The 731165-nt window shown below is 66.7% G+C and carries 669 protein-coding genes, 15 tRNA genes, 3 rRNA genes, 1 other RNA gene, 2 pseudogenes and 1 riboswitch; of the genes and pseudogenes, 268 read left to right on the top strand and 422 right to left on the bottom strand.

The features are described from left to right. Positions 1-62: 62 nt before the first annotated feature. The 9 genes from rrf to H4W26_RS13515 all read right to left on the bottom strand — a co-directional run bounded on the left by rrf (position 63) and on the right by H4W26_RS13515 (position 14325). Positions 63-179 (bottom strand): 5S ribosomal RNA (gene rrf / locus H4W26_RS13555). A gap of 282 nt (positions 180-461) precedes the next feature. Next, positions 462-3574, bottom strand: a 23S ribosomal RNA gene (locus H4W26_RS13550). Between the two features lie 461 nt (positions 3575-4035). Further along, positions 4036-5560 (bottom strand): 16S ribosomal RNA (locus H4W26_RS13545). Together the 16S, 23S and 5S rRNA genes form the textbook arrangement of a ribosomal RNA operon. Positions 5561-6277: 717 nt before the next feature. After that, entirely contained in the window at positions 6278-7624 is a 1347-nt protein-coding gene (gene tyrS, locus H4W26_RS13540) for a tyrosine--tRNA ligase (protein WP_192592718.1), read from the bottom strand. 16 nt (positions 7625-7640) lie between these two features. Then, positions 7641-9905 carry a HelD family protein gene (locus tag H4W26_RS13535; protein WP_225940151.1) on the bottom strand — a complete coding sequence of 755 codons (2265 nt, stop codon included), beginning with the start codon at positions 9903-9905 and terminating at the stop codon, positions 7641-7643. A 143-nt stretch (positions 9906-10048) separates the two neighbouring features. Next, entirely contained in the window at positions 10049-10762 is a 714-nt protein-coding gene (locus H4W26_RS13530) for a DNA-3-methyladenine glycosylase (RefSeq protein ID WP_192592716.1), read from the bottom strand. Between the two features lie 79 nt (positions 10763-10841). After that, on the bottom strand, positions 10842-11591 hold the full coding sequence (locus tag H4W26_RS13525) for a lytic transglycosylase domain-containing protein (RefSeq protein ID WP_192592715.1): 750 nt from the start codon (positions 11589-11591) through the stop codon (positions 10842-10844). A 17-nt stretch (positions 11592-11608) separates the two neighbouring features. Beyond that, positions 11609-13087, bottom strand: coding sequence for an argininosuccinate lyase (gene argH / locus H4W26_RS13520; protein ID WP_192592714.1), 1479 nt, complete (start codon positions 13085-13087; stop codon positions 11609-11611). Further along, the gene (locus H4W26_RS13515) at positions 13087-14325 is read right to left on the bottom strand and encodes an argininosuccinate synthase (RefSeq protein WP_192592713.1); all 1239 of its coding nucleotides are present in this window, start codon (positions 14323-14325) and stop codon (positions 13087-13089) included. The genes argH and H4W26_RS13515 overlap by 1 nt, the downstream gene beginning before the upstream one ends. 164 nt (positions 14326-14489) lie before the next feature. Here H4W26_RS13515 and H4W26_RS13510 point away from each other — a divergent pair, with 164 nt between their 5' ends. Further along, positions 14490-14948: an ankyrin repeat domain-containing protein gene (locus H4W26_RS13510; RefSeq protein WP_192592712.1), complete on the top strand. Its 459-nt coding sequence runs from the start codon at positions 14490-14492 to the stop codon at positions 14946-14948. A 72-nt stretch (positions 14949-15020) separates the two neighbouring features. Here the strand turns inward: H4W26_RS13510 and H4W26_RS13505 are convergent, their stop codons facing one another. Genes H4W26_RS13505 through argC form a run of 6 tightly spaced genes read right to left on the bottom strand, consistent with a single transcriptional unit; the run spans position 15021 to position 20907 of the window. Next, on the bottom strand, positions 15021-15521 hold the full coding sequence (locus H4W26_RS13505; RefSeq protein ID WP_192592711.1) for an arginine repressor: 501 nt from the start codon (positions 15519-15521) through the stop codon (positions 15021-15023). Between the two features lies 1 nt (position 15522). Further along, entirely contained in the window at positions 15523-16497 is a 975-nt protein-coding gene (argF, locus tag H4W26_RS13500; protein WP_192592710.1) for an ornithine carbamoyltransferase, read from the bottom strand. Beyond that, positions 16494-17708, bottom strand: a complete 1215-nt coding sequence (locus H4W26_RS13495; RefSeq protein WP_192592709.1) for an acetylornithine transaminase — start codon at positions 17706-17708, stop codon at positions 16494-16496. The genes argF and H4W26_RS13495 overlap by 4 nt, the downstream gene beginning before the upstream one ends. Continuing rightward, the gene (gene argB / locus H4W26_RS13490) at positions 17705-18649 is read right to left on the bottom strand and encodes an acetylglutamate kinase (RefSeq protein WP_192592708.1); all 945 of its coding nucleotides are present in this window, start codon (positions 18647-18649) and stop codon (positions 17705-17707) included. Before argB ends, H4W26_RS13495 begins: the two co-directional genes overlap by 4 nt. Positions 18650-18679: 30 nt before the next feature. Beyond that, positions 18680-19879 carry a bifunctional glutamate N-acetyltransferase/amino-acid acetyltransferase ArgJ gene (gene argJ, locus H4W26_RS13485; RefSeq protein ID WP_192592707.1) on the bottom strand — a complete coding sequence of 400 codons (1200 nt, stop codon included), beginning with the start codon at positions 19877-19879 and terminating at the stop codon, positions 18680-18682. Next, positions 19876-20907 carry an N-acetyl-gamma-glutamyl-phosphate reductase gene (gene argC, locus H4W26_RS13480; protein ID WP_192592706.1) on the bottom strand — a complete coding sequence of 344 codons (1032 nt, stop codon included), beginning with the start codon at positions 20905-20907 and terminating at the stop codon, positions 19876-19878. Before argC ends, argJ begins: the two co-directional genes overlap by 4 nt. A gap of 103 nt (positions 20908-21010) precedes the next feature. On the opposite strand from argC, the gene H4W26_RS13475 reads away from it, so the two are divergent. Then, positions 21011-22018 (top strand): quinone oxidoreductase family protein, encoded by a 1008-nt coding sequence (locus tag H4W26_RS13475; protein WP_192592705.1) that lies wholly within the window; start codon positions 21011-21013, stop codon positions 22016-22018. Positions 22019-22073: 55 nt separating this feature from the next. Here the strand turns inward: H4W26_RS13475 and nagB are convergent, their stop codons facing one another. Genes nagB through H4W26_RS13440 form a run of 7 tightly spaced genes read right to left on the bottom strand, consistent with a single transcriptional unit; the run spans position 22074 to position 31158 of the window. Continuing rightward, positions 22074-22856 (bottom strand): glucosamine-6-phosphate deaminase, encoded by a 783-nt coding sequence (nagB, locus tag H4W26_RS13470; RefSeq protein WP_192592704.1) that lies wholly within the window; start codon positions 22854-22856, stop codon positions 22074-22076. 53 nt (positions 22857-22909) lie between these two features. Further along, entirely contained in the window at positions 22910-25798 is a 2889-nt protein-coding gene (locus H4W26_RS13465) for an FAD-binding and (Fe-S)-binding domain-containing protein (RefSeq protein ID WP_192592703.1), read from the bottom strand. Then, entirely contained in the window at positions 25789-26784 is a 996-nt protein-coding gene (locus H4W26_RS13460; protein WP_192592702.1) for an N-acetylglucosamine kinase, read from the bottom strand. Before H4W26_RS13460 ends, H4W26_RS13465 begins: the two co-directional genes overlap by 10 nt. Beyond that, a complete protein-coding gene (murQ, locus tag H4W26_RS13455; RefSeq protein WP_192592701.1) occupies positions 26781-27713 on the bottom strand; it encodes an N-acetylmuramic acid 6-phosphate etherase in 933 nt (310 codons plus the stop codon). The genes H4W26_RS13460 and murQ overlap by 4 nt, the downstream gene beginning before the upstream one ends. Next, the gene (locus H4W26_RS13450; RefSeq protein ID WP_192592700.1) at positions 27710-29206 is read right to left on the bottom strand and encodes a sodium:solute symporter; all 1497 of its coding nucleotides are present in this window, start codon (positions 29204-29206) and stop codon (positions 27710-27712) included. The genes murQ and H4W26_RS13450 overlap by 4 nt, the downstream gene beginning before the upstream one ends. Positions 29207-29254: 48 nt before the next feature. Further along, positions 29255-30439, bottom strand: coding sequence for an anhydro-N-acetylmuramic acid kinase (locus tag H4W26_RS13445; protein ID WP_192592699.1), 1185 nt, complete (start codon positions 30437-30439; stop codon positions 29255-29257). Then, a complete protein-coding gene (locus tag H4W26_RS13440) occupies positions 30436-31158 on the bottom strand; it encodes a GntR family transcriptional regulator (RefSeq protein ID WP_192592698.1) in 723 nt (240 codons plus the stop codon). Before H4W26_RS13440 ends, H4W26_RS13445 begins: the two co-directional genes overlap by 4 nt. Positions 31159-31271: 113 nt before the next feature. Between H4W26_RS13440 and H4W26_RS13435 the strand changes: the two genes are divergently transcribed. After that, positions 31272-32438, top strand: a complete 1167-nt coding sequence (locus H4W26_RS13435) for an N-acetylglucosamine-6-phosphate deacetylase (RefSeq protein ID WP_192592697.1) — start codon at positions 31272-31274, stop codon at positions 32436-32438. Between the two features lie 25 nt (positions 32439-32463). On the opposite strand, the gene pheT is transcribed toward H4W26_RS13435, so the two are convergent. The 7 genes from pheT to H4W26_RS13400 form a co-directional block, all read right to left on the bottom strand. Then, positions 32464-35010 carry a phenylalanine--tRNA ligase subunit beta gene (pheT, locus tag H4W26_RS13430; RefSeq protein WP_192592696.1) on the bottom strand — a complete coding sequence of 849 codons (2547 nt, stop codon included), beginning with the start codon at positions 35008-35010 and terminating at the stop codon, positions 32464-32466. A 3-nt stretch (positions 35011-35013) separates the two neighbouring features. After that, the gene (gene pheS, locus H4W26_RS13425) at positions 35014-36063 is read right to left on the bottom strand and encodes a phenylalanine--tRNA ligase subunit alpha (RefSeq protein ID WP_192592695.1); all 1050 of its coding nucleotides are present in this window, start codon (positions 36061-36063) and stop codon (positions 35014-35016) included. A 50-nt stretch (positions 36064-36113) separates the two neighbouring features. Continuing rightward, entirely contained in the window at positions 36114-37181 is a 1068-nt protein-coding gene (locus H4W26_RS13420; protein WP_192592694.1) for a hypothetical protein, read from the bottom strand. Positions 37182-37448: 267 nt separating this feature from the next. After that, positions 37449-39146: a glycoside hydrolase family 13 protein gene (locus H4W26_RS13415; RefSeq protein ID WP_225940037.1), complete on the bottom strand. Its 1698-nt coding sequence runs from the start codon at positions 39144-39146 to the stop codon at positions 37449-37451. Between the two features lie 146 nt (positions 39147-39292). After that, positions 39293-40213 (bottom strand): carbohydrate ABC transporter permease, encoded by a 921-nt coding sequence (locus H4W26_RS13410; RefSeq protein WP_192592692.1) that lies wholly within the window; start codon positions 40211-40213, stop codon positions 39293-39295. Continuing rightward, on the bottom strand, positions 40213-41151 hold the full coding sequence (locus H4W26_RS13405; RefSeq protein WP_192592691.1) for a carbohydrate ABC transporter permease: 939 nt from the start codon (positions 41149-41151) through the stop codon (positions 40213-40215). The genes H4W26_RS13410 and H4W26_RS13405 overlap by 1 nt, the downstream gene beginning before the upstream one ends. A 17-nt stretch (positions 41152-41168) precedes the next feature. After that, entirely contained in the window at positions 41169-42431 is a 1263-nt protein-coding gene (locus tag H4W26_RS13400) for an ABC transporter substrate-binding protein (protein ID WP_192592690.1), read from the bottom strand. A 132-nt stretch (positions 42432-42563) separates the two neighbouring features. On the opposite strand from H4W26_RS13400, the gene H4W26_RS13395 reads away from it, so the two are divergent. The 6 genes from H4W26_RS13395 (at position 42564) to H4W26_RS13370 (ending at position 48016) form a co-directional block, all read left to right on the top strand. Then, complete coding sequence (locus H4W26_RS13395; protein ID WP_225940036.1) at positions 42564-43790, top strand: ROK family protein; 1227 nt, start codon at positions 42564-42566, stop codon at positions 43788-43790. A 67-nt stretch (positions 43791-43857) separates the two neighbouring features. Next, positions 43858-44586, top strand: coding sequence for a CDP-alcohol phosphatidyltransferase family protein (locus tag H4W26_RS13390; protein ID WP_192592688.1), 729 nt, complete (start codon positions 43858-43860; stop codon positions 44584-44586). Positions 44587-44591: 5 nt separating this feature from the next. Further along, positions 44592-45068: a DUF2231 domain-containing protein gene (locus H4W26_RS13385; protein ID WP_192592687.1), complete on the top strand. Its 477-nt coding sequence runs from the start codon at positions 44592-44594 to the stop codon at positions 45066-45068. 68 nt (positions 45069-45136) lie between these two features. Then, complete coding sequence (locus tag H4W26_RS13380; RefSeq protein ID WP_192592686.1) at positions 45137-46174, top strand: glycosyltransferase family 4 protein; 1038 nt, start codon at positions 45137-45139, stop codon at positions 46172-46174. Continuing rightward, on the top strand, positions 46129-47055 hold the full coding sequence (locus H4W26_RS13375) for a methyltransferase domain-containing protein (RefSeq protein WP_192592685.1): 927 nt from the start codon (positions 46129-46131) through the stop codon (positions 47053-47055). The genes H4W26_RS13380 and H4W26_RS13375 overlap by 46 nt, the downstream gene beginning before the upstream one ends. Before the next feature lie 4 nt (positions 47056-47059). Beyond that, on the top strand, positions 47060-48016 hold the full coding sequence (locus tag H4W26_RS13370; protein WP_192592684.1) for a lysylphosphatidylglycerol synthase transmembrane domain-containing protein: 957 nt from the start codon (positions 47060-47062) through the stop codon (positions 48014-48016). A 178-nt stretch (positions 48017-48194) separates the two neighbouring features. On the opposite strand, the gene H4W26_RS13365 is transcribed toward H4W26_RS13370, so the two are convergent. Further along, positions 48195-48656 carry a (deoxy)nucleoside triphosphate pyrophosphohydrolase gene (locus tag H4W26_RS13365; protein ID WP_192592683.1) on the bottom strand — a complete coding sequence of 154 codons (462 nt, stop codon included), beginning with the start codon at positions 48654-48656 and terminating at the stop codon, positions 48195-48197. Between the two features lie 11 nt (positions 48657-48667). Continuing rightward, positions 48668-49189 (bottom strand): SRPBCC family protein, encoded by a 522-nt coding sequence (locus tag H4W26_RS13360; RefSeq protein WP_225940034.1) that lies wholly within the window; start codon positions 49187-49189, stop codon positions 48668-48670. A 166-nt stretch (positions 49190-49355) separates the two neighbouring features. Between H4W26_RS13360 and H4W26_RS13355 the strand changes: the two genes are divergently transcribed. Continuing rightward, positions 49356-49988 (top strand): YitT family protein, encoded by a 633-nt coding sequence (locus H4W26_RS13355; protein WP_192592682.1) that lies wholly within the window; start codon positions 49356-49358, stop codon positions 49986-49988. Positions 49989-50004: 16 nt separating this feature from the next. On the opposite strand, the gene H4W26_RS13350 is transcribed toward H4W26_RS13355, so the two are convergent. From H4W26_RS13350 to H4W26_RS13340, 3 genes are all read right to left on the bottom strand, one after another. Further along, positions 50005-50934: an aldo/keto reductase gene (locus H4W26_RS13350; RefSeq protein WP_192592681.1), complete on the bottom strand. Its 930-nt coding sequence runs from the start codon at positions 50932-50934 to the stop codon at positions 50005-50007. Between the two features lie 132 nt (positions 50935-51066). After that, a complete protein-coding gene (locus tag H4W26_RS13345) occupies positions 51067-53277 on the bottom strand; it encodes a catalase (protein WP_192592680.1) in 2211 nt (736 codons plus the stop codon). Positions 53278-53428: 151 nt separating this feature from the next. Next, positions 53429-54340 (bottom strand): NADP-dependent oxidoreductase, encoded by a 912-nt coding sequence (locus H4W26_RS13340; RefSeq protein ID WP_318779890.1) that lies wholly within the window; start codon positions 54338-54340, stop codon positions 53429-53431. A gap of 75 nt (positions 54341-54415) precedes the next feature. Here H4W26_RS13340 and H4W26_RS13335 point away from each other — a divergent pair, with 75 nt between their 5' ends. Continuing rightward, positions 54416-55225, top strand: a complete 810-nt coding sequence (locus H4W26_RS13335) for an aldo/keto reductase (protein ID WP_192592678.1) — start codon at positions 54416-54418, stop codon at positions 55223-55225. 77 nt (positions 55226-55302) lie between these two features. Continuing rightward, complete coding sequence (locus tag H4W26_RS13330; RefSeq protein WP_225940147.1) at positions 55303-56421, top strand: glutamate--cysteine ligase; 1119 nt, start codon at positions 55303-55305, stop codon at positions 56419-56421. Here the strand turns inward: H4W26_RS13330 and H4W26_RS13325 are convergent. Continuing rightward, complete coding sequence (locus H4W26_RS13325; protein ID WP_192592676.1) at positions 56418-57353, bottom strand: aldo/keto reductase; 936 nt, start codon at positions 57351-57353, stop codon at positions 56418-56420. The genes H4W26_RS13330 and H4W26_RS13325 overlap by 4 nt on opposite strands. Positions 57354-57395: 42 nt before the next feature. Beyond that, the gene (locus tag H4W26_RS13320) at positions 57396-58163 is read right to left on the bottom strand and encodes a sulfite exporter TauE/SafE family protein (RefSeq protein WP_192592675.1); all 768 of its coding nucleotides are present in this window, start codon (positions 58161-58163) and stop codon (positions 57396-57398) included. Between the two features lie 24 nt (positions 58164-58187). On the opposite strand from H4W26_RS13320, the gene H4W26_RS13315 reads away from it, so the two are divergent. Next, positions 58188-58904, top strand: coding sequence for a maleylpyruvate isomerase family mycothiol-dependent enzyme (locus H4W26_RS13315; RefSeq protein ID WP_192592674.1), 717 nt, complete (start codon positions 58188-58190; stop codon positions 58902-58904). A gap of 61 nt (positions 58905-58965) precedes the next feature. Further along, positions 58966-59640 (top strand): hypothetical protein, encoded by a 675-nt coding sequence (locus H4W26_RS13310; RefSeq protein ID WP_192592673.1) that lies wholly within the window; start codon positions 58966-58968, stop codon positions 59638-59640. Positions 59641-59667: 27 nt separating this feature from the next. Here H4W26_RS13310 and H4W26_RS13305 read toward each other — a convergent pair whose 3' ends face one another. Genes H4W26_RS13305 through H4W26_RS13275 form a run of 7 tightly spaced genes read right to left on the bottom strand, consistent with a single transcriptional unit; the run spans position 59668 to position 65664 of the window. Beyond that, a complete protein-coding gene (locus H4W26_RS13305) occupies positions 59668-60057 on the bottom strand; it encodes a VOC family protein (protein WP_192592672.1) in 390 nt (129 codons plus the stop codon). After that, on the bottom strand, positions 60054-60335 hold the full coding sequence (locus H4W26_RS13300; RefSeq protein ID WP_192592671.1) for an ArsR/SmtB family transcription factor: 282 nt from the start codon (positions 60333-60335) through the stop codon (positions 60054-60056). Before H4W26_RS13300 ends, H4W26_RS13305 begins: the two co-directional genes overlap by 4 nt. Positions 60336-60394: 59 nt before the next feature. Then, positions 60395-62038, bottom strand: coding sequence for a cryptochrome/photolyase family protein (locus H4W26_RS13295; protein WP_192592670.1), 1644 nt, complete (start codon positions 62036-62038; stop codon positions 60395-60397). Then, the gene (locus tag H4W26_RS13290; protein ID WP_192592669.1) at positions 62035-63312 is read right to left on the bottom strand and encodes an NAD(P)/FAD-dependent oxidoreductase; all 1278 of its coding nucleotides are present in this window, start codon (positions 63310-63312) and stop codon (positions 62035-62037) included. The genes H4W26_RS13295 and H4W26_RS13290 overlap by 4 nt, the downstream gene beginning before the upstream one ends. A gap of 30 nt (positions 63313-63342) precedes the next feature. Further along, complete coding sequence (locus H4W26_RS13285; RefSeq protein ID WP_192592668.1) at positions 63343-63969, bottom strand: hypothetical protein; 627 nt, start codon at positions 63967-63969, stop codon at positions 63343-63345. Then, positions 63966-64886 carry an endonuclease/exonuclease/phosphatase family protein gene (locus H4W26_RS13280; protein WP_225940033.1) on the bottom strand — a complete coding sequence of 307 codons (921 nt, stop codon included), beginning with the start codon at positions 64884-64886 and terminating at the stop codon, positions 63966-63968. Before H4W26_RS13280 ends, H4W26_RS13285 begins: the two co-directional genes overlap by 4 nt. Continuing rightward, entirely contained in the window at positions 64873-65664 is a 792-nt protein-coding gene (locus tag H4W26_RS13275) for a glycosyltransferase family 2 protein (RefSeq protein ID WP_192592667.1), read from the bottom strand. Before H4W26_RS13275 ends, H4W26_RS13280 begins: the two co-directional genes overlap by 14 nt. A 157-nt stretch (positions 65665-65821) precedes the next feature. On the opposite strand from H4W26_RS13275, the gene H4W26_RS13270 reads away from it, so the two are divergent. The 5 genes from H4W26_RS13270 (at position 65822) to H4W26_RS13250 (ending at position 70246) form a co-directional block, all read left to right on the top strand. Further along, on the top strand, positions 65822-66580 hold the full coding sequence (locus H4W26_RS13270; RefSeq protein WP_192592666.1) for a YqjF family protein: 759 nt from the start codon (positions 65822-65824) through the stop codon (positions 66578-66580). Position 66581: 1 nt separating this feature from the next. Then, entirely contained in the window at positions 66582-67805 is a 1224-nt protein-coding gene (locus H4W26_RS13265; RefSeq protein WP_192592665.1) for a glycosyltransferase, read from the top strand. A 67-nt stretch (positions 67806-67872) separates the two neighbouring features. Then, positions 67873-68313, top strand: a complete 441-nt coding sequence (arfB, locus tag H4W26_RS13260; RefSeq protein WP_192592664.1) for an alternative ribosome rescue aminoacyl-tRNA hydrolase ArfB — start codon at positions 67873-67875, stop codon at positions 68311-68313. 103 nt (positions 68314-68416) lie between these two features. Beyond that, a complete protein-coding gene (locus H4W26_RS13255; protein ID WP_192592663.1) occupies positions 68417-69616 on the top strand; it encodes a N(5)-(carboxyethyl)ornithine synthase in 1200 nt (399 codons plus the stop codon). 69 nt (positions 69617-69685) lie between these two features. Then, positions 69686-70246, top strand: a complete 561-nt coding sequence (locus H4W26_RS13250) for an SRPBCC domain-containing protein (protein WP_192592662.1) — start codon at positions 69686-69688, stop codon at positions 70244-70246. A gap of 95 nt (positions 70247-70341) precedes the next feature. Here H4W26_RS13250 and H4W26_RS13245 read toward each other — a convergent pair whose 3' ends face one another. The 4 genes from H4W26_RS13245 to H4W26_RS13230 form a co-directional block, all read right to left on the bottom strand. Beyond that, entirely contained in the window at positions 70342-70926 is a 585-nt protein-coding gene (locus H4W26_RS13245; RefSeq protein WP_192592661.1) for a dihydrofolate reductase family protein, read from the bottom strand. Positions 70927-71017: 91 nt separating this feature from the next. After that, on the bottom strand, positions 71018-71734 hold the full coding sequence (locus tag H4W26_RS13240; RefSeq protein ID WP_192592660.1) for a metallophosphoesterase: 717 nt from the start codon (positions 71732-71734) through the stop codon (positions 71018-71020). A 155-nt stretch (positions 71735-71889) separates the two neighbouring features. After that, a complete protein-coding gene (locus H4W26_RS13235) occupies positions 71890-72756 on the bottom strand; it encodes an AraC family transcriptional regulator (protein ID WP_192592659.1) in 867 nt (288 codons plus the stop codon). A 131-nt stretch (positions 72757-72887) separates the two neighbouring features. Then, positions 72888-73208: a DUF1801 domain-containing protein gene (locus H4W26_RS13230; RefSeq protein ID WP_225940032.1), complete on the bottom strand. Its 321-nt coding sequence runs from the start codon at positions 73206-73208 to the stop codon at positions 72888-72890. A 244-nt stretch (positions 73209-73452) separates the two neighbouring features. On the opposite strand from H4W26_RS13230, the gene H4W26_RS13225 reads away from it, so the two are divergent. Genes H4W26_RS13225 through H4W26_RS13215 form a run of 3 tightly spaced genes read left to right on the top strand, consistent with a single transcriptional unit; the run spans position 73453 to position 75491 of the window. Beyond that, the gene (locus tag H4W26_RS13225; RefSeq protein WP_192592658.1) at positions 73453-74145 is read left to right on the top strand and encodes a histidine phosphatase family protein; all 693 of its coding nucleotides are present in this window, start codon (positions 73453-73455) and stop codon (positions 74143-74145) included. Between the two features lie 24 nt (positions 74146-74169). Further along, complete coding sequence (locus H4W26_RS13220; protein WP_192592657.1) at positions 74170-74724, top strand: DUF3090 domain-containing protein; 555 nt, start codon at positions 74170-74172, stop codon at positions 74722-74724. Further along, positions 74724-75491, top strand: coding sequence for an SCO1664 family protein (locus H4W26_RS13215; RefSeq protein ID WP_192592656.1), 768 nt, complete (start codon positions 74724-74726; stop codon positions 75489-75491). Before H4W26_RS13220 ends, H4W26_RS13215 begins: the two co-directional genes overlap by 1 nt. Before the next feature lie 1636 nt (positions 75492-77127). Here H4W26_RS13215 and H4W26_RS13210 read toward each other — a convergent pair. Both H4W26_RS13210 and H4W26_RS13205 read right to left on the bottom strand, forming a co-directional pair. After that, positions 77128-77529 carry a MerR family transcriptional regulator gene (locus H4W26_RS13210; RefSeq protein ID WP_192592655.1) on the bottom strand — a complete coding sequence of 134 codons (402 nt, stop codon included), beginning with the start codon at positions 77527-77529 and terminating at the stop codon, positions 77128-77130. Positions 77530-77556: 27 nt separating this feature from the next. After that, the gene (locus H4W26_RS13205) at positions 77557-78549 is read right to left on the bottom strand and encodes an arsenic resistance protein (protein ID WP_192592654.1); all 993 of its coding nucleotides are present in this window, start codon (positions 78547-78549) and stop codon (positions 77557-77559) included. A gap of 2676 nt (positions 78550-81225) precedes the next feature. Here H4W26_RS13205 and H4W26_RS13200 point away from each other — a divergent pair. Continuing rightward, positions 81226-82008 carry an alpha/beta fold hydrolase gene (locus tag H4W26_RS13200; protein ID WP_192592653.1) on the top strand — a complete coding sequence of 261 codons (783 nt, stop codon included), beginning with the start codon at positions 81226-81228 and terminating at the stop codon, positions 82006-82008. Positions 82009-82016: 8 nt separating this feature from the next. Here the strand turns inward: H4W26_RS13200 and H4W26_RS13195 are convergent, their stop codons facing one another. Together H4W26_RS13195 and H4W26_RS13190 are read right to left on the bottom strand one after the other, a co-directional pair. Then, positions 82017-82262 carry a PspC domain-containing protein gene (locus tag H4W26_RS13195; RefSeq protein WP_192592652.1) on the bottom strand — a complete coding sequence of 82 codons (246 nt, stop codon included), beginning with the start codon at positions 82260-82262 and terminating at the stop codon, positions 82017-82019. 168 nt (positions 82263-82430) lie between these two features. Beyond that, positions 82431-83084, bottom strand: coding sequence for an SDR family NAD(P)-dependent oxidoreductase (locus H4W26_RS13190; RefSeq protein WP_192592651.1), 654 nt, complete (start codon positions 83082-83084; stop codon positions 82431-82433). A 294-nt stretch (positions 83085-83378) separates the two neighbouring features. Between H4W26_RS13190 and H4W26_RS13185 the strand changes: the two genes are divergently transcribed. The 3 genes from H4W26_RS13185 (at position 83379) to H4W26_RS13175 (ending at position 87042) form a co-directional block, all read left to right on the top strand. After that, complete coding sequence (locus tag H4W26_RS13185) at positions 83379-84209, top strand: UbiA family prenyltransferase (protein ID WP_225940030.1); 831 nt, start codon at positions 83379-83381, stop codon at positions 84207-84209. Beyond that, complete coding sequence (locus tag H4W26_RS13180) at positions 84206-85645, top strand: phytoene desaturase family protein (protein WP_192592649.1); 1440 nt, start codon at positions 84206-84208, stop codon at positions 85643-85645. The genes H4W26_RS13185 and H4W26_RS13180 overlap by 4 nt, the downstream gene beginning before the upstream one ends. A gap of 152 nt (positions 85646-85797) precedes the next feature. After that, a complete protein-coding gene (locus H4W26_RS13175; RefSeq protein ID WP_192592648.1) occupies positions 85798-87042 on the top strand; it encodes a saccharopine dehydrogenase family protein in 1245 nt (414 codons plus the stop codon). A 32-nt stretch (positions 87043-87074) separates the two neighbouring features. On the opposite strand, the gene ychF is transcribed toward H4W26_RS13175, so the two are convergent. Beyond that, a complete protein-coding gene (ychF, locus tag H4W26_RS13170; protein ID WP_192592647.1) occupies positions 87075-88160 on the bottom strand; it encodes a redox-regulated ATPase YchF in 1086 nt (361 codons plus the stop codon). 285 nt (positions 88161-88445) lie between these two features. Here ychF and betT point away from each other — a divergent pair, with 285 nt between their 5' ends. From betT to H4W26_RS13155, 3 genes are read left to right on the top strand one after another with little or no spacing between them, the layout of a single operon-like run. Further along, complete coding sequence (betT, locus tag H4W26_RS13165) at positions 88446-90587, top strand: choline BCCT transporter BetT (protein ID WP_192592646.1); 2142 nt, start codon at positions 88446-88448, stop codon at positions 90585-90587. Positions 90588-90596: 9 nt separating this feature from the next. Beyond that, positions 90597-92090: an aldehyde dehydrogenase family protein gene (locus H4W26_RS13160; protein ID WP_192592645.1), complete on the top strand. Its 1494-nt coding sequence runs from the start codon at positions 90597-90599 to the stop codon at positions 92088-92090. A 9-nt stretch (positions 92091-92099) separates the two neighbouring features. Next, a complete protein-coding gene (locus tag H4W26_RS13155) occupies positions 92100-93656 on the top strand; it encodes a GMC family oxidoreductase (RefSeq protein ID WP_192592644.1) in 1557 nt (518 codons plus the stop codon). Between the two features lie 117 nt (positions 93657-93773). Here H4W26_RS13155 and H4W26_RS13150 read toward each other — a convergent pair whose 3' ends face one another. Continuing rightward, positions 93774-94535 carry a histidine phosphatase family protein gene (locus tag H4W26_RS13150; RefSeq protein ID WP_192592643.1) on the bottom strand — a complete coding sequence of 254 codons (762 nt, stop codon included), beginning with the start codon at positions 94533-94535 and terminating at the stop codon, positions 93774-93776. A 188-nt stretch (positions 94536-94723) separates the two neighbouring features. On the opposite strand from H4W26_RS13150, the gene rmuC reads away from it, so the two are divergent. Further along, positions 94724-95935, top strand: coding sequence for a DNA recombination protein RmuC (gene rmuC, locus H4W26_RS13145; protein ID WP_192592642.1), 1212 nt, complete (start codon positions 94724-94726; stop codon positions 95933-95935). Positions 95936-95951: 16 nt separating this feature from the next. Here the strand turns inward: rmuC and H4W26_RS13140 are convergent, their stop codons facing one another. The 5 genes from H4W26_RS13140 to H4W26_RS13120 all read right to left on the bottom strand — a co-directional run bounded on the left by H4W26_RS13140 (position 95952) and on the right by H4W26_RS13120 (position 102026). Then, entirely contained in the window at positions 95952-97610 is a 1659-nt protein-coding gene (locus H4W26_RS13140; protein WP_192592641.1) for an SLC13 family permease, read from the bottom strand. Positions 97611-97752: 142 nt separating this feature from the next. Further along, complete coding sequence (locus tag H4W26_RS13135) at positions 97753-98967, bottom strand: MFS transporter (RefSeq protein ID WP_192592640.1); 1215 nt, start codon at positions 98965-98967, stop codon at positions 97753-97755. Then, complete coding sequence (locus tag H4W26_RS13130) at positions 98964-99728, bottom strand: sulfite exporter TauE/SafE family protein (protein ID WP_225940029.1); 765 nt, start codon at positions 99726-99728, stop codon at positions 98964-98966. The genes H4W26_RS13135 and H4W26_RS13130 overlap by 4 nt, the downstream gene beginning before the upstream one ends. 194 nt (positions 99729-99922) lie before the next feature. Further along, positions 99923-101035 carry a 4-hydroxy-3-methylbut-2-enyl diphosphate reductase gene (locus H4W26_RS13125; RefSeq protein WP_225940028.1) on the bottom strand — a complete coding sequence of 371 codons (1113 nt, stop codon included), beginning with the start codon at positions 101033-101035 and terminating at the stop codon, positions 99923-99925. An 85-nt stretch (positions 101036-101120) separates the two neighbouring features. Beyond that, on the bottom strand, positions 101121-102026 hold the full coding sequence (locus H4W26_RS13120; protein ID WP_192592639.1) for a hypothetical protein: 906 nt from the start codon (positions 102024-102026) through the stop codon (positions 101121-101123). A 114-nt stretch (positions 102027-102140) separates the two neighbouring features. Between H4W26_RS13120 and xseA the strand changes: the two genes are divergently transcribed. Together xseA and H4W26_RS13110 are read left to right on the top strand one after the other, a co-directional pair. Beyond that, on the top strand, positions 102141-103418 hold the full coding sequence (gene xseA / locus H4W26_RS13115) for an exodeoxyribonuclease VII large subunit (protein WP_192592638.1): 1278 nt from the start codon (positions 102141-102143) through the stop codon (positions 103416-103418). Further along, on the top strand, positions 103415-103696 hold the full coding sequence (locus tag H4W26_RS13110; RefSeq protein ID WP_192592637.1) for an exodeoxyribonuclease VII small subunit: 282 nt from the start codon (positions 103415-103417) through the stop codon (positions 103694-103696). The genes xseA and H4W26_RS13110 overlap by 4 nt, the downstream gene beginning before the upstream one ends. A 57-nt stretch (positions 103697-103753) precedes the next feature. On the opposite strand, the gene H4W26_RS13105 is transcribed toward H4W26_RS13110, so the two are convergent. The 3 genes from H4W26_RS13105 to H4W26_RS13095 form a co-directional block, all read right to left on the bottom strand. Then, positions 103754-104992 carry a pyridoxal phosphate-dependent aminotransferase gene (locus H4W26_RS13105; RefSeq protein ID WP_192592778.1) on the bottom strand — a complete coding sequence of 413 codons (1239 nt, stop codon included), beginning with the start codon at positions 104990-104992 and terminating at the stop codon, positions 103754-103756. 135 nt (positions 104993-105127) lie between these two features. Next, complete coding sequence (locus H4W26_RS13100; protein WP_192592636.1) at positions 105128-106366, bottom strand: pyridoxal phosphate-dependent aminotransferase; 1239 nt, start codon at positions 106364-106366, stop codon at positions 105128-105130. Between the two features lie 82 nt (positions 106367-106448). After that, positions 106449-107411: a glycine betaine ABC transporter substrate-binding protein gene (locus H4W26_RS13095; RefSeq protein WP_192592635.1), complete on the bottom strand. Its 963-nt coding sequence runs from the start codon at positions 107409-107411 to the stop codon at positions 106449-106451. 46 nt (positions 107412-107457) lie between these two features. Between H4W26_RS13095 and H4W26_RS13090 the strand changes: the two genes are divergently transcribed. After that, the gene (locus tag H4W26_RS13090) at positions 107458-109197 is read left to right on the top strand and encodes a tetratricopeptide repeat protein (RefSeq protein ID WP_192592634.1); all 1740 of its coding nucleotides are present in this window, start codon (positions 107458-107460) and stop codon (positions 109195-109197) included. Here H4W26_RS13090 and H4W26_RS13085 read toward each other — a convergent pair. After that, positions 109175-109936 carry an alpha/beta fold hydrolase gene (locus H4W26_RS13085; protein WP_192592633.1) on the bottom strand — a complete coding sequence of 254 codons (762 nt, stop codon included), beginning with the start codon at positions 109934-109936 and terminating at the stop codon, positions 109175-109177. The two genes, H4W26_RS13090 and H4W26_RS13085, sit on opposite strands and share 23 nt — an antisense overlap. A gap of 73 nt (positions 109937-110009) precedes the next feature. Here H4W26_RS13085 and H4W26_RS13080 point away from each other — a divergent pair, with 73 nt between their 5' ends. After that, positions 110010-110699, top strand: coding sequence for a helix-turn-helix transcriptional regulator (locus H4W26_RS13080; RefSeq protein ID WP_192592632.1), 690 nt, complete (start codon positions 110010-110012; stop codon positions 110697-110699). Positions 110700-110746: 47 nt separating this feature from the next. On the opposite strand, the gene H4W26_RS13075 is transcribed toward H4W26_RS13080, so the two are convergent. Genes H4W26_RS13075 through H4W26_RS13055 form a run of 5 tightly spaced genes read right to left on the bottom strand, consistent with a single transcriptional unit; the run spans position 110747 to position 116914 of the window. Continuing rightward, complete coding sequence (locus H4W26_RS13075; protein WP_192592631.1) at positions 110747-112030, bottom strand: phosphotransferase; 1284 nt, start codon at positions 112028-112030, stop codon at positions 110747-110749. A gap of 11 nt (positions 112031-112041) precedes the next feature. Continuing rightward, the gene (locus H4W26_RS13070; RefSeq protein WP_192592630.1) at positions 112042-113052 is read right to left on the bottom strand and encodes a hypothetical protein; all 1011 of its coding nucleotides are present in this window, start codon (positions 113050-113052) and stop codon (positions 112042-112044) included. A 37-nt stretch (positions 113053-113089) separates the two neighbouring features. Next, positions 113090-113746 (bottom strand): GNAT family N-acetyltransferase, encoded by a 657-nt coding sequence (locus H4W26_RS13065; protein ID WP_192592629.1) that lies wholly within the window; start codon positions 113744-113746, stop codon positions 113090-113092. Beyond that, positions 113743-115458, bottom strand: coding sequence for a DUF885 domain-containing protein (locus tag H4W26_RS13060; protein WP_192592628.1), 1716 nt, complete (start codon positions 115456-115458; stop codon positions 113743-113745). Before H4W26_RS13060 ends, H4W26_RS13065 begins: the two co-directional genes overlap by 4 nt. A gap of 7 nt (positions 115459-115465) precedes the next feature. After that, complete coding sequence (locus tag H4W26_RS13055) at positions 115466-116914, bottom strand: NAD(P)H-quinone dehydrogenase (RefSeq protein ID WP_192592627.1); 1449 nt, start codon at positions 116912-116914, stop codon at positions 115466-115468. 233 nt (positions 116915-117147) lie between these two features. On the opposite strand from H4W26_RS13055, the gene H4W26_RS13050 reads away from it, so the two are divergent. From H4W26_RS13050 to H4W26_RS13030, 5 genes are all read left to right on the top strand, one after another. Next, positions 117148-117993 carry a purine-nucleoside phosphorylase gene (locus tag H4W26_RS13050; protein ID WP_192592777.1) on the top strand — a complete coding sequence of 282 codons (846 nt, stop codon included), beginning with the start codon at positions 117148-117150 and terminating at the stop codon, positions 117991-117993. Positions 117994-118072: 79 nt separating this feature from the next. Beyond that, positions 118073-119953: a phospho-sugar mutase gene (locus H4W26_RS13045; protein ID WP_225940027.1), complete on the top strand. Its 1881-nt coding sequence runs from the start codon at positions 118073-118075 to the stop codon at positions 119951-119953. A 54-nt stretch (positions 119954-120007) separates the two neighbouring features. Further along, positions 120008-120712: a deoxyribose-phosphate aldolase gene (deoC, locus tag H4W26_RS13040; protein WP_192592625.1), complete on the top strand. Its 705-nt coding sequence runs from the start codon at positions 120008-120010 to the stop codon at positions 120710-120712. A 43-nt stretch (positions 120713-120755) separates the two neighbouring features. After that, on the top strand, positions 120756-121076 hold the full coding sequence (locus H4W26_RS13035; RefSeq protein ID WP_192592624.1) for a hypothetical protein: 321 nt from the start codon (positions 120756-120758) through the stop codon (positions 121074-121076). A gap of 23 nt (positions 121077-121099) precedes the next feature. Next, positions 121100-122188, top strand: coding sequence for an acyltransferase family protein (locus tag H4W26_RS13030; protein WP_192592623.1), 1089 nt, complete (start codon positions 121100-121102; stop codon positions 122186-122188). On the opposite strand, the gene mfd is transcribed toward H4W26_RS13030, so the two are convergent. Both mfd and H4W26_RS13020 read right to left on the bottom strand, forming a co-directional pair. Continuing rightward, the gene (mfd, locus tag H4W26_RS13025; protein ID WP_192592622.1) at positions 122155-125784 is read right to left on the bottom strand and encodes a transcription-repair coupling factor; all 3630 of its coding nucleotides are present in this window, start codon (positions 125782-125784) and stop codon (positions 122155-122157) included. The genes H4W26_RS13030 and mfd overlap by 34 nt on opposite strands. A 130-nt stretch (positions 125785-125914) precedes the next feature. Continuing rightward, positions 125915-127222: a calcium/sodium antiporter gene (locus H4W26_RS13020; RefSeq protein WP_225940137.1), complete on the bottom strand. Its 1308-nt coding sequence runs from the start codon at positions 127220-127222 to the stop codon at positions 125915-125917. 98 nt (positions 127223-127320) lie between these two features. On the opposite strand from H4W26_RS13020, the gene H4W26_RS13015 reads away from it, so the two are divergent. Next, entirely contained in the window at positions 127321-127824 is a 504-nt protein-coding gene (locus tag H4W26_RS13015) for a DUF2505 domain-containing protein (RefSeq protein ID WP_192592620.1), read from the top strand. A gap of 56 nt (positions 127825-127880) precedes the next feature. Here the strand turns inward: H4W26_RS13015 and pth are convergent, their stop codons facing one another. From pth to H4W26_RS12985, 6 genes are all read right to left on the bottom strand, one after another. Next, positions 127881-128459, bottom strand: a complete 579-nt coding sequence (gene pth / locus H4W26_RS13010; protein WP_192592619.1) for an aminoacyl-tRNA hydrolase — start codon at positions 128457-128459, stop codon at positions 127881-127883. A 35-nt stretch (positions 128460-128494) separates the two neighbouring features. Further along, positions 128495-129145, bottom strand: a complete 651-nt coding sequence (locus tag H4W26_RS13005) for a 50S ribosomal protein L25/general stress protein Ctc (RefSeq protein ID WP_192592618.1) — start codon at positions 129143-129145, stop codon at positions 128495-128497. Positions 129146-129339: 194 nt separating this feature from the next. Beyond that, positions 129340-130044: a 3-oxoacid CoA-transferase subunit B gene (locus H4W26_RS13000; protein ID WP_192592617.1), complete on the bottom strand. Its 705-nt coding sequence runs from the start codon at positions 130042-130044 to the stop codon at positions 129340-129342. Continuing rightward, positions 130041-130745, bottom strand: coding sequence for a 3-oxoacid CoA-transferase subunit A (locus H4W26_RS12995; protein ID WP_192592616.1), 705 nt, complete (start codon positions 130743-130745; stop codon positions 130041-130043). The genes H4W26_RS13000 and H4W26_RS12995 overlap by 4 nt, the downstream gene beginning before the upstream one ends. Positions 130746-130763: 18 nt before the next feature. Further along, positions 130764-131981, bottom strand: coding sequence for a thiolase family protein (locus tag H4W26_RS12990; protein ID WP_192592615.1), 1218 nt, complete (start codon positions 131979-131981; stop codon positions 130764-130766). A 168-nt stretch (positions 131982-132149) separates the two neighbouring features. Beyond that, the gene (locus H4W26_RS12985) at positions 132150-132998 is read right to left on the bottom strand and encodes an IclR family transcriptional regulator domain-containing protein (RefSeq protein WP_192592614.1); all 849 of its coding nucleotides are present in this window, start codon (positions 132996-132998) and stop codon (positions 132150-132152) included. Between the two features lie 188 nt (positions 132999-133186). On the opposite strand from H4W26_RS12985, the gene H4W26_RS12980 reads away from it, so the two are divergent. Both H4W26_RS12980 and H4W26_RS12975 read left to right on the top strand, forming a co-directional pair. After that, complete coding sequence (locus H4W26_RS12980; RefSeq protein WP_192592613.1) at positions 133187-134974, top strand: sugar phosphate isomerase/epimerase and 4-hydroxyphenylpyruvate domain-containing protein; 1788 nt, start codon at positions 133187-133189, stop codon at positions 134972-134974. 171 nt (positions 134975-135145) lie between these two features. Continuing rightward, a complete protein-coding gene (locus tag H4W26_RS12975) occupies positions 135146-136621 on the top strand; it encodes a sodium/glutamate symporter (RefSeq protein WP_192592612.1) in 1476 nt (491 codons plus the stop codon). A gap of 168 nt (positions 136622-136789) precedes the next feature. Here the strand turns inward: H4W26_RS12975 and H4W26_RS12970 are convergent, their stop codons facing one another. Beyond that, positions 136790-138235: a dihydrolipoyl dehydrogenase family protein gene (locus H4W26_RS12970; protein WP_192592611.1), complete on the bottom strand. Its 1446-nt coding sequence runs from the start codon at positions 138233-138235 to the stop codon at positions 136790-136792. A 206-nt stretch (positions 138236-138441) separates the two neighbouring features. On the opposite strand from H4W26_RS12970, the gene H4W26_RS12965 reads away from it, so the two are divergent. The 6 genes from H4W26_RS12965 to H4W26_RS12940 all read left to right on the top strand — a co-directional run bounded on the left by H4W26_RS12965 (position 138442) and on the right by H4W26_RS12940 (position 143907). Then, positions 138442-138981, top strand: coding sequence for a TRAP transporter small permease (locus tag H4W26_RS12965; protein WP_192592610.1), 540 nt, complete (start codon positions 138442-138444; stop codon positions 138979-138981). After that, positions 138978-140252: a TRAP transporter large permease gene (locus tag H4W26_RS12960; RefSeq protein ID WP_192592609.1), complete on the top strand. Its 1275-nt coding sequence runs from the start codon at positions 138978-138980 to the stop codon at positions 140250-140252. The genes H4W26_RS12965 and H4W26_RS12960 overlap by 4 nt, the downstream gene beginning before the upstream one ends. Next, entirely contained in the window at positions 140249-141166 is a 918-nt protein-coding gene (locus H4W26_RS12955; RefSeq protein WP_318779888.1) for a shikimate dehydrogenase, read from the top strand. The genes H4W26_RS12960 and H4W26_RS12955 overlap by 4 nt, the downstream gene beginning before the upstream one ends. A gap of 14 nt (positions 141167-141180) precedes the next feature. Then, the gene (locus H4W26_RS12950; RefSeq protein WP_192592608.1) at positions 141181-142212 is read left to right on the top strand and encodes a DctP family TRAP transporter solute-binding subunit; all 1032 of its coding nucleotides are present in this window, start codon (positions 141181-141183) and stop codon (positions 142210-142212) included. 9 nt (positions 142213-142221) lie between these two features. Then, positions 142222-143193 carry a phosphotriesterase family protein gene (locus H4W26_RS12945; RefSeq protein ID WP_192592607.1) on the top strand — a complete coding sequence of 324 codons (972 nt, stop codon included), beginning with the start codon at positions 142222-142224 and terminating at the stop codon, positions 143191-143193. Positions 143194-143256: 63 nt separating this feature from the next. After that, positions 143257-143907: a TetR/AcrR family transcriptional regulator gene (locus H4W26_RS12940; protein WP_192592606.1), complete on the top strand. Its 651-nt coding sequence runs from the start codon at positions 143257-143259 to the stop codon at positions 143905-143907. A 111-nt stretch (positions 143908-144018) separates the two neighbouring features. Here H4W26_RS12940 and H4W26_RS12935 read toward each other — a convergent pair whose 3' ends face one another. The 3 genes from H4W26_RS12935 to H4W26_RS12925 all read right to left on the bottom strand — a co-directional run bounded on the left by H4W26_RS12935 (position 144019) and on the right by H4W26_RS12925 (position 146730). Next, positions 144019-144999 carry a ribose-phosphate diphosphokinase gene (locus H4W26_RS12935; protein ID WP_192592605.1) on the bottom strand — a complete coding sequence of 327 codons (981 nt, stop codon included), beginning with the start codon at positions 144997-144999 and terminating at the stop codon, positions 144019-144021. A gap of 52 nt (positions 145000-145051) precedes the next feature. Next, the gene (glmU, locus tag H4W26_RS12930) at positions 145052-146521 is read right to left on the bottom strand and encodes a bifunctional UDP-N-acetylglucosamine diphosphorylase/glucosamine-1-phosphate N-acetyltransferase GlmU (RefSeq protein ID WP_192592775.1); all 1470 of its coding nucleotides are present in this window, start codon (positions 146519-146521) and stop codon (positions 145052-145054) included. A gap of 137 nt (positions 146522-146658) precedes the next feature. Further along, positions 146659-146730, bottom strand: a tRNA-Gln gene (locus H4W26_RS12925). Between the two features lie 141 nt (positions 146731-146871). On the opposite strand from H4W26_RS12925, the gene H4W26_RS12920 reads away from it, so the two are divergent. Continuing rightward, the gene (locus H4W26_RS12920) at positions 146872-148692 is read left to right on the top strand and encodes an ABC-F family ATP-binding cassette domain-containing protein (protein WP_192592604.1); all 1821 of its coding nucleotides are present in this window, start codon (positions 146872-146874) and stop codon (positions 148690-148692) included. A 21-nt stretch (positions 148693-148713) separates the two neighbouring features. Here the strand turns inward: H4W26_RS12920 and H4W26_RS12915 are convergent, their stop codons facing one another. The 3 genes from H4W26_RS12915 to H4W26_RS12905 are packed head-to-tail and all read right to left on the bottom strand — an operon-like array spanning position 148714 to position 151817. Then, a complete protein-coding gene (locus H4W26_RS12915) occupies positions 148714-149727 on the bottom strand; it encodes a 4-(cytidine 5'-diphospho)-2-C-methyl-D-erythritol kinase (protein ID WP_192592603.1) in 1014 nt (337 codons plus the stop codon). Positions 149728-149736: 9 nt separating this feature from the next. Beyond that, on the bottom strand, positions 149737-150768 hold the full coding sequence (gene rsmA, locus H4W26_RS12910) for a 16S rRNA (adenine(1518)-N(6)/adenine(1519)-N(6))-dimethyltransferase RsmA (protein ID WP_192592602.1): 1032 nt from the start codon (positions 150766-150768) through the stop codon (positions 149737-149739). Further along, on the bottom strand, positions 150765-151817 hold the full coding sequence (locus H4W26_RS12905) for a TatD family hydrolase (RefSeq protein ID WP_318779887.1): 1053 nt from the start codon (positions 151815-151817) through the stop codon (positions 150765-150767). The genes rsmA and H4W26_RS12905 overlap by 4 nt, the downstream gene beginning before the upstream one ends. A gap of 261 nt (positions 151818-152078) precedes the next feature. Between H4W26_RS12905 and H4W26_RS12900 the strand changes: the two genes are divergently transcribed. Further along, positions 152079-153023 (top strand): DUF559 domain-containing protein, encoded by a 945-nt coding sequence (locus H4W26_RS12900; protein WP_192592601.1) that lies wholly within the window; start codon positions 152079-152081, stop codon positions 153021-153023. A gap of 159 nt (positions 153024-153182) precedes the next feature. On the opposite strand, the gene H4W26_RS12895 is transcribed toward H4W26_RS12900, so the two are convergent. Together H4W26_RS12895 and rsmI are read right to left on the bottom strand one after the other, a co-directional pair. Further along, positions 153183-155060: an AMP-dependent synthetase/ligase gene (locus H4W26_RS12895; RefSeq protein ID WP_225940025.1), complete on the bottom strand. Its 1878-nt coding sequence runs from the start codon at positions 155058-155060 to the stop codon at positions 153183-153185. 67 nt (positions 155061-155127) lie between these two features. Further along, the gene (rsmI, locus tag H4W26_RS12890) at positions 155128-156054 is read right to left on the bottom strand and encodes a 16S rRNA (cytidine(1402)-2'-O)-methyltransferase (RefSeq protein ID WP_225940024.1); all 927 of its coding nucleotides are present in this window, start codon (positions 156052-156054) and stop codon (positions 155128-155130) included. 52 nt (positions 156055-156106) lie between these two features. On the opposite strand from rsmI, the gene H4W26_RS12885 reads away from it, so the two are divergent. The 4 genes and pseudogenes from H4W26_RS12885 to H4W26_RS14080 form a co-directional block, all read left to right on the top strand. Further along, positions 156107-157837 (top strand): dolichyl-phosphate-mannose--protein mannosyltransferase, encoded by a 1731-nt coding sequence (locus tag H4W26_RS12885; protein WP_318779886.1) that lies wholly within the window; start codon positions 156107-156109, stop codon positions 157835-157837. A 91-nt stretch (positions 157838-157928) separates the two neighbouring features. Beyond that, a complete protein-coding gene (locus H4W26_RS12880) occupies positions 157929-159143 on the top strand; it encodes a hypothetical protein (protein WP_192592599.1) in 1215 nt (404 codons plus the stop codon). 10 nt (positions 159144-159153) lie between these two features. Further along, entirely contained in the window at positions 159154-159825 is a 672-nt protein-coding gene (locus H4W26_RS12875) for a 5-formyltetrahydrofolate cyclo-ligase (protein WP_192592598.1), read from the top strand. A gap of 75 nt (positions 159826-159900) precedes the next feature. Beyond that, positions 159901-160041 (top strand): annotated as a pseudogene (locus tag H4W26_RS14080) (FmdB family zinc ribbon protein); the annotation flags it as partial. A 14-nt stretch (positions 160042-160055) separates the two neighbouring features. Here the strand turns inward: H4W26_RS14080 and H4W26_RS14075 are convergent. The 3 genes from H4W26_RS14075 to H4W26_RS12860 form a co-directional block, all read right to left on the bottom strand. After that, positions 160056-160283 carry a hypothetical protein gene (locus H4W26_RS14075; protein WP_318779896.1) on the bottom strand — a complete coding sequence of 76 codons (228 nt, stop codon included), beginning with the start codon at positions 160281-160283 and terminating at the stop codon, positions 160056-160058. After that, the gene (gene cpaB / locus H4W26_RS12865) at positions 160255-160899 is read right to left on the bottom strand and encodes a Flp pilus assembly protein CpaB (RefSeq protein ID WP_192592596.1); all 645 of its coding nucleotides are present in this window, start codon (positions 160897-160899) and stop codon (positions 160255-160257) included. Before cpaB ends, H4W26_RS14075 begins: the two co-directional genes overlap by 29 nt. A 923-nt stretch (positions 160900-161822) precedes the next feature. Beyond that, positions 161823-166100, bottom strand: coding sequence for a DUF4011 domain-containing protein (locus H4W26_RS12860; RefSeq protein WP_192592595.1), 4278 nt, complete (start codon positions 166098-166100; stop codon positions 161823-161825). A 496-nt stretch (positions 166101-166596) separates the two neighbouring features. Here H4W26_RS12860 and H4W26_RS12855 point away from each other — a divergent pair, with 496 nt between their 5' ends. The 4 genes from H4W26_RS12855 to H4W26_RS12840 all read left to right on the top strand — a co-directional run bounded on the left by H4W26_RS12855 (position 166597) and on the right by H4W26_RS12840 (position 170409). Continuing rightward, complete coding sequence (locus H4W26_RS12855; RefSeq protein ID WP_192592594.1) at positions 166597-167307, top strand: response regulator transcription factor; 711 nt, start codon at positions 166597-166599, stop codon at positions 167305-167307. Beyond that, positions 167304-168443, top strand: coding sequence for a sensor histidine kinase (locus tag H4W26_RS12850; RefSeq protein ID WP_192592593.1), 1140 nt, complete (start codon positions 167304-167306; stop codon positions 168441-168443). The genes H4W26_RS12855 and H4W26_RS12850 overlap by 4 nt, the downstream gene beginning before the upstream one ends. 108 nt (positions 168444-168551) lie before the next feature. Next, positions 168552-169643, top strand: coding sequence for a DUF418 domain-containing protein (locus H4W26_RS14070; protein WP_192592592.1), 1092 nt, complete (start codon positions 168552-168554; stop codon positions 169641-169643). Positions 169644-169788: 145 nt separating this feature from the next. Beyond that, positions 169789-170409 (top strand): DUF305 domain-containing protein, encoded by a 621-nt coding sequence (locus H4W26_RS12840; protein WP_192592591.1) that lies wholly within the window; start codon positions 169789-169791, stop codon positions 170407-170409. Between the two features lie 55 nt (positions 170410-170464). Here the strand turns inward: H4W26_RS12840 and H4W26_RS12835 are convergent, their stop codons facing one another. The 4 genes from H4W26_RS12835 to guaA all read right to left on the bottom strand — a co-directional run bounded on the left by H4W26_RS12835 (position 170465) and on the right by guaA (position 174078). Continuing rightward, the gene (locus H4W26_RS12835) at positions 170465-171343 is read right to left on the bottom strand and encodes a F510_1955 family glycosylhydrolase (protein WP_192592590.1); all 879 of its coding nucleotides are present in this window, start codon (positions 171341-171343) and stop codon (positions 170465-170467) included. A gap of 148 nt (positions 171344-171491) precedes the next feature. Next, positions 171492-171899: a four-helix bundle copper-binding protein gene (locus tag H4W26_RS12830; protein ID WP_225940022.1), complete on the bottom strand. Its 408-nt coding sequence runs from the start codon at positions 171897-171899 to the stop codon at positions 171492-171494. A 103-nt stretch (positions 171900-172002) separates the two neighbouring features. Next, the gene (locus H4W26_RS12825; RefSeq protein ID WP_192592589.1) at positions 172003-172515 is read right to left on the bottom strand and encodes a DUF456 domain-containing protein; all 513 of its coding nucleotides are present in this window, start codon (positions 172513-172515) and stop codon (positions 172003-172005) included. A gap of 12 nt (positions 172516-172527) precedes the next feature. Further along, complete coding sequence (gene guaA / locus H4W26_RS12820) at positions 172528-174078, bottom strand: glutamine-hydrolyzing GMP synthase (protein ID WP_318779895.1); 1551 nt, start codon at positions 174076-174078, stop codon at positions 172528-172530. A 418-nt stretch (positions 174079-174496) separates the two neighbouring features. Between guaA and H4W26_RS12815 the strand changes: the two genes are divergently transcribed. Together H4W26_RS12815 and H4W26_RS12810 are read left to right on the top strand one after the other, a co-directional pair. After that, positions 174497-175294: an alpha/beta fold hydrolase gene (locus H4W26_RS12815; RefSeq protein ID WP_192592587.1), complete on the top strand. Its 798-nt coding sequence runs from the start codon at positions 174497-174499 to the stop codon at positions 175292-175294. Between the two features lie 414 nt (positions 175295-175708). Next, positions 175709-176914 carry an MFS transporter gene (locus H4W26_RS12810; protein WP_378626040.1) on the top strand — a complete coding sequence of 402 codons (1206 nt, stop codon included), beginning with the start codon at positions 175709-175711 and terminating at the stop codon, positions 176912-176914. Between the two features lie 44 nt (positions 176915-176958). On the opposite strand, the gene H4W26_RS12805 is transcribed toward H4W26_RS12810, so the two are convergent. Further along, a complete protein-coding gene (locus H4W26_RS12805) occupies positions 176959-177489 on the bottom strand; it encodes a DUF3817 domain-containing protein (protein ID WP_192592586.1) in 531 nt (176 codons plus the stop codon). 6 nt (positions 177490-177495) lie between these two features. Further along, positions 177496-178341: an SURF1 family protein gene (locus tag H4W26_RS12800; RefSeq protein ID WP_318779885.1), complete on the bottom strand. Its 846-nt coding sequence runs from the start codon at positions 178339-178341 to the stop codon at positions 177496-177498. A 136-nt stretch (positions 178342-178477) separates the two neighbouring features. On the opposite strand from H4W26_RS12800, the gene H4W26_RS12795 reads away from it, so the two are divergent. Both H4W26_RS12795 and H4W26_RS12790 read left to right on the top strand, forming a co-directional pair. Next, positions 178478-179122 carry a VOC family protein gene (locus H4W26_RS12795; protein WP_225940127.1) on the top strand — a complete coding sequence of 215 codons (645 nt, stop codon included), beginning with the start codon at positions 178478-178480 and terminating at the stop codon, positions 179120-179122. Positions 179123-179280: 158 nt separating this feature from the next. Beyond that, positions 179281-180423 (top strand): CDP-glycerol glycerophosphotransferase family protein, encoded by a 1143-nt coding sequence (locus tag H4W26_RS12790; protein ID WP_192592585.1) that lies wholly within the window; start codon positions 179281-179283, stop codon positions 180421-180423. Between the two features lie 45 nt (positions 180424-180468). Here H4W26_RS12790 and H4W26_RS12785 read toward each other — a convergent pair whose 3' ends face one another. The 4 genes from H4W26_RS12785 to H4W26_RS12770 all read right to left on the bottom strand — a co-directional run bounded on the left by H4W26_RS12785 (position 180469) and on the right by H4W26_RS12770 (position 183190). Continuing rightward, positions 180469-181719, bottom strand: a complete 1251-nt coding sequence (locus H4W26_RS12785) for an MFS transporter (protein WP_192592584.1) — start codon at positions 181717-181719, stop codon at positions 180469-180471. A gap of 97 nt (positions 181720-181816) precedes the next feature. After that, on the bottom strand, positions 181817-182245 hold the full coding sequence (locus tag H4W26_RS12780; protein WP_192592583.1) for a DUF3618 domain-containing protein: 429 nt from the start codon (positions 182243-182245) through the stop codon (positions 181817-181819). After that, the gene (locus tag H4W26_RS12775) at positions 182232-182642 is read right to left on the bottom strand and encodes a phage holin family protein (protein ID WP_192592582.1); all 411 of its coding nucleotides are present in this window, start codon (positions 182640-182642) and stop codon (positions 182232-182234) included. Before H4W26_RS12775 ends, H4W26_RS12780 begins: the two co-directional genes overlap by 14 nt. A gap of 11 nt (positions 182643-182653) precedes the next feature. Beyond that, positions 182654-183190 carry a DUF294 nucleotidyltransferase-like/CBS domain-containing protein gene (locus tag H4W26_RS12770; RefSeq protein WP_192592581.1) on the bottom strand — a complete coding sequence of 179 codons (537 nt, stop codon included), beginning with the start codon at positions 183188-183190 and terminating at the stop codon, positions 182654-182656. 193 nt (positions 183191-183383) lie between these two features. On the opposite strand from H4W26_RS12770, the gene H4W26_RS12765 reads away from it, so the two are divergent. Then, complete coding sequence (locus H4W26_RS12765; protein ID WP_192592580.1) at positions 183384-184115, top strand: GAF and ANTAR domain-containing protein; 732 nt, start codon at positions 183384-183386, stop codon at positions 184113-184115. A gap of 7 nt (positions 184116-184122) precedes the next feature. Here H4W26_RS12765 and H4W26_RS12760 read toward each other — a convergent pair whose 3' ends face one another. Continuing rightward, a complete protein-coding gene (locus H4W26_RS12760) occupies positions 184123-185745 on the bottom strand; it encodes a variant leucine-rich repeat-containing protein (RefSeq protein WP_192592579.1) in 1623 nt (540 codons plus the stop codon). A 202-nt stretch (positions 185746-185947) separates the two neighbouring features. Here H4W26_RS12760 and tagD (H4W26_RS12755) point away from each other — a divergent pair, with 202 nt between their 5' ends. After that, positions 185948-186406, top strand: a complete 459-nt coding sequence (gene tagD, locus H4W26_RS12755) for a glycerol-3-phosphate cytidylyltransferase (RefSeq protein ID WP_192592578.1) — start codon at positions 185948-185950, stop codon at positions 186404-186406. Between the two features lie 37 nt (positions 186407-186443). Continuing rightward, on the top strand, positions 186444-186965 hold the full coding sequence (gene tagD / locus H4W26_RS12750; RefSeq protein WP_192592577.1) for a glycerol-3-phosphate cytidylyltransferase: 522 nt from the start codon (positions 186444-186446) through the stop codon (positions 186963-186965). 28 nt (positions 186966-186993) lie between these two features. Here tagD (H4W26_RS12750) and H4W26_RS12745 read toward each other — a convergent pair whose 3' ends face one another. The 3 genes from H4W26_RS12745 to H4W26_RS12735 form a co-directional block, all read right to left on the bottom strand. Further along, positions 186994-187737 carry a histidine phosphatase family protein gene (locus H4W26_RS12745; RefSeq protein WP_192592576.1) on the bottom strand — a complete coding sequence of 248 codons (744 nt, stop codon included), beginning with the start codon at positions 187735-187737 and terminating at the stop codon, positions 186994-186996. Between the two features lie 88 nt (positions 187738-187825). Continuing rightward, complete coding sequence (locus H4W26_RS12740) at positions 187826-189583, bottom strand: tetratricopeptide repeat protein (RefSeq protein ID WP_192592575.1); 1758 nt, start codon at positions 189581-189583, stop codon at positions 187826-187828. 4 nt (positions 189584-189587) lie between these two features. Then, positions 189588-191567: a tetratricopeptide repeat protein gene (locus tag H4W26_RS12735; protein ID WP_192592574.1), complete on the bottom strand. Its 1980-nt coding sequence runs from the start codon at positions 191565-191567 to the stop codon at positions 189588-189590. 174 nt (positions 191568-191741) lie between these two features. Between H4W26_RS12735 and H4W26_RS12730 the strand changes: the two genes are divergently transcribed. Further along, the gene (locus tag H4W26_RS12730; RefSeq protein WP_192592573.1) at positions 191742-192938 is read left to right on the top strand and encodes an ATP-grasp fold amidoligase family protein; all 1197 of its coding nucleotides are present in this window, start codon (positions 191742-191744) and stop codon (positions 192936-192938) included. Between the two features lie 29 nt (positions 192939-192967). Here H4W26_RS12730 and H4W26_RS12725 read toward each other — a convergent pair whose 3' ends face one another. After that, positions 192968-193714 carry an acylneuraminate cytidylyltransferase family protein gene (locus H4W26_RS12725; RefSeq protein WP_192592572.1) on the bottom strand — a complete coding sequence of 249 codons (747 nt, stop codon included), beginning with the start codon at positions 193712-193714 and terminating at the stop codon, positions 192968-192970. Between the two features lie 91 nt (positions 193715-193805). Between H4W26_RS12725 and H4W26_RS12720 the strand changes: the two genes are divergently transcribed. Then, positions 193806-194972, top strand: coding sequence for a glycosyltransferase family 2 protein (locus H4W26_RS12720; protein WP_192592571.1), 1167 nt, complete (start codon positions 193806-193808; stop codon positions 194970-194972). 35 nt (positions 194973-195007) lie between these two features. Then, the gene (locus H4W26_RS12715) at positions 195008-195898 is read left to right on the top strand and encodes a DMT family transporter (RefSeq protein ID WP_318779884.1); all 891 of its coding nucleotides are present in this window, start codon (positions 195008-195010) and stop codon (positions 195896-195898) included. Between the two features lie 46 nt (positions 195899-195944). Here the strand turns inward: H4W26_RS12715 and H4W26_RS12710 are convergent, their stop codons facing one another. The 6 genes from H4W26_RS12710 to H4W26_RS12685 are packed head-to-tail and all read right to left on the bottom strand — an operon-like array spanning position 195945 to position 202801. Continuing rightward, positions 195945-196373 carry a hypothetical protein gene (locus H4W26_RS12710; RefSeq protein WP_192592570.1) on the bottom strand — a complete coding sequence of 143 codons (429 nt, stop codon included), beginning with the start codon at positions 196371-196373 and terminating at the stop codon, positions 195945-195947. Further along, positions 196370-198868 (bottom strand): glycosyltransferase family 2 protein, encoded by a 2499-nt coding sequence (locus tag H4W26_RS12705; protein ID WP_192592569.1) that lies wholly within the window; start codon positions 198866-198868, stop codon positions 196370-196372. Before H4W26_RS12705 ends, H4W26_RS12710 begins: the two co-directional genes overlap by 4 nt. Before the next feature lie 51 nt (positions 198869-198919). Next, positions 198920-199792 carry an ACP S-malonyltransferase gene (locus H4W26_RS12700; protein WP_192592568.1) on the bottom strand — a complete coding sequence of 291 codons (873 nt, stop codon included), beginning with the start codon at positions 199790-199792 and terminating at the stop codon, positions 198920-198922. A 44-nt stretch (positions 199793-199836) separates the two neighbouring features. Continuing rightward, entirely contained in the window at positions 199837-200493 is a 657-nt protein-coding gene (locus tag H4W26_RS12695; RefSeq protein ID WP_318779883.1) for an HAD family hydrolase, read from the bottom strand. Continuing rightward, positions 200490-201182 (bottom strand): acylneuraminate cytidylyltransferase family protein, encoded by a 693-nt coding sequence (locus H4W26_RS12690; protein ID WP_192592567.1) that lies wholly within the window; start codon positions 201180-201182, stop codon positions 200490-200492. The genes H4W26_RS12695 and H4W26_RS12690 overlap by 4 nt, the downstream gene beginning before the upstream one ends. Then, positions 201179-202801, bottom strand: a complete 1623-nt coding sequence (locus tag H4W26_RS12685) for an aldolase catalytic domain-containing protein (protein WP_225940020.1) — start codon at positions 202799-202801, stop codon at positions 201179-201181. The genes H4W26_RS12690 and H4W26_RS12685 overlap by 4 nt, the downstream gene beginning before the upstream one ends. A 116-nt stretch (positions 202802-202917) precedes the next feature. On the opposite strand from H4W26_RS12685, the gene H4W26_RS12680 reads away from it, so the two are divergent. Then, a complete protein-coding gene (locus H4W26_RS12680; RefSeq protein ID WP_192592565.1) occupies positions 202918-203931 on the top strand; it encodes a hypothetical protein in 1014 nt (337 codons plus the stop codon). A 16-nt stretch (positions 203932-203947) separates the two neighbouring features. Here H4W26_RS12680 and wecC read toward each other — a convergent pair whose 3' ends face one another. The 4 genes from wecC to rfbA form a co-directional block, all read right to left on the bottom strand. Then, on the bottom strand, positions 203948-205204 hold the full coding sequence (gene wecC / locus H4W26_RS12675; protein ID WP_192592564.1) for a UDP-N-acetyl-D-mannosamine dehydrogenase: 1257 nt from the start codon (positions 205202-205204) through the stop codon (positions 203948-203950). Between the two features lie 84 nt (positions 205205-205288). After that, a complete protein-coding gene (locus tag H4W26_RS12670; protein ID WP_192592563.1) occupies positions 205289-206587 on the bottom strand; it encodes a glycosyltransferase 61 family protein in 1299 nt (432 codons plus the stop codon). 395 nt (positions 206588-206982) lie between these two features. Continuing rightward, the gene (locus H4W26_RS12665; protein ID WP_192592562.1) at positions 206983-209172 is read right to left on the bottom strand and encodes a glycosyltransferase; all 2190 of its coding nucleotides are present in this window, start codon (positions 209170-209172) and stop codon (positions 206983-206985) included. Between the two features lie 257 nt (positions 209173-209429). Then, positions 209430-210308, bottom strand: a complete 879-nt coding sequence (gene rfbA / locus H4W26_RS12660; RefSeq protein WP_192592561.1) for a glucose-1-phosphate thymidylyltransferase RfbA — start codon at positions 210306-210308, stop codon at positions 209430-209432. Between the two features lie 124 nt (positions 210309-210432). Between rfbA and rfbB the strand changes: the two genes are divergently transcribed. Both rfbB and H4W26_RS12650 read left to right on the top strand, forming a co-directional pair. Next, a complete protein-coding gene (rfbB, locus tag H4W26_RS12655) occupies positions 210433-211431 on the top strand; it encodes a dTDP-glucose 4,6-dehydratase (RefSeq protein WP_192592560.1) in 999 nt (332 codons plus the stop codon). A gap of 28 nt (positions 211432-211459) precedes the next feature. Next, the gene (locus H4W26_RS12650; protein ID WP_192592559.1) at positions 211460-212884 is read left to right on the top strand and encodes a sugar nucleotide-binding protein; all 1425 of its coding nucleotides are present in this window, start codon (positions 211460-211462) and stop codon (positions 212882-212884) included. A gap of 30 nt (positions 212885-212914) precedes the next feature. Here H4W26_RS12650 and H4W26_RS12645 read toward each other — a convergent pair whose 3' ends face one another. The 4 genes from H4W26_RS12645 to H4W26_RS12630 form a co-directional block, all read right to left on the bottom strand. Further along, on the bottom strand, positions 212915-213763 hold the full coding sequence (locus H4W26_RS12645) for a hypothetical protein (RefSeq protein WP_192592558.1): 849 nt from the start codon (positions 213761-213763) through the stop codon (positions 212915-212917). After that, the gene (locus H4W26_RS12640) at positions 213753-217850 is read right to left on the bottom strand and encodes a glycosyltransferase family 2 protein (protein ID WP_192592557.1); all 4098 of its coding nucleotides are present in this window, start codon (positions 217848-217850) and stop codon (positions 213753-213755) included. The genes H4W26_RS12645 and H4W26_RS12640 overlap by 11 nt, the downstream gene beginning before the upstream one ends. A gap of 77 nt (positions 217851-217927) precedes the next feature. Then, a complete protein-coding gene (locus H4W26_RS12635; RefSeq protein ID WP_192592556.1) occupies positions 217928-219499 on the bottom strand; it encodes an N-acetylneuraminate synthase family protein in 1572 nt (523 codons plus the stop codon). Continuing rightward, on the bottom strand, positions 219396-220130 hold the full coding sequence (locus H4W26_RS12630; protein WP_192592555.1) for an inositol monophosphatase family protein: 735 nt from the start codon (positions 220128-220130) through the stop codon (positions 219396-219398). Before H4W26_RS12630 ends, H4W26_RS12635 begins: the two co-directional genes overlap by 104 nt. A 36-nt stretch (positions 220131-220166) precedes the next feature. On the opposite strand from H4W26_RS12630, the gene H4W26_RS12625 reads away from it, so the two are divergent. Both H4W26_RS12625 and glmM (H4W26_RS12620) read left to right on the top strand, forming a co-directional pair. After that, on the top strand, positions 220167-221228 hold the full coding sequence (locus H4W26_RS12625; protein ID WP_192592554.1) for a hypothetical protein: 1062 nt from the start codon (positions 220167-220169) through the stop codon (positions 221226-221228). A 101-nt stretch (positions 221229-221329) separates the two neighbouring features. After that, the gene (glmM, locus tag H4W26_RS12620; RefSeq protein ID WP_192592765.1) at positions 221330-222688 is read left to right on the top strand and encodes a phosphoglucosamine mutase; all 1359 of its coding nucleotides are present in this window, start codon (positions 221330-221332) and stop codon (positions 222686-222688) included. Positions 222689-222755: 67 nt separating this feature from the next. Here glmM (H4W26_RS12620) and H4W26_RS14065 read toward each other — a convergent pair whose 3' ends face one another. From H4W26_RS14065 to H4W26_RS12585, 7 genes are all read right to left on the bottom strand, one after another. Beyond that, a complete protein-coding gene (locus H4W26_RS14065) occupies positions 222756-223478 on the bottom strand; it encodes a CPBP family intramembrane glutamic endopeptidase (protein WP_192592553.1) in 723 nt (240 codons plus the stop codon). Then, positions 223475-224203, bottom strand: coding sequence for a cysteate racemase (locus tag H4W26_RS12610; protein WP_192592552.1), 729 nt, complete (start codon positions 224201-224203; stop codon positions 223475-223477). The genes H4W26_RS14065 and H4W26_RS12610 overlap by 4 nt, the downstream gene beginning before the upstream one ends. 60 nt (positions 224204-224263) lie before the next feature. After that, on the bottom strand, positions 224264-225940 hold the full coding sequence (locus tag H4W26_RS12605) for a TIGR01906 family membrane protein (RefSeq protein ID WP_192592551.1): 1677 nt from the start codon (positions 225938-225940) through the stop codon (positions 224264-224266). Between the two features lie 190 nt (positions 225941-226130). After that, entirely contained in the window at positions 226131-226559 is a 429-nt protein-coding gene (locus tag H4W26_RS12600) for a hypothetical protein (RefSeq protein WP_192592550.1), read from the bottom strand. Between the two features lie 36 nt (positions 226560-226595). Beyond that, entirely contained in the window at positions 226596-226811 is a 216-nt protein-coding gene (locus tag H4W26_RS12595) for a hypothetical protein (protein ID WP_192592549.1), read from the bottom strand. Beyond that, positions 226808-227722: a coiled-coil domain-containing protein gene (locus H4W26_RS12590; RefSeq protein WP_192592548.1), complete on the bottom strand. Its 915-nt coding sequence runs from the start codon at positions 227720-227722 to the stop codon at positions 226808-226810. Before H4W26_RS12590 ends, H4W26_RS12595 begins: the two co-directional genes overlap by 4 nt. A gap of 73 nt (positions 227723-227795) precedes the next feature. Then, positions 227796-228785 carry a stage II sporulation protein M gene (locus H4W26_RS12585; protein WP_192592547.1) on the bottom strand — a complete coding sequence of 330 codons (990 nt, stop codon included), beginning with the start codon at positions 228783-228785 and terminating at the stop codon, positions 227796-227798. Between the two features lie 66 nt (positions 228786-228851). On the opposite strand from H4W26_RS12585, the gene H4W26_RS12580 reads away from it, so the two are divergent. The 5 genes from H4W26_RS12580 (at position 228852) to H4W26_RS12560 (ending at position 233788) form a co-directional block, all read left to right on the top strand. Continuing rightward, complete coding sequence (locus H4W26_RS12580) at positions 228852-229463, top strand: flavodoxin family protein (RefSeq protein WP_192592546.1); 612 nt, start codon at positions 228852-228854, stop codon at positions 229461-229463. Positions 229464-229578: 115 nt separating this feature from the next. Beyond that, the gene (locus H4W26_RS12575) at positions 229579-230352 is read left to right on the top strand and encodes an isocitrate lyase/PEP mutase family protein (RefSeq protein ID WP_192592545.1); all 774 of its coding nucleotides are present in this window, start codon (positions 229579-229581) and stop codon (positions 230350-230352) included. A 66-nt stretch (positions 230353-230418) separates the two neighbouring features. Next, a complete protein-coding gene (locus H4W26_RS12570) occupies positions 230419-231231 on the top strand; it encodes an RDD family protein (RefSeq protein ID WP_192592544.1) in 813 nt (270 codons plus the stop codon). A 240-nt stretch (positions 231232-231471) separates the two neighbouring features. Next, positions 231472-231993: a hypothetical protein gene (locus H4W26_RS12565; RefSeq protein WP_192592543.1), complete on the top strand. Its 522-nt coding sequence runs from the start codon at positions 231472-231474 to the stop codon at positions 231991-231993. A 364-nt stretch (positions 231994-232357) separates the two neighbouring features. After that, the gene (locus H4W26_RS12560; RefSeq protein WP_192592542.1) at positions 232358-233788 is read left to right on the top strand and encodes an aminobutyraldehyde dehydrogenase; all 1431 of its coding nucleotides are present in this window, start codon (positions 232358-232360) and stop codon (positions 233786-233788) included. Here the strand turns inward: H4W26_RS12560 and H4W26_RS12555 are convergent. Further along, on the bottom strand, positions 233769-234434 hold the full coding sequence (locus H4W26_RS12555; RefSeq protein WP_318779882.1) for a TetR/AcrR family transcriptional regulator: 666 nt from the start codon (positions 234432-234434) through the stop codon (positions 233769-233771). The genes H4W26_RS12560 and H4W26_RS12555 overlap by 20 nt on opposite strands. A 173-nt stretch (positions 234435-234607) precedes the next feature. Here H4W26_RS12555 and H4W26_RS12550 point away from each other — a divergent pair, with 173 nt between their 5' ends. From H4W26_RS12550 to H4W26_RS12520, 7 genes are read left to right on the top strand one after another with little or no spacing between them, the layout of a single operon-like run. Next, on the top strand, positions 234608-236032 hold the full coding sequence (locus tag H4W26_RS12550) for a flavin monoamine oxidase family protein (RefSeq protein ID WP_192592540.1): 1425 nt from the start codon (positions 234608-234610) through the stop codon (positions 236030-236032). Further along, the gene (locus H4W26_RS12545; RefSeq protein WP_192592539.1) at positions 236025-236888 is read left to right on the top strand and encodes a universal stress protein; all 864 of its coding nucleotides are present in this window, start codon (positions 236025-236027) and stop codon (positions 236886-236888) included. Before H4W26_RS12550 ends, H4W26_RS12545 begins: the two co-directional genes overlap by 8 nt. 14 nt (positions 236889-236902) lie before the next feature. Beyond that, positions 236903-238429, top strand: a complete 1527-nt coding sequence (locus H4W26_RS12540) for an APC family permease (RefSeq protein ID WP_192592538.1) — start codon at positions 236903-236905, stop codon at positions 238427-238429. A 42-nt stretch (positions 238430-238471) separates the two neighbouring features. After that, positions 238472-239554 carry an agmatine deiminase family protein gene (locus H4W26_RS12535; protein ID WP_225940017.1) on the top strand — a complete coding sequence of 361 codons (1083 nt, stop codon included), beginning with the start codon at positions 238472-238474 and terminating at the stop codon, positions 239552-239554. Further along, the gene (locus H4W26_RS12530; protein WP_192592537.1) at positions 239551-241290 is read left to right on the top strand and encodes an amidase; all 1740 of its coding nucleotides are present in this window, start codon (positions 239551-239553) and stop codon (positions 241288-241290) included. Before H4W26_RS12535 ends, H4W26_RS12530 begins: the two co-directional genes overlap by 4 nt. A gap of 48 nt (positions 241291-241338) precedes the next feature. Next, positions 241339-242802, top strand: coding sequence for a 4-aminobutyrate--2-oxoglutarate transaminase (gene gabT / locus H4W26_RS12525; RefSeq protein WP_192592536.1), 1464 nt, complete (start codon positions 241339-241341; stop codon positions 242800-242802). A 4-nt stretch (positions 242803-242806) separates the two neighbouring features. Next, positions 242807-244327 carry an NAD-dependent succinate-semialdehyde dehydrogenase gene (locus tag H4W26_RS12520; protein ID WP_192592535.1) on the top strand — a complete coding sequence of 507 codons (1521 nt, stop codon included), beginning with the start codon at positions 242807-242809 and terminating at the stop codon, positions 244325-244327. A gap of 5 nt (positions 244328-244332) precedes the next feature. Here H4W26_RS12520 and H4W26_RS12515 read toward each other — a convergent pair whose 3' ends face one another. Continuing rightward, complete coding sequence (locus H4W26_RS12515; RefSeq protein WP_192592534.1) at positions 244333-244563, bottom strand: hypothetical protein; 231 nt, start codon at positions 244561-244563, stop codon at positions 244333-244335. Between the two features lie 268 nt (positions 244564-244831). On the opposite strand from H4W26_RS12515, the gene H4W26_RS12510 reads away from it, so the two are divergent. The 9 genes from H4W26_RS12510 to H4W26_RS12470 all read left to right on the top strand — a co-directional run bounded on the left by H4W26_RS12510 (position 244832) and on the right by H4W26_RS12470 (position 250091). Next, positions 244832-245578 (top strand): class F sortase, encoded by a 747-nt coding sequence (locus H4W26_RS12510; RefSeq protein ID WP_192592533.1) that lies wholly within the window; start codon positions 244832-244834, stop codon positions 245576-245578. A gap of 160 nt (positions 245579-245738) precedes the next feature. Further along, entirely contained in the window at positions 245739-246560 is an 822-nt protein-coding gene (locus H4W26_RS12505) for a hypothetical protein (protein ID WP_192592532.1), read from the top strand. A gap of 302 nt (positions 246561-246862) precedes the next feature. Beyond that, positions 246863-247375, top strand: a complete 513-nt coding sequence (locus H4W26_RS12500; RefSeq protein ID WP_192592531.1) for an Asp23/Gls24 family envelope stress response protein — start codon at positions 246863-246865, stop codon at positions 247373-247375. A gap of 32 nt (positions 247376-247407) precedes the next feature. Next, complete coding sequence (locus H4W26_RS12495; protein ID WP_192592530.1) at positions 247408-247584, top strand: hypothetical protein; 177 nt, start codon at positions 247408-247410, stop codon at positions 247582-247584. Next, on the top strand, positions 247581-247958 hold the full coding sequence (locus H4W26_RS12490; protein ID WP_192592529.1) for an Asp23/Gls24 family envelope stress response protein: 378 nt from the start codon (positions 247581-247583) through the stop codon (positions 247956-247958). The genes H4W26_RS12495 and H4W26_RS12490 overlap by 4 nt, the downstream gene beginning before the upstream one ends. Beyond that, positions 247955-248497: a DUF6286 domain-containing protein gene (locus H4W26_RS12485; protein WP_192592528.1), complete on the top strand. Its 543-nt coding sequence runs from the start codon at positions 247955-247957 to the stop codon at positions 248495-248497. The genes H4W26_RS12490 and H4W26_RS12485 overlap by 4 nt, the downstream gene beginning before the upstream one ends. Further along, complete coding sequence (gene amaP / locus H4W26_RS12480) at positions 248494-249087, top strand: alkaline shock response membrane anchor protein AmaP (protein WP_192592527.1); 594 nt, start codon at positions 248494-248496, stop codon at positions 249085-249087. Before H4W26_RS12485 ends, amaP begins: the two co-directional genes overlap by 4 nt. A gap of 98 nt (positions 249088-249185) precedes the next feature. Next, the gene (locus H4W26_RS12475; RefSeq protein WP_192592526.1) at positions 249186-249368 is read left to right on the top strand and encodes a CsbD family protein; all 183 of its coding nucleotides are present in this window, start codon (positions 249186-249188) and stop codon (positions 249366-249368) included. 168 nt (positions 249369-249536) lie between these two features. Further along, complete coding sequence (locus H4W26_RS12470; RefSeq protein ID WP_192592525.1) at positions 249537-250091, top strand: RNA polymerase sigma factor; 555 nt, start codon at positions 249537-249539, stop codon at positions 250089-250091. On the opposite strand, the gene H4W26_RS12465 is transcribed toward H4W26_RS12470, so the two are convergent. From H4W26_RS12465 to H4W26_RS12455, 3 genes are all read right to left on the bottom strand, one after another. Beyond that, the gene (locus H4W26_RS12465) at positions 250088-250366 is read right to left on the bottom strand and encodes a hypothetical protein (protein WP_192592524.1); all 279 of its coding nucleotides are present in this window, start codon (positions 250364-250366) and stop codon (positions 250088-250090) included. The two genes, H4W26_RS12470 and H4W26_RS12465, sit on opposite strands and share 4 nt — an antisense overlap. 81 nt (positions 250367-250447) lie before the next feature. After that, on the bottom strand, positions 250448-250708 hold the full coding sequence (locus H4W26_RS12460) for a GlsB/YeaQ/YmgE family stress response membrane protein (RefSeq protein WP_192592523.1): 261 nt from the start codon (positions 250706-250708) through the stop codon (positions 250448-250450). Between the two features lie 246 nt (positions 250709-250954). After that, the gene (locus tag H4W26_RS12455; RefSeq protein WP_192592522.1) at positions 250955-251335 is read right to left on the bottom strand and encodes a hypothetical protein; all 381 of its coding nucleotides are present in this window, start codon (positions 251333-251335) and stop codon (positions 250955-250957) included. Positions 251336-251468: 133 nt separating this feature from the next. On the opposite strand from H4W26_RS12455, the gene H4W26_RS14060 reads away from it, so the two are divergent. Further along, positions 251469-252059, top strand: a complete 591-nt coding sequence (locus H4W26_RS14060) for a MarR family winged helix-turn-helix transcriptional regulator (protein WP_318779881.1) — start codon at positions 251469-251471, stop codon at positions 252057-252059. 144 nt (positions 252060-252203) lie between these two features. Here H4W26_RS14060 and H4W26_RS12445 read toward each other — a convergent pair whose 3' ends face one another. The 10 genes from H4W26_RS12445 to H4W26_RS12400 form a co-directional block, all read right to left on the bottom strand. Beyond that, complete coding sequence (locus tag H4W26_RS12445; protein WP_192592521.1) at positions 252204-252467, bottom strand: hypothetical protein; 264 nt, start codon at positions 252465-252467, stop codon at positions 252204-252206. A 31-nt stretch (positions 252468-252498) separates the two neighbouring features. Further along, positions 252499-253989 carry an adenosylhomocysteinase gene (gene ahcY, locus H4W26_RS12440; protein WP_192592520.1) on the bottom strand — a complete coding sequence of 497 codons (1491 nt, stop codon included), beginning with the start codon at positions 253987-253989 and terminating at the stop codon, positions 252499-252501. Between the two features lie 61 nt (positions 253990-254050). After that, on the bottom strand, positions 254051-254257 hold the full coding sequence (locus H4W26_RS12435) for a hypothetical protein (RefSeq protein ID WP_192592519.1): 207 nt from the start codon (positions 254255-254257) through the stop codon (positions 254051-254053). Positions 254258-254398: 141 nt separating this feature from the next. Next, entirely contained in the window at positions 254399-255922 is a 1524-nt protein-coding gene (locus H4W26_RS12430) for a SulP family inorganic anion transporter (protein WP_192592518.1), read from the bottom strand. A 217-nt stretch (positions 255923-256139) separates the two neighbouring features. Then, positions 256140-256517 carry a MerR family transcriptional regulator gene (locus H4W26_RS12425; protein WP_225940016.1) on the bottom strand — a complete coding sequence of 126 codons (378 nt, stop codon included), beginning with the start codon at positions 256515-256517 and terminating at the stop codon, positions 256140-256142. Between the two features lie 8 nt (positions 256518-256525). After that, entirely contained in the window at positions 256526-256972 is a 447-nt protein-coding gene (locus H4W26_RS12420; RefSeq protein ID WP_192592517.1) for a DUF3499 domain-containing protein, read from the bottom strand. An 11-nt stretch (positions 256973-256983) separates the two neighbouring features. After that, positions 256984-257814 carry a sugar phosphate isomerase/epimerase family protein gene (locus H4W26_RS12415; RefSeq protein ID WP_192592516.1) on the bottom strand — a complete coding sequence of 277 codons (831 nt, stop codon included), beginning with the start codon at positions 257812-257814 and terminating at the stop codon, positions 256984-256986. Beyond that, the gene (locus H4W26_RS12410) at positions 257811-259778 is read right to left on the bottom strand and encodes a DUF2264 domain-containing protein (RefSeq protein WP_318779880.1); all 1968 of its coding nucleotides are present in this window, start codon (positions 259776-259778) and stop codon (positions 257811-257813) included. Before H4W26_RS12410 ends, H4W26_RS12415 begins: the two co-directional genes overlap by 4 nt. Then, a complete protein-coding gene (locus H4W26_RS12405) occupies positions 259775-260755 on the bottom strand; it encodes a hydroxyacid dehydrogenase (protein ID WP_225940015.1) in 981 nt (326 codons plus the stop codon). Before H4W26_RS12405 ends, H4W26_RS12410 begins: the two co-directional genes overlap by 4 nt. A gap of 74 nt (positions 260756-260829) precedes the next feature. Further along, entirely contained in the window at positions 260830-262107 is a 1278-nt protein-coding gene (locus H4W26_RS12400) for an ABC transporter substrate-binding protein (RefSeq protein ID WP_192592514.1), read from the bottom strand. A gap of 232 nt (positions 262108-262339) precedes the next feature. On the opposite strand from H4W26_RS12400, the gene H4W26_RS14055 reads away from it, so the two are divergent. Further along, positions 262340-263470: a substrate-binding domain-containing protein gene (locus tag H4W26_RS14055; protein ID WP_192592513.1), complete on the top strand. Its 1131-nt coding sequence runs from the start codon at positions 262340-262342 to the stop codon at positions 263468-263470. Positions 263471-263509: 39 nt separating this feature from the next. Here the strand turns inward: H4W26_RS14055 and H4W26_RS12390 are convergent, their stop codons facing one another. From H4W26_RS12390 to H4W26_RS13910, 3 genes are read right to left on the bottom strand one after another with little or no spacing between them, the layout of a single operon-like run. Continuing rightward, positions 263510-265657 (bottom strand): DUF5719 family protein, encoded by a 2148-nt coding sequence (locus H4W26_RS12390; RefSeq protein WP_192592512.1) that lies wholly within the window; start codon positions 265655-265657, stop codon positions 263510-263512. After that, positions 265654-269277 (bottom strand): glycosyltransferase family 2 protein, encoded by a 3624-nt coding sequence (locus H4W26_RS12385; protein ID WP_192592511.1) that lies wholly within the window; start codon positions 269275-269277, stop codon positions 265654-265656. Before H4W26_RS12385 ends, H4W26_RS12390 begins: the two co-directional genes overlap by 4 nt. Positions 269278-269333: 56 nt before the next feature. After that, positions 269334-269915 (bottom strand): WhiB family transcriptional regulator, encoded by a 582-nt coding sequence (locus H4W26_RS13910; protein WP_192592510.1) that lies wholly within the window; start codon positions 269913-269915, stop codon positions 269334-269336. Positions 269916-270095: 180 nt separating this feature from the next. Here H4W26_RS13910 and H4W26_RS12375 point away from each other — a divergent pair, with 180 nt between their 5' ends. Then, a complete protein-coding gene (locus H4W26_RS12375) occupies positions 270096-270974 on the top strand; it encodes a TIGR03089 family protein (protein WP_192592509.1) in 879 nt (292 codons plus the stop codon). A gap of 115 nt (positions 270975-271089) precedes the next feature. On the opposite strand, the gene H4W26_RS12370 is transcribed toward H4W26_RS12375, so the two are convergent. Genes H4W26_RS12370 through H4W26_RS12350 form a run of 5 tightly spaced genes read right to left on the bottom strand, consistent with a single transcriptional unit; the run spans position 271090 to position 276565 of the window. Further along, on the bottom strand, positions 271090-271593 hold the full coding sequence (locus H4W26_RS12370; RefSeq protein ID WP_192592508.1) for a GtrA family protein: 504 nt from the start codon (positions 271591-271593) through the stop codon (positions 271090-271092). Beyond that, positions 271590-273014 (bottom strand): mannose-6-phosphate isomerase, class I, encoded by a 1425-nt coding sequence (manA, locus tag H4W26_RS12365; protein WP_192592507.1) that lies wholly within the window; start codon positions 273012-273014, stop codon positions 271590-271592. Before manA ends, H4W26_RS12370 begins: the two co-directional genes overlap by 4 nt. Positions 273015-273033: 19 nt before the next feature. Continuing rightward, positions 273034-274671 carry an LCP family protein gene (locus H4W26_RS12360; protein ID WP_192592506.1) on the bottom strand — a complete coding sequence of 546 codons (1638 nt, stop codon included), beginning with the start codon at positions 274669-274671 and terminating at the stop codon, positions 273034-273036. Beyond that, positions 274668-275276, bottom strand: coding sequence for a 5-(carboxyamino)imidazole ribonucleotide mutase (gene purE, locus H4W26_RS12355; RefSeq protein ID WP_192592505.1), 609 nt, complete (start codon positions 275274-275276; stop codon positions 274668-274670). Before purE ends, H4W26_RS12360 begins: the two co-directional genes overlap by 4 nt. After that, positions 275273-276565 (bottom strand): 5-(carboxyamino)imidazole ribonucleotide synthase, encoded by a 1293-nt coding sequence (locus H4W26_RS12350; RefSeq protein WP_192592504.1) that lies wholly within the window; start codon positions 276563-276565, stop codon positions 275273-275275. Before H4W26_RS12350 ends, purE begins: the two co-directional genes overlap by 4 nt. Positions 276566-276743: 178 nt before the next feature. Between H4W26_RS12350 and H4W26_RS12345 the strand changes: the two genes are divergently transcribed. Together H4W26_RS12345 and H4W26_RS12340 are read left to right on the top strand one after the other, a co-directional pair. Next, positions 276744-277970 carry a S8 family serine peptidase gene (locus tag H4W26_RS12345; RefSeq protein WP_225940014.1) on the top strand — a complete coding sequence of 409 codons (1227 nt, stop codon included), beginning with the start codon at positions 276744-276746 and terminating at the stop codon, positions 277968-277970. Continuing rightward, complete coding sequence (locus H4W26_RS12340) at positions 277967-278284, top strand: hypothetical protein (RefSeq protein ID WP_192592503.1); 318 nt, start codon at positions 277967-277969, stop codon at positions 278282-278284. The genes H4W26_RS12345 and H4W26_RS12340 overlap by 4 nt, the downstream gene beginning before the upstream one ends. Before the next feature lie 50 nt (positions 278285-278334). Here the strand turns inward: H4W26_RS12340 and H4W26_RS12335 are convergent, their stop codons facing one another. The 3 genes from H4W26_RS12335 to glpX are packed head-to-tail and all read right to left on the bottom strand — an operon-like array spanning position 278335 to position 280551. Further along, positions 278335-279243, bottom strand: coding sequence for a nuclease-related domain-containing protein (locus H4W26_RS12335; protein ID WP_225940013.1), 909 nt, complete (start codon positions 279241-279243; stop codon positions 278335-278337). Positions 279244-279248: 5 nt separating this feature from the next. Further along, positions 279249-279434 (bottom strand): hypothetical protein, encoded by a 186-nt coding sequence (locus H4W26_RS12330; RefSeq protein WP_192592502.1) that lies wholly within the window; start codon positions 279432-279434, stop codon positions 279249-279251. Positions 279435-279486: 52 nt separating this feature from the next. Beyond that, positions 279487-280551 carry a class II fructose-bisphosphatase gene (gene glpX / locus H4W26_RS12325; protein WP_192592501.1) on the bottom strand — a complete coding sequence of 355 codons (1065 nt, stop codon included), beginning with the start codon at positions 280549-280551 and terminating at the stop codon, positions 279487-279489. 136 nt (positions 280552-280687) lie between these two features. Here glpX and H4W26_RS12320 point away from each other — a divergent pair, with 136 nt between their 5' ends. Genes H4W26_RS12320 through H4W26_RS12305 form a run of 4 tightly spaced genes read left to right on the top strand, consistent with a single transcriptional unit; the run spans position 280688 to position 283068 of the window. Next, entirely contained in the window at positions 280688-281320 is a 633-nt protein-coding gene (locus H4W26_RS12320; protein ID WP_192592500.1) for a DUF4245 domain-containing protein, read from the top strand. Further along, entirely contained in the window at positions 281317-281946 is a 630-nt protein-coding gene (locus H4W26_RS12315; protein WP_192592499.1) for a carbonic anhydrase, read from the top strand. Before H4W26_RS12320 ends, H4W26_RS12315 begins: the two co-directional genes overlap by 4 nt. 59 nt (positions 281947-282005) lie before the next feature. Further along, positions 282006-282539: a prepilin peptidase gene (locus H4W26_RS12310; RefSeq protein ID WP_192592498.1), complete on the top strand. Its 534-nt coding sequence runs from the start codon at positions 282006-282008 to the stop codon at positions 282537-282539. Positions 282540-282543: 4 nt separating this feature from the next. Further along, positions 282544-283068: an NUDIX hydrolase gene (locus H4W26_RS12305; protein ID WP_192592497.1), complete on the top strand. Its 525-nt coding sequence runs from the start codon at positions 282544-282546 to the stop codon at positions 283066-283068. A gap of 91 nt (positions 283069-283159) precedes the next feature. On the opposite strand, the gene H4W26_RS12300 is transcribed toward H4W26_RS12305, so the two are convergent. Then, a complete protein-coding gene (locus H4W26_RS12300; RefSeq protein ID WP_192592496.1) occupies positions 283160-284581 on the bottom strand; it encodes a class II fumarate hydratase in 1422 nt (473 codons plus the stop codon). 104 nt (positions 284582-284685) lie between these two features. Further along, positions 284686-285552 (bottom strand): alpha/beta fold hydrolase, encoded by an 867-nt coding sequence (locus tag H4W26_RS12295; RefSeq protein WP_192592495.1) that lies wholly within the window; start codon positions 285550-285552, stop codon positions 284686-284688. A gap of 132 nt (positions 285553-285684) precedes the next feature. On the opposite strand from H4W26_RS12295, the gene H4W26_RS12290 reads away from it, so the two are divergent. Then, the gene (locus H4W26_RS12290; protein WP_192592494.1) at positions 285685-286392 is read left to right on the top strand and encodes a rhomboid family intramembrane serine protease; all 708 of its coding nucleotides are present in this window, start codon (positions 285685-285687) and stop codon (positions 286390-286392) included. A 62-nt stretch (positions 286393-286454) separates the two neighbouring features. On the opposite strand, the gene H4W26_RS12285 is transcribed toward H4W26_RS12290, so the two are convergent. After that, entirely contained in the window at positions 286455-287777 is a 1323-nt protein-coding gene (locus tag H4W26_RS12285; protein ID WP_225940109.1) for a PhoH family protein, read from the bottom strand. Between the two features lie 368 nt (positions 287778-288145). Beyond that, positions 288146-288928 (bottom strand): polyprenyl diphosphate synthase, encoded by a 783-nt coding sequence (gene uppS / locus H4W26_RS12280; RefSeq protein WP_192592493.1) that lies wholly within the window; start codon positions 288926-288928, stop codon positions 288146-288148. Between the two features lie 146 nt (positions 288929-289074). Between uppS and trhA the strand changes: the two genes are divergently transcribed. Then, a complete protein-coding gene (trhA, locus tag H4W26_RS12275) occupies positions 289075-289785 on the top strand; it encodes a PAQR family membrane homeostasis protein TrhA (RefSeq protein WP_378625991.1) in 711 nt (236 codons plus the stop codon). Positions 289786-289864: 79 nt separating this feature from the next. On the opposite strand, the gene H4W26_RS12270 is transcribed toward trhA, so the two are convergent. From H4W26_RS12270 to mca, 4 genes are all read right to left on the bottom strand, one after another. Then, positions 289865-292108 carry a thioredoxin domain-containing protein gene (locus H4W26_RS12270; protein WP_192592492.1) on the bottom strand — a complete coding sequence of 748 codons (2244 nt, stop codon included), beginning with the start codon at positions 292106-292108 and terminating at the stop codon, positions 289865-289867. A gap of 138 nt (positions 292109-292246) precedes the next feature. Then, positions 292247-294409 (bottom strand): S9 family peptidase, encoded by a 2163-nt coding sequence (locus H4W26_RS12265; RefSeq protein WP_192592491.1) that lies wholly within the window; start codon positions 294407-294409, stop codon positions 292247-292249. A gap of 119 nt (positions 294410-294528) precedes the next feature. Beyond that, positions 294529-294915 (bottom strand): hypothetical protein, encoded by a 387-nt coding sequence (locus H4W26_RS12260; RefSeq protein WP_192592490.1) that lies wholly within the window; start codon positions 294913-294915, stop codon positions 294529-294531. A 133-nt stretch (positions 294916-295048) separates the two neighbouring features. Then, positions 295049-295975, bottom strand: a complete 927-nt coding sequence (gene mca / locus H4W26_RS12255; protein WP_192592756.1) for a mycothiol conjugate amidase Mca — start codon at positions 295973-295975, stop codon at positions 295049-295051. 50 nt (positions 295976-296025) lie between these two features. Between mca and H4W26_RS12250 the strand changes: the two genes are divergently transcribed. The 3 genes from H4W26_RS12250 (at position 296026) to greA (ending at position 298065) form a co-directional block, all read left to right on the top strand. Beyond that, entirely contained in the window at positions 296026-296481 is a 456-nt protein-coding gene (locus H4W26_RS12250) for a DUF4307 domain-containing protein (RefSeq protein ID WP_192592489.1), read from the top strand. A gap of 108 nt (positions 296482-296589) precedes the next feature. Continuing rightward, positions 296590-297417 (top strand): molybdate ABC transporter substrate-binding protein, encoded by an 828-nt coding sequence (locus tag H4W26_RS12245; RefSeq protein WP_192592488.1) that lies wholly within the window; start codon positions 296590-296592, stop codon positions 297415-297417. A 147-nt stretch (positions 297418-297564) separates the two neighbouring features. Continuing rightward, positions 297565-298065: a transcription elongation factor GreA gene (greA, locus tag H4W26_RS12240; protein WP_192592487.1), complete on the top strand. Its 501-nt coding sequence runs from the start codon at positions 297565-297567 to the stop codon at positions 298063-298065. Between the two features lie 159 nt (positions 298066-298224). On the opposite strand, the gene ilvA is transcribed toward greA, so the two are convergent. From ilvA to H4W26_RS12225, 3 genes are all read right to left on the bottom strand, one after another. Then, positions 298225-299523 carry a threonine ammonia-lyase gene (gene ilvA, locus H4W26_RS12235; protein ID WP_192592486.1) on the bottom strand — a complete coding sequence of 433 codons (1299 nt, stop codon included), beginning with the start codon at positions 299521-299523 and terminating at the stop codon, positions 298225-298227. Then, complete coding sequence (locus H4W26_RS12230) at positions 299520-300971, bottom strand: AI-2E family transporter (RefSeq protein ID WP_192592485.1); 1452 nt, start codon at positions 300969-300971, stop codon at positions 299520-299522. The genes ilvA and H4W26_RS12230 overlap by 4 nt, the downstream gene beginning before the upstream one ends. A gap of 143 nt (positions 300972-301114) precedes the next feature. Next, positions 301115-302038 (bottom strand): Bax inhibitor-1/YccA family protein, encoded by a 924-nt coding sequence (locus tag H4W26_RS12225; protein ID WP_192592484.1) that lies wholly within the window; start codon positions 302036-302038, stop codon positions 301115-301117. 297 nt (positions 302039-302335) lie between these two features. Here H4W26_RS12225 and H4W26_RS12220 point away from each other — a divergent pair, with 297 nt between their 5' ends. Together H4W26_RS12220 and H4W26_RS12215 are read left to right on the top strand one after the other, a co-directional pair. Continuing rightward, complete coding sequence (locus H4W26_RS12220; RefSeq protein WP_192592483.1) at positions 302336-302887, top strand: biotin transporter BioY; 552 nt, start codon at positions 302336-302338, stop codon at positions 302885-302887. Positions 302888-302920: 33 nt separating this feature from the next. Next, positions 302921-303529, top strand: coding sequence for an energy-coupling factor transporter transmembrane component T family protein (locus H4W26_RS12215; RefSeq protein ID WP_192592482.1), 609 nt, complete (start codon positions 302921-302923; stop codon positions 303527-303529). Between the two features lie 85 nt (positions 303530-303614). Here the strand turns inward: H4W26_RS12215 and H4W26_RS12210 are convergent. The 14 genes from H4W26_RS12210 to H4W26_RS12145 form a co-directional block, all read right to left on the bottom strand. Beyond that, positions 303615-303688, bottom strand: a tRNA-Leu gene (locus H4W26_RS12210). 61 nt (positions 303689-303749) lie between these two features. Continuing rightward, complete coding sequence (locus H4W26_RS12205) at positions 303750-305135, bottom strand: NAD(P)/FAD-dependent oxidoreductase (protein ID WP_192592481.1); 1386 nt, start codon at positions 305133-305135, stop codon at positions 303750-303752. A 74-nt stretch (positions 305136-305209) separates the two neighbouring features. Beyond that, a complete protein-coding gene (locus tag H4W26_RS12200) occupies positions 305210-306685 on the bottom strand; it encodes a S8 family peptidase (RefSeq protein ID WP_225940012.1) in 1476 nt (491 codons plus the stop codon). Further along, a complete protein-coding gene (locus tag H4W26_RS12195; protein WP_192592480.1) occupies positions 306682-307638 on the bottom strand; it encodes a Ppx/GppA phosphatase family protein in 957 nt (318 codons plus the stop codon). The genes H4W26_RS12200 and H4W26_RS12195 overlap by 4 nt, the downstream gene beginning before the upstream one ends. Before the next feature lie 75 nt (positions 307639-307713). After that, entirely contained in the window at positions 307714-308382 is a 669-nt protein-coding gene (locus H4W26_RS12190; RefSeq protein ID WP_318779879.1) for a DUF501 domain-containing protein, read from the bottom strand. Between the two features lie 88 nt (positions 308383-308470). Then, positions 308471-309043 carry an FtsB family cell division protein gene (locus H4W26_RS14050; protein WP_192592478.1) on the bottom strand — a complete coding sequence of 191 codons (573 nt, stop codon included), beginning with the start codon at positions 309041-309043 and terminating at the stop codon, positions 308471-308473. Between the two features lie 182 nt (positions 309044-309225). Next, on the bottom strand, positions 309226-310506 hold the full coding sequence (eno, locus tag H4W26_RS12180; protein ID WP_192592477.1) for a phosphopyruvate hydratase: 1281 nt from the start codon (positions 310504-310506) through the stop codon (positions 309226-309228). Between the two features lie 130 nt (positions 310507-310636). Then, positions 310637-311377 (bottom strand): MazG nucleotide pyrophosphohydrolase domain-containing protein, encoded by a 741-nt coding sequence (locus H4W26_RS12175; protein WP_318779878.1) that lies wholly within the window; start codon positions 311375-311377, stop codon positions 310637-310639. Next, entirely contained in the window at positions 311374-312525 is a 1152-nt protein-coding gene (locus H4W26_RS12170) for an adenosine deaminase (RefSeq protein WP_192592476.1), read from the bottom strand. Before H4W26_RS12170 ends, H4W26_RS12175 begins: the two co-directional genes overlap by 4 nt. A 60-nt stretch (positions 312526-312585) precedes the next feature. Next, positions 312586-313395, bottom strand: coding sequence for a DedA family protein (locus H4W26_RS12165; RefSeq protein WP_192592475.1), 810 nt, complete (start codon positions 313393-313395; stop codon positions 312586-312588). A gap of 9 nt (positions 313396-313404) precedes the next feature. After that, on the bottom strand, positions 313405-314754 hold the full coding sequence (locus H4W26_RS12160) for a thymidine phosphorylase (protein ID WP_192592474.1): 1350 nt from the start codon (positions 314752-314754) through the stop codon (positions 313405-313407). Then, positions 314751-315215 carry a cytidine deaminase gene (locus tag H4W26_RS12155; RefSeq protein ID WP_192592473.1) on the bottom strand — a complete coding sequence of 155 codons (465 nt, stop codon included), beginning with the start codon at positions 315213-315215 and terminating at the stop codon, positions 314751-314753. Before H4W26_RS12155 ends, H4W26_RS12160 begins: the two co-directional genes overlap by 4 nt. Before the next feature lie 79 nt (positions 315216-315294). Continuing rightward, complete coding sequence (locus H4W26_RS12150; RefSeq protein WP_192592753.1) at positions 315295-316512, bottom strand: amidohydrolase; 1218 nt, start codon at positions 316510-316512, stop codon at positions 315295-315297. 19 nt (positions 316513-316531) lie between these two features. Beyond that, on the bottom strand, positions 316532-317662 hold the full coding sequence (locus H4W26_RS12145) for a mannose-1-phosphate guanylyltransferase (protein WP_192592472.1): 1131 nt from the start codon (positions 317660-317662) through the stop codon (positions 316532-316534). Positions 317663-318012: 350 nt separating this feature from the next. Between H4W26_RS12145 and sdhC the strand changes: the two genes are divergently transcribed. From sdhC to H4W26_RS12125, 4 genes are all read left to right on the top strand, one after another. Continuing rightward, complete coding sequence (sdhC, locus tag H4W26_RS12140; RefSeq protein ID WP_192592471.1) at positions 318013-318399, top strand: succinate dehydrogenase, cytochrome b556 subunit; 387 nt, start codon at positions 318013-318015, stop codon at positions 318397-318399. 2 nt (positions 318400-318401) lie between these two features. Continuing rightward, positions 318402-318905 (top strand): succinate dehydrogenase hydrophobic membrane anchor subunit, encoded by a 504-nt coding sequence (locus H4W26_RS12135; RefSeq protein WP_192592470.1) that lies wholly within the window; start codon positions 318402-318404, stop codon positions 318903-318905. 79 nt (positions 318906-318984) lie between these two features. Then, positions 318985-320772 carry a succinate dehydrogenase flavoprotein subunit gene (gene sdhA / locus H4W26_RS12130; protein ID WP_192592469.1) on the top strand — a complete coding sequence of 596 codons (1788 nt, stop codon included), beginning with the start codon at positions 318985-318987 and terminating at the stop codon, positions 320770-320772. Then, positions 320772-321560, top strand: a complete 789-nt coding sequence (locus H4W26_RS12125; RefSeq protein ID WP_192592468.1) for a succinate dehydrogenase iron-sulfur subunit — start codon at positions 320772-320774, stop codon at positions 321558-321560. The genes sdhA and H4W26_RS12125 overlap by 1 nt, the downstream gene beginning before the upstream one ends. Positions 321561-321629: 69 nt before the next feature. Here the strand turns inward: H4W26_RS12125 and H4W26_RS12120 are convergent, their stop codons facing one another. The 5 genes from H4W26_RS12120 to H4W26_RS12100 form a co-directional block, all read right to left on the bottom strand. Continuing rightward, entirely contained in the window at positions 321630-322835 is a 1206-nt protein-coding gene (locus H4W26_RS12120; RefSeq protein ID WP_192592467.1) for a hypothetical protein, read from the bottom strand. Between the two features lie 251 nt (positions 322836-323086). Next, positions 323087-324196 (bottom strand): YihY/virulence factor BrkB family protein, encoded by a 1110-nt coding sequence (locus tag H4W26_RS12115; protein ID WP_192592466.1) that lies wholly within the window; start codon positions 324194-324196, stop codon positions 323087-323089. 7 nt (positions 324197-324203) lie between these two features. Next, positions 324204-325208, bottom strand: a complete 1005-nt coding sequence (gene trpS / locus H4W26_RS12110; RefSeq protein WP_318779877.1) for a tryptophan--tRNA ligase — start codon at positions 325206-325208, stop codon at positions 324204-324206. Positions 325209-325275: 67 nt separating this feature from the next. After that, positions 325276-326115 carry an exodeoxyribonuclease III gene (locus H4W26_RS12105; protein ID WP_378625997.1) on the bottom strand — a complete coding sequence of 280 codons (840 nt, stop codon included), beginning with the start codon at positions 326113-326115 and terminating at the stop codon, positions 325276-325278. Between the two features lie 83 nt (positions 326116-326198). After that, positions 326199-326828, bottom strand: a complete 630-nt coding sequence (locus H4W26_RS12100; RefSeq protein ID WP_192592465.1) for a hypothetical protein — start codon at positions 326826-326828, stop codon at positions 326199-326201. A gap of 148 nt (positions 326829-326976) precedes the next feature. Here H4W26_RS12100 and H4W26_RS12095 point away from each other — a divergent pair, with 148 nt between their 5' ends. Then, entirely contained in the window at positions 326977-327318 is a 342-nt protein-coding gene (locus H4W26_RS12095; RefSeq protein WP_192592464.1) for a hypothetical protein, read from the top strand. Here H4W26_RS12095 and H4W26_RS12090 read toward each other — a convergent pair. The 4 genes from H4W26_RS12090 to H4W26_RS12075 form a co-directional block, all read right to left on the bottom strand. Next, positions 327302-328786 (bottom strand): MFS transporter, encoded by a 1485-nt coding sequence (locus tag H4W26_RS12090; RefSeq protein WP_192592463.1) that lies wholly within the window; start codon positions 328784-328786, stop codon positions 327302-327304. The genes H4W26_RS12095 and H4W26_RS12090 overlap by 17 nt on opposite strands. A gap of 171 nt (positions 328787-328957) precedes the next feature. Then, positions 328958-329596 carry a hypothetical protein gene (locus tag H4W26_RS12085; RefSeq protein ID WP_192592462.1) on the bottom strand — a complete coding sequence of 213 codons (639 nt, stop codon included), beginning with the start codon at positions 329594-329596 and terminating at the stop codon, positions 328958-328960. 58 nt (positions 329597-329654) lie between these two features. After that, positions 329655-330950, bottom strand: a complete 1296-nt coding sequence (locus H4W26_RS12080; protein WP_192592461.1) for an ABC transporter permease — start codon at positions 330948-330950, stop codon at positions 329655-329657. Continuing rightward, positions 330947-331654, bottom strand: coding sequence for an ABC transporter ATP-binding protein (locus H4W26_RS12075; RefSeq protein ID WP_192592460.1), 708 nt, complete (start codon positions 331652-331654; stop codon positions 330947-330949). The genes H4W26_RS12080 and H4W26_RS12075 overlap by 4 nt, the downstream gene beginning before the upstream one ends. Positions 331655-331766: 112 nt before the next feature. Here H4W26_RS12075 and H4W26_RS12070 point away from each other — a divergent pair, with 112 nt between their 5' ends. From H4W26_RS12070 to H4W26_RS12050, 5 genes are all read left to right on the top strand, one after another. Then, positions 331767-332729, top strand: a complete 963-nt coding sequence (locus tag H4W26_RS12070; RefSeq protein ID WP_192592459.1) for an ABC transporter ATP-binding protein — start codon at positions 331767-331769, stop codon at positions 332727-332729. Then, a complete protein-coding gene (locus H4W26_RS12065) occupies positions 332722-334566 on the top strand; it encodes an ABC transporter permease (RefSeq protein WP_192592458.1) in 1845 nt (614 codons plus the stop codon). Before H4W26_RS12070 ends, H4W26_RS12065 begins: the two co-directional genes overlap by 8 nt. A gap of 557 nt (positions 334567-335123) precedes the next feature. Continuing rightward, a complete protein-coding gene (locus tag H4W26_RS12060; RefSeq protein WP_192592750.1) occupies positions 335124-335852 on the top strand; it encodes an ABC transporter permease in 729 nt (242 codons plus the stop codon). After that, entirely contained in the window at positions 335849-336622 is a 774-nt protein-coding gene (locus H4W26_RS12055; protein ID WP_192592457.1) for an ABC transporter permease, read from the top strand. Before H4W26_RS12060 ends, H4W26_RS12055 begins: the two co-directional genes overlap by 4 nt. Before the next feature lie 193 nt (positions 336623-336815). Further along, positions 336816-337613 (top strand): ABC transporter ATP-binding protein, encoded by a 798-nt coding sequence (locus H4W26_RS12050; protein WP_192592749.1) that lies wholly within the window; start codon positions 336816-336818, stop codon positions 337611-337613. A 55-nt stretch (positions 337614-337668) separates the two neighbouring features. Here H4W26_RS12050 and H4W26_RS12045 read toward each other — a convergent pair whose 3' ends face one another. Next, a complete protein-coding gene (locus H4W26_RS12045; RefSeq protein ID WP_192592456.1) occupies positions 337669-338163 on the bottom strand; it encodes a MarR family winged helix-turn-helix transcriptional regulator in 495 nt (164 codons plus the stop codon). 132 nt (positions 338164-338295) lie between these two features. Here H4W26_RS12045 and H4W26_RS12040 point away from each other — a divergent pair, with 132 nt between their 5' ends. The 7 genes from H4W26_RS12040 to H4W26_RS12010 all read left to right on the top strand — a co-directional run bounded on the left by H4W26_RS12040 (position 338296) and on the right by H4W26_RS12010 (position 345826). Then, positions 338296-339219, top strand: coding sequence for an SDR family NAD(P)-dependent oxidoreductase (locus H4W26_RS12040; protein ID WP_192592455.1), 924 nt, complete (start codon positions 338296-338298; stop codon positions 339217-339219). Positions 339220-339308: 89 nt separating this feature from the next. Next, positions 339309-340214 carry an amidohydrolase family protein gene (locus tag H4W26_RS12035; RefSeq protein WP_192592454.1) on the top strand — a complete coding sequence of 302 codons (906 nt, stop codon included), beginning with the start codon at positions 339309-339311 and terminating at the stop codon, positions 340212-340214. Further along, a complete protein-coding gene (locus tag H4W26_RS12030) occupies positions 340207-341403 on the top strand; it encodes an acyl-CoA dehydrogenase family protein (RefSeq protein ID WP_192592453.1) in 1197 nt (398 codons plus the stop codon). Before H4W26_RS12035 ends, H4W26_RS12030 begins: the two co-directional genes overlap by 8 nt. Positions 341404-341549: 146 nt before the next feature. After that, a complete protein-coding gene (locus tag H4W26_RS12025; protein ID WP_192592452.1) occupies positions 341550-342023 on the top strand; it encodes a MaoC family dehydratase in 474 nt (157 codons plus the stop codon). Positions 342024-342129: 106 nt separating this feature from the next. Further along, on the top strand, positions 342130-343134 hold the full coding sequence (locus H4W26_RS12020; RefSeq protein ID WP_192592451.1) for an ABC transporter substrate-binding protein: 1005 nt from the start codon (positions 342130-342132) through the stop codon (positions 343132-343134). Positions 343135-343268: 134 nt separating this feature from the next. Further along, positions 343269-344273, top strand: coding sequence for an ABC transporter substrate-binding protein (locus H4W26_RS12015; protein ID WP_192592450.1), 1005 nt, complete (start codon positions 343269-343271; stop codon positions 344271-344273). After that, positions 344270-345826 carry an acyl-CoA synthetase gene (locus tag H4W26_RS12010; RefSeq protein ID WP_192592449.1) on the top strand — a complete coding sequence of 519 codons (1557 nt, stop codon included), beginning with the start codon at positions 344270-344272 and terminating at the stop codon, positions 345824-345826. The genes H4W26_RS12015 and H4W26_RS12010 overlap by 4 nt, the downstream gene beginning before the upstream one ends. Here the strand turns inward: H4W26_RS12010 and H4W26_RS12005 are convergent. The 4 genes from H4W26_RS12005 to glyA all read right to left on the bottom strand — a co-directional run bounded on the left by H4W26_RS12005 (position 345823) and on the right by glyA (position 349866). Next, positions 345823-346416, bottom strand: coding sequence for a PadR family transcriptional regulator (locus H4W26_RS12005; protein WP_192592448.1), 594 nt, complete (start codon positions 346414-346416; stop codon positions 345823-345825). The genes H4W26_RS12010 and H4W26_RS12005 overlap by 4 nt on opposite strands. A gap of 186 nt (positions 346417-346602) precedes the next feature. Beyond that, the gene (locus H4W26_RS12000; protein ID WP_192592447.1) at positions 346603-347625 is read right to left on the bottom strand and encodes an LLM class flavin-dependent oxidoreductase; all 1023 of its coding nucleotides are present in this window, start codon (positions 347623-347625) and stop codon (positions 346603-346605) included. A 28-nt stretch (positions 347626-347653) separates the two neighbouring features. Next, positions 347654-348580 carry a bifunctional methylenetetrahydrofolate dehydrogenase/methenyltetrahydrofolate cyclohydrolase gene (locus tag H4W26_RS11995; RefSeq protein WP_192592446.1) on the bottom strand — a complete coding sequence of 309 codons (927 nt, stop codon included), beginning with the start codon at positions 348578-348580 and terminating at the stop codon, positions 347654-347656. Positions 348581-348588: 8 nt separating this feature from the next. Continuing rightward, positions 348589-349866: a serine hydroxymethyltransferase gene (gene glyA / locus H4W26_RS11990; protein ID WP_192592445.1), complete on the bottom strand. Its 1278-nt coding sequence runs from the start codon at positions 349864-349866 to the stop codon at positions 348589-348591. Positions 349867-349994: 128 nt separating this feature from the next. Here glyA and H4W26_RS11985 point away from each other — a divergent pair, with 128 nt between their 5' ends. Further along, positions 349995-350450 carry a Fur family transcriptional regulator gene (locus H4W26_RS11985; RefSeq protein ID WP_225940011.1) on the top strand — a complete coding sequence of 152 codons (456 nt, stop codon included), beginning with the start codon at positions 349995-349997 and terminating at the stop codon, positions 350448-350450. Positions 350451-350539: 89 nt separating this feature from the next. On the opposite strand, the gene H4W26_RS11980 is transcribed toward H4W26_RS11985, so the two are convergent. The 10 genes from H4W26_RS11980 to H4W26_RS11935 all read right to left on the bottom strand — a co-directional run bounded on the left by H4W26_RS11980 (position 350540) and on the right by H4W26_RS11935 (position 362100). Then, complete coding sequence (locus H4W26_RS11980; RefSeq protein ID WP_192592443.1) at positions 350540-350842, bottom strand: hypothetical protein; 303 nt, start codon at positions 350840-350842, stop codon at positions 350540-350542. 253 nt (positions 350843-351095) lie between these two features. After that, positions 351096-352097 carry a hypothetical protein gene (locus H4W26_RS11975; protein ID WP_192592442.1) on the bottom strand — a complete coding sequence of 334 codons (1002 nt, stop codon included), beginning with the start codon at positions 352095-352097 and terminating at the stop codon, positions 351096-351098. A gap of 22 nt (positions 352098-352119) precedes the next feature. Continuing rightward, positions 352120-353073, bottom strand: a complete 954-nt coding sequence (locus tag H4W26_RS11970; RefSeq protein WP_192592441.1) for a hypothetical protein — start codon at positions 353071-353073, stop codon at positions 352120-352122. A gap of 76 nt (positions 353074-353149) precedes the next feature. Further along, on the bottom strand, positions 353150-353686 hold the full coding sequence (locus tag H4W26_RS11965; protein ID WP_192592440.1) for a gamma carbonic anhydrase family protein: 537 nt from the start codon (positions 353684-353686) through the stop codon (positions 353150-353152). 52 nt (positions 353687-353738) lie between these two features. Further along, a complete protein-coding gene (locus H4W26_RS11960; protein WP_192592439.1) occupies positions 353739-354653 on the bottom strand; it encodes an NAD(P)-dependent oxidoreductase in 915 nt (304 codons plus the stop codon). Position 354654: 1 nt separating this feature from the next. After that, on the bottom strand, positions 354655-356880 hold the full coding sequence (locus H4W26_RS11955) for an NADP-dependent isocitrate dehydrogenase (RefSeq protein ID WP_192592438.1): 2226 nt from the start codon (positions 356878-356880) through the stop codon (positions 354655-354657). Positions 356881-357010: 130 nt separating this feature from the next. Continuing rightward, on the bottom strand, positions 357011-358345 hold the full coding sequence (gene mgtE, locus H4W26_RS11950; RefSeq protein ID WP_192592437.1) for a magnesium transporter: 1335 nt from the start codon (positions 358343-358345) through the stop codon (positions 357011-357013). 69 nt (positions 358346-358414) lie between these two features. After that, positions 358415-360100: a bifunctional phosphoribosylaminoimidazolecarboxamide formyltransferase/IMP cyclohydrolase gene (gene purH, locus H4W26_RS11945; RefSeq protein WP_192592436.1), complete on the bottom strand. Its 1686-nt coding sequence runs from the start codon at positions 360098-360100 to the stop codon at positions 358415-358417. Positions 360101-360157: 57 nt separating this feature from the next. Beyond that, the gene (locus H4W26_RS11940) at positions 360158-360838 is read right to left on the bottom strand and encodes a response regulator (RefSeq protein ID WP_192592435.1); all 681 of its coding nucleotides are present in this window, start codon (positions 360836-360838) and stop codon (positions 360158-360160) included. Continuing rightward, positions 360835-362100, bottom strand: coding sequence for a sensor histidine kinase (locus tag H4W26_RS11935; protein ID WP_192592434.1), 1266 nt, complete (start codon positions 362098-362100; stop codon positions 360835-360837). The genes H4W26_RS11940 and H4W26_RS11935 overlap by 4 nt, the downstream gene beginning before the upstream one ends. Before the next feature lie 169 nt (positions 362101-362269). On the opposite strand from H4W26_RS11935, the gene phoU reads away from it, so the two are divergent. Next, entirely contained in the window at positions 362270-362923 is a 654-nt protein-coding gene (phoU, locus tag H4W26_RS11930) for a phosphate signaling complex protein PhoU (protein WP_192592433.1), read from the top strand. Between the two features lie 280 nt (positions 362924-363203). On the opposite strand, the gene H4W26_RS11925 is transcribed toward phoU, so the two are convergent. The 3 genes from H4W26_RS11925 to H4W26_RS11915 form a co-directional block, all read right to left on the bottom strand. After that, a complete protein-coding gene (locus tag H4W26_RS11925; RefSeq protein WP_192592432.1) occupies positions 363204-363950 on the bottom strand; it encodes a phosphoglyceromutase in 747 nt (248 codons plus the stop codon). 73 nt (positions 363951-364023) lie between these two features. Continuing rightward, entirely contained in the window at positions 364024-364332 is a 309-nt protein-coding gene (locus H4W26_RS11920; RefSeq protein ID WP_192592431.1) for a DUF2516 family protein, read from the bottom strand. A gap of 9 nt (positions 364333-364341) precedes the next feature. Further along, positions 364342-365634: a trans-sulfuration enzyme family protein gene (locus tag H4W26_RS11915; RefSeq protein ID WP_192592430.1), complete on the bottom strand. Its 1293-nt coding sequence runs from the start codon at positions 365632-365634 to the stop codon at positions 364342-364344. Between the two features lie 81 nt (positions 365635-365715). Between H4W26_RS11915 and tmk the strand changes: the two genes are divergently transcribed. The 5 genes from tmk to H4W26_RS11890 all read left to right on the top strand — a co-directional run bounded on the left by tmk (position 365716) and on the right by H4W26_RS11890 (position 370412). Beyond that, positions 365716-366354 (top strand): dTMP kinase, encoded by a 639-nt coding sequence (gene tmk, locus H4W26_RS11910; RefSeq protein ID WP_192592429.1) that lies wholly within the window; start codon positions 365716-365718, stop codon positions 366352-366354. Continuing rightward, positions 366351-367508, top strand: a complete 1158-nt coding sequence (locus tag H4W26_RS11905) for a DNA polymerase III subunit delta' (RefSeq protein ID WP_192592428.1) — start codon at positions 366351-366353, stop codon at positions 367506-367508. Before tmk ends, H4W26_RS11905 begins: the two co-directional genes overlap by 4 nt. Next, positions 367501-369093, top strand: a complete 1593-nt coding sequence (locus tag H4W26_RS11900; RefSeq protein WP_192592427.1) for an alpha/beta hydrolase — start codon at positions 367501-367503, stop codon at positions 369091-369093. The genes H4W26_RS11905 and H4W26_RS11900 overlap by 8 nt, the downstream gene beginning before the upstream one ends. A gap of 127 nt (positions 369094-369220) precedes the next feature. Beyond that, positions 369221-370270: a universal stress protein gene (locus H4W26_RS11895; RefSeq protein WP_192592426.1), complete on the top strand. Its 1050-nt coding sequence runs from the start codon at positions 369221-369223 to the stop codon at positions 370268-370270. A 66-nt stretch (positions 370271-370336) separates the two neighbouring features. Then, positions 370337-370412: transfer RNA gene (locus tag H4W26_RS11890), tRNA-Thr, on the top strand. Positions 370413-370505: 93 nt separating this feature from the next. Here the strand turns inward: H4W26_RS11890 and H4W26_RS11885 are convergent. Both H4W26_RS11885 and H4W26_RS14045 read right to left on the bottom strand, forming a co-directional pair. Continuing rightward, on the bottom strand, positions 370506-371201 hold the full coding sequence (locus tag H4W26_RS11885) for a response regulator (protein ID WP_192592425.1): 696 nt from the start codon (positions 371199-371201) through the stop codon (positions 370506-370508). Further along, complete coding sequence (locus H4W26_RS14045; RefSeq protein WP_192592424.1) at positions 371198-372439, bottom strand: sensor histidine kinase; 1242 nt, start codon at positions 372437-372439, stop codon at positions 371198-371200. The genes H4W26_RS11885 and H4W26_RS14045 overlap by 4 nt, the downstream gene beginning before the upstream one ends. 118 nt (positions 372440-372557) lie before the next feature. Here H4W26_RS14045 and H4W26_RS11875 point away from each other — a divergent pair, with 118 nt between their 5' ends. The 4 genes from H4W26_RS11875 to H4W26_RS11860 all read left to right on the top strand — a co-directional run bounded on the left by H4W26_RS11875 (position 372558) and on the right by H4W26_RS11860 (position 375407). After that, positions 372558-373505: a CPBP family intramembrane glutamic endopeptidase gene (locus H4W26_RS11875; RefSeq protein ID WP_192592423.1), complete on the top strand. Its 948-nt coding sequence runs from the start codon at positions 372558-372560 to the stop codon at positions 373503-373505. A gap of 64 nt (positions 373506-373569) precedes the next feature. Continuing rightward, positions 373570-373893, top strand: a complete 324-nt coding sequence (locus tag H4W26_RS11870) for a nucleoside triphosphate pyrophosphohydrolase family protein (protein WP_192592422.1) — start codon at positions 373570-373572, stop codon at positions 373891-373893. A gap of 174 nt (positions 373894-374067) precedes the next feature. Beyond that, positions 374068-374838, top strand: coding sequence for a hypothetical protein (locus tag H4W26_RS11865; protein WP_192592421.1), 771 nt, complete (start codon positions 374068-374070; stop codon positions 374836-374838). Then, positions 374835-375407 carry an RNA polymerase sigma factor gene (locus tag H4W26_RS11860; protein WP_192592420.1) on the top strand — a complete coding sequence of 191 codons (573 nt, stop codon included), beginning with the start codon at positions 374835-374837 and terminating at the stop codon, positions 375405-375407. The genes H4W26_RS11865 and H4W26_RS11860 overlap by 4 nt, the downstream gene beginning before the upstream one ends. 277 nt (positions 375408-375684) lie before the next feature. Here the strand turns inward: H4W26_RS11860 and H4W26_RS11855 are convergent. Then, positions 375685-377576 (bottom strand): annotated as a pseudogene (locus H4W26_RS11855) (glycoside hydrolase family 15 protein). Positions 377577-377685: 109 nt separating this feature from the next. On the opposite strand from H4W26_RS11855, the gene H4W26_RS11850 reads away from it, so the two are divergent. Beyond that, complete coding sequence (locus tag H4W26_RS11850) at positions 377686-379059, top strand: glucose-6-phosphate dehydrogenase (RefSeq protein ID WP_192592419.1); 1374 nt, start codon at positions 377686-377688, stop codon at positions 379057-379059. 41 nt (positions 379060-379100) lie between these two features. Here the strand turns inward: H4W26_RS11850 and H4W26_RS11845 are convergent, their stop codons facing one another. Genes H4W26_RS11845 through H4W26_RS13790 form a run of 3 tightly spaced genes read right to left on the bottom strand, consistent with a single transcriptional unit; the run spans position 379101 to position 381005 of the window. Then, positions 379101-380372, bottom strand: coding sequence for a YkvI family membrane protein (locus H4W26_RS11845; protein WP_192592418.1), 1272 nt, complete (start codon positions 380370-380372; stop codon positions 379101-379103). Positions 380373-380429: 57 nt separating this feature from the next. Then, positions 380430-380705 (bottom strand): GrpB family protein, encoded by a 276-nt coding sequence (locus H4W26_RS13795; RefSeq protein ID WP_225940090.1) that lies wholly within the window; start codon positions 380703-380705, stop codon positions 380430-380432. 27 nt (positions 380706-380732) lie between these two features. Beyond that, positions 380733-381005, bottom strand: a complete 273-nt coding sequence (locus H4W26_RS13790; RefSeq protein ID WP_225940009.1) for a hypothetical protein — start codon at positions 381003-381005, stop codon at positions 380733-380735. A 90-nt stretch (positions 381006-381095) separates the two neighbouring features. On the opposite strand from H4W26_RS13790, the gene H4W26_RS11835 reads away from it, so the two are divergent. Continuing rightward, positions 381096-381473 carry a PH domain-containing protein gene (locus H4W26_RS11835; protein WP_192592417.1) on the top strand — a complete coding sequence of 126 codons (378 nt, stop codon included), beginning with the start codon at positions 381096-381098 and terminating at the stop codon, positions 381471-381473. Here H4W26_RS11835 and H4W26_RS11830 read toward each other — a convergent pair. Then, the gene (locus H4W26_RS11830; RefSeq protein ID WP_192592416.1) at positions 381470-382126 is read right to left on the bottom strand and encodes a pentapeptide repeat-containing protein; all 657 of its coding nucleotides are present in this window, start codon (positions 382124-382126) and stop codon (positions 381470-381472) included. The two genes, H4W26_RS11835 and H4W26_RS11830, sit on opposite strands and share 4 nt — an antisense overlap. Positions 382127-382206: 80 nt before the next feature. Between H4W26_RS11830 and H4W26_RS11825 the strand changes: the two genes are divergently transcribed. Further along, on the top strand, positions 382207-382641 hold the full coding sequence (locus H4W26_RS11825) for an NUDIX hydrolase (protein ID WP_318779876.1): 435 nt from the start codon (positions 382207-382209) through the stop codon (positions 382639-382641). A 48-nt stretch (positions 382642-382689) separates the two neighbouring features. Here the strand turns inward: H4W26_RS11825 and H4W26_RS11820 are convergent, their stop codons facing one another. Together H4W26_RS11820 and H4W26_RS11815 are read right to left on the bottom strand one after the other, a co-directional pair. Further along, complete coding sequence (locus H4W26_RS11820; RefSeq protein WP_318779875.1) at positions 382690-383118, bottom strand: hypothetical protein; 429 nt, start codon at positions 383116-383118, stop codon at positions 382690-382692. A 126-nt stretch (positions 383119-383244) separates the two neighbouring features. Next, complete coding sequence (locus tag H4W26_RS11815) at positions 383245-384234, bottom strand: NAD(P)H-quinone oxidoreductase (protein ID WP_192592414.1); 990 nt, start codon at positions 384232-384234, stop codon at positions 383245-383247. 103 nt (positions 384235-384337) lie between these two features. Between H4W26_RS11815 and H4W26_RS11810 the strand changes: the two genes are divergently transcribed. The 4 genes from H4W26_RS11810 (at position 384338) to H4W26_RS11795 (ending at position 386300) form a co-directional block, all read left to right on the top strand. Next, positions 384338-384425, top strand: a tRNA-Ser gene (locus tag H4W26_RS11810). A gap of 87 nt (positions 384426-384512) precedes the next feature. Further along, the gene (locus tag H4W26_RS11805; RefSeq protein WP_192592413.1) at positions 384513-385721 is read left to right on the top strand and encodes an MFS transporter; all 1209 of its coding nucleotides are present in this window, start codon (positions 384513-384515) and stop codon (positions 385719-385721) included. A gap of 34 nt (positions 385722-385755) precedes the next feature. After that, positions 385756-386079, top strand: coding sequence for a hypothetical protein (locus H4W26_RS11800; RefSeq protein ID WP_192592412.1), 324 nt, complete (start codon positions 385756-385758; stop codon positions 386077-386079). 17 nt (positions 386080-386096) lie between these two features. Continuing rightward, complete coding sequence (locus H4W26_RS11795; protein ID WP_192592411.1) at positions 386097-386300, top strand: hypervirulence associated TUDOR domain-containing protein; 204 nt, start codon at positions 386097-386099, stop codon at positions 386298-386300. A 28-nt stretch (positions 386301-386328) separates the two neighbouring features. Here the strand turns inward: H4W26_RS11795 and H4W26_RS11790 are convergent, their stop codons facing one another. Beyond that, the gene (locus H4W26_RS11790) at positions 386329-386904 is read right to left on the bottom strand and encodes a dihydrofolate reductase family protein (protein ID WP_192592410.1); all 576 of its coding nucleotides are present in this window, start codon (positions 386902-386904) and stop codon (positions 386329-386331) included. A gap of 145 nt (positions 386905-387049) precedes the next feature. After that, positions 387050-388453, bottom strand: a complete 1404-nt coding sequence (locus H4W26_RS11785; protein WP_192592747.1) for an MDR family MFS transporter — start codon at positions 388451-388453, stop codon at positions 387050-387052. Positions 388454-388630: 177 nt separating this feature from the next. Between H4W26_RS11785 and H4W26_RS11780 the strand changes: the two genes are divergently transcribed. After that, on the top strand, positions 388631-389236 hold the full coding sequence (locus H4W26_RS11780) for a TetR/AcrR family transcriptional regulator (RefSeq protein ID WP_192592409.1): 606 nt from the start codon (positions 388631-388633) through the stop codon (positions 389234-389236). 43 nt (positions 389237-389279) lie between these two features. Here the strand turns inward: H4W26_RS11780 and H4W26_RS11775 are convergent, their stop codons facing one another. The 3 genes from H4W26_RS11775 to H4W26_RS11765 are packed head-to-tail and all read right to left on the bottom strand — an operon-like array spanning position 389280 to position 391723. Beyond that, positions 389280-389957: a haloacid dehalogenase type II gene (locus H4W26_RS11775; RefSeq protein ID WP_192592408.1), complete on the bottom strand. Its 678-nt coding sequence runs from the start codon at positions 389955-389957 to the stop codon at positions 389280-389282. Between the two features lie 46 nt (positions 389958-390003). After that, positions 390004-390810 carry an Fpg/Nei family DNA glycosylase gene (locus tag H4W26_RS11770; RefSeq protein ID WP_192592407.1) on the bottom strand — a complete coding sequence of 269 codons (807 nt, stop codon included), beginning with the start codon at positions 390808-390810 and terminating at the stop codon, positions 390004-390006. Positions 390811-390847: 37 nt separating this feature from the next. Further along, the gene (locus tag H4W26_RS11765) at positions 390848-391723 is read right to left on the bottom strand and encodes a hypothetical protein (RefSeq protein WP_192592784.1); all 876 of its coding nucleotides are present in this window, start codon (positions 391721-391723) and stop codon (positions 390848-390850) included. A gap of 67 nt (positions 391724-391790) precedes the next feature. Between H4W26_RS11765 and H4W26_RS11760 the strand changes: the two genes are divergently transcribed. Continuing rightward, positions 391791-393194: a phosphomannomutase/phosphoglucomutase gene (locus H4W26_RS11760; RefSeq protein ID WP_318779874.1), complete on the top strand. Its 1404-nt coding sequence runs from the start codon at positions 391791-391793 to the stop codon at positions 393192-393194. Position 393195: 1 nt separating this feature from the next. Here the strand turns inward: H4W26_RS11760 and H4W26_RS11755 are convergent, their stop codons facing one another. The 4 genes from H4W26_RS11755 to H4W26_RS11740 form a co-directional block, all read right to left on the bottom strand. Continuing rightward, entirely contained in the window at positions 393196-395325 is a 2130-nt protein-coding gene (locus H4W26_RS11755; protein WP_318779873.1) for an iron ABC transporter permease, read from the bottom strand. After that, positions 395325-396338, bottom strand: coding sequence for an ABC transporter substrate-binding protein (locus H4W26_RS11750; RefSeq protein WP_192592405.1), 1014 nt, complete (start codon positions 396336-396338; stop codon positions 395325-395327). Before H4W26_RS11750 ends, H4W26_RS11755 begins: the two co-directional genes overlap by 1 nt. 106 nt (positions 396339-396444) lie before the next feature. Beyond that, positions 396445-397287, bottom strand: a complete 843-nt coding sequence (locus H4W26_RS11745) for an ABC transporter ATP-binding protein (protein WP_192592404.1) — start codon at positions 397285-397287, stop codon at positions 396445-396447. A 34-nt stretch (positions 397288-397321) separates the two neighbouring features. Next, positions 397322-398266: an SDR family NAD(P)-dependent oxidoreductase gene (locus tag H4W26_RS11740; protein ID WP_192592403.1), complete on the bottom strand. Its 945-nt coding sequence runs from the start codon at positions 398264-398266 to the stop codon at positions 397322-397324. A gap of 132 nt (positions 398267-398398) precedes the next feature. On the opposite strand from H4W26_RS11740, the gene H4W26_RS11735 reads away from it, so the two are divergent. After that, positions 398399-400117 (top strand): flavin monoamine oxidase family protein, encoded by a 1719-nt coding sequence (locus H4W26_RS11735; protein ID WP_192592402.1) that lies wholly within the window; start codon positions 398399-398401, stop codon positions 400115-400117. Positions 400118-400182: 65 nt separating this feature from the next. On the opposite strand, the gene H4W26_RS11730 is transcribed toward H4W26_RS11735, so the two are convergent. Further along, positions 400183-400968 (bottom strand): nitrilase-related carbon-nitrogen hydrolase, encoded by a 786-nt coding sequence (locus H4W26_RS11730; protein WP_192592401.1) that lies wholly within the window; start codon positions 400966-400968, stop codon positions 400183-400185. A gap of 43 nt (positions 400969-401011) precedes the next feature. Further along, positions 401012-403000, bottom strand: a complete 1989-nt coding sequence (locus H4W26_RS11725; RefSeq protein WP_192592400.1) for a threonine/serine exporter family protein — start codon at positions 402998-403000, stop codon at positions 401012-401014. 332 nt (positions 403001-403332) lie between these two features. Here H4W26_RS11725 and H4W26_RS11720 point away from each other — a divergent pair, with 332 nt between their 5' ends. After that, positions 403333-404940, top strand: coding sequence for a BCCT family transporter (locus tag H4W26_RS11720; protein ID WP_192592399.1), 1608 nt, complete (start codon positions 403333-403335; stop codon positions 404938-404940). 48 nt (positions 404941-404988) lie between these two features. Continuing rightward, complete coding sequence (speB, locus tag H4W26_RS11715) at positions 404989-405969, top strand: agmatinase (protein WP_192592398.1); 981 nt, start codon at positions 404989-404991, stop codon at positions 405967-405969. 28 nt (positions 405970-405997) lie between these two features. Here the strand turns inward: speB and H4W26_RS11710 are convergent, their stop codons facing one another. Continuing rightward, on the bottom strand, positions 405998-407872 hold the full coding sequence (locus tag H4W26_RS11710) for a phosphoenolpyruvate carboxykinase (GTP) (RefSeq protein ID WP_192592397.1): 1875 nt from the start codon (positions 407870-407872) through the stop codon (positions 405998-406000). A 308-nt stretch (positions 407873-408180) separates the two neighbouring features. On the opposite strand from H4W26_RS11710, the gene H4W26_RS11705 reads away from it, so the two are divergent. Further along, positions 408181-408254 (top strand) — tRNA-Arg (locus tag H4W26_RS11705). Between the two features lie 69 nt (positions 408255-408323). Here H4W26_RS11705 and H4W26_RS11700 read toward each other — a convergent pair. Next, complete coding sequence (locus H4W26_RS11700; protein WP_192592396.1) at positions 408324-409379, bottom strand: universal stress protein; 1056 nt, start codon at positions 409377-409379, stop codon at positions 408324-408326. Positions 409380-409529: 150 nt separating this feature from the next. On the opposite strand from H4W26_RS11700, the gene H4W26_RS11695 reads away from it, so the two are divergent. The 4 genes from H4W26_RS11695 to H4W26_RS11680 are packed head-to-tail and all read left to right on the top strand — an operon-like array spanning position 409530 to position 413771. After that, positions 409530-410333, top strand: a complete 804-nt coding sequence (locus H4W26_RS11695) for a DeoR/GlpR family DNA-binding transcription regulator (RefSeq protein ID WP_318779872.1) — start codon at positions 409530-409532, stop codon at positions 410331-410333. After that, positions 410330-411439, top strand: a complete 1110-nt coding sequence (locus H4W26_RS11690; RefSeq protein ID WP_192592395.1) for a 1-phosphofructokinase family hexose kinase — start codon at positions 410330-410332, stop codon at positions 411437-411439. The genes H4W26_RS11695 and H4W26_RS11690 overlap by 4 nt, the downstream gene beginning before the upstream one ends. Continuing rightward, complete coding sequence (locus H4W26_RS11685; RefSeq protein WP_192592394.1) at positions 411436-413508, top strand: PTS fructose transporter subunit IIABC; 2073 nt, start codon at positions 411436-411438, stop codon at positions 413506-413508. The genes H4W26_RS11690 and H4W26_RS11685 overlap by 4 nt, the downstream gene beginning before the upstream one ends. Further along, complete coding sequence (locus H4W26_RS11680) at positions 413505-413771, top strand: HPr family phosphocarrier protein (RefSeq protein WP_192592393.1); 267 nt, start codon at positions 413505-413507, stop codon at positions 413769-413771. The genes H4W26_RS11685 and H4W26_RS11680 overlap by 4 nt, the downstream gene beginning before the upstream one ends. 18 nt (positions 413772-413789) lie before the next feature. On the opposite strand, the gene H4W26_RS11675 is transcribed toward H4W26_RS11680, so the two are convergent. From H4W26_RS11675 to upp, 3 genes are all read right to left on the bottom strand, one after another. Beyond that, positions 413790-414296 carry a SixA phosphatase family protein gene (locus tag H4W26_RS11675; protein WP_318779871.1) on the bottom strand — a complete coding sequence of 169 codons (507 nt, stop codon included), beginning with the start codon at positions 414294-414296 and terminating at the stop codon, positions 413790-413792. 12 nt (positions 414297-414308) lie between these two features. After that, entirely contained in the window at positions 414309-415094 is a 786-nt protein-coding gene (locus tag H4W26_RS11670) for a winged helix-turn-helix domain-containing protein (RefSeq protein WP_192592392.1), read from the bottom strand. 187 nt (positions 415095-415281) lie between these two features. Continuing rightward, positions 415282-415917 carry a uracil phosphoribosyltransferase gene (upp, locus tag H4W26_RS11665; RefSeq protein ID WP_192592391.1) on the bottom strand — a complete coding sequence of 212 codons (636 nt, stop codon included), beginning with the start codon at positions 415915-415917 and terminating at the stop codon, positions 415282-415284. A gap of 84 nt (positions 415918-416001) precedes the next feature. On the opposite strand from upp, the gene tadA reads away from it, so the two are divergent. From tadA to H4W26_RS11650, 3 genes are all read left to right on the top strand, one after another. Beyond that, positions 416002-416502 carry a tRNA adenosine(34) deaminase TadA gene (gene tadA, locus H4W26_RS11660; RefSeq protein WP_318779870.1) on the top strand — a complete coding sequence of 167 codons (501 nt, stop codon included), beginning with the start codon at positions 416002-416004 and terminating at the stop codon, positions 416500-416502. A 10-nt stretch (positions 416503-416512) separates the two neighbouring features. Next, a complete protein-coding gene (locus H4W26_RS11655) occupies positions 416513-417067 on the top strand; it encodes an adenine phosphoribosyltransferase (RefSeq protein WP_192592390.1) in 555 nt (184 codons plus the stop codon). Between the two features lie 72 nt (positions 417068-417139). Continuing rightward, a tRNA-Ser gene (locus tag H4W26_RS11650) sits at positions 417140-417230 on the top strand. 177 nt (positions 417231-417407) lie between these two features. Here H4W26_RS11650 and H4W26_RS11645 read toward each other — a convergent pair. After that, entirely contained in the window at positions 417408-418049 is a 642-nt protein-coding gene (locus H4W26_RS11645) for a DedA family protein (protein WP_318779869.1), read from the bottom strand. Next, a complete protein-coding gene (locus tag H4W26_RS11640) occupies positions 418033-418395 on the bottom strand; it encodes a hypothetical protein (protein WP_192592388.1) in 363 nt (120 codons plus the stop codon). Before H4W26_RS11640 ends, H4W26_RS11645 begins: the two co-directional genes overlap by 17 nt. A 117-nt stretch (positions 418396-418512) precedes the next feature. On the opposite strand from H4W26_RS11640, the gene H4W26_RS11635 reads away from it, so the two are divergent. Both H4W26_RS11635 and H4W26_RS11630 read left to right on the top strand, forming a co-directional pair. Next, the gene (locus H4W26_RS11635) at positions 418513-419517 is read left to right on the top strand and encodes a thermonuclease family protein (protein WP_192592387.1); all 1005 of its coding nucleotides are present in this window, start codon (positions 418513-418515) and stop codon (positions 419515-419517) included. 50 nt (positions 419518-419567) lie between these two features. Beyond that, positions 419568-419774: a hypothetical protein gene (locus tag H4W26_RS11630; RefSeq protein ID WP_192592386.1), complete on the top strand. Its 207-nt coding sequence runs from the start codon at positions 419568-419570 to the stop codon at positions 419772-419774. Here the strand turns inward: H4W26_RS11630 and H4W26_RS11625 are convergent. Next, on the bottom strand, positions 419721-420275 hold the full coding sequence (locus H4W26_RS11625; protein ID WP_192592385.1) for a GNAT family N-acetyltransferase: 555 nt from the start codon (positions 420273-420275) through the stop codon (positions 419721-419723). The genes H4W26_RS11630 and H4W26_RS11625 overlap by 54 nt on opposite strands. Positions 420276-420311: 36 nt before the next feature. On the opposite strand from H4W26_RS11625, the gene H4W26_RS11620 reads away from it, so the two are divergent. The 11 genes from H4W26_RS11620 (at position 420312) to H4W26_RS11570 (ending at position 433642) form a co-directional block, all read left to right on the top strand. Continuing rightward, positions 420312-420770: a 23S rRNA (pseudouridine(1915)-N(3))-methyltransferase RlmH gene (locus tag H4W26_RS11620; protein WP_192592384.1), complete on the top strand. Its 459-nt coding sequence runs from the start codon at positions 420312-420314 to the stop codon at positions 420768-420770. Beyond that, complete coding sequence (locus H4W26_RS11615) at positions 420763-421458, top strand: NADPH-dependent F420 reductase (protein WP_192592383.1); 696 nt, start codon at positions 420763-420765, stop codon at positions 421456-421458. Before H4W26_RS11620 ends, H4W26_RS11615 begins: the two co-directional genes overlap by 8 nt. Positions 421459-421676: 218 nt before the next feature. Beyond that, entirely contained in the window at positions 421677-426536 is a 4860-nt protein-coding gene (locus tag H4W26_RS11610) for a DNA glycosylase AlkZ-like family protein (RefSeq protein WP_192592382.1), read from the top strand. A gap of 60 nt (positions 426537-426596) precedes the next feature. Beyond that, positions 426597-427328 carry a VOC family protein gene (locus H4W26_RS11605; RefSeq protein ID WP_192592742.1) on the top strand — a complete coding sequence of 244 codons (732 nt, stop codon included), beginning with the start codon at positions 426597-426599 and terminating at the stop codon, positions 427326-427328. A 35-nt stretch (positions 427329-427363) separates the two neighbouring features. After that, positions 427364-428383, top strand: coding sequence for a pseudouridine synthase (locus tag H4W26_RS11600; protein ID WP_192592381.1), 1020 nt, complete (start codon positions 427364-427366; stop codon positions 428381-428383). Continuing rightward, the gene (locus H4W26_RS11595; RefSeq protein ID WP_192592380.1) at positions 428380-429033 is read left to right on the top strand and encodes a DedA family protein; all 654 of its coding nucleotides are present in this window, start codon (positions 428380-428382) and stop codon (positions 429031-429033) included. Before H4W26_RS11600 ends, H4W26_RS11595 begins: the two co-directional genes overlap by 4 nt. Before the next feature lie 76 nt (positions 429034-429109). Next, positions 429110-430882: a DMT family transporter gene (locus H4W26_RS11590; protein WP_192592379.1), complete on the top strand. Its 1773-nt coding sequence runs from the start codon at positions 429110-429112 to the stop codon at positions 430880-430882. Positions 430883-430947: 65 nt separating this feature from the next. Beyond that, a complete protein-coding gene (locus H4W26_RS11585) occupies positions 430948-431667 on the top strand; it encodes an AMIN-like domain-containing (lipo)protein (protein ID WP_192592378.1) in 720 nt (239 codons plus the stop codon). A gap of 43 nt (positions 431668-431710) precedes the next feature. Next, positions 431711-432250 (top strand): NUDIX hydrolase family protein, encoded by a 540-nt coding sequence (locus H4W26_RS11580; protein WP_192592377.1) that lies wholly within the window; start codon positions 431711-431713, stop codon positions 432248-432250. A gap of 32 nt (positions 432251-432282) precedes the next feature. Further along, positions 432283-432825 carry a hypothetical protein gene (locus H4W26_RS11575; protein ID WP_192592376.1) on the top strand — a complete coding sequence of 181 codons (543 nt, stop codon included), beginning with the start codon at positions 432283-432285 and terminating at the stop codon, positions 432823-432825. Continuing rightward, complete coding sequence (locus H4W26_RS11570; RefSeq protein ID WP_192592375.1) at positions 432818-433642, top strand: hydroxymethylpyrimidine/phosphomethylpyrimidine kinase; 825 nt, start codon at positions 432818-432820, stop codon at positions 433640-433642. Before H4W26_RS11575 ends, H4W26_RS11570 begins: the two co-directional genes overlap by 8 nt. Before the next feature lie 46 nt (positions 433643-433688). On the opposite strand, the gene H4W26_RS11565 is transcribed toward H4W26_RS11570, so the two are convergent. Beyond that, positions 433689-434384, bottom strand: a complete 696-nt coding sequence (locus H4W26_RS11565; protein WP_192592374.1) for a response regulator transcription factor — start codon at positions 434382-434384, stop codon at positions 433689-433691. A 241-nt stretch (positions 434385-434625) separates the two neighbouring features. Between H4W26_RS11565 and H4W26_RS11560 the strand changes: the two genes are divergently transcribed. The 3 genes from H4W26_RS11560 (at position 434626) to H4W26_RS11550 (ending at position 437531) form a co-directional block, all read left to right on the top strand. Beyond that, a complete protein-coding gene (locus H4W26_RS11560; RefSeq protein ID WP_192592373.1) occupies positions 434626-434778 on the top strand; it encodes a hypothetical protein in 153 nt (50 codons plus the stop codon). Between the two features lie 39 nt (positions 434779-434817). Further along, positions 434818-435990, top strand: a complete 1173-nt coding sequence (locus tag H4W26_RS14040) for a sensor histidine kinase (protein ID WP_192592372.1) — start codon at positions 434818-434820, stop codon at positions 435988-435990. Positions 435991-436289: 299 nt separating this feature from the next. Continuing rightward, positions 436290-437531 (top strand): acyl-CoA dehydrogenase family protein, encoded by a 1242-nt coding sequence (locus H4W26_RS11550; protein WP_192592371.1) that lies wholly within the window; start codon positions 436290-436292, stop codon positions 437529-437531. Positions 437532-437537: 6 nt separating this feature from the next. Here the strand turns inward: H4W26_RS11550 and H4W26_RS11545 are convergent, their stop codons facing one another. The 3 genes from H4W26_RS11545 to gcvP are packed head-to-tail and all read right to left on the bottom strand — an operon-like array spanning position 437538 to position 443119. Then, a complete protein-coding gene (locus H4W26_RS11545; RefSeq protein WP_192592370.1) occupies positions 437538-438998 on the bottom strand; it encodes an L-serine ammonia-lyase in 1461 nt (486 codons plus the stop codon). Between the two features lie 27 nt (positions 438999-439025). Then, positions 439026-440177, bottom strand: a complete 1152-nt coding sequence (gcvT, locus tag H4W26_RS11540) for a glycine cleavage system aminomethyltransferase GcvT (protein ID WP_192592369.1) — start codon at positions 440175-440177, stop codon at positions 439026-439028. Further along, a complete protein-coding gene (gene gcvP, locus H4W26_RS11535) occupies positions 440174-443119 on the bottom strand; it encodes an aminomethyl-transferring glycine dehydrogenase (RefSeq protein WP_192592368.1) in 2946 nt (981 codons plus the stop codon). The genes gcvT and gcvP overlap by 4 nt, the downstream gene beginning before the upstream one ends. Positions 443120-443284: 165 nt before the next feature. Then, positions 443285-443413: riboswitch (glycine riboswitch) on the bottom strand. 149 nt (positions 443414-443562) lie between these two features. Between gcvP and H4W26_RS11530 the strand changes: the two genes are divergently transcribed. After that, entirely contained in the window at positions 443563-443715 is a 153-nt protein-coding gene (locus H4W26_RS11530; RefSeq protein ID WP_192592367.1) for a hypothetical protein, read from the top strand. A 3-nt stretch (positions 443716-443718) separates the two neighbouring features. On the opposite strand, the gene H4W26_RS11525 is transcribed toward H4W26_RS11530, so the two are convergent. Beyond that, positions 443719-444564: a DUF368 domain-containing protein gene (locus H4W26_RS11525; RefSeq protein ID WP_318779868.1), complete on the bottom strand. Its 846-nt coding sequence runs from the start codon at positions 444562-444564 to the stop codon at positions 443719-443721. Positions 444565-444792: 228 nt separating this feature from the next. Then, positions 444793-446124: a 5-oxoprolinase subunit C family protein gene (locus tag H4W26_RS11520; RefSeq protein ID WP_192592366.1), complete on the bottom strand. Its 1332-nt coding sequence runs from the start codon at positions 446122-446124 to the stop codon at positions 444793-444795. A gap of 107 nt (positions 446125-446231) precedes the next feature. On the opposite strand from H4W26_RS11520, the gene H4W26_RS11515 reads away from it, so the two are divergent. Further along, positions 446232-447512, top strand: coding sequence for an MFS transporter (locus tag H4W26_RS11515; RefSeq protein WP_192592365.1), 1281 nt, complete (start codon positions 446232-446234; stop codon positions 447510-447512). Between the two features lie 63 nt (positions 447513-447575). Here H4W26_RS11515 and H4W26_RS11510 read toward each other — a convergent pair whose 3' ends face one another. The 4 genes from H4W26_RS11510 to H4W26_RS11495 form a co-directional block, all read right to left on the bottom strand. Continuing rightward, positions 447576-448403, bottom strand: a complete 828-nt coding sequence (locus H4W26_RS11510; RefSeq protein WP_192592364.1) for a putative hydro-lyase — start codon at positions 448401-448403, stop codon at positions 447576-447578. Next, positions 448400-449701, bottom strand: a complete 1302-nt coding sequence (locus tag H4W26_RS11505) for an NRAMP family divalent metal transporter (RefSeq protein ID WP_378625994.1) — start codon at positions 449699-449701, stop codon at positions 448400-448402. The genes H4W26_RS11510 and H4W26_RS11505 overlap by 4 nt, the downstream gene beginning before the upstream one ends. A gap of 156 nt (positions 449702-449857) precedes the next feature. Beyond that, positions 449858-450079 (bottom strand): PLDc N-terminal domain-containing protein, encoded by a 222-nt coding sequence (locus tag H4W26_RS11500; RefSeq protein WP_192592363.1) that lies wholly within the window; start codon positions 450077-450079, stop codon positions 449858-449860. A 141-nt stretch (positions 450080-450220) separates the two neighbouring features. After that, positions 450221-451162 carry an SDR family oxidoreductase gene (locus H4W26_RS11495; RefSeq protein ID WP_192592362.1) on the bottom strand — a complete coding sequence of 314 codons (942 nt, stop codon included), beginning with the start codon at positions 451160-451162 and terminating at the stop codon, positions 450221-450223. A 174-nt stretch (positions 451163-451336) separates the two neighbouring features. On the opposite strand from H4W26_RS11495, the gene H4W26_RS11490 reads away from it, so the two are divergent. The 4 genes from H4W26_RS11490 to H4W26_RS13780 all read left to right on the top strand — a co-directional run bounded on the left by H4W26_RS11490 (position 451337) and on the right by H4W26_RS13780 (position 455228). Then, positions 451337-453202 (top strand): ABC transporter ATP-binding protein, encoded by a 1866-nt coding sequence (locus H4W26_RS11490; RefSeq protein WP_192592361.1) that lies wholly within the window; start codon positions 451337-451339, stop codon positions 453200-453202. A gap of 46 nt (positions 453203-453248) precedes the next feature. Then, the gene (locus tag H4W26_RS11485) at positions 453249-453953 is read left to right on the top strand and encodes a polyamine aminopropyltransferase (RefSeq protein ID WP_192592360.1); all 705 of its coding nucleotides are present in this window, start codon (positions 453249-453251) and stop codon (positions 453951-453953) included. 147 nt (positions 453954-454100) lie between these two features. Beyond that, the gene (locus H4W26_RS11480; RefSeq protein ID WP_192592359.1) at positions 454101-454346 is read left to right on the top strand and encodes a hypothetical protein; all 246 of its coding nucleotides are present in this window, start codon (positions 454101-454103) and stop codon (positions 454344-454346) included. 30 nt (positions 454347-454376) lie between these two features. Continuing rightward, positions 454377-455228 (top strand): FHA domain-containing protein, encoded by an 852-nt coding sequence (locus H4W26_RS13780; protein WP_225940007.1) that lies wholly within the window; start codon positions 454377-454379, stop codon positions 455226-455228. 18 nt (positions 455229-455246) lie between these two features. Here H4W26_RS13780 and H4W26_RS11470 read toward each other — a convergent pair whose 3' ends face one another. The 5 genes from H4W26_RS11470 to H4W26_RS11450 form a co-directional block, all read right to left on the bottom strand. Beyond that, complete coding sequence (locus tag H4W26_RS11470; RefSeq protein WP_192592358.1) at positions 455247-455924, bottom strand: GntR family transcriptional regulator; 678 nt, start codon at positions 455922-455924, stop codon at positions 455247-455249. A 61-nt stretch (positions 455925-455985) separates the two neighbouring features. After that, entirely contained in the window at positions 455986-457782 is a 1797-nt protein-coding gene (locus H4W26_RS11465) for an acetyl/propionyl/methylcrotonyl-CoA carboxylase subunit alpha (protein WP_192592357.1), read from the bottom strand. After that, the gene (locus H4W26_RS11460; protein ID WP_192592356.1) at positions 457779-459458 is read right to left on the bottom strand and encodes a 5-oxoprolinase subunit B/C family protein; all 1680 of its coding nucleotides are present in this window, start codon (positions 459456-459458) and stop codon (positions 457779-457781) included. Before H4W26_RS11460 ends, H4W26_RS11465 begins: the two co-directional genes overlap by 4 nt. Further along, positions 459455-460225 (bottom strand): LamB/YcsF family protein, encoded by a 771-nt coding sequence (locus H4W26_RS11455; RefSeq protein WP_192592355.1) that lies wholly within the window; start codon positions 460223-460225, stop codon positions 459455-459457. Before H4W26_RS11455 ends, H4W26_RS11460 begins: the two co-directional genes overlap by 4 nt. A gap of 203 nt (positions 460226-460428) precedes the next feature. Further along, the gene (locus H4W26_RS11450) at positions 460429-461958 is read right to left on the bottom strand and encodes a helix-turn-helix transcriptional regulator (RefSeq protein ID WP_192592354.1); all 1530 of its coding nucleotides are present in this window, start codon (positions 461956-461958) and stop codon (positions 460429-460431) included. Positions 461959-462152: 194 nt separating this feature from the next. Here H4W26_RS11450 and H4W26_RS11445 point away from each other — a divergent pair, with 194 nt between their 5' ends. From H4W26_RS11445 to H4W26_RS11435, 3 genes are read left to right on the top strand one after another with little or no spacing between them, the layout of a single operon-like run. Beyond that, entirely contained in the window at positions 462153-463382 is a 1230-nt protein-coding gene (locus H4W26_RS11445) for a quaternary amine ABC transporter ATP-binding protein (protein WP_225940006.1), read from the top strand. Beyond that, a complete protein-coding gene (locus tag H4W26_RS11440; protein WP_192592352.1) occupies positions 463379-464323 on the top strand; it encodes an ABC transporter permease in 945 nt (314 codons plus the stop codon). The genes H4W26_RS11445 and H4W26_RS11440 overlap by 4 nt, the downstream gene beginning before the upstream one ends. Positions 464324-464376: 53 nt before the next feature. Continuing rightward, entirely contained in the window at positions 464377-465291 is a 915-nt protein-coding gene (locus H4W26_RS11435) for a glycine betaine ABC transporter substrate-binding protein (RefSeq protein ID WP_192592351.1), read from the top strand. Between the two features lie 103 nt (positions 465292-465394). Here H4W26_RS11435 and H4W26_RS14160 read toward each other — a convergent pair whose 3' ends face one another. Both H4W26_RS14160 and aceA read right to left on the bottom strand, forming a co-directional pair. Continuing rightward, complete coding sequence (locus H4W26_RS14160; RefSeq protein WP_192592350.1) at positions 465395-466045, bottom strand: aldolase/citrate lyase/malate synthase family protein; 651 nt, start codon at positions 466043-466045, stop codon at positions 465395-465397. 28 nt (positions 466046-466073) lie between these two features. Next, a complete protein-coding gene (gene aceA, locus H4W26_RS11425; protein ID WP_192592349.1) occupies positions 466074-467447 on the bottom strand; it encodes an isocitrate lyase in 1374 nt (457 codons plus the stop codon). 195 nt (positions 467448-467642) lie between these two features. Here aceA and H4W26_RS11420 point away from each other — a divergent pair, with 195 nt between their 5' ends. Beyond that, positions 467643-468038 carry a hypothetical protein gene (locus H4W26_RS11420; RefSeq protein WP_225940005.1) on the top strand — a complete coding sequence of 132 codons (396 nt, stop codon included), beginning with the start codon at positions 467643-467645 and terminating at the stop codon, positions 468036-468038. A gap of 25 nt (positions 468039-468063) precedes the next feature. On the opposite strand, the gene H4W26_RS11415 is transcribed toward H4W26_RS11420, so the two are convergent. The 4 genes from H4W26_RS11415 to H4W26_RS11400 all read right to left on the bottom strand — a co-directional run bounded on the left by H4W26_RS11415 (position 468064) and on the right by H4W26_RS11400 (position 471102). Then, the gene (locus tag H4W26_RS11415) at positions 468064-468591 is read right to left on the bottom strand and encodes a LytR C-terminal domain-containing protein (RefSeq protein WP_192592348.1); all 528 of its coding nucleotides are present in this window, start codon (positions 468589-468591) and stop codon (positions 468064-468066) included. A 10-nt stretch (positions 468592-468601) separates the two neighbouring features. After that, positions 468602-469141: a hypothetical protein gene (locus H4W26_RS11410; RefSeq protein WP_192592347.1), complete on the bottom strand. Its 540-nt coding sequence runs from the start codon at positions 469139-469141 to the stop codon at positions 468602-468604. A 119-nt stretch (positions 469142-469260) separates the two neighbouring features. Continuing rightward, positions 469261-469357, bottom strand: an RNA gene (gene ffs, locus H4W26_RS11405) — signal recognition particle sRNA small type. Between the two features lie 62 nt (positions 469358-469419). Continuing rightward, positions 469420-471102: an alpha-keto acid decarboxylase family protein gene (locus H4W26_RS11400; protein ID WP_192592346.1), complete on the bottom strand. Its 1683-nt coding sequence runs from the start codon at positions 471100-471102 to the stop codon at positions 469420-469422. A gap of 203 nt (positions 471103-471305) precedes the next feature. Here H4W26_RS11400 and H4W26_RS11395 point away from each other — a divergent pair, with 203 nt between their 5' ends. Beyond that, on the top strand, positions 471306-472283 hold the full coding sequence (locus H4W26_RS11395; protein ID WP_192592345.1) for a zinc-binding dehydrogenase: 978 nt from the start codon (positions 471306-471308) through the stop codon (positions 472281-472283). 21 nt (positions 472284-472304) lie between these two features. Here the strand turns inward: H4W26_RS11395 and gluQRS are convergent, their stop codons facing one another. Next, the gene (gluQRS, locus tag H4W26_RS11390) at positions 472305-473237 is read right to left on the bottom strand and encodes a tRNA glutamyl-Q(34) synthetase GluQRS (protein ID WP_192592344.1); all 933 of its coding nucleotides are present in this window, start codon (positions 473235-473237) and stop codon (positions 472305-472307) included. Between the two features lie 187 nt (positions 473238-473424). On the opposite strand from gluQRS, the gene H4W26_RS11385 reads away from it, so the two are divergent. Beyond that, positions 473425-473509 (top strand) — tRNA-Ser (locus H4W26_RS11385). A 98-nt stretch (positions 473510-473607) separates the two neighbouring features. On the opposite strand, the gene H4W26_RS11380 is transcribed toward H4W26_RS11385, so the two are convergent. Beyond that, on the bottom strand, positions 473608-473757 hold the full coding sequence (locus tag H4W26_RS11380) for a hypothetical protein (protein ID WP_192592783.1): 150 nt from the start codon (positions 473755-473757) through the stop codon (positions 473608-473610). A gap of 320 nt (positions 473758-474077) precedes the next feature. On the opposite strand from H4W26_RS11380, the gene H4W26_RS11375 reads away from it, so the two are divergent. Beyond that, positions 474078-477263 carry an ExeM/NucH family extracellular endonuclease gene (locus H4W26_RS11375; RefSeq protein ID WP_192592343.1) on the top strand — a complete coding sequence of 1062 codons (3186 nt, stop codon included), beginning with the start codon at positions 474078-474080 and terminating at the stop codon, positions 477261-477263. Between the two features lie 354 nt (positions 477264-477617). Here the strand turns inward: H4W26_RS11375 and H4W26_RS11370 are convergent, their stop codons facing one another. Beyond that, positions 477618-478760, bottom strand: coding sequence for a GuaB3 family IMP dehydrogenase-related protein (locus H4W26_RS11370; protein WP_192592342.1), 1143 nt, complete (start codon positions 478758-478760; stop codon positions 477618-477620). A gap of 13 nt (positions 478761-478773) precedes the next feature. After that, complete coding sequence (gene guaB / locus H4W26_RS11365; protein WP_192592341.1) at positions 478774-480312, bottom strand: IMP dehydrogenase; 1539 nt, start codon at positions 480310-480312, stop codon at positions 478774-478776. A 339-nt stretch (positions 480313-480651) separates the two neighbouring features. On the opposite strand from guaB, the gene groES reads away from it, so the two are divergent. After that, entirely contained in the window at positions 480652-480948 is a 297-nt protein-coding gene (gene groES / locus H4W26_RS11360) for a co-chaperone GroES (RefSeq protein WP_058887472.1), read from the top strand. A 73-nt stretch (positions 480949-481021) separates the two neighbouring features. Beyond that, positions 481022-482617: a chaperonin GroEL gene (groL, locus tag H4W26_RS11355; RefSeq protein ID WP_192592340.1), complete on the top strand. Its 1596-nt coding sequence runs from the start codon at positions 481022-481024 to the stop codon at positions 482615-482617. 84 nt (positions 482618-482701) lie between these two features. Here the strand turns inward: groL (H4W26_RS11355) and H4W26_RS11350 are convergent, their stop codons facing one another. Then, a complete protein-coding gene (locus H4W26_RS11350) occupies positions 482702-483505 on the bottom strand; it encodes a CPBP family intramembrane glutamic endopeptidase (protein ID WP_318779867.1) in 804 nt (267 codons plus the stop codon). A 52-nt stretch (positions 483506-483557) separates the two neighbouring features. Here H4W26_RS11350 and H4W26_RS11345 point away from each other — a divergent pair, with 52 nt between their 5' ends. Then, positions 483558-484133 (top strand): arsenate reductase/protein-tyrosine-phosphatase family protein, encoded by a 576-nt coding sequence (locus H4W26_RS11345; RefSeq protein ID WP_192592339.1) that lies wholly within the window; start codon positions 483558-483560, stop codon positions 484131-484133. Between the two features lie 11 nt (positions 484134-484144). Here the strand turns inward: H4W26_RS11345 and H4W26_RS11340 are convergent, their stop codons facing one another. Then, the gene (locus tag H4W26_RS11340) at positions 484145-485080 is read right to left on the bottom strand and encodes a fructosamine kinase family protein (protein WP_192592338.1); all 936 of its coding nucleotides are present in this window, start codon (positions 485078-485080) and stop codon (positions 484145-484147) included. A 34-nt stretch (positions 485081-485114) separates the two neighbouring features. Between H4W26_RS11340 and ligA the strand changes: the two genes are divergently transcribed. The 3 genes from ligA to H4W26_RS11325 are packed head-to-tail and all read left to right on the top strand — an operon-like array spanning position 485115 to position 488814. Further along, a complete protein-coding gene (ligA, locus tag H4W26_RS11335) occupies positions 485115-487442 on the top strand; it encodes an NAD-dependent DNA ligase LigA (RefSeq protein ID WP_192592337.1) in 2328 nt (775 codons plus the stop codon). After that, entirely contained in the window at positions 487439-488290 is an 852-nt protein-coding gene (locus H4W26_RS11330; protein WP_192592336.1) for an inositol monophosphatase family protein, read from the top strand. Before ligA ends, H4W26_RS11330 begins: the two co-directional genes overlap by 4 nt. A 5-nt stretch (positions 488291-488295) precedes the next feature. Continuing rightward, the gene (locus H4W26_RS11325; protein ID WP_192592335.1) at positions 488296-488814 is read left to right on the top strand and encodes a GNAT family N-acetyltransferase; all 519 of its coding nucleotides are present in this window, start codon (positions 488296-488298) and stop codon (positions 488812-488814) included. A 121-nt stretch (positions 488815-488935) separates the two neighbouring features. On the opposite strand, the gene H4W26_RS11320 is transcribed toward H4W26_RS11325, so the two are convergent. The 10 genes from H4W26_RS11320 to H4W26_RS11275 all read right to left on the bottom strand — a co-directional run bounded on the left by H4W26_RS11320 (position 488936) and on the right by H4W26_RS11275 (position 500952). Then, on the bottom strand, positions 488936-490489 hold the full coding sequence (locus H4W26_RS11320; protein ID WP_192592334.1) for an alanine/glycine:cation symporter family protein: 1554 nt from the start codon (positions 490487-490489) through the stop codon (positions 488936-488938). Positions 490490-490758: 269 nt separating this feature from the next. Then, positions 490759-492279 (bottom strand): Asp-tRNA(Asn)/Glu-tRNA(Gln) amidotransferase subunit GatB, encoded by a 1521-nt coding sequence (gene gatB, locus H4W26_RS11315; protein ID WP_192592333.1) that lies wholly within the window; start codon positions 492277-492279, stop codon positions 490759-490761. Positions 492280-492287: 8 nt separating this feature from the next. Next, complete coding sequence (gatA, locus tag H4W26_RS11310) at positions 492288-493871, bottom strand: Asp-tRNA(Asn)/Glu-tRNA(Gln) amidotransferase subunit GatA (RefSeq protein ID WP_192592332.1); 1584 nt, start codon at positions 493869-493871, stop codon at positions 492288-492290. An 8-nt stretch (positions 493872-493879) separates the two neighbouring features. Further along, positions 493880-494176, bottom strand: a complete 297-nt coding sequence (gatC, locus tag H4W26_RS11305; RefSeq protein ID WP_192592331.1) for an Asp-tRNA(Asn)/Glu-tRNA(Gln) amidotransferase subunit GatC — start codon at positions 494174-494176, stop codon at positions 493880-493882. A 225-nt stretch (positions 494177-494401) separates the two neighbouring features. After that, on the bottom strand, positions 494402-495460 hold the full coding sequence (locus H4W26_RS11300) for a baeRF2 domain-containing protein (protein WP_192592330.1): 1059 nt from the start codon (positions 495458-495460) through the stop codon (positions 494402-494404). A gap of 116 nt (positions 495461-495576) precedes the next feature. Further along, positions 495577-496476, bottom strand: a complete 900-nt coding sequence (locus H4W26_RS11295; RefSeq protein WP_318779866.1) for a PP2C family protein-serine/threonine phosphatase — start codon at positions 496474-496476, stop codon at positions 495577-495579. A 124-nt stretch (positions 496477-496600) separates the two neighbouring features. Next, on the bottom strand, positions 496601-497650 hold the full coding sequence (locus tag H4W26_RS11290; protein ID WP_225940071.1) for an adenylate/guanylate cyclase domain-containing protein: 1050 nt from the start codon (positions 497648-497650) through the stop codon (positions 496601-496603). Between the two features lie 466 nt (positions 497651-498116). Further along, positions 498117-498719 carry a hypothetical protein gene (locus tag H4W26_RS11285; RefSeq protein ID WP_192592329.1) on the bottom strand — a complete coding sequence of 201 codons (603 nt, stop codon included), beginning with the start codon at positions 498717-498719 and terminating at the stop codon, positions 498117-498119. Positions 498720-498869: 150 nt separating this feature from the next. Continuing rightward, on the bottom strand, positions 498870-499877 hold the full coding sequence (locus H4W26_RS11280) for a biotin--[acetyl-CoA-carboxylase] ligase (RefSeq protein ID WP_192592328.1): 1008 nt from the start codon (positions 499875-499877) through the stop codon (positions 498870-498872). Positions 499878-499926: 49 nt separating this feature from the next. Continuing rightward, positions 499927-500952, bottom strand: coding sequence for an SDR family oxidoreductase (locus H4W26_RS11275; protein ID WP_192592327.1), 1026 nt, complete (start codon positions 500950-500952; stop codon positions 499927-499929). Positions 500953-501131: 179 nt separating this feature from the next. Between H4W26_RS11275 and H4W26_RS11270 the strand changes: the two genes are divergently transcribed. From H4W26_RS11270 to H4W26_RS11255, 4 genes are all read left to right on the top strand, one after another. Then, entirely contained in the window at positions 501132-502715 is a 1584-nt protein-coding gene (locus H4W26_RS11270) for an acyl-CoA carboxylase subunit beta (RefSeq protein ID WP_192592326.1), read from the top strand. Positions 502716-502726: 11 nt separating this feature from the next. Further along, complete coding sequence (locus tag H4W26_RS11265) at positions 502727-503035, top strand: acyl-CoA carboxylase subunit epsilon (RefSeq protein WP_192592325.1); 309 nt, start codon at positions 502727-502729, stop codon at positions 503033-503035. Continuing rightward, positions 503032-503697: a Maf family protein gene (locus H4W26_RS11260; protein WP_192592324.1), complete on the top strand. Its 666-nt coding sequence runs from the start codon at positions 503032-503034 to the stop codon at positions 503695-503697. Before H4W26_RS11265 ends, H4W26_RS11260 begins: the two co-directional genes overlap by 4 nt. A gap of 75 nt (positions 503698-503772) precedes the next feature. Beyond that, on the top strand, positions 503773-505638 hold the full coding sequence (locus H4W26_RS11255) for an acetyl/propionyl/methylcrotonyl-CoA carboxylase subunit alpha (RefSeq protein ID WP_192592323.1): 1866 nt from the start codon (positions 503773-503775) through the stop codon (positions 505636-505638). A 200-nt stretch (positions 505639-505838) separates the two neighbouring features. On the opposite strand, the gene H4W26_RS11250 is transcribed toward H4W26_RS11255, so the two are convergent. The 5 genes from H4W26_RS11250 to H4W26_RS11230 form a co-directional block, all read right to left on the bottom strand. Then, on the bottom strand, positions 505839-506981 hold the full coding sequence (locus tag H4W26_RS11250; RefSeq protein WP_192592322.1) for a mannitol-1-phosphate 5-dehydrogenase: 1143 nt from the start codon (positions 506979-506981) through the stop codon (positions 505839-505841). Positions 506982-507102: 121 nt separating this feature from the next. Next, positions 507103-509166: a PTS mannitol transporter subunit IICBA gene (locus H4W26_RS11245; RefSeq protein WP_192592321.1), complete on the bottom strand. Its 2064-nt coding sequence runs from the start codon at positions 509164-509166 to the stop codon at positions 507103-507105. Positions 509167-509227: 61 nt separating this feature from the next. Next, a complete protein-coding gene (gene ptsP / locus H4W26_RS11240; RefSeq protein ID WP_192592320.1) occupies positions 509228-510886 on the bottom strand; it encodes a phosphoenolpyruvate--protein phosphotransferase in 1659 nt (552 codons plus the stop codon). Then, a complete protein-coding gene (locus H4W26_RS11235; RefSeq protein WP_192592319.1) occupies positions 510886-511158 on the bottom strand; it encodes an HPr family phosphocarrier protein in 273 nt (90 codons plus the stop codon). Before H4W26_RS11235 ends, ptsP begins: the two co-directional genes overlap by 1 nt. Next, the gene (locus tag H4W26_RS11230; protein ID WP_192592318.1) at positions 511155-511502 is read right to left on the bottom strand and encodes a PTS sugar transporter subunit IIB; all 348 of its coding nucleotides are present in this window, start codon (positions 511500-511502) and stop codon (positions 511155-511157) included. Before H4W26_RS11230 ends, H4W26_RS11235 begins: the two co-directional genes overlap by 4 nt. 140 nt (positions 511503-511642) lie before the next feature. On the opposite strand from H4W26_RS11230, the gene H4W26_RS11225 reads away from it, so the two are divergent. Beyond that, entirely contained in the window at positions 511643-513553 is a 1911-nt protein-coding gene (locus H4W26_RS11225) for a BglG family transcription antiterminator (RefSeq protein WP_192592317.1), read from the top strand. A 111-nt stretch (positions 513554-513664) separates the two neighbouring features. On the opposite strand, the gene H4W26_RS11220 is transcribed toward H4W26_RS11225, so the two are convergent. From H4W26_RS11220 to H4W26_RS11195, 6 genes are all read right to left on the bottom strand, one after another. After that, on the bottom strand, positions 513665-515080 hold the full coding sequence (locus tag H4W26_RS11220; RefSeq protein ID WP_192592316.1) for an MFS transporter: 1416 nt from the start codon (positions 515078-515080) through the stop codon (positions 513665-513667). 224 nt (positions 515081-515304) lie between these two features. Beyond that, positions 515305-515775, bottom strand: a complete 471-nt coding sequence (locus H4W26_RS11215) for a hypothetical protein (protein ID WP_192592315.1) — start codon at positions 515773-515775, stop codon at positions 515305-515307. A gap of 60 nt (positions 515776-515835) precedes the next feature. Further along, positions 515836-516606, bottom strand: coding sequence for an iron ABC transporter ATP-binding protein (locus H4W26_RS11210; protein WP_192592314.1), 771 nt, complete (start codon positions 516604-516606; stop codon positions 515836-515838). Then, positions 516603-517730: an iron chelate uptake ABC transporter family permease subunit gene (locus H4W26_RS11205; RefSeq protein ID WP_192592313.1), complete on the bottom strand. Its 1128-nt coding sequence runs from the start codon at positions 517728-517730 to the stop codon at positions 516603-516605. Before H4W26_RS11205 ends, H4W26_RS11210 begins: the two co-directional genes overlap by 4 nt. Next, a complete protein-coding gene (locus tag H4W26_RS11200; protein WP_192592312.1) occupies positions 517727-518770 on the bottom strand; it encodes an ABC transporter permease in 1044 nt (347 codons plus the stop codon). The genes H4W26_RS11205 and H4W26_RS11200 overlap by 4 nt, the downstream gene beginning before the upstream one ends. A gap of 195 nt (positions 518771-518965) precedes the next feature. Further along, entirely contained in the window at positions 518966-520060 is a 1095-nt protein-coding gene (locus H4W26_RS11195) for a siderophore ABC transporter substrate-binding protein (protein ID WP_192592311.1), read from the bottom strand. A gap of 171 nt (positions 520061-520231) precedes the next feature. Here H4W26_RS11195 and H4W26_RS11190 point away from each other — a divergent pair, with 171 nt between their 5' ends. Further along, a complete protein-coding gene (locus H4W26_RS11190; RefSeq protein WP_192592310.1) occupies positions 520232-521581 on the top strand; it encodes a THUMP-like domain-containing protein in 1350 nt (449 codons plus the stop codon). Between the two features lie 54 nt (positions 521582-521635). Here the strand turns inward: H4W26_RS11190 and H4W26_RS11185 are convergent, their stop codons facing one another. Continuing rightward, positions 521636-523444, bottom strand: a complete 1809-nt coding sequence (locus H4W26_RS11185; protein ID WP_192592309.1) for a glycoside hydrolase family 3 N-terminal domain-containing protein — start codon at positions 523442-523444, stop codon at positions 521636-521638. A gap of 126 nt (positions 523445-523570) precedes the next feature. Between H4W26_RS11185 and H4W26_RS11180 the strand changes: the two genes are divergently transcribed. Beyond that, a complete protein-coding gene (locus H4W26_RS11180) occupies positions 523571-524734 on the top strand; it encodes a glutamate--cysteine ligase (RefSeq protein ID WP_192592308.1) in 1164 nt (387 codons plus the stop codon). A gap of 12 nt (positions 524735-524746) precedes the next feature. Here H4W26_RS11180 and tsaD read toward each other — a convergent pair whose 3' ends face one another. From tsaD to H4W26_RS11150, 6 genes are all read right to left on the bottom strand, one after another. Further along, the gene (tsaD, locus tag H4W26_RS11175; protein ID WP_192592307.1) at positions 524747-525871 is read right to left on the bottom strand and encodes a tRNA (adenosine(37)-N6)-threonylcarbamoyltransferase complex transferase subunit TsaD; all 1125 of its coding nucleotides are present in this window, start codon (positions 525869-525871) and stop codon (positions 524747-524749) included. Beyond that, the gene (gene rimI / locus H4W26_RS11170) at positions 525868-526428 is read right to left on the bottom strand and encodes a ribosomal protein S18-alanine N-acetyltransferase (protein WP_192592734.1); all 561 of its coding nucleotides are present in this window, start codon (positions 526426-526428) and stop codon (positions 525868-525870) included. Before rimI ends, tsaD begins: the two co-directional genes overlap by 4 nt. A gap of 38 nt (positions 526429-526466) precedes the next feature. Then, complete coding sequence (tsaB, locus tag H4W26_RS11165) at positions 526467-527192, bottom strand: tRNA (adenosine(37)-N6)-threonylcarbamoyltransferase complex dimerization subunit type 1 TsaB (RefSeq protein ID WP_192592306.1); 726 nt, start codon at positions 527190-527192, stop codon at positions 526467-526469. Positions 527193-527209: 17 nt separating this feature from the next. Next, positions 527210-527809 carry a tRNA (adenosine(37)-N6)-threonylcarbamoyltransferase complex ATPase subunit type 1 TsaE gene (gene tsaE, locus H4W26_RS11160; RefSeq protein ID WP_192592305.1) on the bottom strand — a complete coding sequence of 200 codons (600 nt, stop codon included), beginning with the start codon at positions 527807-527809 and terminating at the stop codon, positions 527210-527212. Then, positions 527806-529026: an alanine racemase gene (gene alr, locus H4W26_RS11155; protein WP_192592304.1), complete on the bottom strand. Its 1221-nt coding sequence runs from the start codon at positions 529024-529026 to the stop codon at positions 527806-527808. Before alr ends, tsaE begins: the two co-directional genes overlap by 4 nt. An 87-nt stretch (positions 529027-529113) precedes the next feature. After that, entirely contained in the window at positions 529114-530208 is a 1095-nt protein-coding gene (locus H4W26_RS11150) for a PucR family transcriptional regulator (protein WP_192592303.1), read from the bottom strand. A gap of 333 nt (positions 530209-530541) precedes the next feature. Between H4W26_RS11150 and H4W26_RS11145 the strand changes: the two genes are divergently transcribed. Then, complete coding sequence (locus tag H4W26_RS11145; RefSeq protein WP_225940004.1) at positions 530542-531741, top strand: cytosine permease; 1200 nt, start codon at positions 530542-530544, stop codon at positions 531739-531741. 52 nt (positions 531742-531793) lie between these two features. Continuing rightward, the gene (locus tag H4W26_RS11140) at positions 531794-533344 is read left to right on the top strand and encodes an amidohydrolase family protein (protein ID WP_225940003.1); all 1551 of its coding nucleotides are present in this window, start codon (positions 531794-531796) and stop codon (positions 533342-533344) included. Between the two features lie 20 nt (positions 533345-533364). Here H4W26_RS11140 and H4W26_RS11135 read toward each other — a convergent pair whose 3' ends face one another. From H4W26_RS11135 to glmS, 3 genes are read right to left on the bottom strand one after another with little or no spacing between them, the layout of a single operon-like run. After that, positions 533365-534849, bottom strand: a complete 1485-nt coding sequence (locus H4W26_RS11135) for an NAD(P)H-hydrate dehydratase (protein ID WP_192592301.1) — start codon at positions 534847-534849, stop codon at positions 533365-533367. A gap of 2 nt (positions 534850-534851) precedes the next feature. Then, complete coding sequence (locus H4W26_RS11130) at positions 534852-535202, bottom strand: holo-ACP synthase (RefSeq protein ID WP_192592300.1); 351 nt, start codon at positions 535200-535202, stop codon at positions 534852-534854. Between the two features lie 25 nt (positions 535203-535227). Beyond that, positions 535228-537096, bottom strand: coding sequence for a glutamine--fructose-6-phosphate transaminase (isomerizing) (glmS, locus tag H4W26_RS11125; protein ID WP_192592299.1), 1869 nt, complete (start codon positions 537094-537096; stop codon positions 535228-535230). A gap of 83 nt (positions 537097-537179) precedes the next feature. Between glmS and coaA the strand changes: the two genes are divergently transcribed. From coaA to mscL, 3 genes are read left to right on the top strand one after another with little or no spacing between them, the layout of a single operon-like run. After that, positions 537180-538172, top strand: a complete 993-nt coding sequence (coaA, locus tag H4W26_RS11120) for a type I pantothenate kinase (RefSeq protein ID WP_192592732.1) — start codon at positions 537180-537182, stop codon at positions 538170-538172. A 7-nt stretch (positions 538173-538179) separates the two neighbouring features. Beyond that, positions 538180-539160 carry a M15 family metallopeptidase gene (locus H4W26_RS11115; RefSeq protein WP_192592298.1) on the top strand — a complete coding sequence of 327 codons (981 nt, stop codon included), beginning with the start codon at positions 538180-538182 and terminating at the stop codon, positions 539158-539160. 33 nt (positions 539161-539193) lie between these two features. Next, a complete protein-coding gene (gene mscL / locus H4W26_RS11110; protein ID WP_192592297.1) occupies positions 539194-539727 on the top strand; it encodes a large conductance mechanosensitive channel protein MscL in 534 nt (177 codons plus the stop codon). 99 nt (positions 539728-539826) lie between these two features. On the opposite strand, the gene glmM (H4W26_RS11105) is transcribed toward mscL, so the two are convergent. The 42 genes from glmM (H4W26_RS11105) to H4W26_RS10900 all read right to left on the bottom strand — a co-directional run bounded on the left by glmM (H4W26_RS11105) (position 539827) and on the right by H4W26_RS10900 (position 576825). Next, positions 539827-541179 carry a phosphoglucosamine mutase gene (gene glmM, locus H4W26_RS11105; protein WP_192592296.1) on the bottom strand — a complete coding sequence of 451 codons (1353 nt, stop codon included), beginning with the start codon at positions 541177-541179 and terminating at the stop codon, positions 539827-539829. 113 nt (positions 541180-541292) lie between these two features. Next, positions 541293-541790, bottom strand: coding sequence for a 30S ribosomal protein S9 (gene rpsI / locus H4W26_RS11100; protein WP_192592295.1), 498 nt, complete (start codon positions 541788-541790; stop codon positions 541293-541295). Between the two features lie 37 nt (positions 541791-541827). After that, on the bottom strand, positions 541828-542271 hold the full coding sequence (rplM, locus tag H4W26_RS11095) for a 50S ribosomal protein L13 (RefSeq protein WP_192592294.1): 444 nt from the start codon (positions 542269-542271) through the stop codon (positions 541828-541830). Positions 542272-542643: 372 nt separating this feature from the next. After that, positions 542644-544092, bottom strand: coding sequence for a sugar porter family MFS transporter (locus H4W26_RS11090; RefSeq protein ID WP_192592293.1), 1449 nt, complete (start codon positions 544090-544092; stop codon positions 542644-542646). A 230-nt stretch (positions 544093-544322) separates the two neighbouring features. Continuing rightward, complete coding sequence (gene truA, locus H4W26_RS11085; protein WP_192592292.1) at positions 544323-545192, bottom strand: tRNA pseudouridine(38-40) synthase TruA; 870 nt, start codon at positions 545190-545192, stop codon at positions 544323-544325. 96 nt (positions 545193-545288) lie between these two features. After that, on the bottom strand, positions 545289-545855 hold the full coding sequence (gene rplQ, locus H4W26_RS11080) for a 50S ribosomal protein L17 (protein WP_192592291.1): 567 nt from the start codon (positions 545853-545855) through the stop codon (positions 545289-545291). A 77-nt stretch (positions 545856-545932) separates the two neighbouring features. Further along, positions 545933-546949: a DNA-directed RNA polymerase subunit alpha gene (locus H4W26_RS11075; RefSeq protein ID WP_192592290.1), complete on the bottom strand. Its 1017-nt coding sequence runs from the start codon at positions 546947-546949 to the stop codon at positions 545933-545935. 119 nt (positions 546950-547068) lie between these two features. Further along, the gene (rpsK, locus tag H4W26_RS11070) at positions 547069-547470 is read right to left on the bottom strand and encodes a 30S ribosomal protein S11 (RefSeq protein WP_192592289.1); all 402 of its coding nucleotides are present in this window, start codon (positions 547468-547470) and stop codon (positions 547069-547071) included. Between the two features lie 65 nt (positions 547471-547535). Continuing rightward, entirely contained in the window at positions 547536-547904 is a 369-nt protein-coding gene (rpsM, locus tag H4W26_RS11065; RefSeq protein WP_192592288.1) for a 30S ribosomal protein S13, read from the bottom strand. A 216-nt stretch (positions 547905-548120) separates the two neighbouring features. Next, entirely contained in the window at positions 548121-548237 is a 117-nt protein-coding gene (gene rpmJ / locus H4W26_RS11060; protein WP_036473268.1) for a 50S ribosomal protein L36, read from the bottom strand. Between the two features lie 63 nt (positions 548238-548300). Then, positions 548301-548522 carry a translation initiation factor IF-1 gene (infA, locus tag H4W26_RS11055; RefSeq protein WP_036473267.1) on the bottom strand — a complete coding sequence of 74 codons (222 nt, stop codon included), beginning with the start codon at positions 548520-548522 and terminating at the stop codon, positions 548301-548303. 252 nt (positions 548523-548774) lie between these two features. Then, positions 548775-549620, bottom strand: coding sequence for a type I methionyl aminopeptidase (map, locus tag H4W26_RS11050; RefSeq protein ID WP_192592287.1), 846 nt, complete (start codon positions 549618-549620; stop codon positions 548775-548777). After that, positions 549620-550189, bottom strand: coding sequence for an adenylate kinase (locus H4W26_RS11045; RefSeq protein ID WP_192592286.1), 570 nt, complete (start codon positions 550187-550189; stop codon positions 549620-549622). The genes map and H4W26_RS11045 overlap by 1 nt, the downstream gene beginning before the upstream one ends. After that, a complete protein-coding gene (gene secY / locus H4W26_RS11040) occupies positions 550186-551493 on the bottom strand; it encodes a preprotein translocase subunit SecY (protein ID WP_192592285.1) in 1308 nt (435 codons plus the stop codon). The genes H4W26_RS11045 and secY overlap by 4 nt, the downstream gene beginning before the upstream one ends. A gap of 184 nt (positions 551494-551677) precedes the next feature. Further along, positions 551678-552172 carry a 50S ribosomal protein L15 gene (rplO, locus tag H4W26_RS11035; RefSeq protein ID WP_192592284.1) on the bottom strand — a complete coding sequence of 165 codons (495 nt, stop codon included), beginning with the start codon at positions 552170-552172 and terminating at the stop codon, positions 551678-551680. Between the two features lie 2 nt (positions 552173-552174). Further along, positions 552175-552411, bottom strand: a complete 237-nt coding sequence (rpmD, locus tag H4W26_RS11030) for a 50S ribosomal protein L30 (RefSeq protein ID WP_192592283.1) — start codon at positions 552409-552411, stop codon at positions 552175-552177. After that, positions 552408-553163 carry a 30S ribosomal protein S5 gene (gene rpsE / locus H4W26_RS11025; protein ID WP_318779865.1) on the bottom strand — a complete coding sequence of 252 codons (756 nt, stop codon included), beginning with the start codon at positions 553161-553163 and terminating at the stop codon, positions 552408-552410. The genes rpmD and rpsE overlap by 4 nt, the downstream gene beginning before the upstream one ends. Then, positions 553160-553531, bottom strand: a complete 372-nt coding sequence (gene rplR / locus H4W26_RS11020) for a 50S ribosomal protein L18 (RefSeq protein WP_192592282.1) — start codon at positions 553529-553531, stop codon at positions 553160-553162. Before rplR ends, rpsE begins: the two co-directional genes overlap by 4 nt. Before the next feature lie 3 nt (positions 553532-553534). Further along, positions 553535-554071, bottom strand: coding sequence for a 50S ribosomal protein L6 (gene rplF / locus H4W26_RS11015; protein WP_192592281.1), 537 nt, complete (start codon positions 554069-554071; stop codon positions 553535-553537). 20 nt (positions 554072-554091) lie between these two features. After that, a complete protein-coding gene (gene rpsH / locus H4W26_RS11010; RefSeq protein WP_192592280.1) occupies positions 554092-554490 on the bottom strand; it encodes a 30S ribosomal protein S8 in 399 nt (132 codons plus the stop codon). A 111-nt stretch (positions 554491-554601) separates the two neighbouring features. Next, positions 554602-555180: a 50S ribosomal protein L5 gene (rplE, locus tag H4W26_RS11005; RefSeq protein ID WP_192592279.1), complete on the bottom strand. Its 579-nt coding sequence runs from the start codon at positions 555178-555180 to the stop codon at positions 554602-554604. Next, a complete protein-coding gene (rplX, locus tag H4W26_RS11000) occupies positions 555180-555515 on the bottom strand; it encodes a 50S ribosomal protein L24 (protein ID WP_192592278.1) in 336 nt (111 codons plus the stop codon). The genes rplE and rplX overlap by 1 nt, the downstream gene beginning before the upstream one ends. 3 nt (positions 555516-555518) lie before the next feature. Next, positions 555519-555890: a 50S ribosomal protein L14 gene (rplN, locus tag H4W26_RS10995; RefSeq protein ID WP_192592277.1), complete on the bottom strand. Its 372-nt coding sequence runs from the start codon at positions 555888-555890 to the stop codon at positions 555519-555521. A gap of 424 nt (positions 555891-556314) precedes the next feature. After that, entirely contained in the window at positions 556315-556587 is a 273-nt protein-coding gene (rpsQ, locus tag H4W26_RS10990; protein ID WP_192592276.1) for a 30S ribosomal protein S17, read from the bottom strand. A 2-nt stretch (positions 556588-556589) separates the two neighbouring features. Next, on the bottom strand, positions 556590-556877 hold the full coding sequence (gene rpmC, locus H4W26_RS10985) for a 50S ribosomal protein L29 (protein ID WP_192592275.1): 288 nt from the start codon (positions 556875-556877) through the stop codon (positions 556590-556592). A gap of 2 nt (positions 556878-556879) precedes the next feature. After that, positions 556880-557296, bottom strand: coding sequence for a 50S ribosomal protein L16 (gene rplP / locus H4W26_RS10980; RefSeq protein WP_192592274.1), 417 nt, complete (start codon positions 557294-557296; stop codon positions 556880-556882). Then, positions 557296-558120 carry a 30S ribosomal protein S3 gene (rpsC, locus tag H4W26_RS10975; RefSeq protein ID WP_192592273.1) on the bottom strand — a complete coding sequence of 275 codons (825 nt, stop codon included), beginning with the start codon at positions 558118-558120 and terminating at the stop codon, positions 557296-557298. The genes rplP and rpsC overlap by 1 nt, the downstream gene beginning before the upstream one ends. Further along, positions 558120-558485 carry a 50S ribosomal protein L22 gene (rplV, locus tag H4W26_RS10970; protein ID WP_192592272.1) on the bottom strand — a complete coding sequence of 122 codons (366 nt, stop codon included), beginning with the start codon at positions 558483-558485 and terminating at the stop codon, positions 558120-558122. The genes rpsC and rplV overlap by 1 nt, the downstream gene beginning before the upstream one ends. A 68-nt stretch (positions 558486-558553) precedes the next feature. Beyond that, entirely contained in the window at positions 558554-558835 is a 282-nt protein-coding gene (gene rpsS, locus H4W26_RS10965) for a 30S ribosomal protein S19 (protein WP_058887529.1), read from the bottom strand. Between the two features lie 12 nt (positions 558836-558847). Next, entirely contained in the window at positions 558848-559684 is an 837-nt protein-coding gene (rplB, locus tag H4W26_RS10960; RefSeq protein WP_192592271.1) for a 50S ribosomal protein L2, read from the bottom strand. A gap of 37 nt (positions 559685-559721) precedes the next feature. Next, the gene (rplW, locus tag H4W26_RS10955) at positions 559722-560030 is read right to left on the bottom strand and encodes a 50S ribosomal protein L23 (protein ID WP_192592270.1); all 309 of its coding nucleotides are present in this window, start codon (positions 560028-560030) and stop codon (positions 559722-559724) included. Further along, entirely contained in the window at positions 560027-560641 is a 615-nt protein-coding gene (gene rplD / locus H4W26_RS10950; protein ID WP_192592269.1) for a 50S ribosomal protein L4, read from the bottom strand. The genes rplW and rplD overlap by 4 nt, the downstream gene beginning before the upstream one ends. A gap of 5 nt (positions 560642-560646) precedes the next feature. After that, the gene (rplC, locus tag H4W26_RS10945; protein WP_192592268.1) at positions 560647-561309 is read right to left on the bottom strand and encodes a 50S ribosomal protein L3; all 663 of its coding nucleotides are present in this window, start codon (positions 561307-561309) and stop codon (positions 560647-560649) included. 23 nt (positions 561310-561332) lie between these two features. Then, complete coding sequence (rpsJ, locus tag H4W26_RS10940) at positions 561333-561641, bottom strand: 30S ribosomal protein S10 (RefSeq protein WP_022871716.1); 309 nt, start codon at positions 561639-561641, stop codon at positions 561333-561335. Between the two features lie 562 nt (positions 561642-562203). Then, positions 562204-563394, bottom strand: a complete 1191-nt coding sequence (gene tuf, locus H4W26_RS10935; RefSeq protein WP_192592267.1) for an elongation factor Tu — start codon at positions 563392-563394, stop codon at positions 562204-562206. A gap of 241 nt (positions 563395-563635) precedes the next feature. Then, a complete protein-coding gene (gene fusA, locus H4W26_RS10930; protein WP_192592266.1) occupies positions 563636-565750 on the bottom strand; it encodes an elongation factor G in 2115 nt (704 codons plus the stop codon). Positions 565751-565768: 18 nt separating this feature from the next. Next, positions 565769-566239 (bottom strand): 30S ribosomal protein S7, encoded by a 471-nt coding sequence (rpsG, locus tag H4W26_RS10925; protein WP_192592265.1) that lies wholly within the window; start codon positions 566237-566239, stop codon positions 565769-565771. Beyond that, on the bottom strand, positions 566239-566613 hold the full coding sequence (rpsL, locus tag H4W26_RS10920) for a 30S ribosomal protein S12 (RefSeq protein WP_036473238.1): 375 nt from the start codon (positions 566611-566613) through the stop codon (positions 566239-566241). Before rpsL ends, rpsG begins: the two co-directional genes overlap by 1 nt. Positions 566614-566986: 373 nt before the next feature. Further along, positions 566987-570874: a DNA-directed RNA polymerase subunit beta' gene (locus H4W26_RS10915; protein WP_192592264.1), complete on the bottom strand. Its 3888-nt coding sequence runs from the start codon at positions 570872-570874 to the stop codon at positions 566987-566989. A 62-nt stretch (positions 570875-570936) separates the two neighbouring features. Then, a complete protein-coding gene (gene rpoB, locus H4W26_RS10910; protein ID WP_192592263.1) occupies positions 570937-574455 on the bottom strand; it encodes a DNA-directed RNA polymerase subunit beta in 3519 nt (1172 codons plus the stop codon). 299 nt (positions 574456-574754) lie between these two features. Continuing rightward, the gene (locus H4W26_RS10905; RefSeq protein WP_192592262.1) at positions 574755-575414 is read right to left on the bottom strand and encodes a LuxR C-terminal-related transcriptional regulator; all 660 of its coding nucleotides are present in this window, start codon (positions 575412-575414) and stop codon (positions 574755-574757) included. Further along, positions 575407-576825, bottom strand: coding sequence for an ATP-binding protein (locus tag H4W26_RS10900; RefSeq protein WP_192592261.1), 1419 nt, complete (start codon positions 576823-576825; stop codon positions 575407-575409). Before H4W26_RS10900 ends, H4W26_RS10905 begins: the two co-directional genes overlap by 8 nt. Positions 576826-576961: 136 nt before the next feature. Between H4W26_RS10900 and H4W26_RS10895 the strand changes: the two genes are divergently transcribed. Then, positions 576962-578350, top strand: coding sequence for a PspC domain-containing protein (locus H4W26_RS10895; RefSeq protein ID WP_192592260.1), 1389 nt, complete (start codon positions 576962-576964; stop codon positions 578348-578350). Next, positions 578347-578832, top strand: a complete 486-nt coding sequence (locus H4W26_RS10890; RefSeq protein WP_192592259.1) for a UbiA prenyltransferase family protein — start codon at positions 578347-578349, stop codon at positions 578830-578832. The genes H4W26_RS10895 and H4W26_RS10890 overlap by 4 nt, the downstream gene beginning before the upstream one ends. A 119-nt stretch (positions 578833-578951) precedes the next feature. Here the strand turns inward: H4W26_RS10890 and rplL are convergent, their stop codons facing one another. The 7 genes from rplL to H4W26_RS10855 form a co-directional block, all read right to left on the bottom strand. Next, complete coding sequence (rplL, locus tag H4W26_RS10885; RefSeq protein WP_192592258.1) at positions 578952-579335, bottom strand: 50S ribosomal protein L7/L12; 384 nt, start codon at positions 579333-579335, stop codon at positions 578952-578954. A gap of 60 nt (positions 579336-579395) precedes the next feature. Continuing rightward, positions 579396-579914 (bottom strand): 50S ribosomal protein L10, encoded by a 519-nt coding sequence (gene rplJ / locus H4W26_RS10880; protein ID WP_192592257.1) that lies wholly within the window; start codon positions 579912-579914, stop codon positions 579396-579398. Between the two features lie 487 nt (positions 579915-580401). Continuing rightward, a complete protein-coding gene (rplA, locus tag H4W26_RS10875; RefSeq protein WP_192592256.1) occupies positions 580402-581106 on the bottom strand; it encodes a 50S ribosomal protein L1 in 705 nt (234 codons plus the stop codon). 135 nt (positions 581107-581241) lie between these two features. After that, positions 581242-581673 (bottom strand): 50S ribosomal protein L11, encoded by a 432-nt coding sequence (rplK, locus tag H4W26_RS10870; protein WP_192592255.1) that lies wholly within the window; start codon positions 581671-581673, stop codon positions 581242-581244. Between the two features lie 196 nt (positions 581674-581869). Next, positions 581870-582667 (bottom strand): transcription termination/antitermination protein NusG, encoded by a 798-nt coding sequence (gene nusG / locus H4W26_RS10865; RefSeq protein WP_192592254.1) that lies wholly within the window; start codon positions 582665-582667, stop codon positions 581870-581872. A 96-nt stretch (positions 582668-582763) separates the two neighbouring features. Continuing rightward, positions 582764-583111, bottom strand: a complete 348-nt coding sequence (gene secE, locus H4W26_RS10860) for a preprotein translocase subunit SecE (protein WP_192592253.1) — start codon at positions 583109-583111, stop codon at positions 582764-582766. Between the two features lie 38 nt (positions 583112-583149). Beyond that, a tRNA-Trp gene (locus H4W26_RS10855) sits at positions 583150-583222 on the bottom strand. A 173-nt stretch (positions 583223-583395) separates the two neighbouring features. Between H4W26_RS10855 and H4W26_RS10850 the strand changes: the two genes are divergently transcribed. From H4W26_RS10850 to H4W26_RS10840, 3 genes are all read left to right on the top strand, one after another. Then, positions 583396-584610 carry a pyridoxal phosphate-dependent aminotransferase gene (locus H4W26_RS10850; protein WP_192592252.1) on the top strand — a complete coding sequence of 405 codons (1215 nt, stop codon included), beginning with the start codon at positions 583396-583398 and terminating at the stop codon, positions 584608-584610. Between the two features lie 140 nt (positions 584611-584750). Then, positions 584751-585782 (top strand): 6-phosphofructokinase, encoded by a 1032-nt coding sequence (locus H4W26_RS10845; RefSeq protein ID WP_192592251.1) that lies wholly within the window; start codon positions 584751-584753, stop codon positions 585780-585782. Between the two features lie 21 nt (positions 585783-585803). Further along, on the top strand, positions 585804-586550 hold the full coding sequence (locus tag H4W26_RS10840) for a GNAT family N-acetyltransferase (protein WP_192592250.1): 747 nt from the start codon (positions 585804-585806) through the stop codon (positions 586548-586550). Here the strand turns inward: H4W26_RS10840 and ygfZ are convergent. The 4 genes from ygfZ to H4W26_RS10825 form a co-directional block, all read right to left on the bottom strand. Beyond that, positions 586547-587707: a CAF17-like 4Fe-4S cluster assembly/insertion protein YgfZ gene (gene ygfZ, locus H4W26_RS10835; RefSeq protein WP_192592249.1), complete on the bottom strand. Its 1161-nt coding sequence runs from the start codon at positions 587705-587707 to the stop codon at positions 586547-586549. The genes H4W26_RS10840 and ygfZ overlap by 4 nt on opposite strands. Positions 587708-587816: 109 nt before the next feature. After that, positions 587817-588446: a nitrobindin family protein gene (locus H4W26_RS10830; RefSeq protein ID WP_192592248.1), complete on the bottom strand. Its 630-nt coding sequence runs from the start codon at positions 588444-588446 to the stop codon at positions 587817-587819. 78 nt (positions 588447-588524) lie between these two features. Beyond that, positions 588525-588659 carry a hypothetical protein gene (locus H4W26_RS13905; protein WP_264080854.1) on the bottom strand — a complete coding sequence of 45 codons (135 nt, stop codon included), beginning with the start codon at positions 588657-588659 and terminating at the stop codon, positions 588525-588527. 18 nt (positions 588660-588677) lie between these two features. Then, the gene (locus H4W26_RS10825; protein WP_192592247.1) at positions 588678-589523 is read right to left on the bottom strand and encodes a hypothetical protein; all 846 of its coding nucleotides are present in this window, start codon (positions 589521-589523) and stop codon (positions 588678-588680) included. A 229-nt stretch (positions 589524-589752) separates the two neighbouring features. Between H4W26_RS10825 and H4W26_RS10820 the strand changes: the two genes are divergently transcribed. From H4W26_RS10820 to asd, 8 genes are all read left to right on the top strand, one after another. Further along, on the top strand, positions 589753-590472 hold the full coding sequence (locus H4W26_RS10820; RefSeq protein ID WP_192592246.1) for a winged helix-turn-helix domain-containing protein: 720 nt from the start codon (positions 589753-589755) through the stop codon (positions 590470-590472). A gap of 77 nt (positions 590473-590549) precedes the next feature. Further along, on the top strand, positions 590550-591542 hold the full coding sequence (gene mshD, locus H4W26_RS10815) for a mycothiol synthase (RefSeq protein ID WP_192592245.1): 993 nt from the start codon (positions 590550-590552) through the stop codon (positions 591540-591542). A 14-nt stretch (positions 591543-591556) separates the two neighbouring features. After that, entirely contained in the window at positions 591557-592609 is a 1053-nt protein-coding gene (locus H4W26_RS10810) for an NUDIX hydrolase (protein WP_318779864.1), read from the top strand. 50 nt (positions 592610-592659) lie between these two features. Beyond that, positions 592660-592992 carry a GNAT family N-acetyltransferase gene (locus H4W26_RS10805; protein WP_192592244.1) on the top strand — a complete coding sequence of 111 codons (333 nt, stop codon included), beginning with the start codon at positions 592660-592662 and terminating at the stop codon, positions 592990-592992. Positions 592993-593055: 63 nt separating this feature from the next. Then, positions 593056-593865 (top strand): thymidylate synthase, encoded by an 810-nt coding sequence (locus H4W26_RS10800; RefSeq protein WP_404821829.1) that lies wholly within the window; start codon positions 593056-593058, stop codon positions 593863-593865. Then, complete coding sequence (locus H4W26_RS10795) at positions 593862-594431, top strand: dihydrofolate reductase (protein ID WP_192592242.1); 570 nt, start codon at positions 593862-593864, stop codon at positions 594429-594431. The genes H4W26_RS10800 and H4W26_RS10795 overlap by 4 nt, the downstream gene beginning before the upstream one ends. A 1-nt stretch (position 594432) precedes the next feature. Then, positions 594433-594717, top strand: coding sequence for an NF038396 family protein (locus H4W26_RS10790; protein ID WP_192592241.1), 285 nt, complete (start codon positions 594433-594435; stop codon positions 594715-594717). Between the two features lie 31 nt (positions 594718-594748). Then, positions 594749-595957, top strand: coding sequence for an aspartate-semialdehyde dehydrogenase (asd, locus tag H4W26_RS10785; RefSeq protein WP_192592240.1), 1209 nt, complete (start codon positions 594749-594751; stop codon positions 595955-595957). 68 nt (positions 595958-596025) lie between these two features. On the opposite strand, the gene H4W26_RS10780 is transcribed toward asd, so the two are convergent. The 7 genes from H4W26_RS10780 to H4W26_RS10750 all read right to left on the bottom strand — a co-directional run bounded on the left by H4W26_RS10780 (position 596026) and on the right by H4W26_RS10750 (position 601175). Next, complete coding sequence (locus tag H4W26_RS10780) at positions 596026-597204, bottom strand: UDP-N-acetylmuramate dehydrogenase (protein ID WP_192592239.1); 1179 nt, start codon at positions 597202-597204, stop codon at positions 596026-596028. Positions 597205-597275: 71 nt separating this feature from the next. Then, positions 597276-598091 carry an amino acid ABC transporter ATP-binding protein gene (locus tag H4W26_RS10775; RefSeq protein ID WP_192592238.1) on the bottom strand — a complete coding sequence of 272 codons (816 nt, stop codon included), beginning with the start codon at positions 598089-598091 and terminating at the stop codon, positions 597276-597278. Between the two features lie 14 nt (positions 598092-598105). Further along, positions 598106-598900, bottom strand: coding sequence for an amino acid ABC transporter permease (locus H4W26_RS10770; RefSeq protein WP_192592237.1), 795 nt, complete (start codon positions 598898-598900; stop codon positions 598106-598108). Positions 598901-598905: 5 nt separating this feature from the next. Then, positions 598906-599832 carry an ABC transporter substrate-binding protein gene (locus tag H4W26_RS10765; RefSeq protein WP_225940002.1) on the bottom strand — a complete coding sequence of 309 codons (927 nt, stop codon included), beginning with the start codon at positions 599830-599832 and terminating at the stop codon, positions 598906-598908. A 126-nt stretch (positions 599833-599958) separates the two neighbouring features. Continuing rightward, entirely contained in the window at positions 599959-600462 is a 504-nt protein-coding gene (locus tag H4W26_RS10760; RefSeq protein WP_192592236.1) for a MaoC family dehydratase, read from the bottom strand. Then, positions 600459-600911, bottom strand: coding sequence for an FAS1-like dehydratase domain-containing protein (locus H4W26_RS10755; RefSeq protein ID WP_192592235.1), 453 nt, complete (start codon positions 600909-600911; stop codon positions 600459-600461). Before H4W26_RS10755 ends, H4W26_RS10760 begins: the two co-directional genes overlap by 4 nt. After that, positions 600912-601175, bottom strand: a complete 264-nt coding sequence (locus H4W26_RS10750) for a hypothetical protein (protein WP_192592234.1) — start codon at positions 601173-601175, stop codon at positions 600912-600914. Between the two features lie 290 nt (positions 601176-601465). On the opposite strand from H4W26_RS10750, the gene H4W26_RS10745 reads away from it, so the two are divergent. Then, a complete protein-coding gene (locus H4W26_RS10745) occupies positions 601466-603592 on the top strand; it encodes a DEAD/DEAH box helicase (protein ID WP_192592233.1) in 2127 nt (708 codons plus the stop codon). Between the two features lie 89 nt (positions 603593-603681). On the opposite strand, the gene H4W26_RS10740 is transcribed toward H4W26_RS10745, so the two are convergent. From H4W26_RS10740 to H4W26_RS10715, 6 genes are all read right to left on the bottom strand, one after another. Continuing rightward, positions 603682-603755 (bottom strand) — tRNA-Met (locus H4W26_RS10740). Positions 603756-603853: 98 nt separating this feature from the next. Further along, positions 603854-603925 (bottom strand) — tRNA-Thr (locus H4W26_RS10735). A 140-nt stretch (positions 603926-604065) separates the two neighbouring features. Further along, a complete protein-coding gene (locus tag H4W26_RS10730) occupies positions 604066-606222 on the bottom strand; it encodes a DEAD/DEAH box helicase (protein ID WP_192592232.1) in 2157 nt (718 codons plus the stop codon). A gap of 427 nt (positions 606223-606649) precedes the next feature. After that, positions 606650-607276 carry an MOSC domain-containing protein gene (locus tag H4W26_RS10725; RefSeq protein ID WP_192592231.1) on the bottom strand — a complete coding sequence of 209 codons (627 nt, stop codon included), beginning with the start codon at positions 607274-607276 and terminating at the stop codon, positions 606650-606652. Then, positions 607269-608438 (bottom strand): cystathionine gamma-synthase, encoded by a 1170-nt coding sequence (locus tag H4W26_RS10720; protein WP_192592230.1) that lies wholly within the window; start codon positions 608436-608438, stop codon positions 607269-607271. The genes H4W26_RS10725 and H4W26_RS10720 overlap by 8 nt, the downstream gene beginning before the upstream one ends. Then, complete coding sequence (locus H4W26_RS10715) at positions 608435-609970, bottom strand: pyridoxal-phosphate dependent enzyme (protein ID WP_192592229.1); 1536 nt, start codon at positions 609968-609970, stop codon at positions 608435-608437. The genes H4W26_RS10720 and H4W26_RS10715 overlap by 4 nt, the downstream gene beginning before the upstream one ends. A gap of 194 nt (positions 609971-610164) precedes the next feature. Here H4W26_RS10715 and H4W26_RS10710 point away from each other — a divergent pair, with 194 nt between their 5' ends. Continuing rightward, positions 610165-611226 carry a DNA-3-methyladenine glycosylase family protein gene (locus H4W26_RS10710; protein WP_192592228.1) on the top strand — a complete coding sequence of 354 codons (1062 nt, stop codon included), beginning with the start codon at positions 610165-610167 and terminating at the stop codon, positions 611224-611226. Between the two features lie 48 nt (positions 611227-611274). Here the strand turns inward: H4W26_RS10710 and trxA are convergent, their stop codons facing one another. Next, positions 611275-611658, bottom strand: coding sequence for a thioredoxin (gene trxA, locus H4W26_RS10705; RefSeq protein ID WP_192592227.1), 384 nt, complete (start codon positions 611656-611658; stop codon positions 611275-611277). A 178-nt stretch (positions 611659-611836) separates the two neighbouring features. Next, a tRNA-Tyr gene (locus H4W26_RS10700) sits at positions 611837-611918 on the bottom strand. A gap of 222 nt (positions 611919-612140) precedes the next feature. On the opposite strand from H4W26_RS10700, the gene H4W26_RS10695 reads away from it, so the two are divergent. After that, positions 612141-613508 (top strand): aminotransferase class I/II-fold pyridoxal phosphate-dependent enzyme, encoded by a 1368-nt coding sequence (locus tag H4W26_RS10695; RefSeq protein WP_192592226.1) that lies wholly within the window; start codon positions 612141-612143, stop codon positions 613506-613508. Between the two features lie 14 nt (positions 613509-613522). On the opposite strand, the gene H4W26_RS10690 is transcribed toward H4W26_RS10695, so the two are convergent. Beyond that, positions 613523-614740 carry a cobalamin-independent methionine synthase II family protein gene (locus tag H4W26_RS10690; protein WP_192592225.1) on the bottom strand — a complete coding sequence of 406 codons (1218 nt, stop codon included), beginning with the start codon at positions 614738-614740 and terminating at the stop codon, positions 613523-613525. 118 nt (positions 614741-614858) lie between these two features. On the opposite strand from H4W26_RS10690, the gene H4W26_RS10685 reads away from it, so the two are divergent. Continuing rightward, complete coding sequence (locus tag H4W26_RS10685; RefSeq protein WP_192592224.1) at positions 614859-615347, top strand: YajQ family cyclic di-GMP-binding protein; 489 nt, start codon at positions 614859-614861, stop codon at positions 615345-615347. 70 nt (positions 615348-615417) lie between these two features. On the opposite strand, the gene H4W26_RS10680 is transcribed toward H4W26_RS10685, so the two are convergent. Together H4W26_RS10680 and H4W26_RS10675 are read right to left on the bottom strand one after the other, a co-directional pair. After that, positions 615418-615714 carry a hypothetical protein gene (locus H4W26_RS10680; RefSeq protein ID WP_192592223.1) on the bottom strand — a complete coding sequence of 99 codons (297 nt, stop codon included), beginning with the start codon at positions 615712-615714 and terminating at the stop codon, positions 615418-615420. 176 nt (positions 615715-615890) lie between these two features. Beyond that, positions 615891-617126 (bottom strand): Na/Pi symporter, encoded by a 1236-nt coding sequence (locus tag H4W26_RS10675; protein ID WP_192592222.1) that lies wholly within the window; start codon positions 617124-617126, stop codon positions 615891-615893. 260 nt (positions 617127-617386) lie between these two features. Between H4W26_RS10675 and H4W26_RS10670 the strand changes: the two genes are divergently transcribed. Then, on the top strand, positions 617387-618268 hold the full coding sequence (locus H4W26_RS10670) for a M48 family metalloprotease (protein WP_192592221.1): 882 nt from the start codon (positions 617387-617389) through the stop codon (positions 618266-618268). A gap of 75 nt (positions 618269-618343) precedes the next feature. Here H4W26_RS10670 and H4W26_RS10665 read toward each other — a convergent pair whose 3' ends face one another. Continuing rightward, positions 618344-619783, bottom strand: coding sequence for an FAD-dependent oxidoreductase (locus H4W26_RS10665; protein WP_192592220.1), 1440 nt, complete (start codon positions 619781-619783; stop codon positions 618344-618346). A 99-nt stretch (positions 619784-619882) separates the two neighbouring features. Here H4W26_RS10665 and H4W26_RS10660 point away from each other — a divergent pair, with 99 nt between their 5' ends. Continuing rightward, positions 619883-620329: a hypothetical protein gene (locus H4W26_RS10660; protein WP_192592219.1), complete on the top strand. Its 447-nt coding sequence runs from the start codon at positions 619883-619885 to the stop codon at positions 620327-620329. Further along, positions 620326-620835: an HIT family protein gene (locus H4W26_RS10655; RefSeq protein WP_192592218.1), complete on the top strand. Its 510-nt coding sequence runs from the start codon at positions 620326-620328 to the stop codon at positions 620833-620835. The genes H4W26_RS10660 and H4W26_RS10655 overlap by 4 nt, the downstream gene beginning before the upstream one ends. Positions 620836-620906: 71 nt before the next feature. Here H4W26_RS10655 and H4W26_RS10650 read toward each other — a convergent pair whose 3' ends face one another. Beyond that, entirely contained in the window at positions 620907-621959 is a 1053-nt protein-coding gene (locus H4W26_RS10650) for a polyprenyl synthetase family protein (protein WP_192592217.1), read from the bottom strand. Positions 621960-621980: 21 nt separating this feature from the next. Beyond that, positions 621981-622709: a demethylmenaquinone methyltransferase gene (locus H4W26_RS10645; protein WP_318779863.1), complete on the bottom strand. Its 729-nt coding sequence runs from the start codon at positions 622707-622709 to the stop codon at positions 621981-621983. Positions 622710-622769: 60 nt separating this feature from the next. Between H4W26_RS10645 and H4W26_RS10640 the strand changes: the two genes are divergently transcribed. Further along, positions 622770-624200 (top strand): isochorismate synthase, encoded by a 1431-nt coding sequence (locus H4W26_RS10640; RefSeq protein ID WP_225940001.1) that lies wholly within the window; start codon positions 622770-622772, stop codon positions 624198-624200. A 71-nt stretch (positions 624201-624271) separates the two neighbouring features. Here the strand turns inward: H4W26_RS10640 and menD are convergent, their stop codons facing one another. Further along, positions 624272-626251: a 2-succinyl-5-enolpyruvyl-6-hydroxy-3-cyclohexene-1-carboxylic-acid synthase gene (gene menD, locus H4W26_RS10635; RefSeq protein ID WP_192592214.1), complete on the bottom strand. Its 1980-nt coding sequence runs from the start codon at positions 626249-626251 to the stop codon at positions 624272-624274. 9 nt (positions 626252-626260) lie between these two features. After that, positions 626261-627367 (bottom strand): o-succinylbenzoate synthase, encoded by a 1107-nt coding sequence (locus H4W26_RS10630; protein ID WP_192592213.1) that lies wholly within the window; start codon positions 627365-627367, stop codon positions 626261-626263. A gap of 43 nt (positions 627368-627410) precedes the next feature. Between H4W26_RS10630 and H4W26_RS10625 the strand changes: the two genes are divergently transcribed. Next, positions 627411-628376, top strand: coding sequence for a phosphatase PAP2 family protein (locus tag H4W26_RS10625; protein ID WP_192592212.1), 966 nt, complete (start codon positions 627411-627413; stop codon positions 628374-628376). 91 nt (positions 628377-628467) lie between these two features. On the opposite strand, the gene H4W26_RS10620 is transcribed toward H4W26_RS10625, so the two are convergent. Then, positions 628468-629220: an MBL fold metallo-hydrolase gene (locus H4W26_RS10620; RefSeq protein ID WP_192592211.1), complete on the bottom strand. Its 753-nt coding sequence runs from the start codon at positions 629218-629220 to the stop codon at positions 628468-628470. Positions 629221-629325: 105 nt separating this feature from the next. Here H4W26_RS10620 and H4W26_RS10615 point away from each other — a divergent pair, with 105 nt between their 5' ends. Together H4W26_RS10615 and H4W26_RS10610 are read left to right on the top strand one after the other, a co-directional pair. Beyond that, positions 629326-630819, top strand: coding sequence for an alanine/glycine:cation symporter family protein (locus H4W26_RS10615; RefSeq protein WP_225940000.1), 1494 nt, complete (start codon positions 629326-629328; stop codon positions 630817-630819). A 22-nt stretch (positions 630820-630841) separates the two neighbouring features. After that, a complete protein-coding gene (locus H4W26_RS10610; RefSeq protein WP_192592210.1) occupies positions 630842-631834 on the top strand; it encodes a phosphatase PAP2 family protein in 993 nt (330 codons plus the stop codon). Here H4W26_RS10610 and H4W26_RS10605 read toward each other — a convergent pair. After that, on the bottom strand, positions 631809-632912 hold the full coding sequence (locus H4W26_RS10605) for a fatty acid desaturase family protein (protein WP_192592209.1): 1104 nt from the start codon (positions 632910-632912) through the stop codon (positions 631809-631811). The genes H4W26_RS10610 and H4W26_RS10605 overlap by 26 nt on opposite strands. A gap of 85 nt (positions 632913-632997) precedes the next feature. Continuing rightward, positions 632998-634917 carry a sensor histidine kinase gene (locus H4W26_RS10600; protein ID WP_192592208.1) on the bottom strand — a complete coding sequence of 640 codons (1920 nt, stop codon included), beginning with the start codon at positions 634915-634917 and terminating at the stop codon, positions 632998-633000. Positions 634918-634999: 82 nt separating this feature from the next. Between H4W26_RS10600 and H4W26_RS10595 the strand changes: the two genes are divergently transcribed. The 3 genes from H4W26_RS10595 to H4W26_RS10585 are packed head-to-tail and all read left to right on the top strand — an operon-like array spanning position 635000 to position 638882. Then, on the top strand, positions 635000-635707 hold the full coding sequence (locus H4W26_RS10595; RefSeq protein ID WP_192592207.1) for a response regulator: 708 nt from the start codon (positions 635000-635002) through the stop codon (positions 635705-635707). Positions 635708-635766: 59 nt separating this feature from the next. Next, the gene (locus tag H4W26_RS10590) at positions 635767-638034 is read left to right on the top strand and encodes a S9 family peptidase (protein ID WP_192592206.1); all 2268 of its coding nucleotides are present in this window, start codon (positions 635767-635769) and stop codon (positions 638032-638034) included. After that, on the top strand, positions 638031-638882 hold the full coding sequence (locus H4W26_RS10585; protein WP_192592205.1) for a class I SAM-dependent methyltransferase: 852 nt from the start codon (positions 638031-638033) through the stop codon (positions 638880-638882). The genes H4W26_RS10590 and H4W26_RS10585 overlap by 4 nt, the downstream gene beginning before the upstream one ends. A 6-nt stretch (positions 638883-638888) precedes the next feature. Here H4W26_RS10585 and H4W26_RS10580 read toward each other — a convergent pair whose 3' ends face one another. Then, positions 638889-639974, bottom strand: a complete 1086-nt coding sequence (locus tag H4W26_RS10580) for a DUF2332 domain-containing protein (RefSeq protein ID WP_192592204.1) — start codon at positions 639972-639974, stop codon at positions 638889-638891. Beyond that, entirely contained in the window at positions 639923-640582 is a 660-nt protein-coding gene (locus H4W26_RS10575; RefSeq protein ID WP_192592203.1) for a TenA family protein, read from the bottom strand. Before H4W26_RS10575 ends, H4W26_RS10580 begins: the two co-directional genes overlap by 52 nt. 202 nt (positions 640583-640784) lie before the next feature. Here H4W26_RS10575 and H4W26_RS10570 point away from each other — a divergent pair, with 202 nt between their 5' ends. Next, positions 640785-641774: a 1,4-dihydroxy-2-naphthoyl-CoA synthase gene (locus H4W26_RS10570; protein WP_318779862.1), complete on the top strand. Its 990-nt coding sequence runs from the start codon at positions 640785-640787 to the stop codon at positions 641772-641774. 186 nt (positions 641775-641960) lie between these two features. Here the strand turns inward: H4W26_RS10570 and H4W26_RS10565 are convergent, their stop codons facing one another. From H4W26_RS10565 to ligM, 5 genes are all read right to left on the bottom strand, one after another. Then, positions 641961-643586, bottom strand: a complete 1626-nt coding sequence (locus H4W26_RS10565; protein WP_192592202.1) for a dihydroxyacetone kinase subunit DhaK — start codon at positions 643584-643586, stop codon at positions 641961-641963. Positions 643587-643736: 150 nt separating this feature from the next. Further along, a complete protein-coding gene (folE, locus tag H4W26_RS10560; RefSeq protein WP_192592201.1) occupies positions 643737-644351 on the bottom strand; it encodes a GTP cyclohydrolase I FolE in 615 nt (204 codons plus the stop codon). Positions 644352-644399: 48 nt separating this feature from the next. Beyond that, on the bottom strand, positions 644400-645260 hold the full coding sequence (locus tag H4W26_RS10555; protein WP_318779861.1) for a methylenetetrahydrofolate reductase: 861 nt from the start codon (positions 645258-645260) through the stop codon (positions 644400-644402). A gap of 139 nt (positions 645261-645399) precedes the next feature. Then, positions 645400-646275, bottom strand: coding sequence for a formyltetrahydrofolate deformylase (gene purU / locus H4W26_RS10550; RefSeq protein ID WP_192592200.1), 876 nt, complete (start codon positions 646273-646275; stop codon positions 645400-645402). A gap of 182 nt (positions 646276-646457) precedes the next feature. Continuing rightward, a complete protein-coding gene (gene ligM, locus H4W26_RS10545) occupies positions 646458-647864 on the bottom strand; it encodes a vanillate/3-O-methylgallate O-demethylase (RefSeq protein ID WP_192592199.1) in 1407 nt (468 codons plus the stop codon). A 286-nt stretch (positions 647865-648150) separates the two neighbouring features. Between ligM and H4W26_RS10540 the strand changes: the two genes are divergently transcribed. Genes H4W26_RS10540 through H4W26_RS10530 form a run of 3 tightly spaced genes read left to right on the top strand, consistent with a single transcriptional unit; the run spans position 648151 to position 650546 of the window. Continuing rightward, a complete protein-coding gene (locus H4W26_RS10540; RefSeq protein ID WP_192592198.1) occupies positions 648151-648465 on the top strand; it encodes an SND2/TMEM208 family protein in 315 nt (104 codons plus the stop codon). Beyond that, entirely contained in the window at positions 648466-649683 is a 1218-nt protein-coding gene (locus tag H4W26_RS10535) for an AMP-binding protein (protein WP_192592197.1), read from the top strand. After that, positions 649671-650546, top strand: a complete 876-nt coding sequence (locus H4W26_RS10530; protein ID WP_192592196.1) for a 1,4-dihydroxy-2-naphthoate polyprenyltransferase — start codon at positions 649671-649673, stop codon at positions 650544-650546. Before H4W26_RS10535 ends, H4W26_RS10530 begins: the two co-directional genes overlap by 13 nt. Before the next feature lie 15 nt (positions 650547-650561). On the opposite strand, the gene H4W26_RS10525 is transcribed toward H4W26_RS10530, so the two are convergent. Then, positions 650562-651173 carry a PLD nuclease N-terminal domain-containing protein gene (locus H4W26_RS10525; RefSeq protein WP_192592195.1) on the bottom strand — a complete coding sequence of 204 codons (612 nt, stop codon included), beginning with the start codon at positions 651171-651173 and terminating at the stop codon, positions 650562-650564. Positions 651174-651234: 61 nt separating this feature from the next. Between H4W26_RS10525 and H4W26_RS10520 the strand changes: the two genes are divergently transcribed. Continuing rightward, positions 651235-651579, top strand: a complete 345-nt coding sequence (locus H4W26_RS10520) for a DUF4229 domain-containing protein (protein WP_192592194.1) — start codon at positions 651235-651237, stop codon at positions 651577-651579. 35 nt (positions 651580-651614) lie between these two features. On the opposite strand, the gene ccsB is transcribed toward H4W26_RS10520, so the two are convergent. The 5 genes from ccsB to H4W26_RS10495 all read right to left on the bottom strand — a co-directional run bounded on the left by ccsB (position 651615) and on the right by H4W26_RS10495 (position 656724). Further along, positions 651615-652658 (bottom strand): c-type cytochrome biogenesis protein CcsB, encoded by a 1044-nt coding sequence (gene ccsB / locus H4W26_RS10515; protein ID WP_192592193.1) that lies wholly within the window; start codon positions 652656-652658, stop codon positions 651615-651617. After that, positions 652658-654400, bottom strand: a complete 1743-nt coding sequence (resB, locus tag H4W26_RS10510; RefSeq protein WP_192592192.1) for a cytochrome c biogenesis protein ResB — start codon at positions 654398-654400, stop codon at positions 652658-652660. The genes ccsB and resB overlap by 1 nt, the downstream gene beginning before the upstream one ends. After that, positions 654400-655191, bottom strand: coding sequence for a cytochrome c biogenesis CcdA family protein (locus H4W26_RS10505; RefSeq protein ID WP_192592191.1), 792 nt, complete (start codon positions 655189-655191; stop codon positions 654400-654402). Before H4W26_RS10505 ends, resB begins: the two co-directional genes overlap by 1 nt. After that, complete coding sequence (locus H4W26_RS10500) at positions 655188-655895, bottom strand: TlpA family protein disulfide reductase (RefSeq protein WP_192592190.1); 708 nt, start codon at positions 655893-655895, stop codon at positions 655188-655190. Before H4W26_RS10500 ends, H4W26_RS10505 begins: the two co-directional genes overlap by 4 nt. A gap of 127 nt (positions 655896-656022) precedes the next feature. After that, positions 656023-656724: a histidine phosphatase family protein gene (locus tag H4W26_RS10495; RefSeq protein WP_192592189.1), complete on the bottom strand. Its 702-nt coding sequence runs from the start codon at positions 656722-656724 to the stop codon at positions 656023-656025. 194 nt (positions 656725-656918) lie between these two features. On the opposite strand from H4W26_RS10495, the gene H4W26_RS10490 reads away from it, so the two are divergent. Then, positions 656919-657905: a hypothetical protein gene (locus H4W26_RS10490; protein ID WP_192592188.1), complete on the top strand. Its 987-nt coding sequence runs from the start codon at positions 656919-656921 to the stop codon at positions 657903-657905. On the opposite strand, the gene purN is transcribed toward H4W26_RS10490, so the two are convergent. Continuing rightward, complete coding sequence (purN, locus tag H4W26_RS10485; protein WP_192592187.1) at positions 657892-658470, bottom strand: phosphoribosylglycinamide formyltransferase; 579 nt, start codon at positions 658468-658470, stop codon at positions 657892-657894. The two genes, H4W26_RS10490 and purN, sit on opposite strands and share 14 nt — an antisense overlap. 50 nt (positions 658471-658520) lie before the next feature. Here purN and H4W26_RS10480 point away from each other — a divergent pair, with 50 nt between their 5' ends. Further along, positions 658521-658946 (top strand): hypothetical protein, encoded by a 426-nt coding sequence (locus H4W26_RS10480; RefSeq protein WP_192592186.1) that lies wholly within the window; start codon positions 658521-658523, stop codon positions 658944-658946. Between the two features lie 4 nt (positions 658947-658950). Here the strand turns inward: H4W26_RS10480 and H4W26_RS10475 are convergent, their stop codons facing one another. Continuing rightward, positions 658951-660318: a cell division protein PerM gene (locus tag H4W26_RS10475; RefSeq protein ID WP_192592185.1), complete on the bottom strand. Its 1368-nt coding sequence runs from the start codon at positions 660316-660318 to the stop codon at positions 658951-658953. 49 nt (positions 660319-660367) lie between these two features. Further along, complete coding sequence (locus tag H4W26_RS10470; RefSeq protein ID WP_192592184.1) at positions 660368-661120, bottom strand: TSUP family transporter; 753 nt, start codon at positions 661118-661120, stop codon at positions 660368-660370. 102 nt (positions 661121-661222) lie between these two features. Here H4W26_RS10470 and H4W26_RS10465 point away from each other — a divergent pair, with 102 nt between their 5' ends. Continuing rightward, positions 661223-662440 (top strand): glycosyltransferase family 4 protein, encoded by a 1218-nt coding sequence (locus H4W26_RS10465; protein ID WP_192592183.1) that lies wholly within the window; start codon positions 661223-661225, stop codon positions 662438-662440. Positions 662441-662449: 9 nt separating this feature from the next. Here H4W26_RS10465 and H4W26_RS10460 read toward each other — a convergent pair whose 3' ends face one another. Further along, the gene (locus H4W26_RS10460) at positions 662450-663595 is read right to left on the bottom strand and encodes an App1 family protein (RefSeq protein WP_192592182.1); all 1146 of its coding nucleotides are present in this window, start codon (positions 663593-663595) and stop codon (positions 662450-662452) included. Positions 663596-663660: 65 nt separating this feature from the next. Here H4W26_RS10460 and H4W26_RS10455 point away from each other — a divergent pair, with 65 nt between their 5' ends. Further along, positions 663661-664572, top strand: coding sequence for an inositol monophosphatase family protein (locus tag H4W26_RS10455; protein ID WP_318779860.1), 912 nt, complete (start codon positions 663661-663663; stop codon positions 664570-664572). A gap of 71 nt (positions 664573-664643) precedes the next feature. After that, positions 664644-665774: a VIT1/CCC1 transporter family protein gene (locus tag H4W26_RS10450; RefSeq protein WP_192592181.1), complete on the top strand. Its 1131-nt coding sequence runs from the start codon at positions 664644-664646 to the stop codon at positions 665772-665774. A gap of 73 nt (positions 665775-665847) precedes the next feature. Here H4W26_RS10450 and H4W26_RS10445 read toward each other — a convergent pair whose 3' ends face one another. Then, positions 665848-666867: a LacI family DNA-binding transcriptional regulator gene (locus H4W26_RS10445; protein ID WP_318779859.1), complete on the bottom strand. Its 1020-nt coding sequence runs from the start codon at positions 666865-666867 to the stop codon at positions 665848-665850. 204 nt (positions 666868-667071) lie between these two features. Between H4W26_RS10445 and H4W26_RS10440 the strand changes: the two genes are divergently transcribed. The 5 genes from H4W26_RS10440 to H4W26_RS10420 all read left to right on the top strand — a co-directional run bounded on the left by H4W26_RS10440 (position 667072) and on the right by H4W26_RS10420 (position 671925). Further along, positions 667072-668250, top strand: coding sequence for a Gfo/Idh/MocA family protein (locus H4W26_RS10440; RefSeq protein WP_192592180.1), 1179 nt, complete (start codon positions 667072-667074; stop codon positions 668248-668250). A gap of 34 nt (positions 668251-668284) precedes the next feature. Then, positions 668285-669205, top strand: a complete 921-nt coding sequence (locus H4W26_RS10435; RefSeq protein WP_318779858.1) for a DUF6807 domain-containing protein — start codon at positions 668285-668287, stop codon at positions 669203-669205. Continuing rightward, on the top strand, positions 669202-669957 hold the full coding sequence (locus H4W26_RS10430; protein ID WP_192592178.1) for a cupin domain-containing protein: 756 nt from the start codon (positions 669202-669204) through the stop codon (positions 669955-669957). The genes H4W26_RS10435 and H4W26_RS10430 overlap by 4 nt, the downstream gene beginning before the upstream one ends. 33 nt (positions 669958-669990) lie before the next feature. Then, positions 669991-671265 (top strand): ABC transporter substrate-binding protein, encoded by a 1275-nt coding sequence (locus tag H4W26_RS10425; protein WP_192592177.1) that lies wholly within the window; start codon positions 669991-669993, stop codon positions 671263-671265. A 207-nt stretch (positions 671266-671472) separates the two neighbouring features. After that, positions 671473-671925 (top strand): pyridoxamine 5'-phosphate oxidase family protein, encoded by a 453-nt coding sequence (locus tag H4W26_RS10420; RefSeq protein ID WP_192592176.1) that lies wholly within the window; start codon positions 671473-671475, stop codon positions 671923-671925. A gap of 87 nt (positions 671926-672012) precedes the next feature. Here the strand turns inward: H4W26_RS10420 and sucD are convergent, their stop codons facing one another. The 3 genes from sucD to H4W26_RS10405 all read right to left on the bottom strand — a co-directional run bounded on the left by sucD (position 672013) and on the right by H4W26_RS10405 (position 676738). Further along, positions 672013-672927 (bottom strand): succinate--CoA ligase subunit alpha, encoded by a 915-nt coding sequence (sucD, locus tag H4W26_RS10415; protein ID WP_192592175.1) that lies wholly within the window; start codon positions 672925-672927, stop codon positions 672013-672015. 15 nt (positions 672928-672942) lie between these two features. After that, complete coding sequence (gene sucC, locus H4W26_RS10410; protein ID WP_192592174.1) at positions 672943-674121, bottom strand: ADP-forming succinate--CoA ligase subunit beta; 1179 nt, start codon at positions 674119-674121, stop codon at positions 672943-672945. A gap of 73 nt (positions 674122-674194) precedes the next feature. Further along, positions 674195-676738, bottom strand: a complete 2544-nt coding sequence (locus H4W26_RS10405; protein WP_192592173.1) for an ATP-dependent helicase — start codon at positions 676736-676738, stop codon at positions 674195-674197. A gap of 99 nt (positions 676739-676837) precedes the next feature. On the opposite strand from H4W26_RS10405, the gene H4W26_RS10400 reads away from it, so the two are divergent. After that, the gene (locus H4W26_RS10400; protein ID WP_192592172.1) at positions 676838-677557 is read left to right on the top strand and encodes a hypothetical protein; all 720 of its coding nucleotides are present in this window, start codon (positions 676838-676840) and stop codon (positions 677555-677557) included. Here H4W26_RS10400 and H4W26_RS10395 read toward each other — a convergent pair. Then, positions 677513-678706, bottom strand: a complete 1194-nt coding sequence (locus tag H4W26_RS10395) for an SGNH/GDSL hydrolase family protein (RefSeq protein ID WP_192592171.1) — start codon at positions 678704-678706, stop codon at positions 677513-677515. The genes H4W26_RS10400 and H4W26_RS10395 overlap by 45 nt on opposite strands. Beyond that, positions 678703-679320 carry a TetR/AcrR family transcriptional regulator gene (locus tag H4W26_RS10390; RefSeq protein WP_192592170.1) on the bottom strand — a complete coding sequence of 206 codons (618 nt, stop codon included), beginning with the start codon at positions 679318-679320 and terminating at the stop codon, positions 678703-678705. Before H4W26_RS10390 ends, H4W26_RS10395 begins: the two co-directional genes overlap by 4 nt. A 175-nt stretch (positions 679321-679495) precedes the next feature. Between H4W26_RS10390 and H4W26_RS10385 the strand changes: the two genes are divergently transcribed. Together H4W26_RS10385 and H4W26_RS10380 are read left to right on the top strand one after the other, a co-directional pair. Then, positions 679496-679568 (top strand) — tRNA-Arg (locus H4W26_RS10385). A gap of 609 nt (positions 679569-680177) precedes the next feature. Further along, positions 680178-681284: an alkene reductase gene (locus H4W26_RS10380; protein ID WP_192592169.1), complete on the top strand. Its 1107-nt coding sequence runs from the start codon at positions 680178-680180 to the stop codon at positions 681282-681284. A 4-nt stretch (positions 681285-681288) separates the two neighbouring features. Here the strand turns inward: H4W26_RS10380 and H4W26_RS10375 are convergent, their stop codons facing one another. The 11 genes from H4W26_RS10375 to H4W26_RS10325 form a co-directional block, all read right to left on the bottom strand. Then, a complete protein-coding gene (locus H4W26_RS10375) occupies positions 681289-681987 on the bottom strand; it encodes a potassium channel family protein (RefSeq protein WP_225939999.1) in 699 nt (232 codons plus the stop codon). Continuing rightward, on the bottom strand, positions 681980-683296 hold the full coding sequence (locus H4W26_RS10370; protein ID WP_192592724.1) for a TrkH family potassium uptake protein: 1317 nt from the start codon (positions 683294-683296) through the stop codon (positions 681980-681982). Before H4W26_RS10370 ends, H4W26_RS10375 begins: the two co-directional genes overlap by 8 nt. A gap of 244 nt (positions 683297-683540) precedes the next feature. Then, entirely contained in the window at positions 683541-683744 is a 204-nt protein-coding gene (locus H4W26_RS10365) for a cold-shock protein (protein WP_036473143.1), read from the bottom strand. Between the two features lie 160 nt (positions 683745-683904). Next, positions 683905-686268 (bottom strand): FdhF/YdeP family oxidoreductase, encoded by a 2364-nt coding sequence (locus H4W26_RS10360; RefSeq protein ID WP_192592167.1) that lies wholly within the window; start codon positions 686266-686268, stop codon positions 683905-683907. 4 nt (positions 686269-686272) lie between these two features. Continuing rightward, positions 686273-687118, bottom strand: a complete 846-nt coding sequence (gene fdhD, locus H4W26_RS10355) for a formate dehydrogenase accessory sulfurtransferase FdhD (RefSeq protein WP_192592166.1) — start codon at positions 687116-687118, stop codon at positions 686273-686275. Next, positions 687118-688347: a molybdopterin molybdotransferase MoeA gene (locus H4W26_RS10350; RefSeq protein ID WP_192592165.1), complete on the bottom strand. Its 1230-nt coding sequence runs from the start codon at positions 688345-688347 to the stop codon at positions 687118-687120. Before H4W26_RS10350 ends, fdhD begins: the two co-directional genes overlap by 1 nt. Positions 688348-688423: 76 nt before the next feature. Then, positions 688424-688729 carry a DUF6457 domain-containing protein gene (locus H4W26_RS10345; RefSeq protein ID WP_225939998.1) on the bottom strand — a complete coding sequence of 102 codons (306 nt, stop codon included), beginning with the start codon at positions 688727-688729 and terminating at the stop codon, positions 688424-688426. A gap of 57 nt (positions 688730-688786) precedes the next feature. Beyond that, entirely contained in the window at positions 688787-689440 is a 654-nt protein-coding gene (locus H4W26_RS10340) for an NTP transferase domain-containing protein (protein WP_192592164.1), read from the bottom strand. Further along, positions 689424-689924 carry an HNH endonuclease gene (locus tag H4W26_RS10335; RefSeq protein ID WP_192592163.1) on the bottom strand — a complete coding sequence of 167 codons (501 nt, stop codon included), beginning with the start codon at positions 689922-689924 and terminating at the stop codon, positions 689424-689426. Before H4W26_RS10335 ends, H4W26_RS10340 begins: the two co-directional genes overlap by 17 nt. 207 nt (positions 689925-690131) lie before the next feature. Then, a complete protein-coding gene (locus H4W26_RS10330) occupies positions 690132-691001 on the bottom strand; it encodes a C40 family peptidase (protein ID WP_225939997.1) in 870 nt (289 codons plus the stop codon). 464 nt (positions 691002-691465) lie between these two features. Next, on the bottom strand, positions 691466-692194 hold the full coding sequence (locus H4W26_RS10325) for a metal-dependent transcriptional regulator (protein WP_192592162.1): 729 nt from the start codon (positions 692192-692194) through the stop codon (positions 691466-691468). Between the two features lie 203 nt (positions 692195-692397). On the opposite strand from H4W26_RS10325, the gene serC reads away from it, so the two are divergent. Beyond that, entirely contained in the window at positions 692398-693516 is a 1119-nt protein-coding gene (serC, locus tag H4W26_RS10320; RefSeq protein ID WP_192592161.1) for a phosphoserine transaminase, read from the top strand. Positions 693517-693597: 81 nt separating this feature from the next. Here the strand turns inward: serC and H4W26_RS10315 are convergent, their stop codons facing one another. After that, positions 693598-693993 (bottom strand): DUF3027 domain-containing protein, encoded by a 396-nt coding sequence (locus H4W26_RS10315; RefSeq protein ID WP_192592160.1) that lies wholly within the window; start codon positions 693991-693993, stop codon positions 693598-693600. A 2-nt stretch (positions 693994-693995) separates the two neighbouring features. Next, on the bottom strand, positions 693996-694379 hold the full coding sequence (locus H4W26_RS10310) for a cold-shock protein (RefSeq protein ID WP_192592159.1): 384 nt from the start codon (positions 694377-694379) through the stop codon (positions 693996-693998). 104 nt (positions 694380-694483) lie between these two features. Here H4W26_RS10310 and H4W26_RS10305 point away from each other — a divergent pair, with 104 nt between their 5' ends. The 6 genes from H4W26_RS10305 (at position 694484) to H4W26_RS10280 (ending at position 701548) form a co-directional block, all read left to right on the top strand. Continuing rightward, on the top strand, positions 694484-694747 hold the full coding sequence (locus H4W26_RS10305) for a cell division protein CrgA (RefSeq protein WP_192592158.1): 264 nt from the start codon (positions 694484-694486) through the stop codon (positions 694745-694747). 1 nt (position 694748) lies between these two features. After that, positions 694749-696977, top strand: a complete 2229-nt coding sequence (locus H4W26_RS10300) for a helicase-associated domain-containing protein (protein ID WP_192592157.1) — start codon at positions 694749-694751, stop codon at positions 696975-696977. Then, positions 696974-698632 (top strand): DNA repair helicase XPB, encoded by a 1659-nt coding sequence (locus tag H4W26_RS10295; protein WP_192592156.1) that lies wholly within the window; start codon positions 696974-696976, stop codon positions 698630-698632. Before H4W26_RS10300 ends, H4W26_RS10295 begins: the two co-directional genes overlap by 4 nt. 93 nt (positions 698633-698725) lie before the next feature. Continuing rightward, positions 698726-699454: a response regulator transcription factor gene (locus tag H4W26_RS10290; RefSeq protein WP_036473118.1), complete on the top strand. Its 729-nt coding sequence runs from the start codon at positions 698726-698728 to the stop codon at positions 699452-699454. A gap of 60 nt (positions 699455-699514) precedes the next feature. After that, positions 699515-701071: a sensor histidine kinase gene (locus H4W26_RS10285; RefSeq protein WP_192592155.1), complete on the top strand. Its 1557-nt coding sequence runs from the start codon at positions 699515-699517 to the stop codon at positions 701069-701071. Positions 701072-701257: 186 nt separating this feature from the next. Beyond that, complete coding sequence (locus tag H4W26_RS10280; protein ID WP_192592154.1) at positions 701258-701548, top strand: WXG100 family type VII secretion target; 291 nt, start codon at positions 701258-701260, stop codon at positions 701546-701548. Between the two features lie 85 nt (positions 701549-701633). Here the strand turns inward: H4W26_RS10280 and groL (H4W26_RS10275) are convergent, their stop codons facing one another. Further along, positions 701634-703271: a chaperonin GroEL gene (groL, locus tag H4W26_RS10275; protein WP_192592153.1), complete on the bottom strand. Its 1638-nt coding sequence runs from the start codon at positions 703269-703271 to the stop codon at positions 701634-701636. Positions 703272-703529: 258 nt separating this feature from the next. On the opposite strand from groL (H4W26_RS10275), the gene H4W26_RS10270 reads away from it, so the two are divergent. Further along, entirely contained in the window at positions 703530-704765 is a 1236-nt protein-coding gene (locus tag H4W26_RS10270) for a lipid II:glycine glycyltransferase FemX (RefSeq protein ID WP_318779857.1), read from the top strand. Between the two features lie 54 nt (positions 704766-704819). Here the strand turns inward: H4W26_RS10270 and pcaC are convergent, their stop codons facing one another. The 6 genes from pcaC to H4W26_RS10240 form a co-directional block, all read right to left on the bottom strand. Continuing rightward, positions 704820-705203 carry a 4-carboxymuconolactone decarboxylase gene (pcaC, locus tag H4W26_RS10265; protein ID WP_192592151.1) on the bottom strand — a complete coding sequence of 128 codons (384 nt, stop codon included), beginning with the start codon at positions 705201-705203 and terminating at the stop codon, positions 704820-704822. Next, complete coding sequence (locus H4W26_RS10260) at positions 705196-706011, bottom strand: alpha/beta fold hydrolase (RefSeq protein ID WP_192592150.1); 816 nt, start codon at positions 706009-706011, stop codon at positions 705196-705198. The genes pcaC and H4W26_RS10260 overlap by 8 nt, the downstream gene beginning before the upstream one ends. Continuing rightward, positions 706004-707419: a lyase family protein gene (locus H4W26_RS10255; protein WP_192592149.1), complete on the bottom strand. Its 1416-nt coding sequence runs from the start codon at positions 707417-707419 to the stop codon at positions 706004-706006. Before H4W26_RS10255 ends, H4W26_RS10260 begins: the two co-directional genes overlap by 8 nt. A 23-nt stretch (positions 707420-707442) precedes the next feature. Next, entirely contained in the window at positions 707443-708024 is a 582-nt protein-coding gene (gene pcaG, locus H4W26_RS10250; RefSeq protein ID WP_192592148.1) for a protocatechuate 3,4-dioxygenase subunit alpha, read from the bottom strand. A 2-nt stretch (positions 708025-708026) separates the two neighbouring features. Next, positions 708027-708824, bottom strand: a complete 798-nt coding sequence (gene pcaH, locus H4W26_RS10245) for a protocatechuate 3,4-dioxygenase subunit beta (RefSeq protein ID WP_192592147.1) — start codon at positions 708822-708824, stop codon at positions 708027-708029. Positions 708825-708958: 134 nt separating this feature from the next. After that, positions 708959-709702 carry an IclR family transcriptional regulator gene (locus H4W26_RS10240; protein ID WP_225939995.1) on the bottom strand — a complete coding sequence of 248 codons (744 nt, stop codon included), beginning with the start codon at positions 709700-709702 and terminating at the stop codon, positions 708959-708961. 146 nt (positions 709703-709848) lie between these two features. Between H4W26_RS10240 and H4W26_RS10235 the strand changes: the two genes are divergently transcribed. The 3 genes from H4W26_RS10235 (at position 709849) to H4W26_RS10225 (ending at position 713604) form a co-directional block, all read left to right on the top strand. Continuing rightward, positions 709849-710610 (top strand): IclR family transcriptional regulator, encoded by a 762-nt coding sequence (locus H4W26_RS10235; protein ID WP_192592146.1) that lies wholly within the window; start codon positions 709849-709851, stop codon positions 710608-710610. Positions 710611-710784: 174 nt separating this feature from the next. Beyond that, complete coding sequence (locus H4W26_RS10230) at positions 710785-712059, top strand: 4-hydroxybenzoate 3-monooxygenase (RefSeq protein WP_192592145.1); 1275 nt, start codon at positions 710785-710787, stop codon at positions 712057-712059. Positions 712060-712146: 87 nt separating this feature from the next. Continuing rightward, positions 712147-713604 (top strand): benzaldehyde dehydrogenase, encoded by a 1458-nt coding sequence (locus H4W26_RS10225; RefSeq protein ID WP_192592144.1) that lies wholly within the window; start codon positions 712147-712149, stop codon positions 713602-713604. Positions 713605-713771: 167 nt separating this feature from the next. Here H4W26_RS10225 and H4W26_RS10220 read toward each other — a convergent pair whose 3' ends face one another. From H4W26_RS10220 to H4W26_RS10210, 3 genes are all read right to left on the bottom strand, one after another. Continuing rightward, positions 713772-714545 (bottom strand): SDR family NAD(P)-dependent oxidoreductase, encoded by a 774-nt coding sequence (locus H4W26_RS10220; RefSeq protein WP_192592143.1) that lies wholly within the window; start codon positions 714543-714545, stop codon positions 713772-713774. Positions 714546-714564: 19 nt separating this feature from the next. Then, positions 714565-715197, bottom strand: coding sequence for a LytR C-terminal domain-containing protein (locus H4W26_RS10215; RefSeq protein WP_192592142.1), 633 nt, complete (start codon positions 715195-715197; stop codon positions 714565-714567). 85 nt (positions 715198-715282) lie between these two features. After that, on the bottom strand, positions 715283-715516 hold the full coding sequence (locus tag H4W26_RS10210) for a DUF3263 domain-containing protein (RefSeq protein ID WP_192592141.1): 234 nt from the start codon (positions 715514-715516) through the stop codon (positions 715283-715285). A 101-nt stretch (positions 715517-715617) separates the two neighbouring features. Here H4W26_RS10210 and H4W26_RS10205 point away from each other — a divergent pair, with 101 nt between their 5' ends. Continuing rightward, positions 715618-716325 carry a uracil-DNA glycosylase gene (locus H4W26_RS10205; protein WP_192592140.1) on the top strand — a complete coding sequence of 236 codons (708 nt, stop codon included), beginning with the start codon at positions 715618-715620 and terminating at the stop codon, positions 716323-716325. 40 nt (positions 716326-716365) lie between these two features. On the opposite strand, the gene H4W26_RS10200 is transcribed toward H4W26_RS10205, so the two are convergent. From H4W26_RS10200 to H4W26_RS10190, 3 genes are all read right to left on the bottom strand, one after another. After that, positions 716366-718417, bottom strand: coding sequence for a threonine/serine exporter family protein (locus tag H4W26_RS10200; protein ID WP_192592139.1), 2052 nt, complete (start codon positions 718415-718417; stop codon positions 716366-716368). Between the two features lie 99 nt (positions 718418-718516). After that, positions 718517-718590, bottom strand: a tRNA-Val gene (locus H4W26_RS10195). A 62-nt stretch (positions 718591-718652) separates the two neighbouring features. Continuing rightward, positions 718653-719351 carry an NAD(P)H-binding protein gene (locus H4W26_RS10190; protein WP_192592138.1) on the bottom strand — a complete coding sequence of 233 codons (699 nt, stop codon included), beginning with the start codon at positions 719349-719351 and terminating at the stop codon, positions 718653-718655. Between the two features lie 120 nt (positions 719352-719471). Between H4W26_RS10190 and H4W26_RS10185 the strand changes: the two genes are divergently transcribed. Together H4W26_RS10185 and H4W26_RS10180 are read left to right on the top strand one after the other, a co-directional pair. Further along, positions 719472-720182, top strand: coding sequence for an AzlC family ABC transporter permease (locus H4W26_RS10185; RefSeq protein ID WP_318779856.1), 711 nt, complete (start codon positions 719472-719474; stop codon positions 720180-720182). Then, positions 720179-720484 carry an AzlD domain-containing protein gene (locus H4W26_RS10180; RefSeq protein ID WP_192592137.1) on the top strand — a complete coding sequence of 102 codons (306 nt, stop codon included), beginning with the start codon at positions 720179-720181 and terminating at the stop codon, positions 720482-720484. Before H4W26_RS10185 ends, H4W26_RS10180 begins: the two co-directional genes overlap by 4 nt. Before the next feature lie 140 nt (positions 720485-720624). Here the strand turns inward: H4W26_RS10180 and H4W26_RS10175 are convergent, their stop codons facing one another. From H4W26_RS10175 to H4W26_RS10165, 3 genes are all read right to left on the bottom strand, one after another. Continuing rightward, complete coding sequence (locus H4W26_RS10175; RefSeq protein ID WP_318779855.1) at positions 720625-722280, bottom strand: MDR family MFS transporter; 1656 nt, start codon at positions 722278-722280, stop codon at positions 720625-720627. A 73-nt stretch (positions 722281-722353) separates the two neighbouring features. Further along, positions 722354-722426, bottom strand: a tRNA-Thr gene (locus H4W26_RS10170). A 53-nt stretch (positions 722427-722479) separates the two neighbouring features. Beyond that, on the bottom strand, positions 722480-723331 hold the full coding sequence (locus H4W26_RS10165; RefSeq protein WP_192592136.1) for a DsbA family protein: 852 nt from the start codon (positions 723329-723331) through the stop codon (positions 722480-722482). Between the two features lie 187 nt (positions 723332-723518). Here H4W26_RS10165 and H4W26_RS10160 point away from each other — a divergent pair, with 187 nt between their 5' ends. Genes H4W26_RS10160 through H4W26_RS10150 form a run of 3 tightly spaced genes read left to right on the top strand, consistent with a single transcriptional unit; the run spans position 723519 to position 727130 of the window. Then, positions 723519-725054, top strand: a complete 1536-nt coding sequence (locus H4W26_RS10160; protein ID WP_192592135.1) for an alpha,alpha-trehalose-phosphate synthase (UDP-forming) — start codon at positions 723519-723521, stop codon at positions 725052-725054. Positions 725055-725057: 3 nt separating this feature from the next. Continuing rightward, positions 725058-725849: a trehalose-phosphatase gene (otsB, locus tag H4W26_RS10155; protein ID WP_192592134.1), complete on the top strand. Its 792-nt coding sequence runs from the start codon at positions 725058-725060 to the stop codon at positions 725847-725849. A gap of 9 nt (positions 725850-725858) precedes the next feature. Next, the gene (locus H4W26_RS10150; RefSeq protein WP_192592133.1) at positions 725859-727130 is read left to right on the top strand and encodes a DUF4032 domain-containing protein; all 1272 of its coding nucleotides are present in this window, start codon (positions 725859-725861) and stop codon (positions 727128-727130) included. Here the strand turns inward: H4W26_RS10150 and H4W26_RS10145 are convergent. Next, a complete protein-coding gene (locus tag H4W26_RS10145) occupies positions 727111-727893 on the bottom strand; it encodes an IclR family transcriptional regulator (RefSeq protein ID WP_192592132.1) in 783 nt (260 codons plus the stop codon). The genes H4W26_RS10150 and H4W26_RS10145 overlap by 20 nt on opposite strands. A 104-nt stretch (positions 727894-727997) precedes the next feature. Here H4W26_RS10145 and aceB point away from each other — a divergent pair, with 104 nt between their 5' ends. Beyond that, positions 727998-729599, top strand: a complete 1602-nt coding sequence (gene aceB / locus H4W26_RS10140) for a malate synthase A (RefSeq protein ID WP_192592131.1) — start codon at positions 727998-728000, stop codon at positions 729597-729599. Here aceB and H4W26_RS10135 read toward each other — a convergent pair. The 3 genes from H4W26_RS10135 to H4W26_RS10125 all read right to left on the bottom strand — a co-directional run bounded on the left by H4W26_RS10135 (position 729589) and on the right by H4W26_RS10125 (position 731080). After that, the gene (locus H4W26_RS10135; protein ID WP_192592130.1) at positions 729589-730167 is read right to left on the bottom strand and encodes a TetR/AcrR family transcriptional regulator; all 579 of its coding nucleotides are present in this window, start codon (positions 730165-730167) and stop codon (positions 729589-729591) included. The two genes, aceB and H4W26_RS10135, sit on opposite strands and share 11 nt — an antisense overlap. 14 nt (positions 730168-730181) lie before the next feature. Further along, positions 730182-730724 (bottom strand): hypothetical protein, encoded by a 543-nt coding sequence (locus H4W26_RS10130; protein ID WP_192592129.1) that lies wholly within the window; start codon positions 730722-730724, stop codon positions 730182-730184. Between the two features lie 282 nt (positions 730725-731006). After that, a tRNA-Pro gene (locus H4W26_RS10125) sits at positions 731007-731080 on the bottom strand. Between the last annotated feature and the right edge of the window lie 85 nt (positions 731081-731165).

Here is a 731165-nt window from a genome sequence, read left to right as displayed (position 1 = left end):
TGTCTGGGTACAGGTGAAGCCCGGTCCCACGAATGGGGACCGGGCTTCAACCCTTAAATTGTGTCCGGCGGCGACCTACTCTCCCACACACTCCAGTGTGCAGTACCATCGGCGCAGTGGGCCTTAGCTTCCGGGTTCGGGATGGGACCGGGCGTTTCCCCCACGCTATGACCGCCGTAACTCTAGAACAACACCGCATCCCACACCACCACACACACCACTACTGGTGCTTACTGTGGTGGGGTACCACGATGTCGTAAACCTAAACTCACAACAACACTCTTCACTTATACACACCCCAACAATCACTTGCCGGGGGGTGTGGTCTGACCTGACCCACACCACCCACGGGCTCATCAAAGAGCCCCCAGGTGTTATGGGGTTGTTGGCAGAGAACCGCCTAGTGGACGCGAACACGCAGTGTTCCAATGAAACTTCACCGAGCACCACAAATTGATGTGTGGTGTAAGTGATCGGCTTATTAGTACCAGTCAGCTTCACGCATTGCTGCGCTTCCACATCTGGCCTATCAACCCAGTAGTCTAGCTGGGAGCCTTCACACCCGAAGGTGACGGAGATCTTATCTTGAAGCCGGCTTCCCACTTAGATGCTTTCAGCGGTTATCCATCCCGAACGTAGCTAATCAGCGGTGCACTTGGCAGTACAACTGACACACCAGAGGTTCGTCCGTCCCGGTCCTCTCGTACTAAGGACAGACCTTCTCAAATCTCCTGCGCGCGCAGCGGATAGGGACCGAACTGTCTCACGACGTTCTAAACCCAGCTCGCGTACCGCTTTAATGGGCGAACAGCCCAACCCTTGGGACCAACTCCAGCCCCAGGATGCGACGAGCCGACATCGAGGTGCCAAACCATGCCGTCGATATGGACTCTTGGGCAGGATCAGCCTGTTATCCCCGAGGTACCTTTTATCCGTTGAGCGACGGCCCTTCCACACGGTGCCGCCGGATCACTAGTCCCAACTTTCGTTCCTGCTTGAGCTGCCGCTCTCACAGTCAAGCTCCCTTGTGCACTTACACTCGACACCTGATTGCCAACCAGGCTGAGGGAACCTTTGGGCGCCTCCGTTACTCTTTAGGAGGCAACCGCCCCAGTTAAACTACCCACCAGGCACTGTCCCTGGACCCGATCAGGGCCCGAAGTTAGATGCCTAACAACACCAGAGTGGTATTTCAACGATGACTCCACAACCACTAGCGTGGCCGCTTCACAGTCTCCCACCTATCCTACACAAGTGATGTCAAACACCAATACCAAGCTATAGTAAAGGTCTCGGGGTCTTTCCGTCCTGCTGCGCGTAACGAGCATCTTTACTCGTAGTGCAATTTCGCCGAGTCCACGGTTGAGACAGCGGGGAAGTCGTTACTCCATTCGTGCAGGTCGGAACTTACCCGACAAGGAATTTCGCTACCTTAGGATGGTTATAGTTACCACCGCCGTTTACTGGGGCTTAAATTCAGAGCTTCGCCACAAGTGGCTAACCCTTCCTCTTAACCTTCCAGCACCGGGCAGGAGTCAGTCCGTATACATCGTCTTACGACTTCGCACGGACCTGTGTTTTTAGTAAACAGTCGCTTCCCCCTGGTCTCTGCGACCACCACCAGCTCACCAAAGCAAGCCTGGATCACCAGGGTGGTCCCCCTTCTCCCGAAGTTACGGGGGTATTTTGCCGAGTTCCTTAACCGTGGTTCTCTCGATCGCCTTAGTATTCTCTACCTGACCACCTGTGTCGGTTATGGGTACGGGCGGTACAAGCCCTCGCGCCGATGCTTTTCTTGGCAGCATAGGATCACTGAATCCCCCACCAAAGTGGGGGCCCATCAAGTCTCACCCATATAACAAGTCCCGGATTTACCTAGGACTCGGGCTACATTCTTAGACCCAGACAACCATCGCTGGGCTCAGCTACCTTCCTGCGTCACACCTGTTAATACGCTTGGCTCCCCGGTTCAGGTCCTGCGCTCCTCGTACACGTCAGATCCTCGAAAGGACCTGCTCTAGCACGATTCGGGCAGTTAGTATCACCAGATCACCATGGGCGGTCTTATACCGGTACGGGAATATCAACCCGTTGTCCATCGACTACGCCTGTCGGCCTCGCCTTAGGTCCCGACTAACCCAGGGCAGATTAGCTTGACCCTGGAACCCTTAGTCATTCGGCGGACACGTTTCTCACGTGTCTTTCGCTACTCATGCCTGCATTCTCACTCGAACACACTCCACAGACGAGCTTACGCTGCTGCTTCACCGCAGTGTTCGACGCTCCCCTACCCATCCAGTCCGCAAGGGACTAAATGCCACAGTTTCGGTGGTGTGCTTGAGCCCCGCTACATTGTCGGCGCGGAATCACTTGACCAGTGAGCTATTACGCACTCTTTCAAGGGTGGCTGCTTCTAAGCCAACCTCCTGGTTGTCTAAGCAACTCCACATCCTTTCCCACTTAGCACACGCTTAGGGACCTTAACTGGTGGTCTGGGCTGTTTCCCTCTCGACCATGAAGCTTATCCCCCACAGTCTCACTGCTGCGCTCTGACTTGACCGGCATTCGGAGTTTAGCTGACGTCAGTAACCTTGTAGGGCCCATCGGCCATCCAGTAGCTCTACCTCCGGCAAGAAACACGCAACGCTGCACCTAAATGCATTTCGGGGAGAACCAGCTATCACGGAGTTTGATTGGCCTTTCACCCCTACCCACAGCTCATCCCCCCAGTTTTCAACCTAGGTGGGTTCGGTCCTCCACGCGCTCTTACACGCGCTTCAACCTGGCCATGGGTAGATCACTCCGCTTCGGGTCTAGACCCAGCGACTCAAACGCCCTATTCAGACTCGCTTTCGCTACGGCTTCCCCACACGGGTTAACCTCGCCACTGAGCACTAACTCGCAGGCTCATTCTTCAAAAGGCACGCCATCACACCCCTAAAGGATGCTTTGACGGATTGTAGGCACATGGTTTCAGGTACTATTTCACTCCCCTCCCGGGGTACTTTTCACCATTCCCTCACGGTACTGATTCACTATCGGTTAGTAGGTAGTATTTAGGCTTACCAGGTGGTCCTGGCTGATTCACACAAGATTCCTCGAGCCTCGTGCTACTCGGGATACATCTACAGGCCGGCGGAACGCATTACGACTACGGGACTCACACCCTCTACGGCGAAGGACTCAACCTTCTTCGTCTATACGCCCGCACCTCAACCCTGAGGACTGGTAGATCCTCAACGAAATGTCCCACAACCCCGATCACGCAACCCCTACCAGGTATCACACGCAACCGGTTTAGCCCCATCCGCTTTCGCTCGCCACTACTCACAGAATCACTACATTGTTTTCTCTTCCTGTCGGTACTGAGATGTTTCACTTCCCGACGTTCCCTCCAACCGGTCTATACATTCAACCGGTGGTCACACACCATCACAGCATGCGGGGTTTCCCCATTCGGAAATCCTGGTATCAACGCTCGGTTATCAACTCCACCAGGCTTATCGCAGATTCCCACGTCCTTCATCGGCTCCTACTACCAAGGCATTCACCATGCGCCCTAAAACACTTACGACCGCCATCACAGTAGCTGCGATGACACTCAAAATTAAGCGCTCGACTAAAAATTGACACAAAAAACACTGACCACACCAAAGGCGTGACCAGCATGATTCGAGTATTTTGTTCAAAAGAACAAAGATGCTCGCGTCCACTATGCAGTTCCCAAACAACAACCCCCACCACCATCACCAACCCCGAAAACGGGGCCGGCTACCTGAAGCCGAGGGCCAGATCATGAAACAACCATTGTTGTCTCAGGACCCAACAGTGTGCCAAGCACCATACACAAAAGCACCAGCTCTCTTCCCGACCCGTGAAACCACAACACTCAAAAGAGCGCTGAAGACGGGCGTACCGGAGAAACCAGTGCCAAGTACATGATGACGATTCGTTGATATTCCACCCTTGAGCAAACCACCAGTCACACGAACGGCGACATGAAGTGGCGGACCCGACTCGGGTCCAGCTCCTTAGAAAGGAGGTGATCCAGCCGCACCTTCCGGTACGGCTACCTTGTTACGACTTAGTCCCAATCGCGAGTCCCACCTTCGACGGCTCCCCCCACAAGGGTTAGGCCACCGGCTTCGGGTGTTACCCACTTTCGTGACTTGACGGGCGGTGTGTACAAGGCCCGGGAACGTATTCACCGCAGCGTTGCTGATCTGCGATTACTAGCGACTCCAACTTCACGAAGTCGAGTTGCAGACTTCGATCCGAACTGAGACCGGCTTTTAGGGATTAGCTCCACCTCACAGTATCGCAACCCATTGTACCGGCCATTGTAGCATGCGTGAAGCCCAAGACATAAGGGGCATGATGATTTGACGTCGTCCCCACCTTCCTCCGAGTTGACCCCGGCAGTCTCCCATGAGTCCCCACCATAACGTGCTGGCAACATAGGATAGGGGTTGCGCTCGTTGCGGGACTTAACCCAACATCTCACGACACGAGCTGACGACAACCATGCACCACCTGTGAACCGACCCCGAAGGGAAACTGCATCTCTGCAGCGGTCCGGTCCATGTCAAGCCTTGGTAAGGTTCTTCGCGTTGCATCGAATTAATCCGCATGCTCCGCCGCTTGTGCGGGCCCCCGTCAATTCCTTTGAGTTTTAGCCTTGCGGCCGTACTCCCCAGGCGGGGCACTTAATGCGTTAGCTACGGCGCGGAAAACGTGGAATGTTCCCCACACCTAGTGCCCAACGTTTACGGCATGGACTACCAGGGTATCTAATCCTGTTCGCTCCCCATGCTTTCGCTCCTCAGCGTCAGTAACAGCCCAGAGACCTGCCTTCGCCATCGGTGTTCCTCCTGATATCTGCGCATTTCACCGCTACACCAGGAATTCCAGTCTCCCCTACTGCACTCTAGTCTGCCCGTACCCACTGCACACCCGGGGTTGAGCCCCGGGCTTTCACAGCAGACGTGACAAACCGCCTACGAGCTCTTTACGCCCAATAATTCCGGATAACGCTCGCGCCCTACGTATTACCGCGGCTGCTGGCACGTAGTTAGCCGGCGCTTCTTCTGCAGGTACCGTCACTTGCGCTTCTTCCCTGCTGAAAGCGGTTTACAACCCGAAGGCCGTCATCCCGCACGCGGCGTCGCTGCATCAGGCTTTCGCCCATTGTGCAATATTCCCCACTGCTGCCTCCCGTAGGAGTCTGGGCCGTGTCTCAGTCCCAGTGTGGCCGGTCACCCTCTCAGGCCGGCTACCCGTCATCGCCTTGGTGAGCCTTTACCTCACCAACAAGCTGATAGGCCGCGAGTCCATCCAAAACCGATAAATCTTTCCACCAGCACCCCATGCGAGGACTGGTCGTATCCGGTATTAGACCCAGTTTCCCGGGCTTATCCCAGAGTTAAGGGAAGGTTACTCACGTGATACTCACCCGTTCGCCACTAATCCAACCGTGCAAGCACGGTCTTCATCGTTCGACTTGCATGTGTTAAGCACGCCGCCAGCGTTCATCCTGAGCCAGGATCAAACTCTCCATTAAAAAATTAATAAGAGATCAGCATCCACACCCAACAATAAGAAGAACCAGACCTTGCCAGAAAAACAAGGCCCTCACGATTCCACCATCATTGATCACAGACACCGGAATGAATCCTTGGCTAAATTTGCGATCATCACCACGGGGGTGGTAATGTCGCTGTTATAACCAAATAAATAATTTGGTATCAACAAACTTGGCACACTATTGAGTTCTCAAACAACAACCGCTACCGGCACCATCAAGAAGAATATGTTTTCCTGAATCGCTCCGAAGCAACTTTTCAAGCTTACCAACAAGCTTTCGCTTCGTCAATTCGATATTTCCATCGAGTTTCTCGATGAACGCATCAGAATCTTTGACGCCAGACCGTTCCTTGATCTTCGTTCCTGCAAGAGCTGCTGGAGCGAAGCCGAACTCGTCGTCTGCGCGGTTCTCAACTCTACGTCCTGGTGTCTGACTGAGTCAACTCGAGGCTGACCCAGGTTCCACACCGTTTCACCGGAGTTTCGAACCCTTCCCCGAACGAATCGGTGAAGGAAAGCTATGTGGTTTTCAATATCTGCTCGGCCGCTGCGGTCCGCTTCACGCTTTTCCGCTGCGCCCTTAAGCACGAGATAGAACTTTACACAGACTCATCGGGCCGTGCAAACCAAATCCGGTGCGACCTCCGTCACACGCCTGGATGCCTGTGACCTGGGGGTTTTGAGGTCCTGCCGCTCAGGAGCGGTGGACGAGTGCGAGGTTCTTCTTGCCCCGACGGACCAGCAGGAACTTCCCGTGCAACCAGCTCGAACTGTCCAGCACGGCGTCGCCGTCGTCGATCTTTTCGTTGTTGATGTAGGCCCCGCCATCCTTGATGGCCCGGCGCGCTTCACCATTGGACTTGACCAGTCCGGTGTCGACCAGCAGCCGCACGGCAGTGGCTTCGTCTGCGGGCACGGTCGCGCTGGGCAGCTCCGCGGAGACCGCGTGCAGCGTGGGTTCATCAATCTCCCCCAGCTCTCCGCGACCGAAGATCGCCGCCGAAGCGTCGATGACTTTGCGGGTGGCGTCTTCTCCGTGCACCAGGGAGGTGACATCCCAGGCCAGAGCGCGCTGGGCCTCGCGCTTGAAGGGTTCTTCCTCCACGGCCCGCTCGAGCTCCGCGATCTGTTCGCGGGTGCGGAAGGTGAAGACCTTGAGCCGATCGATGACATCGGCATCGGACTGGTTGAGCCAGAACTGGTAGAACGCATACGGCGAGCAGAGCTCGGAGTCCAGCCAGATGGCGTTGCCCTCGGACTTGCCGAACTTGGTCCCGTCAGAGTTGGTGATCAGCGGGGTGCCGAGTGCATGGACCTGCGCGTTCTCCGCACGGCGGACCAGCTCGGTGCCGGAGGTCAGATTGCCCCACTGGTCCGATCCGCCGAACTGCAGCGTGCAGCTGTACTGGCGGAACAGCTGCAGGTAGTCGAAGCCCTGCAGGATCTGGTAGCTGAACTCCGTGTAGGAGATGCCCTCGTCGGAGTTCAGCCGCTTCGCCACGATGTCCTTCTTGATCATGGTGCCGACCCTGAAATACCTCCCGATGTCGCGGAGGAACTCAATGGCGGTGACGCCCTGGGTCCAGTCCAGGTTGTTGACCATGGTCGCACCGCTCTCCCCGTCGAAGGAGATGTAGTGCTTGATCTGCGTGCGCAGCGAATCCACCCACTCAGCAACGACCTCCGGGGTGTTCAGGGTGCGTTCACTCGAGGGGCGCGGGTCCCCGATGAGCCCGGTGGATCCGCCCACGAGCGCCAGCGGCCGGTGCCCGGCGAGCTGGATGCGACGCATGGTCAGCAGCTGCACCAGATGACCCAGGTGCAAAGAGGCAGCCGTGGGATCAAAGCCGCAGTAGTACACGATCGGCTCTCCCGAGAGGGCCCGCTCCAGAGCCTCTTCATCCGTGGAGACCTGGACCAGCCCGCGCCAGTTCAGCTCCTGCCAGACATTCTCGAAGCTTGCGTCGTTGCGCTGGTCGGCCAGCGCCGGGTTCGTGGATTCGAGGCTCGTCTGGGTCACAGCAGGTACGTTACCAATCATCTCGGGCTGAGTTGCGCTAGAACCCGGCGGGAAGCTCCCGCGCCGCCACGACGTGCAGCGCATGAGTGGGACGGGTGAGCGCGACGTAGAGGCTGCCGACTCGACCGGCCGTCTCCTCAAGGATCTCGGCGGGCTCGACCAGGACCACGGCGTCGAACTCCAGGCCCTTGGCCTCGTCGGCAGAGAGGGCGAGGATGTCCTCGGTCAGTGAGCCCGCTCCCCTGCCCACTCGAGAACCGAACTGGCTCACCAGCGCCCGACGGGTCGCACCGAGCAGACGCTCCGGGACGATCGCGGCGACCAGGCCCTCCCCCACACGCTCGTGCTCGGCGCCCACGGCTGCCGTCGCGGCGGAGATCAGCTGATCGGTCTCGACCTTCTCCACCACCGGCGGGTAGTCGCCTTCACGGACCGTGCGCAACGAGGTGGTGGTGAGCCCATTGGCCGCGGCCACCCGCTCCGCCAGCTCCACGATGGTGCCGGGGGTGCGGTAGTTGACGGTGAGCTCCTCCACGCGCATCCGCTCCCCCACGAACGGCTCCATGGCCTCCTGCCAGCTCGAGGCCGCGGAGGGCGAGGAGCCCTGGGCGATGTCCCCGACGATGGTGAAGGACTTCAGCGGGCAGCGGCGCATCAGCACGTGCCATTGCATGGGCGAGAGCTCCTGCGCCTCGTCGACCACGACATGGCCATAGGTCCAGGTGCGGTCGACCTGCGCCCGTTCCGCGGCGGTGAGCCGGGGCCCGGTCTCGGTGTTCATGTCCACCACGGCCTGGGCGTCGAGGAAGCCCTCGATGCCCATCTCCTCCAGCTGCGGGGTGGCGTTCTCCACCGCGCGCTGCGCGTTCTCCAGTGAGCGGGCCTGGGCGGCCTTCTGCCGTGCGGCCTCGCGCCCTGCGGTGACGTCGAGGGCACCGAGGAGTTCGGCTGCTTCATCGAGCAGCGGCACATCGGCGGTGGTGAAGTCGGCACCGGGCTCGCGCCGCAGCCGCTCGCGCTGCGCCGGGCTCAGCTGCGGGGCCACATCGGCGAGGTAGTCGGGCTTCGCGAAGAGGTCCTCCAGGAGACCCTGCGGGCTGCGCGGCATCCAGCACAGGTTCAGCAGCACCCGCACGTCCCGGGCGCTGCGCACATCCTCGGTCAGATAGGACCGGTCGGCCTCATTGCCCTCGGAGCGCTTTTCGATGATGCGCTCGAGCTTCTCGGCGATCTCTTTGACCAGGACCTTGACGAAGGTGGTGCGTGCTTCGTTGTAAGGCTTGCCGGTGGCCCGTGCCCGCTCCAGCGCCCGGTTGACCATCTTGGGGGTGACGCCCACTCGGGTGCCGTCCACGGTGACATCGCGGACGTCGGGGATGGTGCGCTGCCGGTGCCTCACCGCCGCGGCGATGATCTGCACCCAGTCCAGCCGTCCCTTGAGCTCTTCGACCGAGGGGTCCTTCTCCTCGATGCCGCGCACCCCGGGAAAGAGCTCGGAGAGCGAGGACAGCACCACACCGGTCTCACCCAGCGAGGGCAGGACGCGGTCGATGTAAGACATGAACGTGGAGTTGGGACCCACGATCAGCACGCCGGCAGACTTCAGCCGGTCGCGGTTGCTGTAGAGCAGGTAGGCGGCGCGGTGCAGCGCGACGGCGGTCTTGCCGGTGCCGGGCCCGCCCTGGACCACCATGACCCCGGGCATGCCGGCGCGGATGATCCGGTCCTGCTCGGACTGGATGGTGGCGACGATGTCGCCCATCTGTCCGGTGCGCCGAGCAGTCAGCGCGGCGAGCAGCGCGCCGTCGCCGTGGTTGTGGCTGTCTTCTTCCAGCATGGAGGCATCCAGCACATCGTCTTCCACACCATGGACCTCGCGCCGCTTCAGCAGCAGATGACGACGACGTCGGACCCCCTGCCGTTCGAAGGCGGTGGCCTGGTAGAAGACTCCGGCCTCGGGGGCACGCCAATCGAGCATCAGCCGCTGGTGATTGGCGGCGGTGAGGCCGATGCGTCCGATGTACCGGCATTCTCCGGAGTCGTGGTCGAGCCGTCCGAAGACCAGGCGATCGTCCACGGCGTTGAGCTGTGCCAGACGGTCCTCATACATCGCGGCGAACGCGTCGCGTTCGGAGGCGTTCTGCATGGTGCCGCTGGATCCCACGCTGCGCACCTTTGCGAGCTGGACCTCTTTCTCGGCGCGCAGCTCATCGAGGCGGGAGTAGAGCAGGCCGACGTACTCCCGCTCCTCCTCCACTCCGGCTTCGAGGCCGGGCACAGGGATGTCGTTGTCTTCGGGCATCATCTCGGCCGTGGTCGAGGAATGTGAGTCACTCATCAAGCAGCGCAGCTCTCCGTCGCGAATTTGCTGACCATCGATCATACCTCTATTCGGGTGAACCGGAGGTGACGTGCTTCTCAGCGACTGTCAGCCGGTGTCCCCCGCTAGGTGCTGATCTCCACCGGGACGTCACGTCCGGCGCGGTAGGCCGAGACCGTGGGGTCGGCATCGAGCCAATAGCGCCATGGATAGCGCGTGCTGCCGCCGGCTCCGGAGACGCCGACCCGGGGTCCGCTGCGGACCTGCTGCGAAGCGACCGGGGCGGCCGGCGGGACCAGCGTGAAGTCCACCGCGTCGAGACCGGCCGGGACTCCGGAACCCACCGGGGCTGCGCCAGCTGGTTTGTCCGCAGGGTCTCCGGTGTGTGGGATGTCCACGGCCTGGGCATCCATGCGCAAGGTGATCCCGAGCCCCTGCCCCAGCCGTCCGGGGCCCGAGAGCAGCTTTGCCCCGGTGTCGCGGCCACCCCGCCGTTCGATGGCCAGTTCGCGTCCCTGCAGCACCTCGCCGGCACGCAGCAGGACCCCGCCCGCGGTCCCTTCGCTGTTGCAGGCCAGGTTCAGACAGCGGTGGATTCCGTAGTTGAGGTAGACGTAGGTGTGCCGCGGCGGTCCGAACAGCGCCGCGTTGCGGGCGGTCTTGCCGTTGTAGCTGTGCGCACCCGGATCTTCTCCCTGGTCCCCGTAGGCCTCCACCTCGGTCAGCCGCACGCGGACCGTCCCGTCAGCCGTGGCGACGGTGAGCTCACAGCCCAGCAGGGCCGGCGCCAGCACGGTGGCGTGGGCGTCGAACAGAGAGCTCAGCTGCGCAGAATCCATCCATCCATGATGGCAGAGGACCACTCTGCGGCCGACCGGACCGCACCCGGGCCCAGGCGTGCCTAGGGAGGCGGAAGGCTCAGGACTCGTTCGGGCTGACGTAGTCCTGCGCGTAGGCGGCGACGTCGTTGACGTATTCCACCGACTGGTTATACGCGACGACGGCGTCCACCCAGCCTTCGTCCGTGGTCAGCTCTCCGCCGCTTTCGCACAGGTAGACCGCGGCGGTGAGCGCGGCGTCGTCGAACTGGTGGGGATCAGCCTGGCCGTCGCGATTGCCGTCCTGGGCGTAAAGCTCCCAGGTCACCGGAATGAACTGCATCGGCCCCACCGCGCGGTCCCACTCGGAGTCCCCGTCTAGGGCGCCTCCGTCGGTGTCGGGGATCTCCGCGAATCCGGGGCCGCCGTCCAGCGGGACACCGATGATCTGCGGGGAGACCTGACCATCCTGCTGGACCTGTGAGTCCGCGTAGGTGCCGTGCTGGGACTCGACCTGACCGATGCCTGCGAGGGTGTTCCAGCCGAGTCCGCAGTCCGGCCGCGTCTGGCCCACCAGTAGGGCGGCTCCGCTGTAGGCGGCCAGGGCACGCTCCGGGATGCCCGTGCGCTCGGCCACCGCAGCGAGCCACTCCTCGTCGGCGAGCTCGGCGATCGGAACCCACGGCTCCCCTGCTTCGGGCACCTGCGCGGGCTCGGCAGGTTCGGGGGTCCGCTGATCCGGGGCGTCCGGGTAATCCGGTGCCGGGGACTCTCGTGGCTGCGCGCAGCCGCTGCTCATGAGCAGAACCGCCCCGGCCAACACGGCCAGGGCGGTTCGGATCGCGCTCATGCGCTGGGACTCATCGCTCAGCTGACGCTGTCCGGACCGACATTGCTGCCTGCGGAAGCGATGAACTCCTCGATGGGCTGCAGCTGTGACTTGAGCTCCGCCAGCTGCTCGGTGACTGCCGTGGGAGCCGTGCCGCCACGCGAGGACCGGGAGTTCAGCGACCCGAAGGTGGTGAGCACCTCACGGACCGCAGGGGTCAGCTCCGGGGAGATCCCTGCCAGCTCCTCGTCGGTGAGGTCCCAGAGTTCGACGTCGCGGGACTCAGCGATTCGCACCGCCTCACCCGAGAGCTCGTGGGCCACGCGGAACGGCACGCCCTGGCGGACCAGCCATTCGGCGATGTCGGTGGCCAGCGCGAATCCGCGGGGGGCGAGCTCGGCCATCCGTTCGGTGTTGAAGTCCAGCGTGGCGATCATGCCGGAGACTGCGGGGAGCAGCAGCTCCAAGGTGTCCACCGCGTCGAAGAGCGGCTCTTTGTCCTCCTGCAGGTCGCGGTTGTACGCCAGCGGAAGGCCCTTCAGCGTGGCCAGCAGCCCGGTCAGATCGCCGATGAGCCGTCCGGACTTTCCGCGGGCGAGCTCTGCGACGTCCGGGTTCTTCTTCTGCGGCATGATCGAGCTGCCGGTGGAGAACGCGTCATCGAGTGTGACGAAGCTGGCCTCCTTGGTCGCCCAGAAGATGATCTCCTCGCTGATCCGCGAGAGGTCCACCCCGATCATGGCGCTGACCCAGGAGAACTCCGCGTAGACATCGCGCGCGGCGGTGCCGTCGATGGAGTTCCAGGCGGCCTGGTGGAAGCCGAGCTCCTCCGCCACGTGCTGCGGATCCAGGCCCAGCGAGGATCCTGCGAGGGCTCCGGAGCCGTAGGGCGAGGTGGCGGCCCGCTGGTCCCAGTCCAGGATCCGCTGCAGGTCTCGCAGCAGCGCCCATGCGTGGGCCAGCAGGTGATGGCTCAGCAGCACCGGCTGGGCGTGCTGCAGGTGGGTGCGTCCTGGCATGGGAGCATTCGGGTGCGTCTCCGCCTGGCCGATCAGCGCTTCGATGGTTCCCAGCACGCCGGCGCCGATGACTCGGGCATGGTCGCGCAGGAACATCCGACCCATGGTGGCGATCTGGTCATTGCGTGAGCGACCGGCGCGCAGCTTCCCGCCCAGGTCCTCACCGGCACGTGCAAGCAGTCCGCGCTCCAGCGCACCGTGCACGTCCTCGTCGCTGGCAGCCGGCCCGAAGGCTCCAGAGAGCACGTCGGTCTCGAGCTGGTCGAGGGCGGCCAGCATGCCGTCTCGCTCCTGGTCGGTGAGCAGCCCGGTGCGGTGCAGCACCCGGGCGTGGGCGCGGGACCCGGCGATGTCATAGCGGGCCAGCCGGAAGTCGAAGTGCGTGGACTTGCTCAGCGCTGCGAGCGCGTCGGCGGGACCGGTGGCGAACCTTCCGCCCCAGAGCGCTCCCTCGTTGGTGCCGTGCTTGCCTTCGGCTGATCCCGGGTCCTGCGCCATCAGCGGTCCAGGCTGCCGAGGCCGGAGAAGTCCGGCTTGCCGTGGATGCGCTGCTCGCGCTGGGAGGCCACCTTGGAGGAGAGTCCGAAGATGTCGATGAATCCGCGGGCGCTGGACTGATCGAAGGCATCGCCGGCGTCGTAGGTGGCCAGGCTGAAGTCATACAGGCTGGTCTCGGAGCGGCGACCCTGCACCGTGGCGCGACCGCCGTGCAGCTCCAGGCGGATTTCACCGGAGACGTACTTCTGGGTCTCGTCGATGAACGCGTCGAGGTTGCGCTTGAGCGGGGAGAACCACTGGCCGTCGTAGACCAGCTCGGTCCAGCGCTGGTCCACGGTCTTCTTGAACCGGGCCTGCTCGCGCTCCAGGGTGATGTTCTCCAGCTCGCGGTGCGCGGCGATCAGTGCCATCGCGCCGGGAGCCTCGTAGATCTCGCGGGACTTGATGCCGACCAGGCGGTCTTCGACGATGTCGATCCGACCGATGCCCTGGGCGCCGGCGCGGCGGTTGAGCTGCTCGATGGCCTCCAGCGCGGTCACGGTCTGACCATCCAGTGCCACGGGCACGCCCTGGTCAAAGGTGATGTTCACGACGTCGGGTGCTGGCGGGAAGGAGGGATCCTCGGTGTAGTCGTAGACGTCCTTGGTGGGGCCGTTCCAGATGTCTTCCAGGAACCCGGTCTCCACGGCGCGACCCCAGACGTTTTGGTCGATGGAGAAGGGGTTCTTCTTGGTGGTCTCGATCGGCAGGTTGTGCTTCTCGGCGTATTCGATGGCCAGCTCACGGGTCAGCGCGAGGTCGCGGACCGGGGCGATGCACTTGAGCTCGGGGCCCAGGGTCTGGATGCCCACCTCGAAGCGGACCTGGTCGTTGCCCTTGCCGGTGCAGCCGTGGGCCACGGTGGTGGCGCCGAACTGCTGGGCGGCGGCGACGAGGTGCTTGGTGATGACTGGGCGCGAGATCGCCGAGACCAGCGGGTAGGAGTCCATGTAGAGGCCGTTGGCCTTCAGCGTGGGCATGCAGTACTGATCGGCGAACTCGTCGCGGGCGTCGGCGACATAGGCCTCGACGGCGCCGCAGTCCAGGGCGCGCTGACGCACGGTCTCCAGGGACTCACCACCCTGTCCCACGTCGACGGCGACGGCGACGACCTCCTGGCCGGTGGCTTCGGCGATCCAGCCGATGGCCACGGAAGTGTCGAGGCCGCCGGAATAGGCGAGAACAATACGATCAGTCACAGCGGATCTCCTTGAAGAACGGAATTTTGGCTCGGGAACACTCTACATAATTATTCGCATGTCTGCATAAACTCGAGATCGGCGAGCGGGACTCGCTGCCAGGCTATCCGTTCCACGACAATCCCGTCGGTGCCCCCGGCACGGGCTCAGATAGACTTGCGGCCATGTCACAAGACTCCCACCACTCGGCCGATGCCCCGGAGAACCAGCAGCCCATCGACGGCGGCGCCCCTGAGCTGACCGAGGAGCAGATGGAGTTTCTTGCCTCGATGTTCGATGTCGCGCGCTCGGGCAAGTCCGAGGAGCTTCTGGACCTGGTCGATCGGGGCCTGCCGGTGAATCTGACCAACGACAAGGGCGATTCACTGCTCATCCTCTCGGTCTACAACGACCACACGGACCTCGCGAAGGGCCTGCTCGCCCGCGGCGCTGATGTGCACCGGATCAATGATCGCGGGCAGACGGCCCTGGGCTGTGCCGTCTTCCGGCAGAACGAGGAAGCCACGAAGGCGCTGCTGGAGGCCGGTTCCGACCCGCACCTGGGGCGGCAGAGCGCCTACGCCGTGGCAGAGATCTTCGGCCTTGATGCCATGCGCGCCGTCCTCGACGCGCACCAGAGCTGAGCCGCGCACCAGGGCTGAGCCGCGCGCCGGGATGGGGCGGCGCGCCCGGCTGAGCCGCGCACCAGAGCTGAGTTAGCTGCGCCCCTCGGCGAATCCGGTGAACCTGTCGGCGACGGCGGCTCCCCCGGTCGGGCTGGTGGTGACCACCATGATCGTGTCATCACCGGCGATGCAGCCGAGCACCTCGGCCAGGCCGGCGTGATCCACGGCGCTGGCCAGGAACTGTGCGGCTCCCGGAGGGGTGCGCAGGATGACCAGGTTCGCACTGGGCTCGGCCGAGACCAGCAGGTCCTTGCACAGCGCGATCAGCCGCGCCGTCGTCGTCGCCTCGGTCTGATCCGCCTGGAGCTCCCGGTCATGCCCGTCGGAGGGCACCGCGTAGATCAGCGAACCCTGCGCCCCGCGCACCCGCGCGGCACCGATCTCCTCCAGATCCCGGGACAGCGTGCCCTGGGTGACCGTGACCCCGGCGTCGGCCAGGCGCTGGGCGAGCTCGGCCTGGGAGCGCACCGAGGACCGGGTGATCAGCTCGCGGATCTTGGCGTGCCGCGCGGTCTTCGTGGTCGGGGTCATCTCAGCGCAGCCCGGCGCGGACGAGCCGCTCGGTCTCGGCGTCGGCGAGCCCGGACTCCACCAGCAGCCAGGCCATCAGCGCCTTCTGCGCGTGCAGCCGGTTCTCGGCCTCGTCCCAGACCATCGACTGCGGACCATCGAGGACCTCGGCACTGATCTCCACCCCGCGGTAAGCAGGCAGGCAGTGCAGGACGACGGCGCCGGGTGCTGCCTGTGCCATGGCGGCGGCATCCACCCGGTAGTCGCCGAAGAGCGCCAGCCGGGCCTCCTTCTCCTGTTCCTGGCCCATGGAGATCCAGGTGTCGGTCGCGACCACATCGGCTCCGCGCAGCGCCTCGGCGGGGTCACTGGTGATCAGCACGCTGCCGCCGGTCTGTGCGGCGCGCTCCTGGGCGGCGTCGATGATGCGCTGTTCCGGCAGGTAACCCTCCGGTCCGGCGATGCGGACGTCCATGCCGGCGTTGACCCCGGCGAGGAGATAGGAGTTGGCCATGTTGTTGGCCGCGTCGCCCAGGTAAGCCAGGGAGCGGCCCTGCGTGGCGCCGAGCTGCTCGCGCACGGTGAGCAGATCGGCCAACAGCTGGCACGGGTGGTAGTCATCCGAGAGCGCGTTGATCACCGGGACGCTGCTGTAGGCGGCCATCTCCTCGAGTCCCGACTGCGCGTAGGTGCGCCAGATGATCAGGCTGACCATCCGGTCCAGCACCCGGGCGGTGTCCGCGATGGTCTCCTTGTGTCCGAGCTGGGATTCTCCGGGATTGACCACCAGCGGAGCGCCGCCCAGGGCGGAGATGCCTGCGGCGAAGGAGAACCGGGTGCGCGTGGAGGTCTTGTCGAAGAACACCGCGGCGGTCTGCGGTCCTGCCAGCGGTGTGATGGCGTAGGGGTCCGCCTTCATCGTGGCAGCGAGGGTGAGCACCTGATCCAGCTCGGCCGGGCTGAGGTCGAGATCGGTGAGGAAATGGCGGACGGTCATGAGGTGCTCCTGCGGTGGATCTCGGGAAGGGCGTCGATGAAGCGCTGGATCTGCTCGGTGGTGATGATCAGCGGAGGGGCCAGGCGCAGCGTGGTGGGGCCGGTCGCGTTGATGATGAATCCGGCCTCCAGGGCGGCGGCCACCATGGCTGGCGCCGGCGCGCTGGCTGCTCCTGCGGCGATCTCGAGGCCGATCAGCAGGCCGTGGGCGCGGACCTCCGTGACGAAGTCCAGCTCCTCGAGCCGCTCTCGGGCATACGCGCTGACCTCGCGCACGTGGGCGAGCAGGTTCTGGGACTCGATCACCTCCAGCGTGGCCAGGGCGGCCGCGGTGGCGGCGGGGTTTCCGCCGAAGGTCGTGCCGTGCTGTCCCGGGTTGAGCAGCGAACTCGTGTGCTCGCCGAAGGTCAGCATCGCGCCGATGGGGAATCCGCCGCCGAGCCCCTTGGCGAGCGTCATCGCATCAGGGATCACGGCAGCGCTCTGCGCCGGCGCAGAGGCGAACCAGGTGCCGGTGCGGCCGACGCCGGTCTGGACCTCGTCGAAGATCAGCAGCGCCCCGGCGGCCCGGGTGATCTCCCGGGCCTGCTCCAGGTATCCGGCCGGGTGCCCGCGCACTCCGGCCTCCCCCTGGACGGGTTCGATGATGACGGCCGCCACGGTCTCATCCACAGCGGCACTCAGCGCCTCGGCATCTCCGGCGGGGACCCATTCCACTCCGCCGGGAAGCGGTTCGAACGGCTCGCGATAACTGGGCTTATGGGTCATGGCCAGCGCACCCATGGTCCGTCCGTGGAAGCCGTGCTCCAGCGCGATGATGCGCGGCCTGGATCCACCGCCGTGCCGGCGAGCAAGTTTGAACGCGGCCTCGTTGGCCTCGGTGCCGGAGTTGGTGAAGAAGGCCTTGGAGCCCGACGGCGCGTGGGCCAGCTCCAGCAGCTTCTCGGCCAGTCCGATCTGCGTGGGGCTGGTGAAGAAGTTCGAGATGTGCCCCAGCGTGTTCAGCTGTTCCGCGACGGCGCGGGTGAGCCCTGGGTGCGCATGACCCAGCGCGTTGACCGCGATCCCGGCCAGCAGGTCCAGGTACTCGCGTCCATCCGCGTCCCAGACGGTGACCCCGGAGCCGCGGACCAGCACCTTCTGCGGAGTGCCGAAGACCCCGAGCAGCGAATCGGTGTAACGGCTGAGCAGACCCTCGCCGTGGCCGCTCATGCGGTCTCCTCATCGGGCACGATCTGGGTGCCGACACCCTCGGTGGTGACGATCTCCAGCAGCATCGAATGCGGCTCGCGTCCGTCCACCACGTGGGCGCGCGGCACGCCGGCCTCCACGGCCTTCAGCGCAGCCGTCATCTTCGGGATCATGCCGGACTCGAGGCTGGGCAGCATGGCTCGCAGGTCGCTCGCGCTGAGCGAGGAGATCAGCGAGGACTTGTCGGGCCAGTTCGCGTAGAGGCCCTCCACGTCGGTGAGCATCACCAGCTTCGCTGCTCCCAGGGCGGAGGCGACGGCGGCGGCAGCAAGGTCGGCGTTGACGTTGAGCACCTCGCCGGTGGGCTGCGCGTCCGGCTGGTCAGAGTCGAACTCCGGGGCGATGGTGGAGATGACGGGGATGCGCCCAGCTGCCAGCAGGTCCTTGATCGCGTCCGGGTTCACGCCGGTGACCTCTCCGACCAGTCCCAGGTCGACCGTCTCCCCGTCGACCTCGACGCTGGTTCGCACGGCCTGCAGCAGGGCGGCGTCCTCACCGGAGAGTCCCACGGCATAGGGGCCGTGGCTGTTGATCAGCCCGATGAGCTGGCGTCCGACCTGGCCGGTGAGCACCATGCGGACCACGTCCATGGCCTCTGGAGTGGTCACCCGCTGGCCGGCGCGGAACTCCGACTCGATGCCCAGGGTCTGCAGCATCGCGTTGATCTGCGGTCCCCCGCCGTGGACGACCACAGGGTTGACGCCGACGTGGCGCAGAAACACCACGTCCTCGGCGAAGGCGCGGCGCAGCTCCTCGTTGACCATGGCGTTTCCACCGTATTTGATGACGATGGTCTCGCCGGCGAACTTCTGGATCCACGGCAGGGCCTCGACCAGGACGGCGGCCTTGTCACCGGCAGCGCTGAGGCTTCCGGCGTCGCGGGGTTTCAGGGTGGATGTCATCGGGTCCTCTGCGTGCTGGGCTGAAGGGGATCAGGTGGAGTAGGCGGAGTTCTCATGGACGTAGTCATGAGTCAGATCATTGGTCAGGATCGTGGCCTCCCGATCTCCTGCTTTGAGGTCGATGACCACCTTCACGTGGCGACCGCTGAGGTCCACGAGGGAGCGATCGTCTCCGATCCCGCCGGCCTGGCAGATCCAGACGCCGTTGACGGCGACGTCGATGGTGGTGGGATCGAAGTCCACGTCGGTGGTGCCGACGGCGGAGAGGATCCGGCCCCAGTTCGGGTCCTGGCCGAAGATCGCGGTCTTGAAGAGGTTGGACCGCGCCACGGAGCGCCCGGCGGTCTCGGCCTGCTCCTCGGTGGCCGCGTTGATCGTGGAGATCGCGATCTCGTGGTGGGCGCCCTCGGCGTCGGCGATGAGCTGTGTGGCGAGGTCCTGGCACACCTGGTTCAGCGCGGCCTGGAACTCCTCCAGGTCTACGCCGGAGGGGTCGGCGTCCGGGTGCGCCCCGGAGGCCATCGCGATCACGGTGTCGTTGGTGGACATGCAGCCGTCCGAGTCTGCCCGGTTGAAGCTGATCCGCACGGCTTCGCGCAGCGCGGCGTCGAGGTCAGGCTGGGGGATGACCGCGTCGGTGGTGACCACGGAAAGCATCGTGGCCATGCCGGGGGCAAGCATTCCCGCACCCTTGGCCATGCCTCCCACGGTGAACCCGGCGCCGTCGGCTGTGGAGACCTTCATGACCGAGTCCGTGGTCATGATCGCCTGAGCAGCCTGGTGCCCTGCGGTCTCCTGGGGGTCGAGCTGAGCCACGGCGGTGTCGATGCCGCTCAGCAGGGCGGGCATGTCCAGCCGCTCCCCGATGAGTCCGGTGGAGCAGACCAGCACGTCCCCGGCGGAGACGTCCGCGCCGCCGGCCTGCAGCTTCTCCGCCACCACCTCGGCAGTCTGATGCGTATCGGCGAAGCCCGGGGCTCCGGTGCATGCGTTGGCGCCTCCGGAGTTCAGCACGACGACGTCGGCGCGGCCATCGGCGATGGCCTGCTGGGACCACAGCACCGGCGCCGCGGCGACCCGGTTGGTGGTGAAGACTGCCGCTGCGTGCTTATCGGGACCCTCATTGCGCACCACCGCGACGTCGCGGGGCAGGGTGCCGTCGGCGGCGGCCGACTTGAGACCGGCAGCGACTCCGGCGGCGGTGAATCCTCGGGCAGCGGTGACGCTCATGGGGTGACTCCCAACAGGTTGAGCCCGGTGGCCTCCTCGAGACCCAGGGCGATGTTCATCGATTGCACGGCGCCGCCCGCCGTGCCCTTGGTCAGGTTGTCGGCGGCGGAGACGATGACGGCTCGCCCGGCGTGCAAGTCGACGGCCAGCTGCATGGTCACGTGGTTGGAGCCGATGACCTGCTTGGTGACCGGCCACTGGCCCTCGGGCAGCAGGTGGACGAAGGGCTCGGCGTCGTACTGCTGGTGGTAGGCGGCGCGCAGCTGCGCCTCGGTGGTGCCAGGGGCGAGCTTGGCCGTGGAGGTCGCGAGGATGCCGCGGGACATCGGCGCCAGGGTCGGGGTGAAGGAGATCTGGACCGGAACCCCGGCGGCATGGCCGAGGCCCTGCTCGATCTCTGGGGTGTGCCGGTGCACTCCCCCGACCCCGTAGGGACTCATCCCGCCGATGACCTCGGCGCTGAGCAGATGCGGCTTCAAGGACTTGCCCGCGCCCGAGGTGCCGGTGGCGGCGACGATGACGATGTCGGTGGGCTGCACCAGGCCTTCTGCCAGCGCAGGTGCCAGTCCGAGCATGATCGTGGTTGGGTAGCAGCCGGGCACGGCGATCCGCCGTGCACCGGCGAGCTTGGCCCGCTGACCCCGCAGCTCAGGGAGTCCGTAGGGCCAGGTGCCCTGGTGGGCGGAGCCGTAGAACTGCTCCCAGGCGGAGGCGGATTCCAGCCGGTGATCCGCCGCGGCATCGATGACGATGGTGTCCTCGCCGAGCTGGGCTGCGATCTCCGCAGAGGCGCCGTGCGGAAGCGTGAGGAACACGACGTCGTGGCCGGAGAGGTTCTCCGCCGTCGTGTCGCTGAGCACCCGATCGGCCAGCGGGATCAGCTGGGGCTGCAGGGTTCCCAGCCGCTCACCGGCGCTGGAATGTGCGGTGACGGCACCGATCTCCACCTCTGGGTGGCCCGCCAGCAGTCGCAGAACTTCTCCCCCGGCATAGCCCGAGGCTCCGGAGACGGCGATCTTATAGGTCATGGGCAGCAGTCTAATCGGATATATGCGGCTTCTCCAATATTTATGCACTCGGTTGGCCAGTGAACTTCGTCCTTGCAGGCCTGTGTTGGGTACGCTTGCCGCCATGAATGAACAGAGCGTTTTCCCAGAGGATCTGCCGGACAGAGCACGAGTGGTGCACGCCGCGCAGGCCGGGGGGACAGAGGTTCTCGTCCCGGCCGAGGTGGCCCTGCCTGAGCCCGGCCCCCACCAGGTGCTGGTGGAGACTGCCGCCGCGGGTGTGAACTTCCTTGAGACCTACCAGCGCAGCGGCGTCTACCCGATGGAGTATCCCTTCGTCCCTGGCACCGAGGCCACCGGAACGGTGCTTGCCGTCGGCGAGTCCGTGGAGAGCCTCTCCGCAGGCCAGCGCGTGACCACCATGGAGGCCGCCACCGGCACCTATGCCTCGCATTTCCTGGTCGACGCCTCCAAGGCGGTGGCGGTGCCCGATGAGGTCACCGATGAGCAGGCCGCCGCACTGCCGCTGCAGGGCATCACCGCCCACTACCTGATGAACTCCACCTATCGGGTCGCCCCCGGGCAGACCGTGCTGACCCACGCCGGAGCCGGCGGGGTCGGTCAGATCCTGACCCAGCTGCTCAAGGCCAAGGGAGCCCGAGTCATCACCACCTGCTCCACCGAGGAGAAGGCCCAGATCGCGCAGGCTGCGGGAGCCGACTACGTGCTCGGCTACGAGAACTTCGCCGAGAAGGTTCACGAGATCACCAAGGGCGAGGGCGTCGCGGCCGTGTTCGACGGCGTGGGCAAGGAGACCTACCTGGGCTCGTTGGAGTCCTTGGCAGTCCGTGGCACCTTCGTGCTCTACGGCGGCGCATCAGGTCAGGTGCCCCCGCTGGATCCGCAGGATCTCAATCGCCGGGGAGGCCTCTACCTCACCCGGCCCTCCACGCACTGGTACCTGCGCAACGCCGAGGAGCGGTCCTGGCGCTACGCAGAGCTCTTCGAATCACTCACCAGCGGGGACCTGAAGCTCAGCATCGGGGCGAGCTACCCGCTGGAAGACGCAGGCCGCGCGCACGATGACCTGGAGAACCGGCGCACCACCGGAAAACTGGTGCTCACCCCCTGAGGGTTGCCGCCGTGCCTCGCTGGGACCGGGGCAGGTGAGAGCTGAGACGAACAGCTCAGAGCCCCTGCCAGCCAGGTTTTGACGCGTAGGTCTGTCGGTAATAGTCGGCAAGCTGCAGCCGTGACGCCGCTGCCTCGTCGACGAGCACCGTGGCATGGGGGTGCAGCTGCATCACAGTGGCCGGCCACAGAGCCGAGATCGGGCCCTCCACGAGCTGGTGAACGGCTTCCGCCTTGTGCCTGCCGGTGGCAAGGAGCACCAGGTGTCGAGCCTCGGATATCGTGCCCAGCCCCTGGGTCACACAGTGCACCGGAACCTGGTCCAGCTCACCGCCGAAGAATCGCGCATTGTCTGAGCGAGTCTGCGGAGCAAGCGACTTGATCCGAGTGCGCGAGCTCAGCGATGAGCCCGGTTCGTTGAAGCCGATGTGACCATCGGTTCCAATGCCGAGCAGCTGGAGGTCCACTCCCCCGGCCTCAGCGATAGCCTGCTCATACTCTGCGCAGGCGGCTGGGATGTCAGCCGCGAGCCCGTCCGGACCGTGGACCCGCTCACCGTCCCAGTGCACCCGATCCACCAGTTCCGCCGCGATCACATTGCGATACCGCTGCGGGTGATCCGCGGGGAGCCCCACGTATTCATCCAGCATGAAGCCCCGCGCGCGCGCGAAGGACAACCCCTCGTGCTCATGCCGACGAATCAGCTCCCCGTAGACCGCCAGCGGACTCGATCCGGTGGCAAGGCCAAGGGTGGAGTCTGTCTCGCGACGCAGCAGCTTCTCTATCGCGTCTGCGGCGAGCTTCGCCTGTTGCTCACCTGAGGCAATGATGACCTCCATCACCAATCACGTCCTTTTCTCGTTTCGGATCTGCAGTGTGAAAGTCGTCCCATTCAGCGTCCTGCCGGGGTGCTTCGTTCCGTTCGCCGTGCAGCGACGTCGGCGGCGACCTCCAGCACGTGACGGTAGGTGCGTCCGGTCGCGCGGGTCATGGCGATCTCGCACGCGCGATTGGACGAGGCGTGAGCGGCAGCATCGATCTGCTGGACTTCGCGTGCTTCGGCCGCTGTCGCGGAGGCGGTCAGCTCGGGATGCAGCATTCCGCGGTCTCCGGCGAACCCGCAGCAGGCCCAGTCATCGGGCACGTGCACCTGGTGCGCGACGGCCCGCGCAATACGAAGCAGATCTGCTTCCCCACCAGTCTTCGATGTGGAGCAGGTGGGATGCAGCGTCAGCGACTCGATACGCTGTCCAGGCTCGATCTCCAGCTGCGGCAGCACGCGCTCGGCCACGAAATTCACGGCGTCGATGACCCGGCCTGCTCGCGGATCTCCCGCCGCCTGTGCAGCAGCCATGATCGCTGCCACACCTTCTGCGCAGGAGCTTGCGTCCACGACGACGGGCAGCAGGCCATCGCCCCGATCATCGAGGAGTCGCCTGGTTCGATCCACCGCGTCGAGGACCTGCTCGGCCATCGCCTCATGACCCGCGGCAAGTCCCTTGGAGGACCATGGGGTGCCGCAGCACAGTGAATCAACCCGCTCCGGCATGACCATGTTGAGACCCGCGATGCTGCACAGCTCGACGACCGAGGACTGCGCCCCTCGCGATCCGTCCGGGGCGGCGAACATCGCACCCTGACAGCTCGGCAGGAATATGGCAGACACAGGTTGCCCAGCATCCCCGGCATCGCTCGCGCGGCTGCGGCGCCGCCCGCCGGAGGGAAGGTCCGATGTCCACAGCGGCACCGTCTCGGCCCCCAACAGCGAGCGCGCGGAGGCGTTCGGCCAGGCGATGGCGGCGTCCGGCATGCGCGATGCGGCATCAAGCCCACGACCGGCGGCCTGCGTGACGGCTGACCATCGTTGGGCAGCCATTCTCCCCAGGCGCTGCTGCGCGGGGCCCCTGTTCTCCTCGCGCAGCCGTTTGACCAGTGCGCCGGTGTCGATGCCTACGGGGCATGCGGTCGCGCACATGCCATCGGCGGCACAGGTCTGAAGACTGTCGTACTCCTGCTGCGAATCCAGCTCGGCGACGAGGGTGCGATCCCCTCGCGCCAGCGCACGCTCGCGCTCCCGGCGCACGACGATCCGCTGCCGAGGGGTGAGCGTGAGATCCCGGCTGGGGCAGACCGGCTCGCAGTAGCCACACTCGACGCAGCGATCCACCTCAGCATCGACTCGATCCACCGGCTTGAGGTGATTCAGATGTGCCTTGTCATCCGCAGTGAGCACCACGCCTGGATTGAGGACCCCCGATGGATCACAGGCTGACTTGATCCTGTGGAGAACCTGGACCAGGTTCGGGGAATATTGACGATCGATGAACGGCGCCATTGCCCGTCCCGTGCCGTGCTCCGCCTTGAGGTTGCCCCCCTGCCGAAGAATCAGCTCCACGAGATCCTCGGTGAAGGCGGCCAATCGCTCCAGCGCCGCGGGGTCTTCGGTGTCCTCTGTCAGCATGAAGTGGATGTTGCCGTCCTTCGCATGACCGAAGATCACTGGATCCACATATCCGTGGTCTGCCAGCAGCGCAGAGAGCTCCTCGCAGGTCCGGGCGAGGTGCTGAACGGGCACCACCACGTCCTCCAGGAGAGCCATGGTCCCGGGCGGGCGTGCACCCGCGACCGCCGCGTAGAGTCCCTTCCGGACTGCCCACAGCTGCGCGCGGTGACTCGCGTCTCGAGTCAGCTCCACCGGATGCGTCGTCGTCGCCTGCTCCAGGGTCGAGGCCACTTGCGCGAGGTGTTGGTCGAGTTCGAGCGCTGAATCGGCGCGATACTCGACGAGAATGGCGGCGTGAGCCTCTACCGTGAGGTCCGCGATGACGGCGGGGACCTCGGGGCTTCGACTCGCCACCTTCAAGGAAGTGGCGTCCATCAGCTCCAGGGCCTTGGCCCCGGTGCTGACCAGTTCGGGCAGTGCACGAGCCGCGACGTCGAGCGAGTCGAAGACCATGAGTCCGGTCGCACAGTGGGAGTGGACCGGCACGGTGCGGAACACCGCTTCGGCCACGAATCCCAGGGTCCCCTCGGAACCGATCATGAGCTGCAGGAGCATCTGGACCGGATCGTCGCAGCGGCAGAAGGCGTCGAGGGAGTATCCCATCGTGTTCTTCATCGAGAATCGTTCAGCGATCTCGGTCATGGCGGACGGATCTGCTCGAACCTGATCCCTGAGGGCCTCAAGTTCGGTGACGAGTCCGGGCTCCTCCGTACGAAGAGTCTCCAGGGCGTCGCCTCTGGAGGTGTCCACGACTGTCCCGGAGGGCAGCACGAGCGTCATGGATTCCAGGGTCTTTGCACTGTTGTGCTCGATCCCCGCGGCCATGCCCGAAGAGTTGTTCGCGATCACTCCGCCCACGGTGCAGGCCGCCTCGCTCGCCGGGTCCGGTCCTAGCGCACGGCCATGACGCGCCAGGCGGATGTTGGCAGCGCGAAGCGTGGCGCCTGGCTGGACCCGAACGCGGCGCCCCTCATCAAGCACCTCGATCGCGCGAAAGCCTCGCCTGGTGTCGACCTGGATGCCCGCCCCGCAGGACTGTCCGGACAGACTCGTCCCTCCCGATCTGAAGGTCACCGAGGTGTCATGCTTGGCCGCCAGGTGAAGCACGGCGCTCACCGAAGCGATGTCCTCCGCGATCACGACCACCTGTGGAATCAGCAGATAGTGCGAGGCATCGTGAGCACGTGAATACAGGTCGATCGCACGGTCGAGCACGTTTTCGGCGCCCAGCTCACGGCGAAGCTCGTCGATCAGGGGTGCGGTGGTTCTCAGCTCCATACGTACCCTTCCTGTGGTTTCAGCACGCCTCTTGCGTGGAGTCGCGCCAGAGACAATGAGCCTTCCAACGGATCTCCCAGGGCTTCGCCGATCAAGACGTCCGCCCGCTGGTGGGCGACTTCCTCGGCAAAGGCCTCGCTGAGCAGCGGTCCGGCACCTACGAGTCCACCGGTGAGCACGAGTTGTGCTGGGACGTCCTCCCCCAGCGCCGCGAGACCACTCTTCGCGGCCTCGCGGCCCGCAGCACGGACCAGGTCACGGGCGGTCTCGTCGCCGCGCACGGCGACGGCGACCACCTCGGCGGCGAATTCGGCGAGTACACCCGCCCGATCGTGCCGCGTGTAGAGCTGAGCAGGCCAGGATTCGGGCTCACCGAACCGGTGACGAGCAGTCGCCAGCAGAGCATGACCACGGGGATCGACGCCGTCGTAGGCCCGCATGGCCGCTTCCAGGCCATACCGCCCCAACCATGCCCCACCGCCACGATCACCCAGAAGGTGTCCCCACCCATCGACTCGACGCCAGGCGTGATCATCCACCGCCGCCTCCATGCCGGGATGGCTGATCGCGATGGCACCTGTGCCCAGCGCCACCACTGCTCCTCCCGCCTCGCCGAGCGCGCCGAGATGGGCCGTGACTGCATCGATGGCGATGGCAGTTGGCGTCCCGAGTTCGGCGCGCAGCTGCACGGCCAGCTCTTGAGGGTCCTGCACCAGGGACGCCAGCCCTGAGGCTCCGATACCGACTCCGCTCAGGCGCGAGGTCTCCTCTGGCCAGGACGTCATGGCATGAGAGAGCATCTCGCGGATCACCTGCGGGGCGGAGGACCCGCCGGCACGCACCTCGATTCGAGGCCCGTCCAACACTCTGCGGCGGCCTCCGCCTGAGGGCAGTACCGCAAGACGGCTCCCCGAACCTCCCAGGTCGAGGCCCACCAAGGCCCCAGGAAGCTGCCGCTCCCGGGGATCTTCTGCCGTGTGGATCATGGACGGCTCACAGCACTTCTGGGGTCTCGGAGAGCCTCGCGCACGGAACCTGCATGCTGGTCCAACAGCTCGGCCGCTTGTTCAACGGGCAGGTCCCCCAGCGCGGAGAGGATGCCCACCTTGAGGTCTCCTCCGGTTCTTTCAAGCAGGGCCCCGGCCTCGGCCTCATCGAGATCCGCCGCTTCGCACAGGATGCGGGTCGTCCTCTCGCGGAGTTTCGCGTTGGTCGCCACCACCGAGACCATCAGGTTCTGCCAGGTGCGACCAAGTTCGATCATCAGCGCGGTGGAGAATCCATTGAGCACCAACTTCTGCGCGGTGCCTGCTTTCATCCGAGTGGAGCCGGTGACGACCTCCGGGCCGGTGTTCAGGAGAAGGTGCTGGTCCGCGTGGCCCGCCACTCGAGCATCCGGGTTGCTGGAGATGAGCACGGTGTACGCGCCAGCACCCCGTGCCGCCTTCAGCGCACCTGCCACATAGGGAGTGTTGCCGCTTGAGGCGATGCCGATCGCGAGGTCATCGGAACTCAGCCCGCTCGCATCGGCGCGTCCAGATTCGATGGAGTCTTCTGCATTCTCGACGGCTTCCACGAGGGCCTGGGATCCACCGGCTATATGTCCTACGACGCGACCTGGTTCGAGGTTGAAGGTGGGCATCAGTTCGCTGGCGTCGAGGACTCCCAGCCGACCCGAGGTCCCTGCCCCGAAGTAATGCACCGTCCCTCCTCGGCGAAGCCGCCGCGCAGCCTCGTGCACCACGGGGGTAAGCTCGGGCAGCACCGCAGCAACCGCATCCACCGCCACGCGATCCTCGGTGTTGAGCAGCTGCAGGACCTCCAGAGTGTGGAGGTCATCGAGGTTCATGCTGCGCGGATTGCGCTGCTCGGTCGGGGGCAGGGCGCCGGGGGTGAACCCCGGACTGGGGCTCATCGCTGCATCTCCGTGAGCTGGACCGGCGCTGCGGGGGTGGAGTGGCGCAGCGAGAGCAGTCCCCCGACGGCGAATGTCACCAGGACACCCATCAGCGGGTACCACTGCCACGCCACCCAGACTTCTCCCACCACATATTTCTCCATCACGAAGAAGAACGCATTGACGGCGACCGCGAAGACGAACGCGATGTTCGCGTCGGCCGCGCGGGCCCGCTTGTTGATGATGCCGAACATGAAGGCTCCCAGCAGTCCGCCGTAGGTGATTCCGGCGACTCCCAGCGCGAGGACGACGATGTTGCCTTCGTCGGAGCGGAACACCATCGCCGGAGCGATGAACGCGAGTCCCCAGCCGATGGTGGCCCAGCGACCTGCGCGGAGGCCCTGCTCGTCGGTGAGGGGGGTCTTCTTCAGCCGCGCGTAGACGTCCGTGACCGTGGAGGAGGAAAGCGCGGAGAGCGAGGAGGACAGTGTTGACATGGCGGCCGCCAGGATTCCGGCGAGCAGCAGTCCAGTCACGCCTGGTGGCAGACCCTCCACGATGAACATCGGGAAGATCTCGTCATCGCGGGTCAGTCCCAGCGAGTCAGGAGTCGCCTGATCGTAGTAGCCCCACAGCGCGAGTCCCACCAGCAGGAAGATGGCGAACTGGAACAGCACGATGACGCCGGAGACGATGATGGCCTTCTGTGCCTCCGCCTTGGTGCGGCAGGCCAGGAGCCGCTGGACGACAAGCTGGTCGGAACCGTGCGAGGCCATGGCGAAGACAGCGCCGCCGAGCAGCGATGCGATGAAGGAGCCGCTGGTGGAGATCGGGTTGCCCTCGAAGATGAACAGGCTCAGCTTGCCGGCCTCGGCGGCCTCTGTGAACCAGCCTCCGCCGGTGGCTGAGGTGATCACGATGATGGAGAGGATGCCACCACCGACGTAGAGGAACATCTGCGCCACATCGACCCAGACGACGGCCTTGATGCCGCCGATGAAGGTGTAGAGGATGGTGACCACTGCGAGCACCACGATGATCGTGAAGTAGTTGGCGTTGATGCCGATTCCGTCGAGGATGATCTTCAGTGGAATCGCGGCGGCCAGCACGCGGATGCCGTCTGCCAGGAGCCGCGTGATCAGGAATGTCACGCCGGCGGTGGTCTGTGTGCTCTGTCCGAAGCGCTTGCCGAGGTAGGCGTAGGCGGTGACCATCTCGCCGTCGTAGTAGCGCGGCAGCATGAAGAACGCGACGACCACGCGTCCCAGGATGTAGCCGAGTCCCAGCTGAAGGTAGGAGATGTCCCCCAGGTAGCTCATGACGGGGATGCCGATCACAGTGAGCGCGCTTGTCTCGGTTGCGACGACGGAGAGACACACCGCCCACCAGGGCAGGTTGCGCCCCCCGAGGAAATAGTCCTTGAGACCGGTCTGCCGACCGCTCAGTTTGATGCCCAGCCAGGCGGTGGCGGCGAGATACGCCACTATCACCAGAAGGTCTATGGTCTGCACGTCGTTCCTCTTTCCATCATCAGGGTGCTTTTTTCCAGTGGTGTGGCCTCAGCTGACGACATTCAGCCGTGCTGGTCCTGTGCTCAGCGGTTCGGGCAGCCGGAGCGGCTCCGCCCCTGGGGTGAACCGGCCTGCGAGCGTCCCGTGGGTTGCTCCGGTGACACGTGGAACCGTTGCCGGCAGGCCGTGCCAGCTGAGCCAGCCCAGCAGCGCCATGAGGCATCCCTCCTTGGCCTCAGAGGGCAGGCCGAAGGCCTCATCGGTCGTGCTGACTGGAACCCCTGCGCCGAGTTCCGCGCGCAGCTCCGCCATCAGGGTCGGGTTCCGCGTTCCGCCTCCCGAGACGGCGATCCCACTCACCCCCAGGGGGAGGCATGCCTGCGCGACCGTGCGCGCGGTGAGTCGGGTCAGCGTGGCGATCACGTCATAGGGGTCCAGCCCTGGATGACGCGTGAGGTGGACGTCCAGGTAGGGGCCGTGGAACAGCTCCTTGCCGGTGGACTTGGGAGCCGGTCGGGCGTAGTAGGGATCCGCCAGGAGATCTGCCAGCAGCGCCTCGTCGACCTGCCCCCGGGCTGCCATCGCGCCGTCCCGATCGAAGGCTCGGGGGTCACCGGTGATTCTGCGCGCCATCACGTCGATCAGGGCGTTGGCCGGGCCGGTGTCGAAGGCGACGGTGTCGGTGCGAGGTGAGACGACGGTGACGTTGGCGATGCCGCCCAGGTTGAGCATCGCCCGTGGCTCGTCTCCACCGACCAGCAGAAGGTGGTCCAACATCCCTGCGAGCGGTGCGCCCTGGCCTCCCGCGGCCACATCGCGAGCCCGGAGGTCCGAGAGGACTGGCACCCCCAGTCTCTCCGCGATCCACGCCGGCTGCCCCAGCTGCAGGGTCGACTCGACGGTGCCCTCGTGCACGTCGTGCCGGACGGTCTGCCCGTGCGACACGACCAGGTCACACTCGAGACCCGTCTGTCCACATGCCGCGGCAACTGCATCGGCGCAGAGCTGGCCGAGCCTGCGGTCCACGCTGCTCACGAGCGAGAGTGGCACCGGATCGGGCTCCAACAGGCGCAGGATGTCCAGAGCGAGGTCCGAGGCGAAGGGCACTTCTTGAAACGCACGAAGGTCCATCTTCAGGGCGGGCTGATCGGCCGGGCCGTCGAGATGAAACTCCACCAGAGCGACGTCGAGGGCGTCAGCGGATGTTCCGGTCATCAGTCCTGCGACGATCATGAGGTCTCCTCCACGTTCATCGCCGGCACGCTCAGTTCAGTCCGGATCTTGTAGCGGTCCCCGCGATAGAGGGAACGCACAAACTCGATGGGCTGGCCTTCGGGGCCCCATGAGGTGCGTTCAAACATCAACGCGGGGGAATGCAGCGGCACGTGCAGGTCTTTCGCCTCGTCACTGTCGAGAACGGTGGGCTCGATGGTCTGGACGCTGCGCCGCACGCTGATGCCCAGTCGCTCGCGGAGCAGGTCGTAGAAGGAACGATCCTCCAGGTCTGCTGCCAGGAGATCTGGCATCAGGTGTCGAGGAACGTTGAGCTCCTCCACGGCGATGGGCTCGTCATCGGCGAGCCTGAGGCGCGTCACCCGGGTGATCTCGTCCGACGGTTCGATGTTCAGCCGACGACCGAAACGAGCTCCAGCAGGCAGCACCTCGAATGCGAGAGTCCGAGCACCTGGACGCAGCCCCCGTGCTCGCATGTCCTCAGAAAATGAGCTGGCAAGCAGCGGCTGGTCCAACTTGGGGCCCAGCGCGAAAACTCCGGCTCCGTGGCGGCGACGCACGGCGCCACGAGCCACAAGCTCATCGATCGCGCGCCGAAGCGTCATCCGGGACACACCGAGCTCTTGAGCGAGATCTCGCTCAGGGGGGAACGGGTCTCCTGCAGACATCTGGTCCAGGCGATCCAGGAGCTGATTGCGCACATCGTGGTATTTGGTCACGCCACTATTGAGACACAGCCCACTCCAAGAATCAAGACCACTGGACTAACTTTGTGTGTGCTGTGATGATGTGAGGAGTCACACCTTCAAGAACCACTGCCCCGGGAGGCCCGATGGATCACGTGCTCTTCGCTGACGCTGCCCTGACCCCCGAAGGGACGCTGGGGCCCTATTGGCTTCGCCTCGTGGACGAGAGGATCGTCGAGGCTGGGCACGGCAGACCTCCGCGGGGTCCTGACGAACACGTCACGGATGCGGTGGTGGCCCCTGGTTTCGTCGATGTGCATGCTCATGGTGGCGGGGCTGCCGCCTTCACGGATGGCGCGGCTTCCGGGGAGCGGGCGCTGGCCGCTCATCGCCGAAGAGGTACGACCACCATGCTGGCCTCCCTGGTCAGCGCTCCGGTGTCCGTGCTCCTGGAACAGGCCGAAGAGCTGCGCCCCCTGGTGGACTCCGGCGAACTCGCGGGGGTTCACCTGGAAGGGCCGTGGCTGAGTCAGGAGCACCGCGGGGCGCATGAGACCGACATGCTGAGCGCCCCGACCCCCGACGCCGTTTCCACTCTGCTCGGACACCCAGCAAGAGACCTGATCCGGTACGTGACACTCGCACCCGAGCGCGACGGGGCAGGAGAGGCGATCGCACGGATGCGCGCCGCCGGGTTCACGCTGGGAGTCGGTCACACCGGCGCCAGCTGCGATCAGACGCGAGAAGCGATCGCCGCGGGAGCTACTGCTGCCACCCATCTGTTCAACGGAATGAAGGGTCTTCATCATCGAGATCCCGGCCCGGCGCTGGCCCTGCTGGAGGATCCCACTGCTTTCCTGGAGCTGATCAGCGACGGCGTTCACCTGGACGCCGAGATGGTCCGCTTCGTCTGGGACTACGCGACGCGCAACGGTGGCCCCCAGCGCCCCGTCTTGGTGTCAGACGCCATGCCCGGAGCCGCCGCCCCGGACGGCCGTTACAGGCTCGGAACGGTCGATGTTGAGGTCCGCGACAGCGTAGCGCGACGAGTCACGCCCGACGGAACCCTCGGCGCTATTGCTGGCTCTACCCTCACCCTCTCGGCTGCCGTGCGCGAGAGCATTCTTCGTTCGAGCATTGACCCCGCGCTCGCGCTGATGGCTGCAACCTCCAACCCTGCCGAGATGATCGGGATCGACGACGCCGGCAGACTGCTCCCGGGCGGGCGTGCGGATCTGGTGCTGCTGGACTCCGCCTGGAATGTGAGCCGGGTGATGCACCGCGGTGGGTGGATCGATGACGCGCGGGCATGACGCGGAGGGATGCGCCTGCGCAGCGTCAGCGCTGCACGGCCCCGTGACGCTGAACGGCCAGCGCCACGGCTGAGGCCCGAGCCTCGGATGCCTCCTCTGCGGTGAGCGTCCGGTCCTTGGCGCGGAAGCGCAGACCATAGGCGAGTGACTTCTTGCCCTCCCCGATGTGTTCCCCGGAGTAGACGTCGAAGAGCTCGATGTCCTCCAGCAGCGACCCGGCGCCCTCGGCCAGCGTGGATTCGAGGGTCGTCGCGGGCAGCGTCTGCGCCACGATCAGCGAGACATCCTGGGTGGTGGGCGGGAAGGTCGAGATCGATGCCGCGCTGACCTGCTCGGGTGCGGCGGCGATCAGGGCGGAGAGATCCAGCTCCATCACCGAGGTGCGGGCAGGGAGGTCCTGATCCTCGATCACCTTCGGGTGCAGCTCACCCGCGTAGCCGACCCTGACGCCGTTCAGCCGCAGTTCAGCGGTCCGTCCGGGGTGGAAGGCCTGGTGGCGTCCCTGGGTGACCTCGAGCTGGACCCGCAGCAGGTCCGCAACCTTCTCTGCGGCGTCGACGGCGTCCGCCCAGTCTCGACGCCGGCCCGCCACACCTGGCAGCTCGGCCGGTTCTGCGCCGGAGACCACCGCGGCGATGTGCAGCGGCTGCTCCGGGATGCCTGCATCCAGGTCCGCCAGCACGTCCTCGCCGGGGTAGGCGCCGAGCGCGGGAATCGTCGCGGATCCCAGCTGCCCCTTGGGCAGGAAGACCAGTCCAGCCTCGAAGAGCGCGAGATCGGTGAAGCCGCGTGAGACGTTGCGGCGCACGGCCTCCAGCAGCCCCGGCAGCACCGTGGTCCGCAGCGCGGGATGCTGGCTCGCGATGGGGTTGGCCAGTCGGAGCATCGGCATCGGCTCGCCGGTGTCCTCCGCGCGGCCGAACAGCGTGTTCGCCGCCTCGGAGTAGAACGGGTAGCTGAGCACCTCGGTGAACCCGGCGGCGGCCAGCCCGGCGTAGACGCTGCGACGGCGCTGCTGTGAGACGGTCAGTCCCCTGCCTGCTGGAGGCACGGGAAGCCGCGAGGGGATCTGGTCATAGCCGATGAGCCGCGCGATCTCTTCCACCAGGGAGGCAGGGATGCTCAGGTCGGGGCGCCAGCTGGGCGGGGTGACCAGCAGCTGGTCCCCGGACTGGGTCACCTCGGCTCCGATGGCGGTCAGCGTCGCCTGGATCTGCTCCTGCGTGTACGCCACGCCGGTGAGCTTCTCCGGCAGAGCGGGGTCCAGCGCAATCGGCTCGGGCAGGACCGGAGTGCCGGCGTCGGTGAGCTCAGCCGCGTCGGTGCCGCCCGCGAGCTGGACCAGCAGGTCCACGACCCGCTGTGCCGCGAGCGGGGCAAGCTGCGGGTCCACGCCGCGCTCGAAGCGCTTGGAGGCCTCGGAGGGGAGCTTGTGCCGGCGCTTGCTGCGGCTGACGCTGATCGGATCGAAGTACGCCGCCTCCACGATCACCGCGGAGGTGGTGTCGTCCACCTCGGTGCGCGCACCGCCCATGACTCCGGCGATCCCGATGGCACCGCGCGCATCGGCGATCACCAGATCCTCGGCGTGCAGGCTGCGTTCCTTCTCATCCAGGGTGATGAGCTTCTCCCCTGCCGCGGCACGGCGGACCTGGATGCCGCCGTCGAGCTTGGCCGCGTCGTAGCAGTGGTTGGGCTGACCCAGTTCGAGCATCACGTAGTTGGACACGTCCACCGCGATGCTGATCGAACGCATCCCGGCCAGCCGGAGCCGTGAAGCCATCCACGGCGGGGTGGGCGCCTCCGGGTCGATGCCGGTGACCTTGCGGGTGACGAACCGGGTGCAGCCGTCCACCCCGTAGATCGGGGCCTGATCGCTGAGGCTGACCTCGAGACCGGGCCGGGCGGCGTCGTCGTCGGTGGTGATCTGCTCGGCAGGATCGATGAACGGCGTGCCGGTGGCGTGGGAGTATTCGCGAGCCACGCCGCGCAGCGAGAACGCATAGCCGCGGTCCGGGGTCACGTTGATCTCGGCGGCGGAGTCGTAGAGACCCAGCAGCTCCATGGCGTCGGCGCCGACCGCGGGGTCGAGGCCCAGCGTGGAGAGCACCAGGATGCCGTCATGGTCCTCGCCGATGCCGAGCTCGCGCACCGAGGCGATCATCCCGGCGGAGACGTGCCCGTAGGTCTTGCGCGCGGCGATGCGGAAGTCACCGGGCAGCACGGCGCCGGGAAGGGTGACCACGACCTTGTCCCCGACCTCGAAGTTGTGCGCGCCGCAGACGATGCCCTGCACGCCGGAGGGGTCGATGCCCTCCTGGGTCAGGGTCTGGGCGGAGCCCTCGGGCACCACGCGGACCTGGCACCAGTTGATGGTCTTGCCGTTGGACTGCGGCTCGAGGATCTTCTCCAGCACCTCGCCGACGACGATCGGGCCGCTGAGGAAGTCGGTGGGACGGTGGACGTCCTCTTCCTCGAGTCCGACCTTGACCAGCTCGGCCATCAGATCTTCTGCGGTGCCCTCGGCGGGGAACTGGGTGTACTCACGAATCCAAGAAAGCGGAATGCGCATGTCTCAGACCTCCATTCCGAAGTGCTGGCTGAAGCGGATGTCGCCCTCGATCATGTCGCGCATGTCCGGGACGCCGTTGCGGAACATCAGCGTCCGCTCGATGCCCATGCCGAAGGCGAAGCCGGTGTACTCCTCGGGATCCACGCCGGCCGCTCGCAGCACGGCGGGGTTGATCATCCCGCAGCCGCCCCACTCGATCCAGCGCGGGCCGCCCTTGGCCTCCGGGTGCCAGACGTCGAGTTCGGCGGAGGGTTCGGTGAACGGAAAGTACGCCGGGCGCAGCCGGATGGCGGCGTCCTCGCCGAGCATCCGCCGCGCGAAGTGCTCCAGGGTCCCCTTCAGGTCGGCCATGGTCAGGCCCTTGTCCACCGCGATGCCCTCGAACTGGTGGAACACCGGGGTGTGGGTCGCGTCGAGCTCATCGGTGCGGAAGGTCTTGCCCGGGCAGAGCACATAGACCGGCAGCTCGCGGCTGAGCAGCGAGCGGATCTGCACCGGGGAGGTATGGGTGCGCAGCACCAGGTGCGCCTCGGGAGGCTCCACGAAGAACGTGTCCTGCATCTCCCGTGACGGGTGGTCCGGGGCGATGTTCAGCGCGTCGAAGTTGAACCATTCCGACTCGATCTCCGGCCCCTCGGCGATCTCCCAGCCCATCGCGATGAAGACGTCGGAGACCCGTTCCTGCAGCACGGAGAGCGGGTGCCGGGCACCGAGCGGACGACGCCGGCCCGCTGCGGTGACATCGACGGTCTCCTCCACGAGGATCCGCTCGGCGTGCTCCACCTCGAGCACCTCGGTGCGGGCGGCCAGTGCCTTCTGGATCTTCCCGCGAGCGCCGCCGAGCAGCTTGCCTGCGGCGGCCTTCTCCGTCTTGTCCAGGGTCCCGATCTGGCGGTTGGCCAGCACGATCGGGGCCTTGTCACCGGTGTGGGCGAGGCGCGCGGCCTTGAGCTCTTCGAGATCCCCCGCCGCGGCGAAGGCCGCAATGGCCGCCTCGACGCTGCGCTCGATGGCGGACTCGTCCAGGGGGTGCGGTGTTTCGGGCGTGGACATGCTGCTCCCGGGTCAGAAGGGTATGAACAATCTCGGTTAGTTTATGCGGGTCACTGATAGGAGACGAACCACGGTTTCGGGTCGACCTCATAGGTCTGCTCCGAGGTGAAGGTCGGGGAATCCTCGTCATAGAAGTTCTTCCACCCGAGCCAGATGTCCTCGCTGAGCCCCTCCTGCAAGGTGTCGTAGGTGCCCAGCTTCAGATCCGGGGTGCCGTGCCCGTCCGCGTGCAGCACGATCGCCAGCTCGTCATGGGAGGTGTCCACCGCCTCGCGGTTCTGGATCATCGTGTGCTTGAACTGGTGCAGCATCAGCATCTTCTGCGGCAGCTCCTCCTCCGCGGTCAGCTGCGCCAGCCAGTCAGAGACCTCGTTGATCTCCTCGGCGGTGACGGAGCCGATCTGCTGCATGTGCCGCTGGCCTTCGCGCAGCCGCCATTCCGAGTCCAGCGCGAGTCCGACGTGCGGCTGCGCCAACAGGTCCTCATACAGCTTGGCCTGGTCCAGGAAGGTGGAGAGTCCGGGCTGGAGGTCCAGCACCACGTAGATGTCCTCGTCTGCGGCGAGCTCCACCCAGGGTTCGATGACCTCGGGGTCCAGGGCGTTGGAGTAGTCGCCGTCGGCACCGGGTTCGCCGGTCGCCACGGAGGTGATGATCTCGAAGGCCGGCTGCACCGGCTCCTCCGAGTGCTTCTGGTACTGCTCGGCGTAGAACTTGACCCGCTCGGCGGTGTCTTCCGCCTCGGTCTCCCCGAGGACCCCCAGCCCGGGGATCCCTGGCGAGCCGTAGGCGGCGGCGAAGCGCCGATCCGGGAACAGCGTCTGTCCGCCGCCGGGAAGCTCCGCCGGCTCGGCTTCAGGCTCCTCGTCTGCTGGCTCAGATTCTTCCGGGGCCGCCTCGGATTCTTCCGCGTTCTCCTCCGGAGCCTCCGAATCCGCCGAATCGTCGGTGGCCGTGCCCTCGGCCGACGCCCCGGCGGTCCCAGCGGTCTCTCCCGCGCCGGCCGCGTCGTCGTCGGCGTTCTCGGCCCCGCAGGCCGTCAGGGTCAGGGCGAGGGCCAGGGCGCTGAACGTCATCGCGGGGCGCAGCTTCGGGGCGGCGGCAGCTGTGGTCTTCATGGGAGACCACGCTACCGGCACTCGGGCGCGCCGCCGCCACGCGTGCCGTGCGTGCCATGCGTGCCATGCGTGCCATGCGTGCCATGCGTGCCATGGGCACGTGTGTCGCGCGCGGCGGGCGTTCGGTATGTGTGTCGCACCCCTGTGCCATGTCCCATCGCTATGGACGGAAACAGCGATGGGACATGGCACAGACATGCGACGGACGGGGTGAGGAGGCGGCGAGGGCGGGGCGCAGAGAGAGCGCCCCGCCCCCACCCCACCGGGTCAGTGCTGACGCAGCCAGACCGTGGTCTCGGCAGGAAGCTCCCCTGTGCTCAGCGGCTGTGAGCTGACGAGCACCTCACCGGCGGGCAGCGCCACCGCCGACTTACCGAAGTTCGTCACGCAGACCCACCCGCCGGGACGGCTGAAGGCCAGCACGTCGCTGCCCGCGCCGGGCAGCTCGACCCATTCCAGCGTGTCGGCACCCTGCAGCTCACGGCGCAGCTGCAGCGCGCGCCGGTAGAGGCTCAGCGTGGAATCTGCCGCACCGTCCTGGGCCTCCACGCTGAAGTCCGCGAACCACTCGGGCTGCGGCAGGTGTGCCGCGCCGTCGCCGAAGCCGAACGCCGCGCCGGTGCTGGACCAGGGCAGCGGGACCCGGCAGCCGTCGCGGCCCACGCTGAATCCGGGGCTGCGGAAGAAGGTCGGGTCCTGACGGTCGGAGTCGGAGATCTCGGCGACCTCATGCAGGCCCAGCTCCTCGCCCTGGTACAGGTAGGCGCTGCCGGGCAGCGCGAGCTCGAAGAGGGTCGCTGCCCGCGCCCGGCGCAGCCCCTCCTCGGCCTGCAGCTCCGGGGAGCTGCCGCCGCTGAGCAGCCAGTGCGTCCCGGCCTTGTCCTCACCGTCGGCCTTGGGAGGGAGCCCGTAGCGGGTGGCATGGCGGACCACGTCATGGTTGGAGAGCACCCAGGTGCTCGAGGACCCGGACTGTGCCGCAAGCTCGAGGTTGAAGGTCACCGTCTCGCGGAACTGTTCGGCGTCGAAGCTGGCCTCGAGCAGGTCGAAGTTGAACGCCTGACCCAGCCCCTCTGCGGAGGCGTACTTCGGGCGCCGCGAGGAGTCCACCCATGCTTCGGCCACACCGATCTTGGGCGGATCGTATTCGTTGAAGACACCGCGCCATTCCCGGTAGATCTCATGGACCTCATCCCGGTCCCAGATCGGGTGGGACCCGTCCTTCGGTGTGGCGTCCAGCTCGGCCTGACTCGGCAGATTCGCCGGCAGGTCCTTGGAGAGTCCATGGGCGACGTCGACCCGGAACCCGTCCACTCCGCGGTCGGACCAGAAGCGCAGCGTGTGCAGGAAGTCCTCGTGCACCTCGCGGTTGTGCCAGTTCAGATCCGGCTGTTCCTTGGCGAAGCTGTGCAGGAACCACTGTCCCGGGCTGCCGTCGGGCTCGGTGATCCTGGTCCAGGCGGGGCCGCCGAAGATCGAGGTCCAGTCCGATGGCGGCTGGTCTCCCCCGGGTCCGGTGCCATCGCGGAAGATGTAGCGATCCCGTGCAGCGGAGCCCTTGGGCGAGGCGAGCGCCTCGAGGAACCATTCGTGCCGGTCGGAGGTGTGGTTGGGCACGATGTCGACGATCAGTCGGATCCCCGCACGGTGCAGAGCCTCGATCATGGCGTCGAAGTCCTCCAGCGTGCCGATCTTGGGGTCGACGTCGCGGTAGTCGTCGACGTCGTAGCCGCCGTCGGCGAGCGCCGAGGGGTAGAACGGGCTGAGCCACACGGCGTCGATCCCCAGGTCCTGCAGGTACTGCACGCGTGAGGTGATCCCGCGCAGGTCACCGATACCGTTGGCATCGGCGTCGGCGAAGGAGCGGGGATAGATCTGATAGACCGCGGCCTGGCGCCACCACTGGGGGTCGGTGCCCAGTGCGGCGGAGTGTGCAGGTGCTTGGGCGGTGGAGGTGAATGACAAGGGACGGTCATCCTTTCGGTGTTCTGTTCGATGTTTCGGTTGAGGATCTGCAGGGAGTGCTGTGTGGGGCTCTCGGGGGTGTTCTGGAGGGTGATCTGGAAGGTCTTCCCCCGCGGTCTCGGGACCGGCAGGCCGGCTCGGGCTGGTCATTTGACCGCGCCCTGGGTGAGCCCGGAGAGCACCCAGCGCTGGGAGATCACGTAGGCGATGATCGCCGGAGCCATCGCCATCAGGTAGGAGGCGAAGGAGACGTGGTAGTTGTTGCTGAACTGGGTCTGGAAGATCTCCTGGATCACCGGCAGCGTCTGCAGCGTGGGGTCCGCGATGATCAGCGAGGGCATCATGAAGTCGTTCCATGATTTCAGGAACGCGAAGATCCCAACAGTGGCGCTCATCGGTGCCATCAGCGGGAAGACGATCCGCCAGAAGGCTCCTGCGGTGGACGCTCCGTCCATCCGCGCGGACTCTTCCAGCTCAGCCGGCAGCGAGCGCAGGAATGCGGTGAAGAGCAGCGTGCTGAAGGAGATCTGGAACATGATGTGCAGCAGGGCCACCCCCACAGGGTTGGCCAGCTCGACCATCCCAGTGAGCTTGACCTGGGAGAGTGCCAGCACCGGGAACGGTAGGAACATCGCCGCCAGCAGGTAGTAGAACGCCCACCGGTAGGCCCGCTTCTCCCAGTTCCGCGAGATCGCATAGGAGGCCATCGCGCTGAGCAGGATCGTGCCGATCACCGTCGCCAGCGTGATCAGGATCGAGATGGTGAACGCGCGCGGGAAGTCGGTCAGCTCCCATGCCGTGGCGAAACCTTCGAGGCTGAACGGGGCCGGCCAGGCGAAGGCCTCACCCTCCACTGCCTGTTCGCCCGACTTGAACGCCATGGAGACGGTCACGTAGAAGGGCAGGATCACTGTGACGGCGCACAGGATCAGCAGCAGCGTGGTGCCCCATCGGGAGCGATCGGAGCGACGCGAGGTCGGCAGCGTGGAGGCCCCAGGGCTCGCGGTGGAGCGACGCGGTGTGGTGCTTGCAGCGCCGCCGGGAATGGTGGTCGTGGGCAGAGTCATCAGATTCTCGCGTTTCCTCGGGTCAGACGCAGCTGGATCAGTGCGATGGTCAGCGTGATCAGGAAGAAGATCGTGGAGTTCGCCATCTGGTAGGCGTAGTCCCCGTTGTCGAAGCCGGAGAAGATCGCCATGGCCACCGAGCGGGTGGAGGTTCCCGGGCCGCCGTCGGTCAGGCCGACGATGATCTCGTAGGTGCCCAGGAAGTCCTTGAACCCGATGATCACGTTGATCAGCACGAACCCTGAGATCAGCGGCAGCGTGATGCTGCGCAGCTGCTTCCACGCGGAGGCGCCGTCGATCGCGGAGGCCTCATAGACGTCCTGCGGCACCGTCATCAGCCCGGCGATGTAGATCAGCATCGCCTGCGGGACGGCCTGCCATGCGGTGACCAGCACGATGGAGATCCAGGCGAGATCCGGATTCGCCAGGATGGACTCCTCCAGGACCCCGAGCTGCAGCGCCTGTGCTGCCGCCGGGACCGTGTTGGCGAAGATGAACTGGAACACGAAGGCGATGATGATCCCGGAGACCACCATCGGCATCACGAAGATCGTGCGCAGCGCGGTCTTCGCCCGGATCTTGGCGGTGAGTCCGATGGCCAGCGCAAGCGCCACCACGTTGACCAGGACCACGGTGGCCAGGGCCACCCCGATGGTGAACCCATAGGCGGAGAGAATCGCCGGATCGCTGAACATCACCAGATAGTTGTTCAGCCCGACGAATTCGAACTCGCCGAAACCCACCGAGTCGGTGAAGCTGTAGAAGATCCCCATGGCGGCGGGGGTGGTGATGCTCAGCGTGAAGAGCACCAGCGTGGGCAGCAGGAACCAGAGGTAGACGCGATCCGGGCGGGGTCGACGTCGACCTGCAGTCTGGGTCCGCGAGTCCGCCGGGGCTGGCGCCGCGGTTCTGCGAGGGGTGGTGGGAGCAGCAGTCATGGATATGCCTCGGTCTCTCAGCGTCGAGCCAGACGGGCCCAGTCCTCGTCGAGAGTCCGCAATGTTGCTTCCAGACTCTGACCGGTGACGATGCCCTGGGCGTAGTTCTCGAATGGGATGGTGCGTGGAATGGCCTGGGAGACTCCCTGGTAGAAGGCGGCCCGGTCCACGTAGCTCTGCAGGTCCTGAAGCCGAGGATCCTCGACCGCCGGCGCATCCTCACGGACTCCGAACGCCAGGTTGTCCCTGTTGTAGGCATCGGCGATCTCGGGCTGGATCAGGTACCGCAGCAGCTCCCGCGCGGGCTCCTGCGCATTCGAGGCTTCCGGCACCCAGAGGGCGAGGTCGAGGTTCACCCGCACCTTCAGGTCCTCAGGGTTCTCGGTCATCGGCAGCGGGAAGATCCCGATCTGCGCGTCGGGGTTGATCGTGGTGATCTCGCCCAGCGCCCAGGGGCCTTGGAGATACATCGCGGCCTCCCCCCGGGCGAAGGCGACGTTGCCGTCCCCGTAGCCTCTGCTGGCCGCGCCGGGCTGGGAGTAGGCGGCGATCTCGAGCATCTGCTCCAGCGGCTCCCGCAGCGTGCGGGAGAAGGAGACTTCAGCGTCGGGGCCGGCATCGGGGCCGAGCGCGCGCAGCTCTTCAAAGAACTCCGCGACCTCGACGGTGCCTCCCACGCTGTAGTCGACCAGCCCCTGCGACACCGTCCAGGGGTCGGCGAAGGTGGAGTAGATGGGGGTCACGCCGGCCTCTTCGAGGGTTCCGCAGACCTCCAGAAGCTCGGAGTAGGTGGTGGGGACCTCCAGATCGTGCTCGGCGAAGATCTCCTGGTTATAGAGCACCGCGGCCGCCATCATCGAGTACGGAATGACGCTGGTGCGTCCCGGGTAGGTCGGGTACTGATCGATCAGGTTCTGGATGCTCGGATCGATGCGGGCCTCTCCCGCGATATTCGCAAGGTCCGAGAAGGCCCCGCGCTCCTGGAAGCGCACGATCTCGTAGTTGTAGTTCAGGCAGCCCAGGTCTGGCGGGTTGCCGCGCGCGAATCCCGCAGAGAGTCCCGAGGAGGTGTCGTGCACGGCACGGATGGACGGGGCCTGCTGGTTGAAGTCCGCCAGCAGGTCGCCGAAATAGGGAATCGCCTCCGGCTTCGACTGGTGGAAGGAGACCTCTCGGGTGCCTCCTCCGCCGGCGCAGCTCGTGAGCCCCGCTGCCAGCGCGGTGCCGATCACGCCGCCCAGAAAGGCCCTGCGGGAGGGTGTCGGTGTCGAGTGGGCCACCACGCGCCCCCTTCTGTGATGTGGAACACAATTACTTGATTTCCCGACTAAATATAGAGGCTTAATATAAGCGATGCAATAATGTCGAAGAACTTTTTCACCACGAGCCTCCCGACCGGAAGCAGGTCACCCTTGAGTCAGACGCGCCCCACCGCAGGCTCATCCCAGCTCATTCGACAGTTGAACTCCGCCCGAGTGCTCAGCTGCATGTGGGGGCGAGACCCGAGCACCGCCACGGAGCTGATGCACGCCACGGGACTGACCCGCGCGACCGTGCTGGCGCTGTGCCGGGAGCTCACCGACCAGGGATGGCTTGAGGTCTCGGAGAACTCCCGCCAGGCGGGCCAGTACTCGAAGGGGCGTCCGGCGCTGAGGTATGCCTTCAGAGCCGGCGCCAGCCATGTGGTGGGGGTCGATGCGGGGCAGCATCGGATCACCGCCTCCGTGGCAGACCTGCGCGGAACCGAGCTCGGCACCGCGCAGCTGACCCTCGACCCGGAGCCGGCGGACTCCCCTGCGGAGACGGCGCCGCTGCGCAGAGCTCAGATCCTGCAGACGGTGGACACCGCGCTGGAACAGGCCGGCCTGGATCCCGCACAGGTCGCCTGCATGGTCATCGCTGTTCCCGCACCCGTGGACGACGCCGGCGCCTCCCCCGAGGGCCTCAACCCGTTCTGGAGTCAGATGAACCCGGATCTGATCTCGCTGGGCACCGACCGCGGCTGGGACAGCGCCGTGGCGAATGATGCGGATCTCGCGGCCCTGGCCGAGCTGGATCTTCAGCAGTCCTCCAACACCGAATCCTTCGCCGTGATCCTCTCCGGTGAGCGCCTGGGTGCTGGCCTGGTGCTGGGCGGAGATCTGCTGCACCAGCCGCGCGGCGGAGCGGGCGAGCTCGGAATGCTCGAACACGTCACCGGGGTCGGCTCCTCTCATGGGCTCGGTTGGTGGGCTCGACACCTTGCCCGAGAAGCGCTGCGGACGGACCAGGCGCCGCAGGGCCCGCTGGGGGCGCTCACCGCGGAGGAGGTCACCTCGGAGCACGTCTTCGCGGCAGCCCGCGGCGGTGATGCCCTCGCCCTGGAGATCGTCGATCAGATCGCGGACCGGCTTGCCCGGATCTGCGTGGTCATCGCGGGACTGCTGGACCTGGATCGCATCCTGGTCTCCGGAGCCATCGCCCCCGCCCTGACCGGCGTGGTGGAAGCGGCGCGGGAGAAGCTCACCCACTACCTCTATGCGCCATGGCTGGAGATCAACGTCTCGACACTCGGGGCGGACGCCGTGCGGCGCGGGGCGCTTCGGCTCGCCGTGGACCGCATCAAGGCGCAGGCGCTGGACGCGGCTCCGCCCGAGTGACAACGGTGAAGACTCATGGCGGCGGCAGATCCGCGCGATCCACCGGAGCACGGTTAGATTGACTCCCATGACTGAGTCTGTCCGCCGTCCCGCCGCCTCCACGGGCCAGGTGTGGCGCGACGTCGTCGTGCTGCTGCTGATTCCCGGCGTGGTCGCCGTCGTGCTCGCCGTGACGGTGGCCCCGAGTGCGCCGGTGGCTCTTGCCCTGCTCGCCGCCGGGCTGCTGGCCCCCGCGATCGCGGCGGTCTCGGTGCTGCGCCGCCGACCTCGGCGAGTGACCACGGCTGACCGGGTCACTCTCTTTCGCGTCGCGCTGACCGGGGTGCTCGCGGCGACGGCCGTGCTCATCCATGCCGAGGCGCTGCCGCCCAGGACCTGGACCCTCGCCGTGGTGATCGGGCTCGCGCTGGTGCTGGATGCCGTCGACGGCGCGGTGGCCCGGTACACGCGCAGCTCCAGCACTGCTGGGGCTCGCCTCGACATGGAGGCCGACGCCGCGGCGCTGCTCATCGTCTCAATCATCGCAGCGGCGACCGTGGGCTGGTGGGCGGTGGCGATCGGGCTCATGCGCTACCTGTTCGTGGCGGCCAGCTGGGTGCGCCCCGCCCTGCGCGGCGAGCTCAACTACAGCCTCTTCCGCCGCAGTGTGGCCGCAACCCAGGCCGTGGCCCTCTTCCTGGCGCTGCTGCCGGTGGTCCCGGCGTGGATGTCCGGAGTGATCCTGGCGATCGCGCTGACCCTGCTGGTGGCCTCCTTCGGCCGCGACGCCCTGACCCTTGAACGAACAGAGAGCTGAGCCTCATGGACCTGCCCCTGCACCCGCTGATCGTGCACCTCGCGGTGGTGCTCGTGCCGCTGGCCACCATCCTGCTGGGACTCGCGGTCTTCATTCCGCGCCTGCGTGACCAGATCGGCGCCCTCGCCGCAGTGCTCGCGCTGCTGGGGATCGGGGCCTTCGTGCTGGCGCACCGCTCCGGAACCGAGCTGGCGGGACTGGTCGGCGTCCCGCACGAGCACATGCGCTGGGCGGACCCTGCGCTGGCAGTGACCATCGTCTTCGGCAGCCTGACGGCCATCTGGTACATCCTGTGGCTGCTGCTGCGCCGACCCAGCCGCCGCTCACAGTCCGGCCTGCGCACCGCGACCACCACCCTCGGCCTGCTCGCGCTGGCCAGCGGGATCGCCGCCTGCGTGTTCACGGTGCTGCTGGGGCACTCCGGCGGGGAGGCCGTGTGGTCCAACGTGCCCACAGCGCCGAGCCTGTGGCGCTCCCTGTGAGGTCTGGCCCGGTGGGCTCAGCCCCGAGCTCAGACCCCGCACCGGGTGCAACGCAGAGCCCGCGCGCGATGCTCGTTCCCCGCGATCTGCCCGGCCCCAGTGGTGGCATCACCTACAACACGCGGGTCCTGGCAGCCTGGCGCGCCGCAGGGCTCGCAGTCACCGAGGTCGCCGTGCCGGGCAGCTGGCCGCATCCCCGTGAGGAGGACCGCCGGGCGCTGGGCGAGACGCTGCGGCAGCACCCGCGGGTCCTCATCGACGGAATCATCGCCTCCGCGGCACCGACCGAGCTCGCGCAGGCTGCCGCGGCGGGCACGGAGATCTCGGTGCTGGTGCACCTGCCGCTGCCCGCGGAATCCGGCCTCAGCCCGGCACAGCGTGAACGTCTGGCGGCCAACGAGCATGCCGCCCTGGCGGCTGCGGACACCGTCGTCGCCACCAGCGCCTGGGCAAGGGATGACCTGGCAGCCCGGTACCAGCTCGGCGGGGTCGCCGTCGCAGAACCAGGAGTCGACACAGCCGACCTGGCGGAGGGCAGCACACCGCCACGTCTGCTCCTGCTGGGAGCTCTCACTCCACGCAAGAACGCCCTGCTGCTCCTCCAGGCGCTGACCGAGTTGCAGGACCTCACCTGGGACGCCGTCATCGCCGGTCCGGACGGGCAGGATCCGGGGTACGCCGAGCAGCTGCGCCGGGCCACCGCCGAGCTCCCCGAGGGGCGCGTCTCCTTCCCCGGGGCTGTCGCGGGCCAGGACCTGAGCACGCTCTGGCACAGCACCGACCTGCTGGTCCTGCCCTCGGTCGCCGAGACCTACGGAATGGTGGTGACCGAGGCGCTCGCCCGCGGCATCCCCGCGGTGGTCGGCGCCGGCACCGGAGCCGAGGAGGCCCTGCACGGAGCCGGCACCGGAGACCGCGCCGAACTGGCACCGCCGGGGCCCGCGCTGGACCCCGATGACGCCGCGACCTGGGCGCGTACCCTGCGCCACTGGCTCGAAGATGACGCACTGCGGCAGCGCTGGAAGTCCGCCGCGCAGGCGCACCGGGCTAGAATGCGAGCATGGTCAGACGCAGCGCAGGATCTCAAGACGGCGATCCATTGGTGACACGACCGGTGCCCGCCGACTGGCTGGAACAGCGCCGGCGCGCCGACCACGTGGCACGCGAGAAGGCCTCTGGGCTGCTCGAGGACCTGACACGGCGGCTCCGCGATCTCCTCGCTGAGCACGACGACGATGCCGTCAGCGTGATCGATGTGGGTGCCGGCACCGGATCGAACCAGGCCTGGTTGGCGCCGCGCCTCGCCGTGCCCCAGCGCTGGACGCTGTTGGACCACGACGCAGAGCTGCTCGATGTGGCCTCCCAGGCACCTGCGGACTCCGAGGTGGAAGAGACCACCCGCGTGCTCGGCACCCTCGAGGATCTCCCCGGCCTGACGGAGGGCCAGGAAGTCCGACTGGTGACCTGCTCGGCGCTGCTGGACCTGCTCACGCTGGCCGAGGCGGAGACGCTCGCAGATGTGATCGCCGGCCCGCAGGCGAGCGCCCGTGTGACCGCCCTGTTGAGCCTCAGCGTCACCGGAGCGGTGGAGATCCACCCCGCTCATGAGCACGACGCCACCATCTCTGCCGCCTTCGACGCCCACCAGCGCCGCGATCACCTCCTCGGCCCCGATGCCGTGGGCATCCTGGCCGATCTGCTGCGCCAGCGCCGAGCTGAGGTGCACCTCAGCGCCACTGACTGGACCCTGGGCGAGGACGACGCCGCGCTCATCACCCGCTACCTCAGTGACCGCGCCGACGTGGCGGTCGAGAGTGACCCGACCCTCTCGGACATCGCCGCCAACTGGCTGGCCACCCGGAGACAGCAGCTCCGTCGCGGCGAGCTGCAGGTCAGCGTGGGACATATGGATCTGCTTGCTCTTCCCGCCGCCTCAGGTGAGCCCGCCCCGACGGCTGAGCCGAGCTCTGCCGCACCGATCGGATGACACCGTGAGCAGCCCCGCCGCCACCCGCGCACCACGGAGCCGCGTGGCCTTCTTCGCCGTGCTGCAGGTGGCGGTGACCGTCGGAATCTTCGCGATCCTCGCCAACGCCTGGGGCATCACGCCGTTCATCGACGCGTTCCGGATGCTTCCCTGGTGGAGCTTCCCCGCCGCCGCTGTCCTGGGCGGCCTCGGGGTGCTGACCCAGGCCCTTCGGTGGCGCGTGATCGCCGGGCACCACGACATCGTCGTGAGTCTCGGTCCCGCGGTCGCACGGTGCTGGCAGGCTGCGTTCCTCAACGGCGTGCTGCCCGGTGGTCTCGCCGGGGATGCGCTGCGCGCCGCCGATGACAGCAGCGACGCGGATGTCGCAGCGGGCCGCAGCGCGCTGGGCCGAGCTTTCGCCTCGATGGCCGCCGAGCGACTCACCGGCACCGCGGTGGCCTTCGGCGCCGCCGGGCTGGCCCTGCTGGCCGTGGCTCCGCTCTTCGGGGTGGCCGCGCTCGGTGTCGCGGCGCTCGCGGTCGCCATCGCTTGGCGGTGGCTGAGGCCGCTCTCGCGCGGGGAGCTCACCCAGGTCGTGCTGCTCTCAGCGGTGGGCTGGGCCGCCTTCGCGGCGCTGTTCACGCTCACCATCGGCGCCGTCTCCCCCAGCGTTCCGCTCGCATGGGCTCCGGGACTGGCAGCCATTGCCATCGCCGGCATGTCAGTGCCGCTGGGCTTCGGCGGCTGGGGGCCCCGCGAGGCCGCGGCCGCCTGGGCCTTCTCCCTCGCCGGACTCGCGCCCCATCTGGGAGTCACGGCGTCGGTCAGCTACGGGCTGCTGGCGCTGGCCTCCACCCTTCCCGGCGCCGTGATCCTGGCGCTGCGGGCGCTTCCCCGGGTGAACCAGGCGCGGCGTGCCAGAGCGGAGCGTCACTCGCGGCAGGCAGCGAAGCACGAGCCCATCGAACCTGCGTTCTGACAGTTTTCTCACAGGAATCAGGACTAGAACATAGCTTCGATAAACAAGTCTGGACACTTGCAGGTGCGTAGAATAGGTGTTCTAATAGCTTTGCGCGATGGGAAGCGCGATGCGCGCGGAGGCCCTCCTCACTGCTTCTGCGCGCATCTCCCCCATGCTCATAGCTCAGGGTCGTCGCTCAGGCGGTCGTGTCTTTGAGAATCTGTTCCACGATCGGTCGATCGGCGGGAATCCAGGGGTAGTCCCGGAGACGATCCGTCACCGGCACCCAGTCCACGCGATCATGGTCCTGCAGCGGGAACGGCTCGCCCTCGAGCACCTGCCCGCGGAACAGCCGCATCGCCGTCGTCTCCTTCAGCCGCCACCCTGCCTCCGGGTGGAATTGGGGATGACCAGCGGCACTGACCTCCTCATGGAGGTCCACCGTGACGCCCAGCTCCTCGAGAAGCTCACGGTGCAGACCCTCATGCAGGGTCTCCCCCGGTTCGAGCTTGCCGCCCGGAAACTCCCACATCCCCGCCACCGACTCCGGGGAGGTGCGGCGGGCGATGAAGAGCTCGACCTGACATCCCGGGCGACGGCGCAGCAGAGCGGCCGCGACGACGGTCTTGGTGAATTCGGTGGTGGTCTGGCTCTCCATGGAGCACAAGCTTAGGCGGAGGCCTCCACCACAGCCTTCAGGCGCGCGACGGAGCGAGCCAGCATCGCTGAGGTCGTGGACTTCGCCCGCGCCATGCGCTCCTGATCATGGAGCTGGGACCAGTCATAGGTGTGGGTGACCTCGGTGGCGCCATCCTCAGTGGCTGCCAGCGCCCAGCGCCACAGGTGCCCGGCGGGGGCTTCGCCCATGGTCGAGGGCTTCCACGCAATGAGCTCTCCCTCCAGGAACTCCACCACATGGTTCTCCCGAACCTTGCCGTTGGTCAGCGCCATGGTGAAGATGTCCCCGACGCCATGGACGCGCTGCCCCTGCTCGGCGGCCGAGAGATTGTCATTGCCGTCGAACTCGACCTGCAGGGCAGGATCGGCGAGGAACTCGAAGACCACCGCAGGGATCGCCCGGATGACATCCCGGGAGCAGACCACGCGTCCGCAGTGCTCGGGGTCATAGGCGAGGTCTTCGGCGCCGTTCTCACCGAACTGAGCCGCGTGGGCAGGAGTCATAGGAGCCATGGCGCTGTCCTCGATTCGAAGTCTGGAAGCTTCAGCTTACGCCGGAGAAGTGCCGGTGCGTCCAGCATGTCGGTGCCTCCAGGTCCAGTTCGGCGCGGCGTGAGAGTGATCACTTCTCACGGTGGACCGGAAGGCCGCGGGATGGCGCGGCTATAAGCTGACGCTCATGTCCGGATCCAAGAACATCCCCCCATGGCCCGAGGACACCACCATCCCGCATTCTCCGGCGGAAGATGTCTTCGGGGTGCTGATCGGCACGTTTCTCGCCTCGCTGGGGCTCTACGTGCTCCAGCAGTCCGAGGCCGTGACCGGAGGCACCGCCGGACTCGCGCTGCTGCTGACCTACGCCACCCCGTTGAACTTCTCCTGGCTGTTCCTGCTGGTGAACCTGCCGTTCTTCGCCCTGGCGATCTGGAAGAAGGGCTGGACCTTCACGCTGAAGACAGTCGCCGCGGTGGCCATCGTCTCCGGCTACGCGCTGCTGCACGGCCCGATGCTCTCGCTGCCTGAACTCAACCCGCTCTACGGCGTGCCGGCCGGCAACGTCCTGGTCGGCATGGGACTGCTAGCCGTCTTCCGCCACGGCGCCAGCCTGGGTGGGTTCAACATCGTGGCTCTGGTGGCGCAAGAGCGCCTCGGACTGCGCGCCGGATACGTGCAGATGGGCCTCGACGTCGTCGTCATCCTGCTCGCCCTGACCGTCGTCCCCCCGCTGAACGTGCTGTACTCCGCCCTGGGAGCGGTGCTGCTGAACCTGGTCCTGGCGCTGAACCACCGCCCGGAGCGCTACCGCGCCTGAGCAGGTCACCCGAGGGTCAGGGCAGCTTGTGCCCGGCCGCGCGGAGGAGCTCGTACCACTCAGCACGGGTCAGTCTGAGCTCGGCCCCGGCCGCGGCCTCCTCGACCCGGCCGCCCTGCGTGGTGCCGAGCACGACCTGGATGCCTGCCGGGTGACGGGTCAGCCACGCGGTGGCGATGCCCGTGGGCGTCACGGAGTATTTCTCCGCCAGCCGGGCGAGCGTGGTGTTGAGCTCGGGGTACGCAGGGTTGTCGATGAAGACCCCGTGGGGTGACTGATACGGGGACCAGGCCTGAAGGGTGATGCCGTTGCGTCGGCAGTACTCCACGATGTCGGACCCGGCGGGGGTGCTCTGCTCGGTCTGGGCCAGCGTGTTGGCCTGCATCCCCTCGGTGAGGATCGGGGCGTGCACCACGGAGAGCTGCACCTGATTCGCCACCAGCGGCTGCTGCACGGCGGTGCGGAGCAGCTCGATCTGCCCCACCGTATGGTTCGAGACGCCGAAGTGACGCACCTTGCCGGCGGCATGGAGCTCCTCGAACGCGCGGGCGACCTCTTCGGGCTCGACCAGTGGATCAGGCCGGTGCAGCAGCAGAATGTCGAGGTAGTCGGTCTGCAGCGCCTGCAGGGAGCCCTCCACCTCGGTCATGATGTGCTCGTAGGAGAAGTCGTAGCTGGGGCCGTCCTTGATGATGCCGACCTTGGACTGGATCATCACCTGCTCCCGCTCAGCGCTGGAGAGCTGCACGGCCTCGGCGAAGCGGCGTTCGCAGTGGTGCGGGCCGTCCCCGTAGATGTCGGCATGATCGAGCAGGTCCACACCTGCCTCGCGGGCGCGGGTGTAGAGCTCACGGATCTGGGCATCGGTCTTGTCATTGATCCGCATGAGCCCCAGCACCAGCTGGGAGGCGGTCAGTCCGGCGGCGGGAAGCTCGAGGGTTCTCATCTGAGCAGGATACTGCGCTGCGGCCTGAACTGGGCGTTGTCATGGCCACGCGCATCGGCCCCTCCGCAAGACGCCGAGGCGTCTCGTGAAGGGGCCGATGCGCGTCAACCAGCGCGGATCACACCGCGCGGATCAGGCGGCGAAGCGCTCCCAGGCGCGGTGCGCGCCCATGAGCGTGAACAGCTCATCCGTGAGCTTCTCCGGTGTGCCGACGAGCACGCCCGGCGCACTGGTGGAGACGCCGCTCGCGCTCAGCAGCGGGGAGCCATCGGTGAAGACCACTGCCTTGCCGTGCCGGTAGGCCTCAGCCGCCATCAGCGTCAGCCGTGGATCGACCTGCGGATCCCCGGTCGGATCGCCGAGCTTGTGATCGCCGTCGGGCGAGTCCCCGGCGGCGCCGGCAGCAGAGGCGGTGAGGAACACGATCGCGTCGAACTCGATCGAGCGTGCGGTCAGGTACGTGCGCTGCGGCGGCGTGCCGTCGGAGAGCGGCGCACCGGTGGGGGCGACCACCAGCGGCACCATGTCCTGCCCGTCGATGGCCTTGCGGACCTTCTGGACCGCTGCGACGTCGGTGGACTCATCGACGACGACGCCGACCAGCCGACCCTCGATGGGCCAGGTCTGGCCCAGCTGGGAGAGCACGGGGCTGAGCACCTCGGGCTCGACCGGCGCCTGCAGCGGCTCCGGCACGGGAAGCCCGAGACCCTCGGCCACGCCCGCCGCGAGGTCTGCATCGATGTGCGTGAGCTGCTGCAGCTGGCGCTCCTTGATCACCGGCTCGTAGCACTTGCCGAGCTCGAAGGTGTACGCCTGGATCACGTGCAGCTGCTCGGTGCGCGTGAGGCTGCGGTAGAACATCGTGACCTGGGTGTAGTGGTCATCGAAGCTCTGCGGGCTCTCGCGGATCTTCACGCTCTCGGACACCGGCTCCGGGAAGTCGATCAGCGCGCTGGGCGCACTTGCGGACTCCTCGATGTCCTTGACCGGGTACGGGTTGCCCCCGTCGAAGGAGTTCGGGTGGTACGGGGCGACGCCGGCATGGTCCGCGGTCTGGTGGTAGCCGTCGCGGAGCATGTCGTTGACCGGTGCGTGCGGCCGGTTGATCGGGATCTGGGCGAAGTTCGGGCCCCCCAGACGGGTGATCTGCGTGTCCAGGTAGGAGAAGAGCCGGCCCTGCAGCAGCGGATCGTTGGTGACCTCGATGCCGGGAACCAGGTGGCCGGGGTGAAAGGCCACCTGCTCGGTCTCCGCGAAGTAGTTCTGCGGATTGGCGTTCAGGGTCATCTTGCCGAGCATCTGCACCTCGGCGAGCTCCTCGGGCACGAACTTGGTGGGGTCGAGCAGGTCGATGCCATGGAACATCTGATCTTCGCTGTCCGGGAAGACCTGCACGCCGAGCTCCCATTCCGGGAACGCTCCGGCCTCGATGGCGTCGGCGAGGTCCCGGCGGTGGAAGTCCGGGTCCACGCCGTTGGTCATCAGCGCCTCTTCCCAGGTGATGGAGTGCACGCCGAGCTTGGGCTTCCAGTGGAACTTCACCAGCGAGGACCCACCCTCGGCGTTGACCAGCCGGAAGGTGTGGACCCCGAAGCCTTCCATCATGCGCAGCGAGCGCGGGATGCCGCGGTCGGACATGTTCCAAATGGTGTGATGCTGCGCTTCGGTGTGCAGCGAGACGAAGTCCCAGAAGGTGTCGTGGGCGCTCTGGGCCTGCGGGATCTCCCGGTCCGGATGCGGCTTGCCCGCGTGGATGATGTCGGGGAACTTGATCGCGTCCTGGATGAAGAACACCGGGATGTTGTTGCCGACGAGGTCGTAGTTGCCCTCTTCGGTGTAGAACTTGGTGGAGAAGCCACGGGTGTCGCGGACCGTGTCCGCGGAGCCGCGGCTGCCCAGCACCGTGGAGAACCGGGTGAACACCTTGGTGGTGGTCTTCTCTGCCAGGAACTTCGCCTGGGTGAGGTGGCCAGCGGTGCCGTAGGACTCGAAGATTCCGTGCGCCGCGGCACCACGAGCGTGGACCACGCGCTCCGGGATGCGCTCATGGTCGAAATGCATGATCTTCTCGCGCAGGTGGTGGTCCTGCAGCAGGACCGGGCCTCGGCTGCCGGCCTTCAGCGAGTGGTCGGTGTCGCGGACTCGGGCACCCTGGGCGGTGGTCAGGTACTCGCCCTGCTGGGCCCGGCCCGCGTCGCTGCCGGGCACCTCGGCGCCGGTCGGGCTGACCGGCGCTGCAGCACGCTGATCCTGCTTCGGAGGCAGCGGTCCACGGGGCTTCACCGGCTGCTCTGCGGCCGGCGGTTCGGCCTGGGGTGCTCCTGGGATGTGGATGTCGTTCATCGCAACTCTTCTCTGTGGTTGGCGACCATGGCTGGCCTCACAGAAGAACCGGTTGGTCCTCTCCCCCTGGGATGAGACCTCACGTGGTCAGGCTAGTACTGCTGGCGTCTCAGCGGTAGTTCACACAAGGTGGTCCACCGGATGTTCATGCTCAGCGGGTGGTGTCGATGAGTATCTTGCCATTGGAGCCGGACTGGTTGGCCTCCATCGCCGCGGCGGACTCCTCGAGCGGGAAGACGCGATCCACGTCCACGCGGAGGGTGTCGGCCGCGACCTTCTCGAGCAGGGTCCGCAGTCGTGGCCCGTCGGGGCGGACCCAGAGCCACTGGCCGCCGTGCTCCAGCACGGAGGGATCGGCGACCGAGACGTGCCGGCCGCCGTCGTCGAGGACTGCCAGCGTGTCCTCAAGGACGCCGCCGACGAAGTCGGCCACTGCGGTGACGCCGTTCGGGGCCGCCTCGCGCACCCGGTCGGTGAGGCCCTCGCCGTAGGTCAGCGGGGTCACGCCCAGTTCGCGGAGCTTCGCGTGGTTCTTCTCTGAGGCGGTGCCCAGGACCGTGGCCCCGCGCTCCACGGCCAGCTGAGCCGCGAGGTGGCCCACGCCGCCGGAGGCAGCGTGGATCAGCAGCGTGTCCGCCGAGGTGACCTCGAGGGTCTCCAGCGCGCGCAGGGCGGTCAGCCCGGCCAGCGGCAGGCCCGCGGCGGAATCGAAGTCCACGCCATCGGGGATCTTGGCCACCGAATCCGCCGGCACGGCGACATACTCGGCGTAGGTGCCGCCATGGATGAATTCCTTGCGGGCGTAGGAGGCCACACGGTCACCCACGGAGAACTCCGGCACATCTGGACCGAGCTGCTCGATCACGCCGGAGACGTCCCAGCCGGGGATGGCGGGGAAGACCACGTCCATGAGCCCGTCGAGGCCACCGGACATGACCTTCCAGTCCACCGGGTTCACGGAGGCGCGCTCGATCTTGATCAGCACGGCCCCGGGGCCCACCTTCGGCAGATCAAGCTCGCTCAGTTCAAGGGTGTTCGGTTCGCCATATTCTGAATAAGTCATTGCACGCATACTTCTGGCAACCTCCAGAAGAGCATCATCTATTCCACAGCTCGGCGATCCGCGTAGGATCGCGGCATGATCCAGCTCAACTCAGGAACGCAGATGCCCGAGATCGGTTTCGGCACCGGCAAGACCAGCACCGAGGCCGTGGTGCACGCCCTTCAGGCCGGCTACCGGCTCCTGGACACCGCACAGATGTACGGCAATGAGGCCGAGGTCGGGGAAGCGGTCAGGCTCTCGGAGGTCCCCCGCGAAGAGGTCTTCGTGACCACCAAGCTCAACAATGGCCACCATGCCCCCGCGGCCGTGCAGGAGACCTTCGCGGCCTCGCTGGAGCGCCTCGGCTTCGACTACGTCGATCTGTTCCTGATCCACTGGCCGATGCCCATGCTGGAGATCGACTACGTGGACACCTGGAAGGCCATGCTGGAACTGGCCGAGTCGGGCCGGGCCCGCGCCGTCGGCGTCTCGAACTTCCAGCCCGAGCACCTGCAGCGCCTGATCGACGCCACCGGGGTGGCGCCGGCGGTCAACCAGATCGAGATGCACCCCTACTTCCCCAATGACGAGGTCCTCCAGTACTGCCAGGATCACGGGATCGCGGTCCAGGCGTGGAGCCCGCTGGCGCGCACGGATCAGTTCGGGGAACCGATCCTGACGGAGATCGCCCAGCGCCTCGGCGTCACCCCGGCACAGGTGATGCTGCGCTGGCACCTGCAGCGCGGGGTGGTGGCCATCCCGAAGAGCAACACCCCGGAGCGGATTGCGAGCAACCGTGAGATCTACAGCTTCGAGCTCAGCCCGCAGGATATGACCGGCATCGCCAGCCTCGACAAGGGTGAGGAAGGACGCCGCGGCGGGCACCCGGACAGTTTCCGCGGCTGACCCTTCTGCGTCTCAGGGATCCGGAGTACAGTCAGCGCATCGAACCACTTTCAAGGGTGAAGGAACGGCCCGTGCGGATGTTTGGCGTTGAAGAAGAACTGCTGCTGGTGGATGCCTCCGAGCTGGAACCAGTGCCGTGGGGCTGGAAGGTGGCGCAGCGTCACGGTCCGCGACCCGAGACCGGCCATGAGATGACGGCCGAGTTCCAGCAGGAGCAGCTCGAGATCGTCTACCCTCCCCAGCTCACCTTGGATGATCAGCTCGAGTGCCTCCGGGTGGGACGGAGCTGGGCCGATGACGCGGCTTCGGCCTTCGGTGCGCGCGCAGTGGCGCTCGCTACGACACCGGGCGCCGTGACACCTCACCTGGTCCCGAACCCGCGCTTCCAACGGATCGCAGAGTGGACGGGGATCACCGCCGTCCAGCAGCTCACCGGTGGGATGCACGTCCATGTGGATGTGGCATCACGCGCGGAAGCGGTGGCGGTGCTGGACCGCATTCGCGTCTGGCTGCCCACACTGCTCGCCCTGAGCAGCAACTCCCCCTTCTGGAACGGCAGCGACACCGCCTTCCACAGCTACCGCAACCAGCTCTGGAGCAGGTGGCCCAACACAGGCCCTCCGGACGCCTTCGGCAGCATCGAGAGCTATGACCGCCAGCGAGAGTCGCTGTTGAGATCCGGGGTGCCGCTGGATGAAGGGATGCTCTACTCCGACGCCCGGCTCTGCGATCCCCACTCCACACTGGAGATCCGCGTCACCGACGTCTGCCTCTACGCGACCCACGCAGCGGTGCTCGCCGCGCTGATCCGCGCGCTGGTCGAGACCGCAGCACGCCAATGGAGTGCCGGTGCCCCGCCGCTGCAGGTGGAGACGGCCGTGCTCCGCGCCTGGACGTGGCGGGCCAGCCGCTGCGGTCTGGGGAGAGCTCTGGTGAGCCCCCACACCGGGTTTCCCGGGCCGGCCGCGGAGGTGGTCTCCGAGCTGCTGGAGATGGTGACCCCGGTGCTCGTCGAGTACGGCGAGCTCGAGCAGGTCACCGGCATGGTCGCCGAGATCCTGCGCACCGGCAACGGCGCGCAGCACCAGCGCGAGGCCTATGTCAATGCCGGGGACGTCCATGACGTCGTCGCCGCGGCCCTGTATGCGACGCACGAGGTCAGCGACAAGACCCCGGTGAACGTCGGAGAGGACTAGAAGCCGGCGGAGACTCTGCTGAGCTGCTCCGCGTCCTCCGCTGAGAGCTCGAGCCGGGCGCCGGCCAGCAGGGCCGTGAGCTGCTCGGGCGTGCGCGCACTGGCGATGGGCGCTGCGATCTGATCCCGGGAACGCAGCCAGGCCAGCGCCACGGTGGGGATCGCAACATCGTGGCGGTGGGCGATCTCGTCCAGGGTCTCCAGCACGGCGATGCCTTCAGCAGAGACGTACTTGCCCGCCATGCCTGCCCGGGCAGCACCTTCCAGGTCCTCTCGGGTGCGGTACTTCCCGGTCAGGAAGCCCGCTGCCAGTGAGAAGTACGGCACCACGGCCAGGTCTTCGGTGCGAGCCACCGCGTCCAGCTCAGACTCGTAGTCACTGCGGTTCACGAGGTTGTAGTGCGGCTGCAGCGCCACGGGCAGCGTGAAGCCTTCCCGCCGCGCGATCTCGAACCATTCACGTACACGCGCGGCGCTGTAGTTCGAGATTCCGACGGCGCGGATCGTGCCGGCCGCGACGAGCTCCTCGAAGGCGCCGACGGTCTCCTCGAGCGGGGTGTCCGCGTCGTCGAAGTGCGCGTAGTAGAGGTCGATGTGGTCGGTGCCCAGACGGCGCAGCGACGCCTCGGCGGCGGCCTTCACGTTTGACCCCGACAGTCCCTTGAACTCCGGATGCTGACTGACCTTGGTGGCCAGGACGACGTCGTCCCGCCCGCCCCGGGCCGCCAGCCACTGCCCGATGATGGTCTCAGACTCTCCCCCGCTGTTGCCCTCCACCCAGGCCGAATAGCTGTCGGCGGTGTCGATGAAGTTCCCGCCCGCGGCGGTGAAGGAGTCGAGCACCTGGAAGGAGGCGTCCCGGTCGCTGGTCCAGCCGAAGGTGTTTCCACCCAGGCAGAGTTCAAAGATGTCGGTGCCGGTGAGAGAAGTCATGGCTCCGATCCTATGCCTCACCCCGGTTCGGCTGGCCCCGCGTCAGAGCAGCAGGTTCACCGCACCGATGGCTGTGAGCACCAGGACCAGGCGTTCAAAGAGCGTCTGCGAGATGCGCTCGGCCACCCACCGCCCGATGAAGGCCGCCAGCACCACCAGCGGCACCAGCACCCCGACGATCCTCAGCGTGTCCCAATCCAGCAGACCGAGGCCGACCTGGAAGGGGACCTTCACCAGGTTCACCACGAAGAAGAAGTAGGCGGCCGTGCCGAGGAAGGTCTTCACCTCCAGTCGCATCGCCAGCATGTACATGCTCATCACGGGGCCGCCGGCGTTGGCCACCATCGTGGTGAACCCGCCGAGCCAGCCGTAGCCATAACCCGCGATCCGCCCAGGCTTCGCCGGGCCGCTTGCCTCGCCCGTTGCCGGAGCATGGGCCTTGGACTGCCCGCGTCGGCGCAGCAGCGTGAGCAGGAGCAGTCCCAGCAGGATCGCGCCGATCACCCGCCGCACCGCTCCGTCCGAGGCCAGACCGAGAAAGACCGTGCCGACGGCGACGCCTAGGAGCACCGGCCAGATCAGGCGACGCAGGATCGCCCAGTCCACGGTGCGCCGGTACATCCAGACGGCGAACAGGTCTCCGACCAGCAGCAGCACCAGCAGCGCGGCCGTGGACTCCCTGGCCGGCAGCGCCATGGCGAAGAGGACGACGGCGAGGGTGCCGCCTCCGGGCAGCGCAGTCTTGGACAGGCCCACCACCAGGGCACCCAGCCCGAGCAGCACCCAGCTGAGCGCATCCAATTCGACCATCGGGCCAGCCTATAGACTCCGCGCATGGACGATTTCGAGGAGCCCGACCATCGCGCTCGCCTGAGCGCGCTGCAGGAAGCCTTCGCGCGCCTTCTCGGCACCACCGACCCTGCGGCGCCTGTGCCGGGGTGCGGGGACTGGACCGTCCGTGAACTCGCGGAACATCTGGGTTCGGTGCACCTCTGGGCAGCCGGTCGAGTCCGCGGCGAGAAGCAGAATCCTCCCGCCACGCCCGCTGAGCTCCCCGACTCCGAGACTCTGGTCTGGCGCTACGCCGCCTGCGCGGAGGCGCTTCGGTCTGCGTTCAGCGAGGTGCCTCCGGATCACCGGTGTCGGACTTTCGAAGAGGAGGGGCCGGCGTCGTTCTGGCACCGTCGTCAGGCCCATGAGACGCTCATCCACCTGTGGGACCTCGGCCAGGCGGCGGGGGTACAGCCGCCGCCGGTGTCTGCTGCGACCTGGGCCGACTGTGTGGACGAGGTGGTGCAGGTGATGCACCCGCGCCAGCTCCGGCTGGGCCGCGCCGAGCCGCCCATGCAGGGATTCGCGCTCCACGCCGAGAATGCCGAACGGCGCTGGGTCATCCCCGGTCAGACCGGCACCGCGGAGTCCAGCCTGGTCACGGGGCCCGCTCAGGAGCTGGCTCTGCTGCTCTGGGGCCGTCGAAGCCTTCCGGGCCTTCAGGTCAGCGGAGACCCGGCCGCGGTGGAATCCGCTCTGGCCGGGTCACTGACCCCCTGAGAAGTGACCCTCGATATAGCCGCCGCCCCCCGCCCCTTCCCCGACCGGAGAGTGAGAGATCATGGCTGCACCAGCCGCCCCCGAGAGCGCCATCACCGCAAGCCTGCTCTTCGCCGTGGGCTCGGGCCGGGTGCCGAGCAACGAGGCCCCCGAGCTGCCGGCCGAGATGACGGAGACCCTGGCGAAGCTGCTGGCGCACCAGGGCGCCGAAAACCACGTGGCCCGCGTGGTGGAGGTTGTGCGAGCCGGTCTGGAGGCGGTGAACGCGGACTCTTCGCTGACCCTCTCCGCGCAGCGCTACGACACGCTGCGTCGAGAGTTCCTGGCCGAGACCGGCTCCGCAGCAGGCCGAGTCGTCTGGCCGGTGGGTTCCACGACGATCCTGAAACGCGCCGGGGGGTCGTGGAACAGCGCACTGGTCCGAACCGGTCTGGTCGCCTCCACGAAGACGCAGGCCTCAGGTTTCGGCCGGGCCCGGTTCACCGCCGAGCAGTACCGCACCGCGGTCCGCGACTTCGCCCGGGCCGCCGCGCGGAAGGGCGGCAGCACGAGCTACCAGAACTATCTGGCCTGGCGGAGGCGCAGCCAGGAGGAGGGTCGCAGCGACCTGCCGTCGGGACCGAGCCTGCGCAAAAGCTACGGCAGCTGGAGCGCCGCCCTGCAGGACGTGGAGGACCAGACACCGGATGCTGGATTGACCCCCGGGTCTGGAACGACGCCGGCCCGACAGGTCTAGGGACGCCGGGTCCCCTCTCGCGTTTTCTCAGCCGTTGTACTGGGCGATCTGCAGGAAGTTGCCGCAGGTGTCGTCGAATACGGCGATGGTGACGGGGCCCATCTCGGTCGGCGGTTGGGTGAAGGTGACCCCCTGCGCGCTCAGCCGGTCGTGGACCTCTTGCACGTTCTCGACGCCGAGCACGCACATGGGGATGCCGTCTGCCGCCAGCGCGGCGGTGAACGCCACTGCGGCGGGGTGTGACTTGGGTTCGAGCGAGATCTCTGTGGCGTCAGGCCGGTCGGGATCCACGACGGTCAGCCAACGGTGCTCACCGATCGGCACATCCGCGGTGACGGTGAAACCGAGGGTGTGGGTGTAGAAGTCAAGCGCATGCTGCTGGTCATCGACGAAGATGCTGATGGTCTGCAGTTTCATGATGCGGCCTTTCGCTGGGGCCACCGCTGGGGGATCTCGGCAAGTGGCGCCGTGTTGATCGTGTGGAGTTTGTAGCGGCCCCGGCGCTCGGTGCGCACGAGGTCAGCCGCCTCGAGGACGTCCAGGTGCTGGGAGATCGCCTGGCGGGAGGGTGTGAGATCGTGATTCATCGCGAGCCTCGTGCACAGCTCGAACAGCGTCTGCTCCTCGCGCGTGAGCAGCTCATCGAGCAGTACGCGCCGCGTCTCGTCAGCGAGAGCCTTATAGACGTCGGTCACAGCCACAACATAGGCAAGTCGCTGCTTGCATGTCAAGGGGTGGTGTCGGCCTTGGTCACTTAGGGGCGCAGCAGCCGCGTCGGCTGGGAGGGCTCCAGCAGCGCGCCCGCTCGGCGATGGTGGTCTGCTCGCGTGTCCTGCTCCATCCGCTCCAGCAGGGACACGACCATCTTCGCGCGCGGATTGGCGGCGAAGATCTCACGGTGATCCCGGATGAAGGTCCAGTAGAGCCCGTCCCAGTCGGCCGTCCAGTCTCCGGAGGACAGGTCTGACATCTTGCGAAGGTAGTTGCTGCCGGAGACATAGGGCTTGGTGGTGATCGCCTCACCGGCGGCGAACTGGCTCATCGCGTAGACGTTGGGGACCATGACCCAGTCATAGGCGTCGACGAAGAGCTCCATGAACCATTCGTAGACCTGCTCCGGGTCGATCCGCAGCAGGGACATCGCATTGCCGAGCACCATGAGCCGCTCGATGTGGTGGGCATACCCGGTGGCCAGCACCCGTGAGATCACCAGGTCCACGGGCGCCAGGCCGGTGCTCGCGTCCCACCACCCCTCCCCCAGCCTGTTGTGGTGGCTGAGCCGATTGGCGCTGCGCAGTCCGCGGCCACGGACCCGGTAGGTGGCCCGCATGTATTCTCGCCAGCCGATGACCTGCCGCAGGAAACCCTCCACGGAGGCCAGCGGGGTGTCCTTTCGGGCGCCATCGAGCACGGCCTGGACCACCTCCCGCGGGTCCAGCAGCCCGATGTTCAGCGGCGGTGTCAGCAGGCCGTGCGCGATGAACGGGTGCTCCGCGGAGATCGCGTCCTCATAGGGTCCGAAGTCATCGAGCCGGTCACGGACGAACTCCTGCAGGTGCGCGCGGGCGTCCTCGGCGGTGATCGGCCAGGCGAACTGCGTCGGGTCGCCCGGGGCGTCGGGGAACTCCTCGGTCACCCAGGCGATGGCGGCAGCGACGTCCTCCGCCGCGCCGTCGTCGTCGCTCTGGCCGGCGTCAGGACTGTCGGCCGCCTGGCCGCTGGCAGCGCCGCCGTCGTCGTTCTTCTCGGGCTGACCCATGAGGGCTTCGAGGTCGAACATCGGCTCCCGCTGCACCACCGAGTGGTCCGCGAAGCGACTCACCACAGCAGGGGTGTAGCCGCGTGGAAGCTTCTTGCGGTTCTCGGAGTCGAAGGACCATCTACCACCCACCGGTTCCCCCTCAGCGTCCACCAGGAGGTTCAGCCGCCGACGCTGCCACACATAGAAGTCATGCATGCGGCTGTCGTGCTGGGCGAACCACTCCTGGATCTGCGCCCGGCTGGTGAGGAAGTTCGGGGTCTCCAGGACGTCTTCCGCACGGAGCTGGCAGCCACCCTCCGCGAGCGCCGCGAACAGCTGCTGCTCCAACCAGTCATCGACCACGTCGAAGAGAGTCACGCGCGCGGGGCGCAGCTCCGCGATCAGGGCGGCCAGCTGCTCATGCGAGCTGCGCGAAGCCTCGCTGCCCAGGACCTCCACCGCGAACCCGCGCCGGCGCAGGCTGCGCGCGAAGTGGGCCATCGAGGCTCGGTGCAGCACCAGCTTCTGGGCGTGGAAGCGGTATTGCCGGAACAGCAGATCATGCTCGAGGAGCACGAACGCGGTGTCCGCCGGGGCCTGGAGATGCTCTGCGAAGAGCTGGTGCGGCAGGACCAGGCGCAGCTCAGGCCCGGTCACGCCGCGAGGAGCCTCGACACGGTCCGTGCGGCCCGGTCGCCCGAGACCATCGCCCCTTGGATGGAGCCGTTCTCCCGGTGATCTCCGGCCACCAGGATGCGCTGCCCGATGCGTTCCGGCCCCTGGTCCACCAGCGGCGGAGGCATCGCGGGCAGCGTGTGCGGGACCACGTGATGGATGAGCATCTCCCAGTCCCGGGTGGAGGTCTGGTAGAGCCGTTCGAGGTCACGGCGCACGGCGGCCTCTTCCGCGAGCCCGTCGGGACGGTCCAGCAGCGTGGTCGCCTGGATGAGGTGCTCTCCCGCCGGGGCGTAGGAGGGCGCTGCCTGGGAGACCACAGCGGTGTTCCAGATCGGCCCCGCGGGTCCGCCGCCTGGGCGCGAGGCGTCGAGCATCAGGAACGGTCCGGACCGAGGCAGCTCTGGGGCGCGGAACCACCAGGTGGTCAGGCCATGGGTCTCCCCGGCCGGGTGATCGGCGAGGTCTCCGCCCAGTTCCCCCAGCTGCTCCACCCCGACCGCGACGACGGCGGCGCGTGCACGAAGCGTGCCACTGTCGGTGCTGACCTCGACGCCAGTGCCGCTGTGCCGCAGGTCCCTGGCGGCGGTGCGCAGTCGCACCGAGTCCCCCAGCGATCCGGCCATCTGTTCGGGCAGCGCCTGCATGCCCTCCTGGGGCAGCCCGGGCGTGCCCAGGGCGAAGTAGCGGACCAGCATGCGCACGTAGGCCGCGGAGTTCTCTCCGGTGCTGTCGGCGAGGACCCCGGCCAGGAAGGTGTCGAGCACGTCGCGGCGCAGCCGGCCCGTCAGGCCCACCGCGTCCAGCGAGGCATCGAGCGTCCGGTCCAGGTCCTGGGTCGAGGAGCCGCGGACCCCCGGGAGGCGGGGAAGGCCCGGGGCGATCCAGCGTGCCAGGGCGAGCAGGTCTGTGGTCGGGGTGTGGCGGCTGCGCAGGGTGGCCAAGGCGTGCTGGGGATGGCGCAGCGGATGCGCCAGGGTGGTGGTGCGCCGCCCGTTCCGGATGACGGCGCCGACGCCGAACCGCTGCAGCCCCAGCGCCGGGACGTCGATCCATTCCCGCACGGCGGAGTAGGCGGGGTTCAACACCTGAAAGCCTCGGTCGCAGCGGAAGCCGTCGACGACGTCGGTGCGCACCCGGCCGCCCACGGCGTCTCCGGCTTCGAGCACCGCGACGGCGTGGCCCAGACGTTGGAGGCGTCGAGCAGCCTGCAGGCCGGCGAGTCCGGCTCCGATCACGATGACGTCAGCGTCCATGACGCTCCCTCCGGTGGCGTGGTGGTCATTCTAGGTGGACGTGGCGCGGGGTACTGTGCGGGGCCTCCGGTGCGGGGTGTCCCGCTCCCCGTCGAAGCGGCCGAAGAAGGTCAGGAACAGTCCGGCGCACAGGGCTCCGAGTCCCCCGGCGGCCATGTCACCGATGGTGTCTGTGTAATCGACGTTGATCCCCTGGGTGACATAGACGAAGCCGACCCATTCCACCATCTCCCAGATCGCGCTCAGCGCGAGCCCGAATGCGGTGGTCAGCGTGATGCCGAGCGTCGTCGTCGCCAGGGCGCTGCGCGGGGCAGGCAGCGTCTGCACCCGGCCCAGCAACAGGCACAGACTCGCCGCGAGGACACCGGTGCAGACGAAGTGCACGGCAAGATCCCACCCGGGGACGCTCTCGTAGAGCCCCCACACGTTGCTCCATCCAGCGATGAGCACCGTCAACGACAAGGTGATGTCTGCCCCGGCCCTGGTCCCGAGGAACCGTGGGGCGAAGACGGCCGGCAGGACGAAGGCGAGTATGCCGGCGTCGGTGAGGTCGAAGACCACCGCGGCAAAGATGACGCTGAACACCCCGAACGCGCGCAGCACATCGGCGATCAGCTCGGCGGGGGTCTGCGGGCGGCGCAGGAAGTTCTCCATCATGGGGCATCGCCCTCCTTGGGAAGTGTCACCACGGCGTGGACTGGAAGGTGGTCGGAGGCCCAGGCGTCGCCATGGCGCTGGGGGTTGATCGCTGCGCGCAGCACCCGGACGCCGGGTGTGGCGAGGATCCAGTCGATGCGCGGGCGGTCTCTGCGCGGGGACCGGTAGTTCGCGAAGGTGCCCCATTCGTGGCTGTCGTGGCGCTCCGCGGCCGCCCAGGTCTCGGCGAGCGCCGCGTCCTGGAGCAGTTCGGCCAGCGGCGCACTCGTTCGATCCGCATTGAAGTCCGCGGTGAGCACGGCAGGCAGATCGCTGCGCAGGACGTGTTCGCGGATCACCTGGGCGGAGCGCAGCCGGGACCGCGCAGAGAGGTGATCGAGGTGCGTGTTCAGGGCGAGGAAGACCGCGGAGGTCTCGCGGTCGCGGAACCGAGCGGAGACCAGGGCGCGCGGGATGAGGTTGCCCCAGGAGGTCGAGCCCGGGGAGTGCGGCGCATCGGAGAGGGCGGTCTGTTCGAAGTCCAGCAGCTCGAGCCGGTCGGTGTCGTAGAAGATCGGTGAGGCTTCTCCCCCGCCGCGCGGCCCCCGTCCATGACCGACGACGCCGTAGCCGCCTCCCAGCGACTCGGCCAGAAAGTCGGACTGATCCCCCAGAGCTTCCTGGGCTCCCAACAGAGTGGGCCGCTCAGCCTGGAGCAGGGCACGGACTCCCGGCGCGCGCCGATGCCAGCGGTCTGCGACCCGAGGATGGAACCGCACGGTACGACGCCGGATGTTCCAGCTCATCACGTGCAGGTGAGGCGCCGCGACGGGCCCGATAAGGACGGCGTCGTCGTGGGCGGTGGTGCCGGCGCCCGGCGTGTCTACCTCGGGGCGGGGCTCATGCTCGGGCAGGGGCTCATGCTCAGGCGTGGCCATGTGTCCGGCCCTCCTGTGCTGGGGAGCCCTCGGCGCCGTGCCGGCGTGTCCGCATCCGGCGCCACCGGTAGGGAGGGAAGTCCTGCGGCCAGTGGATCGTCACGGTGCGCAGGCCTCGGCGCATGCGCCGCTGAAAGGATCGGGCATTCCGGAAGGGTCGCATCGAGATCCCCATCGGCTCTCCCCGGACCCGTCCCAACCGGTGGCGTTCACCGAGGTGGAAGGAGAGGTCGAGGTCATCGTGGATCTCTGGGTCTTCGCGGTGGACTCCGAGTCGGACCGACTGCCACGCCTCACGGCGCATCGCCAGGTTGGAGCCGAAGAGCGGCTGGTGTCCCAGCGCGGGCAGCGAGAAGCAGCGGTAGGCGAGGAGGTAGGCCGCCACGAGCGGTGGCCGCAGCAGCGCCGGGCCGTCGATGAATCGTGCGGGACCGGTGAGCGCGGCCACCTGGGGCTGTTTCTCGAAGGCACTGATGACGTCCTGGATCCAGCAGGCGGGCGGGACGCAGTCGGCGTCCAGGCGCAGGATCAGGTCGCCGGTGGCCGCGTCGTAGCCGGCGGCGCTCGCCGCGGGGATCCCCGGCTCAAGGCAGCTGAGCACGGTGGCGCCGTGTGCGCGGGCGGTGGCGGCTGAGTCATCGGAGGAGGCGTTGTCCACGACGATGATCTCCTCGGCTGGTCGAGTCTGCGCGTGCAGGGCCGCGAGGCAGACGGCGAGCTCTGTGCTGTCGTCCTTGACCGGAATGACGACAGACACCGTGCTCGGGCGACCAGTCATGTCGTGTCCTTCGTCATCGATTCTCAATCCGGCTCGGGCCCTTCTAAGCTTGCAGCCATCGCCGCCCTCTGTGGTGCGGCGCAAACGTCTCGCACTTCCGCCGCTAGATAATGTACGCGCTATGGGGCGGCTTCGCTTGAAAGGGTGGACTGACCAGATGACCGAGGCTCCCCCGCTGGGCAGCGCCGCCATTCTGCGACAGCGCTGGAGTGACGTCTCGTTTCTGCATTGGCGGGTCGACCCGAGCGTCGTCGAACCCTATATGCCGCCGGGCTGCACCCCCGATGTGATCGACGGCAGCAGCTGGGTGGGGCTCATCGGCTTCCAGATGTCGCAGAGCTCGTTCTTCGGCGGTCCGCGCATCCCGTGGCTGGGAAACTTCCCCGAGGTCAATGTCCGGCTGTATTCCATCGACGCGAAGGGCCACCGCGGAGTGGTGTTCCTCAGCTTGGAGGCCTCGCACCTGATCCCGGTGCTGATCGCTCGAGCGGCATTCGGGCTGAAGTATCAGTGGGCCTCGATGTCGCTGCAGCGCCGAGGCGGCGAGGTGTCCTACCGGACCAGACGGCACGGCCAGCGCGCCGCAGCCTCCCAGATGATCGTGCGTCCCGGCGGAGACTCCGCGCAGAACGCGGCCCTCGCGGAGGATCCGCTGGCGCAGTTCCTGACCTCGCGGTGGGGCTTCCACGAACGTCATCTGGGGCGCACCATCTATTGCCGCAATCATCATGAGCCGTGGCCGCTGCAGCAGGCCGAGCTGGTGCACCTGCAGGATGGGCTGCTCGCGGCGGCCGGTTTCGAGGGGCTTGCAGACCGTGCGCCGGATTCGGTGCTGTACGCAGCCGAGGTCACCACGGTCTTCGCCGCGCCGCAGCGGGAGAATCAGCTCGGGCGGACCACCACAGGAGTGCGGTGACATGCGGATCCTTCTGGCCACCGCGGGCTCGCGCGGGGACGTGGAACCTTTCGTCGCGCTTGCCCACCGGGCGGTCCGGGCCGGACACGAGGTGCGCCTGGTGGTTCCAGACCATTCCGGCGCCGACCTCGCGGACCTCGACGTCGTGAGCCTCGGGGTCGACTACTCGGCGCTGATCGCGCAGCAGGGGGTCTCCCCAGCAGCCGCATTCCGCTCCTATCGCAGCGTGGTGAAACCGCTCATGCGGCAGGTGCTTCTGGGGTCAGCACGAGCCGCGATGGACTACCGTCCCGATCTCCTGGTGGCGCACCCGAAGATCCTCTCCGCCTCCGTGACCGCCGATGCCCTGTCCATCCCCCACGTGCTGGTCGAGATCGTGCCCGCCGTGACGCCCACCCGCGCGTTTCCCGCCGCCGGAACCCTCACCAGGGATCTGGGACGCTTCAACCCAGCAACCTATCGACTGGCCAGCGCCGGTGAGGCGATGTTCCGGGAGGACCTCAGCGAGGTCTCCCGAATGGTCGGCAGCTATCGCCGCCGGCCGGCCCCGCCTGCCGCCACGCTCCTGCCCATCAGCCCCGTCCTGCTGCGCCGACCCGATGACTGGGACGCATCGGTCCACCTCACCGGACCCTGGAGACGCGATGCTTCGGAGACCGTGACCACGGAAGAGACCGGGTTCGCTGAGGGAACAGTCTCCGCCGAGCTCGCGAGGTTCCTCGCGGAGGGCGACTTCGTCTACGCGGGCTTCGGGTCCATGGCAACCGATGATCCGGTGGCGCGCGCCAGTGAGGTCATCCGCGGCATCCGCAGCTTCGGCGCCCGTGGACTGATCGCGACCGGGCTCGGGGGCTTACAGGTGCCGCCCTCGCTGGCCGGTGAGGACCTGCTTGTCACCCCTTCGGTCCCGCACGAGGCAGTCCTGCCGCAGGCGCTGGCAGCGGTCCACCACGGCGGGATCGGGACGGTGCACGCGGCGACCGCCGCAGGGGCCGTCTCCATCCCCGTCCCCTTCATCGCCGACCAGCCCTTCTGGGGCAGGCGTCTGCATGAACAGGGGCTCTCCCCGGCGCCGATTCCCCAGCGGAGACTCACCGCGGAGACTGTGACCCGCGGCTTGGCCGAGGCGGAGTCCTACCGACCGGCCGTAGAGTCCGCAGCCCGCAGCATGGCATCGGAGGACGGGACCGGCGCGGCGGTGCAGATCCTGGAAGCGCTGGGCTGAGCTGCGACGCTGAGCCGGGACCCGGGCCCAGACCCTCTGCCCTCTCCGGTGCGGCAGACTGGTGTGTGTGGAGAATCTGCGCATACCGCCGGGGCCTGGAGCGCCGCACGGGCTCATCGTGCCGGCTGGAGAGCTGTCCGAGCAGTTCACCCATGCCTCGGGACCGGGCGGCCAGGGCGTCAACACCACCGATTCTCGCGTCCAGCTCAGGCTCGATCTCGGCACGACGACGGCGCTCACGGAGCCCCAGCGCAGGCTCGCCCTTGAGCGGCTCGACGCGCGGCTGGCTGGCACGGTGCTGACCATCAGCGCCGCGGAGCACCGGTCTCAACACCGCAACAGGATCGCGGCGCGGCAGCGTCTGGCAGAGCTGATCCGGGAGGCGATCGCTCCGCCGATCATTCGGCGTCCCACCCGACGCACCCGCGGATCCCATCGCCGGCGGCTGCAGGGAAAGCGGGAGCGGGCCGAGGTGAAGCAGAACCGGCGTCGACCCGGCGTGGACTGACGCCCCAGTCGCCGAACCCGACCCGCGCCCGGCGTGGACGGCGGGAGATCGGCGTACAGTCAAGGAAGGAGCCGTCCTTGGCTCCCTCATGACGGGACTCTGGATGACCGGCTTCACCCCTGCTTCACCTGCTGCGGCAGCCTCACCTGTTCCTCCCGCGTCGCTGCTCAGCCTCGGGCTTCTGGCGAACTCTTCGATGGAGAACGAGCGTCGGCTGCCCATCCACCCCCGCCACCTGGATCAGATCGACCCGGACCTGCGCGCGCGAATGATCGTGGAGCGCGGCTACGGGCAGGACTTCCAGCTCGAACCGGGCTACCTCGAATCCCGTGTCGGCACAGTAGCCGAACGCGCCGAGGTGATCGACGCCGCAGATGTGCTGCTGCTGCCCAAGCCGCAGGCCGAGGATGTGGAAGCCATGCCCGCGGGCCGCGTGCTGTGGGGATGGCCGCACTGCGTGCAGGATGCCGCGATGACCCAGACCGCGATCGATGGACGGCTGACGCTGATCGCCTTCGAGGCGATGCAGCATTGGACCCGCCGGGGTGACTTCAGCCTGCACGTCTTCCACATGAACAACGAGCTGGCCGGCTACTGCTCCGTCATCCACGCCACGAGCCTGATCGGCTCCACGGGCGACTACGGGCCACGCCTGAGCGCGGTGGTCATCGGCTTCGGCGCGACGGCACGCGGTGCGGTGACAGCGCTGAAGGCACACGGCATCCACGACATCCAGGTGCTCACCCAGCGCGGAGCCACGGCGGTCGGCTCACCGATCCACTCCGCCCACATCGCTCAGCTCAACACCGACGGCGGTCCGACACACCTGAGCACCGTGCTCACCCCGGACGGGGACGTGCTGCTCCCGGAGTTTCTGGCCTCGCACGACATCGTGGTCAACTGCACGCTCCAGGACGTGTCGGCACCCTTGACCTACCTGCGCAACGAGGACCTGGACCTCTTCGCCCCGGGAAGTCTGATCATCGATGTCTCCTGCGACGCGGGCATGGGCTTCGAATGGCCGAAGCCCACCACCTTCGGTGAGCCGATGTTCACGGTGGGCCGGGGTGTGAACTACTACGCCGTGGACCACACCCCGTCCTACCTGTGGAACTCCGCCACCTGGGAGGTCAGCGGGGCGATCCTGCCGTTCCTGCGCACCGTGATGGAAGGGCCCGCCGCGTGGGCGAAGAACCTCACGATCTCGCGCGCCATTGAGATCCACAACGGCGTGATCCAGAATCACAGCATCCTGGATTTCCAGGACCGGGAGCCGGTCTATCCCCACCGGCGCTCCGCGTAGGTATCCTGACGTCACGCCCCACGGTGAATTACTCCACCGTCCTCCTGCCTCAGCCTTGAGGGGTCCGCGATGACCACCGCATCAGAATCCGCAGCACCAGATCCCACAGGATCAAAGTCCGCTGCACCACACCCCACCCAGCCCGAACCCACGGGACGGCTGCAGGATGGTCCGCTGGGCCGGGAACTCCGCCTGGAGCGCCGCTTCCAGCTGCCCATCGAAGAGGCCTGGGCCGCGGTGACAAAATCTGAGCGGCTCGAGGAGTGGATCGGCCGGTGGGAGGGAGACCCGGCCTCCGGCAAGGTCACCTTCCGGATGACCGCCGAGGGTGAGGAGGCGCCGCCGGAGGAATGCCTCATCCGGGACTGCCGCCCACCACACAGCTTCGCAGTGGACACAGGCGTCGGCTCCAACGTCTGGCACCTGCGGTTCGAGCTGCACCAGGAGCAGGGCACCACGGAGCTGATCTTCGCCCAGCGGGCGTCAGACGAGGCGTTGGGCAGCGTGGGGCCGGGATGGGAGTACTACCTCGATCGTCTGGCCAGGGTTCTGGCCGGGGCGGACGCCTCCACGGTGAATTGGGATGACTACTACCCCCGACTCTCGGAGCACTACGAGCAGCTGCGCTGAGCTCATGCCAAGTTCTGCGCGGTGTCGCGGGACCCCTGGCGGATCACCGGTCGTCGAGCTGGACGGTGGAGGTGTGAAAGTCGGACATCATCGCCTCACCGCCTGCGCAGGGTCGGGCGGTACACGAGCTCCATGGTTCTGCCGTCGAGGGTGCGGCTCTCCAGCAGGTCCAGGTCGTAGTCCTCGGCATCTCGCAGAATCGGACTCGTGCCGCTCCTGCCCGAGATCACGGGGAAGAGGGTGACCTGCAGACGGTCGATCAGTCCTGCGGCCATGAGCTCACGGTTCAGCGACAGGCTCGCCTGGGAACGCAGCGGGATGGAAGAGTCCGCTTTCAGCCGACGGACGACGTCGACCGCGTCGCCTTGCACGATCTCCGCCTGTGGCCAGCCGAGGGTGTCGCGCAGGGTGGAGGAGATCACCGTGGCCGGCATCTGCAGGAGTCGAACGTTCCACTCGTCCCAGGCGTTGGGGTCTGTGGCAGCCGACATGATCTCGGCGACCTCACGGAAGGTGGTGGCGCCGTAGACCATGTGCTGCTCCGCAGAGAACTGCCGGGCGCGGTGCTCCAGCAGCTCGGGGCCCTGTTTGTCCCAGTAGCCTCCCCAGCCCGCGTGCTCGGTGAAGGAGCCATAGCCGTCCAGCGTGGAGAAGACATCCCAGGTGTAGACAGCACTCATATCAGACCCCCATCGAGGCCGCAGATCCATGGTGCGATCAACAGTGTGGGGTCAGCCACGGAGTGTCAACGATCGCGGGCGAGGTCTCGTTCTACTCGGCGGCGCTGAGTTCGAAGAACACGATCTGCGGCGGAGCGGCGATGCGGACGGGAACGAGGCTGAACCCGATGCCGCAGGTGACGAACATCTGATTCCCCGCCTCTCCGTGGTCGTCGGGCGCGAAGCCCCCGGTGACGATGCGTTCTTCTTCGGTCAGCCCCATCCAGGACCAGTCGAGTGTCCCCGGCAGCGCGACCTGGCCGCAATGGGTATGCCCCGCGACAGACAGTGGTCCGCTCTCAGCCGGAAGCTCGGTGTACGTCGCCGGGTTGTGCATGAGCACCATCCGCGGCGCGCTCTCCGGCAGGTCAGCCAGCGACAGCTCGACGTGGTCCAGCCCAGGACGCGCGGGCCCGACACCGACGACGTGGAACTGCTCTTCTGGAGAGGCATCGGCGGGTGAAAGTGGAAGTGCCTCGTTGAGCAGGACCGAGATGCCGGCGGACTCAAGCGCGCTGGTGAGCTTCTCCTCGGCGTGGGCCTCATAGTCGTGGTTTCCCAGGACGGCTGCGGTCGTGATCCCAGAGTCGACGATGGGCTGGAGTATCGACATCGCGTCGTCCACGGTGCTGGGGTCATCGCCGTAGACGAAGTCCCCGCCGAGCAGAATCAGGTCGGGTTCTTCCTCGACGATTCGCTCCACGGCCCTTTCGGCCATCCCGGTGTTGGTCCCCCACATGCCGACCTGGATGTCTGCCAGGAAAGCCACTTCCGCACCTTCCCACTCCTCACCCAGGTCAGGAATGGTGATGCTGTGGCGTTCCAGACGATGAGATCGGAGTGCGCCGGGGTCAATCGTCACACACCACGTGAACGAAGAGAGGGTCGGGCTCCGTTCGACACGGAACCCGACCCTGCTTGGAGTCAGGCGCGCTCGACCGGGAACCACAATTCACACGTCGCTGAGCTGAAGTCCGGAGCACGGTCGATCACGGAGACGATCGACGGGCCTGGCCGCAGCCTCCACGGATTGGACGGGAACCAGTCGGCCGCCGACGCCGCGTAGGCCTCCTGAAGAGCAGCCGGATGGGCCCCCGAGCTGCGGAAGACCACCCACTCCCCCGCAGCCACCTCGATCACATCGAGGTCCTCGGGCACTGCGGCGCCGTCGTCGACCGCGACGCCGTGGAGATAGGTCAGCTCACTGCCTTCGGAATAGTCCGGGTCGACGTCGGCGCTCACCTGCAGCAGCCCGGCAGGTTCGGTGTTGCCGAGCTCCTTCAGGCGCTCGTGCTCCTGGGCGGGCAGAGAAGCGATATGCCGCTGGATATGCGGATTGACGCCCTCATGGATCAGCGGCACCCGGACGGCGTGCCCGATCAGCTGGAAGGTCGGTCGTTCTGTGATTCTGGCATCCATGGAGGTGCTCCCTTCGACGGTCAGGCGGAACCTGAGCTGTGGTTGACTGCGAAGGGGGCCGCCATGACGGCGCACCTCACCGTGACTCACCCCGTGCACTGCACGGAACGCTCGCCCGAAAGCCTCGGTGGAACCGTACCCGTAGCGCACGGCGATCGTGAGCAGATCCTCCTGACCGACCACGTCCGCAGCGGCGACGGTCATCCGCCGACGCCGGACATAGTCAGACACGGGCATGCCCGCCAGCGAGGAGAACATGCGGCGGACGTGGTAGCCCGTCGTGCCCATAGTTCTCGCGAGCGCGTCGACGTCGAGGTCTTCAGCAAGACGCTGCTCGATCTCGTCGACGAGGCGGTTGAGGTTTTCGATCATGGTTGCTCCCTTCACCGTCCACTCTGGTCGAGGTGGAATTGCGTCGCCCGACTTCTGCGGTCCAGCTTCTATCGGGGCAGCTGAGCGGCGAGCGCCCTCCCCGGGCAGCCAAGAGGGCGCTCACTGGATGCTCAGTCCACTACCGAACGAGCGATCTCAGCGATGCGTTTCTCGGTCTCGGGGTCCACGGTCTCGAAATACCACGCGGCGGGCATCAGCCCCGCGTCCGCCCCGCCTGCCGGCCGGAAGGTGGCCTTCTCGGTGATCGCGACGTTCAAGCGTTCATCGTTGCGGAGCGTGAGGAGGGCTGGAGCGCTCGCAGATTTCGCGTAGGCGGGCATGCCGTACCAGATCCGGGGTTTCAGGGAGGGTGCCGCAGTCACGACGACGTCGTGCACTTGTTGCATGACGGACCGCCGCGGCTCATCCATCTTCGAGATCTTGTCGATCACCTAGGAAAGGTTCTTTTCGTCCTTCGACACCATGCCATGTCCTTTCGTCGGCCGATGTCAGGCATCGGCGGAATGAAGTTGGCGCACTGAGCGCCGCACCCCATCCGGACATGTCCTGAAGTGCTCAGGGCTCTCCGCGATGATTCACGTGGTCCTCACGTGGAAGCGCACTAGGTGGCGGCTGCCACCGCCACCAAAATACCCGACGTGCAGACGTCGTCGCCAGGGTGGTTAGGCTGGCTGGATGGCGACAGTGATTCTCGTGCGGCACGGCCGCACCACAGCAAATGCCACCGGGGTCCTGGCCGGCAGGGCCGAGGGCGTCAGTCTGGACGAGACCGGACGGGACCAGGCTGCTGTCACGGGAGAGCGGCTCGCGGCAGTCCCCCTCGCCGCGGTGGTCTCGAGCCCGCTGGAGCGGTGTCAGCAGACCGCGCAGCACATCCTTGATCGCCAGCCGAGCACGCCACAGGCACCTGTCGACGTCGATCTCACCGAATGCGACTACGGCCAGTGGCAGGGCCGGAAGCTCACCGATCTCGCGACCGAAGACCTGTGGTCGCTGGTGCAGTCGCAGCCCTCCGCCGTCGTCTTTCCCGGCGGTGAATCGATGGCCGCGATGCAGGCTCGGGCGGTGGCCGCGATTCGCCGCCACGATGCCGCCGTTGAAGCCGAGCACGGGCCCGAGGCCGTATGGGTCGCGGTCAGCCACGGTGACGTCATCAAGTCGATACTCGCCGACGCACTCGGCATGCACCTGGATCTGTTCCAGCGGATCAATGTGGGACCCGCCTCCGCGTCCATCGTGCGCTACGGTGCTGGCCGGACGAGCGTTCACGCGACCAATACCGACGCAGGGGATCTCTCGTGGCTGGCGAAGGGCACCCCCGCTGGCGATGCACCGGTGGGTGGCGGCGCAGGACACGAGAAACCGTGAACCACATGCGCCTAGAATATTCATATGCCTACACGTGTTTACGAGTTTGACTGGCCTGATCGTGCGGTCGTCGGCACCATAGGACCTCCCGGGGAGCGCACGTTCTACCTTCAGGTGCGCGCAGGATCACGCGTCGTGAGCGTGGCCCTGGAGAAACAGCAGTCGGCTCAGCTGGCGGAGAAGATCGACGAGATCCTCGACCAGCTCATCTCCGTCGAGGGCAATCCCTTCAGCGTTCCCACGGGCACTCCCCCTGAACTTGTCGACAATGAAGACCTTGATCCCGTTGAGGAAGATTTCCGCACCGGCGTCATGAGCCTGGGATGGGACCCCACCACGGCCCAGGTGGTGATAGAGGCCCACCCCCTCATGGAGGGCGATGTCGATGAGGACCTCGAATCTTCTGATGAGGACAGCGCTCAGGAGACCGAGATGCTGCTGGTGCGAATTCCGGTGGGCACCGCACGCGCGTTCGCCAAGCGCACCCTTGAGGTCGTGGGCGCCGGTCGCCCGGCGTGCCCACTGTGCGGCTACCCGATGGACGCCGACGGGCATACCTGCACGCTTCCTGAGGACTGATGTCGGCGACGGATCTGGTGACCGCCGAGCTGACGCTCACCGGCCGCATCACGACGGCGTCCAACGCGACCTTCCTGGGGACCATCGGCGAGGTGATGGTCGTCTACAAGCCGATGGCAGGCGAGAGTCCGCTGTGGGACTTCCCGGACGGCGCCCTGGCGCACCGGGAAGTCGCCGCCTACCTGGTCTCGGAGCACCTGGGCTGGGACGTGGTGCCGCACACCTGGCTGCGCGACGGGCCCCTGGGCGAGGGAATGGTGCAGCTCTGGAAAGAGCAGGACCCAGACCAGGATGCGGTCAACCTGGTCGCGACGGACGAGGTGCCCGAGACGGGCTGGAAGCACGTTCTGGAAGGACAAGACCAGAGCGGACGGATGGTCGCCCTCATCCACGAGGACACGTCGGCGCTGCGGCGCATGGCGGTGTTCGACCTGATCGTCAACAACGCCGACCGTAAGGGCGACCACGTCCTCGCCATGCCAGGCGGCAACCGGCACGGCGTGGACCATGGCCTCACATTCCATCGCGAGCACAAGCTGCGCACGGTCCTCTGGGGCTGGCTCGGAGACTCGTTGAGCACCGAGGAACTCGACGGCATCGACCGCGTCAGCGAAGGTCTGGATGGTGACCTGGGCGAGGCCCTGGCGGATCTGCTGAGCGCTGAGGAGATCGCTGCGCTGGCTGCTCGCTGCGCTAAGTTGCGCTTGGCAAGGCGTTTTCCGGCCCCCGCCGGCGATATGCCGGCGGTTCCCTGGCCCCTGTTCTAATATCCGATCAGCTCAGGGGCCGTTCCGACGCGAACCTTTCGAGCAAGAGTCAGGCTCTATCAGGGGTTTCTACGGAATCGATCCCGAACGCGAGTCAGCCCATGTCGCCACGTCATCGCGAGGTGTATGAAACCCGTTCAGGCACCGTCCTGCAGCTCGCTCCACCTCGCTCTCCACTCCGGACGTGTTCCGTCGTGGAACGAACGGAACGGTCGATACCATCACAACCTGCCACTGACGCAGCTCCACTGATCAAAGGTTAGACTGCACCGCATGGACGATCTGAGCATGCTCCCGTTGATACTTCTGATCCTGGTCATGATGATGGCTGGTGCCGGTGGCACTGCATGGGCCAAGCGCAAGCGTTGACGGCGACTTAGGGGGAACGCGCAGCTCTTCCCGCTCACTCAAGGGGCGAAAATTGTTGAGGGGTTCAAATAAGGGGGCGTGGGGCTGCCGGGGCGCGGATTGACGGGTCGGGGACCCCACTAGGCTTGGGAGACTCAACAGGGACCCACCGCACCCCGCGAGGGGGGGGGCTGTCGGGGTGCCGCGCAGGGGAACACTGGCGAGGCCTGCCGGCGACCGAAAGGGAGCAGCCCTTGAGCCAAGCACAAGACGAGCACCCGAGACAGGCGCACCAGCTAGAGGATGCGCCGAGAACCCCTACCCGGTTAACCCGCATTCACGCCGCCGTGAACCTCGTCATCGGTACAGCGACGATCCCGTGCAGGTACGCCGCACTCATGGGTATTGGATCCTGATCTTCGGATCTGGCCTGGTCGCCACCGCAGGCGACAACGACTCGGCACTCGGGGCGGTGCTCCTGGTTGTGACTGGAACGCTACCCATCTGGGCCTGGTGCATTTTCAACCTTGTGTATATGTACAGGAATCGCTGGGGCTTTTCTCTCAAGTACTGGGTAGTTTCCCTGCTGTACTGGTTCCTGCCGGTGATCGTTATTGCCCCGGTGTCTCTCGTGTTCTGAGAATCAGACCGATTCTTAGTGGAAGTCACTCACCAGCCGTTCTCCCTCGTCCCCTTCCTCGGAGTTGAAGTAGTACAGCCGGCGGTCTGGGGATCAATGATTGCGTCCCCGTCTCTGGTGATCCAGACCCACGTCACGTCGATGGAGGCAACCTCATTCGAGGTTGCGCGATTCGGCGAGGAATTCGGCAGGCCCGTCGCACTGGCCTCGGCGGCCTCAAGCCATTCCGCGCCAGTCGCCGATCGCTCATGCGTAGTGAACGAGTCGGCAATCTCTTTGACCATGAGAGGGCGGCCGCGCATTAGGAGATGCCGCTCCCTAGTAGAAATGCTCTGGTAGTCGGACGCTGTGGCGAGACCTCATGAGAATGGCATCCCACTCCGGTGCTGAGGCCGCCTGCTTGCGCTAGGAACGCATAGACCCCGCGGCCGCAGTGTGGGGACACTGTTTCCGGACGCGGGGTCTGCTGAATCACTCGCACCTTCGAGAGGTAATGACGACACCAGAGAGTTTTCTTGGACAAGCAGTGTTCGTGGCCTGGGAGCCCCCTGGAGCCACCAAGCACGCAGCGCTAAGCCGCGAGAGGGATGGGAACGGTAGAGGATGGTCTACCGTGCACTCTTAGAAACCCAGACGCAGCCCTGCGGATTAGATCAGCGCCTTGAAGGCGCACTCTGACTGACAGGGCTCTGAACTATCCGGACAGGTCGCCACGTGCTCTAACGAACGCTCCAAAAGGGCCTTCAGCTCTTCCAACCTTCGAATGCTGTCTTTCACCTCCCGCAGCCGGTCGGCAAGGACTGGGTGCAGGGCGTCTCGGGTGTTGGTGCAGGTCCCGGTTGCGGTGACCTGGAGAAGCCACTTGATCTGCTCAAGGTCCAAGTTCATCTTCTTGGCCACGCTGATAAAGCTCAGACGTTCCAATACCTCGGGGCCGTATTCGCGGTATCCGTTGCTGGCGCGGGTTGAAGTGATCAGGTCGAGCTGCTCGTAGTACCGCAGGGTGGTCGCTGGTACCCCACTGTGCGCGGTGACCTCAGAGATTCGCATGTCCACACCCTTCACTCGCGAGGAGATTTATTGTTCGCTGTTGGTTGCGGGAACATCATCGGCCGGAGCGTCTTTCTCCCGGTGGCGAATGACTTGGCTCAACACCGCGAGGATCGGGAGTTCGATCAGCGGACCTAGTACTAGGGCGACAGCTATGAGTGGCCGGTCAGGGAATGCCGCGACCGCGATGCCCAGCGCGATAGGTGAGTTCCGGGCGGTGGTCACCATGGTCAGTGTGACCCGTTGCGGCCCTGATAGGCGCAGCAATCGAGCGATCCCGGTGGAGACCAGCGGGAGAATGATGAAGAACGCCAAGAGTGGAGGCAGCAGGAGCAGCATCTCTGTGCCGCTCTCGGCGACCACGGGTGCCTGCCAGGCAAACATCGCGAAGACCGCCAGACACAGCAGCGGCATCACGATACGGTTCGCCCACCGGCCCACGTGCTCGTCCCGCCACTGCGCCCCCTTGGCCCGAGTGCTGATCCAACGCAGAGCGAAAGCGGCCACGAGTGGGACTAGAAGCATCAGTCCCACGGCCTCTAACAGAGTCGCTGTCTCGACCATCGCAGCTTCACCGCCGAGCAGCATCACGTAGACCGGCAGCAGCAGCAACTGCAGCACCAGATTGATCGGCAACAGGGCCGTTGCGATCCCTGCATGGCCACGCGCCATGGCAGTGAAGACCAGGTACCAATCAGTGCACGGGGTAACCAGCAGCAGCAACAGCCCGATGCGCAGATCGGGCTGCTCGCCGAGCAGCCCGAGACCCAGCGCCCAAGCGAGAAGCGGGGTGAAGGCGTAGTTCAACGCGAGACTGATCGCGACAAGCCCCTTGGCTTTGCCCACGTCTTTGAGATGCGACGCATCGAGCTGCACGAAGACGGCGATGAGCATCACCAGCAGAGCCGGAATCACTAGGTGCTCGCCGCTGGCTTCCAGCGGTGTCATCAGCCCGACCCCGAGTCCAGCCAGTGCGGCGCCCGCGACGAACACGCTTTGAAGTCGTTCGGCCCAAGTCATGCGGTGGTTCTCCGTCATCCGTTGTGACAGGACCGGTCTGCGGCCGCTGGGTCCAGCGGCAGAGGTCCTGTTCGACCACGGTAAACCTTCGAGTCAGCTAGAAGGTCAAGTCTTCGGCCTGCAGGACTTTGATGAGTTCCTACGGTGACTCGAGGATGCCCGTAAGCCAATCCCTCAACGGGCATTAGTGCCCTAACTACGATAAGCATCCAAGGCGACGCCTCAACAGGCACTACGAAATTCTCGTGGAGACCCTCGCGCGGACAGGCTTAGAAGGAGTAAGCACCTCCGAAGCGCGCGCTGTGGTACAGGTCCCAGATCCGTCTACTCGTACCGTGTATTGACCCCCAGCCCCCACCGCCGCCTCAGGCGACGACCACCGGCTCAACGGCCAGCCAACTACCTCACTTGGGGCAAACTCCGTCGTACTAACAAAAGTACCTAATCGGCAACTGACTCTTGAACGACCAGCCGTTGATTGAAACACTCAAATAACTGTTCAGGCGGGCAACCGATCTCCCGGACAGCGAGAAAGCGAAAGAAGTAGTCTCATGGAGCATTAGAGAGAGGAACTAGTTATCACTACTCTTACTAAGACCACGAAATCACTCTCAGCGCTCACACTTTCTGCTGCACTAGTTGTGTCATCCGCCAGTGTGGCAGCCGCGTCGTCAGCACTTCCAGATGCCACTGCTGCTGCACCAGAGGTTGGCAGTGCAGTTCCTTCGCCGGCCGCCGAAGAAGCTGCCCTAATCGAGGAGTTTCGAGTCATTATTGACTCCGCAGAGGCCTCTGGTGACATCTCTTCAGCCGAGGCAGCTCAGCTTCGAGCTGAACTCGCTTCTGGCGAATCCGATGGGTTCGAAACTATGGCCCTCCCGGCGATTGGACTCCCTGTTGTCCTGGCTTGCGTTGGGACCGTCGGCCTCTCCGCCTACCAGGCCTATAATGGAGGGGACCCGGTCGAGTACATTGCCAGTGCCATCATTGGATGCATCCCCTTCGGATCCGCTGCTCGTCCTGCAGTGGTTAGCCTGATTAAGAACAATAAGGGAGCTATCGCTACCGGACTGAAGGCAGTCGGAGCTTCGAGTCTCGCACTGTCGCTTGAAGGTAGCAGCGCGCGATAGAAGGGTCCAATGCAGCGTACATATGTGATTGAAATTGCGTTAGCAATATCTGCCTATTTTTTGACAATATATAATATTTTCACTTTTTTTGATTCCAGTATTGTAGTAGTGTCGCTGATTGTTTTGCTTGCCATCCCTGCTTCGATATACATTAAGCTATCATTAAATCGTGATATTAAAGTCAAAAAATCTGGGTACTATGCCGGTCTATTAGTAATCATTTTATCGTTTTTTTCAACTGTGATCTACGGTTCGCTGCACATCTACGCAATCGCTGCTCAAATAGTTGCCTGGTCGGCGATTGCTGTGTTCTTGCTAATAACCAAAGAAAAAACTAGTAAAACTGCATAATAGCGTGGGAGACAGTCTCATATGACTGTCTCCCACGCGGTTATCTTGGCTATTTTCTGACAGCCTTGACGAACAAAGAATGTTCACTGGAGACGTCGCCGGAGATGCGGAAACGACGTCTCGTATCGCGGCGACTTATAGAGGAATGCTGCCCTGTCTCCGGCAGGGGACGCTGAGAGCTACAGGGCGTGCCGAGGCAACATCAAGGCGTCCACTTGGTCACGGACTCAGTCGGTGAGCACTTCCGTCATTCGCTGAAGGGCCAAACGGTGCGCATCGAAGGTCCGGCGCCCCGCCGGTGTGAGGCTGGGGGTTGTCGTAAGCCGCATGTCCTTGCGCTTGCTCGAGGTGGACTTCCTGGACATAACCCAACTCCACCAGGTTACGGATGGTCTTTGAGACGTTCGCTTCGGAGATCCCCGAAGCGTCTTTCAGCACGGAGAACTCTGCCCCATCGAGCGGCCGGAGGATCCCGCAGATGCGGAGACGGTTAGGCGCATGGATCGACTCATCGAAGCCGCTATCAGCGACCATGTCGCAACTCTCGATCGTAAACACGGTCGTACTGCCACGACCCGAACCACATCACGCTGAATCTAGCCGCCGCCGTGGCGCCTATCCATTCAGGGCGCCCGTTTGCGGCGAGGACACCGGAGGCTCCCAGGAGCAGTAGAACGATGATGCCAAGGATCACCACGAAGCCGAGGCTCCGCGGCCCGGAGGGACGGCTTATGGTCACCCCGGTCTTCCTCTGGTTTTAAGCGTCGCAGTCGCGAGACGCAGGACCCCGAACACGATCACCGTCGACTGGTAAGAGGGGTCACTCACTGCAGGAGTGGCGATGAAGAGTGCGATCGCCGCGATCGCCGCAGCGGGTTGCGCGGCGTGCCGTCGCGTTCTCCCGTTGCAGTGAGACGTGAACGGGGTGCGGCTCAAGACTGCCCGTAAGCCGGTTGCTCACCGGTCACTCCCCCACCCCAAAACCACTCCATATAGATACTGGGCTTAGCGTGCACGTATACCCCGCCCGGTTAAAAGCCCGGTGAAGGCCCCTTATCTGCAACACTGATGGCCATGACTGGGCTGAAGATCGGATACGCCCGGGTTTCGAACACCGGCCAAACCTCACCGCCCAACGGGAAAGACCCATCAACCTGGGACGGTTCGGCGCCAAGCCCCTCCGTACACTGATCCGATGAGCCTGAATTATGTGCGGAGAGGCGAGGGGAGCCCCCTTCTGCTGGTGCACGGCCTCGGGGCGGGTCTGCGCTCCTGGGATCCGATCATCGACGACTTGGCCGCGCAACGGGAGGTAATCGCGGTCGACCTGCCTGGATTCGGACAGACGACCGGGCTGCCGGGCAAAGTCTCGATCGCCACGCTCGCCGATGCGGTCGCACAGTTCATCGATGAGCAGGGCCTGGACGGCGTTGCCACTGCCGGGCAGTCGATGGGCGGGCGGATCGTGCTTGAGCTCGCCAGACGCGGGATCGGTGGGCACACCGTGGCGCTGGACCCTGGGGGCTTCTGGAGTGACCGCGAGCTGGCGGTCTTCAGCCGTACCCTTCGGCCCTCAATTGCCCTGGTCCGTGCTTTGCGAGGCGCCCTGCCGACACTGTTGAGCAATCGCGTCAGTCGGACCGCGCTGCTCGCCCAGTTCTCGGCCCACCCGTGGTCTCTGACGCAGCAGACTGTGCTGCCCGACCTGCTCGGGTTAGCCGATAGTCCAGCGACGGATGCGGCGATGGACGCACTCACGAAAGGGCCCAAGCAGCAGGGCGCTCCGCTCGGGAAGGTCCCCGGTCGCGTCACCATCGGCTGGGGAAGCCGCGACCTCGTCACCGTTCCACGGCAAGCTCATCGGGCTGTTGCTGCGTTCCCCGATGCGACCCTGCACTGGTTCCCCCGGTGCGGACACTTCCCGCAATGGGACGCCCCAAAGGAAGCGGTGGAGCTCATCCTGGCAGGTACCGACTAACCGACGCTCTAGCGTCGGCCTTCTAAGGCACGCTCCAACGGGATGCGACCGTCCTGCCAGGGCGTCAGAACCCACACCAACAGATATGCTCCGACGCCCAGCACCGGAAGCAAGAAAGACAAGAGGATCACCAAGCGGACCAACCACACGTTGAATCCGAACTTCGCTGCGATGCTTCCCCCGATGCCCGCGAGGACGCGTCCAGGTCCACGACGGAAACCGATGCTACGGATGGATTTGAAGAGTATTTCCATACCTTCCATAGTACGCGCGTCCCACCCTGTCACCCTTGTGCCACAGTCATCGGTCGGCACTGCACCCCGTCGCAGTCCAGCCGAATCTCTAGAGGATTGGCTCACGCCAGGCCCGCTCTCGCGAACCCTGCCGTTCTGAGACACGCTGAGCAGCATCGCCTCCGCTGCCTAGAAGGCGGTGCTGGGCAGGTCCTTCTCGCCATCGACGATCGCGGTGACGATCCGCGCTGCCACCTGGTCTGGATACAGCGCTGCTCCGAATTTCGGCGCTGACCCGGCGATCGGGTGCTCGGACAGCGAGGTGCCGGTGTGGCCAGGGCGCGCATCCACGAGTCGGATGCCCACGCGACGGTACTCGCGTGCCGCTGCGACGACGAAGGCCGCGAGCCCAGCTTTTGACGCCGAATATGCTGCCAGTCCGGCGACCGGCGTCTCTGCGACGACTCCGCTGAGTGTCACCACGAAGGGCTCCCGGCCGTCCTGCGCGGAGGCAACGAGGTAGGACTGGCTCTGGGTGATCAGCTGGATCGCGCTGGTCGTGTTCACGGCAAACAGTTCCTCTACCGTGGCGGGTTCAACCTCGGAGGCTGCACCGAAGGCGACGACCCCGGAGGCCACCACCAGACCGTCGAGACGTCCGTGCTCCGCCGTCGTGGCCTCCAGAACCTCTTGAATCACCGAGGGTTCACGCAGATCGTGACCACCAGATTTCGAGGACCGGGCAACGAGGGCGCCGTTGCTCTCCAACTGATCGGCGATCCGGGAGCCGAGCCCGCCGGTCGCGCCGACCACCAGAACAACCGCACCCTGAAGATTTGTCATGGGTGAACCTTAGATCACGGGCGGCGACCAGCGCTGAAGAAGTCGGTTGGCTGGGCTTGCACAGCGGCACGCGCTGGTCAGGCTGGTGCTTGTTCTGAGTTAACAGTCCAGGTCAAGGTCGGTACCTGACGTAGCATCTTGACCATGGGCCCCTCCCCCGCCAGCGACTGGACACCACAGAGCCGGCGCAACGGCGAGAACAGGCATCCAGCTCATCCAGGCACCACTGGTGTACCAGGCAGAAGGGGCTCCACCGTCGAATCTCATTCGAGACCCCAATCTGTTGTCCAACGAATGGTCCATATCTCACGGCCGGTGCTGTGGATCAACACCGTCGGACCCGCCGTCCTGGGAATGTGGCTGGCCGGTCACTTGTGGCATTGGGATGCACTGGCGCTGCTCTTGTGGCTGACGCTGCCATTCAACCTGCTCATCTACGGCGTCAATGACATCTTCGATCAGGAGACCGACGCGCTCAATCCGCGGAAGGGGTCTCTCGAAGGCGCCCGGATCCGCGCTGCCGAGGTTCGCTCGATATGGATCGCAGTTCTTGCGACCAATCTTCCGTTCCTGGCGTACTTCGTGTGGGCGCTCCCCGGTGACGCGCTGCTGTGGATCGGGCTCTACCTGGTCGTGTTCATCTTCTATTCAGCGCCACCGCTGCGGTTCAAGGCGCGTCCCTATCTGGATTCGCTCAGCAACGCCGCCTACGCCCTGCCGATCGTCTTTGTTCCGCTCGCCCTAGGATCCAGCCCTGTCTGGGCCGCTGCTGTGGCGCTCATGGCGTGGAGCGTGGCTAAACACACCTTTGACGCGGTCCAAGACATCGAGGAAGACCAGTCGGCCGGAATCGCGACCACGGCCGTGCGCCTCGGTGTTCGCCGCGCGGCGCTCTGGAGCGGACTCTGGTGGACATTGGCCACGATCGGATTCGCCATGGTCAATGTTCCCGTCGCGCTTGCCAACGCGCTGATCAGCGGCTGGCTGCTCTACACGTTGTTCCGCTCCCCGCTCAGCAGCACCGCCCACGGTCTGTACCGCTACTCGATCGCCTTTCCCTATGTCGCCGGCGCTGTGGCCGGCATCCAACTCGTGGCGGCGCTGCTGCTGGGGTGGTACCCATGAGCCGGGTCGTGGTGGTCGGCGGCGGAGTGGCAGGCTTGACGGCCGCAGTGCTCTCGGCCTGGGCAGGACACGCTGTCACACTTGTGGAAGCCGACTCGACGCTGGGTGGCAAGAGCCGCCGTATCGACGTCGGTGGTCAAGTGATGGACACAGGCCCCTCACTGTTCACATTTCCAGCCGTGTGGCAGGAACTGCTGCGCCGGCTGGATGACTCCAGTCAGAGTCCGTCCTTAGCGGCCGAAAAGACAGCAGACCTGAATCTGGAGCAGCTTCCGGAAGTAGGCCGGTACTACTTCCGCGGGGAAGTCTGCTCACTGCCGGTACCACCGGGCCACCCCTGGCACCCTGCGTGGGAGCGTTTCGCCGCGCTTCACGGACCGATCGGGCCGGATGTGACCCGGCTTCTGACCACCGCCCCGATGTCCCGCGACGCACTCCCCTCCCTGGCTCGTCTGGGAAAGCTGTACGGCAACCGGCTCACTACCCGCAGTTATCTCGACAGTCTCACCTGGCTGCCCGACGGCCTGCGCGAAGTGATCGCCATCCACACACTCAACGCTGGAGTGGGGCCCTCACGCACCCCGGCGCTGTACGCCAGCATGCCGGCGATTATGGCCCAAGACGGAGTGTGGGTGCCGCGAGGAGGTGTCCACGAACTGGTGCGGGCGCTGGAGCGGCTGGCGCGAGCGGCAGGGGTCAATATTCGCACCGATGAGCCCGTCCTCAGCCTGGAGCGCGGACGAGTCAGCACTGCCCAGAGGGTCTACCGCGCGGACGCCGTGGTCAGCGGCCTCGACGCTGACAGGCTCGAAGGACTGCTCCCTGGGCGCACCCCTCCACCACCGCGGAAGCTTTCCTGCTCGGCGGTCGCCGTGTACGCCTCGCTCAAGCGTCCCTTTCCGGCAGATATGTCACGGCACAGCGTCGTTCTGCCCGAGGATCCGACCGCGCTCTACGAAAGTCTCGAGGCTCAACGGGAGCCGACCCAGACGATGGCGTTTCTCAACTACTACCCAGCAGCTGAATCGGGCACCAACACCGCCGACACCCTCGCAGTGCTGCTGACAGCGCCCTCGAATGGACGGCGCTACGGTCTCGACAGTCCTTTCGTGGACCGAGAACTTCGCCGCGTGTGGGACACCGCGGGGCTGCCCGGAAGCTTCGACACATCTGTCGATGAGCACACCATCCTAGATCCGGACTATTTCAGTCGATCAGGCGCTTCCGGAGGTGCCCTCTACGGAGCTGTCCGCCCCTTGGTGATGAGCGGGCCGCTGCACCGTCCAGCTCGGCACAGCCTGAAGCGGCCATGGCTCTGGCGTGTAGGTGCCTCGGTCCATCCAGGCGGCGGACTGCCAGCAGTGATGGGCGGGGCCATGATGACGATGGACGGACTGCTTCGCGCACTGCCGACCGGGCATGGCGACCGCGGCTGACACGGGCAAGAACTACACGTTGAATCTGAACTCCACCACGTTGCGTCGGTTTTTTTGGGGGGGGGGGGGGGGGGGGACGGGGCCGCTTCAGCGATAGGAGAGGAATGCACTCGCCGGTGCCTGTCCGGCCTCTGCTGTGGAAGACTGCCGACATGGAGGCTCCAACGCGCGACCACGACCTCGTCCTCTTTGGTGCGACCGGCTTTGTCGGGGAACTCATCGCTGGATACGTTGCGCACCACGCTCCACCGGACCTGCGAGTGGGACTCGCGGGGAGGTCGAGGGCAAAGCTCGAAACCGTACGGTCCAGACTGCCCGTCGCCGCTCAGGACTGGGCCATCATCGAGGCCGATACGCAGCGCCCTGATTCGCTCGCGGCCATGGCCGCGGGCACCAGAGTTCTCTTCACCACGGTGGGTCCCTACGCGAAATATGGGCTGTCGGTTGTCGAGGCGTGTGCACGGGCCGGCACCCACTATGGGGACCTGACGGGCGAGGTGTCCTTCGTCCGTGAAGCTATCGACCGTTGGGATGCCCTTGCGAGGACTACAGGTGCACGGATCGTCCATGCGTGCGGCTACGACTCCGTCCCGTCGGACCTCGCGGTGCTCCTCCTGCACCGGGCCGCGCAGGCTGATGGCGCGGGCGGACTGACCAGGGTGCAGCTCGTTGCCAGGGCAAAGGGCGGCGTCAGCGGCGGCACCATCGAGTCCATGCGTGGGCAGCTCGACGGCATCCGGACGGACCCGGTGCTGCGATCGCTTGCGGGCGATCCCTACTCGCTCAGTCCAGACAGGACGGCGGAGCCCACGACCCGGCAGCCGCCGGATCTGGGCTGGGTCGGCCGTTCGGATGACGGCCCGTGGGCCGCGCCCTTCATCATGGCATCGGCGAATACGCGGATCGTACGTCGCAGCAATGCCCTGCAGGGTTGGGCCTACGGCAGGTCCCTGCGGTACGGCGAAGTGATGGGCATGGGGCGAGGGCCTGTCGGCGCCGTCACCGCCGGGGCGACGGCGCTTGGCCTGCGGCTCTTCGGAGCCGCACTGGCTCTACCACCCACGAGGAAAGTACTGGACCGTGTCCTTCCATCGCCCGGTGCGGGCCCGAGCGAGGCCGCGCGGCGCTCAGGCTGGTTCCATTCCGAGGTGACTGCTTCCACGGAGAGCGGCCAGCGCTATCGTGCCATCGCAGCCGGGCCTGGCGATCCGGGATACGCCGCCACCGCCGTGATGGCCGGGGAGACAGCGATTTCACTTGCCCTCGACGGCGACCCTCTGCCGCCCGCCACAGGATCGCTGACCCCGGCGACCGCCCTCGGCAACATTCTGGTGGATCGGCTGCGCGAGGCGGGCCATACCTATGAAGTCACGTCCCTCGCCCGACGCCGAAAGTGAGGCACTGGTCGTGCTGTGGTCAGGGGCACGTACTAGACGTTAAACCGGAACTCCACCACGTCGCCGTCCTTCATGACGTATTCCTTGCCTTCAATCCGGACCTTGCCGGCGGACTTGGCATCGGCCATGGAGCCCGCGGACACCAGGTCGTCGAAGGAGACGATCTCGGCCTTGATGAAGCCGCGCTGGAAGTCGGTGTGGATCACGCCGGCTGCCTCGGGCGCCGTCGCACCCTGGTTGACGGTCCAGGCGCGGGTCTCTTTGGGACCTGCCGTGAGGTAGGTCTGCAGCCCGAGCGTGGAGAAGCCGACGCGGGCCAGCTGGTCCATGCCGGACTCCTCCTGACCGTTGAGCTCGAGCATCTCGCGGGCCTCCTCCTCGGAGAGCTCCACCAGATCAGCCTCGAGCTTGGCGTCGAGGAACACGGCGTCGGCCGGGGCGACCAGCTCGGCGAGCTCGGCCTGCTTCTCGGGGGAGTTCAGCACACCCTCATCGGCGTTGAACACGTAGATGAAGGGCTTCGCGGTGAGCAGGTTCAGCTGCCCAAGGTGCTCCATGTCCAGCTTGTCCTTGGTGATGGAGCTGAAGATCGTGTCGCCGCGCTCCAGCGTCTTCTGGGCGTTGAGGTAGGCGTCCAGCGTGGCCTGCTCGGCCTTGCGTCCCTTGACCTGCTTCTCGAGCTTGGGGATCGCGTTCTCCATGGTCTGGAGATCGGCCAGGATCAGCTCCGTGTTGATGGTCTCCATGTCCGAGGTGGGATCCACCTTGCCGTCCACGTGGATGACGTTCTCGTCCTCGAACACGCGGACCACCTGGGCGATCGCATGGGCCTCACGGATGGTGGCGAGGAACTGGTTGCCCAGGCCCTCACCCTCGGAGGCGCCCTTGACGATGCCGGCGATGTCCACGAAGGAGACGGTGGCGGGCAGGATCTTCTGCGAACCGAAGATCTTCGCCAGCGCGTCCAGGCGCTCATCGGGCAGGTTCACGATGCCCACGTTCGGCTCGATCGTGGCGAACGGATAGTTCGCCGCCAGGATCGACTGACGAGTCAGCGCATTAAAGAGGGTCGACTTGCCCACATTGGGTAGTCCCACGATTCCGATAGTCAAAGCCACGGTCACCTAACCTACCGCGCGGACCCGCTCAACCGCGACTTTCCGGGCCTGCGCAAGGGCTGTACCGGACACTCCTGCCCTTTCCGTGTCCGAATCCCCCACATACACTGAGGATCAGCTCACGATCTGAGCCGATTCTCATCCGTTCTACGAGATTCGGCTCACATTCCCCAGCCACTTGTGTCATGGACACTGCGAACGCATGTCTAAGATGCCTGAGGTTCATCACCGAATTAACACCGATACACAAGCGAACTGACACAGCACTGGAAGGAATATAACTTCATGGCATCGGCCACGCATGACGTCTCGAATGACGTCCCGAGCGAGGCCCAGGGGAACGGCTCCGGCGGGACCCCTGCGCGCTCAAAGGTCAATCTGCCGGTCTTCATCGGCTCCGCGGCGATCATCATCGCCTTCACCCTGTGGGCCTGGCTTGCACCAGACACGGCCTACACCACTTTGGAATCAGTCTTCCTCTGGATCGGCGCCAACCTGGGTTGGTATTACATCCTCACCGCCGGCATCGTGGTGGTCTTCGTCCTGATCGTGGCCTTCTCCCGCGTGGGCCGCACCAAGATGGGACCGGATCACTCCACGCCGAAGTACAACCTCTTCACCTGGACGGCGATGCTCTTCGCCGCCGGCATCGGCGTGGACCTGATGTTCTTCGCCATCTCCGGACCCGCCACAAACCTCACCACCGCTCCGGGCAATGAAGCCGGGTCGGCCGAGGCCACCGAGATGGCGGTCCTGTGGACGCTGTTCCACTACGGCATCCCCGGCTGGGCCATGTATGCCCTGATGGGCATGGCCTTCGGCCTCTTCGCCTACCGCTATCACCTGCCGCTGAGCATCCGCAGCGCGCTCTACCCGATCATCGGCAAGCGCGCCCAGGGCGCCACCGGCGACGGCATCGAGATCGCCGCCGTCATCGGCACAATCTTCGGCATCGCCACCAGCCTCGGCATCGGCGTGGTCTTCCTGAACTACGGTCTGGAATGGCTCTTCGGCATCCCGCAGGGCACCGGCGCGCAGGCTGGCCTGATCGCCCTCGCCGTGGTCGTGACCATCTTCTCCGCCGTCTCCGGCGTGGACAAGGGCATCCGCCGGCTCGCCGAGCTCAACGTCATCTTCGCCGTGATCCTGCTGCTCTACGTGCTGATCGCCGGCGAGACCACCTACCTGCTCAACGGGCTGGTGAAGAACGTCGGCGACTTCTTCGCATTCTTCCCCTCGATGCTGTTCGACACCTTCGCCTACAACCCGCCTGAGGGTCAGTGGCTGGAATGGTGGACGCTGTTCTTCTGGGCCTGGTGGATCGCCTGGGCACCCTTCGTCGGACTCTTCCTCGCTCGCATCTCCCGCGGCCGAACGCTGCGCCAGTTCGTCACCGGCACGCTGATCATCCCGTTCGGCTTCATTCTGCTGTGGATCTCGATCTTCGGCAACGGTGCCATCTGGCAGTTCCTGCAGGGCAACACCGACTTCATCAACGCCGCCGTGGAGAACCCCGAGTCCAGCTACTACCTGCTGCTCGAGCAGTACCCCGGTGCCACCTTCACCATCGGCCTCTCGGTCATCACCGGTCTGCTCTTCTACATCACCTCCGCCGACTCCGGTGCGCTGGTGATGGCGAACTTCACCTCAAAGTCGCTCAGTGCCTCCGACGACGGCGCCCCGTGGCTGCGCGTCTTCTGGGCGCTGGCCACCGGCGCCCTCACCCTGGCGGTCCTCATGCTCGATGGGGTCTACACCCTGCAGATGGCCACGGTGATCATCGGGCTGCCGTTCTCGGTGGTGATGTATCTGCTCATGGTCGGCGTCTGGCGAGCCTTGCGCATGGAGCGGTACAACCGCGACTCGCGGGAGGCCACCCTGCCGTGGATGGTCTCCGAGCGCACCCGTGAACCGGGCGAGCGCGGAAACCTCAGCTGGCGCCGTCGTCTGGCCCGCGGGATGCATTTCCCCTCGGCCAAGCAGGCCACCGAGTTCGTGGAGACCGTGGCCGCCCCGGCCGTGGAGGATGTCGCCTCGGAACTGCGCGAGCAGGGAGCCGATGTCAGCTGTCAGCGCGGAGTGGTTCCCGACACCGATATCCCGCACATTGATCTGCACGTCTACTTCGGCGAACAGACCGAGTTCAAATATCAGGTCTATCCGGTGGCGTACTCGGTGCCCAGCTTCGCGCGCAGCATGCGCCCGACCGAGGAGACCTACTACCGTGTGGAGACGTTCTCGGCCACAGGCTCCGGAGGACACGACCTCATGGGCTACACCCGGGAACAGGTCATCGCCGATGTCCTGGACTCCTATGAGCGTCACCTCACGTTCCTCACCATGAGCGAAGAGGGTGGCCAGTCAGCCTCCCTGCACACCGACAGCAACATCCCGGATGACTGGGATCACGACCGCACGCACGGATAAGGAGCACGAATGAGCACAGCAGAGCAGGTCTCCACGCTGTTCATCGACGGACAGTGGGTTTCAGCCCAGTCCGGCGAGACGCGCACGATCTATTGCCCAGCCGACGGCTCCGAAGTCGATGTGGTCTCCGAGGCCGGTGAGGCGGACACCATTGCCGCCATCGCCGCCGCCCGCAAGGCCTTCGACTCCCATGTCTGGGCCGACACCCCTGCCGCCGAGCGCGGCGCCTTCGTGACCGCGGTGGCCGACGCCATCGAGGCCCGCAAGGACGAGTTCGCCCGCGCCGAGGCGCTGGACACCGGCAAGCGGTTCGTCGAGGCGCAGATCGACATGGACGACATCATCGCCTGCTACCGGCACTTCGGGAAGCTGGCCGACGCCGAGTCCGGTCGCCTGATCGACGCCGGGGACCCCACGGTCCTCTCCCGCGTGGTCTACGAGCCGGTCGGCGTCGTCGGGATGATCACCCCGTGGAACTATCCGCTGCTGCAGGCGGCCTGGAAGATGGCACCTGCCCTGGCGGCAGGCAACAGCTTCATCCTCAAGCCGGCTGAGCTGACCCCGCACACCGGGATGCTGATCATGGACGTCTATGACTCGCTGGGCCTCCCCGCGGGCGTGGCGAACCTGATCACCGGTGCCGGCGCCACGGCAGGCGCCCCGCTGTCCTCCCACCCCGATGTGGACATGGTCTCCTTCACCGGAGGCGTGGTCACCGGGCGCAAGATCGCCGCCACCGCGGCAGAGACGGTGAAGAAGGTCGCACTGGAGCTCGGCGGCAAGAACCCCAACGTAGTCTTCGCCGACGCCGACTTCGACGCCGCCGTGGACAACGCGCTCAACGCCGGGTTCGTCGACTCCGGGCTGGTCTGCTCCGCAGGCACCCGGCTGATCATCGAGGAGTCCATCAAGGAGAAGTTCGTCACCGAGCTGGTCCGCCGCGCGGAGCACATCCGCATGGGCGGACCCTTCGAGGAGTCCGCCGAGACCGGTCCGCTGATCTCGGCCGAGCACCGCCAGAAGGTGTACGACTACACCCAGCGCGGCATCGAGGAGGGCGCGACCCTGCGCACCGGACACCACTTCGGCGGCGAGGAGCACCGCAACGGGTACTTCTACGCGCCCACCGTGCTCGACGACGTCAAGCGCGGCATGTCAGTGGTCGTCGAGGAGGGCTTCGGCCCGGTCATCACGGTGGAGACCTTCACCACCGAGGCGGAGGCCATCGAGACGGCCAATGACACGATCTACGGCCTGGCCGGAGCTGTCTGGACCTCCAACCGAGGAACCGCTCACCGGGTCTCCTCCCGGCTGCGCCACGGCACCATCTGGATCAACGACTACCACCCCTACGTGCCGCAGGCCGAGTGGGGCGGCTTCAAGCAGTCCGGCGTCGGACGCGAGCTGGGCCATATGGGACTGGACGAGTACCGCGAGTCCAAGCACATCTACGAGAACACGGAGCCCGCCGTGACCGGCTGGTTCAGCATGCCGGAGAAATAAGGAGACCCCGTGGAGAACACCAGTTTCGACTACGTCGTCATCGGCGGCGGCTCAGGCGGCGCCGCAGTCGCCGCCCGCCTGTCCGAGGACCCCAATGTGACCGTGGCTCTGCTCGAGGCAGGCCCGACCGACGCCGACAAGCCAGAGGTCCTGCAGCTCAACCGCTGGATGGAGCTGTTGGAGTCCGGCTACGACTGGGACTACCTCATCGAGCCCCAGGAGAACGGCAACTCCTTCATGCGCCAGGCCCGCGCCAAGGTGCTCGGCGGCTGCTCCTCCCACAACTCCTGCATCGCCTTCTGGGCGCTGCGCGAGGACATGGACGAGTGGGAGGCCCAGGGAGCCGTCGGGTGGAACGCCGAGACCACCTATCCGCTGTTCCAGCGGCTGGAGACCAACGACGCCCCGGGTGAGCACCACGGCCGCAGCGGCCCGGTGAACCTCATGACCATCCCGCCGCGGGACCCCTGCGGCGTGGCGCTGCTCGATGCCTGCGAGCAGCAGGGCATCCCCCGGGTGCAGTTCAACACCGGAGAGACCGTGCTCAAGGGCGCCAACTTCTTCCAGGTCAACCGCCGGGAGGACGGCACCCGCTCCTCCTCCTCGGTGTCCTACCTGCACCCGATCCTGGAGCGGCAGAACCTGAGCATCCTCACCGACACCTGGGTGCGCGAGATCATCTTCGAGGGTGACCGCGCCGTCGCGGTGGACGGGGTGAACAACGCCTTCGGTCGGTCCCAGCGGATCAGCGCGAACAAAGAGATCGTGCTCTCCGCCGGAGCCATCGACTCGCCGAAGCTGCTCATGCTCTCCGGGATCGGACCGGCGGAGCACCTGGCGGAGTTCGGCATCGAGGCCCGCGTGGACTCCCCCGGCGTGGGCGAGCACCTGCAGGACCACCCGGAGGCGGTCATCGCCTGGGACGCCAAGCAGCCCATGGTGGAGGACTCCTACCAGTGGTGGGAGATCGGGATCTTCTCGGCCACCCGCGAGGGACTGGACCGTCCGGACCTGATGATGCACTACGGGTCGGTGCCCTTCGACATGCACACGCTGCGTCAGGGCTACCCGACCTCGGAGAACACCTTCTGCCTGACCCCCAACGTCACCCACGCGAAGTCCCGCGGCACCGTGCGGCTTCGCTCCAAGGACTACCGGGACAAGCCGAAGGTCGATCCGCGGTACTTCACCGACCCGGAGGGTCATGACATGCGCGTGGCGGTGGAGGGCATCAAGCTTGCTCGCGAGATCGCCGCGCAGCCTGCCATGGCCGAATGGGCCGGCGAGGAGCTCTTCCCCGGCAAGGACACGCAGTCCGACGAGGAGCTCGCGGACTATGTCACCCGCACGCACAACACGGTCTACCACCCGGCCGGCTCTGTGCGGATGGGCGCCGATGACGATGCGATGTCACCGGTGGACTCCCAGCTGCGGGTCAAGGGCGTCAAGGGTCTGCGCGTGGCCGACGCCTCGGTGATGCCGGAGCTGACCACGGTCAACCCGAACATCACCACCATGATGATCGGTGAGCGCTGCGCGGACCTGATCAAGGCGGACCACGCCTAGGTCTCGACGCCGCGCGCCGCTTAACCACCGAGTGGGCGATCTTCGTGAGTTTTCCTCCCTTGCGGGGCGTGAAATCCACGAAGATCGCCCACTCGTTTGTGTTGGTGGGGGTGCTGCTCAGATGGCGGGAGTGCTCAGCCCGGGGTTCTGCAGCTCCGGGGAGAGATTGATCAGACGCAGCCGCGCGTGATCGGCGATCTGCGCATCGGTGAGCTCGCGGATCGCGCGGGCCTCGGCGTCGTCGTCGTGCTCCTCGTCCAGCCCGGCGTTCGGCAGCGAGGAGGAGACCGAGCCCGAAGTCAGCGGGATGTCGAGCACCGTGACCGCAGCCGGGGTCAGCGGGATGAACTGGCGACGATCCAGCAGCCCGAGCCCCTCGAAGAGCACCCGCAGCGCAGCACCATGAGAGACGACGACGGCGGTGCGCACCTCGAAGCTCAGGTCGACTGAAGCTGTGGGAGCGATCTCCGCGGTGGACCGCACGATGTCGCTGAAGGCGCGCGTCATCCGGGCCTGCAGATCCGCATGCGCCTCTCCCCCAGCCGGGGTGTAGCTACCGGCGCGCCAGCCCTCGAAGTTCTCCGGCTCGGCGTCGCGGATCTCCGCCGCGAAGGCGCCTTCCCATTCACCCAGGCTCTGCTCGCGCAGCTCGTCCCAGATCTGCGGCTGCAGCTCCAGGCCGAACTCGGCGAAGGTCTGCTGGGTCCGCACCAGGCTGGAGACATGACCCTGCGCAGGGTTCTGCGCACGCACGAAGGCACCGGTGGTCCGCGCCTGCAGCCTCCCGGACTCGGCCAGCGAGATGTCCGAATGCCCCTGGAGGCGGTGGGTCTTGTTCCAGTCGGTCTCTCCATGGCGGACTAGCAGGATGCGGATCATCGGGGCTCCTCTGGTTCTGGGGGACAGCGCCTGAGGCGGCGCAGCTTCTCTGCTGCAACCCTATGCCAGCGGGCATACCGGTGCGGACCTCGCCATCCAGGTCAGCCCTGATGTCTCCCGCCAGGTCAGCCCCGATGTCCCCCTGCATGTCCCCGTCCATGTCAGTGCCCGGTGGCATGCTGGGTGGCATGACCCTCGTGTACTTTCTCAGCGGACTTCTCCTCGGCGTGCTCGGCAGCTGGCTGGTGCTCTACCTGCTGCGCCGGGGCACCGATGACGCCGGACAGCTGCGAGGCCAGCTGGAGAGCTCGCAGCAGGAGCTCACCGGTGTCCAGGCGGAGCTTGCCGGGACCCAGCAGGAGCTCAGCGTGGCGAAGGGTCGGCTGTGGGAGCTGGAGCGGCGCCGTGAGGAGGACGCCGATGCCGCACGGGAGCGCGAGACCCTCGTGGAGATGCTGCATCCGGTGCGTCAGGGCGTCACCGAGATGCAGCGCCGGGTCCAGGAGCTGGAGACCGAGCGGGCCGCCCAGCATTCGCGGCTGAGCCAGCAGCTGACCGCCGCGGCGGAGACCGATGCGCGGATCATCGAATCCACGCAGGCGCTGCTCGGGAGCCTGCATTCGAACTCCGCGCGCGGGCACTGGGGTGAGGTGCAGCTGCGCCGGGTGGTGGAGGCTGCCGGAATGATCCCGCATGTGGACTTCACCGAACAGCACAGCTCCCGCGGCGCGGACGGCCAGCTGCTGATCCCGGACATGGTGGTGCACCTTCCCGGCGGGCGTCAGGTGGTCCTCGATGCCAAGGCGCCGCTGAATGCCACGAATCCCACGCTGCAGGCCAAGGCGCTGCGCTCTCGCGTGGACGAACTCGCCAAGAAGCGGTACTGGGAGGCCGTGGACCTCTCCCCCGATGTGGTGTTCTGCTTCGTGCCGGCGGAATCGCTGCTCTCTGCGGCGATGGAGGCGGACCCGAATCTGCTCGACGACGCCCTGTCCAAGGGCGTCACGCTGGTGTCCCCGGCCTCGCTGCTGGCCTCGCTGAAGGCCGTCTCCGCTGCCTGGCGGCAGGAGCGGCTGGCGCAGAACATCCGCGAGGTAGTGGATCACTCGCGGGATCTCTACCGGCGGCTGGCCAAGATGAGCGAACACCTGGCGCGCACCGGGGATCGGCTGCGCCAGGCGGTCACCGCGTACAACGGGCTCATCGGCAACATCGAACGGCAGGTGCTGCCGAAGGTGGAGGCGATGAGCCGACTGGAGGTGGGTGAACCCTCCGCGGAGTCAGCGTCTGCCGAGGGCCTGCTGGAGGACCTCGGCGAGACGCTGAGCGCCACGGCGGTGAGCACCGAGGTCAATCCGTTGGGTCCCCGGCTGGAGGCCGAACGGTCGAGTTCGGAGTGATGCTCGAGGCTGACCGCTAGATGCTGAGCCCGAAGACCCAGACCAGGATGGTCATGGACACGATCGTGATGCAGATGACTCCGGCCACGTTGAGCCAGATGCCGCCCTTGATCATCTGTCCGATCGTGACGTATCCGGAGCCGTAGGCGATGGCGTTCGGCGGTGTGGCGACCGGGAGCATGAACGCGCAGGTCGCGGCCAGCGCCACCGGCGCGGCGAGGATCAGCGGGTCCAGACCGGTGCCCATCGCCACTCCGGAGGCCACCGGGAGGAAGGTGGCCGCCGTCGCCGTGTTGGAGGTCATCTCGGTGAGCAGCAGGATGCCGACCGTGGCCACCAGCACGAGCACCCAGACCGGGATGCCGGAGAGTCCCTCGACCTGCTCGCCGAGCCAGGTGGAGAGTCCCGAGTCGCCGAACTGTCCGGAGAGCGCCAGGCCGCCGCCGAAGAGCAGCAGCACGCCCCAGGGCAGCTTCGCGGCGTATTCCCAGTCCAGCAGGCGCACGCCCTTGGCGGCGCCGCCGGGGAGCAGGAACAGGAGCAGTCCCACGACCATCGCGATGCCGGCGTCGGAGATGAAGGGATCCTCCATGCCGAGCAGGTTCGTGGAGATCAGCGGGATCGAGACCCAGGACAGTGCGGCGAGGATGAAGATGATCAGCACGCGCGTCTCACCGGCGGCCATCGGGCCGAGCTTGCGCAGCTCGTCGCGGATGAGATCGCCACCGCCGGGGATGTCGTCGATCTCGGGCTTGAAGAGCACCTTGGTCAACAGCACCCAGGTGATGATGAGCATGACCACGGAGATCGGCACGCCGACCAGCATCCACTGACCGAAGCCGATGGTGAGGTCGTGGTTCTCGGCCATGTGACCGACCAGCAGCGCGTTCGGCGGGGTGCCGATGATGGTGCCCAGCGAGCCGACCGAGGCGGCATAGGCGATGCCCAGCATCAGCGCGGTCCCGAAGTTGGACTTCAGCGCGTTGTTGGTCTCGTCCTCACCGGCGGACTTGGCGGTCTCCGGATCCTCACCCTTGATGATCTTGTTCACCAGCATCAGCACCGAGACGCCGATGGGCAGCATCATCACGGCGGTGGCGGTGTTGGAGACCCACATGGAGAGGAAGCCGGTGGCGATCATGAATCCGGCGATCAGGTTCGCCGGCTTGGAGCCCATGGCGCGCAGGGTCAGCAGCGCGATCCGGCGGTGCAGATTCCAGCGCTGCATCGCCAGGGCCAGCATGAACCCGCCCATGAACAGGAAGATGATGTTGTTGCCATAGCTGGCGCCCACATCGTCCACGGATACTCCGCCCACGGCCTCCTCGGCGCTGCCGACGTCACCCGAGGGGACCAGCAGCGGGAAGATGATCAGCGGGAGCAGCGCGGTGGCCGGGATCGGGATCGCTTCGGTCATCCACCAGATGGCCATCAGCACGGCGGTGGCGGCCGTCAGCCGGGGCCAGACCTCGAGGTCACCCGGCATCACCAGGTACACCAGCAGCGCGAGGACCACGCCGCCGACCAGGCCGACCATCCGGCGGATCAGCGCCGGACGCTCCAGCCCTTCAGCGCGAGCACCTACGGACTTTTCCTCGGACTCGGCCTCCGACTGGGTGCGGGGGTCATATTTCTTCAGATGGTCGCCCGATACACGGGAACGCGGAGGCGTCATTGCCGATACTCCTGCTGGTGGCTGGACAGGTGTGCGCTATCTGGTGACAGGGCTCACAGATTCTACGCGGCCCGGACGGTGGTTGCCACCGGGAACCGAAATCTTCCGCGGTCTAGGTGCTGCGCACAGCGCTGCCACACAGCTAGTTCTTGGGCAGCACGACGGCGGCCAGCAGGGTCGCCAGCCCCGCCAGACCGAGCACCATCGCCACCGTCCCGGGCCAGCCGGCCAGGTGCAGGGCCGTTCCGCCGAGATAGCCGAACAACGAGGAGCCCCCGTAGTAGCCGAGGTTGTACAGCGAGGCCGACTGCGCGCGACCAGCCGTGGCCGCAGCACCGACCCACCCCGAGGCCACCGCATGCGCGGCGAAGAAGCCCCCGGTCAGCACCACGGTGCCGAGGATGACGACCCCCAGATTCGGGATCAGCGTCAGCCCCACCCCGAGCATCATGATCAGGTTCCCCGCCAGCAGCACCGGCTTGCGGGAGTACCGCGCCGCCAGCCGGCCCGCGCGCGGGGAGGACCAGGTGCCCGCGAGGTAGGCCAGGAACACGAAGGAGGCGATCCCCAGCGGGATGGAGAACGGCGGCGCGGTGAGGTGGAAGCCGAGGAAGTTGTACATCGCGACGAAGCCGCCCATGGTCAGAAAGCCCTGAAGGTAGAGGATCCTCAGCGTGGGCGAGCCCAGGTTCCCGGTGAGTGAGCGCAGCGCCTCTCCTGGCCGGGCCCTGGCGGGGGTGAAGTTCTGCGCGGCCGGCGCCATCCTCAGGAAGACCAGCACACAGAGTGCGGCGATCACCGTGACGATCAGCATCCCGATCTTCCAGCCCAGCTGCTCCCCCACCGGTGCGGCCACGATGCGTCCGGTCAGCCCGCCCAGGGAGGTGCCCGAGATGTAGGTGCCTGCCGCGGCCACGGCGATCTTCGGACTGACCTCCTCGTTGAGGTAGGCCACGGCCAGCGCCGGCACGCCGCCGAGCATGAAGCCTTCGATGAACCGCAGCACCAGGGCCAGCTCGAAGCCGAACTCTGCTGAGATGCCGGGCATCAGCACGGCCAGTCCACCGAAGAGGCAGGCCAGGCTGATCGCCCAGACCATGGCGGGTTTCCGGCCGTGGGCGTCGCCGACATAGGACCAGGGAATCACCCCCAGCGCGAGGCCGAGCGTGGCCGCGGAGATCATCAGCGCCGCCCGGTCCGCGGAGACCTGCTGCTCGGCGGCGATGAGCGGGAGCAGTCCCTGCGGAGAGTACAGCTGCGCGAAGGTCGCGACACCGATGAAGAACAGCGCGATCAGCAGTCGTCGGCTGTGCGGGGCGGCCTGCCCGTCGCGGCCCGCCGGGCCGCGTGGTGTCACGCGAGCACCTCGAGCGTGCCGCGGATGATGGCCCCCGCTCCCCCGAGCCCGGCCAGCGTCATCGCCAGTCTGCGGGCAGCCGGAATGGACACGCGTTTTGCCAACTGGGTGCCGATCAGGATTCCGAGCACCACGGTCCCCACGATGACCGGGAAGAGCCAGCCCAGTGAAGGTCCCGCGTGACCGTTGAGGTCAACGGAGCCGATCACAAGCTTGGCCAGCACGGAGACCGCACCCATGGTCATGAAGATGGGCTGCAGCGTCGCGGCGAAGCTGCGCTGGTCCCAGCGCGAGAGCCGGGAGTAGATGACCATCACCGGGGCCGCCACACCGGAGGCCGCATTGAAGAACCCGCCGAGGACCCCGGCGAGAAGCCCGGCGCATCGACCGGGCAGATGCGGCAGCCGGGGCAGCGCGACGGTCACCAGCAGCGCGAAGACCACGATCGCGCCCACGATGATCGAGAGCCACCCCGCGCTGAGCTGGCCCACCAGCCAGGCGCCGGGGATCGCGCCGATCACCGCGGCGGGCATGATCAGCCAGAAGTGGCGCCAGCTGACCTGCGACCACACCGCGATCATGATCAGGCAGCCGGAGACGAAGGTGGTCATATTGGTGACCAGCACGCCGAAGGCAGGTCCGAGAAGGATGGAGAGCACCGGGGCCACCACAAGGCCCACTCCGGTGCCGGAGACCCGCTGCAGGATCGTGCCGATCAGCACCGCGGCGGCGATCACCGCCGTCATGCCCAGCACCGTCATACGTTCATCGTATGTCAGCTCCAGCCCACTGCTTCACGCACTGTCGCATGCGTGTGCCATGTCCCATCCCTTTGGACGGATATAGCGATGGGACATGGCATAGCGATGCGACACATGGGGAAATGGCGCCCGGACGAACGGGGAAACCGGACCGCGAAGGGTGTAGACCCAGCGGAGAGGCTCAGCTGGTGGAGCTAGGCGTTGCGCTTGCGTCCGCCGCGGCCGACGTCCTCGTGCCCGGCCTGGGTGAGCGCCTGGCGGATCTCCTTGGGGAGCGAGAACACGATGTCCTCCTCCGCCGTGACGACCTCTTCGACCTCGCCGTAGCCGTAGTCGGCGAGCAGACGCAGCACGTCGTCGACCAGGACCTCGGGGACCGAGGCGCCCGAGGTCACACCGATCGTCGCCGCGTCCTGGAACCATGCCTCATCGACCTGGTTGGCGTAGTCCACGCGCTCGGCGCGGGCGGCGCCGTACTCCTTGGCGACCTCTTTGAGCCGCACGGAGTTCGAGGAGTTCTCGGAGCCGACCACGATCACCAGGTCCGAGTCGGGCGCGACCTTCTTGATGGCCGCCTGGCGGTTGGAGGTGGCGTAGCAGATGTCGTCCGAGGGCGGATCCTGCAGGTTCGGGAAGCGTTCCCGCAGCTTCTGCACGGTCTCCATGGTCTCGTCCACGGACAGCGTGGTCTGCGAGAGCCAGATCAGTCGGTCGGGGTTGCGCACCTGGAGATCGTCGACCTCCCAGGGACCGTTGACGATGGTGGTGTTGTCCGGCGCCTCGCCGTAGGTGCCTTCGACCTCCTCATGGCCCTCGTGGCCGATGAGCAGGATCTCGTAGTCATCCTTCGCGAAGCGCACCGACTCGCGGTGCACCTTGGTCACCAGCGGGCAGGTCGCGTCGATGGTCTGCAGATTGCGGCTCTCCGCCAGATCCTTCACCGCTGGGGAGACGCCGTGTGCGGAGAAGACGAGCATCGCGCCGTGGGGCACCTCGTCGGCCTCTTCCACGAAGATGACGCCCTTCTCCTGCAGCGTCTCGACCACGTGGCGGTTGTGCACGATCTCTTTGCGCACGTACACCGGGGCGCCGTAGGTATCCAGCGCCTTCTCCACCGCGACCACGGCGCGGTCCACTCCGGCGCAATAGCCGCGCGGGGCAGCCAGCAGGACCTTGCGCGGTCCCTCGAAGGTGGACTCGGCGGCCACCTCCTCGGGGCTGCGGCGCTTGCGGGGCACCATCGGCATGGGGACCGCGATGTGCTGGCGCCGTGCCGGAGCGTCGGGGGCGGTGGCGGTGGAAGTCATGCCAAGAGTCTACCGGCGGGGGCTTGGCCGGGTCACACTGCGTCGCTGTATGTGGCGACACTCGGCGACTGCCGTCTGTGAGAAGTCAGGCCCGCTTGCTGCGCGGCATGAGACTGCCCAGCAGCCCCACGACGACGACGGCGCCCGCCGTTCCGCTGAAGATCCACCAGGGCGGCTGAGCCCACCCGGTGTACTGCTCCTGGACATGGTCCACCAGGGACTGCGCGGCGGCATCGGGAAGCGGTCCGAAGTCCGGTGCGGCCGCGGTCAGCGCGATCCAGAGCCCCAGCCCCAGTGCGAGGAGTCCTCCCACGGTCAGTGCCACCCAGCGGCTGCGCCTCGGTCCCAGCAGCAGGCCCAGCAGGGCCACGACTCCGGCCGCAATGGCGATCACGAGCCAGTGCTCGCTGGCGGCGGCGAGCAGCGCCCAGGTGTAGGGGTCGGCGCCGTCCTGCAGCGTGGCCTCCACATCGATCATCACCTCAGGGGCGAGGAACTCGAAGCTCGAGGTGTCCACGAAGGGCAGCCAGCCCAGGGCGGAATCCAGGCCCTCGCGCAGCGGCTCCGTCATCGCCTCGGTCATCGGGCTCAGATCCACCGCGAGATCAAGATCACTGGCATCTCCCGTGGTTCCGTCGGCGAAGACACCTTCAAGCTGTGCGGTGTAATCGCTGCGGGTCTCCTGCAGCGTGTCATCCCAGGCTGCCGATACCTGCTCGTTCTCCACCATGGAGCCGACGAGGTCATCGACCAGCGAATCGGCGCGATCGCCGACCAGCGCAGAGATCACGCTGGGGAGCTCTGCTTCCACCCGCTCCAGCAGCTCAGCGGAGATGATCTCGCTGAAGGCCTCCTGCTCCGGCAGGTCGCCGGCGATCTCGCGGATAGGCTCGTCCTCACGCAGCAGCTGGTTGATCTGGAACCCCGCAAGGGAGGAAGCTGCAAGCAGCGCGGCGAGCAGCAGCACGATCACGCTGAAGACCTGACGCATGGGGATAACTCCTTCAGGCGTGTCAGAGGGGTGGCATAGGCTGTAGAGCACCTTACAGAACCTTCCGGGTGAGACCGTCGAGGGGAAGAATTCTTCGATGAGCAGGAGCAGCGCATGAGCCAGCCGGCACAGGCCCAAGACACCTCCGCCGAGACGCCGTGGCCGCTGAGCACCTATTCCAGCAAGCTGAAGGCCCATATCGAGATGGCCCCACCCACCTGGGTCGAGGGGCAGCTCGTGGAGTTCAACCTGCGCAACGGCAACGCCTGGATGACGCTTCGCGATCTGGAGCAGGAGGTCTCCTTCTCCACCGTCGCGTGGCGCACCGTGGCGGGCGGGCTGAACGGGACCGTCTCCCCCGGGTCGCGAGTGGTCGCTCTGGTCAAGCCGAATCTCTATGAGAAATCCGGGCGACTCTCCCTGGTGGCCCAGCAGATGAAGCCTGTCGGGCTCGGAGACCTGCTGGCCCGGATCGAACAGCTCAAGCAGAAGCTGGCCGCCGAAGGACTCTTCCGGGCCGAGCTGAAGCAGTCGCTTCCGGTGCTGCCGCTGCGCATCGGGCTGATCACAGGCCGCAACTCCGACGCCAAGAAGGACATCCTGCGCAACACCCATGCCCGCTGGGCGGCCGCCCAGTTCGAGATCCGTGAGGTCGCGACTCAGGGACCCACCGCACCCCAGGAGGTGGCCGCCGCTCTGGCAGAGCTCGACGCCGACGCCTCCGTCGAGGTGATCGTGATCGCCCGGGGCGGAGGCGCCCTGGAAGAGGTCGTCCTGCCCTTCTCCGATGAGCGGCTGATCCGGGCCGTGGCGGCGGCGCGCACCCCGGTGGTCTCAGCCATCGGGCATGAAGCGGACCGGCCGCTGCTCGACGAGGTCGCTGACATGCGCGCTTCGACCCCCACCGGGGCAGCCAAGCTGCTGGTGGTGGACGAGGCTCAGGAGCGTGAGAATCTCAGCCAGGCACGGGAACGCATGTCCTCCGGAGTGGAGCGACTGCTGCGCCGAGAGACCGATTGGCTGCAGGCCGTGCGCTCTCGTCCGGTGCTGGCCCAGCCCCAGGACATGCTCTCCGTCCGCTCCCAGGAGCTCGCGGGGCTGCGCCGTCGCGCGCTCTTCGGCATGGAATCCGCACTGGCACGGGGCACCGACTGGGTCTCCCACACCCGCGCCCGGGTCCGTTCACTGTCTCCGCAGTCCACCCTCGACCGTGGCTACGCCGTCGTCCAGGCCCAGCGGGAAGCCGGCTGGGAGGTCCTGCGCGAGGCAGGGACGCTGACCCGCGGGGACCAGCTCAGCATCATGGTGGCCTCCGGAGAGCTCACCGCCCGCGCGGAGGAGATCTACCCCCGGGACCAGAACACCCCTCAGAATCGAAAGGCAGCACAGTGACCGAAGCACCCCACGCCGGAGAATCCGCAGGCTCTGGCTCCACTGCGAGCGAGTTCGCCGCCGCGCAGACCCAGGACATCGAGACCATGAGCTACGAGCGCGCCCGCGAGGAACTCGTCGCTGTGGTCACCAAGCTGGAGACCGGCGGCGCTCCTCTGGAGGAGTCACTGGCGCTGTGGCAGCGCGGCGAGGCCCTGGCCGATCGCTGTGAGCGCTGGCTGGACGGGGCCCGAACCCGTCTGGAAGAGGTCCGCGCCGAGCTCACCGAGGACAGCTGACCCGAAGGCTCCGATCCGTCACGGCCCAGGCGCAGCTCTCGTGCAGAGCAGGCCAGATCAGGCGCGGGCTGCCGCGTCCCGATACTCCGCGAGGAACTCGGCGATCCCGCCGATGGCGTGCTCGAGGTCCTCGACGGCAGGCAGCGTCACGAGCCTGAAGTGGTTGTCGTCGATCCAGTTGAAGGCGCGTCCGTGGGAGACCAGGATCTTCTGCTGGCGCAGCAGCTCGATGACGAACTGCTCGTCGTTCTCGATCGGATAGATCTCCGGGTCCAGCCGCGGGAACAGATAGAGCGCGCCGTCGGCCTGGTGGACCTCCACGCCTTCGATCTCGCGCAGCAGCCGGTAGGCGGTCTCGCGCTGTTCAAACAGCCGCCCACCGGGGTCGATCAGATCTTCGATGGATTGGTGCCCGCCGAGCGCCGCCTGAATGGCGTGCTGAGCGGGGACGTTGGCGCACATGCGCATGTTCATCAGCAGTGTCAGGCCCTCGAGGTAGTTCTTGGCGCGATGTGTGGGTCCGGAGACGTAGATCCAGCCTGAACGGAAGCCGGCCACACGCCAGGTCTTCGAGAGCCCGGAGAAGGTGATCGTGAAGACATCATCGGAGAGCGTGCAGGCGTTGACCATCTCGGCGCCCTCGAAGGTGATGTTCTCGTAGATCTCGTCGGAGAGCAGCATCAGGTTGTGCCGCCGACAGATGTCGACCATCGCTTCCAGGATCTCGCGCGGGTAGACCGCACCCGTAGGGTTGTTCGGGTTGATGATGACCAGCGCCTTGGTCCGATCGGTGACCTTGGACTCGATCTCCTCAGGATCCGGCCACCAGCTGTTGTTCTCGTCGCAGATGTAGTGCACCGCTTTCCCACCGGCCAGCGTCGTGGCGCCGGTCCACAGCGGGTAGTCCGGGGCGGGGATCAGCACCTCGTCTCCCGGGGCCAGCATCGCCTGGAGCACCATGGAGATCAGCTCAGAGACCCCGTTGCCCAGGTAGATGTCGGAAGGGTCGGCTTCGGTCATCCCGCGCGCCTGGTAATACTGCGCCACCGCGATCCGCGCCGAGTAGATGCCCTGCGAGTCGGAGTAACCCTGCGCGTCATGCAGATTGCTGATCATCGCCATCCGGATGGAGTCCGGCGCCTCGAACCCGAAGGGCGCGGGATTGCCGATGTTCAGGCGGGTGATCGCGTGACCCTCACGCTCCAGCCGGGCGGCCTCCTGCGCGATGGGTCCACGCACGTCGTACCTGACGTCCTGGAGCTTGGGCGACTGGGTGAAGTCTTCGAATTCCTGCATCCTGAGGTTGCGCACTGTTCTATCCTGCACCTTTCCAACTGGAAGAGTCGCGTCGTTTCGTATGCTGAGCGTCTCATGGACTGCACCGGCAGCGCAGAGTTTCGCGTCCGCCCAGGACCCGGCCTTGCGTCCGGGTCAGGAACGGGCGAAGGCGTCCCGGTAGGCGGCGAGGAAGTCCGCGATGCCCGCGATCGCCTCCTCGAGCTCCTCCACCGGAGGCAGCGACACCAGCCTGAAATGGTTGTCGTCGATCCAGTTGAACGCTCGACCATGCGAGACCAGGATCTTCTGCTGGCGCAGCAGCTCCATCACGAAGGCCTCGTCATTCTGGATCGGGTAGATCTTCGGATCCAGCCGCGGGAACAGGTACAGCGCACCGTCGGCCTGGTGCACGTCCACGCCCTCGATCTCGGAGAGCAGCTTATGCGCGATATTGCGCTGCTCGTAGATCCTGCCGCCGGGCCGGATGAACTCCTCCACGGACTGATAACCGCCCAACGCCGTCTGGATCGCGTGCTGCGCCGGGACGTTGGGACACATCCGAAGATTCGACATCAGGTTCAGACCCTCGATGTAGTTCTTCGCTCGATGCTTGGGTCCGGACATGTAGAGCCAGCCCGACCTGAACCCGGCCACGCGCCAGGTCTTGGACAGCCCGGAGAAGGTGATCGTGAAGACGTCGTCGGCGAGCGTGCAGGCGTTGATCATCTCTGCGTCGTCGAAGGTGATCTTCTCGTAGATCTCGTCGGAGAGCAGCATCAGGTTGTGTCGCCGGGCGATGTCCACCATGGCTTCGAGGATCTCGCGCGGGTAGACCGCACCGGTGGGGTTGTTGGGGTTGATGATGACCAGCGCCTTGGTCCGATCGGTGATCTTGGACTCCACCTCTTCGGGGTCCGGCCACCAGTGGTTCTCCTCATCACAGATGTAGTGCACCGCGCGCCCGCTGCACAGCGTGGTGATGCCGGTCCACAGCGGGTAGTCCGGGGCGGGGATGAGCACCTCGTCGCCGGGGTTGATCATCGCCTGGAGGACCATCGTGATCAGCTCGGAGACGCCGTTGCCGAGGATCACATCTGAGACTTCGGCGTCACGCATGCCGCGGGACTGGTAGTACTGGGCCACCGCGGTGCGCGCCGAGTAGATGCCCTGAGACTCGGAATACCCCTGTGACGTGGGGAGATTCTTGATCATGTCGACCAGGATCGCGTCCGGTGCATCGAAGCCGAAGGGCGCCATGTTGCCGATGTTCAACTTGGTGATTCGATGCCCGGCACGTTCAAGTCGCGCGGCTTCTACAGCGATCGGGCCACGCACGTCGTAACGCACGTTGCGGAGCTTCTGAGCCTGGGTGAAGTCCTCGAATTCCTCCATGAACAGATTGTGCCTTATACACGGGCATCAGGCGGGACATGACATCCTCCCGGCAAGTCTCCATGACCTCCCCGAAGACGGGTCAGCCCCAGTCCTCGGGCTCGGCGATGAATCCCTCCTGGACCAGCCAGTACTCTGCGGCCTCCTGGGGGCCCAGCCCCTGGTCGCCGTCGGTGAGCCGACGCAGGGTGACCAGGGCGTCGTCGTCGAGGGCCTGAGCCAGCTCCGCCGTGATCTCCGGAACCCCCTCGGCGACCTCGGTGGAGACCACCGGGATGAACTGCTCCTGCGGGAAGGCGCGTTCGGCGTCGGTGAGGGCGACCAGCCGCTGTTCCTCGATGCTGGGATGTGACGCCGTGAGGATGGCGGCGTCCAGTCGTGCGGAGATGACACCGCGGACCAGCTCGTCCTCCCCGGCCACCGAGATCGCGGCTGGTTCACAGTCGTAGACCTCCGCCAGCAGCGGGGCGGGGTCCGGCAGATCCGGGCGCACCCCGATGCGCAGCTCGTCGCAGGCATCGGCGAACTCCGGGTCTGCCACCTCACCGGCGGTGGAGAGCTCGCGCTCCTCGGCGGTGATGGAAGTGATGACCAACGCGCTGTCCAGCACGGCTGCCGAGGGATCCAGGAGCTCGGCGTCATCATCCAGCCCGCCTTCGATCAGGGCCACCAGATCCGCAGAGCTGGGCTGGTCCAACGCCGCCCATCCCTCCTGGTCCAGCTGCTGGGCCAGTGCCATGGTTCGTCCGATGACCAGGTTTGCCCCGCCCTCGGTCACCAGAGCGCCGGTGGCCTGCTCCTGGGGCTCCACCACTGTGGGAGATTCCCGGGAGGTCAGCGCCAGCGCGTAGACGTTGGCGATCGTCTGGTCCAGCTCGTGCTCCCCCACGGCGATGGTCCAGGCTCGCTCGGCGGCGCTTCCGGTGGGCTCCTCCGCCGGCGGAGGTGAGGAGCACCCGCTCACCAGCAGCGCGCCGACAGCAGCCAGCGAGGTCAGCCCGGCAGCACTGCGAACACGCCGAGGCGCAGGGGGGCTGAAAGTCATAGCCGCCATTCTACGGCGGCGCCGGATCGGGGATACTCTGGTGCAGATGACGAGTCCGCTGCTCCCGCGTCTGACGGCCCTGATCCAGGCCGCCGGTGGGACAGCTGTGCCCGCGCACGACGCCCGCGGATGGCTGGACCTCGCCTACGAGGGCGCCTACGGCGAACGGTACCGCGGAGCCGCCGAGGCCGCTGAGGCGGGGCTGCGCTCCCCCGGCAGCGATGACCCGGAGAATCAGCTGATGCTGCTGCGGATCCTCGCCGGAGTCCACGAGATGCGGGGCGACTCCGAGGCCTCAGCCCCCTTCTGCGCCCGGCGCATCGAACTGCTGCGCAGCCTCGGCCGGTCCCGCCAGGCACGGGTCGAAGAGGACCTCGGACCGATGCTGCTGCGCGAGCCCGACCGGGTCGAGGGCGAGATCCTTGCCCGAGTGGCTGAGGATCTGCGCGCCGAGGACGAGGCCGCAGGAACACCCTCCGTGGAGCTCGCCGATGTGCTCTCCTCACTGGCCGTGCGTCGGCTCCAGGACGAGGGCCCCGAAGCCACACTGCCGCTGGTCCGCGAGACCTGCACCATCCTCGAGCAGCTGGACCATCCCGAGGCGCTTGCCGGGGCGCGGATGTTCCTGGCGCATACCCTGCTGCTGTGCGGCGAGCCTGAGGAGTCGCTGAGCACGGCGGAGCTGGTGGTCGCTGCCCCGACCAACCGCGCGGTCCGCGGTGCCATGGCGATGCTGCAGGCCACCATCCACCACCACCAGGACCGCAACACCCAGGCCATCGAGGCGGCGCTGAGCTCCGTGGAGCTCTACGCAGCCGCACAGGTGCGCAAGGGTGCCGCTTCCGCCGCCGCCCTGCTGGGTGGGCTCACCAGCGAAGAGGACGACGGCGAAGCCTCAGTCCTCGCCTGGCGGATCGCCGTCCAACAGGCTGAGCTGGGAGAGTTCAGCGAATCCCGGCTGCTCAGCCTGGCACTCGGCCAGCAGCTGCTGGAGCTCGAGGACCATGCCGAGGCCGAGAAGGTGCTCGACGCGCTCTCCGTGCGCCTGGCAGGAACCGACGAAGACCGATCCACCCGAGCGCGTGCGCTGATGGGCCTCGGTCATGCCGTCACCCAGCTACGCCGCCCGGTCGAGGCGATGTCGCACTGGAACGAGGCCGCAGAGCTGTTCCTCGAGGTCCAGGAATCCGAAGAGGCAGCCCGCGCGCACCTGGCCGCCGGCGCCCTCGCGGCCTCCCTGGAGCGACTCGACCTCGCGCGCAGCCACTACGAGCAGGGGCTCAAGCTGGTCGAGCGGACCGAGGACATGGACCCGCTGGTGCTGCTGCAGGCGCTGCATTCGCTGGGTCATCTGCTCACCCGCTCCGAGGATCAGGCCGGCATCGCGCACTTGGACCGGGCACTGAACCTCGCCGCCGAGCACGGCACCACCTGGCAGCGTGCCGACATCACCGATTCACTGGCCCGCGGGTGGACCGCCCTGGGTGAGGGCACCAAGGCCGTGGCGGCAGGCCTGGAGGCGGCAGACCTCTTCGTCGAAGCCGGAGATGATGACGCCGCCGGCGACGCCGAGGTGTTCGCCGCCAAGGTGCTGCTGGAGATGGGCCGCGCCGACGAGGCGGAGACCATCTTCCGGATGTCCACCGATGAGCGTGAAGCGAGCCCCTCGCTCATGGCCGATGCGCTCGAAGGGCAGATCGAAGCCCTCATGCGCCAGGGCAAGGCAGAGGCCGCCGCGGACCTGCGCCGGAAGCTGACCCGGCTCAAGCGCCGGATGCGCAGCTGAGCCTGACCTGGACCGCGGGCTTGGCCGCCGACCCAATGACCTCGGCGAGGTCGCGGGGACGGCTCCACATGGGCCAGTGGCCCGTGGGGAGGTCGATGATGTCCACGTCTTCGAGATTCGCGACCTCGGCGAACATGGGGTGACCCTCCTGGATGAGCTCCACCACCTGCTCACCCGAGAGGGAGCAGCACACCAACGTCGTCGGGACGCCTCGGCGCGACTCGTTCACGAGCTCGACGGGCTGACGGAGCACCAGGGCAGGCTCCGGGACAGCCCTGGCGCGGAATCGCTCGAGGGCCTCGGCACTCAGGCCTTCGAGGCTTGCCTGCTGCCCGAGAACATCGAATGCAGGCAACGGCAGTTCTTCGAGGTCCTCCGGAAAATCAGGAGCGAAGACGCTGCCGTCTGCCACGGGGCCGGAATCGACCCACAGGACGCGGGAGACAAGCTCTGGGTGCCGGTCGAGAATGAGGCTGACGGGGGCGTTGGCTCCGCTGTGCGCGACGAGAATCACGGGGTGATCATCCTGCTGAGCGATGACGTCCCGGATCGATGCTGCCTGATCGTCGAGAGTCTTCTCCGCGCGGTCGGTGTCGTCGCCGTCGAGACCAGGCAGGGTCATCGCGACGGCGCGAGTGTGGTCGGTGTCGAGGTGTTCCAGGACTTCGTTCCATGCCCATGCTCCCAGCCAATGGCCGGCGATGAGGACGAGGGTCGGACTGCTCGTAGTAGTTGTCATGTGCCGACTCTCCCACCACGGATCGACAAAGGTGTGTCATGATTTATGTCATGAATTTGCAAGGGTCCGAACGGTGAAGCGAGCCGAACGTCTTCATGCCCTGTCCGAGACGCTGCGTCGCAGCGGCGCGCGGGGAATCTCCGCTGCGCGGTTGGCGAGAGAGTTCGAGGTCTCGGTGCGGACTGTCCATCGAGACCTCGACGCGCTGGAGAACAGCGGCGCGCCGATCTGGTCTCGCCCGGGTCCGGGCGGTGGCTATGGGTTGGCCAAGAGTGCGTCACTGCCCCCTGTCACTTTTTCCCCGGCGCAGGCCGTGGCGCTCATGGCAGCTGTGTCCGCCGCACCCGATGCTCCCTACGCGGATCTGTCTGCGGCGGGCGTCCGGAAGATCATGGACGTCCTCGATCCCAAGACCCGAGCGCAGGCCGACGAGCTGGCCCACCGTGTCTGGGTCAACGTGCCTCCTTCATCCTCGCGCGCTGTCAGATCAGCGCTCGAGGAGGGGATGGCCGAGCAGCGGGTGATTCGCCTCCGCTACACGTCACGAGACGGCACCACGACCACCCGTGATGTCGAGCCGGTGCTGTTCGCCTCCACAAACGGCCGGTGGTACCTGATCGGGTGGTGCTGCCTGCGCGACGCGATGCGGTGGTTTGCCGTGGAAAGGATCGAGCGGGCCAGCGTCACCAAGGCGGCCTGCAGCGGCCACACCATCCACGAGGTCGGAGAACCTCCAGAGAGTGCCAGACCGGTGCACGGGTGAGGTGAGTGACTGCCTCGATCGAGCTCTAGGGTCAGTGCGCTTATTGGTCAGGGGGCTTGGAGCTCGGGCCAGGCCGGGAGGTCGGGGGTCGGGGCGCGCAGTCCCACCACGGCCTCGGCACAGGCAAGCCGGTGCTCCGCATGCTTCTGCCAGGACTGCCCGCGGGTGTCACGGGCCCCGGCCACCAGGGACAACGCGACCGAGGCGGTGCGCACTCGCAGTGCCCGGGGGTCGACCGTGGCGGCGAACCCGGTGGCGAAGCGCTGGAACGCCGCAGGAACGTGCACATAGCGAGCGTCCACGGCGGGCAGCACCGCGAGGTGGCCCAGGAAGCAGGCGAGGTCATCCACCCGGTGCCCGGGTCCCAGCGAGTCGACGTCGAGCAGCGCGGAGACCTGGCCGTCGTGCATGAGCAGATTGGCCTCATAGAAGTCGCCGTGTGTGGGGACCACCTGACCCCGGTCCGTCTTCGGCAGCGCCGCGGCGATATGCGAGGCCAGGGCGCGGATCCGGTCTGCCTCCCCCGGCAGGGCCGAGCTGGCCGCCGTGGCGTAGGCCGAGAGCCGGTCGGTCCAGGCATCCCGCGCGGGCAGGGTCATCACCTTGTCCGGAAGCTGGTCGAGAAGCTCCATGAACTGTGCCGGAGACGTCGTGGCGGCACCATCGGCGAGGAAGTATTCGGCCAGGGACTCGCCGGGCCCCTCGCGCAGCGCCACCACGTCCTCCACGGGTTCCCGGACCGGCACCGCGGTGGGCACGCCCGCCTCGAGCAGGAGCCGGTGACGCGTATGCAGCTGATCCGCCCGCTTGGCGCGCAGCACCTTCAGGAACAGCCGGGCGCCGTCGTCGAACTGGGCCGCGATCACTGCCCGGCGCAGCGGACGGTAGCTGATGGTCTCCAGACTGACCAGCTTCCGGCCGTCTCCCCAGACCCGGCGCACCGACTCAGGGTCGGTGGCCACCCGCAGCCCGGGCAGCGCCGGGTCCAGCGGGTGCTGCCAGATGGAGAGCCGCCCGTAGGGGCTGTGCGAATGGACCACCCCGTCTGACTCGGCGGAGACCGGCTCCGTGGTCATGCCAACGTAAAGCTCGTCCACGTGGTCCGAGGTCTCGGTATAGGACCCGGAGGGGCCTCCGCGCGGGACGACCGGGCGCCCGGTGGCCACACGGTAGATGCCCGTGACCCCTGCGCCGGGACGGTGCTGCAGGGATTCCAGGTGCACGCTGGTGGCGTAGACCCCGGTGTGCTGGATGGCCTCGGCCACCGGCGAATGGGCGTCGTAGGACTCCATGAAGGCCAGCTGCTTGGCTTCCAGCTCCGCTGAGGTCATGCCGTGGGACATCAGGCGCGCCGGCGCTTGAGCACTTCGTCCAGGTTCAGTGAATCCTCCTGCGGAGCCGTCTCCTCCGCCGCGGCAGGGGTCTCGACGAATCGACGCTGGGTGAGCTTGGCATCACTGGTGGGTGTGCGATCCTCGACCGGCAGCGGCGTCGGTTCCAGCCGCTCGGCCTTGTCCAGATCCAGGTACTTCGGACGCGGTACGGCGCGCGGCTGCCAGGGGCCGACAGGCTCCGCGGCGGTGCCCAGCACGGGACCGGAATCTGCATGTTCCGGACTGAAGGTCCGCTCCAGGCCCACCGGGAGCCCGTCCTCGTCGATCTGCTGCAAGGAGTTGGGGCCCCCGGCGCCGCGCTCATCGGCGCTCAGCGCATCAAAGAGACCCTTGTCTGCGGTGGACTCCCAAGGCCGCGCCTGCAGTGGATTCATGGCTTCGTCGATGGCCGCCTGGACCCGACGACGCCGGCTCTTGCGTCGGCGCACCAAGGCCATGGTGCGCATGGTCACCAGCGAGAGCAGGAAGACTCCGCCGGCTGCGAGCGGCACTGCCGCGGGCAGAGCGGTCAGCGGCGCAAGGATTCCGGTGACGACGGCGGAGATCAGGGCCAGCACACCGATCAGGGCGACGGTGATCCGGCCCCAGTGCAGATGGAATCCGGTGCTGGGACGGTCCTTGGACTCGTCATCAGCCGGGGCGCTCTGCGCGGTGACGGGGCCGGGGTTCTCGGTCGTGGCGCTCTCGGTGCGACTCTCGGTTCGACCGGCGCTGGGGGAAGATTCGGTGTTCGCGGACATGTTCGCCCCTCGGTGGATGTGGGGGTGGGCTGCGGTGCTCGGAGCCTCCTCGGAGGAGGCCTGCGCAGCGGCGGCGTAGCTGCTGTCCTGCCGCTGTCCGCGCAGGACCAGGGTGCCGAGGAAGAGCACGGCGATCAACGCGATCAGCGCAGAGGACGGGATGGGCAGGCTCTCCACCGCAGCGAGGAACGCGCTCTCGGTGTGTGCAATGCCCAGCATCTCCAGCCCCCTGACCTGTGTGAAGTACAGGGCGAGCTTATCCGATGCCGGATTGTGATCCGCGGCAACGCGCCACGAGTCCGTCGCCTATCTCTTCCTGGGTCAGCGCGAAGCTGCGATGATCGCGCCAGTCGCCATCGATGTGCAGGAAACGCGGGCGCATCCCCTCCTCACGGAAGCCGAGCTTCTCCACCACGCGCAGGCTGGCGACGTTCTCGGGACGCACGGTGATCTCCACCCGGTGCAGCCCGCGCTCGAAGAACAGGTGATCCGCCGCGAGCGCCACGGCGAAGGTCATCAGACCGCGTCCGGCGTAGCGCTCGTCCAGCCAATAGCCGAGCGAGGTGGTGCGGGCCGAGCCGCCGATGATCGGGCCCACGGTGAGCTGTCCGATCAGCAGCGGCTGCTCCCCCACCGGGGTGAACCAGATGAGCCAGGGCAGGTGCGTGCCGGCCTGGGCTCCACGGATGAGCGTGCGCGCCATGTCTTTGAATCCCGCGGAGGAGTTGCGTGGGGCCGGGTTCTCCGGGGTGGTCGCATCCCAGGGGGCGAGCCAGTCGGTGTTGATCACGCGCAGCGCCATGAAGCGGTGCTCGTCTGCCATGCGCAGCGGGCGCAGCTCAAGGCGGCCCCCCTCGACTTCGACGGAGGGGCGGGCGGAGAAGTCTCGGCTTCGGCCGGCGAACAGTCTCATGGCCGCATCGCGAAACGCAGTGTGTCCAACCCGATCATTCCCAGCTCCAATAGTTCCGTGTGAAAGGCGCGCAGATCGAGGTGCTCGCCCGCGGCGCGTGCTGCCTCTTCGCGTTCCGCGCGGATCTGCCCGAAGACGCGCTGACCGACCTTATAGGACGGCGCCTGGCCCGGCCACCCGAGGTAGCGGGTGAACTCGAAGTCCAGCTGCGCGGCCGAGATCGGCAGGTGGGCGCGCAGGAACTCCTTCCCCAGCTCAGGGGTCCAGGCCGCGCCACCCCAGTCCTCCGGGGCGTCGAATCCGCAGTGGACGCCGATGTCGAAGATCACACGTGCCGCGCGCATGCGCTGCATGTCGTACATGCCCATCAGGTCACCGGGGTCGGTGAGGAAGCCGAGCTCCGCCATGAGCTCCTCGGCGTAGAGCGCCCACCCCTCCGCGAAGCCTGAGACGAAGCTGCCGTGGCGGCGCCAGGAGTTCAGCCGGTCCTTCACCAGAGTGGCCGTGGCGATCTGCAGGTGATGGCCGGGGACTCCCTCGTGGTAGACCGTGGTGGTCTCGGTCCAGGTGCTGAAGCTCTCGTCCTCGGGCGGGACCGACCACCACATCCGTCCGGGTCGGGAGAAGTCGTCGCTGGGGCCGGTGTAGTAGACCCCGCCGTCCTGGGTCGGGGCGATCATGCACTCGAGGACGTCCATCGGCGCGGGGATGTCGAAGTGGACATCCTTCAGCGCCGCGACGGCCTCATCCGAGAGGCGCTGCATCCATTCCTGCAGCGCCTGGGTCCCGATCAGCTGGCGGGCCGGATCAGCATTCAGGATCTCCTTGGCCTCCTCGATGGTGGCTCCCGGCTTGATCGCCGCCGCCACCTCCTGCTGGGCCGCGACGAGCCGATTCAGCTCCTGCAGACCCCAGCGATAGGTCTCTTCGAGATCGAGCTCGGTGCCGGTGAAGTATTGGCTGGCGAGTCGATAATGCTCGATGCCCACGGCGTCGGTCTCCGGAGCTTCGGGGAGCAGCTCGCGTTCCAGGCGCTCGGCGAGCAGCCGGTAGGCCTCCTGGGCGGCCGAGGTGCCCGCGGCGAGCGCCGCCTGGTTCGCGGCGCTGACCCCTGCGGTCCGGGCGTCTCGCAAATAGCCGGAGAGTGCGCCGTCGTGCTCGGAGTAGCTCCTGCACTGCTGGGCCACGGCCTGAACCTGACGGCGGGCCGGGATGTGGCCGCGGCGTGCGGACTCCTGCAGCGATTCCCAGTAGCCGTCCAACGCGGCGGGCAGGTTGCTCAGCCTTCCGGCGATGTGCCCGAAGTCTGCCTCCGTCTCGGCGGGCATGAGCTCCAGCACCATGCGCACCCCCTGCGGGGCGGAGGCCAGGTTGTTCAGCTCGGTGCGGCCGGTCTCGTGCAGAGCGACGTCCAGGCCGATCCGTTCAGCCATCGCATGCAGCGTGACCTCATCGATCGAATCCACCGGCGTCAGCTCGCTGAGCTGGGCGAGCGCCTCACGCTGCATCTGGGCCATCGCCTCGCGGCCGGCCGGAGAGTAGTCCGCGTACTGCGTCTCCACCCCGGGCCGACCGAGCACGGTGGCCTCTTCTGGGTTCAGCGCCAGCAGCCGCTCGTAGTACTCCTCGGCGAAGGCGTCCACCGCTGTCGGGATGCGCACCGGGCCGGTGCGCGGGGAACGTTCTGGACCAGCGGGTGGGCGTCTGCTCATGCGGGGTTCAGTCCTCGGGGTCGGTGACGTGCAGGTGGAGGCGGCGAGCTGCCTCGGAGATCGATCCGGTCAGCGAGGGGTACACCGTGAAGGTGGTGGCCACGTCGTCCACGTGCAGCTTATGGGTGACCGCGAGCGCCAGCGGGAAGATCAGCTCGGAGGCCCGTGGTGCGACCACCACGGCGCCGATCACCGTGCCCGAGCCCTTGCGGGAGAAGATCTTCACGAAGCCTTCGCGGATGTTCATCATCTTCGCGCGGGCATTGGTGGCGAGGTTGAGCTTGACCACGTCGGCCTGGTACTTGCCCGAGTCCACCTGGTCCTGGGTGACGCCGACGGTGGCGATCTCCGGAGAGGTGAACACGTTCGAGGCGACCTGGTGGAGCTTCAGCGGCTTCACGCTCTCGCCCTTCATATGGGCGACGGCGACCCGTCCCTGCATCGCTGCCACCGAGGCCAGCGGCATCACCCCTGTGCAGTCTCCGGCGGCGTAGATGTTGTTGGCGGTGGTCCGCGAGACGGTGTCCACCTGGACATGTCCTGACTCGGAGATCTCCACGCCGCAGTCTTCGAGCCCGATGCCGGTGGTGTTGGGGATGCCGCCGACCGCCATCAGGCAGTGCGAACCCTTGAGCACCTCGCCGTTGGTCAGCGTGACCTCCACGCCGGTCTCGGTGCGCTGCACCGATTCCGCGCGGGTCAGCGAGGCCACGTGCACGCCGACGCGCTCGAAGGAGTGCTCCAGCACCTGTGAGGCGTCGGAATCCTCTCCCGGGAGCACCTGCTCGCGGGAGGAGACGAGCGTGACCTCCGCGCCGAGGCGGCGGTACGCCGAGGCGAACTCAGCGCCGGTGACTCCTGAACCGACCACGATCATGTGCTCCGGGACCTCGGTGAGGTTGTACGCCTGGGTCCAGTTGAAGATGCGTTCGCCGTCCGGCTTGGCGGAGGGCAGCTCGCGGGGGTGGGCCCCGGTGGCGACGATGACGGCGTCGGCCTCGATGACCTCTCCCTCATGTGCACCCGAGGTGACCTCGATGCTGTGCGGAGGCATGACCTTGCCGCGCCCGATCACCACACGCACCCCGTAGGACTCCAATGTGGCGTGGATGTCGTGGGACTGGCTCTGCGCGAGCTTCAACAGTCGCTCGTTGACCTTGGAGAAGTCGGCCCAGGCGTGGTTCTCATCGCCGTTGCCCTGGCCGAAGCGCACTCCGAAGTCGGTGGCGAGGTTGACCCGGCGCATCGCATCGGCGGTGGCGATCAGTGTTTTGGACGGGACGACGTCGGTGAGCACGGCCGACCCGCCCATCCCCTTCTCCTCCACGATGGTGACCTCAGCACCGGCGTCTGCGGCGACCATCGCGGCCTCGTAGCCGCCTGGCCCCCCGCCCAGAATGGCGATGCGGTCAGGGGCGAAGCGGCTGTGCGAGTTAGTTGGAGTCACGGCCCCCATTCTGCCGAGTTCCCCCGGCAATGTCATACGCCGCGCGCGTCGGCGGCCGGTCAAGCCGCCCCGCGTGTCCGACCCGCACGCCCCGCCCGTCCAGCCCAGCCACCCCATCCGTCCAGCCCAGCCACCCCATCTGTCCAGCCCAGCCACCCCATCCGTCCAGCCCAGACGGTAGATTGGCTCCCGTGAGTGATGACATATCCCAGACCCAGCCCATTGCCCAGACCGGTGAGCATATGGTCGCCCACCCGGAACTGACCCCGACGAACGATCCGACGGCGCCAGCGAATCTCCTCGCAGAGGAAGCCGCCCGGTCCCTGCTGCATCAGGTGGGCGTGGATTCCATTGATCTGGCCTGCACCCTGGGTTCAGGCTGGGGCGAGGCCGCAGCTCAGCTCGGCGAGCTGGTCGCCGAAGTCGACGCGCAGGATGTCCCCGGCTTCCACTCCTCGGGGGTCTCGGGACACAGCGGCACGCTCAAGGTCATCCGCACGGACTCTGGAGCGCATGTGCTCGTCATCGGAGCACGCACCCACTACTACGAGGGTCGAGGCGTCGACGCCGTGGCCCATGGTGTTCGCACGGCGGCAGCCGCCGGCGCCAAGACCATGGTGCTCACCAATGGCTGCGGCGGGCTGAACCCGCAGTGGGCTCCCGGGACCCCGGTGCTGATCTCCGATCACCTGAACCTGACCGGCACCTCGTCGCTGCGCGGCGCGCACTTCGTGGACATGACGGACCTCTACTCCTCCCGCCTGCGCGGACTCGCACGGGAGATCGATCCGGAGCTTCCCCAGGGCGTCTACGCACAGTTCCCCGGCCCGCACTATGAGACTCCCGCCGAGGTCGCGATGGCAGGCACCATGGGAGCCGACCTGGTCGGCATGTCCACCGCACTCGAGGCCATCGCGGCGCGCGCCGCCGGCATGGAGGTCTTCGGCATCTCGCTGGTGACCAACCAGGCCGCAGGCATCTCCCCCGAGGCGCTGAGCCACCATGAGGTGCTCGAGGCCGGCCGGGAAGCCGCCCCGCGGATCTCCTCCCTGCTCGCCAAGATCATCGGGCGGGTTCTCAGCCCCTGATCGCCGCGCGTCCTCAGCCCCTGATCGCCAGCACCACCAGCAAGCACATAGTCCACCTCTTCAGATGGAGCAGAGCATCATGACCGAGAAGCTGTTCGGCGAAGTCCGCCGCTGGATCAACGCCGACCCCGACGCCGCCACCCGCGCCACGCTGCAGGACCTGCTGCAGCGCGCAGAGAACTCCGACGCCGACGCGCACCAGGAGCTGGAGCGTCGCTTCGCGGGCCGCCTGGCCTTCGGCACCGCCGGACTCCGCGCCGAGCTCGGGGCAGGACCACTGCGGATGAACCGACTCGTGGTCCGGCAGACCGCAGCCGGGATGCTCAGCTACGCCGAGGAGAAGCTCGCCGAGGCGCGCAAGAACGTGGACAACCCGCAGGACGCGCTGCAGACCGCTCGTAAGATCGTGATCGGCTTCGACGCCCGCCACCAGTCCGACGAGTTCGCGGCCGACACGGCCGAGATCTTCTCCGCCGCCGGCTGGGAGGTCCATCTCTTCGATCGCCCCGGCCCGACCCCGCTGCTCGCCCGCCAGGTGCTGGTGCTCGACGCCGAGATCGGCGTCATGGTCACCGCCAGCCACAATCCCCCGCAGGACAACGGCTATAAGGTCTACCTCGGCGGCGAGCTCTCCCGCTTCCTGGAACCTGACGGTCTCGGTGTCGGCGCGCAGATCGTCCCCCCGGTGGACCGCGAGATCGCCGCGCGGATCGCCGAGCTGGTGGAGTCCGACGCCACTAAGGACGCCTCCGCGGAAGCCTCCGACGGCGCCGCGGGCAGCGATCGGGGCGCCGCAGGACAGACCGCACCCGTGCACCAGGTCACCGATGAGGCGCGCCGCAGCTACGAGGCCGAGGCGCTGGAGCTGCTGGACACCGAGACCTACCCGCAGCGTGACCTGCACGTGGTCTACACCGCGATGCATGGTGTGGGCGGCGAGATGGTGGCCTCCCTGCTGCGCGCCGCCGGCTTCACGCTGACCCCGGTGACCGAACAGCACAAGCCCGACCCGGACTTCCCCACCGCCGCCTTCCCCAACCCGGAGGAGCCCGGCGCCCTGGACCTGGCGCTGAAGACCGCCGAGTCCGAGGCCGCGGACATCGTCCTGGCCAATGATCCCGACGCCGACCGCCTCTCCGCCGCCGTCTATGACGAGCGCACGGAGAACTGGCGTCAGCTCTCCGGCGATGAGATCGGAGCCCTGCTGGGACGCCACCTGCTCGAGCGCGGCCCGCTGCGCCCACAGGTGCTGAACTCCCCCACCCCGGAGAGCACCGAGGCTCCCGACGCGGCCCCCGTGTTGGCGAACTCCATCGTCTCCTCCCGGCTGCTGGAACGCCTGTGCCAGGTGCGCGGCGTCGGACATGCCGCCACGCTGACCGGGTTCAAGTGGCTCGCGCGGGTGCAGAACATGAGCTTCGGCTACGAGGAGGCCATCGGCTTCAACGTGGATCCCGCCCATGTGAAGGACAAGGACGGCGTCTCCGCGGCGCTGATCTTCGCGGAGATGGCGGCCTCGCTGAAGTCCCGCGGCATCAGCCTGATCGACGCGCTGGATGAGATCGCGGCCGAGGCCGGGGTCTTCGTCACCGGCCAGGTCACCATCCGGGTCAGTGACCTCTCCGAACTCGGCAAGGTCACCGCCGCGCTGCGCGCCGAGGCTCCCACCGAGATCGCAGGCTCCCCGGTGGTCGAGTCGCTGGACCTCACACAGGACCCGCTGCCCGGCACCGAGCTGAACGAGGCCACCACGACCGACGCGCTGATCTACCTCACCGAAGCCGGCGATCGGGTGATCGTGCGCCCCTCCGGGACCGAGCCCAAGGTCAAGTGTTACCTCGAGGCCGTGGCCGAGACCCCCGGGGTCGACGCCGCCGCAGAGGTCATCACCGAGGCTCGCGCCAAGGCTGCGCACCGCCTCGATGAGCTGCGCAAGTCCATGGAGACCATGCTCAGCTGAGCGCTTCTCAGTCCCCCGACGAGATCCCGACCCCCGACTTTGAGGAACACCACCATGACCCAGACCCTGTCCCCGGCCGAGATGGCACCGCTGATCGATCACACCGCGCTGAAGCCGGACACCGACGAGGCCACCATCCGCCGCATCGTCACCGAGGCCAAGGCACACTCCTTCGCGGCCGTGTGCATCAACCCACGCTGGGTGTCGGTGGTCGCCGCCGAGCTCGCCGGCAGCCCGGTGAAGACCTGCACGGTGGTCGGCTTTCCGCTGGGCGCCACCACCACAGCCTCGAAGCTGGCCGAAACGGTGGAGGCCGTGGAGCTCGGCGCCGAAGAGGTCGACATGGTCGTGGACATCGCCGCCGCCAATGCCGGGGACAAGGAGTATGTCGAGGCGCAGATCCGCGCCCTGGCCGATGCCGCCCATGCAGGCGGGGCCATCCTCAAGGTGATCCTGGAGACCGCGCTGCTCACCGAGGCCGCAAAGGAACTGGTCTGCCGGGCCGCGGAGACCGCCGGGGCCGATTTCGTGAAGACCTCCACCGGGTTCGCCGGCGGAGGAGCCACACTGGCCGACATCAAGGTGATGCATGCCCTCGTCGGTGGCCGGCTCGGCATCAAGGCCTCCGGCGGCGTGCGCAGCTATGACGACGCCGCAGCCATGGTCGCCGCCGGCGCCACACGGATCGGAGCGAGCTCCTCTCTTGATATCGTGGGACACAGAGATTCCAGCACATCCGGTGCTGCCGAGAGTTACTGAGAAGACCTCTGGCGCAGTCCGCATCGCATCCTAAGGGGAGCACATGATCAGCAACGGCAAGGTCAAGGCCTACTCGGGCCAGGGCAACTTCGTAGGGAACTTCGCAGGATTCCTCATCGTCTTCTTGATGCTCGTGGGCTCCATCGTCGCGTTGAACTTCTGGGACCTGGACCAGGTCTGGATCCCCGGCCTGTTCTTCATCGGCCTCTACGGCGGTGCATTCTTCGTCGCCAAGGAGGTCATCGGTCGCTCCGACTCCCTGGAGCAGCAGGACCTCCACGGCGAGCACGGCGAGCCGCTGGATGCCATGGCATCGCGCGCCACCTCCTCGCGTGAGTCGGCTGCGGAGCCGCACGTCCGCTGAGCATGCGGGACTGACCTGCTGTCATGACCTCTCCGGCTCCCCGTGTCTCCGGCAGCCGGAATCTCGGCATAGACCTGCTGCGCGTGATCTCGGTCGCCGCAGTGGTCATCGGTCACGCCTGGCCAGGGATGCCGGGCGAGGCCTACCTGCAGATCGTGCGGATGCCGCTGTTCTTCTTCCTCGCAGGATTCTTCTTCTCCACCTCGCGCAGCTTCAGCGCTGAGCTCCGCGTCCGCGGACGCTCCCTCGCGCTGCCCTATGCGATCTGGCTGGTGCTGCTCAGCGTCGCCGTGCTTGCCATGGAGCCCAGCCCGTGGCCGTTCGAGCCCGGCACGATCCCCGGTGCGCTGATCGGCGGGGCCGAGACCGACATGCCGTTCCTGGCGTTCTGGTTCATCTCGGTGCTCTTCTTCGCCGCGCTGCTGCTGCGCGTGGTGCTGGCGGCGCCCTGGTGGGTCGGGGTGCTGGTGGGCCTGGGTGGGCTGACTCTGGTCGAGCTGCCGGACTCCGCGATGGCCTACACCCCGCTGGGCATCGGCCTGGCGCCGGCCTGCATGGCGTTCATGCTCGCCGGCCACTGGTTCGGCCGCTTCATGCGCACTCCGCGCGGCCATAACCTCCCTGCGAAGCCCTGGATCGGGCTGGCCTGCGCGGCGGTGGGCTTCGGCGGTGTGGTCGCCGGGGCGCAGACCATGAACTTCAAGTGGTCAGGCTTCGGCACCTTCCTGCTCTCCCCCGCATTGGCCCTGCTGATCAGCATCGGGCTGGTGCTGATCTTCTCCACCACCGTGCATGCCCTGCTCGGCGGCGCGAGCCAGGGGCGCACCGCACCCTCCCGTTGGGGGCGCGGCGTCGGCGTCGTCATCTCGGAACTGGTGCGCACGGCCACACTGGTGGTCTTCCTGCATGCCCTGGTGCTCTACCTGCTGCTGCGCCTGGTCGAGCTGGAGAACCCGCCGCTGCGCACCGCGACGGCGCTGCTGATCTGCTGGGGCATCGGCGTGCTGGTGAACCGGACGCCGCTGAAGCTCCCGCTCAACGGGCTCGCCCTCGCGGCGCCCCGGCACCAGAAGGCGCCTCAGACTGGCGGGAAGATCGCCTCGAAGACCTGATTCAACCAGGCCAGCAGCTCTCCGTCGGTGAGCTCCGCCCCGGTGATCCCGCTGGTCTTGGGCTTCGGGATCAGCACCTGCTTCATCGAGACCTTGTGCTGGCTGCCCGGATACATCCGTTCCATGCGCATGGTCTTGGACTCGGCGAGCTCCGCCACGGGGCCGAAGCGGATGAACTTGCCCTGGGTGCCGACGTCGTGGATCCCGGCCGCCCGCGCGCGGTTGCGGAACCTGGCCACCTCGATCAGGTTGGTCACCGGATCCGGCAGATCCCCATAGCGGTCCTGCCACTCGGTGACGACCTCGGCGATCTTCTCCTCCGCGTCGGCGGCGGCCAGCTTGCGGTAGCCCTCCAGGCGCAGCCGCTCGCCGGGCACGTAGTCGTGCGGCAGGTGAGCGTTGATGGGCAGCTCGATCTTGACCTCGGTGAAGGTCTCCTCCTCGTCGCCGCGGTAGTCCGCGACCGCCTCACCGACCAGACGCAGGTAGAGGTCGAAGCCGACCCCGGCGATATGCCCCGACTGCTCGCCGCCGAGCATGTTGCCGGCGCCGCGGATCTCGAGGTCCTTCATGGCCAGCTGCAGGCCGGCACCGAGCTCGTTGTTCGCGGCCACGGCGCGCAGCCGTTCCAGCGCCACCTCGCCCAGCGGCTTCTCCGCCGGGTAGAGGAAGTAGGCGTAGGCGCGTTCCCGGGAACGGCCCACGCGTCCGCGCAGCTGGTGCAGCTGAGAGAGCCCGTAGGTGGAGGCGCGGTCCACGATGAGCGTGTTGGCGTTGGAGATGTCCAGGCCGGTCTCGATGATCGTGGTGGAGACCAGCACGTCGAAGCGCTTCTCCCAGAAGTCCTGGATGATCTGCTCCAGCCGGGACTCGCTCATCTGACCGTGTGCGACCTCCACACGCGCCTCCGGGACCAGCTCCCGGACCCGTGCGGCGGTGGCGTCGATCGAGGACACCCGGTTGTGCACGAAGAACACCTGGCCCTCGCGCATGAGCTCGCGGCGGATCGCGGCGGAGACCTGCTTATCGGTATAGGGCCCCACATAGGTGAGCACCGGGTGGCGCTCCTCGGGCGGGGTGGCCAGCGTGGAGGTCTCCCGGATCCCGGCCATGGACATCTCCAGGGTGCGCGGGATGGGCGTGGCGGACATCGCCAGCACGTCCACATTGGTGCGCATCTTCTTGAGCTGTTCCTTGTGCTCGACGCCGAAGCGCTGCTCCTCGTCGATGATCACCAGGCCCAGGTCCTTGAAGTCCACCTCTTTGGAGAGCAGCCGGTGGGTGCCGATGACGATGTCGATGCTTCCCTCGCGCAGTCCGGCGAGGTTCTCCTTGGACTCCTTCGCGGTCTGGAACCGGGACAGCGGGGCCACACGGACCGGAAATCCGGCGTAGCGCTCCGTGAAGGTCTCGTAGTGCTGGGAGACCAGCAGCGTGGTGGGCACGAGCACGGCGACCTGCTTGCCGTCCTGGACCGCCTTGAACGCGGCGCGGATCGCAATCTCGGTCTTGCCGTAGCCCACGTCACCGGAGATCAGCCGGTCCATCGGGATCTCGCGCTGCATGTCCGCCTTGACCTCGTCGCTGGCGGTGAGCTGGTCCGGGGTCTCGGCGTAGGGGAAGGCGTCCTCGAGCTCGCCCTGCCAGGGTGTGTCGGGGCCGAAGGCGTGCCCGCGGGAGGCCATGCGTGCCGCGTAGAGCCTGATCAGCTCGCCGGCGATCTCCTTGACGGCCTTCTTGGCCTTGCGCTTGGTCTGCGACCAGTCGCTGCCGCCCATCTTGGACAGCGACGGCGCCTCCCCGCCCACGTACTGCGAGACCTGGTCGAGCTGGTCGGTGGGCACCATCAGCCGGTCCTTGGCGCCGCCGCGCTTGGAGGCCGCGTATTCCAGCACCAGGTACTCGCGGATCCCGGCGGTGCCGGCCTTGATCGCCTGCGGGGAGCCGACCTTGCGCTGGATGAGCTCCACGAACTGGCCGATGCCGTGCTGCTCGTGGACCACATAGTCCCCGGGCTTGAGCGCGAGCGGGTCCACCACATGACGACGACGCCGGGCCGGCACCTTCCGGGCGGAGCCGGAGTCCTGGCGGATGGACCGGCCGAGCATCTCGGACTCGGTCAGCAGCGCCAGCTGCAGCGGGTCCACGGCGAAGCCCTCGGAGACATTGGCCGTGGAGATGGTGATCCGGCCCGAGCTCGGGGCCTCCTCGAGGGTGTCCACCCGGACGCAGGGGACCTCGTGTTCGGTGAGCAGCTCGAAGACGCGCTGGGCAGAACCGGCCGCGGCAGTGGTGACCACCACGGTCCAGTTCGCCTTGGCGCGCTCGGCGAGGAAGGTCATCACGTCCTCGACGCTGCCGCGGTAGCCGATGGGCTCGCGGGAGTCGATGGAGACGATGTCGGCGTCCTGCTCGAGCTCCTCGTCCAGGCCCAGCGAGGTCATCGACCACCACCCGGCGCCGTGGGCGATCGAGGCTTCGCGGGTCTCAGCCAGGCTCGCGAAGGCGCCGGCGGAGAGGCCCTGCTGCTCGCTGCCGATCTGCGCGCCGCTGACGTCCAGCGGGGCGGCGGCGCCGTCGGGGGCTGCAGACCAGGCGGCGGCCAGGAACTCTTCATTGGTGGCGGCCAGGTCATGGGCGCGGCCACGGGTCTTCTCGGGTTCGATCACCACGGTCAGCGAGCCGGCGGGCAGCTGGGAGACGAAGCTGACCATCTCCGGGACCAGCACCGGGGCGAGGGACTCCATGCCCTCGGCGGCGATGCCCTCGGCAAGCTTGGTGAGCAGGTCCGCGGCATGCGGCATCTGCGAGATGAGCTCCTTGGCGCGGGCCTTCACGGCGTCGGTGATCAGCAGCTCGCGGCAGGGGGCGGCGTCGAGGACGTCGGGGTGTTCGGTGGACTCGGTGTCCAGGGACCGCTGGTCGGCCACGGCGAACCAGCGCATCTGCTCGACCTCGTCGCCGAAGAACTCGATGCGCACCGGGTGTGGGTCCGTGGGGGCGAACACGTCGAGGATGCCGCCGCGGACGGCGAACTCTCCGCGCCGGGTGACCATGTCCACGCGGGAGTAGGCGGCGTCGGCCAGCTCCGCCACGGTCTGATCGAAGTCGGCGAACTCCCCGACCTTCAGCCGGACCGGGGCCAGCTCGCCGAGCCCCGCGACCAGCGGCTGGACCACGGCACGGACCGGAGCGACGACGACGTCGAGCGCTCCCCCGGTCTGCTCCGGATGCGCGAGCCGTCGCAGCACCCCGAGGCGCCGCCCGACCGTGTCCGAGCGCGGCGAGAGCCGTTCATGCGGCAGCGTCTCCCAGGACGGGAAATGCGCCACGGCGGCCTCAGGGGCGTAGGCCTCCAGCGAGGTGGCCAGCTCATCTGCTTCGCGGTCGGTGGCCGTGACGGCCAGCAGGGTGCCGGTGGCGCTGGTGCCGCGCAGCTTGGCGGAGATCTCGGCGATCAGCGCGGGGCGCAGACCGGTGGTGGAGGAAATCTGCAGCTCCTCGGTGCGCTCCGCGGCAGGGTGTGCGGCGGCGGAGGCCACCCGTTTATAGGAGGGGTTCGCCGTCAGGGCCGCGCGCAGACCGGAAAGAGCCATGGGAGAGTGACGCCTCGTTTCGCCTACAGATCGATGCAGGAGCAGATTTTTTATGGGGTGGGAGGGCCCGCAGAGTCGGCCTCATACAGGATACTCGTTGTTCCGTTCAAGGGACGGCGCGGGTGGTGTCCTACGAGGGGCCGGGTGGGTGCTGCCCGGCGGGCGCGGCGTCATGTCCCTGGGCTCGGGCCGCCCGGCGACTCCGCAGCACTCCGACCTCGTAGCCCACCAGGGCTGCGATCCAGAGCGCGGTGATCGGCAGCACGAACCACAGCATCGCGGCGCTGAAGGGTTCCAGCGCCGCATGGGTGGAGGCGTCGAGGACCAGGTAGGTGACGTAGGCGCCGTAGAGCAGCACGAGCAGAATCCCCTCCCAGCGTCCGATCGCCGCGGCGGTGAAGGCCAGCGGCAGCAGCACCAGCGCCGTGGCGATCATCACCGGCAGGTCGAAGTTCACTGCGGCAGGGTCCACGTCGATGCCGCCGGGGGCGATGACCGCGGTCAGCCCGAGCACGGCTCCGATGTTGAAGATGTTGCTGCCGACCAGGTTGCCCACCGCCATGTCCCGCTCGCCGCGCAGGGCGGCGATGACGCTGGTGGCCAGTTCCGGCAGTGAGGTACCGATGGCCACGATGGTGAGTCCGATGATCAGGTCGCTGACGCCCAGCGCCTGCGCGATCGTGGTCGAGGCGCTCACCAGCATCTGCGCACCGGCGACCAGCAGCGCGATGCCGACGACGAGCAGCACCAGATCGATCAGCGTGGAGCGGCGCTTCGAGGTCCGCACCGGCCGGGTCGGCTTCACGGAATCCCCCGCGCGTGCCGAGCGCTTCTCGGCAGGTGTGTCGCTGGCCGCGGGAGCGGCGCTCGCGCCGTCGGCGGGAGCAGGGCTCGCGCCGTCGCTGACAGCAGGGGTGGCGCCGGGAGCAGCGCGGCTGGCGCTGGGAGCGGCGTCGTCGCCCTCGGGTGTCGGCTCGTTCTTCTCCCGCTGAGTCTGCCGGCGGGCCAGGACGATGGTGACCACGAGGTAGACCAGCAGCAGGCCCAGCAGCGTGGAGCCTTCCAGGGTGCTGATGGTGCCGTCCAGTGACATCAGCAGGGCAATGACCGAGAGCCCGATCATGATCGGGATGTCGGCCTTGATCAGCTGAACCTTGACCATCAGCGCGCCGAAGACCGCCGTCAGGCCCATCACCAGCAGGATGTTGGCGATGTTGCTGCCGACGACGTTGCCGACCGCAAGCCCTGGGGAGCCGCTCAGCGCGGCACCGGCGCTGACTGCCAGCTCAGGGGCAGAGGTCGCCGAGGAGACTACGGTGAGCCCGATGATCAGCGAGGAGAGCCCCACGGTTTTGCCGAGCGAGGAGGCGCCGCGGACGAGCGCCTCGCCGCCGGCGACGAGCAGGACGAACCCGCCCAGGAGCAGAAGAATAGTCATGAGGGTCACCGGGGCAACTTTACAATGGGAACGTTGCGTGGCTGATCTCGCGGTAACAACCGCGAGACAGCTCTTGACCTACCTGAAGGAGATTGCCCGTGGCACTTGAAACCGAACTCGTGATCCCGCACAGCGCGCAGGACATCATCGAGGCCTATGCCGATCGCGACTTCAACGAACACCTGTCCAAGAAGGTCGGCGCAAAGCTGCTTAGCTTCGAGGTCAACGGACCGCTGGACGGCGCCTTCGAGATCGTCACCGAGCAGTCGATGGCGGCGGACAAGCTTCCGGACATCGCGAAGAAGGTCATCAAGGGCGAGGTCAGCGTGCACGTGACCCACGCCTGGGGCGCGCCGGACGCAAGCGGCTCTCGCCGCGCGGACACCGAGGTGAAGATCTCCTCGGCTCCGGTGTCGGCGAGCTCGGCGCAGAACCTGCATGCCCGCGGAGAGCAGGAGACGCTCTCCACCGTCCGCGGTGAGGTCAACGTGAACATCCCGCTGATCGGCAAGAAGATCAAGGCCGCCGCCGAGCCGTACATGCGCAAGTTCGTGGATCTTCAGGCCCGCGAGGTCAGCGCCTGGATCTCCGGCCGGGGCTGATCACCTCCAGCCGATGCGCTTCTGGTCACCGTCGGCCCAGGGCGCGGCAGCACCTCTCAGTGCACCGCGTTCTGGGCCGCCGTGAGCCCATCGGCGACCAGGGTCTCCACGGCATCTGCCAGCCGTCCGATGAACAGCGGAAGCTCCTTCTCCTCGGCGGCGCTGAACTTCTGCAGCACGTAGTCCGCGGTGTCCATCTGGCCGGGGGGCCGGCCCACGCCCGCACGGACCCGCAGGTAGTCTCGGTCCCCGCCCAGGTGGGTGGTGATCGATTTGAGCCCGTTGTGTCCGCCTTCGGACCCGCCGCGCTTGAGCTTGGCCCGGCCGAAGTCGAGGTCAACCTCGTCGTGGACCACGATCAGGTTCTCGGTGGGCACCGAGAAGTAGTCCATCAGCCCGCGCACCGGTTTGCCCGAGACGTTCATATATCCCTCGGAGATCGCGAAGACGACCTTCGGTCCGCCCGGGCCCAGCCGGGCCGCGACGGCCTTGGCTCCGAGCTTGGTGCGCGAGTACTTCGCGTCCATGCGGTCGAGGAGTTCGTCGAGCACCATGTGCCCGATATTGTGCCGGGTATGACGATAGCGGGACCCGGGGTTCCCGAGTCCCGCTATCATCCACGTCTGCGAAGCCATGCTTCGAGCCTAGTGGAGGTTGTGCGTCGAGCCGATCAGGACTCGTTGCCCTCGGAGTTCTCCTCGGACTCGCCTTCGGACTCACCCTCGGTGGTCTCGTCGTCGGCGTCCTCACCCTCGGTGGTCTCTTCCTCGTCGCCCAGGTCCTGCTCGGCGGGCTCGTGGATGGAGACGATCGGGGACTCCATGTCGGAGAGCGCCAGGGTCACGCCGTCGGGCAGCTGGATGTGCTCCGGGAGGGCGTTCTCGTCGCGGTCGGTGATGTCCACGATGACGTGCTCGGGCAGGTGGGTCGCCTCGGCCTCGACGGAGACGGTGGCCTGCTCGAGGATCCACTCGAAGCCGACGGCGGGCTCGCCGGTGACCTCGACGTAGACGTCGACGACGACCTTCTCGCCGCGGCGCACGGTGAGCAGGTCCATGTGGTCGATGTTGCGCTTGATGATCGCGCGCTGGATGGCCTTGGGGATCACCAGCTGCTCGGTGCCCTCGATGTCCAGGGTGATCAGCACGTTGGGGTTACGCACTGCAAGGTGAGTCTGGTGTCCCGGGAGCGTCACGTGGATGGGCTCTTCGCCGTGGCCGTAGACCACTGCGGGGATGAGGTCATCACGACGGGCCTTGCGGGCTGCGCCCTTGCCGAATTCGGTGCGCTTGGTCGCGGGAATGACGATCTTGTCAGCCATGGTATTAGTCCTTCGTTGGTTGGATTCGTATTGATCCAGGCCAACGACAAGTGAATTCCAGGCTCTCCGCGCGCTGAGCGGCGGATATGAAGTCCTGCAGTTCGCCTCGTCGATCACGGGGCTGAAGTCTGCGGAAGCTGATCCGCCGACGTCGCCCCCTCGCCTGGGCACAGCTGTCAACTATACCAGCAGATTCAGCCTCGTTGCGTGGGTGCAGGTCTCCAGCTGTTCTCCGCAGGCAGGGTGAGTGGGAAGTCGAGTCGATCCGCGAGCTCCTGCGGGCTCATTCCATGGGCCTCGCGCAGCGTGACCGACGGGCCGTCCTGCCCCTGCTCGATCAGGAAGACCCCGTGGTCGGTGTAGATGCGGCTCACGCAGGCCAGCCCGGTCAGCGGGTAGGTGCAGTCGGCGACGATCTTCGGCGTTCCGTCCTTGGCGAAGAGGGACATCATCACGAAGACCTCCTTGGCGCCGATGGCCAGGTCCATGGCGCCGCCCACGGCGGGGATCGCGTCGGGAGCCCCGGTGGACCAGTTGGCGAGGTCTCCTGCCGCGGAGACCTGGAAGGCGCCGAGCACGCAGACATCGAGGTGTCCCCCGCGCATGATGGCGAAGGAGTCGGCCTGGTGGAAGTAGCTGGCGCCGGGATGCTCGGTCACCGGGATCTTCCCGGCGTTGATCAGCTCCTCGTCGATGTCCTCTCCGTGAGCTTCAGGGCCCATGCCCAGCATGCCGTTCTCCGTGTGCAGGGTGACCTGCTGATCGGCGCGGAGGTAGTCCGAGACCTTGGTGGGCTGCCCGATCCCGAGGTTCACATAGGAGCCGGGGGCGATGTCGGCGGCCACGAGCCGGGCGAGGTCCTCGCGGGATAGGGTGCTGGTGCTGTTCTCGGTGCTCATGCGTGCTTCGCCTCCTGGGGCTGATTCTCCGGCTGTGCGTCCGCGCCGAGGGCGGTGACCGTGTCGACATAGATGCCGGGGGTGACCACGTGCTCCGGGTCGATCGACCCCACGGGGACACGCTGCCGGACCTGGACGACAGTGTGTGCGGCGGCCGTGGCCATCACCGGGCCGAAGTTCCTGGCGGTCTTGCGGTAGAGGAGGTTGCCGGCGTCGTCGGCGGTGTGCGCCTTGATCAGCGCCACGTCCCCGCGGATCGGATGCTCGAGCACGTAGTGGCGTCCCTCGATCTCGCGGGTCTCCTTGCCTTCGGCGAGGCTGGTGCCATAGCCGGTCGGCGTGAAGAAGGCACCGATCCCGGCCCCGGCGGCACGCAGCCGTTCGGCGAGGTTGCCCTGCGGGACGAGCTCGAGCTCGATGTCCCCGGCGCGGTAGGCCTCATCGAAGTGCCAGGAGTCGGACTGCCGTGGGAAGGAGCAGATCACCTTGCGCACGCGGCGCTCCTTGATCAGCAGCGCGAGGCCGCGATCGCCCTGTCCTGCGTTGTTGCTGACCACGGTGAGTCCGGTGGTCCCGGACTCCAGGAGCGCGTCGATGAGCTCCATGGGCTGCCCGGCGTTGCCGAAGCCGCCGAGCAGCACGGTGGAGCCGTCCTTCACGCTTGCGACGGCCTCGGCGGCCGTGTCTACGAATTCGGTCATCGGTTCATCCTTCAGTTCTCAGCTAGTGGGGGATGTCTGGCTGGTGGCGTTTTCCAGGACGACGGCGAGGCCCTGGCCCACGCCGATGCACAGCGTCGCCACACCCCAGCGCTCTCCGCTGGCTTCCATGCGCTCGGCCAGGGTGGCCAGCACGCGGGTCCCGGAGGCGCCCAAGGGGTGACCGATCGCGATCGCGCCGCCCCAGGCGTTGACGATCTCGGGGTCGATGTCCCAGGCGTCCAGGCAGGCCAGGGACTGGGCGGCGAAGGCTTCGTTGAGCTCCACCGCGCCGACCTCGCCCCAGCCGATCCCGGCGCGCTTGAGCGCCTTATTGCTGGCTTCCACCGGGGCGTAGCCGAAGTACTGCGGTTCATTGGCGGCGGCCGCCCAGCCTGCGATGCGCACCTTCGGGGTGAGCCCGAGCTGCTCACCTCCGGCGGCGGAGCCGAGCCAGACCGCGGAGGCGCCGTCGTTCATCGGGGAAGCGTTGCCCGCGGTCACGGTGCCGTTCTCGGCGCGGAACACGGTGCGCAGTCCGGCGAGCTTCTCTTCGGTGACTCCGGCGCGGATGGTCTCGTCGCGGTCCAGGTCGACTCCGGGCACGCTCACGGTGAGGTCGGTGAAGCGGCCTTCCTCCCAGGCCCGGGCGGCCAGCTCGTGGGAGCGCGCGGCGAAGGCATCCTGCCGCTCACGGTCGATGCCGTACTTCTCGCGCAGCTGTTCGGTGGCCTCACCCAGGGAGATGGTCCACTCCGGGGGCATGCGCTCGTTGACCAGCCGCCAGCCCAGCGTGGTGTTGGCGAGCTGGAGATTCGCCATCGGGAAGGGCCGCTCGGTCTTGGGCAGCACCCAGGGGGCCCGGGACATGGACTCCACGCCCCCGGCCAGGATGACGTCGGCCTCGCCCAGCGCGATCTGCCGGGCGCCAGAGATGGCGGCGTCCAGGGAGGACCCGCAGAGCCGGTTGATGGTGGTGGCGGGAACGCTCACCGGAAGCTTGGCCAGCAGCCAGGCCATTCGGGCCACGTTGCGGTTCTCCTCGCCGGCGCCGTTGGCGTTGCCGAAGATCACCTCGCCGACGATCTGCCCGGCGTTCTCGGGATCGAGCCCGGGTGCCTGCTCCAAGAGCGTGGAGATGACCAGCTCGGCCAGGTCATCGGGGCGCTGACCCGCCAGGGCCCCGCCGACCTTGCCGAAGGGTGTACGTACGCCGCTGTAGACGAAGACGTCCTGCATGTGGTCTCCCTGCCTGTGATGTGTGTTGGCTCTGATGTGTGCCGCCTGCGATGTGGGGCGCACACCCTCTGCCACCGGGGGCAGAGTGTTCGCTATGCAAACACTTGTGCGCTATGTGTACTGAGCATAGTCCGCTCAGTGGAGTTTTTCCAGGGGTGCTGGGGGTCGCTACAGGCTCGGCGGCACGGTGAGCCGACCGACGTCGTCGCCCAGGGACCGAATCAGGTCCTCGACCGTCGCGGCGCAGCGCAACAGATGCGGGAGTGTGCGCTCCACCGATTCCGCCGCCGACTCCCGGCCCGCAGAGATGGAGGTGTTCAGCGAGAGCACGATGGATCCGCGGGCGTCGCGCACGGGCACCGCCACCGAGCGCAGGCCCTCCTCGAGCTCCTCGTCCACCACCGCGTACCCGTCCGCGCGGACACCGGCGATGATGCCCTGCAGCTGCTCCGGATCGGTGACCGTGCGTCGGGTGAAGGCCGTGCGGGGCATCGCCTGGAGCCTGTGGCGCAGGGCCTCGTCGTCGAGCTCGGCCAGCAGCACCCGGCCCATGGAGGTCACGAAGGCGGGAAGCTTGGTGCCCAGGGCGAGGTCGATGCGCATGATGCGGCGGGTGTGCACGCGGCACACGTACATCACCTCATCCCCCACCAGCAGTGCGGCGGAGCAGGACTCGGCCAGCTGCTCGGAGAGCTCGCCGAGGGAAGGCTGCAGCAGCTCGTGCCAGCCCCTCCCCGACCAATATCCCTGTCCCAGGCCGAGCACCTTCGGCGTCAGCTCGAAGACGCGGCCATCGGTGTAGGCATACCCCTCGTGCACCAGGGTCAGCAGCATGCGCCGCGCCGTGGCGCGACTGACGCCGCTGCGCCGTGCCACCTCGGAGAGCGTGAGCTTCGGCTCGGCAGCGGAGAAGGATTCCAGCACCTTGAGCCCGGTGGACAGCGAGCGCACAAATTCGTTGCGCGTCGCGACCGCGGCGGTGGGCTGCCCGGAGTCCTGATGCTGGTCCTGATCCATGGCCCGATCCTACCGAGTGGCCCCTTCCTGCGTTGAGTGGCGGATTCTCCGACCATTTCTCGCGGTTTTCGGGGCCAAGTGCTCGGAAATTCCGCCGCTCAACGCTGGGTTGGGACTGGGAGGGTGCGGAAGCGCGTCTGGGCGCACCAGCCATGGGCCGCGAATGTAATGTTTGGTACATTGCGAGCATGCGCACCTCTATCGCGACTGTCTGCCTCTCCGGAAGTCTCACCGACAAACTCCACGCCTGCGCCGATGCTGGCTTCGACGGAGTCGAGATCATGGACGCGGATCTCACCGTCTCCTATGAATCCCCCGAGGAGATCCGAGCCCTGTGCCAGCGCCTGGGGCTGACCATCGACCTCTTCCAGCCCTTCCGAGACTTCGAAGGAGTGTCCGAGGAGCTGCTCGCGGAGAACCTGCGTCGCGCCGAGGCCAAGTTCCAGCTGATGAACCGGCTGGGTGCCGACACCATCCTGGTCTGCAGCAACGCCGGGACCGCAACCATCGACGACGACGACGTGGCCGCCGCCCAGCTCGGCGCCCTCGCGGACCTCGCCGCCGGATATGGCATCCGCATCGCCTATGAGGCGCTGGCCTGGGGCCGCTATGTCAACGACTACCGGCACGCGTGGAGACTCGTCGAGCTGGCCGACCGCGCGAACCTCGGCACCTGCCTGGACAGCTTCCACATCCTGGCGCGCGGTCACGATCCCGCCGCGATCGAGGACATCGACGGCGAGAAGATCTTCTTCCTGCAGCTCGCCGATGCGCCCCAGCTCGACATGGACGTCCTCTCCTGGAGCCGGCACCATCGCCTGTTCCCCGGCGAAGGCTCCTTCGACCTGAGCAGCTTTCTGACCCATGTGCTCAAGGCCGGCTACGCCGGACCGCTTTCACTGGAGGTCTTCAACGACACCTTCCGGCAGACCGATGTCACCGGTACGGCCGCGCATGCTCGACGGTCCCTGACCTGGCTGGCCGACCGCACCTCGGAGGCCAACGGCTGGAGCACCGATCGCCTCCCCGCCGCTCAGGCCCCGCGCAGCGTCGACTTTGTGGAGATCACCGGCAGCGACCTCGGCCAGGCCGACGAGACCCTGAACCAGCTGGGCTTCACCTTCCGCGGCAAGCACCGCACCAAGCAGGTCCGACTCTGGACCATGGGCTCCACCCGGGTCATCCTCAACGAGCAGAGCCAGCAGCCCGAGCCTCACCTCTCCGCGATCGGACTGCTGGTCGACGACGCCGGCCAGGCCCTTGCTCGCGGGGCCGCCCTGGGCGCGCCGATCGTGTTCCGACGCACCTACGCCGGGGACCACGAACTCAAGGCACTGGGAGCCCCGGATGGCACGGTGATCTATTGGAATGACGCACCGGCAGAGGACACCTGGGTCAGCGAATTCCACGGCGGACAGCCAGCGCTGGACTCCGCGCACGCCGTGGACCACATCAACCTCTCCTACCGCTGGCACGAGTTCGAGGAGACGGTGCTCTTCTTCCACAGCGTGCTCGGGCTCGAGGCGCAGGCCCCGGAGAACGTGCCCAGCCCGCAGGGGCTGATGCGCAGCCAGGTCATGCGCACCGCGGACGGCACCGTGCGCCTGCCGCTGAACCTTGCACCCCCCACCGCTCCGCTGCCGCCCCGGCATATCGCCGTGACCTGCACCGACATCATCGGACTGGCTCAGGACGCGCATGACCGAGGGCTGCATTTCCTCAAGATCCCGAACAACTACTACGCCGACCTCGAGGCACGCTTCGGGCTGGACGCCGAGTACCTTGCCCGGCTCAAGGAGCTGAACCTGCTCTACGACCGGGACGAGCAGGGCGAGTTCATCCACTTCTACACGCCCAGCATCGGCGGCCTGTTCCTGGAGATGGTCCAGCGCGTGGGAACCTACGACGGCTACGGGGCGGCCAACGCACCGGTCCGCCTCGCCGCTCAGCGCCGCCAGCCCCAGCTACTGCGCTGAGCAGACCCTCAGGCGTTGAGCGGCGGATTCTCCGACCAGTTGAGTCGGTTTTCGGCTCAAGGTACTCGTAGATTCCGCCGCTCAACCCTGGCGACCCGTGCCTGAAGTGTGGTTTCATTCTCCCCAAACGAATGGCCGCCGGGGGGCGGTCCACTCCGGAGGGGGCATCCGATGAGTCCAGAGGTAGTCGGGTTCGCGATCGTGCTGCTGGCATCGGTGATGCTGCTCGGCAAATACGTCCGCGTCAAAGTGCCGTTCGTCCAGAAGCTGCTCCTGCCCAGCGCCATCATCGCCGGGTTCATCGGCCTCATCGTCGGTCCACAGGTGATCGGCCGGCTCGGCGAACCGCTTGGTTGGGCCTGGTTGGAAGATGGCGGGCTGCTCACCAGTGGGATCGTAGACATCTGGGCGGAGCTGCCCGGACTGCTGATCTCGGTCGTCTTCGCCACGCTGTTCCTGGGATCGCGGATCCCCTCCCCCGTCCGGGTCGCCAAGCTGGTCGGCCCGCAGCTCTCGATCGGTGTGGCCTACGGCTCGGGCCAGTACGTGGTGGGCATCCTGCTGGGCCTGCTGGTCCTCTCCCCGCTGCTCGGGGTGGATCCCGTCTTCGGCGCGCTGATCGAGATCGCCTTCGAGGGCGGACACGGCACGGCAGCCGGCATGCAGCCAGCCTTCGAGGACATGGGCATCCCCGAGGCCACCGACCTCGCCCTGGCCATCGCCACTGTGGGGCTGGTCTCCGGGATCGTCATCGGCATCGCGGTCATCAACTGGGGCGTGCGCACCGGGCGCACCCGCGTCATCAAGAACGTCTCCGAGCAGTCGAAGTCGGAGCTGCGCGGCCTCTACAGCGACGACGAGCGCGTCTCCACCGGGCGGATGACCTCACGCCCAGGGTCGATCGAGCCGTTGACGCTGCACGTCGCCGTCGTCGGTCTCGCGATCATCATCGGCTGGCTCATCCTCGAGGGGCTCATCTGGATCGAGAATCAGCTCTGGGGCCTGCCCGGGTCGGTCTGGTCCGAGGAGGGCCTGACGCTGCTGGGCTACGTGCCGCTCTTCCCGCTGGCGATGATCGGTGGGGTGATCATCCAGGTGATCCTGGATCGCACCGGCAACACCAGCCTGCTGGACCACGAGACCATGAAGCGGATCCAGGGGCTCTCGCTGGACATCCTGATCGTGGCCGCGCTGGCGACGATCTCGCTGGATGTCATCGCCAGCTACTGGGAGACCTTCCTGATCCTCTCGATCGCCGGGATCCTCTTCTGCGCGACGATCCTGGTGTACTTCACCCCGCGGATCATCCCGGAGTTCTGGCTCGAGCGCGGCATCGCCGACTTCGGCCAGTCGATGGGGGTCACGGCGACCGGTCTGGCCCTGCTCCGAGTCGCCGACCCCGACGATGAGTCCCCGGCCCTGGAGGCCTTCGGCTATAAGCAGCTGTTCTTCGAGCCGTTCTTCGGCGGCGGACTGATCACCGCGCTGTCGATCCCGCTGATGGTCGCCACCGGCAGCGTGTACATCGTGCTGATACCCATGGCGGTGCTGTTCATCGCCTCGCTGGTGGCCGGCAGGATCTACTACAAGGGCGTCCGCTCAGGACGCTGGTCCGGCCCTCCCGCGAAGGTCGACGAGGTCACCTAGCGGCAGGGCGCCGCCACCCTCACGTTGAGCCCCCGCGTTGAGGGGCGGATTCTCCGACTACTTCATGCGCTTCTGGGCCCAAAGTGCTCGGAATTTCCGCCCCTCAGCGGGGGGGGGTCTGAGCCCCTCAGCGGGGGGTCTGAGCCCCTCAGCGCGGGGTGGGGCGGCCTACACCGGGCGGCCGTAGGTCTCGAGCAGGCGCAGCCAGACCTCGTTGACCGTGGGGAACGCCGGGACCGCGTGCCAGAGCCGGTCCAGCGGAACCTCGGCCGTGACCGCGATCGTGGCGGCCTGCAGCAGCTCGCTGACCTCGGATCCCACGAAGGTCATGCCGAGGATGACCTTCCGGTCCTCGTCGACTACCATGCGGGCGGTCCCCGGGTGGGGCTGGGACTTCAGCGCCGTTCCGGCGACATCGCCCAGCTCATAGTCCACCACGCGGATGGTGTAGCCGGCCTCGCGGGCCGCCGCGGCGGTGAGTCCGACCGAGGCGACCTCGGGCTCGGTGAAGGTGACCTGCGGGACGGCCGCATGATCGGCGGTGGCGACGTGGGCTCCCCAGGGCTGATCCTGCACCGCAGCGCCCTTCGCGCGCGCCACGATCACGTCTCCCGCCGCACGAGCCTGGTACTTGCCCTGGTGGGTCAGCAGCGCGCGATGGGTCACATCTCCCACCGCATAGAGCCAGTCGAAGCCGGGCACCTGCATGGTGTCATCGGTCTCGATCCAGGTTCCCGGCTCCAGCCCGACGCTCTCCAGGCCCAGATCCCCGGTGCGCGGGGAGCGTCCGGTCGCGGCGAGCACCTCCTGGGCCAGGACATCTTCTCCCTCTGAGACTTCGATCCGCACCCCTTCGTCCGAGCGGGAAACCCGCTCGGGGGTGGTGTTCAGCCGCAGGGTGACGCCCTGTTCCTCCAGGGCCTTGCCGACGAGCTCGCCGGCGAAGGGCTCCATTCCGCCGAGCAGCCCGCTGCGTGCGAGCACCGTGACCTCGGCTCCGAGGGAGGCATAGGCGCTGGCCATCTCGGCCGCGACCACCCCGCCGCCGATGATGGCGAGGCTCTTCGGGATGGCATGCGCGCTGGTGGCCTCGCGGCTGGTCCAGGGGCGGGCCTCCGCCAAGCCTTCGATGGGAGCGATGGCCGCGGCGGACCCGGTCGCGAGAGTGACCGCGTGACGCGCCGTGAGCTGGGTCTGCGAACCATCCTCGGCCGTGACGGTGACCTGCTTGGGCCCGGTGAGCCGCCCCTGCCCGCGGATCAGGCTGATCCCGGCGCCGTCGAGCCACTTCGCCTGACCGTCGTCCTTCCATCCGCTGGTGAAGGAGTCGCGGCGATCGAGGATGGCCTCGACGTCGAGGGTCCCGGTCACCGCCTCGGCCGCGCCGGGCACCGCCTGGGCGGAGCGCAGCGCCTGCGGGGAACGCAGCAGCACCTTCGAGGGGATGCAGGCCCAGTAGGAACATTCACCGCCCACCAGTTCGGCCTCGACGACGACGACGCTGAGCCCGCCCTGGACCGCGCGGTCGGCCGCGTTCTCCCCCACGGCTCCACCGCCGATCACGATGACATCGAACTCGGCGCTCTGCGCTGGTGCTTGTGTCTGAGATTCCATTGCTGCTCCTGATGAATAGGTGAGAGACGTGGACCTGATTCGTACAACATGAGCCACCACGCAATTGCTTCCCGGGCCGCCAGGCAGAGCGATCACGAAGCGCCGCAGGACCGCTGAGGGTGATCTTTGACACCTAATGTACGAACCGGTACGTTTGTTCCAGTCGTTGTGGCGCACGCCACTTTTATCGTGATCAAAGGAACCCCGTGACCGACACCAGGAAACCCCTGAGCCGCCGAGTGGTGGACGTGCTCACGCGCATCGAGCTCGGCTTCGCCGGGGTCATGCTTCTTGTGATCCTCGTCCTCGTCTTCACCCAGGCCGCTCAGCGCTACACCCCCTTCGAGGGCCTGGCCTGGACCGGCGAGATCTCTCGCTTCGGCCTGGCCTGGATGACCTTCTCCGTGGCCGGCGTGCTGATCACCCTGCGCGGACACATCGCGCTGGAAGTGGTCGACACGCTTCCCGCCCCGCGGCTCATCCGCGTGGTGCAGGTCGGCTCGCTGCTCATGGTCGCTCTGATCGCTCTGGGTCTGAGCAACGAGGCCTGGGGTCTGATCCAGACCCAGGGAGCGTTGAGCTCCCCCGTGCTGCGCATGCCCATGTCCGTGGTCTATATCCCGGTGCTCACCGGGATGATCAGCACCATCATCCGTTCGCTGGTCGCCGCGTGGATGATCGCCAAACACGGCCCGATCCTGCCGGCCGCTGATCTGACGCCCGAAACCGTGGAGGACCACTCGTGACACTCATTCTTCTGGGCGTTGCCATCGCCCTTCTGCTCATCCTGCGCGTGCCGGTCGCCTTCGCGTTCCTCGGCCCCTCGCTGGTCTACATGCTCCTGGACGGACAGTCCTCCGGCACCAGCCTGCGCCAGGTGACCAACGCCGTGCAGAGCTTCCCGCTGCTGGCGGTGCCGCTGTTCGTGTTCCTCGGAACCCTCGCGAACCACGCTGGCCTCGCCGATCGGCTCTTCCGCTTCGCGATGGCCGCGCTTGCCCGGATCCGCGGCAACCTCGGCTACGTCACCGTGGGCGCCAGCGTGGGCTTCTCCTGGATGAGCGGCTCGGCCGTCGCCGATGCCGCCGCACTGGGCAAGGTGCAGATCCCGGCCATGCTGCGCAACGGCTACACCCGCCGCTTCGCCACGGGCCTCTCTGCCGCCTCCTCGCTGATCGCCCCGGTCATGCCACCGAGCATCCCCGCGGTCATCTACGCTGGCCTCGCAGCCGCCTCCACCGGTGCACTCTTCGCCGCCTCCGTGGTCCCCGCACTGCTCATGGCGGTCGGACTCTGCGTGGTGGTCTGGATCCTGGTCCGGCGCAACCCGAACCTCACGGCCGGTCGTTTTGACCGCCAGGAGCTGATCAGCTCCACCAAGGGCGTGCTGCTGCCCGCAGTGACACCCGTGATCATCCTGGGCGGCATCCTCGGCGGGCTCTTCACGCCGACCGAAGCGGCCGCCGTCGCCGTCTTCTGGGTCCTGCTGATCTCGCTGATCCAGCGCTCGCTCTCCTTCAAGGGGTTCATCGCCGCCATCCGCGAGACCGCGCTGACCACGGGTGCGATCATGCTGATCGTCGCCTCGGCCGCGCTGCTCGGTCACATCATGGCGCTGGAGCGTCTGCCGCAGCTGCTCACCGAGACGCTGCTCGGCATCACCGAGAGCCCGCTGGTGTTCCTGCTGCTGGTCGCGCTGCTGATGCTCATCCTGGGCACCGTCATCGATGCCACCGCGATCCTGGTGCTCGTCGTGCCGATCCTGCTGCCGATCTCCGCGCAGTACCAGATCGACCCGATCGTGCTCGGCGTGGTGCTGATCATCTCGCTGATGATCGGGCTGCTGACTCCCCCGGTGGGCACGGCGCTGTTCGTGACCGCCTCGGTCTCGGACACCCGCGTGGGTGAGGTCTTCAAGGGCGCCCTGCCCTTCGCGATGCCCGCGGTGATCGTGCTGCTGCTGGTCATCTTCTTCCCCAACGCGCTGATGTTCTTCCCGGAGGTGCTCGGCCTGTGATCGAGACTCTGAGAAGCACCGACACGGGGCGCAGCATCCTCGCCGGGCTCATCGGCCACGGCGTCGGCCCCTCGCTGACTCCCACGATGCATGAGCTCGAGGGCTCGCGCCACGGGATGCGCTACATCTACCGCAGCATCGAGTTCGCCGGTGGCGAGGGCTCCCAGGAGGAGCTGGGCGGTCTGCTGCAGATGGCCCAGCGGCTGGGCTTCAACGGGCTGAACATCACCTTCCCCGCGAAGCAGTCCGTGGTGCCGCTGCTCGATGAGCTCGGTCCCTCTGCCGCCATGATCGGCGCGGTCAACACCGTGGTCTTCACCGACGACGGCGCCACGGTCGGCCACAACACCGACGTCACTGGATTCCAGGCCTGCATCGACGACGGCCTGGGCGAGACCGCCTGCGGCCACGTGGTGCTGGTGGGATCCGGCGGCGCCGGCTCCGCGGTGGCGCATGCGCTGGTCATGCGCGGAGTCACAAGCCTGAGCCTGGTGGACGTGGATCTCGAGAAGAGCGCCACCCTGGCTCGCAGCCTGCACACCACGCATGGCTTCACCGCTGAGCGGGCTCAACCCGAGCACCTTCCTCAGCTTCTCCAGCGTGCCGACGGCGTGGTCAACGCCACTCCCTTCGGCATGGCCCACCACCCGGGATCACCGTTCGACACCGAGCTGCTGCAGCCGCGGCACTGGGTGGCCGACGTCGTGTACCGACCGGTGGACACCGTGCTGCTCCGCGCAGCCGAAGAACGCGGCTGCCTGACGGTCTCGGGGCTCGGCATGGCCATGCATCAGGCCGCCGACGCCTTCGAGATCTTCACCGGGGAGACCGCAGACCGCGTGTCCATGCTCGATGACCTCAATGCCCTGATCGAAGCCGAATCACCACACCCTCGTGCAACGATGCACCGATGAAAGGAACACCCACCATGTCCAAGCGATACAACACCCTGAGCAAGGCCGCCGTCATCGCCGCCCTGCCGATCCTCGGTCTCACTGCCTGCGGCGGAGGCGACGAGGAAGCCGGCGGCGACGGCGGAGGCAGCGGCGAGTCGATGGAGCTGACCCTCGCGCACAGCTACAACGATGACCAGCCCCAGGCCCGCTGCGGCGCCGACGTGATCAAGGAAGAGGTCGAGGCCGCCGACGTGGGGCTCACCATCGAGATCTTTGGCTCCAGCCAGCTCGGCGGCGACGCCGACCGCATCGCCTCCGTCGCCTCCGGTGACGTGGACATCGACATCCAGGGCGCCTCCGCGCTGGGTGCCGTCTACGAGCCGATCAGCGTGCTCGATGCCGCCTACGCCTTCGACGACGCCGATCACCTCGCCCGCTTCATGGAGAGCGAAGAGGGAACCCAGGTCGTGGAGGACTTCGCCGAGTCCGCCGGCATCCAGACCCTGGGCGCCTGGTCGGCAGGCGCCCGCCACTTCACCTCCAACGAGCCCATCAGCTCCCCCGAGGACCTGGAAGGCATGCAGATCCGCTTCCCCGGATCCCCGCAGTTCCTGATGAACGCCGAGGCCATGGGTGCCGATGCGGTGGAGGTCGCCTATGAGGAGCTCTACCTGTCGCTGCAGCAGGGCGCAGTGGACGGTCAGGAGAACCCGATCACCAACATCGAGTCCGAGAACCTCAACGAGGTCCAGGACTACCTGAACCTCAGCTCGCACCAGCTCAACACCAACCTGGTGATCATGTCGGACAAGTGGAACGACCTCGACGAGGAGCAGCAGGAGGCGCTGACCAGCGCAGTCGAATCTGCCGTCACCGAGGTGACCGAGTGCGTCGCCACGGACGAGGAAGAGACGCTGACCGAATGGCGCGACGGCGGCGACTGGGAGGTCAATGACGATGTGGACGTGGAGGCGTTCCAGGAGCAGACCCTCCCGAACCTCGAAGAGGCCCTCGAGGGCGACTCCCTGGCCACCTTCGAAGCCATCCGCTCCACGAGCGAGTGACCTGACCCTATGCCCAGCATGGTTCCCACGCTCACCGGAGAGGTGCCCGGAGATTCACTGGGCACGACTCTGGTGCACGAGCACCTGATCGTCAGCGACCCGCAGCTCGACCGCGACCTCCCCCACCCTGAGTGGGACGAGACCGCGGTCATGGCACGAGTCGAGGCTCAGCTGCAGGCGCTGGCAGAGCTGGGCGTAGACACGATCGTGGACCTCACCGTCCCCGGTCTCGGACGAGACGTGCGGCGGGTCGCCGAACTGGCCCGCCGCACCTCGGTCCGCATCCTGGTGGCCACCGGCTGGTACACCAGCGACGTGCTGCCGCACTTCTTCCGACTCAACGGGCCGGGCCGACTGGTGGAGGGCCCCGATCCGCTGATCGATCTGTTCCTGCGCGACATCCAGGAAGGCATCGCGGGAACCGACCTGCGTGCGGCCATGCTCAAGGTCTGCTCGGACAGCGCCGGGATCACCGCCGACGTCGCACATGTCTTCACCGCCGCCGCCCAGGCCCACCGGGAGACCGGCGTGCCGATCACCACACATTCAGATCCCGCCTCCCGCGGGGGCCTCGAGCAGCAGCGCCTGCTGGGCAGCCTCGGCGTGAGCCTGGATCGGGTGGTCATCGGGCACAGCGGCGACTCCACCGATCTGGACTACCTGCGCGAACTCGCCGAGGCCGGGTCTTTCCTGGGCTTCGACCGTTTCGGGATGAGCCACACGGGATCCGACGAAGATCGCATCCGCATGCTGCTGGAGCTGCTGGAGCTGGGGCTCGAGGGTCAGCTGCTGCTCTCCCACGACGCCGCGGTGTTCAGCCGCATCACCCCACCCTCCTGGCGCGCCGAACATGCGCCGCAGTGGAGCATGGACCACCTGCACCGCCGCATCCTGCCGCGGCTGCGCGCCGAGGGGCTCGACGCCGCCCTCGAGCATAAACTCCTGGTCGACAACCCCCGACGCCTCCTGACAGGGGCATAAGCCAGCAGGACCCTGCCGTGAGGGGATCTGATACTCTCGCGGCGAAGCCAGGAGGAGAATACTGTGACTGAGACGCCGCCCCGACAGCGCGACGCCGTACGCACCCGAGCCGAGGTGCTCGCAGTGGCCACAGAGGTCTTCGCCGACGACGGCTACTCCGGTGCGCGCATCGATGAGATCGCGCGCCGCACCCGGACCACCAAGCGGATGATCTACTACTACTTCGGTGGCAAGGAACAGCTGTACATGGCGGTGCTGGACAACGCCTATCGCGGGATCCGCAAGGCCGAGCAGACGCTCCAGGTCGATGAGATGAACCCGATCGACGCGCTGCGCGAGCTGGCCGAGCTGACCTATGAGCACCACCTGCGCAATTCGGCGTTCATCCGGCTGGTCTCCATCGAGAACATCCACCGCGGCAAGTACATCCGCAAGCTGGAGTCACTCAGCGATCTGGGCCAGCCGGCGGTGACGATCCTCGACGGGATCATCGCCCAGGGCAAGAAGCAGGGGGCCTTCCGCGAGGAGGTCAACGCGCTCGACCTGCACCTCTTGATCAGCTCCTACTGCGTCTTCCAGATCGCCAACCGGTACACCTTCAGCTACCTGTTCGACCCGGACTTCACCACGCAGCCCCGCCAGGACCGGATGCGGGGCTTCATCGGCGACGTCGTCGTCGCCTGGGCCACAGCACCCACGCCACCCACGCGTTGAGGGGCGGATTCTCCGGGTAACTGGGCCCTTCTGGGGCCTCAACTACTCGGAGATTCCGCCCCTCAACGTGAAGTGGGGACCGCCCCGCCCCTCAACGAGAAGGGGTGAAGCTCAGGCGTCGCCGTCGAACAGGGAGGTCACCGAACCGTCGGTGAAGACCTCCTTGATCGCCCGGGCGAGGATCGGCGCGATGGAGAGCACGGTGAGTGTCTCGAAGCGCTTCTCCTCGGGGATCGGCAGTGTGTTCGTCACGACGATCTCACGGGCGCCACAGTTGGCGAGCCGCTCCGAGGCAGGCTCGGAGAGCACCGCGTGGGTGGCGGCGATGATGACATCCTTGGCGCCGGCATCCTTGAGGACCTTCACGGCCCCGGAGATGGTCCCGCCGGTGTCGATCATGTCGTCGATGAGCACACAGGTGCGCCCCTCGACCTGGCCGACGACCTGCTTGGACTCGGCCTTGTTCGGCTGGGTGACGTCGCGAGTCTTGTGCACGAAGGCCAGCGGTGCGCCGCCCAGGCGGTCGGCCCACTGCTCAGCGACCCGGACCCGTCCGGTGTCTGGGGAGACCACGGTGACCTCGTCCTCGGTGACGCGGCCACGGATGTGCTCGGCCAGCAGCGGGACGGCGAAGAGGTGGTCCACGGGTCCGTCGAAGAAGCCCTGGATCTGCGCGGTGTGCAGGTCCACGCTCATGATCCGGTCGGCGCCGGCGGCCTTGTAGAGGTCGGCCACCAGGCGGGCGGAGATCGGTTCGCGACCACGGCCCTTCTTGTCCTGGCGGGCGTAGGGGTAGAACGGTGAGACCACGGTGATGCGCTTGGCCGAGGCTCGCTTCATGGAGTCCACCATGATCAGCTGCTCCATGAGCCAGTTGTTCAGCGGGGCCGGGTGGGACTGCAGCAGGAAGATGTCCTTGCCGCGGACCGACTCGGAGGAGCGGACGTAGAGCTCCCCGTTGGCGAAGTCATAGGCACTCATCGGCAGCAGCTCGGTGCCGAGCTCCTTGGCGATCTCCTCTGCCAGCTCCGGGTGTGCACGCCCGGATGCCAGTACCAGGGTCTTTTCCCCGCTCAGCCTGATTTCGTCCATGGGTGTTCTTGCCTCTCGCCGGCGTTGCTGTGGGTTTGTGCCTGGTGAAACGTTACTCGGAGTTTGTGGTGCTCTGCTGGGCGTGACCGTTCTGTCCGCTGGACTCGCCGGCGGTGCTGGACTGGCCGGCGTCGTCGGTTGCAGAGGCATCCGCAGCGTCGGCGGCTGCGGAGCCGGGCCGCTTGGCCTGCACCCAGCCCTCGGCGTTGCGCTGCGGAGCCACCGAGAGCGCAAGCGCCCCCGCCGGCACGTCCTTGCGCACCACTGCCCCGGCACCGGTGTAGGCGCCGTCGCCCACGGTCACCGGGGCGACGAAGACGGTGTTGGAGCTGGTGCGCACATGCGAGCCGATGACGGTGCGGTGCTTGTTCTCGCCGTCGTAGTTCGCGGTGATGTTGCCGCAGCCGATGTTGGTGAACTCGCCGATCGTCGCGTCCCCGGCGTAGCCGAGGTGGGAGAGCTTGCTGCCGCGGCCGATCGTCACGTTCTTGGTCTCGTAGAAGGCGCCGATCTTGCCCTCTTCGCCCAGGACCGTGCCCGGGCGCAGGTAGGTGAACGGTCCGGCGCTGGCTCCGGCGCCGATCTGTGCGCCCGAGCCGTGCACGCGGGTGACGGTGGCCGCTTCACCGACGATCACATCGGTCAGCGTGGTGTCGGGCCCGACCACCGCGTCGCGGCCGATGTGGGTGGCGCCGTGGAGCTGGGTGCCGGGGAGGATCGTGGTGTCCTCCTCCAGGGTGACCGTGGAGTCGATCCAGGTGGTGGTGGGGTCGATGACCGTGGTGCCGGCGCGCATGGCACGTTCCACGGTGCGCCGGTTCATCTCGGCGCCGAGCGCCTGCAGCTGCACGCGGTCGTTGGCTCCCTCGACCTGCCAGCGGTCGGCGGTGACCACGGCGGAGACCTTGCCGCCCTCGGCTCGGGCGATGGAGAGCACGTCGGTCAGGTACATCTCCCCCTGCGCGTTCTCGGTCGTGACCTGGCTCAGCGCGCGATTGAGCACGGCGGCGTCGAAGGCGTAGATCCCGGAGTTGATCTCGGTGATGCTGCGCTGGGCTTCGGTGGCGTCCTTGTGCTCCACGATCCCGAGCACGTCCTGCGGGTTCTCGTCGCTGCGCAGGATCCGACCGTAGCCGGCGGCGTCGTCGAGCACTGCGGAGAGCACGGTGACCGCATTCGCGCTGGCTTCGTGGGTCGCCACGAGCTCCGCGAGCATGTCCGAGGTCAGCAGCGGCACATCGCCGTAGGTGACGACGACGGTGCCGGTGCTCGCCGGTGCGCCCGCGGCGTCGAGCGCTTGCAGGCCGGCCTGCACGGCGCGTCCGGTGCCGGGGACCTCGTCCTGATCGGCGATCACCGCCTGGGGCTGAAGCTGCGTGATGTGCGCGGCCACCTTCTCGCGCTGGTGGCGGACGACGGCGACCAGATGCTGCGGATCCAGGCCCTTCGCGGCGGCCAGCGCATGCCCGATCATCGAGACTCCACCGATGGGATGCATGATCTTCGGTGTGGCTGACTTCATCCGGGTCCCGGCTCCTGCCGCCAGGACGATCACGGCGGTGGGTCGAGCTGGCTGGGGTGTGGTCACGAAGTCTGCTCCTCGAGGCGGTTCTTGGACCCCTCCAGTGTAGATAGGCCCGGCTGTACAGTTCAGTGCCGTTCCGCCTCTAGGATTCGAACCTAGACTGCACAGCTCCAAAGGCTGGCGTGCTGCCATTACACCAAGGCGGAGTGCGACGTCGGGTGCATGGATGCTCGTTCTTTCCCAGCACACCAGTTCCCGGCCACGCGCTGGTCCATCTTCGCATGCGGCGCGGCGGGAGATGAAACCGCGTGAATCCGCAGGCTGAACCGTGGCATTACCCTGGATGGGTGGCACATCTTCTGGGGGCCGAAGCCCTACACCTCGAATTTCCTACCCGCACCGTCTTTGATTCCGTGACGATCGGCGTCAATGAAGGCGACCGCGTCGGCGTCGTCGGGCGCAACGGTGACGGCAAATCCTCTCTGCTGGGCATGCTGACCGGGCGCCTGGAGCCCGATTCGGGCAAGGTCACCCGGCGCAAGGGCGTGCAGTTCGGCGTGCTGGATCAGTCCGATGACCTTGATCTTGACCATACTGTCGGGTTCTCCATCGTCGGGGACGCCGATGACCACGAATGGGCCTCGGACCCCAAGATCCGCGACGTCATCGCCGGACTGGTCTCCGACATCCCCTGGGAATCCACGATCGCGAACCTCTCCGGCGGTCAGCGCCGACGCGTGGCGCTGGCGAAGCTGCTGGTCGGCGAGTGGGACATCATCGCCCTCGATGAGCCGACGAACCACCTGGACGTCCAGGGCATCTCCTGGCTCGCGGACCACCTGAACCGCCGGTGGCCGCGCACCTCCGGCGGGCTGCTGGTGGTCACGCACGACCGCTGGTTCCTCGACGAGATCAGCACCACCACCTGGGAGGTCCACGACCGGGTGGTCGAGCCCTTCGACGGCGGCTACGCGGCCTATGTGCTTCAGCGCGTGGAGCGCGACCGTCAGGCAGCCGCCGTGGAGGCCAAGCGCCAGAACCTGATGAAGAAGGAGCTGGCGTGGCTGCGCCGCGGCGCGCCGGCGCGCAGCACCAAGCCGAAGTTCCGCATCGACGCGGCCAATGAGCTGATCGCCGATGTCCCTCCCCCGCGCAACACTGTGGAGCTCAAGAAGATGGCCACCGCCCGGCTGGGCAAGGATGTGGTCGACGTCCTGGACGTCTCCCTCGCCTTCGGGGAGAAGCAGATCCTCGACGACGTCACCTGGCGGATCGGTCCCGGTGAGCGCACCGGCATCCTCGGCGCCAACGGTGCCGGCAAGTCCACGCTGCTGAACCTGATCGCCGGGAAGCTCACGCCCGACGCCGGCCAGGTCAAGCAGGGCAAGACGGTGCGCCTGGCCACCCTGGACCAGCAGTTCTCCCAGCTGGCCGACATCGAGGGTGATCGCGTCCGCGAGGTGCTGGCCCGCGAGAAGACCCAGGTCGTGGTGGACGGCAAGGAGCACACTCCGGCCCAGCTGCTGGAGCGCCTGGGCTTCTCCACTGCGCACCTCTCGGCCCGGGTCGGCGAGCTCTCCGGCGGCCAGCGTCGCCGCCTGCAGCTGCTGATGGTGCTGCTCACCGAGCCCAACGTGATGATCCTCGATGAGCCCACCAACGACCTGGACATCGACATGCTCGCCGCCATGGAGGACCTGCTGGACTCCTGGCCCGGCACGCTGATCGTGGTCTCCCACGACCGGTATCTGCTCGAGCGCGTCACCGATCAGCAGTACGCGATCCTCGACGGGAAGTTCCGCCATGTGCCCGGCGGCGTGGAGGAGTACCTGCGGCTGACCGCCGGAGACTCCGGCGCGTCCGAGGGCAAGGGCGGGAAGAACGGCAAGGCCGGAAAGTCAGCCGCCGCGGCAGCCAAAGCGGCCTTCCCGACTCCCTCGGGGCTCTCCAGCGCCGAGGAGCGCGAGCTGCGCAAGGAGGTCGGCGCGCTGGAGCGCAAGATGCAGAAGCTGACCACGCAGATCGAGAAGAAGCAGCGGCAGATGGCAGATCACGACCCCACGGATTCCGAGGGTCTGGGCAAGCTCAGCGCCGACGTCGAGCGGCTCCAGGGAGACAACGCGAAGCTCGAGGAGCGCTGGGTGGAGCTCTACGAGCAGGTGAGCTGACGCTACTGGGGCGTCAGAACCTCAGTGCTGGTCGCGGCCGTTCTCCCGGCCATTGTCTCGGCCGTGGACCAGTCGTGCTCCGTGGGCGGGTCCGGTGACCGGTATGGCCCAGACCTCGGTGCGCTCTTCGAGGCTGGTGGCGAGCTGATGGGCGGACTCCGCGTCCCGGGCGAGGAACACCACCGTGGGCCCGGAGCCGGAGACCATTCCCTGCAGGGCACCTTCGATCATGCCGATGTCCATCATGTCCTCGAGCGTGGGCAGCTGCGCCACGGCCGGGGCCTGAAGGTCGTTGGCCATGAGCGAGGCGACCAGCTCGGCGTCGGCGGAGCAGACCGCCCGCACGAGGTCCGGGTCCAGATCCGGCTCATCGGCGGTGATGCTCTCCTGGGCGCGCATCTCGTCGAGTTTGGCGTAGATGCTCGGCGTGGAGAGTCCGGTGTTGGCCGGCACGATGACCAGGTGCAGCTCGCCGCGAGTGAGCAGCGGCGACAGCTCGTCTCCGACACCCTGACCGACGGCGGCCCCGCCGAGCATGGCGAAGGGGACGTCAGCGCCGAGCTCGGCCCCGATCTCGGCCAGCTGTTCCTTGGAGAGGCCTGCTTCCCATAGCGCGGAACAGGCCACCAGGGCAGCTGCGGCATCGGCGGAGCCTCCGCCCATGCCGCCTGCCACGGGGACGTTCTTGGTGATGGTCAGATCCACGCCGCTGGTGATGCCCAGCCTGTCACGGAGCTTGGAGGCCGCCTGATGCACGAGGTTGCGCTCATCCAGCGGGATGGCGGCGGCCACGATCTCACCGGTCTCCGGGTCCTGGGTCTGCACCTCGGTGAAGGCCGAGCGCTCAGACAGGCTCACTGTGATGGCATTGTCCTCGCGCGGAGCGGCCGTGACCTCTTCGTAGAGCGAGACGGCGAGGTACAGCGTGGCGACCTCGTGATAGCCGTCCTCACGGAGTGGGCCCACGCGCAGGCTGACGTTGATCTTGCCTGGCGCCGCGGCCGTCACATGTCCGTAGAATTCACTCTCCCGCATACACCGACCCTACTGCTCGCCACTGACATGCGGGTCTGCATCGGCTGTGCTGGAGCTGGCCGCGCCGTCGTCGGCGGCTAGTCCCTGGGTGGAGGTGTCCCCCTGGGTGGCGGCTTGTCCAGGGGCGAGGTTCGCTTCCGGGGCCGGGGTGTCCCGCAGGGCGGCGGCGATCGCCGTGTAGGCGTGGATGTCCAGGGTCTCTCCGCGGGCCGAGGGATCCACCCCGGCGGCGCGGAGCACGGTCTCGGCGTGGCTCGCGGAGCCCGCGATCCCCGCGAGACAGGCGCGGAGGGTCTTGCGTCGCTGAGCGAAGGCGGCGTCGATGACGGCGAAGACCTCCTCGCGGGTGATCTCCTCCGAAGCCACCGCGCGACGGTCGAAGCGCACCAGCCCGGAGGAGATCCGCGGCTCGGGCCAGAACACGCGCTTGCCGACCACTCCGGCCTTGCGCATCTGCGTGTCCCAGGCGGCCTTCACACTGGGAACACCGTAGATCTTGGAGCCGGGCCCCGCCACGAGGCGGTCCGCGACCTCGTCCTGGACCATGACCAGGCCTTTGCGCAGGGAGGGCAGAATCTGCAGCAGGTGCAGCACCACGGGGACGGCGACGTTATAGGGCAGGTTCGCGACCAGCACCTCAGGTCCGGCACCCTCGGCCTGACCTGTGCCGATCTCGGCGAAGGATTCCGGGGTGAGCTTCAGCGCGTCCTGCTGCATCACGTGCAGGTTCGCGGCGAGGTCAGGGCGGAACTGTGTCACGGTCTCGGGGAGCTGCCCGGCGAGCTTCGGGTCGATCTCAACCGCGCTCACCAGGGCGGACTCGTCCAGCAGACCCAAGGTGAGGGAGCCCAGCCCCGGGCCCACCTCCAGCACGTGTTCGCTGCCGTCGAGGTCCGCAAGGCTGACGATGCGACGGATCGTGTTGGGGTCGATCACGAAGTTCTGCCCCCACTGCTTGGTGGGGCGCACTCCGAGCTGCTCGGCGAGCGCGCGAACGTGGGTCGCGGAGAGCAGCGGCTGGGTGGCGGGGTGATCGCTCATGTCCAGCTCCCATAGGCCTGGGTGGTGTTGAACATGACCTGCTGGCACAGCGAGTCCAGCTTCGCCTCGCGCACCTCGGCCATGAGCCGCATGGTCTGCGGGATCAGATAGGGCGCATTGGGCTGCCCGCGGTAAGGATGTGGCGTCAAGAAGGGTGTGTCGGTCTCGACCAGGATCAGCTGCGGGTCCGCGATCGCGAGCGCCTCGCGGAGGCCGCGGGCGTTCTTGAAGGTGACGGTGCCGGCGAAGGACATGTACCAGCCGTTCGCGTTGCAGATCCGGGCCAGCTCAGCATCCCCGGAGAAGCAGTGGAAGACGACGGAGCTGGGCAGCGTGGGGGCGTCCTGGAGCACCTCGACCACCTCGGAGTGGGCCTCACGATCGTGGATCTGCATCGCCAGCCCGGTCTCCACGGCGAGCGCGATGTGATCCTCGAAGCTGCGCCTCTGTGCGGCGATCCCGTCCTGGCCGGTGCGGTAGAAGTCCAGGCCGGTCTCCCCGATGGCGACCACCTGATCATGCCGGGCCAGCTCGGTGATCCGCGCGAAGGCAGTCTCATACCTGCCCTCGGCGGCGAGCTCGGGCGCGTCATTGGGGTGCAGGGCGACGGCGGCCTTCAACCTCGGGTCCTTGCTGGCGGTGTCCACCGAGAACTCAGAGGAGGCCACGTCGTAGCCGACGCAGAGCGCGCCCACCACGCCGACGGCCTGGGCAGCGTCGAGCGCCTCGCGCACGGTGACGCTGACCTCGCCGTCACGGAAGTCGAGGTGTGCGTGATTGTCGATGACCGGCACGGGCAGCGGCTCCGGCGCGGGCGGGTATTGCAGCCGCCGCTTCTTGCCCGACTTCTCCTCCGCCTGTTCCCGGGCGGGCCCGGCGGACGTGTCGCTGGGAGCTGTGCCGTCGCGGGGGGTTGAGCCGTCGCTGGGAGCAGAGCCGGCGGCGTCGTCGTTCTTTGCGGGCGCGGGACGGTAGGCGCGCGGGACCTCCCCCGCCGTCACGGATGGGCTCGTCTCGGCACCTGCACGGTTTCGCTGCTCTTCACTCACGGTGATCCACTGTATCGCCCCACCCCCTCCGCACCCCTCTCCCACCCGACTCACGCCCCCTTCACACCCCCTTCACGCCCCTCCCCTCATCCTTTGGGCAGAAATCGTCGGGATGAGTGCGTGCTGAGTACCTCATAACGACGATTTGCGCCCAACAGATCGAGTACCGCGCTGCCGGGGCGCCGACAGACCCACCCCCAGGGCCATACTTAGGCCTGTGGATAACCGAGGAACCCGGGTTTCTTCCTCGAGAATTGGCGCATGCGACGCCCACGCGAGCTTCCCACGGGTCTCGCCAGAGGACCCTTTCTCTATGGCGATCTGCTCGGCGTGGGGTTCTCCCAGGAACGGGTTCGGCGGAGGGACATCAGCCAGTTGTCATGGGGCATTCACGTTCACCAACGTGCAGTGCCGGACACGCCCGAGACACAGATCCTTCAGCGCGCGTTGATCCTCGCTCGCGCCCTGCCCGAGTGCTGGCTGTCGCACACGACGGCAGCTCAGCTTTATGGCTGGCCCCTTCCCCCGGAGCTCAAGCAGGGAGGAGTGGTTCACCTGTCGCAACCCGCAGGTACGACCCGCCGCATCAGGCGACCGGCGGTCACTCATCATCGGGTCCGCATCCGCACGGGCGACCTCACCGACTGGAACGGCGCCACCATCACAACACCGGTGCGGACCTGGTTCGACATGGCCGGGCTGCTCAGTCTCGACGAGCTGGTGATCATCGGCGACCACTTGGTGCGACGGCCCTATCCCTTCTACGACGGCAGGCGTGAGCCTTACGCCACCCGGGATCAGCTCAACGAGGTCGTGGAATCCATGTCCGGGTCCCCCGGAAGAAAGCAGGCCCTGGCCGCAGCGTCGCTGGTGCGGGTGGGCGCGGACTCAGCGAGGGAGACGAAGTTGAGACTCGCGCTCCTCCGCGCCGGTCTGCCCGAGCCGTCGCTGCAGGTTCCCGCCCGACCTGACTCGCGGAACTCGCCTTGTGCCGATATGGGCTATCCGGAGCTGAAGCTCGCCATGGAGTACGACGGCGGCACTCATTTCACGGCCCAACAGGCCCGGTTCGACCAGAGGCGCAACAACACGTTCGTCAGTGCCGGGTGGACGGTGCTTCACTTCAACGCAGACGACAACGCCGAAGGCTTCACGTCGGCAGTCAAGCAGGTGGAGGAGGCTATCTCTCGGCTCAAGCGCCTGTGAAGGGACCCGCGCTCATCCGTTGGGCAGAAATCGTCGGAATGAAGGCGGCGGAGCGACGGATACCGACGATTTCTGCCCAATAGGCGCGGAGGCCCCCCAGGAGGCGCGCGGGTGCCCCGGGCCCGCGGGACTGAGCTCAGCCGCCCCTTCCGGGCCCGGTCAGGTCGAGTAGACCGAGTTGATCACGCCTTCGAAGTCGGCGAGCACCCGGTGCCGCTGCAGCTTCATCGAGGCGGTCATGTGTCCCGAGTGCTCGGAGAGTTCGACGTCGAGCAGCTCGAACTTCCGGATCGATTCGGCGCGGGAGACCCGGCGGTTGGCTGCCTCCACGGAGAGCCCGATCTCCTGGCGGACCTTGGGATGCTTCGCGGCGTCGATCAGCGAGAGCTGGCGGAACCCGTTGGTCCGGCACCAGTCGGAGACGGCATCGGCGTCGAGGGTGATCAGCGCCGCCACATAGGGCCGGTTGTCCCCGACCACGATGACCTGGGCCACCAGCGGATGGGCGCGGATGACCTCTTCCATCGGCATGGGGTAGACGTTCTTGCCCCCGGCGGTCACGATCAGGTCCTTCTTCCGACCGGTGAGCGTGAGGAAGCCGTCGTCGTCCAATGCACCGAGATCGCCCGTGCGGAAGAAGCCCTCCGCGTCGAAGGCCTCCGCGGTGGCGTCGGGGTTGCCGTGATAGCCGGCAAAGATCACCGGGCCCTTCAGCAGCACCTCCCCGTCCTCGGCGATGCGCACGGTGCTGCCCGGCACCGGGATGCCGACCGTGCCGATCCGGGTTGCACCCGGAATGTTCAGCGTGATCGGGGCGGTGGACTCGGTGAGCCCATACCCCTCCTGGACCGGCACGCCTATGCCGGTGAAGAAGTGGGCGATCTCGGGGTTCAGCGTGGAGGCCCCGGAGATCATGTAGCGCACGCTGCCGCCCAGCCGGGCATGCAGCTTGGAGTAGACCAGCTTGGCGAACATCGCCCGCCGCGCGCGCAGCCGCATGGAGGGGCCCGGACCGATGCCGGCTTCCGCGTCCTGCAGGGCCTGCGAATAGGCGATGGCCGTGACCCGGGCGGTCTCGAAGATCTTGCTCTTGCCCTCGGCGCGCGCCTTGGCAGCAGCCCCGGCGTAGACCTTCTCGAACACGCGGGGCACTGCCAGCAGCCAGGTGGGCCGGAAGCTGGCGAGATCATCGAGCAGCGTGGTGGTATCGGCGGAGTGCGCGACCTGCACTCCGCGGTGCAGGCAAATCAGCTGCACCGCGCGGGCCAGGACGTGAGCCAGCGGCAGGAACAGCAGGGTGCGAGATTCGTTCTCGCCCAGGATCTGCTCGGCGAAGGGCAGGATGTTGGCCGCACCCTCGGCGAGGTTGCGGTGGGTGATCTGAGCGCCCTTGGGCTGCCCGGTGGTGCCGGAGGTGTAGACCAGGGTGGCGACGTCGTCGAGGGTTGCGTGTGAGCGCGCGGCCTCGAGCTGCTCATCGCTGATGTGTTCCCCTGCGGCGGCGAGGTCATCGAGCTGGCGCAGCTCTCCGATGGGCAGCACCGAGGGTCGGGCTCCGTTGAGCTTGGCACCGGCGGCGCGCAGGCGATCGTGCAGCTCAGCACTTCCCGCGAGCGCCAGCTTCGTCTCGGCGTCCTTGAGAAGGGCACCGACCTGGTGCGGAGAGCTGGTCTCGTAGATCGGCACGGAGATCGCGCCGGCGAACCAGATGGCCTGATCCGCCACGGCCCAGCTGTAGCTGGTCGGGGCCATCACGGCCACGCGGTCCCCAGGTTCGATCCCGAGTGCGATCAGGCCCTTGGCGACGCCGCGGACCTGGTCCACGAAGCTGGTGAGCGAGACGTCCACCCAGCCACCGGTGCCGTTGGGCACAGCGTAGACGGGCTGCTGGGGGCGCACGGCCAGGAGTTCAAGCACCCCATCAGTCGAGTTCGAGTGCGGATCCAGCTGCGCCACCTGCTGGGTCGCGGCCTCGCGAATCTGATTGGTGGTGCTGGTTCGGGCCGGCTGTTCGCCGCCCGTGCTGTCCTCGCTCATGGCCCCGCCTGCTCATCGATTCCCCTGCGGTGGAGTCCCTCATCCGCTGTGTCGATCATTCTACTGTTCAACGGGGCTTTTCCGCGCGCCTCCGGGCCAGGGCGGCGTCATAGATATCGCTGGCCGGAACTGAATGCGCGGCACCGACTTCCTTGGCCGCGGTCTTGAGCTTGGTGCCCTCGTCCACCTTCTGCAGAACGACGTCGGCCAGTTCCGGAAGGCTCGGCGTTTCAGACCCCGCCCCACCGGCGGCAGCGCCGGCGATGACCAGGACCATCTCACCGCGCAGGTGGCGTTCGGAGGCCGCCGCGGCGAGTTCGCCGAGGCCGCCGCGCAGCACCTCTTCGTAGCGTTTGGTGAGCTCCCGAGCCAGCGCCGCCGGCCGGTCCTCACCCAGAGCGGCGGCGAACTCGGTGAGCGTCGCCGCGACCCGATGTGGGGACTCGAAGAGCACCGTGGTCCATTCCTCACCGATCAGACGGGCGAGCAGCTTCTTGCGCTCCCCCGCCTTGCGCGGCACGAACCCGGCGAAGGTGAAGCGGTCGGTGGGCAGCCCGGACAGGGCCAGGGCTGTGGTCACCGCGGAGGCGCCCGGAGCGACCGTGACTCCCACGCCTGCGGCGATGGCGGTCTCCACGAGACGGAACCCGGGGTCGGAGACCGAGGGCATGCCGGCATCGGAGACCACGAGGATCCGCGCGCCCTCCGCGGCCTGCGCCACGAGCTCTTCGGCTCGCGAGGCTTCATTATGTTCATGCAGGCTGACGAGCCGGGCGTGGGTGCTCACCTGCAGCGCGCGCGCCAGATGGCGGGCCGTCCGGGTGTCCTCTGCGGCGATGATCTCCGCGCTGGCCAGCAGGCGCTTGAGCCGGTCGGTGGCGTCTCCGAGGTTGCCGATAGGCGTCGCCGCCAGCACGATCGGGGTGTCCCACAGGGTGGAGGCGGCTGTTGCCTCGAGACTGTCATCGGATCCATCTGCTGCGTCTGAGTCCATGACACGCCTGCCTCTGATTGGTGATCGGCTTGCGCCAAGTAGCATACCCATAGTGACCTCCGCCGAGCCTGCCCGCCGCATCCCGGCCCCCGCCGGTGAGACCGCCGAGCCCGGCGCAGGCGGGTCTGGACTGGGCAGATCTGGGCTGGGCAGATCTGGACTGGGCAGGCGCACCTCCGGCACGACAGACGCGGGGGCGTCCGCGCTGAGCCGGATGCAGCGCCGGCTGGGCGCCGAACCCTACCGCCCCGGGATCTGGGGTTGGATCCTCCCGGCGCTGGTCGCCGTCTTCGCCGGCATCCTGCGGCTGCGCGATCTCGCCACCCCGCACCTGCTGATGTTCGATGAGACCTATTACGCCAAGGATGCGTTCGCGCTGCTGACCGCGGGCTACGAGCTGGAATGGGCCGAAGACGCCGATGAGGCGTGGCTCAGCGGGAACGCCCAACCCTCCGATGAGGCCGCCTACGTGGTGCACCCGCCGCTGGGCAAGTGGCTGATCGCGCTCGGGCTGCGAGTCTTCGGATACGACTCCGCCTTCGGCTGGCGGATCTCTGCGGCCGTGGCAGGCACGCTGGCGGTGCTGCTGATCGCGGTGATCGCGCAGCGGATGTTCCGCTCGGTGTTCCTGGGCGCCTTCGCCGGGATGCTGACGGCCATCGAGGGTCATCACCTGGTGATGAGCCGGGTCGCGCTGCTGGACATCTTCATGATGTTCTTCGTGCTGGCCGCCTTCGGCGCCCTGGTGGCTGATAGATACAGCGGACGACGGCGGCTGGCCGAGTGGGCGGTGGCGCCCAGCGGCCCAGGGCCACGGTTGGCGCTGCGCCCGTGGCGGCTGCTCGCGGCCGTGCTGCTCGGCGCCGCCGTCGCAGTGAAGCTCTCCGCACTGGCGTTCTTCGCGGTCTTCGGCGTCATGGTGATCCTGTGGGACCTGCAGGCTCGGCGTGCCGCGGGCGTCGACCGGTGGTTCCGGGTGGGGCTGCTTCGTGATGCGGTCCCGGCGGTTCTCACCGTGCTGCCGGTGGCGGCCGCCGTCTATCTGGCCAGCTGGTCGGGCTGGCTGTTCTCGCGGGAGGGCTGGGGGCGGATGTGGCACCTGAGCCACCCCGCCGAAGGGCTCGCCGGGTTGGTCCCCGGACCGATCCGCTCGCTGTGGAATTACCACGTCTCGGCCACCGACTTTCATCAGGGCCTCAGCAATGGGCACGAGTACGCCTCATCGCCCTGGACCTGGCCGTTCATGGGCCGTCCGGTATCGATGCACTACGACGGGATCGCGGAAGGCGAGGTCTATGCGCAGACCGGAGAGACCTGCCACGCGTCTGCGTGCTCCTCAGCCGTGCTGGACCTTGCCAACCCGCTGATCTGGTGGGCCGGGCTGATCGCCGTGGTGATCGTGCTGGCCCTGTGGCTGGGCCGGCGGGACTGGCGCTACGGTGCGATTCTCTCCGGGTTCGTGGCGGGATTCCTGGTGTGGCTGCTGTTCCCGGACCGCACGATGTTCTTCTTCTACACGATCAGCTATCACCCCTTCCTGATCCTGGCGATCACGGCTGTGGCGGCCCTGGTGCTGCGCATCGGCACGGGGGCGCAGCGTGCCGACGGCTCCCGGCGTGGCACCGGGGTGATCGTGGCAGCCCGGCAGCGCAACACGGTGATCCTGCTGTGCTTCGTGCTGCTGTGCGTGGCGGCCTCCGTGTTCTTTCTGCCGCTCTGGACGGGTGAGATGATCCCCTACGAGCAGTGGCGAATGCGCATCTGGATCGAATCTTGGCTCTGATCTCCGGCTGACCGGCCGTTCGGCGGGACGAGGAGGAGGGCGGAGCATAAGCTGGGCTCATCCGAACCGGTCGACAAGGAATGTTTCGAACATGGCCCTCTCTGTCTCTGCGCTGCCGTCACGGACCCTCGCCGCGGAGGGCCGCCACTGGTCGGTCGAGCGCGCCTGGCCCGTCGCGGGCCGGGCCGAGATGCTCGTCGTCGAAGTGGCCTCTGTGCCCGATGAGTACGCGAAGACCGCCGATGCCGACTCTGAGGATCCCGGTATGGCCGCTGGCACCGACTCGCGGACCAGTGAAACCTCCGCCGGGACTCATCTGCCCCGCCGCGCGCGACGTGCGGGCAGGTTCTGGATCGAAGAGCGCGCCGATCTAGCCCGACCGACCGAACACGTGGAGCTGTTCCCCGACGGCACCGACCCTGAGCTGCCAGCCCTGCAGGACGCCGCCCGGGGAGGAACCGTGATCGCCCACGAACCAGGCCAGCGCGCGGTGGTGCGGCACAGCACACGGAGTCGCAAGGGTCGCTCCGACAGCGCAGATGAGACCTACACGGTGGTCCTCCCTCCCGGCCAGGCGCAGACGCTGCGTGCCGGGATGCGGCACGCGCAGGCCTTTGCCGGCCCCTTCCGGCTTCCACGCATGGTCGCCGAAGACGACTCCACGGTGACGTTCCAGGCGCTGCCGGGAGTCTCTTTGCACCGTCCGGAACGCTTCGGACCGAGCCAATGGGAAGAGGCCTGGGACCAGGCACTCGATGCCTGGTCCACCGCGATCCAGCACCCAGGCGAACTTCCCGCGAGCACCCCAGTGCACGACGCCGCCGCGGAGGTTGATCGACTCCAGCGCTGGGAGGAGAAGACCCGGCCCTACATCATGGGGGCTGAGCTCTTCCAGGAGGCCGTGCACGCCGCCTGCGAGTCACTGGCGAAGCTTCCCAAGGGCCGCCTGATTCCCGCTCATCGACACCTTCGCGATGAGGATCTGCTCTGGTCCGCAGACCTCGGCCCCGCTCTGTTGAAGGTCTCCTCCGCCGGATGGGCCGATCCTGCGCTGGATCTCGGGTCGCTGCGCGCCTGCGCACGATGGAACGAGATCCGTGGGCTGTGGGACGCGCAGCAGCGCTCGGTGGTGTCCCAGTTGATCAACGACACGGCCTATCGGAATGGCGTCTCCGCCCAGGCGCTGGCCAGCTATGAGCACAGCGCCCTGCTGCGGCTGAGCTGCCAGTACACCTTCTCCCCCAGCCTGGCCGACGCAGCAGAACATCTGCGCGCCGATCTTGTCCAGGCTCGGCAGCCGCACTGAGACTCTCTCCATGACCCCGTCCCCCACACCCTCCCAGGACGCCAAGGCAGCGGTGCGGCGGAGGCTGCGCGCCCGCCGTCGGCAGCTGAGCGCGCAGGAGCTCGCCGCCCGCGGCGAAGAGGTGGCGCGGGTGCTGGTGGGCGAGATTCCGGCAGATTCGGCTGTCGCGGGCTACCTGCCGATTCCGGGTGAACCCGACGTGCGGCCGTTCCTCGGCCAGCATCTGCTCCGCGGAGGTTCGGTGTTCCTGCCAGTGGTCGATCCGGCGCAGCAGCAGGACCCTCGGCTCCGCGAGCTCCAGTGGGTCCATTGGACCGCAGAGAGCGAACTGCGCCGACACGCGGTTCTGCCGATGGAGGAGCCCCTCGGGGAGCGGATCAGCACCGCAGAGCTGCGAGGTCTTCATCCTCACGGGCTCACGGTGCTGGTTCCGGGACTCGCCGTGGACCACGACGGCGCACGGCTGGGTCAGGGCGGCGGCTTCTATGACTCGACCTTTGGGCCTGGGACGACCGGTTCGGCCCGCAGAGAAGTACACGCTGATCTCCCATCTATTCGTTTCATCTCGGTGGTCCACGCCGAAGAAGTCTTCGACGCCGGTTCATTTCCCGTCGAGGCGCACGACCTCCGCGTGGACGCCATCGTCACCGAACGCGGGGCCATCACGATCGGGCCCTTATAATCGACTGTCAGCAATGACGCCTGGTGCCCGGCGATCTATCCAGCCGGGCGACACCTTTTACCTCTGAGGAACTCGATGCCCACTTATGCCTACGCCTGCAAGGACTGCGGCCACGCCTTCGACATCGTGCAGAAGTTCAGCGAGGATTCGCTGACCGTGTGCCCCGAGTGCGAGGGCACTCTGCGCAAGAAGTTCGGTTCCGTCGGCGTCTCCTTCAAGGGCTCCGGCTTCTACCGCACCGACTCCCGCGCGGCAGCCGGCGCCGGTTCGGAGTCCAGCAAGACCTCCAGCTCGGAGGGCTCCTCGTCCTCCGGCGGGTCCTCGAATTCGTCGGGATCATCAGGATCTTCGGGATCTTCGGCGCCGAGCAAGGCCACTTCCGGCGCGGGCTCCTCGAGCTCGGGAGCTTCGGGGTCAGGTTCCTCCAGCTCATCGAGTTCCTCCAGCTGAGGAATCACGCGAGTCTGCGGGACCTGCCTCTGCACCGCTCACCCGCGCACTGCGCAGACTCAGGTGCAGCCGACCTTCCTGGGTAGCCTGCGCGATCGACTCTGCGGTGGCTAGATCCACCGCCAGAATCACCACGCTCCCCGCCTCTCCGCCGGCCGGCAGCCAGTTCTCGGACTCATCCTTCGGAGTCCACAGCACCGGTGCCGCGGTGGCCACCGGCTCAGAGGAGGACCCGCGCTCCGGGGTGTCGGAAGAGACGAGGACGTCCACACGCTGACCCGGAGTGAGCAGCCCGATCATCGCGGGATCTGCTGGTCGCACGGGGACCGCCACCGTGCCCGGGTCCTGACCGGCCAGCAGCCCCGGCCCGACCAGCTGGTTCGGATGAATCAGCGCCCCGGCCGGCAGCGGCACGGCCACCTGCTGCCCGAGCACCTGGTCGATATCTGCGCTGTATCCCCGCGGGACGGCCGCTTCATCTACGGAGACCTCTTCCACCACCCCGGCGCTCAGCCGCTCTCCCGCAGCGACGTCGGTGTTGACGCGCAGCGCAAGAGCCGTCTCCAGCTGACCCTCCTCGCTGGTGAGCAGGGCGGCCGCCGCCGCGCCCAGGCCGAGAATCACTGCAAGCGGTATGCGGAACCGCTGCAGCAATCGGGGAAGCGCAGAGCCGTGCAGTCTTCGGCTGACTCGCGGGGGTCTGTTGCGGCTTCGACGCGCCGTCCCCCTGGGGTGGGTGCTCCGAGACGGCGTGCCCGGAGGTGACGTGCCCTGGGCTGGGCGTCGCAGCTCACGTCGTTGCGGCGGTATCTGGTGCCTGGGCTCCCGAGGAGCGGTCCTCGTAGACCCCGCCGGGGTACCTCGACCAACGATGGGTGACTGCGGAGTTCGCCGCGACCGGCGAGGGCGTTGCGGGAGGAACGGCCCGGAGGACTCCTCGAGGATTGGACGCGTCGGCATGAGATCAGGATGCCCGCACCCCAGACAGGCCAGCCTCTACTCCCCGAGACTGTGCAGAAGTCCCGCTTCCCCGCTGGGTGACAAGCCCCTGAGGAAAACTGGACACCTAGGATCGGCGAGTCGGGCACCAATGGGCCGCCGCGCGCGCAGAGCACCGGGACCTAGCCCTAGCGGGCCTGCGCGCTGTCACCAGTGCGGCGGGCGCTGGCTGAGGATCCACTGCTCGTGCGGACTCAACGCACGCTTCTGCGCGTCCGAGTTCTCAGCATCCGCCGTCGCCGACGTCGCCGTCTTCCCGGTCTTCCCAGCCTGCGAAGCAATCCTCGAAGCACCCCGCGCGGACCCCGGCGTCGATCCCGAGGCCGATCCCGCGGAACCAGCATCGCTGTCCTGAACGCTGAAAGGATCGGAGAAGTTGGACTCGACCTCGTGAGACTGACCTGAGGTGGGCGGGGCGACCACGCGGCGTCGTCCCTTGCGCCTCACCCCGGAAGCACCCGGACCAGCGGAAGTCCCGGCAGCTTCAGAATCGCCGGAGTCCGCAGTGCCCCGCATAGGCCCAGAACCGCCAGAGCCCTCGCCCTCGGCTATTCCTTCCATGCCCCGCGCTCCCGCGGCGAGAGCCACTTCTTGGACTTGCGGTGCGAATCCTCGTCCTGGATATCGGCCGCCCCGCCGAAGCGGATGCCGTCGCTGCGGGACTCGGTCTCCCGTGAGCGCCGCCCGCGTGGGGTGATCCCGGCGGTGTGCACGGTGATGCGACCGGATTCGGCGAACTCCGGACCGGAGGCCAGGCCGACCTGCTCGGCCACCGCTTCGGTGCAGCGGACCGGGTTGGAGAAGACCTCGATGGTCCAGAGCGCCATGTAGCTCCAGCCCAGCTCCTCGAAGCCCTTAGGACGCTGCCGCGAGCGCTCGCGCACCGACATTGCCCCGTAGCGCTTGGTGCCGTCGGAGACCATCGCCACCGGGACCATCGGGGTGTCCGGCGCGGCCTTGCGCGAGCACGCAGCGAGGTCCAGGGTTCCGCGGAACCCGTCCTCCACCCGTCCACCGCGAGCGCGGATCCGGTCCACCAGGTCCAGCACCAGCGGATCGGTCAGCTGCGCCGAGGCCGTCGGGTTCCCCGCACCCTCCAGGCCCAGCCTGATCAGGTCATAGATCTCGCGCGCGCCCTCGGTGAGCGCCGGGCGGTCCATATCGGCGCTGCTCAGCGAGGTCACCACGCGCAGATGCTCCCGTGCCCGGGTCACCGCCACAGCGAAGTGCTCGCGGCCCCGCGGCTCCGAGAGCTCCCCGAAGTGCGTCGCCGCCTCGCCCTTGACGGAGCGGCCGAAGCCGAGGCTGAAGATCACGTCGTCGCGGACCAGCCCGGCGGCGCGCTCCACCGGCGCCACCACGAAGCTCTCGCCGTGAGCGCCGTCGGCGAAGAAGGGCTTGGCCCAAGCGTGGTTCGCCAGGTTCAGCCGGATCGCGTCGGCGACCCGTCGAGCATGCCACTCCGAGCCGGTGATCACGGCCAGCGAGGAGCTGCGCCGGGACCTGACGTGCTCGAAGACCATGTCCACCACCCGGTTGACCTCGCCGGTGGGTGATTCCACGGCGTCGCGGTATCCGGCCGGCACCCCGGCCACGTGCTCCACGGTGAACCGGCGGTTCTGCCCGGTCAGCTGCGCGGCGTCGGGCAGGCGGGTGAGCTCGCCGTCGTAGAGCGCGGTGGAGAGCAGCCCGGTGAGCTCCTGATCCACCCCGCGGTGGACCTGGCGCAGCGCGTAGAGCGGCAGCACGGCTGCCAGCTCGGCGTAGATCGACGCCGGGCGGTGCTGTTCGGTCTCACGCGCGACCGGATCGGCAGAGACGTGGAACGGAGTCGGCGAGCCGGCCACCGGGTCACCGAAGGCCACCACCTGGCCTGCGCGGGTGATCGCGTTCAGCGCCGTGGGCACGGCGAGGGACTCGGCGTCGAGCAGGATCACGGCGTCGGCCTTGTAGTCCGACGGGAACTGCTCCCCCAGGCCGAGCGGGGAGGTCGTCCAGATCGGCACCAGCGGCTGGGTCAGCTTGGGGTTGATCGCTTCCAGGCCCTCGATGGTGGGCGCCGCGTTGCGCAGCAGCTCACGCAGCCGGCTCGCGGCCTGCGGATGCGCCTCTACGGCGGACTTCCAGCGCACGGACAGGGCGTGGCCCAACCGGTGCGCGCTGGTCTCAAGATGCCCGGCGTCGGCCTCGCGGAAGGTCTCCTCGATGCTGCGCAGGTTCTCCCCGGTGGTCATCGCCAGATAGTCGTCCCCGGAGATCATCGCCTCCAGCGCGGACTGCCACCAGGAGAGCTCGAGCTCGTCGGCGACCACATTCGCGCTGATCTCCCGCGCGGAGAAGTCCTCCATGAGGTCGCGGAAGCCCTGTTCGCGCAGCTGCTCGCCCAGCAGCGTGCGCTCGGGCAGCGTCTCGAGCGGCTTCTCATCCCCGGCGAGGGTCTCCACGGTCTCGAGCAGCTTCTCGATCGGCATGTCCGCCAGGGATCCGGTCTCCAGCACCTCATCGAGGCGCTGCAGCCGACCCTGCACCTCACCGAAGGTGTTGGTGAGCCGGTCCACCCGGTGGGGCACCTTGGGCGCGGAGCCGGAGATGGACCACTCGGACCACTCCTCGCGCTCGCTCTGCACCTCGATCAGCGAGGAATGCAGGTCCCCGATGGCCACGGAAGGCCGCACGTACTCCTTGGCCACCCGGCGCAGTCGCGAGCGGGTCACCGAGGTCATCTCCACGTTGTTCTGTCGGCGCCACCAGCCCGGAGCCGTGGCGGCGATCAGGTCATCAACCGCGCGGGCGTAGACGTCGTGGGTGAACTTGCCCAGCGATTCCTGCACGCGCTGGAAGAGCACCACCTGGCGGTTCCAGTCGTTGAAGGTGTCTCCGGGGGTGATGCCGGCGGCCTGGCAGGCCGAGACCATCATCCGACGCAGCTGCGGCAGGTCATCGCGCAGCTCCTTGACCAGGGCCATCGCGTCCCGGGTCTCCTGCCGGTTGGACAGCCGGGCGTTGTACCAGGGGCTGTCCCGGGTCTCGGCGGAGAAGGCGCCGAGCTCGGCGGCGCGCTTGAGCTTCACGGTGATCTGGCTGCGGTCCACGGTGTTGTCCAACACCGAGCGCTTGAGCCGGACAGAGGTCGACGGCGCGGGGTTCAGGCTGGTCAGCGCGGCAAGGGCCTGCATGGCCTGGTAGGGCGAGCAGTCCCAGCGGCGGCGCACGTTGTGCAGCGACTTCACGTGATCCACCAGCTGGTGGCGGCTGGTCTTGAGCCGGGTGTGCAGCGCGGTCAGTCGCGGGGGCTCCGCGCGCTCGGCGCGGCGGATCGCGCGGATGAGCTGGTCGCGGATCTCCTCCGGGGTGGCGGCGGCGGAGATGTTTCCGGCCAGGGTGCCCAGGTGGACCTCGGAGAGCCGGTCCTTGAACTGCTCGAGAGTGGCGGTGCGCTCTGCCAGCACCAGCACCCGCTTGCCCTGCCAGGCGAGGCCAGCGGCCGCGTTGATGGCGGTCTGGGTCTGACCCGTCCCGGCAGGAGCGGAGACGACGGTGGACTGCCCGGCGAGGATCGCGTCCAGGGCAGCCTGCTGGTGCGGGTCGGCGTCGGCCACGAGGCGTTCGTCGCGCGGTTCGCGCTCGTCCACCGGCGGCAGGTCCATCAGGGCGCGCACGGCGCGGGTCTGGCCCAGCTGCTTGCCCGAGGCCATGGCGTGGATGACCGGGTGATCGAGCTCCAGCCCGGTGGGGTCACCCAGGAAGGTCAGGTCAGCGAAGGTGGAGACGTAGAGCTGGCGCCACACCTGCACCGAGCCCAGCGACGGAACCTCCCCCGCGATGCGCGCGAGCATGTCCGCGGGACGGTTGGGATCGAAGCGGGCGGTGACGTAGCCGGTGTTGTGGAACTCGACCGGGTCCAGGTGGGTGCTGTGCCGGGCGGCGAGGTGCCGGATGAGCGCAGGGTTGAGCCTCGCGGGGGCGCTGAACTGGATCTCGAAGTCGCCGCTGCCCTCCTCACGGGGGCGCAGCGTGATCGGGACCAGCATCACCGGCGCGGTGAAGTCTTCGGTGAACTGCTCCCCCGAGGGGCCGCTGCCGGCGTCCTCGGTCCAGCTCGCGATGCCGGCCGCGAGGAAACCAACGTCGATCCCGCGTTCCTCGGACATCTCGCGGGTCTTGGAGCGGATGCCCTGGGCGGCCTGTTTGCCCACGGTGAAGGCTGCGGGGTCATTGAGCAGTGTGGAGAGCCGGGTCTTGCGGCCTGCCATGAGCTGCATCATGCCGGAGGAGTTGGCGTCGGTGAGATCGATCGCGTTGTGCTGGCTGGGGGCGAAGCGCAGCATGGTGTCGTTCTCGGTGCCCGAGCCCACGGATTCCAGCCAGGCGGCGACCGGGTCGCGGCCATCGGAGGTGGCGGCGGTCTCCGTGTCATCAGTCTCCGCGTCATCGGCGACGTCGGTGTCCTCGGCTTCCGGCTGGGAGGCGTCCGGAGAGCCGGCGGAGTCAGCCGACGGCGCTGACCCGGCGGAATCGGCCGAGTTTGCCGAGGAAGGTGACCCAGGAGAGCTTGGCGAATCGGGAGAATCCGGCGAGCTGGGCGAATCAGGTGAACCCGGCGAGCCAGCAGAGCCGGATGAGCCAGCCGCATCGGCCGAACCTGAAGCACCACCCCGCGGGGCCGCACCATTGACCTCACTGGAACCCTGCGTCACCGCAGGCTCTGCGGAACCGGGGCGGGCGTCGTCGTCGGGGGTGTCTGGGCGCTGCTGCTCGACCACGGGGTCCGCGGCCTCATTCTCGGGCGGGCGGCCCGACTCCTCAGCGGCTGGTTCTTTGCTCACAGACGACCTTCCAACAATCCCCACTCCGGGACGAACTCACGCTCGGGCCCGGCCCCTCGCCTCCATCGGGAGGCTCGAGGGTCGCCGATAATTACATGCAGTGAAGTCTAATGAGCGTGGGCGCGCAAGGAGCGAAGGGTTTCAGCCTGACCTTGAAGCCGTGTCGCACGGAGTTCAACGTGGGCATACTTTGAGTATGACTACGATGATCAAGGACTCGGGTGAACTGCGTGATCGCTTGAAAGGAACAGGCCGCGCGATCATGGCTCACTCTCGGGGGCGCACCTGGCGAATCTCGCGGCCTCCGAAGATCGAAGGCTGCGCTTGGATCAGTTGAAGCACACTATTGCGACCACTGACCTTCCCGACGGTGCGCGGGAAGAGGATGAGCAGTGGGAGCGAACCGAGCTGACTGACCTCCGCTGATGACCGAGGACCTTTAGCCGAACCCTCTACGACCCGGCAGCACCGGGTTTTGCTGATCTACGATCAGAGAATGAGAGCTGCAGAACGCGAGAGCGCCAAGATCAACGTCCTGGTGGTCGACGACGAGGAACCCCTCGTGCGACTCGTGGGACAGTATCTCCTCCGTGAGGGGCTCATCGTCGATTCCACCGGGGATGGGGCGCGGGCTGTGGCGATGGTGCGTGAGCAGGACCCGACCGTCGTGATTCTCGACCTGGGCCTGCCTGGCATGGACGGCGTCGAGGTGTGCCGCCAGATCCGCACGTTCTCCGACTGCTACATCATCATGCTCACGGCGCGCGTGGAAGAGGTCGACCGGTTGATCGGCCTCTCCGTCGGCGCCGATGACTACGTGTCCAAGCCGTTCAGCCCGAGAGAGCTGATGCTGCGGGTCCGCGCCATGCTCCGGCGGCCACGCACGAACAGCGGGGAGACGCAGCTTCTCGAGTCAGGGGATCTCCGTGTCGACGTGGCCGGTCGCGAGGTCCACCTCCGCGGCGACCCGGTGGACCTGACGCGCACGGAATTTGATGTGCTGACCGCGCTGCTCTCAGAACCGGGTGTGGCGCTCTCCCGCCGAGACCTGATCAACAAGGTATGGGGCGATCAGTGGTTCGGTGACCCGCACCTCGTCGATGTCCACGTCGGGCACCTTCGACGAAAACTCGGCGAGGACCCCGCCTCGCCGGAATTCATCCATACCGTTCGCGGAGTCGGCTACAAGATGGGGGCTGCCCGGTGATCCGCCGACTACGCAGGTTCGGTCTCGGAACCCGGATCCTTGCAGCACTGCTCGCGGTGCTCTGCGTCGCAGCGGTGACGGCGTGGATCGTCGCGTTGATCATCGGGCCGACGCTCTTCCATGACCATATGCTCATGGTCAGCCCCGTCGCCCCCGACTCCGACGTGGTAACTCATGCGGAGCAGGCCTTCGACACGGCCTGGACCACCACACTGGCTCTCGCGCTGGCGGTGGCTCTGGCAGCTTCGGTGATCGTCACGTTCTTCCTGGTCCGCAGGCTGGTCCACCCCATCGGTGAGGTGCAGGCGGCCGTCACACGAGTGGCCCAGGGAGATTTCACCGCACGGGTCCCCGAAGGCGGCATAGGGGTCGAATTTGCGGAGTTGATGAGCGCATTCAATGCCATGGCTGGCGACCTGGACCAGACCGAACGCACCCGCGTCCGGATGCTCTCTGATCTGGCGCATGAGATGCGCACCCCCGTCGCCACGCTCGACGGTTACCTCGAAGCGATGCAGGACGGCGTGGCCCGGGCTGACGGCGAGACGCTGGTCATGCTTCGCGAACAGACCGAACGTCTCACCCGTCTGGCGGAAGACATCTCACTCGTGAGCGCGGCCGAGGAGCGCCGGCTGAGCATGCATCCCACGCCGACACGGATCGGCGACCTCCTCGCCACGGCGGAGGCGCAGACCCGCAGCCGTTATCAGGACCACGGCGTGGAACTGCGTGTGAGCGCCGACGAAGATTCCCGCCGCGCCGAGCTCAGCCTCGATGCCGACCGCATGGGACAGGTGCTGACCAACCTCCTCGACAACGCCCTTCAGCACACTGACCCGGGCGACACCGTGACACTCCGCGCAGAGGCGACGGACACGTCGGTGACCTTGGACGTCCAAGACTCGGGCCACGGGATCGCAGCCGAACATCTGCCGCACCTGTTCGAACGCTTCTACCGGGTGGACACCGCCCGGGACCGCAGCCACGGCGGTTCGGGGATCGGCCTGGCGATCGTGCGGTCCATCGTGACGGCACATGCCGGCACCGTGAGCGCTCACAGTGACGGCCCCGACACAGGGGCGGTCTTCACCGTCAAGCTCCCCCGACACACGACCGACACTATGAAGGTTCAGTGAAGGAGGATGTCTGTGGCGCACCCCCAGAAGTGCCGCTGGCTAGTATGAATGGTTGCGTGCGAACCAGCACACGCGGCTCGAATCAACCGAACCCGGTGGAGGACCAGAGTGTCGACTGAGGGAACTGCCGCTGCTCGCTCAGCCTCCCACCTGGCTCCACGCCGAATGCTCGCCCTGGACGCGGCCCGCGGTCTCGCCGTGATCGGCATGATCGCCATCAACACCGGACCTCGCGGCGACGACGAGCTCCTGGACCTGCTCTACCGTGTGCCCTACGGCCGCGCGTCCTTGCTGTTCGTGCTGCTCGGGGGCATCGGGCTCTCGCTCATGACTCGCCGCTCCCGAACCGATCAGGGGCCGCTGCCCTGGGCCGCGCTGATATGGCGCTGCGCGCTGCTGATGCTCGGCGGCCTGGCGCTGCAATCACTCGATCATGGGGTCTCCGTGATCCTGCAGATCTACGCGCTGCTGATCCTCTGCTCGCTCCCGCTGCTCCGCGCCTCGGGCCGCAGTCTCCTCGCGGTCGCCGGGCTGAGCGCCGTCGTCGGCCCGCCTCTGTGGCTCCTCGTCCAGGCACAGACCGACGGGCAGTTCGACCGGGACCCCGTCTCGGCGACTGAGCCGATCTGGGAGATCTTCACCGACATCGTGATCACCGGCCCGTACCCGATGATCATCTGGGCGGCCCCCTTCGTTCTGGGCCTCTGGCTCGGACGCCAGCAGCTTGGGCTGACCAGGCTCAGCACCCGTCTGATCCTCTGGGGAGCCGTGGCAGCCATCGGGGCGCGCCTGCTCTCCGGCGCCCTCGTCCAGCTCTTCGGTGAACCCACCAGTCATGTGGAATGGCAGCGGCTCGTCAGTGCGGTGGCGCATTCACAGATGCCCCTATGGCTGATCAGCGGCACGGGCTCGGCGGTGTTCGTGCTGGGCGTCTGCCTGAAGATCCACGCCTGGACACGGCCCTGGGCAGGACCTCTCATCACGCTCGGGCAGATGGCCCTGACGGCGTACATCGGACACCTGCTGGTCCTTGCGTTCGTAATCCGCCCTGGGCCGGAGACGATGGCCCAGGGCGCGCTCGCCACCGGTGCCACGGTCGCGGCGCTGATGGCGTTCACCTGGCTCTGGCGACGACGCTTCAGCCGGGGACCGTTCGAAGTGCTGCTGCGGCTGCCGAAGTTCCGCCGCTCCACGCCCTGATCTGGGCAGGCGCTCCGCGCGACCCGTCAAGGAGGGGTCAGAGTTCCGTGAAGATTCCCTGAAGAAGGGTTTTTCCAGGCATCAGAGAGAACACCGCCCGGTTGACTCCTGTGGACGGAAGAACTGCCCGACACAGGAGGAACTCGTGAACACGAAGTCATTGTCCGCAAGCATCGGAGCCTTTGCCGTCGCCGCCGCCCTGGCCAGCTGCGGAAGCTCCGAGGAGCCGGCCAGCGAGTCTGCAGCTGAGACCACGCAGAGCGCCGAGGCGGTCTCGGAGGAGTACAACGAGGCAGACGTGGGCTACGTCTCCGGCATGGCGATGCACCACCAGCAGGCGGTGGAGATGTCGGAGATCCTGCTCGAGAAGGACGGGATCGATCCTGAAGTCTCCACCCTGGCCGAGGACATCCGAGCGGCTCAGGGCCCGGAGATGGAACAGATGGACGCGTGGCTGGAAGCCTGGGGCGAGACCGAGCACGCCGACCACGAGGACATGGAAGGCATGGACTCGATGGAAGGCATGTCCGGTATGGACGGAATGATGAGCGAGGACGAGCTCAGCCAGCTGCAGGACTCGACCGGCACCGAGGCCTCACGACTCTTCCTGGAGCAGATGATCGCCCACCACGAGGGCGCGGTGTCCTCCGCCCAGGATCACCTGGACACAGGGCAGAACCCTGAGGCACTGGAGCTTTCCGACACCATCATCGCCGACCAGCAGGCCGAGATCGAGGAGATGGAGACCCTGCTCGAAGACCTCTGATCCATGGGGCGCGGCACCGGGCAGGCCGAGGTGCGGGACCGGACCGGCCCTTCGGTCAGACGAGTTGTTCGACCGTGTTCCCGCCCTCCGTGGCTCGCAGGACTGTGGTCCCGACCACCAGCAGAGCTTCGACTGACCCGTCCCCCGTGAGGCCGGCCCCGAGGGCGACGACCTCCCCGACCGGCTCCTCGCTGGCGGCCCAGGTCTGTCCGGAATCGCGGCTGGTCAGCAGCCGCCCGTCGATCCCCGAGCCCAGAAGGGTCGAGTCATCGGCCCAGGCCACGCGGGAGACCAGCTGTGGTGTGGGAAGAGTCTCCCAGCTGGACCCGTCGGCGGAGAGCAGCAGCCCGGCCTCGGTGGCCGCGGCGATCCTCCCCGTCCCCGGCGCCATGGCCAGAGCCGCGGGAGGGGCCGGAATGGCGAGAGTCTCCCAGTTCTGGGCATCTGTGCTCATGCGCAGCTCCCCATCGAAGCCGAGGACGCGCTCAGCATCGGCGGTCAGCGCGTGAAAGTCCGATTCCCCGCCACGTGAGACCACGGTCCAGCTCTCCCCCTGGTCCGTGGACTCGATCAGGCCCACGGGCTCGGGCAGATCGACCCCAGCTCCCGGGTGCCCAGAGGCGAGGTAGCGGCCCTCGGGCGCGAGCGTGAATCCCATCAGATCGATGGTGGGACCCACTGGGCTCAAGACGTGATCCGCAATGCGGAACAGCCCGTAATGCGTCGCCAGCAGCACCACACCGTCGGAGGGATCACGCACGATGCCGTGGACATGGCCCAGGGCATCGGTGTTCGCTGAAGATTCCGCACCCTGGGGATCAGGTCCGGACCCTGATCCTGCTGAAGGTTCAGCTCCAGCGCAGGCTGTGACAGCGCCTGCACCGAGAAGCCCCAATCCGCCGGTGAGCAGAAGCCTGCGGGGGAACGTCGTCATACAGTCCTTCGGATGGGCTACGGGATACCGACCTTTTCCAGGTCGGCATTCCACCCTAGTCTTCGGCCTGCCGAAGATCGGCTCAGCTGGGCTGAAGATTCGATGAAGGTTCCGTCAAGGGCCCCGTCACCGTCCGCTTCCTGGCGGCTTATCCGAGAACGTTGAGCAGCTCGTCGCAAGCGGCCTCGCAGCGCCGGCAGGCTTCCGCACACAGCCGGCAGTGTTCATGCATCTCTGCGTGGCCCTCGCACTCCTGGGCGCAGGCGCGGCAGGCTTCGCGGCAGGCCTGCACCACGGCTCGGAGCACATCCTTGTTCTGTCCGGTGATGCGGGTGAGGATGCGTCCGGTGGTGAGGCAGATATCCGCGCAGTTCTGGTCCGTGCTGATGCAGGTCGCCATCTCGCCCACCATGGGCTCGCTGAGACAGGCATCCGCACAGGCCGTGCAGGTCTGCGAGCACTCGAAGCACGCGGCGATACAAGCCGCAAGCTTCTCCTGATCGACCCCCAGATCCTTCTTAGGGTGAACCTCGAGCATGGACTTCACGTGAGACATGATCTTCCTCTCGTCGCGGTGCGTGCCGGGCACCTCTGCAGGTGCCCATACGGTCTTCCGTGTGCCTCAGGCTACTGCCGTGGCGCATCGATGAGAACCCTGCTCAGAAGACGAAGTAGACCAGCGCGCCGATGACGAACGCGGAGATCGCCAGGCCGGCGAGCAGGAATTCCAGCAGGATCCCCAGGCCCATCGCCCGCATCGCGCGCAGACTCGCTGTCCCCGCGGCGCGCCAATCGCGGCCGCGGCGGAAGTACTCGGCGCCGAAGAGCCCCGCGGCGAAGCCGATGAACAGCCCCAGCGGCGGGAGCAGGAACAGGCCGACGACGGCGGCGGCGATCCCGATCAGGATCGGCCTGCGTGGGATCTGTTGTTGGTGCAGTGACCGACCGGTGAGCACGGTGGAGCCGCTCCATCCGGCGATGGCCAGGATGATGCCGATCACCGCGGCGATCCACGGCACCGCCCCGCCCAGCAGGAACGCCCAGACCGGCAGGGTCAGGATGATCAGCAGGGACCCGGGGAGCACCGGCAGCACGACGCCGAGCGCGCCGACCACCAGCAGCAGTCCGGCGATGACGGTGGTGATCGCCTCAGCGGCGGTGGAATCGAGCATGAGTCTTCCGACTCACTCCCATTCGATGGTGCCTGGCGGCTTCGAGGTGACGTCCAGGGTGACCCGGTTGACTTCTTCGACCTCGTTGGTGATGCGGTTGGAGATCTTCGCGAGCAGGTCATAGGGCAGCCGTGACCAGTCAGCGGTCATGGCGTCCTCGGAGGAGACCGGGCGCAGCACGATCGGGTGGCCGTAGGTGCGGCCGTCGCCCTGGACGCCCACGGAGCGGACGTCGGCGAGCAGCACGACCGGCATCTGCCAGACTTCCTGGTCCAGACCCGAGGCGGTGAGCTCCTCGCGGGCGATCGCGTCGGCCTTGCGCAGGATCCGCAGCCGGTCCTCGGAGATCGAGCCGATGATCCGGATGCCCAGGCCGGGGCCGGGGAACGGCTGGCGCTGGACGATCTCGGCGGGCAGGCCGAGCTCGGCGCCGACGGCGCGGACCTCGTCCTTGAACAGCGCGCGCAGCGGCTCGACCAGCTTGAAGACCATATCCTCGGGCAGGCCGCCGACGTTGTGGTGGGACTTGATGTTCGCCGCACCCTCGCCGCCGCCGGATTCGACGACATCCGGGTACAGGGTGCCCTGGACCAGGAACTCGACCGTGGCGCCGTCGGAGGCTGCCTCGGCGAGGACTGCCTTCTCGGCGCTCTCGAAGGCGCGGATGAACTCGCGGCCGATGATCTTGCGCTTGGTCTCGGGATCGGTGACGCCCTCGAGTGCGGCGAGGAAGCGCTCGCGCTCGTCGGCCACATAGAGCTTGGCGCCGGTGGCGGCGACGAAATCGCGTTCCACCTGCTCGGCCTCGCCTTCGCGCAGCAGCCCGTGATCGACGAACACGCAGGTCAGCTGGTCTCCGATGGCCTTCTGCACGAGGGCGGCGGCCACGGCGGAGTCCACGCCGCCGGAGAGGCCGCAGATCACGCGGGCGTCTCCGACCTGGGCGCGGATCGCGGCGACCTGCTCCTCCACGATGTTGCCGGTGGTCCACTCGGGCGTCAGGCCGGCGCCGTTGTAGAGGAAGTTCTCGATGACCTGCTGACCCTGGGGCGAGTGGCGCACCTCGGGGTGCCACTGCACGCCGTAGAGCTTGCGCTCCTCATCGGCGAAGGCCGCGACGGGGGCGCCTTCGGAGGAGGCCAGCACCTGGAAGCCTTCGGGGGCCTTCTGCACGGAGTCGCTGTGTGACATCCACGTGGACTGGACCTGGTCGGTGCCGGTGAGCAGGGAGTGCGGGGCGTTGACGCTTCGCACCTCGGTCTTGCCGTACTCGCGATCGCCGGTGCGGGAGACCTCGCCGCCGAGGCTGTGCGCCATGGCCTGGAATCCGTAGCAGATGCCCATCACGGGGATGCCGGCCTCGAAGAGCTCAGTCTCCACCTCGGGGGCGCCCTCGGCGTAGACCGAAGAGGGACCGCCGGAGAGGATCACCGCGGAGGGCTTCCGCGAGATGATCTCTGAGGCTGCGAGGGTGTGCGGCACGACCTCGGAATACACGCGGGCCTCACGGACACGGCGGGCGATGAGCTGGGCGTACTGCGCACCGTAGTCGACCACGAGCACGGTCTGCGCCTCGGAGTTCGACCGCTCCACGGCGGGCACGGCTGCGTCTGCGGAATCAGGCTGAGAAGTCACCATCCCATCCTAGCGGCCAGCGCGGGGTGGGTAGCCGTGGGCGGACCTGTCCCCGAGGGCACGCCTCCCTCCCAGGCTTCCTTCACGGGGCCTTCCTCCCGAGGCCTCCCGTCCCGGGCCCTCTCGCGGGGCCTCTCGCAGCACCCTCCCCGCATCTGTTGGGCAGAAATCGTCGGTATGAGCCGCACCGAGGACCCGCATTCCGACGATTTCCGCCCAATCGATGCGGGGTTTCCCCAAGGCACGACGACGATGCGACTTCCCCCACACATTCCCGCCCCGCTGACGGTCCCGCCTAGGATGTACGGGACCACACGCGCCCCATGCAGGACAGGAAAGACTCATCATGACTGCCGACCCAGCTCCGCTCCACGCCCAGCACGTCGGTGAGACGGGTGAGACCGTGGTGTTCCTGCACGGGCTCTTCGGGCAGGGCAAGAATTTCACGCAGATCGCCAAGGCGCTCACGCCCGACCTGCAATCAGAGCTGGTGGATCTTCCCAACCACGGCGCTTCCGAGTGGACCGAGACGTTCGACTACGTCGAGCAGGCGGACATCGTGGCGGAGCACCTCCGGAGCACTGTGGCGAGTGACGGCCCGGTGCATCTGCTGGGTCATTCGATGGGCGGCAAAGTTGCCATGGTGCTGGCGTTGAGGCATCCAGAGCTGGTCAGCCGCCTCGCCGTCGTCGACATCTCCCCGGTCGCTCACGAGTCCATGGCTGATTTCGACCACCTGATCAGCAGCCTGAGCCGCATCGACCTGGACAGGCTCTCCTCACGCGGGGAGGCTGACGAGTTTCTGCAGGAACCGATCCCGGAGAAGATGGTCCGCGGGTTCCTGCTGCAGAGCCTGGTCCGCTCCGGTGACGGATTCCGCTGGAGGGTCAACCTGGACCTGCTCCATAAGTCGCTGCCGGCGATCGGGGATTTTCCGGAGTTCGACGGCGAACAGTTCGACGGCCCCGTGCTCTGGATTGCGGGAGCGAACTCCGGCTACGTGCAGGACGAGTACGAATCCGCGATGCGAAAGCTCTTTCCGCTGGTGAGCCAGACGACCATCAAGGACGCAGGCCACTGGGTCCACGCCGAGAAGCCCGAGGTGTTCACCACCCTGCTCAGGGCCTTCTTCACCGCAGACTGAGCGGGGACACCGCAACCCGCCGGCGATTCAGCCCGAGAACGACGACGACGCCGCTCCCCCACATCCCTGGGGCACAAACGGGTGGAATAACCCTGCCCGCCGGGGCACCGATAGCGCCCGTTTTCGCCCTCGGGTTGCAGAGTCCCCAGCTCTCCCCCATCCATTGGGCAGGAATCGTCGGAATGGGCCGTCCCGGGGTCGCTCATTCCGACGATTTCCGCCCAATCGATGTGGGGCGGGCTGGGGTGGACGTTGGGTCGGTCCCGCGCGCGGCTGCGGGGACGGGCCCGGTCTATGATGCGTGCATGACTCACCGGGGGTGCGCTGCAGCGGGCGCAGGTTCAGCGGCGCACGCTCATCGTCGTCGTCTGCAGCCAGATCCTGGGTGGTGCCGGGCTCGCCGCGGGGGTCACCGTGGGAGCGCTGCTGGCCCAGGACATGCTGGGCTCGGCGAGCCTGGCCGGGCTGCCCATCGCGCTGTTCACGCTGGGATCCGCGCTGGCGGCGTTCACCGTGGGTCGAGTCAGCCAGCGCTGGGGCCGACGGATCGGGCTGGGCATCGGGTTCAGCGCGGGCGGGCTCGGAGCGCTCGGAGTGGTGGCCGCCGCCGTCGCCGATCAGGTGCCGATGCTGTTTCTCGCGCTGTTCGTCTACGGCGCGGGGACGGCCACGAATCTGCAGGCCCGCTACGCCGGGACCGATCTGGCGCCGGATTCCCGCCGAGCCACCGCGATCAGCATCGCCATGGTGGCCACCACGCTCGGCGCGGTGGCGGGGCCGAATCTGGTGGAGCCGCTCGGGGATCTTGCCCGGAGCATGGGCATTCCTCCGCTGGCCGGGCCGTTCCTGCTGGCCGCCGCGGCGTATCTCGCCGCGGGCGTGATCCTGTTCGTCTTCCTGCGACCGGACCCGTTTCTGCTGGCGAAAGAACTCGCCGCCGCGGAGGCTGCAGTCGCGGCAGATACAAGCCTCAGCGACACAGCCACCCCAGCGACCTCCCCTGACGTGGCACGCACCGCACCAGACGCCGACCCCGCCCCCAAGCCCGGCACCGGGGCGTATATCGGGGCGACCGTCATGGTGCTCACGCAGATCGCCATGGTCGCGATCATGACGATGACCCCGATCCACATGCTCGCGCACGGTCACGGGCTCGGCTCGGTCGGTCTGGTCATCGGGCTGCATGTGGGCGCCATGTGGCTGCCCTCCCTGGTCACCGGCGTGCTGGTGGACAAGCTCGGGCGGATCCCGATGAGCGTCGCGGCGGCCGTGATCTTGCTCGCCGCGGGGCTGGTCGGTGCGGCCGCACCGGGCGATTCCCTGGGCCTGCTCATCCTGGCGCTGATCCTGCTCGGGGTGGGGTGGAATGTGGGGCTCATCGCCGGCACCGCGCTGGTCGTGGACGCGACGGTCCCGGAGAACCGTCCGCGCACGCAGGGCGGGATCGACGTGCTGATCGCCCTGGCCGGGGCGGGCGGCGGCGCGATGTCTGGGATGGTGATGGCCGCGACGAGCTTCGCGTACCTCTCGCTGGGCGGCGGACTGCTCGCTCTGCTGCTGATCCCCGTGCTGTTCTGGGCGCGGCGCACCCGCACCCTCGCGACCGCCGCGGCCCGATAGCCCCGAGGAGCCTCAGCACCGCGAGATCAGAGCGCGGAGCCCGCTTAGTACCGCCGCACGGCCTCCGGGTTGGATTCCATGTCGAGGCGCACCTCGCGGGCGATCTTGCGCTCCACCACGAAGCTCAGGAACGGCACGACGCCGCCGAGCACGATCGTGATCAGCCGACCGATCTTCCAGTTCATCAGGTACCAGAGTCGGAATCCGGCGATGATGTAAATGACGTAGATCCAGCCGTGGACCACCGCGGTCCAATAGGAGATCCCGGTCCCGTCGACCACGGATTCCTTCGGGTAGAAGCCCAGCGTGTTCTCGGCCCCTGCGGCGGTCGTGCCACCGGCGTAGAGCTCGTAGCCGAAGCCGTAGTCCATGATCATCTTCGCCACCAGGATCAGCAGCATGATGCCGGTGGCGAAGGCGAAGAACTTATAGAAGGTCAGCGAGCCCTGGATCTGCGCGGCGGTGCCGGCGAAGCGGCGCTGCTTGGGACGCGGCGGCGCGGGCGGGATGTCGTCGGCCGCGCCAGCAGAGCGCGGGTCAGAGCCAGTGGAGCCGGTCGTCGAGGAATCAGTCATGCGTCGTCAGTCTTCCGTTCGGTTCTGCTCGCGCAGCGCGAGCTGTTCGGCCCGCCACTGCTCCTGCCATTCGCGGTCCAGCCGCTCTTCCTCCAGCTGCTTCTCGTGGGCATCCTTGACCAGGCGCCACCACAGGTAGAAGGCGAATCCGGCGAAGACCGTCCATTCCACCCCATAGAACAGGTTCAGCCAGTTGAATCCCGTGGCCTCGGGCTGGGGTCCGACCTCCACCGGTTCCAGAGCCGAGGACGACGACGCCGCCCCCACCTCGTCTCCGGCAGCGTCGAGCATGTCGAAGGCCACCACGAAGCCGGAATACCCGGGCTGGTCCCACACATTGATGAGCTCCGCCGGGGACAGCGTCGGGAAGATCTGCGTGCCATCTTCGGCGTACTCCCGCGGACCCGGGCCGGGAGCCTCGGGCGGCAGCAGCCGGCCCTGAATCGTGAGTTCCTGCTCTGCGGGCTGCGCGTCAGCGTCCGCCGGATCGGCCACCCAGCCGCGCACCACCGGGATGATGTTCTCCCCCGGAGCGTCATCGGGACGGAAAGCGCCGATCACCCAGTAGCCGGTCTCCCCGTTCTGCAGCCGCTCCTCGATGAGCACCTGGGTGTCAGGGAGGAATTCACCGCTGAAGTCGACGATCCGGTCCGCCTCGGCCACGGTCATCGCCTGCTCGGGCTGATGGACCTCGGTCAGCGCAACGGGAGTCTCGGTGATGTCTTCAGTGGGGACCGGTTCGGTCTCGGACTGGCTGAACTGCCAGGCGCTCAGCACCACGAAGACGGAGGCCAGAACCAGCGCGAGGACTAGGGTTCCGATCCATTTGGGCTGCATGGCGGTCTTGAGCACCCACCAAGGATACGCGTCGTGAACCGGGCGGGTGCGCCGTCGTCGTGATATTTCTACATTCGGTAGAAAAATTCAAAAAAGTATGGATTCTTCCGAGGATTTAATTCTCAACGGCACCTGGTGCCATGATTGGGCCATGATGCGCCTCGATCACGTCTCGTATGCAGTTGGTCCCGATGGAATGGCAGCCACGGTGGAACGAATCACCGATGCTCTGGGCGTGGAGCGCGTCCGTGGCGGCATGCATCCGCGGTTCGGGACCCGCAACGCGATCATCCCGCTGGCCAACCGCCAGTACCTGGAGATCGTGGAGGTGCTGGACCACCCCAGCGCCGATAAGGCCCCCTTCGGCCAGGCAGTCCGCAACCGCTCCCAGATGGGCGGCGGATGGATGGGCTGGTGCGTGAGCGTCGATGACCTCTCCCCCTTCGAAGAGCGACTGGGCCGCAAGGCAGTCCCCGGCAACCGCAAGTTCCCCGACGGTCAGGAGCTGACCTGGCAGCAGATCGGCATCAAGGGGCTCATCGCCGACCCCCAGGTGCCCTACCTGCTGCGCTGGAACGAAGGCACCGGTGAGCTGCACCCCTCGCAGGCCTATCCCCCGGAGGCCTCGCTGACCAAGCTCAGCATCGCCGGCTCCCCGGACCGGGTCACCGAGTGGCTGGCCTGCCCGAACGTGGATCCCTTCGAAGACGTGGATGTGGAGTGGATCGCCCCCTCCGGCACGCCCGGGATCATGTCCGTGACCTTTCACAGCCCCAAGGGCGATGTCACCATCTGAGCCCCTCGGTGGCCACACGTCCCGCCGACGCCGCGCCGCCACGACCGGTCGCGTGAGAGCGTGCGCTAAGGTGACAGCAACAGCAGATAAGTTCGTCTGTGAAACAAGATGAGACATCTTGAAACCGCGCGGATGAACCCGTCACCACGAGGAGCAGCGTGATCAAAGCGGCTTTGCCTCATGCGCTGAGCGTCCTGACGTTCGGCGCGCGGGCGATCTACGCTGGCATGAAGCTGCTGCCGGTGCAGAAGAAGGTCGTGCTGATCACCCGCGAGCCGCGGCAGATCTCGGCGGATTTCAAGCTGCTGCAGGAATCGCTGAAGCGCAAGCATCCCGGGCACCGCGTGATCGTGATCAAGCACAATAAGCTCAGCCCCAGCTACATCGGCCGCGCGCTGCGCGAGATGTACCACCTGGCCACCTGCGACGGCTGCCTCGTGGACGGCTACATCATCCCTGTGAGCATCCTGAACCACCGAAAGGATCTGAAGATCGGCCAGATCTGGCACGCCCTGGGCGCGATCAAGAAGTTCGGCCACCTGGCCTCGGGCCGCCGGGAGGGATTGGCCCCGCGGGTCGCGAACTCGATCCGCATGCATGAGAACTACTCGTTCATCTGCGCCTCCGGCAGCTATACGGCCGCGACCTACGCCGAGGCCTTCGGCGTCCCGCCCGAGATGGTCCAGCCACTCGGCATGCCCCGAGTGGACTACCTCCTCGACGACGCCGGCAGTGCGGCCCGGCGGGATCGCATCCTGCAGCACCACCCCCAGCTGGCCCACGGCAAGACCGTGATCTACGTGCCCACCTTCCGCCGCGGCCAGCAGGTCTCCTACCTGGAGCTGGCAGCAGCGTTCGACGGCGACCTCGGCAACCTCGTGATGCTGCCGCACCCGGCGGATCGCACCCCGGTGCCGGAGTCCAACGGGGTCATCATCGGCACCGGAGACTTCGGGATCCTGGACTGGCTCAGCGTGGCCGACGTGGTCATCACCGACTACTCAGCCATCACCTATGAGGCCACCCTGCGGGACATCCCGCTGGTGTTCTGGCCCTACGACATGGACTACTACCTCAAGGCCCGCGGGCTCGCGCTGGATTACTTCGCCGAGGTCCCCGGCCCCATCGCCACCTCTGCTGCCGAGGCGGTCTCCACCGCATTGGCGCTGGAGGACACGGACTACAACGAGTTCCGCTCCCGCCACCTGGACTTCGTCACGAACCCGGACGGGTCGCTGCCCGAAGAGAACCCGCGCTGCGCGGACCGGATCGTGGACGCGCTGCAGCTGAAGCAGGTCTGACGAGGCTCACTCCCGTGGGCACCCAACAGTGCCGACGCCGGAGGCTCAATCCCGTGGGCGCCGAGGTGTCCCCTGCCGGACGTCGTAGCGGCCGTGGAGCAGCCAATAGACGATCATCGCCGCGAGGATGAGCCCCGCGCAGGCGCCATACATGAACCGGTAGCCGCCGAGGTCGGCCAATGGCCCGAGCAGCAGCGGGGAGAGCCCGACGCCTGAGTCCATGAAGATCAGGAACGTGGAGAGCCCGATGCTGACCCGGTGGGCCGGCACGGCGGAGGCGATGGTGGCCTGCAGCACCGGCAACAGGGACCCGTGCCCGAACCCAGCCAGCACCGCGGAGAGCAGCACCACCGTCTCGTTGGGCGACCAGGCCAGCAGCGCCATGGCGCCGAAGAACATCACCACCGTCGGGTAGATCACGGTGTTGTCCCCGTAGTAGTCGTGCAGCCGCCCCACGAAGAGCCGAGTGATCAGTACGACGGCGGCGAAGATGACGAAGTACAGGCTGCCCACGTTGTCCATGTTCTCGCCGCGGGTGAAGCTGTCCAGGAAGGTGATCACGGAGGCGAAGCCCACGGAGAGCATCATCCCGACCAGCGCCACCGGGATCGCTCGGCGTTCGAAGATGTCGCCGGGCTTGAGCATCAGCCGTCGTCGCAGGCTCTGGGTGTTGGCCGGCGCCTCCGGAAGCCGGATCCACAGCGCGAGGACCAGCGCCAGCGCCGCCAGCACGCTGGCGGTGATGAACAGTGCGGGGAAGCCCAGGGACTGACTGACCTGGATTCCGAGCAGCGGTCCAAGGGCCTGCGGCAGGGAGTTCGCCACCAGGTAGTAGCCGGCCCCCTCCCCGCGACGGGAGGGTGGGATCAGCGTGAAGACGCCCGCGTTCAGCGCCGTCTGGCCGAAGCCGAAGGCCGCGCCCTGCACCATCCGGACCAGGATGAGCACTGCGTAGCCGTCCACCACGAGGTAGGCCACCGAGGCCAGCACGAAGAAGACGAGGGTGACCAGCACGGTCCGACGGCGGCCGAGGAAGTCGACGTACTTGCCGGCGAAGATGCGGGAGACCAGTGCCCCGACCACGAAGGCGGAGGCGGCGAACCCTGCGGCGGTCTGCCCGACGGAGAACTCGCTGGCTGCGTAGACCGCCATGCCGGTGACCAGCATGAAGAAGACCATGCCGAAGCACAGGTTGATCCCGATGGCCAGCAGAAAGCTGCGGGTGAAGAGGGTCTGTGAGCCGCCGGGACCGTCGCCGGGCTCTGGGGAGGCGGAGGGGGACTTGGAGCGACTCACCCGGAGAGTCTGCCATGGTTCGCATGCTCAACCACAATGATGACCACGTGTCGAGACGCCGCCACCTCCGGCGGTGTAAAAGCTCGAGGCAGAGCGGTCAGCGGCGAGGCCAGCAGATGGCGACGACGGTCGCCACCGCGCCTGCCGCCGTCACGCCGAGCCAGGCGTTCTTCGTGGGCCTCCCCCGCTCGTCCGTGACGCGTCCTTTGGCCTCGGTGAGGTAGGTCGCGACGTGCTCGCGCGCCTCATCCCGCTGCTCCACGAGGCGGCTCTTGGCGACCTCCACCTGTTCACGGGCCTGCGCCTTGACGTCGAGCTTTCCGGCGAGCGCGCCGACGGTCTCGCCGAGTTCATGTCTGGTGCGCGCGAGGTCAGCCTCGAGCTCCTCCACGGAGGCGTTCTTCCCGGGTTCCGGCGGAGCCGGGACCGGTGCGGGGGCCGGACTCGGGCTGTTCGCAGCACGCGGGCGAGGTGGCCCTCCAGCGGCTCGTCGCAGCTGCGGATCTTCGGGGTTAGGCGTGGTCATGGCGGGCATGCTCCTTGAGCTCGGCAACGTCTCGGTTCACGTTGGTGATGGTCCGTTCAGGGGCGGGCGAGAGGTCCTTGACCTTCTTCTTCCCCAAGAGCGCCGCAATCCCGGCACCGATGAACAAGACTACGGTGACGATCAGCCCGGCGGCCCAGGCCGGCAGCACCACTGCCAGTCCCAGGATTGCCGTGGCGACGAGCGCTCCGAAGCCGAACCACGCCAGAACGCCGCCAGCCCCGAAATACCCGGCGCCGATCCCGCCCCGCTTGGCCTTCGCGGTGAGCTCGGCCTGGGCGAGCTTCAGCTCGTCCCGGATCAGCCGGGAAGACTGCTCCGAGAGCCGAGTCATCAACTCGGCGATGGACGGCTCTGCGGATCTTTCGGGATGACTCATAGGGGCTCCTCTTAGTTCGCGTCCACAGAAGGGACATCGGGACTGGACAGCTCTGCAGAAGAGGACCCGTTGCTGACAATCCCCAGCGCGTCGAAGATCGAGACCGGCTGCTCCAGGCACCAGGCGAAGACATCGTCCTGGTGCAGGATCCCGACAGCCTGCCCGCCGTCGACGACGAGAAGCGGCGTTGCCTCGCCGTCGCGGTATCGGCCCAGGACGCTCTCGATCGAGTTCTCGGGGGTCAGGAAGTCCACCGGGGACTGGGCCAGGCCTGCGCAGCGCCGGCGCTTCCACCGTTCGGGATCCTCGGCAGCGGCCGATGCCAGGGCGGACTGCGTGATCAGCCCGACAGGCTGGTGCGAGAGATCGAGAAGGACGGCGGGTGTCTCGGTGCCGCTGACCAGGCGTGCGGCGTCATCCAACGACTGGGTGACAGAGATGGTGCGTTCGATCGGCAACATCAGTTCGTGAACGTGCGCCGTGCCCGCGCTTCGGCTGCGCCCTGTGGACGCTGCGGTGGGGGCTGTGCGAGATGAGAAATGCTCCATGGGTATCCCTTGTGTTTGAGAAACAAGAGCCCGTTGCTGGAGCTGTCATCCGAGCGTACCTCACAGAATCGAGCTTGTGCACCACCCCTCGTCTGGGCGCTTTTTCGGCCCTGTGACAAGATTGAGATGTAGCACTTCCTCGGCATGTGACCGCCTCTCACCGGAAGCCGGCCCCTAGCGGAAGGACCCTGACATGGACGCCCCTGACACCTCGCACGATCTTGCAGCAGAACTGACTCAGGTCCTGCTGGAGGACCACGACGTCCCCGCCGTTCTGACCTCCATTGCCGAGCTTGCCGCGCAGCAGCTCTCCGGTGATCGGACGATCCTCTGCGGCATCATTCTCAAGCGAGCCAAGCGCAACACGGTGGTGGCCACCAGCTCTGCCGAGGCGCAGCAGATGGACGAGCATCAGGCCGGGTTCGACGAAGGGCCGTGCCTGGAGGCGCAGAAGACCGAGAGCGTGATCAGCGTCCCGGATGTGCGCTATGAACAGCGCTGGCCGGACTACATGACCGAGGTCCGCGGCCATGGACTGCGCAGCATCCTGGCCGTGCCGCTGACCGTCGGAACCACCTCGACGGCGGCGATGAACTTCTACGCCCGCGAAATCGACGCATTCAGCGAGACAGAGATCGCGATTGCGAAGCGCTACACCGAGGTGGCGTCACAGATGGTGGCGATCGCGCTGCGCATCGCCCGGTACGCCGAGGACGCCGAGGATCGCCGCGTGGCCATGGAGTCGCGCACCACGATCGACCTCGCCGTGGGCATCATCATGGCCCAGAATCGGTGCAGCCAGGACGAGGCGGTGGAGATCCTCAAGACCGCGTCGAATCACCGAAACATCAAGCTGCGCGAGCTCGCCGAGCAGATCACCACGGCGGTGGGCCAGATGGCCCCGGCCACCAGCTTCGAGCCCTGAGCCGGGATCACGTGGTCGGGTAGTGGCCGCGCTCGGAGATCTCGAAGCCGTTCCCGGTCAGGGCGTTGTAGCAGGAGACCCGGTCATCCAGGGAGACACAGGCCATGAACCCGTCGGTCGCGGCCTGGTCGACTCCGAGGGTTTCGCTGCCCTCATCATCGACAGGGTTGCCGCAGTCGAGGTCTGCAGCAGCGTCCACAGTCATCAGGTAGGTGGTGCCGTCGTCGCAGCCCGCGGGAGCTGAGTACTCGTGCTCATAGGCGGTGCAGCGCAGGCCGTCGCCGAACTCGCAGGCGATGTTCCCATCGGGGGTGACGAAGGAAGACATGGTCGCCGCGCCGGAGATGGAGACCGAGCGGTTGACCCAGTCCGTGCCCACGGAGTCCATGGTCTCGGTGGATGCCGAGGAATCGGCGCCGTTGCGCGCATCTTGGAACACGGTGGCGGCGTAGACGGTGGAGCATTCGGACTGCAGGTCCGCGAAGGTCTCCTCCATCATCGTGGCGTCCTCGCCGGTGAGCGCGTCACCCTCGGCGCCCAGTGCGAGGAAATCGGTCACGCGGGAGGCATCGGCCGATTCCGACTCGCAGCTGGTGTCGGCGGCGAGCGTGGACACCGAGGTCCGCGCCTCAGCGAGCGCCTCTTCGGAGGGCCCCTCTGCGGGTTCCTCAGAAGGCTCCTCCTCGGCAGACGCTTCTTCGGACGGCTCCTCTTCCGGGGCCTCTTCGGAGGCGATGGGCGCGGGCTCGGCGACGGGCTCGTCTTCGCCGCCGAGGGTGGTGAACAGCAGTGCGCCGATGCCGAGGATGGCGACCAGCGCCAGCGCGACCCCGGCAAGCACCTTGGCTCCGGCTCCCTTTCGCTTGGGGCGGGGCTCTCGCGGAGGCGCAGCAGCGTATTGCGGGCCGGGATAGGACGGCGACCCGGCCACGGGGCTGGCGGGCTGCGCGGCGGGATATGTGGGAGCCGCGGCTGCTGGTGCAGCAACGTAGGCCGGGGCAGGTGCTGGTGCCGGGGTAGGTTCGGGACGTCGGCCCAGGGGTTCGAAGCCTTGCGCCTCCGTGGACTTTCCCAGGGGAGGCGGCGTGGGGTGATCGGCGGGCGCGGGGTTCACCGGATAGTCGTAGGACTGCTGCTCATGCGTCGGTTCGGGCGTGGGCGCGGAAGTTGGTGCGGCCGAAAACGCGGCGGCAGGCACACCGAGGATCTCGGGTTCCTGGTGAGACTCAGGCTCCTGGTGAGAGTCGTGCTCCTCGAACTCCGGTTCCTCATGCTGCTCACCCTGCGGCTCCTGCGTCGGCTGTGCCGGCAGGTTCGCGGTCTCTTCCTGGTGCACGGGGATGTCATCGGTGTGCGGATCCCACATCTGGTGCAGCGGATCAGTCTCAGCAGGCGAGGCGACGAACGAGTCGGAAGCCACGTCGGGGCGCTGGGCGATTGCGGCGTCGATCGCGGGGTCTCCGAGCTGGCCGAGGGCCTCGACGAGCTCGGCATAAGCGCCCGGATTCGCCGCGACGGCGGGGCGAAGCTGGGCATGGTGTTCGGCGATCCAGTGCAGCATCTCCCAGTCGGTGCGAGGGTCTGAGGCGAGTGCTGCGAGATCATCTGGGTCAGGGGTGTTGGTGCTCACCGTCCCCAGCATACGTCGAGGTTCGGCCCGCAAGCCAAGGCGGAGGACCGTCCCAGCACGCTGACCCGCATGCGAAGATCCTCAAGTGCTTCTTGAAACCTGGTGTTTCCCTGAGCTTGTTACTATGCGCAGGATGGGTATAACAGCCCCGGGCCACATTCGTCCGGCGGCGCGCTGACAGGTTAGGAGAAATGACGCGATCATGAAGCGCATTCTCACGTACGGCACCTTTGACCTCCTCCATTGGGGTCACATCAACCTGCTCCGTCGCGCACGAGCGCAGGGCGACTACCTGATCGTCGGCGCCAGCACCGACGAGTTCAACACCGCCAAAGGCGCCCGACGCTCCAGCTACCACCAGTTCGAAGTCCGCAAGACCATGCTCGAGGCCGTCCGCTACGTGGACCTGGTCATCCCCGAGGAGAGCTGGGAGCAGAAGGTCGAAGACATCCGCCGCTTCCGCGTCGACACCGTGGTGATGGGGGACAACTGGCAGGGCTCCGAACGCTTCGAACACCTGCGCCGGTTCTGCGACGTCGTGTTCCTGCCGCGCACCCCAGGCTTCTCCACCTCCCAGATCCGCCGCGACCTCCTGGTCGACGCCGTGGACCGCCCTGCCGAGGTCACGGTCGTCGACGACTCCCGCATGGTCTCGCTCTGATCGTGCACCGACCAGCCGCGAAGGTCCGCTGAGCACAATGCGCCGCGTTCTGACCTATGGCACCTATGATCTCCTGCACTGGGGCCATATCCGCCTGCTCCAGCGCGCCAAGGACCTCGGGGACTACCTGATCGTGGCGCTGAGCACCGATGAGTTCAACGAGCTCAAGCCCGGTAAGAAGCCCAGCTACCACTCCTACGAAGTCCGCAAGATGATGCTCGAGTCCATCCGGTTCGTGGACATGGTGGTCCCGGAGACCAGCTGGTCGCAGAAGGTCAACGACGTCCACGACCTCGACATCGACATGGTCGTGATGGGCAGCGACTGGGAAGGCTCCCCGCGGTTCGAGCACCTGCGCGACCACTGCGAACTGGTCTACCTCCCCCGCACCGAGGGCACCTCCACCAGCCAGATCCGTCGGGACCTGCTCTTCGAAGCGATCCAGTACAAGGCCGAGGCGGAAGCGGAGGAACAGGGCCATAAGCGTCAAGAGACCGCCCGGTTCGCGCCCATCCGTGACGATCAGCCTCACTTCCCTCCGCCTCCACGGCGGGGTTAAATCGCCGCCACCGGAAGCCCCGCTGGGGTTAGACGAGTGCCAGCACCTCTGGGGAGAGGTTGAACATCCGCAGCTTCGCGTAGGCCCTGATCTGTTTGTCGGTCAGCGCACGGATCCGCTGCGCCTCTTCCTCCCGTGGCTCTGACTCCTCCAGCCCGCCGTTGGGCAACGAGCTGCTCAGCGGCCCGCCATGCAGCGGCACGTCGATCACGCTGACCGCACCCGCCGTCACCGAGATCACCCGGGTCCGGTCGATCAGCCCCAGCGCTTCCAGCAGCGCCTTGATGGAAGTGCCATGTGAGACGACGACGGCGGTGCGCAGCGGGTACTTCTCATCCGCGGACTGCGTGGCCGGGACGTCTGCGGCGGCGCGCACCACGCGGAAGAAGGCGGCGCTCATCCGTTCCACCAGCGCCTCGGGAGCCTCCCCGCCGGGCGGCGTTCCCTCCCCTGACTTCCACGCCTTGTACAGCTCCGGGTACGCCTCCTTGGCCTGAGCGGTCTTCATGCCTTCCCACTCCCCCAGATGCTGCTCCGCGAGGTCTCCCACGACCTCGGGAGCGTGGTCCAGGCCGAACTCGGCGTAGGTCTGCGCCGTGCGCTCCAGCGTGGAGACGTAGCCCTGGGCCGGGTTCTGCGAGCGCACGTAGCGCCCCGCAGCCTGAGCCTGGGCGCGGCCGGTCTCGGCGAGGTCGATCGAGGACTGCCCCTGGAGTCGGTGGGTCTTGTTCCACTCCGTCTCGCCATGGCGGACCAGCAGGATTCGAATCACGGTGTCATGTCACTTTCACTGAGGGACTGGGGAAGATCGTGGGGGCGCGCAGGTAAAGCCAGCAGCGGCGCGAGGCTCACGCGGCACATCAGTGCAGCCCGGAGCTGCGTTCGAGCCGGTCGAGGTACTCGGCCTCCGGCAGGTCCAGCACCTCCGCGGCGACGCCTTGCGGCACCACGATCCCGGTGGCGCAGAACGCCTGCATCAGCCGGCGCTCGAACACCAGGTCATGGACCATGACGATGTCATTGAGCGGGGAATGCGGACCGAAGCCGCTGTGCGTGCGGTACCCCGGCGGGTAGCTGCGCTCTCCGGCGTAGAAGTCGGCACCGAAGAGTGCGATCTCAGCAGGCGCGAACTGGAGCAGGTCATAGACCATGCGCTGGATCCCCAGCGAGGTCCCGCGGAAGTAGAGCCCGAACTCGCTGCGGGTGAAGCGCAGCCAGTCGGGCTGCTCCTCCACCAGGGCCGCGTAGAACGGCCGGGCCACGGCGAGCTTCAGTGACCCTGCTGCCACCGCCTCTGCCGCATCCGCCCACATGGACCCCAGGTCGCGGCCGTTGTAGTAGGCGATGTCGGTGCGGGTGCCGCTGCGCCGGGCCTCCTCCGCGGAGACGTCACCGCGCGCCCGGGTCCGCACCACGACGTCATAGGACTCGATGGGCTCACCGAGCTGCTCCTCGGTGGCGGCGGGCCCGACGACGGCGACCCGCTTGCCCTGCACCAAGTCCAGCATGGCGTCATCCCCGGGCAGCGGGAGCTCGGCACGGCGGTCGGCTGCCTGGACCTGCAAGGGACCCGCATCGCCGGAGAAGACTGCGACGTCGGCGCGCAGCTTCGCGAGCTGGAGTCGGCGCAGGTCTGTGGCGGCGTCTACTGGAGGCCGGGCTGCGGCCCGGGTGGCCTTCTCCAGCTGCCCCAGCTGGGCGTAGCCGCCCAGGAGGTGCTTGAACCACAGCGGGGACTCCAGCGGAATGCCGCCGAGCTCCTTGATCCGGTTCCTTGCCATGGCATCCCGCAACGACGCGGCCACCCGGAAGCGGCGTAGGAACTGCAGCCGGACGATCAGCACCTCCAGCACCAGCTGGTGCAGCCGGTGCGCCGTCCCCGCGACAGCCTCCAGCGCCGACTCGGCCTCGGCGATGCTCTCCGCAGAAGGCTCCTGGTCAAACAGCGGCTCCACTCGCGCCCAGAACGCAGCATCCGCGAGCGGACCACGTCCGGGCTTGAGCTGCGCCGCTCCGGCCCAGATCAGCGGCCAGTCGAAGGTGGAGCGCGCTCCGGCGTTGATGATGCCCTCCACGGCACGCAGATCCGCCGGGTTAAGTTCCAGCGCCTGCTGGTACAGCCCCAGGGCCGTCTCGAACTGAGCCACATAGGGCTTCCGGTACGCCGCCGCAAGGGCGACCAGCTTGGCCGCAGTGGGCTCGGCGGTCACGGCGGCGTCCATGAGCTCGAGTCCGCGCGTGGTCTCCCCCGCGGCGAACAGCGCGCGGCCCAGCTTCCACTGCGCCGCAGGGTCGGACGGGTCCGCAGCGTGCCGATGTTCCGCGGACGCCAGCGACTCCGCCGAGCTGACCGGACCCGAGATCAGTCCCGCGATCGGGTCGTAGACCAGGCCGTGGTCGGCGCCGTCGTCGTCGGCGTTCACGGACTCGCCCAGCATCTGGGCCAGCAGTCCGCGGTAGGACCCGGACTCCTCGTCCTGCGTACCCGGCCGGATCCGCCCGGCGGCACCCAGCACGGCACGCTGGCCCCCTGGCAGCTCAGAGACCCGGCGGGCCCCGTACTTGATCACGGCGGCGGCGGCGATCTTCACCCGCAGCCCATGCAGACTCAGCGCCATGCGGTCACGCGGTCCGGGTGGTCAGCGCCGAGGAGGTCTCCAGGCGCTGGATGTACTGCTCCTCGGTCAGTCCGAGCACCTCGCCGGCCACGCCCTGGGCGTCGAGCACACCGCTGGCCGCCATGGCCTTGGTGAGCCGGTGCTCGAAGGCGAGATCATGGGCGAGCACCACCTCGTTGACGATCGAGTACGGCCCCATCTGCTGGTCCTTCGCCGGACGGTAGCCCTTGCCGAAGGCCTTCTGCCCGCTGAAGAAGTCGATGTTGAACAAGCTGACCTGCGCCGGGTGGAACTGCAGCACGTCGTAGAGGATCCGCCCGATCCCCATCGGCGGGCCGTGGAAGCCCAGCGAGTAGTCGTGGCTGTAGAAGCGCAGCCAGTCCGGCAGGTCCTCCCCGGCCGAGGCCATGCTCAGCCCGCGACCGATCACCATCTGCAGCCGTCCCGCCTCCACGGCGGCGGAGGCCTCCTCGCGGAAGTCGTCGATGTCGCGTCCGGAGAAGTAGGCGATGTCTGTGCGGCTGCCGAGCCGGGCGCGCTGTTCCTCATCGAACTCGGTCATCAGCCGGGGCCGGATGATGATGTCGTAGCCGTCGATCATCTCGCCGAGCCGGTCACCGGTATCGGCAGGGCCGACGACGGCGATCCGCTTGTCCCGGATGAGCGTCTCCATCTGGGGCTCCCCCGGCAGGGGCAGCTCGGCGCGGCGCTGCGCGGAGTACTCCTGGTAGGGCGTGAGGTTGCCGCGGATCAGGTGGGTGTCGGCGGCCATCTTTTCCAGCCGCTGGCGGTCCACCTGCTGGTAGGGCGTCCAGGGCATGGGGTCGATGAGCTTCAGCGCCTCGTCCTCGCGGCCGAGGTAGATCAGTGCGGAGAGCAGCTTCTGCCGGTGCCGGCTGTGTCCGGCAGAGCTGGTGCCCAACCAGGTCACGCTGCGCTGGGCGAGCTCGCGGCGCAGCGCGAAGGAGCTGCGCATCCGCTGCAGGAACTGGAGCCGGTAGACGATCAGTGAGGTGGTCGGCCAGGAGAGCCGCAGACCGACGGCGTGGGCGGCGTCCAGCGCGGCGAGCGCCTCGTCGATCTGCTGCTCGGAAGGGGCCGCGGTGAAGAGTTTGCGCAGGGTGCGTGCCAGGTCCAGCTTCGCGGCGGTGCTGCGGCCGCGGGCGGATTCGAAGAGTTCGGCGCTGCGCCAGAGCCGCGGCCAGTCCTGGTCGGCGCGGCAGCCCATGATGATGACTCCGCGGAAGGCGGTGGGGCTGGTGGGCTTGAGCTTCAGCGCCTTCTCATAGGCGTCCAGCGAGCGGTCGTAGTCGGCGATGTGCGGCTTGCGGTAGGCCGAGCCCAGGTCCGTCCACCAGGTGGCGCGGTTCTGCCGCTCCAGCGCGCGCTCCATGAGGTCCAGGCCGACGGCGGCGTCGCCGTGCTCGAACTCCAGCTCGCCGCGCTCATGCAGGACGAAGGGGTTCTCCGGGTCCAGCTGCTCGGCACGTGCCAGCGCCTCCCGGGCCTCCTCGGTGCGTGGCAGGGGTCCTTCGACCAGTCCGGCCACCGGGTCATGGACGATGTGCCCGCCGGTGGCGCGCAGCAGGGAGCGGGCAAGCGCCACCCAGCGCAGCGCGCTCTGCGGCTCCAGGTGCACCGCGCGCCGGCGCATGGCCAGCGCGGCGTCGTACTTTTTCAGCTTGAAGTACTGCCCGGCGAGCCGCTCGAGCTTCTCGGCGTCCTGGGCGGTGTCGATATCCAGCCGGGCCAGCAGCGCCGAGGCGCCGCGCGGGTTGGCCTCCAGCAGCACGGTGGCGGCCTTGTCCTGGAAGCTGCCCACCGCAGAGCGCTCCCCCGTCATCGCCACTTCCAGCTGGGAGGGGCCGAAGTTGCCGGTGGCGAGGACCGCTCGGGCCAGCGCGAGGTCGACTCCGGGGACGGCGGTGGCGGCACCGACGGTGCGTCGGCCAAGCTCAGCGGCGAAGACTAGTGGTTTCAGCATCACTGGCGAGTCTACTCAGCACAGGGCTCCACGCGAGGCGACACGGGAGGTCAGCGTGGGAGGACAGCCCTGTAACCTGGGGTGAGTCCTCACCAGCGCCGGTGCCAGCTATCGATCCCCGCCCGCCAGCTCGCAGAGCTGACTCATGACGATGTGGAAAGACCGGAAGACGCCATGACACTCGAGAAATCCGCCCGCGAGTCGCCCTTTCTGAGGTTCGCGAACGCCGAGTACCAGCGGCGCGGCACGCAGCAGCGCCGGGACCTGTCCAATAAGACCTACGTGCACAGCCTGCTGGAGAACAAGACCCTGGGCGACGCCCGGCTCGGCCTGCCCACCCAGCACGCCATCCTGCATTCCACCGAGGAGATCACCACCGAGGTGCTCGGAGACCGGGTCGCGCTGAAGTTCGCGCACGGCTGGTCCGCCAAAGGGGTCATGCTGCTCGAGCGGGTCGGCGAGGACCGCTACTTCGACAACATGGCCCTGCGCGAGTGGACCCTGGAGGAGATCCGAGAGAAGCAACAGGCAGTGGCAGCGAAGTTCCGCCGCAAGGACCCCGCCTGGATCGTGGAGGAGTTCCTCCACGGCGCCCAGCCCGGGACGGTGCCCTTCGACTACAAGTTCTATGTGTTCCAGGGCCAGATCGCGATGGTCGCGCAGATCGACAGGAACACGTCACCGCCGCGGATGGTGAAGCTCGACGGCGATCTGAAGCCCTTCACCGTGGGGCGCGACTACTTCCTCCGGCTCAGGGACATCCAGCCCGGGGCGCCGGTGGTGCCGCGCTCTGCGGTGATGCTCTCCCGCTGGGCCATCGAGCTCTCAGAGATGACCGATGCGCCGTTCGTCCGTGTGGATCTCTACGACACGGTGGACGGGCCCTACTTCGGCGAGTTCACGTTCTCCTCCGGGGCCGAGGTGCGGGGAACCGTGACCTACAGCGAGGAGATGCTCGCCCGGTTCGATCACCTGTTCCTTGAGGCGAGGAAGCGGCTCAACGGTGAGGACAGCGAACCGCTCACGGGCTGGAGCAAAGCTCTGCAGGACACCGAGGATGAGGAGCTGGCCTCCTATCCGCTGATCGGGCTGACGGCGTACCAGCGCTTCGCCCACTTCCTCTACAACCGCGGCAGCCTCGGCGGAGCCCGGTTGGCCGAGGCGCAGAAGGCTTTGCGAGTCAACGGTGACGACACCGGCGAGGATGACGCGATCACCGCGTACCTGCGGGACGCCCACCTGGCGGCGGCACGCCGGGCGAGGGCGAAGACTGCTCCCCTGGCCCCAGCACTGCTGAGAGTCGGCCGCAAGGCGTACCGGAAGCTTCAGAAGGCACGAGCAGAGAAGGCCGCAGGAGCCAGCGAAGCTTAGAAGTCCTAGAGGCCTCGAGGCTCAGAACCTCAGAGCAGGCTCACGCCGCGGTGCGCCCGCGCCAGTGCCATGTCCTCGAGCAGCTGAAACTGCTCCGGCCAGTCGATGTCCAGGACCGCGTTCTCCGGAAGCTCGTACATCTTCGGGTTCGTGCCGACACGGTCGCCGACCTCCCGCATGCGTGCGAACGGGATGAAGTACGCGCCGTGGTTGATCTCGTAGAGCGGCTTGATGTCCTGGCTGCGGGGCCACCTCTCCGCGGTCGGGTCGTAGTTGAACGGCCCGTTCTCATCCCAGAGGAAGGTCTGCAGCTTGGTGACGGTGAGCAGGCTGTCGTGGCCGGCGTCGACCGCCTCGCGCCAGGCGCGGATGAGTTCCCGGAAGTAGTCCGCGCGCAGGAACGGGTGGGTCACGTGGGTCATACACATGGTGCCCGTGGGTTCCAGGGTGGCCACGTAGTCGATGAACTGACTCATCGGCGTGGAGGACCGGCCCAGCTCATCCGGGCGCTCCAGCGGGACGAATCGGCTGCCGCCGGTGGTCTTGGCGAACTCCTCGGTCACGCTGAGCACCAGCGGGTCATTCGAGGAGACGATGATCTTGTCGATCTCCTGCACCTGGGCCAGCTGCTGCAGCTTCAGCTGCAACAGCCCGCCGGGGATCTCCGCGAAGGGTTTGGTGTTCTTCTGCGGCACCCGCTCGCTGCCGGCGCGGGCGGGGATGACCACGGTGATCGGGTCGAGGGTCTCTGCTGAGGTCTTCTCTGAGCTGCTCACAGCGGTCGAGTCTACCCAGGGCGCGTTGACGGGCCAGCGGTATGGCATATTGGCTGCAGACCCGACCGGCCCCGACGCAGGGAAGACACACTTGTTCGGCACACTCCGCACGCTCCGCAGGTTTCCGCGACCTGGCTCCTCCCCTGCCCGGTACACCGCGTACACCCGCGATCCCCACGGGCCGATGGTCACGGTCGGGATCACCAGCTACAACGACGCGGAGAAGATCTCCCGCTGCCTGGAGAGCATCGCGGCCCAGACCCTGGGTGCCGAACACATCGAGGTGCTGGTCGTGGACGATGGCTCCACGGACAAGACCGCGGGGATCGCCCGCCGGCATGAGCACAGCGCCTCCTGGGCATGTTTCTCCGTGCAGCGCCACCGCGCCTCGGGCAGTCCGTCCAAGGGGCGGAACATCATCATGGACCAGGCCCTTGGCGAGTTCGTGTTCTTTGTGGACGCCGATGACTACCTGGGCCCCGAGGCGCTGCGCGCGATGACCCAGGCAGCCAAGAAGAAGCGGGCGGACATCGTGGTGGGCCGCTACGTCGGAGTGAACCGCTCGGCTCCCAACGTGCTGGAACCCCGCGACGCCAAACCCGGCAAGGAGTACCACTCGGGCTGGCTCAACAGTCTGCATGTGCAGAAGCTGCTCCGGACTGACTTCATCCGCGGCCTGGACTACCGGTTCAACGAATCACTGATCTACGCCAGCGATCACCCCTTCATGATCAGCGCCTTCCTGCACGCGCACAGCGTGGCGATGGTCGAAGACGTGGACTGCTACTTCCTCACCATGGACGCGCCGGAGACAGAGCCTGGGTCCGGTTCTGGGTCTGGTTCTGCCGGCGCAGCAGCCAAGGGCCGGGTGAACGTCTCGCGCGCCGAGATCCCCGCCAAGCGGCAGCTGCAGTTCCTCCACGACTGCTTCGGCATCCTCGCGCTCGGGCGGGGTCAGGGCGGGCGGATCAGCACCCGCGCCGGCAAGATGCGCGCCGATTATTGGAACCGTCTGCTGAAGCTGCACCTGCCCATGCTGGTGCTGCGCAAGAACGACGACGACGCCGCCATTGTTGAACTGGCTCAGCAGGCGCGGGGTGTCGCCGAGCTCTACGGGGCGGAGACCTCCAGGGCGAGGCTGGCCGAGGAGGCCCAGCGAATGCTCGGAGCCCTCCGCGAGGCCGAGGGTCCCGGTGATGGCGCCGCGGTTGCCGCAGCAGCACAGCAGGTCCGCGCGGACGTGCGCGGATCATCCTGACGGCTGTCCACCACTGATCGGATCAGGAACCACTCGTGCTCCCCTACCTGATGATGCTCCTGGTGGTGGTCTTCTACGCCGGCAATATCCTGATCGGGGAATCCCTCAACAGTCTTCCGCCGCTGACCATCGCGTTCTGCCGTCTGGTCATCGCCTTCCTCTGCCTCGCGCCCTTGGCGGGCAAGGCCGCCTGGCGGGCACGGGAAGTCTTCCGTGCCCAGTGGAAGCCGTTGCTGCTGCTGACCCTCACAGGTGTCGCCTTCTTCAACACGTTCATCTATGGCGCTCTGCAGTTCACCTCCTCCACCAACGTCTCAGTCCTGGAGTCCCTGATCCCCGCGCTGACTCTGGCGTTGAGCGCGCTGCTCCTCCGGGAGAGGCTTCGCTCTGTCCAGTGGTGGGGAGTCGCACTGTCCCTCTCCGGCGCTCTCTGGGTCATCACCGATGGTCAGCTTCTGCGGCTTGCGGAGCTCTCGTGGAACGTGGGCGACGGCATCATGGTCGGGGCCATCATCTCCTGGTCGTTGTACTCCCTCGCGGTGACGCGGTACCTGCACCTGTTCCCCACCTTCAGCGTCGTCCTCGTCATGACGGGGCTGGGGGCTCTCGTGCTGACACCTTTGGTCGCCGTGGAGTGGATGGTGCTGGGCGTCCCCGCACTCACGCTGGCCGAGCACGTTCCGGGACTGGTCTACCTGGGAGTGTTCCCGAGCGTGGTGGCGCTGTTGTTCTACAACCGGGCGGTGCAGCGTCTGGGGGCCGCTCGAGCGTCCGTCTTTCTGAACTTCCTGCCGGTGGTGACCATGGCGGGGGCAGTCCTGTGGCTAGGCGCCGAGCTCACGGCCGCAAAGATCATCGGGGCGCTCGTGGTTATTCTCGGAGTGCTGCTGGCCACTCGCGTCGGCAGGACAGGAGAGATGAGCTAGCACCTGCCAGCTGACGGCTGCCTCCTTCGATCCAGGCCGGCGCATCCTACCGGTGGGCGCGATCCTCGCCGGCGGACTCCGCACGCAGCCGAGCGATCTCGTCCTCGAGGTGATGACGGTGGTCTTCGAACCCCGCCAGAGTGCGTGCCTCGCTCGCACGTAACCGGGCCTCGGTGGCGTCGAGGGTGCGGTTGATTTGAATGGTGCGCTCGTCGATGCGCCGGAACATCGCCGTGGTGCGGGCGGGCCTGACGCTTGCTTCCAAGTCCGTGAGTCTTCCCCGAATGCCGGAGGCAACGTGGGTCATCGCGGCCAGGGTCAGGATCACCAGCGCCGAGAAGAGGCCGAAGCTCACGATCGCGGCGACGGCGGCGAAGACCCACAGCTGCAACAGCACGGCGATCAGCGTGACCAGCAGGGAGACCCCGTAGAGCGCAATCAGGGCGAGTTGTTCTTTGGAGAGTCCGCGAGTCATAGAGCCAGTGTCTCCCGATCTGGTGTGGTCTGGGGCTGCTCGGCCAGCTGGCCGATGAGGTCTGCGTACGCCGTCCAGGCGTACTTCTGGGCGAACGCCACCCCGCGTGCGGCCTGCGCCTCAAACAGCTCTTCCTCGGCGCTGTAGCGTCGAATCAGGGGCTGCACGGCATCTGCCTCCGCGTAGAGGGCGGCGCCCCGGTAGGTGGTTTCAAAGGCCGAAGGGAGGATCACCACGCTGCCACTCGCCATCGCTTCCAGGACAGCCCGCTCGGGCTGGCTGGGTGGGGTCTGCGCGTAGTGGACGAAGAAGTCCACCCCTCGGTAGAACCCTGAACGGGAGGCGTCGACGGATTCGAAGACCACCCAGTTCGCGGGGAGATGCCGCACGCCCAGGGCACGCTGCGCCGCTGCCGGGTCCCCGTAGAGGCGAACATCGGTCGCCTCATTGGCGGGCCAGCGCAGAAGCGTCTCTGCGGCGTGGGTAGGCCAGTCTTCGCGGGTGACTCCGGCCCAGCGGCCTATGACAGGACGGCGAGAGGCCAGGCTACGGCGCTTGCGTGAGGCACCGGGGACGAAGGGACTGGCGTAGGTGAGCGCGCTGAGGTCCTCAACCGGCAGAAGCTGTTCCAGCGAGCTGCGGACCCTGGCCCTGCTCGGCACCCACTGGGCACGTCGTCCGAAGTAGGTCTCGGCGTGCCGGGCGCATTCGGCTGGCAGGTATTTAACCTTGGAGCTGGCGTCGCGGGGTGCCGCTTCGGCCACCACGGCCACCCGATCCGGGGTGAATGCTGTGGATCCGGCCGGCATGAATTGGAGCAGCTCGGGATTGCGCACCAGCAGCAGTCCCACCTCGTGGAAGTCTTCATCCGCGAGCACCAGCTGCACCTGTCCGGTGGAGATGAGCTCCTCGATCGGGGCGCAGTGCGTTCTGGAGTAGCGAGCAAGATGCAGGGCGTTGTCCAGGTGGAGCACTCCCACGCGCAGACCGGCCTGCAGCAGCTGGTGGATCTCTTCCAGAGCGCTGATCTGCTCGGGGCCATATTCACACCAGTCTGCAGCGATCACGACGTCGAGCTTGGGGCCGGGCGCCGGGGGTTCGGTGAAGCGCGGCGGGACATGGACCGGGGCCACGTCCCCGCCGGTGAGCCGGAGCTGCTCGGGGGTGGCCCGGGCATGCCAGGTCTTATAGGCGCTCCAGAACGCGCGCCGGGCGGGGTGCTGCCAACCCGGGCGGAAATCGGCCCGGGAGAGGGAGTCGGGCAGGATCCGCATGAAGATGAGCGGCTCTTTGATCAGCCCCACAGGCTTGCGCGCGTAGGCGGCCAGTCGGTTCCGCAGCTCGTTATCAGCAGCCTTGCGGGCCGGCAGGTAACCGCCGAGCTCGCGCAGCAGCTGGGTGGGCGCCATGAGCGTGGGGGCGCTGGGGATATACGGCAGGTAGCCGCGGCGGATGCGCACCAGATCCTCGGTCATGTTCACCGTGTAGACCTGATTGCCGGGCTGGTCCGGGTGCTGCACCAGGTCCCGGACCTGCTTTTCGATTCGCTGCGGATGGGACCAGTCATCGGCGTCCTGGCCGGTGACGTACTGCCCGCGCGCCTGGGTGATCCCGATGTTGCGTGCGGCATAGGTCCCGCCGTTGGTCTCCAACCGGATCACACGCACCCGCTGGTCCAGGGTCTCGAGCTCATCGAGCATCGGCGCATAGTCCGCCGGGGAGGCGTCATCGAGGATGAGCAGCTCCAGGTTCTGCCAGGTCTGCTCCAGGATGGACCGCGCTGACTGCAGCACATCCTCACGCTCGGGCTGGAAGGCCGTCATGATCACGGTGACCAAAGGATCCCCGGGCTCCTCCCCCACACCGTGCGCGTCAGCCTCCGGGACGGAGGTGAGCCGGTTGAAGGGGATCCCGTCGCCGGGGCGCAGCGAGACCGGAGCCAGGTCGTAGTCGTCGAACTGCCTGTTGAACCGTTCCAGCCAGCGCTGGAGCGGCAGTCCGTGACTGCCGCGCAGGAAGGGGCTTCGGGAGTCGGTGACCAGGTAGTCGAAATGGAAAGACCGCACCTCGGGGTGATCAGCGAACAGCTTCTCGAGCTCGTCGAAGCGGTCCTGTTCGAAGAGCAGCTCGGCCTCGAGCTTGAGCAGCTGCCGCCGGTTGGTCGGCCAGTCAGCGCGCCGGTGGTTGATCAGCTGCAGCGCGGCCGTGGCGAATTCTGTGTCGGTGGGTTCGGTGTTCTGCAGTGCGCAGACTCCAGCCAGCCGGGCGAGCCAGTCCGCGCTCAGCGAGTAGCTGGAGACGGAGCCCTCGAGCACCTTCCGAACGATCTCCGCGTACCCCAAGGTGCCTTGGGAGGCGCCCGAGGCGAGGATCTCGCGCATGTGCACCGAGGCGCCGCGCAGGGCGGTGCTCTCAAGCTCCGCGATGCGCCCTGCTCCGCGGGAGATGTATCCCTGGATCATGCCGGCGCGCCAGAGGTCCTCGGTGCTGCTCATCTGTGCCCTCTCATCTGCTGCCCCTACAGCTGCGTTACGTCCCGCAGCACTCTACGCGGTCCAGTCCTCCAGCATTGTGAGGCCTCGGTCAATGGTCTCGACGAAGCGTCCCCGGCTTGGCGGTTCGTGGAACGGCGCCGCGGAATACTCCTCGAACCTGACTCGCTGCGCGTTCGGGCCGCCCTGGACGGAGTCTTTGAAGGGGAGGTAGTGCTTCGCGTAGTGGTGCTCGTCGCGGACATTCTGCACGACCAGTGCACGGTTCCGAACCGGCCCAGAGTAGGTCTGGACGGCGGACACCCGGCTGCCGAGCGCAGAAAGCCACTTGCGGCGAGACTTTCCTCTGTCTTCGAGAGCCGGCCGGACGCGACGAATGTAGTTGGCCTGCGCCTTCCAGTGGTACCTGTTCAGGGCGGTCTGCGCGTTGAACGCGATCGCAAGAGTCCCAGGGAGATGTGGTGCCACCTGAAGAGCTGCGAAGCCCCCTCCGGAGGATCCGACCAAGACGATCTGTTCGGCACCGGCTGCTTGCGCCGCCTTGGTGATGACCTCCCCCAGTAGCGGATAGAGTTCCATTCCCTCCCACCCGAGATACCAGCCGAGCAGCAACTTGGAATCCACGCTCAGGGTCGGGTCGGACAAGAACAGGCAGGAGTACTCAGCTCGCTCGTCCAGCGTGCGGAGCCACTCGAAACGGGGCAGGTGGTGGCGTCCGTTCAGCATCGCCCCGTGAAAGACGACGACGAGCGCGCGGCTGCCCTTGTTGAGCATCAACGCGTCCAGGCTCCCGCGGTCGTCCAGGGGGACGGAGTAGCGAAGAGCACCCCGTTGGGGGTTGAACACCAGCTCATCAGCGGATTCAACTCGCACCACCGGGACGGAGATGCCGCCTCGGTCTGGGGCGGCTATGGGTTCAGGGTTCATGATCGGAGATAAGTATGCCACCGAAGAATGGCAGCGCCGCAGGGTTAGAGGAGCTGCTGAAGACTCTCGACGCTGGCGATGCCCTGTTCCCGGCACCAGGTGTCCCATCCTGGGACCTCGGTCCACGCGGAAACGAAGACGAAGTCAAGGCCCGCCTGCGAGGAGGCCTGGTGATCATAGGTGCTGTCGCCCAGGAACAGCGCGGAACCAGAAATGTTGCCACGTCCCATCTCTCTGGCGAGGATCTCGTCTTTGGTATCGGGACTGCCGAAGATCCCCCCGTCGAAATGGCTGCTGATGCCTCGAGCGTGGAAGATCTCTCGGAGCTCCTCTTGATCACCGCCGGAGACGATGAGCCACCGGGACTCCCGAGTCACCTGCCGCAGTTGATCCAGCCCAGGTGCGATCTCGCAGGCCATGAGGCCCGCTCGAACCTCGGTGGCGTAGGCGTCAAGGAGGGAATCCAGTCCGGGCCCCTGGCGGCCGTCCACCATCTCCTCGAGAAACAGCGCGAACTTCTTGTATCGCGAGATCCCACCATGGCTCACGTGGTAATCCACCAGGCGCTGCGCCGCAGCTTCCCCGTAGGGCAGCGCTGCCTCGTAAAAGGCCCGCGTCTTGACCCGGTTGGAGTCGAGGACGACCCCATCGCAGTCAAAGACCAGCGTCTGGTACCGCGAGGGATCCACCGACGCACTCACAGCTGCACAAGGCCCTTCTGCAGGAGCGTCTCCCCCACAATGAAGTCTTCGTTCCAGTCAATGTCGTGGCTGACCAGCTTGTCCAGGGGGTACAGGTAGGGGCGCTCCCCGATGCGGTCGTCCAGGTCCCGGTACACCTCGGCAGGCGCCAAGAACACTCCGCTGTTGACCTCGTGGACGGGTTCCAGTGTCTGGGTGCGTGGCCACTTCTCCACGGTTCTGTCGTAGTTCATGGGACGCTCGTGCTGCCAGAGGAAGCCATGGATCTCTGTGGTGGTCATCAAAGAGTCGTATCCAGCGATGAGTTGGTCCTGATATGCCGCGATGATCATGTCGTACTGCGCCGCACTGATGAACGGGCTGGTGACGTGCGTCCAGAGAATATGACCCTTCCCGATGAGCTCCAGGGCGTGGGCCACCAGCTGATCGGTGCTGGTCTCGCTGGAGGAGAGCTTTTCAGCACGGCGGTGCACCCTGAGCTTGGGATCATCCAGAGTGGCTGCGTAAGCGAGGATCTCTTCGTCGTTGGTGGAGAGAACCACCTCGTCCACACCCTCGCTGGCGAAGAGCTGCTTGAGCTTGATCTCGATCAGCCCATGCTGCACATCGGCGAAGGGTTTGATGTTCTTTCGCGGAACCCGCTGGCTGCCGGCCCGGCAAGGGAGAAACGCAGTGACGCGCTCGCTCATGAAATCATCCCGTAGACGCTCTTCTGGACGTCCACGTCATACTTGGTCGGGGTGATCGAGGTGAGCTGCACAGCGCCTCCCTCCTCGGTGTACCGGCGCACCACGTGGTTCATCTCCTCGTTGCGGGCATCCTCCCCAGGGTATCCGTCGAATCCGGCGAGATAGAGGCCCTTCGCTTTGCCGCTCGCGATCACGGCGAACGCATAGGCCATCACCAGCGACGTCGGCGCGACGCAGTGCGTGTCACCGAAGCTGAAAGTGTCGGATTGGACGCGGAGTCCAAAGTCCAAAACTTCTTTCTCCCCCAACGCGTCCTTGGCATCGCGAGGCAACATCGAATACGGCGCAATGAGCGGTTGCGGCAGCCGCACATGCTGCTCGGCGTCGGCCAGCAGCCGGATGGGGTGCGACGCCACCCGGACATCGATCAGATCTGAGGACACTGAGGTCTGCGTGTTGAGCGCGACGACGAGCGGCTTGTGCTCCTTGATGAAGGACTCGAGCGCAAGCTGGTGGTCCGCGACGCCGGGGCCTGTTCCGAGCAGCAGGACGTCGCGATCCTTGAAGAGACTCTGCGGGCTCCAGCTGCCCTGCGCCTCCTCGCCGTAGAACTGTCGAGCGGCATCCATGGTCTGGACATCGAACTTGGCTCCACCTTCAACGCGAAGGTGCTCGATCACGGAGAGGACATCTTCCTCGTCGTACCGGGCATCATTGAGCATGAACTGGATGTAGGTCGGGTGGATGCTGTACTTCCCGGCCAGATAGTAGAAGGGGTTGGTTCCCCAGCCGTAGTGGGCCTGCATCGGCTTGAAGTGCTTGCGCAGCAGGTTCATCAGCGGCACGAAGTTGGCCGACTTGTCGCGGCGGGCGGCCATTTCGATGGCCAGCTCTTCGGTGCGGGCATTGCCCGGGCCGCGGCCCATGCCGGTAACCGTCGAATCTATCCACTCGACGCCCTCGTCCATTGCTCGCAGCGAGTTGGACAGGGCCAGCCCCATATTGTCGTGGGTGTGGATACCCATGGGACCGGACCACTCGGTGCGAATCCACTGAATGATCTGAGCGGCCTGATCTGGGGACATGCCACCGAAGCTGTCGGCGAAGTAGAGGACGTCGAGTGGGTGCTGGGCGGCGGTGCGTGCGAGACGTTTGATGTCCTCTTCGCTGCGGTCAGCGACCTGCATGAGGTTGAAACCGACCTTATAGCCACGGTCCTTCAGCCAGTTCGTGGCGGGGACGGCGGCTTCAAACTCGTGGACGTGGCAAGCCACACGAACGAGCTCCACCGGAGAGTCTGCGGCAGATACGGGGAAGAGCCGTTCCAGCGCTTCGACCTGGGGCATAGTTTTGCCGGTCAGCTCGCCTCCGTTAACCATGACGCCGATCATGATGGAGTCAGGCAGGGGCAATCCGCGGAGGAAGTCGTCGGTGGTAAACGCGCAGGGCCCTTGATAACCAGAGTCCTTGAGCGTTCGGAATCCAAGTTCCAACACATCCACGCCTGCAGCTGGCAGTGCGCTCAGGTAGTCAAGGATGAGCTCCCGGGAGAAGTCCCAGAAGTTGTAGTAGCCACCATCTCTGAAAGTACAGTCGAGGAACATTTTGGCAATCTCCAACCCACTCATCAACGTCAAGGATCCGTACAGAACCTAGCACGGTGACTACTCCACGGTCAGTTCGCGTCCGCCTGTAGAGTGTTAACGAGGCGAATCTCCGGCAAATAGGAAGACGTATGAGCATTCAATCAAGCGGTGTAAAAGTCTGCGATCTTAGGAACGGTCGTATCGAATTCAACCCCGGCGTGGTCGAGAGTCTTCACAGTGAGGATCTCGTCTACGTGACAGTCACAGACGCCAGGGACGTCGCCCACGAGGTCACCACGAACGCAGTGAACAACACAGTGCACCTAGGCATTGCGACGCAGGTACATCCCATTAGAAGCTTGCGCGTGTCGCGGTCGAGTGGGGACCAAGTTCTCTTCGAGGCCCAGAACCTCTTCCCCTCAACAGATCAAGAGTTCGAGGCTCAATTCAAATCTCACCGAGATCGAAGCGGGGATCGCTATGTCGACTACTTTGTCGCCAGCCAGATATTCAATCACTTCACCGGCGAAGAGGGTTACCGAATTTCTGCGGCGGTGGCGGCAGCGTACAAGGCCATCGAGATCCTAGATGATTCATACTTGGCAGATGCAGAGAATATGCTTGTGACTTCTCTCTCCGTAATACCTAACGTGAAACTCGAGCGTAGTACCAGGAACAACCGTGAACATCTTCATATCTCAGTTCTCTGCGCGCTTTACCATGTCCATCTTGCGCGCGGCAACTCAGATGAGTTTCTTCGAAAACTGCAAACGCTCAGGGGACTGCTCAAGGAGCACTCTTTCGAGTCCTACTACAACCTTGCTTACAACGGCGCCTTGTCGCTTAGGCTCTTCACGCTACTCCAGCTGCTCGCGGAAAAGCGTCCCGATGCGCGACGCACCTCGACGTTGAGTTTCCAAATCTTCAAGTTGGCTGCCCGCGACGCTGACGAGAACCTCGCTCACTTTAAAGAGCTGCGGGCAGTGCACGACAACGCCTACGAGAGCATGCGCATTGCCCGAAGAGTCAAGGAAGTCAACGACTCACTCGTCGACAAGACACTGAGGGGATGCCTACGTGTCTCCGCAAACGAGCATCCGCAAAGCTACGACAAGATGAGGAAGACCTTCTTGGAAAGCAGCAAGGCGTTAGCTCGCCTCTGAACCAAAGAGTCTTCGCTCACCGCCACGTGCCGCGTGTGTCGATCACCGTCTTTCCGGCCAACACTTCAGGAGCCACGCGCTTGAAGTCGTCATGGTCTACCAGCAGCACCACCACATCTGCCTGGGCCAAGGCCGCGTCCAGACTGGTCAGGGCGACGTTGCTGAAGCCTTGCAGGGCGCGGGGGAGCTCTTCGACGTGGGGCTCCACCGCGAGGATCTCCGCACCCGGAGCGCGCTGGGCGAGCTTCTCCGCGATGCGCAGCGAGGGCGACTCACGCAGGTCATCGATGTTGGCCTTGAACGCCAGGCCCAGCAGCGCCACCGTCGGGTTCTCCCCGGCGGCCTCGAGGGCCTGTTCGATCCGGCCCAGGACCCATTCGGGCTTGGCATCATTGGTCTGCCGGGCGGTGCGGATCAGGTTGGCCTGCTCCGGTGCGGCGTCGACGATGAACCAGGGATCCACTGCGATGCAGTGCCCACCCACACCGGGACCTGGCTGCAGGATGTTCACCCGCGGGTGGTGATTGGCCAGCTCGATGAGCTCCCACACGTCGATGCCCAGCTTGTGGCTGATCACGGAGAGCTCATTGGCGAAGGCGATGTTGACATCGCGGAAGCTGTTCTCGGTGAGTTTCGCCATCTCCGCGGTCCGCGCGTCGGTGAGCAGAAACTCCCCGGTGCAGAACGCCGAATAAAGGTCACGGGCCGCCTCGGCGGCGCGCCGGGTGAGTCCGCCGATGATCCGGTCGTTGGTGATCATCTCGTCCATGATCTTGCCCGGGAGCACCCGTTCGGGGCAGTGCGCGACCAGGATGTCCTCGGCGGTGAGGTCCGGGCGTGCGCTGAGGATGCGGGCTGCCATGTGTTCGGTGGCCCCGGGAGGGGAGGTGGATTCCAGGATGATCAGCTCCCCACCGGTGAGCTTCGTGGCGATCCCGTCGGCGGCGGCCTCGATGTAGCTCAGATCTGCCGAGTGGGTGTCGGTGAAGGGGGTGGGGACCGCGACGATGTAGGCGTCGGCGGTGGGGGTCTGCGTGGTCGCGGTGAGGGTGCCGCTGTTCACGGCGCGTTCGAGGACTTCGCGCAGTCCGGGTTCCACGAAGGGGACCTCGCCGTTGTTCACCGCGGCGACGTTGCGTTCGGAGACGTCCATGCCGATCGTTCTCACGCCGTGATCTGCCAGGATGGCCGCGGTGGGCAGTCCGATGTAGCCGAGCCCGATTACCCCAACGATACCTGTCTTCTCAATCAAAACTAGACTTCTCCCAGTCATTCTTACACATACGAAATCGCATTAAAAACTACCGTCTATCAAATAATAGTGAAATAGGGAAGTGGCATCAAAAATATAACACACTTAAAGTGTAGTCGCCAAATTCGTTAGAACCGCATTTCGATCTCCTTCTAAAGCCCCAACGTGTGCTCTAATCTCTCGAGCCCTGTGACCGCTACTACGAACCTGGCAATTGACGATCTGATTCTCGAAAGACGTCTGTGGGGTCGAAGGATCAAGTCTGTGCGACTCAGCAAACTCCAAATTCTGCGTGAAACCCTTTGTGGAAATCATTAGCTCCTCAAACAGGTCCACATTAAAATCGATCTTCTCGCGAAAACCTCGAGTCTTACCGTTGAGCATGTTCAGGGTTTCATATTTAAGGCCTTTGGAAGTCTTGATGTGGTCATAAATCCCGGCACCACCCCTATGCCTTGCCAGCGCCCAAAAACGAGTTTTGGGCGTACCACTCAGCAAGATCGGCGTGTGAAGTGCGGAACCCTCTATAGACAGAACATGCTCCGCGGAAGACAGCTCGTGCAGTTGCTCACGGACGGAAAGCTCTTGTGGACGAATAACTTCAAAACCATGCGCAGTAGCTATTGCGTCCAACCTAGAGTCACCCCCCACAGAGAGCACCTCATCCCCACCGTCTACAACACCAGAACGAGAAAGAAACACTTTCTTTCCTTCAATCATATCGCTCTGAGGAAAAGAACCTAAAATACCCAAGTACTCCGGAATACAATAATCTCCGATTGACAATCCAGGGTAAGGGAAAATGACTTCTTTGAAAAAGGTGGGCTGGTTCAAAATGATCTCGGGATTAGCTAGTCCGATAATCTCCAGGACTTCCCGATGCCATGGCTTGAACGACTTGCCACACCACACGACTGGAATGTCAGGATTCTCGAGTGCATACCAGCAACGAGCAAGACCTTCCGTTATGAAGTGTCCCCAGGAACTGTGAGGGAAACCCATGTAGATGACTCGATCGTGCGGGGACTCTGTTCCAGGAACAGGCTTCTCTCTAAAAAAGTAGTTAGGTCTCCCCATGGAAAATTCCATGGCCTCAGGAATAGGAGCCTCACGTTCCCAAGCTCCGATATAGCCACTTCCAGAAATCCGCTGTCCTGAGACAGACACCGCGAGTAGCGGCGAGATTGTTACATTCTTCCGTATGCTTCCTCGTAGATTAGAAGACCGATGGAACACCTCCACCGGAGTCTCGCCACGTAGCTCTAATGCCGCGATCTTTACTGAGGGCCCCAACTTAATCCCACGCTTTCCACCCGGTAGCGCCTCAAAGAAGGTAGCCCACAGTGAATCAGCACGCTGCTGGTCGTAGTAAACAGTGAGGTCCCTGTCCCTCTCAACGAGCACACTAGTGAAATCCTCCTTCGGATTCGGATTCCGAAAGTTCACGTAGCATGACTGTTGCACTCCCCAGTCTGAAGGTCTCACATTGAAGGTCTGTAACGAACCTAGCCGATTCAGACTAATTGATCCAGAAGTATGCTTCCAGACCCCTTCGCTTTTCTGCTCGAGTAGCCGAACAACTAGCTGGTCATTACCTACCCAGGCGCCCAGGTCAATCGCCAAACGACTGGGCGTCACAACGGTTCGGTCGTCTAGCAGGTCACCCGATTTTTTATCCCTAATCTGAACTCGGATCTCGTTGGAACCGAGGCCACTTGTGTCAGCCAGTATCACTCGCAATACAGCCCACGTCTCGTCCAGTATGAACTCATGCCCAGTAGAGCTGGGGATGGTTGTACCTACCACTTGCTCGCCCCCCTTGTGGTGGAGGGCTTGCGTAATGCCGCGTAAACACTCGAATAGATTGCGACATTCGATTCCCACGAGCGTTCCGAACGGATCCACTTCGCGCCTTGCTCTCCCATTCGTGCCCTCTCTCCTGGCGCATCTAGGAGATCTTCCAAGACAGATCTAAGCGACTGAGCGTCGTCGGCACGAAAAGTGCGAGCCGCTCCACCCGAGTCTTCCGCAATTTCAGCCAACGCTGCCACATCCGACATCACCACTGCCCTCCCAGTCGAAAATGCTTCGAATGGCTTGAGCGGGGTCACTAGTTCGGTTACGGTCGTTCGGCGACGAGGTACCACGAAAATATCAATCGTGTGGTAGTAGGAGAGGATGTCTTCATGCGGGACCCTTCCCGTGAACACAACATCCTTTATGTTCCTCGACTCGACATAGCGCCTGAGCGAATTGAGGTGAGGGCCATCTCCGACAATAACTAAACTCGTTTGAGATTTTTGTGAGAGCATTGAAAATGCGTTTATTAGAGTTTCTATTCCCTCGTACTCGACAATAGAAGAAATATACCCAATCACAGTAGACTCTGAACTTATACCTAAATTGCTCTTGAGGCCTCTTGATGATATTTCTACCGGAAACTCTTTTGGATCTACCGCATTCCTAGCAAGCGAAATTTTGTCGCTTTTGATCATGCCAGGACTCTCAGAAAGAATAAAGTCCTGCATGGTCTTCGCCAAAGTAATCACTCGATCCGCACGCTCTCGGACTCGCCGCTCGGTGTCTCGACGAAGACTATAGAGCTCGGGCGCGCCGTACATTCGAATAATGTGGTCTGTATTTTCCCAATTCTGGGCCCGGGCAATTCGCGACAGCCAAGTCTCTTCCCAGAAGCCACGCGACTCATAAACGACAGGAACGCCGGTAGCCTCTCCAACGCATGTAGCCAGCACGCCGTTCACAAAATCGGAATGAGCATGGATGACGCTGGGCTTTTCTCGCTTCACAAGGTCGAAAAGGTGCTTAGAATTTTCTTTCATCCAGGAAGCTCTGGGCGCCTTATTCTTAGGCAGCCCAGGAAAAATTACTGTCGAAACTCCTGCGTGTTCTCGCCGTTGAGTTTCTAAAATATCTATATCAAAGTTTCCACCGCCTTGCACCGCTACAACACTCTTAATCCCCGCGTTTGCCAATGCCTCAGTAGTGTACTTCGTTCGGAGAGTATAACCGGTTTGCCGCTCCGGGAGCGACTTCCCGACCATATGTAATACCGGACCATTCGGGTCGTATGCATCTATAGTGTCGAGCTTATCGAGCACACTCCATGGGTCCTTTTGAAAATCAAGCTCTTCTCGCAATAAATTGCGTGCAACTTCGTCTTTACTGTTCCTACTTTTTATAACAATCTCATCCAGCGTTGACACGGCATGCTGCAAGTACCCCGTCCTGCGCGCATGCCAGAATACTTTTCTAAGTTGTGATGTTGTGAGGTCACCGTATAGATCTAGACGCCGTACGATCTCTTTCACTTCAAGGAAATGGCCCCCTTCGAGAAGAGCGGCACAGGCTTCCAGCGCGTCTTTCTTGTTCATCAAGGCACTCAGAGGCGTGTCGTTGTAAAGTGCTTGACGAACCGGCAACAGCCAAACGTGAGCATCTCTCGCAGTGGGACGGGACTTGTACCCGGGTTCCACAACTTTGCCGTGTTTGTGTACGCCCGGCTCAGCCTTGTTCGTCACGGCGGGATTGAACTCTAGGCCTCGAAGTGTCACTGACCCTTGGCCCACTGTGCGGACCGAAACCGCCAGATGAGTCGTTTGGGACGTCGATACAAACAACACTCTGTCCAGGTTGCTAACCAGTGTCCTATTGACCAATGCCCCGGTCACGTTGAATTCGTGGATGGCAAGCTGCGCTCGGACGCCGTCAAGGCTGTGCGCGTTCAGAGATGCAGTATAAGCGGACCCTGACAGCACGCTGACGCCCCTCCCCCTCGGGAGTTTTTCCAGGTCGCTCGTAGTCGCGTTCAACACGGTATGCAGTGTGAACTTCGAGTCTTTATTCACAACCAGGTTGCCAGAGGAGTCCAGATAGACGATGACACCTTGGTTATTGCCGATATTCCAGCGATTGCCCCACTCGGGGTCAGCGACAAACCCTGGAATTGGCAAGTTCTCGAGCATCTTCATTTGCTCTCCCGCTCCTCTGATGAGCTCTATTGATTGTCTTTACGAGTCCTGGCTTAGCTTACGACATATCTGAACGTCGGACCGTCTGCGCGCGGCAGAATGCTGGATATCGCTTGGACTGTCTCAATGTGGCGGCGTAATCGGGGTCGGAGAATCCCAAGTTGAGCGCACGTAATCACCCGCTGGGTGTTCTAAAGTTATTTCTAAAATTGAACAAATCTTTCTAAAATCATTACAAGGACGACGTACATAATAGTTTAAAATTTTTCTAAAGCTCGCCTAAGTATGTATTGGCCGTAATCCGTTTTCGATTGCCCTCTTCCCGATTGCTCAAAGTGTTGATCAGATATCCAACCCTTCTCCCAGCCGATCTCCTCTAGGCACGCCACCTTTAAGCCTTGACGCTTTTCTATAGCAGCGACGTATTGTCCTGCCTCGAGGAGGCTCTCGTGAGTCCCGGTGTCAAGCCAGGCGAAACCCCGCCCGAGTTTCTCGACTGTCAGAGTTCCGCGTTCCAGGTAAACCGTGTTGACACTGGTAATCTCAAGCTCCCCCCGCGCCGATGGTCTCACCTGCTTGGCGATGTCAACCACATCGTTGTCATAGAAGTAGAGACCGGTTACCGCATACGGTGATTTCGGATGCGCAGGCTTCTCCTGGATGGATAGTGCATGGCCGTCCTGGTCGAACTCCACGACGCCGAAACGCTCGGGGTCCTTGACTAGGTACCCGAATACTGTGGCACCCGAGGGTCGCTCGGATGCCCGACTGAGCTGTTCCGAGAAATGCTGTCCATGGAAGATGTTGTCGCCCAACACCAGACAAACAGGATCGGCCCCGATGAAGTCCTCCCCGATCAGGAAAGCTTGTGCGAGACCGTCTGGCGCAGGCTGTTCGGCGTACTGAAGGTTGATACCGAAGTCCTCCCCGTCTCCGAGCAGCCGTCGGTACTGTGGCAGGTCCTCAGGCGTGGAAATTATCAGTATCTCTTTGATGCCTGCGAGCATCAGAACCGAGAGGGGGTGATAAATCATCGGCTTGTCGTATACGGGCAGCAACTGCTTAGAGACGCCCCTTGTCACTGGGTGGAGTCTCGTCCCGGAGCCTCCCGCTAAAATTATGCCTTTTCTCGCCATGTCGATCGGACTCTCCCGTATCTTGCCGAACCGTTTATATCGGACACACTCTACTTGGGACAGTGAGGTTCGACGACCCTAGCGGTCGGTGTGGAAGTCATCCGTCCGTACTATGGTGAGTCTCATGAGCACACTGTTGGTAACCGGCGGAGCCGGCTTTATTGGGTCTAGCTTCGTCCGCTACGCGATTGAGCACACGACCCACAACATCGTCGTACTGGACAAGCTGACCTACGCAAGTGACAAGGCGTCGCTTGATGGACTTCCTTCGGAACGCGTCGAGCTCGTTGTAGGAGACATCAGCGATGCGTCTTTGGTCGACGAACTCACCGCCAAAGCTGACGCTGTCGTCCACTATGCCGCAGAGACGCACAACGACAACTCATTACTTGACCCCTCACCTTTCCTGGAAACCAACCTCGTCGGCACGTTCACGCTCCTAGAGGCAGCGCGTCGACATCGGACTCGCTTCCACCACATTTCAACTGACGAAGTGTACGGGGACCTGGAACTGGATGATCCCGCCAAGTTCACCGCAGAGACCCCCTATAACCCGTCGTCGCCCTACTCTGCGACGAAAGCGGGTTCGGATCTGCTGGTCCGCGCTTGGGTCAGGTCCTTTGGTCTCGAAGCTACGATCTCGAACTGTTCCAACAACTACGGACCTCGCCAGCATGTCGAGAAGTTCATCCCACGCCAGATCACCAACGTGATCGACCGGGTGCGTCCGCGTCTGTATGGAAAGGGAGAGAACGTTCGGGATTGGATCCACGCCGACGACCACTCGGCAGCAGTTCTTGCCATCCTCGAACGTGGCCGAACGGGAGAGACTTACTTGATCGGCGCCGACGGGGAGAAGAACAACCTCGAGGTCATTCAGACAATTCTCCGCGAGATGGGGGAATCGGCCGACGCCTATGATCACGTCAAGGACCGGCCAGGACACGACCTGCGCTACGCGATCGATTCCAGCAAGCTCCGGGACGAGCTGGGGTGGACGCCTCAGTTCACGGACTTTACCGCCGGCTTGAGAGACACGATCACCTGGTACCGCGAGAACGAACAGTGGTGGCGTGGCCAAAAGGCTGACGCCGAAGCCAAGTACTCCGCCTCCGGCCACTGACCCCCAGCTCCACGAAAGAAGGCCGACCATGACCTCACTGCACACCGGTAAGTCGCTGTCCGTCCGAGAGACGCCTATCCCTGGCTTTAAAGTCATCGACCTCCCAGTCCACGGTGACGCTCGTGGATGGTTCAAAGAGAACTGGCAACGCGAGAAGATGACGACGCTCGGCCTCGACGATTTCGGCCCGGTCCAGAACAACATCTCCTTCAACGCTTCGCGAGGTGTTACGCGCGGAATCCACGCGGAACCCTGGGACAAGTACATCTCTGTGGCTACTGGTCGGGTGTTCGGCGCATGGGTGGATCTGCGTGAAGGTGACTCGTTCGGTGCCACGTACTGGTGTGAGATAGACCCTTCAGTCGCCGTGTTCGTTCCACGAGGTGTGGGCAACGCATTTCAAGCTCTGGAAGACGACACGGCATACACCTACCTGGTCAACGACCACTGGTCTGCGTCTGCCCAGGACCAGTACACCTTCCTGAACCTGGCGGACGAGACTGCCGCGATCCCCTGGCCACTGTCGCTAGGGAACGGAGAACTGTCAGCCAAGGATCTAGCGCACCCTCGCCTCGAGGCCGTGACCCCCATGAAGCAGCGCAAGACTCTGGTGATCGGTGCATCTGGCCAACTGGGCGTGGCGCTCGCTGAGCTTTGGGAGAGCCGATCTGACGTAGAAGTAGTAGGTCGGGATGTCGTCGACCTGGCCCAACCCGACTCTGTCCACGCGGTTGATTGGTCTCAATACACCACTGTGGTCAATGCAGCCGCATTCACGGCGGTCGACGACGCGGAGACAGCAGACGGCCGTCAGCGGGCTTGGGTTGCGAACGCTGCTGGTCCGACACTGCTTTCCCGAATCGCCTCTGAACACAGACTGACACTCGTCCATGTCTCCACCGACTACGTCTTCGACGGCTCCCAGCGGCTCCACGTTGAGGATGAACCGTTCACTCCCCTGGGGGTCTACGGGCAGTCCAAAGCGGCCGGTGACTACGCCGTCAGCATCACACCGAAGCACTACATCCTGCGCACGTCCTGGGTCATTGGCGATGGCAAGAACTTCGTCAGGACCATGTCAGCCCTCGCAGAACGCGGAATCAGCCCCACCGTCGTTGCCGATCAGTTCGGAAGACTGAGCTTCGCGACCGAGATCGCACGTGCCATTGCCCATCTGCTCGACCAGGGTGCGCCGTATGGAACCTACAACGTGTCCAACGCTGGCGATGTCGTCAGCTGGTCCAACGTGGCGCAGAGCGTTTATGCGCTGACCGGCCACAACCCCCAGGATGTGAAGCCGGTGACGACGGAAGAGTTTTTCGCCGACAAAGCAAGCGCGGCGCCCCGGCCCCGCAATGCCACGTTCGATCTGAGCAAGATCGAGTCCACTGGTTTCCGGCCTGCCGACCAGTTTGAAATGCTCCGCGACTACTTGGGTTCGAGTACCGAGTAGGTGTAGCCCGCCGTCACGGCGAGCGCAGATTTACTCCTTCGCTTCAGGCTCGGGCGCTTTCAGAAAACCGATAATTTCGTCGAACGTCTCTTGGTTCTCCGCGCCAGCGTGTCCTGAGGCGTCGGAGAAGACCCGGCTGGTGAGTCTGTCGCGGAGTCCGAGACTCTCAACGTAGTCATTGAACGGCTCGAAGTGCTTCTCGTAGTGATCCCGGTCCTGCTCATTCTGCCCGAGGAAAATTCCGCGGGCACCGTGGAGCACGGCTGGATCCAGGGCCGAGAACTTGTACTGCTGATCCACGGGGACATCGCCAAGGGTTTTCGCGTCATAGCAAGCTCTGGCCAAGCGGTTGGTCCACTTCACCGGATACGCCCAGAGGTCCGTCTGGGGATTGATTGCGATCACCCGCAGGCCCTTGAAATACCGCGCAAATCGGAGAGCAGCAAATCCGCCACCACTGGAGCCGTAGGAAAAAACCTGACCATGCGCTGTTCCCATTCGCTGGACGATAGATCGGGTGATCTTGGCGATGTGTTCTAGGTAATCGCCGTGGTTGTTCCCCGCGTACCATGCGAGTCCAAGGTTGGAGTGGTGGTAAAGGGCCGGGTCTGAGAAGTACAGGCAGCTTGCCGGAAACTTCGATGCCCAGCTCCACCGCTGGAACACTGGCGGCTCAAATTTGCTGCGCCGAGCATCTCCGGAGAAGAACACGATGAGGCGGCCCGTTTCAGGCTTGGGAGCGAAGATGAAATCGTACTGCTCACCGTCGAGATGCTCTGTGTAAAGACCCCGTTCCTCGACATCGAGGTCCTGAGGTCCCTCCCAGCTGTGGCGTGGAACGCTATCCAGGTGCTTGATCGATGTCTTCTTAGCCTTCATTGTTTTTCACCTGTACGCCTAGACCGGCTAGGCGCCTTAGGTACGCCTCCGGAGTACATTCCTCTTCGATGAATCTCACAGCGCGCTGTTGCTGCTCTGCGTACCGCCGCGAGTCCCACAGCTCGTTGATGACGTCAGTGACTTGGTCTGGTCCCGCGTAGATCGCCGCGTCCTTAAACACTGGTTCGAAGTGCCGTGGCAGCACGCAGACCACGCCATAGCTCATCGCCTCCAGGATCGCCATGCCAAATGCCTCAAGCCAGCCGTCACTGTGGAAATACACGAAGAAGTCCAGCTTCTCCGCCAAGTACTCGTCCACGGTGATCTCGTTGAACGCGTAGACCTCCCAGGAGGGCGGGTTCTTTGAGAGGAAGCCCTTTTGCACGGGCACCTTGGTGCCACCGAGGATGCAGACGTTGGCTGACCCATCGGCTGGGTACACCTGTTTGAAGACTTTGCGATCCGAGGGCCACTTCGCTGCGTCGTCGCGTGCGTGCCGCCCGATGGTTGGCCGACCCGCCCTGAAGCGATTCTGGGTCGCCTGCTCTTTGAGCTCGATGATCCCCTTCCAGGAAAAGCTCGTCATATCTGACGCGGGCATGAGCGGGGAGATCATGGCTCCAATCTGCTCGCTCTGCGGAGCCCAGAGAGGTCGCACGCCGAATAGCCTTTCGATATTTCGAGTCACGACTCCGATGTCGTAGCTGCGCCGTTCCCCGCTCGGCTCGAATGGCGGGTGGTTGGACACGATGACCGCTCTCTGCGGCTTGAGTCCGGCAACCATATCGGGAACCATCTGCACAGCCGTGGGCCACCGCACTACAAGAAGGTCAGCTTCGGCCACGGTGTCCAGGGACAACCGATCCACTTGTCCCGTGAGCACCAGGTCATCGATTTTGCGGCTGAACTGCCGCTTGGACGCCGAGGGGATCAGTCCGTTCTGGAACGGGATCACGCCCACCCGCAATCCCGCGTTCAGACAGACCGAGATCTCATTGAAGAGAGAGGTGGAGTTTCCGGCGAGGAAGCCGAACTCCGAAGCGAAGACCACATCGTACTGCGCCGGCCCTTCCCGTCGGGTTCCCGGCAGATACGGAGCAGGCGCGACGAAGCGACGCTCCTGGGGCGCCTTCGGCATGTAGGGCGACTCATCTGACTCTCGGATCTCTCGATGCCAGCTCTTGTAACCACGAAGGTACGCCCGGCGTTCTGGTGCGAGGTAACCGACTCCCATGTCATCTCGGGTGAGGTTTGCCCCGTCCATTAAGGCGAAGGCCAGAGGTGCCCTAGTGATGGGCTCCACGTTGATTCCGTAGTAGTTCTCGATGCGGCTCTTGAACTCAGAGTCCCCAGATTTTCTAACGGTGTCCCAGTAGCCAAGGTCGGTCAGCACCGGGTCGCGTCGGAACATGAGCGAGGCCATGGAGGGGTAGACCACCCGTCCCGTCGCGGAACGGAGCACGAAGCTGAGCTGTTCATCCACCCGGACCCAGTTGGTCATGTTGGCCACACGCTCCGGGGACGCCTGGAAGTCTCGAACCTGGAGCTCAATCTGCTGCGGGTGGTGCCAGTCGTCCTTGTCCGCCACGGTGATCAAATCGCCCGTGGCGAGGTCCAGTGCTTCGTTGCGAACGGAGTAGGACCCGCGGTTGACCTCATTCAGAACCAGTCGGATTCGGGGATCTCGGGCTGCGAGGTCCTCCAGCTGCTGACGGTATGCCGTGGGCCGGCCATGTTCGTCCCGCTCAGGGGAGCAATCGTCGATCATGATGATCTCAAGGTTTCGCCAGGTCTGACGCAGCAGGGAGTCCACTGCGACGTTGGTGGCCGCGCTAGGTTCGTAGATCGGCATGATCACGGTGACCAACGGCGCGTCATCGCCAGTGGGCGCCGGTGGCAGATTGGTGGTGACGTTGTAGAAGCTAATGTGGTCGTCCCGGATTGAGATCGGGGCAACCCCGTCCTCCTCCAGAAGCTCATTGAAGCCAGCCAGCCACGCATCGGCGTAGCTGGAGATTCCTGTGACGTGCGGATTCACGGCATTGAGCGCCAACAGGTTCTGCGAGTAGTCATGCTGCGCGTCACGGTCTTCGGCGGTGAGGACTCGTGCCGATTCCTCGAATTCGCCGCGCCAGCGGAGCAGGTCACCATAGAAGGCGCGGTCCGCGCCCTTGATATCTACCACTCCACGCCACTCCTCGATCATGGAGTAGAGCGTCAGCGCGTCGAGCTGGTCCGTCTCGTCTCGGGGAGCAGCGAAGAGGAACTGGGCCATGGCCAATATGCCCGACTTCCAGTGCTCGTCTACGAGCATCTGCCCAGCCGCATCCTTGAAGAGACCGGCGCGGTAGGACTCGAGGATCCCATGAAGCTGGCCGAACTCGTAGCGGCCCTTGGAGGCTGCGTAGGCAAGCACGTCTCGGGCGCCACCGTTGCGGTTGCGGATGGCATTGGTGGTGAACCACTTGAGTCGGCCTGGGTTGGTGCGAAGCTCATGGACCCAATACCAGATCGCGCCGTGAGCTGGTTCAAGCGTCGCACCGGCACTTTGCTTCTGCTCGGCTATCGCCGTCTCCAGCTGGTCGAGGGTGATACCGACCCGAGAATGCTTATAGGTTCCGAGGAATGATTCCACGAAGTTCTTACGTCCCGCCCTGCGGGCGTTGCCCAGGAGCTCAAGGGCGTGAGCAGAGGAGGACGCCTGGAGGGCCTGAGCCAGCAGGAAATGGTTGGTGGCGTAGAAGGCGCGGTCTTCCCATAGGACCCGTTCGCCTCGGGCGTGGACCGCCAGGAGCTGCAGGTGGGCACTTCGCCGAACCAGGACCGAGGATGGCAGCGCCAACGCGTAGCCAGCCTCTCGAATCCCATGCTGCAGCTTTGCATGCTTGTTCTTCAGTGTGGCGGACGTGCGGTGCACCTCGGTCTGCCCGGTGTTGGTGATCTCGCGGAGGACCAGTTCTACGGGGAAATCAAGTCCCGCCGTGTGGAAGGCCCAGCCGGTGAAGACCCCGCCATCGAGCACCGTCTCAGAGAGCAGGAAGTCACCTGTGGTGTCCTGCACGAGAGTCTCAGGGAGACGTGCCGGTCGGCGGCCTGTGGTGTCCCCCAACCGGACGTCATAGGTACTGGCGACATCCGCACCTGGCGTGAACAGCGGAACAGACTCGGAGAACCGTCCTTCAAGGGGGATCTCACCCGCGTACCGTTGGGTACCGGCAGCTTCCGGATCCCCCTCGGGAGGCTCTGTCACGGCTGTCAGGATCACTTCTGCCTCGCCCAGACGCAGGACGAGCCTGCGGTGCTGGATCTCACCTGTCAAAGTGATGGACGCGTAGCACTCTGTCAGCGCGAAGCGCTCCACGCGGATCTCTTCACGAATCCGGGGGGACTTCAGCCAGGTCGAAGAGGTATCGGGAGCGTCTTGCTGGAGCCGCTGGGCCTCTAGGGCCGCGGCGTCGCTGTGTTCTGCCGCAAGTTCGATCGTGTAGTCCAGAACCGGCACGGGAGCCTGCGGCGAATTGCCTGCAAAGACCTGCACGCGGTGCATCTGGTTGTCGAAGAAGGTGGACGGAATCTGGGTGGCATGCATAAACCCAAACGGCGCATCGAACTTCAGTGAGCCACGCTTCCACGGGAGCTCTCGCCTATCAGTCCGTCCCTCATCGATGACCGTGCCATCCACGGTGACGCGTGCATAGGCCGGCTGCTTCTCGGCGCTGGCCCACCCGGCGACCTTCCCCTCTGCAGTGACCTTGTAGTCGGCACTCAGGTCGTCTGCGCCGACCACCCGGGAGTCGTTGGTGTCCATCCGCGTCTCAGTAAGCACCTGCCCTGAGCCACGGTGGACGAGGGCGACATCGTGTCCCTCACCGGTCCAGAACTGGGGCGGGAGCGTGCCGAGGAAGCCCACGTTCCGGGTGCTGAATTCTTCAGCCGAGAGCTCATCGCGGAAGATGTTGCAGGTCAGCGCAGAGACCGCCTCTCCGTTGACCACAAGGTCCACAACTGCATTGCCCTGATCCGTCTCGGGGTCATAGACCCAGCCGCTGATTCGATGGGCCTGGTAATTGACAATCTTGAACTTCATAAACCTGCGATCCCGTGAGCGTGGTGAGGGTAAGACAACCGAGCGTCAGGCTATCAAAGCCCTTTTTCGGTCCAGGGTCAGCGTGACGAGGGCACCTGGTACTTGTGGTGTTCACTGTCCGTGATTTGTTTCTGGGTGGAGCCCACAAGCACCTCGGCTTTGCGGATCGCGGCGACGTACTCGGTGAAATCATCGCTGTTGAGGTCCACGGCGACGGCATCGAAGTGCGCCCATTCTGTGTTTCCGAGCTTCACATGTTTCTCGACCATGCGCGCACCAGCAGCGACCGCAAGCGCTGAGGCCATCCATCCGAAATCGTGACTCGAGTATCCGGGGACGATCTGCGGGTGTTCCTTGGCAAGTTCGGTGTAATGCCGCACCACACCCACATTGGTGTGCTCATCGGGAGTGGGATAGGCGGAATTGCAGTGCAGCAGATAGAGCTTGTCCTGCTTCTTGAAGGTCTCCAGGACCCATTCCTCGTAGCGGTGGTCGGTCATGCCAGTGGAGAGGACAAGTGATCCGGTGTATCGCTGAGCGACGTGGCTCAGGTACTGCTTGTGCTCGGAGATCGTGGAGGGCAGCTTGATCATCGGCACGTTGAGATCGAGCATGAACTCAAAGGAGGGCTGGTCGAGCACTGAGGCGAACCAGCCGATGCCGAGATCCGCACATAGATCGTCCAGGAAGCGGAATCCCTCGTGGTCGAGCTCCAACTGATTGCGGTACTCGCCGAAGGTGGAGCCGAAAGGGGACCTGTAGGGCTGTGCCAGCTGCTCGCGGGTGTAGAAAGAGGCGACATCGCGTTTCTGCACCTTCACCCAGTCTGCTCCGGCTTCATGGGCAGCGCGGACAAGCTTCTCGAGCCGGTCGAAATCCCCGAAGTGGTTGGTCGTGATCTCCGCGGTGACCTCCACCCCACGGGTCTCGGGCGCTGCGGCGCGCACGGTTGGCTGAGCCGGCGCAGTGACGGACACGTTGTGCTGTTCGTTGAGCTCTTTAGGTCCGAGGCTGGAGAAGTCCTTGGTGCCCACGTGGTGCACGCTCAGCTCGGAGTCCTCCAGCGTGTAGAGGGCATTCCTGAGGACATACTCCTGCATCGCGATGCCCGCGGCCCGCCGACTGTCCAGGTCCGGGGCGAACGTCGTCGTCGCGGACTTGGCGTGGCCGGAGGCGGGGGTGAAGTCGAAGCCCACCATGTACACGGTCTGGGTCCGTCCCTTGGACTCGGCGACGGTGCGGGCGACCTCCAGTGCGGTGAGGAAGATGGCTTCCTCGATGGCGATCTCTTCGCGGTTCTGGAACCGCAGCAGGATGAGGTCTTCCTCATCGTTGCTCAGTGGCTGGAAAGGCAGCTTCACGATTCTGCGTCCCGGCGCCATCAAATCGGTAGAAGTGACGTAGGCCTGGGAACGCATTCCTTCGGCCTGGACTGACTCGGCCACCCAGTCCTCATAGAAGATGGAGATGTCCATCGGGTGGATGCGCTCGGCATCGTTGATGCCGATGGTCAGGTTGCCCTCGAAGACCCGGGAATGGACTTCCTCAGCCGAGGGACCCTTGCCGAGGATGACGATCGTATCGGTGGTGTACCTCGACGCGATATCTGCGGCCAGGCTCGAGATATCGTCCGTCGTACGGTTCGTCATCGACAAAAACCTCACAGTTGTGTTCTCGGGCTAGGGACAGGCCAGCAAGCACATCCCAGGAGTACGCCCCCACCGGGTTCGTGAACGAGGCCAAACGACCGGTGACGACACCGAAGAAATTGTACACAGCGGCACCGTAGATTCGAGCTTGGGGAGCCTGCGCGATCCGATCTACCAGCGTCTGGTTCATCCCTGAGGAGAACCCTGCGATCCGGGACTGCGCATAGGCCAGCGTGTCACCGGTGATGATGCGACGGCGAAGCTCCGGCAGCGTGATCATGCTGGCGGAGTGGACCCCGGTGTGGAAGATGCTGATGGCAGTGCCCCATTCGACCAGTGACGACGCAAAGTTCTCCGTGCCATCAATGGGATCTACGACTGCCACCCAACCGGTAGGTTCCGCTTCCCACCCGGCTGATTCTTCTTCACCGACAAACGTGAGATCGGGCAGCCTTGCCCGCAGGAGTGTCTCGAGCTTCTGCTGCACCAGCAGGTCAGCCGCGGTCACCGGAGTGTCATCCGCCTTGAGCTCCACGTCAGTGCGCAGGGCATCCAGCTTCGGCATCAGGGAATCCAGGAGGTCACTGGCCTCGATGAGGGCGGCGCGGGCCGTCTGGGTGTGCTGTTCCATCACTGCCCATCCTATGCGCGGGATATCCTGGCCGGTATGTCATCTGAGGTGCACCAATCCGATTCCCCCGTTGCGCAGTTCATCAGCGAGGTCATCGAACCTCAGCGACATGAGATGCACCAGTGGAAGAACACCATGAAGCATCAGGGGATTCTGCTGGAGGACGCGCAGAAGCGTCGCCGCGTCACACCCACCAAGATGGGGCCGAGCTTCTTGTTCGTGCATCGCGGGCGGCGCATTGGCGGCGTCGACAGCCGCACCACCACGCTTGTGAGCGGTCAGGCTCGGGACGCCACACAGTCTGTGGAGCTCGGCCACGAGTATCTCCGTGCGTCTTCAGTCAGCACCTCCGCGGGCCGGTCTTTCCACGTGTCTCAGTTTGATGCTGCGGATAAGTATCGCGAGCAATCCGGCACTCCCGTGACCGCGCGGCCCGCCTCGGAGCGGGCCAAACCGGTGACCTCGCTCGCCGTCTCCTCCAAAGAAGACCTACGCCGCGAGTGGAGCCGCTCGACGGAGGCCTTGGCGCATCTGAAAAGTGTCAATCAGCTGATCCACATCGAGCACTACTCGCCGAACCTGGCGCTGCGTGTCTACGTCGTGGCCGAAGAATCCGTAGCAGCTGTGGCGCGAGTACCGTTCTACATCGCCGGGGATGGGCAGTCCACGGTGCGCCAGCTGTTGAAGAAGGAAAGGGAACGCCGGGAGTCCTCGGAGTATCTTCGATCCAGAGTTCTCGCCGTGGGCCAAGAGCACCTTGCACAGATGGGCGTGAGCCTGGACCAAACTTTGAGCGAGGGGGAGATCCGCGTGCTGGGCACAGCCCCTGAAGCCGAAGCCGGTGGGGGGTTCTCGGTGGATGTGTTTGCGGACCTGAGCGATGACATCAAGAATCTGGCCATCGATGCCATGTGGGCCTTCCCCGGACTGACCGGTACCGCGGTGGACATCCAGACTCCCTCCCTGGACAGTGCCGAAGGTGCCACGGTCTCGAACGTGGTGCCCACGGCAGATATCAGCGAGTTCCTCTACCCGGCCTACGGAGAACCACGGCGGTGTGGCGTCAGGATCATCGATCAGATGATCCGGCGCTCCTAGCCGCTCAAGAGACCTCGGGTCGATTCAATGCCGAAATGCCAATGCCGTATTGTCTGGAAGAACTCCATTGATCCTCGGTGCTTTAGCAGAGGAAGGAACTGATTTTGAGACTTTTCGGCACTGACGGCGTGCGTGGTGTGGCCAATGGGCTGCTCACCGCGGAACTCGCCCTCACCCTCTCCCAGTCAGCAGCGACCGTCCTGGGCCACCAGCAGGTGGCCCCCGGCACCAGACCCACCGCGGTCGTCGCCCGTGACCCCCGCATCTCGGGTGAGTTCATCGCCGCCGCGGTCTCCGCGGGCCTGGCCAGCGCCGGAGTCGATGTCTATGACGCCGGAGTGCTGCCCACCCCTGCCGCCGCGTTCCTCGTGGACGACATCGACGCGGACTTCGGGGTGATGATCTCCGCTTCACATAACCCCGCTCCGGATAACGGGATCAAGTTCCTCGCCCGCGGCGGACACAAGCTCGACGACGCCGCCGAAGACGCCATCGAGACCCAGCTCGGCCTGGCCCCGCCGCGTCCCACCGGGGCCGACGTCGGACGGGTCCGCCGGTTCGCGGACGCCGAGGACCGCTACCTGGTGCACCTGCTGCGCTCCCTGGACGGGGTCAGCCTCAAGGGCATGAAGATCGTGCTCGACTGCGCCCACGGGGCCGCCGCCGGAGTCTCCCCGGAAGCGTTCACCGACGCCGGGGCCGAGGTCATCGTCATCGGGGCAGACCCCGACGGGCTGAACATCAACGACGGATACGGCTCCACCCACCTGGGCCCCCTGCAGGACACGGTCCTGGCCCACCAGGCGGACCTGGGGATCGCCCATGACGGGGACGCGGACCGGTGCCTGGCGGTGGATCACACCGGAGAGATCATCGATGGCGACCAGATCATGGGGATCCTGGCCATCGCGCTGAAGGACGCCGGAACCCTGGTCGAAGACACCCTGGTGGTCACGGTGATGTCGAACCTGGGGTTGAAGCTGGGCATGGGCGCCGCCGGGGTGCACCTGGTCGAGACCGCGGTCGGAGACCGGTACGTGTTGGCGGCGATGCGCGCGGCCGGGTACAACCTGGGTGGGGAGCAGTCGGGGCATCTGATCTTTGCGGACTACGCCACCACCGGGGATGGTCTGCTGACTGGTTTGCAGCTTGCGGCCCGGGTCGCGGCGACGGGTAAGTCGGCGCGGGTGTTGGCGGCGGAGGCGATGACGAAGCTTCCGCAGGTGTTGATCAACGTCAAGGGTGTGGACCGGACGCGGGCGAAGACCCATGAGCCGCTGCAGGCTGCGGTGGCGCAGGCTGAAGCGCGTCTGGGGGAGACCGGCCGGGTGTTGCTGCGTCCGTCGGGGACCGAGCCGGTGGTGCGGGTGATGGTCGAGGCCGCGACCGCGGAGCTGGCGCAGTCGGAGTCCGAAGCGCTGGCTGAGATCGTCAAAGCCGAACTCGCGCTCACGGAGTAGAGTCCCGCTCCCCCTGACTGCTGCTGAGCAATGAGGGTGCGGCGCGACCCGGCACCGCCCCCGCGGCCTAAATCAGCGCGGTAAGGATCGTCGCGGAGGCGATGGAGTTGATCGTCACGTGCAGCACCAGCGGGCCCCAGAGGTTTCGGTGGAAGATGCGCAGCAGCGCCAGGCCCAGCCCGAGGGTGAAGAAGTAGGGCACCAGTACCAGCACAGCGTGCACCACGGAGAACAGCGCCGTGGTGATGACGATCGCCAGCACCACTCCCCACTTCCCGCGGATGCTGCCGAAAAGCAGACCGCGGAAGAACATCTCTTCCCACAGCGGGGTCAGCACGGCAATGGCGACGAACGCCAGAATCGCGAAGGTGGGGTGGATACCCACGGCGAAGTCACCCATGGATCCACCCGCGTCATCATTCGCGCCGCCGGTGAGCAGCGATGTCACCAGCTGCACGGTCAGAGCAGCGAGAATCACCACGGGCACCTGCCACAGCAGGTGCAGCAGCCGCCAGGATGGCCTCACGAGGCCTAGGGACCGCCAGGAGGAGTTCGAACGCCGGACCACGTGCCGCAGCGCCACCAGGACCAGCACGGCATGGACGATCACTGCCAGCACGATCGACGGGACCGCCAACTGATCCGGATTTTCCGGGATGAACAGCAGGGCCAGGGTCCCGCCGAACACCAGCACCGTGATGGCGATGATCCACAGCGCCGCGCGGCCGGCCAGCTTCAACGAGGGAGGCTGCTCCCCGACCGCCGGGGCGACATCCACTGGACTCGTCACAAGCTGTTCGCCTTGGTCACCACACGGTTGGCCAGCAGCACCGCAGGGTCCACCAGCGGACGCGGGGACTCCTCGGCGGTCATGGCCAGTGGGATCTCGGTGCAGGCCGCCACGATCACGTCGGCGCCCTGTTCCACCAGGGACTGCGCCACTCGCACCAGTGAGGCGCGCAGCTCGGGTCCCAGGTTCCCGGCCTTCACCGCGTAGATGGCTTCCATGACCGTGTGCTGGTCCGCCGGATCCGGCACGACCGGCTCCACCCCGTACTCGGAGAGGCTGCCCTGGTAGAGCCCGGCGGTCAGCGTGGCGTCGGTGGCCAGCAGGCCGGCGGACTTCACGTAGGGAAGCGCGCTGAGGTGCTCTGCGGTGACCTCGATCATCGAGACGTACTCGAGGTCCACCTGCTCACGCACGCGCGGCAGAAAGGCGTGCGAGCCGTTGCAGGCCGCCACGTAGAACGCCGCGCCGGCGTCTTTGAGCTGCTGGGCACCCTCCACGAGCTTCGGGGTGGGGTCCTCCCCGTGGCCGACGATCGCCTGTGAGCGGTCGGGCACGGTGGGATCCGCCCAGATCATCACCCGCAGGTGCTGCTGATCGGTGGCGGCCGGGGTGGCCGCGATCAGCTTGGAATAGAAGTCCACGGTGGCGGCAGGACCCATACCGCCCAGGATCCCCACGAGGGGACCCTGGGCGGAGGGGTCTGCGGCAGTGTTGTCACTGGTCATCAGCGTTGAGTGTACTCGCGGCACCGAAGGTGAGCTGGCGCCGTCGTCGTACTGTGGGCCCTAGCCCACCGCCTGGGTGTTCCGGCGGTCGTGATCGCGGTCATGACCGTAGTCACGGGTGCGGTTCGAGTCATCGCTGTACTCACCGTTGCTCTGGTTCAGCTCATCGACCAGCTTGGCCTTGCGGCGCTCATGCACCTCGGCCAGGCGTGCCGCACGGCGTGCCCGGCGACGCTTGGTCGGCCAGGTGGCGATGAGCAGGATCAGCGAGAAGAGCACTGCCAGGGCGACCACGGCGATGCCGGCGTCGATCCAGAACTGCTCGGGGTAGAGCTGGATCAGCATGGACTCGGCAGGGAAGGTCCAGGTGCCATCGGCGAAGAAGATCCGGTGGAACTCGGCGAAGAAGAACTGCCAGTCGATGATCGCCAGCACGGCGACCGCGATGATGATGCCCAGTGTCACCCAGGCGCCGGCGAAGAGGCCGCGGGCCACTCCCCCGGGGCGCCAGGCTCGGAGCAGCATCGCCAGGATCAAGGTGATGACCAGCAGCGCCAGACCGATGATCATGACCCAGAACAGCACGAACTTCACGTCCACCATGTGGGAGACCTCTTCGGCGGTGAACAGTGCTTCGCCGCCGGGAGCGAGATCGCCCAGGTAGCGGGAGTCCGCGAGGTTGGTCAGGAAGTCGGTGCCGTAGGAGCCGTAGGTCAGCCGGTCATCGGCGTTGAGGTTATAGGTGCCGTCCGGGATCCAGGGGCGTTTGTACGCCACCCAGAGGAACAGCGGGGAGGCGACCAGGCGCACGGCGGCGACCAGAAGCAGGATCGGGGTGAAGATCGCGATCAGCACCTGGAAGAACCGGGAGATCCCGCGCTTGGAGCGCGAGACTTCCTCATCGAGGTCCTCGTTGGTGATGGACTCGTCCCCGCCGTAGACGGCGTGGGACGGGCTGGAGGCGTGGCGGCGGGAGTGATCCACCGAACCTGCGCCTGCTGTGCCAGCTGCGGCTCCGGCGGCTGCGCCGGTGCCTGCCGCGGCGGTGGCGGGCACGACGGCGGTGTCCTGGTCATCGTTGGTGGCGTCATGCCGGTCCCGACGGCGCTGCTCGCGGCGGCTGAGCTCCGCGGCGTTCTCCGTGGGCTGATGGGTGTCAGCTCCGGTCTGCGTGGCCGGGGTGGGGCTCGGGGTGTGTGGGGCTGCTGCGCCGGCGGTGCCGGTCGCGGCCGCTGTACCAGCGGTGCCGCCGGCAGCGGGGGTGCCTGTGGCGGCTGCACCGGTGAACCGGGTGGTGTCCTCGAGCGAGCGGGTCTCCCGGGTGGGGCGCGCGTCATCCAGAGACCGGGTGGCGTTGGGGTTCTCCGCGGCGGTGTTCCGCTCGGGGGAACCGACCGCGGAGTCACCGTGCGGCGCGCGCTGGGTGGGGATGTTCTGGGTGGCGTCGTCGTAGGCCATGTCATGGCGTCCGGGGGCGGCCTGCTGCTCACGGGCAGCCGGCATCGCCTGGGTGGCCTGATCATCGTGCTGCGCGGCCTGTGGCTGCTCTGTCTGCTGCGGCTCTGCCGGGGCAGACTGGCGCGGCTGCGCAGCCTGCCGCTCGCGCTCGGCGCTCAGCTTGTCCTCGGGGAAATCTGGCTCTTCGGACGCGAAGGCACCGTAATCCAGTCCGGATTCAAAATCTTCGTTGTCATCGGCGGGCCTGCCGGCCTCGTTCCGTTCGGAATTCGCGCTCATGTCTGCCTCTCCACGCATTACTGACTCTTCTCAACACTATGAGTGCGCCGTCCCGAATGTGGGGAGGAAGCCCGGAGAGTCGGACACGAGCTCGACATCGGAACGAAATGTCAGGCCCCGCAGCGCCCGCAGTGTGCTACAGGCCACTCTCCTAGCCGATCCGGTACGAAACGGTCGAGAAGCGAAATGGCTACAAACGGCGCTCGTTCCCGTCCTTCGCCTGCTCCAGCGAGCGATCGGCTTCCTCGAGCAGCCTTCGCGCCGCCGCCATGGAGGCCCCCGGCCTCGACTCTTCGGCGGACAGGGGGCTCCACGGAGGTTCGCGTCTACTCCGTGAACCTGGGTTCTTCTCCGGATTCGGCCGCTCACGACCGACCCGCCGAGGTGGTGGACCAGGTTCGGATCCGGGGACCGGCCCAGTCGCGAGGGGCGGCGGTGCCGCACGGACCGGGGTCAGCACGACCTCGGCATCCAGACGCAAAAGCTGGAAGCCCAGGAGGCGTGCCCGGACGGCGGCCTCGATCAGGATCCGTCCCTGGCCGAGGTTTGCCCGGCTTTCCGCTTCCACCGGGCGCCCCAGCTGCTGGTGCTCGGGCGCGGCGCGGTGTTTACGGCGCATGGCCTTGGGCGGCGAGCCGGGTGTCGCTCTGCGGGCTCACCCCTGCGCCTTCTTTCGCAGCGAGGACACCACCGCACTGGCGGCAACCGTGACGATGACCCCGCCGAGAACACCGGCTCCGGTGACGCCCAGCGTCTTGGGATCCACGTATGAGGCGACGGCCTTCGCGGCCCGCTGTGCCGGATCCCGCAGATAGTCGATATAGGTCGACTCCACTTCTTCGGGGACGGCCTGGACGGGATGGCGTTTCATCGGGCCTCCTCGATCGCGGTGATCAGATCACTCTTCAGCATCGAGTTGCGGCCTTGGATGTCCAGGTTGGTGGCGAGCTTGAGCAGGTCTGCCTTGGTGTAGCTGGCCAGGTCCTCGGTGACCTCATTGGTCTGGACTTCTTGGACCACCGTCGCGGACTCCTTGGAGACCCCAGCGTGGATCTCCTGCGTCTCGGCCAGAGTGGCATCAGCTTCCTCGGCCCGCTCCCCCGCACGATCCGCGAGCGCCTCGGCCTGTCGGTGCGCTTCCTCAGCGGCCTCGCGTGCCTGGGCCGCGGCGTCGTCGGCGAGCTTGCGCGCCTCGGTCATCTCTTCGATGGCGGACTCTACTGCGGCCTCGGCACGCTCTTTGGCGGCCTGCGCCTCATCCTGAGCCTTCTCATTCTGGTCGCGGATCTCGGAGGTGACCTGTTCCAGGTTCTCTGACGCATCGGACTCGGCCTCGGAGCGCTCCTTCGCGACCATCTCGTCCGCGCGCTTCTGCGCCTCCTTCACCCGAGCATTGACCTCTGCCTTGTTCTCCTTCTCGGCCTGAGCCTTCCGACGCCGGCCCTCCTCAGCCACCTGCTTGGCGGTCTCGGAGCGTTCTTTGGCATCTTGGGAGAGTTCTACGGCCTGCTGTTCGCTGCGCCGCGCGTCTGCCAAGGCGTCCTGGGCCCGCTTGATGCGGACATCCAGCGAGTCCTTGCCGAAGGGGACGGTATCGGCGATGACCTCTCGGGCGCGCTGCCCCGGGCCCGAAGAATCATCACCGGAGCTGCCGCTGGGGGCACCCTTGACGAGCCAGGCGATGTTGGCCGGTATATCTGCAATACCTTCCTTCGCCTTACGGGTGAACCATCCCAGGGGACCGCTGCCCTGAGCTTCCTCGCTGCCTGAGTCCTGTGACATATCTCGGACTGTACTCCTGAGTCAAATCGAGCAACAGGGGTTTCACGGAATTAGATCCTGGACTGACCGGGCCTCAGGCTGTCAGCTCCACCGCGCCGGCGTCGTACTTTCCGAGGTCCCCAGTGACCCCTGCCCGGTGCGCTCGTCCGCCCAGCACCAGGGTGTAGACCCAGTAGGCCGCGAGCACGGCAGCCCCGATCCCGATCCGCAGCCAGTGCGGCAGGCCCGACGGGGTGACGAACCCCTCGACGACACCGGAGATCAGCAGCACCAGCACCAGACCGAAGGCCACGGTGATCAGCTTGCGTCCCTCCGCAGCCAGGGCAGCGGAACGGCGCATCTGACCCGGAGCGACCCAGGCCCAGAAGATCCGCAGCCCGGCGGCGCCGGCGATGAAGATCGCGGTGATCTCCATGAGCCCGTGGGGAAGGATGTAGAGCCAGAAGGTGGAGGCCTCGCCCTGTTCGGCCATGATCCCGGCCGCCATGCCCAGCCCCTGGGCGTTCATGAACAGCACGAAGGGCACGAAGACCCCGCTGATCCCGAAGGCCACCTCCTGGGCGGCGATCCAGGCGTTGTTGGTCCACACTTGGGCGGCGAAGCTGGAGTTGGGATTCTCCGAGTAATAGTTCACGAACTCGGTACCCGCGTAGGCCTGACGGTCACCCTCGGGAATGAGCAGGTCGATCTGCGGATGATTCGCCGTCCACAGCGCAAACCCCACGGCCACCGCGATGAACGCGGCACCGAGGATCACGGTGAGCCAGCGGATCCGATAGAACGCCACCGGCAAGGTCTGGGTGAAGAAGTAGGCGCTGGAGACGAAGACGTTCTCCCCCGCCCCGGTCAGATGCGCCCGCGCCCGGCCCAACGGTGCCGAGAGCGAGGGCACCACCGGGGAGTCCGGCTCGGCGGCACGGATCATGGACAGGTGGGTGGAGGTCCGCTCATAGAGACGCAGCATCTCATCGGCCTCGGCCGCATTGAGCCGCCGCCGCGAGGCCAGCTTGGAGAGCCGGTCCCATTCGTGCTGGTGCACGGCGATGAAGGCGTCGATATCCACGGCACGAGACTATCGCGACCGTCCTTCTGCTTGCGGGACTCCCCCGCTCGCCGTAGCGTGCCGAGCATGGACACTGACCTGCATGCCCTCGTTCTGAACTGCACGCTCAAGCCCTCCCCCGGTGAATCCAGCACCGACGTCATCACTGACCAGCTGCTGGCCGAGCTGGACTCTCACGGCGTCACCGGCGAGACCATCCGAGTGGTCGACTATGACGTCAAGCCCGGTGTGGAAGCAGATATGGGCAACGGCGATCAGTTCCCGGAGATCCTGGAGCGCATCAAGGCCGCGGACATTCTGGTGTTCGGCACCCCCACCTGGGTGGGCCACATGTCCAGCGTGGCGCAGCGCGTGCTGGAGCGTCTGGACTCGGCACTCTCCGAGACCGACGATCAGGGCCGTCCGGTCATGTTCGGCAAGGTCGCGATCGTCGCCGTCGTCGGCAACGAGGACGGCGCCCACAAGATCATCGCGGACACCTTCCAGGGGCTCAACGACATCGGGTTCACCATCCCCGCGCAGGGTGGCACCTACTGGAACCACGAGGCGATGAACCCCAAGGACTATAAGGACCTGACCGAGACCCCTGCCGCCGTCGCCGCGACGAACAAGACCGCCACCACCAATGCGGTGCACCTGGCTCGTCAGCTCAGCCAGGCGCAGTACCCGGGGAACTGACTCAGCGCTGAGCCGCCACTGATTCCTCCCGGAGCCTGGCGCCTCACCCTTCTCCAGAGCAGACGCCACTGACCTCGGACTTCACACGAGGTGGCAGCTGTGCAAGCATTCGGAGATGACTACCTCACAAGAACGCGCCCAGCTCCTGCTCGACCTGCACCACCAGGACAAGCCGGTCATCCTGCCCACCGTCTGGGACGTCTGGTCCGCCGAGACCTGCGCCGCCGCGGGCTTCTCCGCCCTGACCATCGGCAGCCACCCTGTGGCCGACTCCCTCGGTCAGGCCGACGGCGAGGGCATGGACCTGGACGAGGTCCTCGCCGTGGTCCGCCGGATCACCGACGTGGTGGACCTGCCGGTCTCCGTGGACCTGGAGTCCGGGTATGACACCCCGGCCGAGGAGCTCGTGCGAAAGACCCTGGAATCCGGCGCGGTCGGCATCAACATCGAGGACACCGTCCACTCGATGGACGAGATGCGCTCCCCGCAGGAACACGGCGCCTACATCGCGCAGATCCGGGCAGCCGCCGACGCCGCGGGCACCCACCTGGTCATCAACGGACGCACCGACGCCTTCACCACGGACGAGGCGCCGGAGGCCCAGCTGGAGAACGCGCTGACGCGGCTGCGTCTGCTGGAGGAGGCCGGCGCGGATTCGCTCTACCCGGTGAAGGTGCCTTCCAAGGAGTACCTGGAGAAGATCCTCGACGCCGTGACCACCCCGCTCAACGTCACCGCTCACCCGGTCAACGGTGCCGTTCCGGAGTGGATGAGTCTGGAGGAGGTCACCCGCATGGGCGTCAAGCGTGTCTCCTTTGGACCCCTGCTGCAGCGCAGCCTCACCGATGCCATGAACGAGATCCTCAAGCCCTGGACACCAGCCTCCTAGTCAGGCGGGAGAGACTCGGAGCCGACTCTCCAGTTCCGGCGGGTCCGCTGACGCTAGGCTTGGCGCATGCGCAATGTCATCACCGGCGAGGGAGTCGAGCTGGAGCTTCCAGCCGCCTCCTTGATCACCCGGGCCGCCTCGCTGATCGTGGACCTGATCGTCTACTGGTTCGCGCTGCTCGCCTTCGTGATCCTCTCCGGGCTGACAGCCGCGGTCGCCTTCTCCAATCCGGCGCTCGAGGCGGCGGTGACCCTGGGCGGTGCGATCCTCTGCCTGGTGGTGGTCCCGATGACTGTGGAGACGCTGTCTCGCGGCCGCTCGGTGGGTCGGCTGATCTTCGGGACCCGGGTGGTGCGCGACGACGGCGGCGCGATCCGGCTGCGGCATGCCGCCATCCGCGCGCTGGTCGGCTTCGGGGAGGTCTATCTGACCTTCGGCATGGTGCCGCTCTTCGCGGGGATGTTCAGCCGGCGCACCAAGCGGCTGGGCGATATGGTCGCGGGCACCTATGTGATCCGGGTCCGCCAGCCTGCGGTGAAGCCGATGATGCTTCCGGTGCCGCCGCAGCTGACCTCCTGGACTCAGATCGCAGACCTCGGCCGGATCCCCGATCCGGTGGCGGCCCGGGCCTCCCGGTTGCTGCGCACAGTGCAGGAGTCCCCCAAAGGGCACAACACCCAGGCGCTGGAGCACACGGCGAACCGGCTGGCCAATGAGGTGGCCGTCTATGTGGCACCCCCGGCGCCGCCGTCGTCGGCCACGGACTTTTTGGTCGCGGTCATGGCCGAGCGGCGGAACCGGGAGTACCGGCGCCTGCGCACCCAGGCTGACCGCCAGCACCGGATGGGCGAGCGCCTGCATAAGCTGCCCTACGCCTGAGCCTGGCCCTACGCCTGAGCCTGGCCCTACGCCTGAGCCTGGCCCTGCCGCATGATGCGGTGCCGATCCATCCAGCGCCGTGAGCTGAGGACCGCAGGACTGACCGGCTTTGCAGACGCGGATCACGCCTCAGGTTCTACGTTATCCAGAATACTGTTCCATCTGACGGAGCGGATCTGTAGGCTGACTGAACGATGCGGGTCTGCCAACACTAGGGTTGCCTGGCTAGGAGCAATGCTGATGTCTCTCACGATCTTCGCCTACCGGACCTTGATTTGGATGAGCCAACAAGAATCTCGGCGCATTCCGATCTGTCTGGTGCCTGACGAGATTCTCCCTCCCAAAGAACAACCATTCATTCGCAGCGAATTGGATGAACGCGGATGGTTGAGCATCCATGAAGAGTCACTTCGCAGCGACCCCCATTCGGCACTATCTCCGGACGGACACTTGCAAGGTCGCCACTGGCACGCCGAGTACCCTGTCTACAGCGCGGCATACGAGATCCTCACTGCGCTGCCCCACCCTCAGGATGGCCACCTCTCCGGGGCGCATGACGCTTTCGACGCCTCGCACTGCGACCCCGTTCTCAACCGAAATTTCAGTGAAGACGAGATCCACGGGGGTGCGAGGCTGCTTCATCAGGAAGAGCACATCCTCGCCGTGAAGACGCAGAGTGAGTTTCTCTCTCGCTTGGAACTGACTTCGGTGGGTGCGGAAGTTCGAAATGAACAGCGTGTTCCAGGGTTGCAGCAGGGTTAGTAGGCGGCCGAAACAGCGCCGAAGCGCCGGGCGGAGCGAGCACGGTCACAGGACACGCCCTGACTCCAACAGCGCCCCAGTAGAGCGTATTGAGTGCCAAGACCCCCGGTTGCGAAGAAGCGCCCAGATCGCTGAATCGACAGCCCTAAGGCTCTGTAGAACGGGCTTCTAGCGGAGACTGCATCTTGGTCCGGCGAGAGTGTGGTCAGACCCTCCACCTCGATTCCTTCAATGCTCACGCGGGTTCAACCCGAACCCCTTGGGGACTGCCAGGCGGCGAGCACCATCCTCACTCGAGTGTTGCGCATCACACGGGACCGTCCTAAAATGAACACGAATCATTATCTGAATGGAGGAGATCTCTGTGAGCTCACGGCTTGAGAATTTCATCAATGGAGCATTCGTCGAGGCCACAGGCTCCTCGGACATGGACGTCGTCAGCCCGGTCAGCGGGGAACGCGTCGCCGTCTCCCCCATTTCGGAGGCCGCCGATGTCGACGCCGCCTTCGCCGCGGCCCGGGAGGCCTTCGCCGCCTGGAAGTCCGTGACCCCCTCGGAGCGGCAGCGCTGCCTGCTCGCCCTGGCGGACAAGATGGAGGAGCATTCAGACGAGCTGGTCGAGGCGCAGCACCGCAACACCGGTCAGCCGCGGAGGATCATCGCCGAGGAGGAGGTCGCCGCGGGCGCCGATCAGCTGCGCTTCTTCGCCGGCGCGGCCCGCCTGCTGGAGGGCCGTGGCGCCGCGGAGTACATGGGGGGCCACACCTCCTATGTGCGCCGTGAACCGCTCGGCGTCGTCGCGCAGATCACCCCCTGGAACTTCCCGCTGATGATGGCCATCTGGAAGATCGGACCCGCACTGGCCGCCGGCAACACGATCGTGCTCAAGCCGGCCGAGTCCACCCCAGAGTCCACGCTGGTCCTCGCTCGGCTGGCCGGTGAGGTCTTCCCCGCAGGCGTGCTCAACGTGGTCCTCGGCGACGGAAGCACCGGCAAGCTGCTCACCGAGCATCCCACCCCCGCGATGGTCGCCATCACCGGCTCGGTGCGCGCGGGTCAGCATGTCGCGGCCTCCGCCGCGGAGGGCGTGAAGCGCACTCACCTCGAGCTCGGTGGCAAGGCGCCCGCCGTCGTCTTCGCCGACGCAGACCTGGCCAAGGCAGCCGAGGCGCTGATCACCTTTGGCACCTTCAACGCTGGGCAGGACTGCACGGCTGTCACCCGAGTGATCGTGGAGGACAGCATCCATGACGAGTTCGTGGACCTGCTCGCCGCCGAGGCGCGCAAGGTGACCACTGGCCACTCCGACGACGCCAAGAACGACTTCGGCCCACTGAACAACGTGCGCCACTACGAGACGGTCTGCACCAAGCTCAAGAACATCCCGGCCCACGCCACCGTGGTGACCGGTGGCGCGCCGTCGGAGGATGCCACGGGCTTCTTCGTCGAGCCCACCATCATCACCGGGGTCCGCCAGGAGGACGAGCTGGTTCAGGAGGAGACCTTCGCCCCGGTGCTCACCGTGCAGCGCTTCTCCACCGAGGAGGAGGCCATCGAGCTCTCCAACGGGGTGGAGTACGCACTGGCCTCCAGCGTCTGGACCACGAATCACACCCGCGCGATGCGCTTCACCCGGGACCTCGACTTCGGCTGCGTCTGGGTCAACACCCACCTGCTGCTGGTAGCGGAGATGCCGCACGGCGGGTTCAAGTCCTCTGGCTACGGCAAGGACCTCTCGAACTACTCAGTCGAGGAGTACACCCGGGTCAAGCACATCATGCACGCTCTGGACTGACCCGCCGGCGCAGTCCGTCGATCAGCGCATCGAGCGCCATCTCGAAGGCGCGATCGGCGGAGCCGCGGGCATCAGCCGCGCGCAGGGCCGCCGCTTCAGCGAAGGCTGGCGCCATCTCCAGGAGGCCGCCCGGGTCGAAGATGTCAGCCGGGGCAGAGGCGTCGAAGGCGGCACCGAAGACCAGCGCCTCGATCCCGACGATGATGTCCACCGCGTCACGCTGCTCGACCCCCGCGGAGTGCAGCGCCGTGAAGACGTGTTCATACATCTTCACCGACTGCGGCGCGTCGGCGATGGGCAGCACCGCGATCAGCGGGATCAGCTCGGTGTGCTCGATGTAGCACTCGCGGTAGGAGTGCGCCCAGTGGCGCAGACCCTGGGGCCAGTCCTGGTGATCGAAGGCGCTGTAGTCGATCTCCTCGTTGAGCCGGTCCTGGATCAGCACCAACACGTCATGTTTCGAAGACACATGGTTATACAGCGCGGAGGCAGAGACGCCGAGCTTCCGTGCGAGCCCGGCCATGGTGAGGTGGTCATAGCCGCGCTCGGCCACCAGCTCCATGGCGCGTCCAGCGATCATGCTGCGCGAAAGCACCGGAGAGGTGGGGCGTCCTCGGCGTCGAGGGCTTGTCTTCTCCGCGGCCACTGCTGAGGTCCTTTGCTCGATGCTGCGCTTCATGGGCTGACAGCGACTCAATCTACCGCGAGTCGCTCCACCGCCCGTGTAACACCCAGATGAAATCCCGCCCCAGGGGCTTGACAGCAGCTCGACACTGCCCGTTAATGAATATAGTTAATTTAAATGTGAAGGGGAACACTATGCAGACCACCAGATCAGTGGGCAGCGCCGAGGCGCTGGAGGCCGACGTCGTCGTCGTCGGTGCAGGTCCGGCCGGGCTCATGGCGGCTCGCACGCTGCAGGCCGCCGGACAATCGGTGATCGTGCTCGAGGCGCGGGACCGGGTCGGCGGGCGCACCTGGTCCAAGGAGATCGACGGGGCCTTCCTGGAGATCGGCGGCCAGTGGGTCTCCCCCGATCAGACGGAGCTCCTTGGCCTGCTCGAGGAACTCGGCATGGGCACCTTCTCCCGCTACCGCGAGGGCGCGAACATCTACCTGGACCGCGAGGGCGAACGCCACGAGTACACCGGCGACATGTTCCCCGCCCACGAGCGCACCGTGGCCGAGATGGAGCGCATCATCGGCATCCTCGATGAGCTGGCCGCCTCGATCGGCCCCGCCGAGCCGTGGGCGCACCCGAAGGCCCGCGAGCTGGACACGGTGACCTTCAACGAATGGCTCCGGGAGCAGACCGAGGACGCCGCCGCGCGGGAGAACATCGCGATCTTCCTGGCCGGTGGGATGCTGACCAAGCCCGATCATGCCTTCTCCGCGCTGCAGGCTGTGCTGATGGCCGCCTCCGCGGGCTCCTTCAGCAACCTGGTCGATGAGGACTTCATCCTGGACCGCCGCGTGATCGGCGGCATGCAGAGCGTCTCCGAGACCATCGCCTCCCGGCTCCACGAGGGCTCGGTGCATCTGGAGACCCCGGTGCGCACCATCTCCTGGAACGACGACGGCGGGGCTACCGTCTTCTCCGACCGGGTCACCGTCCGCGCCCAGCAGGTGATCCTCGCGGTGCCGCCGAACCTCTACTCGCGGATCAGCTTCGAACCGGCGCTGCCCCGCCTGCAGCACCAGATGCACCAGCACCAGTCCATGGGCCTGGTGATCAAGGTCCACGCGGTCTACGCCACACCGTTCTGGCGGGACAAGGGCCTCTCCGGCACCGGATTCGGACCCAACGAGATCTGCCAGGAGGTCTACGACAACACGAACCATGAGGACACCCGCGGGACCCTGGTCGCCTTCATCTCCGATGAGAAGGCCGATGAGATGTTCGCCCTCCCCGAGCAGGACCGGCGCGAGGCGATCGTGCGCTCCCTGGCCGCCTACCTGGGCGAGGAAGCACTCACCCCCGAGGTCTACTACGAGTCAGACTTCGGCTCCGAGGAATGGACGCGCGGTGCCTACGCGGCGAGCTTCGACCTCGGCGGCCTCTCCCGCTACGGCGCCCACCAGCGCCGCGCCGTGGGCCCGCTGCACTGGGCCTGCTCCGACCTCGCCGCAGAGGGCTACCAGCACGTGGACGGAGCTCTCCGCCAGGGTCGCCGGGCCGCGCAGGACATCGTGCACCGGCTCGCGGAGCACACACCAGATCACATGGAGGTCAACCATGGCTGAGCATTCCTTCAACCGGGTGGCAGTGGGGTTCGGCGGCGATGAACGCAGCCACGACGCCCTGGCACTCGCAATCGCCCTGGCCCGTTCGGCTTCAGCGACCCTCGACGTCATTCTGGTCCTCAAGGAGGACGACCCGTTCAACCCCGCCTACCCTCCGGTGGGCAATGTGCAGGGGATCATCGCCGAGCAGGCCCAGCAGTGGATCCACGAGGCCGAAGCGGTCATCCCTGCCGAGGTCACCCACCACAGCCACGTCCGCCCCGCCCGCTCGGTGGCCGAGGGCCTCGTGGCAGCGGTCGAGGAGCTCGGCTCCGATGTGCTGGTCACCGGGTCCGGCATCGGATTCGGCCGGATCATGACCCACCCGGCAGTCACCGCCCTGCTGCACAGCGCGCCAGTGCCCGTGGCGCTCGCCCCGGCGGGCTACCGCGCGGCCACCACCATCACCGATGTGATGGGCGCCGTCTCCGCCGCCCACCCGCAGCATCAGGTCGCCGGGACCAGTGAGGCCTGGGCTGCTCAGCTCGGCGCCGAGCTGAGCTACGTGACCTTCCAGGATGGTGACGCCGCCCGCGGGGCCGGCACGCCTGACGGAGAGTCCGGCAACTCGTCCGACGAAGGCGAGGCCGGCAACAGCTCCGCGAAGCACATCGTCGCCCGCGGCAAGACTCTGCGTCACGCCGTGGACACCGTGGACTGGCCCCAGGGAGCGATCCTGCTCATCGGCTCCTCCCCGCTGGCCCGCCGCCGGCACATCTTCCTGGGCATGACCGCCGCCCGCGTCCTGTCCCATCTGCCGATCCCCATGGTCCTGCTGCCGCGCGACCTCGAATCCAGTGCGCCCCAGGCGCGCTGAGCCAGGAGAACATCATGAGCGAATCACCTAGCACCAGCGTTGAGGCCACGGGACAGCATGCCCACAGCAAGGGGCTGAGCATCGGAAGCATCGGCGTGCTCGGCGCCGTCGTCATCGGGGTCTCCACCATCGCCCCGGCCTATACCCTCTCCGGGGCCCTGGGCCCCACAGCCTCGGCGGTGGGCGACCACCTCCCGGCGGTGCTGATCGTCGGGTTCATCCCGATGCTGCTCGTCGCCCTGGGCTACCGGCAGCTGAACCGGGCCATGCCCGACGCCGGCACCACCTTCACCTGGGCGTCCAAGGCCTTCGGCCCCTGGGTGGGCTGGATGGGCAGCTGGGGGCTGCTCGCGGCCACCATCCTGGTGCTCTCCAACCTCGCCGGGATCGCCGTGGACTTCTTCTACCTGGCGATCAGCCAGCTCACCGGCGTGGACTCGATCGCGGAACTGACCCGCAACGTCCCGATCAACGTCATCACCTGTGTGATCTTCATGGCGATCGCCGCCTACGTCTCCTATCGCGGCATGGAGACCACCAAGACCGTGCAGTACGTGCTGGTCTCCTTCCAGCTGGTGGTGCTGCTCTGGTTCTCCATCGCCGCCTTCCGCCACGCCTCGGTCGGCTCCGCCTTCGACGCCACCGCCTTCAGCTGGGAATGGTTCAACCCCTTCGGGATCGAGTCCTTCTCCGCCTTCGCCGCCGGCATCGCCCTCTCGGTCTTCATCTACTGGGGCTGGGACGTGGTCCTGACCATGAACGAGGAATCCCGAGGAACCACCACCACTCCGGGTCGTGCCGCGATCCTGACCATCCTGGTGGTCGTCAGCCTCTACACCGTGGTCACCCTGGGTGCGCTGTCCTTCTCCGGAGTCTCCGAGGGCGAGTTCGGCCTGGGCAACCCTGATATCCAGGAGAACGTCTTCGCCGCCCTCGCCGGTCCGGTCATGGGTCCGATGGCCATCCTGATGTCCCTGGCCGTGCTGTCCTCCTCGGCGGCCTCGCTGCAGTCCACGATGATCTCTCCCGCCCGCACCATGCTGGCCATGGGTCACTACGGGGCGCTCAGCCGCAAATACGCGCAGGTCAGCCCGCGCTACCAGACTCCGGCCTACGCCACCGTGGTCGCCGTCGTCATCGCCTCGGTGTTCTACGTGGTGATGCGCATCATCTCCGAGAACGTCCTCTGGGACACCATCACCACGCTGGGCATGATGGTCTGCTTCTACTACGGGATCACCGCTCTGGCCTGCGTCTGGTACTTCCGCGCCGAGGCCACCGCCTCCGCCGGCGCCTTCTTCAACAAGTTCCTGGCTCCCCTGGTGGGCGGCATCCTGCTGCTGATCTTCTTCTGCCAGACCATCTGGGACTCCATGGATCCCGACTACGGCTCCGGCTCGGAGATCGGCGGCATCGGCCTGGTCTTCATCCTGGGCATGCTGGTCTTCATCCTGGGCATCGCGGCGATGTTCTGGCAGTACCGCAAGCGTCCGGAGTTCTTCCGCAACCGCTTCGAGACCACCGAGTTCATCGCCGACTGACCCGTCCTATCCGACCCAGCCGCATTCTGCGACAGGAGCACCATGACCTCGCTTCAGCACGCGCTGCGCATGCCCCCCGAATGGGCGCCGCATGAGCGCACCTGGATGGCCTTCCCGCCGAGCAACGACACCTTCGGCGACCCCGGCTCGGCCACTCTCGAAGCCGCCCGGGCAGCCTGGGCCCGAGTGGCCCGGGTGATCGCCCAGTATGAGCCCGTCACCGTGGTGGCCGCACCCCATGACGAACCCGCCGCTCGCGAGCTGCTCGGCGAGGTGGCCACCATCGTGCCGATGCCGCTCGACGATGCCTGGATGCGCGACATCGGCCCGACCTTCGTCCACCAGGACGACGGCGAGCTTGCCGCCGTCGACTGGATCTTCAACGGCTGGGGAGCGCAGAGCTGGGCGGCCTGGGACCGCGACGCGCACATCGCGGCGGCCATCACCGCGCAGGCCGGCAGCAGGCGGATCACCAGCGACCTCGTCAATGAGGGCGGCGCCTTTCACGTGGACGGTCGCGGCACGGTGCTGCTGACCGAGACCGTCCAGCGCGATGAGGGTCGGAACCCCCACCAGAGCCGAGAGCAGATCGAGGCGGAGATCCACGCGAAACTGGGCACCAGCAACGCCGTCTGGTTCCCCCGCGGGCTGGCCAAGGACTATGAGGAGTTCGGCACCCGCGGACACGTGGACATGTTTGCCGCCTTCACACCCGCCGGTCACATCCTGCTGCACCGCCAGGAGGACCCCAGCCACCCCGACCACCAGGTCACCGAGGAGATGCGCAGCTTCCTGGAGTCCGCGCGCGACGCCGAGGGCAAGCCGTTCACCATCATCGAGGTCCCCGCGCCTCAGACGTTGAGGCAGGACGGGGAGTACGTGGACTGGACCTATATCAACCACTATGTGGCCAACGGCGTGGTCGTGCTCTGCGCCTACGAGGACCCGCGCGACGAGCAGGCCGCGGCCCTCCTGGCCCAGGCCTATCCCGACCGGGCCATCGAACTCGTCGACGCCCGGGACATCCTGCGCTTCGGCGGCGGCATCCACTGCATCACCCAGCAGCAGCCATCCCCGGCCAGTGCAGGAGATTCAGGCGGTATCGCGGAATCGTGGCTGCGATGAGCAGAGCACGCTTTGACGTGGTCGAAGCCACGATCTCCCAGCTGCGCGATGCGCTCGAGGACGGCCGGACCAGCAGCGAAGAGCTGCTCAACGCCTACCTGGAGCGGATCGCCGCGTATGACCAGCAGGGACCGCAGCTGAACTCCCTGGTGGTGATGAATCCGCAAGCGCTGGCCGACGCTCAAGCCTCGGACGCGCGGCGCGCTGCCGGTGCACCGCTGAGCCCGCTGGACGGCATCCCCTACACGGCGAAGAACAGCTACATGGCCCGGGGCCTCACCGTCGCCGCGGGCTCCCACGCCTTCGCCGATCTGGTCGCGCAGCATGACTCCTTCGTGGTGGGACGGCTGCGCAGCGCCGGTGCGGTGCTGATCGGCCTGACGAACATGCCGCCGATGGCCAATGGGGGCATGCAGCGCGGCGTCTATGGCCGGGCCGAGAGCCCGTACAACCCGGAGTACCTGACCTCGGCCTTCGCTTCCGGCTCCTCCAACGGCTCCGGCACCGCGACCGCGGCGAGCTTCGCCAGCTTCGGGCTGGCGGAGGAGACCTGGTCCTCGGGGCGGGCACCGGCGTCGAACAATGCACTCTGCGCCTATACCCCCTCCTGGGGAGTCATCTCCATGCGCGGGAACTGGCCGCTGGTGCCGACGATGGACGTCGTCGTCCCGCAGACCCGCACGATGGCGGACCTGCTGGAGGTCCTGGACGTAATCGTCGCCGATGACCCACAGACCCGCGGTGACTTCTGGCGGGTCCAGCCCTGGCTTGCCCTGCCGCGAGCCTCCGAGCTGCGACCGGAGTCCTATACCGCGCTGGAGGTCGCGGATCACCAGACCGCCTACGGCATCCTCAGCGGCCTGCGCGTCGGAGCCCCGCAGATCTTCCTGGGGAAGGACCCCGAGGCCGGGACGGCACCGGTCCATGCCGACGGGACCACCGGCATCGGCGGCTCCACCGGCCGCACGATCCACCCACGGGACTCCGTGCTGGAGCTCTTCGAGGCCGCCTGCGCAAGCTTCACCGAGCACGGCGCCGCGCTCACCGACTGTGACCTGCCGGTGCTGAGCAACTACGAGGGAGACCGACCAGGCGCCCCCACGATCACCGGCCGCGGGCTCGTGCCCGAGGAATATCTGCGCCAGGAGGTGGCGGAGCTCAGCGCCTGGGCCTGGGAAGACTTCCTGCAGGCCAACGGGGATGAGGCGCTGCACAGCCTCGCCCAGGTCGATGGCAGTCAGATCTTCCCCGCACCTCCCGGGGCTCTGCCTGATCGCTACGACGGGTTCGACGACGATATCGCCACGCTGCCCGTGCTGATCCGCGAGCGCCCCGACCTGCAGCTCGGGGACCTGGCGCTCATGGAAGAAGGCATCACCGGGCTGGTGCGCACCCGGGAGCAGGACTTCGAGCAGTGGCTGGACCAGCTTGGACTCGACGTCATCGCATTCCCCGCAGTGGCCGACGTCGGACCGGCCGACGCCGATGTCTCCCCCGCCTCGGCCGAGGTCGCCTGGCGCAACGGCGTCTGGGTGGCCAACGGCAATCTCGTCTGGCGACACCTGGGCATCCCCACCGTGACCTTGCCCATGGGCACGATGCACGACACCGGAATGCCCGTGGGCATCACCTTCGCCGGCCGCGCCTACGACGACGTCCGGCTGCTGCGAGTCGCCGCAGCCTTCGAGTCGACCGGTCACCGGCGCACCGAACCTCCGGCGACCCCCCGCCTCTAGCAACCAGCACCCTGCATACCTCTTGATCTTCCCGAAAGGCCGATTCCGATGACGCTGTCCCCCACCTCCTCCGTGTCCTCCCGCGCCCTGCCCACACTGGAATCTCGGCTCCCGCAGCGCCGGGAGCTGCTCACCGCGATCCCCGGACCCGCCTCGCAGGAGCTGGCCGCCCGCCGCGCCAAGGCAGTCCCGGCGAGCGCGGTCTCCACGATGCCCGTCTACGCTGCCGACGCCGACGGCGGGATCATCCGCGACGTGGACGGCAACAGCTTCATCGACCTGGGTTCCGGGATCGCGGTGACCTCGGTGGGCGCCAGCGCTCCCGCCGTCGCGCAGGCGGTGACCGAGCAGGTCGGGCACTTCACACACAGCTGCTTCATGGTCACCCCCTACGAGGGTTATATCGCGGTGGCCGAGGAGCTCGCGCGGCTGACCCCTGGTGACCACGAGAAGCGGACCGTGCTGTTCAACTCCGGTGCCGAGGCCGTGGAGAACGCGGTCAAGGTCGCCCGGCTCGCAACGTCTCGGCAGGCCGTGGTCGCCTTCGATCACGCGTATCACGGGCGCACCAACCTCACCATGGGCCTGACCGCGAAGACCATGCCGTATAAGACCAACTTCGGTCCCTTCGCCCCGGAGATCTACCGGATGCCCATGAGCTACCCCTACCGCGAGGCCAACCCGGAGATCACCGGAGAAGAGGCCGCGCGCCGGGCGATCGAGCAGATGGAGAAGCAGATCGGGGCTGGATCGATCGCCGCGATCCTGATCGAACCGATCCAGGGTGAGGGTGGCTTCATCGTCCCCGCCGAGGGGTTCCTGCCCACCCTCGCCGACTGGGCCCGGGAGAACGGGGTGGTCTTCATCGCCGACGAGGTCCAGTCCGGCTTCTGCCGCACAGGAGCCTGGTTCGCCTCCGAGCACGAGGGCGTGGTGCCGGATCTGATCACCATGGCCAAGGGCATCGCCGGCGGCATGCCGCTCTCAGCGGTCACCGGTCGGGCCGAGCTCCTCGACGCCGTCCACGCCGGTGGTCTGGGGGGCACCTACGGCGGCAACCCGGTGGCCTGCGCCGCAGCGCTGGCCACGCTGCACACGATGGAAGAACAGGATCTCGCCGGCCGTGCCCGCGGAATCGAGGAGCTCGTGACACCGCGGCTGCGCGCGCTGGCCGAGGAGCTCGGCGGAGATCAGGGGCCCATCGGTGAGGTTCGCGGACGGGGGGCGATGCTCGCCGTCGAACTGGTCAAGCCCGGCACCACCGAGCCGGACCCGGAGACCACCCGCGCCGTGGCTGCCGCGTGTCTGAGCCAGGGGGTGCTGATCCTGACCTGCGGCACCTACGGCAACGTCGTCCGGCTGCTGCCCCCGCTGGTGATAGATGAGCAGCTGCTCAGCGACGGCCTGGAGGTGCTCGAATCTGTCCTGCGCAGCCACTCCAGCACCGCCTCCGACCTCACTGCACCCTCCCACGTCACTGCCCCCTCCCACGTCACTGCCGCGAAGGGCTGATCCGATGACATCACCCGATCTGACCTCACCCGATCTTCAGGCACACGATCTGACCTCCCGCGTCCAGGCCACGCTGGCCGCCACCCCGACCCAGCTCTTCATCGACGGGCGCTGGCGTGAGGCCGACTCCGGGTCCCACTTCACCGTGGAGAACCCCGCCACCGGGGACGTCCTCGCGACGGTGGCCTCGGCCGGTTCCGTGGACGCGGCTGCCGCCATGGATGCCGCCGCCACCGCGCAGGAGGCGTGGGGACGCACCTCCTCGCGCAGCCGGGCGGAGATCCTGCGCCGAGGCTTCGACCTGGTGCAGGAACGCGCCGAGGACCTGGCACTGCTGATGACGCTGGAGATGGGCAAGCCGCTCGCGCAGTCCCGCGGCGAGGTCGGCTACGGCGGCGAGTTTCTTCGCTGGTTCTCCGAGGAGGCGGTGCGCGACTACGGGCGCTACGCCGACACTCCGGAGGGGAATCTGCGCATGCTCGTCACCCGCAAGCCGGTGGGTCCGTGCCTGCTGATCACCCCGTGGAACTTCCCACTTGCCATGGCCACCCGCAAGGTCGCCCCTGCCATTGCGGCGGGCTGCACGATGATCCTCAAGCCCGCAGGTCTCACCCCGTTGACCGCGCTGTACTTCACCCAGCTCATGACGGAGGCGGGACTTCCGGCGGGCGTGCTCAACGTGCTGCCCACCGATTCTCCCGCGGAGATCTCTGAGCCGCTGCTGGCCGATTCCCGACTGCGCAAGATCTCCTTCACCGGATCCACTGCGGTGGGCAAGCATCTGATGCGCCAGGCCACCGAGAACGTGCTGCGCACCTCTATGGAGCTTGGCGGGAACGGCCCGTTGCTGGTGTTCGAGGACGCGGATCTGGACAAGGCCGTGGCTGGCGCGATGGCCGCGAAGATGCGCAATATGGGCGAGGCCTGCACGGCCGCCAACCGCCTGCTGGTCCACGAGTCAGTGGCCGAGGAGTTCATCGCCAGACTCGCGGAGAAGATGTCCGCACTGAAAGTGGGGCCCGGGCTCGAGGAGACCTCCGACGTCGGCCCGCTCATCGACGCCAAAGCCTGCGCCTCCGTGGAAGGCCTGGTCGTCGAGGCAGTGGAGCGCGGCGCCAAGGTGGTCGTCGGCGGTCACCGGATCGAGGGACCCGGCCACTTCTATGCCCCGACCCTGCTCCGCGACGTCCCCGCAGAGGCCCGGGTCATGCGCGAAGAGATCTTCGGACCTGTCGCCCCGGTGATGACGTTCAGCACCGAGGACGAGGCCGTGGAACTTGCCAATGCCACCGAATACGGGCTCGCCTCCTACGTGTTCACCGAGAACATCTCCCGGGGACTGCGGATCGGCGATCGCATCGACTTCGGTCTGCTGGGGCTCAACGTAGGAGTCATCTCGAACGCGGCCGCGCCCTTCGGCGGGGTCAAGCAGTCAGGGCTGGGCCGGGAAGGTGGGGCCGAGGGGATCAGCGAGTACACCAGCACCCAGTACATCGGCGTCGAGAGCCCCTGGGGTCCCGCCTAGGAACCTCAGGGCACGAGCTGCGTGGCCGCGATCTCCACGCCGGTGGCTCGCTGGACCTGGATCTCGGCCGTCTCGGTGGCGGTCAGGGCGTTCGGGGCATGAAGGGTGACCACGACGACATCCTCATCCTCCATCTCGTACTCCGAGACTGACGCGCTCCGATTGGCGTGCATCTGCCCGACCTCCTTCTCGTCCAGACGGCGGCGAAGTGTGACGGCGACTCGGTACTCAGTCATGGTTGCTTCCTCTCATATCGTCATGGCGTGGCAGCCATGACCAGGAAGTTAGCCGTCGAAACTGGTCGAACGCTCCATGGTGACGAAGAAAGTCCTGGTCAGCGCGTCTGGCGGGCACGTTCGGTCGCTCTGGATGACTGAACGGGAGTCATCCTGCGCATGTGGACCAGGGATGAACCAGTACCCTGACATCACGGAGAGCACCTGTGCGCAGCGTCACGCGAACATGCTCTGCGACGGCGTCAGCGCGTAAAGAAAGTGGGCAGACATGCACCCCAGGAAGACCATCACTGACTCCCACCACCTCGGGAAACAGTCTCCTCGACATCGCCTCATCGCTGTCTCCGCACTCACTGCACTGCTCCTGTCCGGCTGCGCAGGGGGTGCCGAGGAAGACCCCGCCGCACAGTCCACCGCGGCCGCCGTGGAGACTCCCAGCACCCCGTCGTCGTCCGACGCTGAGCCCACCGATGCTGAGCCCACCGAGACCGAGTCCGCCGAGGAATCCAGCGAGGCGACTGCCTCACCGGAGAGCGACGACGCGTCGGAGCCGGAAGTCCTGGAGGAGTCACGACCGGCGTCCTTCTCGATTCCGGCCATCGATGCAGACTCCGAGCTGCTGCACCTCGGCCTGCGCGAGAACAACACACTGGAGGTGCCGCCGGGCGCTCCCGGGTCTCCCGCGAGCTGGTACACCGGCTCCCCCACCCCAGGTGAGGCCGGGCCGTCTGTCTTCCTAGGCCATGTGGACGACTCCGCCGGCCAGCCCGGGGTCTTCGCCGCTCTGCCGCAGCTCGCCGAGGGCGACGAGATCAGCGTCTATCGCGAAGACGGCAACACCGCGGTGTTCTCCGTGACGAAGGCGGAGCAGTACGGGAAGAACGATTTCCCGACCCTGGAGGTCTACGGGAACACCGATGAGGCTGAACTGCGGCTGATCACCTGCGACGGGTACAACGAGACGACCGGCGAGTACGAGGACAACTATGTCGTCTATGCAACCCTCATGAATTAGGCCGAGGGGCACCCCTCTGGGGTGGATCTGTGAGCGAAAACACTTTTTTTCGAATTTTTCCCATCCGATTCTGATCTGGCTCCGAACTCCCATCACGTGACCTGGTCGACACCATGATCGAGTCCGTGCAATCACATCATTTTCGATGAGGAGTTCTCACATGCGTACATCAAAATTCTTCGCTATCCCCACCGTGGCACTGGGTGCCATGCTCATGACCGCAGCCCCGGCCATGGCCCACTCCAGTCACGGTGGAGAGACCGACGGCGCCGCCACCTCCGACTCCAGCCAGTCCTGGTCCTTCCAGGCCAACCTGGACCCGCTGAACAACTCCGGCACCGTCGGTGACGTCCTCATCGAGGGTCAGGGCAACCAGGCCACCGTCTACATGACCGTCGACGGCGCGGCCGAGACCTTCATGGACGGACCCTTCCCCCACGCCCAGCACATCCACTTCGGCTCCCAGGGCATCTGCCCGCCAGCCGATGCTGATCAGAACGGCGACGGCGCCGTCAACGTCGAAGAAGGCGCACCCTTCTACGGCGGCATCGGATCCTCGCTGACCATCGAAGGTGACACCTCTGCCGATTCGGCCCTGGCTGTGGAACGATTCCCCGGTGGCAGCAGCTACACCTACGAGCGCAGCCTGGAACTGCCCGATGACGTGGTGGCCTCCATGGTTGACGGCACCGGCGTCGTCGTCGTCCACGGCGTCGACCCCACCGTCCTGAGCGAGGAAGCAGCCAACGCTCAGTCCGAGCTGGACGACTCCCTGCCCCTGGCAGCGACCCTGCCCGCGGCCTGCGGCACCCTGACCGGATCGCAGATGGAAGGCATGCCTGAGGGCGGTGCCGACACCGGCGTCGCGGGCGGCGCCTCCGAAGGCTCCGGGATGGCCATGGCAGCCGGCGGCGGAGCGCTCGCCCTCGGAGCCATCGGTGCAGGTGCGTACTTCATGCGCCGCAACCCCAGCGAGTCCTGAACACAATGAACGCCTCACCCACAGCGTGAGGCGATCACCGCGCGTGATGCTCGTCAGCTGACGCCACGCGCACGATGTGGCTTCGCGGAACCTCGGTTCCGTGGAGCCACATTTTCGTGCGCCCGGTGCCCCGCAACCAGTGCCCCGCACCCGACGCCCGAGGCACCCGTTTGAAAAAAATCTGAGAAACAGCGTGAGGATCTTCCGCGCGCTGCGTCTTAGCTTGTGTCTGATCGATTCGGTCAGAGTTTCCGTTCACACAGAGCGCGTTGAAGCGCTCATGGATTCACAGGAGATTGACCATGACTGAGAACACTTCCGCTGCCCAGAAGCCCGCACAGGCCGCCGCGCAGAACAGCAACGGCCAGAGCGCCGAGCTGACGCGCAAGCAGGCCGCCGCCGCCAGCAACAGCCCGCTGGTCACCGAGTACGGGGCGACCACCGTGGAAGAGACTGTCGTCCAGAAGCTCTCCGGCATCGCCGCCCGCGAAGTCCCCGGGGTCTACGCCATGGGAAACATCGCCCGGCGCACCTTCGACGCCATCTCGGAGCGCATTCCCGGCTCGCGCACCCAGGTCAGCGGTGGCGTGTCCGTGGAGAAGGGCGAACGCCAGACCGCCATCGATCTGATCGTGATCGTGGAGTACGGCGCCGCCATCGTGGAGGTCGCCGAGAACATCCGCCGCAACGTGATCCGTTCGGTGGAGCACGGCACCGGGCTTGAGGTGGTCGAGGTCAACATCACCGTCGCCGACGTGCACCTGCCCGGCGAAGATGACGAGCAGCCCCGCGAGTCCGGCCACGAGCTGGCCTGACCCTGAAGTCCACCGAGCGAAAGAGCAAGCACATGAAAGCATCACATGTAGGACTGTTCGTCGGCCTGATCCTCGGCGTCGTCGCCATTCTCGAGGGTTTCCTGGCGTTCCTCGGGGTCGCCTTCCTCGGTGGACTGGGCCTGTTCGTGGGCCTGGCCATTGAAGGTCGGGTGGACCTGAACAACCTCACAGAACGGCGCCGGCGATGAACACCGCGGCGCAAAAGACCACGGCCCCCGAGACCCGCGGCAGGCTCATCATCAAGGATGCCGCAGTGGAGAAGACCGCCGCGCATGTGGCGGGAGAGCTCAGCGGCGTATCGGCCACCGATCGCCTGACCTTCGCCGGGCTCGGCACCGGGTCCCGGGTGCGTCCGAAGACAGCAGTCCAGATGAACGGCGGCATCGCCAACATCACCGTGCACCTGGCCCTGCCGTATCCCGCCCCGCTGGAGAAGCTCACGGATCGCGCGCGGAACCACATCCGCGTCGAGGTCCAGCGCCTCACCGGCGTGACGGTCGGCTGGGTGGATGTGCGCGTGGACCAGCTGCTGGTCGGCACCGAGGAAAGGACCCTGCAATGAGTTCTCCCAAGATCCGACGGCGACCCGATCGGCGCATCCCCGCCCTGGTGGCCGCGACGATCATCCTCGCAGCGGGCATCCTGGGCATCTGGTGGTCCGTCGCGGCCATCGCCGCGCAGCAGCCGCTGAGCGGACTCGACGGCCTGGAAGCCCTGACCTGGGGCGCAGCTCCAGTGATCGGCGCGGCGATCCTCGCCGTCGTCCTGGGGGTGATCCTGGTCGTGCTCGCGCTGAAACCGGGCCGCGCCGCCGTCGTCGAGATGACCATGGGCGAGTTCGGAGGCGAGCGGACCACCGTGATCACGACCCGCGGGCTGGGCCGCATCGCCGCCGCGGAGGCCGAGCGCACCGATGGGACCGTCTCCACCCGTGCGGATGCCAAACCCTCGGCGGTGCGAGTTGCGGTAGGGACCGTGGCGCCCGACAACAGGGACACTCGGAAGCTGCTGAGCGACCGGATTCAGGAACGCTTCGATGGTCTGGAGCTCAAGCGGCGCCCCCGGGTGGCCGTGACGATGCAGAGGAAGGACAAGCGATGATCGCCGTCTCGAAAGCTCCCAACAGGCTGATCCTCTTCCTCCTGGGAGTCGTGCTGCTCGCAGCCGGCGCCGCCGTGGTGGCAGTCGCGCTGAGCCTGCTGACCCAGTGGGAGCAGGCGCCGGCCCCGGATGATGCACTCGGCTCCCACGATGCGCTGCCGGCATGGCTTCCCGCAGGAGTGCTGGCAGCAAGCGTGGTCCTGGTGCTGCTGGGACTCTGGTGGATCATCGCCGCAGTTCCTCGCTCCGAGCGCGCTGGGGATCTTCAGCTCCAGCGCGACGGCCGCGCTGGGGTGAGCCTGCTCAGCTCCAGCGTCCTGCAGCGCGCCATCGCTGAGTCCGCCGAGAAGCTGCCCGGGGTGCTCAGCGCCACGGTTCGGCTCGAGGGCACGGCGAAGTCCCCCGGACTGCTGATCAAGGTCGAGGTGGATGAGCGCAGCGCGATCCGCCACACCGTGGAGCAGCTGCACCGGCAGACCTGCGCTGAGGTTGAGCAGTCGCTGCAGGCGAAGCTCACCGGGGTGCGAGTGATCGTGGATCCGGTGCGACGCTCCGCGAGGTCCCATGAGGCCGAGCTGCAGCTCACCTGATTTCCCAAACCCGACCGGGCACCGGCCGCGTCAGGGACAAGACCACTTCATGTGGACGTGACACAACAGAACATCTCATCGATGAAAGGAACCCGACCATGAGTGTTGGAGACAAGATCAGCAACGCCGCCGAAAAGGCCGCGGGTGCGGCCAAGGAGACCGTGGGCAAGGCCACCGGCGACCGGGAGACCCAGGCCGAAGGCGCGGCGCAGAAGAAGAAGGCCGAGATGAAGCAGGCCGGCGAGAAGACCAAGGACGCCGCCCGCGACATCACCAACTGATTGACCCACTGACAACGTCCGCTGGCCCCGGTGATGCACCGGGGCCAGCGGACGCGTCTCGGGTGAAGCACTCTCCCCGTCAGGGGACCAGGAGACCTCGGGAGGGACGAACTGACTGAGCACGACACGTCCGGACTCCGCCCTCCCCGGGCGGCGGATGAGCACGACATGAACGACGACGAGGCTGCCCTGGTCGAACGGGCAAAGGCCGGGGACCTGCTGTCCTTCGCCTGTCTGTTCGAGGATTCCGAGCCGGCCGTGCTGGCGCTGTGCCTGCGGCTGCTCCGCTATGAGGGCGAAGCGCGACTGATCGTCGAAGATGTGTTCCTCACGGCGTTCAGGCACCTGGGTTCCCTGCCGGCCGAGGTTCGATTCCAGCACTGGGTGCTCCGCCTGGCGGCTCACCGATGCCTCTTCGTCATCCGGGCGCGGACCGACCGGCCAGAACCGACAACCGAGTACTCATCGCAGCTCGACGCGGCACTGACGACGCTCTCGGTGGATGAACACCTGGCATGGGTCCTCCACGAGGTCGATGGTCAGCCCCTCGCGGCCATCGCTGAGATCCTCCAGGTCTCTCCGGAGAAGGTGCAGCAGAGGTTTCACCGGGCGCGGTCCGCGCTCGGAAGGCTTGCTGACGAGGGTGCCGACGCGGGGACCGACCAGCGGGCAGACCAGAGAACCCGCCGCGCGGCGGACGACTCTGCCGGTCTCTCCGATTAGCGGCGATCCTCCCCGTGCCGCGCGACGAGTCCGCACAGCCAGGCGCGGCCGGTTTCTTTCGCTGGGTCGAAGGCGAAGGGCCGTGTCCAGATGTGCGTGAAGATCTCCGCCAGTGCGTTCTCGGCGGCGTTCTTCTCCGGTGACTTCTTCAACAGCAGCAGGAGCAGGGTGCCGGCATACCGGCGATACAGCTCTGCGAAGGCTGCTTCGTCTCCACGCTGGATCTCGAAGAGGAGCCCCGCGCAGGGGTCTTGCAGCGGGTCAGGTGTGCTCACATGCGGCTCCGGAGCCAGCGAAAGGGACGCCACCGGAGTGTGCCGGTGAGGTCCCTTCCGCACGGGTGTGGTCTCCAACGATCAGCGGCGTCGAACGATGGCCTGCCAGATGATCGAGACGATGAGGCCGCCGCCGATGGCGAAGAGCCAGGTCCCGAGGTCGAAGAACGCATCGTTGACGTTGATGCCGAACAGGGTCGCGGCGATCCATCCGCCGAGCAGAGCGCCCAAGACGCCAGTGATGAGGGTGACGATCCACCCACCAGGCTGTTTGCCCGGAAGAATGGCGCGCGCAATCGCGCCGGCGATGAGGCCGAGGACGATCCAACCGATGATGCTCATGTTTCTGCTCCTTTGGCAGTGCTTTTCTTGAGTGGGGACATTTCGACGGCGGACCCTGGAGCGGCGTGCTCAAACGTGGGCGCCATGGGGTGAGCCTTGAGCCGCGGCCGAGTGATTCCGGGCCGCGCCTTCGAACTGATCAGCGTGAAGCATGCCTTCAGCAGGACGCCTGCGGCTGCGGTCACGACGAGCGCGAAGGCGAAGGCGTTGACTGTGGAGATCAATGCGGGGTCCATGGCGGCCCCCTTATGCCTCAGGCGCGAAGGAGAACTTCAGGTCGCGGGAGACGAAGGCCTCCCCCAGCATGCGTTCCACGTTGGGGATGATCCCCTCGGAGACCAGCTCCATCACCGCTGACGGGTCAACGTCCTGAATGATCGTGCAGTGGAGGTGGAATACCAGGTCGTCTGGCGTTCCTGAGATCTCCACCATCGCGCTGTCCACATGCTGGTGAGCCATCAGGCCCGCGGCGGCCGCCTTGGCCATCTGGTCATACTGCTGGTGTTCGCTTCCGGTGACCGGTGCTGTCGAACCCGCCTCTGATGTGCTGCGCTGCGCATCTGGCGTGATCCGGCTTGTGGACCCGGAGTGGGTGGTGAAGGTGCTTGGTGTTGCGGTCTCGTCCATCGTGCTCTCCTGCTTTTCGTGTGCCGCAGCCGAACCTCGTCTAACTGTTTCCCCTGTAACAGTTAGAAGGTATAACGGTTAGACAGAAATAAGCAAGCAGGTACACTGGTGGCATCAACCCAGGGAGGCACTAGTGAGTATCGACACTCCTGGAGCCACCAGCGCGGTGGCTCCCGCTGCAGCAGCAGACACCGATGCACCCGACCATGGCCCCGCGGAGGACCCGCGCGGCAAGACGGGTGCGGGCTACTGGTACGCCAGAAGCGAGGAATCCTACTCCTCCATCGACCTGCTGAACCTCCTGCGCGAATATCGCGAGGCTGAGAAACAGATGCGCGCCCGAACCCGGGACTCGATGCGCATGGGAGAGACGGACCTGGTGGCCCTGCGCTTCTTGGTCCGCGAACGCTCAGCCGGTCGCGTCCCCCGCCAGCGCGATCTCGCCGACGCCCTCGGGCTGACCGCCGCCTCGACCAGCGTGCTGGTGGACCGGCTCTCCCGCGACGGCTACATCCAGCGCATCCCACACCCCGCCGACCGGCGCTCCGTGGCGCTGGAGATCCTCGGCGAAACCGACCGCGAGGTCAAGGCCACCCTCAGCGGGATGCACGCGCGGATGATCGCCGCCACCGAAGGCCTCACCGAGGAGGAACGCGCAGGCGCCGCCAAGTTCCTCCGCGGCCTCATCACCAGCGTGAGGGACCCGAGTCTCGACGAGGCCTGACCCGCACGGCAATCCGGGGCGAACCGCTTCTCCCACCCATCTGTCGCATGCCTATGCCATGTCCCACCGCTTTGGACGGAAATAACGATGGGACATGGCATAGGCATGCGACAAGTGTGACCGAAGTGGCCTCAGCGAGGTTTCTTAAGCGGCTAAGGCCTCGAACACGTAGACGATGAAGATCCAGACCGGCAGCACCACGAATCCAACCATCACGCTCAGAACGGCGAGGCCGATGCTGCGCCCCCACAGGGCGAAGGCCGCCCCGATGAGGCCACACGCGAACGGCGCGGCCAACAGCCAGGGGCTGGCGAGCGCGCCGTCGTCGTTCCAGTCCCAGATCACCACCGGTGAGACCACCGCCAGCCCCATAGAGACCAGGGCGGCGGTGAGTCTGCGTCGGTGCATGCGGGATCAGCAGTGCTGGGTCAGCGGGAGATCAGTAGCGGTAGTGCTCGGGCTTATACGGCCCGGCCACGTCCACGCCGAGGTAGTCGGCCTGTTCCTTGGAGAGTTCGGTGAGCTTTGCGCCCAGGGCATCCAGGTGCAGTCGGGCGACCTTCTCATCCAGGACCTTGGGCAGCACGTAGACGTCGGTCTCATAGCGGTCCTCGCCGGTGTAGTCCGGGGCGGTCTTGGCGAAGAGCTCGATCTGCGCGATGGTCTGGTTCGCGAAGGAGGAGCTCATCACGAAGCTGGGGTGCCCGGTGGCGTTGCCCAGGTTCAGCAGCCGACCCTCGGAGAGCATGATGATGGAGTGACCCTCGGCGCGGGTGCCGTCGGCGGGCATGACCCACTCGTGCACCTGCGGCTTGATCTCGACCTTCTTCGCACCCGGGATGGCGGCCAGCCCGGCGATATCCACCTCGTTGTCGAAGTGTCCGATGTTGCCGACGATCGCCTTGTTCTTCATCTTCTGCATGGCCTCGGCGGAGATGATGTCCTTGCCGCCGGTGGTAGTGATGAAGATGTCGCCGGTCTCCAGCACGTCTTCCAGGCGTGCGACCTGGTAGCCGTCCATGGCTGCCTGCAGAGCGTTAATCGGGTCGATCTCGGTGATGATCACCCGTGAACCCTGGCCGCGCAGCGCCTCGGCGGCACCCTTGCCCACATCGCCGTAGCCGCAGACCACAGAGACCTTGCCGCCGATGAGCACATCGGTGGCGCGCATGATGCCGTCGGGCAGAGAGTGGCGGACGCCGTACTTGTTGTCGAACTTGGACTTGGTGACCGAGTCATTGACGTTGATCGCCGGGAACAGCAGCTTGCCCTCGCGAGCGAACTGGTAGAGCCGGTTCACGCCCGTGGTGGTCTCCTCGGTGACACCGCGCAGGTTCTTGGCGATGCCGGTCCAGCGCTGCGGGTTCTCCTCGAGCGACTTCCGCAGCGTGGCCAGCACGTAGTGGTACTCCTCGGGATCGGAGTCCTGCGCCGAGGGCACCGCGCCCGCAGCCTCGAACTCGACGCCCTTGTGCACAAGCATGGTGGCGTCCGCGCCGTCGTCGAGGATCATGTTCGCACCCTTGGTCGGGTCCTCATCGACACCGGGCCACGCGAAGATCTGGCTGGCGGTCCACCAGTATTCCTCAAGGGTCTCGTTCTTCCAGGCGAAGACCGGGACGCCCTGCGGATTCTCGGGGGTTCCCTGAGGACCGACGACGACGGCGGCCGCCGCCTCATCCTGGGTGGAGAAGATGTTGCAGCTGGCCCAGCGGACCTCCGCACCCAGGGCGACCAGGGTCTCGATCAGCACGGCGGTCTGCACGGTCATGTGCAGCGAACCGGCGATCCGGGCGCCGGCCAGCGGCTGGGAGTCGCCGTACTCCGCGCGCAGGGACATCAGCCCGGGCATCTCGTGTTCGGCCAGACGGATCTGATGGCGGCCGGCCTCGTGCTGGGTGATGTCCGCGATGCGGTAGTCAAAGCTCATGGGTATAGGGATCCTTGCTGTCTGGGATACGTGTGTCTTGGAAGACGTGGGTGAAGGGTGCTCAGCGGGGTGCGAGCAGCGTGGGCACGCCGCGCTCGATCGCGTAGCGCAGGGTCTCGTCGCTGGTGGAGATGAGCTGGTCACCCTCCTGGCGCAGGGGACTGCCGCTGACCGGACAGCGCAGGATCTTCAGCAGATCGGCGGAGAGAGCAGACGCGGGGCGTTCCGTGCCGGGACGCGGCGTGGCAGAGGAGCTGGCACTGGACATGGTCCTAAGCCTACCGCGCAGGGCAGAGCAGAGGGCCGGCGTCGTCATCCGAGGACACCGGCCCTCTCTGGTGCTGCACTCCGCGTGATGCGGGCGAAGCGGGCTGCGCAGGCAGGGTGCGCGGCGTGCTTCAGGCGGTGGTCAGTGACCGGCGCCGAGGTTGCCTGCCATACGATCATGCAGATCCAGGCTGGCCGCGTTGAGCCCGGAGATCTCCACCCGCTTGCCGTATTTCGCGTACTTCTCTGTCACCGCATCCAGCGAGGCGACGGTCGAGGCGTCCCAGACGTGGGAGTTGAACATGTCGATCACGATGTGATCGGGATCCTCGGCGTAGTTGAACTGGGTATAGAGGTCATTGGAGGAGGCGAAGAACAGCTCGCCGGTGACCTCGTACTTGGCGATCTCTTCGCCGAAGTGCTGCTCGATCCGGCGCTCCACGGTGGCCAGGTGCGCGACCCGGCGGGCGAAGAGCACCATGGCGGTGAGCACGCCGAGCGCCACACCGATGGCCAGATTGTGCGTCCACACGGTGGCGATGACGGTGACGAGCATGACCGAGGTCTCGGACTTGGGCATCATCTTCAGCGTGGACGGCTTGATGCTGTGCCAGTCGAAGGTGGCGATGGAGACGAAGATCATCACCGCGACCAGGGCCGCCATGGGCATCAGTGCCACGATGTCACCCAGGGTGACGGCGAGGATGAGGATGAAGATGCCGGCGCAGAAGGTGGAGATGCGGGTCCGGGCGCCGGAGGCCTTCACGTTGATCATGGTCTGCCCGACCATGGCGCAGCCGCCCATGCCGCCGAAGAAACCGGTGATGATGTTCGCGGCGCCCTGACCCCAGGATTCACGGACCTTGCCGGAGCGGGTGTCGGTGACGTCGTCGACGAGCTTGGCGGTCATCAGCGACTCGAGCAGTCCGACGGCGGCCATGCCCAGCGCGTAGGGCGCGATGATCTGGAAGGTCTCCATGGTGAACGGGACGTCCGGGATGAACAGCGACGGCAGCGATTCCGGCAGCTGACCCTTGTCGCCGACGGTGGGCACGTTCAGCGCGAAGACGACCGCCAGAATGGTCAGCAGCACGATGGCCACCAGTGGCGCGGGCACCGCCGAGGTGATCCGTGGCAGCAGGTAGATGACCACGAGCCCGAAGGCGACCATCGGGTAGACGAGCCACGGCACCCCGATGAGATCGGGGAACTGCGAGGTGAAGATCAGGATCGCCAGGGCGTTCACGAAGCCGACCATCACCGAGCGGGGAATGAAGCGCATCAGCTTCGCCACGCCGATCACCGCGAGCAGGACCTGGAAGATCCCGGCGAGGATGACGGTGGCGATGAGGTACTCCACTCCGTGGCTCGCGACCAAAGGGGCGATGACCAGGGCTGTCGCCGCTGTGGCGGCGGAGATCATGGCGGGGCGGCCGCCGAGGAAGGCGATCGAGACGGCCATGGTGAAGGAGGCGAAGAGCCCATACTGCGGGTCCACCCCGGCGATCAACGAGAAGGCGATGGCCTCCGGGATCAGCGCGAGTGCCACGACCAGCCCGGCCAGGACCTCGGTCTTGAGCAGGCGGGGTGTCTTGAGTGTGCGAAGAACTGACTGCCGTTCCTCCGGGGTCAGCTCCTCGGCGACGGCCGTGGACGAATGTGCCATGAGGCTCCGTTCTCGGATTGTGGACACGACGGTGTCCAGCGATATACGTACGACGTGGTGGTGCGCAGCACTGCGCAGAAAAGAATGAACAACCGGTGAGTCAACCTCGAACCGGCCACGACCGGAACCCTACCCTCACGTTAGGGTAGAGTTCACGTTTTGTGAGCAAGGTCTCAGAAGCTGAGACTGGTGCAGCGCGCAGTGCCGCGATGGATCCTCAGCTGTTGAGCTGGTCCCGCAGCTGCTCCGCGAGGATGTCCGCCTGCTGCAGGTACGCCGCGAGCTTGCCGCGCTCCTTCTGCACATGCTCCAGGGATGCCTGGGCGCGCTCGCGCTGCTGGTCATCGAGGGTCTCGAGTTCGAGCAGCTCCACCACCTCGGAGAGCTCCTCGAGGCTGAATCCCAGCGGTTTGAGGTACTTGATCCGCATCAGTCGCTGCTGGTCCGCTTCGCTGTAGAGCCGGAAGCCGCCTTCGGTGCGGCCGCTGGCCGGCAGGAGGCCGACGTCGCCGTAGTGCCGGATGGTGCGCAGGGAGAGTCCCGTGCGTTCCGCCAGTTCACCGATGTGCATGGTCCCCTCCTGCTCTTCACTCATCGAGTTCCTCAATCATCGAGCAGGCGGAGGTGCCCGCGGGAGATGCCTGGGCCTCCGGTGCGGGCGGGTGGAGCCATCCGTTCGCGGTTGGACCGAGCGGGAAGCTCCGGCTCCGCGGGGCGTGGGTCTGCTGCGTCATGGTGCTGGCCGGAGCCCTGCTCCTGGCTTCGCGCACGGGCCGCGGCTCGCGCCTCGGGGGATTCGCGGACGGCGTCGGCCAGGGCGAGGAGGTCATCGACCTGCTTCGGGGCTCCGGGGAGGTTCAGTCGCAGGACCTCCCAGCCGCGCGGCGGGGTGACTGAGGCGGCGTGCCGGTCGCAGAGATCGTAGGTGTGCGGCTCCGCGTAGACGCTCAGCGGGCCCACCACCACGGTGGAGTCTTTATAGGAATAGGTCAGCGTGGCAGCGGCAGGCCGCTCACAGCTGTTTCTGGTGCATCGACGCGAGGAATCCACGAGACCTCACCCTAGCAACCAGCAGGGCTGGGCGACTGCAGGCTCGGCGGTCTCCACGCGTGGAACCACTCCGAGGCTGCGGAAAGGGCGTCCTGCAGTGGTTCGATATGCGGGTGCCAGGCACGCTCCCATTCCAGCGAGATCCATCCCGAGAAGTCTTGCAGAATGCGACCCTGCTCACTGAGGGGAACCTCTCCCGAACCCGGGATCACCGGGACCCATCGGTCTCCACGGAGCACCGCATCTTTGACCTGGAAATAGGAACAGTAGGACCTCAGCGCCTCCCGTGTTTCGCGACTGGCTTCACCATGGCGCCAAGGATGGAGTCCGTCCCACAGCACGGACACATGCTCAGGGTCCTGGATCTCACGGACCAGATTCAGCGCTGCGCGCCCCGTAGCGTGAGAGTCATGGGTCTCCACCAGCACTTGCACCCCGCATTCGCGCGCTTGAGGCAGTACCGCGGAGATGCGCCTCACGGCTCGACTCCTATGCTCCTCGGCGTCAGCTTCCGCGTCTCCTCCTGGAAACACCCGAACTGCGTGCGCACTCGTCTGCTCTGCCAACGTGAGCAATGAGGCCATCTCGTCGATGACCTCGCTGTCGGGAGCAGGACTGCAGACGCGGGCGTAACCCGCCAGCGCCGAGATCTCCAATCCCGCCTGCTGAATTCGCTGTCCGATCGTCCGTGCTTCGGAGCCATCCAGGTCGAGGTGAAGAAACTCATCCGCGTGGACACGCAGCTCCACGCCGGCACAGCCATGGGCGGTGGCAACATCGATCACCTCGTCCAACGGCGCACCTGGCATGCCCAGAGTGCTGAAAGAGAACTTCCACGTCATCGCCCGCTCACTTCCTCGACCGCGATGGACACCGGGGCAAGAGCCACCGTGACCGCCGCATCATGTTCGGCCCAGCGGAAGCTCACCTGCTCTGAAGTCACCCGCAGGTCCTCGACACTCGTGACGAGATCTGCCGAGACTGCGCTCCCGCTGAGTGAAGCCAACGACACAAAGACCTGACGCCGATCCGGTGCCAGGTCGGCGTGGAGCAGCGGAATTCGAGCACTGATCCCATAGGCGGTACCGGCAGGCGCGGTCACCACATCCGACGCGGTCCAGCCCACCTGGGGAAGAAGTATGGAAGACACATCGGCAGCGTGACGGGGCGCTGCCCAACCAGAGGATTGAAGGCTCGCCCCCTTCGGAGCTCCGCTGACAACGTGGATACGCAGTTCTGCGGCACCAAAGACGACCACCACGCTGGTCACCCGCAGCCCAGGGTACGCAGCAGCTCGCCCTGGAAAGATCGGTCGATGCCAGGAAGCAGCCCAGCCCACCCCGTGCTCAGCCCCTGTGCCCAGCGCATGCACCCGGGTCCGCACCCCACGCGCGCCGCGCCACAATACCGCGACGTCATTGTCGGCCTGATTCTCCGGCGCGCTCGGACCAGTGTGTGTCGAGTAAGCCCACCTGGAATAGAGTGGATTGGACTCCGACCCAGCTTCACCATTGGTGGCCCTGAGGTGATCATTGCCGTGGTTGTGGAGACGAACAACGCCGTCCTCTTGAGTGGACTGCAGGAGGAAACCCGGAGCCTCTAGTGGGATCACATGGTCTTCGGTCTCCACTGGGGCAGGATCTTCCCTCTCTGTCCAGAGTGGGTCCTCCGGCGGTGCCAGCAGGGCCACGAACGCCTTCGAAGCCCAATACGGCGAGGATGGACCCGAGTATGGCTGCAAGGTCGCAGCGTGTTCGCCGTACCAACCAAGGCTCAGCAGTCCTCGTCCGTCGAGGGCCCCGCGGTCGAGGAAGTGCTTCAATGAGCCGCTCAGCACGCGTCGTGAGGCCCCCGGAGTCAGTGGGGTGTCACCGGTCACCGCCCCCAGTCCCACTGCAGCGCTGGCTGCGAACCTGTAGGTCATGGACCGGCCATAGTAGACCGGCGCACCATTGCCGCCGAAGAAGTGTCCGAACCCTAGAAGATGTTTGTACAGCCTCTCGCCCGCGCTGCCGTCTTTCCCTGCGGAAGCCTCGCGGGACTGCAGAAATTCGTCCAGCACCGGGTAGAGATGCAGGGCCCACCCGTTGTAGTGATCGAAGGACCCTCCGTCACCGTCGGTGTACCACCCCTGCCCCACGTACCAGTTGTCCAACAGGCGAAGTGCGCGCTCCCGGACCTGCGCCGTCAGCTGATCACCCCGCCCCACGGCCTCAAGGAAACCTGCCACGGTAAACGGAAAGAGATACCAGTTATTCGGCGCAGGCACCGAAGTCAGGGCCCCCCGAAGCCAGTCCGCCACGCGATCTTGCTGCTCGGCGGAGAGCTTGTCCCACAACCACGGCCTGGTGAGACGCAGGCTCAGAGCTACAGAGGCCGATTCGACCATCGGCTGTCCGAACACGTCATAGTCACGGATCACGGGCCATGACTCAACATCCTCAGCACCGGGCGTAGCAGTCCCAGCCACCAGACCCGAGCGATATCTTGAAAGCCACCCGTGCGGATCCGCTCCCCCAGCGCCGGCGACGCGAAAAGCAGCTGCCAAGAACGTGCGGGCGAAACCCTCCAGCCCGTCAGATCGCACCCCGCTGCCCGATGCCGTGCCGGGCAGATCCAGACGCGCGCCCATGGGCGAGGCCCATCTCCACGCACGGACAAGCATCCCATCGGCGACAGCCTCCCAGTGAGCCCGGGTATAACCCGTGCACGGGCTGCGATCGAAGTCCAGGGCGGGCAGCTGCATACATTCCTCGTCGGCGGGGTCTGCTTCGATGGAATCTGTGGCACGGTAGACGATCTTCACGCGGTGATCTCCAATGCGTTGGGTGGGAGGGAGTGCATGAGGTCATCGCCAAGGACCCAGCGCCGCAGCTCCTCCAGGGCCAGGGCTCGCAGTCGACCGAGTTCGTTGCCTTGCGACCCCGCGAGGTGAGGTGTGAGCAGAACATTTTCGCAGTCCCACAGGGGGTGTTCTGGAGGGAGCGCCTCAGGGTCGGTGACATCCAGCACCGCACGCAGACGATCATCCAGAACTGAGTCGGTGAGAGCGCTCTGATCCACGATGGCGCCCCTCGATGTGTTGATCAGCACCGCGCCCGGCGGCATGGACTCGATGAGCCTTCGACTGACCATCCCCCGGGTAGCCGGGAGAAGGGGCGTATGGACACTGATGATGTCGCTGCGTCGGAAAAGTTCCTCGATGCCGACGAGTTCCGCTCCATAGTCTGCAGCCGTATTCGGTTCCACGTACGGATCGTAGAGCAGCACCGAGCAATCGTGGTGGCGCAGCAGCTCCATCACACCCCTGCCGATCAGGGACGCGGAGAGGATTCCTACTGTGCGTCCAAAGTTCCCCAGTGACGAATCGGTCTGAGCCAGCGTCGGGATGCTCCGGTCTCGACGGTACTGCGCGGCCCTTCGCAGAACATGCTTGCCTTCAAGCAGGATCATGGCCAGGGTGTACTCCACCACGGGACGTGCATTGGCCGCGGCTGCCGACACCACCGTGATGCCACGATCGAAACATTCCTGGGTGACGTGACCTCTTATCGACCCGGCGGTGTGCACAATCAACTCGAGTCCAGGTGCCGAGTCGAGCACCGCTGCGTCGAGGATCGGTGAACCCCACCCGGTGATCAAGACCTCAACATCAGCCAGGAGACGTCGGGAGCGATCGGAATCGAATTTTGTGAGAGGCACCGTGGAGGACAGATCGCAGATCTGCTCGATGCCCGCGATGCCCGGCGCACCGATCACCGCCTCCGCCGCATCGGGACTCATCGCCAGCGCAGCCACCGGGCGGCGAACACTCGAATGCCCGAGTTTCGGCAAGGCTTGCCGTTCTGCCGCCGCGGTCATCCGAGGTTCGACTCGATCTCTGCGAAGGCGGCCTCCCCGGCTTCCTCGGGGGACATACGGTCAAACAGCACCTCCGACTGGTATCGGTGCATCGTCTCGGAGACGGTGCCGTAGCCGAGCGGTGGCACCGGGGAGGCATCCGAGATCTCATTGCCGATCTCATTGAGGAACTCCGCGGCCTCGACCTCCGTGCCATCGAGCTCTTCGACCACGGCCTCACGCACCTCAGTGTTGGCCGGGAGGCCACGGTCCGTCAGATTGGCCAGGCCGGAGGCCTCACTGTTGATGAAGAAATCGATGAACTTCTGCGCCTCTTCCGGGTGCTCCGTGTTCGCTCCGGCGGCCAGGAACATGGACGCTCGATGCCACATGCCACTGTCCTGCGCCTGCCCGGTGGGACTCGGAAGCCGCAGCAGACTCAGCTCCTGGCCAGCTTCAGCGCTCAGCACGGGAAACAGATTCGAGTATCCAAAGATCATGCCCATCTCCCCGCGAGCGATGAGTGACTGATCGGCGCCCGCTGCTCGATCCTCCTCGATGACTTCCGCCGGTGGGAGCGCGCCTGCTTGATCGAGCTCCTGAATATGCTCGAAGTACTCCACCAGGTCTTGAGCCTGGACACCGATCTCACCCTCGTCCGTGGTCAACTCTTTGTCCTGCTGACGCAACCAGGCCTGCACCCCGGCAAAGGGTTCAAAGGGCGTGGTCGCTCCAAAGACACCGTCGGAGCTGCTCTGTATCTCCGCCGCAGTCGATTCAAAATCCTCCCACGTCCAGGTGGTGTCATCAGGCAGTTCTACGCCTGCCTGCTCAAAAACCTCGTTGTTGGCGATGACAGCCACCGATGCGAATCCGGTGGGGACCGCGAACTGGCCGCCCTCTGTGAAACCTTGGTCCAGCAGGGCGTCGTCAATCTCGGAGGTGTCTACTTCGTCGAGCTCAAGCAGCGTTCCGAGCTCGGCATATTCACGGAAGTACTCAAGGTCCATCTGCATGATGTCGGGACTCTGTCCACCCGCCGCGCGCGTTGCCAACTGATCCCAGTAGCCGCGAAAGTCGTTGTACTCGGGAAGAATGGTGATGTCGGGATTCTCCTCTTCGAACGCCGCGATCACCTCTTCTGTGTTGGCGACGCGCTGATCCGAGCCCCACCAGGTGAAGCTCAACTCCACCGGACCATCCGCGTTGCTCTCCCCCTGCGCCGAGGAACATCCCACGGCAAGCAGCGCGATGGATCCAATGGCAAGACCTCGAATGGTGCGACTCTTCTTCATGGGTGTGCTTCTTCTCTCAGTGGCTGACGATGTGACCTGCGCAACAGTTTCATTATGTTGCTTTGATCACTACTTGGTCAATAGATCGTTTGATGCATTAAACGTTCATTCGACCACCGTGCGGGAAAACCTGGAGTTTCACCTCCGACACCCGGCACTGCGGCGGATCGCGCTCCTTGATCGTTGATCTATAGACTTCAGTCAAACGACCAATGGTTCACGAGGAGATGACGTGCGCGAATCGATCGAGGAGCGACGCCTCAGAATCCTCGATGTGCTTGATCAGCACGAAGAGGTCAAAGTCGCGCATCTCGCTGCTCTGCTCAACGTCTCCATGGTGACCGTGCGCAGGGACCTGGAGACCATGGCCACCCAGGGCAGCATCCAACGTCGCCATGGGATGGTGCGACGCGCCCATGGCGAGTTCTCAGGAGCCCCCGAAGGCTCAGCTTCGCAGGGCACCGTCGCCATCATTGCCCCGGAGCGCCATTCCTATCTCGGCGCCGTCACCCATGGAGCGCGAAGATTCCTCGAACACGCGGGATTCAGGGTGGTGCTGCATCTGACGCCCAACACGGCGAATCCGGAACGACATGCTGTGGCTGAGATGCTGCACAGCGGCGCTGATGGTGTCCTGCTTGCTCCACGGTGGCGGACATTGGAGCAGCAAGATCACGCGGTGGCGATGCTGGCGGATCTTTCTCTCCCCACTGTGCTGCTCGAACGCCGACCAAGCCGGGCCCTCGGACTGCGTTCGGTGGACTCGGTCTGCACAGATCATGTGTACGGAGTGCACCTGGCACTGGATCACCTCACGAGCAAGGGCCATGTACGGATTCTGCTCGCTGCTCGAGAGGACAGTCCTACTGCACGGACCGTGAACTCCGCCTTTGTGGCGCTCGCCAGGGAGCATCCCGGGATCGAGCACTGGATGACCGTCCTGAGCGCCCCAGATGCGGGGGCCACGACTCACCCGTCAGTGAGCGGCTCGGCGGCCCCGGTGACTACGAAGCATCGCGCGAGGCCCCACCACGAGGACCCGAACTGGCTCCCTGACCTGGTTCGGGAACAGAAATTTACTGCAGTGATCATCCACAGTGACGAGAACGCGCTGGTCCTGTCGCAGCGCCTCGAAGCTGCCGGGGTGCGCGTTCCCCAAGACTGTGCAGTAGTCGCCTACGACGACGTCGTCGCGGGCCTCGGCAATATCCCTCTGACCGCGGTGTCGCCCCCGAAGGAAGAGGTCGGCCGGGCGGGAGCTCTGCTCCTGAGTCAGAGGATCCGCGCAGAACGCGGGGGAACCATCTGGACCCCGCATCGCGTGGAGCTGCTGCCCGACCTCCGTGTTCGCGACTCCACCTGAGAGGCACCGCGTCTCCACAGGTCTCAACCTGTCTACGAGTCAGCGCAGCAGCCGGACCGGGACATACTGTTCCGCACCGCGCAGCTGCTCCACCGGGGAAAGACTGATCTGGTCCTCCCCCGCCGTGGTGGCGAGCATCGCGTGGATACCCCCTTCACCGGTGAGCTCGGGTGCAGAGAAGACGACGACGGCGGCCCCCGCCTCGCTGCCCTCGGGCTCGACCTCGGCGATGTCCTCCGCGGAGAGGACGGCGCCGCCGTCGGCCGGAACCTCCACGGTCTGTTCCTCACCGAACTCGCCCTCGGCGTCCATCACGCGGTAGCCGATGCTTCCGGAGGCGCCGGAGCCGAAGAACCGCAGCTCGGACTCCCCGAGCTCCGGCAACAGCGCTCCAGAGCCTTCGGCCAGGGCTTCGGTCGGAGCGGCCCAGCTGAAATCGCTGCCCTGGTCAGATTCGCTGCGTACCGCGGCGTAGGCAGGCACATCGGTGCGCACACGGATATCGGTCACACCTGGCTGAAGCCCCTGCAGCTCGATGGCATCCACCTCGCCGCCGTCCACTGTGAACACCCCCGGGATATCGAGGCTCTGCTGCCCGTCCTCGCCGTAGACCTGAACCTCCACGGTGGCTCCCTGGTCTCCGGGCACGTGAATCCACAGCTCGGGCGGGGTGGGTCCGGTCTGCTCGTCGTCCTCGGCGCTCTCATCCGTTTCGTCGGCGTCGTCTTCCGCGTCCGTCTCGGTGATGCCCTCGGGCACGGTGATGCCGGGCAGCACGTGGCTGGTTCCCGCGTCGGTAAGCCCGGGAAGGAACTCGATGCCGGTGCCGGTGACTCCGGAGGCGCGGGAAGACTGCAGCTGGGCGGTGACCGGCGCACCTGAGGAGCGCACGGACACCCCCAGGTCCGTTCCGGCGGAGGCCAGCCCGGCGATGTTCACTGACCGGGTGGTCTGGCCCGGGACCACGACCGAGCGTGCGCCCGAGGTTCCGCGGTCCCCCTCGGAGTCCACGCTGGTGACCTCCACGGTGGCTGAGCGATCAAAGGGGTTCGCCAGGGTCAGCAGCGAGGACGCACCGGCGGCGATCTCAGGGCCGAAGAACCACTGCGAACGCTCCGGCGCGGTGCACTGGCCCACTGCGAGACCCGCCACGGACCCCGCGTCCGCCTGGTACTCATACAGGCCTGCGGCGGCCAGCGGGCTGCCATTGGTCGCGGCCTCCACGCTGAGCAGCGGGGGCCGGACCGGATCGGTGGAGGATTCATAGACCGCCTCGCGCTGAGACAGCGGGTCGCTCGGCGCGGCGCCCCCGGACTCTGCCTGCTGGGCGCCGGAGGCTTCGGTGAGCGTGACGTCGTTGACGCGAGATTCCTCATTCAGCTGCGACCATTCAGCGGCCGGGAAGCTGCCGCTGAGGTCCGTGGCGAAGAGCACCGCGGAGAACCGCGAGGTGGCGCTCGCGTCGCGCTCCCGGTACTCCAGCTCCCCCTCCGTGGTCAGCGAATCGGGCTGCCCCGGCATCGGCGGACAGATGAAGCTCTGCCCGGTGCGCGGAGCCGCGACGGAGGCGGCCCCCAGGGCGGCGGCTGCACCTTGATCGACTCCGGAGCTCCCGGCGGCGGCCTCGGAGCGGCCATCCACCAGCCCGTCCAGCACCACGGAACCCACCATCGCGGCGAGCACCCCTGCGGTCACGACGACGGCGGCGGTCCGCGTCCCAGCGCCGCTGCGGCGTGCTGCGCTGGTGGCGGCATCTCCCTGCGCGCGGCCTGCGCGGGACCGACGGTCCCTCCGCGAACCGCGGTTCTTGGGAGCGGCGGCTGTGGCGGCGGCAGAGACGGTGGCAGAAGCTGCCGGAGCGGAGGCGGCTCCCTTGGTGGTCGGGGCCGCGTGCTCTGAGGGCGCCGCCGGGGAAGACTTCCGCGTCTCCGCTTCCCTGCGTGCCTCGGAGGCCTTGCGCGCGTCAGATTCCTTGCGAACCTCTGCCGCACTCTGCTTCTCGGCGCGGAGCTGCGACTCCTGCTCTTCACGCAGCCGCTTCTCCTCCGCCCGCAGCTCGGCGCGGGCCGCTGCGGCATCCTGTTTGGCCTTCTGCGTGGCGGCGCGCTCCTGTTCGCGGATCGCGCGTTCGCGGGCGCGGCGCTGTTCCTTGATGAGCTTCTTGACCTTGACCTTCTTGGCGCTCATCCTCGGCGTCCTTCCAGCTCATCGGTGTTCGCCACCGGCAGGATGCGTGACCCGCGCGGCAGCGGGATCGCAATCAGCACCACCAGCAGCAGGAATGCCCCCAGAATGATCAGGATCGGCAGCTGGTACGGGCTCCGATGCTCGGCGCTCAGGTCACCCTGCAGGTTCTCGCCCTGATCGGCGATCGCCTCAGCGGGCAGCTCGAAGCGCTGGGTCCAGGCTCCTGGACCGTCGGTGTCCTCGGCGGCAGCGTCCTCTGGGACGGGAAGCGCGTCGAGGGCCTCGCCCTCCCAGCTGGCCTGCCAGCCGTTCGCGTCCTCGGTGGCCAGCTCCAGCAGGTACTCGCCGTCGGGATCCAGGCCGAGCCCGCCGTCGTCGTCGCTGACTGCTTGCAGGTCCACACTGAGCTGGTGCTCCATGGCGGGCAGCAGCGCCTGCACCTCGCCCTGGGGATCCACGATCTTGGCCCAGGCGGTCGGCACCCCGGAGATGCCCGGCGTGGCGGGGAGCAGGTCCTCGTCGTCGACCTCGGCGCGCCAGAGCTCGCCGCGATCGGTCGTTCCCACCGAGATGAGCCCTGCGGCGGTGTCCACGGCGTCGGTGAGCACGTCGGGCTCATTCGCGTCGATCAGCACGTAGCCGATCCCAAGCTCGGACATCAGCTCGGCGGTCTGCACCGCGCCGGGGGTGACCAGCGCGGCGATGAGTGCGGAGAGCCGCTGATCAGCCGTGGAGAACTCGGGCGCATCGGTTCCGGTCTCTCCGGCCGTTCCGGCGGTGCCGCCGAGCAGGTCGGGGATGTGCTCGGGCTGCGCCCACAGCGGGGCGTCGCCGGCGGCGATGACCGAGCGGGACTTGTCCAGTGTGCGTCCCTCGCCGGAGACCAGCTCCCCGATGACGCCGGGGTCAGCGGAGGACAGCACCAGGGTGCGCAGCTGGGCGGGACCGGTTCCCTGGTCCGCCGCCGTGGCGGGGAGCTGGCGCACGGAGCCGGGCTCGATGAGCGTCGGCGCCGCGTTGACGGCGGTCAGCGGCTGACCGGTGAGCGTCGCGCCAGGGGCCATGCGGGGGCTGTAGAAGAGCACGAGGGAGGCGCCGATGGAGAGCACCAGCAGCGTGGAGATCACCGGCGTGATGGTGCCGCCCACGCGGGGGAAGGCCAGTGGGAAGCGGTCCAGCGAGGCCATTCCGGCGGCGAGCAGGCAGAACAGCATCACCGAGACCACCGGACCGGGATTGCCGCCAATGACGGCAGTGCCGTCGGAGCCCGCTGCGAGCAGCGAGACCAGCACCGACAGGCCCAGGGCGCCCAGCAGGAGCACGCCGGCAACGATCGGCAGCGGACGACTGCGACTGCCGGTGAACATCCCCAGCAGCGCGATGAGCAGCAGCGGGAGCCCGATCAGCAGCGCGATGCGCAGGTTCCAGAAGTCGCCCTCCAGGTAGCCCGGAAGCCAGGACCCGGAGGCTGCCGCGGCGGCGAGGCCACCGGCGGGGTCGAAGGCGCGGGAGAAGCCGAGCAGCTGCTGCCACACCGGCGCGGCATCGGCAGCCAGTGCCCGGCCAGGCTCATGGGCGAGCACAGCGGCCAGGTTCTTGCCCTGGGTCAGCACCGAGGCGAGTATAGGCACGGCCACCGCCAGCGATGTCAGCGGGATCAGCCAGAGCGGGCGTCCGCGGCGGCCCAGCACGAGCGCCAGCACCACGCCCAGGATCACGACGAGCGGCAGCAGCGCCGGGGAGGCCGCGGTGAGCACCATCAGCAGCAGCGCGGCACCGGTCGCGTACTCCCAGCTCCCGGCCACGCCCAGGCCGACGGCGGCGCGCCCCACGGCACGCACGGTGGCGACCACCGCCACGGGCAGCAGGATGTGGACCAGCACGGCACCGATGCGCCCCTCCCCCACAGCGATGTGCAGGGTGGGCATCGCGGCCCAGAGCAGCGCGGAGACCACGCGGCGCGAGGCCTTGGTGGACCAGAGTCCGGCGGCGTACCAGGCGGTCATCGCGCTGAGCGGCAGCGCCAGAATCAGCAGCCAGACGAGCACGGCCGAGCCGTGGCCGAGGCTCAGCGCGGAGACCACGAGCAGGATCAGGTTGAAGGGGTCTGCGGCGGAGCGCACCCCGAGGCTGTCCAGGGACAGGAAGCTGACCGTGTTGGCGAAGACCTCCTGCAGCGAGCCGGCCACCGGCAGGGCGGCGCCGCCGGTGATGGCCTCGGCGGAGAGCAGGCCGCGGAAGGCCAGCAGCGATGCCCCGATCAGGGCGAGCATCATCAGGAACAGGCCGAGGCGGTCGCCGGAGCGCCGGGAGGGCATCTCATCGAAGGCGCCGTCGGAGGCGCCGACCTCGAGCAGCGCGTCTTCATTGTTCTCCCGCTCCCCGGTGTCCTCGGGCTCCCCGTAGAAGCCAGGGGTGAAGCGGGTGCGCGGGGCCGAGACGGTCTCTGCGGTCATCGTGGTCTGCCGCTGGTGGCGGATCGCGGCGGAGCTCAGGATCAGCTGCGACTCCGCGGCGCGCCCGGCGCGCAGATGCTTGGCCGGGGACTCGATCTGCTCATCGCGGCTGAGCCGGGCCAGGGCCGCCTTGCGCCCCTGCGCGTCGAACCGGCGGGTGTGCGCCGTGGTGCCGACGCTGAGCAGGGCGCGCACGGCGGCGAAGAACTGGCCGATCCCGGCGTCGGGGACCTTGACCACGATCAGCCCGATCAGGCGCAGCAGCGCCGCCGCCCACATGCCGAGCCACAGGAACGGAACCGCCAGCGGGCTGGCGTTGACCAGCCGGCGGCGGATCTGACCGATCCGCTGCTCGCCGGGAAGATAGAGGGTTCCGCCGAGGCGGTGCACGATGTCCCGGCGCGGCGGGTCCTCACGCAGGACGCGCGCGGTGGGTTCGATCACGATGTGCGCGCCGACCTCGCGGGCGCGGCGGCAGAACTGCGCGGAGGCATAGTCCCCGCTCAGACCGGGGTCGAAGCCACCGAGATCACCGAAGAGCGAGGCGTGGACGAGCATCCCCTCGCCGGACACGGCTGGGACCGCGTCACGGCCGTCGTACTGGCCCTGGTCCAGCTCCTTGGGCTCGGTCTGCGTGAGCACCTCTCCGGAGCGCGCGTTGAAGAGGCCCACGTTGACCAGCCGCTCCGGGGTCTCGGCGGAGAGCTGCTTCGCTCCGATGACCTGGATCTCGGTGTGGTGCTCCTCGTCCTTGACCGTGAACAGCCGCTCCTCGAGCCGCTCCAGGGCGTCCGAGGTGGGGATGGTGCCGGCGGGGAGGATCCAAAGCCACTGCTGGCGGGGATTGAAGCCATCGGGAAGCTGACGCTCCACGCTGCGCCAGAGCTGGGTGTTCTTGGTGCCGCCGGGACCGGTGGTGGCGGTCTGGTGGGCCTGGCGGCGGTCCTCGAGCAGCTGGGAACGCAGCGATCGGGACAGGTCCTGAAGGCCTCTATAGCCGGGTGCGGAGAGCTCGATGACGCTGTCCGGGTGACGTGTCTGCACCGCGAGGGCTTCGCGGGTGCGCTCCACGGCGCTGCGCAGCTGCTCGGCCGCGTCCGCTTCGCCGGTCTGGGCGTGGTGACCCTGCTCGGCTCGGCGTGACTGGCCTGGGGCAGACGGCAAATCGCCGCCGTCGTGCAGAACGACAGCGGCGATGTGGGGTCCAGAATGACCGTTGATCAGAGTGCTCTCTTCCGCAGCTTGCGCCGCTCCCGCTCGGAGAGACCGCCCCAGATGCCGAAGCGCTCGTCATTGCCCAGCGCGTAGTCCAGGCACTCCTGCTTCACCGTGCAGGCGCCGCAGACCTTCTTCGCGTCGCGGGTGGAACCGCCCTTCTCCGGGAAGAACGCCTCCGGGTCGGTCTGCGCGCACAGCGCATCGACCTGCCAGGCGAGCTCACCCTCGATGTCCTCGGTGGGAACCAGCGGGGGCAGACCCAGCCAGGTGGTGGTGGAGGACTCGGAGGAGCGCGGCTCCGCCGTCGTCGGCTTCGTCTCTGGCCGGGCGGTCTCAGTGCGGCGGGAAGGTGCCTCACTGAGTGCCGTGACCGGGGAGGGAGCCTCTGCCTGGCGCTCGGCCTCCTCATGCGCCGAGAGGAAGGCGGTAGCCTGATCTTCGAGAGCCTTGCCGTGCTCCAGACGCTCAGCGGCCTGGGGATCAGCGGGGTCCACGAACCAATCAGCAGGAACCTCGAGACCCGTCCTGCGGGCTATGGCCGTAGTGCCAGGCTGTTCTTCGCCCAGCCGCGCTGCGTTCCCCATCAAAGGGCCTCCCGAGAATTATTCCTGCCGTGTACTGCCCCTAATTACACTGGCGTAAGTAACCATCCGTCAAGTGCGCGACTAAAGTTCCCACTATCAGACCCCCATCCCCTCGATCACGCTCGACACGCCGTCAGAAATCAGCTCCGCGCGAGGCGTGGCGGCCCCAGGAGGAGTTTCATGACCCCGCTCACACTTTCAGGCTCGCCCGATCAGGTGCCGCAGACCTTCCCCGCGCTGCTGGACCTCCTCGAATCACGCCCCCAGCCGGCCGTGACCTGGTACGGCGGCACCGTGGATGCCGAGGGCGCCGAACGCGTGGAGCTCTCCGGGCGGGTGCTGCAGAACTGGGCGGTCAAGCTCATCGGGCTCTTCAGCCAGGAATCTGAGCTCGAGCCCGGCGATGCGGTCCTGGTGGACGCGGATGCGCACTGGAAGGCCGCCGCGGTGGTCCTCGCCGCAGGCGCGCTCGGGTGGTCGGTCACCGTGACCGCGTCCGGAGCTGCGGCGGGCGAGTCCCCCGAGGCCGACGACGACGCCCGCGCGGCCGCCGCCGCCGCGTTGGCTCCTGCGCTGATCATCACCGACCGGCCGGGTGACTGGACCGGTGCCGGCGCGCTGGCACAGTCCCTCGGGGAGGCCGAGCTTGCAGCACTGTCCCCCGGGCTGCTGGATGCCTCCTACGAGGAGGCCACGGGCGAGGCGCTGCCCGCATGGGTGCTGGACATCTCCGCAGAGGTTCGTCAGCACCCGGATCAGCTGCCCGCACCGCTGACTCCGGTGGCGCTTCCCTCCGTGGAACTTCCCGAGGCGGATGAGCGGCCTGCTGCGCGAGGCGGCCTCGTGATCACCGGCGGCGAGCCGAGCGTGGACTGGCAGGACTGGACGCTGGACCGCTGGGGCGCCGGGGTGGAGGCCACCGGGCCGGCCGGCGTCGTCGTCCTGGCGCAGCTGCTGGAGGCGTGGGCGCACAGCCGTCCTGTGGTGCTCTTCCAGGGCGATCCCGCGGCGCAGCCCGCCGCCTGGGAGCAGCTGCTGCGCAACGAGGGCGTGAGCTAGCCGTCCTTCAGCCGGCCGCGCGCATCTGTTGGGCAGAAATCGTCGGAATAGACGTGCTTGAGGGCGGCGATTCCGACGATTTCTGCCCAAACGATGGGGTTGCCTTCAGGGGCCGTCAGCGGCGGGCGGCGTCGGCGGCTGGATCCTGCTCGGTGGGCAGGTCCGCGGCGTGGGTGCGGTCGTTGGTGAAGACCCAGTACTTATAGGCGAAGAACCGGAAGATGGTCGCCAGCACGAGACCGATCACGTTGCCGGCCACGAACACCTCGGTCACCGAGGTCAGGCCCAGCACATACTTCGCGATGCCTACACAGCCGGTCTGGATGCCGAGCCCGATCGCGTTCATCACCAGGAACAGCACCAGCTCCCGGGCCTTCCCCGTGGAGCGCTTGTGCCGGAAGGTCCAATAGCGGTTGGCCACCCAGGAGAACAGCGTGGCGACGACGCCGGCCACCACCTTGGCCTTGAGCTGTGAGTCGTCCATGGGTCCGCTGATCAGCCAGAGGAAGATCGCGGAGTCGATGATGAAGGCGACACCGCCGACGGCGCCGAACTTCGCGACCTCGCGCCACAGCGTGACGATGAGCTCGCGGATGCGCCAGTACAGCTTCTTGATCATGGGCGGGGATGCTCCTGGTCTGGGCTGTGGTGGGAGGCAGGGCTGTCGGAAGAGGCTGGGCTCTGCTGGGAGGCTCGGCTCGCGAGGGACGTGGTGGCCATGAAGGCCTGGGCGTATTCGCCGGCGCTGACCCGATGACCCACGGTCTCCGGAAGGAACGCCGAGGTTCCAGGGGTCAGGGTCAGCATACGAAGGGTTTCTGAGGCTTCGGGCGCGCTCAGCGTGATCTCGCCTGCGGTGCAGAGCAGGATTCCGTGGCCCGGCGCGTCCAGCGTCGCCTCCCCCGGAAACTCGTACTGTTCGAGCTGGAACTCCTCGAAGGGAGCCTCGTAGCGCAGGCGACGCGGCGGAGTCGGACCGCTGGGGTCAGCCTGTTCCGAGGCAACCTCCTGCGGACCAGTCTCCTGGACGGGGCAGTGCGGGACGGGCAGCACCTCGCAGTCGGTCACCTTCAGCAGCTCGTCGACGTCGAGGTGCTTGCTGGTCAGTCCTCCACGCAGCACGTTGTCCGAGTTCGCCATGATCTCCACCCCGACCCCGTGCAGGTAGGCATGGAGGTTGCCCGCAGGAAGGTAGATCGACTCCCCCGGCGCCAGCAGGAGCCGGTTCAGCAGCAGGGTCACAAAAATCCCTGGATCCCGGGGGAAGTCCTGCGCAACGTGCTGCAGCATCTGCGCGGCATCGGCACTGAGCCCCGCCCCCAGGCGTCCGTCCGCGAGGAGTGCGCTCAGCTCTCCGGCCGCCGCGGTGGCTTCCGCACGAGCACTGCGCAGCAGCTGCTCCAACGCACGGGAGTAGTCCTGCGCCGCGACGTGCTGCTGCAGCCGCGACACCACTGCGGAGACGCCGGGAGCTGACTCACCGGCGTCGCCGCCAAGCGCCTGCACCAGACCACTGAGCTCGGCGGCCGCCTCGGCGTAGGGCCGGAAACCGCACAGCGCGGAGAACTCGGTCAGTGCGACGATCAGCTCCGGCTTCGCATTGGGGTCTTTATAGCTGCGCGTCGGGGCATCCAGCGGCAGCCCGGTGGCCTCTTCGGCCGCGAACCCAGCCTGGGCGCGGGCCCTGGTGGGATGGGACTGGATCGAGAGCGGCTGCTCGGCGGCCAGGACCTTCAGCAGGAAGGGAAAGCTGCCGGAGGCCTCGCCGGAGCGCTGCAGATACTCCGGCAGTGTCACGGAGCGCGCGGCGGACTCGGCCAGCACGGCCGGGTCGGCGAGATCGGCCCCGTCGGCCACCGCACTCGCGGCGTCCATATCGCCACCCTCGGGGCCCAGCTCCAGTGAAGACGGATCCCCAGGATGTGCGCCCATCCAGATCTCGGCCCGCGGGGACGCCGAAGAAGCCCAGCCGAAGAGCTCACTGAACGCAGTCGTAGAACCCCATGCGTACTCGCGCACGGGATTGATCATCCTGAACATCGGGGGAACCTTATCAGCCCTAGTTCACCGGCTCGCAGAGGTAATTCGTGGAGGCAGCCTCCTGCAGAATGTCCACCTGGCCATTCAGCTGAGCCTGCACCAGGAACTCCCGAGTCAGGTCAGAGCCGTCTGGCTGGGTCGGTGGCGGGGTCGCATCGATGGGCGCCTCGTCCTCCTCCACCGCATCCGCGGCCTGCTTCGAAGCCTGGACGGCTGTCGGCAGCGTCACACCGAGCACACCGGATTGCGCCGGCAGGAACCCTGCGGAGCCGAATGCGCCGCCGTCGTCGTCCTGTTCATTGGCGATCAGCTGGTCCACGCGCTGCTGGATCAGATCGAAATCAGGGTAGGTGGAGAAGAGGTTGCCCTCCGCCTCGAAGTCGGGTGCGCCCAGCACCAGCCGCTGTATCTGCTGGCCCTTGGCGTCCACCGCGAGATCCAGGAAGGATCCCAGCTGGGTCTGCGGAAGGTTGGTCTCCACCACGTTCTCGCCAGCGGTCATGATCTCGCTGAAACGGGACAACAGGGTCTGCGGGTTGAACTGGGAGATCATGGCCTGCTGGATGCACTGCTGGCGCTGGATCCGGTTGTAGTCTGAGCTGAAGGTCCGCGACCGCGCGTAGGCCAGCGCCTCCTGACCGGTGAACTCGTACACCCCGGGACCCCACCAGTTGTCGCCCCAGGTGCCATCGGGCAGCGGGCCGCGGTAGGGCACCCAGCCCCCGGAATCCACGGAGACCCCACCCATGGCGTCGATGAGGTTCTCGAAGCCGCCCATGTCGATCATCACGTAGCCCGAGACTTCGAGGTTCAGGGTGCCGGACACCGCGTCCATCATGGCTTCGGCACCCGGATCCGCGGCCTCGGGATAGAGGTCCTGATGGTAGTTCATCACATCCGTGTAGAGAAAGTTGATGATGCACTCGTCACCGCAGTCATACCCGGTGGGGTACACGGCGTTCAACGGGGAGTCCTCGTTGAACTGGGCGTTCTGGAAGTTGCGCGGGATGGAGAAGATGATCGTCTCGGCCGAGTCCTCATTGACGCTGACCACGTGGATCGAGTCCGGACGCAGCCCTTCTCGACCCTCGCCGGCGTCGGCGCCCATGAGCAGGAAGTTGTAGCGCCCGTCGACGGCGGGGATGCCCGGGCCGCTGGAAAAGATGCCGCCCAGCGTGGCCCGGCCCTCATTGACCAGCTTCGCGGCGTAACCCAGCCCGCCGGAGGTCAGGATCATCAGCACCGCCAGGACGACGGCGACGATCGGCTTCATCCCCGGCGCGAGCGAGGCGAAGTGGATGAGCCGGAAGGTGTCCAGCCACAGCAGCAGCCAGCCCAGCGCGAGCGCGCCCAGGATCACCACCGCGAGCCAGAGCATGAAGGGTTGGGTGAGCATGGAGAGCACGACGCCGCGCATGGTCAGGAACATGATGCCCAGCAGCAGCGCGGTGAACCAGCAGGCCACGGTCACGGCCAGCGCGATGCGGCCGAGCTTCTTGGAGCCGGCCGCGATCTGCGCTCCGCCCGGGATGAACAGGGTCAGCGTCAGCAGCATGAACGCGCGGCGGGTGCGGTCGGTGTCCGAGCCACGCTGCGGGCTGCGGATCACATCCGGTTGGCTGCTGAACCGGTGGTAGCTGATGGCGGATTCAGTCATCGGGCGCGGTACGTCCCCAGCTCGGCGGCTTCCTCGCGCAGACGGGCCCCTTTGGCGTGGGCCTCGGCCGCCAGGGTGGTCTGGAAGTCCAGCAGCTTGGCGCGCAGCTCGGCGGCCTGGGCGGTGTCTCCGGCGGCCAGCGTGCGCACCGCGAGCAGACCCGCATTGCGGGCACCTCCCACGGAGACGGTGGCCACGGGGACACCGGCGGGCATCTGCACGATGCTCAACAGGGAATCCATCCCGTCCATGTGCTTCAGCGGCACGGGGACGCCGATCACCGGCAGCGGGGTCACCGATGCCAGCATGCCGGGCAGATGCGCGGCCCCGCCGGCGCCGGCGATGATGACCCGGATGCCGCGGGTGTGCGCGGTCTTGCCGTAGTGGATCATCTCCTCCGCCATGCGGTGGGCGGAGACGACGTCGGCCTCGAAGGTGATGCCGAATTCATCCAGCGCCTGAGCGGCCGCCTGCATGATCGGCCAGTCGGAGTTCGACCCCATGACCAGTGCCACCTTGGCCGTGGTGTGGCCGGAGCCTTGGGGCTTGGCTGCGGGAGTCTGCTCCGGAGCCTCTTGGGCGGGGGACTCGCTGGGCTGGCTCATGCTGGTCCTTCCACGATGATCTCGGCCACCTCGGCGGCGGCTCGGCGGACGCGCTGCAGCCGCGAGCGGCGGGTCTCCCAGCTTTCCTGCGAAGAATGCGTCTGGGTCAGGATGTTCACGTGCCCGATCTTGCGACCGGGGCGTGCCTCTTTTCCGTAGAGGTGGATCTTGGAGCCGTGGGAACGGCGCATCGCGGCGGCGAAGGAGCTGTGCAGGGAACGCTCCCCCGGAGTGGAGCTGCCGAGCAGATTCTTCATCACGGTGTATCCGCCGGCACCGCCCTTGACCTCGGTGGCGCCCAGCGGCAGGCCCAGCACTGCTCGCAGGTGCTGTTCGAACTGGCTGGTGATGGATCCGTCCATGGTCCAGTGCCCAGAATTATGCGGTCGCATGGCCAGCTCGTTGACGTAGATCCCCGGGACGATCCCGCGTTCCGCGTCCACGGCGTCTTCGCTGATCTCGAAGAGCTCCACTGCGAGCATGCCGGTGACCTGCAGCTTCTCAGCGATGGTGCGGGCGATGCGTTCCGCGGCCTCGATATGGGTGTCACTGGTGTGCGGAGCCGGGGCGATGACCTCGTCGCAGACGCCGTCGGTCTGGGTGGACTCCACCACGGGATAGGGCATGGTCTCCCCGGCGGCGGAGCGTGCCACCTGCGCGGAGAGCTCGCGGGTATAGGGAACCTTCTGCTCGGCCAGCAGACCGGTCGGACCCTCGGCGGCGCGATCAAACCAGTCCTGGGCGGCGGGGGCCTCCTCGGCGGAGTCGATCATCCGCACGCCCTTGCCGTCGTAGCCGCCGCGGGGGGTCTTCAGCACCACGGGCCATCCGGTCTCAGCACCGAACTCGAGCAGCTCCGCCACGGTGTGCACCTCGGCCCAGCGCGGGTTGGGCAGGCCGAGCTCCTCGACCGCGCGGCGCATCGCGAGCTTGTCCTGCGCGTAGATCAGCGCCTCGGGCCCGGGATGCATCGCAATGCCCGAATCGGCGAGCGCGGAGAGCACCTCGGCGGGCACATGCTCGTGGTCGAAGGTGATCACGTCGAGGTCGGCGGCGAAGGCGGTGACCGTCTGCGGATCGCGGTAGTCCCCCAGCGTGGTGTGTGGGATGACCTGAGCGGCGGAGGAGTCGGCGGAACCGGCGAGCAGGTGAAGCTCGATGCCGAGTTCGACTGCGGCGGGCGCCATCATTCGGGCCAGCTGGCCGTCACCGATCACCCCGACCCGCGGGGTGCCGTCGGGGCTGCGGGGGGCGTCTCTCGGCGCTGGGGAGCTCTCGGGTCGCGTCACAGTCCCCAATTATGCGTCATGACCCCGCCGGGCCTGCACAGGGAAACACCCCCGGCGCCGAGCGCTGTGTGCCGGACAGATGACCGGTGATCACTCACGCGCGAGTCACCCGGCGGATTCGCAGGTTTCGACCTTAGCCTGGGCGCACGTGTCAGCTCTACGGATGGATGGGACGGCCATGCGACGCTTTGTAGTGACATTCGACACCTCCGATGCTGAGGTGCTGGAGCGAGAGGCGCCGGGTCTGCTCAGCGCCCAGGGTTTCTCCACCGACGTGTACTTTCCCCGGCTCGGGGTCGGCGTGGTGGACGGGGACCCCGAGGAACTGGAAGCTTTCAGCGGAATGTGCCGAGAACGACGTCGGCCGATGAGCTATACCCCCGAGCTCACCTACTACGCCCTCACCACCCCGCCGAACGCGGGTCCCAGTGCGTCTGACCCCAGTGCAGGGCCGGTGGAGGCTGTCGCCCGGAGCGCGGCAGACAGCGCCGAGCTGACCTGGGGGCTGCAGGCGATCCAGATCCGCCGGGCCCAGGACAGCGGACAGACCGGCGGCGGGATGCGGCTGGCCGTGCTGGACACGGGGTTCGACGCTTCCCACCCTGACTTCGCGGGGCGCAGCGTGACGCTGGAGTCCTTCATCGCCGGTGAGGGTCCCGAGGATGTTCATGGTCACGGCACCCACTGCATCGGCACCGCCTGCGGCCCGTGGGTGGCGCAGAGCGGACCCGGGTACGGAGTGGCCGCCGGGGTGGAGGTCTTCTCCGGCAAGGTGCTGGGCAAGGACGGGTCCGGCTCCGACACCTCCATCCTCGCTGGGATCGACTGGGCGCTGCAGAACGGCTGCCAGGTGATCTCCATGTCCTTAGGCGCCGATGTGCGTGAGGTCCATCCGCCGTATGTGACAGCGGGCCGGCGAGCGTTGGAGCAGGGCTCGCTGCTCGTCGCCGCGGCGGGGAACAATGCCGGGCGCGCCGCCGGGGATCCCGGGTTCGTGGGGGCACCGGCGAACAGTCCCTTCGTGATGGCCGTGGCCGCGGTGGATTCTGCGCTGCAGGTCGCTGACTTCTCCGCCCGGTCACTCCCCCACGATGGCGGGGAGGTGGACATCGCGGCTCCCGGGGTGGACATCTACTCCTCCTGGCCCCGCCCGGAGCTGTTCCGCAGCATCAGCGGCACCTCCATGGCCACCCCGCATGTCTCCGGGATCGCGGCAGTGCTGGCCGGCGCGACCGGACTGCGCGGCCAGGAGCTCTGGGATGAGCTGATCCGCACGGCGCTTCCGCTCGAGGGCTTGGAGGTGGCCGACGTGGGGGCCGGGCTGGCCACGATCCCTGCGCTGGGAACCGCAGAACCCGTGCCACCGGGGCTGGGAGACGGCCGACCGGAGGGAACACGATCATGACCACGCAGCACTGGATCATCACCGTGGACGATGAACACCTCGAGACCATGGATGAGGTCGTCTCCGAACTCAAAGCCTCAGGGCTGGTCATCGACAAGGTGCTGCGCAGCCTGGGCCAGATCACCGGTCACACGGAGGACGTTGCTGGGGCGGCGGGTCCGGATGCCGCGCCCAGCGTGCAGTCCGACGGCGCGGGCGCGGACTCCGAGCTCAAGCGTCCCCAGGCGCAGGACCTCGCGGCGGTGCCTGGTGTTGCTTCAGCAGACAGTTCCCGGCGTCACCGGGTCGCCCCGCCCGACGCCGAAGTTCAGTGATCTGGCGGGAGGCGCCACGAGGTGCGGGCTGCGCGCTGCACCGTGACGCCTCATCTCGTGGCGCGAAAATGGGTGGCGAGCTGCGCGCCGATGACGTTGACGTCGATGAAGGCGCCCGTGCGAGCTCCCGCGACGCGCTTGATCCTCCTGGGCCAGAGAACCTGGATCCCGCGGGTGCGCAGGTGACCGCCAAGCGGCCACTCGGCACCCTCGAAGCACAGCACCCCGGTGACGGGCACGGTGGGAGCCACCTCGCGCACCAGCTCCACCTGTCTGAGTGACTGCTCCACCAGTGAGGTGCAGTCCCTTCCGCGCACGGTGAGCTTCTCCACCAGCGGCGTGAAGAAGCCTCCGTTGCGTCGTATCTCCACTTTGCCGGTGTACTTCTTGGCATCGATGACCCAAACTCCGCTGGGCACCACCAGAATATGGTCGATATTGGCGCGAGAACCAGGGATCTTCCGGTCGTGCAGCACCAGGCCGCCGAGCTCCCAGGCGACTCGATCCAGGCGCGCCCCGATGCGACGTTCCCCTTCGGCCCCTAGGGCCCAGGCGGTGGTGCTCTGCTTCTCCTGGCTCAGGGCCACCGCGATGCCGCCGAAGCGACCCCATTTCTGCCGGGTGCGCGCCTCGTCGCGCGCCTTGCGCCGCTCATATTCTCGCTGGGCACCGAGACCTGCCCGGCCACGCTCGATAGGTGATGGTTCTGGTGATGGAGGCTCTGTTGCGGTTTGAGGTGGCGGCGGCAAGGCACGTGACGCGGGAGACGGCGCCCCCTCAGCGGTCAATGGCTCCTCCCACTGCTGCCCGGAAGCACAGTCGAGGCACCTGACCTTCTTGAGGCCCTTGTCATAGAGCGCCTCCACCCGCTGCGGCAGCTGGCGCCCGCAGAGATGACACACGCCGGCGTAGCGCAGACGCATCCGCTTCACACCCGAGAAGCCCGTACCACCGTGCATCTCGTCTATGACGGGACCTCCTGCGACTTCCAGCGAGTGCGCGCGGTCCAGAGGACGGATCCCGCAAATCCTGCCACGAAGATCGCGATGAGCGGCACAGCCAGTGCATCACCCAGGAGAAACCCTTCACGCAGGTTCAGGGTCAGGCCTGCGGCGGCCAGGAAAAACAGTGAGCGCAACATGTCTGTCATGGCGACTCCCCTTTTCTTCTCGTCCGCAGATGGTCTCCCCTGGAGCAACGATCTACTGCCGGGTGTAGGACTCCCACTTGCGGGCCTGGTGCTCGGCGTCGATGATCCGGACGGTGCCGGACTTCGAGCGCATGACCATCGACTGGGTGGTGACCTTGTCGCCCTGGTAGCGCACGCCGCGCAGCAGGTCGCCGTCGGTGATGCCGGTGGCGGCGAAGTAGCAGTTGTCGCTGGTGACGAGTTCCTCGGTGGTGAGGATCCTGCTGACGTCATGGCCGGCGTCGAGCGCCTTCTGCGCCTCGTCGTCGTCCACGGGGGCGAGCCGGCCCTGAATCACTCCGCCCACGGCCTTGATGGCGCAGGCGGTGATGATGCCCTCCGGGGTGCCTCCGACGCCCATCAGGACATCTACGCCGGAGCCCTCGCGGGCGGCTGCGATGCCGCCGGCCACGTCGCCGTCCATGATGAAGCGCACGCGGGCGCCGGCCTCGCGGATCTCGTCGACGAGCTTGGAGTGGCGCGGACGGTCCAGCACGCAGACGTTGACCTGGCTGATCCGCTTGTTCTTGGCCTTCGCGATCAGATGCAGATTCTGCTTGACCGGCAGCCGCAGGTCCACCAGGTCGGCGGCCTCGGGTCCGGTGACGAGCTTGTCCATGTAGAAGACGGCGGAGGGGTCGAACATGGTGCCGCGCTCGGCCACGGCGAGGACTGCGAGCGCGTTGTTGTAGCCCAGGGCAGTCAGTCGTGTGCCGTCGATGGGATCCACCGCGACATCGGCCTCGGGTCCGGTGCCGTTGCCGACCCGCTCCCCGTTGAAGAGCATCGGCGCTTCGTCCTTCTCACCCTCACCGATCACCACGATCCCGTTGAGGTTGACGGTGTCCAGCAGGGAGCGCATGGCATCCACTGCGGCCCCGTCTGCGGTGAGCTTGTCCCCCATGCCCACCCAGGCGCCGCCTGCGATCGCTGCGGCCTCGGTCACGCGCACCAGCTCCATGGCCAGGTGGCGGTCCGGCTCGGAGTCACCCACGGCGAGTCGAGCAGAGAGGTGTGAGAAGTCCTGGGACGACCCGTCGTCGGAGCGCGTATCGCGGGGCTGCGAAGAATCGTTCATGGGCTAAGGCCACCTTGTCGTCTCGGCTTATGGCCAGCATCGTCGCCGACCCTGCAACGATCATAACCTCGCACCCGCCTGCCATGTCCGTCGAGGGTGCGCCTGGCATGTCCCTCGACGGTGCGACAATGGGAGGGTGACCGAGCAAGAAGAGACCCCCACCCCGCAGCTGACCGAGTCCCAGGCCAAGCGGATGAATCAGCCGCTCATCGGCATCGTCATCACCGTGGCGGTGACCCTGCTGGGCGTTTTCGCGGTCATGGGGCTCCGGCCGGAGCAGGACGTCAGCTTCACTCCCGATGAGAACGTCACCGAGGCCGCCGCCTGGACCAACGATGTGACCGACTACGCGGCCATCGCTCCCGAGGTCCCCGAGGGGTGGAGCGCGAACTACGCCCGCTGGGAGAACCGCGCGGAGCTCGGCGTCACCGCCTGGGAGGTGGGCTACTCCATCGACGAGGCGAGCTTCCTGAGCTTCTCGCAGACCGATGAGCCCAATCCCGCCTGGGTCAACGAAGAGACCCGTCAGGGCGGCACCACCGGGGAAGAGACGATCGCGGGCCTGCGCTTCGAGGTCCGCGAGTCCGAGGACCGCCGGTATTACGTGCTAGAGGCCGAGGAGAACACCATCGACGGCACCGCGATCGTGCTGGGCGGCACCGCCACGGAGGAGCAGTTCGAGACCTTCCTCGAGGCCGTCACCGAGGCCATTGATGTAGAAGTAGAGGCAGACGAGCCAGTGGACGACAACGGAGGAGCTGCAGAATGACCGCAAAGACGACAGCGGCGCAGCCGCTTCCTGCTGAGATCTGGGAGCGGCTCAAGTCCGGCAATGAGCGCTTCGTCTCCGGTGAGTCGCAGCATCCCAACCAGGACGCCGCACGCCGGAACTCGCTCACCGAGTCCCAGCATCCCATTGCTGCCATCTTCGGCTGCTCAGACTCCCGTCTCGCCGCGGAGATCATCTTCGACGTCGGGCTGGGCGATATCTTCGTGGTCCGCACCGCAGGTCAGGTCACCGACGACGCCGTGCTCGGCTCCCTGGAATTCAGCGTCTCCGAGCTGAAGGTTCCCCTGATCGTGGTGCTCGGCCATGACTCCTGCGGCGCGGTCACCGCGGCGGTGCAGGCCACCGAATCCGGAGTCACCCCGACCGGGTTCGTGCGCAGTCTCGTCGAACGGATCACACCCTCGGTGCTCGCCGCCCAGCGCGCCGGCATCACCGGGGTGAACGAGACGGTGGAAGAACATGTGAAGCAGACCGCGCACCGGATCGTGGACCACTCACGGGTGCTCCACGACGCCGTGGCAGAGGGCCGCACGGCCGTCATGGGTGTCACCTACCGACTCTCCGAGGGCCGCGCCGACGTGGTCACCTCCATCGGCGAGGTCTGAGCCCTCCACAGCCACACACGCCCATTCCCTGATCCGCAGATCAGCCCTAGGGTGGGGGCGTGATTGCGTTCATCGTCGAGCTGCTCGTCTCAGGCTCACTCACCCAGGGGCTGGCCGGCCTGATGCTGCTGCTGGGCGGGCTGGTCTTCGCCGTGTGCGCCCTCGCGCTGAGCTTCAATGACCTGCGTGAACACCGGCTCCCAAATCGGATCATCTACCCCTGGGCGGGGATCACGCTGGGCCTGCTGATCATCACGGCCCTGCTGCTCGGCGAGCCGTTCGCCGCCCTGCGCGCCCTCACGGCGGCTTTCGTCTGGGGCGCCTCGTTTCTGATCGTGCAGATGATCAGTCCCCGGGCGCTGGGCATGGGCGATGTGAAGCTCGCCGTCGTGCTCGGGCTGTACACAGGGTTCCTGGGCTGGGCCACGGTGGTGGCCGCCGTCGTCCTGTCGTTCCTCTTCGGTGGACTCGTCTCTGCGGGACTGCTGATCTCCGGTCGGGCGACCGCCAAGACAGCCGTCGCCTTCGGACCGTTCCTGCTGCTCGGCACGGCCGTGGCGTTGACGGTGAGCGGCGGCGTCTCGCTAGGGTGAATCCATGCCCACCCCAGACTTCATCCAAGATCTGCGCGAACACATCGGCACCCGCGAGCTCTGGGTCCCGGCCACTCGCGGCGTCGTGATCCGCCGGCCAGACCCCAAGGCGGACCAGACTGAGCACCCAGCCCAGACGGACCACGCGGAGCCGGAGGTGCTGCTCGTGCGCCGGGCCGACAACGGCGCCTGGACGGTCACCTCGGGAATCCTGGATCCGGGCGAGGATCCCGCCGTCGGCGCCGCCCGTGAGGTCCAGGAAGAGACCGGGGTGATCGCCCGCGCCGTGCGGGTCGCGGGAGTCTTCGCCACGCACCTTGTGCGCTACCCCAACGGTGACGCCTGCCGATACCTCGACACCGTGCTGGAGATGGAGCCGCTCTCGGGGGAGGCGCGGGTCAATGACGAGGAATCGGTGGAGGTGGGCTGGTTCCCGATCTCAGAGCTGCCCGAGCCGATCAGCGAGGACCAGCGCATGGTGATCGAGTGGGCGCTGGACACCGGAGCCCCGGCCCGATTCCGCAGCTGAGACCAGAAATCCCGGGGGCTGAGGTCTCCGGTGGATGCGGAACCACCGGAAACCTCAACCACCCGGGACCAGGTGGAGCAGAGAGTGCGTTCTAGCCGGGGCGGGTCATGCTCATCAGGTCGAGGGACTCGTCGAGCTGCGCCTCGGTGAGGTCACCGCGTTCGATGTAGCCCAGTTCGACGACGGCGTCGCGCACCGTGAGCTTGTTCTTCACCGCGTGCTTGGCGATCTCCGCAGCGGCCTCGTAGCCGATGTGCTTGTTCAGCGGGGTGACCACCGAAGGGGAGGCTGCGGCGAGGAACGCGGCGCGCTCCTCATTGGCGGTCAGGCCCTTGATCATCTTGTCCGCCATGACATAGCTGGTGTTCTTCAGCAGCCGGATGGACTCCAGCAGGTTCGCTGCCATCACCGGGATGCCCACATTGAGCTCGAAAGCACCATTGGTGGAGGACAGCGCCACCGTGGTGTCGTTGCCGATCACCTGAGCGCAGACCTGGATGGCCGACTCGCAGATCACCGGGTTGACCTTGCCGGGCATGATCGAGGAGCCGGGCTGGAGATCCGGCAGCGAGATCTCCCCGAGGCCGGTGTTCGGGCCCGAGCCCATCCAGCGCAGATCGTTATTGATCTTCATCAGCGAGTAGGCGATGTTGCGCAGCTGACCGGAGGCCTCCACGAGTCCGTCGCGGTTGGCCTGAGCCTCGAAGTGGTCACGAGCCTCAGTGAGCGGCAGCCCGGTGTCGGAGGCCAGGTTGGCGATGGCCTTCTCGGCGAAGCCCTGCGGGGTGTTGATGCCGGTGCCCACGGCGGTGCCGCCCAGGGGAACCTCGGCCACGCGCGGCAGAGCAGACTCGATGCGCTCGACGCCGTAGCGGACCTGTGCGGCGTAACCGCCGAACTCCTGACCCAGGGTCACCGGGGTGGCGTCCATGAGGTGGGTGCGCCCGGACTTCACCACCGTGGCGAACTCCTTCGACTTGGTCTCCAGCGCCTCGGCCAGGTATGCCAGCGCGGGCTGCAGATCATTGACCAGTGCGGAGGTGGCGGCCACGTGCACCGAGGTGGGGAAGACGTCATTGGAGGACTGCGAGGCGTTGACGTGATCGTTCGGGTGGACTTCCTTGTCCGAGCCCTTCTCCGCCAGGTAGCGGTTCGCCAGCGTGGCCAGCACCTCGTTGGTGTTCATGTTCGAGGAGGTGCCGGAACCGGTCTGGAAGACGTCGATCGGGAAGTGCTCGTCCAGATCGCCGGTCTCCACCTGCTCAGCGGCATGGACGATCGCATCGGCGAGCTCGCCATCGAGCACCCCGAGCTCCTTGTTCGCGAGCGCGGCGGCCTTCTTCACCCGCGCCAGGGCTTCGATGTGAGCGCGCTCCAGGGTGCGTCCCGAGATCGGGAAGTTCTCCACGGCGCGCTGGGTCTGAGCGCGGTACAACGCCTGGGCAGGCACCTTTACCTCGCCCATGGTGTCGCGCTCGATACGGTATTCGGTCTCAGCTGTGTTCTCGGTCATGGGCCCAGTCTAATAACTGGATCCCGCGAACGTGCCAGCCGGCTCCGAGGCAGGACATACGGGTCAGCAGCCGCCGGTCCGCTGACTCGACCAGGGGACCTGGATCAGCGGACGAGGAATTCGATCAGTCCGCGATTGAACTCATCCGGGTGACTGACGTTCACCCCATGGGGCGCCCCCTCGATGAGGACCAGCTCGGCATCACGCAGCGACTCGTGGGTGCGGCGGCCGGACCCTTCGAAGGGCACCACGGCGTCGGAGTCTCCGTGGAGGATCAGCGCGGGCACCGTCACGGACTCGAGATCGGACCGGAAATCGGTGCGCGCCCAGGCGTCCATCGCCCCCAGCGCTGCCCGCTGATCCGCCTGACGCGCCAGCGCGAGGACCTCAGCGTGCTCACCCTCACTGACCATCAGCTCCCCCTGTGCCGAGAGGAAGTTGGTGACGAACTGGTCGTAGAAGCTCTCCGGGTCCTGTTCCAGACCATCGCGCATCTGCTGGAAGGTCTCTTCATCCAGCGGGCCGTCGGGATTCTGCTCGGACTGCATCAGCGCCGGCGGGACCGCGGAGGCGAAGACCACCGAGTGCAGGCGCTGCATTCCATGGCGGCTGGCGTAGCGCGCGACCTCCCCGCCGCCCATCGAGAATCCGACCAGGGTGGCGTCCTCAAGGTCCAGATCCTCCAGGACGCTGCGCAGGTCATCGGCGAAGGCGTCATAGTCATAGCCGGACTCGGGCGTGGCCGAACCACCGAAGCCGCGACGGTCGTAGGTGACCACGTGGAATCCTGCGGCGATCAGGACATCGACCTGCGCGTCCCAGGACTCAGAGGTCAGTGGCCACCCATGGATGAGCACCACCGGACGACCCTCGCCGCCGTGGTCCTCGATGTGGAGATGCACCTCGTTCGAGGACTCCACGGTGTACTTCGACGGCACAGCATTCTCGGCAGGTTCAGAGGTATCGGACATCTCGGGTTCCTCCACAGCGTCGGGGCGGGGTTCGCTCAGCTTGGTTCATTCGGCTCTGTGGATCAACCCATCGGAAGACTTTTCCGCGACCTCGAGCGGCAGTCACACTCCCAGCCTCAGTAGCATGGGGGTATGCGCAGATTTTTCCGGGAGCCCGCGGCCAGCACGGAGATCAGCGAGGGCTCCGGGGATTCCTGGGGTTCACTGAGCCGAGACCTCAAGTCCACGTTCGGGCGGACCTTTCTCCCCGTGGTGGTGCCCCTGGCCGGCATGTGGGCCTTCTTCGTGGCCTCGTTCTTCACCGGAAACTGGATCAACCGTGCGCTCGGACTCCAGGCCCGTGAGGCCGATGGCCTGCTCGGCATCCTGTTCATGCCGCTGCTCCATGGCAGCCTGGGCCACATCCTGAGCAACACCATGTCCTGGCTGGTGCTCGGCGGGATGCTCTCGCTGCTGACGCGGCACTTCGTGAAGATCACCACGCTGATCTGGCTGCTCTCCGGGGTGCTGCTCTGGGTCGGCGGCACTCCCTGGGTCTGCCATGCACCGCAGGGCTTCGACTGCGGCGGGCTGCACATCGGAGCCTCGGCGGTGATCTACGGCTTCGCGACCTTCCTGGTCGCCTACGGCTTCATCACGCGACGGATCCTCGCAGTGGTCTTCTCGCTGGCGGTGCTGTTCCTCTACGGGCTCAGCATGCTCGTCGGAATGACCCCGATCAGCGCTGGCGGGGTGTCCTGGGCGGGTCACCTGGCCGGAGCGGTGGCCGGCGTCGTCGTCGCGCTGCTCTTCACCAGACAGGCCCGCGCCGAGCGGGCCGCGCGCACCGCCTCCAGATAGCGACGGCGCGCGCGGCCCGATCAGTGTGGGTTCACCTCATGGGTGCGTCCAGCAGTCTGCGCTCAGGCGTCTTCGAGCAGCTCCGTGACCAGTGCGGCGATTCGGGAGCGCTCGGAGCGGGTCAGCGTCACGTGCCCGAAGAGCGGGTTGCCCTTAAGGATCTCCACCACGGCGGCGATCCCGTCATGGCGGCCCACCCGCAGATTGTCGCGCTGGGCGACGTCGTGGGTGAGCACGATCTTCGAGTTCTGTCCCATGCGGGACATCACCGTGAGCAGGACGTTCTTCTCCAGCGACTGGGCCTCGTCCACGATCACCCAGGCGTCGTGCAGCGATCGCCCGCGGATATGGGTCAGCGGCAGCACCTCGAGCAGCCCGCGGTGCATGATCTCCTCCAGCGCGTTCTGCGAGACCAGCGCGCCGAGGGTGTCGTAGACCGCCTGGCCCCAGGGATTCATCTTCTCCGACTCGGATCCGGGCAGGTAGCCCAGTTCCTGGCCACCCACGGCGTAGAGCGGGCGGAACACGATGATCTTCTTGTGCTCCCCGCGTTCGAGCACAGCTTCGAGCCCGGCGCAGAGGGCGAGCGCGGACTTCCCCGTTCCCGCTCGGCCTCCCATCGAGACGATGCCCAGCTCCGGGTCCATCAGCATGTCGATGGCCAGGCGCTGCTCCGCGGAGCGGCCATGCAGCCCGAAGATGTCCCGGTCCCCCCGCACCACCTGCACGTACTTGCGTGAGGGGCCGTGCTGACGCACCCGTCCGAGCGCGGAGCCGCGACCGGAGGAGATCACCAGCCCGGTGTTGACCGGGAGTTCCTCGGCATCTTCGAGGTCGATCTTCTCGCCCTCATAGAGCGCGTTGACCTGTTCCTCGGTGGCGGTCACCTCGGCGAGGCCGGTCCACCCGGAATCGGTGACCCACTCATTGCGGTACTCATCGGCCGCCAGACCCATGGCTGAGGCCTTGACTCGCATGGGCAGATCTTTGGAGACCACGGTGACATCGCGGCCCTCATCGGCGAAGTTCTTCGCCACGGCGAGGATCCGGGCATCGTTGTCGGCTCCGCGGAAGCCGGCGGGCAGCACGTCCAGGGAGATGTGATTGAGCTCCACGAGCAACTCGCCTCCCTCCTCGTTGAGGGGGATGGGACGGTTCAGCGCCCCGTGTCTGACCCGGAGCTCATCGAGGAGCCGCAGCGCGGAGCGCGCGAAATAGCCCAGCTCCGCATCGTGACGCTTGTGCTCCAGCTCAGAGATCACGACGACGGGGAGGATCACCTCATGTTCGGCGAAGCGCAGGAAGGCCTTGGGGTCCGAGAGCAGCACCGAAGTGTCGAGCACATAGGACTTTTGGGCGACTTCTCCGGCCACGGCCGAATCCAGCTCGCCGGCGCCGAGGGAATCTGGGGTGGTGGGGGTCAGGTGCGAGGAGGCCACGGTTTCTCCATACCCGGGAACGCAAAAGGTCCCGTCCGCGTGCCGTGCTGCACCTGTCGGCGCATCGGACTCGCGGCGGAACCTTGTCGTGTTCCCGTATCTATTCTCAGGGTGTGGTCGGTTCGGCCCTGTGGGGCCGGTCCGACCCCTTCCACGTGATGCCTGGGGCATACGCTATCGGGCCTCTCCGGTCAGTGTTCTGACACTTCGAAGAGTACTCCGCGTTCGAATCACACGGGGGTAATTCGAATGACTTTCTTGTGACGATCCGGTTAATCCTGCTCCCCGGTTCGTCCCGCTGGACGAGCGGCCCGTCAGTTTCCGAAGCGCCGTTGCCGCTGAGCGTAGTCGCGCAGGGCACGGATGAAGTCCACCCGGCGAAAATCGGGCCAGAGGGCCTCGCAGAAGTAGAACTCCGAATAGGCCGACTGCCACATGAGGAAGCCGGAGAGGCGCTGCTCTCCGGAGGTGCGGATGATCAGGTCGGGGTCAGGCTGTCCGCGGGTGTAGAGCCAATCGGCGATGGACCCGGGAGTCAGGTCCTCGGCCACCTCACTGATGCTGCGTCCATGGGACTCGGCATCGCGCAGCAGCTCCTTGACCGCGTCGACGATCTCCTGCCGTCCGCCGTAGCCCACCGCCACGTTGACATGCACGGCTGGCTCCTCACAGGCGCGCGCAAGCTCCTCATCCACGCTGCGCAGCCGGGCGGCGAGCGGCTCCGGAAGCAGCTCGGGCTGCCCGACCGGGTGCACCCGCACGGGCCGGCCGCCGGGGCGGGATTCACAGAGCCGCTCCAGGGTGTCGGCGATGATGTCCATGAGCGTCTCCAGCTCATCGGCGGAGCGGCTCATGTTGTCCGTGGAGAGCATGTAGAGCGTCACAGTGGGGACACCGAGCTCGGCGCACCAGTCGATGAACTCGACGATCTTATTGGCACCCGCCAGGTGCCCGTCTGCCGTGGGGGTGCCGGCCAGCTTGGCCCAGCGTCGATTGCCGTCCACCACCACGCCGATGTGCTTGGGGATCCGGTCCTTGGGCAGGGCACGGCTGATCTGCCGTTCATAGACGGCGTAGGCGATGTCTCGCAACCCCATGGAGCCTCCTGCAGTGTTGACGCGTTTCCCACCCTAAGGGACTCCCGCCCGATCCGTATCGGACGGCTTGGACGGGCGTGCGCGACGTGCACCACACCCCGTCATCCCCATTACTCCCCTGTCGCGGCCCCGCCTAGACTCGTGCCGTGGCCACCAGTGAGCAAGACACCAAGCACCCCGCCCTCGACGCCGTCCAAGAGGGCCCCGGCAGCGCCTCCTTCAGCTCGGAACGAGCGAAGCCGAGACTGCGGGGCCGGCTGCACGCGGGCATGGTGCCCGTGGTCCTGGTCGCCGGGATCGTGCTGATCGTGCTGACGCCCGCGGGCGTGCTGCGGGCCGCCGCCGTGGTCTACGTGATCACCGGGCTGATGATGTTCGTGGTCTCCGCCGTCTACCACGTGGGGAACTGGTCGAAGCGGACCGGCATGAGGCTCAAGCGGTGGGACCACACGAACATCATGCTGATCATCGCCGGCACCTACACCCCGCTGACGCTGGCGCTGCTCCCCGAGCCCAAGGACACCATCCTGCTGGTCTCGGTCTGGATCGGGGCTCTGCTCGGGGCGGCATTCCGCATCTTCTGGACCACCGCTCCGCGCTGGCTCTACACCCCGAGCTACGTGATCCTCGGCCTCGCCGCTCTGGTCTTCATCGGGGACTTCTACGCCGCCGATCCGGTGGCGGCGACGCTGATCGTCGTGGGCGGCGCCGCCTACATCATCGGCGCGGTCTTCTACGCACTCAAGCGCCCGAACATCTCCCCCGAGTGGTTCGGCTTCCACGAGCTGTTCCATGCCTGCACCCTGATCGGGTTCATCTGCCACTTCATCGCGATCGCGCTGGCTCTGCTGCGCTGAGCCGAGCTGTGGATGGCGGGCGAGCGCCGCGCTGAAACCGGCGACGTCCCTGCACTGACCCGACCACGAGCGCCGCTGCTCAGCGCAGACCCTCCAGCACCTCCTGCAGCGAGTCCACCGGTGGCAGGCAGACCATCGATCCGACGGCATTGAGGCAGACACTCAGTCGCAGCGCCGCTCCGGGCTCCACCAGCTTCGCATCCACCGGCTCCACCGGCACCCCGTAGAGCGCCCCGGCGCGGCGCACCTCCGCGAGGTCCTGGGCCGTCCCGCCGAGGAACCGGAAGGCAGGGGACTTTCTCGCCGAGCGCCGCGCGACCAGCATCGAGGCCCCGATCACCGTGGGGGCCTTCGCGGCGGCGAGCTTCACATGCTGCAGGATCTGCTCCGGCCGGAGATCCTCGGCACTGAGCAGCTCCAGCGCCTCGGCCATCTGCAGCGCCTGGGCCAGAGCCGCGACGCTGCTGGGTTCGGGCCCGTCCAGGGGCGTGGCGAACAGCGGGCCGTGCTGGGCCGCGGCGAGCAGGCCGTCATCGTCGGCGCTCTCCAGCAGCTGCAGCTCCCCGTCCTGCTCCCGGACGAAGGTCTTGAGCATCATGCGCAGAACGGCCGCGCCCCGATCGCGCCAGTCCCCCGCGTCCTGCGCCGGACCCGCTGCCCCGTCCTGCGCGCCGGTCTGCGGGTCGGTCTCCGCCCCGGCGGAGCTGAGCTGGAAGCAGGCCACGGCGAGATGCGCGTGGTCGGAGAGTCCGCCCAGCTCATCGCCGCGACGCCCGGCGTAGGAGATCCGGTGCACGCGGGCGGCGCCGTCGTCGTCGTCGTCGAGGGTCACGTGGGTCTGCCAGAGCCGCTGCGCCAACGCCTGGGCATCGTCGAGCAGCGCCTCATCGGCCCACAGGGCGGCGGCCACCGCCAGCGAGCTGATGGTCTGCGCGTTCCATGCGGCGACCACCTTCTCATCGCGGGCAGGCTGATGCCGCTCCGCACGACGACGGCGCAGCTCCGGCAGAGCGCGATCCCAGAGCGTGGCCTGAGCTTCGGTCAGCGGCGCATCGAAGTGCAGGGTGCGTGGGGTCTCCGGGGTCACGTGCAGCGGGGCGCCGGTGGTGGCGCCATGTTCATCCGCGGGGACGCCGCGGTTCAGCACGAGGAGCTGCTCGACTTCGGTCTCGTTCAGCCCGGCGGCGAGCGCGACCTGGTGCAGCTCGGTGTCGGCGAACAGATAGGTGGCCCCCTCGGCGTGGTGGCCCGTCTCGTCGACGGTGTCCGCATCGAGGGAGGAAGCGAGCAGACCGGAGTCCTCCAGCAGCATGCGGCGGGTCAGCCAGTCGATGCTCATCCGGGCCTGACGTGCCGCTCGCTCACGCTGCTCGGCGTCGGCTGCCGGGTGCACGCTCAGCCGTGCGCTGTGCCCGAGCAGCTGGGCATTGTCATAGAGCATCTTCTCGAAGTGTGGCAGCGCCCAGGCCAGGTCGGTGGCATAGCGGGCGAAACCGCCTTCCACCTGGTCAAACAGAGCGGACCGGCTCAGCGCTTCCAGAGTGCGGATGGCCAGCCCCGCCGCCGGCGAGGCTCGGTCCCAGGCGGCCTCCTCGAGCAGGAAGCCCAGCAGCGGGGAGGGCGGGAACTTCGGCGCGGAGCCGAAGCCCCCGTGGACGGTGTCCTCCTGCTCGGCGAGCAGGGCCAGCGCCTGGGTGACCAGCTCCTCGACCTCGGCGGCGTCCATGAGCGGCGCGACTGCGGCGTCTCCGGTCGAGGCCGAGGAGGCGGCGTCGTCGTCCTGCCGAGTGTGGACGGTGGTGGCGAGACCAGCCTGCTGGCGACGCTGGGCTCCGAGCGAGGCGGCGATCTGCTCCGCGGAGGTCTCCACCTCCTCGCGGCGCTGTGTCCAGGCGGAATGCACAGCGTCCAGGACCTCCGCGAAGGAGGGCACCTGCCCGAACCTGCGCGGAGGGAAGTAGGTGCCGGCGTGGAAGACCCGCCCGTCGGGGAGCGTGAAGACGCTCATCGGCCAGCCGCCCTGACCGGTCATCGCCTGGGTGGCGGCCATGTAGGTGTCATCGACGTCGGGATGTTCCTCGCGGTCCACCTTGATCGCGACGAACCGCTCATTCAGCGCCGCGGCGAGCGCGGCGTCCTCGAAGGACTCCCGTGCCATCACGTGACACCAGTGGCACGCGGCGTAGCCGATCGAGACGAAGACCGGAACATCGCGACGGCGGGCCTCGGCGAAGGCCTCTGCTCCCCAGGGGAACCAGTCCACAGGATTGTCCGCGTGTGAGCGGAGGTAGAGCGAAGAGCTGTCAGCGAGGCGGTGTCCCATCCGCCAAGTCTCGCGCACCCGCCCCCGGAGCGTCGACACCTTGCGTTGGCAACCCACGTTCCCACCCACCCGTTGAGCGGCGGAAATTAAGGGCTTCAGGGGCCTGGATCCCACTCAGCTGGTCGTAGAATCCGCCGCTCAACGGTGGGGGGTGAGCTCCAGGGTCGGGATCCCTTCGGGCTCGAACCCGAGGATCTGGCCGTAGAAGCTCAGCGCGGCCTCGAAGCTGGTGATGATGTTCTGCGCCTGACGGAATCCGTGCTGCTCGCCGGCGAAGAGCAGATACGCATGCGGGATGGACTTCGCTGCCAGGGCGTCGCGGAACATCTCGGCCTGATTCGGCGGGACGATCGGGTCCTCGTCACCCTGGAGCAGCAGCACGGGCGTCTGCAGCGAGTCCACGTGGTTCAGCGGCGCCCGTTCACGGTAGATCTCCGCTGCCTCGGGATAGGGTCCGACGAGCCCATCCAGGTACCTGGACTCGAAGTCGTGGGTGTCCTGAGCGAGGGCCACCAGGTCCGCGACGCCGTAGCTCGAGACCCCCGCGGCGAAGGTCGTGGTCCGAGTCAGGCAGGCGAGCGTGGTCCACCCGCCGGCGCTGCCGCCTTCGATCGCCAGACGTGAGCCGTCGGCGATGCGCTGGGCCACCAGGTGCTCCATCACCGCGACGGTGTCGGCGACGTCCACCACTCCCCACTGGCCCTGGAGCCGGTCCCGGTAGGCGCGGCCGAAGCCGGTGGAGCCGCCGTAATTGATGTCCACCACCCCGATCCCCCGCGAGGTGTAGTAGGCGATCGCCAACGAGAGCCCGACCGCCGCCTGCCCGGTGGGGCCTCCATGGACCTGGGCGATGTAGGGCGGCAGCTCACCCTCCGGCGCGGAGAACCCTTCTTGCCGCGGCCGGTAGAGCACTGCCTGGATCTGCTGCCCGGTCGCGTCGGTGACCGTGATCGGCTCCGGGGTGGGCAGCAGGCGTGGGTCGGGGGCATCACTGCGTGAAGAGCGGACGACGCCGGGGCGGTCCACCCGCCAGTGCCCGTGCGTCATGGTGAGCCGTCCCACCGTGATCGCAGGGAATTCGGTGGTGGAGGAGCCATAGATCGCCAGTGCACCATCGGCGCGCAGCGCCACCCCGGCGAGGGTCGTGTGCGGCAGATCCAGCGGCGCCACCGTGCCGGTGACCAGATCCAGCACGCCCAGCGAATCGGTGGCTGTGCCGTAGAGGGTGAGCGCATGGTCGGCGTCGATGAGGGTCAGCCAGGTCTCGCCGAGCTGCCACAGCGGCCCCGCATACTCCTGCTCGTCGCGGAGCAGCTGGCGGGGCTCCTCCGTGACCGCGGTCCCCACATGCCCCGACCCGTCGCTGAGCCCCTCGGGGGCCAGCGTCACCGTCCAGGGGTTCCACCACCCGGAGCGGTCGCTGAGGTAGACCAGCTCCCCTGACCGCCTCCACTCGGGCTGCAGCACCGAGACCTGGGTGCCACCATCGAGCACCCGCTCGTTGACCACCATGCCTGCGGCGATATGCCCGACATGCAGCTGGGTCCCGTCCCACGGCATCTGCGGGTGCTCCCAGGAGATCCACGCCAGCTGAGTCCCGTCCGGAGAGAGCCGCGGGTGTGCGACGAAACGCGAGGCAGGTGTGATCTTGCGGATTGCAAGCTCGTCCTCGGCGGCAGAGCCGTCCAACGGCACAGAAGCGATATAGCGCTCGATCTTCGGGGCCCCGTCAGCGTCTTCCCCGCCGACATGCTCCTCACACACCCACCAGACTTCCCGGACGCCGTCCGTGAGGGTGACCTCGGTCGGCTGTGCCCAGCGGAGAGCGGGTCCTTCTACCTCCGCCACTGCGTCGGAGGCGGGACTGATCGGCTGCGGCTGCTCGCCTTCGGTGAAGGCATAGATCCGCTGGTCGGTGAAGTTCACGAACAACACCAGCGGTTCCGCGGCGGCAGCTGGGGCAGCCTCTCCCGCGGCGGCGTCGGTGGAAGCGCCGAGCGTCAGCGCGATCCAGGAGGAGCCGCCGTACTCGTGGACGCGGGATCGGGCGTTGAAGGGCGCAGGCAGCACGTTGACAGTGTCTGGTCTGCCGGCGGCCGGTCCATGCTCAACCTGGCTGGTCTGCGCGGGGTCAGTGGTCGTGCGCACGATCGTCTGGCGACCGCCCTCCGCGGCGAGCGCCTCGCTCCACCAGAGCTGCTCGCCCACCCACTGCGGAGCTCCGAGCCGGTTTCCTCCGACAGCGAGCTGCTCGGCGGAGATGCTTGAGGGCCAGGAACCATAGGGCAGCGTCGTCACCATGAGGCCAGTCTAAGACACCTCACCCCCGCGTTGAGGGGCGGAATCTCCGGGCAGTCGGGGGCTGGATCCCACTCAACTGCTCGGAGAATCCGCCGCTCAGCGGGGTGTGAAGGCGCCGCTCAGCGAGAGGGAGGGGTCTGCTCCGGGTCGGTGTCCGTGGTGGCGGGAGCGGGGTCGGCGACGGGGGTCGGGCCGAAGCGGGCCTCGGCCGCCGCCACACGGGAACGCTGCTGGGCCGCGGAGATCTCCGCCTCGGTGATCTCGCCCGGGAACTCGGGCTCTTCCCCGGCGGCCTCGTCTTCGAGCTCGGCGCGGTACTTCATCCGACGCGTGCGCTTGGCCAGATCGCGGACCACCACGATGAGCAGCACGACCACCAGGGCGGTGAAGAGGAAGCCTTCGATGCCCGGGGTGATGTCCTGCTCGTTGAGCCCGGGGCGCAGTTCGGGGGCGTCGCCACCGCCGCCACCTGGGCTCACGCTGCTCAGCACCGGAAGTAGATTCACTGGTGTCTCTGCCTCTTAAATGTCGTCAGTCTTGCGGACCGGGCTGTTGGAGCAGCCGCCGACGGCGACCGCTCGGCTCAGTCTACGCCGTGTAGAAATCACCGGAGAAACTCTGCCAGCCCGCAACAGCGGCTCAGCGCAGTCCGCTGAAGATGTCATGCTCTGGAAGCTCGGTCTCCACCTTCGACTCCACCAGCACGTAGTCGTCGTAGGGATAGACCTTGCGCAGGAAGTCATTGGGGGTCGCGAAGAAGAAGCCATCGGGTTCGACCTGGGTGCGGTGGGCCCGCAGTGCCCGGTCGCGGTGCTCCAGGAACGTGCCCACCGGGACCTTCGTGGTGACCTCATGCTCGGTCATCCACGAGATCGACCCGTCGCGGAACGCCCGCAGTCGCTCTTCATAGGGCGACTCATAGCCGGCCTCGAGCAGGGCGTTGTGGATTGCTTCGAACCGCCCGGGGTTGAACGCTCGGTCGTAGTAGAGCTTCTGCGGCGTCCAGGCCTCGCCGAGATCCCGGTACCGCGTGGGGTCGCCGGCTGCGTGGTAGGCCTCGACGGTGATCTTGTGGCTCATGATGTGGTCCGGATGGGGGTAGCCGCCAACCTCGTCGTAGGAGAGGATCACATGCGGGCGAAACTTCCGCACCAGGCGCACCAGCGGGGCCGATACCTGCTCCAGCGGGAGCGTGGCGAAGCTGCCGAAGGGAAGCGGGGGCGTCGGGTCCCCCTCCGGAAGCCCCGAGTCGGCGAAGCCGAGCCAGGTGTGCTCGATGTCCAGCGCCTCGGCCGCCTCGGCCATCTCCATCCGGCGCACTCCCGGGAGATCGCGGTGGCAGGCGTAGATCTCCCCCGCCGCAGGATTCAGAAGGCTCCCCTGCTCTCCCCCGGTGGCCGTGACCACCATGACCTCCGCGCCCGCAGCGACATAGGCGGCCATCATCGCGGCACCCTTGGAGGACTCGTCATCGGGGTGGGCATGGACGGCGAGCATCCGCAGACCGGTGGAATCCGGAAGACTCTGGGCTGCTGAACCGGCGGGTGATGCTTCCTGGGAGGACATCTTGGAGGCAGTGGGGTGTGAGCTCGACATAAGCACCTAGAATAGTCCCGATGACAGAGTCCAGCACCACCGAGGCCGCAGCCTCCGGCGACACGGGGACTTCTCCTGGCGTGGAGTCGCGGTATGGTGCGCCGAAGCGCCGGATCTCGGCGAAGTCCCAACGCTGGATGATCCTCGGAGCACTCCTGCTGGCCCTGGCGGCGATGATCTACTTCACTGTGGGCAACGCCATCGGTCAGATCACGCACACCGACGTCGGCTACACCATCGTCTCCGACACCGAAGCTGAAGTAGACTTCCAGGTGACGAAGGACTTCGACGCGACTGTGCAGTGCATGGTCCACGTGCTCGACAACAGCTACGCCGTTGTCGGTGCAGACATCGTCACCCTCGGCCCGCAGGACGGGTCGAACCCAGAAGATCGCAGTCAGTACTACAGCACTGATGTGCGGACAGAGTCCCGCGGAGTCACCGGAGTGGTGGATTCCTGCTGGGACGCTGACTAGCTCCTGCATCTTCAGCATCACCCAAAGAGCTCTAGCAGACGGGCTCCATTCACCCCGTAAGGGGCGTGCCCCGTGAAACCTGACTCCTTGTTCTTTCGACTCCGCGGCGTGATCGCGCTCGTGCTTCTGCTCTGTTTCGTGGCCGCCTTCGTGCTCAGCGCCTGCGGTCCCGCCTACGAGGTGCCCGCCGGTGAAGTCCGCAGCGCCTCGGTGATCGCAGCACCCTCCACCAAGCCGGCGCTGGACCAGCTCGACTCCACCTTGCAGGAGCGCAACAGCACCCTCTCCGCCGAGGTCGAGTACCTGGACACCGAGGCGATGGTGGAGCGGATCGACGCCGCTCCGCAGGCCGATGTCGTGCTGACCGCTTCTCGAGAACAGATGCAGGACCTTGAACGCGAGGGACACATCTCCGGGGATCCGCTGCCGCTGGCGAGCAATCGTCTGGTGCTGGTGGCGACCGCGGAGAACCCGCAGAACATCCTGCACTTTGACGACTTCGCTGAGCGCGTCGCTGACCTGCGGGTGAGCACCTGCGCCGCGGATGCTCCCTGCACCACACAGGTGGCTGACCTCGTCAACGCCTACGAGCTTGATCTGGGCGCGAGCGATGCGACGCTGGCGCGGGCGAGCACCACCGACGGGCCGCAGACCCCGCAGACCCCGCTGACCGATCTCGGTGCCGGACGCAGCGACGCCGCCCTGGCCTATGTCACTGATGCACTGGCGCAGGACACGCCGCTGCAGACCTTCGAGGTCCCCGCCTCGGAGCGCAGCACCGCCGAGGTCTGGGCAGGGGTGCTGGAGAAGCCGCAGGATGACGCTGCGGCCGAAGACTTCTTCGAGGTGCTGGCGGGAGAGGATGCGCGTTCCGCGTTCAGCGAAGCGGGCTTCCTTCCGCCTCCTTCCGCGGAAATGGGAGCCAGCTCCCACTGAACTGTACGGTCCTGATTGTGAATCCGGAGCGGCCCCACTACCATGTGTGGAACGCAACAACACCCCGCCGAGGCTGGTTCCGGACTTAGGGCCGGAGCACCATGCCGTCCCCCGGCGGGGTCTTTGCATGAAAAGGAGAGATGAACCGTGTCAACGCACAGCCCCGAGATCGACGAGAATGCCCAGTGGCTCACCCAGGAGGCCTACGACCGGCTGAAGGGCGAGCTTGCGCACCTCAGCGGACCCGGCCGTCAGGAGATCGTTGACCGCATCGAGTCCGCCCGCGAAGAGGGCGACCTCAAGGAGAACGGCGGCTACCACGCCGCCAAGGAGGAGCAGGGCAAGGCCGAGGCTCGCATCCGCTACCTCAGCGATCTGCTCGAGAACGCCTATGTGGGCGACGCCCCCACCGGCGACACCGTGGTGCCCGGAATGCTGGTCGAGGCCAAGATCGCCGGCAACACGATGAAGTTCCTCTTCGGCAACCGTGAGATCGCCGGAGACACCGACCTCGAGGTCTACTCCGAGCGCTCCCCCATCGGCGAGGCCATCAACGGCGCCAAGCCCGGAGACAAGCTCAGCTACTCCGCGCCCAACGGCAAGGACATCACCGTGGAGATCGTCTCCGCGGAGCCCTTCAAGGGCTGAACGCGCTTCTCGCTGCCTGAAGCCGGTCCTCAGGGACCCGCTTCAGGCCAGCATCAGCCCAGAACGACGACGGCGGCCCCTCTCAGGTGAGGGGCCGCCGTCGTCGTCTGTGGTGTGGTCAGGTGCTGAGCCGTCAAGCAGGTGCTGCGCTGTCGGCTCTCAGTGGGGCGGGACGATCGGCTCGTAGCCCTGGGCACGGAGCCGGTTGAGCACCCGCTCGGAATGTTCGGCGCCCTTGGTCTCCATGTTGATCACGATGGAGACCTCACCCATGGACAGTGCCCCACCGATCCGGCTGTGATCCACGCCGGTGACGTTGGCATCGGCATCCGCGATGATCTGGGAGATCGTCGCCAGCTCACCGGGCAGGTCCTTGAGCATCATCTTCACCGTCAGGAACCGGTCCGCAGCCGAGAGCCCGTGCTGGATGACGCGCAACATCAGCATCGGGTCGATGTTGCCGCCGGAGAGCACGGCGACCACGTTCTTGGGCTTGATGCCCAGATCGGCGAGCTTTCCCTCCATCAGCGCCGCGACGGGGACGGCGCCGGCCGGCTCGACCACCATCTTGGAGCGCTCCAGCAGGAAGATCAGCGCGCGGGCAATCGCGTCCTCGCTGACCGTGACGACCTCGTCGACGAGCTCCTTGATGATCTCGAACGGGATCTCCCCGGGGCGACCCACGGCGATGCCATCGGCGATGGTGCGCACGCCCTTGATCGGCACCAGCGCATCCGCAGCGAGCGAGGGCGGGTAGGCGGCGGCGTTCTCCGCCTGGACCCCGATGATCTTCACCTCACGGCCCAGACGTGCCGCCTGCTGCTTGATCGCCACGGCGGAGCCGGCGAGCAGGCCTCCCCCGCCGATCCCCATGATGACGGTGTCGACCTCGGGCTCCTGCTCCAGGATCTCCAGGCCGATGGTCCCCTGTCCGGCGACCACATCGGTGTTGTTGAAGGGGTGGATGAACACGGAACCGGTCTCATCCGAGTGCCGCTGCGCCTCGGCCAGGGCCTCGTCCACATTGGAGCCGTAGAGGATGACCTCGGCGCCGTGGTCACGGGTGGCCGCCAGCTTCGGCAGGGCCACGCCGCGCGGCATGTAGATCTTGGCGGTGATCCCGAGCTTCTTGGCGGCCAGCGCCACACCCTGGGCGTGGTTGCCGGCAGAGGCCGCGACGACGCCGCGGGCCTTCTCCTCCTCGGAGAGCCGCGCCATGCGCACATAGGCCCCGCGGACCTTGAAGGAACCTGCGCGCTGGAGGTTCTCTGCCTTCAGGTGCACGGTCCCGTCGATCATGCGTCCGAGAGCACGCGAGTGCTCCATGGGGGTGCGCACGATGATGTCGGCGAGCAGCTCCTGCGCAGCCTGGACGTCCTCGAGCTGCACGCTGAGCTGTGCGCCGGGGCGCAGCGGGGCACCTGCGCTGGTGTCTGGTACGTGCTGGATCTGTGTCATTCGCGTCTACCCTCATCCTCCGGCCGGGAGTGGTCCTCTTCCGCGATGGTAACGCTTTCGTCGGGCTGCGCGTCGCTGTGCGTCGCTTCCCCGGTGCTCACGCCCGACTGCGTCTCTGTGCGGGTCACGGTCCCCGCGGGAGCCCCACCGCGGCGGCCGAAGGCGGGACGGTCGGGGTTCAGCCCGGGGATGGTCTCCTTCAGGCGACGGGTGATGTTCGCCAGCGAGGCCTGCTCCTCGGCCTCCTGCTGCTCCTTCTGCGCGGCGCGCTTGATGGCCTCTTCCTTCTCCAGCCTCTCCATCGCCTTCGCCTCGGGATCCGCGCGCCATTCCTCCTTGACCAGGTACTGCGCGGCACGGTTCACGAAGGCCAGCACCGGCACAGCGAAGAGCGCGCCCACGATGCCGAGCAGCGTGGTGCCTGCGGTCACGGCGAGGATGACGGCCAGCGGGTGCAGGCGCACAGCCTTGCCCATGACGATGGGCTGCAAGATGTTGGACTCGATCTGCTGGACCAGCAGCACGACGCCGACCATCAGCAGCGCATTGACCAGGCCGTTGGCGACCAGGGCCAGGATGATGGCCACAGCGCCGGTGACCACCGCACCGACCACGGGCACGAAGGAGCCCAGGAACACCAGCACGGCCACAGGCAGTGCGAGCGGAACACCGAGGATCGCAGCGCCCACACCGATGCCCACGGCGTCGACGCCGGCCACGAAGACCTGCACGCGCATATAGGAGCCCAGTGCCGTCCAGCCGCGGCGACCGGCACCGTGGATCGCGGGGCGGTGCTTGCCGGGGGCGAAGAACACCAGGAAGTCCCAGATCTTGCGACCATCGGCCAGGAAGAAGATGAGCGTGAACAGGGCCAGCACCATGCCGATGAACAGGCTGCCAGCAGTGGAACCGATGGTCATGGCCCCACCCAGAATGGCATCTGAGTTGTCCTGCAGATAAGTCAGGCCCTCTTCAAGCCCCTGGTTGATCTGATCGGCAGAGATCTGGATGCCGAAACCGGCAGCGGTCTCCTCCGCGAGCGTCACGAGCTCGAAGAGTCCCTCGGTCACCTGACTGGCCATCTCGGTGAAACCTTGGACCAGCTGCTGTCCCACGAGCCAGAGCAGCCCGGTGACGAATCCGATCAGCACGATCAGCGTGGTGATGGCCGCCAGCACGCGGGGGAACTTGAGCTTGACGAAGAGATTGTGCAGCGGTCGCAGCAGCGTCGCCAGAAGAGCCGCGACCAGCAGTGGGATCAGCAGCAGCGAGACGTGGCTGAGCAGCCAGATCAGCACGCCGATGAAGGCAAGGATGACGATGACTCGCCAGGACCAGGCCGCAGCGATCCGGACGCCCCAGGGAACGTCATCCTGGATCCGCTGCTCCTCGGCCATCCGCGGCGGAACGTCCTCTTCCAACAGCTCGAGCTTTTCCACTGTGTTCATTGGTACATCCTGACATGGCTTGCGGGCCTTCCCTGCAAAGACGGGCCCGCCCCACGCAGCGCATGCGTCGGTCGGGCCCGTCGACTCTCGGGAGAGAGCCTCGCAGGGTCATCGCCTGATCGGCGCGGGACCCCAGGGAACAGCTATTCCGCCATAGAGCGAACGATGGCGATCACACGGAGGATCTCGATGTAGAGCCACACCAGGGAGACGGTGAGACCGAAGGCAGCGGCCCAGCCGTACTTCTGGGCGACGCCGGCGTCCACACCTTCCTGGATGTTGGTGAAGTCCATGACCAGGGAGTAGGAGGCCAGCAGGATGGCGAAGACGCCGATCGCGATGCCGAACCAGCCCGACCGCAGGCCGAACATGCCCAGGTCGGTGAACATCATCAGACCCAGGTTCATCAGCGAGAAGACGGCGTAGCCGATGATCGCGACGAAGAAGATCTTGTTCAGCTTCGGGGTGGCGCGGATCTTGCCGGACTTGAACAGCGCCAGGATGGTGCCGAAGACCGCCACGGTGGCCATGACGGCCTGCACCGCGATGCCGGGGAACTGAGTCTCCAGGAACATCGTGATCGCACCGAGGAAGAAGCCCTGGGTCGCGCTGTAGGCCAGGATCAGAGCCGGGCTCGGCTCCTTCTTGAAGGCATTGGCCAGGCCGAGTCCGAAGCCGACCAGAGCCGCGACGAGCGCGAGGCCCATGACGAGACCGGGCATGACCACACCGAGTGCGACGGCGACCGCGGCACCCACGAGGAGGACCGCGAAGCTGGTGACGGTCTTGCGGATGACGTCGTCGTAGGTCATCGGAGCGCCCTGCGAACCAGCCGCATCGGGGAGGTTGTACTGCTGGTTCAGCTGGTCCGTGCTGGCGCGTCCTGCGCCGGCCTGCTGGCCCGGCATCCCGTACTGGGTCGCGAAGGGCTGACCCTGGGCGGGGTTCTGCCGACGCTGCTGCTCGGTGACGCCACCCTGGTCATTCATGTAGAACCGGCGCCGCTCGCGCTTCTTCTCGCTGAACTGGTCAGGGAAGGCACCGGTGTTGAAGATCGGGTTGGACATGGTGTGACCGCACTCCTATCGGTGCTCGGGTGGATGTCTCATCGTTCGTCCTCGCATGTCACGGCTGAACGGCCGGTCACACACACGAGGGACGAGTCCTTAAACATTCTAACTGCCCACCCTCGACTGAACATGATTGAGACTGGGAATCGGCTGGGAATCTGCCGCAGGCTGAAACACAGCCGAGGTTGGCACTATATTTGAACAGTGCTCAACAGATCTGAGACTCTCAGTCCCCCCACTGGCCCCACCCCCGCAGCCGACGGCCCCAGCACAGCCGTCCGCAGCATCTCGCAGATGGCCATGTTCGCCGCGCTGGTGGCAGTGCTGGGTCAGCTTCCAGCGATCCCACTCGCAGGCGGCGTGCCGATCACCCTGCAGACCCTGGGCGTCATGCTCGCCGGGGCGGTCCTGGGGCCGTGGCGCGGTGCCGGCGCCATCGTCCTGCTGCATCTGCTGGTCGCAGCCGGACTGCCGCTGCTCGCTCACGGTTCAGGTGGCCTCGGCGTCTTCGCCGGCCCCACCGCAGGCTTCGCGCTGGGCTGGATCCCGGGTGCGTTCCTCGTCGGGCTCATCACCCAGGCCTCCTGGCCGCTGCGACTCTGGCGCACCATCACCGGCACGGTGCTGGGCGGCATCCTGGTGGTCTACGCCTGCGGCCTGCCCGTCATGGCGTTCCAGCTCGGCCTGAGCCTGGAGCAGGCGCTGCTGCTGAATCTCGCGTTCCTCCCCGGAGATGTGATCAAGGCCGTCATCGCGATCATGCTGACTCAGCCGCTCGCCCGCGCCTACCCCGCACCGTTCACCCACGCGCGCCGTCGACGCACCTCGCACGGCCCTGCTCGGTGACACCGAGCGCGGGATATGTGATGGGGTGAATCGGTGATTCCGCTCTACCGGCCAGGAGACTCGACGCTGCACCGGATGCCGGTGGGCGCCAAGTTCCTGGGCATCTTCCTCGCGGCCCTGGCCGCCTCGCTCTTCCGCGAGAACCTCTGGGTCCTGCTGACGATCTGGACCGCGGTGCTGAGCGGATACCTCTTTGCCGGAGTCGGTCTGCGCGGGCTGCTCGCTCAGCTGTGGCGACTGAAGTGGCTGGTGGTGGTGCTGACCGTTCCACAGCTGATCTTCCTGACCCCTGAGGAGACGGGCTTCAACGTGAGCCGCGTGCTCGCCGTCGTCCTGCTGGCCGCGCTGTTCACGCTGACCACCGCCACATCCGACATCCTCGCCGCCTGCGAAGACGCCCTGCGTCCGATCGACCGCCCGCTGCGGCGCGTCGGGCTCAGCGCCGAGCGGATCTCGCTGGCCCTGTCCCTGACGATCCGCTCGGTCCCGGTGATCCTCTCCTTCTACGCGGAGATCCGCGAAGCCCAGCGGGCGCGCGGGATGCGGCCCACCCCGCGCGCGACGGTGATGCCGCTGCTGGTGATGAGCCTGCGCCACGCCGAGGAGACCGCCGAGGCCCTGGCAGCCCGCGGCGTGCGCTGAATCCCCAGGTCATGCCCCGCTGACGCGCTGGGTTCGGTGAGCGACGGTGGGTTGTGGGCTGTGCACCTAGGCACCGCTTTGAAGGTGCCCCCAGTGGGACTCGAACCCACACTGGACCGATTTTAAGTCGGTTGCCTCTGCCGATTGGGCTATAGGGGCAGAGAGCGGGCTGCCAAGGACAGCCCGCTCTCTCGTCTCAAATCTGTATCAACCCTGAGGGTCAGCTCTTGGAAGCTTCCTTCTTCTTGCCTGCAGCTTCCTGGAACTGGCGGTACGGGGTCTCGAGGTCGCGCACCGGGGTGTAGTCCCGGCCGAGCAGGAGCTCGTTGACCCAGCCGCCGACCACGCGAACCTTGCGCTCCACAGTGGGGATCGCGAACGCGTGGTATCCGCGGTGAGCCATCCACGCCGGGAAGCCCTTGATCTTGACCTTCAGCGGGTTGCCCACGCCCTGGAACATGCCCAGGCCGGCGACCGCACCGAGGGACTCGTGCTTGTACTCGCTGAGCTGACCCTGGCCGTAGCTTGCCGCCAGGAGGTTCTTCGCGAGGACCTTGGCCTGGCGGGAGGCATGCTGCGCGTTGGGCACGCAGGTGCCGTCGGGCAGTCCGCCGCCGGAGAGGTCGGGGATGGCCGCGATGTCGCCGGCGGTCCAGGCGTTCTGCAGGACCTTGCCGTCCTCGTCCGCGATCTGCAGCGTGGCCGAACCGGTCACACGGCCGCGCGGCTCCACCGGGAAGCCGGAGTTCTTGGCGACCACGTTGGCGGCGACCCCTGCGGTCCACACCAGGGTGTCGGACTCGAAGCGGTCGGCCTCGGACTTGTCCTTCATGTTGATCAGCGTCATCTCGCCGTCCACGACGGAGCCCAGCGAGGTGTTCAGCAGGACCTCGATGCCGCGGCTGCGCAGGTGCTCGACCACGCCGATGGCCTGGTCCTCGCTGACCTCGGGCATGACCCGTCCCATGGCCTCGACCATGAGGATGCGCACATCGTTCTGCCCGATGCGCGAGTTCGCGCCGACGGCGGCGCGGATGATGTCTTCCATCTCGGCCACGGTCTCGATGCCGGCGAACCCGCCGCCGACCACGGTGAAGGTCAGGGCGCGGGACTTGGCCTTCTCATCGGTCATCACCGATGCCGCCTCGATGCGCTCCAGCACGTGGTTGCGCAGCGTGAGCGCCTCTTCGATGGTCTTCAGACCGATGCCGTGCTCGGCGAGGCCCTCGATCGGGAAGGTCTTCGTGGTCGCGCCGGCGGCCATGATGATGTCCTGGTAGGGCAGCTCGATGGTCTCGCCCGGGGAGAGCTCCACGGTGGCGGTGCGACCGTCGTGGTCCACGCCGGTGACCTTGCCCGTGACGATCTCGGAATCCTTGAGATGGCGGCGGTGGGAGACCACCGCGTGGCGTGCCTCGATGTGGCCGCCCACGACCTCCGGAAGGAAGGGCTGGTAGGTCATGTACGGCATCGGATCGACGACGGTGACGACGCCGCCGGCTGCCTTCACCTTCTTCTGCAGCAGCTGGGCGGTGGTGAGCCCGACATAGCCGCCGCCGACGATGAGGACGCGGGGTTTCGCGGAGAGTGTCTGAGAGATAGCCATATCGTTCATCCTATACGTTGCTCAGTAGTGAGTGGTCTGATCTTCCTGCGGTGACGGGGCGGCTGAGCGGCTGCTCAGGGGTCCTGTCGGCGCGCGAGGTTGTAGTGCACCGCAGCCATCGTGATCACTGCGACGACCAGCAGTGCGGCGGCGCTGAGTGCCACCGGTCCCGCCCAGTCCTGCGCGGTGCTGGCGCGGCTGGCCTCGGGCATCGCCCGGGGTTCGCCCTCGGGGCCGGCCACTACGCCGGCGTCCTCGGGGATCTCTTCCTGGTCCGTCTCCTCCACCTGTCCGCGTCGGTGCACGCGCACCCATTCGGCCAGGGTCGGGTATGCGGAGGCCTCGAACGCCGGGGCCTCACCGTTCACGGCCGCCGCGACGTTGAGCACGCCGTTGCCGTATTCCGGGTCGACTCCGTCGGCACCCTCTGAGTCAGCCGTGGAGAGCAGACGATGTTTGACCTCGGTGGCGCTGAGCTCCGGGTTCGCGGCCCAGACCAGCGCCGCGGCACCCGAGACGATCGGGGCTGCGCCGGAGGTGCCGTTCCACTCGGCGTAGCCCCCGCCGGGGACCGCGCCGACCAGGGGCTCGGAGGCTGCGGCGATGCCGATGGCGATTCCCTGCGAGGAGGAGTCTTCGCTGATGCCGCGCTGCTCATCGACGCCTGCCACTGCCAGCACCCCGGGGATCGTCGCGGGGGCGCCGACCGAGAGCTGCCCGGAGGCGCGGTTGCCCGAGGCGGCGACGACCAGGACGTCGTTCTCCTCGGCATAGAGGAACGCCTCGTCCCAGGACTGCGGCCATTCCTGGAACCCTGAGCCCAGGGACATGTTGATGATGTCGGCCCCGTTGTCCACCGCCCAGGTCACGGCCTCGGCGATCTGTTCCTCGGTGCCTCCCCCATAGGGGTTGGGGTCCTCCAGCAGCAGCGAGATCGAGAGCAGCGACGCCTCGGGGGCGACACCGACGACGCCATCGTCCCCGGCCTCGTCGCGGGTCAGCTCGCGGGGTGCGGTGCGGGTCTCTTCGAACTCCTCGAGGGCCTCGGAATCCACCTCGTCCTGCCACTGTTCACCGTAGATCTCCTCGAGGTCGGACTCGAAGTCCTCCCACCAGTCTTCCCACTCGTCCTCGTCCAGGTCTTCGAAATCACCCTCGACGAGCTCAGCGACCTCCTCGGCCTCCGCGGAGGTGCCGCGTCCGGCGGCCAGCGAGGACACGAGCGTCCCGTGCTCGGTGGCCACCTGGTCCACCGGTGCGCCGCCGTCGCCGGCTCCGGAGACGTCCGTGCCGCCGACCACGGCGCCGGAGAGGGTCGGGTGGGAGGAGTCCACACCGGTGTCGATGACGGCGATGGTCATGCCCTCGCCCCGTGTGGTCTCCCAGGCCTCGGTGACCCCGTAGTCCTCGAGCCAGTACTGCTGGTCTCGCCACTCGTCTGCGTGGGCGGCGGGCGCCGCGACCACAGCAGAGGTCAGCGCGAACCCGGCGACCAGGGCGGCGGAGAGGCTCCGCCGGGTGGCGGAATGTGCCGGTGAACTGCGCCTCATGCAGACTTCTCCGCACTGTGGGCCAGGGACATGGCGATGCCGTCCAGGATGTCGTGCTCGGAGGCGACCGCCGAGATGATCCGGCCCTCGGTGACCTTGTTGAGGTAGTCCAGGATGGTGCCCCAGATCAGCGCACCCGCGCCGATCACGTCGACGCGGCCGGGGTGCATGATCGGCATGTGGGCCCGCGCGTCCCGGGTGGAGTGGACGAGCTGGTCCACGGACTGGTGGATCCTGTCCAGATCGATCTCCGCTCCGTGGATCAGATCCGGCTCGTAGTCCTCCAGCTTGAGCGCATGCGCCGCCACCGTGGTCACGGTGCCGGCGACTCCGATGACCACTTCGGTCTCATGCAGCGGCATGACCTCGGAGACGTTCTCCAGGAAGGACAGCGTCTCGAAGGCGGTCATGGACTGTTCGGTGTCGGTGGGCGGATCGCTGCGCATATGACGCTCGGTGAAGCGCACGCAGCCCATGTCGGTGGAGATGGCGTGCTCGACGCCCGCCGAGGTGCCCAGCACGAACTCGGTGGACCCGCCGCCGAGATCCACCACGAGGATCTTGCGCTCGGCATCCCAGTCCAGCACCGAGGCGGCGCCTGCGAAGGAGAGCCCGGCCTCTTCGCTGCCGCGGATCACCTCGGGCTCGACGCCGAGCCGGTGGTGCACGCCGGCGATGAACTCGTCCCGGTTCGCCACATCACGGGAGGCAGAGGTCGCCACGAAGCGCACCGCCTCGACCCGATGCCGGCGGATCAGTGCCGCATAGTTGTCCACGGCAGCGAAAGTGCGCTCCAGAGCATCGGTGGAGAACTCGCCGGTCTCGTCCACTCCCTCACCGAGCCGGACCACGGTCATCTGCCGGACCACGTCAGTGACGCGTCCGGTGCTTTCGACATCGGCGATGAGCAGGCGGATGGAGTTGGTCCCGCAGTCGATGGCAGCAACTCTCATGGGGTGTCCTCTTCCTGGCGTACGGTCTTCGGGTTCGGCGGTCGGTCGCTCTGGCTTCGGAGGCTTGGCAGCACTCTATGCGGTTTCCGCGTCCGCCTGCGAAGCGGGCGCATCCTGCTGCGGCGCGTCTGCACGGGCGGCGGACTGTTGGCGGGCGAACCCCTGGTTCGCCCGGCGCACGTGTCGGCTGAGGTCGCGCTGAGGGACCGGCGCCTCGTGGTCCCAGGAGCTGGCGCAGATGCAGGTATCAGGCGTCCAGCTGCTGGCGATCAGCTCCAGCGTCTCGTCTCCGAGCGGGTTGATCCCGGGGCCGACGGCGAGGGCGTGGCCTGCGAGCACGTGGAGGCATTTGACGCGTTCCGGCATACCGCCGGCACTGACGCCCTCGATCTCCCAGACCGGATCCAGCCCGGCGTCCGAGCGGATCCGTTCCCGCTCGGCGAGGTAGTTCTCATGGGCGTGGCGGTAGGCCTCGGCAAGCTGCTCGTCGGTGGTGAGTCGCTGGCTCATCTCCGCCATGACTCCCGCGGCCTCGAGCCGTGAGACGGCTGCGGTCGCTGCAGGGTGGGTGAGGTAGAACGTGGTGGGAAACGGGATCCCGTTGCTCAGCCGAGGCGCCGTGGCCGCGACGAGTGGGTTGCCGCAGACGCAGCGGGCGGGAATCTCGACGACGTCGCGCACTGGCCTGCTCAGCTGCAGGCTGATGGTGTCCAGATCGCTGGGGCGAGGAGTAGTCGAGTTCACGGGCACCCAGCCTACTTCACTGCCGGCAGCACGGGCCTCGGCAGCGGCGCGGATCCGGTGCGGCGGCGGGTCCATCACACGCCGCCCGTCAGTCGGTGGCGGCGGAACGCACCAGGGAGTCCCAGAGCGCCTCTGCCCAGGGGAGGTCATCCCGGACCTCGGCGGAGTCGAGCTCCGCAAGCTCCTCCTCGCTGTCCTCGGTGCCCATCACCTGGTAGCGACGCTCCCCCGGCATGACCAGGTTGATCCGTTCACGGGCCTGCTGACGGACGAAGTCTGGGTCGTCCCAGCGCAGAAGCTCGGACTGCAGCTCAGCCTGCTCCTGCTGCTCGGCGGCGATCTGCGCCTCGAGCTCCATCATCTCCGAGCGCTGCTGGAAGAAGCTGTTCACCGTGGGCACGAGGAAGGAGATGACCACCAGCACGACCAGGCTCAGCACGATCATCCGGCCCGGAAAGGTGCGCTCGGGCACCGTGGTCGCGGCGCTGACCGGGGTCTTCGATGACCCGCTGGTCCTGGAGCTGCTGGAGCGAACACCCCGACGAGCGGTGATGCCGGCCGGTGTGCGGATCTCGCCGGAGACCTGATCGCGTTCGGCCAGCCGACGCGCTTGAGCCGCACGAGCCTTGGTCTCGGAAGAGGATGCACGTCTGTTCGGCACGATGGGTCACCGCCTTGAGGGGAAGAGGGGAAGTCGGCGTGGACTTTCACGATATCTGCACCGGAGGAGACCACCGGCGTCTGACACGCGCACAGATGAGGACGGGGTGTGTGCCGGTGAAGTTCCGGTGGAGACCAGAACCCACGGGCGCACACCCCGTCCTCTCAGGCAGTCAGCTCAGCTCAGGCGCTGAAGCGCGGGAACGCGGAGGCCCCGGCGTAGCGTGCCGCGTCGCCGAGCTCCTCTTCGATCCGCAGCAGCTGGTTGTACTTGGCCACGCGCTCGGAGCGGGCCGGAGCGCCGGTCTTGATCTGGCCCGCGTTGGTGGCCACGGCGATGTCCGCGATGGTGGTGTCCTCGGTCTCGCCGGAGCGGTGGGAGATCATCGTGGTGTAGCGGCTGCGCTGAGCCAGCGAGACTGCATCCAGCGTCTCGGTGAGCGAGCCGATCTGGTTGACCTTCACCAGCAGCGAGTTCGCGGTGTCGTTGTCGATGCCGCGGCCGAGGCGGTCGGGGTTGGTGACGAAGAGATCATCGCCGACCAGCTGGACCTTCTCGCCGAGCTGGTCGGTGAGCGTCTTCCAGCCGGACCAGTCGTCCTCGTCCAGCGGGTCCTCGATGGAGACCAGCGGGTAGGCGTCGACGAGCTCGCCGTAGTAGGCGCTCATCTGTTCGGGGGTCTTGGACTCGCCCTCGAAGGTGTAGGCGCCGTCGGAGTAGAACTCGCTGGCGGCCACGTCCAGGGCCAGGGCGATGTCCTTGCCGGGGGTGTACCCGGCTCGGGTGATCGCCTCGGTGATCAGGTCAAGAGCCTCGCGGTTGGAGGAGAGGCTCGGCGCGAAGCCACCCTCGTCGCCGAGCCCGGTGGCCAGACCCTTCTCCTTGAGCAGCGCCTTGAGCGCGTGGTAGACCTCCACGCCGGACCGCAGCGCCTCGGAGAAGGTGGCGGCACCGATCGGGGCGATCATGAATTCCTGGATGTCCACATTGGAGTCCGCGTGGGAGCCGCCGTTGAGGATGTTCATCATCGGCACGGGCAGCAGGTGCGCGTTGGGGCCGCCGAGGTACTTGTACAGCGGCAGGTCTGAGGAGTCGGCGGCGGCCTTGGCCACGGCCATGGAGACGCCGAGGATCGCGTTCGCGCCCAGGGAGTTCTTGTTCTCCGTGCCGTCGAGGTCGAGCAGGATCTGGTCGACGATGCGCTGCTCAGTGGCGTCCTGGCCTTCCAGGGCGGCGGCGATGACGTCGTTGACGGCGGCCACGGCGTTCTTCACGCCCTTGCCGAGGTAACGGTCCTTGTCACCGTCCCGGAGCTCCACGGCTTCGAAGGCGCCGGTCGAGGCGCCGGAGGGGACTGCGGCCTGGCCGAAGCTGCCGTCGTCGAGAAGGACGTCGACCTCAACGGTCGGGTTGCCTCGCGAGTCGAGGATTTCGCGGCCGTACACACTGGCGATCAGAGACATATTCTGTCGGCTCCTAGTTGTTCATTCGGTGGGAAACTTCTCAGGTGTGCCGTGCGCGCCCTTGCGCCGGTGTCTTTTCGGCTCAACTTCTCAGTTGAACGTCGCAGCGGAGCTTCTCCGCTGCGGCAGCTCAGCCTGCCGGGGTGTCCGAGGCTGCTGAGCCGAGTCGATGGAGGTGGCTGCGCAGCGCCCGTTCCGGATCCTGCCCGTTGGCCCGTGCGGTGCGCACCACAGCAAAGAGTAGTTCACCGAGCTCCCCCTCGTCAGCCGCCGCCGGGATCTTTCCGCCGTCGTTCGGGAGATGTTCACCGCGCTCGCGCCCCAGCCGATCGATGACCTTGGCCGCTTTGGCCAGGGCGGGCAGGTGTGCGGGCAGCGAGCCGACGACGCCGGCCAGGTGAGACTCGGAGGACTCGGATGCGCCAGCCTGGTCCGGCGCCTGCTGGGCAGCCTTCTCCTCAGCCTTGATCCGCGTCCAGGCGGCCTCGACCTGCTCCACCGTGGCCTGGTGGTCCACGGCGAGCCGCCCGTCCGCGCTGAAGACATGCGGGCTGCGGCGGATGAGCTTGGCGGTGATGGCCTCCGCGACGCCGTCGAGGTCAAAGCTGTCCCGCTCCTGGGCGAGCTGCGAGTGCAGCGCCACCTGGAAGAGCAGGTCGCCCATCTCCTTGCGCAGACCCTCGTCCAGGCTGCCCGACTCGATCTCCTCGAGCACTTCGTAGGCCTCTTCGACCAGGTACTCGGTGAGATCGCCGTGGGTCAGCTGCGAGGTCCACGGGCAGTGCTCCCGGAGCGCGGCGATGACCCAGCGCAGGGTGGTGATCTGTTCTCCAGCCACGGAGGACGGGGTCTTCTCGAGCGCCTCGGTCACTGCCAGGCTTCGAGGATCATCGCCGCCAGCGCCTCGCGCTCCTCGTAGCCGAGGAAGGAGGACTCCAGGGCGTTGATCTGGAAGTCGGCGAGCTCGGCGAGGCCGTACTCGAAGGTGCCGGCGAGCAGGGCGAGCTCGCCGGAGAGGGTCACCCCGGAGACCAGGCGGTTGTCGGTGTTGACGCCGACGTTGAAGCCGAGCTGGTAGAGCATGTCGAAGGGGTGGTCGCTGAGCTCGGGCTTGCCGCTTTCGGCGAACCCGGCGATGGCACCGGTCTGCACGTTGGAGGTGGGGCTGACCTCGAGGTGGATCTGACGGTCGCGCACCCAGCGGGCGACCGGGCCGAGCTCCACCTGGAAGACCTCTTCCCCGGCCTCGGAGTCGGGCTCGCTCTCGATCACGGTGATGTCCTCGGCGACGCGGACGCCGTGGCCCAGGCGCTGGGCACGGCCGGAGACCAGAGCGTCACGGACAGATTCGAGGCCGTCGCCCTCGCCGGCGTGGACCGTGGCGGGAAGCATCTCGCTGGCCAGCCGGGTGAAGGCGTCGGCGAAGCGGCTCGGCGGGAAGCCGGCCTCTGGTCCGGCGATGTCGAAGCCGACGACGCCCTGGTCGCGGTGGCGCAGCGCCAGCTCCACGGCCTCATCGGCGCGGTCGGACTGACGCATGGCGGAGACGAGCTGGCCGACGACGATGACGCCGTCCTTCTCCGCCACTGCCTCCATGCCCTCGTTCAGGCCGGCCTGCACGGCTTCCACGGCCTCGTCCAGGCTGAGTCCCTGCTGCTGGTGCTGCTCTGGGGCCCAACGGACCTCGGAGTAGATGACGCCGTCGGCGGCGAGGTCCTCCACGTATTCCTTGGCGACCCGGCGCAGGTTCTGCGCGGTCTGCATCACCGCAGCGGTGTGCGTGAAGGCCTCCAGGTACTGCTCCAGCGAACCTGAGTTCGCGTTCTGGCGGAAGTGCTCGGAGAGCTCCTCGGGGTCCTGGGTGGGCAGCTCATGACCGACCGCGGCGGAGAGCTCGATGAGGGTCTCCGGACGCACTGATCCATCCAGGTGATCGTGGAGGGAGACCTTGGGCAGATTGCGCAGCTGCTCTTCGAGCTGGGCGGCGGCGGTGCGGACGTCAGAAGCAGAAGAAGTCATAGGACTGAGTCTATCGAGGACCGGCGCGGAAGTCGCCCGAAGGTTTCAGGGAGGTGCGGCTCAGCGGGTGGGGGTGTCGCCGTCGTCGTCGCGGCGCCGGGGTCTGCGGTTCTCGCCGGTCTCGTGGTGTGTGCTGGCCGCGCCGTCGTTGTCGTGGTGGTGGTGGTCTCCACGGTCGCGGTGCAGGCGCAGCGGAGCCTCCACCGGGAGGGCGGCGGTGTCGAAGTAGCCCTCCCGGTCGATGTGCACACCCCTGCGGTCCAGCCAGGCGGCCAGCAGCCGGAAGATCCGATCGAAGATCCAGCCCAGCACGGCGGCTCCTGCGATGGAGACGGCCAGCGCCACCAGCACCGAGTCGAAGATGTTCGCGCTGATGGCGCCGATGCTCACCGAGTAGGAGGCCCACACCAGCGAGGCGATCAGATCGATGATCAGGAACCGGCGGATGGAGAAGCCGGTGGTGCCCGCCACGAAGTTGATCGCCACGCGGGCTCCGGGGATGAACCGCCCGACGAAGATCAGCAGCACCCCGCGCTTGTCCAGCTCATGCCGGGCCCAGACCAGCGTCCGCTGCGGTGCCGGTCGGCGCATCCAGGCGAACCGCATCGGGCCGATGGCACGGCCGATCCGGTACGCGATGAAGTCCCCCAGCAGGGCACCCCCGGCGGCGACCAGAACCACCCAGAGCAGGTACGGGGTGCCGGGCTCGTCCGCGAGCGAGCCCAGTCCGATCACCAGGGAGTCCGAGGGCACGACGGGGAAGAATCCGTCGATGACGCAGAGCAGGAACAGACCCACCAGCGTCCACCACCCGGAGGCGGCGTCAAGAACGATCCCATTGATGGCATCGAGGATCTCCCCAGGCCCCATCCGCGTGCCTCAGCCGGTCAGGTCTGCAGCGGTGATCCGGTCGAAGACCAGCTCAGGGGTCTCGTGCGGGCCACCCTCGGTGTCGACGTCCATGGAACCTTGCAGGGCCTCCTCGGCGCGGGCGATCCGGTGCTCGTCGTCGGTGAGCAGGGTGAACAGCGGCTGTCCGGCGGCGACGGCGTCACCCGGCTTGGCATGCATGCGCACCCCGGCACCGGCCTGGACCGAATCCTGCTTGCGTGCGCGGCCGGCCCCGAGCCTCCAGGCGGCCAGGCCCACGGCCATGGCGTCCAGGCGCGTCATCGTCCCGGAGACGCCCGCAGTGATCGTGTGGCTGTGCTTCGCCTGCGGCAGCCCGGCGTCCGGATCCCCGCTCTGGGCAGAGATCATGGCGCGCCAGGAGTCCATCGCCCGACCGTTGCGCAGATTCTCCGCGGGGTCGACCCCGCGGATGCCCACCGCCTCGAGCATCTCCCTGGCCAGCGCCACGGTGAGCTCGACGACGTCGGCCGGGCCACCTCCGGAGAGCACCTCCACGGATTCCTCCACCTCGATGGCATTGCCGGCGGTGAGTCCCAGCGGGCTGTCCATATCGGTGAGCAGCGCGGAGGTCTTGACCCCGGCGTCGGTGCCCAGCGCGACCATGGTGCGGGCAAGCTCTCTCGCGTCGGCGCGGGACTTCATGAACGCCCCGGCGCCGGCCTTGACGTCGAGCACCAGCGCATCGGTGCCCTCGGCGATCTTCTTGGACATGATGGAGGAGGCGATCAGCGGGATCGCTTCCACGGTGCCGGTGACATCGCGCAGCGCGTAGAGCTTCTTGTCCGCCGGGGCCAGGCCTGGACCTGCGGCGCAGATCACGGCGTTGACCTCATCGAGCTGACGCAGCAGCTCGGAGTTGCTCAGGTCTGCCTGCCAGCCGGGGATGGCCTCGAGCTTGTCCAGCGTGCCGCCGGTGTGGCCCAGGCCGCGGCCGGAGAGCTGCGGGACGGGGACCCCGTAGCTGGCCACCAGGGGCGCCAGCGGGAGTGTGATCTTGTCACCCACGCCGCCGGTGGAGTGCTTGTCAGCGGTGAGCCGGCGCGCACCATCGGGGCCGCGCAGCGAGGAGAAGTCCATCCGCTCGCCAGAGGCGATCATCGCTGCGGTCCAGTGGCCGATCTCCACGCGGTTCATCCCGTTGAGCAGGATCGCCATGGCGAGCGCGGACATCTGCTCATCGCCGACGTAGCCGTCGGTGTAGGCGGCGATCATCCATTCGATCTGCGCCTGGGAGAGGTGTCCGTGGTCTCGCTTGAGCCGGATCAGCTCCACGGCGTCGTGGGCGGAGGGGTCGTAGGTCAGTCCAGTGGGGCTCATTTCGCCTCCCGAGCGGTCGCCTCGAGGTCGCGCGGACCGAAGGATTCAGGCAGCAGGGCCTCCAGCGTGGTGGGGCCCTGGGCGGTGCGCACATGCATGGTGGGCGCGGAGAATTCGTGGAGCAGCTGCCGGCAGCGCCCGCAGGGGGTGATGTATTCGCCCTCGCGGTTCACGCAGGTGAAGGCGACGATCTTGCCGCCGCCGTTCATCTGCAGCGCACCGATCATGGTGCACTCCGCGCAGAGACCCAGCCCGTACGAGGCGTTCTCCACATTGCACCCGGAGATGATGGAGCCATCCTCGAGCAGCGCAGCGGCCCCCACCGGATAATCCGAGTAGGGGGCGTAGGCGTGCGTCATCGCAATCCTGGCCTGGGTGGTGAGCCGGTCCCAGTCGGCGTCGTGGTCCGGGGCCGGGATTCGCGCGATGCGTCCGGTCAGAAAGTCATCGTCCTCAGTCATAGGGGCCATCCTACGAGGCGAGGCACACCGCCGTGTTCAGGCGCGGCGCAGCTCGCTTCGGGCAAGGCGCCAGCCGACTTCAGGCGCGGCGCAGCTCGCTGATCGCGCTCAGTGCCGTGGTGACCATGATCTTGGTGCCGTAGCCGATCGCGCGCTCGTCCGGGACATAGTCCCCGCGGTGCAGGTCGAACTCCGGGCCGCCGGGAGTATTGGTGCCCAGTCGGAACATCGCTCCGGGCAGCTCCTGGGTCATCCAGGCGAAGTCCTCCCCACCCATGGACTGCGGTGCGAGCTCCAGCCCTTCGGAGCCGAGCACCTCGCGTCCGGCGTTCTCCAGCAGGGTGGTCTCGCGCTCGTTGTTGATCACCGGGGGCACTCCGCGGATGTGCTCCAGCTCGACCTCCACCCCATAGGGCGCGGCGACCTGCTCCACGATCTCGTCGAGCAGCTTGCCGGCGTCGCGCCAGGCGTCAGCGTCGAGGATCCGCATGGTGCCGACGAGGGTGCCGCTGGCGGGGATCGCGTTGTGCGCGCTGCCGGCCTCGATCTGTCCCCAGACCAGGGAGACCGCCGAGCGGACATCCACGCGACGGGAGAGCACCGCAGGCACGGTGGAGGCGATATGGGCCAGCGCCGAGACCATGTCCTCGGTCAGGTGTGGCCGCGAGGTGTGGCCTCCGCGTCCGGTGACATTGATGCGCACGACATCGGCGGCCGAGGTGATCGCGCCGATGCGGGTGCCGATCCTGCCCACCTCGATCCGCGGATCGCAGTGCAGGGCGAAGATCCGCGGCAGCGGGGCGAGCACGTCCTGTCGGACCATCTCCAGGGCGCCGCCGGGCATGGTCTCCTCGGCGGGCTGGAAGATGACCCGCACTCGGGCGCCGAGGCCCGCCGGGTCGCCGTCGTCGATCCGGTCCTGGTGCAGCTGCTGCAGGCTCAGCGCGACGCCGAGCGCGACGGTGGTGTGGATGTCGTGGCCGCAGGCGTGGGTCACACCCGGGTGGGTGGAGGCGAAGGAAAGCTCGGTGAGCTCCTCCACCGGCAGCGCGTCGATGTCCCCGCGGAAGCCTGCGGCGAACTCACCTGCTCCGATGTCCACGAAGAGCCCGGTGGTCTCGGGCATCAGCTGGGGGTCCAGGCCCACGGAGCGCAGGTGTGCTGCAAGCTTGTCCGTGGTGCGCTCCTCCTTCCAGGAGAGCTCCGGGTGGGCGTGGAGATCCCGCCGCACGCTGATCAGCGCGGGCTCCAGAGCATCGACGATCTCCGCGGCGGAGGCGTGCGCGGCCTTGAGCATGACGGTGCGGCGCGCCGGTTCAGAGGACATCGGATTCTCCATGCGCCTTGAGTGCCTCCACGGCCTGTTTCACCGACTGGGCGTGATCGGTGGTGGTGACCAGCAGGGCATCCGGGGTGTCGACCACGACGATGTTCTCCACCCCGATCAGCGCCACCACCCGCTGGGTGTCGGAGACCACGACGCCGGAGGACTGGTCCGAGTAGACCCGGGCCTTCTCCCCCAGCACGGTCATCGATTCCTGCTCGCGAGCGGGGTTGAGCCGGGCGATCGCCGCGAAGTCCCCGACGTCGTCCCAGGTGAAGGTGCCCGGGATCATCGCCACATCTCCGGCGGCGGCGGCGGGCTCGGCGACCGCATAGTCGATGGCGATCTTGGGCAGCTGCGGCCAGACCCGGGCGGTGACCTCGGCCTGCGCCTCGGTGCCCCAGGCGGCGGCGATCTCGGTCAGTCCCGCGTAGAGCTCGGGCTCGGCCCGGGAGAGGTGCTCCAGCAGCAGCGCCACCGGGGCGACGAACATCCCGGCGTTCCACAGGTAGTCCCCGGAGGCCACGTACTGCTCCGCCAGCTCCTCGCTCGGCTTCTCCACGAACTCCACGACCTCATGGGCGTGCGGGGCGTCTGGGATCGGCGCGCCGTCGACCTGCAGCCCAGCGCCGCGGCGGATGTAGCCGAAGCCGGTGGAGGGATGGGTGGGGGTGATGCCGATCGTGACGATCTTGCCCGTGGCGGCCGTGGCCACCGCCTCGCGCACCGCCTCCTGGAAGACCTCCACGGGGGCGATCACCTGGTCCGCGGCGAAGGAGCCCATGATGGTCTCCGGGTCGCGTCGGTGCAGGATCGCGGCGGCGAGGCCGATGGCGGCGCCGGAGTCCTTGGGCTCGGATTCAAGCACCAGGTCCTCGGTGTCCAGCTCGGGGATCTGCTCCCGCACGGCCTGCCGGTGCGACTCGCCCGTGACCACCATCACGCGCTTGCCGGTGAGCGGGGCCAGCCGCTCATAGGTCCCGCGGATCAGAGTGGTCCCGGCCCCGGTGAGGTCGTGAAGAAACTTGGGTGCACTGGCGCGGGAGAGCGGCCAGAGCCGGGTCCCCACACCACCCGCGGGGATCACCGTGTAGAACTTGTCCAAAGCTGCCTGTGAAGTCACCTCACCAGGGTAGACCCATCGGCTGGTGGGCTCGGTCAGCCGCGCAGCTGGTTCCCGATCCGGGTGCACAAGAATTGCGTCACAACATTGCGGATTTTCTACATCGTGTAGAACTCAAATCCTCGCGGCGTGATTTCGCCAGCGACCGGCCCAGACCTGCCTGAACAACTGCGCAACAAAGCCTGCAGGAGACCCCCATGAGCCGCGTCGTCGGTCGCGGTGCTCTACTCTGGTACATGACATAGGACTCGCCTCGGCGTCACGGATTCCGCACCGCCGCAGCGACAGAAGACACGCAGACAACTGCGCCGCGCGGAATGCCATGCAAGGACGCAGGGAGGTAATGACAGGTGACGCAGACTAAGGGGACCCTCTATAAGGGCCGGGAGGGTATGTGGTCCTGGGTAGGACACCGGATCACAGGTGTCGGGATCTTCTTCTTCCTCCTGGTGCACGTACTCGACACGTCTCTGGTGAGAGTCTCGCCCGAGGCGTATGACGCGGTGATCGGCGCGTATAAGAACCCGATCATGATCATGGGCGAGATCGGCCTGGTCGGCGCGATCGTCTTCCATGCATTCAACGGTCTGCGGATCATCCTGGTGGACTTCTGGTCCAAGGGCACCCGCTACCACAAGCAGATGCTCTGGGCCGTGATGGGCCTCTGGGCGATCGTGATGATCGGCTTCACCGCACGCCACGTGATGCTGTTCCTTGAAGGCTGGGGAGGGTTCTGAACATGACGACCACTGATTCCGTGGCACTGCCCACGCAGGGCATCGAGGCCCCCCGCTCCAAGCGGATCGACCCCAAGTACCTGCGCCGCTCGTCAAGCTCCTCGAGCAGCTTCGAGATGGCCGGCTGGGTCTTCATGCGCGTCTCCGGCGCCGCTCTGGTGGTGCTGATCTTCGTGCACCTCTTCGTCAACCTGATGGTCGGCGAGGGCATCCACCAGGTCGACTTCGGCTTCGTCGCCGGCAAATGGGCCAATCCCGTCTGGCAGTTCTGGGACCTGACCATGCTCTGGCTGGCCATGCTCCACGGCGGCAACGGCATGCGCACGATCATCAACGACTACGCCGAGAAGGACTCCACACGGGTGTGGCTCAAGTCCATCCTGACTCTCTCCGTGGCCGTCATCATCGTGCTGGGCACCATGGTGATCTTCACCTTCGAGCCCTGCATGATCGACAACTCCGGCCAGCTGCTCGAGTCGGCACCCTCCTTCTGCCAGAACGTCTGATCGCCACCGGGGCCACCCCGGTGCGCACCTCTGCGCGTTCTCACGCTTCCGAACACCACGAAAAGAGAGCCACAAGCTGATGCAGGTTCACAAGTACGACGTCGTCATCGTCGGCGCTGGCGGCGCAGGCATGCGCGCAGCCATCGAATCCGGCCAGCGCGCCCACACCGCGGTGCTGACCAAGCTGTACCCCACCCGTTCCCACACCGGTGCCGCCCAGGGCGGCATGTGTGCCGCACTGGCCAACGTCGAAGAGGACAACTGGGAGTGGCACACCTTCGACACCGTCAAGGGCGGTGACTACCTGGTGGACCAGGACGCCGCAGAGGTCATGGCCAAGGAGGCCATCGACGCTGTGCTGGACCTGGAGAAGATGGGTCTTCCCTTCAACCGCACCCCCGAGGGCAAGATCGACCAGCGTCGCTTCGGCGGGCACACCCGCGATCACGGCAAGGCCGCCGTGCGCCGCGCCTGCTATGCGGCTGACCGCACCGGTCACATGATTCTGCAGACGCTGTACCAGAACTGCGTGAAGCACAACGTCGAGTTCTACAACGAGTACTACGTGCTGGATCTGCTCACCGTGGAGGAGGAGGTCACCCGCGAGGATGGCTCCACCTACATGCAGAAGAAGACGGCAGGCGTCGTCTCCTATGACCTGGCCAACGGCGAGATCCACGTCTTCCAGGCCAAGTCCGTGGTCTTCGCCACCGGCGGTCTGGGCAAGATCTTCAAGACCACCTCCAATGCGCACACGCTGACTGCCGACGGCATGGCCCTGGCCTACCGTGCAGGCATCCCGCTGGAGGACATGGAGTTCGTGCAGTTCCACCCCACCGGCCTGGCCGGGCTGGGGATCCTGCTCTCCGAGGCCGCCCGCGGTGAGGGCGCGATCCTGCGCAACTCCGAGGGTGAGCGCTTCATGGAGCGCTACGCCCCCACGATCAAGGACCTCGCCCCGCGTGACATCGTCGCGCGGTCGATGGCCAACGAGGTGCGCGAGGGACGCGGTGCCGGCCCGAACAAGGACTACGTGCTGCTGGACCTGACGCACCTGGAGCCCGCGCACATCGACGCGAAGCTTCCGGACATCACCGAGTTCGCGCGCACCTATCTCGGCGTCGAGCCCTATACCGAGCCGGTGCCCGTCTTCCCGACCTGCCACTACGCCATGGGCGGGGTCCCGACCAACGTCAAGGCGGAGGTGCTCCAGGACAACGACACCGTGGTCCCCGGTCTCTACGCCGCGGGCGAGGTCGCCTGCGTCTCGGTCCACGGCTCCAACCGCCTGGGCACCAACTCGCTGCTGGACATCAACGTGTTCGGCAAGCGCGCTGGCCTGGCCGCCGCTGAATACGCCAGCACCGCTGAGTTCGTGGATATCCCGGAGAACCCCACGAAGTTCACCGAGGACCAGCTCAACGCGATGCGCGCTTCCACCGGCGGAGAGCGCACGGCCACGCTGCGCACCGAGCTGCAGGAGACCATGGACGCGAACATGCAGGTGTTCCGCTCCGAGGAGACCATCAAGGAAGCCCTGGCGGTCATCGCTGATCTGCGCAAGCGCTATAAGAACGTTCAGATCCAGGACAAGGGCAAGCGGTTCAACCTGGACCTGCTCGAAGCCGTGGAACTCGGCTTCCTGCTGGACATGGCTGAGGTCATGACCGTTGCAGCCCTGCACCGCAAAGAATCCCGCGGCGGACACTACCGCGAGGACTTCCCGGAGCGTGATGACGAGAACTTCATGCTCCACTCGATGATGTACCTGGACCCCGAGTCCTCGACCGACGGCACCAACGGCATCCGCGCCGACACCAAGCCGGTCGTCTTCACCCGTTACGAGCCGATGGAGCGTAAGTACTGATGAGCACTCCCACCAAAGAAGCTGCTGAGCCCGCCTCCAAGATCGACATGAAGGAGAGCGGAGGCGGTGGCGAGGTCCCCAGCTTCGACGTGACCCTCCAGGTGCGCCGCTACGACCCCGAGTTCTCCGACGAGGCCCGCTGGGACGAATGGACCGTCACCATGTACGGCACCGACCGGGTGCTCGATGCCCTGCACAAGGTCAAGTGGGAGATCGACGGTTCGCTGACGTTCCGACGCTCCTGCGCGCACGGCGTCTGCGGCTCCGATGCCATGCGCATCAACGGTCGCAACCGTCTGGCCTGCAAGGTGCTGCTGAAGGATCTGGACTTGTCCAAGCCGGTCATGGTCGAGCCGATCAAGGGCCTGCCCGTGGAGAAGGACCTGATCGTGGACATGGAGCCCTTCTTCCAGTCCTACCGCGAGATCATGCCCTTCATGGTCAACAACTCCCCGGCACCGACTGCCGAGCGGATCCAGTCCCCGGAGGAGCGCGAGCGCTTCGACGACACCACCAAGTGCATCCTCTGCGCTGCCTGCACCTCCTCCTGCCCGGTCTTCTGGACCGATGGTCAGTACTTCGGTCCGGCCGCGATCGTCAACGCACATCGCTTCATCTTCGATTCCCGCGACGACGCCGGCGACATGCGCCTTGAGGTCCTCAACGACAAAGAGGGCGTCTGGCGCTGCCGCACCACCTTCAACTGCACCGATGCCTGCCCGCGCGGCATCGAGGTCACCAAGGCCATCCAAGAGGTCAAGCGAGCAGTGCTGAGCCGCAGCATGTAGTCCCGCCCCCTCTCCGGGGAAAAAATCGTAGGGCTGTAGCTTGTCGTAGAGCTATAGCCCTACGATTTTTCATTTTCCGTGCGATTTTTTCGTGGCGAGGGGTACGCCAGCGGCGCGCAGACGGGCTTCCAGCGCCCCGGGACGACGCAGATCCTCCCAGGTCCAGCGGACCACGCGCAGCCCTCGGGCCCGGAGCGCATCCTCGCGCAGCTTCTCCCGCCACACCACCTCCTCGACGCTGACGCCGCTGAGTTCATCGGCACGCAGATACTTCACCTTCCCGTCGAACTCCCCCACGACGCCGCAGCCCGGCCAGTAGAAGTCCACGCGGGCCACGGTGCTGCCCAGCTCGAAGCTCACCTGCAGGACCGGTTGTTCGAAGCCCAGCTCGTGGATCCGCACCCGGGAGAGCGACTCCCCTGCCGATTCGGACAGAGGATCCGCGAACTGAAGCGCGCGCCGCCACCGCGTGAGCAGTCGCTGCGAGTGGATCCATGATTCCCACCGGCTCAGCCCTGCCCAGGTCAGCGCCACACCGGAAGCCACCCGGCCTCCCAGCACCGCGTCCAGGACGACGACGCCGGCCGCCTCCTCCATCCGCGGCACCGTATCGGCCAGGACCAGGCCCAGGTCCTCCACGAGGCAGTGCGCCACGTCAGCGGGCCAATGATCGCGGAAGCCCATCTCCAGCTCCTGCTGGGGCGCTTCGAACCCACCGCGGACCAGTCTTCGGGTCTCCGGACGCGACGTGCGGGGAGGGCGCACGTGCTCGTGCAGCCGGGTCGGGATCCCGCGCAGCGCGGCGACTCCAGCGGCGCCTCCAGCGGCGGGAAAGTGCGCGCCGTCGTCGTCCTGTTGCTGATGATGGTTTCGGTGCCGATTCCCGTGCTGCTGGATGACAGCGGTCGGATCCGCGGATCCGGTCATGGGCGAGGGCCGCAGCAGCCGCGTGCCGCCCTGGTGGTCAGTGCGCAGCTGGACGGCCTGCGGTGCGCCGAGCAGGTTGATCCCGTGCAGGGCGAGCGCGGTCTCTCGGCAGAAGATCGGGGCAGCCCGATTGAGCTGAGTGGCGGCGGTCGCGGCGAGGTGTCTCTCCCAGGGAGGTGCGTTCAGCCAGTCGGACACCCTCACGTAGACGCCCCGGCGCAGGCGCAGCACCTCCCCGGCATTGACCTCGTTCTTCAGCCGCAGACCGCTGTGGCTGCCGTCCGGAAGCTCCAGCGATCTGATGAGTTCGATGCGTGCCGGTTTCACCTGCGCGGGATGGAGATCCATGGGCACACTCTGCAGCAGACCTCAGCAGCACTGCCCCGGCTCGGCGCGCCTGGGGAAAACGCAGGGCCCGAGCGGAGCGGCGTCGTCGCCGGGGAAAACTGGCCGGAGAATCCGTCGCACGCAGCCCAGCGACCATCGCGCCCCAACGGCCCACCCACCCACCCACGCGAAAAAATCGTAGAGCTGCTGAGAAGTCGTAGCGCTATAGCTCTACGATTTGCTAGAGCTCTACGATAATCGCCACGGGGCGGTCAGTGGAGGAGGCCGGCGGGGCCTTCGCGGCGGACTCGATCGTCGGTGGCCAGGGCCGCCCAGGCCGCGGAGAGCAGGTAGACGAGGCTGAGCACGAAGAAGTAGATGAAGAAGCCCAGCACGGTGGCGAAGGAGGACACGATCAAGTTGCCGGACTCCACCCCGTTGAGCAGATATGTGGAGAGGTAGCGAAGCAGCGAGGAGCCCACGCCGGCGATCAGCGCCGCCCGCCACAGCACGGAGACCGGCATCACCACCCGGGAGGCCATCCGGAAGACCAGCACCGAGACGAGCAGGTCCAGGATCAGCGGGACGCCCACGGTGAGCAGCGTGCCCACCAGGCCCTCCAACGCGCTGAGATCCCAGCCGAGGATGTCGGCGCTGAAGTTGAACAGCTCGGTGGAGAGCAGGCTGGTGGCCGTGGCCGCGAGCAGCATGGACCCCAGCAGCACCATCACCAGGAGGTCGCGCGCCTTCACGAGCAGCACGTTCTCATCCATCAGCGGTCGGTCAAAGATGCTGCGAATTCCGGCGCGCAGACCATTGATCCAGCTCAGCGAGGCCACCGTGGCCACCAGCAGCGAGACCACCAGGGTGACGCCGAAGCCGCCGGTGGAGAACAGGTCCTGCTGAGTGGCGAGCCCGCCTTCGCCGATCACACCGGGCAGGGCGTTGTTCGTGAGCTCCACGATGTCGTCCTGCAGCGCAATATCACCGCCGATCACGATGCCGGCCACGGAGAATCCCGCGACGAGCGCTGCGGAGACCGAGAAGAACATCATGTACGCCGCGCCGGCGGCCATCACGGGCCCGTAGTGGAACAGGAACAGGTTGAGGATCCGCATCGGGTGCGTGGTGTCCAGCCGGGTCAGCCCCCAATAGAGGCTCGGACCGATCATCTGCACCCGGCTGCGTCCCTCTCGGCGCGCATGGCCCCAGGCGCGGCGCGCCTTCACCTCGCGGCGGCGCAGACCCTCCACGTCGAGCGGGTTGACCATCCCCGAGACCTCTTCGCGGTCGTTCATCGCCTTCGCAGCCGCGCGCGCGTGCCCGGCGATGACACCGTGTCCGCCGGTCCGAGGCCGCAGCCGAGAGGGATCCTCGTTCATCGCCTGATCATCCCGAGGCCGGGAGGAACCCGATCTTCTCGTAGACCTCGGCGAGGGTCTCTGAGGCCACCGAGCGGGCCTTCGCGGCCCCGGTGGCCAGCAGCGCGTCGAGCTGGGCGGGATCCTGAAGCAGCTCCTCGGCACGGTCACGGATGGGCCCGAGCCGCGCGACGACAACCTCGGCGAGGTCCACCTTGAGGTGGCCATACATCTTGCCCTGGTACTCGTCCACGATCTCCTGGACCGGGCGGTCGGTCACCGCCGAGTAGATGCTCAGCAGGTTCGAGACGCCCGGCTTCTCGGCGCGGTCGAAGCGGATCTCGCCGCCGTCGTCGGTCACGGCTGACTTGATCTTCTTGGAGATCTGCTTATCGGTGTCCATCAGGTTGAGCAGGCCGTTCGGCGACTGCGCGGACTTGGACATCTTCGCGGTGGGGTTCTGCAGATCGTAGATCCGCGCCCCGGACTCCGGAATGAAGGGCTCGGGCACGCGGAAGGTCTCCCCATAGCGGTGGTTGAACCGCTGGGCCAGGTTCCGGGAGAGCTCCACGTGCTGCTTCTGGTCCTCCCCCACCGGGACCCCGTGCGGCTGGTAGAGCAGGATGTCGGCGGCCTGCAGCATCGGGTAGGTGAAGAGTCCGACGCCGGCCGCATCGGCACCCTGCTTGGCGGACTTGTCCTTGAACTGCGTCATCCGCGAGGCTTCGCCCATACCGGTCAGGCAGGTCATGATCCAGCCCAGCTGGGCGTGCTCGGGCACATGGGACTGCACGAAGAGCGTGGAGCGTTCGACGTCCAGGCCCCCGGCGATGTACTGGGCGGCGGTCCTGCGCACCCTCATGCGCAGCTCGGCCGGGTCCTGCTGCACGGTGATCGCATGCATGTCCGGGATGAAGAAGAAGGCGTCGTAACGCTCCTGCATCTTCACCCAGTTGACCAGCGCTCCCAGGTAGTTGCCCAGGTGCAGGGAGTCAGCCGAGGGCTGCATCCCGGAGAGTACGCGCTCAGTCACAGCAGTTCCTTCGTGTCATCAGTCGGGTATGGGTGGGCGGATGCGGACCGGGGCATGGCCGCGGGGCTCAGGGAAGCTTGTAGTCCACGACCAGCGGCGCGTGGTCGGACCAGCGCAGGGAGTAGTCCACCGCGCGGTCGACCTTGAGGTTGGAGGCGAGCTCCGCCAGGCTCGGAGTGGCCATGTGGTAATCGATCCGCCACCCGGTGTCGTTGTCGAAGGCCTTTCCGCGGTAGGACCACCAGGTGTAGGGGCCGTCGACCTCGCCCGCCAGGCAGCGGGCCACGTCCACGTAGCCCAGCTCGCCGAAGTAGCGGTCGAAGAAGGCGCGCTCCTCCGGCAGGAAGCCGGAGTTCTTGACGTTGCCCTTCCAGTTCTTGATGTCGAGTTCGCGGTGGCCCACGTTGAGGTCACCCATCACCAGCAGATGGTCGGTGCGAGCGGCAAGCTTCGGCAGGTAGTCGGCCATATCGGCCAGGAAGCGCATCTTGTGGTCCTGCTTGGTGGTGCCCACCTCGCCCGAGTGGACGTAGACGCTGGCCACGGTCAGCGTGCTGCCATCGCCGAGCGTGTAGTCCGCCTCGATCCACCGTCCGTCGTCCTCGGAGTGACCTGCGCCGATGCCAGTGCGTGTGGCCACCGGTGCGCTGCGGGAGATGATCGCGACACCGGCGCGGCCCTTGTCGGCGGCCTCGTGCTCATGGATGTGCCAGGTCTCGCCTGTGGGCTCGGTCATCTCGGCGACCAGCTTGGTGAGGATCTCCTCGTTGGCGCGGACCTCCTGCAGGGCGAGGATGTCGATCTCGCGGTCCGCCAGCCACTCACCCATGCCCTTGCGGTGCGCGGCGCGGATGCCGTTGACGTTCACCGAGGCGATGCGCGTGTGGCTGCCGTCCTTGGCGTCCACGATGCGATGCGGGTGCTCGCCGAAGTCGGGGGTCTCGGTGGGGTTCGCTGCCTGGGTGGGGGTGTCCGTCACGTCTGGTCCTCTCAGTTGACGATCTCGCCGGTGATCGGGCGGTCGTCGTCGTTGTTGCGGCCGGATCGTGAGTCACGGCGGCCATCCTGTCCGGAGTCGTCCCCGGAATCCCGCCCAGCGCCGTGCTGGGAGGAGGGCCCGCGGCCCACGTGCTCGGAGAGCATGTCGCGGCCGTTGCCCGCGGTGGTCTCGATGGTGTCCAGGGCGCGGTCGACCATCTCCAGGTCGGCCTCAGCTCCCTTGGCCAGCTCCTGGGTGATCACCCGCTTCTGCACCTGGACGATCTTGAAGGAGTGGTCCAGCTTGAGGTTCCGGGCGTGGGTGTCCTCATCGACCACTGCGGTGCCGCCGCTGGCGTCGGCGCGGCGAGAAGCGGCGTCGGCCCGGGCAGAATCGAGGGTGTCACCGAACTTCTTGGCACCGGAGCGCACCGAGAGGACCAGCACCGTGGCCAGGAGCAGCCAGCCGCCGGCGACGACGGCGATGATCCAGCCGATGACGTCGTTCTGGTTCGCGGCAAAGACCAGCGCGACCAGGAGCACGGTGATCATCACCGCGAAGCTGATGCCGGAGGTGCGCCGACCGAAGTTCCTGACTGCGCCGGCTGGGTTGCCTTGCGGCAATGACTGCGGAGAACTCATGGGCTGATTATCGCTGGCATCGCGCACCGAATGCCAATCGCCGCCGACAGTTCACCCACGGGCGAGGGCCAGCGGGCGCACGTGTCTGGAATGATGGTCTGGACCGCAGCGCCAGAGCCGCCACGACGACCCTCAAGGAGACCACCCGATGTCCGAACAGCCTCAGACCTCCCGCCCAGCAGATGAGCCCGAGCGCACCACCTGGATGCGTCGCTACGCACTGGATCCGGCGCTGGCCGATGAGTTCATCTCCTTCCTCACGAAGCAGGTCATCCCCGCCCGCGAGGAGCGCGGATTCACCGTGGAGTCGATGTGGCTCTCGGACGGCAAGGACGAGCTGACCTGGTTCGTCAGCCGCTTCGGCAACCGTGAGGAGTTCCTGGCGGCCGAGCAGGCCTGGGAGGAGTCACCCGAGCGCGCCGCGATCTTCGCTGACGCGCCGGCCTACGTGACGGGCAAGGACCTGCGACCGGTCACCCGGCTGCGCTGAGCGCTGCCCGTTTCGCCGCGAAGATCGCGGCCGCCACCGAGCTGAGCATCAGCCCCGCGATGACCAGAGTGGCGATCACGATCCCGCTCTGGTGCCCCTGTTCGGCGGTGACCGAGAAGTAGATTCCGGTCACCACGGCGATGCCGATCGCGGTAAAGACCCGCTGCACGGTCTGCGCCACTCCCCCGGCGGCTCCGGCCATCTCCTCCGGAACATCATGCATGGACAGTGTCTGCGCGCTCGGAATGATCAGCGCCTGCGAGATTCCGACGACGCCGAGTGCCGCAGCCATCAGCCAGATGGACCCGTACGGAGTCGCCATGAGCGCCGCGGTCCCGGAGAGCAGCAGCATCGCGGCCACGGCGGTGATCGTGCCGGCCACCAGGATCCTGGGGCCCTTGCTCTCCACGGCCTTACCCACGCGGGAGGACAGCAGCATCACCATGACCGCGCTGGGCAGTGTCACCAGCCCTGCAATCAGCGCTCCGCGCCCCTGACCCTGCTGGACGTAGACCGCGACCACCGCCCAGATGGCTGGCATGCCCGCGAAATAGAGGCCGAGCACCATGGAGTTCAGCGTGTAGCTGGGCAGCGCGAAGAGCTTGAGGTTCACCATCGGCGCCGACTCATGGCGGCGGCCCAGCCGTCGCTCCCACAGTGCCCAGATCCCCAGCATCAGGAGTCCCGCCACCGCGAAGAGTCCGCCCAGCAGGCTGCGGAACTGGATGAAGGGAAGCATCAGCAGCAGCACGGCAAGGCTGAGCAGCACGACGCCGAGCGGGTCCAGCCGCTGCAGACCGTGCGGCTCCGTGCCGGTGCTGCCGGTGGAGGCGGCGTCGGGCCCGGCGTCGGTCGTGGCGGGTTCGGCAGCGGCGTCGTCGTCCTGGGGCTTCGGCAGCCAGAGCAGAATGCCGATGAGCGCCGCCACGGTGACGGGGACGTTGATCAGGAAGGTCATGCGCCAACCCACATCGGCGGCCGTGGTGTCGATGATGAGCCCACCGAGCGCCGGGCCGGCGGCCACCGCAACCCCGATCACGGTGCCCATCATGCCGTAGGCGCGGCCCCGCGCGGGGCCGCTGAAGAGCTGCTGGATCATGCCGATGACCTGCGGCGTCAGAATGCCGGCGGCGAATCCCATGAAGACGCGGGCGGTGTTGAGCACCAGCGGGCTCATCGCGAGCGCCGCACCCAGGGAGGCCAGGCCGAAGACCACGACTCCGATCAGGAAGAGACGCCGGCGGCCCCAGATGTCACCCGCACGCCCTGCGGGGACGAGCGCCATGCCGAAGGCCAGCGCGTAGCCCGAGAGCACCCACTGCAGATCAGCGGAACTGGCCTCGAGGCTCTCCTCGATGGCGGGAAGCGCGACGTTGACGATGCTGATGCTCAGCAGCGAGGCGAAGAGCGGCAGGAACATCGCTGTCATCATCCGTCGCGAGCTGCCGGTGGAAGTTGTCTGATGCACTGACTCACCCTATCCCCGCCGAGCAGCACTGCTCCGCTCGAGGCTCTCATCTTCACGCAGCGCGATCGCACCCGCGCAGCAAAAACGGGGGCGCCCCCAAGGAGCGCCCCCGTCTGTGCCAACCGCCCCAGCGGCGCAGCATCAGCTGGCCGGACCGGCCAGGGTCTTCGACTACCTGGTGAACTGCTTCAGGTAGGTCTTGACATCGGTGCTGAAAGCCAGCATCAGCCAGTAGACGGTGACCGCGACGTAGAGAAGGGTCAGCACGATTCCCAGTGCATCCACGCCCATCCCGAGCAGCGAGCCGAACGCGATGCCGAGCAGGCTGAAGACCGCCCCGACGAGTCCAAAGACGATTCCGGTCACTCGGGCCCAGTTCTTGTTCTTCTTCAGCCCGAAGTACACGAGCAGGTACAGGCCAACCGCGATGATGAGCGTGACCCACGTGAAGCCGGTGTTCAGGGCCATGCCCATCTCACTCATGTCGGCCGCCTCCTGCGAGGACATGCCGCTCTGTTCGTAGGTCGCAATCATGTCCTGTTGCACCTGATCGCCACTCACGAAGAAGCTCGGCAGCGAGCTGAGCACATAGGCCGCCAACGAGACCAGCGTGAAGGTCTTCAGCAGGCTGAACTTCTTGGGCTCCGCCATCGGACCGCCGTAGGTTCCCGGCGCGTAGGGGTCGGTGCCATACTTCGAGCTCGGCTGACCGTCCGGGTATCCGCCCGGCTGACCACCGGGGTAGCCCTGTCCACCAGGCTGACCGCTCGGGTATCCACCTGGCTGTTCTCCGTAGGGAGGGTTGCTCATATCTGCTCCTTCATCGTCATGGGTGTTCACGATCCACATTAGGCCGGGCGGCCCGGTCCTATTCGTAGCGAAGCGCCTCGATCGGGTCCTTCTTGGCAGCGCGCGCGGCGGGAAGGGTGCCGGCGAGGAATGCGATGCCGATGATCAGCGCGGTGATGCCCAGCAGCGAGAGCGGGTCCACCGCGAAGAGCGTCAGTCCTGCCACCTCGCTGAGCGGCCCCCCTTCTCCGGTGAGCCACGCATTGCCGATCAGCCCGGCGCCGAGTCCCAGCACCACTCCGATCACCGAGCCCAGGATGCCGATGACCACGGCCTCCATGGAGAACAGTCCGAAGACCTTGCCGCTGGACATGCCCAGCGCCTTCATCAGCCCGATCTCTCGGGTACGTTCCTGCACCGACATCAGGAGCGTGTTCACGATGCCGAAGCTGGCTGCGAGCAGCGCGATCAGCCCGAAGCCGGAGAGCACCCAGGACACAGCGTCGATGACGCCCTGGACCGCGCCGATCTGATCCTCCACGGTCATGCCCAGGAGGCCCTCATCGGTCAGCTCACTCTTGACGCTGTCCTCGTTGGCGGCGAGGTCATCCACATCGACCACGGCCATGCTGTAGGCCTGTTCGGCCTGACCCTCGTAGCCCTCCATAGAGAGGTCGCTGAGCTCCTGGTTCAGCTCTCGCGAAGGCATCGGAGTCGCGCCGATCCCGGAGAGCGCCTCCTCGGTGACACCGACGATCTCGGCCTCCACTGAGGTCTGCTCGCCGGTCACATCGCTGATGCCGATCTGAACCGTCTCACCGATGACCGACTCGGCGTCCTCGGTGTCGAAGATGGTCAGCCACTCGGCCGGGATGCTGAGGTCCATCCCGTCGTCGCCGGGGGCCTCTCCTGCTTCCAGCTCGAGACCCACGGCGTTGGCCGGCGAGTCCAGGGTGAGGTCGTACTGGTCGCCGTCGGCGGTCTCCAGGTAGTCCGGGGAGACCATGACCACGGGATCCACGCCGGAGACATTGTCGATCTCCTCGATCGTCTCGATGTCTGAGTCGGTCAGGACACCGCCGCCGGTGCCCGGACCGAACATCCCCCCGGAGCTCGCTGCGGCCTCCGGATCGTATTCGGCAGGACCCTCGGTGGGCTCGGCGTCACTGGCGCCGGCGTTGAGCACGAAGAGCTGCGAGGAGTCACCGAAGCCGGCGACCACGTTGTCCACGTACTTGTTCACCCCGGCACCCAGGCCGGAGGTCAGCGTGAGGGTGAAGGCACCGATCACGATGGCCACCACGGTCAGCGCCGTGCGCAGCTTGGAGCGGAAGGTGTTGCCCAGCGCGGTGCGGGCGACGTCAACTGACCTCATGCGTGCACCTCTTTCACACCGTGCTCTTCGGTGACGATCTCGCCGTCCTGCATCATCAGTCGGCGCTGGCACTTGGCTGCCAGGTCCTCATCATGGGTGACGACCACCAGAGTGATGCCATAGTCGCGGTGCAGACCGAAGAGGATGTCCTCGACGATCTCCGAGGTCGCTGTGTCCAGGTTGCCCGTGGGCTCATCTGCGAAGAGCACCGTGGGCTTGTTGACCAGGGCGCGTGCGATGCAGGCGCGCTGCTTCTGCCCGCCGGAGAGGTTGGTCGCCTTGTTCTTGGCCTTATCGGCCATGTCCAGCTGCTCGAGGACCTCCATGCCACGGCGGTTGCGCTCGGACTTGCCCATGCCGGCGATCTTCAGCGGCAGCGTGATGTTCTCCAGGACGCTCTGGTTCGGGTTCAGGAAGAACTGCTGGAACACGAAGCCGAAGGTGTCGTTGCGCAGCTGGGAGATCTTCTTGGGCTTCAGCTTGTTCACCGGCTCACCCTCAAGTGCGACGACGCCGGCGGTCGGCTCATCGAGCAGCGCCAGCAGGTGCATGAGGGTGGACTTGCCGGAACCTGATTTGCCCACGATGGCGACGGATTCGCCCTCATGGATCTCGAAGGTCAGGCCCTTGAGCGCGTCGAAACGAGTCGCGCCCTTGCCGTAGACCTTGACCAGGTTCTCGGTCTCGAGAACTGGAATGGACATTGATGACCTTTCATCGGGGACGAACGTGAACTTGTTCTTCATTCTCTCGGATGACAAGGGCTCGAACATCGCCCCAAAGGATGAACCTTTGGCGCCGAGTACACTGCATCTCATGCCCGTCGAACATGCGATCCGCGCCACAGGTCTGACCAAGCGCTATGGAGATTTCACCGCCGTAGACGGGATCGATTTCACCGTGAACCGCGGGGAGTCCTTCGGTCTGCTGGGGCCCAACGGGGCGGGCAAGTCCACCACGATGCGCATGATCGCGGCGGTGGCGGCCCGCAGCGGGGGCTCCATGGAGGTGGCCGGCCTGGATCCGGAGCAGAACGGGCCCGAGGTCCGCGCCCGGCTCGGGGTGATCCCGCAGCAGGACAACCTCGACGAAGAGCTCAGCGTCCGCGAGAACATCATCATGTACGGCCGCTACTTCGGTCTGCCGCGACGCTGGCTGAACACCAAGACCGAGGAGCTGCTGGAGTTCGCCCAGCTGAGCCACAAGGCCACCTCCCGGGTGGAGGACCTCTCCGGAGGAATGAAGCGGCGGCTGACGATCGCCCGTGCGCTGGTCAACGAACCTGAGATCCTGCTTCTGGATGAACCCACCACGGGCCTGGATCCGCAGGCGCGTCATATTCTCTGGGATCGGCTCTTCCGGCTGCGCGAAGCGGGCACCACACTGGTGCTGACGACTCACCACATGGATGAGGCGGAGCAGCTCTGCGAGCGCCTGATCGTGGTCGACCAGGGCCGGATCATGGCGGAGGGGTCGCCTGCGGCGCTCATCCGCGAGCATTCCACCCGCGAGGTGCTCGAGCTGCGCTTCGGGCTGGACCGCAATCAGGAGCAGGCCGAGCAGCTCAGCACGCTGCTGGGTGGCGGAGAGGCTCCCGGCAGCATCGGCTTCAGCCACGTCGAGGTCCTCCCGGACCGACTGCTGGTCTACGCCGCCTCCGCCGAATCGGCGTTGGAGCGGATCCACGCGGCCGGTCTGCGACCGATCACCTCGCTGGTCCGCCGCTCCTCGCTGGAGGATGTCTTCCTGCGCCTGACCGGGCGGAGCCTCGTTGACTGATCAGCTCCACGCCAGCCCAGGGATCGAGTCCTCCACGAGCCCGGCGGCTGATAAGCAGGCGCTCGCGGGCGGAGTCCGCCGATTCGGCGCGCTGCACCAGGCAGAACGCACCCTGCGCAGCATGCGCGCCTACGGTGCGGTCATCCTCTTCTCCTCGGTGAGCCAGCCGATCATGTACATCCTGGCCATGGGCCTGGGTCTGGGCGTGCTCGTCGGGGACGGTGGGGACTTCGCGCAGTACGGCGCGAGCAGCTACCTGATGTACATCGGCCCCGCGATCCTGGCGTCCACGGTGGCGATGTCGGCGGGCATCGAGTTCACCTTCCCCGTCATGGAGGGCTTCAAGTGGCGGCGGCTCTACTACGGAGCGCAGGCCTCGCCCCTGAGCCCGGGCCAGATAGCCTCCGGGCATATCCTCGCGGTGAGCGTGCGCTTCGCCGTGCACGCCGCGATCTTCACCGTGGTGCTCGCTCTGTTCGGGGCCGTCTCCTCCCCCTGGGCGGTGCTGCAGATCGGCAGCGCCCTGCTGGGCGGGCTCGCGATCGGGCTGCCGATCATGGCCTATGTCTCCACGCTGCGAGACGAGAAGGGCCAGATGTCGCTGATCCAGCGATTCGTCATCATGCCGCTCTTCCTCTTCTCCGGCACCTTCTATCCGCTGACCAACCTGCCGGGATTCCTGCAGGTCATCGGCTGGTTCTCCCCCATCTGGCATGCCAATGAGCTGGGGCGTGTGCTGGCCTTCTCCCAGCCGACCCCGGCCTGGATGATCCTGGTCCACGTCCTCTACCTGCTCGGCGTCACCGCCGGCGGCTGGCTGATCACCGTCCGGGTCTTCTCCCGGCGACTGGGGCTCGAGGAATGGCGCGGCCGCACGCCGGGAGCCAAGGCCGATGCGCGTCGGCAGACACGCATGGCGGCCAGGGATGGCGCCGACGTCGAACGCGCGGCCGGTGAGTCCGCAGCATCAGCAGACCAGGGCGAGCGGTCGGCGTCGGACGCGGCAGCGACTCTCCCGCGCATCGCCTTTCGCCGCGGTTTCGCCGCGAACTACTACTCGGGCAACATTCGCGCCGTCTTCGGCCGCGGGCTGACCGCGATCCGCAACAACCGCGGAGTCATCTTCCTCTCGGGACTCCTGGAGCCGGTGCTGTTCCTGACCTCCTTCGGGCTGGGGATCTCGCCGATGATCGCCAGCGTGGATGCCGAGCAGGTCGGGCTCAGCGGCGGCGGGACCATCAGCTACGCCGCCTTCATCGCTCCGGCGCTGCTGGCGGTCTCCGCGATGAACGGCGCGATCTTCGACTCCACCTGGAACGTGTTCTTCAAGCTCAAGATCACCAAGCTCTACCGCACGATGATGTCCACCTCGCTGGGACCTGTGGATGTGGCGGTCGGCGAGATCTGTCTGGCGCTGTTCCGCGGCGGGATCTACGCGCTGGGCTTCCTCGGCGTGCTGATGATCGGCGGACTGGTCGATCCGCTCGCGGCACTGGTGCTCTGGTTCGCGGCGCTGTTCATCGCCCTGGGCTTCGCCTCGGTGGGCATGGCGGTGACCTCGTTCCTGAGCCGCTTCCAGCAGATGGACTGGATGATGATGGTGCTCATCCCGATGTTCCTGTTCTCCGCCACGCTGTTCCCCATCAGCGTGTACCCCGCCGGCGTGCAGGTCGTGATCCAGGCGCTGCCGCTCTGGCACGGCGTGGAGCTCATGCGCGACATCGCCTTCTGGGACTTCGGTGCGATTACCCTGGTCCACATCGGCTACTACCTGGTGATGACGGTCATCGGCCTCGCCGTGACCACCTACCGGATGAAGAAGCTCTTCCTCCGCTGAGGCTTCCTCTCCGCTCCCTCTGCGTTGAGCGGCGGAAATACCGGTCAGTACAGGGGCCGAACGGCCTGAACTGCTCGGAGAATCCGCCGCTCAACGCGGAGACCTTTGAATATCTCAATCATTGAAATATTGAACTGTAGGCGGCAGGGGCCTATGCTGACTGTGATGTGTTCTGCATCACACTGAGTGAGCACTCCTTGTGATGCGAGGAACGACCTTGCACAAGGGAGTCATAGATGACCGATGAGCGCGCACGCCCGGGACGAAGGTCCCGCGGCAAGGCACCACTAGACCGTGATGCGGAGATCCACCGACTGCACCGGTGGGAGTCCTCCGCCGCCACGGACCGTCGAGGCGGTGATATCCGGCGGCACACCGACGTCTCCACCTCGGCCGCACTGGACATCCCCACCCGGCCAGACCCCGCGGCCCCGCTGTCCTCGGTCGCGCAGAGCGGCGCGACCGGGCGAGCCACCACCTCAGGTCCAGGCCGAGCTCGACGACGACGGCGGCGCGGCCTCGGCACCAAGGCCCTCGGCGCGGCCGGCGTCGTCGGCATGCTGCTGACCTGGGAACTGCTGCCGCTGACCGGGCTGGTCAACGCACGCTACCTGCCCCCGGCCCACGAGGCCATCGGCGGACTGATCTCCAACTTCGGACTGACAGACTTCTGGGTCGCCGTCGGCGACACCATGCAGGCCTGGGCGCTGGGCATGATCATCGCCGTGGTGCTCGCCACCGTCCTGGGTTTCATCATCGGTTCTTCCACCTTCCTGCGTCGGTTCACGAACTCCACGATCGAGTTCCTGCGGCCCGTTCCCTCGGTGGCGCTGATCCCGTTGGCGGTGCTGCTCTTCGGCGTGGGGATCGAATCCTCACTGATGCTGATCGTCTACGCCTGCTTCTGGCAGGTGCTGATCCAGGTGCTCTACGGGGTCGCCGATGTGGACGCCGTGGCGATGAACACCGCCCGCTCCTACGGTCTCGGCCCCTTCGCCCGGATGCGATACGTCACCTTCCCCACGGCGCTGCCCTATGTGATGACCGGCATTCGCCTCGCGGCGGCGGTGGCGCTGATCCTGGCGATCACCGCGCAGCTGATCATCGGCACACCCGGACTGGGAGCAGAGATCGCCAGCGCCCAGTCCGGAGGCAATTACGTCTCCATGTACGCCCTGGTGCTGGCGACCGGCCTGCTCGGGGTTCTGATCAACCTGGCCATGCGGATCATCGAGCGCAAGATCCTGTCCTGGCACTCCTCGGTCCGCACGGAGGTGGCGGCATGACATATATCCGTACGTTCCTGAACATCATCGCCCTTCCACTGATCCTGCTCTTCATCTGGTTCATCTCTACGCTGGGTGAGACGAGCTTCTTCGTCCCGACTCCTCAAGCGCTGGTGGAGACCTTCTTCGAGACCTGGACCAGCGAGCGCTTCGTCAGCGACGTCTTCCCGTCCCTGGGAAGGCTGATGATCGGCATCGTGCTCTCGATCCTGATCGGCATCGGCGCCGGACTGCTGATCGGCTCCTTCCGGTGGCTGCGTGCACTGCTGGAACCCACCCTGGAGTTCTTCCGGGCCATCCCACCACCGGTGCTCATTCCGGTGATCATGCTGCTGATCGGCATCGGCGACGAGATGAAGGTCTCGGTGATCGTGCTCGGCGCCGTCTGGCCGATCCTGCTGAACACCATCGAGGGTGTGCGCTCCATGGACGAGGTGCTGGCCGACACCAGTCGCACCTACGGGATGAACAAGATCAACAGCATCCGTTACCTGATCCTGCCCTCGGCCATGCCGCAGATCATGGCCGGCATCCGGCAGTCACTCTCCATCGCCCTGATCCTCATGGTGATCTCGGAGATGTTCGCGTCCACCGAGGGCCTCGGCTTCGCCATCGTGCAGTTCCAGCGCTCCTTCGCGATCCCTGAGATGTGGTCCGGCATCGTCCTGCTGGGGCTGATCGGGGTCATCCTCTCGTTCATCTTCCAACTTGCCGAACGCTGGATCCTGGGCTGGTACCACGGTCTGCGCGAGATCGAACAGGCTGCCTGAGCACCGTGCAGCGCAAGCACTTCCGGCCGGGCACACCCACCCGGCACCATTGCCAAGATCTGCCAAGAGAAGGGACCCGGAGATGACCTCCGCACACGCACAGCCCAACAATCCCGTGATCAGCCAGTCCACGACCCAGGACACCCCCGATGGCCGAATCCCCGTGGGCAAGACCATGCCCGACGAGCAGCCGATGCTTTCGGTGAAAAACCTGAAGAAGGTCTACCACACCGACGGCGGCGACATCGAGGCGGTCAGGAACCTCACCTTCGACCTCCCCAAAGGCCAGCTCGCCTGCCTGGTGGGACCCTCCGGGTCAGGCAAGACCACGCTGCTCAAGTGCATCTCGGGCCTGATGGCGCCCAGCGCCGGAGAGGTCACCCTCCATGGAGAGAAGGTCACCGGGCCGCCGAAGTCCATGGCTGTGGTCTTCCAGGAATACGGCCGCTCACTCTTCCCCTGGCTGCGCGTGGCCGAGAATGTGGAGCTTCCACTGAAGAACCAGGGCATGGACAAGTCCACGCGCAAGGACATGGTCGCCGAGGCGCTGGAGGCCGTGGGGCTCTCCCATGTACCGAAGTCCTATCCCTGGCAGCTCTCCGGCGGCATGCAGCAGCGCGTGGCCATCGCCCGGGCCGTGGCGTATCAGCCGGAGGTGCTGCTGATGGATGAGCCCTTCGCCGCGGTGGATGCCCAGACCCGTGCTGACCTGGAGGACCTGGTCCGGGGCGTCTGGAAGAAGCTGGGCGTCTCGGTGCTCTTCGTCACCCACGACATCGACGAGTCGGTGTACCTGGGCGAGCGGGTGATCATCCTGTCCTCCTCACCGACGATCATCCAGGAAGACGTGCTGGTGGACCTGCCGGCCGAACGGGATCAGCTCGAGACCCGATCCTCTCAGCGCTTCGCCGAGCTGCGCCACCATGTCTACGAGCAGATCCAGCTCGCCAAGAAGGGGTTCCGGCCAGAGGACGCCGCGGCGCTGACGTGACCTCCGCAGCCGACCAGGCTCAGGCTCAGGCTCAGGCTCAGGCTCAGGCTCAGGCTCAGAAGACGATCTTGGCGAGCAGCTCGCGCAGCTGATCCCGCTCGGCCGGGCTCAGCGCCCGCAGGGTCTGCTCCTCGGCCTGCCTGGTCCGCTCGGCGGCCTGGGCGTAGAGCTCGCGGCCGGCCTCGGTGGCGACCAGGATCTTGGAGCGCCGGTCCCGCGGGTCCGGTTCCCGGCGGATCGCACCGCGGCCTTCCAGCACGTCGACCAGTGCCACCACCTGGCTGGGATCAAGGTCCAGGAATTCACCGAGCTCGCGCTGGGAGGGCTTGGTCCCGGAACATGCCATGGCGAGCACGGAGAAGTGCCGCACCTTCAGATCCAGATCGGCCAGCAGCTGGTTCGCCAGGGCGTTTCCGCGGCCTCGGGCGCGAGCGGTGAGGAACGCGACCTCCCGCGCCAGCGGGGACTGCTGGAACCGCTCCTCGCTCGTCTCGGGTGTCGCGGACTTCTCGGCTGACGGGGCGGGCGCCGCGGGGGTCGAGGGGGGCATGGATTCTCCTAGCAGCGGGTCCCGAATCGGGGCTGGAACGGATTGAGAAGATAAATCATTGACTTTCTCAATATTAGCAAGTGAGATGTATCACAGTAAGCATAGGCCGTGAGTCCCACAGAAGGAGAGACTATGTCGTTGCAGGACAAGGTAGCCATCGTGACCGGTTCCGGAGCGGGGCTCGGCCTGGCATATGCCCAGGAGCTCGCCGCGCAGGGGGCCGCCGTCGTCGTCAATGACGTGGACCAGGCCCATGCCGATGCCGCCGTGGCCGCCATCGAATCCGCCGGCGGGCGTGCCGTGGCCGTGGTGGCTCCGGTGGGCTCCACCGAGACCGCCGAGCAGCTGGTCGAAGCCGCGGTGAGCAGCTTCGGCAGGTTGGACATCCTGGTCACCAACGCCGGGATCCTGCGTGACAGGTCGCTGCTGAAGATGTCCGACGATGACTTCGACGCCGTGATCAATGTCCACCTCAAGGGCACCTTCACCTGTGTCCGGGCCGCGTATAAGCACTTCAAGACCGAGGGTGTGGCCGGGCGGATCGTCTGCATCGGCTCCCCCACGGGTCAGCGCGGGAACTTCGGACAGACCAACTACGCGGCGGCCAAGGCCGGCATCGTCGGAATGGTGCGCACCTGGGCCTTGGAGATGAGGCGTGCCGGCGTGAGCGTCAATGCCGTGATCCCGGTGGCGGCCACCGCGATGACCAAGACCGTGCCCTACTTCCAGAAGGCCGTGGAGGCCGACGAGCAGGGTGAGCCCATGCCCGACTTCTTCCGCAAGGGTCTGGGCTTCGGCACCGCGCAGGACGCGGCCGGCGTCGTCGCCTTCCTCTCCTCCGATGCGGTGGAGGGCATCACCGGACAGGTCATCGGCGCCGGCGGAGACCGGCTGCAGATCTGGAGCCACCCGGAACCGGTGGTCCAGGAATTCCATGACGGCGGCTGGGACTACACCACGCTGCAGACCCAGGGGCGGGAGATCCTCCAGGCGAACCTGCAGTCGGTGGGCGAATCCATGCCGGAGCTTCCCGCCGAGCTGCAGCCCACCAGCTAGTCCACAAAGCCCAGCCAGTCGGGCCCAGTCGGGCCAGCCCGAACCAGCCCAGCCACCAGGCCAGTCGAGATCAGGAGAGGAGCCCTGCGATGCGATACCGATCAGCCATTGATCTGAGCACCATCGAAGCGGTGGACACCCATGTCCACCTGGAGATGGACTCCAGCGGGCATCGGGCGCTGCCCGAGGTGTTCTTCGAGGCCTCCGCGAAGTACTTCAAGACCGCCGAGCGCACGCCCTCGATCGACCGCATCGCAGAGGTCTACCGAGGCCACCGCATGGCGGCCGTGGTCTTCACCGTGGATGCGCGCACGCAGCTGCAGCACGCACCCAACTCCATCGATGATCTGGTCGCAGGCTGCCTGCGCAACAATGATGTGCTGCTGCCCTTCGGATCGGTGGACCCCTGGCTGGGCGCTGAGGCGATCACCGAGGCGCAGCGTCAGGCCGAAGAGCTCGGCGTGCGCGGGTTCAAGTTCCACCCCACCGTGCAGGGCTTCGACCCCTCGGACCCGCAGCACTACCCGCTGTGGGAGGCGCTGGAAGAGATCGGGCTTCCGCTGATCTTCCACACCGGGCAGAACGGAATGGGGGCAGGCACCCCGGGTGGAGGCGGGCTGAAGCTGAAGTACTCCAACCCGCTGCTGCTCGACGACGTCGCCGCGGACTTCCCGCAGCTGCCGATCATCATGGCGCACCCCTCGGTGCCCTGGCAGGACGAGGCGATCTCCATCGCGACCCATAAGTCCAATGTCTACATCGACCTCTCCGGCTGGTCGCCGAAGTACTTTCCACAGGCCCTGGTGCGCAGCGCGAACAACATCCTCTCGGCCAAGCTGCTCTTCGGCACCGACTACCCGCTGATCACCCCGGAGAAGTGGCTCACCGCCTTCGCCGACCTGCCGATCAAGGACGAGGTGCGCCCGCAGATCCTCAAGCACAACGCCGTGACGCTGCTGGGGCTCGACGCGCCGACCGGAGCCGACCATGCGTGAACCAGTGCGCGGCACCGTCATCCCGTCCGACCTCTACGGCTTCGCCGAACGACTGAGCCTCGCCGAACGCACGGTGATCACCGAGCTGCGCCGCGTGCTCGCCGAGGAGGTCCACCCGCACCTGAACGCGGCATGGGACGAGGCGCGCTTCCCGGAAGAGATCATCGCTCCGCTGCGGGGGCAGCAGCTCATGGATCCGCCGGCGCTGCGAGCGGCGGGCGAACCCATCCGAGACATCTTCCTCGGGTTCCGCAACTTCGAGCTCACCCGCTGTGACATCAACGTCGCCACCTACTACAACGCCGCCGCAAGCCTCTTCCGCACGATCTGCACTCTGGGCGGCTCCCCCGAGCAGGCTCGTGAGCTCGACGCGAAGATCGTCACTCACGAGCTGACCGGCGTCTTCGCGCTCACCGAGCCCGACCACGGCTCCGATGTGGCCGGCGGCCTCGCCACCGAGGCCACCCAGGATCCTGAGACGGGAGAGTGGATCATCAACGGCGCCAAGCGCTGGATCGGAGGTGCCGGTGCCGCCGACGTCGTGGCAACCTTTGCGCGGGACACCGCCGATTCCCAGGTGAAGTGCTTCCTGGTGCCGACCTCCGCGCCGGGCCTGAGCATGACCACGATTCCACGCAAAGCCTCGCTGCGCATCATGCAGAACGCCGACATCAGCTACCACGAGGTGCGGGTCCCGGAGAGTGCCCGGCTGCAACGGATCAACAGCTTCGCCGACGTCGCCGGCTGTCTGCGGCGCATGCGTTCGGATGTGGCATGGATGGCCACCGGTGCGATGGCAGGTGCCTACGAGGCGGCACTGGACTATGTGGCGCGACGCGAGCAGTTCGGCCGGCCCATCGCTGGCTTCCAGCTGATCCAGGAGAAGCTCGCGCTCATGCTGGGCAACCTCACCGCCTCCCTGGGCATGGTCGTCCAGCTGAGCGAGCAGCAGGCAGCCGGGACCTACCGGGACGAGAACTCCGCGCTGGCAAAGATGTACACCTCGTTGCGTCTGCGCGAGACCGTGGCGCTGGCCCGAGAGGTCTGCGGGGGCAACGGGATCACCCTGGACACCGATGTGGCGCGATTCCACGCCGACGCGGAGGCCATCTACTCCTATGAGGGCACTCACGAGATCAACGCGCTCATCGTCGGACGGGCGGTGACCGGAGTGGGGGCTTTCACCTAGGAATTCGACGCGCCACCGCGGATACGAGGGCGCACAGTGCAGCACATGAGAACGACACCGAATCGCATCCAATAATTCGCCTGGGCACACGCCTATCCGAAATAAAATGTGACCTAGAACACACTCACCTTGAGTCGAGGAGCAGAATGACTGACACCAATGCAGCCCGGACCGTCGTCTCTTTCGAAGACGCACGCTCGATGGCCGGCACCGACCTGGGACAGACCGCCTGGCGCGAGATCACCCAGGACATGATCAACACCTTCGCGGACGCCACCGACGATCACCAGTGGATCCATGTGGATCCCGAGCGCGCCAAGGATGGACCCTTCGGTGCACCGATCGCCCATGGCTTCCTCACGCTTTCCCTGATCATCCCCTTCTGGGGCGAACTCTTCGACGTCACCGATGTCAGCACGAAGCTCAACTACGGCCTGGACAAGGTGCGCTTCACCTCACCGGTGCAGGCCGGTTCGCGAGTTCGCATGCACGGCACCATCCGCGAGGTCGAAGAGGTCAAGGGGGGCGGCCTCCACCTGGTCGTCGACGCGACCTTCGAGGTCGAAGGCCAGGAACGACCCGCTGTCGTGGCGACCTTCCTGGCCCGCTTCTACCCGTGAGCCGACCCCTGATGACCATGCACACCCCAGCATCCGCCACCACCGCAGAGACTCTCTACCCCACCGTGGGCCGCCCTTCCGCGACCCCACACCTCAAGGAGCAATCATGAAGAAGAATGTCGCATCCATCACCGGCATCGCCGCGATCAGCATCCTCGCGCTGAGCGCCTGCGGGTCCGGCTCCGCGTCCGGCGGCGATGACGCCGAGGCAGAGGGCGAGACCAGCAGCGAAGGTGGCGAGCTGACCCCGATCACCGTGGGCGTGCTGCCGATCGCTCCCTCCGTGGGGATCTACTACGGCATCGAGAACGGCATCTTCGAGGAACATGGGCTCGACGTCGAGCTCTCCACCTCGAACGCCGGTGCCGCCATGCTGCCCGCGGTGAACGCCCAGCAGCTGCAGTTCGGCATCGGCAACCCCAACTCCGTGCTCAACGCCAATGACCGCGGCCTGGATATGCGGATCGTCACCGGGTACTCCAACTCGCTTCCCGAGGGTGATGACATCGCGGGGGTCGTCTCCACCGTGGAAAGCGGGATCGAGGACTGGGAGGACCTTGAGGGCAACACCGTCTCGGTGAACGCGCTGAAGACCCAGGGCGACCTGACCATCATGGAATCGGTGGAGCAGGCCGGCGGAGATCCCTCCGCGGTGGAGTTCTCCGAGATGCCCTTCCCCGACATGCCGGCCCAGCTCGAGCAGGGCAACACCGACGCCATCTGGGTCCCGGAGCCCTTCTTGAGCAGTGCACTCGCCGATGACGCGAATCAGCTGGTCGGCTACTCCTTCCAGGACGCCATCCCCGGAATGCCCACCATGGTGAGCTTCAGCTCCGGGGAGTACGTGGAGGAGAACCCCGAGGTCGCCCAGGCCTTCTCCGACGCCATGACCGAGTCGCTGCAGATGGCCGAAGAGGACGAAGAGGGCACCCGGGCGCTGCTGCCAGAGTTCATCGACCTGCCGGAAGAGGCTGCCGAGAACCTCCGCATGGAGGAGCTCAACGCCGAGATCCCGACCGATGAGATCGAGCAGGCAGGCGCGCTGATGGTGAAGTTCGACTTCATCGAAGCAGAGCCCGACACATCCACCCTGTACTTCGAAGGTGAATAACTGATCCACCACCGATGGCGGGCAACCAGGAGACACATCCCAGGTTGCCCGCCAGCGGTGTCAGAAGCTGTCGCACGACCCTTGGACGCCCAACACACCATCTGCCTCGCACCTCCAGAGACCGGAGAACTGACATGAAAAACTTCACCAGCGGGGCGTTCGCCCTGTCCGCCGTGCTCGCCCTGACCGCTTGCGGAAGCGGTTCGCCTTCAGGAGATGCCGACGGCGAACCAGCAGACGAGGGGGCAGACTCCTCCAATGGAGAGCTGACAGAGGTCGAGGTCGGGCTGATTCCCATTGTTGACGTTGCGCCGATCTACCTGGGTCAGCAGGAAGGCATCTTCGAAGAGCATGGCCTGGACCTGACGCTGACCCTGGCGCAGGGCGGCGCCGCCATCATCCCTGCTGTCTCCTCCGGGGACTTGGACTTTGGATTCTCCAACGTGACCTCCCTGCTCATCGCGGCCGACAACGGACTGCCGCTGCAGACCGTCGCCGCGGGACCGCAGACCACCGGTGATTCCGAGAACGACTTCGGCGCAGTCCTGGTCAAGCCAGAATCCGGCATCGAATCCGCACAAGACCTTGAGGGCCAGCGCGTGGCGGTGAACACGCTCAACAACATCTCCGACTCGATGATCTCCCAAGGCGTGGAGGACGCCGGAGGGGACCCCGCCAACGTCGACTTCGTAGAAGTCGGTTTCCCGGACATGCTCGCCCAGCTCGAAGCTGACAATGTCGACGCGATCTTCGCCGTCGACCCCTTCGCCAGCATGGCGGACGACCAGGGCTACGACCGCATCTTCGCTCCCTACGCCGACGTGGTGGAGGAACTGGGCGTCGGCACCTACTTCGCCTCCCAGCAACTGGTCGATGACGATCCCGAGCTGATCGAGAGCTTCCACACCGCGGTCCGAGAGTCCCAGGCCTACGCCGAAGAGAACCCTGAGGCCGTGCGCGAGGTTCTGTTGGAGTACACCTCCATCGACGAATCCATGCTGGAGGAGATCACCATCCCCGCCTTCCCGGAGGACGTCAATCTTGATTCCCTCAACGAGGTCGCGGAGATCTCCGAGCGGCACGGGCTCATCGGCGAGGTCCCGAACACCGACGACCTGGTCTGGGAGGGCGCCCGATGAAGAATCACGGACTGGGAGATTGGATCCATCGGCGCCGGGTGCGCTCCCGCGGGGCGACAGCCCTGGTCAGCGTGGGTGGAACGCTGACCTATGACGAACTGGCAGACCGCGTGGACCGGCTCGCCAACGCCTTCGCCGATCGCGGAGTCGGAGTCGGTGACCGAGTGGCGTATCTGGGCGAGAACTCCGCCGCGTTTCTGGAGACGCTCTTCGCCACGGGATCCCTGGGTGCAGTCTTCGTGCCGCTCAACACGCGTCTCGCTCCTCCTGAGATTCAGTTCGCGCTCAAGGATTCCGGTGCGCGCCTCCTGGTGGCCTCCGCAACTCTGGAACCCTTGGCCGCCGCAGGGGCCCGGGAGACGGCAGTGGAGCGTGTCCTCACCGTCGAGGACGGCACCCCGCAGCAGCGCGAGGGGACGGTGTTCCCGGTGCCCACTGAGGAGTTCGAAGCCGTGCTGGATTCGGGCGCATCAGAGCGTCGCGATGTTGAGGTCGACCATGATGACCTCGCCGTCATTCTCTACACGTCGGGCACCACTGGAAACCCCAAAGGAGCGATGCTCACGCATGGGAACCTGACCTGGAATGCCATCAATGTGCTCACCGATTTCGACATCTCCAGCAAGGACGTCGCGTTGATGATCGCGCCGCTGTTCCACGTCGCCGCGCTGGGTCAAGGGGCCTTGCCGGTGATCCTCAAGGGCGGAAGCATCGTCCTCGAGCAGAAGTTCGAACCAGGACGCGTCCTCGAGCTCATCGAAGAGCACCGGGTCACAAACATCTCCGGAGTGCCCACGACGTTTCAGCTGCTCTGCGAACATCCGAACTGGGAGTCCACCGACATCTCCTCGCTGCGGAACCTCACTTGTGGTGGCTCCGCAGTGCCGCTGCGGGTCCTCGACGCCTACGAGAGCCGCGGTCTGGCGTTCACCATGGGCTACGGCATGACCGAAACCTCGCCTGGGGCCACCACTCTGCCGCCGGCGTATTCAAGATCCAAACAAGGCTCCGGTGGCCTCGCCCACTTCCACACGGATGTCCGCGTCGTGGATCCGGGTGATCGGCCCTGCCCGCCCGGCGAGGTCGGGGAGATCCAGGTACACGGCCGGAATGTCATCGCCGAATATTGGAACAGGCCCGACGCCACGGCCAGCTCCTTCGTCCATGAGGAGCACGCGACCTGGCTCAAGACCGGTGACATGGGCTACTTCGATGAGGAAGGGTTCCTCTTCATCTCCGACCGGCTCAAAGACATGATCATCTCCGGTGGAGAGAACATCTACCCCGCCCAGGTGGAACAACAGATCGCCGCACTGGAGGAGGTGGCCGCCGTCGCCGTCATCGGGGTTGAGGACGCGCGCTGGGGTGAGGTGCCGCGGGCCATCGTCGTCGTGCGAGAAGGGCACGAACTCAGCGAGAAGCAGGTGCTCGGTCATCTGGACGGCAAGCTGGCCCGCTACAAGATCCCCAAGTCCGTGGTCTTCGTGGATTCCATGCCGCGCACCGCGTCCGGCAAGATCCGCAAGCCAGACCTGCGGAGACAGTTCGCCTAGGGCGTCTGATCTGCCTCGAGTTCCTCCAGCAGAGTCAGCCCGCGGTTCGCCCAGTCCACCTCGGCCTGGGCGAGCCGAATCAATCCGTCATAGGCAAATGATTTGAACGCCACGATCCGCTCGTGCTGCTCTGCTGGATACCGCTGCAGCCGCGCCGCGATCATCGGGTGCTCATGGGATTCGATGTCCCGAACCTGACTCGTCCACTGGTCGATCTGCTCCTGGTAGTGCTGCGCATGCTGCTCCAGGTGCATGCGCACACTCTCCGGATCGGCCCACTCGAAATAGGCCGCCTGCATATGCGCCACATCTCGCCAGGGGGCGTACTTCAACGGGGTGGCCATCCAGGTCCGGAAGTCGGCCTCCCCCTCTGCGGTGATGTAGTACCGAGTCTTGAGCCGGTTCGAGCCCCAGCGTTCCTCGCGACCTTCAATGAGCGCTTCTGCCTCCATGCGGCGCAGCTCGGGGTAGATCTGTGAATCGGGCGCGTGCCAGACGTGACCCACCGAGCCTTCGAATCGCTTCGCCGTCTCATAGCCGGTCAACGGTGCCGCGGTGAGAATCGCCAGAATGGCGTAGCGCAGGCTCAAAGCGAGGAGACCTTTCGACGGTGATTGTCTGATCTCCACTATATCCAGGGCAGCTGCCTGCAACGTTGAGCCCCCACCCCCGTTGAGGGGCGGATTCTACGAGCATTTCATGGGCCAAGAGGCCTCAACTACTCGGAGAATCCGCCGCTCAACGCAGGGGGTGGGGGCTCGACACGACGACGCCGGCTACTTCCAGCCCAGGGGCTTGGCCACGTGCTCGGCCAGGGATTCCAGGATGTGCGCGTTGTAGTCCACGCCCAGCTGGTTGGGCACGGTCACCAGCACGGTGTCCGCGGCCTGGACCGCCTCGTCCTTGGCGAGCTCCTCCACGAGCACGTCAGGCTCGGCGGTGAAGCTGCGTCCGAAGATCGCGCGGGTCTTCTCGTCGATCATCCCGATCTGGTCCTGGGAGTCGCGCTGCCCCAGGAAATAGGCACGGTCCTGATCCGAGACGATGGGCAGGATGGACCGCGAGACGGAGACCCGCGGTTCGAAGCCGTGATCATGCTTGGCCCATTCCTCGCGGAAGGCCTGGATCTGCTTGGCCTGCTGGATGTGGAACGGCTCCCCGGTCTCGTCATCCTTCAGCGTGGAGCTCATGAGGTTCATCCCCCTCGACGCCGCCCAGCGGGCAGTCGCGTCGGATCCCGCTCCCCACCAGATGCGCTGGCGCAGGCCCTCGGAATGAGGCTCAAGCCGCAGCAGTCCGGGTGGGTTGGGGAACATCGGGCGGGGGCTGGGCTCGGCGAAGCCCTGCCCGGAGAGCACCTGCAGCGCGACCTCGGTGTGGCGGCGCCCCATGTCGGCGTCGGACTCACCCTCGGCGGGCTGGTAGCCGAAGTGGCGCCACCCCTCCACTGCCTGTTCTGGTGAGCCGCGGGAGATGCCGAGCTGAAGCCTGCCCTCGGCGATGAGATCGGCCGCACCCGCGTCCTCGGCGAAGTACAGCGGGTTCTCGTAGCGCATGTCGATCACGCCGGTGCCGATCTCGATCTTCGAGGTCTTCGCACCCACGGCGGCGAGCAGCGGGAACGGTGAGGCCAGCTGCCGGGCGTAATGGTGCACTCGGTAGTACGCGCCGTCGATCCCGAGCTCCTCGGCGGCGACTGCGAGATCGATGGACTGCAGCAGCACATCTGAGGCTGAACGGGTCTGCGAATGCGGCGAGGGCGTCCAGTGTCCGAAAGAGAGAAATCCTAAGTTCTTCACATTTGAAAGAACGTCCCGGGCACGGGGGCTATTCCTGGTTCTGCTGCTCCGCGGCGAGGACCACGTTGGCCAGCAGCTCTGCGCGGGTCATCGGGCCGACCCCGCCGGGATTCGGCGAGTACCAGGAGGCGACGGATTCGATCCCCGGCGCGATGTCACCGTAGATCTTCGCCTTGCCGGTCTCGGGATTGACCTCGCGGGTCACACCCACGTCCAGCGCGATCACCCCGGCCTTCAACTGGGCCGGTTCGATCATGTGCTTGACCCCGGCGGCAGCGACGACGACGTCGGCCTGGGCCAGATGCGCGGCGAGATCCTGGGTGCCGGTGTGGCACAGGGTCACGGTGGCGTTCACGTCGCGGCGAGTGAGCAGCAGCCCGATGGGCCGACCGATCGTGACACCGCGCCCGACGACGACCACATGCTTGCCCTTGAGATCCAGCCCGTAGTGGTCCAGCAGGTCCACACAGCCCTTCGGCGTGCAGGGCAGCGGCGAGCTGATCGGCTCATTGACGTTGGCGACGAGTCGTCCGAGGTTCATCGGGTGCAGACCGTCTGCGTCCTTCTCCGGGGAGATCGCCTCGAGCACCTTCTGGGTGTCCAGATGCTTGGGCAGCGGCAGCTGGACGATGTAGCCGGTGCAGGCCGGATCGTGGTTCAGCTTCTCGAGCTCGGCGAGCAGCTCCTCCTGGGTGGTGTCCTCCCCCAGCTGCACCTCGATGGAGTTGATCCCCACCTCCGCGCAGTCGCGGTGCTTGCCGGCCACGTAGGACTGGCTTCCGGGGTCGGCTCCGACGAGCACGGTTCCGAGACCCGGGGTCACGCCGCGGGCCTTCAGCGCGGAGACGCGTTCGGCGAGATCGGTCTTCAGCGCCTTGGCCGTGGCGCGGCCGTCGAGGAGCTGAGCGTTCGAGCCGGCGTCGTCGTTCTGCGGGGCGTTCAGGTTCTCCGTCATACCGGGGTTCACCACTCCTCGAGGCCCTCGTAGAGCGGGAAGTCCTTGGTCAGGGTTCCCACGCGGGACTTCAGCCCGTGCAGGTCCGCGTCGGGCTTGAGCGTCTCGGCGATGATGTCGGCGACCTCGCGGAACTCGACCTCGCCGAAGCCGCGGGTGGCCAGCGCCGGGGTGCCGATGCGCAGCCCCGAGGTGGTCATCGGAGGACGGGGGTCATTGGGCACGGCGTTGCGGTTGACCGTGATGCCGACCTCGTGGAGTCGGTCCTCGGCCTGCTTGCCGTCCAGCTCGGAGTTGCGCAGATCCACCAGCACCAGGTGGACGTCGGTGCCACCGGTGAGCACCGAGACGCCGTGCTCGGTCACATCCGGCGCCACGAGCCGCTTCGCGAGGATCTGGGCGCCCTCGATGGTGCGCCTCTGCCGCTCTGCGAACTCTTCGGTGCCGGCGATCTTGAAGGCGATGGCCTTGGCCGCGATGGCGTGCATCAGCGGACCGCCCTGCTGACCGGGGAAGACCGCCGAGTTGATCTTCTTCTTGTGCTCTTCCTTGGTCAGGATGATGCCGGAGCGGGGCCCGGCCAGAGTCTTGTGCACCGTGGTGGTGACGACGTCGGCATAGGGCACCGGGTTCGGGTGCAGGCCCGCGGCGACAAGCCCTGCGAAGTGCGCCATGTCGACCCAGAGGATCGCGCCGACCTCATCGGCGATCTCCCGGAAGCGAGCGAAGTCCAGCTGGCGGGGATAGGCGGACCAGCCGGCGACGATCATGTCGGGCTGTTCGGCGATGGCCTGCTCGCGGACCTTGTCCATGTCGATGACGCCGGTCTCGGCGTCGACCTCATAGGCGGCGATCTCGTAGAACTTGCCGGAGAAGTTCAGCTTCATGCCGTGGGTGAGGTGCCCGCCGTGCGCCAGCGAGAGACCCATGAGCTTGTCGCCCGGCTTCAGGAAGGCCGTCATGACCGCCACGTTGGCCTGCGCGCCGGCGTGCGGCTGCACGTTGGCGTGCTCGGCTCCGAAGAGCGCCTTGGCTCGGTCGATGGCCAGGTTCTCGGCGATGTCGACGAACTCGCAGCCGCCGTAGTAGCGCCGGCCCGGATACCCTTCCGCGTATTTGTTCGTCAGCACTGACCCCTGCGCCTCAAGCACGGCGCGGGGCACGAAGTTCTCGCTCGCGATCATCTCGAGGGTGTCGCGCTGACGTCCGAGCTCGTCGGAGATCGCCTGGGCGATCTCGGGATCGACCTCGGACAGGGGGGCGTTGTTGATATCCGGTGTGCTCATGGACGAAAGCTCTCCTTGCGGATGAAAACGGGGCAGCGTGAGCCAGTCTAGCGGCCCGCTGGCGCACGCCACGTGACACCTGCCCCATTTTATTGTGAATGACTCATATGTGCGGCACACTGGAGCCCATGACTTCCCCCGACTGGTCGGCTCGACTGCGCGAACGCGGACTCCGCGTCACCCGCCAGCGGCTTGCCGTCCTGGAGGCCGTGGCAGCGGATCCGCACCGCCCCGCGGAGGCGATCCACGCCGCGGTGCGTGCACACCTGCCAGAGATCACCGTGCAGTCCGTCTACACCGTGCTGCATGATCTCACCGCACGGGAGCTGCTGCGCCGGTTCGATCCCCCTGGATCCCCCGCCTGCTACGAGACCCGGACCCATGACAATCATCATCACGCGATCTGCACCCTCTGCGGACGGATCGAGGACGTGGAATGCGTCCACGGCGAGGCGCCCTGCCTGCAGGCCCCCGCAAGCCTGGGGATGCAGATCCAGATCGCCGACGTCGTCTTCCGCGGCGTCTGCAAGAGCTGCTCCGAGGGTGCCCAAGAGCTCACCGCGGCAGGCGCCGAGCACAGCTGAGCGGCACGCCGCCACACGCTCGGTCGCATGAAAGATCCCCCGCGGGGGCCGGGGCCCGCCGCAGGGGATCAGATCTCAGCAGAGCGTGATCACATGTCTTCTTCCTCGTCCATGGAGTCTTCATCCATCGACTCTTCATCCATGGAGTCCTCGTCCATCGATTCTTCCTCCATGGGAGATTCCTCCGTCATGGACTCCTCGTCCATAGGCTCTTCCTCCATGGGGGACTCTTCGGTCATGTCCCCGCCCTCTTCTTCCATCTCGCCGTTCTCAACGGGGTCCTCGGTCTCAGTGCCCGAGTCGTCGCAGGCAGTGGCGCCGAAGAGCGCGAGTGAACCGACGCCGATCACGCCGGCGATCGTGCGAAGCTTGCTGGTCTCGGTGGTAGCCATGATGTTTACCTCCGTGGTTCGCATCAGCGATGCTGCGCGGTCTTTCCGCGAGGTGTCACCCCCAGCCCCGCAGCACCTCTGCGGTACGCGGTCTGCGGGGATGACCTCCGCTCAGTCTGCCTGGACGGGCGGCGCCGAGTGAAGCGAGCGGGCCCGCCTGAGCCGGATTCTGCGCGAACTCGCACGGCCTGCACAGGGCGTGTTGGAGAAAGGTCTCGAGTCTGACGAGGGCCTGAACCGAGGGGGCGTCGGTTCAGCCCTGGTCCGCGCTCGCGACGAACCCGCTGAGGATCTCCTGGAGCAGCTGGTCGGTGATGACAGTACTCTCCTCGGGAGCGGTGGGAAGCTCCGCCTCATTCCATTGATCGAAGCTCACCTCCAGCGGCGCCTCTCCCTGCAGGGTGAGCCCCATGAGCAGCGGCGACTCCGCATTGGCGAGGACCGTGAGCTCGATCTGTTCGTTGGAGTAGACCCAGACGTCCTGCTCGCCCTCGGTCTCGACAGCGGGTTCGAGCCCCGAGTCGGCAAGCGAGTCCCCGTCGAGCGTCTCCTCCACGTGGTCCCTGAGCGTCTCCATGAGCTCCTCGGGAGTACGCGGCACCGCCAGCTCGCCCATGCTGACATCGACCCATTCACCCTCTGCCAGGAGCGCGGACTCCAGTTCCGCGCCGCCGACCTCGGGCTCGACCTCTGCGGGGATCTGCGCCTCATAGTCAAAGATGAAGCCGCCCACGGTCTGGTAGGTCGTCTCCCCGACTTGGAGCACCCGGTAGTCGGGGACGTAGTTCAGCTCCGTGGCGGAATCGCCCTGCATCTGGCCGACGACGCTGAGCTCGAAAAGCGCATCCGCACCCGACTCGACACCGGCCCCGGCATCCTCTCCCGCGCCACCGTCTTCGCCTGCTCCAGCAGCATCGTCCCCGGCAAAGGCCTCGGGGTTGTAGCCGAAGAGCTGCTGACCCTGCTCCAGTGGGCCCGAGACGCTTGCATTGACGCTCGTCTGCGCCATGGAGGCGTCCCAGATGGCGTCCTCGAGGTCTTCCAGGGCGGGCGCCTGGGCATCGGTGGCGTTACCCGTGGGCGCTGCGGAGGGATCTTCCTGGCTCACCGGCTCAGAGGGGTCCACGGTCTGCGCGGGAGACTCATCCTCAGCCCCGCCGCAGCCGGCGAGCAGGAGTGTCGCGAGTCCGAGCGCCGAAGCGCCTGCAAGCAGCCGGGGTCGCGGGGTGGGGCGTCGTCCAGCAGAAGTGCTCATGGTCTTCCCTTCACCGGTCTGCTCAGGAACCCTCGGCCTCCGCGTCGGAGTTCTGCTGCGCATCGTCGTCAGTGCTGTCGTCAGCGTCGGTGCTGTCGTCAGCGTCAGTGTCCTCGTTCGTGTCACTGCCGTTGCCGGAGTCGCCACTGTCCTCAGCGTCAGTATCGTCCTCGTTGAGGTCCCCGTCGAGGTCCTCGGTGGACCAGCCGTTGTCCTGCGCAATGGCGACGAAGATCTCTTCCACGGTGATGACGTTCTCGGGCTGCTCGGGCCGGTCCGCCTCATTCCACTCGCTGAAGAGGTACTGGGACTCGTCGTCACGCATCTGAAGCAGGTACGGCGCACCATCGGCGGCCACCACGAACTCGGTGGATCCGTCCTCGGTGGCGTAGACGTACACCGGAGCTCCGTCGCGGGTCTCTTCTGTGCCAGGCAGGGAGCCGACCCCGTCGTTCTCGAGCTCGCGCTGCCAGGTGGTGATGAAGTCCTCTGCGGAGAAGACTGCGCCGCCGTCGTCGGTGCTGAACTGGACCCACTGATCGGCGACCACGGAGTCGATGAACTCTTCCTCGACGAGCTCAGCGAAGTCGCCCTCGAGCTCACTCATCAGCAGCGTGGCGAAGTCCTCGCCGCGGAAGTACTCGGCGCCGTCGACGGCTCGCTGGGTGAAGCTGACCTCGCCGGCGTTGAAGGTCATCTCGGAGGCGCTGCCATCCACGGAGCCGGTGATGGTCAGGTCTCCGGTGGCGTCCTCGTCGATCTCCTCGAAGATCTCGTCCACATCCGCCTCGGAGGCCTCGACCTCGCCGTCGATGCTGACGGTCTCCGCGGTCAGCATGGCGTCCCACATGCGGTCCTGGATCTGGCTGAAGCTGGGAACGGTCGGCTCCTGCTCCTCGGCCTCAAAGGGGTTGCCGCAGCCAGCAAGCACGACGACGGCGGCCAGCGTGCTGCCTGCCATGGTCTTGCGCTTCATGGGGCCTCCTAGGGGACGCTCGCGAGGGTGTTCGGCGAGCCTGGATGCGGGCTCTGGGACGGGGTGGCTCTTCAGACTAGCCGCTCGTCCGTGCTGAGGCCTGCGCCGAGCGGTGGGCGTCCTTGTGTCCGAGGTAGACCTCGGCGTTCTCGCGCAGCGACTCGATCTCCTCGGCGGTGAGTTCGCGGCGGACCTTGGCCGGCACTCCGGCGACCAGTGAGCGGGGCGGGATCTCCGTGCCCTCCAGCACGACGGCGCCGGCCGCGATCAGGCTCTGCTCGCCGATCACCGCGCCGTTCATGATGGTGGCGCTCATGCCGATCAGCGACCCGGCGCCCACGCTGCAGCCGTGGACCACTGCAGCATGGCCCACCGAGACGCCGGCGCCGATCGTGCAGGGATGCCCGGGGTCGGCGTGGAGCACCGCATTGTCCTGCAGATTGGTGCCCTCCCCCACGGTGATCGCTGCGGAGTCCCCGCGCACCGAGACGCCGTAGAAGGCTGAGGAGTCAGCACCCATGCTGACCTCCCCGGTGACGGCGGCGGTGGGGGCGAGGAAGACGCCCTCGGCAATCTCGGGGGTGTGGCCTCTCACGGTGAGGACGTGTGCCATATCCGCGACTCCTTCGCTGTTGTGCGAGCCCAGCGGCGACCGGGCCTGGTTCTCAGTATCCCTGAGCGGGGTCCACCAGGCCCAGCATCGGCTCACCCGTGCTGAACCGGAGGTGATTGGCCAGGACCCGTTCACGCAGGAGCGGGACGACCATCTCGGTGGTGTCCGCGGTGTGCGGGGTGATCAGACAGTTCTCCAGCGCCCACAGCGGGTCGGAGTCCGGAAGCGGCTCCGGTTCGGTGACATCCAGCCCCGCCCCGCGCAAGGTGCCCTCGGTGAGCGCCTGGACCAGTGCTGGCTGGTCCAGCAGGCTGCCGCGGCCGACGTTGACCACGACGGCGCCCTCCGCGAGCAGCGCGAGCCGTTCGGCGTTGAGCAGGTGCCGGGTCTGCGGGGTCGCGGCAGCTGCAAGCGCCACCACATCGGCGCCTGCCAACGCCTCGTCGAGGCCCTCGAAGGCGACAGTGGTGTCCGCGTGCTCCACCGGATCGGGGGTGCGCCGCACCACGGTGACGTGGGTGTCGAAGGCCTTGTACAGCCGCACGATCTCGGCTGCCACTCCCCCGCCACCGACGACGACGCAGCGCAGCCCGTTCAGCGAGATGCCGCCCTCGCTGCCCCAGCTGGTGGCCAGGGCGCGGGCCTTGAGTCCACGCAGAGCCGCCAGGGTGAGCGCGAACGCGTGTTCCCCCACGGGCTTGGCGTAGGAGCCCTTCGCGGAGGTCCAGGTGAGGTTCGGGAACTTCCCGAGGACCTCCGCGTAGAGCTCGATTCCGGCGCTGGGCAGCTGGACCCACTTCACCTGCGGGTTGGCCTCGAGGACCTGTGCCAGGTTCAGCGTCTTGAACATCCCGGCGAGGATCAGCGCCTCGGGCTGCTCGTCCTCACCGACCAGGACCGCGCCCTGCTCCTGGAGACCTGCGATGAGCTGCGGGTCACCCTCGCCCATGATGTGGATCCGGGTCATATCAGCTCTTGAGGCCGTCGATGATGCTGTTCAGCGTCGCCGAGGGGCGCATCGCGGCGAAGGCCTTGGCCTCGTCGGGGCGGTAGTATCCGCCCAGATCCACCGGATCACCCTGGGCCCCCTTGAGCTCGTCGAGGATCTGCTCCTCCCCGGCGGTCAGTGCCTCAGCCACGGAGGAGAAGCGCTGCGCGAGCTCGGCGTCCTCGGTCTGCTGGGCGAGCTCCTGCGCCCAGTACATGGCCAGGTAGAAGTGCGAGCCGCGGTTGTCGATGCTGCCGGGCTTGCGTCCCGGGGAGCGGTCTTCCATCAGGAAGGTCGCGGTGGCGCGGTCCAGCGCGGAGGCCAGGACCTTCGCCTTGGGCGCATCGGCCTGCTCGGCGTACATCTCGAGCGAGGGCACCAGCGCGAAGAACTCACCCAGGGAGTCCCAGCGCAGGAAGTTCTGCTCGGTCAGCTGGTGCACGTGCTTCGGGGCGGACCCGCCGGCACCGGTCTCGAAGAGTCCACCGCCAGCCATCAGCGGCACGATCGAGAGCATCTTCGCGGAGGTGCCCAGCTCGAGGATCGGGAAGAGGTCGGTGAGGTAGTCGCGCAGCACGTTGCCGGTGACCGAGATGGTGTCCTCGCCGCGGCGCAGCCGCTCCACGGTGTACTGCGTGGCGGCCACCGGGTCGAGGATCTTGATCTCCAGGCCCTCGGTGTCCAGCTCGGCGAGGGTGGCGTTGACCTTCTCGATCATGGTGCGGTCGTGGGCGCGCTTCTCGTCGAGCCAGAAGATGGCCGGCGTGTCGAACTCGCGGGCGCGGGTGACCGCAAGCTTCACCCAGTCCTGGATCGGGGCGTCCTTGGTCTGGCAGGCGCGCCAGATGTCCCCGGCGGCGACCTCGTGCTCGAGCAGCACGTCGCCGGCGGCGTTGGTCACCTGGACGGTGCCTGCGGTCTCGATCTCGAAGGTCTTGTCGTGGGAGCCGTACTCCTCGGCCTTCTGCGCCATGAGCCCGATGTTGGGGACGGTGCCCATGGTGGTCGGGTCGAAGGCGCCGTTGGCCCGGCAGTCCTCGATGACCGCCTGGTAGACCCCGGCGTAGGAGGAGTCGGGGATGACCGCGAGCGTGTCATCGGTGTCTCCCGTGGGGCCCCAGAGCTGTCCGCCGTTGCGGATCATGGCCGGCATGGAGGCGTCGACGATCACATCGGAGGGCACGTGCAGGTTGGTGATGCCCTTGGCGTCATCCACCATGGACATCCGCGGCCCCTCGGCCAGGCCCTGAGTGATCTCGGCCTTGATGGCGTCACCGGCATCGCCGAGCTTCTCCGCACCGGAGAGGATCGAGGCCAGTCCGTCATTGGCGGAGAGGCCGGCGTCGTCGAGGGTCTTGCCGTGCTTGGAGAAGAGGCCCGGGAAGAACGCACGGACGATGTGACCGAAGATGATCGGGTCGGAGACCTTCATCATGGTGGCCTTCAGGTGGGCGGAGAAGAGGACGTCCTCTTCCTTGGCCCGGGCGATCTGGGCGGCGAGGAACTCATCGAGTGCCGCGGCGCGCATGACCGTGGCGTCGACGACCTCTCCGGCCTTGACCGGCAGGGAGTCCTTGAGCACGGTCACGGTGCCGTCGGCGGCGATGTGCTTGATGCTCAGCGTGTCCTCGCCGTCGAGGACCACGGTCTGCTCGTTGTCGGCGAAGTCGCCGGAGCCCATGGTGGCCACATTGGTCTTGGAGTCGGAGCTCCAGGCACCCATGTGGTGCGGGTTGGAGCGCACGTAGTTCTTCACCGAGGCCGGAGCGCGGCGGTCGGAGTTGCCCTCGCGCAGCACGGGGTTCACGGCCGAGCCCTTGACCTTGTCGTAGCGGGCGCGGACCTCCCGCTCCTCGTCGGTGGAGGGCGCCTCGGGGTAGTCAGGAAGCGCGTAGCCGGCGGATTGCAGCTCGGCCACGGCGGCCTTGAGCTGCGGGACCGAGGCGGAGATGTTCGGCAGCTTCACGATGTTGGCTTCGGGCGTCTTGGCCAGATCGCCGAGCTCGGCCAGGGCGTCGCTCTCGCGCTGCTCCTCGCGGAGGTGCTCCGGGAACTGCGAGATGATCCGGCCCGCCAGCGAGATGTCGCGGGTCTCGACTTCGACGCCGGCCGGGGCTGCGAAGCCCTCGACGATCGGCTTCAAGGAGAAGGTGGCCAGCATGGGTGCTTCGTCGGTGTTGGTATAGATGATCTTTGCCGCAGGCATGGATCTCCCTCAAGTTCGGTTCGGTGTTGTCTCGTTGCTCACAAATCTACCTCAGATGCCTTCTCGGCTCCGGGGCGGGGCCGCCGGGCAGTCGAGGTGCCCAGGTACTGGATCCCGAGGTGCCCGGGCGCTAGATCCCCAGCACGACGCGGGCGATCATGAAGTACACGATCAGTCCGGTGGCGTCCACGAAGGTGGAGATGAACGGGTTGGCGAAGACAGCCGGGTCGGCGCCGAGCTTCTTGCCCAGCAGCGGCATCAGCCCGCCCACGGAGGCCGCGAGCGTACAGATGGACAGCAGCGTCAGGCCGATCACCGTGCCGATGTCCCAGCCGTAGAACAGTCCGGCGACCAGGAAGCCCAGCACGCCCAGGGTGGCGCCGAGGGTGATCCCGACCCGCACCTCGCGCCAGAGCACCTTGAAGACGTCCCGGGTGCCGACGTCGCCCAGGGCGAGGGCGCGGGTGACCGTGGTGGCGGCCTGGTTCCCGGAGTTTCCGCCGGTGCCGATCAGCAGCGGCACGAACAGGCTCAGCACGACCATGGCCTCGATAGTGCCTTCGAAGACATCGAGCACCTGGACCGTCAGCGCCGCACCAAGAGCCAGCACCAGCAGCCAGACCACGCGCGAACGCATGATGGTCAGCACGGGGGTGGAGAGGTAGGGCCGGTGCAGCGGCTCGGCGCCACCGTGGCGGGCGGCGTCCTCGGACTCGGCGCGCTCCAGGATGTCCAGCGCGTCATCCACGGTGAAGATTCCGACCACTCGATGTTCGGAGTCGGTGACCGGGACTGCCAGGTGCTTCCGATCGGCGCACATGCGAGCGGCGTCCTCGGCGTCGTGATCCACATCCACCGAATCGGCCTCGTTCATCAGGTCAGCCACGAGGGCCTCGCCGTCGGTGCTGACCAGGTCGCGCAGCGAGACGACGCCACGGAGCAGCCGGGCGGGGTCGACCACGGGCAGGGTGTAGAGGGTCTCGGCGTCCTCCCCGGCCTTGCTGACCTTCTCCATGGCCTGGGCCACGGTCCAGTGCTCGGGGATGGCGACGAACTCCGGGCTCATCTGCCGCCCGATGGTGCCTGAGGGGTAGCCGAGCACGATGTTGGTCAGGCTCCGCTCGCGCGGATCCAGGTGACGCATCATCCGGCGCGCGATGGAGGCCGGCATCTCATCCATGAGCCGGACCCGGTCATCGGGGTCCAGGGACTCGAAGAAGAGCGCGACGTCCTGGTCCTTGAGACCTTCGATGATCTCGTGCTGCAGCGACTGATCGAGCATGTCGAAGGCTTCCACGGCGACGCCCTTGGGCAGCAGCCGGAAGGTCACGGCGCGGTCCTTGACGCCCAGGCGCTCCAGGAAGTCCACCGTGTCCCCGACGTTGAGGTCGCCCAGCGCACCTCGCAGCTCGGTGAGGCGTTCCTCGCGGATCAGGTCTTCCAGATCTTCAAGCTTTTCGTTCACTGGTTTGACCCCTTTCGAGGGTGCCGGACTGGCCTAGGAGGGGTGATTGTTCCGGGTACTGCCGGACGCTCAGTGGAAGAAGTGCCGGGTGCCGGTGAGGTACATCGTCAGTCCTGCATCGCGGGCCGCGGAGATGACCTCTTCATCGCGCTGGGAGCCTCCGGGCTGCACGACGGCGCGCACACCCGCGGTGATCAGGCTCTGCAGGCCATCGGCGAAGGGGAAGAACGCATCGGAGGCCGCGACGGCGCCGCGCGCGCGGTCCACGCCGTCGCCCGCCAGCGTGTTGGCGCGCTGGACGGCGAGCCGGCAGGAGTCCAGCCGGTTGACCTGGCCCATGCCGATGCCCACGGTGGCCTGGTCCCGGGCCAGCAGAATGGCATTGGACTTCACCGAGCGGATGGCCCGCCAGGCGAACGCCAGGTCGGCCAGCGTCTTCTCATTGGCAGCCTCTCCGGAGACCAGCTTCCAGGAGGAGGGGGCGTCGCCGTCGGCGTCCACGGCGTCGGAGGCCTGCAGCAGCATGCCCCCGGAGATCTGCTTGTACTCGATCCGGTCACGCTTGTGCCCCGCAGGCAGGCGCAGCAGCCGGATGTTCTTCTTGCGGGTCAGGATCTTCAGCGCCTCGTCCTCGTAGGCCGGGGCAACGACCACCTCGGTGAAGATCTCCGCCACGCTGCGCGCCATCTCGGCGGTGACCGTGCGGTTGGCGGCGATGACCCCGCCGAAGGCGGAGAGCGGGTCGCAGGCGTGGGCTGCCAGGTGGGCCTGGGCCACGGTCTCTCCGACTGCGGCACCGCAGGGGTTGGCGTGCTTGATGATGGCCACGGCTGGCTCGGCGAAGTCGAAGGCGGTCCGCACGGCGGCGTCGGCGTCGACATAGTTGTTGTAGCTCATGGCCTTGCCGTGCAGCGTCTCCGCCTGGGCCAGCCCGGGCCGGGCGCTGGAGTCGGCGTAGAGCGCGGCCGGCTGGTGCGAGTTCTCGCCGTAGCGCAGCGTGTCCAGGCGCTGCAGCGCGAGCCCGGCGTAGGGCGGGAAGCTCGGCTTCTTCTCGTCGCTGGCCAGCGGCGAGGCGGGCACCGAGCTGGGGTCGAAGTCGTCGTCGAACTGCTGCGAGGTCCAGCGCGCCACGGCGGTGTCATAGGCTGCGGTGTGCGCGAAGGCCAGCGCGGCCAGGCGACGGCGCGCGGTGAGGCTGAAGCCGCCGGCCGAGGCTGCGGAGATGACGTCGTGATAGCGCAGCGGGTCCACCACGATCGCCACGGAGGCGTGGTTCTTGGCGGCCGCGCGGACCATCGAGGGCCCGCCGATGTCGATCTGCTCCACGACCTGATCCTCGGTGGCACCGGAGGCCACGGTCGCGGCGAAGGGGTAGAGGTTGACCACCACGAGGTCGAAGGGCTCGATCTCGAGCTCCTCGAGCTGCGCGCGGTGGTCCTCGCGGCGTCGGTCGGCCAGGATCCCGGCGTGGACCCGCGGGTGCAGGGTCTTGACCCGTCCGTCCAGGCATTCGGCGAAGCCGGTGACCTCGGAGACCTCGGTGACCGGCACCCCGGCGGCGGCGATGCGTTTGGCGGTGGAGCCGGTGGAGACGATCTCGACGCCTGCGGCGTTCAGACCGGCGGCGAGGTCCTCGAGACCGGTCTTGTCATAGACGGAGATCAGCGCGCGCCGGATGGGCTGGCGCGACTCGGAGGTGCTGCCTTGCGCAGGTGCGGTGGTGTTCTGCGCGGCGGAATCACTGACAGTGCTCATGCACACTCCTCTGAAGGGGTCGACGCTCTAGGACCTGGACCAGTCTACCGACCCCGTTCAGGACTCAAACTTATAACCCAGCCCGCGCACAGTGATGAGGAACTCAGGGCGGGAGGGGTCCGGCTCGATCTTCGCGCGGAGCCGCTTGACGTGCACGTCGAGGGTCTTGGTGTCACCGACGTAGTCTGACCCCCAGACCCGGTCGATGAGCTGGCCGCGGGTGAGCACCCGACCGGCATTGCGCAGCAGCATCTCGAGGAGCTCGAACTCCTTCAGCGGCAGGCTCAGCGGTGCGCCCTGGACCTCCACGGTGTGGCGTTCGATGTCCATGCTGACGGGCCCGGCGGTGACCATGGAGCCGTCGTCGACCTCGGTCTCCACCCGGCGGCGCAACACCGCGCGGACCCGGGCGAGCAGCTCCCGCGAGGAGTAGGGCTTGGTGACATAGTCATCGGCGCCGAGCTCCAGGCCCACCACCTTGTCGATCTCCGAGTCCTTGGCGGTGAGCATGATGACCGGCACGTTGGACTTCAGCCGGATCTGCCGGCACACCTCGGTCCCGGACTGTCCCGGAAGCATGAGGTCCAGCAGCACGAGGTCTGCGCCCTCACGTTCGAAGATGTCGACGGCGTCGATCCCGTCCTCCGCGACGACGACGTCGTAGCCCTCCTTCTCGAGGGTGTAGGACAGCGCCTCGGAGAACGAGGGTTCATCTTCGACGAGCAGAATTCTGGTCACGCGTTTCCTCCTTCGCCGGCCCGAGTGGGAGCCGGATTGTCTGCACTGTGACTCGATGCAGGACGTGATGCTGCGGGGTGTTCGGCTGCGTCCTCGAGCTGGCCCAGGCCGCGGCCGAGGCCTTCGAGGGTGTCGAGGCTCTCGTCCAGCTCGGGCAGGCGCACGGTGAACGTGGAGCCCCTCCCGCGCTGGGACCACAGGGCGACTTCGCCGCCGTGGTTGGTGATGACGTGTTTGACGATGCTCAGGCCCAGTCCAGTGCCTCCGGTCTGCCGGGAGCGGGCGGCGTCGACCCGGTAGAAGCGCTCGAAGATCCGCTCCTGGTCCTCCTTGGCGATGCCGATCCCCTGGTCGGTGACGGTCACCTGGGCGATCCCGTCCCGGCTGGAGAGCCCGATGCCGACCCGGGTGGATTCCGGGGAGTAGCGCACGGCGTTGTCGATCAGGTTTCGGAAGGCCATGGCCAGCTGGTCGGCGTCCCCGTGGACGCGGTGCGGCAGCGTGCCGCCGATCTTGAGCTCGATGTTCTTGGACTCGGCGGGCAGCCTGGAGCGGTCGGCGGCGTCGGCGATGACGTCTTCGAGATCCACCGGGCGCCCGGCATGGACCACGTTCTTTCCCTGCACGCGGGAGAGTTCGATGATGTCCTGGACCAGCGCGGCCAGCCGTCGGGACTCCTTATGCAGGCGTTGGGTGAATCGGCGGACGGCGACGTCGTCGTCGGCCGCGTCCTCGATCGTCTCGGCCAGCAGCGAGATCGCCCCGACCGGGGTCTTCAGCTCATGGGAGACGTTGGCGACGAAGTCATTGCGCACCGCCTCGATGCGGGAGAACTCGGTGCGATCATCGGCGAGCACCAGGATGTATTCATCGCCCAGCGGCGCCACCCGCAGGTGCACCACCAGCGAGGTCTCCCCCTGCAGCCCGCGGGCCAGCTCATGCTCCTGATCGATGATCACGCCGTCCCCGCGGACCCGAGCGGTCAGCTTCAGCAGCTGCTGGTGCACCACGGTATGACCACGGACCAGTCCGAAGGCGTAGGCGGCGGGATTGGCGCGCACCACGCCGTCGACGGTGTCCACGACGATGTAGGCCAGCCCCAGTGAGGCGAGCACCTCGGTGGCGCCGGCAGGCATGGAAGGCTCGTCCACGTCGATGCCGGAGGCGCGCTGTTTCTCGCTGACACGAAACGCGTACATGCCCACGACGCCAAGGGCCAGGCCGACGACGCCGGCGAGTGCGGCGATGAGCAGGGGATCCACGCCCTACAGCTTAGGCCCGCCCCACCGCGCATCCCGCCATTTGCCGGAACCGGCCCTCAGGGTTCAACCAGCGTTCACCTTCGCGTCGACTGTTCACTTTGGTCGCGTCATCTGTCCCAGCGAGGATTCAATGTCGGGATACTCCACGGCGCGAAAGGAACGCAAACACGTGCGAAAGCTCTTTCAGGCAGACCTCATCAACCTTGGTGAGCAGCTGATCCAGATCACCACCCTGGTCCATGCGGCGATGGAGAAGGCCTACACCGCCTTCGACACCACCGACCTGCAGCTTGCAGAGGAGGTCATCGCGGCCGATGCGCAGATCGACCGGCTCCAGGTGGAGCTGGACGAGAAGGCCATCGAACTGCTGGCGCTGCAGGGTCCGGTGGCCTCTGACCTGCGGATGATCGTCGGCGCCCTGCGGATGAGCACCTCGCTGGAGCGGATGGGCGACCTTGCCCGGCACATCGCCCAGCTGGCGCGCATGCGCTACCCGGACCGGGTCGCCCCGGATGCGCTGCACCCGGTCTTCGACAAGATGGCGAAGCTCACCACGCAGATCTCGGCCCGGCTGATCACGCTGCTGGAGACCCGCGAGCTGCATCTGGTGGCGGAGATCCATGCGCTCAACGAGCAGCTCAACGATCTGCATGCCTCGGTGTTCACCATCGTGGCCGCCGAGGACTGGCAGCAGAGCCCCGCCACCAGCGTGGACTCCAGTCTGGTCAGCCGCTTCTTCGAGCGCTACGGCGATCACGCGGTCGCCGTGGCGAACAAGGTCGACTATCTGGTGACCGGCTCCTGGGACTCCCGCGAGCACTGATCCTCGCTCAGCCGCGCCCCACGCCGCGCGCCGAGCCGCGCCCCAGGCCGCGCCCCATCCATTGGGCAGAAATCGTCGCTTAAAGCCCGCCACGCGGCGCCTATTTCGACGATTTGCGCCCAATGGATGGGGGGGGGGAGCCGCCTCCCGCTGCATGAGGGGAGCCGCCTCCCGCCGCATGAGGGAAGCCGCCTCCCGCCGCATGAGGGAAGCCGCCTCCCGCTGGGTGCACGAAGCCCCCTCAGCCGTCCATGGCTGAGGGGGCTTCGTCGTGCGTGAGCTACTTCTTGCCCTGGTTCGCGACCGCGTGGATCGCGTCCTTGGCGGCCTCCGGGTCCAGGTAGGTGCCGCCCGGGTTCAGCGGCTTCAGATCCTCATCCAGCTGGTAGTGCAGCGGGATGCCGGTGGGGATGTTCAGCCCGGCGATGTCCTCGTCGGAGATGCCGTCGAGGTACTTGACCAGGGCGCGCAGCGAATTGCCGTGCGCTGCCAGCAGCACCGTCTTGTTCTCGCGGAGGTCCGGGACCACGGAGGACTCCCAGTAGGGAAGCATCCGGTCCACGACGTCCTTGAGGCACTCGGTGCGCGGCGCGGCGTCACCCAGATCGGCGTAGCGCGGATCCCCCACCTGGGAGAACTCGTCATCGGCGGCGATCTCCGGCGGCGGAGTGTCATAGGAGCGGCGCCAGGTCATGAACTGGTCCTCGCCGTACTGCTCCAACGTCTCGGCCTTGTTCTTGCCCTGCAGCGCGCCGTAGTGGCGCTCGTTCAGGCGCCAGTCCCGCTTGACCGGGATCCAGAGCCGATCAGCGGCCTCCAGCGCGAGGTGTGAGGTGGTGATCGCGCGCTGCAGCAGCGAGGTGTGCACCACGTCCGGGAGCAGCTTGTGCTCTTTGAGCAGCTCGCCGCCGCGGGCGGCCTCTTCGCGTCCGAGGGCGGTCAGCTGGACATCCACCCAGCCGGTGAAGAGGTTCTTCTCGTTCCAGTCGCTCTGCCCGTGGCGGAGCAGGATCAGGTCATAGGCCATAGGAGTATGTCTCCCTTTCGGAGTCGGGGTGGCGAGGGTCGGGGCGGCCCGCGCGGAGCGTTCGGGCCTCAGCTCACTCGGAGACGGCAGGGTTGACGTCGGTCAGGTAGACCATCGCCATGCACGCGGCGGCCACCGGGAAGATCAGGCCGAAGGGGGTGCTGCCGAGCGCGCCGAGCAGGGCCAGGACGACGGCGCCGCCCGTCATGCCCAGCCAGAAGCCTTTGGTGCGCTTGAACGCGATGTCGAAACGCTGCGCATTCTTGGGGATGCACTTGATGAGTGCGACCACGGCCACGATCAGGCACCCAAAGGCGAACGCGAGCTGGATCAGCTGCTCGGTCTGGAGGACGAACAGCCAGATGCTGGAGAAGGAAGCCATGTCTCGATGCTATCGGATGGGGTCCGCATCTGACGGGTCTGCGACCGCGGCGGTGCGCAGCGCATTGAGCAGGTCGGCGAAGAGATCTTCGACGTCTTCGATGCCCACCGAGAGCCGGATGAGTCCATCGGGCACCGAGGCGGGTTCCCCAGGATGACGACGACGACGCTCCGCGAGCGACTCCACTCCGCCAAGACTCGTCGCGGGGGTCCAGAGCTCGAGGGCGCTGAGCACGGCGTCGGCCACCTCGGCCTCGGTCCGTGTGCCAGTGGCGCCGGGCTGATCGGCGTCGACCTCGATCGTCAGGATCGCGCCGAATCCTCCGAGCTGAGCCGCGGCCCGCTCATGCTGCGGGTGGGCGGGAAGGCCCGGGTAGTTGACCTTGCGCAGCGGAAGCCCCGCCTGGCGGCTGAGCTCGTCCAGGCGGCGGGCCAGCTCCCCCGCGTTGGATTCGGAGGCGTCGAGGCGCACCGCGAGGGTGCGTACGCCGCGCAGCGCCAGGTAGACCTCCATCGGTCCGGGGATGGCGCCGTGCAGGGTGCGGTGCGTGTGCAGGCGCCGGTGGATCTCTGAGTCGCCGGTGATCGCGGCCCCCATGATGAGGTCGGAGTGCCCGGAGAGGAACTTGGTGACCGAGTGCACCACCACATCCGCGCCGTGCTTGAGCGGGCGCTGGCGCAGCGGAGTGGCGAAGGTGTTGTCCACGGCTGTGAGCACGCCACGCTTCTTCGCGGCGGCGAGCAGCGCCGGGAGGTCGGCGACCTCGAGCATCGGGTTGGTCGGCGATTCGATCCAGAGCATCACCTGCGCGTCCTGAGCGCTCGCCAGCGTGGAGACGTCATGCAGCGTGGTGGTGACCTGCTCGGTGTCGGCGATGTCCACGCGGTGCAGGGTCAGCACTCCCTGGTCTGCCATCTGCTGGGCCAGCGCGGAGAAGCCCATATAGCTGTGCCGCGGCATCACCAGATGGCTGCCCGGGGCGAGCAGGTGCACGACCGCGGAGATGGCGGCCATGCCCGAGGAGAACAGCAGCCCTGGCAGCACCTGGACCGGATGGTCCTCGGCGGTGGTGACGAAGCCCTGCGCGCGGTAGCTGGACCGGGTGCCGGCTTCGAGCTGTGCGAGCAGCTCCTCCAGTGGCTCCCAGGAGGGCATGCCTTCCCGGGCGTAGTCCATCGCCGCAGGCACCCCTGGCCGGTAGGAGTAGGTGGAGGTGAAGTCCACGGGCATGTTGACAGGCTGGTTCGGAGCGTGGGCACCACGGCCCGCGCTGACCACGAAGGTGCGTTCGCGCTGGTTCACACGGCTACGCTACCCCAGCACAGGTCACCGCCCTGGTGTTCCGCGCAGTGAGGTGTCTGTGCTGCTAGGTAGGCTGGGAGGGTGAACCAGATCAGACGCGGTGGATTCATCGCCTTCGAAGGCGGCGACGGCGCCGGAAAGACCACCCAGCTCACCCTCCTGGAGTCCTGGTTCCGCGAGCGCTCCCTCCCCTACGAGCGCACCCGCGAACCCGGAGGCACTCCCATCGGGGAGCGCATCCGCTCGCTGGTGCTTGAACACGGCCAGGGCGAGGTGGACCCCCGCACCGAGGCGCTGCTCTTCGCCGCCTCCCGGGCGGCGCATGTGGTCCAGCGCATCGAGCCCGCCCTCGAGGCCGGCCGCTTCGTGCTCTGTGACCGCTATGTGGATTCCTCCGTGGCGTATCAGGGCGTGGGGCGTCAGCTTGGGGCCGAGGCGGTGGCCGAGGTGAACGCGTTCGCCACCGGAGGCCTGCAGCCCGATCTGACCGTGGTGCTGGACATCGAGCCCGCCGCGGCCCGTGCGCGGCGTGAGGGCCGGGACGGGGATTCGGATCGCATCGAATCTGCCGAGGATGCCTTCCATGAGCGTCTGCGCGCCGCGTTCCTGGCGCGCGCCGAGGCGGACCCGCAGCGGTATCTGGTGCTGCAGGCAGCAGACGCGCCGGAGAGCATCCAGGCCGAGATCCGCGTCCGAGTGCAGGAGCTGCTCAGCCCATGAGTGTCTACACCGAACTGGTCGGGCAGGACGCCGTCGTCGAACAGCTTCGCCAGGCGGCCGGCTCCGGAGCGCCCTCCCATGCCTGGCTGTTCACCGGACCGCCCGGGTCCGGGCGGTCCAACGCCGCGCGCGCCTTCGCGGCCGCGCTGAACTGTGACCGGGAGGAACCCGCCGCCCGCGGGTGTGGGGAGTGCCGGTCCTGCCGCCTGGTCGCGGCGCAGAGCCACCCCTCGGTCAAGCTGGTCTCCACCGAGAACGTCACCTACAAGATCGAAGACGTCCGCCAGCTCGTCACCACCGCGCAGGAGAAGCCGCAGGGGGCGAGGTGGCGGGTGATCGTGATGGAGGACGCCGATCGCATGACCGAGCGCGCCACGAATGTGCTGCTCAAGGCCATCGAGGAGCCTCCCCCACACACCGTCTGGGTGCTCTGCGCCCCGAGCCCTGCGGATGTTCTGGTGACCATCCGCTCGCGCTGCCGGCTGGTGAGCCTGCGGATCCCGCCCACCGAGGCCGTGGCGCAGCTGTTGACCACCCGCGACGGGCTGAACGAGCAGCAGGCTCAGTTCGCCGCGCGCGTCTCGCAGAACCACATCGGTGTGGCGCGCCGGCTTGCCCGGGATCCTGAGGCGCGCAGTCGCCGTGAGCAGGTCGCCACGCTGCCGCTGCGACTGACCTCCTCCTCCGCGGCGATCGAGGCCGCCGGAAGCCTGGTGGAGATGACCCAGGCCGACGCCGCGAGCACTGCGGAGGCCAGGCTCAGCGCGGAGCAGTCCTCGCTGCGCCGCTCTTTGGGGTTGGAGCCGGAGGAGAAGATCCCACCCAAGCTGCGCAGCCAGTTCAAGAAGCTCGAGGAGGAGAACACGCGGCGGGCCAAGCGCGCCGTCGCCGACTCCCTCGACCGCGCCCTGATCGATCTGACCGCTGTCTTTCGCGACGTGCTGAGCCTGAAGCTGGGCACCGGCGCGGAGCTGATCAATGAGCATCTCCGCGAGGAGCTGACCCGCTACGCGGAGTCGCTCAGCGCGGAGCGGACGCTCGCAGGCCTGGATGCCATCAACGCGGCCAGGACCCGCATCACGCAGAATGTTCCACCACTCTTGGCCATGGAGGCCCTCATGATGCAGTTCCTTCCCGGGAGGTCCCGTGCCTAAGAATCCCCGCTCCCCGCATACGCTGCGGCTGGCGAGTCTGGCCGCAGTCTCAGCGCTGCTGCTTTCGGGCTGTGCAGATCCCTCCGGCGGCGCGGACTCGGCCGACGACGGCGCGGCTGGAGAGTCCCCGGCAGAGCCGATGACCGCCAGCTCGGTGCCCAGCGACGCGCTGCCGGGTGACGCGGAGGACTACACGCAGTACTACGAGCAGGAGCTGGAGTGGACCTCCTGCGAGGACACGATGATGTGCGCCGAGGTCACCGTGCCCCTGGACTACGAGGATCCCGGAGCCGGTGATGATCTCGAGATCAGCATCATCAGCTCCGAGACCGGAGGCGACGAGGAATACCTGCTGACCAACCCGGGTGGTCCCGGCTCCTCCGGCTACGACACCGTGGCGGAGACGCTGACCTCGGCGTTCAGCGAGGATCTCATCGAAGCTTACAACATCGTCGGTTTCGATCCGCGCGGGGTGCACCGCTCTTCCCCGGTGACCTGCCTGGACGACGCCGAGATGGACGCCTACCGTCAGGAGGTCTCCGATGAGCAGCTCGAGACCGAGGCGGCCTATACCGAGGCGCGCGAATCGGCTGCCGAGCTGGCTGCCCAGTGTGAGGCCGAGAGCGGCGAGCTGCTCGGACATGTGGACACGCTCTCCGCCGCGCGGGACATGGACGTGATCCGCGCCGCGCTGGGTCAGGAGGAGCTGGACTACCTCGGTTTCTCCTACGGCACCAAGCTTGGGCTGACCTATGCGGAGCAGTATGGGCAGCGGGTGGGGCGGTTCGTGCTCGACGGCATGTTCGACGTCTCCATCAGCGCTCATGAGCTGAACAAGCAGCAGGCCCTCGGGTTCGAAGATGCCCTGGAGAACTACGCGGAGTGGTGCACCGAGCAGGAGAACTGCGCCGCCGGAGCTACTCCGGAGGAGGTGGTCCAGAGCACACAGGATCTCTTCGCCGAGGTCGACGAGACTCCGGTCCAGGGTGCGGACGGACGCACGATCAATGTCTCGACCCTGGTGAGCGGCTTCATCACCCCGATGTACAACCGGCAGAGCTGGCCGGTGCTCTCCGAGGCACTCACTCTGGCGCTGGAGCAGGACGACTTCTCCGCCTTCCAGTACTTCGCCGATCTGCAGGCCGGTCGAGAGGCCGACGGAAGCTACGACTGGATCAACACCTTCGCCTTCACCGCGGTGATGTGCCTGGACTACCCCATGCCTGGGGACTCCGAACAGATCGAGGCCGAGTTCGAAGAGGTCTCGGACGAGGCACCCACCTTCGGTCCGTACCTGGGACACCGCGGGGTGGTCTGCCAGGAGTGGCCCGCGGAGAACGTGGCGGAGCCCTGGGAGCCGGCGCTGAGTGAGACCGAGGAGATTCTGTTCATCGGCACCACCGGTGACCCTGCCACTCCGGTGGAATGGGCGGAGAACATGCATGACATGGTCCCCCAGTCCTCTCTCATCGTCCGCGAGGGTGAAGGCCATCTGGGCTATCGCGCCGGCAACACCTGCGTGGATGAGGCAGTGGATGGATACCTGCTCGACGGTGAACTCCAAGAGGGCAGATCCGACTGCTGAACGGGTCGAGAAAGTTTTTCTACCGCTTGTAGAAAACGGAGCGTAGACTCGGATCACCGGTGACGCACCCGTCGCCTGCGGCGTCTGATCACCGGATCTATCCGCTGATCTGCGTAAGGACGACGCCATGAACACTGAAGTTCCCGTCACATCCGCCACGGAGCCCGCTGACTCCGCCCAGAACTCCGACGCACAGACCCACGACGCACACACCTCGTCGGCCCCGGCACCCACGGCCTCGAGCGAGGAGCCGCGCGCTCCCCGACCGCTGGGGATCTTGGTCGGATTCGACGGCTCGGCCAACGCCACGGCCGCGCTCCGATGGGCGGCTCGTGAAGCGCTCGTGCGAGATCTCCCGTTGACCGTCACGAGCTCTTTCACCATCGCACCGGCTGTGAGCGGCTATATCGAGAGCTTTCCAGACCCCCAGGGACAGACCCTCGCACGCAAGGCCACCGAAGCTGTGCTGGAGGACGCGAAGAAGCTCCTCTCCGGGTACTCCGGGGAAGTCACCTACCGGTTGGAACACGGTGACGCCGCTGGCGTGATGGTGCGACTCTCCGGTTCCGCCGAACTCTGTGTGGTCGGAAGCAGGGGTCGCGGAGGATTCACCGGGCGCATTCTCGGGTCCGTGGCAGCAGCGCTCCCCGCCCACTCACATTCACCCACTGTGGTGGTGCCCCACGCGACAGGATCGACCGAGGCAGACGGCCCCGAGTCGCTCGGCACCGAGGATTCCAGGCCCGTGGTGGTCGGCATCGACGGCTCCCCGCATTCTCGGAACGCCGCCGTGGAAGCGGCCCGGACCGCGCTGAGTCACGGCACGCGCCTTCAGCTGCTGATGGCCCTGCCTCCGCTGACCACTGCCGCGTTGTGGTACCCAGAGCTGGCCTCCCGAGAGCAGGCCATGGCCCACTCCCGCATGGACGACCTCAACAAGGACCTCGACGTGGAGGTCGGGTGGATCCAGGCTCAGTTCCCCGAGCTCGCCGTCTCGGGCTCCGTGCAGGAGGGATTTCCGGTGAATCTCCTGCATGAGATGGGTGACCAGGTGCAGCTGACAGTGGTCGGCACCAGGGGTCTCAGCGGCTGGCGCAGCGCGCTGCTGGGGTCCGTCTCCCGGGAGCTGCTCCATCACTCCACTGTCCCGGTGATGGTGGTGCCCACGCAGGACTGACCGAGCTTTGACCGCGGTGGGGTGCACCAGTAAAGTAATCCCTCGTGCGCCTCACCGCGGCGCCACGCCGCCTTAGCTCAGTCGGTAGAGCGATTCACTCGTAATGAATAGGTCGCCGGTTCGATTCCGGCAGGCGGCTCCATCGGACCCTCTGGGCTGGAGATTGATCCAGTTCAGAGGGTCTTTCTTTACGCCGCACTGACCACCACGGCATCAGGGCACTCCCGGACCCGAGCTATCCAGGAGTTCCGCGTTCCAGGACGCAGATCGCTAGCTGCACACGATTCGTGACCTGTAGCTTCGCGAACAAGCTGGATAGATGGGACTTCACGGTCGTGGCGCTCAAGTACATCGCCTCAGCGATCTCACTGTTGGTCATTCCCTGGGCAACAAATCGGCCGACTTCCCACTCACGGTCCGTCACCAGGCGAGACATGTCCACACCGATGCGTACCCGTTCAGCCTCTGGAGCAGCCGAAGGCCCGGGTGCGCTGGTCGCCATCTCTACGAGGCGCGCCAGAGACTTCGGGGAGAAGGATGACCTGCCCCGTGCGGCATCGTGAATCGTCTGGACCACCAGCTTCGGCTCGGCGTCTTTGAGGAGGAAGGACACAGCCCCCTCGACCAGCGCGTCACGCAGGAGCGTGTCTGTATCGAATGCCGTCAGAATGACGACCTGGGCTCGTGATCCAGCTTGCCGCAGTACCCTGGTCGCATCGATTCCATTGAGCACCGGCATACGGATGTCCATGAGAATGACGTCGGGATTCAGCCGATCAACGGCCGCAGGCACCTCAGACCCGTCTGTCGCTTCACCTACGACCACGATTCCGTCGGCGCCTTCGATCATGAGCCTGAGACCAGCGCGCATCAGTGCCTCGTCATCGACAATCAGCACGCTGACTTCTTCACCCACAGGGGCGGCAGTCATGGAATCCTCACCTCGACCTCGAAGGTATCGAGCACAGTCGCGCCATATCGAGCAGAACCACCCAGCAGCTCGGCGCGCTCAGTGACACCGACGAGACCTAGACCAGTCCCGAGCGGTTCGCTGCTCCGGGGGCGCTGACCGCGCGGGATCGGATTGCTGACATGAAGCACCACAGCATCGGTGGCACCCTCAAGAAGCAGTGAGACGGCCGCCTCTGGTGCGTGTTTCCGGGAGTTCATGAGCAGCTCCTCGGTGATGCGGGCGAAGGTCATCGCCCGCTGGGGATTCTTCGACAGCTCTGCGGCGGTCAGGTTCTTCCACCGGAGAGAAACTTCAGCTCCCTCAGCCCGCGCAGTCTCGACCATCCTCTGCAACGACGAGCTGCTCGGCAGCGGAGAGGTCGGCCGAATGTCATCGGTCTCACGCAGTGCCGTGAGGGCTTCGCGGAGCATGACGTTGGCGCCCGCGGCAGCATCGCGCACAGTGTTCGCCGTCGCACGTTGCTGATCTGCGGTGAGGTCCACGCGATAGGAGAGCGCTCCAGCGTGCATGGCCACGATCGCGAGCTGGTGAGAGATGCCGTCGTGCATGTCCCGGGCTATGGCACTGCGCTCCTCCGCGCGCGCCTGAGCGATCTCCGCCTCGCGCATCAGAACGGCGGCGCTGCGGGCATGTTCGGCGGATTTAGCCTGCTCACGCAGCGCAGCGACCAGGGCAGAACGCGTGCCACGCACTCTGCCCCATAGCAACGCTCCTGCCGTGAATGCCGCCCCGACCATCACTGTCAGCACGGACTCACCAGGCTGGAGGGCTGCCGCGGGTTCCCGCAACATGGTGTACCCCAGCCCTCCGAGCACGGTCACGAGCACCACGACTGTGTCCATCCCCGCAGAACGCCGAGCACCGAGCCGCACTACGCTCACGATCCAGGCCGGCACGGCCCAGGTGCTCCACACTGCAACAACGACTATGAGCAGATTTCCGACCCGTGAGCCCTTGACCGGCCCCACGACGGCGCAGGCCGCAAGTCCTATCAGCGCGTCGAGGAACACGAGGAGCACAGCCGATCCGGGCAGGTCGCCCCCGTTGTCCTCCAGGTCTGAGCCCAACAGCACGAGGAAGGCCCCGGCTCCAAGCAGAGTGCAACACACGGAGATGAGCGCAGCTCTGAGCAGGGGCCGTCCGCCGAGCAGTCTGAGTCTGTGCGGGCCAGCATCGGCCTGGGGGAAATCGCTCACCTAGTCATCCTAGGGACGGTCTTGACTGGGGGGGATCGTCCGAATGGACGGTCTTGGCCAACAGAAGTGCGACCAGATGGACGATCCGCCGGAACCTGTCTGCTCCGATGCTGGACCTATGACCATCGATCTCTTGCCCACGGAGCAATCCACTGTTCACAAGACGGCCTATCACCGGCTGTCCCATCTCGACGCCGGGACTTCGCGTTGGTGGCGCCCACTTTCCACGGTGGGGGTTGCTGTCGGGCTGTACATCGCAATGTTGGTCGTCGTGCTCATCTTCGCTGTGCTGGCAATGCTCATCGGTCCGGCCTCGTGGGCGCCCTCTGAGATGTTCGCCGACCCCAGAAACCCCGCGGACATGCTGATCGGTCTAGGGCTGATCGCACTCATGATCCCTGCTTCTGTACTCGGCGCCCGCTGGGGCGGGGGCACGCGCGGCACGATTCATTCAGTGGCGGGACGTGTGCGGTGGAGGATGCTCTTCCATGCAGCGTGGATAGTCCTCCCGCTCTACACCGTCGTCCACACCTTGGCCTTTGTCATTTCTCCTCCCGAGGATTTTTCCTGGCCCAGCGCAGACTTCCGCACCGCAGCAGTCCTCCTGATCGTTCTGCTTCTGGCGCCCTTGCAGTGTGCCGGGGAGGAGTACGCCTTCCGAGGCCTGCCCCAACAGGCCCTCGGAACCTGGCTTCGTTCGCCCGTCTGGGGCATCGTGCTGCCAGTCCCCCTGTTTGTGTTGGGGCATGGCTACGACTGGGTGGGCCAGATCGATATGGCTGTCTTTGCGATCTGCATGGGCTTCCTGGTGTGGAAGAGCGGTGGGCTCGAACTCGCGATCGTCGTTCATACCGCAAACAACCTCACCTTGTTCCTCCTGGCCCCATTCAGTCCCTCGTCGCTGGAACAGGGCACGGTGTCACCGTTGGTCTTGATGATGAGCATTCCCCTCACGCTCGGGATGACCGCAGGCTTGACCCTGTGGATCTCCCGAGCCCACGGACTGGGGTGGCTCGAACCCGTGAGACGGCAAGTTCCTGAGGCGCCCTCCCCACAGCTCGGGTGATCACCCGGCGCTCTGGTCTCGGATCACGGGCCCGCCTGCTTACGCGGTGCGTAGCATCGGACAGATGCATCTCAACGACATCGCACTCCGCATCGAGAATCTCTCGGCCCAATACGCAGAGGTGTACGGGATCCACCGCTCTGCCGAGTGGGCTTTGCTGAAGCTCACCGAGGAGCTCGGAGAACTCACCCAAGCGCACCTCACTGCCACTGGTCAGAGCAAAGACCGCGGCCTGACCTCTGACAAGCAACAACATCTGTTAGCCGCTGAGCTCGGAGATGTGCTTGGGATGTGTCTGGTCTACGCCGGGCAACTTGGGATCGACCCCGAAAGGGCGATCGCGGAGAAATGGTTCCAACATGAGAAGAACCCGCCCGGCGTGGAGTGACGTCGTCGGCCCTGAGCCGGGCCCCCGGGCGTGGTCCGGCAGCCCGACGGCGTAGCACTCACCCGCACCCTCCAGCTCAAGGACCGCTTCCAGTCAGATCACGGCGGACGTTTCGTGCTTGACCGGACATGTACAGGGTAAGGACACGTTCTCGAGCGAGTAAGGACCACCGACATGTCTTGGCCACCACCGAACAGCGACCCACCAGAATTCGAAGCAACAGAAGACACGACGGCGTCTCTCGACGAGCGCCTGAACAGGTCAGCGCCGGGAGGGACACCAGTCACCGCTGAGCTGGGTGAGGAGCTGCAGAGGCTCTCCACCGCCAGCCGTGAAGACGCCACCAGTCGGCGCGGTGCAGGACGGTCCGGCCTCTCCCGCGGCGCCGCGATGGGGCTCGCTGCCCTGGTGCTGCTGGGCAGCACCACTGCGGCAGTTGCGGTCATAGAACTCCGCAGCTACTGGTCAGACCTAGGAGTAGAACCGCACGCGAACTACAGCTTCGAATTGCCCAGCGGAGCTGAATGTGAAGTCGAGCTCCGCATGAAAAAGCTGGGCCCATCAGGGACAGAGAACGTCGATGACTACTCCATGACCGAGGAACAAGACACCTTCGTGCGAGAGATGTACTCCGACGTGCAGAACCGGGTTGACGACATGGTGGACAGCGAGGGATTCCTTGATCGGGCTCGCAGCCAGTCCCGGGCCATGGGACTCAACCCGGATGGGCGGCACGATACTGACGACGTCGCGTATTTCCAAGCCGTAGATTCCAGGCTTTCCCTGGAGCTGCAGGACGAGTACGGCGCGGAAATGCAGGAGATCGGGGTAGGTGGTTACTCCTTCGGACATTCGTGTCCTGGCGCTGACTTCGAGGGCAGCTGGCTCGGGGAACTCGGGGACATGGACACCTATGAAACCCAGGGAGAGGAGTCCGCAGAGTGACCAACTCGCAGAGCTCCCCATTAGAGGCAGCGTTGAAAGCCAACGGAGTCGACCTGTTGCACTACTTCCAACGTCGCGTGGTCTCCGAGGCGGCGGCGGATCTCCTCGCAGAGACCATGCTCACTGCCTGGCAGCGGGAGAAGGATCATCCCACTGATGCTGAGGCTGGACGCAGGTGGCTCTTCGGCATCGCCAGCAACGTGCTGAGAAACGACGTACGCAGCCGGCGTCGTCGCTATCGCCTGGCCAACAAGCTCAGAACCATGCTGGGCACTCCTGCTGATTCCCAGGGCGCTGATGACGGTGTCGAGGTCCGCGACGCAGTCCAACGGCTCGATCCTGAGCCGCGTGAACTGATCCGTTTGGTCCACTGGGAAGGATTCAGCATCATCGATGCTGGTCAGATTCTTGGGATCTCGGCCTCGACGGCCCGGGGACGATACCAACGGGCGAAAGAACAACTCCGCGAGGCACTGGAGCCCGACGACTCACCAACTCAGGGACGCTGCTCGGCGACACTTCCCCAGGTCGATCCGCGGTTCCTGCCTATCGATGGGGACCCCCGATGAGACCAGGTAAAGAAAATTCGCACGCATGGGGCTCTGTGAAAGCAAACAGGAAGCTCCCTGAGCTTCTTCGCCCTCTCGAGGTGACCGGCGCTGCCCTGGGCCGGCGAAATGCCGACATGCAACCTCTCACGAAGGAGCCATGACACGTTCATCTGCGTCCCGGGAGTGAGCGACGCTCACCGCCGCACTGTGCTTATTCGCAGCTCTGGCTCAATTGCCGGGTGAAGCCAGCCACTGGTGGAGCTTCCGACTGTTCCTGGGGGCGCCGTCGGCAGGCTCAGAAACGCACCGGGGCCCGAGTGACGGCGTCGACGGCGCGGATGAAGCCCAGGTGACTGAAGGCCTGGGGAAGTTCCCCGCCAACCGCGCACTCTTCGGGTCATACTCTTCAGCGAACAGCCCGAGATCGTTCGCGTAATCGGAGAGCTGGTCCAGCAGGCTTCTCGCCTCGGCGATCCGGCCGCTGTACGCGTACTGCTCCACGAGCCAGAAGGTGCAGATGAGGAACGGGTACTCGTCCCCATCCAACCCGTCTACGCCGGTGTCGGTGCGGTAGCGATGCAGCAGCCCGTGCTCATCCTGCAGATCGGCTTCGATCCGAGCCACGGTGCCCAGCATCCGCGGGTCGTCGTACTCGACGAACCCGGTGTGCGGAAGCTGCAGCAGCGAAGCATCCACCTCGGCATTGGAATACGTCTGCGTGAAGGAGTTCAACTCTTCGTCGAAGCCGTGCTGCATGATCTCTTCGCGAAGCCGGTCCCGCAGCGTCCGCCACCTCTCCACCGGCCCATCGAAGCCGTGATCTTCGACCGCACGGATGCCTTGGTCGAAGGCCGCCCACATCATGGCTCGACCGTGCACGAAGAACGCGGCTTCTCCACGCATCTCCCAGATCCCGTGGCCGGATCGGTCCATGTTCTGCTCAGCGAAACGCAGCAGATTCTTCTGCAGCCCCCAGGAGTACTCATCCTCGGCCACCCCGGCCTTGCGCAGTTGAGAAAGGGCGAGCATGACCTCTCCGACGACGTCGGCCTGATACTGACCCACAGCCTCGTTGCCGACCCGCACCGGCTTCGACCCTTCGTAGCCGACCAGGTGGGGAAGGGTGCTCTCGGGCAGCTGGCGTTCCCCCGCAATCCCGTACATGATCTGGATGCCGTCAGCGTCTCCAGCGACGGCGCGCAACAGCCAGTTGCGCCAGTGCAGGGCACCGTCGGTGAAGTCGTGGGCAATGAGGGTCTCGATGGTCAGGGCCGCATCCCGCAGCCACGTGTAGCGGTAGTCCCAGTTGCGACTTCCCCCGAACTCCTCGGGCAGGGAGGTCGTCGGGGCAGCCACGATCCCACCGGTGTCGCTGTTGGTCAGCGCGCGCAGCACCATCAGCGACCGCAGCACGGAGTGGTCCTGCTCGTCGGAAGCCGTAACGCTCGCGGACCACTGGGTCCAGTACTCCACTGTGCGTTCTAGGGCCGCCTGCGGGTTCTCGGGGGTGGGCGGCTGCCGGTGCGACTGATGCCATGTGAGCGTCCAGTCTGCAGACTCGCCCGCCTGGAGAGGGAACACTCCGGTGAGCCGATCAGCCACGGCGCCCTGGTAATCGTCGGGATGCCCCTCCGGAAACTCTATGTGACCGTCCGCTTCCTGCGTCTTCGACTGCTGGTCCTCGTGCGGACGCAGCAGCGGGCCAGACAGAAGCAACGCGTCCGGTCCGGCCACTGACAACAGCCCGCAGGTCCCTTCACCATCGAGATCCACCCGCCGGGTCCAGGGTTTCGCCCGGCTGTAGTCGAAACGGATCCGCAGGTCATGTTCGACCTCCACGCTGCCGGAGATGCACTTCACCCGCCGGATCAGGTCGGACTGCTCACTGCCCGGAGGCAGGAAATCCGTGACCACCACGGTGCCGGTCGAGGTCTCCCAAGTGGTCTCGAGCACAAACGTGCGCGGAAGATACCGTCGCGCCACCACCTCCCCGTCCAGGGCCGAGATCTTCCATCGACCATCTTCTGGGGTGCCCAACAGCGCTGCGAACACCGAGGCGGAGTCGAAACGCGGGAGGCACAGCCAGTCGATGCTGCCCTGGCGGGACACCAGCGGACCGGTGTGCATGTCGGAGAGGAGCGCGTAGTCCTCCAACGGGGTGGACGTATTCTCGGCATCCGGACTCATGGATCCATTCAACCATTGGAGACCGCATGGCCGAGCTGCCCCGACCGCGGCAGCCCTCGCGACGCCGGTCACGGACCCACCCGAACCCTGCGCCCGGTACGGTGCACTCATGGAGAAAATCGAAACTCTCGTCATCCTTGGTGCGACCGGGGACCTCACCTCGCGACTGCTGCTGCCTGGGCTGGGGCGTCTGCTCACCGAGCAGCCGGAGCGTCGGATCAGCCTGATCGGCACGGACCTGGCTCCTGAGGATGCTGAACAGTGGTCTCGCACCGTCCAGAGAGCCTTCGAGACGGTCGAGGCCAAGGGGCCAGCCGTGGATCACCTTCTGGCCCACACCGAATACCTGGAAACCGACGCCTCTTCTCCCCAGGATCTGAAACAACTCTTGAACGCGGTCACGGGGACCCCCGCCCTGTACTTCGCGCTGCCGCCAGCCGTGACCACAGAGGCCATCGAGGTTCTGCAGAACGTCGGAATGCCGGAGAACACGATGTTGGTGCTGGAGAAGCCTTTCGGCGTGGACGAGCGCAGCGCCGTCGAGCTCAATCGACGTCTCACCGCGCTGGTGCCGGAAGACCAGATCTTCCGGGTTGACCACTTCCTGGGCCAATCCACCGTGCTCAACATCCTGGGGCTGCGGTTCACCAACAGACTGTTCGAGCCGCTCTGGAACCGGGAACACATCGCGAAAGTGGAGATCGTCTACGACGAGATTCTCGGACTGGAGAACCGGGCCGGCTACTACGACCATGCCGGCGCGCTCGTGGACATGATCCAGTCCCACCTCCTTCAGGTGATGGCCCTGGTGACTATGGAAGCCCCGATCAGCGTGCACGCCGACGACCTGCGCGCAGCCAAGACCGCAGCCCTGCAAGCGGTCCGTCCTTTCGCCGGTGAGCCGGACCGCGCCAGTCGGCGAGCACGCTACACCGCCGGCACCATCGGGGGCCGTGAACTGCCCTCCTACGCCGACGAAGACGGCGTGGACCCAGCGCGTGAAACTGAGACCTTGGCCGAGGTCACCTTGGAATCTGCCACGTGGCGGTGGTCCGGGGTGCCCTTCATCCTTCGATCCGGGAAAGCTCTGGGTGAGTCTCGCCGGGAGATTGCCATCACCTTCCGCGAGGTCCCGCATGTGCCCGACGGCCTGACCGGGGAGAGCATCCCCAATGTGCTGCGTATATTCCTAGGGCCTGACGGCCTGGCGGTGGGGATGAACGTCACCGGTCCTGGCGACCCTTTCGCCATCGAACGAGCCACACTGAGCACCGATCTGGGGGCCGGGCGGCTGAATCCCTATGGGGAGGTCCTCAACGGTGTGCTGAACCGGGATCCGACCCTGTCCATCCGTGGCGACGCCGCCGAGCAGGCCTGGAAGATCATTGATGAGATTCGCTCCCAGTGGGGCGCCGGACACGTCCCCCTGGCGGAGTACCCGGCCGGATCCCGAGGGCCAGCCGACTGGGGGCGGGGAGACTGAACAGAGCCGTTGGGGCATCAAGGGATCTGCCCCCGCGCATCTCACGTCGTCGAGCGCTCGTCGTGTGTCTGCGGGTCCTGCGTGGAGATGGCGCGGTCCAGGTCGAGCTCACCTGTCATCACGTGCTCCAACCGAGCGGCATCGGCCTCCGACTCGCCGAGGGCGCCCTCGAGCTCAGCCTGATGTTTCTCATCGAATTCCTGGGAGGGGTCCTCGCGCTGTTCCGTCAGGTCGCGAATGCGCTCCCGGCGTCGGGCCTCTGAGGAGAGCTTCTTCCGTTCCTTGACCCACCACCCGACCAGCAGGACGACCATCGCCAGCCCCACATATCCCAGGACCGGGTAGACGTAGGTCATCAGCGTCTCGAAGCCCACGAAGCTCACCCCGTAACCCGCCGCGCACAGGGTGAAGAACACCGGGACGTACCGCTGTGGCCGAGATGCGGTGACCCGCTTGCCCAGGGCGAAGAACATGCCTATCGCGGTGTTGTAGATCATCAGGAAGATGATGAACGTCATGATGAGAGCCAGCACCGGGTGGATGGATTCAAACAGGCTCAGTGTGGGCACGTCGTCGCCGGCAACCACCTCGATGTTCGCGAGCATGGTGAACGCCAACATCGCGAGCAGGATCGTGTAGACGGTCCCGCCGAGCAGCCCGCCGCGCATCGTCGCTCGCAGGCTGCTGTGGGCCCCGCCGATGACCAGGGACATCGAGACCCCGAGGATGAGCGCCAGACCCACGTAGTTCAGTGCGGAGAGCCACCATGGGCTGACCGGGGAGGCCTCTGCGCTGGCGAGCTCGCTGAGCCGGCCGAAATCGCCCGGCATGTTGAACAATGTGTAGAGAAAAACGGTGACCACCGCGAGGATCAGCAGCGGAGTGACACCACTGATGATGTTGCTGACCTTTTCGACGTTGAGCAGCCCAGTGGTCGCAACCAGCACCACCATGATCAGTGAGCCGATCCAGGTGGGCAGACCGAATTGCTGCTCGAGGTTGGATCCGGCACCAGCAAGCATGACGAAGCCGATGCAGAAGAGCGTCAGGATCACTGCGATGTCCAGGGTCCGGGAGATCACCGGGTGCGCGATCTGGCGGAAGACGCTGTGGTGTTCTTCAGCGAGAAAGAAGCATCCCAGCTGCAGGATGACCGCACCGGCGGCTGCCATGATCACCCCGGCGAGAACGATGCCCCAGAGGCCGGTCAGTCCAAAGGACATGAAGTATTGGATGACTTCCAGCCCGGTTGCGAATCCGGCCCCGACCACCAGACCCACGAATGCGAGACCAATCTTGATCTGCTCTTTCATCCTCGGGGTCCTTTCACAGAGGCCAGCAGGTTCTGAGACCAGTGTCACACATGTCTCTCAGCGAGGCACTGGCGTCTTCAGCGGCTCATCCCCGGACACCAGGGTCAATCGCCAGGTGCAGCTCGCAGTTCGGTGCCTGAAAAGCCAACCTCGCGAGCACCGGTAGATCCGCGAGCGGAGTGGATATCGGGCCGCCAGAAGTGCCTGGAGGCAGTCCTCTTCGGCGGTGATGTCCTTTACGGTGACCACGATGTGGATGATGGGCTTCGCCGCCAGCCCGGGCGCGGAGGTCGAGCCGATGTGTTCGACCCCGATCCGGAGACCCGAGAGCATCATGGATCCGTCGTCGGGCGCCACGGATCAGCTGTGGTGGATCGACGGCCCCTTCTTGACTGAAGCCCTTGATGTGAGCCAGTGAACCACCACGGCCGCGCCGACCAGAGCCCCTCCGATGGACATCGCTGCGCCCTGGAGAAGAGACAGCAAGGGCTGAACAACTGTAGACAAAAGGTTCGGCACCCACGGATCGTCGGCGTTGGAGTTGATGTACAGCGGCCACAGCGACTGGATACCAGCGGCGACGACGAAACAGACGATGGCCCAGACAATGCATTTCTTCGTTGTCTTATCCATTCCTAGACCTTACTCCCCTGTTATAGGTTTGCCGAGGAGTTCAAATGTCAATCATGATCGAGACCATTTCGCGTCACAAGGAGAACGAAGATGCCCGAGTTGAATGCACTGACCAGCTGGACATTTGTCAATGAAGTGCCGGTCCCCGGTGATGTCCAGGATCTGCTGGTCCAGGGCGAACAGGCCATTGCCGCCTATCAGACCTTTCGGGACAGTGCGGTGTTCACGAACAAGCGGCTGATCGTGCGGGACGCCCAGGGCCTGACGGGGAAGAAGGTCGAGATGTATTCAATCCCCTACACCTCGATCAATATGTGGTCCTCAGAGAACGCTGGCAAGCTCATGGATCTCAACGCCGAACTTGAACTCTGGACTCGCGCCGGTCTGATCAAGATCAAGGTGGGCAAGCAGGTGGACGTGCGTCGCCTGGACAAGCTGATCGCCTGGGCCGTGCTGGGCAACGGCTAGGAGGGTTCCACCGCAAGGCCCAGATGCTGAGCCAGCGACGGCGCCAGGTCGAGAAGCTGCTCCGGGCTGATCACCGCGCCCTTCAGCCCGGAGAGTCCCACCAGCCGCTGCAGCTCGGCGCCACGAAGATCAACATCCTTCAGCCGGGCCTCACGTGCCTCCAGTGTGCCCACGGTGCATCCGCTGAATCTCACACGGTTCGCTCGGGCGCCGGAGATATCCAGCTCCCCGATGGTGCAGTCCTCGAACAGCACGTCAGCGAGCACGGCGTTGCGAAGATTCACCAGGTCCAGTTTGCAGCCGCGCAGCACCAGGCCGCTGATGCCGGCGTCGTGCAGTTCGGCCACGCCCAGTCGGCTGTCCTGCAGCGTGACATCCCTCCAGGTGGATCGCGGCGCCTTCAGGTGGGCGCTGTTCACTCGTTCCCAGCTGGACTCCACGATGGAGGCGGCCGTGAGATCGGCGTCGCCCATGGTCACCGAGCGCAGCACACACTCGGTCAGCCGCCCGCCGGAGAGATCAGCCGCAGAGAGATCGGCGCGTTCCAGGATGATCCTGTCCGCCTGAGCGGTCTGTCGAATCTCTGTCTCATCACCAACGGCGAGACCCAGATGCCTCTGTTCCCGCAATCTGGGACCTTGAACCTGCGCCATCCGCCCACCTTTCAGTCCCGCCCAGACTAGTCCGCGGGCCGGACATGGCCCGGTGCTACAGTGCCCCCATGGACCTCCGCGTGGCCGCATATGCAGTGATCACCGACGACTCCGGCCGCATGCTGCTGCCGCACTGGTACGTCGACGAGACCGCGCAGGGGTGGACCCTGCCCGGGGGAGGTCTTGATCCTGGAGAGGATCCGGCGGACGGTGTGGTGCGCGAGATCCTGGAGGAATCCGGATACGACGCCGAGGTCCAGGAGCTGCTCGGCATCGACAACCTCATCATTCCCGGACAACGCCGGCTGCACCCTCACCAGCGAGGCACGCCGCTGCAGAATCTGCGAATCATCTATCGGGCGCGGGTCACCGGCGGGGCCCTGACCGTGGAGCCTGAGGGCTCCACCGATGATGTCGGCTGGTTCAGCCACGAGGAGATCAACGGGCTTCACCGGGTCTCCCTGGTGGATGCCGGACGCCGTCTGGCGGGGCTGCACACCGACGTCGTCGGCTGACCGTGTTGAACCCCCGCTGAACTCGCAGAGCTTCGCGAAGGAAGGGTCTCAGACCGCCGAGTCCTGCGCGTCCTGAAGCGCGGCTCGAACCTGGTCGGCGCGCCGTCGCACTGCGACGGTCTCCCCATGACCCAGCCGGACCATGGCCGCTGCCTCGGCCGTGGTCGCCAGGTGATTGGCCGCCCGAGACAGGGAGGAATGAAGCTTGGTCGCTCCGCCGGGGACCTGCAGGCCCTGGCTCGGGTGACTGCTCTCGGCCTGCCGACACAGCTCATGAACGGTGTCCAGCTGATCGGCGAGCTCGTCCCCGATCACCACCAGCTGGCTGTAGGTCTCGTCATCCTCCACGCCCTCGATGACCTGGTGGTAGCGGTCCAGGCCCCGCACGTAGCGGTCATGCGCCTGACGCCACAGCCCCTTGCCCAGCTCCCTCTCAAGGCGGCGGGCACGTCTACGGCGTGGGAAGAACTTCATCATGATGGGTAAAAGTCTATCGAAACCCTCCCAGCCCACGTTGAGCGGCGGATTCTCCGAACAGTTGGGGCCATGATCCGCTTCAGATGCTCGGAGAATCCGCCGCTCAACGCAAGAGAGAAGCGCAGCTCAGCGCATGGTCAGCAGGACCTTGCCGGTGTGTGTGCCGGAGTCGAAGTACTCGTGGGCCGCGGCCGCCTCCTGAAGCGGAAATGTCTTGTCCGTCTGGATCTTGATCTGCCCGGCTTCGAGCAGCGGCCACACCTCGGCGCCCACCGCCTGGACGATCGCAGCCTTGGCCTCGGCGTCGCGGGAACGCAGCGTGGTAGCGATGATCCGCAGCCGTTTGGCCAGCATGAGCCCGAGGTCCACCTCGGCCTTGCGCCCACCCTGCAGCCCGATGATGACCATGCGGCCCCCGGTCGCCAGCGAGGCCAGATTCGTCTCGAGATACTTGGCCCCGACGACGTCGAGGATCGCGTCCACTCCGCGGCCGCCGGTGATCTCCTGGACACGCTCTCCCAGGTCCTCGGTGCGGTAGTTGATCACGTGGTCGGCGCCCAGTTCGACGGCGAGGCTCGCCTTCTCCGCGGAACCGACAGTGGTCAGCACCTCAGCGCCGAGGGCGTGCAGATGCTGCAAGGCGAAGGAGCCGATCCCGCCGGTGCCCCCATGGATCAGCACCGTGTCACCGGCCTGGACCCGCGCCTCCCCGCGCAGGTTCGAGTGCACGGTGGCCGCGACCTCGATCAGCCCGGCGGCATCGATGAGGCTGACGCCCGCAGGCACGGGCAGCACATGGCGGGCGTCCACCACGACCTTCTCGGCATATCCGCCGCCGGCCAACAGCGCGACGACCTCCTTGCCGATGAGGCCCTCGGCTGCCACGTCACTCCCCTGCCCTGCGGCAATCACGCGTCCGGAGACCTCGAGACCTGGAATCTCCGAGGCGCCCTTCGGCGGCGGGTACATGCCGGCGCGCTGCATGACATCGGCTCGGTTCAACGCGGCAGCCGCCACCTCGATGAGCACCTCGCCCGCCTGCGGCACCGGATCCGACACGTCGGTGACGGTGATGACCTCGTGTCCGCCCGCGCCGTCGTAATGCACTGCTCGCATGCTCATGCTCCTCAACTCGATCCGTACTGATCACTCACGTATAGTCTGTGTCTGGAGTTTTCCACGAAAGTCTGGAGAGCTCCATGCCGACTGAAGAGTCGGGGGAGCGCTGTCCGAGCGGCCGAAGGAGCTGGTCTTGAAAACCAGTGTGCGGCAACCCCGCACCGTGGGTTCGAATCCCACGCGCTCCGCTCAACATTGAGAGATGCTCACGCATCTCGTTCGAGGAAACGTCCCGCACCGACCACGCGGACACCGCTGGTGAATCGGAGGTGGGCATGCGCAGAGCAACGCCTGGCCCGGGATTGTTGACCGTCCTGCTCGGCGCCGTGGGCGTCGGCCCGCTGCTGCTCTATGGACTCAGCGCCACCAGTGAAGAGATCATCACCGACCTGGGCATCAACGAGGCGCAGTTCGGCCTGCTGGCCACCACCTGCTTCGCCTGCGCCGCGCTCGGCAACGCCACCCTGGGCCGTCTTGCGGATCGCCATTCAGACCTCGGTCTGATGACCGCCGTCTTCCTGATGTCCACGCTCGCGCTGGTCCTCGCCGGAGTGCCAGGCGGGTACCTGGTGCTCATCATCGCCGCCGGACTCTCCGGCTTCGCCCAGTCCTTCCCCAACGGGGTGACCAACCGGGTCCTGCTCGAACGCGTCCCCGCGCAGAAACGCATCGGCTGGGTGGGCATCAAACAGTCCGGCGTCCAGGTCAGCCAGCTGGTGGCGAGCCTGACCTTTCCGCTGCTCGCCCTGCTCATCGGCTGGCGCGGCACCGCGCTGCTGGCCACGCTCATCCCGCTGGGGCTGCTGGTGCTGACCTGGCGCACGCTGCGCACCGTGCCGCTGCTTCACGACACCCGCGTCACCGGCGAGGAGACCAACCCCTCCCCCGCCGCGGCGGCCACAACGCTGCGGCCCGGTCATTCGGCCGCAGTCTGGGCCCTGGCCGCCTTCGGCTGCCTCAACGGGATCGGCGTCCAGGCGACGAACGTCTACCTTCCACTCTTCGCGGTGCGCGAGCTGGACTTCTCCCTGGTGCTCGGCGGGGCGACGGCCGCCGTCGCCGGCGTGGTGGGAGTAACCGCGCGCGTGGGCTGGGCACGAGTGATGGCGCGGGGCACCTCGGGCCCGGTGCTGCTGCTCGCTCTCGCACTGACCGCGCTGGCCGGCGTCGTCGCCTTCTTGAGCGCGCAGGCCACCGGGTGGGCACCCCTGCTCTGGACCGCAGTCGTGCTGCACGGCGCCTCGGCACTGGGGGTCTCGGTGGTGCTGATGAGCGTGCTGCTGCGCAGCATTCCTTCGGCCTCGATGGCCTCCTCCAGCGGGGTCGTCACCGCCGGGATGTTCACCGGCTTCGCCATCGGTCCACTGATGATGGGGATCATCGTCAGCTCACCCGGCGGGTTCACGATGGGATGGATCGCCGTCGGCCTCGTCTACCTGATGTGCACAGTGTTGGCCACAGTGCTGATCCGCCGCCGTCGCTAGAGTGGATCGGACCAATGCTTCGAGGAGGTAACCGATGACCGACCGCACTCCGCCGCAGGACGTCCAGAAGGCCGCCCAGCGCGCGCTGGCCTGGATCGATGAGGGCAGAGCCGGCAAGGGCTTCACCGACACCGGCCGTCACCGTGCCCAGCAGCTCGCCGAAGGGGCCTCGGTCCCGCTGGAGGACATCCACAAGATGCGCCAGTACTTCGCGCGCCACGCAGTGGACCGGGACACCGAAGGATTCCTGCAGGGCCAGGACGGCTTCCCCACCCCGGGGCGCGTCGCCTGGGATGCCTGGGGCGGGGATCCGGGCCGCACCTGGGCCCATCGCGAGAAGTTCGACGAGACCGAGTAGAAGGACAGGCAGCAACCATGGCATTCAGCAAAGGTGACAAGGTCTCCTGGAACACGCCCCAGGGAAAGACCCACGGCACCGTCAAGAGCAGACACACCAAGGACCTCGAGTTCGCCGATCAGACGTTCCGCGCCTCCGCCGATGACCCGGTGTACCTGGTGGAGTCGGAGAAGACCGGAGCCGAGGCCGTCCACCATGAGAAGGCCCTCTCGAAGCGCTGACGCTGCGCCCCGTTCAGGTCACCGCGGGTCAGTGCTGGACCTCATACACGGCCTTGATGACCCCGTTGGCATACGACGCAGACTCCCGCAGCCTGAGATTCTGCCGCTCTCGATCGGTGGGGCTGAAGGCTGACTTTCCAGCACCCAATAAGACCGGGAATATCAAGAGGTTGTACCGGTCGATCAAGTCCGCATCCATCAAGCTGCGCGCGAGTTCCGCGCTGCCGTGGATGAAGATCGCGCCGCCCGACTCCTGTTTGAGCGCGGCCACATCGGCAGTGGACCGCAGGAGGGCGATGGGGCCCCAATCCTCGACGAGCGCGTCAGTGCCCATGCTCGTGGATACGACGTACTTCGGCAGCTCCTTATACCCCGCATGATCTTCAGAATTGGGCCAGATGGGGGCGAAGGCCTCGTAGCTTCGGCGGCCGAACATCAGCGCCGTGGTGTCCGTGAGCTCTTCGCCCTTCAGCGAAAAGGATTCCGGCACGAACTCGGTATGCAGAACCCAGCCCCCGCTGCGGTGTCCCTCGCTGGTACCCCCTGGGGAGTCTGCAACTCCGTCCAGTGACATGAATCCGGTCCAGACCAGTTCCCGAGTCATAGCGACCTCCTGAGTTCACCTCGGCAGTGTGCGCCACGAGAGCTTCCTGGTCGGAGTGGGAACACCGAGGCGGTCTCGTCAGCCTAGGACCCAACGCGGGGCCGGTGAAGCTTCGACGCCCTGTGCTCGTGCTGCTGAGTCACGGTCACACCTCCTGCTGTGCCGCCTTCGTGGGAGAGCGGACGAAGAACGCTCCGACGACGGCGGCCAGGGAGATGATCGCTGCCGTCATGAAGGCCGACTGGGCTCCGGCCGCCTGGGCCGCGATCTCGTCCACGGTTCCGGGCTGATCGGCTGCCACCGAGGACATCGTGGTGATCAGCACCGCGACGCCGGCCGCGCCGGCCACCTGCTGGAGGGTGTTCAGCACCGCTGAGCCGTGGGAGTAGAGATTAGGCCGCAGGGAGCTCAGCGACGCGGAGAACAGCGGGGTGAAGGACATCGCCAGGCCGATCGACATCGCCACCTGGATCACCGCGAGCATGACCACTGGGGTGTCCTGTCCCACCGTGCTGTAGGACCAGAGTCCGGCGGAGACCAGCAAGGTGCCCGGGATCAGCAGCGGGCGAGGTCCTCGGGCGTCATAGATCGCCCCGACCACGGGGCCGAGAATGCCCATGATGATGGAACCGGGCAGGATGATGAGCCCGGACTGGGTGGCAGAGAGCCCGGCGACATTCTGCAGGTACAGCGGCAGCAGGGTCAGGCTTCCGAACATCGCCAGGGCGACGATCGACATGACCGCCACAGACATGGTGAAGTTCAGCGAGCGGAAGACCCGAAGATCCAGGAGCGCCTGTTCGCTGCGCTGGAGGCGCAGCTGGCGCCAGACGAAGAGTGCGAGCAGGATCGCCGCGGCTCCCAGCAGCAGCGATGCGCCCGCCGTGGACAACGCAGACTCCCCGCCGTGAGCGCTGCCGAACTGGCTCAGTGCAAACACCAGGCCGCCGAAGCCGAGGGCGGAGAGAATGATCGAGGCCACGTCGATCCGGCGAGGCTGTGACTCCCCCAGGTTCAGCATCCACTTGGCCCCGATCAGGAGGGCGATCACGGCGATCGGGAGGATGAGCCCGAAGATCCAGCGCCAGCTCAGCGAGTCCAGGATCAACCCTGAGACGGTGGGGCCGATGGCCGGTGCGAGGGCCATGACGATGCCGGCGCGGCCCATGATCCGGCCACGTGAATGCTCAGGGACGACGTTCATGACCGTGGTCATCAGCAGCGGCATCATGATCGCGGTTCCCGAGGCCTGGATGATGCGTCCCAGCAGCAGCACCGCAAAGCCCGGGGCGATCAGACAGATCAGCGTGCCCGCCGTGAACAGGGTCATTGCGGTCAGGTAGACGCCGCGGGTGCTGAACCGCTGGATCACCAGACCCGTCACCGGGATCACCACGGCCATCGTCAGCATGAACGCGCTGGTCAGCCACTGTCCCAGCGAGGGGGCGATGCCCAGCTCGACGTTCAGGTGGGGAATGGCGATGCCCATGGTCGTCTCGTTCAGGATCGCCACGAAGGCGGAGATCAGGAGAAGCCAGATGACTCGCATTCCCCGTGGATCGAGCGTTTCTGGCCGCGTTTCTGCCGCTGTGCTGACGGACACTGTAGAACTCCTTGGATGAAAACCATGCTGCGAAGACTGTCGGGGCCGCGAACGAACCCCTCGCGACGACACTATATGACTAATGTGGCAGAGTCTGCCATGTTCGATAGTTAGACTGGACACATGGACGAGTCGATCGGCATCAGGGAGCGCACCCGGGGCGCAATGCGTGGCGAGCTGGCCGACGTCGCGCTGCGCTTGTTCGAGGAACGCGGGTATGACGAGACCCCGGTGGATGAGATCTCCACCGCTGCGGGCATCTCTCCCCGCACCTTCTACCGCTACTTCGGCACCAAAGAGGACGTCCTCTTTGCCGATCTGCCGCCCACCAGCGTGGACCTCTCCGAGCTGCTGACGGAGCATCTCAGCAAACTCTCACCCTGGGAGGCGCTGCACCAGACTCTGCGGAACGTCTCCGAGCGCATGCAGACCCAGCGCGGCCGATGGTCGCGTCTGCTGCGCGTGGTGAACACCAGCGACAGTCTGCGGGCGGGTCACTTGGAGCAGCACATGAACCTCGCACAGACGCTGATTCCGGTGATCGCTCCCCAGCTCGAGGGTCCCGCATCCTCGAGCGCGCTGCGCGCCCGGGTCCTGGTCCATACCGCGCTCACCTGCTTCGACACCGCGTTCTCCCACTGGGCAGAGCACGAGTCAGACATCGAGATCTTGGACGCTGTGGACATCGCGTTCGCCACGTTCTCCAACGCCACGCCGGAGACGCGCTGAAAGAACCCGTCGGAGGTCGGCAGGTGTTCAGCGCCTCAAGCGCTCAGCTGTTCAGCTGGAGCTTCTCCGCAAGCTCGACCAGGTCCGCGGCCTCGACGTCGGGGGCGGCGAAGTAGGACGGATACGAAGCTCGCCGTCGATTGATCCAGGCGGTTCGCAGACCTGCAGCGTGTGCACCGTGGATGTCCCAGGGGTGCACCGCGACCAGCATCAGCTGCTCGACGGGTCGGTCAAGGCTCTGCGCGGCGTAGTCGTAGGCCTGGCGCGCGGGCTTCCAGAGCAGCGCGTCCTCCACGCTGAGCACCTGGGAGAACTGGTCACGCACCCCTGATCTGCTCAGCAGCGAGTCCGCCACTGCAGTGGCTCCGTTGCTCAAGGTCACCAGCTGGGCCAGGCGGGCCAATGAACGGATTCCAGGTGCCGCGTCCGCGTGCATCTCGAGATTCTTGAACACCCCGAGGATCTTCTCCACGGCCTGCTCCGGGTCAGACGTCTCGGAGTATTCGGCGTGGAGGCGGCGCAGCGTGTCTGCTGCGAGGTCGGCGAACCCTGGGTTCTCCCCGGTGGCGGTGAGCGCAAACCCATCCCGCAGAAGTTCGGCGAACCACGGTCGGGCGAGCGCCGCAGGCATGCCGCACTCCTCGAACGTCCCCGCGAGGGTGCTCATATCGGAGAGCGTCTCGTTCACGTCGAAGATGATGACAGCTGGTGTGGAACTCATCGAGTCAGTCCTCGCTTCTGTGCGGATCTGGTCCTTGGTGCTCAGACTACGTCTGGCACGAGGGACAGAAATAGATCACTCGGTCCGGCACGGCGGCTTTGCGCAGCTCCGCTTCTCCGAGCTCCCCGCGGCGCAGCCGCGTGCCACAGCGCATACAGGGCTTGCCCCCGCGCCCGTAGACCCAGTAGGGCGGGCCCGCCGTCGGGCTGCCCGTGGTGCACCGGCGGGTCCGCAGCCTGTTGACCTGGAGCAGCTTCTCGGACAATTGGATGATCCGACCCAGGTCAGGCACCTCCGCCACCGGTCGGCTGGGCAGGATCCCGGCAAGGAAGCAGATCTCGCTGCGGAAGACGTTGCCCACCCCCGCGAGGTTTCGCTGATCGAGCAGAGCCACCCCGATGCTGCGCTGCGGTGCGGCGAGAAGCCGGCGGGCAACCTCCGCAGCGTCCCAGTCGGGTCCCAGCAGATCAGGTCCCAGATGCGCGAGCTTGTCTTCTTCCTCCGCCGGAGACAGGACGTGCAGCTCACCGAGGGAGAACCCCACGGCCTCATGCTCTGCTGTGCGCAACACGCAGCGCGCCGTATGCGCCGGGCGTCGCCACTGGACTCGACCGCCGGACTCGCGCGAATAGACGTGCCAGGTGCCTTCCATCTTCAGATGCGACTGCACCGACACATCCCCGAACTGCATGAGCAGGTGCTTCCCCCGCGCGATCACACGCTCGACGACGCGGCCGGAGAGGTCCACCGTGGCGTAGGTCGGCACACGGAAGTCGCTGCTGATGAGCTCTCTGCCGGCCAGGGCGGCGTGAAGCACGGCCGCTTGACGGAATACGGTGTCTCCCTCGGGCACGTCAGCTCTCTGTCAGTGACTCTGAAGGCGGCGGGGATCAGGTCTGGTTCTTGAAGACCACGAGGAACTTGCGCGCTTCCTCTTTGGTCAGCGGGGAATGGGCGGAGAGCAGCTCGGCCGCCTCATCTACCAGGTCGTCGCGCAGCAGGGCGTAGAGCTGGTCGTGGACCCAGGGCTCGAGATCGTCGTGGGAGAGGGTGATCTTCTCCTCCCCGCGCTGGACCTCGAGGTGGAAGCCAGCCATCTCCTCCTCTTCGGAGCCCCAGTCCTCGGGGATGGTCAGCTCATCCTCCGGGTTGAACCCGGACTCGGCCATCAGCCGACGGGCCCGCTCGTCCACGTCCTGCGGGGTCTCCCGCTGGGCGCGAGGTTCGCCGCCGGGGATGTCAGGAATCTGCTGGCTGTTCTCGCCGAGGATCTCGCCGGTCCGCGGATCAGCCTCGCCGATGGGCCTGCTGGGATCGCCGTCGCCGGCGTCGGCGTCATCGCGGACCCCGTCGATCACGTCTTCGACCAGCTCGCCGTCGAGGACCTCATCGTTGTTGCTGGAAGGGTCCTGCGTGTCCAGAGGACTGGAGACTGCGCCGTCGCCGAGTTCATCCTCGGCGCGGATCTCCGAGGGCGACTGCTGGGGGAAGGCATGCAGCGCCTGGACGGCGATGATGCAGTCCTTGATGTTCGCACCGGTGGACTGCTTGAAGACGGCGAGCGCGCGGCGCCCGTCCTCGGCACCGATGGCGCGGTACACCTGGCGGTGCTGCTCGTCGTTCAGCGCGAGCGCCGCTTTGCGGGCGTTCTCCGGGGTCACGCCCTCTTTGATGCCCTCGTTGAGCTTCTGGGCCTGCCGCTGCATGAGCATACGGATTCCCAGAAACAACAAGACGCCGACTGCCAGTACCACAAGTATTTCCACAGGGTCAGTCTACGTCGGTTCACCTGTGCGCGGGCTAGATGAATCGTGCTCCCGTACGATATTGCCCGTGACCATTGATCTTTCAGCCTCATTCAAGGCATATGACGTCCGCGGACTCGTGGACGAGACCATCACCAAAGAGTCGGTGCGCGCCGTCGGCGCCGCCTTCGTCGACGTCCTGGACCTCGCCGGGCAGACCGTGCTCGTCGGCGGCGACATGCGCGCCTCCTCGGGCGACTTCGCGGCCGCGTTCACCGCTGGCGCCACGTCCCGCGGAGCGAACGTGACCCAGCTGGGTCTCATCTCCACGGACATGCTCTACTTCGCCTCAGGATCTATGGACGCACCCGGTGTGGTCTTCACGGCCAGCCACAACCCAGCCCAGTACAACGGCATGAAGATGTCCAGGGCCGGCGCCGTGCCCCTCTCCTCGGAGACCGGTCTGGAGGATATCCGTGACGCCGCGCAGACCTACCTCGAGGCGGAGGAGATCCCCGCCGCCGAGGAGCCCGGCACCGTGGAGACCGTGAACATCCTGGCCCAGTACTCCGAATACCTGCGTTCCCTGGTGGACCTCTCCGAGATCCGCCCGCTGAAGGTCGTCGTCGACGCCGCCAACGGCATGGCCGGACTCACCACCAGCGCGGTGCTCGGTGATGACCTGCTCGCGGCGCTTCCGCTGGAGATCACGCCGCTGTTCTTCGAGCTCGACGGGACCTTCCCGAATCATCCCGCCAACCCGCTGGAATCCGAGAATCTCCGCGACCTCCAGGCCGCAGTCATCGAGCACGGCGCGGACATCGGCCTGGCCTTCGACGGCGACGCCGACCGCTGCTTCGTGATCGATGAGCGTGGCGAGCCCGTCTCCCCCTCGGCGGTGACGGCCCTAGTGGCCCGACGCGAGATCACTCGTGCGCAGGCCGAAGGTGAAGACACCCCGGTCGTGATCCACAACCTGATCACCTCGCAGGCCGTGCCCGAACTGGTGGAGGCTGCTGGTGGCCGCGCCGTGGAGACCCGCGTGGGTCACTCCTACATCAAGGCTGTGATGGCCCAGGAGCAGGCGATCTTCGGCGGGGAGCACTCCGCGCACTACTACTTCCGCGAGTTCTTCAACGCTGATACCGGCATGCTCGCCGCGATGCACGTGCTGGCCTCGCTGGGCGGCCAGCACCGTCCGTTGAGCGAGTTCGCCGCCGAGTTCAACCCGTACTCCGCCTCCGGTGAGATCAACTCCGAGGTCGAGGACAAGGCCGCCGCTGCGCAGCGCGTGGAGAGCACCTTCTCCGACCGTGACGTGGAGATCTCACATATGGACGGGCTGACCGTCCGAGCCGCCGATGGAACCTGGTGGTTCAACCTGCGCCCCTCCAACACGGAGCCGTTCCTGCGCTTCAACGGGGAGGCCCACAGCCAGGAGCAGATGGAGTCCGTCCGCGACGAGGTCCTCGGGCTGGTCCGGCAGAGCTGAATCAGCTGCGGGTGGAGCGCCTGAGCAGCCAGAGCAGATACGGCGGCCCGAGCACGGCGACCACCAGGCCTGCCGGCAGCTGATCGGGGGCGATCACGGTGCGCCCGAAGGTGTCTGAGACCGAGACCAGCACGGCACCGAGCAGCGCCGCGACGGGCAGGAACCACTTGTGCTCGCGGCCCACCAGCATGCGTGCCATATGCGGTGCGGCGAGCCCGACGAAGCTGATCACGCCGACGCCGACCACGGCCACCGCCGAGAGCAGCACGGCGATGATCAGCGCCGTGGCGCGCACCCCAGCCAGCCGCACCCCGAGGATGCGCGGGGTCAGCTCATCGATGCTGATCAGATCCAGCTCACGGCGCAGGTAGATCAGCACCGGCACGGAGAGCAGCAGGGTGAGCAGGATCGGGGTCAGGTCGCCCCAGGTGGTGCCGAAGGTGGACCCGCCCAGGAACGAGATCGCCATGGCCTGGTTATAGGGGTTGGTGGAGGAGATCAGCAGCTGGGTGATCGCCAGCGCCGCGGTCATCACCCCGATGCCGACCAGCACCACCTTCTCCGGGGAGCTGCCCCGGGAGCCCGCGAGCAGGAACACCACCGCTCCGGCGAGGATGGCGCCGACCGTCGCCCCGGCGGACATGGTCCAGGCGGAGGTGCTGAACAGGATCAGCGCGACCACGGCACCGGCACCGCCGGCGGCGGCCACTCCGAGGATCCCCGGGTCGGCCAGCGGGTTGCGGGTGACCGTCTGCACCAGCGCGCCGGCGATCGCCAGCACTGCCCCGGCCAGGACGGCAGCGGCCACCCGGGGGCTGCGAAAGTCCAGCGTGATCTCGATGGCCCGGGCGGCTTCACCGGAGAACCACAGCGAGATGTCTCCGATCCTCAGCCACCAGTCCCCCAGCAGCATGCCGACACCGATCAGCACCAGCAGCAGCACGGCGGCTGCGATGGTCAGCGAGACCCGGCGGGTCAGCGTGATCCCATGTGGCAGCGGCATCGCGGAGATCTCCTGATTGCCTCCGGCGCTGCGCATCCGCAGCGCCAGGACCACCAGGAAGACCGCTCCGACCAGTGAGGTCACCACTCCGGTGGGGATGGCCACGGCGAGGTTGGGGCCGGCGACGGCGAAGACCAGTGCGCGCACCGCCACGTCAGCGCCGATCACGATGAGTGCACCGACCAGGGCAGAGGCTCCCAGCGCCCAGGCGAAGCGACCCATTCGGGTCACCTTGGTCGCGGCCAGCCGCACGATGGCCGGGGCGCACAGTCCCACGAAGCCCAGCGGTCCCACCATGGTGACCGCCGCGGCAGAGAGCGCGACCGCGCAGACCAGCAGGGCACCACGCAGGAACCCCACGTTCACGCCCATGGACTGGGCGGTGTCGGCACCGAGGGAGAGCACATCGGTGCTGCGGGTCAGCAGCACCAGTCCGATGGTCGCCGCGATCACCACCGGCAGCAGCGGAAGGAGTCCGGAGAGTCCGGCCAGGTTCAGCGTGCCGGCGCCCCAGAGGAAGAGCCCCTGGGTGGACTGGGCATAGAGCATGAGCAGCGCCGCGGTGACCGAGGCCAGGCCCATGGCCACCACGGTCCCGGCGAGCACGAGCCGGATGGGCGCATGCTCGGAGAAGCCTGCCAGCAGCAGCACGACGCCGGCCGCCACACCTCCGCCGAGGAAGGCCAGGGCCGCTGAGCTCAGCAGCGGCATCGAGATGCCGAACGCCGCAGCGGCGGTGAGTGCCAGGTGCGCCCCGGCGTTGACGGCGAGCGTGTCCGGTGAGGCCAGTGGGTTGCGCGTCATCGCCTGCAGCGCGCAGCCGGCGATGCCCAGCGCCGCTCCCACGACGAGCCCTCCCACCAGTCGCGGAAGCCGCGAGTCCAGTGCGAGGGCCCGAAGCTGGGAGGCGGCAGCGCCGTCGTCGGAGCTGAAGAGCGCCGCCAGCAGATCCAGCGGTGAGGCCGCCGAGGTGCCCTGGGTCAGGTGCACCGCGGAGAGCACCAGCAGCAGCGCACCACCCAGCACCAGGGCGCCGGTGGCCACGGCGCGGGCCCGGAGTGGTCCACCCTGAGGCTCAGCGCCCGCGACTGTGGATGCTGCCCGCGCGGCGGTCTTCAGCTCGGTCACTACTGGCCGGCAGTCTCGACCGCGGTCTCGGCGAGGTAGTCGATCCACTGACCTGCCGAAGCGGGTCCGCCGTAGATCCAGATCTCCTCCACCGGGTGGGTGGCCTCATTCTCGACGAATCCGAGCGAGGTCCACACGGAGTTGTCCTCGAGCTCGGAGAAGGGGTCCTCCGGCTCGGTCTCCGCGGTCCACCAGTAGAGGATGGTGTCATCCTCCAGGGCGGTCAGACCTTCGATGTCGGACTGGCTGATGGCGAAGGCTTCATCGCCCTCGTCCTCCCAGGCCGACTCGAGCCCGATCTCCTCACCGAGGGTCTGGGCCAGCGCTCCAGGACCATGCATCCGGAATGTCGCCGTGTTGCCCTCCACGGTCGGGTAGACCAGGACGAACGGGGTTCCGCCGATGCCCGCATCCTCGATGGCCTCGGCGCCGGCGTCGCGGGTCTCCTCGAACTCCGCCCAGACCTCATCGGCCTGGTCCTGCGCGCCGAGCAGCTCGGCGGTCATCCGGAAGTTGTCCTCCATGTTGCCCAGCGGATCGGAGGCATCGGCCCCGGGCTGCAGCACCACCGGGGCGATCTCCTCGAGATCTTCGAGCAGCCCCTCCGGAACGGAGACGTCCACGCCGAGGATCAGGTCAGGATCAGCCTGACCGATGGCCTCCAGGCTGGGCTCGGTGCGCAGTCCGACGTCGGTCGGCTCACCCTCCACCGGGGCCGCCGAGTTCCACATCTCGTATCCCTCCAGGTCAGCCACGCCCACCTGGTTTCCGCCGAGGATCTCGACGTTCTCGGTCTGTGCCCATTCCAGGGTGACCACGCGCTCTGCGGGGGCGTCCAGGGTGATCTCTTCACCGCGGTAGTCGGTGACGGTGACAGGCCCGGAGTCAGCGGCCGCGGCGTCGTCCTCGGTCTCCTCGACGTCGGTGGTGCCGCAGGCGGTCAGCGCCATCAGGACGACGGCGGCGGCCGCCGTGGTCCTGCCGAGGCGTGGGGTGAGGTTCATAGTGGGCATGATTCCTTTCGGTGAGGGTGCAGCGGGGATCAAAAAATATGGGTCGGCTCGGCGCGAAGGAGGCAGGTCTGAGCCGGGACGTGACGCCTCAGGCCCCCTCGGCGTCCTAGGCGGAGAGCAGGACCGGTTCTGTGGGCTGCTCCACTGCTGAGCGTCGGCCGGCGCGCTGAACACGCACGGCGAGTCCCCCGGTGGGCAGGGTGGCCACATGGATGTTGACGCCGAAGGCTGCGCTGAGGCGCTCGGCGGTCATCACCTCGGCAGGAGTTCCTGCGGCGGTGATCCGACCTTCGCAGACGAGGATGACGCGATCGGCGATGTCTGCGGCCTGCTCCAGATCGTGGAGCACCACCCCGATGGTCAGCCCGTGGGTGTCGGCCAGCTCGCGGATCAGATCCAGCAGGCTCATCTGGTGCTTCAGGTCCAGGAAGGTGGTGGGTTCATCGAGCAGCAGGACATCGGTCTCCTGCGCCAGGCAGGTGGCGAGCCAGACGCGCTGGAGCTGTCCGCCGGAGAGTTCCGCCACGGGACGATGCCGTAATTCTTCGAGTCCCGTGAGCAGAATGGCCCGCTCCACTGCTTCGACGCAGGCCTGGTCGGTGCGGCTGAAGCGCTTCCGGTGCGGATGCCGGCCCAACTCGACGACCTCGGTGACGGTGAGCCCACCCGGGGTGGGACGCTGCTGGGCCAGGATGGTGAGCCGCTTGGCGAACGCCCGGGGGGAGAGTGCCGTGCTGTCGGCACCGTCCAGCATGACCTGCCCGGTGGTGTGCGCGAGCCGGCAGATGCCGCGCAGCAGGGTGGACTTGCCACTGCCGTTCGGGCCGATCAGGGCGGTCACTCCGCCGGGGAGCAGCTCGACGTCGGCGTCGACCACCACCGGAGACGACCCATAGGAGACCGAGAGGGACTCTGTTCGCAGCGTTGCGGGTTTCTGTTTGATTGGCACATCTGCATGTTAGCAAATTATGGGGAAGGTAAGCCTAAGTACTGCGAAGAAGTTCGAGTGAGACGTCCCAGAGCCGCGTTGCGTTCTCGGAGTCCAGGGCATAGGGCCGCACCCCGTGGGTGCCGTTGACGATCTCTGGGACAGCTTCCGCCTCCTCACAATCCTCGAGATACAGTCCCCCGACGCCGGTCAGCAGCGGCGAGGCGGCGGCGAGGACGGAGGTCGCCGCGCCCTGGGCAGGGGTCTTCATCGCGATGCCCGCGTCGGCCACATAGGCCTTGGTGTCGGCGAGCGCCTGCGGATCCCAGTGGCGCTGAAGGTTGGTCCAGATGCCTCCCGGCATGACCGCATTGGCGGTGATCCCCTCGGCGGCCCACCGGCGCGAGGCCTCCACGGCGAAGAGCACGTTCGCGGTCTTGGACTGACCGTACGCCTGTCCCGGGTCATAGGGCCTGCGTTCGAAGAACAGGTCCTCGTAGACGATGTCCGACATTCCGTGCCCGCTGGAGCTGACCGAGACGATCCTGGCGCCGCCCGCCTCGACCATCGCTGGGTGCAGTCTCAGAGCCAGAGCGAAGTGGCCGAGGTGGTTGGTGGCGAACTGCAGCTCCCACCCCCGGGCGGTCCGCAGCTCCGGGGTCATCATGATGCCGGCATTGTTGACCAACAGGTGCAGCGGAGAGGACCAGCTCTCCGTGAACCGCTCCACCGAGGCGAGGTCGGCCAGATCCAGGGATCCGACCTCCAAGGAGGCACCCGGGTGGGTGTGGGCGACGTCCTCGGCGGCGCGGCGTCCTGCCGCCACGTCGCGCACCGCCAGCACCACATGGGCTCCTGCCCCGGCAAGGGCTCGTGCGGTCTCCACCCCGATTCCCGAGGACGCCCCGGTCACCACCGCTGAGCGTCCGTGCAGATCAACCCCTTCCAGAACCTCGGCGGCGGTGCTGGTCGCGGAGAACGGGGAGGTGAAGCGCGCCATGAGCAGTGGCCTTCCAGCGTGAGAGGGGATGAACCTCTACCTTGCACGCAGATGCTGGAAGCACGCCAGGAGAAGAGTCCCTCCAGCTCTGGGTCCCCTGCACCGCCCTCTCGCACCTCTAAGCTGATGCATATGACCGTCTCCAGCCCGCTGCCCGAGACCCCGGATCCGGCAGACGCCGCCCCGGGTGACGCCACACTCACCATGCTGAACCCAGACTTCCCCTTCAGCTACGACCACTACCTCCAGCACCCGGCCGGCCTGGGCTCGATCCCGGAGCATGCGCAGGGCACCGAGGTGGCGGTGATCGGGGCCGGATTGGCCGGCGTCGTCGCCGCCTATGAGCTCATGAAGCTGGGTCTGCGTCCGGTCCTCTTCGAGGCCGGGGAGATCGGGGGCCGGCTGAAGACCCAGTCCTTCGCCGCGGCTCCCGGGGTGGTCGCGGATCTCGGCGGGATGCGGTTCCCCACTTCCGGCAAGGCCTTCTACCACTATGTGGACCTGCTCGGGCTGCCCACCCGCGAGTTCCCCAACCCGCTGACTCCCGCGGCTCCCTCCACCGTCATCGAGCTCAAGGGCGAGAAGTTCTACGCCGAGGACGCCTCTCATCTCCCCGCGTTCTTCGCGGAGGTGGCCGAAGCCTGGCAGCGCGCGCTCACCGAGGAGGCGGAGCTGGACGCCATCCAGGAAGCCATCCGCGAGCGCGATGTGGTGCGGCTGAAGCAGCTCTGGAACGAGCTCGTGGAACGCCTGGATGATGAGTCCTTCTACGGCTTCCTCTCCTCCACCGAGGCCTTCAAGGAGCTGAGCTTCGAGCACCTGGAGGCTTTCGGCCAGGTCGGGTTCGGCAGCGGAGGCTGGGACACGGACTTCACCAACTCGATCCTGGAGGTCCTGCGAGTCGTCTTCACCGGCGCCGATGACCACCATCGCAGCATCACCGGAGGAGCCCAGCTGCTTCCCGTGCAACTGTGGAAGCACGCACCCGAAGAGCTGCTGCACTGGGCGCCGGGAACCTCGCTGGAGTCTCTGCACGGCGGCGCGCCGCGCGGCGCGGTCTCCGGGATCCATCACGGCACCAACCCGGACCTTCCCGGCGGCGGGGTGCGGATCACCGAGACCTGGGGCCGCACCCAGGAGTTCGCCGCCGCCGTGGTGACCTGCCAGTCCTGGCTGCTCTCGGCGCGCATCGACACAGAGGAGGAGCTGTTCGCGCCGTCGATGTGGACCGCGATCGAGAAGAGCCACTACATGCTCTCCTCCAAGACCTTCGTGATGGTGGACCGCCCGTTCTGGCGCGACGTCGACCCGGAGACGGGACGTCCGGTGATGTCCATGACGCTCACCGACCGTCTCCCCCGGGCCACCTATCTGCTCGACGAGGGTTCCGACGGTCCGGCTTCGATCCTGCTCAGCTACACCTGGAACGACGACGCCCTGAAGTGGCTCCCGCTCGACGCGGCGGAGCGGACCCGGCTGATGCTGCATTCGCTGAACAAGATCTACCCGGGGGTGGACATCGGCGCGCATATGATCGGTGCGCCCATCACGATCTCCTGGGAGGCGGATCCCAACTTCATGGGCGCCTTCAAGAACAACCTGCCAGGCCACTACCGCTACCAGGAGCGGCTCTTCGGGCACTTCATGCAGGATGCGCTGCCCGAGCATCAGCGCGGGGTCTTCCTCGCCGGAGATGACATCTCCTTCACCGCAGGATGGGCCGACGGCGCCGTCACCACCGCGCTCAACGCGGTCTGGGGCGTGATCCACCACCTGGGCGGAGCCTCCGAGCCGGAGAACCCCGGACCGGGCGACCTCTGGGAGGACCTGGCCCCGGTGAAGCTGGACTGAGGTCGCTGAGGAGGACGCTGGCGGGACCTGCCTGCCGGGGCGTGTGCACGGCCTGGCCCGGTGGGCTAGAGCCAGTCCCGGTGCAGGTCGGCCCGCCGGTCCTGCAGGTAGTCGGCGCTGCCGGACTCCTCCGCGGCTGTCGGCACGTCCACCACCAGCAGACCTGGTTCTGTCCCCAGTTCACCCAGCGGCTGCCCCGAGGGCCCGACGACGACGCTGCACCCATCGAAGTCCAGGTCCGCCTCCATTCCGCAGTGATTGGCGTAGGCCAGGGAGATCCCGTTCTCGATCGCGCGCGCCGGCAGCAGAACTCCGGGAACCGAGGCCTCATCCCCTGCCAGCGCGGTGGGCACCAGCACCAGCTCGGCTCCGCGCGCGGCGGCCGCACGCACCATCTCGGGGAATTCCACGTCGTAGCAGACCAGCAGGCCCAGGTTCATTCCGCGGTAGCTGGTCACGCTCGGGGGCTTCTGCCCCGGCCGAAAGGCAGCCTTCTCCTCGGGCCCGTAGAGCTGGACCTTCTGATATTCCGCGAGGACAGCACCGTACTCATCAGCGAGTGCGGCCGTGATGCCGCGCTCCTCGGGAGACTCTCCCCCGGGAAGCGAGAACACCATGGCGATCCCACAGGTGCGGGCGATCTTCTGCAGGCGTGACCGCGCGCCGTCGACCGCCTCTGCACTCACCTGCTCGCGGATCTGCGCCGGGACGTAGCCGAAGGCGAACAGCTCAGGAGTCAGCAGCAGCTCCGCTCCCACGCTGCTGGCCTGCGCGGCGGCGTCATCGATCAGCGCCAAGTTGTGCTCGAGCTCGAGCGGGCGGGCAGTGTCCTGCATCAGCGCGATTCGCATGTGCCCAGTATCTCCCGAGTGACGATCTGAGTGAGGCCAACGCTCAGCGCCGTCGGCCCTTGGTGCGCTCATTGGACTGCAGCCGCTTGGTCAGCGGGCGCATCAGGACATCGCCCAGCACGATTCCGGCCGCGATCGCCATGATGATGATCAGCGCGTCGAAGATCTCGTAGAGCCCTGCAGTCCGGTTGACCGAGGACTGACTGATCGCGATCTGGTACATCCCGCGGAAGACGATGAGCCCGGGAAGCATGAACATCATCGCCGGGACCGCCACCACCAGCTGCGGGGCGCGCAGTCGCAGCGCGACCACCCGGGCCAGGGCCCCGACCACGGTGGCTCCCAGGATGGGGGTGAACCATCCGCCGAAGCCCATCATCTCCCCGGCGTAGACTCCGCCGAAGCCCAGCGCAGCGACCAGGCCGGTGGGCAGCAGCAGACGGTAGGGGGCCTGCTGCACCACGGCGGCCGTTATCGCGGTCAGGAACACCAGGGCGATGAGGACCCCGGGGTGGTAGATGCGCATGATCTCGCGCGTGACATCGAGCTCCGGGGCGCCGGCCCGACCGGTGAGCACCACGCCGACCATGATCCCGGCGGTCAGCCCGGAGAAGGCGACCAGCGAGGAGACCAGACGGCCGGCTGCGGTGATCGGGAAGGCGTTGATCGCATCCTGGATGGCGGAGACGATCCGCACGCTGGGCAGCAGGATCATGAGTCCCCCGGCAACCACCATGGAGGTGGTGATCGGGGCGCCCATGGTCAGCGCGCAGAGCGCCACGGCCGTGGCCAGGAACCCACCCACGGCGAGGGTGAAGATCTCCGGGACGCGCCAGATGGTGAGCTGGCGGGTGACGGCGAGGACCAGCAGGGTGGCAAGGAAGCCCAGGGAGGCATCCAGCAGCGGCGCGCCGGTATAGCTGGCGAAGAGCCCTGCGAACAGGGCGCCCGAGGTGGCGACCACCCACCGCGGATACGGCTTGGGGTCTCGGATGATGTCCTGCAGGGTCTCCTCGGCCTCGGCGCGGGTGATGCGTCCGAACGCGATGTCGGTGACCAGGGTGTGGACCTCGGAGAGCGCACGGAAGTTCGCGGACCAGGAGCGCACCACGCGGACTCGGGAGTACGGGATCTTGCCCGGGGGTGACCAGTTCAGGATGATCGACTGGTTGGTGATGTCCACATCGGTGTTCTTCATCCCGAACGCCGAGGTCACCGCGAGGATGGAGGTCTCCACCTCCAGGGCTCCAGCCCCGTACCGGAACAGCGCCTCACCGAGGTCGAGGACCAGGTTGATCGTGACGAGCTCATCAGCCTCCCCCGGCTCCTGAGCCTGATGGGGGTTCTCAAAGGGAGTGCCGGAGAGCCAGTCCAGCGTCGACATCGCACCCGTGGCCTGGGAGACGGGACGGATCAGCTTCTGCGCCAAGAATCTCGCCGGGTCCGCGATCCGGCGGGCCGGCGGACGCGCAGGACCACGGCCTGAGTCACGGCGGCCATCGGCTGGCTGCTCTGGCTGCGGGTGCGGCTCCCGAGCCTCGGGAGACGGCTCGGCCGACCAGTTCTCCTCCGACCAGTTTTCAGCGGACCAGTGTTCGGCAGGCTGGTGCTGGAGTGGCTGCGGTCGCGTCCACGGCCCGGAGCCTTCTGCAGCGTCGGGCGGGAAATAGGTGGCGGTCGGGAAGAGCGGCGGTGCACTGGCATCCTCGAACCGGTAGGTCTCCGGAGGGTGCGTGGCCGCAGACTCGTCGACTGCATCCGGCCAGTCGTGCTGCGTCTCTTCCGCTGCCGAATGGTTCCAGGAGTCGATGACGTGCTGAGTCAGGGTCCTTGCGAAGCCCAACTCCTCTTCCTCGCCATCGTCCGCGGGGCGGACGACCGGCAGGAGGATCGCCTCCTGGTCCTCGCGGTGAATCCGGGGATCAATCGCTGCTGCGGCGTGATCGGCGTCCTCAGCAGAGGCCTGGTGGGCAGCGTCTGGACTCGAAGGTGCGAGTTCGGTCTCAGCCTGGCGTGAATCCTGGGGCAGCATAGGGCCTCCGCGACATGGAGAATCTGGGAAGAACCGCCGGGCAACAGATGACCCGACCGGCCGATGAAACAGTGATGACCCAAAAGCGTGAAATGGGGCATCGCTGAAGAATGCCCCACAAGAGGAACCCCGATCTTCCGCATAAGTCTGTCACGAACGAAGTCCTCACCGGAAGAGGGCCGTCAGGTCTGGGCATCACCCCGCACCTGACCCCCAGGCACCGAGCACTGGCAGAAGTCCGTATGCTTGACCCCGATGTTCTGGCACCCGCCTGCGCATACCTCGCGACGGGCCCTGGGCTCGGTTCGCCCAGGCAAGGACACGTGACACCCATGAGCCGGCAAGACCAGGGGCCCGCAGCAGGCCCGAACAGCACCACCCTCGAGCAGCACCAGCCGAGCCCCGGTCGCCCGGGCGGAGTCTTCTATGTCTCGGTGGCTGCCCTGCTGAGCTTCGTCGCGTGGGCGACATTTTCCCCCGGAAGCCTCACCACGGTGATGACCGCGGCGTCGAACTGGTCTTCGCAGAACATCGGCTGGGCCTACCTGGTGGTCACCGCAGGCTGCATCGTGCTGATGGTCTATCTGGGCCTGAGCAGGTTCGGCACAATCCGGCTGGGCGCCGATGATGATCGCCCCGAATTCAGCAACTGGTCCTGGATCGCCATGATCTGCGGCACCGTGATGGGTATCGGGCTGATCAGCTACGGCGCAGCCGAACCCATGACCCACTTCATGGTGCCCCCGCATGGGCTGGCCGAGCCCGAGACGGTGGATGCCGCCGTCACGGCGATGCAGTTCTCCTACTTCAACTGGGGGCCCAACGCCTGGGCGCTGTTCGGGGTCTTCGGCCTGGCGATCGCCTACTCCACGCATCGGCGCGGCAACACCGGTCTGGTCTCTCCGATGCTGCGCCCCGTGCTGGGGCGGAGCATGGATGGATGGGCCGGGCAGCTCATCGACATCTTCACCATCATCGCGACGCTCTTCGGCACCACCACCTCGCTCGGGCTGGGCGCGGCGCAGATCGCCGAAGGCATCAACAGCCTCACCGGACTCCCCTCGGACCTCGTCATCCAGGTCATCATCATCGCGGTGATCACGGTCATCTTCACCCTCTCGGCCATGTCTGGCGTGAGCAGGGGCATCAAATGGATCAGCAAGGCCACCATGCTCGCGGCCGCCGCGCTGGGGATCTATGTGCTGTTCATCGGACCCACCAGCTTCATCAGCAACCTGTACTTCCGTTCCATGGGTCAGTTCATCGCCGAGTTCCCGATGGTCGCGCTGCTGACTCCGGGCACCCCGGAGGACCTGCAGTGGATGCAGTGGTGGACCTACTTCATGATGGCCTGGTGGTTGAGCTGGGGCGCGTTCGTCGGGATCTTCCTGGCGAAGATCTCCAAGGGCCGCACCATCCGCGGGTTCGTGGTCGCCGTGCTGGGTGTGCCGACTCTGGTCTTCAGCCTCTGGTTCACCATCTTCGGCGGCTCAGCGATCCACCTGGACATGGTCGGCGGGACCGACATCGGCGAAGCGACGCTGGCCGACACCAACGTGACCTTCTTCGCCCTGCTCGGAGAGCTGCCGCTGACCGCGATCACCTCCGTGCTCACCGTGATCATGGTGATCCTCTTCTTCGTCTCCAGCGCTGACTCCAACACCTTCGTGCTCAGCGTGCTCTCCTCCCACGGTTCCATGCACCCGGCTCGCCCGATGCTGGGCCTGTGGGGACTGCTCACCGGTGTCTGCGCCATCGTGCTGCTGATCGCCGGCGGGCTGCAGGCTCTGCAGCAGACCGCGCTGCTCTCTGCTGTGCCGTTCACGGTCATCGTCACGCTGCTGGGCATCTCCTTGGTCAAGGAACTGCGCCGAGATGCCCGGTTCACCACCGCACCTGTGGTGAAATCACGGACCACCAAGCCGGCTCCTCGCGCCTAGGGTCACCCTGCGCCCACCCAACCCGCTTCTGCGCAAGAATGGGCCACTATGAGCACCCACGACGCCTCCGCAGATCACCCCAGCTCACCGGTGGGACCGCGCGACAGTTCCCGGACCCCTCGCTTCGCCGGGCCGGCGAGCTTCGCGCTGCTTCCGCTGCTCGAGACGGTGGGCACAGCGGACATCGCGGTGGCCGGGGTGCCCTTCGACTCCGGGGTGAGCTATCGGCCCGGCGCCCGCTTCGGGCCCGCGCACGTGCGGGAGTCCTCGCGGCTGCTGCGTCCCTACAACCCCGCCCAGGACATCGCGCCCTTCGCGGTCCAGCAGGTGGCCGACGCCGGTGACATCGTGGCGAATCCCTTCGACCTGGATGAAGCGATGGAGCAGGTGTACCAGGGCGCCACGGAGCTGCTGACCCGGGCACCCAGGCTGGCGGTGATCGGCGGGGACCACACGATCGCCTACCCGCTGCTGCGCGCCGCCGCCGAGAAACACGGCCCAGTCGCGGTGCTGCACGCCGACGCCCATTTGGACACCTGGGACACCTACTTCGGTGCCCCGCTGACCCATGGAACCCCGTTCCGGCGCGCCGCCGAGGATGGGTTCATCGACCTCACCGCGAGCGCCCACCTGGGGATCCGCGGTCCGCTCTACGGCAAGGGCGACCTCGACGACGACGCCCGGCTCGGCTTTCAGATCACCACCACCGAGTTCATCGAGGAACACGGGGTCCCCGCAGCGATCTCCCGGCTGAAGCAGCGCCTCGCCGGCAGACCGGTGTACATCTCGGTGGACATCGACGTGCTCGACCCCGCCCACGCCCCCGGCACGGGGACGCCCGAGGCCGGTGGCCTGACCAGCCGGGAGCTGCTGCGGATCATCCGCGCGATGAGCGACCAGAACATCGTCGGGGTCGACGTCGTCGAGGTCGCACCGGCCTATGATCACGCGCAGCTCACCGGCATCGCCGCGGCCCACGTGCTCTACGAGCTCCTCTCCGCCATGGGCGCGGGAGCGCCTTCAGCCTGACGTCGCGCCTGGCAGAGGACGACAGCGGTCAGGACTGCAGACGACGGCGCAGCTCCTCGGTCTCGGCCGCGATGGACTTCGGCAGGGAATCGCCGAACTCGGCGAACCACTCATCGATCCCCTCCAGTTCGGTCAGCCATTCGTCCCGGTAGACGGTGATCGAATCCTCGAGCTGTTCGGGGGTGATCTCCAGTCCCGTGAGGTCCAGTCCGTCCATCCTGGGCGTGAAGCCGATGGGAGTCTCCACGGCCGCGCCGCCACCCTCCAGGCGTTCGGTGACCCATTTGAGCACCCGGGAGTTCTCGGCGAATCCGGGCCAGGCGATCTTGCCGTCGCGGCCCTTGCGGAACCAGTTGACCAGGAAGATCTCCGGCAGCTTCTCCGGGTCTGCCTGGCTGGAGACCTCCACCCAGTGCTTGAGGTAGTCGCCGGCGTCGTAGCCGATGAACGGAAGCATGGCCATGGGGTCCCGGCGCACAGTGCCCACCTGCCCCTCGGCGGCCGCGGTGGTCTCCGAGGAGAGCGTGGCGCCGAAGAAGATGCCGTGGTTCCAGTCGCGCGCCTGTGTGACCAGCGGGACGGTGGTCTTGCGTCGGCCGCCGAAGAGGATCGCGTCAAGCTTCACACCGTTGGGCTCGAAGTACTCCTCGGCGAGCATGTCGGTCTGATCGATCGGGGTGCAGAAGCGCGCATTGGGATGGGCCGCCGGCAGATCCGAATCCGGCGTCCAGTCCTCCCCGCGCCAATCCGTGAGGTGTGCGGGAGGCTGCTCGGTCATGCCTTCCCACCACACTCCCCCATCGTCGGTGAGCGCACAGTTGGTGAACACCGAGTTGCCCTTCGCGATCGCCCGCATGGCGTTGGCGTTGGTGTGCCACCCGGTGCCCGGGGCGACCCCGAAGTAGCCCGACTCGGGGTTCACCACACGGAGCTCTCCCTCGTGGCCCGGTCGGATCCAGGTGATGTCATCGCCCAGGGTCTCGGCCTTCCACCCTTCGAGGGTGGGGTCGATGAGTGCAAGGTTGGTCTTCCCGCAGGCCGAGGGGAAGGCCCCGGCGATGAAGTAACTTCGGTTCGCCGGGCTGGTCAGCTTCAGGATGAGCATGTGCTCGGCGAGCCAGCCCTCATCCCGCGCCATCACCGAGGCGATGCGCAGCGCGTAGCACTTCTTGCCCAGCAGGGCGTTGCCGCCGTAGCCGGAGCCGTAGGACCAGATCTCCCGACTCTCCGGGAAGTGCACGATGTACTTCTCCTCGTTGCAGGGCCAGGAAACATCGCTCTGCCCGGGTTCCAGCGGCGCACCCACCGAGTGGACGGCGGGGACGAAGAACGCGTCGAGCTCCTCGATCTTGCGCAGCACCTCGGTGCCGATCCGCGCCATGATGCGCATGCTGGTCACCACATAGGCAGAATCGGTGATCTCCACTCCGAATTTGGGATCCTCGGCGTCGAGGTGGCCCATCACGAAGGGAATCACGTACATGGTGCGGCCCTGCATGGCTCCGGCGAAGACGCCCTGGAGCTTCTCGCGCATCTCGGCAGGGTCGACCCAGTTGTTGGTGAATCCGGCGTCGCGCTCCTTCTCGGAGCAGATGAACGTGCGAGATTCCACGCGTGCCACATCTGCCGGATCGGAGAATGCCGCGAAGGAGTCCGGGAAATCCGGGCTGGTCAGTCGGGTGAACGTGCCGGCTTCCACCAGTTGATCGGTGAGTCTGCGGTGTTCTTCTTCAGAGCCGTCCACCCAGTGGATGCTCTCGGGCTGGGCCAGCGCTGCGATCTCTTCGACGAAGTTCAGCAGCGGGGTGTGCGTGGTGGGAGCATCAGCCGTGTTCGCAGGACCTGTCGTCCTGGAATCCGTGGTCTGATTCGCACCGGGCGCCGTTGCAACGGTGTTGACCATTGTTTCCCTCCATTGGGTACAGGTTCGTACTGACCCCCTCCTGGTTGGCGAGACCAGGACCCAAGGACTGGAACGTGTGAACGTTCCGGGTGTGCACAACACTGTGCGACACGCATCCCTGCATCCCCGTCAACACCGATGGGGACCAGCTGTAGTCCACTGTAGCGTTCCCAGATGACGGGACTGTAAAACACGACGACGGCGGGTTCCACCGAACTGCGACTGGAAGTGATTTGTCGGCCCCTGAGGTGCCGTGTATAGTCTTCTAGGTCGAGATCGCCGAGCGATCAAAGATAAAAAGTGAAGATGCGCCTATAGCTCAGCTGGATAGAGCGTCGGTCTACGGAACCGAAGGTCAGGGGTTCGAATCCCTTTGGGCGCACTGCAGAACACACAGATGGCACCCTTCGGATCAGCAGATTCGGAGGGTGCTTTTCTGTGTGCGCGAGCGTCAGTGTTTGCGGGGCTTATGGGTGGGGATCACCAGCACCGGACAGACGGCCCGGCTCAACACGGCCTGACTCACCGAACCCAGCAGGAGTCCGGCGAAGCCTCCATGACCCCGGGTGCCGATCACCAGCAGCGTCGCAGTGCGGGAGGCCTCGGAGAGCACCCCCGCGGGGGAACCGTCGAAGAACTGCCAGCGCACGGTCACCGTCGGGGACTTCGCCGCCACCTCTTGAGCCATCGCTTCCAGGTGATCGGTGTAGCGACGGCGCAGGTTCGGCAGTTCGAGGTTGTGCTCCACGGTGTTGGGATACCAGTGACCCTGAGCGTTCAGCGGAGCCGCAGACACCAGGGTCAGCGGGCTCTTGGTCAGGGCCGCGGCGTCGGCCGCGAGATGCACGACGTCGGTGGCGCGATCACCCACATCGACGCCGACGACGATCTCTGCATCGAAGTTCAGCTCGTCGGTCACATTGGCAAAGGATCGCCGTGAGTGCTCCCGGGAGACCGACTCCTCCATGAGCTCCACCGGTTCCTCCTCCGCACCCTCCCCGCCGGGACGTTCCTGCGGAGGGGCCATCAGCTCGGTCGGCGCGCCGGCCTCCCATCGTTCCGGCACCACCAGGGTCGGGCAATGCGCGTGGGCTGCCAACTTGTTCGACACGCTGCCCAGAAAACGTCCGGCAAAGCGATTGCGGCCCCGTTTGCCGACCACGGCCACGTGAGCTTCGCTGCTCTCGTCGACCAAGGTCCCGCCGGGATCACCCTCCGCGGTGCGGGAGCTGACCTCGACTCCGGCCTCCGCGGCACGGGCCGAGTATCTGTCCAGAACCTCTTGAACCGTGCCCGCGGCTTCACTGCGGTAGCTGTCCAACGCTCTGACGTAGTAGTCATCGGTCACCACCGGTCGAGAAAAGGTGCCGATGAGACGCAGTGGCCACTCACGCTGCTTCGCGATCATCAGTCCCACTGTGAAGGCGCGCTCACTGCCCGCCGACCCGTCAATACCGACCAGCACGCCTGGGACGTGAGCGCTGTCGGCTTCATGATGGTGAGACATATCACAATGCTATGCCGAGTCCAAGCGTGCGAGTAGTTCTCACGTGCTCCCCGTGAAGTTCACGAAACCTGTTGCATACACAGGCAAACACAGATAAAGTGTGTCTAAACCCACAGGAAAGTGGTGTGGGTCACTGAAATGGAGCTTCGCATGACACTGCTCGCCCCGGAGCGTCACGAGCGGATCCTGGATCGGCTGCGCCGCAGCGGCACGATCACCGTCCAGGAGATCGCCCGGGATCTGAAGGTCACCAAAGAGACGGTTCGACGTGACCTGGATCAGCTCGAGACCGCTGGTTCACTCCAGCGTGTCCATGGGGGTGCGGTGGCCAGCTCCAGCCCTTCGCGGCGAGAGACCTCGCTGCGTCAGCGGCAGAGCGAGCACTCAGCACAGAAGCAGGACATCGCTCGGGAAGCGCTGAGCTTCGTCCCGTCCTCCCCCGACGCCTCGCTGCTGCTCGATGCCGGCACCACCACGGAGGCACTCGCCGATCTGTTGGCCACAGGACCGACCGGCGAGCACCACCACACTCGTTTTCTGACCACCAGCTCGGTGCCGATCGCCCAGAAGCTGGCCGAGGTGACCTCCCTCGATGTCGAGGTGCTCGGCGGCAAGGTCCGCGGGATCACTGGCGCCGTGGTCGGCGCTTCCGCCGTTGCGACCCTTGCCCGACGGCAGGCGGATGTCGCGTTCATCGGCACCAACGGAGTCGACGCGGGCTTCGGACTCTCCACTCCTGACACTGCTGAGGCTGCGGTGAAATCGGGCCTGGTCCGTGCCGCGCGTCAGGTCATTCTGCTGGCGGATTCCAGCAAGCTCGGTCTCCGCACGCTCGTACAGTTCGCAACCCTGGAGGAGATCGATGTGTTGATCACCGACGCCGAGCCGCATGCCGAGCTCGCCCACGCCCTGGCCGACGCCGGTGTGCCTGTCATTGTGGCGGGCACCCAGTGATCGTCACCTTCACCCCCAACCCGAGCCTGGACAAGACGCTGGCGCTCGATGCTCCCCTGCGCCCCGGGGCCGTCCAGCGCGCCGTCGGACACTCTGCCGAACCGGGAGGCAAGGGAGTCAACATCTCCCGCGCTCTCACCGCCGCCGGGGTGCCGTCACTCGCCGTACTTCCCGGTGACGCCGGGGACGCGGTGCTGCTGGCGCTGCAGGAGATCCAGGTTCCGGCCCGCGCACTGCCGCTGGGCGCGCCGCTGCGCACCAACACCGCCATCACGGATCAGGCCGGGGTCACCACCAAGATCAACGAGCCCGGTCCAGACTTCGACGCCGCGCTCACCGAGGCGCTGCTGCAGCTACTGCTGGAGACCTCCGAGGGTGCCACCTGGGTGGCTCTGGCCGGATCGCTTCCGCCCGGAGTCCCTGAGGACTTCTACGCACAGGCCATCACGGCGCTGCGGGAGACCTTCGGGGAGCAGGCGCCGCTGATCGCGCTGGACACCTCGGGTGCGCCGCTTGCCGCAGCACTGTCGGCGGCACCGGATCTGATCAAGCCCAATGCCGAGGAACTGCTCGAGCTGCACGCGGCGATGCTGGGGGCCTCCGGGCCCGCAGCGGGTGCTGACGCGGCGCACGACATAGGTTCGAGCCTCGGCTCCGGCGTCGATGAGCAGGCCCAGGCCGAGGCGCTGGAAGCCGATCCGATGCGCGCCGCCCAGCTCGCCGTCGAACTGCAGAACTGCGGAGCACGCTCGGCGCTGATCACTCTGGGTGCACACGGCGCGGTGCTCATCCCGCACTCGTCCGTGGACAACTCAGCAGAAATGGCCGAGCCTGCGCTCGCGCTGCGCGCCTGGGGACCACCGATCACGCTGCGCTCCACCGTGGGCGCAGGCGATGCCTCACTCGCCGGGTACCTCGCCTCGGCGCAGTCCGGCGGCTCACCCACGGATTCTCTGAAGCACGCCATGGCCATGGGACGTGCCGCGGCAGAGCTGCCCGGTTCCGTCATGCCCACACCCGACCAGCTCACGACCGAACATCTCAGCACCGAACAGCTCATCATCATCCCCCGAACAACCGCTACCGCGAATGTGGAGACATCATGAATACCATCATCACGCCGGAGCTGGTGAGCCTCGACCGGCTCACCGCCGGCAGCAAGCGCGAGGTCATCGATGCCCTCGCCGCGCTCGTCGGCTCCGCCGGACGCAGCGCCAATGTCCAGGAACTCGCCGCTGATGTCTGGGCGCGCGAGGAGACCTCCGAGACCGGCATGCCCGGTGGCATCGCCATCCCGCATTGCCGCACCGGAGCCGTCACTGAAGCCACTCTGGCCTTCGCCCGACTGGCGGAGCCCGTGGACTTCGGCTCCTCCGATGGCCCGGCCGATCTGGTCTTCATGATCGCCGCCCCCGACGGCGCGGACCAGGCACACCTGAAGATCCTCTCCGCCCTGGCGACCTCGCTGATCAATGACGAGTTCCTCGCCGATCTGCGCGGAGCTGACTCTGAACAGCGCGTGGTGGACCTGGTGGCCGAAGCGGTGCAGCCCGCACCGGTCACCGCCTCGGCCGGCGGCCGCGGCTCCGGTGGAGGCTCCGAGACGAGTGCAGGCGCCAGCACTGCCGCCCCGACTGCCGAGGCTCCCTCATCGACGACGACGGTGGGCCGCCTCGTGGCCGTGACGGCCTGCCCCACCGGCATCGCGCACACGTATATGGCTGCTGACTCGCTGAAGAAGGCCGCGAAGGAAGCAGGCGTGGAGCTCCACGTCGAGACTCAGGGCTCCTCCGGAGCGACCCCCTTGGGCACCGAGACCATCGCCGCCGCCGACGCCGTCATCTTCGCCACGGACGTGGACGTGCGTGATCGGCACCGGTTCGCCGGCAAGCCGGTCATCGCCTCACGGGTCAAGCGCGGCATCGATGAGCCCGCCAAGATGATCGCCGAGGCGCTGGCCGCGGCGAAGAACCCGAACGCCGCCGTCGTCCCCTCGGGTGGATCCGGCGACTCCGATGGCAATACAGCTGCCAGTGGCGAGCGTGAGAGCTTCGGGCGCGCGACCCAGCGGGTCCTGATGACCGGCGTCAGCTACATGATCCCCTTCGTCGCCGCGGGTGGTCTGCTCATGGCGCTGGGCTTCCTCCTCGGCGGGTACAGCATCACCGAGGTGGCCACAGATGTGACCCTCGGGAACACTCTGTGGAACCTGCCCACACCTGATCAGCTGCCCGAGGACTTCCGCGGCGCCGGGGCACTCGGCGGCTACCTGGGGGCGGTCTTCTTCACCCTCGGCAGCACCGCGATGGGCTTCCTGGTCCCCGCACTGGCCGGCTACATCGCGTTCGGCATGGCCGACCGTCCCGGCATCGCCCCCGGCTTCACCGCCGGCGCAATCGCGCTGACCATGGAGGCTGGCTTCATCGGCGGCATCGTCGGCGGCGTCCTCGCCGGTGCGGTGGCGCTGTGGTTCCGCAAGCTCAGCGTGCCGCGCTGGCTCGCCGGACTGATGCCCGTCGTGATCATCCCGCTGGTGGCCACCCTGGTGGCCGGTGGCCTGATGCTGCTGGTGCTCGGCGGTCCGATCGCCGGACTGACCTCAGCTCTCGAGGGCTGGCTCAACGGGATGACCGGTTCCGCCGCCATCCTGCTCGGCATCATCCTTGGTCTGATGATGTGCTTCGACCTCGGTGGACCGCTCAACAAGGTGGCGTACTCCTTCGCCGTGGCCGGCCTCTCGGGCGCCGTCGCGGATGGCAACACCGGTCCACTGATGATCATGGCCACGGTCATGGCCGCCGGCATGGTCCCGCCGCTGGGCATGGCATTCGCCACGTTCATCGACTCCCGCCTGTTCAGCGCGGCGGAACGGGAGAACGGCAAGACCGCCGTGCTCCTCGGCGCTGCGTTCATCTCTGAGGGCGCGATTCCGTTCGCCGCAGCCGACCCGCTGCGCGTGCTGCCAGCCTCCATGGTCGGCGGTGCCGTCACCGGCGCGATGACCATGGCCTTCGGCGTCACCTCCTACGCCCCACACGGCGGCATCTTCGTGCCGTTCGCCATCGACAACTTCTGGCTGTTCCTGGTCGCGGTGCTGGCCGGTTCGGTGGTCACCGCACTTTCGGTGATCGCACTGAAGCGCTGGGCACGGAAGGGTGTAGCCTCTGCTGCATGATTGAGCGGACTGCGGTGATCGCCGCGGCGGCTGGGCTTCATGCCCGGCCTGCCGCGGCGTTCGCGTATGCGGCCGCGGCTCAACCGGTGCCGGTGGAGATCTCCAAGGCCTCCACACCAGAGCATTCAGTTCAGGCCGACAGCCTGCTGGGTGTGATGAGTCTGGACGCCGCGCACGGCGACGAAGTGGTGCTGCGCGCCCGCGGCGATCAGGCCGCGCAGGCGCTGGATGAGCTGGTGCGCCTTCTGGAATCGGCGATCTGAGCGGGCCGGAAGAAGCCGCTAGCCGGCGGTGAAGAAATCGGTGAGCTCGGCGCCTCGGCCGTCCAGCTCGGCCCAGGGCTTGCCCACCGTGAAGCGCGCCAGACCCGCGGGCGGCCAGGACCCGGCCATCTGGATCACCGGATCTTCTCGCGACTTCCCGGAGGCAAGATCCATGCTGAGCGCCTGGACTCCGGGCATATGTGCCACCACCAGCAGGGACTGCACCGTCTCGGGCACCTCATTGATGATCGAGAGCATGGACCGCGGCTCGGCGAGGTAGAGCCGCTGGTCCAGATACGGCGTCGGGGCCTTGTCTCCCAGCTCGTGGTTGACCCAGATGCAGGTCTGCCGGGTGCGCATGGCATCGGAGCAGAGCGTGTTATCCGGCAGGTGCCCCTTCTCCAGAAGCCAGCGGCCGACGGCGCGCGCCTGTTCCTGCCCGTGCTGGGTCAGGGTGCGGCCGTGGTCATCCCCGGAGAAGGAATGCCCAGACTCGCCGTGGCGAAGGATCAGCAGTTCAGGCACAGTCAGTCCAGATCAGATCGAGTACTCGGGGGCCGCCCAGACGGTGACCTCGGGGTGCTCGTAGAATCGGTAGCCCTGACCGCGCACGGTGCGCACCGTGTTGGCGAGGCGTCCGAGCTTGGAGCGCAGCCGGCGGATGTGGACGTCGATGGTCCGCTCGTTGGGCATCTGGTCCTCGTCGACATTGCGCCAGAGCGTCTTGAGCAGCTCCTCGCGGCCCACTGTGCGGGAGCCGTTGTCCACGAGGTAGTTCAGCAGCTCGAACTCCTTGAACGTGAGATTCAGGCCCTCACCGTCGAGGCGGACCTCGCGCCGGGAGAGATCGATCAGCACACCTGAGCTGCTGGGTGCCGGTGGGGTGTTGACGGGCACCTCGACGCCGCGGTGCGTGACCGTGGGGTCACCCAGCGCCTGGCGGACCACCTCGAGGTCGCTGCCCTCGTGGGCGGCCGAGGCCATGGCCATGGCGATATGCACCTGGGCCTCGGTGGCGATGTGCTCCACGTAGTCGCGCAGCTCGGTGGCGATCTTGTGCAGGGATGTTCCTGCGGCGCTGGCGGTGTCCTCGTCGAGGCCGACGTAGACCACGAAGCCGCGGGTGACGATGTCGGGCTGAACCATCTGCGGCCCTCCGCCGTTCTGCGCGACCACCGGTACCGGTGCTGTGCGTGGGTGAGCCTCACCGGACTCGGCGGTGGCGCTGCGCAGTCGGCGAGCCATCTCGGCTCGGCGGGCGGCGTTGCGCACGGAGACATGAACATAGCCAGGATTCTGCGGCTGGCTCAGGTGTGCGGACATTGGCGGCAACTCCCCCACTGCGGTGGACGGCGATAACTATTACAGCGTGTCCGTCACATTTGAAATCCGCAAGTAACAAAAGGGGGGATCTTCCACATAATGAGATGTGGAAGCTTTTTAGTGATCGGGATCACAGTATGTCGCCTGGTGGAGGCCTTCGCGGAGTCCTCGAGGCGCGGCGCAGGCCCTACTGCGCGAGGCCGTAGAGCCGATCGCCTGCGTCGCCGAGGCCGGGGACGATGTAGGACTTCTCGTTGAGCTTCTCGTCGATCGCGGCGAGGTAGAGCTCCACGTCGATGTCCCCGATCTTGGAGCGCAGCCGCTCGATGCCCTCCGGGGCCGCCAGCAGGCAGATGCAGGTGATCTTGGCGGCGTTGGCCTTCTTCAGGAAGCGGATCGCCTCGGCGAGGGTGCCGCCGGTGGCGAGCATCGGGTCCAGCACGAAGACGTGGCGGCCGGTGAGGTCATCGGGGAGGCGCTCGGCATAGGTGATGATGTCGAGGGTCTCTTCGTTCCGGGCCATGCCCAGGAAGCCGACTTCGGCGGTGGGGACCATGGCGGTCATGCCGTCGAGCATCCCCAGGCCTGCGCGCAGGATGGGCACGACCAGTGGCTTCGGATCCGCCAGCTGGGTTCCGGTCATCGTGGCCACCGGAGTCTGGATCTCCACGGGCTCGGTGGCGATGGATCCACTGGCCTCATAGGAGAGCAGCATGACCAGCTCCCGGGTCAGTTCACGGAACTGATTCGAAGCGGTCTCCACCCGGCGGAGCTGGGTGAGCTTATGGGAGATCAGTGGGTGTTCCACAACCTGTACGCGCATGCTTCAAAACTACCAGCACGCCTTGAAACCGGCCTCCTGGGGCCGCATGGCGGCGGACGCTGCCGCGCGCCATAAGCTGGGGTGGTGACCGAGAACTCTGAGCCCGCCGCCGCATGGTCTCCGCGGGCGCGCGCCGACCAGGAGGCGCTGATCGGCCGCTGCCTGGAGCTCGCCGCGCAGGCGAAGGACTCCGCGGACGTGCCAGTGGGCGCCGTCGTCGTCTCTGCCGAGGGTCAGCTGCTGGGCGAGGGCCACAACACTCGAGAGCGCGACGGCGATCCGGCAGGTCATGCCGAGATCACGGCACTGCGCGCTGCGGCCCGAGCTGTGGGCACCTGGCGACTGGACGGCTGCGTGCTCGCCGTGACGCTGGAGCCCTGCCCGATGTGCGCCGGGGCGATCTATCAGTCTCGGATCGAGCAGGTGATCTTCGGCGCCTGGGATGAGAAGGCAGGCGCCGCGGGGTCCGTGTTCGACATCCTGCGCGAGCCGCGGCTGAATCACTGGGTCGAGGTCCACCCGGGGGTGCGGGCGCAGGAGTGCGCCGCCACGCTGCGAGCGTTCTTCGAGGAGTTCCGCGGATAGGCTTGGGCCCGTGTCCACACCTCTTTCTTTCGAGAACTCTGCCGCGCCCACCGCCGATCAGCTGGCCTATGCCCGGTCGCTGTTCGCGGTGACCCCGGATTTTCCCGAACCGGGCGTCTTCTTCCAGGACATCTCCCCGGTGCTGGCCGATCCCGCGGCCCTGCGGACCGTGGCCGAAGGGCTGCTGGCGCCCTTCGCCGGGGACTTCGACATGGTGGCAGGCATCGAGGCGCGCGGGTTCACCCTGGCTGGGATGATCGCTGCGCTGACCGGCACCGGGTTCCTGCCCATCCGCAAGGCGGGCAAGCTCCCGGCGCCGGCCGGTCGGGTGGAGTACACGCTGGAATATGGGACGGCCGTGATCGAGGCGCCTGACGTGCTCACGCCCGAGCACCGGGTGCTGATCGTCGACGATGTGCTCGCCACCGGTGGCACCCTGGCCGCGAGCCGGGAGCTGATCGGTCAGCTGGGCAGTCAGGTGGCCGGCGCCGCCGTCGTCCTGGAGATTGAGGCGCTGCGTGGTCGCGAGATCTCCGGTGAGGTCCACGCGCTGTTCCACAGCTGAGCGTGATGTGCGTTCGGACCAGCTCGCCGCTTTTGGGTGAGTGCGCGATGTTTGCGTATACTCAACGGGCCTGGTGACGTGTCCGAGCGGCCGAAGGTGCAGCACTCGAAATGCTGTGTGCGGTTACCCCGCACCGTGGGTTCAAATCCCACCGTCACCGCCACAGGGAAACCCCGCTGAACTGCAGCTATGCAGTCAGCGGGGTTTTCTGTTCCCACCCCCGCGCGCTTTACCTCCCCCAATGTGGTTTACCAGCCCGCCCGTAGCCCCGGTAGACCACGCAAAGGGAGGTAAAACGTTGGGGAGGGGGCTCAGACTCGGTCGCGGCGGCGGAGGGGGCTCAGACTCGGTCGCGGCGGCGGAGGGTGCGGAGTCGCTGGATGATGAAGGCGACCACCGCCAAGGCCGCGAGCGCCACCACCAGGTTGGAGAGGACGCCGCTCCATTCGGCGAGCACCGGTTCGATGCTCGGGCCCAGCGCGAAGCCCAGACCGATCCAGATGCCGTTCCAGATCGCGGACCCCACCAGGGTGAACGCGAGGAATGTCAGCATGCGCATGCGGGTGATCCCCGCCGGGATCGAGATGAAGGAGCGCACGATCGGCACACAGCGCCCGAGCAGCACAGCCCACGGTCCCCAGCGGTCGAACCAGCGTTCAGCCTTGTCGAAGTCCGAGACCTTCAACAGCGGCAGACGACCCATGATGGCGCGGGTCCTTTCCGCACCCAGCGCTGCGCCTACCCCGTACCAGAGCAGCGCTCCGAGCAGAGAGCCGAGATTCGCCCAGAGCCACGCACCCCACGGGCTCATCAGACCCCCGTAGGCGAGAAATCCCGCTCCCGGGAGGATGGCCTCGGAGGGTATCGGTGGGATGAAGTTCTCCAGGAAGATCGCGAGCCCGACTCCGAGTTCCCCGAAGCGCTCCATCAGACTCAGCACCCATCCGATGAACCCCTGATACTCCTCAGTCGTTGCCGGCACCGTCGAAATCCTTCCCTGCCGAGACCACATAGGTGGTGATGGATCGAATCTTCGCGGTCTTGGCGGTCGAGGCGAAGACCATGAAGTGCGCGAAACGCACGGCCGAGCCATCGGCACCGACTGCGACGCCATCGCAAGAGCCCAACCTGCCGTGCGTCACCACGTTGTCCAGCACCAGACGCTGAAACTCTGCCTCCGGCTCCGTCGGGTGGACGTGCCACTCGGCATCAGGGAGAAGCCACTGCTCCAGATGGGCCTGATCGCCCTCTCCCCACGCCCGGGCGATCTCCGCGACGATCTGCATGCGCGGTGAATTCCCGCAGCTTTCCGGAATGGTGAACTCCATGGCGACACATTAGCCCGGTCGCCTGACCTGAACGAGACGACTCCACCTGGCACGTTACTGTGATGTCAGACTCATGCTCCCCGCAAGGGTCTGTCACTCGAACTTGATGAGGTTCCCTTGAAGCTGCCGCACCTGCCGGGGCGCCCGTCCGCGTCCAGAAAGCGCTCCCGCACCGGGACGCAGAACCGGTCCCGATGGAGCCGCTTCAGACAATGGCCGCTGATCGCCAAGATTCCGGCCATCGGCTGCGCCGGACTCGTCGCCCTGTTTGCGCTGCTGCTGGTCATCGGAATCATCGGCGTCGCACTGGATCCAGCCGAGGGCGATGAACCGGAAGCCGGTGACCAGGGGACCTCAGCGCCTGAGACCGAGGAGCCCGCGTCTGAGCGACCCTCACCCGAAGAGTCCGAATCCCCGGAACCCACGGAATCGGACGAACCCTCCGAGGAACCCACGGAGAGTGAGACTCCTAGTCCCACCCCGTCCCCCACGCCCAGTCCCACCCCGACCCCCACTCCCACTCCCACTCCTTCGACGGACCCGAACGAGAATCGCGCCGTCGTCGTGCGGATAGTGGACGGGGACACCGTGGAGCTCGACAACGGGGACACCGTTCGGGTCACCGGCATCGACACCCCGGAGCGCGGCGAGTGCAACTTCGACACCGCCTCGGCCCGGATGGGTGAACTCGTGCGGGGCAAGACCGTCACGCTGACCCGGGACGGGGATGACACCGACCGCTACGACCGGATCCTGCGCTATATCGACGTCGGCGACACCGACGCGGGCATGACTTTGATCGAAGAAGGCCTCGCCACGGCCCGCTATGACTCCCGCGATGGCTATGACTTCCACTCCCGCGAGCCTGACTACATCGCTGCGGACAATGCCACGGCGCTGCAGGGCTGCGCCGCCGAGCAGGCCCCAGCACCCGCCCCGGCCCCAGCTCCGGCACCCGAGCAGCAGGCCGGCAACTGCGATCCGAACTACACGCCCTGCATCCCCGTGTACCCGCCGGACATCAACTGCGGAGACCTGAGCTCAGCCGTCCGGGTGATCGGCACGGACGTGCACGGTCTCGACGCCGATGGCGACGGCATCGGATGCGACTCGAACGGCTGACACGTTAGGGTGCTGAAGAATTTGTTGCAGCAGACCTATGGAGGAGTTTCGTGGCGACAGAAACCCCGGAGCGTGAGCAGAAGGGCCGGTTCTGGACGACCTGGCAGACTGTGATGGCCGCGCTGGGCGTCCCGCTGATCGCGTGGATGTACTTCGCGCCGCAGGACCTGCGTCTGACCGGCGGGTGGTATCTGCTGGCCTGGCTATCGATCCTGCTGCTGGCCACCCTCGTCGCCGGTCCCCGCCGGAAGATCTGAGCTCCCGCGGCGCATCGGCACATGCGGAATGCCATCTTCCTGGAACGGCTCCCCGGTGCGGGTGAAGCCGAAGGATCCGTACCACCCCTCCAGCGGCTGCTGCGCGTCCAGCACCACAGCGCTCTCCGGTGACTGCGCGGCGCAGTACTCCAGCCCGCGCTGCATCAGCTCACGCGCCACACCGGTCCCCCGCGCCTCCTCCCGGGCGACCACCCGTCCGATCCGGAACCCCTCCGGCTCGTGCAGCACCCGCAGGGTGGCCAGCACCGCGCCAGCGGCCTGAGCGTCGGAACTTGCGGGGGCGCCGTCGTCGTCGGCTCGATGCTCAGGAGCGTCTACCGCCCATACCATGACAGCACCTGGCTCCAGATCCCGCCCGTCCAGCTCCGGGTACGCGCACTGCTGCTCCACGACGAACACGTCGGTTCTGAGCTGAAGCACGCGATAGAGCGAGACCGGGTCCATCTGAGCCAGCGAGGCGATGTGAAACTGTGCAGACATGGGCTCCATCCTAGGGTTGCCGGTAGTGTCGCCCATATGAGCATCACCGCCCTGGCCGTCGGCAAAAAGCATGAGAAGTGGGCCGTGGAAGGGATCGAGCGCTACACCAAGCGCCTGCGCAAGCCCTATGACCTGGACTGGAAGCTGCTCCCCCACTCCTCCCGCGAACACGATGCCGCGCGCCAGGAGGAGTCGGAACGGATCCTTGCCGCCCTGAAGCCCAAGGACCACGTGATCCTGCTCGATGAGCGCGGCAAGAACATCAGCTCACCTGGCTTTGCCGCCCACCTGCAGGGCAGCTTCGATGACGGGGCGCACGTCGTCGCGATCATCGGAGGCGCCTATGGGGTCACCGACCAGCTTCAGCACCGCGCCGATCTCGTCTGGTCGCTGTCCAAGCTGGTCTTCCCGCATCAGCTGGTGCGGATGCTGCTGGCCGAACAGGTCTACCGCGCCCAGGAGATCTCAGCAGGGCGGTCCTACCACCATGAGTGAGTCCCCCAAGGCGTCTGACGCGTCCTCCTCTGCCGCTCCCGAAGAACCTGTGGTGGGGATCCTCGGCGCCGGTCGGGCCGGAACCGCTTTCGCCCGCACCCTGCTGCGCGCCGGAGTGGCCGTGGACATCGCCTCCACCCGGCCCCCGCGTGCGCTGCAGCACCACCTGAAGATCTACGCCCCCGGCGCGCAGCCGGTGCATGCCGAGGACATCGCCGCGCGTGCCCGGAACTCCAGCGGCATCATCATCCTCGCGGTGCCGCAGGAGGAGCTCGACGAGCTGGATCCGGACTGGGTCGCGAACACGGTGCTCGTCGATGCCACCAACACCTGGCAGGACGAGCTGCTCCCCGGGTGGCTGCAGGCAGCGGTGGATGAGCAGCTGCCCACCTCGATGGCGCTGGCCGGACGCTTCGGTGCGGCACGGGTGGTCAAGGCGCTGAACCATATCGCCCACGCAGATTTCGACGACGCCGCCCGGCCCGGTGCCGACCTGTCCGGTCGCCGGGCCCTGGCGGTCGCCGGCGATGACGAGTCCGCCCGCGGCCTGGTCATGGGGCTGCTGTTCCGCATGGGGTTCGACCCGGTCTCGGTCGGGTCACTGGCGGCGGGTCGGATCATGGAGCCCGACGGTCCGCTGTTCAACCGCCCGCTGCGCCGCGAGGACATCCTGCACTACGCCCGCTGAGCGCTGGCCCGTGCGGTGCGCAGGGCGGGCACCTCGAGCGATGACCGTCATCGATTGGGCAGAAAACGTCGGAATAGGAGCCTCGGCGGGTGCGGATTCCGACGATTTGCGCCCAATGGATGTGGAAGAGGCACCGGGTGGGACCGCGGGCGCGCGCGTCAGCGTCTGCGCCGGCACCTGCGTCCGGCCATGTCCCCGGCGCCATTTAGAGTGGGAGCATGACCGCCCTGGAACCGTTCACCGAGCCCACCCGGCGCTGGTTCCAAGCCTCCTTCGGTCAGCCCACCGCCGCTCAGGCCGGCGCCTGGAACGCGGTCGCCCAGGGCAAGAACGCCCTGGTGGTCGCTCCCACGGGATCCGGCAAGACGCTCTCGGCCTTCCTCTGGTCCATCGATCAGCTCTTCGCCGCCCCCACCAAGGGCACCTCGGTGCTCTACATCTCCCCGCTGAAAGCGCTCGGCGTGGACATCGAACGCAACCTGCGCAGCCCGCTCGTCGGGATCGCGCACACCGCCCGGCGCCTCGCCGCCGAGGGCGCAGCCACCGAGCCGGCAGAGATCACCGTGGGCGTGCGCACCGGCGACTCCACCCCCAAAGAACGCCGCGACCTGGTCCGCAAGCCCCCACAGATCCTGATCACCACCCCCGAGTCGCTCTACCTGATGCTGACCTCCCAGGCGCGCAGCACCCTGACCGGGGTCAAGACCGTGATCCTCGACGAGGTCCACGCGCTGGCCGGGACGAAACGCGGCGCCCACCTCGCCGTCTCCCTGGAACGGCTCAACAACCTGCTCGAGACCCCCGCCCAGCGGATCGGCCTCTCCGCCACGGTGGAGCCGCGCGAAGAGGTGGCCCGCTTCCTGGGCGGCTCCGCGGCCGTGGAGATCGTCGCGCCGAAGTCCGAGAAGAAGTGGGACATCACCGTCTCGGTGCCGGTGGAGGACCTGGCCTCGCCCAGCACCGCTCCGCCTCAGGGCGCGACGCCGTTCCCGGCCGCCCCCGGCTCGCAGAAGAACGAGGCGGAGGACTCCGCGGACGACGGCCAGCCGAAGGTGCTCTCCGAGGTGCTCGCGGACTTCGCACCGGATGAGGCGCTCCTCAGCGACCAGCCCCTGCAGCCCAGCATCTGGCCGCACGTGGAGCACCGAATCGTGGACCTGGTCACCGAGAACCGCTCCACCATCGTCTTCGTGAACTCACGCCGCCTGGCCGAGAAGCTCACCGGTCGGATCAATGAGATCTGGGCCGAACGTCAGCCTCCCGCCGGGCAGGATGCCACCGACGACGACGTCGCCGCCGCCCACGGGGAGCAGACCGAAGCGGGAGAGCCGGATCCTCTCGCACGCTCGCACCACGGCTCGGTCTCCAAGGAACAGCGCAAGCTCACCGAGGAGGCACTCAAGTCGGGCCGGCTGCGCTGCGTGGTGGCCACCTCCTCCCTGGAGCTCGGCATCGATATGGGTGCGGTGGATCTGGTCATCCAGGTGGAGGCGCCCTTCGCGGTCTCCGCCGGACTCCAGCGCATCGGTCGCGCGGGCCACCAGGTCGGTGAGGTCTCGGTGGGCTGGTTCTTCCCGAAGCACCGCGGTGATCTGGTGAGCACCGCCGTCATCGTCGAACGGATGCTGGCGGGGCAGATCGAAGCGCTGCACATCCCGCGCAATCCGCTGGACATCCTGGCTCAGCAGACCGTCGCGGCGTCCTCCATGGAGACCTTGGACGTGGAGTCCTGGTTCGAGACCCTGCGCCGCAGCGCTCCCTTCGCCACCCTGCCCCGCTCCGCCTATGAGGCGACCCTGGACCTGCTGGCGGGCAAGTATCCCTCGGACCGCTTCGCCGAGCTCCGGCCTCGGATCATCTGGGACCGCGACGCCGGCACCGTCTCCGGCCGGCCCGGTGCCCAGCGGATCGCGGTCACCTCCGGCGGCACGATTCCCGACCGGGGACTCTTCGGGGTCTACCTCGCCGGGGGCGAGGACTCCGGCTCGGCCCGCTCCGGTGGGCGGCGGGTGGGTGAGCTCGATGAGGAGATGGTCTACGAATCACGCATCGGCGACGTCTTCGCCCTGGGCGCGACCAGCTGGAAGATCGAGGAGATCACCTTTGACCGGGTGCTGGTCTCCCCCGCCTTCGGGCAGCCCGCCTCGCTGCCGTTCTGGCGCGGCGACGGATTCGGCCGCCCCGCCGAACTCGGCCAGGCGCTGGGCCGCTTCACCCGAGAGGTCCACGCCGGCGCCCCGGAGGAGACCGCCGCACGACTCACCTCCCTGGGCATGGACACCTGGGCGCAGGAGAACCTGCTGCGCTACTTCACCGAGCAGCAGGAGGCCGCCGGGGTCCTGCCCAGCGACACCACACTGGTGGTCGAGCAGACCCGTGATGAGCTCGGCGACTGGCGGATCGTGCTGCTCTCCCCCTATGGACTTCAGGTGCACGCCCCCTGGGCGCTGGCGGTCGGTGAACGGCTGCATGATCGCTTCGGTCTCGACGGCTCCGCCATGGCCAGCGACGACGGAATCGTGCTGCGCGTGCCGATGATGGATGAGGATCCTCCCGGGGCGGAGCTGTTCGCGTTCGACCCGGATGAGCTCGAAGACCTGGTCACCGCCCAGGTCAGCTCTTCAGCGCTGTTCTCCGGACGCTTCCGTGAGGCGGCCGCGCGTGCCCTGCTGCTGCCGAAGCAGAATCCGGGCCAGCGCACCCCGCTGTGGCAGCAGCGCCAACGCTCCTCTCAACTGCTGGAGGTCGCCTCCGGGTATCCCGACTTCCCGGTCATCATGGAGGCCATGCGCGAAGTCCTGCAGGACGTCTACGACATGCCCGCACTGCTGGATCTGCTCCGCAGCATTTCGGCACGCAAGCTGAAGATCGTGGAGACCACCACTCCGAAGCCCTCCCCGTTCGCGCAGTCCATCCTCTTCGGCTACATCGCCCAGTTCCTCTACGAGGGGGATTCCCCGCTGGCAGAGCGCCGAGCCGCGGCGCTCTCGGTAGACCCGGCGCTGCTAGGCGAGCTGCTCGGCCGCGTGGAGCTGCGCGAGTTCCTCGATGCCGCGATCATCGCCGATTCCGAGGCCTACGCGCAGCGACTCACCCCCTCCCGACACGTCCGCGGACAGGAGGGGGTCGCGGACCTGCTCCGCCTGCTGGGCCCCTTGACCGCGGAGCAGCTGGCCGCCCGGCTGGAAGAGGGCGAACCGGCAAAGGAACATGCGGAAGGGCTGGTCTCCAGCCAGCGGGCATTCAAGGTGATGTGGCGGACCGGCACCTCCATCGCGCCGGGCGCCACTGGCCTCGCGGGCACATCCGCCACGGGCACCGATCACGTGGAAGAGCGCTACGCGGCGATCGAGGACGCCTCTCGGCTTCGGGACGGCCTGGGCACGCCCATCCCGGTGGGCATTCCCTACGCCTTTCTGGACCCCGTGGAAGATCCGCTCGGGGACCTGGTCGGCCGCTATGCGCGCACGCACGGGCCTTTCCTGGTGGAGGAGGCCGCGGACGAGCTGGGGCTCAGCCGCGCGGTGGTCGCCGATACACTGACCCGGCTGGTCCGCGAGCATCGCGTGGTCGAAGGCCTGTTCCGCCCCGACCGTGAGCTGCCCGTCGACGCCCGGTCCGGCACCGTGGAGTACTGCGATGCCGAGATGCTGCGCCGGATCCGCCGCCGCTCCCTCGCGGCCCTGCGTGCCCAGGTGGAGCCGGTGTCGGGAGCAGCGTATGGACAGTTCCTGCTCGAGTGGCAGGGCATCTCTGCCGCACGCGGGAAGGGATCCTCAAGCTCAGGCACGGCCGCACTGGCCGAATCCCTGGCGCAGCTCTCCGGGGCCGCGGCTCCGGCGAGCGCCTGGGAATCCTTCATCCTTCCCGCACGCGTTCCCGACTACCGGCCCGCCATGCTGGACGAGCTGCTGGCCGCCGGAGAGTTTCTCGCGGTGGGCAAAGGCGCCCTGAGCGGGCACGACGGGTGGCTGGCCTTCTACCCGCGCGAAGACGCCGCCGTGCTGCTGAACAACCAGCCCGGCGGAACCGAGGACTTCACCCCGACGGCGCTCCAGGAGGCGATTCTCGAGGTGCTCACCCGGGGCGGCGCCTGGTTCATCGAGCCGCTGCACGATCAGCTGGATCCAGGCCTCACAGTCTCCCGTGAGACCACCAAGAACGCACTCTGGGAACTGTTCTGGGCCGGAAGGGTGACCCCGGACAGCTTCAGCGCGCTGCGTCGCTTCATGTCCACGGGCACCACCGCGCACAAGAAGCAGCCCACTCCGGCGCGGCCCCGGCACACCTCCCGGAGAATGGCGCTGCGGCAGGCCGCGGAATCCCATCGAAGCCGTGTCGGGGCTGCCAGCGGCGGGTTCAGCGGAGCCGGGGCCGGTGGGCGCTGGCAGCTGGTGCCCAGCACCTCCGCCGAACCCACCCTCGCCGCGCACACCCGCGCCGAGATCCTGCTGGATCGCTACGGCGTGGTCACCCGCGGATCGGTGATGTCCGAACAGCAGTCCGGACTCGGCACCACCTCCAAGGGCGGATTCGCGGCGGTCTACAAGGTGCTCTCGGCAGCAGAAGACTCCGGTCAGATTCGCCGCGGCTACTTCATCGAACAGCTCGGAGCCGCCCAGTTCACCTCCTCCGCCACCATCGACCAGCTGCGCTGGATCGCCGAGCGGCTGGAGGACGCAGCAGAGAAGACCGGAGAAGGGAAGCGGCAGGAGGCGGCCGTGGTGCTCGCCGCCACCGATCCCGCCAATCCCTACGGGGCGTCGCTGGACTGGCCGGAGCTCGAGAGCTCCACCCACCGGCCCGGACGCAAGGCGGGCGCCGTCGTCGTGCTCTACCGCGGTGACCTGGCGCTCTACATGGAGCGCGGGGGCCGCACCATGCTGCTCTTCACCGAGGACGAGGCCGTGATGGACCTGATCGCCCGGGCCCTGGTCCCGACGCTGCGCTCAGCGAAGACCGGGCGCATCGCGGTGGAACGCGTCAACGGGGAGCGGATCCTGACTCACCCGCTGGGACAGCTGCTGCGTGACGCCGGATTCAACTCCTCTCCCTCGGGGCTTCGATTCGCCCCGTGAGGCCTCACGCCAACAGCGCACAGACGTTCCAGACCCAGGATTTCCCGTTAGGGTGAGCACATGACTCTTTGCATTCCGTTTCTGATGTTCCAGGGTCAGGCCCAAGAAGCCATTGACCACTACCTCAGCGTCTTCCCCGACGCCGAGCTGCTGGAGATCGTGCATCACCCCGAGGGCACTGAGATCTATGACCCCACTCCCTCTTCCGAGGACTCGACCGAGCCTGATGACCTCGACGAGGCGGAGGAGGATGAGCTCTCCGAGGTGGAGGTCCAGCTGGACCTCGGCGAAGAGTCCGAGGAGGACTTCGCCGCCGACGATCTCACCGCCGAGAACGTCGACGAGGAAGCCGACGACGCGGTGGTCGATGCGGAGGAGCCCTCCGAGGTCCACCACGCAGTCGCAGCGGCCCCCGAGACGCACCACACCGACCTGCAGCTCGCCGAGGAGGATGATCCCGACGAGGTCGTCGACGTCCCCGTCCCGCTGGTGGCCACCGCTCAGCTGAAGATCGGCGGCCAGGTGCTGATGATCCAGGACAGTCTCGTGAAGCACCAGTTCAGCTTCACCCCGTCCGTCTCCATCGCCGTGGTGGTGGACTCCACTGAGGAGTTCAACCAGATCGTGAACAGCCTGGCACCCGGCGGCGAGTTCCTGATGGAGCCGGGCGACTACGACTTCGCGACCAATTTCGCCTGGATCAAGGACCGCTTCGACATGTCCTGGCAGGTCAACCAACCGCTCGCCCAGCCAGAGCCGACTGCCACCGCTGAGGCACCGGTCTGGGGCTGAGCCTCCATGCCGCCGAACCTCCGCGAACCTGACCTGTGACTCAGAAGTCCCCTCTCCCCGTGCGCAACGGGGTCAATGCCACCCGCCTGCGCCTGCCGCTGACCGGCCGCTGGCCCACCATCCATGACTACGTCCTGGAGACCTTCGGGCACATCGACCACGGAGGCATCACCGAACGCTTCCACGCCGGCGAAGTCGTCGACATCGACGGTGCCCCGCTCAGCACCACGACCCCCTTGGGCGAGCGGGAGTTCCTCTGGTACTACCGCTCCGTCAGCGAAGAGGTGCCGCTGCCGGTGCGCGAGGAGATCATCTACGAGAATGAGCACCTCGTCGCGGTGGACAAGCCACACTTCCTTCCCACCACGCCCGCCGGCCGGTACGTGCAGGAGTCGCTGCTGGTGCGGCTGCGCAATACGCTCGGCGTCCCGGATCTCGTGCCGATCCACCGGCTGGACCGCGGCACTGCCGGAGTGGTGATCTTCTCCAAGGAGCCCTCCACCCGGGGCAAGTACCAGCTGCTCTTCGAGAACCGCCAGGTCAACAAGACCTACGAATGCGTCAGCGCGGTCCCTCGCGGGATGACGGCGGAGACCCTCGCGTCGCGATTCCCGCTGAGCGTGCGGAACCGGATCGAGAAGACCAAAGGGGTCGTGGTCTCCCAGCTCGCGTCCTATGCCCCCGAGCACTCAGGTCACCGGCCCCACGACAGAAGGGCCCGGACGGGCAAGCGCCGCACGGAGGCCATCCCCGGGGCCAACTCCTCCTCCAGGGTGGAGCTGCTCGGAGCAGGCACCAGTCCCTCGGGGGAACAGGTGGGCCACTTTCAGCTGATTCCGCACACCGGAAAGACTCACCAGCTGCGCATCCATATGGCGCTGTTGGGACTGGGTATTCTGAATGACCGGTTCTACCCGGAACTCCTCGACGACGCCCCCGACGAGTTCGACAAGCCGCTGCAGCTTTTGGCGAAGACCCTGTCCTTCACTGATCCGCTCAACGGCGTGCCCCGCAGCTTCACCTCCCCTCGAACCCTCCAGGAGTCTCCGCAGTGACCAACCCCGCGATCGCCTTGGGCGTCAATGACCTCAGCGATCCGGCGCTGTACCAGGAGTGGGGGTTCTACTACTTCATCTTCTTGGCCATCGCTGTGGCGTTCACCGCGATCGTGCCGCCCTTCCCCTCCGAGGTCATGGTCATCGCCTCCGGCACGATGGCCGCGAACGAGATCTTCCCGGTCCTGCTGGTGCTCGCGGTGACGTTCCTCGGCTGCCTCGCCGGGGACATCGGGCTGTACCTGCTCTTCCGCTACAAACTGATCCGTCTGCTCTACCGCTGGAAGTGGGGCCGCAATCTACATCGGAAGCTGCTGCGGATCTCGATCCGGGCCGGGGGCGCCACCACCTGGGCAGGACTGCTGCTGATCCGCTGGATCCCCGGAGGCCGCGCCGCCTCGATGGCCACCGCCGGCATGATGGGACTCGGCGGCGGCGCCATGGTCGCGCTTGCCCTGCTGGGCGCCCTCACGTGGTCCCTCTGGATGGTCGGATTAGGTTACATTACGGGAACAACTACCGGGCTCCCACCCTGGGCGAGCACGGTCGCGGGCATCGTTGTGGGTACCCTGGTGGGGTTGGGAATCACGGTGGTGATGACCCGGAACCGGTCGCGTCGGGGGGCGCAGCGGAAGACGGCAACCACGTGACCAGCGGATTCGCACGGACCAGGGTCCGTCGCATCGAACGCATACGCCAGCTGAGACGCTAGAGGGGAAATCGGGCTTGACTGAAAAGTCCCAGGATGAGTCCATCGAGACGCTGCCTGTCTCCGAGACCTCCGCCGAGGAAGCCGAGGCCCCCCATGCCTCCGCTGCGGACGGCGATGCAGAGACGGGTACTGCGGAGACCCCCACTGATCAGCAGACCCCCGACGACGAGGCCCCCGCCCGGGACGAGAACCCCACCGACGGTCCCGCCGCCGAAGACAAGAACGCCCTCGAAGAGGACCCCGCTGCGAAGGACACCACCGAGTCCGACACGGACACCAGCGACGCCGACACTACGGTCAGCGATCAGGACCGCGAGCCCGAGCCAGAAGTCGGCCATCAGGACGACGACGCACCTGCGCCTTCCGTCGTCCGTTCAAGCCATCCCACTCCCGCGCGACCGATGACCGCCGAGACCGGTCATGAGCAGTCGGGGATCAGCGGCTTCTTCGACAACCTTGACGAGAAGTTCTTCGCCGCTGCCCGCCGCGTGGGCGACGCCTTCCGGCGCCCCGATGCCACAGCGGAGACCGAGAACGCCTCCCCTGCGACGGCGACCGAGGCGACCAAGGAGCCCGGGAACACCAGCGAGCCCGACCAGATCCCGGTAGAAGGCCCGCTCGAGGACCCCGAACGTCGGTTCGCGGAGGATCCGAGCAGCCTCCCGAGCCCCTCTGCCGAGGAGGACGACGCCGTCCAAGGCCCGCTCACTGAAACCCAGACCGAGCAAGAGCCTGCCCCCGTGACACTTCCCAAGCCACGCCGGGCGCTGGATGAACGCCGCCAGCGCGACGTGATCCTGGAGAAGGCAGCGGCCATCGAGGCTGCCACCGCGCGGAACTACCGGCCCACCGGCCGCGAGTTCGTGGAGTTCGCCGATGATGAGGAAGACCTCTTCACCTACATTCCGCCGTACAACCTCCCCTCGCGCGACCCCGACCCGGCACCGGTGCGCACCGACCTTTATCGACAGGTGTTCGTGAGCATCGGCGCCTTGGCTGCGCTGGTCTCGCTGGGCTGGATGTTCGGCATGTTCACCTCGGCGCCTGCCATCTTGGGCGGAAACGGGCTGGATGAGCTCGCCGAGGGCTGGTACTCCGGGAACCGGGCACTGCTCTCTCCCGAGGCGAACTTCTACTGGCTCTGGCCGTTCATCGTGATCGGGCTCCTCGCCCACGCGGTCTATCAGTGGACCACCACCCAGACCGCCACGCCTCGTCAGCGTCGTTCCGGCTGGCAGGTCGGCTCCGCCTCGGTGCTCATGCTCATCTGGACAGCGTCCATCCACACCGGGATGCTCACCCTCGCTGTGTTGGCCGCACTGGCTGCGGCACTGGCGCTGATCGATGCCATCCGTCAGTTCACCTTCCGCACGGCGCGCAACTCGCTGGAACGCCGGCTCGCCGACACCACCACGGGTCTCTTCGCAGGCTGGGCGCTCGTGGCCGCCATGTCCTCGTTGTCGATCTGGCTCACCGCCATGGGCTGGCACATTCCCGGCTTCCCGGCAGTGATCTGGGCGCTGATCGGACTGGGCATCTGCATCTGGGCGGCCTCGTACTATGCGATGACCGAACGCGGCAGAATCACGCTCGCCCTCGGCATGGGCTGGGGAATGTTCTGGCTGATCTTCCCTCGCATCCTCTCCGACGTCACCTCCGTGTGGGTGGCGCTCTGCGCCGCCATGGGTGCGTTCGTCGTCATCCTCGCCACGGAATCACGCAGGCACAAGATCAACCACGCGGAACGCCGCGCCGCCATGGGGCGCCCGCTCGAAGACATCATCTGATCCCACGCTGAGGAGCTGCTATCACGCACCGTCTGACCATCGCCGCCAGCACCGCCGCGCTGCTGATGCTCACCAGCTGCGGATCCGACCAGGATCCGGCCGACTCCACGGAGACCGCCTCCGCCTCACCCAGTTCCTCAGCGAGCGCCTCCGCCGGCGCCTCCGAGAACGAAGAACCGGGGGGTGCGTCAGGCACCGAGGGCGAGTCCGAGACTGAGTCCGAGCAACCCAGCCCCGAAGAAGAGTCCGACTCCAGCTCCACCCCGACTGAGAGCGAACCCTCTTCCAGCACCTCAGGGCAGCCCGGAACAGATCCGATCACTGGAGAGTTCACCACTGAGCCACAAGAGACCGACGGGTTTCCGGATGGCTCGGGGCCGAGCGATCAGCAGCTGGTCGCCCTGCGCTCCGGCGTTCACGATGGCTTCGATCGGGTCGTCTTTGAATTCAGCGGCGAGGGCCTGCCCAGCTGGCGCGCCGAGTACGTCGATTCAGCCGCTGAGCTGGGCCGCGGCAACCGTATCGAGATGGCAGGCGAGGCGATTCTCCAGATCTACGTCAGCGGCCCCTCATGGCTGCCCGAGGAGGAGGTCGAGGATCAGCTTGCCTCGGACCAGTACTACGAGCGCGATACCGCTGCCCTCCCGGAAGAGGTATACGTGCAGGGCCCCTTCGAAGCCCTCTCGCAGTATCTGATCGGTCTGCCGCAGGAGGTCCCCTTCTCAGTGGAGCTGCTCGAAGACCCCACCCGACTCGTGGTGGACCTCGAGAACCGCGGGGAATGACGCCGGAGAAACGGCAGTGTCCGTTGTGGTGCATGATGGAACTATGAGCATTCGAACCCCTGATCCGAACCCCGGATGGTTGAACGAGGATGACCTCTACGAGGCCCGCCGCCGGCTTCCCATGGTCTACGTGGAAGCCATCCCGGTGCGACTGGATCCACTGGGCTGCATCACTGAACTCGGCCTGCTCTACACGGCCGACACCGAGGGGCACTTCTACCGCACTGTGGTCTCCGGACGGGTGATGTACCGCGAGACGATTCGCGCTGCCCTGCTGCGCAACATCGAGAAGGACCTCGGTTCCCTGGTGCTGCCGCAGATTCCACCCTCCCCCACCCCGTTCACCGTGGCCGAGTACTTCCCCTACCCCTCGGAGACAGGACTCGTCGACGACCGGCAGCATGCCGTCTCGATGGCTTATATCGTGCCCGTCTCGGGTGAGTGCTCACCCCGTCAGGACGCTCTGGAACTCAGCTGGATGACACCGGACCAGGTGCTCAGTCCCGAGGTCCAGGCGGAGTTCCTGGGCGGACGTGAACGACTCATCCGGCAGGCCCTCGCCCACCTGGGTCACACGGGCTGAACCCAGCTCGCCCCGCCGGTAGAATCTAGGCAATGACCACTCCCGCACCAGAGAAGACGACGCGCCGCAGGCGGCCGTCCCAGCGCGCCAGCACGGAGCCCCGACCAGTCCTTCGGCTGGGCTTCGCTGGGTGGATAGTCTCCTGGCTGATCCCCACTGCGGTGATGGGAGGTCTGCTCCTCGCGCTGAGTCTCATGCCGGGACTCGACGGCGAGGGATTCCTCGCGCCACTGATCCCGCTGATCGGCGCTGCCGCCGTCGTCGTCGGCATCCCGGGGACACTGCTGGTCACCTGGCTCTTCCGACATCAGCCGCGCCCCACGGTGCACATCCTGGGCTACGTCCTCGTGGGTCTGCTCTATGGCCCTGTCGTGCTCGTCGTGGGCGCGGGCGGACTGGTGCCCATGCTCATCCCACTCATCGGCTTTCCCGCCGGCATCCTGCTGGGGCTCGGCCGCTGGATGGCTCAGCCCCTGACCCGGGTGGATGACCCCGAGCGGGAAGCCACGACGCCCGGGCTCGATGCATCACAGACCACCAAGGACCCACAGACAAAGGACCCTGAGCATGACTGAGACCACTGCACATCCGGCAATGACTCTGACCATTGCAGGCTCCGAGGCCACCGGCGGCGCCGGAGCTCAGGCCGATCTGAAGACCTTCCAGGAGCTGGGAACCTTCGGAATGGTGGCGCTGACCTGCATCGTGTCCTTCAATCCCGAGGACAACTGGAACCACCGGTTCGTTCCCGTGGAGACCCAGGTGATCAATGACCAGCTCGAGGCCATCTTTGGAAACTACGGGCCCGAGTCACTGGACGCGGTCAAACTCGGGATGATGGGCTCGCCCGCCACCATCTCCACCGTGGCCTCCGCGGTCTCAGCTCGAAAGCCGAAGCACCTGGTGCTGGACCCCGTGTTGATCTGCAAGGGTCAGGAGCCCGGTCACGCCCAGGACACCGACAATGCGCTGAAGGCGGAGCTGCTTCCGCTGGCGACTTTCGTGACGCCGAATCACTTCGAGACCGAGCAGCTCTCCGGCATGAAGGTCGAGTCGCTGGAGGACCTCCAGGCGGCGGCCGCAGAGATCCATCGCATCTCCGGGGCCGCCGTGCTCGCCAAGGGCGGGATCCGTCTGGCAGGAGCAGACGCCGTCGATGTCTTCGTCGATGCCGAGGGCATGGAGGTGCTCACCGCACCGAAGATCGGCGAGCACGCCGTCTCCGGTGCCGGCTGCTCATTGGCCGCCGCCGTCACAGCCGAGCTCGCCAAGGGCTCCTCGCCACGTGAGGCCGCGCGTCACGCCAAGGCCTTCGTCACCGCGGGCATCCACCAGCGCGTGGCCGGGAACACCCCGTTCGACGCGCTCTGGCAGGGCGGCTTGCGCCGCTGAGCTGCAGGCGGCTGGCCGTGGCGGGTCCTCGCGATCCCGCGGCTGGCTACCTGCCGTCGCCCTCCGGGGCGACGTCCTCGAGCTGAGGCTCGATCAGACCCAGCTGGGTCGCGCGGATCAGCAGCTGCACGCGATCCCGCACCCCGAAACGGGCACACAGACGCCCGAGATGCGCCTTGACCGCGCCTTCGGTCAACACCATGCGCGTGGCGATCTCCCGGTTGCTGAACCCGCGCGCCAATAGGGTCAGAACCTCCGTCTCACGCGGCGGGACCCGCGGCAGATAGTCCGAGCCCGCCAGCGCTACCGAGAATTCCTCGGCCTCATTGACGGCATTGAACTCAAGCCGTCGCGCCACATCAGGTGAGATCGGCACGGAACTGCCGTGAACCTGACGAATAGCCTCGAGCACCTGATCCGCCGTCGCGTCCTTGACGATGTAACCCTTGGCCCCGGCGTTCAATGCCTGCAGCGCATGCCCTTCAGAGCTGAACGTGGTGACCGCCAGCACGGAGGTCTTCGGGGCGATCGCCATGACCTCGGCGGTGGCCTCGACGCCACCCATCTCCGGCATCTTGAGGTCCATGATCACCACATCAGGCATCTCCTCACGGACCCGCTCGATCACCTCAAGCCCATTCTGCGCTTCACCCACACAGACCATGTCTGGGGCGGAGTCTACGTAGGCGCGGAGAGCTGCCCGCATGATCGGGTGGTCGTCTGCAACGACGAGACGGAGCATGGCTGAACCTGTTCTTCCTCGGCCTGTGACACCCGGTGCAACGACACCCGGTGCGGAGTCTCACTTTATCCGAACTCTCCGAGCTCCAGGGATGCTCGACTCCTCCAGAGGGAAACAACACTGAAACTGAGCGGTTCTGTATAAATTAGGCACTTAAGTCCACTATGCCTGAATCTAGGCACACCTTATTCTAATTTTACACGTTCAACATCAGCAGGTATACCCCCGAAAGGAACAAAAAATGTCACTCGCATTGTTTGCTTACCGTATCGCCATCGTTTCCGCCCTCGTTCTTACTACTGTTATCACTTTCCTTGATCTTTCAAACCTGGAAACTGCAGGATTCTTCCGCTCATTCATCTGCCGGGCATTCCCCAACGCCTCCGGCTGCTGAGTCTTCGCCGGCTGAGCATCGTTCGGCATACTCTTGAGCGTGACCTTCTCAAGCGATGTTGCCCCCAGCCGAAGAGTGCTCACCATCCTCACGCTGGCGACGATCGGTGGCATAAGCGCCGATATTGGGCTCGCGTTGATCCTGGACGCCACGTACCTCAGCGAGACACTTCAATTCGGCTATCTGATCTGGATTCTCGCGGTGGCGCTGTTCTGGTTGCACCCAGCCGCGGGGGCACTGGCGGCCTTGACCGGTGGGGTTCTAGGAGTCCTTGCGAGTTCGCAGTTCGAAACGATGCTGCTGGTCATACTCTTCTGCGGACTCAGCGCCATGTACTGCTCACGGTGGGTACGCCGTCTGTATGCGCTTCTAGCCCTGTGCCTCGCGGTGAACGCGGGCCTAGTGCAGAGCGACGCACTGTTGGCAGCTGGTTTCGGAATTACGATCGGCGCGCTGATGCTTCTCTGCTACTTCGCTGGGCACGCCACGAGGAAGCAGCTGGTCTCCCGAATGTCCGCTGACCAAGAGCTCGTAGAGCTGCGCGCTGCCCACGAAGACGCACTTGCGGGCGAGCGACGCTCCATCGCGCGAGACCTGCACGACATCCTCGCCCACGACCTCACGGTCATCTCAATGCAGACTCAGGTCGCGGCGGCCACCGGAACACCCGAATCCCGGGCGGCTGCCCTGAGTCAGATCTCCCAATCGGCAAGTGCGGCGCTGCATGACCTGCGCCGCGTGCTGCTTGTCCTGCAGCGCGAGAACATCATCGGCTCGGGACCGGGCGACGCCCCGGAGCTGGACCTGGAATCGGGGCTTGCACGCTTCACCGAGCGCCTGCAGGACCTTGGCTTCACCGTCGACACTTCGGTGCATGGGGACATCAGCTCGATCTCCCAATCAGTGGAGGCCTGCCTGTACCGCATCCTGCAGGAGTGCACGACGAACGTGGTCAAACACGGAGCCCGTGGACACGACACGAATGACTGCACGATCGAACTCGAGGTCAAAGAGGCCACTGTCGATCTGGCCGTGACGAACCGAACCGATGCGAATCAGGCACCCGCACCGAAACACGCGACATCCGGCACCGGGCTGATCAGCATGGAGGATCGCGCGGCGACCTATGGCGGAACGATCGAGGCGGGGTCGCCCGCTGAAGGCATCTGGAGCGTGCAGGTCTCTGGAATCCAGCTGCGGCTTCCGCGCTGAGACATCCCTGGCCAAGACACCCTCGGGCACAGAGGAAATCACCCCTGACACAGAGAGGCTCGGGCGGTGCCGTTCCCACCGCCCGAGCACTAACACCAGCCGAGGCCCTGCTCCGAACCCTTGCACCGTAATTCGGAGCGCCTCAAGGCCAATGCTTCTCCCTGAATCGTGCACCACTGTTGCACGTCCAGTTTCTATTATCGGAGAGATTCCCTCCGCAACACCAGTGGACTTTGGTCTACAGTTCGAAGATTCAACTAAGCTCCACCTTCTTGTGACTATCGAGTAACATGTGTGCCATGACACACCACGCTCCCGATGCCTCCGTGGACCCCATCTACGACGTCTCCACCGCGCTCGATCTGGATTACTACGGGGTGTTCGAGGACCTGCCCGTGGCGGACCGCCAGTGGTGGACGCGCGCCCGCGAGTTCTCCAGCGGACTGGAGACCCGTATGGCCCAGCACTGGGAGCATGCGGAGTACCCGGTGGACCTGGTCCGCAGGGCCGGAGGCCTGGGACTGCTCACCGACGGAGTCGACGTCACGGAGGCCGGTATGGAGACGCTCTCCCCCATGGCGGCCGGACTGGTGAACATGGAGACCTCCCGGGCAGACGGCTCGCTGGGAACAGCGTTGGCGGTCCAGGGCGGACTGGCGCTGCGCACGCTGGCGTACTTCGGATCCGACGATCAGAAGGCCGAGCATCTCACCAAGCTGGCCACCGCTGAGACCCTGGGTTCCTTCGCGCTGACCGAACCGACCCACGGCTCCGATTCGGTGTCCCTGGAGACCACCGCCCGCCTGGTAGGTGACGAGGACTCGGGCTATTACGTGATCAATGGCGCCAAGAAGTGGATCGGCAACGGGGCCTCCGGAGGCATCACCTTCACCTGGGCCAGGGTCTCCGGTGGTGTCCACGACGGCAGCGTTCGCTGCTTCCTGGTGGATCAGGCCACACGCGGCTACAAGGCCGAGGTCATCCAGGGCAAGGCCTCGCTGCGGGCCATCCACCAGGCCTTGATCCAGTACGAGGACGTCGAAGTTCCTGCTCACGCTGTGCTTCCCGGGTCGAAGAACTTCAAGGACGCCTCCAAGGTGCTCTTCGCGACCCGGCTGGGAGTGGCCTGGTCCGCCGTCGGCCATGCCTCGGCCCTGGTGGAGGCGGCGCTGAGCTATTCCAAGCAGCGGGAGCAGTTCAGCCGCCCGCTGGCCAGCTTCCAGCTCGTCCAGGAGCGCCTGACCTGGATGGTCTCGGAGCTGACCTCCATGCAGATGCATGTGCGGCAGGTGACCGAACGCGACATCGCCGGCACCCTCACCGGACCGCAGGCCTCGCTGGCGAAGTATCACAACACTCGCAAGGCCCGCGCGATCGCCCACGTGGCCCGCGACATGCTCGGCGGCAACGGCATCCTGCTGAAGAACAAGGTGCCCCGCCACATGGCCGACATCGAGGCGATCCACACCTACGAGGGCACCGAGTCCGTGCAGACCCTGATCATCGGTCGGGATCTGACCGGTTACTCCGCCTTCGCCTGAGCCTGTTCAGCACTCGACGACGTTGACCGCGAGCCCACCCAGGGCAGTCTCCTTATACTTCGAGGACATGTCCTTGCCGGTCTCACGCATGGTCACGATGACCTCATCCAGAGACACCCGGTGATCACCGTCGCCCATCAGCGCCATCCGTGCGGCATTCACCGCTTTGGTCGCGCCCATGGCATTGCGCTCGATGCACGGCACCTGTACCAGTCCCGCGATCGGGTCACAGGTCAGGCCGAGGTTGTGCTCCATGGCGATCTCGGCGGCGTTCTCCACCTGTCGCGGAGTGCCACCGAGCACCTCGCAGAGTCCGGCGGCCGCCATCGAGGAGGCTGAACCGACCTCGCCCTGACAGCCCACCTCGGCGCCGGAGATGGACGCCTGCTCCTTATAGAGCACGCCCACGGCGGCGGCGGTGAGCAGGTAGCGCACAGCGATCTCCTCGCGGTCCTCCTCCCCCGCATAGCTGGCACCGGGGCCATAGTGCGTGGCGTAGAAGCCCACGGCGGGGATGATGCCGGCCGCACCGTTGGTGGGCGCGGTGACGACCCGCCCGCCGGAGGCGTTCTCCTCATTGACCGCGAGCGCGACCAGGTTCACCCATTCCTGCCAATAGGCGTGGGTCCGGCTCGGATCGTCCTTCCACATGCGGGCATGCCAGTCAGGCGCACGACGGCGCACCTTGAGTCCGCCGGGCAGGTTTCCCTCACGCTCCAGGGCGAAGTTCTTGCAGTCCTCCATCACCTGCCACAGGTGCAACACCTTGGCCGCGATCTCCTGCTCCGCGTCCTGTTCCGTCCCGCCGTGACGGGTGACGTGCAGCGCACGCTCGTTGGCCATCATGATCCGTGAGACCGGCAGCCCGGAGCGTGCACAGTGCTCCATGAGCTCGGCGCCCGTGGTGAACGGATAGGGCACCTTCTCGTCGTCGTTGGCCAGCGCCACTCCCAGGGAGGCGTCGGAGGCCACCGCGTCTGATTCGGAGAGCACGAAGCCGCCGCCGATGGAGTAGTAGGTCTCCTTCGCCACCTGCTCGCCGTGGCCATCCAGTGCCGTCAGCGTCATGGCGTTGGTGTGCCGGTCCAGGACGGTCAGCGGGCGCTGCACGATGTCCTCGACCCGCAGCGGCAGCTCGCGGCCGCCGTCGTCGTCATGCTGGGCTGCGAGCTGGACCGTGCCGGAAGACTCCATCGCCTCCAACCGGGACTCGACCTGGTCCGGAAGAATCGTCTCCGGATCCCAGGCTTCGAGCCCGAGCAGGACGGCGGTGAACGTGCCATGTCCGCGTCCGGTGGCTGAGAGCGAGCCGTAGAGATCGACGCGCAGCGCCTCCGTGCGCGCCAGGGCGCCGGTCTCGCACAGCTCCTCGAGGACGAACCGCCGCGCGGCGCGCATAGGACCCACGGTGTGCGAGGAGGATGGTCCGATCCCCACCCGCAGGAGGTCGAAGATGCTGATGGTCATGTGAGGCCTCGAATCCTGAGGTTGTGGTCAGCGTTTGCGGGTGTAGAACGGCAGTGCGACCACTTCGAAGGGCTGCGGCTTGCCGCGCAGATCGATGTCGACCCGGGTGCCGGGCTCGGTGAAGCCGAGGTCCACGTAGGCCATCGCGATGGGATAGCCCAGCGTCGGGCTGGGAAGCCCCGAGGTCACGGCACCGATGGTGACACCGGAATGCTCGCCCTCGGTGGCGATCACCGGGTAGCCGCTGCGCCCGGCGCGCCTGCCCAGGCCGCGGAGCCCGACGAGCCGCTGCCCGGAGGTCTTGCCGCGTCCTTCGGCCTTGGCCTGCTCGAGCGCGGCGCGTCCCACGAAGTCCTCCTCCTTGGAGAAGGAGACCACCGGAAGTCCGGTCTCGAAGCTGATCCGGTCCGTGGTGAGCTCGTTGCCGTAGAGCGGCATGCCCGCCTCCAGGCGCAGCGAGTCCCGGCAGGCGAGCCCGCACGGGATCAGCCCGTGATCGGAGCCGGCCTCCAGCAGCGCGAGCCAGAGGGCGCCGGCCTTGTCGTTGGGCAGGAAGAGCTCGAAGCCGTCCTCACCGGTGTATCCGGTGCGGGCGAGCAGGATCTCGTCCCCGCCGATGCTGACCGTGGTGAACGCGTAGTAGCGCAGCTCCTCCACCAGGAAGGTCTCGTTGGCGCGGACCACGGAGCCGATGATGGCCGCGGCCGCGGGGCCCTGGACGGCGATCAGGCTGATCCCCTCGGATTCGTCCCAGACCTCGACGTCGTAGCCCGATGCAGATCCGGCGCGGCCGTTCTCTGCCAGATCGGTCAGCGCCGCGGCCACCACCTCACGGTTGGCGGCGTTGGGCACCACCAGGTACTCGTTCTCGTCGATCCGGTAGACGATCAGGTCATCGAGGATCCCGCCGTCCTCGCGGCAGATCAGCGAGTACTTCGCCCTGCCGATCGCGACCGCGGCAAGGTTGCCGACCAGCGCAGTGTTCAGGAAGGTGGCGGCCTCGGGTCCGATGATGCGGATCTCACCCATGTGGGAGAGGTCAAAGAGCCCGGCCGTGGTGCGCACCGCATGGTGCTCCTCCAGCTCGGAGGTGTACTTCAGCGGCATCTTCCAGCCGCCGAAGTCGGTGAAGCTGGCGCCGAGTTCGGCGTGCGCAGCGGTCAGCGCTGTTTCTCTCATGCGGTGCTCTCCTCGAGCTCGAAGGCCTCAGGCGGCGGGCAGGAGCAGACGAGGTTGCGGTCGCCATGAGCGCCGTCGATCCTGCTCACCGGTGGGAAGTACTTGTCCTGAAGCAGGTTCTTGACCGGGAAGGCCGCCTGCTCCCGGGGGTAGGCGCGGTCCCAGGCGTCGCCGGCGAGCACGGCGGCCGGGTGGGGCGCCAATCGAAGCGGGGACTGCTCGAGAGTGAGCTTCTGGTCGATCACGTCCTGGATCTCGCCGCGCACCCCGATCATCGCCTCGATGAATCGATCGATCTCGGCCAGGTCCTCAGACTCGGTGGGTTCCACCATGAGCGTGCCGGCCACCGGGAACGCCAGGGTGGGCGCGTGGAAGCCATAGTCGATGAGCCTCTTGCAGACATCTTCAGCAGTGATCCCGGATGCTTTGCTCAGTGCGCGCAGATCCAGGATGCACTCATGGGCGATCAGCCCGTTCTCCCCGGTGTAGAGGACCGGGAAGTGGTCCTTGAGCCGCTCGGCGATGTAGTTCGCGCTCAGCAGCGCATGCGCGGTGGCGCTGGTCAGTCCCTCGGAGCCCATCATCGCCAGGTAGGCCCAGGAGATGGGCAGCACTCCGGCGGAGCCGAAGGGCGTGGAGGTGACCGGGGCGCCGTCGCGACCCTCTCCCTCATGCTCACCGGTGGCCCAGGAGGCACCCACCGAGGTGCTGGGCAGGAAGGGCTGGAGGTGTTCCGCCACGGCCACCGGGCCGACGCCGGGCCCGCCGCCGCCGTGCGGGATGCAGAAGGTCTTGTGCAGGTTCAGGTGGGAGACGTCGCCGCCGAACTCGCCGGGCTGGGCGAGTCCGACCAGCGCGTTGAGGTTCGCGCCGTCGATGTAGACCTGCCCGCCGGTGGCGTGCACCGTGGAGCAGACTTCCCGCACCTCGGCCTCGTACACCCCGTGGGTGGAGGGGTAGGTGAGCATGATCGCGGCGATCCGCTCCGGGTGGGCTGCGATCTTGGACTGCAGATCGGTCATATCGATGGTGCCGTCCTCCGCGGTGGCGACGACGACGACCTGCAGTCCTGCCAGCACCGCCGAGGAGGCGTTGGTGCCGTGGGCGGAGGCGGGAATCAGGCAGATGTCCCGGGCGGCGTCGCCCTGGGCGAGGTGGTACTGGCGGATGGCCAGCAGCCCGGCGTACTCTCCCTGGGACCCGGCGTTGGGCTGGATGGACACGGCGGAGTAGCCGGTGACCTCGGCGAGCCGGGACTCGAGGTCAGCGATGAGCTCCCGCCAGCCGGTGGTCTGCTGCGCGGGGGCGTAGGGGTGGATGCCGGCGAACTCGGGCCAGGAGATGGCCTCCATCTCGGTGGCGGCGTTGAGCTTCATCGTGCAGGAGCCCAGCGGGATCATCGTCCGGTCCAGCGCGAGGTCGCGGTCCGAGAGACGGCGCAGGTAGCGCATCATCTGTGTCTCGGACCGGATCTGGTGGAAGATCTCATGGGTCATGAACTCCGAGGTGCGGGTCAGCGATTCCACGAAGCCATAGCGACGGCCCGTCCCATCGGGGTCACGGCTGCCTGCCACGAATCCGAAGTCACCCACGCTGAAGGCCTGGAGGACCGAGACCAGGTCCTGCGCGGTCGTCGTCTCGTCGACCGAGATGCCGACGATGTCTTCACTGACGCGGCGCAGGTTGATCCCCGCCTCATCCGCGGCGGCGATGACCTGCTCCGCCACGGCGTCAGACTCCAGCCGCACCTGGACGGTGTCGAAGAAGGACTCGGTGATGAGTTCGTGCCCGGCTTTGCCCAGCACTGTGGCGAGCATCCGGGCGTGGCCGTGGACGCGCTCGGCGATCCGGGTGAGCCCCTCGGGTCCGTGGTAGACCGCGTACATCGAGGCGGCGACGGCGAGCAGCGCCTGGGCGGTGCAGATGTTCGAGGTCGCCTTCTCCCGGCGGATGTGCTGCTCACGGGTCTGCAGGGCGAGCCGATACCCCGGGCGCCCCTCCGCATCCTTGGAGACACCGACCAGTCGACCGGGGAGCTGACGCTGCAGCCCGGACTTCACGGCCATGAAGGCCGCGTGTGGCCCGCCGAAGAACAGCGGGACGCCGAAGCGCTGGGAGCTGCCCACAGCGATGTCGGCGCCCTGCTCGCCGGGTGAGGTGATCAGGGTCAGCGCGAGCAGGTCCGCGGCGATGGTGATCATCGCGCCGCGCTCCTTGGCCTCGGCGATGAGTGCACGATGATCGACGACGGCGCCGGAGTCGGCAGGCTGCTGGAGCACGAGTCCGCAGATCTCACCCTCGGGCAGGCCTTCGGCGGCGATGTCGACGATCTGGATCTCGATGCCCAGGGCGTCGGCGCGGCCTGCGACCACGGCGAGGGTCTGCGGGAAGATGTCCGCGTCGAGCACGATCTTGGCCGTGGCGCGCTTCTTGTTCCCCCGGCGCATCAGCAGGATCGCTTCGGCCACGGCGGAGGCTTCATCGAGCAGCGAGGCATTGGCGATGTCGAGGCCGGTGAGGTCCGCGACCATGGTCTGGAAGTTCAGCAGCGCCTCCAACCGTCCCTGGGAGATCTCTGGCTGATACGGCGTGTAGGCGGTGTACCAGGCGGGGTTCTGCAGCACGTTGCGCAGGATCACCTGCGGGGTGTGGGTGTCGTAGAAGCCCTGACCGATCATCTGCGCGCGCGGCTGGTTCTTGCCGGCGAAGTCGCGCAGCGCGGCCAGCGTCTCCGCCTCGGTGAGGGCCTCCGGGAGGTTCAACGGTCCGGGCTGCCGGATGGCGGCGGGCACTGCGGCGTCGACCAGCTCGGTGAGGGATGCGTAGCCGAGGGCCTCGAGCATCGTGCCGGCGGTCTCGGCGGTGGGCCCGATGTGCCGGCCGGAGAATTCAGTGGCGTCCGCGGCGAGATGTGAACGCAGAAGTTCGGAGGTGGCGGTCATAGAGGAACCTTCCAGGCATAGATATGGCGAGGGTTCCTCCCCCGCTCTGTGATGGACCTGAGAGATTCCCCGGTCTCTGCCCGCATGAAGAGCGGGAAAGACCGGCTTGCACCTTGGGTGAGCTCGTCGGGCGCTGCGGCCTGGCGTGCTGCTTTCCAGAGTTGCCACCCCTGCACGGTACTGAGTGCCTGAGAGGTTCCCGGGGAGGATATTGCTCCTTCGGCGCCGACCTTGGTGATTCCGAGGAGATTCTGCGCTCCTCGGAGACCTGCCGGACTCTCCCACACAGGGGACGTGGCGTTGATTCAGTTTCCCTCATTGTGCCACAGCGGTGTTTTCCGCCACGTTTCACAAAGTGCTCATTCACCGTTCGGGGATCAGTTCCGGGATGTCTTGGGGAGGTTCCTCGGGTCGGTCCAGCGGGCGGCCTCGCGGGCACGATCATGAGCGCATGGCAGTTCCAGACACGCGACGAGTTCAAGCAGGTCCTGCACCTGGAGTTTCCGGAGGACGTCGCCGAAGAATGGCTCAGCAGCCATCCCGATCGCTCAGGCCTCTCCTACGGATACCTCCTGCACATCTGGACCAAGCCCTGAGGCTCAGCGCGACTGGCGCTGGGACAGTCGGTAGTCCAGCAGCACCAGCACCAGCACGACGGCGAAGCCTGCGGCTCCCAGCAGCAGCACCGGTCCGAGGTCATCACCGGGCCCCTGAAGGCCGCGACCTTCATCCTGCCAGGGCCACAACGTGCGCAGCGCGCCGACCATCACTCCGGTGAGCACCACCATGGTGACGCGGTGATGATGATCCAGCAGCCACTTGAGTCCCTTCACGATGGCGATCAGCCCGATCGCGAGACCCAGCGCGAAGATGCCGAGGTACCCCAGATCGAACTCGGAGGCCGCTTGCAGAGTGGGCTCGTACAGGCCGAACGTCAGCAGCAGGAAGGAGCCGGAGAGACCGGGCAGCAGCAGCGCCGAGACGGCGATGGCGGCCGCCGGAAGGATGATGTACCAGGCGGGCTCGACCTCCGTGGGCGGCAGGGAGACCAGCCAGAACACCACGGCAGCCGCCACGATGCCGGCGAGCACGTGGCGCATCCGGATGGGCCCGTCTCGATCCTGCAGGGCCATGCGCAGCGGCACCGCGATGGAGGCGAGCACCATTCCGAAGAAGGCCGCGCGGGTGAGCACCGGGTACGTCTCCACCGCGGTGGACATCGGACCTGCCACCGTGAACACCGTGATGATCATCCCGATCATGACGGGGATGATGATCTTCCAGTCGGCCTGACGGATGTGATGCAGGAACCCGGCGCGACGATCAGGGCCGGTGATCAGGGTTCGCCCCGCGGAGACCACATGGGAGGCGGACTCGATGAGCTGTCGGTAGATTCCGACGACCAGCGCCACTGTGCCGCCGGAGACTCCCGGGACGGTCTCCACCGCTCCGATGAGCGCGCCGCGGACGAGGTTGCCTGGAACGGAGGTGCGCCGCGCCTCGGGCGGCGTCGGGGCGTCCTGGATCGGCTCCTCGGTCGCGGCGGGGCCTGTCGGGCCGGAGTGGGAGGGGGAAGACTCGGCAGAGATGGTGGACTCCTTGGTCAGGGACGCGGAATGCTGGCATCGGAGCCGGTGCCCGGGGAACGGTGCAGCGCGACGGGGATCATTGTCTCATCGAGTCCGGACTGCGCCCAGCGACTCGGGATCCACCGCCTGGAATCGGACCTGAGCACCGGCGGGCAGCTGGGCCGCGAGCGCGAGATCCTCTCGCACCACCACTCCGAGCACCGGGTCGGCGCTGGTCACGGGGTGCTCCGCGAGTGCGACGGTGGGCTGTCCCGAGGAGGAGACCGTGATGGCCCCTCGCAGCAGCGGCTCCTCCGGCATCGGTTCTGCGATGGTGCGCTGGATCGGATCGTCTCCGTCCAGCAGCAGGCCCGCGCGGCCTGAGGGTGCCACCGTCTCCCAGGGCTGACTCTCCAGGCGGGAGAGCCCTGCCGAGGCGGCCCGGCGGGTGCCGAAGTACTCTGTCCTCGGCCCGGGGACGTAGCGCAGCATGGTGGCGTCCTCGAGCTCGGGCAATGGGGTGGGCGCCACCGAAGCGATGCCCACGAACCTCGAGGCGGCGCCGGAGAGGCCGAATCGGTGTCCCACCTGTACCGGTTCGGGCCCGATTCCCGCGGCGGTGTCCGTCGATGCGCTGCCGAGCTGCAGCGGCACATCGACTCCCCCGGAGATGCCCACGTAGCTGTAGACCCCGCGGTGGACCATGCGCAGATGCAGGGTCTCGCCGGGAAACACCCAGAAGGGCGCCCGGACCGGTGCCGGTCGAGAACGGGACGCCGTCGTCGCCGCCTCCTGCCCCCCTCGAAAGTTCTGGACGGGTTCTTCGGTGACGACCTCCATGCTCACCTCGGCACCGGTCACGGCGAGGATCGAGGTCTGACAGATCCTCAGGCTGAACTCCCCCGCGCAGACTTCGAACACCGCGGCTGAATCGTCGTTGCCCACCAGGCGGTTGGCCTGTCGCGCGGCGGCGAGGTCCACCGACCCTGATCGTCCGAGACCTCGGTCCCCGAAGCCGTAGCGACCGATGTCTTGGATGAGCACGCCCGCGGACGGACCACGATCCTCAGCCGCGGGCACAGCGGCATCCTCGGCACCGATGCGCAGGACCTCGAGCACGGCTTCCCGATCCTCCAGGGGTGCGCATTCGACGTAGGACTCCGGCAGGTTCACCTCAGGGCGCACCGGGTGTTCCGGTGAATCGGCTGACCCGGCGCGGCGGCGTCGCAGCTTGAGGCGTCTGGCCAGCTTGAGCGCCGCCTGCGCGTCACGACGACGGCGGAAGTCCACCAGGACGGTCCTGACGCCGGGGATCACCTCGACCTGTCCGGGGAAAGGGTGCTCCTGAAGATGCTCCGAGAGGCGGGGGCGGTCCTTCTCGGCGGTGACCTCGATGACGAGGGCCCGCTGCCCCATCTCCCGGACGCTGTGGATCATCTCACCAGGGTCCCATATGGCGGAGACGGATCTGTGAGGTGCACCATGGCACGTGGAGGTCCGGTTTTGGTCGTTTCCCCTGCGAACCATGAAACAATCGGCCTGTGATGGCCCAGAACAAGCATGCAGCTCATGAGCAGAAGGAGCCGCTGTTCACCAAGGACTTCCTGCTGGCCATCGTCATCAACCTGCTGCTGGCCACGGTCTTCTTCATCCTGATCACCGGGCTCGCGGTCTACGCCGCGGAGGAGTTCGCGGCCGGTGAGACGGCCGCCGGATTCGCCGCCTCGGCGTTTGTGGTCGGGGCACTGTGTGCTCGCGTCTTCGCGGGCAAGTATGTGAACTTCCTCGGTCGGCGTCGCACGGTTCTGGTCTGCCTGACCGTCTATGTGCTCGCCGGACTCGCCTACCTCTGGGTGGACAGCTACGCGATGCTCATCGCGCTGCGCGCCGTCCACGGAATCTCCTTCGGGTTCGGCCAGACCGCGCTCAACGCCGGGGTCTTTGCGATGATCCCGCGCTCCCGGCGTGGCGAGGGCGCCGGATACTATCTGCTGGCGAACTCGCTGCCACCGGCCATCGGACCGCTGGCAGCGATCCAGCTGACCCAGCGCTACGACTTCTGGGCGATGTTCCTGGCGGTCACCCTGGTCTCCGTGATCGGGCTGGTGTTCGCGCTCTTCCTGAAGCTCCCGGAGGACAGCCCCTGGCGCACCAGCCTGCGCGAGAAGCTCACCCTGCGCCCGCGGGACATCATCGAACCCCGGGCGTTCAAGATCTCGATGGTGGCGATGCTGCTGGGCATCGGCTTCGCCTCGGTGATGACCTTCCTCAACGGCTATGCACGCAGTCTCGACATGGTGGATGCCGCTTCGCTGTTCTTCGTCATCTACGCCGGAGCCGTGCTGGTCTCACGATTGTTCATGGGCAAGGTCCAGGACCGCTATGGGGACAACTGGGCGGTCTATCCTGCCGTGCTGTTCTACATCGTGGCGATGGTGCTGCTCGCCTGGGCACCCAACCAGGGAGTGCTGCTCGTCGCCGGGGTGCTGGCCGGGTTCGGGTTCGGGTCCCTGCTGCCGGTGCTCCAGGCGATCATCGCCTCGGATCTGCCCGCCCACCGCACGAGCATCGGGATCTCGACCTTCTTCATCCTGCTCGACACCGGGTTCGGCTTCTCCCCGCTGCTGCTGGGCCCGCTGGTCAGCTTCGCGGACTATCGCTTCATGTACGCGGCCTGCGCCGGCGTCGTCGTGCTCTCGCTGGTGCTCTACTGGCTGGTGCATGGCCGGCATGACGTGCTGCAGGGCACCGCGCGCAGGACCCCACGCTCGGGTCCTCGGGCCAAGGACGGCGACGGCGCCGGGGCCAGTCCTCAGGAGAGCTGAGTCTGCCCGTCAGGGCACCTGAAGCGCGGTGTCGGTTCAGGGCACCTGCAGCGCGGTGTCGGTTCAGGGCACCTGCAGCGCGGTGTTCGGCAGGTCGGTGATCAGCATGTGTCCCGGAGCGTGGCTGATCGCTAGTTCAGGCTTGGATTCCATCACCGCCGCCTGCGGGGTGACCCCGCAGGCCCAGAAGACCGGCGTCCATCCCGCGGGGACCTCGACCGGATCGCCGAAGTCCGGTGCCGCGAGGTCCCGGATGCCCAGCTCAGCAGGGCTGCCGATATGCACCGGCGCCCCATGCACGCCCGGATACCGAGAGGTGATCCGCACGGCGTCGGCGATCCGGTGCGCGGGCATCGGACGCATGGAGACCACCAGCGGACCACTGAGCCGACCGGCTGGTGCACAGCGGATGGCCGTCTTGTACATGGGAACGTTGACGCCCTGCTCCAGATGCGCGATCGGGATTCCGGCGTCGAGCAGCGGAGCCTCGAAGGTGAAGCTGCAGCCGATCAGGAACGCGACGAGGTCCTCACGCCAGTGCTGTGTGGCATCATCGGGTTCGGCGACGAGCGCACCCTCGCGGTAGAACCGATAGGCGGGGATGTCAGTCCTGACGTCTCCGTCGGCCAGCAGCGGGGACGCGGAGCCGGCGTCGTCGTGCTGACCCGGTTCGAAGACCCCCAGCACGGGACAGGACTTGGGATTGCGCTGGGCGAAGAGCAGCATGTCGAAGGCGAGCTCGCGGGGCAGCGCCAAGAGGTTGGCCTGGGCGTAGCCCGCGCTGAACCCGCTGGTGGGCCGGCGCAGCCCGGCACGGAACTGTGCGCGGGCCGCGGCCGGTGTCAGCGCCTCGGGTCCAGGTGCCTGAGGCTCCGTGCGGGGCTGACTCATCCCTCGGTCCAGAGGCTGGCAAGACCACCCAGTGAGCTGATGCCCATGTAGATGGTCAGCAGCCAGGTGAGCACGCCGAGGATCAGCAGCCACTTCGGGTACTTGTAGCCCTGCAGCAGATCACGTCGGCGCCAGGCGGCGTAGAGGATCACCGCGAAGCCCAGCGGCAGCACCGTCCCGTTGAAGGCGCCGGCCATGATCAGCAGGGTCTGCGGGGCCTGTCCCAGCAGCAGGAACACCACGCTGGTCAGCACCAGGAAGCCCAGGAAGTACCAGTTCTTGGTGCGGTCCTTGGTCTTGGAGGTGGTCAGGAAGGAGACGGTCGTATACGTGCAGCCGAGGATCGAGGTGATCGCGGCGACCCAGAAGACGACGCCGAACACGCGCAGCCCGATGTCCCCGAGGGCGACCGAGAAGGCATCGGCGGCGACGTTGTCCTCCGCGAGTGCGGTCCCGGTGGAGACCACACCGAGGATGGCGAGGAAGAGCAGGAAGCGGATGACCGAGGCGACGGCGATGCCGAGCACCGAGGTCTGCGTGATCGCCTTGACGTTGTCGATGCCGGTGTTGCCTGAAGCGATGAGCCGGTGTGCTCCGGCGTAGGTGATGTAGCCGCCGACGGTGCCGCCGATGAGTGTGGTGATGACCAGGAACTCGATCTGATCAGGCACGAAGGTCTGGCGCAGCGCCTCCCCGAGCGGCGGGGCGGTGGTGATGGCCATGAAGATCATCAGCAGGATCAGCACGGCGCCGCAGCCGACGACGATGCGATCCAGGGCGACCCCGGCCTTCTTGGAGAGGAAGATGAGCAGCGCGATCACGACGGAGATGGCGCCCCCGATGCGAGCGTCCATGCCGGTCATCGCATTCACGCCGAGGCCGGCGCCGGCGATGTTGCCGATGTTGAAGACCACGCCGCCGAAGAAGATCAGGGCGGCCAGGGCCCAGCCGAGGCCCGGGAGGATCTTGTTGCCCAGCGTCTGCGCGTAGAGCCCGGAGACGCCCAGCACACGCCAGACGTTGAGCTGCACGGCGATGTCCACGAGCACCGAGATCAGGATGGCGAAGCCGAAGGCGGCGCCGAGCTGGTAGGTGAAGGTCGCGGTCTGGGTGATGAAGCCCGGCCCGACCGCGCTGGTGGCCATGAGGAACATCGCGCCGAGCAGGGCGGTGCGTCGGGTGCGGTTCAACACCGGGCCGTGGGGCGCAGGGTCCTGCCCAGAAGGGGGCGTGTCCGCGGTGCGCTGGTGAGGCGGGATGTTCGCCGATGATGCGTCGGGGGTTGAGGCGTCAGCCACAGGAGCCCTCCTGAGGTCAGTAGGAAGGAACAGCTGCGGCAGCCGGAGGTGCAGGATGTGACGCAGGTCTATTCCGTAGATCACAGCTCACAGTACTGTTGTTCAACAATCCGGGCAAGGGATTGTGGAACAATCGCGCCAGGTTTTACATGACCGTCATATGTCCTGGGCGATGCGCCGGTTGATGGACGCGCCGAAGGCGAACCACACCAGCGAGCCGATCACCGGCGCCGCGAGCAGCACGATGATCCACAGGGCTCGCAGTGGAAACGGAAGCTGCGGCTCGCGCACCACCTGGACCACGGCGACGACGATGAAGGTCAGGACGGCCAGGGCGGCGAGTCCCCCGAGCAGCACGACGAGAACTGTTGCTTCCATGTCAGCGACGCTACGCCAGCGGCGCACGGAGGAAAAGCGCCGCGCAGGAACCCGCCGGACACACGTGCGGGGCGACGCATAGGCGCCGCCCCGCACGGGATGTTCCGAGTGATGCTCCCAGCAGAGCACCACGAAGGACCGCTAAGCGGTGGGGGTGCCACCGTTGGCGTTGAGCGTCTCACCGGTGACGTAGCTGGACTCGGGTGAGGCCAGGAACACGAAGGCGGGCGCCATCTCCACCGGCTGGCCGGGGCGGCCCAGCGGCGTATCGTGGCCGAACTCGGGCAGCTTCTCCTTCGGCTGACCCTCGGTGGGCTGGATGATGGTCCAGACCGGACCGGGTGCCACGGCGTTGACGCGGATGCCGCGGGGGGCGAGCTGCTGTGCCAGACCCTTGGTGAAGTTGTTGATCGCAGCCTTGGTGGCCGCGTAGTCCAGCAGCATCGGGTTCGGCGCGTAGGCCTGGATCGAGGTGGAATTCACGATCGTCGAACCCGGGCCCATGTGCTTCAGCGCGGCGCGGGTGAGCGTGTACATCGACTTGATGTTGATCTGGAAGGCCTCATCGACCTGTTCGTCGGTCAGCTCCTCCAGCGAGTCGTTGACGATCTGCTTGCCAGCGTTGTTGACCAGGATGTCGAGTCCGCCCAGCTTCTCGGCGGCCGAATCGGCAAGGCTGTCGCGGTACTGCTTGTCCATCAGGTCACCGGGCAGCGCGACGGCGGTGCGGCCGGCACCCTCGATCGCCGAGATGACGCGCTCCGCATCCTTGCCCTCGGCGGGCAGATACGCGATGGCCACGTCGGCACCCTCACGGGCGAACGCGATGGCGGTGGCGGCACCGATGCCCGAGTCGCCACCCGTCACCAGAGCCTTGCGGCCCTGCAGACGACCAAGTCCGCGGTAGGTCTCCAGGCCGATGTCTGGCACCGGATCGGCGTCGACCTCAAGGCCCGGCTCGGACTGGTCCTGCTTCGGCGGGGAGATCTTGCTGTGGCGGGTCGTCGGATCGTCGAAGGCCAGCTGAGTGCCCTGGAGTTCGGTGATATCGGGAAATGAAGTAGCGTTCGATTCAGTGCTCATGTTCCTGACTCTAGGCCGGGACGCGTGCGCCCCACAAGGACCGTCACCCGCCTATGCACATGAGGATTCCCACACCCCGGAATGGGAACATCCACGGGACGGTTGTGGTTGGTGCTGCGGACCGCGCACCTGCGCACGCCGCAGCGACATCAAGAGATCTTTGGGGGTAGATGCGTGAGCATGGAACGCGCGGCATGGGGCTCGCTGTACAGCATGACCCATGCGAAGAAGGACTACAGGCCGTTCAACAAGGAGACGCTGAAGCGGATCGGCGGATTCGCCCACCCCCATCGCGTCAAGCTGATCTGGTTCCTGATCCTCTCGGTCATCACCGCTGCGCTCGCCGTGGCGACGCCGCTGCTGGCGGGACAGGTCGTCAACGCGATCACCAGCGAGGCGGCCGTGAGCGTGGTCATCAGGCTCGCGGTGCTGATCGCGTTCATCGCCCTGGCCGATGCCGCATTCAACGTCCTGAGCCGCTGGCTGTCCTCACAGATCGGCGAGGGCCTGATCCTCGACCTGCGAACGGCCGTCTTCGATCACGTGCAGAAGATGCCGATCGCCTTCTTCACCCGCACCCGAACCGGGGCCCTGGTCAGCCGGCTCAACAATGATGTGATCGGAGCCCAGCGAGCTTTCAGCGGGACGCTCTCCGGAGTGGTCGGCAACCTGGTCATGGTCATCCTGACGCTGATCGCCATGTTGTCCCTCTCCTGGCAGGTGACGGTGCTTGCCCTGCTGATGCTTCCCGTGTTCGTCCTGCCCGCTCGCCGGATGGGTCGTCGCCTCGCCGTGCTGCAGCGCGAAGCGGCCAACCACAATGCCGCCATGGGAACCCAGATGACCGAACGGTTCTCGGCTCCGGGGGCCACGCTGATCAAGCTCTTCGGCCGCCCCGAGGAGGAGTCGGTGGAGTTCGAGAAGCGCGCCCGCCGCGTCCGGAACATCGGCGTCAAGACAGCCATGCTTCAGTCCAGCTTCGTCACCGCGCTGACTCTGGTCTCCGCGCTGGCGCTCGCCCTGGTCTATGGGCTGGGCGGCTTCTACGCGATCGTCGGTGAGCTGGAGGCCGGCGCGGTGGTCTCCCTGGCTCTGCTGCTGACCCGTCTCTATGCACCCCTGACGGCGCTGGCGAGTGCCCGCGTGGAGGTCATGAGCGCGCTGGTCAGCTTCGAACGGGTCTTCGAGGTGCTGGATCTCAAGCCGCTGATCACGGAGAAGGCCCATCCCGAGCTGATCCCCGCGGGTCCTGCGTCGGTCGTGTTCGACGGGGTCACCTTCGCCTACCCATCAGCGGAGAAGGTCTCGCTCGCCTCCCTAGAAGAGGTGGCCACATTGGACACCCGCGGAGGCGAGGAGGTGCTGCACGGCATCGACTTCCGTGTGGAACCTGGCCAGACCGTGGCGCTGGTGGGCTCATCGGGAGCCGGAAAATCGACCATCGCCGCGCTGCTCGCGCGACTCTACGATGTGGATTCGGGCTCGGTGAAGGTCGGTGACGTGGATCTGCGCGACACCAGCTTCGCCTCCCTGCGCGCGACGCTCGGCGTGGTCACGCAGGACGGGCACCTCTTCCACGACAGCATTCGGGCGAACCTGACGCTGCCCGCACCGGAGGCCAGCGACGAGGAGGTCTGGGACGCGCTGCGCCGCGCCAGGCTCGAGGCGCTGGTGCACTCCATGCCCGACGGGCTGGACACTGTGGTCGGCGAACGTGGCTACCGACTCTCCGGCGGAGAGCGCCAGCGGATGACGCTCGCCCGCCTGCTGCTGGCCCAGCCCCAGGTGGTGATCCTCGACGAGGCCACGGCCGCGCTGGACTCCACCTCGGAGGCGGCAGTGCAGGCAGCGCTCACCGAGGCGCTCGTGGGCCGCACAGCCCTGGTGATCGCACACCGTCTCTCCACGGTCCGCGCCGCAGACTCCATCCTGGTCGTCGAAGCGGGCCAGATCGTCGAACGCGGAACCCACCCAGAGCTCCTGGACGCCGACGGACGCTACGCCGAGCTCTACCGCACCCAGTTCGCCACCGAGGGCTGACGGGGCGCTCCGTAGGATGGAGAGCCAGCCAATGAGAGGCACCAGGATGAAAGCACGTTTCGAAGAACTCGACTTCCAGCAGACGCCCATGGGAGAGCTGATGCTCCGGCGACGCACCGAAGTCGGCACAGGCACCGACATCTACGAGGTGAAGCTCGGTGAGGAATTCCTGATGTCCAGCCTCTTCACGGTCGCGGAGGAGCAGATGGCCACACTCGGCCTGGCAGCGGCCGCCGGAGACGAGCTGGATGTCCTGGTCGGCGGACTGGGGCTGGGCTACACGGCCGTCACCGCGCTCGGCGATCCCCGCGTCCGCAGCCTGGAGGTCATCGATGCGCTCGGTGTAGTCATCGGGTGGCATCAGCGCAAGCTTCTTCCGGTCTCCCCCGCTCTGGTCGAGGACCCCAGGACGCGCCTGCGTCGGGACGACTTCTTCGCCGTCGTCCGGCAGGCTCCAGCCGCGGACGCCCCCCGCTACGACGTGATCCTGCTCGACGTCGACCACTCGCCTCGGCATACGCTCGCGCCGAGTCACGCTGACCTCTACACGGCTCCCGGACTCACCGCGCTGGCTGAGCATCTCAACGACGGCGGCGTCTTCACGCTGTGGTCCGACGACGCGCCGGACGAGGACTTCCACGCCACCCTCGCCTCGGTGTTCGCCGACACTCAGGCCCATGTCGTCGACTTCGACAATCACCTCACCGGCGGGACGTCCTCGAACACCGTCTACGTGGGCATCCGCCAGTGAACACTGCGTAATATCACGTCATATGAGGTCAGCGGCCTGTGAGGTCTTCCTAAACGGGCTCAGCGGGGAGAAGATGACCGTGAGCGAAAGCTCACCATCACCTGCACCGCAATGCAGCGGCGCCGAAACTGGTCAGGAGCCACAGCAATGACTGAGAGCACCCGTTCTGAGAACGTGAATCCCGGAGGCAATCAACCCCATCAGATCGGTGACTGGGCCGATCTGGGCCAGGAGATGTGGTCCTATCTCACCGGCCGGGGCGCCGCGGTGAACTACACGCTGGAAGACATGACCGTCGAGGTCCCGAGGGACATCGGACCCGACGCTCCGCGCGCCGTATGGAAGTTCAATGGGACGCTCCGCGTGACCACAAGCGACGAAGCAAGCTCCTGAGGGGCTGCGTCGGGTGAGTCAGGGGCCACCATGCGACTAGACATCGACATCAGCGCCTCGATCACGCAGATCGAGGCGGACGGCACCGAGTCGGGCCAGGTGAACGCGAGCATCAGGGCCGAAGGTCAGCACATCGAGATCCACACCGAGGACGCTTCACTGCTGGACGGGATGCCTCGGTCCATCACTCGCGCGGCCGATGCCTTCGCTTCACGATTGGCGGCTCAGGGTCTCACCCTGTCCATCACAGGTCCTGCAGGGGAGATCGTCAGCCTCGGCGCGGTGAAGACGACGGTGATGAGCCGCCTGCTGACTCGTTCGAAGCACATTCGGCTGGGGTCGATGAAATCGCTGCCGCGTTTCGCGAATGCCGGAGCTTCCGGGGCAGAGAGCTCCGGCTCGCTGATTCCCCCGGAGACGCCGTGGCCGCCAATCCCCACGTTCAACCGCCGCATCCGGCGCAGAATCACCACCACTCACGCGCCGCGTGGTTCCGGACGACCTCGGCTGATCATGAGCCGGGCAGACCAGCACGACGCGGGTCCGCTGGAGTTCAACCTCATCGCCGACCGCACCCTGATCGGCAGCGACGAGAACTCCGATCTTCAGCTGGCAGGCCTGGAACCAGTCCACGCGGAGATTTTTCACGATGATTTCGATGAATACGTGATCGTCCGCCATGGTTCCATCGGGGGCAGCCGCAGCGCCGAACCTGGCGCGCCGGTGACCCTGCGCACCGGTTCGCGGATCGACCTGGGAGCGTGGCGGCTGGTGTTCCTGCGCGAGGAGTACGCCGATCACGGACGCCCCTACGGAGGACGCCAAGGTGGGGAGCTGGCGTATCAGCGACCCCAGGTGGACCCCTACCGACGCCGCGAGTAGAGCTCACGGCACCCAGTTTCAGCTGTCCAGGTGTTCTAGCAGCTCCGCCTCAGCGGCTCCGAGATACTCGACCAGGTAGTCCTCGGCAGCCTGGCGATCGCCGGAGCTGAGCAGCGTCGCAAGCTCGCCGTTGCGCCGGATATAGGTGTGGTGGAAGCTCGGCTGCTCGGATTTGGCATGAAACGCCAGGCGCATGCGGGCGAGCACCTGCTCCATGAGCGCGTCGATCATGGGGCTGCGCACCTGGGCGGCGATCGTCCGGTGGAACACCTGATTGGCCTGGGCCATCGCGGGCACATCACCGAGTTCGCGCGCCAGCTCAGCCCCAGAGACGATCAGGTGCAGCTGTTCCAGCTCCTCGGGCGGAAAATCTGCCGTCCGTACCGCTCCCACCTCGAGCACCCGACGTACCCGATAGATCTCCTCGATGTCCTCGGCGGTGGGCTGGTGGACGAAGACTCCACGGTTCGGGTGCTTCTCCACCAGCCCCTCGGCGGCGAGTATCTGAAATCCGCTGCGCAGGGTGTGCCGGGAGATCTCCAGCTGATGGGTCAGCTGGACCTCGGGAAGCTTGGTGCCGGGGCGGATCGCACCGGCCGAGATGGCGCCGCGCAGCAGCTCCGCCACACGCTCCGGAGCGTGGGCGTGTTCGCTGAGCCCCTCGGCCGAGAGGGAGTGCCACATCACGTCGGTCATCCCACCAATCTAACCGAGTGCCGGGGCTTACGATCGGAGCGCTCGCTCGCGGTCGGAGTTCTCAGTCGATCCGCCCGAGGACCTGCCCGGCCTTCAGGGCGGCCCCGGGCTGAAGCTCCTCGCGGGAGAACGTCCCGCTGCTCGGAGCTGCCACAGTGGATTCCATCTTCATCGCTTCGACCACCGCGACAGCATCACCGGCGGAGACGCCGGCGCCATCCTCCAGGGACCATCGGACCAGGCTGCCCGCCAGCTTGGTGGTGACGGCCCCCTCCCCCGGTTCACCGGGGCCGGCGGGGGCGCCGTCGGCGGCGGCATCCTCACCGGTCGCGCCGGTCTGACCACCAGCCAGCAGGCGCACCAGCGCCCCGGGCAGACCCAGGGTGACCGGATGACCGTCGATCTCCACCGTGGTGCGACGCATCGCCTGTTCGCGGTGGCGCAGCGCGGCGGCCATATGCTCGGACTCTTGCATCCCCTCCCCAAATGCGGCGTCGAACTCGGTCTCGATCCACCGGGTATGCACCCGGAATCCCGCAGCACCCTCGGTGGCGAGGAAGTCCTCGGCCTCAAGCACCTGGCGGTGGAACGGCAGGACCGTGGGCAGGCCTTCGATGCGCATCTCGGCCAGTGCCATCTGGGCCCTGCGCAGCGTGGTCGCCCGGTCTGGGCCGGTGACGATCAGCTTGGCGAGCATCGAATCGAAGGCCCCCGAGACCTCGTCGCCGCTGCGCACACCGGTGTCCACCCGGATGCCTGGCCCGGTGGGCGGCGCGAAGACCTCCACGGGCCCGGGGGTGGGCAGGAATCCGTGGGCCGGCTCTTCGGCGTTGAGTCGGAACTCCACTGAATGACCTGTGGGCTGGGGGTCTTCGGTGAGTCGCAGCGGGTGACCCTCCGCGATGCGCAGCTGCTCGGACACCAGATCCACGCCCGAGGTCTCTTCGGTGACCGGGTGCTCCACCTGCAAGCGGGTGTTGACCTCCAGGAAGCTCAACAGGCCAGGTCGACCCTCCTGTCCCGGGCTGAGCAGGTACTCCACGGTGCCGGCCCCGACGTAGCCAGCCTCGGCACAGATCGCGCGCGCGGAGCGGTGGATCTCGGCACGCTGGTCGTCGCTGAGGAACGGCGCAGGGGCCTCCTCCACGAGCTTCTGGTTCCGCCGCTGCAGCGAACAGTCTCGGGTCCCGACGACGACGACGCTGCCATGCTCATCCGCCAGCACCTGCGCTTCCACGTGTCGGGGGCGATCCAGGAACCGCTCCACGAAGCACTCGCCGCGGCCGAAGGCAGATTCGGCTTCCCGCACTGCGGAGGCGAAGGCCTCATCGATCTCGGCCTCCTCCCGCACGATCCGCATGCCGCGGCCTCCCCCGCCATGGGCGGCCTTGATCGCCACCGGGAGTCCGTGCTCGGCGACGAACGCACGGATCTCATCCGAGGAGGCGACAGGGCCGTCGGTGCCAGGCACCAGGGGCGCACCGACCCGGACCGCGAGCGCCCGCGCGGTGACCTTGTTCCCAAGACTCTCGATCGTCTCCGGTCGAGGACCGATCCAGGTCAGGCCGGCTTCGCGCACCGCGCGCGCGAAATCGGCGTTCTCGGACAGGAACCCATAGCCGGGATGGATCGCGTCGGCGTCGGCCTGCCGCGCGGCGTCGAGCAGCTTGCCCTGATCCAGGTAGGTCTGGCCTGAGGTGGTGCCGTGCAGGGCGAGGGCTTCGTCCGCGAGCTGCACATGCAGCGCATCGGCGTCCTGATCGGCGTAGACCGCCACGGCGGTGTAGCCCGATTCGCGGGCGCTGCGGATGATGCGGACGGCGATCTCGCCGCGGTTGGCGATCAGGATGCGCTTCATGGGTGAGGTCTTTTCTCCGAGGTCAGGGTGTCGGGATCCACCGGAGTCAGGTGGATCGTGTCTCCGGGGACGAGCTGGGCGGCGGCGGGGAGGTCCTCTTCGATGACGACGCCGATCACCGGGTAGCCACCGGTGACCGGATGATCGTTGAGGAAGAGCACCGGGGCTCCGGCCGGCGGCATCTGCAGCGAGCCGCGCACCACGCCCTCGCTGGGGAGCTCGCCGTTCTCGAGGCGCTCCAGTGGACGGCCCGGCTCCCCTGAACTGGTCTCCCCCACCTCCAGGCGTATACCGATCCGGTTCGATGCCTGGGTGACCGTCCAGGACTGGGTGGTCAGTCGGTGCGCCTCCTCGGAGCTGAACCAGTCCTCCCGGGGGCCATAGGTGAACCGCAGCGAGGTCGCCCCCGCCGTGGACGCGGCTTCCGGCATGCCCACGGCGCGGGTGTCCAGCTCGGCCCGGGAGACGTGATCGCCGGCGGCCAGCGGGGCAGGGCCCAGCCCGGACATGGTGTCGGTGGAGACGCTTCCCAGAACCTCTGTGGCGGCGATGCCTCCACGCAGTGCGAGGACGCTGCGCAGTCCACGTTCCGGGGCACCCAGGCTCAGCGTCTCTCCTGCTGAGAGCGCGAACGGGGCCCGCAGCGGGGCGGGTCGTCTGGCACCGGCGACCCCCGTGACGGTGAGCGGCACCTCGGCTCCACAGACGGCCAGCACCGCCGTGGACTCCGCGCGCACCGACAGGCCGCCGTGCAGCGACTCGAGCACCGCCGCATGCGGCTCGTTGCCGACCAGTCGGTTGGCCTGAAGCATCGACGCTTCATCCGCGACCCCGGCCCGGGAGACCCCGAGGTCGCTGAAGCCGACGCGGCCGAGGTCCTGGATCAGCGTCTGCAGTCCGGGGTCGACCACGTTGAGCACGGCCTCCTGTGCGGGAGACTCAGCCTCTGGCGCGGAGGGGACGGTCGAGGTCGAGGAGGCGTCCGAGGTCGACGTGGTCGTGGCGGCCCGTCCCTGAACCGGCGTGTAACGGACGGAATCGCCGGGGCGCACCAGCGCGGGAGACTCTCCCCGGGCTTCCCGCTCAAGGTCCCAGAGGACGGCCGGGGTGTGTCCGATGAGCTGCCAGCCCCCGGGTGAGACTCGCGGGTAGACGGCGGAGAACTCCCCGGCCAGCGCGACGGCGCCCGCTGGGACTGCCTTGCGCGGGCTGCTGCGCCGAGGCACGTCCAGCGCGGCGGCGGCCGGGTCCGCAGACTCCGCGGCGTCGTCGTCGTTGTGGCTGGGCACGCAATAGGTGAACCCCGGGGCGAAGCCGCCGAAGGCCCCTGTCCACGCCTGTCCGCTGTGCCAGGTGATCAGCGCCTCAGTGCTCATCCCCAGGTGGGCTGCGAGCTCCTCGAGGTCCTCGCCGTCATAGATGACCTCGAGCTCCACGTGGCGGGCACCCTCGGCGGAGAACGCCGGGAACTCGAGATCGTCCAGATGCTGGCGTGCCTCGCGCAGCGCGGGCCGGGAGCTGAAGCGCAGCAGCACGGTGCGCGCTGCCGCCACGGCATCGACCTGCCCGCGAAACGGCGCGCTGGTGAGCTGCTGGTGACAGGCCAGGACATCGTCCAGGCTCTGCAGCTGAAGCAGCAGCGCTCGGGGTCCCGCCTCGCGGATGGCACTGATCATGCGAAGCTGCGGATGTCGATTCCGGCATCCTGCAGCGCGCTGCGCACGGCCTGCGCCATCGCGACCGCTCCGGCGGTGTCGCCGTGGGTGCAGATGGACTCGGCCTGAGTCTCGATCCGCGTGCCGTCGCGGGCGATCAGCACCGAGTCCTCGGCCAGGCGGAGCATGTTCTCCACCACCTGATCGGTGTCGTGGAGCACGGCATCGGGTTCGCGCCGGGAGACGAGGGTGCCATCGGGGTTGTAGCTCCGGTCGGCGAACGCCTCAGAGACTCCGCGCAGCCCCGCCTCGGCGGCGTAGTCCAGGGCGATGGATCCGGGCAGCAGCAGAACCGGCAGCTCGCGTCCGGTGCTGCTCTGGTACTCCGCGATGGTGTCGATCACGGCGTGGGCGTGACCGGTGTGGGAGATCATGGAGTGATAGAGCGCGCCATGGGGCTTCACGTAGCGGATGTGGGAGCCCACCGCGCCCGCAATGCCCTCCAGTGCGCCGAGCTGGTAAAGAACGTCGGCGGCGAGCTCCTCCGGGGAGCACTCCAGGTGGCGTCGGCCGAATCCGGCCAGGTCACGGTAGCCGATATGGGCTCCGATGGTGACCTCATTGGCGACGGCCTCTGCCGCCGTCGCGCGGATGGTCATGGGGTCCCCGGCATGGAATCCGCAGGCGATGTTGGCGCTGGAGACCGTGCGCAGGATCGCGGCGTCGTCGCCGATGGTCCAATTGCCGAAGGACTCCCCGACGTCGCTGTTCATGTCGATATGTGCCACGTGAACCTCCTGGAGCCGGTGTTGCCCACGTCTCAATGTGAGCTGAGTCAAGGATGCCCCAGTTCCAGGGATTGTTCAACAATCTAGCCGCGGCTATCTACAAAGATCATCGATCCTGGAGAGCGAGCCACGCAGTCCTGGCGAGCGTGCCGCACTCAGTCCTGGCGAGCGTGCCGCACTCAGTCCTGGCGAGCGTGCCGCACTCAGTCCTGGCGAGCGTGCCGCTCGAGGAACTCGTAGACCTCGGTGGTGTCCACTCCGGGGAAGGCGCCCTGCGGCATGGCGGCGAGCAGATGGGTGTTGGCGCGCGCGGCGGGCCAGGCCTTGCCCTCCCAGCGGGCGGCCAGCTCGGCCGGAGGCTGCCGGCAGCAGGTGGGGTCATCCGGGCAGCGCGACGCCGAGCGTGAGGTGGTGTCGGAGCCGCGGAACCATTTCACGTGCTCGAAGGGCACCCCGATGGACAGCGAGTAGACCCCGGAGGAATGCGCCTCCGTGCGCGCTGTGCACCAGAAGGTGCCGACTGTGGTGTCGGTGTACTGGTGGAAGGATCGAAACTTGTCATCGATGTCGAAGACCTGGCGCGAGGTCCACTGCCGGCAGATGGTCTGGCCTTCGATCGCTCCCGAGTGATCTGCCGGGAAGTTCACCCCATCGTTCTCATAGGCCTTGTGCAGGATGCCGGATTCATGGACCTTCTGGAAGTGACACGTGATGCCCAGATGCTCGGTGGCCAGGTTCGTGAACCGGTGGGCCGCCGATTCATACGAGACTGCGAACGCATCCCGCAGATCCTCGATGGCCAGCTCTTTGCTCGCCTTGGCCTCCTTGAGGAAGCGCACCGTGGTGGCCTCGGGCATCAGCAGACTGGCCGCGAAGTAGTTGGTGTAGACCCGCTGGCGGAGGAACTCGGAGTAGTCCGCGGGTTCGGTGTGACCCAGCACCTGATGACCCAGCGCCTGCAGCAGCACCGAGCGCGCGTCCCACTGCCGCGAGCTGCCCTGGGTCAGGTAGATGATGTGGTTCTTCTGATCCGTGACCGACCGGGTGGACTCAGGCAGATTCGGCACGAAGCGCAGGGAGAATCCCAGGTGCGCCGCGATATCGGCGACCACGTGATGAGACAGCGGGCCGTCGCGGTGGTCCACCGCGTCCAGCAGCTCCTGGGCCGCCGCCTCGATCTCCGGGTAATAGTTGTTCTTGGCACGCATCTCTTCACGCAGCTCGGTGTTGGCCCGCCGCGCCTCCTCGGGCGTCGCCGCCTGCTCCTCCAGACGACGGCGCAGCTCACCCTGCAGAGCCACGAGCGACTGCAGGACATCCAGCGGAAGCCGGGAGCTGATCCTGACCGCGGGAAGGTTCAGCGCCGCGTAGAGCGGACCCCGCTGGGCCTTCTCCAGCTCGATCTCCAGGGCGGCCCGCTGTGAGGGCGGCTCGGCGCCGAAGAGATCATCGAGGCTGACCTGCAGGACCTTGGCCAGCTGCTGCAGCTGGGAGAGCTTGGGCTCACGGCGGCCATTCTCCAGCAGGGAGAGCTGACTCGGCGCAGTGCCCAGCGCTTCGGCGAGCGCATCGAGAGTCATTCCGGCCTGCTTGCGCAGATGCCGGACGCGGCGACCCAGGGCGATCAGATCGAAACCCTCCTCAGACGCCTCGGCCGAGACCTTCTCGATCGAACGCAGCGGGGCGCGGCCCTGCCCCGGCCTCACCGATGAGGTTCCCTGTGCTGCGCGCATACTTGAGGATTCTACCGCCCACGGCCGCCTGGGCGGTGATCCACACCACTGGCCGACACTGGCAAGTACTGTAAGCAACAGCGCGCGGGACACCCCTGGTGCTGCCCGCAGACGCGTCACGTTAACAGCCTGTAAACAGCTTTTATGGTGCTTTTGGTAAGGTCGGACCCCACTACTTCAGCGAGGGAATGATTTTGAACTCCAGCACAGCCGAACCGGCAGTCAGTGCGAGGAACGTCTTCAAGGCCTTCGGCAAGCGCCCTCAGGAGATCGTCCAGCGCATCAAGGACGGCGCTGATCGAAAGGACCTGACACAGCTCGGCACGGCCGCCGTCATCGACGCAAGCTTCGACGTTCAGCGCGGAGAAGTCTTCGTGGTGATGGGCCTCTCCGGCTCTGGCAAGTCCACCCTGATCCGCATGGTCAACGGTCTGCTCGCCCCCACGGCGGGAAGCATCGAGGTCGCGGGCGAAGACATCGCCCGACTCTCGGACCGGGAGCTCCGCCGAATCCGGCGGGAGAAGGTCTCCATGGTGTTCCAGCACTTCGCCCTGCTTCCACACCGCACCGTCGGGCAGAACGCCGGCTATGCCCTGGAGATCCAGGGCCTGAACCGCTCGGACCGTGAGCGGCGCACCGAAGAAGCGCTGAACATGGTCGGACTCAAGGGCTGGGGCGGCTCCATGCCGCATGAACTCTCCGGCGGAATGCGCCAGCGCGTCGGGCTGGCCCGCGCGCTGGCCGCCGGCACCGAGGTGATGCTCATGGACGAGGCCTTCAGCGCCTTGGACCCGCTGATCCGCCGCGAGATGCAGGACCAGCTCGTCGAGCTGCAGGAGCAGCTGGGCAAGACCATCCTGTTCATCACCCACGACCTCAACGAGGCCATGCGTCTGGGAGACCGGATCGCGATGATGCGCGATGGCCGCACCGTGCAGGTCGGCACCTCGGAGCAGATCCTCAACGATCCGGCCAATGACTACGTCGCCCAGTTCGTCCAGGACGTGGACCGCACCCGCGTGCTCACCGCTGGGGCCATCATGGAGCCCCCAGTGGCAGTGCTGGGCACCGAACAGGGCCCGCGGACTGCGCACAAGCTGATGCGCGAGCATCAGACCAACGTCCTCGCCGTGGTGGATCGCAGCAAGAAGCTGCATGGCTTCGTGCACGAGGCTGCGGTCGCCGCAGCCGTGAGCCAGGGCTCCGACTCGCTCGACGGCCTCACCCAGCCAGCACCCTCGGTGCACACCGACACGCCTCTGGCCGAACTCATGACCCAGGCGGCCGAACATGAGACCGGCCTGGCCGTCATCGATGACGCCGGACGACTCGAAGGGATCATCGCACGCGTGACACTTCTGAATGCGCTGGCAGAACCGACCTACACGGAGCAGAACACCTCCGAAGCCCAGGTGTCTTCATGATCGCCGCCGCGGAGGAGACCGAAGGAACCGGCGTCCCCCGGCTCAACGTCGGTGAATGGATCGAATCGGGATTCGACTGGTTGAACGACAACCTCGGAGGCTTCCTGGACCTGATCCGAGATTCACTGACCGCTCTGGTCGATGGCCTCGACGATCTGCTCAATACGCCGGACGCCATGCTGCTCGCCGTGGTCTTCGCTCTGTTGGCCTGGCTGGTCCGGAACTGGAAGCTCGCCCTGCTCTCCTTCGTGCTGCTGGTGTTCATCATCAGCGTGGACCAGTGGGAGCAGGCCATGGCGACGCTGGCGCTGGTGATCGTCGCCGCCGCGCTGGCTCTGCTGATCGGGATACCCGTGGGCATTCTTGCGGCCCGCTCCGAGCGCGTCAGCACCACAGTGCGACCCGTCATGGACCTGATGCAGACCATGCCGGCCTTCGTCTGGCTGGTCCCCGTGGTGACGCTGTTCAGCATCGGTGTGGCCGGCGCTGTGATTGCCACGGTGATCTTCGCACTGCCGCCAGGCCTTCGTTTCGCGGAGCTGGGGGTCAGACAGGTGGACCCTGAAGTCGTCGAAGCCGGCCATGCCTTCGGCAGCACGCCCTGGCAGATCCTCTACAAGATTCAGCTCCCACTCGCCCTGCAGACCATCATGGCGGGCGTGAACCAGGTGATCATGCTCGCACTGTCGATGGCCGTGATCGCCGGTCTCGTCGGAGCCGGCGGTCTGGGCGGAGAAGTCACACGATCCATCGGCAGCCTGGACATCGGACTCGGTTTCGAGGCCGGCCTCTCCGTCGTCGTCCTGGCGATCTTCCTGGATCGCGTCACCGCCGCGATCGGCAGCGGCGGGGTGTTCTCCGGCCGCATCGCCAAGCTCACGCGGCGTCGCAATGATGCCGAGAAGTCCGCCACGCGCAGCAGGGCCTCAGCGCACATGTGAGGCCTCCACACACCAACACTGCGAACTGCACCTTCAATGAGATGAGGAACATGATGAGTACACGCACAGCAAGAGCATCCAAATTCGTCGGCATCACAGCGGCTGCGGCGCTGGCCCTGACCGCCTGCGGCGGTGGTGGCGACGACGAGGAGAACGGTGACGCCAGCGAGGGTGAGGGTGGTGGCACCATCACCCTCGGCATCATCCCCAGCTGGACCGATGGCCTGAGCATGGCCTACCTCTGGCAGGGCATTCTCGAAGATGAGGGCTACGACGTCGAGATCGAAGAGATCAACGACGCCGCGCTGCTCTACACCGGTGTTGCCGAGGGCGATATCGACGTCTATCCCTCCGCATGGCCCGAGGTCACCCACGCGGACTACATGGAGGAGTACGGCGACGATGTCGAGGATCTGGGCGCCTACTACGAGGGTGCAGTCCTGACCTTCGCAGTGCCGGAATACAGCGAGATCAACTCCATCGAGGAGCTCAACGACAACGCGGAGGACTTCGACAACCGCGTGGTCGGCATCGAGCCGGGCTCCGGCCACATGGGCGTCACCGCCGACTCGGTCTTCCCGGAGTACGAGCTGGACGAGAACTTCGAACTTGTGGAGTCCTCCACCAGCGCCATGCTCACCGAGCTCGGCTCCGCCATCGACGACGAGGAAGACATCGTCGTCACGCTGTGGCGGCCCTTCTACGCCTACGGCGACTACGACCTGAAGGATCTCGAAGATCCGGCCGGCGCCCTGGGCGAGGAAGAGACGCTGAACTTCGTCGCCAACTCCGAGTTCTCCAGCGAGTTCCCGGATGTCGCTGAGTGGATGAGCGGCTTCACCCTCTCCGACGAGGAGTACGCGGAGCTCGAGAACATGATGGTCAACGAGTACGCGGACAACGAAGAAGAAGCAGCCGATGTGTGGCTGGAAGAGAACTCCGACATGATCGACTCCCTCAAGGGCTGATCACCGGAGACTGAACGCCGCTGAACGACCGAGGCCCCCGGCCTCGATGCAGAGCTCAGGCTGCGCATCGAGCTGGGGGCCTCGTCGTGCCTCAGCGGCCGGGTCAGCGGGCGCGCTTCTCCACGAGGATGGCGCCGCCGCGGTCGTCGTCCGCCGAGCTGAACGTGATGGCCCGGATGGTGCCGGCTGGGAGGCCGATCAGCTCCTCGGCGCGAGCGAACATCTCCTGCCAGATCTCCAGCTCCTCCTCACGCTCCAGCCCCAGCAAAGAGATGAACGGAGCACGCTTCTCAGCGACGAGTCGCCGAGCACAGCGCTGGATGTGCAGGCCGAAGTCCACCAGCCCTGCCGAGAGCGGCTGGCCCTGACTGAAGATCCGATCCTCCGAGCGGGTGAGCCGCCGCGGAGTCGCGAAGGCGCAGCCCGATTGCGCCAGGTGCTTGTCCACCAGCGCCTTCCATGAGGCCTCAGCCTCCATCGCACGTTCCTTGTGACCCGCGGGGCTCGGCGCGAAGTTGCGCTCGGGCTGCAGCTGCGTCGGGTCCAGTGCCGCGATCCGTTCGCCGAATTCACGGTGCAGGCTGCTCAGGAAGCTCAACGCATCCGCGGTGAAGACCTCGTTCTGGCGCGATGCCCGGGCTGCCGTGAGCGTGATCCCGTTGATGGTAATCCCATTGCCGGGATCGGCCATCCGCTCGGCGTGGGTCTCGGGGCGGGTGCTGGGCTTCGGTGCGATGCTGGTCTGTGCGTTCATGGCTGACTCCTTTGTCACTGCCGGTCTATCAGTGGAATTGGCCCTCTTCGGTGGATCCCTTATAAGCCACGGTGGAGGACTCGGGGTTCAAGGTGGTGGAGATGGCATCGAAATATCCGGTGCCCACCTCGCGCTGGTGCTTGGTAGCGGTGTACCCGTCGGCTTCTGCGGCGAACTCCTTCTCCTGGAGTTCCACGTAGGCCTTCATCTGCTCGTCCTTGTATCCGCGTGCCAGCTCGAACATCGAGTAGTTCAGCGCGTGGAATCCGGCGAGGGTGATGAACTGGAATGTGAATCCCATGGCCCCGAGTTCACGCTGGAACTTCGCGATGGTCGCGTCATCGAGGTGCTTCTTCCAGTTGAAGGAGGGAGAGCAGTTGTACGCCAGCATCTGGTCTGGGTACTCAGCCTTGACCGCCTCGGCGAACTGTTTGGCGTATTCGAGGTCAGGTGTGCCGGTCTCCATCCAGATCAGGTCCGAATAGGGGGCGTAGGCCTTGGCCCGGGCGATGCAGGGCTCGATCCCGTTGCGGACCTTGTAGAACCCCTCGGCCGTGCGCTCACCGGTGATGAAAGGAGCGTCACGATCGTCGACGTCGGAGGTGATCAGCGTCGCGGCCTCGGCGTCGGTGCGGGCGATGACCACGCTGGGAGTGTTGTGCACGTCAGCCGCCAGCCGAGCCGACTGCAGCGTGCGGATGTGCTGACCGGTCGGGATCAGCACCTTGCCGCCGAGGTGGCCGCACTTCTTCTCCGAGGCGAGCTGATCCTCCCAGTGCACGCCGGCCGCCCCGGAGGCGATCATGGACTTCATCAACTCATAGGCGTTCAGCGGCCCGCCGAAGCCCGCCTCGGCATCGGCGATGATCGGCACCAGGTAATCCTCCACGGTGCGGGTGCCCTCGAGGTAATCGATCTGGTCCGCGCGAAGCAGCGCGTTGTTGATCCGTCGGACCACGCTCGGCACCGAGTTGGCCGGGTAGAGCGACTGGTCCGGGTAGGTGTGGCCCGAGAGGTTCGCGTCGCCGGCGACCTGCCAGCCGGAGAGGTAGATGGCGCGCAGGCCAGCCTTGACCTGCTGGACCGCCATATTCCCGGTCAGCGCCCCCAGGGAATTCGTGTACTTGCCCTCGGCATGCTCGGCGGTGAGCTGGCTCCAGAGCTTCTCGGATCCGCGCTTGGCCAGCGTGTGCTCCTCCTGGACGCTGCCCTGCAGGCGCACGACCTCGGCGGCCGAGTATTCGCGGGTGGTCTGCGCCCAGCGCGGGTTGGTGTCCCAGTCCAGCTGCAGCGCGTCGACCTTGTGCTGGAATACCTGCGTGGTCTCGGGACTCAGCCCGCCCTCGCGCTGGGCGTTCTGGTTCTGCGAGGTCTTCGGCTGTGAGATGAGTGTCTCGGTCATCGGAATCTCCTTTGAATCGTGGACCGTGTTTCGGGGACAACACCAGTTCACGGCCTATGGAAGCCCCAGACCACAGTTTTCTCATCAAAGATCTGCGTTTCTTCGACAGATCGAAGAAACAGCGGAAGATTCGCACACCCCATCTCTTCTACACTGTGTAGAAGAATTGATCACCACGTATCTGTAAGGAGCATCATGACCACACCCGCCGCACCCGCCAGCCCCATGCCCCGCCTGACCCTGATCGTCGGAGGCCTGCTGCTCGCCGTCGGAATCATCGGATACGTCGCCACCTCCTTCGCAAGCATGACGGCGCTGCTCCCCTCCGTGGTGGGTGTGCTGCTGCTGATCAGCGGCGCCATCGCGAAGAAGAACACCAAGCTTGGTGTGCACATCGCCCTGGTCATCGCGCTGCTCGGCGCGCTGGGCATGATCATGCCGCTGACGAACCTGGGGGAGCTCTTCGCGGGCGAGTCAGAGAACCCCGGTGCGGTGATCTCGGCGCTGATCACCGTGATCGTGCTCGTGGTCTACATCGTCCTCGGCGTGCGCAGCTTCATCGCAGCTCGCCGCTGGAAGACCGCTCGCTGAGCCGGTTCGTCGCGAGCACGGGGTCTCACTTCGCGGAGCAGTGAAGCAGGCCGGGGACCATCTCGACGTCCTCGGCCTCTTCTATGCCTTCCTCCTGGAACTCCGATCCCAGCACCAGATCCACACTGAAGTCGGCACGGTCATCGAAGACCACCATGGAGGCCGGGATGTGCTGCTGGAGCGTGTAGGCCTGGCGCAGGCCGCGGTCACCCACCCGAATGATGGCGGCGAAGCCGGTGTCGGCCAGATAGTCGTTGTCGACCTCGGCGATGCGGAACCGGCGGTCATCCAGGTCACCAGCCACCTCGCTGGCGAGACCCGGCGCATTGGTGGTGTTGAACACCGAGATCTGAACCCGATCGGGGACCACCGGCTGCTGGGTGCCCCGGGGACATTCCTCCGCCGCGGGAATCGCACCCCTGCCGAAGACGCTCAGCGGCAGGGTCCCGTTGATCAGCAGCCAGCTCATCCCGGTGATGATCCCGATCATCGCGAGCGTGCTCAGCCAGATGAGCAGCCGCTGGGTGCGCGTGCCTGCGGTCCTGTGATCCATGGCTGCAAGTCTATGAGTCAGACGCCGCCCGGATCCTATCGGCCTTGGCAGTCCAGACGGCCGCTCCCCCAGCGGCGAGGGCCATGACCACCCGGGGCGCCGGGACATGGACCCGGCGCAGGCCGCGCTCGATGGCCCCGTCGAGCCAGAAGCCCATCCGCATGTTGCCGTAGACCAGGGCTCCGACGGCGATCCCGCCACCGGCTCGGCCGAGCCATCGCGTGAACGGTCTGCGGCGGGAGCGGTCTGCGGCAGAAGTGTCCAGTAGCTGCTCGGCGGATTCGTTCCTCGCCGAATCTGCTGCTTCAGCACCCGGCGAGTCGGGCTGCGCCTGGGCGGATTCCGCCAGGGATCGCCAGACCGTCGGGCTCGACACCAGTGCGCCGAGCCCGACGGCGGGCACCCACATCATCGTCTGTCGCAGCCAGGCCGGGTAGCTCCGGGCGGGGACCAGCGTGCCCAGCGTCGTGCCGATCCCCTGCACCCAGGGGGCCTGGAACCATCGGTTCGCTCGACGGGGTGGGGAGGTCCGGGGCTGTGCTGAGTCCATGCCTCGAGCGTAGAAGCGGCAGAGGACCAGGGACATCCACCCACAGAATGATCCTGCGCTCGAGTGGTGCAGGTCGCGCTCCGGTGCGTCAACCGGGTGCCGCCGAGGCTGCCAAAGACATTAAGAGCCCCACGTGCACCTGCCAGAGCCCACTTACCCTTGCTACCTTCCGGTCCTGGGGGAGTTCAGCAGGATGGCACCGCACGTGGGGCCGGAAATCATCTTATCGTGAGGCTGCGTCCGAACGCGAATGGGTCGGGCGGCCTCCGCGGAGTTGATCAGCGCTTGAGCGCGTTCGCCACATCTTCGAGCAGCTGCGGGATGTCGTCCCGGTCGGTGATCGCCTCGATGAAGACCAGCTTCTCGCGGTTGCTCATCGTGTCGCGGCAGGCCGCCAGCAGGTGCGCCTCGGTGGTGACGCGGCGATAGAGGTAGTCCTCCTCCGCGGCGCCGAAGAGCTGCGGCACCAGCTCCCATCGCCACGGCGCGATGTCGTTGTAGACGGCGTCGGGCCCGTGGATGGCACGCTCCACGGTGTAGCCGTCGTTGTTGACCAGCACGATCACCGTGGGGAGCTTCTCCCGGATCATCACACCCATCTCCTGGATGGTCAGCTGGGCCGAGCCGTCACCGATCAGCAGCACCGGGCGTCGGCTGGGGTCTGCGAGGCCGGCGCCGAGGATGGCGGGCAGGGTGTATCCGATGGAGCCCCACATGGGCTGGCCGATGAACGTGGACTTCGCGGGGAACCGGTGGGAGGCCATCCCGAAATAGCTGGTGCCCTGGTCCGCCGCGACGATGTTCGCCGACTCCAGCTGGGAGGCCAGCACTCGCCACAGGCCGTCCTGGGTCAGCGGCTCGTCCGAGGGCTCGCGCGGCGTCTCCGGGGCGGGGGCCTCTGCGGCGGGCATGGGCACGACGTCGTCGAGGTCCTCTGTCACCCGGTGCAGCACCGCGAGTGCGTCCTGCAGCGAGATCGGGGTGAAGACCTCCTCCCCCACGCGGGCCCCGAAGCGCGAGACGTCGATCAGCCGAGCGGGATCCAGGTTCATGGAGAAGCCGGCGGTGGTGTTGTCGGTGTACTCCACACCCAGCGTGATCAGCGCGTCTGCGCCCTCGATGACGTCGCGAACGCGGTCCTGGGACGCGGCACCGGCGTAGATGCCCACGAAGTTCGGGTCCGATTCATCCACCAGCGTCTTGCCCCAGGCCAGGGTCGCGAAGGGCAGCTGTGAATCCTTCAGGAAGGAGGCGAGCTCCTCGGTGGCGCCGAGCCGGTGCACCAGCAGGTCGGCCAGCACGGCGGTGCGCCGGCCGGGCAGGAAACGACGGACGGCCTCTTCGAAGGCGGCGACGGCGCGCGGGGTGGTCACCGGCAGGTCCGTGGTCAGCGGTTCAGCAGGCGGGTAGGCCGGGACCTCGGCGACGTCGGCGGCCAGCATCAGATAACCGGGCCGACGGCGGAAGACGACGTCGCGCAGCACCCGATCGATCTCCCAGGTCGCGGTGGCGGCGTCGAGGTCGGCGTGGGCGCAGGTGACCTCTTCAGCCATGCGCAGGAAGTGCTTGAAGTCCCCATCTCCCAGCGAGTGGTGGATCTTTCGTCCGGAGGCCTGGGTCTCCTTGGGCGGGGCCCCGACGATCTGGACCACCGGCACGGATTCGGCGTAGGAGCCCGCGACGGCGTTGATCGCGGAGAGCTCTCCCACCCCGTAGGTGGTCAGGAAGGCACCGATGCCGCGGATGCGGGCATAGCCGTCCGCGCTGTAGCCGGCGTTGAGCTCGTTGGCAGAGCCGACCCAGCGGATCTTGCTGTGGTCCACCACGTGGTCGAGGAAGTGGAGGTTGAAATCTCCGGGAACGCCGAACAGCTCGGTCAGTCCGAGCTCGGCCAGCCGGTCCAGCAGGTAGTCGCCGATAGTGTAGTCGGCGCTGTTCTGGTCCTGAACGTCTTCGGGCATGGGTTCTCGCCTTCTGGTCTCGGAGGCCTGCGGGGATGCGGGTGGATCGGCCGGGACCTCCAACGGTCTTCGGTGGATCCAGTCTACGTGGGAGGGGTCACAGAGACCTTCGCGCCAGGAATAGCCCTGTCGCGGTGACTGTTGCGGCTCGCGTACCTCATCAGGAGATATATCAGCGATAGACACTAGGAAAGTAGGCCATCATGCGTGCTGTCACCCATGAAACATTCGGCGAGCCCTGGGACGTCCTCACAGTGGAGGACGTCACCGTCCCTGAGCCCGGCGAGGGCGAGGTTCGGATCCGGACGCTGATGTCCCCGATCCACAACCATGACCTCTGGACCATCCGTGGAAGCTACGGCTTCAAGCCCGAGCTTCCCGCGCGTGCAGGCACCGAGGCAGTGGGCGTCATCGACGCGCTCGGCGAAGGCGTGGAGGGGCTCTCCGTGGGTCAGCGCGTGGCAGCAGGCGGCACCTTCGGTGTCTGGGCGGAGTACTTCACAGCCGCAGCTGCCGGGTTGATCCCGGTGGATGAGGCTGCCGCCGACGACGTCGCCGCCCAGCTGGTGGCCATGCCGTTCTCCACGCTGGCGCTGCTGGACTGGCTCGACCTGAAGGAGGGCGACTGGATCATTCAGAACGCCGCCAACGGCGCTGTCGGACGTCTGCTCGCGCAGCTGGCCCCCACCCGCGGGATCAACGTGGTGGGTCTCGTGCGCCGGGATGCAGGTGTCGATGAGCTCGCCGAGCAGGGCATCACCCAGATCGTCTCCACCGAGACCGCCGGATGGGAGGATCGCGTCGCTGAGATCACCGGCGGCGCGGCAATCACTGCCGGCATCGATTCGGTGGGCGGCGAGTCCAGCAACCAGGTCCTCTCCCAGCTGGGCGAGGAGGCCACGCTGGTGATCTTCGGCGCGATGGCCGGGGGCACCATGGAGCTGAACTCCGGCGCCATCATCTTCAAGAACGTCACCGTCAAGGGCTTCTGGGGAAGCCGCGTGATGGGCTCCTTGGCGCCGCAGCGCCGCGGAGAGCTCTTCACCGAGCTGCTCACTCGGGTCCAGGACGGCTCGATCTCGCTGACCACCGAGGCCACCTACTCCTTCGAGCAGGTGCGCGAGGCCGCGCAGGCGAACTTCGTGCCCGGCCGCACGGGAAAGATCATGCTGCGCCCGTGAGTGCAGCTCTCCCGCCCGTGATCAGAGGTCTGTCGGCCTGAACACCCAGGGCTCCCGCGGCAGGCTGGCGGGGTCGAAGGACTCCAGTGCTGCGGCCAGCGTCCCGGCGGGGAGGCCCAGCGAGTCCAGCAGCATCTCGCGAAGGGCCTCGTCCTTCAGGCCCTGCTCCCGCAGTGCCGAGCGGGTCACGGCCCCGTCCCGTTTGGCGAGGCGCCGTCCGTCGGCATTGAGCACCAGGGGCACATGGGCGTAGACGACCTCCGAGGCCGCCTCGGTCCCGTAGAGCAGGCCCCTCAGGTAGGCCTGGCTCGGCGCCGAGGCGGCGAGGTCGTCCGCGCGGACCACCTGGTCCACCCCGGTGAGGTGGTCATCGACCACCACTGCCAGGTTGTAGGCCGGGGCGCCGTCGTTGCGCTGGAGCACGAAGTCATCCACTCCGGCGGTGATCTCGCCCAGAAGCAGGTCCTGAGCGCTGACCTGTGGGGCGGCGCCGTCGTCGTCCCGGTCGGCGCGCAGCCGCAGCGAGGCCGGGCGCTCGGCGCGACGGTGCGCCCGTTCCGCCTCGCTGAGGTTCCGGCAGGTGCCGGGATAGACCCCGGGAGTCGCATGCGGAGCCCGGGTGGCCTCCCGGATGTCCTTGCGCGAGCAGAAGCATTCAAAGGTCAGCCCAGACTCGGTGAGCTGCTCGATGGCTCGTGTGTAGAGGCTCAGCCGTTCGGACTGCCTGATGGAGCTGTGGCCATGCTGGGAGTCGAAGGTCAGGCCCACCGCGTGCAGGTCCTCGAGCTGCTGGGCCTCGGCACCCTCCACGGTGCGTTCGGCATCCAGGTCCTCGAACCGGAGCAGGAACTCCCGTCCGCTCCACCGCGCGAAGAGCCAGGCCAGCATTCCGGTGCGCAGGTTCCCGAGATGCAGGTCTCCGGAGGGACTGGGCGCATAGCGTCCTGCGTGCACCTGGGACTCCTCTGTCGGGGTTGAACTGGGCCGAGCCGAGACCTGCTCGGGGGGTGAATGTGCTGGTCACTGGGCGGGGGTGATCCATCCTACGCGGCGCCGATGTGCATTCTGGGATGCATCTCCGCTAGTATGAAGTCTGCTCTCGAGGGCCGCGCCGATCAGGCAGGCCAGCGAGAAGCAGCCAGGAGGATTCGCCTAGCGGCCTATGGCGCACGCTTGGAACGCGTGTTGGGTTCACGCCCTCGGGGGTTCAAATCCCCCATCCTCCGCAACATGAAGCCCGTCAGCCTGATTCAGGCTGACGGGCTTCTTTGTATCTGGACCCCCCGAGCAGGCGAGCCGCCGGGGAGACGGACGGAGCGCCGGCTCAGCGGCCGAGCAGGCGGGCGAAGAACCCGCTGCGCGGCGCGGACTCATGGCCCGGGCAGCGCTGCCCGGCACTGACTCCGCGCACCACGTCATCCACGTGCTGCCCACATCCGGCCCAGGTGGTCTTTCCGCAGGTACTGCAGGTCACTGCACGGCACATCGCGTCCTCCTCTGATCGATACTGTTACTCCAGTATACCCCCGGGGGTATACACGACGGGTAGGCGGCGTCGCGCTGGAGCATCGTAGGCGCAACAAACCCGCGCGGACGGCTGCCGGAAGCCCGCAGGTCACGGGCATTTCCCTTCATGTAGCACGCCGTTCACATGACCCTGCTTGGATTCATCACGGGCCGGACTGTGCTTGATCTCACTCGCGGGGCTTCGCAGATCGGTCTGAACATTCGCACTGATACGACCACCATGGTGAGCGCTCACAGCGATCACCCTGACCTGATGAGGACTATGACGTGACGAGATCCCCCAGCAATGCTCCCCCACCAGGACGACGACGACGCTTCACCCGCGGCCTCGCCGCCCTTGGGCTGAGCACCGCCCTCCTGGCACCAGCCCCAGCCTTTGCCACCCCCGAGACTCCTGCCCCCGAAGCGGCCCCCGAAGCGGCCCCCGGCGCAGACTGCGTCGTGATCAATGAGGCATTTCCCAACGGCGGCAGCGGCTCGGCCGCACTGACCAACCGCTTCATCGAGCTGCTCAACACCTGTGAGGAGAGCGTGGACCTCGGCGACTGGTCGCTGCAGTACCGCGCCAGGTCCTCCACCGGTGCGCCGACCTCGACTGTGCCGCTGAGCGGTGAGATCCAGCCCGGAGGGCACTACCTGATCCAGGGCGGAGGCAACAGCGGCGACGGCGCCGAGCTCCCCGCGGCCGACGCCGAGACCGGTGCGGCGATCGGCGCTGCCGCGGGCGGCACCTTCATCCTGGCCACCACGACCGAGACCCTCGAGGCACTGCCGCTGGAATCAGTGGTCGATGAGCCGCAGGTGGCAGACCTGCTAGGCTTCGGCAGCACCAACACCTTCGAGACCGCTGCGGCGACGTCGGGGACCAACGCCTCGTCGCTCAACCGCACCGAGGGATCCGACACCGACGACAACTCCGTGGACTTCAGCCGCGGGACTCCCTCGCCCACCAACGCGTCGGGCGAGACCAGCTCCGGCGCGGAGCCCGAACCGGAGCCCACGGATCCCGAGCCCACGGATCCCGAGCCTACGGATCCTGAGCCCTCTGAGCCCGGCGAGGAACCCAGCGATCCAGAACCCACGGATCCCGAACCGACGGATCCTGAGCCGACGGATCCTGAGCCGACCGATCCCGAACCCACGGACCCCGAGACGGATCCCACGGAGCTGGAGATCGACGAGATCAACTCCACGTTGGCAGGTGATGACGAGGAGTTCGCCGTGACCACTCGCGGCGTGGTGACCGCCGTCTATCCCGCGGAGCAGAGCTTCAACGGCTTCTATCTGCAGACCGCCGGTTCGGGCGGGGACGTGGACCTGAGCACGCACGAGACCTCGGACGCGATCTTCGTGTATTCGCCGTGGTCGGTCGCTGAGGAGCGTGTGCAGGTCGGCGACTTCGTCGAGATCACCGGCGACGCAGAGGTCTACTACGACGCTCCGCAGATCAGCCTCTACCCGGAGTCCACGCAGACCCCGCACCATGAGTTCAGCCTGATCGAGGATGAGCCCTTCGAAGCGGTCAAGCCCGCCTCCGTGGAGGTTCCGGAGACCGCCGATGCGCGCGAATCTCTGCTGGGCATGCTGATCGACCCGCAGGGCACCTACACGGTCACCGACCACTACACGCTGAATCAGTATGGCGAGATCGGCATCGTTCTGGGCGAGGAGCCGCTGGTGAACCCCACCTCCGCGTTCCGCCCGGGCCCCGAGGCTGAGGCGCTGGCCGCTGAGAACGATGAGCGCGTCATCTACCTCGACGACGCGGCGTCGACCTCCTGGCAGGCCTGGAGCGAGGATCGCGACCAGCCGTTGCCGTATCTCACGCTCGAGGATCCGATCCGCATCGGCGCCGAGGTGCTGTGGCAGACCGACGTGATCATGGACTACCGGTTCGAGGAATGGCGGCTGCAGCCGCTGAGCAAGCTCACCCCGGAGACCGCCGAGCAGGTCCAGCCCGCAGAGTTCGAGAACACCCGCGAGGGCAACGAGTCCCCTGCGGAGCGGACCGGAGATGTGCGCATCGCCGGATTCAACGTGCTGAACTACTTCATCTCCCTCGGCGAGGACGAGGCCGGGTGCGAGTACTACACCGACATCGACGGCAACCCCACCACCAACGACTACTGTGACGCGCGCGGCGCCTACAGCCAGGATAGCTTCGAGCGCCAGGAGGCCAAGATCGTGGCCGCCATCAGCGGACTCGACGCCGACGTGGTGGCACTGCAGGAGATCGAGAACACTCGGTACTTCTTCGCAGACGAGGACCGTGACCGCGCCCTGGCCGCTCTGGTCGAGGCGCTCAACGGCGCCGAGAACAGCGCCGGGACCTGGGACTACGTCGAGTCCCCGGAAGAGGTTCCCGCCGAGGAAGATGTGATCCGCAACGGATTCATCTACCGCACCGATCGCGTCGCACCCGAGGGCGATTCGCGCATCCTCTTCGAGGACGGCGTCGATGACCTTGATCAGAGCCAGCTCGGCGAGCTGGACCTCGATGAGATCTTCTCCAACGCACGTGAACCCCTGGCCCAGGAGTTCACGGAGGTGGACGGCTCCGGCGAGAACGCCGACGGCGCGGAGAGCTTCCTCGCCGTCGTGAACCACTTCAAGTCCAAGGGTGGCAGCGGCACCGGTGATAATGCCGACACCACCGGGCAGGGCTCCTTCAACGGCGACCGTGTCCGGCAGGCCGAGGCGCTCGTTGCGTTCGCCGACGCCCTCCAGGAAGACGCGGAGACCGAGAGGCTGTTCCTGATGGGCGACTTCAACTCCTACGAGCTGGAGGACCCGATCCAGGTCATCACCGAGGCGGGGTACACCAACCTCTCCGCGGAGACCGGTGGATACAGCTACATGTTCGACGGCGCGGTGGGATCCCTGGATCACCTCTTCGCCACCGAGGCCGCCGCCGGTGATGTGGACCAGACGCAGATCTGGAACATCAACGCCGTGGAGCCTCTCGCGCTGGAGTACAGCCGCTACAACTCCGTGGGCACCATGCTCTACGCCCCGGATCAGTGGCGCTCCTCCGACCACGATCCGATCGTGGCCGACCTCACCCTCTCGGGAGCCGGCACCCCCGGCGACGGTGACGAGGACGAAGATGGAGAGGGCGACGACGGCGGCGAGGAGACTCCCAGCTATGAGGCCTGGGACTCCGCCGCGGTCTACACCAACGGAGACACCGTGAGCCATGAGGGTGGCGTCTACACCGCGCTCTGGTACTCCAAGAACCAGGTCCCCGGGGCATCCCCGTGGAGCGCCTGGTCCGAGGTGGGAACCCCCGCCGAATGCGGCGAGGAGACCCTGCCGCAGTGGGCACCGAGCTCACAGTTCGACGGTGGCGAGACCATCGTCCACGAGGGCACCAGCTACACCGCCAAGTGGTACACCCGGAACCAGGAGCCGGGCGATCAGTACGGCCCCTGGGAGGAGAACGGCAGCTGCTGAGCTGAGCTGAACCGAGTGGGCTGGGCTGACGAGTCGGCCCAGCCCACGCGGCCCCGCTGAGCCTGCAACTGACCGACCCCGCCCCGCGCGTTTGTCGTAGGGCTGTAGCAAATCGTAGAGCTATAGCCCTACGATTCTCTACAGCTCTACGACAAACTGCGTTTAGGGGTCCTTCGTCCAGGACCGCCACGGGAAGTGGCCCCGCGTGCGCCGCGGGCCTCGACACGACCCCGCACCTCACCGGACCGCCCCCTCCACGAAAAAATCGTAGAGCTGTAGCTTCTCGTAGAGCTATAGCTCTACGATTCTGCGACAGCTCTACGATTTTTTCCGAGGGGGCGTGCGTGCGTCCTGTCAGCGGGTCTGCTGGCCCATCGGGGAGACGATCGCATCCACGCGCTGGAAGGACTTCAGATCCACGTAGCCCGTGGAGGCCATCGCGTGGCGCAGTCCACCCATCAGGTTCGAGGAACCATCGGTGTGGTGCGCGGGGCCCCAGAGCAGCTCCTGCAGCGGAGCGACGGTGCCCACCCGGGTCCGGTGCCCGCGCGGGAAGTCCGGGTGCACCGCTTCGAGCCCCCAGTGCCAGCCCTTGCCCGGTGCCTCTTCGGCGCGGGCGAGCGTGGTGCCGAGCATGACGGCGTCGGCCCCCATGGCCAGTGCCTTGACGAGGTCCCCGGAGGAACCCATACCGCCGTCGGCGATCACCTGGACATAGCGCCCACCGGATTCATCCAGGTAGTCCCGGCGCGCGGCCGCGACGTCGCTGATCGCCGTGGCCATCGGGACGCGGATGCCCATGGCGCGCCGGGTGGTCGTGGCCGCCCCGCCGCCGAAGCCGACCAGCACGCCGGCGGCACCGGTGCGCATCAGGTGCAGCGCCGGGGTGTACCCAGCGGCGCCGCCGACGATCACGGGCACATCGAGTTCGTAGATGAACTCCTTGAGGTTCAGCGGGTCACCGTTCTGCGCCACGTGCTCGGCGGAGACGGTGGTGCCGCGGATGACGAACATGTCCACCCCGGCCGCGACCACGGTCTCGTAGAACTCCTGGGTGCGCTGCGGAGTCAGCGACCCGGAGACCACGACGCCGGCGTCACGGATCTCTGCCAGTCGTGCGGTGATCAGCTCGGCCTTGATGGGCTCGGAGTAGAGCTCCTGCAGGCGGCGAGTGTTGTCCGCAGAGATCTCATCGGCACCCAGCGCCGCGATCTCGGCGAGCACCGGCTCGGGATCCTCGTAGCGGGTCCACAGCCCCTCCAGGTTCAGCACGCCCAGGCCGCCCTGCTTGCCCAGTTCGATGGCGGTGGCTGGGGACATGACCGAGTCCATAGGCGCACCGATCACCGGCATGTTGAAGGAGTAGGCGTCGATGCGCCAGTCCAGGCTCACGTCCTGCGGGCTGCGAGTACGCCGGTTCGGGACGATGGCGACATCGTCCAGCGCCCAGGCCCTTCGACCGTTCTTGGCCAGGCCGATGGGGATCTCGTTGCTCAAAACAGCTCCTTTACTAGCGCCGGTAGTTCGGCGCTTCCACCGTCATCATGATGTCATGCGGGTGCGATTCCTTGAGTCCGGCGGACGTGATCCGCACGAACTTGCCCTTGTTCCTGAGCTCGCCGGTGGTGTGCGCGCCCACGTAGAACATGGTCTGCCGCAGACCGCCGGTGAGCTGGTGGAACACCACCTCGAGCGGGCCGCGGTAGGGCACCTGGCCCTCGATCCCCTCGGGGATGAGCTTCTCATCGGAGGGAACATCGGCCTGGAAGTAGCGGTCCTTGGAGAAGGAGGTGTTCTTCCCGCGGGTCTGCATGGCGCCCATTGAGCCCATGCCGCGGTATGCCTTGAACTGCTTGCCGTTGTAGAAGACCAGGTCTCCGGGGGATTCTGCGGAGCCCGCCAGCAGGGATCCGAGCATCACCGAGTCGGCACCGGCGACCAGGGCCTTGCCGATGTCTCCGGAGTGCTGCAGCCCGCCGTCGGCGATCAGCGGAACGCCGGCCGGGATCGCCGCCTTGGAGGACTCGTAGATGGCGGTGACCTGCGGGACACCCACACCGGCCACGATGCGGGTGGTGCAGATGGAGCCTGGACCGACGCCGACCTTGATGGCGTCCGCGCCGGCATCGATGATGGCCTGCGCGGCTTCGCGGGTCGCGGCCTGGCCGCCGATGACATCCACTCCGGCGGCGCGCGGCTCTGCCTTGAGCCGGGCGATCATGTCGAGCACGCCTCGGGTGTGACCATTCGCGGTGTCCACCACAAGGGCGTCCACACCTGCCTCCACCAGCGTCATGGCCCGCTCGAAGCCTTCACCGAAGAAGCCCACGGCCGCACCTACGCGCAGCCGGCCTTCCTCATCCTTGGTGGCCTGCGGGTAGCGGTCGGCCTTGTCGAAGTCCTTGATGGTGATCAGGCCCTGGAGCACGCCGGCGTCGTCGACGAGCGGCAGCTTCTCCACGCGGTGCTCGGAGAAGATCCGCAGCACCTCTTCGTTGGGGATCCCGACCCGGGCAGTGATCAGCGGCTGGGGGGTCATCTTCTCGTAGACCTTGGTGGTCAGATACTGCTCGCGCGGGATGAAGCGGGTGTCCCGGTTGGTGATGATGCCCAGCAGCTTGGATTCGGCGTCGACCACGGGAAGCCCGGAGACGCGGTAGTGGGCGCAGAGCTCGTCGAGGTCGGCGATGGTGGCATCCGGGGTGATCGTCACCGGATCGCTGATCATCCCGGACTCGGAACGCTTGACCTTGTCCACCTGGCGGGCCTGGTCCTCGATCGAGAGGTTGCGGTGCAGGATGCCGATGCCGCCCTGGCGTGCCATGGCGATCGCCATCGGGGCCTCGGTCACGGTGTCCATGGCCGCCGAGGCCAGCGGTGACTGCAGGGTGATGTTCCGGGAGAACCGGGTGGAGGTGTCGGCCTCCGAGGGGATGACATCGGTGGCACCGGGGAGCAGAAGGACGTCGTCGTAGGTCAGTCCGACGAATCCGAAGGGATCGTGCTCCGCGCCGGCGGCCGCGCGCGGCTCCTGATGAGTTTCAGTCACAGTGGTGCCTCTCGGGTCAAAAGCGGGTGGCTCGGCCCCAAGTCTACGTCCCGTGCACGTCCGCCCGTAGCCAAAGCCTTAGCACTCTGCTTGACCGAGTGCTAAGCCCGTCTATAAAGTTTCACTTAGCACTCGAGACCCTCGGGTGCCAGCGTGTCCGCGGGCCGTCAACCTGCGGATATCAGCCTGACGGGGCACCATCCGGCACCGCGACGACGGTTGGCCACTCCTAAGGCGTGCAACAGATTTCGGCCTGTCAAGCACCCCGGCGTCACCGGGATGCCCGGTACGGGCCTGTGCCATTGACCGATTCCACCCCACGCAAAGGAGAGTACTGACGTGTCAGTCTCCATCAAGCCTCTCGAGGATCGCATTGTTGTCCGCCCCCTGGAAGCAGAGCAGACCACCGCTTCCGGTCTGGTCATCCCGGACACCGCCAAGGAAAAGCCCCAGGAGGGCAAGGTCGTCGCAGTAGGCCCAGGTCGTTTCGACGAAAAGGGCAAGCGCATCCCCGTTGACGTCTCCGAGGGCGACGTCGTCATCTACTCGAAGTTCGGCGGCACCGAGGTCAAAGTCAGCGGCGAAGAGTACCTCGTGCTCAACGCTCGCGACGTCCTGGCCATCATCGAGAAGTAAGAACGGACCGCTGAAGTCTCTTCACGGACCTCATTTGGATCCGATTCTCACACTCTCAAAGGAGCAGTAATACATGGCAAAGCAGCTTGAATTCAGTGATGCTGCACGCCGCGCTCTGGAAGCCGGCATCGATAAGCTTGCAGACACGGTCAAGGTCACGCTCGGCCCCAAGGGCCGCAACGTGGTCCTGGACAAGTCCTGGGGCGCTCCGACCATCACCAACGACGGCGTGACCATCGCCCGTGAGGTGGAGGTCGAGGACCCCTACGAAAACCTCGGCGTGCAGCTGGCCAAGGAAGTCGCCACCAAGACCAACGACGTCGCAGGCGACGGCACCACCACCGCAACCGTCCTCGCCCAGGCTCTGGTCAAGGAAGGCCTGCGCAACGTGGCAGCCGGCGCAGCCCCCAGCGAGATCAAGCGCGGCATCGAAACCTCGGTGGCCGCTGTGACTCGCCGACTGCGCGAGAACGCTCGCGATGTCGAGGGCCAGCAGGCGGCCAACGTGGCCGCCATCTCCGCACAGAATGACGAGGTCGGCGAACTGCTGGCCCGCGCATTCGACGCGGTGGGCACCGACGGCGTCATCACCATCGAAGAGGGATCCTCCACCTCCACGGAGCTGGAGATCACCGAGGGCATGCAGTTCGACAAGGGCTACCTGTCCCCGCACTTCGTCACCGACGCCGAGCGCCAGGAAGCCGTGCTCGAAGATCCGCTGATCCTGATCAACCAGGGCAAGATCTCCAACATGGCCGAGTTCCTGCCCGTGCTGGAGAAGGTCCTGCAGGCCAAGCGCCCGCTGTTCATCATCTCTGAGGACGTCGAGGGCGAAGCCCTCTCCACCCTCGTGGTGAACAAGCTGCGCGGCACGCTCAACGTGGTCGCAGTCAAGGCCCCCGGTTTCGGGGACCGCCGCAAGGCCATGCTCGAGGACATCGCAGTGCTCACCGGTGCACAGGTCATCTCTCCCGATCTGGGCCTCAAGCTCGATCAGGTGGACCTGGAGTCCCTGGGCACCGCCCGTCGAGTCACCGTCACCAAGGACGCCACCACCATCGTTGATGGCGCTGGCGCCAAGGAGGACGTGGACGCTCGCGCGGCCACCATCAAGGCTCAGGCAGATGCCTCCGACTCTGAGTGGGACCGCGAGAAGCTCCAGGAGCGCCTCGCGAAGCTCTCCGGCGGCATCGGCGTCATCAAGGTCGGCGCAGCCACCGAGGTGGAGCTCAAGGAGCGCAAGCACCGCATCGAAGATGCCGTCTCCTCCACCCGCGCAGCACTGGAAGAGGGCATCGTGGCCGGTGGCGGCACCGCGCTGATCAACGCCCTCTCCGTGCTGGACGAGGACGAGGACGTCAAGGCACTCTCCGGAGATGCCGCGGCCGCTGTGGGCATCGTCCGCCGCGCACTGGTCCAGCCGCTGCGCTGGATCGCGCAGAACGCCGGGGAGGACGGCTTCGTGGTCGCCTCCAAGGTGTCCGAGATGGCACCGAACCATGGCTTCAATGCCAAGACCGGTGTCTACGGCGATCTGATCGCCGACGGCGTCATCGACCCGGTGAAGGTCACCCGTTCTGCACTGCAGAACGCGGCCTCCATCGCGGCCCTGGTGCTGACCACCGAGACCCTCGTGGTCGAGAAGCACGACGAGGAAGACGACGACTGACCTCGCCTGATTCCCGTTGAAGGGGGCTCTGGCCGTTCGCGGTCGGGGCCCCCTTTGCTGTGCGCTGGCTGCGGGTCCCGCCCGCTATCCCGGGATGAGCTGGAGCACCAGCGGGAAGGCGAGGAACGCGACGACATCCAGCAGCAGGTGCGCGATCACCAGCGGCATCACCCGGCCGCAGCGGTGGTAGATCCAGCCGAAGATCACCCCCATCAGCAGGTTGCCGATTCCCGGCCCGAAGCCCTGATAGAGGTGATAGGCGCCGCGCAGCACTGCCGATCCCAGGATGATCATCCAGATCCCGGCCCGTGGCCAGATCCGCCGGGCACGGTCGAAGAGGTAGGCGATCATGATGATCTCCTCCAGCAGGGAGTGGCGCAGCGCGGTGAGCACCAGCACCGGGGTCGTCCACCAGTGTTCCCCGACGTCGGCCGGGATCAGCTCCGCAGTGATGCCCGTGGCCCGTCCCACCGCGTAGATCACCACGGTGCCCAGTCCGATGAGCAGGAACAGTCCGACGCCGAGCAGCAGGTCCCTGACAGGGGCTCGCAGATCGAGTCCGAACCTGCGGAACGGGTTCATCCCATGCAGGAAGAACAGGTAGAAGACCAGGACCACCGGCACCAGGGCGAAGACAGCGTCGAGCACCTGGTAGCTGACGTCGAAGAACTCGGCCCGCGAGCGCGAGGACTGCACCGTCGCCGTCTGGTCCGCCAAAGGAGCGAGCGTCAGCCTTTCGGCGAGCTGAAGCACGGCATAGATCGCGGAACGCCCCAGCGACAGGCCAAGCACGATCGCCAGCTCCCACCCGTAGAAGCGGCGGCGCAGGCCACCAGGGCCGGGGGCTGCTGAATGCTCGGCCGAAGGCTCGGATGTTGTTCGCTTCACGGGCAAGAGTCTAGGTGGGGTCTTGCGGGTCCGATGTGATCAGATGGAATGCATGACTGAGACCTACACCCTGCTGGCCGTCTGCACCGGCAATATCTGCCGCTCCCCCGCGATGGATCGGCTGTTGGCCCATACCTTCGGCGAGGACGAGATCATCGTCCGCTCCGCCGGAACCCACGCCCATGTGGGCGATGACATGGAGCCTCAGATGAAGACCCGGCTCGCCGACTACGGGGCGGAGACCTCCGACTTCCAGGCGGAGCAGCTGCGCTCCGAGATGGTCCGGGACAGCGACCTCGTGCTCACCGCCACCCGCGGCCACGTGGCCGACATCCTCACCGACATCCCAGAGAGCGCTCAGAAGGTGTTCACCATTCGAGAGTTCGCCCGGCTGATCGATGCCGTGGACGAGGCCGAGCTGCGCGCGGCCTTCGCCGGCGCCGATTCGACCCCCGCCAAGTTCGCCGCGCTGGTGCCGCTGGTGGCCGCACAGCGCGATCACGACCCGTCCGCAGGATCCGAGGACGACGTCGTGGATCCCTACATGATGCCCGAGGAGGTCTTCGACACCTCCTTCCTGCAGGTCCGGGAACCGGTGGAGCGGCTGCGGGACGCCCTGCAGGGCTGACGCGGACCGGCTCAGAGCTGGAGGACCTGCTCGGCCGCGCGCAGCGTCGGGCCGCGATAGCTTCCTCCGAAGAGCAGCCAGTGCACGCCGAGGCAGAAGAACTGGTGCAGTCCGATGCGGTCCTGCCATCCGGTGCTCAGCGGAAACTCCTGCTGATACCCGCGCATCACAGCGTCCAGCTGGGGCAGCCCGAAGAGGTGCAGAAACGCGATGTCGGTCTCGCGGTGCCCGGTGTGGGCCGCGGGATCGATCAGCGTCCCCCGCACGGCCCCTCCATGTGCCTCCCCTCCATGCGCCGACCCTGAATGTGCCTCTCCTGAAGCCGCCGCCCCGGAAGCCGCCGGGGTCCAGAGCACGTTGCCCGACCAGAGGTCCCCGTGGATCAGCGCCGGTGGCTCGGCGTCGTCGAGCTCTCCTGCGGCGATCCGGTCCCGGGCCGCGTGCAGCAGCCGCGCGTCGGCGGCAGTGAGCTCAGGGGCAAGTCCCTGCAGCATCGGGTCCAGCCGCTCCAGCGCCAGGAAGGCTCCCCAGCTGGCGTGCACCCCGGTTCCCATGACCAGAGGCTGCTCCGCCGGGCCGAAATAGGCGGGCGTCTGCGCGGGATGCTCCGGAGGGAGGACGCCGAACCCCTCGTGGTCGGCGGTGGGGGTAGGACCGTTGTCCTGGGCTCCACGCTGGCGGGCGAGCCATCCGTGGGTCCGCGCCAGCGCCCGGCCGAACTCAACGCCTGCCTGCTCGTCGGGGGTGGCCGTCGGCAGCTCCTTGAGCTCCAGACGTCCGCGCTCCGCCGAGCCGTCCTGTTCGTGCCCCGACCCTCGCGAGGCCGAGCGGACCGAGACCACGGGAGCGCCGCCGTCGTCGGCCGCCTGGCCCAGCCAGCGCAGACCGGCGGCCTCCACGAGGGCAGCCTCGGGGTGATCAGGGGGCGAAAGCTTCACGAAGGCCATGTGACCCACCCTAGCGGCGACTAGAATCAGACGAGTGAGCGAATCAACTGAGAACTCCGCCGCTGACTCCGTCGAAGCCACCCCGCCCTCCGCCCTGCGCGAGGAGTATGTGGAGCTGGTCGAGGAGGTGCGCCGGCACCGGATCGCGTACTACCAGGACAATGATCCGTTGATCTCCGATGCGGAGTTCGATGTACTCTTCGAACGTCTGGAGCAGATCGAGGCCGAGCACCCGGAGATCGTCGCCGCGGACTCCCCCACCCAGGAGGTCGGCGGCGAGGTCGCGGAGGCCTTCTCCCCGGTCCAGCACCTCCAGCGGCTCTATTCGCTGGAGGACCTCTTCGCCCGCTCCGAGCTGCGCACCTGGTTCGACCGGGCCAGCGCCTCGCTGGCGACGCAGCGCCCCGAGGAGACCGCGAAGTGGCTGGTCGAGGTCAAGATCGACGGCCTGGCCATCAACCTGCTCTACCGCGACGGACGGCTGGTCCGCGCGGCCACCCGAGGCGACGGAACCACCGGTGAGGACGTCACTCATAACGTGCTGACCATCGGCGACATCCCCGAGCAGCTCCTCGGAGAGGATCACCCCGAGGAGCTGGAGGTCCGCGGGGAGATCTTCATGCCCACCGCCGAATTCCATGCCTTCAACGAACGGCTGGCCGAGGCGGGGAAGGCTCCGCTGGCCAACCCGCGCAATGCCGCCGCCGGGTCGCTGCGCCAGAAGGATCCGAAGAAGACGGCCGAACGACCGCTGTCGATGTTCGTGCATGGCATCGGTGCGCGCACCGGATTCGAGCCTGCCAGCCAGCATGCCGCCTATGAGCAGCTCGGCGCCTGGGGCCTGCCGGTCAGCCCCTACACTCGGCTGTTCGATGACTATGAGCAGATCGAGGCGTATCTCGACGAGCATGAGAAGAACCGCCACGAGCTGGTCCACGAGATCGACGGGGTGGTCATCAAGGTCGATGACTTTGCTCAGCAGCGCTCCCTGGGGCACACCTCCCGGGTGCCCCGCTGGGCCGCGGCGTATAAGTATCCCCCCGAGGAGGTTCATACCCGGCTGCTGGACATCATGGTCCACGTGGGACGCACCGGCCGGGTGACTCCCTTCGCGGTGCTGGACCCCAAGAAGGTGGCCGGCTCCGTGGTCTCCCGCGCCACCCTGCACAACCGGGACGTGGTCAAGGCCAAGGGCGTGCTCATCGGCGACGATGTCATCGTCCGCAAGGCCGGGGACGTGATCCCCGAGGTGGTGGGCCCCGTGTTGGCCGCGCGGAAGGGCCGTGAGCAGGAGCTGACCGAGTTCGCCTTCCCCACGCACTGCCCGGTCTGCGGCACCGAGCTCGCCCCGGCCAAAGAGGGCGACGTCGACTACCGCTGCCCGAACGCGGAGAGCTGCCCCGCGCAGGTCAGCGAACGGGTCATCCACATCGGCTCCCGCGGGGCGCTGGACATCGAGGCCCTCGGTGAAGAGGCTGGGCTGGCGCTGACCAATCCCGACCTGCGCCGACCCATCCCCGAGCTCATCGACTGGGAGGAGACCGAATCCTCCGGCATCACGCTGGAGCGCGACGAGGACGGCAACCCGAGACCGCAGGAACCGGTGCTCCACGGTGAGGCCGGGCTCTTCGACCTGCGCGCCGAGCACCTCCAGGATGTCTACGTCTGGCGAGAGACCCGGCGACGCAATCCCGAGACGGGGGTGCGCGAGCCCACCGGCCGCTGGGCGCCGTCGCTGTACTTCTGGACCAAGCAGCAGCTCAACCGCGATTCCACGGTGAAGAAGGCCTCCGAGCCCACCGCCAACACGGTCCAGCTCTTCGCCGAACTGGAGAAGGCCAAGACCCAGCCGCTCTGGCGCGTGCTGGTGGCGCTGTCCATCCGCCACGTCGGGCCCACCGCCTCCCGCGCGCTGGCCAACGCCTACGGGTCGATGGAGAAGATCCGCACCGCCAGCGAAGAGGAGCTCGCTGGCATCGACGGCGTGGGGCCCACGATGGCCAGCACGATCACGGAGTGGTTCAGCGCCGACTGGCACTGCCGGATCGTGGATCGCTGGGCCGAGGCCGGGGTGCGCATGGTCGACGAGATTGACGAATCCGCTCCGCGCACGCTGGAAGGCCTCACCGTGGTCGTCACCGGCTCCCTGGAGGGCTATTCGCGCGATGAGTCCAAGGAAGCGATCATCACCCGCGGTGGTCGCGCCGCAGGCTCCGTGTCCAAGAAGACCGATTACGTGGTCGCCGGTGCCAATGCCGGGACCAAGCTGGAGAAGGCCGAGTCGCTGGGTGTCCCGGTGCTCGATGAAGACAAGTTCACTGTTCTGCTGAACAAGGGTCCCGACGGATTGGACGATGCATGACCACGATAGATGCCCGGAAGCTTCAGGATCTCCTGGAGATCGCTCACGAGGCGGCCGCAGCCGGTGCCGCGGTGCTGGCCGAGCGGGAAGACGTCTCCCCCTCGGGGCTCGTCCTGGGTCAGGAGGTCGTGGGGGTGGAGACCAAGTCCTCCGCCTCGGACCTGGTCACAGATTTCGACCGGCGCGCCGAGCAGGCCGTCCGCGCGGTGATCAACCATCGCCGCCCCGACGACGGGGTCTCCGGCGAGGAGTACGGGACCACGACACCGGAGGAGCCCAGCGGCTACCGCTGGTCCATCGACCCGCTGGACGGGACCACGAACTTCGTCCGCGGGATCGTCTATTACGGGACCTCCGTGGGACTCCAGGGTCCCGACGGGGACTGGCTGGTCGGCGTCGTCGCCGCCCCGGCGCTGAGTCGCATCTGGTGGGCAAGTCGAGGCCAGGGCGCCTACAGCGTCAACGGAGATTCAGAGCCGACCCGGCTGGGCGGGCCGACCGGCACGTTGGCCGCAGGGCTGCTCTCCACCGGCTACGGCTATGACCCCGCGCGCCGAGCGGAGCAGACCAAGGCAGTGGCGGCCATGCTGCCCGCCTTCGGCAATATGCGCCGACTGGGTGCGGCTGCCCTGGACATCTGCATGGTCGCCGACGGCACGCAGAACGCCTACGCCGAGTACGGCATTTGGGAGCACGACTGGGCCGCCGGCGCACTCATCGCCGAAGAGGCCGGAGTGCGAGTGCACCGGCCCGCCGCGGCAGACAGCAGCGTCACCCCGGACTGGTGTGTGATCGGCGACATCGGGATCGAGCTCAGCGAGCTCTCCCCCGCACCGCTGGAGCGCTGAGCGGCATGGCGCAGGGCACTGAGCTGCTCATTCGGGAAGCCACCGAGGCGGACTGGGACAGGATCGCGGAGCTGACTGTGGCCGCCTACGTGGATGGCGGATTCCTCACCGCGGGAGACTCCTATGTCAGCCACCTCACCGATGTGGCCACCCGGGCTGCCGCGTCCACCGTGCTGGTGGCCGAGGTGCCCACGGAGCACGGACCCGCCGTGGCGGCCGCTGTGGCCGTCACGAATGCGGGCGGCCCGATGGCCGAAGTGGCGCGCGCCGGAGAGATGGAGTTCCGCATGCTCGCGGTGGCGCCGGAGCACCAGGGCCGCGGCATCGCGCGACGCATGGTCCGGCACATCATCGACCGCGCCGAGTCGCGGCCGGAGATCCAGGCACTGACACTGTGCAGCCTGACCTCGATGACGACGGCGCATGCGCTCTACCGCTCGGAGGGTTTCCGTGAGGTCCCGGAGCGAGACTTCTGGCTCGAGGAGAAGGACGCCCGCTTCCCCTTCTTCATCCGCGAGGTCTGAACGCGCCTGAGTCCCGACGCGGCCCGCGGACACGAAGAAGCCCGGTGGTGCCTCTCCCCTCGAGAGGCGCCACCGGGCTTCTTCGTTGCTCAACGCGAGGTGTCGCGACGAGTTGCCAGGATCAGCGGCGTTCTGCCAGCTCGTGCGGCAGCGGCTCCGGATCCTCCAGCAGACGACCGGCCTTGCGGTCTGCCAGGTACTGCTTCATCTCTTCCTTGACCTTCGGTGCAAGGATGACCAGGCCGATGACGTTGATGAAGATGCACATGAACAGCGCCGAGTCGGCGAAGTCGAAGATGTTCTGCGTGGAGACGAGGCAGCCGACGACGACCAGAAGCAGGGCGATTCCGCGGAAGATGCCATCACCGATCTTGGAGGTGCCGAAGAGGTGCCTCCAAGCCTGGATGCCGTAGTAGGACCAGGTGATCAGCGTGGAGTAGGCGAACAGCAGGACCGCCACGGTCAGCACGATGTTGAAGCCGGGGATGAAGGAGTCGAAGGCCGCAGAGGTCAGGCTCACGGGGTTGTCCGCGCCGCCGGCATCCAGAGCGTCCTGGTATTCGGGAGTCCAGGCGAAGATGATGACCAGAGCGGTCATGGTGCAGACCAGCACTGTGTCGATGAAGGGCTCCAGTGCAGCGTTGAAGCCTTCGGAGATCGGGCGGCGGGTCTTGACCGCCGAGTGAGCGATCGGCGCGGAGCCGATGCCGGCCTCGTTGGAGAAGGCTGCTCGCTGGACACCGATGATGATGACACCCAGGACGCCGCCGGAGATGCCCTCAGGGGAGAACGCACCGTCGATGATCGCACCGAAGGCGTTTCCGACGTTGCCGATGTTGACCAGGATGACGATCAGGCAGGCACCGACGTAGATGATGGCCATTGCCGGGACCAGCTTGGAGGTCACCGAGCCGATGGACTTGATGCCGCCGATGACGACCACGCCGACCAGGATGGCGAACACGATGCCGAAGATCAGGGCTGCGAGGTCCGAGCCAAAGGCGCCGTCGTCGCCGCCGGTGGCTGCGCGCAGCTGCCCGAAGGCCTGGTTGGCCTGGAACATGCCGCCGCCGACCACGCCGAAGAGCATGATCGCAACGGCGAAGAGGCCGGTGATGATGGCCACGGGGATGCGGCCCAGCTTGTGGTAGGCGACCTTGAGGTACTGGAAGGGTCCGCCGTGGACCACACCGTTCTCATCGATGTGGCGGTACTTCACACCGAGGGTGCACTCCACGAACTTGGTGCACATGCCGAATAGGCCGGCGATGATCATCCAGAAGGTGGCACCGGGGCCACCCAGGGAGATCGCCGCGGCGACGCCGGCGATATTGCCGAGACCGACCGTCGCAGAGACGGCGGAGGTCAGGGCCTGGAAGTGAGAGACCTCACCGGGATCCTTCTCTGTGGTCCATTTGCCGCGCAGCACCTCGAGGCTGATGTGCGGGGTGCGGAACTGCACGAAGCCGAAATAGATGCTGAAGCCGATGGCAGCCAGAATGGACCAGAGCACGATGACCGGTGCGTCGAAGCCGCCCAACGGGATGGTGGCGAAGATGATTCCGGAGAAGAACTCCGTGATGCCGGCGAACCAGCCATCCACGGTATTTGCGGCCTGCTGCAGCGAGGATTCCTCCGCGGCAGCCGCCGTGATGTATGCACTCGTGGTGCTCATGTGATTCCCTCATTCGAAGTTCGGTGCAAGCGCTTATGACGTCACGCTCCGGGATGCGACCCCGGGTTGCGCAATAATCTACTCCCCGACTGTTTCAGCCAGTTTGCGACACGCAATGAATGTGTATCGTGCATGTTTCCAGGTGGTGGAATATTGCACAAGAGAGAATTGTGCCATAGAACACACGAAACGGCCCAAGAGCCGCGCAGAAGGCGGTTCTTGGGCCGTTCGAGGCAATATTCAGATTTCAGCGCAGGGTGCGGGAGGGTCTACTCCTCGATCCCGAGCTTCGTGAGGACGATCTTCCGCACGGCACCGGCGTCGGCCTGACCGCGGGTCTCCTTCATGACCGGCCCGATCAGGGCGCCGATGGCCTTGAGCTTTCCGCCGGCGATCTTCTCCACCACATCGGGGTTCTCGGCCATGGCCTTCTCCACCGCGGCGGTGAGCGCGCCGTCGTCGTCGGAGACGACCTCCAGGCCCCGGGCGCTGACGATCTCCTCGGGAGTGCCCTCCCCGGCGATCACATGCTCCAACACCTGGCGGGCGATCTTGTCATTGATGCGACCTTGCTCGATCAGCGCGTTGAGTTCGGCGATCGTTGCAGGCTGAACGCCCAGCGCAGCAGGTTCAAGGTCTCTCGCGTTGGCAAGCCGGGAGATCTCACCCATCCACCATTTGCGCGCCACCGAAGGGGCGACGCCGGAGGCCACGGTCTCCTCGATCTCATCGAGCAGACCTGCGGCGACGACGTCGCGGAACTCCTGCTCCGAGAAGCCCCAGGCGGCGAGCAGCCGACGACGACGCTCGGCGGGCGGCTCGGGCAGCTGCGCGCGCAGCTCCTCGACCCAGGCGGCCGTGGTCACGATGGGCACCAGGTCCGGCTCCGGGAAGTAGCGGTAATCATCGGCATCGGACTTCGGCCGGCCCGAGCTGGTCGTGCGACTGCCCTCCTGCCAGTGGCGGGTCTCCTGCACGATGGTGCCCCCGGCGGCCAGGATGCCGGCATGGCGGCGCATCTCGTAGGTCACCGCATGCTCCACGGCGCGCATCGAGTTCACGTTCTTGGTCTCGGAGCGCGTGCCGAAGGTGGTGGTGCCCTTGGGCATCATCGAGACGTTGGCGTCGCAGCGGACGTTGCCGCGCTCCATCTTCGCGTCCGAGATGCCCAGGCCCTTCACGATGTCGCGGACGGCGGAGACGTAGGCCCGTGCCAGCTCCGGAGCGCGAGCACCGGCGCCGACGATGGGCTTGGTGACGATCTCCACGAGCGGGATGCCCGAGCGGTTGTAGTCGACCAGCGAGTAGTCCGCGCCCTGGATGCGACCGGAGGTCCCGGCGTGGGTCAGCTTGCCGGCGTCCTCCTCCATGTGGGCGCGCTCGATCTCCACGCGGAAGACCTCGCCGTCGTCGAGCTCGATGTCCAGGTAGCCGTCGAAGGCGATGGGCTCGTCATACTGCGAGGTCTGCCAGTTCTTCGGGGTGTCCGGGTAGAAATACTGCTTGCGGGCGAACCGGCAGCGCTCGGCGATCTGGCAGTTCAGCGCCAGGCCCAGCATCACCGCATACTCCACGGCCTTGCCGTTGACCACGGGCAGGGTGCCCGGAAGTCCCAGGCAGACCTCGTTGACATTGGTGTTCGGCTCGTCGCCGAAGGCGTTGGGAGCGGAGGAGAACATCTTGGTCTTGGTGTTCAGCTCCACATGGACCTCGAAGCCCAGCACCGGGTCGAAGTGCTCCAGTGCTTCCTCATAGCTCAGCGGTTCTGCGTCAGTCAGCGTCTCAGTCATGGTGTCCTTCACTTCCCGACGGGGTGAGCCGCCGCCTCCGCCGGTTCAGCTGCCGCTTCCGGTCCAGTCTTCGCCAGTTCCGGTGCCTGTGCCCACAGGGGTTCCGCGTCCTGGGACAGCAGCTTCTCCAATGCCGCGCCCGCCCGGTAGACGCGTGCGTCCTCCCGGATCGGGGCGAGGAACTGGATGCCCACGGGCAGGCCCTCGGAGAGCCCGCCGGGCACCGAGATGCCCGGCACTCCCGCAAGGTTGGCGGGGATGGTCGCAACGTCGTTGAGGTACATGGCCAGCGGATCGTCGAGGTTCTCTCCGAGCGGGAACGCCACCGTGGGCGAGGTCGGGGAAATCAGCACATCGGCCTTCTCGAACGCGGCGTCGAAGTCCTGCTGGATCAGCGTGCGGACCTTCTGCGCCGAGCCGTAGTAGGCGTCGTAGTAGCCCGCGGAGAGCGCGTAGGTGCCCAGGATGATCCTGCGCTTGACCTCATCGCCGAACCCTGCGGCGCGGGTCGAGCCCATCACGCGTTCAATGGTCAGCGGTCCCTCCTCGGGCAGCACCCGGGTGCCGTAGCGAACGCCGTCGAACTTCGCCAGGTTGGAGGAAGCCTCGGAGGGCATGATCAGGTAGTAGGCGCCCAGCGCGTAGTCGAAGCTGGGGCAGTCCACCTCCACGATCTCGGCTCCGGCGGCGCGCAGGGCCTCGAGCGCCTCGTGGAAGCGGTCGAGCACACCCGGCTGGTACCCCTCGCCCGTCAGCTGCTTGATGACGCCGATGCGCATGCCGGCGACGTCGGCGGTGCGCGCGGCCTCGCCGAAGGCGGGGACCTCTCCGGGCAGCGAGGTGGAGTCCTTGGGATCGTGACCGGCGATGAGCTCATGCAGCAGCGCGGCATCCTCGGTGGTCCGCGCCACGGGGCCGATCTGGTCCAGCGAGGAGGCCATCGCGATCGCGCCATAGCGCGAGACCGAGCCGTAGGTGGGCTTGGTGCCCACGGTGCCGGTGACGGCCCCAGGCTGCCGGATGGAGCCGCCGGTGTCGGTGCCCAGTGCGAGCGGGGCCTCGAAGGCGGCGACGGCGGCGGCGGATCCACCGCCGGAACCGCCGGGGATGCGGGTGGTGTCCCAGGGGTTGCGGGTGACCCCGTACGCGGAGTGTTCGGTGGAGGAGCCCATTGCGAACTCGTCCAGGTTGGTCTTGCCCAGGATGGGCAGCTTCGCCTCGCGCAGCTTTTTCACCACGGTGGCGTCGTAGGGGCTCATCCAACCCTCGAGCATCTTGGAACCCGCAGTGGTGGGCTGTCCCTCGGTGACGATCAGGTCCTTGACCGCGATCGGCACGCCGGCCAGCGGATGCAGAGCCTCGGCCGCTGCGCCCCCTGCCGCACGAAGATCATCGACCTCGGCGGCGGTGCGCAGCGCCTCCTCGGCGGAGACGTGGAGGAAGGCGTGGATGCCGCGCTCTCCGCCGTCCACGGCGGCGATGCGGTCCAGATGCGCCTGGGTGAGCTCCACCGAGGTGATCTCCCCGGCACGCAGCTTCTGCGCCATCTCGGCGGCGGTGAGCCTCGTCAGGTGGTGGGTCTGGGTCGTCATATCAGCGGTCACTCCTCGTCCAGGATCGCCGGGACCTTGAACCGGCCGGCTTCAGCGTCAGGTGCATTGAGCAGCGACTGTTCAGCGGTGAAGACGTGCCCGACCTCGTCCTCACGGAAGACGTTGGTCAGCGGCAGCGGATGGCTGGTGGCGGGGACCTCGCCGGAGACCGCCTCAGAGACGCTCCGCACGGAATCCACGATGACGGCCAGCTCCCCGGCCATCTTCTCCAGCTCTGCCTCAGTCATGCTGATGTGCGCGAGTTTTGCCAGATGCTCGACGTCTGTGCGCGAGATCTCAGACATGCAGCTCCCTCGGGTGGATCGGTGGTGGATGAACTCGGGTCAGTCTATCGGTCGGGACCTCTCCGGCCGTGCGGCGAGGATCAGCTGAAGAGCAGACGATGAACAGGGAAAAGGACCAGGGCACGACGACGGCGGCCGCTCAGCTGTGCAGGTGAGCGGCCGCCGTCGTCGTGTGCAGTGGTTCTTCAGTGACTGGTCACTGACGGATCACTGATCGTGAGCTTCTCAGTCAGCGACGTCCTCGACCGGCGCCTCGTAGCGCAGGATCGCGGCCACGGAGTCCTGGGCAGGGGTGCCGAGGATGCCGACGGAGGCGCCCACGCTGGCCGCAGCGGCGAGCAGCTCGTCCTCGTCGGTGGCCTTCTCCTGCTGGCGGAGCAGCAGGGTCTCGACGGCGCCGAGTCGCACGGCGGCGCGGATGGCTTCTGCGCCCTCGGCGGAGCGCCCGTGTCCGTGGGCCTCGCCGTAGCGCTCGGTCTGGTCCTTGCCGCGCTGGATGACCACGCGGCGGGCGATCACGGTCAGCTCGTCGCTCAGTGACTGCTCGGTGCCCTCGTCGCCATGACCTGAGGGAATGCCGCCGCCGGCCTCGGCCTCGACGGTGAGCTCCTGCAGGGCCTTGGGCAGCTCCTCGTGCAGCGTGCGGCGGCCCTGGCCTTCGCCGGCGATGACGATCACGTCGGGGTGCCAGGAGTCGGCGATCTTCGCCACGCGTGCGGAGATGTCACGGATGTTCTGGATGGCGGCCTCGTCGGCGGAACGCTGGATCTGCTTGTGGCTCAGCGCGCCCTCGCGGGGCTTGTGCACCGATTCCACGCTGCTGCCCTCCACGGACTCTTCGGCGCCGGAGGCGAGCAGCTCGTCACCGGCCACCACGAGGCGGCGGATGACTGCCTGCTGCTGATCGGCGATGGCCACGAGCATGCGGGCCGAGCCGAGGCGGTGGCGGACGTAGTCGCCGAGCTGCGGCGGCTCGCCCACCACGGCGAGGTCTCCGGAGCCCTGGGCGGCGTCGAAGTGCTCGTTGAGCACCACACGAGTCTGGTCGGCGACCAGGACGCGGCCTTCGGCGTGCACCTCGGTCGGAGTGGCTTCGGCGAGCGCCTCGTCCAGGGCGGTCAGCGCCTCATCTGGGGTGCCGGCATCGGCGAGCTGGGAACGCAGGTCCTGCCAGCGCAGACGAAGCTGGTCCTCAGCATCGGCGGCGGGTGAACGTGCCTCAAGGTAGACGGTGGCGAACGGGCCCTGGGCCTCGTAGACGCCTCGAAGTGTTGTCAGCTGCATGGGAGCTCCTTCCTGCGTCCGAGAGCGGCACCGGAAGTGATCCTCCGCCGCTCGACGCGAGCGTTTTGTGGCTGCAGTGGCCTGCCTCCGACGCTAACGAGAGCCCCGGGAGTAGGTCAAACCTTCGGATGCTCGGCGGTGTCCTGCCCAGCGGCTTCGTGGTGCGCGTCCTGGTGCTGAGTGTCGGTGTGCTGCGTGACGTCCGGCAGGCCGTTCTGCTGCTGCGTCTCGGGCTGCTGGTCTCCCTGCTGCGCGACGTCCACGACGACGACGGTGACGTTGTCCCGTCCTCCGGCGCGCAGCGACTGGTGGATCAGCCAGTCCACGGTGTCCTGAGCGTTGCGCCCGGCCCCGAGGATTCGGGCGATCTCCGGGTCGGTGAGCTCACCGGAGAGCCCGTCGGAGCAGATCATCAGGCGCTGGCCGGCGCGCACGGCGGAGGTGGTGAAGTCGGCATCCCACATGTCCCCCGCGCCGAGGGCCCGGGTGATGACGTTGCGCTGCGGGTGGCTGTGCAGCTCCTCGGCAGTGATCAGCCCGGAGTCGAACATGTCCTGGACCTGGGAATGGTCACGGGTGAGCTGGTGCAGCTGTCCCTGCTCGAAGAGATAGGTCCGCGAATCACCGATGTTGAACACGACCCAGCTCAGACCGCCTTCGTGGTCCTCGAGCAGGGCGCCGGAGACGGTGGTCCCGGCCTTGGAATCTGTGGCCTCACGGATGCGCTGGTCAGCCTCCGCCAGGAAGGTCTGGATCTGATCGCGGGAGATCCGCCCCTCGGCACGGTTCCAGCCGTCGGCGAGGGTCTGGACCGCCAGTGCAGAGGCCACCTCGCCGGCCTCATGCCCGCCCATGCCGTCGGCGACCGCGAAGAGCGTGTCGGTGATGACCGAGGAGTCCTCGTTGAGTTCACGGCGCAGGCCCACATGAGACCCGTAGCCGTAGTCCAGGTATAGCCCTGCAGGCTCCTGCTCGAACTCTCGGGGGTCTTCTGGATTCTCTGCGCTGGCTACCACATGTCTATCTTGTCACGGTGCCGATGATTGCGCTGAAAGCTTCACACTGCTACGTGGCGCAGTGAGCGAGGCAGCACCCCAGGAACCGACAGGTGGCCGGGGTCAGAGATGCCTGCCCGGCGACTCAGCCGCGTTCGATTCCCGCACCCTGCCCGCGCAGCAGCATGTTGGGCTGGACCTCGCCGAAGCCGCGCACGATCCGCGGGGGCTGGGGCACCAGCAGGTAGTCCGGGTTGGACTCCAGCGTCTGGGCGGTCACCTGGTCCACCAGGATGGTCCCGGGGTCGGCCAGCGAGGTGAGCCGAGCCGCCAGGTTCACGGTGGGACCGTAGATGTCGCCCATCCGGGAGAGCACTCGTCCCCAGACCACCGAGACCCGAGCTTCGGGAAGCACGCCGTCGGCGGCGATGGACTCGGCCAGGGCGAGCGCGATCTCGGCCCCTGCCTCGGGGGTCTCCGCGTTGTAGAGGACCTCGTCGCCGACGGTCTTGACCAGGCGACCACCGCCGATCGAGATGATCTCGGCACATTTTGACTCGAAGTGCTGGACCATATGTGCCAGCGTGCGTTCGTTCATCTGCCGGGAGAGCGAGGTGTAGGAGACCAGATCGGCGAAGCCGACGGCGCGTGCCAGCGGCAGCGCCGAATCGTTCTCGTCTCCGGTGCGCCCATGGGCGGTGGCGGCGAGACCGGACTCGACCCGGACGGTGAGTCGCTGCAGGGCGGCGGAGAGCTGACGGCGCCAGGTATAGCCCATGAGCTTCTGGATCGGCTCGATGAGCTTCGGGAGGGTCTCCACCACCTGGGTGCGGGCCACGGCGTCGGAGAGCTGACCGTTGGCGATCTTGTCCTCCACGAGCGCCTCGATCTGCCAGACCACCATGCGGTCGGTCATCTGACCCACCGAGCGGGTCATCGAGATCGCGGTCTCCTCATTGAGGTGCCCGTCGCGGACCAGCTCGATCATGGTGGCGAGCGCCTCCACATCGGCCTGGGTGAAGGCCTTCACGTCGTCGTCGAGGTTGGGGAAGCCCAGAGCGCGCCACAGCCTGCGTGCCGAGCGGGTGGAGACACCGAGCTGCTGCGCCATCTCCCGGTAGGTCAAGGTCCGTTCCGCGCCCAGGAGCCGGTGCTCCAGGTCGCGGATGGTGCGGTGCCATTCCCGCTGCTCCATGTTCGGGATGGGGATCGCTGCGGTCTCCGGGGCGCGATCATGGCTGGCGGATTCCACCCTGCCGCGGGCGGTCTGCGCCTCCCGGGCTGCGAGGCTGACGGTGCGGTCGGCCAGTCCTTCTGCGGGCGCGGCGGAATCAGGCCCGGTGCTGATGCTGCGGTCCCCGGCCTCCTGCAGCATGGCCTGGCGGGCCCTGCCGTGCAGCCGCGGGGAGTTGAAGTCGGACCAGTCGCGCCGCGCGGCCTCCAGCTCGGCCGAGGAGTAGTGGGCTGATTCCGCGGCGTCGGCGCCGTCAACGTGCTGCGCGACGCCGGCCTCCAGGGCGTCCGATGCATCCTCGAAGGCGCTGTTGGTGGCGGAGTCCCCGCCGGATGCCGCCGGGTGCCGCACCGCGCGCCAGGACGCGTCGGTGTCCTCGCCGCCGAGGTACACCGGGCCGACGTGACTGCGGGGGCGCTTGCGCGGCTCAGGCATAGTGGGCTTCTCCATATCCGCCCGGTGCGGGCGCCTGCTGTGCGTACTGGGCGGCCACGTTGCGGCGATATTCGCTCAGTTCCTCGGCGATGACGGTCTGGAAGTGCGCCGCGTCGGGCATGTTGTTCAGCCGGGTGCGCTGATGCTGTCCGTAGGCCCCGTGGAGCAGCATGAGGTCCCCTGCCGCGGACATGGACTGGAGGCGGGAGGCCTTGAGCTGGACCTCGGAGAGCAGTCCGAGTGGCACGACCGTGGGCTGGGCGGCGCCGAGGAGGTTCTTCTGCACCAGACGGTGGCTGGTCAGATAGGTGAGCCGGTTGGCCCAGCTCAGCGCGGGCTTGATGGAGCCGAAGGCGAGCGCGAGCAGCCCGGCGGCCCAAATGATGAACACTCCGATGTGGTGGTAGTGCCCGATGAACTCCGGCTGGTCCGCGCGGGAGATGTAGCCGAGCAGGAAGCTCATGACCGCCACGGTGATCAGGAAGTTGATCAGCGCGGGCAGCAGCGCACGGTGATGGGCGCGGGTCCTGATGACCACCTGTTCACCCTCGACCAGCTTGAGCTTCATCGTCAGCCACAGCCTCCTGCCGGTCATCACCCTGCGCCCTGAGCCAGGGCGCGGTCGTCTTGCACGTACAACCACCCAGTCTACCGGGCCTGTCTCCCACCCCACGTTTTACCGGGCCCTGCGTGGATTACCGGGCAGACCGTAGGCCGGGTGATCCACGTGAGGGGAGGTAAAGCGCTAGGGGGCGGGTCGGAGATGGACGACGTCGCCCGCGGAGAACGTCTTGGTCTGCGGGTCGCAGGGCACCCAGTCCTGCTCTGCGGCCGCTCGCTGCCCGGTCACCTGCACCTGCAGGCCCCCATCGAGGCCCAGCGCCAGCGCCACACCCCGTGCGGCGCCGCCGTCGGGCAGCTCCACGCGGACCTGCTGACCGATCGTGGCCAGCACCTCCCCCACCTGCGCGCGCAGGGTCTCGGCGACCGCATCGGGGGCGACGGCGGCGAGCTTCTCAAGTTCCCGCAGCCGCTGGGCGAAACGTTCCAGGAAGCCGCAGAGCAGTTCGGTGCGCAGCCGCCCTCCCTCCGCGGTGGCAGCCGCGTCGAGACCTCTGCTCTCACCCGCCCCTGCGGCGCGACGCAGCTCGATCTGCAGCGAGGTGGCGGACTCGAGAGGCAGCTGTGCCTCGTCCAGAAGCACGTTGATCCCGATCCCCACGACGACGACGCCTGGCCCGGTCTGCGAGCCAGGGAGGGCTCCCCGGCGCGCGGGCACCGCGGCTGCGAGAATCCCGCTGATCTTCTTCGCTGTGCCGTCGGCCTGGGTGACCTGCACGTCATTGGGCCACTTCAGCACGGCGCGCTGCGTCTCGGAGTTGAGCCCGCAGTCCTGCCGCAGCGTGTCGACCAGGGCGCACCCGGCCAGCATCGAGACCCAGCCCAGATGCGCGGGGTCCAGCTGTGGGCACAGCACTAGGGAGGTGGAGAGCGAAGACCCCTTCGGCGAGGACCAGGTCCTGCCCAGCCGCCCCCGACCTCCGGTCTGTTCCTCGGCGGTGAGCACTGAGAGATGAGGCCAGGCCGTGTGACCGCTGCTGCGACCAGCGTTCGCCTCGGCGGCGAGCGCGTCGAGCAGGTGCTGGTTGGTGGAGCCCACCGACTCGAGGCGTTCCAACTTGGCCAAGATCCCGGTGCGCAGCAGCCGGTCACGCAGCAGCGTCTCATCGAGCGGAGGCAGGGCGGTTCTCATGGGCCCAGAGTAGGCCACGCGTGCAGGGCGGGCCCCAGGCGCCGGGTGCTCACAGGAAGGCGTCGGGGATGAGCTCGCTCTGCGGATCCACCGCATAGTCGCTGAAGTCCGTGACGCCGAGCTGGCGCAGGACCTGTTCATCGGTGAGGAACTGCCCGCTGACCGGTCGCGCGGCACCATCCTCGGGAATCGTCATCAGCTGACCCGAGAGCACGGCCACGGCGGCGTCCGCGACGATGTCCACCCGGCGGGCGCCGCGGATCATCGACTCACCCTGTTCGCCCGCCAGTGCGGCGAGGTTTCGGATCGCGGCGGTGTCGATATAGGTGGCGGGCCACAGCGAGTTCACGGCCACCCCATCGGCGGCGAGCTCCTCGGCCAGGCCCAGCGTGGTCATCGACATCCCGTATTTCGACATCGTGTAGGCCAGATGGCGTCCCAGCCAGACCGGATCCAGCCCTGCCTCGCCCAGCGCCAGCGGCGGGGAGAGAGTGAGGATCTGCGGGGTGAAGCCGGCCGCGCCGCCGAGACTCTCCGCGGCACTCCCGTCAGCGGCAGTGCCCGCAGAACCAACACCGGCGTCCGCCTGATGCTTCGCGGCGCTGGTGCGCAGATGCGGCGCTGCCATCTTGGAGAGCAGAAAGGTGCCACGGACATTGATGTCATGCATCAGGTCGTAGCGCTTCATGTCCACCACCTCGGTGGGCGAGAGATCGATGGCTGAGGCGTTGTTGATCAGCATGTCGATCCCACCGAAGGTCTCCACGGTGCGTTCGACGGCGGCGCTCACATCTTCATCGCGGCGCACGTCGCCGACGACGGCGAGCCCCTGACCCCCCGCCGCGCGGATATCTTCCACGGCAGTGTGCACCGTGCCGGCAAGCTTGGGATGTGGAGCATCCGTCTTCGCCAGGAGCGCGACATTGGCGCCTCGGGCGGCCAGGGCCACGGCGATGGCGTGTCCGATGCCGCGGGATCCTCCCGAGATCAGCGCGGTGCGACCGTGCAGATCGGCCGTCACTGCGGGTGCCGAGACCGGAGAGGGTTCTGTGTCAGAGGCTGTGAACTGGGTCATAGCGCAACCTTACCGGCGAGTAACCGTGGACGGAAGCAGCGATCATCCCCAGAGCGCGCAACGCCTGCCTGGGATTTTGTAGAGAGTCCACAGCAGAAGAGCCCATCGGCGTGGATAGACTGGCCGCTGAATTGTGGACTTCCTCCAGCCTGCGATCGGAAAGGTGCCACCGCGCAGCCATGACGTCAGATCTCACCACCACCGCCGGCAAACTGGCTGACTTCCGCCGTCGCCGCGACAAGACCCACGCTCCCGCGGGCGAGGAGGCCGTGGCCAAGCAGCACCGTCGCGGCAAGAACACCGCCCGCGAGCGCATCGACATGCTCCTGGACCACGACTCCTTCGTGGAGCTCGACGCCATGGCGGTGCACCGCTCGACCTCCTTCGGCATGGAGTCCCGCCACCCGCTCGGCGACGGGCTCGTCTCGGGCTACGGGACCATCGACGGGCGGCTTGTCGCCGTCTACGCCCAGGACTTCACGGTCTTCGGCGGATCCCTGTCCAAGGTCAACGGCGAGAAGATCGTCAAGGTCCAGGAGTTCGCGGCGCGCAACGGCTGCCCGGTGATCGGGATCAACGACGGCGGCGGCGCGCGCATCCAGGAGGGCGTCTCCTCGCTGGCCATGTTCGCCGACATCTTCCGGAACAACGTCCACTCCTCCGGCGTGGTCCCGCAGATCACGCTGATCATGGGCCCCGCCGCCGGAGGCGCGGCCTACTCCCCCGCGCTGACCGACTTCGTGATCATGGTGGACAAGACCTCCCACATGTTCATCACCGGCCCGGACGTCATCAAATCTGTGACCGGTGAAGATGTCGACATGGAGACCCTCGGCGGAGCCCGCTCGCACTCCACGACCACCGGCACCGCGGCCTATATGGCCACCGATGAGGAGGACGCCATCGAGTTCGCGAAGGAGCTCCTGGAGTTCCTCCCGCTGAACAACCTGGCCGAGGCGCCGATCGAGGATCATGAGGACCGACCGAAGGTCGAGGCCGGGGACGAGGCGCTGAACGCGCTGATCCCCGACTCCTCCTCGGCGCCCTATGACATGCGCACGGTCATCGAGCAGATCCTCGATGAGGGACATTTCCTGGAGCTGCAGAGCCTCTACGCGCCGAATGTGACCATCGGCTTCGGCCGGGTCGAAGGCCGGTCCGTGGGCGTGGTGGCCAACCAGCCCACCCAGTTCGCCGGGACCCTGGACATCGCAGCCTCGGAGAAGGCTGCGCGGTTCGTGCGTTTCTGCGACGCCTTCAACATCCCGATCCTGACCCTGGTGGACGTCCCAGGCTTCCTGCCGGGCACCGACCAGGAGTTCAATGGGATCATCCGGCGTGGAGCCAAGCTGCTCTATGCCTACGCCGAGGCGACCGTCCCGAAGATCACGGTGATCACGCGCAAGGCCTTCGGCGGCGCGTACATCGTGATGGGCTCCAAGAAGCTCGGTGCCGATGTGAACCTCGCCTGGCCCACGGCGCAGATCGGCGTCATGGGAGCCCAGGGAGCCGTCAACATCCTCTATCGCCGCGACCTGGCGGCGGTGGAGAAGTCGGGGGGCGATGTCGAGGGCCGTCGGAAGTCGCTCATCGAGGACTATGAGGCGGAGCTGCTGAATCCCTACCAGGCTGCCGAGCTGGGCTACATCGACGCGGTGATCGAACCGGCTGAGACGCGCTGGCAGATCTCCCACGCGCTGCGTGCCACCCAGCACAAGCGCGAGGCGCTGCCCGCCAAGAAGCACGGGAACATTCCGCTCTAGGAGGGCAACAGATGATGACCGATGCGACCGTGAACGAGTCAAGCGTGGCAGAGCCGTCCGGGGAGACCGACCTGTCCCAGGACGAGGACCAGACCGATGCGCAGTCCGCGGACCTCGACGTCTCCGGAGCCACGCTGGCGGATGAGGAGCTGGCAGCCGTGACCGCGGTGCTGGGCACCCTCGCTGCCGCGGCGGAGGAATCGGACAACGGCGCCGGCAGCGCCGGGCCCACCGACCGCACGCTGCAGCGACGGCGTCGGCTCGGCCTGTGGGGCAGGCCCGGGCCTGACTCATGGAAGCATGCGGCGGGACTGCGATGACACGACTCATCCTCGGATCGGCCTCCACCAGTCGCGCCCGCATCCTCTCCCAGGCTGACATCGGCTTCACCGTGCGTGTCTCCTACGTCGATGAACCCGCCGCGGTGGCTGCCGCCCAGCAGCGGGATCAGGGCGAGGAGCTCAGCCCGGCCGCCGAGGCACAGCTGTTGGCGGACCTGAAGGCGGCCGCCGTCGTCGAGCTGCCGGGACTGCACGCCGGCTCGGCCGCGAGCACCACGGTGGTGCTCGGCTGTGACTCGGTCTTTGAACTCGACGGCGCCAGCTACGGCAAGCCCTATGAGGTCGACGTCGCAATCCAGCGCTGGAAGCTCATGCGCAGCCGCACCGGGGTCCTGCACACCGGTCACACTCTGATCGACGCCAGCACGGGCGCGCGCGCTCAGCGGACCGTCTCCACGCAGGTGAGCTTCGGCGAGCCCACCGACGCCGAGATCCAGCTCTACGCCGAGTCCGGGGAGCCGCTGCACTGCGCCGGTGCGTTCACCATCGATGGCCGCGGCTCGGCCTTCGTGGAGAAGGTGGAGGGGGACCACCTCTCCGTCATCGGGGTCTCCCCCGCGGCGCTGCGCTCGATGCTCGCCGAGCTCGGCCATTCCATCACCGACTTCTGGTCCATGCCGTCACCGGCGGCACACCACTGAGACTCATCAGGGGCGGTACAGACCGCTCCTGCGAACCCACTGCGGTGGGTGTCAGCGAAAGCAGAGAGAGGAACCATGACCGACTTCACCAAGGTCCTGATCGCCAACCGCGGCGAGATCGCCGTGCGCGTGATCCGTGCCGCCCAGGATGAAGGACTCGCCGCAGTGGCGGTGTACGCCGACCCCGACCGCGACGCGGTGCACGTGCACATGGCAGACGAGGCCTATGCGCTCGGCGGTGCGACCGCGGCGGAGAGCTACCTGAGCATCCCGAAGATCCTCGCCGCTGCTCGGTCCACCGGTGCCGACGCGATCCACCCGGGCTATGGGTTCCTCTCCGAGAACGCAGAGTTCGCTCAGGCCGTGATCGGTGCCGGGCTGACCTGGATCGGCCCCTCGCCCAAGGCGATCGAGACCCTCGGCGACAAGGTCTCGGCGCGGCAGATCGCCGAGAAGGTCGGCGCCCCGCTGGCACCCGGGACCAAGGAGCCGGTCAAGGACGCCAAGGAGGTCATGCGCTTCGCCGAGAAGCAGGGACTGCCGCTGGCCATCAAGGCCGCCTACGGCGGCGGCGGCCGCGGCATCAAGGTCGTCCGCGAGCATGATGAGATCGCCGAGCTCTACGAATCTGCAGTGCGCGAGGCGGTCTCCGCCTTCGGCCGCGGCGAGTGCTTCATCGAACGCTTCCTGGACTCCCCGCGCCACGTGGAGACCCAGTGCCTCGCCGATGAGCATGGCAACGTCGTCGTCGTCTCCACCCGCGACTGCTCGCTGCAGCGCCGCAATCAGAAGCTCGTCGAAGAGGCTCCCGCGCCGTTCCTGAGCAAGGCGCAGACCCGACAGCTCTACCGCTCCTCCAAGGCGATCCTGCGCGAGGCGGGCTACGTCGGCGCGGGGACCTGTGAGTTCCTCATCGGCCAGGACGGCACGATCAGCTTCCTGGAGGTCAACACCCGGCTCCAGGTGGAGCATCCGGTCTCTGAGGAGGTCACCGGCATCGACCTGGTCCGTGAACAGTTCAGGATCGCCCGCGGTGAGCGGCTGGGCTACGAGGATCCGGAGATCCGCGGCCACAGCATCGAGTTCCGCATCAACGGCGAGGACCCGGGCCGGAACTTCATGCCCGCACCCGGAACCCTGGAGACCTTCGACCTTCCCACCGGCCCCGGGGTCCGCGTGGACTCCGGCGTCCGCGCCGGAGAGACCATCTCCGGAGCCTTCGACTCCATGATCGCCAAGGTCATCGTCACCGGCGCCACCCGTGAGCAGGCGCTGCGCCGGTCCCGGCGGGCGCTGAAGGAGATGAAGGTGGAGGGCATGCCCACGGTGCTGCCCTTCCACCGCGCCGTGCTCGAAGATGAGGCCTTCGCCCCGGAACTGGCCGTCGGCTCGCCGTCGAGCGCCGGCACCGGCACGTCCGCCGCTGCGGCAGCCCCTGCTCTGGACCGCTTCGGCCGACGCCGGACAGCTCCGGCAGAGACCTTCGGGGTGCACACCCGCTGGATCGAGACCGAGTTCCACAACACGATCGAGCCTTATAACGCACTGATGGCGCACCCGCCGCATGAGCAGGCCGGTGCCCGCGAATCAGTGGTGCTCGAGGTCAACGGCAAGCGCGTCACGGTGAACCTCCCTGCGGCACTGGCGGCCGGGAAGCTCGGCGGCAAGCCGGCCGGTGCGACCAAGCGGCGCAAGATGCGCAGCTCCGGGGCGGCCGCCGTCTCAGGCGATGACCTGACCTCGCCCATGCAGGGAACCATCGTGAAGGTGGCCGCGAAGGACGGGGCCAAGGTCTCCGAGGGGGACCTGGTGCTGGTGCTCGAGGCGATGAAGATGGAGCAGCCCATCACCGCGCACAAGGCCGGTCGACTCAAAGGGCTGAAGGCGAAGGCCGGCTCCACGGTCAGCGCCGGCGAGGTCGTGGCGAGCATCGTCGACTGACCCGGACCGGCTCGCCCGGCCGCTCGCCCGCCGGCTCGCCCGCCCCGCCCGGCAGCCCGGCGGCTCGCCCTGCCGAACGGTCGCATGACTATGCCATGTCCCATGGCTTTGGATGGAAATAACCGTGGGACATGGCACAGACGTGCGACGCCTGGGCAAGACGCGCGGGGAGGCCCGTGCAGGGCGTCGCGAAGGAAGCGCTAGCTCTGCCGGGCTGCGACGATCTGCTGCACCCGGTCGAAGAGCGGATCTCCCGGCTGGAGTCCGGTCACCTCGGTGGTGAAGGCGGCGGCGTCGAGCTCGCGCAGCATCTTCTGCATCTGCTGGGTCTGCTCGTCCTCATCAGAGCTGAACGCCAGCGCGGCCTCCACTGTGGAGAGCAGGCCGTCCACACTGAGACCGCGTTCCGCCGCCTCGACGGCCGGGCCGATGAGCCGTTCGTGGCGGGAGAGCTTGCGCAGCGGCTGACGCCCCACCCGCTGGACGGTGTCGGGAAGCTCCGGGTTGCGGAACCGCTCGAGGATGGTCCGGCGGTAGGCGGCCATATCCTCGACCTCGAAGCCATGCTTGGCCACGAGCAGCGCCGAGGTCTCTTCCAGCGTGGCGCTGACCCCGGCGAAGACCTCGTCGTCGGCGAGTGCCTCGGCGATCTTCTGCCTGCCCGCAGCTGCGCCCAGGTAGGCCGCGGTGGCATGCCCGGTGTTCACGGTGAAGAGCTTGCGCTCGATGAAGGGGCCCAGGTCCTCGACGAAGTGGGCACCCGGGATGTTGGGCCGCTCCCCCGCGAAGGGTCCGGACTCGATCGCCCACTCGTAGAAGGGCTCCACGGTCACGTCGACTCCGGCACCCTCGGGCTGACCGGGGACGATCCGATCCACCGCCGTGTTGGCGAAGACCGCGCGAGCGGCGAGCACCGGCCACTGATCACCGGCCAGTTCCTGCATATGTCCCCGCAGGGTGTCGGTGGCGCCCAGTGCGTTCTCACAGGCCATCACCTGCAGCGGGGCTGACTGATCGGGGCGCAGCCGCAGACCGGCCACGATGTGCGGGGCGATGAACTTCAAGATGGTGGGGCCCACGGCCGTGGTCACCACGTCGGCTGAGGAGATCTCTTCGGCGACTGCGGCGGGATCCTCAGCGCTGTTGACGGCGCTGAAGTTGCTGACCACGCGGTCCTGGCCGCCCTCGCCGACCTCATGGACGGTATAGCTCTCCGCGGCGGAGAGGGCGTCGACCAGGGGTGCTGCGACGTCGGAGAAGACGAGGTCATAGCCGCCCTCATGCAGCAGGGTTCCGACGAAACCGCGACCGATATTGCCAGCGCCGAAATGGACGGCCTTCATAGTGACTCCCAGAGGTAGGTGCTCAAGAAACAGGATGCGAAACAGTGGAGGGGATGCGCCGCCGGGTGCCCCGGCAGTGACGCACCCCCTCCACTGTCACGTACTTCTACAGATCCGCAGCTCAGCCCTTGTTGACGGCCGAGAGCATCTCCAGCAGCTCTTCCTCGGAGGAAGCCTGCTTGAGGCGTGCCACCTCGGACTCGTCAGCGAAGAGCTCGGCGATCTTCGAAAGGATCTCCAGGTGCTCGTCGCCGACACCGGCGATGCCGACCACGAAGGTGACCTTCTCGCCGGACCAGTCCACTCCGCCGTCATAGCGGGTGACCGAGAGCGCCGAGGCCTTGACGGCCGACTTCGCGTCATTGGTGCCGTGCGGGATTGCCAGCTCGTTGCCCATATAGGTGGAGACCGTGGCCTCGCGATCCTTCATGGCCGCGAGGTAGTCCTCGGTGACCGCTCCTGCAGAGCCGAGGATCTCAGCGGCCTCGCTTAGCGCCTCGTCCTGGGAGGCGGAGCCGGAGTGGATCCGCACCTGAGCCAGCGTGAGGATCTGCGAGTCGCTGCGGACTCGGGTGTCCGTGGCCACGCCGCCGGCCGCAGCCGAGCCCGCGGGCTGGGACCGACCCCCTGGGGTCGAGGCCGGGGATGAGCCATCCTGAGCGGAACCGCCCTCAGGTGCTGAGCCGTCCTGCTTGGCTTCACTCTCGCGGACCAGAGCGACGACGTCGTCGTACTCTGGGGCGTTCATGAAGCTGTCCACGGAGACATGCACCGCCTGCGGCTCCTGGCTCCTGGCGCGATCGGTCAGCTGCTGCTGGGTGATCACCAGGTCAGCGTTGCCGGGGAGGGCAGCGATGGCCTTGTTGGTCACGGTCACCCCGTCGATCCCGGCGTTCTTGATCTTCTTGCGCAGCACTGAGGCTCCCATTGCTGAGGAGCCCATGCCGGCGTCGCAGGCGAAGATGATGTTGGTGATCTTCTGTGCCGGCGCCTTAGTGGCCGCGGAGAGGTTCGCCAGGTGCGAGGAGGACTTGCCCTTGTTGGACTCGGTCTTCTTCACTGCGGCTGAGAACTTATCCTCATTGGCCTCGAGGTCACGCTTGCGGCTGGAGAGCAGGATGACTGCTGCCACTGCGAAGGTGACACCGGCCGAGAGGATCACCGAGAGGGCGACACCGATGTAGCTGGAGGTGGGCGCCTGCAGGAAGACCGCGATGATGGAGCCTGGTGCGGCCGGTGCGCGGAGACCCGCGTCGAAGACCATGTTCGTACCCACACCGGTGGCGCCGCCGGCGATGACCGCCAGAAGCAGTGCTGGCTTCATGAGCACGTAGGGGAAGTAGACCTCGTGGATGCCGCCGAAGAACTGGATGATGGCTGCACCCGGGGCGGTAGCCTTGGCCGCGCCCACTCCGAAGATGGAGAAGGCGAGCAGGATGCCCAGACCCGGGCCGGGGTTGGCCTCGAGCAGGAACAGGATGGACTGTCCGGATTCGCCGGAGGCCTCGTTGATGCCCAGCGGGGTCAGCACGCCATGGTTGATGGCGTTGTTCAGGAAGAAGACCTTCGCCGGTTCAATGATGATCGAGGTCAGCGGAAGCAGCCCGGTGTCCACCAGGAAGCGCACGGCGTTGCCGAGGACCTCCATGAGCCAGTTGATCGGCGGTGCGAGCACGAAGAACCCGACGACGATCATGACGAACCCGAGGATGCCGGCCGAGAACATGTTGACCAGCATCTCGAAGCCGGCCTTGACCTTGCCCTCCCAGAGGGCGTCGAGCTTCTTCATCAGCCAGGCGGCCAGCGGGCCCATGATCATCGCACCGATGAACATGTGGATCTCACCATCGTCGCCGAGCATCCAGTCGGAGCCCACGATGGTGCCGAAGGTCGCGACGGCACCGACGACGGCACCGCGCATCTGGTAGACCATCATGCCGCCCTGGACGGCGATCAGGATGGGCAGCAGGTAGTGGATCATCGGTCCGACAGTCTCGGAGAGCGCCTCGGCGGGAGCCCAGCCGCTGGAGAACTCTGCGATGTTCACCACGACTGCTGTCACGATGCCCCACGCGATGAGCGCGGGGATGATGGGCATGATCATGCCCGATAGGAATGAGCCGAATTTCTGGACGACAACGCGCGCGCCGCCCTTATCCCTCGTCTCAGATGACACCGTTGTCATAGCGGAGCCTCTTTCTTGTATTGATGAGACGACCCCCTCAGGGTCCGTCAAAGGTGGTGATTCAGGATTGTTGTGCGGCCTTGAGCGCTGATTCGCGCGCCTGGGCCGCGGTGGCGGCCGTGAGCGCCGCCTCGGCGATGCTCTTGGCCTGTTCGAGGGTGTGCAGCTTCAGCTCTGCCCGCACATCTGCGAGCGCGGCCGGAGCCATGGACAGCGTGTTCACGCCGAGACCGACCAGCACGACGGCGAGCAGCGGGTCCGCCGCCGCCTCGCCGCAGACTCCGACCGGCTTGCCGGAGTCGATGCCCGCCGCGCCGACCTGACGGATGAGCCGCAGCACCGCGGGGTGCCAGGGGTCCTGCAGGGTGGCGACGGAGCCGAGCAGGCGGTCCGCGGCCATCGTGTACTGGGTCAGGTCATTGGTGCCAATGGAGGCGAAGTCGGTGCGCGGCATGAGCTCATCGGCCATGAGCGCGATGGAGGGAACCTCCACCATGACTCCCGCAGTGGCAAGCCCATGCTTCTTGGCCAGGGCGGTGAACTCCTCGGCCTCTTCCACAGTGGAGACCATCGGAGCCATGACCCACAGGTCTGCCTCGGTGTTCTCCTGCGCCTGTGCCAGAGCGGTGAGCTGATCCTTGAGGATCGCCTCATTGGCCATCAGCGCACGCAGCCCGCGCAGACCCAGCGCGGGGTTCTCCTCGGGCTGGTCGTTGAGGAAGCTCAGCGGCTTGTCGGCCCCGGCATCAAGTGCCCGGACCACCACCTTCTTCCCGGGGAAGGCCTCGAGCAGCTGCTGGTAGGACTCGCGCTGTTCCTCGACCGAGGGCGCCTCGTCGGCGCTGAGGAAGAGGAACTCGGTGCGGAAGAGTCCCACGCCCTCGGCGCCCAGCTCCACCGCTTCGGCGGTGCCCTTGGGGGATCCCAGGTTGGCCAGCAGCGGCACGGAGGTGCCATCGGCGAGCGCGCCGGGAGTCAGCGGAGCCGCTGCCTCAGCCTCACGTGCCGCCCGGCGCGATTCGGCGTCGCTGATCTGCTCCTCGGTCGGCTCGGTGAAGACCGTGCCGGCCACCGCGTCGACGATCACCTGCTCACCCTCGGTGAGCTCGGCCGCCTCGGCGACGCCGACGATCGCGGTGATGGAGTTCTCCCGGGCGAGGATCGCCGTGTGCGAGGTCGGCCCGCCCTGGATGGTGATCAGTGCCTGGACCTGATCGAGGTCCAGCAGTGCGGTGTCGGCCGGAGCGAGGTCCTCGGCGACCAGGATGAAGGGGTGCCCGGGGTCCGGGATTCCCGGTGCAGGCAGTCCACGGAGGCTGGCGATGACGCGCTGGGCCACATCGGAGAGGTCCGAGGCGCGCTCCCCCAGGTAGCCTCCGAGCTGCTCCAGCGTCTCGCGGAACTCGGCGAACGCCTCGTGGACCGCGAATTCTCCGGTCTTTCCGGCCTTCAGCCGGGTCTGGACCGACTCTTCCAGCGTAGGGTCCTGGGCCATCATGGCCTGGGCCTCCAGCACGTCCTTGGCGGTGCCGCCGACGGCGCGTCCGCGCTCGTCGAGCTCCGCCGCGACGGCTGCCACTGCTTCCTTCACGCGCTGGGTCTCGTCTTCGAGGCTCAGCTCCGAGGCGCGGTCCTCAGGCGCAGGCGGCGGCGGGGACATCCGGGCCACCGGTCCGGTGGCGATGCCCCTTCCGATCCCGATGCCGGAGAGTTCTGACATCAGGAGGCCTCGTCGTGGTCGGTCTTCAGGAAGGTCTCCAGGCTGTCCAGGGTCTGCTCCTCGTTCTCGCCCTCGGCCGTGAGCAGGACCTCGTCGCCCTTCTCCACTCCGAGGGAGAGCACACCCAGGATGCTGGCGGCGTTGACGGACTTCTCACCCTTGGCGATCGTCACGTCGGAGCCGGCGGACTGGGCGGCCTCCACAAAGAGCTTGGCGGGGCGGGCATGCAGGCCCTGGGAGGAGGCGACGGTGACGGTGCGAGTAGAGCTCATGAGAGTCCCTTTCGAGTTGAAGCGGCGGCCGCCGCGTCGGGCATGGGAAAAGCCTCTAGGATCAGTGCAAGCGCACTGGTGCCCTGAAGGTCCGAATAGATGTCGGCGGGAAGAAGCTCCACCACTGTGCCGGCCGGCGCAGTGAGTCCACGGATGTCCTCGAGCGAGCCCGCCAGTGGTGGGCCCAGGAGGATCATGTCCGCGGAGTCGAGGTCATGCAGCAGCGAGGCCTGGTTGCCAGCGCGCACCATATAGGGCACGCCGCTTCGGCGCATGGCCTGCTGCACGCGCTGCGCCACGAAGGTGCTGGACGCGCCAGCCCCACATACCACCAGGATCTCCATTGATCTCGAACTCCTTCCTCCTCGATTGTGCAGTGATTCACGGCACACCGCACCGGTGTGGGACTGAGAGTTCTTTCCGCTGGGGAGGAAAAACGCCCTGCCAGAGGCGGGCTGCCCGGTAAGGTTTGAGCGTGGACAGGATGAGCAAGCGTCAGGAGCAGCTGATCCAGCTGCTTCTTCGCGAGCCCGGCTGGATCACCGCGGGTTCGCTGGCCGATCTTCTCGGGGTCACCCCGCGCAGCGTCCGCTCCTATATCGCCCAGATCAATGCCCGGGCCGAACCGGATCCGCACGCCGTCGAATCCGGGCCGTTGGGCTACCGGGCCGACCGCGCGGCGCTGGCGGCACTGCGCAGTGAATCGGCCCGCACCTCCACGCGAGACCGACTCCACGGGTTGGTGCACGAACTGATGGAGGCGCGCAACGGCGTCGACCTGCGCCGGACGGCGGAGCGGCTCTACGTCTCAGAGGCCACAGTCGAGGCTGACCTGGTGCGGGTGCGCGAGCTGATCTCCGGCACCGGCGTCACGGTGCAGCGCTCGGGGTCCCGTGCGCTGCTCACCGGGGATGAACTGGCCCAGCGTCGGCTGGTCTCCAAGCTTGCCCACGATGAGATGGAGCGCGGCTCCTTCGACGGCGAGGGCCTGCGCCGTGCCGCGGGCCTGGGCTCCCTGGAGGCTGAGTCTTTCGGCCCCTTCAAGCGGGCACTCGCCGCGCAGCTGGCCGAACAGGGCTACTACGTCAACGAGTTCGCCTCCACCGATGTGGTCCTGCATGTGGCCATCGCGGCTGATCGAGTCAGCCACGGGCATCCGCTGGAGGGCACCCATCTGGAGCCCAGCGCGCAGCAGCAGCGGCTGGCCGGGGTGATCGGCGCACTCTCCTCGGAACACTTCGGGGTTTCGCTGGGCCAGGGGGACCTGCAGCATCTGGCCTCCCTGGTGCTCACCCGGGTGGTGGCCTCCGACGGCAGCGCCGGCACCGAGGTGCCGCTGGACGCCGAGGTGGAGCGGGCGGTGATCCGCGCCGTCGGACATGCCGCCGAGGAGTACCTGGTGGACATCGCGCATGCTGATTTCATCCGCCGGCTGAGCCTGCACGTGCAGAACCTGGTCCACCGGGCTCGGGAGCAGGCCTGGTCCCGCAACCCGCTGACCAAGTCACTGAAGGCGACCTACCCGATGATCTTCCAGGTGGCGGTCTCCATCGCCAGTGACATCGCCGAACAGCTGAACGTCAGCATCCGCGAGGACGAGATCGCCTATATCGCGATGCATGTCGGCGGACGGCTGGAACGCAGCCGTCGGGCGGAGACGGCGCTGACCGCGACCATCGTGTGCCCGGGGTACTACGAGCTCCATGATCTGCTGCGCTCACGGCTCGATGAGTCGCTCGGCCCGGGGATCGAGGTCACCGCCGTGGAGACCCGAGTGGATCCGGACTGGTCGGCCATGACCACGGACCTGGTGCTCACGACCATCGAGCCCCCGGTGCCCGACGAGCGCACCGTGCAGCTCGCACCCTTCGTGACCGAGGCCGATATGGCGCGCATCGCCGCCGTTGCTTCGAAGCGCCGTCGCGCCCGGCGACTGACCCGGCTGCGCGGAGAGCTCGAGCGCTACCTGAGCCCCGAAGCCTTCATCCGGCCATTGCGAGCCAAGGATGAGGAGGATGCCATCCACCAGCTCAGCGCACCGCTGATCGCCCGCGGAATCATCGATGAGGATTACGTGCGCGGCACCATCGAGCGTGAGCGACTCTCCTCCACCGCGTTCACCGAGTCGCTGGCCGTGCCGCACGCGCTGAGCATGACCGCCCGGCGCACGGCCCTCTCGATCGGGATCGCTGAGGGGTCCATCCGCTGGGGCGGGGGGCGCATCCAGGTGGTGGCCCTGGCTGCCTTCTCAGAATCCGAGCGCGACGCCTTCCAGACCATCTTCGAGCAGCTCGTCGAGGTGCTCAGCGAGCGCGAGTCGCTGCAGCGGCTGCTCCGCCGCGGGACCGAGTTCGGCCGGTTCCTCGACGAGCTGGTCGCCGTCGTCGACGGCTGAGGCAGCGGCAGCGGCAGCCGAGACGGTTGCCGCTGCTGATACGGCTGAGGGGCGGCCCCGGATGGGAGCCGCCCCTCAGTGCTCAGGCAGAGTTCAGCCTTCAGCCGGAGTTCAGTCCGCTGAGGCCTGCGTGTAGAGCGATTTCTTCGAGGTCTCCGGTGCCAGCACCAGTGCGATGACGGTCAGCGCTCCCAGGCCTGCCAGGTAGAGGCCGACGGCGGCGACGCCGTGGTTCTGCACCAGCCAGGCCGCGACGAAGGGCGTCAGCGCGGCACCCAGGATGGAGGCCGCGTTGTAGGCGACTCCGGACCCGGTGTAGCGGGTGTTGGTGGGGAAGAGCTCGGGAAGCACCGCGGACATCGGGCCGAAGGTCAGGCCCATGAGCGTCATGCCCACGGCCAAGAAGATCAGCATCTGCCAGATGTTCAGGTCTTCTCCGGTGCCCATGGAATCGGCGGAGAGCCAGAAGCCGAAGCTGAGTCCGAAGAGCATGATCGCCACGGTGACCACGATCAGCATCGGGCGGCGCCCGAACTTGTCGGCGAGCTTGCCGGCGACGGGCACGAAGATCGCGAAGAACACGATGGCGACCAGCTGAAGCACCAGGAAGTCCTGGTAGCCGTAGCCGAGTCCGCCGGTCTCATTCGAGCCGATCGCGTAGGAGAGGACCCAGGTGGTCATCAGGTAGAACAGGCCGTAGGTGGCGAGCATGATGAACGTGCCGAGGATGATCTCCCACCAGTTGCGGCGGAAGACCTCGCCGATCGGCGCCTTGACCCGTTCGTTGCTGGCCATGGCCTTGGCGAAGACCGGGGTCTCCTCGATGCGCAGCCGGACGTAGAGCCCGACGCCGACCATGATCACGGAGAGCAGGAACGGCAGGCGCCAGCCCCAGACCAGGAACGGGTCGCTGAGATCGCTCGCGGTGGAGTCATAGGAGAACAGGGTGGCGAGCACCAGGAAGAGTCCGTTGGCCAGGATGAAGCCGAACGGGGCGCCGAGCTGGGGCCACATGGCGGCCTGTGCGCGCTTGCCTGGACGCGCGGTCTCCGAGGCGAGCAGCGCCGCGCCGGACCATTCGCCGCCGAGCCCCAGGCCCTGGCTGAAGCGCAGGATCGTCAGCAGCGCCGGCGCCCAGAGGCCGATCTGCTGGTACGTGGGCAGAAGCCCGATCAGGAAGGTGGCGATGCCCATGGTCAGCAGTGCGCCGACCAGGGTGGCCTTGCGGCCGACCTTGTCGCCGTAGTGGCCGAAGATGATGGCGCCCAGTGGACGCGCCACGAAGGCGGCACCGAAGGTGGCCATCGAGGCCAGCAGCGCCGAGCCTTCATCGCCGTAGAAGAAGAGCAGCGGGAAGATCGACACCGCTGCGGTGGCGTAGATGTAGAAGTCGTAGAACTCGATCGTGGTCCCGATGAGCGAGGCCAGGATGATCCGGTGGCGCGGAATATTGCTGTGCGACTCGTCCACGGCGTCGTGGGGCCGAGGCGAGGTCTCGGGCGCAGAAGGCTCAACAGAGGCAGGCATGAGGGGGCATCTCCACAAAAGGAATGAATGGTGTCAGACGCCGAAGCGGCGCAGGGAAAGATACTAGGTCCGCGCGCCCCCGGCATTGAAGCTTTCCCGGCGGCGTCTCAGCAGCTGAGATCCGGGATGGTCGGCGCTGGGAGTGCTGAATCGCCGATGCCCGCGAGCGCCGAGCTCGCCGGCGTCTCTTGGCCTCCTCTGCGCTCCGAACGGTGAGAGCGTCCTCACACGTCAGGTCGTTGTGCTCCGCCTGACATACACACCACACTTTGGGTCGCCAGGGAGGCAGCGAGCAGCAGATGCAGCGCTACCCCTAGGACGGCCACCAGAGCCGCTCCATAGTTGCCGTCGACCCCGCTCCGCAGGGCAAACTCCCCCGGCACCGTCATGGATGCGGCGATGACGCCGAGGATCATGTTCGACAGGCGCAGAGAGTTCTTCAGCACGCGAGGCGTCGAAGCCCAAGCCGTCGCGAGGAGCGAGGCCAAAGACGCGCCAATGACGGTGTCACTGAGCGTCGGCGGCATCGCATTGCCGAACACATCGAACACGTCCCACGCAAGGCAAAAAACGCCAACATTCAGAAGTGCAGCGAGTGCCAAGTACGCAGCAGTGAAACTCTCTTTGTGCATTGTTTCTTTACCGTTCCACCCTTGAGTCATCAAAGCAGCAAGCGTGCAGCAAGAGTCAATCACGGTGAACGAGGCTTGGTCACGCAGTCCATACCTCAGGAGCCTCGCGATCACTGCGAGCTCTCAGTAGTACACCGCCAGCGGCCCGTGCGGCCCCTCGATGACCGTGACCTCGGTGTTGAAGACCCGGGAGAGCACCGCGTCGCGCATGATCTGCTCGGGCGGCCCGTGCTCTGCGACCACGCCGTCCTTCATGGCGAGGATCTGGTCCGAGTAGTGCGCGGCGAAGTTGATGTCGTGCAGCACGATCACCACGGTGCGGCCCAGCTCATCCGCCGCTCGGCGCAGCTGCTGCATCATCTGCACCGCGTGCTGCATGTCCAGGTTGTTCAGCGGCTCGTCCAGCAGCACGTAGTCGGTGTTCTGCGCCAGGACCATCGCCACATAGGCGCGCTGCCGCTGCCCTCCGGAGAGCTGATCGAGGTAGCGGTTCTCCAGCTCAGCGAGATCCAGGAAGTCGATGGCCTCAGAGATGTGGCGTTCATCCTCCGCTGTCAGCCGTCCCTTGGAATGCGGAAAACGGCCGAAGCCGACCAGCTGGCGCACGGTGAGCCGGGTGACGAAGTGGTTCTCCTGCCGGAGGATGGAGAGGATCTTCGCGATGGTCTTCGACGGAGAGTTCACGACGTCGTGCCCGGCCACCTCGATCCCGCCGGAGTCCACATCGAGCAGCCGTCCGATCATGGTGAGAATCGTGGACTTTCCCGCCCCATTGGGGCCGACCAGCGCGGTGATGCCCCCTGCGGCGATCTCCACGGTCATCGGTCCGATCTGCACGGAGTCGGCCGCGCCCTTGGAGCCGTAGTTCTTGGTGACCTCGGTCAGGCTGATCACAGGCGACCCTTTCGCATCAGGACTATCAGGAAGACGATTCCACCGAGGAGCTCAATGATCAGCGTCACCGCACCCTCGGCATAGAAGACATTGCGCATGATGAAATACGCGCCAGCCAGCACGGTGTAGCCGATGAGCATCGCCATCGGGAACAACATCCGGTGGGAGTAGGTGTCCGCGAACTGGTAGGCCAGCGTGGCCACGAGGAAGCCCAGGAAGGTCATCGGCCCGACCAGCGAGGTGCTCATCGCCATCAGCACCGAGACCAGCAGCAAGATGAACATCACCTCACGCTTATGGTTCACTCCCAGATTGTCAGCAGTGTTGCGTCCCAGCGCGACCACGTTGAGTCTGCGCGCCCGCCACCACAGCACTCCCCCGGCGAGCAGCGCGATCGGGATGGCATAGGGAAGGTACTCGGCGCGCCCGTTGCCGATGTTGCCGAAGAGCCGCGCGGTGAGCACGTCGAACTCGCTCGGAGTCAGGACTCGCTGCATGAAGGTCGACAGCGAACCGAGACCGCCCCCGATCACCACGCCCACGAGCAGCATGATGTGGATATTGGAGAACCGCCCACTGAGCAGCCAGGAGTAGAGGATGGTCGCGAAGAGGACCATCGCCGCGGCCTGCATGAGGAACTGCGGGAGTCCGGTGAGCATGGTGACCCCGGCGATGCCGAAGAAGAACACGGCTCCGGTCTGGATCGCGATGTAGAGCGATTCGAAGCCCATGATCGACGGGGTGATGATCCGGTTGTTCGTGGCGGTCTGGAAGGCCACTGTGGCCATCGCCTGGCAAAAGGTGACGACGCCGATGATCAGCAGCGTCTCGACACGCATCTGCGCGATGAGCCAGTAGCCGGAGGAACCGAACGGCATGGGATTGCCATAGCCGAGGATCCCCAGCGTGAAGAACAGCGACAGCGACCCGAGCAGCGCCATCACGGCGGCGTAGCGCAGAGCATGCCGGCGGCTGGTGATCGCTCCGGAGCGGCGGGTCCGGCCTTCCGGCGTTCGAGCTGCGTGCTCGGCGGGCGCCCATCCGCGTTCGCCAGCGCTGGTCGCTTCAGGGGGCGTGGTCCTGCGGGGGTCCCGTCCCCGTGCACGGTCCAGCTGTGTCGTCATGTGACCAACCCTCCCGACTTGCGCTGGCGGAGCAGCAGTCCGACGAAGACCACGGCTCCGACCACGCCGAGGACCAGTCCCACGGGGATCTCGAAGGGAGCGCGGATGGTGCGACCGATCAGATCGCAGACGGTGACCGTGGCGATACCTGCCAGGCAGACCCAGGGCAGGTTGCTGCGCAGGTCGTCACCGCGGAAGAGGGAGACCACATTGGGAACGATCAGCCCGAGGAAGGGAAGCACTCCCACGACGGTGGCGGTGACACCGGTGGCCACCGCGACCATCGCGGTGCCCATGAAGAGCACCGCCGTGTAGTTGAGTCCCACGTTGGTGGCCATATCCCGCCCCAGACCCGCCACAGTGAACTGATCGGCGGTGACGAACACCAGGATGGTGACCACCAGCACCAGCCACATCAGCTCGTAGCGGCCTTCGACCACCCGGGTGAAGGACCCAGCGAACCAGATTCCCAGCGTCTGCAGATGATCGGTCATCAGCGCGATGTAGGTGGTGAACGAGCTGACCACTGCTCCGAGCATGATGCCGATGATGGGAACGATGAGCGAGGACTTCAGCGTCACGCGCTGGAGAAACAGGAAGAAGATCACCGTGCCGATGAACGCCATCGTCACCGCACCGGACATCCGCGCCAGCATCGAGGCGCCGGGGAAGAGCCACAGCACCAGGATCAGCCCGAGTCCGGCCCATTCCGTGGTGCCGGTGGTGGTGGGCTCCACGAACCGGTTCTGCGTGAGCAGCTGCATGATGAGGCCACACATCGCCATCGAGGCGCCGGCCAGGACCAGCGCGATCGTCCGCGGGACGCGGGTGATCCCGAACATCCAGAAGCCGTCCTCGCTGAAGACCTCATATTGGCCTGTGGCGAGTGAGAGCAGCAGAAGCCCGCAGGTGATGAGGAGCCCGACCAGGAGTGCGGGGGTGAAGAGCCGTTGACGGCGCTGACTGCGTCGGTGGACCGCGGGGCCATCGACGGCGTCGTCCGGGGGGCTGCCCAGGGTGGCGGTGGAGTGATCTGACATCTGAGCTTCCGGTGACGTGTGCACGGTCTGCTGGCTGAGCCTCCCGCAACGATCGGGGGGGGGGCGTGAAGTACCTGACTGTATTAGCGAACACTGGGCTTGCCTAATGATGGGACGTCAGCCTCACCCGAAGTCCACCCCCGGGTGAGGCTGACGCTGACCCTTATTCACTGACTGGCAAGACAGTGATCTCTCTCATTCCGCCGCTTCGAGGGCATCTGCGAAGTCGCGGAAGAATTCTGTATAGGCCTGGATATCCTCGGTGAGGTAGAAGTTCTCGGGCAGGTAGACGATGTTGCCCTCTTCGACCGCGGTGACATTCTGCAGCGCCTCGGAGTCCTCGACGATCTCTGCCGCGGGGCTGTAGCCCTCTTCCTCCTGGCTGATGCGGGCGTCGCGGTCCATCACCAGCAGCCAGTCCGGGTTCGCTGTCGCGATGGCCTCCACCGAGATGTCGTCACCGTGGGACTCATTTTCACCCTCCTGCTCCAGGGCGGGCACGAGGTCGAAGGTGTCGAAGACCGGCCCGATGGCGCGACCCTCGGGCCCGGGCGCCACATAGCTCATGTCTCCGCCGGAGGTCAGCAGGCCCATCACCGTAGATTCACCGTCGTAGGCCTCCTGGACGCGAGCCACCTCCGTCTCCAGCTCCTCGACGAGTTCGGCTGCGGCGTCCTCTTCAGCGAACACGCTGCCCAGCGATTCCGTCTTGCGAATCAGCTCTTCTACCAGGTCAGCGTCTTCCTGAGGCTCGAATTCAAGGATGGTGGCCTCGGGGGCGAGCTCGGTGAGGTCCTGGTAGTACTGCTGGAAGCGCTGGCCGTTGATGATCAGGTCGGGCTCGGCGGCGACGACATTCTCGAGATTCGGCTCGCGGTGCATGCCCAGGTCGAGGATGGACTCATCTTCGGCATAGCTGTGGGTCTGCGCATCCATGAGACCCAGTGGGGCGGCGCTTGGCTGCACCCCGAAGGCCTCGAGGGTGCGGAAGGAGCGATTGTCGGTGACGATCACGCTCTGCGGATCGGTGGAGACCTCGTGGGTGCCGTGATCATCCTCGATCGTCACCGTCCCGGACTCCGCCCCCTCCTCGGCCGACCCCTCGGCAGTCTCCCCGGCAGTCTCCTCGGCCTGCGTATCACTGCTGACCTGCTCGGCGTCCGCGGCGTCGGCGTCCTCACCGGCACAGGCGGTCAGTGCGAACGCGGCGATGGCGCCCACGGAGAGCGCGCTGAGACCTCTGGAGCGCACGGTCGAGCTGAGCTGGGCGGTGGATGCAGAGATGGGCATAGGTGTGCCTTTCACGATGCGGGTGGTTGAGCCGTGGGCCCGATGATGGTGGGAGTATCTACTTAGCGTCCCCTTAGCTAAATAGAACCTACATAGTTAACCTATTCTCCGCAACTGATGAGTGTGGTGTGACAGCGATGTGACGATCGCGGGACGGTACCGTAGAAGGCGATGTCCTCCTCTCCCGATTCGTTGACGCCGGTGCTCACACCCGAGGGGTGGGAGCTGGTCAATTCGCTGCCGCCCTATGACCCCTCCGCTTCCTTCGGCCTCAATGAGCAGCTTCGCCGGGAGGGCCACCCTGCCGAGCGTGTGGCGGCCGCACTGACACAGTCCCGGCTGCGCGCCGAGGCAAGAGGAAAGTTCGGGGACTTTGCAGATCGCATGCTCTTCACCCATGGAGGTCTGCAGCAGTCGACCCGTCTGCCGGTGGCGGCCCGTCATGCCCAGCGATTCCGTGCCGCGGGGCTCGATCGAGTGGTGGACCTGGGTTGCGGCCTCGGAGCGGACGCACTCGCAGCCGCCTCGCTGGGGCTCTCCGTCACGGCGGTGGAGGCGGAGGAGAACGCCGCGGCCGCGGCGACCATCAACCTGCTTCCCTTCCCCGAGGCGAAGGTCCTGCACAGCACGGCAGAGAGCTTCGCCTCAACCTACGAGCTGACACGTGCCGCAGCCCCGCGTGGCTGGGGGCTCTGGCTGGACCCGGCGCGCCGAGACCCGCAGGCGGCTGAGGACTCGCTGCGCTCCGGGCCGACGAGGCTGTGGGATCCGGAGTCCTTCTCCCCGCCGCTGAGCTTCGTCCTGGAACTGGCCCGCACCGGAACGCCGATGGGCGTGAAGCTGGGACCGGGGCTCCCCCACGACCTCATCCCTGCTGACTGTGAAGCGGAATGGGTCTCTGTGGATGGAGATCTGGTGGAGGTGGTGCTCTGGTTCAACGACCTCGCCAGGCCCGGAGTCAGGCGTGCGGCGACGGCGCTGCAGAGCCCACCACCCCCGCACGAATCACAGCCGGAACAGCACCCGCCGAACTCGCCACCTCCGCAGGGACATCGGGTGGCGGAGCTGACCAGCTCGACGGATTTCGGCGCCGGTCTTGAGCTGGAGCCCAGCGGAAGCACCGGGCTCACGGGGGTGCTCCACGAACCAGACCCCGCAGTCATCCGCTCCGAGCTGGTCGCGGAACTCGCCGATGAGCTGGGCGGGCGCCTGCTCGATGGGCATATCGCGTACTTCTGCACCGACGGCACCGATCCAGGCAAGGAGCGCGGACTCTCCCGCAGTTACCGCATCCAGGAAGTCCGTCCCTACAGCGTCAAGGCGCTGAAGGCCTGGGCCGCCGAGGAGGCGGTCACCAGCCTGGAGATCAAGAAGCGGGGGGTCGACATCATCCCCGAGCAGCTGCGCCAGCAGGTCCTGCCCAAGAAGCAGACCAGGCGGCAGTCAGCGCGGCACCACGCGACCGTGGTCATCACCCGGCTGGGTGAGGAACGGGTCTTCGCCGTGGTGGACCCGCTCTGAATCAGCAGGTGCCACCGAAGAGCAGCGAGACCTGGATCGGCCGGTGCCGCTGAGTCAGCAGGTGGAGTGGCCCCGCTCGTCCTCGCCGACGGCGACCGGAAGCCTGCCCGGAGCGTCCTCACCGCTGAGCACCCGTGCGAGCGCCTCGAAGGACTCCACCGTGCGTCCGTAGAGGGCGATCCGCGTCGGTGCGTCGGCAGCGGCGAGCACCTCTGGACGGTCCAGGGCGACGGCGATGTCTCCCCCGGCGGAGCTGGATTCTCCGATCAGGTTCACCACGGCGCCGGAGCCCACGGTGATCCCCTCGGCCTGCGCGGCCGTGGCAAGCCTGCTCCGGTCCTGCGCACTGCCTCCCACGATCTGGATCCCCTCAGCCGCGAGGTCTGCTTCGCACTGTCCCGCGACCAGAGTGATGGCCGATCGCCCCAGCGCCTGCGCTGTCTCGGCCGCGGAGTCCAGCCCCTCAGCATCAGCCTCAGCCTCACTGGCATCTTCGCTCTCCCTCGCGAGCTCCTCCGGCAGCTCGGCACCCGGGCCCGCGGCCAGCTCTCCGGCGGCGAGGTCGGCCTGCCAGAGCTGCAGGGCAGTGACCCGCTGGGCCGCCTCGGTGGCGCGCGAACGGTCCAGTTCTCCGGATTCCAGTGCGGTGACGATCGCGGCATGGGCGCCACCGACATCGGCGGGCATCAGCAGCAGGTCGGCACCCGCCTCCAGCGCGAGCACCGCGGCCTGATCTCCGCCGTAGCCCTGGACGATGGCCCCCATGTTCAGCGCATCGGTAACCACCACTCCCTCGTGGCCCATGTCCCGCAGCTCGGAATAGGCCGCCGCCGAGAGCGAGGATGGCGTGCCTTCCTCCAGTGCGGGCACCTCGATGTGTCCCATCATGATCATGGGGACGCCGGCCTCCGCCGCCTCGGCGAAGGGCACCCAGTCCCGCGAGCGCAGCTCGTCCAGCGAGGCATCCTGGACCGGAAGCGTCTGGTGGGAGTCCTCGGTGACCGAGCCATGGCCAGGGAAGTGCTTGACCGCCCCGGCGAGCCCGCCCTCGGCGAGGCCGCGGATCCCGCTCATCGCCAGTTCGGACACCGCCTCGGCATCTCCGCCGAAGGACCGCGACCCGATGGTCGGATCTGCCGCGCCGACGGTGACATCACCCTCGGGGGCGAAGCTCGTGGTGAAGCCCAGCTCCTCCAGCTCTGCGGCCAGGAAACGATGCCCGGAGCGGGCAAGCGCGTCGTCGTCGTCGGTCTCATCCTCGGTGGACTGAGCATCGTCCCCGTCCTGCTCGCTGCCCAGTGCTGCGGCGCCGTAGGACATGGGCGTGGGCCACTCGGTCAGCGGCGCGTCGACCCGGGTGACCAGGCCGCCCTCCTGGTCGACGCTGATCATCGGGGGCACCTCGCGGTCCTGGGCGCCGGAGGTCAGCGTCTCCAGCTCGGCGGCGAGCGTCTCGGTGTCCACCCCCTGGTCCCCGCGCGGGACGTTGCCACCCATGATGATGCTCCCAGCCAGGTGCAGCTCATCGATCAGCGCCGCCATCGGCGCGGCATCGGTGCTTGCGAACTCCCCCACCAGCACGGATCCGGCAAGCTCCTCGGTGGAGTACTCGGCGACGATCTCTTCGGCGCGCTGTCGGTGTTCCTCCCCCGGACCGGCGAGCGCGGCCTCCTGGGCCTGGCGCGCTTCAGCCTCGGCCTGCGCCTGCGCCTCGGCCTGATCCTCCTCAGCAGATCCCGCGCTCTGCTCGGCACCCTCGGGGGACGTCTCCGAAGCGGGTCCACAGGAGCTGAGCAGCAGCACGCTGAGCAGTGAGGCGGTCGCCAGGCGGCGAGAACGGCGGGGGGTGCCGGGCGAAGTCATGCCTGCCAGGATATCTGCGCAGGCTGAACGGCGCGTCCACTCCGCGGGTGCTCGGGAACCATCCGGCCGGGGCAGTATTCTGAACGGTGATGCGGGCGACGGCCCTGACCGACTAAGGAGCCATGAGTGGAACTACCCTTCGCGAAATCTGAACGTTCCACGCTCGGCCTCGAGTGGGAGCTGGCCCTGGTCGATCGTCAGTCCGGAGACCTTCGGTCCGTGGCCGACCGCATCCTCAGCGCCTGTCATCAGGACCTCGCTGAGCTGGGCCCCGAGGATGAACACCCCTATGTGAAGCAGGAGCTGCTCACCAATACGGTGGAGCTGATCACCGATGTCTGCCCTGACGTGAACACCGGGGTGGAGCAGCTGCGCGAGACCGCGCGCAATGTGATGCGCCACTGTGAGCCGCTGGACGTGGAGCTCTACTGCCAGGGCTCACACCCCTTCGCCGCACCCACCGAGCAGGAGGTGACGGACAAGGAGCGCTACGCCGAGCTGATCCGCCGGACCCAGTGGTGGGGCCGGCAGATGGTGATCTACGGGGTGCACGTCCATGTGGGTCTCGATGACGTCTCCCAGGCGATGCCCGCGGTCAACGCCCTGTGCAACTACAACGCCCACTTCCAGGCCCTCACCGCCTCCTCGCCCTACTGGGCCGGGGAGGACACCGGGTACGCCTCGCAGCGCGCACTGGTCTTTCAGCAGCTGCCCACGGCCGGGGCCTCGTTCCAGTTCGAGGAGTGGTCCGGCTATGAGAAGGCGGTCAGCGATCTCGCCCACACCGGGGTGATCCACGATGTCACCGAGGTCCGGTGGGACGTGCGGGCGGTGCCGCGTCTGGGCACTGTGGAGCTGCGGGTCTGCGACGGCCTCGCCACGCTGGAGGAGATCGCCGGGGTGGCCGCGCTGACCCAGTGCATCGTGCATTCCACCGTGCGCAGCATCGAGAACGGCGGCCGCGTCACCTCCATGCCTCCGTGGTTCGTCCAGGAGAACAAGTGGCGGGCGGCGCGCTATGGGCTCGACGCCGAGATCATCCTCAACGCCGAGGGCGACGAGATGCTGGTCACCGATCACCTCGAGCAGGAGCTGAACCGGCTGGAACCGGTGGCGGCCGAGCTGGGCTGCGCCGACGAGCTGGCGCTGGTGGAGCAGATGATGCGCGACGGCGCGGGCTATCAGCGCCAGCGTCAGGTGGCGGAGACGCACGAGGGTGATCTGCGCCAGGTGGTGCTGGACGCCGCCGCGCGGACGCGGATGTCGATCAACGGTCCGCGCAGGGTCTGAGCGTCGGGCGGGCTAGACGCTGATCCGCTGCACCGGCTGGGAGGAGTCGGCCGGGATGTCCATGCCGGAGGGCTTCACCCCGGCGGCCACGAGCTGGGCGCCCAGGGCGGCGACCATCGCGCCGTTGTCGGTGCACAGGCTCACCGGTGGGATGCGGAGCTCGATGCCCGCCGCCGCGCAGCGCTCGGTCAGCAGCTCGCGCAGCCGTCGGTTCGCCGCCACACCCCCGCCGAGCAGGAGTGTGTGGATGTCGTGTTCCTGCGCGGCCCGGACTGTCTTGCTGGTGAGCACATCCACCACGGCCTCCTGGAAGCTGGCGGCGATGTCCTGGACGGGGACCTCCCGGCCGGCGGATTCGAACTGTTCCACGGCGCGGGCCACGGCGGTCTTGAGCCCGGAAAAGGACCAGTTGTGCCGGTGCTTGCCCGGCGCATGGGCGCTGCCCTCGAACTTCGGCATGGTCAGTCCGCGCGGGAACCTGAAGGCCCTGGGGTTCCCCTGCGCGGCTGACGCGGCGATGGCGGGCCCACCGGGGTAGCCCAGTCCGAGGAGCCGGGCGGTCTTGTCGAAAGCCTCACCGGCGGCGTCGTCGATGGTCGAGCCCAGCAGCTGCACCTGCGAGGTCAGCGAGACCACGCGCAGGATCTCGGTGTGACCCCCGGAGACCAGCAGCGCCCCGGTGTTCTCTGGCAGCGCGGCCATGGGCGAGGAGGACTCGAGCAGCCCCACCCCCACGTGGGCCACCAGATGGTTGACGCCGTAGAGCGGCTTGCCGGCGGCCAGCGCCAGCCCCTTCGCGGCGGAGAGGCCCACCATCAGCGCGCCGGCGAGCCCCGGGCCGGCGGTCACCGCGATCGCGTCCACGTCCTTGAGCTGGATCCCAGCGGTGTCCAGCGCCTGGCGCAGCGTGGGCACGAAGGCCTCCAGGTGCGCCCGGGCGGCGATCTCCGGGATGACGCCGCCGAAACGTGCATGTTCCTCCATCGAGGAGGACACGGTGTTGGCGAGCAGCTCGGTGCCGCGGACGATGCCGATCCCGGTCTCGTCGCAGGAGGTCTCGATGCCCAGGACCAGCGGCGCCTGCGGCAGCGGCTGCCCCGGCTCGGAGGGAGTGGTCAGCGTGGAGAGGTCGGTCATGACAAGGGGCTCCTGAGATCGGTGGCGGAGCTGCGGGCATCGAGATCGGTCAGCGGTCGGCGCATGATCAGCGCGTCCTGGCCGTCGGGGTAATACCGGGGGCGGGTATGGATCGGCTCGAATCCCTCGCGCCGGTACAGCGCCTGTGCGCCGGGGTTGTCCGCGCGCACCTCCAGCAGGACCTGTTCCGCGCCTCGTGTGCGCGCGGCCTCGACGATCAGCCCGAGCAGCCTGGTGCCGAGTCCATGTCCCTGCATCTCGGGTGCCACGGCTAGGGTCTGCACGTCCGCCAGGGGCAGCACGCACATCATCCCGGCATACCCGGCGAGCGCGCCGTCGGCGGTGCGCGCGGTCCAGTAGCGACGAGTCCCCACGCCGGGGTCACCCGCGGGGTCATCTTCGGCGTCACCTGATGGGTCGGCGGCATCTCCGGCGCGGGCGTCATCTCCGCCGCCGGTGTGAGCCAGTTCGTCGTAGAAGAAGCTCTCCGGCCAGGCGTCATGCGGGAACAAACGGTTCTCCAGCGCGAGCACCTCGGTCACATCCAGCGCGGTCATCGGCGCAAGGGTGAAGTCCTTCGTGGTGGACGTCTCGCTCACGAGGCGGCCGTCCGCGAGCGCATCTGGGCGGGGACCTTGGCATCGGATTCGCGCAGGTACAGAGGCAGCGGCTCGAGCAGCGTGGAAGGGCTCGCCGTCTCAGCGATCTGGCCGAGCTCCACCGCGTCGGGAAGCCAACTCGCCTCCACCACGGACCGGGCGGTCAGCGAGTCCGGGTACAGGCCGGCTCCGATCCCCACGGAAGGAAGATCGGGCAGCTCACTGGCGGCGCTGACATGGGGGCCGTCGAGGAGCTCGGCAGACACGGCGTGATCCGGCTCCGCCGCGGCACGGCTGCGGTATCGCGCCCAGTAGACCTCGCGACGTCGTGCGTCGCTCACGGCAAGGAATTCGGCCCCGGCCTCGACCGGGCCACCGGTGGGGTCACCGAAAACATCACCGGCAGGAGGCTGCGTGACCGCGCGGTGGGCCAGTGAATCCAGGCTGCAGAGTCCCTGCAGCGGCACCTGCCAGACCTCGGCCAGCGCATGCGCCAGCGCAAGACCGACTCGAAGCCCGGTGAAGGGCCCGGGACCCACTCCGACGACGACGCCGCCCAGCCCGTCACCGGCGACGTCCGCCTGGCGCATCGTCTCGGCCACGGCGGTGGCGAGCACCTCGGCGTGGTGGGTGGTCTCGGCCGTCCGCCACTGGGCGAGCACCCGGCCGTGGTCGAGCACGGCGACAGAGGCGCCTGCAGAGGAGTCGATGGCGAGAATCACCCCTCCATGGTAGTTCTTCACAGCGCCGGCGGCTGCGCCCAGGCGGGTCCGTAGCCCCGCAGCACCGCCCGGCGTGCGGAGCCCAGGACTTCGGCCTCGGTCTCGGAGAAGTCCGTGATGATCTCTGCCTTCGACGAGGTATCGGACGCCGCGGCGTCAGTGCTGGGCGAGGAGTCTTCGCGCAGGAGCTCGAGATCGAGCCAGGAACCGTCGGTGCCGACGAGGGCCGACTCCACCACTCCCCGTCCCCACTCCACGACGGTCACGGCCTCCGCCATGGTGGAGAGCAGATCCAATGATTCCAGTCCCGCGGAGTCGCTGCGGTAGGCATCCACGTGGACCAGGTCCGGGCCCGTTCCCTGCGCACGATGGATCCGGCTGAGGATGAAGGTCGGGGAGCTGATCATCCCGGTGACGCCGAGCGCGGCACCCAGGGACTGGGTGAAGGTGGTCTTTCCTGCGCCCAGTCCTCCGGTGAGCACCAGGAGGTCTCCGGGCCCGAGCAGTCCGGCGAGGCCGGTGGCTAACTCGGCGGTGTCCTCGAGGTCCTCGAGCGTCACCTCAGTGCGCCAGCGCTCTCCTGATGCCGGAGGGAGCGGGCCCGGCTGGGCGCTCATGAAAGGCCCTGGCCGGTCAGTGGCGTCCCGTCGTGGTCCGCGGCGGTGCCGGGCAGCGGCGGGATCTCCGAATCCACAATCACGCGCGGCACACGTTCACCGATGCGGGTGATGATCTCGTAGTTGTTGGTGCCCGCCGCGGCAGCCCACTCGGCAGCCTCGATCCCGGAGTCGCCGCCGAAGATCACCACCTCGTCTCCCACGGTGACCTCCGTGTCGAGCTCCGCGAGGTCCACCACGAACTGATCCATCGCCACCCGCCCCACGGACTGGTAGCGGCGGCCATTGATGCAGACCGGAGCGTGGACGGCGACGCGGGGGATGCCGTCGGCGTACCCCATGGGGATGAGCGCGAGCGTGGTGGGCTGGTCCACGCGGTGGGTGAGGCCGTAGCTGATGCCCTGTCCGGCCGGCACACGTTTGACGTTGGCCACCGAGGTGCGCAGCTCCATCGCCGGGCGCAGACCCAGATCTTCCGTGGTCCGATCGGCGAAGGGACTCTGCCCGAACACCCCGACGCCGACGCGCACCATGTCGAAATGCGCATCCGGGCGGGACAGCGCGGCAGGGGTGTTCGCCACGTGGCGCAGATCCGGGACGATCCGGTGCTCCTGAGCCACCTCCAACGCGTGACGGTAGAGATCAAGCTGGGCATCGGTCTCCCGGCGGTCCGGCTCATCGGCCACGGCCAGGTGGGTGAAGATGCCTTCGATGCTGATCAACCCGCGTTCCTGGTAGTTCGCCGCGATGCGCAGCAGCTCCGGCCAGTCCTCGATCGTGCATCCGTTGCGACCGAGTCCGGTGTCGACCTTCAGATGCACGCGGGCAGGGCGCTGCAGCGACTCTGCCGCCTCCGCCACGGGGTGGATCTCCCACCCGGAGATGCCCAGGTCGATGTGCTCGGAGATGGCCCGGCCGAAATCAGTTCCGCGGGTGTGCAGCCAGGCGAGGATGGGAGCTTCGATTCCGGCCTCGCGAAGCGCCAGCGCCTCGCTCACATGGGCGGTTCCCAGCCAGTCCGCGCCGGCGTCCAGAGCAGCCTGAGCGCTGGTCAGCGCGCCGTGGCCGTACCCCTCCGCCTTGACCGCCACCATCACCTTGGCCGGGTGCACATAGGAGGCGATGGTGCGCACGTTATGCCGGATTGCGGCAGCGTCGATCACCGCTGCGCGCTCAAGAGTCGCAGGCTGGGGTGGAAAGTCGCCGGTGATGCTCATGCAACCACCCTACCGAGACCAGTGGACACTTATGGTGAACCCCGGGAGCCGGCGGAGCACCTGCGACATTGAGCACAATAGTTTCGATCATCCACGACGGGCGATGCCACGCACGGCGATTCCCAGTGCGAACTGGTCCTCCAGCCTGTGTGGATCCCGTCCTGTGATGTCGGTGATCCTCACCATGCGGTGACGTACAGAATTCGCATGGATTCCAAGCCGGTCTGCCGTAGCAGTCATGGAAGCATCTGCCTCGATGAACGCAACCAGGGTGGGCCACAGCGAGCGCCCGTGTTTCGCGTCGTGCCGCAGCAGCGGTTTCACGATGTGGTCCTCAAATGGTTGAAACTGTTCGGGCGTGAGACGTTCCAAGAGTCCACTAAACGTTGAGAGGTCTCGCGGTCCTGCGCTGTGGCCCCGCCTCGACGCAATGGCAAGCGCCGCCAGCCCCTCACGCAGAGTGCGCGCCAACCCTTCCGGCCCGACACCACTCCCTGTGCCGTAGACCACGAGCCCCGCGCGCTTGGGCGCCTGTCGCACAACCATCTCATCAGCAATGACGACCGTAATCTCATCGATCCAGCCCTCTATGACGACTCCTTCCAATGAGAGCGAGACCTCGGCAGGCATACAGAGTGCCGCATATTCCACCCCGCCGACGGTCGGAAATCGCTCGCGGAAGACCTGCGCGCTGGCAAACCCCCGCCGGACGTGATCCAGCATGCGACCCTCTTCACGGCAGAGTCGAATGTGCTCCGCACGACCTTCGGCGATGCTCTGCAGCTTCTCCGTCAATGCCAGAAAGGGAACGGTCACGGGCACGTAGAACATCGGTAACCTAGCCCGCTCCGCGGCAGGGGCCAGCCCTGGAGGTGTCGGATACCCGTCCACCCCTACTGCCAGGGCGATGCCTGCAGCTCTGCTGCTCATGAGGTTTGCGACAAATCGTTCACAAGCTTCGTCGTCGATGAGTTCATTGCCCACTGTCATGATGAGCTCGTCTCCGCGAAGGAAGCGGCGTGGGTCAACAAGCTCTGTCGCATGCGCAGTTCTCAGCGGCCGGTCAAGTCCGGATGCGCCTGCGGCTAAAGTCAATGGCAGCTCAGACCACTCCATGACATCCCGCACAACAGCGAGGTAAGGGCTCGGCCGCCCCACCTTTCGCTCCTGCATGGTCTGCATCCTCGGACCCGTCATCAGCTCGAAACAGTAGCCCCGTCGTATTTCAGCGTTGTTTCTCAAGGTTGTGCCCGCCCACAACTGGGTGAGACCGCTGTTGTGAATGCCTCCAGAATTGTCGAATCACGCACCGAGCATTGCTACGTTCATCGCCATCAACAGCCCCGAAAGGACAGTGGCGACATGACTCGGCAGAATCCCGCACCGTTGGACCGCTCGCAGCCACGCAATCGTGACTCATCCGCCCGGGACACAGCGGCGCCACCGATCGAAGAGGCTCGAGGAGATGCATCTTCGGCGCCAGCTGACCGTGACTATCCGCTGACACCGGTTCCGATGGCTGCACGCATTGGAGCACCCAGTCTGATCATCCTGATTGCAGGATTCTTTTTCTTCACCCCCACGATGATCACAGCGGCAGAGGTCGCCGTCGCATTCGACTTCTCGACGTTCATCGGGCTCGCGGCCGTTGCGGCAGGAATCCTCAGTGTGTACATCGCTCTCATGGCGGTGGTCTCGGCCCGCAGCGGGCTCACCACGGTGATGGTGGCTCGGGCAGTCTTCGGCAGAGTGGGCGGAAAATGGGCATCTGTGCTGCTGGGCGGCACCCAGATCGGGTGGTACGGCGTCACTGTCGCGACACTCGCCGGACTCACCGGTCGGGCACTTGGCTGGGAGACGACGTGGCCGATCATGGTGGTCGGCGGCATCCTGATGGCAGTCACTGCCTATGTCGGTGTCCGCGGAATAGAGGCGATCAGCTGGATTTCGGTCCCCTTGATGGCCATCCTGTGCGGCTGGGTGCTGGTACTGGCACTGCAGGAGACCGACGGCTGGACAGGACTGATCGGGCTCGCAGGCGCTGGTGGGATGAGTGCGGGCGCCGCCGTCACCGTCATGGTCAGCACGTTCATCTCAGGTGGTACCCAGATTGGGAACTGGACGCGGTTTGCTCGTTCCGGTCGGACGGCACTCTACTCGACACTGATCTGCGTGATCATCGTGCAGTTCGCGATGCTCTTCTTCGGCGGCGTTGGAGCTGCCGCGTTCGGCGAAGGAGACTTCTCTGAACTCCTCGTGACTCTCGGTCTGGTCGGCCCTGGCCTGCTGCTATTGATCGCCAACCTCTGGACGACCAACGACAACACGGCCTACGCCTACGGTGTCGCTGGCAGCGAACTGTTCAACACCCCTGACAAGAGGCCTTTCGTCGTCATCGGCACGCTGATCGGTATCGGACTCGCGGTCTTCGGCATCGATGGGCTCATCATTCCGTATCTCTCGATGCTCGGGGTGCTCATCCCCCCATTGGGTGGAGCGATCCTCGGAACCTTCTTCCTCAGTTGGCGCGGGCGGAATCTCGTCACCCCGGGGGCCGAGCCCCTGCTTCGCGCTCCGGCACTGCTGGCCTACCTCACAGGAGTCGCTGCGGCTGCCCTCGGGACGGCGTACGACATCGGATCACCTGCTGTGCAAGGCATCCTCGTCGCCGCCGTTGTGGCCGCAATAGCTGTTCGCCCCGACCGAGCACACTGAATGTCTCCCACAGCCTCGCTCTCGACCAAGCCGACACAGAAGGAACATATCCTTGTCTATCAATTCGACGAACCGCTCCCCTGCCGCGACCGATGAACCCCACGGTTCACTGCTGATCAGCGGTGCCGAAGTCATCACGATGGATGCGCTGACGGGCAGCACTCCGGTAAGGCGCGACATTCGCATCCAGAACGGAGCGATCGCGGAGATCGGACCTGACCTTGCTCCGTTGCCGGGTGAGACCGTGATCAACGGTCATGACAGGCTCGTAGCTCCCGGTCTGGTCAACGCGCACACCCACTCGTGGGAGGCGCTCTACAAGGGCCGATACGACAATCTCCCGCTGGAGCTCTGGATGCTGTTCTCCTACCCGCCCACGGGGGACGTTCAGGTCTCACCGGAGATGGTCCACCTGCGGAGTCAGCTTTTCGCGGCCGAGTCGCTGAAGTCGGGAGTCACGACGATCGTCGACGATGTTCTGGAGATTCCCCATCAGGACTTCGACCAGCTGGACGCGGTCGTCAGAGCCTATGAGCAGATCGGGATCCGGGCGAATGTTTCCGGCCACGTGGTCAACAAGCCATTCTTGGAGACTTTTCCGTTCGTTGACAGCATGCTTGAGCAGGGGCTTCTCGATCGAGTGGCAGATCTTCCGGTGCCGACTACGGAGGATTATCTCCAGTACAGCACAGAGGCCTTCGCGCGGTACTCCGGCCGCGGCGCGGGACGAATCTCCTACATGCTCTCGCCTTCCGCGCCGCAGCGGTGCACAGACGATCTCCTGGTCGGGGCGGCGGAGCTCGCGCGCAAAAACCAGGCTGAATGTCATATCCACGTGCTTGAGACGAAGACCCAGGCGGTGACAGGTCATGAGTTCTACGGCACCACGATCGTCAAACACCTGCAGCGCATCGGCGCATTGACCCCCGAGACCACCTTTGCCCACGGAATCTGGGTCACGGACGAAGACATTGAAATCATCGCCGACGCGGAAGTCTCGGTTTCACACAACCCGAACTCAAACCTCAAGCTGGGATCGGGCATCCTGCCGTGGAGGAAGTATCAGAAGGCAGGAGTGAACCTGGGACTGGGAACAGACGGGTGCTCATCCAGCGACACGCCGAGGCTCTCCGAAGTGATGAAGTCAGCAGCCTTGCTGCACAAGGTGTCCGGACCGGACTTCACGCAGTGGCCGTCCGTCCAAGAGGTGCTCCACGCCGCCACGCTCGGAGGAGCACGCAGCGCCATGCTTCAAGACCGCGTCGGAAGCCTTGAGGTCGGCAAGCGCGCTGACCTGGTGATCTATGACCTCGACACTCTCGCATTCACGCCGAGGAATCGCCTGCAGAACCATCTCGTCTACTCGGAAAATGGAAGTTCCATCGAGTATGTGATGGTTGACGGCAAGATCGTGGTCGACCACGGGAGGCTCACGACGTTGGACGAAACGGCCCTGCGAGGTGAGGTCCGGGCACGTGGGGAGGAGATCCGCGGTTGGCAGGACGACCTCGACTCCCTCAACAGCGCATTTATGTCTGGGTTCACACAGATGTATCAGCAGGCCCAGGCTCGCGACATTGGCTTCACTCGGTTTCTCGGTTGATCCGCCTTCTCGCCCGGCCGCTACTCGCGCAGCGCGCCGATCAGCGCGGAGGCACCGAAATGTCCGAAGCCCTGCGGGTCGAGCCGCTGCGCTGCGGCGGCATGCATCCGCGCGCCCTCAGCGGCGATCCGCACCCAGTCCTGTTCCTGAGCGGCGTCAGCGGTGGCCAGCAGTGCACCGATGATCCCGGTGAGCACATCACCGGTGCCTGCGGTGGCGAGTCCGGGGGTCGCCGACCGCACGACCAGCGGGGCGCCGCCGGAGGGCCCGGCCACCACCGTGCTGGGGCCCTTGAGCAGCACCGTGGCTCCGAGTGCTTCGGCCAGTGCGCGGGTCGCGGCGAGGGTGTCGGGCTGATCCGCGAGCAGCTCCTCAAGGGACTCGTCTTCCAGCGCCTCGGCGAGCCGACGGGCCTCCCCCAGGTGCGGGGTGAGGATCAGCTGTCCGCCGAGATCTCCGGAGGTGAGCAGGTCTCCACGCAGCAGCTCGAGGCCGGAGGCGTCGAGGACGCAGGGCACTTTTGACTCCACGGTGGCGCGAAGCATGGTCTCGCCCTCGACCAGGCGAGACCTGTCCTTGCCGAGCCCCGGTCCGATGGCGGCGGCGGTTGCGCCGTCGAAGGCCTTGGCACCACGGCCGTGGCTCATCACGGCTTCGGGCCACCCCTGCAGCACGGCGGCGGAGACCGTCGCATCTGCCTGGAGACGGACCATCCCGACGCCGGAGGTGATGGCGGACCCGACGGTCAGCTGGGCGGCACCCGGGAACTGGGGGGACCCGGCCACCACCTGCAGGCTGCCGCGGCTGTACTTGTGGTCACCGAGGCGCGGCTTGCGTCGTGTCGGCTCGGGAGAGATCAGCTCCCACGCGGCCGGCTCCGGAAGGTGCTCCTGCAGTCCGATGTCCACCGTGTGGATCTTGCCGCTGCGCAGGCCTCCCTCGCCGAGCAGCAGTCCCAGCTTGGCCCCGCCGAAGGTGACGGTGTGCTCGGCGGTCAGCGCCTCACCCGGGCAGCGCCCGGTATCGGCGTCGACCCCGGAGGGGATGTCACAGGCGACGACGGTGCTGGTGCCCACGGCCTCGGCGAGACCAGGCACATCGGGCAGCGTGAAGGCGCCCCGAGCTCCGGTGCCCAGCACGGCGTCGATCAGCACCTGGGTGTCGGCAGGCACGGAGGAGAGCACCCGGCCGCCCGCGGCGCGGAACGCCTCGAGCGCCTGGGGATGCGCGCGGTCGGCGACGAGCACCGCCTGGGCATCCACGCCACGAGCCCGCAGCGCGGTGAGCGCGTAGAGCCCGTCTCCCCCGTTGTTCCCGGGGCCGATGAGCCCGAGCACCCGGGCGCCGTAGATCTTGCCGTCGCTGCGCAGCAGCGCCAGCACATAGGAGGCCAGGCCGTGGGCCGCACGGCGCATCATGTCCGGCCCCGCGCCGGCCTCGACCAGGGGGGTCTCGGCGTCGCGGATCTGGGCACCGGAATACACCGGTGTTGTTGCTCTGGACATGTTCAGCCTTCCGCCACCACCATGGCGGTGGCCACGTCGCCGTCGTGGGAGAGGGACAGGTGCCAACGCTTGACACCGCGGGACTCGGCCACTGTGGCGACCGTGCCGGAGACCTGAACCGAGGGCGCCCCCGCGGAGTCCATGACGACCTGACAGTCCTGCCAGTTCATGCCCGCCGGCGCACCCAGCGCCTTCGCCACAGCCTCCTTGGCAGCGAACCTGGCAGCCAGCGAGCGGGTGTTGAGCTCGCGCTCAGCGGGCACGAACAGCCGTTCGCGCAGCGCCGGCGTGCGGCGCAGCTGATGCTCGAAACGCGTCACCAGGACGACGTCGACTCCGATACCGACGATCATGTCTCTCCTCGTCTCAGTGCGAGTGTCACTCCACGGTGACGGATTTCGCCAGGTTGCGCGGCTGGTCGACGTCGTAGCCCTTCTCGGCCGCCAGGGCGCAGGCGAAGATCTGCAGCGGCACGGTGGTCAGCAGCGGCATCAGCAGCGGCTGGGTCTCGGGCACGTAGAAGACCTGCTCGGAGTAGTCCACGACGTCGGCGTCGCCGGCTTCGGCGACGGTGATCGTCTTGGCACCGCGAGCGCGGACCTCCTGGATGTTGGAGACCACCTTGGCGTGCAGCGAGTCGCGGCCATGCGGGGAGGGCACGACGACGAAGACCGGCTGGCCCTGGTCGATCAGTGCGATCGGACCGTGCTTGAGCTCACCGGCGGCGAAGCCCTCGGCGTGGATGTAGGCGATCTCCTTGAGCTTGAGCGCACCTTCCATCGCGACCGGGTAGCCGACGTGGCGGCCCAGGAAGAGCACCGAGGGGGCCTGGGCCATCTCTCGGGCCAGCTCACGGATCTGCTCGCCGCCGTCGAGGACCTCCTGGATCTTGCCCGGGATCTTGTGCAGGTCCGCGAGGATGTCGTCGATCTCTCCCTGGAAGAGCTTCCCGCGCAGCTGCGCCATGTACAGGCCCAGCAGGTAGGAGGCGGTGATCTGCGCCAGGAAGGCCTTGGTGGAGGCCACGGCGATCTCGGGACCCGCGTGGGTGTAGAGCACGGCGTCGGATTCGCGCGGGATGGTGGACCCATTGGTGTTGCAGATCGCCAGCGTGCGTGCGCCCTGCTCCTTGGCGTAGCGGACCGCCATGAGCGTGTCCATGGTCTCTCCGGACTGGGACAGCGAGACGATCAGCGTGGAGTCGTCGATGATCGGATCGCGGTAGCGGAACTCGTGGCTGAGCTCGACCTCCACCGGCACGCGCACCCAGTGCTCGATCGCATACTTGGCGACCATTCCGGCGTAGGCGGAGGTGCCGCAGGCCAGCACGATGATCTTGGAGATGTTCTTGAGCTCTTCGGGATCGATGCGCAGCTCGTCGAGCACCAGACGGCCCGAGGCGTCGGTGCGGCCCAGCAGCGTGTCCTCCACTGCCTTGGGCTGATCGTGGATCTCCTTCTCCATGAAGGTGCCGAAGCCGCCCTTCTCGGCGGCGGCGGCGTCCCAGTTCACCGAGAAGCGCTTGCCCTCGGCGGGGGACCCGTCGAAGTTGATGATGGCGACATCGTCGGTGGTGATGGTCACGACCTGGTCCTGCTCAAGCTCGACCGCCTCGCGGGTGAAGTCGATGAAGCCGGACACGTCGGAGCCGAGGAAGTTCTCCCCGTCGCCCAGGCCCACCACCAGCGGTGAGTTGCGACGGGAGGCCACCACGCGGTCTGCCTGGTCGGCGTGCACCGCGAGCAGGGTGAAGGCGCCCTCGAGCTGGTTCGCCGCCAGGCGCATCGCCTCGGTGAGGTCTCCGCCGGTGGCGGTGAAGTGCTGTGCGATCAGCTTCGCGGCGACCTCGGTGTCGGTCTCCGAGGCGAAGACCTCGCCGGCGGCGAGGAGCTTGGCCTTGAGCTGCGCGAAGTTCTCGATGATGCCGTTATGGATCACGGCGAGCTTGCCGCCATCGGCCAGGTGGGGGTGCGCATTGAGGTCATTGGGGGCACCATGGGTGGCCCAGCGGGTGTGACCGATGCCCACCGAGGCTTCAGCCACCGGCTCGGCCTCGATCTCGCTGAGGAGATTGGCGAGCTTGCCCGACTTCTTCCTCATGGACACGGTCCCGGAGGCCACAGTGGCTACTCCCGCGGAGTCGTATCCCCGGTATTCCAGGCGACGGAGTCCCTCGAGGAGCACATCAAGGGCTCCGTGCTGGCTGGTCTTCTCAGGCAGGCCGATATAGCCGACAATTCCACACATAGCCCATAGCGTATCGTGTCTACGTGTCTGAACACCCATCCGATGATCCTCATCCGCGCACGTCCACCGGGTCTCTGCCCGCCGTGGTGGCGGGCACGGCCCCCTGGGCGGGATCACCTGCGAAGCCCGGCCAGCCTGGCGCCTCGCACTCCCCTTTCGCCGAGCTGGACCGCCACGCCTGGGCGCGCCTCGCCGATACGATCGAGCAGCCGCTGAACCAGGGAGACGTCGACCGTCTCCGCGGCATCGGCGAGCACCTCTCGCTCAACGAGGTGGAACAGATCTACCTGCCGCTGAGTCGGCTGCTCTCCATCTACGTGGAGTCCGCCGCGCATCTGCGCTCCGCGGCCAATGAGTTCCTCGGTGAACAGACCCTGCGGACCCCGTTCGTGATCGGCGTGGCAGGCTCGGTGGCAGTGGGCAAGTCCACCACTGCTCGCGTGCTCCAGGAGATGCTGCGCCGGTGGCCCTCGACGCCCCGGGTGGAGCTGGTCACCACCGATGGGTTCCTCTATCCCAATGCCGAGCTTCAGCGGCGCGGAATCATGGACCGCAAGGGCTTCCCTGAGGCCTACGACCGCAGGGCGCTGCTGCGGATGGTCTCGGAGGTGAAGTCCGGCAAGCCCGAGGTCCGAGCACCCTGGTACTCCCACCTGGTCTATGACATCGTGCCCGATCGCGAGGTCGTGATCCGGCAGCCCGATGTGCTCATCGTCGAGGGGCTCAACGTCCTGCAGCCCGCACGGGTGCGCGAGGACGGCACCACGGGTCTGGCGCTGAGCGACTTCTTCGACTTCTCCATCTACGTCGACGCCAAGCCCAAGCACATCGAGCAGTGGTACGTGGATCGTTTCATGCGCTGGCGCGACGGGGCCTTCGCGAACCCGGAGAGCTACTTCCACCAGTATTCCTACCTCGACGACGAGCAGGCGAAAGAGCGGGCCACCGATATCTGGAAGCGGATCAACGGGCCCAACCTCCGGGCAAACATCCAGCCGACCCGCTCCAGGGCGCGGCTCGTGATGGCCAAGGGTGAGGACCATTCGGTGTCGCGCGTTCTGCTGCGCAAGGTCTGAACCGCCGATGTCTCGAGGGGAACTGACCGACGCCGGTCGCCGCCACTGGCAGGAGAAGCAGGAACGGCGGGCAAGGATCTATCGCCGTCGCCGCGCACTGGCCGTGGTCCTGCTGATCGCGGTGCTGCTGCTGATCGGCTACCTCCTTCCCCGCGCATGGAACTGGGTGAGCCAGGCCATCAGCGACGCGTTCAGCGGGGAGACGCTCAGCGGCGAAGGGCCGCTGGACGAGGTGCGCGGCAACCAGATCCCGGAGCCTGAAGCGCCGGGGGAGACCGGCCCGGCCGATGCTGAGGCCGACGACCAAGAGCCATCGCCAGCCGCGACGCCGGAGGAGGACCCCGAGCGCGCGAGCGACCCCTCCTGGGATCCGGATTCGATCCATGTGCTGGTGAATCGACAGAACCCGCTTCGGCCCGAGGACTACGCCCCGGAGGATCTTGTGGCGCCCGAGGTCCGGATGAGCACGCAATCGGAGCTGCTGCTGCGCCAGGAGGCGGCCGAGGCGCTCGAGGAGCTGATTCAAAACGCCGGCGAAGACGGCCAGGTCCTCGCGATGACCAGCGGATACCGCTCCTATGCCGCGCAGCTCGAGGTCTACACGGACCGGCACTCTGCGGTGGGCACCGAGGAGACCGATGAGCTGGTGGCTCGCCCGGGCTATTCCGAACATCAGACGGGGCTGGCCGCTGACGTGATCAGCATCGACAACCCCAACTGCATCCAGGGGCACTGCTTTGCCGACACTCCGGAGGGGCAGTGGGTCGCCGAGCACGCCGCGGATCACGGATTCGTGATCCGCTACCTCGACGGTGCCGAGGAGATCACCGGGTACCAGTTCGAGCCCTGGCACCTGCGCTATGTGGGCGAAGAGACCGCTCAGGAGGTCGCCGCGGAGGACCTGACCCTGGAGGAGTACTGGGATCGTCCAGCAGCCTCCGAGTACGACGTCGAAGAGCCAGACCTGGATCCTGCGGGCACCTCGTGAGCCGCAGCCTCGGGGTGTCCTAGACTTTTCTCCATGCTTAAAGGATTCAGAGAGTTCATCACCCGCGGGAACGTCGTGGACCTCGCCACCGCTGTGGTCATCGGCACCGCGTTCACCACCGTGGTCACGGCCCTGGTGGAGAGCGTGCTGATGCCGCTCATCTCAGCCCTCGTGGGCTACCAGGACTTCGACAACTTCGCGGTGGTGGAGGTGAACGGCCAGGCCATCCAGTTCGGCGTGCTGCTCACCGCACTGGTCAACTTCCTGCTGATCGCCGCCGCGGTCTACTACGTGGTCATCGCGCCGATGAAGCGTGTGGTCGAGGCCCGCGAGCGGCGAGCCAAGAAGGCTCCGAAAGCGCCGGCCGAGGAGGAGAACATCACGCTGCTCAAGGAGATCCGGGACCAGCTGAAGGCCCAGACCGAGGTCACCAACCCGGCATACCTGGCGTCTCTTGCGGAGGCTCAGCGCCAGGCGGAAGAACAGGCCGCCGCAGAGACCGCTCAGGGGCCCCGGCGCCATCCGGTGCTCGGCAAGGCCAAGGACGTGGTGTGGGGCAAGGACTGACCCCACGCTTTCGTCGAGGGGCGGATTCTCCGACTACTTGAGTGCGTTTCGGCCCTCAGATGCTCGGAGAATCCGCCGCTCAACGGGGTGGGACGCCTCTCAGAGGGCGAGTTCGGCTTTGACGATCTCGGCCAGCGCCTCGGACTCCGACTGCGCCAGCTCCGCGGTCGCGGCCTCGACCATCACCCGCACCACCGGCTCGGTCCCCGACGGACGCAGCAACACCCGGCCAGTCTCCCCCAGACGCGCTTCAGCCTGCGCCACCGCGGCCTGGAGCGGCTCATGGGTCTTCGCCCGGGTCCGGTCCACACCCTTGACGTTGATCAGCACCTGCGGAAGCTTCGTCATCGCCTCCGCCGCCAATACCCGCGCCGACTTACCCGTCGCCGCGACCCGGGCCGCCAGCTGCAAACCAGTCAGCAGACCATCACCGGTGGTGGCGTAGTCCGCAAAGATCAGATGCCCCGACTGCTCCCCACCCAGGTTGTACCCGGCAGCGCGCATCGCCGCCAACACGTAGCGGTCTCCGACGGCAGTCTCGACCAGGTGCACCCCGGCCGCCTCCATACCCAGCTTCAACCCCAGGTTCGACATCACCGTGACCACCAGAGTGTCTTCGACCAGGGTCCCGGCGTCCTTCAGCGCGATGGCCAGGATCCCCATGATCTGGTCACCATCGATGACCTCTCCGGTGTGATCCACCGCCAGGCACCGGTCCGCGTCCCCGTCATGGGCGATCCCCAGATCCGCTTTATGGGCCAGGACGGTCTCCTGCAGGGGGCCCAGGTGGGTGGAGCCGTATCCGTCGTTGATGTTCAGCCCGTCGGGGTCCGCGCCGATGACGATGACCTCGGCCCCGGCGTCGGTGAACGCCTCCGGGGAGACCCCGGCGGCGGCCCCGTGGGCGCAGTCGAGCACGATCTTCATCCCCTTGAGGCTGACCCCGTCCAGGGATCGCAGCAGGTGCACCAGGTAGCGGTCCTCGGCGTCAGCGAACCGGCGGACCCGCCCGACGTCGGCCCCGGTGGGACGCGGCGGCTCGAGGCCCAGCTGGGTCTCGATGGCGTCTTCGGCGGCGTCGTCGAGCTTATGACCGCCGCGGGCGAGGAATTTGATCCCGTTATCCGGTGCGGGGTTGTGCGAGGCGGAGATCATGACACCGAAGTCGGCGTCGATGTCATCGACTAAGAAGGCGGCGGCGGGGGTGGGCAGCACGCCGGCGTCGTAGACATCGACTCCGGCGCTGGCCAGGCCTGCGGAGACGGCCGCGGCGATGAACTCTCCAGAGATGCGGGGGTCACGGGCGACGACCGCGGTGGGTCTGGTGCCGGGGGTCACCTGCTGGTGGCCCAGGACGGTCGCTGCTGACTGGGAGAGGGTGAGGGCGAGTTCCGCGGTGAGCAGCCCATTGGCCACACCACGCACGCCGTCAGTGCCGAAAAGTCGTGCCATGATGACGACCAGTGTACTGGGCAGTAGTCCCTGCAGACGCGCAAAACCCCGCCGGAGAGTCTCCGACGGGGTTTTGCGCAGCTGAGCTCTGCACTGAGATCAGTGCGCGGGCTTTAGCGCTTGGAGTACTGCGGTGCCTTGCGTGCCTTCTTGAGACCGGCCTTCTTGCGCTCCACCGCACGGGCGTCGCGAGTAAGGAATCCGGCCTTCTTGAGCGACGCGCGGTTGTGATCGCGGTCGATCTCATTCAGCGCGCGGGAGATGCCCAGACGCAGTGCGCCGGACTGGCCCGAGGGGCCGCCGCCGTCGATGCGAGCGATCACATCGTAGGCTCCGGTGAGGCCCAGCAGAGTGAAAGGATCATTCACTTCCTGCTGGTGCAGCTTGTTAGGGAAGTAATCTTCCAGGCTGCGACCGTTGAGGGTCCACTGGCCTGTGCCCGGGGTGATGCGGACGCGTGCGCGAGCCTGCTTGCGACGACCGATTGCGGCTCCGCCGACGGTCAGCGGTGCACGCTCGGACTCGCCTGCAGTCTCCTGGGCGGGGGTCGATTCCGAGGTGTAGCTTGAGAGCTCCTCGGTTTCGGTGAGCTCTTCAGTGTTCTGAGCCACGATTCTCCTTGAAAATTCTAGTGTCGGGTGGCCAGGACTACTGAGCGACCTGGGAGATGTCGAACGGCTTAGGCTGCTGGGCGACGTGCGGGTGCTCAGCACCTGCGTAGACGCGCAGCTTCTTCAGCTGAGCCGTTCCGAGCTTGTTATGCGGCAACATGCCCTTGACTGCCTGGTAGGCAGCTCGGGTGGGGTAGCGCGCGACCATCTCGTTGAAGGTCAGCGACTTGATGCCACCGGGAAAGCCGGAGTGGCGCCAGTAGCGCTTCTTCTCGGCCTTGTCGCCGGTCATGGCGACCTTCTCGGCGTTGATGATGATGACGAAGTCGCCCATGTCCTGGTGCGGGACAAAGGTCGGCTTGTGCTTGCCGCGCAGCAGCGCGGCCGTCTGGGTGGCGAGGCGGCCCAGCACGACGTCAGTCGCGTCGATGACGTGCCACTGGGCATCGGCGTCGCCAGGCTTCGGGGTGTACGTACGCACGTTGGTATGCCTTCGGTCGATGTTCTACGGTTCAGTGCACTGGCCTCCCTGATGCTGTGAGCGGCACCGGGTGTCAGTGACTGTTTCTTCGCGAGTGCGACATCCGGATTCCCAGGTGAGGACTGGGAATTGACCGGGCCCGTGAGTTCCCCTGCAGTTCGCGGAGGCTTCAACCATGCAACTGAGCCGCCTCAACACGAACCCACGCAAGGGTGGACACGCACAACAACCAACCACTATACAGAGCGCCCCCACCTTTGAGCAAAGTCACTGATCATCGGAGATGTTCAGAGCCCGCTCTTCGGGCAGGGGCGCTGCTGAAAGTGGCCGAAATCCGGCACTGGGTCCCGTGCCGGATGACAGCGCTGGGGTTCAGCGCACGGCCCGCTTATAGGCCGCGTCTGACATGTCCTCCAGCTCGCGCCCCTTGGTCTCCGGCACCCATTTGAGCACGAAGATCAGGGAGAGCAGCGCACAGGCGGCATAGAAGCCATAGGCGAAGACCAGCGAGAGGTCGGCCATCTCCGGGAAGAGCATGGAGATGAGGAAGTTCGCGGCCCAGTTCGCCGAAGCGGTGACGCCCAGCGCCACGGCGCGGACGCGGTTGGGGAACATCTCACCGAGCAGGACCCACATGAAGGGGCCCCAGGTGGCGCCGAAGAACAGCACGAAGACGTTGGCCGAGACCAGCGCGATCATGCCCCACGCGCCGGGCAGGTTGACGAGCTCCTCGCCGTCGGCGCCCATGGTGACCACAGCCTGGCTGAAGGCCACTGCCATCATGCCCAGGCCCAGTGCCATGCCGGCGGAGCCGACCGCGAGCGGAATCCGGCGGCCCACCTTGTCGACGATGATGATGCCGATGACGGTGGCGATGATGTTCACGCTGGTGGTGATGATCTGGACCAGGAAAGCCTGATCCTCTGCGATGCCCACGGCCTGCCAGAGGGTGTTGGAGTAGTAGAAGATCACGTTGATGCCGACGAACTGCTGGAACACCGCCAGGCCCAGTCCCACCCAGACGATGGGTGAGATCTTGCCGCTGACGATCAGATCGCGGAACTTCTGCCGCGCTTCCATGTTGATGGTCTCGCGGACATCCTTGATCTTCTGCGCGATGGCGTTCTCGCCCTTGACGCCCACGACCTCTTCGAGGACCTTGGCGGCCTGCTTGTCGCGACCGCGCGAGATCAGGTATCGCGGTGACTCCGGGATCGAGGAGGAGAGCAGCCCGTAGAGCAGCGCCGGTCCGGCCTCGAGCAGGAACATCCACCGCCAGGCCTCCAGGCCCCACCACAGCTGGTCAGCGGCTCCGCCGGCGAGATTGGCGACGAAGGCGTTGGAGGAGGCTGCCATGAAGATGCCGACGACGATCGCCAGCTGCCACATCGAGCCCAGGCGCCCGCGCAGGTTGGTCGGGGCCACCTCGGCGATGTAGGCGGGAGCGATCACGGAGGCCATGCCGACGCCGATGCCGCCGAGCACGCGCCAGATGATCAGGTCCACGGCGCCGAAAGCGAGGCCTGAACCCAGTGCTGAGATGAAGAACAGGGCGGCGGCGACCATCATGGAGCGCTGGCGTCCGATCCGGTCCGAGAGGCTGCCACCGGCCCATGCACCCACCATGCAGCCCAGCAGGGCTGAGGAGACGGTGAAGCCAATGGCGAGGTCGGAGAGGCCGAACTCGGACTGTATGGGGCCCACGGCGCCGTTGATCACGGCCGTGTCGAAGCCGAAGAGGAAACCGCCGAAGGCGGCGACCAGGACTACCCAGGCGACACCACCGATGCCGGAGTCCTGCGAGCTTGAAGTATTGCTCATCAGAGGTTGATTCCTTCTGTCAGGTCAGGGACGTGATGCCTTCTCCAGCGAAGGCAAGCCCGACCGATTATGGTGCCTCGACGTGAACCACGCCACTCCGGAAACTCCGCCCCCGACGACGACGACGTGCCCCCAGCGCGGTGCTGGCCCGCATTGACAGGCCAGCACCGCAGTGAGGACCTGACAGGGCGATTCCATCACGTGTCGCAAATCACGTCTATCCGTGCAGGTCAGAGAGAGTCACGCAGTGCCCTCGTCTGCTCGGCGCGGACTCCGAGCTGCTCGTCCGCGGGGTATTGGACCGATTCCAGGACCAGCCCCGCTGGCGGCGCCAGGCGGACCCTCTCATCCCAGCTGGGGTCGGCCAGCCTGCTCTGCAGCCAGCCGGGGTGCCTGCGCCCCTCCCCCACGTCCATGCAGGCCCCGATCAGGGCGCGCACCATGTGGTGGCAGAAGGCGTCGGCGGTGATTCGTGCCGTGATGATGCCGTCGTCGTCCCGCTGCATGCTGAACCGCTGCAGCTCGCGGATGGTGGTGCTGCGCTCACGCGGCCGGCAGAAGCTGCCGAAGTCCCGCAGCCCGTCCACCGAGACGGCCTCCAGGTTCATCGCCTCAGCATCCAGCCGCGTGCGGTGCCAGGCGGTGTCGGAGCGGCGCAGCGGGTCCTGCAGCGCCGGCTCGTCCGCGATCCGATAGCGGTAGGTCCGGCTCAGCGCCGAGAAGCGCGCGTCGAAGTTCGGGGCCACCTCGCGGGCGGCGAAGACGACGATCGCGCCGCGCTGCGCGTTCAGCACTCCTGCGAGTCGACGCACCAGGGCGTCCTCGGCGGTGATGCTGCGTCCCCGGATGAGTCCGGTCCACTCTGCGGCGCTGAGGTCCAGGTGGACCACCTGTCCGCGGGCATGGACCCCGGCATCGGTGCGCCCGGCCACGATCAGCGGCACCTCACGGCGGAACAGGGTCGCGAGCCCTTCACGGAGGGTTCCCTCCACGGTGCTCAGGCCGGGCTGCGCCGCCCAGCCGTGGAAGGCGCTGCCGTCGTATGCCAGGTCCAGACGTATCCGCACACTCTCGCGCTGCGGTTCCTCAGCGGTGTTCATCGTTCAAGCCTCTCTGCCCCCAAGGGCACGTGGCGCAGACACGGAGGCGCCCCCGACCACTGGGATCGGGGGCGCCTCTGCAGGGGTGAGAAGTGCTTACTTCTCGCCCTCGGTCTGCTCAGACTCAGCAGCCTCGGTGGACTGGGCTTCGGCAGAGGTGTTCTCTGTCGCAGCGGTCTCGGAGTCGCTCGCCTCGGTGGAGGTGGTCTCCTCCTGGGAGGTCTCCTGGGCGCTGGCGGTGCTCGTGATGGCCTGTTCGGCCTCCTTGACCACTGCCTGCTTCGGGGAGACCGGCTCCATCACGAGCTCGATGACAGCCATCGGGGCGTTGTCGCCCTTGCGGTTGCCGATCTTCACGATCCGGGTGTAGCCGCCCTGGCGCTCGGCCATCGCCGGGGCGATGACCGTGAACAGCTCGTGGACGACTGCCTGATGAGTGGCGCTGTTGGCGCTGATCTTGCCGACCACGCGACGACGAGCGGCGATGTCGCCCTGCTTCGCCATCGTGATCAGACGCTCAGCATAGGGACGCAGGCGCTTGGCCTTGGTCAGCGTGGTGGTGATCGCGCGGTGCTCGAACAAGTTGGCTGACATGTTTGCCAGCATCAACTTCTCGTGCGACGGGCTGCCGCCCAGGCGCGGACCCTTGGTGGGGGTAGGCATGGTGTGGTTCTCCTTGAGTGGTGCGCAGTCAGTTCTGCAAGAACATCAGCGCGAATAATTATCGTGGGCCGCAGTTCTTAGAACCGCTGCTGCTCGTCTTCGACGTAGTCCTCGTCGCCAGCTTCCTGGAAACGGGCTGCTGTCGGGTCGAAGCCTGCAGGGGAATCCTTGAGGGAGAGACCAAGCTCGACGAGCTTGTCCTTGACCTCGTCGATGGACTTGGCACCGAAGTTGCGGATGTCCATCAGGTCAGCCTCGGAGCGAGCCACGAGCTCACCCACAGTGTGGATGCCCTCGCGCTTGAGGCAGTTGTAGGACCGCACGGTCAGTTCGAGATCCTCGATGGGCAGCGCCATGTCGGCAGCCAGTGCGGCGTCGGTCGGCGAGGGGCCGATCTCGATGCCTTCGGCTGCGACATTGAGCTCACGTGCCAGCGAGAACAGCTCCACCAGAGTGGTGCCGGCGGATGCCAGGGCATCGCGCGGCTCCATGGATGCCTTGGTCTCGACATCGACGATCAGCTTGTCGAAGTCGGTGCGCTGCTCGACGCGGGTGGCCTCGACCTTGAAGGAGACCTTCAGGACCGGGGAGTAGATCGAGTCGACCGGGATGCGGCCGATCTCGGCATCTGCCATCTTGTTCTGTGCTGCCGAGACGTAGCCGCGGCCGCGCTCGACGGTGAGCTCCATGTCGAGCTTGCCGTGCTCGTTGAGCGTGGCGAGGTGCAGGTCCGGGTTGTGGAACTCCACTCCGGCCGGCGGTGTGATGTCGGCGGCGGTGACCGGACCTGGGCCCTCCTTGCGGAGGTAGGCGACCACGGGCTCGTCATGCTCGGAAGAGACGGAGAGTCGCTTCACATTCAGGATGAGCTCGGTGACGTCTTCCTTGGTCCCGGCGATCGTGGTGAACTCGTGGAGCACACCGTCGATACGAACGCTGGTGACTGCCGCACCTGGGATGGATGAGAGCAGGGTCCGACGCATTGAGTTGCCGAGGGTGTAGCCGAAGCCCGGCTCGAGGGGCTCGATGATGAAGCGGGAGCGGTTCTCGGCGACGACTTCTTCGGTCAGCGTGGGGCGCTGTGCAATGAGCACTGATTGTTCCTTTCAGAGTGCATCCGCTATATGACGCATTCTCACTGAGTAATGATGCTCGGCCTGCCCCCGGCGCAGCGGCCGGGGACAGGCTCTAAATGTCTTGTAAAGAAGCTCGCTCAGACGCGACGGCGCTTGGGCGGGCGGCAGCCGTTGTGCGCGCTCGGGGTGACGTCCGAGATGGAGCCCACCTCGAGACCTGCGGCCTGAAGGGAGCGGATCGCGGTCTCGCGTCCGGAGCCGGGGCCCTTGACGAAGACTTCGACCTTCTTCATGCCGTGCTCCTGGGCGCGCTTGGCGGCCTGCTCAGCGGCAAGCTGTGCGGCGAAAGGAGTGGACTTGCGGGAGCCCTTGAATCCGACCTCACCCGATGATGCCCAGGACACGACGGCGCCCGAGGGATCGGTGATAGAGACGATCGTGTTGTTGAAGGTCGACTTGATGTGAGCCTGGCCCTGCGTGATGTTCTTACTGGCTTTGCGGCGCGGCTTGCGGGCCGCTGCGCGAGTCTTTGGTGGCATTTCTTCTCCGTGACTAAGTTCTTCGGATCAGCTGCTGCTGGCGTGAATGGGCCTGCGGTGCTGAACTACTTCTTCTTACCTGCAACGGTCTTCTTCGAGCCCTTGCGGGTTCGAGCATTGGTCTTGGTGCGCTGACCCCGGACCGGAAGGCCGCGACGATGGCGCAGACCTTCGTAGGAGCCGATCTCGACCTTGCGGCGGATGTCGGCGGCAACCTCGCGGCGGAGGTCACCTTCAACGGTGAGATGGCTCTCGATGTAGTCACGCAGAGAGATCAGCTGTTCGTCAGTCAGATCCTTCACGCGGGTACCAGCTTCGATACCGGTTGCCTGGACGGCTGCTTCGGCGCTGGTGCGCCCAACGCCGTAGATATAAGTGAGTGCGATCACCGTGCGCTTTTCGCGCGGGATGTCCACACCTGCAAGACGTGCCACGTGGCAGTCCTCCTTGTTCTCTTCCGAAGGTCTTCAGCAGTGCAATTCCCTCTGGGACCGTATCGGCCCGACATCGGAGGTGATGTCTTCAGCGGGTCCCCGGCCTTCGGAAACCGGGGGTGTGCCCGTCCAGCTCAGTGACGGGCTGCACTGCCATATGATGTGAGCTGTCCAGCGCAGGTGCGCCCTCACTTACTCAAGCAGTAAGTGGAGGACTCAGCCCTGGCGCTGCTTGTGGCGTGGGTTCGACTTGCAGATCACGCGGATCACGCCGCTGCGGCGGATGACTTTGCAGTCGGTGCAGATCTGCTTCACGCTCGGCTGAACCTTCATGGGTTCTCCTCATTATTCGGTCGCGTGCGACAGTTTTTTACGTGTACCGACGCGAACGTCGACTCACTTATAGCGGTAGACGATGCGTCCACGGTTGAGGTCATACGGGCTCATCTCCACGACCACGCGATCCTCGGGGAGGATGCGGATGTAGTGCTGGCGCATCTTGCCCGAAATGGTGGCGAGGACGACGTGCTCGTTCTCCAGACGCACGCGGAACATTGCATTCGGCAGAGCCTCAGAGACTCGACCCTCTACCTCGATGACGCCTTCTTTTTTACCCATATGCTCCACATACCGTTCGCGACCCCCCGGTCATGGGCGGCACACACTGCGGCGCAGTGCAGCAACACATGGCTGTGGGGTCTGATTCGATTGCTGCGGCGACTCGACAGTCCTGCATGCAGGCACGCTGAACCGCAGAGACAACCAGCAGTCAAGACTACAGGATCAGCTGGCACCGGGACAACTCCGCGGTGAGGCGGAGCAGGCTGCCGGCCAGCAGCCCGGACCAGGCGGCCGGATCAGGCGGCCAGATCAGGCGGTCGGAATGGGCACGGGGGTCACGCCCAGCGGCTCGAGCTCGGAGGCTCCGCCGTCGGCCGCGGTGAGCACCCAGATGCCCTCGGCGTGCCGGGCCACCGAGTGTTCCCACTGGCTGGCGTGGGAGCCGTCGCTGGTGACCACGGTCCAGTCGTCCTGGAGGACCCTCGTCTCGATGCCGCCACGCGTGAGCATCGGCTCGATCGCCAGGGCCATGCCAGGCTTGATCCGGGCGCCCTTCATGCCGGTCGAGTAGTTGAACACGTCGGGCGCCATGTGCATCTGCGATCCGATGCCGTGGCCCACGTAGTCTTCGAGGATTCCCAGCTGCTTGCCGGACTGGGCGGCCACGTAGTCCTCAATGGCCTCTCCGATCTCACCGGTGCTCTTGGCCTGGGCGAAGGCGGCGATGCCGCGCCACATCGCCGCGGCGGTGATCCGGGAGAGTCGCTCATCCTCAGCGTCGGCGGTGCCGGAGGCGGAGTCTCCCAGGATGAGCGTGCGGGCGGAGTCCGAGTGCCAGCCCTCGACGATGCATCCGCCGTCCACCTTGAGCACGTCCCCTGCCTTGAGCACCCGCTCCCCCGGGATCCCGTGCACCACTTCGTCGTTGACCGAGGTGCAGATGTAGCCGGGGAAGCCGTGGTAGTTCAGGAAGTTCGGCTTGGCCCCGCGTGCGGTGATGAGCTCGGCGAACACGTCATTGAGCGCAGAGGTGGTCACCCCGGGGGCGGCTGCCGCCAGGGTCGCATCCAGCGCCTCGCTGAGAATCGCGCCGGCCGCGGCCATATGGCTCAACTGCTCGGGCGACTTCAGCTCGATCCGGCTGCGGGAGAACATCAGGACTTGAGCGCTTCCATGATGCGTGAGTTGACGTCCTCCACGGGACCCAGGCCGTCGACTCGGCGCACGAGTCCACGAGCGTCGTACTCGGCGATCATGGGCGCGGTCTCGGAGGTGAAGATCTCCAGCCGGCGACGGATGGCGCTCTCGTCGGCGTCGTCCTCGCGTCCCTCGATCTCGGCGCGCTTCTTGAGCCGCTCGATGAGTTCATCGCGGTCGGCGGTGAGCTCCAGGACCACGTCGAGGGAGACCTCGAGGCGTTCGAGCATCTCATCGAGAGCCGCGACCTGCACACGGTTGCGCGGGTAGCCGTCCAGCAGGAAGCCGTTGCTGGCGTCCTCCCAGGTGAGTCGGTCCTCGATCATCCGGTTCGTCACGGAGTCCGGCACCAGGTCTCCGGCATCGACGTACTTCTGCGCCTCACGTCCGAGCTCCGTCTGCTCCTTGATGTTCACTCGGAAGATGTCTCCCGTGGAGATGGCGACGATGCCGAGCTCCTCGGAGATCTTCTTGGACTGGGTCCCCTTGCCGGAGCCGGCAGGTCCAACAATCAGCATGCGCGTCATCGCAACAACCCTTCGTAGTTCCGCTGTTCCATCTGTGCGTTGATCTGCTTCACCGTGGTGAGGCCGACGCCGACCATGATCAGGATCGAGGTGCCGCCGAACGGGAAGTTCTGGTTTGCGCCGATCAGGACGAAGGCGATCAATGGGATCAGCGCGATCAGACCCAGGTACAGCGCACCCGGGAAGGTGATGCGGGAGATGACATAGGCCAGGTAGCTCTCGGTGGGCTTGCCGGCGCGGATGCCCGGGATGAAGCCACCGAACTTGCGCATGTTCTCGGCGACCTCGTTCGGGTTGAACGTGATCGTCACATAGAAGTAGGTGAAGAAGATGGTCATCAGGAAGAAGGTGGCCATGTAGAGCGGGTGCGCGCCGCCCACGAAGTAGGTCTGCACGAACTCGATGAGCCAGGAGGGCTCCTCGCCTGGACCGGGCTGGTTGAACTGCGCCAGCACCGAGGGAAGCATCAGCACCGAGGAGGCGAAGATGACCGGGATGACGCCGGCCATGTTGACCTTGATCGGGATGTAGGTGGAGGTGCCGCCCACGGTGCGGCGGCCCACCTGACGCTTGGCGTACTGGACCGGGACGCGGCGCTGGGACTGCTCGACGAAGACGACGGCGGTGATGGTGACCAGGCCGATGAGCAGCACCATGCCGAAGGTGCGCCATCCCTGGGTGGTCCAGATCTCACCCATGGCGCCGGGGAAGCCGGCGGCGATGGAGACGAAGATCAGGATGGACATGCCGTTGCCGACACCGCGCTCGGTGATCTGTTCGCCGAGCCACATGATCAGCGCGACACCTGTGACCAGCGCCAGGATCATCAGCAGGATGACCGGAAGAGCGTCGCTGGTGATGATCGGGATGTCACAGCCGAGCAGGGTGCCGGTGCGCGCGGTGGTCACCAGCGTGGTGGCGTTGAGCGTAGCCAGCGCGATCGTCAGGTACCGGGTGTACTGGGTGAGCTTCGCCTGGCCCTGCGGCCCCTCGCGCTGGAGGTTCTCGAACCGCGGGATGACCACGCGCAGCAGCTGCACGATGATCGCCGCGGTGATGTAGGGCATGATCCCCAGCGCGAAGATGGACACCTGGAGCAGGGCTCCGCCGGAGAACATGTTCACGAAGGAGTAGAGGCCGCCCTCAGTGGTCCCCAGTGCCAGGCACTGCTGGACGGCTGCGTAGTCCACCCCGGGTGCCGGGATGAATGCGCCGATGCGGTAGATCGCGATGATCGCGATGGTGAACCAGATCTTTCGACGCAGGTCGGGTGTCTTGAACACCCTTGCGATCGCGCTGAACAAGCGGCCTCCTGATGCGTGAATTCCCTGTGTGATGCCTTCGGCCACACAGGCAGTCATACTAACGCGCGGTGCGCATGAGAAAAGAATCCTGCGGCCGTGACCGGCCAGGATGTGGCTGGTCGAAGCCCGGATATGAAGAGACCCCCGTGGATCACCACGGGGGTCTCTCACATATGAGAACCGATCAGGCCTGCTTGGAAGCAGCCTTCAGCGGCAGCTGCTCGGTGGAGCCACCGGCAGCGTTGATCTTCTCCACGGCGCTGGCCGAGAAGGCGTGTGCCTTCACGGTCACGGCCACGGAGATGTCGCCGGAACCGAGCACCTTGACGGGGCGGCCCTTGCGAGCAGCACCCTTGGCGATCAGGTCATCGGCGGTGACGTCTCCGCCCTCGGGGAACATCTCGCCGAGCTTGGTCAGATTGACCGGCGAGTATTCCACGCGGAACGGGTTCTTGAAGCCGCGCAGCTTCGGAAGGCGCATGTACAGCGGAAGCTGTCCACCTTCGAAGCCTGCACGGACCTGGTAACGGGCCTTCGTACCCTTGGTACCACGGCCTGCAGTCTTGCCCTTGGAAGCCTCACCACGCCCAACACGGGTGCGGGACTTCTTGGAGCCGGGCGCCGGACGCAGATCGTGGACCTTGAGGACGTTGGAATCCGCAGCGGTGTTCTCTGCCATCCTTAGTTCGCCTCCTCAGCCTTGACTAGATGCTTCACGCTGTTGAGCATGCCCACGGTCACGGCGTCGGCGTCGCGGACCACGGTGTGGCCCACGCGCTTGAGTCCAAGCGAACGAACAGTCTCGCGGTGCTTGGGGTTGGCGCCGATCAGTGACTTGACCTGAGTGACGGTGAGCTTGTGCTCGCCGGTCTTCAGGTTTCGCGCGGTGTTGTAGTTGACGGTACTGCGCAAGGTCATGCACCTGCCTTCTGTGCACGGGCCTCGCGGTCAGCCGCCATAGTGCGCAGCATGCGCGCCGGTGCGATCTCGTCGAGAGCCTTGCCGCGGCGTGCTGCCACGGACTCGGGCTCTTCGAGCTGCTTGAGGGCATCGATGGTGCCGTGAACGATGTTGATGGCGTTCACCGAGCCCATGGACTTGGTCAGCACGTCGTGGATGCCTGCGCACTCGAGTACGGCGCGGACAGGGCCTCCAGCGATCACACCGGTACCCGGTGCTGCGGGACGAAGCAGGACGACGCCGGCAGCATCCTCACCCTTGACCAGGTGCGGGATGGTGGAGCCGACGCGAGGGACGCGGAAGAAGCTCTTCTTGGCCTCTTCCACACCCTTGGCGATGGCCGCCGGGACTTCCTTGGCCTTGCCGTATCCGACGCCGACCAGACCATCGCCGTCTCCGACGATGACCAGGGCGGTGAAGCTGAAGCGACGACCACCCTTGACGACCTTGGACACGCGGTTGATCGTCACGACGCGCTCGAGGAACTTGTCCTTCTCCTCTTCGCGACCGCCACGACCACGACCGCGGCCGCCGCCTTCGCTGCGACCTCCACGACCGCCGCGGTTGTCACCGCGGCCGCCGCGCTCGCCGCGAGCTGAGTTGCTGTTCTCGCCGGCGGCCTGAGTCTGCGATGCAGTCTCCGGTGCAGCGGTTTCTTTGGCCTCAGTCACAGACGAGTCCTTCACGGGGTTGTTTGCGTTCTCACTCACAGCTTCAGCCCACCTTCCCGGGCGCCGTCAGCGACGGCTGCCACGCGACCGTGGTACTTGTTGCCGCCGCGGTCGAAGACCACGGCGTCGATGCCAGCTGCTTTGGCGCGCTCGGCGACCATTTCGCCGACCTTCTTCGCCTTGGCGGTCTTGTCGCCGTCGAAGCTGCGCAGGTCCGCCTCCATAGTGGTGGCGGAGACCAGGGTCTTGCCCTCGAGGTCATTGACCACCTGGGCGACCATGTGACGAGCGGAGCGGTTGACCACCAGGCGCGGACGCTCGGCGGAGCCGTTGAGCTTCTTGCGCAGGCGGAGGTGGCGGCGGCCGCGGGCAGCGGATTTGGATTTGCCCTTGATACCAATAGCCATGGTTTACTTACCTGCCTTTCCGGCCTTGCGGCGAATCTGCTCGCCCTCGTAACGCACGCCTTTGCCCTTGTACGGGTCAGGCTTGCGCAGCTTGCGGATATTGGCGGCGACCTCGCCGACCTGCTGCTTGTCGATACCGACGACAGACAGCTTGGTGGCGCCATCGACCTGGAAGGTGATGCCCGCAGGGGCCTTCACCGGAACCGGGTGCGAGTAGCCGAGAGCAAACTCCAGGTCATCGCCCTTCGGCAGCACACGGTAACCGGTGCCGACGATCTCGAGCTTCTTGGAGTAGCCCTCTGTGACACCGATGACCATGTTGTTGATCAGGGTGCGGGTCAGGCCGTGCAGCGAACGTGATTCGCGTTCGTCGTTGGGGCGGGACACCGTGATGGTGCCGTCCTCATTGGCGACGGTGATGCCTTCGGCAAGAGTGCGGGAAAGTTCGCCCTTGGGCCCTTTGACAGAGACCTCGCGACCTTCCAGCTTAACCTCGACGCCGGCAGGGAGGGTGATCGGAAGACGACCGATGCGTGACATAGTGCTTCGACTCCTTCCAGTTACCAGACGTAGGCGAGGACTTCCCCACCGACGCCCTTCTTTGCTGCCTGCCGGTCGGTAAGGAGACCGGAGGATGTGGACAGGATCGCGATGCCCAGGCCGCCCAAGACGTGCGGGAGGTTGGTGGACTTCGCATACACCCGGAGACCGGGCTTGGAGATGCGGCGCAGGCCGGCGATCGAACGCTCACGGTTCGGGCCGAACTTGAGGTCGATGGCCAGGGTCTTTCCGACCTCGGCCTCCTCCTCGCGCCATTCGGTGATGTAACCTTCCGCCTTCAGGATGTCGGCCACGCGCACCTTCAGCTTCGAGCTGGGCATGGACACCTGATCGTGGAAAGCCGAGTTGGCATTGCGCAGACGTGTCAGCATGTCTGCGACTGGGTCAGTCATTGTCATGAGGGGCTTCTGCCCTTCCTCGCCGTGGTTTCCAGTCTCCCGAGGAACACGATGATCCAGCTGTTGCCGAACCGACCGGAACCTTTGGTGAAGGGACCTGCGGCGTAGTGCTTATTGTTCGGTCTTGAAGGGGAAGCCCAGCGCCTTGAGCAGTGCGCGGCCTTCCTCGTCAGTCTTGGCGGTGGTCACCACGGTGATGTCCATGCCGCGGGGGCGATCGATCTTGTCCTGGTCGATCTCGTGGAACACCGACTGCTCGGTCAAACCGAAGGTGTAGTTGCCGTTGCCGTCGAACTGCTTGCCGCTGAGTCCGCGGAAATCGCGGATGCGGGGCAGCGCGAGGGTCACCAGGCGGTCCACGAATTCCCACATGCGATCGCCGCGCAGCGTGGTGTGGGTACCGATCGGCATGCCTTCACGCAGCTTGAACTGCGCGATGGACTTGCGTGCACGGGTCACCTTCGGCTTCTGACCGGTGATCTTGGTCAGGTCCTCGACGGCGCCCTGGATGAGCTTGGAGTCGCGAGCTGCCTCGCCGACACCCATGTTGACCACGACCTTGACCAGGCCGGGGACCTCCATGACGTTGGAGTATCCGTACTCTTCCTGCAGTGTGGACCGGATGTCCTCGCGGTACTTGTTCTTCAGCCGCGGGATGGTCTTCTCAGTCTGGCTCTGAACCTCAGTCATCACAGGTCCTTTCCGGAGGCCTTGGCGACGCGGATGCGCACAGTCTTGCTGACGCCATCACGCTCCACGGTCTCCTGCCGGTAGCCCACGCGAGTCGGCTTGCCCGTCTCGGGGTCGACCACAGCGACGTTGGAGATGTGGATGGTGGCCTCAGACTCCACGATGCCACCTTCGGTGCTGCCGAACTGGCCGGCACGGAGGTGACGCTTCATGCGGTTGACGCCCTCGACGAGGACGCGCTCCTTGGCTGGCAGGACCTGCAGGACTTTGCCCTGCTTGCCCTTGTCCTTGCCGGTGAGGACCTGGACGAGGTCGTCTTTCTTGATCTTGGCCATGAGTCAGAGCACCTCCGGAGCGAGCGAGACGATCTTCATGAACTTCTTGTCGCGCAGTTCGCGACCCACCGGCCCGAAGATACGGGTACCGCGCGGCTCCGGAGTGTCACCCTTGAGGATGACGGCAGCGTTCTCGTCGAAGCTGATGTAGGAGCCGTCGTTGCGACGGGTCTTCTTCTTTGAACGCACGACGACAGCCTTGATGACGTCGCCCTTCTTGACATTTCCGCCCGGAATTGCGTCCTTGACGGTGGCGACGAATGTGTCGCCGATACCTGCATAGCGGCGTCCCGATCCACCGAGGACACGGATGACAAGGACTTCCTTGGCACCGGTGTTGTCGGCGATCTTGAGCCGCGATTCCTGTTGAATCACTTGGTTTCTCCTGTCGTCGCACTGGTTCTCGCACTCGTGCCGATCATCTCGGCTGGCGAGCCTTGTGGAACTTCTAGCCTGAGTCGGACACCTGGGGCGACGGTTGACGCCCCGGGCCTGTGGTCCGACTTACCTGACAGTCCCCTGGCCGCTTACCCACACACTCTCCGTCCCTGCGGGACGGGCAGTTGAATGCATGGCCGAGGCGGCGTTTCCCGGGGCCCGAGGGCCCTTTCGGGGACGTGCGCTGTCCTCTGAGGTGGATAGCCTCATCTATAAGGGCGCACAGCCTCAAAATCATACACGAGATACGCCGAAGGCCCAACTCCGCACGATGAGTGCGGGAGTCGGGCCTTCAGTGGTGCAGCGCGCGACCTCGGGTCCTCGCTGGTTCAGCCGAACCGGCGGAGACCCGAGGTCGTGATCACTCTGCCTTTTCGACGATCTCGGCGAGCCGCCAGCGCTTGGAGGCTGACAGCGGACGGGTCTCAGCGATGACTACGGTATCGCCGATGCCTGCCTGCTCGGTCTCATCATGTGCCATGAATTTGGTGTGCCGCTTCATGATCTTGCCGTACAGGCCGTGCTTACGACGATCCTCGACCTCGACGACGATGGTCTTGGCCATCTTGTCGGAGACGACGACGCCGCGCAGGGTCTTACGGTCATTGCGGGTTTCTGCAGATGCTTCGCTCATGCTCAGTCCTCAGCCTTCTCTTCGTTCTGCTCATCGGCCGAATCAGAGGAGGCTGCGTCGGCATCGACATTCTCGCGAATGCCCAGCTCGCGCTCACGCAGCACCGTGTAGATACGGGCGATGTCGCGCTTGATGTCCCTCAACCGGCTGGAGTTCTCCAGCTGGCCGGTGGCGGACTGGAAGCGGAGGTTGAACAGCTCTTCCTTGGAAGAACGCAGCGCCTCGGCGAGGCCTGCGGAGTCCATCTCTGCGAGCTTCTCAACGGTCAGCTCATTGGTTCCAACTGCCATCGTCACTCACCACTCTCTCGGCTGATCACGCGTGCCTTCATGGGCAGCTTGTGGATTGCCAGCCGGAGCGCCTCTTTGGCGACTTCCTCGCTGACACCGGACAGCTCGAACATGATGCGTCCGGGCTTGACGTTGGCGATCCACCACTCCGGGGAACCCTTGCCGGAGCCCATGCGGACCTCGGCAGGCTTCTTCGTCAGTGGCTGGTCGGGATAGATGTTGATCCAGACCTTGCCGCCACGCTTGATGTGGCGGGTCATGGCGATACGCGCAGCTTCAATCTGGCGGTTCGTCACGTAGGCCGGATCAAGGGCCTGGATGCCGTACTCGCCGAAGGCGAGCTCGGTTCCGCCCTTTGCCTGCCCGCGGCGCTTAGGCCGGTGGGGCTTGCGGTACTTGACTCGACGTGGCATCAACATCAGTTCTGCCCTCCTTCAGCGCCAGAACCTGCTTCAGCGGGTGCCTGGGCACCGGCTTCGCGTCCACGGCCGGGACCGCGACGACGACGCTCTTCGCCACCACGGGCTCCGCCTGCTCCTCCGCGACCGCCACGAGCTCCACCGCGACCGGAAGGCTGTGCAGCCTGCTGCGCGGCGAGTTCCTTGGCAGTGAGATCTCCCTTGTAGACCCAGACCTTCACGCCGATGCGGCCGAAGGTGGTCTTCGCCTCGTGCTTGCCGAAGTCGATGTTCGCGCGCAGCGTGTGCAGCGGAACTCGTCCCTCACGGTAGAACTCGGAGCGGGACATCTCGGCGCCGCCGAGACGACCGGCGCACTGGATACGAATACCCTTCGCACCGGAGCGCATGGCCGAGGTGATGGCCTTCTTCATCGCGCGGCGGAATGCCACACGTGCTGCGAGCTGCTCGGCGACACCCTGGGCGACCAGCTGAGCATCGGTCTCGGGGCTCTTGACCTCGAGGATGTTCAGCTGGATCTGCTTGGCGGTGAGCTTCTCCAGTTCGCTGCGGATGCGGTCGGCCTCGGCGCCGCGGCGACCGATGACGATGCCTGGGCGCGCAGTGTGGATGTCCACACGGACGCGATCGCGAGTGCGCTCGATCTCAACCTTCGAGATGCCGGCGCGCTCCACGGTCTTGGCCAACAGCTCACGGATCTGGACGTCTTCTTTCACGAAGTCCTTGTAACGCTGACCGGCCTTCGTGGAGTCGGCGTACCAGTGTGAGATGTGGTCGGTCGTGATGCCCAGACGGAAACCATTGGGGTTAATCTTCTGTCCCACTACTGATCCCCACCTTTCTCTTCGGCGCCGACCACGATGGTGACGTGGCTGGTGCGCTTGTTGATGCGGAACGCCCGGCCCTGCGCACGGGGGCGGAACCGCTTCATGGTCGGACCTTCGTCGACGCGTGCCTCGGTGATGAAGAAGGCGTCTTCGTTGAAGGCGACTCCTTCCTTGTCTGCATGCTGGCGAGCATTCGCCAGAGCAGAGGCGACCACCTTGTACACCGGCTCTGTAGCGCCCTGAGGGGCGAACTTCAGAATGGCCAGTGCTTCGTTGGCCTGCTTGCCGCGGACAAGGTCGACGACGCGCCGGGCCTTCATAGGCGTCACACGCAGGTAGCGCGCAATTGCCTTGGCTTCCATTGCTTTCCTTCTCTCGTCTTGTGACACGTTGGTCAAGCTCGCTTGTCGCTCCTCAGATGAGGAAGCGATCAGCGGCGCTTGCCCTTCTTGTCGTCCTTCACATGGCCGCGGAATGTACGCGTCGGAGCGAACTCGCCGAGCTTGTGCCCGACCATCGACTCAGTGATGAACACGGGGATGTGCTTACGTCCGTCATGCACGGCCACGGTGTGGCCCAGCATGTCGGGGATGATCATGGAACGGCGGGACCATGTCTTGATGACATTCTTGGTGCCCTTTTCGTTCTCAGCGACGACCTTGAGGTACAGGTGCTGATCAACGAAGGGGCCCTTCTTCAAGCTGCGTGGCATGTCTCCAGGCTCCTATCGCTTGTTCTTGGTACGACGGCGACGCACGATGAGCTTGTCGCTTTCCTTGTTCGGACGGCGAGTGCGGCCCTCTGGCTTGCCGTTGGGGTTCACCGGATGGCGACCGCCGGAGGTCTTGCCCTCGCCACCACCGTGCGGGTGGTCGACCGGGTTCATCACAACACCGCGGACGGTCGGACGAACGCCCTTCCAGCGCATGCGTCCTGCCTTGCCCCAGTTGATGTTGGACTGCTCCGCGTTGCCCACGGCGCCGACGGTTGCCCGGCAGCGCACATCGACGTTGCGAACTTCACCGGAGGGCAGTCGCAGCTGGGCGTACTTGCCCTCACGGGCGACCAGCTGGATGGAGGCACCTGCGGAACGGCCGAGCTTCGCGCCGCCTGCTGGTCGCAGCTCCACTGCGTGCACCACGGTGCCGAGCGGGATGTTGCGCAGCGGCAGGTTGTTGCCGGGCTTGATGTCCGCATTCGGGCCGGACTCAACCGCTGCGCCCTGCTCCAGCTTGGCTGGGGCGAGGATGTAGCGCTTGGTGCCGTCGACGAAGTGCAGCAGGGCGATGCGAGCGGTGCGGTTCGGGTCGTACTCGATGTGAGCGACCTTTGCCGGCACGCCGTCCTTGTCAGAGCGACGGAAGTCGATGACGCGGTACTGCCGCTTATGCCCGCCACCCTTGTGACGAGTGGTGATCTTGCCTGAGCTGTTGCGGCCGCCTGTTTTGGACAGCGGGCGCAGCAGGGACTTTTCCGGGGTGTCCCGGGTGATCTCTGCGAAGTCGGCCACAGACGAGCCGCGTTGGCCCGGTGTGTTCGGCTTGAGGTTACGGATAGCCATATTCTTCTTCCTCGATCAAGTGGTTCCGATCAGCCGATCAGGCTGCGGATCCTCCGAAGATGTCAATGTTGTAGCCCTCTTTGAGGGTGATGATGGCGCGCTTGGTACCTGTGCGCGAGCCCCATCCGAACTTGGTGCGCTTGCGCTTGCCAGCTCGATTGATGGTGTTGACCGAGTTCACACGCACGGAGAAGATCTTCTCCACGGCGTATTTGATCTCGGACTTCGTGGCTCGGGGGTCCACCAGGAAGGTGAACTTGCCCTCGTCGATCAGCCCGTAGGACTTCTCCGACACGACGGGTGCGATGATGACGTCGCGCGGGTCCTTGCTTGTCAGGACGCTCACTTGGTCTCCTCCTTCGCAGTGCCCTGTGCCAGGAAGGCGTCATAGCCGGCCTGAGTGAACACGATGTCATCGGAGACGATGACGTCGTAGGTGTTCAGCTGGTCGGCATACAGGGTGTGGACGTGGGGCAGGTTGCGAGTCGACAGTGCGGCGATGTCATCGCTGCGGTCGATCACGACGAGCCAGTTGCGGTTCGCGCCGCCGAGGCCTGCCAGTGCGGCCTTGGCCGCCTTGGTGGAGGCCGCGTCGACGACCAGCGAATCCACCACGTGGATACGGTCGTTGCGTGCCCGGTCCGAGAGGGCTCCGCGCAGAGCGGCTGCCTTCATCTTCTTGGGCGTGCGCTGGGCGTAGTCACGCGGGGTGGGGCCGTGGACGACGCCACCGCCGATCATGTGCGGTCCGCGCAGGGAACCCTGACGGGCACGGCCGGTGCCCTTCTGCCGGAACGGCTTGGCGCCGGTGCCGGAGACCTCAGAGCGAGTCTTGGTCTTGTGGGTGCCCTGGCGAGCGGCTGCCCGCTGCGCGACGACCACCTGGTGGATCAGCGCGACGTTGGTCTTGGCGTCGAATACCTCTGCGGGGAAGTCGACAGAAACCTTGTTGGCCATGTGGATCATGCTCCCTTCACTGCGGTGCGGACCAGGACGACCTGGCCACGAGCACCCGGAAGGGCGCCCTTGATGAGCAGCAGGTTCTTCTCGGCGTCCACTGCGTGAACGGTCAGGTTATGGGTGGTCTGACGGACTCCGCCCATGCGACCGGCCATGCGCAGACCCTTGAAGACGCGACCCGGGGTCGAGGCGCCGCCGATGGAGCCGGGCTTGCGGTGGTTCTTGTGCGAACCGTGCGAAGCTCCGACGCCGGCGAAGCCGTGGCGCTTCATGACGCCGGCGAAGCCCTTGCCCTTGGTCTTGCCCACGACATCGACCTTCTGGCCGGTCTCGAACGCTTCGACGCTCAGGTCCTGACCCAGCTCATAGGAGCCGGAATCAGAGGTGCGGATCTCGACGACGTGGCGACGCGGGGTCACGCCGGCCTTCTCGAAGTGGCCGGCGAGCGGCTTGGTCACCTTGCGCGGATCGATGCGGCCGAAGCCGATCTGGACGGAGTTGTATCCGTCGCTCTCTGCGGTGCGGATCTGGGTCACGACATTGGAGTCGGCTTGGACGACAGTGACTGGGATGAGGGTGTTGTTCTCGTCCCAGACCTGGGTCATGCCGAGCTTCGTGCCCAGCAGTCCCTTGACGTTCAGTTCAACGCGGGAAATATTGGTCATAGTTTTCTCAGCACCTCCCTGCTCTAGAGCTTGATCTCGATGTTGACGTCTGCAGGCAGGTCGAGTCGCATCAGGGAGTCGACAGCCTTGGGCGTCGGGTCCACGATGTCGATGAGGCGCTTATGAGTGCGCATCTCGAAGTGCTCGCGAGAGTCCTTGTATTTGTGGGGAGAGCGAATCACGGCGTACACGTTCTTCTCGGTGGGCAGCGGCACTGGGCCGACAACCGTTGCACCAGCACGTGTGACCGTGTCGACGATCTTCCGGGCCGAGGTGTCGATGACTTCGTGGTCATACGACTTCAGCCGGATGCGGATTTTTTGTCCCGCCATGCGTTGAGCCTCTTTCTGGTGTTCTGACATTCGTCTCTCGTCGCAGCCCACGACCGCGTGGAGCCGAGGGCTCCCAGAAAGGCAACGCGCACACCCGATTGGGCTGTGGGCGGATCTGACCTTCTGCAGTTGTGGGCTGCGCACCCGGGCTTAGACGGCTCGGTTTCCCAAGCCTGACGTCGCTTGTCAGGTGCACGTTCCGGCGGCACGAATCCGTCCTGATCGGGTGCTGTGTCTCCACAGACCCCGACGGGTTCCTCGTCCTGCCGGATCTCCGACCCCCGCGGTCGGGCGTGTCGCTTGGATGAGCAGATACCCTGCGCACAGCGTGACACACCACGAGGTGCCGGTGTTGAAGTTGTAGCTGTTCGCTCACTCCGTATGCCTTCAAGGCACACGGGGGCTGAGAGCCCGTGAGCAACCTGTCTATTCTCACACAGATCCCCAGTGACCACAAACAGAATCCCCGGTGACCGTGGTCACCGGGGATTCTGTGTGCTCGGGAGAATCAGCAGCGCGGCTGCCGACTCAGGGCCCGAGGATCAAGCCAAGACCGTGAGTCTTACTTCAGGATCTTGGTGACTCGACCTGAACCAACGGTGCGTCCACCCTCGCGGATGGCGAAGCCGAGGCCGTCTTCCATGGCGATCTCCTGGATGAGCTCAACAGTCATCTCGGTGTTATCGCCTGGCATGACCATCTCGGTGCCCTCGGGCAGCGAGATGACGCCGGTGACGTCGGTGGTCCGGAAGTAGAACTGCGGACGGTAGTTGGTGTAGAAGGGGTTGTGGCGTCCGCCCTCATCCTTGGACAGGATGTAGACGTTGGCCTCGAACTGCGTGTGCGGGGTGATGGAGCCGGGAGCAGCCACAACCTGGCCGCGCTCGACGTCATCGCGCTTCAGACCGCGAAGCAGCAGTCCACAGTTCTCGCCGGCCCAAGCCTCATCGAGCTGCTTGTGGAACATCTCGATACCGGTGACGGTGGTCTTCTGCTTGGGGCGGATGCCGAGGATCTCGATCTCGGAGTTGATCTTCAGCGTGCCGCGCTCGGCGCGACCGGTCACCACGGTGCCACGACCGGTGATGGTGAAGACGTCCTCGATCGGCATCAGGAACGGCTTGTCCTTGTCGCGCTCTGGCTCGGGGATGAAGGTGTCCACGGCCTCCATGAGGTCTTCAACGGTCTTGACCCACTCGGCGTCGCCCTCGAGAGCCTTCAGCCCTGAGGTGCGGATGACCGGTGCGTTGTCGCCGTCGTAGCCCTGTGAATCGAGGAGCTCGCGCACCTCCATCTCGACGAGGTCCAGGAGCTCTTCGTCCTCGACCATGTCGGACTTGTTCAGTGCGACCAGGAGAGCGGGAACGCCGACCTGGCGGGCGAGCAGAACGTGCTCACGGGTCTGTGCCATCGGACCGTCGGTGGCGGCGACGACCAGGATCGCACCGTCCATCTGAGCGGCACCGGTGATCATGTTCTTCACGTAGTCAGCGTGACCGGGGGCGTCCACGTGTGCATAGTGGCGCGCCTCGGTCTGGTACTCCACGTGGGAGACGTTGATCGTGATGCCGCGCTCGCGCTCCTCGGGAGCGTTGTCGATCGAGGCGAAGTCGCGACCCTGGTTCAGGTCGGGGTACTTCTCCGACAGGACCTTGGAGATCGCAGCTGTCAGGGTGGTCTTGCCATGGTCGACGTGACCGATGGTGCCGATGTTAAGGTGCGGCTTGTTACGCTCGAACTTTGCCTTGGCCACAGGTTCCTCCTAAGAACTTGTTCAGGTAAGAAGACTTACTCCAGCCGCACTGTCAACGAGGCTGAAACTCATGCAAGTCTACTAATCGCTAGGTATTTGGTGAAATTATCCGAATGATGGTGCGTGAGGAGCGGTGGAGGTCATTCGGAGACCTCGCTTCCTCCAGGCTGCGTCGATCCGCCCGGTCCGGATGGCCGGGCCTCCCCCAGTGCGGAGTCGGCCCGGCCCTCCGGTGCGTGGATCAGGCGCCGCGGTTCTTCTCGATGATCTCTTCGGCCACGGCCTTCGGAACCTCGACGTACGAGTTGAAGGACATGGTGAAGACGGCGCGGCCCTGTGTGCGTGAGCGCAGTTCGCCGATGTAGCCGAACATCTCGGACAGCGGCACGAGTGCCTTGATGACCTTCACGCCTGCCGCGTCATCCATGGACTGGATCTGCCCACGACGGGAGTTCAGGTCGCCGATGACCTCGCCCATGTACTCCTCGGGAGTACGGACTTCGACGGACATCGTCGGCTCGAGCAGCACCGGGTTGGCCCGGCGTGCGCCCTCTTTGAGGACCTGGGAGCCGGCCAGCTTGAACGCCATCTCCGAGGAGTCGACGTCGTGGTAGGCGCCGTCGACCAGTTCGGCCCGGACGCCGACCATCGGGTAGCCGGCGAGGACGCCGAGACCCATGGCGTCCTGGATGCCTGCATCCACGGACGGGATGTACTCGCGGGGAATGCGTCCACCGGTCACCAGGTTGGCGAATTCGTACATCTCGCCGTCCGAGGTGTCCATGGGCTCGAAGTTCATGAGCACCTTGGCGAACTGACCCGAACCACCGGTCTGCTTCTTGTGGGTGTAGTCGACCTTCTCCACACGCTTCTTGATGGTCTCGCGGTACGCCACCTGGGGCTTGCCCACGTTGGCCTCGACGTTGAACTCGCGGCGCATGCGGTCCACCAGGATGTCCAGGTGAAGCTCGCCCATGCCGCCGATCTCGGTCTGGCCGGTCTCGTCGTTCTGGGTGACCGTGAAGGTCGGGTCCTCGGCTGCCAGCTTCTGAATGGCCGTGGAGAGCTTCTCCTGGTCACTCTTCGACTTCGGCTCGATGGCCACGGAGATCACAGGCTCCGGGAAGGTCATCGACTCGAGCACGATCTGGTCGTTCGGATCGCACAGCGTATCGCCGGTGGTGGTGTCCTTGAGCCCGATGACCGCGTAGATGTGTCCGGCCTGGATCTCCTCGACCGGGTTCTCCTTGTTCGCGTGCATCTGGAAGAGCTTGCCGATGCGCTCCTTCTTGCCCTTCGTGGAGTTCACGATCTGTGCGCCTGCGGACAGCTTGCCCGAGTAGACGCGGATGAAGGTGAGCTGCCCGAAGAAGGGGTGGGAAGCGATCTTGAACGCCAGAGCCGAGAAGGGCTCGTCCTTGCGGGGACGGCGAGTCAGGATGACGTCCTCATGGTTGGGCTTGTGGCCCTCCATGGCCTCGACGTCTGCCGGGGTCGGCAGGTAGTCGATGACGGCGTCGAGCATGGGCTGCACTCCGCGGTTCTTGAACGCCGAGCCGCAGAACACCGGGTAGGCGGCCGAGGCCACGGTGAGCTTGCGGACGCCTTCCTTGAGCTCGTCGTTGGAGATCTCTTCGCCTTCGAGGTACTTGTTCATCAGCACATCGTCGGCTTCCGCGACCTGCTCGATGAGCGTGTTGCGGTACTCCTCGGCGGACTCCTTGAGCTCCTCGGGGATTTCACGGGTCTCGTACTCAGCACCCATGGTCACGTCGCCCTTGGCATCGCCGGGCCACACGAGGGCCTTCATCTGCAGCAGGTCGACGACGCCGACGAAGTCGCTCTCGGAGCCGATCGGCAGCTGCATCACCAGCGGGGTCGCGCCGAGGCGGGACTTGATGGTGTCGACGGTGTAGTAGAAGTCAGCGCCGAGCTTGTCCATCTTGTTGACGAAGCAGATGCGCGGGACGTTGTACTTGTCAGCCTGGCGCCAGACAGTCTCGGACTGCGGCTCCACGCCTTCCTTGCCGTCGAAGACAGCGACGGCACCATCGAGGACGCGCAGAGCGCGCTCCACCTCGACGGTGAAGTCGACGTGACCCGGGGTGTCGATGATGTTGATCTGGTTGTCGCCCCAGAAGCAGGTCACCGCGGCAGAGGTGATCGTGATGCCGCGCTCTTTCTCCTGCTCCATCCAGTCCGTCGTGGACGCACCGTCGTGGGTTTCACCGATCTTGTGGTTCATGCCGGTGTAGAACAGGATGCGTTCGGTTGCGGTGGTCTTACCGGCATCGATGTGAGCCATGATGCCGATGTTGCGGACCTTCTTGAGGTCAGTGAGCACGTCTTGTGCCACGGTGATTCCCCTTTTCTATTACCAGCGGTAGTGGGCGAAGGCCTTGTTGGACTCTGCCATCTTGTGAGTGTCCTCGCGGCGCTTCACAGCGGCACCGAGGCCGTTGGATGCGTCGAGGATCTCGTTCATGAGGCGGTCCGTCATGCTCTTCTCGCGACGGCCCTTGGAGTAGCCGACCAGCCAGCGCAGAGCCAGCGCGGTCGAGCGACCGGGCTTGACCTCGACGGGCACCTGGTAGGTGGCGCCGCCGACACGGCGGGAGCGAACCTCCAGGGCGGGGCGGACGTTGTCCATGGCCTTCTTGAGGATCGTCACGGAGTCCTCGCCGGACTTCTTGGCCACGCCGTCGAGCGCGCCGTAGACGATGCGCTCAGCAGTGGACTTCTTGCCGTCGACCAGGACCTTGTTGATCAGCTGCGTGACCAACGGGGATCCGTGGACCGGATCCTGGACGAGAGGGCGCTTGGGTGCGGGTCCCTTACGAGGCATTACTTCTTCTCCTTCTTCGCGCCGTAGCGGGAGCGAGCCTGACCGCGACCCTTGACACCCTGGGTGTCGAGGGCGCCGCGGACGATCTTGTAGCGGACACCGGGAAGGTCCTTCACACGACCGCCGCGAACGAGCACGATGGAGTGCTCCTGCAGGTTGTGGCCCTCGCCGGGGATGTAGGCGGTGACTTCGACGCCGCCGCCCAGACGAACACGGGCCACCTTGCGGAGTGCGGAGTTCGGCTTCTTCGGGGTCGTGGTGTACACACGGGTGCACACGCCACGACGCATCGGGCTTCCCTGCAGTGCAGGGGTGTTGTTCTTGGTGCGCTTGGGATGACGCCCCTTGCGCACAAGCTGCTGAATAGTAGGCACTATGCGTTCTCCGTACGTGTAGTGAGGGAAACAGAGGGTTCTTACTCTGCCCGCGGTTGATGGTCGGCACACTGTCCGCGGGCTCTGGTCCCTAGGCGTGCAAAAATGTGGCATTCGCTGCGCAACTTCCCCGCAACCCGGACCGAGTCCCTCTGCCACATCAGAAACAATCAGGTTAACACTACCAGGAACCCACCCCTTGCGCGAGTGCCGGTCCTCGCGGCTGCCGACGCCCGGCGCTCGACGCCGCGCACCGCGGCGTCACAGGACAGCGCAAGAGGCCCGGAGGAGCATCGCTCCCCCGGGCCTGCTGGCTGATCAGTCCTGACGCCCGTTCACCGGGCGGTCATCGAACTCGTCTGCGACTGGCTTCTCAGCGGAAGTCGACATCCGTGTTGTAGTCGTCGAGCGGAATGGCGTGGAATTCGCCATCCCCCTCGGCTCCTGCGTAGTCGAAGCTTGAGCCGTAGAGGCTCGGACCGGTGAACAGATTGGCCTTGGCCTCTTCGGTGGGCTCCACCGAGGACTGCGTGTAGCGATCCAGACCGGTGCCGGCCGGGATCAGCTTGCCGATGATCACGTTCTCCTTGAGGCCCAGCAGCGGGTCGGACTTGCCTTCCATGGCTGCCTGGGTGAGCACTCGGGTGGTCTCCTGGAAGGAGGCCGCCGAGAGCCAGGAATCCGTGGCCAGCGAGGCCTTGGTGATGCCCATCAGCTCGTCACGTCCCGAAGCCGGCTGCTGCCCCTCCGCCACTGCCTTGCGGTTGGCGGCGGTGAAGCGGAACCGGTCGGTCAGCTCGCCCGGCAGCAGCGAGGTGCCGCCGGAGTCGATGACCGTGATGCGGCGCAGCATCTGCCGGACGATGACCTCCACGTGCTTGTCGTGGATGCCCACGCCCTGCGACTGGTAGACGTCCTGGACCTCGGAGACGAGGAACTTCTGTGCAGCCCGGGGGCCGAGCACGCGAAGCACCTGCTTGGGGTCCACGGCACCTGCCACCAGCTGCTGGCCGACCTCGACATGCTCACCGTCAGAGACGAGCACTCGAGCGCGGCGCAGGATCGGGTAGGCATGCTCCTCGGAACCGTCATCCGGAGTCAGCACCAGACGGAGCTGCTTGTCGGAATCATCCAGGCTGACCCGTCCCGCGACCTCCGCGATGGGAGCGACACCCTTGGGTGTGCGCGCCTCGAAGAGCTCCTGGATACGGGGCAGGCCCTGGGTGATGTCGTCTGCCGAGGCGATGCCGCCGGTGTGGAAGGTACGCATGGTCAGCTGCGTGCCGGGCTCACCGATGGACTGTGCGGCGATGATGCCCACTGCCTCGCCGATGTCCACGGTCTGTCCGGTGGCCAGCGAGCGTCCGTAGCAGAGGGTACAGGTGCCCACGGCTGACTCGCAGGTCAGCACCGAGCGGATCTTGATCTCGGTGATGCCGGCGTTGAACAGCTGATCGATGAGCACATCTCCGACGTCGGAGCCGCCCTCTGCCAGCACCTTGCCGTCTGCGTCAGTGACGTCGACTGCAAGCGTGCGTGCATAGGCCGAGTTCTCGACCTCTTCGTGCAGCTTCAGCTCACCGTTGTCATCAGCCACGGCAATGGTCACGGTCAGCCCGCGGGAGGTCCCGCAGTCTGCCTCGCGCACGATGACGTCCTGAGACACGTCCACCAGACGACGGGTCAGGTAACCGGAGTTCGCGGTCTTCAGCGCCGTATCCGCCAGGCCCTTGCGGGCACCGTGGGTGGCGATGAAGTACTCGAGCACCGAGAGACCCTCGCGGTAGGAGGACTTGATCGGACGCGGGATGATCTCACCCTTGGGGTTGGTCACCAGACCGCGGATGCCCGCGATCTGCCGGACCTGAAGCCAGTTGCCTCGGGCGCCGGAGGTGACCATCCGGTTGATGTTGTTGTGCTCATCCATGCCGGCCTGCATGGCCGCGGCCACCTCGTCGGTGGCCTTGGTCCAGATCTCGACCAGTTCAGCGTGGCGCTCGTCGTCGCCGATCAGACCCATGTCGTACTGGGACTGGACCTTGGCGGCCTGGTCCTCGTAGACGTCCATGATCTTCTTCTTGTCCATGTTCGAGGTCACGTCGGAGATGGCGACGGTGACGCCCGAGCGGGTGGACCAGTAGAAGCCGGCGTCCTTGAGGTTGTCCAGGGTGCGAGCTGTGACGTTGTTGGGGTAGCGCTCCGCGAGATCGTTGATCAGCGTGGAGAGCTGTCCCTTGTCGGCGACCGTGTCATGCCAGGGGTAGTCCTCGGGCAGGGTCAGGTTGAACAGGACCTTGCCCAGAGTCGTCTTGATCGTCGCGGGCGTGCCCGGCTCCCAGCCCTCGGGAGCTTCGACCTCTGCGGAGGGCACGAAGCCCTCCACGGTGATCTTGACCGGCGCGTTGATGTGCAGCTCGCGCAGATCCATGGCCATCTGCGCCTCACCCACGGAGGAGAAGGAACGGCCTGCGCCGGTCTCGTCCTCGCGCTGGGTGGTCAGGTGGTGCAGACCGATGATCATGTCCTGTGAGGGCAGCGCCACCGGGCGTCCGTCCGAGGGCTTCAGGATGTTGTTCGAGGAGAGCATCAGGATGCGCGCCTCGGCCTGGGCCTCGGGTGAGAGCGGCAGGTGGACTGCCATCTGGTCGCCGTCGAAGTCAGCGTTGAACGCCGAGCAGACCAGCGGGTGCAGCTGAAGGGCCTTGCCCTCCACCAGCTGCGGCTCGAAGGCCTGGATGCCCAGACGGTGCAGGGTGGGTGCGCGGTTCAGCAGCACCGGGTGCTCGGTGATGATCTCTTCGAGAACATCCCAGACCTGGGGGCGCTGACGCTCCACCATGCGCTTGGCCGACTTGATGTTCTGCGCGTGGTTGAGATCAACCAGGCGCTTCATCACGAAGGGCTTGAACAGCTCCAGGGCCATCTGCTTGGGCAGACCACACTGGTGCAGCTTCAGCTGCGGGCCGACCACGATGACCGAACGGCCGGAGTAGTCCACGCGCTTGCCGAGCAGGTTCTGGCGGAACCGGCCCTGCTTGCCCTTGAGCATGTCGGAGAGCGACTTCAGCGGGCGGTTGCCCGGTCCGGTGACCGGACGGCCGCGACGACCGTTGTCGAAGAGCGAGTCCACGGACTCCTGAAGCATGCGCTTCTCGTTGTTCACGATGATCTCGGGAGCACCGAGATCCAGGAGCCGCTTCAGCCGGTTGTTGCGGTTGATGACGCGACGGTACAGGTCGTTGAGGTCGGAGGTCGCGAAGCGGCCACCGTCCAGCTGCACCATCGGCCGGATCTCCGGGGGGATCACCGGGACGGCGTCGAGCACCATGCCGCGCGGGGTGGTGCCGGTGGAGAGGAACGCGTTGAGCACCTTCAGCCGCTTCAGGGCGCGTGTCTTGCGCTGACCCTTGCCGGTGGCGATGATCTCGCGCAGACGCTCTGCCTCGGCCTCCATGTCGAAGGTCGCCAGGCGACGCTGAATCGACTCAGCGCCCATGGAGCCCTCGAAGTACTGGCCGTAGCGAGTGCGCATCTCACGGAAGAGCGCCTCATCACCTTCCAGGTCCGAGACCTTGAGGTTCTTGAAGCGATCCCAGACCCGCTCGAGCTGCTCGATCTCGGCGTCGGCGCGCTTGCGCACCTGCGACATCTGCTTATCGGAGGTGTCGCGTGCCTTCTTCTTCTCGGCGGCCTTGGCACCCTCGCCCTCCAGGCGCTCGAGGTCACCCTCGAGGTCCTTGGAGATGGCGGCGATGTCGGAGTCACGCTGATCGGCCAGGTGCTTGAGCTCCTGGTCGATCTCTGCCTGCAGGTTGGGCAGATCATCGTGGCGGCGCTCTTCATCCACCTCGGTGATCATGTACGCGGCGAAGTAGATGACCTTCTCGAGGTCCTTCGGAGCAAGGTCGAGCAGGTAGCCCAAGCGCGAGGGGACGCCCTTGAAGTACCAGATGTGAGTCACCGGTGCGGCGAGCTGGATGTGGCCCATCCGCTCGCGGCGCACCTTGGCGCGAGTGACCTCGACGCCGCAGCGCTCACAGATGATGCCCTTGAAGCGGACCCGCTTGTACTTGCCGCAGTAGCACTCCCAGTCCCGGGAGGGGCCGAAGATCTTCTCGCAGAAGAGTCCGTCCTTCTCGGGCTTCAGGGTGCGGTAGTTGATGGTTTCAGGCTTTTTGACCTCACCATAGGACCAACCACGGATTTCGTCACCGGTGGCAAGCCCGATACGCATTGTGCCGAATGAGGATTCTTGGGACATAGTCCGGTATCTCTCTTTTCTCTAAAGATTCGTGACGGAGTGAAGGTGCATCGGTGAGGTCCTCAGACCTCTTCGACCGAGCTGGGCTCTGCGCGGGAGAGGTCAATGCCAAGCTCCTCCGCAGCGCTGAACCCGGTTTCCTCCGAGTCACGCATCTCGACCTTGCTGCCGTCTGCGGAGAGGACCTCCACGTTGAGGCAGAGCGACTGCATCTCCTTGATGAGCACCTTGAACGACTCCGGAACGCCTGGCTCCGGGATGTTCTCGCCCTTCACGATGGCCTCGTAGACCTTCACACGGCCGTGGATGTCATCCGACTTGATGGTCAGCAGCTCCTGCAGGGTGTAGGCGGAGCCATAGGCTTCGAGCGCCCAGACCTCCATCTCACCGAAGCGCTGACCGCCGAACTGGGCCTTACCACCGAGCGGCTGCTGAGTGATCATCGAGTACGGTCCGGTGGAGCGTGCGTGGATCTTGTCATCGACAAGGTGGTGCAGCTTCAGGATGTACATGTACCCGACGGCCACGCCCTCAGGGAACGGCTCACCGGAGCGACCGTCGAAGAGCTGCGCCTTGCCGTTGGCACCCACAAGCTGCTCGCCGTCGCGCGACGGGTTCACAGACTCCAGGATGCCGGTCAGCTCAGCAGGCTCCGCGCCGTCGAACACGGGAGTCGAGACCTTGGTCGGTCCGGTCTCACGCGGCAGGTTCGGCAGCTTCTGGATCCACTCGGGCTCGCCCTCGATCTTCCAGCCCTGCTTGGCGGCCCACCCGAGGTGGACCTCCATGACCTGGCCGATGTTCATACGACCGGGGACGCCCAGCGGGTTCAGCACGATGTCCACCGCGGTGCCGTCGGGCAGGAAGGGCATGTCCTCCACAGGAAGGATCCTGGAGATGACGCCCTTGTTGCCGTGGCGGCCGGCGAGCTTGTCGCCGTCGGTGATCTTGCGCTTCTGAGCCACGTAGACGCGGACCAGCTGGTTCACACCGGGGGGAAGATCGTCGCCCTCCTCCGCGTCGAAGATCCGGACGCCGATGACGGTGCCAGACTCGCCGTGGGGAACCTTCAGCGAGGTGTCGCGCACTTCGCGGGACTTCTCGCCGAAGATGGCGCGCAGCAGACGCTCCTCGGGGGTCAGCTCGGTCTCACCCTTGGGCGTGACACGGCCGACGAGGATGTCTCCTGCGGAGACCTCGGCACCGATGTGGATGATGCCGCGCTCGTCGAGCTGGGCGAGCATCTCCTCGGAGACGTTCGGGATGTCACGAGTGACCTCTTCGGCACCGAGCTTGGTGTCGCGAGCATCGACCTCGTGCTCCTCGATGTGGATCGACGTGAGCACATCGTCCTGGATCATCCGCTGGGAGAGGATGATCGCATCCTCGAAGTTGTGGCCTTCCCAGGACATGAACGCGACCAGCAGGTTCTTGCCCAGAGCCAGCTCGCCGGCTTCGGTGGAGGGTCCGTCAGCGATGATCGACTGGCGCTCCAGGCGGTCCCCTTCGGAGACCCGCACGCGCTGGTTGTACGCGTTGCCCTGGTTCGAGCGCTGGAACTTCATGATCGGGTAGTGGATCTGCGTGCCGTCGTCGTTGAGCACGGTGACCATGTCAGCTGCGACACGGGTGACCACGCCCGGCTTCTCGGCGGTGACCGAGTCTCCGGCGTCGACCGCGGCGAACTTCTCCATGCCGGTGCCGACCAGCGGGGACTCGGACTCCAGCAGGGGCACGGCCTGACGCTGCATGTTCGCACCCATCAGGGCGCGGTTGGCGTCGTCGTGCTCCAGGAACGGGATCAGGGCGGTGGCCACTGACACCATCTGGCGCGGCGAGACGTCCATGTAGTCGATCTCTTCGGGAATGGTCAGCACGGGCTCGCCCTGCTCACCGGTTCCGTCGGCACGACCACGGCAGAGCACGGTGGCCTCGGTGAAGGTTCCGTCCTCGTTCAGCGGCGCGTTGGCCTGGGCGATCTGCGAGACGAGCTCGTCATCGGCCGTGAGGTAATCGATCTGGTCGGTGACGACACCCTTGACGACCTTGCGGTAGGGGGTCTCGATGAAGCCGAAGTTGTTGATCCGACCGTAGGTGGCCAGCGAGCCGATCAGGCCGATGTTCGGGCCTTCCGGGGTCTCGATGGGGCACATGCGTCCGTAGTGCGAGGGGTGGACGTCGCGGACCTCCATGCCGGCGCGATCACGGGAGAGACCGCCCGGGCCCAGCGCGGAGAGGCGACGCTTATGCGTCAGTCCGGCCAGCGGGTTGTTCTGATCCATGAACTGCGAGAGCTGGGAGGTGCCGAAGAACTCCTTGATGGAGGCGACGACGGGGCGGATGTTGATCAACGTCTGCGGCGTGATGGCCTCGACGTCCTGAGTCGTCATCCGCTCGCGGACCACACGCTCCATGCGGGACAGGCCCGTGCGGACCTGGTTCTCGATGAGCTCGCCCACCGCACGGATGCGGCGGTTTCCGAAGTGGTCGATGTCGTCCACGGTGATGTGGACGTCGATCTCGGAACCATCGCGGATGCCCTTGATGGTGTCCTTGCCGGCGTGCAGCGCTGCGAGGTAGTGGATCATCGCGACGATGTCCTGCTCGTTGAGCACCGAGGCGTCGGCGTCGGTGAAGGCCTTGTCCACGCCCAGCTTGCGGTTGAGCTTGTAGCGGCCCACCTTGGCGAGGTCGTAGCGCTTCGGGGTGAAGTACAGCCCGCGCAGCAGCGACTCGGCCGCCTCCACCGTCGGCGGCTCGCCCGGACGCAGCTTGCGGTAGATGTCGATCAGCGCGTCGGCCTGGGTCTCGAAGGCGTCCTTCTCCATGGTGGCGCGGATCGAGTCATACTCGCCGAACTCTTCCAGGATGCGGGACTCGGTCCAGCCCAGGGCCTTCAGCAGTGCGGTCACCGGCTGCTTGCGACGACGGTCCAGGCGGACGCCGACCTGATCGCGCTTGTCGATCTCCAGCTCGAACCAGGCACCGCGGGACGGGATGACCTTGGCCGTGAAGATGTCCTTGTCGCTGGTCTTGTCCGGGGTGCGCTCGAAGTAGGCGCCCGGGGAGCGGACCAGCTGGGACACGACGACACGCTCGGTGCCGTTGATGATGAATGTGCCGCGATCGGTCATGAGCGGGAAATCGCCCATGAACACGGTCTGCTGCTTGATCTCGCCGGTGTTGTGGTTCATGAACTCGGCCTTGACGTACAGCGGAGCGGAATACGTGGTGTCCCGTTCCTTGCACTCAGCGACCGGCATCTTGGGGTCGGCGAACTCGGGATCGGAGAAGCTCAGGGACATGGTGCCCTGGAAGTCCTCGATCGGTGACATCTCTTCGAAGATGTCGGAGAGTCCGGAGGTTTCGGAAACGCCCTTGATGCCCTTCTGCCGGGCCTCCTCGACACGAGCAGCCCAGCTGTCGTTGCCGATGAGGCGGTCGAAGGAGTCGATCTGCAGAGCCAGAAGCTCTGGAACATCGAGGGGTTCGTGAATCTTTGCGAATGAGAGTCGGCCTGCATATTCAGCAGTGCGGGCCGAAGCAGCGGTTTGAGTCGATGAGGTGCTCGAGGCGACCAAGAGGGATCCTTCCACAGACCTTCGTAGCTTCCGTAGGAATAACGCATATAAACAACTGCCCACCGCTATTTGAAGGCACGGATGTAGAGAAGATGCGCAAAAATACAGCATAGACCACGAAGGCAACCCAGGGCAAGACGAGGCCGCCGGGGCGTTGGACACGAGGGCTGAGCCTCGGCCGAAGAGAAGGCCTGCGGAGACGTGAACAGCGAATCCGAGCTTTCTGGGCAGTAACTGTACCAGTCCGCCGTCGTGAAGGTGCTATCGGACACACCGACGGCGCCCATGCCGCCATCGGTTCAGACGATGCGGCGCTGCTCCGCCCAGCGGGTGAGCTCATGTCGGGAGGACAGCTGAAGCTTGCGCAGCACTTTGGAGACATGGGTCTCCACGGTCTTGATCGAGATGAACAGCTCCGCGGCGATCTCCCGGTAGGTGTACCCGCGTGCGATCAGCCGCATGACCTCGACCTCTCGGGCCGAGAGCCGATCCAGCTCCTCATCGCGGACATCGCCGACCGCACCGGTGCCAAAGGCGTCCAGGACGAACCCCGCCAGGCGCGGCGAGAACACGGCATCGCCGGTGGCCACCGCCTGCACCGCATCGGAGAGATCGCCGGTGCTGATCGTCTTCGTGACGTAGCCGCGAGCTCCGGCGCGGATCACCGAGACCACGTCCGCCGCCTGGTCGGAGACGCTGATGGCCAGGAACTTCACCTCCGGGAGGTCGCGGCAGGCGCGGACCACCTCGGCGCCTCCCCCACCGGTGCCGCCCGGAAGATGCACGTCGAGCAGCACGACCTCGGGGCGTTCCCGCCGCACGACGGCGATCGCGGTCTCCACATCGTGGCCCTCGCCGACGACTTCGACCCTCCCGGCCATCTCGGCCTTGAGTCCGGCCCGGAAGATGCCGTGGTCATCGATGATGACCACGCGGCGCAGGGCTGGGGCCTCACCCATAGGTCTCCTCACGTCGCGACATCGGATCAGTGCCGGAGTCCGCCCCGGCCGAGGCGCTCACCGGCATCCACAGCTGGACCTCGGTGCCGGCGTCCCCCGATCGGATGTCGGCCCTGCCGCCGGCACGGTTCATCCGCCCGATGATCGATTCCCGCACGCCGAGCCGATCCGCTCCGATGCCCGAGGGATCGAACCCTGCGCCGCGATCGCGGATGAAGACCGCGTCCTCGGCAGGAGTGGACTCGAGGTAGACCGAGGCAGGGCCCGCGTGCTTGAGCGCATTGACGATGGCCTCCCGCGCAGCAGCGACCAACACACGGTGATCGGTTCGGCGAGACTCCCCGACGGCGACGATCTCCACCGGCACGCTGTGGAGCTCCTCCAGCTCTGCGACCGTGGCACTGAGCTGCTCCTTGAGCGTCCCGGTCTCGGCGGCGTCGCGTCCGTAGAGCCACCCGCGCAGCTGCCGCTCCTGCCTGCGGGCGAGCTTCTCCACCGCGGCGGGGTCATGCCGCTGCTTCTGAACCATGGCGAGAGTCTGGAGCACAGAATCGTGGAGGTGCGCGGCGATGTCGGCACGCTCAGCCTCCGCCGCCGCTCGCGCGCGCTCCGTGTTGGAGGTCCGGTAGAGACGGATCACCCAGGGCGCGCTCACCAGCGCGATGCCGGCGAGCAGCATCGCCGCCACCATCAGGCCCAGCAGCAGGTCAGCGGCCGGGAGGAACCCGCCCGCAAGGAGAAGAAGCGCCAGAATGACCAGCAGCACCCCCACCGAGAACTGCCACAGAATGGCCTGACGTGAGCGGGGCCGCTCGCGATGAGCGGACCCCGGCTCCTCGGCTGACCGTGGACCGATGGCATCCACCTGGGACCACGCCAGCAGCACGCCGACTCCGAGGATCACGGGCGGACCGATGAGCCACCAATTGATATCGGCTCCGAAGAGCTGGAGTCCGATCAGACCTGCACCACCCAGGAGGAGTCCGCCGAAGAGCACCTGGGGAGAGCTCGTCAGGGCATCGAGGACTTCGCGGCCACGAGCGTTCCAGTATTGGACCGGCTCTGCCTGCGGATCAATGCCTGCGGTGGGTCGCGGAGCCCGCGTCGGCTCCCCGGCTTCGACGCCGTCGCTGCCGTTCACGGCCGGCCCGCTGAGCCCCCGCGCCGCTGCATCGGGACGAGGCTCGTCCTCACGCGGCACGAAGATCCACAGCCAGCAGTAGAGCAGCAGCCCGATGCCGCCGGCAACGCTCAGCCCGATCATGACGGTGCGGACTGCAGGTACCGAGAACCCCAGATGCCGGGACAGTCCGAGGCAGACCCCTGCCAGGGGGGTGCCGGCGGCGCGCAGCAGCGGTGGCCGCGCACGGCTGGGGTGCTGCCCCAGGGGCATCTGACTTGCGCTGTCCATATTTCCCATACTGCCACGGCACCTGCTCCACCTCGATGGATCCAGCCCCAGGATCGGGGGCTGCGGGCGATGTTTCAGGGTTGAGTCAGGGTGTCCCCCAGTAGCGGCAGAGTTCCTATCGCAGGAGACTTGAAGCATGAACAATCAGAAGCCTGAGACAGGCCGTCGCTTCTTCGACTGGATGCGCACCACTGGGCTGCTTCGCCCGGAGGAGACATGGGTCGGTGGAGTCTTCGCCGGCATCTCCGCCAAGGTCGGATGGGACGCAGCCCTGGTGCGTGGGCTCGGCGTCGTCGCTTTCATCATCTTCTTCTCCCCGGCGGCACTGCTGTATGGACTCGCCTGGATCCTGGTGCCGAACCGCGAGGGCAGGATCCACGCGCAGGAAGCGGTTCGCGGCAATTACACGTCAGGCTTCGTCGGTGGCATGATCCTCACGGTCCTGGGCGCGCTGAACGTGTTCACGCCGATCAGCGTCGCAGGTCCCTTGGCTGTGCTGCTCAACATCGTGATCCTCGGTGCCGTGGCCTGGCTGGTCTACGTGGCCGTTAAGAACCACCGCAAGGATTCTGCTTCGGCGACCACGGGCGACTCCGATACAGGGCGCTACCCCACGAATTCTTCCTCCGCTGGACCAGGCGGCTCCACGGGAAAAGCCGGGGCCGGTGACTCCACCCCGACACGAGCGGATGGGAAGCCGGCCTGGTACCCCAGAGAACGGGTGACGACGACGGCGCCCGGGCACACCTCCGGCTCAGGCAACTCCGCCCTGAAGCAGGACGCGGCATATCCAGGCCCGGCATCGGTTCGGGCCCCGAGGCAGCCTTCGGGACGGTCCGAATACTCTCCTCGAGAACGCGCGGAGCGGCGTCGACGTCGGCAGCTGAGCTGGGGGCTGGGGCTGCTGGCGCTGCCGATGGTCGTCGGACTGTCCTGGCTCGCCGGCGGCTTCGGACTCTCCGGAGTCACGGTGGCACTTGTGGCCACAGCCGGACTGGTGCTGCTCCTGGGGCTGACCCATTTCACTGCGGCCCTGCGGGGCCGACCGGGAACCCCGGGGCTCCTGGCCTTGAGCACTGCGGTCATGCTGGTCCTCTTCGCCGGGCAGACCGTCTCAGGCTTCGCAGGCGGCACGAACCACGCCTTCGGGAATTACCAGACGTCTGACACCCAGGTGCGCAGCGCCTTCTCCAACACCACGGTGGATCTGAGCGATCTTTCCGCGCTGGAAGGTTCCGCGGACCCAGCGATCTGGGACGCCCAGGTCAATCAGGCCTTCTCGAACACCTCCGTGATCGTCCCTGACGACGCGCGTGTGGTCATCAGCAACGGTCAGGCGCTGAGCAACCTCGAGATCGCCACCCAGGACGACAGCCTGGAACAGTCGGGGATCTCCGGGGAGGACCTGGTGATCGGCCCAGCGGACTCCGAGAACGAGATTCACCTGGATCTCAACTCGGCATTCGGGAACACCACGATCTATGACTCCACCACCTATGACCAGGAAGCAGATGAGCAGCGATGACCGCCGAGCACCCTGAGCGTCGCGAGTCCACTGAGCAGGACGCGCCCACCCACCCCACGCGGCCGCTGCCGCCAGAACCGGCGGATGTCGATGAGCTGCTGGCCGAGTCGCTGCGCGCCCAGAGCGAGAAGGACTTCATCTGGAAGGAACCAGAACGAGGACCTCGATGGTTCGAACGGGCGGAACAAGAGGCAGCGTTGAACTCGGCACCCACAGAGCAGACGCTGTCCGCACCGTCGAGGCCAGCCGATGCCATCGGCGACCATGGGTCCGATGCCACAAGGTACCGGCGGAGCTCCGGACCCCGCGTAGGAGGAGCGGTCTTTGCTGCGATCGCCGTGGCCCTGGCGCTCTGGGTGCTGGCAAGCGTGGTTCTCGGGATCTACATCGACTGGCTCATCATCGCTCTGGGAGTGTGCGGGCTTGCCGGCCTTGCCTTCGTGGCAGCCGGACTCATGCCCAAACCAGGAAGCAGGATCTAGGGCGACGCACCAACGGACCCCAGAAGTGCCGGCAGACAGAGAAATCCCCCGGAAAGAAGCCTTCCGGGGGATTTCTCTATGCAGTCAAGACTGCCTGGATGCGGCTGTCGCCGCCCCGATCACTTGAGGGTGACGGTGGCGCCTGCGCCTTCCAGGGTCTCCTTGGCCTTCTCGGCGGTGTCCTTGTCGACACCCTCGAGCACGGCCTTGGGAGCGCCGTCGACCAGATCCTTTGCCTCCTTGAGACCGAGGGAAGTCAGACCGCGCACCTCCTTGATGACGCCGATCTTCTTCTCGCCGGCGGACTCAAGGACCACGTCGAACTCGGTCTGCTCTTCAGCCTCTTCGGCGTCGCCGCCGCCTCCTGGGGCTGCTGCTGCTGCCACGGGAGCGGCTGCGGTCACGTCGAAGGTCTCCTCGAAGACCTTGACGAACTCGGAGAGCTCGATCAGGGACATTTCCTTGAACTGTTCGATCAGTTCGTCGTTGCTCATCTTCGCCATGGGGGCGCTCCTTCTAAATGTTTGAGGGGTCTTGCTTGTGGTTCACTGCTGAGCTCGAGCTCAGGCTGCTTCCTGCTGCACGCGAAGCGCCTCGACCGTGCGAACGGCCTTGGACAACGGTGCCTGGAACAGGGAGGCTGCCTTGGACTGGACGCCGATGAGGGCACCAGCCATCTTGCTGAGCAGAACCTCGCGGGACTCAAGGTCCGCGAGCTGCTTCACTCCTGCTTCATCCAGAGCGACGCCATCCATATAGCCGCCCTTGACGATGAGCGCAGGATTGCTCTTGGCGAAGTCACGCAGAGACTTGGCCACGTCCACGGGGTCACCGTGGACGAAGGCGATGGCGGAGGGGCCGGACATCTTGCCTTCAAAGGCGTCGATGCCGAGTTCCCGAGCCGCGATCTCGGTGAGCGTGTTCTTCACCACAGCGTAGTGTGCGTTCTCTCGCACGGACCGGCGCAGAGTCTGCAGCTGGCCCACGGAGAGGCCGCGGTACTCCGTGAGCACTGCGGCAGTCGAGTTGTTGAAGAGTTCCTTCAACTCATCGACGGCGGCAGCCTTCTCAGGATTCGCCATGGCACTCCTTCCGATCATGTAAGCCGGTCACCCCGTTGTGCTGGGACATGAAAAATGCCCCGCTGCGCAAGGCACGGGGCATGGTCTAGGAGAAGGAGCTGATCGCAGTCGTGAGCGATCCGATTCTTCGGATAGAACGTGTTCGTGTCCTGCGCAGGTCGCCCAAAAGGGTCTTTAGAGTTGCGTCGCCTCACAGACATGATGCCTGCTGACCGCGCAGACCAGCCAATGATCTGCGCACGACAACAACGACCGGCGGTCTTTGGTCAGGTGTCACTCTACACTCGGGGCCAGCCCCCTGCAATTCCTGGTCCCTGCGGCGGCAGCGCCTACTCGTTGAGCGGCGGATTCTCCGGGCATCCCATGCCCGAGAAGGCCCCGGATGCACGGAGAATCCGCCGCTCAGCGCACCGGGAGACGAAAGCAGCCCCCGTCGAGAAGACGAGGGCCTGCTTCGGTGGATGCTCCCTGGGGAGCAATCAGCTGATCAGTCGGCGATCACCTTGGTGACGTTCGGATCCACGGGGATGCCGGGTCCGAAGGTGGTGGCCACGGTGACGCGGTTGATATAACGACCCTTGGAGGCGGAGGGCTTCAGACGAAGGACCTCCTCCAGAGCCGCCGCATAGTTCTCGGTCAGCGCCTTGGCGTCGAAGCTGCTCTTGCCCACGATGAAGTGCAGGTTCGAGTGCTTGTCCACGCGGAAGGTGATCTTGCCGCCCTTGAGCTCGTTGACGGCCTTGGCGACGTCGGGGGTCACGGTGCCGGTCTTGGGGTTCGGCATCAGGTTGCGGGGACCCAGAACCTTGCCCAGACGTCCGACCTTGCCCATCATGTCGGGGGAGGCGACGGCGGCGTCGAAGTCGGTCCAGCCTTCGGCGACCTTGGCGATGAGCTCATCGCCGCCGACGTAGTCTGCTCCGGCCTCTTCAGCCTTGGCGACGTTGTCACCCTGGGTGAAGACGACCACGCGGGCGGTCTTGCCGGTGCCGTGGGGCAGGATGACCGTGCCGCGGACCATCTGGTCCGCCTTGCGCGGGTCGACCGAGAGGCGCATGGCCACCTCGACCGTCGCGTCCGACTTGGACGGGTTGGTCTCCTTGGCCAGGGCTACTGCCTCGGCCGGGGAGTACAGCGCGTCCTCGTTGATCTTCTGAGCTGCTGCTTCATAAGCTTTGCTGCGCTTTGCCATCTGCGTTGTTCTCCTTAGCAGTTGTGGTACGTGGGTCGCGCTCGACCCTTCCCACCGTCCACCCACGAAGGGTCGGACTCATTGTCTGTCCACAGAGCGAATGCCCTGTGTCTTGTCTACGGGCGGGTGCCCTGTTCAGCCTTCGACGGTGATGCCCATGGAGCGGGCAGTGCCGGCGACGATCTTGGAGGCTCCGGCGAGGTCATTCGCGTTGAGGTCCTCCATCTTGGTCTGTGCGATCTCTTCGACCTGCGACTGGGTCAGCTTGCCGACCTTCTCGGTGTGCGGCACGCCCGAGCCCTTGGCCACGCCTGCTGCCTTCTTGATCAGCTCGGCTGCCGGCGGAGTCTTGGTGACGAAGGTGAAGGAGCGGTCTTCGTAGACCGTGATCTCCACAGGGATCACGTTGCCGCGCTGGGACTCAGTCGCCGCGTTGTAAGCCTTGCAGAACTCCATGATGTTGACACCGTGCTGACCCAGTGCAGGACCAATCGGAGGGGCCGGGTTGGCGGCGCCTGCGTTGATCTGCAGCTTGATCAGGCCGGAGACTTTCTTCTTCGGGGCCATGTTCAGCGTCCTTTTCTTACGTTGCAGGCTCTCGCATGGGCTGCGTTGCAGCCGGGGGCGCGAGAGCCCTCACCTGGTGTCCCCGTGCCACAGGAGCGTGACGCAGGGGGGTGGCCATCATGGCGTGATGACCGGTTCGACGCCACAGGCCAAAGCCACCTGCGGCGTCGAAAGTTTTGAGTTGTACAGCTGATCCTCAGTAGATCTTTTCGACCTGGTTGAAGTTCAGCGTCACGGGAGTCTCGCGCTCGAAGATCGAGACCAGCACCACGAGCTGGCGAGAATCTGCGTGGATCTCTGAGATGGAGGCCGGGAGCGTCGCGAAGGGACCATCGGTGACGGTGACAGACTCGCCGACCTCGAAGTCGACCTTGATGTCCGATGCGCCCGCTGCTCCGGAGCCATCCTCGGCCTCGCCGTGCTTGGGCGCGTCGGGCTTGCCGAGCAGGTGGTCCGAGAGCATCGCGAAGACCTCGTCGGAGCTCAGCGGGTGCGGGTCGTGGGCGTTGCCGACGAAGCCGGTGACGCCCGGGGTGTGGCGCACGACGCCCCAGGAGGCGTCGGTGAGCTCCATGCGGACGATCACGTAGCCGGGAATCCGGACGCGGGTGACGACCTTGCGCTGAGTTCCCTTGATCTCCACGACCTCTTCCATGGGGACCTCGATCTCGAAGATGTGGTCCTCCATGTCCTGGGTCTGGATGCGGGTCTCCAGGTTGGACTTCACACGCTTCTCGTAGCCGGCATAGGTGTGCACGACGTACCAGTCGCCGAGCTGACGTCGCAGCTTGGACTTCAGCGCAGCGGCGCGCTCCTCGTAGGACTTCTCCTCCTCGGGCACATCGGCGTCAGCCGCCTGCTCACCCTCAGCCTCGACCTCAATGGTCTCCTCTGCCTCGCCGGCAGCGGCTGTGGTCTGCTCGTCTGCCTCGGCAGGGGCGTCCTGGGCGGCGTCGACCTCTTCGGTCTGCTGCGAAAGATCCTGATCAGACACTGTTCTCCTGCTTTCCGTGGTGCTCACCGACCACACGGCGAGCTCTCGATCCCGTGACGCGAGGCGCTGGATGCGCCGCTACGTCATCGTCAGTTGTCAGTCACCGTTTTCAGCACTGTCGTCCACCGCGCCATCGTCTCCTGCGCCACCACCGTCGGCCGGTGCCTCTGCCGGCTGCTCCACTCCTCCGCTGCTGCCGCCGAAGAGCGCCTCGGCTCCGCGACTGAAGACGGCGTCGAAACCGGTGACGATTCCGATCACCACGAGAACGAAGACCAGGACCACAGTCGTGTAGTTGACCAGCTCGCGCCGGGTCGGGACGACGACCTTCTTGAGTTCGTCGATCACCTGACGGAGGAACAGCAACACTTTCCCGAACGGGCCCTTCGGTTCGCCGCCGGCGGGCGTGGAGCCCTGATCTGGCGTCGAAGGCGACTGGGACACAAAGACTCCATCTGTTCACGGTTAAGGCGGGTGCCTAGCAGGGCAGACAGGACTCGAACCTGCAACCTACGGTTTTGGAGACCGTTGCGCTACCAATTGCGCCACTGCCCTAGGGGTTCCGGATCCTCCGCCACCGTATCGCACCCACTGCCGGGAGCCGGTTTTGGGGCACGATGGAACGGAGGTGCCTGAGACACCGGTGAATGAGTCTACGCCCTCTCTCCGGCGCAGGACAAACCGGTACTGTGGGAGCAGTCCATGAATCCCGAAAGGATCCCACAGACATGACTTCCCCGCGCTCCCGCATCTCCGACCGTATCGGCTCGATCGCCGAGTCCGCCACCCTTGCCGTCGACGCCAAGGCCAAGGCCATGAAGGCTGACGGTGAGGATGTCATCGGGTTCGGCGCGGGTGAGCCGGACTTCCCGACTCCGGACTACGTGGTCGCCGCAGCCATGGAGGCCGCGCAGAACCCGCGCTTCCACCGCTACTCCCCTGCCGCCGGGCTGCCCGAGCTGCGCGCCGCCGTGGCCGAGAAGACCACCCGGGACTCGGGGTACCGCATCCAGGGCGAGGCGCTCACCCCGGCCAACGTGCTGATCACCAATGGCGGCAAGCAGGCGGTCTACAACACCTTCGCCACGCTGCTGGATCCGGGTGATGAGGTCATCGTCCCGACGCCCTTCTGGACGACCTACCCAGAGGCGATCAAGCTTGCCGGCGGCGTCCCGGTCGACATCTTCGCCGGACCCGAGCAGGGTTATAAGGTCACCCTGGACCAGCTCGAGAGCGTGCTGAGTGAACGGACGAAGGTGCTCGTCTTCGTCTCCCCGTCCAACCCCACCGGCGCGGTCTACTCCGCTGCCGCGGTGCGCGAGATCGGCCGCTGGGCCGCTGAGAAGGGACTGTGGGTGGTCACCGATGAGATCTATGAGCACCTGACCTACGACGGGGCCGAGTTCACCTCCATCGCCGCGCTGCCGGAGCTCGCCGATCAGGTCGTGGTGCTCAACGGAGTGGCCAAGACCTACGCCATGACAGGCTGGCGGGTGGGCTGGATGGTGGGACCCACCGACATCATCAAGGCCGCGTCGAATCTGCAGTCCCACGCCACCAGCAACGTCGCCAACGTCTCGCAGATGGCTGCACTGGCGGCCGTGGAGGGCTCTCTGGACGCGGTCGAGACGATGAAGGCCGCCTTCGACCGACGTCGCCGAGCGATCGTCAGCGGCCTCAATGCGATCGAGGGGTTCTCCTGCCCCACGCCGGAGGGCGCGTTCTACGCCTACGTGGACGTCCGCGAGGCGCTGGGCCGCGAGATCGGCGGTCGCACGCCGCAGACCTCCGCTGAGCTGGCGGAGATCATCCTGGAGCAGGCGAAGGTCGCCGTCGTCCCGGGTGAGGCCTTCGGGCCCAGCGGCTTCCTGCGCCTGTCCTACGCCCTGGGAGACGATGACCTGGACAAGGGTCTGCGCCGCATCCAGGAGCTCATGGCCTGAGCACGGCCGGTGTGGAGCAGATCCGTCCCCATGACAGGGTGTGTCCCGAGGAGCTGAACCCATAGACTCATAGGAGCACCTGCCGAGGACGTCAGGCTCGAGATCCACCTGGAATCCATGAAGGGACGAGCTGAATCATCATGCGCATCGGACTGCTCACCTCCGGCGGCGACTGCCCCGGCCTGAACGCTGTCATCCGCTCCTCTGTGCTGCACGGCATCAAGAGCTATGGCGATGAGTTCGTCGGCTTCAAGGGCGGGTGGCGCGGGGTCATCGAAGGTGACTACATCGACCTCCCCCGACAGTCCGTGCGTGGGCTCTCCCGCGAGGGCGGCACGATCCTGGGCACCTCCCGCACCCACCCGTACAACCATCCCCACGGTGGGCCGGAGAACATCGCGAAGCAGCTCAAGCGCCATGACATCGACGCCGTCATCGCCATCGGCGGTGAAGGCACGCTCGCCGGCGCCAAGCGACTCGCCGACGACGGCATCCCTGTGGTGGGCGTGCCCAAGACCATCGACAACGACCTGAAGGCCACCGACTACACCTTCGGCTTCGACACCGCCATCTCCATCGCCACCGACGCGATGGACCGGCTGCGCACCACCGGCGAGTCCCATCACCGCTGCATGGTCGCCGAGGTCATGGGCCGCCACGTGGGCTGGATCGCGCTGCACTCGGGCATGGCCGCCGGAGCCCACGCCATCCTGATCCCGGAACACCGGATCTCCATGGACCAGGTCTGCGAATGGGTGGAGCAGGTCCACTCGCGCGGCCGCTCCCCGCTGGTGGTCGTCGCCGAGGGATTCATCCCCGAGGATGCCGAGGAGGCGCTGGCCGGCAAGGGCGAAGAGTCCGACGGACGACCGCGTCTGGGCGGCATCGGCGAGTGGGTGACCCATCAGATCGAGGCCAAGACCGGGATCGAGTCCCGGCACACCACTCTGGGCCACATCCAGCGCGGCGGGAACCCCACCGGCTACGACCGGGTGCTGGCCACCCGCTTCGGCATCCGCGCCCTGGACCTCGTCCACGAGCAGGCCTGGGGCCACATGGCCGCCCTGCGTGGGACCGAGATCGTCAAGGTCGATCTCACCGAGGCCCTGGACGGGCTGAAGTCGGTCCCGGCCGAGCGCTATGACGAGGCGCAGATCCTCTTCGGCCGCTGAGCCGGGCGTGATCGTTCACCCATGACTGCTCTGCAGGACCACACTCGCAGCATCATCGCCCTGTCCTGGTCGCGGATGCTCGGGCTTCCCGACGAGGATCTCCTGGGCCGCCCCGCACGCCACGAGATCACCCGCGCCGACAGGTCGGCGGTGTCCTTCCTGCAGCTCTTCGGCCACACCGTGCTCAGCGGACCCGCCGAAGTGCTCCGCCGCGCCCGCGACATCGATGACGCGGCACTGGCCGAGGAGCGCTGCCTGCTGGATCTGGCGCGCCAACATGGCGAGGGCGCCCGGAGCCGGGGTGCGTCCACGCTGCTCTACGCGGAGGAGCCACCGAGCCTGGGGCCCTCAGCCCTCGGCGCGGTCTCCTACGATCAGGGCCACGTGCGCGAGGTGCTCGCCGAATCTCCCGCCGACGACGTGCAGGTCTCCGGGATCGCGGAGGCTTCGTGGAGCGCCGCGCTGGTCAGCGAGGACAGCGGCGCCGCGCTCGGAGCCGCCGGCCGCGAGGTGTGGTCGGGCATGCTGGCCCAGCTGGGCGTGCTGACCGCGCCCTCGCGGCGAGGCACCGGGGTGGGGCTGCACCTCGGCGCGGTCGCCGCCGAGGAGGCCTTCGTCGAAGGGCTCATCCCGCAGTGGCAGGCCGACAGCCAATCTGCCGGCGCGCTGCGCATCGCCGCACAGCTCGGCTTCACCTCCGCCGGGACGCAGACCGTCGTGGTCTTCGACCGGCCAGCCGTCGACCCGCCGGTGATCGATCAGCCCTAGCGGCGCGGTTTGCGCAGGAAGTCTCCCTGCGGGCGTCCCACGGCCTGCCCGGCGTCCGGGCGCACGATGATCTCCTGGGCTGCGGCGTAGAAGCTCGGCTCCTCCGCCCCGTCACGGACCACCAGCTGCAGCGCAGGGTCGACCTTGCGCTTGACCAGGGCCAGGGCGATGGGCCCCATCTCGTGGTGACGGCCCACGGAGGTGATCTTTCCGACCGCACGCTCCTGGATGAGCTCTTCCGGCGAGGCCTCTGCAGACGCTGCCAGCACATCTGAGCCGATGGCGGGAAGCGTGTGCTCGCTGCCGTCCAGATGCAGGAAGACCAGGCGACGCGGTGGATGTCCGAGGTTGTGCACCCGTGCCACCGTCTCCTGGCCCTTATAGCAGCCCTTGCTCAGGTGCACCGCAGTGCGGATGAGATCCAGCTCGTGGGGGATCGCCTTCTCATCGACCTCGCGGGCGAGCCGCGGGCGCCAGGCGGCGATGCGCAGCGCCTCGGACGCCATCGTGCCGGCGAGCATCCATCCTGCCTGCAGGATCGAGTCGATCACCGCGCCGAGTGCATCGCGCGGGACCAGGCTCAGCCGCCAGGACCAGTCGCTGCCCGGATGCTGCGACTCCTCGATCTCGGCGTAGCTCGCGGCGCCGACGCCGAGCTGCGGCCAGGGATCCTCCCAGACGATCTGCGGAGCCGGTGAGGTGGCTTCGGGCAGCGCCGCCATGGAGCCGAGCACAGCGTACTCGGCGCTTCGATCGGTGATCTCCACCCGGAGCATGAACTTCATCGAGTCGAGCCACTGGGCGAGCACGGCCCCGTGGGAGCCTTCGGTGATGAGCCAGACGGTCTCGCCGTCGTCGATCACTGCCGCCTCGTGCTCGATCCGACCCGAGATATCCAGCAGCAGCAGCTCGGTGGGCTCGCCGGGCTTGAGCCCTGCGATCTGCTGTGAGGAGAGCGTGCTCAGCCAGGACAGCCGGTCAGGACCGCTGACGGTGACCACGCTGCGATTCGAGAGGTCGACGACGGCGGAGCCTTGCTCGAGTGCTCGCTGTTCGCGGGTGGGGTCGCCGTAGTGTCCGGCGACCGGGGCATCATCGCCGCTGTCGGGCACGGCGCCGGGCCGGGAGAGCAGTTCAGAGCTGAGGCGTTCATCCACGGGGGGACTCCTTCATCGAGGCGTGTGACGCGGACATGCTGGTCAGCGTGTGCGCGTCTGGTCGGCGCGGTCGCATCTGGTCTGCGTGCGTTCGGCACGGGAGCCCAGGCTAGCGTCTGGCGCTGACCTCTTCGGCCGAGGCGATGCGGTCGAGGATCGCCGAGGCGTGGGGGGTCATCGTCCCGTCCGCGCCGCGCAGATCCCAGCGCCAGAACAGCTGACTGTTCACCAGTCCGAACATCCGCGAGGCGCCTGGGTATTCCGCGGCATGCTCGCCGCGCATCACTGCGTCGGTGGCCAGTTGAAGCTGCGGGCCCTTGATCTTGCCGTAGTAGAGCTCGGTGAGGCTTCCGGGGTGCGCGATCGTGGCTGTGATCGGGAAGGATCCGTCCTGCTGCGCGAGCTGGTCCACGTCGCCGGCGCTCCTGTAGGCCGGCACCACATCCGCGGGATCCAGTCCGGGGCCGACGTCGGCGTCGGTGCGTGCCCGGTCCAGGGACCAGAATCCAGACTCCACGGAGAGTGGGCGCAGTCGAGTGCCCGCATCATCGGCGAGCCAGGTCTCTGCCCGGTACTCCACGAATTCGAGCCCGGTGTCGCGGAAGGTGACGTCCTGGGTAAAGACCGGATCGTCCTGCTCGCCGGACCCGAGGCGACCCTGGCCCCGCCAGCTGCCGAGCAGCCAGTAGAGCGGCGCCAGTTCGGGAGTCAGGTCGGTGGGGAGCTCCATGGGGGCCATGACCTCAGCCCTTTCCTCTAGGTGGACCGGACATGCCTGCGCCAGAGCCTCCGGACGTGCGGGCCTGTGTGCAGCGGATCAGCGCTGACCCTTGTACAGGCGTGAGATGACGGTCCAGGAGATGCCGGCAATGGTCAGCGTCACCAGGAGGAGCAGCCCGATGAAGAAGATCTCCAGTGCCAGCAGCGAGACGTTCTGCAATGCGAAGTTCATGGGTCAAAGTGTACAACTTCACACCAGCAGCAGACGCTCCGTGAAGTAGGTGAGGGCGCCCATGGCGGCGATGGGGGCCGCACCGACCGCGATGCCGGAGAGGATCCCCTGCGGCGGACCCTTCGCGACGAGGAATCGCCGGAAGGAGGCCAGCAGCAGCCCGGCCACCAGTCCCAGCGTGCCGGCGAAGAGCAGGGTCAGCTCGCCCCAGACCAGGGTCATCCCGATCGCCGCGGCCACACTGCCGGCGATCACCAGGGTCATCGCGAGCGCGTTGCGCAGCGGCACGAAGGCCAGCAGCGTGCCCACTCCCAGGGTTCCGGCCGCCAATGTCACCACGGCGAGCTCACCGGACGCGCCGGTCACAGCGAGCAGCGTGAAGTTCTCCACGGCAAGCAGGCCGCGCACGGTGAGGATGCCTGTGCTGTCCTCCCCGCCGGAGGCGCCGGCGAGCTCGACCGGGTAGCGCAGCCCGGCGACCCAGCCCGCGGTCGTGGTCCCGATCAGGACCCCCGCGCAGGCGCCGATGGTGGATTCCAGCCGGTGTGGGCGCCCCGTGCCACGGAGCACCTGGATCAGGAAGACGCTCATCACGCCGAAGGCCAGCGCGACGGAGGACCAGAAGAAGAGGTTGTCTGCGGTGCCCACCACTGCTGCGCCGAGCGCCGCGATGACTCCCGCGGCGGCGATGACGCTGGAGAGGGACCGGCGGGCCGTCACGCCCATCAGCTGGGGCCACCCCAGGGCGATGAACACGCAGATCGCGCAGACGACGAGCGTCATGGCGAGGGTGCCGGCCCAGGAGGCCAGGGCGAGGGCTGTCGCCGCGAACAGGGAGGAGGCGGCCACCGGGATGTACTTCACAACAGGCCATCCTAGAGGTCAGCGCTTCTGACGTCGCCTATACTCATCTGCAGATCGCTGAATCACTTTTTCACATTGTGAAATCTTTGGCTGTTGAAGTCCGCAATCACCGTTGACGACCTTCGCGCACGCACCTGGCCGGGCGCAGCCTGCATCGGGTTCAGCATCCGGTGCAGCGGGGACCCTCGGGGCCCGGTGAAGATAGTGACCCTAGGGGAAGGAGTCATGCATGGCTCAAGTTCTGCTGCTCTCAGACACCCCCGACGACGCACTGCCGTCCCTGGAGCTGCTCACCCATCGGATCCGCACCTTCCCCGCGGAGGCCTCCTCGATCGTGCGGGCGCCGAATGTGGATGTGACCCTGATCGATGCTCGGACCAAGCTGGCCCACGCGAGGTCGCTGTGCCAGCTGGTGAAGACCTCGATGCTCTCGCCGGTGCTGGTGATCGTCACCGAGGCCGGGCTGCCCACGCTGAACGAGTCCTGGCAGGCCGACGACTTCATCCTCGGGGAGGCGAGTCCCGGCGAGGTCGATGCGCGGATTCGGCTTGCGGCTGTCGAGACGCCCGAAGAGGCCCCGGTGGGAGAGATCCGCGCCGGCGGCATCACCATCGATGAGACCACCTATATGGCCACCATCAACGGGCGGCTGCTCAACCTGACCTATAAAGAGTTCGAGCTGCTCAAACACCTGGCCCTGCATCCGGGACAGGTCTTCACCCGTGACCGTCTGCTCCACGATGTCTGGGGCTACGACTACTTCGGCGGCACCCGCACGGTCGATGTGCATATCCGCCGCCTGCGAGCCAAGCTGGGCCCCGATCACGAATCGCTCATCGGCACCGTCCGCAACGTGGGCTACCGCCTGGTGGTCAGCGGAACCGATGCCGCCAAGAACGCTGCGACGGCGGACCCGGCGACCGGCGATGGACAGGACGACGCCGCCTGAGCCCAGGCTCACATGCCCCGCGCAGCGGCCACGGCCCAGCTGATGACCGCCGGAGAGGGCTCCGATACAGTGAGGCCATGAGTACAGCGGATGAGACACCAGCCGATTCGGACCAGACAGTCGTCGAGCTGAGCAGCGGGGCTCCTGCGACTGACCTGCACCACGCCTTGCTGGAACTCGCAGCGGTGGCCGCGGAAGCTGACGCGAATCCCCCGTTCTCCGAGCAGACTCTGGTGGAGCTGCACCGAGCCGCTGAGCAGGGGACCCAGCAGAGCCCATTGCGCATCGCCTACGCCTGGACCGAGAAGTCCACGGACTCCCGCCTGCTGGCCGGGGCCGGCGTCGTCGTCGAGGGCGATGGCGAGGTCCCCGATGTGCTGGAGCTGGTGGTCAGGCCCAACTGCCGTCAGCGCGGGATCGGTGCCGCGCTGGTCGATGAGCTCAGCACCTCGGTCCTGGCTGCGGACTCCGGACGCTCGCGACGCGCCTGGGCCCACGGGGAACACGATGCCGCGGGTCGGCTCGCCCAGCGCTATGGCTGGACACCCGTGCGCGAGCTCTGGCGCATGCGCCTGACCACGCTGGACGAGGCCCCGGCGCCGGAGCTTCCAGACTCGGTGACGCTGCGCGGCTTCCGGCCCGGAGAGGATGATCAGGCCTGGCTTGCGGCCAATGCGGCCGCCTTCGTCGATCACCCCGAACAGGGACGACTCACCCTGGAGGACCTGCACGCCCGCATGGAGGAGGACTGGTTCGATCCCGAGGGCTTCCTGCTCGCCTTCGAGGGTGATCAGCTGCTCGGATTCCACTGGACCAAGGTCCAGGAGCCGGGGCTCGGCGAGGTCTACGTCGTCGGCGTCGTCCCCGCGGCCCAGGGCCGCGGACTCGGTCGCAGCCTGACCCTGGCGGGGATCGAGCATCTGCACCGTGCCGGGCATGAGGCGATCATGCTCTACGTCGACGCGGACAACACGGCGGCCGTCAAGCTGTACAAGCGGCTGGGATTCACCAAATGGGATGCGGACACCATGTACGCCCCGGCCGACGACCACAGCACTGAACCTGCCTGATATCTTGGTTCCTCGTGAGCTCCCCCGAGACCATGACCAAGGTCCCCCGCCGCCGAACTGTCACAGTCTCCGACGACGGCACTGATGCAGAGATCCTCGCCGCTGGAGCGCTCTGCTGGCGCGTGCGCCGCGGAGAGCTCGAGGTGCTGCTGATCCACCGGCAGCGCTATGACGACTGGTCCTTCCCCAAGGGCAAGCTCGATGAGGGCGAGACGCTTCCCGAATGCGCCGTCCGTGAAGTGCGCGAGGAGATCGGGCTGAAGGTCCGCCTGGGCATGCCGCTGCCGGTCACCCGCTACTCGGTGGGCAAGGCCCGCAATGGGGCCGGCAACGGGCCCGAGAGCCCCGGCGCCGGAAAGGGAAACGGCGGCAAGGCCAAGGAGGTCTGGTACTGGGCCGCTCACGTCGCCGAGGGGACACCGGTCCCCGATGGCGATGAGGTGGACGAGACCGCCTGGATGAGCGTGGAACGAGCCCGCGAGATGCTCACGAACCGTGGCGATGTGCTGCCGCTGGACGAGCTGGAGAACCTCCACGAGCAGCAGCGGCTGCACACCGCGCCCTTCATCGTGCTGCGTCACGCCAAGGCCAAGCCACGCTCCTCCTGGTCGCGCGCCGAGTCCGAGCGCCCCCTGGCCGCCACGGGGAAGCGGCAGGCCCGGTCGGTGGAGCGGCTGCTCGTCTGCTGGCGCCCGCGTCACCTCGAGTCCAGCCCGTGGAAGCGGTGCGAAGAGACCATCGCTCCCTACGTGAAGGCCCACCGCAACCGCGCCACCTACCGCAAATCGTTGACGGAGAAGCGTGCGGAGGCTCATCCTGAGCGGACCAGAACACGCACACGCCGGTGCCTGGAGCTGCTGCTGCCCACGCTGATCTGCACCCACCGTCCGGTGCTGCCGCTGATCCTGGAGACGATGACGGGCTGGTTCCAGTCCGCGGAGCTGGGCCTCGCGCTGCCGCAGGAAGATCCCTACCTGCGTCCCGGCGCGGTGCTCGTCGCGCAGCAGGCCATGGACCGCGGCGGCGAGATCGTCGCCCTCGAGGTCTACGAGCCCTTCGAGGACTGAATGGTCGCCCACTCCTGACAAGGGAGGAATGCGACCGGTACGCTCTGTCCATGACTGCGCAGAAGAACGTCCATCCCACCGCAGAGCTTCGCATCGACGAGGACCGGGGACGTGCCGAGCTCTGGGACAGCATCAACGGTCAGCGCACCTTCATCGGATTCGTCGGATTCGCCCCCGAGACGCTGCGCGGCCAGGAGGTGACCCTGCTCCAGCACACCATCGTGCACCCGCAGCACAGCCGCCAGGGCTATGCACGCTGTCTGGTGACCTTGCTGCTGGAGGAGTTCAAAGCCGAGGGTCGGCTCTTCGCCTCCGAGTGCAGCTATATCGACGCCTATCTGCGCCGGTACCCGGAGTACCGCGCCCAGCAGGCCAGCGCCTGAGTCCGCCCGGCAGCTCCACACCCGGCGCCCCCGTGGCCGCGCTCCCCCGGTATGCTGTGGTCCGTGAACTCGACGATCCCCACCCCGTACGAGGACCTGCTCGCGGATGTGCTGAACTCCGGCACGGCCAAGTCTGACCGGACTGGAACGGGCACCACCAGCGTGTTCGGCCGCCAGATCCGGTTCGATCTCGCGGAGTCCTTCCCTCTGGTGACCACCAAGCGTGTGCACTTCAAGTCCGTGGCACTGGAGCTGCTCTGGTTCCTGCGCGGTGACTCCAATGCCCGCTGGCTGCAGGAGCGCGGCGTGCGCATCTGGAACGAATGGGCCGATGAGGACGGCGAGCTCGGTCCCATCTACGGCGTGCAGTGGCGCTCCTGGCCCACTCCTTCGGGGGAGGACATCGACCAGATCTCGAATCTCATCACCTCGTTGAAGACCGATCCCGACTCGCGCCGGCACCTGGTCACCGCCTGGAATCCCGCGCAGATCTCCGAGATGGCACTGCCGCCGTGTCACATCATGTTCCAGTTCTATGTGGCCGACGGCAGGCTCTCCTGCCAGCTGTATCAGCGCAGCGCCGACATGTTCCTCGGCGTGCCCTTCAACATCGCCTCCTATTCGCTGCTCACCCGAATGGTGGCCGAGCAGGTCGGACTGGAGCCCGGCGAGTTCATCTGGACCGGCGGGGACTGCCACATCTACGGCAACCATCGAGACCAGGTGCGCGAGCAGCTCTCCCGCGCCCCCTACCCGGCCCCCCGGCTGGAGATCAGGCGTCGTCCGGAATCGATCTTCGACTACGAGCTCAAGGACTTCGAGGTCCAGGACTACCAGCATCACCCTGCCATCAAGGCACCCGTCGCTGTATGACCTCACCCCGCACAGAGATCGGCATGATCTGGGCGCAGACGGCCTCCGGAGTGATCGGCGACGACGGCGGCATGCCCTGGCACCTCCCCGAGGACCTCGCGCACTTCAAGGAGCAGACGCGTGGATGTCCCGTGGTCATGGGACGCCGGACCTGGGAGTCCTTCCCGCCGAAGTACCGCCCGCTGCCGGGCAGGACGAACATCGTGATCACCCGTGACCAGCAGGCGGCCGTGGAGATCACCCGACTCGGCGGCCAGACCGTGACGAGTCTTGACTCCGGGCTGGAGCTCGCAGCCGGCTCCGGCGCGGAGAAGGTCTGGATCATCGGCGGTGGCCGGGTCTACGCCGAGGCGGTGGAACGCTCCACGGCGGAGCTGGCGGTGATCACCGTGATCCACACGCAGGTCTCCGGCGACACCTCCGCTCCTCAGCTCACCGATGAGTGGCAGCTGGAGCGCCGTGATCCCCCCACCGGTACCCACCGCAGCGCCAACGGGCTGGAATATCACATCGAGACCCACCGACGCGGAGACGGCGCCTCGCGACAACTCCGGAGAGGAGCCTGAGATGGCTGAGAACCTGCGCACCGACCATGCCCATGGGACCGCTGGAGCCCAGGGGACCAGCGGCGCACCCTCCAGCGTGGTGCTGGGCATGGTCGGCTATGTGATCTTCCCGATCCTCGCCCTGGTCACGGTCGCCCTGGGATTCATCCTGGTGCTCAACGAACGTCTGGTGCCCGGGCTGATCTTCATCCTGATCATCGCTCAGGTCTGGGTCATCGGGGGGCTGTGGGCGCATTTCCGACGTCGTCGGCTGCTTGCACCCGGATCAGGTGCCGAGCGCCTCTGACGCGCCGCAGCGGTTCCGCTACCCTGGAACCATGACTTCTGTTGTCTCTTCCTCCGCGTCCCCTGCCCTTTCTGCCGTGACCGGCGAGACCCCCTCGGTGGGTCTGATCGGATGGCGCGGCATGGTCGGTTCTGTGCTGATCCGCCGCATGCTCGATGAAGGCGACTTCGCCCACATCAACCCGGTGTTCTTCTCCACCTCGAATGCTGGCGGCCAGGCCCCGAGCTTCGACGGCGTGACGCCGGAGGAGACCACCCTGCAGGACGCCTTCGACCTGGAGACCCTGGTGAAGCTGCCCATCATCGTGACCGCCCAGGGCGGGGACTACACCAGCGAGGTCTACCCCAAGCTGCGTGAGGCAGGCTGGAACGGCCTCTGGATCGACGCCGCCTCCACCCTCCGGATGGCCGAGACCTCGATCATCGCGCTGGACCCGATCAACCGGGACGTGATCGACGCTGGGCTCAAGGCCGGGGTCAAGGAGTTCATCGGAGGCAACTGCACCGTCTCGAACATGCTCATGGGCCTGGGCGGACTGTTCAAGGAAGACCTGGTCGAGTGGGGCACCGCGATGACCTACCAGGCGGCATCCGGCGGCGGTGCCAAGCATATGCGCGAGCTGCTGACCCAGTTCGGCACCCTGCACTCAGCGGTCGCCGATCAGATGGCCGATCCCGCCTCCGCCATCCTGGACATCGACCGCGGCGTGCTGGCGGCGCAGAAGAACGACCTCGACGCCGCACAGTTCGGCGTGCCACTGGCCGGTTCGCTGATCCCCTGGATCGACGCCGACCTGGGCAACGGCGTGGCCAAGGAGGAGTGGAAGGCCGGGGTGGAGACCAACAAGATCCTGGGCCGTGGAGAGAACCTGGCACCGGGCGTCTCGGCTCGCGGCGCCGCAGTGCCGTTCGACTCGCTCTGCGTCCGAGTGGGCGCGCTGCGCTCGCATTCGCAGGCGCTGACGCTGAAGCTGCGCGAGGATCTGCCGCTGGCGCAGATCGAGGAGGTCATCGCCTCCGGCACCGAATGGGCCAAGCTGGTGCCCAATGAGAAGGACGCCACGATGGAGCAGCTGACACCGGTTGCCGTCACCGGCACGCTGGACATCCCGGTGGGACGCGTCCGCAAGCTCGAGATGGGCCCGGAGTACATCTCAGCGTTCACGGTCGGTGACCAGCTGCTGTGGGGCGCGGCGGAGCCGCTGCGCCGGATGCTGCTCATCGCGGTCGGCAAGCTCTGACCTGAACTGCGCCTGACGCGCAACGAGCGGAGCCGCCCCAGCCTGACGCTGGGGCGGCTCTGTTCGTCTCAGAGCGCGTGACCGATCAGCACCGGCTCCTGGTGCATGGTGATTCCGAATCGTGTGCGGACCTGATCGCGCGCTGCTCGCGCCACGGTGAGCAGGTCATCGGTGGTCGCCGTCCCACGGTTGGTCACCGCGAGGGTGTGCTTGGTGGACAGTGCGGCCCGACCCTCCGCGATGCCTCTGCCCTGGGCGCCACGACCCGCGGCTGGCCCGTCCGGGAGCCCGAATCCCTTGCCGCAGCCGGCCTGGTCGATCAACCAGGCGGCGGAGAGCTTGACCAGCGGTCTGCCGGTGTCATCGGTGCCGGCGGAGAACTTCGGGGCATCGGCGGGAAGCTCGGCGGCCGTCTCCTTCGGCACGATCGGGTTGGTGAAGAAGGAGCCGGTGGACCAGGTGTCGTGGTCGGCTTCGCTGAGCACCATGCCCTTGCCCGCGCGCAGGTTCAGCACGGTCCGGCGGACCTCCTGGAGCGGGGCGCGTCGCTCGTGATCTGCGCTCTCCGCGTCCAGGCCCAAGGTCCTGGCGAGTTCGCCGTAGCGCACCGGCGCGGAGAGCCCGTCGGGGCGGCTCTGCAGCAGGAATCGCACGGAGAGCACCACATAGCGCGGGGAGCCGTGCACGGTGGTCTGTTTCAGCAGCGAGTCCCGGTAGCCGAACCGCAGCTGCTCCTTGGTGAAGCTGATCAGCTCACCCCGCGCGCGGTCGAAGACCTGGACGTCCTTGAGCGTCTGCGCGACGTCTGCGCCGTAGGCTCCCACATTCTGCACCGGCACCGCGCCGGTGGAGCCGGGAATCCCGGAGAGCGCCTCGAGACCGGTGAGACCCCGGGCGACGCTGAACCGCACGGCGTCGTCCCAGTCATGCCCTGCTGCCACGCTCATCAGCACCTTGCCGGCGCTGTGCTCCTCGGTGTCGATCCCGGAGAAGGCGATCTGCAGCACGGTGCCGGGAAAGCCCTCCTCGCTGACCAGGAGGTTCGAGCCGCCGCCGAGCACGATCAGCGTGTCGCGACCGGCTTCGCGCTCAAGCTCCTCGGGAAGCGGGTGCACGCGGAGCACCTCGAGCGCCTGGGTCTGGGTCTCGGCCCGGATCCAGCGGCCGGCGGGGCCTCCGACTCGAGCGGTGGTGTGGTCACGGAAGCGGCCGGATGGGCTGGTGGAGCGGGAGTCGACGCTGGTCACAGCGCAGAGCCTACCGGGCGGAGCCGAGAATCAGCATCCCGGCCGTGAAGTGTGTCCCGGCGCGCTGCTGCTCACTCCGCGAGCGGATTCAGCACGCGGCGCAGGAAGTCCTGGGTGCGCGGCTGCTGCGGGTTGCCGATGACGTCGGTGGCGGGCCCTTCTTCGACCACGAGGCCCTGGTCCATGAACACTACTCGGTCTGCGACCTCGCGTGCGAAGCCCATCTCGTGGGTGACCACGAGCATCGTCATCCCAGCCTCAGCAAGCTTGCGCATGCTCGCCAGGACGTCTCCCACCGTCTCGGGATCGAGCGCGGAGGTGGGCTCGTCGAAGAGCATCAGCTGCGGCTTCATGGTCAGAGCGCGGGCGATGGCCACTCGCTGCTGCTGGCCGCCGGAGAGCTGATCGGGACGACGGTCGGACAGGTGCTTCAGCCCGACCGTGTCCAGCTGCGCCATGGCCTCGGCCTCGGACTCCGCCTTGGACTGCCCGAGCACCCGGCGTGGGGTGATCGTGCAGTTCTCGAGCACGCTCAGGTGCGGGAACAGGTTGAACTGCTGGAAGACCATCCCGATCTGTCGGCGCATGGCATCGAGGTTCACATCCGGATGGGTGGCTTCGTGCTCGCCCACGGTGATGGTGCCCGCGTTGGGGTTCTCTAGGCGGTTGACGCAGCGCAGCAGGGTTGACTTTCCGGAGCCGGAGGCACCGATGAGACACACCACTTCACCGGGAGCGACCTCCATGTCGATGCCCTTGAGCACCTCGTTGTCTCCGAAGGACTTATGCAGTCCGGAGATCGTCACACCGGCCGCACTGTAGGCGCCCGCGGACGGGGCCCGGTCAGCGCCCTGCGTCGCGTCATCTGTGGCCTGGTTCTGGCTCATGCTCGACTCCACCTCTACTTCTTCGGCCTACGGGGGCTGCGGTGCTCCATGCGGCGCGCGAGCAGCGAGAGCGGCACGGTGAGCAGCAGGTAGCAGAAGCCGGCGATCACCAGCGGGGTGAGACCGGCCTGGTAGATGTTGATCCCGTCGCGGCCCATCTTGGTGAGCTCCGCGGCACCGCCGGCCATGCCGACCACGAAGATCAGCGAGGAGTCCTTGGTCAGCAGGATCGCCTCATTGGTGAGCGGGGGCAGCACGATCCTGAAGGCCTGGGGGATCTGGATGGTCACCATCGCCCGCCAGGCCGGCATGCCCAGGGCACGGGCTGCCTCGATCTGTCCCTTGGGTACCGCCTGCAGGCCCGCGCGCAGCGTCTCCGCGATGTACGCGCTGGCCACGATCGCCAGCGCGGAGCCAGCGATCTGCAGGGTGGAGAGATTCACGCCGAAAGCCAGCGACGCACCGAAACCGAGCGCGATGAACACCAGGATCGCAGGGATGCCCCGGAAGAACTCGATATAGCCGGTGGCGACCCACCGGTAGACCGGGAACGAGGACATGCGCATGAGCGCCAGCAGCGTCCCACCGAGCAGGCCGAAGATGAAGCCCACCACGGTGTACTTGACTGTGTTGAACAGTCCCACCGTGATGATCTCGGGGAACATCGGCCCCAGATTCTCGATGGAGAAGAAGCTGTTGCGGATCGCAGACCAGTCGACCAGCACGGCCAGCACGATCACGATCGCAAGGAAGATCCCTGCCTGGATCCCGAGGCTCACTCGCGCTCGGTCACGGGTTGTCATTGCCATGGAGCTTAGTTTTCACCCTCGTCGGTGGACTCTTCCTCGGCGGGCTCTTCTTCGGCAGCCTCATCGTCAGCGGCCTCATCATCGGCCGCCTCTTCAGGAGTGTCGCCGTCACGGAACCAGCGGTCTTCGATCTCCTGCATGCCTCCGGAGGCCTCGAGTTCGGTGAGGACCTCGTTGACCGCGTCGATCAGCTGGTCGTTCTCCGAGGCGGCTGCAATGCCGAGCTGCTCGCCGGTGTCGATCTCTTCGATGAACTCTGCGGTGTCGGATTCTCCGGCCTGGTAACCCAGGATGGAGATGTTGCCGATCGCGGCCTCCACCTGGCCGGACTCGAGTCCCTGGATGAGCAGACCGGAGTCGGTGTACTCGCGGACCTCATAGCCGTTCTCCTCGGCGTAGGTGGCGCCGGTGGTCTCCGTCTGAACGCCGACGGTGAGCCCCTCGAGGTCATCGAGCGAGCTGACGTCGGCATCGGTGGCGGCCATCAGGCCCAGGTTGTCGTCCAGGTAAGGCTCGGAGAAGAGCATGTTCCCGGCGCGCTCCTCGGTGATGGTCATCCCGGAGATGGCGAGGTCACAGGTCCCCGCGTCGAGCGCGACGCCGGACTGGATGCCTTCGAACCCGGTCTGCACGACCTCGAGCTCGGCCTCCATCGCGTCGGCGATGGTCTGGGCGATGTCGATGTCGAAGCCGACGACGGTGCCCTCCTCGTCGAAGTACTCGAACGGCGGGTAGGGCACATCGGAGCAGACCTGCAGGGTGCCCTCGTTGTTGAGCTCGACCTCACCGAGATCGACGTCCACGGTGACCGCGTTCTGCGGCTCGGCCTCGACGCTCTCTTCAGCCTCGTCGCCACCGCCGCAGGCAGTGAGGACAAGCGCTGCCAGCGCGGAGGCGCCTACGGCCTTGGCCGCGGTCTTATGCATAGGCATTTTTGGATCCTTAGGTTGGTCGGCGCATCTGGACTCAGACGGTCCCCGCGATTATACGGTCATGCTGTGTTTCAGCCTCATGTCGGCCGGGCATAGGCTTGACGGCGCTTCTCCCCGGCGGGCTGCTCAGAGCAGCACGACCGCCTGTGACTTCGCCAGCACCTTGGTCCGTGTCGGGACCTGGTCAGGCTCATGGGTGGGATCCTGTCCCTCCTCCTCCGCTGGGGGTCCGATCAGCTCCACGGTGAGATCGACCCTGACCCGACGCTCCTCGGCGTCCACGGCACCGATCTTGCCGGTGATGACCAGCCGCGCCGTCGGAGCCTCGGGCGATCCGGTCTGCGCGTCGGGCACCGGCACCGGTCTGGTGAAGCGCGCCTGATAGTCGACGACGGCACCCGGATCTCCGGCCCAGTCGCTGACCAGTCCGACGGCGGAGCCCATGGTGAGCATTCCGTGGGCGATGACACCGTCCAGGCCCACCTCGCGTGCGAAGCGATCGTTCCAGTGGATGGGGTTGTGGTCCCCTGAGGCTGCGGCGTAGCGCAGCAGATCGGCGCGGGAGAAGCTCAGCTCACGGGATCCGATCTGCTGGCCCTTCTCCAGGTCGGCGAGCACGGGCTTGTTCACGCGGAATCCTCCTCGGTGCGGACCAGCAGGCTGGAGGTGACGGTGGCGCGCGGTTCGCCGTCGGCGCCGCTGATCTCGACCCGGGTGGTCACCATCGCTCCGGCGCCCATGGTGCGGATGCGCTCCAGGGTGACCTGAGCCTCCAGGGTGTCACCGGCAAGGATGGGGTGCTGGTGGGTGAAGCGCTCGTCGGCGTGGACCACTCGGCTGAAGTCGATGCCGGCCTCGGCGTCGTTGACCACGGCCGCCTCCGCGCGCTGAGCGATGATCACGGCGAAGCTCGGCGGCGCGACGAGGTCGCGGTGTCCCAGTGCCTGGGCGGCCTCGAGCTCATGGTGCGCGGGGTGGGTGGCCTTGACGGCCTGCGCGAACTCACGGATCGCCTCGCGGCTGACCTGGTAGGGCGCGGCGGGCGGGTACTGGTGCCCCTGCCTGTCTGGATTGATCATTCAGTCTTCCTCGGAGGCTCGACGGGACAGGACCTGTGCGGCCTGGCGCCTGCGCAGACCGATCGCGATCAGGTGACTCAGTATCCCGGCCGCCAGGCAGAACAGCCCGAAGCTGCGCAGCGAGCCGGCACCATCGGCGGGTTCCATGACGGCGGCCAGGATCACCAGGACGACCCCGATGCCGGTGGCCGCCATGCCGGTCACCAACGTCACGCGGTAGGCGCGCGTCCCGCTGCTCCACGGGTCGAAGGACTGAGTGCTCACGGCGCACAGCCTACAGGTCGGCGCCCGGGCACGTCGCAGCGCTGTCCGGGCGTCGGCGGCATCGTGGATGCCCTCCCGAGGCCAGAGATTCGCCCGGCACGCGGTACGCTGGCGGGGCCCCCTCCGGCTGGGCACGTCCGACGCGTCGATCTCTTGCGAATCCGCTGGACCAGCTTGTGCTCCGGGACCTGTATGCCGAGGCTGCTCGGACGTCTCCCGCCCCGCCGTGGGTGTCATGCGGGCACCGTCCCGCCGATGTGCATGACCAATCGCTTTTCGAGGAGGACTCCGTGGCTCGAGGAGCCCAGCGTCAGAATGCAACACGTACGCGCGCCCGACGGCGGCCCCGCAAGAACGACGACGGCGGCCTCATCCACCTGCTCGCCAAGGTCGTGCGCGAGGTTGAGTCCGCGGTCCAGCGTGGTCTCGACCTGCCGTCCACTCGGACCAAGTTCCAGGTCGTGGCGCTGCTCATGCGCGAGGAGCGCGCCCGCATCAAGGCCGAAGAGACGAAGCAGGGGGCTCGTGGCGCCGAGGATCTGAAGCGCCTCGACGGCATCGCCACGATCCTGGCGACGACCGCCGCCCGCGACCCGTCCCTGCTGGGGCTGCTCGCCGACGACGCCGTCGTCTCCGACCGTGCGCGCTCACTGCGCCGCGAGCTCCTGGAGTCTGCCGGCATCGAGGTGCCCGCAGAGCCCGCCGCCCGACCCGAACCGGCCGAGTCCAAGCCGGACCCGCAGCGCCGCGTGGTCCCCGTGTCGGTGGAATCTCGTCAGCTCGCGAACCCCTTCCTCGAACCCGACTACTCCGTCGTCACCAAGCGCACCGCCAAGCCCCGCCGCCTCGTCGGCTGGGAGCTCATCGAACCGCTGATGAAGTCCTTCACCGACGGCGGCGCTCTCTCCTGCATGGAGCTGCCAGAGCCGACCGCCAGCCGGGCCACCCAGGGTCTGGACCTCATGCCGCATCAGGCACGACTGGTCGCCGCCGCGGCGGAGGGACACCGGACGTTCCTGCTCGCCGACGAGCCCGGCCTGGGCAAGACGGCACAGGCGCTGCTCGCCGCTCAAGCCGCGGACGCCTACCCGCTGCTCGTCGTCGTGCCGAACGTGGTGAAGATGAACTGGGCGCGGGAGGCCGCACTGTGGACGCCCCGCCGCCCCGCGACGGTGGTCCACGGCGACGGGGACCGGATCGACGGCTTCGCGGACATCATCATCGTCAACTATGAGGTGCTGGATCGGCACGCGGGCTGGCTCGAGGAACTGGGTCTGCGCGGGATGGTGGTCGACGAGGCCCACTACATCAAGAATCGGAAGTCACAGCGGTCCCAGAACGTGCTGCAGCTCTCCGAGCGCATCCGCGCGCGGATCGCCCACCCGCTTCTCATCGCCCTCACCGGCACCCCGCTGATCAACGACATCGAGGACTTCCGGGCGATCTGGCAGTTCCTGGGCTGGGTCGACGAGACCAAGCCGATCGGTGAACTGATGGAGGCGCTCGAGCAGACCGGCCTGACGCCGGCCGACCGGGGCTTCTCCACCGCCGCGCGCTCAGCGGTCGTCGAGCGAGGCATCGTCCGGCGACGCAAGGCGGACGTTGCCTCCGACCTGCCCGCCCGCCGAGTGGCCGACGTTCCGGTCGAGATCGACGACGAAGCCAGTCGGTCCATCCGGGCCGCCGAGCAGAGCCTCGCCAGTCGCCTCGTCACGCGCTATGAGCGCGCGCTGGCGGCCCAGGGATCCGGTGCGGTCATCGAGGGCATCGACCACGCACTCGTGCGCCAGGTCGCCGCTCGGGAGCGCGTGAGTCGCACGACGAAAAAATCCAACGAGAACGTGTTCAGCATGACCCGTCGGATCGGCCAGGCGAAAGCGGGCCTCGCGGCGGACTACGCCGCCCAGCTCGCCCGCAGCGCCGGCAAGGTCGTGTTCTTCGCCAAGCACATCGACGTCATGGACACGGCCGAGGCGACCTTCGCCAAGCAGGGCATCCGCTACGCCTCCATCCGGGGCGACCAGAGTGCATCCGCTCGACAGAAGCACATCGACGCATTCACCAACGACCCGGACGTCGCCGTCGCTGTGTGCTCCTTGACGGCTGCCGGTGTCGGCATCAACCTGCAGGTCGCCTCAAACATGGTGCTCGCCGAACTTTCCTGGACCGACGCCGAGCAGACCCAGGCCATCGACCGCATCCACCGCATCGGTCAGGCGCAGCCGATCACGGCCTGGCGGATCATCGCGGCCCAGACCCTCGACACGAAGATCGCCGAACTCATCGACGCCAAGGCCGGGCTGGCCGCGCGGGCACTCGACGGGAGCGACCAGGAGGTCCCCGACTCCGCCGACGTCCAGCTCGAGGCGCTCGTCACGCTTCTCGAGGACGCCTTGGAGGGACACGGCAGCAGGTAGGAAAGGCCGACTCTCGGAGACACGTCGGGCCCCCACGCTGTGAAGCGTGGGGGCCCGACGTGTCCTGCTCGCCTGTGCGGCGTCTTCTGTAGCGGTGCCGGGGCTCGATCCCGGGACCTCACGATTATGAGTCGTGCGCTCTAACCAGCTGAGCTACACCGCCATATGCCGCTCCAGGATCTCTGTCAGAGACTCTGGAACCGGCGAAATGAGAAACACCCGCGCTGCGCATCCTGCTGCGCTGCGCGGGCTCCCATTCAGAGCCCCAAGCGGGAATCGATCCCGCGACCTCAGTCTTACCAAGACTGCGCTCTACCACTGAGCTATTGGGGCAACGGCAATAGACTCTACCACCAGTCCAGTGCCGGTCAAAAACCGTCAGGAGTGAGCTCACTCTCCCCTGACGAGGGCCTCTGCCGCCGCAGAGTCAGCTCTGCGGCGGCAGCTCCCAGACCCCCTTGAAGGGGCGTGGATCACTTCCAGCGGGGCTTGTTGCGTTCCTTGTCTCCGAACCGGCTGCCACCGGCGCTGGGACGGCCGCCGCGATCGCCGGATCCACCGTCGCGCTTGCCGGCATAGCCGCCCTCACGCTTGCCTGCGTATCCGCCGCGTGAGTCACCCGAGCTGGAGGGTGCACCGGAGTCGCGCTCCAGCTTCAGAAGCTCGCCACCGATGCGGGTCTTGGCCAGGGCCGCCCACTGCTCGGACGAGAGCTGCTCCGGAAGCTCCACCAGGGAGTGCGTCGGACGGATGTCGATGCCGCCGATCTGGCGGGCACTCAGGCCTGCCTCGTTGGCGATCGCGCCGACGATGTGTCCCGGGTTCACGCCGTTGCGGCGACCCACCGCGATCTTGTACATCGCGTTGCCCGGACCGGCCGTGCGGGGTCCGCGCTCCCGCTGACCACGCTCGGGGCGATCGCTGCCGCCGCGATCGTCGCCGACCTCGCGCTTGGACTCACGGACCAGCTCATCGTCGCGCTTCTCGTCGAGCAGCAGCGGGCGTCCGTCGTGGACCATGGCCACCAGTGCGGCGGCCACATCCTCGGCGGGAGTGTTGTGCTCCTGGGTGTAGGAGGCCACGAGTCCGCGGTACTCCTCCAGCTCCTCTGAGGCCAGGGTCTCGGTGATGCGCTCCGAGAAGCGCTCCAGCCGGGACGAGTTCACGTCAGCGATGGTCGGCATGGACATCTGCTCCACCGGCTGGCGGGTGGCCTTCTCGATGGACCGCAGCATCCGCTTCTCACGAGGAGTCACGAACAGCACGGCCTCGCCGGAACGTCCTGCACGACCGGTGCGGCCGATGCGGTGGACGTAGGACTCGGTGTCCAGCGGGATGTCGTAGTTGAAGACGTGGCTGATGCGCTCCACATCCAGACCGCGAGCCGCCACGTCGGTGGCGACCAGGATGTCGACCCGACCGGACTTGAGGTTCTCCACGGTTTTCTCACGCAGGTTCTGCGGGATGTCACCGTTGATCGCTGCCGTGCGGAATCCGCGGGCGGCGAGCTTGTTGGCGACCTCTTCGGTGGCCGAGCGGGTGCGCACGAAGACGATGGCGGCGTCGTGCGGCTCGGTCTCGAGGATGCGGGTCAGCGCCTCGTGCTTGGCGGAGTGCTTGATCAGCACGAAGCGCTGGCGGATGTTGGTGCCCGTGGACGTCTTGGACTTGACCGAGACCTCCACCGGATCGTTGAGGTAGTCCGCGGAGATCCGACGGATCGCCTTGGGCATCGTGGCGGAGAACAGCGCGACCTGCTTGGTCTTCGGAGTGCGGGCCAGGATCTGGTCCACCTCCTCAGCGAAGCCCATGCGCAGCATCTCGTCGGCCTCGTCGAGCACCAGGTGCTTGATGGTGGAGAGGTTCAGCGACCCGCGGGTCATATGGTCGATCACGCGACCCGGGGTGCCGACGACGACGTGGGCGCCGCGGCGCAGGCCCTCGAGCTGCGGGCCATAGGGGGAGCCGCCGTAGATGGGCAGCACGGTGATGCCGGGGACGCCGTGGGCGTAGGTGGAGAACGCCTCGGCGACCTGGATCGCGAGCTCACGGGTGGGAGCGAGCACCAGAGTGGAGGGGTGGTTGCCCAGCTCTCCGGCGTCGTAGGCCCGGGCCATGTGTGAGAGTGCCGGCAGCGCGAAGGCGGCGGTCTTGCCGGTGCCGGTCTGGGCCAGACCGACGACGTCGCGTCCCTGGCTCAGCAGCGGAATGGTCTGTGCCTGGATCGGCGAGGGGGTCTCGTAGCCGAGCTTGGTCACCGATTCCAGCACTCGATCATCCAGGCCCAGTTCGGCGAACTTCGGGCCGGTGGCCTGGTCGGCGCTGGAGGCGGACTTCGCGGGCTTCTCAGCCTCGGTGGAGGCGGGAGCCTCGGTCGAAGCCGGAGCCTCGGTGGAAGCTTCCGTGGAGGCCGGGGCCTGCGCAGCTGCGGACTGGGTCTCCACTGCTGCGGCGGCATCGACGGCAGCCTGGGTCTCATCCGGTGCCTGCAGAGGCGCGGCCTCATCAGCTTCGGGAGCCTGGGTGGGCGCCTCGGCAGCGGGATCGACCTCGGGGATGATCTCGGTCGGGACTTCGGTCGCGTCCTGAGCCTGCGTCGGCTCGGAGGCGTTGGGATCCTGGATGGTCATGTTGACTCCTCGTCACATGTCATGCGACCGAGAGGACCCCCGCTTGAGATCCAGTCCCAGGGCACCTGCGCGTCAACCACCGCTGCTCGAAGAGGATGGACAGGCCAGAAGGCGCTGCACAGAACCTCTGCATGGGCAGGGCAGGTTGCTCAGATTCTTGGACGGGACTGGATCAGTCACGGGGACTCGGCCGCTTTGTCGGCTCCGGAGTCGACCCGTGGATACACACAACCCTCAACGAGCTTCCGGCCCCTCTCAAGGAGGAGCACGCTCGGAGTCAGCAAGAGAAAACGGGATTATCCGGAGAATGCGCATTCAGTCTAGCCCACGGGGACCGGGCCTGTCGTCTTTCGAGACGAAGCTCACGTCAGCCGGGTTCAGCTGGTCTTGCGCCGCGGAGCTGCCCGGCGCTCGATCCGAAGCTGCTTCAGCCCTCGGGGCGGGCCTGTGCCGACCCGCGCGCGAGGGCGAGCTCGCGGATGTTCTCGGCTGCGGTCTCCGCAGTCGAGATGACTTCCACCGCGTCCCCCGCCTGCACCGTGCCGGCCGTGATGACTCGGAAATAGGTGCCCGGGCGGCCTGCCTCCATGAAGCGTCTGACCCAGCCCGGCTCCCCCAGCCATCGGCCGAAGGTCGCGCAGGGGATGCGCGGGACGGTGGCCTCGAGCACCACGTGCTCGCCGATCCGCCACCGCTCACCGGGGTAGGCACCATCGAGGTCTATCCCGGACAGGCGCAGGTTCTCCCCGAAGGTGCCCGGCGGGATCTCCCGCTGCAGCTGCTGGGACCACCAGTGGGCGTCGTCAGCGGCGTAGGCGTAGACGGCCTTCTCGACGCCGCCGTGATGCTTGCGGTCCGCCTGGACGTCTCCGTGGAGACCCAGGGAGCGCACCCTCACCGGGCCCGCGACGGGGCGCTTGTCGATGCCGGAGACGCCCACGGCTCCGACGTCGTCGGTGAAGAGCCGATCCACCACGCAGACCGCATCCACGGTCCCGGTCAGCCCCAGGCGCTGCGCCGCCGCCGCAAGGCAGCTCGGTGAAGACTCAGCCACGGCCTGCGAGCCCCTCCAGCGCCTGATCCAGATCGGCGATCAGATCGTTGACATCCTCGATGCCCACGGACAGGCGCAGCAGATTCTCCGGGACCGCAAGCTCGGTGCCGCGCACCGAGGCGTGGGTCATCTCATGCGGGTAGTTCATCAGCGACTCGATGCCGCCCAGAGATTCCGCCAGCACGAAGAGCCTGGTGCCCTCGGCGACGGTGCGCGCAGCCTGCTCGCCGCCGACGAGCTGCACCGAGACCATGCCGCCGAAGCCGCGCATCTGCTTGCTGGCGAGCTCATGGCCGGGGTGATCCGGCAGCCCGGGGTAGAGCACCCGTTCGACGGCGGGGTGGTCTACCAGGTGCTCAGCGATCGCCTGGGCGTTGCTGCAGTGCCGGTCCATGCGCACCGCCAGAGTCTTGAGCCCACGGGTGGTGAGGTAGGCGTCGAGCGGCCCGGAGATGGCGCCGACGGCGAACTGCTGGAAGCCGATCTTGGTGGCGAGCTCGTCGTCGGAGGTGACCACGGCGCCGCCGACCACATCGGAGTGACCGCCGATGTACTTGGTGGTGGAGTGCACGACGATGTCTGCGCCCAGGCTCAGCGGCTGCTGCAGATACGGGCTGGCGAAGGTGTTGTCCACCAGCAGCAGGGCGTTGTTCTCGTGGGCGATCTTCGCCAGCGCCGCGATATCGGTGATCGACATCAGCGGGTTCGAGGGCGTCTCCACCCAGAGCAGGGTCGCGTCCTCGGCGGCCATCTCGTTGGCCACGCGGTCGAGGTCGGAGAGGTCCAGCGGCGTGTTGGCGATGCCCCAGTCTCCGTGAATCCGGCTGATGAGCCGGTAGGAGCCTCCGTAGGCGTCATTTCCCATCACGATGCGCTGTCCGGGGCGCATCACCGCGCGGATGATCGCGTCCTCGGCGGCCAGGCCGGAGCCGAAGCTGAAGGCGTGCTCCCCACCCTCGAGGGCGGCAAGCTGGGTCTGCAGCGAGGTGCGCGTGGGGTTGCCGGCGCGGCCGTAGTCGTAGCCGCGGCGCAGATTGCCGATGCCGTCGGGTGCGTAGGTGGTGGAGAAGTGCAGGGGCGGGACCACCGCGCCGTAGACCTCGTCGAGCTCCTGCCCGGCGTGGATGGCGTCCGTGGCGAATCCGTAGCTGTTCTCGGTCATCGGTTCTCCTTCTGCTCTGAACTGGAGAGGTGGGCCAGCAAGTCATTTCGGGTGAGCACACCCACGATGTCGCCGTTCTCAGCGGCGAGCAGGGTGGGATTGCTCCTGAGCTTCTTCAAGATCTGCGGGACGGTCTCGGTGATGCCGACCAGGGGCAGCTCGGTGCGCAGGTGGTCGACGACCAGCTCATCGGCCGTGGCGTGGCCCATGATCATCGCTTCGGAGAGGTGGGTGACGTCGACGACGCCGTAGACCTCCCCGATGCGGGCCACGCGTCCGGGCTGATCGATCACCGGGACGATGTCGATGCCGTAGCGGTTCATCACCGAGACGGCGTCACGCAGCGTGGTCTCGCGGGAGATCGACACCACCTCGGGCATGGCCGAGGAGAAGAGCGAGCGCTTGCCGCCCAGGACGTCTGCGGCGGTGAACACCTCGGAGTGGTCCTTGCTGGTCTGCGCCTCGGGGTGTTCTGCGCGTGTGCCGATGACCCCGTGGGCGACCGCATCCGAGAGCTCCTGGGAGGACTTCACGGTGATCTCCACCCCGCTGGAGTGTGAGACGACCTCGCCGAAGCCGTGGTCGATCATCCACTGGTCATTGAAGATCTTGCCCAGATAGCCGCGTCCGGAGTCGGGGAGCACGGCGACCACGACATCTTCGGGACCGAGGTCCTTCGCGATGCGCAGCGCCGCGACCACGGCGGTGCCGGAGGATCCGCCGACCAGCAGACCCTCCTCGGTGGCGAGTCGACGGGCCATGGCGAAGGACTCGGCGTCAGTGATGGAGTGGTGCTCATCCGGGATGCTGGCGTCGTAGTTCTTGACCCAGATGTCCTCCCCGACACCTTCGACGAAGTACGGCCGACCTTCGCCGCCGGAGTAGATGGAGCCGTCGGGATCGGCGACGACCACGCGGACCGGTCCGGAGTCGCGGTCTGCGGAGACCTCTTTCAGGTACCGGCCGGTGCCGGTGACCGTGCCGCCTGTGCCTGCGCCGACGACCAGGTGGGTGATCCTGCCTTCGGTGTCCTCCCAGATCTCCGGGCCGGTGGTCTCGTAGTGCGAGTTCGGTGCGGCCGGATTGGAGAACTGGTCAGGCTTGTAGCCGCCGTCGATCTCCTCGGCGAGCTGGTCTGAGATCCCGTAGTAGGACAGGGCGGACTCCGAGGGGACGCCGGCGGGTCCGACGACGACGTCGGCGCCATAGGCGCGCAGCACGTCGCGCTTCTCCACCGCCACCTTGGGCACGGTGACGAAGACTGCTCGGTACCCCTTCTGCTGGGCGACCAGGGCCAGTCCGACGCCGGTGTTGCCGGAGGTGGGTTCGACCACGACTCCCCCGGGCTTCAGCGAACCTGCGGCCTCAGCCTCCTCGATCATCTTGAGCGCGATGCGGTCCTTGATGGACCCACCCGGGTTCAGATACTCGAGCTTGACGAGGATGGTGGCGGAGAGACCTTCGGTCACGCGATTCAGCCGCACCAGAGGGGTGCCGCCGATCAGCTCGACGACAGACTGGGCATATTTCATGCCGCCAACTCTACCGATGCCCACCGACATCGGGGCAGGATCTGTCTTTCGGCGAAATCTCGCCCGAGTGACCAGTGGCTATCGCGGGTGGGGCCAGTGGCTATCGCGGGTGGGACGAGTGGATCTCGCGGGTGGGGCGAGCGCGCCGTCCGCGACGCATCGGAGATGTCCCACCGATGTGCCAGAGTGAAGGCATGACCACGGCGGGGCACGGCAGCGAGGTTCTCCTGGATCTCCAGGAGCCGTTCGACCTGCCTCGCACGCTGGGAGTGCTCCAGCGCGGGGCCGGGGATCCCAGCATCCGTCTGGATCCGGGCTCGGCAGCCATGACCGGTGGTCCGCGCGGGACTCCTGGCGCCGGGGCGTGGATGTGCCAGCGGATCTTTGACGCCCACGGCCTGCAGCGCGGCCAGGCCAGCCTGCGCTTCGACCAGCTCGGGCCCTCGACGGTGCGGGTGCGGGTGGCCGCCGCGAGCGCCGACCGTGCAGGCGCCCAGGAAGTGGCCGAGCTGGCCGAGCTCCGGGCGGGGCAGCTGCTCGGCTGCCTCGATGACTGGCGGGACCTTGAGCTCCTGCTCGACGCCCTCGGAGACGAGACCTCGGCCGCGTTGGCGCGGGTGCGTCGTCGTCATCCCGGTGTCCGGCTGCCCGCCACCGGCGCGCTGTTCGATCAGCTCGTGACCGCCACGCTGGAGCAGAAGGTCACCCACGATCAGGCGCGCGCCGGATGGCGCCAGCTGCTGCGCCGACATGGGGCACCCCCGCCGTCCTCGCGCGGGGTGCCATCCCCAGAGTGGATGCGACTGCCGCTGACGGGAGACCAGCTGCGCGCGGTGCCGTCCTGGGAATGGCACCGGCTCTGGGTGCAGCCGGCGCTGTCAAAGACCATCCAGCGGGTGGCCGAACGCGCGAGAAGGATCCACCAGCTCAGCGCCGAGACCCCGGCCGAGACCGAAGCGGTGGCGGCACTCGGGGTCAGGCTGCGATCCATCCCTGGGATCGGTGAATGGACCGTGGCAGAGGCTCTGCAGCGATCGCACGGCTCTGCGGATCTTCCCGCCGTCGGGGATTATCACCTGAGCAACTTCGTCGGCGCCGCGATGACCGGCCAGCGCACCGACGACGCGGGGATGCTCCAGCTGCTCGCTCCCTACGCCCCGCACCGTCAGCGCGTGATCCGCCTGCTCAAGCTCTCCGGGTTCCAGCACCAGAAATACGGCCCGAAACTGACTCCGGCGGACCACCGAAGTCGGTGATCCGCCGGAGTCGCGCGCTGGACGCGTGGGCTTGCGTGGGTGCTCGAGTCAGCTCTGGGGCGTCTCGCCCTGCGCCTGATCCTCGGCGATCTGCTTGTGGACCTCGTTCATGTCCAGGTCCTTGACTGCAGTGATGACCTCGGTCAGCTGCTCGGCGTTCAGCGCGCCAGGCTGGGAGAAGACCAGAACCTTTTCGCGGAAGGCCATCAGAGTGGGGATCGAGGTGATGTTCGCGGCGGCGGCAAGTTCGCGCTCGGCCTCCGTGTCCACCTTGCCGAAGGTCACGTCCGGGTGCTTCTCGGATACCTTGGAGTAGACCGGCGCGAACTGCTTGCAGGGCCCGCACCAGTCAGCCCAGAAGTCAACGAGCAGAATGTCATTGTCCTCAAGGGTCTGCTGGAAGTCAGTGGTGGTCAGATCAGTGGTAGCCATGCCTCGCCACCCTACGCGAGCACCTCGATCTTGTCGGCCCCCGCGGGACCGTGCCCCGGGCTCTTAAGCGGCTAGCTGAAAGACTCCGCCGAGCAGTGGAAACAACGGGACCTGGCCCTGGAGAGACTGAAGGGCGGGCCGGGATCATCGTGATCCGACCCGCCCTTCAGCGGTGATGTGGCAGATGAGGGATTCGAACCCCCGTAGGCGATGCCAGCTGATTTACAGTCAGCCCCCTTTGGCCGCTCGGGTAATCTGCCGCGCAACCACACGGTGTGACCTGAGGCCATTCTCCGTGCCGTATTTTTTCATGCCCCTGTGCTCGGCACCCCATAACTTTAGCGAAGATGCGGGGAATTCTCGAATCCTGATCCACAGACTAGGAGTATCGTGGGGCGCAATATTCGTGCCCGAGCGAAGATCCCGTTCTGATCCTCCGCGATGCGGCACGCCCTCCCCTGCACCGACTTCCAAGGAGCAACGTGGCCGATATCGAGGCCGAAACTCTTGCCGAGAACCTGAGCGAGCGCGGCCCGGCCGGCATTGCCGAGCAGGTCCGTGAACTCATCAGCTCCGGCACACTCTCTGCCGGCATGCGACTTCCCACCGTGCGCGACCTCGCCACTGAACTCGGGGTCAGCGTGGGCACGATCGCTCAGGCGTGGAGTCTGCTGCGCGAGTCCAACCTGGTCGAGACGCGGCGACGCGGTGGGACCCGAATCGTGGAGCCCGGCGAGGTAGGCGGCAAGAGCTTCCGCAGCTGGGCCGGCGTGGACCTGCTGCACTGCAGCCCTGACCTGCGACTGCTGCCGTCTCTGGAAGAGGGGCTGCAGCGCAGCCTGAAGCAATCTGATCTGCACAGCTGGAGCCGGGAGCACATCCTGCCCGAACTCCAACGGGCCGTGGAGAAGAAGCTGGGTCAATGGCCCGCCGAGTCGCGCTCACGGAGCCTCGCCACTGTCTCCTCCGCCACGGAGGGGCTCTGGCTCGCGACCAAAGCTGCCACCCGCCCCGGTGACCTGATCGCGGTGGAGGAGCCGGCACCCCCCGGCTACCTCTCCGTACCCCGCAGCCTGGGCCTGCACATGATGGCAGTGCCAGTGGACGCGCTCGGACCGGTGCCCGCGGCGCTCCAGGAAGCGGTCGACGCCGGCGCCACAGCCTTCGTCCACAGCCCCGGCGGCGCCTTCTCACCGCGGCACGTGCTCGACGCCGAGCGCGCGCAGGAGCTTCAGCAGATCCTGGACTCCTCCCCCGAGACGATAGTCATCGAGGAGGATCCGCTCGGCCCGCTCGCGGAGCGGGAGCCCTTCAACCACTCCCTGGAGGCACACCTTCCGGAACGCACACTGCGGGTCATCGGCTTCGAGCGTGCCTACGGCATGGACCTGCGCACCGCTGTGCTCGTCGGACCGAAGCCGCTGATCTCCCGAGCTATCGCGCAGCGTTCAGGCGGCGTCAGCTCGAACAGCAGGATCCTGCAGCACACGCTGGCGTTCCTGCTCCGCGACCCCGCGGCCGCCCGGCGGGTCAGCAGCGCCCGGACACGGTATGCCACCCGGCGCCGGATGGCGCTGAAGGCCTTCACCGAGGCTGGCCTCACGGTCCACGCGGGACCGGCCAGCTGGGCGATCTGGGTGGAGGTGCCCGACGAGCAGGCAGCGGCGCTGACCTTGAGCGCCCAGGGCGTGATCCTCGACGTGGGCAGCGGATCGCACCTCACCGAACAGCCCACGGGGCTGCTGCGCCTCTCGATCGCTCAGCTGCCCGAGGACGAAGAGCTGCTCCGGGGTCTCGCGCAGCTGGTCCTTCAGGCCACTGAGGAGGGGCTGAACTCCACCTTCGTCTGAGACGCAGGGCGCGATCAGAAGAGGCGCTGAGCCGCCAGGGCGGCGCCGAGCCCCAGGGTCTCGAGCTTCGCGTGGGCGATCTGCGGATGCAGCCGGCCACCCAGCCCGCAGTCGGTGGAGGCGATCACGTTCTCTGCACCGACCAGGCGGGCAAAGCGTTCGATGCGCTGAGCGACCAGCTCGGGGTGTTCCACCACATTCGTGGCATGAGAGACGATCCCGGGCGCGATCACCTTGCCCTCAGGCAGCGCGACATCCTCCCAGATGCGGTACTCGTGCTCGTGGCGCGCATTGGCTGCTTCGAAGGCGTAGTACTTCGCGTTGACGCCGAGCATCAGGTCCACGATGTGTCGGAACTCGATGTCGGTGGTGTGCGGGCCGTGCCAGGAGCCCCAGCACAGGTGGAACCGCACCTGCTCCTCCGGGATGCCGCGCAGCGCCCAGTTCAGCGCCTCGATGCGGATCTGGGTGAACCGTCTGTAGTCCTCCACGGATGGCTCCGGGGAGATCTGATCCCAGTTCTCCGCCACCGAGGGATCATCGATCTGCACGATCAGCCCGGCATCGGTGATCGCCTGATACTCATGGCGCATCACCTCTGCCCAGGCCCAGATGTGCTCCTCCTCGCTCGCGTAGTGCCGATTGGGGATGCGTGCACCGGAGCCCGGCGACAGCGAGGTGAGGAATCCGGTCTCCGCGCCTGCCGCGTCGAGTCCGGCCCGCAGGTTTGCGATGTCGGAGTCCACGGCGGCCTGGCCCCGCCAGCTGAGCTCGCCAGTGGTGGAGGGGAACGCGGTGGCGGTCTTGCCGGTGGCGATGCCGGAATGTGGATCCGAGTAGGCCTGCCTGAACCGCACCCAGTCTCGCCGGTGGAGCATGTTCGTCAGCTGGATGTTCCCGGGGCTGGATTCCACATGCGGCCAGCTGAACAGGTCTTCACCGGTCAGCTCGAGTCCCCCGACCCGCTGGAAGACGTAGGACCACCAGGCGCCGTAGTCCACGGCAGAGGTCATCGCGTGCCCGTACTCCCCGTCCCCGGGAACGGTCACCCCGTAGCTTCTCTGCCGTGCGACCAGGTCCGCCACCGCTTGGGAGAGCAGGGTCTCGAACTCCGGGGTGCGGCGCAGCGTGAAGCCGTCAGGTTCGAGCGCGCGCGCCGCATTGGCGGCGATGAGCTCCTCGGTGCGGGGCAGCGAGCCTGCGTGCGTGACCGGGATGGAGCTGTCGGACATGATTGCCTTCCGCCTTTTTTGTTCATATCTTCAATCCTCATCCTAGCCGCAGAGGAGCGGCGGCTGTACAGGACTATTAGACTCATCGGCAGATATCGACACCGACAGGGAGGCACCCATGGCCAAGGACTCGACATTCGACGTCGTCTCGAAAGTGGACAAGCAGGAGGTCGCCAATGCGTTGAACCAGGCGCAGAAGGAGATCGCTCAGCGCTATGACTTCAAGGGCACCGGAGCGGAGATCGACTTTTCCGGAGAGAAGCTGCTCATCAAGGCCAACTCCGAGGAGCGCGCCAAAGCGGTGGAGGACGTCTTCGGCTCCAAGCTGGTCAAGCGCGGAATCTCGCTGAAGTCCTTCGACTCCGGTGAACCCTATGCCTCGGGCAAGGAGTTCCGGATCGAGGGGACCATCAAGGAGGGGATCGACCAGGCGACCGCGAAGAAGATCACCAAGCAGATCCGCGACGAAGGCCCGAAGTCGGTCAAAGCCACGATTCAGGGCGACGAGCTGCGGGTGACCTCTAAGTCCCGCGATGACCTCCAGGAGGTCATCGCGATGCTCAAGGGCTTCGAGGACGCCGACCTGCAGTTCGTCAACATGCGCTGACGCTGCTCGACCCTCCCCGCCTCACCCCCGCTGGTTGAGTTCTCCGGTCATCACGCATCTGCCGGAGAACTCAATAGGCGGGGGTTCTTGATGTCAGCGAGTGCTTCTCGCGACGGGCCTGGTGGCACAGGATCAGCGCCAGGATCGCGCCGAGGAACGGAGCCATGAAGACCAGGATCAGCAGAACCGCCTTGGTGGTGACCGACATCGACCGCGAACGCAGGACGGCGATCACTGCCCACAGTCCCAGCAGAAGCATGAGCACCGGGATCAGCACGACGAGTCCCAGGCCGAAGCTCAGCGACTCCCAGACGTTCGGCAGGAGCGGGTTGGCGTCAGCGCTGGCCAGCAGGGTCGGAATGCTCATGGGGCTCCTCAAAGTCGACGGCGCGACGTCGGCCATCCGGCCGACGTCCAGGTGTCACCGTAGCGCGGCCGGCTCCACCAAGAAACCGCGCCGACTGAGTTCTCCTGCGGAGATGTCTCCACGGAAGAGCTCCACCAGCGGGGTTGATCGAGGGTGTGCGAGGTGAGGGGAAGCGATCAGAAGAGGGTGCTGACACCGATCAGCGCCAGCGGGATCACGATGAACACGCCGAACACCCATCCGAAGGCGTAGACCTTCTTCTCTGCTGCCAGATCTGCCAGCCAGGTCGCACCGCGTGGAGGCAGATCGCGCAGCCACGGGGTGCAGAAGATCACGAGCGTGGCCAGCACGTTGAACAGCAGATGCGCGAGCGCCGCGGTCAGTGCGATCTCTCCCGCCGCGCCGTCGAAGGCGAAGGCTGCGATCAGGGCGGTGACCGTGGTGCCGATGTTGGTGCCCAGCGTGAAGGGGTAGATCTGCTTGAGCGTGAAGGCGCCCGAACCGGCCAGCGGCACGATCAGCGCGGTGGAGGTGGAGGAGGACTGCACCATGATCGTCACGGCGGCGCCGGAACCGATGCCGGCCACCGGGCCGCGACCGATCGCGGCGTGCAGCACCTGACGGGCCTTGCCCACCAGCAGCACCTTCAGCAGCCGTCCGATGAAGTTGATGACCAGCAGGATCAGGCCGACGGCGACGACGATCATGACCACGCCCTGCAGGCTGCCCGGGATGAAGCTCAGCGCGTCCTCGATCAGGTGCGCCAGCGGCTTGGTGGCGCCCTTGACCGTGGAGCCGATGCCTCCGAGCACTGCGGCGACCGGGCCGCCGTCGGAGCCTGTGGCCATACCGGCGATCGCGGTGGAGATCCGCTCGAGCAGGCTGAACATGATCTCCAGCGGAAGGAAGATCGCGACCGCGATCAGATTGAAGAAGTCATGCACGGTGGCGGCGGCGAAGCCGCGGCGGAAGGACTCCTTCTCCCGAACCATGCCGAGGCTGACCAGGGTGTTGGTCAGCGTGGTGCCGATGTTGGCACCGAGGATGATCGGGATGGCCACGCCCAGCGGAAGTCCGCCGGCGACCAGGCCGACGGTCACCGAGGTGGTGGTGGAGGAGGACTGGGTCAGCGCGGTGGCGACGATGCCGATCATCAGACCCACGACGGGGTTCGTCGCGAAGCCGAACAGCGTCTCGGCCTGATCCCCAGTGGCCAGGCTGAATCCGGTGCCGATGACGCTGACCGCGGTGATCAGCACGTAGACCGCGGCCGCCACGGAGAGCCAGTTGGCGACGTCGAGCATCCGCCCGGAGAGGCCGAACCGTTCGAAGGGGCTGAAGGGTCGCGTGGCGGCTGCCTCGTCTGCGGGGCCGGCGACCCGCTGCGGGGCCTCGATCGACGGTGCGGACATGCAATCTCCTCTGCGGAACACGAGCCTTGGTTCAGCCCTGCTGTGAGTCGGCTTGGCACTTCTCTTGCGCTGCGCGGGCGGAACTGGGTGGGTATCACCGCCGGATGAAGGGCCGTAGAACACTGTGCACCGCTTGCAGAACGAGAGTCACACGAGAAGGTGAACTGCAGGTGAACGATCCGTCCAAAGCCGGCGCGAGTAGGATGTCCTTGGTCACAGCGGACCATTTCCCACCCTGAACACCCCTCTGAGGAGAGTCCATGCACCAGCATCACGGTCGACTGCGCACAGCGGGGCTGCTGGCATTCCTCTTCGCGATGCTCCTGCTGGTCGGCGCGGTGATCGCCTACGCCACCCAGACTCCGGGACTGATCTTCGTGTTCGGCCTCATCGGGCTGGTCTCGGTGGCCTACTCCTACTGGAACTCGGACAAGATCGCGCTGCGGGCGATGAAGGCCTATCCGGTGACCCGGGAGCAGGCCCCTCAGCTCTACCAGATGGTGGAGGACCTCGCGCAGCGCGCGCAGCAGCCCGCCCCGCGGATCTTCATCGCACCCTCGCCGAACCCCAACGCCTTCGCCACCGGGAGGAACCCGGCCAACGGCGTCGTCTGCTTCACCGAGGGGATCCTGAACCTGCTCACCGAGCGTGAGCTGCGCGGGGTCACCGGCCATGAGCTGATGCATGTCTACAACCGCGACATCCTGATCTCTTCCGTGGCTGCCGCGGTTGCCGGGTTCCTCACCACGATCAGCCAGTTCTTCCTGCTCTTCGGCGGCGGCCGGGGTAACAACCAGGGCGGAAATCCCCTCGCGCTGGTCGGTGCGATCGTCGCGGTGTTCCTCATGCCGATCGCCGCCAGCCTGATCCAGATGGCGGTCAGCCGGACCCGTGAGTACGACGCGGACGCCGACGGCGCCGCGCTCACCGGAGACCCGCTGGCGCTGGCCTCTGCACTGGACAAGCTGGAACGCGGCATCTCCCGCTACCCGCTCGAAGAGAGCCCCAAGCACGACGCGCACGCGCACATGATGATCGCCAACCCCTTCGGCGGCAAGGCGAAAAAGCTCTTCAGCACCCACCCGCCGATGCCCGAGCGGATCGCCCGGCTGGAGTCGATGGCAGGCTACGAGCAGGACTGAGGCACGGCTGCATGAGAATGCCCCCTGACCTGTTGGTCAGGGGGCATTCCTCTGTGCTCAGTGGGCCCAGCAGTCTCAGCTCTCGCGTGAGATCCGGATCATGTCCTCGCGTTCGACGACCTTGACCCGCTCCCTGGCGCCGCCGTCAGGCAGCGGACCGTAGGACTCGCCCAGGGACATCTCATGGGCGTCGAGCTTCTGCCACCCGCCCCAGGTGGTGTACTCCACGCTGCGGGACTCGAGCAGCTCGATGACGGCGTCCTCCTCCGGAACCTCGGCCACCGGAAGGTGGTGCAGGTCCTCGAGCAGGCAGCCGATGGTCTCCAGCGCGTCACCCTTGGTGTGTCCGATCAGACCCACGGGCCCGCGCTTGATCCATCCGGTGGCGTAGATGCCCGGCACGTGCTCGCCGGCGTCGTCGATGACCCGTCCGGCCTCGTTGACGAGCACGCCGCGTCGGGAGTCGAAGGGCAGCCCGGCGATCTCGGAGCCGAGGTAGCCCACGGCCCGATAGACGGCCTGCACATCGTAGTCCTGGAACTCGCCGGTGCCCCGGACGTTTCCGGTGCCGTCGAGCTCCATGCGCTCGAAGCGCACGCCCGCCACGGCTCCGGTGCCCTGGCCGGACTCGTCGGTGCCCTCCAGGATCTCCACGGGCTGCTGCAGGAAGTGCAGGTGCAGCTTCCGCGAGGCTGCGGTCTCCCGGTCCTCCTGCTCCACCAGCCAGTTTCCCAGCGTGTTGACCATGGTCTTGACCTGGTTGTTCGTCTTGATCGCCTCGTCGGAACCCTCGTCGAAGTCGAAGTCCTCCTCGTAGAGGATGATGTCCACGTCCTTGCTGTGCGAGAGTTCGCGCAGCTCCAGCGGGGTGAACTTCACCTGAGCGGGCCCTCGGCGGCCGAAGATATGCACATCGCTGACCGGGGAGGACTTCAGTCCGGCGTAGACGTTCTCCGGAATCTCGGTGGTCAGCATGTCCTCGGCGTGCTTGGAGAGCACCCGAGCGACGTCCAGGGCCACGTTGCCGTTGCCGATGACGGCGACCTTCTCCGCGGTCAGCGGCCAGTCGCGCGGGTAGTCCGGGTGGCCGTCATACCAGGAGACGAAGTCGGCTGCGCCGAAGCTGCCCTCGAGCTCGATCCCGGGGATGTTGAGCTCCGCGTCCTTGATGGCGCCGGTGGCGAAGATCACGGCGTCATAGTGTCGCCGCAGGTCCTCGATGCTCAGGTCCTCACCGATGTTCACGTTGCCGATGAGCCGGATGTCACCGCGGTCGAGGACCTTGTGCAGGGCCTTGACGATGCCCTTGATCCGCGGGTGGTCAGGGGCCACGCCGTAGCGGATGAGGCCGAAGGGCGCCGGGTAGCGGTCGTAGAGGTCGATGCTGAACTCGAAGTCGCTCTTCTTCTGCGCCTTCGCCAGGATGTCGGAGGCATAGACACCTGCGGGGCCGGCGCCGACGACGGCGACTCGGATGGCCCGGTCTGCTGGCCGCTGCGAGGAATTCTGGGACACGGATAGGTTCCTATCGATCGATTAACTCAGCACAGTATGCCGTATTGGGGTGAACGCCCGCGGCCCGCGGGGATGTTCCCGGTCTTCTAGACTGAGGCCATGGCCGATATGTTCCTGGAGAAGTTCCGCGCCCTGGTGCCCGAATACCTCGACGAGAAGTGGACCCCTGAAGAGGGTTACACCGAAGCGGAGCTGCGTGAGCTCATCGCCGATTCTGAGCTTCCGGATGAGCTGAAGGCACGTCCACGGCTTCCTCAGGTGCTCGAGGAGTTCTACCTCGCGCTGGGCCGCTGCGAGGAGATCATGGAGGCCTACCACTTCTTCTTCGACCCGGATGAGCTGACCGTCGAGGACGGGCACCTGCTGTTCCTCGAAGATGAGGAGGAGCGCTGGGTCTGGGGTGTCGATGTGGACACCCTCGATGTGCCCGATCCACTCATCGTGCGGCGCAGCAGCAACTCCGGAATGTGGAATGACGAGGGTGCCACCGTCAGCGAGTTCATCTTCGATCTGTTGGAGTTCTCCTTCGAGGAGGAGACACCATGAGCGTCTCGGATCTGCGGCAGCTGTGGCCCTCCCACGCTCCCGAGGGCTATTCCTGCCCGTTCTGCGGGCTGGCCAGGGGCGAGGTGGACCAGCCGTCGAACCGCTGCGAGCTGACGGACCTGGTTCATCAGGATGCAGACCTGATGGTGTTCATGGCCTGTGACGGCTTCGGTCCGCATGAGGGCCACGCGATGATCAGCCCGGTGCAGCACCGCGAGGCGCTCTATGACCTCGAGGACGAGCTGCTCTCCAAGATCGCCATCATGTCTCGCGACGTATCCAAGGCGATGAAGCTTGCCTGGAACCCCGAGGGAACCTCGGTGCGGCAGCACAACGAGCCGGCCGGGAACCAGCACGTCTGGCACTACCATCTGCATGTCTTCCCGCGGTACTCCGATGACATGCTCTACCGGCAGATTCGGCATCCGGTGCCGGTGGCGATCCGCGCCGAGAAGGCGCAGGAGCTCCGCGCCGCGCTGACTCGGATCCTCGCTGCCAAGAACTAGCGCGGCCGCGCCGGTTGCAGTCTTGCTCCGCGGAGCCTCGCTGGGCGGAGTCTCGCTAGGCCAGGCGCTGGTCAGCCCTCGCGCTCGACCACCGCGTCAGCGAAGGCCAGCAGTGCCGACTTCACGGTGCTCTGCGGGAGCTCGGCGATTGCTCCCTTGGCCTTCTCGGCCCAGCTGTGCGCCACCTGCCAGGACTCCTCGGTCACCGGATGAGCGACGACGGCGGCCACTGCCTCGGCCAGCGCCGCATCTGAGCTGAGGTCGCCGTCGATCAGGTCCAGCACCCGTGCCGCCTCCTGCGGGTCCTGTGCGGACTCGGCCGACTGCGCGTGCTGACGCAGCATGAGCACCGGCAGTGTCGAGACTCCCTCACGCAGATCGGTGCCGGGGGTCTTGCCCGAGGACTCCGGATCCGCGGTGAGGTCGATGACGTCATCGGCGAGCTGGAAGGCCACGCCCACAGCCTCCCCGTACTCCTCGAGCATCGCGATGGTCTCCTCGGAGCAGCCACCGAAATGGGCGCCGAGCCGCGAGGCGGCGGCAACCAGGGAGCCGGTCTTGTCCCCGATGACGCGCAGGTAGTGGGCGTAGGCATCCTCACCCTCCTGCGGACCCACGGTCTCGTGAAGCTGGCCCATGACGAGGCGTTCAAAGGTCTGCGCCTGGATCTTCGAGGCCTCCACGCCGAGCTCGGACATCAGCCGGGACGCGCGTGCGAGGATCAGATCTCCGGTGAGGATCGCCACCGAGTTTCCCCACACCTGATGCGCGGCGGGCGCCCCCCGGCGCACCGGAGCGGAATCCATCACATCGTCGTGGTAGAGCGTGGCCAGGTGCGTCATCTCCATCACGGCGGCGGCTCGGCGGACACGATCATCCACGCCGTCGCCGATCATGGAGGTCAGCACGGTCAGCAGCGGCCGCACTCGCTTGCCGCCGGCCTGGGCGAGATAGCGCGCAGAGGCGTTGACCAGCTCGTCGGCGCTGGCCAGCGAGCCGAGGAGGTCAGCTTCGACCTGTGACAGCGCCTCCGAGACCTCGTTGGCGAGCGCCAGGTCCTCGGCCAGCACATCGAAGCCGGCAGGCAGCTTCGTGGTCAGGGGATCAGCGGCTGATTCAGTCATCGGTGTCTAGCCTATCCAGGTTCAGGATGCGGGGCGGGCGCTGGGCTTGATGGCGTGGTGGATCGCGACGATGCCGCCGGTGAGGTTGCGGTAACGCACCTCCGCGTATCCGGCGGCGGCGATCTCAGCGGCCAGGTGATCCTGATCGGGCCAGGCGCGGATGGACTCTGCCAGGTACACGTAGGCCTCTGGATTCGAGGAGACCGCGCGGGCCGCGGGCGGCAGCGCGCGCATCAGGTACTCGTTGTAGACCGTGTTGAAGAGCTTGTTCGTGGGGTCCGAGAACTCCATGACGGCGAGCCGACCCCCGGGTGCCGTGACGCGGAGCATCTCGCGCAGACCGGCCAGCGGGTCCACGATGTTACGCAGTCCGAAGGAGATCGTGACGGCGTCGAAGCTGTCATCGGCGAAGGGCAGATTCATCGCGTCCCCGGCGATGAAGGTCATATCCGGGCGGCGTCGCTTGCCCACCTGGAGCATGCCTGAGGAGAAGTCGCAGGCCACTGCATCGGCGCCCGCGTCATGGAACGGCTCGGTGGAGCTTCCAGTTCCGGCTGCCAGGTCCAGGACCCGTTCACCTGGGGCGACGGCGAGCGCGGCGACGAGCTGCTTGCGCCAGCGCTTCGTCTGTCCCAGCGAGAGCACGTCATTCGTGAGGTCATAGCGATCCGCGACCTCGTCGAACATCGAGGCGACGTCCTGGGGGTTCTTCGCGAGGCTTGCGCGGCTTCCGGTGCTGGGGCGATTCACCTTGGCATTCTCCCACACGCGGGCATCGCTGCCGCCGCCATGTCCTAGACTTGTCCAGCCATGACAGCGCTTCCCGGTTCCCTCGACGCCACCACGCTGGTGGTGGATCTTCCCGGAGGCAGCTCGCTCGCGGATCTGCTGCCCGCGCTGGAGCCCAGCGCCGTCTGGCTGCTGCGCGGTGAGGGGCTCATCGGCCTGGGAGCCGCTGCCCACATCCGAGCCCGCGGTGCCGAGCGCTTCGCCGAGCTCGCGCAGTGGCATGCCCAGCATCTGGCCCCGCTGGCCGAGACCTCCACACTGCCGGCCAGCCTGGTCGGAATCCCGGGAGCCGGCCCCGTGGCGCTGACCTCCATCACCTATTCCTCCGCTTCGGCGGCCGATTCGCATCTGATCCTGCCCGAGCTGATCCTCGGCTCAGCCGAGGGCAAGGCGTGGATCACGGCAGTCCTCCGCGTTCCCGCCTGGGACGAAGACTTGGAGGAGACCGACGAGCCGGTCGCTCAGACCGACGACGGCGCGGCGCAGGTGCTGAGTCCCCGGCGGCTCGACGCGCTGCTGGCCAAACACGGGCTGCAGCTGAACGCGGGACGGCTCAGTCTGATCGGCCCCGGGCAGCCCGCGGCCGGCAAGCGGGACGGTCGCACCGCAGAGGACTCTTCGCGTCCCGCCACCTCGCTGATCCAGGGCTCACACTCCGAGCAGCACTACCTGCGCGCCGTGCGCGCCGGCGTGGACGCGATCGAGCACCGCCGGCTGGAGAAGCTGGTGCTGGCCCGCGACGTCGTCGTCGCCGCCGATGCGCCGCTGCCCACCGGGCCGCTGCTGGCCTCCCTCGCCGCCGACTACGCCGACTGCTGGACCTACCTGGCAGGTGACGTGCTCGGCGCGACCCCGGAGATGCTGGTCAAGATCCGTGGACAGGATCTCTCCGCCCGGGTGCTCGCCGGGACCGTGGACGGGCGTGCGGGACTCCAACGCGCACGCACGCTGCTGCTGGAAGACCCGAAGCAGCGCGACGAGCACCGCCTGGCGGCCCAGTCGCTGTTGGATCAGCTGGCCCCGGTGGCTCATCAGCTCCACGCGCAGGATCCGCCCGCGGTGCTCGAGCTGCCCAATGTCTTCCACCTCTCCACCGACGTCACCGGGCGGCTGACCGCCGAGACCCCGGCGCTGCTGGTGGCGGAGCGTGCGCATCCCACCGCCGCGATCTGCGGAACTCCCACGGCCACCGCCGCGGAGCTGATCAGCACCCTCGAGGGCCTTGATCGCGGAGCGTTCTCCGGACCGGTGGGCTGGATCGATGCGCAGGGCAATGCCGACTTCGGCATCGCGCTGCGCGGCGGGATCATCCAGGAGCAGGGCACGCAGGTCAGGCTCTACGCCGGCTGCGGGATCGTGGCGGGATCGGTGCCCGAGGAGGAGCTGGCCGAGACCTGGGCGAAGATGCGCCCGATGCTCGGCGCCCTCGGCGTTTTACCTCCCCTCACGTGATCTACCCCGCCGACCGTCAGGCGGGTAATCCTCGGAAGGCGGGGTAAAACGCGGGGTGGGGTGGGGTGGGGTCAGAGGTCCTCGGCGGCGGCGCGCAGCCGGGCGTGGAAGTCGCGCAGGATCGTGCGGTCGGTGCGCACTTCGATGATCCGGATCCCGATCCGGTCCTCGAGCCCGGAGAGCCCCTCGCCGAGGGTCTCCAGGTCATCCGCGAAGTGATACTCGTGGCCGTAGGCATCCGCGAGCGCCTCGATGTCCACGGTCTGCGGTGTGCCGAAGAAGCGCTCCACCGTCTCGGCCTGACCTTCGCGGCGCCCGACCGCGCCATGCTCGAGCTGGTCGAAGATCGCCCCGCCGGAATCGTTGACCACCACGATGTCCAGGTCCGGCTCCCGCTCGGTGGCCGGGACGAGCAGGGCGTTGACGTCATGCAGGAAGGTCAGATCACCCACCAGCGCGGTGACGCGGGTGTTCCGTGCCAGTGCGATCCCGGAGGCCGCCGAGAGGTTGCCATCGATGCCGGCCAGGCCCCGCATCGCGTAGACCCGGCGTCCGCCGTCGTCGGCAGCTCGGGTCCGTTGACCCGGCTCGGACTCCAGCACGCTGCGATTGAGCACGGCCGCGAGGTCCACGTCCCGGATCACCGAGGAGGATCCCAGCAGCAGCGGGGTCTTGACCGTCTCGGCCACGAACTGCGCCACCCGCACCGAGGACAGCTCACCCTGGGCCAGGGTCTCCTGTTCGGTGAGCGCGGCGTCGATGAGGCGCTGCGCCGCCAGGCCCCGCTCCGTCCAGGCGTCCTGCCAGCCGGCAGGCGCGACTCCAGCGAAGAGCGCGGTGGAGGGCAGATCGACCAGACGACGGCGGGCGAGCCGGTGGTCGAACCAGGCCTCGCCGCCGGGGGCGTACTGCACCGCCTCGACGTCTGCTCGGTTGATCAGCTGCTGGACCGGCCGGGTCAGCGTGGGGCGCCCCGCCACGACGACGCGCTCGATGCTGCCCGCCAGCTCGCTCGCCGGGGATCCCTCGGGGGCCTGCAGGATCAGCCGGTAGCCCTGGATGGCACCGAGGTCGCTCCACCGGGCATCGCTGCTGGGCTCGGCGAGCAGCGGGTGGCCCAGTCGGCGCGCCAGCTCCCGGGCCTCAGCCGGCGCCTCGGCGCCCATCACGAAGACCGTGCGCCGGGGTTCCAGCTGCGGGGCGGACTCTGCTGCGTCCGTGGCGGGGGGCTGTGATGGCGCCTGCGTCTCGGGTTCGCCCTGGGTCCGGATCTGGGCAGCGCGTTCCCCCGCACCGGCGGCCGGCAGATTCACCGTTCGCGCGCCGAGGATCTCGCCTCCGATGATCTCCGCGCGCAGCTGCTCCGCGGAACCGGACCCCGAGACACGGCGGGGGACGAAGGGGGTGCGCGCCCAGCGCTGAGCACCCTGCTGGTGCTTGGCTCCCGGTTCGGCGGGCACCAGCGGGTCGCGGAAGCCGATGTTCAGGTGCACCGGGCCCGGGGAGGACCCGGTGGCGACGCGCAGCAGCAGCCCGACCTGCGTCTCGGCGGCGAGCATGTCGTCGCGCGACTCGGGCTCCAACCGCGCCTCCCCCTGTTCCAGGTGAATCTCATCGCGGACCCGCCCGGCGAACATGCCCTGCTGCCAGGCCGTCTGGTTCGCTCCGGTGCCATGCAGCTCCTCGGGCCGGTCAGCGGTGATCGCCACGAGGGGGACCCCGGAGAGATCAGCTTCCATCATCGCCGGCAGCAGATTGCCCGCGGCCGTGCCCGAGGTGGTGACCACCCCGGCGGGGCGCTTGGTCGCCAGCGCGATCCCCAGCGCAGTGAACGCGGCGGAGCGTTCGTCGATGCGCACGTGCACGGTGATCGCGCCAAGCTCCTCCGCCTCGCGCAGGGCGTAGGCCATCGGCGCCGACCGGGACCCGGGAGCCAGCACGATATGCCGCATGCTCATGGTCAGTCCACGGATCACCCGCCGGGCAAGCCGCAGGGATTCGACGTCGTGGGAGTCGTCGAATTCACGAAACGGTCGCCGGCTTGTCGTCATGGCCCAATCCTAGAAGCTGTCCGACGACGCCGATTCCGCACCCGGCCCCGAAGCACGGGTCAGTTCGCCGTAGGCCGCACGCAGCCGAGCGAACCACCAGTCGGCACGGTCTCCCATGATCCGGTGTCGGTGCAGCAGCTGCGCAGACGGGACGACGGCGCCGGGCACGCTCAGCGCACCCGCCACCGGGATCAGCGGGGCATCGAGCACGTCCTCGGCGAACAGAGCGGCTGTGCCGAGCCCGCAGGCGTAGGGCAGCTCCGGCAGGCGGGCCGCCAGCGCCAGTCCTGCCGCCAGACCCACGGAAGTGTCCAGGGCCGAGGAGACGACGGCGTCCAGCCCTGCCTGCTCCACGATGCGCAGTGCCCGCTCCACTCCGCCCAGCGGAGGGACCTTGACCACGATCAGGTCGGCCGCGCCCAGGCGCGCCACGCGCAGCGGATCCTCTGCCTTGCGCACCGCCTCATCGGCGGCGATGCGCAGCGGTCCCCCGTCGGAGCTGACCCCCGCCGCCGCCAGCGCCTCGCGCAGCTCCGCCAGCGGATCCACTCCGGCCACCGGCTGTTCGGCGTACTCGAAGTTCCCACCCGCCGCCTCGGCCAGCGCCGCCAGCGAAGGCACCGCCTCGGCGATGCTCCACCCCCCATTGGCATCGACACGCAGCCCGGCCCGTGGCACCAGCCGTCGAACCTCACGCAGCCTCGCGACGTCCTCGGCAAGATCCTGCCCCGGCTCGGCCACCTTGACCTTCACCGCAGGGATGGACTCCACCGCTCCGAAGCGGCGTAGCACCGACTCCACCTGGTCCGGGCCGACCGCGGGCATGGTCGCGTTGACCGGGATGGAGGTGCGCAGCGGTGTTCCCCAGCCGTGCCACCCGGCTTCGAGCGCGGCGCGCAGCCAGTGTGCCGACTCTGCCGCCCCGTACTCGGGGAAGGGCGAGAACTCTCCCCACCCTTGAGGGCCCTCCACCAGCAGCGCCTCACGGTGGATCTGTCCACGAAACCTGGTGCGCAGCGGCAGCGAGACCACATGGGCGCGGTCCAGCACCTCCTCGAGATCCGGGTACTGCCAGCCGCGGGAACCCGGCTGCGGCGCTTCGCTGTGAGGATCCATGTCATTCAGTCTAGGCAGAGGCGGACCTGCGATACTTGGGCACATGTCAGCTGCCAGCGCTCTGCGTCCCCCGGCCCGTCGCACCGGTCTGTGGATCCTCGGTATCCTGCTCTGCTGCGCGATCTTCATCGCGGTCTACGAATACTTCGTCCGCTCAGATTCGGGCCAGTGGGTCGAGTACGCGATGCTCGACGCCGCGGCCAACCGCGTGGACTCGCTCTCGACCCGAGGTTTCGACCTCTGGTGGTTGAGCCCGGTGATCATCGCACTGCCCGCGGTGTTCTTCCTGGTGATCGTGCTCACCCGGCAGCGCTTCCTGGGGGCCCTGATCGCGCTGGGCGCTGTGCTCGGCGCCAACCTCACCACCCAGGTGCTCAAGGCCTGGCTGGACCGTCCGGATCTGAGCAACGGCGTGCCCTACTGGACAGGGAACTCGCTGCCCTCCGGACACACCACGCTGGCAGCCTCCATGGCGGTGGCGGTCTTCCTGGTCAGCTCCCCGCGCCGCCGACCCTTCATCGCCGTGCTCGCCGCCTTCTACGCGGGCCTCGTCGGGGCCTACACCTTCACCGAGACCTGGCACCGACCGTCCGATGTGATCGCCGCCTACCTGGTGGTGGCGGGCTGGGCGATGGTCGGCGGCTGGCTGATCATGCGCACCGGACCGGAGTGGAACACAGTGGTGGCCGACTACGAGCCGGAGACCGCACCCCTGGCAGGTCTCGCCTGGTTCTTCGGCGTGACGCTCACCGTGGTGGCGGTGCTGTGCTTCCTCTTCTCCGGAGGATGGAGCGGGATCGCGCTGGCTGGAGACGAACCGAGCCTCTGGCACTGGTTCGCCGGGCTGCTCGTCTCGATCGGGCCCGGCTTCCTGATGGCCGGTGCGGGCATCAACCTCTTCGGCGCAGAGACCGGACGGCGGCAGCGCGGCGCCCCGGTGCCCTCCCCGCGGGGAGAGACCGTGCACTACCCGATTCCGCCGCAGTTCAACGAGCTCTACCGGGTCTGAACCGGCGCAGGTCTCCCCCGGGCCAGGTCTCCCCCGGGCCAGGCCTGGCCCGGGCAGGTCACCGGCCGGGCAGGTCACCCGCCCGGGCAGATCACCGGCCGCGCAGCCGAGTGATCAGCTCGCGGGACTCCCCGGGGCCGTAGGGGATGATCGGGATGGCCTTGGTCGCATCATTGACCGCATCCCTGATCGCCTGCGCGGAGACATTGCAGCCCTGCTGCATGCGCCGACGCATGGACGCCAGGAAATCAGCATCGACCTCACGCCCGTGACCCGGGATGAACCTGCTGTAGTTCCCCGCCATAGACCACAGTCGGCCCAGCGTACGAACCCATTCCTCGGGGTAGGAGTCATGAAACTCGGGGTCACGACCCTCCCGGACCAGGTCCCCGCAGAACATGATCCCCGGGGCCTCTCCCGAACGGACCCCTGCCACCAGGTCCCCGGAGGTGTGTCCACGCCCGAGGTGCGCCAGGACGACGGCGACTCCGCCGCCCAGCTCCAGCGTCACCGGTGTGCTGGAGACCAGATCGGTGGCTGACTCGACCCCTGCGTGCTCATGGGCCCAGATCTGCTGCACGCCCTGGGCCCGCAGGAAGTCGTTGGCCCCCACATGATCAGGGTGCCCGTGGGTGTTCACCACGAGGATCTCGGCCGAGCTGAGCTCACGGACACCAGCGAGCAGGGCGGCGTGGTCGCCGTCGGACGGTCCCGGATCGATGAGCACCGCAAGGTCCTCGCCGAGGACGAGTCCCACGTTCAGTCCAGAGTCAGCCCCCGGTGCGGCGAGCCAGGCGTGCTCTTCGAGGCGCTGGAAACGGACGGGGTCAGGGACGTGAGCCATGGTGATCACCTTCTGTGAAACCGGAGTTTCCTCCATTCTGCCTCACGCTCCGAACACAGGCTGGGAGGTTCCTGGGGGTGCCGTGACCGGTAGAGTCTGCGCATTATGACTATGGACAATCTTCTCGACTCGATCGGCGCGATCGAGACCTTGGCTTGGAACACGGTCGGCATCCTCGTGATCCTCTCCGTGGGCGTGTATCTCTGCATCCGCACCCGTCTGGTCCAACTTCGCCACATCCCGGACATGTTCCGCTCCATCACGGACAAGGCCCCCAGCGATGCAGACGGTCGCACCAGGTCCCTCTCCGCCTTCCAGACCTTCACCATCACCGCCTCGGCCCGCGTGGGCACCGGCAACATCGCGGGTGTCGCCGGCGCGATCGCCCTGGGTGGGCCGGGTGCGGTGTTCTGGATGTGGGTGATGGCGATCTTCAACTCTGCCGCTTCCTTCGTGGAGTCCACTCTGGCGCAGCTGTACAAGGTCCGCCGCTTCGACACCTTCAAGGGCGGCCCGGCCTATTACATCGAGCGCGGGCTGGGGTCACGCTCCGGCGGCATCGTCTTTGCCGTGATCTTCATCTTCTGCTTCGCCCTGTCCTTCACCTCGCTGCAGGCCAATACGATCGTCGATTCGGTGACTGGCGCCGCCGGAGAGCTGGGCATGACGGACACCACGAGCCTGAGCTGGATCCTGGCCGTGCTGCTGACGGTGCTCACCGGCGTCGTCGTCCTTGCTGGACTGCGCCGAGTCGCCCAGGTCACCCAGCGGGTGGTCCCGCTGATGGCGATGCTCTACATCCTGTTAGGCCTGGTGGTCGTCGCGTTCAACATCGAGCAGCTTCCCGCCGTGTTCGGCATGATCTTCGGCGAAGCCTTCAACTTCACCTCCGCCGCGGGCGGTGCGTTCGGCGCCATGATCATGGCCGGCGTGCAGCGCGGAATGTTCTCCAATGAGGCAGGCATGGGCTCGGTGCCCAATGTCGCTGCCACCGCTGATGTGTCGCACCCGGTCAAGCAGGGGCTCGTGCAGACCCTGGGCGTCTACCTGGACACACTGATCATCTGCTCGGTCACCGCATTCATCATTCTGGTGACCTTCCCCGAGGCATCCGTGCGCACGGAGACCAATGTGGGCGGGGAGCTGACCCAGGAGGCGCTCACCGCGAACTTCGGCGCCTTCGGTGCGCTCGCCCTGGCCCTGATCATTCTGCTGCTGGCGTTCACCTCGATCCTGGGCAACTACTCCTACGGCGAGATGAACGTGCTGTTCATCTCCAGCTCCGAGAAGACCCGCAAGATCTTTGCCGCGGCGCTCACCGCCGTGGTGTTCGTCGGCGCGATCATCCCGGTGGACCTGGCGTGGGCGATCGCCGGTGTGACGATGGTCATCATCGCGATGTTCAACCTGGTGGCCATCACGCTGCTCGGCGGCACAGCCGTCAAGCTGCTCAAGCACTATGAGGCACAGAAGAAACAGGGAATCGACCCGATCTTCTTCGCCTCGGACATGCCGGAGCTGCGCAACATCGAGTGCTGGACCGCCGAGGACATGGCGGATCATCAGACGCAGAGCGAGCCACACCACAGCCGACGCTGAGGTGGTGCGGCAGAATAGCCGCATGCCTCATCACCTGCGGACCCCGGCCTTTCACCCTGAGCGGTGGGCGGCCGGGGTTCTGCTGTGTGGGGCGCTCTTCGGGATGCTCTACTGGATCTCAGTCCATACGGAGACCGGGCAGCTGCTGGACATCATGATGCAGCGGACCGGCTCCACCACGGGTCACCCGCTCCCCGAGCTGGACCCGCAGAACGAGTGGATCGCGGTGTGGATCCTGCTGCCGCCGCTGCTGGCCTGCGTGGGACTGGGCCGGCGGCGGGGAGCGCACGGCAGGTGGAGGGTCCTCGGCAGCGCCGCGGTGCTCGTGCTCGGTGCGAACCTGAGCACTCAGCTGTTCAAGCTGGTCTTCTCCAGCCGCCCGGTGCTGATCGGACTCACCGAGGACTGGACCGGGAACTCGCTGCCCAGCGGTCACACCACGATGGCGGCCTCAGCTGCGGCGGCCATGTTTCTGATCGCGCGACCACGCGATCGCGCACTGTGGGGCGTGCTCGCGGCGAACTGGTCGGCGCTCTGGGGTGCGTACATCTTTGTGGAGGGCTGGCATCTGCCCAGCGACATGATCGCGGCCTATCTCGTGGTGGCGACGTGGACGCTGGTCTGCGGTGCGGTGGTCCTGCAGACCGAGGCCCGTGACCCGAGCCTGGCTCCGCTGCCTGCTGAGAGCGGACGGGCCGGGGGCCGGCAGGCAGGGCTCTGCGTCACCCTCGGGGCCTTCGGCACCACGCTCGGACTGGTGGCCCTGCTGGGACCGGCGCTGCGTGACGGCCTCGCCGCCGTCGCAGAGTCCACCACCCCGTGGCTGTGGATCGCTGGGGCCGCGCTCTCAGCGGCGCCGGTCTACCTGCTCTGGGCTGCGATCATCCCGCTGTTCGCCGCGGAGACCCGTGAGCTCGATCGGCAGGCCGCTCAGCGCCGCAGGCGCGAACAGGACCGGCTGGACAGCATCGCCCGTCGTGCCCGCGGGATCAGCGGGGACGGTACTGCGCCATGATCGGGCAGTCCATCGGATCGGCGTAGCCGAGACCGACCCGGTTCAGGTAGGTGACGACCATGCCGTAGGACTGGACCAGCCCGGTGGCGGTGTAGCTGATGCCCTTCTCGGCACAGAACTCCTCGACGATCGGCTTGACCTTGTGCAGGTTGGGGCTGGGCATGCGCGGGAAGAGGTGGTGCTCGACCTGCAGGTTCAGCCCGCCCATGGCCACGTCCATCATGCGTCCGCCCTTGATGTTGCGCGAGGTCAGCACCTGGCGACGCAGGAAGTCCATGTCGGAGTCTTTGGGGATGATCGGCATGCCCTTGTGGTTGGGAGCGAAGCTGCCACCCATGTAGACGCCGAAGACCACCAGCTGCACGGCCAGGAAGCCCAGCGCCAGTCCTGGGCTCATGGCGAGGAAGATCAGCACGGGGAAGCCGATGAGACGAACGGCCAGCATCGCCAGCTCGGTCTTGCGACGCTTGAGCTTCTTGGCCGTGAAGACGGTCTTGAGCGCGTTGTAGTGCAGCGCGATGGCGAACAGCGTCAGCAGCGGGAAGAACATCCAACCCTGACGGCGGGCGAGCCAGCCCATGAACCCGGTGCGCTGCGCTGCGTCTTCAGCGACGAAGACGAGGGCGCCCGGGGCGATGTCGCCGTCCTTGCCGATGGTGTTGGGGTTCGCGTGGTGCTTGCCGTGCTTCTTGGTCCACCATGCGTAGGACAGGCCGACGATGAGGTTGCCGGTGACCCGGCCGAACCACTCGTTGCGCTTGCCGGTGCGGAAGACCTGCTGGTGGGCGCCGTCGTGGGAGAGGAACGCGACCTGGGTGAGCAGGATCCCGAAGAAGGCGGCGACGGCAAGCTGCCAGAGGCTGTCACCGAGGGTGAACATGGCCACGAAGGCGCCCGCGAAGGCGAAGCTGAGCACGATCACGCGCAGCACGTAGCTGGAGGCGCCGCGGTCCATCAGGCCCTCGTCCTTGACCCGCTGGGCGAGCTCGAAGAACTCGTTGACCTGCTTGTTCCGCGGTGGGCGAGCCTGCTCGGAGGTGGTCCGGGCTGACTCTGACCGGGTCTGGGTGACTGTCATGGTTCCACCGTAGCCAGCCGGAATCTCACCCGCGTCACCCGGGGGAGCCATCTTCACCCCCTACGCCGGTAGGGGGTTGGCAGCCTCACAGCGGGAAGGAGGCCCGGATGTAGTAGCCGCCGTCGGGGGTCTCTCCGGTCTCGACGGTCCCGCCGACCGCGCCGACTCGCTCACGGATGCCCTCCAGCCCCAGGCCAGCCCCCGGTGCAGGCACGGAGACTGGATGCGGCGGAGCGGTGTTGCGCACCTGGATCAGCAGGTGCCGAGTGCCGTCGGGCGCGGACGCGTCATGCTCGAGCACCTCTGCGCTGACCTCGATCGTCGCGGAGGGAGCATGGCGCAGCGCGTTGCTGAGCCCCTCCTGGACCATGCGATAGGCGGCCAGGCCGACGGCGGAGGACGCCTCCACGACATCAAGCCCGATGACCCGGATCGGAGTGCCTGAAGCTCGAGTGGCCTCCACCAGCGAGTAGATCTCTGCGAGCCCCGGGGTCGGCCCGGTGGGCACCTCCTCGTCGCTGCGCAGGGTGCCCAGCAGCATCCGCATCTCCCCGAGCGCCTGGCGGGAGGACCGGGCGATCTCCTCGAACTCCTGCTGCGCCTCCGGGGTGATCGAGGACAACCGATACTGGGCCGTCGCCGCCTGCACGCTGATCACGGACATCGAATGCGCGACCACATCGTGGAGTTCGCGCGCGATCCGGTTGCGCTCCTCCAGCTCCCGACGACGGCGGCTCTGCTGGGCGCTGGTGCGTTCAGACTCCTCGAGCCGGTCCGCGTCCACGAGCCACTGCCGGGTGAGGCTCCCGAGCACGACCACGCCGGCGCTCACCGAGGCGAAGACGATCCCGGTGCTCACGGCGCCGGCGGGCAGCCGCGGCGCTGCCATGACGATGGCGGCGGCGGTCAGCAGCGCGCTGGCGGCCCATCCGCTGGCGGCGCAGTACCAGGGGCGGCGCAGCGCGGCCACGAGGATCACCCCGGACTGGATGATCATGGCGGTCACCGGCCAGGGCCAGATACCCACCCCCGACTCGGCGGTGGCCCCCATCAACGCGGCAGAGACCAGCACCGAGGCGCCGATCCCGGCCCACGGGAACCTCAGCGTGAGCACCAGGGTCAGGCAGTGCGCCAGCGTGAGGACCATCGCCAGCGCCGGGTGCACGCCGTAGATGCTCACCGTCAGCGGCCAGCTCACGGCCAGCAGCACCACAGCGGCGAAGCTGATCCCGATCCAGGACCATGCTGCGGCGCTGAAGGACGCGTCCTCCTCCTCTGGCCGGGGTTCGCTCCGCCCTCTCGCGGCGCGGGAGAGCGTGCGTTCCAGCGGGTGCGCCTGCGGGTGCTCCAGCGGGATCAGCCGGCCGCGCCCACCGGCGCCGAGCAGGCTGGTGGCCAGCAGCGCGTCCAGAGCGGCCAGCCCGCGCATCACCGCCGGCAGCGTGACCAGAAAGACCACCCCGAGGATCAGGAAGACCGCGGAATCCAGGACGTACTGCCAGATCTCGTCGGCGGGGACCAGTGCGGGCTCGATCAGTTCCAGAAGCTCGATGAGCCCCCGCTCGCCTGGGATGAAGCGAGACCAGAAGAAGTAGGTGATCCCCGCCGGTCCCATCACGACCCAGAGGATGGCGACCAGGAACGTCACCAGCCGGACGGGCAGCGCGAGCAGGGTCTCGAAGATCAGGTCCAGCCAGCGTCGCGGATCGGCGACGGGCCCCAGCCGTCCGCCGAGTCCGGGGCGACGGGAGCGGTAGGTGACCGGGGCGAGGACGGCACCCCAGCGGCGCAGCCGCCGCCGGGAGAGCTCCGCGAACTCCGAGGCGGTGACCAGCGCCAGCGGCAGGACGAGCGCACCCACCCAAAGCGGGGCCGTCAGGATGGAGACGCCCACCAGGGACAGCAGCAGGCTCGCGCTGAACACCGCGATGGGCAGCCCCGGAAGGACGTAGGCACCGTCGCGCACCAGGCGCCGCGTCAGGGACTCAGGACGGACGCGTTGCATGGCGATGCTCTTCCCTGGTGGTCATGATGGACACATCACATCACAGGCCCGAAGCGCTGCGGTACCGGGGTAGCGTTGGACCATGTCCCCAGTCGTTCCCGCCGCCTCCTCGGCCACGCCCTCCGGCCCCTCGATCCGGGTGTTGATCGTGGACGACCAGTCCATGATCCGAGCCGGGTTCGCCGCGCTGCTCGACGCCCAGGAGGACATCAGCGTGACAGGCACGGCCTCGGACGGGGACGGGATCGTCGACGTCGTGCACAGCACCACCCCGGACGTGGTCCTCATGGACATCCGCATGCCCAAGGTCAACGGTCTCGAGGCCACCCGGCAGATCCTCGCCATGACCGGCACTCCCCCACGCATCCTGATGCTGACCACCTTCGACGCCGACGAGTACGTCTTCGACGCGCTGCGCGCCGGTGCCAGCGGATTCCTGCTCAAGGATGCGACCCCCGAGGAGCTCGTGCAGGCGGTGCGCGTGGTGGCCAGCGGCGATGCGCTGCTCTCGCCGAAGATCACCCGCACGCTGATCTCTGACTACGCCACGCGCCCCTCTGCGAGTCCGAAGCAGTCCGGCCTGGTCTCCGAGCTGACGGAGCGGGAGCGTGAGGTGATGACCGCCGTCGCCCGGGGCCGCTCCAACACCGAGATCGCCGCGGAGCTCTACCTGGCCGAGCAGACGGTCAAGACCCATGTCTCCCGGATCCTCACCAAGCTGGCCCTGCGGGACCGGACCCAGATGGTGGTCTACGCCTATGAATGCGGACTCGTGCGCGCCGGCGAGTGACGGCCCAGACGGCCCCCGCGGGATCTTCCCGAGGTTTTCAGGTCTGATTGAATAGCCGCATGTCCGATTCAACCCCCGCGCAGAGCTCCTCAGCCACCGACACCAGCCGCCCGACAGCTCCACGGGCGAAGCAGCTCCCGACCTCGCGCACCCACCACGGCGACACGTTCGTGGACCACTACGAATGGCTGCGCGAGAAGGACTCCGCCGAGGTCATCGAGCATCTTCACGCCGAGAACTCTTACGCCGAGGCAGTCACCGCGGACCAGCAGCCGCTGCGGGAGGCCATCTTCTCCGAGATCAAGCACCGCACCGTGGAGACCGACCTCTCGGTCCCCTCCCGTCGCGGCGACTGGTGGTACTTCACGCGCACCCTCGAGGGCGAGCAGCACGCCATCTACTGCCGGGTCCCCGCCGAGACCGACCAGGACCGGAACTCCGCGGCCGACGACGACGCCAACCGCGGGTCCTGGACCCCGCCACAGGTCCAGGCCGGCGTCACGCTCGCCGGCGAGGAGACCATCTTCGACACCAACGCCGAGGCGGCGAAGCATCCCTTCTACCAGCTCGGCGGAATGTCGCTCAGCGCCGAGGGGACGCTGCTGGCCTACTCCGAGGACACCTCCGGGGATGAGCTCTACACGCTGCGGTTCCGCGACCTGACCACCGGAGAGAACCTGCCGGAAGAGGTGGGCAGCGTCCATGGCGGGCCCGTGCTCGAACCCACCGGAGCGCGCGCCTACTACATGGTGGCCGATGCCGCCTGGCGGCCCCACCGGCTCTACATGCACACACTGGGAACGGCTGCAGAAGAGGACCGGCTGCTCCTGGAGATCATGGACGAGCAGCTCTGGACCGGTGTCGGGCTCTCGGCAGACAAGCGCGAGCTGCTCATCATCTCTGGGAACTCCGAGTACGACGAGTCCCGGCTGCTCGACGTCACTGACCCCGCGGCGGAGCCGGTGCTGCTGATCGGCGCCGAGCGGCGGATACTGCACAGCATCGACCCGATCGTGCTCGACGGCGAGCGCCTGCTGCTGGTCACCCACAACCAGGCCGGACCGAACAACGCACTCTCACTGACCACCGCAGCGGAGCTCACGGGACAGGCTGCCGACCGGCCGCTGGACCTGGGTCGGCTCGTGCTGCCTCATGAGGAGACCGTGAAGCTCGAGGGTGTGACCGTCACCGCCGCGCAGGTGATCGTCGCCGCGCGGCGCGACACCATCGAGTCGGTCCAGATGCTTTCCCTGGACACGCTGCGCGCGGCTCGCGAGGGCGCGGCTCCCGTGCTGACCTCCACACTGCCCGGGCCGGCCTTCGGCGAGGAGCTCTACACCTGCGCGGTCATCGCCGCCGAATACGAGGCCCCGCTCTTCCGGGTCGCCTATGAGTCCTGGCTGACCCCGACCCGGATCTATGACATCGATCATGCCGAGGGGACACCGGTGCTGCGCCGGGAGACCCCGGTCCATGACGTGGACCTCGACGCCTACCGCGCCACGCGCCTCTGGGCGCCGACGGGCGACACCCGGGCCGACGGCTCGGAGATCACAGTGCCGATCACGGTCCTGCACCACCGGGACGTGAGCGCCGACGGCAGCAATCCGACCTTGGTCTACGGCTACGGCTCCTATGAGATGAGCATGGACCCCAGCTTCGGGATCCCGAGGCTCTCGCTGCTGGACCGCGGCATCGTCTTCGCCATCGCCCATGTGCGTGGCGGCGGCGAGCTCGGCCGCGGCTGGTACGAGGACGGGAAGAAGCTGAAGAAGACCAACACCTTCACCGACTTCATCGCCGCCACCGACCACCTGGTCGCCCAGCGGTGGGCCGATCCTGCGCGGATCGCCACGCTCGGCGGCTCAGCGGGCGGGCTGCTCATGGGGGCGGTGGCCAATCTCGCCCCGGAGAAGTACGTGGCCATCTTGGCGCAGGTGCCCTTCGTGGACAATCTGACCTCGATCCTGGACCCGGAGCTGCCGCTCTCGGCGCTGGAGTGGGAGGAGTGGGGCAACCCGATCACCGACCCCGAGGTCTACCGGTACATGAAGTCCTACGCCCCCTACGAGAACGTCCGTGACGTCGAGTATCCGGCGATCGCCGCGGTGACCAGCCTCCACGACACCCGGGTGCTCTACGTGGAACCGGCCAAATGGGTCCAGGTCCTGCGCGAGCACCAGCAGGGTGACGCCCCCGTGGTGATGAAGATCGAGATGGACGGCGGGCACGGCGGCGCCTCAGGCCGGTACGAGAGCTGGAAGGAACGCGCCTGGGACTATGCCTTCCTCGCACATCACCTCGGTGCGGGCGGTCTGGTCCGATGAGCTCGACCGGTTCCGCCGCGGCCCAGGGGCCTGCTTCCGGACCTGCCCCCGGACCTGATTCCGGGCCGCAGGTGGACCCCGCCTTCGCCTGGGTCCAGGATCCGGAGCTCGTGGCGATCTACGACGTGGAGAACGCCGGTGGCTGGGACCACGAGTTCTACCTGGAGCTGCTCGAGGAGCTGGGTACCCGGCGGGTGGCCGACGTCGGCTGCGGGACCGGCGTGCTCGGTGTCCTGCTGGCCCAGCACGGGTTCCGGGTGGTCGGTGTGGATCCCTCGGCGGCGATGATCGACGTCGCCCGGGCTCGCAGCGCCCGAGCAGGGGTCGACGAGCAGGTCAGCTGGATCCATGGGTTCGCCGATCAGCTGGAGACCGGCACCGCAGATGCGGTGGTCATGGAGGGCCATGTGGCCCAGTACTTCCTCGAGCGGGCGGACTGGGACGCGGTCCTGGCGCAGGCCTGGCAAGCGCTGAGCCCCGGCGGACACCTGGCCTTCGAATCACGGAACCCCGCCGCCCTGGAGCTTGACGCCTGGGATGCCGAGTCCACGCGGGAGACGCAGCCGCATCCCGGCGGCGGAGAGTTCACCTCCTGGATGGAGATCGCCGGGGTGCGCCAGGATGCCGTGGACGGGCAGCTGATCACCGCCCGAGCGCATAACCTGCTGCCTGACGCCCGGGAGATCATCGCCGAGGAGACCCTGCGCTACCGCCCGCTTGCGGTGCTGCGGGAATCGCTGACCGCCGCCGGGTTCGAGATCCGGCAGCTCTGGGGAGACTGGGATCGCGAGGAGCTCAGCGAGGACTCCCCGGAGATGATCTTCCTGGCGCAGAAGCCGCTGAGCTGAGCGGGATCACCGGCGCAGGGCTCGCGCTGCCTGCCCATGCGGCGTGGTGCGCGCCAGCGGTTCCCCGTCCAGGCTCAGCACGAAGCCTGACTCCGCCTCGCTCTCCCGCGGCAGCTGCTCAGCGAAGCCCTCGATGATCCGGATCCCCTCATTGCTGACCCAGCGCACCCCTGCCGCTTCGACCTGGCTGCGGAACCGGCGTCGATCCTGCCTGTTCAGATAGGCGAGCACGGCGGTGTGGAACACCACCGGGGTCATGCCGGCAGGGACCTGATCGAGCACCTGGGCCAATCGGTCGTTGAGGTCTCCGGCGAACATCGCCGGAGGGTCCTGGGCCAGAATCTCTGCGCCGGCGCGGATCCGCGGGATGCGGTACTCCATGCCGGGCCAGATGAGCGACTCGAGCCAGCGCTGATCCTCCGCGTCGGTGAGGTCCAGCGGGTTCAGATCGATGCCTGCCCGGTAGCCCACGCGCGGCAGCGCCCGTGGGGCCTCCAGGCCGCTGAGCTCACAGCTCAGCTGCACCGCGCTGCGCAGCGCCCCCTCGGGTGGCACGAGTTCACGATCAGCCTGCCCGGCGCGGAGGTATCGGGTGGGCCACGCATCGGGGTAGAGGCAGAGACCGGCGGAGGCACCCACCTCGATCAGCGCGAGCGGCGCGTCGTCGTCCTGGATGACGGAGAAGGCAAGGTTCAGCGCAGCGATGCGACCGGGCTCGTTGGTCTGGGTCGCGCGACCGCGCATGGTCGCGGAGATCTCTGTCCAGCCGCTGAGGATCTGCGCGCGGGCCTGCGCCCACTGCTCGGCCTGCACCCCGTGGAACTGAGCGGAGGCGAAGAGGAGATTCGCCTGACGCTTCGCCGAGGGAAGTACAAGGAGCCGCTGCAGGAGCTCGGCGTCCTCGGCCACTCCCGCGGCCCATCGGGCGTAGCGCGGGGAGACCGGCGCGGCCTCGATCTCAGCGAAGACGCGGTAGTGCTCCTGGAGCTGCGTCAGGCCCCCAGCATCGGCTGATTCTCGGTCGGGCAGCTCGTGCATGATCAGGCCACCGGCCACGTCTCGATCCGGTGCGCGGAGTCCCAGAACATCCATTCGTACTGGCTGGCGCGGTGGTAGGCCCGATGCATGGCGGCGCGGGTCTCTTCGCTGGCGGTGGCGGCGAGCTCGTCGACGATCAGCCGGGCCCTCCGAGTGAGCTCGTGGAACTCCGGGTCGCCGTAGGCAGTGACCCAGTCGGCGTAGGGATGACCCTCCAGGGACCCGACGCGCGCCTTGAGGCGAGTGCCGACGTCGTCGTAGATCCAGAAGCAGGGCAGCACGCTGGCGGCGAGCACCGGCAGGGACCCGGCCGAGACCAGGGCGAGCTCGAAGGACGTGTAGGCCACCGTGGTGGGCGAGGGCGTGACGGCGGAGAAGTCCACGACGTGGGTGGCGTGCAGCGCGCGCTCCTCCTCGATCGCGCCGGCGGCCGCGCGGGACCAGAAGATGATGTGCTCGGGATCGGTGGACTGGGCCGCGCAGGCCGCGAGCGCCCGGGCGTAGCCGGTGAGGTACAGCGCGTCCTGGCCCATGTAGTTCTCGAAGATCGCGCGCGGAAGCGAACCGTCCTCGAGCTGCCGCAGGAACGGCAGCGCGTCGATCTCGCTCCGGATCCCGGCGGTCCGCTCCCAGGCCTGGTCGGTGAATGTCGCTGCGCTCATCGATTCCTCTCGTAGATCCGGTCCCCGCCTGCCCTGCCGTGCGCGGCAGGCCGGCCCACCCCCCAAGTTATCGTAGAGCTTTCGCATTATCGTTGAGCTATAGCTCTACGATTCGCTAGAGCTCTACGACAATCTCGCGGGTCGCGGGCGGGATCACGCGGCCGACGACGGCGCACCTGCCCTCCTCGGTAGACTCGCTGCTGTGATCGGATCAGATACTCCCAGCAGCCCGAACGACTCCTCCCCCGCGGTCCTGCCGCCGCAGGTCTCGGACATCTTCGACCCGTGGCAGTGGCGCGTGGTGGAGGGGTTCGACTTCACCGATGTCACGTATCACCGGCGGGTGCGCCGTGACGAGGCGGGGACGATCACCGCGGATCTCCCCGCGGTGCGGATCGCCTTCGACCGCCCCGAGGTGCGCAACGCCTTCCGTCCCGGCACCGTGGACGAGCTCTACCGGGCGCTGGACCACGCGCGGATGACCCCTGATGTGGGCGCCGTGCTGCTCACCGGAAACGGGCCCTCCCCCAAGGACGGCGGGCACAGCTTCTGCTCCGGCGGAGACCAGCGCATCCGCGGCCGCGACGGCTACCGCTACGCCGAGGGCGACACCGCCGAGACCATCGATCCGGCTCGCGCCGGCAGGCTCCACATCCTCGAGGTCCAGCGGCTCATCCGCACCATGCCCAAGGTGGTCATCGCCGTGGTCAACGGCTGGGCCGCAGGTGGCGGACACTCCCTGCACGTGGTGGCCGATCTGAGCATCGCCTCGCGCCAGCACGGGAAGTTCAAGCAGACCGACGCGACGGTGGGCTCCTTCGACGCGGGCTACGGCTCCGCACTGCTGGCCCGTCAGGTGGGGCAGAAGAAGGCCCGTGAGATCTTCTTCCTCGCCCGCGAGCACTCCGCCGAGGACATGGTGGCCGCGGGCGCGGTCAATGAGGCGGTGGACCATGAGCGTCTCGAAGAGGTTGCCCTGGAGTACGCCGCCGACATCGCAGGCCAGTCCCCGCAGGCCATCCGGATGCTGAAGTTCGCGTTCAACGCCGCCGACGACGGACTGGCAGGCCAGCAGGTCTTTGCCGGTGAGGCGACCCGCATGGGATACATGACCGACGAGGCTGTGGAAGGGCGTGACGCCTTCCTGGGCAAGCGCGAGCCGAACTGGTCCGAGTTCCCGTACTACTACTGAGTCCAGTGCCCATGTCTGCGCGCCGGAGCCAACCGGTCGGGTCGAGCTCCGCCTGCAAGAGAAAGTCGCGGCTCTCCTGAGGACCTCATTGGCCCGCCACGCATCGTGGGCAGGGGGTTCTGAGGGAAACCCCGACGCCCCCGCCCCCCTCGAGCAGGACTCCACGCTCACGTGTGAAGAGTCGGTCTAATTCCTGCTGAGAGCGGTGAGAAGCGCGGCAACTGCTTTGGCTCCTGGGTCTTCGACACCTAGAGAGGCAGCGTCAGGAACATAGGCGGCTCGACCGGCCTGGGCTGCGAATTCAGCCGTTCCTCGTGCACCTGATTCCGCCTCCCGTGCGGCTTCCACCAGTCCGCCACCCGCGTCCAGGACTCTGAATGCTGGGGCGATTGCGTCGATCATCGTGGAGTGTCCTTCTTCGGCGCCGCCATGGTGGATCATTGCGTTGAGCCCGGCACCCAGGGCATCTGCCCAGTTGGCGTCTCGAGCCAACACCTCCGACATAGCAGTCGTGAGTATCGCAAGAAGCACTCCCGAGGAGCCGCCCATGCGTGTTTCAAGGATTGTCGCGACGCGGTTCATGCCCGCGGCCTGGTCGGCGAATCCCAGAGTGCCCGCGTCGAGGTCCGCGAGGATAGCTTCGGCCCCAGCGCGGAACGTTGTTCCTGCATCGCCGTCTCCGGTGGACCTGTCAAGATCGTCGAGTACAGCCTTCAGCTCGATGAGCGTCAAGCACCCCTGCCTGACCCTCTCTTCAATCTGATTTCCGGAGGAAACGCCCATAGGTGTATCTCGTTGTTCCTGTTGTCTGCTCTTTGTTCGCCGAGGCGATTCCTTGACTTTCTTCGGGGCTGTCCAGGCAGGGGCCGTAGTCGGCCTCTCCAACGCAGCGACCAGGGCATCGTCTGCAGGCATGACCGTGACGGAGAACCCTTGCATTCCAAGAGATGTCATCACTCTCACCGGGCCGATGAAGCGTGCGATTCGGGACGGGCCAATCTGGCGAATCAGTTCATGAGTAAGAACAAGACCCTCCTGGGCTGAACATCCGCCGAGGTCGTTCAGCATGACCACCAGCTTCTGGGGCCCAGCATCGATCTCCAGAGACTCGAGAACCCGTGCGACCGCGTCGGCAGCACTGTCAACAGAGATGGTCTTGGCGCCAGGTTCGTTGTGGATTCCCATGCCCAGCTCGGCGCCACGCTCGAGATCAGGAGCGCCACCTGGCAGCTGAACCGGCCCAAGGGCCAGCCCGATGGTGCGAATCGACGCCGCCGCCCGGCGAGCAGCGTCTGCTACTTCAGTGAGATCCTCGCCCGCCGACGCAGCGGCTCCCGCCACCTTGTGCACCAATATCGTGCCGGCGAGCCCGCGCGGCTGCGCGAAGCCAGGGAGTGCTACATCGTCAGCAACGAGGACGGTTTCGACCTTGTAGCCCTCTTGACGCGCGCGCTCAGCAGCAAGCCCGAAGTTCAGGCGATCACCGGTGTAGTTCTTGATCACCAGCAGGCACCCAGCCGTACCGGCAACATGCCGAATACCCTCCAGCACTGCGGTCACCGAGGGAGAGGAGAAGATCTCGCCAGGTATGGCCGCGTCCAACATTCCCTCACCAATGAAGCCGGCATGCGCAGGCTCATGACCTGATCCACCACCTGAGATGACGGCGACTCGAGATGGGTCACGCTCTGACGCGGCTCCTACGAGAACTGTTGTCCCTTCAGAAGTCTCAAGCTCTTCCAACTCAAGAGTCTGCGTCATGGCCGAAAGCATTTCGGGCACCAAAGTCTCGCGAGAGTTATAGAACGACATCGAGCTCCCCCATCAGTGTCATGAAGCATGCGCGTGAGCCGCCTGGAGGTGATGTCCAAGCGATGGATTGTGAAGAGTAACACACCACAATCTGTGGACCGGACGCAGTTCGGCCAGGGAACACCAGAGCCCCTGACGTGGGGTGGCCGCTCAACGCCAGGAGGAGATCAGGCTCATCGCCTCTGCCCGGGTGGCTGCTTCTCTCAACTGCCCCCGCACCGCCGAGGTGATGGTCTTCGCCCCGGGTTTAGCGACTCCCCTCATGGACATGCAGAGATGCTCGGCCTCCAGCACCACGATGGCTCCCCTCGGCCTCAGATGCTCCATCAGGGAGTTGACCACCTGCGTGGTCAGCTGCTCCTGGACCTGAGGTCGCTTGCTGAACACGTCGACCAACCGTGCCAGAGCTCCGAGCCCCGCGACGTTGCCGCCCACCGCCGGCAGGTAGCCGATGTGAGCCACTCCGAAGAAGGGCACCAGGTGGTGTTCACACATGGAGTAGAAGGAGATGCCCCGGACCAGGACCATCTCCTCATGGCCGGCCTCGAAGGTCGACCCGAAGAGCTCCGCCGGATCCTGACGCATACCGACGAACGCCTCCTGATAGGCCCGCGCGACACGGGCAGGGGTGTCACGCAGGCCCTCCCTGGAAGGGTCCTCTCCCACGGCCAGCAGCACCTCACGAATCGCATCCTCAATCCGTTCAAGATCCACCTCGCCGCACAAGGCCGGAGCTGCCCTGTCCTCGATCCGCACATCCGTCATCTCGCTCCTCACGGCGAATTCCTCAGTTCAACGCGCTCTGGGGAGGGCTCAGCTGCCGAGCTGCCTCTCGTCATAGTCGGCAATCCAGTCGGCCGTGGTCTCCATCCCGCCGAAGGTGTAGAAGTGGAGCTTCACATCACCAGATTCGGCGGTGAGCCCCTTCTGCAGATCCCGGATCAGCCGCTCCGGTCCGGCAGTCCCCAGCAGGTTCGTCATGGAGAATCCATACTTGCGGGCGATGCCCGCCGACGTTGAGACCCCAAAGCGTTTGGCGTAGGTCATCAGCCGCTTGATCCCGGCGGGGCCAGGCACGCCGATCCGGATGGGAAGGTCGATTCCCCGAGCGCGGACCTCCCGGATCCAGTCATGGATCGGGTCTACGTCGAACCCGAACTGGGTGAGGATGGTGCCCGAGAGACCCTGCTCCTGAAGCGCCGCGACCTTGGCCTCCAGCACAGACCAGAGCTCGGAATCGGCGATGTCCGGATGGCCCTCGGGGTATCCCGCGATCGAGATGTGGGTGAATCCATGCTCCGCCGGAAGGCCTGAGCGGATGAGATCCAGGGCCGACGCGTAGGGCCCCATGGGTTCGGAGGGGTCTCCTCCGACGGTGAAGAGGTGGGTAGTTCCCACCTGGCCCCGCAAGGCGTCCAGGAACTCGACGAACTCATCCTTGGACGACATTCTCCGAGCCGCCACGTGCGACACGGGGGTCAACCCGGCGTCGTGAACGGCCTTGGCGGCTGCCACGCGCATCTCGAGGTTCTCGTTTCCCAGGAACGTCACATTGACGCGGGTCCCGGGTCTGATCTTGGGCGCGGCCGCCAGCAGCGCGTCCACATCTTTTCCCGTCATCTCGAGTGACGGGTCCGTCATCACGGACGCTGTTGAGTCACTGTTCATCGCCATCTTGATCACCCTTGTCTCCCATAGTCCTCGTCTCGGAGGTCACCGATCCGTGATGCCGTGCTTGCGTCGTCCCGCCGAGGCGACCTCCTCCGGAGGGAGGTCCGCGAGGCTTCTGCTGTGTGGCCCGGTCTCGGCGCGCTCAGAAGACGATCGTGGCGGAGCCGTCGCGCAGAACCCGGTCTTCGCAGTGCGCCTGGACCGCGGATGAGAGGACCCGCCGTTCGACGTCTGCGCCTCGTCGCTGAAGGTCTGCAGCAGTATCTCGGTGCGACACCGCGATGACGTCCTGAGCGATGATAGGGCCTTCGTCCAGGTCCTTGGTCACATAATGAGCCGTCGCTCCCACCAGCTTCACACCGCGCTCCTTGGCCTTGCGGTAGGGCGCTGCCCCGATGAAGGCGGGGAGGAACGAGTGATGGATGTTGATGACGGGCGCTCCGAGACCCTCGATGAAGTCCTCGGTGAGTATCTGCATGTACCGAGCAAGCACGACGAGGTCTACATTTCCCTTCAGCAGCTCAAGCTGCCGGGCCTCCACCTCCTCCCGTGGCTTGCCGGCAGTGGGCGTGTGGAAGAAGGGGATGCCGAGGGAGCGAACATCTTCGTCCAGACCAGTGTGGTTGGAGATGACCATGGCGATGTCGACCGGCAGCTCACCCCGCCGATAGCGCCAGAGCAGGTCGAGTACGCAGTGATCTGAGGTGGAGGCCATCACCGCGATGCGCTTCTTCTTGGAGGCATCCACCAGCGAGTGATCGAGACGGAATCTCTTGAGGGCCTCACCGAGTTTGTCCTCCAGCGCAGGCAGCTCCGCTGAGAGGTGGGGCATCGAGAACACTGTTCGCTGGAAGAAGCGTCCTCCGTCCGGGTCACTCGTGTGCTGGTCCAGGGAGATGATGTTTGCACCGGCCGCCGACAGTATGTCCGTGATGGCGGCCACTATCCCGGGCTCATCGGTGCCGTACACAAGAAGCCTGCCGACATCTGAGAACAGCTCGTGCTTCTCTGCGCCCATGGGTGTTCCTTTCAATCCAGGTCTCTTCCGTCGAGGGGCCCGAAGACGTGCCGACCGCCCTGAGTATCAGCAGCGGCCGGCACGCCCACGTGATCCAGCTCGGGCCTCAGTTCCCTCACGCTGGGTCCGCAGATCCACAGAGCCATCTCGGAGGACCACAGAGGCGGAACCCTCCGAGTCCGTCAGGACGCGGTCCCGGTCCGCCAACCGCCGTGGTACTCCTTGCGTGCCACGACGGAGAACGGCACCGGGCTCACGATTGCTCGCACCTCGATCTGTTCGTGGGGTTCCACCGTGGGCTTGGAGGTTCCTCCGTCGGGCTCGCCCCACAACACTGTGACCTCAGCACCTTCTGGGACCTCCGGAGAGACGGTGGCCAGAGAGATGGCGCGGCGATCGTTCGAGGTGTAACCGGTGAACATCGAGAAGCCGACATTCGTGCCATCGGCATCGAGCACCGAGTCATAGTTGGAGGAGCCGTACTGGGCCATGGGCAGATCGAAGTACTTGTACTGGGGCCCGTCGACGTCGACCAGTGAACCCCAGATCTTCTTCATGTCTTCGCTGTTCCAGGACAGCGTGACCTTTCGACGCTGGGCGGCCGGATCCACCTTCTCCAACGCCTCACGCCCGATGAACTCATGGTCGAACTTCACGAAGTTGCCGTAGCCGAGTTCCCATGGGGTCAGGTAATAGTCCTCGATTGAACTGCCGACGAAACTCCCGGCAATCGCATTCACGGCCTCGTAGCTGTCGGCGCCCAGCCATTCGCGATATCCCCGCATCTCTTCGCCCGAATAGATGGCCGGAAGGGGAGAGGGGATCCATCCGGATTCGATCGTGTTGGAAGAGTATGTGCGTGAGCCGACGGGCACGATGCCGAACTCTGCTCCCTGTTCCAGGATCGCGTCACGGATGCGGAAGTAGTCCTCGTAGGGGCCCCAGAGCTCCAGGCCCGGGGCTCCGGCCATACCGTGACGCAGGGTCCGCACCTGGGTGCCATCGACCTGCATGTGCGACATGTTGAAGAACTTCAGCTGCTCCAACGAACCGCCGTGGAGCTTCTCGATCACCTGCCACGCATTGGGGCCCTGGATCTGGAAACGCCAGAACTTGCGCTGGACCGGACGTCCCAGCGGGTGGGAGGGAGAACGACGATCAACCTCGACATTGACGTTGTAACCGCCCGTCTCCGCGTGGAAGATCAGCCAGTTCGCAGCAGGCGAGCGCCCGACGTAGATGAACGTCTCCTCGGCCTCTCGGAAGACGATCCCGTCGCCGATCACGTGACCGGAGTGCGAGGTGGGAACGTACTGCTTCGCCTTGTTGACCGCGAAATTGGCCACGGAGTTGACCGCAGTGTCCGAGATCAGCTTCAGAGCATCGGGGCCCTCGATGATCAGGTTATCCATGTGGTGAGACTGATCAAAGAGCACGGCGGAATTGCGCCAGGCCTGCTGTTCGGTCCGCCAGTTGGAGAACTCCGTCGGCACGACCGGGTAGACGTAGGCACCCAGCTGAGAGTTGCGCAGCAGGTCCACGGTGCTGCTCGAACCGTCCAGGACATCCTGCAATGACCGGTGAGTCATGTGTATCTCCTTCCCCGTGAGACCGACTCACGGGCATGTTTTGGACATTCCCGACGAAAGGACCTCTGACGGCGCCGTCGGTGAACAACTCGCTTCATGTGTTTCTCGTCACATCGACGTTCCGAGAATATAGCTATGTAGGTAGTTATGTCTAGGCCCGATCTTTCGTTGCTGAGACTCCGACGGCGACTGTGAAGAGGGCCATGTCGAACTCGACGTCGTGGTTGTCGCCGGCACCGAGCACGTCCTTCACTGCGCTGAGGAGCTCAGTTGCTAATCTGTTGCCATGCCTTGGGTCGCGTGGGTCGCCATTATCGCCATCATTGTGTTCGGCCTCACCCAGATCGTGAGCATGGCCACCGGCCGACCGCTCCCCTGGGGCTCGGATTCGGAGGAGGAGATCGAGGCGCTGCGCAAACGGCTGAAGAAGCTGGAGAAGCGCGGCGATCCCGAGCTCGAGGGCCCGAAGATCCCCACCAAGTCCGAGGAGAACATGTCAGCCGAGGACCGCTGGCGCCTGGACATGCTGGAGGCTCGTCTCGAGGAGCTCGAGAAGCAGAAGAGGGATCAGAAGGACACGAAGGACGACGGCGGCAGCTGAGTGTCAGAGACAACCCACAGTCCCGACTCATGGGTGCCCGAGTCACTTGCCGCGCTCCGGAACTCCCTGGACGGCACGCATTCCCCGATCGAGTTCCTTCCCGGCAACCCCGCGGAGAGCCCGGGCTGGACCCTCCGCGCGGATGTGTCCCCCGGCCAGGCTGCTGCGATCGTGCGCACCTCCGGGTCCACGGGTACGCCGAAGCAGACACTGCTCAGCGCTGATGCCCTGCAGTCCTCGGCACAAGCCACGGCCGAGGCGCTCGGCGGACACGGCCAGTGGCTGCTCACCCTGCAGCCGAGCTACGTGGCCGGACTGGCAGTGCTCAGCCGCAGCCTGATGGCAGGAACCACACCGGTCCCGCTGCTGCACGACACCACGGATCCTGTCTCCTTCACCCGCGCGGCCATGCGGCTCGAGAGCGAACGCCGCTACGTCTCCCTGGTCCCCACCCAGCTGCAGCGGCTGTTGGACCACGTGCCGGCCGATGCCGATCTCGCCGGAGCGCTCCGCCGCTTCGATGTCATCCTGCTCGGCGGGGGTCCCAGCTCCCCCGCGCTTCTGGAAACCGCAGCACGTCATGGGCTGACCGTGGTGCGCACCTATGGGATGAGCGAGACCAGCGGCGGATGCGTCTACGACGGACGCCCGCTGCCCGGGGTCCGACTCAGCGCCGAAGACTCCGGGCGGGTGCGGATCAGCGGGCCGATGGTCGCCTCTGGGTACCTGGGCGATGAGGACCTCAGCGCGGCTCACTTCGGCCGGGACCCAGACACCGGGCTGCGCAGCTTCCTGACCGACGATCTGGGCGAGGTGGACACCGATCCCGACGGACAGCGACTGAGCATCTCCGGCCGCGCGGATGATGTGATCATCACGGGAGGAGTCAAGGTCTCCGCCGCGCGCATCCGCGAAGCCCTGCTGACCCACCCTCAGGTCCGCGATGCCTTCGTCGGCCCCGCGCCCGACGCCGACTGGGGGCAGACCGTCAGTGCCACCGTCGTCCCCCACACTCAGGACATGCACTCGCAGCTGCAGCGAGAGCTGCAGGAGCTGGTCCGCTCTGCTCTGGGTGCCCCGGCGTCCCCCAAGCGCCTGATCGTGCTGAACGAGCTGCCGCTGCTGGCCAACGGCAAGCCTGACCGCCAGCAGCTGCTGCAGCTGCTCGCCGAGGACCCGAGACAACAGGAACGAGAGGTCACCCCGTGGCAACTGTGAAGGAATGGATCGCTGGCTCCCGGCCGCGCACGCTGCCGCTGGCGGTGGCGCCGGTGATCATCGGAGCCGCCGCGGCGCACGCCCTGGGGCACTTCGATGTGCTCATCGGGGCACTGGCGCTGGTGGTGGCGCTGGCCCTGCAGATCGGGGTCAACTACGCCAACGACTACTCGGACGGGATCCGCGGCACCGATGACGTGCGGGTCGGTCCGATGCGGCTGACCGGCTCAGGGGCGGCGAAGCCCCAGCAGGTCAAGGACGCCGCCTTCTTGAACTTCGGGCTCGCTTCCCTGGCGGGTCTGATCATCGTGATCCTGACCGGCATGTGGTGGATGCTCGCAGTGGGCGCCGCCTGCGTGCTGGCAGCGTGGTGGTACACCGGCGGCTCCAAGCCCTACGGCTACCGCGGGCTGGGCGAGATCATGGTCTTCGTCTTCTTTGGCCTCGTCGCCACGCTGGGGACCACCTGGGCGATGGCGGCTCAGCTCAGCCTGGCGGCAATCCTTGGAGCCGTGAGCTCGGGACTGATCGCCTCGGCGCTGCTCATGGCGAACAATGTGCGCGACATCCCCACAGACGCCGAGGTGGGCAAGCGGACCCTCGCCGTCCGCCTGGGTGAGCGCCGCGCGCGGATGAGCTACATCCTGATGATCGGCATCGCGCTGGTGCTGCCGCTGATCCTGCTGCCACAGAGCTGGTGGTTCCTGCTGATCCTGCTCGCCTGGCCGCTTGCGCTGGGACCGGCGCGCATCATGGGCTCGGCGGAGAAGAAGGGCGCCGCGCTGATTCGGGTGCTGCAGCTGACCAGCATCATCGGCATGGCCTTCGCGATCACCTACGCCGCCGCGCTCGTGCTCAGCTGACTTGCGCTCCTGCGCTCAGCTGGAGCGGGAGTCGGGCCGGGAGGAGCCGGTCTCGCCGTCGTCCTCGGAGTCTTTTCGGTCCTGCTCGCCACCCTCCGCCGCGTGGCCATCAGCACTGTGCTGCGTCGAGCCGGTGCCGTTGGAGGATGACCCACCCGAGGCTGCCGCGTCGGCCGCTTCGCCGAGCTGCTTCTCCTGATCCGCACGGGCCTGCGCCTCAGGCGAGAGCGCCTCAGGATCTTTCGTCCCGGAATCCTGCTCTGAAGAATCCTGCGCCTTCTGTTCCTGCTGGCGACGCTCCTTGCGGCGGAGTTCGGCCTCGCGCTGGCGCTTCTCCTCTTCGCGCTGGCGGTGCCGACGCTGGATCTCCACCTGACGCAGAAAGTCAGGATCATCATCCGGTGAGCTGGGACGCCGCTGCGCCTGGCTTCCCTTCTTCGGGGCGCGGACGCGGCCGAAGCCCAGCCAGAGACCAGCTCCGACGATCGGCAGCAGGACGATCACTGCGATCCAGGCGATCTTGGGCAGAACGCGGATGCGATGCCGCGGCGTCTGCAGGCATTCGATCAGGCTGTAGATCAACAGCCCGAGGCCCACAATTGCCAGCCCGATAATGATCCTCAACATCCCTCCAGGGTAGTTGATCGGCCAGCTCGGATTCACCAGCGAGCAGACCTAGACTGGGGCCATGTCCGTGCTGAAATACTCTCTGCTGCGCCTCGGCGCCTTCTTCATCGTCTTCGCCGCATGTCTGCTGCTCGACCTGGGAACCTATACGGTGCTCTTCGCCCTGATCGTGGGCCTCGTCGTCTCCTGGGCCGTGGGGTACCTGTTCTTCAACCGGCTGCGCCTGGCCGCCGGTGAGCAGCTCGCGCGGCGCTTCGGCGGTGGGCGGAAGCTGGGTGTTGCGGAACATGACGACAACACTGCAGAGGATGCCCTGGCCGAGGACTTCAATCAGACCCAGGAGCAGATCCGCCGACAGTCAGGGACCTCCGGGCCCGAATCGTCCACGGACCCGCAGACCCGCTGAGCCGCTCAGCACTGCAAGGCTGCTGAGCCCAGCCGTCAGTCGGGCAGCCCGGCGTAGGAGTGCAGGCCGGGGAAGTACACGTTGACCACGGCGTAGTTGAAGATGATGCAGCCGAACCCGATGATCGAGAGCCAGGCGGCACGGTTGCCGGTCCAACCGCGAGTGGCGCGGGCGTGGAGGTAACCGGCGTAGACGACCCAGATGACGAAGGTCCAGACCTCCTTCACGTCCCAGCCCCAGTACCGGCCCCAGGCCTCTTCGGCCCAGACGGCGCCGGTGATCAGCGGGCCGAGGGTCCAGAAGACGAAGCCCACGGCATTCATCCGGTAGGCCCAGTTCTCCAGCGAGATCGCCGAGGGGACCAGGCGCAGGAACTGCCAGCCGCTCTTGGTGGAGCCGGCCGCCTGGGCCAGTTCCCGCCGGTGCTGGATCAGCTGCAGGACGTTCATGGCGAAGGTCAGCGTGAACAGCGAGATGGCCAGCACCGCCAGCGAGACGTGGATGGCGATCCACGGGCTCTGCAGGGCGGGCTGCACATGGGCCACCGGCGTGGGGAACCCGATGGTCGCCGAGACCATCATGGTGACCACCAGGCCGAGCACGAAGGTGCCCAGGAAGCGCACATCCTTGCGGGTGAGCACCAGCAGGTAGACCGCCGCCACCACCAGCGCACCGGTGGTCAGGAACTCGAACATGTTCGCCCACGGCACCCGGTTCGCGGCGATCCCGCGAGAGGCGACGGCGAAGGCATGCGCGGCCACTGCGAGCACTGACAGCGCCACCGCAACGTTTGCGAAGGGGCGACGCGTGCCCAGGTAGGCCATCTCCTCGTCCACCAGCTCCTCGGAGGGAGCATCCTGGTGCGGCGCCTGGTCCCGCGGAGCCTCACCCGCGCCGGAGCTGACCCGCTGGCGCTCCGTCATGCTCTCGGCGGCCAGCTCAGCCTCGACCCTGCGGATCGTCGCAGAGCTGCGGATCATGTCCACCGCGAACAGCATGAACGCGGCGGTGTAGACGAAGGCGGCGATCAGCAGGAAAAGCTCGCTGTACTGCACCAGCTCCATATTGATGGACTGCATCAGGAATCCTCCTCTGGGGCCCGCACTGGCCACTTCTTCTCGAACTGGGCACGTAGGGCAATGTTCTCATCCCGCAGCCGGAAGTCCTCGCCGCGGGCAAGCAGGCCGTAGCGCACCAGGGTGCGGCCTGCCGGGGTCGTCTCCACGGTCACCCAGGCGCGCCGACGGCGCAGGAACAGCGAAAGGATGAGGCCGGTGAGAGCGGTCAGCGCGAAGAACAGGACTCCCTGCTGCGCCGGGTTGTAGTGGACGTCGATGGCGACATAGTCCCGGACTCCGTCGAAGCTGATCGACCCCATCCCCTCGGGGAGTTCGTAGGTCTCCCCTTCTGAGAGCACGATGCCGCCGGCTTCCTCGTCGCGAGAGTTGAGCACCTCGAGCCCTTCGGTGTCCAGGACGTAGACGTTCTGCGGGTTGCCCGCGTCCAGGCCGAGGTCCCCGTAGTAGGAGTTCAGCTGCAACTGGGGGTTGCCCAGTTCGGGATCGACCGAGACTGCAAGCCCCTCACCGGTGTCCTGGGCGGTGGGCAGCAGCAGTCCGACGAAGCCGAGCTGTTCGGGCTGGGCGTCCGGGGCCTTGATCACTGCCATGGAGGTGTAGACCTCGTCATCCGGACGGGTGACCACGGGTCCGGAGAAGGCGACGTCGCCCTCTCCGTCTCGCACGGTGATCTCCGGGGCGTACCCATTGCCCACCAGGAACACCCGGGCATCGTCGAGGGTCAGCGGCTGGTTCACCTTCAGCTCCTCGGACTGCGGCTCCCCGTCCGGACCGAGCTGTGTGGTGACATCTGCGGTGAAATCGAGGGGCTGACCGAAGCTGGTGGCGGACTCCCGGTCAAAGACCCGCTCGAAGTCGTCGAGCTGGACCGAGAACGGCTGGAGCTGGTCCTCACTGAAGTAGGCGCCCGGGTGGAAGCTGTCATAGGCGACCAGCGCATTGACGAAGCCCTCGTCCTCCACCAGGATCTTCTGCCCCCGGTAGCTGAACATGGAGCCCGCGGCCACACAGATCAGCACGCCGACCAGCGCCACGTGGAAGACCAGGTTTCCCGATTCCTTGAGGTAGCCGCGCTCGGCTCCCACGGAACCCGCCGAGCCGGTCGAACCTCCAGCGCCGGTCGTGTCGGCACCTTCGGCCGCCGACGCTTCGCGGATCTCCACCCGGTAGCGCCGTGCCTTGAGGATCCCGGCCGCGTCCTGCAGGGCCTGCTGCGCGTTCGGCCCGTCCTCCGCGTCGCCGGCGGCAGCCGACTGCAGCTCCAGCGCGCCGAACTCCGGGAGCCGCTCCAGCCTGCGCGGGGTGCGCGGCGGCGGTGAGGTCATCAGCTGCCAGTGCTTCTTCGTGCGCGGCAGGATGCAGCCGATCAGCGAGATGAACAGCAGCAGGTAGATCGCGGAGAACCAGACCGAGGAATAGACATCGAAGAACTGCAGGAAGTCCAGGACCTCCCCGACCCCGGGGTTGTCCTCGATCCAGGCGTCCACAGAGAAGGGGTCCTGGACCCGCTGCGGGAAGAGCGAACCGGGCACGGCGGCCACTGCGAGCAGCAGCAGCAGCATCAGGGCTGTGCGCATGGAGGTCAGCTGGGTCCAGGCCCAGCGGAGCATGCCCTTGACGCCAAGCGCCGGCGGGGTCACCTCGGCACGCGAGGACCCCGCAGGTGCACCCGTGGAGCTCGTCGCCTCGGGGGCGTCGCGGTGCCCGTCGGGCAGATAGGTGTTTTCGCGTTTTTCGGCCATCAGATGGGCAGCCTCACGTCGTTGGCGAACCAGTCCTGCAGAGCATAGACCCAGGTGTTCCAGATGCCGGAGAGCATCAGCAGCCCGACCAGGATCAGCACGGCGCCACCCACTCGCATCACCGCGACCTTGTGTCGGGTGAAGAAGCGCAGCGCGGTCATCCCGCGCTTGAGCCCCATGCTGATCAGGATGAACGGGATCCCGAGTCCCAGGCAGTAGATGGACATCAGGAAGACGCCGCGGGCGGGGTCTCCCCCCATCGGTGTCGCGAGCGCCAGCACGGCGGCCAGGGTCGGCCCGATGCAGGGCGCCCAGCCGATGCCGAAGGTCGCACCCAGCAGCGGAGCGCCGAGCAGCCCGTCCGGGGGTCGGCGTTCCAGCTTGCGCTCGCGCTGGAAGAAGCTGAAGGCTCCCATGAAGACCAGCCCCATGACGACGACGACGGCGCCCAGCACCTGGGTCAGCCAGCCGCCCTCCACCCGCAGCCAGACCATGGCCTGGGAGAAGACGACTCCGATCAGGACGAAGACCACCGAGAAGCCGAGCACGAAGAGGGAGGCGCCCAGCACCATCCGAGACTTTCGCCGCTCATGCAGCTCCACTCCGGACAGTCCGGTCACATACCCCAGGTACCCGGGCACCAGGGGCAGCACGCAGGGTGAGAGGAAGGAGACCAGCCCAGCGAGCAGCGCCACCGGCGCGGAGATCAGCAGCGAACCGTCAAAGACGATCTCGGCGAAGCGATTATCGGCAGCGCTGAGCAGCGGCACCACCTGGGATGCGACGTTCATCGAGACGCTGCCGACCCCAGGGCGGCAGAAGAGTCGCCGGCGGAGGCTGCGGCGTCGTCGGTGTCACCATCGTTGCCCCCGGCGCTGCTCTCCTCCTCGAGCGCCGTGCTGATCAGCGCGCTGAGCGTCCCGGGCTCCGCGACGCCGAGGATGCGGGACGACACCCGGCCCTGCTTGTCCAGCACCAGGGTGGTGGGCACCGCCGAGGGTGGCACATAGTCGGTCATGGCGAGCATGACGTCACCGTCGCGGTCCTCTATCGAGGGGTACTCGATGCCGAAGTTGCGCTCGAAGGCCTCCGCCGTGGGCTGGGTGTCACGGGTGTTCACTCCGAAGAACTGCACGCCCTCCGGGCTGAACTCCTCGTGGAGCTCGGCCAGGTCGGGCGCCTCGACGCGGCAGGGGGCACAGGCGGCGTACCAGAAGTTGATCACGGTGACCTCTCCCTCCCAGCTCGCCGCGCTGACCTCAGAGCCGTCGAAGAGGGTGGATTCGAACTCCACAGGCTCGCCTCGTTCCGCGGGCGCGATCTCCTGCACGGAGCCGTCACCGGCCACGTAGTTGGTGCCGTCGTTCTGGGCGCGCTGGGCCAGCTGATCATTGCCGGAGCTGCACCCGGTCAGCGCCAGGGCGGAGGCAAGCGCCACCGCAGCCAGCGTACGGAGGCGCGGGGTCTGTGCGGGTCGATCAACGGAGACGGTCATGCGCTGCGGTGTCCAGATCTGAAGAGGGAGCCAGGGTCAGCCGAGAACCAATTCTACAGTCCGTAGAACTGCCTGCGAAGCAGAAGTCATCGAGTCAGCGACTCACCCTGAGGGTCGACGCTGCGGATCAGGCTCCGGGAAGGTTGGCCGCATCCTTGAGCAGCTCCCGATTCGGCTCGGCGTAACTCACCGACTCCACCCCGTCGTGCCCCAGGTGCAGCGAGGTCACGGAGGTCAGTGAACATTCGCGGTCCCGCGGGTCGTGCCAGAGCGGACGGTCCTCGGCCCAGAGCCGGGTCACCCAGATGGGCAGCTGGTGGGCGACGATCACCACCTCAGCGCCTTCTCCGTGAGCCGCAACGGCCTGGTCTGAGAGGTCTTTGACTGCTGCGAGCACTCGGCTGACCTGGGATTTATAGGGTTCACCCCAGGAGGGTCGCATGGGATTGACCAGCAGCGGCCACCAGCGAGGGTTTCGCAGCTGGCGCTTGACCTCGGAGAGTCCCTCGAAGGCGTTCTCGGCCTCGAGCACCCGCTCCTCCACGGTGACCGGAAGCCCCAGCCGTTCGGCGATGGGGGCCACCGTCTCCTGGGCACGCTGCAGCGGCGAGGCGGCCAGCAGGTGCACCGGCCGACCGGCCTCGGCTCGGTCGTGGAAGTGTTCGGCGATGCCCTGAGCCATCTGGTGCCCGAGATCGGAGAGCCCGAACCCGGGGAGGCGCCCGTAGAGGACTCTCTGCGGGTTGTGGACTTCCCCGTGGCGTACCAGATGCACGGTGGAGACCGACTGTGCCGACCTGCGTAGATCCTTCGTGTCCCGACGTTGCATAGTTCTCAGTCTTGCAGAGTTTCACCGCTGATCCCCACTCCTGACGTGTCCTGTGTCACCGGGGGCGAGACGTGCACGGTGTGGTGGGCCAGGTGACGCCGATACAGTAGGGCTGAGATCAGACCGGCAGCGTCCGAACCTGCGGAGCACAGTCCATGTGTTCCGTCGGCTCGGTCGCGGAGGAGGGAACTTTCATGAGCAGCACCCCCGAGGGAAACCACCCGCCGGAGCAGCCGCGCTGGGGCCAGCGCAATCCAGCGCCCGGAGAGCCGGGACACCACCCCCAGCCGCAGCCAGACACTTCGCAGACCACCTATGGTCAGCCTCAGAACCCTGCGGCCCATTACCCAGCTGCGCCTGCCGGGTACTCCGTGCAGCAGTCCGGTTCGGGGATGGCGCACCCCGGTGGTCAGCCCGCCCCGGCCCAGAAGCCGAAGCGACCGATGACGATGATCCTCGCCCTGGTGCTCATGCTGCTGGCCGGCGCGGCCGCACTGACACTGAGCATCATGAGCTTCCTGAACTTCATCTCGATCAATCCTGCGGACATCGGTCCCTTCTGGACAGAGGCGTTCGAGGAGGCCCAGGCACAGCAGGGCCCCGAGGCCGAGCAGGTCACCGTGGAGGACATGCTCTATGTCGTGGGAGTCATGGTGCTGCTCGGCGGCATCGTGCTGGCAGTGCTCTACGCGGTGTTCGCCTTCGTGGGGACCATGACCGGCAACGTGGGCCGCATCCTGGCCACGATCTTCCTCGCCGGCAGCGTCTTTCTGATCTTCTTCGGAGCGCTCAACCTGATCGTCACGGCGCTGAGCCTCGCGGCGATCGTCGCCCTGTGGCTGCCCGCCAGCAACAACTACATCCGCAGCCGCAAGGCCTGGAAGCAGCGGCCCTATGGCTCCGGCCCGGGACAGCCAGGCGCTCCTCAGCAGCATCCTTACCAGCAGGCGCCGTACCAGGCGGGGCCGTATCAGCAGGGCCCGTACCAGCCAGATCCGTACAACCCCGGTCCTGACCAGCAGGCGCCGTACCAGCCAGGTCCCTACAACTCCGATCCTGACCAGCAGAATCCGTATCAGCAGGGCCCGTACCAGCCGGGTCCGCACCACCCGGACGCGAATTCCGGCGCACCGAACCAGGACCCGCGGGACAACCCCTATGGGGGATCTACCCCACGCTGAGCGTTCCCCCGGCGATCTCACTCAGGGTGTGCACCAGCAGTCTCCGCTCCGCGGCCTTGATGCGTTCGTGCAGCGAGTCCTGGTCATCCCCGGGTCTCACCTGCACCGCCTCCTGGGCGATGATGGGGCCGGTGTCCACCCCGGCGTCGACCTGGTGCACGGTGCATCCAGTGATCCGGACCCCGTGCGCCAGGGCATCGCGCACTGCATGGGCACCGGGAAAGCTCGGCAGCAGCGCAGGGTGGGTGTTGATGATCGGCACCCCCACGCCCTGAAGAAACTCAGCCCCGAGGATGCGCATGAATCCCGAGGAGACCACGAGGTCGGGACCGTGCTGCTGCACCGCCGCGCAGAGTTCGCGGTTCCAGGCGGAGCGGTCCCCGCCCTTGGTCAGCGGCACCGCGAAGGTGGGGATGCCTGCCGACTCGGCACGCTGCACTCCCCCACACCCGGGAACATCGGTTCCCACGGCGGCGATCTCGAGGTCCAGACGACCCTCGTGCACGGCGTCGATGACGGCTTGAAGATTCGTCCCCGAACCGGAGACCAGGACCACTATGCGCATTCCCCCAGCCTACTTCGGGTCCACGCAGCACCCGGATAGGGTGGTGATCCATGAGCACGACTCCCCCCGCCACGCCACGCACCACGGATCTCGACGAGACCACGCTCCGCTTCTACGGACGCTTCTCCGGATGGCTGGTGCTTGCGCTGCTGCTGAGCTACCTGGGCCTGCAGCTGCCGCTGCCCTGGCGTCTGCTCGCGGTGGTGGCCGGCGTCGCGGGTCTCGCCGGAGCGATCGTGCTGCTGGTCCAATGTCTGCGCCGACGTCTGCCGGTGCTGATGCATATCAGTGCGATCGCCGTGCTGCTGTGCTGCGGGATCTTCGCGTTCACCGGGGTCTCTCAGGCGATCTTCTGGGAGGCCACCGAGGACTTCGATGAGTGCCGCAGCAGCGCGCTGACCGAACGCTCGATGAACCGCTGTCTGCTCGACTATGAGGACGGCATGCTCAACTCGGTGCCCGGCATCGGGCGCTGAGCGTTCAGCTCACCCGTCCGGTACGCCGCCTGGCGCGCTGCAGACCCAGCGAGATGCCGTAGCCCAGCACGGCACCGAGCGCGACCCAGGCTCCGAGCAGACCTGCGCCGATCAGCGCATGGGGCCCGATGTCGGTCATCCGCCCGACCCCCAGCGAGATGTGCGAGAGCCACAGCGGGCCCACCGCCAACAGCGCCGTCACCAGGCCGGTCAGCACTCCCAGAGAGAGCGTGGAGAGGCCGACTGAGAGCGGGCGCCAGGAGATCCGCAGGGCGAACCAGTCGTCCAGATGGTTCTCCCCCTCCCGCATGAGCCACCATCCGGCGACGACGCCGGCCAGCACCGGCAGTGCGAGCACCCCCAGCGCGTAGGGCTCTGCTCCTCCCGGAAGTGCAGCCAGCACCGGCACGGCCGGTACGGAGCCCAGCTCGGTGCCCCAGGGGGACACCAACGTCCCGGTGCCCAGCGAGAAGCCGGCACCGGTGGAGTAGGACAGCGCCCACAGCACCAGGTTCGGGGCGAGTCCCAGATGCAGCAGCGTCAGTCCGAGAACGCCGAAGAGCCCGGGGTTGAGCTGCTCATAGACGTTCGCGATCTCCATCCACTTCAGCCCCAGCTGTGCCGCCAGCAGCAACGCCGACAGTCCACAGGCGGCGATGAAGCCGACGAGTCCGGCACGCGCTGCGGCCCAGGCGTAGGAGCCGGCCCAGCGCAGCTGCTGGGAGAGCTCCTCCACCCGCGCCTCGAGGTCCATGCCGATCATCCGCGCGGCGCTGCGCGCCTCCGCGTAGCAGCCTGCGAGCGCGGCCAGACTCATCAGCAGCACGCCGCACAGGGCCGCCACCCACGGCATCACCTGGAAGGTCTCGGACTGCGCCACCCAGGCGATGCCGGCAGCTCCGGCTCCGTAGCCCAGTGCCAGCGGCAGCAGCCCCTGCCAGAGCTGGTCCGAGTAGGAACCGCGGGCGATCCGAGCGCCCGCACGCCACCCGAGCCAGATCGGGATCAGGGTCAGGCCCAGCGGCACCAGATGGAACCAGCCGCCCTCTGGAACCTCCACCGCCCCGCCCAGGGCGCCGGGATCGAGTGCGAGCACCAGTTCCACGGGGGTGCCGTGGAGCACCAGCCATGACTGCGCCGCCAGGGTCAGGACGAATTCGATGTCCACCGCGGAGAAGCCGCCGGCGAGACTCATGGCCAGCACCGGCAGGCCCACCAGCACAGCCGTGATGAGCAGAATCTGCACCGCCTCGGCCAGTCCCACGAGCCACAGCGGAGGTGTCGGCAGGCTGAAGCGGCGCCGTCGTGCTGGCTCGGACGGGTCTGCGGCAGGGCTCGCCTGACTGCTGGGTCTGGTGTCGGTGGTGGCCATCGGTCCTATGGTCTCAGCAGGTTCTGGACAACGGCGGGAACAACAGGCCTCAGCCGAAGATGAGTCGCAGTCCGGTGATCAGCGCCATGATCGACCCGATGAACGCCAGGATCAGCACGAGCCGGCGGACCAGCGCCTCGTCGATGCGCCGCTGCAGCCATTCTCCGATGAAGATGCCAGCGATGATCGCCGCCACGGACCCCGCCCACGCCCAGATCGGCAGGCCCGGCAGGGCGCCGTCGTCGAACGCCCATTTGATCCCGAAGGACCCCATGGACAGCAGGATCCAGATCGGCTGCAGCGTGGCGATCATGGCCATGATCGGCCAGCGCGCCACGACGGCATAGATGGTCATCGCGGGGCCTCCGACCCCGGCGATGACGGTGCCTGCTCCAGCCCCCACGCCGGCGATCAGGCGCGTCGTCGGCCCATCGGCCTCGAAGGTGATGCGGCTCAGCAGCATCGAGGTGATCAGTCCGAGAATCACCAGGGTCGCCACGACCACATAGAGCGGCCCCGAGGGAGAGTTCACCGAGACCCAGGCCGCCAGCGGCATGATCGCCAGCGCCGGCAGGCCCACCCAGAGCACCTTGCGCCACTCGATGTCACCCCAGATACGCGGCAGCACCAGCATGGGCGCGAAGATGCTCAGGAAGTTCACCAGCATCACGCCCTCGTGGGCGCCGATGAGCACCACCAGGAACGGCGCCATCACCATGCCGAAGCCGAGCCCCACCAGACGCTGGATCACGGCGGCGAGCAGGACGAGGCCGACGACGGCGGCAGGGATCAGGGTTTCCACCAGATCACCTTAGCCGCTGCACCGGGAAAGGTTTCTGTGCTGTTCACGGGCTCGTCACGACGACGACGGCCTGGGCTCGTCCGGGGTTCCTAGCCTGAAGGCGTGAGAGTTGTTGTGGTGACAGAATCGTTCCTCCCGCACATGAACGGCGTGACAAACTCCGTGCTCCATGTGCTCGCACATCTTCGCCGACGCGGCGATGACGTCACGGTCATCGCCCCCTCCGACACCATGTTCGAGGTCCCTCCGCGGACCGAGCTGGGGCACGCCGGGCGAGAGCGCTGTGAGGGCTTCCCCGTGATCCGGGTGCCTTCGCTTCCGCTGCCGGATTATCCGAAGGTCCGGGTCGCGGCCGGATTCGTGACGCGCATCCGCCACCTCCTCGCTGAGATCCGACCCGACGTGGTGCATGTGGCCTCCCCGTTCGTGCTGGGCTGGCGCGCGATCCAGGCGGCGGAGGCGCTGGGAATCCCCACCGTCTCGATCTATCAGACGGAGGTCCCCACCTACGCGGCCCGCTATCGGCTGCCCTGGGCCACGGAGCTGCTCTGGCAGCACGTGGACCGGATGCACACCAGCTCCACGCTGACCCTGGTGCCGTCCTCCTTCTGCCGGGAGCAGCTTTCCCGGCGAGGGATCAAGCGGCTCAAGACCTGGCGGCGCGGCGTGGACACGGCACGGTTCACCCCGGAGCGTCGCAGCGCGGAGCTTCGCGCGCAGATCAGCAGCACCGGGGAGAAGCTGATCGGCTTCGTGGGTCGACTCGCGGCCGAGAAGCAGATCGAGGATCTGCAGGTGCTCGACGCCATCCCCGGCTCCCGCCTGGTGATCATCGGCTCCGGGCCCCAGGAGGAGGCGCTGCGCCGTCGCCTTCCCCGGGCGCATTTCGCCGGCTTCCAGTCAGGGGACGAGCTGGGCCGCCACGTGGCCAGCCTGGACGTCTTCGTGCACCCGGGTGAGGCCGAGACCTTCTGTCAGACCATCCAGGAGGCCATGGCGGCCGCCGTGCCGGTCGTGGCAGTGGGTCGCGGCGGTCCGCTGGACCTGGTCGACGTCGGCCGCACCGGATGGCTCTACCGTCCGGGTGACCTCGGCGGCATGCGCTCGGCGGTCGAACATCTGCTCGCCGAGGACTCCACGCGGAGCACGTTCGGGCGCAATGCCTTCGAGACGGTGCAGGATCGCACCTGGGAGGCGGTGTCCAATGAGCTCATCGGACACTACTCCCGGGCGGTCGAGGTCAACCGCCGGGTCCGCTCGCTGCGCACCAGGCCGCGGCGCTCCGGCACCACTGCCGCGGAGGCCGCACCGGTGAGCTGACCGATCGGGTCAGCTGGAGAGCAGGCCGTGGGCGGAGAGCTTCGCGGCGATGTCCTTGCCGTCGGGACCATAGATCCACGGGATCCGGCGCTCCCCGGCCAGCTGGACCGCGTCGTGGGGCTCGGCCGGGTCACCGTAGTTCAGCAGATCGTTGCCGGCCGGGTCCTCCGCGCGACCACCAGCGAGCATGGCCTCGGAGTAGGTCAGCTCGCGGATGATCACGGCGGTCACGTGTTCGGGGTGCCGGCGGACGAAATCGGCGTAGATGCCAGGATCATGCTGCCCGTCGTCCCCGATGAGCACCCAGGACATCTCCGGGAAGTCCTGGGCCAGCCGCTCCAGCTGCTGGACCTTGTGCAGCTTGCCGGAGCGGAACCAACGATCTGCGGTCGGGCCCCAGTCCGTGAGCAGCAGCGGCCCCTTCGGGTAGAGGTTGCGCGTGAGGAAACGGGTGAGGGTCTGCGCCACATTCCATGCCCCGGTGGAGATGTAGATGACCGGGGAGCCGGGGTGGTTGACCATCAGCCGTTCCATCATCACCGCCATCCCCGGGGTGGGCGTGCGGGCGTGCTCGTCCAGCACGAAGGAGTTCCAGGCTGCCAGCAGCGGACGCGGGAGGGTGGTGACCACGACGGTGTCATCGATGTCGCAGACCACGCCGGTGTAGGTCGAGTCGTCGATGATGTGGACGTCTGCGGTGGTGGACTCGCTGCCCGGGGCATGCAGTCTGACCTGCTGCCAGCCGGGCTCCAGGTCGGTCTCGACCACCGCGTCGACCACGCCTCCGCGGTCAGCGACCACGCTGAACTCTCTGCCGGCGATCTCCACGGTCAGCTCGGCGAAGGGAACCGGGGCGGAGATGAAGTTCCGCCAGCCACGGACTCCATCGGCGATGACCTTGGCCACGCGCAGTCCGTTCTCGAAGTCGGAGTCCGGGGCCATCACGACCCGGGAGAAGATCCTGACCCAGCGGCGGCAGCCATAGCCGGTCATCGAGAGCATGGTGACGTTCTGGCCGCGGCGCCGGGCGAGCCCGAGGCGGAACTGGTGCCAGGTGTCCTCGGTCTTCATCACCCGGTTGCGGGTGCGGTCGCTGTAGTGGCGGCGGACAGCGGCGGTGTCCTGCAGGACCTCGGTGTGCTCCGGATGCGTCATCGGCCCGATCATACCGGCTTGGGCGCAGGCGCACCGCCTCGGCGGCTGATGGATAGGGTGAACAGGTGACGAACAACCCTGAGCCCATCTGCACCCCTGAACCCGGCCGACCGCAGGCGCGCGAACTGCGCCTGATCGCCGCTCGTGCCGCCCAGCAGGTGGGGCTCCCCCTGGTGGAGGCGTTCCGCACGCGGACCCCGGCGGAGCTTGTCGTCACCACCAAGACGAGCAGCCACGACCTGCTCACCCGTCACGACGCCGCCACCGAGGACGCGCTCTCCCGCGCGCTGACCGAGGCCGTCCCGGGCTCCTGGGTCACGGGGGAGGAACGGGGCGCGCGTGGGAGCGGCACGCTGGAGTGGATCGTCGATCCGATCGACGGCACGAGCAACTTTGCCCACGGCTTTGCCATGTTCTCCATCTCCATCGCCGCGGTGTACGCGGGCGAGGTGATCGCCGGTGTGGTCCACGATCCGGTGAACCGGCTCACCTTCTCCGCCGACGACGACGGCGCCTATCTCACCACCGCGGAGACGGAGCTGCGGCTGGAACCCCCGCTGGCGCGCACCGACCGGCCGCGCCCCGAGCAGAGCCTCAACCTGATGACCAGCTACCCCTCCGCGGAGGTGCTCACCCAGGAGGGAAGCGCCGCGCTCGAGGCCTTCGCAGAGATGGTCAGCACCTTCTCCACGGTGCGCCGGGTGGTCTCCGGTGCGCTTGAGCTGTGTCACGCGGCCGCGGGGTGGGCCGATGTGGTGCTGGGAGTGGACACCAATCCCTGGGACGTCGCCGCCGGCATGCTCATCCTGCGCCGCGCCGGTGGACGTTACCTGGCGCACGGTCACAGCATCGAGGCTCGTGGGGCGGACCATCTGGCTCCGGACTACCTGGGGCTGGCCCCGGGTGTGGACTCCCCCGCTGCTCGGCGGCTGATCACCCAGGCGAGCCTCCGGCGTCGTCGGTCGCCCCGCGGCTGAGCAGGTTTAGCCATTCCTGAACTTCGTCACAGGCCGTCCACGGCTCCATGAACGCCGGCCTGCCGGGGAGAATGGCTTCAGTGAGCCACTCATCGCAGACCCCGGCGGATTCTCCGCGTGACCAGAGCACCCCCACGCCGCGCCAGATACGTCGATGGAGGCGCTACCTGGCCGACGAGCAGGCGGAGGGGCGGCTGTACCGGGACCTCGCCGAGCGCAAGCGCGGCGAGGAGCGTCAGATCCTGCTCGGGCTCGCGGCGGCGGAGAAGCGCCATGAACAGCACTGGCGTGATCTGTTGGGAGAGCACGCTCAGCGGCTTCCCGCCCCGTCTGCGCACCGCGTTGTGCTCAGCTGGATGGCGCGGATCTTCGGCTCGGTCTTCGTCCTCGCCCTGGCCCAGCGCGCGGAGGGCGAGTCCCCCTACGACACCGACTCCGATGCCACCGCCCGCATGGCCGCCGATGAGGCGATCCATGAGGAGGTCGTCCGGGCGCTGGCCACCCGCGGCAGAGAGAAGCTCTCCGGGGGATTCCGCGCTGCGGTCTTCGGCGCCAATGACGGGCTGGTCTCGAATCTGGCGCTGATCGTGGGCATGGGTGGGACCGGGGTGGGACCCACCGTCATCCTGCTCACCGGGGTGGCGGGTCTCCTCGCCGGGGCCCTCTCCATGGCGGCCGGGGAGTTCGTCTCCGTGCGCAGCCAGCGGGAGCTGCTCGACGCCACCCGCCCGACCCAGGCGACGCTCCGGGCCGCACCGGACCTGGATCTGGATCACAACGAGCTGATCCTGGTCTACCGTGCGCGCGGCATGAGCGAGGGCGACGCCGAGCATCGCGCGCTGGAGCGCCTCGGCGTCTTCGACTGCGACTGCAACCCCGAGCTCTCCCACGACCCGGAGGAGGTCGCCGACGAACACGCGATCGTGGGCTCCGCCTGGACCGCGGCCGGATCAAGCTTCGTCTTCTTCGCGGTGGGCGCGATCATCCCGGTCATTCCCTACCTACTGGGAGCCGAGGGGCTCACCGCCGTCGTCGTCTCCTGCGCCATGGTCGGGGTCGCGCTGCTCGGCACCGGCGCGGTGGTCGGGCTGCTCTCCGGGGCCTCACCGCTCAAGCGCGGACTGCGCCAGCTGGGCATCGGGCTGGGAGCCGCCGCAGTGACCTACCTGCTGGGCTCGGTGCTGGGTGTCACCGTGGCGTAGACGTCGGGCGCCTTGCCCCGCCCATCCGAAGGACTCTGAGGAGTCACCCTGCCTGGCGCGCACCCCCAAGCCCCTAGGTGGGAGGGGGGCCGCAGGATTCACGAAGGATCAGACGGTTCGCCTCGGGACTTCCCAGCGGAGAAGACTCGTCCCTCACGAGGGCGATCAGCCGACTCATCGCCTGCCACCCCTGCCCCTCCCGGTCCACCGCGACGGTCGAGAGCGAGGGCGTGGCGTACCGGCCGGTCTCGAGATTGTCCCAGCCGATCACACTCAGGTCCTGTGGCACGCGCCATCCTCGTTCATGGGCTGCACGGACGGCACCCATCGCCACGTAATCGTTGGCGGCGACCACGGCAGTCACTGTGCTTCCCGGGGCGAGCTCGCTGATGGCGCTGTAGCCCACCTCGGGTCCCCAGCCACCGCCGACGATGCCGCAGGACACCAGCCCAAGCTCGGCGACCGTCTCTTCGAACACCTTTCGCCTGGCACGTGCCGACGTCCAGTCCTGGGGTCCTGAGATGTGCAGGAAGTTCCGGTGCCCGATCTCGGCCAGATGCTTCACGATGTCGGCCATGATCGACGCGTCGGCGAGCGGACCGATGCCCCGCAGGTCGTCGTCGAACTGGCCCAGGACCGCCAGCGCGGCAGTGCCCGGACCTTTGGGCCGGTCCCGCAGACCCGGCAGAGCACTCAGCGAGAGCACACCGTCCACTCGCCCGGACTCCATGAGTTCGACGGCCCGTGATGCACGGTCCTGGGCGGTGCCGTCGACCACGGAGATCTCCATGAAACAGCCTGCCGCATGCGCCGCCCTCGCCGCTCCTGCAAGCGTCGGGGTGGGCATGGCATCGACCTGGGACGGCAGGATGACCGCGAGAACGCCGGTCCGTCGGGTTCGCATGGACCGGGCGATCATGTTGGGCCGGTAGTTCAACTCCTGGATCGCCTTCTCCACGCGTTCCGTGGTGGCCGGCTTGAAGGGACCCATGTCGCGGAGATAGCGCGAGACGGTCTGGTGAGACACACCCGCTCGCCGTGCCACCTCGTGGATCGTGGCCGCCCGTGGGGCCCCTGTCGCGTCGCTCGCCACGCGGGCACCACCTCCTTGAGCTTGTTCCTGCGAATGCACCGTGCCCCATCCCAGCACACTCGGCACTCAAGAGCGGAAAAGTGATCTTCCTTACATTTTGCTATTGACAGCCTACTCCGTCGCTCCCTACGCTCGGGAACGTCAAAATGTGATCGTTCACACAGGGGTCTCTGTCAGCTTCCCCGTCACGTAGTCAGGAACTTTATGTCCACTCACGAAACAGCTCCCAGCACTCCTGAACGCGTCCGTGTCGGACTCGTCGGGGCCGGCGGTATCGCTACGGTCGCCCACCTGCCGACGCTGAAGTCCTTGGAATCACGGGTGGAGGTGGTGGGCATCACCGACCTCGATCCACACCGTGTCCGCCAGGTCGCAGAAGAATGGGGCATCCCTGGTCGCTATGACTCGGTGGACGAGCTGCTCTCTTCCGCCACACCGGATCTGCTGATCGTGTGCACCCCGCCTTCAGCCCACCGTGACGCCGTGATCAAGGGGCTCCGGTCTGGCGCCTGGGTCTGGTGCGAAAAGCCCCCGGTGCTCTCGCTGGCCGAGTACGACGAGATCCAGGCGGAGGAGACCAGCGGTGGACCGTACGCCTCCTTCGTGGTCCAGCATCGGTTCGGTTCCGGAGCCGCCACCTTGAAGCAGCAGGTGCAGGACGGAGACCTGGGCCGACCGCTGGTCGCCATGTGCAACACGCTCTGGTTCCGACCCCACTCCTACTACGAGGTGCCGTGGCGCGGACGGTGGGACACCGAAGGAGGCGGCCCCGCCATGGGCCACGGCATTCACCAGATGGACCTGCTCCTGGAGATTCTGGGGGACTGGTCCGAGGTCACAGCGAAGGCTGAGGCTCTGGATCGGGATGTGGAGACCGAGGACGTCTCCTTCGCGATCGTGCGGTTCGAGAACGGAGCTCTGGCTTCGGTGGTGAACAGCGTCCTCTCGCCCCGGGAGACGAGCTACCTGCGGTTCGACTTCCAAGACGCCACCGTGGAGCTGGAGCACCTCTACGGCTACGACAACTCCTCCTGGACCTGGACCCCCGCGGAGCATCGTGCCCAGGGCGATGACGAGCGGAGGCGGGTCATGGAGTCCTGGCTTCCCGCGGAGGACGTGCCGTCGTCCCACAAGCAACAACTCAGCGAGCTCCTGGACGCCATGACCGCCGGGGTTCGCCCCCGAGCCTCCGGTCACGACGGTCGACGGACCCTCGAGTTCATCTCCGCGCTCTACCAGTCCGCAGAGACGGGCCGGACGATTCGCAGGGAGGACCTGGCCAATGAAGGCATCTACTACACCGGAATGCACGATTCAAACTTCATCTACGGCAGCAGCCGCCTGGCCGAAGCTTCCCCCAGCAGCACCAAGCCATCTCACTGACCCTCACTCGCCACCACCAAAGGACACTCACACCGTGAACCACTTCGATGTGGAAACCTCCCAGGACGCGATCGCAGTCACTGTCGGAGACACCGAAATCCTCCGCTATGTCATCCACCCCGATTCACCCACAGACGAGGCCCCCAAGCCCTACCTCTACCCACTGCGATTCCTCGACGGCGCAGACGCCGCAGTCCGCCGCCCCTGGGACCACCGCTGGCACACCGGCCTGCAGTTCACCTGGTCCCATGTGGCCGACCAGAACTTCTGGGGCGGACCAACCTTCGCCGTGGAAGACGGCTATCAGATGCGCGGAAACCTCGGCACCATGAAACACACCGGATTCGCCGCCGAACCCGCTGGAGGCTCCGACGTCGTCTTCGACGAGACCCTGGAATGGATCACCTCCCGAGGCGAGCACTGGATCGACGAACACCGCGTTCAACGCGTCCACGCACTCGACACCGCTCGAGGAATCTGGGCCATCGACCTCAGCACAGAACTCACCAACGTCTCCGAGCAGACCCTCCCGCTGGGAAGCCCGACCACGGCCGGACGCCCCAACGCCGGCTACACAGGGTGGTTCTGGCGCGGCCCCCGCTCCTGGACCGGGTGCACCGTGGTCAATTCCACCGGCGACGAAGGTGAAGACCACACGATGGGCAAGGAGGCCGACTGGGTGGCCTTCTCCTCCGAGCACGACGACCTCGACGGCGGCGGCACAGTCCTGGCTTTTGCTGGCAGCTCGTCTTCCGAGGACACCGAGGTGCCACCGATGAAGTGGTTCACCCGGACCGGGATCTTCGCGGTCGCCAGCCAGTCCCCCGCCTTCGACCAGGAGATCCACCTCCCCGCCCAGGGCAGCCTGCGGCTGAATCATCGCTTCGTGTTCATCGCCAAGGTATGCAGCCGGGCGGAACTCGACGCCCTGGGAGAGGAGTTCGCGCTGCGATGACACACTCACCCGTGCAACGCGCCCTCCCGAGATTCCCCGGCGGGACCTCCCTGAGTCATCTGTGCGTCTATGACTGGGAGACCCCCGACGGGCTCCACGGCGGCTCCCCGCACCTGCACACCGTCTCCACAGAGGCCTACGTCGTCACCGCGGGCCGCGGAGAAGTCCACACCATCAGTGCCGAAGGACCAGCCCGAGACGAACTCGCTGCCGGGTCGCTGCTGTGGTTCACCCCCGGCACCATCCACCGGCTGATCAACCATGATCAGCTCGAAATGCAGGTGGTGATGTCCAACGCCGGACTGCCCGAGGCAGGCGACGCCGTGCTCACCTTCCCGGCCGAGGTCCTCGCCGACCCGGAGAAATACCAGGCCGCCGCCACACTGCCCCTCGACGCAGACGAGCCTGCTCGAGCGAAGGCCGCCCGAGCCCGCCGCGACCTCGCGATCGCCGGCTATGAAGAGCTCCTCGAGGCCATGACCAAACACGGCCCCCAGGCCCTGGAGCGGCTCTACGCGGCAGCAGGACACCTGGTCCGACCCAAGGTCGGGCAATGGAAGCAGATCTGGGAGGCCACGGTCCTCGCGGAAGCCGAACGCACTCGAGCCCAGCTCGACGCGCTCGACCACGGCGACGCGACCCACCTGAGCCAGGCCCAGGTCGTGCGCGCAGAACCACGCCCGGATCCCCGTCTCTATGGCATGTGCGGACGTCTTCAGACCTGGACAGGCCACGAAGCCCCTTTCGAGTGAATCCCCCTGACAGCAACGAACATCGGAGAAACCATGAAGAAAACAGCACGCGGCGCCAAAGTCGTCGCCGTCGCGTCCCTCGCTGCACTGACGATATCCGCCTGCGGCGGAGGCGGCGGTGATGATGATGAGAACATCAATCTTCGCTTCACCTGGTGGGGAGGCGATACCCGTCACGCGTACACCCAGGAGATCATCGACGCCTTCGAGGAGGAACACCCGAACATCACCATCAGCCCTGAGTTCGACTCCTGGGAAGGCTACTGGGACTCCCTCGCCACACAGTCTGCTGCACGGGACACCCCGGACATCATGCAGATGGATCTGTCGTACATCCGTGAATACATCGAGAACGGGCTGCTGTACGAGCTGGACCAGGTGAACACCGACGCCTTCACGGACGAGCTGCTCGCCACAGGCAGCTCTGAGGGGACCCTCTACGGGATGCCGATCGGCAGCACCTCGCTCACCATGATGACCAATGAGTCGGTCTTCGAGGACGCCGGCGTCGAGATGCCGGACGACGATACATGGACCTGGGATGACGTGACCCAGGTCGCCGCAGAAGTCTCGGAGAACTCGGAGGCCTACGGCCTGGCAAGACCCTTCAACGATGCAGGGGTGGGAATCTGGCTGCGCCAGCACAACGGCACGAACATGGTCACCGAGGACGGCGAAGTGGCATGGGAACCCGAAGACGTGGTGCCCTACTTCGAGATGCTCGGCGAAGCACTGGACTCTGGGGCTCTTCCCTCGGGGGCCCAGGTCAATGAGGACCGTGCCGCCGCATTGGAGCAGACCATGATCGCGACCGAAGGCGCTGCCATGGACGTCTGGTGGGACACCCAGATCAAGGTGCTCTCCAGCAACGAGGGTGTCGAGCTGACGCCCCTGAAGCTGCCCAGCGAATCGGGGAACGCTCAGGACGCACAGTTGTACTACAAGGCGTCCATGTTCTACTCGGTCTACGAAGGCACCGAGCACCCGGAGGAGGCTCAGATGTTCATCGACTACCTGGTCAACAATGAAGACGCTGGACGCCTGCAGCTGCTCGAGCGCGGCATTCCAGGCAATGCCGAGATCCGGGAAGCCATACGAGGTGATCTCGACGAGGACGAGACCGACCTTCTGGAATACAACGAAGGGCTCGAAGAAGTGGTCGCCGAGGCACCGCCACTCCCGCCCGAGGGCTTCGGCGCCGTGCAGGAGATCATCTGGCGCTACGAGGAGGAGTTCCTGTTCGGTCGAGTGAGCGCCGAGGAAGCAGCACAGCGCATGCATGACGAGATCGCCGGCGCCCTGGAGTAAGCCGGACAATCTGACGCCCCATTGATCGCTGGCCGCCTCGGTGCAGCAGATGGGCACGCACGACTGGATCCTCCTGCCTCGAGGCAGGGGGATCCAGTCGTGGGGCGCAGAATTCCACCACGAACCCACTCTTCTACAACGTGTAGAACACCGGTAGACTCGGCGGTGCACGGTGATGTGCACCCCCAGCGGAAGACGGTGACGGCTATGTTCGAACATCCCGACAATGATCCGGTCCTGGTGCTTGATGAGGACCAGTGCTGGAGCCTGCTGAAGGGCACCCAGCACGGACGGCTGGTCACCGTGGTGGGCGGTCGCGCGGACATCTTCCCGGTCAACTGCGCGGTCCAGCAGAACTCGATCGTGCTGCGCACCGCACCGGGATCGAAGCTCGCCGAGATGGCCGTCAATGAGAGCGTGGTCTTCGAAGCCGACGGCATCCTCGCCGATCAGGCCTGGTCCGTGGTGCTGCGTGGCACCGCCGCTCGGCTGGAGACCTCCGCAGAGCGGGAGCAGGCGGAGGAGCTCGGTCTCAAGCCGTGGGTGCCCACGCTGAAGGACTTCTTCGTGCGGATCAGCCCCGGGGAGCTCAGCGGGCGCCACTTCATCTTCGGCCCGCATCCCGAGCGCGAACTGGGCGAGGGCTCCGAGGTCGGCTGAGCTGAGCCCAGACGAGGACGGGGCCGCCCCTGAGAATCAGGAACGGCCCCGGACTGCGGTGTTGTGAGACTGTGGCGTCTCGGGGCGTCAGCCCTTGAAGATCTCGCGGAGCAGATCAGCGGTCTCGGACGGCGTCTTGCCGACCTTCACGCCTGCTGCCTCGAGTGCTTCCTTCTTGCCCTCGGCCGTGCCCGAGCCGCCGGAGACGATGGCGCCGGCGTGGCCCATGGTCTTGCCCTCGGGAGCGGTGAAGCCTGCCACGTAGCCCACCACGGGCTTGGTGACGTGGGCCTTGATGTACTCGGCCGCGCGCTCTTCGGCGTCGCCGCCGATCTCACCGATCATCACGATGGCCTTGGTCTCCGGATCGTTCTCGAAGGCCTCGAGCGCATCGATGTGCGTCGTGCCGATGACCGGGTCACCGCCGATGCCGATGGAGGTGGAGAACCCGATGTCGCGCAGCTCATACATCATCTGGTAGGTCAGGGTGCCTGACTTCGAGACCAGGCCGATGGGCCCGGCTTCGGTGATGTTGGACGGGGTGATGCCCGCCAGCGCCTGCCCCGGGGTGATGATGCCGGGGCAGTTGGGGCCGATGATCCGGGTGACAGGCTTGCCGTCGGCGCCGGTCTTGGTCAGCGAGAGGTTGAAGAACTCAGCCGAGTCCTGCACCGGGATGCCCTCGGTGATGACCACGAGCAGGCCGATGCCTGCCTCGATGGCCTCCACTGCTGCATCCTTGGCGAACTTCGGCGGCACGAAGGCCACCGAGACGTCGGCGCCGGTCTTCTCCATGGCCTCGGCCACGGACTCGAACACGGGCAGCTCGACGTCGGCGCCTGCCTTGTCCTTGTGGGACACGGTGGTGCCGGCCTTGCGGGCGTTGACGCCGCCGACGATGTTGGTGCCTGCTTTGAGCATCAGAGCGGTGTGCTTGGTGCCCTCACCGCCGGTGATGCCCTGCACGATGACCTTGGAGTCCTTGTTCAGGTAGATAGACATTGTGTGAGCAGGTCCTTACTTCTCAGTCTGCGCAGAGTGCGCGAGTTCGGCGGCCTTGTCGGCGCCGGCGTCCATGGTGTCAGCGGTGGTGACCAGCGGGTGGTTCGCCGCCTCAAGGATGCGGCGTCCCTCTTCCACGTTGTTGCCGTCGAGGCGCACCACGAGCGGCTTGGTGGCGGAGTCCCCGAGGATCTCGAGCGCCTTGACGATGCCGTTGGCCACCGCGTCACAGGAGGTGATGCCGCCGAAGACGTTGACGAAGACGGACTTCACCTGGTCATCACCGAGGATGACGTCAAGGCCGTTGGCCATGACCTCTGCCGAGGCGCCGCCGCCGATGTCCAGGAAGTTGGCGGGCTTGACCCCGCCGTGCGCCTCGCCTGCATAGGCGACGACGTCCAGGGTGGACATGACCAGACCGGCGCCGTTGCCGATGATGCCGACCTGACCGTCAAGCTTGACGTAGTTCAGGTCATTCTCCTTGGCCTTCGCCTCCAGCGGGTCCTCGGTCTGCTCGTCGACGAGCTCCGCGTGCTGGGGCTGGCGGAAGCCAGCGTTCTCGTCGATGGTGACCTTGCCGTCGAGGGCGATGATCTGCCCGTCGCCGGTCTTCACCAGCGGGTTCACCTCGACCAGCGTGGCGTCCTCCTTGGAGAAGACGGTCCACAGCTGCACGAAGGCGTTGGCGAGCTGCTCGTGCTGCTCTTCCGGGAATCCTGCCTGCTCGGCGATCTCCTTGGCCTTGGCCGCGTCGATGCCGGTGTTGGGGTCGATGCCCACGCGAGCCAGAGCCTCGGGCCGCTCTTCAGCGAGCTGCTCGATCTCCACGCCGCCCTCTTTGGAGCACATGGCGAGGTAGTTGCGGTTGGCTCGGTCCAGCAGGATCGAGAAGTAGTACTCATCTGCGATGTCTGCACCCTGGGCGATCATCACGCGGTGCACAGTGTGCCCCTTGATGTCCATGCCCAAGATGTCTGCAGCGTGCTGCTGCGCTTCATCGGCGCTCTTGGCAAGCTTGACGCCGCCGGCCTTGCCGCGGCCGCCGACCTTGACCTGAGCTTTGACTACGACGGTGCCACCGATCTTCTCGGCGGCCGCCTTCGCTTCTTCCGGGGTCTGCGCTACGATTCCGGCCAGCACGGGAACGCCGTGTGCCTCGAAGAGATCGCGCGCCTGGTACTCATACAGGTCCACGTGGGTGTCCTTCTGCGTCGAAGTCGTCTCTACTGGCGAAGGCAGGTGGCGTCACGCGCTTCACGCGCAGCGCTCAGCTGACCTTCTCAAGGGGAGCATATCGCAGGAGAAGTCTCTTCTCAGACCCGGCGAAGCTGACCTTGGCGACCGTCTTGGCACCGGTTCCTTCGACGGAGAGCACCTCGCCCACCCCGAAGCGCTTATGGCTCACGCGCTCTCCGGGGCTCAGGCTCGGGATCTCGCGATCGGGGTCCACCTGCGACGGCGCCGCCCCGCGGGTCGCCCCGGGCAAAGAGGAGGAGCTCTTCTCACTGTCCGCGGCCCCGTAGACGGTGGGCCCTGACCGGGCGGCACCGGAGCCGTAGGCGTTCGATCCGGCACCCCAGCTGGCACTGACGCTCCCACCCTGGATGGAGCCGCCGAATCCGGCCGAGCCGAAGCGCGGGCCTCGAGAGCTCGACGACGCGGCGTCGACCTCCATGAGCTCCTCCGGAATCTCTCCGAGGAATTGGCTGGGCGGATTGAACTGGTGCTGGCCCCAGAGGTGCCGGGACTCGGCGCGGGAGAGGTAGAGCCGCTGGCGCGCACGGGTGAGCCCGACGTAGGCCAGGCGCCGTTCCTCGGCGAGTTCATCGGGGTCAGACATGGAGCGCGAGTGCGGGAAGATGCCATGTTCCATGCCGGTGAGGAACACCACCGGGAACTCCAGTCCCTTGGCGGTGTGCAGGGTCATCAGCGTCACCTGTCCCTGCTCCATGGCGAGGCGCTGGGACTCCTCGTCACCGGCGGAGGGGATGGCGTCGGCATCGGCTACCAGGGAGACCTGTTCCAGGAAGTTCGCCAGCGCACCTGGACCCTCCTGCGGACCAGCTCCGGCGAGCGCTGATTCACCTTCCAGCGTGGAGGCATCGTCCTGGTTGCTGGGTGCCGCGTCCGCGGCGGCCGCCTCGGCCTCGTACTCCTTGACCACGGCGACCAGCTCACCGAGGTTGTCCGCCCGGGACTCGTCCTGGAGATCCTTGGACTGCCGCAGCGCCTCGAGCATGCCGGACTGCTCCAGGACCGCCTCCAGCACCACCGAGGGCTTGCCGTCCTGGTTGAGCTGGATGAGGTCGTCGATCATCCGCACGAAGGAGGCGATGGCCTTGAGTGAGCGGGTGGCGATCTTCGGCGCGGACTCCGCGCGGCGCAGCGCCTCGAGGAATGTGGTCCGCTCCCGGGTGGCCAGCGTCGCCACGGCACCCTCGGCGCGTTCTCCGATGCCACGCTTGGGCTCGTTGAGGATGCGGCGCAGGTTGACGTCGTCGTCGGGGTTGTTGACCACCCGCAGGTAGGCCAGTGCGTCCTTGATCTCTTTGCGGTCGTAGAACCGGGTCCCGCCGATCACCCGGTACGGGATGCCGCGGTTGATGAGCCGCTCCTCCAGGGACCGCGACTGCGCATTGGTCCGGTAGAAGACGGCGACGTCGGAGGGTTTGATGCCGTGCGAGTCACCGAGCGAGTCGATGGTCCGGGAGATCCATTCGGCTTCGTCGTTCTCCGAGGGCGCCACGTGCAGCACGATCGGGGACCCCTCCCCCAGATCCGTCCAGAGCTTCTTCTCGGTGCGGTTCGGGTTCTGCGAGATCACCGCATTCGCAGCATTGAGGATGGTCTGCGTGGAGCGATAGTTCTGCTCGAGCTTGATCGTGGTGGCGTCGGGGTAGTCACGCGCGAACTCCACGATGTTGCGGATGTCGGCTCCGCGGAAGGCGTAGATGGACTGGTCGGAGTCACCCACGACGGTCAGCTCCGCTCCGGGCGTCGCCGCCTCCCCGGCGCCGTCACCGGCGGGGCCGGTGAGCTGGCGCACGAGCCGGTACTGGGCGTGGTTGGTGTCCTGGTACTCATCGACCAGCACGTGACGGAAGCGACGTCGGTAGCTGTCCAGGATGCGCGGGAAGGCGTCGAACATGTAGACGGTCTCGGCGAGGAGGTCATCGAAGTCATAGGCGTTGGCGGCGCGCAGCCGCTCGGAGTACTCGCGATACACCGTGGAGACGGCCTCGGAGAAGGGCTCGTGAGCGGCGGTGGCCTGGAAGGCTTCGGCGTCGATGAGCTCGTTCTTCAGCGCCGAGATCTTGTTCTTCAGCGCCCGCGGGGCGAACCGCTTGGGGTCCAGGTCATGGGATTTGGCGATGGTCGTGATCAGTCGCAGCGAGTCGGCGCTGTCATAGATGGTGAACGTGGTCCGCCGCCCCAGATGAGCCGCCTCCGCGCGAAGAATGCGCACACAGGAGGAATGGAAGGTGGAGATCCACATGCGCTCGGCTGAGGGCCCGATCATCTCTGCGATGCGGTCCTTCATCTCCCGTGCGGCCTTGTTGGTGAAGGTGATCGCCAGGATCTCATGCGGGCGCGCGGCGCCGCTGCGCAGCAGGTGCACGACCCGGCGGGTGAGCACTCGCGTCTTGCCCGAGCCTGCTCCGGCCACGATCAGCAGCGGCGACCCTGAGTGGAGCACGGCTGCCTGCTGCTCCGGGTTGAGCTCGGCGACGGCGTCGGCCGGGGTCGCGGATCCAGGGTTGGAGGGCTGCTCGGCAGGGGTCGCTTTCGGCGGGGTGAAGAGGAAATCCATGGTGGTCCCAGTCTACTGGGCGAAGCTGACACCGATCAGGGACGCCAGGGGTCCGAACCTCTGCCAGACTGGAAGCACACAGATTTATTCAGGAGGGTCATGTCCAAGCGGCGCAAGAAGGTGCGGGGCAACCCTGCGAGGCAGGCCCGGCCTGCCGAGCCCACCAGCCAGCCCGGGGGTCTGCGCGGTTTTCGGCAGGCGCGCCGCGAAGGCCGGGACACCTCGACGGCCCCACAGCGCCGCGATGAGGTCCGCGGCGGGTATCTCAGCGAGGCGAATCGACGCGCGGCTGAGGGCGCCGACTCGAACCCCCATCTGCTGCTCTACTCGCTGCTCGGCCTGATGGTCCTGCTCTTCGCCTACCTGCACCTCTACGCTCTGCCGCAGATGAACTACTTCGCCGGCGGGTTCTCCATGCCGGATGCCCGACTCTTCGGCTACTCCGTGGAGGACATCGAACGGCTGCGCAACGTCATGGACTCTGACGGCACCGGCCAGCTCAGCTTCCTGCACCGCACGGCCGGGATCCTGTTCCCGCTGTCCTTCGTGCTCTCTGCCTGGGCGGTCGTCGGTCTGGTGATGCGCCGCGGGGTGTTCCGCTGGATGGTGCTGGCCGGGGCGGCGATCTTCGCCGTGGTCGACATCACCGAGAACTTCCTGATCGATCAGATCCTCACCATGGAGCCGCTGGAGGAGTCGCTGGTCGCAGTCTCCTCGGCGTTCACGGTGACCAGCTGGGCCCTGCTGATGATCATCGGCGCTGTGGTGATCGGCTCAGTGGTGATGAGCCTGATCAGCCGCGGCGTGGAACGGGCCTAGAGCCCGTGCTGCTGCGGCCGCGAATCGTTCACCGATGATCTGGTGGGTCGCGGCATCCGGGTGCAGCGCGTCAGGGAGCGGGTGTTCCTCCGCATCCTCGGCTGAGTAGAGCTCCCGCCCGTCGAGCAGGTGCAGGTTCGAGTCACTTGCCGCTCGCTCCGCGACGATCCGCTCGAGCTCCGTGCGGATGACCTCGAGCGTGAGCTTTCCACTCGCGGTCTCGGCGGGGTCTCCGGTGGCGCGAAAGCGCACGACCCCATGCTTGAGCGCCTCGTGGTCGAAGGCCCCGGGCCCGGGGGTCTGCTCGTGGATGGGACAGCTCAGCGGCGAGATCACCACCAGCGGGGTCGTGGGATGTCCCTCTCGAATGGTGTCGAGGAAGCCGTGCACGGCCGGGCCGAAGGCGCGCAGCCGCATCAGGTCGGCGTTGACCAGGTTGATCCCGAGCTCAAGGCTGATGGCATCGGCGGGGGCGTCACGGATGCTTCGGGCCACGAAGGGGTCCAGCAGCGCGCTGCCGCCGAAGCCCAGGTTCACCAGCTGAACTCCAGCCAGCCGCGCCGCCACCGCCGGCCAGATCCCGGTCGGGCGGGCGGCGTTGGATCCCTGACTGATGGAGCTGCCGTGGTGCATCCACACCGGGAGGGCAGACGCGACGGGTTCCCCTGGGGCGTTGCTGCGCAGTTCGACAAGCTCGGTGGTCTCGTTGTGCGGGAGCCAGATCTCGAGGTCCTTCACCCCGGCCGGAAGCTCGGCGAAGCGGGCGACATGGGTCCGATCCACGTCTCGCTCCACGGCACCGGTCCGCATGTCGATGGTCGTGGTGACCCCTCCGGAGGTCACCGAATGGTCGATCACCGCGCCATGGTGGACCAGCTCGATCACCCCATCGGGGCGCGGCGGCACGCCTGCATAGGCGGTCCGTGAGCGCCAGGTCTCCAGCTCGAGAATGGTCGCCTCGGTGCGCAGCGCAATGCGCACCCCGGAGGACTGGGCCTCCACCATCGCCAGCTGGGGGTCGGCGTTCTGCGCGCGGGCCCAGCCGGGCAGCCGGTGAGGCAGGATGCCGTGCTCGGTGTCCTCCAGCTCGAGGGCTCCGCGCAAGAGTGCCGGAGACAGCGGGACGGGGGTCAACAGGTCGTGGGTCATCGGGGATCCTCAGCTCGTGGTGGCGGGGGTTCTTCGTCAGGGGCGGTGGACCAGCTGCGGAACAGTGTGTCGAGGCCGTGGATGATCTGTGCCCAGCTCTCGGCGGCCGGCGGCGAGCTGTGATCGAAGCTCCCACTCATCTCCAGCGTGATGAAGCCGCGCACAGTGCTGCCGAGCATGCGCACCGCGTGGACATGTGACTCGGGGTCCACGGTGTAGCCGCGCAGCACGGCCTCGGTGAACCGGGCATGTCGCGGACCGGCGCTGCCGGCGGCAGTCTCCGCATCCAGTCCTGCGGCAGCAGCCGAGGCGGTGAAGCGTCCAGGATGCTGCCAGGCGTAGTCCCGGTAGGAGTTCGCAAGACCCGTGAGCGCCGCCTTGCCGGCCAATCCAGCCACCGCCTCCGCTGCCCGGTCGGCCATCTCTTCCAGTGCCAGCAGCGTCACCTGTTCTCGAAGTTCACCGGTGCCGCTGACATGGGAATACAGGCTCGGGGTTTGGACGCCGCAGCGTCGGGCCACCTCGGCGAGCGTGACGCGCTCGAACCCCAGCTCGTCAGCGAGCTCAGCACCGACGGCGGCCAGCCGCGCCCTGGTGATGCCTGCCCGGGCCATCTTTCCCTCCTTCTGGATCCCAAAAAACTATGCCTATTAGTTTTTAAGCTACAGCACTAAGGACGAGCGTGCCAGTGCGTCCGGGGGCCGGTCGCGCCACAGCAGTCGGTCTCGCAGGTAGGATGATCCGGTGCTGTCCCGGAACGGGCAGCGCTCGCGGCGCTCTCCGCCGCAGCCCTCCGTAGCTCAGGGGATAGAGCACCGCTCTCCTAAAGCGGGTGTCGCAGGTTCGAATCCTGCCGGGGGGACCTTCGTCCCGCGAGGTGATCCGCCAGCAGTCGCGTCTGCGCCTCGCGTCCGAGCAGCCGGTACGCCTGCACCCAGTCCTCCGCGCGAGCCATCCGCAGCCCCCTCCAACGGTCTCCGGCCCTTGCGGGGATGCGGATCACTCCCTCGGTGGAGTCCAGGGCGAAGCCGACGAGCACGTCGATGCTGTGATCTCCTGCGTCCACCTCGATCGCGGCGTCGGTGTGAAAAATTCCTGAGCGTGGCTTGCGACGGTGCGGCAGCTCCAGCTCCTCGAGCAGCTGCTCGACGACTGTCGGCTCCGCGTCGACGACGAGGTCCCAGTCGTGCACCTCACCGACGAGTTCCAGACTCGCCAGGAGCCCCGATCCTCCGACGACGTTGTCGATCCCCTGCCCATCCAGGGCCTTCTGGAGGATCAGGATGCTGTCCAACGGGGGCATGGCCACCGTGGGCGGGGACTGAGGGTCCGGGGCGGGGTCCATGGGCTCACGATACTCGGCAGTGTGACGTTGCCCGGACTCAGGAATCTCTGCCCGCGCCTGGCGGTTGGCCTGTTCAGTACGGCTCGATGAGTCTCACGGGCCACCACGCACGAAAGGAACTCCTCCATGACTTCTTCCACCCAGGCCGGCCAGGTGCAGGACAAGCTCTTCTCTCCCCTCTCACTCGGCGCCATCGAGCTGGACAACCGGCTCGTGATGGCTCCCTTGACGCGCATCCGTGCGGATGCGGACGGGGTCCCCAACGAGATGATGGTGGAGTACTACACCCAGCGCGCCTCGCTAGGACTGATCGTCACCGAGGGCACCTTCCCGGTCCTGGAGGGACGCACCTGGATCGGTCAGCCCGGCCTGGAGACTGCGGATCAGGTCAGCGGATGGCGTCGAGTCACCGATTCGGTGCATGCCGCAGGCGGAAAGATCATCGCGCAGATCATGCACGGTGGCCGCATCGGTCATGAGCTGATCTCCGGCACCGGCCGCGTCGTCGCACCGAGCGCCCTGGCCGCACCCGGCGAGATCCGCACACCGGAGGGGAAGTCGGCCCACCCGGTGCCCCACGCGCTGAGCACCGAAGAGGTCGCAGAGACGATCACGGCGTTCACCCAGGCTTCGAAGAATGCGATCGAGGCCGGGTTCGACGGCGTGCAGCTCCACGGCGCCAATGGCTACCTGCTGCATGAGTTCACCGCACCGGCGTCCAACACGCGCAGCGACCAGTACGGCGGCTCCCCCGAGAACCGGGCGCGGCTCTCCGTCGAGGTCGCCGCGTCGGTCTCGGCCGCGATCGGCGCGGACCGCACCGGCATTCGACTCTCTCCTCAGCACAACATCCAGGGTGCGCTGGAAGAGGATCACGAGGACGCGCTGGCGACCTACCGGGTGATGGCCGAGGGCTTCGCCCCGCTCGGACTGAGCCACATCGATGTGCTCAACGCTGATCCGGCGAGCGAGATCGTGCAGATGATCCGCCGCGTCTCCGGTGCGCCTCTGATCGCGAACAGCGGCTTCGGGGTCCAGACCACGCGCGAGGAGGCCGTGCGCCTCGTCGCCGAAGACCTGGCTGAGGCCGTGGGGGTGGGCCGCTCGGTCATCGCCAACCCGGACCTCGCCCACCGCTGGGAGATGGGCCTGGAGGAGAACGAAGCCGACCCGTCGACCTTCTATGTCGGTGGCGAACGTGGCTACACGGACTACCCCGCGCTGCGGAACTGACCGCTCAGCGGAGTCGTTTGAACCCTTCGGCCTTCTTCGCCGAACCTGAGACCAGGATGACGTCCTCGGCGGCAAGCACCGTCTGCGCCGTCGCCGGCTCCCAGTGCCCGCCGGCATGCTTCACCGCGGTGATGGTGACTCCATGCCGGCGTCGCACGTCGAGCTCGCCGAGCGGCTTTCCGAGGATGCCCTGGTGCGGGGTGGTCTTGGCCAGGGCGAAGTCCTCGTCGATCAGGATGTAGTCCTGCAGGCTGCCGCGGACCATGTGCGCGACCCGACGGCCCATGTCCTGTTCCGGAAAGACGATGTGACGGACGCCGAGCTGTTCCAGGATCGCCCGGTGCGCCTCGCTCACGGCCTTGGCCCAGAGCTCATTGATGTTGAACTGCAGCATCAGCGAGGTGGCCAGGATGCTGGCCTCCAGGTTTGACGCGATGGAGATGACCACGTGGTCGAACTCGTCCACCGAGAGCTGCCGCAGCGCCTCCTCGTTGGTCGCATCGGCAGCGACCACATGAGTGAGCTTGCCGTTGAGTGACTGCACCACGTTCTCATCGCGATCGATCCCGAGCACGTCGGTGCCGTGAGCCATCAGCTCCAGCGCCAGTGCGCGCCCGAAACGGCCCAGTCCGATCACTGCCACCGAGTCTGGACGGGCGACGTCGCCCGGGTTGGTGCCTCCGAAGAGCTTGAAATTAGCCAATGATGGGCCTTTCCTTGGGCAGTTCATACATGGTGCGACGCTCACGCAGCGCGAGAGCGGAGGCGAAGGTGATCGGGCCGACGCGGCCGATGAACATCAGCAGCACCAGCAGCGCCTGGCCGACCGCGGGCAGGTCCGCGGTGATGCCGGTGGAGAGTCCGACTGTGGCGAAGGCGGAGACCGTCTCGAAGAGGACCTGGTCCAGCGGGAGCCCGGTCAGGTGCATCAGCGCGCCGGTGACCAGCACGATCAGCGCGGTGGCCAGCAGCACCACAGAGATCGCCTGACGATGCACCGCGCGGGAGAGACGCTTGCCGAAGATGTTGACCGCAGCGCCTCCACGCAGCTCGGCGAAGAGGATGAACAGCAGCACCGCGAAGGTGGTCACCTTGATGCCGCCGGCGGTGCCCGCGGGAGCTCCGCCGATGAACATCAGGGCATCCAGGCCCAGCCAGGTGGTCGGCTCCATCGCGGAGATGTCCACGCTGTTGAAGCCGGCGGTGCGGGTCTGCACGGATTGGAAGAAGCTGGCGAGGAGCTTCTCGGACCAGTTCAGCGGGCCCAGGGTGGCGGGATTCGACCATTCCAGCGCGAGGATGAACCCGGTGCCGCCCACCAGCAGCACGGTGGTGGCCCAGAGGACGATCCGGGTGTGCATGGACCAGAGCCTCGGGGTGCGGTAACGACGGCGCAGCTGCAGGATCACCGGAAAGCCGAGACCACCGAGGATGATCGCGGCGGCCATCGACAGGCAGACGACCGGGTCCCCCACGAACTGCATCAGCGAGTCGTTGAAGAGCGAGAACCCAGCGTTGTTGAACGCTGATATCGCATGGAAGAGACCCTGCCAGAGGGCTTCGCCGAACGTCATCTCATAGCTCAGCCAGAAGCGCAGGGTCAGGATCACCGTCAGCACAAGCTCGACGATCAATGAGATCTTCACGATGCCCAGGATGAGCGAGCGCAGGTCCGCCAGCCCCAGACTCTTGGCCTCCGCGGCGGCAAGCAGCTTGGACCGCAGCGAGAGGCGGCCCAGCACGATCAGGCCCACCACGGTCGCGAAGGTCATCACCCCGAACCCGCCCAGCTGGATGAGGACCAGAATCACCACCTGGCCCAGCGCCGACCAGTGGGCCCCGGTGTCCACCACGGTCAGGCCGGTGACGCAGAGCGCAGAGGTGGCGGTGAAGAGGGCGTGGATGAAGCTGGTCTCCTCGCCGGCGGCCGTCGCCGCAGGGAGCATGAGGATGCCCGTACCGAGGCCTGTCACCAGGAGAAAGCCGAGGAAGATGAGCTGCACCGGGGTCATCCGGCGAAGCGACACCCGCGCGGTCGCGGGCTCAGGTTGAGTCACAAAGCTGAATCGTAGACCTGTGCGGCGAAAAGCTTCAATCCACCGGCCACCGGCGGGCCGGAAGGAGCGTTAACCAGATCGACCCCCTGTCTTCGCATCAGCGGAGACAGGGGGTCGATCTTTTGAGGTTCTGTTCATCGAACCCGAGATGCTCAGCGTCAGACGGCTAAAGAGCCATCCTCGGCGAACTCAGAGAAGCTCAGAGCGGGTTGACGTTCTCAGCCTGCAGACCCTTGGGGCCGCGGGCGGTCTCGAACTCAACCTTCTGGTTCTCCTCGAGGGAACGGAAGCCGGAAGTGGTGATCGCGCTGAAGTGCACGAAGACATCGTCTGAGCCGTCTTCGGGGGCAATGAAGCCGTAGCCCTTTTCAGCGTTGAACCATTTAACTGTGCCAGTGGCCATGATGTTTCCTTAATATACTTGCTCTTGCTACGCATCGATCTCACGATGCATGTTCCGCAACCAGCCTGGCCGGCCAGAGGCGGTGTCTACTGGGTCAACGGCAGAATTGCAGAAGCCATGTAGTACTCCGTCAGCCTACGCTAATAATCCACTGAGGTCACTACGAGTCCTCATGTATCGCGGCTTCTTCGGCACGGGCCTCGAATCTGACCATCATCGCCTTGAATCCTGGGGTGTTCGATTCCCTGGCCACCAGGCCCCGGTGGGTCAGCGCATTGGCCTCCGGGTAATAGGCTGCGACGCAGCCTCGCGCCGTCGGATAGGCGACGAGGTGGAACCGCTCAGCGCGGCGCTCCTCACCCTGGAACACCGAGACCACGTCCACCAGATCCCGGTCCGCGAAGCCGGTCGCCGCCAGATCCTCAGGATGGATCAGGATGACGCGGCGCCCTCCGGAGATCCCCCGATACCTGTCGTCGAGGCCGTAGAAGGTGGTGTTGTACTGATCGTGGGAGCGCATGGTCTGCAGCACCAGGTGACCCTCCGGCGGGTCCAGATACTCCAGCTCCCGCACGGTGAACCCTGCCTTGCCATCGGCGGTGGCGAAGGAACGGTGATCGCGCGGTGGATTCGGCAGCACGAAACCCTGCTTGTCGCGGACCCGGCGATTGAAGTCCTCGGTGCCCTCCACGACCCGGGAGGCGTGATCACGGATCACGTCATAGTCCTCAGCCATCGCCTGCCAGTCGACCACGTGGTCCGGGCCGAAGATCGCTTGGGCCATGCGGGCGATGATGACGGGCTCGGCGAGCAGGTGATCGGAGACCGGTTCGAGCCGTCCCCGGGTGGAGCTGACCACTGACATGGAGTTCTCCACCGAGAGGAACTGGGGGCCGCCGGGATGCTTGTCATCTCGATCCGAGCGTCCCAGCGTGGGCAGGATGATCGAGGTCTCCCCATGCACCACATGGGACCGATTGGGTTTGGTCGAGATGTGCACGGTGAGCCCGGTCCGTTTCAACCCAGCCTCCATCACCGCGGTGTCGGAGTTGGCCGCGGCGAGGTTCCCGCCCATGGAGACGAAGACATCGACCTCTCCTGCATGCATCGCGGACATCCCGTCGGTGGAGTCATAGCCGTGCGCGCGCGGCGACGCGATGCCGAACTCGGCGTCGAGCCTGGCGAGGAAGGGCTCGGTGGGGCGCTCCCAGATGCCGAACGTCCGGTCGCCCTGGACGTTGGAGTGTCCGCGCACCGGGCAGGCGCCGGCGCCTGGCTTCCCGAAGTTCCCCTGCAGCAGCAGGAGGTTGACGATCTCCTTGATCGTGTCCACCGAATGCGGCTGCTGGGTCAGGCCCAGGGCCCAGCAGAAGATGGTGGCCTTCGAGGCCGCCATGAGATCGGCGATGTGGTCGATCTCGGTGCGCGCCAGGCCCGTGGCCTTCTCGATCTCGGCCCAGTCGATGGTGCTCCGGGCCGCCGCGTAGTCCTGGTACCCCTTGGTCCGGGATTCGATGAACTCGCGGTCCACCACGGAACCGGGATCGGCGGCCTCACGCTGCAGCAGCAGGTGCCCGAGCGCCTGGAAGAGCGCCTGGTCTCCTCCCACTTTGATCTGCAGGAACTCATCGCTGATCCGGTCCCCGTCCCCCACCATTCCCTTGACGGTCTGCGGGTCCTTGAACCGCATCAGCCCGGCCTCCGGCAGCGGGTTGACCGCCACCACCTTGCCCCCGTTCTTCCGCGCCTGGGCGAGAGAGCCGAGCATGCGCGGATGGTTCGTGCCGGGGTTCTGACCGACGACGAAGATGAGCTCGGAGTGCTCGAGGTCCTGCAGCGAGACGGTCCCCTTGCCGATCCCGATCGTGGGATTCAGCGCCGTCCCGGAGGACTCATGACACATGTTGGAGCAGTCGGGCAGGTTGTTGGTCCCCAGGCAGCGCGCGAGGAGCTGATAGAGGAAGGCGGTCTCATTGGCCGTGCGGCCCGAGGTGTAGAACATGCAGCGCTCCGGCGTCGTCGCGCGCACATGCTCGCCGATGGTCTCGAAGGCCTCGGACCAGCTGATCGGCCGGTAGTGGGTCTCCCCCGCGCGAATCGCCATGGGGTGGGTGATTCTGCCCGACTGGCCCAGCCAGTATTCGGTCTTGGTCTCGAGCTCCGCGATGGAATGCTCGGCCCACCACTCGGGGGTCACGATCCTTGTGGTGGATTCCTCGGCGATCGCCTTGGCCCCGTTCTCGCAGAACTCCACCGGTTTGCGCGGCCCCTCGGTCGGCTCCGGCCAGGCGCAGCCGGGGCAGTCCATGCCGCCGGACTGGTTGACCCGGTACATCGAGCGCACCGTGCGCGAGAGGCCACCCTGGGCGAGGCCGCGGGCGAAGGAGACCTCCACTGCCTTCATCCCGGCAGCATGGGGCTTGGGGTCGTGGACCTCGAGGTCCGCCTCGTCGATGTCCTTGAACGCCACGCGGCGTCCCCGGACGGAGCCGTCCTGAACGGTGTCCCTGCGCTTCTTGGTCATGACGTCAGATCCTCTGTTCGGCGAGCTGTTCCACGTGGACTCGTTCAGGGTGGGTGTAGAGGTTGATCGAGCCGCCCCGGGAGAACCCGGCAAGTGTGAGCGCCGAACGCTCAGCGAGGTCGGCTGCCAACGACGACGGCGCCCCGACCGCCGCGAGCATCTCGATGCCCGCAAGGGCTGCCTTCTGCACGAGTTCGAAGGAGGCCCGCCCGGAGACCTGCAGGACGGTGCCGCTCAGCGGAAGCCGCTCCTGGGTCAGCGCCCAGCCGACCACCTTGTCCACCGCGTTGTGACGTCCCACGTCCTCGCGCAGGCACAGCAGCGTGCCCTGAGCATCGAAGAGGGCCGCGGCGTGGACCCCGCCGGTCTTGCGGAACACCTGTTGTTCGGTGCGCATGAGCTCGGGCAGCCGCAGCAGGGTCGCGGCGTCGATGCGCAGCTGCGCGGGACCCCGAGCGGGCAGGGTCTTCTCCACCGCGTCGATGGAGGTCGTCCCGCAGATGCCACAGGCCGAGGTGGTGAGCACGTTGCGGGCCTGCAGCCGGGTGGCCAGGGGCACTGGGGTGTCCAGCTCGGCGTCGATCACGTTGTAGGTCTGATTTCCGAGCTCATCGGTGCCGGCGCAGTAGCGCAGGCTGCGCAGGTCCTCCCGTGTGGAGATGATTCCTTCGGCCACCAGAAAGCCTGCGGCGAGCTCGAAGTCGTGCCCGGGGGTTCGCATGGTCACGGTGAAGGATTCTCCGCCCAGGCGCAGCTCCAGGGGCTCTTCCACCGCCAGCTGATCCACCTTGGTGACGCTGCCCTCAGCTCGGATCGTGGTCACCCGTCGGCGTTGTGTGAGTCGACCCATCAGTGTCCTCCCCTTCGCTGTCCCGGCACGTCCAGACCCTCAAGCACCTCTCTCGGGTCCGCGCCGCCGCGAGTCACGATGGCCAGCGCATCCGCGTCGGCCAGTCCCCGCATCATATGGGAGCTGCTGTGCTCCAGCGGCACCGCACCCTCCGGTCTGATCCGGACGGGGAGCAGACGCACCCCGTGGTCAGCACCGTGGATCCGCGCACCGGCCGTGAGGCTCAGCGTACGCGTCCGCTCGGTCTCCGGAACACCCCTGAGCGCGCCGATCAGCGGTGTTCCCACTGCTGCCAGCGCGGCGAACCCTGCCAGCGGATTGCCGGGCAGACCCAGCAGATGCACGGTCCCGGCGGAGCCCTGGAGTCGGGCAACCACCGTGGGATGACCGGGTCGCATGTCCACCGAATCCGTGATCAGCTCGGCACCCAGGCGTCGCAGGGCCGGGCGCAGCGAGTCAGCGCGGGAATGCGAGGTGCCCCCGCTGGTGATGATCAGCTCCGTCGCGCCGGCCTCGAGCAGCTGTGCAAGCTCGCGGGCCAGCGCCTCGTGATCGTCCCCGAGCCGTGTCGAGGCCACGGAGGCGGCCCCTATCTCGGTGAGCATCCCCGGCAGCGCGAGTCCGAAGACATCGCGCACCTGGCCGCCGGAGGGGATGCCGCTGGTGATGACCTCTTCTCCGGTGAGGACCAGGTGGACCCTGGGACGCGGGACCACTGCGAGTCGATCGCGACCGGCCACGGCCGCGATGGCGGCGCGCGCCGGGGTCAGCAGGGTGCCGGCCGAGAGCACCTGGGTCCCCGCGGGACATTCGGTGCCGACGGGCCGGATGTTGCGACGAGGCGCGGTGTCGGGAGTCGCGGCGGCGGCGCGAAGGAGTCGTCCGTCGAGGATTCCATGCTCGCTGCGCAGCACCGAGACGGTCCCCTGCGGCACGGGAGAGCCGGTGACCACTTCGGCCGCCTCACCGGGTTCCAGCGGCGCGAGCTGCTGGACCGGACTGTGCACAGCCTCGGCCCGCAGCGTCCAACCGGCGGGCGCCTGGTTGTTCTGCAGAGGAGCCGCAAGCGCCCAGCCGTCCATCGCCGAGGTCGCCACATGGGGCACATCCTGGGCGGCGTGGACCGGCTCCGCGAGAATGTGTCCCGCGGCCTGTTCCAGGGGCACGGTCACCGCGGCCAGCGGGTCTACGGAGGCGGCGCGCGACCGCGCCTCGTTGAAGCTCAGCATGCGCGTCTTCCTGCCGAAGGCCTCCGCACAGGGGACGGTCTCAGCCTCCGCTGGTCCACAGCCATCTGCGTCGCGTTCAGCCCACCGCTCCGGACCGACGCTGAAGAAGCTGGGACGCGACGTTCGAGGCGGCTCGGGAAGCGGTGGCGAAGTCGGCCTGACCGGTGGCCTCGGCGAGCCCGGCGACGTAGCCGACGAGGTAGGTCGTCACGGGTGCCGCGGGGCGGACCACGGTGTGGGCCGCCTCCCCTGCCAGGGCCAGGATCGCGTCGACGTCGATCTGCACGCCGTCGATCTCCAGGTGGTGGGCAAGTTCTCTGACCCAGAGCTCGATGGACTCCCGGGTGTGGTCCTCTTCTTCTGTCATCCTGCCTTCTGTCATGCCAGCTCCTTCGCCGATGCGCAGACGGTTCGTGGTTCGTTCCAGAATCTCACAGCATCAACGCCCGGCCGCACCTGGGAGGTCGATCCCCCACCGCAGGGCATCCTCCACCGTGTCGATATCGGCGCCGAGCTCCGCCGGGATCACCGGGCGCACCAGCGTTCCGACGCCGTCGAACCCGTCCAGCAGTGTGCGGGCCCGGGCGTTCGCGAGTCCCGCCGGGCCCAGCTCCTGCGCGCGCCACTGCAGCCAGGCGGTGGGCACAGCCATACACAGATACTGGTCTCGCCCTGATTCGTCCCTGGGAAGCACAGCATCGGCGGCGGTCGCCGCACCCAGCTGGGCCAGGAGCCACTCGAGCACCGGTCCGGGCGAGACCAGGTCCACTGCCAGGACCAGCGTCGCACTCGGGCCCTCCCCGAGCTGGCCGCTGTGCTGCAGGGCGCGGGCTCCCGCCAGGATCCCCGCGGCCGGACCGGAGAATGCCGGTTCCTCCTGGACCAGATCCACTCCCTCGCGCACCTGAGCTCGCAGATGCACGGGTCCGACGACGGCGGTGCGGATCTTCCGCAACTCCAGTTCCTCCAACCACCGACTCAGCAGTGTGCTGCCCCCGCGCATGAGCAGCGCCTTGTCCTCGCCGCCCAGGCGACTGCCGGTGCCGCCCGCGAGCAGGACCGCCTGCAGGACGGGTTCAACAGGCGCGGGCATGACTCAGGAAGGGCATCCACACATCGCGCGGCGCATCGAGTTCCACCGGCATCCAGACGTGGTGCGGCGGTGCCTGCGGAGTGATGGTGAGCGTCCAGCCCAGCTCGTCGAGAGTCTTGCTTCCTTTGCGTGCGTTGCAGGCGCCGCAGCAGGCCACCAGGTTCTCCCAGCTGGAGTCCCCGCCGCGGGCGCGAGGGATGACATGGTCCACGGTCGCGGCCGGTCGCGAGCAGTAGGTGCACAGGCGACCGTCGCGACGCAGGATGCTCCTTCGCGAGGGGGCTGCGGGCGCGTGGCGAGACACTCGCACGTAGTGATGGAGCAGGATCACCGCCGGTCGGGGCACCATCAGAGTGGGCGTCGTGATGGGAATGCGGTCCTCGGCCAGCACGCTGGCCTTGCCGCGCATGACCAATACAGCGGCGCGACGCGACGTGACCACGCTCAGAGGCTCGTAGCCTGCATTGAGCACCAGTGTGCGCATATCGGGGCTCCCGTGCGTTCACCCCTGCTCGGGAAGCCGGGCCGCCGCGTCGCGGGGTTCGGCACGTCTCTCACAGGGTTCAACAGCTGTCCTGCTCTGCCTGTACAGGCTCAATATAGACGCTGGGGCAGGGAACAGAAAAAACCGCAGGGCGCGATCCCTGATGGGATCGCGCCCTGCGGCCGAGGTTTGTTCAGTGCTGACGCGTCAGTTGGCGCTCAGGTACATGGTGTTGGACCAGTACGGGGAGTTCAGGGAGTACTGCACCGTGCCCACGCGGGGGTTGTTCGCGCCGATGAGCTGACCGTTGCCCACGTAGATGGCGGCGTGGCTGCCACCGTTCTGGATGACGATGTCGCCCGGTGAGGGGGAGGAGACCTGCCGCATGGAGCCCATCATGGCGTAGGTGCTGCGGGGCACGGAGACACCGGCCTGGGCGTAGGCCCAGTTGATGAATCCCGAGCAGTCCCAGCCGCTGGTGCTGCTGCCGCCGTAGGAGTAGGGGTTGCCGAGGCCTGCATACGCTGCGCCGACGACCGAGCCGTTGCCGCCGCTGGAGGCTGGTGCTTCGGTCTGTGCCGGCTCGGAGGAGGCGACCTGGGTGTTGCCCGTGGCCTGCTGACCGGTGTCGGCCTGCTGTGCCTGCTGCTGAGCGGCCTGCTGCGTCTGCGCCTGCTCGGCGGGGGCTTCCTGCTCGACCTGCGGGGAGGCGGGAACCACTGCGGCAGCCTCTTCGACGACTGGCTCCGGTTCCGGCTCGGGCTCTGGTGCAGGAGTGGAGGTGACGACCGGGCGGTCGAAGGAGAGCTCAACCTCACGGGAGGCCGTCACGGCAACCGAGGAGGTGTTGCTGGCGCGCTCCACGCTGAGACCAGTTGCTGCGACCTCAAGGGTGGTGACCTCGGGGGTCTCGACGTTGGTGGATGCGTTGGCGGCGACTCCGGAGGTGATCACCAGGCCCGAAGCTGCCACGGCAACCGCGGCGCCTCGTCCCACGGTGCCGGCGTTGGATGCCACGGCCTGAGCCAGTGAAGGCTTGGCCTGGCGGCGCCGGTCACGGCGTGAGACGAAAGTCATGTTGTCAGTCACTTCTTGGAAACCTCTCCCTGTAAGTTGCGGGACCGCCTTCGTGAAGTGCAAGCCGGGAAGCTCACCATCTTCAGGTCTAGATTGACCGCGGTGCTCCGCACCCTGCCTAGCGGTAGTTTTTTCAAACGGCCCCGGTCAGCGGCAGGAGGAGATCTGACTGGAGGAGCTTGCGACATCGGACAGCGGCCGCGAGCACGAGTACGACGGTATAACAGATCGATAAAATTGTCACGCTCAGGTCACGGTCAGTGGAGAAATGCCTGGCGTTGAGGTTCTCACGTCACCCTTCAGGCCCCCGCTGATCTCTTGGACGGCCTATAAAACCCCTGATCAGCGCGCCTTGACGCTATTCTGACAAGATCTCGAGAGAGATCACGACCTCCCGATATTTTTGTGATCTTCTGCGTCATCGGCCGTGACATCCCCGCAATCAGGAGCCATTCAGCGGGCACTCAGCCGGCGAGGATCTCCGCCACGAAGATGTGCTGGGCGACCTCCAGCGGCAGCTCGACCTCGAAGGGGGGCTCCGCAGAAGGCGCGACCTCGAGCATCACGTGAGCCTGGTTCAGACCCCGCAGTCGCAGAGCTCCGCCGGGGCGCAGACCAGCCTCGAGGAGCTGCTCCAGCACCTCGGGCTCCATCTGGATGGACTCCGCCAGACGCTTCACCTGCCACTGGGCTCCTGATGTGCCGTCGGGGTCGGTCTCGGCCGCCTGCCGCAGTGTGATTCTCGTGGGTGTGGGCTGGACCGCCGGGAGCACCACGCCGAGCTCCTCCAGTCCGGGGATCGGGTTGCCGTAGGGCGATTCCACCGGGGACTGCAGAATCTCGACGAGTCGACGTTCCACCCGCTCGCTCATCACGTGTTCCCAGCGGCAGGCCTCTTCATGGATATAGGGCCATTCCAGGCCGATGACATCGGAGAGCAGACGTTCGGCCAGCCGGTGCTTGCGCATCACCTGCACGGCGAGCCCCCGCCCCGACTCGGTCAGCTGGAGTCGCCGATCGGCGGTGAGCACGAGCAGACCGTCTCGTTCCATGCGTGCAACGGTCTGGGACACCGTGGGCCCTGAATGCTCGAGGCGCTCTGCGATCCTGGCGCGCAGCGGGACGATCTCCTCCTCCTCGAGATCGAGGATGGTGCGCAGATACATCTCGGTGGTGTCGATCAGATCGGTCACGTATGACTCTCTCTCTTGCGCCGCGCCTTGGTAACCTGGGCCCGGCGCTGTTCGTCCTGGTGGAAGCAGCTGCTGTACAGCATAGATCGGCACCTGAGCGCCCCGGCAATGGTGCTGAACCTGTTGTGCCCGCCCGACCACCGGAGGCCCCGGCCCCTCGTCCGATCGCCACCAGCAACTCTGCCCTATATATAGGAGTCTCCATGTCTGAGCAGCGCATCACCATCCCCCGAGAAATGCTGCCCCAGGACGGCCGCTTCGGCGCCGGGCCCTCGAAGGTGCGCGCAGCCCAGATCGAGGCACTCTCCGCGGCGGGGATGAAACTGTTGGGGACCTCTCACCGGCAGGCGCCAGTGAAGAACCTGGTCGCAGAGGTCCGCGAGGGGCTGCACCAGTTCTTCGGCGCTCCGGATGGGTACGAGCTGATCCTCGGCGTCGGTGGCTCCACCGCGTTCTGGGACATCGCCTCGTTCTGCCTGGTCCAGCAGAAGGCTCAGCATCTCGCCTTCGGCGAGTTCGGCTCGAAGTTCGCCCAGGCCACTGACAAGGCCCCCTTCCTTCAGCGTTCCAGCATCCTCAGCGCGGAACCTGGGACACTGCCCAGCCCGGCAGCCGAAGCTGGTGTGGACGCCTACGCGTGGCCGCACAACGAGACCTCCACGGGTGTTGCAGCGCCGGTGAAGCGAGTGCCCGGCGCTGACGGGGGCGCGCTGGTCCTGGTCGACGGCACCTCCGCCGCCGGCGGACTCCCGGTGGACGTCACCGAGACCGACGCCTATTACTTCGGGCCGCAGAAGAACTTCGCCTCCGACGGCGGGCTGTGGCTGGCGATGATGTCCCCGGCCGCCATCGAACGGGCCGAGCAGCTCGAGACCGAGCGCTGGGTGCCGGACTTCCTGCAGCTGACCACCGCGATCGAGAACTCACGGAAGAACCAGACCTACAACACTCCTGCGCTGGCCACGCTGGTCACGCTCAACGAACAGGTCCGCTGGCTCAATGGCAACGGTGGCATGGACTTCGCCGCGACCCGCACGGCGGATTCCGCCGGACGGGTGTATGCCTGGGCGGAGGCCCATGAGCTGGCTCAGCCCTTCGTCACCGACCCGGCCGAACGCTCGAATGTGATCACCACGGTGGACTTCGCCGACGAGGTCGACGCCGCTGATCTCGCCACAACGCTGCGGGCCAACGGCATCGTCGATGTCGAGCCCTATCGCAAGCTTGGCCGCAATCAGCTGCGGATCGCCACCTTCAGCGCCATCGACCCGGAGGACGTCACGCGGCTGTTGAACTGCATCGACCACGTGCTGGGTCACTGAGGTAGAGGGGCGCTGAAGTGCAGGGTCGCTGAGCAGCACCCCAGCGGGGCTGCCGTCGCACCCACGGACAGGGCCGGCGACTCAGTCCTCGGCGGACTCCTGCTCGACCCGGTGAGCTTCCTTCTCCTCGTCGTTCATACGTTCAACCCAGGGCACCCACTCCGGGGCGATCAGGGCGTCCTCCCCGGGGAGCAGGCCCAGCTCGCAGACGGTGACCTTCTTGGCGCGCGGAGCGCGGGCCACGGTGACGAACCACTCCCAGCCGCGGTAGCCAGGCTTCTGCGCGGCGAAGCGGTGAGTGAGCAGACGGTCCGCCTCGGCGCTGATGCTCAGGTGCGGACCGATCTGCGAGTCCTCGGTGATCTCGGCGAGCGCCTCGCGGGCCAGGTCGACCGCCTCGGCAAGGGTCGGGTCAGCCTTCGGCTTCGCGGCGCGGCGTGGTCGCGATGCGGGCTCGGTGATGGTGTTCTCAGTCATGCTCAGGCATCAAACTCGTCGGCCACACGGCGCAGCATGGCGGCGATCTTCTTGGACTGCGCCGTCTGCGGGTAGTGCCCGTTGCGCAGCTGACCGGTGGAGTTGTCCAGCACGTTCACCAGGTCCTGAACAAGCTCTGCCATCTCCTCGGCAGGCTTGCGCGAGGCCCGGGCCACCGAGGGCGCCTCTTCAAGCAGCCGCACAGACAGCGCCTGCTTGCCGCGACGTCCATCGGCTATGCCGTACTCCATGCGCGCACCGGCCTTGACGCTGGGGACTCCCGCGGGCAGGGCGGAGGAGTGCAGGAACACTTCCTGACCGTCGTCTGACGTCAGGAAGCCGAAGCCCTTCTCGGCGTCGAACCACTTCACTTTCCCGGTTGGCACGGTGCTCTTACCTCATGAATCGTTGGAGATGGGTACTGATGATCAAGGCCTCCAGAGTACCGCCGTCGGCGCCCGAGCCAGAACCCGCGCGCTAGAATCGACCCATGTCCACTTCCACCAGCGCGTCCCTGAGCGGTGAGAGCCCGCGCGCCGCCTCCCGAGCACCAGCGGTGCTGCTGTGGTCCGGCACGGTGGTGGCCGGTGTGTCCGGCCTCGCGCTGGTGGCCATCCTGGTGATGTATTTCCTGCAGAACCAGCCTCATCCCGCGGTCTACGCCGTCGGCCTCTGGGGCCTGCCGCTGGGCTTCGTGCTGATGCTGGCGCACCTGATGCTCTCGGCGGGACGCCGTCGCCGCGGCCTCGGCTGAAGTGACGCTGCTGAACCTGGAATCCCTGCTCGACCGCCTCTCCCGCTGGGACGAGGATCAACTGGCGCGCCTGCTCTCACTCCGCCCGGATCTGCTGCACCAGGCTCCCGGGGACCTCACCGTGCTGGCGATCCGGATGAGCTCCGAGACCTCCATCCGCGCACACCTGCAGCGACTTGACGCTCCCGCGCTGCGCCTGCTGCGCACGCTGACCCGCAGTGCCGCTGCGCAGACCCCGACGCCGGCCCCCGAGGTAGATCCCGAGATCGCCGCCTCGTTGGAGACGGCCGGCCTCCTCTTCGCCGCGGAAGGTACCGCGACGGCTCCGGAGACGTCCTCCCGCTGGGGGACGCCGGCGCGGATGCCGCACATCCTGGATTCTCTTCAAGCCCAGCATCCACAGCTTCCCACCCTGCTCCAGGTGGAACCGCCGGAGCAGGAGACCGAGACGATCTCGGCGGCCATGGCGGAGAACGCCTCGCTCTCGGTGATCTCAGACCTCCTGGACGACGTCACAGAGCTGCTCGGCCTGCTCGCCCACACCCCCGCGGCCACGCTTCGCACGGGAGGAGTGGGGATGCGGGAGCTGCGCCGGATCGTCGCGCAGTCCACCCGGTGGGGTGCCACCACAGGCACCCGCCGCAGCGGCACCCTCGAGCCGGGTCTCGGCGCCTCGGTGGGCTCGGACGCGAGCGTCGGCGAGATCGGCTGGCTGCTGGAGCTGACGGCCAGCTGCGGGCTGATTGAGCTCAACGACTCCCAGGCGTGGGCGCCGGGCAGACTCGCGGAGCAGTGGAGCGCCGCAGCTCGCGAACACCAGCATCAGCTGCTGGTCTCCGGGTGGCTGATCGCTCCGCGAGCGCCGATGCTGCTGCGCGGCCCCCATCCCACCAGCAGGATCGCACCGACGCTGGCCCTGGATCGTCAGCGCGGGGACGCCGAGGCGCTGCGCCGGGTGCTGCTGCAGACCGCGCGTGACCTCATTCCTGACGCCGCGGCTCCTCGAGTGCTGCTCTACGCCCTGAACCTGCCCGAGGATGACCTCCCCGGCGCCGATGCCCTCCGCGGAGCATTGTTTCGACGCCTTGCCTGGGACCGGCCGCTGCTCAGCGCACGGGTCGGGCATCTGCTGCCATGGCTGGTGCGCGAGGCGGAACGGCTCGGGCTCTTCGCAGTGGGCACGCTGAGCGCGGCTGGCCAGGCGCTGCTCGACTCCGGTGGATCTGCCGACGCTCCGGAGGCTGCGACCTCGGGCACACCCTGGGCTGCGGGCCTGACGGGGCTCGCGCTGCAGCTGGGCCGCTCACTTCCCTCCCAGGTGGACACGATTCTGGTGCAGTCGGACCTGACCGCCATCGCGACCGGCTCGCTCTCGGCACCGAGCGCGACGGCGCTGAGCGACTTCGCCCAGCGTGAAGGTCACGGCGCCGTGCCCACCTTCCGCTTCAGCACGGAGTCGCTGCACCGCGGACTGGCCCGCGGATGGAGCGCGGCATCGATGCTCTCCTGGCTGCAGAAGCACAGTCTGACCCCGCTGCCGAGCTCACTGAGCACCCAGATCACCGATGCGGCCCGCAGCTGGCGCGGCGTACAGATCGCCCCGGCCGGTGCGTGGCTGAGGGTCACCGACGCCGAGCAGCGTGACGCTCTGATGAAGCACCCTGAGCTAAGCGGACTCGGGCTCCACGTGGTCGGCGAGGATGTGCTGATCTGCGAGGCCAGTCCCACCGCCCTTGAACAGGCACTGACCACTGCCGGGTTCAACAGTGCCCGCACGGCCAACGCGGCACCGGCGCAGAGCAGGGACTCCGGGGCGCCGATGCTCGGCTCCTCCCCTGAACATACGGCCTCCTGGTCCCTGGAGGCCTCCCCCTGGGAGCACTCCAGGGTCACCAGCCCGCATCTTGTCGCACCCGAGAGCGAGGAGGTTGCCACCGCGGCGGCCGCGCTTCACCGTGCGGGGCTGGCCGCGCCGTCGTCGGACTCCTCCGTCGCCTCAGATGTGATCGGCACGCTGCGCTCAGCGCTCGCCGCCCGGCGCTCCGTGACACTGACCCGCGTGTCTCCGCAGGGCAGCACCCACCACGTGACCGGAGTGCCCACCGCGATGAACGCCGGCAGAGTCCGCATCCGGGTGCGTGAGGATGAGGGCGAAGCCGTCGTGATGCTGCACCGCATCGCCGCCGTGGAAGAGTCAGGCATGCAACCCAGCCGCGAAGGAGAGAGATGACTGATGGACCGCTGATCGTCCAGTCGGACAAGACCGTCCTGCTGGAAGTCGATCACCCGCAGGCCGATGTGGCCCGCCGAGCCGTGGCCGCCTTCGCGGATCTGGAGCGCGCACCGGAGCACATCCACACCTACCGCATCACCCCGCTGGGACTCTGGAACGCGCGGGCTGCCGGGTTCGACGCCGAGTACGTGGTGGACACCCTGCTGAACCATTCCCGCTTCCCCGTCCCCCACTCGCTGCTGGTGGACATCGCGGAGACGATGAGCCGCTACGGGCGGCTGCGCCTGGAGAAGGACCCGGTCCATGGCCTGGTGCTGCGCAGCCAGGAGGAGGGGATCCTCAGCGAGGTGCTCCACGCCAAGACGCTGACCTCGCTGCTGGGACCCCAGATCGACGACACCACCGTCGCGGTGCACGGCCAGGCCCGTGGAGAGCTCAAGCAGCAGCTGCTGCGGCTGGGCTGGCCTGCGGAGGATCTGGCCGGTTTCGTCGACGGCACCGCGCATCCGATCGAGCTGTGCCAGGACGGCTGGGCGCTGCGCGGATATCAGCAGGAAGCCGTGGACAACTTCTGGCAGGCCGGCTCCGGAGTGGTGGTGCTGCCCTGCGGGGCGGGAAAGACCCTCGTCGGCGCCGCGGCCATGGCGACCTCCGGAACCATCACGCTGATCCTGGTCAACTCCACGGTCTCGGCCCGGCAGTGGAAGGCTGAGCTGATCAAGCGCACCTCACTGACCGAGGAGGAGATCGGAGAGTACTCCGGTGCACGCAAGGAGGTCCGTCCGGTCACGATCGCGACCTACCAGGTGCTGGCCTCGCGCAAGAACGAGCTCTTCACGCACCTGGAGCTGCTCAACGGACACGACTGGGGGCTGATCATCTACGACGAGGTCCACCTCCTGCCCGCCCCGATCTTCCGGATGACCGCTGACCTGCAGGCCCGCCGCCGGCTGGGACTGACCGCCACGCTGATCCGCGAGGATGGGCGCGAGCGAGAGGTCTTCTCGCTGATCGGCCCGAAGCGCTATGACACGCCCTGGAAGCAGATGGAGGCGCAGGGGTGGATCGCGCCGGCCACCTGCATCGAGGTCCGCACCGATCTTCCACGCGGGCTGCGCATGGACTACGCCGCAGCTCCGGACAAGGAGCGCCACCGCATCGCCGCCGGCGCCGAGGTCAAGGACGACGTCGTGGCGCGGCTGGTGAACAGGCACCGCTATCTCGGCGAGCAGGTGCTGGTGATCGGTCAGTTCGTTGAGCAGCTCGAGCGCCTCGGTGAACAGCTGGGGGCTCCGGTGCTGACCGGCTCGGCCTCGGTCGCCGCGCGGCAGAAGCAGTTCGATGCCTTCCGCGCGGGAGAGCTGGAGGTGCTCGTGGTCTCCAAGATCGCCAACTTCTCCATCGACCTGCCCCAGGCTTCGGTGGCGATCCAGGTCTCGGGGACCTTCGGCTCCCGGCAGGAGGAGGCTCAACGACTGGGCCGCCTGCTGCGGCCCGGCGAGACGGCCGAGGGAGAGGATCCCAAGCGCGCGCACTTCTACTCGGTGGTGACCCGGGACACCGTGGATATGGAGTACGCCGCGCGGCGGCAGCGGTTCCTCTCCGAGCAGGGCTACGGGTACTCGATCCTGGACGCAGAAGACATCGTGTGAGGCATCGCCGCCCTCGTTCGAGCCCAGACGAACACCATGCGGCAGACAGGATACGTCCAGCAATCTTCCAGAAATAAGGGGGAAACTGGCGTAGTGACTGATAAGACTCCTGAAGCCAAGCTGCTCGTCGTCGACGATGAGCCCAATATCCGCGAACTGCTCGCCACCTCGCTGCGCTTCGCCGGTTTCGAGGTCGCTGCGGCCGGAAATGGCCGCGAGGCCCTGGAGACCGCCGAGACGTTCCAGCCCGATCTGGCGGTGCTCGACGTGATGCTGCCCGATATGGACGGCTTCACCGTCACCCGTCGACTGCGCGCAGCCGGCAAGCACTTCCCGGTGCTCTTCCTCACCGCACGCGATGACACCGATGACAAGATCACCGGGCTGACCGTGGGCGGCGACGACTACGTCACCAAGCCGTTCTCCCTGGACGAGGTCGTGGCCCGCATCCGCGCCGTGCTGCGCCGCACCGCCCCGTTCGAGGACGAGGACGCCGTCATCGTGGTCGACAACCTGGAGCTCGACGACGACGCCCATGAGGTCCGTCGCGGGGGCGAGATGGTGGAGCTCTCCCCCACCGAGTTCAAGCTCCTGCGCTACCTGATGATGAACCCCAACCGGGTGCTCTCCAAGCAGCAGATCCTGGATCACGTGTGGGAGTACAACTTCAACGGAGACGCCTCCATCGTGGAGTCCTACATCTCCTACCTGCGTCGAAAGATCGAATCAGGCTCCGAGGGCGCCCCGATGATCCAGACCAAGCGCGGCGTGGGTTACGTGCTGCAGACCTGGGAGCGTCGCCAGCGGTCCCAGGGACTGTAGGCCCGGCGCCGGCCGGATCCCGCCTCGCCTGAACTTCCCTGCGGCACGTAAGGTCTGCGTATGCGCCCGATCCGCTCCCTGACCCAGACATGGCGCAAGTCCTCGCTGCGCACACAGCTGGTGCTGATCATGTCCGGGCTGCTGGTGCTCACCCTCTTCGTGACCACCTTCGTGTCCGCCTCGCTGTTCCGTCAGGAGCTGCTGCGCAACCTCGACGAGGACATCGAGTCCAATGCGAACAGCGTCTCGATGTACCTGACCCGGCGCAGCGCTCCCGAGTTCGGTGACAGTCAGTCGATCTTCCGCTTCTACGGGATCCTGATGAACTCCGAGGGCGAGCTGCTGCAGGCAAACTCCACACATGCTGCGGGGTACGGCGGGGACATCCCCGAGATACCGAACATGACGTTCGATGAAGTCCTCGAGCAGTGGGGCGAGCCGATGGATGTCCCCGGCACGGAGCAGGGCTCCCGCGGCTGGCGGGTGCACGTCATACCGCTGGAGAACGGGGAGGACACGCTCGCCGTCGGTCTGCCGCTGGAGCCGGTGGAGACGTCGGTGGAGCGGGCGACCTTCCTGGTCGCCACCATCGGCCTGCTGGCCACGCTCGGCGCCTCCACCATCGCCTATGCGCTGGTCACCCGGGCTTTCCGATCACTGTTCCACGTGGAGAAGACGGCCGCGGAGATCGCCGGAGGAGATTTCTCCCAGCGGGTGGAGACCACTGCTCCCCCGGAGACGGAGATCGGCCGGCTCTCGCGCTCGCTGAACGTGATGCTCGAGCACATCGAGACCGCGTTCCAGGCCAAGAGCGCCTCGGAGGAGAACATGCGGCGCTTCATCCAGGATGCCTCCCACGAGCTGCGCACGCCGCTGGTGACCATCCGAGGCTTCTCGGAGCTGTATCGGCAGGGCGGAGTCAGCGACAATCCGGAGGCGGTCGGCATGGCCATGGGCCGGATCGAGTCCGAGGCCAAGCGCATGGGCCAGCTGGTCGAGGACATGCTCACCCTCGCCCGCCTCGATGAGCAGCGCCCCATGCAGCAGGCGCCGCTGGATCTGAACCTGATCGCTCATGACGCGATCATGGACCTGGCGGTCAACGCCCCGGATCGCACCACCCAAGTCATCGGACTCACCGGTGCCACCCCGGCACCCGCACCCGCCCTCGGAGACGAGGGTCGGATCCGGCAGATCGTCACGAACCTGGTCACCAACGCCCTGCGCTACACCCCTGACGGCACTCCGCTGGAGCTCGCCGTGGGCACGCAGACCCGGGAGGACGGCGCCACCGATGCCGTGCTGGAGGTCCGCGATCACGGCGAAGGAATCGCTGAGGAGGATGCGGCGAAGATCTTTGATCGCTTCTTCCGGGCCGACAACTCCCGCCAGCGCGAGACCGGAGGCACCGGGCTGGGTCTTGCCATCTGCGCGGCGATCGCCTCCCAGCATGACGGCACGGTGCGGCACAGCACCACGGAAGGCGGCGGCGCCACCATGACGCTGAGACTGCCGATGGTCGCCCCCGAGGATCAGAGCGACCATGAGACCGACATCGACGACGAGGAGCTTGATCAGCTCCGTGCCGCCGCCCGGGAGCACCACGCCTCCGAGTGAGGCCGCGGCATCCAGCTCTTCCCCAGGACATGGCATCTCCGGCACTTCGCCGGTGTTCTCCACACCGAAACGGCCGGCGACCCCTGGGGATTCAGGCTGGCTAGGCTCCGGATCAGGGCTGGGCAGCAGGCCCCGCCCGAACCGCCGATCAGCGCCGGGTGCGCCCGGCCGGGCAAGGAGAGAGACATGGCGATGCTTCAGATCGACACCGCGGAGCTGCTGGCCAAGAGTCAGACCGTGGAGGCCACGCTGAGCCGGATCCAGACGGACGTCAGCTCGATGGAGTCCCAGCTGCGCCAGCTGCAGGACTCGTGGAAGGGCTCGGCGTCCATGGCCTTCCAGGAGGTGCTGACCCAGTGGCGCTCCACGCAGGCGCAGGTGGAGCAGTCATTGGCCAGTGTTCGGCAGGCGATGACCGCCGCGTCGACTCAGTACGAGGAGACGGAATCGGCGAACACGGCCATGTTCGGCCGCTGAGTCGGGCACAGCAGAAGACCCCGCCGCGGACTGAGTCTGCGACGGGGTCTTCAACGGGCTGGCCCGCGGTGAGGTGATCAGAGGATCACATCATGCCGCCCATGCCACCCATGGGATCCATGCCCTCGGCGCCTGCGCCGGCGGAGTGCTTCTCCGGCTTGTTGGCGACGACTGCCTCGGTGGTGAGGAACAGCGAAGCGATGGAGGCGGCGTTCTGCAGCGCAGACCGGGTCACCTTCACCGGATCGTTGACCCCTGCTTCGAGCAGGTTCTCGTAGACGCCGGTGGCGGCGTTGAGGCCATGGCCGTCGGGCAGGCCGCGAACCTTCTCGGCCACGACGCCGGCTTCCATGCCCGCGTTGATGGCGATCTGCTTCAGCGGTGCTTCCACGGCAAACTTCACGATGTTCGCACCCGTGGCCTCATCACCGGTGAGCTCCAGCGAGGCGAAGGCGCGCGCGCCGGCCTGGATCAGTGCGACGCCGCCGCCGGCGACGATGCCCTCATCCACAGCAGCCTTGGCGTTGCGCACTGCATCTTCGATGCGGTGCTTGCGCTCCTTGAGCTCGACCTCGGTGGCGGCACCGGCCTTGATGACGGCCACGCCGCCGGCCAGCTTCGCCAGGCGCTCCTGCAGCTTCTCGCGGTCGTAGTCCGAGTCGGTGTTCTCGATCTCGGCCTTGATCTGGGCCACGCGTCCGGCGATCTCGTCGGCGTCGCCTGCACCTTCGACGATGGTGGTCTCGTCCTTGGTGACGACGACCTTGCGGGCGGTGCCCAGCAGCTCCAGCGTGGTGTTCTCCAGCTTCAGGCCCACTTCTTCGGCGATGACCTGACCACCGGTGAGGATGGCGATGTCGGCCAGCATGGCCTTGCGGCGGTCACCGAAGCCCGGTGCCTTCACGGCCACGGACTTGAAGGTGCCCTTGAGCTTGTTGACCACCAGTGCGGCGAGGGCTTCACCCTCGAGATCCTCAGCGATGACCAGCAGCGGCTTGCCGGACTGCATGACCTGCTCGAGCACGCCGATGACGTCCTTGACCGAGGAGATCTTGGAGTTGGCGATCAGGATGTAGGGGTCCTCCAGGACCGCTTCCTGACGCTCGGCGTCGGTGACGAAGTAACCGGAGAGGTAGCCCTTGTCGAAGCGCATGCCCTCGGTGAGCTCCAGCTCGAGCCCGAAGGTGTTGGACTCCTCGACGGTGATGACACCTTCCTTGCCGACCTTGTCCAGCGCCTGAGCGATCAGGGCGCCGATCTGCGGATCAGCGGCGGAGATCGATGCGGTGGCAGCGATCTGCTCCGTGGTCTCGATCTCCTTGGCGGACTTGAACAGCTCGGCGGTGACGGCCTCGACGGCCTTGTCGATGCCGCGCTTGAGCGCCATCGGGTCAGCGCCGGCGGCGACATTGCGCAGGCCCTCTTTGACCAGGGCCTGGGCGAGGACGGTGGCGGTGGTGGTGCCATCGCCAGCGACGTCGTCGGTCTTCTTCGCGACCTCCTTGACCAGCTCGGCGCCGATCTTCTCGTAGGGGTCGTCCAGCTCGATCTCCTTGGCGATGGAGACGCCGTCGTTGGTGATCGTGGGGGCACCCCAGGACTTCTCCAGCACGACGTTGCGGCCGCGGGGACCCAAGGTGACCTTGACGGCATCGGCGAGGACGTTCAGTCCGCGCTCGAGGCCGCGGCGGGCCTCTTCATCGAATGCAATAGTCTTTGCCATAGTGGCGCGTGTCCTTCCTGGACTCGGCTTGTCTCAAGCCGTGGTGTGTGACTGTCAGACGTGTTCGCGTCTGCTGGGTCGAACCATTCCAGGTGCCCGCGACGGACGGCCGTTCCCGCGTCACCGGGAACATCTGTGTGGCCTCACCTGCTCAGGTTCCTCTAGCAGTCTCGACACGAGAGTGCTAGTCAATTTTTAGCACTCTCCCCTGGTGAGTGCAAACCCCTGAGCCCACGGCGCAGACGGTACGCTGGGGTGGTGATTGAGCAAACAGATTCCGGCGCTGCCGCTGCGTACGACGTTCGCCCGATCAGCGCGGAGGAGCACACGCGCTTCCTTGCTGATCAGGCCCTGTCGTCCTTCCTGCAGAATCCGCGATGGCCTGAGGTGAAACGGGAGTGGGAGTCACAGAGCCTCGGCCTCTTCGACCCCTCGGCCCCCGCCGATGCGTCGCCGGTGGCCGCCGCCCTGGTGCTCTTCCGTCGTCTTCCGATCCCCGCCGCCGTGCCGGTGCTCGGTGGCAAGGGGCTCGCCTACATGGCCGAGGGACCGGTGATGAAGTCCGGCACCGCCGACCTGCACCGCATCCTTCCGCCGCTGATCGAGCACCTGAAGTCCTCCGGGGCGTTCCTGGTCCGCGTGGGGCTGCCCGGAGTGCTGCGCCGCTGGGAGGCCAAAGAGGTCCGGCGGGCGCTGGCCGCCGGGGAGAACACCAGCATCTCCGAGCTGACACCCCTGGACACCGGTGTGCCCGGATCCGTGGCAGCCGGCTCCAGCACGGTGGGGTCCACCCAGACCGAGACCTGGCAGCAGCAGCTCAGCGAGCTCGGCTTCCAGCCCCCGGCCCCCAGCACCGACTTCGAGGCCGGGCAGCCGCAGTTCCAGGCGCGCATCCCGCTGACCGACGAGCAGGGCGAGTCCCTGCCGATCGACGAGGTCCTGGCCCGGATGGACCAGTCCTCGCGCCGACAGACCAAGAAGTCCACCCGCTCCGAGCTGAGCATCCGCGTGGGTGACGAGTCAGACCTCCCCGCCTGGCAGAAGCTCTACACAGAGACCGCTGAGCGTGACGGCTTCACCGGCCGGCCGCTCTCCTACTTCCAGAACATGCACCGGGAGCTCAACGCCTCACCCCTGAGCCAGTGCACGCTCTACCTCGCCCACTTCGAGGATCAGCTTCTCGCCGCCGCCATCTATGTGCGGCAGGGTGAGTTCGCCTGGTACGTGTATGGAGCCTCCTCCGGGGAGGAGCGCAAACGCTATGCCCCGCGGGCGCTGCAGCTGCGTCAGATCGAGGACTCCCTGGAGGCCGGCTGCCACTGGTATGACCTGGGCGGGCTCAGCCCCTCGCTGGATCCGGAATATCCGCTGGCCGGACTGACCCGCTTCAAGACCACGATGGGCGCGGATGTGGTCCAGACCCTCGGCGAATGGGACTACCCGGTCAACCCGCTGCTGGCGAAGGCCTTCTCCGTCTACATGGCCCGCCGCTGAACAGCGGCAGGCTCATCCTGAGGCGGAGCGCCCCGCCTCGGGAGGAGCTGCTCCTCACGAGCCGGGGCGCTCCTCCTCGAGCACGCGGCGACCGATGCTGAACGCCGTGTTCGCCGCGGGCACCGAGCAGTAGATCGCGGACTGGAGGAAGACCTCTTTGATCTCATCCTCCGTGAGTCCATTGCGCAGCGCGGCACGGATATGCATCTCCAGCTCTTCCCAGTAGCCTCCGGCGATCAGCGCCGTGAGCGTGATCGCCGAACGCGTGGGGCGGTCCAGGCCTGGCCGGGTCCAGATGCTGCCCCAGGCGTAGTTCGTGATGAGCTCCTGGAAGTCCTCCGTGAACGCGTCCTTCTTGGCTTCCGCCCGGTCCACATGGGCGTCCGAGAGCACCTCGCGGCGCACCTTCATGCCGTGGTCGTAGGTCGATTCAGTCATGCAGGAACTCCTTGAGCAGGCCGGCGGTGGCTTCGGGGGCTTCGGCGGGAGCCTGGTGCGCCACGCCGTCGAGCACGGCGGTGGTGGCCAGACCGGTGTCGGCGATGTCCTGGACCGCGGACGGCGGCGCCACCGGATCTTCGGCTCCGCTGATCACCAGCAGCGGTCGGGCGATCCCGTCCAACTCGGTCGTGAGGTCATAGCGTCCGAGCGCGCGACAGGCCTGGGCGTAGGAATGCCGGTCCGTATGCTGCAACGAGTCCAGCAGCGAGGTGACGACGGCGGGATGCTTGGCCATGAAGCCCGGCGCGAACCAGCGCTTCGCCGAACCTTCGACCATCGTGGGAGTGCCCGCGCTGCTGACCAGCTCGGCCCGCTCGGCCCACATCTGGGGGTCACCGATCTTCGCGGCGGTGCACAGCGCCACCAGGCGGGTGAACCGCGTGCTGGGACGCAGAGACAGCATCAGGCTCACGGTGCCGGCGATGGAGACCCCGGCCGCGTAGACCGGAAGATCGTTCGGGAGTCCATGGGTGGTGTGCAGATCGGCGACCAGCGACTCGACCGCGTCAGCGATGTCGTCGATCTCGAACCGTTCGGTGAATGGCTCCGCCTCTCCGTGTCCGGGCAGGTCCCACCCGATGACAGTGAATCGATCCTCAAGATGCGCCAGGCTGGGACCCCAGAGCACCGAGACACTGGTGCCCAGGGACGGCCCGAGCACCAGTACGGGACGGCTCCCGCTGCGCAGGTCATCCGGTGTGCCGGCGAGCAGCTGCGGGGTGAGGGTGAGCACTGATTCAGACATGGTCGGCGGCTCCTTCTGCTGGTGAATGGGCGTCGGCTGCGCCGGAGACCTCGCGAAAATCTGCGACGGCGGTGGCGATGAACTCCTGGGCACAGCCAAGGTACCCCGTGGGGTCCAGCAGCTGGTCAAGCCCCTCGGTGCTCAGTTCGTGAGCCTGAAGATGCTCCTGCAACAGGCTGCGCAGCGACAGGCCCTCGACGGCGCTGCGCTTGAGCAGCTGCTGGAGGGCCTGTTTTCCGCCGGGGAAGCTCCCGCTCAGCCGCGAGAGCACACGCTCACTGAGCACCGCGTCGCCGCTGAGTGCGAGGTTCGCCTGCATGGAGTCAGGGCGCACCTGGAGCCCCTCGAACAGTTCGGCCGCCCGTGCTGAGGCACCACCGGTGAGCCGCACGAGTTCGGCGAGGCTGGGCCATTCGGCGTGCCACCCGCCGGCCGGCCGCTCGTCCTCGGCTGCTGTGGCTGCGGCGTACACCGTGCTCAGCTGACCGGGGCCCGCGAGCGCCGCCGAGCGGATCAGGGTGGAGAGCACCGGGTTCTGCTTCTGGGGCATGGCCGAGGACCCGCCGCGTCCCGCGGCCTGGGGCTCACGCACCTCGGCGATCTCGGGCCGCTGCAGGGTCAGCACGTCCCCCGCCGCCTTGCCCAGCTGGGCCAGCACTTCGGCCAGGGCTGAGGAGATCTCCAGGATGGCGTGGCGCTGGGTGTGCCAGGGCCGACGCATGGGTGCCAGGCCCAGCCGGGCGGCCAGGGCCACGGTCATCGCACTGGCCTTCTCGGCGCCGAATGCATCCTGCAGCGCGGCCTGGGTGCCGGCGGCGCCGCCCCACTGCAGCGGCAGCCCATCGGCCGCCCGCTCGAGACGCTGCAGGGACAGGGTCAGTCCATCGAGCCACCCCGCGGTGCGCAGCCCGAAGCTGGTGGGGAGGGCATGCTGAGTGAGCGAGCGCGCCACGCACAGGGTCTCGAGGTGTTCATGGCTGAGCCTGCTCAGCGCCTCTCCGGCGCGGCGCAGATCCCTGCCGATGCCCCGGGCGGCCTCGTGGACCAGGAGCATGAGTGCCGTGTCCAGGATGTCCTGGCTGGTCGCCCCGCGGTGCAGCGCGGCATCGGAGTCCCCCGTCTGCTTCAGCACGGCGCGGACGGCGGCGAGCATCGGGATCACTGGGTTGCCTCCGCCGGGACTCGCTGCGGCGATCTCCTGCGTGCTCAGTCCGGCCAGCGCCGGGTCGTCGCTGATCCGTCGAATGGCTGCCGCACTGGCGGGATCGGCTTCACCGGCGTCGACGAGGGTCTGCGCCCAGGCGGCCTCCACACGCAGCATCGCCGCGAGGACAGCGTCCTCGGACATCAGCTGTGCCGTCGAGGTTCCGGCCCATACAGGGTTGAGGAGTCCGAAGGGTCCGGTCATGGCTGGGGGCACGCTCCTGTCGGTCACCCCTGGGGGCCGGTGAACTGCGGGGTGTTGGGGTAGGTGAGGAAGACGGTCTCGAGCTCTCCCTGCAGGTGGATGTCGAAGCGCAGGCCGCCGTCGGCGTCGCGGGTGGCCAGAAGCGTACCGCGGCGCTCCTCGGACACGGAGCTCAGCAGCCGGTCCTGGTCCACCGCGGCGGCGGCCTCGGGGAGGTAGGCACGGGTGAACAGTCGGTCCATGAGCCCGCGGGCGAAGACCGTCAGCAGGAAATATGGCGCGACGCCGTCACCGGTGCTGCCGGGCTCCATCGTGGTGAAGGAGTAGTGGCCGGTGGCATCCACTGCGGCGCGGCCCCACCCGGTGAAGGTGTAGCCGTCGCGGTGCAGGGAACCTGGCTCTTGAGGGATGACGCCACGCTGGTCAGGCTGCCAGAGCTCCACGATCGCGTCCGGGACGGGCACGCCGTCGCCGTCATAGACGGTGCCATGAAGTCGCACAGCATCGGGGTGCGTGCGGTCGACCAGGTCCTCGCCGCCGGCGAAGGGCAGCGCATACCCGAAGAAGGGGCCTACGGTCTGGCCGGGGGTAGGGGTCAGTTTCATGCTCAATGCTCCTCATCCTCTTCGGCCCAGGTGCGGTTGCTCCCGGAGAGCACGATGTCCCAACGGTAGCCGGTGTTCCATTCATGCTGAGAGACCGAGTGATCATAGGTGGCGACCAGGCGATCGCGGGCGGCCTGGTCGGTGATGGACTGGTAGATCGGGTCCAGATCGAAGATCGGGTCCCCGGGGAAGTACATCTGGGTCACGATGCGTTGGGTGAAGTCGGTGCCGAAGAGTGAGAAGTGGATGTGCGCCGAGCGCCAGGCGTTGTGGTGGTTCTTCCACGGATACGGCGCGGGCTTGATCGTGGTGAAGCTGTACTCTCCGTTCGGGCCGGTCAGCGCGCGCCCGACGCCGGTGAAGTTCGGATCCAGCGGCGCAGGATGCTGATCGCGCTTGTGCATATAGCGCCCGGCGGCGTTGGCCTGCCACATCTCCACCAGCTGGCCGGTGACCGGGCGGCCGTCGCCGTCGAGGACCCGTCCCGTCACGATGATCCGCTCACCGATGGGCTCCCCATTGTGCTGGAGGGTCAGATCAGCTTCCAGCGGGGAGACGTCGCGGTGACCGAAGGCCGGGCTGTGCAGCTCGATGTCCTCGGGATCCGCGTGGTGCAGAGACTTCGTCGGGTGGCGCAGCAGCGAGCTGCGGTAGGGCGGGAAGTTCAGCCGGGCGTTGGTCTCGACCACTCCTCCGGCGTCGCGCTGGGCTCGATAGTCGCCGTGGATGGCGGCGATCTCCGCGTCGATCTCCTCCTGGGAGAGTGCGGCGGCGTCCGGGTCAGTGGTCTTTTCAGCCATGGGACTCTCGCTCCTTGCTGGGTCCGGCAGCACAGGTGCGCCGCAGTGTGATCTGGTTCTCACTCAGTGTGCGTGGCGGCGATCCTCGCCCGCCACAGTATTGCCATTGAATGGTCCCATGCCAGGGACACCGCTCAGCGCTCCATTCCCTCGATCGCGCGGCTGATCCCACGACCCGCGGTCTGCAGCGCCATCAGGAACTGGGGGATCTCCGGCGAATCACGGGGCACCACCACCGTCAGCGCCGCCATCGCGTACCCCTTGTCGTCAAGCACCGGGACCGAGACTCCGGCCGTCTCCTCGTTGATCACCCCTGCCAGCAGCGCGTGGCCTCGGGAACGCGCTTCGGCGAGTTCTCGGCGCAGCTCCGGACGCGTCTGGATGATCAGCTCCTGCCGCGGTGCCCACCAGTTCTCCAGGACATGCGCGGGAGAATGAGCGAGCAGCACATGTCCCATCGAGGTCAGCTGTGCGGGCATCGTGGTCGCCACCTCTGCGGGGTTGGCCACCGCCCCATGGCGGGAGAGCCGCTCCACGATGAGCACCCCGTGCTCGTCGAGCACCGCCAGCTGGGTGGTCTGGCGCACCACCGCGTTGACGTCGTGCATGAAGGGCAGCGCGGCGGCGCGCAGCGTGCGGTTGATCGGGGCGCTCTGCGCGATCTCCCAGAGCCGCCGGCCGAGCACCAGCTCCCCGGAGGCGGAGGTGCCGAGCAGCCCCATGCCGCGCATCTGCCGCACCAGCCGGTAGCCGGTGGTCTTGGGCAGACCTGCCGCGGCGATGAGCTCACCGACGGGAAGACTGGGTCGGGTCTCCAGCACTGCCAGCAGCCGCATCGCGCGGTCCAGCACCGCGTCACCACTGGGCGAATTAGCCATGGACCCAGCCTAGTCGGCGCCCCCTCCCGCGTTGAGCGGCGGATTCTCCGAGCTTCTGGAGCCTTCTGGCCAGTCACATGGTCGAAGAATCCGCCGCTCAACGGGGAGGAAGGGGGTGGGGCATGCTGAGGGCTAGCATGTGATCCATGGCCAACTCCCCGACCGGCGACTCGGTGCTCGCGCGGCTCGACCGGGTGCTCGCCACCTTCTCAGCAGCGGACAGCCTGCTCACCGCGGCAGAGATCTCCCGCCGCACCGGCCTGCCGCCGGCCACCGCCCACCGGCTCTGCCGAGACATGGCGGAGCTCGGCTGGCTCGAGTCGCTGCCCGCGGGATACATGGTCGGCACCCGGCTGTGGGAGATGACGAACAGGTCGGCCCCGACGATGAAGCTCGCCGTGCGCGCCAGGCCCTACCTCTCCGACGTGCATGCGGTGATGGGCCAGCACGTGCAGCTCGGCGTCGTCGAAGGCCACGAGGTGCTCTTCGTGGATCGACTCTCCGCCCGGGAGGCGCCACGCATTCACGGCGGGGTGGCGGGCCGCCTCCCGCTGCATGTCTCGGCCACCGGGATCGTGCTGCTGGCTCATGCCTCCGCCGAGTTCCGCACCTTCTACCGGACGCACCATACCGAGCAGACCCCACAAGGCCCCGCGATGATCGCCGAGGAGCGTCTCGAGCACGTCCGGCAGCAGGGGTACTGCGCACAGACCGGAGTGATCGAGCCCGGGGTGACCGGGGTGGCGGTGCCGATCCGCCAGCGTGGCCGTTCCGTGGTCGCCGCACTGGGGGTGGTGACCGACGACGACGACGTCGCCCGCCGCCCCGCGCCCTGGGTGCAGATGCTCCAGATCGCCGCCCGGGGCATCCAGCGTGAGGTCAGCAGCCGCGAAGCCGACACCCGCTAGGTGGGCCGCGCTCAGCCCCGAGGGCCTGCTCGCCCCGAGGCCGTGGCGCTCGCGAAGCCGGCTGCTGACGGCCCGTCTCGCATTCAATGGGATAACTGTGGCGCCGGGCACATAAGCTGAGGAGACTGAGGCTCATGCGGCTCGGATCGAGCGGCCGTCGCGAGAAGGAGCACTATGACCGAGCACGAGACGCGGGTCGATGTGGGGATCGTGGGTGGAGGTCCCGCCGGGCTGATGACCGCACTGCTGCTGAAGCGTCGCGGCATCACCGCGGTGGTCATCGAGACCCGCACCCAGGAACAGATTCGCCACACCCAGCGCGCCGGGATCCTCGAGGCTCCCACGGTCAACATGCTCGTGGAGGCCGAGGTGGGCTCCCGGGTGCTCACCGATGGCCATGAGCATGAGGGCACGGTGCTCAGCTTCGACGGCATCCAGCGGCGCATCGACTTCCAGGCGCTGGTGGGCCGCTCGGTGTGGCTCTACCCTCAGAACGAGGTCTTCCACGATCTGGCCACCGCCTGGCAGCGAGAAGGTGGAGAGATCCACTGGGCGGTCACCGAGACGGCGGTCGAGGGGATCGACACTGCTGCCCCACGAATCCGCTTCACCGACGCGCAGGGACAGCGCCGCAGCATCGAGGCCGACCTGATCGTCGGCACCGACGGCTCCAGGTCGATGTGCCGCAAGCTCATCCCTGAAGACGTCCGCACGGATCATTTCATCTCCTACCCCTTCGCGTGGTTCGGGATCCTCTGTGAGGCGCCGCCGACTGCTCCGGAGCTGATCTATGCGAACTCCGAGATCGGCTTCGCCCTGATCTCCCAGCGCAACGAGTCGGTCCAGCGGATGTACTTCCAGTGCGATCCGGACACCGATCCGGAGGACTGGACCGAGGAGGCGATCTTCGACCATATCCAGCAGGTCCTCGGAGTCGAAGGGGAGATCCAGCTCAAACGCGGTCCGATCATCGAGAAGACGGTGCTTCCCTTCAGGTCCTACGTCTGTGACCCGCTGAGCCACGGCCGACTGGTGCTCGCGGGCGACGCCGGCCATACCGTGCCACCCACGGGCGCCAAGGGCCTGAACCTTGCCTTCGCCGATGTGCGGGCACTCGTTCCCCGGGTCGAGGAGTTCTTCACCGGGCTGCGCGCCCAGGCCGTCACCCAGGCCGATGGCGTCGGCCAAGAGCCTGCCAGTATATCGGGAGCACAGGGGTCAAGCGCTGCGGTCGAGACTCCGGAGCCGCTGCGGCGGTACTCCCGGACGGCCCTGGACCGGGTCTGGAAGGCGCAGAACTTCTCCTACTGGGCCACCAACCTGTTGCATCGGCAGCCTGAGGAGAATCCGTTCACCCATAAGCGTCGACGCGGCGAGTTCGACGCCATCACCGACTCTGTCCATGGACAGGCCTACTTCGCCGATTCCTACACCGGCTGGGGTGACTGACCCCCGAAGCCATGCCGCAGCCGCACAGGCTGCGGTGATTCACCAGTGACGACCTTCGAAGCATTCAACGAGAAGAGGGAGAGACCGATGAAGCTCTTGGACCCAGAGACATGGGACGGCAAGCTCTATATCAACGGCTGGCGAGCGGGCAGTGACACCAGCTATACCGTGATCGAGGCGGCCACCGGTGAGACGCTGGGCAGTGTGGCCACTGCGTCGCGTGAAGATGTGCTGACCGCCGCGACCCAGGCCGCCGAGGCGCAGCGGGAATGGTCGGCAAAGACTCCGCGGGAACGAGCGGCGGTGCTGCGCCGGGCCGGTCAGCTCTTCGAAGAGCACGCCGAGGAGATCCAGTCCTGGATCGTCCGAGAGGCGGGGTCCATCCCTCCGAAAGCTGGCCTGGAGACGATGGTCGCCGCAGATGAATGCTATGAGGCCTCGGCCCTCCCGTCACTGCCGCAGGGCGATGTGCTGGCCACCAATGAGGCCCGCTGGTCGCAGTCGCGTCGGCTCCCGGTCGGCGTCGTCTCTGTCATCGCGCCGTTCAACTTTCCACTGATCCTCTCCATCCGCGCCGTGGCTCCCGCCCTGGCGCTGGGCAACGCGGTGCTGCTGAAACCAGACCCGCGGACCTCGGTGGCAGGCGGCGTCGTGCTGGCCCGGGTGTTCGAGGAGGCTGGCCTGCCTGCCGGGCTGCTGCAGCTGCTGCCGGGCGGTCGCGAGACCGGCACCGCAGTGGTCGAGGCGCCCGAGGTCAGGGTCGTCGCCTTCACCGGCTCGACCGAAGCCGGCCGGCACATCGGCGAAGCCTGCGCCCGCCTGCTCAAGCGTGCTCACCTCGAGCTCGGGGGCAACAACGCCATGATCGTGCTGCCCGATGCTGACTTGGATCACGCAGCCTCGGCCGCTGCCTTCGGCTCCTTCATGCATCAGGGCCAGGTGTGCATGACCACCGGTCGCCATCTGGTGCATGAGGACATCTATGAGGAGTACGTGCAGCGGCTCGTGGAGAAGGCGGAGGGGATCCCTGTGGGGAACCCCGCCTCCGAGGAGGTCGCGCTGGGCCCGATCATCGACGAGAACCAGCTCAAGCGCATCGATTCGATCGTCCAGGAATCGGTGCTCGGCGGAGGCCGGATCGCGGCAGGCGGCACCTATGAGGGGCCCTTCTACCGCCCGACGGTGCTCACTGACCTCTCCACCGAGAGCCCAGCCTGGTCCGAGGAGATCTTCGGTCCAGTCGCGCCCGTGATGAAGTTCAGCACCATCGACGAGGCCGTCGAGCTGGCCAACGCCAGCCCTTATGGGCTCTCCCTGTCCATCCTGGGTGAGGTCGGGGAAGCCATGAAGATCGCTGACCGTGTCCGCTCAGGGAAGATCCACATCAACGAGCAGACCATCTCCGACGAGGCCAATGCACCCTTCGGCGGTTTCGGAGATTCCGGGAACGGCACCCGCGTGGGCGGGCACCAGGCGAATATGGAATCCTTCACCGAGCTGCAGTGGCTCACGCTGCGCCCGGAGATCGCGCCGTACCCGTTCTAGGCCACACCTGAGGCAGCAGGGACGGGTGCTGGGGGGGAGCGCGGGAACACCGCGCTCCCCCCAGCACTCCGCGAGCCGGCGAATCCAGGTCACAGGCGCAGCCAGGTCAGCACAGCACGGGCCGTCACAGCGGTCAGGCACCGCGGTCAGGCTCCTTGGGGATGGCCCTACCTGGGCTCGAGGCGGACCGCGCCGTCGAGCCTGATGGTCTCCCCATTGAGCATCGGGTTGGCAAGGATCGCCATGACCAGCTCGGCGAAGTCCTCGGGCTTGCCCAGCCGCGCCGGGTGCAGCGCCTTGGCCAGCAGCGACTCCCGGGCCTTCTCCGGCAGCCCCGCGAGCATCGGGGTCTCGAAGAGACCCGGGGCGATGGCGACCACGCGTATTCCATCACCGGCAAGCTCGCGGGCGGCCGGAAGCGTCATGGAGGCGACGGCGCCCTTGGAGGCGGCGTAGGAGATCTGACCGATCTGGCCCTCGAAGGCTGCCACGGAGGCGGTGTTGATCAGGACGCCGCGGTCCCCGCCCGAAGGGGCGTTGCCTCGCATCGCCTCCGCCGCGTGCGACATCAGGTTGAGGGTGCCGCCGACGTTCACGGAGAGCACCTTCATGAACTCGCTGTGCGAGAGCGGGCCGGTTCGCCCCACCAGCTTTCCCGGGGCGGCGATTCCGGCGCAGCTCACCGCGGCTCGCAGCGGGGCGCGCTCGACGGCCGCGGCGACGGCGTCGCGAAGCGTGTCTGGTTCGGTGACGTCGCCCGGCCAGAAGACTGCGTTCTCGCCGATGGAGGCGACAGCTTCGGTGCGACGCGCACTGCCTCCGGCATCGGGGAGATCCACCACCACGACCTGGGCCCCTGCCTCGACCAGCGCCCGGGCGGTGGCATGCCCCAGGCCCGAGGCGCCGCCGGTCACGACGGCGCTGGCACCGAACAGATCCATGCAGACCTCCTGTGTGCGATCAGCCCTCGTACTCGGAGCCGATGATCAGCGTGACATAGCTGACGTCGGGGTGTTCCTCGGGAGCGGCGGTGCCGAAGTTCTCGGCAAGGGACTCCGCCTGGGCGATCTCCGCCTCGCCGGCGCCCGCCGGATAGACCACGGCGGGGGTGTCGGCGCGCTCTTCGAAGTTCCAGTTGCCTTCCCAGACCACGTTGTAATCCAGACCCTCGAGCTCTTCGCCCATCGTCGTGGCGCCGCCGGAGATGCCCTGGTAGTTCGCGACCTGGACCGGGGTCTCGGTGTCAGTGGCCGGCTGCGGGCCCTCGGCCTCGCCGCCTTCCTCCCCACCTTCTCCATCGGCTGACCCTTCGGCGTCCTCACCCTCGGCACTCTCCTCCGCGGAGGGCTCGCCGGATTCGGTCACCGACTCCTCGGGCTCACCCGCCTCGGAATCGGCGCTGGTGAGCATCGGCACGATGAAATAGGCGAACGCTCCCACCAGCAGGACGAAGCCCGCCAGCAGCGCGATCCAGCGGAAGCCGCTGCCGCCTGCCGCGCCCGTTCCGGCGGCGCCTGGAGACCGATGCTTGCCGGCCTCCCCCGTCTGATACGGCGGGACGTCGTCGAACTCATCGTGTGGGTGCTGGCTCATAGATCCTGTCCTCAAGGTGCGGGTGCGGTGCTGGGTGTCGCCGACCGCAGCCGGTGACTGGCCATTTCAGGCAGGGCGCTCATGACTAGCGACGCGTGGCGCGAGCACGATGCCGGGCCTCCCGCTGGCGGCGCAGTCGCTTGACCAGCATCGGGTCGTGGGCAAGGGCTGCCTCGGTGTCGATCAGCCGGTTCAGCGCCTGATAGTACGCGACGGCAGACATCGCCAGCTGCTCGGTGATGGCCTCGTCCTTCGCGCCTGCGTACTTCCACCACTGGCGCTCCAGCCCGAGTATCTTCTTCTCCTGCTCTGAAATCATCTCCCCGTCATCCTACGGCGGGGCGTCAGGCATTCCTGGAATATCGGGGGATGGCGGTGCGACGGTGTGTTCAACCCGGTCAACTCTCTACAGTGGGGTGGATGGAACTCTCCTCAGACCTGGTGGCCCCGCTGGAACCCGGATGGCAGCAGGCCTTCGCCGCCGAATCGAGTCGATTCGATGCCGTGCGGGATGAGCTGACCACCCGCAGGGCCTCCGGGGAGCACGTGCTCCCTCCCGCAGATCTGATCCTGCGCGCCTTCCGCCAGCCCTTCGCGGAGGTCAAAGTCGTCATCCTCGGCCAGGACCCCTACCCGACTCCCGGCCACGCCATCGGCATGTCCTTCGCCGTGGCCCCGCAGGTCCGTCCGCTGCCGCGCAGCCTGGGCAACATCTTCACCGAGCTCGAGAACGACCTCGGCATTCCGCGCAGCAGCCACGGCGACCTCACGGCCTGGGCACAGCAGGGGGTGCTGATGCTCAATCGCGTGCTCACCGTGGCGGCGGGCTCTGCTGGTTCTCACCGCCGCATCGGCTGGGAACCGATCACCGCCGCGGCCCTGCAGGCTCTGGTGGATCGCGGCACCCCGCTGGTCTCGATCCTCTGGGGCGCAGACGCCCGCACCATGGAGCCGCTGCTCAACAGCGGAGCGCATACGGCGGTCATCACGAGCCCGCACCCGTCTCCGCTCTCAGCGCGGCGAGGATTCTTCGACTCCCGGCCGTTCTCGCGCGCCAATCAGGCCCTCGAGCAGCTGGGGGCCGCCCCGGTGGACTGGCGGCTCGGCGCGGCGCGCCACGCCGACTGAAGGAGCCCGAATCTGTCCGTGGCGGATCAGCGGGCCCTGGTCAACGACGGCGCGTGCGCGCCCGCTCGTGAGACTGCAGCCCCGCGGTCAGCGGCCTCATCAAGACATCGCCGAGCACGATCCCGGCGGCGATCGCCATGATGATGATCAGCGCGTTGAACAGCTCGGTGAGTCCGCCCATCATGGCGTCCGTGGTGGAGTCCATGGCGATGGCGTACATCCCGCGGAAGACCATCAGCCCGGGCAGCATGAACATCATCGCCGGCACGGCGACGACCAGCTGCGGAGAGCCCATGCGCAGCGCGAGGATCCGACCGAGACCTCCGACCACCACGGCGCCGAAGACCGGTGTGATGCGCTCCCCCAGGCCGATGAGCTCCGCCGCATAGAACGCAGAGAAGCCGAGCGCGGAGACCGCGCCGATGGGCAGCAGCATCCGCCAGCTCGCCTGCTCCACCACCGCCGCAGCGATGGCCGCGAGGAAGACCAGTGCCACGAGAACCGTGGGGTGATAGATCCGCGTCAGACCCACCGCCACCTCGATAGGTGGTGCGCCGAGCAGGTTCGCGATCACCACAGCCGCCATGATCCCCGAGGTCATCCCGGCGAAGGCGATCATCGAGGAGGTCAGGCGTCCGGCGGCCGTGATGGGGAACCCATTGATGCCGTCCTGGATCGCGGAGACGATCCGGGCCGAAGGCAGCAGGATCATCAGCCCGCCGGCGACCACCATGGAAGGTCGGATCGGCAAGTCCATCGCGAACGCCCCCATCGCGAACGAGGTGGCGACGAACCCTCCGGCGGCCAGGCCGAAGTACTCCGGCACACGCCAGCTCGCGAGCTGCCGCACGGTCCAGAGCACCAGGATCGTCGCGGCGAAGCCCATCGCGGCGTCGAGGATCGGTGCACCCAGGAAGGCGGCGAAGAAGCTGGCGAAGATCGCGCCGCAGAGGGTGACCATCCAGCGCGGGTACGGTTTGGGCTCGCGGGTGATCTCCCGCAGGCGATCCTCAGCATCTCCGCGGGTCAGACGGCCAGCGATGATGTCGGTGACCAGCTGGTGCACCGAGGCGAGTGCCCGGAAGTTGTTCGACCAGGAACGCACCACGCGCACCCGGGAGTACGGGATCTTGCCCTCGGGGGCCCAGTTCAGACTGATCGACTGGTTGGTGATGTCGGCGTCGGTGTTCTTCATCCCGAACGCGGCGGTGACCGCGATGATGGAGGTCTCCACCTCCAGCGCGCCGGCGCCGAAGCGGAAGAGCGCCTCACCGAGGTCCAGCACGAAGGCGATCGTGGCGAGCTCGTCGGTCTCCACCTGCTGATCGGGCTGGTAGGGATTGGCGTAGGGCGTGCCCGCGAGACGGTCGACGATCGGCACGAAGCCGGTCGCAGCGCGCTCGGCCTGCATGATCCGGCGCAGCACCTGCGGGGAGCGGGGCTTCCGATCAAAGACGCTGGGGTCGAAATCCTTGCCCCGGGACGCCTCTCGACGTCCCTTCAGCCAGGAGGGTCGCAGCAGCGGGCCACGCTTCGGAGAGTGGCTCATCGGCGACTGCCGCAGCGGAGCGCCGGGGGCGCTGTGCGGCAGGCTGATCAGGCCAGAGGCGGGAGGCTCCTGGGACTGCTCCACGCGGTGCGCCCAGGAGGTCGTCGTCTCCTGCGGGCCGGTGGGAATCTGCGGACCGAGCGCGTCGGTCTGCTGCCAGTCACCGGTGATCGGGAAGGCGTAGTGATCCGTGACCTCGCTGGACTCCCGCGGCGTCGTGTAGGACTGTTCGAAGCTCGGATCCGCGACGTACTCGTGCCGGGCGGATTCATTCTCGTCCACCGCGGCGGATCGGGCTACCGCGTCGGCGTCGTACTCCTCCCATTCCAGTGCCGCCTCCGCCTCGGCCGAGGCGTTCCAGGAGGACGCGAAGGAGCTGCGCAGGGTCTGCACGAAACCGGTCGGGGTCTCGTCGAGGATCTCCTGGGTGGAGTGGACCACCGGGATGTGGGTGACGTCTGCGGTGGGCTCGGTGCGCACGGGGTCGATCGCCTCGGCGACGTACTCCCCTGTGGAGTGCCGATCGCTGTGTTCCGGTGCCACGAACCCTCCTCGCAAGCAACATAACCACAAAAGGACCCTGGCAGAAGCCCGGGCCTTGAGGTGTGTGAGTGATGGTGCCTGGAGTACAGGCGAAGAAAGTGGATCTGAATGGACTCGAACCATCGACCTCTCGCGTGTGAGGCGAGCGCTCTAACCAACTGAGCTACAGATCCTGAAGCACCCGCGCGCGGAGAACCGCGTTCAAGTGCTTCAAAAGGTTACCACCGGTTGAGTCTCAGGACGAAACCGAGGTCAGCGCCTCCGAGATGGGGGTTTCACCGTCCAGGAAGTTCACCGTCTCGCGCACGGCGGAGCCGCTGGCCAGCGTTTCGGTGATGACCTGGGCGACATTCTCCCGGGAGGTGTCCACGGAGGCACCCTCTTCGGACATGAGCTCTCCGGCCTTCGCCGGATCCAGCACGTTGATCTTCCCGCTGCCGGTTTCCAGAGTCAGGGCTCCGGGGCCGAGGATCGTGTAGTCCAGGGTGCTGGCGCGCAGGTGGTTGTCGGCCTGGTGCTTGGCCAGCGCATAGGGGTAGAAGGAGCTCGTCGGGTCCACGGAGTCGATGTCGGTCTGGCTCCGGGCATACGAGACCATCACGTAGCGGGAGACTCCGGCCTGGACGGCGGCGTCCATGCTGCGCACGGCCGCCTCCTGGTCCACGGCCTTGGTCCGGGCGGGGTTTCCGCCACCGGCGCCGGCGGCGAAGACGACGGCGTGGGCGCCGGCGAAGGCTTCGGCCATCTCGCTGGTCTCGGCCGACTCGATGTCGAGGACCCGCGGTGTGGCCCCTGCCTCGGTGACATCGGCGGACTGATCCGGGTCACGGATGAGAGAGTCCACCGTGAAGCCGGCGGCGACGAGCTTGGGGGCGGCAAGCAGAGCGATCTTGCCGTGGCCGCCGATGATGACGACGCGCTGTGATTCAGCCATGAGGTTCTCCTTCGGTGTCAGGGTGACCTGATCCAATCGGGTCCGCAGGGTGTTGGTGCTCCCGTGCGGTTCTCCCCTCATAACACTTCAGCGTGCCCACTATTCCTTAGACTGGCTTCCGTGCCAGCCCCGCCCTCGCCAGCCAGCGCCGATCGGCGAACACCCCTGCGACACTCCCCTGCTCTGCGCATGGGTCTGTCCATCGCGACGGCCATCTCGCTCTACGGCATCTCCTTCGGGGCACTCTCCACTGCCGCCGGGATGTCCCTGTGGCAGACCGTGGCGCTCTCCGCGCTGCTGTTCAGCGGCGCCTCGCAGTTCGCGTTCATCGGCATTCTCGCCTCCGGCGGCACCGGCGCGGCGGCCCTGGGAGCCTCAACCCTGCTCAGTGGGCGCAACACCATCTACGCGGTGCAGATGAAAGCCCTGTTGAATCCCAAGGGCTTCAAGAGATTGGCCGCTGCGCAGATCACCATCGATGAGTCTGCCGCCGTGGCCATGTCGGCAGAGAACCCACTGGAGCAGCGGCGAGGATTCTGGGGCGCCGGGATAGCGTGCTACCTGTTCTGGAATCTGGCCACAGTGCTGGGAGCACTGCTGGGAGATGTGATCGCGGATCCAGAGGCGCTGGGCCTCGACGGCGCGGTGGTGGCGGCCTTTCTGGCTCTGCTGTGGCCCCGGCTGAAGTCCCTGGACTCCTGGGCGCTGGCCGTGCTGGCCGCGCTGATCACCACGCTGACCATGCCGCTGCTGGCCCCCGGGATTCCGGTGCTGGCGGCCGCCGTCGTCGCCGTGATCTGGGGCGTCGCATCGAAGGAGCGGGGAGCATGAGTCTGTGGCTATGGGTTTTGGCGGCCTGCGCCGCGGTGTACGCGACCAAGCTGCTGGGCTATCTGGTCCCGCAGAGCTGGCTGAGGCATCCCGCGGTGGGACGGGTCTCCGCCATGTTGACCATTGGTCTGCTTGCGGCCCTGGTGGCGATGAACACCTTCTCCGCTGAGCAGACGGTGGTGATCGATGCTCGGCTCGGCGCACTGCTGGCGGCCGCGGCGGCGCTGCTGCTGCGAGCTCCGTTCATCGTGGTGGTCCTCGTCGGGGCTGCCACGGCGGCCGGAATCCGCGCTCTGGGCTGAGTGGGCTTCGCACCCTCGGCTGATCGGGCGTCACTCCCTGGGCCGATGCGGCAGAGAACGACTCGAACCCCGCACCATCTGCGAAAGCAGACCATGCGGGGCTCGAGGGGACCGATCGCTCGTGAGCGATCGGCAGACGTTCAGGACTGGTTGCTGGACCCTGCCTGGGCCTGCGCCCGGTCTTCGACGTCGGTGTCCTTCAACTCCGCGTCGCTGAGCTCGGCGTCACCGGCTCCTGCCTCGTCTGTGGCAGTCTCGCCGTTCGCAGTCTCGCCGGACTTCTGCGATTCGTTCGCGTCCGCCGGGGTCGCGCGCAGGGTGGCACCCAGGATGAGCGTGCCGACGCTGAGCGCGGCGGCGAGTCGGAACGCCACCCGGAAGCCTTCCACGGCGGCCGCGTCGGGATCCATCCCGGAGTTCACCGCAGCGGCGGTTCCCAGACCGACGGCCGCCACGAGAGCCGCCGTGCCGATGGCGGCGGCGAGCTGCTGCAGCGTGTTCAGCGCAGCGGTGCCGTGGGAGTACAGCGCCTTCGGCAGCGGGTTCAGCGCGGTGGTGAACGCGGGGGTGAAGAGCAGGGCCAGTCCGCTGGAGAGGAAGAGGTGCAGTCCCAGGACCATCGGCACCGGGCTGGTCGGCGAGAGCATGCTCATGCCCAGAAGCGCCAGGATCAGGATCGAAGCACCCGGGATGACCAGCGGCTTCGGACCCACGCGGTCATAGAGGCGTCCCACGAACGGCGCCATCAGCGCCATCAGCAGGCCGCCCGGCAGCATGATGAGGCCGGTCTGCAGAGTGTCCAGACCGCGGACGGTCTGCAGGAACAGCGGCAGCAGGATGAGCGCTCCGAAGAGGGCGATCATCATCAGCAGCATCATGCCCAGAGCACGGGTGTACATGGTGAACGCGAAGGGCTTCAGGTTCAGCAGCGCTGAGTCGGACTTCTGCAGCTTGACCTGCAGCAGCGCGAACGCGGTCAGGCAGATGACACCCACGACGAGCACGCCGATGGCCACCGGGTCCACGCCCGGAGCTGCGTCTGCGGAGACCTCCTGGGTGCCGTGTCCGCCGCCGATCTGGCTGATGCCGTAGACCACGCCGCCGAAGCCGGGGACTGCCAGCAGCAGCGAGGGGATGGACAGGCTCTTGCCCTTGGTGCCGGCGTCCTTGTTCAGCCGTGGGCGACCGAGGAACAGCGCGATGACAGCGATCGGCAGAATCATCAGGAACAGCCAGCGCCATTCCGCGACATGCAGGATCAGACCGGAGAGTGCCGGACCGGTGGCGGGTGCCACTGAGATGACGATGGAGATATTTCCCATCACCACGCCGCGCCGATGCAGCGGCACCAGAGTCAGCACCGTGGTCATCATCAGCGGCAGCATGATCGCAGTGCCGCTGGCCTGGACCACGCGTCCTGCAAGAAGGACCTCGAACCCCGGTGCGGCCGCGGCCAGCGCGGTGCCGAGGATGAACAGGCCCATGGCCACCGTGAAGACGCCGCGCAGGCTGTAGCGCTGCATCAGGAAGCCCGTGATCGGAATCACGGTGGCCAGGGTGAGCATGAAGGCGGTGGTGAGCCACTGAATGGTGGGCTCAGAGACCTGAAACTCCTCCATGAGGGGCTGCAGCGCCACGTTCATGAGGGTCTCGTTGAGGATCATCACGAAGGTCGAGACCAGCAGCGCCCCGATGGTGAGCTTGTCGCTGGCCGGGAGCCGGCCGTCGTCGCTCGGTGGTGCTGCTGCGCGCGGAGCCGATTTCTGCGGCGCGGCGCTTTTCGGTGAAGTTGTCACTGATCCTCCATAGAACACTAAAGAACCCCAGAGTGGGGCACCACTAAGGGTGATACCACTCTGGGGTTTTGAGAGCCCCCTGCCGGGTTCGAACCGACGACCTGCTGTTTACAAGACAGCTGCTCTACCAGCTGAGCTAAGGAGGCAGGGCGCCCCGCAGGGCGGGGCGCCAGTCACCGATGGTATCAGTTCGTGAACGTCAGTTCTCCGACTGATATTCCTCGATGTGTTCTTCGACAAGTTCACGGAAGGGGCGCTCCGAGTCGGCCCAGGAGACCTCATCGACGAAGACGCTCGGGGTGCCTTCGATGCCGGCGGCCTGGGCGTTGCTCGTGGTGTAGCTCGCGAACGCGCGGTAGGTGCCGTCCTCCACGCACTGGGAGATGTCGGCGTCGTAGGTGTCGCTTGCCAGCTCGGCGAGACCCTCATTGGAGATCTCATCGTTGTTCACCCGGTTGGCCGTCACCTGGGCGACGTAGTCGCTGTAGCTCTCCGGCGCCTCCTCTGCCATGCACGCGAAGGCATTGGCCGCGCGCGCCGGGTAGTTCGTGGAGGAGCCCAGGTAGGCGATCGAGCGGTATTCCACCGTGACCAGGCCGTCATCCAGCCACTCCTTCAGCTGCTCGGCGTGCTCAGCCTCGAAGTTCGCGCAGTGGATGCAGTAGGCGTCGCTGTAGATGATGATGTGGGGCACTTCGCCCTCGGCCCGCTCGGTCACGCCGGGGGGCATGTCTGATTCCGGGTCCTCGACGGCGGCGGCGTCGATCTGGCCCAGGTCATCGCCCTCGGCGAGTTCGGTGGAGGAGGTCAGCGTGAAGCCGCCCTGCTCGTTGGCGGCCGCGGGGGCAGGGCCTTCACTTGCTGCCGGACCGGAGTCGTCCCGGTTCATCACGAAGATGGTCAGGCCGATGACGACGGCGAGCGCGACCACCACCACACCGACTCGCAGCAGCACGGAGGTGAGCTTCTGCTTGCGCTCCTGCTCCTGCTGCATCTTGCGCGCCTTATCGCGTGCGCTGGCGTTGTTCGAGGTCTCTGGGCTGCGGGCCATGGTCTCTCCGGTTACTGATGGGAATCATGTCTGCCCAGGTGCCTGGACAGTGATCACGGTGAGGCTGTGATCGAGATGGGGCAGTGATCAAGATACAGGGTCTGGATCCTTACCAGGGTATAGGGTCGTAATGCGGCATCACTGCCGTCAGGGGGTGTCTTGAGCCACGCATGGAAGGTGTGCCACTTTGTCAGAGAGCACTGAGAACGGGAACGGCTATGACTTCGTGGTGGTGGCCAACCGTCTGGCCGTCAACCACGTGACCCATGAGGACGGGACCACGGGCTGGGAACGCTCCCCCGGCGGGCTCGTCACGGCTCTGGCCCCCTTGATGGAGCAGTCTGAAGGCGCGTGGGTCGGGTGGCATGGCGCCGCAGATGACGAGATCCAGCCCTTCGACCACGGCGACATGCACCTCGTTCCGGTGCCGTTGAGCAGTGACGACGTCGAGGATTATTACGAAGGATTCTCCAACGGCACCCTGTGGCCGCTCTATCACGACGTGATCGCCCGTCCGGACTTTCACCGTCACTGGTTCGAGGCCTACCGCAGGGTGAACCAGCGCTTCGCCGAGTACACCGCGAAGGTCGCCGCCCAGTCGGCCACCGTGTGGGTGCAGGACTACCAGCTGCAGATGGTCCCGGCGATGCTGCGCGACCTGCGCCCGGACCTCACCATCGGCTTCTTCAACCACATCCCGTTTCCTCCCCCGGGGCTCTTCGCCCAGCTGCCCTGGCGCCACTCAGTGTTGCGCGGGCTGCTCGGCGCCGACCTGATCGGGTTCCAGCGCGCCTCGGACGCGTCCAACTTCCGACGCGCTGTGCACAACCGAATGGGCTATTACGTCGAGGACGAGATGATCCACGTCCCGCTGCAGACGGACGCCCCCGACCACGGGTCACCGCTGGCCGGTTTCAACGCCGACGCGGACCGCGGCACCGCCGTCAAGTCCCTGGTCGCCCCCGCCAGCGGCGCCGCGCGGATCGTGGAGGCCAAGGAGTTCCCGATCTCCATCGACACCGCCACCATCACCGCGCTGGCCAAGCGCGAGGACATCATCTCCCGTGCCCGAGAGATCCGCGAGGAGCTCGGCAACCCGGAGACGCTGCTGCTCGGCGTGGACCGGCTGGACTACACCAAGGGCATCCGGCACCGAATGAAGGCCTACGAGGAGCTGCTGCAGAACGGTTCGCTGACAGTGGGCCAGGTCTGCCTGGTCCAGGTGGCCAGCCCCTCCCGCGAAGGCGTGGAGAGCTACCGGCTGCTGAAGGAAGAGATCGAACGCACCGTGGGCCGGATCAGCGGCGAGTTCGACACGCTCTCCCACCCCGCGATCAGGTACCTGCACCACTCCTACCCGATCGAAGAGATGGTCGCGCTCTACCTCGCCGCTGATGTCATGCTGGTCACCGCCCTGCGCGATGGCATGAACCTGGTGGCCAAGGAGTACGTGGCGGCCCGGCGCGGCGACGACGGCGTGCTGGTGCTTTCCGAGTTCACCGGCGCCGCGGATCAGCTCCGCCAGGCGCTGCTGATCAACCCCCATGATGTGGACGAGCTCAAAGCCGCGATCCTTCGCGCCACCACGATGGACAGCGCCGATGCCAGTGCGCGGATGGAGAATCTTCGCCGACAGGTCGTCCACCATGACGTGCGCCGCTGGGCCACGGACTTCCTGGACCGGCTCGCTGAGCTCACCGGTGCCGCTGCGGTGAAGGGCTGAACAGTGGACCAGTCACTGACCACGGCGCTGGAGCGCTTCGCTGACCACGCCAAGATCCTGATCGCGCTGGACTTCGACGGCTGCGTGGCGGAGCTGACCTCGGTCGCCGCCGATGCACGTCCGGTCCCAGAGAATGCCCGGGCCATCGAGGCGCTGGCAGCTCTGGACGGCGTCGATCTCGCGTACGTGTCCGGACGCTCCCTGGACACGCTGCGCGAGCTCGCCTCCCCGCCCGAGGGCGTGCTGCTGATCGGCTCCCACGGTGCAGAGAAGGATCTCGGCGGAGACGCCCCAGGACTCGAGCTCAGCACCACTGAACAGATGGCCCGCGGGCAGATCATCGACACCCTCACCGAGGTGGCCGCAGACGCTGAGGGCGCCTGGGTGGAGCACAAGCCGGCGGGCGCCGCACTGCATGTGCGCAACGTCGACGGCGAGGAGCTCGCCGAGCACGTCCTGGAGCACGGACGCGCCGCCCTGTCCCTGGTGGACGGCGCCTACCTGAAGAACGGCAAGAAGGTTCTCGAGTCCGTCGTCGTGCTCGCGACCAAGGGCGAGGGGATCACGGATCTGCGTGAGCACACCTCCCCCGACGCCGTGCTGTTCGCCGGCGACGACGTCACAGATGAACAGGGCTTCGCGGTGCTGGAGGCAGAGGACGTCGGCATCAAGGTCGGCGAGGGCGACACCGCCGCGGCACACCGCATCGCTGCACCCAAGGACCTCGCCGCTGTTCTCAGGCTCATCGCCGACCGGCGCGCCGGTCACAGCCAGGAAGCACGCCCGGACTCTTAAGGATCACCCATGTCGACTGTCCCCGGTCTCGGACTGACCGCCTCAGGAACCATTCCACAGGAGCTGCTGGACCTGCCCTGGCAGGTACCCCTGGAGGACTGGCCCGAAGATGTCATCGCCGCTCTCCCGCGGGGCATCTCCCGACACATCGTCCGCTTCGCCTATCTGGGCGGCTCGGTGATCGCGATCAAGGAGACCTCCGAACGCGCCGCCCGGCATGAGTACCGGATGCTGCGTCAGCTCGGCAAGCTCGGGGCGCCGTGCGTGAAGCCGGTCGCGGAGGTCACCGGCCGGTCCACCCCGGAGGGCGAAGAGCTCTCCCCAGCACTGGTGACCAGGCATCTCCGGTTCTCCCTTCCCTACCGCGCGGTCTTCAACCAGATGATGCGCAAGGAGACCCTGCTGCGGCTCATCCACGCACAGGCGCTGCTGATGGTGGAGCTGCACCTGATCGGGTTCTACTGGGGCGACGTCTCCCTGTCGAACACGCTCTTCCGTCGCGATGCGGGACAGTTCGCCGCCTACCTGGTGGACGCGGAGACCGGCGAGATCCACCCCAAGCTCTCCACCGGGCAGCGCGAGTACGATCTCGACGTCGCCCAGGTCAACATCGCCGGAGAGCTCATGGACCTCATGGAAGGCGGGATGGTCGATGAGGATGTCGATCCGGTGGCCACCTCGCACCAGTTCATCGACGCCTACCGCGGGCTGTGGCAGGAGCTCACCGGGGACACGGCGTTCAACCCGGATCAGCAGTGGCTGATCGAGGAGCGGATCCGTCGGCTCAACGAGCTGGGCTTCGACGTCGAGGAGTACGACATCCGCTCCAAGCGTGAGGACTCCAAGCTGCTGCTTCGGCCCAAGGTCGTGGACCCTGGGCACCACCAGCGGCGCCTGATGAATCTCACCGGGCTCGACGTCCAGGAGAACCAGGCGCGCAGGCTGCTCGGCGCGATCGACGCCTACCGTGCGCAGACCGATCCCCACGGAGACGAGGCGATCGCGGCCCATATGTGGACCCAGGAGGTCTTTCAGCCGCTCATCGGCAAGATCCCGAAGGAGCTGCGCAACAAGCTCGAACCGGCCGAGATCATGCACCAGCTCATCGATCATCGCTGGCAGCTCTCGGAGCGTGAGCATCGCGATGTCAGTCTTGATCAGGCGCTGCCCTCCTTCATCGACGAGGAGCTCAAGGGGCTGCGTGATGAAGCCACCTTGATGATCGATCCGCCAGGGGACGTCATCGATCAGTTGGGCCGTCCTACCAGGGACGAGGACTGAGCCTGCTCAGCCGGCGACCGATCTCCGCAGCGGTGCGGCGCATCAGCGGCACTGCATGGCGGACGAAGCCGTCATCCATGCGGCCCGTGGGCCCGGAGACGGACAGCCCCATCGGCGTGGGTCCCTGCGGCACGACGACGGCGAGGCAGCGCACCCCCATCTCCTGCTCTTCGTCATCGAGCGCATAGCCCTGGGCGGCGATCCGCGGCAGCTGGTCCAGCAGCGCCTGCGGACGGGTCAGGGTCTTCTCGGTCAGCGCGGGCATCCCGGTGGCGAGGAGGATCTCCCGCACTCTCGCTGGTTCAAGCCCCGCCAGCAGCGCCTTGCCCACCCCGGTGGAGTGGAGATGGGCCCGGCGTCCGACTTCGGTGAACATCCGCATCGTGTGCGGCGAGGGCACCTGGCCGATGTAGACGATCATCTCCGACTCCATGGCCGCGAGGTTCACGCTCTCGCCGAGTTCGGCCACCAGGGCCTGCATCTGCGGGACCGCGGGCCCGCCCAGCTGGCGGGTCGCGGATTCGCCGAGCGGAACGAGGTTGGCGCCCAGGGCATAGCGGCGGTCAGCCAGCTGGTGGACCATGCCCAAGCCGATCAACGTATGCAGCAGACGGTGGACCGTGGGGCCCGCCAGGCGGGAAGCCGTCTTGAGCTCTCCTGCCGTGGCCGCACCGCCGGCGTCGGCGAGAACATGCAGCAGCGTGAAGGCGCGTTCCACCACTTGAACTCGTTGCGAGTCCGCATCCCGGACTTCTGCTTCCATGATGCGAACTCTATGCCATAGGAATAGTGGTGACGAGGCCGCTTCCTTCGATCCGGCGGAGCGGCCTCCTCGCCAGAATCTTCATCACTGCAAAGGAGCAGCGCATGAGCATCACGGTCCACGCCCCCTATGAGGTTCCCGGCGTCGAGGCGATACTGACCGAGGAGGCCCTTGCCTTCCTCGAGGAGCTTCACCGGCATTTCGCCACGACGCGGGACCAGCTTCTTCAGAATCGCCGCTCAGCACAGGAAGAGGCGGCCCACACGGGCACGGTGGACTTCCCGACCGAAACCCGCCAGGTGCGTGAATCCGCATGGACGGTCGCCGATCACCCGGCCGCGCTGCAGGACCGTCGGGTAGAGATCACCGGACCCACGGCCCCGGCCAAGATGGCGATCAACGCGCTGAACTCGGGCGCGAAGGTGTGGCTGGCCTGCCTCGAAGATGCGCTCGCCCCGAACTGGTTCAACGTCATCGACGCGCAGCGCAACCTCGCCGGAGCCGCCGCGGGGACGCTCGCGTTCACCTCCGCCGAAGGCAAGAGCTACTCGATCCGAGAGGACATCGAGACCCCGACGGTCGTCGTGCGTCCGCGCGGGTGGCACCTTCCGGAGAAGCACATCGAGATCGACGGACGCCCCGCCGTCGGCGCTCTCGTGGACTTCGGGCTGCACTTCTTCCACAACGCGCGAACCCTCTCGGATCAGGGGCTGGGGCCCTTCTACTATCTCCCGAAGCTGGAACACTACGCGGAGGCCCGGCTGTGGGACCAGGTCTTCAGCTTCGCCGAGAAGTCCCTCGGCATAGACCACGGCACCGTGCGCGCCACCGTGCTGATCGAGACGCTGCCCGCTGCATTCCATATGGAGGAGATCCTCTATGAGCTGCGCGACCACGCCTCGGGTCTCAACGCCGGACGGTGGGACTACCTGTTCTCGATGATCAAGTATTTCCGGGCCTCGGGTGAGAAGTTCGTGCTGCCGGATCGAGCGCAGGTCTCGATGACCCAGCCGTTCATGCGTGCCTACACCGAACTGCTCGTCAAGACCTGCCATAAGCGCGGCGCCTTCGCGATGGGCGGCATGGCCGCGTTCATCCCCAACCGGCGGGAGCCCGAAGTCACGGCGCAAGCGATCGAGAAGGTGCGCGCCGACAAGTCGCGGGAAGCTGCAGATGGGTTCGACGGCTCGTGGGTGGCCCATCCCGATCTCGTCGATCTCTGCCGCGCGGAGTTTAACGCGGTGCTGCAGGAGGCCCCGAACCAGCTGCAGCGTCAGCGCGATGATGTCAACGTCAGCGCTGCTGATCTGCTGGACGTGGCAGCTGCTGAGGGCGATGTCACCGAGGCAGGTGTTCGGATGAACCTCTACGTCGCGGTGTACTACACCGCGATCTGGCTCTCCGGCAACGGGGCTGTGGCCATCCACAATCTGATGGAGGATGCCGCCACCGCCGAGATCTCCCGCTCCCAGGTCTGGCAGCAGATCCATAACGGCACCGTCACTGCGGACTCGGGGGTCCGCGTCACTGCGGAGCTGGCCGCATCGCTGCTCGATGAGGAAGTGGCACGACTGCGGACTGAGATCGACGACGAGCAGACCTTCAGCGACTATTTCGAGCCGGCTGCGGGTGTGGTGCGAGCGTTGGTGCTCGACGAGGAGTACATCGACTTCCTCACGCTCCCCGCCTACGAGCTCATGCCCTGAGTGAAGGCCTGGCCAGCAGGACCTCCAGGCCGTGGAGATAGATCTGCTCTGCCTCCACGGCCAGGGGGTCCTCGTCGGCTGCCTCACCGGGGTTCTGGTCTGCGGTGTTCTGAACTGCGGTGTCCTGCTCCGCATCGAGGAGTCGCTGGTTCTGCTCGGTCGCGATGGCTCCCAGGGCAAACCGCATCACCGCGGCCGTGGTGCGCGAGGCCTCAGCCTCGCTCCAGCCTTGAGCACGCAGCTGAGCGGGCAGCACATGGGCCGGGGGAAGCCGAGGGTCCAGTGCGTAGGCAAGCAGCAGGAGATCCCCAGAGTCTCGGAGGGGCAGCATCAGCTCCCGGAGCCGGAGCATGAGTGTCCTGGCATCGGCGGCCTCTGCCCGCAGCGGAGCCAGGATCTCCTGAGCGACCTGAGTCAGCAGCACCTGCTTGCTGGAGACGTGGTAGTACAAGGCGCCGGGAGCGACACCGAGTTCCTTGGCCAGACGCCGCATCGAGACATCGGGAAGCCCGTATCGGATCAGCAGGGATCGAGCTGTCTCGGTGATCAGCGCCGGGGAGAGTGACACGTGAGCGTCAGGACCTAGAGCCCGTTGTCTCGGAAGAGCTTCTCGTCCGGGTCGACGAGGGACTCCTCGATCAACCACCGGTTGGTCTGCAGCGCCTGCAGGTTCTTGGAGACCACGGTGTCCCGGGTCTTCGCCACGCCGCCGGCGAGAAGTCCTATCTGGGCCTTGAATTCGGCTGCGTGGCGAGGTTTATCGCTGTCCGGCAGCGCCAGGAAGAGCTCGAGCGTCCGCGGCAGGTGTCGCTTGATGGTGCGGTTGACCGCGTCGTGATGCTCGGGATAACGGGCCAGCGAATCCCAGCGGTCCACGATGTCCTCGAGTCCGACCACCATCATCCGCAGCTGGCCCTGCGTGGAGGGTGGCAGCTGCGCCGAGCGGCTGCGCACAGTCTGGTCGATGGAGGCGAGTTCGGACCTCAGACGCTCCTGATCTTCGTTGAGCTGCTCGGACCGGCGCAGCCGTGACTGCTCTCTGCCCGCCAATGTGCCATAGGTGCCGGCAGCGGCGACGCCGCCGACCACGGCTCCAGCCAGCAGCGCCCAGAGGTTGGGAAGCATGACCAGCAGCATAAGTCCGAACCCGAGCAGGAAAGCCAGGAGGGTGAGGCCAAGGCGCACCTGTGACGAGCCGGGGTTGTTCTGCCCCCGGCCGGAAAGTTCAGCGCCGATGATGACCTCCTGACAATGCTGCTGGTGACTCTAGGATATCCCGCTGTCGTGGACACCCCCTGCACGGAACCTGCCACGGGGCTCCTGCATAAAAAAAGGGCCCGACTCCGTCGTGACGGAGCCAGGCCCTTCTTCGTACCACTTGGTCTTGCGACCCGGGCGGCACCACGGTCGGGGTGACAGGATTTGAACCTGCGACCTCGTCGTCCCGAACGACGCGCGCTACCAAGCTGCGCCACACCCCGTGGATCTGCGAGCAGAGCCGTTTCCGATTGCCACACGCAGAAATTCATCCTATCCAAGAACACCGACGACGAGCAAAACGCCATC

This window comes from Nesterenkonia halotolerans (assembly GCF_014874065.1).
GTDB lineage: Bacteria > Actinomycetota > Actinomycetes > Actinomycetales > Micrococcaceae > Nesterenkonia > Nesterenkonia halotolerans.
The sequence above is the reverse complement of the archived record's forward strand: the minus strand, read 5'-3'. Positions and strand labels throughout refer to the sequence as shown.

Bases quoted from the DNA above. Each gene is read 5' to 3' on its own strand.
- H4W26_RS10225 (WP_192592144.1), top strand. From the start codon at position 712,147: ATGAAGCTCTTGGACCCAGAGACATGGGACGGCAAGCTCTATATCAAC.
- H4W26_RS13280 (WP_225940033.1), bottom strand. From the start codon at position 64,886: ATGGCCACGCCTGAGCATGAGCCCCTGCCCGAGCATGAGCCCCGCCCC.
- pth (WP_192592619.1), bottom strand. From the start codon at position 128,459: ATGGCTTCGCAGACGTGGATGATAGCGGGACTCGGGAACCCCGGGTCC.
- H4W26_RS10165 (WP_192592136.1), bottom strand. From the start codon at position 723,331: ATGGCCCGCAGCCCAGAGACCTCGAACAACGCCAGCGCACGCGATAAG.
- H4W26_RS11740 (WP_192592403.1), bottom strand. From the start codon at position 398,266: ATGGCGCGCTTCACCTCCCCGTTCTCCGCGACCAGCACCGCCGCCGAG.
- glmS (WP_192592299.1), bottom strand. From the start codon at position 537,096: ATGTGTGGAATTGTCGGCTATATCGGCCTGCCTGAGAAGACCAGCCAG.
- H4W26_RS13270 (WP_192592666.1), top strand. From the start codon at position 65,822: ATGACCGAGGCTCCCCCGCTGGGCAGCGCCGCCATTCTGCGACAGCGC.
- H4W26_RS10230 (WP_192592145.1), top strand. From the start codon at position 710,785: ATGACCGAGCACGAGACGCGGGTCGATGTGGGGATCGTGGGTGGAGGT.
- H4W26_RS10555 (WP_318779861.1), bottom strand. From the start codon at position 645,260: ATGGCGATGAACAGTGACTCAACAGCGTCCGTGATGACGGACCCGTCA.
- H4W26_RS10605 (WP_192592209.1), bottom strand. From the start codon at position 632,912: ATGACAGTCACCCAGACCCGGTCAGAGTCAGCCCGGACCACCTCCGAG.
- argH (WP_192592714.1), bottom strand. From the start codon at position 13,087: ATGGCGCAGGACCCGGGATCAGCCGAAGGCAAGCACGGCACCAACGAG.
- H4W26_RS11510 (WP_192592364.1), bottom strand. From the start codon at position 448,403: ATGAGTCAGCCCCGCACGGAGCCTCAGGCACCTGGACCCGAGGCGCTG.
- rplC (WP_192592268.1), bottom strand. From the start codon at position 561,309: ATGACCAATATTTCCCGCGTTGAACTGAACGTCAAGGGACTGCTGGGC.
- H4W26_RS13200 (WP_192592653.1), top strand. From the start codon at position 81,226: ATGAGCCTGAATTATGTGCGGAGAGGCGAGGGGAGCCCCCTTCTGCTG.
- H4W26_RS13255 (WP_192592663.1), top strand. From the start codon at position 68,417: ATGACCGGCTTCACCCCTGCTTCACCTGCTGCGGCAGCCTCACCTGTT.
- H4W26_RS11995 (WP_192592446.1), bottom strand. From the start codon at position 348,580: ATGACGGAGAACCTGAACGCCCCGCAGAACGACGACGCCGGCTCGAAC.
- H4W26_RS10600 (WP_192592208.1), bottom strand. From the start codon at position 634,917: ATGCAACGCGTCCGTCCTGAGTCCCTGACGCGGCGCCTGGTGCGCGAC.
- H4W26_RS10915 (WP_192592264.1), bottom strand. From the start codon at position 570,874: ATGTCCCAAGAATCCTCATTCGGCACAATGCGTATCGGGCTTGCCACC.
- H4W26_RS10285 (WP_192592155.1), top strand. From the start codon at position 699,515: ATGCGCCCGATCCGCTCCCTGACCCAGACATGGCGCAAGTCCTCGCTG.
- mshD (WP_192592245.1), top strand. From the start codon at position 590,550: ATGAGTACAGCGGATGAGACACCAGCCGATTCGGACCAGACAGTCGTC.
- H4W26_RS12595 (WP_192592549.1), bottom strand. From the start codon at position 226,811: ATGAAACGCCATCCCGTCCAGGCCGTCCCCGAAGAAGTGGAGTCGACC.
- H4W26_RS10210 (WP_192592141.1), bottom strand. From the start codon at position 715,516: ATGATTTCAGAGCAGGAGAAGAAGATACTCGGGCTGGAGCGCCAGTGG.
- H4W26_RS10190 (WP_192592138.1), bottom strand. From the start codon at position 719,351: ATGGCTGAATCACAGCGCGTCGTCATCATCGGCGGCCACGGCAAGATC.
- H4W26_RS12170 (WP_192592476.1), bottom strand. From the start codon at position 312,525: ATGACTTCTTCTGCTTCTGACGTCCGCACCGCCGCCGCCCAGCTCGAA.
- H4W26_RS13335 (WP_192592678.1), top strand. From the start codon at position 54,416: ATGATCCAGCTCAACTCAGGAACGCAGATGCCCGAGATCGGTTTCGGC.
- H4W26_RS10295 (WP_192592156.1), top strand. From the start codon at position 696,974: ATGACTGATGGACCGCTGATCGTCCAGTCGGACAAGACCGTCCTGCTG.
- rpmJ (WP_036473268.1), bottom strand. From the start codon at position 548,237: ATGAAGGTTCAGCCGAGCGTGAAGCAGATCTGCACCGACTGCAAAGTC.
- H4W26_RS13030 (WP_192592623.1), top strand. From the start codon at position 121,100: ATGACCTCTCCGGCTCCCCGTGTCTCCGGCAGCCGGAATCTCGGCATA.
- H4W26_RS11790 (WP_192592410.1), bottom strand. From the start codon at position 386,904: ATGACTCGGGAACTGGTCTGGACCGGATTCATGTCACTGGACGGAGTT.
- glpX (WP_192592501.1), bottom strand. From the start codon at position 280,551: ATGAACGATTCTTCGCAGCCCCGCGATACGCGCTCCGACGACGGGTCG.
- H4W26_RS10345 (WP_225939998.1), bottom strand. From the start codon at position 688,729: ATGACAGAAGGCAGGATGACAGAAGAAGAGGACCACACCCGGGAGTCC.
- H4W26_RS10710 (WP_192592228.1), top strand. From the start codon at position 610,165: ATGACCACGGCGGGGCACGGCAGCGAGGTTCTCCTGGATCTCCAGGAG.
- H4W26_RS10640 (WP_225940001.1), top strand. From the start codon at position 622,770: ATGACAGCGCTTCCCGGTTCCCTCGACGCCACCACGCTGGTGGTGGAT.
- H4W26_RS13060 (WP_192592628.1), bottom strand. From the start codon at position 115,458: ATGAGCAGACGCCCACCCGCTGGTCCAGAACGTTCCCCGCGCACCGGC.
- H4W26_RS10715 (WP_192592229.1), bottom strand. From the start codon at position 609,970: ATGAAATATGCCCAGTCTGTCGTCGAGCTGATCGGCGGCACCCCTCTG.
- H4W26_RS13475 (WP_192592705.1), top strand. From the start codon at position 21,011: ATGAATGAACAGAGCGTTTTCCCAGAGGATCTGCCGGACAGAGCACGA.
- rplJ (WP_192592257.1), bottom strand. From the start codon at position 579,914: ATGGCGAATCCTGAGAAGGCTGCCGCCGTCGATGAGTTGAAGGAACTC.
- H4W26_RS13420 (WP_192592694.1), bottom strand. From the start codon at position 37,181: ATGAAGACCACAGCTGCCGCCGCCCCGAAGCTGCGCCCCGCGATGACG.
- H4W26_RS11265 (WP_192592325.1), top strand. From the start codon at position 502,727: ATGATGACCGATGCGACCGTGAACGAGTCAAGCGTGGCAGAGCCGTCC.
- eno (WP_192592477.1), bottom strand. From the start codon at position 310,506: ATGTCTCTGATCGCCAGTGTGTACGGCCGCGAAATCCTCGACTCGCGA.
- purN (WP_192592187.1), bottom strand. From the start codon at position 658,470: ATGCGCATAGTGGTCCTGGTCTCCGGTTCGGGGACGAATCTTCAAGCC.
- rplF (WP_192592281.1), bottom strand. From the start codon at position 554,071: ATGTCACGCATCGGTCGTCTTCCGATCACCCTCCCTGCCGGCGTCGAG.
- H4W26_RS11820 (WP_318779875.1), bottom strand. From the start codon at position 383,118: ATGATGAAGTTCTTCCCACGCCGTAGACGTGCCCGCCGCCTTGAGAGG.
- ccsB (WP_192592193.1), bottom strand. From the start codon at position 652,658: ATGCAGTCCATCAATATGGAGCTGGTGCAGTACAGCGAGCTTTTCCTG.
- purU (WP_192592200.1), bottom strand. From the start codon at position 646,275: ATGGGCGCAGAGAAGCACGAGCTGTTCTCAGATGTCGGCAGGCTTCTT.
- H4W26_RS11200 (WP_192592312.1), bottom strand. From the start codon at position 518,770: ATGTCAGATCACTCCACCGCCACCCTGGGCAGCCCCCCGGACGACGCC.
- H4W26_RS10150 (WP_192592133.1), top strand. From the start codon at position 725,859: ATGTCGACTGTCCCCGGTCTCGGACTGACCGCCTCAGGAACCATTCCA.
- H4W26_RS11680 (WP_192592393.1), top strand. From the start codon at position 413,505: ATGATTGAGCGGACTGCGGTGATCGCCGCGGCGGCTGGGCTTCATGCC.
- rpsJ (WP_022871716.1), bottom strand. From the start codon at position 561,641: ATGGCGGGACAAAAAATCCGCATCCGGCTGAAGTCGTATGACCACGAA.
- H4W26_RS12400 (WP_192592514.1), bottom strand. From the start codon at position 262,107: ATGAAGAAGAGTCGCACCATTCGAGGTCTTGCCATTGGATCCATCGCG.
- H4W26_RS10280 (WP_192592154.1), top strand. From the start codon at position 701,258: ATGGCGATGCTTCAGATCGACACCGCGGAGCTGCTGGCCAAGAGTCAG.
- aceA (WP_192592349.1), bottom strand. From the start codon at position 467,447: ATGACCGAGACACTCATCTCACAGCCGAAGACCTCGCAGAACCAGAAC.
- H4W26_RS10590 (WP_192592206.1), top strand. From the start codon at position 635,767: ATGTCCGATTCAACCCCCGCGCAGAGCTCCTCAGCCACCGACACCAGC.
- H4W26_RS12160 (WP_192592474.1), bottom strand. From the start codon at position 314,754: ATGAGCCCCACTGGACTGACCTACGACCCCTCCGCCCACGACGCCGTG.
- H4W26_RS11435 (WP_192592351.1), top strand. From the start codon at position 464,377: ATGAGTACACGCACAGCAAGAGCATCCAAATTCGTCGGCATCACAGCG.
- wecC (WP_192592564.1), bottom strand. From the start codon at position 205,204: ATGACTGGGAGAAGTCTAGTTTTGATTGAGAAGACAGGTATCGTTGGG.
- betT (WP_192592646.1), top strand. From the start codon at position 88,446: ATGGCATCGGCCACGCATGACGTCTCGAATGACGTCCCGAGCGAGGCC.
- H4W26_RS11255 (WP_192592323.1), top strand. From the start codon at position 503,773: ATGACCGACTTCACCAAGGTCCTGATCGCCAACCGCGGCGAGATCGCC.
- H4W26_RS10335 (WP_192592163.1), bottom strand. From the start codon at position 689,924: ATGCGCACACTGGTGCTCAATGCAGGCTACGAGCCTCTGAGCGTGGTC.
- H4W26_RS13525 (WP_192592715.1), bottom strand. From the start codon at position 11,591: ATGAGCGCGATCCGAACCGCCCTGGCCGTGTTGGCCGGGGCGGTTCTG.
- H4W26_RS12710 (WP_192592570.1), bottom strand. From the start codon at position 196,373: ATGACTCGCGGACTCTCCAAAGAACAACTCGCCCTGATTGCGCTCTAC.
- H4W26_RS11545 (WP_192592370.1), bottom strand. From the start codon at position 438,998: ATGACCATCAGCATCTTCGACCTCCTGCGGGTGGGGATCGGACCATCC.
- H4W26_RS11815 (WP_192592414.1), bottom strand. From the start codon at position 384,234: ATGCGAGCAGTGCATTACGACGGCGCGGGCGGACACGAGGTCATCACC.
- H4W26_RS11580 (WP_192592377.1), top strand. From the start codon at position 431,711: ATGAGCATTCGAACCCCTGATCCGAACCCCGGATGGTTGAACGAGGAT.
- rplE (WP_192592279.1), bottom strand. From the start codon at position 555,180: ATGACTGAGGTTCAGAGCCAGACTGAGAAGACCATCCCGCGGCTGAAG.
- deoC (WP_192592625.1), top strand. From the start codon at position 120,008: ATGACCCAGACCCTGTCCCCGGCCGAGATGGCACCGCTGATCGATCAC.
- H4W26_RS12950 (WP_192592608.1), top strand. From the start codon at position 141,181: ATGTCCAAGCGATACAACACCCTGAGCAAGGCCGCCGTCATCGCCGCC.
- H4W26_RS12875 (WP_192592598.1), top strand. From the start codon at position 159,154: ATGACCCCGTCCCCCACACCCTCCCAGGACGCCAAGGCAGCGGTGCGG.
- H4W26_RS12150 (WP_192592753.1), bottom strand. From the start codon at position 316,512: ATGCTCAAGGCCGCGCACGCCTCCGCCGCGGAGATCGTCGATGCTCTG.
- tsaE (WP_192592305.1), bottom strand. From the start codon at position 527,809: ATGAGCGCCCAGCCGGGCCCGCTCCCTCCGGCATCAGGAGAGCGCTGG.
- H4W26_RS12045 (WP_192592456.1), bottom strand. From the start codon at position 338,163: ATGCCCCCCTCGACCCCCGCGGCGCCCGCCCCGTCAGCCGAGAAGTCC.
- H4W26_RS11345 (WP_192592339.1), top strand. From the start codon at position 483,558: ATGACTGAGACCTACACCCTGCTGGCCGTCTGCACCGGCAATATCTGC.
- H4W26_RS12815 (WP_192592587.1), top strand. From the start codon at position 174,497: ATGACTGCCGACCCAGCTCCGCTCCACGCCCAGCACGTCGGTGAGACG.
- H4W26_RS11970 (WP_192592441.1), bottom strand. From the start codon at position 353,073: ATGAAGCGCAAGACCATGGCAGGCAGCACGCTGGCCGCCGTCGTCGTG.
- H4W26_RS13100 (WP_192592636.1), bottom strand. From the start codon at position 106,366: ATGGAGGAATTCGAGGACTTCACCCAGGCTCAGAAGCTCCGCAACGTG.
- H4W26_RS13405 (WP_192592691.1), bottom strand. From the start codon at position 41,151: ATGACTGCTGCTCCCACCACCCCTCGCAGAACCGCGGCGCCAGCCCCG.
- H4W26_RS10845 (WP_192592251.1), top strand. From the start codon at position 584,751: ATGCGCATCGGACTGCTCACCTCCGGCGGCGACTGCCCCGGCCTGAAC.
- H4W26_RS10350 (WP_192592165.1), bottom strand. From the start codon at position 688,347: ATGCTGAGCTTCAACGAGGCGCGGTCGCGCGCCGCCTCCGTAGACCCG.
- H4W26_RS12610 (WP_192592552.1), bottom strand. From the start codon at position 224,203: ATGACCAGTGACAACACTGCCGCAGACCCCTCCGCCCAGGGTCCCCTC.
- H4W26_RS13205 (WP_192592654.1), bottom strand. From the start codon at position 78,549: ATGACTTGGGCCGAACGACTTCAAAGCGTGTTCGTCGCGGGCGCCGCA.
- H4W26_RS13305 (WP_192592672.1), bottom strand. From the start codon at position 60,057: ATGAAACTGCAGACCATCAGCATCTTCGTCGATGACCAGCAGCATGCG.
- H4W26_RS13790 (WP_225940009.1), bottom strand. From the start codon at position 381,005: ATGGATAAGACAACGAAGAAATGCATTGTCTGGGCCATCGTCTGTTTC.
- H4W26_RS13190 (WP_192592651.1), bottom strand. From the start codon at position 83,084: ATGACAAATCTTCAGGGTGCGGTTGTTCTGGTGGTCGGCGCGACCGGC.
- H4W26_RS10520 (WP_192592194.1), top strand. From the start codon at position 651,235: ATGTCCGTGCTGAAATACTCTCTGCTGCGCCTCGGCGCCTTCTTCATC.
- H4W26_RS13350 (WP_192592681.1), bottom strand. From the start codon at position 50,934: ATGAGAACCCTCGAGCTTCCCGCCGCCGGACTGACCGCCTCCCAGCTG.
- H4W26_RS11720 (WP_192592399.1), top strand. From the start codon at position 403,333: ATGAGCCGGCAAGACCAGGGGCCCGCAGCAGGCCCGAACAGCACCACC.
- H4W26_RS12605 (WP_192592551.1), bottom strand. From the start codon at position 225,940: ATGAGCGCGAATTCCGAACGGAACGAGGCCGGCAGGCCCGCCGATGAC.
- H4W26_RS13445 (WP_192592699.1), bottom strand. From the start codon at position 30,439: ATGATCGTCGCAGGACTGATGACCGGAACATCCGCTGACGCCCTCGAC.
- H4W26_RS11710 (WP_192592397.1), bottom strand. From the start codon at position 407,872: ATGGTCAACACCGTTGCAACGGCGCCCGGTGCGAATCAGACCACGGAT.
- H4W26_RS11980 (WP_192592443.1), bottom strand. From the start codon at position 350,842: ATGGCTACCACCGAGACCAGCAAGCTTCGCACGATCGCCGGCGTGATC.
- rplL (WP_192592258.1), bottom strand. From the start codon at position 579,335: ATGGCGAAGATGAGCAACGACGAACTGATCGAACAGTTCAAGGAAATG.
- rplX (WP_192592278.1), bottom strand. From the start codon at position 555,515: ATGGCCAAGATCAAGAAAGACGACCTCGTCCAGGTCCTCACCGGCAAG.
- H4W26_RS11250 (WP_192592322.1), bottom strand. From the start codon at position 506,981: ATGAAGGCCGTCCATTTCGGCGCTGGCAATATCGGTCGCGGTTTCGTC.
- H4W26_RS10630 (WP_192592213.1), bottom strand. From the start codon at position 627,367: ATGGATCCTCACAGCGAAGCGCCGCAGCCGGGTTCCCGCGGCTGGCAG.
- H4W26_RS12485 (WP_192592528.1), top strand. From the start codon at position 247,955: ATGAGTTCTCCCAAGATCCGACGGCGACCCGATCGGCGCATCCCCGCC.
- H4W26_RS12915 (WP_192592603.1), bottom strand. From the start codon at position 149,727: ATGCGGGAGAGTGAATTCTACGGACATGTGACGGCCGCGGCGCCAGGC.
- H4W26_RS11515 (WP_192592365.1), top strand. From the start codon at position 446,232: ATGGCCCAGAACAAGCATGCAGCTCATGAGCAGAAGGAGCCGCTGTTC.
- H4W26_RS10305 (WP_192592158.1), top strand. From the start codon at position 694,484: ATGTCCACTTCCACCAGCGCGTCCCTGAGCGGTGAGAGCCCGCGCGCC.
- mfd (WP_192592622.1), bottom strand. From the start codon at position 125,784: ATGGCTCTTTCCGGTCTGCGCGCGGCCCTGACGGCGAACCCCTCCTAT.
- H4W26_RS10680 (WP_192592223.1), bottom strand. From the start codon at position 615,714: ATGAGCATTCCGACCCTGCTGGCCAGCGCTGACGCCAACCCGCTCCTG.
- rfbB (WP_192592560.1), top strand. From the start codon at position 210,433: ATGAGCACACTGTTGGTAACCGGCGGAGCCGGCTTTATTGGGTCTAGC.
- H4W26_RS10820 (WP_192592246.1), top strand. From the start codon at position 589,753: ATGGCTCAAGTTCTGCTGCTCTCAGACACCCCCGACGACGCACTGCCG.
- H4W26_RS12055 (WP_192592457.1), top strand. From the start codon at position 335,849: ATGACATATATCCGTACGTTCCTGAACATCATCGCCCTTCCACTGATC.
- H4W26_RS11185 (WP_192592309.1), bottom strand. From the start codon at position 523,444: ATGACTTCGCCCGGCACCCCCCGCCGTTCTCGCCGCCTGGCGACCGCC.
- H4W26_RS12500 (WP_192592531.1), top strand. From the start codon at position 246,863: ATGACTGAGAACACTTCCGCTGCCCAGAAGCCCGCACAGGCCGCCGCG.
- H4W26_RS12935 (WP_192592605.1), bottom strand. From the start codon at position 144,999: ATGGACGAAATCAGGCTGAGCGGGGAAAAGACCCTGGTACTGGCATCC.
- H4W26_RS12050 (WP_192592749.1), top strand. From the start codon at position 336,816: ATGCTTTCGGTGAAAAACCTGAAGAAGGTCTACCACACCGACGGCGGC.
- H4W26_RS11300 (WP_192592330.1), bottom strand. From the start codon at position 495,460: ATGCAGCTGACAACACTTCGAGGCGTCTACGAGGCCCAGGGCCCGTTC.
- H4W26_RS10395 (WP_192592171.1), bottom strand. From the start codon at position 678,706: ATGACCCACGACCTGTTGACCCCCGTCCCGCTGTCTCCGGCACTCTTG.
- H4W26_RS12020 (WP_192592451.1), top strand. From the start codon at position 342,130: ATGAAGAAGAATGTCGCATCCATCACCGGCATCGCCGCGATCAGCATC.
- H4W26_RS12205 (WP_192592481.1), bottom strand. From the start codon at position 305,135: ATGGCTATCTCTCAGACACTCTCCGCGAAACCCCGCGTCCTCATCGTC.
- upp (WP_192592391.1), bottom strand. From the start codon at position 415,917: ATGCGCGTACAGGTTGTGGAACACCCACTGATCTCCCATAAGCTCACC.
- H4W26_RS11400 (WP_192592346.1), bottom strand. From the start codon at position 471,102: ATGCCCGAAGACGTTCAGGACCAGAACAGCGCCGACTACACTATCGGC.
- H4W26_RS11615 (WP_192592383.1), top strand. From the start codon at position 420,763: ATGAGTGAGTCCCCCAAGGCGTCTGACGCGTCCTCCTCTGCCGCTCCC.
- H4W26_RS10205 (WP_192592140.1), top strand. From the start codon at position 715,618: ATGGAACTCTCCTCAGACCTGGTGGCCCCGCTGGAACCCGGATGGCAG.
- H4W26_RS12995 (WP_192592616.1), bottom strand. From the start codon at position 130,745: ATGACCGAATTCGTAGACACGGCCGCCGAGGCCGTCGCAAGCGTGAAG.
- H4W26_RS12590 (WP_192592548.1), bottom strand. From the start codon at position 227,722: ATGTCACAGGACTCAGGCAGCGAGGAAGCTCAGGGCAGCGGTCCCCTG.
- H4W26_RS13385 (WP_192592687.1), top strand. From the start codon at position 44,592: ATGGACCTGCCCCTGCACCCGCTGATCGTGCACCTCGCGGTGGTGCTC.
- H4W26_RS12650 (WP_192592559.1), top strand. From the start codon at position 211,460: ATGACCTCACTGCACACCGGTAAGTCGCTGTCCGTCCGAGAGACGCCT.
- H4W26_RS10340 (WP_192592164.1), bottom strand. From the start codon at position 689,440: ATGCCCGCGCCTGTTGAACCCGTCCTGCAGGCGGTCCTGCTCGCGGGC.
- H4W26_RS13510 (WP_192592712.1), top strand. From the start codon at position 14,490: ATGTCACAAGACTCCCACCACTCGGCCGATGCCCCGGAGAACCAGCAG.
- H4W26_RS13910 (WP_192592510.1), bottom strand. From the start codon at position 269,915: ATGGGGAACGCAGCGCGGCTGGGCGAAGAACAGCCTGGCACTACGGCC.
- rpmD (WP_192592283.1), bottom strand. From the start codon at position 552,411: ATGACCTTGCGCAGTACCGTCAACTACAACACCGCGCGAAACCTGAAG.
- rpmC (WP_192592275.1), bottom strand. From the start codon at position 556,877: ATGGCAGTTGGAACCAATGAGCTGACCGTTGAGAAGCTCGCAGAGATG.
- H4W26_RS12120 (WP_192592467.1), bottom strand. From the start codon at position 322,835: ATGGATCTCCATCCCGCGCAGGTGAAACCGGCACGCATCGAACTCATC.
- H4W26_RS13215 (WP_192592656.1), top strand. From the start codon at position 74,724: ATGTCGGCGACGGATCTGGTGACCGCCGAGCTGACGCTCACCGGCCGC.
- H4W26_RS12330 (WP_192592502.1), bottom strand. From the start codon at position 279,434: ATGACAGACATGTTGCGCTCACTGTTTTTCCTGGCCGCCGCAGGCCTG.
- H4W26_RS12220 (WP_192592483.1), top strand. From the start codon at position 302,336: ATGGCCATGTTCGCCGCGCTGGTGGCAGTGCTGGGTCAGCTTCCAGCG.
- H4W26_RS12690 (WP_192592567.1), bottom strand. From the start codon at position 201,182: ATGAGCGAGCGCGTCACTGCGTTTCTCCCTTGCCGGGCCGGCAGCCAG.
- rpsQ (WP_192592276.1), bottom strand. From the start codon at position 556,587: ATGAGCGAAGCATCTGCAGAAACCCGCAATGACCGTAAGACCCTGCGC.
- H4W26_RS12040 (WP_192592455.1), top strand. From the start codon at position 338,296: ATGTCGTTGCAGGACAAGGTAGCCATCGTGACCGGTTCCGGAGCGGGG.
- H4W26_RS12565 (WP_192592543.1), top strand. From the start codon at position 231,472: ATGTCTCTCACGATCTTCGCCTACCGGACCTTGATTTGGATGAGCCAA.
- H4W26_RS12580 (WP_192592546.1), top strand. From the start codon at position 228,852: ATGGACACTGACCTGCATGCCCTCGTTCTGAACTGCACGCTCAAGCCC.
- H4W26_RS12425 (WP_225940016.1), bottom strand. From the start codon at position 256,517: ATGAGTGAAGAGCAGGAGGGGACCATGCACATCGGTGAACTGGCGGAA.
- H4W26_RS13380 (WP_192592686.1), top strand. From the start codon at position 45,137: ATGCTCGTTCCCCGCGATCTGCCCGGCCCCAGTGGTGGCATCACCTAC.
- H4W26_RS12125 (WP_192592468.1), top strand. From the start codon at position 320,772: ATGAGCACTCCCACCAAAGAAGCTGCTGAGCCCGCCTCCAAGATCGAC.
- H4W26_RS11905 (WP_192592428.1), top strand. From the start codon at position 366,351: ATGAGTGTCTACACCGAACTGGTCGGGCAGGACGCCGTCGTCGAACAG.
- H4W26_RS13390 (WP_192592688.1), top strand. From the start codon at position 43,858: ATGACTGAGTCTGTCCGCCGTCCCGCCGCCTCCACGGGCCAGGTGTGG.
- H4W26_RS10575 (WP_192592203.1), bottom strand. From the start codon at position 640,582: ATGAGCGCAGCGACATTCACCGACCAGGCCTGGGAGCGGACCGCCGGG.
- H4W26_RS12070 (WP_192592459.1), top strand. From the start codon at position 331,767: ATGCCCGTCGAACATGCGATCCGCGCCACAGGTCTGACCAAGCGCTAT.
- H4W26_RS11530 (WP_192592367.1), top strand. From the start codon at position 443,563: ATGAGCGCATGGCAGTTCCAGACACGCGACGAGTTCAAGCAGGTCCTG.
- H4W26_RS11780 (WP_192592409.1), top strand. From the start codon at position 388,631: ATGGACGAGTCGATCGGCATCAGGGAGCGCACCCGGGGCGCAATGCGT.
- rpsS (WP_058887529.1), bottom strand. From the start codon at position 558,835: ATGCCACGCAGCTTGAAGAAGGGCCCCTTCGTTGATCAGCACCTGTAC.
- H4W26_RS10685 (WP_192592224.1), top strand. From the start codon at position 614,859: ATGGCCAAGGACTCGACATTCGACGTCGTCTCGAAAGTGGACAAGCAG.
- H4W26_RS10720 (WP_192592230.1), bottom strand. From the start codon at position 608,438: ATGACCGAGAACAGCTACGGATTCGCCACGGACGCCATCCACGCCGGG.
- rsmA (WP_192592602.1), bottom strand. From the start codon at position 150,768: ATGAGCGATCACCCCGCCACCCAGCCGCTGCTCTCCGCGACCCACGTT.
- glmU (WP_192592775.1), bottom strand. From the start codon at position 146,521: ATGAAGTCAGCCACACCGAAGATCATGCATCCCATCGGTGGAGTCTCG.
- H4W26_RS11440 (WP_192592352.1), top strand. From the start codon at position 463,379: ATGATCGCCGCCGCGGAGGAGACCGAAGGAACCGGCGTCCCCCGGCTC.
- ligM (WP_192592199.1), bottom strand. From the start codon at position 647,864: ATGACTCACCGGTCATTGCAGGATGTCCTGGACGGTTCGAGCAGCACC.
- H4W26_RS13105 (WP_192592778.1), bottom strand. From the start codon at position 104,992: ATGCAGGAATTCGAAGACTTCACCCAGTCGCCCAAGCTCCAGGACGTC.
- argB (WP_192592708.1), bottom strand. From the start codon at position 18,649: ATGACATCCACCCTGAAACCCCGCGACGCCGGAAGCCTCAGCGCTGCC.
- H4W26_RS10650 (WP_192592217.1), bottom strand. From the start codon at position 621,959: ATGACTGAATCAGCCGCTGATCCCCTGACCACGAAGCTGCCTGCCGGC.
- H4W26_RS10390 (WP_192592170.1), bottom strand. From the start codon at position 679,320: ATGGCCCGGGCAGGCATCACCAGGGCGCGGCTGGCCGCCGTCGGTGCT.
- H4W26_RS11320 (WP_192592334.1), bottom strand. From the start codon at position 490,489: ATGAGCACCACGAGTGCATACATCACGGCGGCTGCCGCGGAGGAATCC.
- H4W26_RS12970 (WP_192592611.1), bottom strand. From the start codon at position 138,235: ATGGAATCTCAGACACAAGCACCAGCGCAGAGCGCCGAGTTCGATGTC.
- H4W26_RS13140 (WP_192592641.1), bottom strand. From the start codon at position 97,610: ATGACGCCTCCGCGTTCCCGTGTATCGGGCGACCATCTGAAGAAATAT.
- H4W26_RS13340 (WP_318779890.1), bottom strand. From the start codon at position 54,340: ATGACTTATTCAGAATATGGCGAACCGAACACCCTTGAACTGAGCGAG.
- mca (WP_192592756.1), bottom strand. From the start codon at position 295,975: ATGTCCTCCCAGGAAGCATCACCCGCCGGTTCAGCAGCCCAGAGTCTT.
- H4W26_RS11280 (WP_192592328.1), bottom strand. From the start codon at position 499,877: ATGAGAACCGCCCTGCCTCCGCTCGATGAGACGCTGCTGCGTGACCGG.
- H4W26_RS11500 (WP_192592363.1), bottom strand. From the start codon at position 450,079: ATGGAAGCAACAGTTCTCGTCGTGCTGCTCGGGGGACTCGCCGCCCTG.
- H4W26_RS10495 (WP_192592189.1), bottom strand. From the start codon at position 656,724: ATGCAACGTCGGGACACGAAGGATCTACGCAGGTCGGCACAGTCGGTC.
- H4W26_RS11325 (WP_192592335.1), top strand. From the start codon at position 488,296: ATGGCGCAGGGCACTGAGCTGCTCATTCGGGAAGCCACCGAGGCGGAC.
- H4W26_RS11150 (WP_192592303.1), bottom strand. From the start codon at position 530,208: ATGCAGACCATGCAGGAGCGAAAGGTGGGGCGGCCGAGCCCTTACCTC.
- H4W26_RS10890 (WP_192592259.1), top strand. From the start codon at position 578,347: ATGACCGCCGAGCACCCTGAGCGTCGCGAGTCCACTGAGCAGGACGCG.
- H4W26_RS11195 (WP_192592311.1), bottom strand. From the start codon at position 520,060: ATGCCCATCTCTGCATCCACCGCCCAGCTCAGCTCGACCGTGCGCTCC.
- H4W26_RS12430 (WP_192592518.1), bottom strand. From the start codon at position 255,922: ATGGCACATTCGTCCACGGCCGTCGCCGAGGAGCTGACCCCGGAGGAA.
- H4W26_RS12010 (WP_192592449.1), top strand. From the start codon at position 344,270: ATGAAGAATCACGGACTGGGAGATTGGATCCATCGGCGCCGGGTGCGC.
- H4W26_RS13035 (WP_192592624.1), top strand. From the start codon at position 120,756: ATGATCAGCAACGGCAAGGTCAAGGCCTACTCGGGCCAGGGCAACTTC.
- H4W26_RS10480 (WP_192592186.1), top strand. From the start codon at position 658,521: ATGAGCACGACTCCCCCCGCCACGCCACGCACCACGGATCTCGACGAG.
- H4W26_RS13905 (WP_264080854.1), bottom strand. From the start codon at position 588,659: ATGAACTTCGCATTGCAGAACGTCTCGCTGCTGGCACTGGAGATCTTC.
- H4W26_RS12445 (WP_192592521.1), bottom strand. From the start codon at position 252,467: ATGCACCGACGCAGACTCACCGCCGCCCTGGTCTCTATGGGGCTGGCG.
- sucD (WP_192592175.1), bottom strand. From the start codon at position 672,927: ATGTCTATCTACCTGAACAAGGACTCCAAGGTCATCGTGCAGGGCATC.
- H4W26_RS12540 (WP_192592538.1), top strand. From the start codon at position 236,903: ATGAGCGAATCACCTAGCACCAGCGTTGAGGCCACGGGACAGCATGCC.
- rplD (WP_192592269.1), bottom strand. From the start codon at position 560,641: ATGGCCAACAAGGTTTCTGTCGACTTCCCCGCAGAGGTATTCGACGCC.
- rplP (WP_192592274.1), bottom strand. From the start codon at position 557,296: ATGTTGATGCCACGTCGAGTCAAGTACCGCAAGCCCCACCGGCCTAAG.
- H4W26_RS12115 (WP_192592466.1), bottom strand. From the start codon at position 324,196: ATGAACGAGGATCCCTCTCGGCTGCGGCCTCGGACCGGCGGACACGGT.
- H4W26_RS12510 (WP_192592533.1), top strand. From the start codon at position 244,832: ATGCACCCCAGGAAGACCATCACTGACTCCCACCACCTCGGGAAACAG.
- H4W26_RS11115 (WP_192592298.1), top strand. From the start codon at position 538,180: ATGTCTCGAGGGGAACTGACCGACGCCGGTCGCCGCCACTGGCAGGAG.
- H4W26_RS12100 (WP_192592465.1), bottom strand. From the start codon at position 326,828: ATGAGTTCTCCGCAGTCATTGCCGCAAGGCAACCCAGCCGGCGCAGTC.
- H4W26_RS11920 (WP_192592431.1), bottom strand. From the start codon at position 364,332: ATGGCTTCCTTCTCCAGCATCTGGCTGTTCGTCCTCCAGACCGAGCAG.
- H4W26_RS11145 (WP_225940004.1), top strand. From the start codon at position 530,542: ATGGCTGCACGCATTGGAGCACCCAGTCTGATCATCCTGATTGCAGGA.
- mscL (WP_192592297.1), top strand. From the start codon at position 539,194: ATGCTTAAAGGATTCAGAGAGTTCATCACCCGCGGGAACGTCGTGGAC.
- H4W26_RS11485 (WP_192592360.1), top strand. From the start codon at position 453,249: ATGAAAGCACGTTTCGAAGAACTCGACTTCCAGCAGACGCCCATGGGA.
- H4W26_RS11685 (WP_192592394.1), top strand. From the start codon at position 411,436: ATGAATACCATCATCACGCCGGAGCTGGTGAGCCTCGACCGGCTCACC.
- fdhD (WP_192592166.1), bottom strand. From the start codon at position 687,118: ATGGGTCGACTCACACAACGCCGACGGGTGACCACGATCCGAGCTGAG.
- H4W26_RS10500 (WP_192592190.1), bottom strand. From the start codon at position 655,895: ATGACCGTCTCCGTTGATCGACCCGCACAGACCCCGCGCCTCCGTACG.
- H4W26_RS13290 (WP_192592669.1), bottom strand. From the start codon at position 63,312: ATGGACGCTGACGTCATCGTGATCGGAGCCGGACTCGCCGGCCTGCAG.
- H4W26_RS10895 (WP_192592260.1), top strand. From the start codon at position 576,962: ATGAACAATCAGAAGCCTGAGACAGGCCGTCGCTTCTTCGACTGGATG.
- H4W26_RS12740 (WP_192592575.1), bottom strand. From the start codon at position 189,583: ATGGCGCTGAGTCTGCATGGGCTGCGGGTGAAGATCGCCGCCGCCGCC.
- H4W26_RS12390 (WP_192592512.1), bottom strand. From the start codon at position 265,657: ATGAGCGCCAAGAAGGTCAAGGTCAAGAAGCTCATCAAGGAACAGCGC.
- H4W26_RS12985 (WP_192592614.1), bottom strand. From the start codon at position 132,998: ATGGATCAGGACCAGCATCAGGACTCCGGGCAGCCCACCGCCGCGGTC.
- H4W26_RS10430 (WP_192592178.1), top strand. From the start codon at position 669,202: ATGACACACTCACCCGTGCAACGCGCCCTCCCGAGATTCCCCGGCGGG.
- H4W26_RS12550 (WP_192592540.1), top strand. From the start codon at position 234,608: ATGCAGACCACCAGATCAGTGGGCAGCGCCGAGGCGCTGGAGGCCGAC.
- argC (WP_192592706.1), bottom strand. From the start codon at position 20,907: ATGACCTATAAGATCGCCGTCTCCGGAGCCTCGGGCTATGCCGGGGGA.
- H4W26_RS11560 (WP_192592373.1), top strand. From the start codon at position 434,626: ATGTCACTCGCATTGTTTGCTTACCGTATCGCCATCGTTTCCGCCCTC.
- H4W26_RS13325 (WP_192592676.1), bottom strand. From the start codon at position 57,353: ATGACTTCTCTCACCGGCACCGACATCTTTGAACTCTGCCTGGGTGGA.
- H4W26_RS13120 (WP_192592639.1), bottom strand. From the start codon at position 102,026: ATGCGTCAGGTCTTCAGCGTGATCGTGCTGCTGCTCGCCGCGCTGCTT.
- H4W26_RS12570 (WP_192592544.1), top strand. From the start codon at position 230,419: ATGCGCAATGTCATCACCGGCGAGGGAGTCGAGCTGGAGCTTCCAGCC.
- H4W26_RS10475 (WP_192592185.1), bottom strand. From the start codon at position 660,318: ATGGCCACCACCGACACCAGACCCAGCAGTCAGGCGAGCCCTGCCGCA.
- asd (WP_192592240.1), top strand. From the start codon at position 594,749: ATGACTTCTGTTGTCTCTTCCTCCGCGTCCCCTGCCCTTTCTGCCGTG.
- H4W26_RS12600 (WP_192592550.1), bottom strand. From the start codon at position 226,559: ATGCGCCGTAAACACCGCGCCGCGCCCGAGCACCAGCAGCTGGGGCGC.
- manA (WP_192592507.1), bottom strand. From the start codon at position 273,014: ATGTTCAGGATGATCAATCCCGTGCGCGAGTACGCATGGGGTTCTACG.
- H4W26_RS13265 (WP_192592665.1), top strand. From the start codon at position 66,582: ATGCGGATCCTTCTGGCCACCGCGGGCTCGCGCGGGGACGTGGAACCT.
- H4W26_RS13160 (WP_192592645.1), top strand. From the start codon at position 90,597: ATGAGCACAGCAGAGCAGGTCTCCACGCTGTTCATCGACGGACAGTGG.
- purH (WP_192592436.1), bottom strand. From the start codon at position 360,100: ATGAGCACTGTCAGTGATTCCGCCGCGCAGAACACCACCGCACCTGCG.
- H4W26_RS11470 (WP_192592358.1), bottom strand. From the start codon at position 455,924: ATGACCGACGTGATGTGGCACTCCCTCTCGGCCGAGGGGCTCAGCGAA.
- H4W26_RS13310 (WP_192592673.1), top strand. From the start codon at position 58,966: ATGGCTGCACCAGCCGCCCCCGAGAGCGCCATCACCGCAAGCCTGCTC.
- menD (WP_192592214.1), bottom strand. From the start codon at position 626,251: ATGACGACAAGCCGGCGACCGTTTCGTGAATTCGACGACTCCCACGAC.
- rplA (WP_192592256.1), bottom strand. From the start codon at position 581,106: ATGGCAAAGCGCAGCAAAGCTTATGAAGCAGCAGCTCAGAAGATCAAC.
- H4W26_RS12025 (WP_192592452.1), top strand. From the start codon at position 341,550: ATGACTGACACCAATGCAGCCCGGACCGTCGTCTCTTTCGAAGACGCA.
- H4W26_RS10610 (WP_192592210.1), top strand. From the start codon at position 630,842: ATGCCTCATCACCTGCGGACCCCGGCCTTTCACCCTGAGCGGTGGGCG.
- H4W26_RS13130 (WP_225940029.1), bottom strand. From the start codon at position 99,728: ATGACGGTGCTGGGCATGACGGCGGTGATCGCCGCCGCGGTGCTGATC.
- H4W26_RS13250 (WP_192592662.1), top strand. From the start codon at position 69,686: ATGACCACCGCATCAGAATCCGCAGCACCAGATCCCACAGGATCAAAG.
- H4W26_RS11700 (WP_192592396.1), bottom strand. From the start codon at position 409,379: ATGTCTCACCATCATGAAGCCGACAGCGCTCACGTCCCAGGCGTGCTG.
- H4W26_RS11885 (WP_192592425.1), bottom strand. From the start codon at position 371,201: ATGACTGCCGCCCCTGTGGGTGAAGAAGTCAGCGTGCTGATTGTCGAT.
- folE (WP_192592201.1), bottom strand. From the start codon at position 644,351: ATGACGGATGTGCGGATCGAGGACAGGGCAGCTCCGGCCTTGTGCGGC.
- H4W26_RS11130 (WP_192592300.1), bottom strand. From the start codon at position 535,202: ATGATCGTCGGTATCGGAGTCGACGTCGTCCTGGTGACGCGTTTCGAG.
- H4W26_RS12705 (WP_192592569.1), bottom strand. From the start codon at position 198,868: ATGAGCAGCACCGAGGACCTCTGGCGCGCCGGCATGATCCAGGGATAC.
- H4W26_RS13070 (WP_192592630.1), bottom strand. From the start codon at position 113,052: ATGCTGGGCATTGCACACACCGAGAGCGCGTTCCTCGCTGCGGTGGAG.
- H4W26_RS10440 (WP_192592180.1), top strand. From the start codon at position 667,072: ATGTCCACTCACGAAACAGCTCCCAGCACTCCTGAACGCGTCCGTGTC.
- H4W26_RS10365 (WP_036473143.1), bottom strand. From the start codon at position 683,744: ATGGCCACTGGCACAGTTAAATGGTTCAACGCTGAAAAGGGCTACGGC.
- H4W26_RS12770 (WP_192592581.1), bottom strand. From the start codon at position 183,190: ATGGAGCATTTCTCATCTCGCACAGCCCCCACCGCAGCGTCCACAGGG.
- H4W26_RS11450 (WP_192592354.1), bottom strand. From the start codon at position 461,958: ATGCGCGCAGCACAGGGAACCTCATCGGTGAGGCCGGGGCAGGGCCGC.
- H4W26_RS12490 (WP_192592529.1), top strand. From the start codon at position 247,581: ATGAACACCGCGGCGCAAAAGACCACGGCCCCCGAGACCCGCGGCAGG.
- H4W26_RS11420 (WP_225940005.1), top strand. From the start codon at position 467,643: ATGACCACACCCGCCGCACCCGCCAGCCCCATGCCCCGCCTGACCCTG.
- H4W26_RS13055 (WP_192592627.1), bottom strand. From the start codon at position 116,914: ATGGGGGCCGTGACTCCAACTAACTCGCACAGCCGCTTCGCCCCTGAC.
- H4W26_RS10145 (WP_192592132.1), bottom strand. From the start codon at position 727,893: ATGGAAGCAGAAGTCCGGGATGCGGACTCGCAACGAGTTCAAGTGGTG.
- rimI (WP_192592734.1), bottom strand. From the start codon at position 526,428: ATGACCGCGCTGGATGTGACCGAGGTGCTCGCGCTGGAGAACCGTTTG.
- H4W26_RS13185 (WP_225940030.1), top strand. From the start codon at position 83,379: ATGGTCCATATCTCACGGCCGGTGCTGTGGATCAACACCGTCGGACCC.
- H4W26_RS11925 (WP_192592432.1), bottom strand. From the start codon at position 363,950: ATGGCCTATGACCTGATCCTGCTCCGCCACGGGCAGAGCGACTGGAAC.
- H4W26_RS10505 (WP_192592191.1), bottom strand. From the start codon at position 655,191: ATGAACGTCGCATCCCAGGTGGTGCCGCTGCTCAGCGCTGCCGATAAT.
- H4W26_RS11330 (WP_192592336.1), top strand. From the start codon at position 487,439: ATGACCACGATAGATGCCCGGAAGCTTCAGGATCTCCTGGAGATCGCT.
- H4W26_RS13150 (WP_192592643.1), bottom strand. From the start codon at position 94,535: ATGATCCGCATCCTGCTAGTCCGCCATGGAGAGACCGACTGGAACAAG.
- H4W26_RS13315 (WP_192592674.1), top strand. From the start codon at position 58,188: ATGGACGATTTCGAGGAGCCCGACCATCGCGCTCGCCTGAGCGCGCTG.
- H4W26_RS13465 (WP_192592703.1), bottom strand. From the start codon at position 25,798: ATGGAGCTGAGAACCACCGCACCCCTGATCGACGAGCTTCGCCGTGAG.
- H4W26_RS12095 (WP_192592464.1), top strand. From the start codon at position 326,977: ATGTCCGAACAGCCTCAGACCTCCCGCCCAGCAGATGAGCCCGAGCGC.
- serC (WP_192592161.1), top strand. From the start codon at position 692,398: ATGTCTGAGCAGCGCATCACCATCCCCCGAGAAATGCTGCCCCAGGAC.
- H4W26_RS10625 (WP_192592212.1), top strand. From the start codon at position 627,411: ATGTCAGCTGCCAGCGCTCTGCGTCCCCCGGCCCGTCGCACCGGTCTG.
- H4W26_RS11965 (WP_192592440.1), bottom strand. From the start codon at position 353,686: ATGGCACACGTCCTCACCGTGAGAGGCCACACCCCCGAGATTGCCGAG.
- H4W26_RS11785 (WP_192592747.1), bottom strand. From the start codon at position 388,453: ATGCGAGTCATCTGGCTTCTCCTGATCTCCGCCTTCGTGGCGATCCTG.
- H4W26_RS12880 (WP_192592599.1), top strand. From the start codon at position 157,929: ATGGCCCTCTCTGTCTCTGCGCTGCCGTCACGGACCCTCGCCGCGGAG.
- H4W26_RS13195 (WP_192592652.1), bottom strand. From the start codon at position 82,262: ATGGAAATACTCTTCAAATCCATCCGTAGCATCGGTTTCCGTCGTGGA.
- H4W26_RS13220 (WP_192592657.1), top strand. From the start codon at position 74,170: ATGCCTACACGTGTTTACGAGTTTGACTGGCCTGATCGTGCGGTCGTC.
- H4W26_RS10795 (WP_192592242.1), top strand. From the start codon at position 593,862: ATGACCTCACCCCGCACAGAGATCGGCATGATCTGGGCGCAGACGGCC.
- H4W26_RS13410 (WP_192592692.1), bottom strand. From the start codon at position 40,213: ATGACTCTGCCCACGACCACCATTCCCGGCGGCGCTGCAAGCACCACA.
- resB (WP_192592192.1), bottom strand. From the start codon at position 654,400: ATGGCCGAAAAACGCGAAAACACCTATCTGCCCGACGGGCACCGCGAC.
- H4W26_RS13345 (WP_192592680.1), bottom strand. From the start codon at position 53,277: ATGAACGACATCCACATCCCAGGAGCACCCCAGGCCGAACCGCCGGCC.
- H4W26_RS11960 (WP_192592439.1), bottom strand. From the start codon at position 354,653: ATGACCCGGATCCACATCATGGGCGAGGGTGACCCGCAGCTCATCGCA.
- H4W26_RS12680 (WP_192592565.1), top strand. From the start codon at position 202,918: ATGAGCATTCAATCAAGCGGTGTAAAAGTCTGCGATCTTAGGAACGGT.
- H4W26_RS12200 (WP_225940012.1), bottom strand. From the start codon at position 306,685: ATGAGGCGCAGTTCACCGGCACATTCCGCCACCCGGCGGAGCCTCTCC.
- ilvA (WP_192592486.1), bottom strand. From the start codon at position 299,523: ATGACACAGATCCAGCACGTACCAGACACCAGCGCAGGTGCCCCGCTG.
- H4W26_RS12155 (WP_192592473.1), bottom strand. From the start codon at position 315,215: ATGACTGAGGACGATGACTTTCTGACCGGACGCATCGCGCGAATCCCG.
- H4W26_RS12625 (WP_192592554.1), top strand. From the start codon at position 220,167: ATGTCATCTGAGGTGCACCAATCCGATTCCCCCGTTGCGCAGTTCATC.
- H4W26_RS10585 (WP_192592205.1), top strand. From the start codon at position 638,031: ATGAGCTCGACCGGTTCCGCCGCGGCCCAGGGGCCTGCTTCCGGACCT.
- H4W26_RS12230 (WP_192592485.1), bottom strand. From the start codon at position 300,971: ATGAACACAGTGGAAAAGCTCGAGCTGTTGGAAGAGGACGTTCCGCCG.
- H4W26_RS11835 (WP_192592417.1), top strand. From the start codon at position 381,096: ATGCCCGAGTTGAATGCACTGACCAGCTGGACATTTGTCAATGAAGTG.
- groL (WP_192592340.1), top strand. From the start codon at position 481,022: ATGGCAAAGCAGCTTGAATTCAGTGATGCTGCACGCCGCGCTCTGGAA.
- H4W26_RS12980 (WP_192592613.1), top strand. From the start codon at position 133,187: ATGCGCACCTCTATCGCGACTGTCTGCCTCTCCGGAAGTCTCACCGAC.
- H4W26_RS10730 (WP_192592232.1), bottom strand. From the start codon at position 606,222: ATGACCATCCAGGATCCCAACGCCTCCGAGCCGACGCAGGCTCAGGAC.
- H4W26_RS12825 (WP_192592589.1), bottom strand. From the start codon at position 172,515: ATGCTCGATTCCACCGCCGCTGAGGCGATCACCACCGTCATCGCCGGA.
- H4W26_RS10900 (WP_192592261.1), bottom strand. From the start codon at position 576,825: ATGGACAGCGCAAGTCAGATGCCCCTGGGGCAGCACCCCAGCCGTGCG.
- H4W26_RS13175 (WP_192592648.1), top strand. From the start codon at position 85,798: ATGGAGGCTCCAACGCGCGACCACGACCTCGTCCTCTTTGGTGCGACC.
- H4W26_RS10215 (WP_192592142.1), bottom strand. From the start codon at position 715,197: ATGAGCCAGCACCCACACGATGAGTTCGACGACGTCCCGCCGTATCAG.
- pcaC (WP_192592151.1), bottom strand. From the start codon at position 705,203: ATGACTGAATCGACCTACGACCACGGCATGAAGGTGCGCCGCGAGGTG.
- H4W26_RS13235 (WP_192592659.1), bottom strand. From the start codon at position 72,756: ATGATCGAAAACCTCAACCGCCTCGTCGACGAGATCGAGCAGCGTCTT.
- H4W26_RS12765 (WP_192592580.1), top strand. From the start codon at position 183,384: ATGGACGCCCCTGACACCTCGCACGATCTTGCAGCAGAACTGACTCAG.
- H4W26_RS11415 (WP_192592348.1), bottom strand. From the start codon at position 468,591: ATGGATCACAGGACCGCAGGCACGCGCACCCAGCGGCTGCTCATCTGG.
- amaP (WP_192592527.1), top strand. From the start codon at position 248,494: ATGATCGCCGTCTCGAAAGCTCCCAACAGGCTGATCCTCTTCCTCCTG.
- H4W26_RS11465 (WP_192592357.1), bottom strand. From the start codon at position 457,782: ATGAAGCGCATCCTGATCGCCAACCGCGGCGAGATCGCCGTCCGCATC.
- H4W26_RS13225 (WP_192592658.1), top strand. From the start codon at position 73,453: ATGGCGACAGTGATTCTCGTGCGGCACGGCCGCACCACAGCAAATGCC.
- H4W26_RS12435 (WP_192592519.1), bottom strand. From the start codon at position 254,257: ATGTCCAGTGCCAGCTCCTCTGCCACGCCGCGTCCCGGCACGGAACGC.
- H4W26_RS10655 (WP_192592218.1), top strand. From the start codon at position 620,326: ATGAGCGTCTCGGATCTGCGGCAGCTGTGGCCCTCCCACGCTCCCGAG.
- H4W26_RS11495 (WP_192592362.1), bottom strand. From the start codon at position 451,162: ATGAGCACTGAATCGAACGCTACTTCATTTCCCGATATCACCGAACTC.
- H4W26_RS10360 (WP_192592167.1), bottom strand. From the start codon at position 686,268: ATGACCAAGAAGCGCAGGGACACCGTTCAGGACGGCTCCGTCCGGGGA.
- H4W26_RS13320 (WP_192592675.1), bottom strand. From the start codon at position 58,163: ATGGTCGAATTGGATGCGCTCAGCTGGGTGCTGCTCGGGCTGGGTGCC.
- H4W26_RS11410 (WP_192592347.1), bottom strand. From the start codon at position 469,141: ATGGACTCAGCACAGCCCCGGACCTCCCCACCCCGTCGAGCGAACCGA.
- H4W26_RS12635 (WP_192592556.1), bottom strand. From the start codon at position 219,499: ATGACGAACCGTACGACGGACGATATCTCGAGCCTGGCCGCAGATATC.
- H4W26_RS14160 (WP_192592350.1), bottom strand. From the start codon at position 466,045: ATGAACGCACAGACCAGCATCGCACCGAAGCCCAGCACCCGCCCCGAG.
- H4W26_RS12630 (WP_192592555.1), bottom strand. From the start codon at position 220,130: ATGGAACAGCACACCCAGACGGCCCGCGCCGCCCTCATCGAGGCCAGT.
- argF (WP_192592710.1), bottom strand. From the start codon at position 16,497: ATGACCGTCCGCCATTTCCTCACCGATCTCGACCTCAGCCCGGCCGAG.
- H4W26_RS11805 (WP_192592413.1), top strand. From the start codon at position 384,513: ATGCGCAGAGCAACGCCTGGCCCGGGATTGTTGACCGTCCTGCTCGGC.
- H4W26_RS11845 (WP_192592418.1), bottom strand. From the start codon at position 380,372: ATGAAAGAGCAGATCAAGATTGGTCTCGCATTCGTGGGTCTGGTGGTC.
- H4W26_RS10565 (WP_192592202.1), bottom strand. From the start codon at position 643,586: ATGTCGTTCTATAACTCTCGCGAGACTTTGGTGCCCGAAATGCTTTCG.
- H4W26_RS10805 (WP_192592244.1), top strand. From the start codon at position 592,660: ATGACTGCGCAGAAGAACGTCCATCCCACCGCAGAGCTTCGCATCGAC.
- H4W26_RS11270 (WP_192592326.1), top strand. From the start codon at position 501,132: ATGACGTCAGATCTCACCACCACCGCCGGCAAACTGGCTGACTTCCGC.
- H4W26_RS12575 (WP_192592545.1), top strand. From the start codon at position 229,579: ATGACTACCTCACAAGAACGCGCCCAGCTCCTGCTCGACCTGCACCAC.
- H4W26_RS11985 (WP_225940011.1), top strand. From the start codon at position 349,995: ATGACTTCCCCCGACTGGTCGGCTCGACTGCGCGAACGCGGACTCCGC.
- H4W26_RS12335 (WP_225940013.1), bottom strand. From the start codon at position 279,243: ATGCACGGTGGTACGGGCTTCTCGGGTGTGAAGCGGATGCGTCTGCGC.
- H4W26_RS13275 (WP_192592667.1), bottom strand. From the start codon at position 65,664: ATGACTGGTCGCCCGAGCACGGTGTCTGTCGTCATTCCGGTCAAGGAC.
- H4W26_RS10450 (WP_192592181.1), top strand. From the start codon at position 664,644: ATGGCTTCAGTGAGCCACTCATCGCAGACCCCGGCGGATTCTCCGCGT.
- H4W26_RS12015 (WP_192592450.1), top strand. From the start codon at position 343,269: ATGAAAAACTTCACCAGCGGGGCGTTCGCCCTGTCCGCCGTGCTCGCC.
- H4W26_RS12645 (WP_192592558.1), bottom strand. From the start codon at position 213,763: ATGAAGGCTAAGAAGACATCGATCAAGCACCTGGATAGCGTTCCACGC.
- rmuC (WP_192592642.1), top strand. From the start codon at position 94,724: ATGACCCTCGTGTACTTTCTCAGCGGACTTCTCCTCGGCGTGCTCGGC.
- H4W26_RS12250 (WP_192592489.1), top strand. From the start codon at position 296,026: ATGACAGAGTCCAGCACCACCGAGGCCGCAGCCTCCGGCGACACGGGG.
- H4W26_RS12520 (WP_192592535.1), top strand. From the start codon at position 242,807: ATGACATCACCCGATCTGACCTCACCCGATCTTCAGGCACACGATCTG.
- H4W26_RS12085 (WP_192592462.1), bottom strand. From the start codon at position 329,596: ATGAGCAACCCTCCCTACGGAGAACAGCCAGGTGGATACCCGAGCGGT.
- H4W26_RS12735 (WP_192592574.1), bottom strand. From the start codon at position 191,567: ATGCTGAAACCACTAGTCTTCGCCGCTGAGCTTGGCCGACGCACCGTC.
- H4W26_RS13000 (WP_192592617.1), bottom strand. From the start codon at position 130,044: ATGAGCACCGAGAACAGCACCAGCACCCTATCCCGCGAGGACCTCGCC.
- H4W26_RS13435 (WP_192592697.1), top strand. From the start codon at position 31,272: ATGGATCACGTGCTCTTCGCTGACGCTGCCCTGACCCCCGAAGGGACG.
- gabT (WP_192592536.1), top strand. From the start codon at position 241,339: ATGACGCTGTCCCCCACCTCCTCCGTGTCCTCCCGCGCCCTGCCCACA.
- H4W26_RS11725 (WP_192592400.1), bottom strand. From the start codon at position 403,000: ATGCTGCCCCAGGATTCACGCCAGGCTGAGACCGAACTCGCACCTTCG.
- H4W26_RS11585 (WP_192592378.1), top strand. From the start codon at position 430,948: ATGCTCACCAGCTGCGGATCCGACCAGGATCCGGCCGACTCCACGGAG.
- rplV (WP_192592272.1), bottom strand. From the start codon at position 558,485: ATGGAAGCCAAGGCAATTGCGCGCTACCTGCGTGTGACGCCTATGAAG.
- H4W26_RS12225 (WP_192592484.1), bottom strand. From the start codon at position 302,038: ATGTCCAACCCGATCTTCAACACCGGTGCCTTCCCTGACCAGTTCAGC.
- H4W26_RS11955 (WP_192592438.1), bottom strand. From the start codon at position 356,880: ATGCCTGCGGCAAAGATCATCTATACCAACACCGACGAAGCACCCATG.
- H4W26_RS11520 (WP_192592366.1), bottom strand. From the start codon at position 446,124: ATGATCCACAGCGTCCGGGAGATGGGGCAGCGGGCCCTCGTCATCGAG.
- H4W26_RS12495 (WP_192592530.1), top strand. From the start codon at position 247,408: ATGAAAGCATCACATGTAGGACTGTTCGTCGGCCTGATCCTCGGCGTC.
- H4W26_RS11895 (WP_192592426.1), top strand. From the start codon at position 369,221: ATGAACACTGAAGTTCCCGTCACATCCGCCACGGAGCCCGCTGACTCC.
- H4W26_RS11795 (WP_192592411.1), top strand. From the start codon at position 386,097: ATGGCATTCAGCAAAGGTGACAAGGTCTCCTGGAACACGCCCCAGGGA.
- H4W26_RS10330 (WP_225939997.1), bottom strand. From the start codon at position 691,001: ATGACTTTCGTCTCACGCCGTGACCGGCGCCGCCAGGCCAAGCCTTCA.
- H4W26_RS10775 (WP_192592238.1), bottom strand. From the start codon at position 598,091: ATGAGCCAGAACCAGGCCACAGATGACGCGACGCAGGGCGCTGACCGG.
- H4W26_RS12370 (WP_192592508.1), bottom strand. From the start codon at position 271,593: ATGATCAAGAAGCTGTACTGGCGCATCCGCGAGCTCATCGTCACGCTG.
- ahcY (WP_192592520.1), bottom strand. From the start codon at position 253,989: ATGAGCTTTGACTACCGCATCGCGGACATCACCCAGCACGAGGCCGGC.
- H4W26_RS10180 (WP_192592137.1), top strand. From the start codon at position 720,179: ATGAGTCTGTGGCTATGGGTTTTGGCGGCCTGCGCCGCGGTGTACGCG.
- H4W26_RS13780 (WP_225940007.1), top strand. From the start codon at position 454,377: ATGCGACTAGACATCGACATCAGCGCCTCGATCACGCAGATCGAGGCG.
- H4W26_RS10460 (WP_192592182.1), bottom strand. From the start codon at position 663,595: ATGACGCATCCGGAGCACACCGAGGTCCTGCAGGACACCGCCGCTGTC.
- H4W26_RS12700 (WP_192592568.1), bottom strand. From the start codon at position 199,792: ATGAACCCTGAACCCATAGCCGCCCCAGACCGAGGCGGCATCTCCGTC.
- H4W26_RS11670 (WP_192592392.1), bottom strand. From the start codon at position 415,094: ATGTCCGCACACCTGAGCCAGCCGCAGAATCCTGGCTATGTTCATGTC.
- H4W26_RS12505 (WP_192592532.1), top strand. From the start codon at position 245,739: ATGCGTACATCAAAATTCTTCGCTATCCCCACCGTGGCACTGGGTGCC.
- H4W26_RS11850 (WP_192592419.1), top strand. From the start codon at position 377,686: ATGGAGAAAATCGAAACTCTCGTCATCCTTGGTGCGACCGGGGACCTC.
- pheT (WP_192592696.1), bottom strand. From the start codon at position 35,010: ATGCGCATTCCGCTTTCTTGGATTCGTGAGTACACCCAGTTCCCCGCC.
- H4W26_RS12470 (WP_192592525.1), top strand. From the start codon at position 249,537: ATGAACGACGACGAGGCTGCCCTGGTCGAACGGGCAAAGGCCGGGGAC.
- H4W26_RS10580 (WP_192592204.1), bottom strand. From the start codon at position 639,974: ATGGATGTTCTGGGACTCCGCGCACCGGATCGAGACGTGGCCGGTGGC.
- H4W26_RS13065 (WP_192592629.1), bottom strand. From the start codon at position 113,746: ATGAGACTGTTCGCCGGCCGAAGCCGAGACTTCTCCGCCCGCCCCTCC.
- H4W26_RS13505 (WP_192592711.1), bottom strand. From the start codon at position 15,521: ATGACCCCGACCACGAAGACCGCGCGGCACGCCAAGATCCGCGAGCTG.
- pheS (WP_192592695.1), bottom strand. From the start codon at position 36,063: ATGTCCACGCCCGAAACACCGCACCCCCTGGACGAGTCCGCCATCGAG.
- H4W26_RS11395 (WP_192592345.1), top strand. From the start codon at position 471,306: ATGCGTGCTGTCACCCATGAAACATTCGGCGAGCCCTGGGACGTCCTC.
- H4W26_RS13085 (WP_192592633.1), bottom strand. From the start codon at position 109,936: ATGACAACTACTACGAGCAGTCCGACCCTCGTCCTCATCGCCGGCCAT.
- H4W26_RS11830 (WP_192592416.1), bottom strand. From the start codon at position 382,126: ATGGCGCAGGTTCAAGGTCCCAGATTGCGGGAACAGAGGCATCTGGGT.
- rfbA (WP_192592561.1), bottom strand. From the start codon at position 210,308: ATGGCGAGAAAAGGCATAATTTTAGCGGGAGGCTCCGGGACGAGACTC.
- H4W26_RS12165 (WP_192592475.1), bottom strand. From the start codon at position 313,395: ATGGGGCCTGGGGAGATCCTCGATGCCATCAATGGGATCGTTCTTGAC.
- H4W26_RS11045 (WP_192592286.1), bottom strand. From the start codon at position 550,189: ATGACGCGCATGCTGATTGTTGGACCTGCCGGCTCCGGCAAGGGGACC.
- H4W26_RS12830 (WP_225940022.1), bottom strand. From the start codon at position 171,899: ATGTCTCACGTGAAGTCCATGCTCGAGGTTCACCCTAAGAAGGATCTG.
- gcvT (WP_192592369.1), bottom strand. From the start codon at position 440,177: ATGAGAGAAACAGCGCTGACCGCTGCGCACGCCGAACTCGGCGCCAGC.
- H4W26_RS10260 (WP_192592150.1), bottom strand. From the start codon at position 706,011: ATGTCTGAATCAGTGCTCACCCTCACCCCGCAGCTGCTCGCCGGCACA.
- ptsP (WP_192592320.1), bottom strand. From the start codon at position 510,886: ATGTCAGAACTCTCCGGCATCGGGATCGGAAGGGGCATCGCCACCGGA.
- H4W26_RS10490 (WP_192592188.1), top strand. From the start codon at position 656,919: ATGAGCAGCACCCCCGAGGGAAACCACCCGCCGGAGCAGCCGCGCTGG.
- H4W26_RS12080 (WP_192592461.1), bottom strand. From the start codon at position 330,950: ATGAGGTCAGTTGACGTCGCCCGCACCGCGCTGGGCAACACCTTCCGC.
- tsaD (WP_192592307.1), bottom strand. From the start codon at position 525,871: ATGACCGACCTCTCCACGCTGACCACTCCCTCCGAGCCGGGGCAGCCG.
- H4W26_RS12665 (WP_192592562.1), bottom strand. From the start codon at position 209,172: ATGAAGATGCTCGAGAACTTGCCAATTCCAGGGTTTGTCGCTGACCCC.
- H4W26_RS11870 (WP_192592422.1), top strand. From the start codon at position 373,570: ATGCATCTCAACGACATCGCACTCCGCATCGAGAATCTCTCGGCCCAA.
- trxA (WP_192592227.1), bottom strand. From the start codon at position 611,658: ATGGCTACCACTGATCTGACCACCACTGACTTCCAGCAGACCCTTGAG.
- H4W26_RS10830 (WP_192592248.1), bottom strand. From the start codon at position 588,446: ATGGCCCCCATGGAGCTCCCCACCGACCTGACTCCCGAACTGGCGCCG.
- H4W26_RS10690 (WP_192592225.1), bottom strand. From the start codon at position 614,740: ATGTCCGACAGCTCCATCCCGGTCACGCACGCAGGCTCGCTGCCCCGC.
- H4W26_RS12545 (WP_192592539.1), top strand. From the start codon at position 236,025: ATGGCTGAGCATTCCTTCAACCGGGTGGCAGTGGGGTTCGGCGGCGAT.
- H4W26_RS11285 (WP_192592329.1), bottom strand. From the start codon at position 498,719: ATGACCGGCAGGAGGCTGTGGCTGACGATGAAGCTCAAGCTGGTCGAG.
- H4W26_RS10790 (WP_192592241.1), top strand. From the start codon at position 594,433: ATGGCTGAGAACCTGCGCACCGACCATGCCCATGGGACCGCTGGAGCC.
- H4W26_RS12300 (WP_192592496.1), bottom strand. From the start codon at position 284,581: ATGACCGAGAACACAGCTGAGACCGAATACCGTATCGAGCGCGACACC.
- H4W26_RS10905 (WP_192592262.1), bottom strand. From the start codon at position 575,414: ATGGGTGAGGCCCCAGCCCTGCGCCGCGTGGTCATCATCGATGACCAC.
- H4W26_RS11610 (WP_192592382.1), top strand. From the start codon at position 421,677: ATGACCGCCCTGGAACCGTTCACCGAGCCCACCCGGCGCTGGTTCCAA.
- H4W26_RS12035 (WP_192592454.1), top strand. From the start codon at position 339,309: ATGCGATACCGATCAGCCATTGATCTGAGCACCATCGAAGCGGTGGAC.
- pcaG (WP_192592148.1), bottom strand. From the start codon at position 708,024: ATGAAACTGACCCCTACCCCCGGCCAGACCGTAGGCCCCTTCTTCGGG.
- rplK (WP_192592255.1), bottom strand. From the start codon at position 581,673: ATGGCCCCGAAGAAGAAAGTCTCCGGCCTGATCAAGCTGCAGATCAAC.
- H4W26_RS11460 (WP_192592356.1), bottom strand. From the start codon at position 459,458: ATGATCAGTGCCATCCGCGAGGCGGGACCCCGAGCGCTGCTGCTTCAG.
- rplO (WP_192592284.1), bottom strand. From the start codon at position 552,172: ATGGCAGAGAACACCGCTGCGGATTCCAACGTCCTCAAGGTCCACGAT.
- H4W26_RS11340 (WP_192592338.1), bottom strand. From the start codon at position 485,080: ATGGCCTTCGTGAAGCTTTCGCCCCCTGATCACCCCGAGGCTGCCCTC.
- H4W26_RS11225 (WP_192592317.1), top strand. From the start codon at position 511,643: ATGAGCAAGCGTCAGGAGCAGCTGATCCAGCTGCTTCTTCGCGAGCCC.
- H4W26_RS10400 (WP_192592172.1), top strand. From the start codon at position 676,838: ATGTCCAAGCGGCGCAAGAAGGTGCGGGGCAACCCTGCGAGGCAGGCC.
- H4W26_RS11480 (WP_192592359.1), top strand. From the start codon at position 454,101: ATGACTGAGAGCACCCGTTCTGAGAACGTGAATCCCGGAGGCAATCAA.
- H4W26_RS13375 (WP_192592685.1), top strand. From the start codon at position 46,129: ATGGTCAGACGCAGCGCAGGATCTCAAGACGGCGATCCATTGGTGACA.
- rsmI (WP_225940024.1), bottom strand. From the start codon at position 156,054: ATGGACTCAGACGCAGCAGATGGATCCGATGACAGTCTCGAGGCAACA.
- H4W26_RS12945 (WP_192592607.1), top strand. From the start codon at position 142,222: ATGCCCAGCATGGTTCCCACGCTCACCGGAGAGGTGCCCGGAGATTCA.
- H4W26_RS11565 (WP_192592374.1), bottom strand. From the start codon at position 434,384: ATGCTCCGTCTCGTCGTTGCAGACGACCACCCGATCATGCGGGCAGCT.
- H4W26_RS10595 (WP_192592207.1), top strand. From the start codon at position 635,000: ATGTCCCCAGTCGTTCCCGCCGCCTCCTCGGCCACGCCCTCCGGCCCC.
- H4W26_RS12265 (WP_192592491.1), bottom strand. From the start codon at position 294,409: ATGGTGACGACGCTGCCCTATGGTTCCTGGCCCTCAAGCATCTCCGCC.
- H4W26_RS11605 (WP_192592742.1), top strand. From the start codon at position 426,597: ATGACTCTTTGCATTCCGTTTCTGATGTTCCAGGGTCAGGCCCAAGAA.
- H4W26_RS12975 (WP_192592612.1), top strand. From the start codon at position 135,146: ATGAGTCCAGAGGTAGTCGGGTTCGCGATCGTGCTGCTGGCATCGGTG.
- H4W26_RS13125 (WP_225940028.1), bottom strand. From the start codon at position 101,035: ATGACTTCCACCGCCACCGCCCCCGACGCTCCGGCACGGCGCCAGCAC.
- H4W26_RS11620 (WP_192592384.1), top strand. From the start codon at position 420,312: ATGAGCATCACCGCCCTGGCCGTCGGCAAAAAGCATGAGAAGTGGGCC.
- tagD (WP_192592577.1), top strand. From the start codon at position 186,444: ATGCGCCGCGTTCTGACCTATGGCACCTATGATCTCCTGCACTGGGGC.
- H4W26_RS11735 (WP_192592402.1), top strand. From the start codon at position 398,399: ATGACCGTCTCCAGCCCGCTGCCCGAGACCCCGGATCCGGCAGACGCC.
- H4W26_RS12270 (WP_192592492.1), bottom strand. From the start codon at position 292,108: ATGGGACACCGCCTCGCTGACAGCTCTTCGCTCTACCTCCGCTCACAC.
- H4W26_RS10380 (WP_192592169.1), top strand. From the start codon at position 680,178: ATGACTTCTTCCACCCAGGCCGGCCAGGTGCAGGACAAGCTCTTCTCT.
- H4W26_RS11800 (WP_192592412.1), top strand. From the start codon at position 385,756: ATGACCGACCGCACTCCGCCGCAGGACGTCCAGAAGGCCGCCCAGCGC.
- H4W26_RS11775 (WP_192592408.1), bottom strand. From the start codon at position 389,957: ATGAGTTCCACACCAGCTGTCATCATCTTCGACGTGAACGAGACGCTC.
- H4W26_RS12895 (WP_225940025.1), bottom strand. From the start codon at position 155,060: ATGAGCGAGGACAGCACGGGCGGCGAACAGCCGGCCCGAACCAGCACC.
- H4W26_RS13050 (WP_192592777.1), top strand. From the start codon at position 117,148: ATGGTCGCCCACCCGGAACTGACCCCGACGAACGATCCGACGGCGCCA.
- H4W26_RS10850 (WP_192592252.1), top strand. From the start codon at position 583,396: ATGACTTCCCCGCGCTCCCGCATCTCCGACCGTATCGGCTCGATCGCC.
- H4W26_RS12135 (WP_192592470.1), top strand. From the start codon at position 318,402: ATGACGACCACTGATTCCGTGGCACTGCCCACGCAGGGCATCGAGGCC.
- H4W26_RS10620 (WP_192592211.1), bottom strand. From the start codon at position 629,220: ATGGCTCACGTCCCTGACCCCGTCCGTTTCCAGCGCCTCGAAGAGCAC.
- H4W26_RS12290 (WP_192592494.1), top strand. From the start codon at position 285,685: ATGCGCAGATTTTTCCGGGAGCCCGCGGCCAGCACGGAGATCAGCGAG.
- H4W26_RS12360 (WP_192592506.1), bottom strand. From the start codon at position 274,671: ATGACTGAATCCGCCATCAGCTACCACCGGTTCAGCAGCCAACCGGAT.
- H4W26_RS12805 (WP_192592586.1), bottom strand. From the start codon at position 177,489: ATGACTGATTCCTCGACGACCGGCTCCACTGGCTCTGACCCGCGCTCT.
- H4W26_RS11640 (WP_192592388.1), bottom strand. From the start codon at position 418,395: ATGGAGTTCACCATTCCGGAAAGCTGCGGGAATTCACCGCGCATGCAG.
- H4W26_RS11090 (WP_192592293.1), bottom strand. From the start codon at position 544,092: ATGAGCAATACTTCAAGCTCGCAGGACTCCGGCATCGGTGGTGTCGCC.
- H4W26_RS11190 (WP_192592310.1), top strand. From the start codon at position 520,232: ATGTCCTCCTCTCCCGATTCGTTGACGCCGGTGCTCACACCCGAGGGG.
- H4W26_RS11290 (WP_225940071.1), bottom strand. From the start codon at position 497,650: ATGGAGCAGCGGGAATGGCACCGCACCATCCGCGACCTGGAGCACCGG.
- H4W26_RS11245 (WP_192592321.1), bottom strand. From the start codon at position 509,166: ATGACAACGGTGTCATCTGAGACGAGGGATAAGGGCGGCGCGCGCGTT.
- H4W26_RS12295 (WP_192592495.1), bottom strand. From the start codon at position 285,552: ATGTCCGATACCTCTGAACCTGCCGAGAATGCTGTGCCGTCGAAGTAC.
- rpsK (WP_192592289.1), bottom strand. From the start codon at position 547,470: ATGCCACCAAAGACTCGCGCAGCGGCCCGCAAGCCGCGCCGCAAAGCC.
- H4W26_RS12900 (WP_192592601.1), top strand. From the start codon at position 152,079: ATGCGACGCCCACGCGAGCTTCCCACGGGTCTCGCCAGAGGACCCTTT.
- H4W26_RS11230 (WP_192592318.1), bottom strand. From the start codon at position 511,502: ATGGAGATCCTGGTGGTATGTGGGGCTGGCGCGTCCAGCACCTTCGTG.
- H4W26_RS12415 (WP_192592516.1), bottom strand. From the start codon at position 257,814: ATGACGTGGAAGTTCTCTTTCAGCACTCTGGGCATGCCAGGTGCGCCG.
- H4W26_RS13495 (WP_192592709.1), bottom strand. From the start codon at position 17,708: ATGAGCGGCCACGGCGAGGGTCTGCTCAGCCGTTACACCGATTCGCTG.
- rpsG (WP_192592265.1), bottom strand. From the start codon at position 566,239: ATGCCTCGTAAGGGACCCGCACCCAAGCGCCCTCTCGTCCAGGATCCG.
- H4W26_RS13075 (WP_192592631.1), bottom strand. From the start codon at position 112,030: ATGACCTCAGCGGAGCTGGAAGCCAAGCAGCTGGCCTTCATGGAGTCC.
- H4W26_RS13355 (WP_192592682.1), top strand. From the start codon at position 49,356: ATGTCCGGATCCAAGAACATCCCCCCATGGCCCGAGGACACCACCATC.
- H4W26_RS10755 (WP_192592235.1), bottom strand. From the start codon at position 600,911: ATGATCAATCCAGACAGGCAGGGGCACCAGTACCCGCCCGCCGCGCCC.
- H4W26_RS11550 (WP_192592371.1), top strand. From the start codon at position 436,290: ATGACACACCACGCTCCCGATGCCTCCGTGGACCCCATCTACGACGTC.
- H4W26_RS10770 (WP_192592237.1), bottom strand. From the start codon at position 598,900: ATGGCAATGACAACCCGTGACCGAGCGCGAGTGAGCCTCGGGATCCAG.
- tagD (WP_192592578.1), top strand. From the start codon at position 185,948: ATGAAGCGCATTCTCACGTACGGCACCTTTGACCTCCTCCATTGGGGT.
- aceB (WP_192592131.1), top strand. From the start codon at position 727,998: ATGAGCATCACGGTCCACGCCCCCTATGAGGTTCCCGGCGTCGAGGCG.
- H4W26_RS12535 (WP_225940017.1), top strand. From the start codon at position 238,472: ATGACCTCGCTTCAGCACGCGCTGCGCATGCCCCCCGAATGGGCGCCG.
- H4W26_RS11625 (WP_192592385.1), bottom strand. From the start codon at position 420,275: ATGTCTGCACAGTTTCACATCGCCTCGCTGGCTCAGATGGACCCGGTC.
- H4W26_RS13005 (WP_192592618.1), bottom strand. From the start codon at position 129,145: ATGGCTGACAAGATCGTCATTCCCGCGACCAAGCGCACCGAATTCGGC.
- H4W26_RS11695 (WP_318779872.1), top strand. From the start codon at position 409,530: ATGACACTGCTCGCCCCGGAGCGTCACGAGCGGATCCTGGATCGGCTG.
- H4W26_RS13090 (WP_192592634.1), top strand. From the start codon at position 107,458: ATGACGAGTCCGCTGCTCCCGCGTCTGACGGCCCTGATCCAGGCCGCC.
- H4W26_RS11865 (WP_192592421.1), top strand. From the start codon at position 374,068: ATGTCTTGGCCACCACCGAACAGCGACCCACCAGAATTCGAAGCAACA.
- glyA (WP_192592445.1), bottom strand. From the start codon at position 349,866: ATGAGCACACCGGATATCAACAACGCCCCCCTGTCCGAGGTCGATCCC.
- H4W26_RS10240 (WP_225939995.1), bottom strand. From the start codon at position 709,702: ATGGCTAATTCGCCCAGTGGTGACGCGGTGCTGGACCGCGCGATGCGG.
- groL (WP_192592153.1), bottom strand. From the start codon at position 703,271: ATGGCAAAGACTATTGCATTCGATGAAGAGGCCCGCCGCGGCCTCGAG.
- H4W26_RS12775 (WP_192592582.1), bottom strand. From the start codon at position 182,642: ATGAGTCATCCCGAAAGATCCGCAGAGCCGTCCATCGCCGAGTTGATG.
- H4W26_RS10130 (WP_192592129.1), bottom strand. From the start codon at position 730,724: ATGCTTCCCAACCTCTGGGCGCTGCTGGCTGGAGCCGTGGTCGGCGGC.
- H4W26_RS13045 (WP_225940027.1), top strand. From the start codon at position 118,073: ATGACCGAGAAGCTGTTCGGCGAAGTCCGCCGCTGGATCAACGCCGAC.
- H4W26_RS11205 (WP_192592313.1), bottom strand. From the start codon at position 517,730: ATGACGACACAGCTGGACCGTGCACGGGGACGGGACCCCCGCAGGACC.
- purE (WP_192592505.1), bottom strand. From the start codon at position 275,276: ATGAGCCAGCCCAGCGAGTCCCCCGCCCAAGAGGCTCCGGAGCAGACT.
- H4W26_RS10370 (WP_192592724.1), bottom strand. From the start codon at position 683,296: ATGACCCCGGTGCAGCTCATCTTCCTCGGCTTTCTCCTGGTGACAGGC.
- H4W26_RS10220 (WP_192592143.1), bottom strand. From the start codon at position 714,545: ATGGATCTGTTCGGTGCCAGCGCCGTCGTGACCGGCGGCGCCTCGGGC.
- rplB (WP_192592271.1), bottom strand. From the start codon at position 559,684: ATGGCTATCCGTAACCTCAAGCCGAACACACCGGGCCAACGCGGCTCG.
- alr (WP_192592304.1), bottom strand. From the start codon at position 529,026: ATGAGCATCACCGGCGACTTTCCACCCCAGCCTGCGACTCTTGAGCGC.
- H4W26_RS10420 (WP_192592176.1), top strand. From the start codon at position 671,473: ATGTTCGAACATCCCGACAATGATCCGGTCCTGGTGCTTGATGAGGAC.
- H4W26_RS10675 (WP_192592222.1), bottom strand. From the start codon at position 617,126: ATGTCCGCACCGTCGATCGAGGCCCCGCAGCGGGTCGCCGGCCCCGCA.
- H4W26_RS12030 (WP_192592453.1), top strand. From the start codon at position 340,207: ATGCGTGAACCAGTGCGCGGCACCGTCATCCCGTCCGACCTCTACGGC.
- tyrS (WP_192592718.1), bottom strand. From the start codon at position 7,624: ATGATTGGTAACGTACCTGCTGTGACCCAGACGAGCCTCGAATCCACG.
- H4W26_RS13095 (WP_192592635.1), bottom strand. From the start codon at position 107,411: ATGACTTTCAGCCCCCCTGCGCCTCGGCGTGTTCGCAGTGCTGCCGGG.
- H4W26_RS11135 (WP_192592301.1), bottom strand. From the start codon at position 534,849: ATGTCCAGAGCAACAACACCGGTGTATTCCGGTGCCCAGATCCGCGAC.
- H4W26_RS11975 (WP_192592442.1), bottom strand. From the start codon at position 352,097: ATGAGCACTTCTGCTGGACGACGCCCCACCCCGCGACCCCGGCTGCTT.
- H4W26_RS11570 (WP_192592375.1), top strand. From the start codon at position 432,818: ATGACTGAGACCACTGCACATCCGGCAATGACTCTGACCATTGCAGGC.
- H4W26_RS12990 (WP_192592615.1), bottom strand. From the start codon at position 131,981: ATGCAGGACGTCTTCGTCTACAGCGGCGTACGTACACCCTTCGGCAAG.
- H4W26_RS12060 (WP_192592750.1), top strand. From the start codon at position 335,124: ATGCTGCTGACCTGGGAACTGCTGCCGCTGACCGGGCTGGTCAACGCA.
- gatC (WP_192592331.1), bottom strand. From the start codon at position 494,176: ATGTCTGAGATCTCGCGCACAGACGTCGAGCATCTGGCAAAACTCGCG.
- H4W26_RS11750 (WP_192592405.1), bottom strand. From the start codon at position 396,338: ATGCCCACTATGAACCTCACCCCACGCCTCGGCAGGACCACGGCGGCC.
- H4W26_RS13210 (WP_192592655.1), bottom strand. From the start codon at position 77,529: ATGCGAATCTCTGAGGTCACCGCGCACAGTGGGGTACCAGCGACCACC.
- rplR (WP_192592282.1), bottom strand. From the start codon at position 553,531: ATGGCTATTGGTATCAAGGGCAAATCCAAATCCGCTGCCCGCGGCCGC.
- murQ (WP_192592701.1), bottom strand. From the start codon at position 27,713: ATGAGCCCCAGTCCGGGGTTCACCCCCGGCGCCCTGCCCCCGACCGAG.
- H4W26_RS13020 (WP_225940137.1), bottom strand. From the start codon at position 127,222: ATGACTATTCTTCTGCTCCTGGGCGGGTTCGTCCTGCTCGTCGCCGGC.
- H4W26_RS12075 (WP_192592460.1), bottom strand. From the start codon at position 331,654: ATGTCCATTCCAGTTCTCGAGACCGAGAACCTGGTCAAGGTCTACGGC.
- H4W26_RS10315 (WP_192592160.1), bottom strand. From the start codon at position 693,993: ATGACTGAGAACACCATCACCGAGCCCGCATCGCGACCACGCCGCGCC.
- H4W26_RS10255 (WP_192592149.1), bottom strand. From the start codon at position 707,419: ATGACCGGACCCTTCGGACTCCTCAACCCTGTATGGGCCGGAACCTCG.
- H4W26_RS10235 (WP_192592146.1), top strand. From the start codon at position 709,849: ATGGCCAACTCCCCGACCGGCGACTCGGTGCTCGCGCGGCTCGACCGG.
- H4W26_RS12835 (WP_192592590.1), bottom strand. From the start codon at position 171,343: ATGACGACGTTCCCCCGCAGGCTTCTGCTCACCGGCGGATTGGGGCTT.
- H4W26_RS13285 (WP_192592668.1), bottom strand. From the start codon at position 63,969: ATGATGGAGAACTTCCTGCGCCGCCCGCAGACCCCCGCCGAGCTGATC.
- rplQ (WP_192592291.1), bottom strand. From the start codon at position 545,855: ATGCCTACCCCCACCAAGGGTCCGCGCCTGGGCGGCAGCCCGTCGCAC.
- truA (WP_192592292.1), bottom strand. From the start codon at position 545,192: ATGAACACCGCTGAGGAACCGCAGCGCGAGAGTGTGCGGATACGTCTG.
- H4W26_RS11235 (WP_192592319.1), bottom strand. From the start codon at position 511,158: ATGAGCTCTACTCGCACCGTCACCGTCGCCTCCTCCCAGGGCCTGCAT.
- map (WP_192592287.1), bottom strand. From the start codon at position 549,620: ATGTTCTCCCGCAGCCGGATCGAGCTGAAGTCGCCCGAGCAGTTGAGC.
- argJ (WP_192592707.1), bottom strand. From the start codon at position 19,879: ATGAGCGTCACCGCTGCCCGAGGATTCACCGCCGCCGGAGTCGCTGCC.
- H4W26_RS12530 (WP_192592537.1), top strand. From the start codon at position 239,551: ATGAGCAGAGCACGCTTTGACGTGGTCGAAGCCACGATCTCCCAGCTG.
- gatA (WP_192592332.1), bottom strand. From the start codon at position 493,871: ATGACGACCCAGACCCACCACCTGACGAGGCTCACCGCCGCCGAGATG.
- H4W26_RS12780 (WP_192592583.1), bottom strand. From the start codon at position 182,245: ATGACCACGCCTAACCCCGAAGATCCGCAGCTGCGACGAGCCGCTGGA.
- H4W26_RS12375 (WP_192592509.1), top strand. From the start codon at position 270,096: ATGACCCCGCTCACACTTTCAGGCTCGCCCGATCAGGTGCCGCAGACC.
- H4W26_RS10660 (WP_192592219.1), top strand. From the start codon at position 619,883: ATGGCCGATATGTTCCTGGAGAAGTTCCGCGCCCTGGTGCCCGAATAC.
- H4W26_RS13530 (WP_192592716.1), bottom strand. From the start codon at position 10,762: ATGGATTCTGCGCAGCTGAGCTCTCTGTTCGACGCCCACGCCACCGTG.
- H4W26_RS10540 (WP_192592198.1), top strand. From the start codon at position 648,151: ATGCCTTGGGTCGCGTGGGTCGCCATTATCGCCATCATTGTGTTCGGC.
- H4W26_RS11575 (WP_192592376.1), top strand. From the start codon at position 432,283: ATGACCACTCCCGCACCAGAGAAGACGACGCGCCGCAGGCGGCCGTCC.
- H4W26_RS10425 (WP_192592177.1), top strand. From the start codon at position 669,991: ATGAAGAAAACAGCACGCGGCGCCAAAGTCGTCGCCGTCGCGTCCCTC.
- H4W26_RS10525 (WP_192592195.1), bottom strand. From the start codon at position 651,173: ATGTTGAGGATCATTATCGGGCTGGCAATTGTGGGCCTCGGGCTGTTG.
- H4W26_RS12515 (WP_192592534.1), bottom strand. From the start codon at position 244,563: ATGACTGAGTACCGAGTCGCCGTCACACTTCGCCGCCGTCTGGACGAG.
- H4W26_RS12315 (WP_192592499.1), top strand. From the start codon at position 281,317: ATGACCGCAAAGACGACAGCGGCGCAGCCGCTTCCTGCTGAGATCTGG.
- H4W26_RS13460 (WP_192592702.1), bottom strand. From the start codon at position 26,784: ATGATCCACACGGCAGAAGATCCCCGGGAGCGGCAGCTTCCTGGGGCC.
- H4W26_RS11730 (WP_192592401.1), bottom strand. From the start codon at position 400,968: ATGCGAATCGCGCTGATGCAGGACACTGCCCGCCCGCTCGAGCTCGAG.
- rpsH (WP_192592280.1), bottom strand. From the start codon at position 554,490: ATGACAATGACTGACCCAGTCGCAGACATGCTGACACGTCTGCGCAAT.
- H4W26_RS12730 (WP_192592573.1), top strand. From the start codon at position 191,742: ATGACACTCGAGAAATCCGCCCGCGAGTCGCCCTTTCTGAGGTTCGCG.
- H4W26_RS12795 (WP_225940127.1), top strand. From the start codon at position 178,478: ATGATGCGCCTCGATCACGTCTCGTATGCAGTTGGTCCCGATGGAATG.
- speB (WP_192592398.1), top strand. From the start codon at position 404,989: ATGAGCACCCACGACGCCTCCGCAGATCACCCCAGCTCACCGGTGGGA.
- H4W26_RS10840 (WP_192592250.1), top strand. From the start codon at position 585,804: ATGACTGCTCTGCAGGACCACACTCGCAGCATCATCGCCCTGTCCTGG.
- H4W26_RS11260 (WP_192592324.1), top strand. From the start codon at position 503,032: ATGACACGACTCATCCTCGGATCGGCCTCCACCAGTCGCGCCCGCATC.
- infA (WP_036473267.1), bottom strand. From the start codon at position 548,522: ATGGGTAAAAAAGAAGGCGTCATCGAGGTAGAGGGTCGAGTCTCTGAG.
- H4W26_RS12405 (WP_225940015.1), bottom strand. From the start codon at position 260,755: ATGAGTCCCGATGCGGCGGAGGCGGTGATCGGTGCGCCGGGCATCGCG.
- H4W26_RS12455 (WP_192592522.1), bottom strand. From the start codon at position 251,335: ATGGACGAGACCGCAACACCAAGCACCTTCACCACCCACTCCGGGTCC.
- H4W26_RS12640 (WP_192592557.1), bottom strand. From the start codon at position 217,850: ATGAAGTTCAAGATTGTCAATTACCAGGCCCATCGAATCAGCGGCTGG.
- H4W26_RS11275 (WP_192592327.1), bottom strand. From the start codon at position 500,952: ATGACCCAGTTCACAGCCTCTGACACAGAACCCTCTCCGGTCTCGGCA.
- H4W26_RS13365 (WP_192592683.1), bottom strand. From the start codon at position 48,656: ATGGAGAGCCAGACCACCACCGAATTCACCAAGACCGTCGTCGCGGCC.
- glmM (WP_192592296.1), bottom strand. From the start codon at position 541,179: ATGGCACGACTTTTCGGCACTGACGGCGTGCGTGGTGTGGCCAATGGG.
- xseA (WP_192592638.1), top strand. From the start codon at position 102,141: ATGAGCCAGCCGGCACAGGCCCAAGACACCTCCGCCGAGACGCCGTGG.
- H4W26_RS13245 (WP_192592661.1), bottom strand. From the start codon at position 70,926: ATGAGTGCTGTCTACACCTGGGATGTCTTCTCCACGCTGGACGGCTAT.
- H4W26_RS12195 (WP_192592480.1), bottom strand. From the start codon at position 307,638: ATGAGAGTTGCTGCCATCGACTGCGGGACCAACTCCATCCGCCTGCTC.
- H4W26_RS13535 (WP_225940151.1), bottom strand. From the start codon at position 9,905: ATGCCCGAAGACAACGACATCCCTGTGCCCGGCCTCGAAGCCGGAGTG.
- H4W26_RS12475 (WP_192592526.1), top strand. From the start codon at position 249,186: ATGAGTGTTGGAGACAAGATCAGCAACGCCGCCGAAAAGGCCGCGGGT.
- H4W26_RS10765 (WP_225940002.1), bottom strand. From the start codon at position 599,832: ATGCCTATGCATAAGACCGCGGCCAAGGCCGTAGGCGCCTCCGCGCTG.
- H4W26_RS12305 (WP_192592497.1), top strand. From the start codon at position 282,544: ATGCCCACCCCAGACTTCATCCAAGATCTGCGCGAACACATCGGCACC.
- H4W26_RS13330 (WP_225940147.1), top strand. From the start codon at position 55,303: ATGTTTGGCGTTGAAGAAGAACTGCTGCTGGTGGATGCCTCCGAGCTG.
- H4W26_RS10405 (WP_192592173.1), bottom strand. From the start codon at position 676,738: ATGGATTTCCTCTTCACCCCGCCGAAAGCGACCCCTGCCGAGCAGCCC.
- nagB (WP_192592704.1), bottom strand. From the start codon at position 22,856: ATGGAGGTCATCATTGCCTCAGGTGAGCAACAGGCGAAGCTCGCCGCA.
- gatB (WP_192592333.1), bottom strand. From the start codon at position 492,279: ATGACTGAGACGCTGACTGACGCAGAACCGCTGAGCTATGAGGAAGCA.
- sdhA (WP_192592469.1), top strand. From the start codon at position 318,985: ATGCAGGTTCACAAGTACGACGTCGTCATCGTCGGCGCTGGCGGCGCA.
- H4W26_RS10670 (WP_192592221.1), top strand. From the start codon at position 617,387: ATGCACCAGCATCACGGTCGACTGCGCACAGCGGGGCTGCTGGCATTC.
- H4W26_RS12460 (WP_192592523.1), bottom strand. From the start codon at position 250,708: ATGAGCATCATCGGTTGGATCGTCCTCGGCCTCATCGCCGGCGCGATT.
- pcaH (WP_192592147.1), bottom strand. From the start codon at position 708,824: ATGGCTGAAAAGACCACTGACCCGGACGCCGCCGCACTCTCCCAGGAG.
- H4W26_RS10615 (WP_225940000.1), top strand. From the start codon at position 629,326: ATGACTATGGACAATCTTCTCGACTCGATCGGCGCGATCGAGACCTTG.
- gcvP (WP_192592368.1), bottom strand. From the start codon at position 443,119: ATGACCGCCACCTCCGAACTTCTGCGTTCACATCTCGCCGCGGACGCC.
- H4W26_RS11220 (WP_192592316.1), bottom strand. From the start codon at position 515,080: ATGCCTGCCTCTGTTGAGCCTTCTGCGCCCGAGACCTCGCCTCGGCCC.
- H4W26_RS13795 (WP_225940090.1), bottom strand. From the start codon at position 380,705: ATGCTCTCGGGTCTCCGGATCGGGGTCGAACACATCGGCTCGACCTCC.
- H4W26_RS13360 (WP_225940034.1), bottom strand. From the start codon at position 49,189: ATGGCTCCTATGACTCCTGCCCACGCGGCTCAGTTCGGTGAGAACGGC.
- H4W26_RS11875 (WP_192592423.1), top strand. From the start codon at position 372,558: ATGACCATCGATCTCTTGCCCACGGAGCAATCCACTGTTCACAAGACG.
- uppS (WP_192592493.1), bottom strand. From the start codon at position 288,928: ATGGGGTTGCGAGACATCGCCTACGCCGTCTATGAACGGCAGATCAGC.
- H4W26_RS12345 (WP_225940014.1), top strand. From the start codon at position 276,744: ATGCGACGCTTTGTAGTGACATTCGACACCTCCGATGCTGAGGTGCTG.
- H4W26_RS12340 (WP_192592503.1), top strand. From the start codon at position 277,967: ATGACCACGCAGCACTGGATCATCACCGTGGACGATGAACACCTCGAG.
- H4W26_RS13180 (WP_192592649.1), top strand. From the start codon at position 84,206: ATGAGCCGGGTCGTGGTGGTCGGCGGCGGAGTGGCAGGCTTGACGGCC.
- H4W26_RS12855 (WP_192592594.1), top strand. From the start codon at position 166,597: ATGAGAGCTGCAGAACGCGAGAGCGCCAAGATCAACGTCCTGGTGGTC.